Annotated in this window: 775 protein-coding genes, 6 tRNA genes, 66 pseudogenes and 4 riboswitches (2 of these 851 only partly in view); of the genes and pseudogenes, 509 read left to right on the top strand and 338 right to left on the bottom strand. The window is 67.9% G+C overall.

All coding sequences use genetic code 11. The annotated features are described in order from the left end of the window. Both G6N20_RS15850 and G6N20_RS15845 read right to left on the bottom strand, forming a co-directional pair. Positions 1–804, bottom strand: partial view of an alpha/beta fold hydrolase domain-containing protein gene (locus G6N20_RS15850; RefSeq protein WP_083045827.1) — the 5' portion only. The gene continues 330 nt to the left of window position 1, outside the view; only the first 804 of its 1,134 coding nucleotides appear in the window; it begins with the start codon at positions 802–804; its stop codon lies off the left edge, out of view. Between the two features lie 81 nt (positions 805–885). Further along, positions 886–1,061 (bottom strand): annotated as a pseudogene (locus G6N20_RS15845) (TetR family transcriptional regulator); the annotation flags it as partial. 83 nt (positions 1,062–1,144) lie between these two features. On the opposite strand from G6N20_RS15845, the gene G6N20_RS15840 reads away from it, so the two are divergent. Then, a complete protein-coding gene (locus G6N20_RS15840; protein WP_083045725.1) occupies positions 1,145–1,729 on the top strand; it encodes a VOC family protein in 585 nt (194 codons plus the stop codon). On the opposite strand, the gene G6N20_RS15835 is transcribed toward G6N20_RS15840, so the two are convergent. Next, on the bottom strand, positions 1,721–2,434 hold the full coding sequence (locus G6N20_RS15835; RefSeq protein ID WP_083045724.1) for a TetR/AcrR family transcriptional regulator: 714 nt from the start codon (positions 2,432–2,434) through the stop codon (positions 1,721–1,723). The genes G6N20_RS15840 and G6N20_RS15835 overlap by 9 nt on opposite strands. An 88-nt stretch (positions 2,435–2,522) precedes the next feature. Here G6N20_RS15835 and G6N20_RS15830 point away from each other — a divergent pair, with 88 nt between their 5' ends. Continuing rightward, positions 2,523–3,431: an oxygenase MpaB family protein gene (locus G6N20_RS15830; RefSeq protein ID WP_083045723.1), complete on the top strand. Its 909-nt coding sequence runs from the start codon at positions 2,523–2,525 to the stop codon at positions 3,429–3,431. A gap of 12 nt (positions 3,432–3,443) precedes the next feature. Here the strand turns inward: G6N20_RS15830 and G6N20_RS15825 are convergent, their stop codons facing one another. Next, the gene (locus G6N20_RS15825) at positions 3,444–3,872 is read right to left on the bottom strand and encodes a type II toxin-antitoxin system VapC family toxin (RefSeq protein ID WP_083045722.1); all 429 of its coding nucleotides are present in this window, start codon (positions 3,870–3,872) and stop codon (positions 3,444–3,446) included. 24 nt (positions 3,873–3,896) lie between these two features. Continuing rightward, positions 3,897–4,154: a ribbon-helix-helix protein, CopG family gene (locus G6N20_RS15820; RefSeq protein ID WP_083045721.1), complete on the bottom strand. Its 258-nt coding sequence runs from the start codon at positions 4,152–4,154 to the stop codon at positions 3,897–3,899. 196 nt (positions 4,155–4,350) lie between these two features. Between G6N20_RS15820 and G6N20_RS15815 the strand changes: the two genes are divergently transcribed. From G6N20_RS15815 to eccE, 14 genes are all read left to right on the top strand, one after another. Beyond that, positions 4,351–4,497: a hypothetical protein gene (locus G6N20_RS15815; protein WP_158084735.1), complete on the top strand. Its 147-nt coding sequence runs from the start codon at positions 4,351–4,353 to the stop codon at positions 4,495–4,497. 14 nt (positions 4,498–4,511) lie between these two features. Next, on the top strand, positions 4,512–6,092 hold the full coding sequence (locus tag G6N20_RS15810; RefSeq protein ID WP_083045826.1) for a PPE family protein: 1,581 nt from the start codon (positions 4,512–4,514) through the stop codon (positions 6,090–6,092). A gap of 82 nt (positions 6,093–6,174) precedes the next feature. Then, entirely contained in the window at positions 6,175–7,080 is a 906-nt protein-coding gene (locus tag G6N20_RS15805) for a class I SAM-dependent methyltransferase (protein WP_083045719.1), read from the top strand. Positions 7,081–7,362: 282 nt separating this feature from the next. After that, positions 7,363–9,225 carry a type VII secretion AAA-ATPase EccA gene (gene eccA / locus G6N20_RS15800; protein ID WP_083045718.1) on the top strand — a complete coding sequence of 621 codons (1,863 nt, stop codon included), beginning with the start codon at positions 7,363–7,365 and terminating at the stop codon, positions 9,223–9,225. Continuing rightward, positions 9,222–10,856 (top strand): type VII secretion protein EccB, encoded by a 1,635-nt coding sequence (gene eccB, locus G6N20_RS15795; RefSeq protein ID WP_083045717.1) that lies wholly within the window; start codon positions 9,222–9,224, stop codon positions 10,854–10,856. Before eccA ends, eccB (G6N20_RS15795) begins: the two co-directional genes overlap by 4 nt. Then, entirely contained in the window at positions 10,853–14,833 is a 3,981-nt protein-coding gene (gene eccCa / locus G6N20_RS15790) for a type VII secretion protein EccCa (RefSeq protein WP_083045716.1), read from the top strand. The genes eccB (G6N20_RS15795) and eccCa (G6N20_RS15790) overlap by 4 nt, the downstream gene beginning before the upstream one ends. Positions 14,834–14,835: 2 nt before the next feature. Beyond that, a complete protein-coding gene (locus G6N20_RS15785; RefSeq protein ID WP_083045715.1) occupies positions 14,836–15,144 on the top strand; it encodes a PE family protein in 309 nt (102 codons plus the stop codon). Between the two features lie 5 nt (positions 15,145–15,149). After that, positions 15,150–16,679 carry a PPE family protein gene (locus G6N20_RS15780; RefSeq protein WP_083045714.1) on the top strand — a complete coding sequence of 510 codons (1,530 nt, stop codon included), beginning with the start codon at positions 15,150–15,152 and terminating at the stop codon, positions 16,677–16,679. Between the two features lie 39 nt (positions 16,680–16,718). Next, the gene (esxG, locus tag G6N20_RS15775; RefSeq protein WP_083045713.1) at positions 16,719–17,012 is read left to right on the top strand and encodes a type VII secretion system protein EsxG; all 294 of its coding nucleotides are present in this window, start codon (positions 16,719–16,721) and stop codon (positions 17,010–17,012) included. Positions 17,013–17,052: 40 nt separating this feature from the next. Further along, entirely contained in the window at positions 17,053–17,343 is a 291-nt protein-coding gene (locus G6N20_RS15770) for a WXG100 family type VII secretion target (RefSeq protein ID WP_083045712.1), read from the top strand. Positions 17,344–17,353: 10 nt separating this feature from the next. After that, positions 17,354–18,253 carry an ESX secretion-associated protein EspG gene (locus tag G6N20_RS15765; protein ID WP_083045711.1) on the top strand — a complete coding sequence of 300 codons (900 nt, stop codon included), beginning with the start codon at positions 17,354–17,356 and terminating at the stop codon, positions 18,251–18,253. A 63-nt stretch (positions 18,254–18,316) separates the two neighbouring features. Further along, a complete protein-coding gene (gene eccD, locus G6N20_RS15760) occupies positions 18,317–19,726 on the top strand; it encodes a type VII secretion integral membrane protein EccD (protein WP_142271797.1) in 1,410 nt (469 codons plus the stop codon). Continuing rightward, positions 19,723–21,114 (top strand): type VII secretion-associated serine protease mycosin, encoded by a 1,392-nt coding sequence (gene mycP / locus G6N20_RS15755; RefSeq protein WP_083045709.1) that lies wholly within the window; start codon positions 19,723–19,725, stop codon positions 21,112–21,114. The genes eccD (G6N20_RS15760) and mycP (G6N20_RS15755) overlap by 4 nt, the downstream gene beginning before the upstream one ends. Continuing rightward, complete coding sequence (eccE, locus tag G6N20_RS15750; protein WP_083045708.1) at positions 21,111–22,064, top strand: type VII secretion protein EccE; 954 nt, start codon at positions 21,111–21,113, stop codon at positions 22,062–22,064. Before mycP (G6N20_RS15755) ends, eccE begins: the two co-directional genes overlap by 4 nt. Here the strand turns inward: eccE and G6N20_RS15745 are convergent. Continuing rightward, positions 22,051–23,271, bottom strand: a complete 1,221-nt coding sequence (locus tag G6N20_RS15745; protein ID WP_083045825.1) for an alpha/beta hydrolase family protein — start codon at positions 23,269–23,271, stop codon at positions 22,051–22,053. The two genes, eccE and G6N20_RS15745, sit on opposite strands and share 14 nt — an antisense overlap. Positions 23,272–23,464: 193 nt before the next feature. Here G6N20_RS15745 and G6N20_RS15740 point away from each other — a divergent pair, with 193 nt between their 5' ends. Next, positions 23,465–24,244 carry a trans-aconitate 2-methyltransferase gene (locus tag G6N20_RS15740; RefSeq protein ID WP_083045707.1) on the top strand — a complete coding sequence of 260 codons (780 nt, stop codon included), beginning with the start codon at positions 23,465–23,467 and terminating at the stop codon, positions 24,242–24,244. Here G6N20_RS15740 and G6N20_RS15735 read toward each other — a convergent pair. The 3 genes from G6N20_RS15735 to G6N20_RS15725 all read right to left on the bottom strand — a co-directional run bounded on the left by G6N20_RS15735 (position 24,233) and on the right by G6N20_RS15725 (position 27,073). Then, the gene (locus G6N20_RS15735; RefSeq protein WP_142271807.1) at positions 24,233–25,648 is read right to left on the bottom strand and encodes a sulfatase family protein; all 1,416 of its coding nucleotides are present in this window, start codon (positions 25,646–25,648) and stop codon (positions 24,233–24,235) included. The genes G6N20_RS15740 and G6N20_RS15735 overlap by 12 nt on opposite strands. A 224-nt stretch (positions 25,649–25,872) precedes the next feature. Further along, a complete protein-coding gene (locus tag G6N20_RS15730; protein WP_083045705.1) occupies positions 25,873–26,184 on the bottom strand; it encodes a type II toxin-antitoxin system PemK/MazF family toxin in 312 nt (103 codons plus the stop codon). A gap of 406 nt (positions 26,185–26,590) precedes the next feature. Further along, a complete protein-coding gene (locus tag G6N20_RS15725) occupies positions 26,591–27,073 on the bottom strand; it encodes a hypothetical protein (RefSeq protein ID WP_083045704.1) in 483 nt (160 codons plus the stop codon). Between the two features lie 58 nt (positions 27,074–27,131). Here G6N20_RS15725 and G6N20_RS15720 point away from each other — a divergent pair, with 58 nt between their 5' ends. Beyond that, the gene (locus G6N20_RS15720) at positions 27,132–27,821 is read left to right on the top strand and encodes a phosphatase PAP2 family protein (RefSeq protein ID WP_083045703.1); all 690 of its coding nucleotides are present in this window, start codon (positions 27,132–27,134) and stop codon (positions 27,819–27,821) included. Between the two features lie 36 nt (positions 27,822–27,857). Next, entirely contained in the window at positions 27,858–28,514 is a 657-nt protein-coding gene (locus G6N20_RS15715; protein ID WP_083045702.1) for a L,D-transpeptidase family protein, read from the top strand. 96 nt (positions 28,515–28,610) lie between these two features. Here the strand turns inward: G6N20_RS15715 and G6N20_RS15710 are convergent, their stop codons facing one another. Beyond that, positions 28,611–29,096: a nuclear transport factor 2 family protein gene (locus G6N20_RS15710; protein WP_083045701.1), complete on the bottom strand. Its 486-nt coding sequence runs from the start codon at positions 29,094–29,096 to the stop codon at positions 28,611–28,613. Between the two features lie 193 nt (positions 29,097–29,289). Here G6N20_RS15710 and G6N20_RS15705 point away from each other — a divergent pair, with 193 nt between their 5' ends. From G6N20_RS15705 to G6N20_RS15695, 3 genes are all read left to right on the top strand, one after another. Continuing rightward, positions 29,290–31,101 carry an Hsp70 family protein gene (locus tag G6N20_RS15705; protein ID WP_083045700.1) on the top strand — a complete coding sequence of 604 codons (1,812 nt, stop codon included), beginning with the start codon at positions 29,290–29,292 and terminating at the stop codon, positions 31,099–31,101. Between the two features lie 201 nt (positions 31,102–31,302). Next, a complete protein-coding gene (locus G6N20_RS15700) occupies positions 31,303–32,793 on the top strand; it encodes a DUF7159 family protein (protein ID WP_083045699.1) in 1,491 nt (496 codons plus the stop codon). Positions 32,794–32,862: 69 nt separating this feature from the next. Beyond that, complete coding sequence (locus G6N20_RS15695; protein ID WP_083045698.1) at positions 32,863–33,258, top strand: hypothetical protein; 396 nt, start codon at positions 32,863–32,865, stop codon at positions 33,256–33,258. A gap of 27 nt (positions 33,259–33,285) precedes the next feature. Here the strand turns inward: G6N20_RS15695 and G6N20_RS15690 are convergent, their stop codons facing one another. Further along, positions 33,286–33,999 carry a DUF3060 domain-containing protein gene (locus G6N20_RS15690; RefSeq protein ID WP_083045824.1) on the bottom strand — a complete coding sequence of 238 codons (714 nt, stop codon included), beginning with the start codon at positions 33,997–33,999 and terminating at the stop codon, positions 33,286–33,288. Between the two features lie 38 nt (positions 34,000–34,037). On the opposite strand from G6N20_RS15690, the gene G6N20_RS15685 reads away from it, so the two are divergent. The 4 genes from G6N20_RS15685 (at position 34,038) to G6N20_RS15670 (ending at position 38,824) form a co-directional block, all read left to right on the top strand. Continuing rightward, positions 34,038–35,063: an NADP-dependent oxidoreductase gene (locus tag G6N20_RS15685; protein ID WP_083045823.1), complete on the top strand. Its 1,026-nt coding sequence runs from the start codon at positions 34,038–34,040 to the stop codon at positions 35,061–35,063. Between the two features lie 113 nt (positions 35,064–35,176). Next, entirely contained in the window at positions 35,177–36,064 is an 888-nt protein-coding gene (locus tag G6N20_RS15680; protein WP_083045697.1) for a glycoside hydrolase family 16 protein, read from the top strand. 113 nt (positions 36,065–36,177) lie between these two features. Next, on the top strand, positions 36,178–36,792 hold the full coding sequence (locus G6N20_RS15675) for a muconolactone Delta-isomerase family protein (protein ID WP_083045696.1): 615 nt from the start codon (positions 36,178–36,180) through the stop codon (positions 36,790–36,792). Positions 36,793–36,886: 94 nt separating this feature from the next. Next, on the top strand, positions 36,887–38,824 hold the full coding sequence (locus G6N20_RS15670) for a serine/threonine-protein kinase (protein WP_083045695.1): 1,938 nt from the start codon (positions 36,887–36,889) through the stop codon (positions 38,822–38,824). A 349-nt stretch (positions 38,825–39,173) separates the two neighbouring features. Here the strand turns inward: G6N20_RS15670 and G6N20_RS15665 are convergent, their stop codons facing one another. The 4 genes and pseudogenes from G6N20_RS15665 to G6N20_RS15650 form a co-directional block, all read right to left on the bottom strand. Continuing rightward, entirely contained in the window at positions 39,174–39,947 is a 774-nt protein-coding gene (locus G6N20_RS15665; RefSeq protein ID WP_142271806.1) for a glycerophosphodiester phosphodiesterase, read from the bottom strand. A 23-nt stretch (positions 39,948–39,970) separates the two neighbouring features. Next, positions 39,971–40,336 (bottom strand): hypothetical protein, encoded by a 366-nt coding sequence (locus tag G6N20_RS21410; RefSeq protein WP_232065359.1) that lies wholly within the window; start codon positions 40,334–40,336, stop codon positions 39,971–39,973. Positions 40,337–40,465: 129 nt separating this feature from the next. After that, a tRNA-Gly gene (locus tag G6N20_RS15655) sits at positions 40,466–40,536 on the bottom strand. 56 nt (positions 40,537–40,592) lie between these two features. Then, a pseudogene (locus G6N20_RS15650) lies at positions 40,593–41,370 on the bottom strand (ZIP family metal transporter). Positions 41,371–41,441: 71 nt separating this feature from the next. On the opposite strand from G6N20_RS15650, the gene pcp reads away from it, so the two are divergent. The 6 genes from pcp to G6N20_RS15620 all read left to right on the top strand — a co-directional run bounded on the left by pcp (position 41,442) and on the right by G6N20_RS15620 (position 46,666). Continuing rightward, positions 41,442–42,110 (top strand): pyroglutamyl-peptidase I, encoded by a 669-nt coding sequence (gene pcp / locus G6N20_RS15645; protein ID WP_083045693.1) that lies wholly within the window; start codon positions 41,442–41,444, stop codon positions 42,108–42,110. A gap of 184 nt (positions 42,111–42,294) precedes the next feature. Then, positions 42,295–42,969 (top strand): hypothetical protein, encoded by a 675-nt coding sequence (locus G6N20_RS15640; RefSeq protein ID WP_083045691.1) that lies wholly within the window; start codon positions 42,295–42,297, stop codon positions 42,967–42,969. Between the two features lie 44 nt (positions 42,970–43,013). Beyond that, a complete protein-coding gene (gene dcd, locus G6N20_RS15635) occupies positions 43,014–43,586 on the top strand; it encodes a dCTP deaminase (protein WP_083045690.1) in 573 nt (190 codons plus the stop codon). 138 nt (positions 43,587–43,724) lie between these two features. Next, positions 43,725–44,027, top strand: coding sequence for a hypothetical protein (locus tag G6N20_RS15630; RefSeq protein WP_142271796.1), 303 nt, complete (start codon positions 43,725–43,727; stop codon positions 44,025–44,027). Between the two features lie 76 nt (positions 44,028–44,103). Then, positions 44,104–45,441 carry a UDP-glucose dehydrogenase family protein gene (locus G6N20_RS15625; protein ID WP_083045688.1) on the top strand — a complete coding sequence of 446 codons (1,338 nt, stop codon included), beginning with the start codon at positions 44,104–44,106 and terminating at the stop codon, positions 45,439–45,441. Positions 45,442–45,991: 550 nt separating this feature from the next. Further along, on the top strand, positions 45,992–46,666 hold the full coding sequence (locus G6N20_RS15620; RefSeq protein WP_083045687.1) for an Rv0324 family HTH-type transcriptional regulator: 675 nt from the start codon (positions 45,992–45,994) through the stop codon (positions 46,664–46,666). On the opposite strand, the gene mddA is transcribed toward G6N20_RS15620, so the two are convergent. Continuing rightward, positions 46,667–47,437 (bottom strand): methanethiol S-methyltransferase, encoded by a 771-nt coding sequence (gene mddA / locus G6N20_RS15615; RefSeq protein WP_083045821.1) that lies wholly within the window; start codon positions 47,435–47,437, stop codon positions 46,667–46,669. Between the two features lie 220 nt (positions 47,438–47,657). Here mddA and G6N20_RS15610 point away from each other — a divergent pair, with 220 nt between their 5' ends. Continuing rightward, positions 47,658–48,329, top strand: coding sequence for a class I SAM-dependent methyltransferase (locus G6N20_RS15610; RefSeq protein ID WP_232065358.1), 672 nt, complete (start codon positions 47,658–47,660; stop codon positions 48,327–48,329). Here G6N20_RS15610 and G6N20_RS15605 read toward each other — a convergent pair. Next, positions 48,326–49,645, bottom strand: coding sequence for a cytochrome P450 (locus G6N20_RS15605; RefSeq protein ID WP_083045820.1), 1,320 nt, complete (start codon positions 49,643–49,645; stop codon positions 48,326–48,328). The genes G6N20_RS15610 and G6N20_RS15605 overlap by 4 nt on opposite strands. Next, a complete protein-coding gene (locus G6N20_RS15600; RefSeq protein WP_083045685.1) occupies positions 49,642–50,064 on the bottom strand; it encodes a hypothetical protein in 423 nt (140 codons plus the stop codon). Before G6N20_RS15600 ends, G6N20_RS15605 begins: the two co-directional genes overlap by 4 nt. Before the next feature lie 65 nt (positions 50,065–50,129). Between G6N20_RS15600 and G6N20_RS15595 the strand changes: the two genes are divergently transcribed. Beyond that, the gene (locus G6N20_RS15595; RefSeq protein WP_083045684.1) at positions 50,130–50,726 is read left to right on the top strand and encodes a TetR/AcrR family transcriptional regulator; all 597 of its coding nucleotides are present in this window, start codon (positions 50,130–50,132) and stop codon (positions 50,724–50,726) included. A gap of 123 nt (positions 50,727–50,849) precedes the next feature. After that, complete coding sequence (locus tag G6N20_RS15590; RefSeq protein ID WP_163663092.1) at positions 50,850–51,215, top strand: hypothetical protein; 366 nt, start codon at positions 50,850–50,852, stop codon at positions 51,213–51,215. Between the two features lie 56 nt (positions 51,216–51,271). Here G6N20_RS15590 and G6N20_RS15585 read toward each other — a convergent pair whose 3' ends face one another. Together G6N20_RS15585 and G6N20_RS15580 are read right to left on the bottom strand one after the other, a co-directional pair. Then, complete coding sequence (locus G6N20_RS15585; RefSeq protein WP_083045683.1) at positions 51,272–51,898, bottom strand: class I SAM-dependent methyltransferase; 627 nt, start codon at positions 51,896–51,898, stop codon at positions 51,272–51,274. 24 nt (positions 51,899–51,922) lie between these two features. Further along, the gene (locus tag G6N20_RS15580) at positions 51,923–52,663 is read right to left on the bottom strand and encodes a TetR/AcrR family transcriptional regulator (protein WP_083045819.1); all 741 of its coding nucleotides are present in this window, start codon (positions 52,661–52,663) and stop codon (positions 51,923–51,925) included. 204 nt (positions 52,664–52,867) lie between these two features. Here G6N20_RS15580 and G6N20_RS15575 point away from each other — a divergent pair, with 204 nt between their 5' ends. Continuing rightward, a complete protein-coding gene (locus G6N20_RS15575; protein WP_083045682.1) occupies positions 52,868–54,034 on the top strand; it encodes an NAD(P)/FAD-dependent oxidoreductase in 1,167 nt (388 codons plus the stop codon). A 220-nt stretch (positions 54,035–54,254) separates the two neighbouring features. On the opposite strand, the gene G6N20_RS15570 is transcribed toward G6N20_RS15575, so the two are convergent. Both G6N20_RS15570 and G6N20_RS15565 read right to left on the bottom strand, forming a co-directional pair. Further along, on the bottom strand, positions 54,255–55,622 hold the full coding sequence (locus G6N20_RS15570; protein WP_163663089.1) for an HNH endonuclease signature motif containing protein: 1,368 nt from the start codon (positions 55,620–55,622) through the stop codon (positions 54,255–54,257). A 12-nt stretch (positions 55,623–55,634) separates the two neighbouring features. After that, entirely contained in the window at positions 55,635–55,967 is a 333-nt protein-coding gene (locus G6N20_RS15565) for a hypothetical protein (protein ID WP_142272197.1), read from the bottom strand. 261 nt (positions 55,968–56,228) lie between these two features. Between G6N20_RS15565 and G6N20_RS15560 the strand changes: the two are divergent. The 8 genes and pseudogenes from G6N20_RS15560 to rfbA all read left to right on the top strand — a co-directional run. Further along, positions 56,229–59,831: pseudogene (locus tag G6N20_RS15560) on the top strand (nitrate reductase subunit alpha); the annotation flags it as partial. 2 nt (positions 59,832–59,833) lie between these two features. After that, complete coding sequence (gene narH / locus G6N20_RS15555; protein WP_232065357.1) at positions 59,834–61,429, top strand: nitrate reductase subunit beta; 1,596 nt, start codon at positions 59,834–59,836, stop codon at positions 61,427–61,429. Further along, complete coding sequence (narJ, locus tag G6N20_RS15550; RefSeq protein ID WP_083051852.1) at positions 61,426–62,100, top strand: nitrate reductase molybdenum cofactor assembly chaperone; 675 nt, start codon at positions 61,426–61,428, stop codon at positions 62,098–62,100. The genes narH (G6N20_RS15555) and narJ (G6N20_RS15550) overlap by 4 nt, the downstream gene beginning before the upstream one ends. Next, positions 62,097–62,840, top strand: a complete 744-nt coding sequence (gene narI / locus G6N20_RS15545; protein WP_083051849.1) for a respiratory nitrate reductase subunit gamma — start codon at positions 62,097–62,099, stop codon at positions 62,838–62,840. The genes narJ (G6N20_RS15550) and narI (G6N20_RS15545) overlap by 4 nt, the downstream gene beginning before the upstream one ends. Before the next feature lie 102 nt (positions 62,841–62,942). Then, complete coding sequence (locus G6N20_RS15540; protein ID WP_083051847.1) at positions 62,943–64,385, top strand: nitrate/nitrite transporter; 1,443 nt, start codon at positions 62,943–62,945, stop codon at positions 64,383–64,385. Between the two features lie 51 nt (positions 64,386–64,436). Beyond that, positions 64,437–65,192, top strand: a complete 756-nt coding sequence (locus G6N20_RS15535; protein WP_083051844.1) for a maleylpyruvate isomerase family mycothiol-dependent enzyme — start codon at positions 64,437–64,439, stop codon at positions 65,190–65,192. A 26-nt stretch (positions 65,193–65,218) separates the two neighbouring features. Further along, a complete protein-coding gene (locus G6N20_RS15530; protein ID WP_083051841.1) occupies positions 65,219–65,593 on the top strand; it encodes a nuclear transport factor 2 family protein in 375 nt (124 codons plus the stop codon). Positions 65,594–65,610: 17 nt separating this feature from the next. Then, a complete protein-coding gene (gene rfbA, locus G6N20_RS15525; protein WP_083051839.1) occupies positions 65,611–66,474 on the top strand; it encodes a glucose-1-phosphate thymidylyltransferase RfbA in 864 nt (287 codons plus the stop codon). 164 nt (positions 66,475–66,638) lie between these two features. Here rfbA and G6N20_RS15520 read toward each other — a convergent pair whose 3' ends face one another. From G6N20_RS15520 to iniR, 3 genes are all read right to left on the bottom strand, one after another. Continuing rightward, the gene (locus G6N20_RS15520) at positions 66,639–67,931 is read right to left on the bottom strand and encodes a pyridoxal phosphate-dependent aminotransferase (protein ID WP_083051836.1); all 1,293 of its coding nucleotides are present in this window, start codon (positions 67,929–67,931) and stop codon (positions 66,639–66,641) included. Between the two features lie 30 nt (positions 67,932–67,961). Next, positions 67,962–70,661: a (Fe-S)-binding protein gene (locus tag G6N20_RS15515; RefSeq protein ID WP_083051833.1), complete on the bottom strand. Its 2,700-nt coding sequence runs from the start codon at positions 70,659–70,661 to the stop codon at positions 67,962–67,964. A 111-nt stretch (positions 70,662–70,772) separates the two neighbouring features. Beyond that, complete coding sequence (iniR, locus tag G6N20_RS15510; RefSeq protein WP_083051830.1) at positions 70,773–73,253, bottom strand: isoniazid response ATPase/transcriptional regulator IniR; 2,481 nt, start codon at positions 73,251–73,253, stop codon at positions 70,773–70,775. 189 nt (positions 73,254–73,442) lie between these two features. On the opposite strand from iniR, the gene G6N20_RS15505 reads away from it, so the two are divergent. The 3 genes from G6N20_RS15505 to G6N20_RS15495 all read left to right on the top strand — a co-directional run bounded on the left by G6N20_RS15505 (position 73,443) and on the right by G6N20_RS15495 (position 77,942). Next, on the top strand, positions 73,443–73,985 hold the full coding sequence (locus G6N20_RS15505; protein WP_083051827.1) for an Rv0340 family IniB-related protein: 543 nt from the start codon (positions 73,443–73,445) through the stop codon (positions 73,983–73,985). A gap of 210 nt (positions 73,986–74,195) precedes the next feature. Continuing rightward, on the top strand, positions 74,196–76,328 hold the full coding sequence (locus tag G6N20_RS15500; RefSeq protein ID WP_158084803.1) for an IniB N-terminal domain-containing protein: 2,133 nt from the start codon (positions 74,196–74,198) through the stop codon (positions 76,326–76,328). Positions 76,329–76,574: 246 nt separating this feature from the next. After that, the gene (locus tag G6N20_RS15495; protein ID WP_163663086.1) at positions 76,575–77,942 is read left to right on the top strand and encodes an HNH endonuclease signature motif containing protein; all 1,368 of its coding nucleotides are present in this window, start codon (positions 76,575–76,577) and stop codon (positions 77,940–77,942) included. A gap of 68 nt (positions 77,943–78,010) precedes the next feature. On the opposite strand, the pseudogene G6N20_RS21405 reads toward G6N20_RS15495, so the two are convergent. After that, positions 78,011–78,088 (bottom strand): annotated as a pseudogene (locus tag G6N20_RS21405) (PfkB family carbohydrate kinase); the annotation flags it as partial. Between the two features lie 110 nt (positions 78,089–78,198). Between G6N20_RS21405 and iniA the strand changes: the two are divergent. Together iniA and iniC are read left to right on the top strand one after the other, a co-directional pair. Beyond that, positions 78,199–80,040: an isoniazid-induced dynamin-like GTPase IniA gene (gene iniA / locus G6N20_RS15490; RefSeq protein ID WP_083050433.1), complete on the top strand. Its 1,842-nt coding sequence runs from the start codon at positions 78,199–78,201 to the stop codon at positions 80,038–80,040. Continuing rightward, the gene (gene iniC, locus G6N20_RS15485; RefSeq protein ID WP_083050436.1) at positions 80,037–81,524 is read left to right on the top strand and encodes an isoniazid-induced dynamin-like GTPase IniC; all 1,488 of its coding nucleotides are present in this window, start codon (positions 80,037–80,039) and stop codon (positions 81,522–81,524) included. Before iniA ends, iniC begins: the two co-directional genes overlap by 4 nt. A gap of 12 nt (positions 81,525–81,536) precedes the next feature. On the opposite strand, the gene G6N20_RS15480 is transcribed toward iniC, so the two are convergent. From G6N20_RS15480 to G6N20_RS20690, 5 genes are all read right to left on the bottom strand, one after another. Continuing rightward, positions 81,537–83,324: an Hsp70 family protein gene (locus G6N20_RS15480; RefSeq protein ID WP_083050438.1), complete on the bottom strand. Its 1,788-nt coding sequence runs from the start codon at positions 83,322–83,324 to the stop codon at positions 81,537–81,539. Positions 83,325–83,422: 98 nt separating this feature from the next. After that, complete coding sequence (locus G6N20_RS15475) at positions 83,423–83,602, bottom strand: hypothetical protein (protein ID WP_158084782.1); 180 nt, start codon at positions 83,600–83,602, stop codon at positions 83,423–83,425. A 103-nt stretch (positions 83,603–83,705) separates the two neighbouring features. Beyond that, positions 83,706–84,269: a hypothetical protein gene (locus tag G6N20_RS15470; protein WP_142272131.1), complete on the bottom strand. Its 564-nt coding sequence runs from the start codon at positions 84,267–84,269 to the stop codon at positions 83,706–83,708. A 294-nt stretch (positions 84,270–84,563) separates the two neighbouring features. Then, the gene (locus G6N20_RS15465) at positions 84,564–85,985 is read right to left on the bottom strand and encodes an amino acid permease (RefSeq protein ID WP_083050441.1); all 1,422 of its coding nucleotides are present in this window, start codon (positions 85,983–85,985) and stop codon (positions 84,564–84,566) included. Positions 85,986–86,285: 300 nt separating this feature from the next. Continuing rightward, positions 86,286–86,726: a PIN domain-containing protein gene (locus G6N20_RS20690; RefSeq protein ID WP_179961481.1), complete on the bottom strand. Its 441-nt coding sequence runs from the start codon at positions 86,724–86,726 to the stop codon at positions 86,286–86,288. 26 nt (positions 86,727–86,752) lie between these two features. Between G6N20_RS20690 and G6N20_RS20685 the strand changes: the two genes are divergently transcribed. From G6N20_RS20685 to G6N20_RS15425, 8 genes and pseudogenes are all read left to right on the top strand, one after another. Then, positions 86,753–86,917: a hypothetical protein gene (locus G6N20_RS20685; RefSeq protein ID WP_179961480.1), complete on the top strand. Its 165-nt coding sequence runs from the start codon at positions 86,753–86,755 to the stop codon at positions 86,915–86,917. 271 nt (positions 86,918–87,188) lie between these two features. Then, on the top strand, positions 87,189–87,992 hold the full coding sequence (locus G6N20_RS15455; protein WP_083050444.1) for a TIGR04255 family protein: 804 nt from the start codon (positions 87,189–87,191) through the stop codon (positions 87,990–87,992). A gap of 2 nt (positions 87,993–87,994) precedes the next feature. After that, complete coding sequence (locus G6N20_RS15450; protein ID WP_083050447.1) at positions 87,995–88,648, top strand: transcriptional regulator; 654 nt, start codon at positions 87,995–87,997, stop codon at positions 88,646–88,648. A 2-nt stretch (positions 88,649–88,650) separates the two neighbouring features. Beyond that, positions 88,651–89,309, top strand: a pseudogene (locus G6N20_RS15445) (hypothetical protein). Between the two features lie 207 nt (positions 89,310–89,516). After that, a complete protein-coding gene (dnaK, locus tag G6N20_RS15440; protein WP_083050450.1) occupies positions 89,517–91,382 on the top strand; it encodes a molecular chaperone DnaK in 1,866 nt (621 codons plus the stop codon). Then, the gene (gene grpE / locus G6N20_RS15435) at positions 91,379–92,077 is read left to right on the top strand and encodes a nucleotide exchange factor GrpE (RefSeq protein WP_083050453.1); all 699 of its coding nucleotides are present in this window, start codon (positions 91,379–91,381) and stop codon (positions 92,075–92,077) included. Before dnaK ends, grpE begins: the two co-directional genes overlap by 4 nt. Positions 92,078–92,132: 55 nt before the next feature. Beyond that, positions 92,133–93,302, top strand: a complete 1,170-nt coding sequence (gene dnaJ, locus G6N20_RS15430; RefSeq protein WP_083050456.1) for a molecular chaperone DnaJ — start codon at positions 92,133–92,135, stop codon at positions 93,300–93,302. Continuing rightward, on the top strand, positions 93,303–93,692 hold the full coding sequence (locus G6N20_RS15425) for a heat shock protein transcriptional repressor HspR (RefSeq protein WP_083050458.1): 390 nt from the start codon (positions 93,303–93,305) through the stop codon (positions 93,690–93,692). A 25-nt stretch (positions 93,693–93,717) separates the two neighbouring features. Here the strand turns inward: G6N20_RS15425 and G6N20_RS15420 are convergent, their stop codons facing one another. Continuing rightward, positions 93,718–104,262, bottom strand: coding sequence for a PPE domain-containing protein (locus tag G6N20_RS15420; RefSeq protein ID WP_083050460.1), 10,545 nt, complete (start codon positions 104,260–104,262; stop codon positions 93,718–93,720). Between the two features lie 327 nt (positions 104,263–104,589). After that, the gene (locus G6N20_RS15415) at positions 104,590–105,753 is read right to left on the bottom strand and encodes an FAD-binding oxidoreductase (protein ID WP_083050463.1); all 1,164 of its coding nucleotides are present in this window, start codon (positions 105,751–105,753) and stop codon (positions 104,590–104,592) included. 161 nt (positions 105,754–105,914) lie between these two features. Between G6N20_RS15415 and clpB the strand changes: the two genes are divergently transcribed. From clpB to G6N20_RS15390, 5 genes are all read left to right on the top strand, one after another. Then, on the top strand, positions 105,915–108,461 hold the full coding sequence (gene clpB, locus G6N20_RS15410; RefSeq protein WP_083050470.1) for an ATP-dependent chaperone ClpB: 2,547 nt from the start codon (positions 105,915–105,917) through the stop codon (positions 108,459–108,461). Between the two features lie 105 nt (positions 108,462–108,566). After that, positions 108,567–109,397: a trehalose monomycolate transport factor TtfA gene (gene ttfA / locus G6N20_RS15405; RefSeq protein ID WP_083050476.1), complete on the top strand. Its 831-nt coding sequence runs from the start codon at positions 108,567–108,569 to the stop codon at positions 109,395–109,397. Positions 109,398–109,490: 93 nt separating this feature from the next. After that, positions 109,491–110,030, top strand: a complete 540-nt coding sequence (pyrE, locus tag G6N20_RS15400; RefSeq protein ID WP_083050479.1) for an orotate phosphoribosyltransferase — start codon at positions 109,491–109,493, stop codon at positions 110,028–110,030. 19 nt (positions 110,031–110,049) lie between these two features. After that, entirely contained in the window at positions 110,050–110,946 is an 897-nt protein-coding gene (locus G6N20_RS15395) for a hypothetical protein (RefSeq protein ID WP_083050494.1), read from the top strand. Next, positions 110,943–111,587, top strand: a complete 645-nt coding sequence (locus G6N20_RS15390) for a TrmH family RNA methyltransferase (protein WP_083050491.1) — start codon at positions 110,943–110,945, stop codon at positions 111,585–111,587. Before G6N20_RS15395 ends, G6N20_RS15390 begins: the two co-directional genes overlap by 4 nt. Positions 111,588–111,605: 18 nt before the next feature. Here the strand turns inward: G6N20_RS15390 and secE2 are convergent, their stop codons facing one another. The 4 genes from secE2 to G6N20_RS15370 form a co-directional block, all read right to left on the bottom strand. Next, complete coding sequence (gene secE2, locus G6N20_RS15385) at positions 111,606–111,821, bottom strand: calcium dodecin (protein WP_083050482.1); 216 nt, start codon at positions 111,819–111,821, stop codon at positions 111,606–111,608. A 22-nt stretch (positions 111,822–111,843) separates the two neighbouring features. Further along, complete coding sequence (locus tag G6N20_RS15380) at positions 111,844–112,149, bottom strand: hypothetical protein (protein ID WP_142272132.1); 306 nt, start codon at positions 112,147–112,149, stop codon at positions 111,844–111,846. A 129-nt stretch (positions 112,150–112,278) separates the two neighbouring features. Next, positions 112,279–114,150, bottom strand: coding sequence for a PE family protein (locus tag G6N20_RS21810; RefSeq protein WP_163663083.1), 1,872 nt, complete (start codon positions 114,148–114,150; stop codon positions 112,279–112,281). A 363-nt stretch (positions 114,151–114,513) separates the two neighbouring features. Then, positions 114,514–115,479 (bottom strand): LysR family transcriptional regulator, encoded by a 966-nt coding sequence (locus G6N20_RS15370; RefSeq protein ID WP_083052649.1) that lies wholly within the window; start codon positions 115,477–115,479, stop codon positions 114,514–114,516. Between the two features lie 24 nt (positions 115,480–115,503). On the opposite strand from G6N20_RS15370, the gene G6N20_RS15365 reads away from it, so the two are divergent. The 10 genes from G6N20_RS15365 to G6N20_RS15320 all read left to right on the top strand — a co-directional run bounded on the left by G6N20_RS15365 (position 115,504) and on the right by G6N20_RS15320 (position 125,782). After that, entirely contained in the window at positions 115,504–116,655 is a 1,152-nt protein-coding gene (locus tag G6N20_RS15365) for an XdhC family protein (protein WP_170300379.1), read from the top strand. A gap of 31 nt (positions 116,656–116,686) precedes the next feature. Next, positions 116,687–117,589, top strand: coding sequence for an FAD binding domain-containing protein (locus G6N20_RS15360; RefSeq protein ID WP_083052079.1), 903 nt, complete (start codon positions 116,687–116,689; stop codon positions 117,587–117,589). A 95-nt stretch (positions 117,590–117,684) separates the two neighbouring features. Further along, positions 117,685–118,164, top strand: coding sequence for a (2Fe-2S)-binding protein (locus G6N20_RS15355; RefSeq protein WP_083052077.1), 480 nt, complete (start codon positions 117,685–117,687; stop codon positions 118,162–118,164). Then, positions 118,161–120,560: an aerobic carbon-monoxide dehydrogenase large subunit gene (locus G6N20_RS15350; RefSeq protein WP_083052076.1), complete on the top strand. Its 2,400-nt coding sequence runs from the start codon at positions 118,161–118,163 to the stop codon at positions 120,558–120,560. Before G6N20_RS15355 ends, G6N20_RS15350 begins: the two co-directional genes overlap by 4 nt. A 20-nt stretch (positions 120,561–120,580) precedes the next feature. Beyond that, positions 120,581–121,336: an XdhC family protein gene (locus G6N20_RS15345; protein ID WP_083052075.1), complete on the top strand. Its 756-nt coding sequence runs from the start codon at positions 120,581–120,583 to the stop codon at positions 121,334–121,336. After that, positions 121,333–121,926: a nucleotidyltransferase family protein gene (locus G6N20_RS15340; protein WP_083052081.1), complete on the top strand. Its 594-nt coding sequence runs from the start codon at positions 121,333–121,335 to the stop codon at positions 121,924–121,926. Before G6N20_RS15345 ends, G6N20_RS15340 begins: the two co-directional genes overlap by 4 nt. Beyond that, entirely contained in the window at positions 121,923–122,801 is an 879-nt protein-coding gene (locus G6N20_RS15335) for an AAA family ATPase (protein ID WP_083052074.1), read from the top strand. The genes G6N20_RS15340 and G6N20_RS15335 overlap by 4 nt, the downstream gene beginning before the upstream one ends. Positions 122,802–122,821: 20 nt before the next feature. Beyond that, positions 122,822–123,451, top strand: coding sequence for an SRPBCC family protein (locus G6N20_RS15330; RefSeq protein ID WP_083052073.1), 630 nt, complete (start codon positions 122,822–122,824; stop codon positions 123,449–123,451). A 2-nt stretch (positions 123,452–123,453) separates the two neighbouring features. After that, positions 123,454–124,659 carry a vWA domain-containing protein gene (locus G6N20_RS15325; RefSeq protein WP_083052072.1) on the top strand — a complete coding sequence of 402 codons (1,206 nt, stop codon included), beginning with the start codon at positions 123,454–123,456 and terminating at the stop codon, positions 124,657–124,659. 16 nt (positions 124,660–124,675) lie between these two features. Then, entirely contained in the window at positions 124,676–125,782 is a 1,107-nt protein-coding gene (locus G6N20_RS15320) for a glycoside hydrolase family 76 protein (protein WP_083052071.1), read from the top strand. Here G6N20_RS15320 and G6N20_RS15315 read toward each other — a convergent pair. Next, positions 125,771–126,442 (bottom strand): VTT domain-containing protein, encoded by a 672-nt coding sequence (locus tag G6N20_RS15315; protein ID WP_083052068.1) that lies wholly within the window; start codon positions 126,440–126,442, stop codon positions 125,771–125,773. The genes G6N20_RS15320 and G6N20_RS15315 overlap by 12 nt on opposite strands. A 79-nt stretch (positions 126,443–126,521) precedes the next feature. On the opposite strand from G6N20_RS15315, the gene fbaA reads away from it, so the two are divergent. Then, positions 126,522–127,556 (top strand): class II fructose-bisphosphate aldolase, encoded by a 1,035-nt coding sequence (gene fbaA, locus G6N20_RS15310; RefSeq protein WP_083052065.1) that lies wholly within the window; start codon positions 126,522–126,524, stop codon positions 127,554–127,556. Positions 127,557–127,625: 69 nt separating this feature from the next. Here fbaA and G6N20_RS15305 read toward each other — a convergent pair whose 3' ends face one another. Beyond that, complete coding sequence (locus tag G6N20_RS15305; RefSeq protein WP_083052062.1) at positions 127,626–128,462, bottom strand: Rv0361 family membrane protein; 837 nt, start codon at positions 128,460–128,462, stop codon at positions 127,626–127,628. 52 nt (positions 128,463–128,514) lie between these two features. Between G6N20_RS15305 and G6N20_RS15300 the strand changes: the two genes are divergently transcribed. Continuing rightward, positions 128,515–128,928, top strand: a complete 414-nt coding sequence (locus tag G6N20_RS15300) for a DUF3151 domain-containing protein (RefSeq protein WP_083052059.1) — start codon at positions 128,515–128,517, stop codon at positions 128,926–128,928. A gap of 100 nt (positions 128,929–129,028) precedes the next feature. Here G6N20_RS15300 and G6N20_RS15295 read toward each other — a convergent pair whose 3' ends face one another. The 8 genes from G6N20_RS15295 to G6N20_RS15260 form a co-directional block, all read right to left on the bottom strand. Then, complete coding sequence (locus tag G6N20_RS15295; protein WP_083052056.1) at positions 129,029–130,981, bottom strand: hypothetical protein; 1,953 nt, start codon at positions 130,979–130,981, stop codon at positions 129,029–129,031. A 3-nt stretch (positions 130,982–130,984) separates the two neighbouring features. Continuing rightward, positions 130,985–131,770, bottom strand: coding sequence for a hypothetical protein (locus tag G6N20_RS15290; RefSeq protein WP_083052053.1), 786 nt, complete (start codon positions 131,768–131,770; stop codon positions 130,985–130,987). Positions 131,771–131,941: 171 nt separating this feature from the next. Then, positions 131,942–132,229, bottom strand: coding sequence for a type VII secretion system ESX-1 WXG100 family target ESAT-6 (gene esxA / locus G6N20_RS15285; RefSeq protein WP_163663079.1), 288 nt, complete (start codon positions 132,227–132,229; stop codon positions 131,942–131,944). Positions 132,230–132,260: 31 nt separating this feature from the next. Beyond that, the gene (esxB, locus tag G6N20_RS15280; RefSeq protein ID WP_163663076.1) at positions 132,261–132,563 is read right to left on the bottom strand and encodes a type VII secretion system ESX-1 WXG100 family target CFP-10; all 303 of its coding nucleotides are present in this window, start codon (positions 132,561–132,563) and stop codon (positions 132,261–132,263) included. Positions 132,564–132,656: 93 nt separating this feature from the next. Next, positions 132,657–133,778 carry a PPE family protein gene (locus tag G6N20_RS15275; protein WP_083052534.1) on the bottom strand — a complete coding sequence of 374 codons (1,122 nt, stop codon included), beginning with the start codon at positions 133,776–133,778 and terminating at the stop codon, positions 132,657–132,659. A gap of 33 nt (positions 133,779–133,811) precedes the next feature. Next, positions 133,812–134,108 carry a PE family protein gene (locus tag G6N20_RS15270; RefSeq protein ID WP_083052537.1) on the bottom strand — a complete coding sequence of 99 codons (297 nt, stop codon included), beginning with the start codon at positions 134,106–134,108 and terminating at the stop codon, positions 133,812–133,814. Positions 134,109–134,323: 215 nt separating this feature from the next. Further along, the gene (gene eccB, locus G6N20_RS15265; protein ID WP_083052540.1) at positions 134,324–135,769 is read right to left on the bottom strand and encodes a type VII secretion protein EccB; all 1,446 of its coding nucleotides are present in this window, start codon (positions 135,767–135,769) and stop codon (positions 134,324–134,326) included. Between the two features lie 181 nt (positions 135,770–135,950). Beyond that, positions 135,951–136,598: a hypothetical protein gene (locus G6N20_RS15260; RefSeq protein WP_232065356.1), complete on the bottom strand. Its 648-nt coding sequence runs from the start codon at positions 136,596–136,598 to the stop codon at positions 135,951–135,953. Between the two features lie 874 nt (positions 136,599–137,472). Between G6N20_RS15260 and G6N20_RS22455 the strand changes: the two are divergent. The 5 genes and pseudogenes from G6N20_RS22455 to G6N20_RS15240 all read left to right on the top strand — a co-directional run. Beyond that, a pseudogene (locus tag G6N20_RS22455) lies at positions 137,473–137,597 on the top strand (IS982 family transposase); the annotation flags it as partial. Positions 137,598–138,278: 681 nt separating this feature from the next. Then, on the top strand, positions 138,279–139,250 hold the full coding sequence (locus G6N20_RS15255) for an EspA/EspE family type VII secretion system effector (RefSeq protein WP_142272246.1): 972 nt from the start codon (positions 138,279–138,281) through the stop codon (positions 139,248–139,250). A 2-nt stretch (positions 139,251–139,252) separates the two neighbouring features. Continuing rightward, positions 139,253–139,561, top strand: a complete 309-nt coding sequence (locus tag G6N20_RS15250; RefSeq protein WP_083052544.1) for an ESX-1 secretion-associated protein — start codon at positions 139,253–139,255, stop codon at positions 139,559–139,561. Between the two features lie 1,149 nt (positions 139,562–140,710). Continuing rightward, complete coding sequence (locus G6N20_RS15245) at positions 140,711–141,679, top strand: EspA/EspE family type VII secretion system effector (RefSeq protein ID WP_163663073.1); 969 nt, start codon at positions 140,711–140,713, stop codon at positions 141,677–141,679. Between the two features lie 82 nt (positions 141,680–141,761). After that, positions 141,762–143,063: an EspA/EspE family type VII secretion system effector gene (locus G6N20_RS15240; RefSeq protein ID WP_163663070.1), complete on the top strand. Its 1,302-nt coding sequence runs from the start codon at positions 141,762–141,764 to the stop codon at positions 143,061–143,063. A 780-nt stretch (positions 143,064–143,843) separates the two neighbouring features. On the opposite strand, the gene G6N20_RS22450 is transcribed toward G6N20_RS15240, so the two are convergent. After that, entirely contained in the window at positions 143,844–144,338 is a 495-nt protein-coding gene (locus G6N20_RS22450) for a hypothetical protein (protein WP_308206118.1), read from the bottom strand. A 31-nt stretch (positions 144,339–144,369) separates the two neighbouring features. Here G6N20_RS22450 and G6N20_RS22445 point away from each other — a divergent pair, with 31 nt between their 5' ends. The 3 genes from G6N20_RS22445 to istB (G6N20_RS15230) are packed head-to-tail and all read left to right on the top strand — an operon-like array spanning position 144,370 to position 146,085. Then, on the top strand, positions 144,370–144,915 hold the full coding sequence (locus tag G6N20_RS22445; protein WP_308206117.1) for a Mu transposase domain-containing protein: 546 nt from the start codon (positions 144,370–144,372) through the stop codon (positions 144,913–144,915). Next, on the top strand, positions 144,881–145,291 hold the full coding sequence (locus tag G6N20_RS22440) for a transposase (protein ID WP_308206116.1): 411 nt from the start codon (positions 144,881–144,883) through the stop codon (positions 145,289–145,291). The genes G6N20_RS22445 and G6N20_RS22440 overlap by 35 nt, the downstream gene beginning before the upstream one ends. Before the next feature lie 47 nt (positions 145,292–145,338). Next, the gene (gene istB / locus G6N20_RS15230) at positions 145,339–146,085 is read left to right on the top strand and encodes an IS21-like element helper ATPase IstB (RefSeq protein WP_083052636.1); all 747 of its coding nucleotides are present in this window, start codon (positions 145,339–145,341) and stop codon (positions 146,083–146,085) included. A 530-nt stretch (positions 146,086–146,615) separates the two neighbouring features. Here istB (G6N20_RS15230) and G6N20_RS15225 read toward each other — a convergent pair. The 4 genes and pseudogenes from G6N20_RS15225 to G6N20_RS15210 all read right to left on the bottom strand — a co-directional run bounded on the left by G6N20_RS15225 (position 146,616) and on the right by G6N20_RS15210 (position 150,003). Further along, positions 146,616–148,154, bottom strand: coding sequence for an EspA/EspE family type VII secretion system effector (locus G6N20_RS15225; protein ID WP_163663067.1), 1,539 nt, complete (start codon positions 148,152–148,154; stop codon positions 146,616–146,618). A 301-nt stretch (positions 148,155–148,455) separates the two neighbouring features. Beyond that, positions 148,456–149,061, bottom strand: coding sequence for a hypothetical protein (locus tag G6N20_RS15220; RefSeq protein WP_163663064.1), 606 nt, complete (start codon positions 149,059–149,061; stop codon positions 148,456–148,458). Positions 149,062–149,218: 157 nt separating this feature from the next. Then, positions 149,219–149,434, bottom strand: a pseudogene (locus G6N20_RS15215) (IS3-like element IS1141 family transposase); the annotation flags it as partial. Between the two features lie 362 nt (positions 149,435–149,796). After that, the gene (locus G6N20_RS15210) at positions 149,797–150,003 is read right to left on the bottom strand and encodes a hypothetical protein (RefSeq protein ID WP_163663061.1); all 207 of its coding nucleotides are present in this window, start codon (positions 150,001–150,003) and stop codon (positions 149,797–149,799) included. Positions 150,004–150,614: 611 nt separating this feature from the next. On the opposite strand from G6N20_RS15210, the gene G6N20_RS15205 reads away from it, so the two are divergent. From G6N20_RS15205 to espB, 4 genes are all read left to right on the top strand, one after another. Then, positions 150,615–152,150 (top strand): EspA/EspE family type VII secretion system effector, encoded by a 1,536-nt coding sequence (locus G6N20_RS15205; protein ID WP_163663058.1) that lies wholly within the window; start codon positions 150,615–150,617, stop codon positions 152,148–152,150. Positions 152,151–152,848: 698 nt separating this feature from the next. Next, positions 152,849–154,735: a PPE family protein gene (locus tag G6N20_RS15200; RefSeq protein ID WP_083052576.1), complete on the top strand. Its 1,887-nt coding sequence runs from the start codon at positions 152,849–152,851 to the stop codon at positions 154,733–154,735. A gap of 96 nt (positions 154,736–154,831) precedes the next feature. Continuing rightward, positions 154,832–156,103 (top strand): serine hydrolase domain-containing protein, encoded by a 1,272-nt coding sequence (locus G6N20_RS15195; protein ID WP_158084810.1) that lies wholly within the window; start codon positions 154,832–154,834, stop codon positions 156,101–156,103. Positions 156,104–156,833: 730 nt separating this feature from the next. After that, on the top strand, positions 156,834–158,369 hold the full coding sequence (gene espB, locus G6N20_RS15190) for an EspB family ESX-1 secretion system-associated protein (protein WP_163663055.1): 1,536 nt from the start codon (positions 156,834–156,836) through the stop codon (positions 158,367–158,369). Between the two features lie 24 nt (positions 158,370–158,393). Here the strand turns inward: espB and G6N20_RS15185 are convergent, their stop codons facing one another. After that, on the bottom strand, positions 158,394–159,164 hold the full coding sequence (locus tag G6N20_RS15185; RefSeq protein WP_083050928.1) for a site-2 protease family protein: 771 nt from the start codon (positions 159,162–159,164) through the stop codon (positions 158,394–158,396). 19 nt (positions 159,165–159,183) lie between these two features. Next, entirely contained in the window at positions 159,184–159,840 is a 657-nt protein-coding gene (locus G6N20_RS15180; RefSeq protein ID WP_083050930.1) for a peptidase M50, read from the bottom strand. Between the two features lie 90 nt (positions 159,841–159,930). Here G6N20_RS15180 and G6N20_RS15175 point away from each other — a divergent pair, with 90 nt between their 5' ends. Both G6N20_RS15175 and G6N20_RS15170 read left to right on the top strand, forming a co-directional pair. Continuing rightward, positions 159,931–161,229, top strand: coding sequence for an adenylosuccinate synthase (locus G6N20_RS15175; protein WP_083050933.1), 1,299 nt, complete (start codon positions 159,931–159,933; stop codon positions 161,227–161,229). Between the two features lie 14 nt (positions 161,230–161,243). After that, positions 161,244–161,873: a PaaI family thioesterase gene (locus tag G6N20_RS15170; RefSeq protein ID WP_276003586.1), complete on the top strand. Its 630-nt coding sequence runs from the start codon at positions 161,244–161,246 to the stop codon at positions 161,871–161,873. 13 nt (positions 161,874–161,886) lie between these two features. Here G6N20_RS15170 and G6N20_RS15165 read toward each other — a convergent pair whose 3' ends face one another. Then, entirely contained in the window at positions 161,887–163,227 is a 1,341-nt protein-coding gene (locus G6N20_RS15165) for a PPE family protein (protein ID WP_163663052.1), read from the bottom strand. 2 nt (positions 163,228–163,229) lie between these two features. Next, entirely contained in the window at positions 163,230–163,541 is a 312-nt protein-coding gene (locus G6N20_RS15160; RefSeq protein WP_083050941.1) for a PE family protein, read from the bottom strand. Between the two features lie 271 nt (positions 163,542–163,812). Here G6N20_RS15160 and purT point away from each other — a divergent pair, with 271 nt between their 5' ends. Genes purT through G6N20_RS15145 form a run of 3 tightly spaced genes read left to right on the top strand, consistent with a single transcriptional unit; the run spans position 163,813 to position 166,648 of the window. Beyond that, positions 163,813–165,006 carry a formate-dependent phosphoribosylglycinamide formyltransferase gene (gene purT / locus G6N20_RS15155; protein ID WP_083050944.1) on the top strand — a complete coding sequence of 398 codons (1,194 nt, stop codon included), beginning with the start codon at positions 163,813–163,815 and terminating at the stop codon, positions 165,004–165,006. Continuing rightward, positions 165,003–165,428 carry a rhodanese-like domain-containing protein gene (locus G6N20_RS15150; protein ID WP_083050946.1) on the top strand — a complete coding sequence of 142 codons (426 nt, stop codon included), beginning with the start codon at positions 165,003–165,005 and terminating at the stop codon, positions 165,426–165,428. The genes purT and G6N20_RS15150 overlap by 4 nt, the downstream gene beginning before the upstream one ends. Continuing rightward, complete coding sequence (locus G6N20_RS15145) at positions 165,425–166,648, top strand: O-succinylhomoserine sulfhydrylase (RefSeq protein ID WP_083050949.1); 1,224 nt, start codon at positions 165,425–165,427, stop codon at positions 166,646–166,648. Before G6N20_RS15150 ends, G6N20_RS15145 begins: the two co-directional genes overlap by 4 nt. On the opposite strand, the gene G6N20_RS15140 is transcribed toward G6N20_RS15145, so the two are convergent. Further along, positions 166,645–168,057: an NAD(P)/FAD-dependent oxidoreductase gene (locus tag G6N20_RS15140; protein ID WP_083050951.1), complete on the bottom strand. Its 1,413-nt coding sequence runs from the start codon at positions 168,055–168,057 to the stop codon at positions 166,645–166,647. The two genes, G6N20_RS15145 and G6N20_RS15140, sit on opposite strands and share 4 nt — an antisense overlap. 546 nt (positions 168,058–168,603) lie before the next feature. Between G6N20_RS15140 and G6N20_RS15130 the strand changes: the two are divergent. Together G6N20_RS15130 and G6N20_RS15125 are read left to right on the top strand one after the other, a co-directional pair. Next, positions 168,604–170,025 (top strand): annotated as a pseudogene (locus tag G6N20_RS15130) (HNH endonuclease signature motif containing protein). A 217-nt stretch (positions 170,026–170,242) separates the two neighbouring features. After that, a complete protein-coding gene (locus G6N20_RS15125) occupies positions 170,243–170,491 on the top strand; it encodes a hypothetical protein (RefSeq protein WP_083052192.1) in 249 nt (82 codons plus the stop codon). A gap of 37 nt (positions 170,492–170,528) precedes the next feature. On the opposite strand, the gene G6N20_RS15120 is transcribed toward G6N20_RS15125, so the two are convergent. The 3 genes from G6N20_RS15120 to G6N20_RS15110 are packed head-to-tail and all read right to left on the bottom strand — an operon-like array spanning position 170,529 to position 173,603. Further along, on the bottom strand, positions 170,529–171,170 hold the full coding sequence (locus tag G6N20_RS15120; protein ID WP_083052189.1) for a hypothetical protein: 642 nt from the start codon (positions 171,168–171,170) through the stop codon (positions 170,529–170,531). 6 nt (positions 171,171–171,176) lie between these two features. After that, positions 171,177–172,406 (bottom strand): serine hydrolase domain-containing protein, encoded by a 1,230-nt coding sequence (locus tag G6N20_RS15115; protein ID WP_083052186.1) that lies wholly within the window; start codon positions 172,404–172,406, stop codon positions 171,177–171,179. Between the two features lie 9 nt (positions 172,407–172,415). Then, complete coding sequence (locus tag G6N20_RS15110; RefSeq protein WP_083052183.1) at positions 172,416–173,603, bottom strand: acyl-CoA dehydrogenase; 1,188 nt, start codon at positions 173,601–173,603, stop codon at positions 172,416–172,418. Between the two features lie 35 nt (positions 173,604–173,638). Between G6N20_RS15110 and G6N20_RS15105 the strand changes: the two genes are divergently transcribed. Further along, positions 173,639–174,010 (top strand): DUF3054 domain-containing protein, encoded by a 372-nt coding sequence (locus tag G6N20_RS15105; RefSeq protein ID WP_083052180.1) that lies wholly within the window; start codon positions 173,639–173,641, stop codon positions 174,008–174,010. 194 nt (positions 174,011–174,204) lie between these two features. Here G6N20_RS15105 and G6N20_RS15100 read toward each other — a convergent pair whose 3' ends face one another. Beyond that, complete coding sequence (locus tag G6N20_RS15100; protein ID WP_083052177.1) at positions 174,205–177,081, bottom strand: MMPL/RND family transporter; 2,877 nt, start codon at positions 177,079–177,081, stop codon at positions 174,205–174,207. After that, the gene (locus tag G6N20_RS15095; protein WP_083052174.1) at positions 177,078–177,506 is read right to left on the bottom strand and encodes an MmpS family protein; all 429 of its coding nucleotides are present in this window, start codon (positions 177,504–177,506) and stop codon (positions 177,078–177,080) included. The genes G6N20_RS15100 and G6N20_RS15095 overlap by 4 nt, the downstream gene beginning before the upstream one ends. A gap of 808 nt (positions 177,507–178,314) precedes the next feature. On the opposite strand from G6N20_RS15095, the gene G6N20_RS15090 reads away from it, so the two are divergent. Both G6N20_RS15090 and G6N20_RS22280 read left to right on the top strand, forming a co-directional pair. Beyond that, positions 178,315–180,078, top strand: a complete 1,764-nt coding sequence (locus G6N20_RS15090; RefSeq protein ID WP_083052171.1) for an AMP-binding protein — start codon at positions 178,315–178,317, stop codon at positions 180,076–180,078. Next, positions 180,078–187,466, top strand: a pseudogene (locus G6N20_RS22280) (type I polyketide synthase). The gene G6N20_RS15090 and the pseudogene G6N20_RS22280 overlap by 1 nt, the downstream one beginning before the upstream one ends. A gap of 1 nt (position 187,467) precedes the next feature. Here the strand turns inward: G6N20_RS22280 and G6N20_RS15080 are convergent. Beyond that, positions 187,468–188,208, bottom strand: coding sequence for an MBL fold metallo-hydrolase (locus tag G6N20_RS15080; RefSeq protein ID WP_083051578.1), 741 nt, complete (start codon positions 188,206–188,208; stop codon positions 187,468–187,470). Between the two features lie 138 nt (positions 188,209–188,346). Between G6N20_RS15080 and fgd the strand changes: the two genes are divergently transcribed. From fgd to G6N20_RS15065, 3 genes are read left to right on the top strand one after another with little or no spacing between them, the layout of a single operon-like run. Beyond that, the gene (gene fgd / locus G6N20_RS15075) at positions 188,347–189,357 is read left to right on the top strand and encodes a glucose-6-phosphate dehydrogenase (coenzyme-F420) (protein ID WP_083051581.1); all 1,011 of its coding nucleotides are present in this window, start codon (positions 188,347–188,349) and stop codon (positions 189,355–189,357) included. A 1-nt stretch (position 189,358) separates the two neighbouring features. After that, complete coding sequence (gene pta / locus G6N20_RS15070) at positions 189,359–191,434, top strand: phosphate acetyltransferase (protein WP_232065354.1); 2,076 nt, start codon at positions 189,359–189,361, stop codon at positions 191,432–191,434. Beyond that, the gene (locus tag G6N20_RS15065; RefSeq protein ID WP_083051586.1) at positions 191,427–192,599 is read left to right on the top strand and encodes an acetate kinase; all 1,173 of its coding nucleotides are present in this window, start codon (positions 191,427–191,429) and stop codon (positions 192,597–192,599) included. The genes pta and G6N20_RS15065 overlap by 8 nt, the downstream gene beginning before the upstream one ends. A gap of 54 nt (positions 192,600–192,653) precedes the next feature. Here the strand turns inward: G6N20_RS15065 and G6N20_RS15060 are convergent, their stop codons facing one another. The 3 genes from G6N20_RS15060 to glnX are packed head-to-tail and all read right to left on the bottom strand — an operon-like array spanning position 192,654 to position 197,232. Then, positions 192,654–194,942, bottom strand: a complete 2,289-nt coding sequence (locus G6N20_RS15060) for a serine/threonine-protein kinase PknG (protein ID WP_083051589.1) — start codon at positions 194,940–194,942, stop codon at positions 192,654–192,656. Next, the gene (locus G6N20_RS15055) at positions 194,942–195,916 is read right to left on the bottom strand and encodes a glutamate ABC transporter substrate-binding protein (protein ID WP_083051592.1); all 975 of its coding nucleotides are present in this window, start codon (positions 195,914–195,916) and stop codon (positions 194,942–194,944) included. The genes G6N20_RS15060 and G6N20_RS15055 overlap by 1 nt, the downstream gene beginning before the upstream one ends. Further along, positions 195,913–197,232: a protein kinase G-activating protein GlnX gene (gene glnX / locus G6N20_RS15050; RefSeq protein ID WP_083051630.1), complete on the bottom strand. Its 1,320-nt coding sequence runs from the start codon at positions 197,230–197,232 to the stop codon at positions 195,913–195,915. The genes G6N20_RS15055 and glnX overlap by 4 nt, the downstream gene beginning before the upstream one ends. Before the next feature lie 125 nt (positions 197,233–197,357). Between glnX and G6N20_RS15045 the strand changes: the two genes are divergently transcribed. Beyond that, positions 197,358–197,990, top strand: coding sequence for an NUDIX hydrolase (locus G6N20_RS15045; RefSeq protein WP_083051595.1), 633 nt, complete (start codon positions 197,358–197,360; stop codon positions 197,988–197,990). On the opposite strand, the gene thiE is transcribed toward G6N20_RS15045, so the two are convergent. Continuing rightward, on the bottom strand, positions 197,962–198,633 hold the full coding sequence (gene thiE, locus G6N20_RS15040) for a thiamine phosphate synthase (RefSeq protein ID WP_083051597.1): 672 nt from the start codon (positions 198,631–198,633) through the stop codon (positions 197,962–197,964). The two genes, G6N20_RS15045 and thiE, sit on opposite strands and share 29 nt — an antisense overlap. A 29-nt stretch (positions 198,634–198,662) precedes the next feature. Beyond that, positions 198,663–198,772, top strand: a riboswitch (TPP riboswitch). Between thiE and thiO the strand changes: the two genes are divergently transcribed. The 3 genes from thiO (at position 198,763) to thiG (ending at position 200,754) form a co-directional block, all read left to right on the top strand. Beyond that, on the top strand, positions 198,763–199,770 hold the full coding sequence (gene thiO, locus G6N20_RS15035) for a glycine oxidase ThiO (RefSeq protein WP_083051600.1): 1,008 nt from the start codon (positions 198,763–198,765) through the stop codon (positions 199,768–199,770). It overlaps the preceding riboswitch by 10 nt. Next, positions 199,767–199,964 carry a sulfur carrier protein ThiS gene (gene thiS / locus G6N20_RS15030; RefSeq protein ID WP_083051603.1) on the top strand — a complete coding sequence of 66 codons (198 nt, stop codon included), beginning with the start codon at positions 199,767–199,769 and terminating at the stop codon, positions 199,962–199,964. Before thiO ends, thiS begins: the two co-directional genes overlap by 4 nt. Then, entirely contained in the window at positions 199,957–200,754 is a 798-nt protein-coding gene (thiG, locus tag G6N20_RS15025; protein WP_083051605.1) for a thiazole synthase, read from the top strand. Before thiS ends, thiG begins: the two co-directional genes overlap by 8 nt. A gap of 93 nt (positions 200,755–200,847) precedes the next feature. Here the strand turns inward: thiG and G6N20_RS15020 are convergent, their stop codons facing one another. Next, entirely contained in the window at positions 200,848–201,369 is a 522-nt protein-coding gene (locus tag G6N20_RS15020) for a serine/threonine protein kinase (protein WP_083051608.1), read from the bottom strand. Positions 201,370–201,671: 302 nt separating this feature from the next. Here G6N20_RS15020 and G6N20_RS15015 point away from each other — a divergent pair. The 5 genes and pseudogenes from G6N20_RS15015 (at position 201,672) to G6N20_RS14995 (ending at position 207,112) form a co-directional block, all read left to right on the top strand. After that, positions 201,672–202,001 (top strand): annotated as a pseudogene (locus G6N20_RS15015) (CD225/dispanin family protein). Positions 202,002–202,032: 31 nt separating this feature from the next. Then, positions 202,033–202,459: pseudogene (locus G6N20_RS15010) on the top strand (DUF2752 domain-containing protein). An 83-nt stretch (positions 202,460–202,542) separates the two neighbouring features. Continuing rightward, on the top strand, positions 202,543–204,045 hold the full coding sequence (locus tag G6N20_RS15005; protein ID WP_083051633.1) for a M28 family metallopeptidase: 1,503 nt from the start codon (positions 202,543–202,545) through the stop codon (positions 204,043–204,045). An 8-nt stretch (positions 204,046–204,053) separates the two neighbouring features. Beyond that, a complete protein-coding gene (locus G6N20_RS15000) occupies positions 204,054–205,523 on the top strand; it encodes a M28 family peptidase (RefSeq protein WP_179961479.1) in 1,470 nt (489 codons plus the stop codon). Positions 205,524–205,615: 92 nt separating this feature from the next. Continuing rightward, positions 205,616–207,112, top strand: coding sequence for a neutral zinc metallopeptidase (locus G6N20_RS14995; RefSeq protein WP_083051615.1), 1,497 nt, complete (start codon positions 205,616–205,618; stop codon positions 207,110–207,112). Between the two features lie 401 nt (positions 207,113–207,513). Here the strand turns inward: G6N20_RS14995 and G6N20_RS14990 are convergent, their stop codons facing one another. Continuing rightward, entirely contained in the window at positions 207,514–207,777 is a 264-nt protein-coding gene (locus G6N20_RS14990; RefSeq protein WP_158084799.1) for a colicin immunity domain-containing protein, read from the bottom strand. Between the two features lie 221 nt (positions 207,778–207,998). Here G6N20_RS14990 and G6N20_RS14980 point away from each other — a divergent pair, with 221 nt between their 5' ends. Both G6N20_RS14980 and G6N20_RS14975 read left to right on the top strand, forming a co-directional pair. Further along, positions 207,999–208,226, top strand: a complete 228-nt coding sequence (locus G6N20_RS14980) for a FitA-like ribbon-helix-helix domain-containing protein (RefSeq protein WP_083051621.1) — start codon at positions 207,999–208,001, stop codon at positions 208,224–208,226. A gap of 12 nt (positions 208,227–208,238) precedes the next feature. Next, positions 208,239–208,643, top strand: a complete 405-nt coding sequence (locus G6N20_RS14975; protein WP_083051624.1) for a type II toxin-antitoxin system VapC family toxin — start codon at positions 208,239–208,241, stop codon at positions 208,641–208,643. A gap of 72 nt (positions 208,644–208,715) precedes the next feature. On the opposite strand, the gene G6N20_RS14970 is transcribed toward G6N20_RS14975, so the two are convergent. Continuing rightward, complete coding sequence (locus G6N20_RS14970; protein ID WP_083051636.1) at positions 208,716–209,030, bottom strand: hypothetical protein; 315 nt, start codon at positions 209,028–209,030, stop codon at positions 208,716–208,718. A gap of 134 nt (positions 209,031–209,164) precedes the next feature. Between G6N20_RS14970 and G6N20_RS14965 the strand changes: the two genes are divergently transcribed. Then, positions 209,165–210,457, top strand: coding sequence for a TetR/AcrR family transcriptional regulator (locus tag G6N20_RS14965; protein WP_163663046.1), 1,293 nt, complete (start codon positions 209,165–209,167; stop codon positions 210,455–210,457). Here the strand turns inward: G6N20_RS14965 and G6N20_RS14960 are convergent. The 4 genes and pseudogenes from G6N20_RS14960 to G6N20_RS14945 form a co-directional block, all read right to left on the bottom strand. Further along, positions 210,360–210,989, bottom strand: a complete 630-nt coding sequence (locus G6N20_RS14960) for an alpha/beta hydrolase family protein (protein ID WP_163663043.1) — start codon at positions 210,987–210,989, stop codon at positions 210,360–210,362. The two genes, G6N20_RS14965 and G6N20_RS14960, sit on opposite strands and share 98 nt — an antisense overlap. Further along, entirely contained in the window at positions 210,989–211,813 is an 825-nt protein-coding gene (thiD, locus tag G6N20_RS14955; protein ID WP_083049983.1) for a bifunctional hydroxymethylpyrimidine kinase/phosphomethylpyrimidine kinase, read from the bottom strand. Before thiD (G6N20_RS14955) ends, G6N20_RS14960 begins: the two co-directional genes overlap by 1 nt. Then, positions 211,810–213,432: a phosphomethylpyrimidine synthase ThiC gene (gene thiC / locus G6N20_RS14950; protein WP_163663040.1), complete on the bottom strand. Its 1,623-nt coding sequence runs from the start codon at positions 213,430–213,432 to the stop codon at positions 211,810–211,812. Before thiC (G6N20_RS14950) ends, thiD (G6N20_RS14955) begins: the two co-directional genes overlap by 4 nt. Beyond that, a riboswitch (TPP riboswitch) is annotated at positions 213,423–213,532 on the bottom strand. It overlaps the preceding gene by 10 nt. A 187-nt stretch (positions 213,533–213,719) precedes the next feature. After that, positions 213,720–215,059, bottom strand: a pseudogene (locus tag G6N20_RS14945) (PE family protein); the annotation flags it as partial. A gap of 200 nt (positions 215,060–215,259) precedes the next feature. On the opposite strand from G6N20_RS14945, the gene G6N20_RS14940 reads away from it, so the two are divergent. Both G6N20_RS14940 and tnpB read left to right on the top strand, forming a co-directional pair. After that, positions 215,260–215,868: an IS607 family transposase gene (locus G6N20_RS14940; RefSeq protein WP_163663266.1), complete on the top strand. Its 609-nt coding sequence runs from the start codon at positions 215,260–215,262 to the stop codon at positions 215,866–215,868. Beyond that, positions 215,865–217,510: pseudogene (gene tnpB, locus G6N20_RS14935) on the top strand (IS607 family element RNA-guided endonuclease TnpB). The gene G6N20_RS14940 and the pseudogene tnpB overlap by 4 nt, the downstream one beginning before the upstream one ends. 246 nt (positions 217,511–217,756) lie before the next feature. On the opposite strand, the gene G6N20_RS14930 reads toward tnpB, so the two are convergent. Beyond that, complete coding sequence (locus tag G6N20_RS14930; RefSeq protein ID WP_142271886.1) at positions 217,757–218,032, bottom strand: hypothetical protein; 276 nt, start codon at positions 218,030–218,032, stop codon at positions 217,757–217,759. 63 nt (positions 218,033–218,095) lie between these two features. On the opposite strand from G6N20_RS14930, the gene G6N20_RS22275 reads away from it, so the two are divergent. Next, complete coding sequence (locus G6N20_RS22275) at positions 218,096–218,401, top strand: Rv1535 domain-containing protein (protein WP_267891360.1); 306 nt, start codon at positions 218,096–218,098, stop codon at positions 218,399–218,401. On the opposite strand, the pseudogene G6N20_RS22270 reads toward G6N20_RS22275, so the two are convergent. The 4 genes and pseudogenes from G6N20_RS22270 to G6N20_RS14910 all read right to left on the bottom strand — a co-directional run. Continuing rightward, positions 218,367–220,586 (bottom strand): annotated as a pseudogene (locus G6N20_RS22270) (cation-translocating P-type ATPase); the annotation flags it as partial. The gene G6N20_RS22275 and the pseudogene G6N20_RS22270 overlap by 35 nt on opposite strands. A 2,014-nt stretch (positions 220,587–222,600) precedes the next feature. Next, complete coding sequence (locus tag G6N20_RS14920) at positions 222,601–223,053, bottom strand: hypothetical protein (protein WP_083046586.1); 453 nt, start codon at positions 223,051–223,053, stop codon at positions 222,601–222,603. A 166-nt stretch (positions 223,054–223,219) separates the two neighbouring features. After that, complete coding sequence (locus tag G6N20_RS14915) at positions 223,220–224,032, bottom strand: exodeoxyribonuclease III (protein ID WP_083046683.1); 813 nt, start codon at positions 224,030–224,032, stop codon at positions 223,220–223,222. 314 nt (positions 224,033–224,346) lie between these two features. Further along, positions 224,347–224,940, bottom strand: a complete 594-nt coding sequence (locus G6N20_RS14910) for a peptide deformylase (RefSeq protein ID WP_083046587.1) — start codon at positions 224,938–224,940, stop codon at positions 224,347–224,349. Between the two features lie 544 nt (positions 224,941–225,484). Between G6N20_RS14910 and G6N20_RS14905 the strand changes: the two genes are divergently transcribed. From G6N20_RS14905 to G6N20_RS14885, 5 genes and pseudogenes are all read left to right on the top strand, one after another. Further along, positions 225,485–225,793, top strand: coding sequence for a DUF3263 domain-containing protein (locus tag G6N20_RS14905; protein ID WP_083046588.1), 309 nt, complete (start codon positions 225,485–225,487; stop codon positions 225,791–225,793). 72 nt (positions 225,794–225,865) lie between these two features. Further along, the gene (locus tag G6N20_RS14900) at positions 225,866–226,336 is read left to right on the top strand and encodes a LytR C-terminal domain-containing protein (RefSeq protein ID WP_083046589.1); all 471 of its coding nucleotides are present in this window, start codon (positions 225,866–225,868) and stop codon (positions 226,334–226,336) included. A gap of 56 nt (positions 226,337–226,392) precedes the next feature. Then, positions 226,393–227,109 carry a superoxide dismutase[Cu-Zn] gene (gene sodC, locus G6N20_RS14895; protein ID WP_083046590.1) on the top strand — a complete coding sequence of 239 codons (717 nt, stop codon included), beginning with the start codon at positions 226,393–226,395 and terminating at the stop codon, positions 227,107–227,109. After that, complete coding sequence (locus G6N20_RS14890; protein WP_083046591.1) at positions 227,090–228,241, top strand: glutamate--cysteine ligase; 1,152 nt, start codon at positions 227,090–227,092, stop codon at positions 228,239–228,241. Before sodC ends, G6N20_RS14890 begins: the two co-directional genes overlap by 20 nt. Positions 228,242–228,314: 73 nt before the next feature. Further along, positions 228,315–228,599: pseudogene (locus G6N20_RS14885) on the top strand (LON peptidase substrate-binding domain-containing protein); the annotation flags it as partial. Positions 228,600–228,617: 18 nt separating this feature from the next. On the opposite strand, the gene G6N20_RS14880 reads toward G6N20_RS14885, so the two are convergent. From G6N20_RS14880 to G6N20_RS14850, 8 genes and pseudogenes are all read right to left on the bottom strand, one after another. Further along, the gene (locus G6N20_RS14880; RefSeq protein WP_083046684.1) at positions 228,618–230,798 is read right to left on the bottom strand and encodes an AAA family ATPase; all 2,181 of its coding nucleotides are present in this window, start codon (positions 230,796–230,798) and stop codon (positions 228,618–228,620) included. Then, entirely contained in the window at positions 230,795–231,655 is an 861-nt protein-coding gene (gene pssA / locus G6N20_RS14875; protein WP_083046593.1) for a CDP-diacylglycerol--serine O-phosphatidyltransferase, read from the bottom strand. Before pssA ends, G6N20_RS14880 begins: the two co-directional genes overlap by 4 nt. Beyond that, positions 231,652–232,374 (bottom strand): phosphatidylserine decarboxylase, encoded by a 723-nt coding sequence (locus tag G6N20_RS14870; RefSeq protein ID WP_083046594.1) that lies wholly within the window; start codon positions 232,372–232,374, stop codon positions 231,652–231,654. Before G6N20_RS14870 ends, pssA begins: the two co-directional genes overlap by 4 nt. 84 nt (positions 232,375–232,458) lie before the next feature. Then, positions 232,459–233,655, bottom strand: a complete 1,197-nt coding sequence (gene moeA / locus G6N20_RS14865) for a molybdopterin molybdotransferase MoeA (RefSeq protein ID WP_083046685.1) — start codon at positions 233,653–233,655, stop codon at positions 232,459–232,461. A 29-nt stretch (positions 233,656–233,684) separates the two neighbouring features. After that, a pseudogene (locus tag G6N20_RS22265) lies at positions 233,685–233,771 on the bottom strand (hypothetical protein); the annotation flags it as partial. A gap of 59 nt (positions 233,772–233,830) precedes the next feature. Beyond that, complete coding sequence (locus G6N20_RS14860) at positions 233,831–234,229, bottom strand: type II toxin-antitoxin system VapC family toxin (protein ID WP_083046686.1); 399 nt, start codon at positions 234,227–234,229, stop codon at positions 233,831–233,833. 92 nt (positions 234,230–234,321) lie between these two features. Continuing rightward, positions 234,322–234,492, bottom strand: a pseudogene (locus tag G6N20_RS14855) (type II toxin-antitoxin system Phd/YefM family antitoxin); the annotation flags it as partial. A 192-nt stretch (positions 234,493–234,684) separates the two neighbouring features. Next, complete coding sequence (locus G6N20_RS14850; RefSeq protein ID WP_083046596.1) at positions 234,685–235,245, bottom strand: hypothetical protein; 561 nt, start codon at positions 235,243–235,245, stop codon at positions 234,685–234,687. 111 nt (positions 235,246–235,356) lie between these two features. Here G6N20_RS14850 and G6N20_RS14845 point away from each other — a divergent pair. Further along, positions 235,357–235,560: pseudogene (locus tag G6N20_RS14845) on the top strand (HAD hydrolase-like protein); the annotation flags it as partial. Between the two features lie 296 nt (positions 235,561–235,856). Continuing rightward, the gene (gene groL, locus G6N20_RS14840) at positions 235,857–237,479 is read left to right on the top strand and encodes a chaperonin GroEL (RefSeq protein WP_083046597.1); all 1,623 of its coding nucleotides are present in this window, start codon (positions 235,857–235,859) and stop codon (positions 237,477–237,479) included. Between the two features lie 73 nt (positions 237,480–237,552). Here the strand turns inward: groL (G6N20_RS14840) and G6N20_RS14835 are convergent, their stop codons facing one another. Further along, positions 237,553–238,008 carry a hypothetical protein gene (locus tag G6N20_RS14835; RefSeq protein WP_083046598.1) on the bottom strand — a complete coding sequence of 152 codons (456 nt, stop codon included), beginning with the start codon at positions 238,006–238,008 and terminating at the stop codon, positions 237,553–237,555. Positions 238,009–238,030: 22 nt separating this feature from the next. Next, complete coding sequence (locus tag G6N20_RS14830; protein WP_083046599.1) at positions 238,031–239,530, bottom strand: PPE family protein; 1,500 nt, start codon at positions 239,528–239,530, stop codon at positions 238,031–238,033. Positions 239,531–239,674: 144 nt separating this feature from the next. Between G6N20_RS14830 and G6N20_RS14825 the strand changes: the two genes are divergently transcribed. Together G6N20_RS14825 and G6N20_RS14820 are read left to right on the top strand one after the other, a co-directional pair. Beyond that, entirely contained in the window at positions 239,675–240,190 is a 516-nt protein-coding gene (locus G6N20_RS14825; protein ID WP_083046600.1) for a mycothiol transferase, read from the top strand. A gap of 9 nt (positions 240,191–240,199) precedes the next feature. Then, positions 240,200–241,075 (top strand): hypothetical protein, encoded by an 876-nt coding sequence (locus tag G6N20_RS14820; RefSeq protein ID WP_083046601.1) that lies wholly within the window; start codon positions 240,200–240,202, stop codon positions 241,073–241,075. Positions 241,076–241,159: 84 nt separating this feature from the next. Here the strand turns inward: G6N20_RS14820 and G6N20_RS14815 are convergent, their stop codons facing one another. Genes G6N20_RS14815 through G6N20_RS14780 form a run of 8 tightly spaced genes read right to left on the bottom strand, consistent with a single transcriptional unit; the run spans position 241,160 to position 249,895 of the window. Continuing rightward, positions 241,160–241,855 (bottom strand): anti-sigma factor, encoded by a 696-nt coding sequence (locus tag G6N20_RS14815; RefSeq protein WP_083046602.1) that lies wholly within the window; start codon positions 241,853–241,855, stop codon positions 241,160–241,162. Between the two features lie 27 nt (positions 241,856–241,882). Continuing rightward, the gene (locus G6N20_RS14810; protein WP_083046603.1) at positions 241,883–242,446 is read right to left on the bottom strand and encodes a sigma-70 family RNA polymerase sigma factor; all 564 of its coding nucleotides are present in this window, start codon (positions 242,444–242,446) and stop codon (positions 241,883–241,885) included. Positions 242,447–242,494: 48 nt separating this feature from the next. Beyond that, positions 242,495–243,265, bottom strand: coding sequence for a DUF1295 domain-containing protein (locus G6N20_RS14805; protein ID WP_142271903.1), 771 nt, complete (start codon positions 243,263–243,265; stop codon positions 242,495–242,497). An 8-nt stretch (positions 243,266–243,273) separates the two neighbouring features. After that, positions 243,274–244,536: a class I SAM-dependent methyltransferase gene (locus tag G6N20_RS14800; protein ID WP_083046605.1), complete on the bottom strand. Its 1,263-nt coding sequence runs from the start codon at positions 244,534–244,536 to the stop codon at positions 243,274–243,276. Further along, positions 244,533–245,237: a DUF1365 domain-containing protein gene (locus tag G6N20_RS14795; RefSeq protein WP_179961478.1), complete on the bottom strand. Its 705-nt coding sequence runs from the start codon at positions 245,235–245,237 to the stop codon at positions 244,533–244,535. The genes G6N20_RS14800 and G6N20_RS14795 overlap by 4 nt, the downstream gene beginning before the upstream one ends. Beyond that, positions 245,231–246,538, bottom strand: a complete 1,308-nt coding sequence (locus G6N20_RS14790; protein WP_083046607.1) for an NAD(P)/FAD-dependent oxidoreductase — start codon at positions 246,536–246,538, stop codon at positions 245,231–245,233. The genes G6N20_RS14795 and G6N20_RS14790 overlap by 7 nt, the downstream gene beginning before the upstream one ends. 46 nt (positions 246,539–246,584) lie before the next feature. After that, positions 246,585–249,416, bottom strand: a complete 2,832-nt coding sequence (locus G6N20_RS14785) for an MMPL/RND family transporter (protein WP_083046687.1) — start codon at positions 249,414–249,416, stop codon at positions 246,585–246,587. A 56-nt stretch (positions 249,417–249,472) separates the two neighbouring features. Next, on the bottom strand, positions 249,473–249,895 hold the full coding sequence (locus tag G6N20_RS14780) for an MmpS family protein (RefSeq protein WP_083046608.1): 423 nt from the start codon (positions 249,893–249,895) through the stop codon (positions 249,473–249,475). 235 nt (positions 249,896–250,130) lie between these two features. On the opposite strand from G6N20_RS14780, the gene G6N20_RS14775 reads away from it, so the two are divergent. Continuing rightward, complete coding sequence (locus G6N20_RS14775; protein ID WP_083046609.1) at positions 250,131–250,820, top strand: TetR family transcriptional regulator; 690 nt, start codon at positions 250,131–250,133, stop codon at positions 250,818–250,820. 76 nt (positions 250,821–250,896) lie between these two features. On the opposite strand, the gene G6N20_RS14770 is transcribed toward G6N20_RS14775, so the two are convergent. The 5 genes from G6N20_RS14770 to G6N20_RS14750 form a co-directional block, all read right to left on the bottom strand. Then, positions 250,897–251,220: a hypothetical protein gene (locus tag G6N20_RS14770; RefSeq protein WP_083046610.1), complete on the bottom strand. Its 324-nt coding sequence runs from the start codon at positions 251,218–251,220 to the stop codon at positions 250,897–250,899. Positions 251,221–251,508: 288 nt separating this feature from the next. Continuing rightward, positions 251,509–251,967 carry a DUF5078 domain-containing protein gene (locus G6N20_RS14765; RefSeq protein ID WP_083046688.1) on the bottom strand — a complete coding sequence of 153 codons (459 nt, stop codon included), beginning with the start codon at positions 251,965–251,967 and terminating at the stop codon, positions 251,509–251,511. 44 nt (positions 251,968–252,011) lie between these two features. Continuing rightward, positions 252,012–252,929 carry a crotonase/enoyl-CoA hydratase family protein gene (locus tag G6N20_RS14760; protein WP_083046611.1) on the bottom strand — a complete coding sequence of 306 codons (918 nt, stop codon included), beginning with the start codon at positions 252,927–252,929 and terminating at the stop codon, positions 252,012–252,014. Positions 252,930–252,950: 21 nt separating this feature from the next. Next, a complete protein-coding gene (locus G6N20_RS14755; RefSeq protein WP_142271889.1) occupies positions 252,951–253,949 on the bottom strand; it encodes a YncE family protein in 999 nt (332 codons plus the stop codon). A gap of 55 nt (positions 253,950–254,004) precedes the next feature. Continuing rightward, positions 254,005–256,047, bottom strand: a complete 2,043-nt coding sequence (locus tag G6N20_RS14750) for a prolyl oligopeptidase family serine peptidase (protein WP_083046689.1) — start codon at positions 256,045–256,047, stop codon at positions 254,005–254,007. A gap of 62 nt (positions 256,048–256,109) precedes the next feature. Between G6N20_RS14750 and exaC the strand changes: the two genes are divergently transcribed. Genes exaC through G6N20_RS14720 form a run of 6 tightly spaced genes read left to right on the top strand, consistent with a single transcriptional unit; the run spans position 256,110 to position 260,658 of the window. Then, the gene (exaC, locus tag G6N20_RS14745; RefSeq protein WP_083046613.1) at positions 256,110–257,633 is read left to right on the top strand and encodes an acetaldehyde dehydrogenase ExaC; all 1,524 of its coding nucleotides are present in this window, start codon (positions 256,110–256,112) and stop codon (positions 257,631–257,633) included. Then, positions 257,633–258,133 (top strand): DUF779 domain-containing protein, encoded by a 501-nt coding sequence (locus G6N20_RS14740; RefSeq protein WP_083046614.1) that lies wholly within the window; start codon positions 257,633–257,635, stop codon positions 258,131–258,133. The genes exaC and G6N20_RS14740 overlap by 1 nt, the downstream gene beginning before the upstream one ends. An 11-nt stretch (positions 258,134–258,144) precedes the next feature. Next, positions 258,145–258,423 (top strand): putative holin, encoded by a 279-nt coding sequence (locus G6N20_RS14735; protein WP_179961477.1) that lies wholly within the window; start codon positions 258,145–258,147, stop codon positions 258,421–258,423. Next, positions 258,416–258,925 (top strand): hypothetical protein, encoded by a 510-nt coding sequence (locus G6N20_RS14730; RefSeq protein ID WP_083046615.1) that lies wholly within the window; start codon positions 258,416–258,418, stop codon positions 258,923–258,925. Before G6N20_RS14735 ends, G6N20_RS14730 begins: the two co-directional genes overlap by 8 nt. A 34-nt stretch (positions 258,926–258,959) precedes the next feature. Beyond that, complete coding sequence (gene lpdA, locus G6N20_RS14725) at positions 258,960–260,354, top strand: dihydrolipoyl dehydrogenase (RefSeq protein ID WP_083046616.1); 1,395 nt, start codon at positions 258,960–258,962, stop codon at positions 260,352–260,354. 10 nt (positions 260,355–260,364) lie between these two features. Continuing rightward, positions 260,365–260,658, top strand: a complete 294-nt coding sequence (locus G6N20_RS14720) for a hypothetical protein (protein WP_083046617.1) — start codon at positions 260,365–260,367, stop codon at positions 260,656–260,658. Here G6N20_RS14720 and G6N20_RS14715 read toward each other — a convergent pair. Continuing rightward, the gene (locus G6N20_RS14715) at positions 260,649–261,236 is read right to left on the bottom strand and encodes a carboxymuconolactone decarboxylase family protein (RefSeq protein ID WP_083046618.1); all 588 of its coding nucleotides are present in this window, start codon (positions 261,234–261,236) and stop codon (positions 260,649–260,651) included. The two genes, G6N20_RS14720 and G6N20_RS14715, sit on opposite strands and share 10 nt — an antisense overlap. After that, complete coding sequence (ramB, locus tag G6N20_RS14710) at positions 261,233–262,648, bottom strand: acetate metabolism transcriptional regulator RamB (RefSeq protein ID WP_083046619.1); 1,416 nt, start codon at positions 262,646–262,648, stop codon at positions 261,233–261,235. The genes G6N20_RS14715 and ramB overlap by 4 nt, the downstream gene beginning before the upstream one ends. A gap of 148 nt (positions 262,649–262,796) precedes the next feature. Between ramB and G6N20_RS14705 the strand changes: the two genes are divergently transcribed. The 3 genes from G6N20_RS14705 to G6N20_RS14695 all read left to right on the top strand — a co-directional run bounded on the left by G6N20_RS14705 (position 262,797) and on the right by G6N20_RS14695 (position 266,076). After that, positions 262,797–263,591, top strand: coding sequence for an acyl-[acyl-carrier-protein] thioesterase (locus tag G6N20_RS14705; RefSeq protein WP_083046691.1), 795 nt, complete (start codon positions 262,797–262,799; stop codon positions 263,589–263,591). 253 nt (positions 263,592–263,844) lie between these two features. Further along, positions 263,845–265,131 (top strand): isocitrate lyase, encoded by a 1,287-nt coding sequence (aceA, locus tag G6N20_RS14700; protein WP_083046620.1) that lies wholly within the window; start codon positions 263,845–263,847, stop codon positions 265,129–265,131. Positions 265,132–265,212: 81 nt separating this feature from the next. After that, positions 265,213–266,076 (top strand): 3-hydroxybutyryl-CoA dehydrogenase, encoded by an 864-nt coding sequence (locus tag G6N20_RS14695; RefSeq protein ID WP_083046621.1) that lies wholly within the window; start codon positions 265,213–265,215, stop codon positions 266,074–266,076. Positions 266,077–266,109: 33 nt separating this feature from the next. Here G6N20_RS14695 and pcaA read toward each other — a convergent pair whose 3' ends face one another. The 3 genes from pcaA to G6N20_RS14680 all read right to left on the bottom strand — a co-directional run bounded on the left by pcaA (position 266,110) and on the right by G6N20_RS14680 (position 268,847). Continuing rightward, positions 266,110–266,973 (bottom strand): cyclopropane mycolic acid synthase PcaA, encoded by an 864-nt coding sequence (pcaA, locus tag G6N20_RS14690; RefSeq protein ID WP_083046622.1) that lies wholly within the window; start codon positions 266,971–266,973, stop codon positions 266,110–266,112. 155 nt (positions 266,974–267,128) lie between these two features. Continuing rightward, complete coding sequence (locus tag G6N20_RS14685) at positions 267,129–268,133, bottom strand: prenyltransferase (RefSeq protein ID WP_083046623.1); 1,005 nt, start codon at positions 268,131–268,133, stop codon at positions 267,129–267,131. 9 nt (positions 268,134–268,142) lie between these two features. Then, positions 268,143–268,847: a TetR/AcrR family transcriptional regulator gene (locus tag G6N20_RS14680; RefSeq protein WP_083046624.1), complete on the bottom strand. Its 705-nt coding sequence runs from the start codon at positions 268,845–268,847 to the stop codon at positions 268,143–268,145. A 134-nt stretch (positions 268,848–268,981) separates the two neighbouring features. Here G6N20_RS14680 and G6N20_RS14675 point away from each other — a divergent pair, with 134 nt between their 5' ends. The 6 genes from G6N20_RS14675 (at position 268,982) to deoC (ending at position 273,203) form a co-directional block, all read left to right on the top strand. Then, positions 268,982–270,352 carry a DUF445 domain-containing protein gene (locus tag G6N20_RS14675; protein ID WP_083046692.1) on the top strand — a complete coding sequence of 457 codons (1,371 nt, stop codon included), beginning with the start codon at positions 268,982–268,984 and terminating at the stop codon, positions 270,350–270,352. An 86-nt stretch (positions 270,353–270,438) separates the two neighbouring features. Then, positions 270,439–270,855, top strand: a complete 417-nt coding sequence (locus tag G6N20_RS14670; RefSeq protein WP_083046625.1) for a helix-turn-helix domain-containing protein — start codon at positions 270,439–270,441, stop codon at positions 270,853–270,855. Between the two features lie 251 nt (positions 270,856–271,106). Continuing rightward, a complete protein-coding gene (hbhA, locus tag G6N20_RS14665) occupies positions 271,107–271,697 on the top strand; it encodes a heparin-binding hemagglutinin HbhA (protein WP_083046626.1) in 591 nt (196 codons plus the stop codon). A 106-nt stretch (positions 271,698–271,803) separates the two neighbouring features. Continuing rightward, entirely contained in the window at positions 271,804–272,091 is a 288-nt protein-coding gene (locus G6N20_RS14660) for a DUF2516 family protein (RefSeq protein WP_083046627.1), read from the top strand. A 3-nt stretch (positions 272,092–272,094) separates the two neighbouring features. Next, complete coding sequence (locus G6N20_RS14655; protein ID WP_083046628.1) at positions 272,095–272,517, top strand: DUF2599 domain-containing protein; 423 nt, start codon at positions 272,095–272,097, stop codon at positions 272,515–272,517. Continuing rightward, complete coding sequence (gene deoC, locus G6N20_RS14650; RefSeq protein WP_083046629.1) at positions 272,517–273,203, top strand: deoxyribose-phosphate aldolase; 687 nt, start codon at positions 272,517–272,519, stop codon at positions 273,201–273,203. The genes G6N20_RS14655 and deoC overlap by 1 nt, the downstream gene beginning before the upstream one ends. A 6-nt stretch (positions 273,204–273,209) precedes the next feature. On the opposite strand, the gene G6N20_RS14645 is transcribed toward deoC, so the two are convergent. The 3 genes from G6N20_RS14645 to G6N20_RS14635 form a co-directional block, all read right to left on the bottom strand. Further along, entirely contained in the window at positions 273,210–274,256 is a 1,047-nt protein-coding gene (locus tag G6N20_RS14645) for an LmeA family phospholipid-binding protein (protein ID WP_083046630.1), read from the bottom strand. Then, entirely contained in the window at positions 274,253–275,107 is an 855-nt protein-coding gene (locus G6N20_RS14640) for a carbon-nitrogen hydrolase family protein (RefSeq protein ID WP_083046631.1), read from the bottom strand. Before G6N20_RS14640 ends, G6N20_RS14645 begins: the two co-directional genes overlap by 4 nt. 347 nt (positions 275,108–275,454) lie before the next feature. Further along, positions 275,455–275,973, bottom strand: a complete 519-nt coding sequence (locus G6N20_RS14635) for a DUF2505 domain-containing protein (protein ID WP_083046632.1) — start codon at positions 275,971–275,973, stop codon at positions 275,455–275,457. 2 nt (positions 275,974–275,975) lie between these two features. Between G6N20_RS14635 and G6N20_RS14630 the strand changes: the two genes are divergently transcribed. Together G6N20_RS14630 and G6N20_RS14625 are read left to right on the top strand one after the other, a co-directional pair. Next, positions 275,976–277,100, top strand: a complete 1,125-nt coding sequence (locus G6N20_RS14630; protein WP_083046633.1) for a UDP-N-acetylmuramate dehydrogenase — start codon at positions 275,976–275,978, stop codon at positions 277,098–277,100. 42 nt (positions 277,101–277,142) lie between these two features. Then, the gene (locus G6N20_RS14625; RefSeq protein WP_179961476.1) at positions 277,143–278,501 is read left to right on the top strand and encodes a L,D-transpeptidase; all 1,359 of its coding nucleotides are present in this window, start codon (positions 277,143–277,145) and stop codon (positions 278,499–278,501) included. Here the strand turns inward: G6N20_RS14625 and G6N20_RS14620 are convergent. After that, positions 278,498–279,250 (bottom strand): SDR family NAD(P)-dependent oxidoreductase, encoded by a 753-nt coding sequence (locus G6N20_RS14620; protein ID WP_142271894.1) that lies wholly within the window; start codon positions 279,248–279,250, stop codon positions 278,498–278,500. The two genes, G6N20_RS14625 and G6N20_RS14620, sit on opposite strands and share 4 nt — an antisense overlap. 182 nt (positions 279,251–279,432) lie before the next feature. Between G6N20_RS14620 and G6N20_RS14615 the strand changes: the two genes are divergently transcribed. The 6 genes from G6N20_RS14615 to regX all read left to right on the top strand — a co-directional run bounded on the left by G6N20_RS14615 (position 279,433) and on the right by regX (position 285,719). Next, positions 279,433–280,740 carry an ROK family protein gene (locus G6N20_RS14615; RefSeq protein WP_083046636.1) on the top strand — a complete coding sequence of 436 codons (1,308 nt, stop codon included), beginning with the start codon at positions 279,433–279,435 and terminating at the stop codon, positions 280,738–280,740. Positions 280,741–280,787: 47 nt separating this feature from the next. Next, entirely contained in the window at positions 280,788–282,152 is a 1,365-nt protein-coding gene (mshA, locus tag G6N20_RS14610) for a D-inositol-3-phosphate glycosyltransferase (protein WP_408632550.1), read from the top strand. Continuing rightward, positions 282,149–282,679 carry a type III secretion system chaperone family protein gene (locus tag G6N20_RS14605; protein WP_372516302.1) on the top strand — a complete coding sequence of 177 codons (531 nt, stop codon included), beginning with the start codon at positions 282,149–282,151 and terminating at the stop codon, positions 282,677–282,679. Before mshA ends, G6N20_RS14605 begins: the two co-directional genes overlap by 4 nt. Before the next feature lie 13 nt (positions 282,680–282,692). After that, on the top strand, positions 282,693–283,448 hold the full coding sequence (locus G6N20_RS14600) for a phosphoglyceromutase (protein ID WP_083046638.1): 756 nt from the start codon (positions 282,693–282,695) through the stop codon (positions 283,446–283,448). Positions 283,449–283,585: 137 nt separating this feature from the next. Beyond that, entirely contained in the window at positions 283,586–284,827 is a 1,242-nt protein-coding gene (locus tag G6N20_RS14595; protein WP_142271896.1) for a sensor histidine kinase, read from the top strand. A 208-nt stretch (positions 284,828–285,035) separates the two neighbouring features. Next, positions 285,036–285,719 carry a two-component sensory transduction protein RegX gene (gene regX, locus G6N20_RS14590; protein ID WP_083046640.1) on the top strand — a complete coding sequence of 228 codons (684 nt, stop codon included), beginning with the start codon at positions 285,036–285,038 and terminating at the stop codon, positions 285,717–285,719. Positions 285,720–285,776: 57 nt separating this feature from the next. Here the strand turns inward: regX and G6N20_RS14585 are convergent, their stop codons facing one another. From G6N20_RS14585 to G6N20_RS14575, 3 genes are read right to left on the bottom strand one after another with little or no spacing between them, the layout of a single operon-like run. Continuing rightward, entirely contained in the window at positions 285,777–287,666 is a 1,890-nt protein-coding gene (locus G6N20_RS14585; protein ID WP_083046641.1) for a GMC family oxidoreductase, read from the bottom strand. Next, the gene (locus G6N20_RS14580; RefSeq protein ID WP_083046642.1) at positions 287,663–288,004 is read right to left on the bottom strand and encodes a hypothetical protein; all 342 of its coding nucleotides are present in this window, start codon (positions 288,002–288,004) and stop codon (positions 287,663–287,665) included. The genes G6N20_RS14585 and G6N20_RS14580 overlap by 4 nt, the downstream gene beginning before the upstream one ends. Next, on the bottom strand, positions 288,001–288,966 hold the full coding sequence (locus G6N20_RS14575; protein ID WP_083046694.1) for a hypothetical protein: 966 nt from the start codon (positions 288,964–288,966) through the stop codon (positions 288,001–288,003). Before G6N20_RS14575 ends, G6N20_RS14580 begins: the two co-directional genes overlap by 4 nt. A gap of 41 nt (positions 288,967–289,007) precedes the next feature. Here G6N20_RS14575 and G6N20_RS14570 point away from each other — a divergent pair, with 41 nt between their 5' ends. Continuing rightward, positions 289,008–289,769 (top strand): FadR/GntR family transcriptional regulator, encoded by a 762-nt coding sequence (locus G6N20_RS14570; protein ID WP_083046643.1) that lies wholly within the window; start codon positions 289,008–289,010, stop codon positions 289,767–289,769. Here G6N20_RS14570 and G6N20_RS14565 read toward each other — a convergent pair. Beyond that, a complete protein-coding gene (locus G6N20_RS14565; RefSeq protein ID WP_083046644.1) occupies positions 289,732–290,538 on the bottom strand; it encodes a hypothetical protein in 807 nt (268 codons plus the stop codon). The two genes, G6N20_RS14570 and G6N20_RS14565, sit on opposite strands and share 38 nt — an antisense overlap. Before the next feature lie 163 nt (positions 290,539–290,701). Here G6N20_RS14565 and G6N20_RS14560 point away from each other — a divergent pair, with 163 nt between their 5' ends. The 8 genes from G6N20_RS14560 (at position 290,702) to G6N20_RS14525 (ending at position 297,490) form a co-directional block, all read left to right on the top strand. Then, positions 290,702–291,721 carry a Ppx/GppA family phosphatase gene (locus tag G6N20_RS14560; RefSeq protein WP_083046645.1) on the top strand — a complete coding sequence of 340 codons (1,020 nt, stop codon included), beginning with the start codon at positions 290,702–290,704 and terminating at the stop codon, positions 291,719–291,721. Beyond that, complete coding sequence (locus G6N20_RS14555) at positions 291,718–292,779, top strand: hypothetical protein (RefSeq protein WP_083046646.1); 1,062 nt, start codon at positions 291,718–291,720, stop codon at positions 292,777–292,779. Before G6N20_RS14560 ends, G6N20_RS14555 begins: the two co-directional genes overlap by 4 nt. A 17-nt stretch (positions 292,780–292,796) precedes the next feature. Further along, positions 292,797–293,639 carry a sugar phosphate isomerase/epimerase family protein gene (locus tag G6N20_RS14550; protein WP_083046647.1) on the top strand — a complete coding sequence of 281 codons (843 nt, stop codon included), beginning with the start codon at positions 292,797–292,799 and terminating at the stop codon, positions 293,637–293,639. Between the two features lie 100 nt (positions 293,640–293,739). Beyond that, positions 293,740–294,615 (top strand): pyrroline-5-carboxylate reductase, encoded by an 876-nt coding sequence (proC, locus tag G6N20_RS14545; RefSeq protein WP_179961475.1) that lies wholly within the window; start codon positions 293,740–293,742, stop codon positions 294,613–294,615. Positions 294,616–294,753: 138 nt separating this feature from the next. After that, positions 294,754–295,008 (top strand): helix-turn-helix domain-containing protein, encoded by a 255-nt coding sequence (locus G6N20_RS14540; protein WP_083046649.1) that lies wholly within the window; start codon positions 294,754–294,756, stop codon positions 295,006–295,008. Between the two features lie 108 nt (positions 295,009–295,116). Then, the gene (locus tag G6N20_RS14535; protein ID WP_003402602.1) at positions 295,117–295,218 is read left to right on the top strand and encodes a 30S ribosomal protein bS22; all 102 of its coding nucleotides are present in this window, start codon (positions 295,117–295,119) and stop codon (positions 295,216–295,218) included. An 81-nt stretch (positions 295,219–295,299) separates the two neighbouring features. Further along, positions 295,300–296,415 carry an SDR family oxidoreductase gene (locus G6N20_RS14530; RefSeq protein WP_083046650.1) on the top strand — a complete coding sequence of 372 codons (1,116 nt, stop codon included), beginning with the start codon at positions 295,300–295,302 and terminating at the stop codon, positions 296,413–296,415. A gap of 7 nt (positions 296,416–296,422) precedes the next feature. Continuing rightward, positions 296,423–297,490, top strand: a complete 1,068-nt coding sequence (locus tag G6N20_RS14525) for a lysophospholipid acyltransferase family protein (RefSeq protein WP_083046651.1) — start codon at positions 296,423–296,425, stop codon at positions 297,488–297,490. A gap of 36 nt (positions 297,491–297,526) precedes the next feature. Here the strand turns inward: G6N20_RS14525 and cmaA2 are convergent, their stop codons facing one another. From cmaA2 to G6N20_RS14510, 3 genes are all read right to left on the bottom strand, one after another. Further along, complete coding sequence (gene cmaA2, locus G6N20_RS14520) at positions 297,527–298,432, bottom strand: cyclopropane mycolic acid synthase CmaA2 (RefSeq protein ID WP_083046652.1); 906 nt, start codon at positions 298,430–298,432, stop codon at positions 297,527–297,529. Between the two features lie 23 nt (positions 298,433–298,455). Then, entirely contained in the window at positions 298,456–298,956 is a 501-nt protein-coding gene (locus G6N20_RS14515) for an FAS1-like dehydratase domain-containing protein (RefSeq protein ID WP_083046653.1), read from the bottom strand. A 165-nt stretch (positions 298,957–299,121) separates the two neighbouring features. Then, entirely contained in the window at positions 299,122–300,033 is a 912-nt protein-coding gene (locus tag G6N20_RS14510; protein ID WP_083046654.1) for an HAD family hydrolase, read from the bottom strand. 515 nt (positions 300,034–300,548) lie between these two features. On the opposite strand from G6N20_RS14510, the gene G6N20_RS14505 reads away from it, so the two are divergent. The 9 genes from G6N20_RS14505 to G6N20_RS14460 all read left to right on the top strand — a co-directional run bounded on the left by G6N20_RS14505 (position 300,549) and on the right by G6N20_RS14460 (position 310,290). Continuing rightward, a complete protein-coding gene (locus G6N20_RS14505) occupies positions 300,549–300,992 on the top strand; it encodes an MmpS family transport accessory protein (RefSeq protein ID WP_142271899.1) in 444 nt (147 codons plus the stop codon). Further along, on the top strand, positions 300,989–303,892 hold the full coding sequence (locus G6N20_RS14500; protein WP_083046656.1) for an MMPL/RND family transporter: 2,904 nt from the start codon (positions 300,989–300,991) through the stop codon (positions 303,890–303,892). Before G6N20_RS14505 ends, G6N20_RS14500 begins: the two co-directional genes overlap by 4 nt. A 17-nt stretch (positions 303,893–303,909) precedes the next feature. After that, positions 303,910–304,194 (top strand): glutaredoxin family protein, encoded by a 285-nt coding sequence (locus tag G6N20_RS14495; protein ID WP_083046657.1) that lies wholly within the window; start codon positions 303,910–303,912, stop codon positions 304,192–304,194. A gap of 74 nt (positions 304,195–304,268) precedes the next feature. Next, positions 304,269–305,696, top strand: a complete 1,428-nt coding sequence (locus G6N20_RS14490; protein WP_083046658.1) for a glutamyl-tRNA reductase — start codon at positions 304,269–304,271, stop codon at positions 305,694–305,696. A gap of 13 nt (positions 305,697–305,709) precedes the next feature. Next, positions 305,710–306,660, top strand: a complete 951-nt coding sequence (gene hemC / locus G6N20_RS14485) for a hydroxymethylbilane synthase (RefSeq protein ID WP_083046659.1) — start codon at positions 305,710–305,712, stop codon at positions 306,658–306,660. A gap of 34 nt (positions 306,661–306,694) precedes the next feature. Beyond that, positions 306,695–308,386 carry a bifunctional uroporphyrinogen-III C-methyltransferase/uroporphyrinogen-III synthase gene (locus tag G6N20_RS14480; RefSeq protein ID WP_142271908.1) on the top strand — a complete coding sequence of 564 codons (1,692 nt, stop codon included), beginning with the start codon at positions 306,695–306,697 and terminating at the stop codon, positions 308,384–308,386. A gap of 113 nt (positions 308,387–308,499) precedes the next feature. Next, positions 308,500–309,480, top strand: coding sequence for a porphobilinogen synthase (hemB, locus tag G6N20_RS14470; RefSeq protein ID WP_083046661.1), 981 nt, complete (start codon positions 308,500–308,502; stop codon positions 309,478–309,480). Positions 309,481–309,517: 37 nt separating this feature from the next. Then, positions 309,518–310,057, top strand: a complete 540-nt coding sequence (locus tag G6N20_RS14465; RefSeq protein WP_083046662.1) for a DUF3093 domain-containing protein — start codon at positions 309,518–309,520, stop codon at positions 310,055–310,057. Beyond that, entirely contained in the window at positions 310,054–310,290 is a 237-nt protein-coding gene (locus G6N20_RS14460; protein ID WP_083046695.1) for a hypothetical protein, read from the top strand. Before G6N20_RS14465 ends, G6N20_RS14460 begins: the two co-directional genes overlap by 4 nt. Here the strand turns inward: G6N20_RS14460 and G6N20_RS14455 are convergent. Next, on the bottom strand, positions 310,287–310,742 hold the full coding sequence (locus G6N20_RS14455; protein ID WP_083046663.1) for an STAS domain-containing protein: 456 nt from the start codon (positions 310,740–310,742) through the stop codon (positions 310,287–310,289). The genes G6N20_RS14460 and G6N20_RS14455 overlap by 4 nt on opposite strands. 317 nt (positions 310,743–311,059) lie before the next feature. Between G6N20_RS14455 and G6N20_RS14450 the strand changes: the two genes are divergently transcribed. Continuing rightward, on the top strand, positions 311,060–312,310 hold the full coding sequence (locus tag G6N20_RS14450; RefSeq protein WP_083046664.1) for an acyltransferase family protein: 1,251 nt from the start codon (positions 311,060–311,062) through the stop codon (positions 312,308–312,310). Positions 312,311–312,784: 474 nt separating this feature from the next. On the opposite strand, the gene G6N20_RS14445 is transcribed toward G6N20_RS14450, so the two are convergent. Beyond that, positions 312,785–313,654: an alpha/beta hydrolase gene (locus G6N20_RS14445; protein WP_083046696.1), complete on the bottom strand. Its 870-nt coding sequence runs from the start codon at positions 313,652–313,654 to the stop codon at positions 312,785–312,787. A gap of 181 nt (positions 313,655–313,835) precedes the next feature. Here G6N20_RS14445 and G6N20_RS20680 point away from each other — a divergent pair, with 181 nt between their 5' ends. Together G6N20_RS20680 and G6N20_RS14435 are read left to right on the top strand one after the other, a co-directional pair. Continuing rightward, positions 313,836–314,054 carry a hypothetical protein gene (locus G6N20_RS20680; RefSeq protein WP_083046666.1) on the top strand — a complete coding sequence of 73 codons (219 nt, stop codon included), beginning with the start codon at positions 313,836–313,838 and terminating at the stop codon, positions 314,052–314,054. A 1,528-nt stretch (positions 314,055–315,582) separates the two neighbouring features. Beyond that, entirely contained in the window at positions 315,583–316,956 is a 1,374-nt protein-coding gene (locus G6N20_RS14435; RefSeq protein WP_083046667.1) for an amino acid permease, read from the top strand. Here the strand turns inward: G6N20_RS14435 and G6N20_RS14430 are convergent. Beyond that, on the bottom strand, positions 316,953–317,345 hold the full coding sequence (locus G6N20_RS14430) for a nitroreductase family deazaflavin-dependent oxidoreductase (RefSeq protein WP_083046668.1): 393 nt from the start codon (positions 317,343–317,345) through the stop codon (positions 316,953–316,955). The genes G6N20_RS14435 and G6N20_RS14430 overlap by 4 nt on opposite strands. Before the next feature lie 119 nt (positions 317,346–317,464). On the opposite strand from G6N20_RS14430, the pseudogene G6N20_RS14425 reads away from it, so the two are divergent. From G6N20_RS14425 to G6N20_RS14390, 8 genes and pseudogenes are all read left to right on the top strand, one after another. Continuing rightward, positions 317,465–318,901, top strand: a pseudogene (locus G6N20_RS14425) (PPE family protein); the annotation flags it as partial. 98 nt (positions 318,902–318,999) lie between these two features. Then, complete coding sequence (gene hemL, locus G6N20_RS14420) at positions 319,000–320,385, top strand: glutamate-1-semialdehyde 2,1-aminomutase (protein ID WP_083046669.1); 1,386 nt, start codon at positions 319,000–319,002, stop codon at positions 320,383–320,385. Next, positions 320,385–320,993 carry a histidine phosphatase family protein gene (locus tag G6N20_RS14415; RefSeq protein ID WP_083046670.1) on the top strand — a complete coding sequence of 203 codons (609 nt, stop codon included), beginning with the start codon at positions 320,385–320,387 and terminating at the stop codon, positions 320,991–320,993. Before hemL ends, G6N20_RS14415 begins: the two co-directional genes overlap by 1 nt. A 108-nt stretch (positions 320,994–321,101) precedes the next feature. Then, positions 321,102–321,731, top strand: a complete 630-nt coding sequence (locus tag G6N20_RS14410; protein WP_083046698.1) for a TlpA disulfide reductase family protein — start codon at positions 321,102–321,104, stop codon at positions 321,729–321,731. After that, the gene (locus G6N20_RS14405; protein ID WP_083046671.1) at positions 321,728–322,486 is read left to right on the top strand and encodes a cytochrome c biogenesis CcdA family protein; all 759 of its coding nucleotides are present in this window, start codon (positions 321,728–321,730) and stop codon (positions 322,484–322,486) included. Before G6N20_RS14410 ends, G6N20_RS14405 begins: the two co-directional genes overlap by 4 nt. Before the next feature lie 101 nt (positions 322,487–322,587). Continuing rightward, positions 322,588–324,156 carry a cytochrome c biogenesis protein ResB gene (gene resB / locus G6N20_RS14400; protein WP_083046672.1) on the top strand — a complete coding sequence of 523 codons (1,569 nt, stop codon included), beginning with the start codon at positions 322,588–322,590 and terminating at the stop codon, positions 324,154–324,156. Then, positions 324,153–325,127 carry a c-type cytochrome biogenesis protein CcsB gene (gene ccsB / locus G6N20_RS14395; RefSeq protein ID WP_083046673.1) on the top strand — a complete coding sequence of 325 codons (975 nt, stop codon included), beginning with the start codon at positions 324,153–324,155 and terminating at the stop codon, positions 325,125–325,127. Before resB ends, ccsB begins: the two co-directional genes overlap by 4 nt. A gap of 46 nt (positions 325,128–325,173) precedes the next feature. Beyond that, positions 325,174–326,499 carry a MinD/ParA family ATP-binding protein gene (locus tag G6N20_RS14390; protein ID WP_372516301.1) on the top strand — a complete coding sequence of 442 codons (1,326 nt, stop codon included), beginning with the start codon at positions 325,174–325,176 and terminating at the stop codon, positions 326,497–326,499. Positions 326,500–326,508: 9 nt separating this feature from the next. Here the strand turns inward: G6N20_RS14390 and G6N20_RS14385 are convergent, their stop codons facing one another. Further along, on the bottom strand, positions 326,509–326,670 hold the full coding sequence (locus G6N20_RS14385; protein ID WP_142271902.1) for a hypothetical protein: 162 nt from the start codon (positions 326,668–326,670) through the stop codon (positions 326,509–326,511). Positions 326,671–326,716: 46 nt separating this feature from the next. On the opposite strand from G6N20_RS14385, the gene G6N20_RS14380 reads away from it, so the two are divergent. Further along, positions 326,717–327,043, top strand: coding sequence for a DUF4229 domain-containing protein (locus G6N20_RS14380; protein WP_083046674.1), 327 nt, complete (start codon positions 326,717–326,719; stop codon positions 327,041–327,043). A gap of 3 nt (positions 327,044–327,046) precedes the next feature. On the opposite strand, the gene fabH is transcribed toward G6N20_RS14380, so the two are convergent. Further along, a complete protein-coding gene (fabH, locus tag G6N20_RS14375; protein ID WP_083046675.1) occupies positions 327,047–328,063 on the bottom strand; it encodes a beta-ketoacyl-ACP synthase III in 1,017 nt (338 codons plus the stop codon). Positions 328,064–328,144: 81 nt separating this feature from the next. Next, the gene (locus tag G6N20_RS14370; RefSeq protein WP_083046676.1) at positions 328,145–329,023 is read right to left on the bottom strand and encodes a 1,4-dihydroxy-2-naphthoate polyprenyltransferase; all 879 of its coding nucleotides are present in this window, start codon (positions 329,021–329,023) and stop codon (positions 328,145–328,147) included. Between the two features lie 34 nt (positions 329,024–329,057). Between G6N20_RS14370 and G6N20_RS14365 the strand changes: the two genes are divergently transcribed. Next, positions 329,058–329,840 (top strand): S-methyl-5'-thioadenosine phosphorylase, encoded by a 783-nt coding sequence (locus G6N20_RS14365; protein WP_232065350.1) that lies wholly within the window; start codon positions 329,058–329,060, stop codon positions 329,838–329,840. Next, positions 329,837–330,874, top strand: a complete 1,038-nt coding sequence (locus G6N20_RS14360) for an NAD-dependent epimerase/dehydratase family protein (RefSeq protein ID WP_083046678.1) — start codon at positions 329,837–329,839, stop codon at positions 330,872–330,874. Before G6N20_RS14365 ends, G6N20_RS14360 begins: the two co-directional genes overlap by 4 nt. A 9-nt stretch (positions 330,875–330,883) precedes the next feature. Here G6N20_RS14360 and G6N20_RS14355 read toward each other — a convergent pair whose 3' ends face one another. Then, complete coding sequence (locus G6N20_RS14355; protein ID WP_232065536.1) at positions 330,884–332,344, bottom strand: DUF7937 domain-containing protein; 1,461 nt, start codon at positions 332,342–332,344, stop codon at positions 330,884–330,886. A 420-nt stretch (positions 332,345–332,764) separates the two neighbouring features. Between G6N20_RS14355 and G6N20_RS14350 the strand changes: the two genes are divergently transcribed. The 3 genes from G6N20_RS14350 to G6N20_RS14340 are packed head-to-tail and all read left to right on the top strand — an operon-like array spanning position 332,765 to position 335,790. Next, on the top strand, positions 332,765–334,444 hold the full coding sequence (locus G6N20_RS14350) for a hypothetical protein (protein WP_083046680.1): 1,680 nt from the start codon (positions 332,765–332,767) through the stop codon (positions 334,442–334,444). A gap of 21 nt (positions 334,445–334,465) precedes the next feature. Beyond that, positions 334,466–335,122, top strand: a complete 657-nt coding sequence (locus tag G6N20_RS14345; protein WP_083046681.1) for a glycosyltransferase family 2 protein — start codon at positions 334,466–334,468, stop codon at positions 335,120–335,122. After that, positions 335,119–335,790 (top strand): TIGR04282 family arsenosugar biosynthesis glycosyltransferase, encoded by a 672-nt coding sequence (locus tag G6N20_RS14340; protein WP_083046682.1) that lies wholly within the window; start codon positions 335,119–335,121, stop codon positions 335,788–335,790. Before G6N20_RS14345 ends, G6N20_RS14340 begins: the two co-directional genes overlap by 4 nt. Positions 335,791–335,795: 5 nt before the next feature. Here G6N20_RS14340 and G6N20_RS14335 read toward each other — a convergent pair. The 11 genes and pseudogenes from G6N20_RS14335 to fadD8 all read right to left on the bottom strand — a co-directional run bounded on the left by G6N20_RS14335 (position 335,796) and on the right by fadD8 (position 346,971). Beyond that, positions 335,796–337,158: pseudogene (locus tag G6N20_RS14335) on the bottom strand (HNH endonuclease signature motif containing protein). A 559-nt stretch (positions 337,159–337,717) separates the two neighbouring features. Next, positions 337,718–339,082 (bottom strand): hypothetical protein, encoded by a 1,365-nt coding sequence (locus G6N20_RS14330; protein ID WP_083047937.1) that lies wholly within the window; start codon positions 339,080–339,082, stop codon positions 337,718–337,720. An 11-nt stretch (positions 339,083–339,093) separates the two neighbouring features. After that, positions 339,094–340,152 carry an o-succinylbenzoate--CoA ligase gene (gene menE, locus G6N20_RS14325; protein ID WP_232065535.1) on the bottom strand — a complete coding sequence of 353 codons (1,059 nt, stop codon included), beginning with the start codon at positions 340,150–340,152 and terminating at the stop codon, positions 339,094–339,096. Between the two features lie 92 nt (positions 340,153–340,244). Then, on the bottom strand, positions 340,245–340,547 hold the full coding sequence (locus tag G6N20_RS14320; RefSeq protein WP_083047939.1) for a DUF3349 domain-containing protein: 303 nt from the start codon (positions 340,545–340,547) through the stop codon (positions 340,245–340,247). A 66-nt stretch (positions 340,548–340,613) separates the two neighbouring features. Beyond that, positions 340,614–340,901 carry a hypothetical protein gene (locus G6N20_RS14315; RefSeq protein ID WP_083047940.1) on the bottom strand — a complete coding sequence of 96 codons (288 nt, stop codon included), beginning with the start codon at positions 340,899–340,901 and terminating at the stop codon, positions 340,614–340,616. Further along, on the bottom strand, positions 340,898–342,142 hold the full coding sequence (locus G6N20_RS14310) for an inorganic phosphate transporter (RefSeq protein ID WP_083047941.1): 1,245 nt from the start codon (positions 342,140–342,142) through the stop codon (positions 340,898–340,900). The genes G6N20_RS14315 and G6N20_RS14310 overlap by 4 nt, the downstream gene beginning before the upstream one ends. Positions 342,143–342,240: 98 nt before the next feature. Next, positions 342,241–342,657, bottom strand: a complete 417-nt coding sequence (locus tag G6N20_RS14305; RefSeq protein ID WP_083047942.1) for a VOC family protein — start codon at positions 342,655–342,657, stop codon at positions 342,241–342,243. 10 nt (positions 342,658–342,667) lie between these two features. After that, a complete protein-coding gene (locus G6N20_RS14300; protein ID WP_083047943.1) occupies positions 342,668–343,288 on the bottom strand; it encodes a maleylpyruvate isomerase family mycothiol-dependent enzyme in 621 nt (206 codons plus the stop codon). Positions 343,289–343,303: 15 nt separating this feature from the next. After that, on the bottom strand, positions 343,304–344,194 hold the full coding sequence (locus G6N20_RS14295) for an SDR family oxidoreductase (RefSeq protein ID WP_083047946.1): 891 nt from the start codon (positions 344,192–344,194) through the stop codon (positions 343,304–343,306). Between the two features lie 114 nt (positions 344,195–344,308). Further along, positions 344,309–345,205: a 1,4-dihydroxy-2-naphthoyl-CoA synthase gene (locus G6N20_RS14290; protein WP_083047948.1), complete on the bottom strand. Its 897-nt coding sequence runs from the start codon at positions 345,203–345,205 to the stop codon at positions 344,309–344,311. Between the two features lie 88 nt (positions 345,206–345,293). Beyond that, positions 345,294–346,971, bottom strand: a pseudogene (gene fadD8 / locus G6N20_RS14285) (fatty-acid--CoA ligase FadD8). Positions 346,972–347,048: 77 nt separating this feature from the next. Here fadD8 and G6N20_RS14280 point away from each other — a divergent pair. The 7 genes and pseudogenes from G6N20_RS14280 (at position 347,049) to G6N20_RS14250 (ending at position 354,481) form a co-directional block, all read left to right on the top strand. Beyond that, entirely contained in the window at positions 347,049–348,653 is a 1,605-nt protein-coding gene (locus G6N20_RS14280; protein WP_083047952.1) for an amidohydrolase, read from the top strand. Then, positions 348,650–349,617 (top strand): annotated as a pseudogene (locus tag G6N20_RS14275) (o-succinylbenzoate synthase); the annotation flags it as partial. The gene G6N20_RS14280 and the pseudogene G6N20_RS14275, both read left to right, overlap by 4 nt. Next, the gene (locus G6N20_RS14270; RefSeq protein ID WP_083047956.1) at positions 349,617–350,411 is read left to right on the top strand and encodes an alpha/beta fold hydrolase; all 795 of its coding nucleotides are present in this window, start codon (positions 349,617–349,619) and stop codon (positions 350,409–350,411) included. The pseudogene G6N20_RS14275 and the gene G6N20_RS14270, both read left to right, overlap by 1 nt. Before the next feature lie 12 nt (positions 350,412–350,423). Further along, positions 350,424–352,067 carry a 2-succinyl-5-enolpyruvyl-6-hydroxy-3-cyclohexene-1-carboxylic-acid synthase gene (menD, locus tag G6N20_RS14265; protein ID WP_083047958.1) on the top strand — a complete coding sequence of 548 codons (1,644 nt, stop codon included), beginning with the start codon at positions 350,424–350,426 and terminating at the stop codon, positions 352,065–352,067. 8 nt (positions 352,068–352,075) lie between these two features. Then, a complete protein-coding gene (locus tag G6N20_RS14260) occupies positions 352,076–352,564 on the top strand; it encodes a DUF3592 domain-containing protein (RefSeq protein WP_083048024.1) in 489 nt (162 codons plus the stop codon). Positions 352,565–352,627: 63 nt separating this feature from the next. Then, positions 352,628–353,758 (top strand): glycosyltransferase family 4 protein, encoded by a 1,131-nt coding sequence (locus G6N20_RS14255; RefSeq protein ID WP_083047960.1) that lies wholly within the window; start codon positions 352,628–352,630, stop codon positions 353,756–353,758. Between the two features lie 18 nt (positions 353,759–353,776). Further along, positions 353,777–354,481: a demethylmenaquinone methyltransferase gene (locus tag G6N20_RS14250; protein ID WP_083047962.1), complete on the top strand. Its 705-nt coding sequence runs from the start codon at positions 353,777–353,779 to the stop codon at positions 354,479–354,481. On the opposite strand, the gene G6N20_RS14245 is transcribed toward G6N20_RS14250, so the two are convergent. Next, a complete protein-coding gene (locus G6N20_RS14245; protein WP_083047964.1) occupies positions 354,482–354,820 on the bottom strand; it encodes a DUF732 domain-containing protein in 339 nt (112 codons plus the stop codon). Between the two features lie 205 nt (positions 354,821–355,025). Between G6N20_RS14245 and G6N20_RS14240 the strand changes: the two genes are divergently transcribed. Beyond that, a complete protein-coding gene (locus G6N20_RS14240; RefSeq protein ID WP_083047966.1) occupies positions 355,026–355,892 on the top strand; it encodes an SGNH/GDSL hydrolase family protein in 867 nt (288 codons plus the stop codon). A 17-nt stretch (positions 355,893–355,909) separates the two neighbouring features. Here G6N20_RS14240 and menJ read toward each other — a convergent pair whose 3' ends face one another. Continuing rightward, positions 355,910–357,151: a menaquinone reductase gene (menJ, locus tag G6N20_RS14235; protein WP_179961474.1), complete on the bottom strand. Its 1,242-nt coding sequence runs from the start codon at positions 357,149–357,151 to the stop codon at positions 355,910–355,912. A 22-nt stretch (positions 357,152–357,173) separates the two neighbouring features. On the opposite strand from menJ, the gene grcC1 reads away from it, so the two are divergent. Beyond that, a complete protein-coding gene (gene grcC1, locus G6N20_RS14230) occupies positions 357,174–358,181 on the top strand; it encodes a nonaprenyl/(2E,6E)-farnesyl/geranylgeranyl diphosphat synthase (RefSeq protein ID WP_083047968.1) in 1,008 nt (335 codons plus the stop codon). Between the two features lie 97 nt (positions 358,182–358,278). Then, complete coding sequence (gene htpX, locus G6N20_RS14225; RefSeq protein WP_083047970.1) at positions 358,279–359,142, top strand: zinc metalloprotease HtpX; 864 nt, start codon at positions 358,279–358,281, stop codon at positions 359,140–359,142. 3 nt (positions 359,143–359,145) lie between these two features. Here htpX and G6N20_RS14220 read toward each other — a convergent pair whose 3' ends face one another. The 3 genes from G6N20_RS14220 to G6N20_RS14210 form a co-directional block, all read right to left on the bottom strand. Next, positions 359,146–360,171, bottom strand: a complete 1,026-nt coding sequence (locus tag G6N20_RS14220) for an NAD(P)H-dependent glycerol-3-phosphate dehydrogenase (protein WP_083047973.1) — start codon at positions 360,169–360,171, stop codon at positions 359,146–359,148. A 23-nt stretch (positions 360,172–360,194) separates the two neighbouring features. Further along, positions 360,195–361,676, bottom strand: coding sequence for a flavin-containing monooxygenase (locus G6N20_RS14215; RefSeq protein ID WP_232065349.1), 1,482 nt, complete (start codon positions 361,674–361,676; stop codon positions 360,195–360,197). A gap of 100 nt (positions 361,677–361,776) precedes the next feature. Beyond that, positions 361,777–362,268: a YajQ family cyclic di-GMP-binding protein gene (locus tag G6N20_RS14210; RefSeq protein WP_083047977.1), complete on the bottom strand. Its 492-nt coding sequence runs from the start codon at positions 362,266–362,268 to the stop codon at positions 361,777–361,779. A gap of 69 nt (positions 362,269–362,337) precedes the next feature. Here G6N20_RS14210 and G6N20_RS14205 point away from each other — a divergent pair. Then, positions 362,338–362,421 (top strand) — tRNA-Tyr (locus G6N20_RS14205). Positions 362,422–362,594: 173 nt separating this feature from the next. Here the strand turns inward: G6N20_RS14205 and G6N20_RS21805 are convergent. Beyond that, complete coding sequence (locus tag G6N20_RS21805) at positions 362,595–364,559, bottom strand: PE domain-containing protein (RefSeq protein WP_083047979.1); 1,965 nt, start codon at positions 364,557–364,559, stop codon at positions 362,595–362,597. A 457-nt stretch (positions 364,560–365,016) separates the two neighbouring features. Here G6N20_RS21805 and csoR point away from each other — a divergent pair, with 457 nt between their 5' ends. The 4 genes from csoR to G6N20_RS14180 are packed head-to-tail and all read left to right on the top strand — an operon-like array spanning position 365,017 to position 368,747. Beyond that, complete coding sequence (gene csoR, locus G6N20_RS14195) at positions 365,017–365,373, top strand: copper-sensing transcriptional repressor CsoR (RefSeq protein WP_083047981.1); 357 nt, start codon at positions 365,017–365,019, stop codon at positions 365,371–365,373. A gap of 57 nt (positions 365,374–365,430) precedes the next feature. Beyond that, on the top strand, positions 365,431–365,727 hold the full coding sequence (locus G6N20_RS14190; protein ID WP_083048030.1) for a DUF1490 family protein: 297 nt from the start codon (positions 365,431–365,433) through the stop codon (positions 365,725–365,727). Between the two features lie 55 nt (positions 365,728–365,782). Further along, positions 365,783–368,086 (top strand): copper-translocating P-type ATPase, encoded by a 2,304-nt coding sequence (locus G6N20_RS14185; protein WP_083048028.1) that lies wholly within the window; start codon positions 365,783–365,785, stop codon positions 368,084–368,086. A gap of 31 nt (positions 368,087–368,117) precedes the next feature. After that, on the top strand, positions 368,118–368,747 hold the full coding sequence (locus G6N20_RS14180; RefSeq protein ID WP_083047983.1) for a DUF5134 domain-containing protein: 630 nt from the start codon (positions 368,118–368,120) through the stop codon (positions 368,745–368,747). A 514-nt stretch (positions 368,748–369,261) separates the two neighbouring features. On the opposite strand, the gene G6N20_RS14175 is transcribed toward G6N20_RS14180, so the two are convergent. Further along, complete coding sequence (locus G6N20_RS14175; RefSeq protein ID WP_083047985.1) at positions 369,262–370,896, bottom strand: fatty acyl-AMP ligase; 1,635 nt, start codon at positions 370,894–370,896, stop codon at positions 369,262–369,264. Between the two features lie 222 nt (positions 370,897–371,118). Between G6N20_RS14175 and G6N20_RS14170 the strand changes: the two genes are divergently transcribed. From G6N20_RS14170 to G6N20_RS14155, 4 genes are all read left to right on the top strand, one after another. After that, positions 371,119–372,480 (top strand): cytochrome P450, encoded by a 1,362-nt coding sequence (locus G6N20_RS14170; RefSeq protein WP_083047987.1) that lies wholly within the window; start codon positions 371,119–371,121, stop codon positions 372,478–372,480. A gap of 275 nt (positions 372,481–372,755) precedes the next feature. Next, positions 372,756–373,022, top strand: coding sequence for a DUF1918 domain-containing protein (locus tag G6N20_RS14165; protein ID WP_142272008.1), 267 nt, complete (start codon positions 372,756–372,758; stop codon positions 373,020–373,022). 31 nt (positions 373,023–373,053) lie between these two features. Then, complete coding sequence (locus G6N20_RS14160; protein ID WP_142272009.1) at positions 373,054–375,132, top strand: adenosylcobalamin-dependent ribonucleoside-diphosphate reductase; 2,079 nt, start codon at positions 373,054–373,056, stop codon at positions 375,130–375,132. A 134-nt stretch (positions 375,133–375,266) separates the two neighbouring features. Continuing rightward, on the top strand, positions 375,267–376,070 hold the full coding sequence (locus tag G6N20_RS14155; protein ID WP_083048032.1) for a ribosome hibernation promotion factor: 804 nt from the start codon (positions 375,267–375,269) through the stop codon (positions 376,068–376,070). A 14-nt stretch (positions 376,071–376,084) separates the two neighbouring features. On the opposite strand, the gene phoU is transcribed toward G6N20_RS14155, so the two are convergent. From phoU to G6N20_RS14135, 4 genes are all read right to left on the bottom strand, one after another. Then, the gene (gene phoU, locus G6N20_RS14150) at positions 376,085–376,750 is read right to left on the bottom strand and encodes a phosphate signaling complex protein PhoU (protein ID WP_083047991.1); all 666 of its coding nucleotides are present in this window, start codon (positions 376,748–376,750) and stop codon (positions 376,085–376,087) included. Between the two features lie 108 nt (positions 376,751–376,858). Continuing rightward, positions 376,859–378,280 carry an RtcB family protein gene (locus G6N20_RS14145; protein WP_083047994.1) on the bottom strand — a complete coding sequence of 474 codons (1,422 nt, stop codon included), beginning with the start codon at positions 378,278–378,280 and terminating at the stop codon, positions 376,859–376,861. A 12-nt stretch (positions 378,281–378,292) separates the two neighbouring features. Next, positions 378,293–378,715: an archease gene (locus G6N20_RS14140; RefSeq protein WP_083047996.1), complete on the bottom strand. Its 423-nt coding sequence runs from the start codon at positions 378,713–378,715 to the stop codon at positions 378,293–378,295. A gap of 24 nt (positions 378,716–378,739) precedes the next feature. Beyond that, the gene (locus G6N20_RS14135) at positions 378,740–380,065 is read right to left on the bottom strand and encodes a phosphoribosyltransferase family protein (protein WP_083048034.1); all 1,326 of its coding nucleotides are present in this window, start codon (positions 380,063–380,065) and stop codon (positions 378,740–378,742) included. A gap of 284 nt (positions 380,066–380,349) precedes the next feature. Here G6N20_RS14135 and G6N20_RS14130 point away from each other — a divergent pair, with 284 nt between their 5' ends. After that, positions 380,350–380,613, top strand: coding sequence for a hypothetical protein (locus G6N20_RS14130; protein WP_083047998.1), 264 nt, complete (start codon positions 380,350–380,352; stop codon positions 380,611–380,613). 390 nt (positions 380,614–381,003) lie between these two features. Here G6N20_RS14130 and G6N20_RS14125 read toward each other — a convergent pair whose 3' ends face one another. The 4 genes from G6N20_RS14125 to G6N20_RS14110 all read right to left on the bottom strand — a co-directional run bounded on the left by G6N20_RS14125 (position 381,004) and on the right by G6N20_RS14110 (position 384,758). Further along, entirely contained in the window at positions 381,004–381,456 is a 453-nt protein-coding gene (locus tag G6N20_RS14125; RefSeq protein WP_083048000.1) for a DUF5709 domain-containing protein, read from the bottom strand. Between the two features lie 25 nt (positions 381,457–381,481). Further along, positions 381,482–381,916 carry a CBS domain-containing protein gene (locus tag G6N20_RS14120; protein WP_083048002.1) on the bottom strand — a complete coding sequence of 145 codons (435 nt, stop codon included), beginning with the start codon at positions 381,914–381,916 and terminating at the stop codon, positions 381,482–381,484. Between the two features lie 113 nt (positions 381,917–382,029). Beyond that, positions 382,030–383,406 (bottom strand): nicotinate phosphoribosyltransferase, encoded by a 1,377-nt coding sequence (locus tag G6N20_RS14115; RefSeq protein WP_083048004.1) that lies wholly within the window; start codon positions 383,404–383,406, stop codon positions 382,030–382,032. 272 nt (positions 383,407–383,678) lie between these two features. After that, positions 383,679–384,758, bottom strand: coding sequence for a CapA family protein (locus G6N20_RS14110; RefSeq protein WP_232065533.1), 1,080 nt, complete (start codon positions 384,756–384,758; stop codon positions 383,679–383,681). A gap of 170 nt (positions 384,759–384,928) precedes the next feature. Between G6N20_RS14110 and G6N20_RS14105 the strand changes: the two genes are divergently transcribed. Further along, entirely contained in the window at positions 384,929–385,675 is a 747-nt protein-coding gene (locus tag G6N20_RS14105; RefSeq protein ID WP_083048008.1) for a Mut7-C RNAse domain-containing protein, read from the top strand. A gap of 36 nt (positions 385,676–385,711) precedes the next feature. On the opposite strand, the gene G6N20_RS14100 is transcribed toward G6N20_RS14105, so the two are convergent. From G6N20_RS14100 to lpqN, 3 genes are all read right to left on the bottom strand, one after another. Further along, a complete protein-coding gene (locus G6N20_RS14100; protein WP_083048036.1) occupies positions 385,712–387,277 on the bottom strand; it encodes a phospholipase C in 1,566 nt (521 codons plus the stop codon). Positions 387,278–387,652: 375 nt separating this feature from the next. Then, complete coding sequence (locus G6N20_RS14095) at positions 387,653–388,138, bottom strand: hypothetical protein (RefSeq protein WP_083048010.1); 486 nt, start codon at positions 388,136–388,138, stop codon at positions 387,653–387,655. 144 nt (positions 388,139–388,282) lie between these two features. Then, complete coding sequence (gene lpqN, locus G6N20_RS14090; RefSeq protein WP_083048038.1) at positions 388,283–388,960, bottom strand: envelope biogenesis lipoprotein LpqN; 678 nt, start codon at positions 388,958–388,960, stop codon at positions 388,283–388,285. 163 nt (positions 388,961–389,123) lie between these two features. On the opposite strand from lpqN, the gene G6N20_RS14085 reads away from it, so the two are divergent. Beyond that, positions 389,124–391,763 (top strand): GH92 family glycosyl hydrolase, encoded by a 2,640-nt coding sequence (locus G6N20_RS14085; RefSeq protein ID WP_083048012.1) that lies wholly within the window; start codon positions 389,124–389,126, stop codon positions 391,761–391,763. A gap of 6 nt (positions 391,764–391,769) precedes the next feature. Here G6N20_RS14085 and G6N20_RS14080 read toward each other — a convergent pair whose 3' ends face one another. After that, on the bottom strand, positions 391,770–394,145 hold the full coding sequence (locus G6N20_RS14080) for a lysylphosphatidylglycerol synthase transmembrane domain-containing protein (RefSeq protein WP_083048014.1): 2,376 nt from the start codon (positions 394,143–394,145) through the stop codon (positions 391,770–391,772). Between the two features lie 331 nt (positions 394,146–394,476). Here G6N20_RS14080 and G6N20_RS14075 point away from each other — a divergent pair. From G6N20_RS14075 to narI (G6N20_RS14040), 8 genes and pseudogenes are all read left to right on the top strand, one after another. After that, positions 394,477–394,814, top strand: a pseudogene (locus G6N20_RS14075) (DUF222 domain-containing protein); the annotation flags it as partial. 93 nt (positions 394,815–394,907) lie between these two features. Beyond that, positions 394,908–395,156 carry a ribbon-helix-helix protein, CopG family gene (locus G6N20_RS14070; protein ID WP_083048040.1) on the top strand — a complete coding sequence of 83 codons (249 nt, stop codon included), beginning with the start codon at positions 394,908–394,910 and terminating at the stop codon, positions 395,154–395,156. Next, positions 395,150–395,494 carry a type II toxin-antitoxin system PemK/MazF family toxin gene (locus G6N20_RS14065; protein WP_083048016.1) on the top strand — a complete coding sequence of 115 codons (345 nt, stop codon included), beginning with the start codon at positions 395,150–395,152 and terminating at the stop codon, positions 395,492–395,494. Before G6N20_RS14070 ends, G6N20_RS14065 begins: the two co-directional genes overlap by 7 nt. Positions 395,495–395,639: 145 nt before the next feature. After that, positions 395,640–396,824, top strand: a complete 1,185-nt coding sequence (locus G6N20_RS14060) for an MFS transporter (protein ID WP_232065532.1) — start codon at positions 395,640–395,642, stop codon at positions 396,822–396,824. Further along, entirely contained in the window at positions 396,821–400,498 is a 3,678-nt protein-coding gene (locus tag G6N20_RS14055) for a nitrate reductase subunit alpha (RefSeq protein WP_083048020.1), read from the top strand. The genes G6N20_RS14060 and G6N20_RS14055 overlap by 4 nt, the downstream gene beginning before the upstream one ends. Beyond that, positions 400,495–402,144, top strand: coding sequence for a nitrate reductase subunit beta (gene narH / locus G6N20_RS14050; protein ID WP_083048022.1), 1,650 nt, complete (start codon positions 400,495–400,497; stop codon positions 402,142–402,144). The genes G6N20_RS14055 and narH (G6N20_RS14050) overlap by 4 nt, the downstream gene beginning before the upstream one ends. Further along, the gene (gene narJ, locus G6N20_RS14045; RefSeq protein ID WP_179961473.1) at positions 402,141–402,785 is read left to right on the top strand and encodes a nitrate reductase molybdenum cofactor assembly chaperone; all 645 of its coding nucleotides are present in this window, start codon (positions 402,141–402,143) and stop codon (positions 402,783–402,785) included. Before narH (G6N20_RS14050) ends, narJ (G6N20_RS14045) begins: the two co-directional genes overlap by 4 nt. A 7-nt stretch (positions 402,786–402,792) precedes the next feature. Further along, a pseudogene (gene narI / locus G6N20_RS14040) lies at positions 402,793–403,515 on the top strand (respiratory nitrate reductase subunit gamma); the annotation flags it as partial. Between the two features lie 378 nt (positions 403,516–403,893). On the opposite strand, the pseudogene G6N20_RS14035 reads toward narI (G6N20_RS14040), so the two are convergent. After that, positions 403,894–405,331: pseudogene (locus G6N20_RS14035) on the bottom strand (IS3 family transposase). Between the two features lie 463 nt (positions 405,332–405,794). On the opposite strand from G6N20_RS14035, the gene G6N20_RS21360 reads away from it, so the two are divergent. Together G6N20_RS21360 and ltrA are read left to right on the top strand one after the other, a co-directional pair. Continuing rightward, complete coding sequence (locus G6N20_RS21360) at positions 405,795–406,061, top strand: hypothetical protein (protein ID WP_232065348.1); 267 nt, start codon at positions 405,795–405,797, stop codon at positions 406,059–406,061. Next, positions 406,045–407,055 carry a group II intron reverse transcriptase/maturase gene (gene ltrA / locus G6N20_RS14025; RefSeq protein WP_232065347.1) on the top strand — a complete coding sequence of 337 codons (1,011 nt, stop codon included), beginning with the start codon at positions 406,045–406,047 and terminating at the stop codon, positions 407,053–407,055. Before G6N20_RS21360 ends, ltrA begins: the two co-directional genes overlap by 17 nt. A gap of 88 nt (positions 407,056–407,143) precedes the next feature. On the opposite strand, the pseudogene G6N20_RS14020 reads toward ltrA, so the two are convergent. Next, positions 407,144–408,460 (bottom strand): annotated as a pseudogene (locus G6N20_RS14020) (HNH endonuclease signature motif containing protein); the annotation flags it as partial. 276 nt (positions 408,461–408,736) lie between these two features. On the opposite strand from G6N20_RS14020, the pseudogene G6N20_RS21355 reads away from it, so the two are divergent. The 9 genes and pseudogenes from G6N20_RS21355 to G6N20_RS13980 form a co-directional block, all read left to right on the top strand. Continuing rightward, a pseudogene (locus G6N20_RS21355) lies at positions 408,737–408,802 on the top strand (galactose-1-phosphate uridylyltransferase); the annotation flags it as partial. Then, complete coding sequence (gene galT, locus G6N20_RS14015; protein WP_232065531.1) at positions 408,779–409,825, top strand: galactose-1-phosphate uridylyltransferase; 1,047 nt, start codon at positions 408,779–408,781, stop codon at positions 409,823–409,825. The pseudogene G6N20_RS21355 and the gene galT, both read left to right, overlap by 24 nt. After that, positions 409,822–410,937: a galactokinase gene (locus G6N20_RS14010; protein WP_083050908.1), complete on the top strand. Its 1,116-nt coding sequence runs from the start codon at positions 409,822–409,824 to the stop codon at positions 410,935–410,937. Before galT ends, G6N20_RS14010 begins: the two co-directional genes overlap by 4 nt. 580 nt (positions 410,938–411,517) lie before the next feature. Further along, a complete protein-coding gene (locus tag G6N20_RS14005) occupies positions 411,518–411,826 on the top strand; it encodes a helix-turn-helix transcriptional regulator (RefSeq protein ID WP_232065346.1) in 309 nt (102 codons plus the stop codon). Between the two features lies 1 nt (position 411,827). Beyond that, positions 411,828–412,352 (top strand): nucleotidyltransferase domain-containing protein, encoded by a 525-nt coding sequence (locus tag G6N20_RS14000; protein ID WP_083050903.1) that lies wholly within the window; start codon positions 411,828–411,830, stop codon positions 412,350–412,352. A 389-nt stretch (positions 412,353–412,741) separates the two neighbouring features. After that, on the top strand, positions 412,742–413,701 hold the full coding sequence (locus G6N20_RS13995) for a radical SAM protein (protein ID WP_083050901.1): 960 nt from the start codon (positions 412,742–412,744) through the stop codon (positions 413,699–413,701). 51 nt (positions 413,702–413,752) lie between these two features. Then, positions 413,753–413,908, top strand: coding sequence for a hypothetical protein (locus G6N20_RS13990; RefSeq protein WP_158084787.1), 156 nt, complete (start codon positions 413,753–413,755; stop codon positions 413,906–413,908). A gap of 70 nt (positions 413,909–413,978) precedes the next feature. After that, positions 413,979–414,284, top strand: a complete 306-nt coding sequence (locus G6N20_RS13985; protein WP_083050899.1) for a nucleotidyltransferase family protein — start codon at positions 413,979–413,981, stop codon at positions 414,282–414,284. Then, positions 414,274–414,609 carry a HepT-like ribonuclease domain-containing protein gene (locus G6N20_RS13980; RefSeq protein ID WP_083050897.1) on the top strand — a complete coding sequence of 112 codons (336 nt, stop codon included), beginning with the start codon at positions 414,274–414,276 and terminating at the stop codon, positions 414,607–414,609. Before G6N20_RS13985 ends, G6N20_RS13980 begins: the two co-directional genes overlap by 11 nt. 204 nt (positions 414,610–414,813) lie before the next feature. On the opposite strand, the gene G6N20_RS13975 is transcribed toward G6N20_RS13980, so the two are convergent. Together G6N20_RS13975 and G6N20_RS13970 are read right to left on the bottom strand one after the other, a co-directional pair. After that, positions 414,814–415,176: a type II toxin-antitoxin system PemK/MazF family toxin gene (locus tag G6N20_RS13975; RefSeq protein ID WP_083050894.1), complete on the bottom strand. Its 363-nt coding sequence runs from the start codon at positions 415,174–415,176 to the stop codon at positions 414,814–414,816. After that, positions 415,160–415,396 (bottom strand): antitoxin, encoded by a 237-nt coding sequence (locus tag G6N20_RS13970; protein WP_083050892.1) that lies wholly within the window; start codon positions 415,394–415,396, stop codon positions 415,160–415,162. Before G6N20_RS13970 ends, G6N20_RS13975 begins: the two co-directional genes overlap by 17 nt. Before the next feature lie 454 nt (positions 415,397–415,850). Here G6N20_RS13970 and G6N20_RS13965 point away from each other — a divergent pair, with 454 nt between their 5' ends. The 6 genes and pseudogenes from G6N20_RS13965 to G6N20_RS21345 all read left to right on the top strand — a co-directional run. Beyond that, the gene (locus G6N20_RS13965) at positions 415,851–417,008 is read left to right on the top strand and encodes a hypothetical protein (RefSeq protein ID WP_083050890.1); all 1,158 of its coding nucleotides are present in this window, start codon (positions 415,851–415,853) and stop codon (positions 417,006–417,008) included. Positions 417,009–417,018: 10 nt separating this feature from the next. Next, positions 417,019–417,966, top strand: a complete 948-nt coding sequence (locus G6N20_RS13960; RefSeq protein WP_083050887.1) for a DUF732 domain-containing protein — start codon at positions 417,019–417,021, stop codon at positions 417,964–417,966. A gap of 470 nt (positions 417,967–418,436) precedes the next feature. After that, positions 418,437–419,426, top strand: coding sequence for a hypothetical protein (locus G6N20_RS21350; RefSeq protein ID WP_169715467.1), 990 nt, complete (start codon positions 418,437–418,439; stop codon positions 419,424–419,426). 63 nt (positions 419,427–419,489) lie between these two features. After that, positions 419,490–419,717 (top strand): antitoxin, encoded by a 228-nt coding sequence (locus G6N20_RS13950; protein WP_083050922.1) that lies wholly within the window; start codon positions 419,490–419,492, stop codon positions 419,715–419,717. Next, complete coding sequence (locus G6N20_RS13945) at positions 419,714–420,115, top strand: TA system VapC family ribonuclease toxin (protein ID WP_083050885.1); 402 nt, start codon at positions 419,714–419,716, stop codon at positions 420,113–420,115. The genes G6N20_RS13950 and G6N20_RS13945 overlap by 4 nt, the downstream gene beginning before the upstream one ends. Positions 420,116–420,354: 239 nt before the next feature. Next, a pseudogene (locus G6N20_RS21345) lies at positions 420,355–420,846 on the top strand (hypothetical protein); the annotation flags it as partial. A gap of 906 nt (positions 420,847–421,752) precedes the next feature. Here G6N20_RS21345 and G6N20_RS13935 read toward each other — a convergent pair. The 7 genes from G6N20_RS13935 to G6N20_RS13905 form a co-directional block, all read right to left on the bottom strand. Next, positions 421,753–422,904 carry an FIST signal transduction protein gene (locus G6N20_RS13935; RefSeq protein ID WP_083050882.1) on the bottom strand — a complete coding sequence of 384 codons (1,152 nt, stop codon included), beginning with the start codon at positions 422,902–422,904 and terminating at the stop codon, positions 421,753–421,755. 33 nt (positions 422,905–422,937) lie between these two features. After that, positions 422,938–424,665 (bottom strand): exodeoxyribonuclease V subunit alpha, encoded by a 1,728-nt coding sequence (gene recD / locus G6N20_RS13930; protein ID WP_083050879.1) that lies wholly within the window; start codon positions 424,663–424,665, stop codon positions 422,938–422,940. Then, entirely contained in the window at positions 424,662–427,940 is a 3,279-nt protein-coding gene (recB, locus tag G6N20_RS13925) for an exodeoxyribonuclease V subunit beta (RefSeq protein WP_083050876.1), read from the bottom strand. The genes recD and recB overlap by 4 nt, the downstream gene beginning before the upstream one ends. Continuing rightward, on the bottom strand, positions 427,940–431,236 hold the full coding sequence (gene recC / locus G6N20_RS13920) for an exodeoxyribonuclease V subunit gamma (protein ID WP_083050873.1): 3,297 nt from the start codon (positions 431,234–431,236) through the stop codon (positions 427,940–427,942). Before recC ends, recB begins: the two co-directional genes overlap by 1 nt. 119 nt (positions 431,237–431,355) lie before the next feature. Then, positions 431,356–432,051 carry a crotonase/enoyl-CoA hydratase family protein gene (locus G6N20_RS13915; protein ID WP_083050870.1) on the bottom strand — a complete coding sequence of 232 codons (696 nt, stop codon included), beginning with the start codon at positions 432,049–432,051 and terminating at the stop codon, positions 431,356–431,358. Between the two features lie 132 nt (positions 432,052–432,183). Next, the gene (locus tag G6N20_RS13910) at positions 432,184–432,969 is read right to left on the bottom strand and encodes a hypothetical protein (RefSeq protein ID WP_083050868.1); all 786 of its coding nucleotides are present in this window, start codon (positions 432,967–432,969) and stop codon (positions 432,184–432,186) included. A gap of 79 nt (positions 432,970–433,048) precedes the next feature. Further along, complete coding sequence (locus G6N20_RS13905) at positions 433,049–433,765, bottom strand: MBL fold metallo-hydrolase (protein WP_083050916.1); 717 nt, start codon at positions 433,763–433,765, stop codon at positions 433,049–433,051. A 131-nt stretch (positions 433,766–433,896) separates the two neighbouring features. On the opposite strand from G6N20_RS13905, the gene G6N20_RS13900 reads away from it, so the two are divergent. The 12 genes from G6N20_RS13900 to rplA all read left to right on the top strand — a co-directional run bounded on the left by G6N20_RS13900 (position 433,897) and on the right by rplA (position 439,028). Further along, the gene (locus G6N20_RS13900) at positions 433,897–434,112 is read left to right on the top strand and encodes a type II toxin-antitoxin system VapB family antitoxin (RefSeq protein WP_083050865.1); all 216 of its coding nucleotides are present in this window, start codon (positions 433,897–433,899) and stop codon (positions 434,110–434,112) included. 98 nt (positions 434,113–434,210) lie between these two features. Beyond that, positions 434,211–434,283: transfer RNA gene (locus G6N20_RS13895), tRNA-Thr, on the top strand. A gap of 52 nt (positions 434,284–434,335) precedes the next feature. Next, positions 434,336–434,409, top strand: a tRNA-Met gene (locus tag G6N20_RS13890). A gap of 36 nt (positions 434,410–434,445) precedes the next feature. After that, positions 434,446–434,613: a 50S ribosomal protein L33 gene (rpmG, locus tag G6N20_RS13885; RefSeq protein ID WP_083050862.1), complete on the top strand. Its 168-nt coding sequence runs from the start codon at positions 434,446–434,448 to the stop codon at positions 434,611–434,613. A 76-nt stretch (positions 434,614–434,689) separates the two neighbouring features. Continuing rightward, positions 434,690–435,142, top strand: coding sequence for a (3R)-hydroxyacyl-ACP dehydratase subunit HadA (gene hadA, locus G6N20_RS13880; protein ID WP_276004367.1), 453 nt, complete (start codon positions 434,690–434,692; stop codon positions 435,140–435,142). Then, complete coding sequence (hadB, locus tag G6N20_RS13875; RefSeq protein WP_083050856.1) at positions 435,129–435,557, top strand: (3R)-hydroxyacyl-ACP dehydratase subunit HadB; 429 nt, start codon at positions 435,129–435,131, stop codon at positions 435,555–435,557. The genes hadA and hadB overlap by 14 nt, the downstream gene beginning before the upstream one ends. 15 nt (positions 435,558–435,572) lie before the next feature. Then, positions 435,573–436,073 (top strand): (3R)-hydroxyacyl-ACP dehydratase subunit HadC, encoded by a 501-nt coding sequence (hadC, locus tag G6N20_RS13870; protein ID WP_083050853.1) that lies wholly within the window; start codon positions 435,573–435,575, stop codon positions 436,071–436,073. 158 nt (positions 436,074–436,231) lie between these two features. Next, positions 436,232–436,304: transfer RNA gene (locus G6N20_RS13865), tRNA-Trp, on the top strand. Between the two features lie 217 nt (positions 436,305–436,521). Beyond that, positions 436,522–437,016: a preprotein translocase subunit SecE gene (secE, locus tag G6N20_RS13860; RefSeq protein WP_083050850.1), complete on the top strand. Its 495-nt coding sequence runs from the start codon at positions 436,522–436,524 to the stop codon at positions 437,014–437,016. A 31-nt stretch (positions 437,017–437,047) separates the two neighbouring features. Continuing rightward, on the top strand, positions 437,048–437,764 hold the full coding sequence (gene nusG, locus G6N20_RS13855) for a transcription termination/antitermination protein NusG (RefSeq protein WP_083050848.1): 717 nt from the start codon (positions 437,048–437,050) through the stop codon (positions 437,762–437,764). A gap of 57 nt (positions 437,765–437,821) precedes the next feature. Then, complete coding sequence (gene rplK, locus G6N20_RS13850; RefSeq protein ID WP_083050845.1) at positions 437,822–438,253, top strand: 50S ribosomal protein L11; 432 nt, start codon at positions 437,822–437,824, stop codon at positions 438,251–438,253. Positions 438,254–438,317: 64 nt separating this feature from the next. Beyond that, positions 438,318–439,028, top strand: coding sequence for a 50S ribosomal protein L1 (gene rplA / locus G6N20_RS13845; RefSeq protein ID WP_083050842.1), 711 nt, complete (start codon positions 438,318–438,320; stop codon positions 439,026–439,028). A gap of 69 nt (positions 439,029–439,097) precedes the next feature. On the opposite strand, the gene mmaA4 is transcribed toward rplA, so the two are convergent. Next, entirely contained in the window at positions 439,098–439,994 is an 897-nt protein-coding gene (gene mmaA4 / locus G6N20_RS13840; RefSeq protein WP_083050840.1) for a hydroxymycolate synthase MmaA4, read from the bottom strand. A gap of 71 nt (positions 439,995–440,065) precedes the next feature. After that, positions 440,066–440,509: pseudogene (locus G6N20_RS13835) on the bottom strand (class I SAM-dependent methyltransferase); the annotation flags it as partial. 76 nt (positions 440,510–440,585) lie between these two features. Here G6N20_RS13835 and G6N20_RS13825 point away from each other — a divergent pair. Next, positions 440,586–442,022, top strand: a pseudogene (locus G6N20_RS13825) (IS3 family transposase). On the opposite strand, the pseudogene G6N20_RS13820 reads toward G6N20_RS13825, so the two are convergent. The 5 genes and pseudogenes from G6N20_RS13820 to G6N20_RS13800 all read right to left on the bottom strand — a co-directional run. Next, positions 441,992–442,498: pseudogene (locus tag G6N20_RS13820) on the bottom strand (class I SAM-dependent methyltransferase); the annotation flags it as partial. The pseudogenes G6N20_RS13825 and G6N20_RS13820 overlap by 31 nt on opposite strands. A gap of 77 nt (positions 442,499–442,575) precedes the next feature. Next, positions 442,576–443,439, bottom strand: coding sequence for a cyclopropane mycolic acid synthase MmaA2 (gene mmaA2 / locus G6N20_RS13815; RefSeq protein WP_083052152.1), 864 nt, complete (start codon positions 443,437–443,439; stop codon positions 442,576–442,578). An 8-nt stretch (positions 443,440–443,447) separates the two neighbouring features. Next, positions 443,448–444,308: a mycolic acid methyltransferase MmaA1 gene (gene mmaA1, locus G6N20_RS13810; protein ID WP_083052153.1), complete on the bottom strand. Its 861-nt coding sequence runs from the start codon at positions 444,306–444,308 to the stop codon at positions 443,448–443,450. A gap of 53 nt (positions 444,309–444,361) precedes the next feature. Further along, on the bottom strand, positions 444,362–445,267 hold the full coding sequence (locus G6N20_RS13805; protein ID WP_083052154.1) for an alpha/beta fold hydrolase: 906 nt from the start codon (positions 445,265–445,267) through the stop codon (positions 444,362–444,364). Further along, positions 445,267–446,613: an ABC1 kinase family protein gene (locus tag G6N20_RS13800; protein WP_083052155.1), complete on the bottom strand. Its 1,347-nt coding sequence runs from the start codon at positions 446,611–446,613 to the stop codon at positions 445,267–445,269. The genes G6N20_RS13805 and G6N20_RS13800 overlap by 1 nt, the downstream gene beginning before the upstream one ends. Before the next feature lie 515 nt (positions 446,614–447,128). Here G6N20_RS13800 and G6N20_RS13795 point away from each other — a divergent pair. From G6N20_RS13795 to G6N20_RS13775, 4 genes are all read left to right on the top strand, one after another. Next, the gene (locus tag G6N20_RS13795) at positions 447,129–449,381 is read left to right on the top strand and encodes a protein kinase domain-containing protein (RefSeq protein ID WP_158084807.1); all 2,253 of its coding nucleotides are present in this window, start codon (positions 447,129–447,131) and stop codon (positions 449,379–449,381) included. A 154-nt stretch (positions 449,382–449,535) separates the two neighbouring features. After that, positions 449,536–449,823 carry a hypothetical protein gene (locus G6N20_RS13790; protein WP_083052159.1) on the top strand — a complete coding sequence of 96 codons (288 nt, stop codon included), beginning with the start codon at positions 449,536–449,538 and terminating at the stop codon, positions 449,821–449,823. A 382-nt stretch (positions 449,824–450,205) separates the two neighbouring features. Beyond that, positions 450,206–453,250, top strand: coding sequence for a protein kinase domain-containing protein (locus tag G6N20_RS13780; protein WP_083052162.1), 3,045 nt, complete (start codon positions 450,206–450,208; stop codon positions 453,248–453,250). 345 nt (positions 453,251–453,595) lie between these two features. Continuing rightward, entirely contained in the window at positions 453,596–458,311 is a 4,716-nt protein-coding gene (locus tag G6N20_RS13775; RefSeq protein WP_163663025.1) for a PE family protein, read from the top strand. Here the strand turns inward: G6N20_RS13775 and G6N20_RS13770 are convergent. Further along, the gene (locus tag G6N20_RS13770) at positions 458,308–458,844 is read right to left on the bottom strand and encodes a hypothetical protein (RefSeq protein WP_197745480.1); all 537 of its coding nucleotides are present in this window, start codon (positions 458,842–458,844) and stop codon (positions 458,308–458,310) included. The two genes, G6N20_RS13775 and G6N20_RS13770, sit on opposite strands and share 4 nt — an antisense overlap. A gap of 404 nt (positions 458,845–459,248) precedes the next feature. Between G6N20_RS13770 and G6N20_RS13765 the strand changes: the two genes are divergently transcribed. The 5 genes from G6N20_RS13765 (at position 459,249) to rplL (ending at position 466,255) form a co-directional block, all read left to right on the top strand. Then, positions 459,249–463,430, top strand: a complete 4,182-nt coding sequence (locus tag G6N20_RS13765) for a glycoside hydrolase family 38 N-terminal domain-containing protein (RefSeq protein WP_083045969.1) — start codon at positions 459,249–459,251, stop codon at positions 463,428–463,430. Continuing rightward, the gene (locus tag G6N20_RS13760) at positions 463,427–464,038 is read left to right on the top strand and encodes a DUF7158 domain-containing protein (protein WP_083045968.1); all 612 of its coding nucleotides are present in this window, start codon (positions 463,427–463,429) and stop codon (positions 464,036–464,038) included. Before G6N20_RS13765 ends, G6N20_RS13760 begins: the two co-directional genes overlap by 4 nt. Positions 464,039–464,043: 5 nt before the next feature. Beyond that, entirely contained in the window at positions 464,044–464,964 is a 921-nt protein-coding gene (locus G6N20_RS13755; protein WP_083045967.1) for an ROK family protein, read from the top strand. Between the two features lie 297 nt (positions 464,965–465,261). Further along, positions 465,262–465,831, top strand: coding sequence for a 50S ribosomal protein L10 (gene rplJ / locus G6N20_RS13750; RefSeq protein WP_083045966.1), 570 nt, complete (start codon positions 465,262–465,264; stop codon positions 465,829–465,831). 31 nt (positions 465,832–465,862) lie between these two features. Further along, positions 465,863–466,255, top strand: coding sequence for a 50S ribosomal protein L7/L12 (rplL, locus tag G6N20_RS13745; RefSeq protein ID WP_083045965.1), 393 nt, complete (start codon positions 465,863–465,865; stop codon positions 466,253–466,255). Here the strand turns inward: rplL and G6N20_RS13740 are convergent. Next, positions 466,248–466,964: a TetR/AcrR family transcriptional regulator gene (locus G6N20_RS13740; protein ID WP_142271823.1), complete on the bottom strand. Its 717-nt coding sequence runs from the start codon at positions 466,962–466,964 to the stop codon at positions 466,248–466,250. The genes rplL and G6N20_RS13740 overlap by 8 nt on opposite strands. Before the next feature lie 71 nt (positions 466,965–467,035). Here G6N20_RS13740 and G6N20_RS13735 point away from each other — a divergent pair, with 71 nt between their 5' ends. From G6N20_RS13735 to G6N20_RS13715, 5 genes are all read left to right on the top strand, one after another. After that, complete coding sequence (locus G6N20_RS13735; protein WP_083045963.1) at positions 467,036–468,541, top strand: carotenoid oxygenase family protein; 1,506 nt, start codon at positions 467,036–467,038, stop codon at positions 468,539–468,541. A 148-nt stretch (positions 468,542–468,689) separates the two neighbouring features. After that, a complete protein-coding gene (locus G6N20_RS13730) occupies positions 468,690–469,700 on the top strand; it encodes an ABC transporter ATP-binding protein (protein ID WP_083045962.1) in 1,011 nt (336 codons plus the stop codon). 487 nt (positions 469,701–470,187) lie between these two features. Beyond that, a complete protein-coding gene (rpoB, locus tag G6N20_RS13725) occupies positions 470,188–473,706 on the top strand; it encodes a DNA-directed RNA polymerase subunit beta (protein ID WP_142271821.1) in 3,519 nt (1,172 codons plus the stop codon). Positions 473,707–473,746: 40 nt separating this feature from the next. Further along, complete coding sequence (locus G6N20_RS13720) at positions 473,747–477,697, top strand: DNA-directed RNA polymerase subunit beta' (protein WP_083045961.1); 3,951 nt, start codon at positions 473,747–473,749, stop codon at positions 477,695–477,697. A gap of 125 nt (positions 477,698–477,822) precedes the next feature. Next, a complete protein-coding gene (locus tag G6N20_RS13715; protein WP_083045960.1) occupies positions 477,823–478,704 on the top strand; it encodes a type IV toxin-antitoxin system AbiEi family antitoxin domain-containing protein in 882 nt (293 codons plus the stop codon). Positions 478,705–478,796: 92 nt separating this feature from the next. Here G6N20_RS13715 and G6N20_RS13710 read toward each other — a convergent pair whose 3' ends face one another. Continuing rightward, positions 478,797–480,698, bottom strand: a complete 1,902-nt coding sequence (locus G6N20_RS13710) for a neutral ceramidase (protein ID WP_083045984.1) — start codon at positions 480,696–480,698, stop codon at positions 478,797–478,799. A gap of 175 nt (positions 480,699–480,873) precedes the next feature. Here G6N20_RS13710 and G6N20_RS13705 point away from each other — a divergent pair, with 175 nt between their 5' ends. The 6 genes from G6N20_RS13705 to G6N20_RS13680 all read left to right on the top strand — a co-directional run bounded on the left by G6N20_RS13705 (position 480,874) and on the right by G6N20_RS13680 (position 486,664). After that, positions 480,874–481,632 (top strand): deoxyribonuclease IV, encoded by a 759-nt coding sequence (locus G6N20_RS13705; RefSeq protein ID WP_083045959.1) that lies wholly within the window; start codon positions 480,874–480,876, stop codon positions 481,630–481,632. Positions 481,633–481,686: 54 nt separating this feature from the next. Then, positions 481,687–482,532 (top strand): alpha/beta hydrolase family esterase, encoded by an 846-nt coding sequence (locus tag G6N20_RS13700; protein ID WP_083045958.1) that lies wholly within the window; start codon positions 481,687–481,689, stop codon positions 482,530–482,532. 65 nt (positions 482,533–482,597) lie between these two features. Continuing rightward, positions 482,598–484,229 (top strand): acyl-CoA dehydrogenase family protein, encoded by a 1,632-nt coding sequence (locus G6N20_RS13695; protein ID WP_083045983.1) that lies wholly within the window; start codon positions 482,598–482,600, stop codon positions 484,227–484,229. Further along, positions 484,226–485,164, top strand: coding sequence for a crotonase/enoyl-CoA hydratase family protein (locus G6N20_RS13690; protein ID WP_083045957.1), 939 nt, complete (start codon positions 484,226–484,228; stop codon positions 485,162–485,164). Before G6N20_RS13695 ends, G6N20_RS13690 begins: the two co-directional genes overlap by 4 nt. A gap of 14 nt (positions 485,165–485,178) precedes the next feature. Next, positions 485,179–485,907, top strand: a complete 729-nt coding sequence (locus tag G6N20_RS13685) for a PaaX family transcriptional regulator C-terminal domain-containing protein (RefSeq protein ID WP_083045956.1) — start codon at positions 485,179–485,181, stop codon at positions 485,905–485,907. Further along, complete coding sequence (locus G6N20_RS13680; protein ID WP_083045955.1) at positions 485,900–486,664, top strand: crotonase/enoyl-CoA hydratase family protein; 765 nt, start codon at positions 485,900–485,902, stop codon at positions 486,662–486,664. The genes G6N20_RS13685 and G6N20_RS13680 overlap by 8 nt, the downstream gene beginning before the upstream one ends. A gap of 5 nt (positions 486,665–486,669) precedes the next feature. On the opposite strand, the gene G6N20_RS13675 is transcribed toward G6N20_RS13680, so the two are convergent. Beyond that, on the bottom strand, positions 486,670–487,149 hold the full coding sequence (locus G6N20_RS13675; RefSeq protein WP_083045982.1) for a DUF3060 domain-containing protein: 480 nt from the start codon (positions 487,147–487,149) through the stop codon (positions 486,670–486,672). Between the two features lie 16 nt (positions 487,150–487,165). Beyond that, a complete protein-coding gene (locus G6N20_RS13670) occupies positions 487,166–487,531 on the bottom strand; it encodes a DUF3060 domain-containing protein (protein WP_083045954.1) in 366 nt (121 codons plus the stop codon). A gap of 233 nt (positions 487,532–487,764) precedes the next feature. Between G6N20_RS13670 and G6N20_RS13665 the strand changes: the two genes are divergently transcribed. The 8 genes from G6N20_RS13665 (at position 487,765) to G6N20_RS13630 (ending at position 496,126) form a co-directional block, all read left to right on the top strand. Next, a complete protein-coding gene (locus G6N20_RS13665) occupies positions 487,765–488,412 on the top strand; it encodes a TetR/AcrR family transcriptional regulator (RefSeq protein ID WP_083045953.1) in 648 nt (215 codons plus the stop codon). Positions 488,413–488,663: 251 nt separating this feature from the next. Beyond that, positions 488,664–489,038: a 30S ribosomal protein S12 gene (rpsL, locus tag G6N20_RS13660; protein WP_003879423.1), complete on the top strand. Its 375-nt coding sequence runs from the start codon at positions 488,664–488,666 to the stop codon at positions 489,036–489,038. After that, entirely contained in the window at positions 489,038–489,508 is a 471-nt protein-coding gene (rpsG, locus tag G6N20_RS13655; protein ID WP_083045952.1) for a 30S ribosomal protein S7, read from the top strand. Before rpsL ends, rpsG begins: the two co-directional genes overlap by 1 nt. A 74-nt stretch (positions 489,509–489,582) precedes the next feature. Next, complete coding sequence (fusA, locus tag G6N20_RS13650; RefSeq protein ID WP_083045951.1) at positions 489,583–491,688, top strand: elongation factor G; 2,106 nt, start codon at positions 489,583–489,585, stop codon at positions 491,686–491,688. 190 nt (positions 491,689–491,878) lie between these two features. After that, positions 491,879–493,069, top strand: a complete 1,191-nt coding sequence (gene tuf, locus G6N20_RS13645; protein WP_083045950.1) for an elongation factor Tu — start codon at positions 491,879–491,881, stop codon at positions 493,067–493,069. A 130-nt stretch (positions 493,070–493,199) separates the two neighbouring features. Continuing rightward, complete coding sequence (locus G6N20_RS13640; RefSeq protein ID WP_083045949.1) at positions 493,200–494,006, top strand: SHOCT domain-containing protein; 807 nt, start codon at positions 493,200–493,202, stop codon at positions 494,004–494,006. Between the two features lie 62 nt (positions 494,007–494,068). Beyond that, on the top strand, positions 494,069–494,917 hold the full coding sequence (locus G6N20_RS13635; RefSeq protein ID WP_276004240.1) for a mycofactocin-coupled SDR family oxidoreductase: 849 nt from the start codon (positions 494,069–494,071) through the stop codon (positions 494,915–494,917). A gap of 18 nt (positions 494,918–494,935) precedes the next feature. Beyond that, positions 494,936–496,126: an NAD(P)/FAD-dependent oxidoreductase gene (locus G6N20_RS13630; protein ID WP_142271820.1), complete on the top strand. Its 1,191-nt coding sequence runs from the start codon at positions 494,936–494,938 to the stop codon at positions 496,124–496,126. Between the two features lie 2 nt (positions 496,127–496,128). On the opposite strand, the pseudogene G6N20_RS13625 reads toward G6N20_RS13630, so the two are convergent. After that, positions 496,129–496,333: pseudogene (locus G6N20_RS13625) on the bottom strand (PE family protein); the annotation flags it as partial. A 64-nt stretch (positions 496,334–496,397) separates the two neighbouring features. On the opposite strand from G6N20_RS13625, the gene G6N20_RS13620 reads away from it, so the two are divergent. Continuing rightward, positions 496,398–496,883: a helix-turn-helix domain-containing protein gene (locus tag G6N20_RS13620; protein WP_083045981.1), complete on the top strand. Its 486-nt coding sequence runs from the start codon at positions 496,398–496,400 to the stop codon at positions 496,881–496,883. A gap of 108 nt (positions 496,884–496,991) precedes the next feature. Continuing rightward, positions 496,992–497,453 (top strand): DUF6036 family nucleotidyltransferase, encoded by a 462-nt coding sequence (locus tag G6N20_RS13615; RefSeq protein WP_324615391.1) that lies wholly within the window; start codon positions 496,992–496,994, stop codon positions 497,451–497,453. Positions 497,454–497,779: 326 nt separating this feature from the next. On the opposite strand, the gene G6N20_RS13610 is transcribed toward G6N20_RS13615, so the two are convergent. Together G6N20_RS13610 and mftR are read right to left on the bottom strand one after the other, a co-directional pair. Beyond that, entirely contained in the window at positions 497,780–498,826 is a 1,047-nt protein-coding gene (locus tag G6N20_RS13610; protein ID WP_083045946.1) for a DUF2332 domain-containing protein, read from the bottom strand. After that, on the bottom strand, positions 498,823–499,419 hold the full coding sequence (gene mftR / locus G6N20_RS13605) for a mycofactocin system transcriptional regulator (RefSeq protein ID WP_083045945.1): 597 nt from the start codon (positions 499,417–499,419) through the stop codon (positions 498,823–498,825). The genes G6N20_RS13610 and mftR overlap by 4 nt, the downstream gene beginning before the upstream one ends. 102 nt (positions 499,420–499,521) lie before the next feature. On the opposite strand from mftR, the gene mftA reads away from it, so the two are divergent. From mftA to rpsQ, 19 genes and pseudogenes are all read left to right on the top strand, one after another. Further along, on the top strand, positions 499,522–499,611 hold the full coding sequence (gene mftA, locus G6N20_RS13600; RefSeq protein ID WP_083045944.1) for a mycofactocin precursor MftA: 90 nt from the start codon (positions 499,522–499,524) through the stop codon (positions 499,609–499,611). Further along, positions 499,596–499,889, top strand: a complete 294-nt coding sequence (gene mftB, locus G6N20_RS13595) for a mycofactocin biosynthesis chaperone MftB (RefSeq protein WP_083045943.1) — start codon at positions 499,596–499,598, stop codon at positions 499,887–499,889. The genes mftA and mftB overlap by 16 nt, the downstream gene beginning before the upstream one ends. After that, entirely contained in the window at positions 499,886–501,064 is a 1,179-nt protein-coding gene (gene mftC, locus G6N20_RS13590) for a mycofactocin radical SAM maturase (protein WP_083045942.1), read from the top strand. Before mftB ends, mftC begins: the two co-directional genes overlap by 4 nt. 2 nt (positions 501,065–501,066) lie before the next feature. Next, entirely contained in the window at positions 501,067–502,257 is a 1,191-nt protein-coding gene (gene mftD, locus G6N20_RS13585; RefSeq protein ID WP_083045941.1) for a pre-mycofactocin synthase MftD, read from the top strand. Between the two features lie 101 nt (positions 502,258–502,358). Beyond that, positions 502,359–503,090: a mycofactocin biosynthesis peptidyl-dipeptidase MftE gene (gene mftE / locus G6N20_RS13580; protein ID WP_083045940.1), complete on the top strand. Its 732-nt coding sequence runs from the start codon at positions 502,359–502,361 to the stop codon at positions 503,088–503,090. Further along, a pseudogene (locus G6N20_RS22260) lies at positions 503,087–503,166 on the top strand (hypothetical protein); the annotation flags it as partial. The gene mftE and the pseudogene G6N20_RS22260, both read left to right, overlap by 4 nt. A gap of 402 nt (positions 503,167–503,568) precedes the next feature. After that, complete coding sequence (gene mftF / locus G6N20_RS13575) at positions 503,569–504,981, top strand: mycofactocin biosynthesis glycosyltransferase MftF (protein WP_083045939.1); 1,413 nt, start codon at positions 503,569–503,571, stop codon at positions 504,979–504,981. Positions 504,982–504,984: 3 nt separating this feature from the next. After that, the gene (mftG, locus tag G6N20_RS13570; RefSeq protein WP_083045938.1) at positions 504,985–506,424 is read left to right on the top strand and encodes a mycofactocin dehydrogenase MftG; all 1,440 of its coding nucleotides are present in this window, start codon (positions 504,985–504,987) and stop codon (positions 506,422–506,424) included. A gap of 386 nt (positions 506,425–506,810) precedes the next feature. Continuing rightward, positions 506,811–507,116, top strand: coding sequence for a 30S ribosomal protein S10 (gene rpsJ / locus G6N20_RS13565; RefSeq protein WP_003873519.1), 306 nt, complete (start codon positions 506,811–506,813; stop codon positions 507,114–507,116). Positions 507,117–507,130: 14 nt separating this feature from the next. Then, positions 507,131–507,784, top strand: a complete 654-nt coding sequence (gene rplC / locus G6N20_RS13560; protein ID WP_083045937.1) for a 50S ribosomal protein L3 — start codon at positions 507,131–507,133, stop codon at positions 507,782–507,784. Continuing rightward, a complete protein-coding gene (rplD, locus tag G6N20_RS13555) occupies positions 507,784–508,446 on the top strand; it encodes a 50S ribosomal protein L4 (RefSeq protein ID WP_083045936.1) in 663 nt (220 codons plus the stop codon). Before rplC ends, rplD begins: the two co-directional genes overlap by 1 nt. Next, positions 508,446–508,748, top strand: a complete 303-nt coding sequence (gene rplW, locus G6N20_RS13550) for a 50S ribosomal protein L23 (protein WP_083045935.1) — start codon at positions 508,446–508,448, stop codon at positions 508,746–508,748. Before rplD ends, rplW begins: the two co-directional genes overlap by 1 nt. A gap of 107 nt (positions 508,749–508,855) precedes the next feature. Beyond that, positions 508,856–509,698, top strand: a complete 843-nt coding sequence (gene rplB / locus G6N20_RS13545) for a 50S ribosomal protein L2 (RefSeq protein ID WP_083045934.1) — start codon at positions 508,856–508,858, stop codon at positions 509,696–509,698. Positions 509,699–509,764: 66 nt separating this feature from the next. After that, positions 509,765–510,046: a 30S ribosomal protein S19 gene (gene rpsS / locus G6N20_RS13540; protein WP_083045933.1), complete on the top strand. Its 282-nt coding sequence runs from the start codon at positions 509,765–509,767 to the stop codon at positions 510,044–510,046. Positions 510,047–510,083: 37 nt separating this feature from the next. Continuing rightward, positions 510,084–510,659: a 50S ribosomal protein L22 gene (rplV, locus tag G6N20_RS13535; protein WP_083045932.1), complete on the top strand. Its 576-nt coding sequence runs from the start codon at positions 510,084–510,086 to the stop codon at positions 510,657–510,659. Continuing rightward, positions 510,659–511,501: a 30S ribosomal protein S3 gene (gene rpsC, locus G6N20_RS13530; RefSeq protein WP_083045931.1), complete on the top strand. Its 843-nt coding sequence runs from the start codon at positions 510,659–510,661 to the stop codon at positions 511,499–511,501. The genes rplV and rpsC overlap by 1 nt, the downstream gene beginning before the upstream one ends. Before the next feature lie 3 nt (positions 511,502–511,504). Next, positions 511,505–511,921, top strand: coding sequence for a 50S ribosomal protein L16 (gene rplP, locus G6N20_RS13525; protein ID WP_083045930.1), 417 nt, complete (start codon positions 511,505–511,507; stop codon positions 511,919–511,921). Beyond that, positions 511,921–512,163 (top strand): 50S ribosomal protein L29, encoded by a 243-nt coding sequence (gene rpmC / locus G6N20_RS13520; protein WP_083045929.1) that lies wholly within the window; start codon positions 511,921–511,923, stop codon positions 512,161–512,163. Before rplP ends, rpmC begins: the two co-directional genes overlap by 1 nt. Further along, positions 512,160–512,546 (top strand): 30S ribosomal protein S17, encoded by a 387-nt coding sequence (gene rpsQ / locus G6N20_RS13515; protein WP_142271819.1) that lies wholly within the window; start codon positions 512,160–512,162, stop codon positions 512,544–512,546. The genes rpmC and rpsQ overlap by 4 nt, the downstream gene beginning before the upstream one ends. Before the next feature lie 600 nt (positions 512,547–513,146). On the opposite strand, the gene G6N20_RS13510 is transcribed toward rpsQ, so the two are convergent. Continuing rightward, complete coding sequence (locus G6N20_RS13510) at positions 513,147–513,833, bottom strand: class I SAM-dependent methyltransferase (protein ID WP_083045927.1); 687 nt, start codon at positions 513,831–513,833, stop codon at positions 513,147–513,149. A gap of 117 nt (positions 513,834–513,950) precedes the next feature. On the opposite strand from G6N20_RS13510, the gene G6N20_RS13505 reads away from it, so the two are divergent. The 20 genes and pseudogenes from G6N20_RS13505 to sppA all read left to right on the top strand — a co-directional run bounded on the left by G6N20_RS13505 (position 513,951) and on the right by sppA (position 528,358). Further along, positions 513,951–515,195, top strand: a complete 1,245-nt coding sequence (locus G6N20_RS13505) for a cytochrome P450 (RefSeq protein ID WP_142271818.1) — start codon at positions 513,951–513,953, stop codon at positions 515,193–515,195. Positions 515,196–515,298: 103 nt separating this feature from the next. Next, positions 515,299–517,659, top strand: a complete 2,361-nt coding sequence (locus G6N20_RS13500) for an arylsulfatase (RefSeq protein WP_083045925.1) — start codon at positions 515,299–515,301, stop codon at positions 517,657–517,659. A 7-nt stretch (positions 517,660–517,666) separates the two neighbouring features. Then, positions 517,667–518,329 carry a hypothetical protein gene (locus G6N20_RS21335; RefSeq protein ID WP_232065344.1) on the top strand — a complete coding sequence of 221 codons (663 nt, stop codon included), beginning with the start codon at positions 517,667–517,669 and terminating at the stop codon, positions 518,327–518,329. Positions 518,330–518,333: 4 nt separating this feature from the next. Next, positions 518,334–519,227, top strand: coding sequence for a formylglycine-generating enzyme family protein (locus G6N20_RS13490; protein WP_083045979.1), 894 nt, complete (start codon positions 518,334–518,336; stop codon positions 519,225–519,227). Positions 519,228–519,526: 299 nt separating this feature from the next. Beyond that, positions 519,527–519,811 (top strand): annotated as a pseudogene (locus G6N20_RS13485) (DUF4436 family protein); the annotation flags it as partial. A 75-nt stretch (positions 519,812–519,886) separates the two neighbouring features. Beyond that, positions 519,887–520,822 carry a DUF4436 domain-containing protein gene (locus G6N20_RS13480; RefSeq protein WP_083045978.1) on the top strand — a complete coding sequence of 312 codons (936 nt, stop codon included), beginning with the start codon at positions 519,887–519,889 and terminating at the stop codon, positions 520,820–520,822. Between the two features lie 59 nt (positions 520,823–520,881). Continuing rightward, complete coding sequence (locus G6N20_RS21330) at positions 520,882–521,592, top strand: DUF3375 family protein (protein ID WP_232065343.1); 711 nt, start codon at positions 520,882–520,884, stop codon at positions 521,590–521,592. Continuing rightward, positions 521,483–521,716 (top strand): type II toxin-antitoxin system Phd/YefM family antitoxin, encoded by a 234-nt coding sequence (locus tag G6N20_RS13470; RefSeq protein WP_232065342.1) that lies wholly within the window; start codon positions 521,483–521,485, stop codon positions 521,714–521,716. The genes G6N20_RS21330 and G6N20_RS13470 overlap by 110 nt, the downstream gene beginning before the upstream one ends. After that, a complete protein-coding gene (locus G6N20_RS13465; protein ID WP_142271817.1) occupies positions 521,697–522,092 on the top strand; it encodes a PIN domain-containing protein in 396 nt (131 codons plus the stop codon). The genes G6N20_RS13470 and G6N20_RS13465 overlap by 20 nt, the downstream gene beginning before the upstream one ends. Before the next feature lie 176 nt (positions 522,093–522,268). Further along, positions 522,269–522,637 carry a 50S ribosomal protein L14 gene (gene rplN, locus G6N20_RS13460; RefSeq protein WP_003403649.1) on the top strand — a complete coding sequence of 123 codons (369 nt, stop codon included), beginning with the start codon at positions 522,269–522,271 and terminating at the stop codon, positions 522,635–522,637. Next, the gene (gene rplX / locus G6N20_RS13455; RefSeq protein ID WP_083045922.1) at positions 522,638–522,955 is read left to right on the top strand and encodes a 50S ribosomal protein L24; all 318 of its coding nucleotides are present in this window, start codon (positions 522,638–522,640) and stop codon (positions 522,953–522,955) included. 2 nt (positions 522,956–522,957) lie between these two features. After that, positions 522,958–523,530, top strand: a complete 573-nt coding sequence (gene rplE / locus G6N20_RS13450) for a 50S ribosomal protein L5 (RefSeq protein WP_083045921.1) — start codon at positions 522,958–522,960, stop codon at positions 523,528–523,530. A 4-nt stretch (positions 523,531–523,534) separates the two neighbouring features. Continuing rightward, positions 523,535–523,720, top strand: coding sequence for a type Z 30S ribosomal protein S14 (locus G6N20_RS13445; RefSeq protein ID WP_083045920.1), 186 nt, complete (start codon positions 523,535–523,537; stop codon positions 523,718–523,720). Positions 523,721–523,795: 75 nt separating this feature from the next. Next, on the top strand, positions 523,796–524,194 hold the full coding sequence (gene rpsH / locus G6N20_RS13440; RefSeq protein WP_083045919.1) for a 30S ribosomal protein S8: 399 nt from the start codon (positions 523,796–523,798) through the stop codon (positions 524,192–524,194). A gap of 23 nt (positions 524,195–524,217) precedes the next feature. Beyond that, a complete protein-coding gene (rplF, locus tag G6N20_RS13435) occupies positions 524,218–524,757 on the top strand; it encodes a 50S ribosomal protein L6 (protein WP_083045918.1) in 540 nt (179 codons plus the stop codon). Positions 524,758–524,759: 2 nt separating this feature from the next. Then, positions 524,760–525,128 carry a 50S ribosomal protein L18 gene (rplR, locus tag G6N20_RS13430; RefSeq protein ID WP_083045917.1) on the top strand — a complete coding sequence of 123 codons (369 nt, stop codon included), beginning with the start codon at positions 524,760–524,762 and terminating at the stop codon, positions 525,126–525,128. Between the two features lie 19 nt (positions 525,129–525,147). Continuing rightward, positions 525,148–525,825: a 30S ribosomal protein S5 gene (gene rpsE / locus G6N20_RS13425; RefSeq protein WP_083045916.1), complete on the top strand. Its 678-nt coding sequence runs from the start codon at positions 525,148–525,150 to the stop codon at positions 525,823–525,825. Further along, positions 525,822–526,037, top strand: a complete 216-nt coding sequence (rpmD, locus tag G6N20_RS13420) for a 50S ribosomal protein L30 (RefSeq protein ID WP_083045915.1) — start codon at positions 525,822–525,824, stop codon at positions 526,035–526,037. Before rpsE ends, rpmD begins: the two co-directional genes overlap by 4 nt. Continuing rightward, positions 526,034–526,474 carry a 50S ribosomal protein L15 gene (gene rplO / locus G6N20_RS13415; protein WP_163663022.1) on the top strand — a complete coding sequence of 147 codons (441 nt, stop codon included), beginning with the start codon at positions 526,034–526,036 and terminating at the stop codon, positions 526,472–526,474. The genes rpmD and rplO overlap by 4 nt, the downstream gene beginning before the upstream one ends. A gap of 102 nt (positions 526,475–526,576) precedes the next feature. After that, positions 526,577–528,358 (top strand): signal peptide peptidase SppA, encoded by a 1,782-nt coding sequence (gene sppA / locus G6N20_RS13410; protein WP_163663019.1) that lies wholly within the window; start codon positions 526,577–526,579, stop codon positions 528,356–528,358. Here the strand turns inward: sppA and G6N20_RS13405 are convergent. Together G6N20_RS13405 and G6N20_RS13400 are read right to left on the bottom strand one after the other, a co-directional pair. Beyond that, positions 528,347–529,285 (bottom strand): class I SAM-dependent methyltransferase, encoded by a 939-nt coding sequence (locus G6N20_RS13405; RefSeq protein WP_083045913.1) that lies wholly within the window; start codon positions 529,283–529,285, stop codon positions 528,347–528,349. The two genes, sppA and G6N20_RS13405, sit on opposite strands and share 12 nt — an antisense overlap. Then, positions 529,282–530,250: a class I SAM-dependent methyltransferase gene (locus tag G6N20_RS13400; protein WP_083045912.1), complete on the bottom strand. Its 969-nt coding sequence runs from the start codon at positions 530,248–530,250 to the stop codon at positions 529,282–529,284. The genes G6N20_RS13405 and G6N20_RS13400 overlap by 4 nt, the downstream gene beginning before the upstream one ends. Positions 530,251–530,432: 182 nt before the next feature. Between G6N20_RS13400 and G6N20_RS13395 the strand changes: the two genes are divergently transcribed. Continuing rightward, positions 530,433–530,729, top strand: a complete 297-nt coding sequence (locus G6N20_RS13395) for a hypothetical protein (protein ID WP_142271816.1) — start codon at positions 530,433–530,435, stop codon at positions 530,727–530,729. A gap of 121 nt (positions 530,730–530,850) precedes the next feature. Then, positions 530,851–531,012: a PIN domain-containing protein gene (locus G6N20_RS13390; protein ID WP_163663016.1), complete on the top strand. Its 162-nt coding sequence runs from the start codon at positions 530,851–530,853 to the stop codon at positions 531,010–531,012. Between the two features lie 44 nt (positions 531,013–531,056). Here the strand turns inward: G6N20_RS13390 and G6N20_RS13385 are convergent, their stop codons facing one another. Continuing rightward, the gene (locus tag G6N20_RS13385; RefSeq protein ID WP_083045977.1) at positions 531,057–531,740 is read right to left on the bottom strand and encodes an L-fuculose-phosphate aldolase; all 684 of its coding nucleotides are present in this window, start codon (positions 531,738–531,740) and stop codon (positions 531,057–531,059) included. Between the two features lie 5 nt (positions 531,741–531,745). Beyond that, positions 531,746–532,726, bottom strand: a complete 981-nt coding sequence (locus G6N20_RS13380; protein ID WP_083045910.1) for an NAD(P)-dependent oxidoreductase — start codon at positions 532,724–532,726, stop codon at positions 531,746–531,748. 30 nt (positions 532,727–532,756) lie between these two features. Here G6N20_RS13380 and G6N20_RS13375 point away from each other — a divergent pair, with 30 nt between their 5' ends. The 8 genes and pseudogenes from G6N20_RS13375 to G6N20_RS13340 all read left to right on the top strand — a co-directional run. Continuing rightward, complete coding sequence (locus G6N20_RS13375; protein ID WP_083045909.1) at positions 532,757–534,097, top strand: xylulokinase; 1,341 nt, start codon at positions 532,757–532,759, stop codon at positions 534,095–534,097. A gap of 27 nt (positions 534,098–534,124) precedes the next feature. Further along, the gene (locus tag G6N20_RS13370; RefSeq protein ID WP_083045908.1) at positions 534,125–534,790 is read left to right on the top strand and encodes a GNAT family N-acetyltransferase; all 666 of its coding nucleotides are present in this window, start codon (positions 534,125–534,127) and stop codon (positions 534,788–534,790) included. 506 nt (positions 534,791–535,296) lie between these two features. Continuing rightward, positions 535,297–536,622 carry a preprotein translocase subunit SecY gene (secY, locus tag G6N20_RS13365; RefSeq protein WP_083045907.1) on the top strand — a complete coding sequence of 442 codons (1,326 nt, stop codon included), beginning with the start codon at positions 535,297–535,299 and terminating at the stop codon, positions 536,620–536,622. Continuing rightward, positions 536,619–537,158, top strand: a pseudogene (locus G6N20_RS13360) (adenylate kinase); the annotation flags it as partial. The gene secY and the pseudogene G6N20_RS13360, both read left to right, overlap by 4 nt. A gap of 65 nt (positions 537,159–537,223) precedes the next feature. Then, positions 537,224–538,024: a type I methionyl aminopeptidase gene (gene map / locus G6N20_RS13355; RefSeq protein WP_083045905.1), complete on the top strand. Its 801-nt coding sequence runs from the start codon at positions 537,224–537,226 to the stop codon at positions 538,022–538,024. 347 nt (positions 538,025–538,371) lie between these two features. Further along, the gene (locus G6N20_RS13350; RefSeq protein ID WP_083045904.1) at positions 538,372–538,905 is read left to right on the top strand and encodes a sigma-70 family RNA polymerase sigma factor; all 534 of its coding nucleotides are present in this window, start codon (positions 538,372–538,374) and stop codon (positions 538,903–538,905) included. 81 nt (positions 538,906–538,986) lie between these two features. Further along, entirely contained in the window at positions 538,987–539,703 is a 717-nt protein-coding gene (locus tag G6N20_RS13345; RefSeq protein ID WP_083045976.1) for an anti-sigma factor family protein, read from the top strand. Positions 539,704–539,753: 50 nt separating this feature from the next. Next, positions 539,754–540,050 (top strand): annotated as a pseudogene (locus G6N20_RS13340) (thiamine pyrophosphate-binding protein); the annotation flags it as partial. On the opposite strand, the pseudogene G6N20_RS21325 reads toward G6N20_RS13340, so the two are convergent. Next, positions 540,041–541,031 (bottom strand): annotated as a pseudogene (locus tag G6N20_RS21325) (FtsX-like permease family protein); the annotation flags it as partial. The pseudogenes G6N20_RS13340 and G6N20_RS21325 sit on opposite strands and share 10 nt — an antisense overlap. Then, positions 541,025–541,355 (bottom strand): annotated as a pseudogene (locus G6N20_RS13330) (ABC transporter ATP-binding protein); the annotation flags it as partial. The pseudogenes G6N20_RS21325 and G6N20_RS13330, both read right to left, overlap by 7 nt. 31 nt (positions 541,356–541,386) lie before the next feature. Between G6N20_RS13330 and G6N20_RS13325 the strand changes: the two are divergent. The 4 genes and pseudogenes from G6N20_RS13325 (at position 541,387) to G6N20_RS13310 (ending at position 544,359) form a co-directional block, all read left to right on the top strand. Beyond that, the gene (locus G6N20_RS13325; RefSeq protein ID WP_232065341.1) at positions 541,387–541,932 is read left to right on the top strand and encodes a MarR family winged helix-turn-helix transcriptional regulator; all 546 of its coding nucleotides are present in this window, start codon (positions 541,387–541,389) and stop codon (positions 541,930–541,932) included. Between the two features lie 433 nt (positions 541,933–542,365). Further along, on the top strand, positions 542,366–542,914 hold the full coding sequence (locus tag G6N20_RS13320) for a TIGR03086 family metal-binding protein (protein ID WP_083045901.1): 549 nt from the start codon (positions 542,366–542,368) through the stop codon (positions 542,912–542,914). 162 nt (positions 542,915–543,076) lie between these two features. Continuing rightward, positions 543,077–543,718: pseudogene (locus G6N20_RS13315) on the top strand (DUF4226 domain-containing protein). A gap of 114 nt (positions 543,719–543,832) precedes the next feature. Beyond that, positions 543,833–544,359 (top strand): annotated as a pseudogene (locus G6N20_RS13310) (hypothetical protein). Between the two features lie 17 nt (positions 544,360–544,376). On the opposite strand, the gene mmsB reads toward G6N20_RS13310, so the two are convergent. From mmsB to G6N20_RS22435, 10 genes and pseudogenes are all read right to left on the bottom strand, one after another. Then, complete coding sequence (gene mmsB / locus G6N20_RS13305) at positions 544,377–545,252, bottom strand: 3-hydroxyisobutyrate dehydrogenase (protein ID WP_083045900.1); 876 nt, start codon at positions 545,250–545,252, stop codon at positions 544,377–544,379. A 10-nt stretch (positions 545,253–545,262) separates the two neighbouring features. Beyond that, a complete protein-coding gene (locus G6N20_RS13300) occupies positions 545,263–546,423 on the bottom strand; it encodes an acyl-CoA dehydrogenase family protein (RefSeq protein ID WP_083045899.1) in 1,161 nt (386 codons plus the stop codon). A 13-nt stretch (positions 546,424–546,436) separates the two neighbouring features. Then, complete coding sequence (locus tag G6N20_RS13295; RefSeq protein WP_083045898.1) at positions 546,437–547,957, bottom strand: CoA-acylating methylmalonate-semialdehyde dehydrogenase; 1,521 nt, start codon at positions 547,955–547,957, stop codon at positions 546,437–546,439. Between the two features lie 92 nt (positions 547,958–548,049). Then, the gene (locus G6N20_RS13290; protein ID WP_083045897.1) at positions 548,050–549,339 is read right to left on the bottom strand and encodes a hypothetical protein; all 1,290 of its coding nucleotides are present in this window, start codon (positions 549,337–549,339) and stop codon (positions 548,050–548,052) included. A 140-nt stretch (positions 549,340–549,479) separates the two neighbouring features. Next, positions 549,480–551,003 carry an HNH endonuclease signature motif containing protein gene (locus tag G6N20_RS13285; protein WP_083045896.1) on the bottom strand — a complete coding sequence of 508 codons (1,524 nt, stop codon included), beginning with the start codon at positions 551,001–551,003 and terminating at the stop codon, positions 549,480–549,482. Positions 551,004–551,073: 70 nt separating this feature from the next. Beyond that, a complete protein-coding gene (locus G6N20_RS13280; RefSeq protein ID WP_083045895.1) occupies positions 551,074–551,565 on the bottom strand; it encodes a lipoprotein LpqH in 492 nt (163 codons plus the stop codon). Between the two features lie 92 nt (positions 551,566–551,657). Further along, positions 551,658–552,266 carry a dTDP-4-dehydrorhamnose 3,5-epimerase gene (gene rfbC, locus G6N20_RS13275; RefSeq protein ID WP_083045894.1) on the bottom strand — a complete coding sequence of 203 codons (609 nt, stop codon included), beginning with the start codon at positions 552,264–552,266 and terminating at the stop codon, positions 551,658–551,660. A 1-nt stretch (position 552,267) separates the two neighbouring features. Further along, complete coding sequence (rfbB, locus tag G6N20_RS13270) at positions 552,268–553,263, bottom strand: dTDP-glucose 4,6-dehydratase (protein WP_083045893.1); 996 nt, start codon at positions 553,261–553,263, stop codon at positions 552,268–552,270. Positions 553,264–553,334: 71 nt separating this feature from the next. Continuing rightward, complete coding sequence (locus G6N20_RS13265) at positions 553,335–554,207, bottom strand: LLM class F420-dependent oxidoreductase (RefSeq protein ID WP_083045892.1); 873 nt, start codon at positions 554,205–554,207, stop codon at positions 553,335–553,337. Positions 554,208–554,299: 92 nt separating this feature from the next. Beyond that, positions 554,300–554,395: pseudogene (locus G6N20_RS22435) on the bottom strand (IS1 family transposase); the annotation flags it as partial. A gap of 309 nt (positions 554,396–554,704) precedes the next feature. Here G6N20_RS22435 and G6N20_RS13260 point away from each other — a divergent pair. From G6N20_RS13260 to truA, 9 genes and pseudogenes are all read left to right on the top strand, one after another. Then, positions 554,705–555,412: a Fic family protein gene (locus tag G6N20_RS13260; protein ID WP_232065340.1), complete on the top strand. Its 708-nt coding sequence runs from the start codon at positions 554,705–554,707 to the stop codon at positions 555,410–555,412. Between the two features lie 366 nt (positions 555,413–555,778). Next, positions 555,779–556,000 (top strand): translation initiation factor IF-1, encoded by a 222-nt coding sequence (gene infA / locus G6N20_RS13255; RefSeq protein WP_066851228.1) that lies wholly within the window; start codon positions 555,779–555,781, stop codon positions 555,998–556,000. Positions 556,001–556,031: 31 nt separating this feature from the next. Next, entirely contained in the window at positions 556,032–556,145 is a 114-nt protein-coding gene (rpmJ, locus tag G6N20_RS13250; RefSeq protein WP_003879483.1) for a 50S ribosomal protein L36, read from the top strand. A gap of 192 nt (positions 556,146–556,337) precedes the next feature. After that, complete coding sequence (rpsM, locus tag G6N20_RS13245) at positions 556,338–556,712, top strand: 30S ribosomal protein S13 (RefSeq protein WP_083045975.1); 375 nt, start codon at positions 556,338–556,340, stop codon at positions 556,710–556,712. 3 nt (positions 556,713–556,715) lie between these two features. Continuing rightward, on the top strand, positions 556,716–557,138 hold the full coding sequence (gene rpsK / locus G6N20_RS13240; RefSeq protein WP_083045890.1) for a 30S ribosomal protein S11: 423 nt from the start codon (positions 556,716–556,718) through the stop codon (positions 557,136–557,138). Between the two features lie 9 nt (positions 557,139–557,147). Beyond that, complete coding sequence (rpsD, locus tag G6N20_RS13235; RefSeq protein WP_083045889.1) at positions 557,148–557,753, top strand: 30S ribosomal protein S4; 606 nt, start codon at positions 557,148–557,150, stop codon at positions 557,751–557,753. A gap of 111 nt (positions 557,754–557,864) precedes the next feature. Next, positions 557,865–558,908: a DNA-directed RNA polymerase subunit alpha gene (locus G6N20_RS13230; protein ID WP_083045888.1), complete on the top strand. Its 1,044-nt coding sequence runs from the start codon at positions 557,865–557,867 to the stop codon at positions 558,906–558,908. 40 nt (positions 558,909–558,948) lie between these two features. Further along, positions 558,949–559,494, top strand: a pseudogene (rplQ, locus tag G6N20_RS13225) (50S ribosomal protein L17); the annotation flags it as partial. Between the two features lie 163 nt (positions 559,495–559,657). Continuing rightward, positions 559,658–560,500 carry a tRNA pseudouridine(38-40) synthase TruA gene (gene truA, locus G6N20_RS13220; RefSeq protein WP_083045886.1) on the top strand — a complete coding sequence of 281 codons (843 nt, stop codon included), beginning with the start codon at positions 559,658–559,660 and terminating at the stop codon, positions 560,498–560,500. A gap of 2 nt (positions 560,501–560,502) precedes the next feature. Here truA and G6N20_RS13215 read toward each other — a convergent pair whose 3' ends face one another. Together G6N20_RS13215 and G6N20_RS13210 are read right to left on the bottom strand one after the other, a co-directional pair. Further along, complete coding sequence (locus G6N20_RS13215; protein WP_083045885.1) at positions 560,503–561,159, bottom strand: cutinase family protein; 657 nt, start codon at positions 561,157–561,159, stop codon at positions 560,503–560,505. 31 nt (positions 561,160–561,190) lie between these two features. Next, positions 561,191–561,988 (bottom strand): cutinase family protein, encoded by a 798-nt coding sequence (locus G6N20_RS13210; protein WP_083045974.1) that lies wholly within the window; start codon positions 561,986–561,988, stop codon positions 561,191–561,193. Between the two features lie 126 nt (positions 561,989–562,114). Between G6N20_RS13210 and eccB (G6N20_RS13205) the strand changes: the two genes are divergently transcribed. Further along, positions 562,115–563,536 (top strand): type VII secretion protein EccB, encoded by a 1,422-nt coding sequence (gene eccB / locus G6N20_RS13205; protein ID WP_083045884.1) that lies wholly within the window; start codon positions 562,115–562,117, stop codon positions 563,534–563,536. Here the strand turns inward: eccB (G6N20_RS13205) and mycP (G6N20_RS13200) are convergent. Together mycP (G6N20_RS13200) and eccD (G6N20_RS13195) are read right to left on the bottom strand one after the other, a co-directional pair. Continuing rightward, positions 563,498–564,856, bottom strand: coding sequence for a type VII secretion-associated serine protease mycosin (gene mycP, locus G6N20_RS13200; RefSeq protein WP_142271825.1), 1,359 nt, complete (start codon positions 564,854–564,856; stop codon positions 563,498–563,500). The genes eccB (G6N20_RS13205) and mycP (G6N20_RS13200) overlap by 39 nt on opposite strands. A 2-nt stretch (positions 564,857–564,858) precedes the next feature. After that, the gene (gene eccD, locus G6N20_RS13195; protein WP_083045882.1) at positions 564,859–566,211 is read right to left on the bottom strand and encodes a type VII secretion integral membrane protein EccD; all 1,353 of its coding nucleotides are present in this window, start codon (positions 566,209–566,211) and stop codon (positions 564,859–564,861) included. Between the two features lie 92 nt (positions 566,212–566,303). Between eccD (G6N20_RS13195) and eccCa (G6N20_RS13190) the strand changes: the two genes are divergently transcribed. The 9 genes from eccCa (G6N20_RS13190) to G6N20_RS13150 all read left to right on the top strand — a co-directional run bounded on the left by eccCa (G6N20_RS13190) (position 566,304) and on the right by G6N20_RS13150 (position 576,162). Continuing rightward, positions 566,304–569,993 carry a type VII secretion protein EccCa gene (eccCa, locus tag G6N20_RS13190; RefSeq protein ID WP_083045973.1) on the top strand — a complete coding sequence of 1,230 codons (3,690 nt, stop codon included), beginning with the start codon at positions 566,304–566,306 and terminating at the stop codon, positions 569,991–569,993. Further along, on the top strand, positions 569,990–571,207 hold the full coding sequence (locus G6N20_RS13185) for a type VII secretion-associated protein (RefSeq protein WP_083045881.1): 1,218 nt from the start codon (positions 569,990–569,992) through the stop codon (positions 571,205–571,207). Before eccCa (G6N20_RS13190) ends, G6N20_RS13185 begins: the two co-directional genes overlap by 4 nt. A gap of 50 nt (positions 571,208–571,257) precedes the next feature. Continuing rightward, a complete protein-coding gene (locus tag G6N20_RS13180; RefSeq protein ID WP_083045880.1) occupies positions 571,258–571,584 on the top strand; it encodes a WXG100 family type VII secretion target in 327 nt (108 codons plus the stop codon). 14 nt (positions 571,585–571,598) lie between these two features. Then, positions 571,599–571,895, top strand: a complete 297-nt coding sequence (locus G6N20_RS13175; RefSeq protein WP_083045972.1) for a WXG100 family type VII secretion target — start codon at positions 571,599–571,601, stop codon at positions 571,893–571,895. 220 nt (positions 571,896–572,115) lie between these two features. Next, complete coding sequence (gene rplM / locus G6N20_RS13170) at positions 572,116–572,559, top strand: 50S ribosomal protein L13 (protein ID WP_083045879.1); 444 nt, start codon at positions 572,116–572,118, stop codon at positions 572,557–572,559. Next, positions 572,556–573,011, top strand: a complete 456-nt coding sequence (gene rpsI, locus G6N20_RS13165; protein WP_083045878.1) for a 30S ribosomal protein S9 — start codon at positions 572,556–572,558, stop codon at positions 573,009–573,011. Before rplM ends, rpsI begins: the two co-directional genes overlap by 4 nt. Before the next feature lie 126 nt (positions 573,012–573,137). Then, positions 573,138–574,475, top strand: coding sequence for a phosphoglucosamine mutase (glmM, locus tag G6N20_RS13160; protein WP_083045877.1), 1,338 nt, complete (start codon positions 573,138–573,140; stop codon positions 574,473–574,475). A 47-nt stretch (positions 574,476–574,522) separates the two neighbouring features. Next, complete coding sequence (locus tag G6N20_RS13155; protein WP_083045876.1) at positions 574,523–574,831, top strand: hypothetical protein; 309 nt, start codon at positions 574,523–574,525, stop codon at positions 574,829–574,831. Between the two features lie 2 nt (positions 574,832–574,833). Then, positions 574,834–576,162, top strand: coding sequence for a hypothetical protein (locus tag G6N20_RS13150; protein WP_083045875.1), 1,329 nt, complete (start codon positions 574,834–574,836; stop codon positions 576,160–576,162). Between the two features lie 34 nt (positions 576,163–576,196). On the opposite strand, the gene G6N20_RS13145 is transcribed toward G6N20_RS13150, so the two are convergent. The 3 genes from G6N20_RS13145 to G6N20_RS13135 form a co-directional block, all read right to left on the bottom strand. Beyond that, positions 576,197–577,237, bottom strand: a complete 1,041-nt coding sequence (locus tag G6N20_RS13145; protein WP_083045874.1) for an LLM class F420-dependent oxidoreductase — start codon at positions 577,235–577,237, stop codon at positions 576,197–576,199. A 7-nt stretch (positions 577,238–577,244) separates the two neighbouring features. After that, on the bottom strand, positions 577,245–578,096 hold the full coding sequence (locus G6N20_RS13140) for a dienelactone hydrolase family protein (RefSeq protein ID WP_083045873.1): 852 nt from the start codon (positions 578,094–578,096) through the stop codon (positions 577,245–577,247). Positions 578,097–578,221: 125 nt separating this feature from the next. Next, a complete protein-coding gene (locus tag G6N20_RS13135; protein ID WP_083045872.1) occupies positions 578,222–578,440 on the bottom strand; it encodes an Rv1535 family protein in 219 nt (72 codons plus the stop codon). Between the two features lie 742 nt (positions 578,441–579,182). On the opposite strand from G6N20_RS13135, the gene glmS reads away from it, so the two are divergent. The 12 genes from glmS (at position 579,183) to groL (G6N20_RS13075) (ending at position 592,114) form a co-directional block, all read left to right on the top strand. After that, a complete protein-coding gene (glmS, locus tag G6N20_RS13130) occupies positions 579,183–581,060 on the top strand; it encodes a glutamine--fructose-6-phosphate transaminase (isomerizing) (RefSeq protein ID WP_083045871.1) in 1,878 nt (625 codons plus the stop codon). Positions 581,061–581,202: 142 nt separating this feature from the next. Then, the gene (locus G6N20_RS13125; RefSeq protein ID WP_083045870.1) at positions 581,203–582,048 is read left to right on the top strand and encodes a DUF4436 domain-containing protein; all 846 of its coding nucleotides are present in this window, start codon (positions 581,203–581,205) and stop codon (positions 582,046–582,048) included. Between the two features lie 61 nt (positions 582,049–582,109). Beyond that, positions 582,110–582,823, top strand: coding sequence for a rhomboid-like protein (locus G6N20_RS13120; RefSeq protein WP_083045869.1), 714 nt, complete (start codon positions 582,110–582,112; stop codon positions 582,821–582,823). Positions 582,824–582,857: 34 nt separating this feature from the next. Continuing rightward, a complete protein-coding gene (locus G6N20_RS13115) occupies positions 582,858–584,279 on the top strand; it encodes an NAD(P)H-hydrate dehydratase (RefSeq protein ID WP_083045868.1) in 1,422 nt (473 codons plus the stop codon). Positions 584,280–584,301: 22 nt separating this feature from the next. Beyond that, on the top strand, positions 584,302–585,684 hold the full coding sequence (locus tag G6N20_RS13110) for a glutamate decarboxylase (protein WP_083045867.1): 1,383 nt from the start codon (positions 584,302–584,304) through the stop codon (positions 585,682–585,684). 272 nt (positions 585,685–585,956) lie between these two features. Next, complete coding sequence (gene alr / locus G6N20_RS13105; RefSeq protein WP_083045866.1) at positions 585,957–587,123, top strand: alanine racemase; 1,167 nt, start codon at positions 585,957–585,959, stop codon at positions 587,121–587,123. Positions 587,124–587,178: 55 nt separating this feature from the next. Further along, positions 587,179–587,622, top strand: coding sequence for a tRNA (adenosine(37)-N6)-threonylcarbamoyltransferase complex ATPase subunit type 1 TsaE (tsaE, locus tag G6N20_RS13100; protein ID WP_083045865.1), 444 nt, complete (start codon positions 587,179–587,181; stop codon positions 587,620–587,622). Next, positions 587,619–588,245, top strand: coding sequence for a tRNA (adenosine(37)-N6)-threonylcarbamoyltransferase complex dimerization subunit type 1 TsaB (gene tsaB / locus G6N20_RS13095; RefSeq protein ID WP_083045971.1), 627 nt, complete (start codon positions 587,619–587,621; stop codon positions 588,243–588,245). The genes tsaE and tsaB overlap by 4 nt, the downstream gene beginning before the upstream one ends. Next, positions 588,242–588,721, top strand: a complete 480-nt coding sequence (rimI, locus tag G6N20_RS13090) for a ribosomal protein S18-alanine N-acetyltransferase (RefSeq protein WP_083045864.1) — start codon at positions 588,242–588,244, stop codon at positions 588,719–588,721. The genes tsaB and rimI overlap by 4 nt, the downstream gene beginning before the upstream one ends. Continuing rightward, a complete protein-coding gene (tsaD, locus tag G6N20_RS13085; protein WP_083045863.1) occupies positions 588,718–589,755 on the top strand; it encodes a tRNA (adenosine(37)-N6)-threonylcarbamoyltransferase complex transferase subunit TsaD in 1,038 nt (345 codons plus the stop codon). Before rimI ends, tsaD begins: the two co-directional genes overlap by 4 nt. Positions 589,756–590,068: 313 nt before the next feature. Beyond that, complete coding sequence (groES, locus tag G6N20_RS13080; RefSeq protein WP_083045862.1) at positions 590,069–590,371, top strand: co-chaperone GroES; 303 nt, start codon at positions 590,069–590,071, stop codon at positions 590,369–590,371. 114 nt (positions 590,372–590,485) lie between these two features. Continuing rightward, the gene (gene groL / locus G6N20_RS13075; RefSeq protein ID WP_163663012.1) at positions 590,486–592,114 is read left to right on the top strand and encodes a chaperonin GroEL; all 1,629 of its coding nucleotides are present in this window, start codon (positions 590,486–590,488) and stop codon (positions 592,112–592,114) included. Between the two features lie 72 nt (positions 592,115–592,186). Here groL (G6N20_RS13075) and G6N20_RS13070 read toward each other — a convergent pair whose 3' ends face one another. After that, positions 592,187–592,495 (bottom strand): WhiB family transcriptional regulator, encoded by a 309-nt coding sequence (locus G6N20_RS13070; protein ID WP_083045860.1) that lies wholly within the window; start codon positions 592,493–592,495, stop codon positions 592,187–592,189. Positions 592,496–592,864: 369 nt separating this feature from the next. On the opposite strand from G6N20_RS13070, the gene G6N20_RS13065 reads away from it, so the two are divergent. The 3 genes from G6N20_RS13065 to G6N20_RS13055 all read left to right on the top strand — a co-directional run bounded on the left by G6N20_RS13065 (position 592,865) and on the right by G6N20_RS13055 (position 595,304). Further along, entirely contained in the window at positions 592,865–593,716 is an 852-nt protein-coding gene (locus G6N20_RS13065; RefSeq protein WP_083045859.1) for a hypothetical protein, read from the top strand. A gap of 90 nt (positions 593,717–593,806) precedes the next feature. Next, positions 593,807–594,382 (top strand): ECF RNA polymerase sigma factor SigD, encoded by a 576-nt coding sequence (sigD, locus tag G6N20_RS13060; RefSeq protein ID WP_083045858.1) that lies wholly within the window; start codon positions 593,807–593,809, stop codon positions 594,380–594,382. A 40-nt stretch (positions 594,383–594,422) separates the two neighbouring features. Continuing rightward, entirely contained in the window at positions 594,423–595,304 is an 882-nt protein-coding gene (locus G6N20_RS13055; RefSeq protein ID WP_142271813.1) for an anti-sigma-D factor RsdA, read from the top strand. A gap of 12 nt (positions 595,305–595,316) precedes the next feature. Here the strand turns inward: G6N20_RS13055 and G6N20_RS13050 are convergent, their stop codons facing one another. After that, a complete protein-coding gene (locus tag G6N20_RS13050; protein ID WP_083045856.1) occupies positions 595,317–595,730 on the bottom strand; it encodes a DUF5319 domain-containing protein in 414 nt (137 codons plus the stop codon). Between the two features lie 189 nt (positions 595,731–595,919). Between G6N20_RS13050 and guaB the strand changes: the two genes are divergently transcribed. From guaB to G6N20_RS13035, 3 genes are all read left to right on the top strand, one after another. Next, complete coding sequence (gene guaB, locus G6N20_RS13045) at positions 595,920–597,518, top strand: IMP dehydrogenase (protein WP_083045855.1); 1,599 nt, start codon at positions 595,920–595,922, stop codon at positions 597,516–597,518. A 10-nt stretch (positions 597,519–597,528) separates the two neighbouring features. Beyond that, positions 597,529–598,656, top strand: a complete 1,128-nt coding sequence (locus tag G6N20_RS13040; protein ID WP_083045854.1) for a GuaB3 family IMP dehydrogenase-related protein — start codon at positions 597,529–597,531, stop codon at positions 598,654–598,656. An 88-nt stretch (positions 598,657–598,744) separates the two neighbouring features. Continuing rightward, a complete protein-coding gene (locus tag G6N20_RS13035) occupies positions 598,745–600,481 on the top strand; it encodes a GMC oxidoreductase (RefSeq protein ID WP_083045853.1) in 1,737 nt (578 codons plus the stop codon). Here the strand turns inward: G6N20_RS13035 and G6N20_RS13030 are convergent. Together G6N20_RS13030 and G6N20_RS13025 are read right to left on the bottom strand one after the other, a co-directional pair. After that, entirely contained in the window at positions 600,465–600,800 is a 336-nt protein-coding gene (locus tag G6N20_RS13030; protein WP_083045852.1) for a hypothetical protein, read from the bottom strand. The two genes, G6N20_RS13035 and G6N20_RS13030, sit on opposite strands and share 17 nt — an antisense overlap. Positions 600,801–600,935: 135 nt before the next feature. Further along, positions 600,936–601,823, bottom strand: a complete 888-nt coding sequence (locus G6N20_RS13025) for a TauD/TfdA dioxygenase family protein (protein ID WP_083045851.1) — start codon at positions 601,821–601,823, stop codon at positions 600,936–600,938. Positions 601,824–601,882: 59 nt separating this feature from the next. Here G6N20_RS13025 and G6N20_RS13020 point away from each other — a divergent pair, with 59 nt between their 5' ends. The 5 genes and pseudogenes from G6N20_RS13020 (at position 601,883) to G6N20_RS13000 (ending at position 607,734) form a co-directional block, all read left to right on the top strand. Beyond that, on the top strand, positions 601,883–602,449 hold the full coding sequence (locus G6N20_RS13020) for a TetR/AcrR family transcriptional regulator (protein ID WP_083045850.1): 567 nt from the start codon (positions 601,883–601,885) through the stop codon (positions 602,447–602,449). Between the two features lie 180 nt (positions 602,450–602,629). Further along, positions 602,630–603,319, top strand: a complete 690-nt coding sequence (locus G6N20_RS13015; RefSeq protein ID WP_083045849.1) for a dTDP-4-amino-4,6-dideoxyglucose formyltransferase — start codon at positions 602,630–602,632, stop codon at positions 603,317–603,319. Between the two features lie 296 nt (positions 603,320–603,615). Continuing rightward, positions 603,616–605,175: pseudogene (locus G6N20_RS13010) on the top strand (FAD/NAD(P)-binding protein); the annotation flags it as partial. A 221-nt stretch (positions 605,176–605,396) separates the two neighbouring features. Next, positions 605,397–606,650: a DegT/DnrJ/EryC1/StrS family aminotransferase gene (locus G6N20_RS13005; protein ID WP_083045847.1), complete on the top strand. Its 1,254-nt coding sequence runs from the start codon at positions 605,397–605,399 to the stop codon at positions 606,648–606,650. Between the two features lie 25 nt (positions 606,651–606,675). After that, positions 606,676–607,734: a glycosyltransferase gene (locus G6N20_RS13000; protein ID WP_083045970.1), complete on the top strand. Its 1,059-nt coding sequence runs from the start codon at positions 606,676–606,678 to the stop codon at positions 607,732–607,734. Between the two features lie 15 nt (positions 607,735–607,749). Here G6N20_RS13000 and G6N20_RS12995 read toward each other — a convergent pair whose 3' ends face one another. The 3 genes from G6N20_RS12995 to G6N20_RS12985 form a co-directional block, all read right to left on the bottom strand. After that, positions 607,750–610,173: a glycoside hydrolase family 65 protein gene (locus G6N20_RS12995; protein ID WP_083045846.1), complete on the bottom strand. Its 2,424-nt coding sequence runs from the start codon at positions 610,171–610,173 to the stop codon at positions 607,750–607,752. Between the two features lie 13 nt (positions 610,174–610,186). Next, positions 610,187–610,921 (bottom strand): beta-phosphoglucomutase family hydrolase, encoded by a 735-nt coding sequence (locus G6N20_RS12990; RefSeq protein ID WP_083045845.1) that lies wholly within the window; start codon positions 610,919–610,921, stop codon positions 610,187–610,189. Between the two features lie 66 nt (positions 610,922–610,987). Further along, positions 610,988–611,401, bottom strand: coding sequence for a cold shock domain-containing protein (locus G6N20_RS12985; RefSeq protein WP_083045844.1), 414 nt, complete (start codon positions 611,399–611,401; stop codon positions 610,988–610,990). Between the two features lie 175 nt (positions 611,402–611,576). Between G6N20_RS12985 and guaA the strand changes: the two genes are divergently transcribed. Then, complete coding sequence (guaA, locus tag G6N20_RS12980) at positions 611,577–613,130, top strand: glutamine-hydrolyzing GMP synthase (RefSeq protein ID WP_083045843.1); 1,554 nt, start codon at positions 611,577–611,579, stop codon at positions 613,128–613,130. A gap of 223 nt (positions 613,131–613,353) precedes the next feature. Here the strand turns inward: guaA and G6N20_RS12975 are convergent, their stop codons facing one another. After that, positions 613,354–613,920 carry a hypothetical protein gene (locus G6N20_RS12975; protein WP_232065339.1) on the bottom strand — a complete coding sequence of 189 codons (567 nt, stop codon included), beginning with the start codon at positions 613,918–613,920 and terminating at the stop codon, positions 613,354–613,356. Positions 613,921–614,062: 142 nt separating this feature from the next. Between G6N20_RS12975 and G6N20_RS12970 the strand changes: the two genes are divergently transcribed. Then, complete coding sequence (locus tag G6N20_RS12970) at positions 614,063–614,665, top strand: hypothetical protein (protein WP_083045841.1); 603 nt, start codon at positions 614,063–614,065, stop codon at positions 614,663–614,665. A gap of 3 nt (positions 614,666–614,668) precedes the next feature. Then, a complete protein-coding gene (locus tag G6N20_RS12965; RefSeq protein WP_142271812.1) occupies positions 614,669–616,246 on the top strand; it encodes a DNA polymerase Y family protein in 1,578 nt (525 codons plus the stop codon). 54 nt (positions 616,247–616,300) lie between these two features. Here the strand turns inward: G6N20_RS12965 and G6N20_RS12960 are convergent. From G6N20_RS12960 to G6N20_RS12950, 3 genes and pseudogenes are all read right to left on the bottom strand, one after another. Beyond that, positions 616,301–617,301 (bottom strand): annotated as a pseudogene (locus G6N20_RS12960) (nucleoside hydrolase). 100 nt (positions 617,302–617,401) lie between these two features. After that, positions 617,402–619,327, bottom strand: coding sequence for an SDR family oxidoreductase (locus tag G6N20_RS12955; protein ID WP_083045839.1), 1,926 nt, complete (start codon positions 619,325–619,327; stop codon positions 617,402–617,404). 48 nt (positions 619,328–619,375) lie between these two features. Next, on the bottom strand, positions 619,376–620,089 hold the full coding sequence (locus G6N20_RS12950; protein ID WP_083045838.1) for a histidine phosphatase family protein: 714 nt from the start codon (positions 620,087–620,089) through the stop codon (positions 619,376–619,378). 73 nt (positions 620,090–620,162) lie between these two features. On the opposite strand from G6N20_RS12950, the gene G6N20_RS12945 reads away from it, so the two are divergent. Further along, positions 620,163–621,035 (top strand): MaoC/PaaZ C-terminal domain-containing protein, encoded by an 873-nt coding sequence (locus G6N20_RS12945; protein ID WP_083045837.1) that lies wholly within the window; start codon positions 620,163–620,165, stop codon positions 621,033–621,035. Between the two features lie 70 nt (positions 621,036–621,105). Here G6N20_RS12945 and G6N20_RS12940 read toward each other — a convergent pair. Next, positions 621,106–623,281, bottom strand: a pseudogene (locus G6N20_RS12940) (PE family protein). Between the two features lie 180 nt (positions 623,282–623,461). Between G6N20_RS12940 and G6N20_RS12935 the strand changes: the two are divergent. Next, a complete protein-coding gene (locus tag G6N20_RS12935; RefSeq protein WP_083052305.1) occupies positions 623,462–623,737 on the top strand; it encodes a type II toxin-antitoxin system Phd/YefM family antitoxin in 276 nt (91 codons plus the stop codon). Then, positions 623,737–624,129, top strand: a complete 393-nt coding sequence (locus tag G6N20_RS12930; protein ID WP_083052302.1) for a type II toxin-antitoxin system VapC family toxin — start codon at positions 623,737–623,739, stop codon at positions 624,127–624,129. Before G6N20_RS12935 ends, G6N20_RS12930 begins: the two co-directional genes overlap by 1 nt. A 69-nt stretch (positions 624,130–624,198) precedes the next feature. Here the strand turns inward: G6N20_RS12930 and otsB are convergent, their stop codons facing one another. Together otsB and G6N20_RS12920 are read right to left on the bottom strand one after the other, a co-directional pair. After that, positions 624,199–625,341, bottom strand: coding sequence for a trehalose-phosphatase (gene otsB, locus G6N20_RS12925; RefSeq protein ID WP_083052299.1), 1,143 nt, complete (start codon positions 625,339–625,341; stop codon positions 624,199–624,201). 42 nt (positions 625,342–625,383) lie between these two features. Beyond that, positions 625,384–626,730: a WS/DGAT/MGAT family O-acyltransferase gene (locus G6N20_RS12920; RefSeq protein WP_083052296.1), complete on the bottom strand. Its 1,347-nt coding sequence runs from the start codon at positions 626,728–626,730 to the stop codon at positions 625,384–625,386. 153 nt (positions 626,731–626,883) lie between these two features. Here G6N20_RS12920 and dnaE2 point away from each other — a divergent pair, with 153 nt between their 5' ends. Further along, a complete protein-coding gene (gene dnaE2, locus G6N20_RS12915) occupies positions 626,884–630,162 on the top strand; it encodes an error-prone DNA polymerase DnaE2 (protein WP_179961470.1) in 3,279 nt (1,092 codons plus the stop codon). 81 nt (positions 630,163–630,243) lie between these two features. Here dnaE2 and G6N20_RS12910 read toward each other — a convergent pair whose 3' ends face one another. Continuing rightward, entirely contained in the window at positions 630,244–630,654 is a 411-nt protein-coding gene (locus tag G6N20_RS12910; protein ID WP_083052293.1) for a TIGR03667 family PPOX class F420-dependent oxidoreductase, read from the bottom strand. A 22-nt stretch (positions 630,655–630,676) separates the two neighbouring features. Between G6N20_RS12910 and G6N20_RS12905 the strand changes: the two genes are divergently transcribed. Next, positions 630,677–631,321, top strand: a complete 645-nt coding sequence (locus G6N20_RS12905; protein WP_083052290.1) for a nitroreductase family protein — start codon at positions 630,677–630,679, stop codon at positions 631,319–631,321. Here the strand turns inward: G6N20_RS12905 and G6N20_RS12900 are convergent, their stop codons facing one another. Beyond that, entirely contained in the window at positions 631,322–631,786 is a 465-nt protein-coding gene (locus tag G6N20_RS12900; protein ID WP_083052287.1) for a tRNA (cytidine(34)-2'-O)-methyltransferase, read from the bottom strand. A 177-nt stretch (positions 631,787–631,963) separates the two neighbouring features. Here G6N20_RS12900 and G6N20_RS12895 point away from each other — a divergent pair, with 177 nt between their 5' ends. From G6N20_RS12895 to G6N20_RS12880, 4 genes are read left to right on the top strand one after another with little or no spacing between them, the layout of a single operon-like run. Then, on the top strand, positions 631,964–634,606 hold the full coding sequence (locus tag G6N20_RS12895) for a sensor histidine kinase (protein ID WP_232065338.1): 2,643 nt from the start codon (positions 631,964–631,966) through the stop codon (positions 634,604–634,606). Continuing rightward, on the top strand, positions 634,603–634,995 hold the full coding sequence (locus G6N20_RS12890) for a serine protease inhibitor (protein WP_083052284.1): 393 nt from the start codon (positions 634,603–634,605) through the stop codon (positions 634,993–634,995). The genes G6N20_RS12895 and G6N20_RS12890 overlap by 4 nt, the downstream gene beginning before the upstream one ends. Next, positions 634,973–635,344, top strand: a complete 372-nt coding sequence (locus G6N20_RS12885) for a DUF742 domain-containing protein (RefSeq protein ID WP_083052307.1) — start codon at positions 634,973–634,975, stop codon at positions 635,342–635,344. Before G6N20_RS12890 ends, G6N20_RS12885 begins: the two co-directional genes overlap by 23 nt. After that, entirely contained in the window at positions 635,325–635,912 is a 588-nt protein-coding gene (locus G6N20_RS12880; RefSeq protein WP_083052280.1) for a GTP-binding protein, read from the top strand. Before G6N20_RS12885 ends, G6N20_RS12880 begins: the two co-directional genes overlap by 20 nt. Before the next feature lie 89 nt (positions 635,913–636,001). On the opposite strand, the gene G6N20_RS12875 is transcribed toward G6N20_RS12880, so the two are convergent. Both G6N20_RS12875 and G6N20_RS12870 read right to left on the bottom strand, forming a co-directional pair. Further along, complete coding sequence (locus G6N20_RS12875; protein WP_083050036.1) at positions 636,002–636,340, bottom strand: FHA domain-containing protein; 339 nt, start codon at positions 636,338–636,340, stop codon at positions 636,002–636,004. Between the two features lie 22 nt (positions 636,341–636,362). After that, positions 636,363–638,903, bottom strand: coding sequence for an ATP-binding cassette domain-containing protein (locus G6N20_RS12870; protein ID WP_083050033.1), 2,541 nt, complete (start codon positions 638,901–638,903; stop codon positions 636,363–636,365). A gap of 374 nt (positions 638,904–639,277) precedes the next feature. Between G6N20_RS12870 and G6N20_RS21800 the strand changes: the two genes are divergently transcribed. The 5 genes and pseudogenes from G6N20_RS21800 (at position 639,278) to G6N20_RS12850 (ending at position 678,436) form a co-directional block, all read left to right on the top strand. Continuing rightward, positions 639,278–650,443 carry a PPE family protein gene (locus tag G6N20_RS21800; RefSeq protein ID WP_163663008.1) on the top strand — a complete coding sequence of 3,722 codons (11,166 nt, stop codon included), beginning with the start codon at positions 639,278–639,280 and terminating at the stop codon, positions 650,441–650,443. A gap of 674 nt (positions 650,444–651,117) precedes the next feature. Further along, positions 651,118–655,889 (top strand): annotated as a pseudogene (locus G6N20_RS12860) (PE family protein); the annotation flags it as partial. Between the two features lie 75 nt (positions 655,890–655,964). After that, positions 655,965–657,410, top strand: coding sequence for a hypothetical protein (locus G6N20_RS21795; protein ID WP_456320132.1), 1,446 nt, complete (start codon positions 655,965–655,967; stop codon positions 657,408–657,410). Positions 657,411–657,458: 48 nt separating this feature from the next. Next, entirely contained in the window at positions 657,459–667,109 is a 9,651-nt protein-coding gene (locus G6N20_RS12855) for a PPE family protein (RefSeq protein ID WP_163663005.1), read from the top strand. Positions 667,110–667,249: 140 nt separating this feature from the next. Beyond that, on the top strand, positions 667,250–678,436 hold the full coding sequence (locus tag G6N20_RS12850) for a PPE family protein (RefSeq protein WP_163663002.1): 11,187 nt from the start codon (positions 667,250–667,252) through the stop codon (positions 678,434–678,436). A gap of 33 nt (positions 678,437–678,469) precedes the next feature. On the opposite strand, the gene G6N20_RS12845 is transcribed toward G6N20_RS12850, so the two are convergent. From G6N20_RS12845 to G6N20_RS12830, 4 genes are all read right to left on the bottom strand, one after another. Next, on the bottom strand, positions 678,470–679,960 hold the full coding sequence (locus G6N20_RS12845; protein WP_083050030.1) for an NAD-dependent succinate-semialdehyde dehydrogenase: 1,491 nt from the start codon (positions 679,958–679,960) through the stop codon (positions 678,470–678,472). Beyond that, positions 679,957–681,243: an iron-containing alcohol dehydrogenase gene (locus G6N20_RS12840; protein WP_083050027.1), complete on the bottom strand. Its 1,287-nt coding sequence runs from the start codon at positions 681,241–681,243 to the stop codon at positions 679,957–679,959. The genes G6N20_RS12845 and G6N20_RS12840 overlap by 4 nt, the downstream gene beginning before the upstream one ends. Continuing rightward, positions 681,227–682,267, bottom strand: a complete 1,041-nt coding sequence (locus G6N20_RS12835) for an Ldh family oxidoreductase (RefSeq protein ID WP_083050024.1) — start codon at positions 682,265–682,267, stop codon at positions 681,227–681,229. The genes G6N20_RS12840 and G6N20_RS12835 overlap by 17 nt, the downstream gene beginning before the upstream one ends. Before the next feature lie 107 nt (positions 682,268–682,374). Then, entirely contained in the window at positions 682,375–683,478 is a 1,104-nt protein-coding gene (locus G6N20_RS12830; RefSeq protein ID WP_197745478.1) for a peptidyl-alpha-hydroxyglycine alpha-amidating lyase family protein, read from the bottom strand. 197 nt (positions 683,479–683,675) lie between these two features. Between G6N20_RS12830 and G6N20_RS12825 the strand changes: the two genes are divergently transcribed. Continuing rightward, positions 683,676–684,488 (top strand): LysR substrate-binding domain-containing protein, encoded by an 813-nt coding sequence (locus G6N20_RS12825; protein WP_083050048.1) that lies wholly within the window; start codon positions 683,676–683,678, stop codon positions 684,486–684,488. Here the strand turns inward: G6N20_RS12825 and G6N20_RS12820 are convergent. Together G6N20_RS12820 and G6N20_RS12815 are read right to left on the bottom strand one after the other, a co-directional pair. Continuing rightward, positions 684,444–685,886 (bottom strand): MFS transporter, encoded by a 1,443-nt coding sequence (locus tag G6N20_RS12820; RefSeq protein ID WP_083050019.1) that lies wholly within the window; start codon positions 685,884–685,886, stop codon positions 684,444–684,446. The genes G6N20_RS12825 and G6N20_RS12820 overlap by 45 nt on opposite strands. Positions 685,887–686,031: 145 nt before the next feature. Then, entirely contained in the window at positions 686,032–687,252 is a 1,221-nt protein-coding gene (locus G6N20_RS12815; protein ID WP_083050017.1) for an NADH:flavin oxidoreductase, read from the bottom strand. Between the two features lie 39 nt (positions 687,253–687,291). Between G6N20_RS12815 and G6N20_RS12810 the strand changes: the two genes are divergently transcribed. Then, positions 687,292–688,137 carry a bifunctional methylenetetrahydrofolate dehydrogenase/methenyltetrahydrofolate cyclohydrolase gene (locus tag G6N20_RS12810; RefSeq protein WP_083050013.1) on the top strand — a complete coding sequence of 282 codons (846 nt, stop codon included), beginning with the start codon at positions 687,292–687,294 and terminating at the stop codon, positions 688,135–688,137. Beyond that, positions 688,134–688,427 carry a DUF3017 domain-containing protein gene (locus tag G6N20_RS12805; RefSeq protein WP_083050010.1) on the top strand — a complete coding sequence of 98 codons (294 nt, stop codon included), beginning with the start codon at positions 688,134–688,136 and terminating at the stop codon, positions 688,425–688,427. Before G6N20_RS12810 ends, G6N20_RS12805 begins: the two co-directional genes overlap by 4 nt. A gap of 3 nt (positions 688,428–688,430) precedes the next feature. Here G6N20_RS12805 and G6N20_RS12800 read toward each other — a convergent pair whose 3' ends face one another. From G6N20_RS12800 to G6N20_RS12780, 5 genes are all read right to left on the bottom strand, one after another. After that, the gene (locus tag G6N20_RS12800) at positions 688,431–688,823 is read right to left on the bottom strand and encodes a DUF732 domain-containing protein (protein WP_083050008.1); all 393 of its coding nucleotides are present in this window, start codon (positions 688,821–688,823) and stop codon (positions 688,431–688,433) included. Positions 688,824–689,357: 534 nt separating this feature from the next. Further along, on the bottom strand, positions 689,358–690,092 hold the full coding sequence (locus G6N20_RS12795) for a class I SAM-dependent methyltransferase (protein WP_083050045.1): 735 nt from the start codon (positions 690,090–690,092) through the stop codon (positions 689,358–689,360). Then, positions 690,089–691,228: a homoserine O-acetyltransferase MetX gene (metX, locus tag G6N20_RS12790; RefSeq protein WP_083050006.1), complete on the bottom strand. Its 1,140-nt coding sequence runs from the start codon at positions 691,226–691,228 to the stop codon at positions 690,089–690,091. Before metX ends, G6N20_RS12795 begins: the two co-directional genes overlap by 4 nt. Positions 691,229–691,239: 11 nt before the next feature. Beyond that, complete coding sequence (locus tag G6N20_RS12785) at positions 691,240–692,598, bottom strand: bifunctional o-acetylhomoserine/o-acetylserine sulfhydrylase (protein ID WP_083050004.1); 1,359 nt, start codon at positions 692,596–692,598, stop codon at positions 691,240–691,242. 39 nt (positions 692,599–692,637) lie between these two features. Then, a riboswitch (SAM riboswitch) is annotated at positions 692,638–692,757 on the bottom strand. A gap of 89 nt (positions 692,758–692,846) precedes the next feature. Next, the gene (locus tag G6N20_RS12780) at positions 692,847–693,644 is read right to left on the bottom strand and encodes an alpha/beta fold hydrolase (protein WP_179961558.1); all 798 of its coding nucleotides are present in this window, start codon (positions 693,642–693,644) and stop codon (positions 692,847–692,849) included. A gap of 140 nt (positions 693,645–693,784) precedes the next feature. Here G6N20_RS12780 and trpS point away from each other — a divergent pair, with 140 nt between their 5' ends. Then, positions 693,785–694,804 carry a tryptophan--tRNA ligase gene (gene trpS, locus G6N20_RS12775; RefSeq protein ID WP_083049999.1) on the top strand — a complete coding sequence of 340 codons (1,020 nt, stop codon included), beginning with the start codon at positions 693,785–693,787 and terminating at the stop codon, positions 694,802–694,804. An 11-nt stretch (positions 694,805–694,815) separates the two neighbouring features. Then, entirely contained in the window at positions 694,816–695,724 is a 909-nt protein-coding gene (gene yhjD, locus G6N20_RS12770) for an inner membrane protein YhjD (RefSeq protein ID WP_083050042.1), read from the top strand. Here yhjD and nagA read toward each other — a convergent pair. The 4 genes from nagA to G6N20_RS12750 are packed head-to-tail and all read right to left on the bottom strand — an operon-like array spanning position 695,721 to position 699,808. Next, positions 695,721–696,872, bottom strand: coding sequence for an N-acetylglucosamine-6-phosphate deacetylase (nagA, locus tag G6N20_RS12765; protein WP_083049996.1), 1,152 nt, complete (start codon positions 696,870–696,872; stop codon positions 695,721–695,723). The two genes, yhjD and nagA, sit on opposite strands and share 4 nt — an antisense overlap. Continuing rightward, positions 696,869–698,275 (bottom strand): sugar porter family MFS transporter, encoded by a 1,407-nt coding sequence (locus tag G6N20_RS12760; RefSeq protein ID WP_232065527.1) that lies wholly within the window; start codon positions 698,273–698,275, stop codon positions 696,869–696,871. Before G6N20_RS12760 ends, nagA begins: the two co-directional genes overlap by 4 nt. After that, positions 698,245–698,571, bottom strand: a complete 327-nt coding sequence (locus tag G6N20_RS21300; protein WP_083049993.1) for a PH domain-containing protein — start codon at positions 698,569–698,571, stop codon at positions 698,245–698,247. Before G6N20_RS21300 ends, G6N20_RS12760 begins: the two co-directional genes overlap by 31 nt. Before the next feature lie 10 nt (positions 698,572–698,581). Then, positions 698,582–699,808 carry a D-alanyl-D-alanine carboxypeptidase family protein gene (locus G6N20_RS12750; RefSeq protein ID WP_083049989.1) on the bottom strand — a complete coding sequence of 409 codons (1,227 nt, stop codon included), beginning with the start codon at positions 699,806–699,808 and terminating at the stop codon, positions 698,582–698,584. 287 nt (positions 699,809–700,095) lie between these two features. On the opposite strand from G6N20_RS12750, the gene G6N20_RS12745 reads away from it, so the two are divergent. Next, on the top strand, positions 700,096–701,544 hold the full coding sequence (locus tag G6N20_RS12745) for an HNH endonuclease signature motif containing protein (RefSeq protein ID WP_083049987.1): 1,449 nt from the start codon (positions 700,096–700,098) through the stop codon (positions 701,542–701,544). Here the strand turns inward: G6N20_RS12745 and G6N20_RS12740 are convergent. From G6N20_RS12740 to G6N20_RS12705, 8 genes and pseudogenes are all read right to left on the bottom strand, one after another. Further along, positions 701,541–701,750 (bottom strand): hypothetical protein, encoded by a 210-nt coding sequence (locus tag G6N20_RS12740; RefSeq protein WP_083049986.1) that lies wholly within the window; start codon positions 701,748–701,750, stop codon positions 701,541–701,543. The genes G6N20_RS12745 and G6N20_RS12740 overlap by 4 nt on opposite strands. Next, entirely contained in the window at positions 701,747–702,376 is a 630-nt protein-coding gene (locus G6N20_RS12735; RefSeq protein WP_083049985.1) for an alpha/beta hydrolase family protein, read from the bottom strand. The genes G6N20_RS12740 and G6N20_RS12735 overlap by 4 nt, the downstream gene beginning before the upstream one ends. Next, a complete protein-coding gene (gene thiD, locus G6N20_RS12730) occupies positions 702,376–703,200 on the bottom strand; it encodes a bifunctional hydroxymethylpyrimidine kinase/phosphomethylpyrimidine kinase (RefSeq protein WP_163662999.1) in 825 nt (274 codons plus the stop codon). Before thiD (G6N20_RS12730) ends, G6N20_RS12735 begins: the two co-directional genes overlap by 1 nt. Continuing rightward, on the bottom strand, positions 703,197–704,819 hold the full coding sequence (gene thiC, locus G6N20_RS12725; protein ID WP_163662996.1) for a phosphomethylpyrimidine synthase ThiC: 1,623 nt from the start codon (positions 704,817–704,819) through the stop codon (positions 703,197–703,199). The genes thiD (G6N20_RS12730) and thiC (G6N20_RS12725) overlap by 4 nt, the downstream gene beginning before the upstream one ends. Further along, positions 704,810–704,919: riboswitch (TPP riboswitch) on the bottom strand. It overlaps the preceding gene by 10 nt. Before the next feature lie 116 nt (positions 704,920–705,035). Beyond that, positions 705,036–706,823 (bottom strand): PE family protein, encoded by a 1,788-nt coding sequence (locus G6N20_RS12720; RefSeq protein ID WP_163662993.1) that lies wholly within the window; start codon positions 706,821–706,823, stop codon positions 705,036–705,038. A gap of 389 nt (positions 706,824–707,212) precedes the next feature. Further along, positions 707,213–707,503 (bottom strand): annotated as a pseudogene (locus G6N20_RS12715) (aspartate aminotransferase family protein); the annotation flags it as partial. A gap of 74 nt (positions 707,504–707,577) precedes the next feature. Beyond that, complete coding sequence (locus G6N20_RS12710; protein ID WP_163662990.1) at positions 707,578–709,245, bottom strand: PE family protein; 1,668 nt, start codon at positions 709,243–709,245, stop codon at positions 707,578–707,580. A 280-nt stretch (positions 709,246–709,525) separates the two neighbouring features. Then, entirely contained in the window at positions 709,526–710,854 is a 1,329-nt protein-coding gene (locus tag G6N20_RS12705; protein WP_083048724.1) for an aspartate aminotransferase family protein, read from the bottom strand. Between the two features lie 42 nt (positions 710,855–710,896). Between G6N20_RS12705 and G6N20_RS12700 the strand changes: the two genes are divergently transcribed. After that, entirely contained in the window at positions 710,897–711,811 is a 915-nt protein-coding gene (locus G6N20_RS12700; protein ID WP_142272053.1) for a sigma-70 family RNA polymerase sigma factor, read from the top strand. Here the strand turns inward: G6N20_RS12700 and G6N20_RS12695 are convergent. The 5 genes and pseudogenes from G6N20_RS12695 to sdhC all read right to left on the bottom strand — a co-directional run. Further along, positions 711,777–712,430: pseudogene (locus tag G6N20_RS12695) on the bottom strand (carboxymuconolactone decarboxylase family protein); the annotation flags it as partial. The gene G6N20_RS12700 and the pseudogene G6N20_RS12695 sit on opposite strands and share 35 nt — an antisense overlap. 65 nt (positions 712,431–712,495) lie before the next feature. Next, on the bottom strand, positions 712,496–713,290 hold the full coding sequence (locus G6N20_RS12690) for a succinate dehydrogenase iron-sulfur subunit (RefSeq protein WP_163662987.1): 795 nt from the start codon (positions 713,288–713,290) through the stop codon (positions 712,496–712,498). After that, positions 713,290–715,062: a succinate dehydrogenase flavoprotein subunit gene (gene sdhA / locus G6N20_RS12685; RefSeq protein ID WP_083048712.1), complete on the bottom strand. Its 1,773-nt coding sequence runs from the start codon at positions 715,060–715,062 to the stop codon at positions 713,290–713,292. Before sdhA ends, G6N20_RS12690 begins: the two co-directional genes overlap by 1 nt. 3 nt (positions 715,063–715,065) lie before the next feature. Further along, positions 715,066–715,536, bottom strand: coding sequence for a succinate dehydrogenase hydrophobic membrane anchor subunit (locus G6N20_RS12680; RefSeq protein WP_083048709.1), 471 nt, complete (start codon positions 715,534–715,536; stop codon positions 715,066–715,068). Next, entirely contained in the window at positions 715,533–715,871 is a 339-nt protein-coding gene (gene sdhC / locus G6N20_RS12675; protein WP_232065337.1) for a succinate dehydrogenase, cytochrome b556 subunit, read from the bottom strand. The genes G6N20_RS12680 and sdhC overlap by 4 nt, the downstream gene beginning before the upstream one ends. 253 nt (positions 715,872–716,124) lie before the next feature. On the opposite strand from sdhC, the gene G6N20_RS12670 reads away from it, so the two are divergent. The 3 genes from G6N20_RS12670 to G6N20_RS12660 are packed head-to-tail and all read left to right on the top strand — an operon-like array spanning position 716,125 to position 718,909. After that, the gene (locus G6N20_RS12670; protein ID WP_083048703.1) at positions 716,125–716,526 is read left to right on the top strand and encodes a cytidine deaminase; all 402 of its coding nucleotides are present in this window, start codon (positions 716,125–716,127) and stop codon (positions 716,524–716,526) included. Further along, positions 716,523–717,824 (top strand): thymidine phosphorylase, encoded by a 1,302-nt coding sequence (locus G6N20_RS12665; protein WP_083048700.1) that lies wholly within the window; start codon positions 716,523–716,525, stop codon positions 717,822–717,824. Before G6N20_RS12670 ends, G6N20_RS12665 begins: the two co-directional genes overlap by 4 nt. Continuing rightward, complete coding sequence (locus tag G6N20_RS12660) at positions 717,821–718,909, top strand: adenosine deaminase (protein ID WP_083048697.1); 1,089 nt, start codon at positions 717,821–717,823, stop codon at positions 718,907–718,909. Before G6N20_RS12665 ends, G6N20_RS12660 begins: the two co-directional genes overlap by 4 nt. Positions 718,910–719,112: 203 nt before the next feature. Here the strand turns inward: G6N20_RS12660 and satS are convergent, their stop codons facing one another. Both satS and G6N20_RS12650 read right to left on the bottom strand, forming a co-directional pair. Further along, positions 719,113–720,387, bottom strand: coding sequence for a protein export chaperone SatS (satS, locus tag G6N20_RS12655; protein WP_083048739.1), 1,275 nt, complete (start codon positions 720,385–720,387; stop codon positions 719,113–719,115). Positions 720,388–720,441: 54 nt separating this feature from the next. Continuing rightward, entirely contained in the window at positions 720,442–721,341 is a 900-nt protein-coding gene (locus G6N20_RS12650) for an alkaline phosphatase family protein (RefSeq protein ID WP_142272050.1), read from the bottom strand. A 93-nt stretch (positions 721,342–721,434) separates the two neighbouring features. On the opposite strand from G6N20_RS12650, the gene upp reads away from it, so the two are divergent. After that, positions 721,435–722,058 carry a uracil phosphoribosyltransferase gene (upp, locus tag G6N20_RS12645; protein WP_083048693.1) on the top strand — a complete coding sequence of 208 codons (624 nt, stop codon included), beginning with the start codon at positions 721,435–721,437 and terminating at the stop codon, positions 722,056–722,058. A 1-nt stretch (position 722,059) separates the two neighbouring features. Here upp and G6N20_RS12640 read toward each other — a convergent pair whose 3' ends face one another. After that, entirely contained in the window at positions 722,060–723,652 is a 1,593-nt protein-coding gene (locus tag G6N20_RS12640; RefSeq protein WP_083048690.1) for a phospho-sugar mutase, read from the bottom strand. A 3-nt stretch (positions 723,653–723,655) separates the two neighbouring features. Then, positions 723,656–724,462: a purine-nucleoside phosphorylase gene (locus G6N20_RS12635; protein ID WP_083048688.1), complete on the bottom strand. Its 807-nt coding sequence runs from the start codon at positions 724,460–724,462 to the stop codon at positions 723,656–723,658. Between the two features lie 241 nt (positions 724,463–724,703). On the opposite strand from G6N20_RS12635, the pseudogene G6N20_RS21295 reads away from it, so the two are divergent. From G6N20_RS21295 to G6N20_RS12620, 3 genes and pseudogenes are all read left to right on the top strand, one after another. After that, positions 724,704–724,820 (top strand): annotated as a pseudogene (locus G6N20_RS21295) (hypothetical protein); the annotation flags it as partial. Continuing rightward, on the top strand, positions 724,817–725,986 hold the full coding sequence (locus tag G6N20_RS12625; protein ID WP_083048684.1) for a M20 family metallopeptidase: 1,170 nt from the start codon (positions 724,817–724,819) through the stop codon (positions 725,984–725,986). The pseudogene G6N20_RS21295 and the gene G6N20_RS12625, both read left to right, overlap by 4 nt. Positions 725,987–726,831: 845 nt before the next feature. Next, positions 726,832–727,158: a hypothetical protein gene (locus G6N20_RS12620; RefSeq protein WP_197745477.1), complete on the top strand. Its 327-nt coding sequence runs from the start codon at positions 726,832–726,834 to the stop codon at positions 727,156–727,158. A gap of 230 nt (positions 727,159–727,388) precedes the next feature. Here the strand turns inward: G6N20_RS12620 and G6N20_RS12615 are convergent, their stop codons facing one another. Next, positions 727,389–727,868 carry a gamma-glutamylcyclotransferase gene (locus G6N20_RS12615; RefSeq protein WP_083048679.1) on the bottom strand — a complete coding sequence of 160 codons (480 nt, stop codon included), beginning with the start codon at positions 727,866–727,868 and terminating at the stop codon, positions 727,389–727,391. A 302-nt stretch (positions 727,869–728,170) separates the two neighbouring features. Here G6N20_RS12615 and G6N20_RS12610 point away from each other — a divergent pair. The 4 genes and pseudogenes from G6N20_RS12610 to G6N20_RS12595 form a co-directional block, all read left to right on the top strand. Further along, positions 728,171–729,648 (top strand): annotated as a pseudogene (locus G6N20_RS12610) (NAD(P)H-quinone dehydrogenase); the annotation flags it as partial. An 18-nt stretch (positions 729,649–729,666) separates the two neighbouring features. Next, positions 729,667–731,424 (top strand): glycerol-3-phosphate dehydrogenase/oxidase, encoded by a 1,758-nt coding sequence (locus G6N20_RS12605; protein WP_083048736.1) that lies wholly within the window; start codon positions 729,667–729,669, stop codon positions 731,422–731,424. Next, positions 731,421–732,293: a pseudouridine synthase gene (locus G6N20_RS12600; RefSeq protein WP_083048674.1), complete on the top strand. Its 873-nt coding sequence runs from the start codon at positions 731,421–731,423 to the stop codon at positions 732,291–732,293. Before G6N20_RS12605 ends, G6N20_RS12600 begins: the two co-directional genes overlap by 4 nt. Next, positions 732,290–735,193 (top strand): arylsulfatase, encoded by a 2,904-nt coding sequence (locus tag G6N20_RS12595; protein WP_083048671.1) that lies wholly within the window; start codon positions 732,290–732,292, stop codon positions 735,191–735,193. Before G6N20_RS12600 ends, G6N20_RS12595 begins: the two co-directional genes overlap by 4 nt. Positions 735,194–735,205: 12 nt before the next feature. Here G6N20_RS12595 and G6N20_RS12590 read toward each other — a convergent pair whose 3' ends face one another. After that, positions 735,206–735,550 (bottom strand): DUF732 domain-containing protein, encoded by a 345-nt coding sequence (locus G6N20_RS12590; RefSeq protein ID WP_169715459.1) that lies wholly within the window; start codon positions 735,548–735,550, stop codon positions 735,206–735,208. A gap of 283 nt (positions 735,551–735,833) precedes the next feature. Here G6N20_RS12590 and pstS point away from each other — a divergent pair, with 283 nt between their 5' ends. The 3 genes from pstS to G6N20_RS12575 all read left to right on the top strand — a co-directional run bounded on the left by pstS (position 735,834) and on the right by G6N20_RS12575 (position 739,107). Beyond that, the gene (pstS, locus tag G6N20_RS12585; protein ID WP_083048669.1) at positions 735,834–736,946 is read left to right on the top strand and encodes a phosphate ABC transporter substrate-binding protein PstS; all 1,113 of its coding nucleotides are present in this window, start codon (positions 735,834–735,836) and stop codon (positions 736,944–736,946) included. Between the two features lie 85 nt (positions 736,947–737,031). Continuing rightward, positions 737,032–738,168: a PPE family protein gene (locus G6N20_RS12580; RefSeq protein WP_083048667.1), complete on the top strand. Its 1,137-nt coding sequence runs from the start codon at positions 737,032–737,034 to the stop codon at positions 738,166–738,168. Positions 738,169–738,189: 21 nt separating this feature from the next. Beyond that, entirely contained in the window at positions 738,190–739,107 is a 918-nt protein-coding gene (locus G6N20_RS12575) for an alpha/beta hydrolase family esterase (RefSeq protein WP_083048666.1), read from the top strand. A 12-nt stretch (positions 739,108–739,119) separates the two neighbouring features. Here the strand turns inward: G6N20_RS12575 and nei2 are convergent, their stop codons facing one another. From nei2 to amaB, 4 genes are read right to left on the bottom strand one after another with little or no spacing between them, the layout of a single operon-like run. Continuing rightward, positions 739,120–739,869, bottom strand: coding sequence for an endonuclease VIII Nei2 (nei2, locus tag G6N20_RS12570; protein ID WP_083048664.1), 750 nt, complete (start codon positions 739,867–739,869; stop codon positions 739,120–739,122). 3 nt (positions 739,870–739,872) lie between these two features. After that, the gene (locus G6N20_RS12565) at positions 739,873–744,411 is read right to left on the bottom strand and encodes an ATP-dependent helicase (protein WP_083048662.1); all 4,539 of its coding nucleotides are present in this window, start codon (positions 744,409–744,411) and stop codon (positions 739,873–739,875) included. Between the two features lie 36 nt (positions 744,412–744,447). Beyond that, entirely contained in the window at positions 744,448–745,122 is a 675-nt protein-coding gene (locus tag G6N20_RS12560; RefSeq protein WP_083048660.1) for a TetR/AcrR family transcriptional regulator, read from the bottom strand. A gap of 48 nt (positions 745,123–745,170) precedes the next feature. Further along, positions 745,171–746,685, bottom strand: a complete 1,515-nt coding sequence (gene amaB / locus G6N20_RS12555) for an L-piperidine-6-carboxylate dehydrogenase (protein ID WP_083048657.1) — start codon at positions 746,683–746,685, stop codon at positions 745,171–745,173. A gap of 79 nt (positions 746,686–746,764) precedes the next feature. Here amaB and G6N20_RS12550 point away from each other — a divergent pair, with 79 nt between their 5' ends. From G6N20_RS12550 to G6N20_RS12540, 3 genes are read left to right on the top strand one after another with little or no spacing between them, the layout of a single operon-like run. Further along, positions 746,765–747,220, top strand: a complete 456-nt coding sequence (locus G6N20_RS12550; protein WP_083048654.1) for an Lrp/AsnC family transcriptional regulator — start codon at positions 746,765–746,767, stop codon at positions 747,218–747,220. Between the two features lie 48 nt (positions 747,221–747,268). Further along, positions 747,269–748,615, top strand: coding sequence for an L-lysine 6-transaminase (lat, locus tag G6N20_RS12545; RefSeq protein WP_083048652.1), 1,347 nt, complete (start codon positions 747,269–747,271; stop codon positions 748,613–748,615). A 24-nt stretch (positions 748,616–748,639) separates the two neighbouring features. After that, entirely contained in the window at positions 748,640–749,023 is a 384-nt protein-coding gene (locus G6N20_RS12540; protein WP_083048649.1) for a hypothetical protein, read from the top strand. A gap of 36 nt (positions 749,024–749,059) precedes the next feature. Here the strand turns inward: G6N20_RS12540 and usfY are convergent, their stop codons facing one another. Both usfY and G6N20_RS12530 read right to left on the bottom strand, forming a co-directional pair. Beyond that, positions 749,060–749,368, bottom strand: a complete 309-nt coding sequence (gene usfY / locus G6N20_RS12535; RefSeq protein WP_179961469.1) for a protein UsfY — start codon at positions 749,366–749,368, stop codon at positions 749,060–749,062. Positions 749,369–749,551: 183 nt separating this feature from the next. Beyond that, positions 749,552–749,932, bottom strand: coding sequence for a phage holin family protein (locus G6N20_RS12530; RefSeq protein ID WP_083048646.1), 381 nt, complete (start codon positions 749,930–749,932; stop codon positions 749,552–749,554). A 309-nt stretch (positions 749,933–750,241) separates the two neighbouring features. Between G6N20_RS12530 and G6N20_RS12525 the strand changes: the two genes are divergently transcribed. The 3 genes from G6N20_RS12525 (at position 750,242) to G6N20_RS12515 (ending at position 752,010) form a co-directional block, all read left to right on the top strand. Further along, on the top strand, positions 750,242–750,592 hold the full coding sequence (locus G6N20_RS12525; protein ID WP_083048644.1) for a DNA-binding protein: 351 nt from the start codon (positions 750,242–750,244) through the stop codon (positions 750,590–750,592). 184 nt (positions 750,593–750,776) lie between these two features. Beyond that, a complete protein-coding gene (locus G6N20_RS12520) occupies positions 750,777–751,214 on the top strand; it encodes an anti-sigma factor (protein ID WP_083048642.1) in 438 nt (145 codons plus the stop codon). A 7-nt stretch (positions 751,215–751,221) separates the two neighbouring features. After that, a complete protein-coding gene (locus G6N20_RS12515) occupies positions 751,222–752,010 on the top strand; it encodes an RNA polymerase sigma factor SigF (RefSeq protein WP_083048640.1) in 789 nt (262 codons plus the stop codon). Positions 752,011–752,016: 6 nt separating this feature from the next. On the opposite strand, the gene G6N20_RS12510 is transcribed toward G6N20_RS12515, so the two are convergent. From G6N20_RS12510 to tnpA, 4 genes and pseudogenes are all read right to left on the bottom strand, one after another. Further along, positions 752,017–753,810, bottom strand: coding sequence for an acetyl/propionyl/methylcrotonyl-CoA carboxylase subunit alpha (locus G6N20_RS12510; RefSeq protein ID WP_083048636.1), 1,794 nt, complete (start codon positions 753,808–753,810; stop codon positions 752,017–752,019). Between the two features lie 110 nt (positions 753,811–753,920). Then, entirely contained in the window at positions 753,921–754,352 is a 432-nt protein-coding gene (locus G6N20_RS12505; protein WP_083048634.1) for a cysteine desulfuration protein SufE, read from the bottom strand. Continuing rightward, positions 754,349–755,242 carry a sulfurtransferase gene (locus G6N20_RS12500; RefSeq protein ID WP_083048631.1) on the bottom strand — a complete coding sequence of 298 codons (894 nt, stop codon included), beginning with the start codon at positions 755,240–755,242 and terminating at the stop codon, positions 754,349–754,351. The genes G6N20_RS12505 and G6N20_RS12500 overlap by 4 nt, the downstream gene beginning before the upstream one ends. After that, positions 755,234–755,595: pseudogene (gene tnpA, locus G6N20_RS22255) on the bottom strand (IS200/IS605 family transposase); the annotation flags it as partial. The pseudogene tnpA and the gene G6N20_RS12500, both read right to left, overlap by 9 nt. 333 nt (positions 755,596–755,928) lie before the next feature. On the opposite strand from tnpA, the gene G6N20_RS12490 reads away from it, so the two are divergent. Beyond that, the gene (locus G6N20_RS12490; protein WP_083048625.1) at positions 755,929–756,207 is read left to right on the top strand and encodes a hypothetical protein; all 279 of its coding nucleotides are present in this window, start codon (positions 755,929–755,931) and stop codon (positions 756,205–756,207) included. A gap of 461 nt (positions 756,208–756,668) precedes the next feature. On the opposite strand, the gene G6N20_RS21280 is transcribed toward G6N20_RS12490, so the two are convergent. Together G6N20_RS21280 and G6N20_RS22250 are read right to left on the bottom strand one after the other, a co-directional pair. Beyond that, the gene (locus G6N20_RS21280) at positions 756,669–756,815 is read right to left on the bottom strand and encodes a hypothetical protein (RefSeq protein ID WP_232065336.1); all 147 of its coding nucleotides are present in this window, start codon (positions 756,813–756,815) and stop codon (positions 756,669–756,671) included. Positions 756,816–756,872: 57 nt separating this feature from the next. After that, positions 756,873–756,941, bottom strand: a pseudogene (locus G6N20_RS22250) (helix-turn-helix domain-containing protein); the annotation flags it as partial. Positions 756,942–757,079: 138 nt separating this feature from the next. Between G6N20_RS22250 and G6N20_RS12480 the strand changes: the two are divergent. The 4 genes and pseudogenes from G6N20_RS12480 to G6N20_RS12465 all read left to right on the top strand — a co-directional run bounded on the left by G6N20_RS12480 (position 757,080) and on the right by G6N20_RS12465 (position 758,245). Further along, positions 757,080–757,365, top strand: a pseudogene (locus G6N20_RS12480) (type II toxin-antitoxin system Phd/YefM family antitoxin). Then, positions 757,362–757,619: a Txe/YoeB family addiction module toxin gene (locus tag G6N20_RS12475; RefSeq protein ID WP_083048621.1), complete on the top strand. Its 258-nt coding sequence runs from the start codon at positions 757,362–757,364 to the stop codon at positions 757,617–757,619. Before G6N20_RS12480 ends, G6N20_RS12475 begins: the two are co-directional and overlap by 4 nt. A 30-nt stretch (positions 757,620–757,649) precedes the next feature. Continuing rightward, positions 757,650–757,892 (top strand): type II toxin -antitoxin system TacA 1-like antitoxin, encoded by a 243-nt coding sequence (locus G6N20_RS12470; RefSeq protein WP_083048619.1) that lies wholly within the window; start codon positions 757,650–757,652, stop codon positions 757,890–757,892. Continuing rightward, positions 757,889–758,245: a type II toxin-antitoxin system PemK/MazF family toxin gene (locus tag G6N20_RS12465; RefSeq protein ID WP_083048613.1), complete on the top strand. Its 357-nt coding sequence runs from the start codon at positions 757,889–757,891 to the stop codon at positions 758,243–758,245. The genes G6N20_RS12470 and G6N20_RS12465 overlap by 4 nt, the downstream gene beginning before the upstream one ends. Before the next feature lie 797 nt (positions 758,246–759,042). Here G6N20_RS12465 and G6N20_RS12460 read toward each other — a convergent pair. Both G6N20_RS12460 and G6N20_RS12455 read right to left on the bottom strand, forming a co-directional pair. After that, complete coding sequence (locus G6N20_RS12460; protein ID WP_232065335.1) at positions 759,043–760,353, bottom strand: IS256 family transposase; 1,311 nt, start codon at positions 760,351–760,353, stop codon at positions 759,043–759,045. Positions 760,354–760,390: 37 nt separating this feature from the next. Then, positions 760,391–760,735 carry a hypothetical protein gene (locus tag G6N20_RS12455; protein WP_232065334.1) on the bottom strand — a complete coding sequence of 115 codons (345 nt, stop codon included), beginning with the start codon at positions 760,733–760,735 and terminating at the stop codon, positions 760,391–760,393. Between the two features lie 299 nt (positions 760,736–761,034). Here G6N20_RS12455 and G6N20_RS21275 point away from each other — a divergent pair. Beyond that, positions 761,035–761,198: pseudogene (locus tag G6N20_RS21275) on the top strand (IS1380 family transposase); the annotation flags it as partial. A 22-nt stretch (positions 761,199–761,220) separates the two neighbouring features. Here the strand turns inward: G6N20_RS21275 and G6N20_RS12445 are convergent. Continuing rightward, entirely contained in the window at positions 761,221–762,150 is a 930-nt protein-coding gene (locus G6N20_RS12445; RefSeq protein ID WP_083048609.1) for a DDE-type integrase/transposase/recombinase, read from the bottom strand. Between the two features lie 374 nt (positions 762,151–762,524). Between G6N20_RS12445 and G6N20_RS12440 the strand changes: the two genes are divergently transcribed. The 4 genes and pseudogenes from G6N20_RS12440 to G6N20_RS12425 all read left to right on the top strand — a co-directional run. Further along, positions 762,525–763,781, top strand: a complete 1,257-nt coding sequence (locus tag G6N20_RS12440) for an HNH endonuclease signature motif containing protein (RefSeq protein ID WP_163662981.1) — start codon at positions 762,525–762,527, stop codon at positions 763,779–763,781. 244 nt (positions 763,782–764,025) lie between these two features. Next, on the top strand, positions 764,026–765,264 hold the full coding sequence (gene istA, locus G6N20_RS12435; protein WP_083047452.1) for an IS21-like element ISMbo1 family transposase: 1,239 nt from the start codon (positions 764,026–764,028) through the stop codon (positions 765,262–765,264). Continuing rightward, a complete protein-coding gene (istB, locus tag G6N20_RS12430) occupies positions 765,264–766,064 on the top strand; it encodes an IS21-like element ISMbo1 family helper ATPase IstB (protein WP_083047449.1) in 801 nt (266 codons plus the stop codon). Before istA ends, istB (G6N20_RS12430) begins: the two co-directional genes overlap by 1 nt. Positions 766,065–766,220: 156 nt before the next feature. After that, a pseudogene (locus tag G6N20_RS12425) lies at positions 766,221–766,948 on the top strand (IS21 family transposase); the annotation flags it as partial. 92 nt (positions 766,949–767,040) lie between these two features. On the opposite strand, the pseudogene G6N20_RS21270 reads toward G6N20_RS12425, so the two are convergent. The 4 genes and pseudogenes from G6N20_RS21270 to G6N20_RS12405 all read right to left on the bottom strand — a co-directional run. Continuing rightward, positions 767,041–767,112 (bottom strand): annotated as a pseudogene (locus G6N20_RS21270) (hypothetical protein); the annotation flags it as partial. A gap of 333 nt (positions 767,113–767,445) precedes the next feature. Then, positions 767,446–768,087: a Maf family protein gene (locus G6N20_RS12415; protein WP_083047447.1), complete on the bottom strand. Its 642-nt coding sequence runs from the start codon at positions 768,085–768,087 to the stop codon at positions 767,446–767,448. Beyond that, positions 768,084–768,436: pseudogene (locus G6N20_RS12410) on the bottom strand (acyl-CoA carboxylase subunit epsilon); the annotation flags it as partial. The gene G6N20_RS12415 and the pseudogene G6N20_RS12410, both read right to left, overlap by 4 nt. A 26-nt stretch (positions 768,437–768,462) precedes the next feature. Beyond that, on the bottom strand, positions 768,463–770,103 hold the full coding sequence (locus G6N20_RS12405) for an acyl-CoA carboxylase subunit beta (protein WP_083047445.1): 1,641 nt from the start codon (positions 770,101–770,103) through the stop codon (positions 768,463–768,465). Between the two features lie 56 nt (positions 770,104–770,159). Here G6N20_RS12405 and G6N20_RS12400 point away from each other — a divergent pair, with 56 nt between their 5' ends. Genes G6N20_RS12400 through G6N20_RS12385 form a run of 4 tightly spaced genes read left to right on the top strand, consistent with a single transcriptional unit; the run spans position 770,160 to position 772,226 of the window. Beyond that, the gene (locus G6N20_RS12400; RefSeq protein ID WP_083047443.1) at positions 770,160–770,963 is read left to right on the top strand and encodes a biotin--[acetyl-CoA-carboxylase] ligase; all 804 of its coding nucleotides are present in this window, start codon (positions 770,160–770,162) and stop codon (positions 770,961–770,963) included. Then, complete coding sequence (locus G6N20_RS12395; RefSeq protein ID WP_324615395.1) at positions 770,884–771,246, top strand: type II toxin-antitoxin system CcdA family antitoxin; 363 nt, start codon at positions 770,884–770,886, stop codon at positions 771,244–771,246. The genes G6N20_RS12400 and G6N20_RS12395 overlap by 80 nt, the downstream gene beginning before the upstream one ends. Then, positions 771,243–771,653, top strand: a complete 411-nt coding sequence (locus G6N20_RS12390) for a type II toxin-antitoxin system VapC family toxin (RefSeq protein WP_083047439.1) — start codon at positions 771,243–771,245, stop codon at positions 771,651–771,653. The genes G6N20_RS12395 and G6N20_RS12390 overlap by 4 nt, the downstream gene beginning before the upstream one ends. 54 nt (positions 771,654–771,707) lie before the next feature. Next, on the top strand, positions 771,708–772,226 hold the full coding sequence (locus G6N20_RS12385; RefSeq protein ID WP_083047437.1) for a PH domain-containing protein: 519 nt from the start codon (positions 771,708–771,710) through the stop codon (positions 772,224–772,226). On the opposite strand, the gene G6N20_RS12380 is transcribed toward G6N20_RS12385, so the two are convergent. Continuing rightward, complete coding sequence (locus G6N20_RS12380; RefSeq protein ID WP_083047435.1) at positions 772,181–772,855, bottom strand: GtrA family protein; 675 nt, start codon at positions 772,853–772,855, stop codon at positions 772,181–772,183. The two genes, G6N20_RS12385 and G6N20_RS12380, sit on opposite strands and share 46 nt — an antisense overlap. Before the next feature lie 99 nt (positions 772,856–772,954). Here G6N20_RS12380 and G6N20_RS12375 point away from each other — a divergent pair, with 99 nt between their 5' ends. From G6N20_RS12375 to G6N20_RS12365, 3 genes are read left to right on the top strand one after another with little or no spacing between them, the layout of a single operon-like run. Then, a complete protein-coding gene (locus G6N20_RS12375; protein WP_083047433.1) occupies positions 772,955–774,220 on the top strand; it encodes a 5-(carboxyamino)imidazole ribonucleotide synthase in 1,266 nt (421 codons plus the stop codon). Further along, positions 774,217–774,732, top strand: a complete 516-nt coding sequence (gene purE / locus G6N20_RS12370; protein WP_083047431.1) for a 5-(carboxyamino)imidazole ribonucleotide mutase — start codon at positions 774,217–774,219, stop codon at positions 774,730–774,732. Before G6N20_RS12375 ends, purE begins: the two co-directional genes overlap by 4 nt. 13 nt (positions 774,733–774,745) lie before the next feature. Continuing rightward, complete coding sequence (locus G6N20_RS12365; protein ID WP_083047429.1) at positions 774,746–775,915, top strand: acyl-CoA dehydrogenase; 1,170 nt, start codon at positions 774,746–774,748, stop codon at positions 775,913–775,915. Here G6N20_RS12365 and G6N20_RS12360 read toward each other — a convergent pair. Further along, the gene (locus G6N20_RS12360) at positions 775,879–778,179 is read right to left on the bottom strand and encodes a SulP family inorganic anion transporter (protein ID WP_083047427.1); all 2,301 of its coding nucleotides are present in this window, start codon (positions 778,177–778,179) and stop codon (positions 775,879–775,881) included. The genes G6N20_RS12365 and G6N20_RS12360 overlap by 37 nt on opposite strands. A 279-nt stretch (positions 778,180–778,458) precedes the next feature. Further along, entirely contained in the window at positions 778,459–779,637 is a 1,179-nt protein-coding gene (locus tag G6N20_RS12355; RefSeq protein WP_083047425.1) for a CoA transferase, read from the bottom strand. Between the two features lie 104 nt (positions 779,638–779,741). Between G6N20_RS12355 and G6N20_RS12350 the strand changes: the two genes are divergently transcribed. After that, complete coding sequence (locus G6N20_RS12350; RefSeq protein WP_083047422.1) at positions 779,742–780,398, top strand: cation transporter; 657 nt, start codon at positions 779,742–779,744, stop codon at positions 780,396–780,398. Positions 780,399–780,410: 12 nt separating this feature from the next. Here G6N20_RS12350 and ctpC read toward each other — a convergent pair whose 3' ends face one another. The 3 genes from ctpC to G6N20_RS12335 form a co-directional block, all read right to left on the bottom strand. Next, positions 780,411–782,597, bottom strand: coding sequence for a manganese-exporting P-type ATPase CtpC (gene ctpC / locus G6N20_RS12345; protein WP_083047420.1), 2,187 nt, complete (start codon positions 782,595–782,597; stop codon positions 780,411–780,413). Positions 782,598–782,602: 5 nt separating this feature from the next. Further along, entirely contained in the window at positions 782,603–782,884 is a 282-nt protein-coding gene (locus G6N20_RS12340; protein WP_083047418.1) for a DUF1490 family protein, read from the bottom strand. 118 nt (positions 782,885–783,002) lie between these two features. Beyond that, positions 783,003–784,469: an LCP family protein gene (locus tag G6N20_RS12335; RefSeq protein ID WP_083047416.1), complete on the bottom strand. Its 1,467-nt coding sequence runs from the start codon at positions 784,467–784,469 to the stop codon at positions 783,003–783,005. 89 nt (positions 784,470–784,558) lie between these two features. Here G6N20_RS12335 and rfbD point away from each other — a divergent pair, with 89 nt between their 5' ends. The 5 genes from rfbD to G6N20_RS12310 are packed head-to-tail and all read left to right on the top strand — an operon-like array spanning position 784,559 to position 788,213. Further along, positions 784,559–785,476 carry a dTDP-4-dehydrorhamnose reductase gene (gene rfbD, locus G6N20_RS12330; RefSeq protein WP_083047414.1) on the top strand — a complete coding sequence of 306 codons (918 nt, stop codon included), beginning with the start codon at positions 784,559–784,561 and terminating at the stop codon, positions 785,474–785,476. A gap of 10 nt (positions 785,477–785,486) precedes the next feature. Then, the gene (locus G6N20_RS12325; RefSeq protein WP_142271982.1) at positions 785,487–786,398 is read left to right on the top strand and encodes a glycosyltransferase family 2 protein; all 912 of its coding nucleotides are present in this window, start codon (positions 785,487–785,489) and stop codon (positions 786,396–786,398) included. A gap of 1 nt (position 786,399) precedes the next feature. Next, positions 786,400–787,476 carry a mannose-1-phosphate guanylyltransferase gene (manB, locus tag G6N20_RS12320; RefSeq protein WP_083047410.1) on the top strand — a complete coding sequence of 359 codons (1,077 nt, stop codon included), beginning with the start codon at positions 786,400–786,402 and terminating at the stop codon, positions 787,474–787,476. Between the two features lie 45 nt (positions 787,477–787,521). Then, positions 787,522–787,815, top strand: a complete 294-nt coding sequence (locus tag G6N20_RS12315) for a type II toxin-antitoxin system Phd/YefM family antitoxin (RefSeq protein WP_083047408.1) — start codon at positions 787,522–787,524, stop codon at positions 787,813–787,815. Continuing rightward, the gene (locus tag G6N20_RS12310) at positions 787,812–788,213 is read left to right on the top strand and encodes a PIN domain-containing protein (protein ID WP_197745475.1); all 402 of its coding nucleotides are present in this window, start codon (positions 787,812–787,814) and stop codon (positions 788,211–788,213) included. Before G6N20_RS12315 ends, G6N20_RS12310 begins: the two co-directional genes overlap by 4 nt. 6 nt (positions 788,214–788,219) lie before the next feature. Here G6N20_RS12310 and G6N20_RS12305 read toward each other — a convergent pair whose 3' ends face one another. The 4 genes from G6N20_RS12305 to cofD are packed head-to-tail and all read right to left on the bottom strand — an operon-like array spanning position 788,220 to position 792,710. Beyond that, positions 788,220–788,783 carry an NUDIX hydrolase gene (locus G6N20_RS12305; protein WP_083047403.1) on the bottom strand — a complete coding sequence of 188 codons (564 nt, stop codon included), beginning with the start codon at positions 788,781–788,783 and terminating at the stop codon, positions 788,220–788,222. Between the two features lie 2 nt (positions 788,784–788,785). Then, positions 788,786–790,375: an Eco57I restriction-modification methylase domain-containing protein gene (locus tag G6N20_RS12300; RefSeq protein ID WP_083047401.1), complete on the bottom strand. Its 1,590-nt coding sequence runs from the start codon at positions 790,373–790,375 to the stop codon at positions 788,786–788,788. After that, the gene (locus G6N20_RS12295) at positions 790,372–791,718 is read right to left on the bottom strand and encodes a coenzyme F420-0:L-glutamate ligase (RefSeq protein WP_083047400.1); all 1,347 of its coding nucleotides are present in this window, start codon (positions 791,716–791,718) and stop codon (positions 790,372–790,374) included. Before G6N20_RS12295 ends, G6N20_RS12300 begins: the two co-directional genes overlap by 4 nt. Further along, the gene (gene cofD / locus G6N20_RS12290) at positions 791,715–792,710 is read right to left on the bottom strand and encodes a 2-phospho-L-lactate transferase (protein ID WP_083047398.1); all 996 of its coding nucleotides are present in this window, start codon (positions 792,708–792,710) and stop codon (positions 791,715–791,717) included. The genes G6N20_RS12295 and cofD overlap by 4 nt, the downstream gene beginning before the upstream one ends. Before the next feature lie 322 nt (positions 792,711–793,032). Here cofD and G6N20_RS12285 point away from each other — a divergent pair, with 322 nt between their 5' ends. Beyond that, positions 793,033–793,404: a WhiB family transcriptional regulator gene (locus G6N20_RS12285; RefSeq protein WP_083047396.1), complete on the top strand. Its 372-nt coding sequence runs from the start codon at positions 793,033–793,035 to the stop codon at positions 793,402–793,404. Positions 793,405–793,440: 36 nt separating this feature from the next. Here the strand turns inward: G6N20_RS12285 and G6N20_RS12280 are convergent, their stop codons facing one another. Next, the gene (locus G6N20_RS12280) at positions 793,441–793,860 is read right to left on the bottom strand and encodes a metallopeptidase family protein (protein WP_083047394.1); all 420 of its coding nucleotides are present in this window, start codon (positions 793,858–793,860) and stop codon (positions 793,441–793,443) included. A 173-nt stretch (positions 793,861–794,033) separates the two neighbouring features. Here G6N20_RS12280 and G6N20_RS12275 point away from each other — a divergent pair, with 173 nt between their 5' ends. The 4 genes from G6N20_RS12275 to manA all read left to right on the top strand — a co-directional run bounded on the left by G6N20_RS12275 (position 794,034) and on the right by manA (position 798,309). After that, positions 794,034–794,489 (top strand): DUF3499 domain-containing protein, encoded by a 456-nt coding sequence (locus tag G6N20_RS12275; RefSeq protein WP_197745474.1) that lies wholly within the window; start codon positions 794,034–794,036, stop codon positions 794,487–794,489. Between the two features lie 93 nt (positions 794,490–794,582). Next, positions 794,583–795,980 carry a phosphomannomutase/phosphoglucomutase gene (locus G6N20_RS12270; protein WP_083047391.1) on the top strand — a complete coding sequence of 466 codons (1,398 nt, stop codon included), beginning with the start codon at positions 794,583–794,585 and terminating at the stop codon, positions 795,978–795,980. After that, positions 795,977–797,074, top strand: a complete 1,098-nt coding sequence (locus G6N20_RS12265; RefSeq protein WP_083047389.1) for a serine/threonine-protein kinase — start codon at positions 795,977–795,979, stop codon at positions 797,072–797,074. Before G6N20_RS12270 ends, G6N20_RS12265 begins: the two co-directional genes overlap by 4 nt. An 8-nt stretch (positions 797,075–797,082) precedes the next feature. Continuing rightward, positions 797,083–798,309: a mannose-6-phosphate isomerase, class I gene (manA, locus tag G6N20_RS12260; protein WP_083047387.1), complete on the top strand. Its 1,227-nt coding sequence runs from the start codon at positions 797,083–797,085 to the stop codon at positions 798,307–798,309. On the opposite strand, the gene G6N20_RS12255 is transcribed toward manA, so the two are convergent. After that, the gene (locus G6N20_RS12255; RefSeq protein ID WP_083047385.1) at positions 798,287–799,699 is read right to left on the bottom strand and encodes an FAD-dependent oxidoreductase; all 1,413 of its coding nucleotides are present in this window, start codon (positions 799,697–799,699) and stop codon (positions 798,287–798,289) included. The genes manA and G6N20_RS12255 overlap by 23 nt on opposite strands. 100 nt (positions 799,700–799,799) lie before the next feature. Between G6N20_RS12255 and G6N20_RS12250 the strand changes: the two genes are divergently transcribed. The 16 genes from G6N20_RS12250 to G6N20_RS12175 all read left to right on the top strand — a co-directional run bounded on the left by G6N20_RS12250 (position 799,800) and on the right by G6N20_RS12175 (position 817,352). Next, positions 799,800–801,275 carry an amino acid permease gene (locus G6N20_RS12250; protein ID WP_083047383.1) on the top strand — a complete coding sequence of 492 codons (1,476 nt, stop codon included), beginning with the start codon at positions 799,800–799,802 and terminating at the stop codon, positions 801,273–801,275. Positions 801,276–801,383: 108 nt separating this feature from the next. Next, the gene (locus tag G6N20_RS12245; RefSeq protein WP_083047469.1) at positions 801,384–802,631 is read left to right on the top strand and encodes an alkane 1-monooxygenase; all 1,248 of its coding nucleotides are present in this window, start codon (positions 801,384–801,386) and stop codon (positions 802,629–802,631) included. After that, positions 802,631–802,801, top strand: a complete 171-nt coding sequence (locus tag G6N20_RS12240) for a rubredoxin (RefSeq protein WP_083047381.1) — start codon at positions 802,631–802,633, stop codon at positions 802,799–802,801. The genes G6N20_RS12245 and G6N20_RS12240 overlap by 1 nt, the downstream gene beginning before the upstream one ends. 10 nt (positions 802,802–802,811) lie before the next feature. Continuing rightward, positions 802,812–802,994, top strand: a complete 183-nt coding sequence (locus tag G6N20_RS12235; RefSeq protein WP_083047380.1) for a rubredoxin — start codon at positions 802,812–802,814, stop codon at positions 802,992–802,994. A 26-nt stretch (positions 802,995–803,020) separates the two neighbouring features. Further along, complete coding sequence (alkX, locus tag G6N20_RS12230) at positions 803,021–803,626, top strand: TetR family transcriptional regulator AlkX (RefSeq protein ID WP_083047379.1); 606 nt, start codon at positions 803,021–803,023, stop codon at positions 803,624–803,626. A gap of 112 nt (positions 803,627–803,738) precedes the next feature. Beyond that, positions 803,739–805,226 carry an adenosylhomocysteinase gene (ahcY, locus tag G6N20_RS12225; protein WP_083047378.1) on the top strand — a complete coding sequence of 496 codons (1,488 nt, stop codon included), beginning with the start codon at positions 803,739–803,741 and terminating at the stop codon, positions 805,224–805,226. 34 nt (positions 805,227–805,260) lie between these two features. Further along, on the top strand, positions 805,261–805,893 hold the full coding sequence (locus tag G6N20_RS12220; RefSeq protein ID WP_083047377.1) for a dTMP kinase: 633 nt from the start codon (positions 805,261–805,263) through the stop codon (positions 805,891–805,893). A 91-nt stretch (positions 805,894–805,984) separates the two neighbouring features. Next, on the top strand, positions 805,985–806,671 hold the full coding sequence (gene mtrA, locus G6N20_RS12215) for a two-component system response regulator MtrA (protein WP_055576516.1): 687 nt from the start codon (positions 805,985–805,987) through the stop codon (positions 806,669–806,671). Between the two features lie 13 nt (positions 806,672–806,684). After that, a complete protein-coding gene (mtrB, locus tag G6N20_RS12210) occupies positions 806,685–808,361 on the top strand; it encodes an MtrAB system histidine kinase MtrB (RefSeq protein WP_083047467.1) in 1,677 nt (558 codons plus the stop codon). Next, positions 808,361–810,127: an MtrAB system accessory lipoprotein LpqB gene (gene lpqB, locus G6N20_RS12205; protein ID WP_163662978.1), complete on the top strand. Its 1,767-nt coding sequence runs from the start codon at positions 808,361–808,363 to the stop codon at positions 810,125–810,127. The genes mtrB and lpqB overlap by 1 nt, the downstream gene beginning before the upstream one ends. 65 nt (positions 810,128–810,192) lie before the next feature. Then, a complete protein-coding gene (locus G6N20_RS12200) occupies positions 810,193–811,035 on the top strand; it encodes a hypothetical protein (RefSeq protein ID WP_083047373.1) in 843 nt (280 codons plus the stop codon). Positions 811,036–811,073: 38 nt separating this feature from the next. Next, positions 811,074–811,706, top strand: coding sequence for a ComF family protein (locus tag G6N20_RS12195; protein WP_083047464.1), 633 nt, complete (start codon positions 811,074–811,076; stop codon positions 811,704–811,706). Positions 811,707–812,005: 299 nt separating this feature from the next. After that, on the top strand, positions 812,006–812,737 hold the full coding sequence (gene hpf, locus G6N20_RS12190) for a ribosome hibernation-promoting factor, HPF/YfiA family (protein WP_083047371.1): 732 nt from the start codon (positions 812,006–812,008) through the stop codon (positions 812,735–812,737). A 76-nt stretch (positions 812,738–812,813) separates the two neighbouring features. After that, entirely contained in the window at positions 812,814–815,660 is a 2,847-nt protein-coding gene (gene secA / locus G6N20_RS12185) for a preprotein translocase subunit SecA (RefSeq protein WP_083047368.1), read from the top strand. A 59-nt stretch (positions 815,661–815,719) separates the two neighbouring features. Continuing rightward, complete coding sequence (locus tag G6N20_RS12180) at positions 815,720–816,202, top strand: cation:proton antiporter regulatory subunit (RefSeq protein ID WP_083047366.1); 483 nt, start codon at positions 815,720–815,722, stop codon at positions 816,200–816,202. 4 nt (positions 816,203–816,206) lie between these two features. Further along, positions 816,207–817,352 (top strand): cation:proton antiporter, encoded by a 1,146-nt coding sequence (locus G6N20_RS12175; RefSeq protein WP_083047364.1) that lies wholly within the window; start codon positions 816,207–816,209, stop codon positions 817,350–817,352. A gap of 15 nt (positions 817,353–817,367) precedes the next feature. On the opposite strand, the gene G6N20_RS12170 is transcribed toward G6N20_RS12175, so the two are convergent. Further along, positions 817,368–817,943, bottom strand: coding sequence for an Rv3235 family protein (locus G6N20_RS12170; protein WP_083047362.1), 576 nt, complete (start codon positions 817,941–817,943; stop codon positions 817,368–817,370). A 201-nt stretch (positions 817,944–818,144) separates the two neighbouring features. Between G6N20_RS12170 and G6N20_RS20450 the strand changes: the two genes are divergently transcribed. From G6N20_RS20450 to G6N20_RS12140, 5 genes are all read left to right on the top strand, one after another. Beyond that, positions 818,145–819,554 carry a WS/DGAT/MGAT family O-acyltransferase gene (locus G6N20_RS20450; protein ID WP_083047462.1) on the top strand — a complete coding sequence of 470 codons (1,410 nt, stop codon included), beginning with the start codon at positions 818,145–818,147 and terminating at the stop codon, positions 819,552–819,554. Between the two features lie 41 nt (positions 819,555–819,595). After that, positions 819,596–820,462, top strand: coding sequence for a polyphosphate kinase 2 (ppk2, locus tag G6N20_RS12155; protein WP_083047360.1), 867 nt, complete (start codon positions 819,596–819,598; stop codon positions 820,460–820,462). 10 nt (positions 820,463–820,472) lie between these two features. Further along, entirely contained in the window at positions 820,473–820,973 is a 501-nt protein-coding gene (locus G6N20_RS12150; protein WP_083047357.1) for a DUF6912 family protein, read from the top strand. 103 nt (positions 820,974–821,076) lie between these two features. Beyond that, positions 821,077–822,237 (top strand): ferredoxin reductase, encoded by a 1,161-nt coding sequence (locus tag G6N20_RS12145; protein WP_083047355.1) that lies wholly within the window; start codon positions 821,077–821,079, stop codon positions 822,235–822,237. A 73-nt stretch (positions 822,238–822,310) separates the two neighbouring features. Beyond that, the gene (locus G6N20_RS12140) at positions 822,311–823,588 is read left to right on the top strand and encodes a fatty acid desaturase family protein (protein WP_083047353.1); all 1,278 of its coding nucleotides are present in this window, start codon (positions 822,311–822,313) and stop codon (positions 823,586–823,588) included. A 78-nt stretch (positions 823,589–823,666) separates the two neighbouring features. Here G6N20_RS12140 and rsgA read toward each other — a convergent pair whose 3' ends face one another. After that, positions 823,667–824,659, bottom strand: a complete 993-nt coding sequence (gene rsgA / locus G6N20_RS12135) for a ribosome small subunit-dependent GTPase A (protein WP_083047460.1) — start codon at positions 824,657–824,659, stop codon at positions 823,667–823,669. Further along, positions 824,656–825,942, bottom strand: coding sequence for a 3-phosphoshikimate 1-carboxyvinyltransferase (aroA, locus tag G6N20_RS12130; RefSeq protein ID WP_142271979.1), 1,287 nt, complete (start codon positions 825,940–825,942; stop codon positions 824,656–824,658). The genes rsgA and aroA overlap by 4 nt, the downstream gene beginning before the upstream one ends. Positions 825,943–826,005: 63 nt before the next feature. Here aroA and G6N20_RS12125 point away from each other — a divergent pair, with 63 nt between their 5' ends. Continuing rightward, positions 826,006–826,779 (top strand): SOS response-associated peptidase, encoded by a 774-nt coding sequence (locus G6N20_RS12125; RefSeq protein ID WP_083047349.1) that lies wholly within the window; start codon positions 826,006–826,008, stop codon positions 826,777–826,779. Between the two features lie 54 nt (positions 826,780–826,833). Here G6N20_RS12125 and G6N20_RS12120 read toward each other — a convergent pair whose 3' ends face one another. Genes G6N20_RS12120 through G6N20_RS12110 form a run of 3 tightly spaced genes read right to left on the bottom strand, consistent with a single transcriptional unit; the run spans position 826,834 to position 829,014 of the window. Then, positions 826,834–827,724 carry a phytanoyl-CoA dioxygenase family protein gene (locus tag G6N20_RS12120; protein WP_083047347.1) on the bottom strand — a complete coding sequence of 297 codons (891 nt, stop codon included), beginning with the start codon at positions 827,722–827,724 and terminating at the stop codon, positions 826,834–826,836. Continuing rightward, entirely contained in the window at positions 827,724–828,152 is a 429-nt protein-coding gene (locus G6N20_RS12115; protein ID WP_083047345.1) for a hypothetical protein, read from the bottom strand. Before G6N20_RS12115 ends, G6N20_RS12120 begins: the two co-directional genes overlap by 1 nt. Before the next feature lie 13 nt (positions 828,153–828,165). Continuing rightward, positions 828,166–829,014: an SDR family oxidoreductase gene (locus tag G6N20_RS12110; RefSeq protein ID WP_083047343.1), complete on the bottom strand. Its 849-nt coding sequence runs from the start codon at positions 829,012–829,014 to the stop codon at positions 828,166–828,168. A gap of 242 nt (positions 829,015–829,256) precedes the next feature. On the opposite strand from G6N20_RS12110, the gene G6N20_RS12105 reads away from it, so the two are divergent. Both G6N20_RS12105 and rsrA read left to right on the top strand, forming a co-directional pair. Then, positions 829,257–829,907 carry a sigma-70 family RNA polymerase sigma factor gene (locus G6N20_RS12105; RefSeq protein ID WP_163663249.1) on the top strand — a complete coding sequence of 217 codons (651 nt, stop codon included), beginning with the start codon at positions 829,257–829,259 and terminating at the stop codon, positions 829,905–829,907. Then, on the top strand, positions 829,904–830,218 hold the full coding sequence (gene rsrA / locus G6N20_RS12100) for a mycothiol system anti-sigma-R factor (RefSeq protein ID WP_083047339.1): 315 nt from the start codon (positions 829,904–829,906) through the stop codon (positions 830,216–830,218). Before G6N20_RS12105 ends, rsrA begins: the two co-directional genes overlap by 4 nt. 10 nt (positions 830,219–830,228) lie before the next feature. On the opposite strand, the gene G6N20_RS22245 is transcribed toward rsrA, so the two are convergent. After that, positions 830,229–830,303 (bottom strand): 50S ribosomal protein bL37, encoded by a 75-nt coding sequence (locus G6N20_RS22245; protein ID WP_085976515.1) that lies wholly within the window; start codon positions 830,301–830,303, stop codon positions 830,229–830,231. A gap of 194 nt (positions 830,304–830,497) precedes the next feature. On the opposite strand from G6N20_RS22245, the gene G6N20_RS12095 reads away from it, so the two are divergent. Further along, positions 830,498–830,713 (top strand): biotin/lipoyl-binding carrier protein, encoded by a 216-nt coding sequence (locus G6N20_RS12095; protein ID WP_083047458.1) that lies wholly within the window; start codon positions 830,498–830,500, stop codon positions 830,711–830,713. Between the two features lie 54 nt (positions 830,714–830,767). Then, entirely contained in the window at positions 830,768–832,270 is a 1,503-nt protein-coding gene (locus G6N20_RS12090; RefSeq protein ID WP_083047337.1) for a sensor histidine kinase, read from the top strand. A 63-nt stretch (positions 832,271–832,333) separates the two neighbouring features. Here the strand turns inward: G6N20_RS12090 and whiB1 are convergent, their stop codons facing one another. Continuing rightward, complete coding sequence (whiB1, locus tag G6N20_RS12085) at positions 832,334–832,588, bottom strand: transcriptional regulator WhiB1 (RefSeq protein ID WP_083047334.1); 255 nt, start codon at positions 832,586–832,588, stop codon at positions 832,334–832,336. Between the two features lie 280 nt (positions 832,589–832,868). Continuing rightward, entirely contained in the window at positions 832,869–833,843 is a 975-nt protein-coding gene (locus G6N20_RS12080) for a diacylglycerol/lipid kinase family protein (protein ID WP_083047332.1), read from the bottom strand. 446 nt (positions 833,844–834,289) lie between these two features. Here G6N20_RS12080 and G6N20_RS12075 point away from each other — a divergent pair, with 446 nt between their 5' ends. Then, entirely contained in the window at positions 834,290–834,721 is a 432-nt protein-coding gene (locus tag G6N20_RS12075; protein WP_083047456.1) for a hypothetical protein, read from the top strand. Here G6N20_RS12075 and G6N20_RS12070 read toward each other — a convergent pair. From G6N20_RS12070 to G6N20_RS12060, 3 genes are read right to left on the bottom strand one after another with little or no spacing between them, the layout of a single operon-like run. Next, positions 834,673–835,155, bottom strand: a complete 483-nt coding sequence (locus G6N20_RS12070) for a GNAT family N-acetyltransferase (RefSeq protein WP_083047330.1) — start codon at positions 835,153–835,155, stop codon at positions 834,673–834,675. The two genes, G6N20_RS12075 and G6N20_RS12070, sit on opposite strands and share 49 nt — an antisense overlap. Then, the gene (locus G6N20_RS12065) at positions 835,152–836,252 is read right to left on the bottom strand and encodes an isochorismate synthase (RefSeq protein WP_083047328.1); all 1,101 of its coding nucleotides are present in this window, start codon (positions 836,250–836,252) and stop codon (positions 835,152–835,154) included. The genes G6N20_RS12070 and G6N20_RS12065 overlap by 4 nt, the downstream gene beginning before the upstream one ends. Before the next feature lie 52 nt (positions 836,253–836,304). Next, a complete protein-coding gene (locus G6N20_RS12060; RefSeq protein WP_083047326.1) occupies positions 836,305–836,895 on the bottom strand; it encodes an acid phosphatase in 591 nt (196 codons plus the stop codon). A gap of 76 nt (positions 836,896–836,971) precedes the next feature. On the opposite strand from G6N20_RS12060, the gene G6N20_RS12055 reads away from it, so the two are divergent. Beyond that, a complete protein-coding gene (locus G6N20_RS12055) occupies positions 836,972–837,772 on the top strand; it encodes a ParA family protein (protein WP_083047324.1) in 801 nt (266 codons plus the stop codon). An 82-nt stretch (positions 837,773–837,854) separates the two neighbouring features. Here G6N20_RS12055 and G6N20_RS12050 read toward each other — a convergent pair whose 3' ends face one another. Together G6N20_RS12050 and G6N20_RS12045 are read right to left on the bottom strand one after the other, a co-directional pair. Further along, complete coding sequence (locus tag G6N20_RS12050; protein ID WP_163662972.1) at positions 837,855–839,078, bottom strand: Rv3212 family protein; 1,224 nt, start codon at positions 839,076–839,078, stop codon at positions 837,855–837,857. Positions 839,079–839,089: 11 nt separating this feature from the next. Next, positions 839,090–840,640, bottom strand: coding sequence for a DEAD/DEAH box helicase (locus G6N20_RS12045; RefSeq protein ID WP_083047320.1), 1,551 nt, complete (start codon positions 840,638–840,640; stop codon positions 839,090–839,092). A 286-nt stretch (positions 840,641–840,926) separates the two neighbouring features. Between G6N20_RS12045 and G6N20_RS12040 the strand changes: the two genes are divergently transcribed. Further along, entirely contained in the window at positions 840,927–841,622 is a 696-nt protein-coding gene (locus G6N20_RS12040; RefSeq protein WP_083047318.1) for a ferritin-like fold-containing protein, read from the top strand. Between the two features lie 263 nt (positions 841,623–841,885). Here G6N20_RS12040 and G6N20_RS12035 read toward each other — a convergent pair whose 3' ends face one another. Further along, positions 841,886–842,461: an MmpS family transport accessory protein gene (locus tag G6N20_RS12035; protein ID WP_083047454.1), complete on the bottom strand. Its 576-nt coding sequence runs from the start codon at positions 842,459–842,461 to the stop codon at positions 841,886–841,888. A 351-nt stretch (positions 842,462–842,812) separates the two neighbouring features. Between G6N20_RS12035 and G6N20_RS12030 the strand changes: the two genes are divergently transcribed. Next, entirely contained in the window at positions 842,813–843,079 is a 267-nt protein-coding gene (locus G6N20_RS12030; protein WP_083047316.1) for a DUF3107 domain-containing protein, read from the top strand. On the opposite strand, the gene G6N20_RS12025 is transcribed toward G6N20_RS12030, so the two are convergent. Further along, complete coding sequence (locus G6N20_RS12025) at positions 843,051–843,752, bottom strand: TetR/AcrR family transcriptional regulator (RefSeq protein WP_163662969.1); 702 nt, start codon at positions 843,750–843,752, stop codon at positions 843,051–843,053. The two genes, G6N20_RS12030 and G6N20_RS12025, sit on opposite strands and share 29 nt — an antisense overlap. A 193-nt stretch (positions 843,753–843,945) precedes the next feature. Here G6N20_RS12025 and G6N20_RS12020 point away from each other — a divergent pair, with 193 nt between their 5' ends. The 3 genes from G6N20_RS12020 to G6N20_RS12010 all read left to right on the top strand — a co-directional run bounded on the left by G6N20_RS12020 (position 843,946) and on the right by G6N20_RS12010 (position 847,399). Continuing rightward, the gene (locus G6N20_RS12020; RefSeq protein ID WP_083049890.1) at positions 843,946–844,971 is read left to right on the top strand and encodes a DUF3152 domain-containing protein; all 1,026 of its coding nucleotides are present in this window, start codon (positions 843,946–843,948) and stop codon (positions 844,969–844,971) included. 274 nt (positions 844,972–845,245) lie between these two features. Then, entirely contained in the window at positions 845,246–846,424 is a 1,179-nt protein-coding gene (gene moeZ, locus G6N20_RS12015) for an adenylyltransferase/sulfurtransferase MoeZ (protein ID WP_083049888.1), read from the top strand. A gap of 120 nt (positions 846,425–846,544) precedes the next feature. Then, complete coding sequence (locus G6N20_RS12010; protein WP_083049886.1) at positions 846,545–847,399, top strand: TIGR02569 family protein; 855 nt, start codon at positions 846,545–846,547, stop codon at positions 847,397–847,399. Positions 847,400–847,416: 17 nt separating this feature from the next. Here G6N20_RS12010 and G6N20_RS12005 read toward each other — a convergent pair whose 3' ends face one another. The 3 genes from G6N20_RS12005 to G6N20_RS11995 form a co-directional block, all read right to left on the bottom strand. Continuing rightward, positions 847,417–847,722, bottom strand: a complete 306-nt coding sequence (locus G6N20_RS12005; protein WP_083049884.1) for an MGMT family protein — start codon at positions 847,720–847,722, stop codon at positions 847,417–847,419. Next, entirely contained in the window at positions 847,710–848,510 is an 801-nt protein-coding gene (locus G6N20_RS12000; protein ID WP_083049882.1) for an alpha/beta fold hydrolase, read from the bottom strand. The genes G6N20_RS12005 and G6N20_RS12000 overlap by 13 nt, the downstream gene beginning before the upstream one ends. 65 nt (positions 848,511–848,575) lie before the next feature. Next, positions 848,576–848,788 (bottom strand): hypothetical protein, encoded by a 213-nt coding sequence (locus tag G6N20_RS11995; RefSeq protein WP_083049900.1) that lies wholly within the window; start codon positions 848,786–848,788, stop codon positions 848,576–848,578. A 236-nt stretch (positions 848,789–849,024) separates the two neighbouring features. Between G6N20_RS11995 and G6N20_RS11990 the strand changes: the two genes are divergently transcribed. From G6N20_RS11990 to nudC, 6 genes are all read left to right on the top strand, one after another. Then, positions 849,025–849,447 carry an Hsp20/alpha crystallin family protein gene (locus G6N20_RS11990; protein ID WP_269474124.1) on the top strand — a complete coding sequence of 141 codons (423 nt, stop codon included), beginning with the start codon at positions 849,025–849,027 and terminating at the stop codon, positions 849,445–849,447. An 87-nt stretch (positions 849,448–849,534) separates the two neighbouring features. Next, the gene (locus G6N20_RS11985; protein WP_083049880.1) at positions 849,535–849,852 is read left to right on the top strand and encodes a J domain-containing protein; all 318 of its coding nucleotides are present in this window, start codon (positions 849,535–849,537) and stop codon (positions 849,850–849,852) included. Positions 849,853–849,937: 85 nt separating this feature from the next. Next, positions 849,938–853,099 (top strand): ATP-dependent helicase, encoded by a 3,162-nt coding sequence (locus tag G6N20_RS11980; protein WP_163662965.1) that lies wholly within the window; start codon positions 849,938–849,940, stop codon positions 853,097–853,099. After that, a complete protein-coding gene (locus G6N20_RS11975) occupies positions 853,096–856,422 on the top strand; it encodes an ATP-dependent helicase (RefSeq protein WP_083049897.1) in 3,327 nt (1,108 codons plus the stop codon). The genes G6N20_RS11980 and G6N20_RS11975 overlap by 4 nt, the downstream gene beginning before the upstream one ends. Positions 856,423–856,484: 62 nt before the next feature. Further along, a complete protein-coding gene (locus G6N20_RS11970) occupies positions 856,485–857,561 on the top strand; it encodes a potassium channel family protein (protein ID WP_083049866.1) in 1,077 nt (358 codons plus the stop codon). An 8-nt stretch (positions 857,562–857,569) separates the two neighbouring features. After that, entirely contained in the window at positions 857,570–858,493 is a 924-nt protein-coding gene (gene nudC, locus G6N20_RS11965) for an NAD(+) diphosphatase (RefSeq protein WP_083049864.1), read from the top strand. A gap of 11 nt (positions 858,494–858,504) precedes the next feature. Here nudC and G6N20_RS11960 read toward each other — a convergent pair whose 3' ends face one another. Next, entirely contained in the window at positions 858,505–859,137 is a 633-nt protein-coding gene (locus tag G6N20_RS11960) for a sensor domain-containing protein (RefSeq protein ID WP_142272094.1), read from the bottom strand. Positions 859,138–859,261: 124 nt separating this feature from the next. Continuing rightward, on the bottom strand, positions 859,262–859,516 hold the full coding sequence (gene mrx1, locus G6N20_RS11955) for a mycoredoxin Mrx1 (protein WP_083049861.1): 255 nt from the start codon (positions 859,514–859,516) through the stop codon (positions 859,262–859,264). 103 nt (positions 859,517–859,619) lie between these two features. Between mrx1 and G6N20_RS11950 the strand changes: the two genes are divergently transcribed. The 3 genes from G6N20_RS11950 to G6N20_RS11940 all read left to right on the top strand — a co-directional run bounded on the left by G6N20_RS11950 (position 859,620) and on the right by G6N20_RS11940 (position 862,449). Beyond that, positions 859,620–861,731 carry an ATP-dependent DNA helicase UvrD2 gene (locus G6N20_RS11950; protein WP_163662962.1) on the top strand — a complete coding sequence of 704 codons (2,112 nt, stop codon included), beginning with the start codon at positions 859,620–859,622 and terminating at the stop codon, positions 861,729–861,731. A gap of 141 nt (positions 861,732–861,872) precedes the next feature. Further along, positions 861,873–862,031, top strand: a complete 159-nt coding sequence (locus tag G6N20_RS11945; RefSeq protein WP_158084772.1) for a hypothetical protein — start codon at positions 861,873–861,875, stop codon at positions 862,029–862,031. 154 nt (positions 862,032–862,185) lie between these two features. After that, complete coding sequence (locus G6N20_RS11940) at positions 862,186–862,449, top strand: WhiB family transcriptional regulator (protein ID WP_083049859.1); 264 nt, start codon at positions 862,186–862,188, stop codon at positions 862,447–862,449. 6 nt (positions 862,450–862,455) lie between these two features. Here the strand turns inward: G6N20_RS11940 and G6N20_RS11935 are convergent, their stop codons facing one another. Next, positions 862,456–863,799: a macrolide-binding ATPase MABP-1 gene (locus G6N20_RS11935; RefSeq protein WP_083049856.1), complete on the bottom strand. Its 1,344-nt coding sequence runs from the start codon at positions 863,797–863,799 to the stop codon at positions 862,456–862,458. A gap of 176 nt (positions 863,800–863,975) precedes the next feature. Here G6N20_RS11935 and G6N20_RS11930 point away from each other — a divergent pair, with 176 nt between their 5' ends. Continuing rightward, complete coding sequence (locus tag G6N20_RS11930; RefSeq protein WP_142272093.1) at positions 863,976–864,149, top strand: hypothetical protein; 174 nt, start codon at positions 863,976–863,978, stop codon at positions 864,147–864,149. Positions 864,150–864,167: 18 nt separating this feature from the next. On the opposite strand, the gene G6N20_RS11925 is transcribed toward G6N20_RS11930, so the two are convergent. Continuing rightward, entirely contained in the window at positions 864,168–865,022 is an 855-nt protein-coding gene (locus G6N20_RS11925) for a cyclodehydratase (RefSeq protein ID WP_083049854.1), read from the bottom strand. 38 nt (positions 865,023–865,060) lie between these two features. Next, complete coding sequence (locus G6N20_RS11920) at positions 865,061–866,446, bottom strand: zinc-dependent metalloprotease (RefSeq protein ID WP_142272092.1); 1,386 nt, start codon at positions 866,444–866,446, stop codon at positions 865,061–865,063. Positions 866,447–866,526: 80 nt separating this feature from the next. Between G6N20_RS11920 and G6N20_RS11915 the strand changes: the two genes are divergently transcribed. From G6N20_RS11915 to G6N20_RS11905, 3 genes are all read left to right on the top strand, one after another. Beyond that, positions 866,527–867,549, top strand: a complete 1,023-nt coding sequence (locus tag G6N20_RS11915) for a YlbL family protein (protein WP_083049850.1) — start codon at positions 866,527–866,529, stop codon at positions 867,547–867,549. 79 nt (positions 867,550–867,628) lie between these two features. Continuing rightward, positions 867,629–870,616 carry a UPF0182 family protein gene (locus G6N20_RS11910; RefSeq protein WP_083049847.1) on the top strand — a complete coding sequence of 996 codons (2,988 nt, stop codon included), beginning with the start codon at positions 867,629–867,631 and terminating at the stop codon, positions 870,614–870,616. Positions 870,617–870,786: 170 nt separating this feature from the next. Further along, positions 870,787–870,863 (top strand) — tRNA-Met (locus tag G6N20_RS11905). 133 nt (positions 870,864–870,996) lie between these two features. Here the strand turns inward: G6N20_RS11905 and G6N20_RS11900 are convergent. Then, positions 870,997–871,389, bottom strand: a complete 393-nt coding sequence (locus G6N20_RS11900; protein ID WP_158084771.1) for a type II toxin-antitoxin system VapC family toxin — start codon at positions 871,387–871,389, stop codon at positions 870,997–870,999. 1 nt (position 871,390) lies between these two features. Next, positions 871,391–871,627 carry a hypothetical protein gene (locus G6N20_RS11895; protein WP_083049835.1) on the bottom strand — a complete coding sequence of 79 codons (237 nt, stop codon included), beginning with the start codon at positions 871,625–871,627 and terminating at the stop codon, positions 871,391–871,393. A 115-nt stretch (positions 871,628–871,742) separates the two neighbouring features. On the opposite strand from G6N20_RS11895, the pseudogene G6N20_RS11890 reads away from it, so the two are divergent. Continuing rightward, positions 871,743–872,054, top strand: a pseudogene (locus G6N20_RS11890) (SGNH hydrolase domain-containing protein); the annotation flags it as partial. Between the two features lie 90 nt (positions 872,055–872,144). Here the strand turns inward: G6N20_RS11890 and G6N20_RS11885 are convergent. Further along, positions 872,145–873,641, bottom strand: a complete 1,497-nt coding sequence (locus G6N20_RS11885) for a potassium/proton antiporter (RefSeq protein ID WP_083049824.1) — start codon at positions 873,639–873,641, stop codon at positions 872,145–872,147. 135 nt (positions 873,642–873,776) lie between these two features. Between G6N20_RS11885 and G6N20_RS11880 the strand changes: the two genes are divergently transcribed. Then, the gene (locus G6N20_RS11880; protein ID WP_083049894.1) at positions 873,777–874,469 is read left to right on the top strand and encodes a potassium channel family protein; all 693 of its coding nucleotides are present in this window, start codon (positions 873,777–873,779) and stop codon (positions 874,467–874,469) included. On the opposite strand, the gene G6N20_RS11875 is transcribed toward G6N20_RS11880, so the two are convergent. Then, positions 874,453–874,692: an FAD-dependent oxidoreductase gene (locus G6N20_RS11875; protein ID WP_372516320.1), complete on the bottom strand. Its 240-nt coding sequence runs from the start codon at positions 874,690–874,692 to the stop codon at positions 874,453–874,455. The genes G6N20_RS11880 and G6N20_RS11875 overlap by 17 nt on opposite strands. Before the next feature lie 120 nt (positions 874,693–874,812). Between G6N20_RS11875 and G6N20_RS11870 the strand changes: the two genes are divergently transcribed. Beyond that, on the top strand, positions 874,813–875,787 hold the full coding sequence (locus tag G6N20_RS11870) for an alpha/beta fold hydrolase (RefSeq protein WP_083049821.1): 975 nt from the start codon (positions 874,813–874,815) through the stop codon (positions 875,785–875,787). Here G6N20_RS11870 and G6N20_RS11865 read toward each other — a convergent pair. The 3 genes from G6N20_RS11865 to G6N20_RS11855 are packed head-to-tail and all read right to left on the bottom strand — an operon-like array spanning position 875,782 to position 879,422. After that, positions 875,782–877,110 (bottom strand): flavin monoamine oxidase family protein, encoded by a 1,329-nt coding sequence (locus G6N20_RS11865; protein ID WP_083049819.1) that lies wholly within the window; start codon positions 877,108–877,110, stop codon positions 875,782–875,784. The two genes, G6N20_RS11870 and G6N20_RS11865, sit on opposite strands and share 6 nt — an antisense overlap. Positions 877,111–877,170: 60 nt before the next feature. Beyond that, positions 877,171–878,286, bottom strand: coding sequence for a hypothetical protein (locus G6N20_RS11860; RefSeq protein WP_083049817.1), 1,116 nt, complete (start codon positions 878,284–878,286; stop codon positions 877,171–877,173). Beyond that, the gene (locus G6N20_RS11855; protein ID WP_083049815.1) at positions 878,286–879,422 is read right to left on the bottom strand and encodes a phosphotransferase family protein; all 1,137 of its coding nucleotides are present in this window, start codon (positions 879,420–879,422) and stop codon (positions 878,286–878,288) included. Before G6N20_RS11855 ends, G6N20_RS11860 begins: the two co-directional genes overlap by 1 nt. Positions 879,423–879,466: 44 nt before the next feature. Between G6N20_RS11855 and G6N20_RS11850 the strand changes: the two genes are divergently transcribed. The 9 genes and pseudogenes from G6N20_RS11850 to G6N20_RS11810 all read left to right on the top strand — a co-directional run bounded on the left by G6N20_RS11850 (position 879,467) and on the right by G6N20_RS11810 (position 887,428). Then, positions 879,467–880,102 (top strand): TetR/AcrR family transcriptional regulator, encoded by a 636-nt coding sequence (locus G6N20_RS11850; RefSeq protein WP_083049798.1) that lies wholly within the window; start codon positions 879,467–879,469, stop codon positions 880,100–880,102. 146 nt (positions 880,103–880,248) lie between these two features. Then, entirely contained in the window at positions 880,249–881,184 is a 936-nt protein-coding gene (locus G6N20_RS11845) for a DUF4129 domain-containing protein (protein ID WP_083049795.1), read from the top strand. Then, the gene (locus G6N20_RS11840; protein WP_083049792.1) at positions 881,181–881,663 is read left to right on the top strand and encodes a hypothetical protein; all 483 of its coding nucleotides are present in this window, start codon (positions 881,181–881,183) and stop codon (positions 881,661–881,663) included. The genes G6N20_RS11845 and G6N20_RS11840 overlap by 4 nt, the downstream gene beginning before the upstream one ends. Before the next feature lie 15 nt (positions 881,664–881,678). Then, complete coding sequence (locus tag G6N20_RS11835; protein WP_083049789.1) at positions 881,679–882,647, top strand: AAA family ATPase; 969 nt, start codon at positions 881,679–881,681, stop codon at positions 882,645–882,647. Between the two features lie 7 nt (positions 882,648–882,654). Further along, entirely contained in the window at positions 882,655–883,911 is a 1,257-nt protein-coding gene (locus G6N20_RS11830; protein ID WP_083049786.1) for a DUF58 domain-containing protein, read from the top strand. Between the two features lie 2 nt (positions 883,912–883,913). Beyond that, complete coding sequence (locus G6N20_RS11825; protein ID WP_083049783.1) at positions 883,914–884,360, top strand: hypothetical protein; 447 nt, start codon at positions 883,914–883,916, stop codon at positions 884,358–884,360. A 54-nt stretch (positions 884,361–884,414) separates the two neighbouring features. Further along, positions 884,415–884,687: pseudogene (locus G6N20_RS11820) on the top strand (aromatic ring-hydroxylating dioxygenase subunit alpha); the annotation flags it as partial. Between the two features lie 10 nt (positions 884,688–884,697). Then, positions 884,698–885,339, top strand: a complete 642-nt coding sequence (locus G6N20_RS11815; RefSeq protein WP_083049892.1) for a TetR/AcrR family transcriptional regulator — start codon at positions 884,698–884,700, stop codon at positions 885,337–885,339. A 215-nt stretch (positions 885,340–885,554) separates the two neighbouring features. Further along, positions 885,555–887,428 (top strand): annotated as a pseudogene (locus tag G6N20_RS11810) (PPE domain-containing protein). Between the two features lie 66 nt (positions 887,429–887,494). Here G6N20_RS11810 and G6N20_RS11805 read toward each other — a convergent pair. After that, positions 887,495–887,986, bottom strand: a pseudogene (locus G6N20_RS11805) (proton-conducting transporter transmembrane domain-containing protein); the annotation flags it as partial. Positions 887,987–888,145: 159 nt separating this feature from the next. Here G6N20_RS11805 and G6N20_RS11800 point away from each other — a divergent pair. The 7 genes and pseudogenes from G6N20_RS11800 to G6N20_RS11780 all read left to right on the top strand — a co-directional run bounded on the left by G6N20_RS11800 (position 888,146) and on the right by G6N20_RS11780 (position 896,173). Continuing rightward, the gene (locus G6N20_RS11800; protein ID WP_083052630.1) at positions 888,146–889,294 is read left to right on the top strand and encodes an aromatic ring-hydroxylating oxygenase subunit alpha; all 1,149 of its coding nucleotides are present in this window, start codon (positions 888,146–888,148) and stop codon (positions 889,292–889,294) included. Positions 889,295–889,650: 356 nt separating this feature from the next. Next, positions 889,651–890,892: pseudogene (locus tag G6N20_RS11795) on the top strand (PPE family protein); the annotation flags it as partial. Between the two features lie 87 nt (positions 890,893–890,979). Beyond that, on the top strand, positions 890,980–891,528 hold the full coding sequence (locus G6N20_RS22240) for a PPE family protein (RefSeq protein ID WP_408632567.1): 549 nt from the start codon (positions 890,980–890,982) through the stop codon (positions 891,526–891,528). Positions 891,529–891,721: 193 nt separating this feature from the next. Then, a pseudogene (locus G6N20_RS11790) lies at positions 891,722–891,985 on the top strand (TetR/AcrR family transcriptional regulator); the annotation flags it as partial. Between the two features lie 287 nt (positions 891,986–892,272). Next, positions 892,273–893,514 (top strand): annotated as a pseudogene (locus G6N20_RS11785) (PPE family protein); the annotation flags it as partial. An 87-nt stretch (positions 893,515–893,601) separates the two neighbouring features. After that, positions 893,602–894,153 (top strand): hypothetical protein, encoded by a 552-nt coding sequence (locus G6N20_RS22235; RefSeq protein WP_408632566.1) that lies wholly within the window; start codon positions 893,602–893,604, stop codon positions 894,151–894,153. Positions 894,154–894,382: 229 nt separating this feature from the next. Continuing rightward, positions 894,383–896,173, top strand: coding sequence for a PPE family protein (locus tag G6N20_RS11780; RefSeq protein WP_163662952.1), 1,791 nt, complete (start codon positions 894,383–894,385; stop codon positions 896,171–896,173). A gap of 340 nt (positions 896,174–896,513) precedes the next feature. On the opposite strand, the gene nuoN is transcribed toward G6N20_RS11780, so the two are convergent. From nuoN to G6N20_RS11710, 14 genes are all read right to left on the bottom strand, one after another. After that, complete coding sequence (nuoN, locus tag G6N20_RS11775) at positions 896,514–898,094, bottom strand: NADH-quinone oxidoreductase subunit NuoN (RefSeq protein WP_083048743.1); 1,581 nt, start codon at positions 898,092–898,094, stop codon at positions 896,514–896,516. Continuing rightward, positions 898,091–899,674, bottom strand: coding sequence for an NADH-quinone oxidoreductase subunit M (locus G6N20_RS11770; RefSeq protein WP_372516328.1), 1,584 nt, complete (start codon positions 899,672–899,674; stop codon positions 898,091–898,093). Before G6N20_RS11770 ends, nuoN begins: the two co-directional genes overlap by 4 nt. After that, complete coding sequence (gene nuoL, locus G6N20_RS11765; RefSeq protein ID WP_083048746.1) at positions 899,668–901,554, bottom strand: NADH-quinone oxidoreductase subunit L; 1,887 nt, start codon at positions 901,552–901,554, stop codon at positions 899,668–899,670. Before nuoL ends, G6N20_RS11770 begins: the two co-directional genes overlap by 7 nt. 10 nt (positions 901,555–901,564) lie before the next feature. Further along, positions 901,565–901,864, bottom strand: a complete 300-nt coding sequence (gene nuoK / locus G6N20_RS11760) for an NADH-quinone oxidoreductase subunit NuoK (RefSeq protein ID WP_007168303.1) — start codon at positions 901,862–901,864, stop codon at positions 901,565–901,567. Continuing rightward, positions 901,861–902,637, bottom strand: a complete 777-nt coding sequence (locus G6N20_RS11755; RefSeq protein WP_083048749.1) for an NADH-quinone oxidoreductase subunit J — start codon at positions 902,635–902,637, stop codon at positions 901,861–901,863. The genes nuoK and G6N20_RS11755 overlap by 4 nt, the downstream gene beginning before the upstream one ends. Continuing rightward, positions 902,634–903,260 (bottom strand): NADH-quinone oxidoreductase subunit NuoI, encoded by a 627-nt coding sequence (nuoI, locus tag G6N20_RS11750; protein ID WP_083048752.1) that lies wholly within the window; start codon positions 903,258–903,260, stop codon positions 902,634–902,636. Before nuoI ends, G6N20_RS11755 begins: the two co-directional genes overlap by 4 nt. Next, positions 903,253–904,476 (bottom strand): NADH-quinone oxidoreductase subunit NuoH, encoded by a 1,224-nt coding sequence (gene nuoH / locus G6N20_RS11745; RefSeq protein WP_083048755.1) that lies wholly within the window; start codon positions 904,474–904,476, stop codon positions 903,253–903,255. The genes nuoI and nuoH overlap by 8 nt, the downstream gene beginning before the upstream one ends. Further along, the gene (locus G6N20_RS11740) at positions 904,473–906,884 is read right to left on the bottom strand and encodes an NADH-quinone oxidoreductase subunit G (protein ID WP_083048757.1); all 2,412 of its coding nucleotides are present in this window, start codon (positions 906,882–906,884) and stop codon (positions 904,473–904,475) included. The genes nuoH and G6N20_RS11740 overlap by 4 nt, the downstream gene beginning before the upstream one ends. Positions 906,885–906,959: 75 nt before the next feature. Further along, positions 906,960–908,288 (bottom strand): NADH-quinone oxidoreductase subunit NuoF, encoded by a 1,329-nt coding sequence (gene nuoF, locus G6N20_RS11735; protein ID WP_083048760.1) that lies wholly within the window; start codon positions 908,286–908,288, stop codon positions 906,960–906,962. Further along, positions 908,285–909,046: an NADH-quinone oxidoreductase subunit NuoE gene (gene nuoE / locus G6N20_RS11730; RefSeq protein ID WP_083048763.1), complete on the bottom strand. Its 762-nt coding sequence runs from the start codon at positions 909,044–909,046 to the stop codon at positions 908,285–908,287. Before nuoE ends, nuoF begins: the two co-directional genes overlap by 4 nt. Next, a complete protein-coding gene (gene nuoD, locus G6N20_RS11725; RefSeq protein ID WP_083048766.1) occupies positions 909,043–910,365 on the bottom strand; it encodes an NADH dehydrogenase (quinone) subunit D in 1,323 nt (440 codons plus the stop codon). Before nuoD ends, nuoE begins: the two co-directional genes overlap by 4 nt. Next, on the bottom strand, positions 910,365–911,081 hold the full coding sequence (locus tag G6N20_RS11720) for an NADH-quinone oxidoreductase subunit C (RefSeq protein ID WP_083048769.1): 717 nt from the start codon (positions 911,079–911,081) through the stop codon (positions 910,365–910,367). Before G6N20_RS11720 ends, nuoD begins: the two co-directional genes overlap by 1 nt. After that, positions 911,078–911,632, bottom strand: a complete 555-nt coding sequence (locus tag G6N20_RS11715) for a NuoB/complex I 20 kDa subunit family protein (protein WP_083048772.1) — start codon at positions 911,630–911,632, stop codon at positions 911,078–911,080. The genes G6N20_RS11720 and G6N20_RS11715 overlap by 4 nt, the downstream gene beginning before the upstream one ends. A gap of 8 nt (positions 911,633–911,640) precedes the next feature. Then, positions 911,641–912,015: an NADH-quinone oxidoreductase subunit A gene (locus G6N20_RS11710; RefSeq protein ID WP_083048775.1), complete on the bottom strand. Its 375-nt coding sequence runs from the start codon at positions 912,013–912,015 to the stop codon at positions 911,641–911,643. A 357-nt stretch (positions 912,016–912,372) separates the two neighbouring features. On the opposite strand from G6N20_RS11710, the gene G6N20_RS11705 reads away from it, so the two are divergent. Then, entirely contained in the window at positions 912,373–913,596 is a 1,224-nt protein-coding gene (locus G6N20_RS11705; protein WP_083048777.1) for a PPE family protein, read from the top strand. Between the two features lie 23 nt (positions 913,597–913,619). Here G6N20_RS11705 and G6N20_RS11700 read toward each other — a convergent pair whose 3' ends face one another. From G6N20_RS11700 to G6N20_RS11685, 4 genes are all read right to left on the bottom strand, one after another. After that, positions 913,620–914,021, bottom strand: coding sequence for an Rv3143 family two-component system response regulator (locus tag G6N20_RS11700; protein WP_083048864.1), 402 nt, complete (start codon positions 914,019–914,021; stop codon positions 913,620–913,622). Between the two features lie 110 nt (positions 914,022–914,131). Continuing rightward, complete coding sequence (locus G6N20_RS11695) at positions 914,132–914,452, bottom strand: Dabb family protein (protein WP_083048780.1); 321 nt, start codon at positions 914,450–914,452, stop codon at positions 914,132–914,134. Next, a complete protein-coding gene (locus tag G6N20_RS11690) occupies positions 914,449–915,354 on the bottom strand; it encodes a polysaccharide deacetylase family protein (protein ID WP_083048783.1) in 906 nt (301 codons plus the stop codon). The genes G6N20_RS11695 and G6N20_RS11690 overlap by 4 nt, the downstream gene beginning before the upstream one ends. 114 nt (positions 915,355–915,468) lie before the next feature. Continuing rightward, positions 915,469–915,885, bottom strand: a complete 417-nt coding sequence (locus G6N20_RS11685) for a winged helix-turn-helix transcriptional regulator (RefSeq protein ID WP_083048867.1) — start codon at positions 915,883–915,885, stop codon at positions 915,469–915,471. 219 nt (positions 915,886–916,104) lie between these two features. Between G6N20_RS11685 and G6N20_RS22230 the strand changes: the two are divergent. From G6N20_RS22230 to G6N20_RS11670, 4 genes and pseudogenes are all read left to right on the top strand, one after another. Further along, positions 916,105–916,596 (top strand): annotated as a pseudogene (locus G6N20_RS22230) (PE family protein); the annotation flags it as partial. Between the two features lie 1,146 nt (positions 916,597–917,742). Beyond that, a pseudogene (locus G6N20_RS22225) lies at positions 917,743–918,006 on the top strand (PGRS repeat-containing protein); the annotation flags it as partial. Positions 918,007–919,170: 1,164 nt separating this feature from the next. After that, on the top strand, positions 919,171–920,472 hold the full coding sequence (locus tag G6N20_RS21790) for a PE family protein (RefSeq protein ID WP_163662946.1): 1,302 nt from the start codon (positions 919,171–919,173) through the stop codon (positions 920,470–920,472). Positions 920,473–920,836: 364 nt separating this feature from the next. Beyond that, positions 920,837–922,746: the 5' portion of a PPE family protein gene (locus G6N20_RS11670; protein WP_083048789.1), read on the top strand. Its footprint extends 1,324 nt past the window's final position; the window shows 1,910 of its 3,234 coding nt (coding positions 1–1,910); its start codon is at positions 920,837–920,839; the stop codon falls past the right edge of the window.

Genomic DNA, 922,746 nt, shown 5'->3' with positions numbered 1-922,746 from the left:
GCACTGGTTGGGCGGGCGCTTGGTGGGTTCGATGCCGGGATCGACCATGCGGGGGTCGGCCCAAGTACGCATCACGGTGAACGGACGATCCGAAAACCCCGCGGCGCGAACACGTTTGAGCTCCATTTCAGCCCAGTCGGTGATGGCGTGGTTACGTGCGACCTGCGCCGCGCGGTAGCGGCTCAGGAACTCCGGCGAGTAGGGCGGGCCATTGCGCCCGTTGAACAGGTCGAGATCGGGATCGGTTGCCACCGGATCGTTTTCGTCGATGACAGCGCCGTCCATCCACGCGGTCAGCACATCCGGGCGTCCGGGGTGGGCGGCGGTGGCAACGTATCCGTCGGCGGCGGGCAGCTCGGCCAGGCCGGCGGCGGGCCGCATGCCGTCAAGGGGTGTCACGTTCGGATCGACCGCCTGTGACTGGTAGGCGGCCATCAGCGAACCCCCTCCCGAATTACCCAGTAGTACCACTGTTTCCACGCGCTGAGTCTCGCGCAGCCAGCGCACCCCGACCCCGATGTCGACCAGCGCATGATCGAGCAGAAAGCTGCTTTCGAAACCGCGGAACCTGGTGTTCCAGCCCAGGAATCCGACGCCGCGGATGGCCATGTAGTCGGCGAGATAGTGCTCGGAGAAATCGATCTGGTAATGCGTGGCGATCACGGCCACCTTGGGCTTGCGTCCCACGCCTCGGTGGTAAAGACCCTGGCAAGGGTGCCCACCGGCACCGGCGCGCCCCGCGGTGGGCGACGGCAGCCCCACGAACTCTCGAATGACCCCCGCGGTGCCCGCGTGACCCGTCACTGTCAGCGATCCTCCTGGCGGTAGATGGTTCGGCAGTTGACGGTGGCCAGTGCTTGGATGCGGGCCGGCTCGTCGGGTCGGGATGATCGCCTCTTTGGAGTCGTGGTAGTTGTCAACGATGCTGCCAGGCGGCCCGCGTCTGCGGCGATATCGGCGATGGTCGTCGCCAGGATGCCTGCGCGCGCGATGACTGTCCGGGCAGCCGTGTCCGTCGCGGCCTGCGTCCGGCGCCCGCGTCGCGTCGGGAACTCCGGCACCTGAGGCACCTCCAGCAAAACTGACTCCGATGCTAGATTCGGATCCTAGCCAGGGCCGATGCCCGGGATAGGGAGTTTGCACGATGATCAAGCCGCACAACGCCAACACCGAGTTCGAGCTCAGCGGAATCAATCACGTCGCCCTGGTGTGTTCCGACATGGCACGCACCGTGGACTTTTACAGCAACGTGCTCGGCATGCCGCTGATCAAGTCGCTCGATCTGCCCGGCGGCCAGGGACAACACTTCTTTTTCGACGCCGGCAACGGGGACTGCGTCGCGTTTTTCTGGTTCGCCGATGCACCCGATCGGGTCCCGGGCATCTCGTCGCCGGACGCCATTCCCGGCATCGGGGATATCACCAGCGCGGTGAGCACCATGAACCATCTGGCGTTCCACGTGCCACCGGAAAAATTCGACGTCTACCGCAAGCGGCTGAAGGAAAAGGGTGTCCGGGTCGGGCCGGTGCTCAACCACGACGAGAGCCCGATGCAGGTATCGGCGACGGTGCATCCCGGGGTGTACGTGCGCTCGTTCTACTTCCAGGATCCCGACGGCATCACTCTGGAATTCGCCTGTTGGATAAAGGAATTCACCGAACGCGACACACCGGCCGTACCCAGGACGGCGGCCGACCGGCGGCGCGGCGCACTGTGCGACTCACCCTGATGCGCCGGTGGCCGCCCGCGACGCTGCGGCATCGGGTGGCGCCGCCGCCGTGACTCGGGGACGGACCAGGTTCGGGTCGGCGAGTTCGTTGAGCAGCGACGCCAGTAGATCGACGAGCTGATCGGGTTGGAGTCGGACGTCGCCGGCCAGCCAGGCGCTGATGGTCTGGCCGACGCCACCGACCACGAAGTGTGCTGCCGCAGTGATGGCCTCGTCTGCCGGTGCCCGTAGCACGTCGATGGCGTGCCGTCCGGACAACATCGCGAACAGTGCGGTGGACTCGGCGCGCTTGCGCACGACCACGGCGTCGGCCAGCTGCGTGCTGAACAGCAGCCGTCCGATCCGGGGATCGTCGGCGATGGTCCGCACGATGTTGGCCATCCCGGCGCGGGCCTGCTCGTGTGCCGGCACCGCCGCTACCGCGGCCTGGGTGGTGGTAGCCAGCTCGGCTACCACCCAATCGAAAACACCGGCGACGAATTCATCCTTGTCGGCGAAGCTTTCGTAAAAGTAGCGCGATGCCAGGCCGGCGTTGCGGCAAACCGCGCGAACGGTCAGCCCGGAGATGTCCTGTTGCTCCGACCCCAACAGATCCAGGCCGGCGGCCAGCAGCCGCCGGCGGCGTTCCGCGAGTCGCTCGGCGGCCTTAACCCCTCGATATGGCCGCGCGCTCGAACTCCCGGTCAACCCGGCTGGATCGGCCATGAGCACCCTCTTGACACCAGAGCAACGCACCGACAATATCAGGAAACAAACGTTTTCACAATTTGCGGGTGACGGTAGGGGGCCAACGATGGTGATGCACCAGACGGTCCAGCGGCCCATTCCTCACGTCGAGCGCCCGATCGCCGACCCGGCCCGTCCGCGGCCCGGCGGGCGCCGACGACGGATCGCGGCCGACCGCGGGTTGATGGGTGTGGCGCTGCTGGCGGGGCCGGCCAACGTGATCATGGAGTTGGCGCTGCCGGCCGTTGGCTACGGCGTATTGGAAAGCCGTGTCGAAAGCGGTCGAATCGACCGCCATCCCATCAAGCGGGCGCGCACCACGTTTACCTACCTGGCCGTGGCGGTCGCTGGAACCGACGCCCAGAAGGCGGCCTTCCGCCGCGCCGTCAACGGTGCGCATGCGCAGGTCCACTCCACGCCGGACAGCCCGGTCTCCTACAACGCGTTCGACCCGGATCTGCAGCTATGGGTGGCGGCCTGCCTGTACAAGGGCGCCGTCGACGTCCACCGCGTCTTCGTCGGCGAGATGGATGAGGAGGAAGCCGATCGCCGTTACCGCGAGGGCATGGCATTGGCCACCACGCTACAGGTGCCGCCGCAGATGTGGCCACCCGATCGGGCGGCCTTCGACCGGTACTGGCAGGAGTCGTTGGAAAGGGTGCACATCGACGACGCCGTCCGCGACTACCTGTATCCCATCGCGGTGTCGCGAATCAACGGTATGCCGTTGCCGGGCCCGGTGCGCAGGCTCTCGGAAAGCTTGGCGTTGCTGATCACCACCGGCTTTCTGCCGCAACGGTTTCGCGACGAGATGCGATTGCCCTGGGACGACGTCAAGCAACGACGCTTCGACCGGCTGATGGCCGTGGTGGGCGCGGTGAATCGCGCGTTGCCGCACTGTGTGCGGGAGTTCCCGTTCAACCTGATGCTCTGGGACCTGGACCGCCGGATCAGGACGGGCCGGCCCTTGGTGTGAGGGCACCCGCGATCAGACTGCCGGGTGAACGTGGCGCACCGAGGTGAACCGGGCGAAATCCCTGTCCAGGCTCACCACGGCGCAGTGATGCTCCACTGCTATGGCCGCGAGTACCGCGTCGGGTATGAGGTCGCCAGACGCATCGGCCTCGTCGCAGAGCTTTCGCAGCAGTGCGAGGTGTCGGGGACCGGGGTTGGTCGGAAGGTGATGGGGCTGGGCGGTGACGGCGTCGATGAATGCGAATGCATCCGCTCGCGGTGACGGAATCTCGAAGATGCGTCGATTTGTCGCCAGCCGGAGGAACGACGCCCATACCAGGTTGGGCACTGTGAAGGGGTCGTCGGCCGCAAGCAGTCGATCGAACCACGGGCGGACGGTTTGGTGATTCGGATGGTCGCCGCGGTGTGCAGCGAGCAGCACGTTGACGTCGAGAAGAAACATCGCTTGTTTGCGGCCTATTCGGGCTCACATCCGCGAGTTCAGTTCCAGGCCCTCGTCGAGCACTTCGGACAACGCCCGATTCGAGGTCAGGTCGAGGCCTCGCCGCGGACCGGTGCCGCCGTCGAAAACCGGGACGGTCGGGCGGGCGCCGCCCACATGGGCGGCGGCGAACTCGCGGCGAAGGGCGTCCTCGATCACCGCACCTAGCGACTGGCCACGCTCGCGGGCCCGGCGTTTGGCGGCAGCGAGTAGTTCATCGGAGATCGACACGGTGGTGCGCACGATGATCAGAGTACGGCATCTAAAGCATCAACTCAGGTCGGCATGCGGATCAACGGCGCCGATGCCGCGTGGATCCGTGCATCACCGAGTGCGGCACCGGTCAGGACGCGGCACGCCGGCATGGTTGTTAACGACAACCATTTTCAGTAAGCTGCGGGACAACATGTCCGAACTCTGCAATCGAGGTGTGTCTGCCATGGCGTTGCGCGTCATACCGGAAGGACCCACCGTCGCTAGCGCGCGTGTCGAGGCGTCGAACGTCCGCGGGGCGGGCGCCCGTCGTGGCGCCGCGATGCTCGCGGCGGCGCCGGCGGTCGATCCGATCAGCCGCGGCATGCCGTGACCGCCCCGGTCTGGATGGCGTCGCCACCGGAAGTGCATTCCGCGTTGCTCAGCGGCGGCCCAGGTCCCGGGTCACTCTTATCGGCCGCGATGGCGTGGTCCGCGCTGAGCACCGAGTACACGGCGGTGGCCGACGAACTCACCGCTTTGTTGGGTTCGGTGCAGGCGGGAGCATGGGAAGGGCCTAGCGCCGAGCGGTATGTGGCCGCCCACGTGCCGTATCTGATGTGGCTGATGCAGGCCAGTGCCGCCAGCGCGGGGGCCGCCGCGCAGCACGAGATCGCGGCCGCGGCCTACACGACCGCGTTGGCGGCCATGCCGACATTGGCCGAGCTCGCCGCCAACCACGCCCTGCACGCGGTGTTGGTGGCGACGAACTTCTTCGGGATCAACACGATTCCGATCGCGCTCAACGAGGCCGACTATGTGCGGATGTGGGTCCAGGCCGCGACGACGATGGCGACCTACGAAGCGGTGTCCGGCGCGGCGGTGGCGTCGACACCACAGACCACCCCCGCACCGCAGATCGTGGCAGCCGAAGCGGTCGACGACGACGACCACGACCACGACCACGACCACGGCGGTGAGCCGACCCTGTTGGATTATCTCGTTGCGTACCTGCTGCGCATCGTCAGCGGTGGCCGGCTTGTCTGGGATCCCGCTGAAGGCACCATGAACGGAATCCCGTTCGAGGACTATACGAACGCGGCCGAACCGATCTGGTGGGTTGTTCGTGCCATCGAATTCAGTAAGGACTTCGAAACGTTCGTCCAGCAACTGTTTACCAATCCGACGGAGGCTCTGGAGTTCTACTTTGAGCTTCTGTTTTTCGACTACCCCGAGCACATCGTGCAGATCGTTCAGGCGCTGAGCCAGTCCCCGCAGCTGCTGGCGGTCGCGCTCGGTTCCGTCATCTCCAACCTGGGCGTCGTTACCGGCTTCGCGGGCCTGTCCGGGCTGGCCGGCATTCAGCCCGCCGCTATCGCCGCGGCAGCCGTGCCGCCGGCAGCTAGTGTGCCCAACCCGTTGCCGGCCGCGGCGATGGTGCCGACCATCACCGCACCGGGCGCGGCACCTGCGTCGGCGTCGGCGCCCGCACCCGCGCCCGCGGCGAGCACGATCGCCAGCGCGGCTCCGGCGGCGCCGCCGGCCGTTGGCGTCGGCGGATTCGGCTACCCCTATGCCGTTGCTCCTCCCGGCATTGGGTTCGGCTCGGGGATGAGCAGCAGCGCCAGTGCCAGCGCCCAGCGGAAGGCGTCCGAGCCCGACAGCGCGGCGCTGGCGGCGGGGTCGGCGGCGCGCGAACGGGCGCGTCGGCGCCGGCGTCAGCGTGCGATTCAGCGCGGGTACGGCGACGAGTTCATGGATATGAATGTCGAGGTCGACCCGGACTGGGGCGCGCCACCGGACGCAGCACCCGTTGTGCGGGCCTCGCAACGCGGTGCCGCGACGCTGGGGTTCGCCGGCACGGTGGGAAAGGAAGCGCTGGCCGAAGCGGGCGGTTTGACCACCCTGGCCAGTGACGAGTTCGGTGGCGGCCCAACGGTGCCGATGGTGCCGGGGAGCTGGGATCCCGAGCCGGGCAATCGGGCTTGAGCTCGGCGACGATGCGGTCCGCGTGGCGGACCGAGGAGGAGCCGGGCAATCGGGCTTGAGCTCGGCGCGTAGGGTCGGTTGGGTGCGCACCGAAGGTGACAGCTGGGACATCACGACCAGCGTCGGGTCGACCGCGCTCTTCGTCGCGGCCGCCAGAGCCCTGGAGGCCCAGAAGCCCGACCCGCTGGCCGTCGACCCGTATGCGGAGCTGTTCTGCCGTGCGGTCGGCGGCTCCTGGGCCGACGTGCTCGACGGCACGGCCCCCGATCACCAGTTGAGGTCGGCGGACTTCGGCGTGCACTTCGTCAACTTCCAGGGCGCCCGCACCAGGTACTTCGACGGCTATTTCCGCCGCGCCGCCGATGCCGGCGCGCGCCAGGTGGTCATCTTGGCTGCCGGACTGGACTCCCGTGCCTACCGGCTGCCGTGGCCGGATGGGACGATCGTCTACGAGTTGGACCGCCCACAGGTCCTCGATTTCAAGCGCGAGGTGCTGGCCGGCCACGGCGCCCAACCGCGAGCCGAGCGCAGAGAGATTGCTGTAGACCTGCGCGACGATTGGCCAGAAGCCTTGCGCGACAGCGGTTTCGATCCTGGCAAGCGCTCGGCGTGGATCGCCGAGGGTCTGTTGTTCTACCTGCCGGCCGACGCGCAGGAGCAGCTGTTCACCGGCATCGACACCCTGGCCGGCCGCGGCAGCCACGTCGCGGTCGAGGATGGTGCCCCGTTGCCCCCGGATGAATTCGCGGCCAAGGTCGAAGAAGAACGCGCCGCCGTCGCCAAGGGCGATCAGCTCCCGTTTTTCCAATTGGTCTACAACGAGCGTTGCGCGCCCGCCGCCGAATGGTTCGTCCAGCGCGGCTGGACGGCCGTCGGCACACCGTTGAACGACTATCTGCGCGAGGTCGGCCGGCCGGTGCCGGGCCCGGGGTCCGAGGCCGCGCCCATGTTCTCCCGCAACACGCTGGTCAGCGCCGTCAGACCGTGAGCGGGGGCGCCGCGCTCAGGGTGCGGTTTGATAATGAAAATCATATTCAGTTAGGCTGTGGCCCTACCTGGTCTCGGCTGTGGAGGAGCTGCGAGTTATGGCGTCGAGCGTCGTGCCCAAACGCCCGGCTGGTGCCGGTAACAGCCTGGTCAGCGCCGTCGGGATGGGAGCGAAGCGGCGCATCGAACGGGCTCGGCCGTCTCGACAGTTAGCTTATGCAATGCTAACTTCGGGGCTAGTTTTGGGCGCAATCAGCAAATGAGTGCAGGAGACGGCGCGGGCGTGGAACGCGGGGATATCAGCATGCTTACGGCCCAGCCGGTCGGGTCCCGGGTGAACGGCAAGGTGGACGCCGACGTCATCAGCCGGTTCGCCACCTGCTGTCGGGCGCTGGGCATCGCGGTTTACCAGCGGCAACGTCCGGCGGACCTGACCGCCGCGCGGTCGGGATTCGCCGCTCTCACCCGCATCGCCCACGACCAGTGCGATGCGTGGACCGGCTTGGCCGCCGCCGGCGACCAATCCATCGGGGTGCTGGAAGCGATCTGGCGCACCGCGGCCACCGCGGGCATGCTGCAACGTCAGGTGGAGCTGGCGCCCGGGGCGTTGGGCTTCCTCTACGACACCGGCCTGTACTTGCGGTTTCGCGCCACCGGCCCGGACGATTTCCAGCTCGCGTATGCGGCGGCGCTGGCCGCAACAGGGGGGCCCGGCGAATTCGCCAACGCCAACCACATCGTTGCCGGCATCACCGAGCGCCGCCCGAGCTGGCGCGAAGCCCGCTGGGTCGCCGTCGTCCTCAACTACCGCGCCGAGCGCTGGTCGGATGTCGTCAAGCTGCTGACCCCGATCGTCAACGACCCGGATCTCGACGAGGCCTTCGCGCACGCGGCCAAGATCACCCTGGGTACCGCGCTGGCCCGGCTCGGCATGTTTGCTCCGGCCTTGTCGTACCTCGAGGAACCCGACGGCCCGGTGGCCGTGGCGGCGGTCGATGGGGCGCTGGCCAAGGCGCTGGTGCTGCGGGCGCACGTCGACGAGGAGTCGGCCAGTGAAGTGCTGCAGGAGTTGTACGCGGCCCACCCGGAGAACGAGCAAATCGAACAGGCCCTATCCGATCCCAGTTTCGGGATCGTGACCACGACGGCGGCTCGGATCGAGGCCCGCACCGATCCGTGGGATCCCGCAACCGAGCCCGGCGCGGACGACTTCGTCGACCCCGCGGCCCACGAACGCAAGGCCGCGCTGCTGCACGAGGCCGAACTCCAGCTCGCCGAATTCATCGGCCTCGACGAGGTCAAAAACCAGGTGTCGCGGCTGAAAAGTTCGGTGGCCATGGAACTGGTCCGCAAGCAGCGTGGGCTCACCGTGGCGCAGCGCACCCACCACTTGGTCTTCGCCGGACCACCGGGGACCGGCAAGACCACCATCGCCCGGGTGGTCGCCAAGATCTATTGCGGCCTGGGCTTGTTGAAGCGGGAGAACATCCGAGAGGTACATCGCGCCGATCTCATCGGCCAGCACATCGGCGAAACCGAGGCGAAGACCAACGCGATCATCGACAGCGCACTGGACGGGGTGCTGTTCCTCGACGAGGCCTACGCCCTGGTGGCCACCGGCGCCAAGAACGACTTCGGCTTGGTGGCCATCGACACCCTGTTGGCCCGCATGGAAAACGACCGCGACCGCCTGGTGGTCATCATCGCCGGCTATCGCGCCGACCTGGACAAATTCCTGGACACCAACGAGGGACTTCGGTCGCGCTTCACCCGCAACATCGACTTTCCCTCCTACACGTCGCATGAGCTGGTGGAGATCGCCCACAAGATGGCCGAGCAGCGCGACAGCGTGTTCGAACAGGCCGCGCTCGACGATTTGGAGGCGTTGTTCGCCAAGTTGGCCACGGAGTCCACACCCGACACCAACGGCATCTCGCGACGAAGCCTCGACATCGCGGGCAACGGCCGGTTCGTCCGCAACATCGTGGAACGCTCCGAGGAGGAACGTGAATTCCGGCTGGACCATTCCGAACACGCCGGAACCGGCGAGTTCAGCGACGAGGAGTTGATGACGATTACGGCCGACGACGTGCGTAAATCGGTGGAGCCGCTGCTGCGCGGGCTCGGACTGTCGGTGCCGGCATGAGCAGACGCGAGCCGGACCGTGAATGGGACCCCGAAAGGGAAGCGGCCCGGCGCTCCTTCTCGTCCCGAACCCCGGTCAACGAGAACCCCGACAAGGTGGTCTACCGGCGCGGCTTTGTCACCCGCCACCAGGTGACCGGTTGGCGGTTCGTGATGCGCCGGATCGCCTCCGGTATCGCCTTGCACGACACCCGGATGCTGGTGGACCCGTTGCGCACCCAGTCGCGTGCGGTGCTGATGGGCGTCCTCCTGTTGATCACCGGATTGATCGGCTGCTTCGTCTTCTCACTGATCCGGCCCAACACCCAGGCGGCCAGCAATCAGATCCTTGCCGATCGGTCCACCGCCGCGCTGTATGTGCGGGTCGGCGACGAGCTGCACCCCGTGCTCAACCTGACCTCGGCCCGGCTCATCGTCGGTCGGCCCCTCAACCCTACGACGGTCAAAAGCGCTGAGCTAGACCGATTTCCGCGTGGAAACCTGATCGGAATTCCGGGCGCGCCGGAGCGGATGGTGCAAAACAACTCCCGCAATGCCGACTGGACGGTGTGTGACACGATCGGTGGGCCAGCCGGGCGCGCCGTCCATAGCATGGGCGTCACGGTGATCGCCGGCCGGCCGGACAGCGAGGGCACCCGGGCGGGCCCGTTGCCCGCCGGGCAGGTGATTCTGGTTGACAGCGGCGCCGGCACCTGGCTGCTGTGGGACGGCAAACGCAGCCGAATCGACCTGGCGGACCACGCGATCACCAACGCGCTGGGCCTGGGCCTGAGTGACCCGGCCATACCCGCGCCGCGACCCGTCGCCTCCGGGCTCTTCAACGCCATTCCCGAAGCGCCGCCGCTGACCGCGCCGGTGATCCCCGATGCCGGCAGCCCGGCAAACTTCGCAGTGCCGGCACCGATCGGGGCGGTCGTCACCGCGTACTCCCTGGACACCACGCCATCCGACACCTATTACGCGGTGCTGCCGGACGGTCTGCAGCCGATCTCGCCGGTGCTGGCTGCGATCCTGCGCAACACCAATTCCTATGGCCTGCAACAGCCACCGCGGTTGGGCGCCGACGAGGTCGCCAGGCTGCCGGTATCGAGAATGCTGGACACCGCCCGCTATCCCAGCCAGCCGGTCAGCCTCGTCGACATGGCCGGCAACCCGGTCATCTGCGCCCACTGGAGCAAACCAGCGGGTGCGGCCACCAGCTCACTGACCCTGTTGGCCGGCTCGGAGCCGCCGGTGACCGTGCGCACCGTCGAGCTGGTCGGCGCGGGTCAAGGGGGCGGGGCCAGCCGAGTCGCGCTGGCGCCGGGCACCGGCTATTTCGTCCAGAGCGTCGGCGGCGGCGCCACGGCACCGGCCACCGGGTCGTTGTTCTGGGTTTCCGACACCGGGGTCCGTTACGGCATCGACACCGAAACGAGTGAGGTGGCGGGCGATATCGGAACCACAGGGCGCGGCAAAACGGTTGCTGCCCTTGGCCTAAACGAGCCCGCGGTGCCCATTCCCTGGTCGATGCTCACGCTGTTCGCGGCCGGTCCGACGCTATCGCGGGCCGACGCGCTGCTGGCCCATGACAGCCTGCCGCCCGACAGCAGGCCCGGTCGTGCGGTGTCCGTGCGGGGGGAACCCCGATGAGCAGGCTGATCTTCGAGGCCCGCCGCCGGCTGGCGCCACCGAGCACTCGCAAGGGCACGATTACCATCGAGGCGCCACCCGAGCTGCCCCGGGTGATCCCGCCGTCGCTGCTACGGCGCGCGCTGCCCTATCTGATCGGGATCCTCATCGTCGGCATGATCGTCGCGCTGGTCGCCACCGGGATGCGGGTGATCTCCCCACAGACGCTGTTCTTCCCGTTCGTGCTGTTGCTGGCGGCCACCGCGCTCTACCGCGGCAACGACAACAAGATGCGCACCGAGGAGGTCGACGCCGAACGGGCCGACTATCTGCGTTACCTGTCGGTGGTGCGGGACAACATCCGGGTTCAGGCCGCCGAGCAGCGCGCGGCCGCGCAATGGTCTCACCCGGAACCGGATGCGCTGGCGGCCGTCCCCGGCTCCCGTCGCCAGTGGGAGCGTGACCCGCACGACCCCGACTTCCTGGTGGTCCGCGCCGGCCGGCACTGCGCACCCCTGGCCACCGCCGTGCGGGTCAACGACACCGCCGACGAGATCGACCTGGAACCGGTGTCGCACAGTGCATTACGCAGCCTGCTCGACACCCAGCGCACGGTCCGGGACGTGCCGACCGGAATCGATCTCGCCAAGGTTTCGCTGATCACGGTTCTTGGGGAGGTCCCAGAGGTGCGCGCGGCGATCCGCGCCTGGATCGCCCAGGCGGTGACCTGGCACGACCCCACGGTACTGGGGGTGGCGATGGCGGGGCCAGACCTGGAAAGCTCCGACTGGTCCTGGCTGAAGTGGTTGCCGCACGTCGACATTCCCGGCCAGGTCGACGGGGTTGGCCCGGCCCGCTACCTGTCAACCGACGCCGACGAGCTGGTCGAGCTGCTCGGCCCGGCGCTGGCCGACCGCCCGGCGTTCATCGGTGAGTCGTCAGGTGCGTTGCGGCACTTGCTGATCGTTGTCGACGACCCGGACTACGACCTGAAAGCCTCGACGCTGGCGGTGGGTCGCGCGGGGGTCACCGTGGTGCATTGCTCGGCCACACCGCCGCACCGCGAACAGTATTCGGATCCCGAACGGCCGATCCTGCGTATCGTGGACGGTGCCATTCAACGCTGGCAAACCGGCGGCTGGCAGTCCTACATCGACGTCGCCGACCACTACGGCGCCGACGAGGCCTCCCACCTGGCCCGCCGGCTGTCGCGATGGGACTCCAACCCGACACACACCGGGCTGCGCTCGGCGGCCACCCGCGGCGCGAGCTTTACCACCCTGCTGGGAATCACCGACGCCTCCCGACTGGATGTGCCTGCGCTGTGGGCGCCGCGACGTCGCGAGGACGAGTTGCGCGTTCCGATCGGCGTCACCGCTACCGGCGAGCCGCTGATGTTCGACCTCAAGGACGAGGCCGAGGGTGGGATGGGCCCGCACGGCCTGATGATCGGCATGACCGGTTCCGGGAAGTCGCAGACCCTGATGTCGATTCTGTTGTCGCTGTTGACCACCCATTCCGCGGATCGGCTGATCGTCATCTACGCCGACTTCAAGGGCGAGGCCGGCGCCGACAGTTTCCGCGATTTCCCGCAGGTGGTCGCGGTCATCTCGAACATGGCGGAGAAGAAGTCGCTGGCCGACCGGTTCGCCGACACCCTGCGTGGCGAGGTGGCCCGGCGCGAGATACTGCTGCGTGAGGCCGGTCGCCAGGTGCAGGGCAGCGCGTTCAATTCGGTGCTCGAGTACGAGAACGCCATCGCCGCCGGGCACGATTTACCCCCTATCCCAACGCTGTTCGTGGTGGCCGACGAGTTCACCTTGATGCTGGCCGATCACCCGGAATACGCCGAGCTGTTCGACTACGTGGCCCGCAAGGGCCGCTCGTTCCGCATCCACATCCTGTTCGCGTCCCAGACACTCGATGTCGGCAAGATCAAAGACATCGACAAGAACACCTCCTATCGGATCGGGCTGAAAGTGGCCAGCCCCAGCGTTTCTCGTCAGATCATTGGCGTGGAGGACGCCTACCACATCGAATCGGGCAAAGAATATAAGGGCGTCGGCTTCTTGGTGCCCGCGCCGGGTGCCACCCCGATCAAGTTCCGCAGCACCTACGTCGACGGTATCTACGAGCCCCCACAGATGGCCAAGACCCTTGTGGTGCAATCTGTTCCGGAGCCAAAGCTGTTCACGGCCGGTGCGGTGGCGGCGGATCCGGGCACGGTGATCTCCGGCGCTGACGAGGAGGAACCGACCGGCCCGCCGCGCAAGCTCATCGCAACCATCGGCGAACAGTTGGCCCGTTATGGGCCGCGGGCACCGCAGTTGTGGCTGCCGCCGCTGGACGAACCGATCCCGTTGAGCGCACTGCTGGCCCGTGCCGGGGTCTCACCACGGCAGTGGCGCTGGCCGCTCGGTGAGATCGACAAGCCGTTCGAGATGCGCCGCGATCCGTTGGTGTTCGACGCCACGTCGTCGGCTGGGAACATGGTGATCCACGGCGGCCCCAAGTCCGGCAAATCCACTGCGCTGCAGACCTTCATCCTGTCGGCGGCCAGCCTGCACTCGCCGCGCGACGTCACGTTCTACTGCCTGGACTACGGCGGCGGGCAACTGCGGGCGCTCCAGGATCTGGCGCACGTCGGCAGCGTCGCCTCAGCGCTGGAACCCGAGCGCATCCGTCGCACCTTCGGCGAGCTGGAACAGCTGTTGCTGTCTCGGCAGCAGCGCGAGCTGTTCCGCGACCGCGGGGGCGACGGCGCCGTCGCCGACGACGGGTTCGGTGAGGTGTTCCTGGTCATCGACAACCTGTATGCCTTCGGCCGCGACAACACCGACCCATTCAACACCCGTAATCCATTGCTGGCCAAGGTGACTGAACTGGTCAACGTGGGCCTGGCATACGGCATTCACGTGATCATCAGCACGCCGAGCTGGCTGGAGGTGCCGCTGGCGATGCGCGACGGGCTGGGGCTGCGCCTGGAACTCAAACTGCACGACCCACGCGACAGCAACGTGCGAGTGGTGGGCGCGCTGCGCCGGCCCGCCGACGCCGTCCCGCATGACCAGCCGGGCCGCGGGTTGACCATGGCCGCGGAGCATTTCCTGTTCGCGAGCCCCGCGTTGGACGCGGAAACAAACACAGTACCCGCGCTGAACGCCCGCTACCCGGGCATGGCCGCGCCACCGGTGCGTTTGCTGCCGACCAACCTCGCGCCCGAAGCCCTCGGCGCGCCGTATCGGGGCCCGGATCGGGTGGTCATCGGCCAACGCGAAGAGGACCTGGCGGCGGTGGTGCTGGACTTCGTCGAGAACCCGCTGCTGATGGTGTTCGGTGACAGCAAGTCGGGAAAGACGACCCTGCTGCGCCACATCATCCGCACCATCCGCGAGCACTCGAGCGCCGATCGGGTGGCGTTCACCGTGCTGGATCGGCGGTTACATTTGGTCGACGAGCCGCTGTTCCCCGACAACGAATACACCGCCAACATCGACCGGATCATTCCGGCGATGCTCGGGCTGGCCAACCTTATCGAGTCGCGGCGGCCGCCGGCGGGCATGTCCGCCGCCGAGCTGTCCCGCTGGACCTATCACGGCCACACCCACTACCTGATCATCGACGACGTCGACCAGATACCGGATTCGGCGGCGATGACCGGACCCTACATCGGGCAGCGACCCTGGACCCCGCTGCTGGGCCTGCTCGCGCAGGCCGGCGACCTGGGGCTGCGGGTGATCGTCACCGCGCGCGCGTCCGGATCGGCGCATGCCCTGATGACCAACCCCTTGCTGCGCCGGTTCAATGATCTACAAGCGACCACGCTGATGTTGGCCGGCAATCCGGCCGACAGCGGCAAGATCCGGGGTCAACGATTTGCCCGGTTGCCGGCCGGACGGGCGATCCTGTTGGCCGACAACCCGACCTACGTGCAGTTGGTCAACCCGCTGGCCGACGCGGCCGCGATGTTCGGTGAAACCCAACAGAAGGGGAGTTAGTCATGACGTTGCGAGTGGTGCCCGAAGGATTGGCCGCGGCCAGCGCCGCGGTGGAGGCGCTCACGGCGCGGTTGGCGGCCGCGCATGCCGAAGCGGCCCCGTTGATTACCGCGGTGGTGCCGCCGGCAGCGGATCCGGTGTCGCTGCAGACCGCGGCGGGGTTCAGCGCCCAGGGTCAGGAGCATGCCGTCATCGCCGCCCAAGGTGTAGAAGAGCTGGGGCGCGCCGGTGTTGGTGTGGGCGAATCCGGCGTCAGTTATCTCGCCGGTGATGCGGCCGCCGCCGCGACGTATGGGATCGCCGCCGGCTGACAGCGATGGCGCCCATCTGGATTGCTTCGCCGCCGGAGGTGCATTCGGCGTTGCTGAGCAGTGGTCCCGGTCCCGGCCCGCTGCTGGCGGCCGCCGCGGCCTGGAACGCTCTCAGCGCCGAATATGCTGCCGCGGCGACAGAACTCGGTGGGCTTGTCGGGGCTGTTCAGGCGGGGGCATGGCAGGGGCCGAGCGCGCTGCGCTACGGGGCCGCGCATGCGCCGTATGTCGCATGGCTGACGCAGGCGAGCGTCGATGCCGCGGGGGTGGCGGCCCAGCACGAGGCGGCCGCGGCGGCTTATAACGCCGCGCTGGTGGCCATGCCGACGTTGGCGGAGCTGACGGCCAATCATGTCATGCATGGGGTGTTGGTGGCGACGAATTTCTTTGGGATCAACACGATTCCGATCGCGCTCAACGAGGCTGACTACGTGCGCATGTGGATCCAGGCCGCCACCACCATGGGCGTCTATCAGGCGGTCTCGGGCACGGCGCTGGCAACGGCGCCACGCACCACCCCGGCGCCGACGGTGGTCACACCGGGCGAAACCGTCGGCGCCGCAGCCAACGCCGCCCTGCCGGCCGCCGAGGGTGCCGTGGCGGCCGATCCCTGGCAGTGGCTGTGGCAACTGCTGGTGCAGCTGTGGAACGCCTATACGGGCTTCTATTCGTGGATGTTTCAGCTCATCTTCGAGTTCCTGCAGGATCCCATCGGAAACTCGATAAAGATCATCATCGCCTTTCTGACGAATCCGATACAGGCACTGATCACGTACGGCCCGCTGCTGTTCGCCCTGGGCTATCAGGTCTTCTTCAACATCGTCGGTTGGCCGACCTGGGGCATGGTGCTGAGCTCCCCGTTCCTGTTGCCGGTCGGGCTCAGCCTGGGCCTGGGCGCACTAGCGTTGCTGCCGACGCAGATTGCGCCGGTTCTGATTCCGGCGGCCACCGCGCCGGTCTTCGCGGCCGCGACGGTAGCCCAGTCCGGGTGGCCGGCCGCCGGCCTGACGTCGTCCACGGTGACCGGCACCGCCGGGGCTCCGGCAGCGGGTGCGGGTGCGGGTGCTGGCGCCGGCGCCGCGCCGGCCCCGGTCGCCTCGGCAACGGCGACCCTGCCGTATGTGGTTGGCGGCGGCGGTGATTGGGGGCCGAGCGTGGGCCCGACGGTGGGTGGTCGTGGCGGACTCAAGGCACCGGCGGCGACCATCCCGGCGGCCGGCGCGGCGGCGGCCAGCCGGGCGGCGACGCGCGCCAAGCGGCGCCGGCGGGCCGAACTGCGCGACTACGGCGACGAGTTCTTGGAGATGGATTCCAGTGTCGACCCGGACTACGGGGCGCAGGCCTCCGATCACGGGGCCGGAACGCTCGGGTTCGCCGGGACCATGCGTACCGTGACCGTGCTGCAAGCAGCGGGGTTGACCGCGTTGGCCGGCGACGAATTTGGCGGCGGCCCACGGATGCCCATGGTGCCGGGAACCTGGGACCGAGGCGCGGCGAAAGGGGGCGACAACGGTTTTCAGCGAGACAGCGAGTAACCGAAATCGAGAAGGCCGAAAGGGTCGAAAGGAGAAGCCATGAGCCTATTAGACGCGCATATTCCGCAATTGGTGGCCTCGCAGTCGGCGTTCGCCGCCAAGGCGGGGCTGATGCGCCACACGATTGCCCAGGCCGAGCAGGCGGCGATGTCGGCTCAGTCGTTTCACCAGGGCGAGTCCGCCGCGGCGTTTCAGGCCGCCCATGCCCGGTTCGTGGAGGTAGCGGCCAGGATCAACACCTTGTTGGACATCGCCCAGGCGAACCTGGGTGAAGCCGCCGGGACGTACGTGGCCGCCGATTCCGCGGCGGCGTCGAGCTATACCGCGTTTTGATCAAAGCGTTGCAACCGAGCTGCTACCGAAAGGACTTGTGATGTCGCAGATCATGTACAACTACCCGGCGATGGTGGCGCATGCCGGGGACATGGCGAGCTACGCCGGAACGATGCAGGGGCTGGGTGCCGACATCGCCGCCGAGCAGGCCGCGTTGTCCAACGCCTGGCAGGGCGATACCGGGATGACGTATCAGGCGTGGCAGGCGCAGTGGAACCAAGCCATGGACGACCTGGTGCGGGCCTATCAGTCGATGGCCGGTACCCACGAAGCCAACACCATGGCCATGATGGCCCGCGACCAGGCCGAAGCCGCGAAGTGGGGCGGCTGACCGCGATCACATGGATGCTGAACCCAATGCCGTCGAGCTGACGGTCGAGAACGCGTGGTTTATTGCCGAAACCGTTGGGGCGGGCAGCTTTCCGTGGGTGCTGGCGATCACCACGCCCTACCGCGACGCCGCGCAGCATGCCGCGTTCCTGGACCGTCAGAAGCAGGAACTGACCCGGATGGGTCTGGTGGAGCCGGACGGCCCCAAGGCCGGGACGGTGAATGCCGCGGTCGCCGCCTGGATCAAACTGGTGTGCTTCCCGGACCGGTGGCTCGACCTGCGCTACGTGGGCCCCGCCTCCGCCAACGGCGACTGCGACGTGTTGCGCGGCATCGTCGCGCAGCGCGCCGGGGTCGGTGGCACCGGCTCCCAAGTCGCCAACACCGTCGTTGCGCTGCGCAGCGCGCAGTTGGTCACTTTCACCGCGATGAACATCGACGACCCCCGGTCGCTGGTTCCCGTCCTGGACGTTGGGCTGGCGCACCGGTCGCCGGCCCGGTTCGAGGAGTTCAGCATGCCGATGCGCGTCGGCGCCCGCGCCGACGAACGCCTGCGGTCCGGCACGCCGCTCGGGGAAGTCCTTGACTACCTGGGCATTCCGGCATCGGCGCGGCCGGTGGTGGAGTCGGTGTTCTCCGGACCGCGCAGCTACGTCGAGATCGTCGCCGGCTGCAACCGCGACGGCCAGCACAGCACCACCGAGGTCGGTGTGAGCATTGTCGACACCACGGCGGGCCGTGTGCTGGTCAGTCCGTCCCGAGCCTTCGACGGCGAATGGGTCTCGACCTTCAGCCCCGGGACAGCCTTTGCGATCGCGGTGGCGATCGAACGGCTGACCGCGTGGTTGCCCGACGGCCAATGGTTCCCCGGCCACCGGCTGTCCCGAGACTTCTCGGCACAACTCAGCTAACCAGAACAAGAAAGAGAGCACGATGTCTGAGCAACGGCCCCAACGCGTTCGGCGGGACCAGTGATGTCCGGCACCGTCATGCCGATCGTCCGCGTCGCCATTCTGGCGGACAGCCGGTTGACGGAGCTGGCCCTGCCCGCCGAGCTGCCCCTGCGCGAAATCCTGCCCGCGGTGCAGCGATTGGTGGCTCCGTCGGAGCAAAACGGGGAAGCCGACACCGATGTGCCCGCCCACCTGAGCCTGGCCCCCATCGGGGGGGCACCGTTCAGTCTGGACGCCAGCCTGGACACCGTGGGAGTCGTCGACGGTGATCTGCTCGCGTTGCAGCCGGTGCCTGCCGGTCCGGCCGCGCCGGGCATCGTCGAAGACATCGCCGACGCCGCGATGATCTTCTCCAGCTCGCGGCGCAATCCTTGGGGCAGCACGCATATCCGGCGCGGCGCGCTGGCCGCGGTGATCGGTGTGGCCGTGGCGGCAACCGGTTGGTCGGTGAGCTACCGGGTCGGCACCGGTGCGCTGGCCGGGCTGCTTGCGGTCGGTGGGATCGCGGCGGCCCTGGCCGTGGCCGGCTTGCTTGTCACCACCCGCTTTCCGCGCACGGGCAGCGCGCTATCGATCACCGCGCTGGCGCCGATCGGCGCCGCGTTGGCGCTGGCGGTGCCCGGCAGCTTCGGAGCGGCGCAGCTGCTGCTGGCGGCCGCGGGCGTCAGTACGTGGTCGCTGATCACCCTGATGCTGCCCAGCGCCGAGCGGGAACGTGTGGTGGCGTCGTTCACCGCGGTGGCCGTGATCGGGGCCGGCGTCGTGCTGGCGGCCGGAGCTGAACTGCTGTGGCCGTTGCCGATGCTGAGCATCGGCTGCGGGCTGATCGTGGCGGCGCTGCTGGTCACCATCGCGGCGCCGGCGCTGTCGGCGCTGTGCGCACGGTTCCCCTTGCCGGTCATCCCGGCCCCGGGGGACCCCACCCCGTCGGCGCCGTCGTTGCGGGTGCTCGCCGACCTGCCGCGGCGGGTGCGTGTCAGCGACGCGCACCAAACCGGTTTCATCGCGGCCGCCGTGCTCCTTAGTGTCCTGGGCTCGGTGGCCATCGCGGTGCGACCCGAGGCCCTCGGTGGGGTGGGCTGGTACGTGGTGGCGGCCACCGCGGCCGCCGCCACGCTGCGCGCGAGGGTGTGGGATTCGGCGGCCTGCAAGGCGTGGCTGCTCGCGCAGCCGTATCTGGTCGCCGGGACGTTGCTGGTCTGCTACGCCGCGACCGGGCGCTACCTCGCCGCCTTCGGCGCGGTGCTGGTGCTCACCGTGCTCGCGCTGGCGTGGATCGTGGTTGCGCTGAATCCTGGTATCGCCGCTCCGGAAAGCTATTCGCTGCCGCTGCGCCGGCTGCTGGGCTTCGTCGCCGCGGGCCTGGACGCGTCGCTGATCCCCGTCATGGCCTATCTGGTCGGATTGTTCGGCTGGGTGCTCAATCGATGATGCGTGCGGCCGGATTGGGTTGCTGCACGGCGGCCCTGGCGTTGGTGATGAGCGGCTGTCCGCCGGCGCTGGCGATCGGCCCGCCGGTGGTCGACGCCGCCGCGCAACCGCCGAACGGTGCCCCGGGACCGGTGCAACCGATGGAGCAACGCGGCCCCTGCAGCATCGCCGGAGTCATTCCGGGGACCGACCCCGGCGTGCCGACACCCAGCCAGGCGATGCTGAATCTTCCCACCGCGTGGCAGTTTTCCCGAGGCGACGGTCAACTGGTGGCGGTCATCGACACCGGGGTCCGGCCGGGCCCGCGGCTGCCCAACGTCGCGCCCGGCGGTGACTTCGTGGACAGCACCGACGGCCTGACCGACTGCGATGGGCATGGCACGCTGGTCGCCGGGATCATCGCCGGCCAGCCCGGTGACGACGGCTTCTCCGGGGTCGCCCCGGCCGCGCGGGTGCTGTCCATCAGGGTGACGTCGGCCAAGTTCTCCCCGCGCAGCACCGGTGGCGATCCGACGCTGGCGCGCGCGTCGGTGGACCTCGCGGCGCTGGGCCGCGCGGTCGTCCACGCGGCCGATCTGGGCGCCCGGGTGATCAACATCTCCGCGATCATCTGCCTGCCCGCCGATCGGATGGTCGAGCAGGCCGAGCTCGGCGCGGCGATCCGGTATGCGGCGGTGGACAAGGATGCGGTGATCGTGGCCGCGGCCGGCAACCGCGGATCGGCGGGATCGGTGGCCGGCGGAACGTCCTGCGAGTCCAATCCGCTGACCGACCTGAGCAGGCCCGACGATCCGCGCAACTGGGCGGAGGTCAGGTCGGTCTCCATCCCGTCGTGGTGGCAGCCCTACGTGCTGTCGGTGGCTTCGCTGACACCCGATGGGCAACCGTCGACATTCACCATGGCCGGCCCGTGGGTGGGCATCGCGGCGCCCGGCGAGAACATCGCGTCGGTGAGCAACGCCGACGACGGCGCGCTGGCCAATGGCCTACCCGACGACCACCAACAGCTGGTCGCCCTCAACGGCACCAGCTACGCGGCCGGCTACGTCTCCGGGGTCGCGGCCTTGGTCCGCGGGAAGTTTCCGGGCCTGACCGCGCCGCAGGTGGTGCACCGCATCACCGCCACCGCGCACAACGGCGCCCGGGAACCGTCCAACGTCGTCGGCGCCGGAAGCCTGGACCCGGTGGCGGCCCTGACCTGGGAACTGCCCGCTTCCGAAAACCGGGTGGCACCGGCAAGGCCGGTGGCCGTGCCCCCGGCACCGGCGCCGAAGGACCCCACCCCACGAAACGTCGCCTTCGCCGGGGCCGCCGCCCTGGCCCTGCTGGTCGCGATCGCGGCGGCCGCCGTCGCGATGGCGCGCCGTAGAAAGGAGCCCGCACCGTGAGCCGAAACCGGGCAATCCCGTGGCCAGGGAGCGGTCGGATCACCCTGGCATCGTTGGCGGTGGTGCCCGCGATCATGGCCTACCCCTGGCGGTCGCCGCGTGACTACTGGCTGCTCGGCATCGCCGTCATCGTCGTGATCGCGCTCTTCGGCTGGTGGCGCGGACTGCACTTCACCACGATCCTGCGTCGCCGGTTGGCGATGATCCGCCGCGGCAGGGGTCCCCAGCCGGGATCCGTCACCCGCACCACGGCACTGCTGCGGATGGGGTCGTCGGCGCCGGACTCCCTGCCGCTGCCGCTCATCGCCGGGTATCTGAATCGCTATGGCATCCGCGCGGATTCGATCCGAATCACCCGCCGCGACAGCGCAACCGGGGAACGGCAGACGTGGATCGGCTTGACGGTGGACGCCACCGACAACCTGGCGGCGCTGCGGGCCCGTTCGGCACGGCTTCCGTTGCCCGAGACCGCCGAGGTCGCGGCGCGCCGACTTGCCGACCATCTGCGCGAAATCGGGTGGGACGCCAGCACGGTCGACCCCGCCGAACTGCCCCGGGTACTGGCGGACGACTCCCCGGAATCGCGCGAGACGTGGCGCGGGTTGCGCCACAGCGACTCGGATCATGTTGCGGCCTACCAAGTCCGGGTGGATGAGGCGTTACCGGAAACCCTGGATGCGATCCGGTCGTATCCGGCGCGCGAGACCTGGACGGCATTGGAGATCGCCGGCGCCGCGGGAACTCGGTACACCATCGCCGCCGGATGCGCGTTGCGGACCGATACCCAGCCCGGGAACGCCGCGCCACTGGCCGGTCTGACCCCGCAATACGGACGTCACCGGACGGCGCTGTTGGCGTTGGATCCGCTGAGCACCCGACGACTCGACGGGCACACCGAGGTACCCGCCGACCTGCTGACGCGGCTGCAAACAGCAGTTAGCCGAGCATGACGTCGTGCAGGAACGGGGTCATCCGCCGCAGATAATCCAACTGGCTCACGTGGATGACGTGATTGCCGGGAAACCAGTGCAGCGCGCAGCGATCCCAATGCCGCCACAACGTCACGGCATGGTCGGGTGGGGCCATTCGATCGCCGAGACCGGTGATGATCATCCGACGATGCCTGGGCAGCAGCGGCCGGTAGTTCAGCGGGCTGTGGTAGGCCAGTCCGGCGTCCAACTGCTCGCGGCTGATGTTGGCCAGGTGCAGTCCCACCCGCACCAGCGCGCTGGCCGGGAACCATTCGTCGAACAACTTCGCCGGCACGACGACGGGGCAGTTCGGGATGACGGCCTCGAGCCGGTCTTCGACCGCCGCCAGCAACGCCGACGTGTAGCCACCCAGCGATATGCCGGTCAACGCGATGCGTTCGACGCCGGTGTGGCGCAAATAGTCCACGATGGAGCGAAAGTCGTACACCGCCTGTGCCATCGACTCGGCGAAGCCGCTCAACCCGCTGGCGAAGAAGCCGAATCCGCTGAACGGCGAGAACTTTTCGGCTCGACGCCCGTGAAACGGCAAGGTGTACAACACCACGTCGTAGCCCGATCGGTAGTACCACGGCAGCGAGAAAAACAACCCGTTGACTAAATACGACGAGCCCATGAAGCCGTGGATGACGCACAGCGTCGGGCGCGGCCCGTCGTCGTGCCGCCAATGCTGCGCGCGCACGATGTTGTTGGCGGTCAGCGAGCTCCACTGCGTGCGCATGGTGGGATTCATCGCCCTGAACCCACTGGGGAAGGAGATGTTGTCGACGGTGCCGTGCGCGAGCCACTCCGCGAGCGCGTTGGCCCGTCGGGACACCACCCGGGGGAGTTCGGTCGGCGGCGGAAACGACTTCGCCGGATCGTGGTCGGCGGCCAGTTCGGCGTAGAACTTCAGGTTGTCGCGCTCGCTGCCGGAGCCGGCGCGGCGCAGGGCGTGCATGACGACGGCCGGCGCCACCGTCGTGGAGAGCAGCGACGCGGCCGCGGTGCGCAGCGCGAGATCTCCCATCGCCGAGGACTCGACGACGATGCGCTGGCGAAGCGACAGCGCGGAACGCGGGGGCAACCCCTCGGCGCCGGCGTCGGCACCGGGGACGTCGGGGATGGGCACCAGCGGATCGATCGGGTCGACCCGCCACGGCTCGAAGGCTTCCGGTTGCTCGGGCATCGCCCCGGGGACCCCCGACATCTCAGACATCACGCCGATGGTATCCCGCCGAGCTGGCCGACCGCCCGCGGATTCGTCAGCGTCGTCAATTTTTGCCGCCGTCCCGCGTTCCCCGCGGGCAAGCGCGGCCAATCGGTAATACGGTTTGTCTATGTCGCGCGACCAGCGACGGTAGCGAATCAGGAGGGCCAGCATGTGGGATCCCAATGTCTACCTGGCCTTTGCCGATCATCGCAGTCGACCCTTCCACGACCTGCTGTCGCGGGTGGGCGCCAAGAGCGCGCGCCGGGTGGTCGACCTGGGTTGCGGCCCCGGCCACCTGACCAAGTACCTGGCGCGGCGGTGGCCGGGAGCGGTGATCGAGGCCATGGACAGCTCGCCGGAGATGGTCGCCGCGGCCCGCGAACGCGGGATCGACGCCACCGTAGGTGACCTGCGAACCTGGCAGCCACGGCCGGACACCGACGTGGTGGTCAGCAACGCTGCCCTGCATTGGGTGCCGGAGCACTCCGATCTGCTGGTTCGCTGGGCCGGCGAGCTTCCGCCCGGAACGTGGATCGCGGTTCAGATCCCGGGCAACTTCGACACCCCGTCACACGCGGCGGTGCGTGCCCTGGCCCGCCGCGAACCCTACGCAAAGATCCTGCGCGACATACCCTTTCGAGTGGGAGCGGTGGTGCACTCGCCGGCGCACTACACCAACCTGCTGATGGACGCCGGCTGCAAGGTCGATGCCTGGGAGACCACCTACCTGCACCAGCTCACCGGTGAGCACCCGGTCCTGGAGTGGATCACCGGCAGCGCGCTGGTCCCGGTGCGCGAGCGACTCGACGACGCGGGCTGGGCGCGGTTTCGGGAGGAGCTCATCCCGTTGCTGGACGACGCCTACCCTCCCCGGCCCGACGGGACCACGATCTTCCCGTTCCGACGGCTGTTCATCGTCGCCGAGACCGCGCGCCGCTCACGGGGGTAGCCCACGCGTGATTTCCTCCTCGATACCGCGGTAGATCGCGATCGCCGACCTGCCGGTCGGTGTCATGCGATGGATCTGCAGGTAAGTCTCGGTGTAGCGCTGCGCGATGCGCGACCCGGCGAAATCCGACGGTATGACGTCGCCCGTGCGCTGGCGCCAATCATGGAGGCGCACAGCCAGATCGGCCGCGATCGCATCCACGCCCGCGGTGCCGGCGCCATCGCCGGCCAGCAGGTTGCTGGTCTCGGTAGGGTCGGCGCGCAGATCGTAGAGTTCCCGCTGCGGCCGGGGCGCCTGGACAAACGGCGCGACGGCCACACCGGACGGGCTTTCCTCGATGTCCCATGGCAGGTCCAGCAGCGGCCGGGGGGCGTAATTCTCGATGTAGCTGTATTCCTTTGTGCGGATCGCCCGGATGGGATCGAACGAGTCGTGATAGGTCTTGGCGGTGTACACGTAGTTGCGGACCGGTTCGGCGTGCGCGTCCGGTTCGAGCAGCGCTTCGGCATGCGACACGCCTTCGACGTCGGCGGGCACGTCCAGACCCAGCAGCCCCAGCAGGGTCGGTAGCAGGTCGACGCCGCTGAACAGGTCGTCGTAGACGCGGGGTGTCAGGCCCCGGCCGGTCGGCGGCCGGATGATCATCGCAATGCCGGTTCCGGCGTCGTACAGGGTGGATTTGGCGCGCGGGAACGCCGGGCCGTGATCGGTGAGGAACACCACCCAGGTGCTGGCATCCAGACCGGTGTCGGCGAGCGTGTCCAGTATCTGGCCGACGGCCGCGTCCGCGGTGGCGATGGACCCGTAGAAGTCGGCGATGTCCTGCCGTACCTCGGGGGTGTCGGGCAGATAGTCGGGCACCACGACGGTTTCGCGATCGGCCGGTCGATAGCGTTCGTGCGGGTAGGGCCGGTGGGTTTCGAAGAACCCCGCCGTCAGCAGGAACGGTTGCCCGGCCAGCACGGGGGCGCTGTCACGCAGCCATTCCTGGACCTTCGCCACCACGTATTCGCAGTAGGAGTTCGACACGTCGAACTCGTCGAACCCCAGCCTCCTGGGGTAGGATGTCTCATGCTGCATCCCGAAAAGAGCTGAATACCAACCAGATTCGGACAACAGCTGCGGTAGGGTGCGCACTCCGCTGCGGTATTCCCAGCCGTGGTGGGCCAGGCCGACCAGTCCGTTGCTCTGCGGGTAGCGACCGGTGAACAACGAGCCCCGCGACGGCGTGCACAGCGGCGCGGTGGCATGCGCCCTGGTGAACAGAACGCCCTCGGCGGCAAGTCGATCCAGCCGCGGGCTGCTGACGTCCGGGTGGCCGTACACGCCGAGGTACCGACCCAGGTCGTGCCAGTGCACGATCAGCACATTTTCTTTTTCGGGGTCACGGTGCCGCGCCCGCACGGCGCTGTCACCCGGTCCTGCCGTCACCGCTCCAGCTTGCCTTTCCGCCTGGCGACGAGGCCAGGCAATCGCGCCGCAGCCGCGACGATACCGGGCCGGCCCAAGCGGCCCGCGGGGTAGCTGCCAGCTGCCGAGCCCGGGCGCCGATCGCTCACGGCTGGCGATTAGCCGGGGCGGGTGTCGACGCGCACCCCAGGCCTGGGGAGCGGATCGGATGGCGGGCCTCAGTTGTCGAGGGCCAGGGCGGTGGCCAATGCACGGTTGACGCGGGTCATGGTTTCGCGGGTCAGTGCTCCGAGGTGCTCGCCGAGTTCGTCTTTGCCCAGTGTTTCGATGTTGTCGGCGTTGGCATATCCGGTGAGGGGATCGGCGTTGGATAGCGGCACCCAGGTGGGCAGGTGCCGGACGGTGGTGGTGAGCCTAATGGCCAACACATCGGCGGTGTGGCGGTTGCGGGCGTTGTTGGACACGATCAGCCAGGGTTGGGGTCCGAATCCGACGTCGCAGCGGTACACCTGTCCGCGGGCCGGTGTCATTCGGCGCCTCGTTGACGGGCGTTGCGCCGCGCGCGGGCGGCCTGGCGCTCGTCCTCGGATTCGTACGGGTAGGCGGACCAGTCACGCAAGTCTGATACCAGAAAGCGAACCCGTTAACGGTTCTATCCACTGGGATCATAATTCGACACCGGAGCGCCGAGTTGGAGCGAGTGCGGGCAAGCCGGCGCCATCGCCACTAACACTCACCGCGGGCCGCGCCAAGACCCCGCCAAGCCCGAGGTCACCGAACCAACAAAGGCCGCCGCCGAGGCCAGCTCGAGGGCCGGTCCAATTGACCTCGAGTGCCGAGCCGGTGGCCATCGTGTGCATGGGCTCGGTGCCCGTGGAGTGACCCGCCGGTGCCGGCCGCCGGTAGCGCGCCACCCGCCCCGGCCACGGATCACCATCACGGCGAATAGGTAACGCCGACCGCGCGCACGACGTACTCGGCAGGCACATCGAAGGCCAGCGATCGCCGCGGCAGCCGGGCGAGCACGTCGTCGGGGATGTCGGCCTTGAAGTGCAGCGAGAGCTCGCCGTGAAACCTCGGGTCGACCTTGGCAACGTCGAGATCAAGTCGCAGACCCGTCGGCGAAATCTCGGCCGTCGCGGCGCCGGTCTGCGGGGCGTCCCAGGGCACGTCGAGCACCCGGCCGGCCAGCTTCGGCAGCGACGACAGCGTCCCCAGTGCCCGTTGGGTGGTGAAGGCCAGCGAACCCACGTAGCTGGCGATGCTGTGTGCGGCCCGCAGGCCTGGGATCACCCCGGAGAAACGCCGGGTGACCGCGACGTACTCGGCGAGGTAGATGACCCCCTCCGCCTCGAGCTGAGCGCGCAGATCGGCGGGAAATTTGCCGATTCCGAACCATTTGCGAACGACCACCGCCATGAGGCCAGTATGGGTCCGTTTCGCCGTTGCCGCATCGATGCTGGTATCGGTTGATGGCATGATCCGCCCACGGACCGGCCCGACCGTGCTTCTCGCGGTGGCCGCGATCGTGCTCTACGCGCTGCTGTGGGTGGGAAACACTCAACACTGGGGCTGGCTGAACGACTTCGATTGGTCGTTGTTGAACGCGGCGCACGACGTTGGCATCAAACACCCGATGTGGGTGCGGTTTTGGGATGTGGTGTCCATTGTCCTGGGCCCGATCCCGCTGCGGTCGTTGGGATTGATGACCGCGGCGATTTCGCTGGTGTGGCGCCAGCTGCGAATGGCGGGGTTGTTGTTGGTTTGCCTCCCGCTCAACGGGTTCGTGACGATGGCGGCCAAGGATCTGGCTGATCGCCCGCGACCGGCGACCGCGCTGGTCGCCGCGACGTCGACGTCGTTTCCGTCCGGGCACGCGTTGCAGGGGATGGCCAGCGCGCTGGCGTTGTTGACCTTGCTGATGCCGTTGATGAAACGCCCCCCGATGCGGGTCGTTGCGGTCGCGGTGGCCGCGGTGGGCGTGCTGCTGGTCGGTATCGCCCGGGTGGCACTGAACGTGCATCACCCGTCGGACGTGATCGCCGGGTGGGCCCTGGGATATCTGTATTTCCTGGTGTGCCTGTGGGTGTTTCGGCCTGTCCCGATAACCCTGCGCTGCGCCCCGGCAACGTCACGGCGCAGTGACCCAACCGGGTCTCAACCTTAACTTGACCAAGGGGTTAATCCGGCTGACGATGAAGCGATGCGCCCACTGGTAGCTCCGCTGTGTGCTGGGATGTTGCTGGCCGGTGCGGCAACGGTGCTCGCCCCGGTGACCGCCGCGGCGGGTAACCCGTGGTTCGCGAACTCGGTTGGCAATGCCACCCAGGTGGTGTCGGTGGTCTCGACCGGCGGCTCGACCGCGACGATGGACGTCTACCAGCGCACGGCCGCGGGCTGGCGACCGCTGAAGACCGGGATTTCGACCCATGTCGGTTCGGCAGGCATGGCGCCGCAGGCCAAAAGCGGGTACCCAGCGACTCCCATGGGGGTCTACAGCCTCGACTCCGCCTTTGGCACCGCGCCCAATCCCGGAGGCGGGCTGCCCTACACCCAGGTCGGACCCAACCACTGGTGGAGCGGCGACGACCACAGTCCGACCTTCAACACCATGCAGGTATGTCAGAAGTCCCAGTGCCCGTTCAATACGGCCGAGAGTGAGAACCTGCAAATCCCGCAGTACAAGCACGCCGTGGTGATGGGCGTGAACAAGAACAAGGTTCCCGGCGGTGGTGCCGCGTTCTTCTTCCACACCACCGACGGCGGCCCCACCGCGGGCTGCGTGGCGATCGACGATGCCACGTTGGTGCAGATCATCCGTTGGCTGCGGCCCGGCGCGGTGATCGCGATCACCAAGTAGCCCGGCCAAGCCTGCCGAATGTGAACGGTACGACGGGTTTTCGGCGTGTCGCGTCGTGAGATTCACACTCGGCGCATCGGGCGGATAAGGCCTGCGTCAGGCCAGGGCGCGGCCGGGTTTCACCGTGAAGTTGAGGCCCGCCACCGACATCGTGGCCTCATAGGTGCGGTCGTAGCCGGTGGCGCTGATCCGCCAGCCGTCGGGTGTGCGCCGGTACTGGTCGCGGTAAAAGGCCGCACCGATCAGCATGAACTCGGCGTCGGCGACGATGACGCGGTCCTGCAGGTACCAGGTTCCGGTTGCGGTGTCGCCGGTCACGGTGATCTCCGGATGGCTCACCCGGTGCTCGGTGATGACGCCCGGGCCAAGCGCTGAGCGCAGGTAGTCCACCAGGTCGGTGCGGTTGGTGAAGTGCAGCTCGGCACCCAACGAGGACCCGTAGTCGCCGCGGATGTCCTCGGTGAGCGTGTCGGCGAAGTCGTCCCAGTGCTTGGTGTCCAGCGCGCGCAGGTAGCGGTATTTGACCCGCTTGATCGCTTCGATGTCGGCCAGGGCTGAGGGTGCGGCGTCGGCGAGGTTCATCACGCCATTGCAGCACGTTCGTCGCCAGCCCGGTGGCGGACCCGCGGAATGTGTCAAGATGCCGGCCGTACCACTTCGGTGACACAACCGCATCGACCGTATACCAATGGGGTTGTGACCCAACTACATACGGGTTTGCTGCGGCTATGGTTGACGCTGGCCACCGCCCGCTATCGCCGAAAGCCTGCGCTCTATGTACGACCCGCTGGGGTTGTCGATCGGAACCACCAACCTGGTCGCCGCGTGCGACGGGATTCCACCCGTCACCCGTCGTGCCGTGCTGACCCTGTATCCGCATTGCGCGCCGAAAATCGGTGTGCCGTCACAGAATCCGAACCTGACCGAGCCAGGCATGCTGATCAGCGGTTTCGTGCAGCGCATCGGAGACTCGGTCGCGCTGGTGTCCCCCGACGGGTCTGCGCACGATCCGGACCTGCTGATGGTCGAGGCGCTGGACGCGATGGTGGTCACCGCGGGCCTGGACGCGGGGTCGTCAGAGATTGCGATTGCCGTTCCCTCGTATTGGCGACCCGGGACCATACAGGCGTTGCGCAACGGGTTGCGCACGCATGTCGGCTTTGTCCGCAGCGGGTTGGCACCGAGGCTGGTCCCCGACACGGTTGCGGCGTTGACGGCGGTGAACTCCGAATGGGGCCTGCCGGTCGGCGGTGTGGTGGGGCTCCTTGATTTCGGCGGCGCCGCAACCTGCGCCACGCTGATGGACACCGGGCCAGATGTCGGCAAGTCGGACTTCGAGCCCGTCAGCGTCACGCTACGTTACCAGGAATTCTCCGGCAATCAGATCGACCAGGCGTTGCTGCTGCATGTCATCGACGAACTCGGGCACGACGACATCGATCCGGAAAGCACCACCGCGGCAGGCCAATTGGGCCGACTCAGGGAGCAATGCCGTGCGGCCAAGGAACGCTTGTCCACCGAGGCGGTCACGGAATTGGCTGTCGAGCTGCGCGGGTCGCGCTACCGCATTGAGCTGACTCGAGACACGCTGGAAGACCTGATACATGATCGGCTGACCGCCTTCATCTACGCCGTCGATGACCTGTTGGCGCGCCACAACACCAGCTGGTCCGAGCTCGCGGCGGTGGTCACCGTCGGCGGCGGCGCTAACATTCCGCTTGTCACTCAACGTCTTTCGTTTCACATCCGGCGACCCGTGCTGGCCGCCTCGCAGCCTGGCTGCGCGGCGGCCATGGGTGCGTTGCTGCTTGCCACCCGCGGACGCGAGGTCGATTTCCGCACCCGGACGTCCATCGGGCTGCTGGCGGCCGCCGGCACCGGCGTCATCGAATTGCCGGCCGGCGATGTGATGGTGATCGACTCGGACGCGCTCACCGATCGTGAGCTGGCCTGGTCGCAGACCGAGTTCCCCGGTGAGGCGCGGCTCGACGGCGATCCCTACAGCGAAGACGGCCCCTGTTGGTCGATGCGGCTGAACGTTATCGAGCCACCAAAAGCGCCGCCGTGGCGTCGGTTTCGGATATCGCAACTGCTCATCGGGCTGTCGGCCGTGGTGGCGATGACCGCCATCGGCGGCGTGGCCGTTACGTTGACGGCCGGCGAACAGCGCCCGGCTCCGCACCGAGCCCCGGTGGTGCCCAGCGTCGCACCGTTGCCGGCACCGTCCGGATCCGTCGGGCCCGGCTCCGTGGCGTCCAGCCCCCCGCCGCACGGTCCCGTCGCACCAGCTCCCACCGCGGCGCCGGTTCCCAGTGCGGCGTCCGCGCCAGCCGGCGTGGCGCCGCCGTCCTCGCCGGCGGCGCCGAGGTCGACGACCGCGAAGGCGCCCGCGGTCACGACGACGACCACCACGTCGGCGCCGACCACGACAACCACCGCCGCGCCGACAACCCCGACCACGACGACCACCGAACCGGCCACGACCGAGCCGACCACTACCACCACGTCGACGGTGCGGATGACCACCGAGTGGTTGCATGTCCCGTTGCTGCCGGTCCCGATCCCGGTACCGGTTCCGGCGAATTAGGCCCCGCAGCATCCCTTCCTGAGCCCCGACACCCCGTAATTGCTGGTCCGGCGGCTCATGTGAGCTTGATGTGAATTGAATCCGCGCGCTGTTGCACACGAGTAGCGTTGAAACCGCAAACTTCATTGCGGCCAGGCGGTTTGGCCCGAAGATTTGTCGGCGGCCCACGCGGTGCGCTCGTCTGCCCTGTGGAGGCGCGAAGTGGACATCGTACTTGGGGTATCGATGGAGCCCACGGCGGTTCGCATGGTGCTGATCGAGGGTGAGAATGCGGACGGCGCCACCGTCGAAGAAGAGATCTTCGAGATTGCGGGCTCACCCGACGGGCCCGGATCGGCGATCTTAGCCGCGGCCGCTCAGGTGATTTCCGCCGTTGTCGGAACCCGGGAAGGCGCGGCCGAGGGTGGCCACCGGTTGACCTCGATCGGGGTGACCTGGACGGAACCCACCGAGGTGTCCCCGCTGCGTGACCAGCTCGCCGCCCGCGACGTCGGGAGCGTCATGCTGGTGTCGCCGCTGCTCGCCGCGGCCGCCCTGGCCCAGACGGTGGGTTTCGCACTCGACTACCAGCACATCGCGATGCTGTTCGTCGAGGCCTCCAGCGCGACGCTGGCGGTTGTCGACGTTGCCGACGGCTCGATCGTCGATCTGCATCGGCAGCCCCTGGGCCTCGGTCACGGCCCGGATACCGCCGAACTCGCGGCGATGCTCGCCGGTTTGGACGGTCCCGGGTCGCGAGCCGACGGCGTCTTCCTGATCGGCTGCGGGGTCGACATCGTGCCGATCAAACCCGCGCTGGAGGCCGCGACGACGCTGCTGGTGACCGGTCCGGAGGAGCCCGACATGGCGCTGGCCAGGGGGGCGGCGCTGGCGTCGGCCAATGCGCCGTTGTTCGCCTCCTCCACGGCCGCCTTGGCCTATGCCCTGGATCCCGGAACCGGCGAGGTCAATCCGCGCGCGCTGAGCCCGACCTACCTCGACGTCTGCGCCCACGCCGATCTCGGCCTGGAAGCGCTGGCCTACAGCGCCCTCGATGAGGAAGCGGAGGACGGGGCGAGCCGGCGTCGGCCGTTGGCGCTGACCGGCGGGGCGATGGCCGGGATCTCGGCCATCGCGGCCGGCGTGCTGGTGGTCTCGCTGACCTCCGATGTCCGGCCGACGGCCGCCGTGCAGCCCGGCCACCGGGAAAGCATCGCCACACCGGCGAGTCAGGCACCGGTCCAACTGCCCGCCGAGCGGCCCGAGGCGCGGTTGCCGGCTCCCGGCTCGCGGCCGGCCGCGCCGGCGGCGGAGGTGGCGGCCCCGCCTCCGGTGACACCCCCGGCCGCGGTGACGCCGCCGCCCGCGGTGACGCCGCCGCCCGCGGTGGCGCAGCCGCCGCCGACCGTGCAGCCGCCGCCGCGAACAGTTGCGAATATGGCACCCGCGACCCAGCCCCGCCGGGCGCCGAGTCGCCAGCCCGCGCCCACCGCCGCGCAGCAGGCCCCGCCGGCGGCGCCGCGGACGACGCCGCCGGCCGCGGTGCCCGCACCGCCGCCCGAGCCGGTCCCGCCGCCGCAGCCCACCCCGATCATGACGATGTACCTGCACCTGCCGTTCGTCTCGATTCCGATTCCGATCTATCCGCCGGCGCCGCCCCCACCGCCGCCAGAGCCGCCGCCAGAGCCCGCGCCGGCGCCACCCGGACCGTAAAGCCCGTGGCGGATCGTGTCGCCCGCGCGCACACTGGGACGTGTCGGTACCCACCTGCGAGGAGGTCGCGTGCGCGACGACGGTCCGTTCGGATTCGACCCTGACGACTTCGATCGGGTGATCAGGGAGGGCAGCGAGGCCCTGCGCGAGGTTTTCGAGCGGATCGGCAAGTTCTTCACCGGCCCGGGCGACCGATCGGGCTGGTCGATGGTTTTCGAGGATTTGGCGCGGCGCCCGCGCCCGGCGCCGGAAACCGCCGGCGAGGCCGGTGAGGGGGTGTGGGCCATCTACACCGTGGACGACGATGGCGGCGCTCGCGTCGAGCAGGTGTATGCCACCGAACTCGACGCCCTGCGGGCGAACAAGGACAACACCGACCCCAAGCGCAAGGTCCGCTTCCTACCCTATGGCATCGCGGTCAGCGTGCTCGACGATCCCCAGGATCATCCCGACGAGCCGGCATAGCCGGCGCTGCCGTGGCGGCTCGGGCGGTCAGCCCCGCTCGACCTCGTTCGAATCGCCGGCCTTGGTGATCTTCGGCGAGCCCGAATGATAGGTGACCTCGTTGTCGAAACCGGATGCCGCGATCGTGTCGGCTTCGTCGACGGTGACCGAGTTCTGCATGCCGGACACGTCAAGGCTCGCGCAGTGGCCGGTGATGACGACCGTGTTGGAAATCCCGCTGACGCTGACGTCGCTGTCGTTGCAGGCTATCGTCTTGTGCTCGTTGACCCCGGCGACGCTGATGCTGCCGCCCGGTGGCGGTGTCGATGGCCCGGCCGTCGCCGTGCGGGTTGCGCTGCCCGGCGGGATCGGGCTGCGCGCGGTAACACCGGGCGCGGACGTGGTCGGAGTCGGTGACAGCACGACAAAATTGCTCCGGTGCACATGGCGCGCGACGTAGACGGCGACGCCCCCCACCGCCACCAGCATGCCGACGACGAAGAACGCGGCCACGATCCAGAACACCCGATTGCCCGTCGCCGATCGCGGTGTTGCCCCGGGGAACGCAGCGCCATAGCCCGCGCCGTAGGACGGCGCCGACGGCACCACCGGCGGTGGCACCGGCCCGGGCGGGGGTGGCGGGTAGGGCGGGTATCCGGAGCCGCCCGACTCCGTGCCGCCGAATTCGGACGCACGTGCGGAGTCGGCCAGCGGGCGCTCCAGGTCGCGGATCCGGGCTTCCGGGTCATCGTCGGGTTCCATGCACAGATGCTCCCACATTGACCGGTAGTTTCGGGATCGTGCCCGAGCTGTCGAATCGCCAGATCGTGTTGCGTCGCCGCCCGCGTGGGCTGGTGCGGCCGGGCGACACCGAGATGGTCACCTCGCGGGCACCCGAGCCGGCGCCCGGCGAGGCCCTGCTGCGCACCACCTACGTGGGCATCGACGCCGCCGCCCGGACCTGGCTGGACGACCAACCCGGCTACCTACCACCGGTGGGGTTGGGTGAGGTCGTTCGGGCCGCCGGGATCGGTCAGGTCGTGGAATCGCGTTGCGACGCCTACACGGTCGGCGACGTGGTCACCACGCTGACGGGTTTTCAGGAATACGTGATCATCCGCGACGACGTGTTCAGCACACCCATCCCCGGTGAAGACGACCAGCTGGCGATCATGTCGGTGTACGGCCCCACGGGTGCCACCGCCTACTTCGGGATGACCGACATCGGCCGGCCCCGGCCGGGGGAGACGGTGGTGGTCTCGGCGGCAGCCGGGGCCACCGGATCGGTGGCCGGCCAGATCGCCAAGATCGCCGGGGCGCGGGTGGTGGGCATCGCGGGCGGGCCGGAGAAGTGCCGAGTTGTGGTCGAGGACTTCGGGTTCGACGCCTGCATCGACTATCGCAACGACGACCTGCCGGCGGCCCTGAAGGAGCACTGCCCCCGGCGGGTCGACGTCTACTTCGACAACGTCGGCGGGCCGATCCTGGACGCGGTGCTGGGCCGGCTGGCCCACCGGGCACGGGTGGTGCTCTGCGGCGTCATCTCCAGTTATCTGACCGGCGAGCATCCGGGACCGGTGAACTATGTGAACCTGCTCGCCAAAACCGCGCTCATGCAGGGATTTAACGCGCTTGACCAGTGGGGCCGCTTCGACGAGGCGTTCGCCAACCTGCGTCGCTGGGAGGCCGAGGGCCGGCTGCGTCATCGCCAGACCATCTTCGAGGGCATCGAGTCGTGCGTGGACGCTCTCAACGGGCTGTTCACCGGGGCCAACATCGGCAAGATGTTGGTCAAGCTCAGCGAGCCCATCGCCCGGCCGGCATGAGGGCTCGTGGCAGCTCGACGGCATCGCCGCCCGGCTGCCCGCATTGACCTGGGCGATCTCCCGAGGCGGCATCTCCACGTTCAACGCCGTGCGCCGCGGGCTGCTATCGTCCCATGCTTATGCCCGAGATTGACCGTCGCCGAATGATCATGATGGCGGGATTCGGCGCGTTGGCGGCCGCGATCCCGGCCCCGAAAGCCCTGGCCGACCCGTCCCGGCCGGCCACTCCCGCGGGTCCGGCACCCGTGCCGGCCGCACCGGCCGCCGGGACAACCGGGGGGTTGCTGTGGCACGACGAGTTCGACGGCCCGGCCGGCTCCGCCCCCGATCCGTCGAAGTGGCAGGTGTCCAACCACCGCACGCCGATCCGCAACCCGGTGGGGTTTGATCGGCCCGAGTTTTTCGGTCAGTACCGCGACAGTCGGCAGAACGTGTTCCTGGACGGCCACTCCAACCTTGTGCTGCGCGCCACCCGGGACGGCAACAGCTACTTCGGCGGCCTGGTCCACGGCCTCTGGCGCGGCGGTATCGGCACCACCTGGGAAGCCCGAATCAAGTTCAACTGCCTGGCGCCCGGCATGTGGCCCGCGTGGTGGTTGTCTAACGACGATCCCGGCCGCAGCGGCGAAATCGACCTGATCGAGTGGTACGGCAACGGAACCTGGCCGTCCGGAACGACCGTGCACGCAAACCCGGACGGAACGGCATTCGAGACCTGCCCGATCGGCGTGGACGGCGGCTGGCACAACTGGCGTGTCCGCTGGGATCCGACCGGCATGTACTTCTGGCTCGACTATGCCGACGGCGCGCAACCATACTTCTCGGTTCCGGCGACCGGCATCGAGGATTTGAACGAGCCCATCCGCGAATGGCCGTTCAATGACCCCGACTACACGGTGTTCCCGGTGCTCAATCTCGCGGTCGGCGGCTCCGGTGGCGGCGACCCCGCCTCGGGTTCGTATCCGCAGGAGATGTTGGTCGACTGGGTGCGCGTCTTTTAGGCGAGAAGGCGGGTCGGTGTCGGGCAGCGGTCGTGCGATCGGGCGCGTGTCGTGGACCGCTGGGTGACGTCATCGTGCGCGCCGGGCGACCATAACGAACCTCCGAGACGAGCATGGAATTCTTGGTCGCCATGACCACGCACGTTCCCGACGGCACGACCGACGACGAGGTCGCAGGGGTCCGTGCCGGCGAGGCCGCCCGCTCCCGTGAGCTTGCGGCGCGGGGGCATCTGCTGCGGCTGTGGCGCCCGCCCCCGCACCGGGGCGAGTGGCGCACGCTGGGGCTATTTGCCGCCGACGACCGAAGCCAACTCGAGCGGGTGCTGTCCTCGATGCCGCCGCGGGTGTGGCGCACCGACGAGATCACCGCGCTCGGCCCCCACCCGAACGACCCAGCCGGCGCGGGCATCGCCATCCGGCCCGGCAAGGGGCCGGAGTTTGCGATCACGATGACCGTCACCGTGCCCGCGGACACCCCGGCGCACGTGGTCGAGGACGCCTATGCGCGCGAGGCCGCCCGGGTACGTGACTTGGCCGAGCGTGGACACCTGGTGCGGATGTGGGCGCTTCCGGATGGGCCGGACGGTCCGCGCACCCTCGGGCTGTGGCGCGCTCGCGATCCCGGCGAGCTGATGGCCATCCTGGACTCGCTCCCGATGTCGGGTTGGCTGACGATCGAAACCACGCCGCTGAGCCCGCATCCCAACGATCCGATCCGCGCGGTCTGATCGCGCGGGGAGCCGCAGGCCGTGATCGACGGGTCATGCAGGCTTTCGACCGCTTAGGGGGGACCAGCTGGCGGGGCGGACCTATTATTTGCCCATGCCATTGGCGGTGGGCGAGGTTTTTGCCGGATACACAATTCTGCGGGTGCTCGGTGCGGGCGCGATGGGCACGGTATATCTGGCCCAACATCCGCGGTTGCCGCGCCAAGATGCCTTGAAGGTGCTCTCGGCTGACCTGACCGCTGACCCGCAGTACCGGGCCAGGTTCGTGCGCGAGGCCGACATCGCCGCCAGCCTGTGGCATCCCAACATTGTCGGCATCCATGACCGGGGCGAGTTCGACGGCCAGTTCTGGATCTCGATGGATTATGTCGACGGCACCGATGCGGCGAGGTTATTGCACGAGCGCTACCCCGGCGGGATGCCGGTAGGCCTGGTCATGCAGATCGTCTCCGCCGTCGGGTCGGCCCTGGATCACGCGCACCAGCGCGGGCTGCTGCATCGGGACGTCAAACCGTCGAACATCCTGATCGCTGACCCGGGGTCGGAGGCACAACGGGTATTTTTGGCCGACTTCGGCATCGCCCGGCTGGTTGATGACACCGTGGGTCTGACCGCCACCAACGTTTCCATCGGCACGGTCGCCTATGCTGCGCCCGAACAGCTGATGGGTGAGCCGATCGATGGGCGCGCGGATCAGTATGCGTTGGCCTGCAGTGCTTTTCACCTGCTCGCCGGCGCGCAGCCCTACGACTATCCCAGCGCCACGGTCGTCATCACCAAGCATGTGATGGCCCCGCCGCCGGCGATCGGCCAACGCCGTCCCGAATTGGCAGTGCTAGACCCGGTGTTCGCCCGAGCGATGGCCAAAAACCCGGCCGAGCGGTTCGCCTACTGCCAGGATTTCGGTGCGCAGCTGGAACGCGTGCTTGGGTGGGGCGATGGCCCCACCCAACTCGCGCCGAGACCGGTTGCGGCGCCAGGCGCCCCAGATACCCAAATCGCCGGCATCGGGTATGCGCCGTTCCGGCCGCCACCACCACCGGCGGCGCCCGCACCCCCGGCGGCCGGCGGGCGGCCGCAGCGGCGCACCCGCGTCGTGGTCGGTGCCCTGGCGGCCGTCGCCTTATTGGTCGCGGGGGGCATCGTTGCGACCGCCAAGCTCTCCCGGCACGACCAGCCGGGCGCCACCGCAACACCGCCGGGCGTCGGGGGGCCCAGCGCGGGTCCCGAAGGCCCCTTCACCGGGACGTATCGGGGCGACTATGGTCGGGCGACGAGCATCGACGGCGCGCCTATCGACGGGGCCACGCCGTCGACGACGACGTGGGGCGTTCGCTCGGTGTGCCAACCCAGTGGGTGTGTGGCTACGGCGACGCGCTTCGGTGGGGAAACCACGATGCCGTCCACGATGGTGTTCGACGACGTCGGCGGGCGCTGGTTGGCCGTGGGTCTCAGCACGGACACGTGCGGCGACGCGCCGTCCGAATTCTGGGTTGTGTTGAACTTGCGACCGCGTCCGGACGGCACGCTGGCCGGCGAAACCAGCAAGACCAGTGCCCACGGCTGTGGGACACTCACGCCGGTGACCTTCACGCGCACCGGGGATGTCGATGCCGATCGCGTTGCCGACCCGGCAAGCCAGCCGCCGCGGGTGGTGTCGCCGGCCGAAGCGCTGCGCGGGAGGTACCACGACACGGTCACCTGGCCGGACGGGACGAAGCCCAATCACTACGACTGGGTCGTGCGCACCGATTGCCTGCGCACCGGCGATCGGTGCATGAGCTTTTTCCACGCACCGCCCGATGCTTCCAAGCCACTCGTCTTCAGCAGCAGGAGCTGGCTCATGTCCACCGTGTTGGACGGAATATGCTCGGCCGGCCGGGCGCCGGTGAACAATACCGCGGAGTTTCCGCTGCCCCAACCACCGCAGAACCCGATCGTGCTGCTCACCGGGCATGGCCATCACGAACAGACGGGGGCCTGCACCCACAGCACAAGCTTCGACGAAAAGTTCGAGCGCACCGGCGATTAGTAGCGCCGTTGGCCGCCCACACACCAACTCCGGGCGGGCAATCTGGCGGTGCTGGCGGGCAAACCCGGGCGTTGACGAGCCAACTTCTCGTGCAGCGGCAATCCCGGTGGACGATGCGCGCCATGAGCCACGCGCGCCGCGGTGGTGATATCGGCATGATGAGGTTGGTTGCTTCAAGTAGACGATGCGGTCGTCAACCGATTGCTGTGCGGCTTCGTTGAGCGCAGCGACCAGCGCTGCGGAGCCCGCGGGCTGGCGTGAAATCCGTTTAGCCGAGCCTGCGCGCCCCCGGGCGCCGGCACGAACTGAGCCGGACCACCGGCAACTTCGCCGGCCCCGCAGTAAGCGGTCAGCTAGCCTGCGGCCACTCACCGCGCGCGATGAGCACATCACGAAGCAGGTCCGCGCGATCGGTGATGATGCCGTCCACGCCCATGTCCAGCAGGGCATGCATCACCTCGGGATCGTCGACCGTCCAGGCGTGAACCTGACGCCCCGAGGCATGAACGGCCCGCACCAGGCCCGGCGTAATGACCGGTACCCGACCAACCCGCGGCGGTATCTGCAGGCAGTCGCTGTCGCGCAGAATCTGCCAGGCATACTCCCGGCTGTAGGGCGTGCTGGCCGCCAGGCACGCCAGCAACGCTCCCGTGCCCGCCGAACTGGCGACCCGCTTGGACATCAGACGCAATGCGCGTCGGCGGCGGCGATCGGAAAACGAGGTGACCAGCACGCGGTGGTGCACGTTCAACCGCTCGATGACCTCGACGGTCGGTTCGATGGCCGAGGCCGCCTTGATGTCGATGTTGACCCGGATGTGCGGCAGTGCGACGAGCAGCTCTTCCAGGGTCGGGATCGACTCGCCGGCGCCCAGATCCGCTTGGCGGACGTCCCGGTAGCGCAATTGGTCGATCGCGCCGGGGACCCCGGTCGCGCGCTTGAGCCTGCGGTCGTGCAGGATCACCGCGACGCCGTCGCGGGTGGCGCGCACGTCGGTCTCGATGTAGCGAAAGCCGAGCTTGACCGCCTCGTGGAACGCCCCCATGCTGTTCATGGGCAGCCGAAACGAGGTAAACCCCCTGTGCGCCATGGCAATCCGCCCAGACTCGCGGAGGAACTCCACGGCGCCCACGCCGCCGTCGTTCATCAGCTCAGTATCACCCCTTCGGTCAGGTCGCGCACCTGTCGATAGCGTTCGAGCACCGCGGACGCCGGGTCCGCGGCGTACTCGTGGGTCGCCGGCGGTGGCCACGCTGGTGGCCGGGCGATCCGCGTAACGCCCACGCCGCCTGCCGTGCCGCGCCCAGCGCGACGTGCTGCGCGGGGATCGGCACCAGCGCCGGCAGCCCGAACACCGTGATCGTCGCTGCCCGCCGGTGCCGACAGCGCCAGCCGGGACAGCTCGTCGTGGTCGGCCCGCAGCAGTGCGGCGGCCGTCGAGCACCCGCGCGCATCGCAGTTGGCCCACGCCGCTAACGCGGATTTCTTGGTGTAGTCGATTGCAGCCTGCACCTGGCGCAGGCCCAACCCGTAGTTTCGTCATCCGCTTCGGTCACGTCGGGTCGATGGGCGCGCATGTCTTGATCCGGCGGTCGACACCGCAGCCAATGTCAGCAACGATCACCGTTGGTCCTTCGTCGGAGCCGATGACGGGAATCGAACCCGCGTTCTCAGCTTGGGAAGCTGATGTTCTGCCATTGAACTACATCGGCGCGGTTGCCCCGAAAGGCTAGCACCCGGCGCAAGCCACGGTCATCGGGAATGGGGGTCATTCGATCACCCCCAGGCAGTACAGGATCAGGAATCCGGCGAAGAACATCACCGCCATCCATGGCCGCTCCGGCGTCTCGTGCGCCTCGACAAGCAGCTCCTCGACGACGAGCCACAGCAGCGCCGCCGCCGCGAACGCGAGCACGAGGGTGAGGACGGTATTTCCCGCGCCGCCAAGCGCGGCCGCGCCCAGCACTGCCCCCACGGCGGTGGCCAGGCTCACGAAGCCGGTGGTCACTGCCGCTCGGGCCCGGGGCACTCCGGCACCCGCCAGCCGCAACGCCACCGCCAACCCCAGGAACAGCACCTCGACCGTCAGCGCAATCGTGATGATGACCGCGGTGCGGTTGGACACCGTCGCGCCCGTGGCGACCAGCAGCCCGTCGATAAAGAGGTCGACCGCGACCACCGCAAGAAACCCGACCGGCAGTTCGCCGGTGCCGTGGCCTTCTTCGTGGCCTTCCCCGTGACCTCCCGCTTGGCGCAGTGCAACCAGCAGCGCGACGCCTGCGCCAAAGCCCACCACGATCAGCCAGAGCGGACCTCTGGCGCGCAGGTCTGGCAATACCTCGCCGGCCACGGCGGCCATGACGACGCCGGCGGCGAAATGCTGGACGCCGCTGACCAGCGCCGGTGACGGCGTGCGCACTAGGATGACCGCGGCGCCGATGATCCCGGCGAGAACGGGGAAGGCGCCCAACGAGGCGGCCGTTGCCACGGTGCTGATGCCAACCTCCCAGGGTTGATGGACGACGGCTCCTCGGGCGCTTGAACATTGTGGCGCGTCGTGACGAATGCCGCGACGATAACCCATGACGTAACGCCCAATCGACGAGGAGGGAGCGACGTGTCGCAAGTGCTGGTCACCGGGTTCGGACCGTATGGCCTGACGCCGATCAATCCGGCACAGCTCACCGCCGAGGCGCTGGATGGTCGCGTTATCGCCGGTGCAACGGTGGTCTCGCGGATCGTGCCCAACGCATTCGTCACGTCGATCGCGGCGGCTCAGCAGGCCATCGCGGAGGTTGGTCCGGAACTGGTGATCATGCTGGGCGAATACCCGGGGCGCAGCATGCTCACCGTCGAGCGGCTCGCGCAAAACATCAACGATTGCGGACGATACGGCCTCGCGGACGACGCCGGCACGGTATTGGCGGGTGAGCCGACCGACCCGGCCGGCCCGGTCGCCTACCACGCGACCGTGCCGGTCCGAGCGATGGTGCTGGCCATGCGCCGCGCCGGCGTGCCGGCTGACGTCTCTGACGCGGCGGGCACATTCGTGTGCAATCACCTCATGTATGGCGTGCTGCACCACCTCGCCCGGAAGAGCCTGCCGATTCGCGCGGGCTGGATTCATTTGCCGTGCCTGCCAAGCGTTGCCGCCTTGGATCGCAATCTCGGTGTTCCGAGCATGTCGGTGGAGACGGCGGTCGCCGGGGTGACGGCCGGCATCGAAGCTGCCCTCGGGCACGCCGCCGATATCAGCGAACCGGTTCCGTCGCGACTGCAGATCTAGGAGTGACACGCCGAACGTGCAACCATGGCGGCCTCGCCCGGCGTGTCGCCGCCACCAGTGCACGTTCGGCGCAGCCGGTGCACACTCGGCGCGGAGTCGGACCCTGGCAAACGTGCGGCCGTCTGCTTCGATCCATTTATAACGGCGGGTTTATTATTTCGTTATCTCGTCGTAAGGTGCTTGCGTGGGCCGGCACGAATTAGCCAGAGACCGACGAAAGTCGTCAGCAGTCCTGGCCGCTGTCGTCGCCCCGGCCGCCGTGTTGTTCGCCGCGGCGGGAGATGTCCAGCCATTCGCCGGTGATGACGCCACATCGGTCGCGGGTTCAGCCGCCGCCCGTGCGCCGTGCTGCGTGGAAATCGTGGCAGCGGCTCCAGCCGCGTTGTTGTTCGACATGCCCGGTGGCGCAGCACCCGAGGATGTCACCGGGGGCCAATTTGCTTCGGCATCGCGATGGCGGGTTGACACCCGATCCCAATTCCTGCCCGTTGGGGTCGCGCCGGAGCAGGGCCTCCAGGTCAGAACCATCCTGACCGCGCGCAGCATCAGCGCCGCTTTCCCCGAGATTCAGCAGATCGGCGGTGTGCGACCCGACGCGCTGCGATGGCATCCCGACGGCTTGGCGCTGGACGTGATGATTCCCAACCCCGACAGCGCCGACGGTATCGCGCTGGGCAACGAGGTCGTCGCGTTCATGTTGCGAAACGCCGCCCGATTCGGGATGCAAGACGTGATTTGGCGCGGCGTCTACTACACACCCAACGGCGCGTCGGCCAGCGGGGCCGGCCACTTCGACCACATCCATATCACCACCACCGGGGGCGGCTATCCCACCGGCGAGGAAATCTATGTCCGCTGAGCCAGCGCGGGCAACCGACCGCCCGCGGCAGATACGCTCGTCGCGTGCTGCTCTCCGACCGCGACCTTAGGGCCGAAATCTCCGCCGGGCGACTGGGCATCGAGCCGTTCGACGCCAGCCTGGTTCAGCCGTCCAGCGTCGACGTTCGTCTGGATTGTCTGTTCCGGGTGTTCAACAACACCCGCTACACCCACATCGACCCGGCGCAGCAGCAGGACGAGCTGACCAGCCTGGTGGAACCGGCCCCGGGAGAGCCGTTCGTACTGCATCCGGGCGAGTTTGTGCTCGGCTCGACGCTGGAGGTCTTCACACTGCCCGACGATCTCGCGGGACGGCTGGAGGGCAAGTCTTCTCTGGGCCGGTTGGGACTGCTGACGCATTCCACCGCGGGCTTCATCGACCCCGGCTTCAGCGGCCACATCACGCTGGAGCTGTCCAACGTCGCCAACCTGCCGATCACGCTGTGGCCCGGAATGAAGATCGGTCAGCTGTGCATCTTGAGGTTGACCAGCCCATCGGAGCGTCCCTACGGCAGCACCGGGGTCGGGTCCAAATACCAAGGTCAGCGTGGCCCCACGCCGTCGCGTTCGTATCAGAACTTCATACGGTCTCCATAGCCGCGGCCGGGCCGCTGGCGGCGTTTCGGCGGCTACCATCCGTTTCGGGCGTGTTCTCCTCCAGTTCGTGGCCAGTCAGCCCAGGGAGGGGTTGCGGACGTCGTACTCGGGGTTTCGACAGAGCCTTCGGTGGTGCGGATGGCGTTGGTTGCCGGTGACGGCGGCGCCATCATCGACGAAGACCGCTTCCGCATCGTCCGTGATACCACCAGCGTCTGCGCATCCGATCAGGTGATCGCCGCGATCCTGGGCACCGGCGAAGGCGCGGTCGAAGCCGGTCTGCGGCTGATGTCCATCGGGGTGGCCTGGACCGACGAGGCTCAGGCCACCGCGCCGCGCGACGCGCTGACCGCCCGCAAGCTCGATCGCGGTGGCGGTGGTGGTCGCGATCGCGGCGGCGGTCGTGGCGGGATCAATACCCCGTTGATCCCTGGAATCTGATTTTGCCGAGTAGCTGTCATCTGCCGTTCAGCGTCGCGATGCGGTTCGATCATCGCGGCCACCTACACACGGTGGTATGCGATGTAGCGTCATCGGCACCGGCTACCTCGGCGCCACCCACGCCGTCGGGATGGCTGAGCTGGGACACGAGGTCGTCGGGGTGGATATCGATCCGGGTAAGATCGCCAAACTCGCCGGGGGCGACATTCCGTTCTACGAGCCCGGTCTACGAAAGCTGTTGACGGACAATCTGGCTGCGGGACGACTGCGGTTCACGACCGACTACGACATGGCGGCCGACTTTGCCGACGTGCACTTCCTCGGTGTCGGCACACCGCAAAAGAAGGGTGAATACGGCGCCGACCTACGCCACGTCCACGCCGTCATCGATACGCTGGTGCCTCGGTTGACCAGGCCCTCGGTTCTCGTCGGCAAATCGACCGTGCCGGTGGGTACCGCGGCGGAACTAGGCAACCGGGCCGCTGCGCTGGCCGCCCCGGGTGTTGACGTCGAAATCGCGTGGAATCCGGAATTCCTTCGTGAAGGGTTCGCGGTGCACGACACCCTGAAACCGGATCGCATCGTGCTTGGGGTGCAGGATGATTCGGTGCGTGCCCAGGCGGCTTTGCGGGAGCTGTACGGCCCGCTGCTGGACTTGGGTGTGCCATTTCTGGTGACCGATCTGCAAACCGCTGAGCTGGTCAAGGTTTCCGCGAATGCCTTTCTAGCGACCAAGATCTCGTTCATCAATGCGATTTCGGAGGTGTGCGAGGCCGCCGGTGCCGACGTCGCCGTGTTGGCCGACGCCCTCGGATACGACCGGCGTATCGGACGCGAATGTCTCAATGCGGGTTTGGGTTTCGGCGGTGGTTGCCTGCCCAAGGACATTCGCGCGTTCATGGCGCGCGCCGGCGAGTTGGGTGCCGACCAGGCGCTGACGTTTCTGCGTGAAGTGGACAGCATCAACATGCGGCGGCGTACCCGGATGGTCGAACTGGCCACCGCCGCCTGCGGTGGTTCGCTGCTGGGCGCCAACATCGCGGTGCTCGGTGCGGCATTCAAACCCGAATCCGACGACGTGCGCGACTCGCCGGCGCTCAACGTCGCGGGCCAGCTGCAGCTCAACGGCGCCGCGGTCAACGTGTATGACCCCAAAGCCCTGGACAACGCAAACCGGCTGTTCCCCACGCTGAACTACGCCGTTTCGGTGGTTGAGGCCTGCGAGCGGGCGGACGCCGTGCTGGTGCTGACCGAATGGCCGGAGTTCGTCGATCTGGACCCCGCCGACCTGGCCGACACGGTGCGCGCCCGGGTCGTTGTCGACGGCCGCAACTGCCTTGATGTCGCCCGCTGGCGGCAGGCAGGGTGGCGGGTGTTTCGGCTGGGTGCGCGACGGCCCGTCGGGGCGACGTAGCCCGGGAAGGCGGTTGTTCCCGAGCTGGGGCCGGATTGCCCGGCTCCTCCGCGGTCCGTCGTGCGGACCGCATCGTCGCCACGCGGAGCCTCATGAGCCTCAGGAGTCACTCGAGTCGCCGGGGGCGCGGTGGGTGACTGGTGGGGCAGCAGCCGGGGCTCGCGAGCCTCGGTCGTAGGTAGGTCGGGTCGGTGCCGACAGGCTGCTCCAGGCGTCGCACCTTCGTCATCGGCCCCACATGTACCCGGAACTGACCGATGGACGAAGTGCCCGCCTACGAGCGACAGCCACGGTTGGTTGTCGCTGTTAGGCGGGCGCATCGCATATCCCTGCTGTGCCGGAATGCGTGAGGCGGGTGAGACAACAGGGGGACACTAGGGAACGTGCAGCGTGTGCGCCGCGTCGCCGGCAGCCGCGACACGCAGCGAGACCACTAGTTCGGGACCCTTCGTTCGAGGCTAGTTCGGGGCCCTGGTTCAGCGGCCACCAAGTATTATGTAGTTCCAACGAACAATGGATATCGTGTTCCAACGATCATCGGAGAATTGGCGTGGTTAGGCAATCCGGTCGCAAAGCGGCGCTGTTGGAGCAGATCGCTCGGGTAGGCAAGGCACTGGGCAATGGGCGGCGATTGCAGATCCTCGACTTGCTCGCTCAAGGTGAGCGCACGGTGGACGCGATCGCGACCGCGACCGGGATGAATCTGACCACAGCGTCGGCGAATCTGCAGGCGCTGAAGAGCGGCGGGCTGGTCGAGGCCCGCCGGGACGGGACCCGGCAGTACTACCGGCTTGCCGGAGAGGACGTGGCCAGGTTGTTCGCGCTGGTGCAATCCGTCGCCGACGCGCACCTGGCCGACGTGGCGGTGGCGGCCGCGGAGGTGCTGGGCTCGCCCGAGGATGCCATCACCCGTGAGGAGCTGCTGCGCCGACGAGACGCCGGCGAGGTCACGCTCGTCGACGTGCGACCGCACGAGGAATACCTGGCCGGTCACATCCCGGGCGCCATCAACATCCCGGTGGCCGACCTGGCCGATCGGCTCGCCGAACTGCCCGTCGATCGCGACATCGTCGCCTACTGCCGGGGCGCCTACTGCGTCATGGCCCCCGACGCGGTCCGGATCGCACGCTCGGCGGGCCGGGGGGTGAAACGCCTCGACGATGGCATGCTCGAATGGCGGTTGGCCGGACTGCCGGTCGATGAGGGCGCACCGGCCGGGGGCTGATCACGTCGGCTGCGGACCGCTGTCAACGGTGAAGCGCCGCCTACGCGGGCGAAGCCCGGGAATCAGCATGGGCACCCGGTCGCGGTACTGCCGGTATTCCTCGCCCAATGCCCGGCTCAGGTCGTGCTCTTCGATGGGCAGGGCCATCACGATGTAGCCGGTTGTCATGACCGCGAACAGCAGATGCCCGGCGCTCATCGTGGGGGTCGCCCAGAAGGCCACGAGGAAGCCCAGCATGAGCGGGTGCCGCACCAACCGATAGAGCAAGGTGGTGCGGAATTTGATGTTGGTGTAGGGCCGTTCGCGTGCCGCCAGGTAGACCTGCCGCAGCCCGAACAGGTCGAAATGGTTGATCATGAATGTCGAGCTGAGCACGACGATCCAGCCGAGCCAAAACAGCACCTGCAGCGCGAGTTTCGCCGGCGGCCAGCTGACATGCCAGATGGTTGCGGGCATCGTCCGCCATTGCCAGAACACCAGGAACAACAGCAGGCTCGCCAGCAGCACGTAGGTGCTGCGCTCGATTGTCGTCGGTACCAGGCGTGTCCATCGCTGCTTGAACGCCGGCCGTGCCATCACGCTGTGTTGCAGCGCGAATAGCGCGAGCAGCACGATATTGACCGCGACCGCCTCGGCCGTGGACGCCGCGATGCCGTTGTCGACGGTGTGCGGCACCACGAGATTCCCGACGAAACCGATCGCGTACAGGAATGCCGCGAGGAAGACCACGTAGCAGATCGCTCCGTAGCCGAGTATCAGAAACCGTCTCATGGTGTCCTCCTGGTTCTCGGATTTCTCGACTGCGTTTGCGCTCACCAGCCGTCCCGCAAGCCGCCAGTCGCGGCGGCCTGGGTCACCCGTAGCCCGACATCCATCCGGGTGACGGCCTGGTCAGGTCTACTATAGCCCCGATGGTCTACAATTCAATAGAATAATGGATAAGCCACCGGCTGGCGCGACCGCCGAATGGCCGGGGAGAGGGAAGCCAACAGTGTCCGACCGGGCGTCGGAGCTGGCCGTAGCACAGCGCGAGCACTGGCAGGACACCTACCGGGCGCACCCGGCGATGTACGGGACCGACCCGTCCGAGCCGGCCGTGTATGCGGCCGAGGTGTTCAAGGCCGATGGGGTTGGACGGGTGCTGGAGTTGGCGGCCGGTCAGGGCCGTGACACCCTGTATCTGGCTCATCGGGGCTTCGCGGTGGTGGCCACCGACTTCAGCGACGTTGCGGTCGCAGAACTGCGCCGAACGGCCCAGGTCCAGGGTGTGGCCGCGCGGGTGCGGACAATCGTCCACGACTTGCGTGCGCCCCTGCCCGTGCGGACCGGCTCGATGGACGGCGCCTTCGCCCACATGGCTTTATGTATGGCCTTGTCCACCAACGAGATCCACTCGCTCGTCGACGAGGTCCGCCGGGTGTTGAAGCCGGGCGGCAAGTTCATCTACACCGTTCGGCATACCGGCGATGCGCACTACGGAGCGGGACGGGCCCACGGCGACAACATCTTCGAGTGCGGAGGGTTCGCGGTGCACTTCTTCTCCCGCGAGCTGGTGGAGAGCCTAGCCGCGGGCTGGATACTCGAAGATGTGCACGACTTCGAAGAAGGTGAGCTGCCCCGGCGGCTATGGCGGGTCACCGCCACCAAGCCAGCGAGTCGCTAGACCGTTGCCCGGTCGCACTGTGGGGTAAGCCGTAGCTGCGCGCCATGTTTGGGGACGGTGGTGATGTTGCGGACCAGCGGGGTCTCGCGGCTGTTCGGTCCGGCGGCGGTGATGGTGAATCGGCGGAAAATCTCGCGCAGGATGACGACACCCTCGGTGAGTGCGAACCCGACGCCGAGGCACCGGCGCACGCCGCCACCAAAGGGGAGCCACGTGTTTGGTGCCACGCTGCCGTCGAGGAACCGGCTTGGACGAAACTCTGTGGGGTTGGGGTGCGCTTCCTCGTTGGCATGGGCTAGCAGGATCGACGTGTTGACCACCGTCCCGGCTGGCAGCCGCCAGCCGCCGATCTCGGTGGGGGTGGTGAGCTTTCGAGCCGTGGAAGCGATCACCGTGTGCCTGCGCATCCCTTCTTTCAGGACCGCCTCCAGGAATGCGTCGTCACCGTCGACGGCTGCCGAGACGACCTGGCCTTGGATATCGGGGGCCTGGGCGAGTTCCCACAGCGTCCAGGACAACGCCGCGGCGGTTGTCTCATGGCCGGCCAGCAGGAGGGTGATGAGCTGGTCGCGAAGTTCGGCATCGGTCAACGCGGTCGTGGACGTGTCCCTGGTTTGCAGGAGTCTGGACAACACGTCGGCACGGGCCGCAAGATCGGAAATGGCTCGGCGTGAGGCAATTTCGTGATAGAGAATGTCGTCGATCCGGTGTTGGTTGTCGAAGAAACGCTTCCATGGGTTCACGTGTTTGAGGACCGGATACGGAAGCCCGGCCAGGATCATGGGATGGATGTTGATGATGTCTTGCAGACGACTGGTCAACTCCGCCTTGACCTTTGGGTCGGTGACACCGAAAACGACGCGCAGGATGACGTCCAGGGTGAGCGCGTTCATGCAGTCAAGGGCAGTGACGTTGGCGCCGACCGGCCAGCGCGCGATGTGCTCCCGCGCAACGGATTCGATCATGTCGCGGTATCCGCGCAGCGCGGCCCGGGTGAATGCCGGCATCAGCAGTGACCGGATCCGGGAATGTTCGGCTTCGTCAGTCATCAGCACGGAGTGCTCACCCATCACAAACCCAAGGATCTGGTTGCCTTCGCCGGCGTGCAGCGTCCTCGGGTCGGCCGCGAAGATCTCTTTGATGTGTTCGGGGCGGGTATAGACCACAAGGTTGTCGGCATAGGGGGGCACCCGCAGCGAGAACACATCCCCGTACCGGCGGTGCATGGCCGGCAGGAACCATTCTCGGAACTTGAGGTACAGCACGCTTTGCACATAGCGGGGTAGCCGCGGCCCGGGTGGCAAGGTGGCCGTCACCGCGTCGCCTCGCCGAATTCCGGTGCCTGCACCCCCGGCCACGCCACATCGTGGTTGATGCACCCCCGGCGCAGCGCACGGATAAATTCCTGAGCGTCCCCGGAGACCCCTGCGAAATCCTCGGGGCCCATGACGACGTGGTGCCCACCATGTGTCTGCGCCACCACCGCTGGAGTCCGGTCAGCGGTCAGCCGCGCCACGTCGGGCGAACGCTCATTGCGGTGCACCAGGTCGAACGGCACTCCCAGAGCGCACGTCAGGTGCTGCCATTCGGGGTTGCCCCGCCATCCCCGGTGGGTGATATCACACAATGCGCACGACGTCGTCCCGCGCAGCTTGCCGAACAAATACGCCAGCTCGCCCCACAGGCCGCCGTCGCCGTTGAACACTCCGATGAAGCGGACAACCTCGTTTGCCACGGTCGCTCCTTCGTGATAAACAAATGTTTGATGTAAACGATTGTTTATCACGCTAGGATGCAGCTGTGCAACAACCACGCACAAACCGCGAGAAACTGCTGGACGGCGCTCTGGCGTGCCTGCGGGACCGCGGTTACGGCAACACCAGCTCGCGCGACATCGCGCGCGCCGCAGGGGTGAACGTCGCATCGATCAACTACCACTTCGGGAGCAAGGAGGCGCTGCTCGACGACGCGCTCGGCCGGTGCTTTTCCACCTGGAACCGCCGCGTCCAGGAGGCATTCGACCGGTCCGCAGCCGCCGGTGGGTACGGACGGATCCGGGCCGTTCTGGAGGCCACCATTGATTCGTTCGAAGAGATCCGTCCCGCCGTCTACGCGTGCGTCGAATCGTACGCGCCGGCGCTGCGCTCGGAGGTGCTGCGGGAACGCCTCGCCGCCGGATACGCCGATGTGCGGCAACATTCAGTCGAGCTGGCCCGGGCCGCTCTCGAAGGCACCGAGGTGGAACCACCCGAAAGCCTGCCGACCATTGTCTCGGTGCTGATGGCCGTCATCGATGGCCTCATGATCCAGTGGATCGCCGACCCATCCGCCACCCCGCGATCGGCCGAGGTCCTTCAAGCGCTGGCCGACATCGGCGCAGTCGTCGCGTCGCCCTGAAACGGTTCAGCAGGCGACGCCAGCCCCGCCGCGGTGTCGACGGTGGGGTCGCTGCGGCCTGTTTAACGCTGCGGGCAACGGGTAGTCCCTAGATGGGCATCAAAGCTAACGAGGGGGTATGCGATGAACCTGAAGCGGCTGGTCAGCCATGCAATGGTGGCCGGTGGCATCGGCTTCTTGAGCGCGGTCGGGCCCGGAGTAGGCGTGGCGGCCGCGGATTGGCCGGTTATCCCGCCGCCGCCGTTGCCGGATGTCAATGTGCCGCCGGTGAATGTGCCGCCGGTCAACGTGCCCGATGTGAACGTGCCGCCGGTGAATGTGCCGCCGGTCAACGTGCCCGATGTGAACGTGCCGCCGGTGAATGTGCCGCCGGTCAACGTGCCCGATGTGAACGTGCCGCCGGTGAATGTGCCGCCGGTCAACGTGCCCGATGTCAACGTGCCGCCGGTGAATGTGCCGCCGATCAACCTGCCAAATGTCAACTTCTGATAAACCGGCGAGGATCCTGAACGGTTTGAATCAAGCGCTGGCTGACATTGGCGCATTCATGTCGCGGTCGCCGTGAACCACACGGTGGACTCACACGCCGACCTGCGTGTGATGCAGACGTCGATGAAGCCCGCAGCGCGAAGCCACGCCGTGGTCTCGCCGGTGGTCGGTAGGCGATAGATCGCGGGGTCGAAACGCGCGGCGAGCGGTCTGTCATCGGATAGGGATGTCAGGACGAGTCGACCGCCTGGCCGCAATGCCCGGGCGATGTCGTGCAGGCTGGTCCGGGGATCCGGCCAGAAATAGAAGTTGTGCACGCTCAGGACCTTGTCAAGGCTGTGGTCGGCAATCGGCAGCCGAATTCCATCGCCACGACGGAGCGAGATCAGGCCGGCGGCAATGGATTTCGCGTTGTAGCGCGCGGCGACTGCCAGCATGGTCGCCGACACCTCGACACCGATGACCTCGGCGCCGGCTCCAGCCAGCAGCCCAAGGGTTCGGCCGGGGCCAAAGCCGATCTCGCAGATGCGCTCGCCCGGTGCCGGCGCCAGAAGTTCGAGGGCCACGCGGTTGACTCCGGCGGTCTCCGTTCGCCAGATCCGCCCCAACAGGCGACCGAATGCGCCCCTTGGCCTGGCGGCCTGACTCGACAGGTAACGGCGGGCGGCAGCGGTGACGGGCATAAACGACCTCCGAATCTACGGGTGCTAGTTCACATCTGCTGTCGCAGTGGCTCGAACGACAAACTCGGCGAGGGTCGCGGCGACCGCATCGTCGTTTTCGCCGGGCCGCGCGGTGGACGCGGGCTCGGGCCATGGGTCGAAGTGACGGTGCACGGCCCACAACGCGCAGAGCTCGACGATCGTCCGTGCGACCACCGGCGCTGGCCCTGGCAGGCGCAGCTGCCCGGCGCGTTGGCGGCGCAGTAGGTATGTCTGGACCGCATTGACCTGGACGTCTCGGCCGGTGCCGAACCACACCTGCGCCAGGTCGGGTAGCTCGGGGGCGCATCGGTCGACCAGTTTGAGCGCGATCCGGTGCCGGGCGAGGCGACGGTAAAGGTCCGTCACGATCCCGGCCAGCTCCGCCCGTGCGCTCGCAGGCGTGGTATCGGGCGGCAACGCCTCGTGCAGCGCCAGTGTGAGCCTCATATCGGCGACCTCGCCGGCCAGGCGATCCGACACCAACGCCGCGATCTCCCCGTCGTGAGGTGCGGCCACCGGGAGATCCGACGGTGGCGGCAGGGGTTCATGAGCGTCGCCGTAACGCACCGCCGCGGCGAAGAGCGCGGCCTTACCCTGGGCGTAGCCGTACAGCGTGCCCTTGGCCAGAGCGAGGGCGTCCGCCACGTCCTGCACCTGCGTGCGCTGGTAGCCGTGGGTGATGAACACCCGGGCCGACGCGGCGACGATCGCGGAAAATCGGTCCGCCGGAATCGTTCGGGGCACGGTCCCCATCATAATTGACCGACTCAGTCAGTCAATATCAAAGGCACGGTCTTGCGCGCGCCCCCCACTCGGGCTAATGTTCCAATTATCCATAGAATACTGTTAAGCGGACGGCCCATCATCACGTCGGCGACCGAACCGGTCGAGCAGACCGCATGGGCCGATCGACCGGAAAGCCATGTCGAGCGCAGAGGAGTCAGGTTCATGAGCAAGGCAGTTCTCATCCTGGGCGCTGGTGTCGGCGGCCTCACCACCGCTGACACCCTCCGCCAACTGCTGCCACCCGAGATCCGGATCGTCTTGGTGGACAAAGGCTTCGACGGGACACTGGGGTTGTCGCTGCTGTGGGTGCTGCGGGGCTGGCGTCAGCCCGACGAAGTCCGGGTGCGCGCCACGGCGGCCTCGCTGCCCGGTGTCGAGCTGGTCACTGCGACCGTGGGCCACATCGACATCCCGGCCCAGGCGGTGCACACCGATGCGGGCGTGATCGGCTACGACGCGTTGGTGATCGCCTTGGGCGCGACGCTGGACACCGCCGCGGTTCCCGGCCTTTCGGAGGCGCTCGATGCCGGCGTCGCCGGCCAGTTCTACACGCTCGATGGCGCGACGGGGCTGCGCGCGAAGGTCGACGAACTGGACCGCGGCCGGATCGCCGTGCTCATCGCCGGGGTGCCATTCAAGTGCCCCGCCGCGCCGTACGAGGCGGCGTTCCTGCTGGCTGCCCAACTCGGCGACCGCTTCGACAGCGAAACCGTGCGGATCGACACCTTCACGCCCGACCCACTGCCGATGCCGGTCGCCGGACCCGAGGTCGGCGAGGCCTTGGTTGCCCTGCTCAAGGATCGTGGGATCGGTTTTCATCCGCGCAAGACCATCGCCCGCGTCGATGCCGCCGAAACGACGCTGCACTTCGGCGACGGCACCGCCGAGCCGTTCGACCTTCTCGCGGTGGTTCCGCCGCACGCGCCGTCGGCCGCGGCCCGGTCGGCCGGCCTGGGCGAGGCCGGGTGGATCCCGGTGAACCCGCAGACCCTGTCCACCGGGGTCGACAACGTGTGGGCCATCGGTGACGCCACCGTGCTCACCCTGCCGAACGGCAAACCGCTGCCCAAGGCGGCGGTGTTCGCCGAAGCCCAGGCCGAAGTCGTCGCCCATCGCGTCGCTCGCCAGCTCGGCTATGACGCACCCGAGCGCTTTTTCACCGGGTGGGGCGCCTGTTACGTCGAGACCGGCGATCACCAGGCCGCCAAGGGCGAAGGCAACTTCCTGCACGCGCCCGCGCCGTCGGTGACGTTGTACCCGCCCTCACGGGCGTTCCACGACGAGAAGGTGGCACAGGAACGGGCCTGGCTTGACCGCTGGAACCGATGACCCGTCGCGAATGATCGATGACCATCCGCTCGTTGCACTACAACGAAACGACTTCGCGTTCGGGGCTCCCTGAGACATCGACAAAACCCATGGGCGCCAGACACTTTGGTGACAGCACAGGCATGAGGTCACCTGCGAAATCGGCCCGGGTGGTACAGGTGCCACGCACCGGCCCGGCGAACCGCTGGGTACGCCAACGGTTATCGCCGTTTGCCGGCTCTCACGGGTCGTCCTCGTCGTCGTCGTTGTGCAGGAGCTTCTCGGGGTGAAAGTAGGCGTTGGTTCTGGGTTGTCCGTGGTCGAGGTGGGCGGGGGGAAGCCACTCGGTGGTGCCGTCGCGGCGTTTGCGGGTGGCCCATCCGCCGGTGGTGGCCAGTTGGTGGTGGGGGCCGCAGGCTTGGGTCAGGTCGTTGATGTCGGTCTCTCGGCACTGGGAATAATCGGTCACATGGTGCACTTCGGTGAGGTAGCCGGGCACATCGCAATTGGGAAACGAGCAGCCGCGATCCTTGGCGTACAACACGATTCGCTGGGCAGGGGAGGCCAGCCGCTTGGTGTGATAGAGCGCCAGCTCGCGGCCGTGGTCGAAGATGCGCAGGTAGTGGTGGGCGTGGGCGGCCAGCCGGATCACCTCACTCATCGGCAGCAGGCTGCCCCCACCGGTGAGCGCGTGTCCGGCGCGGGCTTCCAACTCGGCCAGGCTGGTGGACACGATGATCGAGGCCGGCAGCCCGTTGTGGCGGCCCAGCTCCCCCGAGCACAGCAGGGCACGTAGCGCCGCCTGCAGCGCGTCGTGGTTTCTGTGGGCGGCGCTGCGGGTGTCGGCGTCGATGGCGGCCTGTGACGGGGTGCCGCTGAGGCAGGGGGTGGGGTCGGCGGGGTTGGCCATGCCGGGGGCGCCCAGTTTGGCCAGCACGGCATCGAGGGTGGCGCGGGCTTCGGGGGTCAGGTAGCCGGTGATCGCCGACATGCCGTCGGCGCCCTGCTTGCCGATCACGATGCCGCGGCGGCGGGCCCGGTCGGTGTCGGTGAAATTGCCGTCGGGGTTGAGGCAGTCGGCGAGTTTGGCGGCCAGCTTGTGCAGCTGATCGGGCCGAAACCGGCCACCCAGGCCGGCCAGTTCGGCTTCGGCCTTGTCCCGGGTGGGCAGATCCACCCCGCTGGGCAGCTGGTGCAGGAAGGAGCGAATGATCTGCACGTGTTGCGTGCCGAGACGCCCGGCGCGTTGGGCTTCGGCGGTGGCCGTCAACAGCGGCGGCAACACCTCTCCGGTCAGCGCGCGCCGCGGCCCCAGATCGGCGGCCTCGCCGATGCGCCGGGCTGCTTCGCCGCGGGTGATGCGCAGCCGCTCGGCCAGCGCGAACGCCAGCTTGCCGCCCAGTTCGCTCGGGTCGGCCTGGTCGGCGAGCTTGTTGATGAACGGGTGCTCGACGGCGGGTAGGCGGCGGCGCAGCGTTTCGCAGCGTTCCAGCATGGTCAGGCATTCGGGGGTGGTCAACACGTCGATGGATAGGTCCAGCGCCCGGTGAAGGGCGGCGTCGAGGGCGTCGAACACCTCGACGATCTCCTCCCGGCTACTCGAATGCATGTTCGAATACTATCACGGTTGATCGCCGCGTGCCACCTCGTACCAGGGTAAATCCGATGTTCCGCAGGTAAATTCAGTGACTGCAGGAGTTAGGTGCCCCGTCTGGCAACGCGGGGTCAGGATCGTAACCAGGACAGCCAGCAACATGAAGCCGATTTCTGACACCGCACTGGCAATCAGAGGCGCCGAGACACGCGGGATCGCGTGCGTCGAAATGGAAGCTTCCCCGCTGACCGGCCCGCCGACGCCGGACATACCGCGACCCACCACGCGCATGTAAACGCCACGAAAAATACTGAATTCGGCATTGTGACGCCCGAGCCGCGGGTTGTTGTCGTGGTCCACCGGTCGGTGCCTCTTAGCAGCGCGTTTTCGTGGCCCGTGGCAACATCGCCGCGTGCTGCGCGCGCCGCAATGTGACCGTGGTGTTAAAGCAATCGCACAGTCGCCCACAAGAGCGGGTGCGTCATTTTGGACAGCCCAAAAACCTCCCTTACCCTCAGTAAATGACCGGGCGATGGCCGTTGTTCGAGAGGAGGCGCGTTGGTTGATCTGAACCAGAATCGCCAGAGCGCAGCCGACGCCCTGCTCGGACTCAGCAAATATTTCCATCGCGGCGAAATCTCCCCGGATCATCGCGCGCTGCACAAGATCGGCGGCCGCTCAGCCGACGACTTCTACCGCGAACGGTGGGCGCATGACAAGGTGGTGCGCTCCACGCACGGGGTCAACTGCACCGGGTCGTGTTCGTGGAAGATCTACGTCAAGGACGGCGTCATCACCTGGGAGTCCCAGCAGACCGACTACCCGTCGGTCGGCGCCGACAAGCCGGAGTACGAGCCCCGCGGCTGCCCTCGCGGAGCGTCGTTCTCCTGGTACACGTATTCGCCTGCGCGCGTGCGCTATCCGTACGTTCGCGGTGTCCTGCTGCGCTACTACCGCGAGGCCAAGGAGCGACTGCACGACCCGGTGCTCGCCTGGGCGGACGTCGTCGATGATCCGGTGAAGTCGGCACGCTACAAGGCCGCGCGCGGCAAGGGCGGGTTTGTTCGGGTCGAGTGGTGGGAGGCCGCCGAGATCGCGGCGGCGGCGCACGTGCACACCATCAAACGCTACGGCCCCGACCGGGTGGCCGGATTCTCACCGATACCGGCGATGTCGATGGTCAGTCATGCCGTTGGGGCACGGTTCATTTCGCTGCTCGGCGGGTCGATGCTGTCGTTTTACGACTGGTACGCCGACCTTCCGGTGGCCTCGCCGCAGGTGTTCGGCGACCAGACCGATGTGCCCGAGTCCGCCGACTGGTTCGACGCCGGGTACCTGATCATGTGGGGCTCCAACGTTCCGGTCACCCGGACACCCGATGCGCACTACATGACCGAGGCGCGCTATCGCGGCCAGAAGGTGGTCGTGGTCTCCCCCGACTACGCCGACAACACCAAGTTCGCCGACGAATGGCTGCCGGCGCGCCCGGGTACCGATGCCGCGCTGGCGATGTCGATGGGGCACGTGATCCTCAAGGAGTTCTTCGTCGAGACGACGACGCCCTACTTCTGCGACTACGTCAAGAAGTACACGGATCTGCCGTTCCTGGTGACCCTAGCCGAGCGCGACGGCGCCTGGCTGCCCGGGAAGTTCCTGACCGCGGCCGATCTCGGCGACACCGCCGAAGGCAGCTCGTCCAAGACGGTGCTGCTCGACGCGGCGGGAAACCCGGTGGTGCCGAACGGCTCACTCGGACACCGGTTCACCGCGTCCGGCGAGGGCAAGTGGAACCTCGACCTGCAAGGCGTGGACCCGCTGCTCACCCTCTACGGCGCGCACGGCGAGCTGACCGCGGTGCAACTGCCCCGGTTCGACGGCGAGCGTCCGGGTGTGCTGACCCGCGGCGTACCTACCAAAACCATAGCCGGACAACGGGTCACAACGGTGTTCGACCTGTTGCTCGCGCAGTACGGGGTGTACCGGGACGGCCTGCCGGGCGACTGGCCCACCAGCTACGACGATGCGGCGGCACCGTATACCCCGGCGTGGCAGGAGCCGATCACCGGCGTGCCGGCCGCGGCGGCCGCCCGGATCGCGCGCGAATTCGCCGACAACGCACGCCGATCGCGTGGCCGGTCGATGATTCTGATGGGCGCCGGAACCAACCACTGGTTTCACTCCGACCAGATCTATCGGTCCTTCCTCACCCTGGTGATGCTCACCGGCTGCCAGGGCGTCAACGGCGGCGGCTGGGCGCACTACGTTGGCCAGGAGAAATGCCGACCGGTAACGGGGTGGTCGACACTGGCTTTCGGGTTGGATTGGCAACGGCCGCCGCGGCAGATGCAGGGCACGGTGTTCTGGTATCTGTCGACCGACCAGTGGCGCTACGACCGGTTCACCTCGGAGGTGATGGCCTCACCGCTGGCCGAGGGCAAATTCGCCGGCCGCACCGCGGCGGACAACATCGCGTTGGCCAGCCGGCTGGGATGGATGCCGAGTTACCCGACGTTCAATCGCAACCCGCTCGACCTGGCCGACGAGGCCATCCGGCTGGGCAAGGACCCGTCGCAACACGTTGTGGACGGCCTGAAGTCGGGCCACCTGCAGTTCGCCTGCGAGGACCCGGACGCGCCGGAGAACTTTCCGCGCTGCCTGACGGTGTGGCGGTCCAACCTGCTGGGCTCGTCGGCCAAGGGCAACGAGTACTTCCTGAAACACCTGCTGGGCACCGATTCCAACGTCGCCGCGCGTGAGCGGGATGCGGTGCGCCCGCAAGAGGTGCGCTGGCGCGCCGAGGCGCCGGTGGGCAAGCTGGACCTGCTGTTGTCGCTGGACTTCCGCAACACCAGCACCACGCTGTTCTCCGACGTCGTGCTGCCGGCCGCCACCTGGTATGAGAAGCATGACCTGTCCAGCACCGACATGCACCCGTTCGTGCACGCCTTCTCACCGGCGATCTCCCCGCCGTGGGAGACCAAGACCGACTTCGAGGCCTTCCACCGGATCGCGCGCGGGTTTTCCTGGCTCGCCGAAAAACACCTCGGCACGCGCAAAGACATCGTCGCCGTCCCGCTGCAGCATGACAGCGCCGACGCCACCGCGCAGCCCGGCGGGCGGGTGCAGGATTGGAAAGCCGGTGAGTGCGAACCGATTCCGGGCAAGACGATGCCGCGGCTGGTGGTGGTCGAACGGGACTACGCGGCGATAGCCGAGAAGATGGCGGCGCTGGGGCCGATGGTCGAGACGGTCGGCCTCACCGTCAAGGGAGTCACCACGCATCCCGACGCGGAGGTGGAATACCTGCGCGGCGTCAACGGTGCGGTGGTCAGCGGGGTGGCGGTGGGACGGCCGTCACTGGCCAAGGACACCCACGCCGCCGAGGCGATCCTGGCGTTGTCCGGGACGACGAATGGGCGCCTGGCGGTCGAGGGGTTCGAGGCGCTGCAGCGCCGCACCGGCGTCCCGCTCGCCGACCTCGCGAAGGAGAGCGAAGGGCGGCGGATCAGCTTCGCCGACACCCAATCCCGGCCGGTGCCGGTGAACACCTCACCGGAATGGTCCGGGTCGGAGACCGGGGGCCGGCGGTACTCGCCGTTCACGATCAACACCGAACGCCTCAAGCCCTGGCACACGCTGACGGGTCGCCAGCACTTCTACCTCGATCACGACTGGATGGCCGAACTGGGGGAGCAGCTGCCGATCTTCCGTCCGCCGCTGGACATGACGGCGCTGTTCGACGAGCCGGCGGTCGGGGACACCAGCGGTGGGATCACGGTGCGGTATTTGACGCCGCACTCCAAGTGGTCCATCCATTCGGCATACCAGGACAACCTGTACATGCTCACGCTTTCCCGTGGCGGGCAGGCGATTTGGATGTCGGACGTCGACGCGGCGAAGATCGGCGTCAAGGACAACGACTGGATCGAGTGCACCAACCGCAACGGTGTGGTGAACGCACGCGCGATCGTCAGCCACCGAATGCCCGAGGGCCTGGTGTTCATGTACCACGCCCAGGACAAGGCGGTGGACGTACCCCGCACCGAGAAGACCGGCAAGCGCGGCGGCATCCACAACGCGCTGACCCGGATCATGATCAAGCCGTCACACCTGATCGGAGGCTACGCTCAGCAGTCGTTCGCGCTGAACTACCACGGTCCCACCGGAAACCAGCGCGACGAGGTCACCACGATCCGGCGGCGCTCACAAGAAGTGGAGTACTGACGATGAAGGTCATGGCTCAGCTGGCGATGGTGATGAACCTCGACAAGTGCATCGGCTGCCACACCTGCAGCGTCACCTGCAAACAAGCCTGGACCAACCGCGCCGGCGTGGAGTACGCCTGGTTCAACAACGTGGAAACCCGTCCCGGCCAAGGGTATCCGCGCCAATACCAAGACCAGGAAAAATGGAAGGGCGGCTGGACGCTCAACAAGCGCGGCAAGCTGACGCTGCGGTCCGGATCGCGGCTACGCCGGCTGGTCAACATCTTCGCCAACCCGCACCTGCCCACGGTGTCGGACTACTACGACCCGTGGACCTACGACTACGAGAGCCTGCTGTCGGCGCCGGCGATGGACACCACGCCGGTGGCCCGCCCCAAGTCCCTCATCACCGGCGAAGACACCAAGGTGACCTGGGGCGCCAACTGGGACGACGACCTCGGTGGCGGGCCCGAGCAGGTGGGCCGGGATCCGTTGCTGGCCAAGGTGTCTGACAAGGTCAAGCTGGAATTCGAGCAGGCCTTCATGTTCTACCTGCCGCGCATCTGCGAGCACTGCCTCAATCCCTCGTGTGCGGCGTCGTGCCCGTCCGGCGCGATCTACAAGCGCAGCGAGGACGGCATCGTGCTGGTCGATCAGGACCGCTGCCGCGGCTGGCGGCAGTGCGTCACCGGCTGCCCGTACAAGAAGATCTACTTCAACCATAAGACCGGCAAGGCCGAGAAGTGCACGTTCTGCTACCCGCGCGTCGAGGTGGGCATGCCGACCGTGTGCTCGGAGACCTGCGTCGGCCGGTTGCGCTACATCGGGGTGCTGCTTTACGACGCCGACGCCGTCGCGGCCGCAGCCTCCGTGCCCAACGAAAGGGACCTGTATCCGGCGCAGCTGGGCGTGTTCTTGAACCCCCACGATCCGCGGGTGGTCGCGGAGGCCGAGCGCGCCGGGATCTCGGGCGAATGGATCGAGGCCGCGCAGCACTCGCCGGTGTACCGGCTCATCGTCGACTACCAGCTGGCGTTGCCGCTGCACCCGGAATACCGCACGCTGCCGATGGTCTGGTACATCCCGCCGCTGTCCCCGGTCGTCGACATCCTCACCGAAACCGGTCACGACGGCGAGAACTCCAACAACCTGTTCGGCGCCATCGACGCCCTTCGCGTCCCGGTCGAGTATCTGGCCGAGCTGTTCACCGCCGGTGATGTCGGCCCGGTTCGCCTTGCGCTGCAACGGCTTGCGGCGATGCGCTCGTACATGCGCGCGGCCAACCTGGGCGAGGAGTTCGACGACACGATCCCGGCCTCGGTGCGGCTGAGCGGCGACGAGATCGAAGCGATGTATCGGCTGCTGGCGATCGCCAAATACCACGACCGTTACGTGATCCCCAGCGGCGCAGGCGCGGACGCGCACCGGCTGGACGCGCTGGCCACCGGATGCAGCCTGGACGGCGACGGCGGGCCGGGGATGACGGCCTTCGACGCCGTGGTCAGCAAGTTTCACCTCACCAACGGCGACGGCGCCGCCGCACGGGACAAGCCGGTCCGGGTCAACCTGCTCAACTGGGACGGCAAGAGCACCGACGGGCTGGTGCCGACCACATGAAGATGCTGACGCTGACCCGCGGGCGCGCCGGTGAGCGTGCCGGTCTGGCCGAGCGCGACCAACGACTGGTGTGGCGCATCGCGGCGCTGCTGCTGGACTACCCCGGCGCGCAGCTGCTCGCGCTGACCGATCAACTGGCCACCGCGGCAAGGGAACTGCCCGCATCCGTGGGCGGGCCGCTGCTGGAGTTCCTGGGTGAGTTCGGCGATGCGGACCCGCTGCGGCTGGCCGCGCGCTACGTTGAGACGTTCGACATGCGTCGCAGTGCGACCCTGCACCTGACGTACTACGCCTACGGCGACACCCGCAAGCGTGGCATGGCGCTGCTGCGGTTCAAACACGCCTATCGCCAGGCCGGACTGCAGCTCGACGATGGCGAGCTACCCGATTACCTGCCGCTGGTTCTCGAGTTCGCCGCCACCATCGACCCGGGGCGGGGGGAGCGGTTACTCGGCGAGCATGTCCCGGTGCTCGAGTTGTTGAGACGGTCGCTGGCCCAGGGCGGCTCGCCGTATGCCATTGTGGTGGCCGCCGTGCTGGCGACGCTGCCGCCGATCAGCAGCGCCGACCACCGTCGCATCGCCGAGCTGGCCGCCCAGGGCCCGCCGGGCGAGGACGTCGGACTGGAACCGTTCGCGATGGATCCGCTCACGGCCGGAGGTCGTCGGTGACCAGCCTGCTGTGGATGGCCGCGCCCTACGTCGCGTTCACATCGTTTGTGCTGGGCCATATCTGGCGTTACCGCACCGATCAGTTCGGCTGGACCACCCGGTCGTCACAGATCTACGAGAGCCGGCTGCTGCAGCTGGGCAGCCCGCTGTTTCACTTCGGCCTGCTCGGCGTGTTCGGCGGCCACGTCGTCGGTCTGCTCGTTCCGCAATCATGGACGGCGGCGGTCGGAATCTCCGAGCCCGCTTACCATCTGATGGCCGTGACCATGGGCTCGCTGGCCGGGTTCGCCGTCGTGGCCGGGCTGGGAATCCTGCTGTACCGGCGGATCACGGTGTCCGCGGTGCGCAGGGCGACGACCCGTAGCGACCAGCTGATGTACCTGCTGCTGGTGGCCGCGCTGGCGACCGGGATGCTCAACACCCTGACCAACGTGTTCGCCAGCTACAACTACCGCGACACCGTGTCGCCGTGGTTCCGCAGCCTGTTTTCGCTGCATCCGGCGGCGGAGCTGATGGCCCACACACCGTGGACATTTCAGCTGCATGCGCTGATTGTCCTTGCGCTACTTGCTATCTGGCCGTACACCCGGTTGGTGCACATGTTCAGCGCGCCGGTCGGATACCTGGTGCGCCCGTACCTGGTCTACCGCAGCCAAGACCCGAAGAAGACTTCGGGCAACCGCTACGCGAAGGCCTGGGTGGCGCCCGAAGCGCCGCCCGCGCGCAGCCGCTGGGTGTGACTTTCCGACCTCACCCCCCCAACTGCTGGCTGGTGAGCAGGTTGTAGCGCGCCGGTCATCGCGGGAAGCGTCGCGGCAATAACACTTTTCTACGGTGATGGCATGCCAATACAGGTGCGCAACCACACCATCGATGACTGGGATGTCGAAGACGTCGACGCCTGGAACAACGGCGGCGCGAAGATCGCGCGCCGCAACCTGATCTGGTCCATCTTCGTTGAGCACGTCGGGTTCTCCGTCTGGTCGATCTGGTCGGTGATGGTCCTGTTCATGCCGCAGAACGTCTATCACATCGACGCCGCCGGAAAGTTCTTCCTCGTCGCGATGCCCGCGCTGGTCGGGTCGGTGCTGCGGCTGCCCTACACGTTCGCGGTGGCGAGGTTCGGCGGTCGCAACTGGACCATCTTTTCCGCGCTGGTGCTGGTGATCCCCACGGTGTTGACGCTGTATTGCATGGCCCACCCCGGCACGTCGTACACGACATTCATGATCGTGGCGGCCATCGCGGGGTTGGGCGGGGGCAACTTCGCGTCGTCGATGACCAACATCAACGCGTTCTATCCGCAGCGCCTCAAGGGGTGGGCGCTGGGCCTGAACGCCGGCGGCGGCAACATCGGCGTCGCGACCGTCCAGATCATCGGGCTGCTGGTGATCGCCGCGGTGGGCAACCGTTCCCCGCACTGGGTGTGCGCGGTATACCTGGTGCTGCTGGTGATCGCCGCGGTCGCCGCCGCGCTGTTCATGGACAACCTGACCAACCAGCGCACCGATGCCCGATCGATGATCGACGTGATGAAATACCGCGACTCGTGGCTGATCGCGCTGTTGTACATCGGCACGTTCGGGTCGTTCATCGGCTATTCGTTCGCGTTCGGCCAGGTGCTGCAGATCAGCTTTCTCGCCAACCTCAGCCACGGCGCCAAGGTGACCCCGGCGATGACGGCGCAGGCGGCCCTGCACGCCGCCCAGATCGCGTTCGTCGGGCCACTGGTGGGCTCGATCGCGCGGCCGCCGGGCGGTTGGCTGTCCGACCGCATCGGCGGCAGCAAGGTGACGCTGTACGCGTTCGCCGCGATGATCGCCGCCGCCGGCTGGCTGGTGGTGTTCGGTGAGATGGCCGACGCCGGGCATCGCGGCCTATCGGGCGGCATTTTGGCCGCCTACGTGGTCGGGTTCGTCGCACTGTTCATCCTGTCGGGAATCGGCAACGGGTCGGTGTACAAGATGATCCCGTCAATCTTCGACGCCAAGGCGCAGAGCATGGACGGTTTGAGCCGGGCCGAGAAGGCCGACTGGTCGCGCCGGATGTCGGGTGCGCTGATCGGTATCGCCGGGGCCATCGGCGCGCTCGGCGGCGTCGGCATCAACGTCGCGCTGCGGGCGTCGTATCTGTCGGCCGCCAAGTCCGCGACGGCAGCGTTCTGGGTGTTCCTGGGCTTCTACGTGTTGTGCGCGGTGGTTACCTGGTTCGTGTACGTACGGACGCCCAGCAGGGTGCGTGTCCCGACGACGGCGACGGTTGCGCAGGCCTCCGTCTCTGGGTGATATCCGCACATTCAGGCATCGCCGCTGGCGGCCGCGGGTAACCTCGCCAAAGTGGACCACGCGTCGGCATACCTTGAGCAGACCAGAGCGTTTGGGGAGCTGATCCGCACCGCCGATCAATCCACGCCGGTACCGACCTGTCCGGGCTGGAGCCTTGGGCAACTGTTTCGCCACGTCGGCCGTGGGGACCGCTGGGCGGCCCAGATCGTGCGTGATCGGCTGGACCATTTCCTCGATCCCCGCGGCGTCGAAGGGGGCAAGCCGCCACCGGATCCCGACGACGCGATCTCCTGGTTGCGCGACGGGGCGCAGCGGCTGGTCGACGCCGTCGCGCGGACGGGTGCGGACACGCCGGTGTGGACGTTCCTCGGGCGGCGACCGGCTGGCTGGTGGATCCGGCGCCGGTTGCACGAGGCGGCGGTGCACCGCGCCGACGCCGCGATCACCGTCGGGAGCGAATTCACGCTGCAACCGGACGTGGCGGCCGACGGGATCAGCGAATTCCTGGAACGCATCGTGATCCAGGCCGGCCGCGACGGTGCGGCCCTACCGCTGGAAGGCGACGACACCCTGCACCTGCACGCCACCGATCCCGGGCTCGGCGAATCGGGCGAATGGACGATCGGTGTCGATGACGGCGGGATCACCTGGTCGCACCGGCACGGTAAGGGCACCGTGGCGCTGCGTGGCGGCGCCACCGAGCTGCTGCTGGCGATGGTGCGCCGAGTCCCGGTCGCCGACACCGGGATCGAGTTGCTTGGTGACGTGGCCGTCTGGAACACATGGCTGGACCGGACCCCGCTCTAGCCGCCGCACACGGTAATTTGCACACCATGACCACATCGGAGATCGCTACCGTGCTGGCCTGGCACGACGCCCTCCATACCGCCGACATCGAGACCCTGGTGGCGTTGTCCAGTGAGGACATCGACATCGGCGACGCGCGCGGAGCCGTGCAGGGGCATGAGGCGCTACGCAGGTGGGCAGCCGCGCTCACGACGACGGCCGAGCTCGGCCGGATGTTCGTGCACGACGGCGTCGTGGTCGCCGAACAGAAGATCACCGACCGCGACGATCCCGGCGCCGTCACGACAAGCGCGTCGGCGTTCCGGGTGGTCCGCGATCACGTCACCGCGGTGTTCCGTCATCAGGACTTGGCGTCGGCGTTGGCGGCCACCGAGCTGACCGAGGCCGACGCGGTCGATTGACGTTTGAGGAGCCAGTCATGCGCGGGATCATCTTGGCCGGCGGTTCGGGCACCCGGCTGTACCCGATCACCATGGGCATCAGCAAGCAGCTGCTGCCGGTCTACGACAAACCCATGATCTACTACCCGCTGACCACCCTGATGATGGCCGGCATCCGCGACATTCAGCTGATCACCACCCCCCACGACGCACCCGGCTTTCACCGCCTGCTTGGTGACGGGGCGCACTTGGGCGTCAACATCAGCTACGCCACCCAGGAGCGGCCCGACGGTCTGGCGCAGGCATTCGTCATCGGCGCCAACCACATTGGCAACGATACGGTGGCATTGGTGTTGGGCGACAACATCTTCTACGGCCCGGGGTTGGGCACCAGCCTGCGGCGTTTCCAATCCGTCAGCGGCGGAGCCATTTTCGCGTACTGGGTGGCCAACCCGTCGGCCTATGGAGTGGTTGAATTCGGCGCCGACGGCATGGCTTTGTCGCTCGAGGAGAAACCCGCTACCCCGAAGTCACACTATGCGGTGCCGGGCCTGTACTTCTACGACAACGACGTGATCGAGATCGCCAAGGGCTTAAAGAAATCGGCGCGCGGCGAGTACGAGATCACCGAGGTTAACCAGGTCTATCTCAACCAGGGCCGGTTGGCAGTCGAGGTGCTGGCCCGCGGGACGGCGTGGCTGGACACCGGGACCTTCGATTCGCTGCTAGACGCCGCCGATTTTGTGCGCACGCTGGAACGTCGCCAAGGACTGAAGGTCAGCATTCCCGAGGAGGTGGCGTGGCGGTTGGGTTGGATCGACGACGAGCAGTTGGCGCGGCGGGCCCGCAGCCTGGTCAAGTCCGGATACGGCAGCTACCTGCTGGAATTGTTGGAACGCTAACTTCCATGGGCTGCTGCCGGTAGCGCCCCGGCTACGGCAACCCCGCCAGCCCGTCCTGTTCGGGCACCAGCCCGCCGGCCCCGCCGGCGCCGGTGCTGGGGCCGGTTCCGCCGTTGCCGCCGTTGCCGCCTTTGCCGGTTTACTCGCGAAGCCGCCGGCCGGCGTTACTGCCGGTAGCTGGCCAAGAAGTTGCCCAGCCGGTCGATGGCGGCCGCCAGATCGCGCGCCCACGGCAGGGTGACCAGGCGCAGATGATCCGGTGCCGGCCAGTTGAACCCGGTGCCCTGGGTGACCAGGATCTTTTCCGACAGCAGCAGGTCGAGGACGAGCTGTTCGTCGTCGGCGATGTCATACACCTCGGGATCCAGCCGCGGGAACGCATACAGCGCACCGGCGGGTTTGACGCACGACACCCCTGGAATCTCGTTGAGCTTGGTCCAGGCGACGTCGCGCTGCTCGAGCAGCCGGCCGCCGGGTAGCACCAGGTCCTCGATGCTCTGGTGGCCGCCGAGGGCGACCTGAATCGCATGCTGTGCCGGGACATTCGGGCACAACCGCATATTGGCCAGCAGGTTGATGCCCTCGATGAAGCTGCTGGCGTGGTCCTTGGGCCCGGTGATCGCCAGCCAGCCGGCCCGGTATCCGGCGACCCGGTATGCCTTCGACAGGCCATTGAAGGTCAGGCACAACATGTCGGGGGCAACCGAGGCCAGGCTGATGTGCTGGGCGTCGTCGTAGAGGATCTTGTCGTAGATTTCGTCGGCGAGCAGCAACAGTTGATGTTTGCGCGCCACATCGACCATCTGGCTAAGGATTTCGCGGGTGTAGACCGCGCCGGTGGGGTTGTTCGGGTTGATGACGACCAGCGCCTTGGTGCGCGCGGTGATCTTGGATTCCAGGTCGGCGATGTCGGGTTGCCAGCCTTGGGTCTCGTCGCACAGGTAATGCACGGGTGTGCCGCCGGCCAGCGACGTCGACGCCGTCCACAGCGGGTAGTCCGGAGCGGGGATCAACACCTGATCGCCGTTGTCCAGCAACGCCTGCAACGTCATGGTGATCAGCTCGGAGACCCCGTTGCCCAGGTAGACGTCGTCGACATCGAATCGGGGAAAGCCGCGGACCAGCTCGTAGCGGGTGACCACCGCACGCCGGGCCGACATGATGCCCTGCGAGTCGGAATACCCCTGCGCGTACGGCAGCGCCTGGATCATGTCGCGCATGATCACGTCAGGGGCCTCGAAGCCGAACGGCGCCGGGTTACCGATGTTGAGCTTGAGGATGCGGTGCCCTTCGGCCTCAAGGCGCGCGGCGTGCTGATGCACCGGGCCGCGGATTTCGTACAGCACATCCTGCAGCTTGGATGACTGCACGAAGGCGCGTTGCCGCTGATGGCTTGCGGTGTGCCAGTGCAGCTGGTGAGGGGTAGTCACGTCCACTATGGTGCCATCGCTGTCCACCGAAATTTGCTGACAGCTGTCAAATCGTGATCAGCGTTTGCCGGGTGGACGGGCACCGCGTGCGATGCCCAGCCCTTTCACCGGTGCGGCCGGTGCGGCCGGCGGAGCCGTTTGGCCGTCGGGTTGCGCGGCCGGCTCCGGTTGCTTTGCTTCAGGTTCTGGCTCGGCGGCCGCGGGTGCCTCGGGCTCAGTGGTCGGGGCGGCCGCTTTCTTGGCTCCGGGCCGCTTGGCGCCGGCGGCGATGCCGAGACCCTTCACCGGCGCTGCAGGTGCGGCCGGCGCTGGCGGTGTCGGCGTCTCGGCGGTCGTGGCCGCCGCCTTCTTGGCGCCGGGTCGCTTGGCGCCACCGGCGATACCCAAGCCTTTGACGGGCGCGGGTGCGGCCGGTGTGACGGCTGCCGGCGTCTCGGCTTCCTCGGCCGGTGGTGTAGCGGGTGCTTGGGCGGGCGCGCTGGGTGCGGCGGCCTTGGGCGCCGCCTTCTCGGCCTTGGCGGCCCGCTCTTCGGCCTCTCTGGCGGCCGTGCCCTTGGCCGGCAGCGTGGCCTTGTCGTGGTCGAGGGACCCCAGCAGCACCTGGGCCACGTCGAGCACCTCGACGCCGCTGCGGCCGGCCTCTTCCTGCCGGTCGTTGACACCGTCGGTGACCATCACCCGGCAGAACGGGCAGCCGGTCGCGATCGCGGCGGCGTTGGTGGCCAGCGCCTCGTCGACGCGTTCGTGGTTGATGCGCTTGCCGATGTGCTCTTCCATCCACATGCGTGCGCCGCCGGCGCCGCAGCAGAAGCTGCGCTCGGCGTGGCGTGGCATCTCGGTGAGGTTGGCGCCCGCGGCGCCGATCAGCTCGCGCGGCGCCTCGTAGACCTTGTTGTGCCGGCCCAGGTAGCACGGGTCGTGGTAGGTGATGTCTTGGGAGACCGGGGTGACCGGCACCAGCTTCTGGTCGCGCACCAGCCGGTTGAGCAGCTGGGTGTGGTGCAACACGGTGTAGTGGGCGCCCAGTTGCCGGTATTCCTTGCCGAGGGTGTTGAAGCAGTGCGGGCAGGTGACGACGATCTTGCGGTCGACGGTCTGCACACCGTCGAACAGCCCGTCTAAGGTCTCGACGGCCTGTTGGGCCAGCTGCTGGAACAGGAACTCGTTGCCGGACCGGCGCGCGGAGTCGCCGTTGCAGGTTTCCCCGGCGCCCAGCACCAGGTACTTCACCCCGGCAACGGCGAGCAGTTCCGCGACGGCCTTGGTGGTTTTCTTGGCCTTGTCGTCGTAGGCGCCCGCGCAGCCGACCCAGAACAGGTATTCGTAACCGTCGAAGCTGTCGACGTCTTGGCCGTAGACCGGGACGTCGAAGTCGACCTCGTCGATCCAGTTGGTCCGGTCGGCGGCGTTCTGCCCCCACGGGTTGCCCTTGTTCTCCAGGTTCTTGAACAGCACCGACAGCTCGGAGGGAAACTCCGACTCCATCATCACCTGGTAGCGGCGCATATCGACGATGTGGTCGACGTGTTCAATATCGACGGGGCATTGCTCGACGCAGGCGCCGCAGGTCACACACGACCACAGCACGTCGGGGTCGATCACGCCGCCTTGCTCGGCGGTGCCGACCAACGGGCGGGCCACCTGTTCGGGCCCGTGCCCGGGCACCCGGCCGAAGCCCGACTCCGGCACGTGGTGGATCTCTTTGTGCCCGGATTCGGTGTCGCCCTCCGCACCGGTCTTTTCGCCCAGAATGTAGGGCGCCTTGGCCATCCAGTGATCGCGCAGGTCCATGATGACCAGCTTGGGCGACAACGGTTTGCCGGTGTTCCAGGCCGGGCATTGCGACTGACAGCGCCCGCACTCGGTGCAGGTGGCGAAGTCGAGATTGGCCTTCCAGGTGAAGTCTTCGATCTTGCCGCGTCCGAAAACCGCGTCTTCACTGGGGTTCTCGAAATCGATCGGCTTGCCGCCGGACTCCATCGGCAGCAGCGGGCCCAACCCGTCGGGCAGTCGCTTGAACGTGACGTTGATGGGTGCCAGGAAGATGTGCAGGTGCTTGGAGTGCAGCACGATCAGCAGGAAGGCCAGCATGACCCCGATGTGCAGCATCAGCGCCACGGTCTCGACGATCTCGTTGGTGTTGTGCCCCAACGGATGCAGCAGCGCGCCCATGGCGTGCGAGAAGAACGCGCCCTTGCCGTAAGGGAATTCGTCGCCGAGGGCATTCACCGACGCGCCACGGAAGATGGCATAGGTCCAGATGACGTTGAAGATCATGAACAGGATCAGCCACGCACCGCCGAGGTGGGAACCGTAGAACCGGGACCCGCGACCGTACTCCTTGGGCTCGCTGCGCAATCGGATGATCGCGAACGTGATGATGCCGGTCAGCACGGCCAGCGCGAAGAAGTCCTGCAAGGCGCCCAGCGCGTCCCAGCGGCCGATGATCGGAAGGTGGAAGTTCGGCTGGAACAGCACCCCGTAGGCCTCGATGTAGACCGTGAGCAGGATGAAAAAGCCCCACATGGTGAAGAAGTGCGCCAAGCCCGGTAGCGACCACTTGAGCAGCCGGCGTTGTCCGAACACCTCGGCGACCTGGGTCCAGATGCGGGTTCCGAGCTGGTCGGTGCGTCCACTGGCCGGCTGGCCGGACATGATCAGCCGGTACAGCCACCAGATTCGCCGTAGGGCGAACACTCCCACCACGGCGGTCATGCCCAGGCCCAGCACCAGCCTGATGAGCGTCTGCGTGGTCACCGAAGGTCACCCCGATTCGTCGTACTCAGTGGAAGCCCTGCTCAACCTGCTCATCCTGACACCTGCGCGGCTTTCCCCGCGAGAAAGGCTGTCCTAACCTGCCGGCGGCTCTCAGCTGCGGCTCTCACCCGGTGGGGCCAGCATCGCGCGCAGCATCGACAGCATCTCCGAGCGGGAGCCGGCGCCCAGGCGGCGACGGATCCGGGCCACGTGGTGCTCCACCGTTTTCGCTGAGATGAACAGCTGGCCACCGATGTCGCGATACGGCATGCCCAACAGCAGCAATTCGGCGACTTCACGTTCTCGATCGGACAACGGCGTGCCCGGCCGTGGTTGGCGGGCCGCGGACGGACCGGTGGTCGGCGGCTGCGCGTCGGCAGGCTCGCTGGGTGTACCGCTGGGGCTCACGCTCAGCTTGAGGTCGCGGGCCAGCTGCAGCATGGCCCCGGACACCCGCGCGTCGGGTGTTTGCAGCGCGGCCTGACCGGCGAGCCGGGTCGCATCCGAGGTCAGCCCGGCCCGCGACAGGGCGCGCGCCGCCGCGGTGACCTCGTCGGCGTCGACCCGATCGGCCAGCACCCGCAGCCATGTGCGCCCGGCACCGGCCAGCGCCCGTGCCAGGGTGCTGTGGCCGGCCGCCGCGCTGAGCGCCTGGCCGTGCGGCGCCACCGATTCCGGCGAGTTGGCGAGGATCCCGGCGTGCACCCCGGCCCAATGCAGTGGAATCGACCACAGGGTGGGGTTGCCCAGCGAATCCAGCAGGGTGAACGCCTGATCCACGGTGTGTTGCAGCTGGTCCAGCTGGCGTAGCCGGGCGGCGGCGACCCACAGTTCACCCACCGGCAGCAGGGTGAACAGGTCGACCGAATGCTCGGCGAGCACGTCCCTGGCTGCGCACCAATGCTTTTGCAGCGCACCGATGTCGCCGCTGCGGCGCGCGACCGCGGTCCGCAGTGCCGCGGCCCACAACGCGTCGCGGCGGTGAAGTTCGGCGCCGGCCGCGGTGACGTCCGCGGTGGCCGACGGCAGCTGTCCGTCCTGCATTTTGATCCACCCGGACAGCAACAGGTGCCGACCCCGGAACAGCGCGTCACCGCCGGCGTGCACCGCCCGCCCGATCACACCGCGGGCGCGGACCGGGTCACCGCCGTGGATCGCGGCCAGGGTAACCAGCGCGGCCGGGCTGTCCGGAAGGACTTCGCCGATGGATTGTCCGACCGCGAGGGCCTGGCCCAGTCTTGCCATCGCTGCCGGATAGGGCTGATCAATGCTCAGCAGCAGCCCTTCGGCCAGACCGCGCGCAGCCCGTGCAGCCATCGTCGGCGGACCGGCGTCGTTGAGGCGCAGCGCGGCCCGCGCCGACGCCTGGTCCCCGGTCGCGGCGAACACGATCGCCGCCGCCGCACCCACCACCGGGTCCGAGTGCGGGCCCAGCCAGCCAAACAGCTCGGCCGCCTGACCCGTGTTGCCGTCATGGGTCGCGACGCTGGCCGCGATCCGCACCGCGGCTGCGCGGTCAGCGGAGTCCGACGAAGTGAGCAGATCGTCGGCCAGGGTCGCGGCGGCCGCACAATCACCGGTGAGCGCGAGCGCGTCGGCCAGCCGCGACGTCAATCCCTCGGCACCCGCGCCGACCGCCGCACGGTACAGCCTGGCGGCGCGGACGGAATCGGCGCGGGCGTCCGCGGCGTAACGCGCGAGGATGCCGGCCAGCCGGTCGTCGCGCAGACCGTGTTCGGCCAATCGCAGCGCGAGCTCCGGTGACACCGTGGCGATGTCGAGTTGTGAACGCAGCAGCGAGGTTTCCACCTCGTTGTGGTGGGCGTTGCCGACGATGTGGGCGACGGCCTCATGCACCGACCGCAGAAACGCCGGTGGATGGGCGGGTCCGGTGAGTCCGCTGGCGTGCGCACGATCGACCAGCCGGCGGGCGTCTGTTGCTGAGATGCCAAGTGCGGCAGCCACATCGGTGGTCCCCAACTCGGGGGTCAGCGACATGACGAGCAGCGTGTCCAGGGCGGGTTCGTCGAGTCGTCGCAACCGTTCGATCAGAGCCGTCTTGGCCGCCTGCGCCGACGGGCGCGAACCGTCGGACACCGCGTGAACGAGGAACGGCAAACCGGCCGTGCAGTCCCGCAGGTGCTCGGCCACCGGCAGCGGGCCGAGCGATATTCGCGGTCGGTCCCGTTCGACAGCCGTCGCCAGAGCCCGTAGCGCGGGGTGCTGTTCGTGGGCTTCGGCGGCCACCACCACCGTCGCGCGGGCATCGGCTACCCGCTCGGTGAGCTGAAGCAATTCGGCGTCGGACAGCAGGTGGGCGTCGTCGACGACGAACGCCGCGTCCAGCGGATCGCCGTCTCGCGGCGGGCGTGCCAGCACGTTGAGGCCGGCGCGCCGCAGCGTCTCCCGCGCGGCCGCCAACACGGTGCTTTTGCCGGTGCCAAGCCCACCGCTGATCAAGACCTTGACCGGCAGCGTCGCGGCATTCATAAGGTCCCGGATGACGCCGCGGGCGGCCGGTGGCAGTTCGCTAGCGGATGCGGTCACCGGGTCGCCGTCCTCGGCGAGCCGGGCGACGTGCTCATATCGCATTCCTCTGGGCTGACTGGGGGTCGGCGGCGGTGTCATCACGATAGCCACCCCCGCTTCCTGAACAGATCATTCCCCTAACGTCCTACCCCCTAATGGGGCCGTAGGACGGGCGGGTTTCGCACCGAATACAGACGCGGCCTGCGCCGATAGCATCGGTACCACGGGAGAGGTGCGGCCAGGAGGTGTGTCATGGCAAACTCGCTGCTCGACTTTGTCATCTCGCTGGTGCGCGATCCCGAGGCCGCCGCACGCTATGCCGCGAACCCAGCCCAGGCGATCGCTAATGCTCACCTGACGAACGTGACCAGTGCCGACGTGAACAACCTGATCCCCGTGGTGTCGGATTCGCTGTCGATGGCCGCTCCGGCCGGTGCCGCTGCCGGGGCACCAGTCGCGGATCACGGCAACGTGTGGGCCACCGGGGCGGCGGCGGCCGCGCTGGACGCGTTTTCGTCGCACACCCCGACGCCCGCCGCCCAGCACCACGGTCCGGCAAGCGGCGTGATCAACCCGCCGGGCTCGCCCGGATCCGTCGAGGTGCCTACCAATCCGCAGCCGTTGGGGACCGGTCCGCACGAGCCGTCGGTGCTGCTCACGGGGGCTGAGATGGCCGATCCGGCATTCGCTCACGGCGACGAATTCCCGACGGAGGACCCGGCGATCTGGGATCACTCGGTCATCCAGCCGCATGCCGCGGAGCCCAATCACCACGGGTTCGACATCCACGGGTGAGTCTTGCCATCCGGACACCGGTGTGGCTTCGGCATGGGCACAGCAGCCCCCGAATCTCCCCTAATCCCCTAACGCAGTGGCCTGGCCGATCCCGGTGGGCACCCGCCTTGCTGGGGGAGCTGACCCCGATTTCGGGGAGGGGCGGAATCCATAGCGTTGATGGCACAGCGCCGGTCATTTCGGCGGACAGACGATTGAAGGGAAATGAACATGACCTCGCTTGTCGACTACATCCTGAGCCTCTTTCGCAGCGAGCACGCGGCCCGGTCGTTCGTCGCCGCTCCTGGGCAGGCCATGACCAATGCCGGGCTGATCAATGTGTCGCCCGCGGAGTTCTCGTGGGTGGCGGCCAATATGGTGCCCGGTTTGGCGCTGGATCCCGGCGACCCGATCGGTGGTGTGCGGCAGGCGGTGGCCGAGCGCCACGGCCTTGCCTCGGCCTCCGACCCGGGCGTGGGGTCTACGGTTGTCGCCCAGGACGCCGGAGTGGTCGCCGGTGATGCGGGTGTGGTGGTCGGTGGTGCGGGCCTCGTCGCTGCGGAGGCGGGTGCCGGAATGGCGACCGTCGCGGCGGCTGACATCGGCGGTGGCCTCACCGGCGGCTTTGGCGCTGGGGTGCTGGGCCAAGGTGGTCTGGGCTGGCAGACCGGGGTGGTCGGTTTCTTTCCGGGCCTGGGGTTTGCCGAGGCGACTGGCGGCTTCGCCAGTCAGGTGGGTCTGGGTGCTCAGGCGGGCCTGGGTTTTGGAGTTGGCGTGCAGGCCGGAGTCGGTGCTCAGGTTGGTGCCGGGTTCGGTTTAGGTGTTGGCGCGCAAACGGGCCTGGGTGCCCAGGCCGCGCTTGGTGTCAGTGGTGGGTTCGAGGCCGGACTCGCCGCTCATGTTGGTGGCCAAGCAGCCATCGGTGGGCAGGTCGGTGCCGGGTTCGCCGGCGGGGGTGGTCTGGGTCTGAGCGGGGCGATCGGTGGGAGTGCCGCTGGAGGCATTGCTGCCGGTGTTGCTGGCCAGGCCGGCGGCGCCATCGGTGGTAGCGCCGGTGGCGCGATCGGCGCTGGTGCGGGCGTCGCCGGTCGCTTCGGCGGCAATAGCCAAATCGGTGTCGGTGGTCAGCCTGGCGGTGTTGTTGTCGGCCAGGTCGGTGCTGGCGGCCAAGCCGCCGTTGGTGCTGGCGGGCAGGCCGGTATCGGCGTGGGTGGGCAGGCCGCAGTCGGTGGCCAGGCCGGTGTCGGCGCTGCTGGCGCTGTCGGTGGTCAGGCCGGCATCGGCATCGGTGGTCAGGCCGGTGGTGCCATTGGTGGGGCGGCGGGTCTAGGCGGCCAGGTCGGTGTTGCTGCCGGTGGTGCCGTTGCCGGTCAGGCCGGTCTTGCCGGCCAAGCCGGTCTTGCGGGCCAGGCCGGTCTTGCCGGTCAGGCCGGCATCGCAGGTCAGGCCGGTCTCGTGAGCCAGGCTGGTCTTGGTCTTGTTGGCCAGACCGCGTTGGGTGGTCAGGCGGGTATTGCCGCGGGCGGTGGACTGGCTGGTGCCGGGAGTGTCGGCGGGCTGACCAACATCGGCGGCAACGCCGCGCTAGGCGCCGGCGCAAGCAGTCAGGCCGGTTTGATCGCCAGCGAAGGCGCTGCGTTGAGCGGCGCAGCTATGCCTCACGTGTCGGGCCCGCTGGCGGGTGTCGGAGTCGGCGGTCAGGCCGGGGCGGCCGACGGCGCGGGTCTTGGTATTGGCGGCGCATCTGCCGGTCACCCGCCTACTCAACCCGCGGTCATCTCCGCCGGAGCGGGTATGGGAGCCCAGGCCGCTGCGGGAGGGGGCGCAGCGGCCGGGGCTGGCGGCGGTACCGAGCTTGGTGGCCAGGCCGGGATTGGCGGCGGCACCGGCCTTGCTGGCCAGGCCGCGGCTGCCGGCGGAACGGCGGCCGGCGGCGCCGGAGCGCTCGGCGACATCCTCGGCGACGAGGGTGCCACGCTCGGCGGTGGCGGCGGCGTCAGCGGTGGTGTCACTCCGGTGGAGCACGGCCCCACCTTGCCCGGGGGCCACGGCCCCGTCATCCAGGGGGGCACGGGGGTGGGCGGCCACGTGACGCCTCCGTCGGGCGGTGCCGTCGTCCAGAGCCCGGCCGGCCATGGCGGCATGAACCCGCCGGTGATCAACGCACCGGCGCCGCACACCCCGACGCCGACCCCGGCCGCGCCCGCGCCAGTGGTTCCACCGACGGAGCACGCACCGGTCGAGCCGCCGGTCCACCATGAGCCGCCGACGGTGTCTGGCCACGAGCCGCCGGTAACCCACGAGCCGCCGGTTCACATCGAGCCACCGGCCTCGCACGGGCCGTTCGGCCTGCCCGGGTTCTGATTCGCAGAAGCCGTCCGGTGGAGGGCTAGACCCGTGCACCCGCGTCTTAGGTATCCGCGGGTAACACGCACCGCTGTACCAATGCCGCTGTCGCATCATGTTGCTAGATGCCCTGGCACCGCTCCCTTACACCGCGTTACTGGGCCGAGCCTGCTGGCACCCGAGTCACTGAATTCACTGGCGTACCATCGGATTTACCCTGTGCACGAGGTGGCGCATGTCGGCCAACCGTGATATCATTCGAACATGCATTCGAGTAGCCGGGAGGAGATCGTCGCGGTGTTCGACGCCCTCGACGCCGCCCTGGACCGGGCGCTGGACCTCTCGATCGACGTGTTGACCACCCCCGAATGCCTGACCATGCTGGAACGCTGCGAAACCCTGCGCCGCCGCCTGCCGGCGATCGAGCACCCGTTCATCAACAAGCTCGCCGACCAGGCCGACCCGAGCGAACTGGGCGGCAAACTCCCCTTTGCGCTGGCCGAGCGGTTGCGCATCACCCGCGGCGAAGCAGCCAGGCGCATCGGCGAGGCCGCCGAGCTGGGGCCGCGGCGCGCGCTGACCGGAGAGGTGTTGCCGCCGCTGCTGACCGCCACCGCCGAAGCCCAACGCGCCGGCCAGCTCGGCACGCAACACGTGCAGATCATTCGCTCCTTCCTGCACCAGCTGCCCAGCCGGGTGGACCTGCCCACCCGGGACAAGGCCGAAGCCGAACTGGCCGGCCTGGGTGGGCAGTTCCGGCCCGACCAGCTGCACAAGCTGGCCGCCAAACTCGCCGACTGCCTCAACCCCGACGGCAATTTCACCGACACCGACCGGGCCCGCCGCCGCGGCATCATCCTCGGCAAGCAAGGCGCCGACGGCATGTCGGCCATCACCGGCTACCTGACCCCCGAAGCCCGCGCCACCGTCGATGCCGTGCTGGCCAAACTGGCCGCCCCCGGCATGGCCAACCCCGCCGACCCCACCCCCTGCGTGGCCGGCACCCCGTCACAGGCCGCCATCGACGCCGACACCCGCAGCACCGCCCAGCGCAACCACGACGGCCTGCAGGCGGCGCTACGTGCCCTGCTGTGCTCGGGGGAGCTGGGCCAACACAACGGGCTGCCCGCGGCGATCATCGTGTCCACCAGCCTGGCCGAGTTGCAATCGGCTGCCGGGCACGCGCTCACCGGCGGGGGCAGCCTGCTGCCGATGAGCGAGGTGATCCGGCTGGCCGCCCACGCCCACCACTACCTGCGCATCTTTGACCACGGCCGCGAGCTGGCGCTGTATCACACCAAGCGGCTGGCCTCCCCTGCCCAGCGAATAGTCTTGTACGCCAAGGATCGCGGCTGCTCGTTTCCCAATTGCGATGTGCCGGGCTACCTCACCGAGGTGCACCATGTCACCGATTATTCCGAGTGCCGAGAGACCGACATCGACAAGCTCACTCAAGCCTGCGGCCCCCACCACAAACTGGCCACCAGCGGGGGCTGGATCACCCGCAAACGTAAAGACGGCACCACCGAGTGGCTTCCCCCCGCCCACCTCGACCACGGACAGCCACGCACCAACAGCTACTTTCACCCCGAAAAACTCCTGCACAAGGACGATGACGATGACGACCCGTGAAACCAGCACCAGCCGGTCGGAACCGGGTTTAGGGCGACTGGCCGGCAACGGTCTAGCTGGCATGCCCGTTCCCACAGCGTGTCGAGCAGGCCGACCATGAACGCGTCGCCGGCGCCGACGGTGTCTACCACCCGAACGGGCCTACTAACGGTTCACCTAAACCGGCGGGGACCGGCGGGAACCTTCATGGTCCCCGCCGGTTCGTCGGAATACCGTGATCCGAAGGACAAAGCGATCGAGAAAGTGGGGCAGCACGGTGACCCAACCCGATGACCCGCGTCGGGTCGGCGTGATCGTCGAACTGATCGACCACACCGTCGCGATCGCCAAACTCCACGACCGCACCGACCTGGTGCAGCGGTTGCGGCGGGCTCGCGAGCGCATCACCGATCCGCAGATCCGCGTGGTGATCGCGGGGCAGCTCAAACAGGGCAAGAGCCAACTGCTCAACGCGCTGCTCAACCTGCCGGTGGCGCGGGTGGGCGACGACGAGGCCACCGTGGTGATCACCGTCGTGAGCTACAGCGACCAGCCGTCGGCGCGGATCGTCGTGGCCGTCGGACCCAACGGGGAAACCGCGGCCGTCGACATCCCGGTCGACGACATCAACACCGACCTGCGTCGGGCACCGCAGGCAAATGGCCGCAACGTGTTGCGGGTCGAGATCGGCGCGCCCAGCCCGCTGTTAAGGGGCGGGTTGGTGTTCATCGATACGCCCGGTGTGGGTGGCCACGGGCAGCCCCACCTGTCGGCGACGCTGGGACTGCTACCCGATGCCGACGCTCTCTTGATGGTCAGCGACGCCAGCCAGGAATTCACCGAACCGGAGATGTGGTTCATCCGGCAGGCATCCCAGATCTGTCCGGTCGGGATGGTCGTAGCCACCAAAACCGACCTGTACCCGCACTGGCGCGAGATCGTCAACACCAATGCCGCGCACCTCCAGCGCGCCCGGGTACCGATGCCGATCATCGGAGTCTCGTCGCTGCTACGCAGCCACGCGGTCACGCTCAACGACAAGGAACTCAACGACGAATCCAATTTCCCGGCCATCGTCACGTTTCTCAGCGAGCGGGTCCTTTCCCGTGAGACCGACCGGGTGCGTGACCAGGTGCTACACGAAATACATTCAGCTGCAGCACAATTGGCAACGTCCGTCGGTTCGGAACTGTCGGCCGTCAACGACCCGGACCTCCGTGACCGGCTGGCCGCCGACTTGGAGCGGCGCAAGCGGGAAGCCCAGGACGCGCTGCAGCAGACCGCGCTGTGGCAGCAGGTGCTGGGCGACGGGTTCACCGACCTGAGCGCCGACGTCGAACACGACCTACGGGCCCGCTTGCGCGCCGTGATCGACGACGCCGAACGCCAGATCGACTCCTGTGACCCGACTCAGCATTGGGCGGAGATCGGCAACGACGTGGAGAACGCCATCGCCACCGCCGTCGGGGACAACTTCGTGTGGGCATACCAGCGTGCCGAGGCGTTGGCCGAGGACGTGGCCCGCTCGTTCGCCGACGCGGGGTTGGACTCGGTCATGTCGCCCGAGCTGAGCGCGCGTGTGATGGGCTCCGACTTCGGCCGGCTCAAGGCGTTGGCGCCGATGGAATCCAAGCCGCTGCGCAAGGGCCAGAAAATGATCATCGGCATGCGAGGCTCTTATGGCGGCGTGGTGATGATCGGGATGTTGTCATCGGTGGTCGGGCTCGGGCTGTTCAACCCGCTGTCGGTGGGGGCCGGGCTGATCCTCGGCCGGATGGCATACAAGGAGGAAAAACACAACCGATTGTTGCGGGTGCGCAACGAGGCCAAGACCAATGTGCGCCGCTTCGTCGACGAGGTCTCATTCGTGGTCGGCAAAGAATCACGCGACCGGCTCAAGACGATCCAGCGGACGCTGCGCGACCACTACCGCGAGATCGCCGACGAGATCACCCGATCGCTGAACGAGTCGCTGCAAGCCACCATCACCGCGGCCAACCTGGAAGAAGCCCAGCGCGACAACAGGGTTCGCGAACTGCAGCGACAGCGCGACATCTTGAACCAGGTGGCCGACCACCTGGACAAGCTGACCCCGCCGGTGACCCTGGGACGAGCGTGAGCACCAGCGACCGGGTCCGCGCGATCCTGCGCGGAACCATCGAGGCATACCGGGGTGAACCGGCCTACCGTCAGCGCGCCGACGTCTTCTACGAACTGGAACGCATCGGTGCGCGGCTGGGCGAGCCGATCCGCATCGCACTGGCCGGCACCCTCAAGGCGGGAAAGTCCACCCTGCTTAACGCGTTGGTCGGAGACGACATCGCCCCGACCGATGCCACCGAGGCCACCCGGATCGTGACCTGGTATCGGCATGGCCCGACCCCGAGGGTCACCGCCAACCACCCCGGCGGGCGCCGCACCAATGTGCCGATCACCCATCGCGGCGGGCTGAGCTTCGACTTGCGCCGGGTGAACCCCGACGACGTGGTCGACCTGGACGTCGAGTGGCCCGCCGAGGAGTTGGCCAGCAGCACCATCATCGACACCCCGGGGACGTCCTCGTTGACCCGCGACACCTCCGAGCGCACGCTGCGGCTGCTGGTTCCCGCCGACGGGGTGCCGCGGGTGGATGCGGTGGTGTTCTTGTTGCGCACCCTCAACGCCGCCGACATCGCGCTGCTCAAACAGATCGGTGGGTTGGTGGGCGGGTCAGCCGGAGCGCTGGGCATCATCGGCGTGGCATCCCGGGCCGACGAGATCGGCGCGGGCCGCATCGACGCGATGCTGTCGGCCAAAGACGTGGCCAAGCGGTTCACCAGCGAGCTGAACCAGACGGGCATCTGCCAGGCGGTGGTGCCGGTGTCCGGCCTACTCGCCCTGACCGCGCGCACCCTGCGGCAGGGCGAGTTCATCGCGCTGAAGAAACTGGCCAGCGCCGACCGCACCGAACTCAACAAGGCCCTGCTCAGTGTGGACCGTTTCGTGCGACCGGACAGCCCGCTACCGGTGGACGCGGGCGTCCGCGCGCAATTGCTGGAACGGTTCGGCATGTTCGGCATCCGGATCTCGATCGCCGCGCTGGCGGCCGGCGTCACCGATTCGACGGGGCTGGCCAGCGAACTGCTGGAGCGCAGCGGGCTGGTGGCGCTGCGCAACGTGATCAACCAGCAGTTCACGCAGCGGTCCGCCATGCTCAAGGCGCACACCGCACTGGTGTCCCTGCGCCGGTTTGTCGAGGCACATCCCGTCATGGCAACGCCCTACGTCATCGCCGATATCGACCCATTGCTGGCCGACACCCATGCCTTCGAAGAACTTCGGCTGTTGCGCCAATTACATTCGCGGGCAACGACATTGAATGAGGATGAAATGGTGTCGCTGCGCCGGATCATCGGCGGCTCGGGAACGGAGCCCGCCGCCCGGCTGGGCCTGAGCCCCTACGACGCGAACCCCCGCGAAGCTCAGCGCGCCGCGTTCGCCGCCGCGCAACGCTGGCGCCGCCGCGCCGCGCACCCGCTCAACGACCCGTTCACCACCAGGGCATGTCGCGCGGCGGTGCGCAGCGCCGAGGCCATGGTGGCCGAATTCGCCGCCGGCCGCTAACGGGTCAACGCGTTAGGTCCCGGGCGCCGGCGCCGCGGTGGTGGTGGGCGTGACGGGTGCGGCCGTGGTCGTCGGCCTTTGCGTGGTGGTCGGTGGTGCGGCGGTGGTCGGTGGCGACGTCGTCGTCGGCGGAGCGGTCGTGGTGGTCGGCGGGGTGGTGGTGGTCGGCGGAGCGGTCGTGGTCGTGGCGGGCTGGGTGGTGGTCGGCGGCTGCGTGGTGGAACTGAGGGGCGGCGGAGGGATCACCGTCACGGTCGGACTGTTGTTGGGCCCGGTCACGGTGATGGTTTGGGGCGGCGGCGGCGCCGGTTGCGACGAGGTGGTAGTGACCGGCTTGCTCTTGGTGGGGCCCAGGGTAAGCCCCAAGATCACGGCTAACAGCACGGCCGCGGCCGCGGCGGCCAGGCTGAACACCAGGGAACCACGTCGATACCACGGTAGATGTTCGGGATCGGCGGCGTAGCGATCGTCGTCGGAGTAGTCAAACCCCGGTACATAATCGAGAGTCGTTGCATCCCCACCATATTCGCCTGCGGCGTCGGTGTAGGGGATCGGTTCGCCGCCGGTCCCGGTGTCCTCCGACCATGCCAGCGCGCGATAGGTAGCCGATTGGGCCTGCAAACCGGCGTCGTCGACGGCCGATTCGCCGGTGGCGGCGGCCCGGTTGGCCCAGGCCGTCGGCGACATCTCGGTCGCTGGGGCCACGCCGACCATGTCGGTGGGCGCGGCGACCGCGGGGCCGGCACCGGTCGGGGCGCCCGCGGACGAGCGCGCGCCGAGCGCGGCCGCGCCGACCGCGGCGCTGTACAGCGGTTGCGCGGTGGTGAAGACGGGCACCCGCAACCGGTCCGACAGCCGTGTGGTGATCAGCGGGATGCTGGCGCCGCCGCCCACGGTCGCGATCGCGCCGAGATTGGCCGGCGCAATCCCGTTGCGCCGCAATAGTTCTTCGAAAGAGTCGACAAACCGGTCCAATGGCCCCGAGATCAGTTGGTCGAATTCGGTGCGAGACAGTCCGAGCTGCGCACCGGGACTCGGTGCCCCAACCGCGTCCGGGATGGTGGCCATTGTTGCGGCGGAAAGTTGTTCTTTGGCGCGCCGGCATGCGCCCAGCAGCCGGGTCACCGAGCCCATTCCCGTCGCGGTGCCGGCGACGTCGGGCGTGTCCGCACCGGGGGCCACCCCGACAAGGTGATTCAGCACGAGCTGATCGATCTCGTCGCCGGAGAAATCGCGGTACCGGACGGTGTGGCCGATCCGTTGATAGTTCGTCCCGGCGTCGGCCAGCGTGACGCTGGTGCCGGCGGCGCCGAAGTCGCACACGGCGACAACGCCGTCGGTCGGGAACCCCGGAATGCTGTCCAGTGCCGCGAGCGCGGCCACGGCGTCGGAGATCAAGGTCGGCGGAACGTCGTCGGGCATCAGGGTTGGCTGGCTGAGCAACGCCTGACGCAGGGCGAGAAACTGGCCCTCCGACCAGTATGCGGGAGCCGCGATGGTGACCGGCGCCCCGTAGCCGACCGTACGTGCCATCGCCGCCAGCGCCACCGCGGTGAGCGCCTCGCCGAAGTACTTGGTGCCATCGGCGGCCACCAGCGGAGCCTGGTCTGCGACCCGCTCGACAAATCCGCGCAGCACCAGGCCGGGCTCAGTCAGGTTGGGGTTCTCCTCGGGCAGGCCGACTTCGGCTGCTCGGCGGTCGAACAGCGTCAACACCGATGCGCGGCGCACCGGGTGAGCACCCGCTGGGGCGGCGACCAGGTTGGCCACCCCGATGGACAACCCGAGCGACTCGCTCATGTGCACACCCCCGGATCCTGTGGCTGGCGGTCGGCGACCGTTCCCCACCCTAGCCGCTGGATCCGAGGGAGGCTTCGGTCGTCCCGGGTGTAGCAGGGCTACGTGGGAACGCCCCGGGCGCTGGGGAATTGGTAATGGTCGGGGTGGTGGTGGTCGTCGGCGAGGTAGTGGTGGGCGCCGGCGGGGTGGTCGCCGGCGTGAGGGTGGTAGCCGTCGTGACCGTCGTCGTCACCGACGTCGGAGTGGGGCGGCCTGGGGCGAGCAGGACGACGCCCCACCCGACCAGGGCGAGGGGCTTACGCCATCCGGGCGCTTGCCGGCGATGTCTTCCGGTGGGCCGTAGCGTGCCACGGCACCGACGGTGGTGACGACGCTTGCGGCTCAGAACGTGTCAACGCGGTCGATGCTGACGAACATGCCGTGACCGGTGCTCGCGTTCTGGAAGCGGGTGCCGTCGATGGTGGCGGTGATGATCCAGCCCTGCGCGTCGTAGGTTTGGTAATCGATGGTGACGGTGGGTATGGCGCCGAGGTTTCCCAGCACCCACTGCACGGAGCCGCCCGCAGTGATGTGAACCCCGTTGGCGTGCTCGCCATCGCGAATCGGGGAGTTGGTGAATTGGGCCTCGCAGCCGACGCTCTCCTTGTTGATCTGGCAGCGCGTCTTACCGGACTTGGTTTCGATGAAGACGTAACCGTTCTCGTCGGGCGGCAGCGGGATGGCGCCGGCCGGAGCGGTCGGGCTGGCCGGGGGTGTCGGTGCCGCTGGGGAGGTGGTGAGCGGCGGCGAGATGCTCGGCCGCGGGGTCGGGACGGAGGGCTCGGTGGGCCCCGACCCCGGCGCGGCGACGGGCCTGCCGTCGATGGTGGTGCTGCATCCGACAACCAGCGCAGCACCGGCCAGCAGGGCCGCCAGTCCCCACCGCGCTTTATGCCACCACCGCACGTGCTACCCCCAAGATCTGAGACAAGGTCACATTACGCACGAGCGGGCGCAGGTTACCGCAGTGACGCGCTCTTGAAACGGGGCCGACGGAAAAGTGTTACCGCTGCACGGCAACGCCGACAAGCGGGGCGAGCGCCGGCAAGGTTGTGACCGGGGTCATGACGTTGCCTGTTGGCTGCGCTGGTTCAGCCCGTCGATGACCCAGTTGGCCCATGTCTCAGGCTCACCCGGCCAGCCTAAGCGTCCACTCATGACATGTCGACGGTGGAACGTGAGCGCGGCCTGGTCGCGATTTCAGTCCCGTGGCTCCGCTTCGACGGCGGTCACGCGGGCACGCACCACATACCAGCCGCCGATCAGGCAGGGGATGCCGATCAGCATCGCGGCGAGCATCCAGCGACCGTAGACCTCGTCGAACAGCATGAGGATCAGCACACCCGCCAGGAAGGCCAGCGTGAGGTAACCGCTGTAGGGCGACAGCGGCATCCTGAACCTCGGCCGCTGTACCTTGCCAGCCTTGGCCATCCGAAGCAGCTGCAGCTGGCACGCCACGATCGTCGCCCAGGCCACGATGACGCCCGTCGCGGCGATGTGCAGCACGATCTCGAAGGCCTGGCTGGGTTTGATGGCGTTGAGCACGATGCCGAACAGACCGATCGCACCGGTCAACAGGATCCCGCCATACGGCACACCGTTTTTCGATAGCGGCGCGGTGAACTTGGGGCCGCTGCCGTTGATCGCCATCGACCGCAGGATCCGGCCGGTGGAATACAGTCCGGCGTTCAGGCTGGACAGCGCCGCGGTGAGCACCACCAGGTTCATCAGGCTGCCGGCCCCTTCGAAGCCGACCTTGGAAAAGAAGGTCACGAACGGGCTGACGTGTTCTCGGTAGGCGGTGTAGGGGAGCAGCAAGGCCAGCAGCGCCGTCGACCCGATATAGAAGACCGCGATCCGGAACACCACCGAGTTGATCGCGCGCGGCATGATCCTTTCCGGATCGGCGGTTTCCCCGGCCGCGATGCCGACCAGCTCGACCGCGGCGTAGGCGAACACCACCCCGGCGGTGACCAGCACCAGCGGCAGCAGGCCGGCCGGCAACAGCCCCCCATGGCTGGCCCACAGTGACACCCCGGTCTCTTGACCCTCGACCTTGAAGCGCCCGGCCAGAAAGACCGTGCCGACAATCAGGAAGATCGCCAGCGCCAACACTTTGATCAACGCGGCCCAGAACTCGAGCTCACCGAAGAGCTTGACCGAGATCAGGTTCATCGACACCACGATCACCAACGCGATCAACGCCAGCGTCCACTGCGGGATGAACTGGAACGTTTTCCAGTAATGGCAGTAGTGCGCGATCGCGGTGGTGTCCACGATCCCGGTCATCGCCCAGTTCAGGAAGTACATCCAGCCCGCGGCGAAAGCGACTTTCTCGCCGAAGAATTCGCGGGCATAGGACACGAACGATCCCGACGACGGGCGGTGCAGCACCAGTTCGCCGAGCGCGCGCAGGATTAGGAAGACGAAGATGCCGCAGATGCCATAGACCAAGAACAGACCGGGTCCGGCCGCCGCGAGCCGCCCCCCGGCGCCCAGGAAGAGCCCGGTCCCGATGGCGCCGCCGAGCGCGATCATTTGCAGCTGGCGGTTATGCAGGTCCTTGTGATAGCCCGCGTCCTCGCGGCTGAGCCGCTCGGCTGCGGTGTTCACCGGTGGCATCGAGCTCCTAACGCCGTGGCCTACATCAACGCCGCGACACCGGCAAACCCGGGAACGGACTGGGTGTCAGGCTAGCGCACGGCCGCGCCACAAGTTCGGGTCAAGCCACCCGGAAACACACAGGCCGCACGGGTGCGTGCCGCGCACGCCGTGCTGCCACAACTGGCCGTATGCGCGGGGACGCGGCGTCGGGGGTTCGGAAGACGACGACCGCCTTGCCCAACTGGCCGCATGCGCGGGGACGCGGCACACCGACAAGCAGCAAACAGAGCGGATGCACTGGTACTTAAGGACGCCTGGTCAAAGGCTGCCGCGCCTGGCCAGCCAGATGCTGGCGAAGCGAAGGTCCGTCCTGGTGGCGAGGACGTCGTAGTCGCTGTCGTAGTGCAGCACTCCGACGCGGTGCCGATCCGCCAGCGCGGCGATCATGAGATCGACTGGCGGAAGGCGATGGTGCCCAGCGCGGGCGAGTTGACGTTGCGCGTCGACCGCTCGCCGCTCGACCTCGGTGTCGATGTGCAGCATCGGCAGCGCCATCAGCTCGCGCAGCAGTTCATCGTGATCATCCGCGCTGCGTGCCGAGTACCCCGCCTCGAGCAGGAATGGCAGGCACACGCCGATGAGGCGCTGCTCGAGCGCGTCAGCGATCTCCTGCGATCGCCGCTCCCGCAATGCCGGTGAAGCCAGCCGGACGAAGGCCGAATTGTCCAGCAGCAGCTGAACGCTCAGCTGCGCGCCCATCCGGTCCGACGTGCGAGTTCTGCGGCATGGACGTCGACCGGAAGGCTGCGCGATCGTACTCGGTCGGCCAGCCGCCGCCGAAGCCTGGCATCGCTATCACGCTCGGCGCGGATCGACGCGAGCTTTGTGGCGGCGCCGAGGACGACGAGCTCGCCGAGCTCAACGCGATCCGTGCCCAGCTCGCGACGTAGTTCGTCCAAGGCCGCCTGCACGGGCGGTGTCTCGGTGATCGCATGTCGGCGACGTTTTGTGGGCACGAAAGGCAGTGTAACACCAGTGCGACACCGAAGCCCGATCGCCAGGACGCTGAGGGACTTCAGCTGAGGGGGTTCCTCAAGAGGCGGGGCAAGTCGCAACACGTTATGCGCACCCGGTCGCATCCCGCGCCTGCGCGCCTACAGCGCGGTGACGAGGCGGCCCAGGGGTATCACTTTTGGTTATCGTTCTGGTTATCATGATGTTGTGACGGCCCATCCGAAGTACCCGAATGATCCTCTTGCTCTGGTATTGATTGAACTGCGCCACCCGCCGACCGAGCCGCCGGCGCCATCTGCCATCTCCATCCTGAAGGAGGCGCTGGCGCGATGGACTCCCATCCTTGAACGGGAGGAGGTGCGGCAGGTCAACCTGGAAACGGGCGAACACACCGCACACTCACAGAAGAAGCTCGTCGCCCGAGATCGCCGCACCGCGATCACCTTTCGCCCCGACGCCATGACCCTCGAAGTCACCGACTACCCCGGCTGGGAGGAGTTTCGGTCCATCGTTCACGCGATGGTCGCAGCCCGCCAGGACGCGGCTCCAGTCGATGGCTGCATTCGGATCGGTCTGCGCTACATCAACGAGATTCGGGCACCGCTGGCGGAGCCATCCGGCTGGGCGTACTGGGTGACGGAAAGTCTCCTCGGGCCTGGGACACAGCTTGCCGATCTCAAACTCACCACCACCGCGCAACAGCACGTGATTCAGTGCGACGGCCCCGAGCCCGGCGACTCCTTGACACTGAGGTACGCCGCTGCGCGCGGCGCGGTCATCCAGTCGACCCCGTTTCTCCAGCGGTTGAAAGAACCTCCGGCAGAAGGAGATTTCTTTCTCATCGATATCGACAGCGCGTGGAGCGATCCGCACAAGGGCATCCCAGCGCTCGACGCCCCCCTGGTGGACGAGGTCGCCGAAAGGCTCCACACGCCCATCGGCCCACTGTTCGAATCGCTGATAACTTCCGAGCTCCGCACAAAGGTGCTGCAACAACCTGGACAGGACTGACCATGACCATTTCGTTCTCCTGCTCGAATCTCCGCGACGACGCCACCTCTGGCAACGGTGACTACCGCCTCGACAAGCTGCCCGAAACCACCCCATCGACCTCGGTGTTCGACCGCGCCGATGTCAACTACCGCCAATTCACGGAACTCCACGGGCAAGTCCGCGACACGCGGCGGAAGGCGCACATGGCCGAGCTGGAGTCCAAGACCGTCGAGCGGGCTCGGTGCGCACCCATGCATGCGCTTGAGCAGCTCGCGGACTACGGCTTTGCCTGGCGGGACATCGCACGCGTTGTGGGAGTGAGCGTGCCCGCAATCACCAAATGGCGCAAGGGGGCTGGAGTTACCGGCGGGAACCGGTTAAAGATCGCCCGTCTGCTCGCCCTTATCGACATGCTCTCGGACCGATTCATCGACGAGCCCGCCTCCTGGCTGGAAATGCCGATCCAAGACGGGGTGGGAATCACCCGAATGGACCTCCTGGAGCGAGGTCGATATGACCTCGTATTGGCGCTGGCCAGTACCCACACCGGGGACGGCACGGTCGAGTACGTACTGAACGAGATCGATCCGGACTGGCGAGAGACCGTTGTAGACAACGTTTTCGAATCCTACGCAGCCGAGGACGGCGTGATCTCAATCAGACCCAAGCAGTAACCGTGACAGAGCTGGAGACGCCCGACGACCCAGAGTCGATATACCTTGCCCGCCTTGAGGATGTCGGAGAACACAGACCGACGTTCACGGGCGACATCTACCGACTCGGCGATGGTCGCATGGTGATGATCCTCCAGCACCCATGCGCGCTGCGGCACGGCGTTGACCTCCATCCGCGACTGCTGGTCGCTCCCGTAAGACCCGACTCGCTACGTTCCAACTGGGCTAGAGCCCCGTTCGGCACGATGCCGCTTCCGAAGCTCATCGACGGTCAGGATCACTCGGCGGACTTCATCAATCTTGAACTCATCGATTCACCAACGCTTCCGACCTGTGAGCGGATCGCGGTGCTCAGCCAGTCAGGCGTCAACTTGCTCATGCAACGGTGGGTGTACCACAGCACCCGGCACGCCGTGCCCACGCACACCTACTCCGACAGCACCATCGGCCCGTTCGATGAGGCAGACTGATCGAGGAGCGGGTGACAGATCGCGTCGACGACGGGGCCGACCCGCAGTCAGCCGAACACGAGTGCGCCTCCTGGCTGGATGAAAGAATCAGCGACCGCACTCGGCGGGCGCTGCTCAGCGACCGTCAGCACGCCAGTTCAATACGTCGAGAAGCGCGTTCTCACAGAAAGTCGGTCAAGCTGGCGGACTGAGCAACTGCGTAGGCCCCACACCCGGTGCATCTTCCCAGCTCGCCCCCGGGAACAAGACGTCGGTGCCCGCCGTTAGCATGGGCAGCAAGTTGAGTCGGCCAGACTCAATCCTAGGTTGACAGGCCGGCGCCGTCAGGGGCAGGCTTGAGCGGGGTTGACTCAGCATAGTGCAGGTAACGAAGCTCTACATACTCAGGAGGAATCACCATGGCTCGTGCGGTCGGGATCGACCTCGGGACCACCAACTCCGTCGTCTGCGTTCTAGAGGGTGGCGATCCGGTCGTCGTCGCCAACTCCGAGGGCTCACGGACCACTCCGTCAATCGTCGCGTTCGCGCGCAATGGCGAGGTGCTGACCGGACAGCCCGCCAAGAACCAGGCGGTGACCAACGTCGACCGCACCGTGCGCTCGGTCAAGCGGCACATGGGCAGCGACTGGTCCATCGAGGTCGACGGCAAGAAATACACCGCCCCGGAGATCAGCGCGCGGATCCTGATGAAACTGAAGCGGGACGCCGAGGCCTACCTCGGTGAGGACATCACCGACGCGGTGATCACCACGCCCGCCTACTTCAACGATGCCCAGCGTCAGGCCACCAAGGACGCCGGCCAGATCGCGGGCATGAACGTGCTGCGCATCGTCAACGAGCCGACCGCGGCGGCGCTGGCCTACGGGCTGGACAAGGGCGAGAAGGAACAGACCATCCTGGTCTTCGACCTGGGCGGCGGCACCTTCGACGTCTCGCTGCTGGAGATCGGCGAGGGTGTGGTCGAGGTCCGTGCCACCAGCGGTGACAACCACCTCGGCGGCGATGACTGGGACGACCGCATCGTCAACTGGCTGGTGGACAAGTTCAAGGGCACCAGCGGAATCGACCTGACCAAGGACAAGATGGCCATGCAGCGGCTGCGCGAGGCCGCCGAGAAGGCCAAGATCGAGCTGAGCTCGAGCCAGAGCACGTCGATCAACCTGCCCTACATCACCGTCGACGCCGACAAGAACCCGTTGTTCCTCGACGAGCAGCTGACCCGGGCGGAGTTCCAGCGCATCACTCAGGATTTGCTGGACCGCACCCGCAAGCCGTTCCAGTCGGTGATCGCCGACACCGGCATCTCGGTGTCCGACATCGACCACGTGGTGCTGGTGGGTGGATCCACCCGGATGCCCGCGGTGACCGACCTGGTCAAGGAGCTCACCGGAGGCAAGGAGCCCAACAAGGGCGTCAACCCCGACGAGGTTGTCGCGGTGGGCGCGGCACTGCAGGCCGGTGTGCTCAAAGGTGAGGTGAAAGACGTTCTGCTGCTTGATGTTACGCCGCTGAGCTTGGGTATCGAGACCAAGGGTGGCGTGATGACCAGGCTCATCGAGCGCAACACCACCATCCCGACCAAACGGTCGGAGACCTTCACCACCGCCGACGACAACCAGCCGTCGGTGCAGATCCAGGTGTATCAGGGTGAGCGCGAAATCGCCGCGCACAACAAGCTGCTCGGCTCCTTCGAGCTGACCGGCATCCCGCCGGCGCCCCGCGGCATCCCGCAGATCGAGGTCACCTTCGACATCGACGCCAACGGCATCGTGCACGTCACGGCCAAGGACAAGGGCACCGGCAAGGAGAACACCATCCGGATCCAGGAGGGCTCGGGCCTGTCCAAGGAGGAGATCGACCGGATGATCAAGGATGCCGAGGCGCACGCCGAGGAGGACCGCAAGCGTCGCGAGGAGGCCGACGTCCGCAACCAGGCCGAGACCCTGGTCTACCAGACGGAGAAGTTCGTCAAGGAGCAACGTGAAGCCGAGGGTGGCTCCAAGGTGCCCGAGGACACGCTGAATAAGGTCGACGCCGCGGTGGCCAATGCCAAGACGGCACTGGGCGGCACCGACATCACCGCGATCAAGGCGGCGATGGAGAAGCTGGGCAAGGAGTCTCAGGCGCTTGGCCAGGCGATCTATGAGGCCACTCAGGCCGCGGCTGACGCCGCGGGCGCCGCCCATCCCGGTGGCGGCCCGGCGGGCTCGGCCGACGATGTGGTGGACGCGGAGGTGGTCGACGACGACCGGGAGGCCAAGTGACAGAAGGCAATCCACAGGAACAGGTAACGGTCACCGATAAGCGGCGGATCGATCCGGAGACCGGTGAAGTGCGGCACGTCCCTGCCGGCGCAGCGCCAACAGGGACGGCCGCCCCGGCGGGTCCCGCAAAATCGGCGCCCAGCGCCGACTCCGCGCTGGCGGACAAGGTCGCCGAGCTGACCGCCGACCTGCAACGGGTGCAGGCCGACTTCGCCAACTACCGCAAACGGGCGTTGCGCGACCAGCAGGCCGCGGCGGAACGGGCCAAGGCCAGTGTGGTCAGCGAATTGCTGCACGTGCTGGACGATCTCGACCGCGCGCGCAAGCACGGAGATCTGGACTCTGGGCCGCTCAAGCTGGTCGCCGACAAGCTGATGAAGGCTCTGACCGGCCTCGGGCTGAAGCCGTTCGGCGCCGAGGGCGAGGATTTCGACCCCCTGCTCCACGAGGCCGTGCACCACGAGGGCGAAGGCGGCCAGGACTCCAAGCCGGTGATCGGCACGGTCATGCGACGGGGATATCAGCTGGGCGAGCAGGTGCTGCGGAACGCATTGGTGGCCGTGGTCGACACCGTCGAGGACGACGGCACCGCCGATATCGAGGCCGCCGAGGTGATCGCCCCATCTGATACGCCCGATACGCCCGATACCCCCGGCGACACCGCGAACTCCGAGGAGCAGAACACAGAATCATAGGGACGGAGGCCACGGGACGGACGACACCACGGGACAGGTGAGGAGGTGACGCGGGATGGCCCAACGTGAATGGGTTGAGAAGGACTTCTATAAGGAGCTCGGCGTCCCCTCCGATGCCACCGACGAGCAGATCAAAAAGGCGTACCGCAAGTTGGCGTCGGAGTTTCATCCGGACAAGAACCCCGCCGGCGCCGAGCGGTTCAAGGCCGTGTCCGAGGCGTACAGCGTGTTGTCGGACGAGACCAAGAAGAAGGAGTACGACGAGACCCGTCGGCTGTTTGCCGGTGGCTTCGGGGGCGGCCGCCGGTTCGATCCGGGCGGCTTCCGCGGCTTCGGGGCGGCCGGGGACGGCGTCGAGTTCAACCTCAACGATCTGTTCGACGCCGCCAGCCGAAGCGGGGGCACCAACATCGGCGACCTGTTCGGCGGCTTGTTCGGGCGCGGCGCCAGTCCTCGTCCCAGCCGGCCGCGCCGCGGCAACGACCTGGAGACCGAGACCGAGCTGGATTTCGTGGAGGCCGCCAAGGGCGTGGCGATGCCGCTGCGGCTGACCAGTCCGGCGCCGTGCACCAACTGCCACGGCAGCGGCGCACGTCCGGGCACCAGCCCGAAGGTGTGTCCCGCCTGCAACGGTTCGGGCGTGATCAACCGCAATCAGGGCGCATTCGGCTTTTCCGAGCCCTGTACCGAGTGCCGGGGCAGCGGCTCGATCATCGAACACCCCTGTGAGCAGTGCAAGGGCACCGGCGTCACCACCCGCACCCGCACCATCAATGTGCGGATCCCGCCCGGTGTGGAGGACGGGCAGCGGATCCGGCTGGCCGGGCAGGGCGAAGCCGGGTTGCGGGGGGCTCCCTCGGGCGACCTGTATGTGACGGTGCATGTGCGGCCGGACAAGATCTTCGGCCGCGACGGCGACGACCTCACCGTGACCGTTCCGGTCAGCTTTACCGAATTGGCTTTGGGCTCAACGCTTTCGGTGCCCACACTGGACGGCACGGTGGGCGTGCGGGTGCCGAAAGGCACCGCCGACGGCCGCATATTGCGGGTGCGCGGACGAGGTGTGCCCAAACGCGGTGGCGGTAGCGGCGATTTGCTGGTCACCGTGAAGGTGGCGGTCCCGCCGAACCTGGAAGGCGCCGCCCGGGAGGCGTTGGAGGCCTACGCGGCGGCCGAGCGTGCCAGCGGGTTCAACCCCAGGGCCGGATGGGCGGGTAATCGCTAGATGGCTAAGAACCCCAAGAAGAAAGAGGAAGCCCGCACGTTTCTCATCTCGGTGGCCGCCGAGCTGGCCGGTATGCATGCGCAGACGCTGCGCACCTACGACCGGCTGGGCCTGGTCAGCCCCCGGCGCACGTCCGGTGGTGGGCGACGCTATTCACTGCACGACGTCGAGCTGCTGCGCCAGGTGCAGCGGCTCTCACAGGATGAGGGAGTCAACCTCGCCGGCATCAAGCGCATCATCGAGCTGACCAATCAGGTCGAGGCGCTGCAGGCGCGGCTGCAGGAGATGGCCGAGGAGTTGGCGGTGTTGCGCGCCAACCAGCGCCGCGAGGTCGCGGTGGTACCCAAGAGCACGGCCGTCGTCGTCTGGCAACCGCGCAAACCCCGCTGACCGCACGACGCGGCCGGCGCGGCCGCTACGGCGCGTTGTGCTGCAGGATGCCGGAGAGTTGGCTGCCGACGTTGCCGACGCCGGAGACGAACGCCGCCGTCATCAGGTTCAGGATGCTGGTGTTGTAGAAGCCCGACATGAAGTTGCCCAGGTTCGCCCAGCCCGATTCCAGGGTGCCGAAGTTTTGGAAGCCCGAGTTCCCCACGCCGCCGGCGTTGAACAGGCCGGAGGTCTCGGTGAACACGTTGCCGACGCCCGACACGGCGCCGTTGGCGGCGTTGAGGAAGCCCGATGCGCCGCCGGCGCCGGAGTTGAAGAAGCCCGACGACGGGGTAGTGCTGGTATTGAAGAATCCCGGGCTTTGCTGCCAGCCGAAGCCGAAGGTGAACGGGCCCACCGTGCCCGCGCCGGGGAAGTTGATGGGTTGCGAGATCACCATTTGCAGCGGGGTTTCCGGGTTGAGCACGCTCGGATCGATCTCGTAGGGGCCGATGTGTTCGGTCTTGACGTGGATTGGCGGGGTGGTGCCGTGCAGCACGCACCCGACGAACGGGATGTAGATGATGCAGATGGTGATTTGGATGTCGATGTCTATCGGGAATCTGGCCAGCGTGAACATGTCCTGGGTGACGGCGTTGATGGTGCCCGTGACCGGTATCTCGATGTCGCCCACAACGCTGTAATCCCACGGGATTTCGGGAATGGTGGTCTGATAGGCGAACCCGCCCAGGCCCTGGTAGTCGCCTCGCCACAGGAAGCCGTTGCTGTAGCTGCCGGAGATGAAGAAACCGGTGTCGACGTCGCCGGAGTTTCCGATGCCGGTGTTGGAGTTTCCGCTGTTGAAGTAGCCGGTGTTGTAGTCGCCGGTGTTGAAGCCGCCGGTGTTGTAGTCACCGGGGTTGAAGCTGCCCGTGTTGGTGTTGCCGGTGTTGTACAGGCCGGTGTTGACGTTGCCCGCGTTGCCGATGCCGGTGTTGACCATGCCGGTGTTGAACAAGCCGGAGTTGGTGCTGCCGGTATTGCCGATGCCAGTGTTGTATTCGCCGGAGTTTCCGATGCCCCAGTTCCCGGTGCCCGAGTTGCCGATACCGACGTTGTTGGTGCCGGAGTTGAACAGACCCACGTTGCCGGTACCGGAGTTCCAGCCGCCGAACCCGGTTTGTGCGTTGCCGGTGAGCCCGATACCGATGTTGCCGTCGCCGGTGTTGCCGAAACCGATGTTGTTGGTGCCGGTGTTGCCGAAACCGATGTTGAAGCTGCCGGTGTTGCCGAAACCGATGTTACCCAGGGCCGCCGTCATCGCCGGGCCGACGTTGCCGAAGCCCCAGTTTCCGCTGCCGACGTTGCCGCTGCCGAAGTTGGAGCTGCCGACGTTGCCGCTGCCGATGTTGAAGCTGCCGATGTTGCCGTTGCCCAGGTTGTAGCTGCCGACGTTTCCGCTGCCCAGGTTGTAGATGCCGAGATCGGCGCTGCCCAGGTTCCAGTACCCGGCGTTGGCCAAGCCCACGTTGAAGGTCGTCGCATCCGGGCCGTTCTGGAACCACCCGGCCAGGTTGGTGCCGATGTTGCTGAAGCCCGAGACGGTGGCCGGCACCGCGGTGCCCGTGTTGAGCCAACCCGAGATGGTGTTGCCGAGGTTGGCCAGCCCGGATTGCATCGACCCGTAGTTCTGGAAGCCCGAGTTTCCGACGATCCCGGTGGCGACGTTGTAGAAGCCGGAGTTGTTGCCGAAGTTCTGCAAACCCGATGCGCTGCCGGGACCCCAGTTGAGGAAGCCCGACGACGGGCCGGTGGTGGCGTTGAAGAAGCCCGGCTGCGGCGCCAGGTCGATGAGCGGCAGGTACGCGGGACCGGCGCCGGCGGTGCCGACGATGCTGATCACGGTTTGCGGGTTGAACGGACCGTAGGGCGGGGGATTGCCGATGTGGAAGGTCATCACCGCGGGTGCCGGCGGTGTGGCCCCAAAGTTGATCGTGATGGGCGTGTCCGAGGGGGCAATTTGGTTGCCGCCGTGCAGGTTGATGGGGCCCCAGGTGCTGATGACCGTGCCCTTGTACAGGACCAAGTCGAGTGAGCCTCGGGCGTCGAACACGGGAATGGTGACCGCGGGGATGGACACGGGGGTGATGCTGACGGTGATCGGGACATACACCGGGACGTCGACAGTCAGGAACGCCGGAACCCTCTCGACCGTGATGGTGTAGTTGGCCGCCAATAGGCCCTGTCGATCGGCGCGCCAGAAGAAGCCGTTGTTCATGTCGCCGGTGATGTAGCCGCCGGTGCCAAAGTCACCGGAGTTGGCCATCCCGGTGTTGTAGTCGCCGGTGTTGTGCGAGCCGGTGTTGAAGTCGCCCAGGTTGGCGATGCCGGTGTTGAAGTTGCCGATGTTGAAGAAGCCCGTGTTGAAGTCGCCCGGGTTGCCCAGGCCGGTGTTGAAGGTGCCGGCGTTGAACAGGCCCGAGTTCCAGGTACCGGTGTTGCCGATGCCGGTGTTGCCGGTGCCGGAGTTGCCGATGCCCCAGTTCCCGGTCCCCGAGTTGCCGATGCCGACGTTGCCGGTGCCCGAGTTGAACAGGCCGACGTTGAAGCTGCCCGAGTTGGTGCCGCCGAGGCCGATCTGGTTGTTGCCGGACAGGCCGATGCCGAAGCCGCCGCTGCCCATGTTGCCGATGCCGACGTTGCCGGTGCCCGAGTTGAACAGGCCGATGTTGCCGGTGCCGGAGTTGAACAACCCGGTGTTGCCGGTGCCCGAGTTGAAGAACCCGGTGTTGCCGGCGCCGGAGTTCAGCGAGCTGAACCCGGATTGGCCGTCGCCGGTGAGCCCGACGCCGACGTTGCCGTTGCCGGTGTTGAACAGGCCGATGTTGTTGTTGCCGGTGTTGGCGAACCCCTGGTTGAAGTTTCCGGCGTTGGCCAGGCCGATGTTGTTGTCGCCCAGGTTGAACAGGCCCATGTTGGCGACGCCGAAGTTCAACGGACCAAGCCCGACCTGGCCGTCGCCGGTGAGCCCGATGCCGATGTTGCCGTTGCCGGTGTTGCCGAAGCCGATGTTGCCGTCGCCGGTGTTGCCGAAGCCGACGTTGAAGTGGCCGGTGTTGCCGATGCCGATGTTGCCCAGCGCCGCCGTCAGCCCGGGCCCGGCGTTGCCGAACCCGATGTTGCCGCTGCCGATGTTGCCGGCCCCGACGTTGGAGCTGCCGACGTTGCCGACGCCGACGTTTCCGCTGCCCAGGTTGCCGCTGCCGAGGTTGACATCGCCGATGTTGGCGCTGCCCACGTTCCACCGGCCAAGGTCGGCCAGGCCGGCGTTGAGGATCACGGTTCCGTCCGGGCCGCGGAACAGGCCGGCCAGGTTGGTGCCGAGGTTGTACAGGCCCGAGCCGTTGGCCGGGGTCGACAGGTTGGCCGTGCTGGTGTTGTAGATGCCCGAGACGGTGTTGCCCAGGTTCGCCCAGCCCGACTGCAGCGAGCCGAAGTTCTGCATACCGGAGTTTCCGACGGCCGCCACGGTGCTGTTCCACAAGCCCGAATTGCTGCCGACGTTTGCGAAACCGGACGCGGTGCCGGTGCCGGTGTTGAAGAAGCCCGACGACGGGCCGGTGGTCGAGTTGCCAAAGCCGGGGGCCGGCGGGATGTCGAGCAGCACGACCCTGATGGGGCCGAGGCCGCTGCGGATGTGGATCGGTATCGAGGTGGTCGGCGAGCCGATGGTGACATCGATCACCGGCAGGGTGCCGGTGATCCTTGGAATGGTGATGGGCCCGATGCCGAAGTTGGTGATACCGAGGGCGTTGATGGTGATCCTCGGGAAGCTGAAGCCGTTGAGGGCGAGGACGCCCAGGTCGAGGTGAATGGGGATGTTGATGGGAATGTTGATGTCGAAGTTCAGGATGGGGAACTGCGGAATGCCGATTTCGGCGTGAGTGCCCCACAGTCCCTGGTAATCGCCTCGCCACAAGATGCCGTTGTTGAAGTTGCCCGCGTTGAAGGCGCCGGTGTTGACGTCGCCCGAGTTCCCCAGGCCGGTGTTGAAGTCACCGGTGTTGAAGTGGCCGGTGTTGAAGGCGCCCTGGTTGAAGCTGCCGGTGTTGGAGTTTCCGGTGTTGTAGGCGCCGGTGTTGTAGTCGCCCGGGTTGGCGAGGCCGGTGTTCGTGCTTCCGGTGTTGTAGGCGCCGGTGTTGTAGTCGCCCGGGTTGGCGAGGCCGGTGTTGGCGGTGCCGGTGTTCCACAGACCCCAGTTTCCAGTGCCCACGTTGCCGATGCCGGTGTTGCCGATGCCCGGGTTGCCGATGCCGGTGTTGCCGGTGCCCGAGTTTCCGATGCCGACGTTGCCGGTGCCCGAGTTGAACAAGCCGATGTTGTTGGTGCCCGAGTTGAACAGGCCGGTGTTGCCGCTGCCGGAGTTCCAGCCGCCGAAACCTTGCTGGCCGTTGCCGGTGAGCCCGATGCCGATGTTGTTGTTGCCGGTGTTGCCGAAGCCGATGTTGTTGCTGCCGACGTTGGCGAAGCCCTGGTTGTAGTCGCCCAGGTTCGCTAGGCCGATGTTGTAGCTGCCCAGGTTGCCCAGGCCGAGGTTGTAGCTGCCCAGGTTTGCCGGCCCGACGTTGTAGATGCCCTGGTTCCCGGAGAAGACGTTGAAGCTGCCGACGTTGCCGCCGCCGACGTTCGAGTTGCCGATATTGCCGAAGCCGACGTTGAAGTCGCCGAGGTTGCCGGAGCCGAGGTTTGCGGTGCCGATGTTGGCGAAGCCCAAGTTGAAGTTCGGGTTGTTGTTGACCAGACCGGCGATGTTGCCGCCGATGTTCCCAGCACCCGACACATTGGCCGGCGTCGCCAGGCCCAGCGTGCTGGTGTTGAGGAAGCCCGAGACGGTGTTGCCGAGGTTGGACACGCCGGAGACCAGGTCGCCGAGGTTCTTGTAGCCCGAAATTCCGGAGGCGCCCGAGGCGAGGTTGAAGAAGCCGGAACTGTTGCTGCCGACGTTGCCGAAGCCCGACACCGTGCCGGGACCGGAGTTGAGGAAGCCCGACGACGGCATGCCCGTCTGGTTCCCGAAGCCCGGGGCGGCCGGGATGTCCACGATCGGGATCTTGATGGGCAGCAGGCCGCCGCTGCCGACGATGTCGATGAGCGGCCCGGGGCCGGCGCCGATGTTGAGACCTATCGCGGGAAGGTTAATCGAGATGTTCGGGATGGTGAATCCGTTGACCTTGACGAGCTTGACACCGATGCCAACCAGAGTTGCTTCGACGGTGACACTTGGAACGTTGAAGCTCAGCACGGTGATGGTGCCCAGCGTGCCGCTGATCGGGATGTCCAGGAAGATCGGCACCCGCACGTTCACCGGGATGGCGGTGTCCGGAATGGACATGGTGTAGCTGGTGCCCCACTGGCCCTGGTTGTCGCCGCGCCACAGGAAGCCGTTGTTGTAGTTGCCGCCGTTGAAGGCGCCGGTGTTGACGTTGCCGGAGTTGGCGAAGCCGGTGTTGTAGTCGCCGGTGTTCAACCAGCCGGTGTTGTAGGCGGCCGGGTTGAAGCCGCCGGTGTTGAAGCCGCCCGCGTTGAAGCTGCCGGTGTTGTAGTGACCCGTGTTGCCGATGCCGGTGTTGACGTTGCCGGGGTTGAACAAACCGGTGTTGATGGCGCCGGTGTTGAACAGTCCGGTGTTGGTGTTGCCGGTGTTGCCGATGCCGAAGTTTCCGGTGCCGGAGTTCCCGATGCCGATGTTTCCGGTGCCCGAGTTGAACAAGCCGACGTTGTTGGTGCCCGAGTTGAGCAGGCCGCTGTTTCCGGTGCCGGAGTTCCAGTCGCCGAAGCCTTGCAGGTTGTCACCGGTCAGTCCGGTGCCGACGTTGTTGTCGCCGGTGTTCGCCAGGCCCTGGTTGAAGTCTCCAGCGTTGCCCAAGCCCTGGTTGTAGTTGCCGAAGTTGCCGAAGCCGATGTTGTAGGTGCCCAGGTTCCCCAGGCCGATGTTGTAGTCGCCCAGGTTCCCGGGGCCGACGTTGTAGTTGCCGGTGTTGCCGCTGCCGATGTTGAAGCTGCCGAGGTTTGCGAAGCCGACGTTGTTGTCTCCGACGTTGCCGAAGCCGACGTTGTTGTTTCCGACGTTGCCGAAGCCGACGTTGTTGTGGCCGACGTTGCCCAAGCCCACGTTGAACGTCGACATTCCCGGCGGCGGCACCTGGCTGAAGAAGGCGCCCGCGAGATTGCTGCCGACGTTGGAGATACCCGACACGTTGGCCGGCGTCCCGATGCCGGTGTTGTAAACGCCCGAAACGGTGTTGCCCAGGTTCGCCAGACCCGACTGCAGCGAGCCGTAGTTGTTGACGCCGGAGGCGCCGTTGGTCGCGACGTTCTGGAACCCCGAGATGTTTGCGCCGATGTTGCCAATGCCCGACACGGTTCCGGGGCCGCCGTTGAAGAAGCCCGAGGACGCGCCGGTGGTGGCGTTGAAGAAACCGGTGGCCGCCGGGATGTTGACCGGCGTCCAGTCGACCGGGCCGATGCTGGCCGTGGCGGGGATCGATATCTTTGTCGTACCGTCGGTGGCGCCGATGTTGAATGAAATCGCTGGACCGGTCGCTGTGATCGGCGGCAGGGTGACGGAGTTGATCACGCCCTCGGCCAGGGGGATCGGCCCGATCTCGATGGTGAAACCGAAGTGGACGTCGTGCAGGGTGATGCCGCTGTAGACGGTGTTGGTGAAGCTGGCGGTGATGGGGATATTGAGGGGAACCTCCACGGTCACGTGCGCGGGAATCTCGGGAACATGGAGCCGGTAGCCGGCGCCCCATAGGCCCTGCTGATCGCCGCGCCACATGAAGCCGTTGCCCATGTCGCCGGTGATGAAGGCCCCGGTGGCAATGTCGCCCTGGTTGGCAAGGCCGGTGCTGTAGTCGCCGGTGTTGTAGCCGCCGGTGTTGTAGTCACCGCGGTTGGCGACGCCGGTGTTGAAGTCGCCGGTGTTGTAGTTGCCGGTGTTGTAGTTGCCGGCGTTGGCGACGCCGGTGTTGACGTTGCCGGTGTTGAACAGGCCCGTGTTGAGGCTGCCGGTGTTGCCGATGCCGGTGTTGAGGTTGCCGGTGTTGCCGATGCCCCAGTTTCCGGTGCCCGAGTTGCCGATGCCGATGTTGTTGGTGCCGGAGTTGAACAGGCCGATGTTGCCGGTGCCCGAGTTCCAGCCGCCAAAGCCTTGCTGGTTGGTACCGGTCAGCCCGATGCCGATGTTGTTGTCGCCGGTGTTGCCGAAGCCGATGTTGTTGCTGCCGGTGTTGCCGAAGCCCTGGTTGTAGTCGCCCAAATTCCCCAGGCCGATGTTGTAGCTGCCCAGGTTTCCGAAACCGACGTTGTAGTTGCCCAGGTTTCCGGGGCCGAGATTGTAGACGCCCTGGTTTCCGGAGAAAATGTTGAAGCTGCCGACGTTGCCGCTGCCGACGTTGAAGTCGCCGATGTTTCCGCTGCCCACGTTCAACCGGCCAAGGTCGGCAAGCCCCAGGTTGAAGATCGTCCCGGAATTACTCTGGAAAACGCCGGCCAGGTCGGTGCCGATGTTGTAGAGGCCCGAGACATTGGCGGGGGTCGCGAGATTCGCCGTGCTGGTGTTGTAGAAGCCGGAAATGGTGTTGCCCAGGTTCGCCCAGCCCGATTGCAGCGAGCCGAAGTTCTGGAAGCCTGAGGTTCCAAACGCGCCCGGCACGCCGCTGTTCCAGATGCCCGAGCTGCCACTGCCGAAGTTCTGGAAGCCAGACGTGCCACCGGTGCCGGAGTTGAAGAAGCCCGATGAGGGGTTGGTGGTGGTGTTTCCGAACCCCGGGGCGGCCGGGATTCTGAGGAATACGATTTCGCGGCTTTCCAGGGCGCCGACAACGGTGATGGGCAGGGTGACCGTCGGTCCGCCGATGGTGAGCGTCACCGTCGGAGTAAAAAGTGTGGAACCACCGAGCACGACGGGGCCGAAGAAGAACAAGCCGCCCAGGTAGAAGGTCTGGGGGAAAACCACCCCAGCCATGGTGATCGGGATCGGCATGCTGTCGAAGATCCTGACCTCATGTACCGGCATGATCATCTGGTAGTTGATCGGGATGTAGGGGGTGGTGAACGACAGGTCGATGCCGATCTGGCCCTGGTTGTCAAGCGACTGGGAGAAGCCGTTGTTGAAATTGCCCGAGTTGAGCAGGCCGGTGTTGACGTTGCCGGTGTTGAAGAAGCCGGTGTTGATGTTGCCCGGGTTGTAGCTGCCCGAGTTGGTGTCGCCGATGTTGAAGTTGCCGGTGTTGGTGTCGCCCACGTTGAAGCCACCGGTGTTGTGGCTGCCCGGGTTGGCCCAGCCGGTGTTGACGGTGCCCACGTTGGCCCAGCCGGTGTTGTAGGCGCCCGCGTTGAGCAGGCCCGTGTTTCCGGTGCCCGGGTTCTCGAAGCCCCAGTTGCCGACGCCGGCGTTGAGCAGCCCCATGTTCCCGGTGCCGGAGTTGCCGATGCCGACATTGCCGGTGCCCGCGTTGAACAACCCGATGTTGTTGCTGCCCGAGTTGAACAGCCCGCTGTTGCCGATGCCCGAGTTCAGCGCACCGATGCCGACCTGGCCATCGCCGGTGAGCCCGATGCCGAAGCTGTTGCTGCCGGTGTTGGCGAACCCGATGTTGTTGTTGCCGGTGTTGGCAAAACCCTGGTTGTAGTTGCCCGCGTTCCCGAAGCCGATGTTGTAGTCGCCCAGGTTTCCGGGGCCGATGTTGTAGCTGCCCAGGTTGCCGGAACCGACGTTAAATATTCCGATATTGCCGCTGCCGAAATTGTTGCTGCCGACGTTGCCGCTGCCGAAATTATTGCTGCCGACGTTGCCGCTGCCGAGAATGTTGCCGCTGCCGATATTTCCGCTACCAAGAATGTTGTAGCTGCCGACGTTTCCGCTGCCGAGAATGTTGTAGCTGCCGATGTTCGCGTTGGCAAGAATGTTAACGGCGCCCCGGTTAGCGAGGCCCAGGTTAAAGGTCGCTGGGCCGCCGAAGAATCCCGACATGTTGCTTCCGGTGTTAAACAGACCGGAGATAAAGGCCGGCGTCGTGATGGCCACCAAGCTCGTGTTGAGGGCGCCCGAGATGGTGTTGCCCGAGTTGATCAGCCCCGATTGCAGCACGCCGGTGTTCCCCAGGCCCGAGTTGCCGACGGCCCCCAAGGACGAGTTGAAGAAGCCGGAATTGTTGGCGCCGGAGTTGACGAAGCCCGACGCGCTGCCGGCGCCGCTGTTGAAGAAGCCCGACGACGGGATGGTGGTGGAGTTCCCAAAGCCCGGGCTCCCGAAAATCAGGCCCTGGAAATCGCCCCGCCACAAGAAGCCGTTACTGAAGTTGCCGCCGATGAATGCGCCGGTGTTGACATTGCCGGTATTGGCAAGGCCGGTGTTGTAGTTGCCGCTGTTGAGGTAGCCGGTGTTGTACTTGCCCTGGTTGAAGCCGCCGGTGTTGCTGTCGCCCGGGTTGTAGCTGCCGGTGTTGTAGCTGCCCGAGTTACCGATGCCGGTGTTGGCGATGCCGGAGTTGAAAAAGCCGGTGTTGGCGTCACCCGAGTTGCCGATGCCGGTGTTGTAGCTGTTACCCGAGTTGCCGATGCCGAAGTTGCCGGTGCCCGAGTTGCCGATGCCGACGTTGTCGGTGCCCGAGTTGAACAGGCCGACGTTGCCGGCGCCCGAGTTCCAGCCGCCGAAGCCCTGCTGGTTGTTGCCGGTCAGTCCGATACCGATGTTGTTGTCGCCGGTGTTGCCGAAGCCGATGTTGTTGTTGCCGGTGTTGCCGAAGCCGATGTTGTTGCTGCCGGTGTTGCCGAAGCCGATGTTGCCCAGGGCCGCCGTCAACGCCGGGCCGACGTTGCCGAACCCGACGTTTGAGCTGCCGATGTTGCCGCTGCCGATGTTGCCGCTGCCGCGGTTTCCGGAGCCAACGTTGAAGTCGCCGACGTTGGCGTTGCCGACGTTGCCCTGACCGATGTTCGCCACGCCCAGGTTGCGGAAGGTGGTCGCGGCGGCGGCCGCGCTCGCCGGGATCGCAGCTGCCAGGCCCTGCAGCGGCTGGGTGAACGGAGTCAACCCGGAAACGGCGGCCGCGGCCCCGGCGCGGTACGCAAACATCGCGGCCACGTCCTGGGCCCACATCTGCTCGTAGAGACTCTCGGCCGCCGCGATCGCCGGGGCATTCTGTCCGAGCCAATTCGTAAACACCAGCTGCACAAACTGGGCGCGGTTGGCGGAGATGATCTCCGGAGGCACCGTCGCCGCCAGCGCCGCCTCGAACGCGGCCGCCGCCAACCGGGCCTGGGTGGCCGTCCGCTCAGCCTGGGCGGCCGCCGCGGTCAGCCACCCCAAATAGGGCGCCGCCGCGCCCGCCATCGCCGCTGCCGCCGCCCCCTGCCATGCCGAACCCGTCAGCCCCGCGGTCACCGACGAGAATGCGGTTGCGGCCGAACCCAACTCGCTGGCCAGCCCTTGCCAGGCGCCCGCCGCGTCCAGCATCGGTCCCAAACCGGCGCCCAGGTACAGCCGCGCCGAATTGATCTCCGGGGGAAGTACCGCAAAACTCATCGTCTGTCCCTAACTGGAACCCTGGCCACCACCCGCGGCGCCGCCGGTGCCATCCGCCTAGGGGCGTTCTGGCAAGGATGATTATTCAACAGATGCCCGATGCGCAATCGGGTTTGGCGTTCAAATTTCCACGAGCTCGCACTAAACGTCCAAGATCTGCCATAGCCGGGCCAGCCGGTACCTGTTGTTATCGGATGCGGAATTGAATCGGAAATGCCGATCGAAGAGGTACAGACGCGGGTACAAAATTAGCTGCATACGCAAGCAATTGAGGAAATTGCCGCTCGCCGACGGGCGGCGATTTGCGTCGAAATGCGGGCACGGTCACTACCGTGACAACGGGTCGTGCTGAATGCGTTCCGGCGGAGCGCCTTTGGCGATCAGCGCGGCCTTGGTCGCGCACACCATGGCCGGTCCGCCACAGATCAGGATCTGCCGGTCGCCCCAGCCGCCGAATTTGGTGACCGCCTCGGGCAGCCGGCCGGTCTGGGGCACGTGCAGGCCGCGCGGCGGTGTGACGTCGGGATAGTCGGCGGCCCAGGCCGGATCGCGGTCGTACTCCGACACCGGCGAGACCGACAGCCACGGATTGTGTGCCGCAATCTGCCACAGCGTGCGCAGGTCGTACAGCTCGCAGCGGTAGCGCGCGCCGAAAAACAGATGCACCCGGGGATTCACGGCGTAGCGGGCAAGATCCATGATCAGTGCGCGCAGCGGGGTCAGGCCCGTGCTACCGGCGATCATCAGCACATCGCCGCCGTCGCGGTCGACGTGCAAGCCGCCGTGCGGGCTGGACAATCGCCACCGGTCGCCCGGCCGCGTCTCGTTGACGACGGCGTTGCTGACCAGGCCGCCGGGCACCACTCGGACGTGAAATTCGATCCTGCCGTCCGGGTCGGCCGGAACGGCGGGGCTCAGGTATCGCCAGCGGTGCGGGCATTGCGGGACATGGACGTTGACGTACTGGCCGGCGTGATAGGGCAACGGGCGATCGAGCCGCAGCCGGACCACCGCGAGATCCCGGGACACCCGCACGTGCTCGGTGACGGTGCCGTCCCACCAGGCGGGCCCGTCATCGGAATCCGCGGCGCCGCTCATCACCCCGGTGATCAGGTTGAGCGACTGGTTGGCGGCCTCGTCGACGGCTGGCGTCCAAGCGGCTCCCAGATAGCCGCGCAACGTTGCGTACAGTGCCCGGCGCAATGTCTCGTACTGGGTTGGCAGCACACCGTATTTGCGGTGATCACGGCCGAGCTGGGCCAAGAAGGCCACCGGTGCCTCGGCCCGCTGGGCGACGAGCTCGCCGTACACCCAATGCAGCGCGTGCGCGAAAGCGGCTCGCTGGCCGGCCATTTCGGGCGGGAACAGGTCGCGCACCGAGACGTCGAGGGCAAACCAGTTGGCGTAGAACCGGCGGACCAGGCCGTTGGCGTCGTCGGGCGTGAAGGCGTCGTGCAGCACCCGCAACGCATCGCGGTCGTCCAGGCCCACGGCCCTCGATTCTAGGCTGGCCGTGCTAGGCCGCCGATCAGATCGCTCACGCGGTGGCCGGCCCCCGACGGCCGGCTAAAATTGAGCGGAACAGACTCAACCTTGACGGCGTTGAACAACCCGACGAGCATTTTTCCGAACGTACCCCGAATGGAGGCGTCGTGGACTCTTTCAACCCGACGACCAAGACGCAGGCGGCCTTGACGTCGGCTTTGCAGGCGGCGTCGGCCGCCGGCAACCCCGAGATCCGGCCCGCTCACCTGCTGATGGCGCTGCTGACCCAAAACGACGGGATCGCCGCACCGTTGCTGGAGGCCGTCGGTGTCGAGCCCGCCACCGTGCGCGCCGAAACCCAGCGCCTGCTCGACCGGTTGCCGCAGGCGACCGGGGCCAGCGCGCAGCCGCAGCTGTCCCGCGAGTCGCTGGCGGCGATCACCACCGCGCAGCACCTGGCCACCGAGCTGGACGACGAGTACGTCTCCACCGAGCACGTGATGGTCGGGCTGGCCACCGGTGACTCCGACGTCGCCAAGCTGTTGACCGGTCATGGCGCCTCGCCGCAGGCGTTGCGGGAGGCGTTCGTCAAGGTGCGCGGCAGCGCCCGGGTCACCAGCCCGGAGCCGGAGGCGACCTATCAGGCGCTGGAGAAGTACTCCACCGACCTGACCGCCCGCGCCCGCGAAGGCAAGCTCGACCCGGTCATCGGGCGCGACAACGAGATCCGCCGCGTGGTGCAGGTGCTGTCCCGTCGCACCAAGAACAATCCGGTGCTGATCGGCGAACCCGGCGTCGGCAAGACCGCGATCGTGGAAGGCCTGGCCCAGCGCATCGTGGCCGGCGACGTCCCGGAAAGCCTGCGCGACAAGACCATCATCGCGCTCGATCTGGGGTCGATGGTGGCCGGCTCCAAATACCGCGGCGAATTCGAGGAGCGCCTCAAGGCCGTCCTCGACGACATCAAGAACTCGGCCGGGCAGATCATCACGTTCATCGACGAGCTGCACACCATCGTCGGTGCCGGCGCCACCGGCGAGGGGGCGATGGACGCCGGCAACATGATCAAGCCGATGCTGGCCCGCGGCGAGCTGCGGCTGGTCGGGGCGACCACGCTGGACGAATACCGCAAGTACATCGAGAAGGACGCCGCGCTGGAGCGCCGTTTCCAACAGGTGTTCGTCGGCGAGCCGTCGGTGGAGGACACCATCGGCATCCTGCGCGGGCTCAAGGACCGCTACGAGGTGCACCACGGGGTGCGCATCACCGACTCGGCGCTGGTGGCCGCGGCCACGCTGTCCGACCGCTACATCACCGCCCGCTTCCTGCCCGACAAGGCCATCGACCTGGTCGACGAGGCGGCCAGCCGGCTGCGCATGGAGATCGACTCGCGGCCCGTGGAGATCGACGAGGTCGAGCGGCTGGTGCGCCGGCTGGAGATCGAGGAGATGGCGCTGTCCAAGGAGGAGGACGAGGCGTCCAAGGAGCGGCTGGCCAAGCTGCGCTCCGAGCTGGCCGACCAGAAAGAGAAGCTGGCCGAGCTCACCACCCGTTGGCAGAACGAGAAGAACGCGATCGAAATCGTCCGCGAGCTCAAAGGGCAGCTGGAAGCCCTGCGCGGGGAATCGGAGCGGGCCGAGCGCGACGGCGACCTGGCCAAGGCCGCCGAGCTGCGCTACGGGCGCATCCCCGAGGTGGAGAAGAAACTCGACGCGGCGCTGCCGCAGGCGCAGGCCCGTGAGCAGGTGATGCTCAAGGAGGAGGTCGGTCCCGACGACATCGCCGACGTGGTCTCGGCGTGGACCGGCATCCCGGCCGGTCGGCTGCTGGAAGGCGAGACCGCCAAGCTGCTGCGCATGGAAGACGAACTGGGCAAGCGGGTGGTCGGTCAGCGCAAGCCCGTGCAGGCCGTCTCGGATGCGGTGCGTCGCAGCCGGGCCGGGGTGTCTGACCCCAACCGGCCCACCGGGGCGTTCATGTTCCTCGGCCCCACCGGCGTCGGCAAGACCGAGCTGGCCAAGGCGCTGGCCGACTTCCTGTTTGACGACGAGCGGGCGATGGTCCGCATCGACATGAGCGAGTACGGCGAGAAGCACACCGTGGCCCGGTTGATCGGCGCCCCGCCCGGCTATGTGGGTTACGAGGCCGGCGGTCAGCTGACCGAGGCGGTGCGGCGGCGCCCCTACACGGTGGTGCTGTTCGACGAGATCGAGAAGGCGCACCCCGACGTGTTCGACGTGTTGCTGCAGGTCCTCGACGAGGGCCGGCTCACCGACGGGCACGGCCGCACGGTCGACTTCCGCAACACCATCTTGATCTTGACGTCCAATCTGGGATCGGGTGGCAGCGCCGAGCAGGTGATGGCCGCGGTGCGCGCCACGTTCAAGCCGGAGTTCATCAACCGGCTCGACGACGTGTTGATCTTCGAGGGCCTCAACCCCGAGGAGCTGGTGCAGATCGTCGACATCCAGCTGGCGCAGCTGGGCAAGCGGCTGGCGCAGCGGCGGCTGCAGCTGGAGGTGTCGCTGCCGGCCAAGCGCTGGTTGGCGCAACGCGGATTCGACCCGGTGTACGGCGCCCGGCCGCTGCGCCGGCTGGTGCAGCAGGCCATCGGGGACCGGTTGGCCAAGATGCTGCTGGCCGGCCAGGTGCACGACGGCGACACCGTGCCGGTCAACGTCAGCCCGGACGGCGACGCGCTGATCCTGGGCTGATTTGTCCGCCGAGCAGACGCAAAATCCCGCCCGCGGGGCCTCGCGCGGGCGATTTTGCGTCTGCTCGGCATCGAAGGGCCGCGACAGCAGATAGGCTATTCGGCGATGGTCCCGCTCTGGTTCACGCTATCCGCGCTGTGCTTCGTCGGTGCGGTGGTGTTGCTGTATGTCGACATCGATCGACGCCGCGGGCGCAGCAGACGCCGGAGGTCGTGGGCGCGGTCGCACGGATTCGACTACGAACGCGAATCCACCGAGATAGTCAAGCGCTGGACGCGTGGCGTGATGTCGACGGTGGGCGACGTCGCCGCCCACAACGTCGTGCTGGGCCAAATCCGCGGCGAGGCGGTGTACATCTTCGACCTCGACGAAGTCGCCACGGTGATCGCGTTGCACCGCAAGGTCGGCACCAATGTCGTGCTCGACCTGCGCCTCAAGGGTCTCAAAGAGCCTCGGGAGAGCGACATTTGGCTGCTGGGAGCGATCGGGCCGCGGATGCTGTACGCCACCAACCTGGACGCCGCCCGGCGGGCCTGCGACCGGCGCATGGTCACCTTCGCGCACACCGCACCCGACTGCGCCGAGATCATGTGGAACGAGCCGAACTGGACGTTGGTCAGCCTGCCCATCTCCAGCACGCGCGCCCAGTGGGACGAGGGGCTGCGCACCGTGCGCCAATTCAACGACCTGCTGCGGGTCTTGCCGCCGCCGCCGCAGGAGAACCCGCAGGAAACGGCGCCCCGCACCGCGGCACCGGGGCGTCCGTTGGCGCCGGCCGGTCGCACGGAGTTGCCGCCCCGGCGCCAGGTGGATCCGGCCGCGGCGGTGATCGCCGATTCGGCCCGGCGGGCGGAGCCGGTCCGCGGCGACGACGGCGTTCGGCGTCCGCCGTCAACCGGGCGCAACGGCCAGCAGGCCACGAACTACCGACCCTGACAGCACATGCCACCCAGCCCGACGACAACGTGACCGCGGTGACGCAGCTCACCCGGGCCGTGCTGCCCGGCGGGTCGAAGGGCGCCGGCGGACGTGGCCGGGTCTGACCGGGCCGAGCTGGCCGAGCTGGTGCGCCGGTTGTCGGTGGTGCCCGGCCGAGTCACGCTGTCGTCGGGCATGGAGGCGGACTATTACGTCGACCTGCGACGCGCTACCCTGCATCACCGGGCGTCCGCGTTGATCGGCCGGCTGATGCGGGAGCTCACCGCCGATTGGGATTATGCGGTGGTGGGCGGCCTGACCCTGGGCGCTGACCCGGTGGCGACGGCGATCATGCACGCGCCGGGTCGTCCGATCGACGCGTTCGTGGTCCGGAAGTCGGCGAAAACCCATGGTATGCAACGACTTATCGAGGGATCCGAGGTGTGCGGCCGGCGGGTTCTGGTGGTCGAGGACACCAGCACCACCGGCGGCTCGGCGCTGACCGCGGTGCGCGCCGTCCAAGACGCAGGCGGCGACGTGATCGGCGTGGCCACCGTCGTGGATCGCGGCACTGGGGCCGCTGAGGCCATCGAAGCGCAGGGACTGCCCTACCGAAGTGTGCTGGGCCTTGCCGATCTGGGGCTGGGCTGAGGCTGCCGGCGGAATCACGGTGCGCATTCTCATTGCGATGGTGGTAGCGGTTTCCTGCCTAGTGGGCTGCTCGGGTTCCAGTCATCCCGGTCGCATCTACGGCGCGGACACCGCCCGGTTCGGCGAATCGCTGGCCGTGCTGGGCTGGAACATGGCGGTGTCGAATCTGCGCTGGGAGGGCGACTATGTGCTCGTCGACGTCGACGCATCCCCGGCGGATCCGCGGGCGGCGCACGCCAAACCGCAGGACATTCGTTATGGCCTCTACGGTGCGCTGGCCCACCCGATGGAGTCCGCCGGCCTGGGCAGCTGCGCCGACGCGATGACCCACGGGCGCGGCATCGCCGCACCGCTGTCGGCGCCTGGCGACCGGCTCACCGGCACGGTCTGCCTGGGCCCGCTGAAGGACCGCAGCGCGGTGCGCGGTGTGTACACCTACTCGCCGCATGATCGGATCCCCGGTACCGCCGCGGCCTATGCGGCCGCGTTTCCGGTGGGGATGCTGCCGACCAACGCCAACGACACCGGCCTGGTGGTCAAGACCGCCAGCGTGTCGGCGTGGCGGGCCGACGGCACCCCGCTGAGCAAGGCGCACCTCGGGGACCCGGTGGCGTTCACCGGGAACGGCTACATGCTGCTGGGGCTGGAGGCCGACGGCCTCGCGGACCGGTATCGCGACGACTCCGCCGCCCGCGGCGGCCCGCTGATGCTGCTCGCCTCGCCGAGCCTGCCCGGCCCCGGGCTGAGCCCGGCCTGCGCGACCTACGGGTCGTCGGTGCTGATCCTGCCCGACGCGTCGCGGGACGCGGTGCGCGTCAACGCGTCGCTGTGCACGCAGGGCGAAATCAACGAGGCGCTGCTGTATGCCACGGTGGCGATCGTGGGCACGCACGCCGCGGTGTGGACGGCGCGATGAGCGGGCCGGGGCCCACCGAGTGGGGCGCACCGGGCCGCGGCGTGGGACCCTGGGCGGGCGAGCTCCCGGACGACCCGCGGTATGACCCGGTCTTGTTGCGTGACGGCGATGCTCGCAATGTTGTCGACGCCTACCGGTACTGGACCCGGGAGGCGATCATCGCCGACATCGACCGGCGGCGTCATGCGCTACACGTGGCGATCGAAAATTTCGGTCACGACGCCAATATCGGCTCGGTGGTGCGCACCGCCAACGCGTTCGCCGTGGACACCGTGCACATCGTCGGTCGCCGGCGGTGGAACCGGCGCGGCGCCATGGTGACCGACCGCTACCAGCGGTTGCGGCACCATGACAGCACCGCCGGGCTCTTTCGGTTCGCCGCGGGCGCGGGTTTGACCGTGGTCGCGGTGGACAACGTCCCCGGGGCGGCGCGGCTGGAGCGGACCAATCTGCCGCGGGACTGCCTGCTGGTGTTCGGTCAGGAAGGGCCGGGCATCAGCGACGACGCCCGCGCGGGTGCGGCGCTCACGGTGTCGATCGCCCAGTTCGGCTCGACCCGCAGCATCAACGCCGCCGTCGCCGCCGGGATCGCGATGCATGCCTGGATCCGCCAGCACGGGGACCTGTCGCGCGCTTGGTGAATCGAGTGTGTGGCGGCGTCAGCGCGGTTGCGCCGGCCTCATCTTGAACGACACCTCGAGCTTGATGCGGTAGGTGATCTTGCCGTCGGCGTCCACGGCCATGTCCTGCTCGATGACCCGAGCGACGCGGATGTCATCGACGCTGTCCCGCGCCCGCTGGACCGCCTCCGCCGCGGCATGCTCCCACGACGTGGGGCTGGTCCCGATGATGTCGATCACCTTGTACACGCTCATGGGGATACAGCGTATAGCCTCGTCAACCGGAAAAGGTCGGCCCGCCGATTCGGCCCTGATGTCGGCGGCTTTCGACGCGCGAGTGGCGCTGCGGCGCAATAATTTTCGCCATCAGCGAGTTGGATTTCGGATGCTGCTCGTGGTCTCGCTCGTTAAAGTTCGTCGGGGTCTGGGTGTTCTGACAGGCCGCTTCAGGCGTCGCAGGTTCCTCATCTGCCCCACGGGTACCTGGAATTGACCGATTTACGATGCGCCCGCCTAGCAGCGACAGCCACGGTTGTCGCTGCTGGGCGGGCACATCGCACATCCCTGCCGTGCCGGAACGCATGTGGCGAGTGCGACAACAGGGAACATGCACCGCGCGCACCGGGTCGCCATTAGCCGCGGCGCGCGGGGTCATTCTCGTTCCGGCCCATAGCGATACCGCTAGAGTCCCTTGCTGCGGCGAGCGTCGGGGTCAGCCGTGTGCGCCGGACTTGCCCTGGGCACCGAGGTCGCCGGGGTTGCCGTCGGCGCCGGTCTTGCCAGATCCGAAGAGCCCGCCTGCTCCAGCAGCACCACCCTTGCCGCCGCCGCCACCGGTCCCGCCGTCACCGCCAGTCCCGCCGGCGGCGCCGGCGCCGGTGCTGCCCGCCTGGCCGATCAATCCGCCCGCGCCGCCGGCGCCGCCATGTCCGCCATCACCGCCATCACCGCCGGTACCGCCGTCACCGCCGTCACCGCCGCGACCGCCGTCGCTGCCGAAACCGCCGAAGGATTTGGCGGTTTGACCGCCGTTGCCGCCGGTACCGCCGGCGCCGCCGACGGCACCGGCACCGCCGTCACCGCCGAGGCCGCCGAAACCGCCGGCGCCGCCGTCACCGATCAGCAGCCCGCCCCGACCACCGGCACCCCCGTTGCCGCCGTGGCCGCCGCCGCCACCAGTCGCGCCGATGCCACCGGTGCCGCCGGCGCCGCCGGCGCCGCCCTGGCCCCCACGGTTGTCCGACCCTAAGTAGCCGGGGCCGCCGTTGCCGCCGTCGCCGCCGCGCGCGCCGCCGCCGCCGGTGCCGCCGGCGCCGCCGCCACCACCGCCGCCGCCATCGCCGCCGGTGGAGAAGATACCGTTGGCGCCGCCGCCGCCATCACCCCGCCGCCGCGGCGGGGCCGCCGTCGCCGCCGCGTCCGCCGCCGCCGGCGCCGCCGCCGCCGGAGACCCCGATGCCGCCGGCGCCGCCGCCGGCGCCGCCGCCCTGCCGCCGTCGCTTTCGGCGCCACCCGCGCCACCGTCGATGCCGCCGCCGGCGGTGCCGCCGCCGGAGCTGGCGGGACGACCGTCGCCGCCGGCGCCGCCGGCGCCGGCGCCGCCACCGCCGCCGACGAAGCTGGCCACTGTGCCGTTGCCTCCCTTGCCGCCGGCGCCGCCAGGTGCGCCGTCCCCGCCGTCGCCGCCGGCGCCGCCGCCACCGCCGTTGAGCCCGCCGGCGCCGCCGTTCCCCCCGGCTTGCCCGGAGCCGCCGTCGCTGCCTGGGCCGCCGCCGAAGCCGATGCCGCCACTGAAACTGCCGTCGGAGCCGTTGGCCGCGCGGTCGCTGCCATTCCAGGTCGGTGTCGGGTTGACGCCGGCGGCACCCGCCGCGCCGGCCCCGCCGTGCCCGCCGGCCCCGCCGGTGCCGAACAGCCAGGCGTTGCCGCCGACACCACCGTTGCCGCCATCACCACCGAGCACGGTGGCGGTCCCGCCGGCGCCGCCATTTCCGCCGTTGCCGGACAATAACCCGCCTGCCCCGCCGTTGCCGCCCGCCCCGCCTGCCCACCCGTTACCGCCGGCCCCGCCGTTGCCGATCAACCCCGCAGAGCCTCCGTCGCCGCCGGCCAGGCTGCCGATGCCGCTGGTGAAGCTGTAGCCATTTCCGCCGTTGCCGTACAACAACCCGCCGGGCTGACCGTTAGGACTGGCCGCGGTCCCGTCGGCGCCGTTGCCGATCAGCGGCCGCCCCAACAACGTCTGGGTGGGCGCATTAATCACACCCAACAGGTTCTGCTCGATCGTCTGCAACGGCGACGAGTTGGCGGCCTCGGCGGTCGCGTACGCGGTTCCTGCCGCGGTCAACGCCTGCGCAAACTGGTCATGAAACGCCGCCAGCTGAGCGCCCAACAGCTGATACTGCTGGGCTCGGGTGCTGAACAACGCCGCAATCGCCGCCGACACCTCGTCAGCGGCCGCCGGCAACAACGCCGTCGTCGGACCCGCCGCCGCCGTGTTCGCCGCGGTGATCGCCGACCCAATCCCCGCCACGTTCGAGGCCGCCGCCCCGACGAGCCCCGGCGCCACAGTGACAAACGACATCGCAATCCTCCCAGCAACATCACCCGCGGCGCGCGACGCCCCGGAGAACCCTCTAGGATGTAGAATGCGCGCCCAGGCAAGGCCAGCTCAAGGGCAATCCGCCCACCGAAATGCCAAATCGATAAGGCACAGTGCACCGTGGGGCGGCACATCTCGCTGGTGTCAAGTGATCGCTGCAACACCTGACCGAGAGGTGTTGCTGCTGCATGGGTTGCTCGAGGGGGTTTCGGGGTCCGGGGCCCACCCCGAACAGACCACACTCACAGTGTGCACGTCGCGGAACCAGCCGAAACCAACCAGCACCCAAGCTGGTTGGCGCCGCTGACCCATTACGGGTCAACTCCTAGCTCAGGGCCGACGGCACTAACTCCACAGCGTGACGTGCACCTTCGGACGAAACCGCGTCACCCCGACCCCACTGCCCCGGATCATCGCCTGGATGCAGCGGGGCGTGGTGATGAAGCGGACCAGCTCGGACACCGCGGGTTGGCGGGCCGACGGCGCCAACGTCGCCGCGCACCACTGGCCGGCCCGATCCAGCCCGGGACCGGTTACATGCACCAGCCGTCCGGCGGCAAGGTCTTTGGCGACCGCGAAACCGATGGTCAGGGTCGCACCGCCGACGCGGAGCACCTCTTCCAGCGCGGCGGCGTCACTCTGGAAGATCCGCTGCTGGAACTCCGGAATTGCCAAGCCGCGCAACATCGTTGCGATCTCCCCGTCGACGCTGCCGGCCGACGGGCCCAGCATCCACCGCTGGTGCCGCAGCAGCGCCGGGGTCGGGCTGCCCACCGCCAGCGGGCTGTGCGGTGCGACCACGGTGATGATCTGGTACTTCAGGAACGGCCGCACGAAGATCGAGCCGTCGGCACCGAACCAACCTTCGCTGGCCGGGCCGATCGCGATGTCGACCGCGCGCGAGCGGATCAGGTCGCGGAATCGGCTGGTGGGATGCACGCTCAACTCGACCGAAAGGTCGTCGGCGCGCGAGGAGAACAGCTCGATCAGACCAGGTGCGGCGTGTTCGGCGAACGTGCTGGCCGCGGCGATGCGCAGCAGCCGGCGCCCGTGGGCGGCCTCGGTGACCTCGATCGCGGTTTGTTGTTGCAGGCCCAGGATTTCCACGGCGCGGCTGGCCAGCCGCAGCCCGCCGGGGGTGAACGCCAGACCGGCCGCGGTCCGGGTGAACAGCGGGTCGTCGAGTTCCTTGCGCAGGGCCGCGACGTGCATCGAGACGCCGGCGTCGGAAACACCCAGTTCCGCGGCGGCGGCCCGCACCGAGCCCAAGCGCACCACCGCCGAATAGGCCCGAAGTTGAGCCGGGGTCATGAGGATGAGCCTACTTTGGGAGGTGTGCGCGACGTGCTTGCCGAGTTGATGGCGATCTGGAGTGCCGGGGACACCGCGGGGGTGGCGACGGTGGTGCGCACGTTCCGGTCGGCGCCCCGGCAGCCGGGAGCCGCGCTGCTGGTGGCGCCGGACGGCTCGGTGAGCGGGTCGGTGTCGGGTGGTTGCGTCGAGGGCGCCGTGTACGAGCTGGCCGCCGAGGTGGCCCGGGGCGGGCCACCTCGGCGGGCGCGCTACGGGGTGGGCGACGCCGACGCGTTCGCGGTCGGGCTGACATGCGGCGGCAGCATCGACGTCTTCGTCGAATCCATCTCGCGGACCGCCTTTCCCGAGCTCGGCGAGGTGGCCGAGGACATCACCGCCCATCGGCCGGTGGCCGTCGCGACCGTCATCGCCCATCCGGACGCCCGGCGCGTCGGACGCAGGCTCGTGGTCCGGCCGGACACGGTGGCCGGGTCGCTGGGGTCGCTACGTGCCGACACCGCGGTCATCGACGACGCGCGGGGTCTGTTGGCCTCGGGGCGCACCGAGGTCCTCGAGTACGGGCCCGACGGGCAACGTCTCGGCGAGGGCATGGAGGTCTTCGTGTCCAGCTACGCCCCGCGCCCGCGGATGCTGGTGTTCGGCGCCATCGATTTCGCCGCCGCCCTGGCGCGGCAGGGCTCGTTCCTGGGCTACCGGGTCACCGTCTGCGACGCCCGCTCGGTTTTCGCCACGCCGGCACGTTTCCCGACGGCCGACGAGGTCGTCGTCGACTGGCCGCACCGCTATCTGGCCGCCCAGGCGCAGGCGGGCGCCGTCGACGAGCACACGGTGATCTGCGTGCTGACCCACGATCCGAAGTTCGACGTCCCGGTGCTCGAGGTGGCGCTGCGGCTGCCGCGGGTCGGCTATGTGGGGGCGATGGGATCGCGCCGAACGCACGACGACCGGATGGCGCGGCTCAAAGCGGCGGGGCTGACCGATGCCGAGCTGAGCCGGCTGTCCAGCCCGATCGGACTGGACCTGGGCGCCCGCACCCCGGAGGAGACCGCGGTCTCGATCGCGGCCGACATCATCGCGCGGCGTTGGGGTGGCGGCGGGCGCCCGCTGGCCGAGATGGTCGGCCGGATCCACCACGACGCGCACGAGTTAAACGATCACTTAACTCGACATTGACGGCCGTGTGGGGGCGGTTGACACTGGCCGCATGCAAGTACCTGGGCCCTTCGAATACGAACGTGCGACCAGCGTGGACCATGCCATTGGACTGCTGGATCGGCTGGGGGAGGGGGCGCGCATCGTCGCCGGCGGACACAGCCTGCTGCCGATGATGAAGCTGCGCATCGCCAACCCCGAGTACCTGGTCGACATCAACGACCTGGCGCCCGAGCTGGGCTATGTGATCACCGACCCCACCCTGGTTCGGATCGGCGCCATGACCCGACACCGCGAGTTGTTGGAGTCGGACCGCCTGGCCGCGGCGTGCCCGATCTTCCGCGACGCCGAACGGGTGATCGCCGACCCGGTGGTGCGCAACCGCGGCACCCTGGGCGGGTCGCTGTGCCAGGCGGATCCGGCCGAGGACCTGTCCACCGTGTGCACCGTGCTGGGCGCGGTGTGCCTGGTGCGCGGGCCGGCGGGCGAACGCGAGATCGCCATCGACGACTTCCTGGTTGGCCCGTACGAGACCGCGCTGGCGTCCAACGAGATCCTGATCGATGTCCGAATCCCGGTGCGGCACAACACATCCAGCGCCTACGCGAAGGTAGAGCGGCGGGTCGGCGACTGGGCGATCACCGCGGCCGGTGCGAGCCTGACACTGGACGGCAACACCGGAGAAGACACCATCGTCGCCGCCCGGGTGGGGCTGACCGCGGTGAATCCGGACCCGGCCGCGCTGGCGGAGATCTCGACAGCGCTGGTCGGCCAGCCGGCCACCGAGGCCGTCTTCGCCGAGGCGGGCCGCCTGGCCGCCCAAGCCTGCGAACCGGTGACCGACCTGCGCGGCACTGCCGAGTATAAGCGGCACCTGGCCGCCGAACTGACCATCCGAACGTTGCGCACCGCGGCCGAACGGGTGCGTAATCAGCCAGCGCCGGAAGGGAACTAAAGGCGATCGCAAGCGCGGCGAAGCCGGGCGCAGTCCCCGGCAAGCGGGCGGTGCCCCCAGGTCGCCGCCAGGTCGCCGCCAGAAAGGAGAAGCCCATGCAGGTGAACATGACCGTCAACGGCGAACCGGTCACCGCCGAGGTCGAACCCCGGATGCTGTTGGTGCATTTCCTTCGTGATCAGTTGCGGCTCACCGGAACCCACTGGGGTTGCGACACCAGCAACTGCGGAACCTGCGTGGTCGACGTCGACGGCGTCCCGGTGAAGTCCTGCACGATGCTGGCCGTGATGGCGTCCGGGCATAGCGTGCGGACCGTGGAGGGCTTGGCGGGGCCCGACGGCCAGCTCGACCCGGTGCAGGAAGGCTTCATGCGCTGCCACGGTCTGCAATGCGGTTTCTGCACACCGGGAATGATGATCACCGCGCGCATGCTGCTGGACCGCAATCCGGATCCCGACGAACAGACCATTCGGGAGGCGATCTCGGGGCAGATCTGCCGGTGCACCGGCTACACCACCATCGTGCGCTCCATCCAGTGGGCCGCACAGCACCAGACCGTTAAGGCCGAGCCATGACCACCATCGAATCTCGCCCCCCGTCACCAGAAGATCTCGCCGACAACGCCCAGAAGCCGTGCGGCTACGGCCGGATGCTGCGCAAGGAAGATCCCCGTTTCATCCGGGGCCGCGGCAGATACGTCGACGACGTCGCGCTGCCGGGCATGTTGCACCTGGCGATCTTGCGCTCGCCGTATGCCCATGCCCGCATCGTCAGCGTCGACGTGACCGCCGCGCAGGCGCATCCGAAGGTCAAGGCGGTGGTGACCGGCGCCGACCTGGCCGCCAAGGGCCTGGCCTGGATGCCGACGCTGGCCAACGACGTGCAGGCGGTGCTGGCCACCGACAAGGTCCGCTTCCAGGGCCAGGAGGTGGCGTTTGTCGTTGCCGAGGACCGGTATTCGGCGCGCGACGCGCTGGAGCTGATCGACGTCGAGTACCAGCCGCTGGATCCGGTGGTGAATGTCCGGATGGCGCTGCACCCGTCGGCGCCGGTGATCCGCACCGACCTGCAGGGCAAGACCGACAACCACTGCTTCGACTGGGAGACCGGCGACGCCGCGGCCACCGAGGCGGCGTTCGCCAAGGCCGATGTGGTGGTCACGCAGGAGATCGTCTATCCGCGGGTGCACCCGGCGCCGATGGAAACCTGTGGCGCGGTGGCCGATCTGGATCCGGTCACCGGAAAACTGACGCTGTGGACCACCAGCCAGGCGCCGCACGCGCATCGCACGCTGTACGCGCTGGTGGCCGGGTTGCCCGAACACAAGATTCGGGTGATCTCGCCCGATATCGGCGGCGGCTTCGGCAACAAGGTGCCGATCTATCCCGGCTATGTGTGCGCCATCGTCGGCTCGCTGCTGCTGGGCAAGCCGGTGAAATGGATGGAGGACCGCAGCGAAAACCTGACCTCCACCGGCTTCGCGCGGGACTACATCATGGTCGGTGAGATCGCGGCCACCAAAGGGGGCCGGATCCTGGCGATCCGGTCCACCGTACTGGCCGACCATGGCGCGTTCAACGCTCAGGCCGCGCCGGCCAAGTACCCGGCCGGGTTCTTCGGGGTGTTCACCGGCAGCTACGACATCGAGGCCGCCTACTGCCACATGACCGCGGTGTACACCAACAAGGCGCCCGGCGGGGTGGCCTACGCGTGCTCGTTCCGGATCACCGAGGCGGTGTACTTCGTCGAGCGGCTGGTGGACTGCCTGGCGTTCGAGCTGAAGATGGACCCTGCCGAGCTGCGGCTGCGAAACCTGTTGCGGCCCGAGCAATTCCCGTACCCGAGCAAGACCGGCTGGGTGTACGACTCGGGCGACTACGAAGCCACGATGCGCAAGGCCATGGACATGATCGGCTACCACGCGCTGCGGGCCGAGCAGCAGCAGCGGCGGGAGCGTGGCGAGCTGATGGGCATCGGGATGTCGTTTTTCACCGAGGCCGTCGGCGCCGGCCCGCGCAAGGACATGGACATCCTGGGTCTGGGCATGGCCGACGGTTGTGAGCTGCGCGTGCACCCGACCGGCAAAGCCGTTGTGCGGCTTTCGGTTCAGACGCAGGGCCAGGGTCACGAGACGACGTTCGCCCAGATCGTTGCCGAGGAGCTGGGGATTGCGCCGGACGACATCGAGGTGGTGCACGGCGACACCGACCAGACGCCGTTCGGGTTGGGCACCTACGGCAGCCGGTCCACGCCGGTCTCGGGAGCGGCCGCGGCCCTGGTGGCGCGCAAGGTGCGCGACAAGGCCAGGATCATCGCGTCGGGCATGCTCGAGGTCTCGGTCGCCGACTTGGAGTGGGAGAAGGGCTCATTCCACGTCAAGGGTGACCCGTCGGCCTCGGTGACCATCGCCGACATCGCGATGCGCGCGCACGGCGCCGGCGACCTGCCCGACGGCATCGAAGGCGGACTGGACGCCCAGATCTGTTACAACCCGCAGAATCTGACCTACCCCTATGGCGCGTATTTCTGTGTGGTCGACGTCGATCCGGGAACCGCGGTGGTGAAGGTGCGCCGATTTTTGGCCGTCGACGATTGCGGCACCCGGATCAACCCGATGATCATCGAGGGTCAGGTACACGGCGGCATCGTCGACGGCATTGGCATGGCGCTGATGGAGATGATCGCCTTCGACGAGGACGGCAACTGTCTGGGTGGTTCGTTGATGGACTACCTGATCCCGACCGCGCTCGAGGTTCCGCACCTAGAGACCGGCCACACCGTGACCCCGTCGCCGCACCATCCGATCGGCGCCAAGGGCATCGGCGAGTCGGCCACGGTGGGTTCCCCGCCGGCGGTGGTGAACGCGGTGGTGGATGCGTTGGCGCCGTTCGGGGTTCGGCACGTGGACATGCCGTTGACGCCGTCGCGGGTGTGGGAGGCCATGCAGGGTCGGGCCACACCGCCGATCTAGGGGCGATCTTGGGGGCGCCGATGTCCATCAGTGACCGGGCCGCGCAGCTGGTGGCCGCGCGGACACCGTTCGTGCGCGCGACCGTGGTGCGGGCCCAGCCGCCCACCTCGGCACGGCCGGGTGATGAGGCAATCCTGTTGGCGGACGGCACCATCGAGGGCTTTGTCGGCGGGCACTGTGCGCAGAACTCGGTTCGCAAGGCGGCGATGGGCGTGTTGCAGGCCGGCGAGAGTGTGCTGCTGCGCGTGCTGCCCGACGGTGACGTGCACTTTCCCGAAGCTCCCGGCGCGTGTGTGGTGGTCAACCCGTGCCTGGCCGGTGGATCCCTGGAGATCTTTCTGGCCCCGCAGCTGCCGGCCCCGCTGATCCGGATTTACGGCGAAACCCCGATCGCCGACGCGTTGATCGAGCTGTGCGGCCTGTTGGGCTACGATGCGCGACGCGACACCGATCTGGCCGACGCCGACGCCTTGCCAACTGCGGTTGTGATCGCCAGCCACGGCGGGCCCGAAGCCGACATCATCCGCGCGGCGCTGGATGGCGGGGTCGGGTATGTCGGTCTGGTGGCCAGCACGGTGCGCGGCGCGTCCATCCTGGATTCGCTCGACCTGTCCGACGCCGAGCGGGCCCGGGTGCACACCCCGGTCGGATTGGCCATCGGCGCCAAGACGCCGGCGGAGATCGCGGTGTCGATCGCCGCGGAACTGATCGCCACCCGCCGCGGCGGCGGACTGGGATGCCGGAAGGCGTTGGCGGGCGGGAACAGCGGCGCATGACGGCGCGCAAGGTCACCGGTGTGGTGCTTGCCGCCGGGCGCTCCACCCGGCTGGGCACGCCCAAACAGCTGCTGCCGTACCGGGATACCACGGTGCTCGGGGCCACCCTCGACGTCGCCCGGCAAGCCGGATTCGACCAGCTGATCCTCACCCTGGGCGGTGCCGCGCCGGCGGTGCGCGCCGCGGTGGCCCTGCACGGCACCGACGTGGTGGTCGTCGGGGATCTCGGCGGCGGGTGTTCGGCGTCGCTGCGCCTCGCGTTGGACCGGGTGCATCCGCGGGCCGCCGGCATCGTGCTGATGCTGGGCGACCAGCCCCAGGTGGCGCCGGCGACACTGCGACGGATCATCGCCGCCGGGCCGGCCACCGACATCATGGTGTGCCGCTACACCGACGGCATCGGGCATCCATTCTGGTTTGGCCGCACCGTGTTCGGCGAACTCACGCGGTTGCACGGCGACAAGGGGGCGTGGCAGCTGGTGCACTCCGGCCGGCATCCAGTGGGCGAGCTCGCGGTGGACGGTCCGGTGCCGCTGGACGTGGACAGCTGGGACGACTACCGGCGGCTGCTGGAATCGGTGCCGCCATGACGTTCACCGACCCCGACGACGTGATCCGCCGGTTCGACGCACAGGATTTCCTGCTGGACACCGGAACCGCGTCGGCGATCTATCTGGCGAGCACACTTGGCAGGCCGCTGCTGCTGGAGGGCGAGCCCGGCGTCGGCAAGACGACGGCGGCGAAAACCCTTGCCGCGGTGCTGGATACCACGTTGATTCGGCTGCAGTGCTACGAGGGGTTGACGGCCAGCGAGGCGCTCTACGACTGGAACTACCAACGCCAGCTGCTGTCCATCCGGCTCGCTGAGGCGCGCGGCGGCGCCGTCTCGAATATCTCCGTGGCCGATCTGTACACCGAGGCTTATCTGGTGGATCGGCCGATTCTGCGGTGCGTCCGGCATCGCGGGCAAACCCCACCGGTGCTGCTGATCGACGAGATCGACCGGGCGGACGACGAATTCGAGGCGCTGCTGCTGGAGTTTCTTGGTGAGGCCGCGGTCACCGTCCCCGAGCTGGGCACCTTCGTCGCCGAGCGTCCGCCGATAGCGGTGCTGACCTCCAACCGCAGCCGCGACCTGCATGACGCGCTGCGGCGACGCTGCCTCTACCACTGGATCGACTACCCGGAGCCGGCCCGGGCGGCCGCGATCGTCCGCCGGACGGTGCCCGGTGCCACCGGGCCGCTGATCGAGCAGGTCACCCAATTCGTCGGCAGCGCACGCGATCTCGACCTGGACAAGCCGCCCGGGGTGGCCGAGACGATCGACTGGGTCGCCGCCCTGGTGGCGCTCGGGGTGGCCGACCTGGTCGACGAGCCAGCACTGGCCAGCCTGGGGGCTCTGGCCAAGACACCCGACGATGCGACGCTGATTCGCGACGCGTTGGTCGAATACAGCCGCACCTGAAAGATGACAGGACGCCCCAGATGAAGATCGCCCACCAGTTCACCGTCAGCGCGCCGATCGAGCGGGCCTGGGACATGCTGTGCGATCTGCAGCAGGTGATCCCGTTGATGCCAGGAGCGCAGCTGATCGGCCACGAGGGCGACGACTATCTGGGCAAGGTCAAGGTCAAGGTCGGGCCGGTCACCAGCGAATTCGCCGGCAAGGTGCGTTTCGTCGAACAGGACCGCGACCGGTACCGCGCGGTCATCGACGGCCAGGGTAAGGAATCGCGGGGCACCGGCAACGCGGCCGCCACGGTCACCGCCCAGCTGCACGAGGAGGACGGGCGCACCCGCGTCACCGTCGACACCGACCTGAAGATCGTCGGCAAGCTGGCCCAGTTCGGCAGCGGAATGCTGCAGCAGGTTTCGGAGAAGTTGCTCAGCCAGTTTGTGGACTCGCTGGAGGCCGAACTCCAGGCGCAAAGCGCCGCAAGTGAACCGCGCCCGGAGGTCGCCGCCCGGCCGGCCGCACCCGGCGCCGTCCCCGAGCCCGCTGCCATCGACCTGCTGGAGCTCGCCGGTGCCAGCAAGCTCAAGAAGTACGCTGCCGTGGGGCTGGCCGTGCTGGCGGCCGTGGTGCTGGTCTGGTTGGCGCGCCGGCGACGTTGACCATGCCAACCCCGGCCCTGTTGCGGGGCGTCGACCTGGCGGCGTTCGCGGCCGCGATGGTGGCGCGCCTGCGCGGCGCCGGGGTGCTGGTGTCCGCCAGCGGCCAGGCCGGTTTCGTGCAGGCTCTGCGGCGGTTGCCGCCGCACACCCCGTCGGCGCTGTATTGGGCCACCCGGCTGACCCTGGTCAACCGCGTGGAGGAGCTGGCCGTCTTCGACGCGGTGTTCGCCTCGGTGTTCGGCAGCGTCGAGCTGGACGACCGACGCGGCCCCGGTGCGTCCCCGCCGCTCCCGGGCCCCAACACCCCCGCGGCCGGGATCGTGCACCGCGCCGGCGGCCGGTCGGGCAGCGCCGCAGCCCACACGCTGCCGTGGGCCACCCGAACCGTCGTCGCTCACGACGACGCCGACGCGCTGAGCCTGCAGCTGCCCGACGTGCTGCCGAGCCGCATCGCGGCACTGGCCGACGAACCGTTCGACCGATTCGATCCCGACGACCTGCGGCTGCTGGGCTCCTGGCTGGAGACCGCGGTGCGGCGCTGGCCCCGGCGGCGCAGCCTGCGGTTCGAGCCCAGCCCGCACGGCAAGCGCATCGACCTGCGGGCGACCATGAACGCGTCGCGGGCCACCGGCTGGGAAGCCTTGCTGCTGGCGCGGTCCCGGCCGCGCCGTCGACCGCGGCGGGTGGTGCTGGTCTGCGACGTGAGCCGGTCGATGCAGCCCTACGCCGCGATCTACCTGCATCTGATGCGGGCGGCGGCGCTGCGCCACGGCGGGATTCGCCCCGAGGTCTTCGCCTTTTCGACGTCGTTGACCCGGCTGACCGCGGTGCTGTCGCACCGCTCGGCCGAGCTGGCGCTGCAGCGGGCCAACGCGAAGGTGACCGACCGCTACGGCGGCACGTTCATCGGCCGCAGCGTGGCGGCGCTGCTGGCCCCGCCGCACGGCGCCGCGCTGCGCGGCGCGGTGGTGATCATCGCCTCCGACGGCTGGGACAGCGATCCCCCCGAGGTGCTCGACCGCGCACTGGCCAGGGTCCGTCGCCGTGCCCAAACGCTGGTCTGGCTCAACCCCCGCGCGGCGCACAGCGAATTCCAGCCGCTGGCCGGTTCCATGGCGGCGGCGCTGCCCTATTGCGATCTGTTCCTGCCGGCGCACTCGCTGACCGGCCTACGTCAGCTGCTGCTGGCGCTGGCCGGCGGTCGATAGGGCAGGATCGGCAGCTATGGATCAGGTGTGGGCGAATCGGGCCGCCAGCGCCGAAGCCGCCGTCACGCAACGGCACCTGAAGCGGCTGTGGGCGCTGCCGGGCACCCAGCTGGGGGTGGTGGCCTGGCCGCCGGCGCGCCGCGAGCGCTGGTTCGGCGACTGGCACTACTGGTGGCAGGCGCATCTGCTGGATTGCCTGCTGGACGCGCAGCTGCGCGACCCGCAGCCGCACCGGCTCACCAGGATCAAGCGGCAGGTCCGTTCGCACCGGCTACGCAACTTCTCCTGGACCAACAGCTATTACGACGACATGGCGTGGCTGGCGCTGGCGTTGGAACGGGCGGCCCGGGTGGCCGGCGTGCGGCGCCCGCGGGTGCTGGCCAAGCTCGCCGATCAGTTCGTCACGGCGTGGGCGCCCGAGGACGGCGGCGGCATACCGTGGCGCAAGCAGGACCGGTTCTTCAACGCCCCCGCCAATGGTCCGGCGGGGATCTTCCTGGCTCGCTACGACGGCTGGCTGCCGCGCGCCGCGGCGATGGCCGACTGGATCGAGCGCACGCTGATCGACCCCGAGACGCACCTGGTGTTCGACGGCATCAAGGCGGGCTCGCTGGTCCGCGCGCAGTACACCTACTGCCAGGGCGTGGTGCTCGGGCTGGAAACCGAACTTGCCGTGCGCACCGGGAACGCCGAACACGCGCGGCGCGTGCACCGGTTGGTGGCGGCCGTCAACGAGCACATGGCGCCCGCGGGTGTGCTGCGGGGCGCCGACGGCGGGGACGGCGGCCTGTTCGCCGGCATCACCGCCCGCTACCTTGCGCTGGTCGCCAGGGCGTTACCGGGAGACCGCGCCGAGGACACCGCGGCCCGCGACACCGCCCGCGCACTGGTGCTGGCCTCGGCGCGCTCGGCGTGGGACTACCGGCAAACCCTGGACGGGTTGCCGGTATTCGGCGCGTTTTGGGACCGCGCCGCCGGATTGCCCACCGCGGCGGGCAAGAGGGCGCAGTTCGTCGGGGGTGCGGTGAGCGGCTCCGAGGTCGCCGAGCGGGACCTGTCGGTGCAACTGTCCGGCTGGATGCTGATGGAGGCCGCCCACCGCGTCACGGCGTCACTCGGGTAGCACCACCGGCTCGGCCCGGGCCGACCGTCGCCGCGCCCGGTAGCCGCGCCACGCCGCGATCAGCGCCGGCAACAGCGACACGCACACGATGGCCAGGATGATCAGCTGCAGGTGCTTGTGGACAAACGCCACATTGCCCAGGAAGTAGCCGGCAACCGTGACACCGCCGCCCCACAGGATGCCGCCGACGATGTCGAAGCCCAGAAACACCGGATACCGCATGTAGGACACCCCGGCGATCACCGGGGTGAACGTTCGCACGATCGGCAGGAAGCGGGCCAGGATGATGGCCTTGGGCCCGTATTTTTCGAAGAAGGCATGCGACTCGGTCACATAGTGCTTCTTGAAGAACCGGGAGTCTTCCTTCTTGAACAGCGCGGGCCCGATCTGGCGCCCGATGAAATAGCCGGTCTGGTCACCGAGCACGGCGACCACCGCGACGGCCGGGGCCAGGATCCAGACGTCGAGCGTCCCCTGGGCGGCCAGCAACCCACCGGTGAACAACAGTGATTCGCCGGGCAGCAGGGGAAACAGCAGCCCGGTCTCGACGAAGACGATGACCAGGATCGCCGGGAGCACCGCCGAGGCGAACAACCCCTGGGGGCCGATCCAGTACATCGGGTCGAGGATGTCGGGCAGGGCCAGCACGGCGGCGCTCATGATGCTTCAACATACCGGCCCGCCCCGTGGCCCCGACACTTGCGATACTGAGGGGACCAGCCTTGCAGGAGGAGGTTTCATGCCCATCGCAACGCCCGAGGTCTACGCCGAAATGCTGGGACGTGCCAAGGAGAATTCGTACGCGTTCCCGGCCATCAACTGCACCTCCTCGGAGACCATCAACGCCGCCATCAAGGGGTTCGCCGACGCCGGCAGCGACGGGATCATCCAGTTCTCCACCGGCGGCGCCGAGTTCGGCTCCGGCCTCGGGGTCAAGGACATGGTGACCGGCGCGCTGGCCCTGGCCGAATTCACCCACGTCATCGCGGCGAAATACCCGATCAACGTCGCGCTGCACACCGACCACTGCCCCAAGGACAAGCTGGACGGCTACGTGCGGCCGCTGCTGGCGATTTCGGCCGAGCGGGTGAGCAAGGGCGCCAACCCGCTGTTTCAGTCGCACATGTGGGACGGCTCGGCGGTGCCGATCGACGAGAACCTGGTCATCGCGCAGCAGCTGCTCAAGGAGGCGGCGGCGGCCAAGATCATCCTGGAGATCGAGATCGGCGTGGTGGGCGGCGAAGAAGACGGCGTCGCCAACGAAATCAACGAAAAGCTCTACACCACCCGCGAGGACTTCGCGAAAACCATCGAGGCGCTGGGCGCCGGCGAGCACGGCAAATACCTGCTGGCGGCGACGTTCGGCAACGTGCACGGCGTCTACAAGCCCGGCAACGTCAAGCTGCGCCCCGACATCCTGGCCCAGGGGCAAAAGGTTGCCGCGGCCAAGCTCGGGTTGCCCGAGGACGCCAAGCCGTTCGACTTCGTCTTCCACGGCGGCTCGGGTTCGCTGAAATCCGAGATCGAGGAGGCGCTGCGGTATGGGGTGGTGAAGATGAACGTCGACACCGACACCCAGTACGCGTTCACCCGCCCGATCGCCGGGCACATGTTCACCAATTACGACGGGGTGCTCAAGGTCGACGGCGAGGTGGGCGTCAAGAAGGTCTACGACCCGCGCAGCTACCTCAAAAAGGCCGAAGCTTCGATGACCGAACGCGTCGTGCAGGCCTGCCACGACCTGCACTGCGCGGGAAGGTCGCTCGCCGGCTGAGCCGGCGAACAGACGCAAAGGCCCCCATTTCGTATCGAAATGGGGGCCTTTGCGTCTGTTCGCGCCGGGCTAGCCGCTGGGGGACTGGCAGATCTTCCACTGATCGTCGCGGAACTGCAGGTCGATGCTGCGGGTCGAGCGGACCTGCGGGTCGTAGGCCATGAACGTGGTGACATTGGCCTCGGCCTGCTGGCCGTTGACGACGACCTCGTCGATGCTGGCGATGACCGGATATTGTTTGGCCGCCGAAACCCGTCGATAGGTTTCCGCCCAGGAGCGCTCGTCGTACTCCACATAGCCGTCCCGGGTGGTGCCGCAGGTGATGCCGCGCAGCGCGGTCAGGTCGCCGGTCTGGATCGCGACATCAAAGCTCTGGATGGCGTGCCGCACCAGGTCCTCCTGCGAGACCTTCGAACGTTTGTCGCGGGTGAGCAGCAGCGTGCCGAAGATCGCGATCGCCGCCAGCGCCAACACGATCACCACCACCGCCAGCACCCAGCCCCAATTGCGGTGTCCGGACATCGCCGCCTTCGCTGCTCCAGGCCGTGGCGGAATCGATTGCGGCACAGCGGTTTTCAGTGGAATTGTGGGCGGCGGTGGCGGTGGCACGCTGGGCGCCGGGTGGGTGTGCAAGACCTCGGTGGCGGCCTCCGGGGCGGTGGCGATGACCTGGGTCTCTTTGGCGTCGAAGCCGGGCGCGGTGAAGCGCCGTTCGCGCGCAGGTTTCGCGGCCTCGGGCGGGCTCTCCGGATCGGGCGTGCTGATCACCACGGTCTCGGTCTCGGCGTCGTGGGGTATCGGCGAGGAACTTTCCGGCGGGTGGACGCCGGGGTCTGTGGTCCGCTCGCTTGCCGGTACGTTCCTGCGGTCAGCGCCGTCGCGGTCGGGCTCGGGTGCGTTGGGCATGAGTGGAGCTTAGCGACCCGGCCGCCGCGGCGCGGATTGCAGAATAGAAGCCATGACACCGATGGGTGATCTCCTGGGACCCGATCCGATCCTGCTGCCCGGCGACAGCGAAGCCGAAGCCGAGCTGCTGGCCAACGAAAACCCGAGCATCGTCGCCGCCGCGCATCCGTCGGCCTCGGTGGTCTGGGCGGTGCTCGCCGAGCAGGCGCTGACCGACGACCAGGCCGTCACGGCCTACGCGTACGCCCGCACCGGCTACCACCGGGGCCTGGACCAACTGCGCCGCAACGGGTGGAAGGGCTTCGGCCCGGTGCCGTATGCCCACCAGCCCAACCGGGGCTTCCTGCGCTGTGTTGCGGCGCTGGCCCGGGCCGCCGACGCGATCGGCGAGACCGACGAATACACCCGCTGCCTGGATCTGCTCGACGATTGCGACCCGGCGGCCCGCCCGGCGCTGGGGTTGTGAGCTGTGAGTGGCGGGTGTTTCCCGCGCGGGGGTTCTGAGCTGATGGCCAGCAGCAAGCGGCCCCAAATCCGCCCCGGGTGGTGCGCGACGACAGTTGGTCTTATTCGCTTACCGAGCCTGCCAGCAGCCCAACAATGTAGTGCCAGTACAACCAGTCTGCGACGGCGGGAAGCTGGACTCGCGGGGCTGCCGCGGCGTGCGCGTGATGCAACGCCAGTTCTCGGGCGTGGGTGGCGTAGCTGCGGAACGCCCGCAGGTGCGCGGCCTCGCGGCCGCTGGCGTTGCTGAGCAGCGGTGCTATCAGCTCGAACCACAAGACATCTCGCTTGTCTTCCGGTGGATTGCCAGCAGCCGGCGCTGGCGGCAACAGGTCTGTCAACCGCATGTCACTGGTTGCAGCAAGCTGGGCCGCGGCCATCGGATCCACCACCTCCAGCCGAGACCGGCCGGTCATCATGCCGTTTTCCGGGATATCGTCGGATTCCAGCACAATCTTGGCCGCGCCCGGATCGGACTTGGCTAACTGTTCCGCGGTGCCGATCACGGCCCGCAGCTTGAGGTCGTGGTGGGCCGCCCAGCCTTGTACGGCGATCAGCGGGTAGGTCGCCCAGCGAGCCCTCTCGTCGACCGGGATCGCCTGGTCGGCGCTGGCCAGCTTAACCCCGATGGGCAAACGCACCTGTTCCGGGATGTAGGCCAGCCCGTAACTGTTGGCTACCACGATGTCCCCGTCGGTGGTCACCGCGGTGATCCAGTAGAACTCTAGATCGGCATCGGTGGCATTGTCGGGTGCGTTCAACGCCGCGGCAATGCGCCGCGCCAGCCGCAGTGGATCGTTGGCACTGCCCTGACGTGAGGTGGCGGCTGCTATCGCGTCCCGAGTTGCCCGCGCCGCCGAAACCGGGACCATCGGCACTGACGCACCCGCATCCGTCGATCCGCTGTGGTCGTGTTGTTCGGTCGGATCGGGCGACCTCTTGGCCGCGGGAGGCGGGGTTCGCGCCGACGCCGGCCGGGTGGCCCCCGGCGCCGGCCCCGTCGAGGTGCCTAGCGGGGCCCGCTCAGCGGTAGTACCCGCCCCACTACCCGCACCCTGCGCGACGTTCCAAGGCTGCAGTCCCAGATCACCGCCGCTGCCTTGGCTGGTGTGCTTGTACCACTGCGACTGATCATCCGGCGCCGCCAGCTCGGGGGGTTGGCCAGTCGCTCGAGCCGGCGCCACGCGAACTGCGTTCGGCGGCATCGGGGATCGCGACGGTAGCGACGGTTGCGGTGTCACCGCAGCCCCTCCCGGGCCGTGGTCGGGCATGCCGGCATCCGGGAGCGGCTCTGCCGTCGACGGTGCCGGGCGACCCGGAGCTCTCGACCCGTTCCATGGTGCGGACTGAGCCAGCGGGTTAGGCGTGCCCACAGGGGTTGCCGGCGGTACCGGCTTCTGCCCGGGAGAAATCGGCGGGGGGCTGGTCGACAGCACCCCCTCGTCATCGAGTGCCGATGTGGTCAGCGGAGGTGTCCTTCGGTTGAGCAGATGTTGCACCGCATTCTTCGCCGGCTTCCAGGTCTTGGATGTCGAGATCCGCTCGGCGGTAGCAGCGACCACGTCGAGATTCATCCCGTGCACCCGGCTGACCAACTTGTTGATCGCTTCCTTGCGCTCGACTGGGTCCAGGCCGGGATCATTCTGTAGCGCTTCGATCTTGCGTTGAGCGGCCTCAACATTATCCGTGATATCCGATTTGGCTTGCACGCTCAATCCGCCGATCGTGTTGTGCCAGGAAATTACGGCGGCAAGATCGTCTTGCAGCGTCATCAACTGGTCGATGTGCGCACTGAGCTTGTCGTTGGCGGCGTCGGCGGCCCCACCCGACCACAGCCCCCCGCTGAACACCTGCCCCCGCTGCTGCTGACAGGTTGCCAGCACCTCGCTGACCCGCTGCAAAACCTGGCTGAACTCCTGCGCCCGGTCGTAGAAGATGTCCTCATTGACCCCCGGCCACCCACCCGGATCGAGCATCCGCTCGACGTACTCACCCGTCGGCCTCGCTATGCCCATCGCTTAGTCGCTTCCACACATCTGAGACGGCGCACCGACCACCGGCGTCGGGTAGCCGGTGGCGCCTACCAGATAGGCGGGGATCGGGCCCGCCGGCGCATTGGTGTCGCCCTGCGCGGGTTCGTCTCCCGAGTTCCGTGGCCCCGGTTGGTCGTCGTCGTGACCTGCCTCGGCGTCGGGGTCCGGCGCCGGTTGGTCGCCGTTGCCGCTCGTGTCGTCGGGCCTGGTGGCGTCCACCGTTTGTCCTTGCTCCACAGGCGGTTGGCCTGCGCTGGTGATGTCCTGGGTGAGCTGCGCCGGCCCGGCACCGGTTTCGCCCGGGCTCTGCGCGGCCCCTTGCGCGCACTGAACGATGCTGGCCTCAATCGGGGAGATCTGCTCGATCGCCGTCGGCAAACCGAGCTGTGTTGCGGTCTCTCCCAACTGTGGCAGGTTAGCTGTCTGACCAAGCTGTGACGCGATTTCCATTGGCGTGGTTGTTAATTGGCCGAGCTGGGTGGCTAACTGTTCGAGCTGGTTGAACCTGTCACCCAGCGTTTGGTCGAGTTCGGCGTACATGGCACCCGCTGTGGCGATGCTGGAACCCGTCTGGATGAGGGCCGCCTTGACGGCCGACATCCTTTCGATGGCTGGTGCCTCGATGTCTGGCATGGTCGCATTGATCGCCGCCGCGGCCGCGTCCGTTCCAGCCGCGGTAACGGGCGGCGGAACCGACGGAAAGGTGAGACCTCCCAGGATGATTCCCGCGTTGCTCAGCCCCGCGGGATCCACGGCTAGTTCCTTGGCCATCGCTCAATCTCCTTGGTTATTTCGCCCGCCGGCAAACTTTTGCCGGACGCCCACATCCGTGGCTGAGTGGACCGTGATCGCCAGCCCGCGGTCAGAACGGAAGTCGTCAAGCGACGAAGTGCAGGAATGGCGAGATCGCCGTTGAACTCGCCAAGCTCCTACCGCGCCGTGCTATGCGAACATTGCCGTCACGTTGCCCTCGGTCGATTGCATCGCCTGACCGGCCTCACTGATGGTGCGCGCCAGGTTCTGCAGGGCGTTGTTGAGCTCGGTAGCGGTGGCGTCCCACTTCTGCTGAACGCCCTGGTAGGCCTCCGAACCGCTACCGCCCCAGGCCGCCGCCAGCTTGGTCAGCGACTGCTTGCCCTCGTCGAGCAGGGAATGAATGGACGTGACGTTTCCCTGAATTGCGCTTGCCGCGGCCTCAATGCCCGCGAAATTCCACTGCTGTTCTGTCATGTCTGTGCTCCGTTTCTTTGTGGTTGGGGAATTAGAAGCCCATTTGCGAGGACAGTGCCTGCTGCTGTTCCTCGTCGGCCTTGGAGTATTGGACGCCGGCCTGACGAATATTCGCCGAAATTTCGTCGAGTTCCTGCTTCTGCTTGTTGGCCGCCTCTTGGAAGCGCACCACCGCGGCCTGGGCGGCCGTGCCCGCGGCACCGCGCCACTGGCTCTGCAACGAAGCCGCCGTCGACTCCACCTGGTCGATCTGGGTCTTCAGGTCGCCGGAGATCCGCTCGAAGTTACCTGCTTCCTGCGCGAGGGTAGCGGCATCGGTCTTCATCTCTGCCATGCTGGACTACTTTCTCTTTTTACTTTTCCTCGCCAAAATGTTGGCAAGTCTTCCGGCCCGGGTGGCCGGGAAGCCTGTCGCTATCGCGGGCGTTCACCAGTCGTCCTGGTCGTCGAACAGCTCGTGATCGTTTTTCTCGTGAGCCCCAGTGGGCGGCGGAGAAGCCGCCGGTGTCTGCTTGGACGAGGCCCCGGAGTGTGCGCCGCGGCCCATCGCACCTATTGGCACAGCGCCACCCGCTGCCGGCGACGGGGTAGCGGTCGCCGATGCCGCCGGTACAGCAGGCGCGGGACGATCGATCAACCCCGCCATCAGCGGCGTGCGGGCCAACGTTCCGGCCGCACCGGGTAGCGCGTCTGCCCGGAGCAGGCCCGCACCCATGCTGGGACCGGATCCACCCGCCAACGGGTGGCTCGACAACGGGCTGGCTCCGATCAGGCCTAGCTGGGCGGTCTCATCGTCGGCTAGCCCGCTGCCCGCGCTGGACATGCCGGCCGTCGGATTGAACAGCGATGTCAGCTGTTGTAGCGGCGCGGTCAGCTGCTGCAGCGGCGCCGTCATCCCACCCACCTGGCTGAGGGCCTGCGTAACCCCCTGCGGCAACTGGCCAAAGGGGATCGCCCCCGCGTTGGCTGCCATCGCCCCGAACTTCCCGGCAAGCCCGGCGGCCAGGGTCTGGCCCGCGTCGGGAGCAAGGATCGCCGGCATCGGCTCAACCCTGTCGAAACGGGTATTAACCGCGGTCTCCGCCTGGTAGATGTCCATCGCCTGGGCGGCCTGATTCCACATGCGGACGAAATAGTCCATCTCGTTGAAAGCGATCGGCACTGTGTTGATACCGAAGAAATTCGTGGCCGTAAGAACGACATGTGTGACATGGTTGGCGGCGATCTCCGGCAACGAAGGCATCGTGGACACCGCCTCGGTGTACGCCGCTGCCTGTGCGGTTGCCCGCTGGGCGCGCAGCTTTGCCTGCGCTGCCACGGTTCGGAGCCACGCCAGCATCGGCGAGGCCGCGGCGATCGCACGTTCGCTGCTGTCACCGGTCCACGCCTGGCTGAGGGCGCACAGGCGTGCGGACAACTCGCCGGCCTGGTTGTCCAGGGCCGCCGCCAGCGCCTCCCACCCCGCGGAGGCAACCAGCATTGGCTCCGGACCCGCTCCGGCCATCAATCGCGCGGCGTTGAGCTCCGGTGGCATTGCGTGCCACAGCATGATCGGTCCCCTTGCTTGCTCGATGCGAAGTGTCTACCCAAATGTGTTGGCGGCGTCGGTGTCGACTTGCCCATAGATGCTGGCTATGGCCTGAAGCGCTTCGCCCGCCCGCTTGAGTTCTTCTTGCGCCAGTGCGTGGATCGCCAACAGCTGGGCGCCCTCTGAGGCGAATACCGTCGCCGCCTGCGCTGAGACCTCGTCTGCTCCCGCGGGCGCCAGCCCGGTTACCGAGGTCAGCGCCGTCGCGCCCGTTGCCAGGCCGCTGATAGCGATATCGCTTACTTGTGTGCCAATGTCGGCAACCGTGGGCTGGTAAGACATTTGCTGCATCTAGGTATCTCTCCGGAAATTCGCGTGTTGAACGGTCAACTCCGCCGTGGCGGGACTACTGTCCGAGTGGCGTTGGGAGCGCTTCTGCGGAGGTTCGACGGGGGATGCGGGGATTCCCGCAGCGCCGTTTGGTGACACCGAAATTCCAGGCCCGGGGTTTGGCGGCGTCAATCGGTGACCGCGGGTGATGATCGCAGTGAGCCGTTTCGTCATCGTCACCGTGTTCCGGGGGGCTCGGCGGGAAATCTGCGGGGGCTAGGGTCAGCGGGCAGCGTGTCGTGCTCAAGCAAGGCGGCGTCCTTGGACAGCACCGGTCCTTCGACCAGGAATCGAACGACCTCCCAAGGCGCGGTCTTGGGCGAATTCAATCCCAGCGCGTTCGCGGTTTCCTCGTTCGGAATCCCGTAGCGCACCCCTTGCGGGTCGATGTAGTATGCGGCTTCACCGTGTCGGGGATCCGGGGACTGCAGTGTGACGTACTTGCCGGAGTTTGTGAAAACTGTTGCCGTCCCTTGGATTTGCTTGATACCTGCGGCCATGGCTGACGGCGGTATCGGCAAATGCCGGCCGGTGAGCACCGTTATCTTCGGCGATTGATCGGCGGGTGTGTGTTCCCACGTCCAGCACAGCGTGGGCTCCTCGGTCGCGGATGTGAGCTTGAGCGGTTCGTCGGGCAAGGGGGAGGCGTACACCTGTTCCGGGAACTTGACCACCAGACTGGATTCCACCATCGGGGGCTCAAGCAGGCCGTGTGACTCGACGTCGCGCAGCGCGTCAGCGGTGGTGGGACTCACCCGCGCGATGCCGTCGGGCAGCACCACAAAGTTCTGCGGCCCGCGTTCGGTGTAGATCTGAAAAACCGACCCGATCACAAGATCGTCGGGCAGCCCAAGAGAGTTGGGCGCACCCTGGGCGGGCATCGGCGGCAGCTGCCAGGCCCCGCCGTCGGGTAGCGCGTTGAACAGAGCTTCAGATATCGGTATCGGTTTGGCGGTCTCGGCTATCCCCACTGCGGAGGTGAGGGCCCGGTCGCCGAGATCCAAAGCGTGCCGGCCTTCCGGGGTGACTACCCATACTTTGCCCTGGTGGGATACCAGAACCGCCTCATCGGACCGGATCGGATCTATCGCGGCATCGGGGACCAGCGGCATGGACACCACCACCGTCTCCAGCGCGGGAGCATCGCTGGCGGCGGCGGTGACGGTATCGCACAGTGCCCAGACCGACGAGGTCTCTGATGACACCGGCGTGGCGTACGGGGCACCGGGGATGCCGATGGTCTGGCCTTTGGGCATGCCATTCAGGTCTGCGGAGGCGACGGCCATGGGGTTGGCCGGATTGCCCAGTACCAGCCGTGCCGAGGTCAGGTTGTAGACCGGATGTAGCTGCCCGGAGAGGATCACATAAAGCTGGTTGGTCGAGCGGTCAGCGACAAGGGTGGCGTCGCCAAGATTGCCCTTCGGGTTGAGGTAGGCCAACAACCCGGCGCCAATCACGAGCATCAGCGCAACGACGATCCCCAGCGTGGTTGACCGGCTATAGAACTGTAGCGGGTCGTCGAACATCCGGGTGTCCCGGAGCACGATGGCATGTTCGAGCCGGCGAAGCAGAAAGCGCCAGCCGCTGACCTGGATCCTGGTGGTAAGTCGGAAACTCGCCATGGTTCACGCGCTGATGTTGAGGTGTCTAGGCACGGCGGCCAGCTCTGCTGCCGCGCCCGCACCGTTGTGGCCCAATGTCCCGCGAGTGACCAAGAATTCTGCTCCGCCGTCTGCCCCGGCGCGCGTGTATCGGTCGGTGCCGCCAACCTGCTGTGCCGGCCTGCGGCGCGCGCTTAGGTGATCAACCGTCGTCATGGGTGTATCGCTTTGCAAATACTTCCGCTTGCGCCGCGGCGGCCTGTTCGGGCGTCGGCAGATCGAGATGCTGTTCGATAAAGTCGCGCAATTGAGAGCTGTATTCTGAATGCGTTTCGGGGACGTTTTCAAGCATGAAAGTGTATTGGGCAGACTGCGCCTTTAGTCGGGCAAGTTCCGCAAGGACAAGTATCTCGTCTTCAAGCTCCGACTCAGTCATGTCGGTCACTTTCTCGGACAGCTCGACCTCGCGGATGGCGCCGCCCATGAGCGCTGACACCGACACCGTCCCGGCGGGGTTGGTCACCGTGAACAGCCGGGGCTCCAACTCCTTGGTTTCCTGCTGGGTCGGCGGACATAGTGCGTCGAGGTCGATTTCGCTGTCCGTGGGGTCCTCGACGGGCGCGTACGCCTCAGGCGCATCGAACTCCGAATCCTGGCTGCTCTGGTGGTCGGCGACCAGGAAATCCAGGTCGGCTGAATCGTCGTCGCTGTGGTGGTCGGCGACTAGAAAATCCAGATCGGCCATATCCGCACCGCCGCCGGTGCCGAAGAAATGTGGGTCGGAGGAGAAGTCGCCGTCGTCGTCTCCGAACCCATGTGCACCGTGCGGGGTAGTCATCGTCGCGAACACCGCGACGCTTTCGAGCTGACAGCGGCGTGGTTTGACTTCGACGGTGCGGTATTAGCAAGAACGTGTCCCTGCGTTCGCGCATGTTGAATTGATAGCTGGGTCATGTGTGCACTCCAGGGCCTCAAGGTGGGCGGTCGCCGGCGGAATGGGGCCTCGGCGACCTATGTGTTCGAGTTGACCAAGACTCTGGCGGGCGGGATTTCGGCAAGCATTGGGGAGAAGTGAAATTCGCTGGTAGCAGCCGCGGGCCGGCCTGGTGATCGGCGACAGCATCGTTGCTATCGCGTGACCATCGCCACCGACGGCGCGCGACCGCACCACCCGTCCTGGGCCTGAATCTATTGATGGATTCTGGCCAAGCCAGGTGCGCTCACGTCCAGGTCATGACAGTGCGGCCCAGGTCATGACAGTGCAAGGTGGCCACAGTAGTTGCCCTAGCCCGAACGTTGGTGTTTGTCGCCATCCGACAATCGCGGTCTAACTGAGTATTCGGGACTCCGCGTCGGGCGTGCGCTGGCTGCGTCGAGTGTGCACTGGTGGCGGCGACACGCCGGGCGATGCCGCCATGGTTACACGTTCGGTGGGTGAGGATCGCCGATCACGTGGCCCAACCCGACTGGCGCCGTTCGGGACGGCCGAAGCTGTTCGACGCCGAGCTGGTATGCCTGGCCATGCCCCAGGTGCTGCTCGGCGCCCGCAGCGAACATCATTGGCTGCGAACGTGTTCGGCCGACCTGGCAGCCATTCCGCCACCTGCCGAAACAGCCCGGCTACCACCCGCGGGTCACGGCGGCGGCACCGCTCTGGTCTGCCAGGCCATGTGGTATCTGGCCAGCCAGTGCCCATCGTGGGCCGAAGATCTCAGGTTCGCTCGGTCGACGCCACCCCGGTGCCGTGCGGCTGCATGCCGGGAGACGGTGAAGCGTTCCGATCTGGCCGGGTGGGCGAACTACGGCTGCTGCGCCGCGAACTCCCGCCGGTTTTGGGGGTTGAAGCGGTATCTGATCAGCACGGCGGAGGGGATGCCGGTCGGTCGCTTGGCGTCTGACCGACCCGAAGCTCGGCGAAATATAGATCGCCGCAGAGCTGTTCGGGCATGCCCGTCACCTCGGGGCGCTGGGCGCGAAGGTGGTCGTGCAAGGACCAGCTCGATCTCGAACGCCACAGCGGGCGCACACCCAAAGGCGGCTACATCCGTGTCGCCCAACCCCTGCTTGCCCTCGCCGGTGTGATCTGACACAACTACACGATCAACAGCCCAGTCAAACTAGTCACCGTTCGCCTACGACCACCGACCAGGTTGGCAATGACTCACCCAGGTTTGCGCCACGGTGACTCGAGGGTGGTGCGACCAGCACACTTCATGATTGCCAAATACCTGCACAAGACACGCACATCACCGTTGCTGGTGGGCGACTGAAACGGTACTGGGGTCGTCGTACGGTGTTCTGCGGTCATCGCAAGGTGTCCTAGTGACGTGCGGGCCCGTCGGAAGGCGGTGCGGCCCGGACTCCGCAAAGCAGCACCGGAACCGTGAGCCTGCGGTCCTCAACGATCCGCGGGAACACCACCGGCTCGAAAGGATGCCAGGGAATGACTCCCGCAGGCCCAGGTCTTGCTGGCCTAGTACCGCGACCTGTCGCCGCCACACAAACGACCTACGGGATGATCATTGGGCAAGTGTTGGTCGTTGTCGCGACCATGCTGGCGTTGGACGGGGTTGATCAAGAGAGGGGGGAGAGGTTCGGCAGCGGCTGGAAGAAGTTCAGCGACATTGCTCAACAGTTGCCGGACTTGCCGCACGCTGTGTGGCAAGGTTCTGCATCAGATGCCTTCGGCGCCAAGAGCAATAGTCTGCGGGAGCTGGTCGAGCAAATGGCTGACACCGACAGGCGCATGGAACATCTCTTGGACAAGCACGCGGACACGGTCTTCGACGCGCGAAGTGTGTTGGGATTCTTCATCGGTCTGCTCATCATATGCGGGGTAGTTGCCGTTCAGCTTGAGAGGCAGGGCGAGTTTACTGCGTCCCTCGCGTTACAGCTAACGGTGTCTGGCGTCGCGCTTGCTGTGTGTATACCCGTCCAAGCGGTATTGATCGACCATTCGGTGCATACCGCATCGTTGATGGGTGAGGAGATCAGCCACTACCACCGGGTGTCGGCGAACGCGGGTTCGATCGGTGGGCCGACGGGTCCGACCGCACAGTCGGCCGCGGTGGGCCCGGCAAACGCTGACGCCGTCGTGGCCGGGCCGGCCGTCTCAGGCGGTGTGGCGGATCGTTGGGGGGTGTCGCCGCTGTCACCGCAGCCTTTCGGCACCACACCACCCCCCGCGGCCGGGGTGGGCGGTGCGGGCCTGCCGGTGAGCCCGGCCGCATCGGTAAGGACTGCAGCGCGGCCGGGCGCTACCCCGCAGACCTCCACCCGGGTCGTCGGTGAGCAGACCGCGCGGCCCGCCCGCGCCGCAGACCACGACAATGACGTCGACGACAACGACTGGGCCGCCGCCGATGGGGCCGGTGCCGGGCGGGCGCCTAACGACCCAATCCGCACGACCGGAGACGCTGAGCGCACCGCGGACATGAATCACACCGGCTATCACCCATCTGCAGAAACGAGCCTGAAAGGCACCGAAAGGAAAGGGAACTAGGTATGAGTCATTTGGTCGTCAATCCAGCACACGTGTCGAAGCTGGCACACAAACAAGACGATGTGGCCGACCAAATCGGATCGGCGACGCGGGTGACCAACGGTATCGGCCACGATGTCTGGGTTGCCCACGGCGTGGCCAGTGCCTACTCCAATCGTGCTGTGGACAAGGCCGAATCCGCGCGCCGCGCCGCGGGTGAGGCCCTGCAAGCCGCCGCCAAAGGTCTGGCCGCAAACCTGCGCACCGCCGCCGCGGCGTATCACCGCACCGACCAACACCACGCCGGCAAGCTTGACGACCAGCTGCGCTGATCGGTTAAGTCCCTTGCTTTCCGGTCGATCATCGACCGGGGTGGCTAGCTCGTGCCGACCCCTGCGGAGTGGTCAAGGCGTACAGACGGGGCGTTTTCGGGTGCGCTACAAGGACCGCGACCGCGTCGGTGCGGTGGCCTACCTGTGGCCGCCTACGACGTGTACCGCGCGCAGGTTGTTCGGCCGCTGTGAGGCCCCGCGATCCCCACAAGCGTGGGCACGCTGGTGGGTCGAAGGCTTGCTTGAGCCGTGTGCGGGAAAACTCGCTCGCTCGGTCTGGGGGGCCCGGCAGGGGTTACTCCGACTGCTCCATGGAGAACTTCCGGCACGACAGGCCGGACGGATGTATTGCTGGCGAACGGGTGGTCTTACGACGGTGACTGACGCTAAAGTCTGCTTCGATCCAGCTGCTATCAGCGCGGCGCAAAACACAGGCGACGGGCATCGCCGCTACGAGTGTATTTCACGATCGCCCCATCCTTGCTAAACGCCGCTCGACTTCTGTAAACACCTACACCTGCGGCTGCGACAAGAGGGATTTTGCGTCGCCAAACCGCTCGCTGTCGCCGAGCCGCAGCGCGCACAATATTATGCTGTAAAAGTCCGAAACAACGATGAAAGCTGAGGATATGCACGATGTCAAATCCGCGGGACCCAACTCTGGAAAATCCGGATCTTACGCCTATTCCACAACAGTACGATGAAATAAACGCGTGGATCAACCTCCCGCCCAGCGACGCGCCGTCCGATCCTGGATTGGATTGGAAGATGATTCATCGAATATTTCCAACTCGCAGAGGTCGTGGCAAATCGCCGGATGGTTCTGAAGACCGACAAATAGGTTCCGATGAGCCAGTTACTGAAGAATCCAGCTCGTCTTTCGCTACGGAATCGAGTGAGGAGTGGGCTGAAGGGCAAGCTCAACCTGATGAAGGGCAAGTTCAAACTGATGGAGAGTCCAACGACGGTAAAGCGGAAGTGGAACCCGATGAGCCTGGGGACGGTTCGCTGGAAAAATCCGCCACGGATTCTGTTGAGAACTATGCTGCCAACACCGAGCAGGACAAAATAGAGCCGGCTAAAGGTGACCAGCCGGATAAGTGGTCTGATGCCTTCATTATTTATACGGCGATAATGATGATTACCGCGATGACGTTGTTGGATGGGTTCGGCGACGAGAACGGCGCAAGGTTCGGCAGCGGTTCGGCGAAACTGGGCCGCATCGCTGACCAGTTGCCGGCGGCCTCGGCCCACCACGGGTGGCAAGGCCTGGCCGCCGAAGCCTACGACGCCCAAAACACCGGTCTGCGGGAATTGATCACACAGATGGCCGAGGCCGACAAGCGCATCCAGCACCTGGTCCAAGACCACGCCGACCAGATCACCCACACGCGCATTGCCCTGGGCACCAGCATCGGGTTTTTGACCGTCTGCGCCCTGGTGGCCGAAGCCCTGCAGCGTCTGGGGCTGCTGAGCCTGTCGCTTAAATACCAAATCCTGGTCTGCACCCCCGTGCTGATCACCTGCGCCACCATGCAGGCAGTGTTGGTCGAGCATTCCCAACAGACCGCATCATCGATCCGTGAGGCCACCCACCGCTACCAGCGGGTGAGCGCGGCCGCCGGCGCCGCATCGTCGCCCGGGAACCGGCAGCACACCACCGTGAAACCAACCGACGCCGGCGCGGGCCGGCCAAGGAATGCGACCCCGCGGGTGGACCCCGAGGACCGCGCGATCACCAGCGGCGCCAAGGCCGCGGGTCGGGTGGCGCCGCGGCCCCGGCGCAGGGATGGTGCGGGGGTACATACCGCGGTCGGGGTGGGTGGTGTGGGCCTGCCGCTGCGCCCGGTGGCGGCGGGCATCGCTGCCCAGCCGGCCCGACCGGAGCGACCGGCGTGGGCGCGCCCGGCTGCCCCACCGACGCCCGCGGCGGCGGGTGAGCCCGCGCCCGCGGCCGCCCGCACCCGCGGTGATGACCACGACGTCGAGCACCGCGACCGGGCCGGCGCCGGCGGCCACCGGGGTGGGCGGGCACCCGTCAACCCCGGCCCGTCAACCGGCCAGGCCGAACCGGCCGGCGAGGCCGAACACACCCGGCAAACCGGACAACACCCCTAAGTCACGCAATTGACCGACACCATATATCACAGCACCGGGCGGTTACGTGGCCCAGTTTCCAACTGCCGAAAGGACACCCACGATGCCAACCACGCCCCCTCCTCAGATGCCTTGGGAGGATCCTACGACGATAAATAATCAAGTTCCGGGTGCACCTGATGATCCACCGGACTTTGACATAGACTTTTCCTCCGATACTCCACCGCCTTCAGACGAAGATTCTAGCGGTCCGGATAGCGATAGCCTCGCCGAACATACGACATATGACAATGTCACGGACCCCGAAGTAGATTTGCCAGTCAGTAACGAGGAAATGATTGGATTAGCTGCACAACAGGAGAATCCAAATTTCCAACCAGGTTCCCCCGTTACTTCTGATACTCACGTTTACTTTCTTCCCGACGATCCTCCTGCTGATAGCGAGGGTACTGAACATGATCTAACTGATAGCAGATTTCCTGACCTTGACGATCCTGCTGACGGCGAGACGCTTCCTGGTGAAAATCCACGCAACGACGGTAAGGATGAACTGCCAGAAGATGAAATCGACGATTTCAAGTCCGATTCCGATGAACCGCTGGAACGGAAACCTAAAGAAGTTGAAAGTCAGAGCAAAAACGAGAACGGAGGTGGCGAAGCTCAACCTGATGAAGGGCAAGTTCAAACTGATGGAGAGTCCAACGACGGTAAAGCGGAAGTGGAACCCGATGAGCCTGGGGACGGTTCGCTGGAAAAATCCGCCACGGATTCTGTTGAGAACTATGCTGCCAACACCGAGCAGGACAAAATAGAGCCGGCTAAAGGTGACCAGCCGGATAAGTGGTCTGATGCCTTCATTATTTATACGGCGATAATGATGATTACCGCGATGACGTTGTTGGATGGGTTCGGCGACGAGAACGGCGCAAGGTTCGGCAGCGGTTCGGCGAAACTGGGCCGCATCGCTGACCAGTTGCCGGCGGCCTCGGCCCACCACGGGTGGCAAGGCCTGGCCGCCGAAGCCTACGACGCCCAAAACACCGGTCTGCGGGAATTGATCACACAGATGGCCGAGGCCGACAAGCGCATCCAGCACCTGGTCCAAGACCACGCCGACCAGATCACCCACACGCGCATTGCCCTGGGCACCAGCATCGGGTTTTTGACCGTCTGCGCCCTGGTGGCCGAAGCCCTGCAGCGTCTGGGGCTGCTGAGCCTGTCGCTTAAATACCAAATCCTGGTCTGCACCCCCGTGCTGATCACCTGCGCCACCATGCAGGCAGTGTTGGTCGAGCATTCCCAACAGACCGCATCATCGATCCGTGAGGCCACCCACCGCTACCAGCGGGTGAGCGCGTCGCCGGCGCCGCATCGTCGCCCGGGAACCGGCAGCACACCACCGTGAAACCAACCGACGCCGGCGCGGGCCGGCCAAGGAATGCGACCCCGCGGGTGGACCCCGAGGACCGCGCGATCACCAGCGGCGCCAGGCCGGGCCGCTCGGCCCTGGCCACGGCCGAGCAGAAGGTCCGCCGCCGCGGCGGCAGGCTGCGACACCACACCCCATCACCGGGATCAGCGATGCGGACCCGCCGCCACGCCCGCTGGCACCGGGCATCCCAACGCAACCACCCCAACCGGGCCCACAGCCTCAGACGCGACCCGCCACAAACTCACCCACCCCCGTTTCCCCGGACCAACAGCCACCCACAACCACCCGCCGCCGGGGCCACGACACCCACACCGACCACCCCAACCAGCCCACCCCCGGCGGCCACCGGTCCGGCCGGGCACCCATCGACACCATCCAGACAACCGGCGAGGCGCAGCGCACCCGCAGACCAGGTGGTGACTGAAAGAAGGGTCGGACACCGACCACTGTCGACTGCCACGGTCATGGGGCCGGTTTGACCCGAGTTTTGCCACCATGATGGGACCACCCTTTTGCCAGTAATGGGACCACCCGGCGTGTCGTGCCGGGTGGTCGCCACGTTGGTGTCTTCGGATCGATCCATGTCGGTAGATGTGGAGGTCCGGAATGGCGTTTCGGGAGGTTGATGTGATCGAGGTTCGTGAGATCCTGCGAGGCTGGCTGCTGGGGAAGGGGCAGTGCAGGGTGGCCCGGCACGCGGGGGTGGATCGCAAGACGGTGGCCCGATACGTGGATGCGGCGGTCGAGGCCGGTTTAGACCGCGACGGTGGCCAGGAGCAGCTGACCGATGAGCTGATCGGGCAGGTGGTGGAGGCGGTGCGCCCGGACCGCCCGAACGGTCATGGTGTGGCGTGGGAATCCCTTGAAAACCAACGTGATCAGATCACCAAGTGGGTCGGCGACGGGTTGACCGTGGTGAAGATCGGTGATCTGCTCGCCAGGCAGGGGGTTATGGTGCCGCATCGCACGTTGCACCGGTTCTGTGTGGAGCGCACCGACTACCAGGGCCGCGGCCGGCGCGCGACGGTGCCGGTGGCAGATGGCGAGCCTGGGGTGGAGTGCCAAATCGACTTCGCTCGGATGGGGTTGATCTTCGACCCGCAGGCCGGGCGGCGCCGGGTGGCGCACGCGCTGATCTTCACCGCGGTGTACTCGCGGCACATGTTCGTGTGGTTGACGTTTTCCCAAACTGGAGGCGAACATCGCCGGGTGCGAGGCGGCGTGGCGGTTCTTCGGCGGGGTCTTCAAGGTGCTGATCCCCGACAATATGACACCTGTTGTGCCCAAGTCAGATTCACTCAATCCACAGTTCAGTGTGGGCTGGCTGGAGTATGGGCAGGCGCGCGGATTTGTCACCGACCCCGCGCGGGTGGCTCACCCTCAGGACAAACCCCGGGTGGAGCGGGTGTTGCAGTATGTGCGCGGCAACTTCTTCGCCGGGGAGCAGTTCATCGATTTGGCCGACGCGCAGGGCCGCGCCGAGCTTTGGTGTGCGGACAAGGCCGGGTTGCGCATCCACGGCACCACCCGCGCGCAGCCGGCGGTGGTGTTCGCCGAACACGAGGCGGCGGCGCTGCTGCCCGCGCCCGACCGGGTCTATCGGATGCCGATCTACACCGAGGTCAAAGTTCATCGCGATTACCACGTCCAGGTGGATCGAGCTCTGTACAGCATCCCGGAACACCTTCTCGGGCAACGTATTCAGGCCTGTGCGGACGACGAGCTGGTCAAGCTGTTTCAAGACCCACCCGCGCCAGCAGCCGGGTGGCCGCTCGACGGATCCGGCCGACTTGCCCGCGGAGAAGACCGCCTACGCCATGCGTGACCTTGCCCGGCTGATCAGCACGGCTGCGCTGCACGGGGCCAACGTCGGCGTCTACGCCGAGCGGCTGCTCGACCACGAGCTGCCCTGGACGAAGATGCGGCAGGTCTATCGGCTGCTCGGGCTGGTGAAGCGCTACGGCGCCGGGCCGGTGGACACCGCGTGCGGGCGGGCGCTGGACCTCGATGTTGTCTCGGTGGCGAAGATCGCCGCGATGCTGGAAAAGGCCACCGAGAACGGCCCCGCCCCCGCACCACGCGCGGCCAGCGGTGGCCCGGCGCCGGCGCGGTTCGCACGCGACCCTGCAGAGTATCGGGTCAGGCCGCACTGGTTGACCGTGATCGACGGCGGCGACGCCGCAACAGGGGCGGACAAGTGACGAAAACCATTATCTGTGAACCGATCTCACCCGATCTGAAAAGGGTGATGCGCCAGCTCAAGTTGGGTCGGATGCTGGACACGCTGCCCGAGCGGCTCACCCTGGCCCGCCAGCAGCATCTGTCGCACGTGGCGTTCCTCGAGCTGGTCCTCGCCGACGAGGTCACCCGCCGCGACACCAGCTCGGCCACTCGCCGGGCACGTGCCGCCGGACTCGACCCGGCCATGCGCCTTGACACCTGGGACGAGTCCGCCGCCATCCGCTACGACCGGGCGCTGTGGGCAGAGCTGACCAGCCTGCGGTTCCTCGACGGGCCCCACGGCGCCTGCGTGCTGGGTGCCGTCGGGGTCGGCAAAACACATCTGGCCACCGCGCTGGGCCATATCGCCATCCGCCGCCGGGTCCCCACCCTGATGCTGCGCGCGGACGCGATGTTCAAGCGGCTCAAGGCATCCCGGCTCGATAACAGCACCGAAGCCGAGATGCGCCGGCTCGCCCAAGTGCGGCTGCTGATCATCGATGACTTCGCCCTGCAGCCGATGGACGCCACCGAGACCGCCGACTTTTACGAGCTTGTCGTGGCCCGCCATCACAAGGCGTCGACCGTTACGACGTCGAACCGAACGCCCGATGAGTGGCTGACCATGATGAGCGACCCGCTGCTGGCCCAATCGGCAGTCGACAGGCTCACCTCAACCGCGCACGAGCTCGTCATCGAAGGCGAGTCCTACCGGCGACGGCAGAAACCCTTACGTTTGACAACCCAGCACGAAGGAGAACACCATGCTCCCTGAGCCGATCAGGTGGTCCCATGCCACTGGCAAAAGGCTGGTCCCATCATCGTGGCAAATGACAACTAACCCGGCATCTCCGCCACATCCTGCGGTCACGGCCGCTCATCTATCTGCGGTCTCAGTCGCCGCGATCGCCGATGCGTTGTGCCCCAACACATTCGACAGCACCAGCGACACCAGTTGAGCCCGAATCGCCGACACCATCGCTGATGCGTTGTGGCCGCGTGGGCTGCCTCATATACCGCGGATGCCGCCTTCGGTCTGTCGCGACCGCACGTCCGGCCCGCGCTGTTGATGCGTTGAACCGATTCACAAACGGCGCGGCCGCGTCCGCCGCCGCACCCTGCCACCACCCATCCGCCACGTCAGCGGTCACCGGCGAAAATGGAAGCCCCCCGCCGCACCCGGCTCGGCAGCCGTTTGCTCCTCCGCCGCCGCCAACACCGAGACCCGATCCCGCCTGGGAAAACATTTGCCGAGTCAATCTCGGGCGGCCACACCATGGAAGTGGTCGGTGTCCGACCCTTCTTTCAGTCACCACCTGGTCTGCGGGTGCGCTGCGCCTCGCCGGTTGTCTGGATGGTGTCGATGGGTGCCCGGCCGGACCGGTGGCCGCCGGGGGTGGGCTGGTTGGGGTGGTCGGTGTGGGTGTCGTGGCCCCGGCGGCGGGTGGTTGTGGGTGGCTGTTGGTCCGGGGAAACGGGGGTGGGTGAGTTTGTGGCGGGTCGCGTCTGAGGCTGTGGGCCCGGTTGGGGTGGTTGCGTTGGGATGCCCGGTGCCAGCGGGCGTGGCGGCGGGTCCGCATCGCTGATCCCGGTGATGGGGTGTGGTGTCGCAGCCTGCCGCCGCGGCGGCGGACCTTCTGCTCGGCCGTGGCCAGGGCCGAGCGGCCCGGCCTTGGCGCCGCTGGTGATCGCGCGGTCCTCGGGGTCCACCCGCGGGGTCGCATTCCTTGGCCGGCCCGCGCCGGCGTCGGTTGGTTTCACGGTGGTGTGCTGCCGGTTCCCGGGCGACGATGCGGCGCCGGCGGCCGCGCTCACCCGCTGGTAGCGGTGGGTGGCCTCACGGATCGATGATGCGGTCTGTTGGGAATGCTCGACCAACACTGCCTGCATGGTGGCGCAGGTGATCAGCACGGGGGTGCAGACCAGGATTTGGTATTTAAGCGACAGGCTCAGCAGCCCCAGACGCTGCAGGGCTTCGGCCACCAGGGCGCAGACGGTCAAAAACCCGATGCTGGTGCCCAGGGCAATGCGCGTGTGGGTGATCTGGTCGGCGTGGTCTTGGACCAGGTGCTGGATGCGCTTGTCGGCCTCGGCCATCTGTGTGATCAATTCCCGCAGACCGGTGTTTTGGGCGTCGTAGGCTTCGGCGGCCAGGCCTTGCCACCCGTGGTGGGCCGAGGCCGCCGGCAACTGGTCAGCGATGCGGCCCAGTTTCGCCGAACCGCTGCCGAACCTTGCGCCGTTCTCGTCGCCGAACCCATCCAACAACGTCATCGCGGTAATCATCATTATCGCCGTATAAATAATGAAGGCATCAGACCACTTATCCGGCTGGTCACCTTTAGCCGGCTCTATTTTGTCCTGCTCGGTGTTGGCAGCATAGTTCTCAACAGAATCCGTGGCGGATTTTTCCAGCGAACCGTCCCCAGGCTCATCGGGTTCCACTTCCGCTTTACCGTCGTTGGACTCTCCATCAGTTTGAACTTGCCCTTCATCAGGTTGAGCTTCGCCACCTCCGTTCTCGTTTTTGCTCTGACTTTCAACTTCTTTAGGTTTCCGTTCCAGCGGTTCTTCATCGGAATCGGACTTGAAATCATCTTCTTTATCCTCATCTTCTTTATCTTGCGAAAAAGAACTGCCTTCGGTCGTGTCGTCGGATCCAGTCCCAGTTTCATCCCTACGCCCAAAAAATTGGTTTGGGTCAAATTTCTTTTGCTGGTATTCTTCGGCCAGGGATCCCGTATCACCCCATTCTGTGAACCCCGTTCTGTGGTGAATATAATATTCGCCTCCGTATTCTGTAGCAAATGATTGAGGCCCATCTTCACCAGTTGTGGATACCATAGAATATGATGAATCAGGAGTTGTATCATCTTGTTGTTGTCCAGGATCCGGTTGTCCAGGACCCGTATCAGCACTACTACCTGAGGGCGTTGACATTGCGGTCCTTTCTGGTTGCTGTGATATTGGTCCTTACTGACGTTACTGGTGCCTCCCGGTCTGGTGACACAAACGTCTGACTCTGACCGTCTTCCCGGGGCAAGGCGCGTGTGAGTGACCTGTTATGCGTGCGCTTTCACCAGATGCTGCATACGCTGATCGATAGGGGCCGTCCGAGTAGCCAGGCCTGTGGGCAGCATAGTTCTCAAGAGAATTCTGGCCCCGCCACTTGCTCTTGCAGGCGTCGTACGCCTGCGATGCTATACCCTGCGCCTTCAACAGAATCCGTGGCGGATTTTTCCGGCGAATCGACCCCAGGCTCATCGGGTTCCACTTCCGCTTTACCGTTGAACTCTCGATCAGTTTGAACTTGCTCTTCATCAGGTTGAGCTTCGCCACCTCCGTTCTCGTTTTTGCTCTGACTTTCAACTTCTTTAGGTTTCCGTTCCAGCGGTTCATCGGAATCGGACTTGAAATCGTCGATTTCATCTTCTGGCAGTTCATCCTTACCGTCGTTGCGTGGATTTTCACCAGGAAGCGTCTCGCCGTCAGCAGGATCGTCAAGGTCAAGAAATCTGCTATCAGTTAGATCATGTTCAGTACCCTCGCTATCAGCAGGATCGTCGGGAAGAAAGTAAACGTGAGTATCAGAAGTAACGGGGGAACCTGGTTGGAAATTTGGATTCTCCTGTTGTGCAGCTAATCCAATCATGTCGGAGTCCAGCCCAGATCCTGACGACGTGATTTCTGACGGCGTGTCGGTTACAGTGTCCGTAGAATTCCTGGGATCAATGATCTTACCTGCCACCATTTGGGTCTCCTAGTCGTTGGTTCGGTTGATTTCGGGATATCGGTTGAGCCATGCTTCTGCGTGCTAAATAGATCGGTGGGGCCTGGTGTGTTCAGTGGTTTGGCGAGTCGGGGCAAAATAGCGCGTCGAGCGGCAGATTGTGTGGTGCGATGGTGAAGGTGATGCCAAGGTCAGCGAGCAGGAATGGCACCGGTTTGGAGGTCACCGAGCTGCCGCGGTCGGCATGGACTGTCAACTGGTCGGGGCCGATACCGTGCTTGGCGAGAGTTTGGCGGATCGGCACCACCTCGGCCAGCGCGGCTGATTCGTGGCTGGCGACCATCCACCCCACGACGAACCGCGGAGAGATGTCCAAGATCACGTCAAGGCAGTATTAGGTCAATTCGCCGGGCCATGCATGGCGAAAAGGCCGCGACTTTAGCCCGATCCGCGAACTGCTCATGGGTCTCTGCCGTGCCGCACCGGGTGGGCCGGCTGAGCTTCCCCAACCGCGGTCTCGAGGCTGAACACCGCCGCTTGCCGCCGCTTGCTCGATCGCGACGTCGAGCGGATGCGAAACGCATCCTGACCGATTCCCTTCGGCAACAGGAGCAAGCCTTGGCCAGTGGTGACCGCAGCACTGACGCGACGAAAAGAGGAGTGCGCTGCACCGTTGCACAGTGCTGCCGGGGCTATGAATCGATGCCTGCGGCTAAACCAAGCCCTCCTTTCCTTGGACCATCTTCCCGGTCTTTGTTAGGGGTGTTGTCCGGTTTGCCGGGTGTGTTCGGCCTCGCCGGCCGGTTCGGCCTGGCCGGTTGACGGGCCGGGGTTGACGGGTGCCCGCCCACCCCGGTGGCCGCCGGCGCCGGCCCGGTCGCGGTGCTCGACGTCGTGGTCATCACCGCGGGTGCGGGCGGCCGCGGGCGCGGGCTCACCCGCCGCGATGCTGGGAGCCGTCAAGCCAAGCGAGTCGAGTCACCGCCTGACGATAGAGTCTGTGCTTTCGGCAGGCATTCGGCATTGATGAAGTGCACTGGTCGAAACGCTCGTGTGGAGCACGACCACGATACCGAGGCGTTAGTGACCGGGCCCCACCGCCACGACAGTTGCGCACCGAAGCGTGCGTGCCGGCGCCGGCGACAACACCCCACAGCGGAGTCTCCAACGAGCAAGCGGAGCCGTCAGCTTGCTGGGCTTCCGGGTGCCACGCACGTGCCGCTCTTGGGGCGGTTGCGGACTACGGGACGGCGTCGTCAAACGGCCTTCTCGAATGCCCCCGACGCGCGGAGCCCGGTCTTGTGGTCGCGGATTTCACTATTGCCGAATACCTGCCGAAAGACCGCCCGCCACGGTCGGCGTGGTGTGCCCATATCACCCAGCTGTCGGGCTCGGCGGAACGGTCGATGGCGATCATACGGTGAGCTACCGCTATTGCGATGCGCTATTAAGCCTCGGGGCTGCAACCGTCGGCGGCGAGACTCGGGTGCTCGCATTCACAACTCGGAAGGCCCGAGTTGGCCAACTGGCCGCCAGAACATCACATCAGCTAGAGAGCTAGAAAGGACACCGCAATGGAATACCACTCCGGCAGTTCCGCTTCATCCGACGACGAGGGTGAGGGCGAAAATCCCGATTCTTCCGTGAGCTCTGGTACTTCATCGTTTACAAACTCAGAAGATTATACACCTGTTACAGCCTCCACTCCTACATCTACAACATCACCAACTTCGGAGGCATTCTCCGCAACGACCATTTCGACAGATGGGCTGCCAGACCTTAATGTCACACTTTCGCCCAACTCCCGAATTATAGTGCATACCGGCGACGATTGGTACCGTGTATATGACGGGAATGGCAACATCATAGAAGAGGGTGATACCGGATCCCTGAAGCTCGACTATGCTCGGCAGCAGCAGTACCGGTTAGACGGACCCGACTCCGACGACACGACCGAAGGCAGTTCTTTTTCGCAAGATAAAGAAGATGAGGATAAAGAAGATGATTTCAAGTCCGATTCCGATGAAGAACCGCTGGAACGGAAACCTAAAGAAGTTGAAAGTCAGAGCAAAAACGAGAACGGAGGTGGCGAAGCTCAACCTGATGAAGGGCAAGTTCAAACTGATGGAGAGTCCAACGACGGTAAAGCGGAAGTGGAACCCGATGAGCCTGGGGACGGTTCGCTGGAAAAATCCGCCACGGATTCTGTTGAGAACTATGCTGCCAACACCGAGCAGGACAAAATAGAGCCGGCTAAAGGTGACCAGCCGGATAAGTGGTCTGATGCCTTCATTATTTATACGGCGATAATGATGATTACCGCGATGACGTTGTTGGATGGGTTCGGCGACGAGAACGGCGCAAGGTTCGGCAGCGGTTCGGCGAAACTGGGCCGCATCGCTGACCAGTTGCCGGCGGCCTCGGCCCACCACGGGTGGCAAGGCCTGGCCGCCGAAGCCTACGACGCCCAAAACACCGGTCTGCGGGAATTGATCACACAGATGGCCGAGGCCGACAAGCGCATCCAGCACCTGGTCCAAGACCACGCCGACCAGATCACCCACACGCGCATTGCCCTGGGCACCAGCATCGGGTTTTTGACCGTCTGCGCCCTGGTGGCCGAAGCCCTGCAGCGTCTGGGGCTGCTGAGCCTGTCGCTTAAATACCAAATCCTGGTCTGCACCCCCGTGCTGATCACCTGCGCCACCATGCAGGCAGTGTTGGTCGAGCATTCCCAACAGACCGCATCATCGATCCGTGAGGCCACCCACCGCTACCAGCGGGTGAGCGCGGCCGCCGGCGCCGCATCGTCGCCCGGGAACCGGCAGCACACCACCGTGAAACCAACCGACGCCGGCGCGGGCCGGCCAAGGAATGCGACCCGCGGGTGGACCCCGAGGACCGCGCGATCACCAGCGGCGCCAAGGCCGCGGGTCGGGTGGCGCCGCGGCCCCGGCGCAGGGATGGTGCGGGGGTACATACCGCGGTCGGGGTGGGTGGGTGGGCCCGCTGCGCCCGGTGGCGGCGGGCATCGCTGCCCAGCCGGCCCGACCGGAGCGACCGGCGTGGGCGCGCCCGGCTGCCCCACCGACGCCCGCGGCGGCGGGTGAGCCCGCGCCCGCGGCCGCCCGCACCCGCGGTGATGACCACGACGTCGAGCACCGCGACCGGGCCGGCGCCGGCGGCCACCGGGGTGGGCGGGCACCCGTCAACCCCGGCCCGTCAACCGGCCAGGCCGAACCGGCCGGCGAGGCCGAACACACCCGGCAAACCGGACAACACCCCGGCCAACACCGATCGGCGGCACCCGACCACCGAGCACCGCGGCACTCATCCGTCCAAGGCACTTCAGAGGCTGTTGCACCCCTGCCCGGGCCGTGAAGAGGCCCTTGCCTTCCAAGCCAACCGACCCATGACTAGCGACCAAGGGTCGCTAGGTCCGACACCGAGCCACTGTTGCGTTAGTGTTAGTGGGCCAGCTGGCTCACTGCCCTATTTGCTGGCCATGTAGGGACCCTATGACCGTGATGGAATGCAGCCCTGCTCGCCTGGCGGGTGGGAACACACGCCGGACACGTACCCAGGTTGGCGGGCGACGTTGACGCGGCCAGCGCATTTCACGATCGCCGCATACTTGCCGAACCGATCTTGGCCTATACATGCTTGAGGTTCAACACACCAGCGGCACACGCCAGCGGCTTAAGAACCGTACACAACAGCCGGTGGTGATAGCGCCGCCACGGTACCGGCGCACGGCGAGGCCGGCTAATTGTAATTGGGTAATTGTAATTGAGAAGAGTTGGGCATGATGAATTTCACGATCTTGCCGCCAGAGATCAACTCGGCTCGGATGTTCGCCGGCGCGGGGTCGGGTCCGATGCTGGCCGCGGCGGCGGCGTGGGACGCTTTGGCTGGGGAGCTGGATTCGGCGGCGGTCTCGTTCTCGTCGGTCACTGCCGGCTTGGCCGAAGGGTCGTGGCAGGGTGCGGCGGCGATGGCGATGGCGCGCGCGGCAGCTCCATATGTGAGTTGGCTGAACACATCGGCGGCGCTGGCAGCGGGTGCGGCTGCGCAGGCGAAGGCCACGGCTGCGGTGTTCGAGGCGGCCCGGGCGGCCACGGCGCACCCGGGTGCGGTGGCAGCGAATCGGACCCAGCTGGTGTCGCTGGTGGTGTCGAATCTGTTGGGGCAGAACGCTCCGGCGATCGCGGCGGCGGAGGCAGAGTATGAGCAGCTGTGGGCTCAGGATGTCGCCGCGATGTCGGGTTATCACGCGAAGGCATCGGCGGTGGTCGCGCAGCTGTCGCCCTGGGAGGGTGCGTTGAAAGCACTAGTCGGTGCGGCCGGGTGGTCAGGTCCGCACGCCGTGGCGGCCAACTCGGTGTTGGCCGCGGCTAACCCGCTTGGGCGGAGTGTTGCGGCTTTGTTGACGCTAGGCAACATCGGGATCGGGAATGTGGGTCTTGGGAACATCGGCAGCTTCAATCTGGGCGGCGGGAATACTGGCGATTTCAATTTCGGCGGCGGCAACATCGGCAGCTTCAATCTGGGCGGCGGGAACACCGGCAGCATAAACCTGGGCGGTGGCAACGTTGGTTTGGCAAACCTGGGCAGTGGAAACAACGGTAATACCAACTTCGGTTTCGGTAACTTTGGTAATATCAATCTGGGCGGCGGCAACGGCGGGTCCGGAAACTTCGGGTTCGGGAACAGACTCGGCGACGCAAATTTGGGCAGCGGGAATGTCGGCAGTTCCAACGTCGGTAGCGGAAACAACGGTTCCTTCAACTGGGGTGGCGGAAACGATGGCAACGGCAACGTCGGGTTTGGAAATTCCGGCAACAGTAACATTGGATTTGGCAACCACGGAAACAACAACATTGGTTTCGGGCTCACCGGAAATAATATGGTAGGAATTGGCGGATTGAACTCGGGCGTCGGGAATCTCGGCTTCGGAAACTCAGGTAGCAACAACATCGGATTCTTCAACTCGGGCGACAATAACGTCGGCTTCTTTAACTCGGGCGACAATAACTTCGGCTTTTCGAACTCGGGCTCCGTCAATACCGGCGGCTGGAATGGGGGCGCTATCAACACCGGCTTTGGGAACGGCGGCGAACGTAATGTAGGATTCGGCAACTCGGGCATCGAAAATATGGGTAGCGGTAATTCGGGCATCGGTAACGTGGGATTCGCGAACTCGGGTTGGCGCAACACCGGCAGCTTCAATTCGGGTGGCGCACTTTCGGCGGATGGTGCAAATACGGGAAGCTTCAACTCGGGTAATTTCAACACGGGTTTCTTTAACTCGGGTAACACCAATACGGGCCTTTTCAATGCGGGCAGCGTGAACACCGGCATCGGAAGCTCAATAACCCAAATCGGTTCGATCTCGGGCTTCGGAAACACTGGTACAAACGTTTCAGGATTTTTCAACTCCGGCACCGGTACCTCAGGGTTTCACAACACGACCATGGGCGTCGGTTTCGGCTCCGGCATCATGAATTCCGGCGACCACGTTGCGGGTATCAGCAACTCCGGCAGCTTCAATAGAGGTTTGGTCAACACCGGCATCGGCGGTACGGGCTTCTTTAATACCGGTAGCGGTAACGCCGGTGTGGCCAACGCCGGCACCAACAGCTCGGGGGGCTTCAACAGGGGGAATGACCAGTCGGGTTTCTTCGGTCAACCGTAAAGTGCCGACACCATTTCTGGGGTACAGCTGGGTCGCGATGAGGCGCCGCACGAGGGCTTTCCCGGTGCGCGCACGTGGGCCGATGAGGAGATGCGGGTGCGCACATTGGTAAAGGCCATGGCAGCCGTGACTGCTGCGCTACTTGGAGCGGTGACTGGTGCGGGTGTTGGGGCGCCGCCGGCGGCGGGTGCGCCCAAAACCGGACAACCGCCCGCCGATTTTGCATCATGGATCGAGGGCGAGATGCATAGTGCGCAGATTCCAGGTGCTTCGGTCGCGGTCGTGAAGAACTATCGTGTCGAGTGGGCGGCGGGATTCGGTCTGGCCGATGTTCACACGGGGCGGAAAGTGAACACCGACACGCCGTTTCAGATTGCTTCGGTGAGCAAGCCAATCGCGGCCATCGCGATCATCGAGTCGTTTTTTGACCACGGTGTGTCGCTGACTGCACCGTTTGCGCCGATCCGTTTCCCCGATGGCAGTATGTGGACGGTGCCGAATACGTATTCACGGCCGGTCACCGCGCAGGGGTTGCTGTCGCACACGGCGGGGATCGCCGCTTTTCATTACTCGGGTTTGGAGCCCGGTCAGGTCCTGCCGACGCTTGCCCAGGAACTCAATGGTCAGCCGCCGGCAACCACACCGCCGATCACGGTGGCCACCGAGCCGGGGACGCGGTGGGAGTATGCGCCCGGCGGCTACACGATGTTGCAGGCGGCGGTAGAGCAGCAGAACGACTGGCGCCCGTTTGAGCGGATCGTGGACGAGTATGTGCTGGACAAGATCCCAGGGCTGCGCAACAGTAGCTTCGCGGCCCCACCGAGTGCGGCGCTCGCCGACAGGCTTGCGGTGCCTTACTTGCCCGACGGGTCGGCGCTACCCGGCGGTGCGCGGGTGTTCACTGCTAAGGCATCGGGGAGCATGGTCAGTACACCGATCGACATGGCACGCATCATGATCGCGTTCCAGGAAGCGCTGGCCGGCTGGCCCTCACCGATACCCGGCTCCGTGGCTCGCGCAATGATGACGCGCCAGCCCGCCAGGATGCCCGACGGGCACTGTTTGTCCACCGCTGAACCGAACACTGCCGCGTGTATTGCCCCCTGGGGGCTAGGTTTTGACGTCAATATGGATGCGACGTTCATGGACCACATCCCCGACGATCGGCCGACCGGGGACTGGTTTGGGCACTCCGGATTCAATTCGGGATACCTGAGTTTTTTCTTGGCCAGCAAGACCGGTGGCAACGGACTTGTGGTGATGATCAACGCAGCACCGGCGGACATGGCGACCTCGGATATTCCCGAGCTGCCGTTCGTCACCGAAGTGATCAAACGTATAGCGAACGACCAGAATTGGCGGAACTGATTCCAGCCGAACGGTTGGGTGCCGCGGGAGTCTACTCGAACGTGAGAGTCTGGCGCGCCATGTAATGGGATAGCCGATGCGGAGTCGAGGCAACGAAAGTCGTTTCTCGGCGAGGTCTTCAGGAACATCACGCGCACCGTCGCCACTGCGTTCACACCGGACAGCGCCGACAAGCGAGCCGCCATGACCGTTGCCGCAGTTGCCACATCCCCGATGGTCCGACCTGGTGGGTCCCTGCATCTCGGCAAGCGACAGGTAGCGGCCCCACCGCACCCGCCCGACCACCCGCACCGGGCCGCTGACGCGTCGAAGGGCGCTGGGCTGCCCGGGCACGCTGGCCCAGCGGGCCGCCCATACCGCCGTGGCCAGTGGATTTCATGGTTGCCGCACGTTCGCTCCAAGCTCGCACTGCACCGTGTCGGCCGGGTCATACGCAATGCCGCGATACATGGCTTGAGAGCATTCCAGATAACGGGCTCTGTATTTCAGGAGCGCGAATGACGGCGACAAGTTGTGGATCGCTAACCCCGGCTGGCTTGGGTTTCGACGCGTGTTCCGGGAGCGCGAGTCGAACGGGCTCGTCAGGCTGTGAGATGGGCGGGGCAGGTGGGTTTCCCGGTGCCGGTCGGGCCGCTGAGTCCCGCCCGTGCTCGCACGGCCGGTGACGGCTGTGGACCGGCGTGCCGTCTTTTGGTGACGGGTGCTGCAGCGCTAAGGAGGATTATTCGACATGACGAAATCGCACACCCTGGTTGTAAGCACACAGGAACTTGTGGCCAGAGCCGCCGAGCTGGAGGCCCCAGCACCGGGGCGACCACACGGAGGCCCCAAGGCGACGTGCCACGTGGCGGCGGCCTACAAAGCGAACCTAGCGTTGACGCTGAACATCAAGGCGGTGCAGACGTATCTCGACGCGGGCGAAGGGGAGCGGCGGCGCCTGGCGCAGGCGCTGCGGAACGCGGCCAAAGCCTACGGGCACGTGGACGACAATGCCGCGCAGGCAGTGAATGGCCAGGGTCCGGTGTCGGCGGTGACGACCAACGCAGCCGATGGGAACGCGGGTTTCGTAGCGTTGCCCTACGCCGACGTCACCAAGGCCGAGCACGCGTTGGCCAACGCCGGCGCATCGGAATACCTGCCGTGGGAGGAGGCGGTAACGAGGGTCCACCATGATGACCAGGGCGCGTCGTTGGGCAGGACAGCGGATGCGTGGAGGGCCTACCGGCTAGTGCTGGAAGAAATCTCCCAGCGGTTGCGGCCCTTTGAACACTGGACAGGCGATGCGGCCACGGCTGCTCAGGCGGCCTTTGATGAACATCGGCAATGGCTAGACGAGATGGCTCAATTGTGCGACCAGCTGGCCAGCCAGGCCCAAGCTCTCAAGTCGGCACAACAAACCCTCGTCGACCACCATCCCGACGAAAAAGACGTCAAGCATTACAGATCCGAGAAGCGCGCCATCTTTCCCCCCGTGGCCGGCCAAAGTGATTGGCCTCACATGCCCAAACCACGAGCTTTTGAAAGCAGGCATCACTACGTGAAGCGCTTGTACCGGCACTTTCAACACAAGTCGGAGCACGCGCTGGCCAATTACGCCCAGATGACGGCTCTCTCGACCATCCAGCCATCGTTGCCCCCCAGTGCTCAGGGCAGCATCTCGGGAAGTTCGCCCTCGGGCCCGTTGGCGGAGCCCACCCCTGCTGTACTACCCCCCGACGTTCCTGACGGTCCGGATCTCGGGCCTCCTTCTGGATTGTCCGGCGCGGACGGGTTGCCCGAGACGCCCACGCTGCCTGCCGGACAGCCGGCGTCACCGAGCGGCGCGGGGCCGGTTCGTCCGCCAACCGGTGCGCGGTCGGCGAGTGGCGCGACACTCCCGACGCTAAAGCCGGCGTCGCTTGGGGGTGGCGGGGCTGGCGGGGGTGGGGGCGTGCCGCGGGTGCCGCTGGAGGCTGCGCCCTTACTGTCCGGGGGGGACGGTGAGCCTGGGGCACGGCAAATTGCGGGTCGTGACCTCGCGGGCCTTGGCCGGGTGAACCCAGCCGCGAGCGGGGCGATGGGCGGTGGTGGCATGGGCGTCGCGCCGATCGGCCACGGCGGTCAGGATCAGGCCGCTCGCAAGGGCAAGCGCGGGTTGGGGGGTGAGGAACCGCTGTATACCGAGGACCGGCCGCACAGCGAGTCCGTCATCGGGCAGCGGCGGCGTAGGGAGGTCGCGGAGAGCAAAGACACAAAGGAGCGAGCAGACGCGCCCGCGGCTGGCTGATGCCACCCGGCACGCCGCACCGGGTCACAACCACACGCCCCAGAAGCGGGTCAGCGTGTTGCCCGCGGCGGCCAGCCAGTGGTCCACACCGGACAGCTCGAAGAGCCAGTACACCATGCCGAACAACCACCGGTTCAGCGCCGGCGTCAGGAACAGGAACAGCAGGAACACCAGGCCGAACTGCTTGGCCGGCGCCAGCGCGCGCTGCGTCTGGGGACTCAGGTGGGGTTCCAGCGCGTCGTAACCGTCCAGGCCCGGAATGGGCAACAGGTTCAACACCACCGCGGTGAGCTGCAGGAAACCCAGAAACGCCACCCCGGCCCACAACACCGCGTGCGCCGGCTGGTACAACAGCCGGGTTGCCGCCAGCAGCAGCACGGCCAGCAGCAGGTTCATCGCCGCTCCGGCCACGCTGACCAGCGTTCGGCGGGTGGTGCTCATGAACCCGGTCTGCACATACACCGCGCCCCCGGGAAGGCCGATTCCGCCCAGCGCGATGAACAGCATCGGCAGGCCCAGCGACAGCATGGGATGGCTGTAGCGCCGCGGGTCCAGCGAGAGATAGCCGCGCAGGGCGACATCGTGGTCGCCGAATCGCCAGGCGGTGAACGCGTGACCGAACTCGTGCAGGCACAGCGACACCAGCCAGCCGGCGATCACCATGACGAACACCCCGGCGTAGGCCAGCGGCTGCACCGTCTCCCCGGCCAGCCAGGCCAGCGCGCCCCCGACGGCCGTCACACCGACCAGGCCCAGAAAGATCGGGCTGGGTCGCACCGACTCGCGCCTGCCCATGTTCCTCACCGGTCGAAAGCTACCGGACCAGCAGCCAGCCCTCGACGTTGCGGTAAAACGTCGATCGCCGCACCGGGCGGGGTGCCGGGACGCCGTCACGCACCACCACGGCGCCGGTGGTGCCCAGCTGGGCGGCGCGCCCGGCGATCCACCCGCGCCACCGGCGCTCGCGTACCGAGGCCCGCAGACCGGGCAGAGCCAACGTCGGCTCGACGCACACCCCGGCCACATCGCCATCGAACAGCACGGTGTCGTCAACGACGGCCTCGCCATGGATCAGGGCCTGCTCGTTGGCCGGTAGCCAACGAGCGCGGCCCACGATCACCGATCCGGTCTCGTCGCGGATCAGCGGCACCCGCCGAGCGGCCCCATGCCGCGCGTGCCGCGCCGCCCGGCGCCCGGTCGGCAACCCGTAGATCCGGGTCGCGGCGGTGCGCCGGCGCGGGGCGTAGCCCACCTCGACGTCGAGCCGGTCGGTGCGCAACAGCCGGCTCAGCACGGTGGCCAGGTCGGCATCGCCGCCGACCACCACGACCCGCCGGTATGGGTCCAGCGCGGCATCGATCGTGGCCGGATCGTCGGCTCGGTGGGTGGGCAGGCCGGTCAACGCGGCGGGCAGGGGCCGATCGCCGAACAGCAAGACCGCGGTGCTGGGTGCGTTCTCGGCCGTATACATGACAGCTCCTCGCAACCTGCTGAGTAGGGTAGGTCACCGGCTGGACCACAATAAGCGGGCACAACCCGCGAGAGCAGGTGGGAGCGCGTGATGCCGGCAATCGTCCTCATCGGCGCCCAGTGGGGCGACGAGGGCAAGGGTAAGGCCACCGATCTGCTCGGTGGGCGGGTGCAGTGGGTGGTGCGCTATCAGGGCGGCAACAACGCCGGCCACACCGTGGTCCTGCCGACCGGTGAGAACTTCGCGTTGCACCTCATCCCGTCGGGGGTGCTGACGCCCGGCGTCACCAACGTGATCGGCAACGGCGTGGTGATCGACCCCGGCGTGCTGCTCGGCGAACTGCGGGGCCTGAAAGACCGGGGGGTCGACACCTCCAGGCTGTTGATCTCCGCGGACGCACACCTGCTGATGCCCTACCACGTCGCCATCGACAAGGTCACCGAGCGCTACATGGGCACCAAGAAGATCGGCACCACCGGCCGCGGCATCGGGCCCTGCTACCAGGACAAGGTCGCGCGCATGGGGATCCGGGTAGCCGATGTCCTGGACCCGGATCAGCTGGCCCACAAGGTCGAGGCCGCGCTGGAGTTCAAGAACCAGGTGCTGGTCAAGATCTACAACCGCAAGGCGCTGGATCCGGGGCAGGTGGTCGACGCGCTGCTGGAGCAGGCGCAAGGTTTCCGGCACCGCATCGCCGACACCCGGCTGCTGCTCAACAACGCGTTGGACGCCGGCGAAACGGTGTTGCTGGAAGGCTCGCAGGGCACCCTGCTCGACGTCGACCACGGCACCTACCCGTATGTGACATCGTCGAATCCGACCGCCGGCGGGGCGGCCGTGGGTTCGGGCATCGGTCCCACCCGGATCCACACGGTGCTGGGGATCCTCAAGGCCTACACCACCCGGGTGGGCTCCGGCCCGTTTCCCACCGAGCTGTTCGACGAGCATGGCGAGTACTTGTCCAAGACCGGCGGCGAGTTCGGGGTGACCACCGGCCGGCGCCGGCGCTGCGGCTGGTTCGACGCCGTCATCGCGCGCTACGCCACCCGGGTCAACGGCATCACCGACTTTTTCCTGACCAAGCTCGACGTGCTTTCCAGCCTGGAAACGGTGCCGGTGTGCGTCGGCTACCGGATCGACGGCAGGCTCACCCGGGAGATGCCGATGACCCAAAGCGACCTGTGCCGCGCCCAACCGGTGTACGACGAGCTGCCGGGCTGGTGGGAAGACATCTCCGGGGCCCGGGATTTCGACGACCTGCCCGCCAAGGCGCGTGACTATGTGTTGCGGCTGGAAGAGCTTGCCGGAGCACCGGTTTCGTGCATCGGGGTCGGCCCCGGACGGGATCAGACCATCGTGCGCCGCGACGTCCTGCGGGACCGCGCGTGACCCACTATTCCTCGCTGGGCCCCCAAGACATCGATCCCGAATACCAACACCACGGCGGTTTCCCGGAATACGGCCCGGCCAGTCCGGGTGAGGGTTTCGGCCGGTTCGTGGCGACGATGCGCCGGCTACAGGATCTGGCGGTGTCGGCAGATCCCGGCGACGCGGTGTGGGACGAGGCGGCCGAGCGCGCCGCGGCCCTGGTCGAGCTGCTGGGCCCGTTCCAAGCCGAGGAAGGCAAGGCGCCGGCCGGGCGGACCCCGGGCCTGCCCGGCATGGGCAGCCTGTTGCTGCCGCCGTGGACGCTGACCCGCTACGACCCCGACGGTGTCGAGATGACGGGATCCTTTAGTCGGTTTCATGTCGGCGGCAACTCCGCGGTGCACGGCGGTGTGCTGCCGCTGCTGTTCGACCACATCTTCGGCATGATCTCGCACGCCGCCGGACGCCCGATCAGCCGGACCGCCTTCCTGCACGTCGATTACCGCAAGATCACCCCGATCGACGCGGCGCTGGTGATCCGGGGCCGGGTCACCGGCATCGAGGGCCGCAAGGCGTTCGTGGCGGCGGAGTTGGTCGACGGCGACGAGACGCTGCTGGCCGAGGGCAACGGCCTGATGGTGCGGCTACTGCCCGGCCAGCCGTGAGGGCCGGGCGGCTCTAATGGTTGGCGTTCGGGTTCGGCGGTACGACGATGATGGTCGCCCCGGGGATGGCCGCCAGGGTCGCCGCGAGATTCGCCACGACGCCGGGCGGCAAGCCCGGCGGTAGGCCCGCGATGCCCGCCCCGGCGGCGGCCGCGGGGATCGTGGGCGAGGTCGCCGCGGGCCGGGTGGCCGCCGCGCCGCCCCCGCTGCCGCCGCCGGCCGTCGGGGCGGCCGCCGCGGGGGTCGGAGACGACGAGGCGCCCCGGGCGGCAAGACCGGCCAGGCTGGTCCCGGCCAACCCCGCGGCCGCCATCCCGGTGTAGGCACCCTCGGAACCGTCGGTCATGAACATCGGAGTCGTTCCCGGGAACATCGCGGCGACCTGGCGCACCGCCGGCGGCAGCAGCCAGCTCTGCGGCACCGACAGCCCGCCGATGTTGGTGGCATGGCCGCTCAGCGCGGCGATCGGGGGCTGGGGCGGGGTGAACACCCGGCCCGGCAGCGGCGTGGGGCCCCGTCCCCGGCTGGGGCCGGGGACGTACGGACTTGATCCGCCACCGGCTTCCTCTTCCGCTTCCGCCGATTCCGGGCCGAATGGGTACTTCTCCCACTCGTCGACCTCGTCGTGGCGGTAGATCTCGATCAGTTGCGCCGTCTGCACGCCCAGGCTGGAGGCCGCGACGGCCACGGCCGCGGCCACCAGAAGGTCAAGCTCCCCCAGTGGGGTCGGCAGGTCCACCAGGTCGGGTAGGTTCACGGCCGCCGCGGACGGTGCGGCCGCCGCGGCCAGCGCCGTGGCGTCGGCCGCCGGCTCGGCCCCGGTGGTGGTCGGCGGCGGCGGGGTGAAGGGTGTCAGCTGCGACGCGGCTTCCGAGCTGCCTGCGTAGCCCTCCATGGCGACGATGTCCTGCGCCCACATTTCGCCATAGTCGGCTTCGCTGGCCGCGATCGCCGGCGTGTTCTGTCCGAACACGTTGGTCCGCACCAGGGAAACCATGGTGTTGCGGTTGGCCGCGATCGCCGCCGGGGGCACCGTCGTCGCGTACGCCACCTCGTAGGCGTTCGCCGCGGCCAGGGCCTGGGCGGCGGCCTGCTCGGCCTGAGCGGCGGTGGTCCTCATCCACGCCACGTAGGGGGCGGCCGCCGCCGCCATCGACATCGACGAGGGGCCCAGCCATTCCTGGCCGGTGAGCCCGGAGATCACCGCAGCGTACGAGGCGGCCGTCGAATTCAGTTCGTTGGCCAGCCGCTCCCAGGCCGCGGCCGCTTGCATCAGCGGAGCCGAGCCGGGCCCGGAATAGATTCTGGCCGAATTGATTTCCGGTGGTAGCGCGGCAAAGTCGGTGGCAACCACGGCTATTGCCCTCCCAGGCCGGCCGCGGCGGTGTTGGCGGCCTCGGTCGCCGCGTACGAGCACCCGCAGGACGACAGCACGGCGACGAACTGGTCGTGAATCGCCGTGGCCCGCGCGCTGACCAATTGATACAGCCGGGCGTGGATGGCGAACCGCACCGCCGTCACCGCGGACACCTCGTCGGCGGCAGCGGGAACCACGGCGGTTGTCAGCGAGGCCGCCGCGGCGTTCAGCGCATCCATTGCCGAGCCGATGCTTGCCAAGTCGCGGGCGGCGGTGTTCAGCATCTCTGGCTGTGTCGTCACGTAGGACATGGACTTTTCCCCAACGCCACCGTCCGGTCCGCGAAGCGCCCTCCGCCGCCGAGTAGGGTTTTCGGTGCGCGGATCCAGCCACTCACTCCCGCCCCACCTCCTCATGGCCACGTTGAACAGGCAGCTATCAGCAGAGTCGCACAAAAATTCAGAGAATGAGTGCAGACGCGTCTTTCTCGTCGCCGGGCGGCCGGCGGTGCGGGGCCGCCGCGTTGGCGCCGGCCGATCCTGCCGCTGCGCGGCCCTATCCTTGAGCGGCGGGACAACAACCATGCGAAGGGGTGGGCCGGTGACGGACAACGCGCCACGGGTGCTCCTGCTGGGTGCCGGCGAACCGGGTTGGGAGCTGGCGGTCGCGCTGCAACACCTGGGCGCGGAGGTGATCGTCGCAGACGGGCACCGCGAGGCGCCCGCGCACCGGGTCGCTGACCAGTCATTGGTGGTCAACCTGACCGATGCCGATGAGCTGGCCGCCGTGTTCGCCCGACTGCACCCGGATTTCGTGGTGACGCTCACCGAAGCGGTCGCCGTGGATGCCCTGGACACGGTGAGCGCGGTGCCCAGCGCCCGCAGCCTACGGTTGACCATCGATCGGGAGGGCCTGCGCCGGCTGGCGGCCGACCAGCTCGGCCTGCCCACCGCGCCGTTCTGGTTCGTCGAATCGCTCGCCGACCTTGCGGCGGTCGCCGCCCACGCGGGCTTCCCGTTGCTGGTCAAACCGGTCGCCCGGGCGCCTGGGCGGGGGCAGTCGGTGGTCGCCGGGCCCGACGGCCTCGAACGCGCCTGGCGCCATGCCGCCGGGCAGGAACCCGCCGGCACGCGCCAGCGGGTGTGGGCCGAGACGGTGGTCGAGGTCGAGTTTCTGGTCACGCTGATCGTGGTGTGCAGCCAGTGCCCGATCGGACCGGTCATCGAGTTCTGCGCGCCCATCGCTCATCGCGACGCCGACGGCGGTGACCTGGAATCCTGGCAACCGCTGCGGTTGACCACGGCCGCGCTGGACGCGGCCAAGTCGATCGCCGCACGCATCGTCAAGGCGCTCGGCGGCCGCGGCGTGTTCAGCGTCGAATTGATGGTCAACGGCGACGAGGTGTACTTCGCCGACGTCTCGGCGCTGCCCACCGAACGCGCCTGGGTGACCCTGCGCACCCAGCGGCTTTCGGTGTTCGAGCTGCAGGCCCGGGCGATCCTGGGGTTGGCGGTGGACACCCTGATGGTGTCGCCGGGCGCGGCCCGGATGCTGAGTCCGGGCCGTGATTCGGCACCGACCGCCGAGGCGCTGACCGCGGCGCTGGGCGTGCCGGAAAGCGATGTCCGGATGTTCGACCGGGGCGGCCCCGGCGCGCCCGCGGGCACAACCGGCAGGCTGGGCGTGGCGCTGGCCACCGCGGCGGATGTGGCGACCGCGCGCGACCGTGCCCACGACGTCGCGGCGCGGCTGAATATGCGAGACTCACGCGGGTGAGCTACGCGGGAGACATCACGCCGCTGGAGGCCTGGAAAATGCTCAGCGACAACCCCCAGGCGGTGCTGGTCGATGTGCGCACCAAGGCCGAATGGCGGTTCGTCGGGGTGCCGGACCTGTCCAGCCTGGGCCGTGACGTGATCTACATCGAGTGGGACACCTTCGAGGGCGGGCGCAACGAGCGCTTCGTGGCCGAACTTCGGGAGCGGATCCCACCCGTTGACGCCGGCCAGGGCGACCGGCCGGTGGTGTTCATGTGTCGTTCCGGCAACCGCTCCATCGGCGCCGCCGAGGCCGCCACGGCGGCCGGCATCACGCCGGCCTACAACGTGCTGGACGGTTTTGAAGGGCACCTTGACGCCCAGGGGCATCGCGGCACAGGCGGCTGGCGGGCGATCGGATTGCCCTGGACCCAGGGATGAGCACCCCCGGCGAGTCGGTCCGCACGCCCAAGGCGCTGCCCGACGGGGTCGGCCCGGCCACCCTCGGGGTGCGCGGCGGGCTGTTGCGGTCGGGGTTCGACGAGACGGCCGAGGCGATGTACCTGACCTCCGGCTACGTCTACCCGTCGGCGGCCGTTGCCGAGCGGTCGTTTGCCGGGGAGCTGGACCACTTTGTGTATTCGCGCTACGGCAATCCGACGGTGACCATGTTTGAGGAACGGCTGCGCCTGATCGAGGGCGCCCCGGCGGCCTTCGGCACCGCCAGCGGGATGGCGGCGGTGTTCGTCTCGCTGGGCGCGCTGCTGGCCGCCGGTGACCGGTTGGTCGCTGCCCGCAGCCTGTTCGGTTCGTGCTTCGTGGTGTGCAACGAGATCCTGCCGCGCTGGGGTGTGCAGACCGTCTTCGTCGACGGCGACGACCTGTCGCAATGGGAGCGGGCGCTGTCGGTGCCCACGCAGGCGGTGTTCTTCGAGACGCCGTCGAACCCGATGCAGTCGCTGGTGGACATCGCGGCGGTCACCGAGCTGGCGCACGCCGCGGGCGCAAAGGTAGTGCTGGACAACGTTTTTGCCACGCCATTGTTGCAGCGGGGTTTTCCGTTGGGGGTTGACGTGGTGGTGTACTCCGGTACCAAACACATCGATGGGCAGGGCCGGGTGCTCGGTGGCGCGATCCTCGGCGACAGGGAGTACATCGACGGTCCGGTGCAGAAGCTGATGCGGCACACCGGCCCGGCGATGAGCGCCTTCAATGCCTGGGTGCTGCTGAAAGGCCTTGAAACGCTGGCGATTAGGGTCGAACACTGCAATTCCTCGGCGCAGCGGATCGCGGAGTTCCTACAAGGGCATCCGGCGGTGCGGTGGGTGCGTTACCCGTTTCTGCCGTCACACCCGCAATACGACCTGGCCAAGCGCCAGATGACCGGGGGCGGAACCGTCGTCACCTTCGCGCTCGACTGCGCCGACGACGTCGCCAAGCGGCGGGCCTTCCAGGTGCTCGACAAGATGCGGCTGATCGACATCTCCAACAACCTCGGCGACGCCAAATCGCTGGTGACGCACCCGGCCACCACCACCCACCGGGCGATGGGCCCGGAGGGGCGCGCCGCGATCGGCCTGGGTGACGGCGTGATCCGCATCTCCGTCGGGCTGGAAGGCACCGACGACCTGATCGCCGATATCGACCAGGCGTTGAGCTAGCCGGCTGCCTGTTTCTCGGCCTCTTCTGCGCGTTCGGCCGCCGCCAGCGCTCCTTGCGCTTGGGCCTCCATCCACTGCGTCACCACTCTGGCGTAGATCATCTGGCTGGTGATGGCCATCTGTCCGCGAGTACGGCCCATGAACGAGATCCCCCAGGCGAAGATCGCCGCGATCCGGTTGCGGTGGCCGACCAGGTAGTACAGATGCAGCACTAACCACGCGAGCCAGGCGAAGTACCCGGCGAACTCCAGCTTGCCGACCTGCGCGACGGCGCTGTGCCGTGAGATCGTGGCCATGCTGCCCTTGTCGAAGTACTTGAAGGGCTTGCGGCTGGCCGGATCGTCATGGCCTTTCACCGCGTGCTTGATCACCGTGGTGGCGTAGCGGGCGCCCTGGATCGCGCCCTGCGCCACCCCGGGCACGCCGGGCACCGACATCAGATCACCGACGACGAAGACGTACGGGTGTCCCTTGACGGTGAGGTCGGGCTCGACGATCACCCGTCCGGCCCGGTCGGTTTCGGTGCCGTCGGACTGCTCGGCGATCATCTTGCCCAGCGGGTTGGCCTGCACGCCGGCCGCCCACACCTTGCACGCGCATTCGATGCGGCGCTGTGTGCCGTCCTTTTCCCTGATGGTGATGCCCTTGTAGTCGACCGCGGTCACCATCGCGTTGAGCTGCACCTCGACGTCCATCTTCGCCAGCCGCTTTTGCGCCTTGAGGCCCAACTTGGGGCCCATCGGCGGCAGCACCTGGGGTGCGGCGTCCAGCAGGATCACCCGGCATTCGCTGGGGGTGATGGTGCGAAACGCCCCGGCCAGGGTGCGCTCGGCGAGTTCGACGATCTGTCCGGCGACCTCGACGCCGGTCGGTCCGGCCCCGACCACCACGAAGGTCAGCCGGCGTTCCCGCTCGGCATGGTCGGTGGTGACCTCGGCGGCTTCGAATGCGCCCAGGATGCGGCCGCGCAGCTCCAGGGCGTCGTCGATGGTCTTCATGCCGGGTGCGAAGGTGGCGAATTCGTCTTTGCCGAAGTAGGACTGCTGTGCGCCGGCGGCCACGATGAGGCTGTCGTACGGCGTCACCGTCTCCATGTCCATCAACTTCGACGTGACGGTCTTGGCCTTCAGGTCGATCGCGTTGACCTCACCGAGCAACACCCGCACGTTTTTTTGCCGACGCAGGATCAGCCTGGTGGTCGGGGCGATGTCGCCCTCGGACAAGATCCCGGTGGCCACCTGATACAGCAATGGCTGGAATAGGTGGGTCGTAGTCTTCGAGATCAGCGTGATGTCGACATCGGCCCGCTTGAGCGCCTTGGCCGCGTTCAGGCCGCCGAACCCGCTCCCGATGATGACCACGCGATGGCGCCCGCCGACAGCCGCGGGTTCGCCGGATGAGAGCGTCATGGTCCTCCTTCAGTCTGGTCGCTGTGGCGCAGCTACACAGTACGACTCCCCTCATCGCAACGGCGCAACTTTTTGTGGGCCTTGTGGGCCTTGTGGGCCGTCGGCAGGGTCGGGCATTGTCATCAATGGCGGCCAGGTGCACCTCTCCGACGGCTCGACATCGCCGGCCGCCGACACGGCCTGCCGATCGATGGTCAACCGCACCTGCGGCTTCGGCGACATGCCACGGCCAGGCCCTTCGCACGTCGGGTGTGCAACTCCATCAGCGACTCGAACGCATCGCGGAAGTCCCGAACGAAGTCGGCCAATTGCCGCAGCTAATCCGGGGTTCATTTCGGCATCCGTGGCGACGACGCTCTAGCCGACCACCGACGACCCGGTCGGCAGACACGCGGTTAGCATGTTCGCTCCGAGCGAACATGCATTCGACTGGCGGCCTGGCTTATGCCGGTCGGGTTTAGGTAGACTCGAACGCATGTTCGACCAAAGGCTGCATGAGCACTTCGAGCCGTCGGATACCCGACGTCGCGGGGGTTGATCGAGCGGATGCGCGCCGCCGGGTGTGCCGAGGCGCAGGCGGCGGCGGCGCGGCTGGCGGCGATCGGGGAGTTGTTTGAGCTGCGTCGGGTCGAGCGCGGGGAGTGCGCAGACTGGGCGGTGGATACCTGGGCGGCGGTGGCCGCCGAGGTGGCTTGAGCTTTTTCAAGGCGTTTCGGACCGGTTTGGCGCTGGCCGGCAGCTACCTGCACTATGCGCGGGCGATGCGGGAGCGGCTGCCGAAAGTTGCCGAGGTGTTTGCCGCCGGGGAGATCGATTATCGGATGCTTCAGACGCTGGTGTATCGCACCGATTTGATCACCGACGCGGCGGTGTTGGCGCGGGTGGATGCCGAGCTGGCGCTGCGGGTGCGGGGTTGGCCGTCGATGACCCGGGGCAGGCTGGCCGCCGCAATCGATCGGATCGTGGCGGTGGCCGACCCCGATGCGGTGCGCCGGGTGCGTGAGCGGGCCCGCGATCGGGAGGTGTCGATCTGGAATTCTGGGGACGGCATGGGCGAGGTGTATGCCCAGCTGTATGCCACCGACGCCCAAGCCCTGGATGCGCGGCTGAACGCCTTGGTGGCCACGGTGTGTGCCGGTGATCCGCGCAGCACAGATCAGCGCCGCGCCGACGCGCTGGGCGCGCTGGCGGCCGGGGCGGATCGGCTGGCCTGCCGCTGCGACAATCCCGACTGTGCCGCCGAGGGGCGCCCGGTGTCGGCGGTGGTGATTCATGTGGTGGCCGAGCAGGCCAGCGTCAAGGGCCACGGCCAGGCGCCGGCAGCGTTGCTGGGCGGCGACGCGCTGATCCCGGCCGAGTTGGTGGCCGAGTTGGCCAAGACCGCCGGGCTGCAGCCGATCCCGGTCCCCGGCCGGGACCGAGCCGGGTTATCGGCCCTCGGCGAAGCTGGCGGCGTTTGTGCGGGCCCGGGATCTGACCTGTCGGGCGCCCGGTTGCGACCGCCCGGCCACCCAGTGCGACCTGGATCACACCATCGCGTTCGCCGACGGTGGGCCCACCCACGCGTCCAACCTCAAATGCCTGTGCCGTCTTCATCATTTGCTGGCCACCTTCTGTGGCTGGCGCGCCCAGCAACTGCCCGACGGCACGGTGATTTGGACGCTGCCGGGTAACCAGACCTACGTCACCACCCCGGGCAGCGCGCTGCTGTTCCCGGCGCTGTGCACCCCCACCGGTGACCCGCCCGCACCCGAGCCGGCCCGCGCCGACCGCCGCGGGCAGCGCACCGCGATGATGCCGCGCCGGGCCAGCACCCGCACCCAAAACCGCGCCCACCACATCACCACCGAACGCCACCGCAACCACCAAGCCCGCCAGCGCGCCCACGTGGTCACCCAAACCGCCACAACCGCCCCCGAGACCCACGACCAGCCGCCCGATCCCGACGACGACCCGCCGCCCTTCTAGGGGCTGGAGCGACCACGCACCTGCCCGACGACACGGGTATTAGGCAAAGGCACAGGGTCCTGATGTTGTTGTATTTCAATGCAATTCAGTTAGGCCCGAGCCCATGGCTCGTCCGGATGGCCGGTTAGCGTGATGTGTATGCCCCTCCTGCTCCATCCCGTTTCCTTGTATCGTCAAGTTCGTCGTTTGGCGCTGTTGCGACAGGAAGGCGTCGATCATGCACGCACTGAGGTTCGTCGGCTTGGCGATATTGGCGGCGATCGCTCCAATCGCGGTCCTCATCGGAAGTAGCCCAGCGCATGCCGATACCGATATTGGTCAACCGTGCTCGCCGGAAGGCGCGAAACTCTGGGGGAACCCCGGCCCGATATATTGCGAGCGCACGGCGGACGGGCAACTGCAATGGGTGTCCATTCCTGCTTGGGCATTGTGTGTGGCGTTCTGCGATCGGCCTGGCGGGCCATAGGGGGCCCACCAGCGGACCCCCACGGTCCGCCGGCCTGCTAGCCCGGCCATGAGCTCGCGGTGGTTCGGTAGTTCGCGTTGGGCGCACTGCAGAAGTCCGAGGCTGTGCCGGCCAGCAAGACGAAATAGCCCTCTTCGCCGCGGCGGGTGTCGGCGAACGGCGGGTAGGTCCAACCGCTGTTGCACATCGAAGTCGGCGTGCCCGCCGTGGCCTTCCGCCAACCGGACTTGACGCAGGCCTTGAGGGCGTCGACGTCGGAAACGGTGCTCTTGGCGACGACCAGCATCGCGCCTCCCCATTGCCCGTCGGTTCGCCGGTAGGCGCGCGCTCCGAAGCCGGCCCCCGAGCCGGCTGTGTTCTGTTGGCAGCCCAACACCCGCTGCAGCGGCAAGAACACCGACGCCACATCGCGGTCCGCGACAGCGGCTGCGGCCGTGATGAATTGAGCCGCGTCCGAGCCGTCAACCTCCTGGACGGTGGGATTGCCGAAGCTAAACAGCTGCTGTGAGATCCGCTGTCGCAGCGCGGCGTCACCGCCGCCGATGACCGGTCCGCTGCCGCTGGATGTCATCGGGGGCAGCGCGCCGGTGGGTTCCGCACCCGCGGTGGGCGCGGCGGCCAGCACGGCCAGGGACAAACCGCACGCGGCGACACCGACAACGCGGGCAATGACTCCCATGGCTACCTACCTCCCCGGCGGCATGGGTGGGGCGTCGTTCGGCGCTACCTCGGCACCGATCTTGCGAAATAGTATGTCGGCCTGGTTGCGGTAGTTGCCCTGGTCATCGAAGGCCTCGGGGGCGTAGGTGACCGCGACCGCCACCGCGACCCGTTGCGACGGCAGATAGGCTTCCACCGCGGCGTAACCGGCGAACATGGGATTTTGCAGCAGCCAATGGCCGGATATGACGATCCCGAGACCATAGGTGTAGCCGTCGTTCTGCTCGAAGCAGGTGGGGCAGCCCGGCTGGGCGCGGGTCTTGCCGCGCAGCTCGGTGGACACCATCTTCTTGTACGAATCCGCCGAGAGCAGCCTGCCCGACCCGATCCCCACCGCGGTGGCCTCCATGTCGTAGATGGTGGTGGTTTGGATGGCGCCGCGGGTGATGGTCCACGACGGATTCCAGAAGGTCGATTCCTCGTAAAACGGCGTGCCGGCAGGAATTTTCAAGGCCGCTCGGCGCTCGGAGGTGAATGCATGCAAGGCGGGCTCGGGGATGGCGGGGGTATCGGAGTTGGCGGTGGCCGTGAGGCCCAGGGGGGAAAGGACCTTGCGCTGCAGCAGGGTTGGCATGTCTTGGCCGGCGGCCTTCTCCAACGCCAGCCCCAGCAAGAGGTAATTGGTGTGCGCGTAGTTCCAGTTGGTGCCCGGGTCGTAAAGCAGTGGCCGTGAAGAGATTTGATCGAGTAACTCTTGTGTTGTCCACTGCCGGAACGGATTAGCGTAAAGCTCGGCATCAAACGCCTCGTTGCCGAGGACGTAGTCGGGGTAGCCGGATGTCATCTGCGCTAGTTGACCCAGCGTGACCCGGTCGGCGTGCGGAAAGTCGGGAAGCCACCTGGACAGCTTGTCGTCCAGGCGCAGCTTTTTTTCGTCGACCAGTTTGAGCAACAGCGTCGCGACATAGGAGATTGCGACCGCGCCGTTGCGAAAGTGCATGGCGGTGGTGGCCGGCACGCCGGTCATCGAGTCGCCGACGGCCCGCGTCACGACCTCCTTGCCGGCCACGGTGACCCGGACCAGCACCGCCTTCAGATGCGCTTGCGTCATGAAGTCACGCACAATCCGGATGACCGCGTCGGCCTTGGCCCCGTTGTTGGTCGGCGACGAAGCCGGCCCGGTGCGGGGTGGGACGCAGCCGGCCAGCAGCCCGAGAGCCAGGACCGAACACCCGAGGCGCCGCAAGACGGGCATGCGACGGTCCTACCGGAAGGCGGCCAAGCCCGTGAAGGCCTGACCGAGCACCAGCTGATGCATCTCGGGCGTGCCCTCGTAGGTGAGCACCGACTCCAGGTTGACCATGTGCCGGATGACCGGGTACTCCAGCGATATCCCGTTGCCGCCCAGGATCGTTCGAGCGGTCCGGCAGATTTTGAGCGCTTCCCGGGTGTTGTTGAGCTTGCCGAAGCTGACCTGATCGGGGCGCAGGCCCACCCTGTCCTTGAGGCGCCCCAGATGCAACGACAGCAGCTGACCCTTGTGCAGTTCCACGGCCATGTCGACGAGCTTGGCCTGGGTCAGCTGGAAGCCGGCGATCGGACGTCCGAACTGGGTGCGCTGTGTCGCGTAGTCGAGCGCGCACTGCCAGGCCGACCTGGCCGCGCCCATCGCTCCCCAGACGATCCCGTAGCGCGCCTCCGACAGGCATGCCAGCGGCGCCCTGAGGCCGGTCGCGTCGGGCAGCATGGCGTCGGCGGGCAGCCGGACATTGTCGAGCACCAGCTCGCTGGTGATCGACGCCCGCAGCGACAGCTTGTGGTGGATGGTGTTGGCGGTGAAACCCGGGGTGTCGGTGGGCACGATGAATCCGCGGATTCCGTCGTCGGTGGCGGCCCACACGATCGCCACGTCGGCGACCGAGCCGTTGGTGATCCACATCTTGCCCCCGGTGATCACCCAGTCCGGACCATCGCGTCGCGCCCGGGTTTTCATCGCGGCCGGGTCGGAGCCGACGTCGGGCTCGGTGAGCCCGAAGCAGCCGAGCAGGTCACCGGTGGCCATGCCGGGCAGCCACTGGCGCTGTTGCTCGTCGGAGCCAAAGCTCGCGATGGCGAACATCGCCAGCGAACCCTGCACCGACACCAGCGACCGGATGCCGGAGTCGGCGGCCTCCAGCTCCCGGCAGGCCAGGCCATAGTGCACCGCCGACGCGCCGCCACAGCCGTGGCCGTGCAGCTGCATTCCTAGCAGTCCGAGTTCGCCGAACTGTTTGGCCAAATCGCGCGCGACCGGTAGGTCGCCGTCCTCGAACCACGCCGCGACGTGCGGGGTGACGTGTTCGGCGCAGAACCGCCTGACGGTGTCGCGGACGGCGATCTCGTCGCTGGATAGCGACGCGTCCAGTCCCAGCGGGTCGTCGCGGTCAAGGGTGGGTGGTGTCGGGGTGCTCATCACTCAATACTGCCTTGGCCCGGTAGCCTCGCGGCATGCGACCACGGCGCGCGCTGGCGGGGCTGGCCGCCGACGTCGTCGCCGTGCTGGTGTTCTGCGCGGTGGGACGTCGCAGCCACGCCGAAGGACTGAGCGTCACCGGCCTGGCGGCTACGGCATGGCCATTTCTCACCGGGACCGGTGTGGGTTGGGTGCTGGCTCGCGGCTGGCGGCGGCCGACCGCCCTTGCCCCCACCGGGGTGATCGTGTGGCTGTGCACCATCGTGGTCGGCATGGTGTTACGCAAGGTCGGTTCGGCGGGTGTGGCCGCGAGTTTCGTCGTGGTCGCGTCCGCGGTCACCGCGGTGCTGCTGCTGGGTTGGAGAGCCGCCGTTGCGCTGATGGCACCGCACCGCGCGGACGGCTGAGAAGGCCAAATGTGGTCGGGGTGTTCGCCGACCCCGGGATTTCCGACGTCCGCCTCCGTGCCCTCGAAGTCTCAGTACCGAGCCAGATTTCACGGTCGAGACCCCAACCTACAGGTCAGCTCGGTGCCACCGCGATCGTGATGTTGGCGCAGGTATGGGCCGCGACCTGTCGAGCTACGACCCGGGCCGTGCCGCTACTGCAGCAGCGCTGCGCGTTCCGCACTGAGCGCAGTGGTGCGACGAGGCCCGAGCACCTGGGGTTGTCGGGCTAGCCGATCCACCCGGCGTGGCCACCAGAACCAGCGGCCGAGCATGGTCGCAAGTGCGGGCATCATAAAAGACCGCACGATGAGTGTGTCGAACAATAGTCCGATCATGATCGTGGTGCCGATCTGGCCGACCACGCGTAGGTCGCTGGTCACCATGGAGCCCATGGTGAAAGCAAAGACCAGGCCGGCGGTGGTGACGACTTTGCCCGTGTAGGCCATGGATCGGATCATGCCGGTTTTGAGGCCGGCTGCGATTTCCTCTTGGAAGCGGGCGACGAGGAGCAAGTTGTAGTCGGATCCGACGGCCAGCATGACGATGATGGCCATCGGCAGCACCAGCCAGTGCAGCGGCATATGCAGGATGTGCTGCCAGATGAGGACCGATAGGCCAAAGGCTGACCCCAGCGAGAGAGCGACGGTACCGACGATGACCGCGGAGGCGACCGGGCTTCTGGTGATGCCCAGCATGATGATGAAGATCAGGCACAAGGCGGCGACGACGGCGATCATCACGTCATACACCGTGCCCTCGTGTATGTCTTTGTACATGGATGCGGTGCCGGCCAGATAGATGTTCGCGGCTTGCAGGGGTGTGCCCTTCACGGCCTCATCGGCGCTTTCGATGATGGGGTCGATGTGGGAGATGCCTTCGGCGCTGGCGGGATCGCCCTTGTGGGTGATGATGAAACGGGCCGAGGTGCCGTCGGGGGACAGGAAAAGTTTCAGACCCCGCTGGAAGTCGGGGTTTTGGAAGGCCTCAGGTGGAAGGTAGAACGAGTCGTCATTGTTGGCCGCGTCGAATGTCCGACCCATCACGGTGGCGTTGCGCGACATGTCCTCCGTTTGTGTGACCAATCCAGAGAATGCGCTGGTCAATGTTTGGGCAAGCCCTTTGACGGTTTGCATGGTGGCGATCGTGGGGTCCAGTTGGGCGAGTAGTTGCCGCTGTACGGTGTCCATGCGTTCGGTGTCGTCGGTGAGGTTGGCAAGGTCCTCGGTGAGCTTGTCGACGTTATCCATGCTGTCCAACAAGGAGCGCATCGACCAGCAGATGGGAATGTCGAAGCAGTGGCGCTCCCAGTACGTGAAACCTCGAAGGGGGCGCCAGAAGTCGTCGAAATCGGCGATTCGATCGCGTAGTTCGTTGGCGTTGTCTCGCATCTGCCTGGTATGAGCGTTCATATCATGGGTGGCATCGGTTAGCTGTCGCGTCAGCTCCTGGGTTCGCTGGGTGATGTCGATCATGCGTTGCAGTTGATCGGTAAGGGTGGATAGATCAGCCACACGGTCCTTGAGGTTCTGCAGGTTTTCGATGGTCATCGCGCTGTGCATGCTGATCTGAAACGGGATCGACGAGTGGTCGATCGGAGCGCCCAACGGTCTGGTAATGCTTTGCACCCGCGCGATCCCGGGAGTGTGGAAGACGCCTTTGGCGATCCTGTCCAGGATGAGCATGTCTGTCGGGTTACGCAGGTCGTGATCGGCCTCGACCATCAGGACCTCCGGTTCCATGCGGGCCTGCGGAAAGTGACGGTCTGAGGCGAGGTAACCGATGTTGGATGGCGCCGCGCTGGGGATGTAGTAGCGCTCGTTGTAGTTGGTCTGGTATTTCGGCAGGGCGAGCAGTCCGATCAGCGTTGCCAGCATGGTGGCGGCCAGGACTGGGCCTGGCCATCGCACGACAACGGTGCCGATCCGACGCCAACGCCGTGCCAATGTCTCTCGTTTGGGGTCGAACACCCCGACTCGGCTGGCGGTGGCGAAGATGGCAGGCGCCAGGGTGAGCGAGGCCAAGATCACCACAAACAATCCGATCGAGCATGGCGATGCCAGGGTCTGGAAGTAGGGAAGCCGGGTGAAGCTCAGGCAGTACATCGCTCCGGCCACGGTCAGGCCGGAACCCAGAACCACGTGGGCCGTCCCGCCAAACATGGTGTAGTACGCGGCTTCTCGGTCCTGGCCGGTGATACGCGCCTCCTGATAACGACCGGCCAGAAAGATGATGTAGTCGGTCGAGGCCGCTATCGTCAGCGCTACCAGGACGTTGACGGTGAATGTTGATAGGCCCATGACATCGTTGGTGGCAAGCGTGGAGATGATGCCACGGACGGTGAGCAGCTCGATCCCGATGGTCAGTAGCATGACGAGAACGGTCGACAGTGAGCGATAGGTGAGCAGCAGCATGATCGCGATCACCGCAATGCTGATGCCGGTAATCGTGTGAAGGCTGCGGTCGCCGTACACAACTCGATCGGCGCCGAGTGGACCGGGACCTGTCACGTAAGCCTTGATCCCCGGCGGCGGCGGCACGCTTTCCACGATGCGTTGCACGGCGGCAACAGACTCGTTGGCGCGGGCGCCGCCCTGATCACCGGAGAGGTTCAGCTGGACATACGCTGCCTTGCCGTCGGCGCTCTGCGAACCGGCCGCGGTCAGTGGATCACCCCAGAAGTTTTCGATGTGTTGGACGTGGGTGGTGTCCTGTGACAGCTTGGCGACCAGCGTGTCATAAAATCGGTGAGCGTCATCACCTAGCTTCTCTTGGCCCTCCAGCAGCACCATTGCAGTGGTGTCAGAATCGAACTGCTGAAAGTCCTTGCCGATGCGCTTCATGGCGATCAGCGACGGAGCGTCGTGGGGGCCTAATGCCACCGAGTGCTTCCTGGCGACCGACTGTAGTTGCGGCGCAACGGTGTTGACGACAATGGTCAGCGCCACCCAAAACAGAATGATGGGTACTGCCAACCTGCGGATCGTTCGCGCGGCGGCAAACAGGTGTCCGGCTGGATGTTCGGTCCTCACGCGGATTTCACCAGGCAACTGGTGTGAGCGCGGTAAGCATTCACAACGCGCTCATCGCGGACCACGCCATTGACGGTGATGCGACAACCTAGGGTCTCGCTGTTGCCGCGCGCCACCACGTTGGCGACCACCGCGGTCATGGTGGTCACGATGGGGAACGACCACGGTATCGCTACATCAACGACCTCTTGCGGCTGGGCATCGGCATCCAGGTAATTGATGCTGGCGATCGTCCCCGGCGGGCCGAAGACCTCGTAAAGGACATGTTTTGGGTTAAACGCGATGATCGGGTCGAGGTTGCCGGTGTCGGGCATATGTTGATGTGAGCCAAACACCGAGTGCAGTCGCGTCACCGTGACGGCCCCGACCCCGGCAACGAGCACCATCATGATTGGGATCCAGATGCGTCTGATGACGTCGATCATTGAACTCCATAGTTAGGCCAAATCGACAGCAATGCGTTGGGTAGTTTGCCATAGTTGTTCAGCTGAGCGCGCACACGCCTCTCGCGTGTGGCCGTATTGACTTCTCATGGTTGATACCGGGGTGGTGGGACAACTGGCACCGCGGAAAGGACGTCCTGATGTCGGGTAGGCGCGGCAAGTACACCCCCGAGCTTCGGGAGGGCCGCCCGCCTGGCGATCGAGACCGGCCGGTTGGCGCACGTGACCGCCCAGATGGGTGTCGGCGAATGAGCCGGTCGACTTTGACGACCGACTCACACAAACGGCACAAGCCGCTTGACCTGTGTCCACCAAACGCGGCATCAAGCCTACGGCCTGGCTTATCAATTGATGCGACCCTGGACCGCCGACTGTCCAAACCGTCAACACCGTATCACGATTTGGTAACGTCTGAGGGCCGCTTTCACATGGGCCCACTATGCTAACGCGTGGCTTCCTAGGCGATCCGCTCGTCTCAGACTCCCCAATGACCAAGGGATGCGATGTCGCATTTGCTTACACAGCGCGAATTGATGGCGATGGCGGCGGCGGATTTGCTCGGAATTGGTGTATGGGCAATCCATCTGGGGCAGCGCTTCCGGTGGCTAGCGGCAAGGTTTAGGGCGGGTGGGTAGCAGAACCATCCGCTGAGCACAGCGGGGCGGCTGCGGCGAACAGGCGGTTCGTGCAGCCGCTGAATGGCGACCCGGGTTTTCTTTTAAGCGCAGCAACGAGCAAGGCCTCTCGAAAATGAGGGGAAAGACCAACGATGAAAAGGATGTGACGTCTCATGTCTTTCATTTCCACATTCCTCGACCGATCGCACACGACCCCTTGCGATGACGCCTTTATATTTGTCGATTATGATACAGAAGGCGGAGACCAAGTCGACCAGATCACTTGGCGAGAACTAAATGCGAAAATTGTCGCCGTATCGGCATATTTGGAGAATCACGACGTGCATGCCCAACCCCAAAGAGTCGCCGCGATATCCGCTCCACAGGGTCTGGACTATGTCGTAGGTTTTTTAGGGGCACTATGTGCCGGGTGGATTCCAGTTCCGCTGCCAGAACCGCGGGGCAGCCTACAAGACAAGCGGACGGTGCTGGCGCTGACCGATTGCGCTGCGGACGTGGTGCTTACCACGTCGTCAGCGGAAGAACCGATCAGGGATCTAATGGGTGCTCATGGGCTCAACGTAACTATGCCGATAATACCGCTGGATACATTAGCGGAGTCATGTGCACCACCAAGCGCCGGAAGCGGCTGGGCCGATTACAAACCGGCCGAACAAGGTTGCTATCTGCAATACACTTCCGGTTCAACAGGACGTCCGCGCGGCGCGGTCATATCTCTCGATAATGCAGTCGCAAACCTGGAGCAGATACGGCGGAGCTTTTTCCGGGACGAGGACGGAAGTACCAACTTCCCGGGTTCGACCGTTTCATGGTTGCCCTTATATCATGACATGGGGTTGGTAACAGGAATCTTGATCCCCATCTTCTGTGGATGTCCGTCCATTTTGATGAGCCCCGCGGCGTTCATTCGTAAACCGGTAAGGTGGATACAACTCCTTGCACAGCGGCCAGCACCCCTCACTGCAGCGCCAAATTTTGCCTTCGATCTAGCCGCCAATAAGGTCGCCGAAAGCGATATGAAGGGATTGGACCTTGCCCATGTATCCACCATAGTCAATGGATCAGAGCGGGTGCGATCCAATACCATTGAGAAGTTCTTGGATCGCTTTTGCCCTTATAATTTGAATCCGGCAGCGGTAAAGCCAGCCTATGGGATGGCAGAAGCGGTCGCGTATGTGGCAACCACGAGGCCGAGGTCGGCTCCGGTATTCACGGAATTCGACACGCAAAGCTTGGCTCGAGGACGGGCCGAGCTTAAGAATGACGACACAGAATGTACCACGCGTTTGATGCGCTACCACTGCTCGGGCAATGAACCATTGATTCGAATTGTGGATCCCGATTCGAATACCGAGCTCGCACCGGGTCGTATCGGCGAGATTTGGGTGAATGGAAAAAATACCTCAGGGGGATACTACAAGGCAGATGGCGTTTCGAATAGAGATAGATTCCATGCCGCCATACGGGAGGCCTCTGCGGGGATGCCTAAATCGCCCTGGATGCGGACGGGCGACCTGGGATTTCTCCTTGGCGAAGACTTCTATATCGTTGGCCGCATTAAGGATTTAATAATCCAAGATGGCGTAAACCATTACCCTGAAGATATAGAAAACACGGTGAATCAATTTACCGGCGGCCGAGTCGCCGCGTTCTCAATACCCGATGACAGCGGGGAACGGTTGGTGGTTGTGGCTGAGATAAAGACCGAGAACGCCGCCGATGAATCGAGCGAGTTGTCCAGGATGTCAAAACAAGTTAGAGCGGCAATATCAAGATTACATGGTCTGCGCTTATCGGACTTTCTCTTAGTACCGTCCGGAGCACTTCCCAGGACCACCAGCGGCAAGATAAGTCGAGCCGCATGTTCAAGGCTATACCGGGCGGATGAATTTGGCCGCATAGAGGTCAAGCAGTGATGGGCAAACGGCTTTCTGCCGCTAGGCTCGAAAGTTGGTTTACGGAATACCTCGCTAGTCGTATCGGATGCTGTCCGAACGAGATCGATCTCGATGTCCCGCTGCGGGACCTTGGCCTGGCATCAGCCGATGTGCTGGCGATTCCAGGGGACCTCGCCGAGTCGTTTGGACATCGCGTGTCGGATTTGGCCGTTTGGGATAACCCGAGCGCGGCGGATTTGATTCAGAGCGTTGTCGGCGGGGGTGCGGTTGACTCCGGTTCCGGCAGATATGGCGAGGGGGATGTGCATAAGGGGGATTTGGCAGACGAACCGATTGCAGTGGTAGGGGTGGCGTGCAGGCTTCCTGGAGAGGTTCACGGACCCGACGAACTATGGAGGTTCCTCGCCGAGAAGCGGACGAGCATAACGGCCTACCCAGATGGACGGTGGCCGACCGGGAAGGACCATGGCGGCTTTGTAAATTGCATACAGGACTTCGATAACGAGTTCTTTGGCATCCCGGCAGATGAGGCTGCGCGAATGGATCCACAGCAGCGTTTGCTCCTGGAGGTTTCATGGGAAGCTTTCGAACGCGCTGCAATTGTTCCCAGCAAATTGAGACTTTCACGGACCGGAGTATTCGTGGGGGTCTCATCGAACGATTATCTGAGGTTCTTGTGGACTGACGGAAGACGGCGCAGCACTATTTGGGACAATACGGGAGGTTCGTCAAGTATCATTGCGAACAGACTCTCGTATTTCCTGGACCTTCGTGGCCCGTCTCTTGTTGTTGACACCGCGTGTTCCTCATCCCTGGTGGCCGTGCATTTGGCTTGTCGAAGTCTGGCCAATCGGGAATGCGATCTCGCTCTTGCGTCGGGAACAAACATCCTCATCTCGCCGGAGCCATGGGACGGGTTCAGGGAGGCAGGGGTGTTGTCGCCGACAGCTCGGTGTCGAGCATTCGATAAGTCCGCTGACGGGATGGTTCGCGGTGAAGGGTGCGGCGTTGTTGTGCTGGAGCGGCTTGGTGATGCACGCAGAGCCGGCCGGTCGGTGTTGGCGATCCTCGCGGGCTCGGCGATTAATCAGGACGGGAAGTCCAACGGTATTATGGCGCCCAATCCCGGGGCACAGATCGCTGTCCTTGACAGTGCCTGCAAAAGTGCTCGCGTCGACCCATCGGAAATTGGGTATGTCGAGGCCCACGGCACCGGAACCGTGCTGGGAGATCGGATCGAGGCGCATGCCTTGGGGAAGGTGTATGGCCGCAGAAGATCAGCGGCCGCACCGCTGATGCTGGGAAGCATCAAGCCGAATATCGGACATCTGGAGGGCGCCGCTGGAATAGCCGGATTAATTAAAGCGGTGTTGATGGTCCAGCGTGGCTTCATGGTTCCGAGCGGGGGGTTTGCTGAACCACATCCAGATATTCCGTTCGACGAGTTGGGCCTGGAAGTGGCCAGCGAATTTCGTGAGTGGCCGGCGGTGTCGGGTCGGCCTCGGCGGGCTGGGGTGTCGTCGTTTGGTGTGAGCGGGACTAATGCGCATGTGATTGTTGAGCAGGTGGATCTGGTTGGGGGGGATGCGGTTTCGGGTGAAGAGGATGGTGGTGGTGTGGGTTTGGTGGGTGGGGGTGCTGATGGTGGTGTGGTGCCGTGGGTGATTTCGGGTAAGACGGCGTCGGCGTTGGCTGCTCAGGCGGGTCGGCTGGAGCGGTATGTGCGGGCTCGGCCGGAGCTGGATGCCGTTGATGTGGGGTATTCGTTGGTGACGACTCGGTCGGTGTTTGACCATCGGGCGGTGGTGGTGGGTGATGGCCGTGACGAGTTGCTGGCTGGGTTGGTTGGGGTGGCTGATGGGCGACCGGATGCCGCGGTGATCTGCGGCGGTGCCGTGCCGACCGGCAAGACGGTCGTGGTGTTTCCTGGTCAGGGTGCGCAGTGGTTGGGCATGGGTGGGCAACTGTATGCTCGGTACCCGGTCTTCGCCCAAGCCTTCGATGCCGTTGTGGATGAGTTGGATCGGCATCTGCGTTGTCGGTTACGGGAAGTTATGTGGGGTGACGACGAACATCTTTTGAACACAACTGAATTCGCTCAGCCATCGCTGTTTGCGGTGGAGGTTGCGTTGTTTCGGTTGCTGGAATTCTGGGGTGTGCGACCCGATTTCGTGATGGGCCATTCGGTGGGCGAGTTGACCGCTGCGCACGTCGCTGGATCGCTTTGTTTGCAGGACGCGGCGATGCTGGTGGCCGCGCGGGGACGTTTGATGCAGGCGTTGCCGGCCGGCGGCGCCATGGTTGCGGTGCAGGCCAGCGAAGACGAGGTACGGCCGATGCTGGGCCACGATGTCAGCATCGCGGCGGTCAACGGTCCGGCTTCGGTGGTGATTTCTGGTGCCCGGGACACGGTAAACGGGATCGCGGGTCGACTGCGTGAGCGGGGCCGCCGAATCCACGCGCTTGCGGTCTCTCATGCCTTCCACTCGCCGCTGATGGAGCCGATGATCGCCGAATTCCGCGCTGTTGCAGCCGAAGTGACCGCCGGCCGACCCAGCATCGGGGTCATTTCCAACGTCACCGGGCAGTTGGTGGCCGATGACTTCGCCTCAACCGATTACTGGGCTGGGCATATCCGGGCGGCGGTGCGGTTCGCCGACAGTGTTCGTTATGCCAACTGCGCCGGCGCCAATCGTTTCATCGAAGTCGGACCCAGTGGTGGCCTGACGTCGTTGATCGAGGAGACACTGGCCGACGCCCAGATCGCATTGGTGCCAACGCTGCGCAAAGACCGTCCCGAACCGGCCAGCGTCACCGCAGCGGCGGCCCATGCCTTCGTCTGGGGTGCGGGCCTGGATTGGGTTGCGGTATTTGCCGGACTCAACGCCAAGCGGGTGGAATTGCCGACCTATGCCTTTCAGCATCAAAAGTTCTGGCTAGCGCCCGCTCGACCGGTTAGCGACCTCGCCGCCGAGCAGACCCTGCCGAGAATGAATCACCCTTGGCGGTAGAAGATCGGCTCAACCACCCACATGCGCACCGGTACCGCCGCCTTGGTCCATTCCGCATTTGCCGACCGGCTAGCCGGCTTGTCCGCCGACCAGCGGCTTGCCGTAACGATCCAAATGGTATGTGAGCACACCGCGGCGGTGCTGGGTCGAGGTGATGCCGCTGATGTGGATTCCGTTGAGGCGTTTACCGATGCGGGACTAAATTCACTAAGCGCAGTCGAATTACGCAACCGGCTCAAAGCCGTCACCGGTGCCACGCTACCGACCACGGCCGTGTTCGACCACCCCACCCCCACCGAGCTGGCCCGGCACCTCCTTTCACACCTAGACGGCACCGCCCGCCCCGCCCCCGCGGTAGCGGAGCGCGGGCGGGTAAGTACCGGTGAGCCAATTGCGGTGGTGGGGATGGGGTGTCGCTACCCCGGTGGTGTGGTGTCGGCGGCGGATCTGTGGGAGCTGGTGGCTTCTGGTCGTGACGCGATCGGTGAATTTCCGACGGATCGGGGATGGGACATTGAGACGTTGTTCGACCCTGATCCCGATGCCGTGGGCAAGTGCTATACCCGGCATGGTGGGTTTATCCGGGATGCGGCCATGTTCGATGCCGAGTTTTTTGGGATCTCCCGGGCTGAGGCGTTGGCGATGGACCCCCAGCAGCGGCTATTGCTGGAGACTTCATGGCAAGCGTTGGAAACGGCGGGCATTGATCCGCTATCTCTGCGTGGCAGCGCGACCGGGGTGTTTATCGGCATTTACGGCGACGGTTATGGCGTAGGTACAGCCCAGGCCCAGTGGTATGCCGACACCGGCCACATCACGAGCGTGGCATCCGGGCGCATCGCCTACAAGCTAGGTTTGGCCGGTCCAGCGCTGTCTGTCGATACAGCGTGTTCGTCATCCCTGGTGGCGCTGCATTTAGCGGCGCAATCGCTACGGGCAGGAGAGTGCGATTTGGCTTTGGCGGGTGGGTCAACTGTGTTGGCTACGCCATCGGTGTTTATCGGATTCAGTCGCCAGCGTGGCCTGTCGAGGGACGGACGCTGTAAGGCATTCGCTGACGCTGCGGACGGGACCGGCTTCTCGGAAGGTGTCGGAGTGCTGGTGTTGCAGCGACTCGGTGATGCCTGCCGCTTAGGTCGGCCGGTATTGGCGGTGCTGGCGGGGTCGGCAGTGAACCAGGACGGAGCCTCGAACGGGCTGACTGCCCCGAGCGGGCCGGCTCAACAACGAGTGATCACCGCGGCGTTGGCGGATGCCGGGATCACGGGCGCAGATGTCGATGTGGTGGAGGCTCATGGCACCGGCACAAGGCTGGGGGATCCGATCGAGGCCGAAGCCTTATTGGCCACCTACGGTCGAGCTCACACCCCGGATGCACCATTGTGGTTGGGCTCGATCAAATCGAATATTGGGCATTCTCAGGCTGCCGCAGGGGTGGCGGGAGTGATCAAGATGATTGAGGCAATGCGACACCAGGTGCTGCCGGCAACGTTGCATGTTGATCGGCCGTCCTCGCATGTGGATTGGTCGTCGGGGACGGTGCGGTTGCTTACCGAAGCCAGAGCGTGGCCGGCGGTGTCGGGTCGGCCTCGGCGGGCTGGGGTGTCGTCGTTTGGTGTGAGCGGGACTAATGCGCATGTGATTGTTGAGCAGGTGGATCTGGTTGGGGGGGATGCGGTTTCGGGTGAAGAGGATGGTGGTGGTGTGGGTTTGGTGGGTGGGGGTGCTGATGGTGGTGTGGTGCCGTGGGTGATTTCGGGTAAGACGGCGTCGGCGTTGGCTGCTCAGGCGGGTCGGCTGGAGCGGTATGTGCGGGCTCGGCCGGAGCTGGATGCCGTTGATGTGGGGTATTCGTTGGTGACGACTCGGTCGGTGTTTGACCATCGGGCGGTGGTGGTGGGTGATGGCCGTGACGAGTTGCTGGCTGGGTTGGTTGGGGTGGCTGATGGGCGACCGGATGCCGCGGTGATCTGCGGCGGTGCCGTGCCGACCGGCAAGACGGTCGTGGTGTTTCCTGGTCAGGGTGCGCAGTGGTTGGGCATGGGTGGGCAACTGTATGCTCGGTACCCGGTCTTCGCCCAAGCCTTCGATGCCGTTGTGGATGAGTTGGATCGGCATCTGCGTTGTCGGTTACGGGAAGTTATGTGGGGTGACGACGAACATCTTTTGAACACAACTGAATTCGCTCAGCCATCGCTGTTTGCGGTGGAGGTTGCGTTGTTTCGGTTGCTGGAATTCTGGGGTGTGCGACCCGATTTCGTGATGGGCCATTCGGTGGGCGAGTTGACCGCTGCGCACGTCGCTGGATCGCTTTGTTTGCAGGACGCGGCGATGCTGGTGGCCGCGCGGGGACGTTTGATGCAGGCGTTGCCGGCCGGCGGCGCCATGGTTGCGGTGCAGGCCAGCGAAGACGAGGTACGGCCGATGCTGGGCCACGATGTCAGCATCGCGGCGGTCAACGGTCCGGCTTCGGTGGTGATTTCTGGTGCCCGGGACACGGTAAACGGGATCGCGGGTCGACTGCGTGAGCGGGGCCGCCGAATCCACGCGCTTGCGGTCTCTCATGCCTTCCACTCGCCGCTGATGGAGCCGATGATCGCCGAATTCCGCGCTGTTGCAGCCGAAGTGACCGCCGGCCGACCCAGCATCGGGGTCATTTCCAACGTCACCGGGCAGTTGGTGGCCGATGACTTCGCCTCAACCGATTACTGGGCTGGGCATATCCGGGCGGCGGTGCGGTTCGCCGACAGTGTTCGTTATGCCAACTGCGCCGGCGCCAATCGTTTCATCGAAGTCGGACCCAGTGGTGGCCTGACGTCGTTGATCGAGGAGACACTGGCCGACGCCCAGATCGCATTGGTGCCAACGCTGCGCAAAGACCGTCCCGAACCGGCCAGCGTCACCGCAGCGGCGGCCCATGCCTTCGTCTGGGGTGCGGGCCTGGATTGGGTTGCGGTATTTGCCGGACTCAACGCCAAGCGGGTGGAATTGCCGACCTATGCCTTTCAGCATCAAAAGTTCTGGCTAGCGCCCGCTCGACCGGTTAGCGACCTCGCCGCCGAGCAGACCCCTGCCGAGAATGAATCACCCTTGGCGGTAGAAGATCCCGGCTCAACCACCCACATGCGCACCGGTACCGCCGCCTTGGTCCATTCCGCATTTGCCGACCGGCTAGCCGGCTTGTCCGCCGACCAGCGGCTTGCCGTAACGATCCAAATGGTATGTGAGCACACCGCGGCGGTGCTGGGTCGAGGTGATGCCGCTGATGTGGATTCCGTTGAGGCGTTTACCGATGCGGGACTAAATTCACTAAGCGCAGTCGAATTACGCAACCGGCTCAAAGCCGTCACCGGTGCCACGCTACCGACCACGGCCGTGTTCGACCACCCCACCCCCACCGAGCTGGCCCGGCACCTCCTTTCACACCTAGACGGCACCGCCCGCCCCGCCCCCGCGGTAGCGGAGCAACCGGAGGGCGGGATCGATGCGCTCGCGGACCTATTTCTCCAGACTTGCGACTCGGGGTTCGACGAGGACGGCTGGAGGATTGTTGCGCTAGCGTCGAAAATGCGAGAGCGCATGACAATACCAGTTCGGAACAACGACCTGAAAGACGTCAGTTGCCTGGCGGATGGTTCATCGAACGTGATTGTGGTTTGCATCCCCACTCTGACCGTTCTATCCGATATACATGAATATAGAGACCTGGCGAATGCGTTGGCGGGTTCGCATTCGATCTATTCACTTCCGCTTCCCGGGTTCGATCCGGACGACGCGCTGCCGCGCGATGCCGATGTTGTTCTTGAAAGCCTGTCTCGGTCAATCCTTGATGGGCTAGGCAACAGCGAACACCTTGTGCTCGCTGGTTATTCTTCGGGTGGAGTGTTGGCCTACGCCCTGAGCTGCCACCTTGCTGAAAAATACCAGAGGAGGCCTCTTGGCGTTGCACTGATCGACACCTATCTGCCAAGTCAGCTCGCAGGCACGACCGTGGATCGCGGGTTCGGCATCAACGAAACTGGACGCTACCTTTCCCGGAAGGTGATCCAAGTCGCCAGGACATTAAACCAGGTAAATACAACCCGACTCACCGCCGCGGCCGCTTATGCCTCCATCTTTCGCGCATGGAAACCAAGTGCAGCAGCGGTTCCGGTTCTTAACATCGTGGCGAAAGACGGAATAGGTGATTTCCAAAGCGTTGGCGCGGAACGGGTCAATTCATGGCCAACGGTTGCCGACACGGTCTCACATACTCTTGTTGAGGTTGCGGGAGATCATTTCGAAATGATCACCACGTCGAGAGAGTCGACGGCTGCGGTAATTCGCGGTTGGATTTCCGGCTTAAACAGGCGTGTTCGTCAAACTGGAGCCGCTGCGGGCGATCCGGCTCAATGATTCAGCGCTCGGTTCGTGCGATTGCTTCTTCGGTGGCCTGGCGAATTGGTCCACACCACAGGTCGCCGTGGCCAGGGGCCAGGACCTCGGTTTCCAGCAGGGATAGCGCACCAAGACTGCGGATGCACTGTTGTTGGTGGTGGTTGAACACCCTCGGCAGCAGTTGCGGCCCTCGGTTCCGCAACATCGGATGGCCGGTGATCAGCGCGTCGCCGCTGGCCAGCACACCATCGACCAGATACGAGCTATGCCCACTAGTGTGTCCCGGGGTGAAAATGGCCAGCGGGCGACCGGGTAGCCCAGCGGCTACCTCGGTGGTCAGCGGCTGGGCGGTGGGGATGCCGCTGCGGGTCAGGCCGCCGCGGCGAAGCAGCTGAATGCCCCACGCCGCCGTGCGGGGCCGCCAACTGCGCAGCGCCACATCGAGGATCGACGCCTGCTCCAGGTATTCGCGTTTGGCGTGGCCCACCTCGTCCGCATGGCAATACACCGGCGTGCCGTGCTCGCGGGCGAACCAGATCGCCGAGCCCAGGTGGTCGATGTGCGCGTGGGTCAGCAGGATGGCCCGCACGTCGCCGGGTTCATGGCCCAGCGCGCGCAGCGAGGCCAGCACCTCCTGGCGGTCGCCGGGGTAGCCGGCGTCGATCAGCATGACGCCGGTGTGGTCGGTGACCAGCACCCAGTTGACCGCGTGCCCGCGGGCCAGATGCACCCTGTCGGTGACCCGAACCAGCTCAGCCATGCCCGCGAGTGTAGGAGCGATCGCGAGCGCGGCGAAGCCGGGCGCGGCGGGTCGCGACCGTGAGCGCCGGAGCGATCGCGAGCGCGGCGAAGCCGGGCGCGCGGGTCCGTGACCCTCGGATAGGAGTAGAAAAGACGGGTGGCTGAACTGAAGCTGGGTTACAAGGCATCTGCAGAACAATTCGCACCGCGCGAGCTCGTCGAACTGGCCGTCGCCGCCGAAGCCCACGGCATGGACAGCGCCACCGTCAGTGACCATTTCCAGCCGTGGCGGCACCGGGGCGGGCATGCCCCGTTTTCGCTGTCCTGGATGACCGCCGTCGGCGAACGGACCAAGCGGCTGCTGCTGGGCACCTCGGTGCTGACCCCGACTTTCCGGTACAACCCTGCCGTGATTGCCCAGGCCTTCGCCACCATGGGTTGCCTATATCCCAACCGCGTCTTCCTCGGAGTGGGCACCGGAGAGGCGCTCAACGAGATCGCCACCGGCTACCAGGGTGCCTGGCCGGAGTTCAAGGAACGGTTCGCCCGGCTGCGCGAATCGGTGCGGCTGATGCGGGAGCTGTGGCGCGGCGATCGGGTGGACTTCGACGGAGAGTACTACCGGCTCAAGGGTGCCTCGATCTACGACGTGCCCGAGGGCGGCGTGCCGGTCTACATCGCCGCGGGCGGGCCGGCGGTGGCCAAATACGCCGGACGCGCCGGCGACGGCTTCATCTGCACGTCCGGCAAGGGCGCGGAGCTGTACACCGAGAAGTTGCTGCCCGCGGTCCGCGACGGCGCCGCGGCCGCCGGCCGATCCGTCAACGACATCGACAAGATGATCGAGATCAAGATCTCCTACGACCCCGACCCCGAGCTGGCCCTGAACAACACCCGGTTCTGGGCGCCGCTGTCGCTGACCGCTGAGCAGAAGCACAGTATCGACGATCCGATCGAAATGGAGCGGGCCGCCGACGCGCTGCCGATCGAGCAGATCGCCAAGCGCTGGATTGTGGCCTGCGACCCCGACGAAGCCGTGGAAGCGGTGGGCCAGTATGTGACGTGGGGCCTCAACCACCTGGTGTTCCACGCACCCGGACATGACCAGCGCCGCTTCCTGGAGCTCTTCGAAAAGGATCTCGCGCCGCGGCTGCGGCGGCTGGGCTGACGTGCCCCCGTCCAGCATCTACATCACCGCGCCGGAGGCGGAGACCGGCAAGTCGACGATCGCGCTGGGGATCCTGCACCGGTTGACCGCGACGGTGGCCAAAGTCGGTGTGTTCCGGCCGATCACGCGGACATCTGGTGGCAACGACCGGGACTACATCCTGGAGCTGCTGCTGGAGCACGCCACCGCGGGGCTGCCCTACCGGCGCTGCGTTGGGGTGACCTATCAGCAGCTGCACGACGACGGCGACGCCGCGATCGCCAGCATCGTCGAGGCCTATCACGCGATGGCGCAGGGGTGTGACGCCGTGGTGATCGTCGGCAGCGACTACACCGACGTAACCAGCCCAGCGGAGCTTTCGGTCAACGCCCGGATCGCGGTCAACCTCGGCGCGCCGGTGCTGCTGACGGTGCGTGCCAAGGACCGCACCCCCGATCAGGTCGCCAGCGTCGTTGCGATTTGTTTGGCGGAGCTGTCCGCCCAGCGGGCGCACGTCGCGGCAGTAGTAGCCAATCGCTGCGCGCCCGCGCAGATGGCCGCCACGACCGAGGCGCTGCGGACATTCACCCCTCGCGGCTACGTGCTGCCCGAGGAACCGCTGCTGTGCGCGCCGACGGTGGCCGAGCTCACCGCGGCCGTGCACGGCACCGTGGTCAGCGGGGACGTCGCGCTGGCGGGGCGCGAGGTGATGGACGTGCTGGTCGCCGGGATGACCGCCGACCACGTGCTGGAGCGGCTGCGCGACGGCATGGCGGTGATCGCCCCGGGCGACCGTTCCGACGTGGTGCTCGCCGTCACCAGCGCCCATGCGGCGCAAGGGTTTCCGTCGCTGTCATGCCTGGTCCTCAATGGCGGGTTCGAGCTGCATCCGTCGATCGCCGCCCTGGTGTCGGGTCTGCGGTTGCGGCTGCCCATCATCACCACCGCGTTGGGGACCTTCGACACCGCCAGCGCGGCCGCCGCGGCCCGCGGCCGGGTGACGGCCGCCTCGCATCGCAAGATCGACACCGCGCTGGACCTGATGGAGCGCCACGTCGACATCGCCGACCTGTTGGCGCAGCTGGCGATCCCGATCCCCACCGTCACCACCCCGCAGATGTTCACCCATCGGCTGCAGCAGCGGGCGCGCTCGGATCGCCAACACATCGTCTTACCCGAAGGCGATGATGACCGCATCCTGGCATCCGCCGGGCGCCTGCTGCAGCGCGGCATCGCGGACCTGACGATCCTGGGCGACGAAGGCCAAGTCCGTTCGCGCGCGGCCGAACTCGGTGTCGACCTGGACGGCGCCACGGTCACCGACCCACGCACCAGCGAACTGCTGAACCGCTTCGCGGACCAGTATGCCCAGTTACGCAAGGCAAGGGGCGTCACCGTCGAACAGGCCCGCGAAATCATGCACGACGCCACGTATTTCGGCACCATGCTGGTCTACAATTCCCATGTCGACGGCATGGTGTCCGGTGCTGCTCACAGCACGGCACACACGGTGCGTCCGGCGCTGGAGATCATCAGGACCGTTGCGGGCGTTTCCACGGTGTCCAGCGTTTTCCTGATGTGCCTGCCGGATCGGGTGCTGGTATACGGCGACTGCGCGATCATCCCCAACCCGAAACCGGAACAGCTCGCCGATATCGCCATCTGTTCGGCGCGCACCGCCGCACAGTTCGGCATCGAACCCCGAGTGGCCATGCTGTCCTACTCCACCGGCGTTTCCGGGACCGGAGCCGACGTGGACAAGGTCAGGGCGGCAACCGAATTGGTGCGTTCGCGGGATCCGCAGCTGCCGGTGGAGGGCCCCATCCAATACGACGCCGCGGTCGAGCCCTCGGTGGCGGTCGCCAAGCTGGGTGATTCGCCGGTAGCCGGCCGGGCCACGGTGCTGATCTTCCCCGACCTCAACACCGGCAACAACACCTACAAGGCGGTGCAACGCTCCGCCGGGGCGATTGCGATCGGCCCGGTGTTACAAGGCTTGCGCAAGCCGGTGAATGACCTGTCCCGGGGTGCGCTGGTGGAAGACATCGTCAACACCGTTGCCATCACCGCCATTCAGGCGCAGGGCAGCCATGAATAACGCCGTGCTGGTGATCAACTCCGGCTCGTCGTCGCTGAAGTTCCAGCTCGTCGACGCCGACTCCGGCGTCGCGCGGGCCGCCGGAAATGTCGAGCGGATCGGGGAGCCGTGGTCGGCGGTGGCCGACCACGAGCAGGCGCTGCGGCGCGCCTTCGACATGCTGGCCACCGACGGGATCGACCTGCAGGCCTGCGGGCTGGTCGCGGTCGGGCATCGGGTGGTCCACGGCGGCATGGAATTTCATCAGCCGACACCGCTGGACGACACGGTGATCGGCAAGCTCGAGCGGCTGTCCGCGCTGGCCCCGCTGCACAATCCGCCCGCGGTGCTGGGCATCAGGGTGGCGCGCAGACTGCTACCCGACGTCGCGCACATCGCGGTGTTCGACACCGCCTTCTTCCACGACCTGCCGCCGGCGGCGGCCACCTACGCCATCGACCGGGAGCTGGCCCAGACCTGGCGGATCCGCCGGTACGGCTTTCACGGCTGCTCGCACCGCTACGTCAGCGAGCGGGCCGCCGCGTTCCTGGGCCGGCCGCGCGATGGCCTGAATCAGATTGTGCTGCATCTGGGTAACGGCGCGTCGGCGTCGGCGATCGCCGCCGGCCGGCCGGTCGACACGTCGATGGGCCTGACCCCGCTGGAGGGTTTGGTGATGGGGACCCGCAGCGGCGACCTGGACCCGGGCGTCATCGGCTACCTGTGGCGCACCGCCAAGATGGGCGTGGACGATATCGAGGCGATGCTCAATCAACGGTCCGGGGTGTTGGGCCTGGCCGGCGAGCGTGACTTCCGGCGGCTTCGCGCGATGATCGAATCAGGCGACCCAGCAGCGCAATTGGCCTACGACGTGTTCATTCACCGGTTGCGCAGGTACCTCGGCGGCTACCTGGCCGTGTTGGGCCACACCGACGTGGTGAGCTTCACCGCGGGGATCGGCGAACACGACCCGGCGGTGCGCCGGGACGCGTTGACCGGGATGGCCGAACTGGGAATCCGGTTCGACGAGGACCGGAACCTCGCCGCGTCCGACGGCGAGTCCGACGGCGTGCGCCGGATTTCCACGGACGACTCACCGATCACCGTGCTGGTGGTGCCGACCAACGAGGAACTGGTCATCGCCCGCGACTGCGTGAGTGTGCTGGGTGGGTATCGTCGAGCGTGAACCACACGACGGCCCGCCGGCGTGTCGCGTCGTGCGATTCACACCCGGCGCCAGCTAGAACGTGCTGGTGGGCCGCACCTTGTTGGCCATGTCCACCAACGTGTAGCGGTGCCGCTGGGTGGGCGCCACCCGGGCCAAACTACGCAGCGACGCCTCCACACCGAGCCGCAGCCCGTGATCGGTGAACGGGAAACCGAGGATGTGGTTGGTGCTGGCCTTGTTATCTTTCAGCCAGTCCATCGCGCCGCCGAGCACCAGCGCGCGGATCTGTAGCACACGCGGTTCGGTGGGCGGCAGCGCCTCCACTCGGCGGGCGGCGTCACGGATCTGCTCCTCGGTGATTTCGCTGGTCGACCGGCCGGACAGCAAGGTCACCGCACTGGTCAGTCGTGCGGTGGTGAAATGCCTGGAGGTCGGCGGCACTTCGTCGAGCGTCCGCACCGCCCCGACCCGATCGCCTTGGGCGGACTGGCTTCTGGCCAGCCCGAAGGCCGCCGAGATCACGCCATCGTTGGTGCGCCACACCGTCTGGTAGAACTTGTGCTCGTCGGTGGCGCCGGCCAGCTCGGCGGTGGCGGCCAGCGCCAGCTTGGGCGCCAGCTCGCCGGGGAAGGTGTCCAACACCTCGGTGAAATCCTTGGTGGCCGAGTCGAAGTCACCGGTCAGCAGCTCGGCCACGGCGCGGTACCAGACCAAACGCCAGCGCCATCCCACCCGCTCGGCGAGATCGTCGAGCTTGCGGGTGGCCTTGGCGACATCACCCAGATCCAGCAGCGCGCGCACCTCCATCAGCGGCAGCTCGATGGACTCCGACAGGTCGACACCGTCGGCGTCGAGCGCGCCGTGGCGGGCCGCGCGCAGCGAGTCCAGCGTCTGCACCGGCTGCGAGAGCACGGTGGCCTGCAGCACCGGGGCGGCCACGTCGGTCGGATCGACCAGCGGCACCGACAACGCGGTCACGATCTCCTTGGCGGTCAGCTTCTCCGAGTGCACCTTGCCGTCCAAGTACACGTCGGTGTGTGCCACCAGCAGATCCACCCCGAACGTCGAGCGGCTGGGGCTGAAAATCGTGGACAGCCCGGGCCGCGGCACCCCGGTATCCTGGGCGACCACTTCCCGCAACACCCCCAGCAGCTGTCCGGACATCTCTTCGGCGCTGGTGAACCGTCGACGGGGATCGGGGTCGGTCGCCCGGCGTAGCAACCGGCCGTAGGAGTCGTAGGTGGTCAGCACCGGGTCGTCGTCGGGCAGCCCGTCCACGTAGCGACCGTCGCGGGTAGGCAGGTTCAGGGTGAGGGCCGCCAGCGTGCGGCCCACGGTGTAGATGTCGGTGGCCACCGTCGGGCCGGTTCGCACGATCTCCGGCGCCTGGAAGCCGGGGGTGCCGTAGAGGTAGCCGAACGAGTTGATCCGCGACACCGCACCCAGGTCGATCAGCTTGAGCTGCTCCTCGGTGAGCATGATGTTCTCCGGCTTCAGGTCGTTGTAGACCAGGCCCATCGAGTGCAGGTAGCCCAGCGCGGGCAGGATTTCCAGCAGGTAGGCGATCGCCTCCGCGACCGGCAGTTTTTCGGCTTTCCCGTTTTTGCGGCCCCGTTTGAGCGATTTCCCGCCGACGTACTCCATCACGATGTAGCCGACCGGATCCCCGTGCCGGTCGGTGTGCTCGACAAAGTTGAAGATCTGCACGATCGCCGGGTGCACCACCTCGGCCAGAAATTGCCGTTCGGCCATCGCGATCGCCTGCGCCTCGGCGTCACCGGAGTGCACCAGGCCCTTGAGCACCACCGGGCGGTCGTTGACGTTGTGGTCCAGGGCGAGGTAGACCCAGCCCAGCCCGCCGTGCGCGATGCAGCCCTTGACCTCGTACTGGCCGGCGATGACGTCACCGGGACTCAGCTGCGGCAGGAACGAGTAGGGACTGCCGCAGTAGGGGCACCAGCCCTCCGAGGTCGCCGCCGCTTCCGACCCGGACCGGCCGACCGGTCGTCCACAGTTCCAGCAGAACCGCTTGGACTCCGGAACCACCGGGTCGGTCATCAGGGCTTGCAGCGGATCGATGTCCGGCACCCGCGGGATCTCCACCAAACCGCCAGCCAGCCGTCGGACCGGCTGCAGCACTCGGGTAGCGGTCGTCAGCGCCTCTGGCGGCTCGCCACCCTTGGTGCCTATGGAGACAAACGGGAACTCGTCGTCCTCGAAATCGGGGCGGAAGACCGCCTGGGTGGCCTCGGCCCGGTTGGTCGCCGCCGTCGTCGTCTGCGCCTCCGCCGGCTGGGTGCCGGGGCCGTCCTCGGGGCCCGAGCATTCGGCCTGCGACGCTTTCGGCGTGGGCTTGCCCATCAGTCCACGTACCTCGGCTGGGGCGGGAGGGGCGCCGGGCCCAGAACCGTCAACCACTTGCGGTACAACGCGTTCCAGGTGCCGTCGCCGCGGATGCGTTCCAGTGTGCCGTTGACGAACCTCACCAGCCCGGTGTTGTCCAGGTTGATCCCGATGCCGTACGGCTGGGTGGCCATGTTCGGCCCCACGATGTGTACGTAGGGGTCCTCCTCCACCAGCCCGGCCAGGATGGAGTCGTCGGTGCTGATGGCGTCGATCTGACGCTGCTGCAGCGCGACCAGGCAGTCGGCCCAGTTCACCACCGACACGACTATCGGCGGCGGCGCGATCTCGCGGACCCGACGCAGCGACGTGGTGCCCCGCGCCACGCAGACTCGCTTGCCGGACAGGTCGGACACGTTGGCGATCGCCGAGTCACGCGGAGCGAGGATGCGCTGGTTGGCGTCCAGATACACGGTGGAGAAGTTCACCAGCTTGCGGCGCTCGCAGGTGATGGTCATGGTCTTGACCACGATGTCAACCTGTGACAGCTGCAGCGCGGTGATGCGTTCGGCGGCCGACAAGATCCGGTACTCGACGTGCGACGGGTCGCCGAAGATGTCGCGCGCCACCTCGCCGGCGATGTCGACGTCGAAGCCGGTGATCTCCCCAGTGATCGGGTCGCGGAAGCTGAACAGGTTGCTGCCGATGTCGAGCCCGACGATGAGCCGGCCGCGGTCGCGGATGTATGCCACCGCGGCATCGGCTTCGGCCCTGTCGGCGAACGGGCGCAGGCTGGCCGTCGGGTTGCAGTCCTGGCTGGTCGGGTCCGGCGGCAGCGGGGGCTGCACCGGCATTTCCTCCATACCGACCGGGGTGGGCCTCGGCAGCGTCGGCGTCACTTCCGTTTTCAGCGGCTCGGGGTGCCCGCACCCGGCGAGCGCGATCGCCGTCACCAGGACGGCGGACCAGCGTCGCACTCGGCGCCGCATCATCGATACTCTTTCAGCCGCGGCCACAGGCCGAGGGCGACCGCGATGGCCGCACCCAGGCTGAGCACCACGCCGCCCACCTGGGCGCCGGCCAGTCCGCGGTGCGCGTTGAGGATGTCGTTGCGCAGCCGGTTACGGCTCTGCTCCATCACCTTGGTCAGCGCCGCGTCGAGCTGGTCGAACGCTGGGGTGGCGTCGTCGGCGCCCTTACCCAGCGCAACCTGGGTGGCGGCGCGATAGTTGCCCACCGACATGTACGAGTTGATCCGGTCGTTGGCGTGCTGCCAGCGGACCAGCAGCTGGCCGGCGCCCTGCAGGTCGGGTTTGTCAACGGCGTCGTGGCGGGACATGTACGCGTCGAGTTGTTGGTGCATGGTTGCGATGCGTTGATGGAAGGACTGCTTGCGGACCTCCTCGTCGCCGCGGCGGATCAGCGACAGCGTCTCGTCGGCCCGTGCCTGCTGAGCGGTGATCGCCAGGTTGGTGATGGTCTTGAGCGACTCGGCCGCGGTGTCTTTGGCGCTGCGACTTGCGGTCGTCGAAATGGTCAACGCGATCCCGACCCACACCACCATCACGGTGATGGCCAGCGCGCCCACGACCAGACCGGGGTTGATGCGTCGTCGGGTCCGTTGGGCGAGCCAGCGGTGCGCGAACGCGCCGAAGACGACGGTGGTGGCGACGACGAGGATCACCGGAGCCGGGATCTGGGTGGAGGCCGTGGTCTCGGTGTCCACCCGGGCGGAGGTGGCCTGGTAGAGCCGCTGCGCGTCGGGCAGGATCGTCGACTGCATCAGCCCGGAGGCCTCCGACAGGTATGACGACCCCACCGGGTTACCCGCCCGGTTGTTGGTCCGCGCGATCTCCACCAACCCGGTGTAGACCGCCAATTCGGCGTTGATCCGGCCCAGCAACGGCACCAACGATTCGTCGGTCAGCCCGCTGGACGCCCGGGTGACGGCCACCGCGGCAGCGGTGATGGCCTGCTCGTAGCGCAGCCGCACGGCGCTCGGTTCGGTCGGGGCGATGAATGCGGTAGCCGCCGCGGCGTCGGCCACCGACAGCGCGGTGTAGAGCTGTCCGGCCGCGAACGACAGCGGCTCGGTGTCCCTGAGCACGGTGGTCAACACCTGTTGACGGTGGGTGATGGTGGTCGAGGTGGCGAACGCGCTGGCAACGCCCAGGGAGGCCAGCACGATGCCGATGGTCAGGATGCGGCCGGGCGTCGTCGAGATGAACCACCAGCGGGGATGGGCCGGTTCGCCGGGTAAACCCGATCCCAGCGGCTCGGTCGACGGATGCGCCAGCTCAACCGTCACGTTTGCGCCGTCCTCATCTTTCGGCCAACTTGCCAACCTCTATAAGCGAATTCTAAGAGCATGTCCCGATCGATGGGGGGAGGCTTGGCAGATAACCTTGGGCTGGGCCTGCATATCCTGAATTCGTGCGGGGCGACGGCGACGGATGGGTGGTCTCCGAGGGCGGCGTGCACTATTGGGGCAAATACGGTGCCGCCGGACTGCTGCTTCGGGCCCCGCGGCAGGACGGCACGCCCGCGGTGTTACTGCAGCACCGGGCGGCCTGGAGCCATCAGGGCGGCACCTGGGGTTTGCCCGGGGGCGCCCGCGACAGCCACGAGACCCCAGAGCAGACGGCGGTGCGCGAAGCGTGCGAGGAGGCCGGTCTGGCCGCCGAGCGTTTTACGGTGCGCGCCTCGGTGGTCACCGCCGAGGTTTCCGGGCGCGGCGGTCGGCAGTGGACCTATACCACGGTGGTCGCCGACGCCGGTGAGTTGCTGGACACCGTGCCCAACCGGGAAAGCACCGAGCTGCGCTGGGTCGCCGAGGTCGAGGTCGCCGAGTTGCCGCTGCATCCGGGGTTCGCCGCCAGCTGGCGACGGCTGCGCACGGCGCCGGCGACGGTGCCGCTGAGCCACGCCGACGAACGGCGTCGGGGCCTGCCGCGGACCGTGGAGATCGAGGCGGGAGTGTTCGTCTGGTGCATGCCGGGCGACGCGGATCAGCGGCCGTCGCGGTTGAGCCACCGGATCAGCACGCTGCTGCAAGCGCCGTCCTGAGCCGCTGGGCGGCCGCCCGCGGGTCGCCGGCCGCCGTGATCGCGCGCACCACCACGATTCGGCGGGCGCCGGCCTGCAGCACCTGCGGCAGCCGCTGCGCGTCGATACCGCCGATGGCAAACCACGGTTTGTCGCCGGCGAGGCCGGCGGCCGTGGCGACCAAGTCCAGCCCCGGCGCCGGGCGGCCCGGCTTGGTCGGGGTGGGCCAACAGGGTCCGACGCAGAAGTAGTCGCAGTCACCCGTCACGGCCGCCGCCACCTGGGCGCGGTCGTGGGTGGACTGGCCGATCAGCACGCCCGGCCCGACGATCTCGCGTGCCACCCGCCACGGCAGGTCACGCTGACCCAGGTGCAGCACGTCGGCGCCGGCCGCGCGGGCGATGTCGGCGCGGTCGTTGACCGCGAACAGCGCGCCGTGCCGGCGCGTCGCGTCGGCGAGGATCTCGCAGGCGGCCAGCTCGTCGCGGGCCTCCAGCGGGCCGAAGCGCTGCTCACCGGGCGAGCCCTTGTCCCGCAGTTGGATGATGTCGACCCCGCCGGCCAGGGCGGCGTCGGCGAACTCGGCCAGATCACCGCGTTCCCGGCGGGCGTCGGTGCACAGATACAGCCTGGCCGCTGCCAGCCGGGAAACAGAACCGTGCACACCGCGACGTTAGCGCGCTAGCGTGGACGCTGAAGACACACGGGAGTCCCGGGAACGGGGGCTGAGAGTGGGCGCGCCTGCCCTTACCGTTGAACCTGATCCGGATCATGCCGGCGAAGGGAGCAAGGGATGCCCAACACGCTGGCCGTCATCGGCGGCGGCGTCATCGGGTTGTCGGTGGCCCGCCGGGCGGCGCAAGCCGGCTGGTCGGTGCGGGTGCACCGCAGCGGCGAGCGGGGCGCGTCCTGGGTTGCCGCCGGCATGCTGACCCCGCACAGCGAGGGCTGGCCCGGTGAGGAACGGCTGTTGCGGCTGGGCGTGGAATCCCTGCGGCTGTGGCGCGAGGGCGGCTTTACCGACGGGCTGGGTCCGCGGGTGATCACCGCGCGCGAGTCGCTGGTGGTGGCCGTCGACCGGGCCGATGTCGCGGACCTGCGTACCGTCGCGGACTGGTTGTCCGCGCAGGGCCACCCGGTGATCTGGGAGTCGGCCGCTCGAGACGTCGAACCCCTGCTGGCACAAGGTATCCGGCACGGCTTCCGGGCGCCGACCGAACTGGCGGTGGACAACCGCGCCGTGTTGGACGCGCTCAGCCGGGAGTGCGAACGGCTTGGGGTCCGATGGGCGGCGCCGGTGACCGACCTGTCCGACGCGCACGGCGACGCGGTGGTGATCGCCAACGGCGTTGACGCCCCCGCCCTGTGGCCCGGCCTGCCGGTGCGCCCGGTGAAGGGCGAGGTGCTGCGGCTGCGCTGGCGCAAAGGGTGTCTGCCGTTGCCGCAGCGGGTAATTCGTGCCCGGGTGCACGGGCGACAGGTTTATCTGGTGCCCCGACCCGACGGTGTGGTAGTGGGTGCCACCCAGTACGAACACGGCCGCGACATCGCCCCGGTCGTCTCCGGGGTGCGCGACCTGCTCGACGACGCGTGCGCGGTGCTGCCTGCGTTGGGCGAGTACGAGCTGGCTGAGTGCGCCGCCGGGCTGCGCCCGATGACGCCCGACAACCTGCCCATCGTGCGGCGTCTGGACGCTCGGACCCTGGTGGCCGCCGGGCACGGCCGATCGGGTTTCCTGTTGGCGCCGTGGACCGCCGAACAGATTGTGTCCGAACTTGTTCCGGTCGGAGCGCACCGATGATCGTGGTGGTCAACGAGCAACGGGTCCAGGTCGACGAACAGACCACCGTGGCCGGGCTGCTGGCGTCGCTGGGTTTCCCGGACCGGGGCATTGCGGTGGCACTGGACGACTCGGTGCTGCCACGATCTGGCTGGGCGACAAGGCTTTCCGAAGGTGCCCGACTCGAGGTGGTGACGGCGGTGCAGGGTGGTTGAGTCGAAGCTGACCATCGCCGACCGCAGCTTCAGCTCGCGGCTGATCATGGGCACCGGCGGAGCGAGCAACCTGAGGGTGCTGGAGGAGGCGTTGATCGCTTCGGGTACCGAGCTGACCACGGTGGCGATTCGCCGGGTCGACGCCGACGGCGGAACCGGACTACTGGATCTGCTCAACCGGCTGGGCATCACACCGCTGCCCAATACCGCCGGTTGCCGCAGCGCGGCCGAGGCAGTGCTGACCGCGCAACTGGCTCGGGAGGCGCTGAACACCGACTGGGTCAAGCTGGAGGTGATCGCCGACGAACGCACGCTGCTACCCGATGCGGTCGAATTGGTCAGGGCGGCAGAGCAATTGGTGGACGATGGGTTCGTCGTGCTGCCGTACACCAACGACGACCCGGCGCTGGCCCGCCGGCTGGAGGACGCCGGGTGCGCCGCGGTGATGCCGCTGGGCTCACCGATCGGCACGGGCCTGGGGATCAGCAACCCGCACAACATCGAGATGATCGTCGCTCGTGCCGGCGTGCCGGTGGTGTTGGACGCGGGCATCGGCACCGCCAGCGACGCTGCGCTGGCGATGGAGTTGGGCTGTGATGCCGTGCTGTTGGCCAGCGCGGTGACGAGGGCCGCCGACCCGCCGGTGATGGCGGCTGCGATGGCCGCCGCCGTCACCGCGGGGTATCTGGCGCGCCGGGCCGGGCGTATCCCCAAACGCTTTTGGGCGCAAGCCTCCAGCCCGGCGACGATGCGGGCCGGGAAGCGGCCCGCTGAGGAGCTGGGCAATTGAGCCCCAGCCCGGCGACGATGCGGGCCGGGAAGCGGCCCGCTGAGGAGCTGGGCAATTGAGCCCCAGCCCGGCGACGATGCGGGCCGGGAAGCGTCAGCCGTTGGTCCGCCACCACCGGTAGAGGGCGTCGACGTCGTTGTTGGCTGCGCGGATGTAGCTCAGGACGTTCTTGGCGTCGGTGGTCCAGATGATCTCGGCGGCACCCTGATAGGTCCCGCAGGCCACCTGCCCGGCGGTGGCGCCGGAACTGCCCTGACGCCATGTGGTCGGCGATTGGCCGCTGTCCCCACAAGCGGTCAGGGTCTCGTCTTTGATGCTGGCTTTGAAGGAGCCTTTCAAATCGTCGGCGTTGGCGAAAAGGATGTACTTGCCTTGCACGGGTCCGGCCGAGTCGGGGCTGTGCCCGCAAGAAAGCACGGCTAATTCACCGTTGGTGATCGTCTGGGGGGTGCAGTTGTTGAGCCCGTAGCCCTTCGATAGCGACGCGGCCAGCGTGTCGATATCTGCCGATGTGCCGGTGGGGTCCGCGGTCGCGGTGGCGGTGCCCAGCCAGGCGAAGCTACCCATGATCGCTGCAACCGTGGCGGTTCGCAGTGTGTTGGTGCGGTGAGACATCGATGACTCCTTACGGCCGTGCGGTTGCGCCGACTCCACGGAGTCTATTTGTGGAGCTCACCGAAGAACAGGGCCTGCTGCTCGACCCGCGGGGCGCGGCCATGGTCTTACTGGGTAACACGTGATGGTGAAACATTGACAATGCCAGGCTGTTTCATCCACAGCTGAGCGAGTGCGTGCCGCCCGGCGGGACGGGTCGATGCGCGCAACCGGGATTTTCCGATTCGAGTGGTGCCGACGCGCACGCCGCTCGGGTGGGGTAGGCACCGCTGCACGTCAGCTCACGTTCATCGGGAGAGTCGATGACACAACCACCACCGCCCGGTTATCCGCCGCAGCAGTCGCTCGCCGGGCAAGCACCGAACAACCACCTGGTGTGATCCATTCTGGTGACGTTGTTCTGCTGTCTTCCGCTGGGGATCGTCGCGATCGTCAAGTCCAGCCAGGTCAACGGGTTGTGGGCACGGGGCCGTGACGCCGAGGCGCGGGCGTCCGCCGATAGTGCCACGAAGTTCGTGACCTGGTCGGCGGTCATTGGCGTTGTCGTCTACGTCATCTACGGCATCTTGATGGCGGTGGGCGCGGTGAACGTCGACAGGTCGACCACGGCGATGGTCGCGACGATGGTTTAAGGGGTTCTCGAGGGTTCGAGGGGTTGCGCCGATGGTGACCCGCCCAGGGTCGGTGCCGCGCAGTCTGAATGCGCCGCTGGTGGTGGCCGCGGCCGCGACGCTGATGTGCGCCGCCATCTGGGTGGCGGATCCGACAACCCCGAACGGCCCGCTGCCGACCTGCCCCACCAAGGCTCTGTTGGGAATCGACTGCCCAGGATGTGGCAGCCTGCGAATGCTGCACAGCCTGATGCACGGCGATCTGCTGGCGGCCGCCAAGGTTTAACGCGCTGGGCCTGGCGGCGGTGGCGCTGTTGGTGTGGGCCTACCTGGCGTGGACTTATGGGCGCCTGGTGGGCCGGTGCATCGGGAGTTGGCAGCACCGCCGCGGGGCGCCCGCGGTGGCACTGTCACTGACGGTGACCTGGTTTGTGGTGCGCAACATTCCGATCGCGCCGTTCACCGCGTTGTTCGTCTGATCGCCGCGGCGGCCGAGGTCATCGGCGGACGGCCCCGGTGGTCAGTGGGCGCGGCAGCGCAGCCGCGGTTTAGTCTGGGCGCGATGCTGCGCAAGTCGAGGTCCATGCCGGCCGTGCTGGCCGTGGTCACGGTCGTTGCCGTGCTGCTGGTGGGCTGTGTCCGGTGGTCGAGTCGGTCGCGGCCCGTTGCCAGCGACCCCGCCGCGGCCGAGTTCGCGGCCACGCTGCGCGGCAAGGTGACCACCGACGCGATGATGGCTCACCTGTCGAAGTTGCAGGAGATCGCCGACGCAAACAGCGGCACCCGGGCGGTGGGCACCCCAGGCTATGAGGCCAGCGTCGACTATGTGGTCAACACGCTGCGCAACAGCGGTTTTGACGTCCAAACCCCAGAATTTTCCGCCCGGGTGTTTCAGGCCGAGAAGGGGTCGGTGGCGGTCGGTGGCCTGACCGCCGAAGCGCACGCGCTGGAGTACAGCCTGGGCACCCCGCCCGACGGGGTGACCGGACCTCTAGTGCTGGCGCCGGCCGACGACAGCCCGGGCTGCTCCGCGTCGGACTACGACAACCTGCCGGTGAAAGGCGCGGTCGTGCTGGTGGATCGCGGCAACTGCCAGTTCGCGCAGAAGGAGGACGCGGCGGCGCAGGTGGGTGCGGTGGCGCTGATCATCGTCGACAATGTCGACGAGCAGTCGATGGGGGGCACCCTGGGAGCCAACACCGACGTCAAGATCCCGGTGGTGAGCGTCACCAAATCGGTGGGACTGCAACTGCGCCCACAGCGCGGACCGGCAACCGTCAAGCTCACCGCGAGCACCAAGAGTTTCAAGGCCCGCAACGTCATCGCGCAAACCAAGACGGGGTCGCCCACCAACGTGGTGATGGCCGGCGCACACCTGGACAGCGTGCCCGAGGGGCCGGGCATCAACGACAACGGCTCCGGGGTGGCCGCGGTTCTGGAAACCGCGGTGCGGCTGGGGAACTCGCCACGCGTGCGCAACGCGGTACGGTTCGGCTTCTGGGGTGCGGAGGAACTCGGGCTGATCGGATCTCGCAACTACGTCGAGTCGCTGAACATCGAAGCGCTCAAAAGCATTGCGCTGTACCTGAACTTCGACATGCTGGCATCGCCCAACCCGGGCTACTTCACCTACGACGGAGACCAGTCGCTGCCACTGGACGCTCGTGGCCAGCCGGTGGTTCCGGAAGGCTCGGCCGGTATCGAGCGCACGTTCGTGGCCTACTTGAAGTCGGTCGGCAAGACCGCCCAGGACACCTCGTTCGACGGCCGCTCCGACTATGACGGGTTCGCCCTGGCGGGCATCCCGTCGGGTGGGTTGTTCTCCGGCGCGGAGGTCAAGAAGTCGCCGGAGCAGGCCAAGCTGTGGGGCGGCACCGCCGACGAGCCGTTCGATCCCAATTACCACCAAAAAACCGACACCCTGGACCATATTGACCGGGTCGCGCTGGATATCAACGGCGGCGGTGTGGCCTACGCCGTGGGCCTGTACGCGCAAGATCTCACCGGCCGCAACGGCGTTCCGGGCATCGACGATCGCACACGCCACGTGCTCGTGAAGCCATGAGGCGGTCGGTGACGCGGGGGCTGGGCGCGACCCTGGTGCTGGGCTGTCTGTTGGCCGGATGTTCGGCGCCCCGGCCGCAACCGCCCGCCGCCGCGCCGGACCTGGGTCGTTCGCTGGCCGCGAAGGTGACCGCGGATGCGATGTTGAGCCACCTGCGCGCGCTGCAGGAGATCGCCAACGCCAACAACGGAAACCGCGCGGCGGGCACGGCGGGCTACGACGCCAGCGTCGAGTATCTGGTGAAAGCGTTGCGCGGCAGTGGTTTCGAGGTGTCCACACCGCAGTTCGAGCGGTTGTCCACCGCGTCGCCGGGTAAGCCGGCGGTGACAATCGCCGGCCGCAGCTACCCCGTCGATCAGGCGTCGCTGCTGGTTCGGACGCCACCCGGTGGTCTGACCGGCCCGGTGGCTGCACCCGCACGACCGGCCGGGTGCTCCCCGGGTGATTACCCCTCGGTGCTGCCGTCGGGCGCGATCGCGGTGGTCGACGATACCCGCTGTTCGGTGGTCGACAAACAAGACAGCGCGCTGGCCAGGGGCGCGGCGGCGCTGATCGTGGTCAGCGAGCCCGGTACTCAAGGCGCCCCTGCCGGGTTGTTTACTCCCGGCTACTACCACCGGCTGACGGTGCCGGTCGCGGTGGTCGGCGCCAACGGCGGCGCTGCGCTGGCACGCGCCACCGGCCCGGTGCGCCTGGTGCTGGACGCCGAGAATGTCACGATCACGTCGCGAAACGTGGTGGCCCAGACCAAGACTGGCGCGCCCAACGAGGTGGTGGTGGTCGGCGCGCATCTGGACAGTCCGGGTAACAGTCCGGGCATCAACGACGGCGGCTCGGGGGTGGCGGCGGTGCTGGAAACCGCGTTGCAGCTGGGCCCGTTGCCACCGGTGACCAACGCGGTTCGATTCGTGTTCTTCGGCGCCGAGGAGGACGGCCTGCACGGCGCGCTGGACTACGTCTTCGGCCTGAACACCGATCAGCTCAACGACATCGCGCTGTATCTGAATTTCGACATGCTGGGATCGCCGAACGCGGGGTTCTTCACCGATGATGGCGACCAGTCCGGTCCGGCCGGCCCCGGTGTGGCGCCCGCGGATGTGCCGGAGGGTTCGGCCGGCATCGAGCGCACGCTGGCCGGCTATCTGAACCTGGCCGGCAAGCGCCCCGCCGACATGCCGCTGCACACCCGGGCCGACTACCATCCCTTTCTGGTCGCGGGCGTGCCGGTCGGAGGCCTGACCACCGGCGCGTCGCAGACGAAAACCACTGTGCAGGCGCGACTTTGGGGCGGCCAGGCCGGTGTCGCGTTCGACCCCAACTACCAGAGCGTGCGCGACACGGTGGCCAACATCAACCGGGAAGCGTTGGCGATCATGGGCGCGGGGGTCGCCTTCGCGGTGGGCAGCTATGCCGAGTCGATCACCGGCCCTAACGGCGTCACACCCCATGACAAGCGCCATCGCACGCGGATGTCGTAGCGGGCGGGCCGCCATGCACAGGCGGCACGGGTTGCCGGCCGATCTAGAATTGGGGTTTCTTGGTGGCAGGTCGGTGGGATGGGGTTGGTCAAATGAATAACCGCGGGCGGAATCGACGTCACGTGCGGCGGGGGCGCTCGCGCACGGTCCTTGCGTCGGTGCGGGCGGCGACGGCCTGCCTGGGCGTGGCCGTGGTGGTGGCTGGCTGTACCACCATCGTCGAGGGCCGCGGGCTGTCGGTTCTCAACGACCCGTTCCGGGTTGGCGGTCTGCCGGCCACCAACGGTCCCAGCGGGGCCAGGCCCAACGGGCCGGCCCCGACGGGCAAGGTGATCAACACCAACAACGGGCCGATCGACAAGCTGTCGTTGTTGTCGGTCAACGACATCGAGGAGTACTGGAAGGCGGTCTACGGCGAAGCGCTGAAGGGCACCTTCAGGCCGGTCGACAAGCTGGTGTCCTACGACTCCACCGACCCCAACAGCCCGATCGTCTGCTACAACGACACCTACCAGCTGGTCAACGCCTTCTTCACCGCCCGCTGCAACATGATCGCCTGGGATCGTGGGGTGTTCATGGCCGTCGCGCAGAAATTTTTCGGCGACATGGCCGTCAACGGTGTGTTGGCCCACGAATACGGCCACGCGCTGCAGATTATGGCGAGGCTGGTCACCAAGAAGGACCCCACCATCGTTCGCGAGCAGCAAGCCGACTGCTTCGCGGGGGTCTATCTGTGGTGGGTGGCCGAAGGCAAGTCGCCGCGGTTCACGCTGAGCACCGCGGACGGGCTCGACCATGTGCTCGCCGGGATCATCACCACCCGAGACCCCGTGATGGAGGCCGACGCGGAGAACGACGACGAGCACGGCTCGGCGTTGGACCGGATCAGCGCCTTTCAGATGGGCTTCATCAGCGGCACCCCGGCCTGTGCGGCGATCAACAAGGCCGAGATTGAACAGCGCCGCGGTGACCTGCCGACCACGTTGCGCGTCGATCCCAGCGGAAACCCGGAGACCGGTGAGGTCGCGATCGACGAAGACACCTTGACGACGCTGATGGAGTTGATGGGCAAGATCTTCTCGCCCAAGAATCCGCCGACGTTGACCTATCAGCAGACCGGTTGCCGCGACGCCAAGGCCAGCCCGCCGGCGTCCTACTGCCCGGCCACCAACACCATCGCGGTCGACCTGGCCGCCCTGGCGGCGCTGGGCAAGGTCGCCGGGCCCGAGGAAGACAGCCTGCCCCAAGGCGACGACACCGCCCTGTCGGTCGTGATGTCGAGGTACGCGCTGGCGGTCCAACATGAACGCGGCCTGGCGATGCAAAGCCCGTGGACGGCGCTACGGACGGCATGCCTGACCGGTGTCGGCCACCGCAAGATGGCCGAGCCCATCGAACTGCCGTCCGGTCAGGAACTCGTCCTGACCGCGGGTGATCTCGACGAGGCGGTGTCCGGGCTGCTCACCAACCACATGGTGGCCAGTGACGCCGACGGCATCAGCGTGCCCGCCGGCTTCACCCGGATAGCCGCGTTCCGCGCCGGGGTGACCGGCGACATGGACGGGTGCTACTCGCGCTATCCGGGATAGCGGTCGACCGGCACCTTAGCCGATGCGGGTGCCTCGACCGGCCCGGAGACCGGTGGTTTGGGCAGCGCAGGTTCTCCGGCTGGAAGCCTCGCGGGCCGTGGCTTGGCGGGCACGCGAAGAGGTCCGACGGCAAGTTGGCCAGGTATCACTGGGCCCTCGGATGGCCGATCTTTCTATCGGGGACACGGGCGCACCGGCGGCGAATTCCATGCCGGTCTTGGGATCGAGCCAGCGCACCGCGATTCGCGCCGACTCACCGCGTTCAGCGCCGACTGCGGCCTCAACCTACTCGAAGGCCCCTAAAACACCAGGCCAGGCCACGGGCGCGCACGTCGGCCACGGATCGCGTTCGTTGCCGTTGTTGGTGAACGGCACGGCCAGATTGACCCCAATCAGCCAATCTATGTCTCGTAGAGCTTTCGGTAGGCTTCACGCGCACAAGCACGCAATTCTTCATCATCCAGGCCGTGCACGTCTCTACGTAATTCGGGGTCCGCAACGTAGTCATCGACGTCAAAGAACAGCCCCTCAAGAACATTAAACTCGGGACCAGGAAATTGATCTTTACCGTGTTTAAATAATGCAAGGTAAGAAGATTCGAAATGTTGAGCAGATATCTCGCGGTTGATGAAGCTCGAGATCAACTCTCTGTACTTTGCGGTCATACGTCTGACCGCTGCACTAGAGGATGACATCAGTCACCACCCCCTAACGCCCCTTTGTTTACTACATTTTCAATTTGTGCAGGACTTAACTCGAACGCTGAAACAAATTTTCCGTCGGTAGTCTGAATGACGCACAACCTGGAGTTTGGGTTGTAGTTGAGGATAGCAGGTACATGCAGATACCACATGTGCATGTCATGCACATGTGGTAGGTTGTGGCTATGGCAGTTGCGATTCAGATCAAAGATGTCCCCGAAGAAGTTCGCGACGCGCTCGCCGCCCGCGCCGAGGCGCGCGGCCAGTCCACCCAAACGTATCTGCGATCGCTGTTGGAACGGGAGTACCAGGCTCAACGCAACCGGCAGCTCTTGGAGGCGTTGGCTAGTCATCGCAGCCTTACCATGACAGCCGAGGAAGTGGCGGCCGCCATCCGCGCCGACCGCGACTGATGAGTTCCGCCCGTGATCGTGGTGGACGCAGCCGTGCTGGTCTTGGCGCTCACGAGCGGCACTCCCCAAGGCGACGCCGCACGCACGACACTAATCGGCGACGACAGCTGGCTTGCGCCCGCCCACATGCCGGGCGAGGTGCTGCGCACCCTGCACAAAGCCGTACTGCGCGGCCAATTGGCGCCCGAAGATGCCGAGGCCGCCGTCGAGACCGCCACCGCACTCACCATTGAATACGTGCTCCCCGATGCACTGCTCCTGCGTGCCGCCTGGGCCTGGCGGCACAACATCTCGATCTACGACGGCTTGTATGTCGCCGTCGCTGCCGAACGCTCCGCCTCCGTGATCACCACCGACACCCGCTTGGCCGATGCCACTGATCAGCTCGGTATCCCCGTCACAATCACCTTGCTCTAGGCGCGCAGCGGGCAAACCCGCACCACAACCGCCGGCGGCAGGCCCCGCACCGCCCGAGGAGCCACCCCCGTTTTAGGCAACCCGGTCCTGTTTCTGACCGTTGTGCACCCAGACCACCAGGAAACCGGTGACCAGTAGCCATCCCATGGCAACGGCCGGGATCGCCCAGGCCCGTCGCACCAACAGCGCCGTGTCACACCGCGTCACCAAGGCACCGCTGTTGGCCTGATGGGCCTGGGTGAGGTCGGAGCGCAAACCGTTGCCGCAGGTGACCTTGATGCCATACATGTCGTATTGATCCAGGTAAACCGGGAAATACAGGGCCGCCAACCCCAGCAGCGCCAGCAGCAGGCCCGCGATCCCGATGTACATCTGCCGGTGACTCACAGCTTCTCCCCTGCTGATGTGAATGGTGAATTCGGGCAGATGCTGCGTTCCTGCCACCAAATTTCAACCCCGAGTGCCGATGATGTTAAGCCAGATTCTGCCGCTTCGATAGTCGGCCGGGCTAGGGTGAGGCGGTGTCGACGATCAGCGCCGCACCCGGCGCATCCGCAGCCGCTGGCTTTCGCCGGCGGCCCAAGGACCGAAAGGCGCAGATCGCCCGCGTGTCCGCCGAGGCCTTCAGCGCGCAGGGCTATCACGCCGTCAGCATGGAAACCATCGCGGCCAGGGTGGGGGTCTCGGCCGCCGCGCTGTACCGGCACTATGCGGGCAAGTACGACCTGTTCCGCGGCGCCGTGCTGGGGCTGAGTCAGCAACTTGTCGACGGCACCGAGCTGGACGAATCCGCCGACCCGGCCACCCTGCTGGACCGGTTGGTCGGCGCCCTCGTCGACGTCACCCTGGACAACCGCGCTTGCGGCGGCTTGTATCGCTGGCAGGCCCGGTATCTGCGCGCCGAGGATCAGGCCACGCTATCCGGTCAGCTGAAACTGGTGAACCGGCGAATTCAAAAGCCGCTCATGGTGATTCGGCCGTCGTTGGCGCCCAGGCAGCGGTGGCTGCTGTCGGCGGGGGTGCTCAGCGTGATCGGCAGCGTGGTCGATCACACGGAGCGCTTACCGGCCGACGAGATCCGCGCTCTGCTGAGCGCGGCCGCCTGGGCGATCCTTGCCGCCGAGCTGCCGATGCCCGGGGACGTTGTTGCCCGTCCCGGGTCGTGGCGGATCTTCGCCGAGGATGCCGGCGTCTACGAGGCGTTGCTGCACGCGGCGATGGCCTTGTTCAACGACCGCGGCTATTCGGCGACCAGCATGGCGCAGATCGCCTCGGCTGCCGGAATACCGGTGTCCGGGATCTATCGCTACTTTTCCGGCAAGTGTGAAATCCTGGCGACCGGCCTGCGGCGCGCCGCCGACCGGATTTCCGGCCAGCTGTCACCGGTGCTGGGTGCGTTGACCGAACCCGGTCAGGCGTTGACGTTGCTGATCGATGCCTACGTGGCAACGTCTTTCGCCAACCCCGAACTGTTAGCCGTCTACTACACCGAACGGGTCAACCTGACACCCGCCGACCGGATGGTGCTGCACAACGTGCAGCTGTCGACGGTCGATTCGTGGGTGCGGCTGCTGACTGCCGCGCGGCCGTCGCTGACGCCGGCGCAGGCGCGGTTTTTGGTGCCTGCCGCGATGGCGTTGGTGGTCGATCTGGGGCGGATGGTGAGCCCGCAGGATTCGGCGTACGCCCAGGCGTGTGTGCGAAAGCTGATGCAGGTCACGCTGTTTGGCTGCGAATCAGCTGCAACGCCGCCGCGACCGCCAGGCCGGCGACGTCAAGGGTCTTCGAGCCCAAGTCGTGTCGGGCGCCGGTGATCTCGACGATCTGGGTGGGCGCGGGAATCAGCGCCGCGGCGGCGTGTAGCTCGGCGATTGTGCCGAAGGGATCGGAGGTGGCGTGGGTGAACACCGTGGGCACGGTGATGTCGGGTAGGTGCTCGGTGCGGGGCCGCTGCGGCTTGCCGGGTGGGTGCAGCGGGTAGGAGAACAACGTCAATGCGTCGACGGGTGCGTGTTTGACGGCCACCACCATGGAGGTTTGGCGGCCGCCGTAGGAGTGGCCGCCGGCGATCAGCGGGCCGTCGGCAAGGCCGCGGCACAGTCGGATCGCCTCGACGATGCCGGCACGGTCGGTATCCCCCGAGCCGGACGGTGGTCCGGTGGGCCGGCGCCGTCGGTAGGGCAGGTTGTATCGCACGGCCAGCCAGCCGTGCCGCGCCCACTCGTGGCAAACCTGGTGCAACAGGGGGGATTCCCGGCTGCCGCCGGCGCCGTGGGTGAGCACCACCACCCCTTGGGGAGCCCCGGCTGGCCGGTGGGCGATGCCCGCGATCTCATCGAGGTTCATCACAGCCGGAACAGGGGGGAGACGGGGCCGTGGCCGTGGCCCAACGGATAGCCGGCGCGCAGGCACTGGGTCACCCACCGTTTCCCGAAGCCGACCGCGTCGGGCACGCTGAACCCGTGCGCGAGCGCGCAGGCCACCGCCGAGGCCAGCGTGTCCCCGCCGCCGTGGTCGTTGCCGGTGGGCAGCCGCGGCGCGGCGAACTCGTAGCAGTCGGCACCGTCATAGAGCAGGTCGCGGCTGGTGTCCGAGGAGCGCAGGTGTCCACCCTTGACCAGCACCCACCGCGGGCCCAGCGCGTGCAGGGCGGTGGCCGCCGCGCGCTGCGAGTCGGCGTCGACCACGTCGATGCCGACCAGTTGGGCCACCTCGTCGAGGTTGGGTGTGACCAGGGTGGCCAACGGAAACAGGTGGGTGCACAGGGTTTCTAGGGCGGCGGCCGGCAGCAGCGCATCTCCGTGCATGGACACGCACACCGGGTCGACGACCAGCGGCACGCTCAGGTCGAGTCGGCGCCAGGTGGCGGCCACGGTGGCGACGATGCTGGCCGAGGCGAGCATCCCGGTCTTGGCGGCCTGGATGCCGATGTCGGTGACCACCGCCTCGATCTGGCCGGCCACCACATCGTCAGGAACTTCGTGAATACCCTTGACGCCCACCGTGTTCTGCACGGTCACCGCGGTGACCGCCACGCAGGCATGCACCCCCAGCAGCGCCATGGTGCGCAGGTCGGCCTGGATGCCGGCGCCACCCCCGGAGTCCGATCCGGCGATGGTCAGCACCCGCAACGGGGTGGTACCCGGCGGCGGTAGCGGCAGCAACGTCACGGGGTGATCGGCAGATACACCCGGCTGCCGTGCTCGGCGAACTCGCGGGACTTTTCGGCCATGGCCGCTTCGATCGCTTCCTGGCTGTCGAGTCCATGCGCGGCGGCGTAGTCGCGGACATCCTGGGTGATGCGCATGGAGCAGAACTTGGGCCCGCACATCGAGCAGAAGTGCGCGGTCTTGGCCGGCTCGGCGGGCAGGGTTTCGTCGTGGAATTCCCGCGCGGTGTCGGGGTCCAGCGCCAGCGCGAACTGGTCGTTCCAGCGGAACTCGAACCGCGCCGTGGACAGCGCGTCGTCGCGCTGCTGCGCGCGGGGATGACCCTTGGCCAAATCCGCGGAGTGCGCGGCGATCTTGTAGGCGATCACCCCGTCCTTGACGTCCTTGCGGTCGGGCAGCCCGAGGTGCTCCTTGGGGGTGACATAGCACAGCATCGCGGTGCCGGCCGCGGCGATGATGGCCGCCCCGATCGCCGAGGTGATGTGGTCATAGGCCGGGGCGATGTCGGTGGCCAGCGGACCCAGCGTGTAAAACGGGGCCTCTTGGCACAGCTGCTCTTCCAGGCGCACGTTTTCGACGATCTTGTGCATCGGGATGTGCCCGGGGCCCTCGATCATCACCTGGGCGCCGCGGGCTTTGGCGATCCTGGTGAGCTCGCCCAGGGTGCGCAGCTCGGCGAACTGCGCGGCGTCGTTGGCATCGGCGATCGACCCCGGCCGCAGCCCATCACCGAGGGAGAAGGTGACGTCGTAGCGGGCGAAGATGTCGGCCAGCTCCTCAAAGTGGGTGTACAGAAACGACTCCCGATGATGGGCCAAACACCAGGCGGCCATGATCGACCCCCCGCGGGACACGATGCCGGTGACCCGTTTGGCGGTCAGCGGCACATACCGCAGCAGCACCCCGGCGTGCACCGTCATGTAGTCCACACCCTGCTCGCACTGCTCGATCACGGTGTCGCGGTAGATCTCCCAGGACAGCTTGGCCGGATCCCCCTTGACCTTCTCCAGCGCCTGATAAATCGGCACCGTGCCCACCGGCACCGGCGAATTACGCAGGATCCATTCCCGGGTTTCGTGGATATCCTTGCCGGTGGACAGGTCCATCACGGTGTCGGCCCCCCAGCGGGTGGCCCACACCATCTTGTCGACCTCCTCGGCGATCGAGGACGTCACCGCCGAATTGCCGATGTTGGCGTTGACCTTGACCGCAAACGCCTTGCCGATGATCATCGGCTCGCTCTCGGGATGGTGGTGGTTGGCCGGGATCACCGCGCGCCCGCGGGCCACCTCGTCGCGCACCAGCTCGGCGGGCAGGCCCTCGCGGGCGGCGACGAACGCCATCTCGGCGGTGATCTCCCCGGCGCGGGCCCGCTGCAGCTGGGTGCCCCGATCGCGGACCACCCCGGGCCGGGGTGGCAGCCCGGCGGTCAGGTCGATCACCGCGTCCGCCTCGGTGTAGGGCCCGGAGGTGTCATACAGGTCGAAGTGATCCCCGGTGGACAGCTGCACCCGCCGAAACGGCACCCGCAGGCCGGGGAATCCGTCGAGGTCGCGGTAGATCTTGGCGCTGCCGGCGATCGGGCCGGTGGTCACCGACGGTTGAACGGTCACGGTCATGGTCATCTCCCTACGCCGGCATTACCCGGTCAGGTTCAGACGGTCGACGGCCCCAGCCGTCCTCTCAGCACGCTCGGCGCGCGCTCCCGCGTGGATTGGTTGGACGGTATTCGATTGCCCGGCTCCTGCTCGAATCGCGCCGCGATTCGCATCGTCGCCGGGCACCACCCACGCTAGCGCAACGCGCGGGCGCGGCGCGTACGGCCGGGCAAGCGGTGTCAGCCCGGCGTTCCGGGTGCGCCGGGGGCACCGGACAGCAGCCCGCGGCCGCCGCCGCTGCCGCCGCCCCCACCAGTGCCCACGGGGGTGCCGGCCCCGCCCTTGCCGCCGTCGCCGCCGTTGCCCCCGTTGCCGATCAACCCGACGGCGTTGCCGCCATGACCGCCGCTGCCGCCCTTACCGCCGGGATCTATATCACCCTCGCCGCCGTCCCCGCCGGTCCCGCCGACCCCACCGTTACCGAACAGCGCCCCACCGGCCCCGCCGTTGCCGCCGTTCCCGCCGTCACCGCCGTCACCGCCGGCGGCGCCGCCTTGGCTGCCGGTGCCGCCGGCGCCGCCGGCCCCGCCGCTGCCGATCAGCCTGGCTGCTCCGCCGTCACCGCCGGCGCCACCGAATCCACCAGTAGCAAATTGATTGGTGCTAGCGCCGTTTCCGCCGGCCCCACCCGCGCCGCCGCCGCCGATGAGCCCACCGATGCCGCCGCGTCCGCCGCCGCCGCCGTTCCCACCAGCCGCCGCAAAGCCGCCGAAACCGCCGTTCCCGCCGTTCCCGCCAGCGCCGCCGTCTCCGTACAACAGCCCGGCGTCACCGCCGGCACCGCCGGTTCCGCCGTCCCTTGAGCACGGCCGGTCCCGCCGGCCCCGCCGGCACCGATCAGCCAGGCCTTGCCGCCGCGACCGCCGGCCCCACCGCCCCCACCGCCGTCGCCCTCCCCGCCGTTCCCGCCGGCTCCGCCGTTGCCGTACAGCAGCCCGCCGCTGCCTCCGGCCCCGCCGGCCCCGCCCGCGGCTAGGAAGCCGGTCCCGCCGGCACCCCCCGGCCCGCCATGACCGAACAGCCACCCCCCGGCCCCGCCCGCACCCCCAGGCGCCCCGGCCCCGCCGGCACCACCGGCCCCGCCGTTGCCGATCAGCCCGGCCGCGCCACCGTTGCCGCCGGCCACCCCGGCGGTGGTGCTGGTGCCGCCGTTGCCGCCGTTGCCGTATAGCAACCCCCCGGGCCCGCCGTCTTGTCCCGGCCCGCCGTTGGCGCCGTCACCGATCAGCGGACGTCCTAGCAGCGCCTGGGTGGGCGCGTTGATCAGCGCCAGAAGGTCCTGCTCCAGGCTTTGGGCCGCCGAGGCGTTGACCGCCTCGGCGGCCGCATACGAGCGCGCCGCCGCGGTCAACGCTCGTCCGAACTGCGCATGAAAAGCCGACATCTGGGCGCTGAGCGCCTGATAGGCCTGTCCGTGCGCGCCGAACAGCGCCGCGATCGCCGCCGACACCTCATCGGCGCCCGCGGCCAGCACCCCGGTGGTCTCGGCCGCCGCCGCCGCGTTGGCCGCATCGAGCGCCGACCCAATGCTTGCCAGATCCGCAGCCGTCGCTACCACCAACTCCGGCACGACGCTCACAAATGACATCGCATACCTCCACCAGAACCCCCAGCACTCGCCGGTAAGTCTAGTAATCGCGTCACCGGCACAATCCCAAAACGGCACCAAAAGGGGGTGCCTGGTTTACCGTGGCACGGGCGTTCGACGCGGAACGTTGCCCCGGGGGTTGGCGAACTGTTGGGTGTCGAGTGTATTTGAGTGTGCGTTAGTGTGTTCTAATGGGTGCTGTGAATTTGGCGGATTGGGCGGCGTCGGTGGGGGTGAATCGGCATACCGCCTATCGGTGGTTTCGGGAGGGGGCGTTGCCGGTGCCCGCCGAGCGGGTGGGTCGGTTGATTCTGGTGCGCACGACGCCGGCGGGCGATGCCGCGGCGGGTGGTGTGGTGATCTATGCCCGGGTGTCCAGCCATGATCAGCGCGCCGATTTGGATCGCCAGGTGGCCCGGTTGAGGGCGTGGGCCACCGAGCAGGATCTGACGGTGGGGCTGGGGGTACCACCCGCTTGCGGGGGAGTCGTTACCGAGGTCGGGTCGGGTCTGAATGGCAAACGCCCGAAGTTGCGCCGGATGTTGTCGGACCCGGATGCGAAGGTGATCGTTGTGGAGCATCGTGACCGGTTGGCCCGTTTCGGGGTGGAGCACCTCGAAGCGGTGCTTGCGGCTCAGGGCCGCCGAATCGTGGTGGCCGATCCTGGCGAGACCACCGATGATCTGGTGCGCGACATGATCGAGGTGCTCACGTCGATGTGTGCGCGGCTTTATGGGCGCCGCGGAGCCCGTAATCGCGCGATGCGCGCGCTTGCCGCGGCCAAACGGAACCCGGGTGAGGTCGCATGATCGTCGGGATGCGCACCCAGGCGCAGGCCGCAAAGGTGGCCGCGGCCACTGGCGGCGCGCATCTGGCGGGTAAGCCGAAACCCGATGGCGCGCCGAGGTTGTCGCGGTATGTCGATGTGGGTGCCGATTTTGAGGCGCACCGCAGCGCAGTGGAGTCGGTGTCGGTGCTGTTCGAGCTGTTCGATGGTGACGCCGAGGGCTACGCCGCGACGGGTTCACCCGGCGCGCCGTTGTCCACCGGGTGGATGGTGACGGCGGCGAAGTTCGAGGTCGAGTGGCCCGCCGAGCCGGATCGAGCGGGGTTGGTGCGCTCGCATTTCGGCGCGCGACGTAAAGCGTTTAACTGGGGCCTGGCCAAAGTGAAAGCCGACCTGGGCGCTAAAGCTGTTGACCCGGGCCATCAGTCGCTGTGCTGGGATCTGGGTGCACTGCGGTGGGCGTGGAACCGCGCCAAGGATGGGGTCGCGCCGTGGTGGGCCGCCAATTCCAAGGAGGCCTACTTGTCGGGGCTGGCTGATCTGGCGCGGGCGCTGAACAATTGGTCGGCCAGCCGCAACGGCACACGGCGAGGTCGCCGTGTGGGGTTTCTGCGCTTCAAATCCGCGCGCCGCGACCCCGGCCGGGTGCGCTTCACCACCGGAACCATGCGCGTTGAGGACGATCGGCGCACCATCACCGTGCCGGTAATCGGCGGGCTGCGATCCAGGAGAACACCCGCCGTGTGCAGCGCCACCTGGCCAGCGGGCGTGCCCGCATTCTGAACATGACGCTCTCGGCGCGCTGGGGCCGGTTGTTCGTCTCTATCGGCTACGCGCTGCGCCCCGGCCACCGAGCGCACGGTGGCCCGGCCCACGGTGCGCGCCGGTGTCGATCTGGGGGTGCGCACGTTGGCCACGGTGGCCACCGTCGACACCCGCACCGGGGAGCAGACCATTACCGATATCCGAATCCGGCCCCACTGAAAGCCACGCTTGCTGCGCGGCGGCGGGCCGGGCGCCAGCTTTCCGCCGCATCCGCGGATCGCGTGGCCATCGGGCAGCGAAAGCCAAGCTGACCCGGCTGGATCGCCGGTGTGTGAATCTGCGGCGAAGCCGCCCATCAGCTCACCACCGAGCTGGCGGGCCGCTATGGCCACCTCGTGGTCGAAGACCTCGACGTGGCCGCGATGAAACGCAGTATGGGCCGGCGCGCCTATCGGCGTGCCGTCTGCGATGCGGCGATGGGTGCGATCCGGCCGATGTTGGCCTACAAGACCGCCCGTTGCGGCGCGGTGCTCACGGTGGCGGATCGCTGGTTTGCGTCCAGCCAGATCCATCACGGCTGCACCGCGCCGGACGGCGCCCCGTGCCGGCTGATCGGCAAATGGCGCATCGACAAGTTGCTGGTGTGTCCGCACACCGGCGATGTCGTCGACCGCGATCGCAACGCCGCGCTGAATCTCCGTGACTGGCCGGATTACGCCAGTTGTGGTCCAGTCGGGACCACGGCCCCATCGGTACCCGGGCCAACCGAATCGGTTGGTACAGGCCATGGCGCGGACACCGGAACATCCGGTGCCGGCGGAGCATCCGTAAGACCCCGCCCATGCGGGGCCGGACGCCGCGAGGCCAAAACCCCAACCCCGCAAGGGAACGCCGCATGAGCGTGTCACTAAAACACACTCAACGGCAACGGTATGCCGCGCTGAAGCTGGCCGTGATCAACGCCGCGGGGTAATCATCGTCGATTCGCGGCGGTGGTCTTCGTCGCAAGCGCCGACGTGAACGCGGCACCGACTGCCGTCAGCAACGGCGGGCCGCCTGGACGGTCGGGCGGTGGGGGCCCGCCACAGCCAAGTGCCGCAATCCGATCGAGTGACCGAGCCGCACCGCAGGCTCGACATGCGACCTTAAGCCTCTTCCATCGCCTCGCCGAGCTCCTCCAAAAACCGGTTGTGTTGGTTGGTCGCCAGGATGTGCCCGGCGGCGATCACCAGGGCGACCGGCCAGTCGATGAGTTCGAAGGCGGCCAGGACGGCCAGACCGCCGTAGTAGGCCAGCTGCTCCGGTCGCGGCACCCCCACCTGACCTACCACCGGTAGGTTCACGGCGAAGGTCTCGCCCTCCCGGATTTTCTGCACGGCTTCGCGCTGGGACGTTGCCCGTCGCGCCTTCTTTTCCGCCATCATTTGCCTTTCAGTAACGAAGGGTTTGCCGCTGGGCAGCCTGGTGCGGTCACCGTCGCACGTATGACGAGGACCGACGCCCAGGCCGATCCCCTAGTTTCGTCGATTGCTTGGTTGCTGACCGTGCCATTGCGGGAGCTTTACGCGTTGCTGTGGCGCGTCGGGGTGGTCGAGGTCCACGGGACGGAACCCGCGGCGCACCGCCGCCCGGCGGGGAAACCTCCGTCTTCGGCGGCTCGGCGCCGGACGTGTCCCGATCCCTCAGCACACGCGTCGCAATGGCCACCGCGATGGTCGCGGCAGTCGCGGACCCTAGACCCTGGGCCCAGCCCAGCGGTCCGAGCGGGGTGCAGCCGAGCAGCTGGCTGACCACCGGAATGCTGATCAAGACCCCCACCAAGCCCAGGGAACCCAGCGCGGTCAGCACCACCATCGGCGCCTGGGACTCCAGCAGGGTCTGGCCCAATTCGGCGGCCACCAGCGCGACCAGAGCCACGGTGGACGCGTGTTGCGGCCAGCCGGTGACCCCGGCCATCGCCCACGCCGCCGTCGCCGCCGCCGCCGTGGTGACGCCGCGGATGGCCACCGCATGCCACAGCGCGGGCTGATCCGCGCCGCGCAGGGTGGGGTCTACGGTGCCGCGCGGCTTGCTGACCGCAAGGGCCGCGGCCGGCAGCGCGTCGGTCAGCGTGTTCACCAGCAGCAGCTGGCGGGTGTTCAGCGGCGAGGTGCCGGTGATCGCGCTGCCGATGATCGCAAAGATCACCTCACCGGCATTGCCGCCCAGCAGCACCGACACCGCGGCCTGCACCCGCCGCCAGAGCTGGCGTCCCTCTTCGATGGCCTCCAACAGCGCATCGATGCGGCCGTCGACCAGCACGACGTCGGCCACCAAGTGCGCCGGGTCGCTGCCGCGGGCCACCACGCCGACACCGACCGTGGCGGCTCGGATAGCGGCGGCGTCATTGGCTCCGTCGCCGACCATCACGGTCCGCACACCGGCATTCTCCAGCGTCTGAACGACCTGGACCTTATTTTCCGGTGTCATCCGGGCAAAGATCACCCGCTCGGTCACGACGCGCTCTTGGTCCTTGCGCGACAACGAGTCCCATTCGGCGCCGCTGATCACCTGATCGGCGGTCACCGGCAGGCCCAGCTCCTCGGCGATGGCCTTGGCGGTGACCGGATGATCACCGGTGATCAGCTTGATGCCCACCCGTTGCTGCCGCAGATTCGCCAGCAGGCCCGCCGATTCCGGGCGCGGGGTGTCCGACAGCCCCAGGAACCCGGCCAGGGTCAGCCCGGCGGTGCAGAAGTCGGCGATGTCATCGGGGTTGTCCCGGATCGCCTCGGCCTGCAGCGGGCTCAGCCGGCGCCGGGCCACGGCGATCACCCGTAACCCGCCGGCGGCCAGCGCGGCAACGGCACCGTCCATCGCCGTGACGTCCCCGCACGCGGCCAGCACCACCTCCGGTGCGCCCTTGACGGTCAGCTCGGTACCGGTCACCGACGCCGAAAACGACCTGCCGGAGCGGAACGGCAGGTGCGCACTGGGGCTGGAATCGTTGCCGGTGGCGACGGCGCCCGCGGCCGCGGCGGCCTCGACAATGGCGACATCGGTGGCGTGCACCTGGGGGCCGCCATTGGTCACCGGTGCGGCGTGCGCGGCGCAGCGCAGCACCTCGACGTCGGAATAGCCCGCCGCCGGGTGCACCCGCGCCACCCGCAGCCGGTTCTCCGAGAGCGTTCCGGTCTTGTCGAAGCACACCACCTCGATACGGCCGAGCGCCTCCACCGAACGCGGAATGCGAACCAGCGCACCGAATTTCGTCAAACGCCGGGCCGACGCCGCCTGGGCCAGCGTGGCCACCAGCGGCATGCCTTCGGGAACCGCGGCCACCGCGATGGCGATGGCGCTGGACACCGCGTGGCGCATCCCGATGCGGCGGACCAGCCCGAGCGCGCCGACGAGCGCGCCGCCGGTCACGCTGACGGGCAGCGCCTGCCCGGTGAGCTGGCCGAGCTGATGTTGTAGGCCGATGTCCGAGGACAGCTCGGCGGAGATCAGATCGGCGGCACGCCGCTGCTGGGTGTCGGCGCCGACCGCGGTCACCAGGGCGACCACCGTGCCGGCCACCACGGTGGTCCCGGCGAACACCATGCAGCGACGCTCGGCCAGCGGCGCGCCCGGGGTGGCCTCGACCTGTTTCTCCACCGACAGCGACTCGCCGGTGAGGGTCGACTCGTCGACCTCGACGTCGACCTCCTCGATGACTCGGGCGTCGGCGGGCACCACCTCATGGGTGCGCACCTCGATGACATCACCGGGCCGCAGGTGCGCGGCGTCGACACGGGCGTAGGCCCGCTCACCGCCGGGACCGCTGACCACCTTGCGGGCCGGCGGAATCTGCTGCGCCAGTAGGTAGTGCAACCGTTTCTCGGCGCGCAGCCGCTGGGCGGCGGCCAGGATCGAGTTGCTGGTCAGCACCGTCCCGACCAGCACCGCATCGACGGGGGAGCCGAGCACCGCACTGGCGGCCGAGCCCAGCGCCATCACCGGGGTCAGCGGGTCGGACAATTCGGCTCGGACGGCCTTGGCGAGCTGCCAAACCGCGTGCACCGGGCCGCCGGCCGGCACCCGTGGGCCCGGTGCCGCCTCCTCGGGCTGCGCGGGCGTCTCGGAGTCGGGCGGCGGCAATGCCTTGCGGACTTGCTCGACGGACATGGCATGCCATTCGTGGCTGGCGGCCGGGCGCGGCGTCTCGGCCCCGATCACCCCGCGTGCCAGCAGGTATCCCGAGAGCAGCCCGGCCGCCGCGCCGGCGGTAACCGGGCCCGGCCCGCGGCCGCGGACACCGGGAATCATCAACAGCGAGCCCATAGCCGTTGCGCCAGCCGATATTCCGACGCCCCGCTGGGTCGCGGTCTTGGCGGCCGGCAGCGCGTGCAGTATCCGCCAGGCCGCCTTGAGATCGGGCAACAACAGGTCGGCTTGCCAGGGTGGGGGGCCGTGCCGCGGGATCACACCCAGCGCCAGGTCGGCGGACCACATCGCTTGCGCGCCAGACGATGACAGTACGGCCACGGTGCGGCCCGCCCGCTGCAGGCCGGCCACCGCGCGGGCCAGGGCCCTGTCCAGCGCCCCGTGCGTCGCGGTCTTCAGCGGCCGGATGTCGTCGAACGCGGGTCGCAGCTCGTCCAGCGAGTCGTCGGCGACCGTGACCAGTTCCGCCCCGCTGCGGTGTGCCTCGGCCACCACCGCCGAGGCCAGCGGGTCGTGCGTGGGAAGAAACAGCGCCTCGACCCGGGACTCCGGCCGACCGCGCCAGCTGCCGGGCACCGGGCGCCAGCCCGGGCGCACGCCGGTGCTCTCCAGCGCGAGCTGGGCGCGCTGCCAGGCGTCGGACAGCTCGGCGTCGGCGGCCCCGCGGATGCCTGCCACCCGCAACCGGTCGGTGCACAACACCCGCGGGTCGATGACGATCGCGTCGACGCGGTGCAGCCGGCGCAGGCTCTCCGGCCGCAGCGGCAGCACCGCGTGCCGCTCGGCCAATCCTCGGCCCAGCGTGGCGGCGAAGGCCTCGGGTGTGGTCCGGCTGGCCTTGGGGGCGGTCACCAGCGCCGCGGTGGCGGCCATGTTCAGGTTGCGGGTGCCGGCACCGATCAGCCCGGCGCTGAGCGCCTGGATGAGGGCGAGACGAGCGGCGTTGCGCTCGACGGACCCGGCGGCCGGCGGCGGCCGCTGCGCATGTGTGGCCGGTTGGTCGGCATGCCGCGCCAACTCCGGTTCATGGTGCTGCCAGGCTCGCGCCTGGGCGCGGCATTCGGCCGCCTTCAGCGACTGCATCGTCAGACCCACCGACAACGACGCCGGCGACAGCGCGAGGGTGTTAGCGGCCGCCACCGCCAGCGTCAACACCGTGTCCGTGGCGGATATGCCGATCCGGTCCTCAAGTAGCCGACGCAGCCTGGGCTGATAGTCCACCAGCGAAATGCCGGCCACCACAGTGATCGGCAATCGGGGCAAGCGCAGCGCTCGACCGGCCAGCGCTATGCCCAGCCCGGCCGCGTTGGCGGCCACGGTGAGCGCTCGTGTCGCCAGCACCACACCATCGCCGGGCAGGCTGGCCGCGTCGGTCTGTTGGTCTGGGCGGCGGCGCTTTTCGGCCTTTTCGGCGTTCTCGACGGTGCGGCACAGATCACGCAGCGAGGTGTCCGGCCGGTCAGATTCGACGACGACGCGCGACAACGGATGGTTCAGGCTGGCCGACGTGACGCCGGGGTGGGAGCGGACCTCCTCGAGCACGGTGCGCCCGAGTTCTGGGTGGCCGTCAAGGCCGCGCACCTCGATCCAGGCGCGGGTCTCGCCACGCCAACAGTGCCGGCCGAGTGTCTCGCGGGACAGCTCACCGGATACCGCCTTGGCCAGGGCCCCGGCGACGGCCGCGGCGGTGGTGATCGATGCGTTGGTGAGCGCGGTGGTGGCCTGCAGGCCCGCAACGATCGCACGCGACGGCAACGACCGTCGTATGGATGTGGCGATATTCAACGGCCGACAGCGGTCCCGGTCAGTTGGTGCTGCGCAACGCGGTGGTGCCGGCCCGTCGGCCAGCGGTCTTCTTGGCCGCGGACTTGGTCGGGGCTTTCTGCGGCGCGGCCTTCGCCGGCGCCGGCTCTTCCTTGGTGGGTAACGGCGTGAGCTTCGCCGTCGGCGCCGGCTCGGACTCCTCGGGTTTGCGGGTCAGCCGGTGCAACACCAACGCTCCGCCGCCGACGGCCAGCAGGATCGGCCACTCGACCAACCCGGTGACGCCCAGCGCGCCCAACGCCAGCACGGCAGCCGCCGTCGACTTGCTGCCCGAGCCGATGCCACGCTGAATGCCCTCCGCGGCTCCCTTCACACCCCCGACAACACCGTTCACCGCCGCGCCACCAACAGCGCCGGCGGTCGCTGTGGTCGCCGCCGCAGCACGATTCACTGTTCGACCCACGGTGCGGACCGCTCCGCCGACGACACTCATGATGACTCCCTGGCCCAGACTACTTGTTAATCAAAACGGTTTAACTATTGTTCTACACCCGTTAACCGCGCACTGCATGGCGTCATGGGGATTCTGGCTAGCTTCAAAAATGCCCGCGCCGCCACGTTGCACACGCGAACCTAACGAGTGCTGCCGCAGCCCTACCCTACGCGCATATCGGCTGCAGATCGACCAGCACCGGCGCGTGATCACTGGGTGCCTTGCCTTTGCGCTCCTCGCGGACGATCTGCGCGTCGATCACCCGGGCGGCCAAGGCCGGCGACGCGAGGATGAAATCGATGCGCATGCCCTGCTTCTTCGGAAACCGCAGCTGGGTGTAGTCCCAGTAGGTGTACACCCCGGGCCCGGGAGTGAAAGGCCTTACCACGTCGGTGAATTGGGCGTCGACGAGGGCGTTGAACGCGTTGCGCTCCGGTTCGGAGACGTGCGTGCAACCCCGGTAGAACTCCGTGCTCCACACGTCTTCATCGGTCGGGGCAATGTTCCAGTCCCCGGCTAGCGCGATCGCGGCGGTGGGATCGTCACGCAGCCAGCCTTCGGCCGTATCACGCAGCGCGGCAAGCCAATCCAGTTTGTAGGCGTAGTGGGGGTCGTCGAGGGCGCGGCCGTTGGGCACATACAGGCTCCACACCCGCACACCGCCGCAGGTGGCACCCAGGGCGCGCGCTTCGGTCGTGGCGGCCACCTCCGGCCTGCTGCTCCAGCGGGGCTGACCGTCAAACCCGGCTTGTACGTCGTCCAGGCCGATGCGAGATGCGATCGCCACCCCGTTCCACTGATCGAAGCCCACGTGGGCGACCTCATAGCCGAGTTCAAACAGCGGCAGGGCGGGAAACTGGCTGTCCGCGCACTTGGTCTCCTGCATCGCCAGCACGTCGACCTCGGCGCGCGCGAGCCAGTCCAGGACGCGGTCCAGGCGGGTGCGAATGGAATTCACGTTCCAGGTGGCCAGCCGCAGCTGGGGGTACCGCCCGCTTGCGGCGGACGGCGATCGCAAGGGCGGCGAAGCCGGGCGCGGCGGCTCGCCGCCATCGACCGTGCCGTCGGGCATGGCTAGAGGTTATCGCGGGGTACGCCAGGCGCCGTCGGCCCTGCGATGGTGCCGTCGGGAACCCAGCGACTCGGCCAGCGCGGTCCCGTCCGCGTGGTGCGTATAAGCCCCGGGTGGCCCCACGCCCCGGGCCAACAACGCGCCGCCTGGCCGGCGCTGCTGGTCGTGGTCGGCGGCCCGCGGCGCCGTCACCCGGGTTCCGAGGCCCGGCCAGGAGACATTCAGTGTCCGAACGGATCGGGTCCCTCACCCGGCAGCCAGGACAGTCCGGGTACGCCCCACCCGCGCGCCTTGACGGCCCGTTTCGCCGCGCGCGCGTGCCGACCGATGAGCCGATCCAGGTAGAGGAATCCATCCAGGTGTCCGGTTTCGTGTTGCAGCATGCGCGCGAACAGGCCGGTGCCCTCGATGGCGATCGGGCTGCCGTCGGCGTCGAGCCCGGTGACCCGGGCCCACTTGGCGCGGCCGGTGGGGAAGGACTCGCCGGGAACCGACAAGCATCCCTCGTCGTCGTTGGTCGGGTCCGGCATCGTCTCGGGGATTTCGGAGGTTTCCAAGATCGGGTTGATGACCACACCGCGGCGGCGGGTGGTCTGTCCGCGGTCCTCGGCGCAGTCGTAGACGAAGAGGCGCAGTCCGTACCCAATCTGATTGGCGGCCAGGCCGACCCCGTTGGCGGCGTCCATGGTGTCGTACATGGTGGTGATGAGGTCGCCCAGATCCGCCGGGAGCGACCCGTCGGCGGCCACCGGCACCGGCGTCGTCGGAGTGTGCAGCACCGGGTCTCCCACGATGCGGATGGGTACGACTGCCATGGTCGGCTAGCTTATGCCTGCCGACGATGCGCGCCGCGTCGCGGCGTGGGGTGGGGGCACCACCCGCTTGCGGGGGAGAGGCGGGCGTTCGGGCCATGGCTGTGTTTGTCACTTCCGCCACAGTCGCCTCTGCCGGGGAGGATGTTCGTTGTGCCCGCCTTGGAGCGACACCGTGTGGGTGTCGCCGGGGGAAATCGTGGCCGGTGGCGACTTGTCGCTACGAGGTGGGCGCATCGAGTGCCTACCGGCCCAGAGACGCATGTGGCAGCTGTGACCAGCGTGACACAGTTGGCCCGTGGTGTGCCCGCCAGGCATGGCAATCGGCCGAGCCGGTGCCGTCGGCCGCTTGGCCAGCGAGCACGCCGTCGCCGCAGTGGCAACGCCGTCGCGCCGGGCGATCCGGGCAAGTCGGCCGACTCGCGGGTCTGGATTACCGCTCGAGGGTTTCAAGCGTGGTTCAATATTCGCGCAAAACATGCCATCACGTAAGCCAAGTCACTCGAGACAAGTTGGGAATTCGCCGGAAGGGTCCAGGGGAAGCGATATGGACAGCGCCATGGCGCGGACAAATCGAGCGGGGGACGACTCTGAAATCACCGATGGGCTGACGCGTCGCGAACACGACATCCTGGCATTCGAACGTCAATGGTGGAAGTTCGCCGGTGTCAAGGAAGAAGCCATCAAAGAGTTGTTCTCGATGTCAGCGACGCGGTATTACCAGGTGCTTAACGCGCTGGTGGACCGGCCCGAGGCGCTGGCCGCCGACCCGATGCTGGTCAAGCGGTTGCGCCGGTTGCGGGCCAGCCGCCAAAAGGCACGGGCCGCGCGCCGCCTCGGCTTCGAGGTGACCTGACCCCCGTCGGCCGCCCCACCCGATCCCACTGTCTTTGTCGGTGCTGGCCTTCTTCTGGCTACAGTGGGCTCGATGAGTGAGCGTGTCCCCGACTCTTCGGGCCTTCCGCTGCGCGCCATGGTGATGGTGCTGTTGTTCCTCGGTGTCATTTTTTTGCTGCTCGGCTGGCAGGCGATGGGCTCGTCGGGGCAGTCCGACGAGGACTCCGCGACGGTGTCCACGCTAACCACCACCACGGCGCCGACCTCGACCAGCGTCAAACCCGCCGCCACCCAGGCGGAGGTGCGGGTCTACAACATCTCCGGGAAAGAGGGTGTCGCCGGGCGCGCCGCCGACCAACTCAAGGCCGCCGGTTTCCGGGTCACCGAAGTGGGGAACCTCTCGCTGGCGGACGTGTCGGCCACCACGGTCTACTATTCCGACGCCGAAGGTGAGCAGGCCACCGCCGATGCGATCGGCCAGAAACTCGGCGCCCCGGTCGAACGCCGCATCTCGGCACTGTTGGACCAGCCGCCCGGGGTTATCGTCGTGGTGACCGGCTGAGCCGGTTGCGGCACCGGTCGGTTCGACGCACGGCGCCGCCAGGTTAGGCTCTCGCTATGCCTATGCCCGCCGATACCCGCACCGTCGCAGCCGTCGCCACCTCGGCACTGTCGCTGGCTGCGTGCGCCGCACTGATCACCGCGTGCTCGTCGCCCCAACACGCGTCGACGATACCGGGTACCACGCCGTCGGTCTGGACCGGATCGCCTGCGCCGTCGGGAACCTCGGGGGAACACGAGGAGGCGTCGCCCACCGCGCAAAGCCTGCTGACCACCCTTAAGGCACCCGACGGTACCCAGGTCGCGACCGCCAAGTTCGAATTCGCCAACGGGTTCGCCACCATCACGATCGCGACCACCGGCACCGGAAAACTCACGCCCGGCTTCCACGGGGTGCACCTGCACGAGGTGGGCAAGTGCGAACCCAACTCCGTTGCCCCGACCGGCGGCGCGCCCGGCGACTTCCTGTCCGCCGGCGGCCACTTCCACGTGCCCGGGCACCGGGCCACTCCCGCCAGCGGCGACCTGACCTCACTGCAGGTGCGCACAGACGGCTCGGCGACGCTGGTGACCACGACGGACGCATTCACCATGGCCGACCTGCTGGCCGGTACCAAGACGGCGATCATCATTCATGCCGGCGCCGACAACTTCGCCAACATCCCGCCGGATCGCTACACCCAGGTCAACGGCACACCGGGTCCGGACGAGATCACGATGACCACCGGTGACGCCGGCAAGCGGGTGGCCTGCGGTGTCATCGGTTCCGGCTAGCACGCCGGCTAACCGGGCGGCCGCGCGCATCGACTTCGCCCGCTCGCCCCGGCCGACCGTCGGCGTCGAGTGGGAGTTCGCGCTCGTCGATGCCCAGACCCGCGACCTGAGCAACGAAGCCACCGCGGTGATCGCCGAGATCGGCGAAAACCCACGCGTGCACAAGGAGTTGCTGCGCAACACCGTCGAGATCGTCAGCGGTATCTGCGACTGCACCGCCGCAGCGATGGCGGATTTGCGCGACACCCTCGAGTCCGCGCGCCAGATCGTCCGGGCCCGCGGGATGGAGCTGTTCTGCGCCGGGACGCACCCGTTCGCGAAGTGGTCGGCCCAAAAGCTGACCGACGCACCGCGTTACGCCGAGCTGATCAAACGCACCCAGTGGTGGGGCCGGCAGATGCTGATCTGGGGCGTGCATGTGCACGTCGGGATCTCGTCGGCCAACAAGGTGATGCCGATCATCTCGTCGATGCTCAACTATTACCCCCATCTGCTGGCGCTGTCGGCGTCGTCGCCGTGGTGGGCCGGTGAGGACACCGGATATGCCAGCAATCGGGCGATGATGTTTCAGCAGTTGCCCACCGCCGGGTTGCCGTTCCAGTTCCAGACGTGGGCGGAGTTCGAAGGTTTCGTCTACGACCAGAAGAAAACCGGCATCATTGACCACATGGACGAAATCCGTTGGGACATAAGGCCATCACCGCATCTGGGCACCGTCGAGGTGCGGGTCTGCGACGGCGTCTCCAACCTGCGGGAGCTGGGCGCGCTGGTCGCGTTGACGCATTGCCTGGTGGTCGACCTGGACCGGCGGCTGGACGCCGGGGAGACGCTGCCGACGATGCCGCCCTGGCATGTGCAAGAGAACAAATGGCGCGCCGCCCGATACGGTTTGGACGCGGTCGTCATCCTCGACGCCGACAGCAACGAGCGACTGGTCACCGAGGATCTCGACGACGTGCTGACTCGGCTGGAGCCGGTCGCCAAGTCGCTGGATTGCTCCGAGGAGCTGGCCGCGGTGTCCGACATCCCCCGAATCGGCGCCTCGTACCAGCGGCAGCGCCGGGTCGCCGAGGAGCATGACGGCGACCTGCGCGCGGTCGTCGACGCGCTGGTTGCCGAGCTGGACAGCTAGGCATGCCGGCCGAACCCGCCGCGCTGGCCATGTTCCCGCTTGAGTCGACGCTGCTGCCCAACGAAGATCTGTCGCTGCCCAGTTCCGGGACATCGAAGACCGCATGATGGCGTTGTTCGGGAGAGTCGCGGCCGCCCGGCACGCTCGGTTGCCCGGCCGCGACGCTGTGCTGGGCAACAGCGGGTCGGCGGCCGGCACCGCCGGGCAGCGCCTGTACGGGCTGGCGTCGCGGATTCCCATGGGACCCGCCGATCGCTACGCCGTGCTGTCGGCGCCGTCGGCGGCCACTCGGCTGGCGGCCCTGAGCGAGGCGCTGGACTCGGTGACCGCGCTGGTGGAGTTCCAGCTGCCGACCTGACCGGGTGCGCGGGGACGGTCACAAGACCTTGGCGGCGAACGCGCGCAGCGACTGCACCTGCAGCGGATCCAGCGACGGGCGCACGGTTTCGCGCGCCGAAGCCAGGTCGGCCGCGGTGACATCGGCGGCGTCGATCGACCGGCGCATCGCGGCGAGGGCGGCCTCCCGCAGCAGCGCCACACAGTCGGCACCGCTGTAACCGTCCAGGCCGGCCGCCACCTCGTCCAAATCCACATCGGCGGCCAGCGGGATGGACCTGCCCGCGGTGCGCAGGATTTCCCGGCGGGCCGCAGCGTCGGGCGGTTCGACGAACACCAGCCGTTCCAGCCGGCCCGGGCGCAGCAGCGCCGGGTCGATCAGATCGGGCCGGTTGGTTGCGCCCAGGACGACCACGTCCCGCAGCGGGTCGATGCCGTCCAGCTCGGTCAGCAGCGCGGCCACCACCCGATCGGAAACCCCCGAGTCGAAGCTCTGCCCGCGCCGCGGCGCCAGCGCGTCCACCTCGTCGAGAAACACCAGCGACGGCGCCGAATCGCGGGCCCTGCCAAAGAGTTCACGCACCGCCTTTTCCGAGCTGCCCACCCACTTGTCCATCAGCTCGGAGCCCTTGACCGCGTGCACGCTGAGCTGCCCGGTGCTGGCCAGCGCGCGGACCACATACGTCTTGCCGCAGCCCGGCGGGCCGTACAGCAGCACCCCGCGTGGCGGGTCCACCCCCAACCGGGCGAAGGTGTCCGGGTGCTGTAGCGGCCACAGCAACGTCTCGGTCAAGGCCTGTTTGGCCGCGGCCATGTCACCGACATCGTCGAGCGAGACGCTGCCCACGTTGACTTCCTCGCTGCCCGTCCGGGACAGTGGCCGGATCACCGAGAGCGCACCGAGCAGGTCGTCCTGGCTGAGCCGTGGCGGTTGGCCGTCCGCGCTGGCCCGCGACGCGGCCCGCAGCGCCGCCTCGCGCATCAGCGCCGCCAGGTCGGCAACAACGAAACCCGGTGTGCGGGAGGCAATCTCGTCGAAGTTGAGCTCGCCGGTGGGCACCGGCTTCAGCAGCGCCTCCAGCAGCGCCTTGCGGGTGGCGGCATCGGGCAGCGGCAGACCGAGCTCCCGGTCGCACAGGTCGGGCGCGCGCAGCCGGGAATCGAGCTGGTCGGGTCGCGCGGAGGTGGCGATCAGCGCGACGCCGTCGGTGGCCACCGCCCGACGCAGCTCGGTGAGGATGAGCGCGGCCACCGGCTCCGCGGACTCCGGCAGCAAGGCGTCGACGTCGGTGATCAGCAGCACCCCGCCGCCCTCCCGACCTGACCCGCGGACCGTCGTCACCGCCGACGTCACGGTCTTGAGCCGGTCGTCGGCGGCCAGCGCGCCCACCGCCGGCCCGTCCAGCTCGACCAGCCTGCGGCCGGCGCACACCGCGCGCACCAAAGTCACCTTGCCCACGCCGGCCGGACCCGACACCAGCACACCCAGGTTGGTGCCCGCACCCAAGGCCTTCAGCAGATGCGGCTCGTCGAGGGCAAGCTTGAGCCATTCGGTGAGCTTGGCGGCCTGCGGCTGGGCGCCCTTGAGCTCCTCGACCTGAATCTCCGGGCTGGCCACGCCGACCGGCCCGGACGGGGCCTGGCAGGAGATGCCGGCGCCCCAGCTGACCAGCGAGTTCGGCTGGACACTGACCGGTCCCGGTGGGTCGACGCCGGTGACGGTGAGAAGCTCGGAGGTCCAGCTGATCCCGACGGCGGAGGCCAACGCGCGGCTGGCGGCCGATGTCGAGGTGCCGGGGCCCAGGTCGCGGGGCAGCAGCGACACCGCGTCACCGACCGTCATGACCTTGCCGAGCAGCGCCTGCCGCAGGGTAGCCGGCGACAGCGACTGGGTGGCCAGCACCGAACCGCTGAGCGTCACCGAGCGTGCGCCGTAGACGGTGACCGCGCTGACGATCACCGCGCTACCCTCCCGCAGCCCGGCGTTGGACAGCGTCACGTCGTCCAGCAACGCGGTGCCGACCGGGATGTCCTGGGCCGCCATGCCCGCGACCGCCGCCGTGGTGCGAGACCCGGTGAGCGACACCGCGTCCCACTCGCGGATGCCGAGGGCGGCGATGGCGCTGGGGTGCAACCGGACGACGCCGCGGCGCGAGTCGACGGCCGAGGTGTTCAGCCGGGCGGTGAGGGTGAGTTGGCGGGCCGGGTCGGGGTGGGTCACGGCCGCCCGCCCGGCTTGCGCAGCCCCAGCCGCGCCATCGACCGGCGGTGTGGGTGTGCCCGGCGGATCGCGCGCCGCGCGGCGCGCCGCTGCTTGGGTTTGTCGGCCCACACCTCGGGGTGTCGCGCCAGCCAGCGCTTGCTGCGCACCGCGAACGGGATATGGCAGACGTAGGCGATGATGATCACCCAGATCAAGATGTAGGGCGCCAGCACCGCGGCCGCCGCGAAAATCGCCAGCACCGCCAGCAGCGCAGCGGCCAGGTTCGGCGGCACCGACACGGTGTGGATCTTCTTCATCGGGATCGCGCTGACCATGAGGATCGACGTCCCCGTCACCCAGATGCACAGGAACCACACCGAGGTCCACCAGCCCTCGCCGAACTGCAATTTGAGGGCCAGCAGCCCGATCATCGAGACGGCGCCCGCCGGCGCGGGCATGCCGACGAAGAATTCCCGGGCGTAGGCGGGCTGGGTGCCGTCGTCCTGCAGCGCGTTGTACCGCGCCAACCGCAGCACCACGCACACCGCGTACAGCAGCACCACCATCCAACCGACCGGCCATGTCGACAACATCGTCACGTAGAGCACCAGCGCGGGTGTCACCCCGAAGTTCACCGCGTCGGCCAGCGAGTCGATCTCGGCGCCCATCCGCGACTGGGCGTCCAGGATGCGGGCCACCCGGCCGTCCAGTCCGTCGAGGATGGCGGCCACCACGATCAGCGCCATCGCGGTCACCGGCTTTTGCTCGAGGGCAAACTTGATCGAGGTCAATCCCGCGCAGATGGACACCACCGTCATCGCGCTGGGCAGGATCTGCAGGTTCACCGCCCGCCGGCCGCGGGGCTTGTTGATCATGGCAGCTCAGCCAGCACGGTCTCGCCGGCGAGTGCCCGTTGGCCGACCAGCACCAGCGGTTCCGCTCCCGGCGGCAGGTAGGTGTCCAACCGCGAGCCGAACCGGATCAGGCCGTAGCTGTCGCCGATCGATAGCTTGTCCCCGACGTGGGCGTCGCACACGATGCGGCGCGCCACCAGCCCGGCGATCTGCACGGCGACCACCTCGGCGCCGCCGGTCGTCCGGATGCGCACGCTGGTGCGCTCGTTGTCGGTGCTCGCCGAGGCCAGATCCGCCGACCCGAAGCGGCCCGGCCGGTGTTGCACGGCGATCACCTCCCCGCTGACCGGGGCGCGTTGCACGTGGGCATCCCAGATCGACAGGAAGATGCTCACGCGGGGCAGCGCAGCAGCACCCATGCTCAGCTCGGCGGGCGGGGCCGCGGTGTCGACGACGCAGATCACGCCGTCGGCGGGCGCGACGATGACGCCCGGCCTGGCGGGCGGTACCCGCCGGGGGTGGCGGAAGAAGCCCGCGCAGGCACCCGCCGCCAGCAGGCCCGCCGTGCGCAGCGACCGGCAGCGGTATCCGACGGCGGCGACAGCCAGGCCCGCGGTGATGAACGGGCGCCCGGCCGGGTGAATCGGGGGAATCGTGGACCGCACCAGCGTTAGTAGGTGCTGCGGGCTGAGGGTCTGGTCCGGAGAGGACGGCCCGGAGGGGCGGGGGCGTCGTGCCACGCGGCCATCTTACGGAGCGCCGCGGCGGCGGGTGGGCGCACGCCAATCCGGCCGTATCGGCTTGGTGAACGCCCAGCCCTTGGGTCACGTCAGATCCCAGACTTCCACCCGCGCTCCGGCGGGCACCGCCACGACGTCCTCGGGAATGTCCAGCAGGCAGTTGGCCCACGCCAGCCAGCGCAGATGGTGCGACGCCGGCGGTCCATAGCCGGTGACCGAGCCGGTAGCCGGGTCGAACACGCCGCGCTGGAACTGCCGCTTCCCCGGCGGTGACGTCAAACCTTCGGCCAGTACCGCGCTGCGGTGCGTGCGGTGCGGCCGCGGCAGCCCCATCGCGGTGCGCAGTGCTGGCCGGATGAACACCTCGAATGACACCAGCGCGCTGACCGGGTTGCCCGGAAGGGCGACAATCGGGGTGCGGTCGATGGTTCCCGCCCCTTGGGGTTTACCGGGCTGCATGGCGACGTTGACGAATTCGACCGAGCCGTCGCGCAGGGCTTCCTTGACAACTTCGTAGGCGCCGGCGCTGACGCCACCGGTGGTGATGATGAGGTCGGCCGCACCGGAATGGGCGTTCAGCACGCGGCGGAACTCGTCGACGTCGTCGCCGGTCATCGGCGCCTCGACGACATCGGCGCCGGCTTCGCGCACCGCGGCGGCCAGCATCACGGCGTTGGACTCGTAGATCTGGCCCCACTTCAGCGGCCTTCCGGGCTGGACGAGCTCGGCTCCGGTGGACATGACGAGCACCCGCTGCCGCGGGAACACCGGCAGCTCGGTCAGCCCCAACGCCGCGGCCAGCCCAAGCGTTGCGGGAGTGACGGGCTGCCCGCGCCGCAGCACGGTCATGCCCGCGCCGACGTCCTCGCCGGCGCGACGGATATGCTGACCGGGTTTGGCGGAAACTCGGATGGTCACGGTATGCAACCCCGCGTCGGTGGCCTCGACCGGCACCACCGCCGTCGCGCCGGCGGGCACGGCGGCGCCGGTCATGATCCGATGCGCGGTGCCCGGTTGCAGCGTCAGGTCGTCGGTGCGGCCGGCCGGGATGTCCTCGGCGACCGGTAACGACACCGGGCGCTCGCCCGATGCCTGCGCCACGTCGTCGGCGAGCACGGCGTAGCCGTCCATCGCGGAGTTGTCGAACGTCGGTAATGGCACCGCCGCGACGACGTCGTCGGCCAGCGCCAGCCCCGCCGCGTCGGTGAGCGGGAGCTTGACCGCGGGGCGGGGCTGAATCAGCTGTGCGACGACGCGCTGATGTTCGTGGACGGAACGCACCCGGCCATTATGCGGGTGCAGCCTCGCGATCACACCGGACAGACGACGCCGGTCAACTCCTCGGACACCCGCCAGAGCCGCAATTGCAGCTGCTCGTCGTGTGACTGCTTGCTGGAATGTCGGTCGACCTCGCGGTGCGCAGCCAGGCGATCAGCCCTCCGGTGGAGCGGAATCGTTATCCCACCGGATCGGTGATCCGGAACCCGATCGCCGCAGCCACTGACTTCATCGTCGTGTCGTGCGTGACGACGGCGAGGTCCTCGAGGCCGGAGCGCAACGCCGACGCGAGGTGAATGGCGTCGAGTGTGCGGATATGAGGGATGATTGCTTCCGCCTCCTGCAATACGGCGTGGTCGAGCGGGATCGTGTCGACGTAGTCCAGAACCTGGTCGCGGACGGTGACGGGCAAGCTCTCCCGCCGAAGGACCCGAGTGATCTCGGTTCTGAGGATGCGCGAGGAAACGACGCGATCATCGTCTCGCCCGGTCGTGCTGTCGAACCATTGGGCCGCTGACGACGAATGGCCCAGAACGATGCGTACCGCGACGGAGCTGTCGAGATAGTAGTACGTCACCACGGGCCCTTTTCTTCGTTGAGCAGCTCATCGATTGTCGATGCCGTGGTGAGGTCATGCCGGGCGATTGTGCGAGTCTGTGCGGGCCCACTGGCTTTCCGGGGAATGAGCGTGGCCGACGAGACGGCAGGAACGATCGTTCCGATCCGATGGTTGTGGCGGGTCAGCACGTATGGCTCGCCCCCTTCGAGGTCGGCGATCATGGCAGCGGGGTTCTGGCGCAGCTCACCGACGGAGATCGACTTCATGGGGCCAGAGTACAAGAAAATTGTCTACTGTTGTCTACCCTATTCGTTGTGGGCACGCGCGGCCGGCCCGCGAGCAGGCGCACACCGAATCCTCGGCTCGACCCCGCCCGTCCGATTACCTGATACCGCAACGCCGGTAATCGTGGCCCGGAGAATCTGCCACGCATCTGGTAGCGCGAACTCGATGCCGCAGACCGAAGGTGATCGTTAGGTGGCCCGCGTCAACGACCACGCCGTGAAGAACTCGGTGCCGCCGCCCATATCCGAATTGAACGATCCTTCGGCACGGTCGCCCGATCGGCGGATCGTGCCCTGTCCACCAGCGATGTCAAACGCCCGCTGCGGGAGTTCGGGGTGCGCCCAGGTGATTGCGAAGCTGTCCGAGCTGACGTTGCCCTTCAGGACCAGCTCGCCGGCGACAACCGTGCCCGGGCAGCTGGTTTCGACCAGGGTCAGCGTAGCCTTGCCGGCCAGCGCGTCGTCCTTTCCCGAAAAGGTGACGTCGCCGTCCCACACCGCGTAGCAGATCGGGCCATAGTGCCCCTCGATATGCACGGTTCCGCCCCAGTGCGACGCAGCATCGCCGTCGGGTGTGCCGGTGGTGGTCGCGCGCACTATGCATCTCGGGTCGAGGGTCGTGGTGGGCGTAGCACCAGGCGGCAAAGTCATTGTGGTCGGGCAATCCGGTTCCGCGGTGTCCGGGGCACCGCACGCGGCGATGCTGGTCAGCAGCAGCGTCGCCGCGAGCCAATGCCAGTGTCGACTCATAGCGCCTCCCGGGCCACGGATGTCGGTTCTCGTATCGGGCACCAGCCCAAACGATAGCGGAGACCCCGATCACCGCGTTGCCGCGTCGCCCTGGGTGGCCGACAGACGGTCCCCGATCAGGTGGTCATGGTCGGCGACGACCTGCACAACGACGTGCTGGCTGCTCAGGCGGTCGGGATGACGGGCGTGCTGGTGCGCACCGGCAAGTTCCGCCAGGACACGCTCGACCGCTGGACCGCCGACCCGGCCGCTGCGAAGCCGGATCATGTCGTCGACTCGGTGGCGGATCTGCCGGAGTTCCTTGAGCTGGGCTGATCCCACGGGATGCATCGTCGCCGGGCGGGGCCTGATGGCCCGGCTCCTCCTCACCCCGCTACGCGGGCTGCATCGTCGCCGGGCGCCTTGCACTCGGCATAGGCGAGTGCTAAGAATGACGTTGGCACTCGCCACCGGCGAGTGCTAGGTCGGGACGGTGAGACTGGGCCGTGTCGTCGCGGACGATGGCTGCTTGGTCGTCCGTCGCGGGCACTGCGCCCGGCCAGCGTAAGTAACGGGGTTGTCGGCACCCGGTGACCCCAGTTTCATTCCCAATCCGGAGGAATCACTTCGCAATGGCCAAGACAATTGCGTACGACGAAGAGGCCCGCCGCGGCCTGGAGCGGGGTCTGAACGCCCTCGCCGACGCGGTCAAGGTGACGTTGGGCCCTAAGGGCCGCAACGTCGTGCTGGAGAAGAAGTGGGGTGCCCCCACGATCACCAACGATGGCGTGTCCATCGCCAAGGAGATCGAGCTGGAGGACCCGTACGAGAAGATCGGCGCCGAGCTGGTCAAGGAGGTCGCCAAGAAGACCGACGACGTCGCCGGCGACGGCACCACCACCGCCACGGTGTTGGCCCAGGCGCTGGTCCGGGAGGGCCTGCGCAACGTCGCGGCCGGTGCCAACCCGCTCGGTCTCAAGCGCGGCATCGAGAAGGCGGTGGAGAAGGTCACCGAGACCCTGCTCAAGGGCGCCAAGGAGGTCGAGACCAAGGAGCAGATCGCGGCCACCGCGGCCATCTCCGCCGGCGACCAGTCGATCGGTGACCTGATCGCCGAGGCGATGGACAAGGTCGGCAACGAGGGCGTCATCACCGTCGAGGAGTCCAACACCTTCGGCCTGCAACTCGAGCTCACCGAGGGCATGCGGTTCGACAAGGGCTACATCTCGGGGTACTTCGTCACCGACCCCGAGCGGCAGGAGGCGGTCCTGGAGGACCCCTACATCCTGCTGGTCAGCTCCAAAGTGTCCACCGTCAAGGACCTGTTGCCGCTGCTGGAGAAGGTCATCCAGGCCGGCAAGCCGCTGCTGATCATCGCCGAGGACGTCGAGGGCGAGGCGCTATCCACGCTGGTGGTCAACAAGATCCGCGGCACCTTCAAGTCGGTGGCCGTCAAGGCCCCCGGCTTCGGCGACCGCCGCAAGGCGATGCTGCAGGACATGGCCATCCTCACCGGTGGTCAAGTCATCAGCGAAGAGGTCGGGCTGACGCTGGAAAACACCGACCTGAGCCTGCTCGGCAAGGCCCGCAAGGTCGTGGTCACCAAGGACGAGACCACCATCGTCGAGGGAGCGGGTGACACCGACGCCATCGCCGGGCGGGTGGCCCAGATCCGTCAGGAGATCGAGAACAGCGACTCCGACTATGACCGCGAGAAGCTGCAGGAGCGACTGGCCAAGCTGGCCGGCGGCGTTGCGGTGATCAAGGCCGGCGCCGCCACCGAGGTGGAGCTCAAAGAGCGCAAACACCGCATCGAGGACGCGGTGCGCAACGCCAAAGCAGCCGTCGAGGAGGGCATCGTCGCCGGCGGCGGTGTCACGCTGCTGCAGGCGGCTCCGGCGCTCGACGAGCTCAAGCTCGAGGGCGACGAGGCCACCGGGGCCAACATCGTCAAGGTCGCGCTGGAGGCCCCGCTGAAGCAGATCGCGTTCAACTCCGGCCTGGAGCCCGGTGTGGTGGCCGAGAAGGTGCGTAACCTGCCGGCGGGCCACGGGCTCAACGCCCAGACCGGTGTTTACGAGGATCTGTTGGCCGCCGGCGTTGCCGACCCGGTCAAGGTGACCCGCTCGGCGCTGCAGAACGCGGCGTCCATCGCGGGGCTGTTCCTGACTACCGAGGCGGTGGTGGCCGACAAGCCGGAGAAGGAGAAGGCCTCCGTTCCCGGTGGTGGCGACATGGGCGGCATGGACTTCTAGTCCGAAGTTCCCCGTCCATCACCCGCGAAAGAGCCCGGTCCCGTTGTGGGCCGGGCTCTTTGGCGTGCGACGGTTAGGCCGGCCCCGCTGGCTCGCTGAACACCACGCAGTCGTGCAGACAGCCCCTGGCCGCCGCGGGCGAGTCGGGGTCCGCCTCCCGGTGCAGCAGCGCACGGGTGGGCACCACGGCGCACCGCGCGGTCTCGTCGTCGGCGTCGGGCTCGGCCTGGGCTCGGCCGTCGACGATCAGTGAGTAGCCGCCCGGCTCGGGCGGTGGCCACAGCAGGGTGACCTCGATGCGGTCGGCGAGGTTCTGGCGAGTGCGGCCCCCGATGAGCCCAACATCGAGCATGGCCCGGGGCCCGTCCGGACCGGCGGGCAGATCACGCAGCACCGGTCGCACCGTCACCGTGTGCACCCGGTAGGCGTCATCGACGGTGATCAGGTAGGCGAACGGGTAGTCGGTCACGGCTGCGGCCAGTCGCTTGAGGTCGACCCGCTTCCCGGTCTTGGCGCCCTTGCCGGTCATGAGCTTCCAGCATAGGGCGCGGCTAGTCCGAACGGATCGGCAGCCTGATCACCGTAGCGGACTCGTCGGGCTCGCGGTCACTGGACGGGTAGAAGTTCGACTTCGGGATGCCCGAGCCGGGGGTCGGCGGGTTAGCCGGATTGGCCGGGTTACCAATGGGCCCGTCACGGGTGGCGTTACGGACACTCGACTCGTTGCTGCCCGAATTGAAGAAGCCGGTGTAGCCGGCACCGCGCAGCGCCGCGTTGGCGCCCGGGCCACCGCCCGCGCCGGCCGCGTTGCCGCCGGCCACGTCGCCGCCGCCAGTCACCGCGGCGGCCGGGGCGGCGACGGGCGGGGTGGCCGATCCCGCGCCCAGGGCGTTGACCAGCCCGGGGTTGAAGCCGCCCGTTCCCGCCAGGGCCGAGCCGAGGATGCCCGAGGTCGCCACGCTCAACCCGCCGGTGGCGTAGCGGGCGGAATCGACCAAGCCGGCGTCCATGCTCACCGCGCCGGCCATGCCGTGAATCCCCGAGTTCCAGAAGCCGGCGTAGCCGGTGCCGGCATTGCCGAAGCCGGTGTTAACGCTCCCCGAGTTCCCGAACCCGGCGTTGAGGCTGCCCGAATTGCCGATGCCGATGTTTCCGCTGCCGGAGTTGAAGAAGCCGATGTTACCGGTGCCCGAGTTCCCGAAGCCGATGTTTCCGCTGCCGGAGTTGAAGCCGCCGAAGCCGATCTGATTGTTACCGGTAATCCCAACCCCGATGTCGCCGCTGCCGCTAATGCCCAACCCGAGGTTGGTGTTGCCGAGGTTGCCGAAGCCGAAGTTGCTGCTGCCGGTGTTGCCGCCACCGATGTTGCCACTGCCGGTGTTTCCGGTACCGATGTTGCTATTGCCGGTGTTTCCGACACCGAAGTTGTTGTTGCCGATGTTGTTGATGCCGATGTTGCCGCTGCCGACGTTGCCGAAGCCCAGGTTGAAGGTGCCGTTCTTGCCGATGTCGATGCCGAGGTTTCGCAGCACCTGCTGCCAGGGCGCCAGTTGGGCAGCGGCCGCCGACGCACCCGCGTGGTAGGCCGCCATCGCCGACACGTCCAACGCCCACATCTGCTCGTACGCGGCCTCGATGTCCATGATCGCCGGCGTGTTGAACCCCAAAAAGTTCGTGGCCGCCAGCACCTGGAGCAGTCCGCGGTTGGCCGCCACCACCGCCGGCTGCACCGTGGCCGCCAGGGCTGCCTCGAACGCCGACGCCGTGGCCGCGGCCTGGATGGCCGCCTGTTCCGCCTGAGCCGCCGCCGCCGTGAGCCACGCCATGTACTGGGTGGCGACGGCCATCATCGCCGCCGCCGACGGACCCAGCCAGGAACCACTGGTCAGTTCGGACGTCACCGAGCTGAACGACGCCACCGACGACGCCAACTCCTCGGCCAAGCCGTTCCAGGCTGCGGCCGCGGCAAGTAGCGGTCCCGCCCCGGGACCGGCGAACATCAGTGCCGAGTTGATTTCTGGCGGCAACCACGCGAAATGCGGGTTTGTCACCAACCCAAACTACCTGCCAGCGCCCGTCGGCGTGGCCATATCCGAGATCGAAATCCCGCCTTTTCCGGAGGCCGTCCGGCGCCTCCAGCGGCCCAGGCCGGAGCGGGGGAACTACGATCGGTGGGCACGCGTAGGGTCGCCGGTATGGCAGGCAACGCCGCGGCCGCCCGGGAACTGCTGCACGACGCGTTCACCCGATTGATCGAGCACGTCGACGAACTCACCGACGGCCTGACCGAGGAGCTGTCCAACTACCGGCCGACCCCGACTGCCAACACCATCGCGTGGTTGCTGTGGCACAGCGCCCGGGTCCAGGACGTCCAGGTGGCCCACATCGCCGGGGTCGAGCAGGCCTGGACCCGAGACGGCTGGGTGGACCGGTTCGGGCTGGACCTGCCCCGCGATGACACCGGCTACGGACACGGTGCCGACCAGGTGGCGAAGGTGCGAGCACCCGCCGACCTGTTGTCCGGCTACTACCATGCCGTCCACGATCTCACCTGTGAGTATGTCGCCGGGGTAACCGCCGAGGAGCTATCCCGCATCGTGGACACCAGCTGGGATCCGCCGGTGACCGCCAGCGTGCGGTTGGTCAGCATCATCGACGACTGCGCCCAACACCTCGGCCAGGCCGCCTACCTGCGGGGGATCGCGCAGTAGGTTTGAGGCGTGCGAGCGGTTGTCACGGTGGTGCTCTGGTGGTTCACCACGGTCGCGCTGGCGGTGGCGATCCCGGCGGCGTGGGCGCAGACCAACATCGTCGACGAGGACGGGTATGCCACGCTGGCCCGGAAAGCGGCGGGCGATCCGGCTTTGCAGTCGGCGATGGCGTCCGAGCTCGCCACCCGGGCGATGGCGCTGATCACCGATCGCCACGGGCCGCGCTACCCGATCGACAGTTCGGCGGTGCACGCCGCCGCCGCCGCGTTCACCGCCGGCCCCTCGTTTCCACCACTGTTCGCCCAGGTCAACCGGGCCGCGCACGCCTGGTTGTTCAGCGCTTCGCCCCCGGGCGGCACGGGTGCTCAGTGGTTGGTCGACCTGGCGCCGCTGCTCAACGACGATTCGCTGCGGCAGATGTTGAGCGGCTACCAGGTGCAGGCGCCCGCGACGCTGACGGTTCCGCTGACGGTCTCGGCACCGCAACCGCTGCGGCCGGGACAGCTGAGGCAGGTCGGTGTCTGGGGCCCCTGGGTGAGCATCGGCGCGGCGGCCGTCGCCGGTGTGTGCGGGCTGTTGACGCTGGTGGCCACGCGCCGCCGCGGCCGCGCGCTGACCAGCCTGGGTGTCTCGGCGCTGCTCGTCGGTGCCGGCGGGTGGGCCGTTATCGAGGTCGGCGGTCGGTATGTGGACGACGCACTCAACCACACCGCCGGTGACATCCGCCGGATGGCCGACGTGCTGGTTGGCCACGCCGAGGACGGTATGCACCTCTGGCTCAGCCTGACCCTGGTGGCCGGCGCGGCCCTGGTGATGCTGGGTGTGCTGGTCGCAGCGCTGGGAAGCCTGGTGAGCGTGCGGGGCAGGGGCGGCAGGACATCGTGAGCCCGGCCGCCATCAGATCTCACGAGCCTCAGCAGTCTCGTTAGTCACTGGGGGAGGTGATGGTCCCCCCAACCCTGATGGCGCTTAACCCAACGGCAGCTCGGCCAGGATCGGGCTGGTCGGCCGCGGCGATCCGGTGCCGGGTTCCACGGTGAACGCCAGCGCGGTCGAGTTTCCGAGGTTGGGCAGCGTCGCTTTCGTCGAGGGCGTCACCGCGGCGGTGCCCATGGTTCCCGCCGACGTGGGGCCACTGGACCCGATCAACCACATCTGATAGACGGTGCCCGGCGACGGCGGCGGCACATTGTTCATCACCAGCACACCCGCGTTGCGGTCGCGGGAGAACATCACCGTGGCCGTGCCGGTGCCCAGGGGCCGCGAGACCGTCCGCACATCCGGGGCCGCCAGGATCTGCTCGGCGACCGTCGGCGGCGTCGTTGGCCGGGTCAGCACCCCCAGACCGAACGCCCCCAGCCCCACAACGATCGCCGCCGCGGAAGCCAAAACCGCTGCACGCCACCGCGACTGGCGACCACCGCGCGGCTTGACGGCATCCAGGACGGCGTCTCGCAGGTGTGCCGGCGGTTCGGCGATGGTCGCCGCCGAGACCACCGCCATGGTCTGGCGCACCGCACGAACTTCGTCGTCGAAAGCCGCGGCGACCGGTGCCGGCGCCGCGGCGACCAGCCGGTCGATCTCGGCCCGCTCCGCCTCGGACACGGCGTCCAGGGCATATGGCGTGGCCAGCTGCAGCAGCTCGAAGTGGGTGGGCTCAGTCATGAGCGCTCCGCATCGTCGCCGGCGCGGTCATGGCACGCCCAGGCAGTTGCGCAGGCCGCGCAGCGCGTCTCGCATGCGCGATTTGATCGTCGACACGTTGGTGGCCAACCGCTGCGACACCTCGACATACGTCAGCCCGCCGTAGTAGGCCAGCTCGATGCATTCCCGCTGCGCATCGGTCAAACCGTCGAGGCATTCGGTCACCCGGCGCCGCTCGTCGCCGGCGATCGCCGACTCGGCGACCACGTCGCTGGCCGGGTCGGCGGTGGCCGCGGCGTAGCGCGATTCCCGCTGGCTGCCGGCTTGCTCGCGGCGCACCCGGTCGACGGCGCGCCGGTGTGCCATGGTCAGCAGCCAGGCCAGCGCGGAACCCTTGGCGGCGTCGAACTCCGCCGCGTTGCGCCACACCTCCAGATAGATCTCCTGGGTGGTTTCTTCGCTGTAGCCGGTATCCCGCAACACCCTGCTCACCAGCCCGTACACCCTGGACTTGGTGTGATCGTAGAACTCGGCGAACGCGGCATCGTCGCGCCGCGCGACCCGGCGCAGCACGGCGTCCAGGTCGCTGCTCACCCGCGGCGGTCCGGTCATCGACCGGTAGCCTATCGCCCGCGCGGGCCGCGGCCGACACGCCGGTGGTCATTGACGTGCCGATCTGGGTGGCCGGGGCACGAAATAGGCTGTCCGCTTTTGGTATTCGGCGAAGCCTGGACGGCCCTTCATGTACTTCTCGGTGAGTCGGGCCCCGCTCACGTCCACCAGGAAGTGGGTCATCACCAGCGGCGAGACCACGGTGGCCAACGGCACCCAGCCGGTGACCGTGATCAGCCACAGCCCCCACCAGATGCACGCGTCGCCGAAGTAATTGGGATGGCGGGTCCAGGCCCACAGGCCGCGGTCCATGATGGTTCCTCGATTGGCCGGGTCGGCCTTGAATGCCCGCAACTGCCAGTCCCCGACCGCCTCGAAGATGAGACCGACCAGCCACAGCGCCACACCCACCCCGGCGATCGGCCACAACCGCTTGGGTGTCGGTCCGGTGACCGCCGACAACTGCAGCGGAAACGAGATGAACAGCGTCAAGAAGCCCTGCAGCACGAAGACCTTGAGCACCACCTGCCAGACCGTGGCACCGCGCAGCAGGTCGGTGTAGCGGGGATCCTCACCCTTGCCGGCCGTCTTGCGGGCGATGTGCCAGCTCAGCCGCAGACCCCAGATCGACACCAGCGCCAGCAGCAGCCAGCGGCGGACCGGGTCGCCGTTGCCGAGCGCCGCGCACACTGAAGCCACCCCCACGAAGCCCACACCCCATGCCACGTCGACCACGTTGTAGCGGCCCAGCCTGTGGCCGATCACAAACGCGACCGAATGCACCACGGCCAGCGTCAAGGCCGAAGCGCCCGATACCACCGCGATGTTCACCGGTCGTCCTTACGCTCGAATGTCCACTGGTAGACGTCCAGATAGCCCGACCGGAATCCGGCCTCCGAATACGCCAGATACAGTTCCCACATCCGTCCGAACACCTCGTCGAAGCCCAACAGCGCCAACGCATCTCGGCGTTGCAGAAACCGCTCCCGCCACAGTCGCAAGGTTTCGGCGTAGTGCGGCCGCAGCGAGGCCGTGTCCACCGTGCGCAAACCGGTGCGGCGCTCGGTGATGCCGGCGATGGCCTCGGTTGACGGTAGCAGTCCGCCGGGGAAGATGTACTTCTGTATCCAGGTGTGGGTGTTGCGGGTGGCCAGCATGCGGTCGTGCGGCATGGTGATCGCCTGGATCGCCACCCGGCCACCCGGGCGCACCAGCCGTTCGAGCGTGCTGAAATACCTTGGCCATGAACGGTATCCGACGGCCTCGATCATCTCCACCGAGACCACGCTGTCATAGCAACCCCGCACGTCACGGTAGTCGCAGAGCTCGATCCGCACCAGGTCGGACAGGCCGGCCGCGGCGACCCGCCGCTGCGCCAGCCGCTGCTGCTCCACCGACAGGGTCAGCGAGCGGACGTGCGCCCCGCGGGCGGCCGCGCGGATGCACAGCTCGCCCCAGCCGGTGCCGATCTCGAGCACCCGGCTGCCGGGCCGGACCCGGGCCAGGTCGAGCAGCCGGTCGATCTTGCGGCGCTGCGCCGCGGCCAGCTCCGACCAGGATGCCGGCAGGGCACTGAACAGCGCGCACGAGTACGTCATGGTCTCGTCGAGGAACTCGGCGAACAGGTCGTTGGACAGGTCGTAATGCTCGGCGACGTTGCGGCGGGCCTGGTCTCGGGTCGGGTGTCGCCAAATCGGTTGAAAGCTCGGCGCGATCGGTCGCAGCCAGTGCAGCCAGCGCGGCACCAGGTCGGTCACCGACTCGGCGAGCACCGTCAACACCCCGGTGAGCTCGGTCGACGACCATTCCCCGGCCATGTAGGACTCGCCGAATCCGATCAGGCCGTGACGTCCGACCCGCCGGGTGAACGCGTCCGGCCGGTGGACCACCAGCGCGGGCGACATCGGGTCGGCGGCGCCCAGCACCGTGTCCTCGGGGTAGACCAGCCTCAGCGGCAGGCGGGCGGCCGCGCGACGCAGCAGCCGGTCGGCGATGGTCGCCGATACCGCGGCCAGCCGGCCGGACGGCACCTGAGCCAGCGCCGGCCAGCGCCGGTAATCGATTGCCGCCGACGGCGTTTGGACGCTCATCGGGGCACCACCGGAACTCGACGTAACCACAATGTGATCCCCTGTATCCGAATGCGGATGGCCACCACCAACGGCGCCAACGGTGAAATGAGTTGCATGAGCACCACTTGTCTGGCCGTGGCCGGTCGCCGCTGGCCGCGCAGCGTGGCCACGAATGCCTCCCGCTGCCCGCGGTGCAGCGCCACCGTGACGTCAACCTCACCGTCGGGCCGCGGCGCCCGCACCAGGTAGTAGCCGTCGACCCGATTGAACGGTGAGACGTAGAACTCCTTGGCGGTCACCACCGGCAGATCCGCCGGCGGTAGCAGGTAGGCGTGGCGCCCGCCGTAGGTGTTGTGCACCTCGGCCACCACATGACGCACCCGGCCGTCGCGGTCGTGGCACCAGAAGATGCTCAACGGGTTGAACACATACCCGAACACCCTGGCCTGCAGCAGCGCGGTGATGCGGCCGTCGGGAACCCCGACCCCGCGGGAGGTGAAGAAGGCGTCCAGCCGAGCGCGCAGCGAGTCGCGGCCCGAAGAAGGATCCGCGAAGTGGTCGTCGGCGTCAAATCGTGCGAACGGCCGCAGCCACCAGGGCAGCCGGGGCAGGTCGTCGACGTCGACATACCAGCTATAGCCGCGGTATTCGAATGAATGCCGCACCGGGACCCGTCGCGAATGCGTGATCGTGGTGCGGTAGATCGCCGGGGTCAGCACGCGACCACCGCCTTGGCCGGGGTGACGGCCGGCCAGTCGGCGCCCAGGCGGCGGGCCGCGCGCAGTCCCGAAGCGGCACCGTCCTCGTGGAATCCCCAGCCGTGGTAGGCGCCGGCGAAGACCACCCGATCGTCGTCCAGCGTCGGCAAGATGCGTTGGGCGGCAACCGACTCCGGTGTGTAGAGCGGATGGCTATAGGTCATCTCGGCGATCACCGAGCCGGGATGAACCCGGTCCTGGCCGCCGAGGGTGACCAGAAACCGGCGGGGGCCGTCGAGGCGCATCAGCCGGCTGATGTCGTAGCTGACCACCACGGCGTCGGTGCCCGGTGTCACCAGGTAGTTCCACGACGCCCGGGCGCGGCCGTGGCGGGGTAGCACCGACTGGTCGGTGTGCAGCAGGGCGCGGTTGGTCGAGTACGGGATCGCCCCCAGAACGGCCCGCTCCGCGGTGGTCGGCTCGTCGAGCAGCAACAGGGCCTGGTCGGGATGCACGGCGACGACGGCCGCGTCGAAAACCCGGGGCCCGGCGTTGCCGGCCCGCACCAGCACCCCGTCGGGCCGCCGCCGCAGCGAGTGCACCGGAGTTCGGGTGCACACCTCGTCCAGCCGCGACGCAATCGCGCGCACGTAGCTGGCCGAACCCCCGGTCACCGTGCGCCAGGTCGGTGAGCCGAACACCGACAGCATTCCGTGGTGGTCGAGGAAGACGAACAGGTAGCGGGCCGGATAGCGCAACGCATCCTCGCCGGCGCACGACCACACCGCGGCCACCAGGGGCGTGATGAAGTAGTCGACGAAATACGCCGAGAATCGGTGCCGGTGCAGGAAGGTCCGCAGGGTTTGCCGATCGTCGTCGGCACCTGCCCGCAGCAGTCGGGTGGCCGCCCGGTGGAACCGCTTGATCTCGGCGAGCATCAGCAGATGGCGCGGCCCCAGCGAGCGGCGGCAAGTAAACAGACCCCCGACGCCCCGGGCGCCGGCGTACTCCAGGCCGATGTCGTCGGCGCGCACCGACATCGACATGTCCGATTCCTGGGTGGCCACGCCCAGCTCGGCGAACAGCCGGCACAGGGTGGGATAGGTCCGGTCGTTGTGTACCAGGAACGCCGAGTCGACGCCGACGACCCGGCCGTCACCGCTGTCCAGAAAGTGGGTGTGGGCGTGGCCGCCGAGCCGGTCATCGGCCTCGTAGAGGGTGACTCGGTCCCGGCCGGACAGCACGTAGGCGGCGGTGAGGCCGGCCACGCCGCTGCCGATGACGGCTACCGAGCGCCCCGCGGGGTGAGGTGTCTGCTGCACACCCGGTATTCGCAGCCTGGCGCCCCGCGGATGGCGCGGTCTGCGGTCAGCGTTCCCCGCTCATCGCAAAGGAGCGGTCCGGCGGGCCGGTTTGGACCGGCGCCACCGGGATCCGGGCGGGCCGGGTGCGCACTCGCATCGGCCACCAGAACCACCGGCCGAGCAGCGCTGCGATGGACGGCATCATGAAGGATCGCACGATCAGCGTGTCAAACAGCAAACCCATGCCGATGGTGGTGCCCACCTGCCCGATCACCCGCAGATCGCTGACCGCCATGGACGCCATGGTGACGGCGAACACCAGTCCGGCGTTGGTGACCACCTTGCCGGTGCCGCCCATCGAACGGATGATGCCGGTGTTCAGTCCCGCGCTGATTTCCTGTTTGAACCGGGAGACCAACAGCAGGTTGTAGTCCGACCCCACCGCCAACAGGACGATGACCGACATCGCCAGCACCAGCCAGTGCAACCTGATCTCGAGAATGTGTTGCCATAACAGCACCGACAACCCAAACGAAGCACCCAACGAAAGCGCCACCGTACCCACGATGACCGCGGCGGCAACAAAGGCCCGGGTAATGAGCAGCATGATGATGAAAATCAAGCAGAGCGAAGAAATTCCCGCGATCAGAAGGTCCCATTGGGCGCCCTCGGAGATGTCGTGGAAGACGGCGGCCGTGCCGGCCAGGTAGATCTTGGCGTTCTCCAGCGGAGTTCCCTTCAGCGACTCCTCGGCCGCCGTGCGTATCGCGTTGATGCTCTTGATGCCCTCGGGCGATGCCGGATCCCCCCGGTGCAAGATAATGAACCGGGCCGCGTGCCCGTCCGGGGACAGGAAGGATTTCATGGCGCGCTGGAAGTCCTTGTTTTTGAACACGTCGGGCGGCAGGTAGAACGAGTCGTCGTTTTTGGCGGCGTCGAAAGCCTTCCCCATGGCGGTGGCGTTCTCGCTCATCTCGTCCATCTGGTTGTAGATGCCCATCATGGTGCTGTGCATGGTCAACATCTGGATCCGCATGTCTTCCATGACCTCGATCTGCGGCGGGATCTGCGCCACCATCAGCGGCATGAGCCGATCCATCTCACGCAAGTCGCCCAACAGCGTGCCGATTTGCTCGCTGAGTTTGTCGATCCCGTCCAGCGCATCGAATATCGACCGCAGCGACCAACAGATCGGAATGTCGTAACAGTGCCGTTCCCAATAGAAATAACTTCGGATTGGTCTCCAGAAATCTTCAAAATCCGCGACGTGGTCGCGCAATTCGTCGGTAATTTCCTTCATCTGCTCGGTGTCACCGACCATGCGGTGAGTGGTATCGGCCATCGCTTGCATGAGGCTGTGCATGCGAGTCAGAATCGCGATGGTCTTGGCCACGTCATCGGCCTGCTTGAGCATGTCGTCCATGCGGGCGCGCTGGTACTTCATGGTCTGCAGCTGACCGGCATTTTGCATGCTGATCTGAAACGGTATCGACGTGTGGTCCATCGTCGTCCCGTCGGGCCGGGTTATGGCCTGCACCCGAGAGATGCCCGGAACCCGGAAGACGCCCTTGACTAACCGGTCTAAGACCAGGAAATCCGCGGGATTACGCAGGTCGTGATCCGACTCGATCATGAGGATCTCCGGCTTCATCCGGGCCTGCGAGAAATGCCGATCGGCGGCGGCATAGCCCTCGTTGGCGGGTATGAAACCCGGTAGGTACGCCCGGTCGTTGTAGCTGGTCTTGTATCCGGGCAGGGCGAGCAGGCCGACCAGGGCGACGGCGCAGGCCGCGGTGAGAACGGGCAGCGGCCAGCGCACCACCACGGTTCCGACGCGCCGCCAACCGCGAACCTTGAGCAGCCGCTTGGGGTCGAAGCAGCCGAAGCGACTGCCGAGGTGCAGCACGGCCGGTCCCAGCGTCAGCGCCACCGCCACCGCGACCAGCATCCCGACCGCGCAGGGGATGCCCAGGGTCGCGAAATAGGGCATGCGGGCGAAGCTGAGGCAAAAGGTTGCCCCGGCGATGGTCAGGCCGGAGCCCAGGATGACGTGGGCGGTCCCGCGATACATGGTGTAGTAGGCCGACTCTTTGTCCTCACCGGCCTGGCGCGCCTCTTGGTAGCGCCCGATGATGAAGATGCCGTAGTCCGTGCCGGCCGCGATCGCCAGCGAGGTGAGCAGGCTGACCGCGAAGGTGGACAATCCGATGGCTCCGGTGTGCCCCAGCAGCGCCACGACCCCACGGGCGGCCGTCAATTCCATCCCGACCGTGATCAGCAGCAGAACCACGGTGACAATCGACCGGTAGACCAGCAGCAGCATCACGAAGATCACGGCGATGGTCGTCACCGTGATCCTGGCCATCGATCTGTCGCCGCTGTGGTGCATGTCGGCGGCGAGCGCCGCCGGCCCGGTGACATAGGTCTTCACCCCGGGCGGCGCCGGCGTCTGCGCGACGATCTTGCGGACCGCGTGGACGGATTCGTTGGCCAGCGGCTCACCCTGGTTTCCGCCCAGATTCAGCTGGACGTATGCGGCCTTGCCGTCGTTGCTTTGCGCCCCGGCCGCGGTGAGCGGGTCTCCCCAGAAGTCCTGGACGCTTTGCACGTGTTTGGGGTCGGCCCGCAGCTTGCGGATCAGGTCGTCGTAGTACTTGTGGGCGGCGTCGCCGAGGGGCTGGTCACCCTCGATCAGGATCATCGCCACACTGTCGGAGTTGCCCTCCTTGAACGCCTGGCCGATCTGCTTCATCGAGGCAAATGACGGCGCTTCCTTGGGGCTCAGCGACACCGAACGCTCTTGTCCGACGGCTTCCAGCGATGGGACGAACAGGGTGAGGGCGACGCAGACCGCGATCCAGCCAAGGATGATGGGCACCGCGCAGGCGTGGATCATCCTGGCGATGAATGGCTTTTCGGTTTCGGCGCCGGGCTCGTTCGCGTATGGCGTCTTCACGCGGACTTCACCAGGCAGTAGGTGTAGGCATTGACCTCGTTGGAAATTCGCTCGGCCTTGACCACGTCGTCGACCAGGATCCGGCAGCCGATGCTGTCACTGTTGCCCTGCGCCACGATGTTTCCCATTACCGCTGCCAGGTTGGTGGTGATGTGCAATGACCACGGCAGCACCGCGCCATCGACCCGTTGCGGCTCGGAGTTGACGTCGAAATAGCTGATGTCTGCGACCGTTCCGGGTGGTCCGAAGACCTCGTAGGTCAGACGTTTGGGGTTGAACGGCTTGTGACTCTCCAGGTTGCTGTCGGTGTATGACGGGCGGGTCTCGGAGGCGAAAAAGCCGCGGATGCGATGCACGGTGAATCCCCCGACGATGACGACCGCCATGATGACCAGTGGAATCCACGTCCGCGACAGCACCCTGAAAATCTCACATCCCCTTCACCGGTCGGCCTTGCTACCGGCGGACGATACCCGCCCGTGGAGAGTTCGTTCGAACCCGTTCAACATTAAACCAAGCCTTACCTAAGTTCATGACGGGCGCGTCACGCCCCGCCGGAAACAGTCGCTCCGTTCGATCGCGTGCTGGAGTGTAACGCATGTCACGTGCGTAACGGGAGGCCGCCGCCCGCTCGCCGGTCGCAAATCACACGATGTGCGTTATCCTCTGGCGGTGGCGCAACCCAGCTTCCGGCGCGCCCGCACCGAGGAAAACAAGCGCCAACGTGCCACGGCGCTCATGGAAGCTGCACGCTCGCTGGCCATGGAAACCGGTGTGGCCTCGGTGACATTGACCGCCGTCGCCGCTCGGGCGGGCGTTCACTATTCGGCCGTGCGCCGCTACTTCAGCTCCCACAAAGAGGTCCTGCTCCATCTGGCAGCCGAGGGCTGGGTGCGGTGGTCGAACACCGTGCGGGCGAGCCTGGCCGAGCCCGGTCCGATGTCACCCGCGCGGGTGGCCGCGGCGTTGGCCGACGGCCTGGCCGCCGATCCGCTGTTCTGCGACCTGCTTGCCAACCTTCACCTGCACCTCGAGCACGAGGTGGAGGTCAACAGGGTCGTCGAGGTGAAGCGGACCAGCACCGCGGCCGTGATCGCGCTCGCGGATGCGATCGAGAACGCGGTGCCCGAACTCGGCCGGCCCGGGACCTTCGACATCCTGCTGGCCGCGTACTCGTTGGCGGCGACGCTGTGGCAGATCGCCAATCCCCCCGAGCGGCTGATCGATGTGTACGCCGAGGAGCCCGAGTTGCTCCCGCCCGAATGGAACCTGGATTTCACCGTCGCCCTCACCCGGTTGCTCACCGCGACCTGTACCGGCCTACTTAGCGCAACAAAGCAATGAACGGCCGCGCCGGCCACCTTGTCCGACGCGTCTCGGAAGCCACCATGGCCTCGTTCATCTTCAGCGTCGCGCTACCTCACAGCTCGACGACGTCGCGCATGATGTCGCTCAGCTCGGACACCGGCGCCCCGCACGTCAGGCAGCAGGCGTCGGTGTGCCGGCGCAGCCGGCCGAGCTGGCAAAGGACCTCGGCCTCGACGCGCCACAGGCAAGCGATGCACAAGATCTCGACGATGTTGCCGAACGGGTCGACCTGTGGCTGGTTGCATCGATCCACGGCGTGCCGATGAACGATGTGGGTGGCCTGGTTGCTGCAGCCGGCCGCGGATTGGCAGGTGATTGCCTGCCAATCGAGGGCCGCGAGCGTGTCTGGGATCTCGTTGCCAGTTGTTTGGCCCATACGGCGACCTCCAACTTTCGGACCACTGCTGCACCGACAAATACACCCGCCGCCAGGTGCGCGGTTGCCCGGGGGTCCATCATGATGACCTTTGGCCCGCCGCGTCAAGATTTCCGGGTGTATGGCCGACGGTCGCTGGGCAACCGATGACCGTGGCGTGCATTGGCTGGTGGCTGTAAGCATCCCGCGGCGGTCCAGCGGCAGTGATCCGCCGAACGGCCAACGATCGGGATGAATCGCCGTGTCCCCCCGTCGGCGGACACCGCCTGGCGGCGGAGAAGTCGTGGCCTATGCCCAGTCCCACACCGACATATCGGTTGGCGGGTATCCGTTGCACACCTCGGTGGACTTGGCGACCACACCCTTGTTGTTAAAGAAGATCTTCATGTGGTTGGGCCACGCGAACCACAGCGGATCGCCATTGTAGAAGTGCTCGGAATAGTCGCGGCGTTCCGCCGGGCTCAACGAGAAAAACCAGTGTGCCTTGTCTTGGACGGCCTGCTGAACATTCGGGTGGTTGTTGTAGTCGATCATGTACCGCTGGTAGTAGACCGGGCTGGTGTCCCTGGTGGCCGCCAGGATCTGTTCGGCGGTGCAGGTGGTGGCGATGATCCTGCGGGGTATCGGAAAGTCTTCCGTGGAATCCGCGGTGGCGGCCTTCGGGAGGCTCGCGGCGACGGCGCCGAGCATACCGAGAAGCGCGACCAACACGGTGCCCGCCCGCACAGGGGTGGTCAGCCGCAACATGATGGTTACCGTAACATTTTCCGGGCCCGGGGGCGCGGCCTTGGTCATGGGCCGTCGCTATCCGGGACGATCAGGTGCGTGGGGTCGGGTCGCAGCTCGGGCGGGGCCTGGCTGTAGTCGCCGAACGGGCCGTCGCGGCGCTCGACCGCCGCCCGCACACCTTCGGTTTCGGCGGTGCGGATGAAGTCGAGCGCTTCGGGGGTGTTGCGCATCAGCCCGTCGAGAATGCCGCCCAGTATCTGGGTGGACGCCAGGCCCATGTTCTCGTAGGCCTGGTTGACGATCAGCTTCTGAGCCCGCAACTGCGACAACGGGATTCGGGCCAGCTCGGCGGCGATCTGGGCGACGCGGGCCGCCAGCCGCTGGAACGGCACCGCCTCGTTGATCAGCTCGATCTCGGCGGCCTGCACCCCGGTCAGCGGCCGGCCGGTCAGCGAGTGCCATTTCACCTTGGCCAGGCTAAGCCGGTACAGCCACATCCCGGTCAGATAGGCCCCCCACATCCGGCTGTACGGGGTGCCGATCACCGCGTCCTCGCTGGCGATCACGAGGTCGGCGCACAGCGCGTAGTCGCTGGCTCCGCCCACGCACCAGCCGTGGACCTGCGCGATCACCGGTTTGGACGCCCGCCAGATCGCCATGAACTTCTGTGTCGGCCCGGTCTCGCGGGCGGTGACCATGGCGAAATCCTTGCCCGGATCCCATCGCCCGTCGGTCATCATGGCCTCGCCCCAGTGCCGGAAGCCGCCGGCGAAGTCATACCCGGCCGAGAACGCGCGGCCGGCTCCGCGCAACACGATGACCTTGATGTCCTGGTCGCGTTCGGCGAGCCCGATCGCGGCCTCGATCTCGTCGGGCATGGGCGGGACGATGGTGTTGAGCTGGTCGGGGCGGTTGAGCGTGATGGTGGCGACCGGACCGGCCGTCGTGTACAGCAGCGTCTCGAACTCGGGTGTCGGCATGTTCAGCGACGATATCGGCGATCAGCCCCCGGTGGCACCGGGGTCGATGACCTGCACCACGCCGCCGGTCACTCCGGCGATGAACAACCGGCCGGTCACCGGGTCCACACCCAGCGAGTAGGGGTTCTGCACGGTGGGGATGCGGGCGACTTCGGCAAGGTTCGGGTCGGTAACGGTGTAGCCGATGACCTCGTTGGTGCCCGAGGAGGAGACCCAGAGCCGGTCGCGGGTCGGGTCATAGGCCAGGCCGTACGGCCCGCCCGGCTGTGCCGCCCTGCCAACCTCGCGCGGCGTCGGCCGCGGGTCGAACACCCGGACGCTGTTGCCACGGGTGTCGGTGACGATCAGGTGCCCGTGCCGGTCGGCGATCACGTGGGTGGGGCCCGCGCCCGCGGCTGTCGAGCCGACCGCGGACAAGGTCTCGGCGTCGTAGACCGTCACGGTGTTCTTCCGCGCGTCGAGCACGCCCACGGTGTTGCCGGACGCCGCCACCCCGGCGGGTTGCCCGAAGCCGGTGAGGACCTTCACCATCTGGTTGCCACGCAGCACGCTCACCGTGCCGTCGTGTTCGTTGCTGACGAACACGGTGCCGTTGGCCGCCGCCGCGGCGTCATGCGGGAAGGCGCCGGTCGCGATCGGCGGCGACGCCGTTGCCTGCGGCAACTCCACCCGCACCAAGGCGTTGGCGGTTTCAACCGGCACCAGGACCGGACCCCGGGGTGCGGCCAGCGCGAGATGGCGGGCGCCCCCGGGCAGTGGGATCTGGGCGGTCACCGTCAGCGAATCGATGTTGATCAGCACCAGTTGGTCGGGGTAGCGGGTAGCGACCGCGACGGTGCGGGTCGCGGGGTCGACGGCGACGCCTTCCGGATAGCTGCCCACCTCCAGCAGGCGACCGGGCGGGGTGGTCATCGGGGGTGCCGCCAAGATCGGTTCGGCCGCCGGTGGCAGCGTCGTTGCCGCGGTGTCGGCGCCATGCTGGCCGCACGCGGCCAACACCGCGGCCGCGGCTGTGGCCATGAGTTTCAGGTGACCGCGCTGGCTCACCGGTGTGCACCACCCCCTGATCGTGTGGCTAGCTGCGCGGCTGCGCCGACAGCATGCGGTGCAGGAACGAGTAACTCAGTGCCGACTTGAACGCGAGTTGTTCGTTGTCGGCTGCGCCGGCGTGACCGCCCTCGATGTTTTCGTAGTACCAGACGCGATGGCCGGCGGCCTGCAGGGCCGCCACCATCTTGCGGGCATGGCCGGGATGCACCCGATCGTCGCGGGTCGAGGTGGTCATGAGCACCGGCGGGTACTTCAGGTCAGCCGAAATGTTCTGGTAGGGAGAGTATTCGGCGATGAATTCCCAGTCTTCGGGGTTGTCCGGATCGCCGTATTCGGCCACCCAGGAGGCGCCGGCCAGCAGCAGGTGGTACCGCTTCATGTCCAGCAGCGGCACATCGCAGACCAGCGCGGCGAATTTCTCCGGGTGCTTGGTCAACATGATGCCCACCAGCAGCCCGCCGTTGCTGCCGCCGCGCGCGCCGAGCCGCTCAACGGTGCTGATGCCGCGGTCCACCACATCGGTGGCTATCGCCGCGAAGTCCTCGGCCACTTTGTGCCGGCCCGCGCGCATCGCCTGGGTGTGCCAGCCGGGCCCGTACTCGCCGCCGCCGCGGATGTTGGCCAGCACGTAGGTGCCCCCGCGGGCCAGCCAGAGCCGGCCCAGCACGCCGTCGTAGGCCGGTGTCCGGGAGGTCTCGAACCCGCCGTAGCCGCTCAGCAGGGTGGGGCCGGGCCCGTCGCTAGAGGCGGGTCGCACGACAAAGTACGGGACCCTGGTGCCATCGGCAGATGCCGTGAAATACTGTGCCACCGTGGTGTTTTCGGCGTCGAAAAACGCCGGTGCAGACTTGATGGGCGCCAGCTGGCCGTCAGCGGTGCCGCGCAACAGCCGCGACGGCGTGACGAAACCACTGCAGTCCAAGAAGAACTCGTCGCCGTGGTGATCGGCGGCGACGATCACGGTGTTGGTCGCGGCCGGGATGCCCGCGATCGGCTCGCGCCGCCAGCTGCCCGGGTCGTCCGGTGTGACGATCTCCACGCGGCTGGCCACGTCGGCCAGCGTGACCAGCAACAGGCGGTCGCGGGTCCACGCGTAGTGGTGCAGCGCGGTATGTGCGTCGGGCTGGAACACCACCCGCAATTCTGCTGTGCAGGCGAGGAATTCGTGGTAGTCAGCGGCCAGCAGCGAGCCCGCGGGGTAGGTGGTGGTGCCGCGGGTCCAGTCGGTGCGCAGTTCGATCAACAGCCAGTCCCGGTGGATCGACACGGTAGCGTCGGTGGGCGCGTCGATTCGGATCAGTTCCGAACCGCGCAGCTCGTAGACCTCGTCGTTCCAGAAGTCGAGGGCCCGCGCCAGCACGGTGCGCTCGAATCCGGGTGTGCGATCCACCGACGCGGTGACGCGCACGTCGGCCCGCGTGCCCTCGAAGACCGTCTCGGCCTCGGCCAGTGGTGTGCCCCGGCGCCATCGTTTGATCACTCGCGGGTAGCCGGATTCGGTGAGCGAGTCAGCGCCGAAGTCGGTACCCACCAGCACGGTGTCCGGGTCCTCCCAGGTGATCTGCGACTTGGCCTGCCCGAGCTCGAACCCGTCGACCACGAATTTGCGTGTCACCATGTCGAATTCACGCACGATGGTGGCATCCGAGCCGCCCGGGGAGAGACCGATCAGGGCACGGGTGTAGTCGGGTTCGATGACGCCGGCGCCGGCCCACACCCACTTTTGGTTGTCGGCTCGGCCCAGTTCATCGACATCGATCAGCACATCCCAGTCCGGGGAGTCGGTGCGATAGCTGTCCAGCGTGGTACGCCGCCACAGCCCGCGCGGGTTGGCGGCGTCGCGCCAGAAGTTGTACAGGTAATCGCCGCGGCGGGTCACGTACGGGATGCGGGCGTCGGTGTCGAGCACCTCGAGCGCCTCGGCACGCATGCGCTCGAACTCCTCGTCGCAGAACGCCGCCTTGGTCGCCTCGTTGCGTGCGCGCACCCAGTCCAGCGCCTGCTCACCGGTGACGTCTTCCAGCCACAGGTACGGGTCGGGGCCGTCCGGGGGAGCCTCAGCGGTCATGGAAGCCATTGTCTCCCCGGCGGTACTGTGAGTTGTAAACGGTCGAACGAGGAGCCGAGCCGATGACTGTCTTTCCGCGTCCAGGTTCTGCCGGGGCAGTGATGTCGTATGAATCCCGGTACGAAAACTTCATCGGGGGTCAATGGGTTGCGCCGGTGCGGGGCCGCTACTTCGAGAACCCGACGCCGGTGACCGGCCAGCCGTTCTGCGAGGTGCCGCGCTCCGACGAGGCCGACATCGACAAGGCGCTCGACGCCGCCCACGCCGCCGCCCCGGCGTGGGGCAAGACCCCGCCGGCCGAGCGCGCGGCGATCCTCAACAAGATCGCCGACCGCATCGACCAGCACACCACCGCGTTGGCCGTGGCCGAGGTCTGGGACAACGGCAAACCGGTCCGGGAGGCGCTGGCCGCCGACATCCCGCTGGCGGCCGATCACTTCCGGTATTTCGCCGCGGCGATCCGCGCGCAGGAGGGCTCGCTGAGCCAGATCGACGAGGACACCGTGGCCTACCATTTCCACGAGCCGCTCGGCGTGGTGGGGCAGATCATTCCGTGGAACTTCCCGATCCTGATGGCCGCCTGGAAGCTGGCGCCGGCGCTGGCGGCCGGCAACACGGCGGTGCTCAAACCCGCCGAGCAGACGCCTGCCTCGGTGCTCTACCTGATGTCGCTGATCGGTGATCTGCTGCCACCCGGGGTGGTCAACGTGGTCAACGGGTTCGGCGCCGAAGCCGGCAAGCCGTTGGCCTCCAGCGACCGGATCGCCAAGGTCGCGTTCACCGGGGAAACCACCACCGGGCGGCTGATCATGCAATACGCCTCGCACAACCTGATCCCGGTCACCCTGGAACTGGGCGGCAAGAGCCCCAACATCTTCTTCGCCGACGTGCTGGCCGCGCACGACGACTTCCAAGACAAGGCGCTGGAGGGCTTCACCATGTTCGCCCTCAACCAGGGGGAGGTGTGCACCTGCCCGTCGCGCAGCCTGATCCAGGCCGACATCTACGACGAGTTCCTGGAGCTGGCGGCGATCCGGACCAAGGCGGTCCGGCAGGGTGACCCGCTGGACACCGAAACCATGCTGGGTTCCCAGGCCTCCAACGACCAGCTGGAAAAGGTGTTGTCCTACATCGAAATCGGCAAGCAAGAGGGTGCGGTGATCATCACCGGCGGCGAGCGTGCCGAACTGGGCGGCGACCTGTCCGGCGGCTACTACATGCAGCCGACGATCTTCACCGGCACCAACACGATGCGGATCTTCCAGGAGGAGATCTTCGGGCCGGTGGTGGCGGTGACGTCGTTCACCGATTACGACGACGCGATCGGCATCGCCAACGACACCCTCTACGGCTTGGGCGCGGGTGTGTGGAGCCGCGACGGCAACACCGCCTATCGGGCCGGGCGGGACATCCAGGCCGGCCGGGTGTGGGTCAACTGCTATCACCTCTACCCCGCGCACGCGGCGTTCGGCGGCTACAAGCAGTCCGGCATTGGCCGGGAGGGCCACCAGATGATGCTGGAGCACTACCAACACACCAAGAACCTGATGGTGTCCTACTCGGATAAGGCGCTGGGGCTGTTCTGATGCACGCTCCCGCGGGGGTGCTCATCACCGCCGAGGCCGCCGCGCTGCTGGCTAGGCTGCAAGACCGGCACGGTCCGGTGATGTTCCACCAATCCGGCGGCTGCTGCGACGGGTCGTCGCCGATGTGCTACCCGCGTGCGGACTTCCTGGTCGGTGACCGCGACGTCTTGCTGGGTGTGCTCGATATCGGCGAAGACGGCGTGCCGGTGTGGATTTCGGGTCCGCAGTACCAGGCCTGGAAGCATACCCAGCTGATCATCGATGTGGTGCCGGGCCGCGGCGGCGGGTTCAGCCTGGAAGCACCCGAAGGCGTGCGATTCCTCAGTCGCGGCCGGGTGTTCAGCGACGCCGAGACGGCGCTGCTGCAGGCAGCGCCGGTGATCACCGGGGCCGCCTACGAGCGCGGCGAACGGCCGTCAACCAGGGGTGTTGTCGTCGAGCTGGACGACAACGGTGCCGCGCCGGGCACGTGCGCGACCGGTCGGCTCGCACCGCAGTAAGGTCGTACACCGTGATTCCCCTTCCGCGTGCTTGGCTGCTGACCGGCGCCATGCTGGTGGGCAGCGCGGTCGGGCAGCTGGCGGGGGTGGCGTCCAGCGCGCTGATCCACGTCCGGATCCGGCCGGACATCGTCATCGCGTTGGTGGTCGGGATTCCCAGCGTGATCGGGCTGTCGGTGATCCTGTTTTCCGGGCGTCGATGGGTGACGGCGCTGGGTGCCTGCATCCTGGCGGTGGCCCCCGGTTGGTTCGGTGTGCTGGTCGCGCTTCGGGTGGTGGCCGGTGGTTGACCGGGAGGCCGGGCCGGGGACCGAGCCGTTCGTGCCGGATTTCGACGACACCGGTTCGCAACCGGTGGCATCGGTGGCGCCGCCCGAGGGGTCCTCGCCGGCGGTCGCCGAAGCGCACCAGCCGTCGGCGGCACCGGCCACCGAGACGGTTGCCGGTCCGGTCAGCGTGCCCGGCCGCTACCTGTACGCGCCGCGGTGGAAGTTGGTGCTGGTGGTCCTCGGCGTGTGGCTGGCGGCCGCCGAGGTGGGGCTGAGCCTGTTTTATTGGTGGTATCACACGCTTGACAAGACGGCGGCCGTATTCGTCGTGCTGGTCTATATCGTCGTGTGCACGCTGGGCGGCTTGATGCTGTCGATGGTGCCGGGCCGGCCGCTGATCACGGCATTGTCGCTGGGGGTGATGTCGGGGCCGTTCGCATCCGTGGCCGCCGCGGCTCCGCTCTACGGGTACTACTACTGCGCCCGAGTGGGCCATTGCCTGGTCGGCGTCATTCCCTATTGAATCGACAGCCGAGTCGGCCACTAGGGTAGTGCCCGTGACTCACTATGACGTCGTCGTCCTCGGAGCCGGTCCTGGTGGATACGTCGCGGCCATCCGGGCCGCGCAACTCGGCCTGAATACCGCAATCGTGGAACCGAAATACTGGGGCGGAGTCTGCCTCAACGTCGGTTGCATCCCGTCAAAGGCGTTGCTGCGCAACGCCGAACTGGTGCACATCTTCACCAAGGAGGCGAAGACCTTTGGCGCCAGCGGCGAGCTGACCTTCGACTACGGGGTCGCCTACGACCGCAGCCGCAAGGTGGCCGAAGGTCGGGTGGCCGGCGTGCACTTCCTGATGAAGAAGAACCAGATCACCGAGATCCACGGCTACGGTCGGTTCACCGACGCCAACACGCTAGCGGTCGACCTCAACGACGGCGGCACCCAAACGGTCACCTTCGACAACGCCATCATCGCCACCGGTAGCAGCACCCGACTGGTTCCGGGCACGTCGTTGTCGGCCAACGTGGTGACCTACGAGGAACAGATCCTGTCCCGGGAGCTGCCGACGTCGATCATCATCGCCGGCGCCGGGGCCATCGGCATGGAGTTCGGCTACGTGCTGAAAAACTACGGCGTCGAGGTGACCATCGTGGAATTCCTGCCGCGCGCGCTGCCCAACGAGGACGCCGACGTGTCCAAGGAGATCGAGCGGCAGTTCAAGAAGCTGGGCGTCAAGATCCTCACCGCGACCAAGGTCGAGTCCATCGCCGACAACGGGTCACAGGTCACCGTGACCGTCAGCAAGGACGGCACGGCGCAAGAGCTCACGGCGCAGAAGGTGTTGCAGGCCATCGGGTTTGCCCCCAACGTCGAGGGCTACGGCTTGGACAAAGCCGGTGTCGCGCTCACCGACCGCAAGGCCATCGGCGTCGACGACCATATGCGCACCAACGTCGGGCACATCTACGCCATCGGCGACGTCACCGGGTTGGCGATGCTGGCGCACGTCGCCGAGGCCATGGGCGTGGTGGCCGCCGAAACCATCGCCGGCGCAGAGACTTTGGCGCTGGGCGACTACCGGATGCTGCCGCGTGCGACGTTCTGCCAGCCGCAGGTGGCCAGCTTCGGGCTCACCGAGCAGCAGGCCCGCGACGAGGGTTTCGACGTGGTGGTGGCCAGGTTCCCGTTCACCGCCAACGCCAAGGCGCACGGCCTGGGCGACCCCAGTGGTTTCGTGAAGCTGGTGGCCGACGCCAAGCACGGCGAGCTGCTGGGCGGACACCTGATCGGCCACGACGTGTCCGAGTTGCTGCCGGAGCTGACGCTGGCGCAGAAGTGGGACCTGACGGCCGGCGAACTGGCCCGCAACGTGCACACCCACCCGACGATGTCGGAGGCGCTGCAGGAGTGCTTCCACGGCCTGGTCGGTCACATGATCAACCTGTGAACGGCTACCCATGGCGAGGCGCGTGAGCTCCCAGACCGCCCAGATCGTCGTGGGTGCCGTGGGTGGGGTGGTCGCCGGCTACGTCTTGTGGCTGCTGGCCATCTCCATTGGCGAGGACCTCACGACGGTGAGCCGCTGGAGCCTGGCGGTGTTGCTGCTCTCCGGTGTGCTGGGGCTGTGCGCGGTGGTGGGGGGCCTGGTGATGCGCTGGCGCCGCAGGTTCGCGTGGTCGGCGTTCGTGTTCGGGTTGCCGGTGCTTCCCGTGCTGCTGACACTGGCGGTGCTGGCCGATCTCTACTGTTGACGGCTACTTGGGTTGTCCAGCGGAATGTCGAGCGCGCTGATCGTGGCGGCCAGCGCGTCGTATTGGGTTGCGAGCAGGCAGAATTCGATCAACCGGGGCCGATCGAGGTGAGCGGCCAGCCGGTGCCAGGTGGCGGCGCTGATCGACCGGTCGCCGATCAGCTCATCGGTCGCCTGCAGCAACGACTGCTGCCGCGCGCTGAGCACCTTGCGGGGCCCGTCGCCGTCGGGAACGCCGGGCCAGGCGAAGATGCTGGCCTGCGTCTGGGCGTCCAGGCCCGCGGCACGTGCCATCCGGCGGTGGTGCTGCAGCTCGTATTCGCACGACCGCAGGTGCGCGACCCGCAGGATCACCAACTCGGTGTCGGCCCGGGGCAGCCGGCCCCGCAGCAGCCGGGCGCCGTAGAGCGCCCACGCCCAGAACAGGTACCGGCGATAGCCCAGCGTGGTGAACAGATGCATCTCGGGCGCCCGCAGCGCGCGCGCGCCCAGCCTGGCCAGCACCCAGTTGACCGGACCCAGCTGGCGAAATCGGCCCGACGGGATGCGCGCGAGCTGGCCGTCCCGGGTGCCGGTCACGCCGGTTTCACCAGGTACGGCGACACGGTGCTGCGGTGCTCGTCGAGATCCAGCGCGCGCCCCAGGGCGGGGAATGCCCGCTGCGGACAGTTGTCGCGTTCGCAAACCCGGCAGCCGGCGCCGATCGGTGTGGCGATATCCCCCGACAAGTCGAGTCCCTCCGAGTAGACGAGCCGGTGTGCGTGCCGAAGTTCGCAGCCCAGCCCGATCGCAAAGGTCTTACCGGGCTGACCATACCGGGCGGCCCGGCGCTCCACGGTGCGGGCCACCCACAGGTAGTTACGCCCGTCGGGCATTTGGGCAATCTGCACCAGAATCTTGCCCGGGTTGGCGAACGTCTCGTAGACATTCCACAACGGGCAGGTGCCGCCGCTGGAGGAAAAGTGAAAACCGGTGGCCGATTGTCGTTTTGACATGTTCCCGGCCCGGTCGACCCGAACGAAGGAGAACGGCACGCCGCGCATCGAGGGCCGCTGCAGCGTGGAGAGCCGGTGCGCGATGGTCTCATAGCTCACCGAGTAGAACGCCGACAGCCGCTCGACGTCGTAGCGGAAGTTCTCGGCGACGTCGTGGAACTGCCGGTAGGGCAGCACCGCGGCCGCGGCGAAGTAGTTGGCCAGCCCGAGCCGGGCCAGGGTGCGCGACTCGTCGCTGGTGAACTTGCCCTCGTCGACCATGCCGTCGATCAGGTCGCCGAATTCGAGGTAGGCCAACTCGGCGGCCATCTTGAACATCTGCTGGCCCGCGGAGAGGTGGCTGCTGATCTCCAGGGTGTTGGTCGTGGGGTCGTAGCGGTGCAGCACGGTGTCGCCGAGGTCGATGCGCCTGTTGATGCGCACCCCGTGCACCTCGGTGAGCCGCCGAGTCAATTCACGGGCCAGGTCGCCGTGATGCATCCGCATCCGGATGGTCAGATCCTCGGCGGCGGTGTCCAATTCGTGCAGGTAGTTCTGGCGTTGGTAGAAGTAGTCCCGCACCTCCTCGTGCGGCATGGTGATCGACCCGCTGCCACTGCCGTCGGAGAACCGTTCCTCGGTGGCGGCGGCCAATTGCGCCGTGGTGATCCGGTAGCGCCGATGCAGGTTGACCACCGCACGGGCCAGCTCGGGATGGGCGCTGACCATGTCGGCGACCTCGGTCGGGTCGATGGTGATGTCGAGATCACGGTCCAAGGTGACCTCGCGCAGCTCGGCGACCAGTCGGGTGTCGTCCTGGGAGGCGAAGAAGGTCGCGTCCACCCCGAACACCTCGGTGATGCGCAGCAGCACGGCCACCGTCAGCGGGCGGACATCGTGCTCGATCTGGTTCAGATAGCTCGGCGAGATCTCCAGCATCTGGGCCAGCGCGGCCTGGCTGAGGCCACGCTCGCTGCGCAGCTGGCGCACCCGTGAGCCGACGTAGGTCTTGGACATCAACCGAGCGTACCCGGCGTTTGTGAAGACGCCATTCGCAGAGTTGGCATGGCGTCGCGATTGGTGTTTCCGCCCTGGCATTGGCATGATTCGCACCGGGGGCCAGGGTCACCTGGGTACGCACGAGGAGCAGACGGGGAGCCAAGCCGTGAGCCTGGACAAAGAATTGATGCCCGTGCCCGACGGTCACCCCGACGTGTTCGACCGCGAATGGCCGCTTCGGGTCGGCGACATCGACCGCACCGGCCGGCTGCGGCTGGACGCGGCGTGCCGGCACATCCAGGACATCGGCCAGGACCAGCTGCGCGAGATGGGCTTCGAGGAGACGCATCCGCTGTGGATCGTCCGGCGCACCATGGTGGATCTCGTCCGACCTATCGAGTTCGGCGACATGCTGCGGCTGCGGCGATGGTGTTCGGGCACCTCGAACCGGTGGTGTGAGATGCGCGTTCGCGTCGACGGTCGCAAGGGCGGCCTGATCGAATCCGAGGCATTCTGGATCAACATCAACCGAGAGACCCAGATGCCGGCGCGCATCGCCGACGACTTCCTGGCGGGCCTGCACCGAACCACATCCGTCGATCGGCTGCGCTGGAAGGGTTATCTGAAGCCCGGCGGCCGCGATGACGCGACGGAAATTCACGAGTTCCCGGTCCGGGTCACCGACATCGACCTATTCGACCACATGAACAACTCGGTGTACTGGAGCGTGATCGAGGACTACCTGGCGTCCCATGCCGAGCTGCTGGCGGGCCCGTTGCGGGTGACCATCGAACACGAAGCGCCGGTGGCCCTCGGCGACAAGCTGGAAATCATCTCCCACGTTCACCCGGCCGGGTCGACCGATCAATTCGGTCCCGGCCTGGTCGACCGCGCTGTTACCACGCTCACATACGCGGTTGGCGACGAGACCAAAGCCGTCGCCTCACTGTTCAACCGGTAGCCCGAGCCGCAGCACGCCAACGTACGCGTTGACCTGCGAATTTGTGGTTACCGGCGGGTAGCTTCTGAAACGGTTCAGTTAATCGTCACCTTCGCAAAATTCGCAAAATGGCCGCGCCCCGTTGCTGAAATTGGCAAGTGAAACGGGTGGACCGGGCGTGCCGGCCTATGCCATGGTCGACTTAGCACACTCGTGACGCGGCGCCGTGATGGCGTCCGGATTTCAGTACCGAGCGACCGTGAGGAGCAGCCCGATGTCTGCCGTTGGCACCCCGAAAACCGCCGAACAGATCCAGCGCGACTGGGACACCAACCCGCGTTGGAGGGACGTCACCCGTACCTACACCGCCCAGGACGTCGTCGCCCTGCAGGGCAGCGTGGTCGAGGAGTTCACCCTGGCCCGCCGCGGCGCCGAGGTGTTGTGGGAGCAACTGCACGACCTGGAATGGGTCAACGCGCTCGGCGCCCTGACCGGCAACATGGCCGTGCAGCAGGTGCGCGCCGGTCTGAAGGCCATCTACCTGTCGGGCTGGCAGGTCGCCGGTGACGCCAACCTGTCCGGCCACACCTACCCCGACCAGAGCCTGTACCCGGCCAACTCGGTGCCGCAGGTGGTGCGCCGGATCAACAACGCGCTGCAGCGCGCCGACCAGATCGCCAAGATCGAGGGCGACACCTCGGTGCAGAATTGGCTGGCGCCGATCGTCGCCGACGCCGAGGCCGGCTTCGGTGGCGCGCTCAACGTCTTCGAGCTGCAGAAGGCCTTGATCGCCGCCGGCGCGGCCGGCACCCACTGGGAGGACCAGCTGGCCTCCGAGAAGAAGTGCGGCCATCTGGGCGGCAAGGTGCTGATCCCGACCCAGCAGCACATCCGCACGCTGACGGCTGCTCGGCTCGCGGCCGACGTGGCTGATGTTCCCACGGTGGTGATCGCCCGCACCGACGCCGAGGCGGCCACCCTGATCACTTCCGACGTCGACGAACGCGACCAGCCGTTCATCACCGGCGAGCGCACCCGGGAAGGCTTTTACCGGACCAAAAACGGCATCGAGCCCTGCATCGCCCGGGCCAAGGCGTATGCGCCGTTCGCCGACCTGATCTGGATGGAGACCGGCACCCCGGACCTCGAGGTCGCGCGGCAATTCTCCGAAGCGGTCAAGGCCGAGTACCCCGACCAGATGCTGGCCTACAACTGCTCGCCATCGTTCAACTGGCGCAAACACCTCGACGATGCCACCATTGCCAAGTTCCAAAAGGAGCTTGCCGCAATGGGTTTCAAGTTCCAGTTCATCACGCTGGCCGGCTTCCACGCGCTGAACTACTCGATGTTCGATCTGGCCTACGGCTACGCCCGCAACCAGATGACCGCGTATGTCGAGTTGCAGGAACGTGAGTTCGCCGCCGAGGAGCGCGGCTACACCGCGACCAAGCACCAGCGCGAGGTCGGCGCCGGGTACTTCGACCGCATCGCCACCACGGTCGACCCAAACTCGTCGACCACCGCGCTGACCGGCTCCACCGAAGAGGGGCAGTTCCACTAGTCTGCCGAGCAGACGCAAAAGCACCCTTTTGCGGCGCAAAAGTGGCGCTTTTGCGTCTGCTCGCGCATTTGAGGAGGAGCAGTGAGCGATGCAGCGATCCAGCGGGTCGGGGTTGTCGGGGCGGGGCAGATGGGGTCCGGCATCGCCGAGGTCTGCGCACGCGCCGGCGTCGACGTGACGGTGTTCGAGACCACCGCGGCGCTGATCACCGCGGGACGCAACCGGATCGTGAGGTCGCTGGACCGCGGTGTCAGCGCCGGCAAGGTGACCGAGCGCGAGCGTGACCGCGCGCTTGGACTGTTGACCTTCACCACCGATCTCAACGACCTAGCCGATCGGCAACTGGTGATCGAAGCCGTCGTCGAGGACCAGGCCGTCAAGGCCGAGATCTTTGCCGAACTCGACCGGGTGGTCACCGATCAGGATGCGGTGCTGGCGTCGAACACCTCAAGCATCCCGATCATGAGAATCGCCGCGGCCACCCAAAACCCGCGACGGGTGCTGGGCCTGCACTTCTTCAACCCGGTTCCGGTGCTGCCGCTGGTCGAGTTGGTCAGCACACTGGTCACCGACCAAACCACCGCCGCCCGCACCGAAGAGTTTGCCAGCGGGGTGCTGGGCAAGCAGGTTGTGCGCTGTTCCGACCGGTCCGGCTTCGTGGTGAACGCGCTGCTGGTGCCGTATCTGCTGTCGGCGATCCGGATGGTCGAGGCCGGGTTTGCCACCGTCGAAGACGTCGACAAGGCCGTCGTCGCGGGGCTATCGCACCCGATGGGCCCGCTGCGGCTTGCCGACCTGGTCGGCCTGGACACCCTCAAGCTGATCGCGGACAAGATGTTCGAGGAGTTCAAAGAACCGCATTTCGGTCCCCCGCCGCTGCTGCTGCGCATGGTTGAGGCGGGTCGGTTGGGCAAGAAGTCGGGTCAGGGTTTCTACCCGTACTAGCTACTAGCCGTTCTACACCGTGGGGTTGGCTGGCTATTTTTCCAGGGTGAACTGGTCGACGTCGGTGTAGCCCTCGCGGAACAGCCTTGCACAGCCGGTCAGGTACTTCATGTACCTGTCGTAGACCTTTTCCGATTGGATCGCGATGGCCTCGTCCCTGCGGGCTTGCAGCGCGGCGGCCCACATGTCCAGGGTGCGCGCGTAGTGCTGCTGCAACGATTGGATCCGGGTCAGCTTGAAACCGGCGGCCGCGGCGTGCTCTTCGACCGACGGGACGGTCGGCAGCCAACCGCCGGGGAATATCTCGGCCAGGATGAACTGGGTGAAATGAACGATCTCGTGGGTCAGCGACAGGCCCCTGGCCCGGGCATCTTTGAAGGTGGGCCGGACGATGGTGTGCAGCAGCATGATGCCGTCGGCGGGCAGTACTTCGCTGGCCATCTTGAAGAACCGCGGGTAGCGCTGGCGGCCGAAGTGCTCGAAGGCGCCGATCGAGACGATGCGGTCGACGGGCTCGTGGAACGTCTCCCACCCCTCCAGCAGGACGCGCCTGCTTCGCGGGGTGTCCATCGCGTCGAACATCTTCTGCACGTGCGCGGCCTGGTTCTCGGACAGCGTCAGGCCCACCACGTTGACGTCGTATTTCTCGATGGCGCGTCGCATGGTCGCGCCCCAGCCGCAACCAATGTCCAGCAACGTCATGCCCGGCTCGAGGTTCAGCTTGCCCAGCGCCAGGTCGATCTTGGCGATCTGGGCCTCCTGCAGGGTCATGTCGTCACGCTCGAAGTAGGCGCAGCTGTAGGTCTGGGTGGGGTCGAGGAACAACCGGAAGAAGTCGTCGGATAGGTCGTAGTGGGCTTGCACGTTTCCGAAGTGCGGTGTGAGCTGCACGGACATACGATGTGAGCCTTTCTTGTTTCCCGCGGCCGTTCAGGCATGGTCAACGACCCTGCCCGGCTGACCCGCGCTGCATCCCCTGCATGTTAGCCGCTCCCACCGGCGCGGGTCGCCTTCCCGGCGCCGAGCGCGGGGCGTGGGGCTCGCGGCCGGGCTCACCGGGTGCGCACCACGGCGCCGATCGCCAGGCCCACGACCAGCAGCGCACCGGCCTGACGCACGTGCACCCACGCCAGTGCCGCATACCACAGCGGCCACACCGGAAAGCCCGGTGGCGGCTGGTCGGGACGTTGCCGGCGAAAGTATGGCCACACCTTCACCAGCCGGGGCAGCGCCAGGGCGACCAGCAACGCGGGCCACGGCATGGCGCCCACCGCCACGACCGCAACGACCAGCACGTAGAACCCGGCCATCATGGCCAACGTCACCACTCGGGCGCGCGCCTCGCCGAGCAGCACCGGCAGGGTCCGGATGCCGAGCGGCTGATCATAGGGGATCTTGTCGATGTGCTTGCCCATCAACACCGTCGTGCACAACAAGCCGTAGGGCAGCGACGCCAGCAGCACCTCCCAACCCACCGTGCCCACCGCGCAGTAGTAGGTTCCGCACACCATCAGCGGACCCCATACGACGAAAACGTCGGGTTCGCCCAGGCCCCGCTTCTTCAACCGCAGCGGTGGCGCCGTGTAGGCGACGCTCAGCGCAAACCCGCCGAGCCCAAAGGCCACCACGGGCCAGCCACGAGCCCAGGTCAGCGTGACCAGGATCGCCAGGTCCAGGAGGTTGACCAGCAGGATCGCCAGGATCAGGGTGCGCCGGCTGAGCAGGCCGGACAGCACCGGATGCGGCGCGTAGCGGGCACGTGGGTAGCTGGGACTGTCGAGCTCGGCGTCGTACAGGTCGTTCATCAGGTTGTTGGCGACGTGCGCGCAGGTGATGCCGACCACGGCCAAGACCAGCCAGCGCCAATCGAGGCCGGGCGCACCGACCGCCAGCAGCGCGGCGATCAGGCCGGCGACCAGGGTCATCGGCAGCACCGCCGCGCGGGTAACCACGAGCCAGCGGGTGACCGTGTCGACCGGCCCGACCGGCGGCGGGTTGGTGGTGCGCAACGCGTAGGCCCACGATTTCAGCCGGGCACCCACGCCCACCTCAGGCATGCCTAAAGCCTAGATCTGCCCCCACGGTGGCACGATCGGCGAAGGATGCGGCTGCGCCCGGAACTTTTCCAGCGATCCGCCGGCCTCGACGATCCCGCACAGCGCGCTCCAGCTCAGCATGGTCAGGTAGTCGATCAGCTCGTCGCTGGTCATCCGCGGGTCCGACATCCACGAGTGGGTGGCCAGTTGGACGCCGCCCACAATCATGTAGGCCCACGGCTCTACTCCGCCGGTGTCCATTCCGGCCTCCTGCATGCGCCGGCGCAGCATGACCGCGAGCATGCGGGCGATGATCCGCTCGGAGTCGGCGATGACTTTGCTCTTGCTGGCCGAGCTGTTGGCCATGACGAACCGGTACGGCTCGGGTTCGGCCGCCACGGTCTCGACGTAGACCCGGATGATCTCGCGGGTCAGGTCGAAGCCGTCCAGGTTGGCCGACAGCGCCGCGGCCATGTTCGGAATCAACGTGGTCTGCGCGAAGCGCATCATCACCGCTGTGGTGAGGTCGTTCTTGTCGACGAAGTACCGGTAGAGCACCGTCTTGGAAACCCCGATCTCCGCCGCGATCTCGTCCATGCTCAAAAAGCGCCCGTGGCGGCGAATGGCCACGATCGTGCCGTCCACCAACTCGTTGCGGCGCTCCACCTTGTGCTGATGCCAGCGCCGCTTGCGGCCATCGGTTTTCACGGTCACAGCCGGGATGTGCTCTGCCACTTTCGCCGATTCCCATTCACTAGACGCATTCGATACTACGGCTTGTGGGGGCCGTTCTGGCGCATCGGCGGCGTGCAGACGGCTCCCGAACAGTGTCGTCACCCTAGCTGGTGGCGGCGATAGCGGATGATGGTGTGGTGGCACACAGAGCCGATGCGCCGGGCTGGCCGCAGGGACGGTATGTGAACACGCGGCCGACCGTGGTGCGCCGGCCCCGCACATCCTTCGCCGAATCGTTTGCCGGGGCGGACCCGGTGGCGGACGCCCAGCGGCGCACGGCGCTGCGCCGGATGAAGGCGGTGGCGCTGGGCTTTCTGCTCGGCGCCACCGCGGTGTTCCTTGTCTGCCGGTGGGCGCAGGCGTCGGGTGTGGCGCCGGTTTGGGTGGGCTACGTCGGTGCCGCCGCGGAGGCCGGCATGGTGGGTGCCCTGGCGGACTGGTTCGCGGTGACCGCGCTGTTCAAACATCCGCTGGGCATCCCGATTCCACACACCGCGATCATCAAGCGCAAGAAAGACCAGCTCGGCGAGGGTCTGGGCACGTTTGTACGGGAAAACTTCTTGTCCGCGGAGGTCGTGGAGACCAAGCTGCGGGACGCCCAGATCCCCAGCCGGCTGGGCAAGTGGCTGTCGGAGCCGGCCCATGCCCAGCGGGTGGCCGCCGAGACCGCGACGGTGCTGCGGGTGATGGTGGATCTGCTCCGCGACGAGGACGTGCAGCATGTGATCGACCGAACGATCATCCGCCGGATCGCCGAGCCGCAGTGGGGTCCGCCGGCGGGGCGGGTGTTGCAGACGCTGTTAGCCGAGAACCGGCAGGAGGCCCTGATCCAGTTGCTGGCTGACCGAGCGTTTCAGTGGTCACTAAATGCCGGCGTGGTCATTCAGCGGGTGGTCGAGCGGGACTCCCCGAGCTGGTCACCCCGGTTCATCGACCATCTTGTGGGCGACCGCATCCACCGCGAATTGATGGAGTTCACCGACAAGGTGCGCCGCAATCCCGACCACGAACTGCGGCGCTCGGCGACCCGCTTCTTGTTCGACTTCGCCGACGACCTGCAGCACGATCCGGCCACCATTGCGCGCGCCGATGCGGTCAAGGAGCAGCTGATGGCGCGTGAGGAGATCGCCAACGCCGCCGCGACGGCGTGGCAGACGCTCAAACGGCTGGTGCTGGAGGGCGTAGACGACCCGTCCAGCGCGCTGCGCGTGCGCATTGCCGACGCGGTGATGCGGCTCGGGGAAGCGCTGCGCGACGACGTCGACCTGCGCGACGACGTGGAGAGCTGGATGGTGCGGGCCGCCCAGCAGCTGGTTTCGCAATATGGGGTGGAGATCACAGCGATCATCACCGAGACCATCGAGCGCTGGGACGCCGCGGAAGCCAGCCGGCGCATCGAACTGCACGTCGGCCGTGACCTGCAGTTTATCCGGATCAACGGCACCGTGGTGGGCGCCTCGGCGGGGCTGGTGATCTACGCCGTCGCTCAGCTGCTGTTCGTGTAGGCGTGCTAACAAGTGCTTGCAAAAGCAAGCACCTGGCCGTACCCTGGTGGACGTAACCGAACGTCCCGAACCGAGGAGTGCGTCACATGCCGGCGGAGGAGAAGCTGGGCGCCAAGGTGTCCACGGTGTCTTCTAAGGCTTCCGACATCGGCAGCTTCATCAGGGCGCAACGCGAGAATGCACACGTGTCGATGCGACAACTTGCCGAACGGTCCGGCGTCAGCAACCCGTACCTGAGCCAGGTCGAGCGTGGACTGCGCAAGCCGTCCGCCGACGTCTTGGCCCAGATCGCCAAGGCGCTGCGGGTCTCCGCCGAGGTTCTCTACGTGCGGGCCGGGATCCTCGAGCCCAGCGAGACCAGTCAGGTGCGTGACGCCATCATCACCGACACGGCGATCACCGAGCGCCAGAAGCAGATCCTGCTCGACATCTACGCCTCGTTTAGCCAGCAGAACGAAGCCGCCCGTGAGGCGTGTCCGAGCGAGCCGACACCCGGCGACTGACTCGCTCGACGAGGGCCGGTGCCAGCGGCGGAATCGGCTAAACGCGGGTACGCGCGCGGGTGGTTGCGCCGCGGCCGCCCCAGCGCACCCCAATCGCCCACCGACCCGACGAACCAGGAGGTTTCCCGCAAGTCGCGGCCACGTCAATCCGCGGGTCTTGACTACTCCCCCAGGGGAGCCGACGCTTGCCCCCATCGTCTACACCGAATAAGCAATAACGCCGATAACGAAAACACATGAAAGGAAACACAATGCCTGAAAACACGAACATTGACGACCTGAAGGCTCCGCTGCTTGCCGCGCTGGGTGCGGCTGACTTGGCTCTGGCCACCGTCAACGACCTGATCACCAACCTGCGTGAGCGCGCCGAAGAGACCCGTTCGGACACCCGCACCCGGGTCGAGGAGAGCCGCGCGCGGTTGTCCGAGCTGCGGGAGGACCTGCCCGAGCAGCTCACCGAGCTGCGCGAGCGTTTCACCGCCGAAGAACTGCGTAAGGCCGCCGAGGGCTACCTCGAGGCGGCCACCACGCGGTACAACGAGCTGGTCGCGCGCGGTGAGGCCGCACTGGAGCGGTTGCGCAGCCAGTCGGTCTTCGAGGACGCGTCGGCGCGTGCCGAGGGCTACGTTGACCAGGCCGTCGAGCTGACCCAGGAAGCCCTGGGCACGGTCGCCTCGCAGGCTCGCGAGGTGGGTGAGCGTGCCGCCAAGCTGGTCGGCATCGAGCTGCCGAAGAAGGCTCCGGCCAAGAAGGCCCCGGCGAAGAAGGCCCCGGCGAAGAAGGCCGCGGCCAAGAAGGCTCCGGCCAAGAAGGCTCCGGCCAAGAAGGTCACCCAGAAGTAGTTGGGCTCCGAGTCACCTCGAACACCACGGCACGAAACTCGACTCCGAGTCGCCCCCGGGCGACTCGGAGTCGACGTGTGGGCCCGAACCCGCATAGTCTTGGGGTGTGAACCACCTCGTGGGTACCGTCATGTTGGCCTTGCTGGTCGCCGTGTTCGTGATGGCGGTGTATGCGTTTGTGCATGCTGCGCTGCAGCGTCCCGACGCGTACACCGCCGCCGACAAGCTGACCAAGCCGGTATGGTTGCTGATCCTCGGCGTGGCGGTGGCGATGACCTCCATCCTGTATCCCGTGTTCGGCGTGCTCGGATTGGTGATCGCCGCGTGCGCGGCGGGGGTGTACCTGGTCGACGTACGGCCCAAGCTGCTCGAAATCCAGGGCAAGTCCCGCTAACGAATGAAAGCCCTGGTGGTCGCGCCGGCGGCGGTGTTCGTCGGCCTGCTGTGGGCGGCTCCGGCGATCGCTGATACCGGCGGCTGCGTGTCGCCCCCGGCTCCGCCGTTTATCGACCACACCGAGTGGGGGTTGTGGGGGCAGCTGATCACCCTGCGGGTCTATCCGACACCATCGGGGCGGGCGGCGGCCCGCCAGCCCGGCACGGTGGGCGAGGGCGACGAGGCCTGGGCCGAGGTGCTCGCACTGTCGCCGGGCGCCGACACCGCCGGCATGCGTGCACAGTTCATGTGTCACTGGCAGTTCGCCGAAATCGGACAGCCGGGCAAGCCCAGCTGGAACCTCGAACCGTGGCGCCCGGTCGTCGACGACGACGAGATGATCGCCGCCGAGTGCAATCCCGGCGGCCCGGAAAACCCGCCCTAGTGGCCGATCAGCCGACCCGCGGGCGGCTGGCGGCGGTGGTCGACCACACCCTGCTCAAACCCGAGGCCACTACCGCAGATGTGGTCGGCCTGGTCGCCGAGGCCGCCGAACTCGGGGTCTACGCGGTGTGTGTCTCGCCGTCGATGGTGCCGGTCGCGGTCGCGGCCAGCGCCGGTGGGGTGCGGGTCGCATCGGTGGCGGGTTTTCCGTCGGGCAAGCACATGTCCGTTGTCAAGGCGCACGAGGCGGCCGCGGCCATCGACGCCGGCGCACATGAGATCGACATGGTCATCGACATCGGGGCGGCGCTGGCCGGCGACTTCGACGCCGTGCGGTCCGACATCGAGGCAGTGCGTGCCGCCGCGTCCGGGGCGGTGCTCAAGGTGATCGTGGAGTCGGCGGTGCTGCTAGGCCGGGGCGACCCGCACGTGCTGACCCGGGCCTGTCGCGCCGCCGAGGACGCCGGAGCCGATTTCGTCAAGACCTCCACCGGGTTTCATCCCGCCGGCGGGGCGAGCGTGCGTGCCGTCGAGTTGATGACAACGACCGTCGGCGGGCGGCTGGGGGTCAAGGCCAGCGGTGGTATCCGCACCGCCGCGGACGCGGTCGCGATGCTCAACGCCGGCGCTACCAGGCTGGGCCTGTCCAGCACCCGAGCGGTGCTCGACGGGCTCAGCCGGACCTGACCGCGCTCACAGGTTGGCGAAGCAGGGGTGCAGGCTGTCTGCCGGGATGGTGGCGTCGCGGGTGGAGAAGTGGCTGATCACACCGGTCGAGGTCACCTGCACGCTGTCCGCGTGGATGCCCAGCGGGTAGTTCTTGGTCAGGTTGGCGGTGAAGTCGTTGAGCATCGACTGCACGCTCTCTCTCGGCAGCGAGAAGCCCAGCGTGTTGAAGCTGAGGATCTGCAGCTCGATCCCGTTACCGGCCACCACCGGCTTGGCGACAATGTCGTCCAGCATGCCCTTCAATTCGATGGTGCCGTCCTTGGGGTGCGTGACCACGCTGCTGGTGACGAACGGACCCAGTATCGGAAGGGCGTTCTGCACGGACTCCTTGATGCCCTCAGCGGTCCAGGTGATGGTGGCGTCCAGCGCCCCGATCGTGCCCTTGGAGCCCGGTGCGTTCGTCAGCCGGACATTGGAGATGGTGATCTGGATCTTCATGCCCTTGGCGTCGCGGACCTGGTGACCCGCGGTCTCCACCGAAATGTTGGTGAAATGCCGGGTAATGACCTGCCACAGCACCAGTGGCGCCACCCCGAACGACGCGGTGGCCTGATCCCTGACCTCGCAGGCCACCGCCGCAGCGACCTTGTCGTTGGCTTGGTTGCGAACGTACAGCTCGGCACCGATCAGCCCGGCCAGGACCAGCGAAAACACGATGATGAGGATCAAGAAGACAGATAACGGGTCGCGGAAACGACGTCGCTTGCCTTTCGCTGGCGCCGCGCCTTCGTCCGCCGTGGCCAGTGGAGTGGTTCGGGTACCGGCCCGGCCGGCTGCGCCGTAGCCGGGTCGCTGGGCCTGGGCATGGGCCGCCGACAACGGCTCGGTCTGCCGCGACGACCGACCGGCGACGGTTTGCGGGTCGTGCGTGTGGCCGGCTCCGGCCGCGCCGGGACGCAGTCGCCCGCCGGATGACTCGGCCGGGCCTGAGGTTCGGGCGAGCGGACCCTGAGCGCCCGGACGCGCCCACGTTGACGGGCCGTCGTTCAGCGGTCCCTGCGGATGTGTCATCCCCGCGATTCTGCCCTATCAACCTGAGCAAAGCTCGACTGGTTGCGCAGCACGGCGATGCTCTCGCGGGCGGAGGCGACCCGGGCGACGTCGATGTCGGCAAGCAGCAGTTGCGGCCGGGCTCCGGCCGACGCCAGCACCTCACCCAGCGGCGATGCCACCAGGCTGCCGCCCACCCCGGTCGGCGCGCCCGAGCCAGTCTCCCGGTCGGTCCCCAAGCTGGCACTCGTGCTGGCGGGGTCGGCTTGACCGGCTGCGGCGATGTAGCTCATCGAGTCCAGCGCGCGGGCGCGAGCCAGCAACGTCCACTGGGCCAGTTTGCCGGGCCCCGAACCCCACGCTGCGCAGACCGCGATGAGCTGGGCTCCACGCCGGGCCAACTCCGTGTAAAGCGCGGGAAATCGGATGTCGTAGCAAATCGTCAAACCGACCTGGACGTCATCGACGGTGATCACCACCGGTTCGTGCCCGGGTGCCACCGTGCGCGACTCGGTGAAGCCAAACGCGTCGTAGAGGTGGATCTTGTGGTAGTGCGCAGTCGGCTTGTCGGGCGCGCCTGGCTCGGCCGCGATGAGTGTGTTGCACACCCGGCCGTCGCCGGCCGGGGTGAACATGCCGGCGATCACGGTGATCCCGGCATCGGTGGCAATCTGTCGGACCCCGTGTGCCCATGGCCCGTCGACGGGCTCAGCGATCGGCCTCAACGGCACACCAAAGCGGCACATCGTGGCCTCGGGAAACACCACAAGCCTTGCGCCCGCGTCACGGGCCTGGTTGGTGTACTCGTCCACCAGCCGCAGATTCGCGGCCGGGTCGGTGCCGCTGAGGATTTGCGCCAGCGCGATCCGCATGCCAGCCAGCTTAGGCCCGGCGACGATGCGCGCCGCTTGCGGCGCGGTGAGGAGCTGGGCGATCCAGCTTAGGCCCGGCGACGATGCGCGCCGCTTGCGGCGCGGTGAGGAGCTGGGCGATCCAGCTTAGGCCCGGCGACGATGCGCGCCGCTTGCGGCGCGGTGAGGAGCTGGGCGATCCAGCTGGGCCCGGCGACGATGCGCGCCGCTTGCGGCGCGGTGAGGAGCTGGGCGATCCAGCTTGGGCCCGGCGACGATGCGCGCCGCTTGCGGCGCGGTGAGGAGCTGGGCGATCCAGCTTGGGCCCGGCGACGATGCGCGCCGCAAGCGGCGCGAGCTCCGGCCGGTCAGGCGTTGTTCATGATCCAGTCGGTGGTGAAGCGCTGTTCAATCGCCACCAGCTGGCCCAATTGGGTGCCGATGATCCGCTCCAGCTTGCCGCCGATGATGGGGACCCGCACCTGGACGGTGAGTCGCAGCGACATCCGGGAGCCGCTGCCGGTGGGTGCCAGCACGGCCGTGCCCCACAGGTTCGCCGGTGCGTCCACGATCGAGCCGGCAATGGTGGCGGTGGCGATCCCGCCGTTGACCGGGCCCCAGGCTTCCTCCCGCCGCACACACAGGTCGCCCCGATGCAGCTGCGTGACCAGGCCCGGCAGGTTGTGGCTGCGCACCAGCTGCAGGGTGACCACTTCGATGGTGCCGGTGTCGCCGGACTCGCCACCTATCCGCATCGACTCCAGCGTCGCGACGTCGACCGGGGTTTCGGCCAGCCTGGCCCGCCAGTACTCCTCCTCGTGGAAGGCCCGGTGAACGGCTTCGACGCTGCCCCCGTAGTCGGCCGACATGTCGAATGAACGCGGCATAGCTGGTCAGGCTACCGTTACGGGCCGTGGTCGGTTCCTTCTTTGCCGGAGCGCGCGTCGCTGAATCGGTTTCGTTGGCGCCGTTGACCACATTGCGGGTAGGGCCGGTGGCACGGCGCGTAATAACTTGCCGCACCACCGATCAGGTGGTCGCCGTGCTCCAGCGGCTGGACAGCGAAGCCCGCGACGGGCACTGCGGCCCACCGCTTGTGATCGCTGGCGGCTCCAACCTGGTGATCGGCGACGCCCTTGCCGACCTGACCGTGGTGCGGTTGGCTAACGACCGCGTCACCATCGACGGCAACCTGGTGCGCGCGGAGGCCGGCGCGGTGTGGGATCAGGTGGTGGTCAGCAGCATCGAGCATGGTCTGGGTGGGCTGGAATGCCTGTCCGGCATCCCCGGCTCGGTCGGGGCCACCCCGGTGCAGAACGTCGGGGCCTACGGCTCGGAGGTGTCCGACACCATCACTCGGGTCCGGCTCTTGGATCGGCGCAGCGGGTTGGTGCGCTGGGTCCCCGGCGACGAGCTGGGTTTTGGTTATCGCACCAGCGTGCTCAGGCACGCCAACGGGCTTGACCTGCCCGCTGTGGTCCTGGAAGTGGAGTTTGCGTTGGATCCGTCGGGCCGCAGCGCCCCGTTGCGCTACGCGGAGCTGACGGCCGCGCTCGGCGCGGTCAGCGGTGAGCGCGCCGACCCGCACACCGTCCGCGAGGCGGTGCTAACCCTGCGGGCCCGCAAGGGCATGGTGCTCGACGCGGCCGACCACGACACCTGGAGCGTGGGGTCGTTCTTCACCAACCCGGTGGTCACACCGCAGCAATATGAACGGCTGGTCGCGCGGATCGACGGGCCAGTGCCGCATTTTCCGGCACCTGGCGCAGTCAAGCTGGCCGCCGGCTGGCTGGTGGAGCGGGCCGGCTTCGGCAAGGGGTATCCGGAGACCGCGGTGGGTGGTCGTGAAGCCCCGTGCCGGCTGTCCACCAAGCACGCGCTCGCGCTGACCAACCGTGGGGGTGCCACCGCCGAGGATGTGCTGGTACTGGCGCGCACGGTTCGTGACGGGGTTCGCGATGTGTTTGGTATCACACTGAGACCCGAACCGGTCCTGGTCGGCTGCGTGTTGTAGCGGGTATTTTGCAGCGGAACTACCCCACCGCGCGGCTTTACGGTGGGGGAGAGCGTGTTTCGCCCGGTATCTTTGGCTTTCGTGAGCACATCTAGCACCCCCCAAAGCCAGGGGCCGGTCAACCGGCGCCTGGCTTTGACGGCCCTTGGGATCGGCGTGCTCGCACCGAACGTGCTGGCCGCCTGCGCTGGCAAAGTCATCAAACAATCCGAGAAGAAGCCGCCACCGGCGCCCCGTCTGACGTATCAACCGGCCCCGAACACTCCGGCGGCCCAAGATGTGCTGCCCATCGCGCCGATCAGCGTCCAAGTCGGCGACGGCTGGTTCCAGCGGGTTGCGCTGACCAACTCGGCCGGCAAGGTCGTCGCCGGCGCGTATAGCCGAGATCGCACCGTCTACACGATCACCGAGCCGCTGGGCTACGACACCACCTACACCTGGAGCGGTTCGGCCGTCGGTCACGACGGCACGGCCGTTCCGGTGACGGGCAAGTTCACCACCGTGACGCCGGCCAGCAAGATCGACGGCGGATTCCAGCTGGCCGACGGGCAGACCGTCGGGATCGCGGCGCCGATCATCATCCAGTTCGATGCGCCGATCGTCGACAAGGCCACCGTCGAGCGAGCCCTCACCGTCACCACCAACCCGCCCGTCGAGGGCAGCTGGGCCTGGCTGCCCGATGAGGCGAAGGGGGCTCGGGTGCACTGGCGACCGCGGGAGTACTACCCGGCGGGTACCACCGTCAACGTGGACGCCAAGCTGTACGGCCTGCCGTTCGGCGACGGCGCCTACGGCGCTCAGGACATGTCGTTGAGCTTTCAGATCGGTCGTCGGCAGGTGGTCAAGGCCGAAGTTTCCTCGCACCGGATCCAGGTGGTCACCGATGCGGGCGTCATCATGGATTTCCCGTGCAGCTACGGCGAAGCCGACAAGCCCCGCAACGTGACCCGCAACGGCATTCACGTGGTCACCGAGAAGTACGCCGACTTCTACATGTCCAACCCGGCCGCCGGCTACAGCAATGTCCACGAACGCTGGGCGGTGCGGATCTCCAACAACGGCGAGTTCATCCACGCCAACCCGGCGAGCGCGGGCGCGCAGGGCAACACCAACGTCACCAACGGCTGTATCAACCTGTCGACGAGCGACGCGCAGGAGTATTTCAATTCGGCGATCTACGGAGACCCGGTCGAGGTGACCGGCAGCTCGATCCAGCTGTCCTACGCCGACGGCGACATCTGGGACTGGGCCGTGGACTGGGACACCTGGGTGTCGATGTCGGCCCTGCCGCCGCCGGCCGCGCGTCCTCCGGGAAGCCGCATCCCGGTCACCGCGCCGGCTGCGCCGTCAACCGCGCCCGCCTCTGGCCCACCCAGCACCGGCGCGGGCCCGGGTGGTTAGCCCGGACGGGTAGCTCGTCGAGTGGCGCTGGCCTGGTCACGCGGCCGGATGATGACCTGGTCGAGGTTGACGTGCGACGGTCGCGACGCCACGAACCCGACCACCTCGGCGACGTCGGCGGCCACCAACGGTGTCATCCCGGCATAGACCGCGTTCGCGCGTTGCTGGTCGCCGTCGAAGCGGACGAGGGAGAACTCGGTCTCGACCGCGCCCGGGGCGATCTCGGTGAGCCGCACCGGCTTTCCCAGCAGTTCGCCGCGCAGCGTGCGGTGCAGGGCCGCTTGCGCGTGCTTTGCCGCGGTGTAGCCGGCGCCGCCGTCATACACCTCCAGCGCGGCGATCGAGGTGATGGTGACGATGAGCCCGTCGCCGGATTCGATCAGCTTGGGCAGCAGCGTGCGGGTCATCCGCAGCGTGCCCAACACGTTGGTCTCCCACATCCAGCGCCAATGCTGCTCGTCGGCGTCGGCGACGAATTCCAGACCTTTGGCGCCGCCGGCGTTGTTGACCAGCACGTCGACCCGGCTCAATCGGCGGGCCAGCGCATCGACGGCGGCGCCGTCGGTGACGTCGGTCACAATCGCGGTACCGCCGATCTCGTCGGCCAAAGCGGTGATACGGTCCGCCCGGCGTGCCGCCGCAACCACGTGAAACCCTTGGGCGGCAAGTGTTTTCGCGGTTGCCTCACCGATTCCCGAACTGGCACCGGTGACTACCGCGACCCGTTGTTGCGTTCCGGCTGTGGTCACCGGAACAACTCTAACGAGCGTGCTAGATTTTCCGGTGTGCACCACAGCGCCTTGTTCAACCCGACCGCCGCGTGCCATGTCGCGGCGGGCGCGTGTTGTTGCCGCGCACTGTGCCGCGCTTGACCTAACGGTCACCGGGTGCGGCCGAGGACCGGCCATCGAACAAGGACTTAAGGACGCCCGTGCACTCACCCACCCTTGCCCCCCAGTCACCTAGCCGCCGCAGACACCCGCCACGGTCCCATCGCCACGTCGTGCCCCCGGCGCTGCACCTGTCGGACACCGCGGCGGCGGCCGTCTTTCGCGCGGTGCGGTTGCGCGGTCCGGTCGGCCGGGACGTCATCGCCAAGGTCACCTCGCTGAGTATTGCGACGGTGAACCGCCAGGTCATCGCCCTGCTGGCGGCGGGTCTGCTGCGGGAGCGGGCCGATCTCGCGGTGTCCGGCGCCATCGGGCGGCCACGGGTTCCCGTGGAGGTCAGCCACGAACCGTTTGTGACGCTGGGCATCCACATCGGCGCACGGACCACCAGCATCGTGGCCACTGACTTGTTCGGCCGCACACTCGACACGGTCGAGACCCCGACGCCGCTCAACGCCGCGGCGCCCGCGCTGGCGGCGCTGGCCGACAGCGCCGGCCGGTACCTGAGGCGCTGGCATCGGCGCCGGCCGTTGTGGGTCGGGGTCGCGATCGGTGGCGCCGTCGACGGCGCCACCGGTCACGTCGACCACCCGCGGCTGGGCTGGCGACAAGCGCCGGTGGGCCCGGTGCTGGCCGACGCGCTGGGTTTGCCGGTGTCGGTGGCGTCCCACGTCGACGCCATGGCCGGAGCCGAACTGCTGCTGGGCATGCGGCGGTTTGCGCCCAGCTCCCCGACCAGCCTGTACGTCTACGCCCGCGAAACCGTGGGTTATGCGTTGGTGATTGGCGGGCGGGTGCACTGCCCAGCCAGCGGGCCGGGCACCATTGCGTCGCTGCCGGCCCACTCCGCGCTGCTCGGCGGCGGCGGGCAGCTGGAATCCACCGTCAGCGACGAGGCGGTGTTGGCGGCCGCCCGACGGCTCCGGCTGCTGCCCGATGTTGCCCCGGTGACCCGCACGAGCGGGCCGGCTACGGCGATCACCGACCTGATCAGGGTGGCGCGGGCCGGCAACCAACAGGCCACAGATCTGCTGGCGGAGCGGGCCAGGGTGCTGGGCGAGGCGGTGGCGTTGCTGCGTGACCTGCTCAACCCCGACGAGCTGGTGGTCGGCGGCCAGGCGTTCACCGAGTACCCGGAAGGCATGGCGCGGGTGGAGGCGGCGTTCGCCGCGCGCTCGGTGCTGCCGCCGCGCGACATCCGGGTCACCGCCTTCGGCAACCGGGTGCAGGAGGCCGGCGCCGGCCTGGTGGCGTTGAGCGGACTCTATGCCGATCCGTTGGGTGCGATGCGCCGCGCCGGGGCGCTGCAACCCCAGTTGCCGGTCGCCGAACCGGAGGCGTTTGCTTAACCGCGCTCGGCCGTGCGCCACTGCCCGCGCCTGGGCGGGGCACCGGCGTGTGCTGTAAAGATGACAGTGTGCGGCGGGATGACTCGGCGGTGAACGACCTGCGCCGGGTTGCCCTATTGGCGGTGCACACCTCACCGCTGGCCCAGCCGGGCACCGGGGACGCCGGCGGCATGAACGTCTACGTGCTGCAGAGCGCCCTGCACCTGGCCCGGCGGGGCATCGAGGTGGAGATCTTCACCCGGGCCACCGCGTCCGCGGATCCACCGGTGGTGCGGGTGGCGTCGGGCGTGCTGGTGCGCAACGTGGTGGCCGGGCCGTTCGAGGGTCTGAACAAGCACGATCTGCCCACCCAGCTGTGCGCGTTCGCGGCCGGGGTGTTGCGCGTCGAAGCCGCCCATGACCCGGGCTACTACGACATCGTGCACTCCCACTACTGGCTCTCCGGCCAGGTCGGCTGGCTGGCCCGCGACCGGTGGGCGGTGCCCTTGGTGCACACCGCACACACGCTGGCCGCGGTGAAGAACGCGGCGCTGGCCGACGGTGACGTCCCCGAGCCGGCGCTGCGCACCGTGGGCGAACAGCAGGTGGTCGACGAGGCGGATCGGCTCATCGTCAACACCGAAGACGAAGCGCGGCAATTGGTTTCGATTCACTGCGCGGATCCCGCACGGATCGACGTGGTACATCCCGGCGTCGACCTGGACGTGTTCCGTCCGGGGGACCGGGGCGCGGCCCGGGCGGCGTTGGGGCTCCCGGTCGACGATCAGGTGGTGGCCTTCGTCGGACGGATCCAGCCGCTGAAGGCGCCCGACCTGGTGCTGCGTGCGGCGGCGAAATTGCCCGGGGTGCGCATCGTCGTGGCCGGCGGGCCGTCGGGCAGCGGCCTGGCCTCTCCGGACGGACTGGCTCGGCTGGCCGGCGACCTGGGCATCACCGAGCGGGTGACGTTCCTGCCGCCCCAGTCTCGCGCGGATCTGGCCGTCTTGTTTCACGCCGCCGACCTGGTTGCGGTGCCAAGCTATTCGGAGTCGTTCGGCCTGGTTGCCGTGGAGGCGCAGGCGTGCGGCACGCCGGTGGTGGCGGCCGCCGTTGGCGGGCTGCCGGTGGCGGTGCGCGACGGGGTCACCGGCACGCTGGTGGCCGGGCACCGGGTCGACCAGTGGGCAGCCGCCATCGGCTCTCTGCTGCGGATCAGCGCCGGTCCGCGGGGTTGGGCGATGAGCCGAGCGGCGGCCAAGCACGCCGCCACGTTCTCCTGGGAGAACACCACCGACGCGCTGCTGGCCAGCTACCGGCGTGCGATCGGTGATTTCCTGGCCGAGCGTCGGCTGCGCGACCGCGACGTGGTATCGAACCTGGCGTCGGTGCGCACGGCTCGTCGCTGGACGCCCGGTCGCGGGGTGGGCGCGTGACGTCGCCCACCGGGCAGACCGCGCTGCGGGTGATCGAGGAGGCGCTGCGGGTCAGCCGGCTGAAGTACGCACGGCACCCCGGGGCGCACGGCGGGCCGCCGGGGCTGGTCGTGGAGTTGCCCGGGGAACGCAAGCTCAAGACCGCCACCCTGTTGAGCATCGGCGAGCATTCGGTGCGCGTCGAGGCGTTCGTGTGTCGCAGGCCCGACGAGAACCACGAAGGTGTTTACCGGTTCCTGCTCAACCGCAACCGCCGTCTCTATGGGGTCGCCTACACGCTGGACAACGTCGGCGACATTTACCTAGTCGGTCGGATATCGCTGGCATCGGTCGACGCCGACGAGATCGACCGCGTGCTCGGACAGGTGCTCGAAGCGGTGGACGCGGACTTTAATACATTGCTGGAGTTGGGTTTTCGTTCATCGATTCAGAAAGAATGGGAGTGGCGAGTGTCCCGCGGCGAGTCGCTGAACAACCTGGCGGCGTTCGCGCATTTGATCAGCGACCGAGACGACGGATCGGCGTGAGAGACTTGCCGGCATGGCAAACACTGGCACCCTGGTGCTGCTGCGCCACGGCGAGAGCGACTGGAATGCACTCAACCTGTTCACCGGTTGGGTCGATGTCGGCCTGACCGAGAAGGGCCAGGCGGAGGCGGTTCGCAGCGGCGAGCTGATCGCCGAACACGACCTGCTGCCCGACGTGCTCTACACGTCGCTGCTGCGGCGGGCGATCACCACCGCGCATCTGGCGCTGGATCGCGCCGACCGGCTGTGGATTCCGGTGCGGCGCAGCTGGCGGCTCAACGAACGCCACTACGGCGCGCTGCAAGGTCTCAACAAGGCCGAGACCATGGCCCGCTACGGCGAAGAGCAGTTCATGGCCTGGCGGCGCAGTTACGACACCCCGCCACCGCCGATCGAGCCGGGGAGCAAGTTCAGTCAGGACACCGATCCGCGCTACGCCGACATTGGCGGCGGCCCGCTGACCGAATGCCTGGCGGACGTGGTGGCACGGTTCTTGCCGTACTTCACCGATGTCATCGTCGGCGACCTGCGGGCCGGTAAGACGGTGCTGATCGTCGCGCATGGCAACTCCCTGCGTGCTCTGGTCAAGCATTTGGATCAGATGTCCGACAACGACATCGTCGGGTTGAACATCCCGACGGGTGTTCCACTGCGCTATGACCTGGATGCCAAGCTGGCGCCGGTGGTGCCGGGCGGCACCTACCTTGACCCGGAGGCGGCGGCCGCCGGTGCCGCCGCGGTGGCCAGTCAGGGCGCGGCGAAACCCTGAGTTCACCCAAACCCCTGGGCCGTTTGCTGAACACCGCGTGAACAGCAGCCGAACACCTGTTGCGCGGGATGTGACTTGTCCGGTTTTGGCCTCACTCCGCTAGGGCGAGCTTCACAACGATTTGTAGGATTTGCTATGTGACTGTGTTCTCGGCGCTGTTGCTGGCCGGGGTGTTGTCCGCGGTGGCGCTGGCCATGGGCGTGGCGGTGGGAACGCGGCTGTCGGGCCGGGTCGATCAGCGCCGCCAACGAGCGGCCAGCGAGTGGGCGGGGATCACCGTCGCGCAGATGCTGCAACGGATCGTCGAGCTGATGCCGCTGGGTGTTGCGGTGGTCGATACCCATCGCGATGTCGTCTATCTCAACGATCGGGCCAAGGAGCTGGGCCTGGTGCGCGGCCGGCAGCTCGACGACGAAGCCTGGCAGGCCGCACAGCAGGCCCTGGACGGGCGCGATGTCGAGTTCGACCTGTTGCCGCCCAAACGTTCGACCGGCCGACCCGGGCTGTCGGTGCATGGGCAGGCCCGGCTATTGAGCGAGGAAGACCGCCGGTTCGCCGTGGTGTTCGTGCACGACCAGTCGGACTATGCCCGCGTGGAAGCGACCAGGCGGGACTTCGTCGCCAACGTCAGCCACGAGCTCAAGACCCCGGTCGGCGCCATGGCGCTGCTTGCCGAGGCCCTGCTGGCTTCGGCGGACGACTCCGACACCGTTCGACGGTTCGCCGAGAAGGTGCTCGTCGAGGCCAACCGGCTGGGGGACATGGTTGCCGAACTGATCGAGCTGTCCCGGCTGCAGGGCGCCGAGCGCCTCCCCAACGTGACCGAAGTCGATGTCGATACCGTTGTCGCCGAGGCCATTTCGCGTCACAAGGTGGCCGCCGACAACGCCGATATCGAGGTGCGCACCGACGCCCCCAGCGGACTGCGGGTGCTGGGTGACCAAACCCTGCTGGTGACCGCGTTGGCCAACCTGGTCTCCAATGCGATCGCCTACTCACCCTCGGGTTCGCTAGTGTCGATCAGCCGCCGTCGGCGGGGCGACAACATTGAGATCGCCGTCACCGACCGGGGTATCGGGATCGCGCTGGAAGACCAGCAGCGGGTATTCGAGCGGTTTTTCCGCGGCGATAAGGCGCGCTCGCGGGCGACCGGCGGCAGCGGGCTGGGGCTGGCCATCGTCAAACACGTCGCGGCCAACCACAACGGCAGCATCGGTGTGTGGAGCAAGCCGGGCACGGGATCGACATTCACCTTGGCTATCCCGGCGTATGTCCCGGCCGGCTCGGGGCCGCAGGATCCCGACGAGCAACCCGAGCAACCGCGGGGCCTTGACCAGCGGCCCAATAGGTCCCAACGAGAGGAAGAGCTCAGTCTATGACCCGCGCCAACGACGATGCAGAGCGAAGCGATGAGAAGGAGTGGCGCCGATGACCCGCGCCAACGACGATGCAGAGCGAAGCGATGAGAAGGAGTGGCGCCGATGACCCGCGCCAACGACGATGCAGAGCGAAGCGATGAGAAGGAGTGGCGCCGATGACCCGCGCCAACGACGATGCAGAGCGAAGCGATGAGAAGGAGTGGCGCCGATGACCAACGTGTTGATCGTGGAGGACGAGGAGTCATTGGCCGATCCGCTGGCGTTTCTGCTGCGGAAAGAGGGGTTTGAGGCCACGGTGGTCACCGACGGTCCCTCGGCGCTTGCCGAGTTCGACCGGGCCGGCGCGGACATCGTGCTGCTCGATTTGATGCTGCCGGGGATGTCGGGAACCGACGTGTGCAAGCAGCTGCGTGCGCGGTCCAGCGTGCCGGTGATCATGGTGACCGCCCGGGACAGCGAGATCGACAAGGTGGTCGGCCTGGAGCTGGGCGCCGACGACTATGTGACCAAGCCCTATTCGTCGCGCGAGTTGATCGCCCGGATCCGGGCGGTGCTGCGCCGCGGCGGCGACGATGACTCCGATGTCAGCGACGGGGTGTTGGAATCCGGGCCGGTGCGAATGGATGTGGAACGACACATCGTCTCGGTGAACGGCGACACCATCACGCTGCCGCTCAAGGAATTCGACCTGCTGGAATACCTGATGCGCAACACCGGGCGAGTGTTGACCCGCGGGCAGCTGATCGATCGGGTCTGGGGCGCGGACTATGTCGGGGACACCAAGACGCTCGACGTCCACGTCAAGCGGCTGCGGTCCAAGATCGAGGCAGACCCGGCCAACCCGGTGCATCTGGTGACCGTGCGCGGGCTGGGTTACAAGCTGGAGGGCTGACGCGGCGCCGAGGCGCGCCGCGGTGGAGAAGCCGGCCAGCCGGGCTAACTGCGAACGCTAACGCCCGCGTTGACGTGCGCCGACGACCCCGTCGGCCACGGCCAGTGCCATCGCCATGATCGACAGCTGCGGGTTCACCTCCGGGCAGCTGGGCAGGATCGACGCGTCGGCGACCCAGACGCCGTCGACGCCGCGCAGCCTGCCGGTCTGATCGATCGGACAGCGCCGCTCGTCGGCGCCGGCGGCGGCGGTGCCCGTGGGATGGAAGGCGGCCAGGTGCAGGCTCCTTGGGTCGCTCCGGCGCAGCGCGTCCTGCAGGTCGGACAGTGACCTCACCGTCGTCACCCCGGGCAGACCGGTGAGCACCTCGACCGCTCCGGCGGCGAACAGCAGCCGGCCCATGGCCTGCAGCGCCACCCGCACCTTGCCGAGGTCCTCGGTGGTGATGTCGTAGCGCACCAGCGTCTGGCCGCGCACCGACCGCACCGAGCCGACGCCGTGGTCGGCGACCATCGCGCCCAGTGTCGCGACCCGAGGGGCCCGGTCGAGCCAGCCCAGCAGCTCGGACCCGTACCCGGGGAAGACCATCGACCCCATGCCCGGCGGCGTGGAGGTCGCCTCGATCAGCACGCCGTCGGACTCGTGCAGCTCGTGCACCGCGGCGCTTTGCAGCACGCCGCGCCATGCGAAGACGTCGTCATCGAACCGCCCGGCGAGCATGGTGGCCGGATGCAGCGCCAGGTTCCGGCCCAACCGGGGGTGCCCGCCAAGACCGCTGCGCCGCAACAGCCCCGGCGTCTCGGTCGCGCCGGCGGCGACCACGACGGTGTCGGCGAGCACGTCGAGTGCGGTGCCGTCGGGTCGGCGGGCCCGCACCCCCAGCGCGCGTCCATGCTCGTGCAGCACCCGTTGCACCCACGCTTGGGAGATGATCCGCGCGCCCGCCTCGCAGGCCTGGGGCAGGGCATTGAGGTGCACGCCGAACTTGGCGTTTTGCGGACAGCCGATCGCGCATTGGCAGCAGCCCTCGCAACCGGGCGCGTTGCGCGGAATGGGCGCCGCGCGCCAGCCCAGCGACGTGGCCGCGTCCAGCAGCAGGGTGCCGTTGCGACCCATGACCTCCAGCGGCACGGGGGCGACCCGCAGGGTGCGTTCCACCTCGTCGAGGTGGCCGGCCAGCCGGTCAGGGTCGGCGAGGGACAGACCGAACTCGTCGCGCCACCGTCGCTGCACGGCAACCGGAGGCCGGAAGCAGGTGCCGGAGTTGACGACGGTGGTGCCACCGACCGCCCGGCCCATCGGCAGCACCACCGCCGGACGGCCCAGCGCGACGGTGGCCCCGGCGCCGCGGTACAGGCCGGCGTAGCGATCGATCGGGTGGGCGGTGCGGAATTCCTCGACCGTCCAGCGCCGTCCCTCCTCGAGCACGACGACGCCCATGCCGGCCCGCGCCAGGGTGCGGGCCGCCATCGCGCCGCCCGCGCCCGAGCCGATGATCACCGCATCGGTACGCATCACCGAGCGGCTCTCGGTCGACGGTGTGACGGTCAATGCCGCATCGGGCCGGGCCGGGCCGTGCTCCTGGGCGCGGGACAGCAATTCCTGGGCATAGGTGTCGGCGCCAGTGGCCAGCAGCATGATCGCCTTCAGGCCTTCCACAGCGGCGCCGGCATCCGGGCTCAGCGCGGCGACCCGACGCAGCACCCGCTGACGTTGGCCAGGGTCCAGCCGCGGCAGCGACCGGCCGGTGGTGAGGTAGCTCGCCGCCGCCAGTGCCAGCAGCTCGGCATGCACCGCCAGCCGTGACGTGGCCGGCATCCGCGCCAGGTAGCGGTCGACGCGCTCGATGAACTGAGCCGGTGACGGGCCCCCGTGCTCCTCGGGCAGCAACGCGGTGCCGAACGACGCCAGCGAAAAGGCTCGTGCGCGTTCCGCCAGCCGACTCATGGGCGGGACGGGAGCAGCTGGCCAAGCCGCCGCCCGAGCTTGATGAAGAACGGGTAGGTGGCGAAGATGGCCGCGGCCGCCGCGTGCAGCGGCCACCCCGCCTTATCGGTGTCGACGTCGAAAACGCCGCTGTTCCACATGAAGTCGCGGCCGTTCTGCGAGCCGAACGGCCGCCACAGCAGCCCCAGTCCGGGCACGTTGTGGTACAGCCCGAACGATCCGGCGAAGAAGACGCCCAGGGTGGCGGCCTCGGCGACGTCGCGCCGGTCCTGGGGCACCCTGCGCTCGATGAGCACGCCGGCGATAACCAGCAGTGGCGGGTCGAGGGCGAAACTCATCGGGGCGTCCTTTCGTTGACCGCGGGTGCCTGGTCGCCGCGCAGCCCGACTTCGGCGTGCCCGCTGCCGAGCACCGACCAGCGCCGGTCGCCGAGTTCCACGTGGATGTCGGCTTGCTCGGTGTTGGTGCACACCGCCTGGCCGCCGTCGGGGTCGGTGTACTGCAGGCTCACGCACCGCTGCGGCGGCTGGTCGACGCGGATGAGCAGCTGGCGGCCGCCGATGCGGCCCTCCAGCTGCCAGTGCGGGAGGCCCAACGTCGTGCGTAACCGCAGTGACGGCAAAGGGCTTGCGGGCCAGTCTTTTCCGTCGAGACGCAAGCGAACGAACGCCATCGGCGCCAGCCTGCGCAGGCCCGGCTTGTGCGACACCGCGGTGACCGCCTCCACCACGGCGCCGTCACCGAGGTCGGCGTGGATCCACCCCCAGCGATTGGCGTTGCCGTGCCCATAGATGTGGGCGACGCCGCCGCGCCAGCCGTCGATGGCGTGGCTGGCGCCGTCGACGGTCAGCGCGCCCGTGAAGTCGGCGGTGGGGGCCAGCACCACCTGGGCGCCCGGCAGCAGTTCGCGCTCCCACGCCACCCGGGGAAACGTCCAGAGCGGCGGCCCGGCATCCCGCCAGGACAGCCGCCAGCCGAGGGATCGCGCGCGCCCGGTCAGTTCCGCGGGCGCGGCGCGCACCCCCGCGGCGTCGAACCAGGCGTCGCCGGTCGCGGGTCGGACTGGCTCGGGTCCGAACCGTTCGGTGCGCGGCGGGCCATCGGTCGACGGCGCCGGAAACCAGGTCACCCAGCCGTGCGCGTAGGGCGTGCCGCTGGCCGCCACCGGCGCGACCGTCTCGCAATGCACCCACAGACCGGCGTGTGTCAGCGGATCCGACAGGGTGGCATACCAGACTTCCAGGCGCCCGGCCGTGCCCCGCCAGCGTGGGGCTGCCGCCGATCGCAATTCGTCGTGCACCGCTTCACCTCCCGGGTGCATCCACTATATTGGTTGAGCCAATGAACCAGTCAAGTCCGCTACAGCCGCCGGAGCGCCAGCGGGTCGACGAACAGATCGCCGCGTCGATCGCCGACGCCATCCTTGACGGCGTGTTCCCGCCGGGCTCGACCCTGCCGCCCGAGCGGGATCTCGCGGAGCGGCTGGGCGTCAACCGCACGTCGCTGCGGCAGGGCCTGGCCCGGCTGCAGCAGATGGGCCTGATCGAGGTTCGGCACGGCAGCGGCAGCGTGGTGCGCGACCCCGAGGGTCTTACCCATCCCGCGGTGGTCGAGGCGCTGGTGCGCAGGCTGGGCCCGGACTTTCTGGCCGAGGTGCTCGAGATCCGGGCCGCGCTGGGCGCGTTGATCGGCCGGCTCGCGGCCGACCGCTGCACTCCCGAGGATGCCGAGGCGCTGCGCGGGGCGCTGGCGGCGGTGTGCCAGGCCGATACCGCCGCGGCCCGGCAGGCGGCCGACCTCGCCTTCTTTCACGTGCTCATCCACGTCACCCGCAATCGCGCGTTGGGGTTGCTGTATCGGTGGGTCGAGCACGCCTTCGGTGGCCGGGAGCACGAACTCACCGGGGCCTACGACAACCCCGAACCGGTGGTGGCTGCCTTGTGCGCGATCACCGCGGCGGTGACGGCCGGCGACGCGCCAGCGGCCGCTGCGGCAGTCGAGGCGTATTTGAACGACAGCGCGCTGCGGATGGTCGAGTCGTACAGCAGCCGGGTGCTCGACACTGCTACTTGGCCGCCCGCGTCGCGGGGTGCACCGCAATGAGTCCCAATCGGCTGCGGCGTTTGCAGATCGCCGCCAGTTCCGCATAGGCCTTTTCGCCGAGCAGCTCGGTGAGTTCCTCGGCGAGGCTCTCCCACACCTGTTTCTTGCCGACGTGGGCGGCCGGATCGCCGGTGCAGTACCAGTGCAGGTCGGCACCACCGGAGCCCCAGCTGCGGCGGTCGTACTCGGTGAGGGTGGTCTTGAGAATTTCCGTGCCGTCGGGCCGGCTCACCCACTCCTGGCTGCGCCGGATCGGCAGCTGCCAGCAAACATCGGGCTTCATCCTCAACGGTGGTAGGCCCAGCTTGATGGCTTTGCTGTGCAGCGCGCAGCCGGCGCCGCCGGCAAACCCGGGTCGGTTCAAAAAGATGCACGCGTCCTTGTACTTGCGGGTGCGGAGTTGCGGCTGGCCGTCATGCTCGTCGAGTTCCAGGTATCCCTTGCGGCCCAAGCCCTTGTTGCGATACTGCCAGTCGTCGTCGGTCAGCTTTTTCACCGCGTCGTCCAGCCGGGCGCGGTCGTCGTCGTCGGACAGGAAAGCACCGTGCGAGCAGCAGCCATCGTGCGGGCGGCCCGCCACCGTGCCCTGGCAGGCCGGCGTCCCGAAGACACACGTCCAGCGCGACAGCAGCCAGGTGAGGTCGGCCGCGATCAGGTGCTCGGGATTGTCGGGGTCATAGAATTCCACCCACTCACGGGCGAAGTCCAATTCGACCTCTTGTCCGGGCCGCGTGCGCGAGTTTGCCACGGGGGCAACGTTAGTCCACATTTGCCGTTGCGGGGCCGGTCGTTTCGCCAGCAAGCGGTGTCGGATTGCCGGGCTCCTCAGCAGGTCGCTGGGCGCCCGGCATCGTCGCCCGGCGGTGTCGGATTGCCGGGCTCCTCAGCAGGTCGCTGGGCGCCCGGCATCGTCGCCCGGCTAGGTTATTTTCGTGCGATTGGGCGTGCTGGACGTGGGCAGCAACACGGTCCATCTGCTGGTGGTCGATGCCCACCGTGGCGGCCATCCGACACCGATGAGCTCGACCAAGGCCACGCTGCGGCTGGCCGAGGCCACCGACAGCTCGGGCAAGATCACCAAGCGCGGCGCCGACAAGCTGATTTCCACCATCGACGAATTCGCCAAGATCGCGGTCAGCTCGGGCTGTGCCGAGTTGATGGCCTTCGCCACGTCCGCGGTTCGCGACGCCGAGAATTCCGAAGACGTGCTGGCCCGGGTGCGTAAAGAAACCGGTGTCGAGTTGCAGGCGCTGCGCGGGGAGGACGAGTCGCGGCTGACCTTCCTGGCCGTGCGACGGTGGTATGGCTGGAGCGCCGGGCGGATCATCAACCTCGACATCGGCGGCGGCTCGCTGGAAATATCCAGCGGGGTGGACGAGGAGCCCGAGGTCGCGTTGTCCCTGCCGCTGGGCGCCGGACGGTTGACCCGCGAATGGCTACCCGACGATCCGCCCGGACGGCGCCGGGTGGCGATGCTACGGGATTGGCTGGACGCCGAGCTGGCCGAGCCCTGTGTGGCCGTGCTGGAAGCCGGCAACCCCGACCTCGCGGTCGCGACCTCGAAGACGTTTCGCTCGCTGGCACGGCTCACTGGAGCCGCGCCGTCGGCGGCGGGACCACGGGTGAAGCGGACCTTAACGGCCAACGGTCTGCGGCAACTCATCGCATTTATCTCTAGGATGACGGCGGTTGACCGTGCCGAACTGGAAGGAGTCAGCGCCGAGCGCGCGCCGCAGATCGTGGCGGGCGCTCTGGTGGCGGAGGCAAGCATGCGCGCGCTGTCGCTTGAGGCGGTGGATATCTGCCCGTGGGCGCTACGGGAGGGTCTCATCTTGCGCAAACTCGACAGCGAAGCCGACGGAACCGCTCTCGTGGAGACGTCGGTGCGCGATGCTAGAGGCCAGGTAGTTGATCGGAACGCGGCTAACCGATCGAGAGGCAACAAACCATGACCGGACCACACTCCGAGACGGCCGACAATGGGGACGCCGGCACCCGGCAAATCTCGGTGGCCGAATTGCTCGCCAGGCACGGAGCCATCGACGCCCCGGCGGCGACCCGACGTCGGCGCCGCCGACGCGGCGACAGCGATGCGGTCACGGTCGCAGAGCTCACCGGCGAGATCCCGATCATTCGCGACCCATCGCGCCAGGATCGCCGGCAAGACCAGCGCAAGGACACCGCACATCCCGCGCCGCCCGCCTCCTCACAGCACGGCAACGGGCGGGTCCAGGTCACCGAGCGGGCCCCCCAACCGCCGGCTGAACCGGCCACAGCACCACCGGGCGCGCAAGCCGCCGCGGCCGTCGCCGACGTTCCCAGATACTGGTCCGAACCCGAGCCCCGCTGGCCTAAATCCGACCCCAGAACTCACCGGGTGTCGGGGCCCGAGCGCAGCGAATACCCGCGGCCCCGGCGGCACACCGATGAGGGCAATGCCGCCGCGTGGCCGTCCGGTGCCGAGCACATGAGTCCCGATCCGGTGGGGCACTACGGTGACGGCTCGGTCGATGTTTTGGACTCCGAGGTGCGCGAGGCGGAATCGGCGATCGAGGCTTCCACGTCGGCGGGCGGCTATCTGCAGGCTTCCGAAGAGCCCTCGGCGGGGACGCTGTTCGGCGGGCAGTCCCTCGCCGACGAGGTGGCCCGGCGCCGGGGTGCGGAGCAGGCGCCGGCGGTATCTCACGCGGATCACCGCGGCGTCGCAGGTGAGCGGGTTCGGGTGCCGGGTCGCTGGCGGGGGAAGCTGGTCGCGCTGGGGCGCGGCCTGCTGATCGTGCTGCAGTCGATCCTGGCCGTGGTGTTCGGTGCCGGTCTGTTCATCGCCTTCGACCAACTATGGCGGTGGAACAGCATCGTGGCGTTGGTGCTTGCGGTGTTGGTGATTCTTGGTCTGGTGGTCGGCGTGCGGGTGGTCCGCAAGACCGAGGACATCGCCAGTACGTTGATCGCGGTTGCGGCGGGGGCGCTGATCACCCTGGGACCGCTGGCCCTTTTGCAGTCGGGCTAGGCGCCACCACACAGACTGTGCGCCCAGCCATCAAAGTCGGTTTATCGACGGCCTCGGTGTACCCGTTACGGGCCGAGGCCGCGTTCGAATACGCGGCCAGGCTGGGCTACGACGGGGTCGAGCTGATGGTCTGGGGTGAGTCGGCCAGCCAGGACATCGACGCCGTCAGAAGGCTGTCGCGGCGTTACCGCGTGCCGGTGCTGTCGGTGCATGCCCCCTGCCTGCTGATCTCACAGCGTGTCTGGGGCTCCAATCCGATCGTCAAGTTGGACCGCAGCGTGCGGTTCGCTGAGCAGCTGGGCGCGCAGACCGTCGTGGTGCATCCCCCGTTTCGCTGGCAACGGCGCTATGCCGAGGGATTCAGCGACCAGGTTTGCGCCCTGGAAGCTTCCAGCGATGTGTTGGTGGCTGTGGAAAACATGTTTCCGTTCCGGGCGGATCGGTTCTTCGGGGCCGACCAGTCGCGGGAACGGATGCGCAAGCGTGGCGGTGGCCCAGGGCCGGCGATCTCGGCGTTTGCGCCGTCCTACGACCCGCTGGACGGCAACCACGCGCATTACACGCTGGACCTCTCGCACACCGCCACCGCGGGCACCGACGCGCTGGACATGGCGCGGCGAATGGGCTCGCGGTTGGTGCACCTGCACCTGTGCGACGGCAGCGGATTGCCCGCCGATGAGCACCTGGTGCCCGGCCGGGGCACGCAGCCCACCGCCGAGGTGTGTCACCTGCTGGCCGGTGGCGGCTTTACCGGGCACGTGGTGTTGGAGGTGTCGACCTCGGGCGCACGCTCGGCCAGCGAACGCGAATCCATGCTGGTCGAGTCGCTGCAGTTCGCCCGCACCCACCTGCTGCGGTGACGGACGCGTCGAGCCCGGCCGGGAGGGTCCAGCGGGCCGTTGTCGCTGGCGCCTTGCCCGGTAACACCGACCGGCCGCGCCGTCTGCGATGCTTTCCGGCATGGCAAGAATCGCGATCATCGGCGGCGGCAGCATCGGTGAGGCGTTGCTGTCGGGCCTGCTGCGGGCGGGGCGCCAGGTCAAGGACCTGGTGGTGGCCGAACGGATGCCGGAACGGGCCAAGTACATCGCGCAAACCTACTCGGTGCTGGTGACGTCGGTGCGCGACGCGGTGGAGAATGCGACGTTCGTGGTCGTCGCGGTCAAGCCCGCCGACATCGAGGCGGTGATGGGCGATCTGGCCAGTGCGGCCGCCGGAGCCGAGGAAGACGGTGCTGAGCAGGTGTTCGTCACCGTCGCGGCGGGTGTCACGATCGCGTACTTCGAATCCAAGCTGCCGGCTGGGACACCGGTGATCCGTGCGATGCCCAACGCGGCGGCGCTGGTGGGCGCCGGGGTTACCGCGCTGGCCAAGGGGCGTTTCGTTACCCCGCAGCAGCTTGCGGAGGTGTCCGCGCTGTTCGACGCGGTCGGCGTGGTGTTGACCGTCCCCGAGTCGCACATGGACGCGGTGACCGCCCTGTCCGGCTCGGGCCCGGCATACTTCTTCCTGCTGGTCGAGGCGCTGGTGGATGCTGGTGTCGCGGCGGGCTTGAGCCGTCGGGTGGCCACCGACCTGTCCGCGCAGACCATGGCCGGGGCGGCGGCGATGCTGCTGGAGCGGATGGATCAAGACCGGGCGGCGGCCGACGGCCGGCCGCGGGGGTTGCGGGTGGACAGCTCGGCGTCGCAACTACGGGCGTCGGTCACCTCACCCGGCGGAACCACCGCCGCTGCGCTGCGCGAACTCGAACGTGGGGGTTTTCGGGTGGCCGTCGACGCCGCCGTTCAGGCCGCCAAAACCCGTTCTGAGCAGCTCAGAATTACATCCGAATGATTCGGGGATTTTGAACTGATTGTCCCACACCAGTACCAATAACCCCACTAGTCCCGCTATTCTCCTGTGTGTAAGCACGTGTGGTGCCAGCGGAGGGGAAGCCGCTGGCATGCGCGTGCCTGACACGATTGGGTTGCGATGACGTCTACGAACGGGCCATCGGCACGGGATTCCGCTGTTAAGCCACGCGACAGCGGTGTGATCGAAGGCCAGCAGGCCGGCACACAATTTCTCACCGTGGCCGAGGTGGCGGCCCTGATGCGGGTCTCCAAGATGACGGTGTACCGGCTGGTGCACAACGGCGAGCTGCCCGCGGTTCGGGTCGGGCGGTCTTTCCGGGTGCATGCCAAGGCCGTCCACGACATGTTGCAGACCTCATACTTTGCCGGCTAAACCCGCCGCGGGTCGGCGCGGGCGCCCGGTTTGGTGTTCGCCAACCACGGCCGGGTAAGGTGACCGGGTCATTTGTCGAAGCCGGTCACGGGTCAGATAGCGGAGCTCATGGGTTCAGTAATCAAGAAGCGGCGCAAGCGCATGTCCAAGAAGAAGCACCGCAAGCTGCTGCGTCGCACCCGGGTGCAGCGCAGGAAACTCGGCAAGTAGGCCGCAAGGACACCCGCCCGCGCGCGCGTACCGTCACCGGCCCGTAACGCGCCCGATTCTCCTGGCCGCTAGGCTATCGGGGTGGATTTGTCGGTGGATGGTGCCGGACATGGCGGCGACAAGTTGCATTACCCCAAAGTCGTGTTGGTCACCGGTGCGTGCCGATTTCTGGGCGGCTACCTGACCGCTCGCCTGGCGCAGAACCCGCTGATCAATCGCGTCATCGCGGTGGACGCGATCGCGCCCAGCAAGGACATGCTTCGCCGCATGGGCCGTGCCGAGTTCGTGCGCGCTGATATTCGTAATCCATTTATCGCCAAGGTGATTCGAAACGGTGAAGTGGATACGGTGGTGCACGCCGCGGCGGCGTCGTTTGCGCCGCGGTCCGGCGGCGGCGCGGCCTTGAAGGAACTCAACGTGATGGGCGCGATGCAACTCTTCGCGGCCTGCCAGAAGGCACCCTCGGTGCGCCGCGTCGTGCTGAAGTCCACCTCCGAGGTGTACGGCTCGAGTCCGCACGATCCGGTGGTGTTCACCGAGGACAGCAGCAGCTATCGCCCCTTCCGCGAGGGTTTCGCTAAGGACAGCCTCGATATCGAGGGTTATGTGCGCGGACTTGGCCGGCGGCGGCCCGATATCGCGGTGACCATTCTGCGGCTGGCCAACATGATCGGCCCCGCGATGGACACCACGCTATCGCGGTATCTGGCTGGGCCTTTGGTGCCGACGATGTTTGGCCGCGACGCGCGGCTGCAGCTGCTGCACGAGCAGGATGCGTTGGGGGCGCTGGAACGCGCCGCCCTGGCCGGCAAGGCCGGCACGTTCAACATCGGTGCCAGCGGCATCATCATGCTCTCGCAAGCGATCCGGCGCGCCGGCCGGATCCCGGTTCCGGTACCCGGGTTCGGTGTCTGGGCGCTTGATTCGCTGAGGCGGGCTAATCGTTACCCCGAGATCAGTCGCGAGCAGTTCAATTACCTCAGTTACGGCCGGGTGATGGACACCACCCGGATGCGCACCGAACTCGGCTATCACCCGAAGTGGACGACGGCCGAGGCGTTCGATGACTACGTTCGGGGCCGAGGCTTGACTCCCATTATCGACCCGCATCGGGTACGCTCCTGGGAGGGTCGGGCCGTAGCGCTAGCACAGCGCTGGGGCAGCCGAAATCCAATCCTATGGGGTGGGGTCAGGTAGATATATCGTGGCGGGTGAAACCAGAGCGAATGTCATTCCACTGCACACCAATCGGGGTCGGGTAGCGGCACGCAGACGTGCCGGACAACGGGCTGACGCATCCCGGCAGCATCCCTCGTTGCTCTCCGATCCGACTGGCCGGGCGTCGGCGGAAGAGATCGCCGCGGTCGTCCGGGAAATCGATGACCACCGGCGCGCGGCCGCCGAGACGTCGTCAGCCGAAGCGCCGCTGAACGATCTCGCGCAGCGGGTGGCCGCGGTCGCCGGATTTCTGCGGCAACGGCTGACCGGCGATTACAGCGTCGACGAGTTCGGGTTCGATCCACACTTCAACAACGCGATCGTTCGGCCTTTGCTGAGGTTCTTCTTCAGGTCGTGGTTCCGGGTCGAGGTCAGCGGTATCGAAAACCTTCCCAGCGATGGTGCCGCGCTGGTGGTGGCCAACCACGCCGGGGTGTTGCCGTTCGACGGGTTGATGCTGTCGGTGGCGGTGCACGACGAGCATCCGGCGCAACGGGATCTGCGGCTGTTGGCCGCCGACATGGTGTTCGACCTGCCCGTGCTCGGCGAAACCGCCCGCAAGGCAGGCCACACAATGGCCTGCACCGCGGACGCGCACCGGCTGCTCGCGGCGGGCGAGCTCACCGCCGTGTTCCCGGAGGGTTACAAGGGCCTGGGCAAGCGCTTCGGGGACCGTTATCGGTTGCAAAGGTTCGGTCGCGGCGGCTTCGTGTCGGCGGCGCTGCGCACCAAGGCGCCGATTGTGCCGTGCTCCATCATCGGCTCCGAGGAGATTTATCCAATGCTGGCCGATGTCAAGCTGCTGGCGCGGCTGTTCGGCCTGCCCTACTTCCCGGTCACGCCGCTGTTCCCGTTGGCCGGTCCCGCCGGCCTGGTGCCGCTGCCGTCGAAATGGCGGATGGCGTTCGGTGAGCCGATCCACACCGCCGACTACGCGACCGGAGACGCCGAAGACCCGATGGTCACCTTCGAGTTGACCGATCAGGTGCGCGAAACGATCCAGCAGACGCTGTATCGGCTGTTGGCGGGACGGCGCAACATCTTCTTCGGCTGAGCTGTTCGCGCGGCCCGCTCAGGGCTGTTTACGGGGCTATTTGACCAGGGTGAACTGGCAGACGTCGGTGTAGTGGTCGCGGAACAGGTTCGAGCAGCCGGTCAGGTAGTGCATGTAGGTGTCGTAGACTTTCTGGCCCTGCAGCTCGATTGCTTTGTCCTTGTTGGCTTCCAGCGCCGCGGCCCAGGCGTTCAACGTCGGGACATAGTGCGAACCGATCCGGTGGTAGCGCTCGATCGTGAAACCGGCCCGCGACGAGTATTGCTCGACCTGCGGGATCCGCGGCAACCGGCCGCCGGGGAAGATCTCGGTCAAGATGAACTTGATGAACCGCAAGAGGCTCATCGGCGAGGTCAGGCCAAGCTCCTTGGCCTCCTCGGGGGTCGGGATGATGATCGTGTGCAGCAGCATCCTGCCGTCGTCCGGCAGCACGTTGTAGCACATCTTGAAGAAGGCGTCGTAGCGTTCGAATCCGGCGTCGCCGGCACCGTCGGCGAAGTGCTCAAACGCGCCGAGCGAGACGATGCGGTCCACCGGCTCGTCGAACTGCTCCCAACCCTGCAGGCGCACCTCCTTGCGACGAGGGCTGTCCATCTCGGCGAACTTCTGTTTGTCGTGGGCCAGCTGATTCTCGCTCAGCGTCAACCCGATCACGTTGACGTCGTACTCCTGCACCGCGTGCCGCATGGTCGAGCCCCAGCCGCAACCGATGTCGAGCAACGTCATGCCGGGCTCGAGGTTGAGCTTGTCGAGTGCGAGTTTGCGCTTTGCGTACTGGGCCTCTTCCAGCGTCATGTCGGGACGCTCGAAGTACGCGCAGCTGTAGGTCATCGACGGGTCGAGCCAGAGCTTGAAAAATTCATTGGACCGGTCGTAATGCGACTGGACCGCCGCGATCGGCGGCTTCAGCTGGGTCCCGCCCTTGTCACCCTGTGATGTCATTGAACGGACGCTACCGAATCGGATCAGATCGATGCAATCGCGGCCACCGTCTCCCCAGCGTCCGCATCCTGGTGGGCCGCCTCACCCAACATGGTGACCACGCTGGTCACCACCGGCTTGCCTTCGACGTCTGTGACTTCGCTGCGGATTTCGGCGATCACCGTGCCGTGGGACTCGATGACGGAGTCGAGATAGGTGTCAAAAAACAACTTGTCGTTGGCAAGAATCGGACGGTAGAACCGAAACTTCTGGTCACGATGGAACACCCGGGCGATGTTGATCGGGATGTTGAACTTGGTGAAGATCTCCAACTGGATGCGCCGCCCGGCGATCGCCAAGAACGTCAGCGGGGCCGGCAGCGCGGGATAACCGGCTTCGGCGGCAGCAGCTTCGTCGCGATGGATGGGATGGTCATCTTTGACCGCCGCCGCGAACTCACGAATCTTCTCGCGCCCGACATGAAAGTAGTCCGGTTGTCGGTAGTGCTTACCGATGATTTCTTGGGCTTCTTCGGGAACTGTCATGCCGCTGCCGCTTTCCGCTCGAAAGGCTGTTCAGCGGCGCAGCTTATCAGCGTGATTGCCGACGCGACACGGGGTTCGATGCGGTCGGTGCGCCGACGCTCGCGCGTTAGCCGCGCTCGTGGCGACGCGACACGGGTTCGATGCGGTCGGTGCGCCGCTCGCGCGTTATCCGCGCTCGTGGCGACGCGACACGGCTGCCGCCAACGCGCCCCCGGCGGCGCCCAGCGCCAGCGCCGACGGCACCCCGATGCGAGCTGCTTTGCGCGCGGTCCGGAAGTCGCGGATCTCCCATCCCCGTTCGCGGGCCAGGCTGCGTAGCCGGGCGTCGGGGTTGATGGCCACCGCGGTTCCCACCAGCGACAGCATGGGCACATCGTTATAGCTGTCGGAGTACGCGGTGCAGCGTTTGAGGTTGAGCCCCTCCCGAATGGCCAGCGAGCGCACCGCATGAGCCTTGCCGGCGCCGTGCAGGATCTCGCCGACCAGCCTGCCGGTGAACACCCCGTCGACCGACTCGGCGACGGTGCCCAGGGCGCCGGTCAGGCCGAGCCGGCGGGCAATCGTGGCCGCCAGCTCGTAGGGCGTGGCGGTGATCAGCCACACCTGCTGGCCGGCGTCGAGGTGCATCTGGGTGAGCTCACGGGTTCCGGGCCAGATCTTGTCGGCGATGATCTCGTCGTAGATCTCCTCGCCGAGGGCAACCAGCTCCTCGACCGATCGGCCCTCGATGAACGCCAGCGCTTTGCGTCGGCCGGCGGCAACGTCGTCGCTGTTTTCCCTGCCCAGCAGCTGGAACTTGGCCTGGGCGTAGATGAAGCCCAGCACGTCGCGGTAGGTGAAGTAGTGGCGAGTGGCCAGCCCGCGGCCGAAGTGCACCGCCGACGAGCCCTGCACCAGCGTGTTGTCCACGTCGAAGAATGCGGCGGCGGTCAGGTCGACCGGTGGCGGTGGACGACCGTCGGAGGGAACGGGGGCCCCCAGGTCGTCCAGCGCGCGGGTGGCGCTGACATTGTCGGCCAGCGACTCCAGGTCCACCCGACCGATGTGGTCCGCGCCGCCCTGGGCAGAGGATGCCATCACAACCTCCTAAGTCCTGCTAGGTCGCGGTGCCGCCCGGTGGCCGGTTCTGTTGTCCTCATCAACCCTATCCGGCAAATGTGTCGGCGAGGTTTGCCCGGGGTGATCTCGGCTCGCGGTCGCGGTCTGCGCCGTACGACCGCCGCGGCGCCGGTCGGCGCCGCGCGTCAGCCGCGCCGAAATCATCGCGAGTTCCAGTCGCGATCGAAATCTTCGCGACCGCAACAATGTCGGACAAGGATGCTTGCTACGACGCCATCGATCGGGTCGAGGGCCGGCCCGGAAAAACGGTGCGGCACGCGTAGCAGGTAACAAATTTTCCGGGTTACTTCAGCCCATCAGCAACAGCGTCTACGCTAACTAGCGCAACGGGATTAACGGTGGAGATTTCAGGAGGTATAGGTCCGCACGGTCAGCGCTCGCAAGCCGAACCTTTCCATTTGACCGAGCCCTGGCCGGAGCGCTCGATCGAGCAGCGAGCAGGCAGTTTTGTGACCCGGTGACAGCACACGAGGGTGAGGATGATTCCGGTTACCAGCGTCGTGAAACGAATGTGGCTGCTATTGGCCGTTGTGGGCGTGGCCGTTGTCGCGGGGATGGGTATCTATCGGCTGCACCGCATTTTCGGTGTTCACGAGCGCCCCGCCGTCATGCCCACGGCCGACGTCGATGTCCCGCAGTTCAACCCCAAGCACGTGACTTATGAGGTTTTTGGCCCCGCCGCGACCGCAAAGATCGCCTACCTGGACCCCGATGCCAGGGTGCAACGACTCGACAACACGCCCCTGCCGTGGTCGCAAACCGTCACGACGACGCTGCCCGCGGTCAGCGTCAACCTTTTGGCGCAAAGTAGCAGCGACGTAATCGGCTGTCGGATCATCGTGAACGGCACGGTTAAAGACGAAAGGTCTGAGACCGGACCGCGCGCCTTAACCTTCTGCCAGGTGACATCCGCATGAGCGAAAAACACGCCACGGCCTCACAGCATCCTTTTCTGCCGCGGACGATCCAACGATTTGCGGTGCTTATCGTCCTGTTTTGGCTGGGGCTCACCGCCATCGTCAACATCGCCGTGCCACAGTTAGAAGTGGTCGCCAAAGCGCATTCGGTATCGATGAGCCCAAGCGACGCCGCGTCGATTCAGGCCGTGCGGCGCGTTGGTCAGGTGTTCGATGAGTTTGATTCCGATAACGCGGTGACGATTGTGCTGGAAGGCGACCAGCCGCTCGGTGACGACGCGCACCGATTCTATAGCGAGCTGCTGCATAAGCTGTCGGCCGATACCCGTCACGTCGCCCATATCCAGGACTTTTGGGGCGATCCGTTGACGGCGGCGGGATCGCAAAGCGCGGATGACAAGGCCGCCTATGTCGTGGTGTACCTCGTCGGCAACAATGAGACCGAGGCATACGGCTCGGTCCACGCGGTGCGGCATATCGTGGACACCACACCGCCACCGCGCGGGGTGAAGGCCTATGTCACCGGTCCGTCGGCGCTCAACGCCGACCAAGCCGAGGCCGGCGACAAAAGTATCGCAAAGGTCACCGCAATCACGACGTTGGTGATCGCGATGATGTTGCTCTTCATCTACCGCTCCCTAGTTACCGCGGTTCTCGTCCTCGTCATGGTCGGAATTGAGCTGGGCGCAATCCGCGGAACCATCGCATTTTTGGCTGACCACAATATTTTCAGTCTGTCCACGTTCGCGACCAACCTGTTGGTGCTGATGGCCATCGCGGCCAGCACCGACTACGCGATATTCATGCTCGGCCGTTACCACGAGGCACGCTATGCCGGCGAGGATCGGGAAACCGCCTTCTATACGATGTTTCACGGGACCGCCCACGTGATCTTGGGCTCCGGCTTAACCATTGCCGGTGCCATGTATTGCCTCAGCTTCGCCAGGCTTCCGTATTTTCAAACACTCGGCGCGCCCACCGCGATTTCCATGCTGGTCGCGGTCCTCGCCGCGCTCACCCTCGGCCCGGCCGTGCTGACCGTTGGCAGTTTCTTCAAGCTCTTCGACCCCAAGCGAAGGATCAACACCCGGCGGTGGCGCCGGGTGGGAACCGCGATCGTGCGTTGGCCCGGGCCGGTTCTCGCGGCGACCTGCCTGGTCGCCTCCATTGGGCTGCTGGCCTTGCCCAGTTACAAGACGACATACGATCTGCGCCAATTCATGCCGGCCAGCATGCCGTCCAATGTCGGCGATGCGGCGGCCGGCCGACACTTTTCGCGGGCCCGGTTGAACCCCGAGGTGCTGTTGATCGAGACCGATCACGATATGCGCAATCCCGTGGACATGCTGGTGTTGGACAAGGTGGCCAAGAATATCTATCACAGCCCCGGCATCGAACAGGTGAAAGCGATAACGCGGCCCTTGGGATCGGCCATCAAGCATACGTCGATACCGTTCATCATCAGCATGCAGGGCGTGTCGAACATCGAAAACATGCAATTCATGAAGGACCGCATAGACGACATACTGGTGCAGGTGGACGCGATGAACGTATCCATCGCAACGATGCATACCATGTACGACCTGATGGGCAAAGTTATTGACAATACTGTCGACATGGATCACCTCACGCATGACATGTCGAATATTACGAACACTTTAAGAGATCGGCTCGCGGATTTTGAGGATTTCTTCCGGCCGCTCCGCAGCTATTTCTACTGGGAGAGGCATTGCTTCGATATTCCTCTGTGCTGGTCTATACGATCAATATTCGATATGTTTGACAGCGTGGACCAGCTGAGCGAAAAGCTCGAGTATCTGGTCAAAGATATGGACATCCTCATAATGCTCTTGCCGCAGATGCGCGCGCAGATTCCGCCGATGATATCGACGATAACCATCATGCGAGACATGGCGCTGATCTGGCACGGCACGCTGCAGTCGTTCTATAAGCAATCGGAGATCAGCGGCAAGGACCCCGGCGCCATGGGCCGGGTCTTCGACGCCGCCCAGATTGACGATTCGTTCTATCTGCCGCAGTCGGCCTTTGAGAATCCGGATTTCAAGCGGGGCCTGAAGATGTTCTTGTCCCCGGACGGCAAGGCGGCCCGCTTCATCATCGCCCTGGAGGGAGACCCCGCGACACCCCAGGGCATCTCGCGGGTCGAGCCGATCAAGCGGGAGGCGCGGGAGGCCATCAAGGGGACTCCGTTGCAGGGTGCCGCGATCTATCTGGGTGGCACCGCCGCAACGTTTAAGGACATTCACGAGGGCGCCACATACGATCTGCTGATCGCCGGAGTGGCCGCGATCAGTCTCATCTTGATCATCATGATGGTCATCACCCGAAGCGTGGTGGCCGCTGCGGTCATCGTGGGCACCGTGCTGCTTTCTATGGGTTCCTCGTTCGGCCTGTCCGTGCTGGTCTGGCAGGACATTCTCGGCATCGAGTTGTACTGGATGGTGTTGGCGATGTCGGTGATCTTGCTGTTGGCCGTGGGATCGGACTACAACCTGTTGCTGATATCCCGGCTCAAAGAGGAAATCGGCGCCGGTTTGAACACCGGAATTATCCGGGCGATGGCCGGCACGGGCGGAGTGGTTACGGCTGCCGGCATGGTGTTCGCCGTTACCATGTCCCTGTTCGTGTTCAGCGATCTGCGCATCATCGGTCAGATCGGCACCACCATCGGCTTGGGCTTGCTGTTCGACACGCTGATCGTGCGCTCGTTTATGACGCCGTCCATCGCCGCGTTGCTCGGACGCTGGTTCTGGTGGCCGCAACGGGTGCGCCCGCGCCCGGCGAGCCAGATGCTGCGGCCGTTCGGGCCCCGCCGGCTGGTCCGTGCGCTGTTGTTGACGCCGCCCGACAGTAAGTCGCCGGCGCTGGATCGCCGGTAAACCGCGATGCCACACTGATGGGCATGGGTCAGCCTGCACGCCGGCGGGTGGAGCTGTTGACTCGCGACGGGTGCACCATCTGCGCGCGAGTGCACGGCCGGCTGTCCGAACTGGCCGGCGAGCTGGGCTTCGATCTGGCCACCACCGACGTCGACGCCGCGGCCTCGGCCGGCAACCCTCGCTTGCGGGCCGAGTTCGGAGATCGGCTGCCGGTGATCTTGCTGGACGGTCGCGAGCACAGTTATTGGCAGGTCGATGAGGCCCGGCTGCGTGCTGACCTGGCACGTACCGATATTTGGTAGCCCAGCTGACGAGCGTCTACCGTAGACAGCAGTTCACTTTCTGAAAGCAAGGGAGCGGGCCAGGTGATGCTGCCGTGAGCATCCTGCTCTTCGGGGTTTCGCACCGCAGTGCGCCGGTATCCGTCCTGGAACAACTCAGCATCGACGAATCCGATCAGATCAAGATCATCGACCGGGTGCTGCAATCGCCGCTGATCACCGAGGCGATGGTGCTGTCGACCTGCAATCGGGTCGAGGTCTACGCCGTGGTGGACGCGTTCCACGGCGGGCTGGCGGTGATCGGGCAGGTGCTGTCCGAACATTCCGGGATGGCGATGGGCGAACTGACCAAATACGCGTACGTGCGCTACAGCGAGGCCGCCGTCGAGCACCTGTTCGCCGTCGCCAGCGGGCTGGATTCGGCGGTGATCGGCGAACAGCAGGTGCTTGGCCAGGTGCGCCGCGCCTATGCCACCGCTGAGGCCAACCGCACCGTCGGCCGGGTGCTGCACGAGTTGGCCCAGCGGGCGCTGTCGGTCGGAAAGCGGGTGCACTCCGAAACCGGCATCGACGCCGCGGGTGCCTCGGTGGTGTCGGTCGCCCTGGGACTGGCCGAACGCACGTTGGGTGGGCTGGCGGGCAAGACCGCCGTGGTGGTCGGCGCCGGAGCCATGGGTGCGTTGTCGGCGTCCCACCTGACCCGTGCCGGCATCGGGCACGTCCACGTCCTCAACCGATCGTTGCCCCGGGCGCAGCGGCTGGCCCGCAAGGTCCGCGAATGGGGTCGCGAATCCGGCTCCGAATCCGGTGTCGGAGCCGAGGCGCTGACGCTGGATCGCCTGACCACCGCGCTGGCCGCCGCCGACCTGGTGGTCAGCTGCACGGGAGCGGTGCGGCCGGTGGTGTCGCTGGCCGATGTGTACCACGCGCTGGCCGCCGCGCGCCGTGACGAGGCCACCCATCCGCTGGTGATCTGCGACCTGGGCATGCCGCGGGACGTCGATCCGGCGGTGGCCCGGCTGCCCGGTGTCTGGGTCGTCGATGTGGATCGGGTGCAACACGAACCATCGGCCCACGCCGCGGCGTCCGACGTCGAAGCCGCCCGTCACATCGTCGCGGCCGAGGTGGCCGCATACCTGGTGGGGCAGCGGATGGCCGAGGTCACCCCCACGGTAACGGCGCTGCGCCAGCGCGCCGCCGAAGTGGTCGAGGCGGAGCTGCTGCGCCTGGACAACCGGTTGCCCGGGCTGGCAAGCGCCGAGCGCGACGAGGTGGCCCGGACCGTGCGCCGGGTGGTGGACAAGCTGCTGCACGCCCCCACCGTGCGGATCAAGCAGCTCGCCAGTGCCCCCGGAGGGGACAGTTACGCCGAGGCGCTGCGAGAGCTTTTCGAACTGGACCAGACCGCGGTGGACGCCGTCGCAACCGCGGGTGAATTGCCTGTGGTAGCAAGCGGATTCGAGGGTGCACGGCGCCACGGCGTCGGCGATGTGCACGGTAACCGAAAGAAACCCGCCGGGTAGCTGATTGGTCCACGTGATCCGGATAGGCACCCGGGGCAGCCTGCTGGCCACCACCCAGGCGGCAACCGTCAGAGACGCTCTCATCGCTCATGGCCATCCCGCGCGGTTGGTGACCGTCAGCACCGCCGGCGACCGGTCGTCGGCGCCCATCGCCAGCCTGGGCGTGGGTGCGTTCACGACCGCGTTGCGGGAGGCCATCGAGGACGGCCGCGTCGATGCGGCCGTGCACTCGCACAAGGATCTGCCTACCGCCGCCGACCCGCGGTTCACGGTGGCGGCCATACCCCCCCGCAACGACCCCCGCGACGCGGTGGTGGCCCGCGACGGCTTGGTGCTGGCCCAACTGCCGGCCGGCGCGCTGGTGGGGACATCCTCGCCGCGGCGGGCCGCACAGCTTAGGGCATTGGGTCTCGGTTTGGAAATCCGCCCCCTACGAGGCAACCTAGATACCAGGTTGAACAGGGTAAGCAGTGGTGAACTTGACGCCGTCGTGGTGGCCCGGGCGGGCCTGGCCCGGCTGGGCCGCCTCGACGCCGTCACCGAGACGCTCGAGCCGACACAGATGTTGCCGGCACCGGCTCAAGGCGCGCTCGCGATCGAGTGCCGCGCCGAGGACAGTCGGCTGGTGGCAGTGCTAGCCGAGTTGGACGACGCGGACACCCGCGCGGCGGTCACCGCGGAGCGCGCCCTGCTCGCCGAACTGGAGGCCGGTTGCTCCGCACCGGTGGGCGCGCTCGCCGAGGTGGTCGAGTCCATCGATGAGGAAGGGCGGGTCTTCGAAGAGCTGTCGCTGCGGGGCTGCGTGGCGGCGGTCGACGGATCCGAGGTGATCCGTGCGTCCGGTATCGGCGCTCCCGGTCGGGCACGCGAGCTGGGGCTCTCGGTTGCCGCGGAGCTGTTCGAACGGGGCGCTCGGGAGCTGATGTGGGGAGCGCGGCAGACCCCGCGCGAGGAAGTTGAGTGAGGACGTGGGAGCGACAATGACTCGCCAACCGACCATGCGAGTGCGCAAGCCGAGGCCGGGCCGCATCACGTTCGTGGGTTCCGGTCCGGGCGACCCGGGACTGCTGACCACGCGGGCGGCGACCGTGTTGGCGAACGCGGCCCTGGTGTTCATCGACCCGTGCGTGCCCGAGCCGGTGTTGGCGCTGATCGGCAAGGATTTGCCGCCGGTGTCCGGCCCGGCGCCGGCCGCTCCGGGCTCCGGGAACGCCGATGGGGCCATCGAAGGCGACGACCGCGGCCAGCACCCCCCGGCCGTGGTGTCCGGCGGCCCCGATATCCGGCCGGCACTGGGGGATCCCGTCGAGGTCGCCAAGATGCTGACCACCGAAGCCCGCGCGGGGGCCGACGTGGTGCGGCTGGTGTCCGGTGATCCGCTGACCGTGGACGCCGTTATCGCCGAGGTCAACGCCGTCGCACGCACCCACCTGCACATCGAGATCGTGCCCGGCCTGGCCCCCAGCAACGCGGTCCCGACGTATGCGGGGCTGCCGCTGGGCTCGTCGCACACGGTCGCCGACGTGCGTATCGACCCCGAAAACACCGATTGGGAGGCGCTGGCCGCCGCACCCGGGCCGCTGATCCTGCAGGCCAGCGCGGCGCAACTGGCCGATGCCGCCCGCACCCTGATCGACCACCAGCTCGCCGAGACCACCCCGTGCGTGGTGACCGCGCACGGCACCACCTGCCAGCAACGCTCGCTCGAGACCACGTTGCAGGGCTTGACCGACCCGGCGGTGCTGGGCGGCGCCGACGCCAGGCTGTCCCCCGCGAACGGGGGAGAGCCGTTCACCGGACCGCTGGTGGTGACCATCGGCAAGACGGTGACCAACCGGGCCAAGCTGAACTGGTGGGAGAGCCGGGCGCTCTACGGCTGGACCGTGTTGGTGCCGCGCACCAAGGATCAAGCCGGCGAGATGAGTGAGCGGTTGACGGCATACGGAGCGCTGCCGGTGGAGGTGCCGACCATCGCCGTGGAACCGCCGCGCAGCCCCGCGCAGATGGAACGCGCGGTCAAGGGCCTGGTTGATGGCCGATTCCAGTGGGTGGTGTTCACCTCCACCAACGCGGTGCGCGCGGTGTGGGAGAAGTTCGGTGAGTTCGGTCTGGATGCTCGCGCGTTCTCCGGTGTGAAGATCGCCTGTGTCGGCGAGTCGACGGCCGACCGGGTCCGCGCCTTCGGAATCAGCCCCGAGCTGGTGCCGTCCGGGGAGCAGTCGTCGATCGGCCTGCTGGACGAATTCCCGCCTTACGACAGCGTTTTCGACCCCGTGAACCGGGTTTTGCTGCCGCGCGCCGACATCGCCACCGAGACGTTGGCCGAGGGCCTGCGCGAGCGTGGTTGGGAGATCGAGGACGTTACCGCCTATCGGACGGTGCGGGCCGCCCCGCCGCCGGCGGCCACTCGGGAAATGATCAAAACGGGTGGCTTCGACGCGGTGTGCTTCACCTCCAGCTCGACGGTGCGAAACCTGGTCGGCATTGCCGGCAAGCCGCACGCGCGGACCATCATCGCCTGCATCGGCCCCAAGACCGCCGAGACCGCCGCCGAGTTTGGGCTTCGGGTGGACGTCCAGCCGGAGACGGCCGCGGTGGGCCCGCTGGTGGACGCGCTGGCCGAGCACGCCGCCCGGCTGCGTGCCGAGGGCGCGCTGCCCCCGCCCCGCAAGAAGAGCCGCAGGCGCTAGTGGCGATCGCAAGCGCGGCGGAGCCGGGCGCGGCGGGTCGCCACGAGTTGGGCCCGGTGGCGATCGCAAGCGCGGCGGAGCCGGGCGCGGCGGGTCGCCACTCCTCTGGTGTAGTGAGCTTTCCCCGGCAGCGTCCTCGCCGGCTCCGCGCAACCCCCGCTTTGCGCCGCTTGGTGGCGCAAACAACGGTGGAGCCCAGGCATCTGGTGCTGCCGATGTTCGTCGCCGACGGTATCGGCGAGCCGCGGCCGATCGCCTCCATGCCGGGGGTGGTCCAGCACACCCGGGATTCGTTGCGCGCCGCGGCCGCCGACGCCGTCGCCGCCGGCGTGGGCGGGCTGATGCTGTTCGGCGTGCCCCGCGACGAGGACAAGGACCCTGCCGGTTCGGCCGGAACCGACCGCGACGGCATCCTCAACGTGGCGCTTCGGGACCTGGCCAAGGACCTCGGCGAGGCCACGGTGTTGATGGCCGACACCTGCCTGGACGAGTTCACCGACCACGGGCACTGCGGTGTCCTCGACGACCGGGGCCGGGTCGACAATGACGCCACCGTGGCCCGCTACGTGGAATTAGCTGTGGCGCAAGCGGATTCGGGCGCTCATGTGGTGGCGCCGAGCGGGATGATGGACGGCCAGGTGGGTGCGATCCGCGACGGCCTGGACGCCGCCGGGCACACCGACGTGGTGATCCTGGGGTATGCCGCCAAGTTCGCCTCGGCGTTCTACGGCCCGTTCCGCGAGGCGGTGAGCTCCAGCCTGTCCGGCGATCGGCGAACCTATCAGCAGGATCCGGGCAACTCGCGGGAGGCGCTGCGCGAGGTCGAACTGGACCTCGACGAGGGCGCCGACATGGTGATGGTCAAGCCCGCGTTGGGTTACCTGGATGTGGTGGCGGCTGCGGCGCGGGTCTCGCCGGTGCCGGTCGCCGCCTATCAAGTCTCGGGGGAGTACGCGATGATCCGCGCGGCCGCCGCCAACAACTGGATCGACGAGCGGGCCGCCGTGCTGGAGACGTTGACCAGCATCCGGCGCGCCGGGGCCGATATCGTGCTCACCTACTGGGCCGTCGATGCGGCGGGCTGGCTTTCATGACGGGCCTGGCGAGTAACAATCACTGGGTGAGGCAGCAATGACCGCAGCGAGGGACGCCAAACCCAAGCCGTTGTTCTACGAACCCGGCGCCAGCTGGTATTGGTTGCTGGCCGGCCCGTTCTCGGCGGCGTCGCTGATCTTCATCCAAAAGTCCAGCGGCGCAACGATTTCGCTGACGACACCGGTGATTTTCCTGGTGTTGGTGACGGCGTTCGTGGCGGTTCAGGTGAAGGCTGCGCGGATCCACACCTCGGTGGAGTTGACCGAGGAATCCCTGCGCCAGGGCACCGAGACCATCCTGGTGTCCGAGATCGTCAAAGTGTTTCCGGAACCGGAGAATTCGGTGGCGTCCGGCAAGCCGCTGGCCAAGTGGCAGTCGGCGCGGGCGCTTGGCGAACTGGTCGGGGTGCCACGCGGTCGGGTGGGCATCGGCCTCAGGCTCAGCGGGGGCCGCACCGCGCAGGCCTGGGCGCGTCGTCACCGTCACCTTCGGGCGGCGCTGACCCCGCTGGTGGAGGAGCGGGTGGGGCCGTACGTCCCCGATGCGCACGACGACGACCCCGAGTGGCCGCTGTGATCGCCCGGCACCGGGCCCTGCTGGAGCTCGGCCTGGCCGGTGCCGCGTCGGTGGGTACCGTCGTGAGCTGGGTGCACACCCGCGCAACGGTCGCCGTCGCGCCGGTCGCCGATGGCCAGCCGGTCACCACGTCGGTGGTGTATCACCCGCAGCAGCTGGTGCTGACCCTGGTGTTGGCGACGGTGGCCGGCGTGCTTGTGGTGGTCGGGTTGGCCAGGCTGCGGCGTTTCTAGGCCATTTTCCGCAGCAGCGGCAACACCAGCTGACGGCGCCTGCCGATGGCTTCGGCCAGGTTGCGAAGCGCTTCGTGCACCGAGCGCGCTATCGGGAACGCGGCCTCGTCGTGGTCGGGCTCGCAGCCATCGCCCAACAGCTCGAGGATCGCCGGGTTTGGCACCAAGGTCCATTCCAGCCCGGCGGCCCGGCAGTCCGCGTCGAGGGCGCACAACAGCGAGAGACCGGCCACGTCAAAGCGGCTGAGGTCGGTCAGGTCGAGCACCACAGGGCTGTTCCCGAGGATGAACCGCCGAACGTGCTCGCTGACCTGATCGACGTTGACGGCGTCGATCTCGCCTCGGATGGTCACCACGGTGGCCAGGTGACGACAGTGGGCCCGAATCTGAGCGCCACCGCAGTCGACGGTGCCGTTGACGCGCGACGGCGAGGTGGTGATCGCGATGGTCATGCGCGGCCTCATTCTCGATGGCGGTGTGGCGTTACGCGGTCCGGCTCAGCGTCGACCCAGCCCTCTACAACGCTGCCCGCAGAACCTAAGGAGACCGACAGCCGCGTCTAACTCTTTGCTAAGAAGCGAGTTCGCGGGGCCCGCGCGGACCCAGCCGGGCCGCCGGGGCGGATCAGCGCGCCGAGCCGTCAGGACATCGCGGCAGCGCGCTGTTACGCTGCGACGGCTGCCGGTTGCCGGTCGGTGATCGGTGACGCGGCGGGATCACCCGGTCAGCCGACGAGCAGGCGAGCGAACCACCAGACGGAAAGAACGTCGTGCGCAGCGCAGAGATCAAGGCCCTGACCGGGCTTCGCATCGTCGCCGCAGCGTGGGTCGTGTTGTTTCACTTCCGGCCGATGCTGGGCGACGCGGCGCCCGGTGTCCGCGACGCGCTCGCGCCGGTGCTCGCCCGCGGCGCGCAGGGCGTCGACCTGTTCTTCATCCTCAGCGGGTTCGTGCTGACCTGGAACTACCTGGACCGCATGGGGCGGTCGTGGTCGGCGCGCGCCACCTTGCGCTTCCTGTGGTTGCGGCTGGCCAGGGTGTGGCCGGTGTACCTGGTCACCATGCACCTGGCCGCCCTGTGGGTGATCGTCACCCTGCACGTCGGTCACGTACCGTCGCCAGCGGCCGGCCAGCTGACCGCGGCCAGCTATGTACGCCAGATCCTGCTGGTGCAGTTGTGGTTTCAACCGTACTTCGATGGGTCCAGCTGGGACGGGCCGGCCTGGTCGATCAGCGCGGAATGGCTGGCCTACCTGCTGTTCAGTCCGTTAGTGCTGGTCATCTTCCGGATGCAGCGTGCCGCCCGGGCGTGGACCCTGATGGGGCTGGCCTTCGCGGCGTCGTTGCCGCCGGTGGCGCTGTTGGTGGCCAGCGGTTCGTTTTACAGCCCATGGAGCTGGCTGCCGCGAATCGTGACGCAGTTCACCGCGGGCGCGCTGGCGTGCGCCGCCGTGCGCAGGTTGCGGCCGACCGACCGCGCTCGCCGTGTCGCCGGGTACGTTTGCGCGCTGCTTGTCGTGGTCATCGTGAGCACCCTCTACCTGGTCGCCGCTCATCCGCTGCCCGGCGTCCACGACGGCGGCGGGGTGGTCGACGCGCTGTTCGTTCCGCTGGTGATGACGCTGGCGATCGGCGCGGGCGGCCTGCCGAGGCCGCTGTCGACGCGGCCGATGGTGTACGGTGGCCAGATTTCGTTCTGCCTGTACATGGTGCACGAGCTGGTGCATACCGCCTGGGGGTGGACCGTCGAACAATTCCAGCTCACACCGCAGGACCAGCCCTGGAAATGGAACATCGTCGGCCTGCTTGCGATTGCCGTGGGTGGCGCGATCCTGCTGTATCACCTCGTCGAAGAGCCCGCCCGTCGTTGGATGCGCAGGATGGTGGATGGCATGATCGACGATGCGCCGGAAGGGGTTTCGGCCGGCGCGGGGTTAGTGTTGCCGGAGTCGGCGAATCATGCTGTGCCCCAGCAGCTATCGGATGCGGATGCGGTTTCCGCCGGGCAGCACTGCCGTTAAAGTGGCGGTGGCGCGGCGTATTTGGCGCTGTCGATGGCCGGCATTCAGTCTTCTGCGTGCCGTTCGTAGTCCCAGCGTTCCAGACGAGCCTGCAACTGGAGCAGGCCAAGGCCGGCGACCGGTGCGGCCACTGCGACGCAGGCCAGCAGCAGCGGGGTCATCTCAAAACCTCCAAAACTCTTTTATTCGTACCACGTTCGTCGTCGTCATGAGGTTCATTTGGGCCAAATTCATCCGTCCGACTGGGCGCGATCGGCCAGGGCGCCGAGCACCGGAGCCAGCAGCCCGAGATGACGACACTTCCACACCGATGTGGCCACCGCCGGCGCCGGGAATGCCCGCGTGGTAGCGGACGGCCGCCGGCACCGAGACGGCGCGCAAGCCCTCGATGTCCGGGCGGAACGCGCCGCGCGGGATCGGCCGCCTGGGGGAGTGGCTGGTGGTGTCGTGCTGCCGGACGGTCATGCGCGTCGGCTAGGACGCCATCCAGGCGAGCTCGTCGGGTAGCTGCGCGCGCCAGTAGTCCACGTCGTGCCCGCCGGGCGAGAAGCCGCCCGCCGGCGGCCTTTTCAGTTGATTGACGAATTGGCGAGTGGCGAAATAAAAGCGGTCGCCGGTGCCGCAGTCGACGCGCAGCGGGATTTGTGACAGCGCCGGTAGGGCCGACACGCTGTTGCGCACCCAATCGTCGTAGCTGTCGAAGGCCCCGGGTGTGCTGCCGGTAAACGAGGTGAACAGCGCCGGGCTGATCGCGCAGATTCCGGCGGTGCGCGCCGGGCCGAGCCGGGCCCCCAGCAGCAGCGCCCCGTATCCGCCCATCGACCATCCCAAAAACCCCACCCGGGAGGTGTCCATCCCCAGCGACGACAGCATCGGCAACAACTCGTCGAGCACCATGGCGCCGGAGTCCACACCCGAAACCCGGCGGTGCCAGTAGGTGTTGCCGCCGTCCACCCCCACGACCGCCACCGGCGGCTTGCCCTCCTTGACCAGCTGGGCCAGGGCGTCCTCGACGCCGACGTCGAGCATCATGGTGGCGTCGCCGTCCTTACCGTGCAGCGCGATCACCGGACGCAGCATCCGGGTCTGGCCCGGCGGCAGCGCGATCACCCAGTTGGTCTTGATGCCACCGCGTGCCGCCGAGACGAACCAGCCGGTGAGCCTGGTCGGCAGGGCGCTGCCCGCCGCCGGGGGCTCGAAGGGGGCGGGGGCTTGCGGCGGCGCGGCCTGGGGCTGCAGCGGATCCAGCAGGCCGCTCAACGCCCAGGCGCCGGCGGCGCCTGCGCTGGCGCCGGCGGCCACGCGCAGCACCGCACGTCGGGTCAGGTCAACCACGAGCGTCATCATGCCGCGCGGATCGGTTCCGCTCGTCCAGCCACGCCGCGCCTGTGGCCAATCGTGACAGCAAGCGCCGCGGTCGGCGACATGGGCGGCCACCAGAACGACTGGGATCGCCGGTCGCGTCGGCGTCGAGGGCCGACGTTTACGTTGTTGACCAGCCAGCTCCAGCGCCCCGGGGTGGGCATTGAGCACATGGTATCGGTGGGGTGGGGTCGGCGGGGCCGCCGGCGGCAACGGCGGCAACGGCGGCGCCGGCGGGGTGCTGATCGGCAACGGCGGGGACGGCGGGAACGGCGGCGCCGGAGGACCCGGCATGCCCGCCGGCGCCGGTGGGGGCGGCGGCAGCGGCGGCGGCCGCGGGCGGCTGCTGGGCACCCCCGGAGCGCCCGGAACGCCCGGCTGACGCCAGACAGGCCCGTGCACCCCGCCCGTGCGCTGCGCTCGCGCGGGCGTGGCTTGGCAGCGATGCGAATCGCGGCGTGATCCACACAGAAGCCGGGCAATCGAAAATACCGTCCAGATCCACACGGGAGCGCGCGCCGAGCGCACTGAGAGGCGGCTGGGGCGGTTGACGGCGGTCGACCGTATGAACCTGACCGGGTAGTGCAGGTGGCCTTGGCACCCGAGGGCCGGTGCGGAGTCGGCCCCGCACCGCGAGTCGCGTTGTTGCGTTGAGTTGTTGGCTACAGGTGGCCTAGTCGGTGGGTTCGATGGTGACGCAGAATCCGAGTGTTTCGATCTGGTGGGCGAGGCGGCCGGCGTGCGCCGCCGGGCGTTGGAACCGGTCGGCACCGAGATCGCGGTACGGAACGTGGCCGTCGAGAACGTGGCAGGCGGCGACAAGGATCGAGTGCTCAACCGCCTAGCGGGGCCTTGTTATGTCCCGCGTCGTCCTCGCAGGCGCTGGAACTGGGCGCCCAGGCAGGTGCCCCCTTGGAACGCCCCGCGCCTTCGGCGCATCGGGCCAAGGTGGCCGCCGACCGCTGAGAACCCGAGCGAGACCGGCCGGATTTATGGTTGCCGGCAGTTTCGTGGTGTTCCGGGCAAGCGGCCCGCCCGGCTGGCCAGGTGCGCCGAACTGCCGAACCGCGGCATGTCTTACGCCGATTTCAGCGACGGTGCACTCCGCACCGCGCCGCTCAACCCCGGTGATGCTGTCCAGCAGCTTGACCTTATTCAAACCCAACCGCACCGTCACGCGGGGGTCAGTTTCCACGTGCCGTCCACAGCAGCCCCCTGAACGCTTTGGGCGACAGCCACGGTTGTCGCTCAAAGGCGGGCACATCGCATATTCCTGCCGCGCCGAAACGCGTGAGGCGAATGAGACAACAGTGAACGCGCGCCTTGGGCACAGGTCGCCAGCAAGCCGCGGCGCACGGGATCGTGCTGGTTCCGACGCCCGACGAACGTACCTGTCGGCGCGACCACTTAGTGGCGAACGGGGCGATCAGCCGGTCAATCTCGCCCGAATGCTCCTCGATGGCTCGTCGAGAAAGTCCAGCCTGGCAGGATCTTTTCCGAGATAGGCCGATGGTGGGACACGAAGCGGTCTCCCAGCGCCCGACGCAACAGCGGGATCCTGTTGCGCAGCCTGTCGCGGGCAAGCCCGGCAAGAAGCTGCGGGTACGCGTGCCCGAAATCAGCGTGGCGAGCAGGGCATTCGGCCACCGGTATAGATGGTTCGCCGTCTGGTTGGGCTGGTTCGAGGGTAGGCGCTGGAGCGGATGCTGTCGTTCGCGTACCAGCTAGGCGGGCTGGAACCGCTGTTAGAAGACCACGGGGTGCACCTGCCGGTGCGGGCCGCGGTGGCCACCCGCCTGGACTGATCGCCGAGCCGGCAGCGGGCGGCTACCGGTGGTGCCCCGGCAACGGATGTGTTGTGGTAAATAACCATCACATCGTGGCCGGGGCACGCCGGGAGGACCCACGACATGGCCAGCCATGGCACCGCGCAGCTGCGCCCAGGACTGTCGCAGCGGCAGCTGAACATGATCGCCCTCGGCGGTGTCATCGGCGCCGGACTGTTCGTGGGCTCCGGTGTGGTGATCCGCGAGACCGGGCCCGCGGCGTTTCTGACCTACGCGGTGTGCGGTGGGCTGATCATCCTGGTGATGCGGATGCTGGGCGAGATGGCCAACGCGAGGCCGTCGACCGGATCGTTCGCCGATTACGCGGCGCACGCCCTGGGTGGCTGGGCCGGGTTTTCGGTCGGCTGGCTGTATTGGTACTTCTGGGTGATCGTGGTCGGCTTCGAGGCGGTGGCCGGCGCCAAGGTGCTCAACTACTGGCTCGCGGCGCCGTTGTGGTTGCTGGCGCTGTGCCTGATGGTGCTGATGACGGCGACCAACCTGTTCTCGGTGACATCCTTCGGCGAGTTCGAGTTCTGGTTCGCCGGAATCAAAGTCGCCGCCATCGTGATCTTCCTGGGCGTCGGCGCGGCCTTTGTCCTCGGATTGCTGCCGGGCCATGGCATGGATTTCGCCAACCTGCACGCGCACGGCGGGTTCCTCCCGAGGGGGGTCGGGGCCGTCTTCGCCGCCATCGTGGTGGCGATCTTCTCCATGGTCGGCGCCGAGGTCGTCACCATCGCCGCCGCCGAAAGCCGGGACCCGCAACGGGCCATTCGGCGCGCGACCAGGTCGGTGGTTGCGCGCATCGTGATCTTCTTTGTCGGCTCGGTCTTTCTGCTGGTGGTAATCCTGCCGTGGGACTCGGTGGAACTCGGTGCTTCGCCCTACGTTGCCGCGCTCCAGCAGATGGGTCTAGCCGGTGCGGATCAGATCATGAACGTGGTGGTGCTCACCGCCGTGCTGTCGTGTCTGAACTCGGGCCTGTATACCGCGTCGCGGATGCTGTTCGTGCTCGCCGGCAGGCGCGAGGCGCCCGCCCGGCTGGTCAGGGTCAGCCGGCGCGGGATCCCCTCGACGGCCATCCTGTGCTCGTCGGCGGTGGGCTTCGGGTGCGTTCTCATGGCGTGGCTCGCGCCCGGCACGGTGTTTCTCTTCCTGCTCAATTCCTCGGGCGCCGTCATCTTGTTCGTCTACTTGCTGATCGCACTGTCGCAGATCGTGTTGCGCCGCCGGATACCCGCCGAGCGGCTGCGGGTGAAGATGTGGTGCTTTCCCGTGCTGTCCATCGTGACCGTCGCCGGAATCACCGCCGTGCTGGTGCAGATGGCGTTCGACCGGGCCGCGCGGACCCAGCTCTGGCTCAGCCTGTTGTCCTGGGCGGTGGTGCTCGTGCTGTACTTCACGGTCGGTGGCGGGCGGCGACAGCACAGCCGACCCGGATCGCGCGGTCGTTAGGACGTTCGGGTGAACAAGACCGCCTGCTCGAACGGAAGGCGGGCGAACACCCGCCGCCCCCAGGTGACCTGCGACGCCGCTTCGGCCCTGCTGACCACCCGCGGGTCGGCGATGCCGAATGTCTTGCCGTGGCGGCGCATTCGGCCGCCGCCTGCCGCTTTGAGGTTCTTCAGCCAGTCCCGGTCGGGGCCGTAGGTCAACAGGACCGCGACGCCGGGATTGCCGTCGATGGTGGCGGTGAACGCATTCACCGGCGTCCGATACCGCTTTCCGGAGCGCCGCCCGACGTGCTCGATGATGGCGAACGACGGGGCCCACCCGGCCCATAGCCGCTGAACGGGGTTGGTGACGTGGCGGTTGAACCGGGCCAGGCGCTGGGGCAGTCGCATGCTTGCCATCCAACTCGTCGATCGGGGCGAAACTCAAGGCCGCGGCCGTGGGATAGGATTTCCTGGTTGCCCATGCGCCCACCCCACCGGCTGGACGGGCCGCGAAGGGAATTGCGGTGATTGATTTTTCGGTGCTTCCGCCGGAGGTCAACTCGGCGCGGATGTTTTTGGGCGCCGGTACCGGGCCGTTGATGGCGGCCGCGGCGGCCTGGGACGGCTTGGCCGCCGAGTTGGGATCGGCGGCGGCTGCGTTCGCCGCGGTGACCTCCGGGTTGGCCGGTGCGTCCTGGCGGGGTCCGGCCGCGGCGGCGATGACCGGCGCGGCCGCACCTTATCTCGGGTGGTTGACCGTTGCTGGCGGGCACGCGGAGCAGGCGGCCGGGCAGGCCAGGGCGGCGGCGGCGGCGTTTGAGGCCGCACGCGCGGCGATGGTGCATCCGGCGACGGTGGGGGCCAACCGCACCCGACTGGTGTCGCTGGTGCTGTCCAACCTGTTGGGGCAGAACGCGACGGCGATCGCCGCGGCCGAGGCCGCCTACGAGCAAATGTGGGCCCAGGACGTGGCCGCGATGCTGGGCTATCATGCCGGGGTTTCGGCCGTTGCCTCGGCGTTGGCGCCGCTCGCCCAGTCACTGCGGAATTTGCCGGGCCCGCCGGCCCGCCCAGCCGCCGCGGCCGCCGTTGATGCGGGCAACCTCGGGTTCGCCAATACCGGCAGCAACAACCTCGGGTTCGCCAACACCGGTGATGGCAACGTCGGTTTGGCCAACACCGGAAACGGGAACATCGGTATCGGGCTGACCGGCGACAACAGGGTCGGCATCGACCTGCTGAACCTGGGCGGTGGCAATATCGGCTTGTTCAACTCGGGCACCGGAAACGTCGGCTTGTTCAACTCGGGCACCGGCAATGTCGGCATCGCCAACTCGGGCACCGGCAACGTCGGCATCGCCAACTCGGCCGTCGGCAACTGGGGCATCGCCAACACTGGCAGCTACAACACCGGCATCGCCAACGCGGGCAGCTCCAACACGGGCCACTTCAACTCCGGGATCGCCAACACCGGCATCGGCAACTCGGGCAACTACAACACCGGGATGGGCAACTCGGGCAACACCAACACGGGCAGCTTCAACCCGGGCAGCTACAACACCGGCTACCTCAACCGCGGCGACTACAACACCGGCGTCGCCAACTCCGGTGATGTCAACACCGGCGCGTTGATCAGCGGCAGCTTCAGCAACGGCCTCTTCTGGAGGGGCAACTATCAGGGCCTGATCGGCATCGACATCGGGTTCAGCGTCCCCGGCATCGGCCGCATCACGATCATCCACATTCCGCCGAGCCCGGGCTTCTTCAACTCGACCACCAGCCCATCCTCGGGCTTCTTCAACGTCGGTGCCGGCAGCGCGTCGGGGTTCGGCAACGCCGGCGCCAACAATTCGGGCTTCCACAACGTGTCCTTGGGCAGCGTTGGAAACTCCGGCGCCCGAAACTTCGGCGTGCTGATCTCGGGTTGGGCCAACCGGGGCGACACCATCTCCGGCTTCTTCAACTCCGGGCCGCTGCCGTAGCCGGCTTCGGCGTCGGGAAACCCCGGTGGAAACTACACCCCGTAGTCGACCGCGTCGCGACGGCTGGGACACTGGTCGGCATGGGCGGCACTGACCAGGCGATGCAGGTAGCAGCCTCGGCGAGGTTGTTCGCGCGCGCCTGCACGGTGATCCCCGGTGGGGTCAACTCCCCGGTGCGGGCGTTCACCGCGGTGGGCGGCACGCCCCGGTTCATCACCGAAGCGCACGGCTGCTGGCTGACCGACGCCGACGGCAACCGCTACGTCGACCTGGTCTGCTCGTGGGGTCCGATGATCCTCGGCCACGCCCACCCCGCCGTCGTCGACGCCGTCGCCCGGGCCGCCGCGCACGGCCTGTCGTTTGGGGCGCCGACGCCGGCCGAAACCGAGCTGGCCGCCGAGATCATCGACCGGGTGGCACCCGTCGAACGGATTCGGCTGGTGAACTCCGGCACCGAGGCCACGATGAGCGCCGTGCGGCTGGCCCGCGGGTTCACCGGCCGGGTCAAGATCGTCAAGTTTTCCGGTTGCTACCACGGGCATGTGGATGCGTTGCTCGCCGACGCGGGTTCCGGGGTGGCCACCCTGGGCTTATGTGACGACCCGCTGCGCCCGGCTTCGCCGCGCTTGCGATCGTCACGGGGCCTGCCGTCCTCGCCCGGTGTCACCGGTGCCGCCGCGGCCGACACAATCGTCTTGCCTTACAACGACATTGACGCCGTGCGGCGGACCTTCGCCAAGTTCGGCGACCAGATCGCCGCGGTGATCACCGAGGCCAGCCCCGGCAACATGGGGGTCGTCCCGCCCGGGCCGGGCTACAACGCCGAGCTGCGTGCGATCACCGCGGAGCACCGCTGCTTGCTGATCCTCGACGAGGTGATGACCGGCTTCCGGGTCAGCCGAAGTGGTTGGTACGGAATCGATCCCGTCGCCGCTGACCTGTACACCTTCGGCAAGGTGATGAGCGGCGGGCTGCCGGCCGCCGCGTTCGGCGGGCGGACCGAGGTGATGGAGCGGCTGGCGCCGTTGGGGCCGGTGTATCAGGCCGGCACGCTGTCGGGCAATCCGGTGGCGATGGCCGCCGGGCTGGCGACGCTGCGGGCCGCCGACGACGCGGTCTATGCCGCGTTGGACTCCAACGCCGACCGCCTGGCTCGGCTGCTGGACGAGGCGCTGACGGATGCCGGTGTGCCCCATCAGATTCCGCGGGCGGGCAATATGCTCGGTGTGTTCTTCGCCGAGACCCCGGTGACCGACTTCGCGTCCGCCCGCGGCAGCCAAACGTGGCGGTATCCGCCGTTCTTTCATGCGCTGCTGAGCGCCGGTGTCTACCCGCCGTGCAGTGCGTTCGAGACGTGGTTCGTGTCGGCCGCTCTCGACGATGCCGCGTTCGGCCGGATCGCCGAGGCCGTGCCGGCCGCCGCCGCGGCCGCGGCCCGCGCCACCGCCCCGGAGGATGGGACCTGATGGCCGAGCAGACCCGCGTTCACCTGGTGCGCCACGGTGAGGTTTGCAATCCCACCGGCGTGCTCTACGGCCGGCTGCCCGGATTCGGCCTGTCCGAGGCCGGGGTGGCGCAGGCGGCCGCGGTCGCCGATTATCTGGCCGACCGCGACGTGGTCGCGGTGATCGCCTCCCCGCTGCAGCGGGCTCGCCAGACCGCCGCGCCCATCGCGGCCCGGCACGACCTGGCGGTGGACATCGATCCGGACCTGATCGAGGCGGCCAACTTCTTCGAGGGCCGCCGGCTCGGCCCCGGTGACGGCGCCTGGCGTGACCCGCGGGTGTGGTGGCAGCTGCGCAACCCGTTCACCCCGTCCTGGGGCGAGCCGTACATCGAAATCGCGCAGCGGATGACCACCGCGTTGGACAAGGCGCGGGTCCGGGGCGCGGGTCACGAGGTGGTGTGCGTCAGCCACCAATTGCCGGTATGGACGCTGCGGCGGCACCTGACCGGTAGGCGGCTCTGGCACGATCCGCGGCGCCGGGAGTGCGCGCTGGCCTCGGTGACGTCGTTTGTCTACCACGGCGACCGGCTGGTCGACGTCGAATACGCGCAACCGGCGAGCGGGTGACCATGCGGCGGCGACGATGCAGAGCGAAGCGATGCGGAGGAGCGGCGCCATGATCATGCGGCGGCGACGATGCAGAGCGAAGCGATGCGGAGGAGCGGCGCCATGATCATGCGGCGGCCGGCGATTGTGGGGACGGCGTTGGCGCTGTTCGCCGGGGCGCTCACCGGCTGCACAGGGCGCGACGCCGTCGCCCAGGGCGGCACCTTCGAATTCGTTTCGCCCGGCGGCAAGACCGACATCTTCTACGACCCGCCCGCCAGCCGCGGGCGCCCGGGGCGGCTGTCCGGGCCCGACCTGGTGGATCCGGCGCGCACGCTGTCGTTGGATGACCCCACCGGCCCGTTCGCCGGCCGCGTGGTCGTCGTCAACGTGTGGGGCCAGTGGTGCGGGCCCTGTCGGGCCGAGGTCGGTCAGTTGCAGCGGGTGTCTGACGCGACGCGGGCCTTAGGGGTTGCCTTCCTCGGGATCGACGTCCGGGACACCAACCGCCAGGCTGCCCAGGACTTCGTCAACGACCGGCACGTCACGTTCCCGTCGATCTACGACCCGGCGATGCGCACCCTGATCGCCTTCGGGGGCCAGTACCCGACCACCGTCATTCCGTCCACGCTGGTGCTGGACCGCCAGCACCGGGTGGCCGCGGTGTTCCTGCGGGAACTGCTGGCCGAGGATCTGCAACCGGTGGTCCAGCGGGTGGCCGCCGAGCCCGGGGCGGGGCAGCCGCCCGGACGGCAATGACCGGGCTCACCCAGCTCGCTGCGGCGGGGCCGCTGCTGCTGGCGCTAGGGGTGTGCGTGCTGGCGGGGCTGGTGTCGTTCGCCTCACCGTGTGTGGTGCCGCTGGTGCCGGGCTACCTGTCGTATCTGGCCGCCGCTGTCGGGGTCGACGAGCCGGCGCGGCCGGCCGCGCGGTGGCGGGTGGCCGGATCCGCGGCGCTGTTCGTGGCGGGGTTCACCACGGTGTTCGTGCTGGGCAGCGTCGTTGTGCTGGGCATGACCAGCACGCTCATCGGCAACCAGCTGGTGTTGCAGCGGGTCGGCGGTGTGTTGACCATCGTCATGGGGTTGGTGTTCGTGGGGCTGGTCCCGGCCCTGCAGCGCCAGGCCCGGTTCACCCCGCGGCACTGGACGACGGTTGCCGGGGCGCCGTTGCTGGGCGCGGTGTTCGCGCTTGGCTGGACTCCGTGCCTGGGGCCGACGCTGACCGGGGTGATCACCGTCGCCTCGGCCACCGACGGTGCCAGCGTGGCGCGCGGCATCGTGCTGGTGATCGCCTACTGCCTGGGGCTAGGGATCCCGTTCGTGCTGCTGGCGCTCGGCTCGGCGTGGGCGGTGGCCGGCCTTCGCTGGCTGCGCGGGCACACCAGAGCCATCCAGATTTTCGGCGGTGCGCTGCTCATCGCCGTCGGCGCGGCGCTGGTCACCGGGGTGTGGAACGACGTGGTCGGGTGGCTGCGCGACGCCTTCGTGTCCGACGTGAGGTTGCCGATTTGAGTGGGCGAGCAGACGCAAAAGCACCCCAAAATGGGCCATTTTGGGGGCTTTTGCGTCTGCTCGCGGGGAAGGCGCGCAACGCGTGGCGCTCGCTGACCTCGATGGGCACCGCGCTGGTGCTGCTGTTCCTGCTCGCGCTGGGCGCGATACCGGGCGCGCTGCTGCCGCAGCGCACCCTCAACGCCGGCAAGGTCGACGACTACCTGGCCGCGCATCCGGTGCTCGGCCCGTGGCTGGACGAGCTGCAGGCCTTCGACGTGTTCTCCAGCTTCTGGTTCACCGCCATCTACGTGTTGCTGTTCGTTTCCCTGGTCGGCTGCCTGGTCCCGCGGATGATCGAGCATGCCCGCAGCCTCCGGGCCACGCCGGTGTCCGCCCCGCGCAACCTGGCCCGGCTGCCCAAGCACGCCAGCTCCACCGCCGTCGGCAACCCCGAGGAGCTGGCGGCCACCATCGCCGGCCGGCTGCGCGGCTGGCGCACCATAACCCGGCACAATGACCAGGCCGTGGAGCTATCCGCCGAAAAGGGCTACCTCCGCGAATTCGGCAACATCGTGTTCCACTTCTCGCTGCTGGGGCTGTTGGTCGCGGTGGCCGTCGGCAAGCTGTTCGGCTACGAGGGCACCGTGGTCGTCATCGCCGACGGCGGTCCCGGCTTCTGCTCGGCGTCGCCGGCGGCGTTCGACTCGTTTCGCGCCGGAAACACCGTCGACGGCACGTCGTTGCACCCGATCTGCCTGCGGGTCAACGACTTCGCGGCGCACTACCTGCCGTCCGGGCAGGCCACCTCGTTCGCCGCGGACATCGACTATCAGGCCGGCAACGACCTGACGACCAACACCTGGCGGTCCTACCGGCTGGCGGTCAACCACCCGCTGCGGGTCGGCGGCGACCGGGTGTACCTGCAGGGCCACGGCTACGCGCCCACCTTCACGGTGACGTTCCCCAACGGGCAGGCCCGGGTGTCGACCGTGCAGTGGCGGCCCGACAACCCACGGACCCTGCTGTCGTCGGGTGTGGCCCGCATCGACCCGCCGGCCGGCAGCTCCCCCAACGCCGACGAGCGTCGCAAGCACCAGATCGCCATTCAGGGCCTGCTGGCCCCCACCGAGCAGCTCGATGGCACGCTGTTGTCGTCGCGCTTTCCGGCGCTCGACGATCCCGCGGTGGCCATCGACATCTACCGCGGCGACACCGGCCTGGACAGTGGCCGCCCCCAGCCGTTGTTCACCCTGGATCCCCGGCTGATCGAGCAGGGCCGGCTGACCAAGGAGAAGCGGGTCAACCTGCGGGCCGGTGAGCAGGTCCGGATCGACCAGGGCCCGGCGGCCGGTACCGTTGTCCGCTTCGACGGCGCCACGCCGTTCGTCAACCTGCAGGTTTCCCACGACCCCGGCCAGAGGTGGGTGCTGGTTTTCGCGATCACGATGATGGCCGGTCTGCTGGTGTCGCTGCTGGTGCGCCGCCGCCGGGTATGGGTACGGATCACCCCGGCGGTCGCCGGTACGGTGAACGTCGAGCTGGGCGGCCTGGCACGCACCGACAACTCCGGGTGGGGTGACGAGTTCGAGCGGCTGACCGCGCGGCTGCTGGCCGGGTTCGACGTGCGGTCCCCCGACATGGCCGACATGGCCGACGCGGCCGCGGGCACCGGAAGGGACGTCACATGAACACCGCGCACATCAACATCGCCCTGGCCAGCTGCTCGGACTGGGCGTTCACCTCGGCGGTGGTCACCCTGGTGGTCGCGTTGCTGCTGCTGGCCGTCGAGCTGGCATACACCCGAGGCCGCCAGCTTGCGCCGGTGGCCGTACCGGCCGGATCGGTTGCCGCCGACAGCGCCACCCCCGGGATCGTGGCCGACGCCCCGCGGCGACCGTTGGACGAACGCGTCGGGCGCGCCGGCCTGGCGGTGCTCTACCTGGGAATCGGACTGCTGGCCGCCTGCATCGCGCTGCGCGGCCTGGCCACCATGCGGGCGCCGTGGGGCAACATGTACGAGTTCATCAACCTGACCTGTTTTGCCGGGCTGGTCGCGGGCGCGATCGTGTTGCGCCGACCGACCTACCGGCCGCTGTGGGTTTTCCTGCTGGTCCCGGTGCTGATCCTGCTCACGGTGTCCGGACGCTGGCTCTACGCCGCCGCCGCCCCGGTGATGCCGGCGCTGCAGTCCTACTGGCTGCCCATTCACGTGTCGGTGGTCAGCCTGGGCTCGGGGGTGTTCCTGGTCGCCGGCATCGCCAGCGTGCTGTTCCTGCTGCGGACCTCACGACTGGGCGCGCCCGATGCGCAGGGCGCCGCGGCACGCCTGGTGCGGCGGTTGCCCGACGCCCAGACCCTGGACCGGATCGCCTACCGAACCACGATCTTCGCCTTCCCGGTGTTCGGTTTCGGGGTGATGTTCGGGGCTATCTGGGCCGAGCAAGCGTGGGGCCGCTACTGGGGCTGGGATCCCAAGGAGACCGTGTCGTTCGTCGCCTGGGTGGTGTACGCGGCGTACCTGCACGCCAGGTCGACCGCGGGCTGGCGGGACCGGAAGGCGGCCTGGATCAACGTCGCCGGGTTCGTGGCCATGGTGGGCAATCTGTTCTTCGTTAACCTGGTGACTGTCGGCCTGCACTCGTATGCGGGTGTGGGCTGACCGGTCGTCAGCGACCGACCCGAGCCTTGCAACAGGGGGAGTGCACGTGACCGAGCATCCGACGATGGGCGCCCCCCGCGGGTATGACGACAACGCCACCACCGATCATCCGACCATCCAGTTGCCGGCGCAGCCCTACGCGGGCGCGCCACCGCCGGAAACCGGCGCTGAGACGGCGGGGCGGGGCTTTGCGGGATACCGCACCGAGCCGGTCGCCGCCGCACCCAAGCCCGGTGGCCCGCCGCCGCCGGGACCGCCCGCCGACCCGCCGCCCTGGGACTCCGCCCCGGCCACCGGATCGCTGACCGGCCCGCCGCGGGTGGATCCGACGGCGTACGGCGCCTACCACCCCGGCCCGGTCCAGACCCCGCCCGCCCCGGCCGAGCGGCCCCCGTACCGTCCGGAACCCGTGCCCCACACGCCGTATCCGGAGCTGTCCACCACCATGCTGCTGCGGCCGGTCAAACCGCCGCCGTCGGAGGGCTGGCGTCGGGTGCTCTACGTGCTGTCGGGTCGGCTGATCAACGTGGGGGAAGGCCCCCGCGCGACCCGGTACAACAACCTGGTCGCCCAGGTCAACCGGCCGCTGCGGGGCTGCTACCGGGTCGCGATGGTGTCGTTGAAGGGGGGCGTCGGCAAGACCACGATCACCGCGACCTTGGGGGCCACCTTCGCCGACCTGCGCGGCGATCGGGTGGTGGCCGTGGACGCCAACCCCGACCGCGGCACGTTGAGCCAGAAGGTCCCGCTGGAGACGCCGGCCACCGTGCGGCACCTGCTGCGCGACGCCGACGGTATCGAGCGCTACGGCGATGTCCGCGGCTACACCTCGCAGGGGCCGAGCGGACTGGAGGTGCTGGCGTCGGACGCCGACCCAGCCGCGTCGGACGCGTTTAGCGCCGACGACTACACCCGCACCCTGGAAATCCTGGAGCGGTTCTACGGGCTGGTGCTCACCGACTGCGGAACCGGGCTGCTGCATTCGGCGATGTCGGCGGTGTTGGCCAGGTCCGACGTGCTGGTCGTGGTCAGCTCGGGATCCATCGATGGCGCCCGCAGCGCCTCGGCGACGCTGGACTGGCTGGAGGCGCACGGCCACGACGACCTGGTGCGCAACTCGGTCGCGGTGATCAACGCGGTGCGGCCACGCGCGGGCAAGGTCGACGTGGGTAAGGTCATCGAGCACTTCGCCCGGCGTTGCCGCGCGGTGCGGGTGGTGCCGTTCGACCCGCATCTCGAGGAAGGCGCCGAAATCGTTTTGGACCGGTTGCAGCGGGGCACCCGCGAGGCGCTCACCGAGTTGGCCGCCGTCATCGCCGATGGGTTCCCCGGCGACCAGCGACGCGTGAATCCGGGCGTTACCGAGCGCTGATTGGTGCGGCTAACGCGGGTTGTTGTCCCCGTGTCCCAACCGCCACAAGAACTCCGGATCGTCGTCAGGTCCAATGACGCGGGTCTTGGGCCGGTTCAGTTGCGACCGGGCCACGCGCCAGCCGATGTAGATCAGCGTCGCCAAGACCACGACTAGGAGCAGGTAGAGCACTCGACACCTCCTTTGACCGAATATACCCGCGCCGTAGGCTCGGGCTGTGCCAGCAGCGCCCAACGACAAGACCGCTCGGGGTGTCGTCGACATCGTGGTCTACGCCTTCGCCCGGCTGCTGTTGGTGGTCGTGGTCAGCGCCGCGATCTACGGGGTGGCGCGGCTGGCCGGGGTGACCGAATTCCCGCTGGTCGTTGCGCTGCTGTTCGCGTTGATCATTGCGATGCCACTGGGTATTTGGCTGTTGCGGCCGCTGCGGCTGCGCGCCACCGCCGCGCTCGCGGTGGCCGGTGAGCGTCGGCGCGCCGAACGTGAGCGGTTGCGGGCCCGGCTGCGCGGCGAGTCGGTGCCCGACCATCCGGACGAAGATTAGCGCTCAGGCGTCGCCATGCAGCGGCATCCTGACGACCTGCGCGGCGTAGCTGAGGCCCGCCCCGTAGCCGATCAGCAGGGCCAAATCGCGTGGCTTGGCCGCGCCCGTCTGCATGACTTCCGCGATCGCCAACGGAATGGAAGCTGCCGACGTGTTTCCGGCGTGTTCGATGTCGTTGGCGACGACGGTGTCCGGCCGCAATTGCAGGTTTTTGACCAGCAGTTCGTTGATGCGGCTATTGGCTTGATGGGGCACGAACACGGCTATTTGATCGGGTTTGACCCCGGCGGCGTCCAGCGCCCGTCGACCGACGTCGCCCATCTTGAATGCCGCCCAACGGAAGACCGCGGGACCTTCGAGCCGCACGTAGGGGCGTGGGCCGCTGGGATTTTGCGCAAAGGTGATCCAGTCAATGTCTTGCCTGATGGCACCGGCCTGTTCGCCGTCGCTACCCGCGACGGTCGGTCCGATGCCTTGAAACGGTGTCTCGCCCACCACCACCGCGGCAGCGCCGTCGGCAAAGATGAAGCAGTTGCCGCGGTCGTGCATGTCGATCGTGGGAGAAAGCTTTTCCGTGCCGACCACCAGCATCGTGGCGGCGCCTCCGCCCCGGATCATGTCGGCCGCCGCGCCTAGCGCGTATCCGAACCCGGCGCACCCCGCTGAGAGATCGAACCCGAGCACACCCTTGGCGCCCAGCGCCGCCGCGACACTCGGGGCCGCCGGGGGGGTTTGCAGGAAATGGGTGTTGGTGGTGACGATCACGCCATCGATGTCGGCCGCGGTCAGGGAGGCGTTGGACAATGCCCGTCGACATGCCTCGGCCGCCATCGAGACGGCGGATTCGTGGTCGGCGGCGAACCGGCGGGTCTTGATCCCGGTTCGGCTGTAGATCCATTCGTCGGATGAGTCGATGTTCTGACATATCTCGTCGTTGGTGACCACCCGCTCGGGGCGGTAGGCCCCGACGCTGAGCAGTCCGACGTTCTTGGCACCACTGGTCGTGGCGATCTCCGTCATACCTGTCCTATCTGTTCCCCTCGAGTGTGCGCCTACGGCGGCGACGCGCCGACAGAGCCCGCCCCGAGTGCCCAGTCGAAGCTAACTCAGCTGGCCAAACGCCAACGCCGCCGCCACCGCGGTCGCCCACACCAGCATGGCCAGCCCGGTGTCACGCAGCACCGGGATCAACTGCGGCCCGCCGCGGCCGGAGCGCACCGGCCGCGCGGCGCGAAGCGCCAGCGGCGCGGCCACCCAGCCCACGGCACACCAGGGGGTGGCCGCCATCAGCACCAAGGTCAAGACCCCGGCGGTGCCCAGCAGCCCCTGGTACAGCAGCCGGGTCCGGGCATCGCCCAGCCGCACCGCCAGCGTGATCTTGCCGGCCCGCGCATCGCTGGGGATGTCGCGCAGGTTGTTGGCCACCAGCACCGCCGACGACAGCGCGCCGGTTGCCACCGCCAGGATCAGCCCCACCCAGTCGACCCGCAACGCCTGGGTGTACTGCGTGCCAAGGACGGCGACCAGGCCGAAGAACACGAACACCGCGAGCTCGCCGAAACCCACATAGCCGTAGGGTTTGGAGCCGCCGGTGTACAGCCAGGCCCCGGCGATGCACACCGCGCCGACCGCGACCAGCCAGGGCGCCGTCAGCACCGCCAGGGCCAACCCGGCCACCGCGCCCACCGTCAGGGCAACCAGGGCCGCCGTCAGCACCGACCGCGGGGCCGCCAGGCGCGCGCCCACCAATCGAGTCGGCCCGGCCCGGTCGTCATCGGTGCCGCGGATGCCGTCGGAGTAATCGTTGGCGTAGTTCACCCCGACGATCAGCGCGACCGCGACGACCAGTGCCAACAGCGCCTTCCACCACACGGCGGCGTGCAGCCAGGCCGCGGCGCCGGTGCCGGCCAGCACGGGCGCCACGGCGTTGGGCAGCGTGCGCGGCCGCGCCCCGGAGATCCACTGCGCGAAACTGGCCACCAGGGCATCCTGCCCTATGCACCACAATGGGCGGATGCTGGCAGTGATCGGCGGCAGCGGCTTCTACACGTTCTTCGACTCCGCCGGGGCGGTGCGCACCATCGACCCGGACACCCCGTACGGTCGGCCCAGCGCGCCGATCACGATCGGCACGATCGGGGAGCACGAGGTCGCGTTCTTGCCGCGGCACGGTGCGGGTCACCGCTACTCGGCGCATACGGTGCCCTACCGGGCCAACATGTGGGCGCTGCGGGCACTCGGGGTACGACGGGTGTTCGCGCCGTGCGCGGTGGGCAGCCTGCGCCCCGGGCTGCGGCCGGGTGTGATCGTCGTGCCCGACCAGCTTGTCGACCGCACCACGGGTCGAGCCGACACCTATTTCGACTCCGGCGGTGTGCACGCCAGCTTCGCCGACCCCTATTGCCCGACGCTGCGGACGGTGCTCGCCGGTCTGCCCGGTGTGGTCGACGGCGGCACCATGGTGGTGATCCAGGGCCCGCGGTTTTCCACCCGCGCGGAAAGCCAGTGGTTCGCCACCGCCGGGTTCAGCCTGGTCAACATGACCGGCTACCCGGAGGCGGTGCTGGCTCGGGAACTTGAACTATGCTATGCGGCAATAGCTTTGGTGACCGATGTGGACGCCGGTGTCGCGGTCGGCGACGGCGTGAAGGCCGCCGAGGTGTTCGCCGGGTTCGGGGAGAACGTGCAGCTGCTCAAGACGTTGGTGCGCGCCGCGATCGGCCGGGTGGGCGGCGAACGCACCTGCACCCACTGTCGGCACCACGCCGGTGTCGCGTTGCCGTTCGAGCTGCCGTGAGGGTGCTGCTGACCGGTGCGGCCGGCTTCATCGGATCCCGGGTGGCGGCCGCGCTGCGTGCCGCCGGGCATGAGGTGGTGGGCGTCGACGCCCTCTTGCCCGCCGCGCACGGGCCCAACCCGGTGCTACCGCCGGGATGCCAGCGCGTCGACATCCGCGACGCCGACGCGCTGGCACCGCTGCTGGCCGGTGTGGACCTGGTGTGTCACCAGGCGGCGATGGTGGGCGCCGGCGTCGACGCGGCCGACGCGCCGGCTTATGGCGGCCACAACGATCTCGCCACCGCGGTGCTGCTGGCGCAGATGTTCGCCGCCGGGGTTCGCCGGCTGGTGCTGGCGTCGTCGATGGTGGTCTACGGGCAGGGCAGCTACGCCTGTCCCGATCACGGTCCGGTGGATCCGCTGCCGCGGCGGCGCGCCGACCTCGACGCCGGTGTCTTCGAGCACCGCTGCCCGGCCTGCGGCCAGCCGGTCGGCTGGCGGCTGGTCGACGAGGACGCCGCGCTGCGGCCGCGAAGCCTGTACGCGGCCAGCAAGACGGCGCAGGAGCATTACGCGCTGGCCTGGTCGGAATCGACCGGCGGGTCGGTGGTGGCGTTGCGCTACCACAACGTCTACGGCCCCGGCATGCCCCGGGACACCCCGTACTCCGGGGTGGCCGCGATCTTCCGTTCGTCACTCGAAAAAGGGGAGCCACCAAGGGTTTTCGAAGATGGCGGGCAGATGCGTGACTTCGTCCACGTGGACGACGTGGCCGCGGCCAACCTGGCGGCGGCACGCCTGGTCGAGGTGGACCGCGGGGGCTTCACCGCGGTCAACGTGTGTTCCGGGCGGCCCATCTCGATCCTGCAGGTGGCCACCGCGCTCTGCGAAGCCCGCGACTGCGCATCCCCGATCATCACCGGCCACTATCGCAGCGGCGATGTGCGCCACATCGTGGCCGATCCCGCCCGGGCCGCCCGGCTGCTGGGTTTTCGTGCGGCCGTCCAACCACACCAAGGGTTGCGCGAATTCGCGTTCGCGCCGCTGCGGTGACGGCGCGCCTTAGGACGGGTTGCCGGGCGGTCGGAAGATCTTCGGGGGCGGCGCTGGGGTGGCTGACCGGAAGATCCGGGGCGACCCGGCCGGCCGGGACAGCACAGCGGTGGGCGCATCGTGGGGCGGCCGCCGGGGTCGGGCCGGTCGGCGCGGGCGCCCGGTGACGATGACGGCGACGGCGATGCCCAGGGCCAGCCCACAGAGCACCACATCGAAGGTGCTGGTGATCTGCTGGGCCAGGTTGTTTCCGTACACCGGACTCGGCGAGACGGCCGGGGATTGCTGGAACCGGGGCGCCAGCACGATACCGAGGATGACGCGAGAGACGGTGAGGGTGAACAAAAGGCCGCACAGCGACCAGATCGGGCGCGCACCCAGCGCCCGGTTGCCGAGGTTGACGCGCAGCCACACCGCAAGCACCGCGGTGGCCAGGTCGAAGGCGGCCAACGTCATGCTGTCGTAGCGGGAGAACGGGTAATTCAGGATCACCGCGACGATCAGATCGGTGATCCGCATCAGCACCGAGCCCAGGCACCAGACGACGATGAGCAGCAAGCCGTTCCGCATCGCCGGGGCCCACACGTCCTGGTCGGCGCGGGTCTTCGCGGGGCCGAACAGCGTCAGCGGCGCGAACAGCGCCGCGGCCGCCGCCCACGCCAGATAACCCTCGTACCCGACCCCCGCCGTCGACGTGTTCTGCGCGATGCCGTGGAACGCGTCGATCTCCCGGCCGATGGGAAGACCCCACACGATGATCCCGGCGACCAGCGTCGAGGCTCCCAGCGCCAGCGTGGTAAGCCGGGCATCCTGGGTGCCCTTGAGGATCCACCGCGACGCGACCAGGACCGCGACGAAGGCCACCACGCCGTACACCACCGCCGTCACGGCGACCGTGACGTTTTGCGTGCCAAAGGCCAGCGCACCGCCGGGGCCCCGCAACGCGAACCGCAGCCGCCAGCACAGGTTGAACCCGGAGCTGAGCGCCGCACCGAACAGCGACGCGTAGCCGACGAACCGGGCGGTGCGCAGCCACCTGCGGTGGTGGCGGTCATCGCCGTCGGTCGCGCGGATGATCACCGGTTGCGCGCTCAACACCGCCCCGGCGACCCCCAGCCATCCCCCCGGACCAATACCCCCGGGCACGTGGACGGTGCCACCGAACCGGATCGTCTCAAACCCGTCGTACCCGATGAACGCCACCACGAACAGCAGATAGGGGACGTTGAACCCGAGGCGCAGCCGGCCGGCGGCGACCGGGTTGAAACCCGCGCCGGACAACATCCAGGGACCCGCATACGGCACCGCCAGGGATAGCAGCGACAGCAGCGTCACCAGCCCCAGCAGCGCGAACAGGGGCGGTTTGCTGTCCGGGATGCCGAACCCAAAGTACAGGTTCCACGGAACGAACAGCGCCGTGACCACCAGGGCGGCCGCGGTCAGGTCGCGAACGAGGTTTTGCTTTCGCATCGGTTCCGGCGTCGCCGGAGCCGGGCGCGTGGCCAGGCCCGTGATGGGGCCGGTGGGGGCATCGACCGGGCCGGTGGGCGTGTCGTCGCTGCTCAGGCTCACGATGCCCGCCGGGGATCCGGGTCGGCTAGCGCCGAGGCAAGGGTGCGGCTGGGGAACCACCTGCCCGGGCCGCTGCGTTGCTCGATTGCGAACATGTTCTCCGTTCGAACGACGCGGCAGTGGCGGTGAGTGCGGCGTTTAGCGGACGGGTTGGGCGGTGCACCACCGCCGCGGTTCGGGAATCCGATTACGCTGCGCTCCTAGGGGAAGCCGTGTTGCCGTGATGACGAATACTGCCGACGGTATCGCAGTGTAATGATGCCGGGAGACCGCTGGTTGCGGGGTGGCCAGCCGAAGGAGAGCCGAAATGGACCGGAAATGGACCTAGTGCTGGGGGTAGCGGTCACGGGTCGGGTCGCGCGTCTGGCGCTGGTGGGGTCTGCCGCCCAGGGCAATGACGTGATCGATGAGTCCTCGGTCGACGTGGCGGAGAACCCGGTCGCGGTGCTGGCCGAGACCGTGGTCGGAACGGACCGGTTGCTGGCCGACGACCACCACCGGCTGCTCGCCACCCGGCTGTGCTGGCCGGATCGGGACAAGGCCAACCAGCTGCGGCAGGCGTTGACCGATTCCGGCGTCAGCGACGTGGCGGTGGTGTCGGAGTCGGAGGCGGCCACCGCGCTGCTGGGACGCTCGGGCTCCGCCGTGCTGGTGGTGGGCGACCAGACGGCGAGCCTGTCGGTGGCCGGTGGCGGGGACGCGCCGCCGACCTTGCTGGCCGCCGCGCCGGTCGGGGCCGACGCCACCTCGACGTTCGACACGTTGCTGGCCCGTGTCGACGACCAGACCCGCGTCGCGGGAGACGTATGGGTGCTGGGCACCTCCGCCGAGCACACCTCGGTTCTTGCCGACCAGCTGCGCGCCGGATCGACCCTGAGCGTGCAGGTTCCCGACGATCCCACCTTCGCGCTGGCCCGCGGCGCAGCCCTGGCGGCGAGTGCGGCCACCGCGACGATGGCCCAACCGGCCGTCGATGCCACGATCGCCGCGCCGCTGCCCGGGGATGCCACCGCGTACGTTAGCCCCGCCGAGGCGGGGCAACCAAGCCCGGCCGACGAGCAGCTGGCGTACTCGCAAACCGGTGACGACGAACTGCTGCCGGTCGGTTACGACGGCTTCGACGACTACACCGACGAGGTCGACGCCGACGGGGCTGGTCCCGCGCGGCTGAGCACCCGGTCGCTGCTGATCGGCAACGCGGTGGTGGCGTTCGCGGTCATCGGCTTCGCTTCGTTGGCCGTCGCGGTCGCGGTCACCATCCGGCCGACCGCGGCGTCACGGCCCGTCGAGGGGCACCAGAACGCCCAGCCGGGGAAGTTCATGCCGCTGTTGCCGACGCAGCAGCAGGCGCCGGTGCCACCGCCTCCGCCCGACGAGCCCACCGCCGGGTTCCAGGGCGGCACCATTCCGGTGCAGGGAACGTCGCCAGGGGTGGGCGGGACGCCGGCGGCGCCGGCCCCTGAGGCGCCGGCCGTGCCGGGTGTCGTGCCTGCCCCGGTGCCCATCCCGGTCCCGGTCATCATTCCGCCGTTCCCCGGTTGGCAGCCGGGAATGCCGACCATCCCGACCGTCCCGCCGACGACTCCGCCGACCACCCCACCGACCACCCCGGTGACCACGCCGCCGACGACACCGCCGACCACTCCGGTGACCACGCCGCCGACGACACCGCCGACCACTGCGGTGACCACGCCGCCGACAACGCCGGCGACAACGCCGGCGACGACCCCGGTGACCACGCCGCACACCACGACCGTCGCTCCGACGACGGTGGCCCCTGCTCCGACCACCGTCGCTCCAACGACCGTGGCTCCTGCTCCGACGACCGTGGCTCCGCAGCCTACGCAGCAGACCGTGGCCCCAACGCAGCAGCAGACCGTGGCCCCGACGCAGCAGCAGACCGTGGCCCCGACGCAGCAGCAGACCGTGGCTCCCATGCCGACTCAACAGGCCCCCAAGCCGACGTCCGGGGGTGGTGGCCGCTTCCCGGGGTTCTGAGGTCCCCTATCGTCGGTGGGCATGCCCGACGACGCGGTGACGGTGGTGCTGCCCTGCCTCAACGAGCAGGAGTCGCTGCCGGCGGTGCTGGCCGCCATTCCGGCCGGCTACCGGGCCCTGGTGGTGGACAACAACAGCACCGATGGCACCGCCGCGGTAGCCGCCCGATGCGGCGCCGAGGTGGTTGCCGAACCGCGGCCCGGATATGGCTCGGCGGTGCACGCCGGTGTGGTCGCCGCGAGGACGCCGATTGTGGCGGTGATCGACGCCGACGGTTCGCTGGATCCCGGTGACCTGCCCAGGCTGGTCGCCGAGCTGGAACGGGGTGCCGACCTGGTGACCGGCCGGCGGCGCCCGGTGGCGGGGCTGCGCTGGCCGTGGGTCGCCCGGGTGGGCACGGTGGCGATGAGCTGGCGGCTGCGCACGCGGCATCACCTACCGGTACACGACATCGCACCGATGCGGGTCGCCCGCCGGGACGCGCTGCTGAGCCTGGGCGTCGTCGACCGACGGTCGGGATATCCGCTGGAACTGCTGGTCCGCGCCGCGGCCGCGGGCTGGCGCGTGGTCGAACTCGACGTCAGCTACGGTCCCCGCACGGGCGGCAGATCCAAGGTCAGCGGGTCGCTGCGGGGCAGCATCACCGCGATCGTGGACTTCTGGAAGGTGATCTCATGACCTGCCTACCGGTCACCGTGCTGGTGGTCGCCAGGGCACCGGAGCCCGGCCGGGCCAAGACACGGCTGGCCGCGACGGTCGGCGACCGGGTCGCCGCCGACATCGCCGCGGCCGCGCTGCTGGACACCCTGGACGCGGTGGCCGCCGCACCGGTGGCCGCGCGGGTGGTGGCGCTCAGCGGCGACCTGGACACCGCCGCGGCCGCCGCCGAGATCCGGCGGCGCCTGACGTCGTTCACGGTGATCCCGCAGCGTGGCGACGACTTCGCCGACCGGCTGGTCAACGCCCACGCCGACTCGGGCGGTGAATTCACGGGCTATCCGGTGCTGCAGATCGGGATGGACACCCCGCAGGTCACCGCCGAGCTGCTGGCCGATTGTGCAGGCCGTCTGCTCGCGGCGCCGGCGGTGCTCGGGTTGGCCGACGACGGCGGGTGGTGGGTGCTCGGGGTGCGCACGCCGGCGGCCGCCGAGTGCCTGCGCACCGTGCCGATGTCGCGGCCGGACACCGGGGTGCTCACCCTCAAGGCGTTGCGTGACAACGGCATTGACGTGGCGCCGGTGCGGCGATTAGCCGACTTCGACGTGGCCGACGACGTCGCAACGGTCCGCGCCGCTTGTGGTCCGGGGAGTCGCTTCGCTCGGGTCACCCGGGCGGCCGGGCTGTAACTAGCTTAAGGGTCGTCGTCCTCGTCGTCCCCGTCGCGGAGCAGTTTTTCGGGGTGGTGGAACGGTTGATGCGGGGTTGGCCGCGGACCAGGTGGCGCGGTGGTTTCCATTCGGTGTCGCCGTGGGTGTTGGTGCGGGTGCTCCAGCCGCCGGGTTGCAGCATGCGGTGGTGGGCGCCGCAGGCAAATGTCAACGCGTTGGCGTCGGTGGTGCGGCACTGGGCATACGGGGTGACATGATGGACCTCACAGTAATAGCCGCCCACCGTACAGCCCGGGGCGCTGCACCCACGATCCTTGGCGTATAAGACTATTCGCTGTGCCGGGGAGGCCAGGCGTTTGCTGTGATAGAGCGCCAGCGCCTTGCCGTGATCGAAGATCGCCAGATGGTGCCGGGCGTGGCGGGCCAGCCGGATCACATCGCTCATCGGCAGCAGGCTGCCCCCGCCGGTGAGTCCGGTGCCGGCGGCGGCCTCCGCCTCGGCCAGCGTGGTGGTCACGATGATGCTGGCCGGCAGGCCGTTGTGTTGGCCCAGCTTGCCGCAGGCCAGCAGCGCGCGCAGCCCGGCGTTGAGGCCATCGTGCTGGCGTTGGGCCGTGCTGCGGGTATCAGACTCGATGCCCTGCTGGCTGGGTGTGCCGTCCACGCACGGGGTTTCGTCGGCGGGGTTTGCCCATGCCGGGGGCGGCCAGCTTGGCCCACACCGCCTCCACGGTGGCCCGGGCCTTGCGGGGTGAGCCAGCCACGCAGCCCCGACATGCCATCGGCCTGTTGTTTGCCCAGGGTGATGCCGCGCCGGCGGGCCCGGTCCTTGTCGCGGTAATTCCCGTCGGGGTTGCGGCAGTCGGCGAGTTTGTCGGCCAGCCCGGCCAGTTGTTCGGGGCGAAACCGGGTGCCTTTTTTGGCCGGCGTGGCCTCGGCGCAGTCGCGGGTGGGCGCATCGACCCAGCCGGGCAGCCGGTGAGAGAACCGGCGGATCACCCCGATCTGGCCGCCGCCCAGCTGCCCGGCGCGGTGGGCGGCGGCGCTGGCCGCCAACACCGGCGCCAGCGGCTGGCCGGTCAGTGCGCGCCGCGGCCCCAACTCGGCGGCCTCACCGATGCGGCGGGTGGCCTCGGCGCGGCTGATCAGCGTCCACTCGGCGATCGCATGCGCCAGTTTGCCGCCCAACTCTTCGGCGCTGGCCTGACGTGCTAGTTGGTTGATCAGCGGATGCTCGGCCGCGGGCAGCCGCCGGCGTACCCGCTCCACCCGTTCTAGCAACACCAGCCGCTCCTGGGTGCTCAACGCCTCACAATCCAACCCCAGCACGGCATCCACGCCGGCATCGAGGGCGTCGAACGCCGCGGTGATCACCTCCCGATCCATACGCCCAAACTATCGGAGGGCACTGACAAGACACCCCGCCGACAAACCAGAGAAATCAGAGTGACACAAGAGATTTCACGCCGACCGGTGTGGACTTGTGGAGGCACGACAGCAGTCGACCGATCTTTTGTGCTTGTGCGGCGACACCTGGTGTGCACGCCGCGACCCCCGCCGGCCGGTACCGGCTTTCCGTGAGGTTCCCCGGCCGGGCCCGGAATGGCGGGGTGGGACAGGGCCTGTCAGCGGAGGTCGGGCGGCGCGGAGTGGACGGTCGGATAGTGGCTGCCGGCGACGTTGTCCCACAGGGCTTTCCATCCGATCCTCCGCGGCCAGTGGGCCGGCAGTGCAGCATCGGCGACGGGCCGGAGCGGCAAAGCGGGACGGCACCGTGACCAACTCACCGGCGCCAGGTGACGCCACCTGCCACGCCCCGGCACCGATCATGGGTACGCGCCGGGCAGCAACCAAAGTGGCGCAAACAGCAATAATTGCTTAGCAGCATAGTTGCATTATGCATTCGCAGCCGCGAAGGGGCCTGGCACCGGCGAGCGGGCAAAGGCTACCAGTTCGTGAAGATGGTGCTGTTCAGCAGCAAGGCCCCCGTGGCGTTGACGGCCAGCCACAACCGATGTGTCCGGGGCGACAGCAGCGCGGGCGCGGCGGTCAGCCAGCTGGTGAACGGCAGCCAGATCCGTTCGGTCTCGGCCTTGCTCAGCATGCTCAGGTCGGCGCAGACGATGGCGGCCACGACGGCCAGCAGCAGCAGCTGGAAACCGGATCGGCGAAACCCGCCGGCCCTGTCGAGGACCGGGTCCAGTACCCTGCTGAGACCGGCAACACCGCCCAGTCCGACCGCGCAGGCCACACACGCGAGGTTGGCCCACGACCAGTACTGGAACGGCCGGTCCTTGGCGACCCCCTGCCAATAGCGCTGCTGCACCAGGGTGTAGCCGTCGAACCAGAAAAAGCCCGCGATCGCGAACGAAACCGCCACCGCCACCGCTGCCAGGACGGCCGGCGCCACGGCCCGCAGCGCCGCCCGCCAGTCCGCCGCCGACACCAACACCGCCAATGCCGGCAGGGCCATGAGCGCCAAGCCGTAATTGAGGAAGACCCCCCAGCCCAGCAGCAGGCCCGCCGCACCGGCCACCAACGCCGGGAACCGGGGCGCAGCGTGCACCGCCACCGCCAGCAGCGCGATGCCCCATGCCGCGACGCCGGCAAAGTATCCGTCGGCCGAGACCGCGATCCAGATCGCGGTCGGTGCCACCGCGACGAACGGCGCGGCCCGCCGCGCGAGCCGCTCATCGGCCAGCGCACGCACGGCGGTCACCACTGCCGCGGCCGCGCTGGAGCCCACCAGCAGACACCACAGCCCCGCCCAAGCCCCGCCATGCAACCCGATCCGATCCAGCCACACGAACGTCAGCAGCGCACCCGGCGGATGCCCGGAGACGTGCGTGACCCAGGAGTTGGGCTGAAAGTCGACTATCCGGCCGGCGAATGTGCGCACGGTGCCCGGGATGTCGGTGATGCCGGGCACCACCGGCAGATACTCGTCCCGGGTGGTCAATCGGCCGGCGAAGCCGCGTTGCCAGCCGTCGATCATCGCCAGCGAAAACGCCCATGCGCAACAGGTCGCCCAGCTGCACAGTGTCAGCGCTCGCCACGAAAGCCGTTGCGCCACCACGGGTCCCCATGCCACGACGGCCACCGCCAGCACGATGGCCGGCAACGTGCCCCAACCCGCGTGGACGTCCCAGTAGCCAAAGATCGGCGCGGCGCCGGCATGCGATCCGAACCGCTCCAGACCAATATCCCGGCGCGGGTCGACGCCGAGGTGCACTCGCGGCAGCACGAACGCCGCGGCGACCAGGGCAAGACCGACGGTGACCGCCAACGTCTCGCGGCGAGCAATCCTCACGACCGCAAAGCCTATTGATCGCCTCCGGCAGCGAACCGGCGCACCAACGCCGTGCGGTCCACCTTGCCGATGCCCCGCCGCGGCAGCGCGTCCACGATGTGCAGTTCGCGGGGTGCGGCCGTGACCTCTAGGGTGCGGGCGACGTGTGCCCGCAGCGCGTCCAGCGTCGGCGGTGGGCATCCCGGGCTGGGTACCACCGCGGCGACCACCCGCTGGCCCAGCCGGTCGTCGGCGAGCCCGAAAACCGCACACTCAGCCACCGCGGGGTGGGCGCACAGCGCGGCCTCGACGGGCTGCGGCAGCACGGTCAACCCGCCCGTGCTGATTGCCTCGTCGACACGGCCCAACACCGTCAGCACGCCCGAATCGTCCACGGCGCCAAGGTCATCGGTGTGAAACCAACCCGGTTCGGCAAAGGGGTCCGGGTCGACCGGGCTGCGGTAGCCCTTGGCCAGCGTCTGGCCGCCGACCGCGATGCGCCCATCGGCCAGCACCCGCAGCCGGACCCCGTCGAGCGCAACACCGTCGTACACGCAGCCGCCCGCGGTCTCACTCATTCCGTAGGTGCGGACCACCGTGATGCCGGCGGCGGCCGCGGCGTCCAGGATTGGCCGGGGAGCCGGCCCGCCGCCGATCAGCACGGCATCCAACTCGGCCAGCGCGTCGGTCGCCGCCGGGTCGGTGAGCGCCTTGGCCAGCTGGGCGGCGACCAGCGACGTGTATCGCCGACCAGAGCCCAATCTCTGGACCGCGCTCGGTACTTCGGTGACATCGAAGCCGGCGGAGACGTCCAATTCGACGGGCACGGAGCCGGCGACCACGCTGCGCACCAGCACCTGCAGGCCGGCGATGTGATGCGGCGGCAGCGCCAACAGCCAGCTGCCGGGCCCGCCCAGCCGGCGGTGGCTGGCCGACGCGCTGGCGGTCAGGGCGGCCGCGGTCAGCAGCGCGCCCTTGGGTGCGCCGGTGGTGCCCGACGTCGGCACCACCAGGGCCACGTCGTCGTCGATCCGGTCGCCGACGCGTAAGACACCCGGCGCGGCGGCTTGGCGGGCACCCACGACGACCATCGCGGGGTCACGGCCGTCCAGAACGCCTTCCAGGGCGGGCAACAGCAACGGGGCTGCCGAACCCGATGGGACGTGCAATGCGCGCAGGATGGCTATACGCAGTCCTCACTGTCGCGAGCATCGTCGAGGGGCCAGCCGTTGGCGGCCAACCGTTCTCGCACTCGCTCGATGTCTTCCGGTGACGGCAGGTCGTCGGTGAATTGGGTGATCGCCACCCCGATGTCGATCTGGTCGAACTCACCGCGCCGCATCAGTTCGTTGGCCACGACCTGGACCTCCTCGTTGGTCAGTCGGCGGGCCAGCAGGGCCAACACGGCGAAGGAGTCGGTCGGCGGAACGCCGTCGGGATATCCCGCGCGCAACCAGCAGACGATCGAGTTAAGGAATCGGTTCACGCTGTAACATCTTCCCGTCGGTGTCGCCGACAAACCCTATGTCATGACAGATCCGCGACCAAGGTGTTACGCGCGCTTGGCGCCGAGGATGAGCCAGCCAGTGTGCTCGGCGATGAAGTCGCGGGCGATATACAGCACCCCGATGACCACCACCGCGAAAACCAGCGCGTAGATCGCCCAGCTGATGGCCAGCAGCACCGGACGCCGCCGCGGCGGGGCGCCGCCATCGACGCCACCCGCGCCGACGGCCGCCAGCCGCACCCCGAACGCGAACAGCGCGGGCAGCGCGGCACCGGCCAGCAGGCTGAAGATCAGGATCTTCAGCGTGGCCGTGTAGTTGAACCAGGCACTCATGAGGCGTTACGGGTGGTGATCGCGCCGTCGGCGTCGAACGGCGGCATGGTTTCGCGGACCTGCGTCGGACCGGGTCTGGGTTTCGGGGCGGCTGTTGGGACGGACTCCAGTCCGGCCGTCAAGTTGCCTTTCCAGTCGGCGTTGACGTTGGTGTGGTCGACCCGCGCCTTGCGCGACTGCAGCCAGATGGCGCCCGATGTCAGCCACAGTAGGGTGAAACCGATGATCGCGCCCGGGTATCCGCCGATGAGGTGCACCAGCCAGTAGGTGATGGCTCCGACCAGCCCAGCCAGCGGAAGCGTGACCAGCCATGCGACCACCATCCGGCCGGCCACCCCCCAGCGCACCTCCGCGCCGGGCTTGCCCACGCCGCTGCCCAGCACCGACCCCGTCGCGACCTGGGTCGTGGACAGCGCGTAGCCGAAGTGCGCGGACAACAGAATGACCGCGGCCGACGATGACTCGGCGGCCATCCCCTGCGGCGGTTTGATCTCGACCAGGCCCTTGCCCAGGGTGCGGATGATGCGCCAGCCACCCAGGTAGGTCCCCGCCGCCATGGCCACCGCGCAACTGACGATGACCCACAGCGGCGGCAGGGCGGCGGTCTTGCTGACCGCGCCGTAGGACATCAGCGCCAAGAAGATCACCCCCATCGTCTTCTGCGCGTCGTTGGTGCCGTGCGCCAGCGAGACCAGCGACGCCGAGCCGATCTGGCCGCGCCGGAAGCCGGCTTCGGTGCGCTTTTCGGTGACGCCGCGGGTCATCCGGTAGACCAGCCAGGTGCCGGTCGCTCCGACGAGGGTGGCCAGCAGTGTGGCCACCACGGCCGGCACGATCACCTTGGACACCACACCGGTCCAGATCACCCCGTGTCCGCCGACGGCCGCGATCGTGGCGCCGACGATGCCCCCAATCAGCGCGTGCGAGGAACTCGACGGGATGCCCAGCAGCCAGGTCAACAGGTTCCAGACGATGCCGCCGACCAGGCCGGCGAACACCAGCTCCAGGGTCACCAGGTTGGCGTCGATCAGACCCTTGGCGATGGTGGCCGCCACCGCCGTGGACAGGAAGGCACCGATCAGGTTCAGCACCGCGGAAAGGACCACTGCCGCCTTCGGCGCCAGGGCGCCGCTGGCGATCGACGTCGCCATGGCGTTGCCGGTGTCGTGGAACCCGTTGGTGAAGTCGAATGCCAGTGCCGTGACGACGACGATGATCAAGAGGAACAACTCGATGTTCACAGGCCCTGATTCTGGTGGTCGGGGTATTCCGTTGTCGATCAAACGAGTACGCGAAATGCAGGTGTATTGCGACTCGTCGCCAGATGTTACCTAGCGGTTCACCCGACGTTCGGCGGAGTGCGCAGACGGGTGTCTACCCGCAGCGGATGGTCCTCGGGGACCTGGACGAAGATCAGCGTGATCCCGTCCGGGTCGGTGACGTGCATCTCGCGCAGGCCCCACGGCTCTTGACGCGCCTCGCGGGTGATCGGCACCCCCCGGCCGGCCAACTCGGCCTGGGTCGCCTCGATATCGCGCACCTGCAGCCACAGCGCGCCGGGAAAGGGGCCCCGGGAGTGGTCCGGGTCGCCCTGGAGAGGATACCCGGCCAGTTCAAGCAGCGACTGGCCGGCGAAAAACACTGTGCCCGCCCCGTATTCACGGGCGATCGCCAGGCCGATCTGGTCGCGGTAAAAGCTCAACGAGCGCTGATAATCTGCCGGCCGAAGCAGCATGCGGCTGGCCAGGATCTCCATGCCCTTGTGTCTAGCATCGGCTACGCAGGGTCTGCACCCCGGGTCCGGTGAGATCGTCGCCCGCGACATCGCGGCCGGTCATGGCGAGCAGCAGCGATAGCAGCGGGCCCTCGACGCGTTGGCCGCGGCCGTGTTGCCACTGCTCGTCGGTGGCGTGCAGGGCGAGCCCGGCGATCCGCTTCTTGGCGCCGCTGAGCAGGTTGGAACGCTTGTAGAAGTCGATCACCCGACGAACCGCGCCGGGGGCGTAGGTGTGCGCGATGCCCAGCGGACGGCGCACGTCGGCGCCGTGGATCACGATCTCGCCTAGCCAGGAGACCTTGGGTCCGGGCGGCGCCGAGGTGGCATGCTGCCGGCTGCGGAATGCGTTGAGGGTGCCGGCCGGATCAGGGCCGCGATGCCGGGCTATCTGGCCATTGGCGAACCTGTCGAAGTTGAACCCGGCCTTGGCCATGCCGACGAAGAACTTGGGCGGCGTCAGCGCGGCGGTCGACGACAGGTGCGCGACCACGTCGCGGACCGTCCACCCCGCGCACAGCGACGGCGTGTCCCATTGCGCCGGCGTCAGCCCGGCGAGGTCGTCGGCCAGCGCGCCGCGCTCGGCGGCGATGGTGGGCCAGATGTCGGACATAGCAAACTCCTGGGATTAGTGGGTGTCGTCGGGCCGGCTGCCGCGCCGCCCCACGATGGCGTCCAGCCAGCGCGGGCCGACGGTGTTGAGCGCCTTGGCCGCCAGCGCCATCCGCGGTGCGATGCGTACCGGTCGGGTGCGCGCCGCGGTGACCATCCACCGCGCGGCCTCCTGCGCCGTCAGCGCCGGCATCCCGTCGTAGGCCCTCGTGGGTGCGATCATCGGCGTGGCGACCAGTGGGTAGTACAGCGTGGTGGAGTGCACGCCCCTGCGGCCCCACTCGGTTTCGACGGTCCGGCTCACCGCGGACAGTGCGGCCTTGGACGCGTTGTACACGGCGAACAGCGGTGAGGCCTCGGTCAGCACGCCCCAGGTGCAGACGTTGATGATGTGGCCGTCGCCGCGCTCGAGCATCCCGGGTGCGAGCCCGCGGATCAGCCGCAGCGGCGCATAGTAGTTGAGCACGATGGTCCGCTCGACGTCGTGCCAGCGGTCCAGCGACTCGCCCAGCGGCCGCCGGATGGACCGGCCGGCGTTGTTGATCAGGATGTCGACCCCGCCGATGCGGTTGTCGACGTCGGCGACCAGTGCGTCGACGGCGTCCATGTCCGAAAGGTCGCAGGGGGCCGATATCGCCGCGCCGCCCGAGGTCGTGATCCGATCGGCCAGTCGGTCGAGCAAATCGCGGCGGCGGGCGACGGCCACCACCACGGCGCCACTGCGGGCGAACTGCTCGGCCGCGGCCTCCCCGATGCCCGAGGATGCGCCGGTGAGCAGGATGCGTTTGCCGTGTAGGTCGACCGGTTTGATGGCGGGCCGGTTGATCAGCAGCTGCGGCGAGACCGGGGGCCGCATGCCGGCCAGGGTGATCTGTTCGGTCAACCGGCGCAGCGGGCTCTTGCTCACATGGGGAGTCTAGGGGGCGGGCAAATCTCGTTTACCGAGCCTGTAGCTGGCGTGGCCGCCACTCGCAATTCCGCGCGCCAACTACAGCCTCGGTGAAGCGGCCGCTCAGCTCGCTCAGAAGTAGCGCGGGAACGGGCTCCAGTCCGGGGGCCGCTTCTGCAGGAACGCATCCCGGCCCTCGATGGCCTCATCGGTCATGTAGGCCAGCCGGGTGGCCTCGCCGGCGAACAGCTGCTGACCCACCAGCCCGTCGTCGAGCAGGTTGAAGGCGAACTTCAGCATCCGTTGCGCCTGAGGCGATTTCGCATTGATCGCGGCCGCCCATTCCAGGCCCACCGCCTCCAGCTGGGCGTGGTCGACGACCTCGTTGACCGCGCCCATGCGGTGCATCTGCTCGGCGGTGTAGGTGCGACCCAGGAAGAAGATCTCCCGGGCGAACTTCTGGCCCACCTGCCGGGCCAGGTAGGCGCTGCCGTAACCGCCGTCGAAGCTGCCGACGTCGGCGTCGGTCTGTTTGAACCGGGCGTGCTCACGGCTGGCCAGGGTGAGGTCGCACACCACGTGCAGGCTGTGCCCGCCGCCGGCCGCCCAGCCGTTGACCAGGCAGATGACCACCTTGGGCATGAACCGGATCAGCCGCTGCACCTCGAGGATGTGCAGCCGGCCGGCGCGGGCGACGTCAACGGTGTCCGCGGTCTCTCCGGAGGCGTACTGGTAGCCGGTGCGTCCGCGAATCCGCTGATCGCCGCCGGAGCAAAACGCCCAGCCGCCGTCTTTGGGCGACGGCCCGTTGCCGGTCAGCAACACCACACCCACGTCCGGGGACATCCTGGCGTGGTCGAGCACCCGGTAGAGCTCGTCGACGGTGTGCGGGCGAAACGCGTTGCGCACCTCGGGACGGTCGAACGCCACCCGCACGGTGGCATCGTCGACGTGGCGGTGGTAGGTAATGTCGGTCAGATCGTCGAACCCGTCGACGGGTCGCCACACCCGCGGGTCAAAGGGCGCCATGCCTGCCACAGTAGTGGCCGAGCAGACGTAAAAGCGCCCTCAAACCCGGGTTTGAGGGCGCTTTTACGTCTGCTCGCCGGCCAAGCCCTCAGCCCACGGCGCGGCCGGCGCCTTCCCAGAATCGCGCGCGCACCGCCTTCTTGTCCGGCTTGCCCAGCCCGGTCAACGGCAGCGAGTCGACGACCACCACCCGCTTGGGCGACTGCACCGAGCCCTTGCGCTCCTTGACCGCATCCTGGATCTCGGCGGTCATGGCCTCGATCGCGGCGTCGTCGCGGGCCGCGTCGGCACGCAGCACCACCACCGCGGTGACGGCCTCGCCCCACTTCTCGTCCGGCGCCCCAACCACACACACCTGGGCGACGGCCGGATGCTCGGCGACGACGTCTTCGACCTCGCGGGGAAACACGTTGAACCCGCCGGTGACGATCATGTCCTTGACCCGGTCGACGATGTGATAGAACCCGTCCTCGTCTTCACGGGCCATGTCGCCGGTGTGCAGCCAGCCGTCCCTGAACGTCTCCGCGGTGGCCTCCGGTAGATTCCAGTAGCCGCCGGCCAAAAGTGGTCCGCTGACGCAGATTTCGCCGACTTCGCCCGGCGGCACCGGCTTGCCTTCCACGTCCAACAGCGCGACGCGCGCGAACAGCGTCGGGCGCCCGCAGGAGGTCAGCCGCTTCTCGTCGTGATCGCCCTTGGCCAGATAGGTGATCACCATCGGCGCCTCGGATTGGCCGTAGTACTGGGCAAAGATCGGGCCGAACCGACGAATCGCCTCGGCCAGCCGCACCGGGTTGATCGCCGAGGCGCCGTAATAGACGGTTTCCAGCGACGACAGGTCCCGGGTGCGCGAATCCGGGTGGTCCAACAGCGCATACAGCATCGACGGGACCAGCATGGTGGCCGTAATGCGTTGCTGCTCAATAATTCTGAGCACCTCGCCCGGGTCAAACTTGGCCAGCACGATCATCTCGCCGCCCTTGATCACCGTCGGCGTGAAAAACGCCGCGCCCGCATGCGACAGTGGTGTGCACATCAAGAACCGCGGGTTGGCCGGCCATTCCCATTCCGCCAGCTGGATCGCGGTCATGGTGGAGATCGACTGCGCGGTGCCCATCACGCCCTTGGGCTTGCCGGTGGTGCCGCCGGTGTAGGTCAGGCCGATGACCTGATCCGGCGGCAGGTCCGCGGCCACCAGCGGCTGCGGATCGTACTTGGCCGCCTCGGCGGACAGGTCGACCGCCACGTCCTTGAGCTGCTCCGGTACCGGACCGATGGTGAGGATCTGTTTCAGCGAGTCCACCCGCGCCAACAGCCCCAGCGCGCGCTCGACGAACATCGGGTTGGGGTCGATGATCAGCGAGCTGATGCCGGCGTCGGCCAGCACGTAGGCGTGATCGTCCAGCGAACCCAGCGGGTGCAGCGCGGTGCGCCGGTAGCCGCGCGCCTGGCCGGCGCCGATGATCATCAGCACCTCGGGACGGTTGAGCGACAGCAGACCGACCGCGACACCGGTGCCGGCCCCCAGCGCCTCGAACGCCTGGATGTACTGGCTGATCCGGTCGGCCAGCTGACCGCCGGTTAGGGTGGTGTCGCCCAGGAACAGCACCGGCCTGTTCTGGTGGCGTTTGAGCGCACCCACCAGCAGGTGGCCGTTGTGGACCGGGTTGCGCAACAGCTCGTCACTCATGGCGCCGCTCCTCCTCATCGCTTTGTCCCCCGCAAGCGGGTGGTACCCCCACCGCATTGTCGCCAGCGCGACTCATCTGGCAAGACTAGAACGCGTTGCAATTTTGCTGCGCCGCGCCCTTGACCGCGGCGGGGATCACTAGGCTTGGCGGCCATGGCCGCCGCAGACGTCGCCATCACCGGAACCGTGCTCACCGTCGACGACGCGCGGCCCACCGCCGAAGCCGTCGCGGTCGCCGACGGCCGGATCCTCGCCGTCGGCGCCCGCTCCGACATCGCCGGGCTGATCGGCGCCGACACCCGAACGATCGATGTCGGCGACGGCTGTGTCATGCCGGGATTCGTTGAGGCCCACGGCCATCCGCTGATGGAGGCCATCGCGTTGTCGGACCGCATCGTCGACATCCGCCCGGTCACCATCCGCGACGCGGACCAGATCGTCGACGCGGTCCGCCGCGAGGCCGCCAGACGCGGGCCGGCCGGCGCCTACCTCAACGGCTGGGACGCGCTGCTGCAGCCCGGGCTCCCGACGCCGACACTGGCCTGGCTGGACGCCATCGCGCCGGACGGGCCGCTGGTGATCATCCACAACTCCGGGCACCAGGCCTACTTCAATTCGCACGCCGCCCGGCGGTGCGGGCTGAGCCGCGACACCCCCGATCCCAAGGGCGCCCGCTACGGCCGCGACGCCAACGGCGACCTCGACGGCAGCGCCGAGGAAATCGGCGCGGTGTTCCCGCTCTTGGGCGGCGCCGTCCAGCTCGCGGACTACCCGGCCATGCTGCGCGCCGAGTGCGCAAGGCTCAACCGCGCCGGGCTGACCACCTGTTCGGAGATGGCGTTTGACCCCACGTTCAAGCCGCTGGTCGAGCGGCTGCGGGGCGAGCTGACGGTGCGGTTGCGCACCTACGAGATCTGTAACGCGGCGCTGACCACCGACGCCATCCCGGGCGAGGGCGACGACACGCTGCGCCAGGTCGGCATCAAGGTCTGGGTGGACGGCTCGCCGTGGATCGGCACCATCGCGCTGTCGTTTCCCTACCTGGACAGCGACGCCACCCGCGCCGCCGGCATCCCGTCCGGCTCCCGCGGGCACGCCAACTACACCCGCGAACAGCTGACCGAAATCGTGGCCGCCTACTTCCCGAAGGGCTGGCCGATCGCCTGTCACGTGCACGGCGACGCCGGTGTCGACACCGTCCTCGACGTGTACGAAGCGGCGCTGCAACAGAATCCGCGCGACGATCACCGGTTGCGGCTGGAACACGTCGGCGCCATCCGGCCCGATCAACTGCGCCGGGCCGCCGCCCTCGGGGTCACCTGCAGCTTCTTCGTCGACCAGCTCCACTACTGGGGTGACGTCCTCGTCGACGGTCTGTTCGGCCCGGAGCGCGGATCCCGTTGGATGCCGGCCAGGTCCGCATTGGCCGCCGGAATGCGCATCTCGCTGCACAACGACCCGCCGGTCACACCCGAAGAGCCGCTGCGCAACATCAGCGTGGCCGCCACCCGGGTGGCGCCCAGCGGGCGGGTGCTGGCCCCCGAGGAGCGGCTCACGGTCGAGCAGGCGATTCGCGCGCAGACCATCGACGCCGCCTGGCAGCTGTTCGCCGACGACATCGTCGGTTCGCTGCGGGTCGGCAAGTACGCCGACCTGGTGGTGCTGTCGGCGGACCCGCGGACGGTGCCGCCCGAGCGGATCGCCGATCTGGAGGTGCGTGCGACGTTTCTGGCGGGCCGGCAGGTCTACCCGCGGTGATCCCTAGGTGTGCGGACTTGCTGGACCGCCTGCATGTGGTGGCCCTGCCGCTGCGGGTGCGTTTCCGCGGCATCACCACCCGCGAGGTCGCGTTGATCGAGGGCCCGGTCGGATGGGGTGAGTTTGGGGCGTTCGCGGAATACGAGCCGGACGAAGCCGCGGTCTGGCTTGCCTCCGCGATCGAGGCCGCCTACCGCGAGCCGCCGCCACGGCGACGCGACCGTATCCCCATCAATGCCACCGTTCCGGCCGTCGCCGCCGCCCGGGTGCCCGAGGTGCTGGCCCGGTTTCCCGGCGCTCGCACCGCCAAGGTGAAGGTCGCCGAGCCGGGGCAGGGTCTGGCCGACGACGTCGAGCGGGTCAACGCGGTGCGGGAGCTGGTTCCCACCGTACGGGTGGACGCCAACGGCGGCTGGAGCGTCGAGGCCGCGGTGCGGGCGGCCGCCGCGCTCACCGCCGACGGCCCGCTGGAGTACCTCGAACAGCCCTGCGCCACCGTCGCCGAACTCGCCGAACTGCGCCGCCGGATCGACGTGCCGATCGCCGCCGACGAAAGCATCCGCAAGGCCGACGACCCGCTGGCCGTGGTTCGCGCTCGGGCGGCCGACGTCGCGGTGCTCAAGGTTGCTCCGCTGGGCGGGGTTTCGGCGATGCTGGACATCGCCGCGCGGATCGACATCCCGGTGGTGGTGTCCAGCGCGCTGGACTCGGCGGTCGGAATAGCCCAAGGATTGACCGCCGCCGCGGCGCTGCCGGAACTGCGGCACGCCTGCGGGCTGGGCACCGGCGGGCTGTTCATCGAGGACGTCGCCGAACCCGTCGCGCCCGTCCATGGCCACCTTGCGGTCGCGCCGGTAACCCCCGACCCGGCGCGGCTGCGCACGCTGGCGGCACCGGCGGACCGGCGGCGGTGGTGGATCGACCGGATCCGGGCCTGCTACCCGCTGCTGTACCGTCGTTCGGGTGTTTAACCTGGCTTACGACGACAACGGCACCGGTGAGCCGGTTATCTTCATCGCCGGTCGCGGCGGTGCCGGACGCACCTGGCACCCCCATCAGGTCCCGGCGTTCCTGGCGGCCGGATACCGCTGCATCACCTTCGACAACCGCGGGATCGGGGCCACCGAAAACGCCGAAGGATTCACCACGCAGACCATGGTCGCCGACACCGCGGCGCTGATCGAATCGCTGAACATCGCCCCGGCGCGCATCGTCGCGGTGTCGATGGGCGCATTCATCGCCCAGGAGCTGATGGTGGTGCGGCCCGAGCTGGTCGGCGCGGCCGTGCTGATGGCCACCCGCGGGCGGCTGGACCGGGCCCGGCAGTTCTTCCAGCGCGCCGAGGCCGAGCTGTATGACTCCGGCACCCAGCTGCCACCCAGCTACGACGCGAAAGCGCGCTTGCTGGAAAACTTTTCCCGCAAGACGCTCAACGACGACACCGCCGTCGCCGACTGGATTGCGATGTTTTCCATGTGGCCGATCAAGCAGACCCCGGGGTTTCGCTGCCAACTGGACGTCGCGCCGCAAGAAAACCGGTTGCCCGCATACCGCAACATCGCCGCGCCGGTGCTGGTGATCGGCTTCGCCGAGGACGTGGTGACGCCGCCGTACCTGGGACGGGAGGTCGCCGACGCCCTACCCAACGGTCGCTACCTGCAGATACCCGACGCCGGCCATCTCGGGTTTTTCGAGCGGCCGGAGGCCGTGAACGCGGCGGCGCTGAAGTTCTTCGCCAGCGCGTCACCGGGGCTGTGACACCCTGTACTGGTGAACCCCTCGACGACACAGGCCCGCGTCGTCGTTGACGAGTTGATCCGCGGCGGGGTCCGCGACGTGGTGCTGTGCCCGGGCTCCCGCAACGCGCCGCTGGCTTTCGCGTTGCAGGATGCCGACCGTTGCGGCCGCATCCGGCTGCACGTCCGCATCGACGAACGCACCGCCGGCTACCTGGCCATCGGGCTGGCGGTCGCGGCCGACGCGCCGGTGTGCATCGCCATGACGTCGGGCACCGCCGTGGCCAACCTCGGCCCGGCGGTGGTGGAGGCCAACTACGCGCGGGTGCCGCTGATCGTGCTCTCGGCGAACCGGCCGTACGAACTGCTGGGCACCGGGGCCAACCAGACCATGGAGCAGCTAGGTTACTTCGGCTCCCAGGTCCGCGCCACCATCAGCCTGGGGCTGGCCGAGGACGCGCCCGAACGGCTGGCCAGCCTCAACGCGACCTGGCGATCGGCCACCTGCCGAGTGTTGGTGGCCGCCAAAGGTGCTCGCACCGCCAACGCGGGCCCGGTGCACTTCGACATCCCGCTGCGCGAACCGCTGGTGCCGGACGCCGACGACACAGGCGCCGCCCCGCAGGGCCGGCCCGCCGGCTTGCCGTGGACCTACACGCCGCCGGTCACCTTCGACCAGCCGCTGGAGATCGACCTGACGGCCGACACCGTGGTCATCGCCGGGCACGGCGCGGGCGTGCATCCCAACCTTGCGGGGTTGCCGACCGTCGCCGAGCCGACCGCGCCGGCCCCACCGTCGGGCCACAACCCGCTGCACCCGTTGGCGCTGCCACTGCTGCGCCCCCAGCAGGTGATCATGCTGGGCCGCCCCACCCTGCACCGCCCGGTGTCGGCGTTGCTGGCCGACGCAGACGTGCCGGTGTACGCGCTGACCACCGGGCCGCGCTGGCCGGACGTCTCGGGCAACTCGCAGGCCACCGGCACCCGGGCGGTCACCACCGGCGCGCCCAACCCGGCGTGGCTGCGGCGCTGCGCCGAGATGAACCGGCACGCGAACGAGGCGGTGCGCGGTCAACTTAGGGCGCACCCGCTGACCACCGGCCTGCATGTCGCCGCGGCGGTGGCGGACGCCCTGCGGCCCGGTGATCAGCTGGTGCTCGGGGCGTCCAACCCGGTGCGGGACGCGGCGCTGGTCGGCCTGGACACCCGCGGCATCCGGGTGCGGTCCAATCGCGGGGTCGCCGGCATCGACGGCACCGTGTCCACCGCCATTGGGGCGGCTTTGGCCTACGAGGCGGCGCACCAGGGCCGCACCATCGCGCTGATCGGTGACCTGACGTTCGTCCACGACAGCTCCGGGCTGCTGATCGGTCCCACCGAACCGACACCGCGGCAGCTGACGATCGTGGTGTCCAACGACAACGGCGGCGGCATTTTCGAACTGCTCGAGCAGGGCGACCCGCGGTTCTCCGACGTGTCGTCGCGCATCTTCGGCACCCCGCACGACGTCGACGTGGGCGCGTTGTGCCGGGCGTACCACGTGGAGAGCCGGCAGATCGAGGTCGACCAGCTGCCAGCCGCCCTCGACGAGCCCGGGGCGGGCATCCGCGTGCTGGAAGTCAAGGCGGACCGGTCCTCGCTGCGGCAGCTGCATGCCGCCATCAAGGCGGCCCTGTGAAAGCCGCCATCGATTCGCCGAAAGCGTTGCTGCGTCTCCTGATTCACGGCACCGGCGAAGCACTGCCGGACACCCGGGCCAGGATCGTGGTGCGCTGGGTGCGCGTCGCGGTGCTGATCGCGACGGCCCTGGTCACGCTGCAGTCGGTGCTGTTGGTGGCCGGTGCCTGGCGCAACGACCTGGCGATCGAACACAACATGGGGGTGGCGCAGGCCGAGGTGCTCAGCGCCGGGCCGCGGCGCTCGACCATCGAGTTCGTCACCCCCGAACGGGTGACCTACCGGCCCGAACTTGGGGTGCTCTACCCGTCCGAGCTGGCCACCGGTATGCGGATCTACGTCGAATACAACAAGAAAGACCCCAACCTGGTCCGGGTGCAACACCGCAACGCCGCGCTGGCCATCATCCCCGCCGGATCCATCGCGGTGGTCGCCTGGCTGGCCGCGACGGTCGCGCTTCTCGGCCTGGCGCTGCTGGACAGGCGGCTGAAGCGGTAAATTTTCGCACCCCGTATTCCCGTCGGCAACCTTGTCGACAGCCGGCGCTGACACCGTGGTGGCGTGCGCGTTGCCATCGTCGCCGAGTCGTTCCTGCCGAACGTCAACGGTGTCAGCAACTCGGTGATCCGGGTGCTCGAGCACCTGGGCCGCACCGGCCACGAGGCCCTCGTCATCGCCCCGGACAACCCGCCCGGGCAACCCCGTGCCGACCGGCTGCACGACGGCATCCGGGTGCACCGGGTGCCGGCGCGGATGTTCCCCAAGGTGACCACGCTGCCGCTGGGGGTGCCCACCCCCCGAATCCTTCGCGTGCTGCGCGGATTCGACCCCGACGTGGTGCACCTGGCGTCCCCGGCGTTGCTGGGCTACGGCGGATTGCGGGCCGCCGGCCGGCTCGGCGTGCCCACCGTCGCGGTGTACCAAACCGACGTACCCGGTTTCGCGGCCAGCTACGGCATCCCGATGACCTCGCGGGCGGCATGGGCGTGGTTCCGCCACCTGCACAGCCGCGCCGACCGCACCCTGGCGCCCTCCACGGCGACGATGGAAACCCTAGTCGCCCAGGGCATTCCGCGGGTTCACCGATGGCCGCGTGGGGTCGACCTGGCCCGGTTCGCGCCGTCGGCGCGGGACGAGGCGCTGCGGCGACAATGGTCGCCGGACGGAAGGCCGATCGTTGGCTTCGTGGGCCGACTGGCGCCCGAGAAACACGTCGAGCGGCTTGCGGCGCTGGCCGCCGGTGGCGCGGTGCGGGTGGTCATCGTCGGTGACGGGATCGACCGCCGCACGCTGCGATCGGCGATGCCGCAAGCCATCTTCACCGGCGCACTGTATGGCGACGCGCTCGCCACGGCCTATGCCAGCATGGACGTTTTCGTGCACACCGGTGAGCACGAGACGTTCTGTCAGGTCGTGCAGGAAGCGCTGGCGTCGGGGCTGCCGGTGATCGCCCCCGACGCCGGCGGCCCGCGCGATCTGATCACCCCGCGACGCACCGGGCTGCTGCTGCCCGTCGCCCAATTCGAGACCCGGCTGCCCGCCGCCGTCGCTCACCTAATCCGGCACCGACCGCACTATGCTCGGGCCGCCCGGCGCAGCGTGCTCGGGCGTGGCTGGCCGGTGGTCTGCGACGAGCTGCTCGGCCACTACGAGGCGGTGCTGGGACGGCGCCGGGCTCGAGGGGCCGCCTAGAGGGGTAGCGTTTGCGTCGTGAGTCGCGCGGCACTGGACAAGGATCCCCGGGATGTGGCCGCGATGTTCGACGGCGTCGCCCGCCGCTACGACCTGACCAACACCGTGCTGTCGCTGGGCCAGGACCGGCATTGGCGACGGGCCACCCGGTCGGCGCTGCGGATCGGGCCCGGGCAGAAGGTGCTGGACCTGGCCGCGGGCACCGCGGTGTCCACGGTGGAGCTGACCAAATCCGGGGCGTGGTGTGTGGCCGCCGATTTTTCGGTGGGGATGCTCGCGGCGGGTGCCGCCCGAAAGGTGCCGAAGGTCGCCGGTGACGCCACCCGGCTGCCGTTTGCCGACGGGGTGTTCGACGCGGTCACCATCAGCTTCGGGCTGCGCAACGTGGCCGACCCGCAGGCCGCGCTGCGCGAGATGGCCCGCGTCACCCGTGCCGGTGGCCGGTTGGTGGTGTGCGAATTCTCCACGCCCACCAACGCGTTGCTCGCCACCGTCTACAAGGAATATCTGATGCGGGCGCTGCCCCGGCTGGCCAGCGCGGTGTCCAGCAACCCCGAGGCCTACCTGTACCTCGCGGAGTCGATCAGGGCGTGGCCGGACCAGGCCGCGCTGGCGTGTGAGATTTCCCGGGCCGGGTGGGCGGCGGTGCGATGGCGCAACCTGACCGGCGGCATCGTGGCCTTGCACGCCGGGTACAAGCCGCTCAACCGGGCAGCCGAGTGATCAGCGGGTGCCGGCCCGCTGCAGGACGCCGACCTGCTCGGGGCAGTAGTGGTCGATCGCGGCGCCCAGGAACTGGAACGCCTGCCCCGACGTGGTGCCCCGCGGCAGATTGCGCTGGATGAACGTGGCCGACTTGTACGCGTCGCCGTCCACGCCCCTGGCCAATCGCACGCAGCTGATCTTGGCAAGCCACGCGTCGTAATCCTGCGGGCCGTAGATGCCGAAACCGTGGATGGTGTTCATGAAAATGGCGTCGTAATCGTCGGCCCCCGCGGGTGCCGCCAGCCCGATCGCTGCCGCCGCCAGGGCGGTGACAGACGCCAGACCCATTCCCTTCATTAGCGGGACTATACACCCGATTGATGAGCGGATCGGCTAGGCGATGGGGGCCGGCCGCCGACCGCCTTCGGCCCGCTGGGCTCCGCCCGTCGGCTGCGCGCCTCCGTGCGCGCGCTCAATTATCGCTGCTTACAAGCGGTTTCGTTGAAGATACCGGCGTTTGGTTCCTAACCTCACCCGCGTTAGGTGACACCAGGAGGAGTGGATGGCCAGGCAACCCGGTCGGTTGATCGCCAGCCGCATCGCCGCCGCGGGCTTGGCCGCGTCATGCGCCGCACCGTCGGCGGCGCGCGCCGAACCGCACCATCACCTGAACTACGTCGCCATCGGCGACTCGGTCGCCGCCGCGCCCGGCGTGCCGGATCCCGCGCAGCCACTGGGATGCGGCAAGTCAAGCAACAACTATCCGTCGATGCTGGCGCGGCGTATCTCGCCGACCAGCTTCACCGATGTCACCTGCAGCGGTGCCACCACCGAGGACATCACAAGTCGATCGCAGCACACGCCGGCCGGTGTGGTGCCTCCCCAGATCGACGCGGTCAGCGCGCGAACCGACCTGATCACCATCACCATCGGTGGCAACGATGCCGGGCTGGCCTCCGAAGCCGCGCCGTGCCGGGCCGCGTCCCCCGATGCTCGGCCGTGCGCCGACCGGTTCCTGTCCGGTGACGTTGACCGGGTCTCCGCGATCATCACCGCGAAGGTGGCCGTGTGGGCCGCCATGATCGACGCGCTGCGCGCCAGGGCACCGAGGGCGCGGATCATCCTGGTCGGCTATGGAACGTTCTTCCCGCGCGGCGGGTGCTTTCCCGAGCAGCCGGTCCTGCCCAGCGACGCCGACTACTTCCAGTCCAAGGCCGACGAGCTAGACGATCGGCAACGCCAGCTCGCGGCCGAGAAGGGAATCGACTACTTCGACACCAGGCCGTTGTCAACCGGCCATGACATGTGCGCCGCCCCCAGCGACCGCTACGTCGAAGGATTCGCGGCGAGGCCTCCGGCTGAGCCGTTGCACCCCAACGCTCTTGGCACCGCCGCGGTCGGTAACGCGCTGGCCGACTACATCGGGTAGCGACCCGCGCCGCGCCCTCACCGAAACGGCGGCCGACGATCGATCAGCCGCGACCCCCAGCCGCCGCCGCGCCATGCCCGCGCCACCCAGTCGGCGTCCTCGTCGGTGACCAGGTTGGCCATCACCCGCACCGCGATGTTCATCAGCGTTTCCGAGCGCATCGCCACAGGCCCGGCGGCGGGCAGAAAACGGGGAAAGGTCAGCAGCAACGCCAGCCTGCGCGCCACCGAGAATGCCCGACCGTAGTGGTCGGCCAGCAGCGACGGCCACAGCCGCGACAGATCGTGCGCATCCAGCACCTCGGCGGCCAGCCGCCCCGTCTCCAACCCGTAGTCGATGCCCTCGCCGTTGAGCGGGTTGACACAGGCCGCGGCGTCGCCGATCAGCATCCAGTTCGGCCCGGCCACCCCGGAAACCGCGCCGCCCATCGGCAGCAACGCCGAGGACACCGCCCGCGGCGCGCCGGCAAAGCCCCACTCGTCGCGGCGCAGGTCGGCGTAGTAGGCGATCAGCGGTCGCAGCGCCAGATCCGCCGGCCGTTTCGTCGTCGACAACGCGCCCACGCCGATGTTCACCTCGCCGTTGCCCAGCGGGAAAATCCAGCCGTATCCGGGCAGCACGGCGCCGTCGGGGGAGCGCAGTTCCAGATGCGACGTCAGCCATGGCTCGTCGCCGCGCGGCGACCGGAGGTACCCGCGGGCCGCGACCCCGTACACCGTCTGCTGATGCCAGCGCCGGCCCAGCTTGCGGCCCAGCGAGGAGCGGGCGCCGTCGGCAACGATCAGCCGGCCGCAGCCCACCTCGGTGTGGTCGGCCAACGTCACCGATGTCACCCGCTTCGATGAGTCATGGTGAACACCAACGGCTTTGGTTCCCAGCAGCATGCGCGCCCCGGAGTCCTCGGCGACCTTGCGGATCCGGTCGTCCAGTTCGACGCGGGCCACCGCGCTGCTGTGCGACGGGAACGACGGGCCGGGCCAGGACACCTCCACCTCGCCGCCGAATCCGCTCATCCGCAAGCCCCGGTGTCGGATGCGCCCGGCCAGCCAGTCGCCCAGCCCCAGCCGGTGCAGTTCGGCCACCGCGCGCGGCGTCAACCCGTCGCCGCAGGCCTTGTCGCGGGGGAAGCTGGCGGAGTCGACGACGAGGACATCCCGGCCCGCGCGGGCGGCCCAGGCGGCCGCCGCCGACCCGGCCGGTCCGGCGCCTACGACCACGATGTCGGCTCTTGGGTCGGCTCTGCGGCCTGTGGTCTGCACGCCCACCAGTATGTTGGTTCGAATGGGAACTCCGGCGACGGTGGTGGCAGGCGTCGACTTCGGCGACGCCGTGTTCGCGCAGACCGTGCGTGACGGGGTCGCCCGGATCGAGCGGCTGATGGATGCCGAGCTGCGCGGCGCCGACGAGGTGATGACCGACTCGCTGCTGCACCTGTTCCTGGCCGGCGGTAAGCGGTTTCGCCCGCTGTTCACGGTGCTGGCCGCGCAGATCGGGCCCAACCCGGATGCGCAGGAAGTCGTCATCGCCGGCGCCGTCATCGAGCTGATCCACCTGGCGACGCTGTACCACGACGATGTGATGGACGAGGCGCAGGTCCGCCGCGGCGCACCCAGCGCCAACGCCCGCTGGGGCAACAACGTGGCCATCCTGGCCGGCGACTACCTGTTGGCGACGGCGTCGCGGCTGGTGTCGCGGCTGGGGCCGCACGCGGTGCGGATCATCGCCGACACCTTCGCGCAGCTGGTGACCGGGCAGATGCGCGAGACCCGCGGAACCCCGGCGGGGGCGGATTCCATCGAGCAGTACCTGAAGGTGGTCCACGAGAAGACGGGCTCGCTGATCGGGGCGGCGGGCCGGTTCGGCGGGATGTTCTCCGGCGCCGACGAGGATCAGGTGGAACGGCTGAGTCGTCTCGGCGACATCGTGGGCACCGCGTTTCAGATCGCCGACGACATCATCGACATCGACAGCGACTCCGAGGAGTCGGGGAAGGTGCCCGGCACCGATGTGCGCGAAGGGGTGCACACCTTGCCGATGCTCTACGCGCTGCGCGACACCGGGTCCGAGGGCGCACGGCTGCGCACGTTGCTGGCCGGACCGGTCCACGACGACACGGAGGTGGCCGAGGCGCTGACCCTGTTGCGGGCATCGCCGGGCATGGCCAAGGCCAAAGACGTGCTGGCGCAGTACGCCGCCCAGGCGCGTCACGAGCTGGACCTGCTGCCCGATGAGCCCGGCCGGCGCGCGCTGGCCGCGCTGGTCGAATACACCGTCAGCCGGCACGGCTAGCACCCGGCGTCGTGGAACCCGGCGGGTCGTGGTGGGCGTTGAATGGGCAGTAACCAGCACAACCGGGTGTTCCCACGTTTCCGAGGAGGGCACACTGATGACCTGGCATCCGCATGCCAACAGGCTGAAGACCTTCGTGCTGTTGGTCGGCATGTCCACGATGATCGTGGCCGTGGGCGCGATGTTCGGCAGGACGGCGCTGATCCTGGCCGCGCTGTTTGCCATCGGGATCAACCTCTACACCTACTACAACAGCGACAAGTTGGCGCTGCGGGCGATGCACGCGCAGCCGGTATCCGAGCTGCAGGCGCCCGCGATGTACCGGATCGTGCGCGAGTTGGCCACCAGCGCACATCAGCCGATGCCGCGGCTGTACATCAGCGACACCAATGCGCCCAATGCGTTCGCCACCGGCCGTAACCCCCGCAACGCCGCGGTGTGCTGCACCACCGGCATCCTGCGCATCCTCAACGAGCGCGAGCTGCGCGCCGTGCTGGGCCACGAGCTGTCGCACGTCTACAACCGCGACATCCTGATCTCCTGTGTGGCCGGTGCGCTGGCGTCGGTGATCACCGCGCTGGCCAACATGGCCATGTGGTTCGGCGCCTTCGGGGGCGACCGAGACCAAGGCGCCAATCCCTTTGCACTGCTGCTGGTTTCGTTGCTGGGACCGATAGCCGCCACGGTGGTGCGGTTGGCGGTGTCACGATCGCGGGAGTACCAGGCCGACGAGTCGGGTGCGGTGCTGACCGGCGACCCGTTGGCGTTGGCGTCGGCGCTGCGCAAGATCTCCGGCGGCGTGCAGCTGGCCCCGCTGCCCCCGGAGCCGCAGCTGGCCAGCCAGGCGCACCTGATGATCGCCAACCCGTTTCGTGCCGGGGAGCGGATTGGTGCGCTGTTTTCCACACACCCGCCGATCGAGGACCGCATCCGCCGGCTGGAGGCCATGGCGCGGGGGTGACCCCTAGAACCCTGAGCCGTGGACCTCGTGTCCCGGAACCTCGGCGGCCAGGCCGCGATAGGCCTGTTCCACGGTCGAGCCGTGGTTGATGACGGCGTCCACCTCCCGCGCGATGGGCATGTTCAGCCCGAACTCGTCAGCGAATTTCATGATCACCCCGGCCGCCTTGACGCCCTCGGCGACCTGGTTCATCGAGGCAATGATCTCGTCGATCTTCTTGCCGGCGCCCAGCTGTTCACCCACGTGACGGTTGCGGCTGCGCTGGCTGGTGCAGGTGACGATCAGGTCGCCCAGCCCGGCCAGCCCGGGGAAGGTGTCGGGGTGCCCGCCCATCGCCACGCCCAGCTTGGTCATCTCGCGCAACGCGCGGGCGATCACCAGCGCGCGGGTGTTCTCGCCGATGCCCAGCGAGTAGCCCATCCCGACGGCGATGGCGAAGACGTTCTTCAGCGCGCCCGCCATTTCCACGCCGACCACGTCATCGGTGGTGTACACGCGGAACCGTCGGGTGCGAAACAGCGCCGCCAGCCGGGTCGCCAGATGCTGGTCGGGCATCGCCAGCACCGCCGCCGCCGCGTAGCCCTCGGCCACCTCGCGGGCGATGTTCGGCCCGGCGAGGATACCGGCCGGGTGCCCCGGCAGGATCTCCTCGATGATCTGCGACATCCGCATGTTGGTGCCCTGCTCGAGCCCCTTGACCAGCGACACCACCGGCACCCAGGGCCGCAGTTCTTTGCTCAGTTCGGTGAGCACGCCCCGAAAACCGTGCGAGGGTACACCCATGACGACAACGTCGGCGCAATTGGCGGCTTCGGCGAAGTCGGTGGTGGCGCGCAAGGTCTCGCTGAGCACGACGTCGTTGCCCAGGTAGCGGCTGTTGCGGTGGTTGTCGTTGATGTCGGCCGCGGTGACCGGCGAGCGCACCCACTGCAGCGTCGGCGCGCGCCGCGAGCAGATGGACGCCACCGTGGTGCCCCAGGAACCGCCTCCGAGGACAACGACTTTGGGTTCGCGCTTGTCGGCTGCCATGGGGATCAGCGTAGCCTTGCGGATTAGCCGGCCATGGCCGCTCGGTCGGCGGCGCGGCCGAACACCATGGCCTCCTCGATGCGGTCGAACCGGTAGTCGAGGGCGTCGGCGAAGTAGTTCTGCCGCACATTCCACGGCCGCTTGGTGCCCGACTTGGGCAGCGCGTGCGGGGCGCGCCGCACATAGCCGGCCTGAATGTCCCAGGACGGCTTTTCCGCCATCGGTTTGTCCCCGAGATGCGGGCTCGCGTGGGTGTAGCCGTGGGAGGCCATGTGCGCCAGCAGTTTTGCCGTGGCCCGCGCCGTCATGTCGGCGCGCAACGTCCAGGACGCGTTGGTGTAGCCCACACACCAGAACAGGTTGGGCACGTCTTCGAGCATGTGCGCCTTGTAGACGAAGCGGTCGCGGGGATCGATCGCTACCCCATCGAGACTGATCGCGACCCCGCCCAGGGCCTGCAGTCGCAGGCCGGTGGCGGTGACGATGATGTCCGCGTCCAGGTGCCCGCCGGATTGCAGCGCGATGCCGGTGGCGTCGACGTGGTCGATGTGGTCGGTGACGACGTCGGCGCGGCCTTCGGTGATGGCGCGGTACAGGTCGGCATCGGGGATCAGGCACAACCGCTGATCCCACGGGTTGTACCGCGGCTTGAAGTGGGTGTCGACGTCGTACCCGTCGGGCAGGTTGTTGATCGCGCTGCGGCGCAGCAGCCACTTCATCACGCCGGGCAGCTTGCGCGCCAAAAACCAGACGACCGCTTCCGTCAACGCGGTGTAGGTCCGCATGATCGCATGGGAAGCCCTGCGCGGCAACACCTTACGAACGACGGCGGCCATCCTGCTGTATCTGGACGCCGAGATGAGGTAGGTCGGCGAGCGCTGCAGCATGGTGACCTTGGCCGCCTTGTCGGTCAGTGACGGGATCAGCGTGACGGCGGTGGCCCCGCTGCCGATCACCACGATCCTCTTGCCGGCGTAGTCCAGGTGCTCCGGCCACTGTTGCGGGTGGATGACGGTGCCGGCGAACCGCTCGATGCCGGGAAAATCGGGGGTGTAGCCCTGGTCGTAGTCGTAGTAGCCGCTGCCGAAGAACACGAACCTGCTGCGGAGATGCCGCTGGGCCCCGTCTTGTTCGACGGTGACGGTCCAGGTGTCGGTGGATGAATCCCAGTCCGCGCGACGCACATAGCTGTTGAACTGGATGTGGCGGTCGATGCCGTGCTTGCGGGCGGTGCTGGTCAAATACTCCCGGATGTGGGCGCCGTCGGCGACGCCTTCCTGTCGGGTCCACGGCTCGAACGGAAACGACAGTGTGAACATGCTGCTGTCGGACCGCACTCCGGGGTAGCGGAACAGATCCCACGTGCCGCCGATCCGTGCGCGCCGCTCCAGGATGGTGTAGGTCAGGTCCGGGTTGCGCTCGATGATCCGGTAGGCCGCGCCGAGGCCGGAGATGCCTGCGCCAACGATGACGACGTCCAGGTAGCCGGTATCTTGGGGAGTCACGTCACTCAGACTAGGCACCACCAGCCTGGCTGGGGCCGCAAGCGTAGCCTTACGGCGAAAATCGGCGCTCGATGTCGCGGTGGCGTTACGCTCGCGGCGGCTATCGGTAGTTGACGAACTGCAGCGCCACATCGAGGTCGGCCTTCTTCAGCATCGCGATGACGGCCTGCAGGTCGTCCTTCTTCTTGCTGGTGACGCGGACCTCGTCGCCCTGGATCTGGGTCTTGACGGTCTTGGGCCCCTCGTCGCGGATGAGCTTGGTGATCTTCTTGGCGTTGTCGCTGCTGATGCCCTGCTTGAGGGTGCCGGTGACTTTGAACGTCTTGCCGGAGGCCTGCGGCTCGCCGGCGTCGAAGGCCTTCAGCGAGATGTCGCGGCGGATCAGCTTTTCCTTGAAGACCTCGACGGCGGCCTTGACGCGCTCCTCGGTGGACGAGGTGAGCTCGACGGCCTCGTCGCCCTTCCACGCGATCTTGGTATCGGTGCCCCGGAAGTCGAAGCGGGTGGCCAGTTCCTTGGCGGCTTGGTTGAGTGCGTTGTCGACCTCTTGCCGGTCGACCTTGCTGACGATGTCGAACGATGACTCGGCCATGCGGTGCGTCCCTCCTTCACGAGATAGCCGTGTGTGCTCTGTCTACCCGGTCGTTGTACCCTGCTAGGCGGCAGGTTGCCCGAGCGGCCAATGGGAGCGGACTGTAAATCCGTCGCGAAAGCTACGCAGGTTCGAATCCTGCACCTGCCACCAACGTCACACGCCGTCTGCCGCGGCCCACCCGCGCGCAGACCACCCACGCACGGGGCGTCATGCGAGTTGGGGCGCCACCCCGGCCGCGCCTGCGCACTGACTCGGGGTTGGGCCGCATCCCTAACCGCAGCCGTCGACCCTATCCCACCAACTGCCAGTACGTGGGTGGCGTTCTAGGGCAGGAATGGGTTGAGTACCGGCGGGATGATTTGGTTGCCGGTCACGCCGGTGAGCCGGACCCAGATCTGTGCGGGAATGTTAACCGACTGGTAGGCGCCGGCGCCGATCCATGAGACCGGTACCTGTAAGAAGCTGGGCACCGCATCGACGATGTTGCTTACCTGTTCGTACACCAGGTAGGGAATCGTGGCCGCCACCGTGCGCGACACCAGCCTCACGTTGGTCGCGATATCGGGATAACCCTGTGCGGCGAAATCGGCGCTGAGCACACTGAACAGGTTGGCGCCGGGATCAACGTAGGTGCTGTCGAAGACGGCGGACGTCAGGGGCGCCCCCTGCATATACGGCAGCGGCGGAATGCCGAATTGATCCATGATCGTTGGCGTCACACTGACGATTTGCCAGGAGTTGTTGATAAACCCGTCTCTCAAATCATTGCCGGCCTGATCGAAGATGAGGAATGTCGCTGTCTCACGGGGTGATTGGAAGCCGTGACCGCGGCCGAACTGGTCGGGTCCTATCTCACCATGGTCGGTGACCACGAGCGTGGAAAACTGCTCGCCGTGTGCCGCCTCCCAGTCGTATACCGCTCCCAACAGGCCACCACCGCCCATGGTTTGGGAACCGAGATTAACGTCCATGTTCCGGATGGCCTCCGCGTACTGCGGTGAATCGCCGCCGTACATGTGCGCGTTTTCATCGACGCCGATGAAATACGAGAAGATGAAATTCCCTTTGGACGGATCGGCGTTCAGAATGGCGGTTTGGGTCTTCTGGCCGACCAGGTTCTGCGTCGCTAACCAGTTGGTGTCGCCCGCGATCTGCGGGACGAATTCGATGTTGTCGGCGGGGTTCGAGCCGGCGCCGGCGATGTCGGTGATGATTTCCCAGTTAGCGATGACCGTGGTGTTCACCTCGGTGTCATAGGTGTTCTCGAGTTGGTTGAACACCGTCGACCATGTGTCGTACGTCCAGGGGGTGAAGACGTTGTTGGTCACGCCGGCCGTCTCGCTCCACACACCGGTCATCATGGTCGTCCACGAGGGGTTGGAGACGGTGGTGTGCCCGACGATCGTCGACGCCGAGGTGACGCTCTGCTGCATCAGCGCGTGGAAGTTCGGGGTGCCAGCGGGGTCGGCCAGGATTTTGCTGAGGTTGGTGCCGTCCGTGCCGATCAACAGGAAATTCGCATCCGGTGCCATCATGAGCAGAGCAAGCGCCTGTTGTTGAGACACCGACAGTACCGTTGGCTGCGCCCCGACGCTGCCGGTGGCTCCCGGGACGCCGAAGACGGACACCGCTCTTCCGCCCAACCCGCCGGTGCCAGCGGCGATGGCTCCTATGCCGAGCCCGCCGACGCCGCCGGCCCCGCCGTTGCCCAGCAGCCAGCCGCCCGTGCCGCCGGTGCCGCCGGCCCCGCCGCCGATACCGCCGGCGCCGCCGACCCCGCCGTTACCGATCAACCCGGCATTGCCGCCGCGCCCGCCACTTTGACCCGGGCCACCCGAGCCGCCCGCGCCGCCATTGCCCCACAGAATCCCGCCGTCGCCACCCGGTTGCCCGGTGCCGGGCGCGCCGTCAACGCCGTCGCCGATCAACGGACGCCCCAACAGGAAGTTCGTGGGCGCATTGATCACACGCAGAGTGTCGTCGACGAGGGTCTGCAGCGGGTTGGCATTGGCCGCCTCCGCGGCCGCATACGCCTGACCGGCGGCAGTCAATGCCCGCACAAATTGCTCATGAAACGCCGCCACCTGCGCACTGAGCGCCTGGTATTCCTTGGCGTGGCCGGAAAGCAGCGTTGCAATCGCCGCAGATACTTCGTCACCAGCAGCCGCCATCAGCGTGCTGGTCGGAGCCAAAGCCGCCAGGTTCGCCGCCCTGACCGAGGAGCCGATAACCGCCACATCTGCCGCTGCTGTCATCAACAGGTCCGGTGCCGCGATGAGATACGACATCGTGGTCCTCCTAGCCACCAAACTTCTTGGCTATCGGAAGGTGTGTCGAACCCAACGATTGTACGCTAACGGCACTTCTGACTTGGCGAAAGTTCTGAATACCAAAGGATTTTTGTGCCGGGACCGGTTCCCGTCCCGGCTGGCTTGGCTAGATCCCTATGTGTCCGGGTGGCCATTTTCCGTGACGATGACGATCGCAGGACGATCGCGGGCCACGCTGTACCTCCGACGTCACGATCGAATGCTGCGACTGGCTGGTCACCGAGGTACTGGCTCAAACGGTTTGACGACCAGAGGGCGAAAGGCCAACGGTTCGCGCTGTCAGGTGGGGACGTGGCCGCGTTCCAGCGTGGGGATCAACGTGACACGCCATTCACACGCCCATGACCTGCGAGCTTGCGGCCATGCGCGGCGGAGTAGCCCACCCCAGGTGGGGTGGGGTATGCTCGATCGTGCTATGGGCGACGAGATAACCGCGAAGAAAAGTTCGGCGCTGAACCGGCTGAAGACGGTCAGGGGCCATCTCGATGGCATCATCCGGATGGTGGAGTCCGACGCGTACTGCGTGGACGTGATGAAGCAGATTTCGGCGGTCCAGTCCTCGCTGGAACGGGTGAACCGGGTGATGTTGCACAACCACCTAGAGACGTGCTTTTCCGCGGCGGTGTTGGATGGCCGCGGGCAAGCGGCCATCGAAGAGTTGATTGATGCCGTGAAGTTCACGCCGGCGCTCACCGGTCCGCATGCCCAGCTCGGCGGTGGCGCGGTCGGCGAGCCGGCGGTCGGGGAGCTGACGGACACCAGCGCGGTATGACCATCACCAGATTCCCGGCGATTGACCGGCCATGTGAAGGGAGCGTTTGAGATGTCGATGGTGTTGCATAGGTTCGTGGCGAGGGCGGTGCCGACGGTGGTGACCGGCCTGGTAGGGGCCGTGGCGTATGAGGGGCTACGCAAGACGGTGACGAAGCTACCGCTGCGTAAGGCGACCGTCGCCGTGACCGCCTGGGGCCTGCGCGCCACCCGCGAGGCCGAGCGCAAGGCTCAGGAGAGCGCCGAGCAGGCTCGGCTGACGGTCGCCGACGTGATGGCCGAGGCCAGGGAGCGCGTCGGGGAGGACGTGCCACCGCTGACGGTGGCGGACCCGGGTCACGCCGGTGACCACTGACACTCTCCCGGACGTCGACGCCGCGTTGGACGTAGTGTCCAACGCGGGGGGACGGATGCGCGTGCACGCCAAGGGGTTTCGTGATGATGCGGTTCGAGCGGTGGCGATCGAGGACGCCGTCGCCAAGGTAGCCGGAGTGCACGCGGTGTATGCCTATCCGCGTACGGCGTCGGTGGTGATCTGGTATTCGCCCGGGAGCTGCGACACCGCTGCCGTGCTGTCGGCGATCGCCGATGCCGAGCACGTGCCCGCCGAGTCGGTGCCCGCGCGTGCCCCGCACTCCGCTGATGTGCGCACCGGTGTGGTGCGGAGAGTCGTCGGCGGGATCCGTCGCTGGCTGGGCCGCGCGCCCGATGTCGACAGCGATGCGGTGGAACATGGCGGGTGTCACCAGGAGCAGGCCGCCGCTTGCCATTCGTCGCCGGGCGGGAACAATGCTCGCGAGCGGCGGAAGTGGTTGCGGCGGGTATGGCTGGCCATGCCGTTGGGGCTGCTGACGCTGGCTTCGACGATGTTTTTCGGGGCGTATCCGTGGGCGGGATGGTTGGCCCTTGCCGCGACGGTACCGGTGCAGTTCGTCGCCGGGCGGCCGATCCTGCAGGCGGCGGCCCAGCAGGCGCGGGCGTTGAGCGCGAACATGGACACCCTGATCGCGCTGGGCACGTTGACCGCGTTCATCTACTCCACCTACGAGTTGTTCGCCGGCGGACCGTTGTTCTTCGACACCTCGGCGCTGATCATCGCGTTCGTGGTGCTGGGCCGCTACTTCGAGGCCCGGGCCACCGGCAAGGCGTCGGAGGCGATCGGCAAGCTCCTGGAGATGGGCGCCAAAGAGGCCTGTCTGCTGGTCGACGGCCAGGAGCTGCTGGTGCCGGTGGATCAGGTGCGCGTCGGAGACCTGGTGCGGGTGCGGCCGGGGGAGAAGATCCCGGTCGACGGTGAGGTCACCGACGGGCGCGCCGCCGTCGATGAGTCCATGCTCACCGGAGAGTCGGTTCCGGTGGAGAAAACGGTGGGTGATCGTGTTGCCGGGGCGACCGTCAACATCGACGGGCTGCTGAGCGTGCGGGCCACCGCCGTCGGCGCCGACACCGCGCTGGCCCAGATTGTGCGGCTGGTCGAGCAGGCCCAGGGTGGCAAGGCCCCGGTGCAGCGGCTGGCCGACCGGGTCTCGGCGGTGTTCGTGCCGGCCGTCGTCGGCGTTGCCGCCGTGACCTTCGCCGGGTGGACGCTGCTCGCCGCCAACCCGGTGGCGGGCATGACCGCCGCGGTCGCCGTGCTGATCATCGCGTGCCCGTGTGCCCTAGGCCTGGCCACCCCCACCGCGATCACCGTCGGCACCGGCCGGGGCGCGGAGATGGGGATCCTGGTCAAGGGTGGCGAGGTGCTGGAAGCGTCGAAGAAGATCGACACCGTGGTGTTCGACAAGACCGGCACCCTCACGCGCGGCCAGATGCGGCTCACCGATGTGATCGCCGGCAAGCGGCGCCAGCCCGATCTGGTGTTGCGCATCGCCGCCGCGGTCGAGTCGGGCTCCGAACACCCCATCGGCGCGGCGATCGTCGCCGAAGCGCGCGAGCGGGGATTGGAGATTCCGGAGGCCACGGCGTTCGCCAACCTCGCGGGACACGGGGTGCGGGCCGAGATCGACGGTCGGACCGTGCTGGTGGGGCGGCGCAAGCTCGTCGACGAGCAGAAATTGCTGCTACCCGACCACCTCGCCGCCGCGGCCGCGGAGCTGGAAGCACAGGGCCGCACCGCGGTGTTCGTCGGCCGCGACGACCAGGTGGTGGGTGTGCTCGCGGTGGCTGACACCGTCAAGGACGACGCCGTCGACGTGGTCCGTCGGCTGCACGCCATGGGGCTGCAGGTCGCCATGATCACCGGCGACAACGCCCGCACGGCGGCCGCGATCGCCCAGCGGGTCGGCATCGACCGAGTGTTGGCCGAGGTGTTGCCGCAGGACAAGGTGACCGAGATCCGCCGACTGCAGGACGAGGGCCGGGTGGTCGCGATGGTCGGCGACGGCGTCAACGACGCGCCCGCGCTGGTGCAGGCCGATCTGGGCATCGCGATCGGCACCGGTACCGACGTGGCGATCGAGGCCTCCGATATCACGCTGATCTCCGGCCAGCTCGACCGTGTCGTGCTGGCGATCCAGCTCTCCAGGCGAACCCTGCGCACGATCTACCAGAATCTTGGCTGGGCCTTCGGGTACAACACGGCCGCGATCCCCCTGGCCGCGCTGGGCATGCTTAACCCGGTCATCGCGGGCGCGGCCATGGGGTTCTCCTCGGTCAGCGTGGTGACCAATTCGCTGCGGCTGCGCAGCTTTGGCCGCGACGGACAAGCCGCATGACCGCCCAGCGGTCTGAGTGCCTTGGCAGCGCATGATCCACGATCTGATGCTTCGTTGGGTGGTCACCGGACTGTTCGCGTTGCCGGCTGCCGAGTGTGGTCTCGCGATCGCCGCCAGACTCCGGCCGTGGACGTGGGTCGTCAACCATGGGCTGCACTTCGTGATGGCAGTTGGGATGGCGGTGATGGCTTGGCCGTGGGGCGCACGGTTGCCGGCGACGGGACCGGCGGTGTTTTTCCTGCTGGCGGCCGCGTGGTTCGTGACGATGGCGGTGGTCGCGGCGCAAGCGACCGGCGTGCGCGGCCTGTACGGGTATCACGGCCTGATGATGCTGGCGACGGCCTGGATGTATGTCGTCATGGACGGCCATCTGCTCCCCGGCTCGTCGAGCGCCCAGCACGCTACCGGGCACGGTGGGTCGATGCCGGGCATGGACATGGCCGCGATGGACATGCTGGCAAGCGACGGGTCGCCGCTCTGGTTCAGCGCGGTGAACTGGTTCGGCGTGGTCGGTTTGGCCGTCGCGGCGGTTGTCTGGACATTCCGATACTTCACCCAGCGGCACGAGGCGGCCGGGTCCAGGTCGCTGGGTAACCTAGGTCAGGCGATGATGGCTGCCGGTATGTCTATCCTGTTTGTTGCCACGCTATTTCGGGTCTGAGCTATCGCATCGCCGGAGGTAGTCGTGGCTCTGCCCCCGATGCCGGCCAGCATCGGTATTGCTAGTGCGCTGGAACGAAGCAACGTCTTGCCAGCACCCCGCAGGCTGTTGTCGCCCGGTGATGGGAGATTACGGATTGTCCACCTTCCTGCGGTACGTGCGCACTCAGCTGATGATGTTCGTTTGCGGCATCGTCGGTCCGATCTTCTTGATCATGTTCTTTGCCTCCCAATCGGATCCGAGCCTAAAGTGGGCCTACTGGATCGGGCTGTTCGTTACCTACGCCGACGTGATGATCGCGCTGGTGCTGACGGCGACAATGAGCGAAGCCAACGCGTGCCCGACGACGTCCGCGCTGGGTTGGCGGTGGCAAAGCGCCCGCGGGGCAACCGCGGCAGTGAACGGGGACTCGACCCTTCCGCGTTGTCTGAGTAATGCGGCGAGGGCCTTGTGTACCGGACAACCGGCCGGCCCGGAAGCAAGATGGATGCGCTATCTGCTCGACTCGCGTCGATCAGGTGAGCAGGGCCAGGGCGTGGGCGCGCCGCAGCTTTCCCGACGGCGTCTTCGGGATCATGCCCGGCTCGAGCACAACCACGTTGCGGGGCCGCACATCGACCTCGGCGACGACCTCGTGGGCAACCTGGCGCTCGATGCGGCGCGCCTGGGTGGGATGCTCCCAGAGATTGGATTCGACGGCGACGGCGAACGTTTCGCGCGGATGCCCGGCATCCAGGCGCACCGCCACCGCGCCGCCGGGCCGCACCCCCGGAACCCGGGAAGCGGCGCGCTCGATGTCGGTCGGATAGACGTTGCGACCCGCCATGATGATCACGTCCTTTACTCGGCCGCACATCACCAGGTTGCCGGTTTCGGTGAAATATCCCAGGTCGCCCGTGTCGTACCAACCCTGCTGGTCCTGGGCGCTGACGAAGCCGGCAGCCGTCGTGTAGCCCAGTGTCACCGGTTCACCGCGGACGTGGACCACGCCGACGCCGCGAGCCGGCAGCACGTTGCCATGTTGGTCGACGATCCGGGCCTGTAGCCCCTTGAGCGGTCGGCCGACGGAGGCCAGCCGCCGCGTCCTGCCGTTGGACGCTGGCAGCGCGCGGTGCAGGACGGCGAGCAGGTCGGCATCTACCTGGTCGACCACCAACCCGCGGCCGCACTCGGTGAACGAGACCGCCACCGTCGTCTCGGCCATGCCGTAGGCGGGCACGATCGCCTCGGGACGCAGGCCGAAGGGCGCGCCGGCCTCGCACAGGTCGTCGACGTCGTCGGGCTCGACCTGCTCAGCGCCCGACAGCGCCCATCGCAGCGTGGACAGGTCGAACTGACCGGGCTGAGCCTGCTTGCGCAGTCGTTTGGCGAACATCGTGTAGGCGAAGTTGGGCGCCGCCGTCATGGTGGCGTGGTACCTGTCGATGAGTTTCGCCCACAGCAGGGTGTCGCGGAGGAAGTCCGTCGGGGTGACCTTGACCAGTTCGACACCGAAGTACATCGGGACCGTCAAGTAGCCGGTCATGCCCATGTCGTGGAAGCACGGCAGCCAGCTGACGATCACGTCGGATTCCCGGTCGACTTCGGCGCCGACGAACATCGCCTCGGCATTGGCGACGACGTTGCGGTGGCTGATCCTGACGGCCTTGGGAAATCCCGTGGAGCCGGACGTCAATTGGAGCAGCGCGACATCATCATCATCGGTGTCAACCGGGTCGATCGGGCGCCCCTCGAGGAGCTGTTCGACCGTCAGGACCCGCATGCCCAGACCGGACAGCAGCGGTGCGGCTGCCATGAACGGGTCGGAGACCACGACCACCTGGGCGCCGATCATCCTGATGACGGTCACGGTCTCTTCGGCCCAGCGCCGTAGGTCGGTGCGCTGCGTGGGCTGATGCAGCATCGTGAGGCTGGCGCCGCGCATCCATATCCCCTGCGCGGTCGGGGCGATCTCCACGGGCGCTCCGGCCAGCACCGCAACCGCGTCGCCGTGCCCTACCCCGCTGGTTGCCAGGCCACCGGCAACCCGGCGGCTGCGCTCGTGCACCTGTCGCCAGGTATGCCGGACCGGTGCGTCTGGCTCGCCGGTGTTCATGCCCCGACGACTGTTGTGGGCGTTGGCATACATCGTCTCGGTGAATCGGCTCACGAATGTCCCTCTGGCTCCGGCGCGACGGCGCGGCGTTGGTGGTCGGATCGGCGCGTCGGCGTCGACGAGCTGGGTTACCAGCCTGGAACGGGGCGGCCCTCTCCTGTACGCCCGAGATGGTGTCAGACACGCTGACCCTACAGCCTGCAGCGCCTTCGGGCGCGGTACCGCGCCGCGAACCGATGGGCAGGCGTGGCAGCCCGCGCACGTAGAATTGCCCCGATGGGCGAATCCGGTTCGCTGCCGCCGGGGCCTCCGCTGCCCGGGTGGGTGCAGGCCGCGTTGATGTTGAGCCATGGGTCGCGGTTCGTGGCCGCCTGTCAACGTCGCTATGGCAGCGTTTTCACCCTCAGAGTCGGGCGGTTTGGCACCCTGGTGTATCTGGCCGATCCCGCCGATATCAAGACGGTGTTTGCTGGCGACCCGAGCATCTTCCATGCCGGGGAAGCGAACTCGATGTTGCGCGGCATGCTCGGCGACACCTCACTGCTGGTGATCGACGACGACGTGCATCGGGACCGGCGCCGGCTGATGCTGCCACCATTCCACCGCGACGCGGTCGCCCGCCAGGCCGCGTTGATGGCTAAGATCGCGGCGGAAAACATCGCCGGATGGCCGGTGGGCAAACGGTTCGCGGTGGCGCCCAAGATGTCTGAGATCACCCTCGAGGTGATCCTGCGGACGGTCATCGGCGCCACCGACCCGGCGCGGCTGGCCGCGCTGCGCAAGGTCATGCCTCGGCTGCTCAACGTGGGGGCGTGGGAGACGCTCGGACTCGCCGAGCCGGACCGGCTTCGCCGCCGCCCGTGGCGAGCGCTGCGCCGGCGAATCGACGAGGCCGACCAGCTGCTGTACGCCGAGATCGCCGACCGGCGCGCCGACCGGGATCTGGCCGCGCGCACCGACACGCTGGCCATGCTGGTGCGCGCCGCCGATCACGGCTCCCCGAAGCCGGTGGGCGCGATGACTGACCGAGAACTCCGTGACCAGCTGATGACGCTGCTGGTGGCCGGCCACGACACCACCGCGACCGCGTTGGCGTGGGCGTTGGAGCGGTTGACCCGACACCCGGTGATCCTGGACAAGGCGGTGCGGGCGGCCGAGGCCAGCGCGGCGGGCGACGCGACGGCCGACGAGTACCTCGACGCGCTGGCGAAGGAGACGCTGCGACTTCGTCCGGTGGTGTTCGATGTGGGCCGGATCCTCACCGTGCCGGTGCGGCTGGCCGGTTACCGGCTGCCGGCCGGGACCATGGTCGTCCCGGCGATGGGGCTGGTGCACGCAAGCCCGGCGATCTACCCCGAACCCGCCCGGTTCGACCCGGATCGGATGCTGGGCGCCACCCTGAGCCCGGCGACCTGGTTTCCGTTCGGCGGCGGCAATCGGCGCTGTCTGGGCGCCGCCTTCGCCCAGGTCGAGATGCGGGTCGTGCTGCGTGAGATCTTGCGCCGGGCCGCATTGAGCACCACCACCGCCGCCGGCGAACGGCAACGGCTGAAGCACGTCATCCTGGTGCCTCACCGCGGCGCCCTCATCACCGTCCTGGCGATCAGGGACGTCGGAGTCGCATTGACGGCGGCGTAGATCGCGGCGGCCAGGTCGCCGCCGGAGAGCCTGGTGAAGGAGTTGCCAGTCACGCGGTGAAAGGTGTTGACGCGCAAGCGCGCTCTGACATCTGCCAACCATGCGGACTACCATGGGGCATGGGCATCAGCTCGCACGCAGACCGCGCGTAGCGGGTGCGGGCGCCCCGGGCCACGGACCGAGGGGCCTCGGCACCAGAAGGAGTTGGCCTACTGCCCTTCCGCCGATGCGCCCCATGTGTGCACGATGGACCTTGCCGAAGGAAGGGGATGCTCATGAAGGCAAGCGTCGGAGACTGGCTGGTAATCAAGGGCACCACGATCGATCGACCGGAGCACCGAGGCTTGATCACCGAGGTGCATTCATCCGATGGTTCACCACCGTATGTGGTGCGCTGGGTCGACACCGACCATGAGGCGACGGTGGTTCCCGGCCCAGACGCGATCGTCGTCACCGCCGAAGAGCAGAAGTCAGCAGACGAGCGGGCGCAACATCGGTTCGGGGCGGTGCAATCGGCGATCACCCATCCCACGGGCGGGTAGGTCGGTTCCAGCTCACGCAGTGCAGCCGGCGGTGGCTGCGGGATGGCCGGCGAAAGTCCGGCGTCGAGACGGAACTTTGGTGCCGTTCGACATCGCGCGAATTCAAGCTGCGGTAGCGCGGGCGGCTCGCGAGGTGACCTGTGATGATCCCGATGTGCCGGTCACCGTGGCGAGGGTCGTCGCTGACGCGCTGGGGCCCGGCATCGCGGCTGTCGAGGACATCCAGGATCTCGTCGAGGCCCGACTGGGGGAAACCGGTCTGGACGACGTCGCCCGCGCCTACATCATCTACCGGCAGCGGCGCGCCGAGCTGCGCACGGCCAAGGCACTGCTGGGCGTGCGGGACGAGTTGAAGCTGAGCCTGGCGGCGGTGACGGTGCTGCGGGAACGCTATCTGCTGCGCGACCAGCGGGGCCGGACGATCGAGTCGACCGGCGAGATGATGGACCGGGCAGCGCGCTGTGTCGCGGCGGCCGAAGACGAGTACCAGCGCGGCTCGTCGACGCAGTGGGCCGAGCGGTTCGCGGTGTTACTGCGTAACCTCGAATTCCTGCCGAATTCGCCCACGCTGATGAATGCCGGCACCGACCTCGGCCTGCTGGCCGGCTGTTTTGTGTTGCCCGTTGAGGATTCGCTGCGCTCCATCTTCACCACCCTGGGGCGGGCCGCTGAGATCCAGCGGGCCGGAGGCGGCACCGGGTATGCGTTCAGTCACCTGCGACCCGCCGGGGACCGGGTGGCCACCACGGGCGGCACGGCCAGCGGACCGGTGTCGTTTCTGCGGCTCTATGACGCCGCCGCGGGCGTGGTCTCGATGGGCGGCCGCAGGCGCGGTGCTTGCATGGCGGTGCTTGATGTGTCGCACCCCGATGTCTACGCCTTCATCACCACCAAGGCCGAATCGCCCAGCGAGCTTACGCATTTCAACTTGTCGGTGGGCGTGACCCACGCGTTTCTGCGCGCCGTCGAACGCAACGGCACCCACCGGCTGGTCAATCCGCGAACCGGCAAGACCGTTGCGCGGGTGCCCGCCGCCGAGCTGTTCGACGCCATCTGCGAGGCCGCGCACGCGTGCGGCGATCCCGGGCTGGTGTTTCTCGACACGATCAACCGGGCCAACCCGGTGCCCGGGCGAGGCCGGATCGAGGCGACCAACCCGTGCGGGGAGGTCCCGCTGCTGCCCTACGAGTCGTGCAACCTGGGTTCGATCAACCTGGCTCGGATGATCACCGACGGTCACATCGACTGGGACCGGCTCGATGAGGTCACCGGGGTGGCGCTGCGATTCCTCGATGACGTCATCGACGTCAGCCGCTACCCCTTTCCGGAACTGGGCGAGGCCACCCGAGCCACCCGCAAGATCGGGCTGGGTGTCATGGGCTTGGCGGAACTGCTTGCCACCCTGGGCATTCCATACGACAGCGAGCAAGCCGTTCGGTTGGCCGGCCAGATCATGCGTCGCATTCAGCAGCAGGCGCACACGGTGTCACGACGGCTGGCCGCCGACCGGGGCGCCTTCCCGGCGTTCGCCGAGAGCCGCCTTGCGCGGTCGGGCCCGCGGCGGAACGCGCAGGTCACCTCTGTCGCCCCGACCGGAACCATCTCGCTGATCGCCGGCACCACCGCCGGGATCGAGCCGATGTTCGCCATCGCCTTCACCCGCGCCATCGTCGGCAGGCACCTGCTCGAGGTCAACCCGTGCTTTGACCGGCTGGCCCGCGATCGGGGCTTCTATTCCGATGAGCTGATCGCCGAGATCGCGCGGCGCGGGGGAGTGCGTGGCTATCCGCAGCTGCCCGCCGAGGTGCGCGCGGCGTTCCCGACCGCGGCGGAGATTGCCCCGCAGTGGCACCTGCGCATGCAGGCCGCGGTGCAACGCCACGTCGATGCCGCGGTGTCCAAGACGGTCAACTTGCCGGCCACCGCAACCGTCGACGACGTTCGCGCCATCTATTTGGCCGCCTGGAAGGCGAACGTCAAGGGCATCACGGTCTATCGTTACGGCAGCCGCGAGGGACAGGTGTTGTCCTACGCCGCGCCGGAACCCGTGCTGGCGCAGGCCGGCACCGAGTTCAGCGGCGGCTGCGCGGGACGGTCCTGCGAATTCTGACGCCGACTTCCACCGCGAGCAGACGTCAAAGCCCCAGAAAACGCCCGTTTTCAGGGGCTTTGACGTCTGCTCGCGCAGGGACGGTGACCTTTGGCCCTGGACCGGGTGCGGATTTGCGGCGTAGCAAGGACACCATGCGTCATCGAACAGAATTGCCGCCGGCCATCGACGTCGACGTGACAACACGCGGCGAGCTTCCCGGTGCGGCCGACTACGCGCGCACCAAGATCGGCCAACTCGGACGGATCACCCACCGACCGGTGCTGCATGCCCGCGTCCGGTTGACCGAGCATCGCGATCCAGCGGTGGAGCGACCCGTGGTCGCGCAGGCCAATCTCAACGTCGACGGTCGGCTGGTCCGTGCCCAAGTTCAGGGTGTGACCGCTCATGAGGCGATTGACCGGCTCGAGGCGCGGTTGCGGCACCGGTTGGAACGGGCGGCCGAACACTGGGAGTCTCGACGGGGTGAGCAACCGACGGTCGGCCCGCACCAATGGCGGCACGAATCCCAGCCCACGCACCGGCCCAGCTACTTTCCCCGTCCGGTCGAGGAACGCCGGGTCATCCGGCGCAAATCGTTCGCCATGGCGCCCTGCACGGTCGACGAGGCCGCCCTCGAAATGGATCTGCTCGACTACGACTTTCACCTGTTCACCGAGAACGGCACCGGTACCGCCGGTGTCCTCTACCGTGGTGGTCCGACCGGCCATCGCCTCGCGCTGGTAGCACCCGTCCCGGCGGATCAGCTGAGCCCGTTCGAGCTGCCCCTCACCATCAGCCCGCAACCGGCGCCATGCCTGACCGACGAGGAGGCCGTCGAGCGGCTCGGCTTACTCGGCCTGCCGTTCCTGTTCTTTATCGACGCCGCCCAGGGTCGCGCCAGCGTGTTGTATCACCGCTACGACGGGCATTACGGATTGATCACCCCGGCGGGCTAGACCGCTACGCCGGCTCAGTGCGTCCCCACCGCTTGCTCGGGAAGACGGGTGCCGGTGACTTGGAAGACCACCCGCCTGCCGATCTCGACCGCGTGGTCGGCGAAGCGCTCATAGAAGCGGGCGAGCAGAGCGAGATCGACAGCGGCCGGGACGCCATGCGTCCAGTCGCGATCCATGAGGGCGGTGTACAGCTGCCGGTGCAGCCCATCCATCTCGTCGTCCTGGTCGCGAATGCGCGCCGCCTTGTCCGGATCGCGGGTCGCCAACACTTCCTGCGCGCTCTGTGCCAATTCGTGAGCCACCCGGCCCATTTCGGCGAAGTGATGTTCAACCTCGGTGGGCAACACGTGGTTTGGGTGTCGCTGCAGGACGATCTCGGCCACGTGCGCCGCCAACGCGCCCATCCGGTCCACGTCGGCGACGATCTGCATCCAGCTGACGATGCTGCGCAGCTCACCGGCCACCGGCTGCTGCAGCGCCAGCAACGCGATGGCGCACTCTTCGGCGTGCGTGCACAGCGCCTCGATGTGGCGGTAGTCGGTGATCGTCTGCTCCGCGGCGGCGGGGTCGGCGTGCAACAGCGCACCGGTCGCGTGCTCTATCGCGGCCCCGGTCAGACTGCACAGCCTGCTCAACTGATCGGCCAGCTGGGCGAGCTTTTCGTGGTAAACGGTTCGCATGTGCGTCGGCCCTCCTCGTCGTAGGCACCATCGGGATCCCTGCCGGTTAGCGCGGTGGGGCGGGCAAAGCCGGGTCGGGTTGCCCGTACGACCATGCAGCACCCGTTGTCACCCTTTCACGACTCCCAACGGGACAAGGCGCGCGATCTTACGCGCCAGCCCGGCCCGGTGGCTGGTCTCGATGACGGCGTCGATGTCCTTGTACGCTTCGGGCGTCTCCTCGGCCAGCCCGCGCCGTGAGCTGCCGCGGACCAGGATGCCGGCCTGTTCCAGCGCCCTGCGCAGCGCGTCGGCATTGGTGTGCCGGGCGGCCTGATGGCGGCTCTGCACCCGGCCGGCACCGTGCGCCGTCGAGAAGAACGCCGGGTTTTCCGGCACTCCCGCCAGCACGTAGGAGGCCGTGCCCATCGTGCCGGGTATCAGCACCGGTTGGCCGACGGCGGCCAGGTCGGCGGGCAACTCGGGGTGATACGGCGGCAGCGAACGAGTCGCCCCCTTGCGGTGCACGCAGACGGTACGCAGCTGGCCGTCGACGGGATGCTTCTCCAGCTTGGCCAGGTTGTGCGACACGTCGTACAGCACGTCCAGGGTCGTCGAGGTTTCCCGGTCGAACACGCGACGGGTTGCCTCGGTCAGCAGCTGGCGGTTGGCGCGTCCGTAATTGGCCGCGGCGGCCATCGCCGCCAGGTATGCCTGCCCCTCGGGGGAGTGCACGGGAACGCAGGCCAGCTGACGGTCGGGCACCTCAATGCCGAAGCGGCCCATGGCGTTTCCCATCTGGTGCACATGGTCGGTGCAGATTTGATGACCCAGGCCCCGCGATCCGGTGTGGATCATGACGCAGACCGCGCCCTCGGCCAGCCCCATCCGCGCGGCCGCGGCCGCGTCGTAGGCGCGATCGACGGCCTGCACCTCGAGAAAATGGTTGCCCGAACCCAGGCTGCCGACCTGCCCGAGGCCGCGTTCGACCGCCCGGTCGCTGACCGTCGCCGCATCGGCGCCGTCAAGCGCGCCGCCGTCCTCGCACCGCTGCAAGTCCCGCGCGACCCCGTGTCCTTGCTCCACCGCGAAGCGGGCGCCGCCGGTGAGGATCTGCTGCAACGCAGCGCGATTGGGCAACCGCCACACACCCTTGGTGCCCACTCCGCGCGGTATCGCGCGGTCGAGGTGGTCCATCACCGCGCGCAGCCGTGGCCGCAGGCGGTCACGATCCAGTTCGGGGCTGACCAGCAGCCGCACCCCGCACGAGATGTCAAACCCGACGCCGCCGGGGGAGACGACACCGCCGTTGTCGACATCGGTGGCCGCGACGCCGCCGATGGGAAAGCCGTACCCCCAGTGCACGTCGGGCATCGCGTAGGCCGCTCGGACGATCCCCGGCAGCGTCGCCACGTTCGCCACCTGGGTCAACGTCTTGTCTCCGGGTTCGCCGGGGAGCAGTGCGCGGGAGGCGTACACGATCCCGGGCACCCGCATGGCGCCCTCTCGTTCGATGCGGAACCGGTATTCAGTCTCCTCGATCAGCTTCATGTGGCTGCTCCATCAGACGTCGAGAGTGACCGAGCATCGCCAGCCACGCTTATCATGCGCCAGGTGAAGCTCATTGAGCGACACCGCCTTTGGCACCGCCCCTAGCTGAGGCAGCGCGCCCGCATCCACCATCGCCAGCGTCAGGTCGACACCGCCGTCGGCCTCGCTCAGGTTGACGTCGACCGGGGCCTCTCCGGTGGTGTCCAGCAGGTAGATGACCTCCTCCAGGGCGGCCGCCAGCAGATCGTCGTCGCTGTGGGCCTCCATCCGGCGCCGGCGAGTCCGTTGCGCCGTGGCCGCGGAGATGTCCAGGAAGCTTTCTACCGCGCCGAGCACCGCTTGCCTGATGCATCCGTCGCGGGTGGGTGCCCACGCCTCGATCCGCAGATCCGCGGTGTGCGGGACGCTTCGGTGTCCGGATGCTCTGTCGGCCATGGTCTTTAGCGTCTCTCGCGTGACCTAGCGGCTGGTGATCGCGCGGCTCAAATGCTGGACGAACCAGTCGCACGCCAAGGCGGCGACCTGTTCAAGCGTGCCCGGTTCCTCGAACAGGTGGGTGGCCCCGGCCACCACGGTGAGCTCGCACTGCCCGGGCATCGCCGCCTGCGCTTGGCGATTCAGCTCAAGGACCGCCCGGTCGCGCCCGCCCACAATCAGCAGGGTGGGCGCCGTGACGTTGGTCAGCGAGCGACCCGCGAGATCGGGCCGGCCGCCGCGGGACACCACCGCCCGCACCACCACTCGTGGATCGGTGGCCGCAAGCAGCGCCGCGCCCGCCCCCGTGCTCGCGCCGAAGTAGCCGACCGGCAGCGACGCGGTGTCGGGCCGGGTGGCCAGCCAACCGGTCACGTCGACCAGTCGGCAGGCCAGCAGCTCGATGTCGAAGACGTTGACCCGGTCGCGTTCTTCTTCGGCCGTGAGCAAGTCGAACAGCAGGGTGGCAAGGCGGGCTCCGGTCAACACTTCTGCGACGTAGCGATTGCGGGGACTGTGCCGGCCGCTTCCACTGCCGTGGGCGAAAACCACGATGCCTCTCGGGTGCTCGGGGATGGTCAGCTGCCCGGCCAGGAACACCCCGGCGGCGAGCAGCCGCACTTCTTCGTTGTGCACGGGCGGGTCGTCGTCATCGATGGCCGCGGCGCCGGTTAGGCCCCCGGCGCGATCCAGCAGCGTGACCACCTCGTCATCCGAGGTCTGGCTGAAGTTGCGGTAACCCTGCCCAACGGCGTAGAAGAATGCCGGGCTTTGCAGGCACACCACCTCGTCGACGTATCCGGCGAACCTCGCCACGATGTCGTGTGGGCCAATGGGAACGGCCAGGATGATCCTGCTCGCCCCATGCGCGCGGGCGACCTGACATGCCGCCTTGGCGGTTGCGCCGGTCGCGATGCCATCATCGACGATCACCGCGGTCCGTCCGGTCAAGGAGATCCGAGCACGCCCGCGGCGGAACCGTTCCGCCCGGCGTTGCAATTCGTTTCGCTGCTCGCGTTCCACGGCGTCCATGTCTGCGTCGTCGAGGTGCACCGCTCGCACGACGTCGTCGTTGAGCACCCGCACGCCGTCTTCGCCGATGGCTCCGAACGCCAATTCGGGTTGGAACGGCACCCCGAGCTTGCGCACCACGAGGACGTCGAGTGGTGCCTGCAGCGCCGTGGCGACCTCGAAGGCCACCGGCACCCCGCCGCGCGGCAGGCCGAGGACAACGACGTCCTGGCCGTACAGATCCATCAGACGCCGTGCCAACTGCCGTCCGGCATCGCCGCGATCGGCGAAAAGCCTCATCTGCCGAGTGTGCGCCGATCCGGCGCCCATGGGAACGGTATTAGGTACCTTGCTGACCGACCATGGCGCGCAGTTGAGGACGTTCGGCCCTCGCCGCGCAGCCAGCCGGGGTGACAAGGTGACGGTGCCGATGATGATAGAAAGGGCTGCATCCATGGCTGAGCATGTCACGAGGCGGCAAAAGTCACCGGCCAAGGCCGCGGTGAAGAAGGGCGTACGGAACGCGGTAGCCAAGAAGGTCGTGCAGAAAGCGGCCGGAGACGGCCGAGGAGCACGGCGCGCGGATTCTGGTCCTCACGGGTGATCCTCACCGGAGTGTCGTAATCGTGCCCGGTTGTCACCTTGACTCCCTGCGCCCGGAAGACAACGCGTACTTCTTCCGGGACGGTAACGCGTTGGTGGGAATGGTCGTCGAGGGCGGCACGGTCGAGTATCGCCCGGCCGACCGCACCTATGTTGTGCGGCTCACCGACGGAAGGCACACCGCTGAGCCGTCTTTCGATTTTTCGTCGACGCATCGACCGCTCCGGTTCGAGGGCCGCAGCTGAGACTCCCGGCGAGGTCGTCTTGGGGTCGGCTGGCAAGTTCCGCCTGCGCTACGGCCGCGGATGTAGCAGCACCCGGATTTCGGTAGGAAGCCGATCCTGGGCCTTGGCCATCTGGCCAGCCGGAAGGAAGTGGAGTAGCGCGGCGGTGATCGTCGCGGCCGCCTTGCCACGAAAGTCATCGCCTTCACTGCCCGGGGCCGCTAGGAGCGCGGAACGTGTTCCCCGGGTCGAGGACATTCGCCTGGCACGTGGATATATGCAACGCCGTCTTCGGCTACCGCGGCTTGGCCGCGCCGATGCGCGGTGATGTAGAGCCATCCTGGCCCAATGGGCTGTTTGCAGCGTGCACATTGCGGGTCGGCGGCCATCTGTTTTTCACCTCCGTGGCGGTTACTCCTCGTCTACGATGATGTGAACCGCGGCCTCTTCGGCGGACGCTGCGCCCCCGCTGATGCCGACGTCCTCAGCGACCAGTTCTGCCACAGTGTCTTCACCAAACCCCTTGTCCGGCGCGACGAGCCGGCCCGCTCGGGCCCGTCCAACCTCGCCGCGCCGGGGAAATTCGGCTTCCCGCTCGGCTTCATCGCAGCGTTGCTGCTCATCTTCGTCGAGCACTGCACCGATTCGCGACGTCGGATCTGGTTCTTCCTCGACCAGCAGCTGGTCCATGCTTTCGGGAGGGCCGAAGGCGCCACGTCCATAGGGTCGCTCCGGCGGCGAATAGCCCTCATCGAGTACGTCGTCGACGCCGCGCTCAACGAGAGTGTCCTCCGGCTGAAGCTGGTTGTCGTCCTCGGTGCTGTATTCGCCTGCTGCCGGGCCGGTTCCGTAGGGAAAACTCATGGCTTGCCTTCCACGTGTCGAGGGGTCAGCGGCTGGAAACGGCTTGAGGTGCGCAGATCGGTTTCACGAAGTGGGCGATGGCGGGCTCCGGCAGCTGGCGGGCGATGTCGGCTTCGCTGACGATGCCCACCAGCCGGCGATCATCGATGACGGGCAGTCGGCGCTCCCGATGTTCTTCCATCACGTTGAGCAGCTCTTCGATGCTGGCTTCGGCATCGACGTGATAGGTATTCCCCCGGGCCAGTTCACCGGCGGTCATCGTGCCCGGGTCATGCTCGGCGGCAACGCATTTGATGACGACATCGCGGTCGGGGAGCATCCCGTGCCGGCGGCCGTCGTCCCCGCAGATCGACAAGGCGTCCACACCTGGATCGCGCATGCGTTGGGCTGCTGCGGCGAGCGTCTCGTGTTCCCCGACGCAGCCGACTCCCGCATGCGTGATGTCCCTGGATGTGCGCACGGTGTCCTTCTTGAGGGTGGTAAAGACGGGGTTTGGTGCCCCGGCAGTCCGAAATCTAGAGGGTGACGATCACTCCGCTGTAGGGTCATTCGGCCTTAATGCCGGCGACACCCCTAGTCGACGCCGGGGCGCCGGTCACGTCCAGGCGTTGCCGGACCCGTGTGCCGCATCCGGTCGAGTTCGCTGAGGATCGCGTCACTGATGGCCACCGGGTACGGGCGGTCGGTGTCCGCAAGCGAGCGAAGGCCCGGCGGGAGCGCGTTGACCTGCTGGCGGGCCCGTTCGCGTGCGGCCTCGAGGCCGGGCACGTGCTGGGAGACGCGCCGGCCGTTGATCATGGCCGGCACCAGCAGCGGCTCTCCGGGCAGCCTTTCGCCGTGCTTGCCCAGTGTGTCGCCGCCGAAGACGCCATGTTCGCCGGTGCGGAACACCTGTTTGCGTCCCGGGTAGATCACCTTGCCGCTGGAGAGCTTGGTGCGCCCGACGCCGTCGTATTCCACCAGCTTGTAGGCCATGTCGAGGGCGGGCGCGTCCTCGGCGACGACGAGCTTGGTGCCCACGCCGAAGCCGTCGATCGGGCTGTCGGCAGCCACGAGCGCGGCGATGCGGTTTTCGTCGAGGCCGGACGAGGCAAAGATTTCCACCCGGTGAAGGCCCGCGGCGTCGAGCCGGTCGCGCGCTGCCTTGGACAGCGTGGCGAGGTCCCCGGAATCGATCCGCACCGCGCGCACGTCGAAGCGGTCGCCTGACCGCTTGGCCATTTCGATGACGTGATCGACGCCGCTGAGCGTGTCGTAGGTGTCGACGAGCAGCGTGGTGCCCGGGTAGAGCCGGGTGAACGCCGCGAACGCAGCGCTCTCGCTGTCGAAGGCCTGAACGAAGCTGTGGGCCATCGTGCCGAACGCGGGGATCCCGTACCGGCGGGCCGCGAGCAGGTTCGACGTGCCCGCAGCACCGGCGAGGTAGCTGGTGCGCGCCACCTTCAGGGCCGCGTCGGTGCCGTGGGCGCGGCGCGCGCCAAAGTCCACCACCGGCCGTCCGTGCGCGGCGCCCACCACCCGCGCGGCCTTACTCGCGAGCACGCTCTGCAGATGAATCTGGTTCAGCACATAGGTCTCGACGAGCTGTGCTTCGATGATCGGGGCGATCACCTGGATGGCCGGTTCGTTCGGAAAGACGAGGGTTCCTTCTGGCACAGCCCAGACGTCTCCGGTGAAGCGCACCCTGGCGAGCCACCGCAGGAAGTCGTCGGAAAACTGGCCCAGGCTACGCAAGTAGTCCAGATCCTGCCGGTCGAATCGAAACGCCTCGAGGAACTCGACCACATCCGCCAGGCCGGCGGCCATGATGTAGGACCGGCCCGGCGGCAGCTTGCGGAAGAACGTCTCGAAAACCGCCGTGCCCGACATTCCTTCGGCCCAGTAGGCCTGCGCCATCGCCACCTCATACAGGTCGGTGAACAGCGCCCCGATGTCCTGACGGATCGCCATGGCTGCCGGTCACTCCTTGCTCATCGCCTCGCAACGTCCACACCTGTCGGCAAGAACGACTCAAACTCTTGCATATCAAACGCGCGGGCTTGGCCGGCACGCAAAACATGGCTCGTCATCGATGGCGGGTCGCAGTCCCTCGCGGCGGCTGCCCGGTAGCTGGCGGTCGCGGGTAACACCGCGCCGGTTCATCTGTGCGACTGGCCAATTCGACACGTGCCCGGGCACCAGCGAGATGCCGGGACGATCCCCGGCACCGGCTCGAGCCGGCGTCATCGCGCGGATGAAACGACCCCCAGGAGATCGTTGGGCAACGCCGCGACACGAATCCCGAACCGGCGGCTGATGTGCTCCAGGGTCCCGCGCAACCACTCCGCGTCGGCCTTACTGGCCCGCTCAAGTCGCATCCGGCGTACCCGCAGCGGAATCATCTGCAATGAGATCAGTTGTCCGCCAGCGGGATCGGTGGAGATCACATACAGCAGTCGGAGGTCGCTGCGGAACGACTCGTGCCCGCCGATGCCTTCATAGTCGTCGATGACGTCACCGCACCCGTACAGGATCGGTTTGCCGCGGTAAATCTCGATCGGCCTGGGATGGTGCGAGGAGTGTCCGTGCACGATGTCGATGCCGGCGTCGATCAGCCGGTGGGCGAACGCGATGTCACCCGGGGGGATCGCATAGCCCCAATTGGATCCCCAATGCACCGAGACGATGGCAACATCGCCGCGGCGCTTGCCCGCCAGCAGCCGTGCCGCCACGTCGTCGGCGGCGTCGCGCCGCCACGGATCCCTGATCAACCAGACCCCGGGCCGGTCACGATGCGCGGCCCACGATTCGGGTACCCCGCTGGACGTCATCGCCGCCGAGCCGATCATCACCCGGTGTTCGCGGTGAACCGTTACCACCGCCGGGCGGCAAGCGGTGAGCACATCGGCTCCGGCCCCAACGCCCTGGATCCCCGCCCCGGTGAGAGCCGAGACGGTGTCGGTCAGCCCCCGGTAGCCGAAATCGAGAATGTGGTTGTTGGCCAGCGCGCACACGTCTGGCCGCAACGCCGTCAGTGCGGGCAGGTTGTCCGGGTGCATTCGATAACACACCGGCTTGCGGTCGGCGAATTCACCGTCGGCGGTGATGGTGGTCTCTAGGTTGATCAAACGCACGTCGGTGCCGGCGTCATCGAGGACCGCCGGCACGTCGCCCCACGGCCACCGCCAATCCACCGGGCGCGGAATCGGCCCGTTGGCCTGCTCGGCCAGCCGGACATACCCCAGCGCATCACGCATATACCGCTCGCGTAATTCCGGTTCGCCGGGATGGCGCAGGATCTGGTCCACGCCGCGGCCGAGCATGACGTCACCGCCCAGCAGCACCGTCACCGCACGGGAATCGCCGATCACGCCGGACCACCACCACCCACCGTCAATCGCTGTGATACACGCTTTCCGGCGCGCACGGCAAGTCGCTCCCGGGCGACCCCGGCCCACGTTGCCGCCGGCGATCCTTGGGGAGACCATGAGGCATGGTCGGCTATGTGGAGGTCCGGGCCTACGCCGAGCTCAACGACTTCGTGGCGCCCGAGTCACGCGGTCTGACCGTGCGCCGGCCGTTCCGCAGCCATCAGACGGTCAAGGATGTGCTCGAGGCGATGGGCATTCCGCACACCGAGGTCGACCTCATCCTGGTGAACGGTCACCCCGCTGACTTCGGCCACCGGCCGACCGCCGGCGACCGCATCACCGCCTACCCGATGTTCGAAGCCCTCGACATCGGGTCCACGACCAGGCTTCGGCCGGTGCCGCTGCGCAATTCCCGCTTCGTCGTCGATGTCAACCTCGGGCGGCTCGCACGGCTGCTTCGGGTGCTCGGCTTCGACGTGTGGTGGTCCAGCGACGCCGACGATCCCACGCTGGCCGACGTCAGCCTGGCCCAGCAGCGAATCCTGCTGACCCGCGACCGCGGCCTGTTGAAGCGCCGGGCCATCACCCATGGGTTCTTCGTGCACTCCCAGCACCCCGAGGAGCAGACGCTGGAGGTGATCCGGCGACTGGACCTGCGGCAGCGGCTGGCGCCGTTCACCCGGTGCGTGCGGTGCAACGGCGCGTTGGCCGCGGTCTGCAAGGACGCGGTGATCGACCAGCTGGAGCCGTTGACCCGCCGCTACTACCAGGAATTCAGCCGGTGCGCCGACTGCGGGCGGATCTACTGGGCTGGGTCGCATCACGCCAGGTTGGTCCGGCTTGTCCAACGACTTCGTGACCGGCTGTGAGGGTGGTGCCCGCCAAGCGGTCGGGCGGCTTGCTTTTCAGCAGAGACCGCTGGGGATCCCGCGAGCGGGTGTGGTCTCCTGCGTGGGCATGATCTGCGGGAAGGGCACCCGATACGGCGGAGTGACCTTCGCAAAGGTTGCTGCGGTGTCGGGAACGCATTGCACCTGTTGCGGCACGGCCTGCAATGCGGGGTGGTCCAAGTTCGGTGCCGACGGGTTGGGTGGGGCGGCGAAGTTGAAGGTTGACGTCATATCGCCGGTCACGCTTCTTCGCCAGGCGCTCAGGTTGGGAACCGGCACACCGAACCGCTTCTCGAGCAACCGCAGCTGCGAGGTGTGGTCGAAGGTGTCATGCACCATCAGCGGGCCACGGCTGTAGGGGGAGATGACGAAACAGGGGACGCGATAGCCCAAACCGATCGGCCCACGGATGCCGCCAGACCCCGTCACCGCGTCGATGTCGGGCACCGTGACGTACTCGCCGGGCGTTCCCGGCGGTGCGGTGGGTGGGATGACGTGGTCAAAGAAGCCGCCGTTTTCGTCAAAGCTGACGATCAGCGCGGTCTTTTCCCACACCGCGGGATTGGACAGCAAAATGCGGAGGATATTGACGATCGCGGTGCCGCCGACGGCCGGTGCCACCGGTACTCCGGGATGCTCGGACACCTGAAACCCGGGCAGCACCCACGACACCTGGGGAAGCCTGTTGGCGGCGACGTCGGCGACGAAGTCCAAGGGATAGGTCGGGGCGATGCCGTTGCGGGCCAGGTTCGAGCGCGGATCCAGGGCCTGTTTGAAGTCGACGAGCATGCCGTTGTAGCCGACGACGGTGTTGTTGAGCGCCCCCAGCAGCTTGTTTTGGTACACCTTCCAACTGATCCCGGCGTCGCTGAGGTTGTCCGGCATGGTGCGCCAACTGAAGCGGCCTTGCGGCTGGATGGTGGGGTCTATCAGCAGCGGGCCACCGTCAACGCCGTCAGGATCGATCCAGGCGCTGACCCAGTAGAGCCGGTTGGGCGAAGTTCCGCCCAGCAGCGAACAGTGATAGCCATCGCAGATGGTGAAGGTATCGGCCAGCAGATAATGGATCGGTTGGTCTTGGCGGGTGTAATAACCCATCGTCACCGGGACGTTGCCCTGCAGCGTTTGTTGTGCGGCCTGCGCGGGCAGCCAATTGTCGTTGGCGCCATTGTTCCATGCCTGGTGAATCGTGATCCATTGGTGGGCAGGGTCGTTGACGCACGCGCCGTTGAGGACAGGGCCCCTGGTGGTGTCGAAACGGTACGGGATGGTGATGCCGGCGGGGTCGACCGACTGGGTCTGAGGGTTCCAACCCTTTTGCTGGAACAATGGCGAAGGCGTGTCGAATCCATTGGTGCCCGACAGCGTGCCGAAGAAGTGATCGAATGACCGGTTCTCCTGCAGCATCAACACGAAGTGCTCGATGTCGGTCAAGTGGCCGGGGCAGGGGCCGGCCCCGTAAGCCTTTTCGATCACCGGGCCGGCCAGGGACATCAATGCGCCGGCGCTGCTTGCGCAGGCGACCCTCGCCATGAACTCTCGCCGCGACATGCCGTCGACTGGGTGTTTGCGCACCACCATATCCTTTCCCGCTGCGGATTCGCGGCTCACGGTATATTTGCGGCGGTGATCAGCGACAAAACGCACCCGGTGTGTCGTGCCACGATTTTGGTGTTGCGAAGGATGGCGCGCCGCCGCGCCTTTCGGTGTCCCGCGTGATCGCAATCGGTGGCCTGGATTGACCCTATTCATAAGGACGTTTCGGGTAATTCGGTGTTTGCGGGTGTCGTGAACGCGAACGGTGTTCTGCCACGACCGCCTGCCGCGCGCGCCGGCCCGAGTCGGCTTGCCGCGAGCCCGGGAATGTTCGGCGAGGGACACGGCGCTGAGTCATCCGACGCCCGGTGGTGCGGTCAACGATTTTGGGGCGCAACCGCGTTGGTGATACGGCCGCCGCTACCCGGACGGCGTCAACTTGACAGCCGCCAGCTTTAGCCGGTCGACCGCTTCGCCGAACTCCTCCCGTGTCGGTATGCGTTTGTCGCGAAACTTCAGCCCCATCATTCGCTGCGCGCGTTTGGCACCGTATGACTGGGCGCAGCGCAGGTAAAGATCGGACAAGACATCTCGGTCCTGGATCAGTTCACCGCTCATGGCGATTTTCTTGCCGTCGTAGACGACCCACGCGGGCGCGCCGCCGCGAAAGTTGTGCTTCCAGCCGGCGCTGGCCAGCGCATACAGGTCGTTGTCGATCACGTGGGCACTCACGGGAAGTGAGAACCGCCGTCCCGTCTTTCGTCCGGTGAAGCTCAACACCATCAGCTGCCTACCCAGCGGGCCCGCGAGCGGGGTGCCCAGCATGAAACGCAATGTCGGATTGATGGCGCGCAGTAGGACCGACGGTGGGTGCCCGATCTCGACCGCATACGACTGTTTTGTCATGCCAACACAGTAAGGCCAACCATGGTTGGTGGAAATGGCGTTACTTCCGCACCGGGGCACCTCGCCGCGCGCATAGGCATTCATCGACCTCTGGAAGGTGCGCCGCCGAAGCCGAAAGCGATCCGGTTGCGATAGCCGGCAGCGTCAGGGGGTGATGGTGGTCTGCTCGTCGATGACGGCGGTGGCGTCCAGCAAAAGGCCGGTGTCGGCGTCGAGGGCGTCGGCGTCGAGCTGCAGCACGAATAGGCCGTTCGGGCCGGTGATCACCACCGTCTTCTGCGCGACGGTCCGCAGCTTGCCGTTTTTGGTGTATGAGCCGCCGAGCTGCCAGGCCTGGAAGCCGCCCAGGGTGGACGCCTTCCCGTCATTGCTGCCTTCGTATCCGGGCAGGTTCTTCAACTCCCCGGGGGCGTATTGCAGGATCTTCGCCGGGTCGACGTCACCGCTGAGCTTGGAGACGAGCGCAACGATGGTGGGGGGATCGTTGGGGTCCGAGGGTTGGGCGTACACGATGCCGCCGTAGGGCGCGCCGGAGCTTTCGGGAAGCAGGTTCCACCCCGCGGGCACCGGCAGGTTGATGGTCGGGGAGCCGGGATCGCCGTGATGCACGGGGGTCGCCGTAATCTGACTGTCCCTGATGTAGTCGGCGATGGTGTAGTTGGCGCCCGTCGCGGGTGCCGAGGTGGTCGCAGATGTCGTCGCCGATGCCGTCGTGGTTGTCGTTGTCGTTGTCGTCTTGTTCTCGGTCTTGGTGTCCGAGCCGCAGCCAACCAGGGCCAGGCTCAGCGCCGCGGTCGCCACAGCCGCCGTGAAGTGCTTCATCTGTTGCATCTCCCAAGGATCGGGCCGGCACCTGCACCGGCTAGCGAACTGAGACTAGCCGAATCCGTGCCAACCGCCGATCCCTCGGCCGCGCCGCTCCGTTCTCATCGGTCATCATCGCGAAATGCCCACGGGAACGCACCGCTTGCAGTAAGAGACAGCTATGCGATCACCAAGGTCGCTGCGGACCATCGCCGCACTCGTCGCGGCGGTGGGCCTCTTCGTGCCGTTGATCGCCGGTTCGCCCACGGCTTACGACGGTGAACCCGCGTTGGTGGCCAATCCCGTCGACCATGTCGACACCCTGATCGCCACCGGAACCGGGGGCGACATTGTCGGAGAAATCAACAACTTCCCGGGCGCCTCCGTGCCGTTCGGCATGGTGCAGTACTCGCCGGACACCGTCGGCAACTATGCCGGTTACGACCACACGAACCCGCACGCCACCGGCTTCAGCATGACCCACGCATCGGCGGGTTGCGCTGCGTTCGGGGACATTTCGATGCTGCCGACCACCTCCCCGGTAGGCTCCCGGCCGTGGCTTGCGTGGGAGCGAATCGCCCACGACGACACCGAGATTGGCGTTCCGGGCTATTACGCGGTGCGGTTCCCCGAAACCGGAGTGAACGCCGAGCTCACCGCCACCACGCGCACCGGCGTGGGCCGGTTCAGCTATCCGCGCAACGGGACGACCGCCCTGGTTTTTGTGCGTTCCGGCGCGTCGCTCGCGGGCAACTACGCGGCCAGCCTGCAGATCGGCCAGGACAACACGACGATCACCGGATCCGCGACCAGCGGTGGGTTCTGTGGCAAGGCAAACCTCTACACGGTGTACTTTGCCATGAAGTTCAGCCAACCGTTCACGACCTACGGCACCTGGGACGGCTACTCGGTATACGCCGGTGCCCGCCTGGCGAATTCGATCTACAGCGGCGGATACGTGGCGTTTCCGGCCGGCTCGGCGCTCGAGGTACGAACCGCGATCTCCTACGTGAGTGTCGACGGTGCGCTGGCGAACCTGGCCGCCGAGGGTACCGAGAGCTTCGACTCGGTTCGCGCGGCCGCGGCCATGCAGTGGAACGCCGCGCTCTCGCGCATCGCGGTCGCCGGCAGGGGCCCCGGCCAGGTGTCGACCTTTTATACCTGTCTGTACCGGTCACTGCTGCACCCCAACACCTTCAACGACGCCGATGGCCGCTACGTCGGATTCGACGGCCTCATCCACACCGTGGCTCCCGGGCATACGCAGTACGCCAACTTCTCCGATTGGGACACCTACCGCAGCCTTGCCCCGTTGCAGGCCTTGCTTTTCCCCGAGCGAGCCAGCGACATGGCTCAATCCCTGGTGAACGACGCCGAGCAAAGCGGCGCGCTGCCGCGTTGGGCGCTCGCCAACGCCGCGACCGGCCAGATGAGTGGGGACAGCGTGGTCCCGCTCATCGTGAACCTCTACGCGTTCGGCGCCAAGGAGTTCGACGCCAACACGGCGCTGCGCTACATGGTCAACGCGGCAACCCGCGGCGGCGCCGGGCTCAACGGCTACGTGGAGCGGCCGGGAATCGCCACCTACCTGGCGTTGGGCTATGCACCGCAACAGGCGGAGTTTCACGCCGACGGCCGGATCGCCGGCGCGTCGATCACGCTGGAGTGGTCGGTCGACGACTTCGCGATCTCGCGCTTGGCCGATGCGCTCGGCGACACCGAGACCGCCGCCGAATTTCAGCGCCGCGCCCAGTACTGGCAGAACCTGTTCAACCCCACTACTGGCTATATCTCGCCGCGCAGCCCGACCGGATTCTTCCGATACGGTCCTGGGTTCGTCGAGACGCCGATGGCTTTCGGTCAGGACGGATTCGACGAGGGCAATGCCGAGCAATATGTCTGGTGGGTGCCGCACAACGTCGCCGGCTTGGTGACCGCTCTCGGTGGCCGCAAGGCCTCCGCCGACCGGCTCGACCGATTCACCAAGAAACTCAACACCGGCCCCAGTGCGCCTCACCTGTGGATCGGCAACGAGCCGGGTTTCGCGGTGCCGTGGCTGTACAACTATATCGGCCAACCGTGGAAGACGCAGCTGACGGTGGACCGGGTGCGGGCGCTGTTTGGTCCCACGCCCGACGGCGCGCCCGGCAACGACGACCTCGGCGCGATGTCCAGCTGGTACGTGTGGGCCGCCCTCGGCATGTACCCGAGCACTCCGGGAACCGCGATCCTCACGGTGAACACGCCGCTGTTCGATCGCGTCGTGATCGCCCTGCCGGCAGGCAAATTCATCCGGATCATGGCGCCGGGCGCGTCCGGGCCGAACCGGATGAAGCACATCAGCGGCCTGCGCATCAACGGACACCCGACCGACAAGACCTTTTTGCCCGAGTCGATCATCCGCACCGGCGGGGACGTCATGTTCGCGCTCTCGGCCATCCCCGACCAGACCTGGGGCACCGACCGCTCTAGCGCGCCACCGTCATTCGGTGCGGGCAGTTCGGCGGTGACCACCAATGTCGCCCAGCCCATCGTGATAATCCCGCCGGGAACCACGAGAACGGTGAAACTCGATGCGCAACGGATGATCGACGGTGTCGACGACTACACCATTACCGGGACGGCCTCCAACGACGGGATTGCCGTGCCGTCGGTGTCCGGACGGTTTGACGCCACCGGGTCGGCCACGGTGGACGTCGCCATCTCGGTGGCCCGGTCGGTGCCCGACGAGTACTACCTGGTTCAGCTCACCACCGCGGTCGGGGCGAGCAGCAGCAGATCGATGGTGCTCGTCGTGGTGACTGCCGCGCAGTACGAATAGCCGCCCTCAGATCATCTCGCTGTTGGTCAGCCAGCGCATCACCGGCCAGCCGGCGAATACCGGTATCCAGCAGGTGAGCACCCGATACAGCAACACCGAGGGCACCCCTACGGCCGCGGGCACACCGAAGGCGGCAAGCCCACCGATCAGCGCGGCCTCCACTGCGCCCACGCCGCCGGGGGTAGGGGCGGCCGAGGCCAAGGTGCCGCCGACCATGGTCACCACCGTGACCGTGACGAACGTCGTGTGGCCACCGAAGGCTTCGATGCTGGCCCACAACGCCAGCGCCGCACCGAGAGTGGTGCCGGCGCTGCCAAGCACGATCAGCGCCAATCGTTTTGGTTCACCGGCCAGCTCGACCAGATCACGGGTTACCTCCTTGAGCCTGGGCCGCACTGCCGTTGCCAGCAGGCGCCGCAGCTTGGGCACGAACAAAAAGGTGCCGACGACGCCCAGCGCCAGACCCGCGATCAGGTACAGCACGGTGGCATTCGGCACGAAATGGGAGAGGTCGGTCGACACCCCCGCGACGGCGCTGAAGACGATCAGCAACACGATGTGAACGATCACCTGCACCGATTGCTGCAGCGCCACCGCCGCGGTGGCCCGCAGCGCGCTCAGACCGCCCTTCTGCAGGAACCGGGTGCTCAGCGCGAGACCGCCGACGCCAGCCGGGGTGGTCGTCGCCGCAAACGTGTTGGCCACCTGCATGATTGACAGCTTCCAGAAACTGACCAGTCCGTCGGCGCTGGCCCACAGTGCCCCCGCCGCGCCGAGATACGTCAGCGCGGACACGGTCAGACCCAGCAGCGCCCACCACCAGTTCGCGGTTCGCAGTTCGGAGAAGAACGTGGGAACGGTGCTGATGAATGGATACGCGACATAGACCAGCGCCCCGATCAGCACCAGCTGAATGAGCTGGCTGCGACTGAACCGGGTGATCGTCTCGGGTTTGATCTGATCCGCGCCGGTCTGTCGCATCACCTCCGCGCGGGCGCTGGCGATGACGGTCTTCGCGTTGGGCACCGAGTCGCGGATTCGTTTGGGCACAGCGGATTTGGTGAGCCGGCGGGAGGCGGTCAGGATGGTGTCCTTGCCGAACGCGTTGATGGCCGCGGCCACCGCGGACGCCGCGTCATACAACGCCGACGTCGTCACCAGCAACTGGGCGACGTCGGATTGCAGCTGGGCATCGGTGGCGCCGTATTCGGCGGCGCCGAAACCACCGAAAAGCACCGTGCCGTCATCGACCGTGATCTCATGGCCGCGCAGGTCGCCGTGGGAGATTTGGTGGTCGTAGAGGATTCGCAGCGATCTCCAAACCCAGGCAACCGGCGTCTGGGGGGCGCATTCGTCGAGTGGAGTGCCCCGGACGGGTTGGTGCGCATACATCGTCCACCCCCGGTCCAGCGCGGCGACCGAGATCGTGGACGTGTTGGCGACGCCCACATCGCCGATGGCAATGGCCATCAGGGCGCGATGCTCGACGGCGCGGCGCATGGAAGGCTGCAGCGGTGCGGTTTCGGGGCCGCGCAGCCGCACCTTCCACCAGAGCTGACGCAGTGCGCCCCCGCTGCTTTGGTGCGGGCCGTACAATTCGACGGCCGCCCTGGCGCCGGCATCGGTGGATGACGCCGACAGCACGAGCGGCCCGGGGCCGCCCGGCCGGACCACCGTGAGCCGGGACACCACGAATCCGCGTTTGGCCATCGCCCGCACCGCACCGTCCAGCGGCACCTCGAGGGCGGGGGTGCCGACGACCAGGACGACGAAGGCGCCGACGAACCACCCCACCGCCAGCCCCACCAGCGAGCGCGCCGGGACGATGGCACTGACGACCAGGTGGATCGGCACGAACGCCAGCAGCAGCGCCCACCACCAGCGTCGCCAGCGCGCCGGCAGCCAGGGGCCGGACACGGTGAGCACCGCCGCCAGCATCGCGATCCACCGCGGGTCGTCGAGGAACTGCGCGGGCAGCGTGGTGAGCTTGTCCGGGAGGTCGAAATGCCATCGGGGTGCCGCGATGCGGTTGCTGCTGATCGACAACGGGAGGACGGCCATAATCGCGGCGGCCGCATAGGCGCCCAGCAGCTTCCATTGCCGGGAGACGATCAAGCCGATCAGGATCATGAACGGCAACGCCAGCATCGCCAGGCCGTAGGCCAGGTACACCAGATCGGATTGTGCGGGCGATAGCACCCCGACGATCTCGGAGATGGATTTCTCCAGCGCGATCCAGCGCGTGCGGGTGATCAGCGAGCTGGTGATCACCAACACCAGAAAGACCGCCGCCGAGACCAGCCGGATGATGTCGTTGGTGCGCCGATTCAGTGGTTGCAGCAGGCTGCCGGACACGGGGATCTCGCGTCCGTCAACTCGCATTGTGCTGATGCCTTTCGAGATCCGTCGGAACCTGGCCCGGCGCCGAGTTGTCGGCGGCTTGCCGACAAGTTAACCCTGCTGGCGATCGGCCGGTGAGTGGCAGAGTGATGGCATGAGTCGCATACGGCTGAGCACCACCGTGGATGCTCAGCTGCTCCGCGGCCCGCGATATCCGATATCCGGTCAGGCGTCACCGACGCTGCCCTCGGTGATGAGGCCCCGTGGGCGTTGCTCGCGCGTCGCCGGTCCGTCGAGCCGGACGCCAGCGATGAGGGGGTGCCGGCTCGGGGGAGGTGTGGTGATGCGAGCTGGCCGAGATCGGACGGCGCCCGACCCCCAGGGGCTGCGGCTCGTCGATGTCGCCGTCGCCGAACACGCGGCTGCGTGGGTGCCGTCGTCGGCGTCGAAGTTGGAGTAGGCCATTGACGGCTGGATTGATCGCTACGACCCCGCTGCGCTGCGGCGCACCCGCGCCTGGGCCCGCAGCCGTGACGTGCACATCGGCGATCCCGATGCGGGCACCGCCGCGCTGTGGGGTCGGCTGTATGCCACCGACGCCGCGATGCTGGATCGGCGGCTCACACAACTGGCCCGCGGCCGTGCGACGACGACCCGCGCACCCTGGCCCAGCGCCGCGCCGATGCCTCCGCGCTTGCCGCCGCGCCCGACCCGCACCTATCGGGTGAGTGACCCCGAGCGCGGCCCATCACCCCGGATTGCGGCGTGGCGGCGGACGAGGTTATACCCGGTTATACTACTCGTGTGAAGACCGCTATCTCCCTGCCGGACGAGACGTTCGATCGTGTATCCCGGCGTGCGAGTGACCTCGGCATGAGTCGGTCTGAGTTCTTCACCCGGGCTGCACAGCGCTACTTGGACGAGCTGGATGCCCAAGCGCTGACCGGACAGATCGACAGTGCTCTCGAGAGCCTGCGTGGCACCGACGAATCGGAGTCAGCCGCCGTGGCCGCTGGCTACCGCGTGTTAGCGGCCGTGGACGATGAGTGGTGATTGGCCGCGCTGAGATCTACTGGGCCGACCTTGGGTCGCCGTCCGGCAGCCGGCCCGCCAAGCGCCGCCCGGTGCTCGTGATCCAGTCCGATCCGTACAACGCCAGTCGCCTTGCGACCGTGCTCGCGGCGGTGATCACGTCCAATACTGCCCTGGCAGCAATGCCCGGGAACGTGTTCTTGCCCGCAGCCACAACGAGACTGCCACGTGATTCGGTCGTCAACATCACAGCGCTTGTCACGCTCAACAAGACCGACCTCACCGATCAGGTCGGGGAGCTGCCGCCGAGCTTGATGCATGAAGTTGACCGGGGACTCCGACGCGTGCTGGGCCTTTGACGACCGGGACCCGGCTGGCCGCTCGCCGGCGGATGGCCTACGGCTCTCCTGCCAATGACTTTGGTCGGTTTCGAAGCGGCTGGCAAGGTGATTGGCTAATGGGGTGGACACGGCGACGACGCCGGATATTGGCGCCCGACGAGACGTGAATTTGGCCCTGGCGACGTGGGTCTCGACGATCAACTTCTGGGCCTGGAATCTGATCGGCCCGCTATCAACCACCTATGCCGACCAGATGCGGCTTTCCAGCGCGCGGGCCTCGTTGCTGGTGGCGACGCCGATTCTGGTCGGGGCGCTGGGCCGGATCGTCATCGGCTCGCTGACCGACCGGTTCGGCGGGCGCACGATGTTCATCGCGATCTCGTTGTCGGCCATCGCGCCGGTGCTGGCCGTCGGTCTTGCCGGAACGTCGGGTTCCTACCCGTTGCTGTTGCTGTTCGGGTTCTTCCTCGGGATCGCAGGCACTGTCTTTGCCGTCGGGATCCCGTTCGCCAACGCGTGGTATCCGGCCGCTCGTCGTGGCTTCGCCACCGGGGTGTTCGGCATGGGGATGGTGGGCACCGCGCTGTCGGCGTTCTGCACACCACGGTTCGTGCGCTGGTTTGGCCTGTTCAGCACCCACTTCATCATCGCCGTCGCGCTGGCGCTCACGGCCGCGGCCTGTGTGCTGGTCATGCGTAACTCACCGGATTTCACCCCCAACACCGGCCCGGTGCTGCCGAAGCTGATCGCCGCCGCCAAGCTGCGGGTGACCTGGGAGATGTCGTTCCTGTACGCGATCGTCTTCGGCGGTTTCGTCGCGTTTGCCAACTACCTGCCCACCTACATCAAGACGATCTACCGGTTCTCCGCGGTCGACGCGGGCGCCCGAACCGCCGGCTTCGCGCTGGCCGCGGTGCTGGCCCGGCCAATCGGCGGCGCGCTGGCCGACCGCATCGCGCCCAAGTACGTCGTGCTCGCCTCCCTCGCCGGCACCGCGGTGCTGGCGTTCATCGCGGTGTCCCAGCCACCGCCGGACGTGTACTCTGGGCTGACCTTCATCACGCTGGCGATCTTCCTGGGCATCGGCACCGGCGGCGTGTTTGCCTGGGTGGCCCGCCGCTCGCCCACCCAATCCGTCGGCTCGGTCACCGGCATCGTCGCCGCCGCCGGCGGGTTGGGCGGCTACTTCCCGCCGTTGGTGATGGGTGCAACCTACGACTCCGTCGAGAACGACTACACGATCGGGCTGCTGCTGCTGGTGGCAACCGCGCTGGCCGCGATGGCGTACACGGCGGTGAAACTGCATGCCAGCGAACCCGTGGCCGCGGACAGAAAGGTTGCCGTGTGAGCGTCGCACCCGGGGGTCGGATCGAGGAACTGCTCGAGCGCAGCGGACGGTTCTTCACCCCCGGGGAGTTTTCTGACGATCTGCGCACCGTGACCCGCCGGGGCGGGCGGGAGGGCGACGTCTTCTACCGCGACCGCTGGAGCCACGACAAGGTGGTGCGCTCCACCCACGGCGTCAACTGCACCGGGTCCTGCTCGTGGAAGATCTACGTCAAGGACGGGATCATCACCTGGGAGAACCAGGAGACCGACTATCCGTCCGTCGGCCCCGACCGGCCGGAATACGAGCCGCGCGGTTGTCCGCGTGGCGCCGCGTTCTCCTGGTACACCTACTCCCCGACGCGGGTGCGTTACCCCTATGCCCGCGGCGTGCTCGCGCAGATGTACCGGGAAGCCAAGGCGCGCTTGGGCGATCCGGTGCTGGCGTGGGCCGACGTGGTGTCCGACCCCGACCGGCGTCGCCGATACCAGCGGGCCCGCGGCAACGGCGGGCTGGTGCGGGTCGGCTGGGCCGAGGCCACCGAGATGATCGCCGCGGCGCACGTGCACACCATCAAGACATACGGTCCCGACCGCGTCGCCGGCTTCTCGCCGATCCCGGCCATGTCGATGGTCAGCCACGCGGCCGGCTCCCGGTTCGTGGAGTTGATCGGCGGGGTGATGACCTCGTTCTACGACTGGTACGCCGACCTTCCGGTGGCCTCGCCGCAGGTGTTCGGGGACCAGACCGACGTGCCGGAATCCGGCGACTGGTGGGACGCCGCCTATCTGGTCATGTGGGGGTCGAACGTGCCGGTCACCCGCACCCCCGACGCGCACTGGATGGCCGAGGTGCGCTACCGCGGCACCAAGGTCGTCACCGTCAGCCCCGACTACGCCGACAACACCAAGTTCGCCGACGAGTGGATGCCGTGCGCGGCCGGCACCGACGCCGCGCTGGCCATGGCGATGGGACACGTCATCCTGTCGGAATGCTTTGTCAAGCAGCGGGTTCCGTTCTTCGTCGACTATGTGCGCCGGTACACCGACCTGCCGTTTCTGGTCAAGCTGGAAATCCGCGGTGACGACGTGGTGCCGGGGAAGGTGCTCACCGCCGCCGACCTGGGCCACGACGTCGCGAACGCGGCGTTCAAACCGGCCTTGCTGGACGGCGCCACCGACCGGCCCGCGGTCCCGCACGGCTCGCTGGGCTTCCGCTACGGCGACGACGGGGTGGGCAAGTGGAACCTTGACCTCGGTGACATCGTGCCGGCCCTGACCGTGGCCCACCGAAGCGGCGGCGAATCCGCGCGAATCGTCTTGCCCCGCTTCGACACCGCCGACGGCCGGGGTGCGACGATGGTGCGCGGCGTTCCGGTGCGCCGGGTGGGTGAGCACCGGGTGTGCACGGTGTTCGACCTGATGCTGGCCCAGTACGGGGTGGCCCGGCCCGGGCTGCCGGGAGACTGGCCGGCCGGCTACGACGATGCCGCGCACCCGTACACCCCGGCCTGGCAGGAACCGATCACCGGGGTGTCGGCGCAGCAGGCCATCCGGGTGGCGCGTGAATTCGCCGGTAGCGCCGAGGAATCCGGTGGCCGGTCGATGATCATCATGGGCGCCGGCATCTGCCAGTGGTTCCACGGCGACGCCACCTACCGGGCCGTGCTCGCCCTGCTGCTGCTGACCGGGTCGATGGGCCGCAACGGCGGCGGCTGGGCGCACTACGTCGGGCAGGAGAAGTGCCGCCCGATCACGGGCTGGGCGACGATGGCGATGGCCACCGACTGGTCGCGGCCGCCGCGGCAGATGCCCGGCACCTCGTACTGGTACGTGCACACCGACCAGTGGCGCTACGACGGCTATCGGGCCGACGCGCTGGCCAGCCCGGTGGGCCGGGGCCGGTTCGCCGGCAAGCACACGATGGACGTGCTGGCCTCCGCGGTCGCGATGGGCTGGACGCCGTTCTACCCGCAGTTCAACCGCTCCAGCCTGGATGTCGCCGACGAGGCGCGTGCGGCCGGCCGGGAGATCGCCGACTACGTGGTCGAACAACTTGCGGCGGGCACCCTGGAACCCGCGCTCGCCGATCCCGATGACCCGGCGAACTGGCCGCGGGTGCTCGACGTGTGGCGGGCCAACCTGCTCGGCTCGTCGAGCAAGGGCAACGAGTACTTCCTGCGCCACCTGCTGGGCACCACGTCGAACCTGCAGGCAACGCCGACGCCAGAGGCGTTGCGGCCCAACGACATCGTCTGGCGCGACGACATCGGAGATGGCAAGCTCGACCTGCTGATGTCGATCGACTTTCGGATGACGTCCACCACGTTGCTGTCCGACGTCGTGCTGCCGGCCGCCACCTGGTACGAGAAGGCCGACCTGTCCAGCACCGACATGCACCCGTATGTGCACGCGTTCACCCCCGCCATCGACCCGCCGTGGGAAACCCGCTCCGACTACGAGGCGTTCGGTGCGATCGCGCGCAGTTTCTCGACGCTGGCCGCCCAACACCTCGGTACCCGCACCGATGTGGTGCTCGGCGCCCTGCAGCACGACACGCCGGCCGCGATGAGCTACCCGTCCGGAGCCGAATATGACTGGCGCGCAAGGGGAGTGCTGCCCGTTCCGGGTACGACGATGGGTCCGCTCGCGGTGGTGGAGCGCGACTACGCCGCCATCGCCGACAAATGGGCCACCCTGGGGCCGCTGGTCGAGCGGCTGGGGCTGACCACCAAGGGCATCACCACCCGGCCGGACCGGGAGGTCGACGAGCTCGCCGCCAAGTTCGGGGTGCTGGAGTCTGGGCCCGCGGCCGGCCGGCCCGCGATCACCACCGCCGAGCGGATGGCCGACGTGATCCTGGCGTTGTCGGGGACGAGCAACGGCCGGCTCGCGGTGCAGGGTTTCCACGAACTGGAACGCCGGACCGGGCGCAGGCTGGCGCAGCTGGCCGAAGGCAGCGAGGAACGCCGCATCACCTATGCCGACACGCAGGCTCGGCCGGTGTCGGTGATCACCAGCCCGGAGTGGTCCGGCAGCGAGACCGGCGGGCGCCGTTATGCGCCGTTCACGGTGAACATCGAGGAGCTCAAGCCGTTTCACACGCTGACCGGACGCATGCACTTCTACCTCGATCACGACTGGCTCGAGGAGCTTGGTGAGCAGCTTCCGATCTACCGCCCGCCGCTGGACATGTCGCGGCTGTTCGGCGAGCCGACGCTCGGTGCTGACGGCGTCGCGCTGACCGTGCGGTATCTGACGCCGCACTCGAAGTGGTCGATCCACTCGGAGTATCAGGACAACCTGCTCATGCTGTCACTGTCCCGGGGCGGGCCCACCATGTGGATGAGCATCGGCGACGCGGCGAAAATCGGTGTGCGCGATAACGATTGGGTGGAGGCGGTCAACCGCAACGGGGTGCTGGTGTGCCGGGCGATCGTCAGCCACCGGATGCCCGACGGCGTGGTGTTCGTCTACCACGCGCTGGAGCGCACCATCGACATGCCGTTGACCGAGACCACCGGGCGTCGCGGCGGTATCCACAACTCGCTGACTCGGCTGTTGATCAAGCCCAGCCACCTGGCCGGCGGGTATGCGCAGCATGCGTTCGCGTTCAACTACTTAGGCCCCACCGGCAACCAGCGCGACGAGGTGACCGTGGTGCGCCGGCGCTCCCAAGAGGTGACGTACTCATGAAGGTGATGGCGCAGCTGGCGATGGTGATGAACCTCGACAAGTGCATCGGCTGCCACACCTGTTCGGTGACCTGCAAGCAGGCGTGGACCAATCGGCCAGGCACCGAGTACGTCTGGTTCAACAACGTCGAAACCCGCCCGGGCCAAGGCTATCCGCGCACCTATGAAGACCAGGAGCGCTGGCGCGGCGGTTGGGTGCGGGATCGGCGCGGCCGGTTGCGGCTGCGTGATGGCGGCCGGCTGGCCAAGCTGCTGAGGATCTTCGCCAACCCGAAGATGCCGAGCATCGACGACTACTACGAGCCGTGGACCTATGACTACGAGAATCTGATCACCGCGCCGCTGGGTAAGCAGATGCCGGTGGCCCCGCCGCGCAGCCTGATCAGCGGCAAGCCGATGAAGGTGTCGTGGTCGGCGAATTGGGACGACGACCTGGGCGGCTCACCGGAAATCGTGCCCGGTGACCCGGTGCTGCGACAGGTCAGCGAACGGGTGCGGCTGGAGCTCGAGCAGGCGTTCATGTTCTATCTGCCACGCATCTGCGAGCACTGCCTGAACCCGTCGTGCGTGGCGTCGTGCCCGTCGGGCGCGATGTACAAACGCACCGAGGACGGCATCGTGCTGGTCGATCAGGACCGCTGCCGCGGCTGGCGGATGTGCGTGTCGGGATGCCCGTACAAGAAGGTGTATTTCAACCACAAGACCGGCAAGGCGGAAAAGTGCACGCTGTGTTATCCGCGCATCGAGGTGGGCCTGCCGACGGTGTGCTCGGAGACGTGCGTCGGGCGGCTGCGCTACCTCGGCCTGGTGCTCTACGACGTCGACCGGGTGCTTCAGGCCGCGTCGGTGCCGCGCGCCGCCGATCTGTATGAGGCGCACCGGCGAATCCTGTTGGACCCCAGCGATCCCGAGGTGATCGCCGGGGCGCGGGCCGCGGGCATTTCGGACGAGTGGATCGAGGCCGCCCAGCGCTCGCCGGTCTATGCGCTGATCAACACCTACCAGGTGGCGCTGCCGCTGCATCCGGAATTCCGCACCGTGCCGATGGTCTGGTACATCCCGCCGCTGTCGCCGGTTGTCGACGCGGTGAGTCGTGATGGGCACGACGGCGAGGACCTCGGGAATCTGTTCGGCGCGTTGGAGGCGCTGCGCATCCCGATGGAGTACCTCGCGGGGCTGTTCGCCGCCGGCGACACCACCGTGGTGGAATCGGTGCTGCGCAGGCTCGCCGCGATGCGCTCCTACATGCGCGACATCAACCTCGGCCGGGAGACCCAGCCGCACATCCCGGAATCGGTCGGCATGACCGAAGACCAGATCTATGCGATGTACCGGCTGCTGGCGTTGGCGAAATACGAAGAGCGGTACGTGATTCCGACCGTCTACGACCTGGACGGAGGCGTGGTCGAAGAGGCCGGCTGCGCGCTGTCGTTCGACGGCGGTCCCGGAATGTACGGGTCCGGCCCGTTCGGTGAGGCCAGCGGCGCACCGGTGCCGGTGGCGGTCGAAACATTTCATGCGCTGCGGCACCGGCAGACCGGTGAGGGGATGGCCGCCAACGCCAACCGTCCGTCCCGGGTCAACCTGCTCAACTGGGACGGCCGCGGGGTGCCACACGGCATGTTTCCGGACGGGGGGCGGGGGTGAGGTCGCGGTCCCGCTCTTCGACGGTTCTGCAGGACCGCCTGGCCTGGCAGTGCGCGTCGCTGCTGCTCAGCTACCCCGACACGGCGCGGCTGGACACCGCCGAGCGGCTGCTGGCACACGCCGAAGGCATTGCGGCAGAACTGCTGTCGCGCACGGCCTTTGAGTTGCGGAGGCTCGACCCGCTGCGTGCGGCGCAGGACTACGTGCAGACCTTCGACATGTGCCGGCGCACCACGATGTATCTGACCTATTGGACGGCCGGTGACACCCGCAACCGCGGCGCCGCGATGCTGGCGTTCGCTGCGGCCTACCGGGCCGGCGGTGTCGCCCCGCCGAGGTCCGAGGCGCCGGACTATCTGCCGGTGGTGCTGGAGTTCGCCGCGACCGTCGACCCCGACCGTGGGCGGCGGCTGTTGGTCGAGCATCGGGTTGCGGTCGACGTGTTGCGGGATGCGCTCACCGAGGCGGCCTCCCCGTACGCGCACGCCGTCGGCGCGGTGTCGGCCACGCTGCCGCCGGCCACGCACGCCGACCTGCAGCGTGCCCGCCGGCTAGCGGCGGCCGGTGCGCCGGCCGAAGCGGTTGGCTTGCAACCGTTGACGTTGAGTGTTCCACCGCGACGCAACCCCGGAGGTGACTGAGGTGCTCGGCGAGACGTTGTGGGACGTGGTGCCGTACGTGACGCTGGCGATCGTCGTCGTCGGCACCTGGTGGCGGTATCGGTATGACAAGTTCGGGTGGACCACCCGCTCGTCCCAGCTCTACGAGGCGCGGTTGCTGCGGATCGCGAGCCCGATGTTTCATTACGGCATCCTGGTGGTGATCGCCGGACACCTCATCGGCCTGCTGATCCCCGAATCCTGGACGGACGCAGCGCGTCTGAGTCAGCACGCCTATCACGTCCAGGCCGTCGTGCTGGGATCGATTGCCGGCATCAGCACGCTGGTGGGGCTGGCGCTGCTGATCTACCGGCGGCGCACCCGCGGCCCGGTGTTTTTGGCCACCACGGCCAACGACAAGGTGATGTACGTGTTCTTGGTGGGGGCGATAGCGGCGGGGCTGTATGCGACCGCGCTGGGTTCGGGGGTCGTCGGCGAGCCGTATGACTACCGGGAGACCGTTTCGGTGTGGTTCCGGTCCATCTGGGTGCTACAGCCGCGCGGTGACCTGATGGCCGCGGCGCCGCTGTATTACCAGCTGCATGTGCTGATTGCGCTGGCGCTGTTCACGATCTGGCCGTTCACCCGGCTGGTTCATGCGTTCAGCGCCCCGGTCGCGTATCTGTTCCGGCCCTACATTGTCTATCGCAGCCGCGACGTCGTGGCGGGGAGGGAGCTGGTTGGAACGCATCCACCACGTCGCGGCTGGTGATCCGGTCGGCGGCCGCATTCGCCGCTGGCGCCCCGCACCGGCCCGGCGAACCGCTGGGTACGCCAACGGTTATCGCCGTTTGCCGGTTCTCACGGGTCGTCCTCGTCGTCGTTGTTGTGGAGGAGTTTTTCGGGGTGGGTGTGTCCTGATCGTGGGAAGGGAGTGTCGATGTAGGTAGTGCTTCCTTTAGCGGTGCTGTGCAGGAGATGAAGGATTGTCGGCCCTTCGGAGTCGCCCTGCGGGGGGAGGCTTCAAACCGCCACATGCTGCGGAAGCGGTGACGCGACCGTGGTGAGCGATGTGGAAAAGGCGCGTGTGACGTGTCAGGTGGGGACCGGGAAGGCGAGCGGAACATGTCAAGGCCGGTGAGACAGTTTCTTACGCGGATTTGATGAGTGCTTCGGGGGTTGGTTGGTTGATCCAGGCAACGGTAGGCAGTTTCGGTGGGGTGGGCCGCTGGTGCCGGAATCTGGCGGGGTTGGCGGCGTAGGCGGCGTCCAGCGTGGCGGCGCGTTGGGCCTGGATCTCGGTGGCGGTGCCGTAGTGCACTGACGCGGCCGTGTGCAGGCCGATCCCGGAATGGCGATGCACGTGGTTGTAGTAGTCGAAGAACACGGTACAGAAGGCGCGGGCGTCTTCGATGGAGCCGAACCGGCCGGGGAAGGCGGGGCAGTATTTGAGGGTCTTGAAGTTGGCCTCCGAGTAGGGTTGTCGTTGGACACGTGCGGGCGGGAGTGGCTGCGGTCCACGCCCAGGTCGACCAGCAGTTGGGCGACCGGCTTGGAGGTCATCGAGGTGCCCCGGTCGGCGTGCAGGGTCAGCTGGTCGGGTTCGATGTCGTGGGTGGCCAGTGTGGCGTCGATGAACTCCTTGGCGAGTTCGCCGGTCTCGGTGGCGGTGACGGTCCAGCCGACGACATAGCGAGAGTAGATGTCGATGATCACGTACAGCTGGTAGTAGATACCACGTTGCGGCCCTTGTAGTTTGGTGATGTCCCACGACCACACTTGGTTCGGTGCGGTGGCGATCAGCTCGGGTTTCTTCTTCGCCGGGTGGGTGCGTTGGCGGCGCCGCTCGCGGTTCTCCCCGGCGATCGCCAGCAGCCGGTACATCGTGCGGATCGAGCACAAGTAGATGCCGTCGTCGAGCAGCCGCGCCCACACCTGCGCCGGCGCCAGGTCGCAGTACTCGGGCGAGCGCAGCACCGACAGCACGTGTTGGCGTTCGGCCTCGGATAACTTGTTCGCCGGTTCCGGTCGCGGCGGCGCAGCTGGACGGGGCTTGGGATTGCGGCGGCGGTACACGGTGGCCCGCGACGCGCCGAGCAGCGCACACGCCCGCTTCGTGCTGGTCGCCGCCGCCAGATTGGGCAGGTGCTCGTCGATCACGGCTTGGACTTCGGATCGGAGTCCGCGCTCTCGGAGAGCATCTCCAAGAGCGCGTGCGCTTTTCCCGTGATCTCCAAGGCCAACTTGGTGCGTTCCAGCTCGGCTTCGAGCAGCTCGTTGCGCCGCCGCAGCTTCTCCAACTCGATCTGTTCGGCCGTGCGTTTCGGTTTCTTCCCTCTGGGCGCCAGGCCTTTCCGGGCGCCGGCGTCGCGGGCCTTGCGCCATTCGGCGATGTGCGAGCTGTACAGGCCCTCTCGCCGCAGCAACGCGCCGCGCCGCTCCGAGCCAGCCGGTAACGCGTCGTACTCGTCGAGAATGCGGGCCTTGTACTCGGCGGTGAACGTGCGCCGCCGTGCCCGGGCGCCCGGATCCCGCGTGCCCTCCACCACGCCAGTATCGGCGCGACTGTCCAAAGATGCGATCGTCATAGTCACGTGGAATAGTGATCCTGTCTCGCCCTGCAGCGATGATCGGCTACTGCCGCTGTCTCACCTAACCCTGGCACACAGGGGAGCGCAAGCGATTCGCTGCTGACGTGTCGAAAGAAAATCAGGTGACATCGAAACCGGGGTGTTCATCCGATCCCGGGATGAGCCTGGCGGGTGCCCGCTGATTGGCCAGGTGGTGTCCGGCATGTAGGCGACGCGAGCCCGGTCTGCGGCTTCTGTATGGAACAGGAGAAGGCCGGAACGATACTTCCCGTTCGAGGTTGGAGTGGGAGATAGGGAGTAGCCCCCGCCTGTGCGGGTGTGAGTACCGTCGCGGGTCCGGTCGGCGGACTGGCTCGTAGTAGTGGTGAAGCTCCTGTAATGGGGGTGGAGCGAAGGGGCCGGGTCATCTGTGACGTGTTCGTTCGATCAACCGAGACTTTCGGGTGTCGGGAGGAGTTGCGTGAGCAAGTTGAAGTCGCCAGGCAAGCCGTTCGAGATTTCGAAGTGGGCGGTGATGGAGGCCTGGGAGAAGGTCAAGGCGAATAAGGGCGCACCGGGCGTGGACGAAGTAACGATCGAGGCGTTCGAGGCCGACCTGCAGAACAATCTGTACAAGGTCTGGAATCGGATGTCCTCGGGGAGTTACTTTCCGCCTCCGGTGCGTGCGGTGGATACCCAAGCCGCATGGCGGAGGGACCAGGATGCTGGGCGTGCCCACCATCGCTGACCGGGTGGCGCAAACGGTGGTGGCCGAGGAGTTGAAACCGAAGGTCGAGTCGATCTTCCATGACGACTCCTATGGCTACCGGCCGGGCCGTTCGGCAGTGGATGCGGTGGGCGCGTGCCGGCAGCGCTGCTGGAAAACCGACTGGGTGATCGATTTGGACATCGAGAAATTTTTCGACAGCGTGTCGTGGGATCTAATGCTCAAGGCGGTGCAGGCCAACACCGACTTGCCGTGGGTGATGCTGTATGTGCGCCGGTGGCTGCAGGCCCCGGTGGTGTTGCCCGACGGCACCTTGCAGCAGCGTGACCGAGGTACCCCACAAGGGTCGCCGGTCTCGCCCGTGCTGGCAAACCTGTTCTTGCACTACGCGTTCGATATGTGGATGGTCCGGGAGTTTCCGACCGTCCGGTTCGAGCGCTATGTCGATGACGCGGTCGTGCACTGCGTCAGCGAGCGCCAAGCCCGCCGGGTGCTGGCCGCGCTGCAGGACAGAATGGTTGAGGTCGGGTTGCGGCTGCATCCCGACAAGACTCGGATCGTGTACTGCAGGGACGGCAAGCGGCGCGGTGACTATGAGCACACGTCGTTCACGTTTCTTGGTTTCACGTTCCGCCCGCGCGGGGTGCGCAACAAAAACGGGAGCATGTTCGTCTCGTTTATGCCCGCGATCAGCAGGGACGCCTTGAAAAAGATTGGACGCGAGGTGCGGTCTTGGCGACTGCACCACCGCACCGGTCACACCTTCGCCGGTCTGGCCAGCACGATCAACCCGATTGTGCGCGGCTGGATGAACTACTACGGCGCCTTCTATCGGTCGGCGCTGTATCCCCTCCTGACACGCATCAACGCCTACCTGATGCGCTGGGTCCGCAAGAAATATCGCCGGTTCCGGAGCCGCGGGGAGTTCCAGCACGCGTGGTCGCGGGTCACCAAGCAATACCCGCGGTTCTTCGCGCACTGGGCATGGACAACTGGCGTCCCCACCGTCTGGTGATCAAGGTGATAAGAGCCGTATGAATCGAGAGGTTCACGTACGGTTCTGTGGGAGCCGGGGGGTGCGACTCCCCCCGGCTACCCGACAAGTAGCTGTTGGTGCGGGGTTGTCCATGGTCAAGATGGGCCGGCGGAATCCACTCGGTGGTGCCGTCTTTGCGTTTGCGGGTTCTCCAGCCCCCGCTGGTGGCCAGCTGGTGATGGGGGCCGCAGGCCTGGGTGAGGTCGTTGATGTCGGTCTTCCGGCACTGGGAATAATCGGTCACATGGTGCACCTCGGTGAGATAGCCCGGCACATCGCAATTGGGAAAGGAGCAGCCGCGGTCCTTGGCGTACAACACGGTTCGCTGGGCCGGGGAGGCCAGCCGCTTGGTGTGATACAGCGCCAGCTCGCGGCCGTGGTCGAAGATGCGCAGGTAGTGGCTGGCGTGGGCGGCCAGCCGGATCACCTCGCTCATCGGCAGCAGGCTGCCCCCACCGGTGAGCGCGTGTCCGGCGCGGGCTTCCAACTCGGCCAGGCTGGTGGACACGATGATCGCCGCGGGCAGCCCGTTGTGTTGGCCCAGCTCCCCCGAGCACAGCAGGGCACGTAGCGCCGCCTGCAGCGCGTCGTGGTTTCTGTGGGCGGTGCTGCGGGTGTCGGCGTCGATGGCGGCCTGTGACGGGGTGCCGCTGAGGCAGGGGGTGGGGTCGGCGGGGTTGGCCATGCCGGGGGCGCCCAGTTTGGCCAGCACGGCATCGAGGGTGGCGCGGGCTTCGGGGGTGAGGTAGCCGGTGATCGCCGACATGCCGTCGGCGCCTTGCTTGCCGAGGATGATGCCGCGGCGGCGGGCCCGGTCGGTGTCGCTGAAATTGCCGTCGGGGTTGAGGCAGTCGGCGAGTTTGGCGGCCAGCTTGTGCAGCTGGTCGGGCCGAAACCGGCCACCCAACTGAGCCAGTTCGGCTTCGGCCTTGTCCCGGGTGGGCAGGTCCACCCCGCTGGGCAGCTGGTGCAGAAAGGCGCGGATGATCCGCACATGGTCGGGTCCGAGCTGGCCGGCGCGTTGGGCGGCGGCGGTGGCCGTCAGCAGCGGCGGCAGCACCTCTCCGGTCAGCGCGCGCCGCGGCCCCAGATCGGCGGCCTCGCCGATGCGCCGGGCTGCTTCGCCGCGGGTGATGCGCAGCCGCTCGGCCAGCGCGAACGCCAGCTTGCCGCCCAGTTCGCTGGCGTCGGCCTGGTCGGCGAGCTTGTTGATGAAGGGGTGCTCGACGGCGGGTAGGCGGCGGCGCAGGGTTTCGCAGCGTTCCAGCATGGTCAGGCATTCGGGGGTGGTCAACACGTCGATCGACAACTCCAGCGCCCGGTCCAGGGCGGCGTCGAGGGCGTCGAACACCTCGACGATCTCCTCCCGGCTACTCGAATGCATGTTCGAATGGTATCACGGTTGGCCGACATAGGCCATTTCGCTCAAGGGTAAAACCAATGTTATGCAAGTGAATTCAGTGACCAATGATGCCAAAAGGCCCGGCCTCAGCGGTCGGCCTCGGATAGGCCTCGAGAACATCCAGCAACATCCGGACGCGATCGAAGTGACTTAAAGGGCAAGGTCGGTCCAACGCCCCGAAGCGCGCCGTACCCGACGACCATCCGGGGACGTGCGCCAGGTCTCGTGTCGCGGGATGGTCCATTAGTGTTCGACACTGTGACGGCGCCGACGCGGTGGACTCTGGCCGATGGCCGTGACCTGCTTTTCTTCGCGTTGCCCGGGCACGTTCCGGTGCCGGTGCCGGATCGTCGCCCGCTGCCCGAACGCGACTCGGTCCCGTCGCAGCTGCGGTACGACCGGGCCACGGGCCAGTGGGTGATCGTCGCCGCTCAGCGCCAGGACCGCACCTACAAGCCGCCGGCCGAGCTGTGCCCGCTGTGTCCGGGACCGACCGGACTGACCAGCGAGGTGCCCGCCCCCGATTACGACGTCGTCGTCTTCGAGAACCGCTTCCCCAGCCTGGCCGGGGCCGGCGTGGCCCCAGCCGCCGCGCCCGACGGTGACGGGTTCGTGTCCGTGCCGGGGCACGGCCGCTGCGAGGTGATCTGCTTTTCGGCCGACCACACCGGATCGTTCGCGGGCCTGGACCCGGCGCACGCCCGGCTGGTCGTCGAGGCGTGGCGGCACCGCACCGCCGAACTGATGGCGCTGCCCGGGGTTGAGCAGGTGTTCTGCTTCGAGAACCGCGGCGAGGAGATCGGGGTGACACTGACCCACCCGCACGGCCAGATCTATGCCTACCCCTATCTGACCCCGCGCACCGCAGCCATGCTGAGCCAGGCGCGCCACCACCGAAAACATTACGGCGCCAACCTGTTTGCCGATCTACTGGAACGCGAGGTCGCTGACGGCAGCCGCATCGTCGCGCGTAGCGAGCTGTTCACCGCATTCGTACCGTTCGCCGCGCGCTGGCCGGTTGAGGTGCACATCTACCCAAACCGGTTGGTGCGCAACCTTACCGAGCTGGATGACGCGGAGCTTGACGGGTTCACCCGGATATATCGTGACATGCTGCGACGGTTTGATCGGATGTATTCGTCGCCGCTGCCTTACATGTCGGCGTTGCATCAGTTCAGCGACACCGATGTCCAGCGGGACGGCTATTTTCACGTCGAGCTGATGTCGGTCCGGCGCAGCGCCACTAAGCTGAAATACCTGGCGGCCGCCGAATCGGCGATGGACGCGTTCATCAGCGACGTCACCCCGGAGACCGTGGCCGCACGAATGCGCGAGCTGGGGTCATGACCGTCCGCTACGCCGCACCCGGGCGGGTCAATCTGATCGGCGAGCACACCGACTATAACCTGGGTTTCGCGTTGCCGATCGCGTTGCCGCAGCGCACCATCGTCGCGTTCTCGCCCGAGGACACCGACGCGATCACCGTGCGCAGCGACCGCGCCGAGGGCTCGGTGCGGATCCGGCTCGAGACCGCGCCGGGGGAGGTGATCGGGTGGGCAGGTTATGTGGCCGGGGTGATCTGGGCGCTGCGGCACGCCGGCCACCCGGTGCCCGGCGGGAGGATGGCGATCACCAGCGACGTCGAGATCGGGTCGGGGTTGGCGTCCTCGGCGGCGTTGGTGTGCGCGGCCCTGGGTGCGATCGGCGCCGCCACCGGCACCCCCATCGACCGGATCGAGCTAGCCCGGCTCGCGCAGCGAGCCGAAAACGATTACGTCGGTGCCCCAACGGGTTTGCTCGACCACCTGGCCGCGCTGTTCGGAAAGCCGAAGACCGCGCTGTTGATCGACTTTCGCGACATCACCGTGCGCCCGGTGCCATTCGACCCGGACGCTTGCGGCGTCACGCTGCTGCTGATCGACTCTCGGGCCCGACACCGTCATGCCGGCGGGGAGTATGCGGTGCGACGGGCGTCGTGTGAACGGGCGGCCGCCGATCTGGGCGTGTCGTCGTTGCGCGACATCCAGGATCGCGGGCCGGCGGCGCTGGGTGCGGTCACCGATCCGGTCGACGCCCGACGTGCCCGTCACGTTGTGACCGAGAATCAGCGAGTGCTGGATTTCATTGCCGCACTGCCTGATTCGGATCTCACCGCCGCCGGTCGGATTCTGACCGCGTCCCACGAATCCATGCGCGACGACTTCGGCATCACCACCGAGCACATCGACCTGATCGCTGACACCGCCGTGTGCGCCGGTGCGCTGGGCGCCCGGATGACCGGCGGTGGTTTCGGGGGCGCCGTTATCGCGCTGGTGCCGGCCGATCGGGCGCCGGTCGTGGCGCAGGCGGTGCGACGGGCGGCGGTCGATGCCGGCTACGACGAACCAACGATCAGCCGGACCTATGCCGCGCACGGCGCGACCGGGTGCCCTCGAGCCGACGCGGACCCTGATCCCTGATCGAGCCCTGATCCCTGATCGAGCCCTGATCCCTGATCGAGCAAGGTCCTGGGCGGCCAAAGCAGCCCGATACAGCGTGTGCCGGTCCCGGCGACAGTGGTCTGTCGCGCGCAGTCGGGATGACTGCTGAGCGGGCTCTCGAGTTCGTCTCGTAACCACCGCAAGTGCATGGCGTCGTGTAGATTCGGCTCGCCGCTGGCCTTGATCTCGAACGGCGTACTCGACGATGACGTCCCCCTCGTGGCGGCCTTGCTCGGACCGCAGGTGATACAGCTGGGTGTTGGCTCGCCAATGGCCGCGTCGGCACGCAGGTGTGCCATCACGCAGGTATACGGCAACCGTTCCAGTGGCTCGCCGTCCCGTCGTGCACCGGCGGCGGCCATCGGGATTGGCCCGAACGGCGGCCGCATCCGCTTCGCGGTCCAGCCGCACAGTGGTGCCAGCGTGCCGGGCCGCAGTGGTTGTCTTGCCGCACGCCCGCGGACCAACAACCAGAACAGCGGGAAAACAGTCACCGTGTTCGGTTGCCGGCACGGCGCATCGATGACCTGCGCTATAACAAATCTGTTATTCTCATGAGGTGAGTTCCTACGGTGGCGACCTGATCCGCGAGGCGCGGCGGCGGGCCGGGCTGACCCAAGCCGAGCTCGCGGCCCAGGCTGAGACATCTCAGCCCGGGATCGCACGCTGGGAATCAGGCCGCACCGCGGTCAGCCTTGACGACGTATTCCGCCTGGTCCGGCTTTGTGGCTTCGACCTGGAGATCATGCTGGTGCCGCGAGACGAAAGCGACATGGCTCAGGCCGCTCGGCTCGCCGGCCTCACGGGACAGCAACGCATGGACCGGCACGCGCGGCTGGTGCGGCAGCTGAGCGCGGCGAGAGGCTGAGATGGAACTCGACCTGGCCCGGCTGTTTGAGGTGCTCGACCGGCACCAGGTGGCGTACGTCCTGATCGGTGGACTGGCGGCCGTCTACCACGGCTCACCGTTTCCGACGGAGGACGTGGACATCACACCGCAGGCCGATCGGGCGAACCTGGCCCGGCTCGTTTCGGCACTCGTCGAGCTCGATGCACGGGTTCGAACGGAGTCTGCGCGGCAGGGTCTGCCATTTTCTTGCGACGCGGATTCATTGGCGGCCGTGCAGATGTGGAATCTCACGACAACCGCAGGTGATCTTGATGTGTCTTTCACGCCGGCGGGTACGGGCGGTTACCGGGATCTGCGCAAGGATGCGATCGTGGCCCAGCTCTACGGAGTGTCGGTGCCGGTCGCCTCGTTGGCCGACGTGGTCCGGTCCAAGCAGGCAGCGAACCGGCCCAAGGACCAGCGTATGCTTCCCACGCTGCGCGAGCTTCTCGCCCGCGGCCCGGGCCGATCCGGTACAGGTTCACGACGTGGTCGTGCCCCATGAGGATGCCGACTCATCGTTTTGACAGTGTTCCCGGGCGGGGAAGCAGCGGTCGCATTCGGCAATACCGACGTCGCCCGCGACCCGGCCACGCGATATCTGCGAACGCTGCTCGGCCACAAATGCTTCCGTGGGCGCAGAAGTCCTCCGCCACGGCGCGTCGTCACTCCAGGACCCAGTCGTCGCAGCGCCGCGCATACTTCGTCATCTTCTGCAACTGCCGCTGCCTCGGGGGCGCGGGGTGCCCTGTGGGTGAGCAGGATGGCAACACGTACACCGCAGGCGCGTTGACCGGAGTGCTGTCCCGAGTGGACTGAAAACATGAACTCGACGGCGCTGAGAGGCCCCTCGGTGGTGGTGTCCGCAGCCTACACTGACCTTGAGGTTGATCCATGGACAGCGTCCCCGCGTACGTGGGCCTTGGCGTCGACGAGATCTCTCGGCGGGCCGTGCGGGCCCGGGTGCTGCTCGGCCCCGACCGGTGCCGGGTGTGCCCGCGGCTGTGCCGGGTCGACCGGTTGCATGACGTCAAGGGCCTGTGTCAGATCGGACGCACGGCGGTTGTCGCCTCGCACTTCGCGCATTTCGGCGAGGAGAACTGCCTGCGGGGCTGGAACGGATCGGGCACCATCTTCTTCTCTGGCTGCAACCTGCGCTGCGTGTTCTGCCAGAACCACGACATCTCCTGGCAGGTGTGCGGCGAGCGGGTCACCCCGCGGCGGCTCGCGCAGATGATGGTGGAGTTGCAAGGCCAGGGTTGCCACAACATCAATTTCGTCACGCCCGAGCATGTGGTCCCGCAGATCCTCGAGGCGCTGCCGCACGCGATCGAGGCCGGGCTGCGGCTGCCGATCGTGTACAACACGAGTGCTTACGACAGCCTCGACAGCCTGACGCTGATGGACGGGATCGTCGACATCTACCTGCCCGACGCCAAGGTGTGGAGCCGCGAACGGGCCCGCCGGTTCCTGCGCATGCCGGATTATCCGGAGGTGATGCGCGCCACCATCCCCGAGATGGGCCGCCAGGTGGGCCAGCTCACCCTGGACCATGACGGGCTGGCGGTTCGCGGATTGCTGGTGCGTCACCTGGTCATGCCGGGGATGTTCGACGAAACCGCGGAGATTCTGCGGTGGATCGCCGACGTCCTCGGGCCGGACACATACGTCGACCTGATGGCCCAGTACTACCCGGCCGGGCTGGTCGGGCGTACTGGTACACGGGATTCGTACCCGGAGATCAACCGGCATCTGCGCCGAGACGAGTACGTGCGTGCGGCCGAGCTCGCCGACGACCTCGGCCTGCGACGGTTGGACCGGCGCAGCCTGGCATCGGGCCTGAGGCTGGCTTAAGGCTGGCGAGGTGAGCGATCCGGCGGGTCACACCGCCGACACCCTGCGGGCATGACCGAGTGGCGGCACGCGGTGCTGATCGTCTTGTTGCTGGCCGCCATTCTGCCCAACTTCACGTATCTGGTGACCGACCCGGTGCACCTGGGCGAGGGCGTCGAATCATGGCCGGCCATGGGGTGGATTGCTGGACGGCCGCTGTCGTCGTGACGACCGCCGATGGGACAGTGTCGTGAGTGTTGCGCACCCCGCCGGGGTGGTACTACGGCATCATTACGGTGTGAGACTCAGGCCCGGGCTGACGATCGAGGATTCCTTCTTCGACGAATTCGCCAAGCGTTGGGGGATCAGACGGCTTGCGTTGTATGGGTCGGTGCTCCGCGAAGACTTCGGTCCGTCTAGCGACATCGACATGTTGGTCGAGTTTTTTCCCGATCGAACTCCCGGTTTGCTGCGGCTCGCCCAAATGGAACTCGAGCTTGAAGCCGTCCTTGGCCGACAGGTCGAATTGCGCACATACGAAGACCTCAGCCCCTACTTCCGCGACAAGGTGGCCGCGACCGCACGACCGATCTATGCGGCCTGAAGACCAGATTCGGCTGCGGCACCTCACCGAGGCCGCGTCCAAAGCGGTCGGCTATTGCAATGGGCGACAGCGAACCGACCTCGACAATGACGAGCTTCTGCGGCTCGCGGTGACCAAACTCGTCGAGATTGTCGGCGAAGCCGCCAAACACATCAGCCCCGAGCTCCAGGCGGCCACACCCGATGTCCCGTGGGCCTTCGCCGCCCGCATGCGTGACCGCCTCGTCCACCACTACTTCGACATCAACCTCGATATCCTGTGGCACACCGTTACTGAAGACCTTCCCGGCCTACTCGAGACCCTGCCGCCGGTCGAATCGGAATAGCGCGTCCAGCCGGTCTCACTGCTGGCTGATCGACTCCTTCGGCCCGGCTACGAGACCGCTGCCGTGAAGGATTTGGTGTCGGCGGTTCACCGTCGGGGAAAAGTCATAAGTTCTTGCGTTACGCGGGCTTGCACGCCCTGGGCCGTGGTGGACATCGCCATCTTGGCGCATGAGGGCGTCTGCGGGTTGGTCGGGCCGTCCGGCTCAGCCAGCCTCGCGGATACCCAGAATCAGCGCGAGGGCGTGTTCGATGTGGCGCATTGTGTCGGGCGCCAGGGTTCCCAATCGTTCCAGCAGTCGGGTGCGCGCGACGGCGCGGACGCCACGGCACACGGCGACGCTGGCGGATTCCACTCCCTCGGTGGGTGAGATATGTGGCCGTAGTGGCGTGCCCGACCGTGAGCTCGACACGGGCACGACGACTACCAGCTCTTCATCGATCCCGGTGAGTAGGTCATCTACGGAGACGATGACGGCGGGCCGATGCTTGCCGGGTTCACCGACGCGTGCGGCGCCGAGGGCCACCAGCCACAGCTCGCCGCGTCGCGGCTCAGGCGATGCCGTCATCTGCTGTTTGGTCCCAGTCGCGTTCCTCGTCGTGCACGGCGTCGACGGTCGCTTCGGTACGGGTGGCGTCGCGTTCGGCGCGGAAGATGGCCTCGTGCTCGGCGCGGGAGGCCAGTTCGGTGAGCAGCGCGGCAATGGATACCCCACGTTCACGCGCCTGGGTGGCGAGGCGGTCTCGAGTCTGGACCGGAACCCTGATCGTCGCTGTGCGCGTAGACATATCTGTAGCCTAGTCGCAGCGCCATATGTTGGCGCTACACAGCCCGCGGACCTCCCAGCCTCCAGCTCTGCCTGTACCGCGACGCGCGCTCTCGGCGATTCTCACGGCGACGTCATTGGCTGCGCCGCAACTCGTTTTGTTTCGAACCCCTTCGGGCGGCCATCGCCTTGCCGGGTGACGACAATCGCCGACTGAGCCTGCGCGCGAGTCCATTCGTCGCTGCGGTATCCCGGGGCATGAAGAACGCGGCCTTCGAACTCGGCTTCGCCCCATCGGACCACGATGCACCGCATTGCGCTGGGAACGTGACAAATTCATAGCGACAGTAGATGGCGCCGAATCCTGACGCTGCTGCAATTCCCGCTTCGCCCGCGACGTGTTCGTGATTCCGCCAACTCGATCGCTCTTGGGGTTGTCCGACATCGGGCGTAGTCTCTGCCTGAAGGTGCGGCCGATGGCAAGCGATCGGGGCGCTGACCCCAGTCCGGCACGTGTGACTCCGGGCGTGGATGACCATGCGCGGCAGGCTCGGCCGACGGTCCTGTGCCCCCAGGGCCACCTGAACGCATGGGACTACAAGTTCTGTGAGCGCTGCGGCTCACCGATCGGCGTGGTGCCCTGGCCATCGGAGGAATCAGGCGCACCCCAGACGACGCCCGGGCGATCCCGCGTGCCCCTCGTCGTCCTCGCGGCGACGCTGCTGGTGGTCGCCGTCGTCGTGACAGCCGTCGCCTACGCGGTGACGCGACCATCGCGTAACGATCGCGAGGAGCCCGGTTCTGCGCGGGGCGCCGCCACGGCGGGGGTGCCGTGGGGGCAGGCCGAAGCAGCGAGTTGCCCGGACGATCCGGTGCTTGAGGCGGAGTCGGTCGATCTGACGTCCGACGGACTTGCGGTGAGTGCAGCGTTCATGTCGGCATGCGCCGGCGGCGATGTCGAATCGAACTCGGCGCTCGAAGTCACCGTCGCCGACGGGCGGCGCGACGTGGCAGCCGGCAGGTTCGACTTCTCGGCAGATCCGCTGAGGATCGAGCCCGGCATACCGGCCCGTCGAACCCTGGTCTTTCCGCCCGGAATGTATTGGCGAACACCCGACATGTTGTCCGGGGCGCCGGCACTGCAGGTCACGCGGAAGGGCAGGTCCGAGCGCTGGGCTGCACCAGTGGGATCGGAGCGCACGACCATCATCGCTGCCGAGTTCGCGGCACCGGCTTACGGCAGCGTCAACGCAGTTGCCGAGGAGGTGCTCAGCGAGCTGCGTGACTCGGACTTTCCCTACGTGCGACGCGATATCTCCAATCGCTGGGTGCCTCAGGTGAGTTCGAAGCGCGTCGGCCTGGTCGCGGCGGGGAAAACATGGACGAGCGCCGATATTCTTCGCGATCACCTGGCCCTGCGGCAGCGGTTCGGGGGCGCCCGGCTGGTGTGGTCGGGGCACTGGACCACCTTCAGCGGCCCCGATTTCTGGGTGACGGTGGTTGGGCCGGCGCAGCCCACCGCCGGTGACGCCAATCGCTGGTGCGACTCGAACGGGTTCGGCGGCGATGACTGTTTCGCGAAGTTCATCAGCACCTTCGTTGGTGAGCAGGGCACGACGGTGTACCGGAAGTGACGACGCTGTCATGAGTTTCTGCGTGTATTGCGGTACCGCGCTCACCGACCCGACCCGGTGTGGGGCGTGCGGCGCATACAAGATTGGCTCGACCTGGCATCGGGCCACGACGCCGACGGTTGGCGCTGTGATGACGGAAACGGGTTGGCGACCAGATCCCACCGGTCGTCATGAAGGACGCTACTTCGTCGCCGGGCAGCCGACCGACCTCATTCGCGACGGCAACGCCGAAGCCGTCGACGCACTTGGTCAGCATCAGCTGGATCAGTCAGGTGCCGTTGGTGTTTCGCAGTCAGCGGTGTCACGACCGCCACGCTCTGGGCGCCGTCGGTTGTGGTGGGCGCTTGCGGGCGTGGTTGTGCTCTTGGGACTCGTGGGAGCTAGTGTCGTCGTGACGCTGTTCGTGAATCGGGACCGGGAATCCGTCGACGACAAGTACCTCGCCGCCTTGAGGCGGTCCGGACTCACCGGTGAGTTCAACTCCGACGCGAACGCCATTGCCCGCGGCAAGCAGGTGTGCCGCCAGTTGCAGGACGGTGGCGAACAGCAGGGGATGCCGGTCGATCAGGTGGCCGTGCAATACTATTGCCCCGAGTTCAGTGAGGGCTTCCATGTCCTTGAAACCATTACTGTCACTGGAAGTTTCACCCTCCGGGATGAATCGCCAAACGTCTACGTACCGGCAATCACCGTGTCGGGCTCCTCGTGCTCCGGGTCAGGCGGGTACTCCGACATCAACCCGGGAACGCAGGTGACGGTGAAAAACAGCAAGGGCGACATCCTGGCCACGGCTTTCCTGCAGGCGGGTCAGGGCGGCCGATTCTGGTGCACCTTCCCTTTCTCGTTTGAAATCACCGAGGGCGAAGACCGCTACGTCGTGTCGGTCGGTCGCCGAGGCGAAATGAGCTACTCGTTCGCCGATCTGAAGGCCAATGGGGTGTCGCTCGTCTTGGGTTGAGTCACATCGGGATGATTCGGTGCTACCGGCTGAGCGGTGGCCGAGGACTCGGGAACCGGCCCAGCAACGCCTGCGCTGTCGTATAGCCCCGCGCAAGCGCGCCGCCACTGGGACGGCTGCCGGGAAGGATGTTGTCGAGCGCTTTGCCCGGGCTGATCGCCGAAGACGGCGCGATCGCTGGCCTTGTCGTTGTTTTGCCGCGTCGGCTGTGGACCTGCCTCATTTGGCGTTCCCGCCACAGGCGATGGATCTAGTTTAGGGGGCTCGCGCACCAGCATGGTGCCGCCGGGCGTGTTCGCGAACGGGCCGTACCAGGTGCTGGGTGTCTTCTCTGCGGTCTCGACGGATCCTTGGGCCGCAGCTGAAACGGGTGCCGACTGATTCGGGCGGATCGTGTCTGACCCTGGGCGCAGACTGTGCCCAGTCGACGCGAGATCCGAGACCGCGTCAATGGGCGAGCAGGGGACAACATGGGAAACCGGGCGAACTTCGTCATCGTCGAGGATCAGGATTGGCAGCTCTATTACTCGCATTGGGCGGGTTGCCGGATGCTGGACGCGCTGATCGCCGGCCCGGAGTACGCGCTGCGGTACGCGCAGTCGCTTCGCCGGTGCGCCAAGGATGAGTGGGTCAACCCGCTGTGGGCCGACGGTGGCGCCGTGGTGGATCTGGATCGGCGCCGGGTGTTGTTCTTCGGCGACGAGCTGATGGTGGAGATGCGGGAGCGCCGGGCCGTGATGAGTGTGCTCGCCGCGGTCTGGCCTGACTATTCCATCGGCTGGGCGTACGACGGAACCGCCGAACTGGCCGGCTATGTCGGGGCAGAGTTGCGGCCCTGCGAATGGGACAAGCGGCCGGAGCTGCGGCTGTCCCGTCACCGAAACTCGTTGTGCCATCTGGTGTCTGTCGTTGACGCCGAGGAGCGGCTTCGGTTCTGGCCGCTGTGGTGGCACCTCTGCAAGGCCTGGCATGGACCCGCGCTGTTGGACCGGCTGCCCGGCCGTGGCGTCGCACGGGTGACGCTTGGCACGATCCCCGAGGGCGGTGTCCACGTTGACGTTCCCCGAAAGACGGTGGGTGCCTGGCAAACCGCCGACACCATGGGCATTTTCCAGGCGCTTCCCGAGCTCTGGAGCGGGTGGGAGACGCAATGCTGGGAAGATCGCTTCGAGGAGCAAGTGACTCGATGCCGGGGAGCGCTGCGGGTCCCCGAGTTGGACTTGACCGCCGGTATCGACAGCGCGCAGGCGTGGATCCGCAACCGGGTGTTTCAGAGCTTCGCGGACAGCCCGGCCGGCCAGATCATCAAGATCGCCGGCCTGCTGGCACCGGTCGCGCCCGGTTTCGTCGTCAGCGACGATGCCCTGGGCGGCTGCGCGATTCGTCCCAGCAAGGCCGAGTGGGCGCGCTTCGTCGACGCGTGCGATCAGTTGCGGGCCGCCCGTGCGGAATCGGCCTGAGCGGGTGGGCCGGCAACGAGGGGGCATCGCCGCATCATGATGCCGTGATGCTAGCATGTGGGCGTGCGCACCACCATCGATCTGCCCGACGACCTTCACAAACAGGCGCTGGCGATCGCGCGGGATACCCATCGCACGTTCAGCCAAACGGTTGCGGATCTGATTCGACGCGGCCTGGCAGCCGGCAGCACCGCCGCGATCTCTCGAGACCCCAGAACGGGATTGCCTTTGGTGAGCGTGGGGACCGTCGTGACCTCCGAGGACGTGCGCTCATTGGAGGATGAGCAGTGACGATGCTGCTCGATGCCAACGCGCTCATCGCGTTGGTGGTCGCCGAGCATGTGCACCACGACGCCGCCGCGGAGTGGCTGTCAGCATCCGAGGCGGCGTTTGCGACTTGCCCGATCACGCAGGGAAGCCTTGTCCGATTCCTGGTGCGGTCGGGGCAATCCGCGGCGGCTGCGCGGGAGGTCGTCAGTGCCGTCGAGAGTGCCAACCGTCACGAGTTTTGGCCGGACACTGTCTCTTTCGCCGATGTCGAGGTCGGTGGTGTGGTCGGTCACCGACAGGTAACGGATGCCTACCTTGCCCAGCTCGCCCGCAGCCGCGACGGACAGTTGGCGACTCTCGACAGTGGGCTGGCGCACCTGCACAGTGACGTCGCGGTGCTCATCCCGACGACCGCTTGATGCCGGCACAAACGACCGCGTTGCTCTACGACGAGGGAGGCCTCACGGCGTGACCCGATGATTGCCCCTGGTAGGCGCTGGCGCTCGACGTGCGCTAGCCGCGTCTCCGGGATGGTGGCACCTGTTTGGGCGTAAAGGCATCCACTCCGCGGTGGCGACGATTCCGTCGTCGCCGTCGAGCATGAACCCGGGCCGTCCAGCTCAGCGTCCGGTTTGCACCGGCGCGCACTCCGCGGGGCATGATGGCACCCATGCCGGGGAAGCGAATGGACCGCGAACAGTTCTTCCGCGTGGTGTCCGGGCTCAACGAGGATCGGCTGCGCAAAGCGCTGTGGAACCTGTACTGGCGCGGCACGGCCCCCGTGCGCGAGCGCATCGAGGCCGAGCTCGCCAGCGACGGGCGCGGTCGCCCGCAGCGTCCCGCGAAGAAGCCGGCCGATCCGGAGATGGTGCAGTTCGAGGTCGACGACTTCGTGTCGCTGGCGCGATCGGGCGCCTACATGGGCGGGGACCGGCGGGTGACGCCGCGCGAGCGAACGCGCTGGCGGTTCACCTTCAAGCGGCTCGCCGCGGAGGCGCAGGACGCGCTGCGGGCCGAGGATGCCGAGCCGGCCGCGGCCGCGCTGGAGCAACTGATCGACCTCGCGTGCGAATCGCACGATTACGACTATTTCCGCTCCGACGATCCCGTGGCGGCGGCGGGCTTCGTCGTCTCCGATGCGGTGGCGGCGTTGTGGGCGTGGACCTGGGAACGCCATGGGTTCCAGGCGTTCGCCGAGACCGCTGCGCCCCAGTTGATTCGGTGGGAGTCCCGGCACGGCTGGACCCGTTACGGTGATGGGCCGGTGGCGGCGAAGGAGACCTCGCTCGCCGCCGCGCTGGCGCGCATGCTGCGCGTCGCGGACACCTGGGAAGGCTTCGCCGAGCGGTACCTACTGGCACTGGACGGGCTCTGCCACCGCGGCGGATCGACCCGTCAACTGCGCCGTTCCGAGGCCCGGACCGAGCAGGAGCGAGCCAGCGAACTGGCGGAATGGCACGGTCTCCTGCTGGAGAAGCTCGCGGACACCGAGGGCGGCCTGCTCGACCGGATCGTCGGCCACGCCGCCCTGGGCGGACCCGAGCACATGTTCGTGTCCGCGCGGCTCGCGCACCGACGCGGTAACACCGACACCGCCCGCGACCTGATGGCGCGATGTCTGCGAAAGCTGCCCGGTCACAAAGGTTTCCGTGAGTTCGCCGCCGAGATCGGGGCGACGACCCCGCCGTGAGCACGGCTGATCGGGTCGCGGCCGGGTGCCGTAGGCGCCGGCGTTCACGGGAGCTTACGCCGACCGCGGCCCGCCCTCGTTGGTCCAGGTGCGCGCGAATGGGCCATGCGCGACCAGCACCGCGAACGTCGGCTCGGTGATCTCAGTGGCAAACCCATGCCACGGTGGCCGGCGTCAAAGTCGCCGACAACGCAATGCGCGGTGTCCCCTGGCCGCCCGATCTGACCCGCCCCTGGGCTTGTCGCTGAAAAGTCGCTCGAAGCCGGGCACTTCGTCTGGTGGTCACCGGCCGTGACTGGTGGGGCAGACGTGACGCACGCGCCCACACGCCACCGCGCCCGCAACGCCGGCGCCCAACGCGGCGGCTCATTCGGTGAACAGCGCCATCGACGCGGTGAATCCGTGCAACGCGTTGCGGCCCGCGATCGGGCCGATCTCCCCGGCGGCGAAGAAACCGGCGAGCGGAATCCCGCCAAGCAAGTCCTCGATCGTCGACGCGTCGTGGTCGGCGACCCCGAACATCCGCCGGCCACGCCCGTTGCAGGTGAACAACAGCGCGCCAACCGGACGCCCGGGCAGCCCCGCCCCCGCCCGCTCCACGGCCAGACGCAGATCCTTGTCGGCCCCCACCGCGTCCCGGACCTGGAACTGCACGGTGGTGCCCACCTCGACGACCTCGCCAATCTCGATCGCCCCGGTCGACGGATCGGCGCCGAGCAGCCCGCGGATCATGAAGTCACCCTGGCCCGGAGCCGCCAGGTGCTCGTCGACGACGATCCCGATCTGCAGCCCGCGGCTGACCAGGACCTGCTCGCCGGGCGGCAGCCCCTCAACGATCTCCCGCAGGCGCTGCAGCGGCGGGCGGCCGCCCAACGAGGTGATCACCGCGCCGTCCGCGCCGGTGACGATGTACGGCTGTCCGATCGGCCGGCAGCCCTGCGACACGATCGGAACCCCGTGCGTGCCGGGCAGGCGCACGCCCACCAGGCCGGAGGTGAGCACCTGGCGGTCGCGGAACAGCCGGGTGTATCCCGGTCCCAGTCCGCCGCTCACCACGCCGCCCACGACGGTCGTGCCCGGCAGGTCGGTGTTGAGGTGCTCGATGAGCAGGTTGGACGGGAAGGTGTACGGGTCCGGCAGCAGCAGGTGCAGATCGTGTGAGGTCCGGTCGAACCGGTAGCCGGTGATCAGGGCGCCCGAGCCGGTGCGGACGAAATCCAGCTGAAACGTCTCGGCGGCCAGGCCGGACGCCAGCCACACCGCCACCGCGGGCTCGTCCTCGATTTCATGACGACCGGCGACGATCGCCTGGGCGACACAACCGATCAACGCGGGCGGCTCGACCACCTCCTGCACCGCGCCCAGCACGTCCACGGCCTTGTCGGTGTGTGATCGCGATCCCAGCAGCACGGCCAGCGCCGGGGCCTCACCCGCGAGCTCGTCGCGCGCGCACACCGCGGCCTCCACCGCGGCCCGCCGCGCGTCCGGCGCGGTGGAAACCCCGACTCCGATCCGCATACTTCTATGATGCGCCGCCGCACCGCCCACGGCCTATCCCTTTGCGTTGCTCGACTGCAACCGCATCCGCAGCCCGCTGGCCCGCACCGCCCGCCGCGTGAGCGCGGCCCGCACCGACGCCTCCGACCCCACCACCCGGACCTTGCGCTTGGCTCGAGTCACCGCCGTGTACAGCAATTCCCGAGTCAGCAACCGCGAATCCTCTTGCGGCATCAGCACGGTCACCTCATCGGCCTGGCTGCCCTGACTCTTGTGGATGGTCATGGCGTGCATGGTGTCCACGTCGCCGACGCGGCTGGTGGCAAAGTCCAGTGGCCCGGAAGCACCGGCGATGACGGCCCGCAGACCGTCCGGGCCGGCCACCACTACGCCGGTGTCGCCGTTGTACACCCGCAGCCCGTAGTCGTTCGCCGTCACCAGCAGCGGCCGGCCGGCATACCACGGTGACCACCGCGGCTGCCCGGTCTCCTCGGATAGCCAGGTTTGCACCCGATGGTTCCAGTGCCGCACGCCGGCGGGCCCCTGCCGATGCGCGCACAACAGCCGGTGTTCGTCCAGCACCGCCAACGCGACCTCGGACGCCCCCAGCAGCGCGGCCTCACGCAGCCGCAACGCGTGCGGCACCAGGACCGCGCGTAACCGCGGCACCGGGTTCTCGTCCTCGACGAACTCGATGTGCTCGTCACCCGAGCGCAGCAGGGCCAGCACCGCGCCGGCATCGCCGATCCGGATCGCCTGGGCCAGCGCCCCGATCGTTTCGCCGAACCGGTGCGACGTTCGCAGCGCCGCCACCCGCGCGTCGTCGCGCGCCGACAGCCCGTCCACTAAATCCGCCAGCACCGCACCGGCTTCCACCGACGCCAACTGGTCGGCGTCACCCACCAGGATGAGCCGCGCACCGGGGCGCACCGCCTCTAGCAGGCGCGCCATCAGGGTCAGCGACACCATCGAGGTCTCGTCGACCACGATCACGTCGTGCGGCAACCGGTTCCTGCGATCGTGCCGAAACCGCGCGGAGGTGCCCGGTTTGGGGCCGAGCAGTCGATGCAGCGTGACCGCGTGCGGCTCGCCCAGCCGCGCCCGGTCGGCGTCGTCCAGCCGGGCCACCTCATGCCGGACCGCCTCGCCCAGCCGGGCCGCTGCCTTTCCGGTGGGCGCGGCCAGCGCGATCCGTGGCCGCGATCGGCCGGCCAGCTCCGCCTGCTCGGCGATCAATGCCAGCAGCCGCGCGACCGTGGTCGTCTTCCCGGTGCCCGGACCCCCGGTCAACACCGTGACACCTTGCACGAGCGCTATTTCCGCCGCCTGCCGCTGCTCGTCAAACCCCGGCGGGAAGAGTCGCTGCAAGGCGGGCACTGCGACCGCCGGCCGGCACGCCAGCAAGGCGACCAGGTCCGCGCACACCTGCTTCTCCTCGCGCCAGTACCGGTCGAGATAGAGCCGGTCGCCCTCCAACCGCAGCGGTTTATCCAGCAGCGGGCTCGCCCTTACCGCCGCTAGCCACCCCGCGGGATCCGGCCACGGCAGCCCGTCGTGGCCCACGGTCGCGGCGATCGACGACAAGTCCACACACACCGACCCGGCTCGCAGCGCGCGGACCGCCATCGCCGCCGCCAACGCCACCCGCTCGTCGGTCTCCTCACCCAGCACGCAGAGGCGTTGCGCGACATGCACATCCGCGACGTCCAGCACACCGGCTTGGTTGCACGCTCGCAGCAGGCCGGACCCTCCCACGGCGACCTCGACCCCACCGGATGTCACGCCGCCCGCCTTCCCTGGTCCAGCAGATCCGAGACCGCCACCACCAGAGCGGGCGGCGGGTTCCAGCCGAAGACCCCGGACGGATGCCCGCCGGCCACCGGCGTCCCCGCACCGCACATGCCCCGCACGAACAGGTACAGCACCCCGCCCAGCTGCCGCGTCGGTTCGTAGTCCCGCTGCCGCCACCGCAGAAACCGATGCAGCACAACGGCATACAACAGCGCCTGCAGTGGGTAATCGGAATGCAGCATGGCCTCGACCAACCGTGCGTAGCCGTAGTCGGCAGCGGTGTCGCCGAGATGGTTGGTCTTGTAATCGGCCACCAGATAACGCCGATCGGGGAGCCGCAGCAGCACGTCGATCGACCCGGCCAGATACCCCCGCAGCGGTTGATCACCCAACCCGGCCGACCGCAGCCGATCGGCGTAGGGCGCCAGCGGATCGTTGGCGGGTAGCTGCGACGCCAGCAGCTCGCCCACGTCCGCCACCGACAGCTCGGTGCCGCACAGATCGCCGCCCGCCAGCGGAATCTCGAAGTCCAGCTCCCGCAGGCGATCCCGCACCCCGATCTGCCGCAAGGTCAGTCCGGCGGCCAGCGGGCCCAACGGCGTGTCGTGCAACGGCACCAGCGCCGCAGCCAGCCCGGCGGCGTCCACGTCGACGCCCCACCACGGCGCGTGCCGTCGAACCTGTTCGTGCAGTTCGGCGGCCAGGTCGGGGGCAGCGGGGTCGGCGGTCTCGAGCACCGCATGTACCAGCGAACCGAAAGACGCGCCCGACGGCATCGCGGCCAACGGGGACACCAGGTCGGCACCGCACCCGGGTGGGGCGACGACCGCGGTCTCCACCTCGTCGTCGCGGGCGCCGGCCTCCGGCTCGCTGGTCACACCGGCCGTGGAGCCGGCCATCTCCGAGCCACGTACCAGCGCCGAATACGACGTCCGCCGCCACCTGGTGTCGATCCTGCGATGAAAGTGCCTCACCTGCAATCCGGTTACCGGAGAAGGTGTTTCGAGGACGGCGGGTCCGGCGATCACCGACTCCTCGACCGATGGCCCGCCGGCGGCCTGCCACCGCTGAAACACCGCCCAGGCCTGCTCATCGGAGACGCGCGGCGTGCACGCGTCCGGCACCTGCGACTCGCCCGGTGCACGACCGCGCAGCAGTCGCGACAACCCGCCATTGACCTCGTCGAAGGTGGGCGCCCACCAGGCCACCACCTGCGACCGCGCCCGGGTAAGGGCGACGTAGGTGAGCCGGATGTTGTCCCGGGCCGCTTCGACGCGGTTGCGCTGCTCGACGGCCTTGCGGCCGGGGCCCGTCTTGCCGCCGATGTACAGGCAGCGGGTGTCATCGTCCTCGTGATACAGCAGGATGTCATCGGTGCGGACGTTGCGGTTGAACGCGAACGGCAGGTACACGATGGGAAACTGCAGGCCCTTGGCCACGAAGACGGTCATGATCTGCACCGCGGCGGCGTCGCTGTCCAGCCGGCGGTTGTGCTCGGTGGGGCCGGCCCGGGCCGCGGCCTGGCGTCGCAGCCAATCACGCAGCCCCGGCAGGCCGAGACGCTCCCGATGCGCGGTCTGGTGCAGCAGCTGCGCGATGTGCGCCAGGTCGGTCATGTCCCGCTCGCCGCCGCGCTGACCCAGCACCCGTCGGCCCATGCCGGCCACCTGCGCCGCCTCGAAGACCGCGGCCACACCGCGCTGGCGTGCGTGGTCGGCCCACTCGCGCAGCGTGCCGGCCACCCGGTCGGTCAGCTCATCACCCTCGGCGGCAAGGGTTTCCGCGGTCTCCCCGAAGAACATGGTGCAGGCGGCGGCCCGCACCAGCCCGGTGCGTTGGGGCGCATCGAACGCCTCCAGCAGACACAGCCAATCCGCGGCGGCCCGGGAAGCGAACACGTCGGTGTCGCCGGTATAGACCGCCGGGATACCCGCTGAGGCCAACGCGTTCCGGCAGGCCCGCGCGTCCTTGTGATGCTCGACGATCACCGCGATGTCGCCGGCGGCCAACGGCCGGCCGTCAAAGGTGGCCCCGCTGGCCAATAACTCCGCGATGTCGGCGGCCAGGTCCTCGGGGATGTGTTGGCGCAGTAAGCCGATCGGCACATTGGCGGTGCCGCCGTAGCCGAGGGTGTGCCGTTTGACCACCCGCAGCCGAAACGGCGCCGGGTGCGGAGCGCCGGCCAGCCGGTGGCCGTCCCGGTGGGCGTCGACAGCGTGCACGACGATGCCGGCGTGACCCAGGGTCGCGCCGCGCAGCACCGTCTGCAGGCTCTCGACGAGCACCCGGTCGCTGCGCCAGTTGACACCCAAGGTGTAGCGGGCATCGGCGGTGCCGGCCGCCTTGAGGTAGGTGTGGATGTCGCCGCCGCGGAAGCCGTAGATGGCCTGCTTCGGGTCGCCGATCAGGATCAGCGTCGAATGCCGGCGGAACGCGCGCTCGAGCACCCGCCATTGCACGGGGTCGGTGTCCTGGAACTCGTCGACCAGCACGATCCGCCAGCGACCCCGCAGCCGATCGCGCGCCGCAGAATCTTCTGCCTCCAGGGCTTTGGCCAGTCGGGTCAGCAAGTCGTTGAATCCCAGAACGCGCAGCCGACCCTTGCGGCGTTCCAGTTCGTCGAGCACCTCGGCGGCAAAGCGCAGCCGGACCGCCGCAGGGCTGTCGGGCTCGGGATCATGCGGGCGCAGCTGGGCACACGGGTCGTCCTGCACGGCAAGGGCGAGGTTCAGCGCCTGGGAGTAGGTCAGTTCCGGATCGGTTGTTTGCTGACCGAAGTTCGCCAGGTAGCGGTCGTCGACGATCTCGGTCACCAGGTCGACCAGGCTTTCCTTGAGTTCCACGTCTGCGGCGTTATCACCGGCCACGCCAAGGGATTTCAACACCGATCCGCAGAACTCGTGGGTGGTCGCGATGGTTGCCGCATCGAAGTTGGCCAGCGCGTCACGCAGCCGCGACCGCCGCAGGGCGCGCTCGTCGTCGCTGCCGCGCAGCAGCTGCTCGACCAGGTCACTGCCGGGGCGCAGCCGGCCCTCTAGCGCGCGCAAAGCCTCGAGGATCTGCTCGCGCACTCGCTCGCGCAGCTCCCGGCTGGCCGCGCGGTTGAACGTGATCAGCAACATCTCTTCCAGCGTCGTCGCGGTCTCGGCCAGGTAGCGGGTGGCCAAGCCGGCCAAGGCGAACGTCTTGCCGGTGCCGGCGCTGGCCTCCAGCACCGTGGTGGAGCCTTGGCTCGGCAGCGGGCCCAGCAGGTCGAAGCGGCGCATCAGTCGGCCGGCCTCTCGGCGGCCAACAGCGGCAGCCACAGCCGGGCGGCCAGCGCACCCAACCGGGTGTCTTCCCCGGCGACCTCCTCGCCCGGACGGGGCGAAGCCAGCAACACCTCCAACGGCGCGTGCGGGCCCCAGACCCGCACATGCGCGGGAGCCTCGTCCTCACCGGGTCGAAACCTGTTGGTTTGCCACGTGTCCCGGGCCGGCTGGTACGGGTCCGCGCCGTCGCGGCGGGCCTGCGCCCAGGCGCACGATGTTTTCAACGGCAGCGGCAGCGGCTCCCGCCGGCCCGCGTCGTACAGCGACACCAGCTCCCGAAGCACCGCCGGCGGGTCCGGCGGCGGCACGAAAAGCCGGCTGGCGATGTGGTTCCTGGTCTTGCCGCGGCCGATGCACAGCGCCGACCAATCGTGGCCGGGCTGGTCTGCGGCCAGCGCGACCAAACCGATCCAGACCGGCAGCACGTGTTTGGGCGCGAGCTTCGAATAGGTCACCGACACCATGCGCCCATCGAATACGGGTGCTACCGTGCCGCTCAGCCGCCGCCCGCCGCCGAGGTCGACGTCGACGTCGTGTGCCTGGCCGTCGACGGTGCGGTGCGCCAGCGCGGCGGCCGCCAGATTGCGGGCACGGTCCCGGATGTCCTTCGCCTGGCGCACGCCCAGCCGGCCGGGGGGCAGCCGGCCGCGCCGCCACTCGGCGTGGGCCGCGTCCTCGGGGTGCAGGCCGCGCAGGATGTCGTGCAGCATCCGGTCGCCGACCGTCCACTCCGCCAACGGGTCGAGCTGCACCGGCATGGCGTCCTCGACGGTCTCGACATCCCACGGCAGCGTGTAGTCCAGCGCCCGGAAAAACCCTTTGACGGGATCCTTGAAGAAGTCGAGCAGGTCGGCCAGGGTGACGTCGGTGGCCGGTGGCGCGGGCAGCCGATTCGTAATGAAAGCCGTTGGCGCGCAGCGTGTCCCGTGGGCCGCCTGGGCGGCGGCCAGCGCGGTGGGGTCGAAGGTGAACGGCGCGCCGGGCAGCAGTGCCCCGGGCGTGACGTTCTTGGGGTCGAACGGCTGCAGCGGGTGCCGGATGAGGATGTGCTCCCGCACCGGCACGGCCGTCGTCTGGTCCAGCGCGTCGAGCAACTCGGCCAGCGGCACCGCGGGCGGACGGGGGTGGCCGGTGCGTTCATCGGCGCCCGTGTAGGTGATCACCAGGGCATCGGTCGCCGCGACGATCGCGTCGAGCAGCAGTTGCCGGTCCTCCGAACGGATGTCGCGCTCCCCGGTCATCGGTTCGCGGGCCAGCACGTCGTCGCCGTCGGGGTTGTCCAGCCGGGGGAACACCCCGTCGTCCAGACCGACCAGGCACACCACCCGGTGGGGCACCGAGCGCATCGGGACCATGGTGCACACGGTCAGTGTGCCGGTGCGGAAGTTGGCCCGAGTGGGCCGGCCGGCCAACTGCGTGGCCAGCAGCGCGCGCACGTCCGGCAACCGTAGCGGCGTCGACGCGCGAGCGCCGGCACGCGCCAGCACGTCGGCGAACTCCCGCTGCAGCTGCGCGCGATGCCAGGCCTCCGCGGAGGAGGTCAACAACTCGATCCCGGCGTGCAACGCGTCCAGCCACTCGGTCAACGGCCTTACCCCGCTGAGCCTTTCGGCCACGTGCTGCAGCCGGTCGACGTATTCGGCCAGCCGTCCGGCCAGCTCGACCCGGTCGCTGCCGACGTCGTCGAGCGGCAGCGCGGTGCTAAGCCACCCGCGTGAGTCGTCGGACATGGCCACCCCGGTGAGGATGCGGTCCAGCCCGAACCGCCACGTGTTGTGCACGATGTTGTCCAGGCCGTAGGGCCGCCGGTGCTCCGGGCCGAAGCCCCAGCGGATGTTCGACTCGCGCACCCAGGCGGCGATGGTGTCCAGGTCGTCGTCGGAGAAGCCGAATTTGGCGCGCACCGGCGGCGCCTGCGCCAGGTTGAGCAGCTGGCTGGCGGTGGCGCGGGTTTCGGCGATGGCGAGCAGCTCGGCGGCCACCGACAGCAGCGGATTGGTCTGGGTGAGCGCGCGGTCGGCCAGCCGCACCCGCAGCCGGTGTGCGGGATGGCTGTCACCGGCCACCTCGCCCAGGCCGAAGCCGGCGACGATCAACGGTGCGTAGGTCTCGATGTCGGGACACATCACCACGATGTCGCGCGGCTGCAGCGTGGGGTCATCCTGCAGCAAGCCCAACAGCACCTCGCGCAGCACATCGATCTGCCGGGCCGGGCCGTGGCAGGCATGAACCTGCACCGATCGGTCGGTGTCGGCCAGCCCGCGGCCGCCCGGCCGCACCGCGTTGGCGGCGAGGTCAGCCTGCAGCCAGCCCAGCAGGGTGTCGGGTTTGGGTGTGGCGCCGAGGAATTCGTCGGTCGCCCGGGTGGCGGGCAGCGCGCGCTGCAGCTCGCGCAGGTCACGACCCAGCGTGTGCAGCAGCGGATGCTGGGCGGCCCGAGCGCTGGTGTCCTTCCGTCGCGGCACCGCGGCGTCGAGGCCGCTGAGGTCGTTCAGCGCCCGCCACAACCGGTCGCTGGGGTGCGGCAGCCACAGGTGCAGCTCGTGGTGGCTGGCCAACGCGTCCAGCAGCTGCACCTCGGTGCGTGCCAGGCGGGTGTGCCCGAACAGCGACAGCCGCGACGGCAGGTCGGCCGGGCCGGCACGCAACTGGGCGACGGTGCGCTGGTGGCGGACATGTGGCGGATCGGCCCCGACCTCGGCCACCAGGGCTCGCCACAGTGGCGGCTGCCAGGCCAGATCGGTGGGCAGGTCGGCGGCGTTACCGTCCAGCCAGTCGGCCAGCAACCCGGGACGCTGCCGCGCGTAGGACGCGAACAGCCCGGCCAGTCGGCGGGCCACCGAATAGCGCCGGCCGCGGCGCAGCTCCGCCTCGGTATCGGTTCTCTCCAGGTGGCCCAGGTGTGTGGCCAGCGTGTGGCACCACGGCTCGTCAAGGCTGGCGTCGATCACCCGCAGCAGCGGCCACGCCATGGCCTCCGGCGACCACGGGTCGTCATCGACCGCGCCGGTGATCTCGGCGATCAGCGATCGTGGATTGCGGAACACGACCCCGCAACACACGCCATCGCCGCGGCCGCGACGGCAGCCCAGAACATGCGAAAGACGCTGGCTTAGCCACCGTTCCACGCCGCGGGCGGCAACCAGCACCAGCTCCTGGGCGAACGGGTCGGGCAGCGGATCGGCCAGCAATGCACCCAGCCCATCGGCAAGCCGATCGGTGCGCTCGGCCCGGTGAAGATGAAGCGCCATCGCGGGCCACCCTAGTCGGCGCGGCGCCACCGTCGGGTGCTGGTGGTTGCACCTGGAACTGGGTGAAGTACCTCGAAAGGTTCCGGGAGTTCCAGTAGGTCGCCAGGCGCCCGTGGCGGCTACAGGCCGAACTCGGCTTCGATCCCGTCGATGCCCGCGCGAATGGCCTTGAGCGCGTCGGCGCGGGCGCGCAACTTGGTGGCGGCGTGGGCCTGCCGGTTGAGCCCGGCGAATTCGCGCGCCGCCTCCTCGGCACGGCTGACCACCACCTCGGGCAGCGCGATCTCGTCGATGAAGCCCGCGGCCAGCGCGGTCTCTCCGAAAAACGTCTTGGCCAGCCCGGTGGCCTGCTGGTAGGCCGACCGGGTCAGCCGCAGCTTCATGATCTCGAGGGCCGCATACGGGATGGTCATCCCTATTGCCACCTCGTTCGCCTGGATGTTGTAGGCGTGGGCGGCGATTCGGTGGTCACCGGAGGACAGCAGAAATGCCCCCATCGCGATGGCGTGGCCGGTGCAGGCCATCACCACCGGCTTGGGGTAGGACAGCAGCCGATACGCCAGCTCGAAACCGCCCCTGAGCATGTCGATGGCGGGCTGCACCTCACCGGAGGTCAGGATCTTCAGGTCGAAGCCGCCGCTGAACACCCGCTGGTTTCCGGTGATCACGATCGCGCCGACGTTGTCCCGGTCGGCCTCGTCGATCGCTTCGTTGAGAGCCTGCTGCATGGTCGGGCCGAGTGCGTTCACTTTGCCGTCGTCCATCCGGATGACCGCGATGGAGTCGTCACGGGTGTAGGTGACCGGGCCGCTCATCGGCTTCTCCCTTCGATACGCCCGTCGATTGAATCAGATCGACCACGGCCCCGCGCTCCCGGAGCGAGCCCGCGATCCCGGACCGCGGTCAGACTGGCTGGCTGCGGCCGCCCACCCAGGTCGTTTTCGGCTTCACCCCAGCGCGACGTCGGTGGGCTGGCCGAGCTGCCGGGTGCGCCACCTGTCCTGGGTTTCGGCCACGGCGCGGTTGATCCGATCGATCTCGCTGCGCAGCACCTCGGGCCGTGTTTCCTTGCTGGCGTAGTGGAAATAGGTCAGCAGGCTGCGCAGCAGCTCCAGCCTTTGCTTTTCCCGTTTCGCCAGATCATGTGTCGTCATCAGCTCGATGCGCTGCACGGGTGGCAGGGCATCCCAGTCCAGCACCACCTTGGTTTCCAGCGGACGCCGGCCGCGCTCCCAGAACCGCCACCCGCGCGGCGGCTCGGGACGGTCGTAATAGGTCACCGTGCCCTCGAACCGGGACTCGATGCCCTGCCCGATCTCGGCGCGGTCCAGCGCCGAATCCCACACCGTCCGCCATTCCTGACCGGGTGCCAGCGCCGGCAGCTCCCGAGGGAGCTGCAGCTCGACGACGTCGGCGTAGCCGTCGGAGGCATTCTCGTATTCGGCGACCGTCGGGGGCTTGGGGAACGAGAACCGGACGTTGTAGGCCGCGGTGCGACCGAAATTCCTGACCACCAGTTCGATCAGGTGCCAGTCCGCGGCATTGGGCTCCATCAGGATGGACACATGAGGCCGGGTCTGTTCGAAGGTCAGCTGACGGTTGCGCTGCAGCTGGCGGGTCGTCACGATCAGCGCGACGACGCCAAGGGCCAGCGCCGTCCACGCCGCCCACGCCAACCAGGTGCTGGACTCGATATCGGTAACCCCCTGCCAGCTGCCCCGAACCCACCCCATGGACTGCACCTTCCGCTTATACCACAGTGATCTCGTGCGATCTGCGGCCCGGCCACAGGGACGGTGCGCGCCCGGCCGGTCAGCGGCCCATCAGCATCCGCCACTGGTCGAGATTGGCCGGGCGATACACGTAATTCGAGCGCTTCACCCGCGAGAGCGCAGCACTCGGATCCGCCGAATACCAGTGCCCGGGGAAAACCGTCGGGTCACCCGGCAGCGCGGCCAGCTGTTGCAGGCTGCGGTACATCTCATCGGAATCACCACCCGGAAAGTCGGTGCGGCCGCAGCCTTCCAGGAACAACGTGTCACCTGCCACCAGCCGGTCGCCGACCAGGAAACACTGACTGCCGGGCGTGTGTCCGGGGGTGTGCAACAGCTCGATTTCGACGTCGCCGACGCTCACCTTGTCGTGGTGCTCGTGGATGGTCAGGTCGCGGATGGGTATCCCGGTAACTCGTGAAACCCACAGCGCCTCATGGGTATTCACATGCACCGGTGCAGCTGCTCGGTCCAGCAGGTCGGCCAGCCCCGTCAGCTCGAAACCCATCATCGAGCCGCCGACGTGGTCCGGGTGATGGTGCGTCACCAGCACCCCGGACAGGTGCATGCCGTCCGCTTCCAGCGTGTCGATCAGATCCCCGGCTGCGTAGGCCGGGTCAACCACGACGCAATCCCCGGTTCGGCGGTCACCGATCAGGTAGGCGAAGTTACGCATTTGTGTCGCCAACATGTCGCCGACGGCGAAATCACGACCGGAGAGCAGTTGGCGGAAATACAGCCGGTCCGAGTCTGACACGCTACCAGGGTATGGCTGGCCGCAGACGGCTCCAACCGAGCCTGTCGCGTTTCGGGCGGTGCGCCGACCGCCGGACACGGTCTCGTCCATTCCGCCGCGTCGACCTTCGGCGCACTGGGTATCGTTGGTCCATGCTGAAGAGGGTCGACATCTTGGTTGATGACCACCTGCTCCAACAGGTCATACACAAGTACCACCTGGCTGATGCCCGAGAGGCCATTCATATGGCGCTGAAGGCCCTTCTCGAAGACGAGGTCGAGGCGGAGCACGAGCCCCAGGATGAGGAGTACGACGAGTTCAGCGATCTCAGCGCCTGGCGCCGGCAGCGGAGCAGCGACACCGGGTAATCAGCCGCATCGGATCCGCGCACGTGGTTTGGTGACGTTGCGCGCCAGGCTGTACCCTCTTTTAGGCCCGCGGCACGGCCGGTAGCTACGGGTGATCGGCCCCCTTAGCTCAGTCGGCAGAGCGTTTCCATGGTAAGGAAAAGGTCAACGGTTCGATTCCGTTAGGGGGCTCGGCGGACGCCGAGCAGGCGGGCGGCCCCGAACTCGAGGCCTGTGGCCCGGAGGCGATGTAGCTCAGTCGGTTAGAGCGAACGACTCATAATCGTTAGGTCGCCGGTTCGAGTCCGGCCATCGCTACAACACAACAAGTGAACCTTGTGAGAGAGAACAGACATGGCTTCCAGTACCGACGTGCGGCCGAAGATCACTTTGGCATGCGAGGTGTGCAAGCACCGCAACTACATCACCAAAAAGAACCGCCGCAACGACCCGGACCGGCTGGTGCTCAAGAAGTTCTGCCGGAATTGCGGCAAGCACCAGGCGCACCGTGAAACGCGGTAACCGCCGTCCCCAGCAGGTTTTCTCAACTGACTAGGTAGGTTCTGAAGCCGTGCCGTTGACCACAAGCATCGTGGGGATGCATTACCGCTACCCCGACCACTATGAGGTGGAGCGGGAAAAGATCCGCGAATACGCCGCGGCCGTGCAAAACGACGACCGTGCCTTTTTCGAAGAATCCGCGGCCGCCGAGCTGGGCTACCACGGGCTGCTGGCCCCGTTGACGTTCATCTGTGTGTTCGGCTACCAGGCGCAGGCGGCCTTTTTCAAGCATGCCAACATCGCGGTCACCGACCAGCAGATCGTTCAGGTCGACCAGGTGCTGAAATTCGCCAGGCCGATCGTCGCCGGCGACAAGCTGTACTGCGACGTGTACGTGGATTCGGTGCGCGAGACGCACGGCACCCAGATCATCGTGACCAAGAACATTGTCACCAACGAAGCGGGTGACATCGTGCAGGAGACCTATACGACCCTGGCGGGCCGTGCCGGGGAGAATGGGGAAGAGGGATTCAGAGATGGCGCTGCGTGAGTTCAGCTCGGTCAAGGTTGGGGACCAGCTACCGGAGAAGACCTATCCGCTGACCCGCCAGGATCTGGTGAACTACGCCGGGGTTTCCGGTGACTTGAACCCGATCCACTGGGATGACGAGATCGCCAAGGTCGTTGGGCTGGACACCGCGATCGCCCATGGCATGTTGACCATGGGAATCGGTGGCGGCTACGTCACCTCGTGGGTCGGCGATCCCGGCGCGGTCACCGAGTACAACGTGCGGTTCACCGCGGTGGTGCCGGTGCCCAACGACGGCAAGGGCGCCGAAATCGTGTTCAACGGCCGGGTGAAGTCGGTCGATCCGGACAGCAAGTCGGTGACCATCGCGCTCACCGCCACCACCGGTGGCAAGAAGATCTTTGGCCGGGCCATCGCGTCGGCGAGGCTGGCGTAGGCGGGGGCCCGGTTCATGGCGTTGAAGACCGACATCCGCGGGATGATCTGGAGGTATCCGGACTATTTCATCGTGGGCCGCGAACAGTGCCGCGAGTTTGCCCGGGCCATCAAATGTGACCACCCGGCGTTCTTCAGTGAGGAGGCGGCCGCAGCGCTCGGTTATGACGCGATTGTTGCTCCGCTGACCTTCGTGACGATCTTCGCCAAATACGTCCAGTTGGACTTCTTCCGCCACGTCGACGTGGGCATGGAGACCATGCAGATTGTGCAGGTCGACCAGAGATTTGTGTTCTACAAGCCGGTGCTTGCCGGGGACAAGTTGTGGGCCCGGATGGACATTCACTCGGTGGACGAGCGTTTCGGGGCCGACATCGTGGTCACCAAGAACATCTGCACCAACGACGACGGTGAGCTGGTGATGGAGGCCTATACCACCCTGATGGGCCAACAGGGTGACAACTCCACCCAGCTCAAATGGGACAAGGAATCCGGGCAAGTCATCAGGACCGCGTAATTAGTATCGGATTTCCTGCGCTTGAGTGGAATCGAGTACACTCAACACTCGGGGTTTTCCAACGTCAGCGCGCTTTCCGTGAGTCGAACGAGCGGGGGCGCGCGTGTCATGTAAGCCCCGGCGCCGCGGGTTGGCTTGCGGTGGCCCGCCAACCGCGAAGGGGCGTAGCTCAACTGGCAGAGCAGCGGTCTCCAAAACCGCAGGTTGCAGGTTCAAGTCCTGTCGCCCCTGCTGCAAGCGGACGATGCGGGCCGGCACGGCCTGAGGTGGGTGTACCTCCCGCTCTGCGGGGGAGCGCCGGAACCATCGGTATCGTCGGGCGACGATGCAGGCCGGCACGGCCTGTGGAGGATCCGGACCCATCGGTATCGTGCCATGGTGGACACTGGGAGTGTGCCCATGAGGAGCGAGACGGCTCGCGGATAGCTAGCGAACAAAGGAGCACGCGGTGAGCGACGAGGGCGACGAAGACGTCGACGCCGCAAGCGACGGCGCCGACATGCAGGACAACCGGGGACGCGGTCGAACGGCCGTGGTGACAAAGACCGTGATGCGGCCGCAACGTCCCACCGGCAAGCGGTCCCGTCAACGAGCGGCGGAGACCGAAGACATGGACGACCAGGAGTCGTCGACAGCGGTTGAGGTCGCCAAGAAAGACGTCGCCACGACGGACGTGTCGAAGTCGTCGAAGGGCAAGGCGGCGCTGAAAGCCAAGCCTAAGAAGCCGAAGAAGGCGGGGGCCGCACGCCCAGCCAACCCAATCGGGTTCGTCTACAACTACCTGAAACAGGTCGTGGCCGAAATGCGGAAGGTGATCTGGCCGAACCGCAAACAGATGCTCACCTACACATCGGTGGTGTTGGCATTCCTGGCCTTCATGGTGGCGTTGGTTGCCGGCGCCGATTTGGGCCTGACCAAGCTCGTGATGTGGGTATTCGGTTGAGGCTTCGAGAGTGATAGAGAGGACTAGAACCGTGACTGCCTTCGACGGTGACACGTCCGCGGGGGAAGCGGTGGACGTGCACAAGGCCAACACCCCCCAGCAGGTGGCGGCCCCGGTGGAAGAGGTCGACCCGGCCGCCGCGCTCAAGGCCGAGCTGCGCAGCAAGCCCGGCGACTGGTACGTGATCCACTCCTACGCGGGGTACGAGAACAAGGTGAAAGCCAACCTCGAGACCCGGGTGCAGAACCTCGACGTCGGTGACTACATCTTCCAGGTGGAGGTGCCCACCGAAGAAGTCACCGAGATCAAGAACGGCCAGCGCAAGCAGGTCAACCGCAAGGTGCTGCCCGGCTACATCCTGGTGCGTATGGAATTGACCGACGACTCCTGGGCCGCGGTGCGTAACACGCCGGGGGTGACCGGGTTCGTCGGCGCGACCTCCCGCCCATCGCCACTTGCGCTCGACGACGTGGTGAAGTTTCTGCTGCCGCGCGGGGCGTCGAAGAAGACCGCCAAAGGCGCGGCCAGCACCGCGGCCGTCACCGAGGCGGGCGGGCTGGAGCGTCCGGTTGTCGAGGTCGACTACGAGGTCGGCGAATCGGTCACCGTCATGGACGGACCCTTTGCCACGCTGCCGGCCACGATCAGCGAGGTCAACGCCGAACAGCAGAAGCTCAAGGTACTGGTGTCCATCTTCGGCCGCGAAACACCGGTGGAACTGACCTTTAGCCAGGTTTCCAAGATCTAGCCGGCCTGCCCGCGGGCAGCCGGAAACGCACGAACCAGGAAGGAACATCGACACCCCATGGCCGCGAAGAAGAAGAAGGTCGCCGGGCTGATCAAACTGCAGATCGTGGCGGGGCAGGCCAACCCTGCGCCCCCGGTTGGCCCCGCGCTCGGCCAGCATGGCGTCAACATCATGGAGTTCTGCAAGGCGTACAACGCCGCCACGGAGAATCAGCGCGGCAACGTCATCCCGGTGGAGATCACCGTCTACGAGGACCGCAGCTTCACGTTCACGCTCAAGACGCCGCCCGCTGCCAAGCTGCTGCTCAAGGCGGCGGGTGTGGCCAAGGGCTCCGCGGAGCCGCACAAGAACAAGATCGCCAAGGTCAGCTGGGATCAGGTCCGGGAGATCGCGGAGACGAAAAAGGCTGACCTCAACGCCAACGACATCGACGCTGCCGCCAAGATCATCGCCGGCACCGCCCGCTCGATGGGCATCACCGTCGAGTAGTCGTACCCGTGGGAGGGCCAGCTCCGGCCCGTCTGTCACCACAACCCATAGATTGGATAGTCGAATGAGCAAGAACAGCAAGGCATATCGCGCGGCCGCCGGGAAGGTGGACCGCACCAACCTGTACACCCCGCTGCAGGCGGCCCGGCTGGCAAAGGAAACGTCGTCGACCAAGCAGGACGCGACCGTCGAGGTGGCGATCCGGCTTGGCGTCGACCCGCGCAAGGCCGACCAGATGGTCCGCGGCACGGTCAACCTGCCCCACGGCACCGGTAAGACCGCCCGGGTCGTGGTGTTCGCGGTCGGTGAAAAGGCGGACGCGGCCGTCGCCGCGGGAGCCGACGTGGTTGGCAGTGACGATCTGATCGAAAAGATCCAGGGCGGCTGGCTGGAGTTCGACGCCGCGATCGCCACCCCCGACCAGATGGCCAAGGTGGGCCGGATCGCGCGGGTGCTGGGTCCGCGAGGTCTGATGCCCAACCCCAAGACCGGCACGGTCACCCCGGACGTGGCCAAGGCCGTCGCCGACATCAAGGGCGGCAAGATCAACTTCCGGGTGGACAAGCAGGCCAACCTACACCTGATCATCGGCAAGGCGTCGTTCGACGCGAAGTCGCTGGCGGAGAACTACGGTGCCGCCCTGGACGAGGTGCTGCGGCTCAAGCCGTCGGCGTCGAAGGGCCGCTACCTGAAGAAGATCACCGTGTCGACGACGACGGGCCCGGGCATCCCGGTCGACCCGTCCATCACCCGCAACTTCACCGCCGAGGCCTGATCCGCCGAGCAGACGCAAAAGCCCCCGCACGCCCGGCGTGTCGGGGGCTTATGCGTCTGCTCGCCGGGCTTAGGCCGCGGCACCCGGTTTCAGGTAGGTCACCAGGCTGCAGTCGAGCATCTCGTCGGTGAAGTAGTGTTCGCAGCCGCGCAAATACTTGATGTAGCGGTTGTAGACCTCTTCGGAGGTGACTTCGATGGCCTTGTCCTTGTTGGACTCCAGCGTGTCACCCCAGATCCGCAGCGTCTTGATGTAGTGCGGACGCAGCGAAAGGGGTTCGGGGACAACGAAACCGGCCTTCTGGCCGTGTTCGACCATCATCTCGGTGGACGGCAGCCGACCGCCCGGGAAGATCTCGGTGACGATGAACTTGATGAAGCGCGCGGTCTCGAACGTCAGCTTTTTTCCGCGCGCGGCCATCTCGTAGGGGTGGTAGCTGACGCTGCTTTGAACGGTCATCCGGCCGTCCTCGGGCATCACATTAAAACACCGCTTGAAAAAGTCGTCGTAGTTCTCGTGCCCGAAGTGCTCGAAGGCTTCGATGGACACGATCCGGTCGACGGGCTCGGCGAAATCTTCCCAACCCTGCAACAACACCCGACGTGAGCGGTCGGTGTCGATCGAGCCCAGCACCTGCTCGCAGCGGGCGTGCTGGTTCCTGGACAGGGTCAGGCCTATGACGTTGACGTCGAACCGCTCGACCGCGCGCCTCATCGTGGTTCCCCAACCGCAGCCGATGTCCAGCAGCGTCATACCGGGCTTGAGGTCCAGCTTGTCCAGGTTGAGGTCGATCTTGGCGTACTGGGCCTCTTCGAGGGTGAGTTCGGGAGGCTCGAAGTAGGCGCAACTGTAGGTCCGGGTCGGATCCTGGAACAGGGCGAAGAAATCGTCGGACACGTCGTAGTGCGCCTGGATGTCTTCGGAACGCGTCCGCGTCTTCGTCGGGGTGGTCGGCTTGTCGGCCATCGTCGTCCTGGTCTCCTGGATTGGTGTGTGCCGCTCATACGCACGCGCGCACGTTTTGGCTTATCGGCAGCCTACTTCGCCAGCGTGAACTGGTTGCAGTCGATATAGCCCATCCGGAATGCCTTGGCGCAGCCGGTCAGGTACCTCATGTAGCGCTGGTAGACCTCCTCGGACTGAATCGTGACGGCCTCATCCTTGTGCGCTGCCAAGGCCTCGGCCCAGAGGTCAAGGGTCCGGGCGAAATGCGGTTGCAGCGATTGGACCCCGGTCAGCGTGAAACCCTCCTTGGTGGAGTGTTCGTCGACGGTCTCGATCATCGGTAGCCGCCCGCCCGGGAAGATCTCGGTCACGATGAACCTGATGAACTTGGCCATCTCCATGGTCAACGGGATGCCGCGCTCAATGACCTGCTTGACATGCAAGGCCGTGACCGCGTGCAACAGCATCACGCCGTCCGTGGGCAAGGCGTGGTAGGCGAACCTGAAGAAATCGTCGTAGCGTTCGAAACCCCTGTGTGCCAGGGTTAGGTGAGACAGCGGCAGTAGCCGATCATCGCTGCAGGGCGAGACAGGATCACTATTCCACGTGACTATGACGATCGCATCTTTGGACAGTCGCGCCGATACTGGCGTGGTGGAGGGCACGCGGGATCCGGGCGCCCGGGCACGGCGGCGCACGTTCACCGCCGAGTACAAGGCCCGCATTCTCGACGAGTACGACGCGTTACCGGCTGGCTCGGAGCGGCGCGGCGCGTTGCTGCGGCGAGAGGGCCTGTACAGCTCGCACATCGCCGAATGGCGCAAGGCCCGCGACGCCGGCGCCCGGAAAGGCCTGGCGCCCAGAGGGAAGAAACCGAAACGCACGGCCGAACAGATCGAGTTGGAGAAGCTGCGGCGGCGCAACGAGCTGCTCGAAGCCGAGCTGGAACGCACCAAGTTGGCCTTGGAGATCACGGGAAAAGCGCACGCGCTCTTGGAGATGCTCTCCGAGAGCGCGGACTCCGATCCGAAGTCCAAGCCGTGATCGACGAGCACCTGCCCAATCTGGCGGCGGCGACCAGCACGAAGCGGGCGTGTGCGCTGCTCGGCGCGTCGCGGGCCACCGTGTACCGCCGCCGCAATCCCAAGCCCCGTCCAGCTGCGCCGCCGCGACCGGAACCGGCGAACAAGTTATCCGAGGCCGAACGCCAACACGTGCTGTCGGTGCTGCGCTCGCCCGAGTACTGCGACCTGGCGCCGGCGCAGGTGTGGGCGCGGCTGCTCGACGACGGCATCTACTTGTGCTCGATCCGCACGATGTACCGGCTGCTGGCGATCGCCGGGGAGAACCGCGAGCGGCGCCGCCAACGCACCCACCCGGCGAAGAAGAAACCCGAGCTGATCGCCACCGCACCGAACCAAGTGTGGTCGTGGGACATCACCAAACTACAAGGGCCGCAACGTGGTATCTACTACCAGCTGTACGTGATCATCGACATCTACTCGCTATGTCGTCGGCTGGACCGTCACCGCCACCGAGACCGGCGAACTCGCCAAGGAGTTCATCGACGCCACACTGGCCACCCACGACATCGAACCCGACCAGCTGACCCTGCACGCCGACCGGGGCACCTCGATGACCTCCAAGCCGGTCGCCCAACTGCTGGTCGACCTGGGCGTGGACCGCAGCCACTCCCGCCCGCACGTGTCCAACGACAACCCCTACTCGGAGGCCAACTTCAAGACCCTCAAATACTGCCCCGCCTTCCCCGGCCGGTTCGGCTCCATCGAAGACGCCCGCGCCTTCTGTACCGTGTTCTTCGACTACTACAACCACGTGCATCGCCATTCCGGGATCGGCCTGCACACGGCCGCGTCAGTGCACTACGGCACCGCCACCGAGATCCAGGCCCAACGCGCCGCCACGCTGGACGCCGCCTACGCCGCCAACCCCGCCAGATTCCGGCACCAGCGGCCCACCCCACCGAAACTGCCTACCGTTGCCTGGATCAACCAACCAACCCCCGAAGCACTCATCAAATCCGCGTAAGAAACTGTCTCACCGGCCTTGACATGTTCCGAACCGAAGTGCTCCAAGGCTTCGATGACGACGATGCGGTCCACCGGCTCGCTGAACTCCGCCCAATCGCGCAGCAGCACCCGGTGGCAGCGGCTGGTATCGACGTCGTCGAGCACCCGCTGGCAGTAGGCGTGCTGGTTCTTGGACAGCGTCAGCCCGATGACGTTGACGTCGTAACGCTCGATCGCGCGCCTCATCGTTGAGCCCCAACCGCAACCGATGTCGAGCAGGGTCATCCCCGGCCGCAGCCCCAGTTTGTCCAGCGTCAGGTCGAGCTTGGCCAGCTGCGCCTGGTGCAAGGTCATGTCGTCGCGTTCGAAATACGCGCAGCTGTAGGTGCGAGTCGGATCCTGGAACAGCGCGAAGAACTCGTCGGACAGGTCGTAATGAGCCTGGACGTCGTCGACGTTAGACCGCACGTGCGTGGCGCCCCGCTGATATGTCAGACATGTGTTCTCCCGATGCCCGGGCACCTCCGCGAGGTAGCCATCCCCGGCACCCTACACGCCGGGCCGGCGATCGGTTACTTGGCCAGGGTGAATTGGTTGACGTCGATGTAGCCGACCCGGAACATCTTGGCGCAGCCGGTCAGGTACTTCAGGTAGCGCTGGTAGACCTCTTCGGATTGAATCCTGATGGCCTCCTCCTGGTGCGCCTGCAGCGCCGCGGCCCACAAGTCGAGCGTCTTGGCGTAGTGCGGCTGCAGCGACTGGCGGCGGGTCAGCGTGAAACCCGCCTTCGCGGACTGCTCCTGCACCATCTCGATCGACGGCAGCCGGCCACCCGGGAAGATCTCGGTGACGATGAACTTGATGAACCGGGCCATCTCGAAGGTCATCGGCAGCCCGCGCTCGGCGACCTGCGGTCCCGTCAAGCCGGTGATGGTGTGCAGCAACAGCACGCCGTCGGCCGGCAGGATCTTGTGGGCCAGCGCGAAGAAGTCGGCGTAGCGGTCGTGGCCGAAATGCTCGAACGCGCCGATCGACACGATCCGGTCGACCGGCTCGTCGAATTGTTCCCAGCCGTTGAGCAGCACCCTTGTGGTGCGTGGACTGTCCAGCTGGTCGAACAGCGTCTGGACGTGGGCGGCCTGGTTCTTCGACAACGTCAGGCCGATGACGTTGACGTCGTATTTTTCGATCGCGCGGCGCATGGTGGCGCCCCAGCCGCAGCCGACGTCGAGCAGCGTCATGCCCGGTTGCAGGCCCAGCTTGCCCAGCGCCAGGTCGATCTTGGCGATCTGGGCCTCTTCCAACGTCATGTCCTCGCGTTCGAAGTAGGCGCAACTGTAGGTCTGGCTCGGATCCAGGAACAGCCGGAAGAAGTCGTCGGACAAGTCGTAGTGCGCCTGCACGTCCGCGAAATGCGGCGTCAGCTCGTTGGCCATCTGCTGCCTCACTTCGTCAAGGTGAACTGGGCAACGTTGATGAGCCCGCGGCGGAACCGCTCGGCACATCCGGTCAGGTAGTGCATGAAGTTGTCGTAGACCTTTTCGGACTGCAGGGCGATGGCCCGCTCCCGTGCGGCCGCCAAATTGGCCGCCCACATGTCCAGGGTGCGTGCGTAATGCTGCTGCAGCACCTGGGTCCGCTCCAGGGAAAACCCGGCGGCGAGGGCGTTGTCGACGATGTCGGGTTCGGACGGCAGTTCGCCACCGGGGAAAATCGACTCCCGCAGGAACTTGAGGAAGCGAAGATCGCTCATTGTCAGCGGAATCCCCTGCTCGTGCAACCACCTGCGGTCATAGGTGAACAAGCTATGCAACAACATGCGGCCATCGTCGGGAAGGATCTCGTAGGAGCGTTCGAAGAACGCGGCATACCGCTCCTTCTTGAACGCATCGAAGGCCTCGAAGCTGACGATCCGGTCGACCTTCTCGTTAAACTCTTCCCAGCCCTGCAGCCGCGCTTCGGCTCGCCGCGTGGTCGGGATCGCGGCCAGACGCTCCTTGCTGCGTTGGTAGTGATTGCGGCTCAAGGTGATGCCGATGACGTTGACGTCGTATTTCTCTACGGCGCGAACCACCGCCCCGCCCCACCCGCACCCCACGTCGAGCAACGTCATCCCCGGTTGCAGGTTCAATTTGTCCAACGCCAGATCCATCTTGGCCAGTTGTGCCTCTTCGAGCGTCATGTCGTCACGCTCGAAGTAGGCGCAGGTGTAGACCCAGGTTGGGTCCAGGAACAAACCGAAGAACTCGTCCGAAATGTCGTATGCCGCTTGTGATTCTTCGTAGTACGGTGTCAGCTCGGCCATTGCGACAACCTCCCGCCGGTAGATGTGGGTTCCGTGCCCGCCCGGTCGCGTGCTCAGCCGGCCTCGGCAAAGTTTTTCGTCAGCTCGCCGATCACCCGATCCCACAGTTGCATGGGCAGATCATGGCCCATGCCGTCGATCAACACCAGCCGGGCGCCGTCGATCGCCCGCGCGACCGCGCGGCCGCCAAAGGGCCGCATCAGCTTGTCGGCGCGTCCGTGGATGACCACGGTCGGTGCGACGATGCGTCGGTCGTAGTGCAGCAGGCTGCCGCTGCCCAGGATCGCGCTGAACTGGCGGGCCATCCCCCACGGGTGGAAGTTGCGGTCGTAGCATTCGGCGGCGTCGGCGCGCACCTGCTCCTCGGGAATTGGGTAGCGGGGGCTGCCGATGATTCTGCTGACCCGGACCGCGTTGTCCAGGATGACGTCGCGCGGTGAATCCGGCGGCGGGCCCTTGATGAGTGCCAGCAATGCGCGCGGGGCGGGCGGCGGCAGGAACCGGTGGTTGTTGCTGGAGAAGATGACCGCCAGGGTTTTCGTCCGCTCGGCGAATCGGGCCGCGAAGATCTGGGCGATCATGCCGCCCATCGACGCCCCAACGACATGGGCCCGCGCGACATCCAGGTGATCGAGCAGGGCCGCGGCGTCGCCGGCCATGTCTTCCAGCGTGTACGGCGCCTGGCTGGGCAGGCCCAGCCAGGACCGGACCAACCGGGTGACCACCGGCTGTCGGAAGTCGTGCTGCTCGGTCTTGGTGGACAGACCGACGTCGCGGTTGTCGAAACGGATGACGCGCAGGCCCTGGCCGACAAGCCGCGCGCAGAAGTCGGTCCGCCACAGCAACATCTGGGCGCCCAGACCCATGATGAGCAGCACGGGCGGGTGGTCCGGGTCGCCCATGTCCTCGTAGTACAGCTTCACCTCACCGGAGGCGGCGATGCCGCTGCGAACCTCCACTAGACCTCCACGTCCGATTGGTGCTCGCGGCTGACCTCGACCATGAAGTTGGCGAAGTATCCGGTCAGCTGCGGGTCGGACATCATCTGCCACTTGGGCGCCAGCAGCTTCATGTACCGCTCGACGTACAGGAACTGCTTGCCGATCAGCACTAGCTCGCGGGGCAGCTTGACATCATAGGCGTCGGCCAGCGCCGACAGCTGCCGGCCGATGTCGACGTAGGACATTTCGCCCAGCGACTGCATGGTGAGCGGGGTGGCGAACCGCTCCAGATCCTTGGCCGCCTGTGCCTCCGGCTTCATGGTGCCGACGGCGCCCATCAACACGACGATCTTGCCCGCCGCGGCGTGGTCCTTCTTCACCAGCAACGCGTACACCAGCTCGCGCAGCAGCCAGCGGGTGCGCGGGTCGATGCGGCCCATGATCCCGAAGTCGAAGAACACGATGCGGCCGGCCTTGTCGACGTAGAGATTGCCCGCGTGCAGGTCGCCGTGGAACAGCCCATGCCGCAGACCACCCTCGAACACGGAAAACAGCAGCGCCTTGACCAGCTCGACACCGTCGAAACCGGCCTTGCGGATGGCGGCGGCGTCGTCGATGCGGATGCCGTGCACTCGTTCCATCGTCAACACCCGCTCGGTGGTGAAGTCCCAGTGCACCTGCGGGACCCGGATGTTGCGGCCCAGCGGGGACGTGTGCAGATGCGATACCCACGTCTCCATCGACCGCGCCTCCAGGCGGAAGTCCAGCTCCTCGGCCAGGTTGTCGGCGAAGTCAGCCACCACATCTTGCGCCGAGAGCCGCCGGCCCAGCTTGGCCAGCTCGACGGCCTGGGCGAAGCGCTGCAGGATCTGCAGGTCGGCGGCGACCCGGCGGCGGATTCCGGGGCGCTGGATCTTGACCACCACTTCTTCGCCGCTGTGCAGCGTCGCATAGTGCACCTGGGCGATGGACGCCGATGCGAACGGCTCTTCGTCGAAGCTGGCGAACAACTTGGCCGGCTCGTCGCCGAGCTCCTCGACGAAGAGCCGGTGCACCTCGTCGGTGTCGGCGGGGGGCACCCGGTCGAGCAGGCCACGGAATTCCCGCGACAGCGACTCGCCGAACGCCCCGGGGCTGGACGCGATGATCTGGCCGAACTTCACATACGTCGGTCCCAGGTCGGCGAAGGTCTGCGGGATTTCTTTGAGCACCTTCTGCTGCCACGAACCCTTGCCCGGCAGCTTGGTGACGACGCGTGCGAAGGTCCGCGTGATCTGCCAACCAGTGGCGGCCACCCGGGCCGCTTCCACCGGCAAGGGCACCCGGTCAAGCTTGACCACCTCGCGGTGTTTGGTGGAACTCATTCGAGCAGTGTGCCAAATTCGGCGAGTCAAGTCCCAATTGCTGTGAGCCCGCTCACGCGGGGCGGGTGACCGCTGACATCGGCCGCCACACCGGTTTGGGACGATCATGACCCATTCCATCGACCACGACGAGGCATGCGCGCCTGGGATGCCCACGGCGACAGCGGCCTCCGTTGCGGCGCCGCACCATCCGATCGGCCGAACCGTGCAGCACCGCCGTCGGCCCCGTGATCGCTCCCGTGGTACCCGAGCAGGCTGCCGGTGCCCAGCACGGTGTCGAATTGGCCCAGCACGCCTGGCGGGTAGCTGCTGCGGGCTGCGAGCTGTTGGACACGCTCCGCCCGCTCGGCCACGGCGGCAGGACGTTGGGCCTATTGAACACCATGTCCTGCAGCTACTTGTGGGGAGTACGCTGCGATTCGCGGCCCTCGAAGCTATCGTTTTTTACCCGAACGTTAGGACAGCGAAGTTAGGCGCCGATGGTGGATTGTGATCCGTCTGCGACGCGGTCTGAGGTGCGTAGCGGCGTTGCCGCCGAGCTGTATGCGGCGGGGTTCGATGATGCTGTGGAAATCGGTCGTGGTGGCTTCGGTGTCGTGTTTAGCTGCACCCAGGTGGAATTGGATCGGATGGTTGCGGTCAAGGTGCTCACCACCGAAGCCGATGACAACCGGCTGCGGTTCATGCGCGAACAGAAAGCGATGGGCCGACTGACCGGTCATCCGAACATCGTGGCGGTGCTGCAGGTCGGCGAAACCGACAGCGGCCATCTGTTTCTTGTGATGCCGTATTACCGACGTGGGTCTCTGCAGCAGCAGATCAGTCGGCTGGGGGTGTTGGCGCTGGAGGATGTGCTGAGCGTCGGGGTGAAGTTGGCCGGTGCGCTGGAGTCGGCGCACCAGCTAGGCATTGTGCATCGTGATGTCAAGCCGGCCAACATTTTAATCACCGACTACGGTGAGCCGGCGTTGAGTGATTTCGGAATAGCGCGAGTCACCTCGGCTTATACGACCGCCACCGGCGTGTACAGCGGAACGCCAGCCTACAGCGCACCAGAGGTGCTCGGCGGGGCCGCCCCCACCGCGGCTTCGGATGTCTACGGGCTGGGCGCCACCTTGTTCACCACGTTGACCGGGCATGCGGCATTTGAACGCCGTGCTGATGAGCAGGTGATGGCGCATTTCTTACGGATCATCTCTGAACCGGTGCCGGACCTTCGCGAACATGGCATCGCCGGGGAAGTCGCCGCCGTCATCGATCAGGCGATGGCGCACGACCCCAGCGCGCGGCCGTCGGCGCGGGAGTTGGGCGAGCGGCTGCAGCTGCTGCAGTCACAGCAGGGTCTGGTCGTGGACGAGATGGCGCTGCAGGCCGGTGATGGTGTCAAAGTGCCGGCACGGCGATCTGTGACCGGGGCAGCCTTGCCCCGATCGGTGGGCAACCTACCCACGGTGGTGAGCCAAGTCGTGGGGCGGGGCGCCGAACTGGCAGAACTACGTACACTGGTTGCCGCCTCGCGGCTGGTGACGCTGACCGGCCCGGGCGGGGTGGGCAAGACCGCACTGGCGATAAGCGCAGGGGCAGAGTTGGGGCGGTCCTTCCCCGACGGGGTGTGGCTGGCGCAGTTGGGCGAGCTCCGGGACGGTTCGCTGCTGGTCGAGGTGGTAGCGATGGCGCTGGGGGTGCACGATCGGGGCGGGCGGCCGCTGACCGCGGTCCTCGCCGATGCCATGAGTGAGCGTCATGCGCTGCTGGTACTCGACAACTGCGAACACGTCGTCAATGAGGTGGCCGAATTGGTCCACGCGCTGCTGCGGGACTGTCCGCGGTTGCACATCGTGGCGACCAGCCGCGAAGTGCTCAATGTCGCCGGTGAGGCGGTGCTGGTGGTGCCTCCGCTGGAGTGCCCGGACGCCGCCGAGGACCCCACCCTACCCACGCTGGCCGGGTATGCCGGAGTCGAGTTGTTCGTGCAGCGGGCCCGCGCGACCGTCGCCGGTTTTGCCCTGACCGAGCACAACGCCACGGCTGTGGCGCGGATCTGTTCCCGGCTGGACGGATTGCCGTTGGCCATCGAACTCGCCGCCGCACGGCTTCGCGCGATGTCGGCCGACCAGATCGCCGAGGCATTGTCGGATCGCTATACATTGCTCAGTCGCGGCCACCGCGGTGCCCCGGTTCGACAGCAAACTCTGGCTGGGTGCGTGGGTTGGAGCTATGAGCTGTGTTCTCGGGCGGAGCAGGAGCTGTGGGGGAGATTGTCGGTATTCGCCGCCAGCTTCGATCTACCCGCCGCCCACCATATCTGCGGTCCGGACGTGACCGCCGGGGAATACCTCGATCAGCTCAGCGCGCTGGTGGATAAGTCCATTCTCATGCGCACCGAACATCAGGAGACTGCGCGGTTTCGGCTGCTGGATACGCTGCGTGATTACGGCGCCGCGCGCATCGGACCCCCCGAAAAGGCCCAGCTGCAGCGCCGTCATGCCCACTGGTATCGACAGCTGGTGAGCGATGCCAGGGCCCAGTGGAACGGTCCACATCAAATCCAGTGGTTGCACCGGCTCATCCAGGAGCTACCCAACATACGGGAGGCACTGCAGTACAGCGTGGTTGACGATTGGGCCGCTGCCCTGGAAATGACCACCGCACTGTACCCGTTCTGGGATGCGCGCGGAATGCTCAGCGAGGGGCAGCGCTGGACAGATCTGGCGCTGAGCGCCGCCAGGGGGTCACCCCAGCGCGCTGCGCATCCAGGCCCTCGCTAACGCGGACTTCCGCGTAGCGGGTTCGGGGCAACTTTTCGACACCGGCGTAGGTGGCTGAACTGGGGTTCAGGTAATTTGCGCGAGCTCGCGCCCAAGTCTCGTTGGGTCGGTCTAGCTGCCATCACGCAGATTCTCAAATCGTTATCGTGTCGGGATGTTCACGTGGGTAACATCCAAGTCCACCGATTGCTCACGAGAATTGTTGCAATCCAGCGAGTTCCGCCATCCGTGCGCTCACCGACTACTTTCCGACCACTCCTACCGCACCGGCCGCTACCAGCGCCGCTTTCTGGCCGCACTCGACACCAGGATGATCGACGTCGGGCTGGTCACCGACGAACAGCGGCCTTCGATCTGGACTTTGCGGGTCGATGCCGTCGCTAAGGCCCCGAAAGCCCCTGGACAGGACGGGTTTCGCCGCATCGCCTTCGGCAAACCCTGACGACGCAGCCGATCAACCGAGGCATGTCGCTTGAGGCGACCGCTGACATGTTCCGTGCCGCCGTGGCCGAGACTGCCACGCCAAAACCCAAGGCACAACGCGACTTCACCGAGCGAGACTCGATCGCCATCCGCACCTGGGCGGATGAGGCGCCCGAGGTTCCGGGGGCGATCGAGGCCGACACCGTGGCGCACTGCGGCCCGAGTCTGATCGGCGAGTTCGCCCGCACCCTGACGATGACCGACGTGGTGACCGGCTTGACCGAGAACCACACAGGGGGTGATGCTTGCCGGGTCAAGCCAAACGGCGACAGTGGAGCTACCCTTATTGACGCAGTTGCGTTGCTGACGCACGCAGCGGCAACTGCGCCGAGGGTTTTGGGATGGTTGGCAACGCGGCCGCAACGCAGCGTGCGGTGGGTATCACCGCACGGTTGCGTGCGCGCGGGTTCGACGATGCCGAAGAGCTCGGCCGGGGCCGGTTCGGCGCAGTCTATCGCTGTACACAGGTTGCGCTCGATCGGCAGGTCACCGTCAAGGTCCTCACCACCAGGCTGGACGAAGGACGGGCGCGATTCATACGCGAGCAAAAGGCCATGGCCCGGCTCACCGGCCATCCGAATATCCTTCCCCTGTTAGAGATCGGTGAGACCGACGACGGGTTCCCGTATTTGGTGATGCCGTATTGTAGGAACGGATCTATACAGAGCCGGATCAGTCGACTCGGATCACTGCCCCTTGACGAGGTGCTACGGCTAGGGGTGAAGATAGCCGATGCACTGCAGACCGCTCACCGGTTAGGAATTCTGCACCGCGACGTCAAGCCCGCAAACATTTTGCTCACCGACTACGGGGAGCCGGCACTGGGTGATTTCGGGATCGCCCGCGTTGCGGTCGGGGTTGACACGGAGACGGGGGCGCATCTAGGGCCGCCGGCATTTAGCGCCCCGGAGTTGCTCGACGGTGACTTGCCCAGCGCTGCGTCGGATGTGTATGGGCTGGGCGCTAGCCTGTTCGCCGGATTGACCGGGCATGCGCCGTTTGAGCGGCACGAAGGTGGGCGGGTGATGTCGCAGCTCGTGCGTGTGGCCGATGAACCGCTTTCGAGCCTGTGCGCACTCGGACTGCCTGCTGATGTGGCTGCAGCGATTGATCACGCGATGGCCCAGAACCCCTCCGATCGCCCCACCGCGCTGGAATTCGGTGAGGCGCTTCAGCAGACGCAGGCCGGTCACGGCCTCGCCGTTGACAAGATGCCCGTGCACGACGGTGCAGAGCCGCTGCGCGGGTTGCCGCAGCGATGGTCCGGCGCTAGCCACGCTGGGGGCAAGGTCCCAGCGCTGCTGGCCGGCATCGTGGGCCGTGGTGCGGAGCTGGCCCAGCTGCGCGGCCTGCTGTCCGCGTCGCGCCTGGTCACCGTCACCGGCGTCGGAGGAGTCGGGAAAACCACCCTGGCCACCGCTGCCGCCCACCAGCTGGACACCCAGTTCGCCGATGGAGTCTGGTGGGTGGAGCTGGGCGATCTGCGCGATGGAGCGCTGGTGACCGACGTGATGGCTGCCCGGCTGGGACTGCGGGCTCATGCGGGCAGGGCAATGACCGATGTGATGGTCGACTTCCTACGTGACCGCCACACGCTGGTCGTGCTGGACAACTGTGAACACGTCATCGACGACGTGGCCAAACTGGTCGAAGCCCTCCTTCACCATTGCTCACAGCTGCATGTTGTGGCCACGAGCCGCGAAATGCTCAACATCGACGGCGAGGCGATGCTGGCGCTCGTCCCGCTGAAATGCCCCGCCCTCGACGACGACCGCCTGACCGTGCACACGTTGGCCGGCTACGACGCCGTGGCCTTGTTTATCGCACGCGCCCTGGGTGCCCTACCCAGCTTCACCCTTACCACCGACAACGCTATGGCCGTGGCAGGAATTTGTGCGAGGCTAGAGGGCCTGCCGTTAGCCCTGGAGTTAGCCGCTGCGCGGCTGCGTGTGCTGTCGGCTATGCAGATCGCCGACGGGCTGGCCGACAGGTTTGCTCTGCTGCAGCGCGGTCAGCGCGGTGCCCCCACCCGTCAGCAAACCCTGACCGGCTGCATGCACTGGAGCTACGAACTGTGCACCCCGGCCGAAAAACGCTTCTGGTCACAGCTATCTGTCTTCGCCGGAACATTCGACCTTGCCGCCGTTCAACACATATCGACTGATGGGCTCAACGCCGAAGACTTAAGCGCGGAACCGTGCATAGATATTGTGTCGGCGTTGGTGGAGAAGTCGATTCTCATCCGCATCGAACGTGATGACGGCTCGGTGCGGTTCCGGCTGCTCGACACCCTGCGCGACTACGGCCAAACCAAGCTCACCGCCCACGACTTTCACCAGCTGCACCGGCGCCACGCCCAGCACTATCAACACCTGGTTGCTCAGGCCAACACCGAATGGTTTGGTCCCCGGCAGATCGAGTGGCTGCATCGCCTGAAAGATGAGATTCCCAACCTTCGAGCCGTGCTGCAGTTCAGTATGACCGATGATCCGGCTGCGGCTTTGGAATTAGCGACCAACCTGCGCCGGCTGTGGACTACGTGCGGAATGCTCAGCGAGGCGCGACGCTGGCTGGATCTCGCGCTGACTGCCGTTCCAACCGACCCTACGGCGCGACGCATCAAGGCACTGGTCAGTGCCGCGGCGGTGGCAAATATGCAAGTTGACCTGACTGCCGCGCGGAATCTGATAGCCGAAGCGCGTACGCTCCTCGAGGTCGTCGATGATCCGCTTTTGCATGCCGAGGTCGACTGCGTCGAGGGCTGGTGCGCGACGCTCAGCGGCGATGTTCCGCGCGCACACAACTGCCTTCAGCGTGCTCTGAGCGCGAGCGATGACTATGAGTTGCAGGCAGTCTCGATGTTGTCGATGGGCTGGGTTCTGGGCCTTTCAGGTGAGCATGAGCAGGCGGCGAATTGGTTTGAAAAGGCGCTCGCGCTCGCCGAATCCAACGGCGAGGTCGTCTATCGATCACGCGCGTTAGCGTGTCTGTGCAGTAACGAGGGGCGCCTAAGCCAGACGCAATGGGAGCAGTGGGCGAAGCCACTGCTCCGAGAGGGCCTGCACATTGCTCGACTCATCAATGATCCATGGACGGGTGCGCAGTGCCTGGAACGACTGGCGTCGATCGCGCTGTCGAACCACGACCCTCGTGGAGCCGTCGTGCTAATGGCAGCCGCTAGCGCGGTGCGGCGTGCTACCGGGACTCCGGTGACTGCCTTTGCCCACCTTCAGGCCCTGCATGACGAGTGCGAACGTCGCGCCCGCGAGGCATTGGACTCGGCGGACTTCGCGGCGGCCTGGACAGAAGGCAACTCCCTTCGCTTTCATGAGGCAGTCGATGTCGCCTTGGACGAAGCGGGAACCGGGTTATCGACCCGCAGGTGACATTCATTGAAACGCGCTAGAGCGCACACAAGAACGCTCGGTCATCGCGACGTGGTGGCGATCCCAGATCAACCATGGTGTCCCCAGATCTAGCTTAGCTTAGCTTAGCTTAGCGTCGAAGCGCATCGCCACCGCTCACCTGCCGGCGATCCGGGCGGCCATGCCATCCCATAATCGCGATTTGGTCGTTATGTCGGACATCCTGGCAAAAATTTCGTTTGTGGATTCAGATTCTGGCCTCGACCTTCTGATTTCAGAAGTATTTCAACTTCTCCGAACGCCACCACATATTGCTGGCGGCAGCAAGAAAAACAAGGTGATTGCCGGGGCGGCAGGAGGTAATCCATGTCGTTTGTGATTGCATCAACAGAGTTGATAGCAGCTGCGGCAGAGGATTTGGCCGATATCGGTTCGACGATCGGCACCGCCAACGCCGCGGTCGCGGCGGCCACGACAGAGGTGCTGGCCGCCGGAGCTGATGAGGTGTCGACACGGATTGCAGCCCTGTTTGGCGGCTACGGCCTGGAATATCAGACGGTCAGCGCGCAGCTGGCGGCCTACCACCAGCAGTTTGTACAGACCTTGAGAGCCGGGACGGACGCGTACCTGGCTGCTGATACGGCCAACGCCGCGGCCGTGGATCCGAATCTGCTGAGGATCATCAATGCACCAACCCAGGCGCTGCTGGGGCGCCCGCTGATCGGTGATGGAGCCAACGCGACCACTCCCGGTGGCAACGGCGGAGCCGGCGGACTCCTGTTCGGCAACGGCGGCAACGGTGCACCCGGCGACCCGGGACAGGCTGGCGGGGCCGGCGGGGCCGCTGGGCTATGGGGCAACGGTGGGGCCGGTGGAGCCGGTGGGAGCGGTGGTGCAACCGGCGGGGCAGGCGGTGCCGGCGGGTGGCTGTTCGGTGTGGGTGGGCCCGGTGGCAGCGGCGGGCCCGGCGGCGGGACCGGCGGGGCCGGTGGGCCCGGCGGATTGCTGTGGGGTGGCGGCGGCATCGGTGGCAGCGGCGGCTACGGCGGCGGCACCGGAGGGCCCGGCGGCCGCGCCCCGCTGCTGTTCGGTGCTGGCGGGGTCGGCGGGGCGGGCGGTGCGGGCACTGATGCAGGTCCCGGTGGTACCGGTGGGCCCGGTGGGCAGGGCGGCGTCGGGGGGGATGGTGGATGGTTAACGCCGGGTGGCGCCGGCGGGGTGGGGGGCATCGGGGGGATGGGCGGCCGTGGCAGTGATGGCGGCGCGGTGGGTGGCACCGGCGGGCAGGGCGGTCTCGGCGGCGCCGGTGGCGCCGGCGGTAGGGGCGCGCTGTTGTTCGGTGCCGGCGGGCAAGGCGGTCTCGGCGGCGCCGGTGGGGTGGGCGGCTACGGCGGCAACGGCGGCGAAGGCGCGCTCGCGGGCCTAGGTGGTGTCGGGGGCACGGGCGGTACCGGTGGTGTCGGCGGTATCGCTGGTCCCGGTGGGGCCGGTGGGGCCGGTCAATTCTTGAGCGCCAGTGGCGCACCCGGCGCTGCCGGTGTCGGTGGCACCGGCGGACAGGGCGGTACCGGCGGCGCTGGTGCCGCCGGTACCGATGCCCCGGCAGGCAGTGGGCTTACCGGCGGAAGTGGGTTCGCCGGCGGCGCTGGCGGCAATGGAGGGGCCGGCGGCAACGCGATCGCGGGCGGCATCAATGGCTCCGGCGGGGCTGGCGGTGTCGGCGGCCGGGGTGGTACCGGTGGAGCCGGTGGCTCCGGCGCGGACAACCCCACCGGTGTCGGCGGCACCGGGGGGGCGGGCGGCACCGGCGGGGCCGCGGGCGCAGGCGGCGTTGGCGGCGCAGCGGGCACCGGCGGGTACGGCGGCAGCGTGGGCGCTACCGGCAAGGCGGGTATCGGTGGCACCGGCGGACAGGGCGGTGCCGGCGGCGCTGGCGGGAACGGCACCGACGCTCCCGCCGGCAGCGGGCTTGTCGGTGGTACCGGGTTCGCCGGTGGCGCCGGCGGGGCCGGCGGAGCTGGAGGTGACGGCGGCCCCGACGGCACGGGCGGGGTTGGCGGCGCCGGCGGTGTAGGTGGGGCGGGCGGTCAGGGCGGGGCGGGTGCTGACAGTGTCGATCCGTTGGTGGCCGGCGCGGCTGGTGGTCAAGGCGGAGCCGGTGGCGCCGGCGGGGCCGCCGGTTTGGGCGGGGCTGGCTCCACCATCGGCGCGGCCGGCACCGCCGGTGACGGCGGAACCGGCGGCGGGGGTGGTACGGGCGGCAAGGGGGCCGACAATATCACCATCGCCGCGCCCGGTGCCCAGGGGGGTACCGGCGGAACCGGCGGGGCCGGCGGTCAGGGTGGTGAGGGCGGGGCGGCGGGGGCGGCGAATGGCGGCACCGCTGGCCAGCAAGGCGCCGGCGGCCGTGGCGGGGCCGGTGGAGCGGGTGGGGCGGGCGGTGTGGGCGGGGCCGGTGCTGACAGCGTCGATCCGTTGGTAGCTGGCGGGGCTGGTGGTCGAGGTGGAACCGGCGGTGCCGGCGGGGCCGCCGGTCTGGGCGGGGCCGGCTCCACCATCGGCGCGGCCGGTGTCGGCGGCGCTGGTGGAAGAGGTGGTGACGGCGGCCAGGGCGGTGCTGGCGCGACCGGGACGGCAGGTAGCGGTGCTGCCGGAGGTCATGGCGGTGACGGTGGTGGCGGTGGAACTGGTGGCGCCGGCGGGGCCGCTGGTCCCGGTGGAACCGCTGGTGCTGGAGGCGCGGGCGGTAACGGCGCCAAGGGCGGTGACGGGGCTAACGGCGCCACCAACAGCGCCGCCGGGGGCGCCGGCGGCAACGGCGGCAACGGTGGCAAAGGTGGCGCCGCCGGTGCCGGCGGCTCCGGCGCCACCCCCGGCGCCAACGGTGTGGCCGGTGACGGCGGCAAAGGCGGCGACGGCGCACCCGGCACTACCGGCACGACCGGCCTCGGACACGGCGGCCACGGCGGAACCGGTGGGAACGGCGGCAACGGCGGGACCGGTGGGGCCGGCGGCGACGGCATCGGCGGTGTCGGCGGCGGCGACGGCGGCGACGGCGGCAATGGCGGCGACGGCGGCACTGGGGGTGCGGGTGGAAACGCTGCCGGTATGACCGGCACCAATGGCAACAACGGCGGCGACGGCGGCAACGGCGGCAACGGGGGCAACGCCGGTGCTGGGGGTGCTGCCGGTAGCGGTGGCGGCGCTGCGGGCGCCAACGGAACCGGCGGCGACGGCGGCGATGGCGGTGCCGCCGGCGCCGCCACGGCCGGCGGCAACGGCGGCGCCGGTACCGGCACAGACGGCGGCACCGGCGGCAACGGTGGTAAGGGCGGGGCCGGTGGCGCTGGCGGCGACGGCATCGGTGGAGTCGGCGGCGGCGCCGGTGGCAATGGTGCCGATGGCGCCGACGGCGGCGTGGGCGGCAACGGCGGCAGCGGTGTCGTCGCCGCTAACACCGGCGGCACCGGCGGAAACGGCGGGAAAGGCGGGACCGGTGGCGACGGTGGTGCCGCGGGCGCCGGTGGCGCCGGCGGCGGTGCCAACGGCACCGCCGGCAACGGCGGCCAAGGCGGCGCCGGAGGCAACGGCGGCGCCGGCGCAACCTCATCAACGGCGAACGGCGGCAACGGCGGCAACGGCGGCAAGGGGGGCGAGGGCGGCGGCGGTGGCACTGGCGGCGACGGCGTCGGTGGGGTCGGCGGCGGCGACGGCGGCCAGGGCGGCAACGGCGGGCACGGTGGCGCCGGCGCCAACGGCAACAACCGCAACCTCTCCGGCGGCACCGGCGCCGGTGGCCAAGGAGGGGCCGCCGGCAACGGCGGCACCGGCGGTCACGGGGGCGCAGGCGGAGGGAACGGCGGCAAAGGCGGCGACGCTGGCGATGGTGGCGCCGGCGGTAAAGGCGGCAGCGGTACCACCATCACCACCCCCGGCGGCAAAGGTGGCGCTGGTGGCAGCAGCGGCACTGGTGGTGACGGTGGCAACGGCGGCGACGGCGGCGGCAACGGCGGCCAAGGCGGCAACGCCGGCACTGGCGGTAGAGGCGGCGACGGCGGCACCGGCGGCGGTAGCGGCGGTAGTGGCGGCAGGGGCGGTGATACCGGTAACGGCGGAAACGGTGGCCAAGGTGGCAACGGCGGCGGCAACGGCGGCCAAGGCGGCAACGCCGGCACCGGCGGTAGAGGCGGTAACGGCGGCACCGGAAACAACAACTACGGCGGCGGTAGTGGCGGCTTCGGCGGCAGCAGCGGTACTGGCGGTGACGGTGGCGACGGCGGCGACGGCGGCGGCGCCGGCGGCCAAGGCGGCAACGGCGGCACCGGCGGCCGAGGCGGCAACGGCGGCAGCGTCAGTAGCGGAGACGGCGACAGCGGCACTGGTGGCCGAGGCGGGTCCGGCGGCAACGGCGGTAGAGGCGGCGCGGGCGGCGCCGGCGGCGGCGACGGAGGCCATGGCGGCAACGCCGGCAACGGCGGCAACGGCGGCACCGGCGGCAACGATAATTCCACCACCGGTAACGGCCTTATCGGCGCTGGCGGCAACGGCGGCGCCGGCGGCACCGGGGGAGCCGGCGGATCCGGTACCGACGGCGGCAACGGCGGCAACGGTGGCAACGGTGGCGACGGTGGCACCGGCGGCACCGGCGGTAGCATCAGCGACACAAGCCCAAGCGGCCTTCCCGCCGGCAACGGTGGCAACGGCGGTACCGCTGGCAACGGTGGCGACGGCGGCACCGGCAAGATCGGCGGCAACGGCGGCAAAGGCGGCAACGGCGGGAAGGGCGGAACCGGCGGCAACGCCTCGGGTCCCGGCCGTGGCGGGAACGGCGGCACCGGCGGCGATGGCGGCCGAGGAGGCAACGGCGGCATCGGAGACATCACCGGCGGATTCGGTGGCGGTGGTGGTAACGGCGGCAACGGCGGCGACGGCGGCACCGGGGGTAGGGGCGACGAAGGCTCCAACGGCACAACTGGCAGCAGCGGTGAGGCCGGCGGTGAGCCCGCAGGTGCCCTTGGCGGCCTCGGTGGGTTCGGCGGAAAGGGCGGCAAAGGCGGCGAGGGCGGCTCTGAATTTCCTTAGCTCGATTTTTGACCCGTATCGGGTTTGCTCGGGCGGGTGGTGGCGTGCTTGCCGACGTCGTGTCGGGCGGCGCACTGCTTGTTTTTGGTGCCGGGTGGCCGTCCGGGGCCGGGCCGGGAGGGTTTCGGTGCGCCGGCCGGGAGGGGTGTTGTCGGGCGGAGGTTCCGACATCCTTGACGGACCCGCGCCGGGGTGAGCCGGCGGGGCTGGGCGGCGGGTTTCTCCCAGGGTCGGCGCAGGTCTTCGGCGAGGTCCTGGACATGGCTGATCATCGCCGCCCACACCCAGCTCCGGCTCGCCAGGTCCAGCGGTCGCCCTGCTCGGGTGTGCGGACCCGGGGGCGGGTCCAGCCGGGTGATGTCGACAACGCGTTCTTCGCGTTTCAGCTGGTCGGTGTGCGGACCCGGGGGCGGGTCCAGCCGGGTGATGTGGTGGCCGGCGTCGAACACGATCAGGATGTCGGGGTCGCCGGGCCGGTGCTGGCCGGTCTCTTGGAGCCGTTTGACGACCTCGCGGACGTGCGCGGCGGTCACCTCGGTCCGGTCGTCACACGGGCCTTACTGGGAGGCCGCGAGGGATCTCAGACAGAGGAGATCCCTCGCGCTTTCGATTCCTTCGCCCCGCTGCGTGGGACGAACTCAACCCATCTGGTCCGTCGACCGTATGGGGACGCTCGCTGCCAAGTAAGTGAAGCGTTTTCCCGCCCACGTTGTCGACGAGCTGGCTATCTGTATCGGAAGCTGCTGCAGCACAAAGTTATTCGCGCGCAGCGTGCTATCCGGTGGCGGCGACTATTGACGAGTCAGGGATGAGATGACGTCCCGGTCCGGTCAAGTTTGGTCTCGAGATTGTGGACTTTATGGTCCGGGGAGCACGTCAAAGGTGCGCTTTTCCGTAACGCCTTTATCGGGCCATCCGGTCGCCGTAGGGTGCGGGCATGGTGGTGGTTGCCGCGGAGTCGACCGAACTGTTCGTCGGCGCGCCCAACGCGCCGCTGCAGCTGGCCCGCGTCACCGTCAGCGAGCGCGCCGAACCGACGCCGATCCGCATCGACGGCGATGGCTTGAGCGGGGAGGCGATCGTCGACCCCGGCCGGCGGATGGTCGAGGTTCCGGTCGCGGTGAACCGCCCGGTCGTCGGACAGCAGCGGGCCGCGCGGGTGCACACGGCCGATGGGCCGGCCCTGGCCTTCGAGTTCACCGTCGCCGAGCCGGGGTGGACGATGTTCATGGTTAGCCACTTCCACTACGACCCGGTGTGGTGGAACACCCAGGGCGCCTACACCAGCCGGTGGCGCGAAGACCCGCCGGGGCGTGCCCGGCAGGCCAACGGGTTCGAGCTGGTGCGCGCGCATCTGGAGATGGCCCGCCGCGAGCCCGAGTACAAGTTCGTGCTGGCCGAGGTCGACTACCTCAAGCCGTACTGGGACACCCACCCGGAGGACCGTGCCGACCTGCGCCGCCTGCTCGCCCAAGGCCGCGTCGAGGTGATGGGCGGGACCTACAACGAACCCAACACCAACCTCACCAGCCCGGAGACCACGATCCGAAACCTGGTGCACGGCATGGGGTTTCAGCGTGACGTGCTGGGCGCTGACCCGGCCACCGCGTGGCAGCTGGACGTGTTCGGTCACGACCCGCAATTCCCCGGGATGGCCGCCGATGCCGGGCTGACGTCGAGTTCCTGGGCCCGCGGCCCGCATCACCAGTGGGGCCCGGCCCTGGGTGGCCCCGAAGCCGGCGGTGTCGATCGCATGCAGTTTTCCAGCGAGTTCGAGTGGATTTCGCCGTCGGGCCGCGGCCTGCTCACCCACTACATGCCGGCGCATTATTCGGCGGGCTGGTGGATGGACTCGTCGACCTCGCTGGCCGAGGCCGAGGCGGCCACCTATGCGCTTTTCGAGCAGCTCAAGACGGTCGCGTTGACCCGCAACGTGCTGCTGCCGGTCGGCACCGATTACGCCCCGCCGAACAAGTGGGTCACCGCGATCCACCGCGACTGGGCCGCGCGCTACACCTGGCCGCGATTCGTGTGCGGGCTGCCGCGGGAGTTCTTCGCGGCGGTGCGCGCCGAGCTGGCGCAGCGGGGCGCGATGCCGTCGCCGCAAACCCGTGACATGAACCCGATCTACACCGGCAAGGACGTGTCGTACATCGACACCAAACAAGCCAACCGGGCCGCCGAGAACGCCGTCTTGGAGGCGGAGCGGTTCGCCGTGTTCGCCGCGCTAATGACCGGAGCGCAGTATCCGCAGGCCGCGTTGGCCAAGGCGTGGGTGCAGCTGGCCTACGGCGCACACCACGACGCGATCACCGGCTCGGAGTCCGACCAGGTCTACCTCGACCTGCTGACCGGCTGGCGCGACGCGTGGGAGCTGGGCCGCGCCGCCCGCGACAACTCGCTGCGGCTGCTGTCCGGGGCGGTGGCGGGCCCGGATGACCGCGTCGTGGTGTGGAACCCGCTGACCGGCCGGCGCACCGATATCGTCACCGCCCGGCTCGACCCGCCGCTGGACGCGGGGGTGCGGGTCGTCGACCCCGATGGCGACGAGCTGCCCGCGCATGTCGAGCACGGCGGGCGGACGGTCACCTGGCTGGCGCGGGATGTCCCGTCGCTGGGCTGGCGGGCTTACCGGCTGATCCCGGCCGACGGGCCCGCGGGCTGGGAACCCGCGGCCGGTGTCGAGATCGCCAACGAGCAGTACCGCCTGGCCGTCGACCCCGAGCGCGGCGGGGCGGTGCGGTCGCTGGTGTGTGCCGGCCGCGAGCTGATCGCGCGCGGCCGGGTGGGCAACGAGCTCGCCGCCTATGAGGAATACCCCGCGCACCCGACCCAGGGCGAGGGCCCGTGGCACCTGCTGCCCAAGGGGCCGGTGGTCTGCTCGTCGGAATGGCCGGCGGAGGTCCAGGCCTACCACGGTCCGCTGGGTCAACGCCTGGTGGTGTGGGGCCGGATGGGCGCGTTGCTGCGCTACACCCAGACGCTCACCCTGTGGCGCGGGGTCGCCCGACTGGACTGCCGCACCACCATCGACGGGTTCACCGGCCACGACCGTTTGCTGCGGCTGCGCTGGCCGTGTCCGGTGCCGGGCGCCATGCCGGTCAGTGAGGTGGGCGACGCCGTCGTCGGGCGCGGTTTTGCGTTGCTGCATGACGGGGCGGAGTCGGTGGACACCGCGCGACACCCGTGGACCCTGGACAACCCGGCCTACCGGTGGTTCGGGTTGTCCTCGGCGGCCCGGGTGCGGGTCGGCGGCACGGCCCTGCGGGCGGTATCGGTGGCCGAGGTGGTCTGTCCTTCCGAGGCGACGTCTGGACCGATGGCCCGCGACCTGATGATCGCGCTGGTCCGCGCCGGCGTCACGGCCACCTGCAGCGGCGCCGACAAGCCGCGCTACGGCCACCTCGACGTGGACTCCAATGTGCCGGACACCCGGATCGCGCTGGGCGGGCCCGCCCGCAACGTGTTCACCAAGGCCGTGCTGGCCGACGCCGACCCGGTGTACGTCGCCGAACTCGAACGCCAACTGGCCGACACCGGCCGGGCCAGGGTGTGGGTGCCGGCCGCGGCGCCGTTGGTTGCGGTCTGGGTGCCCGGGGCAGACGTGCGGGCGCCGTGTGCGCTGCCGGTGCTGATAATCGACGGCCGCGACGACACGAGCCTCGCCGCCGCGATCGCCGCGGTGGTCGACGATCTGGGCGACGCCGAGATTGCCGTCACCCAGCAGGCCCCCGCGCCCGCGGAACCGTTCGAGGCCCGCACGGTCGCGCTGCTCAACCGCGGGGTGCCCAGCTTCGCTGTGGACTGCGCGGGCACCCTGCATGCCGCGTTGATGCGGTCCTGCACCGGATGGCCGTCCGGTGTCTGGATCGACGAACCGCGCCGCACCGCGCCCGATGGCTCCAGCTTCCAGCTTCAGCATTGGACGCACGTTTTCGACTACGCGCTGATCTGCGGCGACGGCGACTGGCGGGACGCCGAGGTCTGCGCGCGCGGCGCGCAATTCTCCCAGCCGCTGCTGGCGGTGACCCCGTGCACGGGGCTGGGCAGGCTGCCGCGGCAGGGATCGCTGCTGCATGTCGAGCCCGCCGGCGCGGTGCACCTGGGTGCCCTCAAGGCCGCCGGCAACCCGCTGACCGCCGGTCGCGCCGAACCGGTCGACCCCGCCGCGGTGGCCCTGCGTCTAGTGGAGACCACCGGGGCCGGCAGCCGCGTGGTCGTCGGCTCCGAGCTGGGCACCATTCGCGCGCTGCGGCTGGCCGACCTGCGGGAAACCCCGTTGCAGCGGGCCTGGTCGACCGAGCTGCATGGTTACCAGCTCGCCACCGTGCTGGCCCGGCTCGATCTGCCGGCGGTGCCATCCGGCCCGCGCGAGCTGGCCCCGCACACCGAACGAGCCCAGCCGCTCTATGCCCGATATTGGCTGCACAATCGCGGCCCCGCGCCACTGGGCGGGCTGCCCGCCGTCGCGTACCTGCGGCCCCAGGCGGTGACCGCCGAGCCGGCCGCTGAGGTGGTGCTGCGCCTGACCGCGGCCAGCGACTGCACCGATTCGGTGCTGACCGGCACGGTCGAGCTGGTGTGCCCGGACGGCTGGTCGGCCGCGCCTGCCAAGCTGCCGTTCACGCTGTGCGCCGGCGGGTATCTGGACGCCGATGTGGTGCTGGCGATCCCGGCCCAGGCGCGACCGGGGCACTATCCCGTCCGGGCCCAGCTCGGACTCTCCGGGGAGGTGCCGGCCGCCTGGCAGCAGGTGGTCGAGGACGTGTGCGTGGTGACCCTGGGGACCGCCGAGCCACCGGAACTGGTGTACCTGGTCGAGGGCCCGGCCGACGTCGAGGTGGCCGCGGGCGATTCGGCGCGGCTCTCGGTCACGGTCGGCAGCCACGCCTGCGCAAACCTGACGGTGGAGGCCCACCTGATCAGCCCGTGGGGCACCTGGGAGTGGGTGGGCCCGGCCGTGCAGGGTGCCGACCTGCCCCCCGGCGGCACCGTCGAACTGGTCTTCGACGTGACTCCGCCCCCCTGGTGGCAACCCGGCCGGTGGTGGGCCCTGATCCGGGTCGGCGCTGCGGGCTGGCTGGTCTACTCGCCGGCGGTGTCGGTGACCGTGACATGAGCCTGGTCGCGACCGTGGCCGGCGCACCGGTTGCCGTCGACGAGGTCGACGCCCGGGAAGCGCGGCTGCGCAGCGGTCCGTGTGCCGCCCGGTGGCCGGCGAGCGGCACCAGCGAGGGCCGACAATTGCGGCGCTGGCTCACCCAGCTGATCGTGACCGAGCGGGTGGTCGCCGTTGAGGCGGCGGCGCGTGGCCTCGGTGCGGCCGACGCCCCGACCGAGGCCGAGGTGTTGCCCGACGTGACCGCCCGGCTGGAGCTCGGCAGCATCGCCGCCGCCGCGCTGGCCGACCCGCTGGCCCGGGCGTTGTTCGCCGACGTCACCGCCGCGGTCCAAATTTCCGACGCCGAGGTGGCCGACTATCATGCCCGCAACCCGCTGCGGTTCGCCCAGCGCCGGCCCGGCCGCGACGGCTGGTGCACCCCGACGGTCAGCGCGCCACCCCTCGAGCGGGTGCGGCCGGTCATCAACGAGCATCTGCTGGGTGCCGCGCGGCGTCGCGCCTTCCGGATCTGGTTGGACGCCCGCCGGGCCGCGCTGGTGCGCCTGGCACCTGGCTACGAGCATCCGGGTGACCCCCGCCAACCCGACAACACCCACCGGCACTGATCCTCATGCGCACCCTCTGCCTCGACATCGGCGGCACCAAGATCGCCGCTGGCCTCGCCGATACCGCCGGAGTGCTGCTGCACACCGCCACCCGCCCGACCCCGGCGCGCCGCGACCCCGAAGGGGTGTGGGCGGCGGTGGCCGCGATGATCGCCGACGCGTTGCGCGTGGCCGGCGGCACGGTCGGTGCGGTGGGCATCGCCTCCGCCGGCCCCGTCGACCTGCGAGCCGGGACCGTCAGCCCGATCAACATCCCGGGTTGGCGCGGATTTCCGCTGCGGGACCGAGTCACCGACCTGGTGCCCGGTGTGCCGGTGCGGCTGGGCGGTGACGGTGTCTGCATGGCGCTCGGCGAGCACTGGCGTGGGGCCGGCCGGGGCGCGCGTTTCCTGCTGGGAATGGTCGTCTCCACCGGAGTCGGCGGCGGATTGGTGCTCGACGGCGCCCCGTATGACGGCCGCACCGGCAACGCCGGTCATGTCGGTCACGTGGTGGTCGACCAGGATGGTGAGCCCTGTGCGTGCGGCGGGCGCGGTTGCGTCGAGACGGTGGCGGCCGGCCCGGCGATGGTGCGCTGGGCGCGGGCCAATGGTTGGGCGGCGGCGCCGGACGCCGGCGCCCGGGAGCTGGCCGACGCGGCGGAGGCCGGGGACGCGGTGGCGCTGGCGGCCTTTCGCCGGGGCGCCCGGGGCGTGGCGGCGATGATCGCCTCGGTGGGTGCGGTGTGCGACCTCGACCTGGTCGTCGTCGGGGGAGGCGTCGCCAAGTCCGGACGCCTGCTCTTCGACCCGCTGCGGGCGGCGTTGTCCGACTACGCCCGGCTGGACTTCCTGGCCGGCCTGCGCGTGGTGGGGGCCCAGCTCGGCGGTGAGGCCGGGCTGGTCGGCGCGGCCAGGCTCGCCACTATGACGTTCGGCCGACGGTGAATCCGCCGACGCGACACGCCGGCGGGGCGTCGCGGTGTTCACACTCGGCGCTTTGGCTGATCGGACGGGACCACGCTATTGTGGTTGCCGATCCACCGAAGACCGTCGGTCACCGAGAAATCGGTCGAAGGTCCGGGACTATCCCGGCGACCCACGCAGGAGGACGAGGCATTACGCGTCGGCGTGCGCGCCGACACATTTCCACGCCCCGGCCGCTTCCTGCACCGGGGCGTTCGTCGTTTCCGGGTGGGTCGCAGACGGCAAGTCGCACCAGGACTTTCACCTCAGGAGGTATGCATGGCCAAGGCTGACAAGGCCACCGCGGTGGCAGACATCGCGGCGCGCTTCAAGGCCTCGACCGCTGCCGTTATCACCGAATACCGGGGTTTGACGGTGGCCAACCTGGCGCAGCTGCGCCGGTCGCTGGGGGAGTCGGCCAGCTACGCGGTGGCCAAGAACACGCTTATCAAGCGGGCGGCCTCGGAGGCCGGCATCGAGGGACTCGACGAGCTGTTCGCCGGCCCGACCGCGATCGCGTTCGTCACCGGTGAACCGGTGGACGCCGCCAAGACCATCAAGACCTTCGCCAGGGAGCACAAGGCGCTGGTCATCAAGGGCGGCTACATGGATGGCCACCCGCTGAGCGTCGCCGACGTCGAACGCATCGCCGACCTGGAATCCCGTGAGGTGCTGCTGGCCAAGCTGGCCGGCGCGATGAAGGGCAACCTCGCCAAGGCCGCCGGGTTGTTCACTGCGCCCGCATCGCAGATGGCCCGACTGGCGGCCGCACTGCAGGAAAAGATGGCCGCCGAGGCACCCGGCACGCCCGCGGACACTGCGGCCGCAGAACCAGCTTCAGACCAATAATCCACCACCCCCGAAACTAGGAAGGACCACCATGGCAAAGCTCTCGACCGACGAATTGCTGGACGCGTTCAAGGAAATGACGCTGTTGGAGCTTTCGGACTTCGTCAAGAAGTTCGAGGAGACCTTCGAGGTCACCGCCGCGGCTCCGGTCGCCGTCGCCGCCGTGGGAGCCGCCCCGGCCGGCGCCGCCGCCGAGGCCGTCGAGGAGCAGACCGAGTTCGACGTGATCCTCGAGGCCGCCGGCGAGAAGAAGATCGGCGTCATCAAGGTGGTCCGGGAGATCGTCTCGGGCCTGGGCCTCAAGGAGGCCAAGGACCTGGTGGACAGCGCGCCCAAGCCGCTGCTGGAGAAGGTCGCCAAGGAAGCCGCCGACGAGGCCAAGGCCAAGCTCGAGGCGGCCGGCGCCACCGTCACCGTCAAGTAGTCGCTGCGCGAGAACCCCGGGGCTTTCGCGTCCCGCCTGCGACCACCGCCGACCGCTGCGAACGCTTCACCTGCTCGGCTGAATCTCCCAGGGCGACCAGCAAATTCGCTGTCATCGAGGCCAGCACCGGTTCCACCGCGGTGTCGTCGTCGTCGCCGTAGAACCCGGCGAGTTCGAGCATGACGAAGCCGTGGACCAACGCCCAGAACTGGGCCGCCACGGCCACCACGGTGGCGTCGTCATCCGCAGAGCCCGCGGCCGCTAACCGGCCGGCCAGCATCGACCGGCGCACCGCGCGCACCACGTGCGCGAAGCTGGGGTGCTGCTGCTCGATCTGGGCGATCGTTAGTGTCAAGACGTTGTGCGCCGGCGCGTTGATGCCGTGTGCGCTGGTGCTGCCGAACATCAGCCGATACATGTGTGGCCGCTCGATGGCGTAACGCCGGTAGGCGATGCCGACGGCCAGCAGGTCGCCGACGGGATCCGCGGTGCTGGGGAGCGTCAGCGCGGCATCGAACTGGCGCAACCCCTCTTCGGCGACCGCGGCGATGAGCCCGCGCATCCCGCCGAAATGGGTGTAGACCGCCATCGTGGAGGTGCCCGCGGCGCCGGCCACCTTGCGGGTCTGCAGCGCGTCGGGCCCGTGCTCGTTGAGCAGTCCCACGGCGGCCTGCAGCAACTCGTCTCGAACACCCGTCGGTGAAGTCATCCTTGCCATGTTCTCATCTGGGGCGTACGGTGCCTATAACACAGAAATAACAATGTTATAGGAGCTTGGACATGACCGCCGCGCACACCGCCGCCCCCTTGAACCCCTATCTGGACGGCTTCCTGGCGCCGGTGGGCGCCGAGGTGACCGCGACCGACCTGCCGGTCACCGGCCACATCCCCGACCACCTCGACGGGCGTTACCTGCGCAACGGGGCCAACCCGGTGGCACAGGTCGACCCCGCGATCTACCACTGGTTCAGCGGCGACGGCATGATCCACGGGGTCGCGCTGCGCGGCGGACAAGCCCGCTGGTACCGCAACCGATGGGTGCGCAGCCCGTCGGTATGTGCCGCCCTCGGCGAGCCGGCGCCCACCCGGATCAACCCGCGGGCCGGCATGCTGGCCCTGGGCGCCAACACCAGCGTGTTGGCCCACGCCGGCAAGACCCTGGCCCTCGTCGAAGCAGGCGTCGCCACCTACGAACTCACCGACGAGCTGGACACCGTTGGGACATGCGATTTCGACGGCACCCTGGCCGGGGGCTACACCGCCCATCCACACCGGGACCCGCGCACCGGCGAACTGCACGCGGTGTCCTACTCCTTCGCTCGCGGGAACACGGTGCAGTACTCGGTGATCGACACCCGGGGCCGCGCCCGTCGCACGGTCGACATCGAGGTGGGCGGCTCGCCGATGATGCACAACTTCTCGCTGACCGACAAGTATGTGGTGATCTACGACCTGCCGGTGACCTTCGACCCGGCGCAGGTGTTGCCGGCGACGATGCCGCGCTGGCTGCGGCTGCCCGCCCAGCTGGTGATGCAGTCGTTGATCGGACGCGTCCGGGTCCCGGGACCGATCGCGGCGCTGGTCAATCGCAACGAGCGACCCTCTGACCGCCTGCCATACGCCTGGAATCCGCGCTACCAGGCGCGGATCGGTGTGATGCCACGCGACGGCGGCAACGGTGACGTGCGCTGGTTCGACATCGAGCCCTGCTATGTCTACCACCCGCTCAACGCCTACTCGGAGGTCCGCGACGGCTCCGAGGTGCTGGTGCTCGACGTGGTGCGTTACTCGCGAATGTTCGACCGGGACCGGCGCGGCCCGGGCGGTGACAGCCTGCCGCGGCTGGATCGGTGGACGATCAACCTGGCGACCGGTGCGGTTTCCACCGAACGTCGTGACGACCGGCCGCAGGAATTTCCCCGGATCAACGAGACCCGGTTGGGCGGTCGGCATCGGTTCGGCTACACCGTCGGCATCGAGGGCGGTTTTTTTGCCCAAGACTCGTCGCAAATGGTGACCTGGCTGTACAAGCAGGATTATGTGACCGGGTCGACGACGGTCGCCGCGCTCGATCCCAACCTGCTGATCGGTGAGATGGCGTTCGTGCCGAACCCCTCGGCCAACGCCGAGGACGACGGCGTCCTCATGGGATACGGCCATCACCGCGGCCGCGACGAGGGCCAACTGCTGCTGTTGGACGCCCAGACCCTCGAGTCGATGGCCACCGTGCATCTGCCGCAACGGGTGCCGATGGGCTTCCACGGCACCTGGGCGCCGACCGCCTGACGGGTCCGCCACCCCAGAAGAACCGCCGCGCGCTCTGTAGAGTATTTGTTATCCGGGCAACCCTGATGACATGCCCCGACAGTGCGCTACAGTGACTCTTGCCACACAAAAAGGGCAGGTGGCGGCATCAGCGTCGGAAGGATTTCCCATGGGCGTCGCTATCGAGGTCAACGGACTCACGAAGTCCTTCGGATCCTCGAGGATCTGGGAAGACGTCACGCTCACGATCCCCGCTGGTGAGGTCAGCGTCTTGCTGGGCCCGTCGGGTACCGGCAAATCGGTGTTCCTGAAGTCGCTGATCGGTCTGTTACGGCCGGAGCGCGGCTCGATCATCATCGACGGCACCGACATCATCGAATGCTCGGCCAAGGAGCTGTACGAGATCCGGACATTGTTCGGCGTGCTATTCCAGGACGGTGCGCTGTTCGGGTCGATGAACCTCTTCGACAACACCGCGTTCCCGCTGCGGGAGCACACCAAGAAAAAGGAAAGCGAGATCCGTGACATCGTCATGGAGAAGCTGGCCCTGGTCGGCCTGGGTGGGGACGAGAAGAAGTTCCCCGGTGAGATCTCCGGCGGTATGCGCAAGCGTGCCGGCCTGGCCCGTGCGCTGGTTCTGGACCCGCAGATCATTCTCTGCGACGAGCCCGACTCGGGTCTAGACCCGGTCCGTACCGCCTACCTGAGCCAGTTGATCATGGACATCAACGCCCAGATCGACGCCACCATCTTGATCGTGACGCACAACATCAACATCGCCCGCACCGTGCCGGACAACATGGGCATGCTGTTCCGCAAGCACCTGGTGATGTTCGGCCCGCGGGAGGTGCTGCTGACCAGCGACGAGCCGGTGGTGCGGCAGTTCCTCAACGGCCGGCGCATCGGGCCGATCGGCATGTCCGAGGAGAAGGACGAGGCCACCATGGCCGAAGAGCAGGCGCTGCTGGATGCCGGCCATCACGCGGGTGGTGTCGAGGAAATCGAGGGCGTGCCGCCGCAAATCACCGCCACGCCGGGGATGCCGGAGCGCAAGGCGGTGGCTCGACGCCAGGCTCGGGTGCGCGAGATGTTGCACACGTTGCCCAAGAAAGCCCAGGTGGCGATCCTCGACGATCTCGAGGGCACGCACAAGTACCACTCGAGCGAGTTCGCCGGCTAGCCGCCTCGACGGCGCGCTGTGGCGATTTGCGTTCAACGAATTCCTGTGAAACAGCTGGTTACTCCGAACTGCCCGTAGACAGCCGTGTTGGGACGACCCGTGCGCGTTTGTGGGCTAACTTGCCGTAACTTGCCGCCCACCCCCCTTGACGACGGGCGCTAAACGGGCCAATCTGTTGGGCAGCATGTGTCCACGGGAACGTCGATATGCCAGCCAGCGCCGATGCCCCTGGACAGATTGTTGTGGGCATTTGAGGAATGCGCCGTCCTGCGCTATCGTTGGACGTTGCGCTGGCTACTTCCTGCCCACCTCACCTGCCACTTGACACCGTGGTCTTAGCCTGAGCCGAGTATGCGGCTCAGCTATGCGGTTGCGTGCGTGAGACCCGGACAGATCGTTCGCCGGCCAAACCGACAATTACCTGCGGCGAACAGGTCCGGTGGCCGCCGGCGCTCGTTTGCCGCACGAGGTGCTGGAAGGACGCATCTTGGCTGATTTCCGCCAAAGCAACACAGACGCTAGCCCCAGTCAGAGTCGCCCGCAAAGTTCTTCAAATGGCTCCGTTCCCGGAGCGCCCAACCGGGTTTCCTTCGCCAAACTCCGCGAACCCCTGGAAGTTCCGGGATTGCTTGACGTGCAAACCGATTCGTTCGAGTGGCTGATCGGTTCACCGCGTTGGCGTGAAGCCGCCCTCGCTCGGGGCGACGTCAACCCGATCGGGGGCCTCGAAGAGGTGCTCTACGAACTCTCACCGATCGAGGACTTCTCCGGGTCGATGTCCCTGTCGTTCTCCGACCCTCGCTTCGACGACGTCAAGGCACCCGTGGATGAGTGCAAAGACAAGGACATGACCTACGCGGCGCCGCTGTTCGTCACCGCGGAGTTCATCAACAACAACACCGGCGAGATCAAGAGCCAGACGGTGTTCATGGGTGACTTTCCAATGATGACCGAGAAGGGCACGTTCATCATCAACGGGACCGAGCGTGTGGTCGTCAGCCAGCTGGTGCGTTCGCCCGGGGTGTACTTCGACGAAACGATCGACAAGTCCACCGAGAAGACGCTGCACAGTGTCAAGGTGATTCCCAGCCGCGGCGCCTGGCTGGAGTTCGACGTCGACAAGCGCGACACCGTGGGTGTGCGCATCGACCGCAAGCGGCGCCAGCCCGTCACCGTGCTGCTCAAGGCACTGGGCTGGACCAGCGAGCAGATCACCGAGCGGTTCGGGTTCTCCGACATCATGATGTCGACGTTGGAGAAGGACAACACCGTCGGCACCGACGATGCGCTGTTAGACATCTACCGCAAGCTACGTCCGGGCGAGCCGCCGACCAAGGAGTCCGCGCAGACCCTGCTGGAGAACCTGTTCTTCAAGGAGAAGCGCTACGACCTGGCCAGGGTGGGCCGCTACAAGGTGAACAAGAAGCTCGGCCTGCACCCCGGTGAGCCCATCGGTACCACCACGCTGACCGAAGAGGACGTCGTCGCCACCATCGAGTACCTGGTCCGCCTGCATGCGGGTCAGCCGACGATGTGTGTCCCCGGCGGCGTCGAGGTGCCGGTGGAAACCGACGACATCGACCACTTCGGCAACCGTCGGCTGCGCACGGTGGGCGAGCTGATCCAGAACCAGATCCGGGTCGGCATGTCGCGGATGGAGCGGGTCGTCCGGGAGCGGATGACCACCCAGGACGTCGAGGCGATCACCCCGCAGACGCTCATCAACATCCGCCCGGTGGTTGCCGCGATCAAGGAATTCTTCGGCACCAGCCAGCTATCCCAGTTCATGGATCAAAACAACCCGCTCTCCGGCCTCACCCACAAGCGTCGACTGTCGGCGCTGGGGCCCGGGGGTCTGTCCCGGGAGCGCGCCGGGTTGGAGGTCCGTGACGTGCACCCGTCGCATTACGGCCGGATGTGCCCGATCGAGACCCCGGAAGGGCCCAACATCGGCCTGATCGGCTCGCTGTCGGTGTATGCGCGGGTCAATCCGTTCGGGTTTATCGAGACGCCGTACCGCAAGGTCCGCGACGGCATCGTGACCGACGAGATCGAGTACCTGACCGCCGACGAGGAGGACCGCCACGTCGTGGCCCAGGCCAACTCGCCGATCGACGCCGACGGCCGCTTCGTCGAACCGCGCGTTCTGGTCCGCCGCAAGGCGGGCGAGGTGGAGTACGTGCCGTCGTCCGAGGTGGACTACATGGACGTGTCGCCTCGCCAAATGGTGTCGGTGGCCACCGCGATGATCCCGTTCCTCGAGCACGACGACGCCAACCGTGCCCTGATGGGTGCCAACATGCAGCGCCAGGCGGTCCCGTTGGTGCGCAGCGAGGCCCCGCTGGTGGGCACCGGCATGGAGTTGCGCGCCGCCATCGACGCCGGCGACGTCGTCGTCGCTGAGAGGTCCGGGGTGATCGAGGAGGTGTCGGCCGACTACATCACCGTGATGGCCGACGACGGCACCCGGCACACCTACCGACTGCGCAAGTTCGCCCGCTCCAACCACGGCACCAGCGCCAACCAAACCCCGATCGTGGACGCGGGCGACCGGGTCGAGGCCGGCCAGGTCATTGCCGACGGTCCGTGCACCCAAAACGGCGAGATGGCGCTCGGCAAGAACCTGCTGGTGGCGATCATGCCGTGGGAGGGCCACAACTACGAGGACGCGATCATCCTGTCCAACCGACTCGTCGAAGAGGACATCCTCACCTCGATCCACATCGAGGAGCACGAGATCGACGCCCGCGACACCAAGCTGGGCGCCGAGGAGATCACCCGGGACATCCCGAACGTCTCCGACGAGGTGCTTGCCGACCTGGACGAGCGCGGCATCGTGCGCATCGGCGCCGAGGTGCGCGACGGGGACATCCTGGTCGGCAAGGTCACCCCCAAGGGGGAGACCGAGTTGACCCCGGAGGAGCGGCTGCTGCGCGCCATTTTCGGAGAGAAGGCCCGCGAAGTCCGTGACACCTCGCTGAAGGTGCCGCACGGCGAATCCGGCAAGGTGATCGGCATCCGGGTGTTCTCCCGCGAGGACGACGACGAACTGGCCGCCGGCGTCAACGAGCTGGTGCGGGTCTACGTGGCCCAGAAACGCAAGATCTCCGACGGTGACAAGCTGGCCGGCAGGCACGGCAACAAGGGCGTCATCGGCAAGATCCTGCCGGTGGAGGACATGCCGTTCCTTGCCGACGGGACCCCGGTGGACATCATCCTCAACACCCATGGCGTGCCGCGACGGATGAACATCGGCCAGATCCTGGAAACCCACCTGGGTTGGTGCGCGCACAGCGGCTGGAAGATCGATACGTCGGGCGGAGTGCCGGACTGGGCCGCCAAGCTGCCCGAGGAGCTGCTGGCGGCCGAGCCGAACGCGATCGTGTCGACACCGGTGTTCGACGGTGCCCGAGAGGAGGAGCTGCAGGGGCTGCTGTCGGCCACGCTGCCCAACCGCGACGGTGACGTGCTGGTGGATGGCGACGGCAAGGCCGTACTGTTCGACGGGCGCAGCGGCGAGCCGTTCCCGTATCCGGTCACGGTTGGCTACATGTACATCATGAAGCTGCACCACCTGGTGGACGACAAGATCCACGCCCGCTCCACCGGTCCGTACTCGATGATCACCCAGCAGCCGCTGGGTGGTAAGGCGCAGTTCGGCGGCCAGCGGTTCGGCGAGATGGAGTGCTGGGCCATGCAGGCCTACGGTGCGGCCTACACGCTGCAGGAGCTGCTGACCATCAAGTCCGACGACACCGTCGGCCGGGTCAAGGTGTACGAGGCGATCGTCAAGGGGGAGAACATCCCGGAACCGGGGATTCCCGAGTCGTTCAAGGTTCTGCTCAAGGAGCTGCAATCGCTGTGCCTCAACGTGGAAGTGCTGTCCAGTGACGGTGCGGCGATCGAGCTGCGCGAGGGGGAGGACGAGGATCTTGAGCGGGCCGCGGCCAACCTGGGAATCAACTTGTCCCGCAACGAATCCGCGTCCGTCGAGGACCTGGCGTAAATCAGCTAACCACTAAACCCGTTAGGGGAAAGGGAGTTACGTGCTCGACGTCAACTTCTTCGATGAACTCCGCATCGGTCTGGCCACCGCGGAGGACATCCGGCAATGGTCGTACGGCGAGGTCAAGAAGCCCGAGACGATCAACTACCGCACGCTGAAGCCGGAGAAGGACGGCCTGTTTTGCGAGAAGATCTTCGGGCCGACTCGCGACTGGGAATGCTACTGCGGCAAGTACAAGCGGGTGCGCTTCAAGGGCATCATCTGCGAGCGGTGCGGCGTCGAGGTGACGCGCGCCAAAGTGCGCCGTGAGCGGATGGGTCACATCGAGCTGGCCGCGCCGGTCACCCACATCTGGTATTTCAAGGGCGTGCCGAGCCGGCTGGGGTATCTGCTGGACCTGGCTCCGAAGGACCTGGAGAAGATCATCTACTTCGCGGCCTACGTGATCACCTCGGTCGACGAGGAGATGCGGCACAACGAGCTATCCACACTCGAAGCCGAAATGGCGGTGGAGCGCAAGGCCGTCGAGGATCAGCGCGACGCCGAGTTGGAGGCCCGCGCACAGAAACTGGAGGCCGACCTGGCGGAGCTGGAGGCCGAGGGCGCCAAGGCCGACGCGCGGCGCAAGGTTCGCGACGGCGGCGAGCGGGAGATGCGCCAGATCCGCGATCGCGCGCAGCGGGAGCTGGACCGGCTGGAGGACATCTGGAACACCTTCACCAAGCTGGCCCCCAAGCAGTTGATCGTCGACGAGAACCTCTACCGCGAGCTCGTCGACCGCTACGGTGAGTACTTCACCGGCGCCATGGGCGCGGAGTCGATCCAGAAGTTGATCGAAAACTTCGACATCGACGCCGAGGCCGAGGCGCTGCGGGAGGTCATCCGAAACGGCAAGGGGCAGAAGAAGCTTCGCGCGCTCAAGCGGCTGAAGGTGGTCGCGGCGTTCCAGCAGTCGGGCAACTCGCCGATGGGCATGGTGCTTGACGCCGTCCCGGTGATTCCGCCGGAGCTGCGTCCAATGGTGCAGCTGGACGGCGGCCGGTTCGCCACGTCCGACCTCAATGACCTGTACCGCCGGGTGATCAACCGCAATAACCGGCTCAAGAGGCTAATCGATTTAGGCGCTCCCGAGATCATCGTCAACAATGAGAAGCGGATGCTGCAGGAATCCGTGGACGCGCTGTTCGACAATGGCCGCCGCGGCCGGCCCGTCACCGGGCCGGGCAACCGTCCGCTGAAGTCGCTGTCCGACCTGCTCAAGGGCAAGCAGGGCCGGTTCCGGCAGAACCTGCTCGGTAAGCGTGTCGACTACTCGGGCCGGTCGGTCATCGTGGTCGGCCCGCAGCTCAAGCTGCACCAGTGCGGTCTGCCCAAGCTGATGGCGCTGGAGCTGTTCAAGCCGTTCGTGATGAAGCGGCTGGTCGACCTCAACCACGCACAGAACATCAAGAGCGCCAAGCGCATGGTGGAGCGGCAGCGCCCGCAGGTGTGGGACGTGCTCGAAGAGGTCATCGCCGAGCACCCGGTGCTATTAAACAGGGCACCGACGCTCCATCGATTGGGCATCCAGGCCTTCGAGCCAATGCTGGTGGAAGGCAAGGCGATCCAGCTACACCCGCTGGTGTGTGAGGCGTTCAACGCCGACTTCGACGGCGACCAGATGGCCGTGCACCTGCCGCTCTCCGCCGAAGCGCAGGCCGAGGCCCGCATCCTGATGTTGTCGTCCAACAACATCCTGTCGCCGGCATCCGGGCGCCCCCTGGCGATGCCGCGGCTGGACATGGTCACCGGGCTGTACTACCTGACCACCGAGGTCCCCGGGGACACCGGTGAATACCGGTCGGCCGCGCCGGATCGTCCGGAGTCGGGTGTGTACTCCTCGCCCGCGGAAGCGATTATGGCGGCCGACCGGGGTGTGCTCTCGGTGCGGGCCAAGATCAAGGTGCGGCTGACCCAGCTGCGTCCGCCGGCCGAGATCGAGGAGGAGCTGTTCGGTCGCAACGGTTGGCGGCCCGGCGATCCGTGGATGGCCGAGACCACGTTGGGCCGGGTGATGTTCAACGAGCTGCTGCCGCTGGGGTATCCGTTTGTCAACAAGCAGATGCACAAGAAGGTGCAGGCCACCATCATCAACGACCTGGCCGAGCGCTACCCGATGATCGTGGTCGCCCAGACCGTCGACAAGCTCAAGGACGCCGGCTTCTACTGGGCCACCCGCAGCGGTGTCACCGTCTCGATGGCCGACGTGCTGGTGCCGCCGCGCAAGAAGGAGATCCTCGACCAGTACGAGGAGCGCGCCGATAAGGTCGAAAAGCAGTTCCAGCGTGGCGCCTTGAACCACGACGAGCGCAACGAGGCGCTGGTGGAGATCTGGAAGGAAGCCACCGACGAGGTCGGTCAGGCGCTGCGGGAGCACTACCCCGACGACAACCCGATCATCACGATCGTCGACTCGGGCGCCACCGGCAACTTCACCCAGACCCGGACGCTGGCCGGCATGAAGGGCCTGGTGACCAACCCCAAGGGCGAGTTCATCCCGCGTCCGGTCAAGTCGTCGTTCCGTGAGGGCCTGACCGTGCTGGAGTACTTCATCAACACCCACGGCGCTCGAAAGGGCTTGGCGGACACCGCGTTGCGTACCGCCGACTCCGGTTACCTGACGCGCCGTCTGGTGGACGTGAGCCAGGACGTGATCGTGCGCGAGCATGACTGCCAAACCGAGCGCGGCATCGTCGTCGAGCTGGCCGAGCGTGCGCCGGACGGCACGTTGATCCGCGACCCGTACATCGAGACCTCGGCGTACGCGCGGACTTTGGGCACCGACGCGGTCGACGAGGCCGGCAACGTCATCGTCGAACGCGGCCAGGACCTGGGCGACCCGGAGATTGACGCGCTGCTGGCCGCGGGCATCACGCAGGTGAAGGTGCGTTCGGTGTTGACCTGTACCACCAGCACCGGCGTGTGCGCGACCTGCTACGGGCGGTCCATGGCCACCGGCAAGCTGGTCGACATCGGCGAGGCCGTCGGCATCGTGGCCGCCCAATCCATCGGTGAGCCCGGCACGCAGCTGACCATGCGCACCTTTCACCAGGGCGGTGTCGGGGAGGACATCACCGGTGGTCTGCCCCGGGTTCAGGAGTTGTTCGAGGCCAGGGTGCCGCGCGGTAAGGCGCCGATCGCCGACGTCAGCGGCCGGGTCCGGCTCGAGGACGGGGAACGCTTCTACAAGATCACCATCGTTCCCGACGACGGCAGCGAGGAAGTGGTCTACGACAAGCTCTCCAAGCGGCAACGGCTGCGGGTGTTCAAGCATGAGGACGGCTCCGAGCGGGTGCTGTCCGACGGCGACCACGTCGAGGTGGGCCAGCAGCTGATGGAAGGCTCGGCCGACCCGCACGAGGTGCTGCGCGTGCAGGGCCCCCGCGAGGTGCAGATCCACCTGGTCCGCGAGGTCCAGGAGGTCTACCGCGCCCAAGGCGTGTCGATCCACGACAAGCACATCGAGGTGATCGTGCGCCAGATGCTGCGCCGGGTCACCATCATCGACTCGGGTGCGACCGAGTTTTTGCCCGGCTCGCTGATCGATCGCGCCGAGTTCGAGGCCGAGAACCGTCGGGTGGTGGCCGAGGGCGGCGAGCCCGCTGCCGGCCGTCCGGTGCTGATGGGGATCACCAAGGCGTCCCTGGCCACCGACTCGTGGCTGAGCGCGGCGTCGTTCCAGGAGACCACGCGGGTGCTGACCGACGCGGCGATCAACTGCCGCAGCGACAAGCTGCACGGTCTCAAGGAGAACGTGATCATCGGCAAGCTGATCCCGGCCGGGACCGGCATCAGCCGCTACCGCAACATCGTGGTGCAGCCGACCGAAGAGGCCCGCGCCGCGGCATACACGATTCCGTCGTATGAGGATCAGTACTACAGCCCGGACTTCGGTGCCGCCACCGGCGCTGCCGTCCCGCTGGACGACTACGGCTACAGCGACTACCGCTAGGCTAGGTAGCGCGAGCAGACGCACAGGCCCCCGAAAACCATGGTTTTCGGGGCCTGTGCGTCTGCTCGGCGGGCTATCCACAGCACTGACTTCCGGTCCACGCCGGCTCCAGACAGCATCAGCGCATGCTCGTCGACGAAGTCATCGCGGTAAACGGTGGCTTGGCTACCACACAACAACTGCTCGGCGTGACCACGCGCAGGCGTTTGGCCGGGCTCGTCAAGGCGGGCAGGCTCGTTCGCGTATGCCATGGGGTGTACGCGTTACACCAGCCAGATGTGCTGGGCAAGCTCGCTGCGTTGGATCTGTTGGCGCGTGAGCCGATCGTGGCCTGCATGGGCACCGCCGCGTCGCTGTACGGCTTTGATACCGAGAACACGTCTCGGGTCCACATTCTCGACCCGGGGGTACGGATGCGGCCGTCAGCGGGTCTCATGGTGCATCAACGAATTGGCGCACCGCTGCGACGGGTGGAAGGACGATTGGCCACGGCGCCGGCCTGGACGGCGATCGAAGTAGCACGGATGTTGCGGCGCCCACGCGCCTTGGCGACCCTTGATGCTGCCCTGCACATCGGTGCGTGCACCAGAGGCGAATTGGCTGCGGCGATCCGAGAACAAAAGGGCCGCCGCGGCATCGTGAAGGTCCGGGAGCTAATCGGCTACGCCGACGGTCGTGCCGAGTCGCCGATGGAGAGCGAGGCGCGACTCGTGTTTATCGACGCCAAATTACCCATGCCGGAGCTGCAGTACACCATCGTGGATCGCTACGGCAAGCTGTGGCGCGTCGATTTCGCGTGGCCGCAGGCTTTCGTCGTCGCCGAATACGACAGCGTCGAATGGCATCTCGGGCGCGCTGCCCTGGTGCACGACAGGCTGAAAACCGCCCGACTGCAGGAATGCGGCTGGACAGTTATTCCGATGACAGTCGACGATATCCGGCGCGATTCGATCGGACTCGTCGAGCGCATCAACACCCTGCTGCTGAAACCCCGCTTGGCCGGTTGAGTTTCTCACGCCGAGCAGACGCAAAAGCCCCCATTTTCGTGTCGAAATGGGGGCTTTTGCGTCTGCCCGCCGGAGAAGGTGAGTGCCGTGGGTCAGCCGACGGTGAACTCGCGGGTGGTTGCGGTGAACGCCTGCAGCGTGCCATTGCCATCGCGTGCGGTGCCGTGGTGCACGATGCGGTAGCACCCGGGCGTGGTATCGCCGGGAATATCCCAGCTGATGCTGACCCGCGAGCCGGCCCGCCCCCGGCGCTGCCAGCGAAAGCTGGTGGCCCAGTCGCCGTCGTCGGCAACCCGCACCCAGCCGGCACCTTCCCGGCGGACCACTTCGAGGAAGGTGCCGCCCCGGCGCAGATCGTTGTTGGGCAGCGCGCTGACGAATTCGACGGCTACCGTTTGGCCGGGTCGGTATGTCGCCGCCGGCTCGGTGATCACCGTTCCGAACGGGCCGCTATCGGGTGGGGCAGCGCGCAACCAGCTCAGCGTCTGTCTGGGTTGCGGCCGCGGGCCCGGTGGCACGGGCCGCCCGTCGCGCATTGCCTCGGCAAGCCCGGCGACCGTCTGCATGAGAGCGGGCAGCTGCCATCGGCCAAACAAGGTGCTGCCGCCCTCGTAGCGCTGTTCAAGATATTCCTCGGGCGTGGTCACGTAATGGATGTAGGCGTTGGTGTAGCCCACGCAGAGCACGTCGGCCAGCTCGGCGCCGACGATCGACGCCACCGTGCGCCGCAGCCGAAGTCCCGCGACGATGGTCGGTTCGCCAGGGATGCCGATCAGATACAGGCGCCCGATCCGCACCAGGTGAACGGGAACGATCTCCTGGACAAAGGGATGCATCCGGTTCAGCAGATGCGCCGGCACCACAATGGCTTTGGGAGCGTGCACCGCGGCTACCGACCCGACAAACCGATAGATGGCGTTGGATACGTTGTCCCAGAAAGGGTTTCGGCCTTGCCGGAAGCCACGGAAGCCCTCGCCCTCATCGGTCCCGGCCATGGTGGCGGCGGCAATCATCGGATGCCCGGTGCGGTGCTGATGACCATCGGGCGTGTATTCGCCACGCACCACAACGGAACTGAGATCGACATACGTGAACCGCGCGTCGATGCCGTCGCCGATCGGTGTCGCACGATCGAGCTGCTTGAAGGCATCCTCGAACTGGCACAGCCCGATGCGGCGGGTGTTTTCCAGCTCGCGCTCGGGCACCGACGCGCCGGTGATGGGTCCGTCGACGTGGGGGCTCATGTCGCCGGGGTTGGTCTGCGCGAAGGCGGCGATGAAGTCGGGCTGACCGGTGAGGTAATCGGCTCCGCCGACGGTGCGTTCCCAATGGTAGGCCGCGAAGCCCTTGTTGTCTCCGGAGATAAGGCGGTTGCGATTGGTCATGCTCGTGCCGTGGGTGGCGAAGAAGTGGATCGCGGCCACGGTGGCCTCGCCCCGATCGATGCGCACCAGGGTGGTATGCGGGTCGATGCGGTCCGGGAAGAATGCCCGATCGGCCGCCGGGTTGCGGTCGAACGCCGACGGTGACCGGTTAACGCTGGCGCTGTGCAGCTCGCCGTGTGACAGCATCACCTGGGCGGGCGCAACGTCGCCATGGGCATGGCGCACCGATTCGACGATTCCGTCGACGATCGCCTGGAATGTAACCGGCCGGAACCCGCTCGTGGACAGGTTGTACAGCAGGTGACCGCAGTACCCCCCGGGTCCGGCGTGCGTGTGCGTCGTCGTGATCAGCGTGTTCTGCTCCGCGTAGGTGTCGCCATAGCAATCCGCCAACCGGCGCAGCACTTCATCGGTCACGTTTTGCATCGGCAGCGGCAGGTCGGCCACAACGAGCAGCAACCGCGCCTTCCCGTCGTCGAAAACGAATGCCCGGGACCGCAGGCGAAAGTGAATGCCGGCGGTGCGCTGGTCGGCCCTGCCGTAGCCGAGCATGCCGCAGTCGGCCGACTCACCGGTGATGTCGGCGATGCCGCGCCCCACACAAAGCATGGCCCCATCCTCCACTAGCAGCGGCAACTCCACCGGCGTCAACAACTGGCTCGCCGCGGGAAGCCTATCCCGAAGGCCAAGCACCGGATGCGTCGATGTCGCCGAACACCCCGCTCGCGGGTGCCCCAACGCAACGAGCGCACATCATCACGGCGGGCCCCACTACACTGTCCTGGTGCTCATCGGTTCGCATGTCAGCCCACAGGATCCACTCGCCGCAGCGGCGGCCGAAGGTGCTGACGCGGTGCAGATTTTCCTGGGCAATCCGCAGAGCTGGCGGGCGCCCAAACCGCGCGAGGATGCGGCCGCGCTCAAGGCAGCGGCGTTGCCGATCTACGTGCATGCGCCATACCTGATCAACCTCGCGTCGGCGAACAATCGGGTGCGGATTCCGTCGCGCAAGATGCTGCAGCAGACCTGTGACGCGGCGGCCGATATCGGTGCCGCGGCGGTGATCGTGCACGGTGGCCACGTCGCCGACGACGACGATGTTGCCGAGGGGTTTCAGCGCTGGCGTAAGGCGCTGGACCAGCTGCACACCGAGGTTCCGGTGTACCTGGAAAACACCGCGGGCGGTGACCACGCGATGGCCCGCCGTTTCGACACCATCGCACGGCTGTGGGATGTGATCGGCGACACCGGTATCGGCTTTTGCCTGGATACCTGTCACGCCTGGGCGGCGGGTGAGGCGCTGGTGGACGCCGTGGACCGCATCAAAGCCATCACCGATCGCATCGACTTGGTCCACTGCAACGACTCCCGGGACGAAGCGGGCTCGGGTCGCGACCGCCACGCCAACCTGGGCGCCGGCCAGATCGATCCGGAGCTGCTGGTGGCGGTGGTCACCGCGGCGGGCGCGCCGGTCATCTGTGAAACCGCCGACCAGGGCCGCAAGGATGACATCGCGTTTTTGCGGGACAAGGTCAACGACTGATTTCACGGCCGTTCAAGGCTCGTGAAAGCCGGCGTGTGTGCCTACGGTTGATTCATGCGTTACCGGCTCGTCGCGCTGCTGGGCGTCGTGCTGGTGCTCGCGGGCTGTGCACACAGGGGAGCTGCGCCGCCGGAGGGCTTCGGGAATGGCACCAGCTTGCACACCATCCAGGTCGGTGGAGTCGAGCGCGCCTACCGGCTGTTCAAGCCCGCGCAATTGCCCCCGTTGGCTCCGCTGGTGGTCATGCTGCACGGCGGGTTCGGCAGCGCCAGGCAGGCCGAAAGGTCGTATGACTGGGATGAATTGGCGGATTCGGCGAAGTTCCTCGTGGCCTATCCGGACGGTCTCTATCGGGCCTGGAACGTCAACGGAGGGGGCTGCTGCGGCCGGCCCGCACGCGACGGTGTCGACGATGTCGCGTTCATTCAAGCGGCGGTGGCCGACATCGCCCGCAACGTTCGCATCGACCCGGCCAGGGTTTACGCCACCGGCATGAGCAACGGCGCCATCATGTCCTACACGCTGGTGTGCCACACCAACCTTTTCGCGGCGATCGGTCCCGTTGCGGGGACACAGCTTGACCCGTGCCCGTCCCCGCACCCGGTGTCGGTTATGCACCTTCATGGCACCGGGGATCCCCTGGTCCGCTACACCGGCGGGCCCGGGGTGGGCATTGCCCGCATCAATGGTCCCCCCGTCGAGCAGCTCAATGCGTTCTGGCGCACTGTCGACCGGTGCGACGCCCCCAACGTCACGGTCTCCGGCGGTGTTACGACGTCGATCGCGAGCTGCGCGGACCGCCGCAGCGTCGTGCTCGTCGCCTTCGACGATGTCGGCCATCAGTGGCCGTCGGCGGCCACCGAGATGTTGTGGGAATTCTTCGCCGCGCACCCCGCCTGAGACGGCCCCACGACGCGGATATTACATCTCTTGTGCGGTTGTTGAAAAAATGTAACATGGGTGTCATGCCTGATACCCATGCCGTCACCAACCAGGTTCCACCCCTGCAGAACTACAACCCCGCGTCGTCGCCGGTGCTCATCGAAGCCCTGATTCGCGAGGGCGGGCAGTGGGGCCTCGACGAGTTCACCGCGCTCGGCGCCATCGCCGGCTCACGGCAGGCCCACCGTTGGAGCGAGCTTGCCGACCGCAACCGGCCAATCCTGCACACCCACGACCGCTACGGCCACCGCATTGACGAAGTGGAGTATGACCCGGCCTACCACGAGTTGATGCGTACCGCGATCGAGCACGGTCTGCACGCGGCGCCCTGGGCGGATCCTCGGCCGGGTGCGCACGTGGTGCGTGCCGCCAAGACGTGCACGTGGTGGGCCGTCGAACCGGGCCACATGTGCCCCGTCTCGGCGACCTACGCCGTGGTGCCGGCGCTGCGGCATAACCCCGAACTGGCCAGCACGTATGAGCCGCTGCTGACCAGCCGGCACTACGACCCCGAGCTGACGGTGCCCACCACCAAGGCCGGCATCACCGCGGGCATGTCGATGACCGAGAAACAGGGCGGTTCCGATGTGCGGGCCAACACCACCACGGCGACCCGCAACGCCGACGGCAGCTACACGCTGACCGGTCACAAATGGTTCACCTCGGCGCCGATGTGTGACATCTTCCTGGTGCTCGCGCAGGCGCCCGGCGGCCTGTCCTGCTTCATGCTGCCCCGGGTGCTGCCCGACGGGAGCCGCAACCGGATGTTCCTGCAGCGGCTGAAGGACAAGCTCGGCAACCACGCCAACGCCTCCAGCGAGGTCGAATACGACGGCGCCATCGCGTGGCTGGTGGGCGAGGAGGGGCGCGGGGTGCCCACCATCATCGAAATGGTCAACATGACCCGGCTGGATTGCACGCTGGGCAGCGCCACCGGGATGCAGGCGGGACTGGCCTGGGCCATCCACCACGCCCAGCACCGAAAAGCGTTCGGCGCCTATCTGATTGACCAGCCATTGATGCGCAATGTGCTCGCCGACCTGGCGGTGGAGGCCGAGGCCGCCACCATGGTGGCGATGCGGATGGCCGGCGCCACCGACGCCGCGGTGCGCGGCGACGGGCGTGAGGCGCTGCTGCGCCGGATCGGGCTGGCGGCCAGCAAGTACTGGGTATGCAAGCGCGCTGCCCCGCACGCGGCCGAGGCGCTGGAATGCCTGGGCGGCAACGGCTATGTCGAGGACTCCAACATGCCGCGGCTCTACCGTGAGGCGCCGCTGAACGGCATCTGGGAAGGCTCGGGCAACGTCAGCGCGCTGGACACGTTGCGCGCCATGGCAACCCGCCCCGACTGCGTCGACGTGCTGTTCGACGAGCTGGGCAAGAGCACGGGCTCCGACGCCCGCCTGGACGGGCACGTCGGTCGGTTGCGACCGCAACTTGAGGATCTGGAAACCATCCAGTACCGCGCCCGCATGATCGCCGAGGACATCTGCCTGGCGCTGCAGGGGTCGCTGCTGGTGCGCCATGGGCATCCCGCCGTCGCCGAGGCGTTCCTGGCGACCCGGCTCGACGGGCGGTGGGGCCGCGCGTTCGGCACCATGCCGACCGGATTGGACCTGGCGCCCATCCTGGAACGGGCCCTGGTGAAGGGATGACGCACGCGATCAGGCCGGTCGACTTCGACAACCTGAAAACGATGACCTACGAGGTCACCGGCCGGGTTGCGCGGATCACCTTCAACCGCCCGGAGAAGGGCAACGCGATCGTTGCCGATACTCCCCTGGAGCTGTCGGCGCTGGTGGAACGTGCCGATCTGGACCCCAATGTCCACGTCATCCTGGTGTCGGGGCGCGGCGAGGGTTTCTGCGCGGGCTTCGACCTGTCGGCCTACGCCGACGGGACCGCCTCGGCCGGCGGTACCGGCGCCTACCGGGGCACGGTGCTGGACGGTGACACCCAGGCCGCCAACCACCTGCCGAATCAGCCGTGGGACCCGATGATCGACTACCAGATGATGAGCCGGTTCGTGCGCGGGTTTTCCAGCCTGATGCATGCCGACAAGCCGACGGTGGTCAAGATCCACGGCTACTGCGTGGCCGGCGGCACCGACATCGCATTGCACGCCGATCAGGTGATCGCCGCCGCCGACGCGAAAATCGGCTACCCACCGACGCGGGTGTGGGGTGTCCCGGCGGCGGGTCTGTGGGCGCACCGACTCGGCGACCAGCGCGCCAAACGCCTGCTGTTCACCGGTGATTGCATCACCGGCGCGCAGGCCGCCGAATGGGGCCTGGCCGTCGAGGCGCCGGATCCCAACGACCTCGACGAGCGCACCGAGCGACTGGTGGCCCGGATCGCCGCGCTGCCGGTCAACCAGCTGATCATGATCAAGCTCGCGCTCAATTCCGCTCTGCTGCAACAAGGTGTGGTGACCAGCAGGATGGTCGGCACGGTGTTCGACGGGATCGCCCGGCACACACCCGAGGGGCACGCGTTTGTTGCCGACGCTGTGGAGCACGGCTTCCGGGAGGCGGTTCGCCACCGTGATGAGCCGTTCGGCGACTACGGCCGTCGGGCGTCTCAGGTGTAAGCCAGGGGTCAACCGTGCCGACCATGACAGCCCGCTCGGTGGTGCTCAGCGTGCTGCTCGGCGCCCATCCCGCGTGGGCCTCCGCGAGCGAATTGATCAGTTTGACAAATGATTTCGGTATCAAAGAGACGACGCTGCGGGTCGCGCTGACCCGCATGGTCGGTGCCGGAGACCTGATCCGGTCCGCGGACGGCTACCGGCTTTCGGATCGGTTGCTGGCCCGTCAGCGTCGGCAGGACGAGGCCATGCGGCCACGGACCCGGGCCTGGCACGGCGATTGGCACTTGCTGATCGTGACCAGCGTCGGCACCGACGCCCGCACCCGCGCGGCGCTGCGAACCACCATGCACCACAAGCGTTTCGGTGAGCTGCGCGAAGGGGTGTGGCTGCGCCCCGACAACCTTGACCTTCGGCTGGATCCCGACGTCGCGGCCCGGGTGCGGGTGCTGAAAGCGCGCGACGAGGCACCCGCCGCGCTGGCCGGGAAATTGTGGGATCTGCCCGCATGGGCTAGCACCGGCCACCGGCTGCTCGACGAGATGGCGCAGACGCCCGACATTCCCGGCCGGTTCGTGGTGGCCGCGGCGATGGTGCGTCACCTGCTCAACGACCCGATGCTGCCCGCCGAACTGCTGCCGGCCGACTGGCCTGGCGCGCGGCTGCGCGCCGCCTACCACGACTTCGCCACCGAACTGGCGCAACGGCGCGACAGCACCCAACTTCAGGAGGCGACACATGAGTGATCTGGTGCGGGTGGAACGCAGCGGCCCGGTGACCACCGTGATCATCAACCGGCCGGCGGCGCGCAACGCGGTGAACGGCCCGACGGCCGCCGCGTTGTACACCGCGTTCGATCAGTTCGATCGCGACGACACCGCGTCGGTGGCCGTGTTGTGGGGCGAGGGCGGAACCTTCTGCGCCGGAGCCGATTTGAAGGCATTTGGCACACCGGCGGCCAACGCAGTGCACCGCACGGGTCCCGGCCCGATGGGGCCGTCGCGAATGGTGTTGTCCAAACCGGTGATCGCCGCGGTCAGCGGCTACGCCGTGGCCGGGGGGCTGGAGCTGGCGCTGTGGTGCGACTTGCGGGTGGCCGAAGAAGATGCCGTGTTCGGCGTGTTCTGCCGCCGCTGGGGGGTACCACTGATTGACGGCGGCACCGTGCGGCTGCCACGGCTGATCGGTCACAGTAGGGCCATGGACATGATCCTCACCGGCCGCGGCGTGCGCGCCGATGAAGCGTTGGCGATCGGGTTGGCCAACCGGGTGGTGCCCAAGGGCCAGGCCCGCCAAGCCGCCGAGCGGTTGGCCGCTGAGTTGGCCGCGTTGCCGCAGCAGTGCCTGCGATCGGATCGGTTGTCGGCCCTGCACCAATGGGGCCTGTCCGAGTCCGCGGCGCTCGATGTGGAGTTCGCCAGCATTTCGCGCGTCGCTGGCGAAGCCATGCAGGGGGCCGCGCGATTCGCCGCGGGCGCCGGTCGGCACGGCGCCCCTGATTAGCCGCGTCAGCCTTTCGTGATGCTGTTGCCCGAGCCGATGTTGTCGATCTTCGGGTCGCCGCCCTGGTAGCTGATGGTGTTGTTGAGCCCCAACACGGTCAGGCGCTCGTCGATCTTGTCGAAGGTGATCTTGTTGTTCGCGCCGCCGATGATCACGGTTGCGCAGCTGCCGGTCACCGTCAGGGTGTTGTCCGAGCCGGCCACGTTGAGTGATTTGCCGTCTTGGCAGTCAAGGGTTGCGGTGGTGCCCAGTGAACCGTAGTTGAGCGTGTCACCGATTTCGATGGAAGCGGTCGTGGTTCCGCCGGCCGTCGGCGCCGCGGTTCCGCTGGTCGTCGTGGTCTTCGCCGTGGCGCTTGTCGTGTTCGCCGCCGGCGGGTTGGCGGTCGAACTGCAGCCGGCCAGTCCAACTGCGGCCGCGACAACGGTCAGCGCCAGGGCCTGAGCGGCCGGCCGTGAGGAGTCGGCAAAGACATGGGCGCGCACGGTTCCTCGAATCACCTCAGGGGCCCACTCGCTGCAACCGGTTCACCATGCCCAGTTCGCGGCCACGGTCCCAGATGAACGGGTCGCCATTGTGAAAGAACACCGTCTCGTCCCAGCCATAGACGGTGATGTCGTTGACGATGGTGTCGGCCACCACGGTATTGGACGAGCCCATCACCGTCACCGCCCAGCAGGTGCCCTTTGCGGTGACGATGTTTTCGGTGCCGTTGACGATCAGCGTGGAATCGTTGCAGTCCAGCGTCTGCACGATGCCCTGTCCGACGACGTGGGTGTCGCCGTTCTTGGCGTGCGCGGCCGGCGGTGAGGGGGTGGCAGCGAAGGTGACCAAACACAGCGACGCGGCGACGGTGGTCCATTTCATGGCTGCCCCCTGCGTTGGGTGGGTGTGCTGCGCGTGGAGCTTCGACTGAGCCTAGTGGCAAGTGCCCGCGCGACGACAGCCTTGACCGACCACAACGTGTTATCCGATGGCGCCGCCGCCTGTGTGCCGCCGTCCGGGCTAAGCCGGCTGGGCCGCAGCATAGTCAACTAGAGTCATTAGTCGAACCCAACGGCCACCGATAACCCACCGTCACAGGGAAGGGCACACGCGTCATGGCAGCTCAGCCGGAGCCATCCTCGGCCGGGGGCCGCGTTCGCGGGGCGAAATCCGCGGCGCGCCCGGCCAAGCTGAGCCGCGAGAGCATCGTCGATGGCGCGCTGACCTTCCTGGACCGTGAGGGTTGGGACTCGCTGACGATCAATGCGCTGGCGACGCAACTGGGGACCAAGGGCCCGTCGCTGTACAACCACGTGGACAGCCTCGAGGATCTGCGCCGTGCGGTGCGCATTCGGGTGATCGACGACATCATCACGATGCTGAACAGGGTCGGCGAGGGCCGCGCCCGCGATGACGCGGTGTTGGTCATGGCCGGCGCCTACCGCAGCTATGCCCACCACCATCCCGGTCGGTACTCGGCGTTCACCCGGATGCCTCTGGGCGGTGATGACCCCGAATACACCGCCGCGACCCGAGCTGCAGCCGCACCGGTCATCTCGGTGTTGTCGTCCTACGGCCTCGACGGCGAGCAGGCCTTTTACGCCGCGCTGGAATTCTGGTCGGCACTGCACGGGTTCGTGTTGCTCGAAATGACCGGTGTCATGGACGACATCGACACCGATGCCGTGTTCACCGACATGGTGCTGCGGTTGGCCGCGGGCATGGAACGGCGCACCGCGCGCGACGGCGATCAGCCGGCTTGATGGCGGACTGCGACCGTCCGCTGGGCTAGCCAACGGGTCCGAGGGCCATCGGGCACCGCTTTGACCCGCCAGTCCAGCGGCGGGTATTGTGGTAGCTCGTGCCTGGCGGCCGACAGCGCCTGACAGAGGGCGTGGAAGCCGGGCCAATTCGCATGTCCACGTTGCCACGGATGAGACGGAGCATGTCCGCGGCGGCGCAGGCGGCAAACCCGAATACACAACGCGCACAGCCCGAGATAGAAAGCCGGTAGATGCCAACCATTCAGCAGCTGGTCCGTAAGGGTCGTCGGGACAAGATCGGCAAGGTCAAGACCGCGGCTCTCAAGGGCAGCCCGCAACGCCGTGGCGTATGCACCCGGGTGTACACCACCACCCCGAAGAAGCCGAACTCGGCGCTTCGCAAGGTTGCGCGCGTGAAGCTGACCAGTCAGGTTGAGGTCACGGCGTACATCCCCGGCGAGGGCCACAACCTGCAGGAGCACTCGATGGTGCTGGTGCGTGGCGGCCGGGTCAAGGACCTGCCCGGCGTGCGGTACAAGATCATCCGCGGTTCGCTTGACACCCAGGGCGTGAAGAACCGCAAGCAGGCTCGCAGCCGTTACGGCGCCAAGAAGGAGAAGAGCTGATGCCGCGCAAGGGTCCCGCGCCCAAGCGACCGTTGGTCAACGATCCGGTCTACGGGTCGCAGCTGGTCACCCAATTGGTCAACAAAGTTTTGCTGAAGGGGAAGAAATCGCTGGCCGAACGCATTGTTTATGGGGCGCTCGAGCACGCTCGCGAGAAGACCGGCACCGATCCCGTCATCACCCTCAAGCGCGCTCTCGACAACGTCAAGCCGGCCCTGGAGGTGCGTAGCCGCCGGGTGGGCGGTGCGACCTACCAGGTGCCCGTCGAGGTGCGCCCCGACCGGTCGACCACGTTGGCGTTGCGCTGGCTCGTCGGCTACTCGCGGCAACGTCGGGAGAAGACGATGATCGAGCGACTGGCAAACGAGATCCTGGATGCCAGCAATGGCCTGGGGGCCTCCGTTAAGCGGCGTGAGGACACCCACAAGATGGCCGAGGCGAACCGCGCCTTTGCGCACTATCGCTGGTGACGGTCCGCTGGCGCTCCCGCCGGGCGTAACCGACAGCGAATTAACTGAGCAACCGAAAGAGTGGGAAGACTTCTGTGGCACAGAAGGACGTGCTGACCGACCTGAGCAGGGTCCGCAACTTCGGCATCATGGCGCACATCGATGCCGGCAAGACCACGACGACCGAACGGATCTTGTACTACACCGGCATCAACTACAAGATCGGCGAGGTCCACGACGGCGCCGCCACCATGGACTGGATGGAGCAGGAGCAGGAGCGCGGCATCACCATCACCTCCGCGGCCACCACGACGTTCTGGAAAGACAACCAACTCAACATCATTGACACGCCTGGCCATGTTGATTTCACCGTCGAGGTGGAGCGCAACCTGCGCGTGCTGGATGGCGCGGTTGCGGTGTTTGACGGCAAGGAAGGCGTCGAGCCCCAGTCCGAGCAGGTATGGCGGCAAGCCGACAAATACGACGTCCCGCGCATCTGCTTTGTCAACAAGATGGACAAGATCGGCGCCGACTTCTACTTCTCGGTGCGCACCATGGAGGAGCGGCTCGGGGCCAAGGCCGTGCCGATCCAGCTGCCCGTTGGCGCCGAGGCCGATTTCGAAGGCGTCATCGACCTCGTCGAGATGAACGCCAAGGTGTGGCGCGGTGAAACGAAGCTGGGCGAGACCTACGACACCGTAGAAATACCCGGTGATCTGGCCGAGCAGGCCGAGGAGTATCGCACCAAGTTGCTGGAGATCGTCGCCGAGTCCGACGAGCACCTGCTGGAGAAGTATCTGGGCGGCGAGGAACTCACCGTCGACGAGATCAAGGGCGCGATCCGCAAACTGACCATCGCCTCCGAGATCTACCCGGTGTTGTGCGGCAGCGCGTTCAAGAACAAGGGTGTGCAGCCGATGCTCGACGCCGTGGTGGACTATCTGCCGTCGCCACTGGATGTTCCGCCGGCGATCGGGCACGCCCCCGGCAAGGAGGACGAGGAGGTGGTGCGCAACGCCACCACCGATGAGCCCTTCGCGGCGCTGGCGTTCAAGATCGCCACCCATCCGTTCTTCGGCAAGCTGACCTACATCCGGGTGTACTCGGGCAAGATCGACTCCGGTGCCCAGGTCATCAACGCCACCAAGGGCAAAAAGGAGCGCCTGGGCAAGCTGTTTCAGATGCACTCCAACAAGGAAAACCCGGTGGACACCGCGTCGGCTGGGCATATCTACGCGGTGATCGGTCTCAAAGACACCACCACCGGTGACACGTTGAGCGACCCCAACCAGCAGATCGTGTTGGAGTCGATGACCTTCCCCGACCCGGTGATCGAGGTGGCCATCGAGCCCAGGACCAAGAGCGACCAGGAGAAGCTCTCGCTATCGATCCAGAAGCTCGCCGAGGAGGACCCGACCTTCAAGGTGCATCTGGATTCCGAGACCGGCCAGACCGTCATCGGCGGCATGGGCGAGCTGCACCTGGACATCCTGGTGGACCGGATGCGCCGGGAATTCAAGGTCGAGGCCAACGTCGGTAAGCCGCAGGTGGCGTACAAGGAGACCATCCGCCGCAAGGTGGAAAACGTCGAATACACCCACAAGAAGCAGACCGGCGGCTCGGGCCAGTTCGCGAAGGTGATCATCAACGTCGAGCCGTTCACCGGCGAAGACGGTGCCACCTACGAGTTTGAAAGCAAGATCACCGGCGGGCGCATCCCGCGCGAGTTCATTCCGTCGGTGGACGCCGGCGCCCAAGACGCCATGCAGTACGGTGTGCTGGCCGGCTACCCGTTGGTGAATCTGAAGGTTACGCTGATCGACGGCGCTTTCCACGAGGTCGACTCGTCGGAGATGGCGTTCAAGGTTGCCGGTTCACAGGCGCTGAAAAAGGCTGCGGCACAGGCGCAGCCGGTGATCTTGGAACCCATCATGGCTGTCGAGGTCACAACGCCGGAGAACTACATGGGCGATGTGATCGGTGACCTGAACTCTCGCCGTGGTCAGATCCAGGCCATGGAGGAGCGGGGCGGTTCGCGCGTCGTCAAGGCACACGTGCCGCTGTCGGAGATGTTCGGCTACGTCGGCGACCTGCGTTCCAAGACTCAGGGCCGGGCGAACTACTCGATGGTGTTCGATTCGTATGCCGAAGTGCCGGCGAACGTGTCGAAGGAGATCATCGCGAAGGCGACGGGCCAGTGAGCGCCCCGAGGTGACGACGAGTTCGCGAAGCTCGCCAGTGCGGAGCCGAGCAATCCGGCACCGCGAGGTGACGACGAGTGAGCGAGTAAGCTGACCCGGTTACCACGTGCGGCACAACTGAAGACCTCAACCCTGCCCGTCCAGCACCAACAATTCCAGTAAGCACCAACAAGTCCAGGAGGACATAGAAGTGGCCAAGGCGAAGTTCCAGCGGACCAAGCCCCACGTCAACATCGGGACCATCGGTCACGTTGACCACGGCAAGACCACACTGACCGCGGCCATCACCAAGGTCCTGCACGACAAGTTTCCGGATTTGAACGAGACCAAGGCGTTCGATCAGATCGACAACGCGCCCGAGGAGCGTCAGCGCGGCATCACGATCAACATCGCGCACGTGGAATACCAGACCGAGAAGCGTCACTACGCGCATGTCGACGCTCCTGGTCACGCCGACTACATCAAGAACATGATCACCGGCGCCGCCCAGATGGACGGCGCGATCCTGGTGGTCGCGGCCACCGACGGCCCGATGCCGCAGACCCGCGAGCATGTGCTGCTGGCCCGTCAGGTGGGCGTGCCCTACATCCTCGTTGCGTTGAACAAGGCTGACGCCGTTGACGACGAGGAGCTGCTGGAACTCGTCGAGATGGAGGTCCGTGAGCTGTTGGCGGCCCAGGAATTCGACGAGGACGCTCCCGTCGTTCGGGTCTCGGCGCTCAAGGCCCTCGAGGGCGATCCCAAGTGGGTTGCCTCGGTCGAGGAGCTGCTGCAAGCGGTTGACGAGTCGATTCCCGACCCCGTTCGCGACACCGACAAGCCGTTCCTGATGCCCGTCGAGGACGTCTTCACCATCACCGGGCGCGGCACCGTGGTCACCGGGCGCGTGGAGCGCGGCGTGATCAACGTCAACGAGGAAGTCGAGATCGTCGGCATCCGCCCGTCGACCACCAAGACCACGGTTACCGGCGTCGAGATGTTCCGCAAGCTGCTCGACCAGGGCCAAGCCGGCGACAACGTCGGGTTGCTGCTGCGTGGCGTCAAGCGTGAGGATGTCGAGCGCGGCCAGGTCGTGACCAAACCCGGGACCACCACGCCGCACACCGAGTTCGAGGGTCAGGTCTACATCCTGTCCAAGGACGAGGGTGGCCGGCACACCCCGTTCTTCACCAACTATCGTCCGCAGTTCTACTTCCGCACCACCGACGTGACCGGTGTGGTGACGCTGCCGGAAGGCACCGAGATGGTGATGCCCGGCGACAACACCAACATCTCGGTGAAGCTGATCCAGCCCGTCGCCATGGACGAGGGTCTGCGATTTGCGATCCGCGAGGGTGGCCGCACCGTCGGCGCCGGCCGGGTCACCAAGATCATCAAGTAGCCCACGGCGCGAGCAGACGCAAAAGCCCCCAAAACCGTTGGTTTTCGGGGGCTTTTGCGTCTGCTCGCGCGAGTGCCCGGCGTGGGCGCTACCCTGACAGGAACTTTCCGGCAAGGCAAGGAGCAGGCACGTGTTGGCGCGCTACCTGAAGATGCAGTTGTTGGTGCTGTTGTGCGGCGGCCTGGTCGGGCCGATCTTTTTGATCGTCTACTTCGCCCTCGGGCTGGGCAGCTTGTTGTCGTGGATGTTCTATGTGGGTCTGATCATCACGGCCGCGGACGTGCTTGTCGCGCTGGCGTTGACCAACTGGGGCGCGAAGACGGCCGCCAAGACCGCCGAGCTGGAGCGCAGCGGGGTGTTGGCGCTCGCGCAGATCACCGGCCTCAGCGAGACGGGGACCCGGATCAACGAGCAGCCGGTGGTGAGGGTGCACCTGCACATCGCCGGACCCGGGATCGTGCCGTTCGACGGTGAAGACCGGGTGATCGCCAGCGTGACCCGGTTGGGCAACCTCACGGCGCGAAAACTGGTGGTGCTGGTGAATCCCGCCACGAAGCAGTACCTCATCGACTGGGAGCGCAGCGCTTTGGTCAACGGGCTGGTGCCCGCGCAGTTCACCGTGGCCGAAGACAACAAGACCTACGACTTGAGCGGGCAGGCCGAACCGCTGATGGAGATCCTGCAGATCCTCAAGGCGAACGGCATTCCGCTCAACCGGATGGTTGACATCCGATCGAATCCGGCCTTGCGCCAGCAGATCCAGGCGGTGGTACGCCGGGCCGCCGCGCAGCAGACGCCTTCAGTGGCCGCCCCGGCCCCGGCCGCCCAGGCCTCGATCGCCGAGCGGCTGCAGGAGCTGGAGTCGCTGCGAGCCAGTGGTGTGGTGAACGATGAGGAGTACACCGCCCGGCGAGCCCAGATCATCGCCGAAATCTGAGCCGACCCGAGGCCGAGTGAGAACTGAGTTAGAACACGTTACAGTTTGGTTGCTAGCCTGGCATGCGGCGGAAAGGGCGGTGCGTGGCCGAGCACACCGGGTCACTACAGGGGCGGGTGGCATTTGTTACCGGCGCCGCCCGCGCCCAGGGACGGTCGCATGCGGTGCGGTTAGCCCGCGAAGGCGCCGACGTCATCGTTTCGGACATCTGCGCGCCGGTGTCGCCCAGTGTCAGGTATCCGCCGGCCACCCCAGAGGATCTGCGCGAGACCGTCCGCGCGGTGGAGGTCGAGGGCCGCAAGGTGCTGGCACGCGAGGTGGACATCCGCGACGACGCGGCGCTGCGACAGCTGGTGGCCGACGGTGTCGAGCAGTTCGGCCGTCTGGACATCGTGGTGGCCAACGCCGGGGTGCTGGGCTGGGGCCGGCTCTGGGAGCTCACCGACGAGCAGTGGGACACGGTCATCGGGGTGAACCTGACCGGCACCTGGCGCACCCTGCGCGCGACGGTGCCCGCGATGATCGAGGCCGGCAACGGGGGCTCCATCGTGGTGGTCAGCTCGTCGGCGGGTCTGAAGGCCACCCCGGGCAATGGCCATTACGCGGCCAGCAAGCATGGACTGACGGCGCTGACCAACACGTTGGCGCTCGAGCTGGGCGAATACGGCATCCGGGTCAACTCGATTCACCCCTATTCGGTCGACTCCCCGATGATCGAGCCGGAGGCGATGATGCAGACGTTCGCCAAACATCCCAGTTTCGTGCACAGCTTTCCGCCAATGCCGTTGCAGCCCAAGGGATTTATGATGCCAGATGAGGTGTCTGATGTCGTCGTGTGGCTGGCCGGGGATGGCTCGGGTACGTTGTCGGGCACGCAGATCCCGGTCGACAAGGGCGCCTTGAAGTATTGACCCGCGATCGGGTATGAACTGCACGTGACCAGCGCAGGGGTAACCAAGGGCATCGTGATCGTCGGCGGTGGGTTGGGCGCGGCTCGGACCGCCGAGCAGCTGCGTCGGGCGGGCTATGCGGGTCGTCTCACCATCGTCAGCGACGAGGTGCATCTGCCCTACGATCGGCCGCCGCTGTCCAAGGAAGTGCTGCGCAGCGAGGTCGACGACGTCGCCCTCAAACCCCGCGAGTGGTACGACGAGAACGACATCACCCTGCGCCTGGGTTCGGCGGCCACCGGCCTGGACACCGCCGCCCAGACTGTGACGCTGGCCGATGGATCCGTGCTCGGCTACGACGAGCTCGTCATCGCTACCGGTTTGGTGCCCAAGCGCATTCCGACGTTCCCAGATCTCGACGGCATTCGGGTGCTGCGGTCGTTCGACGAGAGCATGGCGTTGCGCGCCCACGCGTCGGCCGCCACTCACGCCGTGGTCATCGGTGCCGGCTTCATCGGTTGCGAGGTGGCGGCCAGCCTGCGCGGCCTGGGTGTGGACGTGGTGCTGGTCGAGCCGCAGCCGACGCCCCTGGCCGCGGTGCTCGGCGAGCAGATCGGCGCGCTGGTGACGCGGCTGCATTGCGCGGAGGGCGTCGACGTGCGCACCGGTGTCGGGGTCGCCGAGGTGCGCGGCAACGGACACGTCGACACGGTGGTGTTGACGGACGGCTCGGAACTGCGGGCCGATCTGGTGGTCGTGGGTATCGGGTCACACCCGGCGACCGACTGGCTGCAGGGTAGCAGCGTGCAGGTCGACAACGGTGTGATCTGCGACGAAGCCGGACGCACCAGCGCTCCCAACGTGTGGGCGGTCGGTGACGTCGCCTCCTGGCGCGATCGGATGGGGCACCAAGCGCGTGTGGAACATTGGAGCAACGTCGCCGATCAGGCCCGCGTGGTGGTGCCCGCGATGCTAGGGGCCGACGTGCCGTCGAACGTGGTCGTGCCGTACTTCTGGAGTGACCAGTATGACGTCAAGATCCAGTGCCTGGGTGAGCCGCACGCCACCGATATCGTCCATCTCATCGAGGACGACGGCCGCAAGTTCCTAGCCTATTACGAGCGCGACGGTGTGCTGGTCGGCGTGGTCGGCGGCGGGTTGCCCGGCAAGGTCATGAAGACACGCGCCAAGATCGCCGCCGGCACGCCCATTTCGGAAATGCTGGACTAACCCCGCCGCCTGCGCGGTGAGGGCCTGATAGGCCTGACCGTGCGCCCCGAACAGCGCCGCGATGGCCGCCGACACCTCATCGGCGCCCGCGGCCAGCAGCCCCGTCGTGGGTGCCGCCGCGGCCGCGGCGGCCATGCTGATCGCCGAACCGATACTCGCCAAATCCGAAGCCGCCGCGGCTAGGGCTTCTGGTGCCGCGAGGGCCACTCACCTATAGCATATAGTGCTATAGTTAGTTATGAGCGATCGGAGTGACGTACTGCGGACGGTGATGCACGAAACAGGCACCACCCAGTCCGAGCTGTCTCGGCTCAGCGGTGTACACCAGCCGAGCATCAGCCAGTTCCTCTCCGACAAGGTTGAACTCAGCGATGAGCAGCTCGACCGGCTGCTGTCCTGCATGGGCTACCGACTCGAAATCACCCGCCAACCAGTCACTCCCGACCTGACACGTTCAGAACGCCGCTCGTGGAAGCTGCACCGCGAGCTGGCCAGACACCTGACGCGTTCGACCCTCACACAATGGCGACCAACGATCGAGCGCAACCTGCGACGATTGCGGTCCGGCGTGACCGGTCAGCCTCACTTGAGAAACCTCGACCGCTGGGAATCGCTAGTGAAACACGGCGACGTAGGAGGCCTTCATCGCGTCCTCACTGGCCTCGGCCGGGATTGCATCGAGATGCGCGAAGTCTCACCGATGGGTGGACTGCTCCCCGAGGAGGAGCGCCTCCGCGTTTTGCGCACGGTGCGCTGATGCGGCGCGACCAGCTCGAGCACGCTATCCGGGCGGCCTGCCAAATCGCTGGCCTGACCGAAGTGATCATCGTCGGCTCCCAAGCGATCCTCGGCACGTACACCGAAGATGAGCTGCCCTTCTACGCCACCAGGTCGGTGGAAATCGACGTTCTACCGATCGCCGACGACACCGGCGAAATCGCCCGTATCGCAGACGAAATCGAAGGAGCCGCAGGCGAGTTCTCCCAGTTCGCGCAACTTCACGGCTTCAGTATCGACGGCGTGGACCTGCAGACCTCTCCCCGACGGATGGCGCGATCGACTGGTCAAAGTCCAAAACGAGAACACAGCCGCCCCATCGGGAGAACCTCGGTTCATCGGATGGTGCCTCGACAAGGAAGATCTGTGTGTCGCGAAACTGTGCGCCCTCCGAGAGAAGGACCAGAATTTCGTCGACGCATTGATCACCGCTGACCTTGTTGACCCGCAGCTGATCGCTACCCGCCTCGCGACCGTTCCCGAACGGTATCGGAGAGCTTCTAAACGAGCAACCAGCTGGCTCGCTCACCGCACGAACAGCGTTGAGTAGCGGTGCGGCAGACGTGCAAGCACGTATACCAACTTGGGGCAGGTTATTCCCCGGAATTATGGCTCTTCTGACCATTCCGTGGGTCGGTTCTTGGCCTGGGTAGGCGCACGTCGTTGTCGCTTAAGGTTTCTGGCTTGTCAAGGGTCAGGAACCAAAGGAGCCATCAACGACGTGCGCAATGTCAGGTTATGGCGTGGGCTGTTGGTGTCGATAAGCGGACGGTGATTGAGGACATCGAGGTCGACGAGGAGGGAGTCCGGTTTGGCGCTCCCAACCGTTATCGCCGCGGTTGCGGGCCAAACTCCGACGGCGGAAGTGCAAAAAATCTAGTGCCAGTTCACTGGCGGACCGTGCGGATGGCATTCGCCCAAGATCCTCGTCTCGCCGCCCGGCCAGCTGGTAGCGCGCACCAGGAACTTGAGCCCAGCACTGGGCCGATCCCGCGCGGGCTCCAGGCTGAGGTGCGCGAACGGCCAGTGGGCATCGGCCTGGGCGGCCAGCGTGTCGATGGCCGCGCCCACCGTGGCCTGTTCGTCGGCGGACAGGTATTGCCAGGTGATCGAATGCCACAGCACGGTCAGCGCGCCCCCGGCTAGCTTCAGGCCCGCGACCGCGCTGGCCGCCGTCTGCCGCTCCAGCCGCGCCGGGACGGTCCGGGCCACGGCGATGGCACCGCGCAGCCGGCTCATCCGGGCGGCCTGGTCGGGCCAGACGTAGCTCAACACCGTCATTTCCCCGTCGGCGCCGGTGACGTCGACGGGCGCAATGTCATACCCGTGCCGCTCGATGACGCGCACCGCATCATTCGGCGGCAGCTTGCCGCGCCACGCGTCGTCGATCGCCACCGGCGAGTCGGCCGGTCCCCACTGCCCGCCGGCGTGACGGTAGTGGTACCGATCGGCCCGCAGGTTCAGCCCGGCGCTCGCACCGATCTCGAAAAGCCGTATCGGCAAATCGAATCCGTGGTTGATGCGCAGCAAGGCGCCGATCAGCGCGGCGGATCGGCCCACCTCGTTGGTCTGTGGTGGTTGCTCGAGCGCCGCACGCAGCCAGTCGGCATGGCCGGACGCGGTGCGCACGATGTCGGGCCAGGCGGTCGCGGACTGCCAGCTACCGCCGGTGCTGGGATACCAGCGGCGCAAAGCGGGTGCCCGGCCGTCGAGCACCAACCGGTGCAGCCCGCCGAGCAGTCTCAGTGGCACCGCTTGACGTGCTGGGGCTTGGTCGTGGCCGGACAGAATCGTCGCGAAGACGCCGCCGGATTCGACGTCGCCGGCCACCAGCTCACACAGCTCGCCGTACATCGGCGAGCCGGCGGAGGTGCAGAACCTGCCCTGTGAGCGCAGGTCCTGCAGCAGGTGCCCGGTGGTCATCGGCCCAGCCGGTCCAGTCCGGCGCCGACCACGTCGAACGCTTTCCCGAGCGCCTCGGGCAGCGCACCGGATCCGTCGGCCAGCCAGTGTTCGTAGGCCGACAGCGCGACCCCGAGCATCGTCCAGGCGACCGTCTGGGGCAGCAGGTCGGTCGTCTTGAGTCCCAGCCGGCGGGCTACGAACTGCGCGATCACCCCCCGCCAGCCGGCGTACATGGTCATCGAGTAGGCCTGCAGTTCGGGGGTTTGCAGGATGACCCGCATGCGCCGGCGGTGCCGGACGGTCTCGGATTCGTCGAAGGTGTTGAAGGCCAACAGCGCCGCGCGCAGCGCCGCGCCCAACCGAACCCCCGGGTCGACATGGTCGAGCAGGTTGCGCAGGCGGCCGAGGTGGGTGTCGAAGTCACCCCAGGGTATGGCGTTCTTGGAGGGGTAGTAGCGGAACAGGGTCCGGCGGGAGATGCCGGCGGCCCGGGCGACGTCGTCGACGCTGACGACGGCGAAACCCCGGGCGGCGAACAGGTCGAGGGCAACATCGGTGATGTGCTGCGGTGTCGTCGAGCGGCGCCGGCCCACCCGGGACTCGTGCAGCATAAGACCCCACCCTTCCATTTCGGCACTCGATGCCATATTCTGGCGACGATTGTGACCGGAGCAACTCGTTGTTGTCGAGTCCTGACCGAGAGGCGAATTCCCATGGACCACGAGACCGATCCTGGCACCGAGCTCGTCGCCGAGACGCTGGTTGAAGAGGTGTCCATCGACGGCATGTGCGGGGTCTACTGATCGGCGTGTTCGACCCGCTGCGCGGCTGGCGGTTGCACCCCCAGGTGGCGATCCGGCCGGAGCCGTTTGGTGCGCTGCTCTATCACTTCGGCACGCGTCGGCTGTCGTTTCTGAAAAACCGCAGGATGCTGACGGTGGTGCGGACGCTGGCCGACCATCCCGATGCCCGGTCCGCCTGCCGGGCCGCTGGGGTCGCCGACCCCGACCAGGGCCCGTACCTGCATGCGCTGGGTGTACTGGCCCGCTCCGACATGCTGGTGCCGCAGGAGGTCCGATGACATCGACGCTGATCGAGCAGTTCGAGCACGGACTGGACGCGCCCATCTGCCTGACCTGGGAGCTGACCTACGCCTGCAACCTGGCGTGTGTGCACTGCCTGTCGTCCTCGGGCAGGCGCGACCCCCGCGAGCTGTCCACTCGTCAGTGCAAGGACATCATCGACGAGTTGGAACGCATGCAGGTGTTCTACGTCAACATCGGCGGTGGCGAGCCCACGGTGCGCCCGGACTTCTGGGAGCTGGTGGATTACGCCACCGCGCACCGCGTCGGGGTGAAGTTCTCCACCAACGGCGTCCGGATCACCCCCGAGGTGGCCGCGAGGTTGGCGGCCAGCGACTACGTGGATGTGCAGGTCTCACTCGACGGCGCCACCGCCGAGGTCAACGACGCCGTTCGCGGCCCGGGGTCGTTCGCGATGGCGGTTGATGCGCTGCAGAACCTGGCAGCGGCGGGATTTGGCAAGCCTGGTGGAGGCGCCAAGGTCTCCGTCGTGGTCACCCGGCACAACGTCGACCAGCTCGACGATTTCGCAACCCTGGCAAGCCGTTTCGGGGCAACCCTGCGGATCACCCGGCTGCGGCCGTCCGGGCGGGGTGCGGACGTCTGGGACGATCTGCACCCCACCGCCGCCCAGCAGGTGCAGCTGTATGACTGGCTGGTCGCCAAGGGTGAGCGAGTGCTGACCGGCGATTCGTTCTTCCATCTCTCGCCGCTGGGCTCCGCCGGCGCGCTGGCCGGCCTCAACATGTGCGGGGCCGGCCGGGTGGTGTGCCTCATCGACCCGGTCGGCGACGTATACGCCTGTCCGTTCGCCATCCATGAGCGTTTCCTGGCGGGAAATGTGTTGTCCGACGGCGGGTTTGACAACATCTGGAAGAACGCGCCGTTGTTTCAGGAACTGCGCGCGCCGCAGTCGGCCGGGGCCTGCGCTGGCTGCGGGCATTACGACGGCTGCCGGGGCGGTTGCATGGCGGCGAAATTCTTCACCGGCCTGCCGACCGCCGGGCCGGATCCCGAATGCGTGCAAGGCCACGGCGCACCGGCGCTGGCGCGGAAGCGGGACACCCCGCGGGCCCGTGTCGATCACTCCCGGGGCACCGGCATCCGGGCACCGGTGCCCCTGACCCTGTCCAGGCGACCCCCCGCGCGCCGCTGCGACGAAAGTCCGGTGTAGCCATGGCCGAAGCCTGGTTCGAAACGGTGGCCATCGCCCAGCGACGCGCGAAACGTCGGCTGCCAAAATCGGTTTACTCGTCCCTGATCGCGGCGAGTGAGCAGGGAATCACGGTCGCCGACAATGTCGCAGCGTTCAGCGAACTCGGCTTCGCCCCGCATGTCGTCGGTGCGACCGAAAAGCGTGATTTGTCGACCACCGTGATGGGACAAGATATTTCGCTGCCGGTAATCATTTCGCCGACCGGTGTCCAGGCGGTCGACCCCGATGGTGAGGTAGCCGTCGCCCGGGCCGCGGCCGCCCGCGGCACGGCGATGGGGTTGTCTTCGTTTGCCAGCAAGCCGATCGAGGAAGTCATCGCCGCCAACCCCAAGACCTTCTTCCAGATCTACTGGCTCGGCGGGCGTGACGCCATCGCCGAGCGCGTGGAGCGAGCCCGGCAGGCCGGCGCGGTCGGGTTGATCGTCACCACCGACTGGACGTTCGCGCACGGACGCGACTGGGGCAGCCCCAAGATCCCCGAAGAGATGAGCCTGAAGACCATGGTGCGGATGTCTCCGGAGGCGATCGCCCGCCCGAGATGGCTGTGGAAGTTCGCCAGGACGCGGCGGCCGCCCAGCTTGCGGGTGCCCAACCTGGGCCGCCGCGGCGAGCGCGGCCCACGGTTCTTTGCCGCCTACCGCGAGTGGCTGGGCACCGCACCGCCGACCTGGGAAGACATCGCCTGGCTGCGCCGGTTGTGGGGCGGACCGTTCATGCTCAAGGGTGTCATGCGGGTCGACGACGCCAAAAGAGCGGTGGATGCTGGTGTTTCGGCGATCTCGGTGTCCAACCACGGCGGCAACAATCTGGACGGCACACCCGCATCGATCCGGGCCCTGCCCGCCGTGGCGGCGGCGGTCGGCGACCAGATCGAGGTGTTGTTGGACGGCGGCATCCGGCGGGGCGGCGACGTCGTCAAGGCGGTGGCGCTGGGCGCGCGTGCGGTGATGATCGGCCGCGCCTACCTGTGGGGCCTGGCCGCGGCCGGACAATCCGGCGTCGAGAATGTCCTTGACATCCTGCGCGGTGGCATGGACTCGGCGCTGATGGGTCTGGGACGTTCATCCGTGCGCGACCTGTGTCCCGACGACATCCTGGTCCCCGCGGGCTTCACCCGGGAATTGGGTGTGCCCGCCCTCGGCAACGCTTGATACGCGCGTGGCGGTCGTGGCAGAAGAGCAGAGTTCCCGGCCCCTCCATTGTCAGAATGGAAAAAATTTCAATAGGTAGGGCAACAATTGGTGCACGCCAGGTGAATTCGTCCTACCATCGGCAAGTGCTGCCCGTACTCGGCGAACTGGCGACTGCGACCTCGGGGCAACTGTCGACAGCCACCTCGCCGTCAATCGTGATCCCGCTGGGGTCCACCGAACAACACGGTCCCCATCTGCCGCTGGATACCGACACCCGGATCGCGACAGCGGTCGCCAGCGCGGTCGCCGCACGCGTCGACTGGTTGCTGGCACCGGCCATCGCCTATGGCGCCAGTGGTGAGCACCAGGGTTTCGCCGGAACGATCTCCATCGGCACCGAAGCGCTGACCCTGCTTTTGGTGGAGTATGGCCGATCGGCCGCCAGCTGGGCCCGGCGGCTGGTTTTCGTCAACGGCCACGGCGGCAACGTCGCCGCCTTGCATCGTGCGGTGAGTTTGCTGCGAGCCGAAGGTCGCGACGCTGGATGGTGCCCGTGCAGCTCCGAGGGTGGTGACGCTCATGCCGGACACACCGAAACATCGCTGTTGCTGCATATTTCGCCGGCCCAGGTGCGCACCGGCCGGTGGCGCGCCGGTAACCAAGCGCCGCTGACCGAGTTGTTGCCGGCGATTCGCCGCGGGGGTGTCGCGGCGGTCAGCGAGCTGGGGGTGCTCGGCGACCCGACCGCCGCAACCGTGGCCGAGGGGAAGCGCATCTTTGCGGAGATGGTCGACGATTGTGTGTGTCGGGTCGTGCGATGGGCGCCAAACCCCGACGGGATGCTGACATGACCGCGCCGGCGACGATGCAGAGCGAAAGCGATGAGGAGGAGCGGCGCTCGTGACCGCGCCGGCGACGATGCAGAGCGAAAGCGATGAGGAGGAGCGGCGCTCGTGACCGCGCCGGCGACGATGCAGAGCGAAAGCGATGAGGAGGAGCGGCGCTCGTGACCCGCCGGCGACGATGCAGAGCGAAAGCGATGAGGAGGAGCGGCGCTCGTGACCGCGCCGGCGACGATGCAGAGCGAAAGCGATGAGGAGGAGCGGCGCTCGTGACCGCGCCGGCGACGATGCAGAGCGAAAGCGATGAGGAGGAGCGGCGCTCGTGACCGCGCCGGCGACGATGCAGAGCGAAAGCGATGAGGAGGAGCGGCGCTCGTGACCGCGCCGGCGACGATGCAGAGCGAAAGCGATGAGGAGGAGCGGCGCTCGTGACCGCGCCGGCGACGATGCAGAGCGAAAGCGATGAGGAGGAGCGGCGCTCGTGACCATGACACAAGCCCGGCTGCCTAACGGGTTCGCCGTGCAGGTGGACCGCCGCGTGCGCGTGCTCGGCGACGGCTCGGCCTTGCTCGGGGGCTCACCGACCCGGTTGCTGCGGTTGGCGCCCGCTGCCCAGGAGATGCTCTGCGACGGCCGCCTCAAGGTGCGCGACGAGGTCAGCGCCCAGCTGGCCCGCACCCTGCTGGACGCCACAGTGGCGCATCCACGGCCGGCCAGTGGTCCGTCCCATCGCGATGTCACCGTCGTTATCCCGGTCCGGGACAACGTATCTGGCGTCCGCCGGTTGGTGGCTTCGCTACGCGGACTACGCGTGATCGTGGTGGACGACGGTTCGGTGCGCCCAATCGAACTGGCGGATTTCACCGGCGCGCACTGTGACATCGAGGTGCTGCACCACCCGCGCAGCAAGGGGCCGGCGGCGGCCCGCAACAGCGGGCTGGCGGCCTGCACCACCGACTTTGTGGCCTTCCTGGATTCCGACGTGGCACCGCGGCGCGGGTGGCTAGAGGCCCTGCTCGGCCACTTCTGTGATCCCACCGTCGCGCTGGTGGCACCCCGGATCATCGGCTTGTCGCAGAACGAGAACGTGGTGGCACGCTACGAGGCGGTGCGCTCGTCACTGGACCTCGGCCAGCGTGAAGCACCGGTGTTGCCGCATAGCACGGTGTCCTACGTTCCCAGCGCCGCGATCATCTGCCGCTGCGCTGCGCTGCGGGAGGTCGGCGGATTCGACGAGACCCTGCACTCCGGCGAGGACGTGGACCTGTGCTGGCGGCTCATCGAAGCCGGCGCCCGGCTGCGCTACGAGCCGGTTGCGCTGGTCGCGCACGATCATCGGACCGAACTGCGCGATTGGGTCGCGCGCAAAGCGTATTACGGGGGCTCGGCGGCCCCACTGGCTGTGCGCCACCCCGACAAGATCGCGCCGTTGGTAATCTCCGGCGGGGCGTTGATGGCGTGGGTCCTGGTGTCCTTTGGAACCGGCATTGGCCGGCTGGCGTCGGTCGTGTTCGCCTTGTTGACGGGTCGCCGGATCGCCAAGGCCATGCGCGGTGCTGAGACGTCGCTGTGGGACGTGTGCGTGGTCGTCACCCGCGGCCTGTGGTCGGCGGCGCTGCAGTTGGCATCGGCCCTGTGCCGGCACTACTGGCCGGTGGCATTGGTCGCGGCCATGGTGTCCCGCCATTGTCGACGGGTGGTGGTGATTGCCGCGATCGTCGACGGCGTGGTGGACTGGCTGGGCCGCCGGGACGCCACCGACGGGGGCGCCGAACCCATCGGATTGCTGACCTTTCTGCTGCTCAAACGCGTCGATGACTTGGCCTACGGGATCGGCCTGTGGTACGGGGTGCTGCGCGAACGCAACGTCGGCGCGCTCAAACCGCAGATTCGGACGTAACGATTGACGCCGGCCGCCCGGCACAGCGATGTGCTGATCGTCGGCGCGGGAAGCGCTGGATCAGTTGTTGCCGAGCGTCTTTCGGCGGATCCTGATCGTGTGGTGACCGTGCTCGAGGCCGGCCCGGGACTGGCCGATCCGGGGCTGCTGGCCCAGACCGCCGACGGGTTGCGGCTGCCGATCGGGGCCGGCAGCCCGTTGGTGCGGCGTTATCGGACCCAGCTGACCGATCGGCCGGTCCGCCGGCTGTCGATCGTGCGCGGAGCGACGGTCGGCGGTTCGGGCGCCATCAACGGCGGGTACTTCTGTCGCGGCCTGCCGCGCGATTTCGATGGCTACTCCATCCCCGGCTGGGCCTGGTCCGATGTTGTCGAACACTTTCGGGCAATCGAAACCGACCTGGATTTCGCGGGTCCCGCCCACGGCACCGCTGGGCCCATTCCGGTTCGGCGGACACACGAAATGACCGGCCCCACAGAACGTTTCATTGCAGCCGCCCAGCGTGCCGGGTTTGCCTGGATTGCCGACCTCAATGACGTTGGACACCCGCCGGCCGTGGGAGTGGGTGCGGTCCCGCTCAACATCGTCGACGGTGTTCGGACCGGCCCGGGGTCCGCCTTCCTGATGCCCGCGCTGAACCGGGCCAACCTGACTGTGCTGGACCGGACGCAAGCGCTGCGCGTGCGCCTCTCCGGCACCGCCGCGGTGGGTGTCGACGCCATCGGCCCCGAGGGGGAAATGCTGTTGACCGCTGACCGAATAGTGTTGTGTGCCGGGGCGATTCAGTCAGCGCAGCTGTTGATGCTTTCCGGCATCGGTGATCAGGCGATGCTGCGGGCGGCGGGGGTGGCAGTGGTGGCGCCGCTACCGGTGGGGATGTGCTGCAGCGACCATCCCGAATGGGTGCTGCCCACCACCTGGAACGTGGCTGCCGGCCGGCCGGTGCTGGAAGTGGTGCTCAATACCTTCGATGATATTGAGATCCGACCTTATACAGGCGGTTTCGTGGCGATGACCGGAGGCATCAGCCCGGGGCACCCCGACTGGCCACACGTCGGGATTGCGCTCATGCGGCCACGTGCGCGCGGGCGCCTCACATTGGTATCGGCCGATCCGCGAATGGCGCCCCGCATCGAGCATCGGTACGACAGTGAGCCCGACGATATCGCCGCGCTGCGCCGGGGCACCGAATTGGCCCGCGAGTTGGTTGGTTCGGCAACCGGACTCGGGGAACCGGCCTGGTCGACGTCGCAGCACCTGTGTGGTTCCGCCCCGATGGGCACCGACGATGACCGCAACGCCGTCGTCGATGGGCGATGCCGGGTGCGCGGCATCGAGAACCTGTGGGTGATCGACGGGTCCGTGTTGCCCACGATCACCAGCCGCGGTCCGCACGCCACGATCGTGATGCTGGCCCACCGCGCTGCCGAGTTCGTCCGATGACGACGGCACCCCTCACCGGGCCGCGGTCGGGTCACCGCGGCGACATCGGGGAGCTGTTCTGAACCCTACCGAGATTTGGTCGAGGCGGTGATCTAGGGCATACTGTTCAGGTTGTCTTGCGCCGGGTTTTCGCCTGGCCGGGCATACGACCAGCGCCCATACGGGCGCGTCCGGTCCCATCCTTGGCGAGCGACCCAACTGGCCGCGGGCAAGGCTGTATGCGGGTGACACGCCCGAGCGCGGGGCCGGTGGACCACGACAGGTAAACAGCGGCGGGGTATCCGGCGCGACGCCAGATCGGTCCAGATGGGCCGGGCCGATCGGCGCGCTGGGGGCAACGGGCGCAGAAATGGGCCCCAGGAACATGGGAGTGAGGTAGGACAAGCGTGGCGGGACAGAAGATCCGCATCAGGCTGAAGGCCTACGACCATGAGGCTATTGATGCTTCGGCGCGCAAGATCGTCGAGACCGTCGTCCGTACCGGTGCCAGCGTCGTGGGTCCGGTGCCGCTGCCGACCGAGAAGAACGTGTATTGCGTCATCCGCTCTCCGCACAAGTACAAGGATTCGCGGGAGCATTTCGAGATGCGCACCCACAAGCGGTTGATCGACATTCTCGACCCGACGCCAAAGACCGTTGACGCCCTGATGCGCATCGATCTGCCGGCCAGTGTCGACGTCAACATCCAGTAGGAGATTCTTCAGCGATGGCGCGCAAGGGCATTCTCGGTACCAAGCTGGGCATGACGCAGGTGTTCGACGAGAACAACAAGGTCGTCCCGGTCACCGTGGTCAAGGCGGGTCCGAACGTGGTGACCCGCATCCGCACGCCGGAGCGGGACGGTTACAGCGCTGTGCAATTGGCCTACGGCGAGATCAGTCCGCGCAAGGTCAACAAGCCGCAGACCGGCCAGTACACCGCCGCGGGGGTCAACCCGAGGCGTCACTTGGCCGAGCTGCGGTTGGATGACCCGGAGGCGGCGGCCGAGTATCAGGTTGGCCAGGAGCTGACGGCGGAGATCTTCACCGACGGCAGCTATGTTGACGTCACCGGTACGTCCAAGGGCAAGGGTTTTGCCGGCACCATGAAACGGCACGGCTTTCGTGGGCAAGGCGCCAGCCACGGCGCCCAGGCGGTGCATCGCCGTCCGGGCTCCATCGGCGGCTGTGCCACGCCGGCGCGGGTGTTCAAGGGCACCCGGATGGCCGGTCGGATGGGCAATGCCCGGGTGACCGTGCAAAACCTGTTGGTGCACAAGGTCGATGCCGAGAACGGCGTGTTGCTGATCAAGGGCGCGGTGCCCGGCCGCACCGGTGGACTCGTCATGGTCCGCAGCGCGATCAAGCGAGGTGAGAACTGATGGCAGCCAAGACTCTCAAGATCGACGTCAAGACGCCGGCGGGCAAGGTCGCCGGAACCATCGAGCTGCCGGCCGAGCTGTTCGACGTGCCGGCGAACATCGCGCTGATGCATCAGGTGGTCACCGCGCAGCGGGCGGCGGCACGGCAGGGTACCCACTCGACGAAGACGCGCGGCGAGGTCAGTGGGGGTGGCCGCAAGCCCTACCGGCAGAAGGGGACGGGCCGCGCCCGGCAGGGCTCGACGCGGGCCCCGCAGTTCACCGGCGGTGGTGTCGTGCACGGACCCAGGCCGCGCGACTACAGCCAGCGCACCCCTAAGAAGATGATCGCCGCGGCATTGCGTGGGGCGCTGTCCGACCGGGCCCGCAACGGGCGCATCCACGCGGTCACCGAGCTGGTGGAGGGTCAGACCCCTTCCACCAAGAGCGCCAAGGCATTCCTGGCCACGCTCACCGATCGCAAACAGGTGCTGGTGGTCATCGGGCGCAGCGACGAGGCCGGTGCGAAGAGCGTGCGCAATTTGCCCGGTGTGCACGTCCTGGCGCCCGACCAGCTCAACACCTATGACGTGCTGCGGGCCGACGATGTGATCTTCAGCGTCGAGGCGCTGGACGCCTACATCGCGGCCAACACCAATACTCCCGAGGAGGTTTCAGCCTGATGGCGACCATCGCTGATCCCCGCGACATCATCCTGGCCCCGGTCATCTCGGAAAAGTCTTACGGGTTGCTCGACAACAACGTGTACACCTTCGTGGTGCGCCCCGATTCCAACAAGACACAGATCAAGATCGCGGTCGAGAAGATCTTTGCCGTCAAGGTCGAATCGGTGAACACCGCCAACCGACAAGGCAAGCGTAAGCGCACCCGGACCGGATACGGCAGGCGCAAGAACGTCAAGCACGCCATCGTCACCCTGGCGCCCGGCAGCAAACCGATCGACCTATTCGGAACACCGACCTAGCCCGGCGATGATGCAGAGCGAAGCGATGAGGTGGGCGGGGGACGAAGCGATGAGAAGGAGCTGGGCAATTGAGCCCAGCCCGGCGTGACAGAAAGACCCGATTCGACATGGCAATTCGCAAGTACAAGCCGACGACCCCCGGTCGTCGCGGCGCCAGCGTGTCCGATTTTGCTGAAATCACCCGGTCAACCCCGGAGAAGTCGTTGGTGCGGCCGTTACACGGTCGTGGTGGCCGCAACGCGCACGGGCGGATCACCACCCGCCACCAGGGCGGCGGTCACAAGCGCGCTTACCGGCTCATCGACTTCCGCCGCAACGACAAGGACGGTGTCAACGCCAAGGTCGCGCACATCGAATACGACCCGAACCGCACGGCACGTATCGCTTTGCTCCACTACCTCGACGGCGAGAAACGCTACATCATCGCGCCCAACGGACTTTCGCAGGGTGATGTGGTGGAGTCCGGCCCCAACGCCGACATCAAGCCGGGCAACAACCTGCCGCTGCGCAACATCCCGGCCGGGACCTTGGTGCACGCGGTGGAGCTTCGGCCCGGGGGAGGCGCCAAGCTTGCCCGCTCGGCCGGGTCCAGCATCCAGCTGCTCGGCAAGGAGGGCAGCTACGCGTCGTTACGTATGCCCAGTGGTGAGATCCGCCGGGTCGACGTTCGCTGCCGCGCCACGGTCGGCGAGGTCGGCAATGCCGAGCAGGCAAACATCAACTGGGGCAAGGCCGGTCGTATGCGGTGGAAAGGCAAGCGTCCGTCGGTTCGCGGTGTGGTGATGAACCCGGTGGACCACCCGCACGGCGGCGGCGAGGGTAAGAGCTCCGGTGGCCGTCACCCGGTCAGCCCATGGGGTAGGCCCGAGGGTCGCACCCGCAACCGGAACAAGGCCAGCAACAAACTCATCGTCCGACGCCGCCGCACCGGCAAGAAGCACGGGCGTTAGCCCGCCGACGATGCAGAGCGCAGCGATGAGGAGGAGCCGGGCAATGAGACGTAGGAGTAGCCAACCATGCCACGCAGCCTGAAGAAGGGTCCGTTCGTGGACGCCCATCTGCTCAAGAAGGTCGACGCACAGAACGAGAAGAACACCAAGCAGGTCATCAAGACCTGGTCGCGGCGGTCGACCATCATTCCGGACTTCATCGGCCACACCTTCGCCGTGCACGATGGACGCAAACACGTGCCGGTGTTTGTCACCGAGGCGATGGTGGGCCACAAGCTGGGTGAGTTCGCGCCGACGCGCACCTTCAAGGGGCACATCAAAGACGACCGGAAATCCAAGCGGCGATGAGCGCGCGCACAACGAGATTGAAAATCAAGGACCACAGATGAGCAGCACTACCGAATATCCGTCGGCGGTGGCCAAGGCACGGTTTGTGCGGGTATCGCCGAGAAAGGCCCGCCGGGTCATCGACCTGGTGCGGGGTAGGTCGGTGGCCGACGCGCTCGACATCCTGCGCTGGGCGCCACAGGCCGCCAGCGAGCCGGTGGCCAAGGTGATCGCCAGCGCCGCGGCCAACGCGCAGAACAACAACGGGCTGGACCCGGCGACCCTGGTGGTCGCCACCGTCTACGCCGACGAGGGCCCGACCGCCAAGCGGATCCGCCCGCGTGCCCAGGGGCGCGCGTTCCGGATCCGCCGGCGCACCAGCCACATCACCGTCGTGGTGGAAAGCAGGCCGACGAAGGACGTGAGGTCGTCGCGGGCCCGCCGCGCCGAGGCCAGCAAGGCCGCCGCGAAGGCACCCGCCAAGGCACCTGCCAAGAAGGCGGCCACGAAGGCGCCGGCCAAGAAGGCACCCGCCGGTTCAGGTGCCGCGAAGGCACCCGCCAAGAAGGCATCGGCAACGAAAGCATCTACCAAGACGTCTGAGGCCGCTGACGCGAAGGGAGGCTCAGACTAGTGGGCCAGAAGATCAATCCGCACGGTTTCCGGCTGGGCATCACCACCGACTGGAAGTCGCGCTGGTATGCCGACAAGCAATACGCCGAGTATGTCAAGGAGGACGTCGCGATCCGCCGGCTGCTCTCCAGCGGCCTGGAACGTGCGGGCATTGCCGATGTGGAGATCGAGCGAACCCGAGACCGGGTCCGGGTGGACATCCACACCGCCCGTCCGGGCATCGTGATCGGCCGGCGTGGCACCGAGGCGGACCGGATCCGCGCAGACCTGGAGAAGCTCACCGGCAAGCAGGTCCAGCTCAACATCCTCGAGGTCAAAAACCCCGAGTCGCAAGCGCAATTGGTGGCCCAAGGGGTTGCCGAACAGTTGAGCAACCGGGTGGCGTTCCGGCGTGCCATGCGCAAGGCCATCCAGTCGGCGATGCGTCAGCCCAACGTCAAGGGCATCCGGGTGCAGTGCTCGGGCCGCCTCGGCGGAGCGGAAATGAGCCGTTCGGAGTTCTACCGCGAGGGCCGCGTCCCGCTGCACACGTTGCGCGCCGACATCGACTACGGCTTGTACGAGGCCAAGACCACTTTCGGCCGGATCGGTGTGAAGGTGTGGATCTACAAGGGCGACATCGTCGGCGGCAAACGCGAATTGGTCGCCGCGACGGCCGCGGGCGCCGAGCGTCCGCGCCGGGAGCGTCCGTCGGGCACCCGTCCGCGTCGCAGCGGCGCCTCGGGCACCACGGCAACCGGTACCGACGCCGGTAGGGCCGTCGGCGGCGACGAAGGCGCTGAGACCGCCGGCACGGCGGCCGATGGCGCGGCCGCGCCGACCCTTGAAGCGCAGGAGAGCTGAATCATGTTGATTCCCCGCAAGGTCAAGCACCGCAAGCAACATCATCCGCGACAACGCGGCATCGCCAGCGGCGGCACGACGGTGAACTTCGGCGAGTATGGTATCCAGGCCCTCGAGCACGCCTACGTCACCAACCGGCAGATCGAGTCCGCTCGTATCGCCATCAACCGGCACATCAAGCGCGGCGGCAAGGTGTGGATCAACATCTTCCCCGACCGCCCGTTGACCAAAAAGCCCGCGGAGACCCGGATGGGTTCGGGTAAGGGCTCACCGGAGTGGTGGGTGGTCAACGTCAAGCCGGGCCGGGTGCTGTTCGAGCTGAGCTACCCCAACGAACAGACCGCCCGGGCGGCGCTCACCCGCGCAATCCACAAGTTGCCGCTCAAGGCGCGCATCATCACCCGAGAGGAGCAGTTCTGATGGCGGTGGGAGTTTCCCCTGGCGAACTGCGTGAGCTCACCGACGAAGAGCTGACCGAGCGGTTGCGCGAATCCAAGGAAGAGCTATTCAATCTGCGCTTCCAGATGGCGACCGGGCAGCTCAACAACAACCGCCGGCTCCGCACGGTGCGTCAGGAAATCGCGCGCATCTACACCGTGCTGCGCGAACGAGAGTTGGGCCTGGCATCCGGACCCGGTGACGCCGACGAGAAGGAATCGTGATGGCAGAGGCTAAGACCCCCGCGAAGGCCGCCCCTAAAGCCGCCAAGAAGACGGCCCCCAAGGTGGCCGACCCCACGCCGGCAGCCGCGTCGAAAGAGAAGGGCCCCAAGCACACTCCGCGCACCCTAAAGCCGCGCGGTCGCCGCAAGACGCGCATCGGCTATGTGGTCAGCGACAAGATGCAGAAGACCATCGTGGTCGAGTTGGAAGACCGCATGCGGCACCCGCTGTACGGCAAGATCATCCGGACCACCAAGAAGGTCAAGGCACACGACGAGAACAGCATCGCCGGTATCGGCGACCGGGTGTCGCTGATGGAGACCAGACCGCTGTCGGCCACCAAGCGCTGGCGGCTGGTTGAGATCCTGGAGAAGGCCAAGTAGCGGCCAGGTCTTCATGACGTGCCCGCCCGGCGGGGATGCCCGACTGTTCGTGGGCTGCTTCCGCGGAGCTGACGGGCGGGTTGGCAAACCACGTGGAGGACAAACGCTTGTCCATCGGTTGTAGGACGTGAAATTCGTCCACCGAGGTCCGCCGATCGATGGATATCGATTGTCGATCGCGCTGCTAACTTCGGTCTAGTCGCTCGCGTAGGCCCACTTTGTGCGGCAATGGTCGGCCGGTGGGTCGAGATGGAGGAAATGTTATGCCCCTCGAAGTTCTGCTCTGCGAAAACGAGGTCGTGTACTTGGTGCCTCTCTGCAAGAGCTGACGGCATCATCGGCTGAGCGGTACCGCCCCCAGCCCAAGTAGCCCCGCGCGATGCGTCCGCTGCAGCTGGATACCACGTGCGGATTCCGGTTGTTGGCTTGGATTTCCCGTTGTTCGTGCGGCGCTCTGCCATTCGTGGAAATGGTGGGCCCGCGCGGATCCGGTGGGCGAAGGAGGTGATTTCATGTCCCACGAAATTCTGTTCTGCGAAAACGAGGTCGTGTACTCGTTGCCCATCTTCCGGGCGGACGACACCGAGAACTGACGTCGAATCAAGGGCGCGGCGTGGCGTGCAACCACGGGGTCGCATCTGGGTCGGCGGTTGTCAGGACGAGCCCGGCCCGCGCGAGTTCGGCGCGCAGTGCCTCGGGGCTGACTTGCTCCATGGTCACCGGTTGGCGCCACAGCCGGCCGTCGGCGGCCAAGGTGAATTCACCCTGGCAGACGCCATCGCGGTTGGACTGGATGGTCAAGGTCGTCGTTACCGCCCCGATCGTTGTGGTTTGTGCCCAGCCCGCCGGCCGCGCGGCCAGTAACGAGGGCGGTGCCCACTGGATGATTGCCTGCCCGCTCGGTGCGACGTGAAAGGCCACCGTCGCCAACACCGATCTGCGCAGTGAAGTTCCCAGATAATTGACCATGTTGCCGATCAGCAGGACGGCATCGAACTTCTCGGCCAGCCGGAGATCTTCGATGCGGGCCTGAACTTTTCGTGCGTAACGGACATTGGCCAGCATGTCGGGCGAATCGTCGACAGCGACGACCCGGTGACCGAGCTGGGCCAGTGGGTCGGCGACCCGTCCCGTGCCGGCGCCGAGGTCGAGCACCGAACTGTTAGGCCGCAGCAGCGACCGGATGTGCTCGAGTTCGCCCAGCGAGGGCAATCGGCGGTAGATCTCGACCACGGTGCCGTCGGCTGCTACGGCGCTGGCATCGCCCGCTGTTGTGTCGTCAGACATGGAAATCGTCCTTCGGACCGGCCGGTATGCTGTCGACCCTACGTGACGGTGGCCGGCGCAGCCCCCGGACGTGCGCCGATCTTCCGGTCAGCCCGGCGGGCGTGATCCCATGGTGTGGTGCGCCCCAGCAGTTCTGTCGATGGCTGGCCGTCCGGTATCGATCTCACCGATCCGGACACCTTTGCGAACGGCTTCCCTCACGACGTATTCGAGATCCATCGACAGCGAGCCCCGGTGTTTTGGCACGAGCCCACCGTGCACACACCCGACGGTGAAGGCTTCTGGTCGGTAGCTACCTATGCGCAAACCGTTGCAGTGCTGCGTGATCCAGTGACCTATTCGTCGGTCACCGGCGGCCAGCGGCCGTTCGGCGGCACGCTGCTGCAGGATATGCCGATCGCCGGCCAGGTGCTCAGCATGATGGACGATCCGCGTCATGCGGAGATCCGGCGGCTGGTCAGCTCCGGGCTGGGACCGCGGATGATTCGCCGGGTCGAGGATGACCTGCGCCGGCGGGCCCGCCGTCTGGTCGACCGGATCGAGCCCGGGGTGGCGTGTGACTTCGCGGTGGATATTGCCCCCGAACTGCCGATGCAGACGATCTGCACGCTGCTCGGCATCCCGGAGACCGACCGGCATTGGCTGTTGGCGGAGTTCGAGTCCGGGTTCGACTTCCGCGGCCCCCACACGGCGTACGTGTCATGGGTGTTCGGGGAGAGCCCCGAATCGAGAAGGGATGCCTACGGACGGGAGCTGATTGCGCGCAAACGCGCTGAACCGGTCGATGACATGCTGTCGATCGTCGCCAACGCCACCATCGACGGCGCGCCGGTGCTGTCGGACGCCGAGGTGTACCTGTTCTTCCATCAACTGTTCAGCGCGGGCACCGACACCACCCGTAACGCCATCGCCGGCGGGCTGCTCGCCCTTGCCGAAAATCCGGACCAACTGCGGCAACTGCGTGGTGACTTGGGATTGTTGCCATCGGCGATCGAGGAGATGGTGCGGTGGACAACGCCGTCACCGTCGAAGCGGCGCACTGCTACCCGGGCCACCATGTTGGGCGGCCAATCGATCGAGCCCGGGCAGAAGGTGGTGGTGTGGGAGGGCTCGGCCAACCGCGATGCCGGTGTGTTCGATCGCGCACACCAGTTCGACATCACCCGCACGCCCAATCCGCACCTGGGCTTCGGCCAAGGTGTGCACTACTGCCTGGGCGCTAACCTGGCCCGGCTGGAGCTGCGGGTGTTTTTCGAGGAGCTGCTGCCGCGCTTTCAGCACATCCAGGTCGCCGCGCCCGTCGCATGGACTCGTAGCAATCGGCGCAACGGACCGCAGCAGCTGATCGTCGAGTTCCGCTGACCGCCTGTCTCAGCGTTTTCTTCGGTCGGCTGACTACCCTGGTGTGCGATGTAGTCTGCGCGATGTTCGCCACGTGGGTCCACGACGGGAATGGGGCTGGCCAATGACGACTGGGTCGACGGAGTTTCGAGGCAAGGTCGAGCTGGATATTCGCGATTCGGAGCCGGACTGGGGACCGTACGCGGCACCCACCGCACCGCAGAACGCACCGAACATCCTCTACCTGGTCTGGGACGACACCGGCATCGCAACCTGGGACTGCTTTGGGGGCCTGGTCGAGATGCCCGCGATGGCCCGCATCGCCGAGCGTGGCGTGCGGTTGACGCAGTTTCACACCACCGCCCTGTGCTCGCCGACCCGGGCGTCGCTGCTGACCGGCCGCAACGCCACCACGGTGGGCATGGCCACCATCGAAGAGTTCACCGACGGCTTCCCCAACTGCAACGGTCGTATCCCGGCGGACACCGCCTTGCTCTCCGAGGTGCTCGCCGAACGCGGCTACAACACCTACTGCGTGGGCAAGTGGCACCTGACGCCGCTGGAAGAGTCCAACATGGCGTCCACCAAGCGGCACTGGCCGACCTCACGGGGTTTCGAACGGTTCTACGGGTTCCTGGGCGGGGAGACCGACCAGTGGTACCCCGACCTGGTGTATGACAACCACCCGATCAACCCGCCCGGCACACCCGAGGACGGCTATCACCTGTCGAAGGACATTGCCGACAGGACAATCGAATTCATTCGCGATGCCAAGGTAATTGCGCCGGACAAGCCGTGGTTCAGCTACGTGTGCCCCGGGGCCGGGCACGCGCCGCATCACGTCTTCAAGGAATGGGCCGACAAGTACGCTGGCCGGTTCGACATGGGCTACGAGCGCTATCGCGAGATCGTGCTGGAACGGCAAAAGTCGCTGGGGATCGTGCCACCGGACACCGAACTGTCACCCATCAACCCGTATTCGGATGTCAAGGGCCCCAACGGCGAACCGTGGCCGCTGCAGGACACGGTGCGGCCCTGGGATTCGCTGGGCGACGAAGAGAAGAAGCTGTTTAGCCGGATGGCCGAGGTGTTCGCCGGCTTCCTCAGCTACACCGATGCGCAGATCGGCCGGATCCTGGATTACCTGCAGGAGTCTGGCCAGCTGGACAACACCATCATCGTGGTGATCTCCGACAACGGCGCCAGCGGCGAGGGCGGTCCGAACGGGTCGGTCAATGAGGGCAAGTTCTTCAACGGCTACATCGACACCGTCGAAGAGAGCATGAAGCTCTTCGATCACCTCGGTGGGCCGCAAACCTACAACCACTACCCGATCGGGTGGGCGATGGCCTTCAACACCCCCTACAAGTTGTTCAAGCGCTACGCGTCACACGAAGGCGGCATCGCCGACACGGCAATCATCTCCTGGCCCAACGGTATTGCCGCGCACGGCGAGGTCCGCGACAACTACATCAACGTCTGCGATATCACCCCGACCGTCTACGACCTGCTGAACATGACACCGCCAGACACCGTCAAGGGCATCGGCCAGAAGCCGCTGGACGGTGTGAGTTTCAAAGCGGCCCTTGCTGATCCGGCTGCGGACACCGGCAAGCACACCCAGTTCTACGCCATGTTGGGCACCCGGGGGATTTGGCATCGGGGCTGGTTCGCCAACACTGTGCACGCGGCCACACCTGCGGGCTGGTCACATTTCGATGCCGACCGCTGGGAGCTCTACCACATCGAGGCCGACCGCAGTCAGTGCCACGACCTGGCCGCCGAGCGCCCGGACAAGCTCGAGGAGCTCAAGGCGCTGTGGTTTTCCGAGGCCGCCAAATACAACGGGCTGCCGCTGTCGGATCTCAACCTCGTCGAAACGATGATGCGGTCGCGGCCCTACCTGGTCGGCGAACGCTCCTGCTACGTCTACTACCCCGATTGCGCCGACGTCGGCATCGGTGCCGCCGCCGAGATTCGCGGCCGCTCGTTCGCCGTGCTGGCCGACGTGACCGTGGATACCCTTGGCGCCGAGGGGGTGCTGTTCAAGCAGGGCGGCGCGCACGGCGGGCACGTGCTGTTCATCCAGGACGGGCGCCTGCACTACGTCTACAACTTCCTCGGCGAGCGCCAGCAGCTGATCTCCTCCAACGGTGCCATCCCGCTGGGCAGACACCTGTTCGGCGTGCGCTATTCGCGGACCGGAACCGTGGCGAACAGCCACACGCCGGTCGGTGACCTCACCCTGTTCATCGACCACAACGTGGTCGGAACGTGTGCCGACGTGACGACGCATCCCGGGACGTTCGGTTTAGCGGGTGCTGGCATCACGGTCGGGCGCAACGGCGGCTCGGCGGTTTCCAGCCGCTACAAGGCACCGTTCACTTTCACCGGCGGGAGTATCGCCCAGGTCACCGTCGACTTGTCAGGCCGCCCATATGAAGATGTGCAATCCGAACTCGCGCTTGCTTTTTCGCGGGACTAACCGATCGGTGAGGCTGCGCCGCGCGGTGCTGGGCATGGCGGGGCTGGTTGTGCTGTCGGCAGCCATGGCCGGGTGCCGGCAGACGGCGGGGGAGTCCCTGCCCAGCAAGGTGCCTACCGACCTGGCGGAGCCGGTGCCTGGCATCGCGCACACCCCGCCGGACCAAATTCCACCCAACGCGGTCGGCTGTGCCGCGTCGCCGACCGGCGACGGCCAGCAAGTCCTAGCCACCGTGTCCGACCCGGCCGCGCCCAGGATCACCATCAGCGTCCCCGACGGGTGGACCTCGACACCCGGTACCGGTGATACTGCATTGACGTTGACCGGCCCGCTTGGCATGTCCGCGACGGTGACTATCGTGCCGACGGACCTGCCGCCCGACGCCGCGTTCGCCCGCTACACCGCCGGTGTGGGCGGGTCGATGGCGCGCCGCAAATTCTCCGTCACCGGGGCGCAGTTCTGCGGCTACAGCAGCGAGCAGCTGAGCGGCACCCTGCAGGGCCCCTCCGGGGGGATCGACTTCGCCGCCCGCATCGCCCACGTCCGGACCAACACCAGGCAGTACCTGATAGCAATCCATCTGCAGGGGCCCACCGGCCTGGAGGGCCCAACCGGGTTCAGCGCGGCGAGTTCCACGTTGACACAGGACTTCGGGGTCGTCATACCCTGAAGTGGTGCTGACCGAGCTGGTTGATCTGCCCGGCGGATCGTTTCGCATGGGGTCGGCGAGCTTCTACCCCGAGGAAGCGCCGATCCACACCGTGACGGTGCGCGCCTTCGCGGTGGAGCGCCATCTGGTGACCAACGCGCAGTTCGCCGAATTCGTCGCCGCGACAGGGTATGTGACGGTCGCAGAGCAACCCCTTGACCCAGCGCTTTATCCCGGGGCCAATCACGATGACCTGTGTGCGGGTGCCATGGTGTTCCGTCCAACGGCCGGTCCGGTCGACCTGCGGGACTGGCGGCAGTGGTGGGACTGGGCTCCGGGAGCGAGTTGGCGTCATCCGTTCGGCCCGGACAGCGACATCACCGATAGACCCGACCATCCGGTCGTGCAGGTGGCCTATCCCGACGCCGCGGCCTACGCACGGTGGGCGGGACGCCGGTTGCCCACCGAGGCCGAATGGGAATATGCCGCCCGCGGCGGAACGACGAGCACCTACTCGTGGGGTGACGAGGAGAAACCCGGCGGCCAACTGATGGCCAACACCTGGCAGGGTAGGTTCCCGTACCGCAACGACGGGGCGTTGGGCTGGGTCGGAACCTCCCCGGTGGGAACGTTTCCCGCCAACGGGTTCGGGCTGTTGGACATGACGGGCAATGTCTGGGAGTGGACCACCACGGTGTTTTCCGCGCACCACTGCATCGATCAACCTCCGACCCCCTGCTGCGCACCGGCCGGGCCCGCCGATCCGACGATCATGCAGACCCTCAAAGGCGGTTCGCACCTGTGCTCGCCGGAGTACTGCCATCGCTATCGGCCGGCGGCACGCTCGCCGCAATCGCAGGACACCGCGACCACCCACATCGGATTCCGCTGTGTTGCGGACCGGGATTCTGAGCAGTAAATGAAATTAAATCAACAACAGCAATTCGCGGATCACTGGCTCGCGCGTTGCCGCCGGATTCGCCACGAGTTTCATTGGCATCTGGGCCGCGTACGCCTTTCGAGCCGGATATCACCGCCATGAGCCATCAGGCACGGCCGGCGCCGCCACCGACGCCGCCGCAATCGCGGGACGGCGCAGCGTGATTGGTTGCGCCGTCGTCCTGGGCATCATCGTCGTCCACACCCTACCGCTGTTCGGCGTTGATTGGCTGGCCACGTCGGCGCGTCGGCTCCCAGAACCCAACTTGGGTACCACCGAAGGGCACGCTGATCTTCGGTCTGGGCGTCGTCCTGGTCCTCGTCGGCCTGCCCGCTCTGGCACTCTGGGTGTCCATTCCGATGGCGTTGGGCCGCAAGAAATTCCCGCCACCGTTTGTCACCTGGTTCGCCGCGATGCTGTTCGCGATGGTTCCCTTGCGCAATATCCTGCGCGGCAACACAGCGCCGGGTTCTTGGATTGATCAGGCCATCACGCTGTGGGTGCTGATCGCGTTGACCGCCGCGATGAGCCTGTTCATCGTTGCCTACCGCTGGCAATCCGACCGAATTAGCTACGTCGCCGGCCTAGCGGCCGGTTGCTACGATCTGACTCCGTGTCGTATCACGGGGGCCCGGCCGATGCCCGATAACCAACCGGCACCGGGCGCGGCGGAGGAGGGTTCCGCAGCGGGAGCCTCGCCCGAGCACAAGCACATGTCGCGACGCAAACACCTCGTGCTCGACACCACCATCATCGTGGGCGTGGCCGTCGTCTACGTGCTGTCGCTGCTCGGCTATCACTGGCTGGCCAGCTCACCGGGTCCACTGCCCAAGCCGGATGTGGGCACCACCGACGACACCGTGGTGCTGATCCGCTTCGAGGAGCTACACACCGTCGCCAATCGCCTCGACGTGAAAGTGCTTGTGATGCCGGACGATTCAATGCTCGACAAGCGCCTCGACGTGTTGACCGTGGATACGTCGGTGCGCCTCTACCCGGAGAACGAACTAGGAGATCTGCAGTACCCGGTCGGGAAATCGCCGGCGCAACTGGGCACCACCATCGAAGCGCACGGCGACCCCGGTAACTGGCCGTTCGACACCTACACCACCGACGTCATCCAGGCCGATGTGCTCGTCGGGGCCGGCGACAACCGGCAATACAAGCCCGCCCGCGTCGAAGTGACCGGATCCTTGGAAGGCTGGGACATCAGCGTCACCCGGGTCGGGGACGCCAGCCAAACCTCGGACCGGCCCGACAACGTCGTCATCACCCTCAAAAGGGCCAAGGGCCCGTTGGTTTTCGACCTGGGCATCTGCCTCGTCCTGATCACGTTGCCCACGCTGGCACTGTTCGTGGCGATTCAAATGGTCACCGGCAGGAGAAAATTCCAGCCGCCGTTCGGCACCTGGTACGCCGCGATGCTGTTTGCCGTCGTGCCGTTGCGCACCATCCTGCCCGGTTCCCCGCCGGCGGGTGCATGGGTCGACCGGGCCGTCGTGATCTGGGTGCTGATCGCGCTGGCCACGGCCATGGTGGTGTACATCGTCGCGTGGTACCGAGAGTCTGACTAATAACACCGGGGAACACGCGGCCGCGTGCGCAGGGGCGGTGTCGGTGCCCGGGGATACGGTTGGCCCATGCGACACGAGCAGATCGCTTCGCTGCGGGCCGGCACCCCGCCTGGCGGCTGCTGCGTGCCGAGAACGCGCCCCTGATCCCGTCGTTTCTGGGCAGGGTGTTCGTCGACGAGAACGTCGGCGACATCGCGGAGTCGCAACTGGTCGGCCAGCGTGACGACGAGTTATTCGCGCTCGGCGAGCGACTGGGCGAGGCGAGCTATCCCAAGTCCGCGCGGGCCTGTCTCGACGACTGGTCGGCGCCCGGCGTCGGCTGGTTGCGCAAGTACTATCCACCAGGATCCGACGAGCCGCGCTACGACGCCACCCCGGCGGTCGAGAAGGCCGTGGCCTGGGTGCGCGGGTTGCGCGAACGTTCGTTTGTCGGCACCGAATCCCGGCTTTCAACACGATCTTCGAGCTGCTGCGCCAACTGGTGTTCGGCCTGTAGACCGATAGCCGTGCGCGGCTCGATGAACTCGAACGCCGTCGACGCGAGATCGCTGCGGTTGCCGGGGGTCTATTCCGCGTCCTGTGACCGAATGGTCGACGCCCGCACCGCGGGCCCGAAGCCAATCCGCTATGTGGACGCTGGTGTTCGTGGACAGTGTGGGCATGCGCGAGCTGAGGCAGAATCCTGCCCCGGTATTGCGCGCCGTCGAGGCGGGTGCGGAGGTGACGGTGTCGGTGAATGGCCGTCCGGTGGCACGGATCGTGCCTGTTGACGCGCCGGTGTGGGTTGACGGTGATCATGCTGCGCACATCTACACCGCCGAAGTGGATGCGCAGTGGGCGGAGGATCTGGCGAAAGCTCGCGAGGACGAGACCATTGCCGATCCCTGGAATTAGGCGCGCGTTGCTCGACACCAGCGTGCTGGTCGCCGACGATGTGGATTTGTCCGGCCTGGTCTGCCAGGTCAGTGCGGTCAGTTATGCGGAGCTGCACTTTGGTGTGCAGGCCGCCAGCAGCGAGGCGATGCGCCTGGCGCGACAGCACCGGCTGACCCTGATTCAGGCCACCTACGGACATGGCCTGGCATTTACCGACGACACCGCTCACCACTGCGGCCTACTGTGCGGCCGGCTGCGGCAACTCGGTCGCAGCCCGTGCGGGCAAGCACTTGACCTCATGATCGCGGCGACCGCGCTAAGTCTCGGTGTCGCGTTGGTGACCAGAAACGTTGGGGACGTCGCTCAACTTGGCGTCACCGTGCTGCAGCGCTGACGCCGCGCACAACGCGAAATTTGGCTCTGCGCTGGTCGTCCCCTAAACTCTAGGGGTTGCCTTGGGCAGACCTCGGCCGGTGCGCGCAAGCGAAATTGGCCCCGCGTGCCCTTCGGCAACAAGACCGCGCACGTCAGGTTGTGGTGGGTCGTGCCCAAACCAGGTCAGGAGATCTAGTGATTCAGCAGGAATCGCGGCTGAAGGTCGCCGACAACACCGGCGCCAAGGAGATCTTGTGCATCCGGGTGCTCGGCGGTTCGTCGCGACGCTACGCGGGCATCGGCGACGTGATCGTCGCCACCGTTAAGGACGCGATACCCGGCGGCAACGTCAAGCGGGGAGACGTCGTCAAGGCCGTCGTGGTGCGCACGGTCAAGGAACGCCGCCGTCCCGACGGCAGCTACATCAAGTTCGACGAGAACGCCGCGGTGATCATCAAGCCGGACAACGACCCGCGCGGCACCCGCATCTTCGGGCCGGTCGGCCGCGAGCTGCGGGAGAAGCGGTTCATGAAGATCATTTCGCTGGCCCCGGAGGTGTTGTAAGTGAAGGTCCGCAAGGGCGACACCGTGCTGGTGATTTCGGGCAAAGACAAGGGCGCCAAGGGCAAGGTGCTGCAGGCCTACCCGGCTCGTAACCGGGTGCTGGTCGAGGGCGTCAACCGAATCAAGAAGCACACCCCCATCTCGACCAACCAGCGTGGCGCGCGGTCGGGCGGGATCGTTACCCAGGAGGCGCCGATCCACGTGTCCAACGTGATGGTGGTCGACTCCGACGGCAAGCCCACCCGCATCGGCTACCGGGTCGACGAGGAGACCGGCAAGCGGGTCCGCATCTCCAAGCGCAGCGGCAAGGACATCTAGACGTGGGAACCACAGAAAGCACCGTGAAGATTCAGCCGCGTCTGAAGGACCGCTACCGCAACGAGATCCGGGCCGCGCTGCAACAGCAGTTCGGTTACCGCAACGTCATGCAGATCCCGACCGTGACCAAGGTCGTCGTCAACATGGGCGTCGGCGAGGCCGCCCGGGACGCCAAGCTGATCAACGGCGCGGTCAACGACCTGGCGCTGATCACCGGGCAGCGACCGGAGATCCGCCGGGCGCGCAAGTCGATCGCGCAGTTCAAACTGCGTGCGGGCATGCCGGTGGGCGTCCGGGTGACGTTGCGCGGCGACCGGATGTGGGAGTTCCTCGACCGGCTCACCTCGATCGCGCTGCCACGGATCCGTGACTTCCGCGGCTTGTCGCCCAAGCAATTCGACGGGGCCGGCAACTACACCTTCGGGCTGGCCGAGCAGTCGGTGTTCCACGAGGTCGACGTGGACAAGATCGACCGGGTGCGCGGCATGGACATCAATGTCGTCACCTCGGCGACCAACGACGACGAAGGGCGGGCGCTGTTGCGAGCCCTCGGGTTTCCCTTCAAGGAGAACTGAGTAGATGGCAAAGAAGGCACTGGTCAACAAGGCCGCGCGGAAACCGAAATACCCGGTGCGCGGCTACACCCGCTGCAGCAAGTGCGGTCGCCCGCGCGCAGTGTTCCGCAAGTTTGGGCTGTGCAGGATCTGCCTGCGCGAGATGGCGCACGCCGGTGAGTTGCCCGGCGTGCAGAAGAGCAGCTGGTAACCGGACGCAGGACGAGAACACCATGACCGTGCTGACGACGATGCAGAGCGCAGCGATGAAGAGGAGTAGCGCTCAATGACCATGACCGACCCGATCGCAGACTTCCTGACACGTCTGCGCAACGCCAATTCGGCGTACCACGACGAGGTGCGCTTGCCGCACTCCAAGCTCAAGGCCAACATCGCCCAGATTCTGAAGAACGAGGGGTACATCAGCGATTTCCGCACCGAGGACGCTCGGGTGGGCAAATCGCTGGTCATTCAGCTCAAGTACGGGCCCAGCCGGGAGCGCAGCATCGCGGGTCTGCGGCGGATTTCCAAGCCCGGTTTGCGGGTGTACGCCAAATCCTCCAACCTGCCGCGAGTGCTCGGCGGCCTGGGCGTGGCGATCATCTCGACGTCCTCGGGCCTGCTCACCGATCGTCAGGCGGCCAGACAGGGCGTGGGCGGCGAAGTCCTCGCATATGTCTGGTGAGAGCGTGGTGAGAGGAGGCAACCATGTCACGCATTGGTAAGCAGCCGATTCCGGTGCCCGCCGGGGTCGACGTCACGATCGACGGGCAGAACATCTCGGTCACCGGGCCCAAGGGCACCCTGGCGCTGACGGTGGCCGAGCCGATCACGGTGGCACGCAACGACGACGGCGCGATCGTGGTCTCCCGCCCCGACGACGAGCGGCGCAGCCGGTCACTGCACGGGTTGTCGCGCACCCTGGTGGCCAACCTGGTCACCGGCGTGACGCAGGGTTACACCACCAAGATGGAGATTTACGGCGTCGGTTACCGGGTGCAGCTCAAGGGCTCCAACCTGGAGTTCGCGCTGGGCTACAGCCACCCCGTGGTGGTCGAGGCCCCCGAGGGCATCACATTCGCGGTCCAGGCGCCCACCAAGTTCACGGTCTCGGGGATCGACAAGCAGAAGGTCGGCCAGATCTCGGCGAACATCCGCCGTCTGCGCCGCCCCGACCCGTACAAGGGCAAGGGCGTGCGCTACGAGGGCGAGCAGATCCGCCGCAAGGTCGGAAAGACGGGTAAGTGATCATGGCGCAAACGGCTTCCGAGGCCCGGCGGGTCGCCCGGCTGCGTCGGCACGCGCGGCTGCGCAAGAAGATTGCCGGCACCCCAGAACGCCCCCGGCTGGTGGTGCACCGGTCGGCGCGGCACATTCACGTCCAACTGGTGAACGACCTCAACGGCACCACGCTGGCCGCCGCGTCGTCGATCGAAGCCGATGTGCGCGGCCTGGGCGGGGACAAGAAAGCCCGCAGCGTGCGGGTCGGCCAGTTGATCGCCGAACGGGCCAAGGCTGCCGGCATCCAGACGGTGGTGTTCGACCGCGGCGGCTACACCTACGGCGGACGGATCGCGGCGCTGGCCGATGCCGCCCGCGAGAACGGATTGAGTTTCTGATGAACGGGAGGACCGCATAATGGCGGAGCAGCCTGCTGGGTCAGCCGGGCAGGACACTCGCGGCGACGGCGCGCGCGAGAGCCGGGGCCGCCGCGACAGCGGCCGCGGCGGACGTGACCGCGACGGCGAGAAGAGCAACTACCTAGAACGGGTCGTCGCGATCAACCGAGTCTCCAAGGTGGTCAAGGGTGGTCGGCGGTTCAGCTTCACCGCCTTGGTCATCGTGGGCGATGGCAACGGCCTGGTCGGTGTCGGCTACGGCAAGGCCAAGGAGGTCCCGGCCGCGATCGCCAAAGGCGTCGAAGAGGCCCGCAAGAACTTCTTTCGCGTGCCCCTGATCGGCGGCACCATCACACACCCGGTGCAGGGCGAGGCGGCCGCCGGCGTGGTGCTGTTGCGCCCGGCCAGCCCGGGTACCGGTGTGATCGCGGGCGGTGCGGCGCGCGCGGTGCTGGAATGCGCAGGGGTGCACGACATCCTGGCCAAGTCGCTGGGCAGTGACAACGCCATCAACGTGGTGCACGCCACCGTGGCGGCCCTGAAGATGCTGCAGCGTCCCGAGGAGGTGGCCGCCCGGCGCGGTCTGCCGATCGAGGACGTGGCCCCGGCCGGAATGTTGAAGGCGCGGCGCGAAAGTGACGCGCTGGCTGGTGTGGTCGCGGCAGGAGAGGCGCAGATCTCGGGGGCGCAACCATGAGCGACGCAAAGTCCACACAGCTGAAGATCACCCAGGTGCGCAGCACCGTCGGGGCACGCTGGAAGCAGCGGGAGAGCCTGCGCACCCTGGGCCTGCGGCGGATTCGGCACTCGGTGATTCGCGAGGACACCCCGGCGACCCGCGGGCTGATCGCGGTGGTGCGTCACCTTGTCGAGGTGGAGCCCGCAGAGACCGGAGGTAAGGCACGGTGACGATCAAGCTGCACGACCTGCGGCCCGCGCCGGGTTCGCGAACCCCGCGCACCCGAGTCGGTCGCGGTGACGGTTCCAAGGGCAAGACGGCGGGCCGGGGCACCAAGGGCACCAAGGCCCGCAAGCGGATGCCGGTTGCCTTCGAGGGTGGGCAGATGCCCATCCACATGCGGCTGCCCAAGCTGAAGGGCTTCCGCAACCGGTTCCGCACCGAGTATGAGATCGTCAACGTCGGCGACATCAACCGGCTGTTCCCCCAGGGCGGCGCCATCGGCGTGGACGACCTGGTGGCCAAGGGGGCCGTTCGCAAGAACGCGTTGGTCAAGGTGCTGGGCGATGGCAAGCTGACCGTCAAGGTCGAGGTGTCGGCGCACAAGTTCAGCGGCAGCGCGCGCGAGAAGATCATCGCGGCCGGCGGCTCGGCCACCGAGCTGTAGGTTAGTGCCGCGAGCAGACGCAAAAGCCCCCGAAAATGCCCATTTTCGGGGCTTTTGCGTCTGCTCGCGGCCAATCGTGGCCGGTCGGTACGCTGGGTGAATATGGTCGCCTTTCTGCCTTCCTTGCCCGGTGTTGACGACGTGCGGGCCCTGGTAACCCGGGTTGATACCGTCCGTCACCACGGCGTGCCCAACGGCTGCGTGCTCGAGCTCAACCTGCGGTCCATGCCGCCGGAGACGACGGGCTTCGACCCGTTGGAAATCCTCACCGGCGGCGGCCGGCGGATGGCGCTACGTGACGCCGTCGCCGCTATCCACCGCGCCGCCGAGGACCCCCGGGTCGCCGGGCTGATTGCCCGCGTGCAGCTTTCGCCCGCACCGGTCGGTGCGGTTCAGGAGCTGCGGGAGGCCATCGTGGCGTTCACCGCCGCCAAGCCGTCGCTGGCCTGGGCCGAAACCTATCCGGGCACGCTGTCCTACTACCTGGCCTCAGCGTTTGGTGAGGTTTGGATGCAGCCGTCGGGCAGTGTCGGGCTGGTGGGCTTCGCGAGCAACGCCACCTTCCTGCGCGACGCGTTGGACAAGGCGGGCATCCAAGCCCAGTTTGTCGCCCGGGGCGAATACAAGTCGGCGGCAAACCTTTTCACCGAGGACGGCTACACCGACGCCCATCGGGAAGCCGTCACCCGGCTGCTGGAAAGCGTGCAAGAACAGGTGTGGCGGGCCGTCGCCGAATCCCGCGACATCGATCCCGGCGCGCTCGACGAGCTGGCCGACCGGGCTCCGCTGTTGCGCGACGATGCGGTGGCCTGCGGCCTGGTCGACCGGATCGGTTTCCGTGACGAAGCCTACGCCCGTATCGCGGAATTGACCGGTGCCGACGACGCCGCATCGGAGGCCGACGAAAAGCCGCCGCGGATGTACCTGGCGCGCTACGCCAGCTCCGCCCGGTCACGGCTGGCCTCGCCGGTGCCGCCGATACCCGGGCGTCGGGCCAAGCCGACGATCGCAGTGGTCACCCTGGAGGGCCCGATTCTCAACGGACGTGGTGGGCCGCAATTTCTGCCGTTCGCTCCCGCCAGCGTGGGCGCTGACACCATCGCCGCGGCGCTGCGCGAGGTGGCTGCCGACGATTCGGTGGCGGCGATTGTGCTGCGGGTGGACAGTCCGGGGGGCTCGGTCACGGCTTCCGAAACCGTTTGGCGCGAGGTGAAGAGAGCCCGCGATCGCGGCAAGCCGGTGGTGGCGTCGATGGGCGCGGTGGCTGCCTCCGGTGGCTACTACGTTTCGGCGGCCGCCGACGCGATCGTGGCAAATCCGGGCACCATCACCGGCTCGATCGGTGTGATCACCGGAAAGCTGGTGGTGCGTGACCTGAAGGGTCGGCTGGGAGTTGGGTCAGATACGGTGCGCACCAACGCCAATGCGGATGCCTGGTCGATTGACTCCCCCTTCACGCCGCAACAGCAGGCTCATCGGGAGGCGGAGGCGGACCTGTTTTACTCCGACTTCGTGCAGCGCGTCGCCGAGGGGCGAAACCTGAGCATCGACACGGTGAACGGTGTTGCGCGAGGGCGGGTCTGGACCGGCGCCGACGCCCTGGAGCGGGGTTTGGTGGACGAACTCGGCGGGTTTCGAGCCGCGGTGCGCCGGGCGAAAATCCTGGCCGGGCTGGACGAGGACACCGAAGTCCGCATCCTCAGTTATCCGGGCTCGTCGCTGCGGGACCTGGTGCGACCACGAGCGTCGTCGCAACCGCGCGCTGGCTCACTGCCGGATGCGGTGGGCGCGCTGCTGGCCCGCTCGGTGGTCGGGATCATCGAAAGCGTGGAGCAGACACTCGGCGGCGCTAGCGTGTTATGGCTGGGGGAGTCACGCTTCTAACGCGTTCAAGGTGCCACTGATGAAAAGGATCTCGCCGAGCGGATCGTCGTCTTCGGGTGCGGGCACGGTCAAGCCGTTGCGCCCGAACAGTTCGGTGCGCGTCACACCCTCCACGTCCCAGCCGCTGACGCGCAGGTAGTCGAGCACGTGGTTGCGTTCGCCGGCATACACCAGTGAGGCCATGTCGATGTCCACGCCGTGGTCCCGAAACGACCGGGAGATATCCCGTGCCCGGTCGGCGTCGAAATCCACAATGCCAGGCACGAATTCGGTGGCGATTGTGCTTCCGGGAACGCTGAGCGCGGTGATGTTGTCGAACAATCGGTCCTGGGCGTCCGGCGGCAAGTAGATCAACAGACCCTCGGCCAACCACGCCGTCGGCACCGTCGCGTCCAGGCCGGCGGCTTTCAGTGCCGCGGGCCAGTCGGCCCGCAGGTCGATGGGGATCGTGCGGCGGGTGGCCGTGGGCTTGGCACCGATGGCGGCCAAAGTCTTTGTCTTGAACTCGATCACCTGTGGTTGGTCGATCTCATAGACCACCGTCTGAGCCGGCCACGGCAGCCGGTATGCGCGGGCGTCCAACCCGGAAGCGAGGATCACCACTTGCCGCACCCCGCCGTTGGTGGCGTTGGCGAAGTAGTCATCGAAGTACTTGGTGCGCACCCCCATCCCGTCGATCAGCGCCTGCGCACGCCGCGGCGAGAAGTTGGCGATCGCTTCCAGATCGAGCTCACCGTCCAGCATTCTGACGAAGAAATCCACCCCGACCGCGCGCACCAGCGGTTCGGCGAACGGATCGTCGATCAAGCCGTTGGGGTCCTTGGTCACCATGGCTCGCCCGGCGGCGACCAACGTCGCGGTGGCGCCGACACTGGACGCCAGATCCCAGCTGTCGTCGTCGGATCGCCCGGAGTCGATCCCGGTCATGTGGCTGACTCCGGCGTGGTGTCGCGGTGCAACGTACCGCTCACGTAGCACAGGTCGGGCATGGGCGGGTCTTCGTCTTCGATGGGCGGCAGCCCATTGGCCGCCAGCAAGTCCTGGAGGTTGATCTCGGTGACCAGCCAACCATGGTCGGACAGGTAGGCCGCGGCCTCGTTGCGGTCCCCGAAATACACCAGCCCGGTCATGTCGACGTCGAAACCGTGTGCGCGCCAACGATCGGAGAGGCGCCTCATCCGCTCCTTCATCCGTTCCTGGTGGCCGGGCTCGACGTCGCGGAAGCTTTCGGTGGCGAACCGGCTGCCCGGCGCGCTGAGCCCGGTCACGGTGTCCAGCAGCCGGTCCTGGGCCGCCGGCGGTAGGTAGCCCAGCAGCCCCTCGGCGCTCCACGCGGTGGGGCGGGCCGGGTCGAATCCCGCCGCACGCAGCGCGGTCGGCCAGTCGTCACGCAGGTCGATGGCCACCGCGCGCCGGTCGGCGGTGGGGGCGGCGTTCAGCGCGGCCAGTGTGCGGGTCTTGAACTCGATGATCTGGGGCTGGTCGATCTCATAGACCACGGTGGCCGCGGGCCAGGGCAGCCGGTAGGCGCGCGAGTCCAGTCCTGAGGCCAGGATCACCACCTGCCTGATGCCGGCCTGGGTTGCGCTTGTGAAGAAGTCGTCGAAGAACTTGGTGCGGACGGCCATGTTGTCGGCCACGCGGGTCATCGAGGCGCTCGGGCGCTGCGGGTCGTCCAGCTCTTCGGGCGTCAGTTGCCCGCTGGCCAGCCGGGTCAGCAGGTCCACGCCCACCGCCCGCACCAGCGGCTCGGCGAACGGATCGTTGATCAGCGGGCGATCGGCGCGGGTTGCCACCGCGCGGGCCGCCGCCACCATGGTGGCGGTTATCCCGACGCTGGATGCCAAATCCCAGGTGTCCCCGTCGTACCTGGCGGAACCGGTGAAAGTCATCTGTTGCCCCCATTCGCAGGCCTACGGCTAATATTTAGATAGTATAAGCAGTCTGCCGGTTCGGGTCAGGTTTTCGGGCGGGTGGCGCAATAGTAGGTGAGACGTCCGAAGAGGTGATGGACGGGCCGCCCCTGGATCGCTGGTGAGGGCCGCGAGGCATTCGGCAGGTGGTACATGCATGCATGCGAACGACCGTGGAGATTACCCACGCGCAGCATCGCGCGTTGAGCGAGAACGCTCAGCGTCGCGGCATCCGGGGCCTCTCCGTGCTCGTCCAGGCAGCGGATCTGCTGCTGGGGCTCGAAGGCATGCTCACCGAGTCAGATGCGCGAGAGGTACGTACCCGCATCGACGAGGTGAAGTCCACATGGCGGGCCTCGTGGTCGTCGATACCGATTTGGTGGTCGATTTTCTTCGCGGCAGCGGCGCTGGAGTTGCGTTGGTCCGCGAGTCGATTACCAGCCATCGGCTGCGCGTGACCGCGATTCCCGCGTAAGAGCTGCGCGGTGGTACGGAATTTGGCGCGCCGCGATGATGTGCTCCGGCTCGTTGGTTCGCGCCTTCCCCCTGCACTCGGCCAGGGCGTTTGGGGCCGGCGAATTGGCTGCGACGCTGCGACGAGGCGGTCAGGACATCGGCCAGGCCGACTGCTTGCGGGAGGATATCTGCCTGAACGTCGACCTGCCGTTCGCGACTCGCCATCGCAAGCACTTCGCGCGGGTAACGGGTCTGCGCCGGCACGACGTCGCCGATGATGCGTGAGCGTGAATCTCCCGACGGCCTCGCGGCGTGTCACGTCGTGGGATTCACTCTCGGCCGGCGTGGCCGGTGTGCGGGCTCGGGTTGGCCCGTAGATAGGCGTACACCCCGGCGAAATTGCGGTTCACGTCTTCGGGTATGGGCACTGCCCCACCGAGAGCCCTTGCTCCCCAGACGATTTGGGCCGTGCGTTCGACCAAGGCGGTGATGTGCAAGACCGTGTCCGGGCGGGGGCCGACGGCCACCAGGCCGTGGTTGGCGATCAGGGCGGCGGCCCGGCCGTGCAGCGCCTGGACGGCGTTGCGGCCCACCTCGGGCGTGCCGGACGCGGCGTACTCGGTACAGCGAACGTCGCCGCCGCAGTACACCGCGAACTCGTCGACGCAGGCCGGAATCGGCTGACGCGCGATCGCGAACATGGTCGCCCACACCGGATGGCTGTGGATGACGCTGCCGATGTCGTCGAACGCGTGGTAGCAGGCCAGGTGCAGTTTCATTTCGGTCGACGGCGACCGACCCTCCTTGGCGTGCAGCACGGCGCCTTCCGGGCTGACCAGCACCAGATCGTCGAGCTCCATGTCGGCGTAGTCGACCGATGACGGCGTGATGACGAGGTTGCCGTCGGCGCGCCGGGCTGAAATGTTGCCGGCCGTTCCCTCGACCAGGCCCCGACGCAGCATGTCCTTGGCCGCCGCCAGCACCGAGGATTCCGGGTTGTCAACGGATTTCACGGAATTCACCGGGCCAGCACCTCCGGATTGACGATATGGGCGGGTGTGTCGCCACTCAGCAGCGCCTGCAGGTCGTCGGCGACCTGCTGGGCCTGCCGGGCCTCGGTGTTCCAGGTGGCTCCGCCGATGTGCGGGGTGAGCACAACGTTGGGCATGCTCACCAGCGGGTGGTCGGTGGGCAGCCAGTCGCCGGCGAAGTGGTCCAGCCCGGCGGCGGCCACCTTCCCGCCGCGCAGGGCGTCGACCAGGGCATCGGTGTCGTGCAGCTGGGCCCGGGCGGTGTTGAGGAAGACCACGCCGTCGCGCATGGCCGCGAACTGCTCGGCGCCGATCATCCCGACGGTGTCCTCGGTGACCGGTGCGTGCAGGGACACGATGTCGGACTCGGCCAGCAGCTCGTCCAGGCTGTGCCGCGCTTCGTCGTGGAAGGGGTCGCAGGCGATGACCCGCAGGCCCAGGCCGGTCAGCCGCCAGCGCACCGCCCGGCCCACCGCACCCAGCCCCACCAGCCCCGCGGTGCGCCCGGCGATTTCCCAGCCGCGGAACCGCTGATAGGGAATCGTGCCGTCGCGAAACATGTTGCCGCTGCGAACATCTGCATCCGCGGCCGGCAGGTGGCGGGTGGCGGCCAGCAACAGGGCCACCGTCAGCTCGGCGACCGCGTCGGCGTTGCGGGCGGGCGTGTGCAGCACCGGGATGCCGGCGGCGGTGGCGGCGGGGATGTCGACGTTGTTGGGGTTCCCCCGGGTGGACGCGACCGCGCGCAACCCTAGCTCGAATACCGGTCCGCTGACCGAATCAGCTTCCACCACAACAAGATCGGCGGCTTCAGTGGTAATCCGCTCGGCCAGCTGCTGGGCGGTGTAGATGCGCAACGGCGTCTGGTCGATCCACGGGTCGTACACCACGTCGGCCAGCCGCTGGAGTTTGGCGAACCCCGGTCCCCGCAGCGGGGCGGTGACCAGGGCCCGCGGTCGTGACGTCACGAATGCCAATGCTGGCGTACCGTGACGCCCGTGTCACGCACAGACGTCACCATCGGCATCGACGTCGGCACCACGGCGGTCAAAGCGGTGGCCGCCGACGAGGACGGCCAGGTGATGGCCAGGGTGCGGATTCCTCATCGGCTGCGGGTGCCGGCCGCCGACCGGCTCGAGCACGACGCCGACGAGGCGTGGCGGCGGGGTCCGTTGGCGGCATGGGACCAGCTGGCCCGGCCGCAGGCACGCGCGGTGGCCGTATCGGCGATGGTGCCGTCGATGACCGCCGTGAACTCCGCTGGCCGGCCGCTCACACCGGGGTTGCTGTACGGCGACGGCAGGGGCCGGGTGCCCGTGTCCGGCGAGCAGCCGTCGCTACCGTCGGCGGGCGAGGCCGCCGCGTTTGTGCGCTGGACCGCCCGTCAAGCGCCGGAAGCGGCCGGCTTCTGGCCGGCGCCGGCGGTGGCCAACCACGCGCTGGCGGGTGAGCCGGTGATCGACGTCGCCACGGCGATCACCAGCTTTCCGCTGTTCGACGGGACGGGCTGGAGCGCGGCGGCCTGCGCCGACTGCGGCGTGACCGTTGACCGCATGCCCAGGGTGGACGCGGTGGGAGTGGCCGCCGGGCGGGTGCCCGGCACCGGGGTGGTGCTGGCGGTCGGAGCGATCGATGCGCTGTGTGAACAATTCGTGGCCGGCGCCGACAACGATGGCGACGTGCTGGTGCTGTGTGGCGCCACGCTGATTGTGTGGACGACCATCGCCGGGGCTCGGCAGGTGCCCGGGCTGTGGACCGTTCCGCATCCGATCGCCGGAATGAGCACGATCGGCGGCGCCAGCAACGCGGGAGGATTGTTCCTCAATTGGGTGGATCGTGTTGTGGGACAGGCCGATCCGGATGTGGTCGATCCGCGGCGGGTCCCGGTCTGGTCGCCCTACATCCGCGGGGAGCGCACACCGTTGCACGACCCGGATCGTCGCGCGGTGCTGGACGGTTTGAATCTCACCCACGACGCGGCATCGGTGCGCCGGGCCGCCTACGAGGCGTCGGGCTTTGTCGTGCGCCAACTCGTGGAGCGCAGCGGTGCGCCGGTGTCGCGCATCGTCGCCGCCGGCGGCGGCACCCGGGTGCAGCCCTGGATGCAGGCCATCGCCGACGCGACCGGCCGGCCGGTGGAGGTATCCGCGGTGGCCGAGGGCGCGGCGCTGGGCGCGGCTTTCCTGGGGCGGATGGCGGTGGGTTGGGAATCGTCGATCACCGACGCGGCCCGATGGGCTCGCATCGAGCGCATCGTCGAACCGCAGCCGGCGTGGAGGGGTGCCGTCGAGGACAGGTACGCACGGTTTCTGGAATTGAGCGCACCACCGGCGCGATAACTGCTTTCTTCGTTCTACCCTTATGCAATGACAGATCACGACCAGACCGCCGCCCGTCGCGAGATCGCAGATGCGCTGCTCGCCGCGCTGGAACGCCGGCACGAGGTCGCCGACGCCATCGTGGAGGCGAAGAACAAGCCCGCCGCGGTCGAGGCGATCGTGACCCTGCTCGGCACGTCCCACCAGGCCGCGGAAGCGGTGATGAGCATGTCGTTCGATCAGCTCACCCAGGACGCACGCAAGAAGATCATTGCCGAGCTCGACGACTTGAACAAGCAGTTGACCTTCACGCTCGGCGAGCGTCCGGCAAGCTCCGGCGAAAGCCTGGAGCTGCGGCCCTTCTCGGCCGTCGACGACCGCGACATCTTCGCCGCGCGCACCGAGGAGATGCAGGCCGCCGGCGACGGTTCCGGCGCACCGGCCGGCAGTGTCGACGACGAGATCCGCGCGGCGCTCAAGCGTGTGCATGACGAAGAGGCCGCGTGGTTCGTCGCCGTCGCCTCCGGCGAGAAGGTCGGCATGGTGTTCGGCGAGTTGGTGCACGGCGAGGTCGACGTTCGGGTCTGGATTCACCCCGCCCACCGCAAGAAGGGTTACGGCACCGCCGCGCTGCGCAAATCGCGGTCGGAGATGGCCTACGTCTTCCCCGCCGTGCCGATGGTTGCGCGCGCGCCGGCCGTCAACCCTGGCTAGCGGTCTCGCTCGTAACGGCGTGCGCGACTCCTGGCGACCCGGCGCGCAAGGCACACGTTCCCTCTAGTCTCACCGCCTCACGTATTCCCGCACGGTAGGCATATGCGATGTGCCCGCCTACGCGCGACAACCGGGGGCTGTCGTTGGTAGCCGGGCACTGTGTATATCGGTCAGTTCCGGGCACACGTGGGGCAGATGAGGAAAATGCGACGCCTGGCTCGCTAGCCGCATTGCGGTACGGTCCGAGCACGCGGAGGAAGGGGTCGACGCCGACCGCGGATCAGCGGACCGGCAAGCGGATTGGCCGTCACACCCCACGCTGGCAGCTCAGTGTCGCAGTAACAAACGACGGGCAGTGGGCGCCGCACTCGCCGGCACCAAGGCGGCCCTGAAGGGACGCGCCCACACCAGCTGTTAGTCTCGTTTGACGCGCGACGCCGTACTTCCTGGCCTGCGGGTGTTGGGCGCGTGACGCAGGATGACCCTCGGCTGCGCAGGAGGAAGAATTGCTTTCGGCTTTCATCTCATCGCTGCGAACAGTCGACCTGAGACGGAAGATCCTCTTCACGCTGGGCATCGTCATCCTCTACCGCGTCGGGGCCGCGCTGCCGTCGCCCGGCGTCAACTTCCCCAACGTGCAGCAGTGCATCAAGGAAGCCAGCGGTGGCGAAGCCGGACAGATCTACTCACTGATCAACCTGTTCTCCGGCGGTGCCCTGCTCAAGCTCACGGTGTTCGCGGTGGGGGTGATGCCCTACATCACCGCCAGCATCATCGTGCAGCTGCTCACCGTGGTCATCCCGCGGTTCGAGGAGCTGCGCAAAGAGGGCCAGGCCGGCCAGGCCAAAATGACCCAATACACCCGCTACCTGGCGATCGCGCTGGCCATCCTGCAGGCCACCAGCATCGTGGCGCTGGCCGCCAACGGCGGGCTGCTGCAGGGCTGCTCGCTGGACATCATCGCCGACCAAAGCATCTTCACCCTGGTCGTGATCGTGCTGGTGATGACGGGCGGCGCCGCCCTGGTCATGTGGATGGGTGAGCTGATCACCGAACGCGGCATCGGCAACGGCATGTCGCTGCTGATCTTCGTCGGCATCGCCGCCCGCATTCCCGCCGAAGGGAACGCAATCCTGCAAAGCCGGGGCGGGGTGCTGTTCGCCGCGGTCTGCGTGGCCGCGCTGATCATCATCGTCGGCGTGGTGTTCGTCGAGCAGGGCCAGCGCCGCATCCCGGTGCAGTACGCCAAGCGCATGGTGGGCCGGCGGATGTACGGGGGGACCTCGACATATCTGCCGCTCAAGGTCAACCAGGCCGGCGTTATCCCGGTCATCTTCGCCTCCTCGCTGATCTACATTCCGCATCTGATCACCCAGTTGATCCGCAGCGGAAGCGGCGGGCTGGGCCACAGCTGGTGGGACAAATTCGTGGGCACCTACCTGTCCGATCCGAGCAACCTCGGTTATATCGCGATCTACTTCGGGCTGATCATCTTCTTCACCTACTTCTACGTGTCGATCACGTTCAATCCCGACGAACGCGCCGACGAGATGAAGAAGTTCGGTGGCTTCATTCCGGGTATCCGGCCGGGCCGCCCGACCGCCGACTACCTGCGCTATGTGCTGAGCCGCATCACCCTGCCGGGCTCGATCTACCTCGGTGTCATTTCGGTGCTGCCCAACCTGTTCCTGCAGATCGGGAACGCCGGAGCGGTGCAAAATCTACCCTTCGGGGGTACCGCGGTTCTGATCATGATCGGTGTCGGCTTGGATACGGTCAAACAGATCGAGAGTCAGCTCATGCAGCGCAACTACGAAGGGTTCCTCAAGTGAGAGTGGTTTTGCTGGGGCCGCCGGGGGCGGGCAAGGGAACGCAGGCCGAGAAGCTGGCCACAAAACTCGGGATCCCGCAGATCTCCACCGGCGAACTGTTCCGGCGAAACATCAACGACGGCACCAAACTCGGTGTGGAAGCCAAACGCTACCTGGACGCCGGTGACTTGGTGCCCTCCGATCTGACCAACGCACTCGTCGACGATCGGCTGAGCGAGCCGGATGCGGCCAACGGCTTCATCCTCGACGGGTATCCACGCTCGGTGGAGCAGGCCAGGGCGCTGCACGACATGCTGCAGCGGCGGGGAACCGACATCGACGCGGTCTTGGAGTTCCGGGTGTCGCAGGAGGAGCTGTTGCAGCGGCTCAGAGGCCGCGGCCGCGCCGACGACACCGACGACGTCATTCTCAACCGGATGAAGGTCTACCGCGACGAGACGGCGCCGCTGCTGGAGTACTACAGCGGCGAATTGAAGACGGTCGACGCCGTCGGCACCATGGATGAAGTGTTCGCCCGCGCGTTGCTAGCTCTAGGGGTGATCGCAAGCGTGGCGGAGCCGGGCGCAGCGGGTCGCCCCTCATCAAACCCAGGCAAGTAACCATGCGCGCCTTGGCACGGCTGCGGGGCCGCAGAGTCGTGCCGCAGCGCACTGCGGGCGAGCTTGACGCGATGGCCGCGGCGGGTGCTGTGGTGGCGGCCGCGCTGCGCGCCGTCCGCGTGGCCGCGGTCGCCGGGGTGTCCAGCCTGAGTCTCGACGAGATCGCCGAGACGGTGATCCGCGAAGCCGGCGCTGTCCCGTCGTTCCTGGGCTATCACGGCTATCCGGCGTCGATCTGCGCCTCGGTCAATGACCGGGTGGTTCACGGCATCCCGTCGGCGGCCGAGATCCTCGCGCCTGGGGACCTGGTCTCCATCGACTGTGGAGCGGTGTTGGACGGCTGGCATGGTGATGCGGCGATCACCTTCGGCGTCGGAACGCTGAGCCCGGCCGACGAGGCGCTGTCGGAGGCTACCAGGGAAGCGCTGGCAGCCGGGGTCGCGGCGATGGTGGTCGGCAATCGGTTGACCGACGTCGCGCACGCCATCGAATCGGGTGCCCGTGCCGCCGAGGGCCGGTACCGCCGGTCGTTCGGGATCGTCGACGGGTACGGGGGCCACGGGATCGGTCGGCGGATGCACATGGATCCGTTCCTGCCCAATGAGGGCACCCCGGGACGCGGGCCGTTGCTGGCCGTGGGTTCGGTGCTGGCCATTGAGCCGATGCTGACCCTCGGTACCACCAAGACGGTGGTGCTCGATGACCAGTGGACGGTCACCACCGCCGATGGATCACGCGCGGCGCACTGGGAACATACCGTGGCCGTCACCGAGGACGGGCCCCGCATCCTGACCCTTGCTTAGTGGTCTCGCTCGTAGGTTCGTTGGTCCAAGCGACAGCCACGGTTGCCGCTCGTAGGCGGGCACATCGCATATGCCTGCCGCACCGGAACGCGTGAGGCGGGTGAGACAACAGGGAACGTCCACCTTGCCCACCGGCTCGCCAAAAGCCGCGACACGCGGGCCCACCCTGGTTCCGACCCCGACGAACTTACGAGCCTGACCACTTAGTCTGAATTGCCCGGCTGGCCCTCGCCGCCACCCGGCTGGGGTGCCCCCAACCTCAGACCGCGACGCGGTCTGCATTGTCGCCGGGCTAGCGTTGAACTGAACGCCTAATTGACTCGTGTCAGTTGGCGGGAGGTGATCGAGTGGCCCGTGTGGCGGGCACCGCGGCCACCGAGGCCGCTCTGATGAAGGCGCTCTACGACGAGCATGCCGCGATCTTGTGGCGCTATGCGCTCCGATTGACAGGCGACGCGAGCCGGGCCGAGGACGTCGTCCAAGAGACGCTGCTGCGGGCCTGGCAGCATCCGGAGGTGGTCGGCGATGCGGAGCGCTCGGCGCGGGCGTGGCTGTTCACCGTCGCGCGCAACATGATCGTCGACGAGCGACGCAGCGCACGGTTTCGCAAGGTCGTCGCCTCGACCGACGAATCGGGCGGGCCCGAGCAGTCCACGCCGGACGAGGTGAACGCGGCCCTGGACCGGTTGCTGATCGCCGACGCGATGGCCCAGTTGTCCGTGGAGCATCGGGCCGTGATCGAGCGGTCCTACTACCGCGGATGGACCACCGCGCAGATCGCGTCAGACCTGGGAATAGCCGAAGGAACGGTGAAGTCGCGCCTGCACTACGCGGTACGGGCTTTGCGGCTCACTCTGCAGGAACGTGGAGTTACCCGATGACAGCGCAGCAGCCAGATTCCAGGCCCCGTCCGCATGGCCGTCGGATCCGAATACTTAAGGATGTCAAAGGAGATGGATGACATGAGGACGCCGCTACGAGGACTTGACCCGCCCAGCGGTGACAGCGATCGCTACGCCACCTGGGATGCCGCCTACGTGTTGGGGTCGTTGTCTGCGGCCGACCGTCGCGAATTCGAGGCGCACCTGGCCGGCTGTGCGGCGTGCCGGGAGTCGGTTGCCGAGCTCTGTGGTGTACCCGCCCTGCTGTCGCAGCTAGACCGTGACGACCTGGCCGCCATCGATGAGTCCGGCCCGGCGCCCCTGGCGCCGCAGATGTTGCTGCCGTCGTTGTTGGCAACCGTGCGCAGGCGGCGTCGACGCATCCGCGTGACGACCTGGGTGGCCTCGGCCGCCGCCGCCGCGGTGCTGGTGATCTGTGTGCTGATCGGTGTCGGCGGCCAGTCCGCCTCGCCGCAGCGGCCGACCGTGTCGGCGCTGCCGATGGCGCAGGTGGGGACGACCTTGTTGGCCTCCACGGTGTCGGTAAGTCCCGAGCACTGGGGGACGTTCATCAACCTCCGCTGCGTGTGCCTGGCGCCGCCGGACGCTCCGCATGACACGCTGGCGATGGTGGTGGTGGGTCGCGACGGCAGCCAGACTCGGCTGGCGACGTGGGTGGCCGAACCCGGCCAGACCGCGACCCCCGCCGGCAGCATTTCGACGCCGGTTGATCAGATCGCGGCCGTCCAAGTGGTTTACGCCGACACCGGTCAGGTGCTGCTGCAGCGTTCGCTGTAGGTTCTCGCTCCGGGCGGTGAACTGTAGGCACGCGCACGTCGTGGTAAGGCATGCTTGGGATGCGCCGGGTGGTCGACCATGTCGTCGAGCATCTCGCGGCAATCGGCGTCGAGCACATCTTCGGTGTGGACGGCGCCAACATGGAGGACCGTTTCGACGCCGCGCACTTTCAGTCGTCGATCACCGCGGTGCTGGCCAAGCACGAGTTCTCCGCCGCCACGATGGCCGACGGGTACGGCCGCAGCGGGGTCGGACCGGAGTCTGGGCTGGGAGTGGTGGCCGCGACCTCGGGCGGCGGCGCGCTGAATCCGGTTGCGGGCCTGGGGGAGTCGCCGGCCAGCACCGTCGTCGCCAGCGCCGCCGGTTTCGCGTAGCCCGGCAGCCAATGCCGGATGCGCGCTTCCAGGCCTTGGGTCACCGCCGGCGGGCCATCGGCCAATCGCGATGCGGTCCAGCAATATTCCGATGCCCGACCCGATGGCGCCGCCGATCAGCGCGAGCAGCGCGGCCTCCGTGAGCATGTCGGCGACGACGGTGGTGCGCCGGCCGCCGAGCGCGCGCAGCACCGAGATGACCGAGCGGCGCTGGGTGATCGTCATGGACATCGCGGTGTAGATCAGGAACGCGTCGGCGACGAGGGCCCGGCCGCATACCGCCGTGGTGACCGCGGTACGCACCGCGGCACGATCGGCGCCCGGTTCTCAGGTGATCAGTATCGAGTCGAGCCGGCCCGGTCGCCTGGAAACGTTCTGCGCCAAAGCAAGTGGGGCAAGGACGAAGTGGCCACCGTTGAGCTCGGCGAGTTGCCGGTCAGCGAGCACGTCGAGGACCGCGACCGATCCCGAGCCCAGCCGGAACCTCTCGCCCTTGGGCAGCAGCGACGCCCGGCCCGACCCGCACCCCGTGTGGCGTCGCGAACAGTGCATCCAACTGTCGGGTGACGACGGTGTCCAAGACGCCACCCAACCTGGCGCTGTTATCGTCCGCGTCGAACAGCAGAACCGGCCCCGACGCCGTGGCCGCGGGCGTCGGATCATCGGTGCCGCGGTCGCGACGCCGGGAACCGCCGCCGCGTCAGCCGTTACGGTGTCGGCAAATCCGGCGTCGATGATGCCCGACACCTCGAGCGCCGCGAGGCCGGCGATCCCGTCGGCCAACCGGTTGACCGATTCGGTGATCGACCCGAAGATGCCCAAGACCGCGACCAGATACATGGCGGACATTGCCATGACGGTGTTCGAGGCGACGGTGCGGCGGCGGTGCGCGGCAAGCTCGCGCAGGCTGAACAGTCGTAGCCGACTCGCCGCCGTCAACGCCCGCGTCACCATGAGACCAGCAATGCGTTGGAACAAACCCGACCGTCCTGCAGGGTGATCCGGCGATCGGTGGCCGCGGCGGCATCCGAATTGTGGGTCACCATCACCAGCAGACGCTGGCCGTCCGTGTGCGCGAGTTCGGCAAGGAGCGTCAGAATCGCAGCGCCCGTTCGGGAATCGAGGTTTCCGGTGGGTTCGTAGGCCAGGATGAGCGCGGGTCCATCATCAACGCCCGCGCCAGCGCGACCCGCTGCATTTAAGCCCTTAGCGCAGTCGAACCGCCTGCGGTTTGGCCTTGCCCAGCCGGACACCGTCGAGCAGCCTGGGCACCTGTACGCGGATCGGTTCGACGTCGGCGCCGACCGGGATGCCCCAGGTGACCGGATTGCGTGCGCGTGCGGTAAGAAAGGGCGTGGCTGCCTCGACACAACGTGACCCCATCGCCGCGGCACGGGCCAACTGGGAGCGCGCCGGGTGGGGCGATGTGTCACTGGGGATGGTGGCCGTGACGTCGGTGATGCGTGCGCATCAGATCCTGCTGGCCCGCGTCGAGGCGGCGCTGCGGCCCTACGACCTGAGCTTCTCCCGCTTCGAATTGCTGCGGCTGTTGGCGTTCAGCCGTACTGGCGCGTTGCCGATCACCAAGGCGTCGGACCGGTTGCAGGTGCACGTCACCAGCGTCACCCACGCGATCCGACGGCTGGAAGCCGACGGATTGGTCCGGCGGGTTCCGCACCCGACCGACGGGCGGACCACGCTGGTGGAGATCACCGAGCTGGGCCGTTCCACAGTCGAGGACGCCACCGTCACGCTCAACGAGCGGGTGTTCGCCGACATCGGGATGGGCGCCGAGGAATCGGCGGCGCTGGTGTCGGCCATCGAAACGTTGCGGCGCAATGCGGGCGACTTCTGAGCGCGAGCAGACGCAAAAACCCCCAATTCGGGCCCGAATTGGGGCCTTTTGCGTCTGCTCGCGCCCCGCTTGGCGGGTCCGGTGGCGCTGCCGTGCTGCGCGGTAACGGCGGCAACGGCGGCAAGGGCGGGCTGGGCACCCGCCGGGCACCGGTGCCACACCCGGCTGCTGCTCGGCCTGGACGGGTTGACGTGGCCGGCGGTCGGCCACCGCTGAGCACCGTTCGAGACGTCCGCTCGGCCTTGAGTACGGGCGGGGTCGGCGGTATCCGGCGGCGGGCAGCTGACCGGACCGGCCGAAACCCACTGCATGGTCAACGATTTCGAGACGGGCTGTTAGCAGGCCGTGCCCGCGCTGCGCTGTCCAAAAACGTCATGGGCACGCATGATGATGGGATATGGCGGACCCCAATTCAACCGCGAAAGGCAGGACAGTGGACCCACTAATGGCTCACCAGCGCGCTCAGGACGCGTTTGCCGCGCTCCTCGCCAACGTCCGCACTGACCAGCTCGGCGGCCCCACGCCGTGCTCGGAGTGGACGATCAACGATCTGATCGAGCACGTCATCGGCGGCAACGAGCAGGTCGGGCGATGGGCGACCAGCCCCATCGAGCCGCCGGCGCGGCCCGATGGCCTGGTTGCCGCCCACCAAGTCGCGGCCGCGGCCGCCCACGAGATCTTCGCGGCGCCGGGCGGGATGTCCGCCACGTTCAAGCTGCCGTTCGGGGAGGTTCCCGGGCAGGTGTTCATCGGGTTGCGCACCACCGATGTGCTGACCCACGCGTGGGATCTTGCCGCCGCCACCGGCCAATCCACCGATGTTGATCCCGAGTTGGCCGTCGAGCAGCTCGCCGCCGCGCGTGCCTTGGTGGGGCCGCAGTTCCGCGGGTCGGGAAAGCCGTTCGCGGACGAGAAGCCGTGCCCGCCGGAGCGCCCGCCCGCCGATCAGCTAGCGGCATTCCTGGGCCGCACGGTGCAGTGAACCCGCGAATTCGGCTGCCGCGCAACATTTCGAATTGGCGTAGATCTCGGCGGGGTGGCTGCCCAGCGGCGCGCCGCACCCGTGAAGGCCATTGCTTTCATCGCCAGGCCCAGTCGCGATCGGCGTGGTGGCGCAGCCCGGCGTGAAGTGCTGTTGGCCGTGATGTCGGATTACAGTCTCGGCGTGCCCGACGAGACAGGCCATGGCGCTGGTGCGGCGCGCGCACGTGAATCGGCGCTGACACAGCACGTTGGGGTGTCCGCGCAGGCCGATCGGGCCGTCCTCCCCACGCCGCGCCGGGCCTATGAGAGCTTGGCAGTCGGTCGCCGCCGGCTTGACGCCAACCCCAGGAACCGCCTCCGGATCCGGTGCCATTCCGCCCTACCAGCCGAAGGCGTGGGCGGCGTGCCGGGCGCGTGGCCAGGACCCGGACAAGGTCGTCAGAATGTTCCATCACGCGCCCGTGAGCGCGGGATTCCGCTCGCTACACGCCGGAGACTCCGTGTTGTACTGCGGCATGACAAGTACGGGGTGCTGCACATCCGGGCCAAGCATGGACGCCAGTGGCAGGATGTTGCGGATGCACGATGGCCGAGTGCGGGCAATTGGCGCTATCTCGCCGATTACACGATCGGCGCCACGCTGGCCTACTCGGAGCGAGTGGAGTACAACCAAGACAATGACACGTTCGCCGTGTAGCGGAGAGTGTCGCCGTTGTCGACGGCAGATACGTTTTCACAACCAGTGTGATTATTTCGGGCACACGACGGGAAGATCATTACGGCCTTCCCGCAGACGACGTGATGCGCCGGTTGGGAACTAAGGGAAGGTGATGGCGTGACCGGGCCACCGTGAAGCTATGCAGGGCGCCGGGACCTTATCGCAGAGAAGCTGGAGCCGTACTTTCAGATCAGCGCCATGCTGCCGAAGAACACCAGACCCACCTCGGAAACCGCCGAAGAGTTCTGGGACAACTCGCTGTGGTGCAGCTGGGGCGACCGAGATACGGGATACACCCGCACCGTCACGGTTTCGATCTGCCAGGTGGCGGACGGCGAACGTGAGGCCGAAGGGGTTCGGGACATGATGCGGTTGGAGTGTCCGGCTGGGCTGGATCTACGGACACCCAACCCGGAGGCATCCGAGATCACCGGTCAGCGGCCCGGAGAATACGTGTTCGTGCTCAACTATCTAGGGCATGTGCGGGCAATAGTGGGCACCTGTTACATCGAGATCATGCCAAGGGGCACGGGGATCGAGCTGAGCAAATTGGCCGATGTGGCATTGGATATCGGGCGCAGCGTCGGATGCCGGCCTACGAGAACGACTTCACGCTGCCGGACATTCCAACGCAGTGGCGCAACCAGCCGCTGGGCTGGTCCACGCAGGGCCTTGCCCCCGACCTGCCGGGGCTGTCGGACCCGAAAGACGCCGCCGAGGGCTGAGGGGTGTGTCGGCGAATTCAGTTGCCGCGCAACGTTTGGATCACCGCGCTGAAGTCCAGGTCGGCATGGTCGGCGGCGAATTTGGCGTAGATCTCGGCGGCGTGGCTGCCCAGCGGGGCCGCCGCGCCGGTGGAGGCCACCGCGTCCATGGCCAGGCCCAGGTCCTTGTTCATCAGCGCGGTTGAAAACCCCGGCCGAAAGCCGTCGTTGGCCGGTGAGCTGGGCACCGGGCCCGGTACCGGGCAGTTGGTGTGTACCGCCCAGCAATTGCCGGTCGCGCCGGTGATGACGTCGAACAACGACTGCGCGGACAGCCCGAGCTTCTCGGCCAGCACGAACGCCTCGGCGATGGCGATCTGCTGCACCGCCAGCACCATGTTGTTGCATACCTTGGCGGCCTGTCCGGCACCGGCCGCACCGCAGTGAATGATCTTGCCCGCCATGGGCTCTAGCACCGGGCGTGCCCGCCGCAGCGCTGACTCGTCGCCGCCGACCATGAATGCCAGCGTCCCGGCGGCGGCGCCCTTCACCCCGCCGGAGACCGGCGCATCCAGTTGGAGCATGCCGCGCGATTCGGCCAGCGCGTGCACCTCACGGGCATCGTTGACCGAGATCGTGGAGCTGTCGATGAACAGCGTTGCCGGACGTGCGGCGGCCAGCACCTCGGCGTAGCAGCGTTTGACGACGTCGCCGGTGGGCAGCATGGTGATGACCACTTCGGCCTCGGCCACCGCTTCGGGGGCGCTGCGAACCACCGTGACACCGTGCGCCGCCGCGCCGGACGCCGCCGCGGGTGCCGGGTCGAATCCGCGCACGACATGGCCCGCGCCCACCAGATTCGCCGACATCGGCGCACCCATGTTGCCTAAACCAAGGAAGGCGATGGTCGTCATCTGAGCCTCTCTAAACGGCGGCACGGAACCGCGCGGCCTCGGCGCGACCGATTACCACCCGCATGATCTCGTTGGTCCCTTCCAGGATTCGATGCACCCGCAGATCGCGGACGATCTTCTCCAGACCATACTCGCGCAGATAGCCATAGCCGCCGTGTAGCTGCAGGGCCTGGTCGGCGACATCGAAGCAAGTATCGGTGACATAGCGTTTGGCCATCGCGCACAGCTCGACCTTGTCGGCGGCGTCGTCGTCGAGCGCACTTGCAGCCCGCCACAACAACATTCGTGACGTCTGCAGCCCGGTGGCCATGTCGGCCAGGGTGAAGCGGACGGTCGGTTCGTCGAGCAGCGGCGTGCCAAACGCCTGCCGGTCGCGAACATAGGCGCCCGCCTTCTCGAAGGCGGCCTGGGCGCCTCCCAGTGAGCACGCCGCGATGTTGAGTCGGCCGCCGTTGAGGCCATTCATCGCAATGCCGAAGCCTGCGCCTTCACCATCGGCGCCGCCTAGCATGGCCGAGGCGGGTATCCGCACTCCCTGCAGAATCACCTGCGCGGTCGGCTGCGCATGCCAGCCCATCTTCTCCTCGTGCGCCCCGAAACTCAGCCCCGGCGAGCCCTTTTCGACGATGAACGCCGAAATACCACGCGGGCCTTGGTCTCCGGTGCGGGCCATCACCAGGTAGACATCGGAGGCTCCGGCACCGGAGATGAACTGTTTGACGCCGTCGAGCACATAGTCGCCGCCGTGCCTGACGGCGCGGGTGCTCAGTGCGCTGGCATCGGACCCGGCGCCGGGCTCGGTCAGGCAGTAGCTGGCGATGACGTCCATCGTGGCCAGGCGCGGAATCCAGTCCGTGCGTTGCTCGTCGGTGCCGAAGCTGTCGATCATCCACGCGCACATGTTGTGGATGGACAGGAACGCGGCGGTGACCGGATCCGCGGTCGCCAACTGCTCGAATATACGCACCCCGTCGAGCCGGCGCAGCCCGCTGCCGCCCACGTCGTCGCGGCAGTAGATCGCCGCCATCCCGAGTTTCGCGGCCTCGCGTAACACGTCCACCGGAAAGTGCTTGGCGGCATCCCATTCCAGGGCGTGCGGGGCCAGGCGCTTGCCGGCGAAGGCGGCCGCCGTCTCGGTGATCACGCGTTCGTCGTCGTTGAGGGTGAACATGCTGACGTCGGCGCTAATTCATGGTGGGGATGACGAAGTCGGCACCGTCCTTGATTCCGGACGGCCACCGCGACGTGACGGTCTTGACCTTGGTGTAGAACTGGATCGCCGCCGGGCCGTGCTGATTGAGGTCGCCGAAGCCGGAGCGTTTCCAGCCACCGAAAGTGTGGTAGGCCACCGGCACCGGGATCGGCACGTTCACGCCGACCATGCCCACCTGGACCCGCGCGACGAAGTCGCGGGCGGCGTCGCCGTCGCGGGTGAAGATCGCCACCCCGTTGCCGTATTCGTGTTCCGAGGGCAGCCGCAACGCCTCCTCGTAGTCGTGGGCGCGGACCATGCACAACACCGGCCCGAAGATCTCGTCGGTATAGATCGACATGTGGGCGGCGACATGGTCGAACAGCGTCGGCCCGATGAAGAAGCCGCCCTCCAGGTTCGCGTCGCCGAACATGAGCTCGTCGCTGGCGCGGTCGCGGCCGTCGACGACCAGCTCGGCGCCGGCCGCGACTCCTTGGCCGATGTAGTCGCGCACGCGTGCCAGTGCGGCCGCGGTGACCAGCGGACCGTAGTCGGCCTTGGGGTCCAGGCTGTGCCCGACCCGCAGATTGTTGATCCGCTCAATCAGCCTGGCGCGCAGCCGCTTCGCGGTCTGCTCGCCGACCGGGACCGCGACGCTGATCGCCATGCACCGTTCGCCGGCACTGCCGTACCCGGCGCCGACCAGGGCGTCGACGGCCTGGTCGAGGTCCGCGTCGGGCATCACGATCATGTGGTTCTTGGCGCCGCCGAAGCATTGCGACCGCTTGCCGGTGGCAGCGGCCGTCGCGGAGATGTACTGGGCGATCTCCGAGCTGCCGACGAAGCCGACGGCCTTGATGTCGGGGTGGTGCAGGATGGCGTCGACGGCCTCCTTGTCGCCGTGCACCACCTGGAACACGCCCGGGGGCAGGCCGGCCTCGATGAACAGCTCGGCCAGCCGCACCGGAACCGACGGGTCGCGCTCACTGGGCTTGAGCACGAAGGCGTTTCCGCACGCCAGGGCCGGGCCGGCCTTCCACAGTGGGATCATCGCCGGAAAGTTGAACGGGGTGATGCCGGCGACCACGCCCAGCGGCTGCCGCAGCGAGTAGACGTCGATGCCGGGGCCGGCGCCCTCGGTGTATTCGCCCTTGAGCAGGTGGGGAACGCCGATGCAGAACTCGATCACCTCGATGCCGCGCTGGATGTCGCCGCGGGCGTCGGCCAGCGTCTTGCCGTGCTCGCGGGACAACAGCTCGGCCAGCTCGTCGGTGTGGTCGTTGACCAGCTCGACAAAGCGCATCAGCACCCGGGCTCGGCGCTGCGGATTCCAAGCGGCCCAGCCCTTTTGCGCCTCGACGGCAGAGGCCACGGCCGCGTCGACGTCGGCCTTGCCGGCCATCGGCACGGTGGCCTGGACCTGGCCGGTGTTGGGGTCGAAGACGTCGGCGGTGCGGGTGGACCGGCCGGCGATGCGCTGCCCATCAACCAAGTGTGGAACCTGTGTGGTCATGGCTTGTCCCAAGGATGTCGGGATGATACTTGCATATCCTAGTAACCGTGCGCGTGCGGTGGCAAGCCGCCGGACTTTCAATGGCCGGGCGCTCAGGTCAGCAGCGTGTCGCGATACATCGCGGCGAAGCGGCCCAGCGCCTGCTCGCCGATGCTGCGCCCGTCGCTGCGGAACATGGCGCGCAGCGTCCTGCCGGTGCCCACCAGCCCGAGACAGACGGGCATGGCGCGCAGGGCGGACGTCGGGCTAAACCACACCTCGGTGGTGTCGCCGGCCTCGCCGCCGAAGGCGGGGATGGCGACCCGGCCCAGGTTCGACAGGCAGGTGCTGTCGACGAACCGGTCTTCGACCAATGGGAGGAGCAGCTGGAACTGACGCTTGAGCCGCGCCGGCAGCGCGCTTCCCCGCTCGAGCAGGTCGACCACCCACCCGGCCGCTCCGGCCCGTTTCAACGGCCGAGTAATCCCGGCGACTAGGGCGGTCGCCCGCTCGAGGTCGGTCACGTCGTCGACCTGCAGGACGATCGCAAGATAGCTGGAGAAATTGGAAATCACCTCACTCGACCACGCGGCGGGCCGGAAGTTCACCGGCATGTTGACCGACACCGAGTCACCGACGGGGTGATCGTGCACGCGGTTCCACCGCAGGACTGTCAACGCCAGCGCGGCCATGGCCAGGTCATTGACGGTCGCGTCGGCAGGCCGGCGGGCCAGCGCGGTGGTGGTGTCGTCGTCCTCGATGGTGAGTGGGGCGAAAACGTAGCGCGGCCCGTCGGCGCAGCCCCCATCGGGGGCCACCCGGGTGACCCGCTTGCGGTCGACGGCTGTGGTCGCCAGGGTGTGGGCGCGGATCAGCAGGTCGGACAGTCCCCGGGAGCCGGCGATGTCTTTGAGGTCGCGGGCTTCCTCGATCGGAGGACCGCCCACCTCGTCGGGCTCACCCGCGTACGCCCGGGCCAGGGAGAGCAGAAGACGCAGCGAGCCCATGCCGTCGAAGGCGGCGTGGTGCAAGTTGAGTAGCAGACGGTCGCCCCGGGTCTCGCGAACCACCGTGACGGCGAAGGCCGGGCTGCGGGACAGATCAGGAGCCCGGGAGTACAGGCGACTGCGCACCTCGTTGACGGGTTCATCGGTGATCTCCACGGCCAGGTGGTCGGCGCGATCAGCGACCTCCCAGTACAGCGACCGCGCGGTGAGGCTCGCGCTGCCAAGGCGCGCCCGGGCCAGGGGGTGCTTCGCGACCGCGGTGCGTAGCGCGGCGGCAAGCCGGTCGGGGTCGAGGCGACCGGACACCCGTGCCTCTATTTGCACTGACGGAACGAGCTCATCGTCGGCGGCGATGAACACCTCGTCCAGCGTGGTGAGGCGCAGTGTGTGGGCCATGGCTTCATCTTCATCCAGCCCGAAACATGCCCGCAAGGTGTCTCTGGTCTACGCCTCGACCATGCAGGGATTACCCCCACACGCCGATTCGCGTGAGATCGTCTGGGCCTGAGGCGATGTCGACGTCGCAGCAGTCCGCATCAAAACGGCGGCGGGTCGTCGTCGGCCTCGGGTGGGGCCGGCCCGGAGGAGCTGGTGCACGCGCTCGGCTGGGCCGTGCGAGCGTGGTGATTGTGTCGGCGTTCGGTGGCGATGCGCTGGGCCCGGTCTTGCGCGCGGGTGCGCCGCCGTTTGGGCATCATCGCGGTGCGCTCGCCGCAGTAGTCCAACGGTGGGTCGGCTTCGGGTGCCGGGAGACCGCCGGTGGCGCGGCACAGGCTGGGAAAAAGCAGGGCGCTGCTGGGGGTGGTGACGTAGGTGTGCCCGGCCGGTGAGGTCAGGATCAGGGTGCCGTCGGGCAGTTGCTTGTCCCGCCAGCCCCAAAACGTTTTCACCAAATGATGGGTACGGCAATAACATTTGAGGTTGGCCGCATGGGTGGGCCCGCCGTCGGCGTAGGGGATCGTATGGTCGAGGTCGCAATCGACCGCGGGCCGGTCACAGCCGGGCCAGCGGCAGGTCAGATCCCGGCAGCGCACGAAATCGGCCAGCGCCTGCGACGGCGCGTATCCCGGCTCGGGTGGGGCGTCGGCCGGGTGGACCAGCGGCACCAGCTTTGCCGACTTGGCCAGTTCGGCAACGAGTTCGGGTGCGATGAGCCCGTCGGCTGCCACCAGCGAGCCCGGCGTCGACCCGGTGCCGTCGAGGCTGGCTTGGTCGGCGATCACATGAATAACGACCGGTGGTGGCGCCGGCCGGCCCCCGGCCGCGCAGTCGGGCCGCCCGCAGCGACAGCCCAGCCGATCGGCCCCCGCGGCCAACGCGCCCAGCGCATCGGCGCGGCGCTGCTGGCGGCTGCGCGGATCGTGCGCACACACGGTGGCCGCCAGCGCGGTCAACCGCTTGTCCAGGGCGTGCGCGTCCGGGGTCAACAGGCTGCCGTGGATCTCGCAGACACCGTCGACGCAATCCGTGATCCAGATCTCCCGATCGGCCTGGTGCTCCTGGCGCCGCCGCACCGCATCGGCGTCGGCGCGGGCCACGATCTTGTCGACCTGCCCGGCCAGCCGACCCCGGCTCAGCGACGGCCAGCGCGGCACCTTGGCGGCCAGCTCGGCGTCCACCGCCGCCAGCACCTCGCGGTCGGTGATCAGGTCGGTGCGATACACGATCGTCTGAAACATCCGATAGTCGATATCGCCGGCCTTGAACACTTCAGCCACCCGCGGCAGCCGCTCCCGCATCGCCCGCGCGTAGCGCAGCCGGCTACCCGCCAACCCCTGACTGATCCGCAACGCAGCGGCCAGCTCGGCGGCCACCGCCTCCATCGTGTCGATCGCCCAGTCCTCGTTCTCCGAGCAGCGCGCCAACCGGTAGCCGAACAAGTCGCCAATCGCGGCCAGCTGCGCGGCCGCGGCCCGGTTCTCCGCCCGCGACGCCGAGCAGATCCGATCCACCATCGCCGCGGACTCCGCGGTGGCCGACGGGTAACGCCGCTCAACGAGCTCATCGAAGCGGGCGATCACCTCCGGTTGCGGCACCACCGCGGCCATCCTATCGAACATACGTGCTAGTATGCCACGGCGTGCCGACAAGAAAAACGAGCGATAGGCGCAGGCAGCCCGCCATACAGCACTAGGGACAGGTGGCGTCGACTTCGAAGGTCTTGCTGACCTGCTGCCCCGCGCTGTCCACACCGGTGGCGGTGCCGGTGATCCGGTAGCTGTTGCCGTTCTTGGTGGCGGTGGCGCTGTTGCCGGGCGCGCCCTCGGTGAAGCTCAACACAACCCCGTCAACGGTGCCCAGCCCGGCGCTGCGGACCGCCGAGGCGTCGGGTTCCAGGCCGACGATGACGCCGGTGAGCAGGTCGCCGATGGCAATGGAGAACTTGCCGTCGTTCGTCGAGCACACCACGGGGCCACCGACATTCTGCGCCCGGCCGCCGATGATGACCCTGGTCTCTCCCGGTGCTGCCGGTGTGGCGCTGGACGGGGTCGCGGCACCGGTGGCCACGCTGGACTTCGGCGCGCCCGGCGAGGGGCTCGCCGCCTCGTCGTCGCTGGAACACCCGGCCAGTACCGCCACGCAGGTCGCCGCTCCGGCGGCGGTCAACAACTCGCGCTTCACCACGCTCTCCTTCTCATCGGCCTGCGCCCGCGATATCGGCGGATCTGGTAGAAGCAGTATGTATGTCCGGCCAGCTGGCGTACAGCCGCCCGTTAGGCACCGCGCAGATCTCGGATGAACGTCTGCGTCTCCTGCCAGCTGGGCAACAGGCCTGAGGAGCGCACTTCGTCGAAGCTGGGGGCCGCGGCGTCGCGGTCGGATAAGCTGGGTGCCGCCCCGCCGACCAGCGGCCAGTCGATTGCCAGCGTTGGATCGGTAGCACAGATGGTGTGCTCGCGCTGCGGGTTGTATTCCGCCGAACACAGATACATCACCGTCGAATTGTCTTGCAGCGCAAGAAAACCATGCGCGAGGCCCTCTGAGATGTAGACGGACCTGCGGTCCCGGTCGTCGAGCAGCACCGAGGCCCAACGGCCGAATGTCGGCGAGCCCAAACGGATGTCGACCACCACATCGAAGATGGCGCCGGACACGCAGGTCACGTATTTGGCCTGGCTCGGTGGCAGCTGGGCAAAGTGCAGGCCGCGCAGCACACCGGCCGACGATACCGAGCAATTGGCTTGCCGGACGTCCAAGCGGTGACCGGCAAATGCGCGAAACCCGTGATCGGTAAGCCATTCGAAGAACAGTCCGCGGGGATCGCGGTGGATGGTCGGGGTGATCTCCCAGGCGCCCGGGACGTCGAGTTCGCGTGCTTTCATCTCATTGACCGCGTTCCTGGTAGCGGGCCTCCGCGGCGTCCTTCAACGGGCGCCACCACGACTCGTTTTTGCGGTACCAGTCGATGGTGTCACGCAGTCCTTCTTCGAAGTCGGTGTGCTTTGGGGCCCAGCATAATTCGCTGTACAGGGTGGAGGGATCGATCGCGTATCGCAGGTCGTGACCGACGCGGTCGGGAACATGGTCGAAGTCGTCCGGATCGCGTCCCATCAGGCGCAGCAGCGTGCGCAGCACCGTCAGATTGTCGCGCTCGCCTTCGGAGCTGATCAGGTAGGTCCGGCCGATCTGGCCCTTCTCCAGGATTCGCCGGACCGCGCTGTTGTGGTCCTCGACGTGGATCCAGTCGCGCACGTTGGCGCCGCTGCCATACAGCTTGGGGCGCCGCCCGGTGAGCACGTTGGTGATCTGGCGCGGGATGAACTTCTCCACGTGCTGATACGGCCCGTAGTTGTTGGAGCAGTTGGAGATCGTCGCGGGTACGCCGTAGGACCGCACCCAGGCCCGGACCAGCATGTCCGCGCCGGCCTTGGTCGCCGAGTACGGACTCGACGGGTTGTAAGGCGTGGTCTCGGTGAACCGCTGCGGGTCGTCGAGCGCGAGGTCGCCATAGACCTCGTCGGTCGAGATGTGGTGCAGGCGCACGCCGTGGCGCCGCACCGCCTCCAAGATGGTGAAGGTACCGACGACGTTGGTGCGCAGGAACGGCTCCGGGTCATCCAGCGCGTTGTCGACATGGGATTCGGCGGCGAAATGCACCACCGCGTCGGATTCGGCCACCAGCTGCGAAACCAGCTCGGCGTCGGTGATGTCGCCCTCCACCAGCCGGATGGCGTCCGCGACATCGGCCAACGACTCCCGCCGCCCGGCGTAGGTCAAGGCGTCGAGCACCGTCACCGTGTCGTCGGGATAATCGCGTACGGTGCTGTGCACGAAATTCGCGCCGATGAAGCCGGCCCCGCCGGTTACCAGCAACCGCATGCGTCAAACCCTAACCGAGCAGCGCCCGCGGCCAGTTGTCTGGTCCAGCGCGGGTCAGACCATCCCGATCGTCAGCGCCGCATGGCCGTTTCCAGCCCGAGCGCCCCGGCCAATTCGGCCAGGGCGGGGACCAGCTGGTCAGCTCCGGTGAGGACCTGGACGGGGACGTGGTCGGCTCCGGCGTGCAGGTGCTCGGTGAGCCGGGCCGCGATGGTGTCGGTGCTGCCGTATGCGACCACGGCGTCGACCAGGCGGTCGCTGCCCGGCGCGGTGATGTCGTCGTCGGTGAAGCCCAGCCGTTTCCAGTTGTTGCGGTAGTTGGCCAGGTTGAAATAGATGCCAAGGGCTTTGCGGCCCACCGCACGGGCCCGCTCCGCGTCGGTGGTCAGCACCACCTTGTGTTCGGGTGCCAGAAACGCCGACGGTCCCAGCAGTTCCCGGGCCCGGGCGGTGTGCTCCGGAGTGGTGAGGTAGGGGTGGGCGCCCGCGCTGCGTTGCGCCGACAGCTTCAGGACCCGCGGGCCCAGCGCGGCGACCACGCGACGGTTGGCCGGCACGCCGTACTCGTCGAGCCGGTCCAGATAGCTCACCAGCGCGTCGTAGGGCCTGCGGTATTCGGTGACCACCTCGGCATGGCCGACGCCGATACCCAGCAGGAAGCGGCCCGGGTAGGCCTTGTCGATCCGGTGAAACGAGTCGGCAACCGGCTTGGCGGGCGCCGACCAGATGTTGACGATGCCGGTGGCCACCTGCAAGGTGGTCGTGGCCTCGAGGATGGGTTCCACCCAGGCCAGCGCGGCCGGCGGTGAACCTCCCACCCAGACGGCCCCGTAACCCAAGGATTCGATTTCTTTGGCCTGCGCAGGCGTCACGCCGCGTCCGAACGATCCGAACCGGCCCAGGTTTGGCTTGCCAGCGCCAGAGTTGGCAGCAGTGTCGGTCATGGTGACTCTAACCCGTGGGCCGCGTGCCCTATTCCTATGTGCCGCTTTCGGGCTAGGGCCGACAGTGGCCGGTAGTGGGTCGGTTTGACTCAGTCGATGTCTCCGGCGATCGCAGTCGCAACGGCCCGCACATGCAGCCGCAGGTCATCTGTGCTGAGTTGAACACGGTTGGCGAGCCGAGAAGCCAGGGAATGACAATTATTAACGCTCATCGTGAGTATTATTATTTATCCCGGTGAGTGTTGATAAGGAGATGATCCTCATGTTGTTTGAGGCGCCAGCTCTGGACGCACGCGAGTGCGAAGTGCTCGGGCAGGTCGACGAGCTGCGGCAAAAGCTGCGGTCACGGCTCTATGAACCGAGGCGATGGACGGGTTCGTTGCGTCGTATGCAGTTTGCCCGCGCGGTACAGGGTTCGAACAGCATCGAGGGGTTCGAAGCCAGACACCCACGAGATTGTTTACGAAGGCGCCGATGTTGACGAATTAGATCAGCTCATGCACGAGCTCGTGTGCGTTTTAGAAAACGAAGAATCTCTCCCGATCGTTGTCAAAGCGGCGATGGCCCATCTAAATCTTGTTCTTATCCACCCCTTCAGGGGCGGCAACGGAAGGATGGCCCGCTGCCTGCAGACGCTAGTACTCGCGCGAGAGGGGATTGTGTCTCCGGTCTTCTCAAGCATCGAGGAGTACCTGGGGCGCTACACCCTCGACTACTACGATGTACTGGCCAAGGTGGGCGGCGGCTCGTGGCAGCCCACCAATGATGCGCGTCCATGGATTCGCTTCGTTCTTACCGCGCACCTTCGCCAAGCGAAGACGGTTCTCCGACGTACCGATGAGATCGAGAAGCTATACATTGAATTGGATCGGCTCATAAGACGAAATCGACTGCCCGATCGGACGATGGAAGCTTTATTCGATGCGGCAATGGGATTGCGCGTGCGCAGATCAGTTTATCGTGCGATACTTGAAGGCCAGAGCGACGATACGGTTAGTGAACAAACGGCGACCCGCGATCTCCAAATGCTATCAAACGCCGGCCTACTAATTCCGCATGGAGAGAAGCGTGGGCGCTTCTATACAGCCGGTGACGAAATTCGTGCAATTAGACAAGTGATAGTGGAGCGGCGTAATCCGAAGGACTACACTGACCCCTTTAGTGCTGCTGCCGCCGAGCCCACCGGGCAAGCGCAGCTCTTCTAGCAATCTTGGATCGCTGGTCCGCCGTCAGCTTCTCGGAACGGGCGGGGCCACCCTTCAGCCCTCCCCGAAGTGTCATCCTCGGTACCCTCTGGACGCGGCGAGCGAGTTCAGATCCCGTGGGTGTTTGCATGACCGGTCGGCGGGCAACCATCGCCCCACAGACCCGGGCCGCGTTTTGCGTCCAGCGTCGGGGTGCGGGTAATGTGGAACGACGGTGCGGCGTGCCGTGCCGGCTCCTGGTGTGCCCAGTCCGAAATTTCTCGGAACACTTCGCGGAAATTTCCACCACCGGCTCACGTTGTGTAGTCCGACATGCGCTGTGCCAGCCCGGGTGCGCAAGCAAGAAGTGAGGATCGCCAGGAAGTAATGGCCAAGAAGGACGGTGCCATCGAGGTCGAGGGCCGGGTGGTCGAGCCCCTGCCCAATGCCATGTTTCGCATTGAGCTGGAGAACGGCCACAGGGTGCTCGCCCACATCAGCGGCAAGATGCGCCAGCACTACATCCGCATCCTGCCCGAGGATCGGGTGGTGGTGGAGTTGTCGCCCTACGACCTGTCCCGGGGCCGCATCGTGTACCGGTACAAGTAGCGAGAACACAGAGAACAGGACCGAGACTGCCGTGAAGGTGAACCCGAGCGTCAAGCCGATCTGCGACAAGTGCAGGGTGATCCGTCGGCACGGGCGGGTCATGGTGATTTGCTCCGATCCGCGCCACAAGCAGCGGCAGGGGTAATCGAGGCGGCCGCACCCCGCCGCCACCCGGACAACTCAATGCAGACCTCCCAGCACCACTGAGCGGCTGGCATCGATGGCGATGGGCCAGCTCATCCACGCCCGGACGGAGGCCGGGCCCCGCGCCCGGATATCGTTCGGGCAGGGAACGGGCTGGGACCAGACCTCCGCCGAGGAAGAGGAAGCGCCACCCATGGCACGACTAGTGGGCGTCGATTTGCCGCGCGACAAGCGCATGGAGATCGCCCTGACCTACATCTACGGCATCGGCCGTACCCGCTCCAACGAAATCCTGGCCGCCACCGGCATCGACCGGGATCTGCGCACCAAAGACCTGTCCGACGACCAGCTCACCCGGCTCCGCGATTACATCGAAGCCAACCTGAAGGTGGAGGGCGACCTGCGCCGCGAGGTGCAGGCCGACATCCGCCGCAAGATCGAGATCGGCTGTTATCAGGGTTTGCGGCACCGCCGCGGGCTTCCGGTGCGCGGCCAGCGGACCAAGACCAACGCGCGCACCCGCAAGGGCCCCAAGCGCACCATCGCAGGCAAGAAGAAGGCCAGGTAACCGATGCCACCGAAGAAGGCAAGCGCCGCCGCGCCCAAGACCAAAAAGGGCCAGAAGACCCGTCGGCGGGAAAAGAAGAACGTCCCGCACGGCGCCGCCCACATCAAGAGCACGTTCAACAACACCATCGTGACGATCACCGACCCGCAGGGCAACGTCATCGCCTGGGCGTCGTCGGGACACGTCGGCTTCAAGGGATCGCGCAAGTCGACCCCGTTCGCGGCTCAGCTGGCCGCCGAGAACGCCGCGCGCAAGGCGCAGGAGCACGGGGTGCGCAAGGTCGATGTGTTCGTCAAGGGCCCGGGTTCGGGCCGCGAGACCGCGATCCGGTCGCTGCAGGCCGCCGGCCTGGAGGTGGGCGCGATCGCCGATGTCACCCCCCAGCCGCACAACGGTGTCCGCCCGCCCAAGCGTCGGCGCGTCTAGGAGAAAACCATGGCTCGTTACACCGGACCCGTCACCCGCAAATCACGCCGGCTGCGCACCGATCTGGTCGGTGGTGACCAGGCCTTCGAAAAGCGTCCGTATCCGCCCGGCCAGCACGGCCGCGCGCGGATCAAGGAAAGCGAATACCTGCTGCAGCTGCAGGAGAAGCAGAAGGCTCGCTTCACCTACGGGGTGATGGAAAAACAGTTCCGCCGCTACTACGAAGAGGCCGTGCGGCAACCCGGCAAGACGGGTGAAGAGCTGCTGAAGATCCTGGAGAGCCGGCTGGACAACGTCGTCTACCGAGCCGGTTTGGCCCGCACCCGCCGGATGGCGCGCCAGCTGGTCACCCACGGGCACTTCACCGTCAACGGTGTCAAGGTCGACGTGCCCAGTTACCGGGTCTCCCAGTACGACATCATCGACGTGCGGGACAAGTCCCTGAACACGGTGCCGTTCCAGATCGCCCGGGAGACGGCCGGCGACCGGCCCATCCCGAGCTGGCTGCAGGTGGTGGGGGAACGTCAACGCATCCTGATCCACCAGCTGCCCGAACGCGCACAGATCGACGTGCCACTGGCCGAGCAGCTGATCGTCGAGTACTACTCGAAGTAGACCCACCCTCGTGGGCGCCGCCCCCGAGTACCCCCACCCTCGTGGGCGCCGCCCCCGAGTACCCCCGACGGCATCAAATAGCGGGTGCCGAGAAGGAGAAGAAGAAACACCATGCTGATTTCACAGCGCCCCACATTGTCCGAGGACATCCTCACCGACAACAGGTCCCAGTTCGTCATCGAGCCGCTGGAGCCGGGATTCGGTTACACGCTGGGCAATTCGCTGCGTCGCACACTGCTGTCGTCGATTCCCGGCGCGGCGGTCACCAGCATCCGCATCGACGGCGTGCTGCACGAGTTCACCACCGTGCCCGGGGTGAAAGAGGATGTCACCGACATCATCTTGAACCTCAAAGGCCTGGTGGTGTCCTCGGAGGAGGACGAGCCGGTCACGATGTATCTGCGCAAGCAGGGTCCGGGCGAGGTCACCGCGGGTGACATTGTGCCGCCTGCCGGTGTCACCGTGCACAACCCGTCCATGCACATCGCCACGCTGAACGACAAGGGCAAGCTGGAAATCGAGCTCGTCGTCGAGCGCGGGCGCGGCTATGTTCCGGCCGTGCAGAACAGGGCTTCGGGCGCCGAAATCGGCCGTATCCCAGTCGATTCCATCTACTCGCCGGTGCTCAAGGTGACCTATAAGGTGGAAGCCACCCGTGTCGAGCAGCGCACCGACTTCGACAAGCTGATTCTGGACGTGGAGACCAAGAGTTCGATCACGCCGCGCGACGCGTTGGCATCGGCGGGTAAGACGCTGGTCGAATTGTTCGGGCTGGCACGCGAACTCAACGTCGAGGCCGAGGGCATCGAGATCGGGCCGTCGCCGGCTGAGGCCGACCACATCGCGTCGTTTGCGCTGCCGATCGACGACCTGGACCTGACCGTGCGGTCCTACAACTGCCTCAAGCGCGAGGGTGTGCACACCGTCGGCGAGCTGGTCTCACGTACCGAATCTGACCTGCTCGACATCCGCAACTTCGGCCAGAAGTCCATCGATGAGGTGAAGGTCAAGCTGCACCAGCTGGGACTGTCGCTCAAGGACAGCCCGCCCAGCTTCGACCCCTCGGAAGTCGCGGGTTACGACGTCGCCACCGGCGGCTGGGCCACCGACACGGGCTACGAAGAGCAGGACTACGCCGAGACCGAGCAGCTGTAGCGGGCTGCCTTCGAACGGGATTTAGACAGGAGTCTCACCAATGCCCAAGCCCACCAAGGGCCCTCGCCTCGGCGGGTCGCCGTCGCATCAGAAGGCGATTTTGGCCAACTTGGCCACGTCGCTGTTCGAGCACGGCCGGATAAAAACCACCGAACCCAAGGCTCGGGCGCTGCGACCATACGCGGAGAAGCTGATCACGCACGCCAAGAAAGGCACGTTGCACAATCGGCGCGAGGTGCTCAAGAAGATCCGCGACAAGGATGTGGTGCACACGTTGTTCGCCGAGATCGGGCCGTTTTTCGCCGACCGCGACGGCGGCTACACCCGCATCATCAAGGTCGAAGCGCGCAAGGGCGACAACGCTCCGATGGCGGTGATCGAGCTGGTACGGGAGAAGACGGTGACCTCGGAGGCGAATCGGGCCCGCCGGGTGGCTGCCGCGCAGGCCAGGGCCCAGCAGCCACCAGCCAAGCGGGCCAAGTCGGCAAGGGAGGCCGCGCCGGCCGGGGAAGCACCGGCCACGCAGGCTGCGGCCGAGCGGGCCGAGCCGGCCACCGAAGCCGAGGCCGAGCCGGTCGGCGAAGCCGAGGCCGAGCCGGTCGGCGAAGCCGAGGCCGAGCCGGCCACCGAAGCCGAGGCCGAGGCGGCCACCGGAGCCGAGGCCGAGCCGGTCGGCGAAGCCGAGGCCGAGCCGGCCACCGAAGCCGAGGCCAACAAGCCCGCCGAGGCCCCCGACGAGGCTCCGGAGAATTAACGGGGTCGTCCGTCTGCGGCTCGATATCGCCTACGACGGAACCGATTTCGCCGGCTGGGCTGCGCAATCCGGGCAGCGCACGGTGGCCGGCGTGCTCGATGAGGCGTTGACGACCGTTTTTCGCACACCGGTGCGGCTGCGCGCGGCCGGGCGCACCGATGCGGGCGTGCACGCCACCGGGCAGGTCGCCCATGTCGATGTGCCCGGTGACGCCGTGCCGAACGCCTACCCACGTAGGCCCTGCGCCGGTGAGCCGGAATTCCTGCCGCTGCTGCGGCGGCTGGGCCGGTTTCTGCCCGCCGATGTCCGCGTCTGCGATATCACCCGCGCGCCAGCGGGTTTCGACGCGCGGTTTTCGGCGCTGCGCCGGCATTACGCCTACCGGCTGAGCACCGCGCCCTACGGCGTGGAGCCGCAGCGGGCTCGTTATGTCACCGCCTGGCCGCGTGCCCTCGATGTTGCCGCCATGACGGCGGCGTCACGGGATCTGTTGGGGCTGCACGATTTCGCCGCGTTCTGCCGACATCGCGACGGCGCCACCACGATCCGCGAGCTGCAGCGGCTGGACTGGTCGCGCGACGGTGAGCTGATCACCGCCCACGTCACCGCCGACGCGTTCTGCTGGTCGATGGTGCGGTCGTTGGTCGGGGCGCTGCTGGCCGTCGGCGAACGTAAGCGCCCGGTGGGCTGGTGTCGCGAGCTGCTCGCTGCCGCAGCCCGATCCAGCGACTTCGCGGCCGCCCCGGCGCGCGGGTTGACGTTGGTCGGCGTGGACTATCCACCCGACGACCAGCTCGCGGCGCGGAACGTGATTACCCGGGATCTGCGCTCGCGTTAGAGTTAGATCTTGCTGGCGACGAAGCTGGCGGCCTGGTTGGTCATTGCCGGCACGTAGCCGGTATGCGCTTTCCATTGGTTGCCGTCCGAGCAGACCGGGTCGCCCTCGGTGCACAGGTTGAGGATCTTGCCTGCGAAATGCGGGCTCAGGGCGGTCATCAGCCCGCCCGCGCGGTCGGACGGATTCCCGAAGAGGGTGACCGCGGCGACGTGCTCGGCCGCTTCCTGCGGCAACGGTTGGGTGAAGCCGAGCCCGGGCACCGGTGCGGCGGTGACGATATCGATCACGGCGGCACCCTGGGAGTATCCACCGAGCACCAGCCTGGTGTCGGGGCACGCAGTGGCCATCTGCTGCACGTGGTCGCTGGCGTCATTGGCGCCGTCGGTGGCGGCCAGGAAGTCCTTGTTGGCCGGATAGTTCACCCCGTATGTCGTGATGCTCTTGCCGGTTTGTTGGCGCAATGCGCTCACCATCGCCTGGCCCACCCGGCCGATGCCGGGCGGCTCACCGGTTCCCCGGGCGAAGATCACCTCCACGTCGGGGCAGGACGCCGATGCTGGAGGTGCCGGTGCGGGGCCGAGCACAAACGCGGCCGCCGCGATTGCGGCGACCATCAGGCTGGCGAACCGTCGGCGCGGTTTTACCCTGGTAGGCCTCATGCCGCGATTTTACGGGCCTACTGACGGTGCGTCAGTGCGGCTGCACCACGGGCCCTGGGGCGCCGACGACCGACCCGGGCGCCCGCGGGGCGGGCCCGGGCGGCTGCGGGGCGGGCCCGGGCGCCTGCGGGACCGGCCCGGGCAACTGCACCACCGGCGGCCGTGACGCCGCGAACAGCTTCGCCGCGACAAAGCTCGCCGCCTGGGTGGTGTACACCGGGACGTAGCCTTCGGTGTGTCCGCTCCACTCGTTGCCGGGGCCCGCGTGACAGATCGGGTCGCTGGGGTTGCACAGGTCGATGGCCTTGGAACCCAGCAGGGCGCTCTGCGTCGTCAGCGATCCACCGGTGCGGTTGGCCACATTGCCGAAAACCGCGACCGCCGCGATGTTGTCCGCGTATTCGGCCGGCAGCGGACTGCCGAAGCTGATGCCGCCCAAGGGCACCCCGGCCACGATGTCGATGACGCCCGCACCCTGGGAGTAGCCGCCCAACACGATCTTGGTGGCCGGGCAGGTCGACGCGATGGACTTGACGTGGGAGATCACATCGTTGGCGCCGTCACCGCCGTGCAGCTGCAGCCGGCTGGCGGCGTAGTTCACCGCATACACCCCGACGGTCATGCCGCTGGTCTGCTGGCGCAGTGCGTCGACGAAGGCGTGGCCGACCCGGCCGATGCCGGGCGGCTCGCTGGTGCCGCGGGCAAAGGTGACTTCGGCGTCCGGGCAGTCCGTGGCGGAAGCGACCGGGATGGCCGTTGTCGCGCTGGCCGCGACCACCAGGACGGCCGCGCCGACCAGGGCGCGCGCCGCCAGGCGTGCGGGGTGCATGGTCACGTCGGGACTTTACCCGCAGCCAGGTGCGACCAAACCTCCGCGCCTGTGGATGGATCGTGACGTACCGGTGGCCGGGAGCCTAGCGTGGGCGCTGGCGATCGAGGGGAATTGGGGGCATCGGTGCCGGGCTCGGCGACCACCTGGCTGCACGTCAGCGGCCACCGTGTGCTGCTGCGGCGCATCGAATGCGCGTTGCTGCGCGGGGATATCCGCATGCTGGACGAACCGCGGCGGGCGCGGGCGGCGGCGCTGGCGGTCGGTTGCGTGGTGGCGGTCATCGCCCTGGCGGGATGCGCGGTCGTCGCGTTGCTGCGGCCGGCGGCCGAGCTGGCTGAGGCGCGGATCGTGATGGGTCGGCAGACCGGAGCGCTCTATGTGCGAGTCGGCGATACCTGGCATCCGGTGCTGAACCTGGCCTCGGCGCGGTTGATCGCCGCGACCGACGCCAACCCCACGCCCGTGCCCGAATCCGCGTTAACCCGCACCAAACGGGGTCCGCTGCTGGGCATTCCGGGCGCGCCGCAGTTGCTGACCCGACCCCTGGCCGGCGGCGAGTCGAGCTGGACCATGTGCGACACCGACGCGACCACAACGGTCCTCGTCGGACCCGTGAACTCGACGCTCGTGCGTCGTCTGGCCGCCGACCAGGCCATCCTGGTCGCGACCGGATCCGACGCGCCGGCCTATTTGCTGTACCGCGGACGCCGGGCCGCGGTCGATGTTGCCGAGGCCGCGGTGCTGCGCGCGCTCAGGCTGGACGGGCGGGTCCGTCACGTGGTGTCGCCGTCTTTGCTCACCGCGGTTCCGGAGGCGCCGCCAATCACGGTGCCCCGGATTCGCGGCGTGGGCGGGCCGGCCGCCGCGCTGCCCGGTTTTCGGGTTGGCAGCGTGCTGCGCGTCACCCGCGCCCAGGGTGACGAGTACTACGTGGTGCTCGCCGACGGGGTCCAGCGAATCGGCCAGGTCGCCGCGGATCTGCTGCGGTTCAGCGACTCGCAGGGCAGCGCCACCGCGATCGCGGTGGCGCCCGATGTGATCCGCGCGGCTCCCCTGGTGAACACCCTGCCGGTGGCCTCCTTTCCCGACTTTCCCGACCGGGCATCGCCACCGTCGGATGGTGGCGATGGCACGCTGTGCGTGAGCTGGGCGCCCGGGCCGGCGGGCGGCGCCGACGTCGAGTTCCTGGTGGGTAGCCGGCCGCCGGTGCCGGCCGGGCACACCGCGGTGACGTTGTCGCAAGCCGACGGCCACGGCCCCGCGCTGGACGCCGTCTATCTCCCGCCGGGCCGCAGCGCCTACGTCGCCGCGCGCGGCCTTTCCGGCGACCCCACGGTCGTCACCCGGGTGGGCACCCGCTATCTGGTCACCGACACCGGGGTGCGGTTCGCCGTTCACGACGACGACGCGGCGCACGACCTCGGCCTGCCGGCCGGGCCGCCGCCGGCGCCGTGGCCGGTGCTGGCGACCCTGCCTGCCGGACCGGAACTGAGCCGGCAGCAGGCGTCAGTCGCCCGTGACACCGTCGTGACCGGACCGCCGTAGCCGGCGCAGCCGGCCGCTGGCCACCGCGGCGGCCAGCACCGTCAGGCAGATCGCCGAGCCGGCCAGGGCGGTGTTCCGGGCGCGATCCGGCGGGGTTGGCGGTGGCGACGCCGGTGTGGCTATGGGTTTGGGGCCGAGCCCGGGCCCGGTGGCCGGTGGCATTGGGCCGGTGCTGACCGCGGCCAGCGGATCCACCGTGCCGTTGCCGACTAGCGGATCCCATCCGGCGGGCGGATGATGGGCAGTCGCCTCGATGCGCTGCATGACCTGACGCGCGGTCAACGCCGGGAACCGGGCCCGGATCAGCGCGGCCAGCCCGCTGACCACCGGCGCGGCATAACTGGTGCCCGACAACGGTACCGAACCACCCTGTCCGTCAACGATATTCACGATCCCCTCGCCCACCGGGCTGAGCGAGGTCACCCCCTCTCCGGTGGCGGCGACATCCACCCAAGGGCCGGCAAGAGTGAAAGCCGACGGGGTCCCCTGGGCGTTCACCGAGCCGACGGCCAGCACGTAGTCGTCATACCAGGCCGGGCTCACGGCGACGGTAACGGTGTCCTGGGTGACGTCGGACCGCTGAGCCGGACACTGCCCGGCGCCCCCGGTATTACCGGCGGCGGCAACCACGACGGCGTTCTTGACGTCGACCGCGTACGCCAGCGCGGCGCCCAGCGCGCGGTCGTCGAGTGCGGCCGCGGCCGCAACGCAGGCCACCGACGAAATGTTGATCACCGAAGCACCGAGATCGGCGGCCGTTCGAACGGCCTTGGCCAGGGTGTCCACGTCACCGACCCCGGTGGAGGTTGGGTCGCCCACCGGGGCGAACTTGGTGCTGGATTGGCGGATGCTGATCACGGTGACGTCGGGCGCTACACCGCTGAACTTGTCCGTATCGGGATCGGGTGCGGCAGCGATGATTCCGGCCACCAGAGTGCCGTGCGCATCGCAATCCTGGGTGCCGTCGCCGGTGGACACGTAGTCGCCGCCGGCGATGAGCTCGGGCAGCCGCGGGTGTCTCGAAACGCCGGTGTCGATGATCGCGACCCGCTGGCCGGCGCCCCGGGTGAGTTGCCAAATCTGTGGCCGGTCAAAGTCTGCGAGCTGAGCCGGCGCCGCCGCCCGGTCCGCGTCCGCCGCCACCACGGTGCAGACCTCGCGCTGCACGGTGGGCTGCGGTGGCACCGGCAATGCCGGTGCGGGCAGCCACCTTTCGTCAATCGGCGGCGGCGCGACGGCGCGTGCCGACGGTGCCCCGCACTGGGGAAGCACGGTGAGCGCCGCCGCCACCGACAGCCGCAGCACCCGGGACCCGGTCACCGTCATGTCAGATCCAGGCCACGAATGGCACCGAAGAAGCCGCACACCCAGCAGGTCAGCGGCACCAGGCCGAGCAACGCCAGACACTCCAGGATCTCGACGCTTCGGCGTGCGACCGGCGAGAGGACCATCGCGGGAGCAACGAAACCCAGACACATCGCCACAGCGGCCAGCATCGCCGTCAGCGTGACCAGCAAAGGCCCCTGCGCTGGGGCTCGAAGCGCTGCGACGGCGAATGTGGTTGCCATCACGCCGATCCCACTGACCGCGAAGATCACCGTTCGTCCGCCGTCGCACCCCCGGGCACGCAGCAGCAGTGACGCGCCGGCGGCGGAGGCCACCGCGAAACCGCTCAGGTGTGGGCTGGCGAGCACGGTGACGATGGCCCCCAGGGCGGCGGTGGCCGAGAACGCGGCCAGCAGGCTGGTCAACCAGTCGCTGGCGCGGATCGCCTTGGTAGCCAGCAGATCCGCGGGATCTGGGTCCGGTTCCGCCGACAGCCGAGGCGACAAGCCGGCCAACGCGATCGATGCCCGCGCCGCGACCTCCAGCAGTCCGAAGCAGGCCAGCATGCCCAGCGACCCGATGATCGGAGGCGGGGCCGCGGTGATCACACCAACCAGCGCGGCCGCCGCGACAACCGCGGCCGAGCATGCCATCGCGGTCAATGTGACCACACCACAGCCCGTTACCCGCATTGCCAGCACCGCGGCCACGGCCGCTGCCATCGCGGCGAGCAACACGTTGGGAACGCCGAGAGCACCGGGAACCGCCAGCAGGCCGCCAACCGCCGCGAATGCGGTGGCGACAACGCTCAGCGTGAGCCCGGCGATCGGGTCCCGATACGCCCGGCCCGCGATCCCGGCAAACGCCAGTGCGGCCATCCCGGCGGCCGCGGCGGCACCGGCCGTGGCACCGGCGGCGTTGGCGCTCACCTCGTTTCGGATCAACACCGCGCAGCCGATTCCGGTAAGGCCGACGGCGGCCAACGCGGCGGTGATCCGGGTCGCGCGCCCAGCCCCGGCCCGGGCCACGCCGGCGAGGGTCGCCGAAATCGCCTCGGCCACATCATCGCAGCGAGCAACCGGTGGCTCGGTGATCGATTCGGTCAACAACAGGACGGCGCCGTCGTGGATGCCGTTCTGCGCCAGCGTCATCGCACCCGGCAAAGCGGGCGCGCCCGGCCGGGACAGCCGGTAACGGGTCGCCCGTTCGCCGTAGCGGATGCCCAACATGTCGACGATCAGCGGGATCAGCGTGGCCACCGGCACCGCGGCGGGAAGCGCCAGGTCAACGACGGTGTCCCCGGCATGCACGGCGACCCGGCGCAGCTCGGATGCATCGGATGCAGACATTGCCGGCAGGCTAGCCAGATCCCGATCACCCCATGTCCGGCTATCCACAGCTGACTTGCGCCCGGATCCTGCGCTGGCTACCTTGGCCCACCATGACCGTCAGGCCGGCGGTGGCCACCGAGGACGTCGAGATTGCCGCGCCGCCCGAGGTGCCGGGATCACCACCGTCGGGCATGCTGGTCCGTCTGCTGCCGATGGTCATGTCGGTCGCGACGCTGGGCGTCATGGCGGCGGCGCTGCTCTCCGGCGCCCCCGGCGCACGCAGCCCGATGTTTCTGGCCTTCCCGGTGATGATGCTGGCCTCGTTGGTGGTGACGGCGGTGACCGGACCCGGCCGTCAGCGGGGCAAGGGGATCGACGCCGACCGCGTCGAATACCTTGCCTACCTCAGCGGCCTGCGCACCCGTGTCACTGAAACCGCGGCGGCCCAACGGTTGTCGCTGGAACTGACGCACCCCCAGCCCGACACGCTGTGGACGTTGATCGGCGGTCGGCGGATGTGGGAGCGGGGACCGGCCGATCCGGACTTCTGCCGCGTGCGTGTCGGTGTCGGACGTCAGCCGCTTGCCACCCGTTTGGTGGCCCCGGAGATGCCACCCGCACGGCGGTCCGATCCGGTCACGGTCACCGCGCTGCAACGGTTCCTGCGCGCGCACTCGACGATCGCCGCCGCACCGATCACCATCGCGTTGCGTGCCGGCGCGACCGTGCGGATCGACGGTGACGTGGGCCGGGCCCGCGGGCTGTTGCGCGCGATGATCTGCCAGCTGGCGGTGCTGCACGCTCCCCACCAAGTGCTGATCGCGGGCGTGGTCAGTGACCGTCATCGCGACCACTGGGATTGGCTGAAGTGGTTGCCGCACAACCAACATCCGCGCAGCCGCGACGCGCTGGGGCCCGTTCGGATGGTGTACCCGACGCCGGCGCGGGCGCACGCCGCACTTGCGGACGCGGCGGTGCCGCGGGCGGTGGTGATCGTCGACGCCGACGAGAGCGTCGGTGACGGGATCGCGGGTGCGGTCACCCTCGCGGTGGGTACCGGCGGCGCCGGCGCTCCGCTGGTGATCAGGCACGCCGGTGACGCCGAGCCGCTGCGGTGCCCGGACCAGCTGGATCCGGTTGACGCGGTGGTGTGTGCCCGGCTGTTGGCGCGGTGTCCGGTCGGCGATCCGGTCGCGCGCCGTGATGGGGACTCCGGCTGGCTGACGCTGATCGGCATCGGCGAGCCCACCAGCTTCGACCCGACCATACTGTGGCGCAATCAAAACCACAGCGATCGACTTCGCGTTCCGATCGGCGCCACGGTTGACGGCGAACCCGTGGAACTGGACATCAAGGAGCCCGCCGAGCGGGGCATGGGCCCACACGGGCTGTGCATCGGGGCCACCGGGTCGGGCAAGTCGGAGCTGCTGCGCACGGTGGCGCTGGGCATGATGGCGAGAAACTCTCCAGAGGTCCTGAACCTGCTGTTGATCGATTTCAAAGGTGGTGCTGCGTTCCTGGAGTTGGCGCGCGCCCCGCACGTGGCCGCGGTCATCACCAACCTCGCTGACGAGGCGCCGTTGGTGGCCCGGATGCGGGACGCGCTGGCCGGTGAGCTGAACCGTCGCCAACAGCTGCTGCGGGCTGCGCAATTGGGCAGTGTGGCGGACTACCAGCGGGCGCGCCGTGCCGGTGCGGAGTTGCCGGCCCTGCCAACGTTGTTCATCGTCGTCGACGAGTTCTCCGAACTGCTCAGCCAGCACCCCGATTTCGCGGACACGTTCGTGGCGATCGGCCGGCTGGGCCGGTCGTTGGGTATGCACCTGTTGCTGGCCAGTCAGCGGCTCGACGAGGGCCGGTTGAGCGGACTGGATGCCCACCTGTCCTATCGGATGTGCCTGAAGACGTTGTCGGCCAGCGAATCACGCACCGTGCTGGGGACGTTGGACGCCTACCAATTGCCGAACACGCCCGGTGCCGCCTATTTGCGGTCCCCGGCCGGGGAGGTGATCCGCTTCCAGACCGGCTACGTTTCCGGGCCGCATCGGCGGATCGGCACCTCGCCACCGGGTGCCGCGACCGCGAGCCCGGTGCGGGTGTTCACCGCACGGGCCACCGGATCCGTCACCGCCGGGGCCGGTGACCAGCCGGGGCCCACCGTCTTGCAGGCGGTGTTGGACCGGCTGGCCGGTCAGGGGCCGCCCGCGCACCAAGTCTGGTTGCCGCCATTGGAGGCATCACCCGCACTGGACGCCCTGTTGGGTGACCTCGGGGCCGAACCGTCCGGGCTGGTGGTGCCGATCGGGATCGTGGACCGACCGTTCGAGCAGTCCCGCACACCCTTGACGGTCGACTTGTCCGGCGCCGCGGGCAATGTCGCGGTGGTGGGCGCCCCTCGAACGGGCAAGTCGACCGCGTTGCGCACCCTGATCACGGCGCTGGCCGCCACCCACGATCCGGGGCAGGTGCAGTTCTACTGCCTGGACTTTGGCGGCGGCGGGCTGGCCGGGCTCGGCGCCTTGCCGCAGGTGGGTGCCGTCGCCGGCAGGACGGAGCGCCAGCTGGTGGGGCGCCTGGTCGCCGAGCTGGAATCGGCCGTGCGGGCTCGCGAGGCCACGTTGCGCGACCGCGGCATCGACTCGATCGCCCGGTACCGTCGGCTGCCGGCGGTGGGGGACGTTGACCCTTTCCCCGATGTGTTCCTGGTCGTTGACGGCTGGGCAAGCCTGCGACATGACTTCGAGACGCTGGAAGAGTCCGTCACCGCCCTTGCCGTCCAAGGGCTTTCGTTCGGCATCCACGTGGTGCTGTCGGCCTCACGGTGGGCCGAGATACGACCGGCGCTCAAGGATCAGATCGGCACCCGCATCGAGTTGCGGCTGGGCGATCCCGCCGATTCCGAACTCGACCGCAGGCAGGCGCAGCATGTACCCCGGAACAGACCCGGCCGCGGCCTCACCCACGACGGACTGCACATGGCGATCGCCCTGCCGGTGAACGGGATCCAGCCGCGGCGCGGCCGCGGCGAGGTGGCGCCGCCGATACCGCTACTGCCCGCCCGGGTGGACCGCGAGACCGTGGTCCGCCAAGCGGGTGACGAACTGGGCGCGTGCATCCTGCTGGGCCTCGAGGAGCGCCGGCTGCGCCCGGTCGCAGTCGATTTCGAGGGTCACTCGCATCTGCTGGTGCTGGGCGACAACGGGTGCGGAAAGACCGCCACGTTGCGGACCCTGTGCCGCGAGATCGTGCGGACCGGGACCGCCGCGCGGGCTCAGCTGTTCATCGTCGACTACCGGCGCACCCTGCTCGGTGTCGTCGAGTCGGAACATCTTGGCGGCCATGCCATGTCGCCGCCGGCACTGGCTGCGCTGCTGCCCGCCCTGCTGGACCGGCTGCGGGCGCGGCTGCCCCCGGCGGACGTGAGCCAGGAGCAGCTGCGAGCCAGATCCTGGTGGTCCGGCCCGGACCTCTACGTCGTGGTCGACGACTACGATCTGGTGGCCGCCGCGGCGGGCAACCCGCTGCTGAGCCTGCTCGAATACCTGCCGTATGCCCGCGACCTTGGCCTGCACGCCATCGTCGCGCGCCGCAGCGGGGGTGCCGCGCGGGCGCTGTTCGAGCCGCTGCTGGCGGGCCTGCGCGACCTCGGTTGCCTGGGACTGATGATGAGCGGGCGCCCCGACGAGGGCACCCTGCTGGGCGCCCGACCGCCGGCGCCATTGCCGCCGGGCCGAGGAGTCCTGGTCACGCGTGCCGGTGACGAGCGGCTGATTCAGGTTGCCTGGAGCCCGCCGCCATGAGCCCACCACACCGCGCGGTGATCGAGGCGGGTCCGGGCACCGTTCGCCGATTATGTTGTGGTTCAACCCCAGTGGCCGACACACGGTGGGCCGCGGCGCTGAGCGCCATCGACGACCCGGTGGCGCTGGTGAACGAGCGGCCGGTCGCGGTCGAGTCCCTGTGGTCCGATGTGCTGCGGTCCATGGCCGGTGATCACGGCGACGGCGTTCTCCTGGTGCATCCCTCGTGGTGGTCGACGTCGCGGGTCGATGTGATCACCCGCGCCGCCCGGGATGTGACCAAAGACGTTGTGGTGCGGCCGCGGTCGTGGCTGCTGACCCGGGCGCGACGCGGCGCGCCGGCGGGCGTGCTGGTGGAGATCGCCGAGCGGTTCGTGGTGGTTCGTGCGACCGAGGTCGTCGCGGTGCGCCGCAGGCATCCTGACCCGGTTGCCGAGGAGGTGGCGCGGGCGGTGGCCGGGATGGCGAGAGAGCCCACGGCGGTGGTGCTGATCGACGTGCCCAGCGGTGTCGCCGGGGCGCGCCGGCTCGCGACGGCGATCGCCGGTGCGGTTCGCGACGGTTCCGGCCACACCGTGGTGGAAATCGATGACGCTCGGCTGATGCGGCTGGCGAGCGCGGCCGCGTCGCCGCGGCGTGAGCCGGGTCAGCCGGCCGCCGCGCCTCCCGGATCCCGCGCCCGCCCGCGGCTGGTGGGCGCCGGCGTCGCGGCCGCGGGGCTGGCGGTGGCGCTGCTGGCGCTGACCGCCAAGGGCCGTCCGCCCGCTCCGTCCGCCCAGCCGGCGCCGACGACATTTCTGGTCGAGGGACGGGTGGCGCTGACCGTTCCCGCGGACTGGCCCACCCAGCGGGTGCTCGGCGGGCCGGGTTCGGCGCGGGTCCAGGTCACCTCCCCGACGGACCCCGAGGTGGCGTTGCACATCACCCAATCCCCGGTGGTCGGCGAGACGCTGGCCGACACCGCGGCGAGCCTGCAACGGGCGATCGACGCGGAACCGGCCGGGGTGTTCGTCGACTTCAACCCGTCCGGTGTCAACGCCGGGCGTCCCGCGGTCACCTATCGCGAAGTGCGCCCCGGACACCACGTGTGGTGGACGGTGTTGCTCGACGGCGCCGTCCGGATCAGCGTCGGATGCCAGAGCAGGCCCGGCGCGCTAGCGGCCGTTCGCGATGCCTGTGAGCGGGCCGTGCGGTCCGCCCACACACTGGGTTGAGCGCGCAGATTGGGTGGAACCGAATCAGGGCGGCGGGGGTCGTAGATGATATGAGCACCCCGGCTGGCGCCAACACGCTGAACACCGACTTTGACCTGATGCGCTCGGTCGCGGCCATCACGGACCGCCGCAACGAGGAGATCCGGGCGATGCTGCAGGCCTTCATCGGCCGGATGAGCGGCGTTCCGCCGTCGGTGTGGGGCGGGCTCGCGGCGGCGCGGTTCAAGGATGTGGTGGATCGCTGGAACGCCGAATCGACCCGGCTGTATCACGTGCTGCACACCATCGCCGAGACCATCCGGCACAACGAGGCCACGCTGGCTGAGGCCGGCCAGAACCATGCCCACCACATCGCCGCCGCCGGCGGGAACCTGTGATCGGAGGGTGCGCGGTGGACCCGGTGCTGTCATATGACTTCAACGCGATCGAATGCTCCATTCGCCAGGAGATCCACACCACCTGCGCCCGGTTCAATGCCGCGCTCGAGGAACTGAGGTCGCACATCGCGCCGCTGCAGCAGCTGTGGACCCGAGAAGCCGCGGCCGCGTACCAGGTCGAGCAGCTCAAGTGGCACCAGGCGGCCACCGCCCTCAACGACATCCTGTTCGACCTGGGAAACGCGGTCCGTGACGGCGCCGACGAGGTGGCCAGCGCCGACCGCCGGGCCGCGGGCGGCTGGACGCGCTAGCGGCGCCCTAGACCCTGTGTGGGCCCCGACGGAGGAGAGCCGTCGGGGCCACACAGTGATTTTGACCTGCGGGGATGCCCGTCGGTAAGCTGCTCGGTTGGCGTGCGGTACGCCGGGGCCTCGGGTCAACGTCGGTCGCCGAGAACCACCCCACCGCTCACGCCTGACCGGTACCCGGGTCACACCGGGATCCACCCGAGAGAAAGAAAAGGTAAGCGCCGTGCCCACATATGCGCCCAGGGCGGGTGACACCACGCGATCGTGGTATGTCATCGACGCCACGGACGTGGTGCTTGGCCGCCTTGCCGTCGCGGCGGCCAACCTGCTGCGTGGCAAGCACAAGCCGACGTTCGCGCCCAACGTCGATGGCGGTGACTTCGTCATCGTCATCAACGCCGACAAGGTCGCCATCAGCGGCGACAAACTGCAGCACAAGATGGCTTACCGGCACTCGGGGTACCCCGGCGGCCTGCGCCAGCGCACCATCGGCGAGCTGATGAAAAAACAGCCCGACCGGGTGGTGGAGAAGGCGATCGTCGGCATGCTGCCCAAGAACAAGCTCAGCCGCCAGATCCAGCGCAAGCTGCGCGTCTACGCCGGCCCGGAGCATCCCCACACCGCTCAGCGGCCGGTTCCGTACCAGATCAAGCAGGTGGCGCAATGACCGAGACCAGCGTGGCAGCCCCCGTGGGGAGTCCGGCGGCGGGGCGCGGCGAAGCGTTCGTGTTCGACCGCCCCATCCAGACCGTCGGCCGCCGCAAGGAGGCCGTGGTGCGGGTGCGGCTGGTGCCCGGCACCGGCAAGTTCGACCTCAACGGCCGCACCCTGGAGGACTACTTTCCCAACAAGGTGCATCAGCAGCTGATCAAGGCCCCGCTGGTCACCGTCGAGCGCACGGAAAGCTTCGACATCTTCGCGCGCCTGGAAGGTGGCGGCCCGTCGGGTCAGGCCGGTGCGCTGCGGCTGGGCATCGCCCGGGCATTGATCCTGGCGTCACCCGAGGACCGGCCCGCGCTGAAGAAGGCCGGTTTCCTCACCCGCGATCCGCGCGCCACCGAGCGCAAGAAGTACGGATTGAAGAAGGCGCGCAAGGCACCGCAGTACAGCAAGCGCTGACGTCACCGTTGGGCCGCGGGCGCGCATATTTGTACGTCGTTGCCGGCGTGTCGGCGGACATACCCGCGCGTTCGCGGCCAAAAGTGGGTATGTGCACGGCCCGTCAACTGTGAAAGGTTTGTCCGCATGGGTCGACTGTTCGGCACCGACGGTGTTCGCGGGGTCGCCAATCGTGAGTTGACCGCCGAGTTGGCCCTGGCGCTGGGCGCCGCCGCGGCCCGGCGGCTGGTGACGCCGGGCGCACCCGGCCGGCGGGTGGCGGTGATCGGCCGCGATCCCCGGGCCAGCGGCGAAATGCTGGAGGCCGCCGTGATCGCGGGCCTGACCAGCGAAGGTGTCGACGCGCTGCGTGTCGGGGTGCTGCCGACCCCCGCGGTGGCCTACCTGACCGGTGCCTACGACGCCGATTTCGGGGTGATGATCTCGGCCTCGCACAACCCGATGCCCGACAACGGCATCAAGATCTTCGGTCCCGGCGGCCACAAACTCGACGACGACACCGAGGACCAGATCGAGGACCTGGTCGCGGCCGGGCCCGGATTGCGGCCCGTGGGTGCCGGGATTGGCCGGGTCGTCGGCGCCGAGGATGCGACCGACCGTTATCTGCGTCAGGTGAGCAAGGCCAGCACCCTGCCGCTGGACGGCCTGACCGTGGTCGTCGACTGCGCCCACGGCGCCGCCTCCGCGGTGGCACCGCGGGCCTACCGCGCGGCCGGCGCGCGCGTCATCGCGATCAACGCCGAACCCAACGGGCGCAACATCAACGACGGCTGCGGATCGACCCACCTCGATCCGCTGCGGGCCGCGGTCGTCGCCCACCGCGCCGATCTGGGCCTGGCGCATGACGGGGACGCCGACCGGTGCCTGGCGGTCGACGCCAACGGTGACCTCGTCGACGGCGACGCCATCATGGTGGTGCTCGCGCTGGCCATGCGGGAGGCCGGCGAACTGGCCGCCAACACGTTGGTGACCACCGTGATGAGCAACCTGGGCCTGCACCTGGCGATGCGGGCGGCCGGGGTCACCGTGCGCACCACCGGCGTCGGGGACCGCTACGTCCTGGAGGAATTGCGGGCCGGCGACTACAGCCTGGGCGGTGAGCAGTCCGGCCACATCGTGATGCCGGCGCTGGGCTCCACCGGCGACGGCATCGTCACCGGGCTGCGGCTGATGACGCGGATGGTGCAAACCGGCTCGTCACTGGCCGCGCTGGCGTCGGCGATGCGGACCGTGCCGCAGGTGCTGATCAACGTCGAGGTGGCCGACAAGGCCACCGCGGCCGCGGCGCCGTCGGTCCAGACGGCGGTTGCGCAGGCCGCCGCCGAGCTGGGCGACACCGGCCGAATCCTGTTGCGTCCCTCGGGAACCGAGCCCGTGATCCGGGTGATGGTGGAGGCGGCCGACGAGGACGTCGCGCGCCGGCTGGCCGCCGCTGTTGCCGACGCGGTGAGCGCCGCGCGCTGACGACAGGTTGCGGGAACCGTGAGGCGTTCTCGGGCGTCGAAATTGATGTGAGACCCGTGAGCGCACACAGCAGTATCGACGTGGCGGCGGTGCACGCGGTCGCCGACCGGCTCCACGCCGCCGCCGCCCTCGTCGACGACGCGGTAGGAAACCACTTGGCGCGGCTGGCATTTGACGGATCCCGCGCCGGCCGGGCGCACGCCGCCCGCGGCGACGCGGTGCGCGCCGGGTTGGGCCGGCTGGCGGGTGAGTTGTCGCAGTGGTCGCGGGCGGCCGGCGAGATCGCGGTCGCGTTGCGGGCCGGAGCTAGCCGCTATGCCGATGCCGAGCGGTATGCCGCGGCACGAATCGCCTGATCGTGGCCGACCGGTTAGACGTCGCCGAACGCCTCGCCGAAGGCCGGCCCGCGGTGGAGCACACGCAAAGCTACGTATCGGCGTGTCAGCGGGTCGGTTACGAACATCCGGAGCTGACGGCGCAGGCCGCGCAGATCCGGGACTGGTACGACACCGAAGAAGGCCTGGACCTCTACGCGCTCGATGCGGATTGTGCGGCGCTGCGCGCCGCGGGCACCGCGGTCGCCGAAGCGCTGCGGATGCAGCGTGCCCAGGTCGCCGAGCTGGCGACGGCGTGGACCGGGCCGGGAGCCGACGGCGCGGTCGGATTTCTGCGGCGCCACTGCGATGCCGCCGACGCGGTGGTCAACGAACTGCGCGCGGCCGCCCAGCGGTGCGAGTCGCTGCGCGACAGCCTGTGGCGCCTGGTCGACTGCAAGGTCGCGGCGGCCGTCGCGATCGACGATCGCACGCTGGCGGCGCGGCCGGGGTGGCTGGCCGCCGCGACGGCCGTGACGACCGGGGTGGGTGACCGGCCGACGGCCGAGGACGTGGTTCGCCAACAGATAGAGCCCTACGTGGACAACGACGTTCGCGACGACTGGTTGACCGCGATGCAGTCGACGCGGGACAGGGTGGCGGAGTCCTACGACATGGTCATCGACCGGTTGGCCACCGCGCCGCGGGCCTACTTCGAGGTTCCCGGCGACCTCGGGCCCGGCCGTCACGCCGTCCAGCCGGCGACGCCGGCGCCGGCGCCGGTGCCACCCGATGCCGCGGCGCCGGCCCTCACGCCGGCCCTGACCCCGGCGACCGCGCTGACCCCGATGGCCCCCTCGCCCGCGGATCTGGCCGCCGCGCTGGGCAGTGGCCCGGCGATTCCCACAGGCAGCGGTGGTTCGGGCGACTTCGGGGGGCTTGGCGCGCTTGCCGGTCGGATCGTGGAGGCGATGGGAGGCCTGCTGGGCTCGGCCGCCGACCGGTTCGGCGACGCTTCCTTCGGCCAAGACGTCGCGGACGGCCATGCCGACGATGCGGATGACGCGAAGCTGGAAAAGCCCAACGAAGCGGAAAAGGCCGCAGAGGAAACAGCGGAAAGGGACCGCGACGAACCACAATCCGGCGAGCAGATCCGTGACGTGGCCGAGAAGGCCGCGACGCCACCGGTCTCCCCGCCGAGCGCGCCGCCGGTCAGCGCACCGCCACCGGCCACCGTGCCGCCGCCATCGGCCGGCGAACCGCCACCCGCGGCCGAGCCACGGCCAGCTGCTGGGCCATCGTCGCCCCCGGCGCCGGTGGGATCCACGCCCTGCGAGATCGCCGCCGACGAGCTTCCGAAGGCCGGGCAGTGATGGTCGCGCCGTTCCGACGAGCCGATGTCGGGTGTCACACCCGCAGCTCCAGCAGCTCCTCGACATAGCGCACGGCTTCGCCGGGGTCGGGCGTCAGCGGCCGGGCCAGCAGCGTGGTCACGCCGGCGGCGGCGAAGGCGGCCAACCGTTCGGCGACGAACGCGCGCGAGCCGACCAGCGAGATCCCGCGCACCAGCTCGTCGGGCACGGCGGCGATGGCCTCCTGCTTGCGACCGGACAGGTAAAGCTCCTGGATCCGGTCGGCGACGTCGCCGAACCCGTAGCGGGTGGCCAGGCTGTGGTAGAAGTTGCGGCCCTTGGCGCCCATTCCGCCGATGTAGAGGGCCAAATCGGGTTTGGTCCAGGCCAGCCGGTCGTCGACGTGATCGCCGATGGCCAGCGCCGAGCCGACCATGATGTCCAGCGGCCCCAGCGCGGGATCCCGACGGGCGGTGCCGGCCGTCAGCGCCGCACCCCAGACCCGCCCCGACCGTTCCGGCCAGAAGAAGACCGGTTGCCAGCCCTCGGCGATCTCGGCGGTGAGCTCGACGTTCTTGGGCCCCAGCGCGGCGATCGATATCGGAATGCGTTCGCGCACAGGGTGATTGATGATTTGCAGCGCCTTGCCCAGGCCCGTCCCGCGATTGGCGGGCAGTGGGATCTGATAGTGCCTGCCGGCGTAGTGCAGGCGCTCCCGGCGCCACACCTGGCGGCAGATTTCCACGATCTCGCGGGTGCGGCCCACCGGGGCGTCGAACTCGACGCCGTGAAACCCCTCGATCACTTGTGGACCCGATGTGCCGATCCCGAGCCTGAATCGGCCGTCGGAGACAAAGTCCAGACCGGCGGCCGTCATCGCCAACAACGACGGTGTGCGGGTATAGATGGGGAACACCCCCGAGGCCAGCTCCACGGTGGTGGTCTTGGCGGCCAGATAACCCAGTTGGCTTACGGCGTCGTAGGAATAGGCCTCCGGCACGACGGCGATGTCGATGCCGGCCTTCTCAAGTTCGATGACGCGTTCGACGCCGTCATGAAAGCCGCCCGCGTAATCCAGCGCGATGCCAATCCGCATCGACGACTCACCTCAGCAGCGCGACGATCTTGTCGTCCGGGCTGACCGGCGGGGCCTCGGGGTCGGTGACGTCGGTGTTGGGCAGCCGCACGTCAGGATCGGCGAACTCGCGATAGGTCTTGTCGCCGCCCAGGGTGTAGCGGAAATATCCGGTCAGCAGCGCCCGAACGCGACGCTGTGTCCTGCGGTGCGGGCCGGCCAGCCCGACCACCGTGGAAAGTCGCCGACCCTCGATCAGCCCGCCGGCCTGGGCTTTGCTGACGATGCGCAACGTGGCCGCAGGCCACGCCCTGGACAGCTCGAGGGCGTTGGAGTTCAGCGTCTTGGGATCGTCTGGGGCGCCCAGGATCAGACCTGGCACCTTCAGGGTCGCGGCCGGCTGTTGCGCGGTCGGCGCGGTCACCGTCGGGAAGATCGCCGCCACTGCGGTTATCGGTGGGCCGGCGCGGCCTGCCATGCCGGCCGCGGCGAACACGGCCGCCGAGCCGCCGAAACCGTGGCCCGCCAGCCCGAGCTTGGCGGGATGCACGCTGATCTTGCCAGGCCCCAGGCGCACACCGGCCACGATGTCCAGCGCGACGCCCAGATCGACGGCGAAGTTCAGCACCGATGGCGCAAGTCCCCGCTGGGTGTCGGGGGCTGCGGCCACGATGCCCCAGGAGGCCAGATGCTCCAGCAGACCCGAGTAGCGGGCGGTGCCGGTGAGCCAGTCGTGGCCGAAGGCGACGCCGGGAAGATTCAGCCCCGCTTCGGGGGTGTACACCACCCCGGGTATGCCGGCGAAGGCCAGGTCACCTCGCAGGACGCGGTGAGGGCCGCGACGGTGCAGGGCGGCGACGAGCTTACGGATGCGGGCCACCCGTCGACGTTAGCGGTGATCCGGGGAGGGGTCCAGTGCGCGGCGTGGGCGCCGTAGCGCGATCGCCGCCGGCGTGGCCGCCCGCCATCATCCCGGCGGGCAGCCACGCCGCTGGCAGTTGGGGCTCAGGCCGTGACCTCTAGCACCCCCACCCGCCAGAGCACGGCGTACATATGTCGGAGCGGGATGGCCAGCAAACGAGCGGCCGCGTCCACCGCGGGGTCACTCGGGGGGGCGATCGGGTCGCGACGGCGCCGCTTCGATGCCTGTTTGGGCGGGGGCGCTAACGTCAGGCTTGGCGCGGGCGGGACCGTCACCACATCGTCGTACAGCACGGCAGTCATGATTCTCTCCTATGAAGATTGCGCGCGGGCGGGCTCAATAGTCGTCCGTTATCCCGGCGGTTGTAATTGGCATTTGTTGACATCCATTGATCCGGGCATAGGCAGCACCGAGTTTGGCGACTGGTAGCGTCGCGTTGACTCGTTAGTTACGTTTGCTATGTGTTTTCCGGATATTTCTTCCGACAGAAATCCTTAGCGCGGCACCCGATGCGGTTATCGGGTGGCGACGGGGGCATGGATCCCATGTTGGACCGCTGATGGCGAAAGCGCAGCTGCGCGGTTTGGCAACGATCACTGTCACGGCGAAAGCTTTGAACCGCAGTACTATTCGCCTGTGGCAGTGGGTTCGATACCGAGCGCAGGCGTGATCAGACGAGCGTTTACACCGTGGTCCTCTCCGCTGGCCCCGGTGCCGTCTCCCCGCTAGCGGGTCTGCGTATTGCGGCGTTCGTCGGTGTGCCGATACCGCAGTTCATCTCACTCCCTCGGTGGTTGCCAGCTCCAGCCGACATTTCTGATTCTAAGCGCACACCTTGGCGAGTCATATTAACTAATAGATAATGTCAGAAATACATCTGGTGAATTAGTTTCTGCTGCTTAGGAGGTTGGTATGAATTGAAAAGCATTGCTGTCGCCTCACCCACCGGCTGTGCTTTGCTGAGGGGGGGTGTGTGCCCGTGGGCTCGGCACGGCATGGCCACAGGGCGTCCGGTTACGGGCGGCTGCACTACCCTGATCTGCTATGTGCGGAATCGTCGGCTACGTCGGGCAGCGCCCCGCCTATGACGTCGTCATGAACGCACTGCGCCGGATGGAGTACCGCGGCTACGACTCCGCGGGCATCGCGTTGGTCGACGGTGACGGCAACCTGACCGTGCGTCGCCGCGCCGGCCGGCTGGCCAACCTGGAGGCGGCGGTGGCCGACATGCCGGCGGCCTCGCTGGCCGGTAGCACGGGCCTGGGTCACACCCGCTGGGCCACCCATGGTCGCCCGACCGACCGCAACGCACACCCGCATCGCGATGCGGCGAGCAAGATCGCCGTCGTCCACAACGGCATCATCGAGAACTTCGCCAGCCTGCGCCACGAGCTGGAGACGGCCGGGGTGGAGTTCGCCAGTGACACCGACACCGAGGTCGCGGTGCACCTGGTAGCGCGGGCGTATCGACAGGGAGCGACCGCGGGTGACTTCGCGGCCTCCGTGCTGTCCGTGCTGCGCCGGCTGGAGGGGCACTTCACGCTGGTGTTCGCCAGCGCCGACGAGCCCGGCACCATTGTGGCCGCGCGCCGGTCGACACCCCTGGTGCTCGGGATCGGCGACGGCGAGATGTTCGTCGGCTCCGATGTGGCCGCGTTCATCGAGCACACCCGTGACGCGGTCGAACTCGGCCAGGACCAGGCGGTGGTGATCACCGCCGACGGCTACCGGATCAGCGACTTCGACGGCAACCCTGATCTCGGGGCCGCCGCTCAACACCGCGCCTTCCACATCGACTGGGACCTGGCCGCCGCCGAAAAGGGTGGCTATGAATACTTCATGCTCAAGGAGATCGCCGAGCAGCCCGCCGCGGTGGCCGACACGCTGCTGGGACACTTCGTGGGCAACCGGATCGTGCTGGACGAACAGCGGCTCTCGGATCAGGAACTGCGCGAGGTCGACAAGGTGTTCGTGGTCGCCTGCGGCACCGCGTACCACTCCGGGTTGCTCGCCAAGTACGCGATCGAGCATTGGACGCGGCTCCCCGTTGAAGTGGAGCTGGCCAGCGAGTTCCGCTACCGTGACCCGGTGCTGGACCGCAGCACGCTGGTGGTGGCCATCTCGCAGTCAGGTGAAACCGCCGACACTCTGGAAGCGGTCCGGCACGCCAAGGAGCAGAAGGCCAAGGTGCTGGCGATCTGCAACACCAACGGCTCCCAGATCCCGCGCGAGTGTGACGCGGTGCTCTACACCCGCGCCGGCCCGGAGATCGGCGTGGCCTCCACGAAAACCTTCCTGGCGCAGATTGCCGCCAACTACCTGCTCGGGCTGGCCCTGGCCCAGGCCCGCGGCACCAAATACCCCGACGAGGTTGAGCGCGAGTACCGCGAGCTGGCAGCGATGCCGGACCTGGTGGCCAGGGTGATTGCGGCGACGGGCCCGGTGGCCGACCTGGGCTGCCGATTCGCCCAGTCGTCGACCGTGCTGTTCCTGGGGCGTCACGTCGGCTACCCGGTGGCGCTGGAGGGCGCGCTCAAGCTCAAGGAACTGGCCTACATGCACGCCGAGGGCTTCGCGGCCGGCGAGCTCAAGCACGGCCCGATCGCGCTGATCGAAGACGACCTGCCGGTCATCGTCGTGATGCCCTCGCCCAAGGGCTCGGCCACGCTGCACGCCAAGCTGCTGTCCAACATCCGCGAGATTCAGACCCGCGGCGCGGTGACCATCGTGATCGCCGAGGAGGGCGACGAAACGGTCCGCCCCTATGCCGATCACTTGATCGAAATCCCCGCGGTGTCAACGCTTTTGCAGCCGCTGCTGTCGACCATCCCGCTTCAGGTGTTCGCCGCGGCGGTGGCCCAGGCCCGCGGATATGACGTCGACAAGCCGCGGAATCTGGCCAAGTCCGTCACCGTGGAATAAGGGGCCAGAGGCAGACGCCCGGCCGTCAACGCGATTCGGCGGACTTTCTTGCCGCTTTACAATCCAGGGGGAATCGCGATATGGCAACGCGTGGGGAGGCATTCGTGTCGGTGGAGGATTTCAGCATGACGTGCCGGCGCTCATGAAACTCGGCATCGTAGGTGTGGTTCTCTTCGTTACGGCCTATGTCGCCTCGACTTGGCTGTATGGCAGTGCCGGTATGGGCCCTCGTCGCCTTACTGAAGGTAAGCCTTTGGTCGATGGGACTACGGTGACCATGAGTCTCGAGGATGTTCAGTCGAGCAATACCGTGCTGCTTGCCAACCTCGCCGTGTCGCCCGGGCCTGACCTGCTGGATCCGGCAACCCGCGGGCTCAAGGACGAGCTCACCGTGATGGTCACGTCCGCGGTAACGCCTACCAAGCGGACTTGGTCGAAGGGCATGCTGCCCGGCGTTTTTCCGGTCCCGCTGACTCTTGCCGGCAACATCACCGATTGGCCTTTCGATCACTACCATTCGGGGCCAATCACGGTCGAGCTGTTCTCCGGTGCTACAAAAGTACTGGAGCGCGCGACGGTGACATTTGTCGACAGCCTCGCCGGCTGGAAGATCGACATTCCTGTCGCAGACAACGCCGATGCGCATGCGCCGTACCGACTCAAGTTGCAGCGTTCGCCGTCGACCGCGGCGTTCGCCGTCGTCATCGTTGGTGTTCTCGCGGCACTCGCCGGCCTCGGCCTCTTCGTCGCGGTTCAGACGGCGCGTGATCGACGGAAATTCCAGCCACCGATGACCACGTGGTATGCGGCGATGCTTTTTGCCGTGGTACCGCTGCGGAATGCGCTTCCCAATGCGCCTCCGTTCGGAGCCTGGATTGACGTCTGCGTCGTCCAATGGGTGATCGCGGTGTTGGTGTTCTCGATGGGGATCTACATCTCCTGCTGGTGGCGGCACGTCGAGAGGCCAGCGAAACCGACCGGCCAGTGATCGGGTGGGTGAACCGTTCCGATGCTGTACGGCGCGACGCCCGCATGCGAAAGTTAACGCCGTGGCGAGCGCATCGGTGCGGGCACGGTTGCGAACCTGGGCCCTTACGGTGTGGCATTTCGTCAGCAGCGCTCCGCTGACGTACGCCTGGCTGGCGGTGTTGATGATCACCACGATCATCCAGAACCAACTCACCGGCCGGCAGCTGCACGGCGCGCTGCTGCTCCGGTCCACCAACATCAGCCACCTGGGGCGGGATCCGCTGGAGGTGCTGTTCTCCAGCCTGCTGTGGATCGACGGCCGAAACCTGGAACCCTACCTGCTGCTGTTCACCCTGTTCCTGGCGCCGGCCGAGCATTGGCTTGGCCACGTGCGTTGGCTCGCCGTGGGTTTGACCTCCCACATCGGCGCCACCTATCTCAGCGAAGGGTTGCTGTACCTGGCGATCCAGCTGCGCGACGCGTCCGAGAGGATGGTGCACTCCCGCGACATCGGCGTCAGCTACTTTCTGGTCGGCGTGATGGCGGTGCTGACCTATCACATCGCCAAGCCGTGGCGCTGGGGCTACCTCGGGGTGTTGCTGGTCATCTTTGGATTTCCACTGCTCACGATGGACACGACCGAGCTGGACTTCACCGCCATCGGTCACTTCGCGTCCATCCTGATCGGCCTGCTGTTCTATCCGATGGCCCGCGATCGCAAAGGCCGGCCGTGGAATCCGGCGAAGATCAGGGAGGCGTTTCGGCGACGCTGCAGTCGCGAGGCTTCGGCGTGACAGGGCCCGACGCGAGCATGCAATCCTGGTTCCGATGCGGCATTACTACTGTGTAGACGCGATCCGCGACGCCGAAGCCCCGCTGCTGGCCAGCCTGCCCGATGGTGCGCTGATGCGGCGCGCCGCGTTCGGGCTGGCCACCGCGATCATTCGCGAGTTGACCGCACGCACCGGTGGGGTGGCCGGCCGCCGGGTGTGCGCGGTCGTCGGATCCGGCGACAACGGCGGTGACGCGCTGTGGGCCGCGACGTTTCTGCGCCGCCGCGGCGCGGCCGGCGACGCGGTGCTGCTCAACCCGGAGCGTACCCACCGCAAGGCGCTGACGGCCTTCACCAAGGCCGGCGGTCGCGTGGTCCCAGCCGTGGCAGCGACCACCGACCTGGTCATCGACGGGGTGGTGGGCCTCTCCGGCACGGGGCCGCTGCGACCGGCGGCCGCGCAGGTGTTCGCCGCCGTCGCCGATGTGGGCATCCCGGTGGTGGCCGTCGACATCCCCAGCGGCATCGACGTGGCGACCGGGGCGATCACCGGCCCCGCGGTGCGCGCCGCGCTCACCGTCACCTTCGGCGGGCTCAAACCGGTGCACGCGCTGGCCGATTGCGGCCGCGTCGTTCTGGTCGATATCGGTCTTGACCTGCCGGAAACCGACGTGTTGGGATTCGAGGCCGCCGACGTGGCGGCCCGCTGGCCGGTGCCCGGCGCCCGCGACGACAAGTACACCCAGGGCGTGACCGGCATCCTGGCCGGCTCCTCGACGTATCCGGGCGCGGCCGTGCTGTGCGCCGGCGGCGCCGTCGCCGCCACCTCCGGCATGGTCCGCTATGTCGGCACCGCCAATCACCAGGTGCTCGCGCACTGGCCGGAGGTCATCGCCGCACCCACCCCGGCGGCGGCGGGACGGGTGCAGGCCTGGGTCGTGGGGCCGGGAGTGGGCACCGACGAGGCCGGCGCCGCCGCGTTGTGGTTCGCGCTGGAATCCGACCTGCCGGTGTTGGTCGACGCCGACGGGCTGACCATGCTGGCGGCCCACCCCGATCTGGTGGTCAACCGCACCGCCCCGACGGTGCTGACCCCGCACGCCGGCGAGTTCGCCCGGCTGGCGGGGGCACCCCCGGGCGATGACCGCGTCGGCGCCGCCCGCAAGCTTGCCGACGCGATGGGCGCCACCGTGCTGCTCAAGGGCAACGTCACCGTCATCGCCGACCCCGGCGGCCCGGTCTACCTCAACCCGGCCGGGCAGTCCTGGGCGGCGACGGCCGGCTCGGGTGACGTGCTGTCCGGCATGATCGGCGCGCTGCTGGCGTCCGGGCTGCCGGCCGCCGAAGCGGCCGCGGCCGCGGCGTTCGTGCACGCCCGCGCGGCGGCGCTGTCGGCCGCCGATCCGGGCCCGGGCGACGCGCCCACGTCGGCGTCACGCATCGTCGCGCACATCCGGGCCGCCCTGGCCGCCCTGTAGTCCTTCGACGAAAGGATCCGCCGTGTCTCGCAGCCACCCGTCGGTGCCCGCGCACTCGATCGCGCCCGCCTACACCGGGCGCATGTTCACCGCGCCGGTGCCGGCGTTGCGGATGCCCGAGGAATCCATGGAACCGGAGGCCGCATACCGGTTCATCCACGACGAGCTGATGCTCGACGGCAGTTCGCGGCTGAATCTGGCCACCTTCGTGACGACCTGGATGGATCCCGAGGCCGAGAAGCTGATGGCCGAGACGTTCGACAAGAACATGATCGACAAGGACGAGTACCCGGCGACCGCGGCCATCGAGGCACGCTGCGTCTCCATGGTCGCCGACCTGTTCCACGCCGAGGGTCTGCGCGACGACGACCCCGCCAGCGCGACCGGGGTCTCCACCATCGGCTCCAGCGAGGCCGTGATGCTGGGTGGGTTGGCCCTGAAATGGCGCTGGCGCCAACGGGTGGGGTCCTGGAAGGGCCGCACACCCAACCTGGTGATGGGCTCGAACGTCCAGGTGGTGTGGGAGAAGTTCTGCCGCTACTTCGACGTCGAACCCCGCTACCTGCCGATGGAACGGGGCCGCTACGTCATCACTGCTGACCAGGTGCTGGACGCCGTCGACGAGGACACCATCGGCGTGGTGGCGATCCTGGGCACCACCTACACCGGTGAACTCGAACCCGTCGCCGAGATCTGCGCGGCCCTCGACGCGCTGGCCGCCTCGGGGGGCCTGGACGTCCCGGTGCACGTCGACGCCGCCAGCGGGGGCTTCGTGGTGCCGTTTTTGCATCCGGAGCTGGTGTGGGACTTTCGGTTGCCGCGGGTGGTGTCGATCAACGTCAGCGGCCACAAATACGGGCTGACCTACCCCGGCGTCGGGTTTGTGGTGTGGCGCAGCCCCGAGCACCTTCCCGAGGAGCTGGTGTTCCGGGTCAACTACCTGGGCGGCGACATGCCCACGGTCACGCTGAATTTCTCCCGTCCCGGCAACCAGGTGGTGGGTCAGTACTACAACTTCCTGCGGCTGGGCCGCGACGGCTACACCAAGGTCATGCAGACGTTGTCGCAGACCGCGCGTTGGCTGGCGGACCAGTTGCGTGACGGCGAGCGCTGCGAGCTGATCTCGGACGGGTCGGCGATCCCGGTGGTCAGCTTCCGGCTGGCCGGCGACCGCGGCTACACCGAGTTCGACGTCTCCCACGAGCTGCGGACCTTCGGCTGGCAGGTGCCCGCCTACACGATGCCCGATAACGCCACCGACGTCGCCGTGCTGCGCGTCGTGGTGCGGGAGGGCCTGTCGGGCGACCTGGCGCGGGCCCTGCACGACGACGCCGTCAGCGCGCTCACGGCCCTGGACAAGATCAAGCCCGGCGGTCATTTCGTCGCCCAGCACTTCGCGCACTGAGCAGCGTCTTGTCACATGCGCCACAGTGGTCTTGTGCAGGATGCGCGTCGTGCCCACCTGGTAGCGACAATTCCTGGGGATGTCGGGGCCGTTGTTCGTTTGTCGCGATGAGGCGGGCACATTGGGCGCCTGCCGCCGCAGAGGCTGACGTGACGACTGCGGCCCATGCGACGCATGTGACCAGCGGTGCGTCGGGCGGTCAGCCCGCCCGAACACTTCTGGGACAATGGCGGCTGCACACCGACCGATAGCTGACTGGGAGCACGACTTCGTTGGCCGTTACGCCGTTATCCCTGACGCCGGGCGCCCTGGCGGAGGCCGTCGTCGACCTGGGCGCGATCGCGCACAATGTGCGGGTGCTGCGCGAGCACGCCGGTCACGCGCAGGTGATGGCGGTGGTCAAGGCCGACGGTTACGGCCACGGCGCCACCCAGGTGGCCCGGGCGGCGCTGGCCGCCGGCGCGGCCGAACTGGGTGTGGCCACCGTCGAGGAGGCGCTGGCGTTGCGCGCGGCCGGCATCACCGCGCCGGTGCTGGCCTGGCTGCATCCGCCCGGCATCGACTTCGGGCCGGCGCTGCTGGGCGACGTGCAGATCGCCGTGTCGTCGGTGCGCCAGCTCGACGAGCTGCTGGATGCGGTGCGGCGGACCGGGCGGACCGCGACGGTGACCGTCAAGGTGGACACCGGGCTGAACCGCAACGGGGTGGGCCCGGCGCAGTACCCGGCGATGCTGACCGCGTTGCGCCGTGCCGTCGCCGAGGACACGGTGCGGCTGCGCGGCCTGATGTCGCACATGGTTTACGCCGACCAGCCCGACGATTCCCTCAACGACGTTCAGGCCAGGCGATTTCGCGACATGCTGGCGCAGGCTCGCGAGCGGGGGGTACGGTTCGAGGTGGCGCACCTGTCGAATTCGTCGGCGACCATGGCCCGTCCCGACCTGACCTTCGACCTGGTGCGGCCCGGCATCGCGGTGTATGGGCTCAGCCCCGTCCCTCGACTGGGCGACATGGGCCTGGTGCCGGCGATGACCGTGAAATGTGCTGTTGCCCTGGTGAAATCGATTCGCGCGGGGGAGGGTGTGTCGTATGGGCACACCTGGGTGGCGCCGCGGGACACCACCCTGGCGCTGATGCCGATCGGCTATGCCGACGGCGTGTTCCGCGCGCTGGGCGGACGCCTGCAGGTGCTGATCAACGGCCGGCGGCGGCCCGGTGTCGGGCGTATTTGCATGGACCAATTCGTCGTTGACCTGGGGCCTGGACAGGTGGACGTGGTCGAAGGCGACGAGGCGATCCTGTTCGGGCCCGGCACCCGCGGCGAGCCCACCGCACAGGACTGGGCCGATCTGGTCGGCACCATCCATTACGAGGTGGTCACCAGCCCGCGCGGGCGCATCACCCGAACCTATCGCGAGGCCCATACCGTTGAACGCTAACGAAACTCGTCGGCGCCAGAGGGCGTGGCGCGCGGGCACTACGGGCACTACGGGCATGGCGACACTGGAGCGTGTCGAGGACACCGTTGCGCTGGGATCCCGGCTGGGTAAGCACCTGCGCGCGGGCGACGTGGTGGTGCTCTCCGGTCCACTCGGCGCCGGAAAGACCGTGCTGGCCAAGGGTATTGCCGCGGCGATGGATGTCGACGGCCCGGTCACGTCGCCGACATTCGTGCTGGCCCGGGTGCACCGGCCGCGCCGGCCCGGCAGGCCGGCGATGATCCACGTCGACATGTACCGACTGCTGGACCACCACCGAGTTGATCTGCTGGGCGAACTGGACTCACTGGACCTGGACACCGATCTCGACGATGCCGTCGTCGTGGTGGAGTGGGGCGAGGGGCTGGCCGAACGGCTTGCCGAGCGGCACCTGGGCATCCGTATCGAGCGGGTCAGCCACTGCGACACCAGGATCGCGACCTGGGAGTGGGGTCGGTGACGCTGATCCTGGCGATCGACACCTCCACCCCCGCGGTGACGGCCGGCGTGGTGCGACTCCACGGCTCGGGGTGCACCACGCTGGCCGAGCGGATCACCGTCGACGCCCGGGCACACGCGGAACGGCTGACCCCCAACGTGCTTCAGGCGCTCGCCGATGCCGCGCTGGCGATGGCCGACCTCGACGCGGTCGTGGTGGGCTGCGGTCCCGGCCCGTTCACCGGTCTGCGGGTCGGGATGGCGACCGCGGCCGCATATGGGCACGCGCTGGACATCCCGGTCCACGGTGTGTGCAGCCTGGACGCCATCGGCGGGCAAACCGCCGGCGACACCCTGGTGGTGACCGACGCCCGCCGGCGTGAGGTCTACTGGGCGCGCTACCGCGACGGGGTGCGCATCGCCGGGCCGGCGGTCAGCGCCCCCGCCGACGTCGACCCCGGACCGGCGCGGGCGGTCGCGGGTTCGCCGGAGCATGCGGCGCTGTTCGACCTGCCGCGGTGCGACCCGGTCCATCCGACCCCGGCCGGCCTGGTAGCCGTCGCGAACTGGACCGAAGCCCCGGCGCCGCTGGTGGCGTTGTACCTGCGCCGCCCGGATGCCGAGCCACTGGCGGCCCGCGCATGACCCGCGTCGATGACGAGCCCGTCACCATCGGCGCGCTGACATGCGCCGACGCCGATCGGTGCGCCGAGCTGGAGGCGAAGCTGTTCGGCGGTGACGATCCGTGGCCGGCGGTCGCGTTTCAACGTGAACTGGCCAGCGGGCGCAACCACTATGTGGCCGCGCGCAGCGCCGGCACGCTGGTCGGCTACGCCGGCATTTCGCGGTTGGGCCGCACTCCGCCGTTCGAGTACGAGGTGCACACCATCGGCGTGGATCCGGCCTACCAGGGACGCGGCATCGGCCGGCGGCTGCTGGACGCGCTGCTGCAGTTCGCCAGCGGCGGTGTCGTCTACCTGGAGGTCCGCACCGACAACGAGGCCGCGCTCGGGCTGTATCGCAGCGCGGGATTCGAGCGGATCGGTCTGCGCCGGCGGTACTACCGGGCCAGCGGGGCCGACGCCTACACGATGCGCAGGGATCCAGGGGGCGCGCGGTGAGGCCGACGATCATCCTGGCGATCGAAACCTCTTGTGATGAAACCGGTGTCGGCATCGCGCGGCTGGACTCCGACGGCGCCGTGGCCTTGCTGGCCGACGAGCTGGCCTCCAGCGTCGACGAGCACGTGCGGTTCGGCGGCGTGGTTCCCGAGATCGCCTCCCGGGCGCACCTGGAAGCGCTGGGTCCGGCGATGCGACGCGCCCTGGCGGCCGCCGGTGTGCGGCGACCCGATATCGTCGCGGTCACCATCGGGCCCGGGCTGGCCGGTGCGCTGCTGGTGGGAGTGGCCGCGGCCAAGGCGTATTCGGCGGCCTGGGGTGTGCCGTTCTACGCCGTCAACCACCTGGGCGGGCATCTGGCCGCCGACGTGTACGAACACGGGCCGCTGCCCGAGTGCGTGGCGCTGCTGGTCTCCGGCGGGCACACCCACCTGTTGCACGTCCGTTCGCTCGGCGAGCCGATCGTCGAGCTGGGCAGCACCGTCGACGACGCCGCCGGCGAGGCCTACGACAAGGTGGCCCGGCTGCTGGGCCTGGGCTATCCGGGCGGCAAGGTGCTCGACGACCTGGCTCGCACCGGTGACCGGGACGCCGTGGTGTTTCCGCGGGGCATGGCCGGCCCGGGCGATGATCCTTACGCGTTCAGCTTCTCCGGCCTCAAGACCGCCGTCGCGCGGTATCTGGAAAGTCATGCGGGTCAGGATTTCCGGACCGCCGATGTTGCCGCCGGGTTCCAGGAGGCCGTCGCCGACGTCTTGACCATGAAGGCGGTCCGGGCGGCCACCCGGCTCGGCGTGTCGACCCTGCTGATCGCGGGGGGTGTGGCCGCGAATTCGCGGCTGCGGGAACTGGCCGCGCAACGTTGCGCCGCCGCGGGCCTGACGTTGCGGATTCCCCGGCCGCGGCTGTGCACCGACAACGGAGCGATGATCGCCGCGTTCGCGGCACAGCTGGTGGCCGCGGGCGCGCCGCCGTCACCGCTGGATGTGTCCAGCGACCCGGGATTGCCGGTGGTGAAAGGGCAGCTCAGGTGACCCGGACACGCCGAGCGGTGCCGCGACCGTCGCCCGGCCGACACGCTCACACGCGGGAAGCACCGGGGTGCCCTTGAGTGCTAGCACTCACATGTATAGAGTGCTAGATGGCAGTCGGACAAGCCCCGTGCCGGCACCCGCGACGACGGCGCGAGGGTAGAAACGAATGCCGAATCATCTGGTAATTCGGACGGTTCGGGGGCCCGCTCCCGGACCGGCCGTCAACCCCGGTCCGGGCGATGGTTCCGGACCCGCCAACACTGTCCGGGGCCAAAAGCCTCGGACCCGATCTAACTAGTGGAGGGCTCCAATCGTGGCGAAGGTGAACATCAAGCCACTCGAGGACAAGATTCTCGTGCAGGCCAACGAGGCCGAGACCACGACCGCGTCCGGTCTGGTCATTCCCGACACCGCCAAGGAGAAGCCCCAGGAGGGCACCGTCGTCGCAGTCGGCCCCGGCCGCTGGGACGAGGATGGGGAGAAGCGGATCCCGCTGGATGTGTCGGAGGGTGACACCGTCATCTACAGCAAGTACGGCGGCACCGAGATCAAGTACAACGGTGAGGAATACCTGATCCTGTCGGCACGTGACGTGCTGGCCATCGTGTCCAAGTAACCCGTGACCGCCCCGGCGATCCCCGTGTTCCACCGCGGGTGATTTCCGGGGCGGCATACGTTAGGGAGTTTGATTGGCCTTGCGCGAGTGGACTAGCCGGGCGGAAGGAGCCTGATGAGCAAGCTGATTGAGTACGACGAGATTGCGCGTCGCGCCATGGAGGTGGGCATGGACAAGCTCGCCGACACGGTGCGGGTGACGCTGGGGCCGCGTGGCCGGCACGTGGTGCTGGCCAAGTCGTTCGGTGGGCCCACGGTGACCAACGACGGCGTCACCGTCGCCCGTGACATCGACCTGGAAGACCCGTTCGAGAACCTGGGGGCCCAGCTGGTGAAGGCGGTGGCCACCAAGACCAACGACGTCGCCGGTGACGGCACCACCACCGCGACGGTGCTGGCGCAGGCGCTGGTCAAGGCCGGTCTGCGGCTGGTCGCGGCCGGCGCCAACCCGATCGCGTTGGGTTCGGGAATCGGCAAGGCCGCCGATGCGGTATCCGAGACGCTGCTGGCGTCGGCCACGCCGGTGTCCGGCAAGGAAGCCATCGCGCAGGTGGCGACCGTGTCCTCGCGTGACCAGCGCATCGGCGAGCTGGTCGGCGAGGCGATGAGCAAGGTGGGCCACGACGGCGTGGTCAGCGTCGAGGAATCCTCGACGCTGAGCACCGAGCTGGAGTTCACCGAAGGCGTCGGCTTCGACAAGGGTTTTCTGTCGGCGTATTTCGTGACCGACTTCGACTCGCAGGAGGCCGTGCTGGAGGACCCGCTGATCCTGCTGCACCAAGAGAAGATCAGCTCGTTGCCCGACCTGCTGCCGTTGCTCGAGAAGGTCGCCGGGGCGGGCAAGCCGCTGTTGATCATCGCCGAAGATGTCGAGGGTGAGGCACTGGCGACGCTGGTCGTCAACTCGATCCGCAAGACGTTGAAAGCGGTCGCCGTCAAGTCGCCCTACTTCGGTGACCGGCGCAAGGCATTCCTGCAGGACCTGGCGGTGGTGACGGGCGGCGAGGTGGTCAATCCCGACGCCGGCCTGGTGCTGCGCGAGGTGGGCCTGGAGGTGATGGGCTCGGCCCGGCGCGTGGTGGTCACCAAGGATGACACCATCATCGTCGACGGCGGCGGCTCCGCCGATGCCGTGGCCAACCGCATCAAACACCTGCGTCTCGAGATCGAGAACAGCGACTCCGACTGGGATCGCGAGAAGCTGCAGGAGCGGCTGGCCAAGCTGGCCGGTGGGGTGGCCGTCATCAAGGTGGGCGCGGCCACCGAGACCGAGCTCAAGGAGCGCAAGGAAAGCGTCGAGGATGCGGTCGCGGCCGCCAATGCGGTCGCGGCCGCCAAGGCCGCCCTGGAGGAAGGCATCGTCCCCGGCGGTGGCTCCGCGCTCATCCACGCCCGCAAGGCGTTGGACGAGCTGCGCGCGTCGGTGTCGGGCGATGAGGCGCGCGGTGTCGACGTCTTCGCCGAGGCCCTGAGCGCACCGCTGTACTGGATCGCCGCCAACGCGGGCCTGGACGGATCGGTCGTCGTCAACAAGGTCGCCGAACTCCCCGCCGGGCACGGGCTGAACGCGGACACCCTGAGCTACGGCGACCTGGCCGCCGACGGCGTCGTCGACCCGGTCAAGGTGACCAGGTCGGCGGTGCTCAACGCGGCATCGGTGGCCCGGATGGTGCTCACCACCGAGACCGCGGTGGTCGACAAGCCGGCCAAGGCGGACGACGACCATCACGGCCACGCCCACTGAGCTCGGCGCGACAAGACGCAAAAGCCCCCGAAAATGCCCATTTTCGGGGGCTTTTGCGTCTGCTCGCGCGCCTTACGCGGAGCGGCGGATACCGCGACCGCGTCCGATGCCGCCCTTGAGGAGCAGGTCGCGTTCGGATTCCGACAGGCCACCCCAGACGCCGTAGGGCTCGCCGACCTCCAACGCATGGGAACGGCACTCTTCGATCACCGGGCAGCGTCGGCACATCTCCTTGGCCCGCTGTTCGCGTTGCATGCGGGCGCGGCCACGCTCCCCGTCGGGATGGAAGAACATCGACGAGTCGACGCCGCGGCACAGGCCCCGCAGCTGCCAGTTCCAGATGTCGGCGTTGGGTCCAGGTAGCTGCTCCGGCTGTGGCATTGCTTGGTCCCTCTCTGCGCTGCACGCCCGAGTGCAGGTCAGGCGCGCGCACGCGCGAGTTGTGCGACTGAATTTTCAATGGCGTCACCGATGACTACCCGTCAAGGCTAGACGCTAGGGGTGCGCCCGAATTTCCGTCAATAGGCGTCCGTTGGGGCGAAATGCGAGATCGTTGTGCGAGAATTAACTCGACGTTCATCTTGCCGCATTTGCCGAAGGCTTAGGTGCGCTAAAGGCAACCGGCTAATGGGGAAACTCCCTGGTCAGAACGGCTGTGAGGAAGCCCAAAATAGCGTACAGATGACTGTGAGTAATATTCCGGTAACACAGAAACCACGAACTTTTTACTACCGAGGCGCAGCTATCACCGTGATCGAAACTGGCCACCCTGGGGCAGTTGAGTCGACGATTGAGCAAACGCTGGCCGCGGCCGCCTTCGGAAGCTGCCCGGGCGCCTGGCCGCTGCCGACGGCGACCACGCCGCACCAGCTGTGGCTGCGCGCCGTCGCGGCCGGCGGACAGGGTCGCTACAGCTGCGCATACAGCGACCTGGCGTCGCTACGACGCCGCGTTCCGACGGGCCCGCTGGCCTCGCTGGCGCACAGCACGCAAGCCTCGTTCCTGCGCCAGCTCGGCTGGCACACGCGGGCGCGCGGCTGGGATGGTCGCGCCCTGGCCCTGGCCGGGACCGATCCCGAGGCCCGTGCCGATGCGCTGGTGGGACTGGCCGCCGACGCGCTCGGCGTCGGTCGCCTCGCCGCGTCGGCGGAGTTGCTGGCGCGCGCGGACTCGGCGCTGCAGGGGGCCCACCTGCCGGCGCTGGTGGCCGACCGGCTGGCGGTGCGCCGGCGGTGGGTGGCCGCGGAGCTGGCGCTGGCCGCCGGTGACGGGGCAACCGCTGTCCGACACGCGGAGACCGCGGTGCAGCTGGCGCGGGCCATGGCGTCGGCGTCGGCCCGGCACCGGGTCAAGAGTGCTGTGGTGCTGGCCGCCGCCCTGTGCAGCGCGGGCGCCATCGGGCGGGCACGCGCCGTCGCTGAAGCCGCCCTGGAAGACACCGGCCGGTTCCGGCTCATCCCGCTGCGCTGGGCGCTGACTTGCTTGCTGATCGATATCGGGAGCGTCACGCTTCGAGCACAAGAATTGCGCGAACTCGCCGAAATTCGGGATATTTGCGCAGGCCAGGTGCGGCACACCGGTGGCAGCTGGCGTACCGCTTGAAGCATCGTCCCGCCGTTATTGTCTGGCTGTGCATTAGCTGTCTGCGCACCAGGATGTGTCCGGTTCGTAACGTTGGAGATATCGCCGTCGATGACACTTGAACGAGAACGTCTCGACGCTGTGGTTGCGGAGGCCGCTGCAGGGGACCGGAACGCGCTTCGGGAGGTGCTGGAGACCATCCGTCCGATCGTCGTGCGATATTGCCGAGCGCGTGTCGGCACGGTCGAGCGCAGTGGCCTGTCAGCCGACGACGTGGCACAGGAGGTTTGCTTGGCCACCATAACGGCGCTGCCGCGGTACCGGGACCGGGGACGTCCGTTCCTGGCGTTCCTGTACGGCATCGCGGCACACAAGGTCGCCGACGCCCACCGGGCGGCCGGCCGCGACCTCGCCTATCCCGCCGATTCGGTGCCGGAGCGCCGGTCGGCCGACGCCGGTCCCGAACAGATGGCCATCGAGGCCGATTCGGTCACCCGGATGAACGAATTGCTGGAGATCTTGCCGGCCAAGCAACGCGAGATCCTTATCTTGCGCGTCGTGGTCGGCCTGTCGGCCGAGGAGACCGCGGCCGCCGTCGGCAGCACCACCGGAGCGGTCCGGGTGGCCCAGCACCGCGCCCTTCAGCGGTTGAAGGACGAAATCGTCGTGGCAGGTGACTATGCGTAATCCAGGGAGACCGAGGCCCGGCTTTGGGCGTGATTGTGGTGTGGACGACGTGGCCCGCACCGATCTGCTCCTGGACGCGCTCGCCGAGCGCGCGGAGGTCAATCTCGACGATCCGCGCGACGACGCGCTGGCCGCCCTGCTCGGCGACTGGCGCGACGACCTGCGATGGCCGCCAGCAAGTGCGCTGGTGTCACCGGACGAGGCCGTCGAGGCGCTGCTCGCCGGGGTGGCGCTGCGGCGGCGCGCTCGTCGCGGCCTGGCGGCGATCGGGTCGGTGGCCGCGGCGCTGCTGCTGCTGAGCGGGTTCGGTGCCGTGGTCGCCGATGCCCGACCCGGCGACCCGCTGTACGGCTTGCACAAGATGATGTTCACCGAGCCGCGGGTCGGCGACGATCAGATTGTGTTGTCCGCCAAGGCCGAACTGGCCAAGGTCGAGCAAATGATCGCCCAGGGCCAGTGGGATCAGGCCCAGACTCAGCTGGCCGAGGTCAGTAGCACCTTGCGGGCGGTGAACGACGATAGCCGCAAGCAAAACCTGCTGGACGAGGTGAATCAGCTGAACACCAAGGTGGAAAAGCGCGACCCGCACGCCACCGTGCCGGCCAGCTCGCCGGCGCGTTCTGAGCCGTCCCGGGTGGCGCCCGCCGATTCCGCGGGCAACTCCTCGACCCCGCTGGCCCCCGAAACCGGGCCGGCGGCCGCGCCGTCGGCGACACCCGAGCCGCCCACCACGCCGGAGGACGCCGGCATCACCGCGACCCCGCCGGTGACCAGCCCATCCGCGTCCCCGTCGCCAACGTCGAAACCCACGCCGACCCCATCGTCGGTGACGTCGCACGCGACAACCGCCGGCACGCCCACGTCGTCGGCCGCGGGGGCGACGACGTCGGAAACAGCTCCAGGCCCGTTGCCCGGCGCTTAGCTTAGTGATCGCTCAGCGATGGCGGCGGAACCCGTCCGCGTCCGACGTCGCTTCATTGAGCGAGGCATCGGCGTATCCGCGGCAGTAGTCCCAGGTGACGTAGGCGTCCGGTTCGGGATCATAGGCCGGCTCGTGCGGGCGGACGGTGCCGTCGATCAGCAGCTGCAGCAGGTTGGCACGCAGCATGTCCCAGTCGTGGTAGTGGTCCTGCTGGCACTCGTCGCAGCACACGACGAGTCCGCGGATTCCCTTGTGCGCCAGCAAAGCCTCGTACACGGCGAGATCGGCCAAGTCGGCCTCTACCGCCAGTCGCTCCTGCTGATCAAGGGGCTGACCAGGTTCCACGGCCTCGAGGGCCGCCGACGGGTCATACGGGTCGTCGGCAAACGGGTCGGGGGGCAAACCAGGCGGCAGGTGGTCGCGCACCCCTCTACAGTACGCAGGCGGGCGGCGTTAAGGCCAGAAATTGCACGCCGCTTCGCGCCGCGCATCGTCACCCGGGCGGGCTCGATTGCCCGGTTCCTCCGCACGTCGCTTCGCGCCGCGCATCGTCACCCGGGCGGAAGCCGATAGGATGGATTTCTCGCCGATGCATGCATATGGAGGGCCTCACCGATGTCCCGTGGCATGTCCCACCTGGAAGAAAGCTCCGACCTGGTCGGCAGCCCGTACGTGCGCGCCGCCGCTATTTCGGGCTTCGCGGCTGACCCGGTGCCCACCGGTGGCGACGACCCACACAAGGTGGCGATGCTGGGCCTGACATTCGACGACGTCCTGCTGTTGCCCGCGGCTTCCGACGTGGTGCCCGCCGCCGCGGACACCTCCAGCCAGCTCACCAAGAAGATCCGGCTCAAGGTGCCGTTGGTCAGCTCGGCGATGGACACCGTCACCGAATCGCGGATGGCCATCGCAATGGCCCGCGCCGGCGGCATGGGGGTGCTGCACCGCAACCTGCCCGTCGCAGAACAGGCCGGCCAGGTCGAGATGGTGAAGCGCTCCGAAGCCGGCATGGTCACCGATCCGGTCACCTGCCGGCCGGACAACACCTTGGCCCAGGTCGACGCGTTGTGCGCGCGGTTCCGGATCTCCGGGCTGCCGGTGGTCGACGACGACGGCGCGCTGGTCGGCATCATCACCAACCGCGACATGCGGTTCGAGGTCGACCAGTCCAAGCAGGTCGCCGAGGTGATGACCAAGGCCCCGCTGATCACCGCCCAGGAGGGGGTCAGCGCGTCGGCGGCGCTGGGCCTGTTGCGGCGCAACAAGATCGAGAAGCTGCCGGTCGTCGACGGACGCGGCCGGCTGACCGGGCTGATCACCGTCAAAGACTTCGTCAAGACCGAGCAACACCCGTTGGCCACCAAGGACAGCGACGGCCGGCTGTTGGTGGGTGCCGCCGTCGGCGTCGGCGGCGACGCCTGGGTGCGCGCCATGATGCTGGTCGACGCCGGGGTCGACGTGCTGGTCGTGGACACCGCGCACGCGCACAACCGGCTGGTGCTCGACATGGTCAACAAGCTCAAACTCGAGGTCGGTGACCGCGTCGAGGTGGTCGGCGGCAACGTCGCCACCAGGGCCGCGGCCGCGGCCCTGGTGGACGCGGGCGCCGACGCGGTCAAGGTCGGTGTGGGGCCGGGGTCGATCTGCACGACGAGGGTGGTGGCCGGGGTCGGCGCACCGCAGATCACCGCGATCTTGGAAGCTGTAGCGGCCTGTCGTCCTTCTGGCGTGCCGGTGATTGCCGACGGCGGACTGCAGTACTCCGGCGATATCGCCAAGGCGCTGGCCGCGGGTGCGTCGACGGCCATGCTGGGCTCGCTGCTGGCCGGCACCGCCGAGGCGCCCGGCGAGCTGATCTTTGTCAACGGCAAGCAGTACAAGAGCTACCGCGGCATGGGGTCGCTGGGCGCCATGCAGGGCCGGGCCGGCGGCAAGTCCTACTCCAAGGACCGCTACTTCGCCGACGATGTCCTCTCCGAAGACAAGTTGGTCCCCGAGGGGATCGAGGGCCGGGTGCCGTTCCGCGGTCCGCTGTCCTCGGTGATCCACCAGCTGACCGGCGGGCTGCGCGCGGCGATGGGCTACACCGGCTCGCCCACCATCGAGGTGCTGCAGCAGGCACAGTTCGTCCGGATCACCCCGGCCGGCCTGAAAGAGAGCCACCCGCACGACGTCGCGATGACCGTCGAAGCGCCCAACTACTACCTGCGCTGAACCCCCCGACATGGTCGAGATCGGCATGGGCCGCACCGCCCGTCGCACCTATGAGCTCAGCGAGATCAGCATCGTGCCGTCGCGGCGCACCCGCTCGTCGAAGGACGTGTCCACCGCCTGGCAGCTGGACGCGTACCGGTTCGAGATTCCGGTGGTGGCACACCCGACCGATGCCCTGGTGTCCCCGGAGTTCGCCGTCGAACTCGGCCGGTTGGGCGGGCTGGCCGTGCTCAACGGCGAGGGGTTGATCGGCCGGCACGCCGACGTGCAGGCCAAGATCGCCCAACTGGTCGAGGCCGCCGACAAGGAGCCCGAACCCTCGGCGGCGATCCGGCTGCTGCAGGAGCTGCACGCGGCGCCGCTGAACCCCGACCTGCTCGGTGACGCGGTGGCCCGTGTTCGCGAGGCCGGCGTGACCACCGCGGTGCGGGTCAGCCCGCAAAACGCCCAGGCGCTGACGCCGGTGCTGCTGGCGGCCGGCATCGACTTGCTGGTCATCCAGGGCACGATCGTCTCCGCCGAGCGGGTGGCCAGCGATGGTGAACCGCTCAATTTGAAGACCTTTATCGCCGAACTCGACATCCCGGTGGTGGCCGGCGGCGTGCTGGACCATCGCACGGCGCTGCACCTGATGCGCACCGGCGCCGCCGGGGTCATCGTCGGCTACGGCTCCACCCAGGGCGTGACCACCACCGACGAGGTGCTGGGCATCAGCGTGCCGATGGCCACCGCGATCGCCGACGCCGCCGCCGCGCGGCGCGAATACCTTGACGAGACCGGCGGTCGCTACGTGCACGTGCTGGCCGACGGCGATATCCACACCTCCGGCGAGCTGGCCAAGGCCATCGCCTGCGGCGCCGACGCGGTGGTGTTGGGCACGCCGTTGGCCGAGGCCGCCGAGGCGCTCGGCCAAGGGTGGTTCTGGCCGGCCGCCGCGGCGCACCCGTCGCTGCCGCGGGGAGCGTTGCTGCAGATCGCAGTCGGCGAGCGGCCGCCGCTGGAACGGGTGCTCAACGGGCCGTCCGACGACCCGTTCGGCACCCTGAACCTGGTGGGCGGTCTGCGCCGATCGATGGCCAAGGCCGGCTATTGCGATCTCAAGGAGTTCCAGAAGGTCGGCCTGACCGTCGGAAGCTAGTTTCCCGCGCGAAAAGACGCAAAATCCCCCGCAGGCGCGGCGTGGCGGGGGATTTTGCGTCTGCTGGGCCGGGAACGATACTGGGCCGATGAAGCCGGATTACGACGTCCTGATTGTTGGTTCGGGTTTCGGGGGCAGCGTCAGCGCGCTACGGCTGACGGAGAAGGGTTACCGGGTCGCCGTGTTGGAGGCCGGTCGCCGGTTCTCCGACGAGGAGTTCGCCAAAACATCGTGGGATCTGCGCAGGTTCCTGTGGGCGCCCAGGCTGGGTTGCTACGGCATTCAGCGCATCCACCCGCTGCGCAACGTGATGATCCTGGCCGGCGCCGGGGTCGGCGGCGGCTCGCTGAACTACGCCAACACGCTCTACATCCCGCCGGAGCCGTTCTTCAACGATCAGCAGTGGAAGCACATCACCGACTGGCGCAGCGAGCTGATGCCGCATTACCGGCAGGCGCAGCGGATGCTCGGCGTGGTGCAAAACCCGACCTTCACCGACGCGGACCGGATCGTCAAGGAGGTCGCCGACGAGATGGGGTTCGGCGACACCTGGGTGCCCACCCCGGTCGGGGTGTTTTTCGGTCCCGACGGCACCAAGGCGCCGGGCAAGACCGTGCCGGACCCCTACTTCGGGGGCGTCGGGCCGGCACGCACCGGCTGCCTGGAATGCGGCTGCTGCATGACGGGCTGTCGCCACGGCGCCAAGAACACCCTGGTGAAGAATTACCTGGGCCTAGCGGAATCCGCTGGCGCGCAAGTGATTCCGATGACAACGGTGAAGGGTTTCGAACAGCGGCCGGACGGGTTGTGGGAGGTCCGCACCGTGCGCACCGGCAGTTGGCTGCGCCGGGACCGGCGCACCTTCACCGCCACCTACCTGATCCTGGCCGCCGGCACCTGGGGAACCCAGCGTCTGCTGTTCAGGATGCGAGACAAGGGCAAGTTGCCGCGGTTGTCGAACCGGCTGGGCGTGCTGACCCGCACCAACTCCGAGTCGATCGTCGGTGCGGCGACCTTGAAGGTCAACCCGGACCTGGACCTGACCCACGGGGTGGCGATCACGTCGTCGATTCACCCGACGCCGGACACCCACATCGAGCCCGTCCGGTACGGCAAGGGCTCCAACGCGATGGGGCTGCTGCAGACCCTGATGACCGACGGCTCCGGGCCCGAGGGGACCGACGTGCCGCGGTGGAAGCAGTTGTGGCACCAGGCCGGTGAGAATCCGCGCCTGATGATTCGGCTGCTCAATCCCCGGCAGTGGAGCGAGCGTACGGTGATCGCGTTGGTGATGCAGCACCTGGACAACTCGATCACCACGTTCACCAAGCGTGGGAAGCTGGGCATCCGCTGGTATTCGAGCAAGCAGGGACACGGCGAGCCGAACCCGACGTGGATCCCAATCGGCAATGCGGTTACCCGCCGCATCGCCGCCAAGATCGACGGCGTGGCCGGCGGTACCTGGGGTGAGTTGTTCAACATCCCGCTGACCGCGCACTTTCTCGGCGGCGCGGTGATCGGCGACGGCCCCGAACATGGGGTGATCGACCCCTATCACCGCGTTTATGGCTATCCGACGCTGTCGGTGGTGGACGGCGCCGCGATCTCGGCGAACCTGGGCGTCAACCCGTCGCTGTCCATCGCCGCGCAAGCCGAGCGGGCCGCCTCGCTGTGGCCGAACAAGGGCCACAAGGATGCCCGGCCGCCGCAGGGTGAGGGGTATCGACGATTGGACCCGATCGCGCCGGAGCACCCGGTGGTGCCCGCCGACGCGCCGGGCGCGCTTCGCTGGCTGCCGATCGACCCGGTCAGCAGCGCGGGTTAGCAGTGTGACCGCGGTCAAGAACTACGTCGCGACCACCGCGTCGGCTGCGTCTCCCGCGGTTGCGTGGGGACCCGAGGGCGGACGCCATCACCCTCGTGAGCGGGTCGGTCATCGCCTCACCAAGCTCGGCCGCCGCGTCGAACGCCTGCCAGGCGTTGAGCTCGGGCCACCACTGGTATGCGGTATCGCCGGCGACGAACACGTCAGGCAGACAAACGCGCTGCAATATCGCGGTGGCCACCGCGTCGTAGCCGTCGAGGTGAACGACCACGTCTGGCCAAACGTCGTCGCCGTGGTAATCCGCCAGCGCCTGCGGCACCCAGTCCAGGGCGTCGTGGGGCCAGCCGGCGGCGCTGCCGGCGCCGGATGTTTTGCGGGTGGTCAGATCGACGCCTCAGCGATGTGCTCGACAATGAAGCCTTCTTTCCGGGGATACGACAGAGCTGTTCATCGGTCAGCCGGCCAGGGCCAGCGGCGCCCCGCTGATCACCCGGCTGTGCTGTCCGTGCACGTCGACCGGCACGTCGCCGATCAAGGTGACCCGGTGCATCAGCCGATACTGGTTGTCGTAGTCGTCGATGGCGCGGTGCTGGGTTGCCCGATTGTCCCAAACGGCTACGTCGCCCGGTTCCCAATTCCACCGAACGGTGTTCTCGGGCACGGTGATTCGCCGTTGCAGCAGGTCGAGCAGCGCGCGTGATTCGTGGCTGTCCAGGCCGACGAAGCCGCGCACGAAGCCTCCCGCCAGCAGGGTGCGTTCACCGGTTTCCGGGTGCACTCGTACCACAGGATGTTCGGTCTGAAAATCCGGCTTCTCGAATGCCTGCTGGAAGACGCGCTGCGCCTCGGTCAGCGATTCGGTGGCGACGTAGTCGTAACGGTTGGTGTGCAGGGCCCATAGGTTCTCGGCGAGACGTTGGAGCGGTTGCGGGAGCTGCTGGTAGGCGGTCGCGGTGTTGGCCCATAGCGTCGACCCGCCGTAGCTGGGTAGCGTGATCGCGCGCAGCACCGAGGCCGCAGGGTAGTTGGCGGCGAACGTGACGTCGGTATGCCAGCGGTTGGCCTTGCTGAACTCGGAGTTGATCGGCGTGATGATCGGGGCGTTGCTGGCGATGGCGGAAGCCGCCGGGTGGGCGATCGGGGAGCCGAGCAACCCGGCGAAGGCGAGCTGCCCGGCGTCGTCGAGGTGGTGCTGGTCGCGGAAGAAGATCACCTTGTGGGTGAGCAGCGCCTGGCGGATCTCGTCGACCGCGGCGGGGTCAAGGTCACCTCCGAGGCGGACCCCGCTGATCTCGGCGCCGATTCGGCTACCCAGCTTCCGGACGGCTATCGGGTCGGTCATTGCTATGGTCCTTTGGAGAAGTATGGTGTAGTCAAGTGACTACACCATACGGTAGTCATATGACTACACTCTCGGCAACTGGCCGCGCGAAGATGCCCACCGGCCGCGACCAGGTGGCGGCGGCGGTGTTGGAGGCGGCCACCGAGCTGTTCGCCGAGCGCGGTCCGGCGGCCACGTCGATCCGCGACATCGCCGCGCGATCGAAGGTCAACCACGGGCTGGTGTTTCGTCACTTCGGCACCAAACGGCAGCTGGTTGGCGCGGTGCTCGACCATCTGGGCGCCCAGGTGGCCGGACTGTTGCACTCCGACGCGCCCGCGGATGTCGTCGATCGGGCGCTCGACCGCCACATGCGGGTGTTGGCCCGGGCACTGCTGGACGGATACCCGGCCGGCCAGCTGCAGAAACGCTTTCCCACCGTCGCGGAGATGCTCGACTCGGTGCGGCCTCGCCATGACAGCGACCTGGCCGCCCGGCTGGCGGTCGCACACGCCCTTGCGCTGCAATTCGGGTGGCGGCTGTTTGCCCCCATGTTGCGCTCGGCGACCGGCATCGACGAGCTGAGCGGTGATCAGCTACGGCAGGCCGTGGTCGCCGAGGTCGCCCGGATCCTGCAACCGCACTGACCACCGTCCGCGGCCCACCGTCCGCGGCCCTCGGCGGTGAGTCGCTGTCCGGCGCGCACAAGCCGGCGGCCGCCCCGGCCCGGCGGGGTCCTGACGTAGGGTGGGGCGCGTGGGCCGGGTTGCGAGCGGACGAGCGCCCCATGCTCGCCGTGGCACCGGGCAGGCCGGCGGGGCCGCAACGTGACAATCTTGATCCTGACCGACAACGTCCACGCCCACGCCCTGGCGGTGGAACTGCAAGCCCGCCACGGCGGGATCGACGTCTACCAGACCCCACACGGACGGCTGCCCGATGTCCCGCGGATCGATATCAACGAGCGGGTCGCAGAGATCGTCGAGCGCTATGACCTCGTCATGTCCCTGCACTGTAAGCAGCGGTTTCCCGCAGGCCTGCTCGATCGCATCAGATGTGTGAATGTTCATCCGGGTTTCAACCCCTACAACCGCGGCTGGTATCCCCAGGTCTTCTCGATCATCAACGGGCTCCAAGCAGGGGTGACGATCCATGAGATGGATGACCAATTGGATCACGGCCCGATCATCGCCCAGAAGGAATGCGCGATCGAGTCGTGGGATTCCTCGGGAAGCGTCTATGCCCGGCTGATGGAGATCGAGCGCGAGTTGGTGCTCGAACATTTCGCCGCCCTCCGCGACGGCAGCTACCAGGCCAAGCCGCCGGCCGTCGAGGGCAACCTCAACCTGAAAAAGGATTTCGAACGACTCCGCCACCTGGACCTGAACGAACACGGCACGTTCGGGGATTTCCTGAATCGCCTGCGCGCGTTGACCCACGACGGTTATCGCAATGCCTGGTTCGTCGACGCGTCGGGCCGCAAGGTGTTTGTCCGCGTCGTGCTCGAACCGGAGTGAGGCAACGCGTCCCAGCCTGGCCCTAGCCTGGCCCTGCACGTCATACACGCGGTACCGCCATCGGCTTATGTTAGCCTTCGCTAAGTTACGGGCTCCTCCGGCTGTCGAGTCACCTGGAACCGGCCGATCCACATGCCCGATCAGCGTGACCCCGGCGGGCGATTCGACGCGATGGAGAGGTAGGAGCGCATGCGGCGTGACCGGCTGCCACCTGGCGGCGCCCTGCTTGTGCTGCCACCCCGGGTCGGCGACGGGTGGGCGTGGCGGTACGCGCTGGTCGACGAAGCGGATTCGCCATGAGCGCTACCCCCATCTTCGACATGGCCTTCATCGGCAGCGGGGCCGCATGCTCCATGACGTTGCTGGAACTGGCCCAGGCCCTGCTGAGCGCCCCGGCGGCGCCGCCCAGGCTGCGCATCGCGGTGGTGGAGCGGGACGAGCAGCTCTGGTGCGGAATTCCGTATGGCCGTCGCTCCAGCATCTGCTCGCTGGCCATCCAGAAGCTCGACGATTTCGTCGACGAGCCCGAAAAGTCCGCGTACATCGCCTGGCTGGAGCGGAACAAGCCGCGCTGGCTGGAGTTGTTCGGGCAGCAGGGTGGCGAAGCCGCCGCGCGCTGGATCCGCGACAACGGCGACGCGTTGGGAGCCAACCGGTGGGGAGAGCTCTACCTGCCGCGGTTTCTCTTCGGTGCTTTTCTTTCCGAGCAGGTGGACGCCGCCGTCGCGACGCTCAGGGAGCGCGATCTGGCCGACATCGTGACCATCCACGCCGAGGCCGTGGGCGCCCGGTCCGCAGACGGGCGCCAGCTGATCGAGCTCAGCCCGTCCGGGGACGGTCCGACGGCGATCGAAGCGCGCACAGTGATCGTCGCCGTCGGCAGCCCCCCGCCCAAGGCCATGCCGACCGGGGATGGCGAGCCCGGGTTCACCTACATCAACGATTTCTACTACCCGTGCGAGCAGACCAACCTGCGCCGGTTGCGCCAGTCGCTCGACCGGGTCGAGCCGCGTGAGCGGCGCAACGTGCTGGTGGTGGGTTCCAATGCCAGCTCGCTCGAAGCGCTCTACCTGATGCGCCACGACGCGCGCATCCGCGAGCGGGTCCATTCCATCACCGTCATCTCGCGCTCCGGTTCGCTTCCCCACAAGATCTGCGATCGGCCGCCGGAGTTCGACTACCCGCGTCTGCGCGCGCTGCTCGCGGCGGAGACGGTGGCCGCGGCGGACCTCATGTCGGCGATCCGCGCCGATGTGGCGACGGCCGAAGAACGCTCGCTGAACCTGGCGGATTGCTATCACGCCATCGGCTCGCTGGTGGGGCAGGCGCTGCAGACGATGGATCCGTCACAGCAGGAGGAGTTCCACTGCGTGCACGGGATGAACTTGACGAGGTTGGTGCGGCGCGCGGGACGCGACTACCGCCAGGCAGCCGAGGAGCTGGCCGCGGACGCCACGCTGAAGCTGCTCGCCGGCGAGGTCGTGCGGGTGCGCGCGTGCGGCCCCGGCCAGCCGTTGGCCACCGTCAGCTACCGCGCCGCCGGAGCCGTGCACACCCACCCCATCCCGTTTGCCGCGGTGGTGAATTGCGCCGGCTTCGAAGAGCTGGACGAGTGTTCCTCGCCGTTCCTCGTCAGCCTGATGCGCAACGGGCTAGCCCGCCCCAACCGCACCAACCGTGGGCTGCTGGTGAACGACGATTTCCAGGCCAGCCCAGGCTATTTCGTCATCGGGCCGCTGATCGGCGGCAACTTCACCGCGACGATCCGGTTTTGGCACGTGGAGAACGCGCCCCGGATCCGCTCGCTGGCGAAATCGCTGGCCGCCGGCCTGCTCGCCGCGCTGCCGCCCGCTTCGCAGACGCGGCGGGTGAGGGTTGCGCGGCGGGGCGGATCGCGATTCAAGGGTCACCCAATGGGGACCGGGTTGGCGCAATTCAGAAGGTAAGGCTAACCTCAGGGGCGTCGTATCCAACGTCAGGCCATTGTCCGGCAGCGATTTCGGGACGCCGACCGAGCCGGTGGTGCACCGAAGCGCTCCGGACAATGGCCCGTCCTAGACCGCCCTGGCCTGTGCATATGGAAACCAGAACGTTCGATGGATCGGTGGTGGAGGCGCTCTTCGCGACGAAGCCCACCACGGCCGTTGCGGGAGCAGCCGCCCCGTGGTCAAGACCCCGCTCGGGTGGCTCGTCGCCACCCGAGATTCCGTTCATCCGTCCGAGCTTTCCCGGGCCGGACGAGCTCGCCGCGGATTTCGCCGAGATCGCCCACGCCAACTGGTATACGAACTTCGGTCCCAAGGAGCGGCAATTCGCCCGCGCCCTGGGCGACTACCTCGGGTCTGATTTGCATGTTGCCACCGTCGCGAGCGGCACCATGGCTCTCATCGCGGCACTGCACGCCACCGTGGGTCCCGGCACGCGGGACCGTTATCTGCTGATGCCATCGTTCACCTTCGTCGGCGTGGCCCAGGCCGCTCTCTGGACGGGGTACCGTCCGTGGTTCATCGACATCGACGCCGACACCTGGCAGCCGTGCGTGCACTCCGCCCGCGCCGTCCTCGAACGTTTCCGTCACCGGATCGCCGGCATCCTGCTGGCCAACGTGTTCGGTGTCGGCAACCCGCAGATCGACGCCTGGGAGGATCTTGCCGCCGAATGGGAGCTACCGATCGTGCTGGACTCGGCGGCCGGCTTCGGCTCGACCTACGCCGACGGGGTGCGCGTCGGCGCACGCGGTGCCTGTGAGATCTTCTCCCTGCATGCGACCAAGCCGTTCGCGGTCGGCGAGGGCGGCGTTCTGGTTTCTCGCGACCCACGGCTGGTCCAGCGGGTATACGCGTTCCAGAATTTCGGCTTCACCGGGTCGCGCAAGTCCACGCAGCTCGGGATGAACGGGAAGTTGCAGGAGATCAGCGCGGCCATCGGTCTGCGCCAGCTGGTCGGGCTTGATCGCCGGCTGGCAAGTCGCCGCAGGGTGCTCGAGTGTTACCGCGCCGGGCTCGCCGGGGCGAGCCTGCGTTTCCAGCGCAACGCCGAGGTCTCGTCGCTGTGCTTCGCGAGCGCGTGCTGCGCGTCCGTCGATCACAAGACCGCGGTCCTGGCCAGCCTGCGTCGCCATGCGGTTCAGGCCCGCGACTACTACAACCCGGCACAGCACCTGCACCCATACTTCGTCCGGAACGCCGAGTTGGTACGGGCGACCGAGCTGAGTGTCACGGCGAACGTGTGCTCGCGCATCGTGTCGCTGCCGGTGCACGACGACATGACCGCCGACGATGTCGACCGCGTGGTTGCCGCAGTCCAGGAAGGGGGATTCGGCGGTGCCTGAGACGTCGGCCGGCGGCGCACCCAAGGTGAGTGTGGTCTCGATCACCTACAACCACGAGGCCTACATCCGCGAGGCCCTCGACGGCTTCGTCGCCCAACAGACCGATTTCCCGGTGGAGATCATCGTCGCCGACGATGCCTCCACCGACGCCACGCCGGCGATCATCGGCGAGTACGCCGAACGCCATCCGCACCTGTTCCGGCCGATCCTTAGGTCCACGAACATCGGGGTGCACGCGAACTTTACCGACGCCCTATCGGCCGCGCGCGGCGAGTATCTCGCGCTGTGCGAGGGAGACGATTTCTGGACCGATCCGCTGAAGCTGACCAAACAGGTCCGGTACCTGGACCGGCATCCGCAGACGGCGGTGTGCTTCCATCCGGTGCGGGTGATCTGGGAGGACGACCGGGCAAAAGACTCGGAGTTCCCGCCCATCGCCTGGCGCGGCGACTTGAGCGTGGAGGCGCTGCTCGCACGGAACTTCATCCAGACCAACTCGGTGGTTTACCGTCGCCTCCCGCGCTACGACGACATCCCGGCGGGCATCATGCCGATCGATTGGTACCTGCATGTGCGGCACGCGATCGGCGGCGAGATCGCCATGTTGCCCGAGACCATGGCGGTCTACCGCCGGCACGCTCAAGGCTTGTGGTACTGCGCGGACACCGACCGCCGGACGTTTTGGGCGGTGCAAGGCCACGGGGTGGCCGCGACCCTTGAGGCGATGCTCGACCTGTTTCCGGGCCACCGCGCGCGCGAGCAGATCGTCGGCGAGGTGTCCGACTGGGTGCTCGGCGAGATCGCAAAGGTGCCGGGCCCAGCGGGGCGCGCCGCCCTGCTGAACTCCATCGCGGACCATCCGCGGATGACGATGATGTCCCTACAGCACCGCTGGACGCGGACGCCCTGGCGGCGGTTCAAGCGCCGGCTCTCCGCCGACATATCGAGCGTGAAAGCGCACGTGAAAGCGCATGTGTATGCCTACTCCGCCCGGGTGACGAGCCGGACGGGAAGGCCGCGGCGACGCGTCGCGGCAGACGATGACCGCACGCTCAACCGTGCGGTCGATCATCAGCCGGCGTAGGCCTGCGGCCGCCGCTCAGTCGCGGGAATCCCACACCGTCGGGTGCGGCTCCTCCTCGGGCCTGCGCGGCCCGGGGACGGACCGCGCCATGGCGCGCCGGTGTACGGGTTCGCGGCCAGGCGGCTGCGGCGGCGGCGGCAGAAGCGGCTTTCGGGTCCGCACCGGGATGGTCGACGGCGAATCCGTGTGCAGCCTGAGATCCTCGCCGGCGTGCCGGATGGTCAGCTCGGTGCCGGGTCCGTCGCGCAGGGTGTAGGTCACGTCGACGTGGTTGACGTCGACGGTCAGCCGAAACCCGCGCCAGCGCAGCCGAAACTGCAGCCGCGTGATGCCGTCGGGCAGTCGGGGGTCGATGTCCATGATGCCGTCGTCGTCGCGCAGCCCGCCAAAACCGGCGACCAGCGCCGTCCACGCCCCGGCCAGGGAGGCCATGTGCAACCCGTCGCGGGTGTTCTGGTGCAGATCACGCAGGTCGATCAGCGCGGCCTCGTAGGCGTAGTCGTGGGCCAGCTCCAGGTGGCCGACCTCGGCGCACATCACCGCCTGGGTGCAGGCCGACAGCGACGAGTCGCGCACCATGCGCCGCTCGTAGTAGTCGACGTTGCGTGCCTTCTGTTCCGGTGTGAACGCGTGGCTTTGCCACTGCATCGCCAGCACCAGGTCGGCCTGCTTGATCACCTGGGCGGGGTAGAGCCGAACATAGGCCTCGTGCAGCAGCAACGGGTAGGTGGTGTTGGCTTCGAAGTCCCATTCGGCAAACGTGGTGAAGCCTTCACACTGCTGGTGGACGCCCAGCTCCTCGTCGTAGGGGATGTTGGCGGCGTCGGCCGCGTCACGCCAGGCGGCCATCTCCTCGGTGTCGACCCCCAACGCGGCCGCCGCCTCGGGGTGGCGGACGCAGGCATCGGCGGCGGCACGCAGGTTGTGGGCCGCCATCAGATTGGTGAACACGTTGTCGCGCACGATTGCTGTGTACTCGTCGGGGCCGGTGACCCCGTCGAGGTGCCAGACGCCGTGCCGGTCGTGGTGGCCGAGCGAGAGCCACAGCCGGGCGGTCTCCACCAGCACCTCCAGGCCGCACTCTCTCTCCAGCGACTCGTCGCCGGTGACGATGCGGTAGCGCTCGAAGGCCATCGCGATGTCGGCGTTGATGTGCCAGGCCGCGGTTCCGGCCGGCCAGTAGGCCGAGCACTCCTGCCCGCGGATGGTTCGCCACGGAAAGCTGGCACCGCTGAGGCCGAGTTCGGCCGCCCGTTCCTTGGCGAGCTCCAACGTCGACGCCCGCCACCGCAGCGCGTCGGCGACCGCATGCGGCGCGGTGTAGGTCAGCACCGGCAGCACGAAACCCTCGGTGTCCCAGAAGGCGTGGCCGTCGTACCCGGTTCCGGTGAGCCCCTTGCTGGGGATCGCGCGGCGCTCGGCCCGGGCGCTGGCCTGCAGCAGGTGAAACAGCCCGAACCGCACCGCCTGCTGGGATTCCGGGTCGCCCTCGACCTCGACGTCGGCGCTGTCCCAGAAGTCGTCGAGGTAGGCCCGTTGCGAGTCCAGCAGCCCCTGCCACCCGCTGTAGCGGGCGCCGTGCAGCGCGGCGGCGGCCTGGTCACGCAGCGCCGGGCGGGAGCGCAGGCTCGACCAGCCATATGCCAGGTATTTGACGATGCGCAGCTTCTGTCCGGGGCGCAGCCCGCAGATCACCGTGGTCCGGGCTAGGTCGGGCCGCGCGTCGGTGGTGATCTCCACGCGCCCGGGCACCTCAACCTCGTGCTCCATCCCGGCGGCCATCATCAGGGCACTGCTGCGGGTCCGGTGCATCAGCAGCGCCCCGCGTTCGGTGCTTTCATGCTCGACGGCCTCCAGCGGCTTTTCCAGGATGGCCGCCACCCGCGGGTCGGCCGAGGTCTGCGGCTGGTCCTCGTTGGTGACCAGTTCGGACTGCACGGTCACGCGGACGAAGTTGCCGACGGCCTCCACGACGTACTCGATGGCCGCGACGCTGCGCTGGGCCAGCGAAACCAGCCGGGTGGACATGACGCTGACTTGCTTGCCCGCGGGTGAGCGCCAGTGCGCGCGGCGGGTCAGCGTTCCGGCTTGCAGGTCGAGAACCCGCTCGTGGGAAAGCAATTCACCGTAGCGGACGTCGAAGGGCTCGTCGTCGACCAGCAGGCGCAGGATCTTTCCGTTGGTGACGTCGACCACGGTCTGGCCGGCCTCCGGATACCCGTAGCCGGCCTCGGCGTAGGGCAGCGGCCGCTTTTCGTAGAACGAGTTCAAGTAGGTGCCCGGCAGACCGTAGGGCTCGCCCTCGTCGAGGTTGCCGCGCAACCCGATGTGTCCGTTGGACAGCGCAAACAGCGACTCCGACTGGGCCAGCAGGTTCAGGTTGAGCCGGGTTTCGCGCACCTGCCACGGCTCGACCGGGAAGGTTTCCTCAGTGATCATCGGGGATCATGCCCTACAGCAGCTCGGCGAGATCGGTGACCACCACGTCGGCGCCGCTGCGGCGCAAGGCCTCGGCCTGGCCCACCCGATCGACGCCCACCACGAAGCCGAAATTGCCCGCCTGGGCGGCCTGCACGCCCGACAGGGCGTCCTCGAACACCGCAGCCGCGTCCGGGGCGACGTTGAGCAGTTGCGCCCCGCGCAGGAAGGAGTCGGGGGCCGGTTTGCCGGCGATGTGCTCGTCGCGCAGCGTCACCCCGTCCACCCGCTGCTGGACGAACCGGTCCAGGCCGGTGGTTTCCAGCACGTCGCGGGTGTTGGCGCTGGATGACACCACCGCGATGCCGAGACCCGCGGCCGACACCGCCTCCAGGTAGCGCCGGGATCCGTCGAACACGTCGACGCCGTCTTCGTGCAGCACCTTCTGGAACATCTCGTTTTTGCGGTTGCCCAGGCCGTATATTGTCTCGGCGTCGGCGGGGTCGTCGGGATGGCCGTCGGGAAGTTCGATGCCCCGGCTGCCGAGAAACGACCGCACGCCGTCCTCGCGTTTCTTGCCGTCCACGTACTGCCGGTAGTCCGCCGCCGGGTCGAAGGGGACAAACGGTTCGCCGGTGCGCTGGGCGCGCTGGGACAGGTAGGCGTCGAACATGGCCTTCCAGGCCTTGGTATGCAGGCTCGCGGTGTCGGTGAGCACACCGTCGAGGTCGAACAGACAAGCGCGCACCTGCTCCGGCAGACCCAGCACGGGGACCTCACTTTCGGTTGGTTGGTACCAGCGCGCGCCCGTACCCGCTGGTTGGTCCGCGAGGAGCTATGAATCAATCAAGCCCTGCTTGCGGGCCAGCTGTTCAAAGCTGCTCCGCACGGCGAGGATCTGCTGGGCATTGAGCGGCGGAGTGATCTGCAACAGCTTTTCGGTCACCAGATGGAGAAATTCCTCGGGCGACAGCACGTCGAAATATTCGTCAGCCGCTTCGGTTTCGTCGACATCGGTGACCACGGGGCGGGTCGGCGCGGTGTCGGCCGCCAGGCGGACATTGGTCGCAAACTTGCCGCGATCGCCTTCTTCGACCTCAAAGGAGACCCGGGTGCCCCGGGTGGCCAGCCGCTTCTCCATTTCCAGGTCGTTGACGTGCAGAAAGACATCTTCCCCGCCGATATCTGGCGTGATGAAGCCGTATCCGCGCACCTCGTCGAAACGAACGATCTTCCCTGCGACCCGCACCCTGAACCCCTTATCAGCCCGACACCGACAATCGGTGATCGTACCGGTATGCCTCGGGCGTGGTGGAGCCGGGAGGGGTCTGGCCGGCATGGTGAAACCGACTATTTCGCACCGGGTTCCACCTCCGGTAGGCGGCGGGTCGGGCGGAACGCTGGTCGCACTAGACTCGGTACCCGTGGAATCAGCGTCGCCGCGGCCGGTATTGGTGGTCGACTTCGGTGCCCAGTACGCGCAATTGATCGCTCGTCGTGTCCGAGAGGCTCGCGTTTATTCAGAGGTGATCGGCCACACCGCGTCGCTGGCCGAGATCCAGGCCCGCCGCCCGCTGGCGCTCATCCTTTCCGGTGGACCGGCCAGCGTCTACGCCGAGGACGCCCCGCGACTGGACCCGGCCCTGCTCGACCTGGGCCTGCCGGTGTTCGGCATCTGCTACGGGTTTCAGGCGATGGCGCAGGCGCTCGGTGGGACCGTCGCCCGCACCGGTACCAGCGAGTACGGTCGGACTGAGCTGAAAGTCCTTGGCGGCGAGCTGCATTCGGGTTTGCCCGAGATACAGCCGGTGTGGATGAGCCATGGTGACGCGGTCACGGTGGCACCGGACGGGTTCGATGTGGTGGCCTGCAGCGCGGGCGCCCCGGTGGCCGCGTTCGAGTCCGCCGAGCGCCGCCTGGCCGGGGTGCAGTACCACCCGGAGGTGATGCACAGCCCGCATGGGCAACAGGTGCTCAGCCGGTTTCTGCACGACTTCGCGGGGCTGGGTGCCCAGTGGACGGCCGCCAACATCGTCGGCACCCTGATCGAGCAGGTGCGTGCGCAGATCGGCGACGGGCATGCGATCTGTGGGCTGTCCGGGGGGGTGGATTCCGCGGTGGCCGCGGCTCTGGTGCAGCGCGCCATCGGCGACCGGTTGACCTGTGTCTTCGTCGACCACGGGCTGTTGCGCGCCGGCGAGCGCGCGCAGGTGCAACGCGATTTCGTGGCGGCCACCGGCGCACATCTGGTCACCGTCGACGCGGCGGAGACCTTCCTGGAAGCGCTGTCGGGCGTGCGCGCCCCGGAGGGTAAACGCAAGATCATCGGTCGCCAGTTCATCCGCGCGTTCGAGGGCGCGGTGCGGGATGTGTTGGATGGCAAGTCGATTGATTTTCTGGTGCAGGGCACGCTGTATCCGGACGTGGTGGAATCCGGCGCGGGCAGCGGCACCGCGAACATCAAGAGCCACCACAATGTCGGCGGCCTGCCCGACGACCTGAAGTTCACCCTGGTCGAGCCGTTGCGGCTGCTGTTCAAAGACGAGGTGCGCGCGGTCGGACGGGAGTTGGGTCTGCCGGAGGAAATCGTTGCCCGCCAACCGTTTCCGGGACCGGGGTTGGGCGTCCGGATCGTCGGCGAGGTCACCGCGAAGCGGCTGGAAACCCTGCGCCGCGCCGATTCCATTGCGCGCGAGGAGCTGACCGCGGCGGGCCTGGACCACCAGATCTGGCAGTGCCCGGTGGTGCTGCTGGCCGACGTCCGCTCGGTCGGCGTGCAGGGCGACGGGCGCACCTACGGCCACCCGATCGTGCTGCGTCCGGTGTCCAGCGAGGACGCCATGACCGCCGACTGGACCCGGGTGCCCTACGAGGTGCTGGAGCGCATCTCGACCCGGATCACCAACGAGGTCGCCGAGGTCAACCGCGTGGTGCTGGACATCACCAGCAAACCGCCCGCCACCATCGAGTGGGAGTAGCCCGGGGTGGAGGAGCCGGCCCGGCGTCGTGTCACACGCGCCACATTGGTATCTGTCGGAGGTGGATGGTCGTTGTGCCCGCCTTCGAGCGACAAGCGGGGCCGCCCCAGTGGTTGTCGCTTCAAGGTGGGCACCTTGGGTGCCGGCCCGGGCAGGGGCTCCGGTGACCAATGTGACCAATGCGCCTGAGGTGGCCCGCGGTGTGTGGCGAACGGTCGAACGGCTAGTCCACCAGCTCGCGTCTGCCGTAGGCAATGGTGGCGGCACTCCAGTGGCCGCCGGATTCGTCGACGAGCCGGTGGGCGATGTCGAGATCGCCGTCGCCGGCGACCAGGATCAAGGTGCGGTCGGTGATGGTGACGGATCCGCCCAGTAATCGGTGGTGCGCGGCCGAATCGGCGACGAAAGCATCGCGGAACCGGGCAATGTCGATGTCGGGCACGGTGATGATGACGGCGTCGGACGCATGCTGCGGCAGGTAGTCGAAGGTGAGCACCGCTTCTTGGTGGAACTGCCGGCGCAGCGTCTCGGCCGCGGTGTGCAAGGTGGGCTGGTCGGCGACGCACAAATGAAATTCGCGGGCGCGCTCAAAGATGGCCTGCCGCAGCGCATCTGACCAGAACACCCCGTCGACCAGGGTCGATCCCGTCACCGTCGCGCCGTTAAGCGCGAGCAGCTCAACGGCTTGCGGCTCGACCGGCTGCGACTCGTCGTCGGTCACGAACAACTCTGCGGGCCGACAGGACGGCCCGTCACCGCTGGCCGGTGGGGCGGTGGCGGTGCTGCCCAACAGGCCGCAGCACACCAAGAGCCACGCCCAAAGCCACGCCCAGAGCCACGACCGCACAAGGCAGCGTCTCACGCGGCTTGACGCGCGCCGGAGGGCGGGTGTTTACTCGAACATATATTCGAAAACTGGTAGGAGGCTGGTCATGACTGCGGCTGTCGCCTCTGAGCGGCTCGAATCGCTACGACGACGGATGGCCGCGCTGGCTGCCGCCCGTTCGGATGACCTGCAACCGGAGTGGCTGCCGGCGGCGCCGGTGCCGTTGCCCCGGGGAACGGTGGCGGTGCTGTCGGGGGCCCGGTCGCTGCTGCTGCGCATGGTGGCGTCGGTGACGTCGGGCGGGGGTAACGCGGTCATCGTCGGCCAACCGGACATCGGGTTGCTGGCCGCCGTGGAAATGGGGGCGGATCTGAGTCGGCTGGCGGTGATACCCGATCCCGGGAGCGATCCGGTGGAGCTGGCCGGGGTGCTCCTCGACGGCATGGATCTGGTGGTGCTCGGCCTGGGTGGACGCCGGGTGACGCGGGCGCGGGCGCGGGCGGTGGTGGCCCGCGCCCGGCAAAAAGGGTGCACCCTGCTGGTCACCGGCGGCGAGTGGCAGGGGGCGTCGGCGCGGCTTGCGGCCCGGGTCTGCGGCTATGAGGTCACTCCGGCTCTCAGGGGCGTGCCCGTCCCAGGGTTCGGCCGGATCGGTGGGGTGCGGCTGCAGATCAGCGGGGCGTGCGTCGGCCGGGCGCGAACCGGGTGAGTCCTGATGGCTCCTTCCCGGGTGCTGGCGATCTGGTGCATGGACTGGCCCGCGGTCGCGGCGGCCGCGGCCGCGGGCCTGCCCGCGACGGCCGCGGTCGCGGTCACGTCGGCAAACCGGGTGATCGCCTGCTCGGCGACCGCGCGTGCGGCCGGAGTGCGCCGAGGGTTGCGGCGCCGGGAGGCGGCGGCGCGTTGTCCGCACCTGCACACCGCGACCGCCGACGCCGACCGTGACGCCCGGTTCTTCGAAGCGGTGATCGCGGCGGTGGAGGATCTGGTGCCCCGTGTCGAGGTGCTGCGGCCCGGGCTGGCGGTGTTGCCGGTGCGCGGGGCGGTCCGCTTTTTCGGGTCCGAGCGGCTGGCCGCCGAGCGGCTGATCGACGCGGTGGCCGCGGCCGGCGCCGAGTGTCAGGTCGGGATCGCCGACCGGGTGTCCACCGCGGTTTTCGCGGCGCGTGCGGGCCGTGTCCTGCAGCCGGGAGACGACGCGCGGTTTCTGTCGTTGCTGTCCATCCGGCAGCTTGCCACCGAGCCGAGCCTGTCCGGTCGGGGGCGAGATGAGCTGACGGATCTGTTGTGGCGGTTGGGGATTCGCACCATCGGACAGTTCGCCGCGCTGTCTCGCAGCGACGTGGCTTCCCGGTTCGGCGCCGACGCGGTGGCCGCGCACCGGTTCGCCCGCGGCGAACCGGAACGCCCGCCCGCCGGACGTGAGCGGCCGCCGGAATACGACGTTGTGCTGCACTGCGATCCGCCGATCGACCGGGTCGACGCCGCGGCATTCGCCGGGCGTTCGCTGGCCGCCACGCTGCATCGGGCGCTGATGGCCGCCGGGGTGGGCTGCACCCGGCTGGCCATTCACGCCGTCACCGCCAACGGCGAAGAGCGCAGCCGGGTGTGGCGGTGCGCCGAGCCGCTGACCGAGGACGCCACCGCCGACCGGGTGCGCTGGCAACTGGACGGGTGGTTGAACATGCGAACCACCGACCGGCCCACCGCGGCGGTGACGCAGCTGCGGCTGCAGGCGGTCGAGGTGGTTTCCGCATCAGAAGGCCTGCAGTTGCCGTTATGGGGTGGTCTGGGTGAACCGGACAGGCTTCGGGCCCGTCGGGCGCTGGTGCGAGTCCAGGGCTTGCTCGGTCCGGAGGCGGTGCGGGTGCCGGTGCTGTCCGGCGGTCGGGGGCCGGCCGAGCGCATCACGTTGACCCCGCTGGGCGACGAGCCGGTGCCGCAGGCCGACCCGGGCCAGCCGTGGCCCGGCCAACTGCCCGATCCGTCGCCGGCGGTGCTGCTCGACGACCCGGTGGAACTGCTTGACGCCCAAGGAAACCCGATACGGGTGACCAGCCGGGGGATGTTCTCCGCGGACCCGGCGCGACTGACCGCCCGGGGCCGCGACGACCGGTTGCGCTGGTGGGCCGGACCCTGGCCGGTCGACGAGCGGTGGTGGGACCTGGAGGCGGGCGGTCAGGGGAGCCGTGCCGCCCGCGCCCAGGTGTTGCTGGACGGCGATCCCGGCACCGCGCTGCTGCTGTGCTACCGCCAGCGGCGGTGGTATCTGGAGGGGATCTACGAATAACTTCCGCCGAGCGTGACGTCAGGGCGAGAATTTCGGGAAAATCGCGCCACCAGTTCACGTTCGGCGTGAGAATCGTCCGACCCGTTCGATGAACCGGTCGAAGAACACCGCCGGGTCGACACCAATGCCTAGCTGCGCGTTGGGTTGTCGGGCTCCTGACCAATCGGCCACCGTTGCACCCGTCAGCGCGACATCCACCGTCACGGCCCGGGTCGTCACCAGCCGCGGGTCCAGCGCCACCGCGGCGGCCAGCGGGTCGTGCAGATACGCCAGATATCCGTGTCCGCGCTCTTCGTGGGACTCGAAGTAGAACCGCAGCGCGTCCTCGATCACCCGCATCAGCGGAGACGGGCCCGACACGGACGCCAGCCTGGCCAGCAGGTCCGGTGTCATCGCGACACGCCGGGTCAGATCCAACCCCGTCGATCTTGTCACCCGCATTCGCCTTGTCGGGGGTCCGGTGTCATCGCGACACGCCGGGTCAGATCCAAGCCGCACACGATCGGAAGTTGGTGTCGCCCCGCCCAGCCGGCAAGTACTTCGCCGGCCGCCTCGGGGTCCACCCGGATATTCCACTCGGCACCCCGATCCTGGCCGGCGAACACCCCGCCCATGATCACCAGCCGGCGCAGCAGCCTCGGCAGCTCGGGTTCGGCGCGCAGCGCCAGCGCCAGGTTGGTCAGCGGGCCGGTGACCAGGCCGACCAGCTCCCCGGCGTGGCGGTGCGCCGCCTGCACCCAGGCCGCCGTGGCGTCGTGGCCGGTCAACCGGCGACCGGTGGGCGGCAGCTCGGCGTAACCTAAACCCTTGGGGCCGTGAAACTTTGGGTGATCGGGCCACCGACCGCTCAGCGGCTCGTCGGCACCTTTGGACACGGGTATATCTGCGGCGCAACACAATTCGAGCACACCGAGGTTGTTGGCGCACACCTGATCCACTTCGATGTTCCCGCCGGTGCAGGCGATGCCGACCAGATCGGCGTCACTGGCCAGCAGATAGATCAGCGCCAGGGCGTCGTCGATGCCGGTGTCAACGTCGACGAAAACCGGGGGCACCGCGATCACGATACGCCTGCCGCACACCATCGCCGGCCCGCACCCGAAGGAGAGATCCACGAACCTGGCCTGCCCAAGGACCAGGACCTGCCAGACGTGGTTACCAATGCACGCCGGGCACCAGCCGTCCCCAGCGTCTGACCGGTCGGGGGATCCCCATGCGGGCCGGGCGGTTGGGTCGACGGGCGGTGCGGTCGCCGTCCGGTGGTGAAATTCCCTGTGCTGCAGGCGAATCAGGATAGCCTAGATACAGCTGATGCAGGACACGGCGGGCCAGCCGCGGCGCGACGTAGTTGCCGACCTCGGCCAGCGTGCCCAGCGGGGTGTCGATGCGCGCCGGCTTTTCGACCAGCCCTCGCACAACCATGGCCGCCGCGTGTTCGGCGCTGATCGCGCGCACCGGGTTGAGCCGTCGGGACGGGGCGATCATCGGGGTGGCCACCAGCGGCATGTGGATGTTGGTGAACGTGATGTGGTCGGACAGCGTCTCGGAGGCTACCACGTCGGCGAATGCGTCCAAGGCCGCCTTGGTGGGCAGATACGAGCTGTATCGGGGGTTGCGGGCCTGCACGCCGGCGCTGGAGACGTTGACGACGTGGCCGAACCGGCGCTCGCGCCAGTGCGGCAGCAGCGCCAGCACCATCCGCACCGCGCCGAAGTAGTTGACCGCCATCACCCGTTCGTAGTCGTGCAACCGGTCGGTGGCGTTGACCACCGACCGCCGGATCGACCGGCCCGCGTTGTTCACCAGATAGTCGACATGGTCGAACCGGCCCAGGATGTCCTTGACGGTGTGCTCCACCGACGCGGAATCGGTGACGTCGCAGGTGAACGCGTACGCCTGGCCGCCGCCGGCGCGGATCTCGGCGACCAGCCCATCCAGCGCGTCGCCGTTGCGGGCCAGCGCGAACACCGTCGCGCCCCGTTTGGCCACGGCGATCGCGGCCGCCCGGCCGATGCCGCTGGAGGCGCCGGTGATGATGACGTGCCGGCCCACCAGCGGATGGTTGCGACGGGCGCGGTCGGGGTCGAGATGCTCGGCCCAGTACCGCCACAGCTGGGGTGCGTACGTGGCGAACTCGGGCACGTGAATGCCGGTGCCGCGCAACGCCTCCCGGGTTGCGTCCGACGTGAACGTGGTGGCGGAGTCGACGACGTCGAAAATCTCGGCGGGAATTCCCAGTTGGGTGGCCGCCATGTCGCGCAGCACCTTGGCGCGGCCACGGGCGTTGAGCACCGGTGCGGCCACAGAGCCGGGCAGCGGCCCGAGCAGCGGGGGCAGTCCGGCCGCGCCGGCGATCCCGCGGTAGATGCCGCGCAGTCCGATGGCTGTCGGCGCGGTCAGGTGAAACGTCTGCCCATCCCGGCCCGCGGCGTGCATGAGCGCCACCAGGGCGTCGGCGACGTAGTCGACCGGGACGATGTTGATGCGCCCGGTGTCGGGCAGCAGCATCGGGGTGAACGACGGCAACGCCGCCAGCTTGGCCAACACCCCGAAGACGTGGTACGGCCCGTCGACCCGGTCCATCTCGCCGGTACGCGAATCACCCACCACCACCGCCGGGCGGTAGATGCGGTACCGCAGCCCGGGCGCCGAACGCACCAGCGACTCGGCGTCAAACGCCGTGCGGTGATACGGGGTCGGCAGGCGCTGGCCGACGTCGAAGTCGGCCTCGGTGTACTCGCCGGTGAAGTCTCCGGCCACCGCGATCGACGACACGTGGTGCAGCGTGGCGCCCAGCCGCTGGGCCAGCTCGACGGCGGCGCGGGTGCCGACCGCCGCGCAGTGCACCAGATGGTCGATGTCGCCCAGCTCGGCGATGGTCTCCTCGGCCAATCGGAGCCGCGTGAGGTCACCGACCAGCGGTCGTGCCCGCTCGCCCCACCGGCCGGCGAGGCGCTCGAAGCGGGCCAGCGACGAGCGGCGGACCAGCACCCACAGTTGCGCGTCGGGCCGGCCGTCCAGCAGGCGGGATACCACGTGGCGCCCGATAAACCCGGTACCGCCGGTAACGACATACCGCATGGGGTCATGGTGGCGGCATCCGGCCGCCGGCGTCAACCGTGGGGTCGGTCAGCTGAAGTCGCGGACTCCGTCCCACTCCACCAGCGTCCAGCCGGTGTCCGGGTTGCCGGTGATGACCACCCGCCCGGCATTCGGCAGAGGGTGGCTGTTGAACAGGCTGATCTTGGGGTTCTTGACGTTCATCAGCGTCCACACCATGATCGCCGCGCCCTGGGAGATCGCCACCGGTTTGTTGTGGCCGCTGTCGTAGATCTTGCGAACCGCGCCGGCGAACTGGGAGTTGAAATCGCTGCCGCTGAGCGAGCCCGGGATGCTGGTGTCGACATCGCCGTTGACCCACTGCGCCGGCGCCACCAGATACGTCGAGTTGGCCATCGATTCGGGTTTGCCATTGTACCAGCCGGCCCCGATGGGCTGCAGGCCGGGAAGGATCTCGACTTGCCGACTGAGTTCGCTGGCCAGCGGCGCGGCGGTCTGCTGGGCGTCGGCCATGGGGGAGGCGTAGATGCTGTCGAACTGGTTGCGCGCGACCTGGTTGGCCAACTGCTGAGCCTGCGATTTGCCCTCGGCGGACAGGCCGGGCCCCGGGGCGCCGGTGTCGATGATCCCGTCGGCGTTGGCCTGGGATTGCGCGTTGCGGATGAAGGTCACGGTGATGCTGCGTGCCTGCGGGCCGCCGCCGCCGCAGGCGCCGACGACCACCGCCGCGGCGAGCACGGCTACGACTTTGCAGGCCTTCCGGATCGGGGTGCGCTTCGCCATGGCGATAGCCTGCCCTGCCGACACCGTCGGGGGGAAGGGTTTGCGATGATTTTCCAACCGGGAGGAGACTGGCATGGCGATTGATCCCAACGCCGTCGGCGCGACGACCGAGCCGGTGTTGTTCGAGTGGACCGACCGGGACACGCTGCTCTACGCGATCGGGGTGGGCGCCGGGACCGAAGACCTGTCCCTGACCACCGAGAACAGCCACGGCATCACCCAGCAGGTGTTGCCGACGTTCGCGGTGATCTGCTGCCCGGCGTTCGGCGCGGCCGGCAAGGTCGGCAAGTTCAACTGGGCCAGGCTGCTGCACGGCTCGCAGGCCGTGCGGCTGCATGCACCGCTGCCGGCGGCGGGAAAGCTGTCGGTGGTCTGCGAGGTCGCCGACATCCAGGACAAGGGCGAGGGCAAGAACGCGATCGTCGTGCTGCGCGCCCGCGGTTGCGACCCGGACTCGGGCGCGCTGATCGCCGAGACGCTGACCACGCTGGTCATCCGGGGTGCGGGCGGCTTCGGGGGCGTGAAGGGGGAGCGGCCGGCCGCGCCGGAATTTCCCGACCGCGAGCCGGACGCCCGCATCGACCTGCCCACCCGCGAGGACCAGGCGCTGATCTACCGGCTGTCCGGCGACCGCAACCCGCTGCACAGCGACCCCTGGTTCGCCACCCAGCTGGCCGGGTTTCCCAAGCCGATCCTGCACGGGCTGTGCACCTACGGCTTCACGGGCCGCGCGCTGGTCGCCGAGCTCGGCGGCGGCGTGGCGGCCAACATCACCTCGATCGCCGCGCGGTTCACCAAGCCGGTGTTTCCCGGTGAGACGCTGTCGACGGTGATCTGGCGCACCGAGCCGGGCAAGGCGGTGTTTCGCACCGAGGTCGCCGGTTTCGACGGCGCCGAGGCGCGGGTGGTGCTCGACGACGGCGCGGTGGAGTACGTGGCGGGTTAGCCCCGCCGAGCAGACGCGAAAGCCCCCGAAAATGGGCATTTTCGGGGGCTTTCGCGTCTGCTCGCGGGCCTTAGGTGCCGTCGGCGCCGGTGGTTCCGGGGGCGCCGAACAGCGTGCCGCCGGTGCCGCCGGCGGCGCCGGCGCCGCCGGTGCCGGGGGTGGCGCCGGTTCCGCCGTTGCCGCCGCCACCGCCGTTGCCGCCGTTGCCGATGAGCTGGGCGTTGCCGCCGACCGCGCCGACGCCGCCATTGCCGCCGTTGCCGGCGGTAGTGCCGGTCCCGCCGTTGCCGCCGTTGCCGCCGGACCCGCCACCACCGCCGTTGCCGAGCTGCCCGGCAAGCCCGCCGGCGCCACCGCTGCCGCCGTTGCCGGCGTTGCCGCCCACGACGCTGTTCCCGGCGGCCTTCCCGCCGTTGCCGCCGGTCCCACCGGCTCCGCCGACCCCACCATTGCCAGCAAGCAGTCCGGCCGTGCCGCCGGCGCCGCCGTTGCCGCCATTGCCGCCGGTGCCGCCCGTTTGGCCCGCTTCGTTGGTGGTCGAGGTGTTGTTCCCGCCGTGGCCGCCGGCCCCGCCGGCCCCGGCATCGCCGATCAGCCACCCGCCGTTGCCTCCGGCGCCGCCGTTGCCGCCGTCGCCAGCGACCGCATCGGCCCTTCTGCCGGCGGTGTTCCCGCCGGCGCCGCCGTCCCCGCCGTGGCCGCCGGCTCCGATCAGCCGGGCGCTCCCGCCGGCCCCGCCGTGGCCGGCGGCCCCGCCGTCGCTGCCATTGCCGCCGCCGGTGTTGGCCCCGCCGGCCCCGCCGTTGCCGCCGTCCCCGCCGTTGCCGTACAGCTGACCACCGGCGCCGCCGGCGCCGCCGTTCCCGGCGTCGCCGCCCCTGCCCAAGCCACCGGTTTGGTTTCCGCCGGCGCCGCCGGCCCCGCCGGCGCCGCCGGCGCCGATCAGCCCAGCATTCGCGCCGGCCCCGCCACCGCCGCCGGCGCCCGCGTTTCCGGAGGCGCCGGCCCCGCCGGCCCCGCCGGCCCCGCCGTTGCCGTACAGCCACGCTCCAGAGCCGCCGGCTCCGCCGGCACCGCCGGTGCCGCCGGTGGCACCGCCGGCGTTGTTGAGCCCACCGGCGCCGCCGGCACCGCCGGTCCCGCCGCTGCCGTGGAGCCACCCGGCCGCCCCGCCGGCCCCGCCGGTCCCTCCGGTGCCCCCGGTGAGGGTGGCGCCACCGCTGGAATTCACCCCGCCGGCCCCGCCGGTCCCGCCGGCGCCACCATCGCCGACCAGGTACCCGCCGCCGCCGCCGGCGCCGCCGGCACCGCCGTTGCTGGCGGCCGGGCCGGTCTCGGTGTTTTGCCCGCCGATGCCGCCGGTCCCGCCGGTCCCGCCGGCGCCGAACAGCCCGGCGTGCCCGCCGGCCCCGCCGGCGCCGCCGACCGAAGAGGTCAAGCTGTTAAAGCCGCTGCCGCCGTTGCCGCCGGTGCCGCCGGCCCCGCCGTCGCCGAACAACCAGCCGCCGTCACCGCCGGCGCCGCCGGCGCCGCCGGCCCCGCCGGGGGTGACGGCGTTGCCGATGGCGGCGGCGGCGCCGCCTCGCCGCCCGGCCCCACAGCCAGGCCCGGCCGCCGGCCCCGCCGGCCCCGCCGTGACCACCGGTTCCGGTGCCCGCGCCCCCGATGCCGCCGGCCCCGCCGTTGCCGTACAGCCACCCGCCGTTGCCGCCGAGGCCGCCGGCGGCGCCGGCCCCGCCGCCGCCGCCGGCCCCGCCGTTGCCGATCAACCCCGCGCTGCCGCCGTTGCCGCCGGCCACCCCGGCGGTCGTCTGGGTAAAGCCGTTGCCGCCGTTGCCGAACAGCAGGCCGCCGTTTTGGCCGTCCGGGCTTTCGGCCGTGCCGTTGGCGCCGTCGCCGATCAGCGGGCGGCCGAACAGTGTCTGGGTGGGCGCGTTGATCGCGTTGAGCACCATCTGCTCGACGGTGTGGCTCTCGGCGGCCGCATACAGGTTGCCGCCGGAGGTCAGGGCCTGCACGAACTGGTCGTGAAAGATCGTCGCCTGGGCGCTGAGCGCCTGATAGGCCTGGGCGTGCTGGCCAAACAGCGCCGAGATGGCCAGCGACACCTCGTCGGCGCCGGCCGCGGCAACCTGGATCGTCGGGGCCGCCGCCGCCGCGGTCGCGGCGCTGATCGCCGACCGGATGCCGGCCAAATCGGTTGCCGCCGCTGCCAGCATCTCGGGGTTCGCGATCACAAACGACATGGCTGTCCTCCCATCAATGGGGCGAAGCGTATCGCCGATCACGGCATCACGTCTGGTGTTTCGCCGCGGGGGCCCCGGTGGACCCCAAGCGGCGGCCACTAATTAACACGGACGTTACTTAAAGCCTGCACAAGTCGGACGCCGGGCCAGGAGGCGGCCTCTTGTGCTACAGTTAGCACAATGACTTCGGTGGGTGTGCGTGAGCTGCGGCAGCGGGCCAGCGAGCTGCTGCGCCGTGTCGAGGCCGGCGAGACGATCGAGATCACCGACCGCGGCCGGCCCGTCGCCCTGCTCTCGCCGCTGCCGCAGGGCGGTCCATATGAGCAGCTGCTGGCAAGCGGCGAGATCGAGCGTGCCACGCTCGACGCCGCTGATCTGCCCGAACCGCTCGACCTCGACGCGGGCGTCGAGCTGCCGTCGGTGACGCTTGCGCGCCTGCGTGAGCACGAGCGTTGATGGCGGCCATCTATCTTGACTCGTCCGCCATCGTCAAGCTCGCGGTTCGTGAGCCGGAGTCGGACGCGCTGCGCCGCTACCTTCGCACCCGCCACCCGCGGGTGTCGAGTGCCTTTGCGCGCGCGGAGGTCATGCGGGCCCTGCTTGACAAGGGTGAATCAGCGCGGAGAGCCGGCCGCCGGGCGCTGGCTCATCTCGATCTGCTGCGCGTCGACAAGCGCGTCCTCGATCTCGCTGGTGGGCTGCTGCCATTCGAGCTGCGCACGCTCGATGCCATCCACTTGGCGACGGCGCAGCGGCTCGGCGTCGATCTGGGCCGGTTGTGCACCTACGACGACCGGATGCGCGACGCCGCCAAGACGCTCGGCATGACCGTGATCGCCCCGTCGTAACCCGGCGAGCAGACGCAAAAGCCCCCAAATCCGACCGGATTTGGGGGCTTTTGCGTCTGCTCGCGGGCCTTAGGTGCCGCTGAGCCGGCGCGCCAACCGGGCGGTGAACTCGACGACCCGTGCCGGACCGTCCAGCGCGAACAGCGCGGCGGTGGCGCGGTCACCGTCCTCGGTGTGGCGCACCACGATGGGAACACCATCGGGGCAGACCACGTCGAACGCGTCCTCGTCGGTGATGTCGTCTCCGACATAGATCGCAACCAGCGGACCCGACCCCGCCCGGTGCAGGTGATCGATCACCCAGCGCAGCGTCTTCCCCTTGTCCCAGTCGACATCCGGGCGCAGCTCAATGACCTCGCGCCCGGTCGTCACCCGCAGCCCATGACGCTGGCCCGCGGTGCGCACCGCGGCGGTCACCTCGCCGACCCGGTCACGCGCCGCGTTGCGGTAGTGCACGGCGACGCCAAACCGCTTGTGCTCCACCGCAACACCGGGGATGGGTCCAAGTTGGTCGCGGAGCTCGGCCGCCGCTCCCGCCAGCACCGGTATGGCCGCCGCCGCGGCGTCGTTGTGGTGGTGCGTTCCGTCGGGTGCGGTCAACTCGAAACCATGGCTGCCGGCGTACCAGATCCCGGGGAGCCCCACGCGCGCGGACACGTCGGCGAGGTCGCGGCCGCTGAGGATGGCGACCGGGCACCGCGCGGCCAACTGGTGGAGTGCCTCGACGGCCCCGGGCGCGGGCCTGGCCGCGTCGGGATCGTCCACGATGTCCGACAGCGTGCCGTCGAAGTCGAAGAACACCGCGGGCCGGCGGGCGGTGAGCCAGTCCGCCACGTCCAGGGCAGCCGACGCGTCGGGAAGCGCAGACATCCGCCGGTCCCCGGTGCGTACGCCGACGTCGCTCAGGTCCGCCACCACCGCGTCGGCGCCGCAACGTCGCAGGGCGTCCCGGTGTCCCGTCCGGTCGACCCCGATGACCAGCGCGAACCCGCCGCCGCGGGCGGCGGTGACGGCGGCCGCATGAGCCGTGACGACGGCGCAGCGGCCCGGCCGGGCGGCCGCCGCGATCGGGACGTGCCGCGAAAAGACGTCGGTGCCGACGCCGGCCTCGTGCAGGCGCCGAGTCAGCGCCTCGGTGGCGTCCAACGCGGCGTCGAACAGCACCGCGTCATGGCGGCGCGGGTCGATGGTGACCGGCCCCAACTTGCGCACGGCCCCACCTTCTCACGGGGGTCAACGCCGACGCAGATGGCGTCAGTGACGTGCTCGGGCGGTCGGCACAGAGGGCCGCCCCCGCCGCGCGGCGCTGGGGAGTGCGCGGGATGAACGCTTGCGGCGATCCTTGGTGAACAGCAGCACGGAGTCGTGGCTGAGCGCTACCAGACGTGCCACACCCAGTTCGATACCGTTGACCAGCTGCTGCATTTCGGACGCGGCGTCATAGTCAGCGGTGATGCCGAACACCAGCTCATCGCCGTAGCTGAGGACCGCGACCCCGGTGCTCAGCTGCAGCGCGGTGGGCGGGATGGGCAGCACCTGGTCCACCTTCTGGCCCATCAGCCGTAACTGGTGGCGTGGCCCGGGCGCACTGGTCGCCAGGGTGATGATGCCTTGTTGCGGTAACCGAGCTAGCGCGTGAATCATCTTGGCGCACAACATGAAAGGCGTATAGTCCGAGAGGCTGCCGGTGCGGCTACCGTTGTGCTGGGTCTGGTTCAACCGGTTGTGCACGGTGCGCAGTCGCTGCACCGGGTCGTCGGTGTCGACGGGGAGATAGGGCAGCATGGCCGAGCTGCCATCGGATTTCTCTAGGGTACGCAGTGAGTCGGCGCGGGGTTGTTGGCCGCGGTGCAGCAGGACCGTTCGGAAGCCCTCGGTGATGGCCGCGAGCGCGACGTCGTTGGCGGTCACCCCAAACTTGTGGCACACGGCGTCGACGGCGGCGCGGGGAACGCGCACCGTTTGGTACCGCCGCCTGGTGGTGACCGGGCGGGCCGGTGACGTCACCGCGGGCCAGCTGGCGGCGCGTGCCGCAGCCGTGCAGACGGCGCCAGCGATGCTGACGGACGTTCGCCACAGGGTATCGGCCCAGCCGCGCGCATCGCTATGCGGCGGAATCTGTTTGATATCAACATTGTTAGCGAAGGCACTACTGTTGGCATCGTCGCAGAGCCTAGCCAGCAGGTGGGCCGCCGACATGGCGCCGGCCATGCAATGGTGGATCTTTATCAAGATCGCCCAGCGGTTGCCGTCGAGGCCTTCGATGATCCAGCACTCCCACAGCGGGCGGTCCGGGTCGAGGGGACGCTCGAGGGCCAGCGCGATGGCCCGGAACAGCTCGGCTTCGTCGCCAGGCCGGGGAAGCGCCACCCGTCGCACGTGCTGGGTGAGGTCGAATCCGGGATAGTCGATCCACTCGGCCGCCAACACCTGGGTACATCGAGGTATCGACTTAAGCCGTTCTGCGAGAACCGTTTTGAGCTGGTCGTAGCTGGGGGCGGCACCGTTGACGACGGCAACTGCGCCGATCGCCAGGCTCGGGTGCCGCTCCGGATCGCGGGACGTGAGAAAACCCGCATCCAGCGCCGTCAGTTGTGCCATGACAAGTCCCCACCGTCGTTTTGCGACCCCAGGTATAAGTGTCCGCCGGACCGCACCGGAAGCAGAAGGCCCAAACGGTTAAGAACATGTTTCGCAGGTGAAGATGCGCTGAATAACTGGTCTATCGAACAAGTGTTCGATAGACTGTGGAATGTGGGTTGGAGCAACGGGCCGCCGAGCTGGGCGGAAATGGAGCGGGTGCTTAACGGCAAGCCGCGCCACGCCGGTGCGTCGGCCGCCGCCGAGCCCGCCGATGACGGTCCGCGCTCCCGCCGGCGCGGGACGTACCAGCCGCCGGACCGGGACCGGGTCGGATCGTCGGTCGCGTATGCCGAGCTGCATGCGCATACGGCGTACAGCTTCCTCGACGGGGCCAGCACGCCGGAGGAGTTGGTCGAGGAGGCCGCCCGGCTGGATCTGCGTGCCCTGGCGCTGACCGACCACAACGGCCTGTACGGGGCGGTACGGTTCGCCGAAGCGGCCGCGGAACTCGACGTGCGCACGGTCTTCGGCGCCGAGCTGTCACTGGGCGCCACGGCTCGCACCGAGCGGCCGGACCCGCCCGGCCCGCATCTGCTGGTGCTGGCCCGCGGCCCGGAAGGCTACCGGCGGCTGTCGCGGCAACTGGCCGCGGCGCATCTGGCCGGCGGCGAAAAGGGCAAGCCGCGCTACGACTTCGACGCGCTGACCGAGGCCGCCGGCGGGCACTGGCACATCCTGACTGGCTGCCGCAAAGGCCATGTGCGCCAAGCGCTTTCCCAGGGTGGCCCGGCCGCCGCGCAGCGGGCACTGGCCGATCTGGTGGACCGGTTCACCCCCAGCCGGGTCAGCATCGAGCTGACCCATCATGGTCACCCGCTCGACGACGAACGCAACGCCGCGCTGGCCGGGCTGGCGCCGCGCTTCGGTGTCGGCGTCGTCGCCACCACCGGGGCGCACTTCGCGGATCCGTCACGTGGGCGGCTGGCGATGGCGATGGCGGCCATCCGGGCCCGGCGGTCGCTGGACTCCGCGGCCGGGTGGCTGGCCCCGCTGGGTGGGGCGCACCTGCGCTCCGGGGAGGAGATGGCCCGGCTGTTCGCGTGGTGCCCCGAAGCGGTGACCGCGGCCGCCGAGCTCGGCGAGCGGTGCGCCTTTGGCCTACGGCTCATCGCGCCGCGGCTGCCGCCGTTCGAGGTTCCCGACGGGCACACCGAGGACAGCTGGCTGCGGTCGTTGGTCATGGCCGGTGCCCGCGACCGCTACGGGCCGGTGGAGCGGGCGCGAAAGGCCTACTCCCAGATCGAGCATGAGCTGAAAGTCATTGCACAGCTGGGATTTCCGGGGTATTTCCTGGTGGTGCACGACATCACCCGGTTTTGCCGCCGCAACGACATCCTGTGTCAGGGCCGGGGATCGGCGGCCAACTCCGCGGTCTGCTATGCCCTCGGCGTCACCGCCGTCGACCCGGTGGCCAACGAGCTGTTGTTCGAACGTTTCCTCTCGCCGGCCCGCGACGGGCCACCCGACATCGACATCGACATCGAGTCGGATCAGCGCGAAAAGGTCATCCAGTACGTCTACCACAAATACGGCCGCGACTACGCCGCCCAGGTCGCCAACGTCATCACCTACCGGGGGCGCAGCGCGGTGCGTGACATGGCCCGCGCCCTGGGCTTCTCGCCGGGTCAGCAGGACGCGTGGAGCAAGCAGATCGGCCACTGGACCGGGCAGGCCGACGACGTAGACGGCATCCCCGAGCAGGTGATCGACCTGGCCACCCAGATCCGCAACCTGCCGCGGCATCTGGGCATTCACTCCGGCGGCATGGTCATCTGCGACCGCCCGATCGCCGACGTGTGCCCGGTGGAATGGGCGCGCATGGCCAACCGCAGCGTCCTGCAATGGGACAAAGACGACTGCGCGGCAATCGGCTTGGTGAAATTCGACCTACTCGGGCTGGGCATGCTCTCGGCGCTGCACTATGCGAAAGACCTGGTGGCCGAGCACAAGGGCATCGAGGTGGACCTGGCCCGCCTCGACCTCTCCGAGCCGGCGGTCTACGAGATGCTGGCCCGCGCCGATTCCGTCGGCGTGTTCCAGGTGGAGTCACGTGCGCAGATGGCCACCCTGCCGCGCCTTAAGCCGCGGGTGTTCTACGACCTGGTGGTGGAGGTGGCGCTGATCCGCCCCGGGCCCATCCAGGGCGGATCGGTGCACCCCTACATCCGGCGGCGCAACGGCGTCGACCCGGTCGTCTACGAGCACCCGTCGATGGCGCCGGCATTGCGAAAGACGTTGGGAGTGCCGCTGTTTCAGGAGCAGCTGATGCAGTTGGCGGTCGACTGCGCCGGCTTTTCCGCCGCCGAGGCCGACCAGCTGCGCCGCGCCATGGGGTCCAAACGCTCGACCGAACGGATGCGCCGGCTGCGCGGCCGGTTCTACGACGGCATGCGCGCGCTGCACGGCGCTCCCGACGAGGTGATCGACCGGATCTACGAAAAGCTGGAGGCGTTCGCCAATTTCGGCTTCCCCGAGAGCCACGCGCTGTCCTTCGCGTCGCTGGTGTTCTACTCGGCGTGGTTCAAGCTGCATCACCCGGCGGCGTTCTGTGCGGCGCTGCTGCGCGCCCAGCCGATGGGTTTCTATTCGCCGCAGTCGCTGGTGGCCGACGCCCGCCGGCACGGCGTGGTGGTGCACGGCCCGTGTGTCAATGCCAGCCTGGCGCACGCCACGTGTGAGAACGCCGGAACGGAGGTGCGTTTGGGCTTGGGCGCCGTCCGCTACCTCGGCGCCGAGCTGGCCGAGAAGCTGGTCGCGGAGCGAACAGCCAACGGCCCGTTCACCTCCCTGCTGGACCTGACGTCGCGGGTGCAGCTTTCCGTGCCGCAGGCCGAAGCGTTGGCGACGGCCGGGGCGCTGGGCTGCTTCGGCATGTCGCGACGGGAGGCGCTGTGGGCGGCCGGGGCCGCGGCCACGGGCCGGCCGGACCGGTTACCCGGGGTGGGCTCGTCGCCGCACATCCCGGCGCTGCCGGGGATGAGCGGGCTGGAGCTGGCCGCCGCCGACGTGTGGGCCACCGGCGTCTCCCCGGACAGCTATCCGACGCAGTTCCTGCGGGCCGACCTGGACGCGATGGGGGTGCTGCCCACCGAGAAGCTGGGATCGGTGCCCGACGGCGATCGGGTGCTGATCGCCGGGGCGGTGACCCATCGGCAGCGACCCGCCACGGCCCAGGGGGTGACGTTCATCAACCTCGAAGACGAGACCGGGATGGTCAACGTGCTCTGCACGCCGGGAGTGTGGGCGCGACACCGCAAGCTCGCGCACACGGCGCCGGCGCTGCTGATCCGCGGCCAGGTCCAAAACGCCAGCGGCGCAATCACCGTCGTCGCCGAACGGATGGGCCGCCTCACCCTGGCGGTCGGCGCCAAGTCGCGCGACTTCCGGTGAACCTCTGCGCCGACAGTGAAACGGGCGACGCGACACGCCGCAAACGCGTCGTGGATTTCACTCTGGCCGCGAGCGAGGACGCTAGCCCGTGGGCGTCGTCCACACCCGGGTCGGGGTGATCTTCAGCCGGGTGCTGTAGGCGGCGATCGCCTCGGTCAGCCCGAACTTCGCGGCGTCGTCGCGGTACTTGGCCCAGTACGGCGCGTCGTCGCGGCAGTCGACATCGGTGGCGTCCACCACGGCGGTCCCGCCCACGACGATGATCCCGCCGCCGTTGCCGTCGGAGTCCAGGTTCAGGCTGACCTGCGGATGGGCGGTGATGTGGGCGATCTTGGCGGCGTTCGGCATGGAGTACACCGTCAGGTCGGTCCCGTCGAAGTAGAACCACACCAGCCGCGGAACCGGCTGCCCCGATCGGGCGACCGTGGTCAACCACCCGTAAAGGTCGGACGTGAGCCTGGCAGAAACCTCTTGTGTCAGTTCGACGCTCATGGCCCAACGGTAGCCTGCCCAGATGACCCTCAACCTGTCCGTCGACGAGGTCCTGACCACCACCCGCTCGGTGCGCAAACGCCTCGATTTCGACAAGCCGGTGCCCCGCGAGGTGCTGATGGAATGCCTCGAGCTGGCGCTGCAGGCGCCCACCGGTTCCAATTCCCAGGGCTGGCAATGGGTGTTCGTCGAGGACGCCGACAAGAAAAAGGCGATCGCCGACGTCTACCTGGCCAACGCCCGGGGCTACCTCAGCGGGCCGGCGCCCGAGTACCCCGACGGCGACACCCGCGGCGAGCGGATGGGGCGGGTCCGCGATTCGGCGACCTATCTCGCCGAACACATGCACCGGGCCCCGGTGCTGCTGATCCCCTGCCTGAAAGGCCGGGAAGACGAGTCGCCGTTGGGTGGGGTGTCGTTTTGGGCCTCACTGTTCCCGGCGGTGTGGAGCTTCTGCCTGGCGCTGCGCTCCCGCGGGTTGGGCTCCTGCTGGACGACGCTGCACCTGCTCGACGACGGTGAGCGCACGGTGGCGCAGGTGCTCGGCATCCCCTACGACACCTACAGCCAGGGCGGGCTGTTCCCGATCGCCTACACCAAGGGCACCGACTTCCGGCCCGCCAACCGGCTGCCGGCCCAGACCCTGACCCATTGGAACGGCTGGTAGCTACCCTGCCCCTGGGTAGCCGTGCTGGCGCCAGGCCTCGTAGACGGCGACGGCCGCGGCGTTGGACAGGTTCAGCGAGCGCCGGCCCGCCAGCATGGGAATGCGCACCCGCGCGGTGACGTGCGGATCGGCCAGGGTCGCCTCGTCCAGCCCGGTGGGTTCGGGCCCGAACATCAACACGTCACCGGCCCGGTAGCCGACGTCGGTGAACAACGTCGCCGCCTGCGCGGTGAAGGCGAACACCCGCGCCGGCGACAGCGCCTGCCACGCCTGCGCCAGCGACGGGTGCACGGTCACACACGCCAGGTCGTGGTAGTCCAGCCCGGCCCGTCGCAGCTTGGGCTCGGACAGGTCAAAGCCCAGCGGCTCGACCAGATGCAGTTCGCAGCCGGTTGCCGCGCAGGTGCGGATGGCGTTGCCGGTGTTGGGCGCGATCCGCGGGGAAACGAACAGCAGCCGAAACACCCGCCGATCATGACAAATGTGGAGACCTCGGCGCCGGGCTGTCATACTCGTCGGGTTGCCAGGTGCTTTACGTGTGCACCGATCGATCTGGCCGAATGACGCAGGAAGATTCATGAGCCTCTCGTTTCTGCGAGCGCTGCATTTCAGGGGTGCGGCCGATGCCACGGCCGCGACCACGTGACCATGTTCGCCCGCCCGACCACCCCCGTCGCGGCGGCCGCAGCCAAGACGCCCCCGTCCGCCGAACCGACGCCCAAACGCCCTCCCGCGTGGTCGCTGCGCAACTGGCCGGTTGTGTGGAAAGTGGTGGCGATCGGGCTCGTTCCGCTGGTGGTGGCCACGGCCTTGGGCGCATGGCGGGTCCGGGACGCGATGACCGACGCCAGCGAGCTGCGGCTGGTCGCGGCCCGTGCCAACCTGCTGCCGGCGATCACGAAATACATGTCGGCCCTGGACGTCGCGGTGCTGGCGAGTTCCACCGGCCACGACGTGGAGGGCGCGAAGAAGAACTTCGCCGCCCGCAAGTACGAGCTGCAGACGCGGTTGGCCGACACCGACGTGATCCCCGACGTGCGCTCGGCGGTGAACACGCTGCTCAACGGCGGGCAGGCGCTGCTGGACAAGGTGCTCGACGACAGCATCGGGTTGCGTGACCGGATCACCAGCTACGCGCCGCTGTTGTTGACGGCCGAGGACGCGATCACCGCGTCGGTGCGCGTCGACGGTGCGCGGATTCGGGCTCAGCTGCAGGGTTTGAGCCGCGCGGTGGGGGCCCGCGGGCAGATGACGATGCAGGAGATTTTGGTGACCCGCGGCGCCGATCTTTCCGAGCCGCAGTTGCGCACCTCGATGATCACGCTGGCCGGCACCGAGCCGTCGACGCTGTTCGGGATGACCGAGGCGCTCGGCGCCGGCTCGCCGGATGCCCGCAACCTGCAGGAGCAGATGGTCCTGCGGATGGCGATCATGTCCGACCCGGCCATCGCGCTGGTCGACAACCCCGAGCTGCTGCGGTCGATCCAGATCACCAAGGGGATCGCCGAGCAGGTCATCACCGACACCACCAATTCGGTGCCCAAGGCGCTGCACGGCCAAGCCAGCGCTGCGCGCGACGCCACCCTCCGGGACGCCGCGGTGGTGGCGGGCGTCATCGCGATCGCCCTGGTCATCGTGCTGGTGGTGGCGCGCGCGCTGGTCGGGCCGCTGCGGGTGCTGCGCGACGGCGCGCTCAAGGTCGCCCACACCGACCTCGAGGGCGAGATCGCGGCGGTGCGGGCCGGCGGCGAGCCGAGCCCCCAGCCGCTGGCGGTGTACACCACCGAGGAAATCGGCCAGGTCGCACACGCCGTCGACGAACTGCACACCCACGCCCTGCTGCTGGCCGGCGACGAGGCGCGGTTGCGATCGCTGGTCAACGACATGTTCGAGACCCTGTCGCGGCGCAGCCGGTCGCTGGTCGACCAGCAGCTGGCGCTCATCGACCGGCTGGAGCGCCACGAGCAGGACCCCGACCGGCTGGACAGCCTGTTCCGGCTGGATCACCTGGCCGCCCGGCTGCGCCGCAACAGCGCCAACCTGCTGGTGCTGGCCGGCGCGCGGGTCTCGGGTGACCATCGCGAGCCGGTGGCGTTGTCGACGGTGATCAACGCCGCGGTGTCCGAGGTCGAGGACTATCGCCGCGTCGACATCGCCGGGCTGCCCGACTGCACGGTGACCGGCGCGGCGGCCGGTGGTGTCATCCATCTGCTTGCCGAGTTGATCGACAACGCGCTGCGCTACTCGCCCCCCACCACCCGGGTGCGGGTGTCGGCGGTCCGTGGCAGCGAGGGCGGTGTCCTGCTGCGGGTCGCCGACTCCGGATTGGGCATGACCGAAGCCGATCGGCGGATCGCCAACATGCGGCTGCAACACGGTGGCGGTGAGGTGACCCCCGACAACGCCCGGCACATGGGCCTGTTCGTGGTCGGCCGGCTGGCCAGCCGGCACGGTATCCGGGTGGGGCTGCGCGGCCCGGCGACCGGCGAAGCGGGCACCGGCACCACCGCCGAGGTCTACCTGCCGGCGGCCGTGCTCGTCGGCGCCGCCGCGGCCCAGCCGCCGAATCCGCGCGGCGGGGTGTTCCTGGTCTCCCCGCCGAGGGCCACAGCCGACCAGCGTGCGCCGGCCGCGCCCGCTGCGGCGTCGAAGCCCAACGGTGCCGGCGGCCCGGCACCGTCGGTGACGCTGTTGCCCCGCCGCAATCCCGGGGCCAGCGGCATCACCGACATTCCGGCGGCCGAGCGGCCGCGACCGCCCCGGCGCGCGCTGCCGACGCCCTGGTGGGAGAGCGGCGTTTCGCACCCCCCCGCACCGGCCCCGGCGCGGGCCCCGCACCAGGCCCCCGCGGAAGCGTCGCAGCCGGCTAGGCCCGCCCCTCGGCCGTCGGCGGCACCGGGCCCGGCCGAGGACGACGTGATCTATCAGCGGATGCTCTCCGAGATGGCGGCTGACCCACACGAGCTGGTTAGCAGCCCCGATCTGGATTGGCGGACGGTGTGGGACCGCGGCTGGTCGGCGGCCGCCGAGGCACAGGACAAGCCCGTCGAGTCCCACACCGAACACGGCCTGCCGGTGCGCACCCCCGGCGCCCGGTTGGTGCCCGGGGCCCCGTCGCCCGATCAGCAGCCCGACCCGCGGGATCAGCGGGCAGCCGCGGACGCCGCACCGCAACCCGCCCGGCACCCAGATGCGGTTCGCGCCGCTCTCAGCAGCCATTTCGACGGCGTGCGCACCGCACGGTCGCATGCCCGTGACACCGATCTGCAAACCGATCAGCAATGACGACCAATTCTTCACCCACCCACCTGGACTGGCTGGTGTCGAAATTCGCCCGCGAGGTCCCCGGGGTGGCGCACGCGTTGCTGGTGTCGGTCGACGGGCTGCCCGTCGCGGCCAGTGAGCACCTGCCGCGCGAGCGAGCCGACCAGTTGGCCGCGGTGGCTTCCGGGTTGGCCAGCCTGGCCAGCGGTGCCGCCCAGCTGTTCGAGGGTGGGCCGGTGCTGCAGTCGGTGGTCGAGATGCAACACGGCTTCCTGCTGTTGATGCGCGTGGGCGACGGCTCGCATCTGGCGACGCTGGCCGCGACCGGGTGTGATATCGGCCAGATCGGTTACGAGATGGCCATTCTCGTTGAACGGGTGGGCGGCGTTGTCCAGTCTTCCCGGCGCTAGACGCGAGCTGGCCAGCCTGGTCCGGCCGTACACGCTGACGGCCGGGCGGACGGCCTCCGACGTCGACCTTCCGCTGGAAGCGCCGTTGCAGACGCTGCCGGCGGGGCTGTCACACCGCTGGCCGCGCCACGACGTGCGGGGCAGCATCATCCGGCTGTGCGTGAACAGCCCGTCGGTCGCGGAAGTCGCGGCCCGGCTGGATGTGCCGGTGGGTGTCGCGCGCGTCTTGGCCGGCGATCTGGTCACCTCCGGTTACCTTCGGGTGCGGGCGACCCTGACCGACCGTTCGACCCGTGATGAGCGCCACGAACTCATAGGAAGGACCCTTCGTGGCCTACAAGCACTCTGAGGCACACGCTGAGGCGCGCGGCCCCGCGTCGACGAAGATCGTCATCGCGGGCGGGTTCGGTGCCGGCAAGACCACGTTCGTCGGCGCGGTTTCGGAGATCATGCCGCTGCGCACCGAAGCGATGGTCACCGACGCCTCGGCCGGTGTCGACATGCTCGAGGCCACCCCGGACAAGCGGACCACCACGGTGGCGATGGACTTCGGCCGGATCACCCTGGCCGAGGACCTGGTGCTCTACCTGTTCGGCACCCCGGGCCAGCGCCGGTTCTGGTTCATGTGGGACGACCTGGTGCGCGGGGCCATCGGAGCGATCGTGCTGGTCGATTGCCGGCGCCTGCAGGACAGCTTCGCCGCGGTGGATTTTTTCGAGCACCGCAACCTGCCGTTCTTGGTCGCGGTCAACGAGTTCGACGGTGCGCCAAGGTATCCCGTTGACGAGGTGCGCAAGGCGCTGACGCTGCCCCGGCACATCCCGGTGATCACCGTCGACGCCCGCGATCGCCGGTCGGCGACCGATGCGCTGATCGCGGTCACCGAATACGCGCTGGCCAGCCTGACGCCCCACTGAGGCGGGTCACCGGGTCACCGGGGCGCGAGCAGACGCGAAAGCCCCCCAAAACCGCGGTTTTGGGGGGCTTTCGCGTCTGCTCGGCCCACTCAGTGCGGCAGCAGGCCGATGATGCCCCGGTGGTGTTCGACCTCGAAGGTGATCCGCGGCCCGTCGGGCCTGCCCAGGGCGATGGCCAGGCCGTCGTGAATGTCGACCGACGCCACCTTGCGGCCGTCGACGAAGATCCCGCTCGGTGAATCGTTGTCGACGGCGATCCAGCCGCCCCGGTCGAAGCGCAGCAGCAGGTGCGCGGCGGCGATCAGCGGGTGCCCGACCCGGAAGTCGGCGTGAAGGTCGCTTCCGACGACGACGTCGGGGCCGGCCGCGAAGCTGCGCCCCACATGGCCGGACCGCACGGTCAGCACCGGACGCTGCGATCGGGTCATCACGTCACTATCGTCGCGCGCATCAGCGACGCCTCAGCCGGATCTTCCACCACACGATGAAGCCGTAGACGATGCTCAACACCCCCAGCATCGCCATGTCGAACAGCCATGCGCTCGGCTTGTGCACCCAATGCTGGTCCTTCGGCTTGACCGGACCCGGGACCAGCTTCTCAATGTTGACCGTCGATGACGATGCCGCATAGCCCCACCGCGCGGGCGTCGCCCACGACAGCTGGTCGAGCAAGAACCGGTCGGTCACCCAGATCATGCCGCCGGAGAACACCAGCTGCGACATGATCGACACCACCAGCATCGGCATGATCTGGTCTTGCGACTGGGCCAGCGCCGACAGGGCCATGCCGAGAATTGCCGAGGCCACACACGTCGCGGCGACCGTCACGAACAGCTCGAGGCCGACCCCGACGTCGCCGCCGCCCAGCATCACCGCGTCGGTGGGCGGTGAGCCCCAGCCGACGATCGTGATGATCGTCGCGATCGCGGCCTGGACGATCGCGAACCCGCTGAACACCGCGATCTTGGCGCCCAGATAGGCGCCCGTCGCCAGGCCGACCGCCTGTTCGCGCCGGAAGATGGGACGCTCGCCGACCAGGTCACGAATCGTCAGGGCGGTGCCCATGAAGACGGCGCCGACGTTGAGCATCACCAGGATCTGCCCGGGCTGGTCCGGATTGCTGCTGATGGCTTCGGCGATGCCCAACCCGGTTTCGCCGCGAACGGTCAGGCTGAGCACACCGATCAAAAACGGCAAGACCGCCAGGAAGACCGTGTACCCGCGGTCGGAGACCACCAGCCGAACCTGACGGCGCGCGATGGTGGAGAACTGGCGGATGACACTGGTGTGCACCGGTTCGCCCAGGTCGGCGGGGATGGCTTCGGGCGCGAAGGCAGGGGGGCGGTGTGCGGCCAGGAAGCGGCGATTGGCTGCGTCCGGGTCGGCGCCCACCCGGGCGAAGATGTCGGCCCAGTTGGTGGTGCCCATGGCCGCGCCGATTTGGCTGGGCGGGCCCAGGAACGCCGTCTTGCCGCCGGGCGCGATCAGCAACAGCTGATCGCAGACGTCGAGGTAGGCCACCGAGTGCGTGACGACCAGCACCACCCGGCCGGCGTCGGCCAGCTGGCGCAGCATCATCATCACCTGCCGGTCCAGCGCCGGATCCAGCCCGGTGGTCGGCTCATCGAGGATCAGCAGTGACGGTCCGGTGAGCAGTTCGAGTGCCACCGAGGCGCGTTTGCGCTGCCCGCCGGAGAGCTTGTCCACCCGGGTGTCGCCGTGTTGGGTCAGCTCGAGTTCCTCGAGGACCTGGGCGACCACCTGGGCGCGGTCGGCTGTGCTGGTGTCGGGCGGCAGCCGCAGTTCGGCGGCGTAGCCGAGCGCCTGGTTGATCGTCAGCTGGCGGTGCACCACGTCGTCCTGCGGGACCATGCCGATCCTGCTGCGCAGCGACGCGTACTCGGCGTGGATGTTGTGGCCCTCGAAGGTCACCGTGCCGGAGCTGGGGCTGGTGTATCCGGCGATCAACCGCGACAACGTGGTCTTGCCGGCGCCGGACCCGCCGATGATGGCGGTCAGCGTGCCGGGGCGGGCGGTCAGCGAGATGTTGTCGAGCAGTTGCTTGCCGTCGACGGCGAAGCAGACCGCGTTGACCTCCAGGCCGCCCGTGCGGGTCGCGGCCTCGGTGCGGCGGACCAGGGTGCCCCGGGTGAACACCAGGTCGACGTTGCCGATGGTGACCACGTCGCCGTCGGTCAAGATCGCCGACCCGACCCTGACCCCGTTGACGAAGGTCCCGTTGACGCTGTGGGCGTCGCGGATCTCGGTGCCCAGCGGTGTGCTGGTGAGGAAGGCGTGCTGGCGCGACGCCAGGACGTCTTGGATGACAATGTCGTTGTCGGTGGCGCGGCCGATCGTGACGGCGCCGGCGGGCCTCGGGTGTGGGCCGGTGAGGGTTCGCAGGGCCTGAAACACCTTCGTCGCCAGGTTGGCCACCGGCGGCTGGGCGGCTATCGGCGGCCGCTGCGCGTCGGGACCCGGACGCGGTGACGGCGGCGGTGCCGGTGGCCAGGGCGCGGAGCTGCTCGGATACCGGGGCATCTCCGGTGGCCCCGGTTGCCCCGACCTGGCCGCCGGATGCGGCGGCGCGCCGGGATGGGGGGGCGCCGGGGGTGGCCCCGACGGCGGGGGCACGACGATGGGCATCGACTCGGTTTGGGGCGGGCACCCGGCCCTCCCCAGGTGCCGGCCGACCTCAAAGGTCAGCAGCGGCCCGTCGGGGTTTCCGATGTTGACGCTCTGGCCGTCGTGGATCTCGACCACCGGGACCCGGCGTCCGTTGGCGAAGGTGCCGTTCAGCGAATTGTTGTCGATCGCCAGCCACCGGCCCTGGTCGAAGCGCAGCAGCAGGTGGGCCCGCGAGATCAGCGGATGGGTGATGCGCATGTCGGCGCGCAGGTCGCGTCCGACCACCACGTCATGGCCCGCGGCGAACGTGCGTTCCGACCCGTCGTACCGAACGGTCAGCGCGGGCGGTGCGGGTGCGGGCATTTGCACAACTGTAGCTCGCCCAGATCGCGCGCCAACCGCACCAACGCCGGTCTCGGCGGACGTGCACACCCCCGGGTCGGCGGTCCGGTTTGGATTGCGGGTTCCGCGCCACCCGACGGATGGCTGTGCACTGTGCATCGCCATTTCTCAATTGTTTGGTGAATTTGCCCTTGGGAGGCCAGCACGCGAAGTGAATCATGGGCGCCGCGGTCAATCGCATTGCACCCGTTCCGGGTGACGCATCGCTAATCGCATAACGGGTGACGTGCGTAGCGTGACCGCATACCGGACGCCAATGATCGGGCCGAATTGGCTGCACGCGCCAGCTGGTGGTGAGACGATAACATGCGCAACACCTGACGAGAGGAAGGATGGTGAGCTTCCAGGTATTGCCCCCCGAGATCAATTCCGTGTTGATGTATGGCGGCGCGGGCTCGGGGCCGTGGTTGGCGGCGGCGGCGGCCTGGGACGGGTTGGCGGCCGAGGTGGGGGCGGCGGCGGCGTCGTTTGAGCAGGTGACGTCGGGGTTGGTGGTGGGGGGGTGGCAGGGCGTGGCGGCGGCGGCGATGGCGGCCGCGGCGGCGCCGTATGCGGGGTGGTTGGGTTCGGTGGCGGCCGCGGCTGAGGAGGTGGCCGGGCAGGCGCGGGTGGTGGTGGGGGTCTTTGAGGCGGCGTTGGCGGCGACGGTGGATCCGGCGCTGGTGGCGGCCAACCGGGCGCAATTGGTACAGCTGGCGTTGTCGAATCTGTTGGGGCAGAACACGGCGGCGATCGCGGCCGCCGAGGCCGAGTACGAGCTGATGTGGGCCGCCGATGTGGCGGCGATGGCCGGCTACCACGGCGGCGCGTCGGCGGCGGCGGCGGCGTTGCCGGCTTTTGGGCCGCCGGCGCAGGCGTTGGGGGGAGGTGTCGGCGCGTTCCTTACCACCCTGTTCGCCGGCCCTGCGAAGGTGCTGAGCCTGAATGCGGGTTCGGGCAATGTCGGCAATTACAACGCCGGCTTGGGCAATGTCGGGGTGTTCAACCTGGGCGCGGGCAACGTGGGTGGGCAGAATCTGGGTTTCGGGAATGCCGGTGGCACCAATGTCGGGTTCGGCAATGTGGGTAACGGGAATGTCGGGTTCGGCAACTCCGGTCTGGGGGCGGGCCTGGCCGGCTTGGGCAATATCGGGTTGGGCAATGCGGGCAGCAGCAACTATGGTTTCGCAAACCTGGGTGTGGGCAACATCGGTTTCGCCAACACCGGCACCAACAACGTCGGCGTCGGGCTCACCGGCAACCACCTGACGGGTATCGGGGGCCTGAATTCGGGCACCGGGAATATCGGGTTGTTCAACTCCGGCACCGGGAATGTGGGGTTCTTCAATTCGGGGACCGGGAACTTCGGGGTGTTCAACTCGGGTAATTACAACACGGGTGTCGGTAATGCGGGGACGGCCAGCACGGGGTTGTTCAATGCCGGCAATTTCAACACCGGCGTGGCGAACGTGGGCAGTTACAACACCGGCAGTTTCAACGCCGGCGACACCAACACCGGTGGCTTCAACCCCGGCGGTGTGAACACCGGCTGGCTGAACACCGGCGACACCAACACCGGCATCGCCAACTCGGGCAACGTCAACACCGGCGCGTTCATCTCGGGCAACTTCAGCAACGGCGTGCTGTGGGTGGGTGACTACCAGGGCCTGTTCGGCTTCGCCGGAGGGCCCGCGATCCCCGCAATCCCGATCGGCCTGGTGCTCAACGGCGACATCGGCCCGATCACCATCCAGCCGATCCCGATCCTGCCCACCATCCCGCTCAGCATTCACCAAACCGTCAACTTGGGCCCGCTGGTGGTTCCCGACATCGTGATCCCCGCCTTCGGCGGCGGTATCGGCATACCCATCAACATCGGCCCGCTGACCATCACACCCATCACCCTGTTTGCCCAACAGACATTTGTCACCCAATTGCCCTTTCCCACCTTCAGTTTAGGGAAAATCACAATTCCACAAATCCAAACCTTTGATTCTAACGGTCAGCTTGTCAGCTTTATCGGCCCTATCGTTATCGACACCACCATTCCCGGACCCACCAATCCACAGATTGATTTAACGATCAGATGGGATACCCCTCCGATCACGCTGTTCCCGAATGGCATCAGTGTTCCCGATAATCCTTTGGGGTTGCTGGCGAGTGTGTCGATCGAAACCCCGGGCTTTACCATCCCAAGGTTCAGTGTTCCGGCGCAGCCGTTGCCGTTGACGATCGATATCGAGGGCCAGATCGACGGGTTCAGCACCCCGCCGATCACGATCGATCGCATCCCCCTGACCGTGGGGGGCGGGGTCACGATCGGCCCCATCACGATCCAGGGCCTTCATATCCCGGCGGCGCCGGGAGTGGGGAACACCACCACGGCCCCGTCGTCGGGATTCTTCAACTCCGGTGCGGGTGGGGTGTCGGGTTTCGGCAACGTCGGCGCGGGCAGCTCGGGCTGGTGGAACCAGGCGCCGAGCGCGCTGTTGGGGGCCGGTTCGGGTGTTGGCAACGTGGGCACCCTGGGCTCGGGTGTGCTCAACCTGGGCTCAGGGATCTCGGGGTTCTACAACACCAGCGTGTTGCCTTTCGGGACACCGGCGGCGGTGTCGGGCATCGGCAACCTGGGCCAGCAGCTGTCGGGGGTGTCGGCGGCGGGAACCACGCTGCGCTCGATGCTCGCCGGCAACCTCGGGTTGGCCAATGTGGGCAACTTCAACACCGGGTTCGGAAATGTCGGGGACGTCAACCTGGGTGCGGCCAACATCGGTGGGCACAACCTGGGCCTGGGCAATGTCGGGGACGGCAACCTGGGGTTGGGCAACATCGGCCACGGCAACCTGGGGTTTGCCAACGTGGGCCTGACCGCCGGCGCGGCGGCGGTGGGCAATGTTGGTTTTGGCAATGCCGGCATCAACAACTATGGCTTGGCGAACATGGGTGTGGGCAATATTGGGTTTGCCAACACCGGCACGGGCAACATCGGGATCGGGCTGGTCGGGGACCATCGGACCGGGATCGGGGGCTTGAACTCCGGCATCGGCAATATCGGGTTGTTCAACTCCGGCACCGGCAACGTCGGGTTCTTCAATTCCGGGACCGGCAACTTCGGCATCGGGAACTCCGGCAGCTTCAACACCGGGATCGGTAATAGCGGAACGGCCAGCACCGGGCTCTTCAATGCCGGCAGCTTCAGCACCGGCATCGCCAACACCGGTGACTACAACACGGGCAGCTTCAACGCCGGCGACACCAACACCGGTGGCTTCAACCCGGGCGGCATCAACACCGGCTGGTTCAACACCGGGCATGCCAACACCGGGTTGGCCAACGCGGGCACCTTCGGCACCGGCGCCTTCATGACGGGCGACTACAGCAACGGCCTGTTGTGGCGGGGCGGCTACGAGGGCCTGGTCGGCGTCCGCGTCGGGCCCACGATCTCCCAATTCCCGGTCACCGTGCACGCGATCGGCGGGGTGGGCCCGCTGCATGTGGCGCCCGTCCCGGTACCCGCCGTGCACGTCGAGATCACCGACGCCACCGTCGGCCTGGGTCCGTTCACCGTCCCACCGATCAGCATTCCCTCACTTCCCATCGCCAGCATCACCGGAAGCGTGGACCTGGCCGCAAACACCATCTCGCCGATTCGCGCTCTTGACCCGCTCGCCGGTTCGATAGGGCTTTTTCTCGAGCCGTTCCGCCTCAGTGACCCATTTATCACCATTGATGCGTTCCAAGTTGTTGCCGGTGTCTTGTTCCTAGAGAACATCATTGTGCCCGGCCTCACGGTTAGCGGTCAGATATTGGTCACCCCGACACCAATTCCCCTAACCCTCAACTTGGACACCACCCCGTGGACGCTTTTCCCGAATGGTTTCACCATTCCCGCGCAAACCCCCGTGACGGTGGGTATGGAGGTCGCCAACGACGGGTTCACCTTCTTCCCGGGTGGGCTGACCTTTCCGCGGGCCTCCGCCGGGGTCACCGGACTGTCCGTGGGGCTGGACGCGTTCACGCTGTTGCCCGACGGGTTCACCCTCGACACCGTGCCGGCGACCTTCGACGGCACCATCCTTATCGGCGATATCCCGATCCCGATCATCGATGTGCCGGCGGTGCCGGGGTTCGGCAACACCACCACGGCCCCATCGTCGGGGTTCTTCAACACCGGTGGCGGCGGTGGATCGGGGTTCGCCAACGTCGGCGCGGGCACGTCGGGCTGGTGGAACCAGGCGCACGACGTGTTAGCAGGGGCGGGCTCGGGAGTTGCCAATGCCGGCACGCTGAGCTCGGGTGTGCTGAATGTCGGCTCGGGGATCTCCGGGTGGTACAACACCAGCACCCTGGGAGCGGGCACCCCGGCGGTGGTCTCGGGCATCGGCAACCTCGGCCAGCAGCTGTCGGGGTTCTTGGCAAATGGGACCGTGATCAACCGGAGCCCCATTGTCAATATCGGGTGGGCCGATGTGGGCGCGTTCAACACCGGGTTGGGCAATGTGGGGGACCTCAACTGGGGTGCGGCCAACATCGGCGCGCAGAACCTGGGCCTGGGCAATATCGGCAGCGGAAACGTCGGGTTCGGCAACATCGGTGCCGGCAACGTCGGGTTCGCCAACTCGGGTCCGGCGGTGGGCCTGGCCGGCCTGGGCAACGTGGGGTTGAGCAATGCCGGCAGCAACAACTGGGGGCTGGCCAACCTGGGTGTGGGCAACATCGGGTTGGCCAACACCGGCACGGGCAACATCGGGATCGGGCTGGTCGGCGACTACCAGACCGGCATCGGCGGCCTCAACTCGGGTAGTGGCAATATCGGATTGTTCAATTCCGGCACCGGCAATGTCGGGTTCTTCAACACCGGCACCGGCAACTTCGGACTGTTCAACTCCGGTAGTTTCAACACCGGCATCGGTAATAGCGGAACCGGCAGTACTGGGCTCTTCAATGCCGGCAATTTCAACACCGGCATCGCCAACCCCGGGTCGTACAACACGGGCAGCTTCAATGTCGGTGACACCAACACCGGTGGTTTCAACCCGGGCGACATCAACACCGGCTGGTTCAACACCGGCCACGCCAACACCGGCATCATGAATACGGGCACCCGCAACACCGGCGCCCTCATGTCGGGGACCGACAGCAACGGCATGCTGTGGCGCGGCGACCACGAGGGCCTGTTCGGCCTGTCCTATGGCATCACGATCCCGCAATTCCCGATCCGCATCACCACGACCGGCGGTATCGGCCCCATCGTCATCCCGGACACCACGATCCTTCCGCCGCTGCACCTGCAGATCACCGGCGACGCGGACTACAGCTTCACCGTGCCCGACATCCCCATCCCCGCCATCCACATCGGCATCAATGGCGTCGTCACCGTCGGCTTCACCGCCCCGGAAGCCACCCTGCTGTCCGCCCTGAAGAATAACGGTAACTTCATCAGCTTCGGCCCCATCACGCTCTCGAATATCGATATTCCGCCCATGGATTTCACGTTAGGCCTGCCCGTTCTTGGTCCTATCACGGGCCAACTCGGACCAATTCATCTTGAGCCAATCGTGGTGGCCGGGATCGGTGTGCCCCTGGAGATCGAGCCCATCCCCCTGGATGCGATTTCGTTGAGTGAGTCGATTCCTATCCGCATACCTGTTGATATTCCGGCCTCGGTCATCGATGGGATTTCAATGTCGGAGGTGGTGCCGATCGATGCGTCCGTGGACATCCCGGCGGTCACGATCACAGGCACCACCATTTCCGCGATCCCGCTGGGCTTCGACATTCGCACCAGTGCCGGACCCATCGACATCCCGATCATCGACATCCCGGCGGCGCCGGGCTTCGGGAACTCGACCCAGATGCCGTCGTCGGGGTTCTTCAACACCGGTGCCGGCGGCGGATCGGGCATCGGCAACTTGGGTGCGGGCGTGTCGGGCCTGCTCAACCAGGCCGGCGCGGGGTCACTGGTGGGGACACTCTCGGGGCTGGGCAATGCCGGCACCCTGGCCTCGGGTGTGCTGAACTCCGGCACCGCCATCTCCGGGCTGTTCAACGTGAGCACGCTGGACGCCACCACCCCGGCGGTGATCTCGGGGTTCAGCAACCTCGGCGACCATGTGTCGGGGGTGTCCATCGATGGCCTGATCGCGATCCTCACCTTCCCACCTGCCGAGTCCGTGTTCGATCAGATCATCGACGCGGCCATCGCCGAGCTGCAGCACCTCGACATCGGCAACGCTTTGGCCTTGGGCAATGTCGGCGGGGTGAACCTCGGTTTGGCTAACGTCGGTGAGTTCAACCTGGGTGCGGGCAACGTCGGCAACATCAACGTCGGCGCCGGCAACCTCGGCGGCAGCAACCTGGGCCTCGGCAACGTCGGGGGCGGCAACCTCGGGTTCGGCAACATCGGCGCCGGCAATTTCGGATTCGGCAACGCGGGCCTGACCGCGGGCGTGGCGGGCCTGGGCAATGTGGGGTTGGGCAACGCCGGCAGCGGCAACTGGGGATTGGCCAACGTGGGTGTGGGCAATATCGGGCTGGCCAACACCGGCACCGGCAACATCGGGATCGGGCTGACCGGGGACTACCGGACCGGGATCGGCGGCCTGAACTCGGGCACCGGGAACCTCGGGTTGTTCAACACGGGCACCGGCAACATCGGGTTCTTCAACACCGGGACCGGGAACTTTGGGCTGTTCAACTCGGGCAGTTACAGCACCGGTGTGGGGAATGCGGGCACGGCCAGCACCGGGTTGTTCAACGCGGGGAACTTCAACACCGGTCTGGCCAATGTCGGCTCCTACAACACCGGCAGCCTCAACGTGGGCAGCTTCAACACCGGCGGCGTCAACCCGGGCACCGTCAACACCGGCTGGTTCAACACCGGCCACACCAACACCGGCCTGTTCAACACCGGCAACGTCAACACCGGCGCGTTCAACTCCGGCAGCTTCAACAACGGGGCGCTGTGGACCGGTGACTACCACGGGCTGGTCGGCTTCTCCTTCAGCATCGACATTGCCGGCAGCACCCTGCTGGACCTCAACGAAACCCTCAACCTGGGCCCCATCCACATCGAGCAGATCGACATCCCGGGCACGTCGCTGTTCGATGTCCACGAAATCGTCAACATCGGACCCTTCACCATCCCGCAGGTCGACGTTCCCGCGATACCGCTAGAGATCCACGAAGCGATCAACATGGATCCCATCGTCTTGGTGCCCGCCACCCCAATTCCCGCCCAGACGATCACTATTCCGCTCGACATCCCCGCCTCACCGGGGTCAACCATGACGCTTCCGCTCATCCGCATGCGCTTCGAAGGCGAGGACTGGATCCTCGGGTCGACCGCGGCGATTCCCAATTTCGGAGACCCCTTCCCGGCGCCCACCCAGGGCATCACCATTCACACCGGCCCTAGCCCCGGAACGACCGGCGAGCTCAAGATATCTATTCCGGGTTTCGAGATTCCGCAAATCGCTACCACGAGATTCCTGTTGGACGTGAACATCAGCGGTGGTCTGCCGGCCTTCACCTTGTTCGCGGGTGGCCTGACGATCCCCACGAACGCCATCCCGTTAACGATCGATGCGTCCGGCGCGCTGGATCCGATCACGATTTTCCCGGGTGGGTACACGATCGACCCGCTGCCGCTGCACCTGGCGCTGAATCTCACCGTGCCCGACAGCAGCATCCCGATCATCGATGTCCCGCCGACGCCAGGGTTCGGCAACACCACGGCGACCCCGTCGTCGGGGTTCTTCAACTCCGGCGCCGGTGGGGTGTCGGGGTTCGGAAACGTCGGGTCGAACCTGTCGGGCTGGTGGAACCAGGCGGCGAGCGCGCTGGCGGGGTCGGGATCGGGGGTGTTGAATGTCGGCACGCTGGGCTCGGGTGTGCTCAACGTCGGCTCGGGTGTCTCGGGGATCTACAACACCAGCGTGTTGCCGCTCGGGACGCCGGCGGTGCTGTCGGGCCTCGGCAACGTCGGCCATCAGCTGTCGGGCGTGTCTGCGGCCGGGACCGCGTTGAACCAGATCCCCATCCTCAACATCGGGTTGGCGGATGTGGGCAACTTCAACGTCGGGTTCGGCAACGTCGGGGACGTTAACCTGGGCGCGGCCAACCTCGGTGCGCAAAACCTGGGGCTGGGCAACGTCGGCACCGGCAACCTCGGCTTCGCCAACGTCGGCCACGGCAATATCGGTTTCGGCAATTCGGGTCTGACCGCCGGCGCGGCCGGCCTGGGCAACACGGGGTTCGGCAATGCCGGCAGCGCCAACTATGGTTTCGCCAACCAGGGCGTGCGCAACATCGGGTTGGCCAACACCGGCACCGGCAACATCGGGATCGGGCTGGTGGGAGACAACCTCACCGGCATCGGGGGCCTGAACTCCGGTGCCGGCAATATCGGCTTGTTCAACTCCGGCACCGGCAACATCGGGTTCTTCAACTCCGGGACCGGCAACTTCGGCATCGGTAACTCGGGCAGCTACAACACCGGCATCGGCAATAGCGGAACGGGCAGCACTGGGCTCTTCAATGCCGGCAGCTTCAACACCGGCGTGGCCAACGCCGGCAGCTACAACACCGGCAGCTTCAATGCCGGCGACACCAACACCGGGGGGTTCAACCCGGGCACCATCAACACCGGCTGGTTCAACACCGGCCACACCAATACCGGCATCGCCAACTCGGGCAACGTCGGCACCGGCGCGTTCATGTCGGGCAACTTCAGCAACGGCCTGTTGTGGCGGGGTGATCACGAGGGCCTGTTCAGCCTGTTCTACAGCCTCGACGTGCCCCGGATCACCATCGTGGACGCCCACCTCGACGGCGGCTTCGGACCCGTGGTCCTCCCGCCCATCCCGGTGCCGGCCGTCAATGCGCACCTGACCGGAAACGTCGCGATGGGCGCATTCACCATTCCGCAGATCGACATCCCCGCACTCACCCCAAACATCACCGGAAGCGCCGCCTTCCGCATCGTTGTGGGGTCCGTGCGCATTCCGCCGGTGAGTGTCATTGTGGAGCAAATAATCAACGCCTCGGTTGGGGCGGAGATGAGGATAGATCCCTTCGAAATATGGACTCAAGGCACTAATGGCCTTGGTATAACCTTCTATTCATTCGGATCGGCCGACGGTTCGCCCTACGCCACCGGCCCACTCGTTTTCGGCGCCGGCACGAGCGACGGAAGCCATCTCACCATTTCCGCGTCCAGCGGGGCGTTTACCACTCCGCAGCTCGAAACTGGCCCGATCACGTTGGGCTTCCAGGTGCCCGGCAGCGTCAACGCGATCACCCTCTTCCCCGGTGGTGTGACGTTCCCGGCGACCTCGCTGCTGAACCTGGACGTGACCGCCGGCGCCGGCGGCGTGGACATCCCGGCCATCACCTGGCCCGAGATCGCGGCGACCGCCGACGGCTCGGTGTATGTCCTCGCCAGCAGCATCCCGCTGATCAACATCCCGCCCACCCCGGGCATTGGGAACAGCACCACCACCCCGTCGTCGGGCTTCTTCAACACCGGCGCGGGCGGGGGATCGGGCTTCGGCAACTTCGGCGCGGGCACCTCGGGCTGGTGGAACCAGGCGCACACCGCGGTGGCCGGGGCGGGTTCGGGTCTTGCCAACGTTGGCACGCTGCATTCCGGTGTGCTCAACCTGGGCTCGGGTGTCTCGGGGATCTACAACACCAGCACGCTGGGGGTGGGGACCCCGGCGCTGGTCTCAGGCCTGGGCAACGTCGGCCACCAGCTGTCGGGGCTGCTGGCCGGCGGGTCCGCGGTGAACCCGGTGACCGTTCTGAATATCGGGTTGGCCAACGTCGGCAGCCACAACGCCGGTTTCGGCAATGTCGGGGAGGTCAACCTGGGCGCGGCCAACCTCGGCGCGCACAACCTGGGCTTCGGAAATATCGGCGCCGGCAACCTGGGGTTCGGCAACATCGGCCACGGCAACGTCGGATTCGGCAACTCGGGTCTGACCGCGGGCGCGGGGGGCCTGGGCAATGTGGGGTTGGGCAATGCCGGCGGCAACAACTGGGGTTTGGCCAACGTGGGCGTGGGCAACATCGGGTTGGCCAACACCGGCACCGGCAACATTGGGATCGGGCTGACCGGCGACTACCAGACCGGCATCGGCGGCCTAAATTCCGGTGCGGGCAACATCGGCCTGTTCAACTCCGGCACCGGCAACGTCGGGTTCTTCAACACCGGGACCGGCAACTTCGGGTTGTTCAACTCCGGCAGCTTCAACACCGGCGTCGGCAATAGCGGAACGGGCAGCACTGGGCTCTTCAATGCCGGCAACTTCAACACCGGTGTGGCCAACGCCGGCAGCTACAACACGGGCAGCTTCAATGTCGGTGACACCAACACCGGGGGCTTCAACCCGGGCAGCATCAACACCGGCTGGCTCAACACCGGCAACGCCAACACCGGGGTGGCCAACGCGGGCAATGTCAACACCGGCGCCGTCGTCACCGGCAACTTCAGCAACGGCATCCTGTGGCGCGGCGACTACCAGGGCCTGGCCGGCTTCGCCGTGGGCTACACCCTCCCGCTGTTCCCCGCGGTGGGCGCCGACGTCAGCGGCGGGATCGGCCCGATTACCGTGCTGCCGCCCATCCACATCCCGCCCATCCCGGTCGGCTTCGCCGCGGTCGGTGGCATCGGCCCGATCGCCATCCCGGACATCTCTGTTCCATCCATTCACTTGGGCCTCGACCCCGCCGTCAATGTCGGCTCCATCACCGTCAACCCCATTACCGTCAGGACCCCGCCCGTGCTCGTCAGTTACTCCCAAGGAGCCGTCACCAGCACGTCCGGACCAACCTCAGAGATTTGGGTCAAGCCCAGCTTCTTCCCCGGAATCCGGATCGCGCCCTCTAGCGGCGGGGGTGCAACGTCCACGCAAGGGGCATACTTTGTGGGGCCCATCTCCATCCCCTCCGGCACGGTGACCTTCCCGGGATTCACCATCCCCCTCGACCCGATCGACATCGGCCTGCCGGTGTCGCTGACCATCCCGGGGTTCACCATCCCGGGCGGCACCCTGATCCCCACCCTCCCGCTGGGCCTCGCGTTGTCCAATGGCATCCCCCCCATCGACATCCCGCCCATCGTTCTCGACCGGATCCTGCTGGACCTGCACGCCGACACCACCATCGGCCCGATCAACGTCCCGATCGCCGGGTTCGGCGGGGCGCCGGGTTTCGGGAACTCGACCACGCTGCCGTCGTCGGGCTTCTTCAACACCGGAGCTGGCGGCGGTTCGGGCTTCAGCAACACCGGCGCGGGCATGTCGGGATTGCTCAACGCGATGTCGGATCCGCTGCTCGGGTCGGCGTCGGGCTTCGCCAACTTCGGCACCCAGCTCTCCGGCATCCTCAACCGCGGCGCCGGCATCTCGGGCGTGTACAACACCGGCGCGCTGGGTGTTGTCACCGCGGCCGTCGTCTCGGGTTTCGGCAACGTCGGCCAGCAACTGTCGGGCTTGCTCTTCACCGGCGTCGGGCCCTAACCGGATCACCGTGCTTTGCTGCCCCGGGTGGTAGCGGCGCGGCTCCTCGCCCGCGGCAGCAGCGGCGCGGGCGAATTTGCCGGGGACGGGCGCGCAGCCGGTGCCGGCCGTCAGCCGCGTTGAGTTTGGCGGTTGATCCGCGAATTCGCCGTCGGGCGTATGTGCGGTCAACCGAACGAGCATGTGCACTTTGTAGCAGCTATTTGTTCTCGATTGGACACTTTGCACTTCGCTCACAGTGATATGGCGAGGATCATCGGTAAGGCAGCGCATTGCGTGCATCGGTTCGGCGAAGTGCACGGCTGAATCGCTGGTCAGGGGGGCTGTTCCGGGTCGGCAGTCAAGTGTTTAGCCGGCGATCACGGGGTTGGGAAAATGCCTGCGCCCGCGCCTTATTAGTGAGACGATGACATGCGCAACGCTTGGCGAGAGGAAGGGCGGCAAATTTTTCAGGTATTGCCCCCGAGATCAATTCCGTCCCGATGTATGACGGTGCGGGCTCGGGGCGGTGCCGGCGGCGCCGGCGTGGAACGGGTTGGCTGCCGAGCTGGGGGCGGCCCCATACGGGTCGGTGACCTCGGAGTTGGTAGTTGGGTGGCGTGCAGGCGTGATGTCTGCACCTCGGATTTTGTGGCGGGTGACCGAGTGGTGTTCGCGGCAGCGGTGTTGGAGGAATAGTCATGTCGCTGGTGGTGGCGCCGGACATGGTGGCGGCGGCGGCATCGGACCTGACCGGGATCGGGTCCACCATCGCCGCCGCGAACGCGGCAGCGGCGGGTCCGACGACGCGAGTGCTGGCGGCCGCCGGTGATGAGGTATCGGCTGCGATTGCGGCGTTGTTCGCGACGCACGCGCAGGAATATCAGGCGTTGAGCGCTCAGGTGGCGTCGTTCCACGACGAGTTTGTGCGCACATTGAATGCCGGCGCGGGGATGTATGCCGCCGCCGAGGCGGCGAATGCGTCGCCGTTCCAGTTGGTCGAGCAGGGTGTGCTGGACCTGATCAATGCACCCACACAGCTATTGTTGGGTCGCCCGTTGATCGGTGATGGCGTTAATGGGGCGCCGGGGACCGGGCAGGCCGGTGGGGCCGGGGGGCTGCTGTGGGGCAATGGCGGCGCCGGCGGTTCGGGGGCGCCCGGTCAAATCGGCGGGCCGGGCGGTGCGGCCGGGCTGTTCGGCAACGGCGGCGCCGGCGGCGCCGGCGGCGCCGGCGCCAGTGGCGGCCCGGGCGGCGCCGGTGGGTGGTTGATCGGCAACGGCGGCGCCGGCGGGTCCGGTGGCATCGGTGCCAGCGGCGGCGCCGGCGGCCATGCGTGGCTGTTCGGGGCCGGCGGGGTTGGTGGGGTCGGCGGCGCCGGCGCTCATGGTGGTGTCGGCGGCAACGGCGGGTGGGTGTACGGCAACGGCGGCGCCGGCGGGGTCGGCGGCACCGGCGGAACGGGTGGCCACGGCGGCGACGCGGGGGTGCTGTTCGGCAACGGCGGGCCCGGTGGGGCCGGTGGGGCGGGTTCGCCGGGTGCGGCCGGCCTGAACGGCGCTAACGGTGGCAACGGCGGCGACGGCGGCAACGGCGGTGTCGGCGGGCGCGGCGGGTTACTGGTCGGCAACGGTGGGGCCGGCGGGGCCGGCGGTGTCGGTGGCGATGGCGGCGTCGGCGGCGCCGGCGATCCGACTTTCATCTTCAACAACGGTGCCGGCGGCAACGGCGGTCACGGCGGCAACCCCGGCGCGGGCGGGGCCGGTGGGGCCGCCGGCATCCTGGCGGGCGCGCACGGTGCTACCGGCGCCACCCCCACCAGCGGCGGTAACGGCGGTGACGGCGGCGCGGGCGCCAGCAGCGACTCGTTCCTGAGTGGCGGTGGGGCCGGGGGCAATGGCGGTAATGGCGGATCCGTCGGCAACGGCGGTAATGGCGGTGCCGGCGGTGCCGGTCATACGGGCCCCGGCGGGGCTACGGGTACGTTCCTACAACCGACGGGCGGTAACGGCGGTACCGGCACCGCCGGGGGCCCGGGCGGTAATGGCGGTACTGGCGGCGCACTGCACGGCAATGGCGGCGCCGGCGGCAAGGGCGGTGTCGGCGGTGCCGGCGGCGCCGGCGGCAACGGGTTCGACGCCGCCACCTTCGGTTCGCCCGGTTCCGATGGCGGTATGGGCGGTAACGGGGGCAAGGGCGGTGATGGCGGCGCCGGTGGCGCCGGCGGCACCGCGGTCGCCGGTACCGCCGGCAAGGCCGGTGACGGCGGCAAGGGCGGTGGCGGCGGCGCCGCCGGCAATGGCGGCGACGGCGCCGCTGGTGATGTGACTTTGGCCATCAACCAGGGTGCCGGCGGCGACGGCGGCAACGGGGGTGAAGTGGGCGCCGGCGGCAAGGGTGGGCCCGGCGGTCTCGGCGCCAACCCGGCTCTGAACGGTTCGGCCGGGGCGGACGGCGCCGCTCCCACCAGCGGCGGCAACGGCGGCAACGGCGGCGACGGCGCCACCCCCACCACCGCGGGAGCCACCGGCGGTAATGGCGGCAACGGCGGCAACGGCGGGTCGCTCGGCAACGGCGGTGCGGGTGGTGACGGCGGTGCTGGTGCGGCTGGCGCCGGCTTCGGCGCCAACGGCGGCAACGGCGGCCACGGCGGCCACGGCGGCAACGGCGGGTCGCTGGCCGGCACGGGCGGCGCCGGCGGCAAGGGCGGCAACGGCGCCGCCGGCACCGACGGGCAAGACTTCTCCGCATTTGCCAAGGGCCAGCACGGCGGCAACGGCGGCAACGGCGGCAACGGCGGCAACGGCGGCAACGGCGGCAACGCCTTCGCCACGTTCGCTAAGGCCGGCGACGGCGGCGCCGCCGGCGACGGCGGTGCCGCCGGTAATGGCGGCGGCGGCGCCGCCGGTGACGCGACGTTGGCCATCAACCAGGGTGCCGGCGGCAACGGCGGCAACGGCGGTGACGTGGGCGTCGGCGGCAAGGGTGGGGCCGGCGGCAAGGGCGCCATTCCGGCGATGAAGGGTGCGACCGGCGCCGACGGCACCGCGCCCACCAGCGGCGGTGACGGTGGCGACGGCGGTAACGGCGCCAGCCCCACCGTCGCCGGCGGCAAGGGCGGGGCCGGCGGCAACGGCGGCCATGGCGGGTCGGTCGGCAACGGCGGCAACGGCGGCAACGGCGGCAACGGCGCAGCCGGCACCAACGGTACGCCGGGCCCCTTCAGCGGTGATTCCGGCACGTCGGGCACCGACGGCGGGGATGGCGGTAAAGGCGGGGCCGGTGGCAACGGCGGAGCCGTGGCCGGCAACGGCGGCAACGGCGGCAACGGTGGCAACGGCGGCAAGGGCGGCAACGGCGGCGACGGCGAAAGGGGCGCCGACGGCGCCGGCCCCAATGCCAACGGCGAGAACGGCGGTAACGGCGGCAACGGCGGTAACGGCGGCAAGGGCGGCGCCGGCGGTGACGGCGGCACGGGCGGCAAGGCGCAGGCGAAGGGGTACGCCGACGGCACCACAGGCACCGGCGGCAACGGCGGCAACGGCGGCAACGGCGGCAAAGCCGGTGACGGCGGCAACGGCGAAAACGGCGTCAACAGCGGCACCATCTTGCCGGGCGGCGGCAAAGCGGACTTCCCTGGCACCGGCGGTAACGGCGGTAACGGCGGCAACGCCGGCGTCGGCGGGACCGGCGGCAAGGCCGGCACCGGCTCCCTGACGGGTTTGGACGGCGCCGACGGCATCACCCACAACGGCGGCAACGGCGGTAACGGCGGCAACGGCGGATCCGCCATACCAGCCGCCGGTGGGGTCGCCAAAGACGGCGCGGCCGGCGGCAACGGCGGCAACGGCGGCTTCGGCCGCAACGGCGGCAACGCCGGCAACGGCGGCAACGGCGGCGGAGCGCTGAACCAGGCCGGCTTCGAGGGCACGGGCGGCAAGGGGGGTAATGGCGGCGCCGGTGGTACCGGCCTGATCAACGGCGGCCTCGGCGGCTTCGGCGGCGCCGGCGGCAGCGGCTCCATCGCCGCATTCGCGCACGCCGGCGGCCTCGGCGGCAATGGCGGCGCCGGCGGCGACGCCGGCACCGGGTTCGGTGGCCCGGGCGGCGCCGGCGGCCCGGGCGGCAAAGGAGATAGTGTCAGCGGCCCCGGCGGCAACGGCGGTAACGGCGGCAACGGCGGGAGCAGCGCCAGCGGCGTTGGTGGCTTCGGCGGCCAGGGCGGCATCGGCGGCGAAGGGAACTCCGGCGGCCACGGCGGCGCGGGCGGCCGCGGCGGTGACGGCGCCTTCGGCGGCGGCCAGGGCGGTAACGGCGGCTTCGGCGGCCAGGGCAACTTCACCGGCGCCGGCGGCAACGGCGGCAACGCCGGCGCCGGCGGCAACGCCACCAAGGGGTTTGGTGGCGCCGGCGGCGACGGCGGCTACGGCGGTGCCCCCGGCATCAACGGCAACGGCGGCAACGGCGGTGCCGGTGGTGCCGGCGGCAACGGCGGCACCGACGAAATAGGCGGTGTCGGCGGCGCCGGCGGTGCCGGTGGCGCCGGCGGCAACGGCGGCACCAGCAACTCCACGACCACCGGCAACGGCGGCGCCGGCGGTGACGGCGGCGATGGCGGCGATGGCACCAATGGCGCCGGCGGGGCCGGCGGTAGGGGCGGCGACGCGGGCTTCGCCGGCACGGCCAACATCCACGCCATCGGTGGCGACGGCGCCAACGGCGGCCACGGCGGCGACGGCGGCAACGGCACGACGGGCGGCGCCGGCGGCGCCGGCGGCAACGGCAGCAGCGGCGCCGCCAGCGGCTCGGACGTCGTCAACGTCACCGCCGGCCACGGCGGCAACGGCGGCAACGGCGGCAACGGCGGCCACGGCTCCGCGGGCGCCGGCGGCCAGGGTGGCGCCGGTGGCAACGCCGGCTTCGGCGGCCACGGCGGCGGTTCGGGCGGCGGCGACGGCGGCAACGGCGGCAACGGCGGCAACTCCGGCAACAGCACCGGCGTCGCGGGCCTGCCCGGTGGTGCGGCCGGCGCCGCCGGCAACGGCGGCGGCACCTCCAGCACCGGCGGCCGGGGCGGCAGCGGCGGCAACGGCGGCAGCGGCGGCAACGGCGGCAACGGCACCACCGGCGGCGCCGGCGCCAACGGCGCCGACGGCGGCGCCGCCGGCGGCAACGGCTCCACCGCCCTCGGTATCACCGCCGGCCACGGCGGCAGCGGCGGCAACGGCGGCAACGGCGGCCACGGCTCCGCGGGCTCCGGCGGCAAGGGCGGCAACGGCGGCCAGGGCGCCAACGGCGGCGCCGGCAACGGCGGCAACGGCGGCGACGCCGGCGCCGGCGGCAACGGCGGCAACGGCGGCAACGGCAACAGCTTTCTCAGCGCGGGCGGCGCCGGCGGGGCCGGCGGCCACGGCGGCAGCAACGGCAGCACCAACGCCGGCCACAACGGCAGCGCCGGCGGCGCCGGCGGCAACGGCGGCGACAACACTTCGGCGGCGCCAGCGGCAGCGGCGGCAACGGGAACCGCGCCAGCGGCAACGCTCTGACCAGCCAGGGTGGTGGCAGCAGGCCAGCAGGGCCGGCGGCAATGGCAACAACACCGGCGGCAGCGGCAGCAGCGGGCGGCAACAACGGCGGCGGCGGCGGCAGCGGTGTCGGCGGCGACGCCGGCAACGGCGGCGCTGGCGGCAACGGCGGCAAGGGTGGCGATGGCGGCGGCGGCTTTGGCACCGTCGGCGGCGATGGCGGCAAGGGCGGTGCCGGCGGCACCGGCGGCGCCACCAACGGCAACGCGCACGGCGGCAACGGCGCTAACGGCGGCAATGGCGGTGCCGGCGGCAATGGCTTCTTTGGCGGTAACGGCGGTGCCGGCGGCGCTGGCGCCTTCGGCGGCGGCGGGGGCACCGGCAGCGGCATCGGCGGCGGTAACGGCGGTAACGGCGGCAACGGCGGCGCCGGCGGCCAGGGAGTCGTGCAAGGTGGCGCCGGTGGCGCCGGGGGCGACGGCTCCCACGGCGGGCCCGCCACCAACGCGGGTAGCGGCAGCCGCGGCGGCGCCGGCGGCTCCGGCGGCCACGGCGGCGCCGGCGGCAACGCCACCGGCGTGGGCGGCAAGGGCGGCGCCGGCGGTAATGGCGGCAACGGCAGCTTCGGCAACACCAGCGGACCCGGCGCCTCCTTCGTCACCGGCGCCCCCGGCGGCTCTGGCGGCAACGGCGGCGCCGGCGGCAGCAACCCCAACGGCTCCGGCGGCGACGGCGGCAATGGCGGCCACGGCGGCGCCGGGGGCAACGGCGGGACCTCGGGACTCGTTGGCAACGTCGGCGGCTCCGGCGGGGCCGGCGGCGCCGGCGGCGCCGGCGGCAACGGCGGCAATAACGTCGGCGACATGGGCGGCAAGGGCGGCGCCGGCGGCAACGGCGGCTCCGGCGTCGGCGGCGGCATCAATGCCAAAGGCGGCGACGGCGCCGGGGGCGGTGCGGGCGGTGCCGGCGGCAGCGGCTATGTGGGCGGTGCCGGCGGTCGGGGCGGTGACGGCGGCTCCGGCGGCTCCAACGGCGCCACCACCGTCGGCACCGTGTCCGGCGGCGGCGGCAGCGGCGGCAACGGCGGCCAGGGCGGTGCCGGCATCGTCCTCGGCGGCGATGGCGGGTTCGGCGGCTTCGGCGGCACCGGCGGCTTCGGGGGCGGCTCCACCGGCGGCAACGGCGGCAACGGCGGCACCGGCGGTGGCGGCGGCAACGCCGCCGCCGGCGGCACCGGTGGTGATGGCGGCAACGGCGGCGACAGCGGCGGCGGCGGCGGAACCGGCAGCGCGACCGGTCTCGGCGGCGATAGCGGCGTCAGCGGCGCCGGCGGAAACGGCGGCGCCAGCGGAGCCATCGCCGGCGGCGCCGGCGGAGGCACATCGGGCCCCAACAACAACGATGACGCAACGCCCGGCGGCCCCGCCCCCGGCGGCGTCGGCGGCCTCGGCGCAACACCCTGATCACCAGACGACGGCGATGTTGAGAACGCACAGAGAAGGGATGGCGGCATGAACTTTGCGGTGCTGCCGCCAGAAATCAACTCGCTGCTGATCTCCACCGGGGCGGGGTCGGGGCCCCTGCTCGCGGCGGCGGCGGCCTGGGATGAGCTGGCCGCCGAGCTGGGCTCGGCGGCGGCGTCGTTCGGGTCGGTGACCTCGGGGCTGGCCGGGGGGGTGTGGCAGGGACCGTCGGCGGCCGCGATGGCGGCCGCGGCCGCCCCGTATGCGGGCTGGTTGGGTGCGACGGCGGCCGCCGCCGAGGCGGCGGCCGGGCAGGCCCGGGCGGTAGTAAGTGTTTACGAGGCGGCGTTGGCCGCGACGGTGGACCCGTTTGTCGTTGCGGCTAATCGATCGAAGCTGGTGTCGCTGGCGTTGTCGAATCTGTTCGGCCAGAACACGCCGGCGATCGCGGCCGCGGAGTTCGACTACGAGCTGATGTGGGCCCAGGACGTGGCCGCGATGCTGGGGTATCACGCCGGCGCATCGGCGGCCGCGGCGGCGTTAGCACCCTTTGCCCCGCCGTTGGGGAGTCCGGCGGCCGCCGCCGACCCGAAGGCGCTCACCATCAATCTGGGTTTGGCCAACGTCGGTAGCTTCAACCTGGGGGCCGGCAACATCGGCAGCTTCAACTTGGGGCCGGGCAATATCGGCAGCTTCAACCTGGGTGGCGGCAACGTCGGCAGCAACAACGTCGGGTTGGGCAACGTGGGGTTGGGCAACCTCGGGTTGGCGAACTCGGGTGTGGCGCCGGGCCTGATGGGCCTGGCCAACATCGGGTTCGGCAACGCCGGCAGCGCCAACCTCGGCTGGGCGAATATGGGCGTGGGCAACATCGGGTTCGGCAACACCGGCACCGGGAACATCGGCATCGGGCTGACCGGTGACAACCTGACCGGGATCGGTGGTTTCAACAGCGGCAGCGGCAATGTCGGGTTGTTCAATTCGGGTACCGGCAATGTCGGGTTCTTCAACTCCGGCACCGGGAACGTGGGCTTGTTCAATTCGGGGAGCCACAACACCGGTATTGGCAATTCGGGGACTTCCGGGTGGGGCTTGTGGAACGCGGGGGGTTTCAACACGGGCTTGGCCAACACCGGCAATTACAACACGGGCAGCTTCAACACGGGCAGCTTCAACACGGGCGGTTTCAACCCGGGCAGCATCAACACCGGCTGGCTCAACACCGGTGACATCAACACCGGGGTGGCGAACTCGGGCAACGTCGACACCGGCTTTTTCCTCTCGGGCAACTACAGCAACGGCGTCTTGTTGCGCGGCGACTACCAGGGACTGCTCGGACTCTCCACCGGGTTGAACATACTGCCCAAAATTCCGCTCAGAATGGACATAAACGGTGGTGTCGGCGCCATCACCATCGAGCCCATCCACATTATCCCCGAAATCCCGATCAACATCAACGAAACACTTTACCTTGGCCCCTTGGTCGTCCCGCCCATCAACGTCCCGGCAATCTCGCTGGGCGCGACCATACCAAATCTCTCGATCGGCCCGCTCAAAATCAATCCCATCACGCTTTTTCCGGCTCAACAAGTCCCCGACTTCACCGTAACGTTCACCTGGCCGGTCTCGTCGATAACAATTCCCCAAATCCAACAGGTCGCGCTCAGCCCTACCCCCAATCCCATCACCTTGATCGGGCCAATACATATCAATACCGGCTTTTCCATCCCAATCACCATCTCTTATACCACCCCCGCGCTCACCCTTTTCCCGAATGGCGTCAGCATTCCCGACACACCGCTGTCGCTGTCTCTTGGCGTGACGGCCGGCACCGACGCCTTCACCATTCCGGGATTTTCGATTCCCGAGCAACCACTTCCGCTGACGATCAACGTGGTCGGCCATATCGACGCCCTGAGCACCCCGGCAATCACCATTGACAACATTCCGTTGAACCTGCACGCCACCGGCAGCGTCGGCCCCGTCGGCATCGCGGGCATCAACGTTCCGGCGTCGCCGGGGTTCGGGAATTCGACCACCGCCCCGTCGTCGGGTTTCTTCAACACCGGCGGCGGTGGGGTGTCGGGATTCGGGAACGTCGGCGCGCACACGTCGGGTTGGTTCAACCAGTCCCCCCAGACCATGCAGCCGTTGCCGGGAACGGTGTCGGGCTACTTCAACGCCGGCACGTTGGTGTCGGGTATTGGCAATGTCGGCACTCAGGTGTCGGGGATGTTGTCGGGCGGCCCGCTGGGTGGCGGCAACATCGGCAGCAACAACGTCGGCTTGGGCAATATCGGGTTTGGCAACATCGGGTTCGGGAACTCGGGTTTGGCGCCCGGCCTGATGGGTATCGGCAATATCGGGCTCGGCAACGCCGGCAGCGACAACCTCGGCCTGGCGAATATGGGCGTGGGCAACCTCGGGTTCGGCAACACCGGCAACGGGAACATCGGTATCGGGCTGACCGGTGACAACCTGACCGGGATCGGTGGTTTCAATTCGGGCAGCGGCAATGTGGGGCTGTTCAATTCGGGTACCGGCAATGTCGGGTTCTTCAACTCCGGCACCGGGAACTCTGGCTTGTTCAATTCGGGGAGTCACAACACCGGTATCGGCAACTCGGGGATGGGCAACACCGGTGTCTTCTTAACCGGCGACCACACCAACGGCCCGGCCCCCTTCGTCCCCGGCCCGCTTTTCACCATTTCCGAACTCCCCATCGAACTGCAGGTGGTCGGCGGGATAGGCCCCATCCACGTCCAGCCCATTCCCATCCCCGCATTCGACGTGCAAATCACCGGCGGATTCGTCGGGCTCCGCGAATTCACCCTCCCGCAGATCACCATTCCCGCGATCCCGGTGCACGTGACTGGAACCGTCGGCCTCGACGGGTTCCACGTGTCTCCCACCGTTCTTCTTTCCGGGATGTTCGCCAACGCAACGATCTCCATCGCCCCGCTCACCTTGCCAAGCCCGTTCATCACGATCGATCATTACGGCCCGCCGTTAGGCCCGCCCGGCAATAAATTCCCCACCGGATCGTTCTACCTCAGCGTCACCGATCTCAAGATCAATGGACCCACCATCAGCACCGACACCGTGGGGCCTCTTTTCCCGATCGTCGTGTTTGCCGAGGTGTCCACATCGCCCTTGACCCTGTTCCCGAACGGCATCAGCGTTCCTGACCAAACCCCGGTGACAATCAACCTGTCCGGTGGCCTCGACAGCATCACGGTGTTCCCGGGTGGCCTGGCGTTCCCGGAAAACCCGGTGGTCAGCCTCACCGACTTCGCCGCCGGCACCGGTGGATTCACCGTCTTCCCGCAGGGCTTCACGGTTGACACCATCCCGGTGAACCTGCACACCACCCTTTCTATCGGGCCCTTCCCGTTCCGGTGGGACTACATCCCCCCAGCCCCGGCGAACGGCCCCATTCCGGCGGTCCCCGGTGGCTTTGGCCTCACCAGTGGGCTGGTCCCGCTGCACTTCACCCTCAACGGCGGCATCGGCCCCATCAGCATCCCGACCACCACCGTGTTGGATGCGCTAAATCCCCTCCTGACCGTCACGGGAAACCTCGAACTCGGCCCCTTCACCGTCCCGGACATCCCCATCCCCGCAATCGACTTCGGCCTCGACGGAAACGTCAACCTGGGTTTCAACGCCCCGGCCACGACTATTCTTTCCGGCCTGGACACCACGGGATTCCTCGACGTCAGCCTAATCCGAATCGCGAATATACAAACCCAGCCCTTCAAGCTGTACATGTCGATCGGTCAGACCCTGTTCCTATTTGACTTCAAAAGCGGCGTCAAGCTGGATCCCATCGTAATTGGGATACCCAGGATCGAATTCAACATGGACCCGCTGCAACTCACCTTCCCGGGCACCTACAGCGACTCCATACCGCTCAATCTGTCTTTCGGCTCGCCGGCCTCCACCGTAAAGTCAATGGTTCTCCACGAAATCCTGCCCATCGACGTGTCCGTCGGACTCGAGGACGCCGTCTCCATCCCGGCCACCGTGCTGCCCGCGATCCCTTTGAACGTGGACGTCATCACCCCGGTGGGCCCCATCAACATCCCGATCATCACCATTCCGGGCTCTGGGGGCTCGACCACCACCACCCCAGCGCCGGATCCCTTCAGCGGTGTGGCTGTCCCGGGCCTGGGTTTGGGTGTCTTGAGCCTGTTCGACGGGAGCATCACCGCCCCCCTGATATCGGGCTTCAGCTCGGCCGTTGGGATCGTTGGCCCCAATCTGGGGTTGAGCAACGTCGGTGGCGGCAATATCGGGTTCGGCAATGTTGGCGACTTCAACATCGGCAGCGGCAACATCGGCAACTTCAACATCGGGTTGGGCACCGCCGGCAGTGTTGTCGGCGGTGTTGTCGGTGGCGTTGTCGGTGGTGTTGTCGGCGCTATCGGGGGTGTTCCCGGGAGTGTTGTCGGGAGTGTTATCGGTGGTGTTGCCGGGAGTGTTGTCGGTGGTGTTGTCGGGGTGCCGTTCTCGGGGGGCAACATCGGCGACTTCAACCTGGGCAGCGGCAACATCGGCGACGTCAACCTGGGCAGCGGCAACATCGGCAGCAACAACGTCGGGCTGGGCAACATCGGGTCGGGCAACGTCGGGTTCGCCAACTCGGGTGAGGCGCCCGGCCTACTGGGTATCGGCAACATCGGGTTCGGCAATGCCGGCAGCGCCAACCTCGGCTGGGCGAACATGGGTGTGGGCAACATCGGGTTCGGCAACACCGGCACCGGGAACATCGGCATCGGGCTCACCGGTGACAACCTGACCGGAATCGGCGGTTTCAATACCGGCAGCGGCAATGTCGGGTTGTTCAACTCGGGTACCGGCAATGTCGGGTTCTTCAACTCCGGCACCGGGAACTGGGGCCTGTTCAATTCGGGCAGCTACAACACCGGTATCGGTAATAGCGGAACGGGCAGTACTGGGCTTTTCAACGCCGGCAATTTCAACACCGGCCTGGCCAACACCGGTCACTACAACACCGGCAGCTTCAACGCGGGTGACGCCAATACCGGCGGTTACAACCCGGGCAACATCAACACCGGCTGGTTCAACACCGGTCACACCAACACCGGGGTGGCCAACCCCGGCAACGTCAACACCGGCGCATTCATCTCGGGCAATTACAGCAACGGCTTCTTGTGGACGGGCGACTACCAGGGCCTGCTGGACTTCACCTACCCCGCCGGCGACCTGATTCCCTTTACCTACCTCGTGTACCTCCGCGAAACCGTGAACCTGGGCCCCATCGTTATCGATCCGATCCCCGTTCACATACCCCCGCTGCTGGACATTGACCAAACCTTCGAGTTCGGCCCATACACCGTGAATCCCATCCCCGTCCAGGGAATCCCCCTGGACTACCACGAAACCTTCGACCTGGGCCCGCTGGTCATCTTCCCGCCCATGAACATCCCCGCCACGCATATCAACCAGGCCGCCACCGCCCCCGGCGGCCCCGCGCCACCGCCCTTCGTCATTCCGGCAACTGGAAATGTGGATCTCTCCATCGCCAACTTCGCGAACGGCACCCCCGACCTCACTTTCTCGGGCACCCTCGACCCGGTCACCATTCAACTGGGCTCCGCTGGCCCATCCTTCTCGGTGCTCGACCTCAGCATCCCGCCCATCGCCATTCCGGGACTGACCATTCCATCCCTGCCCCTGCGTATCGACGTGGACGGCGGCATCCCGGGTTTCACCCTGTTCCCGGATGGCCTGACTTTCCCGAAAATCCCGGTGCATGTCGACGCGTTCTTTGGCATCCCGGACTTCACCATCTTCCCGAACGGCTACACGATCGATCCCATTCCCCTCGAGCTCAACGTCGACCTCACCCTGGGCCCCATCAGCCTCAGTCCCCTCCACAATCCGGCGGTGCCGGGGTTCGGGAACACGACCACGGCCCCGTCGTCGGGTTTCTTCAACACCGGCGCCGGTGGGGTGTCGGGGTTCGGGAACGTCGGCGCGAACGTGTCGGGTGGCTGGAACCAGGCGACGCAGTCGTTGCCGGGGCTGGCGTCGGGTTTCTTCAATGCCGGCGCGCTGGGATCGGGTGTGCTCAACTTCGGGTCGGGTGTGTCGGGCCTGGTGAACACCAGCACGCTGGATGTGGGGACCTCGGCGTTGGTGTCGGGTTTGGGCAATGTGGGTCATCAGTTGGCAGGGTTGTCGTCGGCCGGCACGGCGCTGAACCGCGGCCTTATCGTCAACATCGGGTTGGCCGATGTGGGGACGGGCAATGTCGGGTTCGGCAACATCGGGGACTTCAACCTGGGCAGCGGCAACATCGGCGACGTCAACCTGGGCAGCGGCAACATCGGCGGCAACAACGTCGGGTTCGGCAACGTCGGTGCCGGCAATGTTGGGTTCGCCAACTCGGGTGCGGCGCCCGGCCTACTGGGTATCGGCAACATCGGGTTGGGCAATGCCGGCAGCGGCAACCTCGGCTTTGCGAATATGGGTGTGGGCAATATCGGGTTCGGCAACACCGGCACCGGCAACATCGGTATCGGGCTCAGCGGTGACAACCTGACCGGGATCGGCGGTTTCAACACCGGCAGCGGCAATGTCGGGTTGTTCAACTCGGGTACCGGCAATGTCGGGTTCTTCAACTCCGGCACCGGCAACTTCGGGGTGTTCAATTCGGGCAGCTACAACACCGGTATCGGCAATAGCGGAACGGGTAGTACTGGGCTTTTCAATGCCGGCAATTTCAATACGGGTCTGGCCAACGCCGGGGATTACAACACCGGCAGCTTCAACACCGGTGAGGCCAATACCGGCGGTTTCAACCCGGGCAGCATCAACACCGGCTGGCTCAACACCGGTCACACCAACACCGGGGTGGCCAACCCCGGCACCGTGGGCACCGGCGCATTCCTGTCGGGCAACGACAGCAACGGCCTATTGTGGCGGGGCAACTACCAGGGCCTGGTCGGCATCTCCTACATCCCTGCCGTGCTTCCGCAAACCCGTTTCCTGGACCTCACCTTCACCGGCGGACTGGGCTCCGTCGTCATCCCCGCCATCGACCTCCCCGCAATCCGCGCGGAATTCAGCGCCGACGTCGCCATCGCCAGCTTCACCCTTCCGACCATCCCCATTCCCCGAATCGACCTGGACGCCACCACGGTCAGCGTCGGTCTCGGCCCGATAACCGTCCCGTCCCTTGCCATTCCCAAGGTGCCCGTCACACTGAATTACCTAACCGGCTCACAACCCGGCGGGCCGCTGAGAATCGGTCCGATAACGGGAGAATTTCAAGTCGGCGGTTTGGTGCCCCTGACAATCGGTCCGGTAGTCATCGGTGGCAGCTCGTCGCAAGGGACCATATCGGCTTTCCTGGCCAACCTGCCCTACAGCACCCCGGTAGTCACCATCGACGAAATCCCGCTGCTGGCCAGCGTTACCGCCCACACCGAGCCCATCGATATCTTCCCGGGCGGCCTCACGATCCCCGCGATGAACCCGTTGAGCATCAACCTGTCCGGCGGCACCGGCGCCTTCACCATCCCGGCAATCACCATCCCCGGAATCCCCTTCGCCCTCGAGGCCCACAGCACCCTGGGCCCGATCCGCATCGTGCTCATCGACATTCCGGCGGTGCCGGGGTTCGGGAACACGACCACGGCCCCGTCGTCGGGTTTCTTCAACACCGGCGCCGGCGGGGTGTCGGGGTTCGGGAACGTCGGCGCGAACCTGTCGGGCTGGTTCAACCAGGTCCCGTCGGGGTTGCTGGGGACGGCGTCGGGCTTCTTCAATGCCGGCGCGCTGGGATCGGGTGTGCTCAACTTCGGGTCGGGTGTGTCGGGCCTGGTGAACACCAGCACGCTGGATGTGGGGACCTCGGCGTTGGTGTCGGGTTTGGGCAATGTGGGTCATCAGTTGGCGGGGTTGTCGTCGGCCGGCACGGCGCTGAACCGCGGCCTTATCGTCAACATCGGGTTGGCCGATCTGGGGACGGGCAATGTCGGGTTCGGCAACATCGGGGACTTCAACCTGGGCAGCGGCAACATCGGCGACGTCAACCTGGGCAGCGGCAACATCGGCGGCAACAACGTCGGGTTCGGCAACGTCGGTGCCGGCAATGTTGGGTTCGCCAACTCGGGTGCGGCGCCCGGCCTACTGGGTATCGGCAACATCGGGTTGGGCAATGCCGGCAGCGGCAACCTCGGCTTTGCGAATATGGGTGTGGGCAACATCGGGTTCGGCAACACCGGCACCGGCAACATCGGTATCGGGCTCAGCGGTGACAACCTGACCGGGATCGGTGGTTTCAACACCGGCAGCGGCAATATCGGGTTGTTCAACTCGGGTACCGGCAATGTCGGGTTCTTCAACTCCGGCACCGGGAACTGGGGCTTGTTCAATTCGGGCAGCTACAACACCGGTATCGGCAATTCGGGCATGGCCAGCACGGGGTGGTTCAACGCCGGTGGTTTCAACACGGGTCTGGCCAACGCGGGTGGTTACAACACCGGCAGCTTCAACACCGGTGACGCCAACACCGGCGGTTTCAACCCGGGCAGCATCAACACCGGCTGGCTCAACACCGGTCACACCAACACCGGGGTGGCCAACACCGGCACCGTGGGCACCGGCGCATTCCTGTCGGGCAACGACAGCAACGGCCTATTGTGGCGGGGCAACTACCAGGGCCTGGTCGGCTTCGCCTACACCGCCACCATCATTCCCGAATTCACCGTCGCGAACATCCACGCGTCCGGCGGCGCCGGACCCATCACCATTCCGTCGATCCACATTCCCGCCATTCCGCTGGACCTCACGGCAACCGGCCAAATCGGCGGCTTCACCATCCCGTCGGTGTCCATTTCCCCGATCACGGTTGGCATCAACCCGGTCTTCGACCTCGGCCCCATCACCGTCCAGGACATCACGATTCCCGCCCTGGGGCTTGACCCCGCAAGCAGCATCACGATCGGCCCGAGTTTCAGCTCAGGCTCCATCATCGATCCATTCCCGCTCGAGCTTCTGACGGTCTTCAAGTTTACGATCGGTCCTATCCAGACGACGCCCAGCCAGACGTTGGCGTTCACCGTGCCGTTGAGTTCGCTTGGCTTGACCACCCTGATACCGGAATTCACCATCCCGGGATTCCACATTCCCGTCGATCCCATCCACATCGAGCTGCCCCTGTCCGTCACCATCGGGCCGTTCGTCAGCCCGGAAATCACGGTTCCCCAAATCCCGCTGGGCCTCGCGTTGTCCGGCGCCACCCCTGCCTTCAACTTCCCCCCGGAGATCACCATCGACCGAATCCCGGTGGTTCTCGACGTCAACGCCGTCCTCGGCCCCATCAACGCCGGTTTCGTCATCCCGGCGGTCCCGGGGTTCGGGAATGCGACCACGCTCCCGTCGTCGGGCTTCTTCAACACCGGCGGTGGTGGGCTTTCGGGCATCACAAACTCCGGCACCGGCCTGTCGGGCGTGCTCAACGCGATCCCGAATCCGCTGTTCGGGTCGGCCTCGGGCTTGGCCAACTTCGGCACCCAGCTCTCCGGCATCCTCAATCGCGGCGCCGGCATCTCGGGTGTGTACAACACGGGCACGCTCGGCCTCATCACGGCGGCGTTCAACTCGGGGCTTTTCAACGTGGGCCAGAAATTGTCCGGCCTGCTCTACACCGGTACCGGGCCGTAACCGGGTACATCGACGGCGAGCTAGTCGGGCCTCCGGGGCGGCTACGCGGTGTCGGTAGGAGCTTGCTTGCGAGCACGTCAATTCGCCTGCACGCGCCGATTGGTAGTGAGACGATGACATACGTCAAGAGAGGTGGGGTGGTGAATTTTCAGGTCTTGCCCCCTGAGATCAATTCCGTGTTGATGTATGGCGGCGCGGGCTCGGGGCCGTGGTTGGCGGCGGCGGCGGCCTGGGACGGGCTGGCCGCCGAGCTGGGGGCGGCGGCGGCGTCGTTTGAGTCGGTGACGTCGGGGTTGGTGGTGGGGGCGGCGGCGATGGCGGCCGCGGCGGCGCCGTATGCGGGGTGGTTGGGTTCGGTGGCGGCCGCGGCGGCGGAGGTGGCCGGGCAGGCGCGGGTGGTGGTGGGGGTCTTTGAGGCGGCGTTGGCGGCGACGGTGGATCCGGCGCTGGTGGCGGCCAACCGGGCGCGGCTGCTGTCGTTGGCGGTGTCGAATGTGTTGGGGCAGAACACGCCGGCGATCGCGGCCGCCGAGGCCGAGTACGAGCTGATGTGGGCCGCCGATGTGGCGGCGATGGCCGGCTACCACGGCGGCGCGTCGGCGGCGGCGGCGGCGTTGCCGGGGTTCGGGCCGCCGCTGCAGAACCTGCTGGGTGGTGCCAATGCGTTCGTGAATGCGGTGTTGGCCGATCCGTCGAAGGTGCTGAGCCTGAATGCGGGTTTGGCGAACGTCGGCAATTACAACGCCGGCTTGGGCAATGTCGGGGTGTTCAACCTGGGCGCGGGCAATGTCGGTGGGCAGAATCTGGGTTTCGGGAATGCCGGTGGCAACAATGTCGGGTTCGGCAATGTGGGCAACGGGAATGTCGGGTTCGGCAACTCCGGTCTGGGGGCGGGCCTGGCCGGCTTGGGCAATATCGGGTTCGGCAATGCCGGCGCCAGCAATTACGGCTTGGCCAACATGGGTGTGGGGAATATCGGGTTGGCCAACACCGGCAACAACAACCTTGGTATCGGGCTCACCGGGGACAACCAAACCGGTTTCGGAGGCCTCAACTCGGGGACCGCCAACATTGGGTTGTTCAATTCGGGCACCGGGAATGTGGGGTTCTTCAATTCGGGGACCGGGAATTTCGGGGTGTTCAACTCGGGCAGCTACAACACCGGTGTCGGTAATGCGGGGACGGCGAGTACCGGGTTGTTCAATGTCGGTGGCTTCAACACGGGTGTGGGCAATGTGGGGAGCTACAACACCGGTAGTTTCAACGCGGGCAGCACCAACACCGGTGGTTTCAATCCGGGCAGTGTGAACACGGGTTGGCTGAACACCGGCAACACCAACACCGGCATCGCGAACTCGGGCAACGTCAACACCGGGGCGTTCATCTCGGGCAACTTCAGCAACGGGGCATTGTGGCGGGGTGACTACGAAGGCCTGTGGGGCTTATCCGCCGGTGGATCCACGATTCCGGCGATCCCCATTGGTCTCGAGCTCAACGGCGGCGTCGGCCCCATCACCCTGCTGCCGATCCAGATTCTGCCCACCATCCCGCTGAACATTCACCAAACCTTCACCTTCGGCCCGTTGGTCGTTCCGGACATCGTGATCCCCGCCCTTGGTGGCGGTACCGCCATACCCATCAGCGTCGGCCCCCTCACCATCTCGCCCGTCACCCTGTTCCCGGCCCAGAACTTCAACACGACTTTCCCCGTCGGCCCCTTCTTTGGCTTGGGGGTCGTCAACATTTCTGGGATCGAAATTAGGGATCTTGCCGGCAACGTCACCCTCCAATTAGGTAACCTTACTATCGACACCAGAATTAACCAACAATTCCCGGTAACCGTCAATTGGAATACCCCGGCAATCACGCTTTTCCCGAATGGCATCAGCATTCCCAACAATCCGCTGGCGCTGCTGGCCAGCGCGTCGATCGGTACGCCGGGCTTCACGATCCCGGGCTTTACCATTCCCGCTGCGCCGCTGCCGTTGACGATCGACATATCCGGCCAGATTGACGGCTTCAGCACCCCGCCGATCACGATTGACCGCATCCCGCTGAACCTGGGCGCCAGCGTCACGGTCGGCCCCATCGTGATCAACGGCGTTAATATCCCGGCGACCCCGGGCTTCGGGAACACCACCACCGCTCCATCGTCGGGTTTCTTTAACACCGGAGCGGGTGGGGTCTCGGGTTTCGGGAACATGGGCTCGGGCGTGTCGGGCTGGTGGAACCAGACGCAGAGCGCGGTGCTGGGAGCGGGTTCGGGCTATGCGAACGTCGGATCGCTGCACTCGGGTGTGCTGAACTTCGGCTCGGGTGTGTCGGGGTTGTACAACACCACCGCGCTGATGACCCCGGCGGCGGTGTCGGGCATCGGCAACGCCGGCCAGCAGCTGTCGGGGTTGTTCTCGGCGGGGACGGCACTGAACCGGAGCTTTGTCATCAACCTCGGGTTGGCCGATGTGGGCAACCACAACATCGGATTCGGCAACATCGGGAACGTCAACCTGGGCGCGGCCAACATCGGTGATGTGAACCTGGGGTTGGGCAATATCGGCGGCGGCAACGTCGGGTTCGGCAATATCGGCAACAGCAACCTCGGCTTTGGGAACTCGGGTTTGGCGGCGGGCCTGGCGGGTGTGGGCAACATCGGGTTGGGCAACGCCGGCGGCAATAACGTCGGCTTCGGCAACATGGGTGTGGGCAACATCGGGTTCGGCAACACCGGCACCAACAACCTCGGTATCGGGCTGACCGGGGACAACCAGACCGGCTTTGGCGGCCTGAACTCCGGTGCCGGCAACATCGGCCTGTTCAACTCCGGCACCGGCAACGTCGGGTTCTTCAACTCCGGGACCGGGAACTTCGGGTTGTTCAACTCGGGCAGCTACAACACCGGGATCGGCAACTCCGGGGTGGCCAGCACCGGGTTGTTCAATGCCGGCAATTTCAACACCGGTGTGGCCAACGCCGGTCATGACAACACGGGCAGCTTCAACGCGGGCAACACCAACACCGGTGCCTTCAACCCGGGCAGCATCAACACCGGCTGGTTCAACATCGGCAACGCCAACACCGGCATCGCCAATTCGGGCACCGTCAACACCGGCGCGTTCATGACGGGCAACGACAGCAACGGCATCCTGTGGCGGGGCAACTTCGAGGGCCTGGTCGGCGCCTACCTCGGATTCACTATTGAGCAATTCCCCCTCACCTATCATGCGGTCGGCGGAATCGGCCCCCTACACGTCGCACCCGTCCCCATTCCTGGGGTCCACTTCAACATCACCAATGCAAGCGTCGGCCTGGGCCCCTTCACCATTCCAGAAATCCACATTCCCAAGATCCCCATCGACGTGCTGGGATCCGTGGGCCTGGGTCAAACCACCATCTCGGCTATTACCGCTCTTAACCCACTCAACGGTGGCATAGGGCTCAGCATCGGATCCTTCAAATTCAACAACCCGTTTATCGGTATCGCCAATTTCGGCAATCCCAACCCTCCCGTCATAGGCTTCTTTATATCGAACCTGTCAATCACCGGACCCCAGATCAGCGGCTTAAATATCGGGGACCCAATTCCCTTAAGCCTTGGCCTAGGCACCACCACCTGGACCCTCTTCCCGAACGGCTGGACCATTCCCGCCCAAACTCCGGTGAACCTGGGCCTATCCGGCGGCAACGACCCCTTCACCTTCTTCCCCGGTGGCCTCACATTTCCAAAAGCCTCCGCGGGTGTCACCAACCTGTCCGGCGGCACCGACCCGTTCACCCTGCTGCCCGACGGTTTCCAGATCGACACGGTCCCGGTGCTCTGGGACGGCACCGTCCTGTTCGGTCCCATCCAGATCCCGATCATCAACGTCCCGCCGACCCCGGGCTTTGGCAACACGACCACCACCCCGTCGTCGGGCTTCTTCAACTCCGGCGACGGTGGGGGATCGGGTTTCTACAACTTCGGTTCGGCGATGTCGGGTTGGTGGAACCAGGCGCACAGCGCGGCGTCCGGGGCGGGCTCGGGCTTCGCCAACTTCGGCTCGCTGGACTCGGGTGTGCTGAACTGGGGCTCGGGGGTGTCGGGGCTGTACAACACCAGCGGGTTGCCGCCGGGGACGCCGGCGGTGGTCTCGGGCATCGGCAACGCCGGCCAGCAGCTGTCGGGGTTGTTCTCGGCGGGGACGGCACTGAACCGGAGCTTTGTCATCAACCTCGGGTTGGCCGATGTGGGCAACCACAACATCGGATTCGGCAACATCGGGAACGTCAACCTGGGCGCGGCCAACATCGGTGATGTGAACCTGGGGTTGGGCAACATCGGCGGCGGCAACGTCGGGTTCGGCAATATCGGCAACAGCAACCTCGGCTTTGGGAACTCGGGTTTGGCGGCGGGCCTGGCGGGTGTGGGCAACATCGGGTTGGGCAACGCCGGCGGCAATAACGTCGGCTTCGGCAACATGGGCCTGGGCAACATCGGGTTCGGCAACACCGGCACCAACAACCTCGGTATCGGGCTGACCGGGGACAACCAGACCGGCTTTGGCGGCCTGAACTCCGGTGCCGGCAACATCGGCCTGTTCAACTCCGGCACCGGCAACGTCGGGTTCTTCAACTCCGGGACCGGGAACTTCGGGTTGTTCAACTCGGGCAGCTACAACACCGGGATCGGCAACTCCGGGGTGGCCAGCACCGGGTTGTTCAATGCCGGCAATTTCAACACCGGTGTGGCCAACGCCGGTCATGACAACACGGGCGGTTTCAACGCGGGCAACACCAACACCGGTGCCTTCAACCCGGGCAGCATCAACACCGGCTGGTTCAACACCGGCAACGCCAACACCGGCATCGCCAATTCGGGCACCGTCAACACCGGCGCCTTCATCGCCGGCAACGACAGCAACGGCATCTTGTGGCGAGGCAACTTCGAGGGCCTGTTCGGCCTGAACGTCGGCATCACGATTCCCGAATTCCCGATCCACTGGACTTCAACCGGCGGCATCGGCCCCATTATCATCCCGGACACCACGATCCTTCCCCCCATCCACCTGGGCATCACGGGACAAGCGAACTACGGCTTCGCCGTGCCGGACATCCCCATTCCGGCAATCCACATCGACTTCGACGGTGCCGCCGACGCCGGCTTCACTGCCCCGGCCACCACCCTGCTTTCCGCGCTGGGCATTACCGGACAATTCAGGTTCGGCCCGATCACCGTCTCCAACGTCCAGCTCAATCCGTTCAACGTCAACCTCAAGCTTCAGTTCCTCCACGACGCGTTCCCAAATGAATTTCCCGATCCCACAATCTCGGTTCAGATACAGGTCGCCATACCCCTTACTTCGGCAACGCTGGGCGGATTGGCCCTGCCGCTGCAGCAGACCATCGACGCCATCGAATTGCCGGGAATCGCGTTCAGCCAATCCATACCCATCGACATTCCGCCGATCGACATCCCGGCCTCCACTATCAACGGAATTTCGATGTCGGAGGTCGTGCCGATCGATGTGTCCGTCGACATTCCGGCGGTCACCATCACCGGCGCCAGGATCGACCCGATTCCGCTGAACTTCGACGTTCTCACCAGCGCCGGACCCATCAACATCTCGATCATCGACATTCCGGCGCTGCCGGGCTTTGGCAACTCGACCGAGCTGCCGTCGTCGGGCTTCTTCAACACCGGCGGCGGTGGCGGCTCGGGCATCGCCAACTTCGGCGCGGGGGTGTCCGGCTTGCTGAACCAGGCCTCGAGTCCGATGGTGGGGACGCTGTCCGGCCTGGGCAATGCCGGCAGCCTGGCATCCGGTGTGCTGAACTCCGGCGTCGACATCTCGGGCATGTTCAACGTGAGCACGCTGGGCTCCGCGCCGGCGGTGATCTCGGGTTTCGGCAACCTGGGCAACCACGTGTCGGGGGTGTCCATCGATGGCCTGCTGGCGATGCTGACCAGCGGCGGGTCGGGCGGCTCCGGGCAGCCGAGCATCATCGACGCGGCGATCGCCGAGCTGCGGCACCTGAATCCGCTGAACATCGTCAACCTGGGCAACGTCGGCAGCTACAACCTCGGCTTCGCCAACGTCGGCGACGTCAACCTGGGCGCGGGCAACGTCGGCAACCTCAACCTCGGCGGTGGCAACCTCGGCGGGCAGAACCTGGGGTTGGGCAACCTCGGGGACGGCAACGTCGGGTTCGGCAACCTCGGCCACGGCAATGTCGGGTTCGGCAACTCGGGCCTGGGGGCGCTGCCGGGGATCGGCAACATCGGGTTGGGCAACGCCGGCAGCAACAACGTCGGCTTCGGCAACATGGGCCTGGGCAATGTCGGGTTCGGCAACACCGGCACCAACAACCTCGGGATCGGGCTGACCGGCGACAACCAGACCGGGTTCGGCGGCCTGAACTCCGGTGCCGGCAACCTGGGGTTGTTCAACTCCGGCACCGGCAACATCGGGTTCTTCAACACCGGGACCGGAAACTGGGGGTTGTTCAACTCGGGCAGCTACAACACCGGCATCGGTAACAGCGGAACGGGCAGTACCGGGCTTTTCAATGCCGGGAGTTTCAACACGGGTCTGGCCAATGCCGGAAGCTACAACACCGGCAGCGTCAACGCGGGCAACACCAACACCGGCGGCTTCAACCCGGGCAATGTCAACACCGGCTGGTTCAACGCCGGCCACACCAACACCGGCCTGTTCAACACGGGCAATGTCAACACCGGCGCGTTCAACTCCGGCAGCTTCAACAACGGCGCGCTGTGGACCGGTGATCACCACGGGCTGTTCGGCTTCTCCTACAGCATCGAAATCACCGGCAGCACCCTGGTGGACATCAACGAAACCGTCAACCTCGGTCCCATCCACATCGATCAGATCGATATCCCCGGCATGTCGCTGTTCGACATCCACGAACTCGTCAACATCGGCCCCTTCACCATCCCGCAAATCGACGTTCCCGCAATACCGCTGGACATCCACGAATCGACGGTCATCCCGCCCATCGTCTTCCTGCCGGGCATGACGATCGGCGGCCAGACCTACACGATTCCGCTCAACACGCCCCCGGCCCCCGCCCCGCCGCCGTTCAGACTTCCGTTGCTCTTCGTGAATGCGCTCGGCGACAACTGGATAATTGGGGCGTCCAACTCAACCGGAATGAGTGGTGGCTTTGTCACCGCACCCACTCAGGGCATCTTGATCCATACCGGTCCCAGCAGCGGAAGCACCGGCAGCCTCGCAATCACTTTCGCGGCCGTCACCATCCCAACGATCATGACTTCGCCTATCCCGCTCAAGATCGATGTGTCGGGCGGTCTTCCGGCCTTCACCCTGTTCCCCGGCGGCCTCAACATCCCGCAAAATGCGATTCCGTTGACCATCGATGCGTCCGGTGTGCTGGATCCGATCACGATATTCCCGGGTGGTTTCACGATCGATCCGCTGCCACTGAGCCTGGCCCTCAACATCAGCGTGCCGGACAGCAGCGTTCCGATCATCATCGTTCCGCCGACGTCCGGCTTCGGGAACGCGACCGCCACCCCGTCGTCGGGTTTCTTCAACTCCGGCGCGGGCGGGGTGTCGGGTTTCGGCAACTTCGGTGCCGGCAGCTCCGGCTGGTGGAACCAGGCGCACACCGCGGTGCTGGGGGCAGGCTCGGGCGTCCTCAACGCCGGCACGCTGCACTCGGGTGTGCTGAACTTCGGCTCGGGCATATCGGGGCTGTACAACACCAGCATCCTGGGCTTGGGCACCCCGGCGTTGGTGTCGGGCCTGGGCAACGTCGGCCAGCAGCTGTCGGGGGTGTTGGCGAGCGGGACGGTGCTGAATCAGAGCCTCATCCTCAATGTCGGGTTGGCCGATGTCGGCAACTACAACCTCGGGTTGGGCAACGTCGGGAACCTCAACCTGGGCGCGGCCAACATCGGCGACCTCAACCTGGGGTTGGGCAATGTCGGGAACGGCAACGTCGGGTTCGGCAATATCGGCCACGGGAACGTCGGGTTCGCCAACTCGGGCCTGGGGGCGCTGCCGGGGATCGGCAATATCGGGTTGGGCAACGCGGGCAGCAACAACGTCGGCCTGGCCAACATGGGTGTGGGCAACATCGGGTTCGGCAACACCGGCACCAACAACCTCGGGATCGGGCTGACCGGGGACAACCAGACCGGGTTCGGTGGCCTGAACTCCGGTGCGGGCAACCTGGGGTTGTTCAACTCCGGCACCGGCAACGTCGGGTTCTTCAACTCCGGGACCGGCAACTGGGGGTTGTTCAACTCCGGTAGCTTCAACACCGGCGTCGGCAATAGCGGAACGGGCAGCACTGGGCTTTTCAATGCCGGTGGTTTCAACACGGGTCTGGCGAATGCCGGCAGTTACAACACGGGCAGCTTCAACGCCGGTGACACCAATACCGGCGACTTCAACCCGGGCAGCATCAATACCGGCTGGTTCAACACCGGTAACTCCAATACCGGCATCGCGAACGCGGGCAACGTCGACACCGGCGCGCTCATGTCGGGCAACTTCAGCAACGGCATCCTGTGGCGGGGCAACTACGAAGGCCTAGTCAGCTACACCTACGGCCTCGACGTTCCCCGGATCACCATTCTGGACGCGCATTTCACCGGGGCCTTCGGCCCGGTAATCGTCCCGCCCATTCCGGTCCCGGCGATCAACGCGCACCTGACCGGCAACGTCGCGATGGGCGCCTTCACCATCCCGCAAATCGACATTCCCGCGCTCCAGCCGAACGTCACCGGAAGCGTCGGCTTCGGCCCCATCGCGGTTCCCTCCGTCGCCATTCCCGCCCTGAACGCCGCACGGGCGGTCCTTGATATGGCCGCGTCGGTCGGGGCGAGCAGCGAGACAGAACCCTTCATAGTGTGGACTTCATCCGGTCTGATCGGCCCAACGTGGTACGCGGTCGGCAGAAGCTACAGCTTCGGCGACCTCTTCCCCAGCGGAAATATCACCTCGGGAATCCCGACGCTCAGCACGACCGGCCCGGTGCACGCCGTCTTCAATGCGGCCACCCAGGCGTTCAACACCCCGGCGCTCACTCTTCACCAGATCCCGGTGGGTTTCCAGGTGCCGGGCAGCATCGACGCGATCACCCTCTTCCCCGGTGGGTTGACGTTCCCGGCGAACTCGCTGCTGAACCTCGATGTGTTCGTCGGCACCCCGGGCGCCACCATTCCGGCGATCACGTTCCCGGAGATCCCGGCGAACGCCGACGGCGAACTCTACGTCATCGCCAGCAACATCCCGCTGATCAACATCCCGCCCACCCCGGGTTTTGGAAACACCACCACCACCCCGTCGTCGGGCTTCTTCAACACCGGCGCGGGCGGGGGATCGGGCTTCGGCAACTTCGGCGCGAACATGTCGGGCTGGTGGAACCAGGCGCACACCGCGTTGGCGGGTGCGGGTTCGGGTATTGCCAACGCCGGCACGCTGAGCTCCGGCGTGCTCAACCTCGGCTCGGGGCTGTCGGGGATCTACAACACCAGCACGCTGCCGCTTGGGACGCCGGCGTTGGTGTCGGGTGTGGGCAACGTCGGCCAGCAACTGTCGGGGTTGCTGTCGGGCGGGTCCGCGGTCAACCCCGTGACCGTTCTCAACATCGGGTTGGCCAACGTCGGCAACCACAACGCCGGCTTCGGCAACGTCGGGGAGTTCAACCTGGGCGCGGCCAACATTGGCGATCTCAACCTGGGCTTGGGCAACATCGGCGGCGGCAACCTCGGGTTCGGCAATATCGGCAATGCCAACTTCGGGTTCGGGAATTCGGGTCTGGCGGCGGGCCTGGCGGGCCTGGGCAACATCGGGTTCGCCAACGCCGGCAGCAACAATTTCGGTTTGGCCAACATGGGTATCGGCAATGTCGGTTTGGCCAACACCGGCACCAACAACCTCGGGATCGGGCTCACCGGCGACAACCAGACCGGGATCGGCGGGTTGAACTCCGGCACCGGCAATGTCGGGTTGTTCAACTCCGGCACCGGCAACGTCGGGTTCTTCAACACCGGGACCGGCAACTTCGGGTTGTTCAACTCGGGCAGCTACAACACCGGTATCGGCAACTCCGGGGTGGCCAGCACCGGGTTGGTCAACGCCGGCGGCTTCAACACCGGCATCGCGAATGCCGGCCATCACAACACCGGCAGCTTCAACGCGGGCAACACCAACACCGGTGACGGCAACCCGGGCAGCATCAACACCGGCTGGTTCAACACCGGCAACGCCAACACCGGCGTGGCGAACGCGGGCAATGTGAACACCGGCGCCCTCATCGCCGGCAACTTCAGCAACGGCATCTTGTGGCGGGGCAATTACGAGGGCCTGGCCGGCTTCTCCGTCGGGTACGCCATTCCGCTGTTCCCCGCGGTGGGCGCCGACGTCACCGGCGGCATCGGCCCCGCCACCATCGTTCCGCCCATCCACATCCCGTCCATCCCGTTGGGCTTCGCCGCGATCGGCGCCATCGGGCCGATCACCATCCCCGACATCCCCATCCCCTCAATCCACCTGGGCATCGCCCCCACCTTCGACGTCGGCCCGATCACCGTCGACCCCATCACGCTCACCATCCCTGGCTTTTCGGTGGATGCTGCCATCTCGGAGATCAGGATGACGGCCGGAAGCAGCTCGGGGTTCAAGGTCAGACCCAGCTTTTCACCGGCCGCGGTCGGACCCGACGGCACGCCCGGGGGAGAGGTTTCCCTGCTTCAACCATTCACCGTGGGACCCATCGCCCTCAACCCCACGACGGTGACCCTTCCCGGATTCACCATCCCCACCGGACCCATCCACATCGGCCTGCCGCTGTCGCTGACCATCCCGGGCTTCACCATCCCGGGCGGCACCCTGATCCCCACGCTCCCGCTGGGTCTGGCGTTGTCCGGCGGCACCCCGGCCTTCGACATCCCCACGGTCGTCATCGACCGCATCGCGCTGGAGCTGCACGGCAGCACCACCATCGGCCCGATCCACATCCCGATCTTCGGCTTCGGCGGGACCCCGGGCTTCGGGAACTCGACCACCACACCGTCGTCGGGCTTCTTCAACACCGGCGGTGGCGGCGGTTCGGGCTTCTGGAACTCCGGTGCGGGCCTGTCGGGCTGGCTCAACGCGATGTCGGATCCGATGCTCGGGTCGGCCTCCGGTTTCGCCAACTTCGGCACCGAGCTCTCCGGCATCCTCAACCGCGGCGCCGGCATGTCGGGGGTGTTCAACACCGGCACGCTCGGCCTGGTCACCGCCGCGTTCAACTCGGGCTTTTTCAACGTCGGCCAGAGACTGTCCGGCCTGCTCTACATCGGCAGCGGGCCGTAACGGGCGCAGTCGCCACGCAGTCGCCCGGATGGATCACAAGTCGACGGCGATGTACTTCTGCTCCAGGTACTCTTCGATTCCCGCCGAGCCGCCCTCCCTGCCGAGCCCGCTTTGTTTGACGCCACCGAATGGCGCGGCCGGATCGCTCAGCACACCCTTGTTGACGGCGACCATGCCGACCTGCAGGCGGTGCGCGACCCGCATCGCGCTGGCTGTGTCGCCGTAGACATAGCCGACCAGGCCCATCTCGGTGCGGTTGGCCCAGGCGACGGCCTCGTCCTCGTCGTCGACGACGATGATCGGAGCCACCGGCCCGAAGATCTCGGTCTGGGTGATGGCGGCGTCCGGGCGCACGCCGGTGAGCACGGTCGGCGGGTAGAACGCGCCCGGTCCCGACGGTTTCTGCCCACCAACAACGGCAACGGCCCCTTCGTCGACCGCGCGGGCCACGATGGCCGCGACCTTGTCGCGCTCGGCGTCGGAGATCAGCGCGCCGAGCGCGTTACCGGCAACGAGGCCGGGACCCATGGTGGTGTCGCGCATGGCCTCGACCAAGCCCTGGGTGAACGCGTCGGCGAGCGAACGATGGACGTAGAACCGGTTGGCCGCGGTGCAGGCGCAGCCACCGTTGCGCATCTTGGCCACCATCGCGCCCGCGACGGCCGCGCCGACGTCGGCCGACTCGAGCACCAGAAACGGGGCGTTTCCGCCGAGTTCCAGCGACGCGCTCACGATGTTATCGGCGGCTTCGTGCAGCAGGAGTCTGCCGACCTCGGTGGACCCGGTGAACGACAGCTTGCGCACCGCCGGGTGGTGCAACATCGCCCTGACGGCGGCCCCCGCGGGCCGTGGGGTGACGTAGTTGACCACTCCCGCCGGGACACCGGCGCGGGCAAGAATGTCGACGATCGCTCCCGCGGTGAGCGGGGTCTGTATCGCCGGCTTGAGAATTGCGGTGCAGCCTGCCGCCAGAGCGGGGCCGAGCTTGCGGGTGGCCATCGCCGCGGGAAAGTTCCACGGCGTCACCAGGACTGCCACCCCGATGGGTTCACGGCTGACCAGAATCCGTTTGTCGCCTTGAGGTGACAGCCGGTAGTCACCACCGATGCGGACGGCCTCCTCGGCGAACCATCGGAAAAAGTCCGCGGCATAGTCGATTTCGGCTTCCGCGTCCGCATATGATTTGCCGTTTTCGGCGGTGATCAGCGCCGCCAGGCTTTCCCGTTCGGCAACCATGATCTCCCAAGCGGAGCGCAGTATCTCCGAGCGGTGCCGTGGCGGCGTCACCGCCCAGGACTCGGCCGCATCGGCGGCGGCGGCAACGGCGGCCGCACAGTCGGTCACGGTGGCGTTGGCCACCGCGGCGATCAGCGACCCGTCGGCGGGATTGCGGACCTCGATTCTTTCGTCGAGCTCCGCCGGGCGCCATCGCCCGCCGATATACAGCTCGGTGAACAGCGTGTCCGGGATGGCTCTGGATTCCAGCACAGCCGTATGGCGCGCGGCGTCCTCGAACGTGGTCATGCGGGGTCTCCTCTTGCTATTCCGTCATGAGCGGAGAAGATGTCGCTGTTGCCGGCCCACGCGCGTTCGACGATGGGAGCGATCAGTTCCCGGGGATCCGCACCGGGAGCGTTGTTGACCAGCCGGCCGACCGTCGACGCCAGCTCGATGATGTGGGGCAGCTCCCGGCGGCTGAGTCCGATCTTGGCCAGGGTGTGCGGGATGCCGATGCGGCGCCGCAGCTCGACCACGAACCGGATGGTCGCGGCCGCGGCGTCGTCGGTGCCCGCGCCGGTCTCGGTCACCCCCATTGCCTCACCGACGCGGGCGAACTGTGCGGCGGCGGCGGGCAGGCACGCCTCCATGACGTACGGCAGCAGCAACCCCACGCCCAGGCCATGCGGGGTGCGGGTGGCCTCGCCCACCGGGTATTGAATGGCGTGGGAAAGGTGCGTTCCCGCGGTCGCGAACGCCAGCCCGGCCAGCATCGACCCGTAGGCCATGTCGGTGCGGGCGCGAATATCCGAACCGTCCGTGACCGCCCTGACGATGCTGGGCCCGAGTGCGGCCGCCGCCTCCAAACCCAGGGGCGCGCTGAGCCGGTTTGCTCCAACGAAGACCGGAAGCGTATGCGACAGGTCGAGCGCGGGTGTGCGCGCCGAATAGGACTCGATGGCGTGCGTCAACGCGTCGATTCCGGCGAATGCAGTCACCCTGGCGGGGCAGGTGAGGGCCAATTCCGGGTCGACGATGGCGGCGACGGGGACGAGCTCTGGGCTGGAGATGCCGACCTTCAGGCTTCTCGACGGGTCGGCGACCACGGCGACCGGGGTCACCTCGGAACCTGTGCCCGCGGTGGTGGGTACCGCCACTACCGGCAGAACCCTTGAACGGACCAGGTTTTCGCCGTAGAAGTCCGACAGCGGCGCGTCGCTGGCCAACGCGAGTGACACCAGTTTGGCAAGGTCGAGGGCGCTGCCGCCGCCGAACCCCACGATGACGTCCGGATCGACGGCGCGCGCGGTAGCGGCCGCGGAGGCGACGCTGGTGAGGGGCAGTTCGGGTTGGGTGGCTGTGTACACCGTCACCTGCACGCCGCGGGTGGAAATCCCCGAGATGGCTTCGGCGAAAGCGGGATTCGTGGCGATGATCGGATCGGAGCACACAAACGCCCGGCTTCCCACTCCGGAAAGCACGCGGCCCAGCGCGTGCCGGGCGCCGGGCCCAAAAACGACTTCGCGGGGGGCGCGCAGCAGTCCGAACCCGGGTGTCGTGGCCGTGGGGCAGTTAGCGGGAGCGGTCATTGCGATGGTTTCTTCCTTGCTCATGGATTCTCAGCGCGGTGGTCCACACGTTGGGGTGTAGCGGGATCCCGTTCCTGAGGCGGTGCTGCCGGCACGCCCTGGCCCGATCTCCTGGCACCGTCACCGGGTCGGCGCCGACTGCGGAGGCGCGTACCTGGTTGAGGTAGGTGCCGATGGCGGGCAGCAGGTGCGATGATCCAAGGACGTGCGGGGAGATGCAGATGAGGAGGTCGCCCTTGTTGCAGTGCGACGTCTCGTCGAGGGTGCCGCGGATGTCGCGTCCCAACGCGGTTCCGGTGACCGCCGCTACCACGGCCCCGACGGTGATGCCGAGCGCGTAACCCTTCGCACCGCCGAACGGTGAGATCGCTCCGGCGCGTGCGGCCAGGCCCGCGTCCGTGGTGGGTTCGCCCGAGGGCCCGACGGCCCATCCGAGTGGGATCGGTTCGCCGCGTTGGGCATACGACAGGATCTTGCCCATCGACACCGAGCCGGTTGACATGTCGAGCACGACGGGCTCGCTGCCCGGTCCGGTAGGCGCCGCGATGGCGATCGGGTTCGTTCCGACCATCGCGGCGGCCCCGCCCCAGGCGTGCACCAGCGCTTCGCTTGTGGTGAGGGCGATTCCGACCATGCCAGCCGCCGCCATCTTCTCCACGTAGGGCGCCAGTATGCCCAGGTGGTTGGCGTTGCCGATGGCTGCCAGCGCAACCCCGGTGGTCTCCGCCCTGTCGATGATCGCTTGCACCGCGGAGAACGCCACCACCGGCCCGAAACCCCGGTCGCCGTCGACTCGTAGCACTGCCCCGGTCTGCCATTCCTGCCGGGGCGCAGCCCGAGGCGTGAGTACGCCATTGCGGATCCGGCCCACGAGAACCCCCAGCCGCTGGATGCCGTGGGAGTGCTGGCCGCGAAGATCTCCTTCGACGAGGTTTCGGGCCTGAACATGGGCATCGCCTTCGAGCGCCCCGTATGCCGTGAGAACCTCGGCGATGATCTTGTGCAGGTAACCCGCCGAGACCACGACGTTGCCATTTGCTGGCGTAACTGTGGAACCCGTTGGCGCGCAGCCTGTTTTGCCGGTGTGTGGGGGGTGTTCGGGACGGCTTGCGTGGTCGCCTCCGGTGATGATCACGGCGGCGACTCCCGCACGTACTTCATCATCCGATGTTGACCGACCTCGGCGCCGAAGATGTTGCCGGCCGCGTCCACGGCGAGCCCCTCGGCTCCGCTGGTGTTGGTCGCGTAGTCGATCGGGTCTGGGATCAACGCCCATACCGAGCCGTCGGCAACGCTGCCGATGCGGATGCCACGTTTCCAGCCGTTGTGGTCAGTGGCCAGCGACTCCGACTCGGAGTCGGTGACATAGATGATCCCGTTGTTGATATAGATGCCACTGGGCCGGCTGAACTGCGTCCACACGTTGAGGAATTGCCCGTCCTGATCGAAGATCTGAATGCGGTTGTTATTGCGGTCGCCGACGAACAGCCTTCCGGCCGAATCCATCGCGATCGTGTGCGGCGTGTCGAATTCGCCGGGGCCGGATCCCTTGTGGCCCCACTGCTTGATGAACTTGCCGGTCTTGTCGAACTTCACGATGCGCGCATTGGTGTTTCCGCCGTGTCCGTCGGCAACGAAGATGTCGCCGTTCGGTGCGGTCACCACGGCGGAGGGTGAGTTGAATTCGTCCTCGCCGCCGCCCGGCGTGCCCGCCTTGCCCAGGGCCAGCAGCAGCTGGCCGGCTGGACTGAATTTCAAGACCTGCTGTCCTTTGCCGCCGTAGCCGAGCCCGTCGGCGACCCACACGTTGCCGTCCCGGTCGACGTGGATGGCGTGCGGAAACACGATCATCCCAGCGCCGAAGCTTCCCAGCAGCTTTCCGTTGGTGTCGAACTTCAGGATCGGATCCAGCGTCGAACCGGCGCAGGCGAAGGGTGCGCCGAGCGCGATCTGATCGGGCGTACGGGTTTCTCCGCAGCGCTCGGCGACCCACACCGTCGCGCCGTCGGGCCCGATCGCCACCGCGCTTGTCGTCCCCCATGTCCGGCCATCCGGCAGCTCACCCCAATTCGCGATCGTGCGATATGGATTGGGCAGGAAATTGGTGGGGGTATCCGCCGGGGCAGGAGCGGCCGTCGCAACCGAGGTCAGGCAAAGCCAGACGGCAATCCCCAGCGCGAGTCCGCGCGCCATGGGCGTCGCTCCGGTTCGCAGTGGCACGCGTTGCTGGCTCACGGCTCCATGCTGACGAAGAGCACCCGGAGCCGTCCAACGATTGTCGTCGATCAGACTTGATCGTAACCACCGATCGGTTATCCGCGGTCGCGCCGCAGGTGAGCGATTGGGCGGTCACGTGATTGATTGCTTTTCCGAATGGGTTGTGCTGCCATGTTGGCGTGACGCACGTGCTGGACATCATTCCGTTACGCAGCATGGTGGCGGTGGCCGATTACGGCGGTGTGCACCGTGCCGCGGCGGCCCTGCACCTGACCCAGTCCACCGTCAGCCAGCACCTGCGCAGGGTCGAGCAGGCCATCGGCGGACCGGTGGTAGCGAAGTCGGGGCGCGGGCTGGTGTTCACCGAACTCGGCCACCGCACGCTGCGGCACGCGCGCGCCATCCTGGCCGCCCACGACGACGCCTTGGCGGAGCTTGGCACCACCGATGAGCAGACGCTGGCCATCGGCGCCACCGAGCACGGCGCCGACGTGCTGATCCCAGGGCTAACCGCCGCCCTCAACGAACGGCTGCCCGACCGGCGGGTGCGTTTCCGGCTGGACCGCAATGTGTCGCTTGCGGATTCGATCGAGCGTGGGCTGCTCGACCTGGTGATCATGCTCGACGGATCCGGGCTGGATCGCGCCAACCCATCGGGAGTCGTTGAGCTGTCGTGGCTGGCATCCCAAACCTTCCTGGCACCCGTCGGCCAACCGCTGCCGCTGGTGGTCTTCGCCGAGCCGTGCGTCTTCCGCGAGCCGACGTTCGCGGCGCTCGACAAAGCGGGTGTGTCCTATCAGGTCGTCGCCGAATGTGCCAATCTGGCAGGGCTATACGCCGCGGTCGGCTCAGGCCTAGGGGTCGCGCTGGTGTTGACGCTCGGCCAGCTGCCGGCCGGTGTGCAACCAGCCGAAGGACTGCCCGCGGCTCACCGCATCTCGGTGTTCGTTCGCAGCCGTGCCGACATCGACCCGGCGGTGCGATCAACGGTCGACGAGGCGCTGCGCGACATGCTCGGGGCGCGTTAGCGCTGAACAGGCACCGGAAAGCGGGCGGAGCGATTGACGTGGGGCCGACTGGCTTTGGGCATCGGCGAAGTCGATCGCGGTCAGATCCACGCCCTTGGTCTCGCGGGCGGACAGCGCGGCCAGTGTGCTCACGACGGCGGTGGCCGCCAGATACCAGGCGATGGGCACCCAGGATTGGTATTTTTCCAGCAAGCGGACGGCGATGATCGGTGCGACCGATCCACTGACGATCGAGGTGACCTGGTAACTCAGCGACACTGCGGAATAGCGTATCCGGGTGGGAAACATCTCCGCCATGACCGCCGGCAGGGGCGCAAACATCAGGCCATGGAATAGCAGGCCAATGATGAAGGCCGACATGATGATCGCGTTGCGTCCGCTGTTCATCATCGGAAACGCGACGAAACCCCAGGTGCCGGCGGTGACTACGCCGACGAGATAGATTGGGCACCTGCCGAATCGGTCTGCCAGATGCCCGGCCACCGGGATGACCGCGAGGTGCACGACGTGCGCGGTGAGCAGCCACCACAGGATCGCCACCGTGCTGGCGTGCACCTGGACTGTGAGATACGTGATGGCGAAGGTGACCACCAGGAAGTACATTGTGTTCTCCGCGAAACGCAAACCCATACCGGTGAAAACGCCGCGTGGATATCGCTTTAACGCTTCGACCAGACCGACCGAGGCGGCTGCGGCGTGCTGGGCTTGATGTTGAGCTTCGACGAAGATCGGTGCGTCGTTGACCTTGGTGCGTATGTAATAGCCGATCAGAACGAAAATCGCCGACAACCAGAAGGCCACGCGCCAGCCCCAGCTCAGGAACGCCCGATCCGGCAGCGTCGACGTGAGTATCAGCAGGGCCACCGTGGCCAGGAGGTTCCCGCCGGGCACGCCGGCCTGCGGCCAGCTCGTCCAGAAGCTACGGCTAGCGGTAGGGCTGTGCTCGGCGACGAGCAGGACCGCGCCGCCCCACTCGCCGCCGATGGCGAAGCCCTGAATGAACCGCAACGCCACCAGCAGTGCCGGGGCAGCGTACCCGATTTGAGCGAAGGTCGGCAGACATCCCATGAGAATGGTGGCAACGCCCACCAGCAGGAGGCTGAGCTGCAGCAGTATCTTGCGTCCGTACCGGTCCCCGAGTTGGCCGAACACGATGCCGCCGAGCGGGCGAGCGAAAAAGCCGACAGCGTAGGTCAGGAAGGCGGCGGCGACGTCGTCGAGGTCGTTGCCGTCGGGCGCGAAGAACACCTTGCTGAACACCAGCGTAGCCGCGGTGCCGTACAGGGAGAATTCGTACCACTCGACGACGGTGCCGGCCATGGACGCGACAACCACACGACGAAGATACCTTTGGCTCTGATTAAATCGGGTGGGCCACATTGCATTCCGCGCGCTCATCGGTCGTCTCTGGTCACATCGTCGATATCCGGCGGCAGCCGCACGCGTTGCCCGATTCATGGCTTCATGCTGACGACCGGCGACAGGAGCCGTCCAACGATTGTTGCCGATCAAAACCGATCGCATGAAACGATCTGCGTCATCGTCATCGGGCTCGGCCCGGCGCTCCGGTGACCACGCAGTGCGTGCGGCGGTAGATGGTGGGCATGCACCGATTGCAGTGTGTGCAAGCCGATTTCACGGTATGCCGGTCGCCGTCGGCCGCGATCCGGTTGATCAGGTCGGGCTCGGCCAACAGCGCCCGGGCCATGGCGACGAACTCGAACCCCTCGGCCATCGCCAGATCCATGGTCTCGCGGTTGGTGATGCCGCCCAGCAATATCAACGGGATCGACAACTCGGCGCGAAACAGCCGAGCCTCGCGCAACAGATAGGCATCGCGGTAGGGGTACTCGCGCAAGAACTTGTGGCCCATCATCCGCACCCCCCAGCGCATCGGCGGTTTCAGGGCGCCGGCGAACTCCTTGACCGGCGCGTCGCCGCGGAACAGGTACATCGGGTTGACCAGCGAACTGCCCGCGGTCAGCTCGATCGCGTCCAGCCCGCCATCGTCCTGCAACCACCTGGCGGTGGTCAGCGCTTCCTCGACGGTGATGCCGCCGCGGATGCCGTCGGCCATGTTGAGTTTGGCGGTGACCGCGATCCGCTGGCCAACGGCGCGGCGGACGGCCAGCACGACCCCGCGGGCCACCTTCGCTCGGTTCTGCAGCGATCCGCCGAACTCGTCGTCGCGCCGGTTGAGCAGCGGAGACAAAAACGCGCTCGCCAAATAGTTGTGGCCCAAATGGATTTCGACGGCGTCGAAGCCGGCGTCGACGGCCAGCCGGGCGGCGTTGGCGTGCGCGGCCAGCACGTCGTCGATATCGTCGCGGGTCGCCTTCTTGGCGAACCGCATCGCGATCGGATTGAAGAACCGCACCGGCGCGACAGCGGTGGCCTGGTTGGAGCGGGCGTCGGCGACCGGGCCGGCGTGGCCGATCTGGGCGCTCACCGCCGCGCCCTCGGCGTGAATCGCTTCGGTGAGCCGACGCAGCCCCGGCACCACTTCCGGGCGCATCCAGATTTGCCCGCCGCCGGTGCGGCCGCCGGGGGAGACCGCGCAATAGGCGACGGTCGTCATGCCGACCCCGCCGGCGGCGGGCTGTCGGTGGTAGTCGATCAGGTCGTCGGTGACCAGCGCGTCGGGTGTGCGCGCCTCGAATGTCGCGGCCTTGATGACGCGGTTGCGCAGCGTCAGCGGGCCGAGTCTGGCCGGGCTGAAGACGTCCGGGGCGGGCGCCGCCCGAGGCGCTGTCTCGGCTGCCATGCCAGGAGCCTACGCGGCGGGCATGCCAGACTGTCTGGCGTGGGCGCGATCACCCTGGACGGCAAGGCCACCCGCGACGAGATCCTCGTCGACCTGACCCAACGGGTGGCCGCATTGACCGCGTCGGGCCGCGCGCCCGGGCTGGGCACCATCCTGGTCGGCGACGACCCCGGGTCACAGGCCTACGTCCGCGGCAAGCACGCCGACTGCGCCAAGGTGGGCATCACGTCGATCCGCCGCGACCTGCCCGCCGACACCAGCCAAGCCACACTGAACGAGACCATCGACGAACTCAACGCCAACCCCGGCTGCACCGGTTACATCGTCCAGTTGCCGCTGCCCAAGCATCTGGATGAGAACGCGGCGCTGGAGCGGGTCGACCCGGACAAGGACGCCGACGGGCTGCACCCCACCAACCTGGGCCGGCTGGTGCTCAACACCCCGGCACCGCTGCCGTGTACCCCGCGCGGCATCGTGCACCTGCTGCGGCGCTATGACGTCGAGATCGCCGGCGCGCATGTGGTGGTCATCGGCCGCGGCGTGACGGTGGGCCGGCCGTTGGGGCTGTTGCTCACCCGCCGCTCGGAGAACGCCACCGTGACGTTGTGCCACACCGCAACCCGCGACCTGCCCGCGCTGACCAAGCAGGCGGACATCATCGTGGCCGCCGTCGGGGTGCCGCGGCTGCTGACGGCCGACATGGTGCGCCCCGGTGCCGCGGTCGTCGACGTCGGCGTCAGCCGCACCGAGAGCGGGCTGGTCGGCGACGTGCATCCCGAGGTGTGGGAGGTCGCCGGTCACGTGTCGCCGAATCCCGGTGGCGTGGGCCCACTGACCCGGGCATTCCTGTTGACCAACGTCGTCGAGCGGGCCGAGCGGCGATGACGGTGTGGGCCCGTTTCGGGCGCGCCGGGCGCGCCCAATGGCCGATCCTGCTCGTCGGGCTGCTTTTCGCGGCGGCGTTCGTGCTGGCGGGGGCCAATTACTGGCGCCGCGGTGCGCTGCTGATCGGCATCGGCGTGGGGGCGGCGTCGGTGCTGCGGTTGGTGTTGTCCGACGACCGGGCCGGCCTGCTGGTGGTGCGCAGCAAGGGGACCGACTTCTTGACCATGGCAACGGTGAGCGCCGCGATGGTCTACATCGCGTGGACCATCGACCCGTTGGGTACCCGCTGAAAGCTAGAACGCCGGGATGCCCGGTAGTTGTGGCAGCGCCGGCACGTTGCCGCGCGCGAGGTCGGCCATCACCTGCGGGCAGTACATCGAGATCGCGATGCTGGTGAAGGTTTCCGCCATCTGCTGGTCCATGCCGCTGGTGCCGGCGACGACGCTTGCCGCAGCCGTGTTGAACGACCCGCCCGGCTGGGCCAGTATCGGGCAGACGGCCTGGCCCAACGCCACCGCGTTGGCCGCGTCACCGTAGTTGACGCCCGCATTGTTGAGTGCGGCGATGAACGCGTCGTCAATGGGGCCCGCCTCGGCTGGCGCCGCGAACGCCGCCGCCGCGGTGAGCAGGCCGGCGGACACCGCCAGCAGACGAACGGTTAACGGCTGATGGCGCCATGCCTTCATGTGAGCTCCCTATCCGTTCGGAGTGCTCTGGCGGGCACTCAGCCGATGTGAGCAACCCTCGCGCATGGCGGTCACATTTGCAACACGACGGCGTAAAGGTTTGCACACTGTATCGATGTGTTGTGATCGATCGGTAACCACGATCGCATCACACTGCGTTGCAACACATTGGACGACAACCTCTTTCGCACTCTTTCGCAGAACACGGCCGCCCATGATCTCTCGCCAGACGTTTCAGCGGGGCGTTGCTGCAGCGATCACTTGAGGCTAAGCACCACCATGAACACCATGCCTCACGCTCACAACGGCCACACCGCTACTGGCCCTCGGTGTCGCGATAGCACCCGCCGCTGCGGAGCCAGACCCAGCGAGCCATGGCCGGTGCCCGGCCTCCCGGTTGAAGGCCCGATCCTGGCCGATTTTTCGCCCCTCGGCCCGGACTGGATACCGAACGACATTGAGGTGATATACAGCGACGGCCCGCTGGCCGCAAGGAGCTGATCGCGACGAAGACGACGATGCCGGGTAACTCCGCTACGTGGATAGGGTCGCCCGAACGCACACCGTGACGTATGGCAGCGCCAGACCGATCGAATTCGCCAGCGCCGGATGGGTGGCCAGCAACTCACGCACCTGTCCGAGGGTCTTGGTGCGGACCTCAGCCGGTGAGGTGATGCAGTAGGTCCGCGAGGCCACCAGGTCGATAAGCGCTTGCGGTGTCAGGTAATTCGTCCACTCGACCTGATGGCGTTGTACCTCGGTGAACGGCTCGGGCAGGCTCACCTGGTTGCGGACCTTGTCGTCGTCGCGGCCAATGATCGCACCCAACTCCCGCACCCAGCCGAGCCGTTCGTCGCGGGTGTTCCACACCAGGCCCAGCCGCCCACCCGGTCGCAGCACGCGAGCCACCTCGAAGATCGCCCGGGCGGGATCGAACCAGTGCCACGCCTGGGCGACTAGCACGGCATCAACACTGTTGTCCCCCAACGGAATTTCTTCCGCGGTACCCAGCAGCGCAATGGTTTCCGGCAGCGAAGCCCGCAGCACCTCCAGCATCTCCGGAATCGGGTCGACGGCCACCACGTTCAGCCCGCGTTCGACCAGCCGGGTGGTCAGCTTGCCGGTGCCCGCCCCCAGGTCCAGCACGTCGTGCGCGCCGGCTGGCAGCAACCAGTCGATCGCCTCCGGCGGATACGACGGGCGGCCCCGCTCGTAGGCGGCGGCGGCCGCGCCGAACGACAGCGAACGGTCTTGCCTGGAGCGGGTCACCGGCCGCACGCCCCTTCGATCTCGGCCAATTCCAGTGTGTCGCGGATCAATTCGCCAACGGCCTCGGATTCCACCAGGAAGCCGTCATGCCCGTAGATGGACTCGACGACCCGCAGCCCGGCGCAGCCCGGCAACAGCTCGGCCAGCTCCTGCTGCAAGCGCAGCGGGTAGAGCCGGTCGGAGGTGATGCCACCGACCACCACCGGCACCGGGCAGCCGCGCAGCGCGGCCGCGACGCCGCCGCGGCCACGGCCAACGTCGTGGCTGTTGAGCGCCTCGGTGAGAATCACGTAGCTGCCGGCATCGAACCGGGACAACAGCTTTTCGCCCTGATGTTCCAGGTAGCTCTGCACCGCGTAGCGGCCGCCGGCCGCCGGGTCCTCGTTGCCCTGGACGTGGTTGGCAAACCGGGTGTCCAGCTCGATCTCGCCGCGGTAGGTCAGGTGCGCGAACCGGCGGGCGATCTTCAGCCCGGTGTCGGGTGCGCGCCCGCTCGCGTAGTAGTCGCCGCACTGCCAGTCGGGATCGGCCTTGATCGCGGCGATCTGGCTGGTTTGCGTGCCCACCTGGTCGGCGGTGGCGCGCGCACCCACCGCCAGCAGCAACCCGGCCCGAACCCGATCCGGGTAGCCCACGACCCATTCCAGGGCCCGGGCGCCACCCATGGAGCCGCCGACGACGGCGGCGACCTCGGTGATGCCCATCGCGGCCAGCGCCGCGATATCGGCCGCCACCTGGTCACGCACCGATATCAGGGGAAATCTTGAGCCCCAAGGCTTTCCGTCGCGGGCAAGCGAGCTGGGTCCGGTGGAGCCACGACAACCACCCAGCACGTTGGTGGCCACCGCGCACCAGCGGGTGGTGTCGATCGGCGCCCCCGGCCCGGCAACCCCGTCCCACCAGCCGGGGGTGGGGTGCCCGGGGCCGGCGGGCCCGGTGATGTGCGAGTCGCCGGTGAGCGCGTGCAGCACCACCACCACGTTGTCCCGCGCGGGCGACAACGTGCCCCAACGCTGAACGGCGATGCAGACATCGTCGATCACCGCTCCGCTTTCCAGCCGCAGCGAGCCGATGTCGATAAGGCCAACCTCGCCTTCGGCGGGCAGCCGCTGGGTAGGTACCTCGGAGATCGTCACGTCGGTGCTCCTCAGCGGGCCGCCACGGACGTCGAGTCGCCGCTGCGTTCGCCGACCTTGCGGGCCGCGGCAAAGCCGAGTTCCAGGTCGGCCAGGATATCGTCGATACCTTCGATGCCCACAGCTAAACGCACCAGCCCGGGGCTCACGCCGGTGGCCAGCTGCTCGGTGGGGCTCAGTTGGGCGTGGGTGGTCGACGCCGGGTGGATCACCAGCGAGCGCACGTCGCCGATGTTGGCGACGTGGCTGTGCAGTTTGAGCGCGTTGACGAATGCCGTGCCGGCCTCGACGCCACCGGCCAGCTCGAACGACAGCACCGCTCCCACGCCCTTGGGCGCGAGCCGCTTGGCCCGCTGGTACCAAGGCGAACTGGGCAGGCCCGCATAGTTGACCGACAACACCTCGTCACGGGAGTCCAGAAACTCGGCGACCCGCTGGGCGTTGGCCACGTGCCGCTCGATCCGCAGGCTCAGCGTTTCCAGCCCCAGGGCCACCAGGAACGCGTTGAACGGCGAGGCCGCCGAGCCGAGATCGCGCAGCAGCTGCACGCGAGCCTTCAGCGCAAACGCCGGCGGCCCCAGCTCGGCGAACACCACGCCGTGGTAGCTGGGATCGGGTGTGGTGAAGCCGGGGAATCGGCCCCGCGTCCAGTCGAAGGCACCGCCGTCGACGATCACCCCGGCGATCGCGGCGCCGTGCCCGCCCAGGTATTTGGTGGCCGAGTGCACCACGATGTCGGCGCCCTGCGCCAACGGCTGGATCAGGTACGGCGTGGCGATGGTGTTGTCGACGATCAGCGGCACTCCGTTGCGGTGGGCGACCTGGGAGACCGCCGGGGTGTCCAGCACGTCGATCTGTGGGTTGGAGATGGTCTCGGCGAAAAACGCCTTGGTGTTCGGCCGGACCGCCGCCTGCCAGGACTGCGGATCGTCGGGATCGTCGACGAAGCCGACGTCGACGCCGAGCTTGGCCAGCGAATAGTGGAACAGGTTGTAGGTGCCGCCGTACAGCCGCGGGCTGGACACGATGTGATCGCCCGCACCCGCCAGGTTCAGGATGGCGAAGGTCTCCGCGGCCTGCCCGGAGGACAGGAACAGCGCGGCCACCCCGCCCTCGAGCGCGGCGACGCGCTGCTCGATCACGTCGGTGGTGGGGTTGCCGATCCGGGTGTAGATGTTGCCCGGCACCTGCAGCCCGAACAGGGCGGCGGCGTGCGCGGTGTCGTCGAAGGTGTACGACGTGGTCTGGTAGATCGGCAGCGCCCGGGCGTTGGTGGCCGCGTCCGGGCGCTGGCCGGCGTGAATCTGTTTGGTCTCGAATGACCAATGCGCGGTCGGGTCCGCGTCGGTATTACTGCCTTCGGCGCTCATGAGGCTGCTTCCCTGTCTGCTCAGGGGCCCGTCACGGCGGACCCGCGCTTGCCGCGTAGCCAGGTCTGGCTACTCAACCTGGTCATCACCCGGGGCACCCCACCGCGGTTGGAGGGTTGCCGGCCAGCAAGCCGGGGCTTGACGCTGGCGCTCATGACCGTGGTGAAGCCTATCGCAGCTGGTTGAGCAGACGCAAAAGCCCCCGAAAATGTGCAGTTTCGGGGGCTTTTGCGTCTGCTCGCGCTCCGCTAGCTGGCCGGCGGCTGCACGGCCCGGGCCGACCGGACGCAGTCGTCGAGAAAGTCGACGATCACCTCGGTGATGCGTCCCGGCGCCTCGAACATCGGAACGTGCCCGACGTCGTCGAGCACGGTGACCCGGTGGTCGTCGGGCAGGTGGGTGGTGAAATGCCGGCTGAACCGGGGTGCGGGCACGATCCGGTCCTTCCCGCAGATCACCAGGTGCGCCGGGACGGCGTTCTCCGCAAGCTCCTGCAGGCCGGGCAGCAGCAGCGCCTTGATGAGCAGTTGGAAGTAGGCGGGGCAATGCGCGACGTCGTCGACGATGCCGACCAGTTCGGCGTCGCTGACCCCGTCGGGGGATGCGCTGATCGCGTAGGTGGCCAACCGGCGGCTGAACGGCAGCCGCAACACCCGCGGCCCGAACAACCGGGCGAGCACCAACAGCGGAACACCCAGCACGAACTTGGCGATCACCTCGAACTTGGCTGGGCTCCACCGCGTCCACCCGCCCGCCGGGGCGATCCCGGTGACGCTGCGCGCCCGCCCGCGCCGTTCCAGCTCGAAGGCCACCCAGCCGCCCAGCGAGTTCCCGACGATGTGCGCGCTCGCCCAGCCCAGCTCGTCCATTTGCCGCTCGACGTGGTCGGCCAGCACCGCGGAGGACAAAAACCAGGTTCCCGCGCGCGGCCCGCCGTTGTGCCCGGCCAGCGTCGGGGCGAAAACCTGGTAGCGGCCGGTGCCGGCCAGCCGGGCCGCCACCACCGTCCATACCGTCTGGGACATCAGGAACGGGTGGAGGAGCAGGACGGGTTCCCCGGCGCCCAGGCGGATCGGCTCGCGACCGAGCGGACGACGACGCATGCTGCCGACAGTAAATGCGGTACCGCCGGTACCGCAAGCGTGCGCGCACCCGGTTCGTGGCCGCGTGACAAGATCGGAGCATCATGAGCACCGCTACCGGACCGCGCCGGATCTTCTCGGGCGTGCAGCCGACGTCCGACTCGCTGCACCTGGGCAACGCTTTGGGCGCCATCACCCAGTGGGTGCCGCTGCAGGATGACTACGAGGCGTTTTTCTGCGTGGTCGACCTGCACGCCATTACCCTCCCGCAGGAGCCCAACGCGCTGCGGCGACGCACCCTGATCACCGCGGCGCAGTACCTGGCGCTGGGTGTCGACCCGGATCGCAGCACCGTCTTCGTGCAAAGCCACGTGCCCGCCCACAGCCAGTTGGCGTGGGTGCTGGGCTGCTTCACCGGCTTCGGGCAGGCGTCGCGGATGACCCAGTTCAAGGACAAGTCGGCGCGTCAGGGCGCCGAATCCACCACCGTCGGGCTGTTCACCTACCCGGTGCTGCAGGCCGCCGACGTGCTGGCCTACGACACCGATCTGGTGCCCGTGGGCGAGGACCAGCGCCAACACCTGGAGCTGGCGCGCGACGTCGCGCAGCGGTTCAACAGCCGTTTCCCGGACACTTTCGTGGTTCCCGACGTGCTCATCCCCACGATGACCGCCAAGATCTACGACCTGCAGGACCCGACGTCGAAGATGAGCAAGTCGGCCAGCACCGACGCCGGGTTGATCAGCCTGCTCGATGATCCGGCGTTGTCCGCCAAGAAGATTCGCGCCGCCGTGACCGACAGTGAACGCGAGATCCGCTACGACACCCACGCCAAGCCGGGGGTGTCGAACCTGCTTCGCATCCAGTCGGCGATCACCGGTGTCGACATCGACACCCTGGTGCAGCGCTATGTCGGGCACGGCTACGGCGACCTGAAGAAGGACACCGCCGAGGCCGTCGTCGAATTCGTTGGCCCGATCAAGGCGCGGGTGGACGAACTCACCTCGGATCCCGCCGAATTGGAGGCCGTGCTGGCCGCCGGTGCCAGGAGGGCCGAGGACGTGGCCAGCAAAACCGTTCAGCGGGTTTACGATCGGTTGGGTTTCCTTCCGTCACGGGGGTAGCACGCTTGACGATCAGCGAACCGGCCAAGCCGGGGATCCTTGATCGGCTGCGGGCGCGGTTCGGCTGGCTCGACCATCTGCTGCGCGCCCACACCCGCTTCCAGGACCGCAATGGCGGGTTCTTCGCCGCCGGCCTCACCTACTACACGATCTTCGCGCTGTTTCCCTTGCTGATGGTCGGCTTCGCGGTGGCCGGATTCGCGCTGTCGCGAAACCCACAGGTGCTCAACATGATTCACGACCGGATCCGGGCCTCGGTGTCGGGCGCTTTGGGACAGCAGCTGGTGGACCTGATGAACTCGGCGATCAACGCGCGCGCATCCGTCGGGGTTATCGGCCTGGTCACCGCGGCCTGGGCGGGTCTGGGCTGGATGTCGCACCTGCGCGTCGCGCTGAGCGCGATGTGGGGCCAGGCGGTCGATCCGGCCGGCTACCTGCGGACCAAGGCGTCGGATCTGGCGGCCTTGGTGGGCACGTTCGCGGTGCTCACGCTCACCATCGCGCTGACCGCGCTCGGTCATGCCAGACCGATGGCCGCGGTGCTGAGATGGCTTGAAATACCACGACTCTCGGTGTTCGACGAGATCTTTCGAGGTGTCTCGCTGCTGATCTCGCTGCTGGTGTCGTGGCTGCTGTTCACCTGGATGATCGCCCGGCTGCCGCGGGCGCCGGTGCATCTGGTCACCTCGATGCGGGCCGGGTTGATGGCAGCCGTCGGATTCGAGTTGTTCAAGCAGGTGGCGTCGATCTACCTGCAACTGGTGCTGCGCAGCCCGGCGGGCGCCGCGTTCGGGCCGGTGCTGGGATTGATGGTGTTCGGCAACGTCACCGGCTATCTGGTCTTGTTCGCCACCGCCTGGGCGGCCACCGCATCGCAGCAAGATCCGCGGTTGGCCCGCGGACGCCGACTGCGGGGCTAGCCGCCCGCCCGCACCCGCCAGTCACCGTTGGCCATCACCGCGCTCACCCGCAGATCCTGGTCGAGCACAACAAGATTGGCGTCGTAGCCGGACCGAAGCGCACCGACCCCGTCGAGCCCAAGCGCGCGCGCCGGCGTCGCCGAGGTCATCTGGACGGCCGCGAGCAGCGCGTCATCGGTCCGCGAGCCCCCAGCGCCGGCCACGGCGCGAAACAGCCGGTCCATGGTGGCGGTGCCACCGGCGATGGTCGACGTGCCGGCCACCCGCGCCACCCCGCCCCGGACCTCGATCTCCACCGGTCCGAGGCGGTAGCCGCCGTCGCCGTGGCCGGCCGCGGCGATCGCGTCGGTGACCAGCGCCACCCGGTGCGGCCCAGCGGCGCCAATCACCGCCCGCACCACGTCGGGGTGGACGTGCACACCGTCGGCGATGATTTCCACGGTCACCCGCGGGTCGGCCAGCAACGCCAGCACGGGTCCGGGTTCGCGATGGTGCAGCGGCGCCATCGCGTTGCACAGGTGGGTGCCCACCGAGGCGCCCAGCGCGAGCGCCCGGGTGGTCTGCTGGTAGGTGGCGTCGGTATGTCCCACGGCGACAACCACTCCCGCGTCCCGCAGCCGCCGGATCGCTTTGGTGCTGCCGGGCAGCTCGGGGGCGAGCGTGACCATCCGGATGGTGCCGTCGGCGGCGGCGAGCAGCGCGTCGATCTCCGCGGGGTCCGGGGCCCGGGTCCATTCGGGATCGTGTGCCCCGCACCGCGCCCGGCTCAGCCACGGTCCCTCCAGATGGATGCCCGCGACGGTGCCCAACCGGGTGGCCTCGGTCAGGGCGCGCACCGCGCAAAGCAGCGGCTCGGGCGCGGCGGTGACCAGGCTGGCCAGCATGGTGGTGGTGCCGTGCCGCTGGTGAAACCGCGCCGCCGCGGCGACGCGGGCCGCGTCGGCGTCGCAGAAGGACGCGCCGGCGCCACCATGCACGTGCATGTCGACAAAGCCGGGCACCACGATCGAATCGGGGAAGTCGGCGTCGGCCACCGCCGGCGGTGCGCCGGCCCCGCAGGCCAGAATCCGTCGGCCGGCCGTCCGCACCCAGCCGGGCCGGCAAAGCCGTCCGTCAATGGCGACCGCACCGGCGGACAGCAGGGTCACGGTGTCTCCACGACCGCGGACCGCTCATCCGGCCAGCGTCCGCCGTTCTCCCAGAACAGGCGGATCTCCTCGAGCTTGCGGCCCTTGGTCTCCGGCGCATACCGGTACACCACGGCGAAAGCAACCACGGCCAGCACCCCGAACACCGCGAAAACGCCTGCGCCGCCCAGCAAATGCAACATGCTCAGCGAGAAGGCGGCGACCAACGCGTTGGCCGTCAGGGTCGAGGTGAGCATCACGCTCGAACCCATCGACCGCAGCCGCGACGGGAAGCTCTCGCCGGCGTACACCCAGACCAAAGCGCCGAACCCGAAGCTGAACCCGATGATGAACAGCAGCACACCGCCGAATCCGGAGACCAGCGCGGCGCGGCTGTCGGACTCGATGGCGAATACCGCGACCAGTACCGCATCGGCGGCGATCATCATCGCGATGCCCGACAGCAGGATCGGGCGCCGGCCCAGCCGGTCGACCAGCAGCAGCGAGACACACACCGCCGCCAAGCCGGCGACCTGCACCAGTGCCGGCAGCGCCAGCAGCGCGAAATAGCCCTCGAAGCCCATGGCCGCAAAGATCCGTGGGATGTAATAGATGATCGCGTTGATCCCGGTGATCTGGACGAGGAAGCCCAGCGCGACGACGAACAGGGTGGCCCGCAGATACGGCCGGCGCAGCATCTCCCCGACACCGCCGCTGCCTTCGCCCAGCGCGCCGGCGATGTCGGCCAGCTCGGTGTCCACGGTGGCCTCCGGCTGGACCCGCAGCAGCGCGCGGCGCGCGTCGTCGGCCCGGCCCTTGAACAGGTACCAGCGGGCGGTATCGGGCATGCGCAGCACCAACGGCAGCAGCAGTGTGGCGGGCACGGCGGCCAGTCCCAGCATCGCGCGCCAGCCCTGCGACCCGGCCAGCAGATAGCCGACCAGGTAGCCGACGATGATGCCGCTGATCGTCGCCACCTGGTAGGCGGTCAGCAACGACCCGCGCACCGCGGCCGGCGCCGACTCGGCCACATACACCGGGACCACCACCACCGACACCCCGATCGTCACCCCCATCAACAGCCGCGCCACCACCAACATCGGCACCGCCACGGCCGCCGCCGCCAGCACCGCGAACGCCACGTAGCAGGCCAGGATGAGCACCATCGACCTTTTCCGCCCGATCGCGTTGGCCAGGACCCCGCCGGTGAGCGCCCCGGCGATCTGGCCGATCACCGCCGTCGTGGTCAGCAGTTCCTGCTGCCGGGTGGTGAGTCCGAATTCCTCGCTGAGGAACAGCAGCGCGCCCGCGATGGTGGACAGGTCATAGCCGTAGAGGACGCCGACGCTGGCCGCGGTGAGCCCGACCAGAAGTCCCCGCGGCGACGATCCGGTCAGTTGACCTGTGTCCGCGATCGCAGCAATTCGAGGACGCGGTCGGGATCCTCGGGGGTGATGCACGGCCGCACCCGGGCGCCGACGTCGAGAATCAGCAGCGTGTTCTTGCTGCCTCGGCGCACGTCGAGCGGGAACCAGTAGCGCGGGTCGGACGCCCCCCAGAACCGGCCCTTGCCGGAAAGCCAGCTCATCGGCTCGGTCTTGACGCCACGGATGTCGGTGTAGGCGATCCGCTTGTGCCCGCCCAGCGGAAAGTAGTAGCGCCGGATGGTGATTCCGTGCTCATCCAGTGTTAGGCCGGCGTCTTCATACAGCGCAGTCATTTCGCCGAGTCTAGTGTTGCGGCCGGCCGTTCATCGAGCGTGCCACCATGATCAATCCGAACACGATGATGGTGCCGATCACGGCCACCCCCACCCGCACCGGCAGCGCGTCGGCGGACGACATCAGCCCGGCCGCCCGGGCGTCGTCGGCCTGCCGGGGAGCGTCCCGCCCGGCGGACATCAGCGAGGGGTCGGGTTCGACCAGAGCGCCGACCTGGGTGCCCTGGGGCGTGCTGAACCCGTAGTCCAGCAGATGCGCGGCCTGTTCCCATGGGGCGATGGGCTGGCGGGTGCCGTGCAGCAGCACGGCCATCAGCCGCCGGCCGTTGCGGTTGGCCGCCCCCACGAAGGTCTGGCCGGCATCGTCGGTGTAGCCGGTCTTGCCGCCGAGCGCGCCCGGGTACCGGTAGAGCAGCTGGTTGTCGTTCTCCAGCTGGTAACCGGGATGGTCGCCGTGGCCGGGAAAGTCGAAGGTGCGGGTCGCGACGATGTCGGCGAAGGTGGGGTTCTGCCAGGCGTATCGGTAGAACAGGGCGATGTCGTAGGCCGAGGTGCTCATGCCGGGCCCGTCCAGCCCCGACGGTGTCGCCACCCGGGTATCCCGCCCGCCCAGCTTGGCGGCCAGCAGGTTGATCTTCTCCAGCGCGGCCTGCATGCCGCCCAGCTGGACGGCCAGCGCGTGGGCGGCATCGTTGCCGGAATGCATCATCAGGCCGTGCAGCAGCTGGTTGACGGTGTAGCTGCCGTCGGCGTCCACGCCGACCTTGGTGCCCTCGACGGCCGCGTCGTCCCCGGTTCCGGCGACCGACTTGTTGAGATTGAGCGTGTTGATGGCGGCCATCGCGACCAGCACCTTGATGACGCTGGCCGGGCGGTGCCGGCCGTGCGGATCGCGGGCGGCGATGACGGCGCCGCTGTCCAGGTCGGCCACCAGCCAGGCCTCGGCGGAGACGTCGCCCGGCACCGGTGGGGTGTTGGGTGCCGTGATGATGCCGCAACCGCCCAGCGCGGTGCCGCCGACCGGGGTGGCGGGGACCGCCAGCGGCAGCGGGGGTTCCCCGGCGGTGGGCACCTCCGAGGAGTCCACCGCGGGCGGCGTGGACACCTTGTACGGGCAGTTTCCGGGGGCGGCATTGGCCTCCGCGTTGGGCTCGGCGTCGGCGGGCGGCACAGCGACCATGAGAGCCGCTGCGGCCAGGCATGATGCGGCGCGGAGGGCGGACCGTAAGAGGGGCATCGTGTGTGCAGACTAGGTGATCGGCCGGGCGATTGCAGGTCGGCGCGCTGTTACTGGTGTGACGGAAGTTATGAATTTGTCGAGGTGGGCCCCGGTGGGCTCCCGGCTGGCCTGGCTGCCGACTTCCGAGCACGCTGCGCAGGGTGGACTCGATGGTGTCGATGCTGTCGACGTATCTCTCGCCGCGGACATCGCCGAGCTGCCGGCCGGTGACGGCGGGGTTGGTAGTGCGGGCTGCCGATCGTCAGGGCTGGCGGGTGTCGGAGTGCTGCGCTATACTCGAACACATGTTCGATAGTTCGGACGGCTCCGCTGCCGCGCTGGTGGAGCGGATGTGCGCGGCGTGGCGGGCGGAGAACCGGGCGGCCGGGCAGCGGCTGATCGCGATCGGGCAGCTGGATGTGCTGCGGCTGCGCCAGCGCGGGGAACGCGAGACCTGGGTGACCGACACCTGGGACGCGGTGACCGCGGAGGTGGCCGCGGCGTTGCGGATCAGTCACGGGTTGGCGGCCAGCCATCTGCACTATGCGCGCGCGCTGCGGATGCGGCTGCCCCGGGTGGGCGCGGCGCTGCTGGCCGGCGACATCAGCTTTTCGATGTTTCAGACGATCGTGTATCGCACCGAGTTGATCACCGACGAGGACATCCTGGCCGGCGTCGACGCCGAACTGGCGGTCAAGGTGCGCCGGTGGCCGTCGCTGACCCGCGCCCGGCTGGCCGCCTACGTCGACCGGGTGGTGGAGCGGGCCGATCGCGATGCGGTGCGCCGGCGCCGGGAGCGGCGCGCGGATCGGGAATTGTCGATCTGGGACACCGGCGACGGTTTAGCGGAGGTGTTCGGCAGGCTGGTCAGCACCGACGCGCAGGTGGTGGATGCCCGGTTGGCGGCGTTGGCGGCCACGGTGTGTGCCGAGGACCCGCGCACCGCCAACCAGCGCCGCGCCGACGCGCTGGGGGCATTGGCCGCCGGGGCCGACCGGTTGGGTTGCCGATGCGGGCGCCCGGACTGCCCCGCCACGGCGGCGGCGCCGTGGCCGGTGGTGATCCACGTGGTCGCGGAGCGGGCCAGCCTCGACGGCACCGCCGCGAACCCGGGTGCGCTGCTGGGCGGCAATGCGCTCATCCCCGCCGAGCTGATCGCCGAGCTGGCCGCCACGGCGCGGCTGCAGCCGCTGACGCATCCGGGCGAGGCACCGGCCGAGCCTGGCTACACCCCCTCGAAAGCGTTGGCCGACTTCGTCCGCTGCCGGGATCTGAGCTGCCGGTTCCCCGGGTGCGATCGCCCGGCGCTGCACTGCGACCTCGATCACACCATTCCTTACGGCGACGGCGGGGCCACCCACGCCTGCAACCTGAAATGCCTGTGCCGTCTTCATCATTTGCTCAAGACGTTCTGGGGCTGGGGTGACCAGCAGCTGCCCGACGGCACGGTGATCTGGACCTCGCCGTCCGGACACACCTATGTGACCACCCCGGGCAGCGCGCTGCTGTTTCCCAGCTTGTGCGTGCCCACCGGACACCTGCCCGCGCCGAGCCCGGCACCGACCGACCGGTGCACCGACCGGGCCACCGCGATGCCCACGCGTCGCCGTAGTCGCGCCGACAACCGCGCCGCCTACATCGCCGCCCAACGCCGACTCAACCGCCAAGCCCTTGCGGCGCGCGCAGCGGGCAAACCCGCACCACAACCGCCGCCACCCGGGCCCGCACCCCCCGAGGAGCCACCACCGTTTTAGGCAACCCGGTCCTGGCTGTGACCGTTGTGCACCCAGACCACCAAAAAACCGGTGACTAGCAGCCATCCCACGGCAACGGCCGGGATCGCCCAGGCGCGGTTTTTGGTGCACGCCGCGATGGCGTTGGTGGTCGATCTGGGGCGGATGGTGAGCCCGCAGGATTCGGCGTACGCCCAGGCGTGTGTGCGAAAGCTGATGCGGGTCACGCTGTTTGGCTGCGAATCAGCTGCAACGCCGCCGCGACCGCCAGGCCGGCGACGTCGAGGGTCTTCGAGTCCAAGTCGTGTCGGGCGCCGGTGATTTCGACGATCTGGGTGGGCGCGGGAATCAGCGCCGCGGCGGCGCGTAGCTCGGCGATTGTGCCGAAGGGATCGGAGGTGGCGTGGGTGAACACCGTGGGCACCGTGATGTCGGGTAGGTGCTCGGTGCGGGGCCGCTGCGGCTTACCGGGCGGATGGACCGGATAGCAGAACAGGGTCAGCACGTTCACCGCGGCCTGGCCGGCGCCCACCACCATGGAGGTTTGGCGGCCGCCGTAGGAGTGGCCGCCGGCGATCAGCGGGCCGTCGGCAAGGCCGCGGCACAGTCGGATCGCCTCGACGATGCCGGCACGGTCGGTATCCCCCGAGCCGGACGGTGGTCCGGTGGGCCGGCGCCGGCGGTAGGGCAGGTTGTATCGCACGGCCAGCCAGCCGTGCCGCGCCCACTCGTGGCAAACCTGGTGCAACAGGGGGGATTCCCGGCTGCCACCGGCGCCGTGGGTGAGCACCACCACCCCTTGGGGAGCCCCGGCTGGCCGGTGGGCGATGCCCGCGATCTCATCGAGGTTCATCACAGCCGGAACAACGGGGAGACGGGGCCGTGGCCGTGGCCCAACGGATAGCCGGCGCGCAGGCATTGGGTCACCCACCGTTTCCCGAAGCCGACCGCGTCGGGCACGCTGAACCCGTGCGCCAGCGCGCAGGCCACCGCCGAGGCCAGCGTGTCCCCGCCGCCGTGGTCGTTGCCGGTGGGCAGCCGCGGCGCGTCGAACTCGTAGCAGTCGGCACCGTCATAGAGCAGGTCGCGGCTGGTGTCCGAGGAGCGCAGGTGTCCACCCTTGACCAGCACCCACCGCGGGCCCAGCGCGTGCAGGGCGGTGGCCGCCGCGCGCTGCGAGTCGGCGTTCACCACGTCGATGCCGACCAGTTGGGCCACCTCGTCGAGGTTGGGTGTGACCAGGGTGGCCAACGGAAACAGGTGGGTGCGCAGGGTTTCCAGGGCGGCGGCCGGCAGCAGCGCATCTCCGTGCATGGATGCGCACACCGGGTCGACGACCAGCGGCACGCTCAGGTCGAGTCGGCGCCAGGTGGCGGCCACGGTGGCGACGATGCTGGCCGAGGCGAGCATCCCGGTCTTGGCGGCCTGGATGCCGATGTCGGTGACCACCGCCTCGATCTGGCCGGCCACCACATCGTCGGGCATCGCCTGAATACCCTTGACGCCCACCGTGTTCTGCACGGTCACCGCGGTGACCGCCACGCAGGCATGCACCCCCAGCAGCGCCATGGTGCGCAGGTCGGCCTGGATGCCGGCGCCACCCCCGGAGTCCGATCCGGCGATGGTCAGCACCCGCAACGGGGTGGTACCCGGCGGCGGTAGCGGCAGCAACGTCACGGGGTGATCGGCAGATACACCCGGCTGCCGTGCTCGGCGAACTCGCGGGACTTTTCGGCCATGGCCGCTTCGATCGCTTCCTGGCTGTCGAGTCCATGCGCGGCGGCGTAGTCGCGGACATCCTGGGTGATGCGCATGGAGCAGAACTTGGGCCCGCACATCGAGCAGAAGTGCGCGGTCTTGGCCGGCTCGGCGGGCAGGGTTTCGTCGTGGAATTCCCGCGCGGTGTCGGGGTCCAACGCCAGCGCGAACTGGTCGTTCCAGCGGAACTCGAACCGCGCCGTGGACAGCGCGTCGTCGCGCTGCTGCGCGCGGGGATGACCCTTGGCCAAATCCGCGGAGTGCGCGGCGATCTTGTAGGCGATCACCCCGTCCTTGACGTCCTTGCGGTCGGGCAGCCCGAGGTGCTCCTTGGGGGTGACATAGCACAGCATCGCGGTGCCGGCCGCGGCGATGATGGCCGCCCCGATCGCCGAGGTGATGTGGTCATAGGCCGGGGCGATGTCGGTGGCCAGCGGGCCCAGCGTGTAAAACGGGGCCTCTTGGCACAGCTGCTCTTCCAGGCGCACGTTTTCGACGATCTTGTGCATCGGGATGTGCCCGGGGCCCTCGATCATCACCTGGGCGCCGCGGGCTTTGGCGATCCTGGTCAGCTCGCCCAGGGTGCGCAGCTCGGCGAACTGCGCGGCGTCGTTGGCATCGGCGATCGACCCCGGCCGCAGCCCATCACCGAGGGAGAAGGTGACGTCGTAGCGGGCGAAGATGTCGGCCAGCTCCTCAAAGTGGGTGTACAGAAACGACTCCCGATGATGGGCCAAACACCACGCGGCCATGATCGACCCCCCGCGGGACACGATGCCGGTGACCCGTTTGGCGGTCAGCGGCACATACCGCAGCAGCACCCCGGCGTGCACCGTCATGTAGTCCACGCCCTGCTCGCACTGCTCGATCACGGTGTCGCGGTAAATCTCCCAGGACAGCTTGGCCGGATCCCCCTTGACCTTCTCCAGCGCCTGATAGATCGGCACCGTGCCCACCGGCACCGGCGAGTTGCGCAGGATCCATTCCCGGGTCTGGTGGATGTCGCGGCCGGTGGACAGGTCCATCACGGTGTCGGCCCCCCAGCGGGTGGCCCACACCATCTTGTCGACCTCCTCGGCGATCGAGGACGTCACCGCCGAGTTGCCGATGTTGGCGTTGACCTTGACCGCAAACGCCTTGCCGATGATCATCGGCTCGCTCTCGGGATGGTGGTGGTTGGCCGGGATCACCGCGCGCCCGCGGGCCACCTCGTCGCGCACCAGCTCGGCGGGCAGGCCCTCGCGGGCGGCGATGAACGCCATCTCGGCGGTGATCTCCCCGGCGCGGGCCCGCTGCAGCTGGGTGCCCCGATCGCGGACCACCCCGGGCCGGGGTGGCAGCCCGGCGGTCAGGTCGATCACCGCGCCCGCCTCGGTGTAGGGCCCGGAGGTGTCATACAGGTCGAAGTGATCCCCGGTGGACAGCCGCACCCGCCGAAACGGCACCCGCAGGCCGGGGAATCCGTCGAGCTCGCGGTAGATCTTGGCGCTGCCGGCGATCGGGCCGGTGGTCACCGACGGTTGAACGGTCACGGTCATGGTCATCTCCCTACGCCGGCATTACCCGGTCAGGTTCAGACGGTCGACGGCCCCAGCCGTCCTCTCAGCACGCTCGGCGCGCGCTCCCGCGTGAATTGGTTGGACGGTATTCGATTGCCCGGCTCCTGCTCGAATCGCGCCGCGATTCGCATCGTCGCCGGGCACCACCCACGCTAGCGCAGCGCGGGCGCGGCGCGCACGGCCGGGCAAGCGGTGTCAGCCCGGCGTTCCGGGCGCGCCGGGGGCACCGGACAGCAGCCCGCGGCCGCCGCCGCTGCCGCCGCCCCCACCGGTGCCCACGGGGGTGCCGGCCCCGCCCTTGCCGCCGTCGCCGCCGTTGCCCCCGTTGCCGATCAACCCGACGGCGTTGCCGCCATGACCGCCGGCACCGCCCTTACCGCCGCCGGCGGTTCCGGTGCCGGGTCCGCCGGCGTTGGCGGCGCCGCCGGCTCCACCGTTTCCGAACAGCGCCCCACCCTGACCGCCGTTGCCGCCGTTGCCGCCGTTGCCACCGGCTCCGCCGGACCCGCCCTTGGCACCGGTCCCGCCAGCCCCGCCAGCCCCGCCGCTGCCGATCAGCCTGGCGGCGCCGCCGTCACCGCCGGCGCCACCGGATCCACCAGACCCAGCCGGAGCGACGGGGGTTCCGCCGTTTCCGCCGTTTCCGCCGGCCCCGCCGTTGCCGATGAGCCCACCAATGCCGCCGCGTCCGCCGCCGCCGCCGTTCCCACCGGGCCCACCAAGAGCAAGACCGCCAATACCACCGGCGCCGCCAGCGCCGCCGTCGCCGTACAACAGCCCGGCGTCACCGCCGGCACCACCGATCCCGCCCAGTCCGCCTTTGAAACCGACTGCAGCCGCGCCGCCGGCCCCGCCGGCCCCACCGGTGCCGAACAGCCAGGCTTTGCCACCGCCACCGCCGGCCCCGCCATCCCCACCGGGGAAGGCGCCGGCGTTGCCGCCGGCCCCGCCGTGCCCGCCGGCTCCGCCGTTGCCGTACAGCAGCCCACCGGTCGCACCGGTCCCGCCGGTCCCGCCGGCCCCACCGGAATCCCCGGGCACACCCGTTCCGCCGGCCCCGCCGGCTCCGCCGGCCCCGATCAGTCTGGCCTCACCTCCGGCCCCACCGGCGCCACCGGCACCACCAGCCACGCCGGTCCCGCCGCCGCTGTCCCCGCCGGTCCCGCCGGCCCCGCCGTCCCCGCCGTTGCCGAACAACCAACCGCCGGCCCCGCCGGCCCCACCGTGACCGCCGGCCCCGCCGGACTGGCCGAGCGCGCCGGTGCCGCCTTTCCGCCGGCCGCCGGCGCCGCCGGTGCCCCAGAGCCCCGCGCCGCCGCCGGCCCCGCCCAGCCCGCCGACCCCACCCGCGCCAGCAGGACCGCCGAAGGCGACGCCGGCCCCGCCGGTCCCGCCGGGCCCGCCGTTGCCAAACAGCCACCCCCCGGCCCCGCCAGCACCCCCGGGCGCCCCCGCCCCGCCGGCCCCGCCGGCCCCGCCATGGCCGATCAGCCCGGCCGCACCCCCGTTACCACCGGCCTGCCCGGCCGCACCGGCCGCGCCGTTGCCGCCGTTGCCGTACAAGAGGCCGCCCGCCCCACCGTTGCCGCCGGGGGTGGTCGCATCGGCGCCGTCACCGATCAGCGGACGCCCCAACAGCGCCAGGGTGGGCGCGTTGATCAGCGCCAGCAGGTCCTGCTCCAGGCTTTGGGCCGCCGAGGCGTTGACCGCCTCGGCGGCCGAATACGAGTCCGCCGCCGCGGTCAACGCTCGTCCGAACTGCGCATGAAAAGCCGACATCTGGGCGCTGAGCGCCTGATAGGCCTGTCCGTGCGCGCCGAACAGCGCCGCGATCGCCGCCGACACCTCATCGGCGCCCGCGGCCAGCACCCCGGTGGTCTCGGCCGCCGCGGCCGCGTTGGCCGCACTGAGCGCCGACCCGATCCGCGCCACATCCGAGGCCGTCGCCGCCACCCACTGCGGCGCGACAGTCACAAATGACATCACACACCTCCGACCAACCAACCCGGCGGTGGACTCCGGCGATCGCCGGCCTGCACGCTCAACGACGACGCACGCCAACCCATACCCGAAACCCGCTGTACCAGTGACATTTTGGTGATATCGCGACCGCGTCGACGACACAATCGCCAAACCGGCAGCAAAATCATGCAAAGTGCACCTATATCCCCCGACGAAACGTGCTATCTGCCCACGTCGGGGGTGCGGCCAGACCGCCCTACCCCCACCTGCCCCACCACCGGCAGGTTCACGGCGAAGGTTTCGCTGCGGTCCGAGCGGGGTGCAGCCGAGCAGTTGGCTGACCACCGGGGCGCTGATCAAGACCCCCACCAGACCAAGGGAATCCAGCGCAGCCGTGCCTGCGGTTGCCCCTACATGCTGACCTCGCCGAGCACGCCGCGCAGGATGGACTCGATGGTGTCGAACTCGTCTTGACCGCTGATCAGCGGTGGAGCCAGCTGGATGACGGAATCGCCGCGGTCGTCGGTGCGGCAGTACAGCCCGGCGTCCAACAGCGCCGCGGACAGCCGGCCCAGCCGTGCCTGGCGCTCGGAGCCGGTGAAGCTGTGCGTAGTCGCCCGGTCCTTGACCGGCTCGATGCCGAAGGAGTGGCCCTCGCCGCGGACATCGCCGACGATGGGCAGGTCGTGCAACTTCTCCAGGTGGCCAGCAGCGCGGCGGAGTTGCACTGGACGCTAGCGCAGGACGTGGGTGGTGTGCACGGCGCGGGCTGTTATCAGCCGGGCGTTCCGGGCGTGCCCGGGATGCCGAACAGCTGCCCCCCGCTGCCGCCGCTGCCGCCTGGCCCGCCGGCACCAGTGGGGGTCCCAGACGCGCCGGCGCCGCCATCCCCGCCATCTCCGCCGTCGCCGACCAGCCCAATGGCGTTACCGCCATGACCGCCGGCACCGCCCTTGCCGCCGGCTCCTAGTGTGCCTACTCCGCCGCCGCCGCCCTTGCCGCCGGTCCCGCCATGACCGAACAGCACCCCGCCGTGACCGCCATTGCCGCCGTCCCCGCCGTCGCCGCCGACGCCACTGTCCTCGCCCTTGCCGCCGACCCCGCCGGGCCCGCCGGCCCCGCCGCTGCCAATCAGCCCGATGGCATTGCCGCCACGGCCGCCGGCCCCGCCGTCGCCGCTAGCGGCGCCCAAAATGACAGATAAACCACCATTGCCGCCGGCGCCGCCAGCGCCGCCGTCACCGTACACCAGCCCGGCCTCACCGCCGTCCCCGCCGATTCCGCCGTTTCCGCCAACACCACCGTCCCCACCTACGCCGCCGGCGCCGCCGGCGCCGCCGTGGCCGATCAGCCAGGCTTTGCCGCCGCGACCGCCGGCGCCACCGTCCCCAGCGGACGCGGCGGGCCCGCCCGTTCCGCCGGTTCCGCCGTCCCCGCCGTTGCCATACAGCAGCCCGCCGCTGCCACCATGACCGCCGGCCCCGGCGTCTCCGCCGGCACCTCCTCCGGCCCCGCCGGCCCCGCCGGCCCCGCCGGTCCCGATCAGCCTGGCGTCACCCCCGGCCCCGCCGGACCCGCCGGCCCCGCCGGCCCCGCCGCCCCCGCCGATCCCGCCGCCGGCGCCGGCCCCGCCAGGCCCGCCGTTGCCGAACAACCAGCCGCCTGCCCCGCCGGCCCCGCCATGGCCGCCGAGACCACCCGTACCGCCGATACCGCCCTCCCCGCCGACACCGCCGGCACCGCCGGCGCCGCCGGTGCCCCACAGCCCGGCGCCGCCGCCGGCCCCGCCCAACCCACCGGGACCACCCGCGACACCAATGCCGCCGCTGGCCACGCCAGCGCCGCCGGGCCCGCCGGGTCCGCCGTTGCCGAACAACCAGCCCCCGGCCCCGCCGGCGCCACCGGGCGCCCCCGCCCCGCCGGCCCCGCCGGCCCCGCCATGGCCGATCAGCCCGGCCGCACCCCCGTTACCACCGGCCTGCCCCGGGTCACCGAGTGCGCCGTTGCCGCCGTTGCCGTACAAGAGGCCGCCCTCCCCACCGTTGCCGCCGGGGGTGGTCGCATCGGCGCCATCACCGATCAGCGGACGCCCCAACAGCGTCTGGGTGGGCGCATTGATCAGCGCCAGCAGGTCCTGCTCCAGGCTTTGGGCCGCCGAGGCGTTGACCGCCTCGGCGGCGGCATACGAGTCCGCCGCCGCGGTCAACGCAGACACAAACTGCGCATGAAAAGCCGACACCTGGCCGCTCACCGCCTGATAGGCCCGCCCGTGCGCGCCGAACAGCGCCGCGATCGCCGCCGACACCTCATCGGCGCCGGCGGCCAGCAGCCCGGTGGTCGGAGCCGCCGCGGCCGCATTGGCCGCGCTGACCGCCGACCCGATCCGGGTCACATCCGAGGCCGTCGCCGCCACCCACTGCGGTGCCACCATCACAAACGACATCGCACACCTCCGACCAACTCAACCCGGCGTTGGACTCGGCGATCGCGGCCTGCACACCCGACGGCGACGCACGCCGACGCATACCCGGAACCCGTTGTGCCAGTCACATTATGGTGACAGCGCGACCGGGGCAAGGCCTACGTGGTGGTGTAAGACCCTTCCGTGGCAGTTAACCGGTTGGGGTCGGCGTGGTGACGGTCTGCCGGTTGTGGGGGCTGGGTCTGTGCTGGTCAGCGTCGCGGTGTGGTGTTCGGCGGGTTAGGGATGCCTGCGGTTGCCCCTACATGCTGACCTCGCCGAGCACGCCGCGCAGGATGGACTCGATGGTGTCGAACTCGTCTTGACCGCTGATCAGCGGCGGAGCCAGCTGGATGACGGAATCGCCGCGGTCGTCGGTGCGGCAGTACAGCCCGGCGTCCAACAGCGCCGCGGACAGCCGGCCCAGCAGCGCCGCGCGTTCCGCGTCGGTGAAGGTTTGCTTGGTCGCCCGGTCCTTGACCAGTTCGATGCCGAAGAAGTAACCCTCGCCGCGGACATCGCCGACGATGGGCAGGTCGTACAACTTCTCCAGGGTGGCCCGCAGCGCGGGGGAATTCCGCTTGACGTGGTCGTTGAGGCCCTCGCGCTCGAAGATGTCGAGGTTGGCCAGTGCCACGGCCGCCGACACCGGATGACCGCCGAAGGTGTAGCCGTGCGGGAACATGGTTTTGCCGTCGTTGAACGGCTCGAACAACCGGTCGCTGGCGATCATCGCGCCCAGCGGACAGTAGCCCGACGTCAGGCCCTTGGCGCAGGTGATCATGTCGGGCAGGTAGCCGACGTCCCCGATGTCATTGCAGGCGAACATCGACCCGATCCGGCCGAACGCGCAGATCACCTCGTCGGACACCAGCAGCACGTCGTAGAAGTCGCAGATCTCGCGCACCCGCGCGAAATAGCCCGGCGGCGGCGGGATGGGACCGCCCGCGTTCTGCACCGGCTCCACAAACACCGCGGCGACGGTGTCGGGCCCCTCGAACTCGATCGCCTCGGCGATCCGGTCGGCGGCCCACCGCCCAAATTCGGTGACGTCGGTGTGAAACGGGGCGCGATAGAAGTTCGTGTTGGGCACCCGGAAGCCGCCCGGCGCCACCGGCTCAAACGGGGCCTTATACCCCGGCAGACCGGTGATCGCCAACGCGCCCAGGGTGGTGCCGTGGTAGGCGATCGAGCGCGAAATGACCTTGTGTTTACCGGGTTTGCCGGTGAGCTTGAAGTACTGCTTGGCCACCTTCCAGGCGGTTTCGACGGCCTCGGTGCCGCCGCTGGTGAAAAACACCCGGTTCAGGTCCCCGGGCGCGTAGCTGGCCAGGCGCTCGGCGAGCTCGATCGCCGGCGGGGTGGCATACCCCCATAGCGGGAAGTACGCCAGCGTGCCAGCCTGCCGAGCGGCGGCCTCGGCGAGCTCGGCACGGCCGTGACCGACCTGCACCACGAACAGCCCCGACAAGGCGTCCAGGTAGCTCTTGCCGCGGTCGTCGAAAATGGTGACGCCCTGGCCGCGGGTGATGATCGGCGGTGTGATGCCCCCGCCGTGCCGAGCGAAATGCAGCCACAAGTTTCTTGTCATCCTGCCCGCCCAGCGTAGCGCTACCCTCGGGTAATGACCTCGATGCGGGTTTCCGAATTCGAGGAGCTGCGACCGCATCTCATGTCGGTCGCCTACCGGCTGACCGGGACCGTGGCCGACGCCGAGGACATCGTGCAAGAGGCCTGGCTGCGCTGGGACTCACAGGGCACCGTGATCGACGACCCGCGGGCCTGGCTGACCACCGTGGTGAGCCGGATCGGTCTGGACCGGTTGCGGTCGGCGGCCCACCGCCGGGAGACCTACACCGGCAACTGGCTTCCCGAACCGGTGGTCACCGGCTTCGACGATGGCGATCCATTGTCCGCGGTGGTCGCCGCCGAGGACGCCCGGTTCGCGGCGATGGTGGTGCTGGAGCGGCTGCGCCCCGATCAGCGGGTCGCGTTCGTGCTGCACGACGGGTTCGGTGTGCCATTCGCCGAGGTGGCCGAGGTGCTGGGGACCAGCCGGCCCGCGGCGCGGCAGCTGGCCTCGCGGGCCCGCAGGGCCGTGGCCGGGACGGCCGCCGCGCCGCCCCTTGTTTTGAAGCGGCCCGATCCCAGCCACAACGAGGTGGTCGGGCGGCTGATGGCCGCCATGGCCACCGGCGACCTGGACACCGTGGTGTCGCTGTTGCATCCCGACGTGACCTTCACCGGCGATTCGGACGGCAAGGCCGCCACCGCGGCCCGCGTCATCCGCGGCGCCGACAAGGTGGTCCGGTTCATGCTCGGGCTGGCCCGCCGCTACGGCCCGTCGTTCTACACGGCGAATCGGTTGGCGCTGGTCAATGGGGAACTGGGCGCCTACACGCCCGGCTTCCCCGCGGTAGACGGGCATCGGGCGATGGCGCCGCGGATCACCGCCATCACCGTGCGCGACGGAAGGGTCTGCGCGCTCTGGGATATCGCCAACCCCGACAAGTTCACCGGTTCTCCGCTGCGTCGGCGTCAGGGGTAGCCCACGGGATACGGCAGGCGTCCCCGGAATTGAAGCCCTGCTCGGTGATGCCCAGCGCGGAATACATCCGGGCGCGCATGTTCTCCACGCCGATCTGATAGGTCAGCTCGATCACCCCGGCATCCCCGAAGCGGGCCAGCAGATCGGCGACCTGCTCGTCGGTGACCGAATGCGGGTCGGTGGTCATTGCGTGGGCATAGGCGATGGCGGCGCGCTCGTCGTCGCTGAAGCGGGGCGACGTCGCGTAGTCGTCGATCTCAGTGAGCCGTTCGACGTCGAGGCCGTCCAGGCGCTGCAGCATGGAGCCGAAGTCCACGCACCACGAGCAGCCGATGGTGCGCGCGGTCCACAACACCGCCAGCTCGCGTGCGCTGACCGGCAGTGTGCGCGACGCGCGTTGCAGCAGGGTCTCGTGCACCGCGTTGGCGAGCAGCAGACGGGGGTGATGAGCGGCCACGGTGAACGGCTCGGGGACCTCCCCGAAGCGCCGCCTGGCGACTCGGTACATGGCGCGCACCAGCAGGCCGGCGCGCTGGGGGGGCAGGGGTTGGATGCGGGTTTTGGATGTCATACCCGTGAGACGAGACGGGCCGCCGTGATGTGACGCGCACCGGCTCTGCGCGAGCAGACGCAAAATCGCCTCAAAACCACTGGTTTTGGGTGATTTTGCGTCTGCTCGCCCGCTCAGCGGGAGAACATGATCGCGCGCTTGACCTCTTGGATCGCCTTGGTCACCTCGATGCCCCGCGGGCAGGATTCGGTGCAGTTGAACGTGGTGCGGCAGCGCCACACGCCGTCGACCTCGTTGAGGATGTCCAGGCGCTCGCCGGCGGCCTCGTCGCGGCTGTCGAAGATGAAGCGGTGCGCGTTGACGATCGCCGCCGGGCCGAAGTAGCTGCCCTCGTTCCAGAACACCGGACAGCTGGTGGTGCAGCACGCGCACAGGATGCACTTGGTGGTGTCGTCGTAGCGCGCGCGGTCGGTCGGGCTCTGGATCCGCTCCCGGGTGGGCGGGTTGCCGCTGGTGATCAGGTACGGCTTGATCGCCCGGTAGGCGTCGAAGAACGGCTCCATGTCGACCACCAGGTCCTTGAGCACCGGTAGCCCGCGGATCGGCTCGACGGTGACGGTCGGGAATTTGCCCGGCTTGTTCGGCCGCTTGGGCAGCAGGTCACGCATCAGCACCTTGCAGGCCAGCCGGTTGACACCGTTGATCCGCATGGCGTCCGACCCGCACACCCCGTGGGCGCAGGAGCGCCGGAAGGTCAGCGTCCCGTCCAGGTAGCCCTTGATGTAGATGAGCAGGTTGAGCAACCGGTCGGTGGGCAGGCACGGCACCCGGAAGCTCTGCCAGCCGCCGGTGGCCGCGAACGCCTCGGGGTCGTCGGGGTTGTACCGGGCGATCTTCACGGTCACCATCACCGCACCGTCGGGAACCGGCGGCAGGGGTGGCTCCAGCGTCTCAACCTCGGCAGTCATCAGTACTTCCGTTCCTTGGGTTCGTAACGGGTCTGCACGACGGGTTTGAAGTCCAGCCTGATGTCGCTGAGCAGCTCGGTGCCCTCCTTGTAGGCCCCAATTTCCTTGTAGGCCATGGTGTGGCGCATGTAGTTGACGTCGTCCCGGTTGGGGTAGTCCTGCCGGGCGTGCCCGCCGCGGGACTCCTTGCGGTTGAGCGCGCCCGCCACGGTAACCTCGGCCAGCTCCAGCAAAAAGCCCAGCTCGATGGCTTCCAGCAGGTCGCTGTTGAAGCGTTTCCCCTTGTCGTGCACCGTGATTCGGGAGTACCGCTCCTTGAGTGCGTGAATGTCCTTCAGCGCCTGCTTCAGCGTCTCCTCGGTGCGGAACACCGCGGCGTTGTTGTCCATCGACTGCTGCAAAGCCCCACGGATGTCGGCGACGCGCTCGTTGCCGTGCTCGGACAGGATGTCGCGCACCCAACCCACCACCATCGCCGCCGGATCCGGCGGCATGTCGGTGAAGTCGTGGGTGCGCGCGTAATTGGCCGCGGCGATGCCGGCCCGGCGGCCGAAGACGTTGATGTCCAACAGCGAGTTGGTGCCCAGCCGATTGGCGCCGTGCACCGACACGCAGGCGCATTCCCCGGCCGCGTACAGGCCGGGGACGGTGTGGGTGTTGTCCCGCAGCACCTGTCCGGTCACCGTGGTCGGGATGCCGCCCATCACGTAGTGACACGTCGGGTAGACCGGGACCAGCTCGTGCACCGGGTCCACGCCCAGGTAGGTGCGGGCGAACTCGGTGATGTCGGGCAGCTTGGCCTCCAGCACCTGCTCACCGAGGTGGCGGACATCGATGTAAACGTAATCCTTGTTGGGGCCGGCGCCGCGGCCCTCCAGCACTTCCAGCACCATCGAGCGGGCGACGATGTCGCGGGGCGCCAGGTCGACGATCGTCGGGGCATAGCGTTCCATGAAGCGTTCGCCGTCGGCGTTGAGCAGCCGCCCGCCCTCGCCGCGCACCGCCTCGGAGATCAAGATGCCCAGGCCCGCCAGGCCGGTCGGGTGGAACTGGTGAAACTCCATGTCCTCCAACGGAAGTCCCTTACGGAAGACGATGCCGATGCCGTCGCCGGTCAGCGTGTGGGCGTTGGAGGTGGTCTTGTACATGCGGCCGGAGCCGCCGGTGGCGATCACGATGGCCTTGGCGTGGAAGACGTGAATTTCGCCCGTCGCGAACTCGTAGGCGATGACTCCGGTGGCCACCGGGCCGGTGGGGGTCTGGGTCAGCGCCAGGTCGAGCGCGTAGAACTCGTTGAAGAACTCGACGTCGTGCTTGACGCAGTTCTGGTACAGCGTTTGCAGGATCATGTGGCCGGTGCGGTCGGCGGCGTAGCAGGCCCGGCGCACCGGGGCCTTGCCGTGGTCGCGGGTGTGCCCGCCGAAGCGGCGCTGGTCGATGCGGCCCTCGGGGGTGCGGTTGAACGGCATCCCCATCTTCTCCAGGTCGAGCACCGCGTCGATGGCTTCCTTGCACATGATCTCCACGGCGTCCTGGTCGGCGAGGTAGTCGCCGCCCTTGACGGTGTCGAACGTGTGCCATTCCCAGTTGTCTTCTTCGACGTTGGCCAGCGCGGCGCACATGCCGCCCTGGGCGGCGCCGGTGTGGCTGCGGGTGGGGTACAGCTTGGTCAGCACCGCGGTGCGCACCCGCGGACCCGCCTCCACCGCGGCCCGCATCCCGGCACCGCCCGCGCCGACGATCACCACGTCGTATCGGTGCTGCTGGATCACCGGTCAGCCTCCGATGTTCGGGTCGAACGTGACCAGGATGTAGGTGCCCAGCATCAGCGTGAACGTCATCGACACCGCCAGCAGCGCGTTCAGCCAGAACCGGGTGCTGTTCTTGCGGCTGTAGTCGTCGATGATGGTGCGGATGCCGTTGCCGCCGTGCAGCTGCGCCAGCCACAACAACAGCAGGTCCCAGGTCTGCCAGAATGGGGACGCCCAGCGCTGCGCCACGAAGTTGAAGTCGAGGCGGTACACGCCGTCGTCCCACATCAGCATGATGAAGATGTGCCCGACCGCCAGGAACACCAGCACGATCCCGGAGAACCGCATGAACAGCCACGCGAATTTCTCGAAGTTGGGGATGCCGGCGCGCCGCCGGGGCGACCGCGGATTGTCCAGGCTGGCCGGCCGATCGTAGCTGCGCTGCCGCACCGGTGCCAGCTGGCCGGGGCCGAGCTGCAGATCGGGCGCGCTCATCGCAGGTGCTCCCAGATGTGCACGCCCACCACCACCCCGGCGGGAACCATCAGCAGCAGGAAGACGCTGCCCACGATCCACAACATCAGCCGCTGGTGGCGGGGGCCGTCGGCCCAGAAGTCGATCAGGATCACCCGGACCCCGTTCAGCGCGTGGAACAGCACCGCGGCCACCAGGCCGTATTCCATCAGGCCGACAACGGGGGTCTTGTAGGTCGCCAGCACCGCGTTGTAGGTCTGCGGACTCACCCGCAGCACCGCGGCGTCGAGCACATGGACGAACAAGAAGAAGAAAATGGTCGCGCCGCTGATGCGATGGCAAACCCAAGACCACATGCCGGGATCTCCCCGATACAGCGTCCGAGGTGGTCGCCGCTTGCGCGATGGTGCCGGGTCCGCGGTCGTCGCCTGCGTACTCACCCCAGTCCTCACCGCCTTCAAAAACCGTCGTCACACAGCTCTAGCCGGGCAATCGAGCTTAACGTGACCGGGTTGCCGACGGTACCGATCGGTCCGATCCGCAGCTCGTGTCGCTGGGGAGTTAGGGTGGGCCTGCTGAGGTGGGCCCATCGGCGAGCGGGGTTGCGTAATGCCAGACGTTGATTGGAATATGCTGCGGCACAAGGCAATCCAGGCATCGGCCGCAGCGTACGCGCCCTACTCGCGGTTGGCAGTGGGGGCGGCCGCACTGGTCGACGACGGCCGTGTGGTCACCGGATGCAACGTGGAGAATGTCAGCTACGGCCTTGGGTTGTGCGCCGAATGCGGCGTGGTGTGCGCGCTGTATGCGACCGGCGGCGGCCGACTGCTCGCGTTGGCGTGTGTCGACGGGGCCGGGTCCCCGCTGATGCCGTGCGGGCGCTGTCGCCAAGTGCTGCTCGAGCACGGCGGCGCCGAGCTGCTGATCGACCATCCGAACGGGCCCCGTCGCCTCGGCGAGCTGCTGCCCGACGCCTTCGGTGCCGACGACCTGACCCGGGAACGTCGGTGACCGACGTCGGATTCGACGCCCCGACGGTCATCCGGACCAAGCGCGACGGGGGCCGGCTGTCCGATGCCGCGATCGACTGGGTGATCGAGGCCTACACCGACGGCCGGGTCGCCGCCGAACAGATGTCGGCGCTGCTGATGGCGATCGTCTGGCGCGGCATGGACCGCGGCGAGATCGCCAGGTGGACCGCGGCCATGGTGGCCTCCGGCGCGCGGCTGGATTTCACCGATCTGCGCGCGGCCGGCAGGCCACTCGCGACCGTGGATAAGCACTCCACCGGCGGCGTCGGGGACAAGATCACGCTGCCGTTGGTGCCGGTGGTGGTCGCCTGTGGCGGCGCGGTGCCGCAAGCGTCCGGGCGTGGGCTGGGGCACACCGGCGGCACCCTGGACAAGCTGGAATCCATCGCCGGGTTCACCGCGAACCTGTCCAACCGCCGAGTGCGGGAACAGCTGCGCGACGTGGGCGCCGCCATCTTCGCCGCCGGCGAGCTGGCACCCGCCGATGCCAAGCTCTACGCGCTGCGCGACGTCACCGGCACCGTCGAATCCGTGCCGTTGATCGCGAGCTCGGTGATGAGCAAGAAGCTGGCCGAGGGGGCGGGCGCGCTGGTGCTCGACGTCAAGGTCGGCTCCGGGGCCTTCATGACATCGGAAGCGCAGGCGCGCGAACTGGCGCACACCATGGTCGAGCTGGGCACCGCACACGGGGTGCCCACCCACGCGCTGCTGACGGACATGAACCGCCCGTTGGGCTCGACCGTCGGCAACGCGCTCGAGGTTGCCGAGGCCCTCGAGGTGTTGGCCGGCGGCGGGCCGCCCGATGTGGTGGCGCTGACGTTGCGGTTGGCGGCCGAGATGCTCGCGCTGGCCGGGATCGACGGCCGCGACCCCGCGCACACGCTGCAGGACGGCACCGCGATGGACCGGTTCCGCCGGTTGATAGCCGCCCAGGGCGGGGATCTGTCGGCGCCATTGCCGATCGGCGCACATTCGGAGATCGTGCGCGCACACCGAGGCGGCACAATGGGCGACATCGACGCGATGGCAGTGGGGTTGGCGGCATGGCGGCTCGGTGCGGGCAGATCCCGCCCGGGTGAGCGGGTGCAGCACGGCGCCGGGGTGAGAATCCACCGCCGCCCCGGGCAGCCGGTGGCCGTCGGGGACCCGGTGTTCACCCTCTACACGGACGCCCCGGACCGGCTCGGCGCGGCGCTGGCCGAGCTGGACGGCGGTTGGAGCGTCGGCGACACGCCACCGGAGCCGAGGCCCCTCATCCTCGATCGGATCACCGGATGACCACCCCGTTGAACCTGCACACGATCAGGCAGGCGCCCAAGGCCCTGCTGCACGACCACCTGGACGGCGGACTGCGCCCGGCCAGCGTGCTGGACATCGCCGGCCAGATCGGCTACGACGGGTTGCCGGCCACCGACGTCGACGCGCTGGCGACGTGGTTTCACACCCGGTCGCACAGCCGCTCGCTGGAACGCTACCTGGAACCGTTCTCGCACACCGTCGCGGTGATGCAGACGCCGGAGGCGCTGTACCGGGTCGCCTACGAGTGCGTGGAAGATCTGGCCGCCGATTCGGTGGTGTATGCCGAGGTGCGGTTCGCGCCGGAGTTGCACATCAATCGGGGGTTGTCGTTCGACGGTGTGGTCGATGCCGTGCTGGCGGGTTTCGCGGCCGGCGAGAAGGCCTGTGCCGCCGAGGGCCGCCCCATCACGGTGCGCTGTCTGGTCACCGCGATGCGGCACGCCGCGATGTCGCGCGAGATCGCCGAGCTGGCGATCCGGTTCCGCGACAAGGGGGTGGTCGGCTTCGACATCGCCGGCGCGGAAGCCGGCCACCCACCGACTAGGCACCTGGACGCCTTCGAGTACATGCGGGACAACAACGCGCGCTTCACCATTCATGCCGGTGAGGGGTTTGGGCTGCCGTCCATTCACGAGGCGATCGCCTTCTGCGGGGCCGACCGGCTGGGCCACGGGGTGCGTATCGTCGACGACATCCGCGTCGACCCGGATGGCGCGGTGAAGCTGGGCAGGCTGGCGTCGATCTTGCGGGACAAGCGAATCCCGTTGGAGCTGTGCCCCAGCTCCAACGTGCAGACCGGCGCGGTGGCCAGCATCGCCGACCACCCGTTCGACCTGTTGGCCCGCACCCGTTTCCGGGTGACCGTCAACACCGACAACCGGCTGATGAGCGATACCTCGATGAGCCTGGAAATGCACCGCCTGGTCGAGGCATTCGGCTACGGCTGGAGTGACCTCGAACGTTTCACCATCAATGCGATGAAGTCGGCGTTCATTCCGTTCGACGAGCGGCTGGCGATCATCGACGAGGTGATCAAGCCCCGGTTCGCGGTGCTGATCGGGTAGGGGCTGACTCCCATGACGTCGGGCGCCGGTGAGGTGCCGCGCCAAACAGGCCACCGCGACGCGCAGGCCCCATGTCGTCGCCGGCTGGCGGCGCTACTCGCGCCTGAGCCGCGACGCGCAGGCCCCATGTCGTCGCCGGCTGGCGGCGCTACTCGCGCCTGAGCCGCGACGCGCAGGCCCCATGTCGTCGCCGGCTGGCGGCGCTACTCGCGCCTGAGCCGCGACTCCACGAAGGACTCCAACTTTTCCCATTCCCGCACCGCCGCGGCATACGGCGCCGCGGGTTTGCCCACCGAGCCCGGTTCCAGCACGTGGGCGACCAGTTTGCCCAGCGGCTTGCCGGAATCGAGTGCCTTGTCGACCGTGCTCTCCTGCGAGTAGTCACCGATATCGCGCAACAGCTCGACGGCCAGGTCGAGCTGCTCGCGATCCACCGCGTCGGGACCCTCGGCCAGATCGTCGGCCAGCCCGCTGAGCACGTAGACGTTGTCGTCGGTGATCTCCACCTTCAACGAGCCGTCGGTGGCTGCGGCGCGGATGTCGTCGTAGGTGCTCAAATCCGACAGGTCGTGGTCGTGCTCGTCGGCCAGGTAGCGCGCCAGCGCCCGCTCGGAGCTGAACACGCTGATCCGACCATTGCGGCCCAAAAAGATCGGCCGGTCGTCCAGGTAGCAGCGCAGCGTATAAAACGTGCCGGCACCCGTCATGATCTGGATCGGGTCGATACCCACCTGCGACCAGAAGTCCTTGTCGCCGCCCAGCACCACGGTGTCGCCGGCCGCGCGGGACTCGTCGTCCTCCTCGGCGTCATCGGCAGCCGCCTCGTCCACGGACTCCTCGCCGGTCGCGTCGCCGCCCTCGGGCTGCAGTTCTGCCGCGGGTTCCTCGGCCAATTCGTCGGCGGCCCTGGCCGCCAGGTCGGCGTCGACGTCGGGGGTGGTGACGACCTCGTCGATGGCCGCAAGCACGTCGTCCCAGCCGCGCGCGATGATCTCGGCGATCGAGTTCCAGCGCTTCCGGCCGGCCTTGCCGGTGAAGTAGTCGATTCCGCCGGACACCGTGCCCAGGGTCGGGTTCCCGTTGAAAAACTTCGATATCGCCGCCCGCTCGCACACCTCCCCGATGGACGACACGATCGCCAGCGTGGCGGCCAGCGCGGCCACCGACTTCTCGGTCGGCTTGTCCGCCAGCAACTCCTCGACGACCACCAGATCGAAACGCCGGTCCTCGGCCGGATCGAAGGCGTGCGCGTGCGCCTCGGTCAGATCCGGCCACGCCGGGTGGTCCACCAGGTCGTTGTCGGTGCCGGAGCGCACGAATGCGACCAGGTCAGCCACGCTCTGGAAGGCATACAGCTCGTCGCCCTTACCCAGGAACGCTTCCCACTCGTCGCCGGCATCGCGCCACCGGGGTGCCCACAGCGTGTAGCGGTCGCCCTCGGACAGGCTCAGGCGGATGGGCACGAGGTCAGCAGCCATGCGGCACAGAATAGCGACGGCCGCCGGGTCCACCGGCAGTCGGCCCGACAGCGGTTACGGGGCCCAGATGTCCACGATGGGTGAAGCATTCGCCGCATGACCCGTCTTGGGTAGCCCATACATCTGCTCCAGCGTGGCGAGCACGTTGTAATGGTTGATGGCCTCCTGGTAGGTGCCGGGCCGCACGTGGGCGCCGTAGAACACCGTCGGGATCTGGTTGCGGCTGCTGTGGTCGTCCTCGTCCCAGGTCACGATCAGCAGGCTGTTGTTGGCCCTGGACCAGTCGGCGTAGGCGGACAGGTGGCGGTTCAGCCAGGCGTCGCCCCGGGCGATCGAGCCGTCGTGCATGTTGTTGTCGTTGTTGGGGATGACGAACGACACGGTCGGCAGGCTCGGGTAGTTCGCCGGCGGCGGGAACGCAGAAAACGGCACCGAGAGCGTCGGCGGGACGTTGCTGAAGTTGACCCAGGGCACATGCTTGCGCCCATATTTACCCGCGGCGCAGACGGTGGATCCGACCGCCGGCAGATCTTCGGCGTAGCCGACGAACGTGTGCCCAGCGGCGAGCAGCTCCGAGGCCAGGTTGGGCATGGTGCCGCCGTCGACCGGGCACACGTTTTTCGTCAATCCGAAGGTGTCGCCGGCGAACAGCGCCAGATAGTTCGGTTCGCTGGGGTGCGTTTCGGCGAACGACTGGGCCATCATGGCGCCGCCCGCGGCCAACGCGTTGATGAAGGGCGCCTCCCCGTTGCCGATGATGGCCGACTGAGAGCGGTTCTCCTCCACCACGATCACCACGTGAGCGAACGTCGGCAGGGCGGCCGCCGCCCGGCCGATGCGAGCCGGGGTGCCTACCGGGTCGGCCGATAATGCCAGCGCCACCGCACCCAACACCGCCAGCGCCCGGTGCGCCCCGGCCAGGCCTCGTCTGAGGGCTTGCATGCCGGGAAGTATATGGGCGGGCCTGGCCCGTCCAGGTCATGGACGCACGGGCATCGGCGGGCTGTACGAGAAACGAGGTCGCATCGTTATATAGGGTCACACCCCGTGGAAGTGCGCGTCATTGACCACCCGCTGGCCGCGGCCCGGCTCACCACGCTGCGCGACGAACGCACCGACAACGCGGCCTTCCGGGCCGCGCTGCGCGAGCTGACGCTGATCCTGGTCTACGAGGCCACCCGCGATGCGCCCAGTGCGCCGGTCCCGATCCGCACGCCGCTGGCCGAGACCGTCGGATCGCGGCTGGCCAAACCGCCTCTGCTGGTTCCCGTGCTGCGGGCCGGGCTGGGCATGGTCGACGAGGCGCACGCCGCGCTGCCGGAAGCGCGCGTCGGCTTTGTCGGTGTCGCCCGCGACGAGCAAACCCACCGTCCGGTGCCCTATCTAGAATCGCTGCCCGACGATCTGACCGACCTGCCGGTCATGGTCCTGGACCCCATGCTGGCCACCGGGGGGTCGATGACGCACACCGTCGGCCTGTTGCTGGGCCGGGGGGCCACGGACATCACCGTGCTGTGTGTGGTGGCGGCGCCGGAGGGGATCGCGGCCCTGGAGCAGGCGGCGCCGAACGTACGGTTGGTCACCGCGGCCATCGACGACGGGCTCAACGAGATCGCCTATATCGTGCCGGGTCTCGGCGATGCCGGCGACCGCCAGTTCGGCCCGCGCTGAATCACCAGTCCCACACCGAGTGGACCAGCTCGGCGCGGAGCGCATCGGCCCGCTCCCGCGCGGCGGCCAGGTCTTCGGTCACCGGGCAACCAACCTCCACGTAACACTTCAGCTTCGGTTCGGTACCCGAGGGCCGCACCACCACCCGGGCCCAGGCGTCGTCGCCGCCGCCGGTGAAGATCAGCGCGTCGGTGATGTCGGTGATGGTCGCGGCGAACCCGGCCAGCCGGTCCGGGGGAGCCGCCCGCAGCCGCGCCATCAGCGCCGCGGCCTCGTCGGCGTCGGCGATGCGACGCGACACCGCGGCACCCTGATGCACCCCGTGGCGGCGGGCGAGCTCGTCCAGCAGGTCGGACACCGAACGACGCTGCCTCTGCACGGCGGCCGCCAGGTCGCACACCAGGACCGCGGCGCTGATGCCGTCCTTGTCTCGCACGGCATCGGGGTCGACGCAGTGCCCGATCGCCTCCTCGTAGGCGTAGACCAGCTTGCCGTTGGGCAGGTTCGCGTCGGCGCGCGCCAGCCATTTGAAGCCGGTGCGGGTCTCGACGTGGACCGCGCCGTGACGTGCGGCGATCGCCGCCAGCATCCGCGAGGACACCACCGTGCTAGCCACTATCCTGGTGTCGGCCGGGTCGGCCTGGGGTTGCGACAAGATGTAATCGCCTAGCAGCCAACCGGTTTCGTCGCCGGACAGCATCCGCCAGCCGGAGCCCGTGGGTATCCCGACAGCGCACCGGTCCGCGTCGGGGTCCAGCGCGATCGCGACGTCGGCACCGACGTCAGCGGCCAGGGCAAGCAATGCGTCGGTAGCGCCGGGCTCCTCGGGGTTCGGGAACGCCACGGTGGGAAAGTCGGGGTCCGGCGCGAACTGCGCCGCAACGGTGTGCACGTCGGCAAAGCCGGCGCGCCGAAGCGTCTCGACGGCTATCGCGCCGCCCACCCCGTGCATCGGGGTCAGGGCCACCCGCACCGAACCGGTGCACCGGCGGACCCCGGCGGCGCGGCGGATGTAGCGGTCCACCAGCTCGGCGCCGGCGGGGTGGACCGTCGTGCGGGCGATCTGGTCGGCCGGCGGAGCGGTGGCCATCGCGGCTTCGATCCGCCGGTCGGTGGGGGAGACGATCTGCAGGCCGCCCTCGAGATACACCTTGTAGCCGTTGTCGCTGGCCGGATTGTGTGAGGCGGTGATCTGTACCCCGGCCGCGGCACCGGTCTGCCGCACCGCGAACGCAACCACCGGCGTGGGCACCGGGTCGGGCAGCAACAGTACGGAAAACCCGTCGGCGGCAAGCACTTCGGCCGCGGCCGTGGCGAAGGCCGCCGAGCCGTGCCGGGCGTCGCGTCCCACGATCACGGTCGCCGGGCTCGGGTGGGCCCGCCGCGTGAGCACCCGCGCCAGCGCCCAGGCGGCGCGCAACACCACCGCCAGGTTCATCGCGTCCGGTCCACCGCGCATCGGCCCGCGCAACCCCGCGGTGCCGAACCTGAGCGGGTGGGCGAATCGGGCCGCGAGCTCCTCGGGGTCACACGCCGCGAGCTCGGCGGCGGCCCGCGGGTCGGGGTCGTGCGCGATCCAGTCGTGCGGTGTCACGGCTCAGCACCGGGCGATCACGTCGGCCAGCAGCGAGCCGATCCGGGCCGCCGACGCCGCCCCGGCGGCAAGCACCTCGGCGTGGCTTAGCGGCTCCCCGGTGATCCCGGCGGCCAGGTTGGTCACCAGCGAAACGCCCAGCACCTCGGCGCCGGCCGCGCGGGCGGCGATGGTCTCATGGACGGTCGACATACCCACCAGGTCGGCGCCCAGCGTCCGCAGCATCCGGATCTCGGCGGGCGTCTCGTAGTGCGGCCCCGGCACGCCCGCGTACACGCCCTCGGTGAGCTCGGGGTCGGCCTGGCGAGCGAGCCCGCGCAGTCGCGGTGCGTAGGCGTCGGTCAGGTCGACGAACTGGGCGCCAAGCAGCGGCGACCGCGCGGTCAGGTTCAGGTGATCGCTGATCAGCACCGGCTGCCCGACCCGCATGTCCGGACGCAGCCCGCCCGCCGCGTTGGTGAGCACGACGATCCGCGCCCCGGCCGCGCACGCCGCCCGAACCGGGTGCACGACGTGCTGCAGCTCATGCCCCTCGTAGGGGTGGATGCGTCCGGCCAACACCAGCACCCGGTGCTCACCGATGCGTACCGACAACAGCTCGCCGGCGTGCCCGGCCGCGCGTGGCCGGGTGAACCCGGGCAGCTCGGCCTGGGGCAGCACGGCGGTGGGGGCGCCCAGCGCGGCAACGGCCGCCGACCAGCCGGATCCGAGCACGACCGCGACATCGTGCGCGCCTTCTCCGGTGCGTTCGGCGATGACCCGCGCCGCCCGGCGCGCGAGTTCGCCGGGATCGGGCGACGGGGCGGTCACACCGGGGAAGCCTAGCGAGGCGAGCAGCCGCCCCGGCAGCTGCGCGCGGATCAGCGCCGCTGCACGTCGATGAGATACTGCGAAGATGCCCGCCCGCAGCGCCCTGGACGCCGTCGAGGGCGTCGTCCGGCGCCGCGGCGATGAGCTGGCCGAGGTGGCCGGCAAGGCGCTGATGCTGCAGGCCGGCAGCGTGACCGACGGTCGGCACGTGGCCAACGTCATCCCGGGCCACGCCGCGCTGCCCCACGCGGTCGTCGACGACGCCATCACGCCAGCGCGCACCATTGTCCGGCTCGCCCAGACCCCCGACGAGCGTGACCGGGTGCCGGCCGCGCAACCGCGCAGGGCGGCGGCATGAGCCTGGTCGACAGCGCCGAGTCCTGGCTGGCCGCCCACCACGACGACCTGGTCGGCTGGCGCCGGCACTTCCACCGCTATCCGGAGTTGGGCCGTCAGGAATACGCCACCACGCAGTTCGTCGCCGAGCGGCTGGCCGACGCCGGGCTCAACCCCAAGGTGCTCCCCGGTGGGACGGGTCTGACCTGCGACGTCGGCCCCGAACATCGGCCGAGGATCGCGCTGCGCGCCGACATGGACGCGCTGCCGATGGCCGAGCGGACCGGGGCGCCCTACGCCTCGACGATGCCCAACGTCGCGCACGCGTGTGGCCATGACGCGCACACCGCGATCCTGCTGGGTACCGCGCTGGCGTTGTCGTCGGTGCCCGAACTTCCGGTCGGGGTGCGGCTGATCTTCCAGGCCGCCGAGGAGCTGATGCCCGGCGGGGCCATCGACGCGATCGCGGCCGGAGTGTTGACCGGGGTGACGCGGATTTTCGCGTTGCACTGCGATCCTCGACTCGAAGTGGGAAAGGTCGCTGTCCGGCAGGGCCCCATCACCTCGGCGGCCGACCAAATAGAGATCACGCTGTATTCACCCGGTGGGCACACCTCGCGTCCCCACCTGACCGCCGACCTGGTCTACGCGCTCGGCACGCTGATCACCGGCCTGCCCGGGGTGTTGTCGCGCCGCATCGACCCACGCAATAGCACCGTGCTGGTGTGGGGCGCGGTCAATGCGGGCGTGGCCCCCAACGCCATTCCACAGACCGGCGCGCTGGCCGGCACCGTCCGCACCGCCAGCCGGCATACCTGGGTCGATCTGGAGGAGATGATCCGCGAGGCCGTCGCGGGCCTGCTGTCGCCGCTGGCCATCGAACACACGCTGCACTACCGGCGCGGCGTGCCGCCGGTGGTCAACGAGGAGGTCTCGACACGCATCCTCACCCACGCGATCGAAGCCCTCGGCCCGGATGTGCTGGCCGATACCCGGCAGTCCGGCGGCGGCGAGGACTTCTCCTGGTATCTGGAGGAAATTCCCGGCGCCATGGCGCGTCTGGGGGTGTGGTCGGGCCAGGGACTGCAGCTGGACCTGCATCAGCCGACGTTCGACCTCGACGAGCGGGCGCTGGGCATCGGGGTGCGGGTGATGGTCAACATCGTCGAGCAGGCCGCCGCTTTTTGATCGCGCTGCGGACGCTCGCCAGGTGAATTGTGGGAAACACGCCGCGCGCCGACGATCGCCGGCATGCATCCCGAACTCAGCAGGTTGCTCGACGCCCAAGGCAAAGTCGTTACCTCTGCCCAGGCGTTGACATTCCTCACCGCGGCTCACTGACGCCGAACTGGTGTGGTTGGCCGTGGCGCAGGTCCTGCTCGGCGCTTGCTCGCAACACCATTGGATCCGAATGTGTTACGGCCGGCTCAGGCACCTGGTCTCGTATCTGCCCACGCAGCCCGGCTACCACACGCGGATCAAAGCGGCGGCACCGTTGATCAACAAGACCCTGCTGTATCTGGCAACCCGGTGTCTGTCATGGTTCGACGAGCTGCGCCTGGTCGACGGCACCCCGATACCGTGCGGCACCTGGCCCCGCCCCGTGCAAGACCGTGAAACGTTCGGAGCTGGTCGGCTGGGCGAAACTGACTCCGCTAAGTGGTCTTGCCCGTAAGGTCCTCGGGGGTCTCGGCGTTCTGACAGGCCGCTCCAGGCGTCACACCTTCCTCATCTGCCCCACGTGTACCCGGTACCGCCGGCATACAACGTGCCCGCCTTCAAGCGACAGCCACGGTTGTCGCTCGACGGCGGGCACATCGCATACGCCTGCCGTACCGAAACGGTGAGGCGGGTCAGACAACAGGAAACGTCCACCTTGCCCACCGGCTCGCCAAAAGCCGCGACACACGGGGCCACCCTGGTTCCGACCTCCAACGAACTTACGAGCGGGACCACTTAGCTTGGGAATCACTCATCTAGCTGAACGACGGTGCATCGCAGAAGATTGGCATGGCTTCTACGGCCGCGGGGAAGTGACCACCGGGCCGCGGCCGCACGGGATTGATGTGGCGACCGGCACGACGGTGGCGGTCTGCATGGGCACCGCGTCGGCTGCGTATGGTCTCGATGCCGAAGGCACCGCCGACCTGCACGTCCTCAATCCCGGCGGTCGGCGCTTGCGCTCCACCGACGGCCTGCTCGTTTACCGGCGCGAGGGCGCGCCGGTGAGCCTGGTCGCGGGACGGCCGGCCACGACGCCCGCGTGGACGGGCGTTGAGGTGGCCCGTGGCCTGCGTCGGCCCCGCGCTTTGGCGACGCTGGACGGCCGCCCTGCGCAGCCGCACGTGCAGTCGCGCTGAGCTGCAGCAGGCGGTCAACCAGCAGTTTGGCCGTCGCGGCGTGGTGACTTGCAGAATTGGGATGGGTGGTCGCGCCGATCATCGCCGAGGAGTCAGGTACCGGCGTGGCGAACTCATCCGCCGGCTGGCGACGCATCTTCGACGAGCCGCATGACAGCGGTCGCGAGCGTCCGCAAAATGCCAGCGGCACCGGCGTGTCGCTGTACAAACACGCGCGCGGCCGGAAGCGGCTAGACGACCGTCCCGGGGCCGATGTTGCGGGCCGGACGGGTGCGCAGGTCATGTACGTAATCCGGTGGTGCGCCCGCGATTTCGGCCGCATCGGCCATCACGCCGAGATAGCGCGCCGACGGCAGGCCACCCTCCCAGGCATCCAGGACGTAGAGCCACGCCAGCACCGGATCGGTTGTGGTGTCCGACGATATGCGTTCCACGCGGCACCGGATCTTCTTGTGGATGCCGAACTCGGAGCCCTCCCAGCGATCAAGGTTCGCCTCGTCGGCGGGTGTCATGTCGTAGAGCACGACGAACACCCTGGACTCCGGGTCCTCGACGATGGTGGCCAATGCCCCTTCCCAGCCGATGTCTTCGCCGCCGAACGTCAAGCGCCACCCGGGCAACCAGCCGGTCCCGGCCATCGGTGAGTGGGGTGCGCGCTTCAGCATCTGCTCGGGATCCATGTTCGATCCGTAGGCGGCGTAGAGCGGCACGGGGAAAGCTTAGACGGCACCCGCCGGTGCGGTTTCCACCCGATAGCCCCCTCGTCGCTGCACAACTGGGGGTGCCCCCACCTCAGACCGCTCCGCGGTCTGCATCGTCGCCGGGCTGTGCCCGATTGCCCGGCTTCTCCTCAGACCGCTCCGCGGTCTGCATCGTCGCCGGGCTGTGCCCGATTGCCCGGCTTCTCCTCAGACCGCTCCGCGGTCTGCATCGTCGCCGGGCTGTGCCCGATTGCCCGGCTTCTCCTCAGACCGCTCCGCGGTCTGCATCGTCGCCGGGCTAGGTTAAGCCTGTGGTGACCCGCATCGTGATCCTCGGTGGCGGCCCAGCCGGCTACGAGGCCGCCCTCGTCGCAGCCACCGCACGGCCCGAATCGGTCCAGGTCACGGTGATCGACTCCGACGGCATCGGCGGCGCCGCCGTGCTCGATGACTGCGTGCCGTCAAAGACGTTCATCGCGTCCACGGGTTTGCGCACCGAGCTGCGTCGAGCCCAGCGTTTGGGCTTCGACATCGACATCGACGACGCCAAGATCTCGTTGCCGCAAATCCACGCCCGGGTCAAGACGCTGGCCGCACAGCAGTCGGCCGACATCAGAGGGCAGCTGCTCAGCATGGGGGTCGACGTGATCGCCGGCCGGGCCGAATTGATCGACCCCAGCCCCGGGCTGGCGCGCCACCGCGTCAAGTCCACCGCCCCGGACGGCTCCACCAACGAACACGAAGCCGACGTGGTGCTGATCGCCACCGGCGCCAGCCCGCGGGTACTGCCCGCGGCCGAGCCCGACGGTGAGCGCATCCTGACGTGGCGGCAGCTCTACGACCTCGAGGCGCTGCCCCACCACCTCATCGTGGTGGGCTCGGGGGTCACCGGTGCCGAATTCGTGCATGCCTACACCGAATTGGGTGTGCAGGTGACGGTGGTGGCCAGCCGGGACCGGGTGCTGCCGTACGAGGACGCCGACGCCGCGCTGGTCCTGGAAGAGTCGTTCGCCGAGCGCGGCGTGCGGCTGTTCAAGAATGCCCGCGCCGAATCGGTCACCCGCACCGACACCGGGGTCTTGGTCACCATGGTCGACGGCCGCACCGTCGAGGGCAGCCACGCCCTGATGACCATCGGGTCGGTGCCCAACACCAGCGATCTGGGCCTGGAACGGGTCGGCATCGAGCTGGGGCCCGGCAACTACCTGACCGTGGACCGCGTGTCGCGGACGTCGGTGCCCGGCATCTACGCCGCCGGCGACTGCACCGGCCTGTTGCCGTTGGCGTCGGTCGCCGCGATGCAGGGCCGCATCGCGATGTATCACGCCCTGGGCGAGGGTGTCAGCCCGATCCGGTTGCGCACGGTCGCGGCCACGGTGTTCACCCGGCCGGAGATCGCCGCCGTCGGGGTGCCGCAATCGGCCATCGACGACGGGTCGGTCACCGCCCGGACCATCATGCTGCCGTTGCGGACCAACGCCCGGGCGAAAATGTCGGGACTGCGGCAAGGTTTCGTTAAAATCTTCTGCCGGCGGTCCACCGGTGTGGTGATCGGCGGAGTGGTGGTGGCGCCGATCGCGTCGGAGTTGATCCTGCCGATCGCCGTAGCCGTGCAAAACCGCATCACCGTCAACGAGTTGGCCCAGACACTCGCCGTTTACCCGTCGTTGTCGGGGTCGATCACCGAGGCCGCCCGCCGGCTGATGGCGCACGACGATCTGGACTGAAGGCCAACCCAGGAACCCCAGAAGAACTAACCTTGGCTCAGCAACGCCTACCGACAAGTAGCCGACAGGAGTCTATGGTTGTGAGCAACCCGATCCACGCACTGGAGCGCGTGCACACTTGGCCAGACGCCTCGCTGGGACCTCAGCAGCGCGCATCGGCCTGGGAACGCCTGGGTGCCGAGCAATTCGACGTGGTGGTTATCGGCGGCGGCGTGGTGGGCTCGGGGTGCGCGCTGGATGCCGCCACCCGCGGGCTCAAGGTGGCGCTGGTCGAGGCGCGCGACTTGGCCTCCGGCACGTCGAGCCGGTCGTCGAAGATGTTCCACGGCGGCCTGCGCTACCTCGAGCAGTTGGAATTCGGGCTGGTGCGCGAGGCGCTCTACGAACGCGAGCTGTCGCTGACCACGCTGGCGCCGCATCTGGTCAAGCCGTTGCCGTTCCTGTTCCCGCTGACCAAGCGCTGGTGGGAACGGCCCTACGTGGCGGCGGGCATCTTCCTCTACGACACCCTGGGCGGCGCGAAATCGGTTCCGGCCCAGAAACATTTGACCCGAGCGGGCGCGCTGCGGCTGAGCCCAGGGCTGAAGCGCAGCTCCCTGATCGGGGGCATCCGCTACTACGACACCGTCGTCGACGACGCCCGGCACACCATGACGGTGGCGCGCACCGCCGCGCATTACGGCGCGGTGGTGCGCTGCTCCACCCAGGTGGTCGCGCTGCTGCGGGAGGGTGACCGGGTGATCGGGGTACGGGTGCGCGACTCCGAGGACGGCGCGATCACCGAGGTCCGTGGCCACGTCGTAATCAACGCGACCGGGGTGTGGACCGACGAGATTCAGGCATTGTCCAAGCAGCGCGGGCGATTCCAGGTGCGCGCGTCCAAGGGCGTGCACGTGGTGGTGCCGCGAGACCGGATCGTCAGCGACGTCGCGATCATCCTGCGCACCGAGAAGTCGGTGATGTTCGTCATTCCGTGGGGCAGTCACTGGATCATCGGCACCACCGATACCGACTGGGATCTGGACCTGGCGCACCCCGCGGCCACCAAGGCCGACATCGACTACATCCTCGAGACGGTCAACACCGTGCTGGCCACCCCGCTGACGCACGCCGACATCGACGGTGTCTACGCGGGACTGCGCCCGTTGCTGGCCGGGGAAAGCGACGACACCTCCAAGCTGTCGCGGGAACACGCCGTGGCGGTGCCGGCGGCCGGCCTGGTCGCCATCGCCGGGGGCAAGTACACCACCTACCGGGTGATGGCCGCCGACGCCGTCGATGCCGCAGCGGAATTCATCCCGGCCAGGGTCGCGCCGTCGATCACCCAAAAGGTGCCGCTGTTGGGCGCCGACGGCTACTTCGCGTTGATCAACCAAACCGAACACGTGGGCGCGCTGCGAGGCCTGCACCCCTACCGGGTGCGTCACCTGCTGGACCGCTACGGATCGCTGATGGGCGACGTCTTGGAGTTGGCCACCGACCGCCCGGACCTGCTGAACCCGATCAAGGAGGCGCCGGGCTACCTGAAGGTGGAAGCCGTGTACGCCGTCGCCGCCGAGGGTGCGCTGCATCTCGAGGACATCCTGGCTCGCCGGATGCGGATCTCGATCGAATATCCGCACCGCGGTGTCGATTGCGCCCAGGAGGTCGCCGAGCTCGTCGCCCCCGTGCTGGGATGGAGTGCGGCGACCATCGACCGCGAAGTCGCCAACTACAAGGCACGGGTGGAGGCCGAGGTGCTCTCGCAGGCCCAGCCCGACGACGTGTCGGCAGACATGCTGCGCGCCAGCGCACCCGAGGCACGCGCCGAGATCCTCGAGCCGGTGCCGCTCAATTGAGGCCCGCGCCGCTACCGGTTCGCGACGGGGTGGGGCCCGCCCGGGTGCGGTTGCGTGGCGGAGCGGTGCTGGCCGAGCTGACCGCGCGGTTCGGCGCCGCGGCACACGCGAAAGTCCTTGCCGGAGAGGTCGTCGACGCCGATGGCACCGCGGTCGACGATGCCACCGTGCTGGCCAGCGGCTCGCATGTCTATCTCTATCGGGAACTGCCCGACGAGGTGCCGGTGCCCTTCGACATGCCGGTGCTCTACCGGGACGCCGACATCGTGGTCGTCGACAAGCCGCACTTTCTGGCCACCATGCCCAGGGGCCGCCATGTGGCGCAGACCGCGCTGGTGCGGCTGCGCCGCGAACTCGACCTGCCCGAGCTGAGCCCCGCTCATCGGCTGGACCGGTTGACCGCCGGGGTGCTGCTGTTCACCACCCGGCGCGAGCGCCGCGGCGCCTACCAGACGATGTTCGCGCAGGGGAAGGTGCGCAAGACCTACCTGGCGAGGGCGGCGGTCGACCCGGGATTGGTGTTGCCGCGTCTGGTGCGTAGCCGCATCGTCAAGCGCCGCGGCCAGTTGCAGGCCGTCTGTGAGCCCGGGGCGCCCAACGCGGAGACCCTGGTCGAGCGGCTAGCGCCGGACGGTCTGTATCGACTGACACCGCGCACCGGGCGCACCCACCAACTGCGGGTGCAGATGGCCTCACTCGGGCTGCCGATCGTGGGTGATCCCTTGTACCCCAAGGTGATACCGGTGCCCGACGACGACTTCAGCACGCCGTTGCAGTTGCTGGCGCAGCGCATCGAGTTCGACGATCCGATCACCGGTTCACGCCGTGCGTTCGTCAGTCGCCGCCAATTACAAGGAGTTTCGTCATGAGTGAAGACAATGCGCTGGTGATCGTCGCCGGTTATCAGGACCTCGATGCGGCTCGGCGCGACTTTGACGACCTCACCCGCCGCGCCAGCGCCAAGGCCTTGCCGTTGCAGGGTGCGGTGCTGGTCGGCAAGGACGCCGAGGGCAACGCCGTGCTGCTGGACACCGGAAACCGACTCGGCCGCCGCGGCGCCGCATGGGGTGCCGGGGCGGGGCTGGCGGTCGGCGTGTTCTCGCCGGCGCTGTTGGCCTCGGCCGCCTTCGGTGCGGCGGCCGGCGCGTTGGCGGGCACCTTCGCCAACTATCGCATCAAGAGCGGATTGGCCGACAAGATCGGGCAAGCGTTGGCCGCGGGCAGCGGTGTGATCATCGCGGTGACACCGGCGCACGGGCGACTGGCCGTGGGGCAGACACTGGCCGGATCACCGATGAAATCGGTTGCCGAGCTGAGTCATTCGACATTGCGAAGCTTCGCAGCGGCGCTGCAAGAAGCGATGGGCAAGTTCAACCCGGACCGCACCAGACTCCCGTTGCCGCAACGCAGCTTCGGCGGCACGGTCGGACGCACGGTGGCGGAGTCGGTCGGTGACTGGACCATCGTTCCCGGGGCCAGCGCGCCCGAGGGTGCGCCCAACGTGTTGATCGTGCTGATCGACGACGCCGGGTTCGGTGGCCCGGACACCTTCGGCGGCGGCATCCACACGCCGACGCTGTCCCGGGTGGCGCGCAACGGGTTGGCGTACAACCGCTTCCATGTCACCGCGATATGCTCGCCGACCCGGGCGGCGCTGCTGACCGGGCGCAACCACCACCGGGTGGGCTTCGGATCGGTCTGCGAATTCCCGGGACCATTCCCGGGCTACTGCACGGTCAAGCCGCGCAGTTGCGCCTCACTGCCACGCATTCTTCGCGACAACGGTTACGTGACAGGCGCTTTCGGCAAGTGGCATCTGACCCCGGATAACGTGCAGGGAGCCGCGGGACCGTTCGACAACTGGCCGTTGGGTTGGGGATTCGACCACTTCTGGGGATTCCCGACCGGTGCCGCGGGCCAGTACGACCCGATCATCAGCCAGGACAACTCGGTCCTGGGCATTCCACGGGGCAAAGGCGGCAAGCCCTACTACTTTCCCGACGACCTCACCGACAAGGCCGTCGAGTGGCTGCACACCGTGCGGGCCCACGACGCCACCAAGCCGTGGATGATGTACTACTCGACGGGCGCCACCCACGCGCCGCACCACGTGTTCCAAGAATGGGCCGACAAGTATCGGGGGAAGTTCGACGAGGGCTGGGATATCTACCGGCACAAGACATTTGAACGGCAAAAGCGGCTCGGGATCATCCCCCACGACGCCCAGCTGACGCAGCGGCCCGACCTGTTCCCCGCGTGGGACAGCCTCTCGGACACCCAAAAGAAGCTCTATGCCCGGCAGATGGAGGTGTTCGCCGGATTCTCCGAAAACGCCGACTGGAATGTCGGCCGGCTGCTAGACGCCATCGAGGATCTCGGCGAGTCCGACAACACGCTGGTGTTCTACATCTGGGGCGACAACGGCGCCAGCATGGAAGGCACCAACACCGGTTCGTTCAACGAGATGACCTTCCTCAACGGGCTGGACCTTGACGCCGACCATCAGCTGCGGCTCATCGAGCAATACGGCGGCATCTCCGCGCTCGGCGACGAGTTCACCGCGCCGCATTTCGCCAGCGGGTGGGCACACGCCAACAACACCCCGTTCCAGTGGGGCAAACAGATGGCCAGTCACCTGGGCGGCACCCGGGACCCCATGGTGGTCGCCTGGCCGGCGCGGATCCGCCCCGACGGCGCGGTTCGCTCCCAGTTCACCCACTGCATCGACATCGCGCCAACCGTGTTGGAGGCCATCGGCTTACCGGAGCCCACCAGTGTGGACGGCTTCGAGCAGGAACCGATGGACGGAACCAGCTTCGTGCACACCTTCGACGACCCGGCGGCCGAAGAGCGCCACACGGTGCAGTACTTCGAAAATTTCGGCAGCCGCGCCATATACCGGGACGGATGGTGGGCCTGCGCTCGGCTGGACAGGGCGCCGTGGGACCTGTCGCCGCGGACCATGCAGCGGTTTGCGCCCGGCAAGTACGACCCCGACAAGGACGTCTGGGAGCTCTACTACCTCCCCGACGATTTCTCCCAGGCCAGGAACCTGGCGGCCGAGCATCCGGACAAGGTCGCTGAGCTGACCGAGCTGTGGTGGCGGGAAGCCGAACGAAACCGGGTGCTGCCGCTGTTGGGCGGGGTCGCGGTGATGTTCGGCAACCTGCCGCCACTGCCCACCACCACCCGGTTCAGCTTCCGCGGCGACGTGCAGAACGTCCAGCGGGGCATGGTGCCCCGCATCTTCGGCCGGTCCTACGCGATCGAGGCGCGGCTACAGGTCCCCGACGCGGGCGCCCACGGCGTGATCGTCGCCAACGCCGACTTCATGGGCGGGTTCGCGTTATGGGTGGACGAGAACCGCCTGCTGCACCACACGTATTCCTTCCTGGGCGTTGAGACCTATCGCCAGGTGTCCACCGAGCCGATTCCCACCGGCGACGTCACCGTGCGGATGCTGTTCGAAACCGACGCGCCCGTCGTCGGTTCCGGGGGTCGGGTGACGCTGTGGGCCCATGACCGGTTGATCGGCGAGGGTGCGCTGCCGCAGACGGTGAGCCTGTCCTTCACGTCCTACGCGGGGATGGACATCGGGCGCGACAACGGCTTGGTTGTCGACCGCGCCTACGAGGACAAGGCGCCGTACGCGTTCACCGGCACCATCAACGAGGTCGTCTTCGACCTCAAGCCCGTTTCGCACGATGCCGAAAAGGCGCTGCACGAGCACGCATCGGTGCAAGCCGTCGGAGAGGGCGCGGCGGGTTGAGAGCAGCTGGTTCTATGAGTGATGCCTCGGGCAGTACGCCGCTATGCTCACGCCGACGAAGTATCCGGCGCGAAAGCCGTCCAGGTTACTGCTGTTCATCACGTCATTGGCGACATCGGCCTTCTGCCGACCGAAATCAAGCTCGTCGCAGACCACATGACCGGCGACGATCGCCGAGAGCGGCGACGCGAAGTTGATGCCCTTGGACTTCACCGCATTCAGAAACGCGTCATCGACCCCGTCGGCGTGCGCGATCGGGGTCGCCACCGCCGCGAAGCCAAGCAGCGTGATCACCAAGACAGGGCCGGCCAATAGTGATCGCACGCGTCGGGACGAGCGCACCTGGCGGGTCGCCATGGCTGGAACCTCCCGCTGAGAAGCGCCGGCGGGCAAGCCAAGCCGCCGGCGGGGCGATCATTGCGCGTCACGACCGGACGAGCGGTGTGCTCGGATGGCGGCATCAACTCCGAACAGCGTTCTAGTTGGTCATCCGGGCGCGCCGGTGTAGCGCGGCTGTCCAGACGGTGTACTGATCGGAAACTGTCGCTGAATTCGCCAATCCGGTTGGGGCCGGCAGATGGCCGGCCATATTGCTGACGGGCCGATCTTGCTACCATGTTATGCCGGCGGAGGAATTGAATTGAAAGTCAATCGATTTGGCGCCGCGCTGAGTATTCTGGCCACTGGCGCGGCGTTGTTGTCCGCATGCGGCGGTGGCAACAACACCACTGCGGGAAGCCCGACAACCGCCGCGGCGCCGGCGAAGGTGACCTGCGGCGGCAAGCCGACCCTGAAGGCCAGTGGCTCCACCGCGCAGGAGAACGCAATGACGCTATTCGTCAAGGCTTTCGAACAAGCCTGCCCCGGGCAGTCGCTGAGTTACACGGCCAATGGGTCCGGTGCTGGAATTAGCGAATTCATGGGCAACCTAACCGATTTCGGTGGATCGGACTCACCGTTGAGCAAGGACGAGTACGCCCAGGCGGAGCGGCGCTGCGGCTCGCCGGTGTGGAACCTGCCGGTGGTGTTCGGCCCCATCGCCATCGCCTACAACGTCACCGGGCTCACGTCGTTGAACCTCGACGGTCCGACCGCGGCCAAAATCTTCAACGGTGCCATCACCACCTGGAACGATCCGGTGATCGCGGCGCTGAACCCGGGCGTCGCCTGGCCTGCTGAGCCGATTCGTGTCGTATTCCGTAGCGACGAGTCCGGGACCACCGACAACTTCCAGAGATATCTCGATACCGCCTCGGGCGGGGCGTGGGGCAAGGGTGCCGGAAAGAAGTTCAACGGCGGTGTCGGCGAGGGCGTCGAGGGCAACGACGGGGCCGCCGCGGCCGTGAAGAGCAAAGAAGGCTCGATCGGCTACGTCCAGTGGTCGTTCGCGCAGGCGGAACACCTCAACACCGTCAAGGTCGTCACGTCGGCCGGTCCGGACCCGGTGGCGCTGAGCACACAGTCGGTGGGCAAGACGATTTCGGCTGCCTGGTATATCAGGGAGGGCAACGACCTCGCCCTGGACACGATCTCGTTTTACCGGCCGAACCAGCCCGGCTCCTACCCGATCGTGCTGGCGACCTACGAGATTGTGTGCTCGAAGTATCCCGATACGCGGGTCGGGGCGGCCGTGAAGGCGTTCCTGCAAAGCACGATCGGCGCCGGCCAGGATGGCCTGGCCGACAACGGATATGTGCCCATTCCCGACGAGTTGAAGTCGCGACTGTCGAGCGCGGTCAACGCCATCTCGTAAGCGACGCACAATGTTTCAGGGCTTTTCCCGCGGCAGTCAACGCAATGTTCCCGAAATTTTCCTTTCGTAGTCAATTAAAAACGTTGTGGAGTTCATAACGCTGCCGCCAGAGGTCACCTCGGCGTTGATCCACTCGGGACCCGGTGCGGAATCACTGATCGAGGCCGCTACCGCGTGGCAGCGGCTCGGCACCGATTTGGAGGAATCCGTTCGCGCCTACGTGCCGGCGTTGGCCGCTGCGGCTGAGGCCTGGCACGGCCCGTCCTCATCGGTGATGATCGACGCCGTCGCGCCCTACATCAGCTGGATGCGCACCACCGCGCAGCAGTGCCGGCAGCTGAGCTCCTCGGCGCAGTACGCCGTGGCGGCCTTCGACTCCACGCTCTCGGCGGTGGTTCATCCCGCGGCGGTCAGCGCCAATCGGGCCCAGTTGACGCGGCTGCTGGCCACCAACGGATTCGGCAGAAACCTCGCGGCGATCGCCGAGACCGAAGCGCAGTACGAGAGCATGTGGGTGAACAATTCGGCCGCGATGTACCGCTATCGGGTGGCCTCGGCCCAAGCTCTCGCGGTGCCCCAGTTCGCCTGGCCGCCAGCGATTGTCGAAGGGCTGGCCGGTCAAGCCGGTGCGTCCGCTGCCGCTGCCGCGGCTGCCTCTCCGGCGGCCGTGTCTCCGTTTGGTCCGCTCTTGGATGCCCTGACCCCCACCGACATCGTCAACAATGGCTGGTTTCAGCTGGCCAACACCTACGCGAACCAATTCGTCTCGTCCGGGTTTCCGATCAACATGCTCAGCTACATGGCGCAGGCCACGTCGGCCCAGGCGCTGCAGTCGGTGGCCCCCGACATCGCCGCGGGCCTCTCGGAGGGGGAATCGGCGCTGGGAGCGTCGGCGGCCGAATTGTCCAGCGCGGTCAGATCCCTGGGCGCGGCACCGGCACCCGCGGCGGCAGTGGGCGTAGGGGTCAAGATGGGCAACCTCACCGCGCCGCCCGCCGTGGTGGGGCTGGTGCCCACCACGGCCACGCCGGTGCAGTTGGCATCGGCGGTGTCCCCGCTTCCCGCGGGGGAGTCCGGGTTGTCGATGCTTCCGCCGCTGATGCCGCCGCCGATTTCGGCGGGCAGTGGTTGGCGCAAGCGCAAGCAGCAAAAGTACGACGATCTGGCAATGGGTTTGGAGCTCAAGGGGACGGTGATGCCCCGACCGCCGTCGGCGGGCTGAGCGAGTCGGTAGTTTGACGGCATGCCATGGGCGCGATTGCTGTCGGTGGCCGCGCTGGCGGTCTGCCTGGCCGGGTGCGGCCAGCGGCCGGTGTCGGCGGCCGGTTCGCACAATCAGCCGGGAACATTGCACTACGGCGGCCTGAAACGGACCTACACGGTGCACGTGCCGCCCGGCCCGCCCGTCGGCCTGGTGCTCAACCTGCACGGCGGCGGCGGCACCGGCATCGGTCAGCAGAGCCTGACAAACTTCGACTCGGCCGCCGACGCTCACAACCTGCTGGTGGCCTATCCCGACGGCTACGACAAGAGCTGGGCCGACGGGCGCGGAGCCTCACCGGCGGACCGCCGTCGCCTCGACGATGTCGGATTCCTGGTCGCGTTGGTGGGCAAGCTGCGCAGCGACTTCGGGGTCCCCGCCGGGCACGTCTTCGCCACCGGCATGTCCAACGGGGGTTTCATGTCCAACCGGCTCGCGTGTGACCGCGCCGATATCTTCGCCGCGATCGCTCCGGTGGCTGGCACGCTGGGCGTGGGGGTGGCCTGCGATCCATCCCGGCCGGTGTCGGTGCTGGACGCGCACGGTACCGCCGATCCGCTGGTGCCGTTCAACGGCGGGGTGGTGCGCGGACGCGGCGGGACCAGCCGGGCCATCTCGGTCGGCGGCCTGGTCGATCGGTGGCGTGCGGCCGATGGGTGCCACGGCGACCCGTCGGCGCAGGAGCTGCCCGACGTCAAGGACGGAACCGTGGTACACCGCTTCGCTTCCCGGGGGTGCGCGGCGGGCACCGAGGTGGTCTGGTACCAGATCGACAACGGCGGGCACACCTGGCCGGGCGGCAAGCAATACCTATCCAAGGCGATCATCGGGCCAACCACGCGCGCGTTCGACGGCTCCCAGGTGATCGCGCAGTTCTTCCTGGCGCACGGTCGGGACTGAAGCACGCCCGGGTCAGCGCTGGCACATTGGACACCAATAGATCACCCGTTCGCCGGTACCGTCGTGGGCGATGAGGGTTCCGCAGCGACGGCAGCGCTGCCCGGCTCGTCCGTACACCCATAGCCGCCGGCCCGCTCGGGTGTCGCCGGTGGTGCAGCGGTTCCAGCGGAAGCGGTTGGCCCACAGCATGTCCCGGGCGCGACCGACCAGGCGCAGCGGGTCGGCGATGGCGCCGACCGGTGTGGTCGGCAGCCGGCCGCAGACGAAACAGAGTTCGTTGCAGTAGACGTTGCCGATTCCGGCCATGACGCGCTGGTCGAGCAGCGCCTCGGCGATGGGCCGGCCCGGGTCGGCGATCAGGTTGGCCGCCGCGATCCGCGGGTCCCAATCCGGGCCCAGCAGATCGGGTCCCAGGTGCGCGACGACGGCGCCGTCGTCCCCCCGGCGAAGGACTTCCAACACGCCCAGGTCGACACCGACCGCGCGAATGTCACCGGCTTCCAGGATGATTCGCGTGCGGTGATCCACCGGACGGTTGCCCACCCGCCAGCTGCCGGCCAGCTTCAGATGCGAGTGAATGCTGGCCGCGCCGATTCGGATGAACAAATGCTTACCACGGCTGAGCACCTCATCGACCACCAGCCCGGACAGGTCGACGGCGGCGAACCGGGGCACCCGGATGTCGCAGCGCGTCAGGGTGCGGCCGGCCAGGTGCTGGCGCAGCGTGACCGCGGTGTGCCAGACGGTGTCGCCTTCGGGCATGGGTTACCGCAACCGCAAACCACGTGGGGTGCGGGCGAATCCGGCTTCGGCAAGGGCGCCGGCCACCGCGCCGCAGCCGCCGGGCGTCAGCACCGCCACCCCGTCGACCCGCTCGACCAGGATCGACGCGACGCGCCGGGCCGCGACCAGGTCGGCCAGCCCCGCGGCGGCGGCGCGGTGGGCCCCGGGGTCGTCGGTGAAGGTGAGCAGTGTCCGGCCGCCGCGTTCCAGAAACCAGGCCAGCTCGCCGTCCACCAGCACGACCAGGGCACCGGCCTTGCGGCCCGGCCTGGCCCCCAGGGTGGCGGCGTCGCCGCTGCCCGCGGGCCACGGCAGTGCCGCGCCGTAGGGATTGGCCGGGTCGGCGGCCGCCAGCACCACCGCCCGGTATTGCGGCCGCTCGGGGTCTACACCCTCGAGGTAGCTGCGCAGCCGGTCGACGGTGGCGGCGACGGCGAACTGCGCGGCCCCCAACGACTCGACGAAGTAGCCGCGCTGGCACGTGCCGGACTCCTCGAACGCGCTCAAAACCTTGTACAGCGTGGCGAATCCGCCCGGCACACCCTCGGCGGCCACCGCCCCCTTGGTCAGCACCCCGTGGCGGTTGAGCAGCAGCTCGGCTTGAAAATGGGCCCGCAGCGTGGAATCTGGCTCCGGGGCGGGCAGCGCCGACCAGCGACCGGCCACCGTCGGGTCGGCGCTGCGGGCCGCGGCGTGCGCGACGCGATAACGGCTCAGCCGCGGCGGGCGGTGGCTGCGGTGCGCCGGCGAGGATCGCCTGCGACTGCCCGAGCCGCCGAGCATGGCGCGCACCGGGGCGAAGGTGTCGCCGGTGACCCAGCCAGCCCAGATCAGCTCCCACAGCGCGGCTTTCAATTCCGCCTCGGTGAGCCCGGCCGCGGCGAGCTGGCGGAAGAAATACCCGCCACCGCCGGCCAGGCAGTCCAGGATGGCGCGGTGGGCGTCGGTGAACTCGAGCTCGGTGGGTGCGGCCAACGTCAGCGGCGCGGATGCGGCCGGGTGCAGCGCGATCCAGCCGTCGCTGCCGGAGATCGCCCCGGCACCCGACCAGGTCACCTCGCCGGTCGCGAGCAGCTCGTCGAGCATCGCCGGGGAGTAGTCGCGGATCCGCGGGGCCAGCACCAACGGTTCCAGCGCCGAGGCCGGCAGCCGCACCCCGGCGAGCTGATCGATCACGGCCGCCAGCCCGTCCAGCCCCGAGTGGCCCGCCAAACCGTGCCAGGCCGGCAGGAATCGGCCGTAGGCGGCGGTGCTGACCGGCTCGACCTGGGCCCGCAGCGCGGCCAGCGAGCGCCGCCGCACAATGCGCAACACCTCGGCGTCGCACCACTGCTCGGCGCCGGGTCCGCCCGGCGTTTCGGCTGCCACGAAGTCGCCGCGCACCAGCCGGCCGTCGGCGGCCAGCCGGCCCAGCACGTCGGCGGTCACCCGCAGGCCCAGACCGAACCGGGCGGCGGCCTCGGCGGTGGTGAACGGGGTGCGGGTGCGCGCGTAGCGGCCCAACAGCTCACCCAGCGGGTCGGCCACCGCCTCGGTGAAGCTGGCCGGCACGCCGACGGGAACCGCCGCGCCGACGCCGTCGCGCAGCCGGCCGATGTCTTCGACGGCCACCCACCAGCCGCGGCCGGCGAACGATACCGGCAGCGCGCGCCGGGCGGCGTGTAAGCCCTCCAGCCAGCCGCCAATGGCGGCGGGATGGCCGGACCGGGCGGCGACCTCGTCGGTGGTCAGCGGCCCCAGCAGCCGCAGCAGGTCGGCGACCCCTTCGGCGTCGCGGGCGACCCGGTCGGCCGACAGGTGCTGCAACTGGCGGCCGGTGGCGGCGATGACCTCGGGATCGAGCAGCTCGCGCAGTTCGACCCGGCCGAGCAGCTCCGCCAGCAGCGTGCTGTCCAGCGACAGCGCCGCGGCCCGGCGCTCGGCCAGCGGAGCATCGCCCTCGTACATGAACGCGCCGACGTAGCCGAACAGCAGCGACGCCGCAAACGGGGACGGCGCGACCGTCTCGGCCTCGGTCAGGCGCACCCGGCGCTGGGCGATCGCGGCCATCAGCCCGGCCAGCGTCGGGACGTCGTAGACATCCTGCAGGCACTCGCGGACGGTCTCCAGCACGATCGGGAAGTCGGGGTAGTTGCGGGCCACCTCCAGCAACCGGGCGGCGCGCTGGCGCTGGTGCCACAGCGGCGAGCGCCGGCCGGGGTGGCGGCGGGGCAGCAGCAGCGTGCGGGCCGCCGATTCCCGGAACCGCGCGGCGAACAGCGCCGAGGAGCCCACCTCGGCGGTGACGATCGGGTCGATCTCCTCGGCGTCGAAGACGAACAGCTCGGCGCCCGGCGGCGGGTCCCCGGTGTCGGGGATGCGCACCACGACGCCGTCGTCGGCGGCGGTCGGTTTCTCGTCGACGCCGTAGCGTTCGCGCAGCCGCCGGCCCACCGCGAGCGCCAACGGTCCGTGCACCCGCAGCCCGTAGGGCGAATGCAGGATCACCCGCCAATCGCCCAGCTCGTCGCGGAACCGCTCGACCAGCAGCGTGGTGTCGGTGGGCACCACCCCGGCGGCGGTGCGCTGGTCGTCCAGCAGCGCCCACAGATTGTCGGTCGCGTAGTCGTCGAAACCCAGTGCGGCACAACGCTTGTCGAAGTCCCCACGGCGCAGGCCGGCCAGCTCGCCGGTCAACGCGCCCAGCGCGGCGCCGAGCTCGGCGGGGCGGCCGACGTCGTCGCCGCGCCAGAACGGCAACCGGGCCGGCTGGCCGGGGGCGGGAACCACCAGCACCCGGTCGTGGGTGATCTCGGTGATACGCCAACTGGTGGCCCCCAGCGAGATGACATCGCCGGGCCGGGATTCGTAGACCATCTCTTCGTCGAGTTCGCCCACCCGCGAAGGCTTTTCGGTGTCGCTGGCCAGGTAGACGGTGAACAACCCGCGGTCGGGGATGGCGCCGCCGGAGGTGACGGCCAGCCGCTGGGCGCCCGGCCGTGCGGTCAGCGTGCCGGTGTCGCGGTGATAGACCAACCGCGGCCGCAGCTCGGCGAACTCGGTGGACGGGTACTTTCCCGAGAGCAGGTCCAGGGTGGCCTCGAACACGCTGCGCGGCAGGGTCGCGAACGGGGCGCTGCGGCGCACGGTGTCAAACCACCGGTCGGCGTCCAGCGGCTCCAGCGCCGCGGCGGCCACCGTGTGTTGCGCCAGGATGTCGAGCGGGTTGGCCGGCACCCGCATGGTCTCGATGTCGCCGGTGAGCATGCGCGCCACGCTCACCGCGCAGCCCAGCAGGTCGGTGCGGTGCTTGGGGAACAGCACCCCGCGCGAGATCTCGCCGACCTGATGACCGGCCCGCCCGATGCGTTGCAGGCCACTGGCCACCGAGGGCGGCGCCTCCACCTGGATCACCAGGTCGACCGCGCCCATGTCGATGCCCAGCTCCAGGCTGGACGTCGCCACCACCGCCCGCAGCCGGCCGCGTTTGAGGTCCTCCTCGACGGCGGCGCGCTGCTCCTTGCTGACCGACCCGTGGTGGGCGCGTGCCAGCAGTGGGGGCGCGCCGAACGTCTGGCCGCTGGCCATGATGTGCGCCGGCGCGCCGCCGGCGACCCGCGGGTTGGCGGCGGGGGTGAGCGCGACCCCCGACCGCTCGGCGTGAATTTCGTTGAGCCGGGCGGTAAGTCGCTCGGCCAGGCGGCGTGAATTGGCGAACACGATGGTCGACTTGTGCGCCTCGATGAGGTCGACGAGCCGCGCCTCCACATCGGGCCAGATGCTGGTGTTGGTCAGGTTGGCCATGTCGGGCACCGGCACCTGGACCGACAGCTCGACGGTCTTGGCCGCGGGCGGCGCCACGATGGTTGTCCGGGTTGTCGGGCCCGCGCCGGACAGGAACCGCGCGAGCTCCGCGGGTGGCCGCACGGTCGCCGACAGCCCGATGCGCTGGGCCCGCGGCCCGCCAGCGAGGTCGTCGAGCCGCTCCAGCGACAGCGCCAGATGTGCGCCGCGTTTGGTGGCGGCGATCGCGTGGATCTCGTCGACGATGACGGTCGCCACGCCGGCCAGGGTTTCCCGGGCGGCCGACGTCAGCATCAAAAACAGCGACTCGGGGGTGGTGATGAGCACGTCGGGCGGATGGGCGATGAGCTGGCGGCGAACCGCGGGCGGGGTGTCACCCGATCGCACGCCCACGCCGATGTTCGGCGCGGGCACACCGCGGCGTTCGGCCAGCCGGGTCAGCCCCGCCAGCGGGGTGCGCAGGTTGCGCTCGACGTCGACCGCCAGCGCCTTGAGCGGCGACACGTAGAGCACCCGGGTGCCCGGCGGGCGGTCGCGCCGGGCGGCCAGGTCATCGAGGGCCCACAGGAACGCGGCCAGCGTCTTACCCGATCCGGTCGGCGCGATCACCAGGGTGTTGTCGCCGTCGGCGATGGCGGCCCAGGCGCCGGCCTGGGCGGCGGTGGGCGCGGCAAAGGTGGCCGAGAACCAGTCCCGGGTGAGGGCGCTGAACCGGCCCAGGGGGTCCGCGGTGCTCACCTGGCCATGGTGCCAACCGGCGCTGACAAGCGGGGCCTACTGTTGCGGCACATGCCGGGCGGTCGCCATCGCCTCGGCAAGCTGGATGGGAATCTCCGGCACCCGGGCGATGGTGTCCAGCAGCGTGTGCGCGCAGGCGTCGGCAAGACGTTCGGCGTCGGTGGTGGGGTCCATGATGCGCTGCCGACAGATTTCGAAGGTGAACGCCAGCCAGCCGTGGATGATCACCCGCAGGTGGCGCTCGACCTCGGGCTCTAAGGCGTTGCCGTCGGGAATGCCGCTCACCACTTCGCCGATGCGGCTCATGATGTGTTCCATCTGGCGGTTCTTGGCTTCGTCGTCGATGCCGAGCAACACCGGGTCGGACCGGCCCAGGCCCACGTAGGCGGCCCACGCGGCCTCCGGATTCTGTTGGTGATACGCCATGTAGGCCAACACGCCGGTGCGGATCTCTTCAAACATCGTCAGGCCGACCGGCCGGGTGTTGGTGGCCGCGTACAGCCGGTCGGCCTCGTCCTTGACGACCGCGGCGAAAAACGCTCGCTTGTCCGGGAAGTAGTGGTACATCAGCGCACGGGATACCCCGGCCCGCTCCGCGATCTCGTCGATACGAACCTCGTCGTAGGGTCGCTTGCCGAAAACTTCCGCCCCCAGGGCTAGCAGTTCGGCGCGTCGATCCTCGGGGGATAACCGCCTCCTGGCTGCCGCCATGTGACCGATATTACTCACGCGGGCCAGGTGCCCCGCCAGCACGAGTCTTTACCCGAACTGCACACCCTGGGCCAGCGGCAGTTCGTTCGAGTAGTTGACGGTATTGGTGGCCCGGCGCATGTACGCCTTCCAGGCGTCCGAACCGGACTCGCGGCCGCCGCCGGTTTGCTTTTCGCCGCCGAACGCGCCGCCGATCTCGGCGCCGGAGGTGCCGACATTGACGTTGGCGATACCGCAATCGGATCCGTCCAGGAAGCGTTCCGCCTCGCGCAGGTCGGTGGTGAAGATCGCCGACGAAAGACCTTGCGGCACACTATTATTGAGCGCGATGGCGGTGTCCAGATCGTCGTAGGTGAGCACGTAGAGGATGGGTGCGAACGTTTCGGTCGCCACGATGGCGGTCTGTGATGGCATCCGCACGACGGCGGGCGCGACGTAGTACGCGCTGGGGGGACCGTGCTGCCGGCGTTCACCGCCGATGACCTCGCCGCCGTCGGCGCGGGCCTGTTCCAGCGCGCCCACCATGTCGCGGTAGGCGGTCTCGTGGATCAGCGGGCCGACCAGCGTGCCCGGCGCAAACGGATCGCCGATCGGCAGCCGCCGATAGGCGGCAACGACCCGGGCCACCACCTCATCGGCCACCGAGCGGTGCACGATTAGCCGGCGCAGGGTGGTGCAGCGCTGCCCGGCGGTGCCGGCGGCGGCGAACACGACGGCACGCACGGCCAGCTCCAGGTCGGCCGACGGGGTCACGATGGCCGCGTTGTTGCCGCCCAGCTCCAGCAGCACCCGCCCGAAGCGCCGCGCGACCCGGGGACCGACCCGCGCACCCATCCGCACCGAGCCGGTCGCCGACAACAACGCGATCCGCGGGTCGTCGGCCAGCAGCTCGCCCAGGTCGCGCCCGCCCAGCAGCAGGCCGCCCACCGCGGACGGTGCGCCGACGTCGGCGACGGCACGGGCCAGCAGCGCCTGGCAGGCCAGGCCGGTCAGCGGGGTCAGCTCCGAGGGCTTCCATACCACCGGGTCCCCGCACACCAGCGCGATCGCGGTGTTCCACGCCCACACCGCAACCGGGAAGTTGAAGGCGGTGATCACCCCCACCACACCCAGCGGATGCCAGGTCTCCAGCAGCCGATGCCCGCGACGCTCCGAGGCGATGGTTCGTCCGTAGAGCTGACGCGACAGGCCGACGGCGAACTGGCAGATGTCGATCATTTCCCGCACCTCGCCGCGTGCCTCGGAACCGATCTTGCCGACCTCGACCGTGACCAGCGCGGCGAGATCGTCCTGGTGGGCGGTGAGCAGCTCGCCGAGCCGGGCCACCAGCGCGCCGCGCACCGGGGCGGGCGTGCTGCGCCAGGCCGAAAAGGCTTGGGCGGCATCGGCGATGGTGTGGTCGGCCTGATCAGCCGTGGTCTGCGCGACGGTGCACAGCACGTCGCCGGTGATCGGGGTGCTGGCGGGCAGGCCGGGCCCGCCCGGTTCGCCGAGGCCTACGCCGGCGCCGATGGCGCCGAAGGCGTCGAGTACCCGGGTACGTAACACATCGGTGCGGGTCATGCGGATGCTCCTGGTAGCGGGTGTTGGGCTGGTAGCTGTGGCGGCTCATGGTGCGCCGTCGCTGCGATAGTCTCCGCGCATGGGCGAGACGCTCGACGACATCGACCGAATCCTGGTGCGCGCGCTGGTGGCCGACGGGCGCGCGACCCTGGCGGAACTGGCCGCCAGCGCCGGTCTGTCGGTCTCGGCCGTCCAGTCACGCGTGCGCAGGCTGGAGTCGCGCGGTGTGGTGGCGGGATATTCGGCGCGGATCAACCCGGAGGCGGTCGGGCGCTCGCTGTCGGCGTTCGTGGCCATCACCCCTCTGGATCCGTCTCAACCCGATGATGCTCCCGCCCGCCTGGAACACATCGAGGAGATCGAGTCGTGCCAATCGGTGGCCGGTGAGGAGAGTTACGTCTTGGTGGTGCGGGTGGAGTCCGCACGCGCGCTGGAGGATTTGTTGCAACGGATTCGGACAACGGCGAACGTGCGTACGCGAAGCACCATCATTCTGAACACTTTTTACAGGGACAGGCAGTATATACCGCAATAAATTCTGGACAGTCAACAAGATTCCGTAAAATCCGGCTATCATGACGTCATGATCGCCGCTGCGGAATCCGCTGCGCTCGCCGATCGGCAGCTGACACCCGATCGGGTCCCGGAGGTGCTGGCCCGCAGCGTTCTGATGGACGGTTTCGATCTGGTGCTGGATCTGGCGCGCTCGGCCGGCTCGTATCTGGTCGATGCCCGCACCGGCCGGCGCTACCTGGACATGTTCACCTTCGTCGGCTCCGCGGCGCTGGGCATGAACCACCCGGGGCTTGCCGACGACGAAGAATTCCGGGTGGAGCTGCTCCAGGCCGCGCTGAACAAGCCGAGCAATTCCGACGTGCGCTCGGTGGCGATGGCCCGCTTCGTCGACACCTTCGTCCGCGTCCTGGGCGACCCGGCGCTGCCGCATCTGTTCTTCGTCGACGGTGGCGCGCTGGCCGTGGAGAACGCGCTCAAGGTCGCGTTCGACTGGAAGAGCCGGCACAACGAGGCGCACGGCATCGATCCCGGGCTCGGCACGCGGGTGCTGCACCTGCGCGGCGCATTTCACGGCCGCAGCGGCTACACCATGTCGCTGACCAACACCAAGCCGGTCAACGTGGCCCGCTTCCCGACATTCGACTGGCCGCGCATCGACGCGCCCTACCTGCGGGCTGGCGCCGACATGGATGCGCTGGAAGCCGAATCGCTGCGCCAGGCCCGCGCGGCGTTTCGGGCGCACCCCAACGACATCGCGTGCTTCATCGCCGAACCCATCCAAGGGGAAGGCGGCGACCGACACTTCCGGCCCGAGTTCTTCGCCGCGATGCGCCAGCTGTGCGACCAGCACAACGCGCTACTCATCTTCGACGAGGTGCAGACCGGCTGCGGGCTGACCGGAACCCCTTGGGCCTACCAGCAATTGGGTGTCCAACCCGACGTCGTGGCGTTCGGCAAGAAAACGCAGGTCTGCGGAATCATGGCGGGCCGCCGCGTCGACGAGGTCGCCGACAACGTGTTCGCGGTGCCGGCGCGGCTGAATTCGACGTGGGGCGGCAATCTCGCCGACATGGTGCGCGCCCGTCGCATCCTGGAGGTGATCGAAGCCGAGGGGCTGTTCCAGCGTGCCGCCGACCGGGGCCGCTACCTGCGCGCCCGGCTTGACGAGCTCGCCAACGACTTTCCGGCGGTGGTTCTCGACCCTCGCGGCCGCGGCCTGATGTGTGCGTTCAGCCTGCCCACGGCCGCCGACCGCGACGAGTTGATCCGCCAGCTGTGGCAACGGGCGGTGATCGTGCTGCCGACCGGTGGTGACGGCGTGCGGTTCCGCCCGGCACTGACCGTGTCGCGCGCCGACATCGACGCGGCGATGGCCGCGGTCCGGGACGCCTTGCTGGCGATGGAGCGGGCATGACGCGGGCGGGATGGAGGTGCTGCGATGCAGAAGGCACACGAACGGTCACGTGGTGATCGACTGGGACAAGACGACAGCGAGGTCCGAGCGGCCATCCGGTTCGCGGTGTCGGCGGCGGCCGCCGGGGTGGGCTTTGTGATCCTGGCCGCGTTGTGGGTCAGCACCTGCAGCGGCGTGAGCGTCGACACGGCGGCCTGCGGTCCGCCGCAACGGACGATGCTGGCCTTGGGCGGACCGCTGATCCTGTTGGCCGCCGGCATCTGGGCGTTCCTGCGCACCTACCGGGTGTGGCGCGAGGAGGGCACCTGGTGGGGCTGGCACGGCGCCGGCTGGTTCTTGTTGACGTTGATGGTGGTGACGCTCGCCCTGGGCGTTGCGCCCATCGCCGGACCGGTGCTGGCAGGTTGACCGGTACTTCTGGTACTTCGTGGGCGCAAGCTGAAATTACGCGTGCTGGCGCGGCCGGCTGTCCGGGTGGGTGGCGTGCCACTGCTCGTCGATGCGGGCCACGCGGCGACGCTCCACGACGAACCAGAGCGCGCCGGCGACCGTCGCGAGCACTGCGATGAGCCCCGTCGTGGCGAGCCACTCGTAATGTCGGTAGGCGGCGGCTGCCGCGGTACCGACCATCCCGAACAACGCGACGGCGAGCAGGATGAACCCAGGCCAGAAGAAGTTGTCCTTCATCGTGATACCGGCGTGCGGTTGGGTGGTGCGGCAATGATCCGTCGGATCGTGATGCGTATCTCCCATCAGCTCTCCTCCTTCCCGGACGAGATAACAGCGAGATAGTTAGATCCTAATCACCGCGTCGACCCATCCCAAGTACGCGCGTCACCGTTGCCGCCCGGGCGAATGCGCGCGTACGGCGCTTGTCTGGCGGTGGCTCGTTGGCTGGATAAGCCCAGACGATGGGGTTGACGTGCCGTCGTCTGGTCAGGTCGCGCCGGCCTCACCGCGAAACAAGGCCTCGGGAACCGAAATCGCCCCAACCGTTGTCACCAGCCACACGACAAGCGTTGCGGCAAGCCAGGACGTGACGCCGTCAATAGTGAGCCCGTGGGTCAATACTGAGGCGAGACTCAGTCCGACCAGGGTCAGCGCCAGGCCGGTACCCCCGAGCAGCAGCGACGCGTAGGCACGGGGCAACTTCAAGATCAACAGAGACAGCATCATCTGCGTTACCGAGAACAACACGGTGGCGACGACCAACCCCGAGACCGACACCGAAACACCGGGGACAACCCATGCCGCCACCAGCAGTCCGATCGCCCACGCTCCCAGAAACACGACTCCCCGCAGCAGACTTTGCCTCATGTCAACAAGGGTAGGTTTCCGGGCTGGGGCTGTGAAGAACACCGTTGACCCATCCGGCCCACAAGACACCCGGCCGGGGTCATGGCGTGCTCTGACGGCGCAACCTTCGTCGAGTATCTACTAGATAGTCGTTGACATCGGTCGTGTATCTACTATGTACTCGATTTGCGCGGCGGATCAGGATTACCAGAAACGCCCGGAAGCACCGCGTGGCCAAGCACCGCATCGTCGCGGCTATGCGGATGGCTCGCTGTACTACGAGGGCCGTGACACCTCGGGCCTTACGCCAATGCCGAAGGAGTGGAAGCGATGACGAAGTCACGCAACCCCGCCGACTACGTGATCGGACCTGACGTCGAGGTGTCCGACGTCGATCTCCACCAAGAGGAGATCTACGTCGATGGCGAGCGGCTGACGGATGAGCGCGTGGAGCAGATGGCGTCGGAGTCGGTGCGGCTGGCGCGCGAGCGAGACGCCAACCTGATCCCTGGCGGCAAGTCTCTATCCGGCGGCTCCGAGCACTCGCCCGCTGTGCAGGTAGTCGTTTCGAAGGCTACGCACGCCAAACTCAAGGAGCTGGCGCGCAGCCGCAAGATGAGCGTATCCAAGCTGCTGCGTCCCGTGCTCGACGAGTTTGTACAGCGAGAGAATATGGAATGATGGGTGTGCGAGCCGAGACGCCAGTTCGCGAGGGCTTTCAGGCCTGTCCACCTTGCCCGGCGGTGCGTCCGGGGCGTGCCGGTGATGTCAGCCGCACCCAGAATGGTCGGAAAACCCGGCGCCGGTCGTGACTGACCGGCTCGAAGGCAGGGGTAGTGTCGGTCAAAAATTGCCTGGAGGCCACATGACCGATGCGGAGCCGCGCGCTCACGGGCGCCCACGGGGTCACCGCGCCGTCGAGTTCCATGTCGCTGCGCGGTTGGAGAACCTCGCGATGCTGCGCACCCTGGTCGGTGCCATCGGCACCTTCGAGGACCTGGATTTCGACGCCGTGGCGGATCTGCGGCTGGCGGTGGACGAGGTGTGCACCCGGTTGATCCGCTCGGCCATCCCGGGCGCCACGCTCACCCTGGTGGTCGATCCTGGCGATGACGAACTCGTGGTGGAGGCCTTCGCGGTGTGTAACACCCACGATGTGCTGGCGCCGGGCAGCTTCAGCTGGCATGTGTTGACATCCCTGGCCGACGATGTGCGGACCTTTCACGACGGTCGCCAGAGCGATGGCGGCGGCGGTGTCTTCGGGATCACCTTGACGGCCAAGCGGGCGACGCCCAGTAGGTGAGAGCCAGGTGACAGCGCATGCTGCCGGCGGCTGCGAATCGCGACCTAACGAATACGCCGATGTGCCGGCCATGTTCCGTGAGCTGGCCGGTTTCGCCGCCGGCTCAGCCGAATTCGTGCGCCACCGCGACAAGATCGTTAAGCGGTGCCTGCCGTTGGCCGATCACATCGCCAGGCGGTTCGAGGGCCGTGGCGAACCGCGTGACGACCTGATTCAGGTCGCCCGGGTTGGATTGGTCAACGCCGTGCTCCGCTTCGACGTCGAGACCGGCTCGGATTTCGTCTCGTTCGCGGTGCCCACGATCATGGGAGAGGTCCGGCGGCACTTCCGCGACAACAGCTGGTCGGTCAAGGTCCCGCGGCGCCTGAAGGAACTACACCTACGGCTGGGCGCCGCCAGCGCCGAGTTGTCGCAACGGCTGGGTCGTGCGCCCACCGCGACCGAGCTCGCCGCCGAACTCGGTATGGACCGCGCCGAGGTGGTAGAAGGCCTGGTGGCGGGGACCTCTTACAACACCTTGTCCATCGACAGTGGTAGCGGCAACGAAGACGGCGAGGTTCGTGTCATCGCGGACACGCTGGGCGAGGTCGACGCTGGCCTGGAGCGGATCGAGAATCGCGAGGCGCTTCGTCCGGCGCTCGAGGCGCTGCCCGAACGAGAACGAATGGTGTTGGTGCTCAGGTTTTTCGAGTCGATGACACAAACACAGATCGCCGAGCGGGTCGGCATCTCACAGATGCACGTGTCGCGGCTGCTGGCGAAATCGCTGGCACAGCTGCGCGACCAGTTGTTATGACCAGGCCTACTTGATCTCGGCGAGCACCGTGCCCTGGGTGATGGCCGCCCCGGCCTCCACCGCCAACCCAGTGATGACGCCATCCTTGTGCGCGGTGACCGGATTCTCCATCTTCATCGCTTCCAGCACCACCACCAAGTCGCCGACGGTGACCTCCTGTCCTTCCTCGACCGCAACCTTGACCACGGTGCCCTGCATGGGCGCGGTCACCGCGTCGCCGGAGGCCGCCGCGCCCGTGTGGGCCCCTCGTCTGCGCGGCCTGGGCTTGCGGCGGATGACACCGGCGGGATCGCCCGAGCCGTTGGACAGCGCCAGATCGGCCGGCAGCGAAACCTCGACCCGGCGGCCGTCGATCTCGACCACCACCTTCTGCCGCGGCCGGGCGTCGTCTTCGTCGAGGCGTTCGCCGCCGGTGAACGGTTCGACCGTGTTGTTCCACTCGGTTTCGATCCAGCGGGTGTGCACCGAGAAGCCGTTGTCGTCGCCGATGAACGCCGGGTCGGACACCACGGCACGGTGGAAGGGGATGACGGTGGCCAGGCCTTCCACCTCGAATTCGTCCAGCGCGCGCCGGGCCCTGGCCAGGGCCTGCTGGCGGTCGGCGCCGTACACGATCAGCTTGGCCAGCATCGAGTCGAACTGGCCGCCGATCACCGAGCCGGTCTCGACACCGGCGTCCACCCGCACACCAGGGCCGGACGGCGGGTGGAACTTGGTCACCGGGCCGGGGGCGGGCAGGAAGTTGCGCCCGGCGTCCTCACCGTTGATCCGGAACTCGATGGCGTGCCCGCGGGGGGTGGGGTCCTCGGTGATGTCCAGCTTCTCCCCGTTGGCGATCTTGAACTGCTGCAAGACCAGGTCGATGCCCGCGGTTTCCTCGGTGACCGGGTGTTCGACCTGCAGACGGGTGTTGACCTCCAGGAACGAGATCAGCCCGTCCTGGCCGACCAGGTATTCGACGGTTCCGGCGCCGTGGTAGTGGGCCTCTCGACAGATCCGTTTGGCCGAGTCGTGGATCTCCTTGCGCTGAAAGTCGCTCAGGAACGGCGCGGGCGCCTCCTCGACCAGCTTCTGGTAACGACGCTGCAGTGAGCAGTCGCGGGTGCCGGCGACGACGACGTTGCCGTGCTGGTCGGCGATCACCTGCGCCTCGACGTGGCGGGGTTTGTCGAGGTAGCGCTCCACGAAACACTCACCGCGGCCGAATGCGGCCGTCGCCTCGCGGACCGCCGACTCGTACAGCTCGGGAATCTCGTCGATGGTGCGGGCCACCTTCATCCCCTTGCCGCCGCCGCCGTGGGCGGCCTTGATCGCGATCGGCAGGCCGTACTCCTTGGCGAAGGCCACCACCTCGTCGGCGTCCTTGACCGGATCCGGGGTGCCGGGCACCAGCGGAGCCTGCGCGCGGGCGGCGATGTGTCGGGCGGTGACCTTGTCGCCGAGGTCGCGGATCGACTGCGGGCTGGGTCCGATCCAGATCAGGCCGGCGTCGATGACGGCCTGGGCGAAGTCGGCGTTTTCCGCCAAGAACCCGTAGCCGGGGTGGATGGCGTTGGCGCCGGACTTGGCCGCGGCGTCGAGGATCTTTTCGAAGTCCAGGTAGGACTCGGCCGAGGTTTGACCGCCCAGCGCGAACGCTTCGTCGGCCAGCCGCACGTGGGGCGACTCGGCGTCGGGTTCGGCGTACACCGCCACGCTGGACAGGCCGGCGTCGCGGGCCGCGCGGATCACCCGGACCGCGATCTCACCGCGATTGGCGACGAGCACCTTGGAGATCCTCGAGCTGGCGTGACTAGCCACGGTGCCTCCTGGTTGTCTGGAAGACTCTGTGCGTTTCTAAGAGAATTTCTTACTAGCTTGTCGGGGGAAGTTTATGCGCCGCGCCGCGGGCCGGACGAGCCGGTCTCCCATCACGCGCTCTCGCGTAACCGCCGCTTGATCCGGGCCAGCAGCGCCGACATCCCGCGCAACCGCAGCGGGCTGATCAGGGCGGCCAGACCCAGCTCGGTGTAGAAGTCGTCGGGCACCGCCAGGATGTCGGCGGCCGGTTGTTCATCGAGGCCGGCGGCCAGGATCGAGGCGAACCCGCGGGTGGTTGGCGCCTCGGCCGGCGCGCTGAAGTACAGCCGCACCCGGTTGGGGTCGTGCGCGTCGACATGCAGGAACACCGGTGACTGGCACTCGGGCACCGGCTCCATCGCGGCCTGGGCCAGGTCGGCCGGCAGCGCGGGAAGTTCGTCGGCGAATTCCAGCAGCAACTTCAGCTTGTCCTGGCCCTGCACTTCGGCGAAGTCGGACACCACCTCGGCCAGCGGCGCGGGCAGACTCGTGGGCATGGTCATAGGGCGGGTACAGCTCCGGGTTCTTCACCCGCGACGATTGGCACCCGAACGGTGTTGCCCCACTCGGTCCACGAGCCGTCGTAGTTACGGACGTCGGCCTTGCCCAGCAAGTGCGTGAGCACAAACCAGGTGTGGCTGGACCGTTCGCCGATGCGGCAGTAGACGATGGTCTTGTCGTCGGGTTGCAGGAACCCGTAGAGCTCCTCCAGCTCCTCGCGGCGTCGGAAGCGACCGTTTTCGTCGGCGGCCTTTCCCCACGGGATGTGCACGGCCGTCGGGATGTGACCGGCCCGCAGCGCCCCTTCCTCGGGGTAGTCGGGCATGTGGGTGCGCTTGCCGGTGTACTCCTCGGGGCTGCGCACGTCGATCAGCGGCTGGGTGCCGAGGATGGCCAGCACATCGTCTCGGAACGCGCGGATCGGGGCGTCGTTGCGCGCCACGACGGGATAGCCGGTCGTGGTCTTGGTCGGCACCTCCAGCGTGGTTTCCCGGCCTTCGGCGAGCCAGAGGTCACGGCCGCCGTTGAGCAGCCGGACGTCGGGGTGGCCGAACAAGGTGAACACCCACAGCGCGTAGGCCGCCCACCAGTTGCTCTTGTCGCCGTAGATCACCACGGTGTCGTCGCGCGCGATGCCCTTGCGGTCCATCAGTTCGGCGAACTGCTCGCCGTTGATGTAGTCGCGCACCCGCGGGTCGTTGAGGTCGGTGTGCCAGTCGACCTTGACCGCGCCGGGAATGTGGCCGACGTCGTAGAGCAACACGTCCTCGTCGGATTCGACGATCACCAGGCCGGGTGCGCCCATGTTGGCCGACAGCCAGTCGGCGGTCACCAGCCGTTCGGGGTGAGCGTAGGCCGACAGGGTGGGGCTGGGATCTGGGGGTAGCGGCACATCATCGAGCCTACCGCCGGCGCGGGAGGCGGCGAAGTCGGACGGCGACCAGAGATGGCCGCGGATACGGCGGGCACGCAGGCGCCGGTGTGCTCGCGCCGCGCGGCGTAGGCCGTGCGGCCTTTGAGCGCTTCACCAGCGTCGAGATCGCCCGCGTGGGCGGGTAGGCCACGAGCATGGGGACGTGGTCGGCTTCGCGGTTGAACTCAACCAACTCGATATCGAGTTCGGCGCACACCGCAGCGATGGTGTGCTCGCACAAGGTCAGCATCGGGCCGGTGAACAGGCCGGCGATACTTGGTCACGAAAACAAGGTGTGCTGCAGCAAAGACACGCTGTGTGGGGCGCGTGATAGGTCTGGGGTAAGTTCCTTAAGGTACCGTCAATATATTCTTGACGTGAGTAGGTGTCAAGGTAGCATTGACGCATGGAGATAACGGAGTCGGCGCACAAGCACCTACTCCGAGCACGACATCACTGACTCGGATGTCGAGCATGTGGTCCGCAACCCGATCCGTCTCATCGAACAGGAAGGCGATTACGCGAGTCGTCTGCTGGTGATCGGCGCGGACATCACAGGCCGTCTTCTAGAGGTTGTCGCAGTCCCTGCCGATGAACCCGCAGCGAGTGATCCACGCCAACCTCCTTCAACGGAAGAACTACGACTATCTCCGAGGTGATGACCGATGGCTACCACAAACCTGACCGGTGAAGCAGCGGAGACCGCCGCCGCCGAGCAGTGGCTGGCCGACCTCGAGCCCGCCGATCCATCCGTTCGGGTTCGCGATGGGCGCTACCTCCGGCACATCCGGGAAGCGGCCGACGCACTCCAACAGGCCGAGGCCCAGCTCCACCAAGCCGTCGCCGAAGCTCGCGCCAACGGTGACAGTTGGGGCGCGATTGGCATGGTGCTCGGCACCACACGCCAGGCGGCCCAGCAGCGATTCAAGAACATCAAAGCCTGACGGATCCAGATTTTGGGTACTGGATGGCTTTTGTGCTGGTGGTGGCGGGCCAGTGGATTGGAGTGCTTGGTGACTCCTGTTGTCCCCGGCCCGTCCCGCCTTTGCGGCGCCGGGATTGGCGGCTGTTGGCGGCGTTGATGCGGCTCTGCTTGTCGACCGTGTGATGGGTGCGAACGATTCGGCGTCCTTCCTCGGCGGTATGCCCCGCAGCGATTCTGCGGTGCTGTCGAACGGCAATCCCGCGGCGAGGCCGTCCACCCGGATTCCGGCGCCGAGTTCACGGAGTGCCCCCGACAACCGTTGTAGGTTATCCAATGCGGTCGACGGCGCAATGTCGATGTCATAGGTCGGGCGCCGGGCACCGTACAACCGTGCGGCGTATCCACCGGCCAGAACATAGTCCACGTGATGGCGATCCAACGTGTCGACGATGCGCCGTGGATCGAATGCATGGTGCCCGGTCACAGCCCTGCGACGCTGTCGCGCAACTCGTCGGTGAAGAGGTCCTGGGCCGCTTGCCGCGACGCGCGCTGGTCTGCGGATAGCCGAGCATGCTCGGCGTCTAGGACATCGTCGTGGTTGTCGTAGCCCTCTAGCGTGATTCGCATTTCCAGATCGATAGCGGCCAAGATTCGCGCTAGGACGGGAAGAGAGGGCTGCCTGGTACCCGATTCGATGCGCGCGATGGTGGATTGAGCTACATGAGCAGCTTCGGCGAGTTCACGCTGCGACATGCCCACTCTGGCGCGGGCGAGCTTCAGTAGGTTTGCGGCCAGTCGCTCTACATCGCCAGCCGTTGTAGGTCCCATCACCGCCACAACGTGGTGATAGCCGATCGGCCCGCCCGCTACGTCAGCTCCCGGGGGTCCGACATGGCCATCAGTGCAAGTGAAGCCCGGCAGCGACTATTCCCGCTCCTCGAACAAGTCAACACAGACCACGAACCCGTGCGCATCACATCCAAAGCCGGAGATGCGGTGCTGATGTCGGCCGACGACTACGACTCATGGCAAGAAACGGTCTACCTATTGCGTTCGCCCGAGAATGCCCGCCGACTCATGGAGGCCGTCGCCCGAGACAAGGCCAGCCACCCCGGCACCGGCCGGGTACACCAACTCGATCGACGAACTCCGGGAGATGGCTGGCGGAGAGGAGTGAGCAGCATCGACTTCGATCCCGACGCCTGGGAGGACTTTCTGTTTTGGTTGGCCTCCGATCGCAAGACCGCCCGGCGGATCGTCAGACTCATCGGAGAAATCCAGCGCGACCCCTGTACCGGGATTGGAAAACCAGAACCGCTCAAGGGGGAACTGTCTGGGTACTGGTCCCGGCGGATCGACGACGAACATCGGCTCGTGTATCGAGCCGACGACAACGAAGTCAAGATCCTGAAAGCCCGATACCACTACTGACAAGCACGCTGGTGAGGTGTGATGCCGTGTATGGCGGAGACAGTGACGATTCGACTGAACGCCGACGACCGGGCGGTGCTCGAAGCGGCAGCCCGTAGACAAGGCAAGGGGCTGAGTGCATTCCTTCGAGAGATGGCCGAAGCCGCGGCGCGGCAGGTGCGGCGGGAAACGATTCGGTCAGACGGCGATCGAGTGATGGCTCACCTGGCCAAGCACCCCGAAGCCCGAAGCGAACTCGATGAGCTCGGGACGCCGCTGGCCGACCTGCCGTGAGTCGGCACGCGGCGGACAGCATCGTGGTCATTGATTGGCGCGGCGGGGCATCGCCGCACGAGCCCGCCAAGCTGCGTCCTGCGGTCGTGGTCGAGGACGACGAGTTGTTTCCGGACGAATATCCCACCGTGCTGGTCGTTCCGTTGACCCGCGATGAGGGACTGGCGCACCGGTCGTTCGCCGAGCGCATCGAGCCGACGGTCGAAAACGGCGCCGATGCGACGTGTTGGGCGTTGGCCCATCACATCACCAGCGTGTCGCTGCGGCGCGTCAACCCCACCGACTCGCGGATTACGGCGGCGCAGTTGGCGAGCATCCACAACCGCATCATGGTCGCGATAGGCGCCGCCTGACACCGCATTGGCCAACCGCCCGCGAGTGCCAGCGGGCGAACGCATTTTCGGGTGTCCGGTTGTGGCCCAGGCGGATTGGCTCGGGTTCGTTTTGGTGGGTGTGGCGGAGTTTGGAACGGCCGCTGACCCGTGCGCATGGGTTGTTTCCTGCCGGCGGTGTCGATGGTGACATCGTTGCCAGTGGTGGCGCTGGCTGCGGTGGCTGCGGCGGCGAGTTCGGTGACGGCCTCCCACTGGTGAAAGCGCGGGAACCGCGACGACGACGACTTGGTGGTCTTGCCGCTGATTGGGCCGGTGCTCGACTCGTGTTTGATGTACATGAACCGACCCAAGGATGTTCAGCCAGGCGTCGCGCTGCAGAACCCGCTCCCACAGGTAGGCGAATTTCGACCTCGTGGGGTTGAGCGGGTTTCCTGCACCACCGTCTTCGGTACCGCGGTTGAATGGCGAGAAGTGTGTTGTGTCGCCGGCGAGTTTGGTGGTCATCCAGACCTCGTCGTCGGACAACGCGAAATGCACCAGCGCGCGGGGCACCGGGAACAAACAGCGGCTGGAGCGCCCCGGTGCCGGGATCCTTCGGCAATCGGGAAGTCTTGTACTGGGTGATAGCGTGCACCTTGCCGCATGACCCGCGCCCGCACGGCTGCGTAGTCGGCGTTGCGTTTCTCGTTGAGCATCGATTCGGGCTTGAAAACGCACATCTGGAACTTCGCCGCCAGGTGTGAGAATCCCTTGCGGAGCAGGTGAGGGTCGCCGCCGCCGTTGAGCAATTGTCAATGCCTGTGGATCATGAATTTTCAGGCGGCCTCCTTCCCGGTCTCGTCGACGGTCTGCTCGTCGGGGCGCTCGACGAGTTTGCCGTTCTCGAACTTGGCGCCGGCGCGGACGAGGGCGACCAGGTGCGGTGCGTTGACCGCGCGCCAGCGTGACTGAGCGGCCTCGATCAGCTTGTAGGCCATGGCAATCCCCGCCGCCCGCGAACCTGGACCTTTGGTGATCTTGCTGCGGTTGCGCACGGTCGAGAAAGTAGATTCGATCGGATTTGAAGTGGGCAAATGCACCCAATGCTCGGCCGGGAAGTCATAGAAGGCCAGCAGCTGGTCGAGGTCGCCGGTGATCTTGGCGACCGCCTTGGCGTACTTCGCGCCGTAGGCCGCCTCGAACCTTTTGACCGCGTCCAGCGCGTGGCGTTTGTCCTCGGCGTTCCAGATCTCCGCGAGCGCCTTCTTCGCGCCGGGGTGCGCTGATTTCGGCAGTGCAGCAAGAACATTCGAGATTTTATGGAACCAGCAGCGCTGCTCGCGGGTCTGTGGGAACACCTCGCGCAGCGCGCCCCAAAATCCCAGCGCGCCGTCGCCGATCGCCAGCACCGGCGCCCGCATGCCGCGCCGCTTGGCATCGCGCATCAGATCCGCCCACGACTCGCTGGACTCCCGGTAGCCGTCGGTGAGCGCGATCAGCTCCTTGCGCCCGTCGGCGCGCACCCCGATCAGCACCAACAGGCACAGCTTGGCCTCCTCCAGGCGCACGTTGACGTGGATGCCATCAGCCCACACATACACGTAATCGACACCCGAGAGGTCGCGGGCCGAAAACTCCTTCTGCTCGGCCCGCCAGGTCTCGGTCAGCTTGGTGATCGTCGCCGCCGACAACCCTTTGGTCGAGCCAAGGAACTGCCCCAGCGCCGGCCCGAAGTCCTGCGACGAGAGCCCGTGCAGGTACAAAAGCGGCAGCACCTCCTCAACCCGTGGGGTCTTGCGCGCCCACGGCGGCAGAATCGCCGACGAGAACCGCACCCGCTCACCGGTTTCCGGGTCAACTCGCTTGTCGTTCACCCGCGGCGCATGCACCTCGATCGCACCCGCGGCCGTCATCACCTCGCGCGGCTCGTGATAGCCGTTGCGCACCACCAACCGGTGCCCGTCCACGTCGCGCTCCTCGGCGAACTGGGCGCAGTAGGCGGCCACCTCGGCCCGCAACGCCGCGGCCAGCATCCGCTGGGCGCCCTCCCGCACGATCTCATCGATCAGCGACGACGCCGGGCCCGCCAACGCAACCGACACAGCCGAACCATCACCGATACCGGCCTCAGAGACTACATTGAGCATGGGTCGTACCTTCCCGGCCGACGCGCCAACGCCGGCCTTAGCTTGGAACCTTCATTGACCACTCGGGAAGGTACGCCCCTTCCCCAGCAGATCCACAGATTTCAAGCATTGCTCCCGCCGTTGCCCAGCGGTATATCGAGGACTTTGACGATCCGGTCCAGGTAATTGGGCCTGCTGCTTGGCGATATCGCCGGGAGCCCGGCTTGACGACCTGTTCCAGCTGCTCGGGCTGAGTGTCGGTTAGCCAGCCGTAGACGTCGTCGGGGAACAGGGCACGTTCGCGGTCGTAGCCGGCGTCGTTGGGTGAGTAGAGCCAGCCGTTGGCCGGCCAGGTGCTCGGCGAACTCCTTTTTTCGAACTCGATCTCGTTGTGCAAAGCCATGTTTCAGGACCCTTCCGGCACGTCGTTCTGGCCTGTGATAGCGCGGACGTTCGGGGCCGCGTGGGTCCTCAGCGAGTTCGAGAAGGCGCTCCGATTCCCGGCTCAACTCCCGGACTCCTGGCGGGTTGTCTGCTCATCTCGCGTTAAATGATTCCGCCGCGGGTCGCGATGGCATATAGGCAAATTTCCCGAAATTAAGGGCACACACCGGTGTAAAGTGCCCACCGACACCGGCGAGCGGATCTCCGACACCTTAGTGGTCTGCGAAATTCCCTCCACGGCTGTCACGTCCACCGGCCGATGCCCGCTACCCGGACGCACCGTTCCCGGTGGGCAGCTATCACCCGTTTTCACCGAGTCCACCCAATCCGCGCCCGCCGCCGACATCACCCACCGTCGCCATGTCGTCATCGAAACCACCTCCGCCGATTTGATCGACGGGCCGCTGGCACACATGCCCTCAGTCACCCGGAGCCGCTGATTAGCTATCCACCACGTGCACGACGGGTGATGGAAATCCCGGATTCCCTGTGCTGGACGCGACTACCTTCTGCCGTCCATTCGACTTCAAGCAGCGTGGGATCGGTGATGGTCTCCAGGTGCGGCCGCTCGGCCTTGATATGGCCAAAGAACGACTCCACCCACGTCTGATCCTGGGGCACACCGGGGCGGCCATGGTGTGCGACGATGGCCATCAACGCCATGTACGCCCGGGTGGTGTGGGCCGTCATCGGCGGCCCGTTGTCCGACACGGCGAGCAGGATCGGCCGTCGCGGGTCGTCGGGGTCGAGGTCGAGGCGCTCGTCGGTGAGCAGCTGCAGTAGGCCCTCGATCTCCAGCGCGTGGCCGAGGAGCACCTGTACTGGGGTGGCGGTCTGCTCGACCGACACCAGGGTGTCGATCCACTTGCGCGACACTAGGTCCACGATCGCGAAGCAGACACGGCCGGCGCGGGTGAAATGCGTTGCGTCCCAGATCCAGATCCGATTTGGTTCCCACACCAGCCAGCCCGGCCACGGCCGCTTCTCGGATCGGCTGCGCGGTTGCACCTGGGGCAGGGTGAGGTCGTGCTCGATCAGCACGGGCCGGAACGTGGCCGGCGAGACCCATACCAGGTTCTCGTAACAGCCGCGATGAGCCAAGCTTGCGGTGGCTGCGTTCGCTCGGCCCCCAGCGTTCAGCGACATCGAGGATGGCGGCCACCCCTCGGGCAGCAGTGCGTGCACCGGGTGACCGCCCGGCGCCTGGTCGACCAGGGTGCCGGTGTCGCGGCGGTGTGCCCGCCAGCGATGCACCCTGGAGTCGGATACCTGCCACAGCGCGCACGCCCAGGTGTGCGCGAACCCGGCCGCGACCGCATCATCAACCGTCTTGAGGACCAGGTCGTTCACCTCGGCGGGGACCCACGCCGGCACTGGTCCACTCCTCTCGGTTCACCCGAGAAGACCGCCAGTCTTGGGTAATTTCCTACCCCGATCTCTGCGGCGAAGTCAGACGCAAGCCAGCAAAGTGAGGACCGTCTCGGGGCCGAGCGCGGTGCGGATCGTGTGGTTGGCGTTGTTGGATCGCGCTGGATCGAGCACCGTGGTTGGGCGCCCATAGTTGAGCCCCGGTTGGCTGCATTGAAGGCTGCGGCTGCCGAGTGGCCGCTCATCAGGCGGTGCTGGATTTGGTGTGCCCGCACCGTCGAAGGAGCCGGGGCCGAGCATCTCTTCGCGGGTGATGACGGCATTGCCCCGGCGCGGATCGGCTGCCCAGACTTGTCAGACCGGGCTGCGATGATGAGGTCATGTCCTTGACCGCATCGCCCGGTGCTACGGCAGTGAGCCCTGCCCAGCGCCTGGAGGTGCTGTTCGAGGAGTTGGCGGAGTTGGCCGGTCAGCGCAACGCGATTGATGGGCGCATCGTGGAGATCGTGGCCGAGCTGGATCGCGACGAGCTGTGGGGTGCGACGGGGGCGCGGTCGGTGGCGGCGTTGGTGGCTTGGAAGATGGGCTCGTCGTCGGGGAACGCTCACACGATCGCCACCGTGGCGCGTCGGCTGCAGGAGCTTCCGCGCTGCGCCCAGGGCATGCGGGAGGGCCGGTTGTCGCTGGATCAGGTCGGGGTCATCGCGGCGCGAGCGGGCGAGGGATCCGATGCGCACTATGCGGAGCTGGCCGGGGTCGCCACGGTCAGCCAGCTGCGCACCGCGCTCAAGCTGGAACCGCGACCCGAACCCGCACCCGATTCTCGGCCGCAACCGCAGCCCTCGATCACCAAGAGCACCGATGAGGAGTTCAGTTGCTGGCGGATCAAACTTCCCCACCTGGACGCGGCGAAGTTCGACGCGGCACTGCGGTCTCATCTTGATGCGCTGATCGCCGAGTGGCGCCGCGATCACGACAATCGCGACCGCCCGTCAGATCAACGGCCCCCGTTGCCGGGCAATGTCGAGGCGTTTATGCGCCTGGTCAAGGCGGGGTGGGACGCCGAGGTGGCCCGCCGGCCGCACGGCCAGCACACCACCGTGGTGATGCATCTGGACGTGCAGGAGCGCGCCGCTGCGCTGCACCTGGGTCCGCTGCTATCGGAGTCTGAACGCCGGTACCTGATGTGTGATGCCACCTATGAGGTCTGGTTCGAGCGTGACGGTGAGGTCATCGGTTCCGGTCGAGCGACCCGCCAGATCAACCGCCGGCTTCGCCGTGCGCTTGAGCACCGCCATCCCACGTGCGCGGTTCCAGGCTGCGGCGCTACCCGGGGTCTGCACGCCCATCACATCCGGCACTGGGAAGACGGTGGGGCCACCGAGCTGGCCAACCTGGTGCTGGTCTGCCCCTATCACCACCGGCTGCACCATCGAGGCATCATCACCATCACCGGACCCGCACCCAGCCTCACCATCACCGACAGCGTGGGCCGGCCACTGAGCGCAGGATCGCTAGCCCGCCCACCGAAGAAACCCCCGCCCGCCGTAGCGCCCTGCCCCGGACCCACCGGCGAGCGCGCCGACTGGTGGTGGTATGAACCATTCCAGCCGCAACCACCCCCGACAAACAACTAGGCAGGTCACCGGCCCCCCGGTCAGTACCAGCACCCTCGAGCGACGCTCAAACGGTTTGGAACATCAAGAATTTCGTTCGTACTACCTGCTGGCTAACCGCGCTCACTGAAATTCCCCACTGACGCTCATCGAAATTCCGTGTGGCTTGTCGACGGCACGTGAAAACTGACCCCGGCGCGGCACCCGAATTTTGACCCCCTGGTCGGGTGGACTGGCTCTACCCGAGCCAGGAGGGCCGAAGGGAATGTTGACTGTGGAAGATTGGGCTGAGATTCGGCGATTGCATCGCGCGGAGGGTTTGCCGATCAAGATGATCGCCCGGGTGCTGGGGATTTCCAAGAACACGGTGAAGTCAGCGTTGGAATCAAACCAGCAGCCCAAATATGAACGGGCACCGCAGGGTTGGATCGTTGATGCGGTTGAGCCGCGGATCCGGGAGTTGTTGCAGGCCTATCCGACGATGCCGGCGACGGTGATCGCCGAGCGGATCGGCTGGGAGCGCTCGATTCGGGTGCTCTCGGCGCGGGTGGCCGAGCTGCGCCCGGTGTATCTGCCGCCGGACCCGGCGTCGCGCACCACGTATGTGGCAGGCGAAATTGCCCAGTGCGACTTCTGGTTTCCGCCGATCGAGTTGCCGGTAGGGTTCGGGCAGACCCGCACGGCCAAACAGTTGCCGGTGCTGACCATGGTGTGCGCCTATTCGCGCTGGCTGTTGGTGATGCTGCTGCCCAGCAGGTGTGCCGAGGACCTGTTCGCCGGCTGGTGGCGGCTGATCGAGGCGTTGGGGGCGGTGCCGCGGGTGTTGGTGTGGGATGGCGAGGGCGCGATCGGGCGCTGGCGCGGCGGGCGGTCGGAGTTGACCACTGAGTGTCAGGCGTTCCGCGGCACGCTGGCGGCCAAGGTGCTCATCTGCCGGCCGGCCGACCCGGAGGCCAAGGGCCTCATTGAGAGGGCCCACGACTACCTGGAGCGCTCGTTTTTGCCCGGGCGGGTGTTTGCGCCGGCCGATTTCAACGCCCAACTGGGCGCCTGGCTGGCGCTGGTGAACACCCGCACCCGCCGCGCGCTGGGTTGTGCGCCCACCGATCGCATCGGCGCGGATCGGGCCGCGATGCTGAGCTTGCCGCCGGTGGCGCCGGCCACCGGGTGGTGCACCTCGCTGCGGCTGCCCCGGGATCACTATGTGCGCTGCGATTCCAACGACTACTCGGTGCACCCGGGTGTGATCGGGCATCGGGTGCTGGTGCGCGCCGACCTGGAGCGGGTGCATGTGTTCTGCGACGGTGAGCTGGTCGCCGATCACGAGCGGATCTGGGCGGTCCATCAGACGGTCTCCGATCCCGCACATGTGGAGGCGGCGAAGGTGTTGCGCCGCCGGCACTTCAGTGCAGCATCACCGGTAGTTGAGCCGCAGGTGCAGGTCCGCTCACTGAGCGACTACGATGACGCGCTGGGAGTCGACATCGATGGCGGGGTGGCCTGATGCCCACCACCAAAGCCACCCAGCGCCGTGATGTTTCCACCGAGATCGCTTACCTGACACGAGCATTGAAAGCTCCCACCCTGCGTGAGTCAGTGTCCCGGCTGGCCGATCGCGCCCGCGCCGAGAACTGGAGCCACGAAGAATACCTGGCCGCCTGCCTGCAACGCGAAGTGTCAGCCCGGGAGTCCCATGGTGGTGAGGGCCGCATCCGCGCCGCCCGCTTCCCAGCTCGGAAGTCGTTGGAAGAGTTCGACTTTGAGCATGCTCGTGGCCTCAAACGCGACACCATCGCACATCTGGGCACCCTGGATTTCATCACCGCCCGCGATAACGTCGTGTTTTTGGGCCCGCCTGGCACCGGGAAGACTCATCTTGCGGTCGGCCTGGCGATACGCGCGTGTCAGGCCGGTCATCGGGTGCTGTTCGCCACCGCCGCCGAATGGGTAGCACGGCTCGCCGAGGCTCATCACGCCGGGCGCATCTACGCCGAACTCACCCGGCTTTGCCGCTATCCGCTCCTGGTGGTTGACGAAGTCGGCTACATTCCGTTTGAGCCCGAGGCCGCCAACCTCTTCTTCCAGCTGGTGTCCTCCCGGTATGAGCAGGCCAGCTTGATCGTCACGTCCAATAAGGCCTTCGGCCGGTGGGGCGAGGTTTTCGGCGGCGATGACGTCGTTGCTGCCGCCATGATCGACCGCCTCGTCCACCATGCTGAAGTCGTCGCCCTCAAAGGCGACAGCTACCGGCTCAAAGACCGCGACCTCGGCCGCGTCCCACCAGCCGGAACCACCGAAGAATAACCACCAACCGCCAGGTCTAGGGGGTCAATTTTCAGATGCCGCCAGGGGGTCAGTTTTCGAGTGCCGTTGACATGGCTCCGCCGAGAAGGGCGGGCCTCCGTCGATGCTGCTGGTGTCTAACGCCAACAGCTCCTGTCGAAGGAGGCCCGCTTTCTCATGCTCACATGGGAGGACGATGTGGAAGTACATGCTCTACGCCGGCGAGGTTGGACGATCTCGGCGATCGCCCGGCACACCCGCTTCGACCGCAAGACGGTGCGTAAATATCTCAACGGTGAACAGAAACCTGGGATGCGGGTTCGGTTGGGTCCGGATCGGTTCGATCCGTTCGTTGACTATGTCGCCGCCAGGCTGACCGAGGACCCGCACTTGTGGGCCCGCACCCTGCTGGACGAGCTTGAGGAGCTGGGGTTTGGGCTGTCATATCAGAGCCTGACCCGCAACATCCGCACCCGTAATCTGCGCCCGGTCTGCCAGGCGTGCCGCACCGCCACACAACGGCCCAACGTCGTCATCGCGCACTCCCCTGGGGATGAAACCCAGTGGGATTGGCTGGAATTGCCCAACCCGCATGAGTCCTGGGGGTGGGGCAAGACCGCGCACCCGCTGGTCGGGTCGCTGGCGTATTCCGGTAAGTGGCGAGCCGCGTGGTCGTCCGTCGCAGGATCAACCACACCTGGTGGCTGCGCTGGACAAAGTGACCCGCGAACTCGGCGGGGTGACTCAAGTCTGGCGGTTCGACCGGATGGCCACCGTCTGCGACCCCGGCAGCGGCCGAGTCACGGCGTCGTTTGCCGGGGTGGCCAAGCGCTACGGGGTGGCCGTGGCGATCTGCCCGGCACGTCGTGGAGAAGGTCAACCACACCGCCGCCCAACGCTGGTGGGTGTGCCGTGCCCCCGGACGCGCCCAGGGCAGCTCCTCGGTGCGCACCCCGCAGTCCGGGCACTCCACCCGCCGGATCTCAAACACCAGCCACAACCGGTATCGGCCCAGGTCAAGATGCCGCCAGCGGCGCCGGCGGCGATTATAGAAAACCGAGAAAAGCACACCGACCGGGCAGCGCAGCAGCCGGGCCTTGGGGCGCAGGGTGACTTCGACGTCGCCTTCGGCGATGACCACATCGGTCACCCAAGCCCCGGGGATCTGCAGCAGACGGTTAAATGCAGTACTGACGCGCACGCGGATCGAACTCCGGGTTGAGGTTGGTGTGGTAACCCCGAAACCCTAGGAGCACATCCCATGCGCGTCCCTCATTTCACCCGCAAAACACCGCTGGCGTTGCGCCACCACCAAAACCAGCCCTGACCAGAGGAAAGGCGCCCACGAAAACCCGTGGAGCGCCACTTACCAGCGAGACCCGTTAGCTTAGCTTAGTCCGACTCAGTCGCTGGCGTTCCACGCCCACAGTGCGGCCACCGACAGCCCACACCGCTGCACCAGTGACCGCAACAGTGGCAGGCTCAGGCCGATCACATTGGACGGATCGCCGTCGATTCGGTCGATGAACCAGCCGCTCAGGCCGTCGAGGGTGAATCCGCCCGCTGCCCGCAACGGTTCCCCGCTGGCCAGGTATGCCTCGAGGTCGCCGGGCGATGGAGTCCCGAAATATACTGTGGTCATTGATGTTTCATCGACACAGTGTGCGATCCTGTTGTCCAGCAGCCGGATAACGCAATGGCCGGTGTAGAGTTGGCCGGAGCGTCCCGCCATCGCCTGCCACTGTTGCCGCGCTCCTGCGACGGACTCCGGCTTGCCGTATAGCTGGCCGTCGAGGTAGAGCATTGAATCACAGCCAACGACAACGCAATCGGCTGCGACTGCGTGGTGCACAGCTGTCGCGACGCGCTCGGCCTTGGCCCGGGCCAGCGCACACACCACCTCGGCGGGCGCGGCATCCCGCCCCAGCCCCGCGATGACCACGTCCTCGTTGACGCCCGAGGCAAGCACCAGCGGGTCAATGCCGGCCTCGCGAAGGACCTTGAGCCGACCGGGGGAGGCAGACCCCAGCACCAGCCGGGTCATCGGCGCATGTGCGTCTTTTCTTGCAGGGTGATGCGCTGCCAACTAAAGACCGGGTACCGCAGCTTGTCGACCGGCAGCCCCCACCGGCTGGGCTCGGGCGCAGCGGACGGGGCCGAACCGCCGATACTGCCCAGCACCGCGACCAACGCGGCCAGCTCCTGGTCGGTGGGTTGGCCCTTGAGCACCTCGATGTGGGGCTCGTGCGGGTGCTGCGGCTCGGCGCTCACGGGTTCGTTCCGCTCACTCGACTCACAGGGGCCGGATTGTTCGTCTCGTTCCCGTCACTCACTTCGATGGGATTGTTCGTCTCGTTCCCGTCACTCACTTCGTTCGTTCCGCTCACTCGACTTCACGGGTTCGTTCCGCTCACTCGACTCACAGGGGAATGTTCCCATGCTTTTTGGGTGGCAGCTGCGCGATCTTGCGTTCCAGCAGGCGCAGCGCGGTACCGATGTAGCCGCGGGTGTGCGACGGCGGGATCACCGCGTCGACGTAACCGCGTTCGGCGGCCACGTAGGGGTTGACCAACGTGTCCTCGTACTCCTGCTGCAGCCGCAGCCGCAGCGCGTCCACGTCCTCGCCGTTGCGGGCGGCCTCGGCCAGCTGCTGGCGGTACACGAAGCCGACCGCGCCGGAAGCGCCCATCACGGCGATCTGCGCGGTCGGCCACGCCAAGTTGACGTCGCAGCCCATGTCCTTGGAGCCCATCACGCAGTACGCGCCGCCGTAGGCCTTGCGGGTGATGACGGTGACCTTGGGAACCGTGGCCTCGCCGTAGGCGTAGAGCAGCTTGGCGCCGCGCCGGATGATGCCGTTGTATTCCTGGTCGGTGCCCGGCAGGAAGCCCGGAACGTCCACCAGCATCACGATCGGAATGTTGAAGCAGTCGCAGGTGCGCACGAAGCGGGCGGCCTTCTCCGAGGCGTTGATGTCCAAGCACCCGGCGAACTGCGTGGGCTGGTTGGCGACAATGCCCACCGGCCGACCGTCGACGCGGCCGAACCCGACGACGATGTTCTGGGCATAACCGGCCTGTATCTCCAGGAACTCGTCGTCGTCGAGGATCCGGGTGACCACCTCGTGCATGTCGTAGGGCTGGTTGGGCGAATCCGGGATGAGCGTGTCCAGCTCGAGGTCTTCGGCGGTGAGGTTCTCCTCGATGGGGCCTTCGGGAACGGCTGCGGGGTAGCGCGGGGCGTCGGTGGCGTTGTTGGGGGGCAGGTAGCTCAGCAGCTCGCGAACCCAGTCGAAGGCGTCCTGCTCGCCGGATGCCACGTAGTGCGCTGTGCCCGACTTGGCCATGTGGGTGTGGGCACCGCCGAGCTCCTCCATGGTGACGTCCTCGCCGGTGACGGTCTTGATGACATCGGGTCCGGTGATGAACATCTGGCTGGTCTGGTCGACCATCACCACGAAATCGGTCAACGCGGGGGAGTACACGTGCCCGCCGGCGGCGGCGCCCATGATCAGTGAGATCTGCGGGATGACGCCGGAGGCCAGGATGTTGTTGCGGAAGATCCGGCTGTAGAGCCCCAGCGAGACGACGCCCTCCTGGATGCGCGCGCCCGCGCCGTCGTTGATGCCGATCAGCGGGCGCCCGGTCTTGACCGCCAGTTCCTGGACCTTGACGATCTTCTCGCCGTACACCTCGCCCAGGCTGCCGCCGAACACCGTGGCGTCCTGGCTGAAGATGCACACGTCGCGGCCGTCGATGGTGCCGTAGCCGGTGACCACGCCGTCGCCGACCGGGCGGTTGGACTCCAGGCCGAAGTTGGTGCTGCGGTGTCGGGCCAGCGCATCCAGCTCGACGAACGAATCCTCGTCCAGCAGCGCGTAGATGCGCTCCCGAGCGGTCAGCTTGCCCTTGGCGTGCACCTTCTCGATCGCGGCCTCACCGACCGGGTGCAGCGATTCCGCGCGCCGCTTGTGCAGCTCCGCCAGCTTGCCCGCGGTGGTGTGGATGTCGATGGCGTGCTGGGCCGCGGGCTCGGCGGTGTGGTCGGTAACGCTTGTCATGGGATTCGATGGTATCGGCAGCTCGATTCGTGGGCTCGGCGGCTTAGGCTGGGACGGTGTTGGACCGCGAACGGCTCAGACTGCCACTGGATGAGTCCTCGCTGCGTGACGGGCTCATCGGGACCCGCTCGCAGTGGCGACGGCTCGATGTGGTTGACCAGACCGGGTCCACCAACGCCGACCTGCTGGCGCGGGCGGCCGCCGGGGAGGACATCGACGGCGTGGTGCTGCTCGCCGAGCATCAGACCGCCGGGCGGGGCCGTCATGGCCGCGGATGGTCGGCGGCCCCCCGGGCGCAGATCATCATGTCGTGTGGGGTGCGCGCCGCCGATGTGCCCACCCGCGCGTGGGGCTGGCTGCCGCTGGCCACCGGGGTGGCGGTGGTCGACACGGTGGCTCCCCTGATCGCGGCCACCGGGGTCGAAGCGGGGCTGAAGTGGCCCAACGACGTGCTTGCCGGTGACGGCAAACTGGCCGGCATCCTGGCCGAAGTCGCGCGGCCGTTCGTGGTGGTTGGCCTGGGACTCAACGTCACGCTGGCCGCCGGCGAGATTGACGAGCCCGGAGCGACCTCTCTGCTCGATCTCGGGGTGGCGGCCCCTGATCGGAACCAGCTTGTCCGCTCGTTGCTGCGAGACCTCGGCGTACGCATCGTCCAGTGGCGAAGCGGTGATTCCCAGTTGCCGGCCAACTACCGCGCGCACAGTCTGACCATCGGGTCACGCGTGCGCGTTCAGCTCCCCGGCGGCCACGAGTTGGTCGGGACTGCCCGTGCTGTCGATGACCAGGGCCGCCTCTGTGTTGACGACGACGGTCAGACCGTCGCGATATCGGCTGGTGACGTGGTGCATGTGCGCTAACCGGCGGGCGCGCCTGGCGCGGCCGCACCCCCGGCATGAATGTGTGTATAGTGTGCGTATCGCGAGACTCAATGTGTACGTTCCAGACGAACTTGCGGACCGGGTGCGCTCCGCCGACGTCAACGTGTCTGCAGTGGTGCAAGCAGCGCTTGCGGAGGAGCTCGACCGCAGAGCGACCAACGCCTGGCTCGACGCGCTTCCGCCGCTGCGTGGTAGAAGATCGCATGAAGCGGCGATACAAGCGCTCGATGAGGTTCGCGACGAGTTCGGCGAGCCATCGTGAGAGCCGGGCAAGCCTCGGTCGACGAGGTTGTGGTTGACGCGTCCGTCCTGGTGGAACTGCTAGGTGACTTCACCCATGGACAGGCAGTACAGCAACGCCTCCGCGACACCCGCCTGCACGCGCCGGCGCATCTGGACGCTGAGGTCTTATCGGCCATGGGACGGCTGCACCGCGCGGGAACGATCGACGCCACCGACGTTGAGGCCGGGCTTAACCGTCTTGCTCAACTGCCCGTGCAACGGCATGGCCTCAACGGCCTCCTCCTTGGCGCATGGGCACGACGTGCCGACGTCCGGCTTCTCGATGCGCTCTATGTCGAGCTGGCCAGTCAGCTGCGCGTTCCTCTGCTCACCGTCGACCGCAAGCTCGCGCGTGTTTGCGGCATGGCTGAAGACATCACTGCCTGAGCCACACGCCGTTGGCTTCACCGGCCGTCATGGCTTCAGGCTAAGGTCGCCAGCATGAGCTATCCGGACAATGCCCTGGCAGCCGGCGAGCGGGTGGTGCTGCATCGCCACCCCCACTGGAAACGTCTGATCTTGCCCGTCCTGGCGCTGATCCTGGTGACCGGGCTGGCCGCGTTGGGCTCCGGGTTCGTCAACTCCACGCCGTGGCAGCAGCTGGCGAAGAACATCATCCATGGCGTGATTTGGGGGATCTGGCTGGTGATCGTCGGTTGGCTTACGCTGCGCCCCTTCCTGAGCTGGCTGACAACGCATTTCGTGGTCACCAATCGGCGGGTGATGTTCCGGCACGGCGTGCTCACGCGCAGCGGCATCGACATCCCGCTGGCCCGGATCAACAGCGTGGAGTTCCGGGACCGGCTGCTGGAACGGATGTTTCGCACCGGGACGCTGATCATCGAGTCGGCATCGCAAGATCCGTTGGAATTCTCCGACATTCCGCGCCTGCGGGAAGTCCACGCGCTGCTATATCACGAAGTTTTCGACACCCTGGGCTCGGAAGAATCACCAAGCTGACGCGCCGCCGTCAACTCCGCGCGCGCGGCGCGACTGCGCCAGGCCCGCAGCAAAGTGACGTTGCCGCCTTCGAGGGTGTCCTCGAACACCTCGGCGATACCGCCGGCGGTGAGGGCCGATTCCAGCGCCTTGTCGGGGTTGCGGGCGAACTCGTCGGGAAACACCCAGCGCCGGAAAGCCCAGAAGCGGAACGCCATCTGCAGCAGGTTCCCGATGAGGTAGGCCGAGATGAAGTCTGCGATGTTCTCCACGGTCAACGACACCGTGGGGACCCGCAGCTGCAGAACGTAGCTGGAGACCCACAGCGGCGCCATGCTCAGCAACACCCCGACCCCGCTGAACGCGAAGAACAGCAACGCCTCGTGATGGCGTTCGCGTCCGCCGCGGTCCCGGAAACTCCATTCCCGGTTCAGCACGTAGGACGCGATGACGGCAACAATGCCGGCGATCACCTTGGCGGTCACCGGCTTTGGCTCAAGAATGGTGAGCTTGAGTGTGTAGAAAATTGCCGTGTCGATGATGAATGTGGTGCCGCCGACGATGGCGAACTTGATGAGTTCATGATGACGCTGCGCAAAGGGCTGAACCACCCCGGGAAGGCGCGTGATCGTGGCATCGGCAAAGGACACAACACGTCAGTGTACGGATCGAGGCAAAATCGGCGCAAAATGGCATCTGACGATTCGCTGCCATAGCCGGTAAACACGCCGCTCACACGCCATGACACCATGATCGCCGTGCCGAGTTCACGCAGCCCGTCCCCCGCAAGCGGGAGGTGCCCCCAGGTAGCGATGGTCGGCGGCGGTCAACTTGCTCGGATGACCCATCAGGCCGCGATCGCGCTCGGGCAGACGCTGCGCGTGTTGGCCGCCGCCGCCGACGATCCGGCTGCGCAGGTCACCCCCGACGTGGTGGTCGGTTCGCACACCGACCTTGACGACCTGCGCCGCGTTGCCGCCGGAGCCGACGTGCTGACCTTCGACCACGAGCACGTGCCGACCGAGCTGGTGGAGAAGCTGGTCGCCGAAGGGGTCAATGTGGCGCCGCCGCCGCGGGCCCTGAGGCACGCCCAGGACAAGCTCGTCATGCGTCGGCGGTTGGCGGCGCTGGATGTCCCGGTGCCCCGGCACACGGCTGTCAAAGGCCTTGACAACCTTGACGAAATCGACGCCTTCGCTAAGCGTGTCGGCGCCCCGATGGTGGTCAAGTCGGTGCGTGGGGGTTACGACGGCCGCGGCGTTGCGATGGCACACGATGTGGCGCACGCCCGTGCTATCGCACGCGAGTACCTGGCTGACGGGTTGCCGGTGCTGATCGAGGAACGGGTGGAACTGCGCCGGGAACTGTCGGCGCTGGTGGCGCGCTCGCCGTTCGGCCAGGGTGCGGCCTGGCCGGTGGTGCAGACGGTGCAACGCGACGGCATCTGCGTGCAGGTGATCGCGCCCGCGCCGGGGCTGCCCGACGAGCTGGCCGCGGCCGCGCAGCAGCTGGCGCTGCGATTGGCAGCGCAACTCGGCGTCGTCGGTGTGCTCGCCGTGGAACTCTTCGAGACCGCTCTCCCCCGCAAGCGGGAGGGGCCCCCAGGCACGTTGCTGGTCAACGAGCTGGCGATGCGGCCGCACAATTCCGGGCACTGGACCATGGACGGGTCGCGCACCAGCCAATTCGAGCAGCATCTGCGCGCGGTGCTGGACTACCCGCTCGGCGACACCGGCGCCGTCGCACCGGTGACGGTGATGGCCAACGTGCTGGGTGCGGCGCGGCCGCCGTCGATGGGCGTCGACGAGCGGTTGCACCATCTTTTCGCGCGCATGCCGGACGCGCGGGTTCACCTGTACGGCAAGGCCGAGCGGCCCGGCCGCAAGCTGGGCCACATCAACTTCCTCGGCGCCGACCCCGCCGACCTGCCGCACCTGCGTGACCGTGCCGAGCGGGCGGCGCACTGGCTGTCGCATGCGCAGTGGACGGACGGGGGAGAGGAGCGGGGGAGATGACCCAACCACCCCGGGTCGGCGTCATCATGGGCAGCGACAGCGACTGGTCGGTGATGGCCGACGCGGCGGCGGCGCTGGCCGAGTTCGACATCCCGTTCGAGGTGCGGGTGGTGTCGGCGCACCGCACCCCCGCGGTGATGTTCGACTACGCCCGTGGTGCGGCCGACCGCGGCATCGAGGTGATCATCGCCGGTGCGGGCGGGGCCGCGCACCTGCCCGGGATGGTCGCCGCCGCCACACCGCTGCCGGTGATCGGCGTGCCGGTGCCGTTGGGCCGGCTGGACGGGCTGGATTCGCTGTTGTCGATCGTGCAGATGCCGGCCGGCGTTCCGGTGGCCACGGTGTCGATCGGCGGTGCCCGTAACGCTGGCCTGCTGGCGGTGCGCATGCTGGGATCGTCCGACGCGGCGCTGCGGGCGCAGATCGTCGCTTTCCAGGGCCGGCTGGCCGGCGCCGTCGCGGCCAAGGATGCCGAGCTGCAGCGACATGCCGGTAAGTTAACCCGCGACTAGCAAGGAGGTCGTGATGGCTGGGTGGGCCGGGAATCCCTCGTTCGACCTGTTCCAACTGCCCGAGGAGCACCAAGAGCTGCGGGCCGCGATTCGGGCATTGGCCGAGAAGGAGATCGCCCCGCATGCCGCCGACGTCGACGAGCACGCCCGGTTCCCCGAAGAGGCACTAGTGGCGCTCAATTCCTCCGGATTCAACGCCGTGCACATTCCGGAGGAGTACGGCGGCCAGGGGGCGGACTCGGTGGCGGCCTGCATCGTGATCGAGGAGGTGGCGCGCGTCGACGCATCCGCTTCGTTGATCCCGGCGGTGAACAAGCTGGGCACCATGGGCCTGATCCTGCGGGGTTCGGAGGAGCTGAAGAAGCAGGTGTTGCCGGCGCTGGCCACCCAGGGGGCGATGGCGTCCTACGCATTGAGTGAACGCGAAGCCGGCAGTGACGCGGCGTCGATGCGCACCCGCGCCCAGGCCGACGGGGACCACTGGATCCTCAACGGCGCCAAATGCTGGATCACCAACGGCGGCAAGTCGACCTGGTACACGGTGATGGCGGTGACCGATCCGGACAAGGGCGCCAACGGCATCTCGGCGTTCATGGTGCACAAGGACGACGACGGGTTCACCGTCGGCCCGAAAGAACGCAAGCTCGGGATCAAGGGCTCACCGACCACCGAGCTGTATTTCGAGAACTGCCGCATCCCGGGCGATCGGATCATCGGGGAACCCGGCACCGGCTTCAAGACCGCGCTGGCCACGTTGGACCACACCCGTCCCACGATCGGCGCCCAGGCCGTGGGCATCGCCCAGGGCGCGCTGGACGCCGCCCTCGCCTACACCAGGGACCGCAAGCAATTCGGCGAGTCGATCAGCACCTTCCAGGCCATCCAGTTCATGCTGGCCGACATGGCGATGAAGGTGGAGGCGGCGCGGCTGATGGTCTACACCGCCGCCGCCCGCGCCGAACGCGGTGAACCGGATCTGGGTTTCATCTCGGCGGCGTCGAAATGCTTCGCCTCCGACATCGCGATGGAGGTCACCACCGACGCCGTGCAACTGTTCGGCGGCGCCGGCTACACCACCGATTTCCCCGTCGAGCGGTTTATGCGCGACGCCAAGATCACCCAAATCTACGAGGGCACCAATCAGATTCAGCGCGTCGTGATGTCGCGGGCGCTGCTGCGCTGATCCGTGCTCGACGGGGTGCCGGTCGGCTCGTCGGGGCACACGATGCCCTCCTGGGCCACCTCATACACCCGGGCGGTCGAGATGTCGAAGAATATCCCGACGACCTGCAGATCGCCGGACGCGACCGCGGGCGCCAGGATCGGGTGGCGGGTCAGCCTGTCCACCTGGATGGCGACGTTGACGATGCTCAGCTGGTCGACTTCGGGGTAGCCGCTGGCCTCGGCGCTTCGGCGGGCCGGGTGGTGTTGCCGGTGTGCGGCCAGGCTGTCGCGGGCGTTCTGCAGCCAATACCCCATGGGCGTCGTCGCCTGCTCCGCGGTGTCCTGCAGCAGCGACGCCATCGCGCCGCACGACGAATGTCCGCACACGACAACCGAACTGACGCCCAGCCGGTTGACGGCGAAGTCGAGTGCGGCGTCCACCGATCGGTCGGCCGGATCCAGCGGTACCAGGTTGCCGAAGTTGCGGACGGTGTACAGGTCGCCCGGGCCGCTGGCGGTGATGACGTTGGGCAAGATCCGTGAGTCGGCGCAGGTGAGGAACAGCTCGTCCGGGTTCTGCGAATCGGTCAGCCCGGCGATATGCGGGTGCAACGCGGCGGCACCGTTGCGGTGGTAGGCGTCGATGCGGTCCAGGATCGACCCGTTGCCCTCGCCGCGATGATTGCCGCGCGCCGACCGCCACGGAACCAGCCCGATCGGATCGGAAGCGAAGTGACGCTTGGGTGGACCCGCGTGCGCGTGGTGCAGCTTGGCGGGCGACGTTTCCACGATCGCCACCACCCCGCCCCTGGCCTCGTGGGCTCGTTGCCAGTCGGTGATGGCCTCGGACACGGAATCATCGATGTAGTCCGCGTTCAGGTTCAGCGTCACCTCGGACCCCTCGGGCAGGGTCGACAGCACATGGGTCAGCCGGGGCAGCAGCAGGAAGCTCAACGTGCCGTCGATGTCGACCCGCCACTGCTTGGACTGCTCGCCGCCCACCGGTCTGACCTCGACCGGGGCGCGGATCACCCGCACCAGCAGGAAGACGATCGCGACCGCAAGCCCGATGGCCACTCCCTCCAGCAGGTTGAGGAATACCACGCACCCGATGGTGATCGCGTAGACCACGAAATTGCCGGTGCGCCAAGCCAGTTTGATGTGCGCCAGCTTGACCAGCTGGGCGCCGATCACGATGAGCAGCCCGGCCAGTGCGGCCTTGGGAATAAGTTCCACCAGGTTGGTGAACAGCGACGCAAACAGCAGAATCCACACCCCGTGCAGGATCGCCGACATCCGGGTGCGCGCGCCCGCGGCCACATTGGCCGAGCTGCGCACGATGACACCGGTGATCGGCAGCCCGCCGAGCAGTCCGGACACCACGTTGGCGCTGCCCTGCCCGATCATTTCCCGGTTGAAGTTGGTGCGCGGGCCGCGGTGCAGCTTGTCGACGCCGACCGCGCACAGCAGCGACTCGACGCTAGCGATCAGGGCGATGGTGAACACGCCGAGCACGATGGCGCTGAGCTGGTGAGCCCACGGCTGCCCTCCCGGGGCCGATTCGGGCAACTTGGGCAGGCCGATCGCCTGAAAGAAGTTGCCGGAGAGGTCGATTCGTTGGGTATCCAGCCCCACCGCGGTCGCCAGCGCGGTCGCTGCCACGATGGCCACCAGCGGGCCGGGAATGATTCGCACCGTGGCGGGCAGCCGTGACCACAGCACCAAGATGGCGATGACCGTTCCGCCGACGATCACCTCATGCAGCTCGTGGTGGAGGATGCCGTTGGGCAGCGCCGCGATGTTCTGCCACGCCGAGCTGTACGACGAACCACCCATCAGGACGTGAACCTGCTGCAGCGCGATGGTGATACCGATGCCCGCCAGCATGGCGTGCACCACGACCGGAGCGATGGCCAGCGCGGCGCGCGCCATCCGGCTCAGGCCGAACGCGATCTGCAGGGCACCCGCGGCGACGGTCATGACGCACAACATCGGCCAGCCGAGCTTGTCGATCAGCTCGGCGACCACCACGGTCAGGCCCGCGGCCGGGCCGCTGACCTGCACCGCCGACCCGCCGAGCGCCCCGGCGACGATGCCACCCACCACCGCGGCGATCAAACCGGCGGCCAGCGGGGCGCCGGAAGCGATCGCGATTCCTAGCGACAGCGGCAGCGCAACCAGGAAGACGACCAGCGATGCGGGCAGGTCGTGGCGCAGATTGGCCAAGATCGACCGAGATCGAGCTTCGGGTGCGTCGGCGGAGTTCTGGACAGCTGTGCTCAATTTCCTACTCCTCGAAGTCGGTCAAATGGGGTTCGCGGGGATCGGGCGACCGCCAGCCGACGACCCTTCATGACCGGCATGAACGTGGCGTGTCCATCCGGCGTCCACCGGGTGTCTCGGATGCGAGATAGCTGACATCTGCGCACGGCAAACATCGTCGGCCCGCGGAAAGCGGTCAGACGCAATCCTTCACGCCGGCCCGGTTGAGTCGGCGAAACCTAGAGCCAACTCATTGCCAACTCAAAGAATGGCGGTGCCCCGTCCGACGGCTGACCAACGCTAAAGCTCGGCCAGAAACACGCCGTTATGCTGGCCGATTGCCGGCGGCGGATCGGTGACCGCGGCGTGGAACGTCGAGTAGCGCGCCGGTGTGCGAATCACCGTGACCGCGTCGGGGCCGCCGCCGACGGTGAGGGCGAGTTCGTTCTCGGCGAACAGCGGGGTGTCGACGACCTGTTTCCAGGTGTGGGCAAGGCAGGCCATTAGGCCGTTGGTTTGCAGCAGGTCAACCCATTCGGCGGCGGCCTTGCCGGCCAGTGCCGATTCCAGTTCGGCGGTCAACTCGGGGTAGTTGATCGAGCGCAGACGCTGATCGGCGAACCGGGCGTCGTCCAGCAGATCGGGCCGGCCGAGGAGCTGGCACAGCTTCGCCCAATGCTTGGGCACGTACGCGCTGATGACGACGTAGCCGTCGGCGGCGCGGAACGCGTCGGACGGCTGGGTCGCGAAGCCAACTCCCTTGCGCCGCTTGGTCTTGGCCGCCGGATCGGGTTGCGGCCGGTCGGTGGTCCGGTTGAGGTGCATGGTCAGCTGGTTGGCCTGCAGCCCCACCGCGACGTCGTACATGGCAACCCGGACGACGTCGGCCACTCCATGGCGTTCGCGGTGCAGCAACGCGGCCAGCACCGCCTGGGCCAGCACGTGACCGCTGGCGTTGTCGACCAGTTGGAACGGGATGATCTGCGGCTTGCCGTCCGGGGTCGCCATCCCGGTGGTCATTCCGGCCTCGGCGGCCACCATGAGGTCGATCCCCGGCCGGCTGCCGTGCGGGCCGTTTGCGCCGTAGGCCGTCAGCCGCGCATAGATCAGCTTGGGGTTGCGCGACCGCAGGTCCTCGGGTCCCAGGCCCAGTCGTTCCATGGTTCCGGGGCGAAACGCCTCCAAGACGACGTCGGCGGTATCGGCCAGGCGCAGAATCTGCTGCTTGGCACGCTCGGTGGTCAGGTCCACCGACACCGACTTCTTGCCCCGGTTATTGGGCAGAAAATAGCTGGCCAGCGGCGGGCGTCCGGGAAGCACCGCGGTGATCTGCCGGGCCGCGTCACCGTCGGGCGCCTCGACCTTGATCACCTCGGCACCCAGGTCGGCCAGCACCTGTCCGGCCAGCGGTCCGGCCACGTTCTGGGTGAAATCGAGTACCCGGAACCCGTCGAGGGGTTTGGCGGGGGTGTTCGGCATCGGCGTGCCCTTCCCTGGTGCCTGGTCTGCTTGGGCGTCGACCGACGCCAGATTAACCACAGCGCTGCCGGCGCCGGGCCCGTCTTGCCTTTACCATCGTCGGGATGGAGACGGTAACCGCCCACCGCGACGCGTCCGCGCACGCAACGGTCGGCGACGCCGACTGGCGGCGCAACGCCGTCTGGGCGCGGCGCCTGGCGTGGGTCAGCCTCGCAGTGTTGCTCACCGAGGGCGGCGTCGGGGTGTGGCAAGGGGTGGCCGTGGGATCCATCGCCCTGACCGGCTGGGCGTTGGGTGGCGGGTCCGAGGGCCTGGCCAGCGCCGTGGTGCTCTGGCGGTTCACCGGCGACCGGATGGCGTCGCGGACCGCCGAGCGGCGCGCCCAACGCGGCGTCGCGGTGTCGTTTTGGCTGATCGCGCCCTACATCGCGGTGGAGTCCGTGCGGCAGCTGAGCGGTGGGCGACCCGCCGAGGCCTCGGTGATCGGCATCGCGCTGACGGCGATTGCGCTGCTGCTGATGCCGATTCTGGGCCGGGCCAACCACACAGTCGGGGCGCGGCTGGGCTCGGGGGCCACCGAGGGCGAGGGCACCCAGAACTACCTGTGCGCCGCCCAGGCCGCCGGTGTGCTGATCGGTCTGGCGGTCACCGCCACCTGGCCGGGCGGCTGGTGGATCGACCCGGCGATAGGCCTGGCGATCGCGGGTGTGGCGGTCTGGCAAGGTGTCCGGGCCTGGCGTGGCCAGGACTGCGGCTGCTGATCGTCGAGCGCGCTAGTCCAGCCGATAGCGGATCAACCGGGAGCTGTTGGCCGCCACCGCCACCGAGGAGGCGTTGTGCAGGATCGCGGCCAGCACCGGTGACAGCGCGCCGCCCGCGCCGACGAGCAGGCCGGCGGCGTTGACGGCGATCGACATGCCGTAGTTCTCCCGGATGACCTCGACCGCCCGCGAGCCCAGGTCGCGCACGTCGAGCAGGCGGCGCAGGTCGTCGTTGGCCAGCGCCACGTCGGCGGTCTCGACGGCGACGTCGGTTCCGGCCAGGCCCATGGCGATCCCGATGTCGGCGGCCGCCAGCGCCGGGGCGTCGTTGATCCCGTCGCCGACCATCCCGACGACGTAGCCGTCGCCTTGCAACTCGCGCACCACGTCGAGTTTGTCCTCGGGCATCACCTCGGCGTGCCATTCGTCGATCGCCAGCTCCTCGGCGACCACCTTGGCGATGTCGGGATGGTCGCCGGTCAGCATGACGATCCGGCGAACCCCGTTGGCGCGCAACTGCGCCAGCACCTCGGCGGCCTCCGGGCGCACCTCGTCGCGCAGGCTGATCAGGCCCACCAGCGTGCCGTCCACGGCCAGCAGCAGCGGGGTCTCCGCCTGGCGTCGCAGCTTGTCGACCCACTCCGAGGCCGTGCTGGGCACCTGCACGTTTTCGGCGCGCAGCAGCGACGGGCTGCCCAGCAGCAGCGTCCGGCCGTCGGCCCACATCCGCATGCCCAGGCCGACCAGCACCTCGCACTCCTCGTGCGGCGGGATGCTGATGCGGCGTTCCTCGGTGGACCGGATCACCGCTTCGGCCAGCGGGTGACGCGAGTGGATCTCCGAGCTGGCCGCATACGCCAGCACCTGTTCGGGCTCCCAATCGGGGTGCATGGCAACGATATTGGTGACCACCGGACGCCCGACGGTCAGCGTCCCGGTCTTGTCGAAGACGATCGCGTCGACCCGGCCGGCCTGCTCGAGGTGGGATCCGCCCTTGATCAGGATGCCCCGGCGGGCGCCGTTGCCGATCGCGGCGCTGATCGCCGTCGGGGTGGACAGGCCCACCGCGCACGGGCAGGCGATCAGCAGCATCGTCATTGCCCGGCGGACATCCCCGGTGATCAGCAACGTGATGGCGGAAACGACGAACGAGGTGGGCACGAAGCGGCGGGAGAAGTTCTCCCCGACCGTTTGGATCGGCGCCCGATCATGTTGGGCCTGTTCGACTCTGGTGATGATGCGCCCGATCGCGGTCTGGCTGCCCACGGCGTGGGCGCGCACCACGAGGCGTCCGCGCACCACGACCGAACCGGCGTGCACGCGCGCCCCGACCATGACGCTGACCGGCAGGTTCTCGCCGGTGATCGCGGATTGGTTGACAATCGCCTCACCGTCGACCACCTCGCCGTCGACCGGGATCGCGACGTGGTCGTGCACCACCACCTCGTCGCCGATCTGCACGGTGTCGATCGGCACCTGGACTTCGGTGCCCACGTCGGGACCCTCGGTCAGCCGGATCCACGCGGTGTCCTGGTTGCCGCGCAGCAGCTCCGAGATCGCCCGCCGGGTCCGCCGCAGGGTCAGATCCTGCAGGTACTCGCCGATGTTGAGCAGCCACAGCACGGTGAGCGCGACCACGTTTTCCCGCAGGATGAGGCTGGCCACGGTCGCCGCCGAGACCAGCGCATCGGTGCCGGCCTTGCCGGAGCGCAGCGAGCGCAGCGCGCCGCGCAGGAACGGGTAGCCGGTGAAGATGGTGACGCCGGTGGCGACCGTCCGGCCGGTCGGCCCCAGCAGCGGTGGCCGGGCGAACACGTAGCGGCGCATGCCCAGCACCGCCAGCGCCGCACCGCCGATGACCATGCGCAGCACATCGGAGTTGCGGATCTCCGCGGAGTGCGGCGCGCGCGCCGGGATCAGCTCGGCCGCAATGTGTTTGGCGTCGCCGATCGCCGCGAGCACGGAGGCGCGGTCGCAGCGCCGGGGGGAATACCAGACCACGACAGACCCGGTGCGCGGGTAGGCGTGCACCACCCGCACGCCGTGCTGCTTGGCGACGGCCTCTTCGACCGCGACCGCGCGCTGGGAGTCGCTTCGGACCCAGCCGACCCGGACGCGCATCCGTCCGGCCGCATCCGACACCACCGCCAGCTCGGGGTCTTGGGTGGTCGCGGTCTGGGGAACAAGCGCAAGGGTCATGTCGATCAGTGTTCGTGGTCGCCGACGGTGCTCACGGCCGGGGTGGGCGCCTCTTCACCGATGCGTTCCCGGGCCTCCGCCATCACGTCGGCAATCGTGAGCCTGGCCGACTCCGCGGCCTCCTCTGCCTTGCGGGTGCCGCGCAGTCCCAGCTCGGCGGCCGCTACCGCCGTCTGGCGCAGCGGCGCCTTGCATGCGGCCTTGCGCAGCACCTCGTAGGCGGTCACCCCGACCAAACCGGTGACTACCGTCGTTGCCGCCTTTGCCAAGAACACATGTACCGCCATGGCTGAACCTTTCCGTATGGCCTGTGGGTTGTCACGACGCTAACATCAAAATATCGCGATATCAACATGAATTTTGCGGAGCAGACGCGGAAGCGAGCGCTCGCCGGTGACCGGGTGGTCAGTTGATGCATTCCGGAGTGTCGGAGCCCGCGGTCAGGATCGGCGACGGCGGGGGAGCGGTGCCGTCGGAGGCCCCCGGGGTCGAGGCGTGGGCGGCTGCTGCCGACCGGCCCCCGTCCAGCCCCGATCCGGGACCGGTGTAGTCGTCCGCCAGCACCACCCGGACCGAGCCCGCCGGTATCGACGCATCGGCGACGACGGGCAACCCGCCCAGTTCCTTGGCGACCTCCTGCGCGCCCAGGTCATCGGCTTTGGCCGCCCGCACCTGGCTGCCCTTGACATGGCCGCCCTCGTTGTTGCCGACGGAGCCGGCGGTAAACCCCTTGGCGGTCAACACTTCCGACACCGCTGCCGCCAGGCCGTTGATGTCGGTGTCGTTGACCACGTTGGCGGTGGTCTTGGCGGGTGTGTAGGCCAGCTGCTCGGTCTTGCCCTGATCCTGTTCGTGCAACAGCCCCGCGACCCACTCGGCGACCTGGCGCGGATCCACCCGCACCACGCTTTGCATGCCGTCGTCGCTCCAGCCGGCGCCGTCCAGCACGGGAATGGTGGCGAAGGCGACGTTCCCGGCGGCCAGCTTCTGCAGCTGCTGGACGAAATCCATGATGTCCCACCCCGAGGACAGCACCACCGAGCGTTGCACGGCCTGCTGCAGCCGCCGCAGGGTGGCGGGGCTGGACAGCGTCTTGCCGGAGATGACCCGATGGGCCAACGAGGCCATCACCGCCTGCTGGCGCACCACCCGGTCCAGGTCGCCCCGCGGCAGCTCGTGGCGCTGGCGGACGAAGCTCAACGCCTGCGGGCCGTCGAGAATCTGGCGGCCGGCCGGAAAATCTGCTCCCGAAAGTGGTTCGTAAACCGGTTCTTTCAGGCAGACATCGACGCCGCCCAGGGCATCGGTGATCAGCGCGAAACCGAGCAACCCGATCTCGGCGTAGTGGTCGACGGTGACTCCGGTGAGGTCGGCGACCGTCTTGATCAGGGCCTCGCGGCCGGCTTCGGTGCCGGCCGCCGCGGCCTCGGCCGGGGAGGCACCGGCTTGGACCAGGCTGGCCCGCTTGGTCTCCCTGGTTTGGCCGTAGACGCCGTTGATCTTGGTCTTGCCCAAACCGGGCGCCGCGACGTAGGAGTCCCGCGGAATCGAGATCGCGGTCGCCGATTTCCCGTTGTTGGGTATGCGGACCAGGATGATGGTGTCGGTGTTGGTGGACTCCTCGTCGCCGGCCCGCAATGTCGCCAGTTCCTCGGCGGACAGCGGGTTGCCGTGCGCGTCGGTGCGGCTGTCCAGGCCGACCAGCAAGATGTCGATGGCGCCGTCGTCGCCGCCGTGACCCAGCGACGGTGCGGACATGTGGAAGATGCCGTCTTCGAACGACCGGACGTGACTCCAGGCCACTCCAGTGCCGAGGACGATCGCACAGGCCAGTGCCGTCCAGGCCGCACGAATCACACGTTGCACAGGCATCACTGTAGGTTACTTATGTCACAGCCGACTTGCGGGTAGCCGGTCCCGGCGTGCCCGAGGAGTGCCCGGGGCGTGCCACACTCGAAACCATGTCGGGCAGGATCCTCATCACCGGAGCCGGTGGGCAGCTGGGCAGCCACCTGACCGCGCGGGCCGCTCGGGAAGGCCGCGACACGCAGGCGTTCACCTCGTCGCAATGGGACGTCACCGATCCAGGCGCGGCCGAGCGGATCATCCAAAGCGGCGACGTGGTGGTCAATTGCGCGGCCTACACCGACGTCGACGGCGCCGAAACCGACGAGGCGCGCTGCTATGCGGTCAACGCCACCGGTCCGGAGCATCTGGCGCGCGCCTGCGCGCGCGCCGGCGCCCGGTTGATCCACGTGTCCACCGACTTTGTGTTCGGTGGCGACTTCGGTGACGCGCAGCCGCGCCCGTATGAACCCAGCGACCCAACTCAGCCCCGGGGTGTCTACGCGTGCAGCAAACTCACCGGCGAACGGGCCGTGCTGCAGACGCTGCCGGAGGCCGTGGTGGTGCGCACCGCCTGGGTGTACACCGGCGGGGCGGGCAAGGATTTCGTCGCCGTCATGCGACGGCTGGCCGCCGGCGACGGTCCGGTGGATGTGGTCGACGACCAGACCGGCTCGCCGACCTACGTCGTCGACCTGGCCGCCGCGGTGTTGCAGGTGGTCGACTGCCTAGACGAGAGTCACGTGCGCGGGCGCATCCTGCACGCCGCCAACCAGGGCGCGGTGTCGCGGTTCGGGCAGGCCCGCGCGGTGTTCGAGGAATGCGGCGCCGACCCGCAGCGGGTGCGCCCGGTCAGCAGCGCACAATTTCCGCGGCCCGCGCCACGGCCGTGCTACTCCGCGCTGTCTGGCCGGGAGTGGGCCGCGGCCGGGTTCGCGCCGCTAAGGCCCTGGCGCAGTGCGCTTGTCGCGGCGCTGGCGGCGGCTCGCCGCGGAGCCGCGGTCGATCCCGCGTTACCCTCAACCCGTGACTGACGTCTTGCCGGTGGTAGCGGTGACCTACTCGCCGGGCCCGCACCTGGAGCGGTTCCTGGCGTCGTTGTCGCTGGCCACCGAGCGCCCGGTCAGCGTCCTGTTGGCCGACAACGGCTCCACCGACGGCACCCCGCAGGCTGCCGTCGAGCGTTACCCCAACGTGCGGCTGCTGCCGACCGGGGCCAATCTCGGGTACGGAACCGCGGTGAATCGCACGGTCGCCAGGCTCGATGAGGGCAAGATTGCCGACCAACCGTGGGTCGATGACTGGGTGATCGTGGCAAACCCGGACGTGCAATGGGGCCCGGGCAGCATCGACGCCCTGCTGGAGGCCGCCGCCCGCTGGCCGCGTGCGGGCGCGCTGGGCCCGCTGATCCGGGACCCGGACGGGTCGGTGTACCCGTCGGCGCGGCACCTGCCCAGCCTGGTCCGGGGCGGCATGCATGCCCTGCTCGGGCCGGTGTGGCCGGGCAATCCGTGGACGCTGGCCTACCGGCAGGAGCGGCTCGAGCCCAGCGAACGGCCGGTGGGCTGGCTGTCGGGGTCGTGCCTGCTGGTGCGCCGGTCGGCGTTTCGGGAGGTCGGCGGATTCGACGAGCGCTACTTCATGTACATGGAAGATGTCGACCTCGGCGACCGGCTGGGCAAGGCCGGCTGGCAGTCCGTCTATGTGCCGACGGCCGAGGTTTTGCACCACAAGGGCCACTCCACCGGGCGTGACCCGGCGAGTCACCTGGCGGCGCATCACAAGAGCACCTACTTGTTCCTGGCCGATCGGCACACCGGTTGGTGGCGCGCTCCGCTGCGCTGGGTGCTGCGGGGATCGCTGGCCCTGCGCTCCCACCTGATGGTGCGCAGCTCGCTGCGCCGGGCTCGCAGGTCGGCAAGCCAGCACGTCAAGCTGGCGGAAGGGCGGCACTGAGGTGGCAACCCACCACGTCGATGCGGTGGTCCTGGTCGGCGGCAAGGGCACCAGGCTGCGGCCGCTGACGTTGTCGGCCCCCAAGCCCATGCTGCCCACCGCGGGGCTGCCGTTTCTCACCCATCTGCTGTCGCGGATCGCCGCGGCCGGCATCGAGCACGTGATCCTGGGCACGTCGTATCACGCCGCGGTGTTCGAGGCCGAGTTCGGTGACGGGTCCAAGCTGGGGCTGCAGATCGACTATGTGACCGAAGAGCGGCCGTTGGGGACCGGCGGCGCCATCGCCAACGTTGCCGGCAGACTGCGCCACGACACCGTGATGGTGTTCAACGGTGACGTGCTCTCCGGGGCTGATCTGGACCAGCTGCTGGACTTCCACCGCAGCAACCAGGCCGACGTCACGCTGCACCTGGTGCGGGTGGGCGATCCGCGGGCCTTCGGGTGCGTGCCGACCGTGGACGGCCGGGTGACCGGGTTCCTGGAGAAGACCCAGGATCCGCCGACCGATCAGATCAACGCCGGCTGCTACGTCTTCACGCGCGGGATCATCGATCGGATTCCGCGCGGCCGCGAGGTCTCGGTGGAACGCGAGGTGTTCCCCGCGCTGCTCTCCGACCCCGAGCTCACGGTGTGCGGCTACGTGGACGCCAGCTACTGGCGCGACATGGGCACGCCCGAAGACTTCGTTCGCGGCTCGGCGGATCTGGTGCGCGGGATCGCGCCGTCACCCGCCCTGCGAGGCCACCGCGGCGAGCGGCTGGTGCATGACGGCGCGGCGGTGTCGCCGGGCGCGGTGCTGGTCGGCGGCACGGTCGTCGGCCGGGGCGCGGAAATCGGGCCCGGTGTCCGGCTGGATGGCGCGGTCATCTTCGATGGCGTCAAGGTCGAGGCCGGCAGCGTGATCGAGCGCTCGATCATCGGCTTCGGCGTCCGGATCGGTCCGCGGGCGCTGATCCGCGACGGCGTGATCGGCGACGGCGCCGACATCGGCGCACGCTGCGAGCTGCTGCGCGGCGCCCGGGTGTGGCCGGGCGTGTCCATTCCCGACGGCGGGATCCGCTACTCGTCGGACGTATAGCGCCCGGGTCGCCCAGGTGTAGCACCCTTGTGCTACGTTGGTGCTATGGCGACACCGGTCAGTCAACGGGAACTGAGAAACGACAGCGGCGCGATCATGCGGCGCGTGCAACAGGGTGAGCGCTTTACGGTTACCAGAAACGGCGTTCCGGTAGCAGATCTCATTCCGCACCACCAATCCGAACCCGATCGACCGTCGCGGTTCGTTCCGGTGGCGCACATCGCCGCAGGGATAAACGAACTTCCGTGTTGGGATGCCGAACGTTTCGTCCACGAGCTCGACGAGCTCGACAGTGCCGTTGACGATAGCGACGCCGGAAGATGGCGCGCCGACCCTTGACCCGGTACCAGCGGGCGCTACTGGACACATCCGTCGTTATCGACTACCCGGCCAGGGCCGTAGCCGCGCATGCGTCGACCGCCGCGGTCAGCACCATAACGCTGGCCGAGCTGTCCTACGGCTTGCACAGCGCCGATCCGCTGCTCAATGCCGCCCGCGAGCAGCGCTATCACTGGATCGTGAATACCTTTGACCCGATTCCGTTTGATGCACGTGCAGCGCGGATTTACGGAGCGTTGTGTGCCATGGTCCGCACCGTTGGCCGAGACCCCAAGCCACGACGCTTCGACCTCCTGATTGCGGCGGTCGCCGTCGCTGTGGACATCCCGCTGATGACGCGCAATGAAGCTGATTTCCTCGGTATTCACCCCGGTTTGACCATCATCGGCGTCCGGTGAGGCCGGTCAACATGGGCCGTCGCGCGACCAGCCGCGGGCCCGAGCCACCAGGTACGCCAACGCGAAATCGGTTCCGGGGGGCAAGGCGTCGGCCGGCCACCAGCGCAGGTCGTCGGACTCGTCGCTGACCGCGATCCGGGCCCCGGTGGGTGCGTGCGCCACGAACTGCAGGTCGAGGTGGCGGGTCGGCACGCCCAGTGAGCAGGTGACCGGGTGGACATGAACGGCGGCGAGTTCGGCGGTGATCCGCAGACCGGCGACGCCGGATTCTTCGGTGGCCTCGCGCAGCGCCGCGGCGACGATGTCCTCGTCGTCATCCTCGCAATGCCCACCCAGTTGCACCCAGCGGCGCAGGCGCGGGTGCAGGGTGAGCAGCACCCGGCCGCCGCTGTCGTCGAGCACCAGCGTGGACGCGGTGATGTGGCCGGGTTCGCACTCGCGGCGGCAGGCGTCGGTGCGGGCGTGCACGAAAGACAGCACGGCGTGCCGCACCGAGTCCTGGGTCGGATCGGGTGGCTGCCACCCGGTGAGCATCGCGATCACCGACTCTCGCAGATTCCTCGGCGACATGCTCACCGGGATCCCCGCCTCGTCCGGCGATCCCGCAGCGCGACCCAGGCCGCGCGGCAGTCCGCCACCACCCGCGGTGACAAGCCGAGCCCGTCGATCAGCACGCGTTGATCCACCAGGTCGAGGGCCTTGTCGGGGTCGCCGGCCTTCACCAGCAGATCGACGTCGGCGATCAGATCGGTGCTCGCATAGGACGGTGCGGGAACGGGCAGCCGCTCGGCCTCGGCGGGTTCCAGCTCCAAGATGCCCCCGCCGTAACTGCGGCCCATGATTTCGGTGAAGGCGAACGTCACGCTGTTGTGGAACACCGCGGCCAGCGCCCCGGGGTGGGTCGGGGACTCGCCGCCGGGTTTGACCCGGACGCGGTGCACGGTGTCGGTGCTGGTTGCCGCCGCGGCATTGACGGTCAGCCGCGGTGCCCGATGAATCTGGCGCAACATGAACAGGTCGGGAATCCACAACGACGGCGTGCGCCACCACGGCTTGCGGATCGAGCATTTGTAACCCCGGTGCACGCCGGCGGCTTCGCCGGCGGCGATGTGTGCCAGCAGCGCGGGGTCGGCCGGCTCGCCGGCGGCGTCCAGCAGCCATGTCCGGTGCCCGGCGGCGACATCGCTTGCCCGGCAATCCATGTCATAGACCAGGCCGGACAGTTGCGCGCTGCGCGAGACCAGCGGGACACAGTGCGCGATGAGCCCCAGGCCCCGTGCTTGGGAATCGGTGAAGGTGAAGAAGCTGTTGCGGCCCGTCACGATGCCCACGTCCACCTCGGCCAGCCGGCCCAGCTGGGTCAGGGCATCGGACCGCTCGAGGCTGCGCAGCAGGCCGATCTGCGTGGGGCTCAGAAAGTATTTGGTCCACTTCTCCTTATCGTGCCTCAGTGCGGGAGCCGATTCGACGTCAAGATCCGCGCCCTCGAGTGCGTTGGCATCGGCGAGCTGGACTGTGCGGATGCGCGCCGGACCCGCGCCGGCGACGCCGCAGAACAAAACGACCTCCTGCAGGACGCCGTCGAACGCCAGCCGCTGAAACGTCACCAGCGTGATCTCCCGAAAGCGGCGCAGCAGAAAGTCACGCACCTGAGCGGCATAGCCGACTTGCAGCAACTCGGCGGGCAGCACCAGCCCCACGCGTCCGCCGTCGCGCACCAGCAGGGTGCTCGCCACCACGAACGGGACCCAGGCATTGGTCAACTTGGTGGGCCGTAAACCTTCGCGCCGCATCAGGTCCAGCGCGGGTGCTCGTTGGTCGGGCGCCCAGTTGCCAAACCGGATGTAGGGCGGGTTGCCCGCGACCCCGTCCCAGCCGCCGGCGGCGGACGTGGCCAGCCAGGCGAACAGGTTCTCGGTGTCCACGGGGGCGAATTCGCGCGCCTTGGCGGCCTCGCGCGCCGCCAGTTCCACACCGCGCGCCTGGTTGGTGACGGCGGCCAGCGCACGCAGGATGGCGCCGTCGCCGCAGGCCGGCTCCACGATGCGCGGGCCCGCCGCCCGAACCCAGCGGGCCAGAAATCGGGCAACCGGAGCCGGCGTGTAATAGCCGCCGCGAACCTTGTCCGCCGACGCGGCGGCCTTGCCCGCGAACGTTGTCATTTGCGGATCAACAGCTCCGCGGCGGGCACCGGGTCACGCACCCCGGTCGGCTCGGCTGGGTAGCCAATCGCGATGGCGCCCAACGGCTCCCAGTCGACGGGTAGTCGCAGCTCGTGGCGCACCAGGTCGGCGGCAAAGATGGTCGAGCCGACCCAGCAACTGCCCAGCCCGCGCACCGCCAGCGCGACCAGCAGGGCCTGCACGGCCGCTCCGACCGCGACGGTGAACATGGTGTGCTCGGCGTCGGTGCGCGCGGCGTCGGGGTAGGGGTGTGCGCCGTCGGGCACCAGCATGGGGATGACGACTTCGGGTGCGTCGTAGAGGATTTGACCACGGGCCAGCCGGCGCTCGACGGCGTCGGCGGGCTTGCCGTCACCGGCGAGGTCGGCGCGCCACTTGTCTTTCATCCGATCCAGCAGCCGGATGCGGGTGGCGCGGGTCCGCAGCCACACGAACCGCACCGGCCGGGTGTGGTGCGGCGCCGGCGCGGTGAGCGCCTCGGCCGCGGCGGCCTCGACGAGATCGCTCGGCACCGGCTGGTCGCTGAACCGGCGCACCGACCTGCGCAACAGTTGCGCCTGGCGGCGACCGAGCTCGATGGCTTCGGCGGTGCCGAGCCAGAACAGGTCTTCGCTGCCCGGCCGCAGCAGGTGCCGGGCGGTCGAGCCGTCGTCGGTCACCGGCACTCCGCGGACCACGGCCACCGGCAGCGCGGTCAGCTTGCCTTTGACCAGATCGGCCGCCGCGGCGATCTCGTCGGCGACCGCGATCTCGGTGACGACCAGGTGGTTGCCGTATCCGTCGACGGCACCCGAATAGTTGTGCAGCACCGAAAGACCGGCGGCGCCGACGGCGACGTCGGTCTGGCCGGTGCGCCAGGCGCGGCCCATGGTGTCGGTGATGACCACGGCGACGGTGACGCCGAGCCGCTGGCGCAGCCCGGCGCGCAGGGCCGCCGCACTGGCATCGGGATCGACGGGCAGCAGCGCCAGTTCGGCGCGCCCGACGTTGGAGCCGTCCACCCCGGCGGCGGCCTGGACCAGTCCGAGCCGGTTCTCGGTGATCAACGTCTGGCCCTTGCGCGCCAGCACGCGCACCGACTCGTCGGCGACCAGCTTGCGGCGCAATCGGTCTCTGCGCTCGGTGTCTTCGGGTGCGGGCACCAGCCGGCCCTCGCATTTGGACACCACCTTGCTGGTGACCACCACGACGTCGCCGTCGCGCAGCCAGGGCGCGGCCGAAGCGACCGCGGCGGCCAGATCGTCGCCCGGGCGGAATTCGGGAAGCCCGGTGACCGGCAGGATCTCGATCGTGGCGGCGGAGCCGTGGTCGGGGCCGGTCACACCGCCACGCCCGCAACATCCAGCCCGGCGCGAACCATCTCGGCCGTGGCCGTGGGGTCGCGCATCAGCAGTGGTATCGATCGCACCGTCACTCCGTCAATTTCGGCTTTCACATCAGCCTTGTCGCCGTCGTGCACCAACCAGCAGTCCAGTATGCCGGTGGCGGCGCGCGCCCCGTAGTGCCGGCCCACCGCCTCCGCGGTGGCGGCCACCCCGATCGCCGAGAGACAGGTATCAGCCATGCCGCGCAACGGCTTTCCGCCGATGATCGGTGAATAGCCGACGACCGGCGCGCCGGCCGACCGCAACGCCGCGCGGATCCCGGGGATGGCCAGGATGGCGCCGATGCTGACCACCGGGTTGGACGGCGCCAGCATGATGACGTCGGCGTCGCCGATGGCTCTCACGGCGTCGGTTGTGGCGCTGGCCTTTTCGGCTCCAACGTAGGCGAAGCCGTGCGTCGGCAGCTGGGCGCGATGGCGCACCCACCACTCCTGGAAATGGATCGCCTTGCGGGTCTCGTCGACGGTGACCACCACGTGGGTTTCGCACCGGTCGTCGCTGGCCGGCAGCAACCGCGCGCCCGGTTGCCAGCGGTCACACAGCGCGGCGGTGACCTGCGACAGCGGATAGCCGGCCCGCAGCATCTGGGTGCGCACCAGATGGGTGGCCAGATCGCGGTCGCCGAGTTCGAACCAATCGGGCTGCACGCCGTAGCGCGCGAGTTCCCCCATGGCGTGCCAGGTTTCGTCGCGGTGGCCCCAGCCGCGCTGCGGGTCGACGCCGCCGCCCAGGGTGTACATGCAGGTGTCCAGATCCGGGCAGACGCGCAGCCCGTGGATCCAGGCGTCGTCGCCGATGTTGACGACGGCGGTGAGCTGGTGATCCGGCCCGGGGTGGCGGGTGGCAAACTGGCCCAGTCCCAGCAGCCGCTGGACCCCGAGCAGGAAGCGGGCCCCGCCGACTCCACCGACCAGCACGGCGACCTTCACATCGCAGGACAGTACCGTCCGGGCGGTGACGGATCGCGGGCCGTGGCGTTTGCAAACGATGGCTGTGACGAGTTGCGCTCGGACACGCCGGGGCCGAACCGCAACAGAAACGCGGAATTTCTATCACGAGATGGTATGGAAATGGGTCGCAATGCTTGACCGCGGTCCCCAACCCGTGTCTAATCACATCAGTGTCATTTCCCGGTTGGCCGGCCGGTTTCGGTGTCGCAGACCGAGATTCGATCACTTGTTCGAATTGGGTTGACTGTACATCAAAACAGTGGGAAACCATTCACTACCAATCGAGTGAGGAGGCGCAGGCATGTCCTATGAGCACCTTCGGGGTGTAGTGGGGGGCATACCGCACACCGTCGCCGGCGCGGCGCGAGTGTCGCCCATCTCGGCCGGCCGGCCCCATCTGAGCTTGGTCCCCGAGGCGCCCAACGCATTCGAACCCGAACCGGAGCCGGTGCCCAGTGACCAATGGCAGGACCGCGCCCTGTGCGCGCAAACGGATCCGGAAGCGTTCTTCCCGGAGAAGGGCGGGTCCACTCGGGAGGCCAAGAAGATTTGCATGGGTTGCGAGGTGCGCCACGAGTGCTTGGAGTACGCCCTGGCTCATGACGAGCGGTTCGGCATCTGGGGAGGGCTGTCCGAGCGGGAACGTCGCCGCCTCAAACGTGGCGTCATCTAACGGGACTGACCGGGTCACCCGGTCATAGGACAGGGATTAGTCGTCGATCGTCGGGTCGATCACCTCGGGGTCGACGTCCAGGTAGGTGGCCACCTGGGCCACCAGGATCTCGTGCAGCAGCTCGCCAAGCTCGATAGTGTCTTTCGCCCGTCGCTCGATTGGCTTGCGAAACAAGACAATTCGCGCCCGCGTGGCATTGCCGCGGACGTCGACCCCGGCCGGGATCAAGCGCGCCAGCGCGATCGGCCCGTCGGCGATAACCTCGGGTGGCCACTGCACGCTGTCGGGATCCTTGGCGGCGATGCGGGGGATCTCGTCGACCGCGACATCCAGCTCCGACAACCGGTCCTTCCACCGCTCCTCGATGGGTTCGTAGGCCTCCAGCACCGCCATGTCGAACCGTTCGGCCCGGCTGCGCCACCCCGGCACCGTCGGCGGTAGCAGCGGACCGCGCATGTCACGGCCGCGACGGGTGGCGCGCCGCGACGCCGATCTGCCCCTTGACCGATCGCGCCGCGCCCAGCCGCGGTAATCGCCCACGCGCCGATGGTAACGGTTGCACATCCCGGCCAGAACCGATGCGCGTGTCCAGCGCTTCGACGGCGTTTGCGCACGATAGCCTTTCGGTCGTGAACGTACCCCGTCGCTGCTGCCGGCCCGGGTGTCCGCACTATGCAGTGGCAACGTTGACGTTCGTCTACTCGGACTCGACGGCGGTGGTCGGCCCGCTTGCCACCGCGCCGGAGCCGCATTCCTGGGATCTCTGCGTCGGCCATGCCGGCCGCATCACCGCACCGCGCGGGTGGGATCTCGTGCGCCACGCCGGGCCGCTGCCCACCCATCCCGATGAGGACGACCTGGTGGCGTTGGCCGACGCGGTGCGCGAGGGCGGCCCGATCGGGGGATCCCACGCGGGGGCGTTGGTGGGCGTGTCGGGTGCTGCGCATACCGGGTTCGGCGACCCTTTCGGTCACCACACCGGCACCCACGCCACGGCACCCAACGGTGGCGCGTTCGGCCCGGCTGAGCATCGCTCCGGCCGCCGGCGCGGACATCTGCGGGTATTGCCCGATCCGGCCGACTGAGCACCGAGGCCCACCGCTGCGGTCCCCGGCCTCGACGGGCGATTAGGCTGGCGGCCAAGAGGCGAACACATCCAGGTCGTCAGGAGCGCTCGCATGCCTTGGCCCGCCGCGGCTGTCCACCGTGTGATCAAGGCGTATGACGTGCGTGGGCTGGTCGGCGAAGAGATCGACGAGGCGCTGGCCGCCGACCTGGGTGCCGCATTCGCCAGGCGGATGCGGGCCGAGTCCGCCCGCCGGGTGGTGATCGGCCACGACATGCGGGACAGCTCGCCGTCGCTGGCGGCCGCTTTCGCGGCCGGGGTAGCCGGTCAGGGTCTGGACGTGGTGCGCATCGGTTTGGCGTCCACCGATCAGCTCTACTTCGCCTCGGGGCTGCTGGATTGCCCGGGCGCGATGTTCACCGCCAGCCACAATCCGGCGGCGTACAACGGCATCAAGCTGTGCCGGGCCGGTGCCCGGCCGGTCGGTGTGGACACCGGGCTCGGCGCCATCGGCGACGACCTCATCGGCGGCGTCCCCGGCTATGCGGGGCCGGCCGGAACCCTCACCGACCACGACGTGCTGGCCGAGTACGGGGCCTTCCTGCGATCGCTGGTGAACACCTCGGGGCTGCGTCCCCTGCGGGTGGCCGTGGACGCCGGCAACGGCATGGCCGGTCACACCGCGCCGGCCGTGCTTGGCGCGATCGACTCGATCACCTTGTTGCCCTTGTACTTTGAGCTTGACGGGTCATTCCCCAATCACGAGGCCAACCCGCTGGACCCGGCCAACCTGGTGGACCTGCAAGAGTATGTCGGCGCCGTCGGCGCCGACATTGGGCTGGCCTTCGACGGCGACGCCGACCGGTGCTTCGTGGTCGACGAACGTGGCCAGCCGGTTTCGCCGTCGGCGGTGACCGGTTTGGTGGCCGCGCGCGAGCTCGGCCGCGAGATCGGCGCCACCGTGATCCACAACGTGATCACCTCGCGCGCGGTGCCCGAACTGATCGTCGAGCATGGCGGCACGCCGGTGCGTTCGCGGGTGGGGCACTCTTACATCAAGGCGCTGATGGCCGAGACCGGCGCGATTTTCGGCGGTGAACATTCGGCGCACTACTACTTCCGCGACTTCTGGGGCGCCGATTCTGGAATGCTGGCCGCGCTGTACGTGCTGGCCGCGCTCGGCGAGCAGAGCAGGCCGTTGTCGGAGCTGACCGCCGACTACCAGCGTTACGAATCCTCCGGCGAGATCAACTTCACCGTGGCCGACGCGCCGGCCTGTGTGGACGCCGTGTTGAAGTCGTTCGGCGGCCGGATTCAGTCCATCGATCACCTGGACGGGGTGACGGTGGACCTGGGCGAGCACACCTGGTTCAACCTGCGAAGCTCCAACACCGAGCCGCTGCTGCGGCTCAACGTGGAGGGACGCAGCGTCGAGGACGTCGAAGCGGTGGTCAGCCAGGTCAGCGCGGAAATCGCCGCCCACACCGCCGCCGACGAGGCCGGTCCGTGAACGCCACCCGGCTGGTCGATCTGGAAGACACCGATGGCCTGCTGGCCGCCGACCGGGACGGCCTGCTCCGGGCCGCGTCCACGGCGGGCGCGCAGGTGCGTGCCGTCGCCGCCGCGGCCGACGAGGGCGACCTGGACTCGCTGCGTGGCGATCACCGTCCACGCACCGTGATTTGGGTGGCAGGCCGGGGTACGGCCGAGACCGCCGGGGCCATGCTGGCCGCGACGTTGGGGGCGGTGGCCACCGAGCCGATCGCGGTCGCCACCGAGGCGCCGCCCTGGGTGGGGCCGCTCGACGTGCTGATCGTCGCCGGCGCCGACCCCGGTGATCCGGCGCTGGTCACCGCCGCCGCGACCGGGGTGCGCAGGGGCGCGCGGGTCGTCGTGGTGGCCCCGTATGAGGGCCCGCTGCGCGACTCCACGGCCGGCCGGGTCACGGTGTTGGCACCGCGGTTACCGGTTCCCGACGAATTCGGGTTGTCCCGTTATCTGGCAGCGGGCCTGGCCACCCTGCACGCCGTGGACCCCAGGCTGCGCATCGACCTGGCGTCGTTTGCCGACGAGCTGGATGCCGAGGCGCTGCGCAACAGCGCGGGCCGGCAGGTGTTCACCAATCCGGCCAAGACCCTGGCCGCGCGGGTGTGGGATCGCCCGGTGGCACTGGCCGGTGACGGCGCGGCGACGCTGGCGCTGGCCCGACATGGCAGCTCGGTGCTGCTGCGGATCGCGCGCCAGGTGGTGGCCACCGCCGGGCTGGCGGATGCGGTGGTGGCGGTGCGCGCCGGCCTGCCCGACCGTGCAGGTGTTGGCGCGGCCGCCCTGTTCCACGACGAACAGATCGACGGGCCGCTGCCGCAGCGGCTGCGGGTGCTGGCGCTGACGCTGGCCGCCGAGCGTACGGTGGTGGCCGCTCGGGTCGCCGGGCTCGACGATGTCTACCTGGTCACGGCCGACGATGTCGCGGTGCCGGAACCGCCGGGCCTGCGGGCCGGGTCGGCGGCGCCGGGGGGCGCCGACGGTGCGGAGCTGCAACTGGCAATATTGGCGGTTCGGCTGGAGATGGCCGCGGTGTACTTGCGATTGGTGCGGGGATAGCGAAGACGGTGGAACTGTTACGCGGAGCGTTACGGACGTACGCCTGGGGATCGCGCACCGCTCTTGCCGAATTCACCGGACGGCCGGTGCCGGCCGCGCACCCCGAGGCCGAACTCTGGTTCGGCGCACACCCGGGTGATCCGGCCTGGCTGGAAACACCCGATGGCCAAACCTCGTTGTTGCAGGCATTGACCGACGATCCGGACGGACAGCTCGGCGCCGGCTCCCGCGCCCGGTTCGGTGACGTGCTCCCGTTCCTGGTCAAAGTGCTGGCCGCCGACGAGCCACTGTCGCTGCAGGCCCATCCGAGCGCCGAGCAGGCGGTCGAGGGCTTCCAGCGGGAAGAACGGCTGGGCATTCCGGTGTCCTCGCCGGTGCGCAACTACCGGGATACCCGTCACAAGCCCGAGTTGTTGGTGGCGCTGCAACCCTTCGAGGCGTTGGCCGGATTTCGGCACGCTGCGCGCACCCGCGAGCTGCTGTCCGCGCTGGCGGTCTCCGACCTGGACCCATTCATCGACTTGTTGGGTGATCAGTCCGACGCCGACGGTCTGCGTGCGCTGTTCACCACCTGGATCACCGCACCCCAGCCGGATATCGACGTGTTGGTGCCCGCCGTGTTGGACGGGGCCATCCACTACGTCAGCTCCGGCGCCAGGGAATTCGCCGCCGAAGCCAAGACGGTGCTGGAACTGGGCGAACGCTACCCCGGCGACGCCGGGGTGCTGGCGGCGTTGTTGCTCAACCGGATCAGCCTGGCACCCGGCGAGGCGATCTTTCTGCCGGCCGGCAACCTGCACAGCTACCTGCGGGGATTCGCGTTGGAGGTGATGGCCAACTCGGACAACGTGTTACGCGGCGGGCTCACCCCCAAACACGTCGATGTGCCCGAGTTGTTGCGGGTGCTGGACTTCAGCCCGACCGCCGAGGCCCAGCTGCGCCCGCCGATTCGCCGCGAGGGCTTGGAGTTGGTGTATGACACCCCGACCGAGGAGTTCGCCGTCGCGCTGCTGGTGCTCGACGGCGATCAGCTCGGCCACCAGGTCGACGCGTCGACGCGCCATGAGGGCCCGCAGATCCTGCTGTGCGCCGACGGCGCCACCACGGTGCACGGCAAGTCCGGCTCGCTCATCCTGGAACGCGGCGCGGCCGCGTGGGTGGCGGCCGACGACGGCCCCATCCGGCTGACCGCGAGCCAACCGGCCAAGCTGTTCAGGGTGACCGTGGGCCTGTGACGGCACGGTGTGGCCGCCGGAGCGCGCGCCGCTCCCGCTGCTCGTGGAGCCACAACCGCATGTTGTGCGCGATGGCCCGGCCGATCAGCGGCGCCGACGGCACCATGGCCAGGCTGTCGAGCAGCGAGAACCGCCGCAAAAACCATTCGGCCAGCACGGGATCGGTTTCGGCGGCCCCAAGGAATTGGTCGAACAGCGCACCGACCGGTCGCCACCACCGGGGGATGCGCTGGGCGGTGGCGTGGTGGAACGTGATGTCGCCGATCGCGTTCATCAGCCACACCGGATACGTGGTCTTGGCGGTGGCCCGGTTGAGTTTGGCGGCCAGCTCGCCGTCCGCGGACTGCAGCGCCCGCCGGAGATGGTCGGCCTGCAGCGACGTCATCGTCATGCCCTGCCCGAAGGTCGGGTTGAAGCTGGCCACCGCGTCCCCGAACGGCACGATCCCGGCGGGGAAGCGGTTCAGCTTGTCGTACCGGCGCCACCTGCTTGCCGGGAAGGCATGGAAAGCCGGCTGGCCGATGGGTGCGGCACGCGCGAGCGCGGCGCCGAAGTGTGACGGCAGCAGGTTATCCGCCAGCGCCAGCATCTCGCGGAACGTCGTCGGCGGCTTGGCCCGGGCCACGCCGAAGGTGGTCAGCACCCAGGTGCCGTCCTCGTAGCACAGCATGCCCAGCCCCAGCGACTGATCGTGGGAGGCGCCGGCGACCACGACCCGCTCCCGGATCAGCCCGTCGGGGAGCCGGAACTGCTGGCTGGCATAGCTGATGCCGAGGTCCACGGTTTCCTCGGGCGGGCGCTGGAATCCCCACCGCGTCAACCACACCGGCAGCCGGGTGCCCCGGCCCGCCGCGTCGACCACCAGATCGGCGGCCACGAATTCCGGGCGCGCCGGCGCACCGGCGTCCGGGCCGGCGGGATCCAGCAACACTCCGGTCACCCGCTGCCGGGCGGGCTCGAACCGTGGCTGCGCGACGCCGCGGTGCACGATCGCGATGGTGTCGATGTCGCCGATCCGTCGTCGCAGTTGCCATTCCAGGTGGGGGCGGCTGGGCACATAGGCGGTGAACTCCCTGCGCAGGGTTTGCCCGGTGCCCAGGACATGGCCGGCGGCCCCGAAGTGGATGCAATCCGGCCGGTTCTCCAGCATCGGCACGCCCGCGGCGACCATGTCCTTCAGCAGCCCGGGGAACAGCCCCTCGAGCTCGTTGGCGCCGCGGGCCATCAGCAGGTGCAGGTGCTGGTCCTGGGGAACGGTGGCGCGGTGGGCCGGGGTGCTCGGCAGCTCGTCGCGCTCGAAGACGGTCACCCGGGCAAAGAACTCCGACAGCACCCGCGCGGCGCACAAACCGCCGATGCTGGCGCCGATGACGACCGCGTGGCCCCTCACGCTGGCGCCGTCTTTCGTGAGCTCCCCGGCATCCCTGCAGCGTACCCAGTACTGTGCGGTGCAGCGCGGGGCTGGCGGCGAAGGACAGGGGGCGGGTGCGATGGCCAATCGGTGGCGCCTGAAGTCGGTGGAACAATCGATCGCCGACACCGACGAGCCCACAACCCGGCTGCGCAAGGACCTCACCTGGTGGGACCTGGTGGTCTTCGGTGTCTCGGTGGTGATCGGGGCCGGCATCTTCACGGTCACCGCTTCCACGGCCGGTGATATCACCGGCCCGGCCATCTGGATATCGTTTTTGATCGCGGCGGCCACCTGCGCGCTGGCGGCGCTGTGCTACGCCGAATTCGCCTCCACCGTGCCGGTGGCCGGCAGCGCCTACACCTTCTCGTATGCCACCTTCGGCGAGTTCCTGGCCTGGGTGATCGGCTGGAATCTGGTGCTCGAATTGGCCATCGGCGCGGCCGTGGTCGCCAAGGGCTGGTCGGGCTACCTGGGCACGGTGTTCGGATTTGCCGGTGGCACAGCCCATCTCGGATCGTTCAGCCTCGACTGGGGCGCGCTGTTGATCGTCACGCTGGTGGCCACCCTGTGCGCACTGGGCACCAAGCTGTCGTCGAGGTTTTCGGCGGTGGTCACCGGCGTCAAGGTGTCGGTGGTCGTGCTGGTGGTGGTCGTCGGCGCCTTCTACGTCAAGGCCGCCAACTACACGCCGTTCATTCCCCCGGCCGAGGCCCAACACGGCGGCGATGGGCTCGACCAATCGGTGTTGTCGATGCTGACCGGGGCCCAGGGCAGCCACTATGGCTGGTTCGGTGTGCTGGCGGGGGCGTCGATCGTGTTCTTCGCGTTCATCGGGTTCGACATCGTGGCCACCATGGCCGAGGAGACCAGGCGTCCCCAGCGGGACGTCCCCCGCGGGATCCTGGCGTCGCTGGGGATCGTCACCGTGCTCTACGTCGCGGTGTCGCTCGTGCTGTCCGGCATGGTTCCCTACACCGAGCTCAAGACCCACCCGGGCGGCCATTCGACCAACCTGGCAACGGCGTTCCAGGCCAACGGGGTGTATTGGGCCAGCGGCATCATTTCCGTTGGGGCGCTGGCCGGGCTGACCACCGTGGTGATGGTGCTGATGCTCGGGCAGTGCCGGGTGCTGTTCGCGATGGCGCGCGACGGGCTGTTGCCGCGCGGGTTGGCCAAGACCGGTTCGCGCGGCACCCCGGTGCGGATCACCGTGCTGGTCGCGGTCGGGATCGCCACCACGGCGTCGGTGTTCCCGATCACCAAGCTCGAGGAGATGGTCAACGTCGGCACGTTGTTCGCGTTCGTCCTGGTGTCCGCCGGGGTGATCGTGCTGCGCCGGCTCCGGCCTGATCTGGCGCGCGGGTTCCGGGCGCCTTGGGTGCCGTTGCTGCCCATCGCGTCGGTGGGGGCGTGCCTGTGGCTGATGCTGAACCTGACCGCCTTGACCTGGATCCGTTTCGGTGTCTGGCTGCTGGTGGGGACCGCGATCTATGTCGGCTACGGCCGCCGGCACTCGGTGCAGGGACGCCGGGAGTTCGTCGACAAAAAGTAGGTGTTTGGACACCTGGTGTACAAAATACCGTCAGATGTCTAGACATAAGACGAATCAGTGGATATTGTCCAACCTCAACGTGGTGTGACTCACAAGGAGGTTTGGCAGATGGCCACACACGTCGGCCCCGGCGTCCCCAAGAAAGCACCAGCGCCGGTAACGGAGTGGCGGGACAAGAAGCGCTACCTGTGGCTCATGGGGCTGATCGCCCCCACGGCGTTGTTCGTGATGCTGCCCATCGTCTGGGGGCTGAACCAGCTCGGGTGGCATGCCGCCGCGCAGGTGCCGTTGTGGATCGGGCCGATCCTGCTCTACATCCTGTTGCCGCTGCTGGACCTGCGGTTCGGGCCCGACGGCCAGAACCCGCCCGACGAGGTGATGGAGCGGCTGGAGAACGACAAGTACTACCGCTACTGCGTCTACATCTATATCCCGTTTCAGTACCTCAGCGTGGTGCTGGGCGCCTACCTGTTCACCGCCGCCAACCTCAGTTGGCTGGGCTTTGACGGCGGTTTGAGCTGGGTGGGCAAGATCGGGCTGGCGCTGTCGGCCGGCGTGCTCGGCGGGGTCGGCATCAACACCGCGCACGAACTGGGGCACAAGAAGGACGCGTTGGAGCGCTGGTTGTCCAAGATCACCCTGGCGCAGACCTGCTACGGGCACTTCTACATCGAGCACAACCGCGGCCACCACGTGCGCGTCGCCACCCCGGAAGACCCGGCGTCGGCCCGATTCGGGGAGACCTTCTGGGAGTTCCTGCCGCGCAGCGTTGTCGGCGGCCTGCGCTCGGCGGTCAGGCTGGAGGCGCAGCGGATCCGCCGGCTCGGCGCCAGCCCGTGGCATCCCAAGACCTATCTGGGCAACGACGTGCTGGTCGCCTGGGCGATGTCGGTGGTGTTGTGGGGCGTGCTGATCGCGGTGTTCGGCGTGGGCCTGGTTCCCTTCGTGATCATCCAGGCGGTGTTCGGCTTCTGCCTCTTGGAGGCCGTCAACTACCTCGAGCACTACGGGCTGCTGCGGCAGAAGGGTGCCAACGGACGCTACGAGCGCTGCGCCCCGGTGCACAGCTGGAACTCCGACCACATCGTCACCAACCTGTTCCTCTACCACCTGCAGCGGCACAGCGATCACCACGCCAACCCCACCCGCCGCTACCAGACGCTGCGCAGCATGGCCGGCGCGCCCAACCTGCCCAGCGGGTACGCGTCGATGGTTTCGCTGACCTACTTCCCGCCGCTGTGGCGCAAGGTGATGGACCATCGGGTGCTCGAGCACTACCGCGGCGATATCACCAGGGTTAACCTGCACCCACGGCTGCGCGAGAAGATGCTGGCTCGTTACGGAGCCGAACAATGATGGCCGCCTACCGGTGCCCGGTCTGCGACTACGTCTACGACGAGGCCAAAGGCGATGCCAGGGAAGGCTTCCCCGCCGGCACGGCGTGGGGTCAGATTCCCGACGACTGGTGCTGTCCGGACTGCGCTGTCCGCGAGAAGGTCGATTTCGAGAAGATCGGAAAGGGTTAGGGCACAACAGATGAATGACTACAAACTGTTCCAGTGCGTCCAATGCGGCTTCGAGTACGACGAGGCGCTGGGCTGGCCGGAGGAGGGCATCGCGCCCGGCACCCGCTGGGACGACATTCCCGACGATTGGAGCTGCCCGGACTGCGGCGCGGCCAAGTCGGACTTCGTGATGGTGGAGGTGGCCCGCTCGTGACCGCCCCAAACGCTATTGTCGCGCCTGTGAAGCGGATTCCCTACGCCGAGGCATCGCGGGCCCTGCTGCGTGATTCGGTGCTCGACGCGATGCGGGACCTGCTGCTGACCCGGGACTGGTCGGCGATCACGCTGTCCGACGTGGCCCGGGCCGCGGGGATCAGCCGGCAGACCATCTACAACGAATTCGGCTCCCGACAGGGGCTTGCGCAAGGCTACGCGCTGCGCCTGGCCGATCGGCTGGTCGACCAGGTCCACGCGGCGCTGGACGCCAACGTCGGCAACATCTACGAATCGTTCCTGCAGGGCTTCCGGTCGTTCTTCGCCGAGTCGGCGGCCGATCCGCTGGTCATCTCGCTGCTGACCGGGGTCGCCAAACCCGATCTGCTGCAGCTGATCACCACCGACAGCGCACCCATCATCAACCGCGCGTCGGCCCGGCTGGCGACGGCGTTCACCCAGACCTGGGTGGCCACCAGCGACGACGACGCCAATGTGTTGTCGCGCGCGATCGTGCGGCTGTGCGTGAGCTACGTGTCGATGCCGCCGGAGGCCGATCACGACGTGGCGGCGGACCTGGCGCGGTTGATGACGCCGTTCGCCGAGCGTCACGGGGTCAACATCGTGCCCTGACCTGCGGGGCTTGGGGACGGCGGCTACAGTGGCCCAAGAGCAACGGCGACGTAGCCGCACCCCACTCTTTCCCAGTCCCCCGTAGGGCCCCGCAGTAAGGATGACACGCGCCATGACCGGAAACTTGGTGACCGAACGTTCGCTTGCCGCCGAGGTTCGCAACGGCATCGATTTCAAGATCGCCGACCTGTCGCTGGCGGATTTCGGCCGCAAAGAACTCCGGATCGCCGAGCACGAGATGCCCGGCCTGATGTCGCTACGCCGCGAGTACGCCGAGGTGCAACCCCTGAAGGGGGCCCGGATATCGGGCTCGCTGCACATGACCGTGCAGACCGCGGTGCTGATCGAGACCCTCACCGCGTTGGGCGCCCAAGTCCGGTGGGCCTCATGCAACATCTTCTCCACCCAGGACCATGCGGCGGCCGCCGTGGTGGTCGGCCCGTACGGCACGCCCGAGGAACCCAAGGGTGTTCCCGTATTCGCCTGGAAAGGCGAGACGCTCGAAGAGTACTGGTGGTGCGCCGAGCAGATGCTGACCTGGCCGGACCCCGACAAGCCGGCAAATATGATCCTCGACGACGGCGGCGACGCCACCATGCTGGTGTTGCGCGGCATGCAGTACGAGAAGGCCGGGGTGGTGCCCCCCGCCGAGGACGACGACCCGGCCGAGTGGAAGGTGTTCCTGAACCTGCTGCGCAACCGCTACGAGACCGACAAGGACAAATGGACCAAGATCGCCGAGTCGGTCAAAGGCGTCACCGAGGAAACCACCACCGGGGTGCTGCGGCTCTACCAATTCGCCGCTGCCGGAGACCTGGCGTTCCCGGCCATCAACGTCAATGACTCGGTGACCAAATCCAAGTTCGACAACAAGTACGGCACTCGTCATTCCCTCATCGACGGCATCAACCGCGGCACCGACGCCCTGATCGGCGGCAAGAACGTGCTGATCTGTGGTTACGGCGACGTCGGTAAGGGTTGCGCGGAGGCGGCCAAGGGCCAGGGGGCACGCGTCACCGTTACCGAGATCGACCCCATCAACGCCCTGCAGGCGCTGATGGAGGGTTTCCCGGTCAAGACCGTCGAGGAGGCCATCGCCGACGCCGACATCGTGGTGACCGCGACCGGCAACAAGGACATCATCCTGCTCGAGCACATGAAGGCGATGAAGGACCACGCCATCCTGGGCAACATCGGCCACTTCGACAACGAGATCGACATGGCCGCGCTGGAGCGTTCCGGGGCCACGCGGCTCAACATCAAGCCCCAGGTCGACCTGTGGACCTTCCCCGACACCGGCCGCTCGATCATCGTGCTCTCCGAAGGCCGGCTGCTGAACCTGGGCAACGCCACCGGGCATCCGTCGTTCGTGATGAGCAACAGCTTCGCCAACCAGGTGATCGCCCAGATCGAGCTGTGGACCAAGCACGACGAGTACGACAACGAGGTGTACCGGTTGCCCAAGCACCTCGACGAGAAGGTGGCCCGCATCCACGTCGAGGCCCTCGGTGGCCACCTGACCAAGCTCACCAAGGAGCAGGCCGAATATCTCGGCGTCGACGTCGAGGGCCCCTACAAGCCGGACCACTACCGCTACTGACGGTTGGCGCTTGCCCGCTACCAAGGCTCGCGCCGTGCTGATCGCGATCGAGGGCGTCGACGGCGCCGGCAAGCGCACGTTGTGCGACGGCCTGCGCACCGCCTTCGAAACGGTCGGGAAGTCGGTGGCAACGCTCGCCTTCCCGCGCTACGGGCGATCGATCACCGCCGACATCGCCGCCGAAGCGTTACACGGCGAGCACGGGGATCTCGCCTCGTCGGTGTACGCGATGGCGACGCTGTTCGCGCTCGACCGCGCCGGGGCCGTCGACGAGATCGCGGGCCTGCAACGTGACCATGACGTGGTTCTCCTGGACCGCTACGTGGCCTCCAACGCGGCCTACAGCGCGGCCCGCCTGCACCAGGACGCCGGCGGGGAGGCGGTGGCCTGGGTGGCACGGATGGAGTATCAGCGGTTGAGGTTGCCCGCGCCCGACTGGCAGGTGCTGCTCGCGGTCTCCGCCGAGCTGGCCGGACGACGCGCCCGCGGCCGGGCCGAAAGCGACCCGGGCCGAGCGCGCGACAGCTACGAACGTGACGACGGACTGCAGCGGCGTACCGGCGCGGTGTACGCCCAGCTGGCCGCCGCGGGGTGGGGTGGGCGATGGCTGGTCGTTCACCCGGACGTCGATCCGGGCGGTCTGGCCGCCACTTTGACGGCTGTCTAGGCCACTCCGGGGTCCGATTTTGGGGGTCTTTGCCCTTATCAAGCGCGAAACGCCCGTGTGGTGCGCCAGTTTGTCCCGATCTGGTGACACCATGGACAGCATGAGGCAAAGGATTTTGGTCGTCGACGACGACGCTTCGCTGGCTGAGATGCTGACCATCGTGTTGCGTGGGGAGGGCTTCGACACCGCGGTCATCGGCGACGGCACCCAAGCCCTGACCGCGGTGCGCGAGCTGCGACCCGATCTGGTGCTGTTGGACTTGATGCTGCCCGGCATGAACGGCATCGACGTGTGCCGGGTGTTGCGCGCCGACTCCGGTGTTCCGATCGTCATGCTGACCGCCAAGACCGACACCGTCGACGTGGTCCTGGGGCTGGAGTCGGGCGCGGACGACTACATCATGAAACCGTTCAAGCCCAAGGAACTGGTCGCGCGGGTGCGGGCGCGGCTGCGGCGCAACGACGACGAGCCCGCCGAGATGCTGTCCATCGCGGACGTCGACATCGACGTGCCGGCGCACAAGGTCACCCGAAACGGCGAACAGATCTCGCTGACGCCGCTGGAGTTCGACCTGTTGGTGGCGTTGGCGCGCAAACCGCGTCAGGTGTTTACTCGTGATGTGCTGCTCGAACAGGTGTGGGGGTACCGGCACCCGGCGGATACCCGTCTGGTGAATGTGCATGTTCAGCGTCTGCGGGCCAAGGTGGAGAAAGACCCGGAGAATCCGACCGTGGTGTTGACCGTTCGAGGAGTGGGATACAAGGCCGGACCCCCGTGACCGGCAGGTGCGGGTGACCTGGGGCTCGCGGCGGCGCATCAGGGGTCGTCGGGGGCGTGCCGGTCTCATGACGCGAGGCTTGACCGCGTTGAGCCGGGCCGTGGCGGTCGCCTGGCGGCGTTCGCTGCAACTGCGGGTGGTGGCGCTGACCCTTGGGCTTTCGTTGGCGGTGATCCTGGCGCTGGGTTTCGTGCTGACCAGCCAGGTCACCAATCGTGTGCTCGACGTCAAGGTCAAGGCCGCGATCGAACAGATCGAGCGGGCCCGCAACACCGTCAGCGGGATCGTCAACGGTGAGGAGACCCGATCGCTGGACAGCAGCCTGCAGCTGGCCCGCAACACCCTGACGTCGAAAACCGACCCGGCCTCGGGTGCCGGCCTGGCCGGCGCGTTCGATGCGGTGCTGTTGGTTCCGGGGGATGGGCCACGGGCGGCCTCCAGCGCCGGCCCGGTCGACCAAGTGCCCAACGCGTTGCGTGGCTTCGTCAAGGCCGGGCAGGCGGCCTACCAGTACGCCACGGTGTATACCGAAGGCTTCTCCGGGCCGGCGCTGGTCGTTGGCACGCCGACGTCGTCTCGGGTGGCCAACCTGGAGCTGTACCTGATCTTTCCGCTGGCCAACGAGCAGGCCACGATCGCGCTGGTGCGCGGCACGATGGCCACCGGTGGCCTGGTGCTGCTGGTCTTGCTCGCCGGGATCGCGCTGTTGGTGTCGCGCCAGGTGGTGGTGCCGGTGCGGTCGGCGTCGCGGATCGCGGAACGGTTCGCCGAGGGGCATCTGTCCGAGCGGATGCCGGTGCGCGGCGAGGACGACATGGCTCGGCTGGCGGTGTCGTTCAACGACATGGCCGAGAGCCTGTCTCGGCAGATCACCCAGCTCGAAGAGTTCGGCAACCTGCAGCGGCGCTTCACCTCCGACGTCAGCCACGAACTGCGGACCCCGCTGACCACGGTGCGGATGGCCGCCGACTTGATCTATGACCACAGCGCCGACCTGGACCCCACGCTGCGGCGGTCCACCGAATTGATGGTCAGCGAGCTGGACCGGTTCGAGACGTTGCTCAACGACCTGCTGGAAATCTCCCGGCACGACGCCGGCGTGGCCGAGTTGTCGGTCGAGGCCGTCGATTTGCGTGCGACGGTGAAAAACGCGCTGGGCAACGTGGGCCACCTGGCCGAAGAGGCCGGCATCGAGTTGCTCGTCGAGCTGCCCGCCGACGAGGTGATCGCCGAGGTCGATGCGCGCCGGGTGGAACGTATCCTGCGCAATCTGATTGCCAACGCCATCGACCACGCCGAGCACAAGCCGGTGCGGATCCGGATGGCCCACGACGAGGACACGGTGGCCGTCACCGTGCGCGACTACGGCGTCGGGCTGCGGCCCGGCGAGGAGAAGTTGGTGTTCAGCCGGTTCTGGCGCTCGGATCCGTCGCGGGTGCGGCGCTCCGGCGGCACCGGGCTGGGATTGGCCATCAGCATCGAGGATGCCCGACTGCACCAGGGTCGGCTGGAGGCCTGGGGCGAGCCCGGCCAGGGCGCCTGCTTCCGGTTGACGCTTCCCCTGGTGCGCGGCCACAAGGTCACCACCAGCCCGCTGCCCATGAAGCCGATCCCGGAGCCGGCACCGCAGGCCGTGCCGGAACCGGATGAGCGTCAGCGCCCACGCGAGCACGCCGAGCGGAGCGGATGATGGGCAAGCTGCTGGCGGCGTTGTGTCTGCTGTGGGTGCCGACGCTGCTCGCCGGCTGTGCCAGCGTGCCCAGCTCGTCGGCTCCGCAAGCGATCGGCACCGTGGAGCGACCGGCCCCGTCGAACCTGCCCAAGCCAACCCCGGGCATGGATCCCGACGTGCTGCTGCGCGAATTCCTCAAGGCCACCGCCGACCCGGCCAACCGCCATCTGGCGGCCCGCCAGTTCCTCACCCAGTCGGCGTCCAACGCCTGGGACGACGCCGGTGGCGCGTTGCTGATCGACCACGTGGTGTTCGTCGAAACCCGTGCCGCCGACCGGGTTTCGGCGACGATGCGGGCCGACATCCTGGGTTCGCTGTCCGACATGGGGGTCTTCGAGACCGCCGAGGGTCAGCTGCCGGATCCGGGCCCCATCGAGCTGGTCAAGACGTCGGGGGGCTGGCGCATCGACCGGCTGCCCAACGGGGTCTTTCTGGACTGGCAGCAATTCCAGGCCACCTATAAGCGCAACACGCTCTACTTCGCCGACCCGACCGGCAAGACCGTGGTGCCCGACCCGCGCTACGTTGCCGTGTCCGACCACGATCAGCTGGCCACCGAGCTGGTCTCCAAGCTGCTGGCCGGTCCACGCCCCGAGATGGCGCACGCGGTGCGCAACCTGCTGGCCCCGCCGCTGCGGCTGCGTGGCCCGGTGACCCGCGCCGATGGCGGCAAGAGCGGCATCGGGAAGGGCTACGGCGGCGCCCGCGTCGACCTGGAGAAACTGACCACCACCGATCCGCACAGCAGGCAATTGCTTGCCGCGCAGATCATTTGGACGCTGGCCAGGGCGGACATCAGGGGCCCCTATGTGATCAACGCCGACGGCGCACCGCTCGACGACAGATTCGCGCAGGGATGGAACGCCTCGGACGTCGCGGCCACCGACCCCGGCGTGGCCGACGGGGCCGGCGCGGGTTTGCACGCCCTGGTGGGCGGGTCACTGGTGGCGCTGGACGGGCAGCGGGTCACCACCGTGCCCGGCGCCTTCGGGCGGATGGGCGACCAGACCGGTGCCGCGCTGTCGCGCGGTGGCCGGCAGGTGGCGTCGGTGGTGACGCTGAGACGCGGCGCACCCGACATGGCGGCCTCGCTGTGGATCGGTGACCTCGGTGGTGAGGCGGTCCAGTCCGCCGACGGACACAACCTGTCGCGGCCCAGCTGGGCGCTGGACGACGCGGTCTGGGTGGTGGTCGACTCCAACAACGTGCTGCGCGCGATCCAGGAACCGGCATCCGGGCAACCGGCGCGGATCCCGGTGGATTCCACCGCGGTGTCCAGCCGCTTCCCGGGGGCCATCACCGATCTGCAGCTGTCGCGTGACGGGACGCGGGCCGCGATGGTGATCGATGGCCAGGTGATCCTGGCCAGTGTCGAGCAGACCCAGGCCGGCCAGTTCGCCCTGACCTACCCGCGCCGGCTGGGCTTCGGGCTGGGCTCTTCGGTGGTGTCGCTGTACTGGCGGACCGGCGACGACATCGTGGTGACCCGCAACGATGTCACGCATCCGGTGTCCTACGTCAACCTCGACGGGGTGAACTCCGATGCGCCCGCGCGCGGGTTGCAGATTCCGCTGTATGCCATCGCGGCCAACCCGTCGACGGTGTATGTCGCTGGCCCGCAAGGGGTGCTGATGTACTCGGCGTCCGCCGTTGAAAATCAACAGGGCTGGTCGGAGGTGGCGGGGCTGATGGTGCCCGGGGCGGCGCCGGTGTTGCCCGGCTGATCGCCGGATCCTCCTATTGCCAGCCGAGGTGAGCGGCTACCCTCGCAGTGAGGAGGCGGATTCCGATGTCGCCCAAGGTTCCCCGGCTACGTTGGGACGATCCCTTCGGCGCGCTGGACATGCTGGGGTCGTTGTGGTCATCGACCGGGTTGCCGTGGGTCAGCGCGGGTGCCGCTCAGGCGGTCACGGCGCCCTACCGGACGTTGTTCGCGACGCTGCAGCAGCTGCTCATCGGCAAGCACATCACGGTCCGCATCGGCAACCACGACGTGCGGCTGACCGTGACCGAACTGGACTCGGCGTTGGAACCGCAGGCCCTGGCCGTCGGTCAGCTCGGCGAGGTCCGGGTCGCCGCGCGCGACATCAGCTGGGAGCACCACCACCTCGACGGCGCCACCGCCGTGCTGGAAAACGTGCACATTCGCCCGGGCGTGCCACCGCAGGTGGTGGCCGCGCCGGTGGCGCTGACATCGGCGCTGCCGGCGGAGATCTTCGACGACGTGCTGCGGCAAGCGACCCCCCGGCTGCGCGGGGAGCTGGGCGAAGACGGCACGGCCCGACTGCGGTGGGCGCGCCAGCCACGTTGGGGAGGTCTTGAGGTAGACGTCGACGCGGTCGGGACGACGTCGGGGACCAGCCTGTGGCTGCGGCCGCGCGCCGTGGTGACCGGGCGACGACGCTGGACGTTGCCGGCCCGGACGCCCGGCTATCGGGTGCCGCTGCCCGAGTTGCCGAACGGGCTGCTGATCACCGACGTCAGCCTCGGCACGGATTCCTTGCAGCTCTCCGCCCTGCTGCCGGAGTGGCGGATTGAGATACCCCTGAGGCAGCTGGAAAACCTGCTCACCCGGTTGAGCCAGGGGGCGTTCAGCTTCAGCTGGCCGTCGGTGCTGGGAGGCGGTGATTGAGCGCGCCCGCTGTCAGCGGTGACCGCGACACTGGTGCCGTGCTCGACCTCGTCTTGCCGCTGGAATGCGGTGGTTGCGGCCTACCATCGACCCGCTGGTGTGACGCCTGCGCGCGCGAGCTGTCGGTGGCCGCCGGTGAACCGCACCTGGTAAGCCCCCGCGTCGATCCTCGGGTGCCAGTGTTCGCGCTCGGCCGCTACGCCGGCGCCCGCCGCCGGGCGATCCTGGCGATGAAGGAACACGGCCGGGCCGACCTGGTGGCGCCGCTGGCGCGGGCACTGGCCATCGGTGTTCACCGGCTGCTGTCGTGGGGCATGGTCGAGACCCCGCTGACCATCGTGCCCGCGCCCACCCGGCGTTCGGCGGCGCGGCGCCGTGGCGGTGATCCCGTCGCCCGGATCGCCACGGCCGCGGTCCGCGAGCACCCGGACGTCACCGTCGTGCGGGCCTTGCGGATGAAGGCTTGGGTCAAAGACTCGGTGGGCCTTGACAGTTCGGCCCGCGAACACAACATCGCGGGCCGGGTGCTGCTGCGCGGTGAGCGACCGCGCGGCGACGTGGTGATCGTCGACGACATCGTCACCACCGGCGCGACCGCGCGCGAGTCGGTCCGGGTCCTGCGGGGCGCCGGGGCGCGGGTGGCCGCCGTGCTGGCGATCGCTGCGGCCTGATGGAATCGGGGTGAACCAAAGAAGTTGCCCTGAGAACGTGCAGAACTGGCAATCGGTCGGCCAAACTGGTGGCACGCGGAGGCGCACACCGGCTAACGTCGAGATCAACCTTATGCGACTCACGGTCGCCATTCTCGGGTGTGGGTAGCACCGGCGGGAGGAGGTGAGCATTCGACAGCTTGCTCCGGCGGGCAGCCTGCGCGGTGACCCTGTCAACACCGCTCGAACCCCGTCGGTGCACATCTGAAGGCCAGACACGCAGGGTGCGTGTGACAGGAGAGAGAAACGAGTTGTCAGGTATGTCAAGGCTTACAGTGGATTCCGATCTGGGGGTACCACCCGCTCGCGGGGGAGTTCTGGACCGGGCACCGGCCGGATCCGGCGAACAGGGCGAGCCGACGCTGAACGCCGAGATCGTGTTCAAAGGCCGCAACGTCGAGATCCCCGACCACTTCCGCATCTACGTTTCCCAGAAACTCGCCCGCCTGGAGCGATTCGACCGGACGATCTACCTGTTCGACGTCGAACTCGACCACGAACGCAACCGTCGCCAACGCAAGTCCTGTCAGCGCGTGGAGATCACCGCTCGCGGGCGCGGGCCGGTTGTCCGCGGCGAGGCCTGTGCCGACAGTTTCTACGCTGCCCTTGAGTCCGCGGTCGTCAAGTTGGAGAGTCGGCTGCGTCGCGGCAAGGACCGCCGCAAGGTCCACTACGGCGACAAGACCCCGGTTTCGCTGGCCGAGGCCACCGCGGTGCCACCGCCGGAGCAGGCCTTCGCGGCCGAAAACGCCCAACACGCCGAGCCCCACGATCACGACGGCGCCGATCTGGACCGCACCAACGCTTACGAGCCGGGGCGGATCGTGCGCGTCAAGGAACACCCGGCCAAGCCGATGTCGGTCGACGACGCGCTGTATGAGATGGAGCTCGTCGGGCACGATTTCTTCTTGTTCTACGACAAGGAGACCGAACGGCCGTCGGTGGTCTACCGCCGGCACGCCTACGACTATGGCCTGATCCGGCTGGCGTGATCGGCGGCCCACACCGGGTCGTCACCTACGATGGGAGTCGCCTTACCTACGACTCCTACCCACAAGGGACATTGCCGTGCTGTCGAAGTTGCTGCGCCTCGGTGAAGGTCGCATGGTCAAGCGGCTCAAAAAGGTGGCCGACTATGTTGGCACGTTGTCCGACGACGTCGCCAAGCTCACCGATGCCGAGCTGCGGGCCAAGACCGACGAGTTCAAGAAGCGCTTGGGCGACGGCGAGACCCTCGACGATCTGTTGCCCGAAGCGTTCGCGGTGGCCCGCGAGGCCGCCTGGCGGGTGCTTGACCAGCGACCGTTCGACGTGCAGGTGATGGGCGCGGCCGCGCTGCACCTGGGCAACGTCGCCGAGATGAAGACCGGCGAGGGCAAGACCCTGACCTGTGTGTTGCCCGCCTACCTCAACGCGCTGGCCGGCAAGGGCGTGCACATCGTCACCGTCAACGACTACCTGGCCAAACGCGACAGCGAGTGGATGGGCCGGGTGCACCGCTTCCTCGGGCTGCAGGTGGGGGTGATCCTGGCCACCATGACGCCCGACCAACGCCGCGAGGCCTACCACGCCGACATCACCTACGGCACCAACAACGAGTTCGGCTTCGACTACCTGCGCGACAACATGGCGCACTCGCTGGAGGAGTTGGTGCAGCGCGGGCATAACTACGCCATCGTCGACGAGGTCGATTCCATCCTGATCGACGAGGCCCGCACCCCGCTGATCATCTCCGGCCCGGCCGACGGTGCTTCCAACTGGTACACCGAGTTCGCCCGGCTGGCGCCGCTGATGGAAAAGGACACCCACTACGAGGTCGACCTGCGCAAGCGCACCGTCGGCGTGCACGAAAAAGGGGTCGAGTTCGTCGAGGATCAGCTCGGCATCGACAACCTCTACGAGGCCGCTAACTCCCCGCTGGTCAGCTACCTCAACAACGCGCTGAAGGCCAAGGAGCTGTTCCACCGCGACAAGGACTACATCGTCCGCGACGGCGAGGTGCTCATCGTCGACGAGTTCACCGGTCGCGTGCTGATCGGGCGCCGCTACAACGAAGGCATGCACCAGGCGATCGAGGCCAAGGAGCACGTCGAGATCAAGGCCGAGAACCAGACGCTGGCCACCATCACGCTGCAGAACTACTTTCGGCTCTACGACAAGCTCGCCGGCATGACCGGCACCGCCCAGACCGAGGCGGCCGAGCTGCACGAGATCTACAAGCTGGGCGTGGTCAGCATTCCGACCAACAAGCCGATGATCCGCGAAGACCACTCCGACCTGATCTACAAGACCGAGGAAGCCAAATACCTCGCGGTCGTCGATGACATCACCGAGCGGTTCGACAAGGGCCAGCCGGTGCTGATCGGCACCACCAGCGTGGAGAAATCCGAGTACCTGTCGCGTCAGCTCACCAAGCGGCGCATTCCCCACAACGTGCTCAACGCCAAGTACCACGAGCAGGAGGCGGGCATCGTCGCGGTAGCCGGCCGGCGGGGCGCCATCACCGTCGCCACCAACATGGCCGGCCGCGGCACCGACATCGTGCTGGGCGGCAACGTCGACTTTCTCACCGATCAGCGGTTGCGGGAACGCGGGCTGGATCCGGTGGAGACCCCCGAGCAGTATGAGGCGGCGTGGCACCAGGAACTGCCCATCGTCAAGGAGGAGGCCAGCAAGGAGGCCAAAGAGGTGATCGAGGCCGGCGGCCTGTATGTGCTGGGCACCGAGCGACACGAGTCGCGGCGCATCGACAACCAGCTGCGTGGTCGTTCCGGCCGCCAAGGTGACCCGGGGGAGTCGCGCTTTTACCTGTCGCTGGGCGACGAGCTCATGCGCCGGTTCAATGGTGCGGCCCTGGAAGCCTTGTTGACGAGGCTGAACCTGCCCGATGACGTGCCGATCGAGGCCAAGATGGTGACCCGGGCCATCAAGAGCGCCCAGACCCAGGTCGAGCAGCAGAACTTCGAGATCAGAAAGAACGTCCTCAAGTATGACGAGGTGATGAACCAGCAGCGCAAGGTGATCTACGCCGAGCGTCGCCGCATCCTCGAGGGCGAGAACCTCAGGGACCAGGCGTTGGACATGGTCCGCGACGTCATCACCGCCTACGTCGACGGCGCGACCGCCGAAGGCTACGCCGAGGACTGGGATCTGGACGCGTTGTGGACCGCGCTGGGGACGCTGTATCCGGTCGGGATCAAACACGAGACCCTGACCCGCCGGGACAGCGAGTTCGAGCGTGACGATCTCACCCGCGACGAGCTGCTGGACGCACTCCTCAAGGACGCCGAACGTGCTTATGCCGCAAGGGAAGCCGAACTGGAGGAAATCGCCGGCGAGGGTGCGATGCGCCAGCTGGAGCGCAACGTGTTGCTCAACGTCATCGACCGCAAGTGGCGCGAGCACCTCTATGAGATGGATTACCTGAAGGAGGGCATCGGGCTGCGCGCGATGGCCCAGCGCGACCCGCTGGTCGAGTACCAGCGCGAGGGCTACGACATGTTCATGGCCATGCTGGACGGCCTGAAAGAGGAGTCGGTCGGGTTCTTGTTCAATGTCACCGTCGAGGCGGTCCCGGCCCCGCAGGTCGCCCCGGTTGCCGAACCCGAGGACCTTGCGGAGTTGGCGACCGCGGCCGCCGGTGTCGCGCAGCGCCGCCACAGCGCCGGCGCGCCCGCGGCAGGGCGTGCCGAGGCTCCGAGTGCGTTGCGCGCCAAAGGCATTGAGAACGAGTCTCCCGCGCTCACCTATTCCGGGCCGTCGGAGGACGGCTCGGCGCAGGTGCAGCGCGGCGGCGGGGGGGCACAGCGGACACCGGCGGGGGTACCGGCCGGCGCCAGCCGGCGCGAGCGGCGGGAAGCCGCGCGGCGGCAAGGGCGTGGTCCCAAGCCGCCGAAATCGGTGAAGAAGCGCTAGCCCCGGCGATTGCCGACACCGCTTCTCTCGGGGCGGCATTTCGTCAAGGATTGACTGCTATGGATGTCAAGGAGGTGCTGCTGCCCGGCGTCGGTCTGCGCTACGAGTTCACCAGCCAGCGGGGCGAACGGATCGGCATCATCGCCCGGCGCGGCGGCGATTTCGACGTCGTGCTCTACACCGCCGAGGATCCCGACCAGGCCCGCCCGGTGTTCCGGCTCACCGACGAAGAGGCCGACGCGGTGGCCCAGATTCTTGGGGCACCGCGGATCGCCGAGCGGTTCACCGAGCTCACCCGGGAAGTGCCCGGACTCGAGGCGGGTCAAGTCCACATCCGGCCGGGTAGTCCCTTTGTGGACCGGCCGCTAGGTGACACCCGCGCGCGCACCCGTACCGGGGCGTCGATCGTCGCGATCGTGCGCGACGAGCGGGTGCTTGCCTCGCCGGGCCCGGCGGAAACGCTGCGGGCGCGCGACGTGTTGATCGTCATCGGCACCGAGGAAGGCATCGCCGGAGTCGAGCACATCGTCGACAAGGGTTGAGCCGGTGCAAGTTTCGGGGGCGCTGCTATTTGAAGTAGGTGCCCTCCTGGTCGCCTTGGCGTCGGTGGGCGCGGTCGCTCGCCGGTTCGCGTTGTCCCCCATCCCGGTGTATCTGTTGACGGGTCTTTCGCTGGGTAAGGGCGGCGTCGTGTCGGTGCCCGCTGCCGACGACTTCATCACCACGGGTGCGCCCATCGGTGTGGTGTTGCTGCTGCTGACGTTGGGTCTGGAATTCTCCACCACGGAATTCGCCAGCAGCTTGCGACGCCACCTGCCCTCGGCCGGTGTCGACATCGTCCTCAACGCCACCCCCGGTGCGGTGGCGGGCTGGTTGCTGGGGCTGGACGGGGTCGCCATCCTGGCGTTGGCCGGCGTCACCTACATCTCCTCGTCGGGTGTCATCGCGCGGCTGCTGGAGGACCTGGGACGCCTGGGCAACCGTGAGACGCCGGCGGTGCTGTCGGTGCTGGTGCTGGAAGACTTCGCGATGGCCGGTTATCTGCCGCTGTTTACGGTGCTGGCATCGCGGGGCAGCTGGGTGGTTGCCGTGGGCGGCGCGTTGGCCGCCGTCGGTGTTCTGGTCGCGGCGTTTGTCGCGTCCTATCACTGGGGCCATCACGTGGGCCGCCTGGTGGCGCACCCGGATTCCGAGCAACTGCTGCTCAGAGTCCTGGGCATCACCCTGATGGTGGCGGCCTTGGCCGAAACCGTGCACGCGTCGGCCGCGGTGGGGGCGTTCTTGGTGGGCCTGACCCTGACCGGTGAGACGGCAGACCGGGCGCGCAAGGTGCTGGGTCCCCTTCGGGATCTGTTTGCGGCGATCTTTTTCTTGGCGATCGGACTGTCGGTCGATCCGCAGGAGCTGCTGCCAATGCTTCCGGTTGCCATTGCGTTGGCCGTGGTCACGGCGGCAACCAAGGTGCTCACCGGGATGTTCGCCGCCAACCGCGATGGGGTGGCCCGGCGCGGGCAGCTGCGCGCCGGCGCGGCGCTGATCGCCCGGGGAGAGTTTTCGCTGATCATCGTCGGATTGGTCGGCACGTCGGTGCCCACGGTGGCCGCGTTGGCCACCTCATACGTCTTCACCATGGCGATCGTGGGTCCGGTGCTGTCCCGGTTCACCGGGGGCGCAGTGCCGGCCGGCGCCTGATTCCGTCAACCCCCGTCAACCGACGTGCAGGGCAACCACCAGCCACCGGGCCGCGCCGGTAGCGTCCCCCCGTTCCACCCGGCAGGCGATCGCGTGCATGCGGTGCCCCCGGCTATAGCTGCCGGAGACCTCGGCCGCGCCCCGCCGGGCGTCGCCCTCCACCGGTTGGAGCCGCATCCGGCGAAGCACCGCCGCGCCCCCCGGTTCGCCGGTCTGGGCGGCGACCGTGCGGCTGACCGAGACCACGGAGTCCACCAGGCCGGGTGCCAGCAGCCGCCGCAACTGGGTGGCTGGACGGCGGCGGTCGATGACTTCCAGGATTCGGCGCAGCGCGGCGTCGGCGAATATCGCCGCCTCGCGCATCGACGCCGATAGGGCCGGTGTCATGGCCTGCGCGGTCATGGTCGCCGGATGCCGGCCAACGTGGTCGCGGTGTGCTCGCCGGGCGGCACGCGGGGTATGCGGCCGCGGCGGCGCGTGCGATGGTAGCCGGCAGCGCGGAACATTCCGCGTCGGGGGTTCGTAGTCGACCACGGGTGTGACGGCGAAGGTGTCGCGGTGGGGCGGGCCCACGGTGGGATCGATGGTCAACGGGCACTCTCCAAGCCAAACGATGGAACCAACTCGGGTGACGGGATGGCAGCCTGCTGGAGAGTCGGCAGACCGATCGCCGGTCATCATCGCACAAACCGAGCCAGTGTGTACCCGCGGCGTGAGGCGGCCGGGCCGGTGGTTAACGTGGGCGACGACGTTGGGCGGAGCGATGAAGGTGACAAGGAGGACAGGGCACTCATGGTGACCCGGTTGTCCACTGCGGACGCGTCCTTCTTTCGGCTGGAGAGCTCTGCCACCCCGATGTACGTCGGGTCGTTGCTGATTCTGCGCCGGCCACGGGCCGGCCTGAGCTACGAGACGCTGCTGGCCACCGTCGAGCAGCGGCTACCGCAGATACCGCGCTACCGGAAGCGGGTTCGGGAAGTGAAGGTGGCCCTGGCCCGGCCGGTGTGGATTGACGACCGCGATTTCGACATCACCTACCACGTGCGGCGGTCGGCGCTGCCGTCACCGGGCAGTGACGAGCAACTGCACGAGTTGATCGCGCGGCTGGCCGCCCGACCGCTGGACAAGTCGCGGCCCCTGTGGGAGATGTACCTCGTCGAGGGTCTGGAGAAAAACCGCGTCGCCCTCTACACCAAGTCGCACCAGGCCCTGATCAACGGTGTGACGGCGCTGGCACTGGGCCACGTGATCGCCGATCGGACGCGGCGTCCACCGGCGTTTCCCGAAGACATCTGGGTACCCGAGCGCGACCCCGGCACCACGCGGTTGGTGCTGGGCGCGATCGGCGACTGGATCGTGGGGCCGGGCGCGCAGCTGCAGGCGGCCGGATCGGTGCTCGCCGGGTTGGCCACAAATCATGGCCAACTGGTCGACGCCGGCCGCCGAATGCTCGACGTCGTGCGCACCGTGGCGCGCGGCACCGCGCCCAGCAGCCCGCTCAACGCCACCGTGTCGCGCAATCGCCGGTTCACGGTTGCCCGTGGACGTTTGGAGGACTATCGCGCCGTGCGTGCACGCTATGACTGCGACATCCATGACGTGGTGCTGGCGGTGATAGCGGGCGCGCTGAGCAACTGGCTGATGTCACGCGGGGAGACGCTGGCGCCCACGGCGACGGTGCGCGCGATGGCGCCGCTGTCGGTCTACGTCGACGACCAACTCGATGCAACCGGCCCCGGCCAGGCGATGAGCCAGGTGACGCCCTTTCTGGTCGACCTGCCGGTGGGGGAGCGTAACGCCGTGGTACGGCTGTCACAGATCGCGCACGCCACCGAGTCGAATCCGACGGCGGCCAGTCTGGTGGACGCCCGGACCATCGTCACGCTGTCGGGTTTTGCGCCGGCCACCCTGCACGCCATGGGCGTTCGGGTGGCCACCAGTTATTCGGCCCGGTTGTTCAACCTGCTGGTCACCAACGCCCCCGGGGCGCAGTCACCGCTCTATGTCGCCGGCACCACGCTGCTGGAGGCTTACGCCGTGCCGCCACTGCTGCACAATCAGGCGCTGGCGATCAGCGTGACGTCCTACAACGGCATGCTGTATTTCGGAATCAACGCCGACCGTGACGCGATGAGCGACGTTGACCTGCTGCCCGGTTTGCTGCACCAATCGCTGGACGAGCTTCTGGAAGCCTCGCGGTAGTCCGGGGTCAAAACCGCTGGGGGGCGATAGCATCCGTTGATGTGGGCACCGCGACGAACGACGGGGCGCCGGCGAAGGCGAAGAAGAAGAAATCAACTGCGCCGGCAAAACCTAAGATTTCCGACCAACTCTACGAGGCCGAATTATTAAGACTGCAAACGGAATTCGTGAAGTTGCAGGAGTGGGTGCGCCATTCCGGGGCACGCCTGGTGGTCATCTTCGAAGGCCGCGATGCTGCCGGCAAGGGCGGCGCCATCAAACGGATCACCGAATACCTCAGCCCGCGGATCGCACATATCGCCGCATTGCCGATGCCGACCGATCGGGAACGCGGCCAGTGGTATTACCAGCGTTACATCGCGCATCTGCCGGCCAAAGGCGAGATCGTGCTCTTCGATCGGTCGTGGTACAACCGCGCCGGCATCGAGAAGGTCATGGGATTTTGTACGCCGCAGGAGTATGTGCTGTTTCTGCGGCAGACGCCGATCTTTGAACAGATGCTGATCGACGACGGGATTCTGCTGCGCAAGTACTGGTTTTCGGTATCCGAAGCGGAGCAACTGCGCAGGTTCAAGGCGCGCCTGAACGATCCGCTGCGGCAATGGAAACTCAGTCCGATGGACCTGGAATCGGTGTATCGCTGGGGGGATTATTCGCGCGCCAAGGACGAGATGATGGTGCACACCGATACCCCGGTCAGCCCCTGGTACATCGTGGAATCCGATATCAAAAAGCATGCCCGGCTGAACATGATGGCCCACCTGCTATCCACGATCGACTACACCGATGTGGAAAAGCCCAAGGTCAAACTGCCGCAGCGGCCGGTGCACAACACCGGCTATCGACGTCCTCCGCGGGAGCTGGCGACCTATGTCGACGACCATGTTGCCAGGCTGATGGGGGGCTAGCGCTCGCCCCATGACGCAGGTTTACATCCCGGCCACCCTGGCCATGTTGCAGAGCCTTGTCGCCGAGGGTTCGTTGTGGCCGGTCAACGGCACCGCCTTTGCGGTGACACCGACCTTGCGTGAGTCCTACGCCGAGGGTGACCATGACGAACTCGCCGAGGTGGCGCTGCGCGAGGCGGCGCTGGCGTCGCTGCGACTGCTGGCCGTCGACGTGGGTGACGCGCTGCCGCCCCGGCGTGCGGTGTTGGCCGCCGAGGTCGACGACGTCACGTATCGGCCCGACCTCGACGACGCCGTCGTCAGGCTGGCTGCCCCCGTCACGCTGGACCAGGTCGTCGCCGCATATGTCGACAACGTGGGCGCGGAGCCGGCCGTGACAGCGGCGATCGCGGCCATCGATGCCGCTGACCTTGGTGACGAAGACGCCGAGCTGATCGTCGGTGACGCCCAGGACCACGACCTGGCCTGGTATGCCAATCAGGAGCTGCCGTTCCTGCTAGACCTGCTGTGAAGTCCACCGCTAGCTACGGAACCGTAGGTTACGCTACCGTAGCCTTGGTGGCGGGCGCGCACTCGCCCGAAGCTAGCGGCCGCACCGTGAGCAGGAGCTTTCGATGAGCAAAAAACAGGCGGCGCTGACCGCCAAGGTCGTAGAGACACAGCGCCCAACCGTCGTCGGGGCGGACAGGCACCCCGGCTGGCACGCGCTGCGCAAGATCGCCACCCGCATCACCACGCCGCTGCTGCCCGACGACTATCTGCACCTGGCCAATCCGCTGTGGTCCGCGCGGGAGCTGCGCGGCCGCATTCTGGAGGTTCGCCGCGAAACGGAAGATTCCGCGACCTTGGTCATCAAACCGGGCTGGGGCTTCAGTTTCGACTACCAGCCCGGCCAGTACATCGGGATTGGATTGCTGGTCGACGGGCGTTGGCGCTGGCGGTCGTACTCGCTGACATCGAGCCCGGCGACCGCGAGATTCGGGTTGAGGTCCCGGTCGTCACGAACCGTGACCATCACCGTCAAGGCCATGCCGGAGGGCTTTCTGTCCACGCACTTGGTGGCCGGGGTGGCGCCGGGAACCATCGTGCGGTTGGCCGCCCCGCGGGGTAACTTCGTCCTGCCCGACCCGGCGCCGTCGTCGATCCTGTTCCTCACCGCCGGATCGGGGATCACCCCGGTGATGTCGATGCTGCGGACGTTGGCCCGCCGCAACCAGATCACCGACATCGCGCACCTCCATTCGGCGCCCACCCGATCGCAGATGCTGTTCGGCGGCGAGCTGGCGGAGCTGGCCGACGATTACCCGGGGTATCGGTTGACGGTGCGGGAGACCCGCGTCGAAGGCCGGCTAGACCTGTCCCGGCTCGGTCGGCTGGTGCCGGACTGGCGTGCGCGCCAGACCTGGGCCTGTGGGCCGGAGGGCCTGCTCAACCAGGCCGAGCGGGTCTGGTCATCGGCGGGCATCAGCGATCGGCTGCACCTGGAACGGTTCGCGGTGTCCAGGGCGGCGCCGGCCGGTGCGGGCGGGACGGTGACGTTCGCCCGCAGCGGCAAGAGCGTGGTGGCCGACGCGGCGACATCGGTGATGGACGCGGGCGAGGGCGCCGGCGTGCAGATGCCTTTTGGCTGCCGGATGGGTATCTGTCAGTCGTGCGTGGTCGAGCTGGTGGATGGCCACGTCCGCGACCTGCGGACGGGAAAGGAACACGACCCCGGCACTCGGATCCAGACCTGCGTATCGGCCGCATCCGGCGATTGCGTGGTCGACATCTAAAGCTACTGACTGGTAACCTACGGAATCGTAGCTTACCGGGTGGTAGGTCAACGACTGACGCAGGGAGAAGACGATGGCGATCACCGACGTCGACGTATTCGCGCATCTGACCGACGCCGACATCGACAGCCTGGCGGCCGAGCTGGACGCCATCCGCCGGGACGTGGAAGACGCTCGCGGCGAGCGCGACGCTCGCTACATTCGCCGCACCATCGCCGCGCAGCGTGCGCTGGAGGTCGGTGGCCGGCTGCTGCTGGCCGCCAGCTCGCGGCGCAGCGCCTGGTGGGCGGGAGCGGTGACCCTGGGCGTGGCCAAGATCATCGAGAACATGGAGATCGGCCACAACGTGATGCACGGCCAGTGGGACTGGATGAACGACCCCGAGATTCACTCGGCGACCTGGGAGTGGGACATGAGCGGGTCGTCCAGGCACTGGCGATACACCCACAACTTCGTGCACCACAAGTACACCAACATCCTCGGCATGGATGACGACGTCGGCTACGGCATGTTGCGCGTCACCCGAGACCAGCCCTGGAAGCGCTTCAACCTGCTCAACGTGGTGTGGAACACCATTCTTGCGATCGGCTTCGAGTGGGGAGTCGCGTTGCAGCACTTGGAGATCGGCAAGATCCTCAAGGGGCGGGCCGACCGCGAGACCACCAGGATCCGGGTGCGTGAGTTCTCCGCCAAGGCCGGTCGTCAGGTGTTCAAGGACTATGTGGCGTTTCCGGCGTTGACCTCGCTGTCGCCCGCGGCGACATACCGGTCCACCGTGACGGCCAACGCGACGGCCAACGTGATCCGCAACGTGTGGTCCAACGCCGTCATTTTCTGTGGGCATTTCCCGGATGGCGCCGAGAAGTTCAGCAAGACCGACATGGTGGGGGAGACCAAGGGCCAGTGGTATCTGCGGCAGCTGCTGGGTAGCGCCAACTTCAACGCCGGGCCGGCGCTGCGGTTCATGAGCGGCAACCTGTGCCACCAGATCGAGCACCATTTGTATCCGGATCTGCCGAGCAACCGGCTTGCCGAGATCTCGGTGCGGGTGCGTGCGGTCTGCGACAAGTACGACTTGCCGTACACCACGGGCTCGTTTCTGGTGCAGTACGCCAAGACGTGGCGCACCCTGGCCAAGTTGTCGTTGCCGGACACGTACCTGCGCGACAGCCCCGACGACGCGCCGGAGACCCGCAGCGAGCGGATGTTCGCCGATCTGGACCCGGGTTTCGCACGCACCGACCCGACGACCGGGCGTCGGCGCGGGCTCAAGACCGCGATCGCCATCGTCCGCGGCTGGCGACGCGACCGTGGCACGCGAGCGGGGCGCACCGACGGCCGCCCGGCCTAATCCCTGTCGTGCGAGCGCGCGCACAATGTCGGCGCGGCCGGCGTGTCGGCGTACGGACACGCGCGCTCGGCGGTCCGGTCACGTCTGCCCGAGCACCTTCAGGAGTCGACGGGCGGCGGTGACGCGGCGCCCGGCCGGCCCGGTCAGGGTGTCCAGCGCGCATTCCGGGTCGGCCGGCGGGCCCATGTGACCGCAGCCGCGCGGGCAGTCCCGGGCCGCGTCGGCAAGGTCGGAGAATGCCAGCAGCACGTCGCCGGGCTGGATGTGGGCCAAGCCGAACGACCGGATTCCCGGGGTGTCGATCACCCAGCCGAAGCTCGGCAGCCCATCGCCGAGGGGCAGCGCCACCGACTGGGACGAGGTGTGTCGCCCGCGGCCGATCTCGGTCACCTCGCCGACCGCCCGATCGGCGTCGGGGACAAGACGATTCACCAGCGTTGACTTTCCGACCCCGGAGTGTCCGAGCAGCACGGTGATCTTGCCGTCGAGCAAGTCGGCCACCGCGAGCAGCGGATCGTCGCGTCCCGCGGTGATCACCTCGAGATCCAGGTCGACGAACTGCTCGGCGAACGGTCCGGGCGGGGCGAGGTCGGTCTTGGTCAGGCAGAGTATCGGCGTGAGCCCACCCGCGTAGGCGGCGATCAGTGCCCGGTCGACCAGGCCGGTGCGGGGCGGCGGGTCGGCAAGTGCCACCACGATCAGCAGTTGGTCCGCGTTGGCGACCACCACCCGCTCGGTGGGGTCGGTGTCATCGGCGGTGCGCCGCAACACCGTTCGCCGCGGACCCCGCCGCACGATGCGGGCCAGGGTGTCCGGACGCCCGGACAGATCGCCCACCAGGTCGACGTTGTCGCCGACGACGATCGAGGTGCGGCCCAGTTCACGCGCGCGCATGGCCGTCACCCGGCGATCGGGTCGCCCACCGAGCGCACACCCCCAGCGGCCGCGGTCGACGCTGACCACCATGGCCGCCTCCGCGTCGGCGTGCTCGGGCCGGGTCTTGGTCCGGGGTCGCGACCCTGTGCCCGAGCGAATCTTGACGTCGGACTCGTCGTAGTCGCCGGGCCTCAACCGCCGGATCCCATGACCATCGCGGTCCACAGCTGCGGGAACTCCGGCAGCGTCTTGGTGGTGGCGGCGATGTCGTCGACCTCGACGCCGGCCACCCGCAACCCGACGATCGCCCCGGCCATCGCCATGCGGTGGTCGGCATGGGCTCGCCAGACACCCCGCCGCAGCGGCGTCGCGGTGATCACCAGACCGTCGGGAGTTTGCTGGCAATCACCCCCCAGGCGGTTGATCTCGGTGCTCAGCGCGGCGAGCCGGTCGGTCTCGTGGCCGCGCAGGTGCGCGATACCGCTCAACCGTGACACCGATCCCGGGGTTGCCAACGCCGCCAGCGCCGCGACCGACGGGGTGAGCTCACCGATGGCGCGCAGGTCGACGTCAACCCCGCCGTAGCTGGCCGATCCGCGCACCTCAAGAGACGAATCAGTATGGTTCACAACGGCATTCAGCTTCCGTAAGATGCTCAGAAGGTGGTCGGCGGGTTGCACACTGGCCGCCGGCCACCCGGCGATTCGCACGCTCCCGCCGCTGGCCACAGCGGCGGCCAGGAATGCGACCGCGTTGGTCAGGTCCGGCTCCACGTCCCAATGCCGCGCCTTGATCACACCGGGTGGCACCCGCCAGCGGTTCGGCACCGAGTCGTCGACATCGACGCCGGCCTGGCGCAGCATCGTCACCGTCATCGCGATGTGCGGGGCGGACGGCAGGGCCGCACCGCCGTGCCGCACGGTCAGGCCGTCGGTGAACGATGCCCCGGACAGCAGCAAGCCCGACACGAATTGTGACGACGCGGAGGCGTCGATGGTCACGGTGCCGCCGGCGACGGTTCCGGTGCCCCGCACCCGAAACGGCAGAGCCGTACCGTCCACCCGGACGCCGAGGCAGCGCAGCGCATCCAGCAGCACTGCGATCGGCCGGGCCCGGGCTTGCTTGTCGCCGTCGAATTCCACCGCCGACTCGGCCAGCGCCGCCAGCGGGGGAACAAAGCGCAAGACCGTGCCCGCCAGACCGCAGTCCACGCGCGCGTCCGGGCCTGGGTGGATGCGGCCGCCCACGGATAATTCGGAGCCGGGCCCGTCCACCCGCAGGCCCAGGGTGGTGAGGGCCCCGATCATCAGGTCGGTGTCGCGGCTGCGCAGCGCCCCGGTGATGGTCGATGCGCCCTGGCCCTGGGCGGCCGCCAGCGCCGCCAGCACCAGCGCCCGGTTGGTCTGCGACTTGGAGCCGGGCACGGTCACGGCGGCGCGCACCGGCGTCCGCGCGTACGGGGCCGGCCACGGCTCGATGCTGGTCACCGCTACATCCTGCCGTGTCGGCGGGTGCCGTGGGTACCGGGCACCATGGGAGTCATGTGCGGACGGTTCGCCATCACCACCGACCCGGCCCTGCTGGCCGAGAAAATCAAGGCGATCGACGAGGCCAGCAGCGCGGGCTCCGCGGCCGCGGCGCCCAACTACAACGTGGCGCCCACCGACACGATTGCGGCGGTGGTGTCCCGTCATAGCGAGCCCCACGACGAGCCGACCCGCCGGGTACGGCTCATGCGCTGGGGATTGGTGCCGTCGTGGACCAGGGCCCGCCCCGACGGGGCACCGGACACCAAAGGCCCATTGCTGATCAACGCGCGCGCCGACAAGGTCGCCACCTCGCCGGCGTTTCGGACGTTGGCGCAGGGTAAGCGCTGCCTGGTGCCGATGGACGGCTGGTACGAGTGGCGGGCCAATCCTCAATCCGCCGAGGGCGTGGCAGGCAAGAAGGCCGCCAAGACGCCGTTCTTCATCCACCGTAACGACGGCGGCCTGGTGTGCATGGCCGGGCTCTGGTCGGTGTGGCGGCCCAACGGTTCGGCGGCACCCTTGTTGAGCTGCACCATCATTACCACCGACGCGGTGGGCGAGTTGGCGAAGATCCACGATCGCATGCCGCTGATGCTGGCCGAAGAGGACTGGGATGCCTGGCTGAATCCGGATGCCCCACTGGATCCCGAGCTGCTGGCCCGGCCGCCGGACCTGCGGGACATCGAGCTGCGTCAGGTGTCGACGCTGGTCAACAGTGTGCGCAACAACGGGCCCGAGCTGCTGGCGCCGGCCAAGCCGCAGCCCGAACAGACCACCCTGCTCTAAGGGTCGTCGTGGGGCAGGCCTAGATGCCGTCGGCAGGCTCCCCGGTGGCTTTGGCTACCGGTCACGCCCGCATTGCTCGAGCGGACGCTCCAAACGGTCGGCCACCGCGTCGAGGAACGGGTGCTTGTCGCCGTCGAGATAGTCCGCCGGCGGCCGCCAGTCGATTCGGCCCATCTTCCCGGCGAACAGCCCGTAGCCGATCAGCTCCTGCAGTCGGGGCTCGAAGCGGCGCACCAACTCTCGCGGAATGCTGAGCTGCTGGTTGACCTGCTGGCGTACGAATCCCGCGCAGAAGTTGATGGTCAATGCCGGCCGTGGCGCCTCGGTACGGTTCGCCGCAGCGGTATGCCACAGGCTGCCGTTCCAGACCAGCGCGTCGCCCGCTTTGATCTCGATCGGCTTGCCTTCGGGGTATGGCGGCGACGGCCGCTCGGCCCACCGATGCGAACCGGGCACCACCCGTGTGGCGCCGTTGTCGGCGGTGAAATCGCACAACGCGATCAGCGCATTGCACAGGATCGGTTGGTGCGGCCGCGGTAGCGGATACATCTCGTCGTCGCAGTGCAGCCGCTGGGCGACCGCCCCCGGCAACTGGTTGCTGGTCATGCACCACGACAGCAGGCAGTCGCGACCCAGGACGCCCTCGATCACCGGAAGCAGCTTCGGGTGTACCGGCAGCACCTCGTAGCGGCTGCCGTGCAGCAGCAGGTTGTCGATGCGTACCCAGTCGTGGTCGGCCTGGTTGACCGGAGCGTACCCGGACCAGGCCAAGCCCTTGACGACCGTCGTGGAGTTGGCGACAACAGTCGGCAACTCCCGTTCCAGCCGACGCGTGTCCGCCAGGAACGCGGCGACTGACTCAGCGTCGAGAACATCCTCGACGACGGTGTAGCCGAACTCGTTGATCTCGCCGACGTGACGCTCGATCGATGAGTCCTGGGTCATCAGGATGGCAGCAGGTCCTTTTCCGACTCGCCCTGGTCGCGGTCGTCTTCGGTGGTGGTGACGTCGTCCGGGTCAGCCATGATGCCCTCCGCTGATACGAGTGCCGATGCGACGGCAGTAACCCTAAGCGCTTCGGCATTGCGGCGCACCAGATCAGCGGAAAATCGTGCAGACTGCTCACCCTGCAGAACGCCACCCGGCCGGCGGTCACCGCCGGCGAGAAGGCGCATCAGGCCTCGCTGCGCTCTCATTAGCCGCCACCCGTGGACCCCAGGAGTGCCGGGGCTACCCAGCAACCCGCCATTGCCTGCCGCGCCGCCCACCCCGCCGGCGGTGCCGTTGCCGAAGGCGCCGCCGTCACCGCCGGTTCCGCCGATGCCGATCAGGATGCCGACGTGAACACCGGCTGGACAAAGCGCCCCGGGCAACCTTGGGGCAGGTCTAGGGCTGGACGTATCCCGGCGGGTTGACGTCCTCCACCCACAGGTCGACACCAAGCTGGGCACCCGGCACGCAGTCATAGACCGACAGGTCGGTCACGCCGGACTCGACCAGCACGTCCTCGCACAGCACCGAGTTACCGGTGTACTCGCGGGAAGGCTTGTTGAAAATGACATAGGCAGCGTCGGCGTACACCTCGGGTTTGCGGGATCGCGCCATCGCCTCGTCGCCGCCCAGCAGGTTCTGCACCGCTGCGGTGGCCACCATCGTGCGCGGCCACAACGTGTTCGATGCGATGCCCTCGCCGCGCATTTCCTCGGCGATCCCCAGCGCGCACAGCGTCATGCCGTACTTGGCCATCATGTAAGCCGTCGGCTTCAGCCACTTCTTGTCGAGCAGCACCGGCGGCGACAGCGTCAGGATGTGTGGGTTCTCCCGTCCCTTCATGTGGGGGATGCACGCCTGCGAGACGGCATAGGTGCCGCGCACCTGAATGCCATTCATGAGGTCGAACCGCTTCATCGGCACCTCGGTGATAGATCCCAGGTTGATCGCCGACGCGTTGTTGACGCAGATGTCGATGCCGCCGAACCGCGCGGCGGTCTTGGCCACCGCAGCCTCGACGGAAACCGGGTCGCGGACGTCCCCGACGATGGGCAGTGCCTGTCCGCCGGCTTCCTCGATCTCCTGAGCCGCGGTGTACACCGTGCCCGGGAGCTTCGGGTGCGGTTCGGCCGTCTTGGCGATCAGGGCGATGTTGGCGCCATCACGCGCGGCGCGCTTGGCAATCGCCAGGCCGATACCGCGACTGGCGCCCGAAATGAACATGGTCTTGCCGTTAAGGGACATGGCGTCACCCTAACGCCCTGTTCGGTGCGACCGGGTTGCGGGACCATGTCGTCCCGCATCAAGACCGAGACCGCCCTGGAAATAGCGCACCGGCTCACGCCGTTGATTGGTGCGGTTTCTACTGTCGGTCGCAGCCTCTAGATTGGGAACAGGGGAGTCTGGTGTCAACGGCGACGAGCCTCATGGGTGAGCAGCGGTTGGCGGGCCGTGACGTCGCAACCGAAGGGACCGTGTTAATCAAGATGGCCGACATCGATGGCGTGACCGGGCCGGAGGTTGGCGAGGCCGAGCCGCCCGAGGAGACCGACGAGGAACTGACGGCGCGTTTCGAACGTGACGCGATTCCCCTGCTGGATCAGCTATACGGCGGCGCGCTGCGGATGACGCGGAACCCGGCCGACGCCGAGGACCTGCTGCAGGAGACGATGGTCAAGGCCTACGCGGGATTCCGCTCGTTCCGGGCGGGCACCAATCTCAAGGCGTGGCTCTACCGCATCCTGACCAACACCTACATCAACAGCTATCGCAAGAAGCAGCGGCAGCCGGCCGAGTATCCGACCGAAGAGATCACCGATTGGCAATTGGCATCCAACGCTGAGCACTCCTCGATGGGGCTGCGTTCGGCTGAGGTCGAGGCGCTGGAAGCGTTGCCGGACACCGAGATCAAAGAGGCGCTGCAGGCGTTGCCCGAAGAGTTCCGCATGGCGGTCTACTACGCCGACGTCGAAGGATTCCCCTATAAAGAGATCGCCGAGATCATGGATACGCCGATCGGGACCGTGATGTCGCGGCTGCATCGCGGCCGACGTCAGCTGCGTCGTCTGCTCGCCGACGTGGCCAAGGACCGCGGCATCACCCGTGCTGACCAGATGCACGAGGAGGTGTCGTCATGAGCGAGTGGTTCGGGCCAACCGACCCGTGCGCGGGTGGCGATGATTCTCCCGGCTATATCGATTGCGCTGAAGTGATCGCTGAGGTATGGACCCTGCTTGATGGCGAATGCACGCCGGAGACCCGCCAGAAACTACGCCGGCACCTTAAGGCCTGCCCGGAATGCCTCAAGCATTACGGGCTCGAGGAGCGCATCAAGGCGCTGATCGCGACCAAGTGCCAAGGCGAAAAGGCCCCGGAGGGCTTGCGGGAGCGCCTGCGGTTGGAGATTCGCCGCACCACCATCATTCGTGGTGGGCAGCAGCGGTTCTAGGTCTCACCGGCTACGAATTGGGCCGTTTACCGTGGTTGGCTTTGCTGTGCTTGCGGTCGCGCTTTTTGCGGCCACGCTTGGCCATGGGAAACCTCCGGAGGTCGTTGAGTGCGGGGCCCATAGCGTGCGGCCCGGTCGCTGCACAGTGTCCCATGCGGCCGCCGGCGCGGACTCGCCAGCCCGCGCGCCGCGGCCGGCGGCGGTCTTATGCTTCGATATACATGGGTCTGGTGGATCAGCAGTCAGCATGCGCCGATGGCCGAAATGAGTGGGGTGAAGATGGCCGAGGATGTTCGCGCTGAAATCGTGGCCAGCGTGCTCGAAGTCGTTGTCCGCGAAGGCGACCAAGTCGGCAAGGGTGACACCGTGGTGCTGCTGGAATCCATGAAGATGGAGATCCCCGTGCTCGCCGAAGTCGCCGGCACCGTCAGCAAGGTCAGCGTGTCGGTCGGCGATGTCATTCAAGCTGGCGACCTTATCGCCGTGATCAGCTAGCCAGCGACCAAGGTTTGTACCCACCATCCCCGCTGAGCGACCCGGGAGCCGCGCATGTCCACGCTCGGTGATCTGCTTGCCGAGCACACCGTGCTGCCGGGCAACGCGGTCGACCATCTGCACGCGGTGGTCGGGGAGTGGCAGCTGCTGGCCGACCTGTCATTCGCCGACTACCTGATGTGGGTGCGCCGCGATGACGGCGTGCTGGTGTGTGTGGCACAGTGCCGGCCGAACACCGCACCGACGGTCTTGCAGACCGACGCGGTGGGCGGCGTGGTCGCCGCCGAAAATCTGCCGCTGGTCGCCGATACCTTCGCTTCCGGGATCGCCACGTGGGAATGCGGTGTGGGCGAACAACATTCGTGGCAATTGCCGGGTCCCAACGTCGAGGCTTCCCCGGTGCGGTATGGCGATCAGGTGGTGGCAGTGCTGACGCAGCATCAAACCGAACTGGCGGCCCGGCGCAGGACCGGGCATTTGGAAACCGCATATCGGGAGTGCGCAACAGATCTGCTGCACATGGTTGCGGAGGGCACTTTTCCCGACGTGGGGGACGTGGCCATGTCGCGTTCCACCCCGCGAGCCGGTGACGGCTTCATCCGGCTCGATGTCAACGGCGTTGTTGCCTACGCCAGCCCCAATGCGCTGTCGGCGTATCACCGCATGGGCCTGACGAGCGAGCTGGAGGGCCACAATCTGATCAAAGTCACCCGGCCGCTGATCTCGGACCCGTTCGAAGCGCAAGAGGTGGCCGAGCATGTGCTCGACCTGCTGGCCGGCGGCGCGAGCATGCGGATGGAGGTTGACGCCGGCGGGGCGACGGTGCTGTTGCGCACGCTGCCGCTGGTGGTGCACGGTCGTAACGCCGGCGCCGCGATCTTGATCCGCGATGTCACCGAGGTGAAGCGTCGGGACCGCGCGCTGATATCCAAAGACGCCACCATCCGAGAAATCCACCATCGGGTGAAGAACAATCTGCAGACGGTGGCGGCACTGTTGCGGCTGCAGGCCCGACGAACCGCCAACGCCGAAGGCCGGGAGGCCTTGATCGAGTCGGTGCGCCGAGTGTCGTCGATCGCGCTGGTTCACGACGCGTTGTCGATGTCGGTGGATGAGCAGGTGAACCTCGACGAGGTCATCGACCGGATCCTGCCGATCATGAACGACGTGGCGTCGGTGGACCGACCGATCCGGATCAACCGGGTCGGTGACCTCGGTGTGCTGGACTCCGACCGGGCGACGGCGCTGATCATGGTGATCACCGAACTGGTACAGAACGCGATCGAGCATGCGTTCGACTCGGCGGCGCAGGAGGGTTCGGTGACGATTCGAGCGGAGCGTTCGGCGCGCTGGCTCGATGTCGTGGTGCACGACGACGGGCGGGGTCTGCCGCATGGATTCAGCCTGGAAAAGTCGGACAGCCTGGGCCTGCAGATCGTGCGAACCTTGGTCTCTGCCGAGCTGGACGGATCGTTGAGCATGCGGGAAGCCGTCGGGCGCGGCACCGACGTGGTGCTTCGGGTGCCGATCGGTCGGCGGGGCCGGCTGCTGCTGTAGCGCGATGCGCAGCAGTGCGGCCCCGACGGTTGTCGGGGCCGCACTGCTGCCAAAGCCGGGTCGTCAGACCCCGCTGCGGGCCTTTGTCCGAGCGTTGCGGCGTTTGAGCGCACGCCGTTCGTCCTCGCTCATGCCGCCCCAGACGCCCGAGTCTTGACCGGTATTCAGGGCCCAGGCGAGGCACTCCGTGGTCACCGGACACCGGTTGCAGACCAGTTTCGCGTCAGCGATCTGAGCCAGAGCCGGGCCGCTGTTCCCCACCGGGAAGAACAGCTCCGGATCCTCGTCACGGCAGACCGCCTTGTGGCGCCAATCCATTAGTTGCTACTCCTCACTATGTGCGCAGCACTGCACACGGGCGTTTTTCTTGGCGGTTAACGCGTTCACACGAAAGGTTTCCGTACCCCTCCATGTCTCTGCATGCCCGATGCACACAACCTTTCGATCGTTTCACAGGCTCAACGGATGTCAATAGTGTTACGTAAGCGCGTGGGCTATCTCACTTTGACGTTCTCTTACCGAAGCCCTCATTCAGTTGTACTACACTGCCGGGCCAATTGCCGCCCACGGTTGTGTCGCGGTCGTGTCTCATCTTCGATTACCGCAGGTCAACTGCAGTTTTGGGTGGGGGAGCAACCACCTTCAGCGCGTTCGGAACCGCCCGGAACGTCATCGTTTCGCGCAGGCCGAGGTAATCGCCGTCGAACTGACACGCGGCGGGGTCCGCCGTGCTGGTGACCCTCAGCCACGGCACGTCGTCATCGGTGACGAGATGCTTGAACGCGAACTTGGGCCGCTTGGCGAACATCTGCCGGACAATCCGCAGGGTGGGGATGGTCTTCATGGTGGTGGGGGCGAACACGCCCAGCCCGGACTCGAAGGTGCAGCCGGGATTGGTCCACACCGGTCGGTGGTTTGCGTAGGTCCATGGACTGGCGTTTGACACGAACACGAAACTCACCCCCATGATGGGCTCGCGGCCGGGCAGTTCCAGCTTGAGGACGGGCTCGCGGCGCGTGTAGCGCAGCACGGCGGGCACGGACGCTCGAATGTAACGCCAGGCTGTGACTTTGCCACCCCGGTCGCGTTCGGCCTCGACCGCGGCCACCACCTCGGCGTCGACCCCCATCCCGGTGTTGAACACGGCCCAGCACTCGCCGCAGTCGATCAAACCGATGCGGCGCCATTGCCGGTGCCGCTCGTAGTCGTCGAGCAGCTCGATGAGCTGGTTGGTGGCGGCAATCGGCTCGCGGGCGATGCCCAGCACCCTGGCCAGTACATTCGCCGAGCCGCCCGGCACGACCGCTACCGCCGGCACGGGTCCGGCCGGGTTCGTGCCGGGGCGGCCCAGCATGCCGTTGACCACTCCGCTAACCGTGCCGTCCCCGCCATGCACGACAACCAGGTCTACCCCGTCCGCAACCGCCGCCCGGCCAAGTTCGGCCCCGTGACCTCGGTGTTTGGTGTGTTCGACGGTGAGTTGGAGGCGGCTTTGGAGCGCGTGCGCGACCAGGTCGCGAGCGGCCGGTGTGATGGAGGTGGCGGTGGGGTTGACGATCAACACGGCGCGCATGGGCATGACGCATGAGCTTAGGCGCGGCGACGATGCGGGCCGGTGTGGCCCGCTGAGGAGCCGGGCGATTGGGCTGAGGCGCGGCGACGATGCGGGCCGGTGTGGCCCGCTGAGGAGCCGGGCGATTGGGCTGAGGCGCGGCGACGATGCGGGCCGGTGTGGCCCGCTGAGGAGCCGGAGGCGTTTTCACATCCACCACATTGGTCACTGCTGGGAACGATGCTCGCGTTGTGCCCGTCTCAGCGCGACAACCCGGGTGAGTCACGATGAGGCGCAGCCACCTAGCGGCTCCCGCTGTGGTTGTCGCTACAAGGTGGGCAAATTCGTTGTCGCCCAGCGCAGATACTGATGTGACGGCTGCGACCAATGCGATGCAGCTGGCCAGTGCTGAACCCGAGCGATCACGTGCAGCGGGTCACCAATGCCGCCATGGCTACGCTGACGGTGTGACCGTTCGCGTTCCGATCACCGTGCGTGGCGCAGGGCTGGTCGTCGCCGCGCAGGGCACCGCCGCGCTGGTGGTGGCCGCGGTGCTGGTGGTGCGCGGGATCGCCGGAGCCGACCAGCATGTCGTCAACGGCCTGGGGACGGCCGCCTGGTTTGTGCTGGTCGGTGGAGGGGTGCTGGCCGCCGGCTGCGCGCTGGTGGGCGGCAGGCGCTGGGGCCGCGGGGTGGCGGTGTTTGCCCAGCTGTTGCAGCTGCCCGTGTCGTGGTATCTGGCCGTGGGCTCGCACCGACCTGTATTCGGGATCCCGCTGGGACTGGTGGCGCTGACCGCATTGGCATTGCTGTTCAGTCCTTCGGCCGTGCGTTGGGCGGCCAGCTTCGATCAGCGTGGTCCGGCCAGCGCGGCCAATCGCGGGCCGGAAAGCCGATAAGTGGTCCACTCGCGCTGTGGTTGTCCGCCGATCCCTTTGTAGAGCGCGATCGCATCGCAGTTCCAGTCGAGCACCGCCCATGACAGCCGTGTGTAGCCGTTGTCTCGGCATTCACCTGCCAGCGTTGCCAGCAGCCCACGGGCCAGCCCGCGGCGGCGAAATCTCGGTCGCACATAAAGATCCTCTAGGTAGATGCCCGCGACGCCGTCCCAGGTGGAGAAGTTGAGAAACCACAGCGCCATCGCGGCGACCGCGCCGTCAATCTCGGCCACGTGTCCTCGTAACGTTGGAGAATTACCGAAAAGCGCTGTGGATATTTGTGTTTCGGTGACCGTGCAGTGATCCGCGGCGCGCTCGAATTGGGCGAGCTCGTGGATCATGGCCGTAATGTCAGCGATGTCCTTCGGTGTGGCACGGCGGATGTTCTCGGTCACTTCGCGACTCCCAACGCGGTCAGTATGGTGGCGAATTTCGTTGTGGTTTCGTCAACTTCGTCATCCGGATCCGACTCCGCGACGATGCCGCCGCCGGCGTGCGCCAGCGCGCTGCGACGGTCGGCCGACAGCTGCGCGCAGCGGATGGCTACCACCCATTGGCCATCGCCGCGCACGTCGCACCAGCCCACGGCACCGGCGTAGAAGCCGCGATCGCCCTCCAGTTCGGCGATGAGTTTGGCGGCATCGCTGGTCGGGACACCGCCGACCGCGGGAGTGGGATGCAGCGCCAGCGCCAGATCGATTGCGGTGGTTGATGTGTCGCGCAACTGGCCACTGATTGGCGTGCACAGGTGCCAAACCGCCGCGGTGCGGCTCAACCGGGGTTCGGGTGCGACGGTCAACCCGTCGCACAGTGGCTCGAGTGCCGCGCGCATGGTGTCGATGACCAGCTGGTGTTCGTGTCGGTTCTTGGCCGAACCGGCCAGCGCGAAACCGTTGGCGGCGTCGAGTTCGGGATCGGCGGCCCGTGCAGCCGATCCGGCGAATGGCAGGCACACGATGCGCTCGCCGGAGCGCGCGACGAGCAGTTCGGGGCTTGCGCCCACCAAGGCTGCCCCCGTGTACTCCGCGCCGGCCGGCGATAGGTCGACGAGATAGCCGTATGCGGTTGGGTCGGCATCGACCAGCCGACGCAGTACCACGCGCGCGTCTAGCGGAGCGTCGGCCGCCAGCCGCAGCGCTCGGGCCAGCACCACCTTGCGCAGCGGGTTGCCCGGCGAGGCGAGCCGATCTCGCGCACGGCCGATCCGGGCGCGGTAATCGGACGGAGTTGGCATGGCCGCAGCGATGCGAACCACCGGCAGCGGTCCCGTCGGCCAGTTGGGCAACCCTTCGGCGCGCCGCACCGCACGCGGCACCTGCAGCGCAGCGGGCCTATTCACGTCGAAAGGCAACGCGCCCACCAAGATTGGCGCCGCTCCGGAGCGCAGTGCCGCTTGCGCCGCCCGCGCGTCCTGATAGCACGCCCGCACGCCGTCGGCGACCAGGGTCCCCCTGGGCCCACTCAGCGTGAACGGTGTTTGGTGGGGTCTCAACCGCCCGCCCCCTCACCGCGCTGCCGCGCAGCGCGCATCCTCACGTGCGGCATCACCGACCGGTCAACCCGAGCTTGCTGACCTGCCGCATTCCGTGCTCGAACCCGCAGATCCCGATCGATCCGGTCGCCATGCCGAAGCGGGTGCCCTGCGCGAGCGGCAACTCGACCCAGCGGGTGATCACCGCCCGAGAGAAGTGGCCATGACTGATGAACAACACGTCGCGCGTTGGCAGGTGCGCCAACGCCAAGGTAACGGCCAGGTCCGCGCGATCACGGACCTGGGCGACGCTTTCACCGCCGGGGCATCCGTGGGTCCACACCAGCCAATCGGGTTCGGATTCGCGGATCTGCGCGGTGGTCAGGCCCTCGTAGCGGCCGTAATCCCATTCCGCGAGCAGTGGCGATACCTGATCGACGGTGAATCCGGCCAGCTCGGCGGTTGCCAGGGCGCGGCGGCGCGGGCTGCTGATCACCACCGGGTCAACGAGGTTGAGATCACGCAGAGCCCGCCCGGCGAGCTCGGCCTCGACCCGGCCGGTGTGGGTCAGCTCTAGCTCGGTACGGCCGGTGTGTTGGCCGGATTTCGACCAGGCGGTCTCGCCGTGGCGGAGCAGCAGCAGTCGGTGCTTGTGCACACCCATGCCGACCGATTCTGCCGGACGACATGCCGGACCCGTCGGCCGAACCACGCGGCGGTGCACGTGCCAGGATGGGCATGTGACAGAGACCCGGGTATTGGCGGTGGCCAACCAAAAGGGTGGGGTGGCCAAGACGACGACGGTCGCCTCGCTCGGCGCGGCGATGGTGGACAAGGGACGGCGGGTACTGCTCGTCGATCTGGATCCGCAAGGTTGTCTGACCTTCTCCCTCGGCCACGATCCCGACAAGCTGCCGGTGTCGGTGCACGAGGTGCTGCTCGGTGAGGTCGAGCCCGACGTCCCGCTGGTTTCGACGATAGAAGGGATGACACTGCTGCCGGCCAACATTGACCTGGCAGGTGCCGAGGCGATGCTGTTGATGCGGGCCGGGCGCGAGTATGCGCTCAAGCGAGCCCTGGCCAAACTCTCCGACCAGTTCGACGTGGTCCTCATCGATTGCCCGCCGTCGCTGGGTGTGCTCACCCTCAACGGTCTGACGGCCGCCGACGAGGTCATCGTTCCGCTGCAGTGCGAGACCCTGGCGCACCGGGGCGTCGGTCAGTTCCTGCGCACGGTCGCCGACGTCCAGCAGATCACCAACCCCAATCTGCGGCTACTGGGCGCATTGCCGACGCTGTATGACTCCCGTACCACGCACACCCGCGACGTGCTGCTCGACGTCGCCGATCGCTACGACCTACAGGTGCTGGCTCCGCCCATCCCGCGCACCGTGCGGTTCGCCGAGGCCAGTGCCTCGGGCGCGTCGGTGATGGCCGCGCGTAAGAACAAGGGCGCGGTGGCCTACCGGGAGCTAGCGCAGGCGCTGCTCAAGCACTGGAAGTCCGGCAAACCGTTGCCCACGTTCAGCGTGGAGCCGTAGCGGGTGGGCGGGGCGAGGAGACGCAAAAGCGCCCAAAACTGCGGGTTTTGGGCGCTTTTGCGTCTCCTCGCGCAGGCGCCAGTCAGCCCAGGACCGCCACGGTGTCGCCGCGCTGCTCGATGACTCGCGAGCCCGAGACGATCGGGATGACAGCGGAGGTGCTCGGCGGTCGGGTCACCGGGATGTAGCGACTGTTCACCCCGCTGACCGGGTCGTACACCCCGATTCCGTCGGTGACCGGCACCAGCAGCTGACCTGCCATCATCACACCGGGGCCCAGCGGCGCGGTCGTGTCGCCGGCGGCGATGGTGTAGCGGTGGGCCAGGGTGCCGGCATCGAAGACCAGTAAGGCGTCGCCGGTCCACCAGGTCACCAGGTTGCCGGTCTGCGACACCGCGGCCGCGGGTGACGGCGGCCTGGCCAGCAGGGTGCTCGCCACGGTAACGCCGGTCTCGTCGATCACCTCCACTCGGGACGGCCCGCCGGAACCACCAGGCAGGTACACCGCGGTGGTGTTTTGCGAGACCACCAGCACGCGCGCACCCGAACCCGGCCGGATACCGGGTTGGGGCACGATGCGTTGTTCCGGTTCGTCGTCTTCCTTGCCCGGGCGCAGCAGCACGAGCCGCAGGTCTGCCTGGTTCGCACAGGCCTCCAGCACCGCGACCGCCGACGAGCTGGCCGCGGCCGACTCCAGCGTGCAACCGGAGTGTAGGCCGCGGTTGGCGGGTTTCACCCGGGCGTCGATCTCGCCGTAGGACAGCATCCGCACCATGTCCGAGCGCCACAGTTCCAGGCGTGTGTTGCCGGCCGACAACACCGTCGAGCCGTCGGTGGAAAGACGCACGCGCCGATCGGCGTAACTGCTGCGGGCCGGTCCGCGCCGACCGGTGGAGCCGTCGATGGTGCTGACCTGACCGCAACCGCGGCCATCCCGGTAGACCGCAACGGCGTAGTGGTACACCCAGCTAACCCCACACAGCGCGGTGTCGCGGGCGTAGCTCCACAGTGACTCACCTGTGGCGGGGTCGCGCCCGTCCACCCGGTGCCCGTCGCCGGTGACCACGGTCCCGCCCACCGCCACGGGCACTCGGGTGGCGGGACTGCTCGCGGTCCAGAGGTGCTTCAGCGAGGCCGGTACCTCCCGGGCCGGGGTCGGGCTGGGCACCGCAACGGCGGCCGGCCGGCTGATGGTGGCGCGGGCGTCGCTGGTCCACCAGATCAGCGCGGCGATCGCCGCGACCACGACCGCGATCGCCGCGGCGGCCAGGATATCGACCTTGGTGCGGCGTTCGGGTCGGACCATGCGGCAGCGACTCAGTTGGCCGGCGCGGCGAGGCCGTCGTGGACGCCGGTCCGGGGCCCACGACGACGACGGCGCCGCCGGGTCGTTCCGGTGCCGCCGGACGGGGAGACCGGCGCAGACGCGGCGCCGGCGCCGGACTTCGGGGCGGACCCGGTCTGCGCGCCGGCTTCGCCGCCGACGCCCGGGCTGGTGGCGGGGTGTGCGGTGATGGGCTTGCCGCCGCGGGTGCGCCGGCGCCGAGAGCCGTTGGGTGCCCGCCCCGGCTGCTCACGCTGTTGGCCGTCGCGGCCCCCCCGCCGCCTGATCTGCGATGTGCGCGGCGAGCCGACGGTGCCGCCGGCACCGGCCGGGATGGCCAGCTCGGCGTACAAGTGCGGTGAGCTGGAGTAGGTCTCGGCCGGTTCGGGGGCGCCCAGGCCCAACGCCTGGTCGATCATCGCCCAGCGGGGCAGCTCGTCCCAGTCCACCAGGGTGACCGCGACGCCGGCTCGGCCGGCGCGGCCGGTGCGCCCGATGCGGTGGACGTACATCTTTTCGTCCTCGGGGCACTGGTAGTTGATGACGTGGGTGACGTCGTCGATGTCGATGCCGCGAGCGGCCACGTCGGTGGCGACCAACACGTCGATCTCGCCGGTGCGAAACGCCTTCAACGCCTTCTCGCGCGCCACCTGCCCGAGATCCCCGTGCACGGCGCCCACCGCGAAGCCGCGCTCATGCAACTCGTCGGCAACCTTTTGGGCGGTGCGCTTGGTGCGGGTGAAGATCATCGTCGCGCCCCGATCCCGGGCTTGCAGCACCCGGCTGACCAGTTCCACCTTGTCCAGCGCGTGAGCGCGGTAGACGAACTGCGCGGTGGCGTCGTGCACCGCCGAGGAATGCGGTGCCTCGGCGCGGATGTGGGTGGGTCGGATCATAAATGTCCGGGCCAGGGTGATGATCGGGTCGGGCATGGTCGCCGAGAACAGCATCGACTGGCGATCGGTGGGGATCTGACGCAGGATGCGTTCGATATCGGGAAGGAAGCCAAGGTCGAGCATCTCGTCGGCCTCGTCGAGCACCAGCACCGACAACCCGCCGAGCTGCAGGTGGCCCTGCTGGCACAGGTCAAGCAGCCGACCGGGGGTGCCCACCACGACGTCGGCGCCCTTCTGCAGCGCCTCGATTTGCGGCTCGTAGGCCCGTCCGCCGTAAATCGACACCACTGACAGGCGGCGGCCGTCGTCGGCGTTCAGGTACTTGGCCGCGGTGGCAAGGTCGTCGGTCACCTGCAGGCACAGCTCACGGGTGGGTACCACCACCAGGGCCCGTGGGGCGCCGGTAAGCGGCCGCACTCCGGTGCCCGAGCAGATGCGCTGCAGCAATGGCACGCCGAAGGCAAAGGTTTTTCCCATGCCGGTGCGGGCCTGGCCGATCACGTCGTCGCCAGCCAGCGCAAGCGGCAAGGTGAGTTCCTGAATAGCAAAGGGCCGCGTGATGCCCTTTTCCGCTAACGCGCGGACTATTTCGTCGCGGACCCCAAGTTTGGCAAAGGTTGGCCCGGGAGTGCTCTGGAGTGCGGTCATCGGTGGTGGAAGAACCTTTCGGTGACGGTATCGGTCTGGTGTCGGTGCATCTCTGTCGCGGTTCGCGCGCACGAGTTCCGACTCCGATCACGTCGCCGAGTCGCCGGCCGCTGCCCAGTGTGGGGCTCAATCCGGGATGAAACCCCGGGTTTGGGCGGGCCAGCCACGTGCACGCACATTTCACCGGTAGCGGCAGCACAGAAATCACGCCACTACCTAGGAGCATGATAGCCGTTGCCCGGCAGGTTCCCGTTTTCCTCGACGGCCGCCGAATTAGAGTGTTGCCATGTCTTCGCCCCCATCCGCCGACCGGGTGGCCGATTCGCCCAGGCCACCGCTGCCGGCGGATCATCCCGGCGTCAATGAGCTGTTCGCGCTGTTGGCCTATGGCGAGGTGGCAGCCTTCTACCGGTTGACCGACGAGGCGCGGATGGCGCCGGACCTTCGGGGGCGGATCTCAATGGCGAGCATCGCAGCCGCCGAAATGGGGCATTACGAGCTGCTGCGTGACGCGCTGGAACGTCGCGGTGTCGACGTGGTGGCGGCGATGTCCAAGTATGTGTCACCGCTGGAGAATTACCACCGGCTCACCACCCCGAGCACGTGGCTGGAAGCCCTGGTGAAGACCTACGTCGGCGACGCGCTGGCCGCCGATTTGTATCTGGAGATCGCCGGCGGGCTGCCCGACGAGGTGGCCAACGTGGTGCGGGCGGCGTTGTCGGAGACCGGGCACTCCCAGTTCGTCGTTGCCGAGGTGCGCGCCGCGGTAACGGCCAGCGGCAGGCAGCGCAGCCGGCTGGCGCTGTGGGCTCGGCGTCTGCTCGGCGAAGCGATCACCCAGGCGCAGTTCGTGCTGGCCGACCACGACGAGTTGGTCGACCTGCTGGTGTCGGGAACCGGCGGCCTGAGCCAGCTCGGTGCGTTCTTCGACCGGCTACAGCACACCCACGACCAGCGGATGCGCGAACTCGGTCTCAGCTAGATGAATCATTCCCAACCTGGTCGGTGGTCCTAGGCGATCAGTGACCGTTTGACTGGGCTGTTGATCTTCCGGTTGTGCCTGATCACAGCGGCACGGCACCGGGGTGCCGTCGACCAGGCCGAGATCGTCGGCCCACGACGGACACTGCGTGGCCAGATACCCGCCGAACGTGCAACCATGGCGGCATCGCCCGGCGCGTCTCCGCCACCAGTGCACGTTCGACGCAGCCGGTGCACACTCGGCGGAATTACTCAGCTAGCACCCTAACGGGTGCAGGTCGTGATGACGGAGTTCTTGGTCGACGCCACCACCAGTTGGCCCGCAGCGTTGACGATCGAGCAGTTGAGACGACCGTAGATGCTGGTCGCGATGACCGACTCGGTCTGCACGCCCGGGTTCAAGACCACCATTTTCGTCCAGGGCAGGGACACGTTGAAGACGGTTACCGGGAACCCCCGCTCGTCGGTGTAGACCACGTTGACCAGGTCGAAGAGCTGCTTGGTTCCGGTCACGCGGTAGACGACGGTGCGCGGATTCAGCACGGCGCCCGGGGGCGCGGCGCCCGGCGGCGCGGCGGTGGATGTTCGTGTCGGCCCGGTGCCAGGCGCCGGGGTCGAGCCCGCGCTGGGCGGTGGCAGCGTGGTGACCGTCTCCGGCGGAAGTTGCGGCCGCGAGATGCCCGGTGCCCCGCTGGGTTCGGGTACAGCGCTGGACGGTGGTGTCGTTCGCGGCGTGCTGGACATCACCGTCCGCGGTGCCGGCGCTCCGATGGTGGCCTTGGTCGTCGCGCTGTCCCCGCTGTTGATGATCACCGCGGTCGCGACGGCACCGACGGCCACCACGGCGCCGACCACCGCCGCGACCCCGCGCCATCGACGATCGGCGGGCCAGGCCAGCTCGTCTGCCGAATGGCCCCAGCCGCCGGGGAAGCCGTCGTCGTCCGGGTAGTCCTCGACGTCCCGAACGTTGCCGTAGAGAGTGTTACCTGTGTTACTGATGATGCTCATGGTACGAATGTGGGACGGGTGGCACGGCCGACGCGTTGGCGTGTCGGGCCAACCTAGACCTAATCGTGATGAACGCGCGCAGCCCATTCGCCGACTGGGAATTGCCGGTCTGGGGCGTACCCGGCGCGTGCACTAGCCTGCAGCTGACACGCCTGCGACGAATCGCCAACGGAAGGGGCCACCGTGGAGGTCAAGATCGGTATCACGGACAGTCCGCGCGAGCTGGTGTTCGCCAGTGTGCAGACACCCGGTGAGGTGGAAGAACTCGTCAGCAACGCGCTGCGGGAGGGGTCGGGCATGTTGAGCCTGACCGACGAGCGGGGCCGTCGTTTCCTGGTCAGCGTCGCCAAGATCGCCTATGTCGAGATCGGCGCCGCCGACGCTCGCCGGGTTGGCTTCGGGATCGGCGCCGATGTGGCCGCTATTGGGAGGACGGCTCCGAGCGAGTAAGCGGCACGTGCGATAGCCCGCCCCAGGCGAACTGTACGGTGCCTTCCACCGCGTCCGACTTGGAAATCGGACGGCCGGAATCGAGCCAGTACCTAGCGGCGTCCACGCTCATGCCGACCAGGCCCACCGCAATCATCCGGGCGCGGTGTGGGTCCAGTCCGGAATCGGCGCTAATCAGCTCGGACACCGCGTCGATGCAGGATTCGGTGGCCACCCGCACCTGAGCCGCCACCTCGGGCTCGGTGACGTAATCGTTCTCGAAGATCAGCCGGTAACCCTGGCTGTCGTGCTCGATGAAGTCGAAGAATGCCTGCACCGCCGCGTGTAACCGCTGTCGGTTGTCGGTGGTGGTGCGCAGTGCTTGCTGCACGCCGAAAACCAGGTTGTCCACGTGCCGGCGCAGCACCGCCAGGTACAATTCCAGCTTGCTTGAAAAGTGTTGATACAGAACAGGTTTACTGACTCCAGCCCGGTCGGCGATCTCGTCCATGCCGGCCGCGTGGTAGCCGCGGTCGACGAAGACATCGCTGGCAACGACAAGCAATTGGCCACGGCGCTCATCGCGCGGCAACCGGTTGCCGCGCCGGCTCGAGGCCGCCGCGTGGTCGATCGGCCGATCGCGGTCGCCCGCTCGGAAGGCCCGTCGGTGCGCCGCCTTGGCGAGATCGCTCATCGGTCCTCGTCTGATCGCACTGGTTCGCGGTCACTTGCCATCCCGGTGGCCGCATGGTTTGTCGCACCGACATTACTACCTGCGGCCTCATACCGACCCGAACCGGCGCCGTCGGCGCCCAACCGGTGGCGGTCGGAGGGTATTCGGGCGCGCCAGGGGTCCCAGCCAAGGCCGGTTGTGCCATCCTGGGGAAATGACTTCCCCGCGGCCGGTGCGCAGCGCTGGCCGAGTGCCTGTGCTGCGCGACGAGTGGCGTGAACCGCTGCGCGCCCAGCGCGACCCGCTCGGACAGGCCGCAGGACGGGCCCGGGCGGACCGCGACCGGCCGCGGCGATGGCGCAAACAATCTTGGCTGGGTCGGTTCGTGTCGACCTACGGTTGGCGCGCATATGCGCTGCCCGCGCTGATCGCGATCACCGTGTTGGTGGTGCACCAGACGGTGACCGGGACGGGTGCGCCGAAGCGGGCGTCGGCCCAGACCATCCATGACCCGCCGGCCATCGGCGTGGTGGGCACGGCGATCATCGATACCCCCCCTCGCGGCCTGGTAGCGTTCGACGCCGATCTGCCGACCGGAACCTTGCCGGAGGGCGGCCCATTCACCGAGGCGGGCGACAAGACCTGGCGCGTGGTTCCGGGCACGATGCCACAGGTCGGTCAAGGCAGCGCCAAGGTGTTCAAGTACACCGTCGAGATCGAGAACGGCCTGGACACGACGATGTATGGCGGTGACAACGCGTTCGCGCAGATGGTCGACCAGACACTGGCCAATCCCAAGGGCTGGACACACAACCCGCAATTCGCATTTGTCCGGATCGACAACGGAAAACCCGACTTCCGCATTTCGCTGGTGTCGCCGATGACGGTGCGCGAGGGGTGTGGCTACGAATTCCGGTTGGAGACGTCCTGCTACAACCCGTCGTTCGGGGCGGATCGGCAGTCACGGGTCTTCATCAACGAGGCCCGTTGGGTGCGCGGGGCGGTTCCGTTCGAAGGTGATGTCGGTTCTTACCGGCAGTACGTCGTCAACCACGAGGTCGGCCATGCCATCGGATACGTGCGTCACGAGCCCTGCGACAAGCAGGGCGGGCTGGCCCCGGTGATGATGCAGCAGACGTTTTCCACGTCCAACGACGACGGGGCCAAGTTCGACCCCGAATGGGTCAGGGCCGACGGCAAGATCTGTCGATTCAACCCCTGGCCCTACCCGATCGCCTAGCCCCGGCGACGATGCGCGCGCGCGCGCGGCAGGGAATTGGGTCTAGCCCCGGCGACGATGCGCGCCGCGCAGCGGCGTGAGGAGGAGCGGGGCAATTGGGTCTAGCCCCGGCGACGATGCGCGCCGCGCAGCGGCGTGAGGAGGAGCGGGGCCTGTTGACGGTTGCTCCGGGAAGTGTCGGGGGTTGTTTGCCGTTGTAAGGCAGAGCTGCTGTGATGGATATGCACGACGCGCATCAGAAGTTGAATCGCGAAGGTTACCGAGGAGATATTCGGTGTCGAGTTCGTTGCCGCCGCTGGTCGAGCCCGCGTCTGAGTTGAGCCGCGAAGAGGTCGCCCGCTACAGCCGCCATCTCATCATTCCCGAGCTGGGTGTCGACGGGCAGAAGCGGCTTAAGAATGCGCGGGTGCTGGTCATCGGCGCCGGCGGGCTCGGAGCGCCGGCCTTGCTGTACCTGGCCGCCGCCGGCGTCGGCACCATCGGCATCGTCGATTTCGACGTGGTCGACGAGTCCAACCTGCAGCGTCAGATCATCCATGGCGTGGCCGACGTGGGGCGTTCCAAAACCCAGTCGGCGCGCGACTCGATCGTCGCGATCAACCCTTTAATCGAGGTGCGATTGCACGAGGTCCGGCTGCAGCCCGGCAATGCCATCAACCTGTTCAAGCAGTACGACCTGATCCTGGACGGCGCCGACAACTTCGCCACCCGGTATCTGGTCAACGATGCCGCGGTGCTGGCCGGAAAGCCCTATGTGTGGGGCTCGATCTACCGCTTCGAGGGCCAGGTGTCGGTGTTCTGGGAGGACGCCCCCAACGGTTTGGGTCTTAACTATCGTGACCTGTACCCGGAGCCACCGCCACCGGGGATGGTGCCATCCTGCGCCGAAGGCGGAGTGTTGGGCATCGTTTGCGCGTCGATCGCGTCGGTGATGGGCACCGAGGCGATCAAGCTGATCACCGGGATCGGCGAGCCCCTGCTTGGCCGGTTGCTGGTGTATGACGCCCTGGAGATGAGCTACCGAACGATCAGGATCCGCAAGGACCCGTTGACGCCCAAGATCACCGAGCTGATCGACTACGAGGACTTCTGCGGTGCGGCGTCCGACGATGTCGCGCAAGCGGTCAGCGACTCGACGATTACCCCGCGAGAGCTGGGCGAGCTGATGGACTCCGGCACGAAGCTGGCCCTGATCGACGTTCGCGAGCCGGTGGAATGGGACATCGTGCATATCGATGGCGCCCAGCTGATCCCGCAATCGTCGATCAACTCGGGCGAGGGTCTGGCCAGGCTGCCCCACGACCGACCCGCGGTGCTGTACTGCAAGACGGGTGTGCGCTCGGCCGAGGCGTTGGCGATCGTGAAGAAGGCCGGTTTCGCCGATGCGTTGCACCTGCAGGGCGGGATTGTGGCCTGGGCCAAGCAGATGCAGCCCGACATGGTGATGTACTAGCGACCAAGGGTCGCTGGGTCGAGACCGGCCGGATACCCGGTGGGCTCTACGGGTTCTGGTGGGCAGCGACCCGCCGCGCCCCGCTTCGCGGCGCTGGTGGTCACCACTAGGCTGACCCGTGTGAGTGTCGAGCCACCGCCCGAGCATGTGTTGGCGGCGTTCGGTTTGACCGGTGCGCGGCCCGTGCCGTTGGGGGCCGGCTGGGAAGGCGGCTGGCGATGTGGCGAAGTCGTGGTGTCGATGGTGGCCGATCATGCCCGTGCCGCCTGGTCGGCCCGGGTGCGGGAATCGTTGTTTGTCGACGGTGTACGCCTGGCTCGGCCGGTGCGCTCCACCGATGGCCGGTACGTGGTTTCCGGCTGGCGGGTAGACACTTTCGTCGCCGGCACGCCAGAGCCCAGGCACGACGAAGTGGTGTCGGCCGCGGTGCGACTGCACGAGGCGACCGGCAAGTTGGAGCGCCCTCGATTCCTTACCCAGGGTCCCACCGCGCCCTGGGCGGACGTCGATATATTCATCGCCGCCGATCGTGCCGCCTGGGAGGAGCGGCCGCTGCAGTCGATTCCGCCCGGGGTGTGGTCGGCGCCTGCGACCCCGGACGCCGAGCATTCCATCGATCTGATCCATCAGCTCGGCTCGCTGCGTAGGCCGACCAGGAGCCCGAACCAGCTGGTGCACGGGGATCTTTACGGGACAGTGCTTTTCGTGGGCGCGGCCGCGCCCGGGATCACCGACATCACCCCGTACTGGCGGCCCGCGTCCTGGGCGGCCGGTGTGGTGGTCGTCGACGCGTTGTCCTGGGGCGGGGCCGACGATGGACTCATCGAGCGGTGGAGCGCGTTGCCGGAGTGGCCGCAGATGTTGTTGCGCGCCTTGATGTTCCGCTTGGCTGTGCACGCGTTACACCCGGGGTCCACCGCGGAGGCCTTCCCGGGTCTGGCCCGCACCGCGGCGCTGGTGCGGCTGGTGCTGTAAGCCGCACCCAATGTGGTTCAGCCGGACGGAAACTCGTGGCGGACCTGGTGCAGGGGGATCCGGCCGTCGACGGCCAGCACGCCTTCCGCGCGCAGCAGCTCCGACTGCCGGGTGGTCAGCTGCCGGGCCGGTCGCCCGGAGGCGGTGATCACCCGGTGCCAGGGCAGATCTGAGGAGTCTGTGCTCATGATCCAGCCGACGATGCGTGGATTGGAAAGGCCTGCGACAGCAGCGATGTCGCCATAGGTCGAGACCTCGCCCGGTGGTATGGAAGCAACCAGTGAGCGCACCCGCTCGACTTGCTCGTCGGTCACCGGTGCCATGGTGAGTCCGCCTTGAGGTGATCGCGGATCAGCGCGGCGATCTCGACGGGCTTGGCGTGGGCCACCATGTGATCGCACTCGAAGTCCAGCAAGGAAAAGTAGGCGCCCAATCGATGTTGAAGCCCCGCGACGAGGTCGTCGCTGACGTAGGGCGGCGAGGTCCACAGTGCTCGCACGAGGGTCGTTGGCGTACCCGGTGGCGGCAGCACGATGTCGCGGGCCAACTCGCTCCAATAGGACATCATCGCCGGCATGCTGATGCGCCAGCCGTAGCGCCCGTTCGCCAGCCTGATCAGGTGCTCGTCGAGGTCGGCGTCGAGCACCGCGGGATCCACATCCGCCCACGAGCCCGCCGCCTTCTCCTGGCGGGCTTGCGCGCGGTCCGGATAGTCGGGGGAGGAGAACATCGCCTCGGCGGTCTCGCCCATCCGCCGGCCGTCCAGCCCGACCGCCGGATCCAGCAGCAGCAACGCGGCCACCCGGTCGGGGCGAGCCGCGGCCAGGTGCAAGGCCAACGCACCGCCGAAGGAGTGTCCGACCACCACCACCGGTTGGTCGGCTTCGTCCTCGAGCAGTTCGGTCAGCGCCGCGACGTTGGCGTCGATGGTCCACGGGGCAGCCCACGACGATCGACCGTGGCCGAGCAGATCGGGCGCGGCGATGGTGAACTCGGGCAGGTAGCGAGCCAAGTGTTGCCAGCGCCGGCCATGGCCGGTCAGTCCGTGGATGGCCAGCACTCGCAGCGGGCCGGGTGGGCCAAAGCGGTGCACATGAAGGTCGGCGGTCACGCGTCGATGGTGTCAGCTCGGGTCTGGGCCGGTCGTCGGGGGGGCGGCCGGTCGGCGGCGCGATGTCAGCGGTCGATGTCTCGGTCGTCGTCGGAGAGCGGGACGACGGTCGCCTGATCGATGACGTCGGCTTCGTTGGCATCCCGGTCGCGGAGATGATCGCCCAGGTAGGCGGTGTCCAACCCGGCTTCGTCGTCGAAATCGACGGTGCGGCGCTGTTCGGCAACATCCGCTTCGGGCAACTCGTCGTGTGGACCGTAGTTGTCAATGCTCGCCATGATCGATACCCCCGCGTAGCCAGCCAAACTCGAGTATCCAGCGGCCAGGTTAGCGTGTTGCGCGACGAGGTTCAGCGATGCGCCGGGCGCCGCCGCCGGTTGGCGTGCCGTCAGCAACGCGCGCGAGCCGCGTCGGTCCGCACCGCAACCCGGTCAAGGACCTTGCGAAAGCATGCCAACTATTATAAAATCTATTTCTGTCAACATAGATAATCGGTCTAATCAGGAGGCGAAACATGATGTTGATGCGTTCAGATCCGTTTCGCGAGCTCGACCGTTTGACGCAGCAAGTACTCGGCACCCCGGCACGCCCGGCGGTCATGCCGATGGATGCGTGGCGAGAGAACGACCAGTTCATCGTGGAATTTGACCTGCCCGGCGTGCAGGCTGATTCGCTCGATCTCGACGTTGAGCGCAATGTGCTGACTGTGCGCGCCGAACGGCCAGAGCTTGACCAGGGGCGCGAAATGGTATCGGCCGAGCGCCCGCGCGGGGTCTTCAGTCGGCAGCTGTTCCTCGGCGAGAATCTGGATACCGACAAGATCGCAGCGAGCTACCAAGACGGCGTGTTGCGCCTCACCATCCCGATCGCCGAGAAAGCCAAGCCACGCCGGATCGAGATCAGCCGCGACGGGGAGCGCACGCAGATCACCGCGTAGCGCCGGCCGCGCACCACCGCTGGCCCCACGTCGACGAGGAGGTGATGCCGTCGAGTACATCGCCAAGGAAAGGGGCGGTGTGATGCGATGATCGATCCGTACGCGGCGCTGGGCGTGTCGCCATCGGCGACCCAGGCCGAAATCGCCCACGCTTACCGTCGCCAGCTGCGTAATTACCATCCGGATTTGCGGTCCGGTGAACGCGACTCGGGTGCCGATCAACGGCTGCGCCACATCATCGCGGCCTATCAACTGTTGCGTGATGCACAGCGCCGCAGAGCCTATGACCGCGCCGCCGTGCGGCACCGGAAAAACAACCCGCCAACGCGAATTACCGTGACACGCAAACACCCGGCGGACGTCGGCGCCCCCCTGTGGGCGGGGCCGGTCCGGTGGCACCGGTGAGGTCATCGCTGCGGATCGACCCATGCCCGGCGCGTCGGCGGGCCGCGTGGCGCCGGTTGTCAGACCATCGTGATTGCATGCGGCCATGTCAAGCTGGAGTGCCGAGACGCGGGCCGTGCTGGGGCCGGGGGCCCGCGGCCTGGTGCGCATCGTCGGCGGTCCCGGGACCGGCAAGAGCAGCCTGCTGGTCGAGGCTGCGGTCGCGCACATCACCGCCGGTGCTGATCCGGGATCGGTTCTGCTGCTCACCGGTTCTGGCCGTATCGGTGTCGCCGCGCGCAGCGCGTTGACGACGGCGTTGCTGCGATCTCACACCGCTGGCCGCCGTCCGGCCGCGGTTGGCGAGCCATTGGTACGCAGCGTGCACAGCTACGCCTACACGGTCGTGCGCAGGGCCGCCGAACGCGCCGGTGACGCGCCCCCGCGGCTGCTCACCAGCGCCGAACAAGACGCCATCATCCGGGAACTGCTGGCCGGTGACCTTGACGACGGACCGGTCGCGGCCACCGCCTGGCCGGCGCATCTGCGTCCGGCGCTGGGTACCGCCGGGTTCGCCAACGAGCTGCGAAACCTGTTGGCGCGCTGCTCCGAACGCGGCGTGGACCCGCTGCAGCTGCAGCGGCTGGGCCGTCGATGCGGGCGCCCGGAATGGGTCGCCGCCGGCCAATTCGCCCGCCAGTACGAGCAGGTGATGTTGCTCCGCGCGGCGGTGGGGACGGCCGCACCGCAAGCGACCGCGCCGGCGCTGGGTGCCGCCGAACTGGTGGGCGCGGCGGTGCAGGCCTTCGCCGCCGATCCGGAGTTGCTGGCCGCCGAACGGGCCCGGATCCGGGTGCTGCTGATCGACGACGCCCAGCAACTCGACCCGCAGGCGGCTCGGCTGGTCCGGGTGCTGGCCGGGGGTGCCGAGCTGGCCCTGGTCGCCGGCGATCCCAACCAGGCGGTGTTTGGCTTCCGGGGCGGCGAGCCCGCCGCGCTGCTGGCCGACCACCCCGGAAGCGGCCCGACGCTGCGGTTGACGGTGTCCCACCGGTGTGCACCGGCGGTGGCCCGCGCCGTGAACGGCATCGCGCGCCGGTTGCCCGGCGGCAGCGTGGGGAAGCGGATCGAGGCCACCGGGACCGAGGAGGGGTCCGTTGCGGTGCGCCTGGCCGCCTCGGCGCATGCCGAGGCCGCGCTCATCGCCGACGCGCTGCGGCGCGCCCATCTCATCGACGGGGTGCCCTGGTCGCAGATGGCGGTGCTGGTCAGGTCGGTGCCGCGGGCTGCCGCGCGGCTGCCGCGCGCCTTGGCCGCCGCCGGGGTGCCGGTGGCGATACCCCCAGCAGGTGGGTCGTTGGCGGAGGAGCCCGCGGCATGCGCGTTGTTGACGGTGTTGGCGGCGACCGCCGACGGGTTGCGCGGCGAGCAGGCGCTGGCGCTGGTGACCGGGCCCATCGGACGGGTGGACCCGGTCACGCTGCGGCGGCTGCACCGGACCCTGCGGCGCGCCCGGCCCGACCGTGCCCCGGGGAGTCTCGGCGATCTGCTGGTGGCGGCCCTGTCCGGGGACGCACCGCTGTCGGGGACGGACGATCGCCCGCTGCGGCGGGTGCGTGCCGTGCTGGCCGCGGCCGCTCGCTGCCATCGCCAGGGACCGGGGGCACCGCCGGCTTGCGGGGGAGATCCGCGCTACACCCTGTGGGCGGCGTGGCAGCGGTCGGGTCTGCAACGTCGCTGTCTGCAGGCCATTGAGCGCGGCGGCTCGGCCGGCGCGGCGGCCGAGCGGGATCTTGCGGCGGTCACCGCGTTGTTCGACATCACCGACCAGTACGTGGCGCGCACCCCCGGTGCGTCGCTGCGCGGACTCGTCGAGCACGTCGCGGCGTTGCGGCTGCCGGCCGTCCGCGCCGAGCCGGTGGCGCCGACGGAGCAGGTTCAGGTGCTCAGCGCACACGCCGCGCTGGGACACGAATGGGATTTCGTGGTCATCGCCGGGTTGCAGGACGGATTGTGGCCCAACACGATTCCGCGCGGCGGCGTGCTGGGCACGCAGCGGTTGCTCGACGAGCTCGACGGCATCACCAAGGATGCCTCGGCGCGTGCGCCGCTGCTGGCCGAGGAGCGCCGGCTGCTGGTGGCAGCCCTGGGCCGGGCCCGTCGGCGGCTGCTGGTCACGGCCATCGACAGCGACACCGACGGGGCCGGGGGACAGGTGCTCTTGCCGTCGCCGTTCTTCGTCGAGCTCGCCGGGGTGGCCGGGGTGGACGGTGTTGGGGCGCAGCCGGTCTCGGCGCCTCGGGTGTTGTCAGCCGCGGCGGTGGTGGGACAGTTGCGCGGGGTGGTGTGCGCGCCCGAGGGCGCCGTCGACGACGCGGCTCGTCGTTGCGCGGCAATCCAATTGGCCCGGTTGGCCAAGGCCGGTGTGCCGGGGGCCGATCCGGCCGGTTGGCACGGTCTGCTGCCGGTCAGCACCGACGAACCGCTGCGCGGGCGCGGCGATCCGGTCACATTGACACCCTCGACCCTGCGGACACTGACCGACTGCCCGCTGCGCTGGCTGGCCGAACGGCACGGCGGGAGCAACGCGCGCGAGCTGTCGTCCGCCGTGGGGTCGCTGCTGCATGCGCTGATCGCCGGACCGGCCACGACCGAGTACGAGCTGCTGGCCGAGCTGGACCGGGTGTGGCGGCACCTGCCCTTTGACGCGCGGTGGTACTCGGCCAACGAGCTTGCCCGGTATCGCGCCATGATCCAGGCGTTTGTCGAGTGGCGCGCGCGGACCCGCGGCCAGCTGACCGAGGTCGGTGTGGAGGTCGACGTCGACGGAATCCTCGGGACGGCCCGCGAAGACGGCGGCCAAGTCAGGCTGCGCGGCCGAATCGACCGGCTGGAACGGGACGGAGCCGGCCGGCTGGTGATCGTCGATATCAAGACCGGCAAGACACCGGTCAGCAAGGACGATGCCCAACAACACGTGCAGCTGGCCCTGTACCAGCTGGCGGTGGCCGAGGGTTTGGCGCCGGCCGGGGCCGCCGGGATGGAGCCGGGCGGTGCCCGGCTGGTCTACCTCGGCAAGGCCGGGTCCGGCGGGGTCACCGAACGCGAGCAGGATCCCCTCACACCGGCCGCCCGCGACCAATGGCGCGATCTGGTGCGACACGCGGCCGCCGCGACGGCCGGGCCGCGGTTCGTCGCCCGCCGCAACGAGGGCTGTGCGCACTGCCCGGTGCGGCCGTTCTGCCCGGCCCATGGGTCAACGCGATGACCGCCCGGTACAGTCCCGCCGAATTGGCGTGTGCGCTAGGACTTTTCCCGCCCACCGAGGAGCAGGCCGCGGTCATTGGCGCGCCTCCGGGCCCGCTGGTGGTCATCGCGGGAGCCGGAGCCGGCAAAACGGAGACGATGGCCGCGCGGGTGGTGTGGCTGATCGCCAACGGCTACGCCGAACCCGGCCAGGTGCTGGGTTTGACGTTCACCCGCAAGGCCGCCGGCCAGCTGCTGCGGCGCGTTGGGTCCCGGCTGGCCCGACTGGCCGGCATCGGCTCCCCCGCAGGCGGGCGGTACCCCCACGGCCTTGCCGGCCGCGACGCCGCGGGCTCCCCGGTGGTCAGCACCTATCATGCCTTCGCCGGCTCGTTGCTGCGTGAGTACGGCCCGCTGCTCGCCGTGGAACCGGACACCCGGTTGCTCGGCGAGACCGAGCTGTGGCAGCTGGCGTTCGATGTGGTCACCGGATACGGCGGCGAGCTGCGCACCGACAAGACCCCGGCGGCGGTCACCTCGATGGTGCTGCGGTTGTGGGGTCAGCTCGCCGAGCACCTGGTGGACACCGGCCAACTCCGCGACACCCACCTCGAGTTGGAAAGGCTGGTGCACACCCTGCCGGCGGGCCGCTACCAGCGTGACCGGGGCCCCAGCCAGTGGCTGCTGCGGATGCTGGCCACCCAGACCGAGCGCGCCCAGCTGGTGCCGTTGCTGGACGCGTTGCGGGAACGCATGCGCGCCGGGAAGGTGATGGACTTCGGCTTGCAGATGGCGTCGGCCGCACGGTTGGCGGCAACCTTCCCGCATGTCGGTCAGGACCTGCGGAGCCGCTACCGGGTGGTGCTGCTCGACGAATACCAGGACACCGGACACGCCCAACGGGTGGCGTTGTCGGCGCTGTTCGGCGGCGGCGTCGACGACCGGCTGGCGCTGACGGCCGTCGGCGACCCGATCCAGTCGATCTACGGCTGGCGGGGCGCCTCGGCGACCAACCTGCCGCGGTTCACCACCGACTTTCCGCGCTCCGACGGGACCCCCGCGCAGGTGCTCGAGCTGCGGACCAGCTGGCGCAACCCGCCGCGAGCGCTGCGCGTGGCCAACGCCATCTCGGCGGAGGCGCGCCGGCGCTCGGTCGTGGTGCGCGCGCTGCGGCCGCGCCCGGACGCCCCGCCCGGGACCGTCCGGTGCGCGCTGCTGGCCGATGTGCACGCCGAACGGGGGTGGATCGCCGATCACCTGCAGGAGCGCTACCGCCGCGCCCGGGCCGACGGCGTCAGCCCACCCACCGCCGCGGTGCTGGTGCGCCGCAACTCCGACGCCGCACCCTTCGCCGAAGCCCTTCGCGCTCGCGGCATCCCGGTCGAAGTCATCGGATTGGCCGGGCTGCTGTCCATCCCCGAGGTGGCCGACCTGGTGGCCATGCTGCGGCTGGTCGCCGACCCGACGGCCGGCGCGGCCACGATGCGGGTGCTGACCGGTCCGCGGTGGCGGCTCGGCGGCAAGGACCTGGCCGCGCTGTGGCGGCGCGCCCTGGAGTTGGTGGCGGGAGCACCGCCCACCGCGTCGCCCACCCCCGAGTCGGTCGCCACGGCGGCCGGCGCAGACGCCGACAGCCCGTGTCTGGCGGAAGCCATCTGCGACCCGGGCCCGGCCGACCGGTACTCGGTGGTGGGATACCAACGGATCGGCGCGCTGGCCGGCGAACTGAGCGTCTTGCGTGGCCACCTCGGTCGCGCACTGCCAGACCTGGTCGCCGAGGTGCGCCGCGTGCTGGGCCTCGACTGCGAGGTCCGCGCCGCGGTGGCGGCGTCGGGGGCGGGGGCCGGCGCCGAGCATCTCGACGCGTTTGCCGACGTCGTCGCCGGTTACGCCGAGCGGGCGAGCACCACGTCCGGCGAGGCCTCGGTCGCCGGTCTGCTGGCCTACTTGGACGCGGCCGCGGTGGTGGAAAACGGGTTGCCGCCGGCCCAGCCGGTGGTGGCGCGCGACCGCGTCCAGGTGCTGACCGTGCACGCGGCCAAGGGGTTGGAGTGGCAGGTGGTGGCGGTGGCACACCTGTCGGGGGGGACGTTCCCTTCGAGCGTGTCGAAGAGCTGCTGGCTCACCGACCCCGCCGAACTGCCGCCGCTGCTGCGCGGCGACCGCGCCGCGGTGGGCACCTTCGGTGTCCCGGTACTGGACACCTCGGCCGTCGGCGATCGAAAGCAGTTGTCGGACAAGATCGCCGAACATCGTCGCCAGCTCGATCAGCGCCGCGTCGACGAGGAGCGCCGACTGTTGTATGTCGCGGTCACCCGCGCCGAGGACACCCTGCTGCTGTCTGGTCATCACTGGGATGCCAACAGGATCAAGCCGCGCGGGCCGTCGGATTTCCTGTGCGAGCTCAAGGATGTCATCGACCGTTCCGCTCGGGCCGGCGATCCCTGCGGGGTGGTGGAACACTGGGCGCCGCCGCCGGCGGAAGGTGAGCGAAACCCGTTGCGCGACACGGTTATTGAGGAGCTTTGGCCCGCTGACCCGTTGGCCGCGTGCCGCGGCGCCGTCGAACGGGGGGCGGCGCTGGTGGCCGAGGCGATGTCGACGGAGTTGCCCGAGAACGACCAGTGGGCCGCCGATGTCCTCGGTCCCCCGCCAGCGGGTGGTGCTCCCGCGGCCGCCGACGTCGACGCGCTGTTGGCCGAGCGCGCGCGCGCGAGGCAAGCACCCGCGCGTCGGTTGCCAAGCCAGTTATCGGTCAGCGGTCTGGTGGAGCTGGCCCGCGACCCCGCCGGCGCGGCGCATCGGCTGATGTATCGCCTACCCACGCGTCCGGACCCGCATGCGTTGCTGGGCAACGCATTTCACTGCTGGGTTCAGCGGTTCTACGGTGCCGAGTTGTTGTTCGATGTGGGCGACCTTCCGGGTGCGGCGGACTCCGACCTGGGTGACACCGAGGAGTTGGCCAGGTTGCAGGAGGCGTTCACCCGGTCCCCATGGGCGGCCCGCACCCCGATCGCCATCGAGGTGCCCTTCGAAATGCCGATCGGCGACACCGTGGTGCGCGGCCGCATCGACGCGGTATTCGCCGACGCCGACGGCGGCGCCACCGTGGTGGACTGGAAGACCGGTGCGCGGCCGCATCGGTCGGAGGAGATGCGACAGGCCGCTGTTCAGCTTGCCGTCTATCGGTTGGCCTGGGCCGCGTTGCGCGGATGCCCGGAAGCCGCGGTGCGTACCGCCTTCTACTACGTCCGCAGCGGGATCACCGTCGTCCCCGACACGCTGGCCGGCCCGAGCGAGCTGGCCGCACTGCTGGCCGACTCCGGCCGACCGGTCGAGGTCTGAGCGTGGTTACATTTGACTCGTGCGGATGTGGTGCGCAGGGGTCGGGCCGACATCGGATTTCCGTGGCGAAGGGTAGCTGGCGGCGGCTGCGGCGTCTCGACGAACGGTTGACCGTCCAGCCCAGTTACGCGCTGGTCGGCGTGCTGCGTATTCCGCAGGGGCGGGCCGGGCCGGTTCGGCTCATTGCGCGTCGCGTGGTGATCGCGGTGGTGGCCTTGCTCCTGGCCGCCTTGACCGTCTACTTCGATCGCGGCGGCTATCGTGACGCGCAGGGCGATCGGCTGACCTTTCTGGATTGCCTGTACTACGCGGCGGTCACCCTGTCGACGACCGGTTACGGCGACGTCACACCCATCTCCGAGGCCGCGCGTGCGGTCAACATCTTGGTCATCACGCCACTGCGGATCGCGTTTTTGATCTTGTTGGTGGGAACCACCCTCGAGGTCGTCACCGAGACGTCTCGCCAGGCACTGAAGATCCAGCGTTGGAGGAGCAAAGTGCGTAACCACACCGTGGTCATCGGCTACGGCACCAAGGGAAAAACGGCGGTCGCCGCGATGCTCGGCGACGAGGTGGTTCCCGGCGAGATCGTCGTGGTCGACACCGATCGCGCGGCCCTGGACCGCGCCGCGGCCGCCGGCCTGGTCACCGTGCACGGCGACGCCACCAAATCCGATGTGCTGCGGTTGGCCGGGGCGCAACACGCGGCCGCCATCATCGTCGCCACCAGCCGTGACGACACCGCGGTGTTGGTGACCTTGACGGCGCGCGAAATTTCGCCCAAGGCCAAGATCGTGGCGTCCATCCGCGAGGTGGAGAACCAGCACCTGCTGCGGCAATCGGGAGCGGACTCGGTGGTCGTCTCGTCGGAGACCGCCGGGCGGCTGCTCGGCCTGGCCACCACCACCCCCAGCGTCGTGGAGATGATCGAGGATCTGCTGACCCCGGATGCCGGGCTGGCCATCGCCGAGCGTGAAGTGGAGCCCAGCGAGGTCGGTGGATCGCCGCGGCACCTGCGCGACATCGTGGTCGGTGTGGTGCGAGACGGCCAACTGTTGCGCATCGGCGCGCCTGAGGTGGACGCCGTGGAGGCCAACGACCGGCTGCTCTACATCCGCCAGGTGGGACCCGTGCGGTAGGGCTTGGCGTGGATTTCCAGCTGCGCACCGTTCCGTCGTTGTCGCACGTGGGCGCCGATCGGGCCGAACGGTTGCGGACCGACGTCGCGGCCGCCGCCGCGGGATGGGCGGACGCGGCGCTGCTGCGGGTGGATGCCCGCAATCAGGTGCTGGTCGCCGATGGCCGACTGGTGCTCGGCGCGGCCGCCGCGCTGGCCGACACGCCGCCGCCGGAGGCGGTGTTTCTGGGCCGGATGGCGGGTGGCCGGCACGTCTGGGCGATCCGGGCGTCGCTGGAACCACCCGACGATCTCAATGCGCAGGCCGAAGTGGCGGATCTCCGTCGACTCGGCCGGATCATCGATGACACCGGCAGCCAACTGTTGTCATCGGCGATGGCGTTGCTGAATTGGCATGACAGCTGCCGATTCAGCGCGGTCGACGGCACGTTGACCAAACCTGCCAGGGGCGGCTGGTCACGGGTCAACCCGATCACCGGCCACGAGGAGTTCCCGCGCATCGACCCGGCGGTCATCTGCCTGGTGCACGACGGCGGTGATCGCGCGGTGCTGGCCCGCCAGGCGGCGTGGCCGCAGCGGATGTTCTCGTTGCTGGCCGGGTTCGTCGAGGCCGGCGAGTCCTTCGAGGCCTGCGTCGTGCGCGAGATCCGCGAGGAAATCGGCCTGACCGTCCGCGATGTGCGTTACCTGGGCAGCCAACCGTGGCCGTTCCCGCGCTCGCTCATGGTCGGGTTTCATGCGCTGGGCGACCCGGCGGACGACTTCTCGTTGAACGACGGCGAGATCGCCGAGGCGGCCTGGTTCACCCGCGACGAGGTGCGGGCGGCGCTGGATGCCGGCGACTGGACCAGCGCGTCAGCGGCGAATCTGCTGCTGCCGGGCTCGATCTCGATCGCCCGGGTGATCATCGAATCCTGGGCGGCGCGCGGCTGAGGCCAAAACGGTCAGCTGATTCGATCGGTGATGGTCTGCAGCACGGTGCCCGCGATCCGCTCGGCCGGCTCAATGCCCACCACGCCAACGGACATCAACACCGCATTTTTCACGCGATACAGGTGGCTCCAACCCTGGTCGGTGATCCTGAGGGTGGCGGCGTCCGTCTTGTCGAGGGTGAAGTCGTAGTTGGGATCGTGCAACGCCATGCACGCTGTTAGCGACGACTCCAGTTGATCGAGTGCGTTGCGCGCCGCCCGCGCGTCCGGGTAGACCGCAACGGCCTGGCTGACCGAGTCCACCATGACCATCCCGCCCGGATCGATATCGTCGGTTACCCCGCTGTAGCCCGCGCTGCGAAACTCCGACCAGCCTTCGGCGAAGGTGAGGTCGCTGGTTCCGGCGGCCCGACAGGGCCCCGGAGCGTTCAAGTCGCCCTGCGGCGGGTGCCGCAAGTCCGCGTGTGCGTGCGGGGTGAGCTCGGCATAGTCGGCGATGCGACGCACGTCTTCGACGCTGACGATCAACGCGTCGGCGCCCGACACGGGCGCGGTGTACCTGACCGCGGTGCTGTGCTGCGAGCACGCCGAGATCACGGCCGCCGTGCACCACACGATGACGGCCACCCGGCTCGCGCCGGCCATGGCGGCGTCCCTCACTGCCCGCCGCCCGACCCGGCCGGCTCGAGGCTCGACAGCGTTGCGGCGAGTGGGCGCACCCACCCGCCGTGTCGACGCCATGGTCAATATCCTACGGGCGCCTTAAACCCTAGCCGCCAACCTCGGCCAGCTTCGCTTGCACCTGCGCTGCGCTCGGGTTGGTCAGCGTCGACCCGTCGACGAATCGCACTGTCGGAACCGTCCGGTTGCCGCCGTTGACCGAGCCGACGAATTCGGCTGCCGCGGCGTCACGTTCGATGTCAACCTCGTCGTAGCAGATGCCCTTGGCCCGCAGCGCCGTCTTGAGCCGTAGGCAATAGCCACACCAGGACGTGGTGTAGAGGGTCAGCGCGGCGTTGGTCATGACTGGTAAACCTAACCCTGCGACGAAGCATTCCGTACCGGCCCGGGAGAAACGGCGTGGCGACACGCCCGGTTTGTCGGCCGCCGCTGTCAAGATGGACGCCATGCCGATGGTCGCGGACCCATTGACCGCAGAGCTGGACGACGAGCAGCGCGCCGCCGTGCTGGCCCCGCGCGGACCGGTCTGTGTGCTCGCGGGCGCCGGAACCGGCAAGACCCGCACCATCACGCACCGGATCGCCCAGCTCGTCGGGAATGGTCGTGTCGCCGCCGGGCAGGTGCTGGCCGTGACATTCACCCAGCGCGCGGCGGGCGAGATGCGCGCCCGGCTACGAGCCCTCGACGCCGCCACGCGTACCGGCTCCCGCGTCGGCGCCGTGCAGGCGCTGACCTTTCACGCCGCGGCGCACCGGCAGCTGCGGTATTTCTGGCCGCGGGTCATCGGGGATACCCGCTGGGCGCTGCTGGACACCAAGTTCGCCATGGTCGCCCGGGCCGCTAGCCGTTGCCGACTGAACGCCAGCACCGATGACGTGCGGGACCTGGCCGGTGAGATCGAGTGGGCCAAAGCGTCGCTGATCGGCCCCGAGCAGTACCCCACCGCCGTGGCCGGCGCCGCCCGCGACACGCCGCTGGACGCCGAGCAGATCGCGGCCGTATACGCCACCTACGAGGCCCTGAAAGTTCGCGACGACAACCTGACCCTGCTCGATTTCGATGACCTGCTGCTGCATACCGCGGCCGCCATCGAAAACGACGCCGCGGTGGCCGAGGAATTCCGGGACCGTTACCGCTGTTTCGTCGTCGACGAATACCAGGACGTCACCCCGCTACAGCAGCGGGTGCTGTCGGCCTGGTTGGGTGATCGCGACGACCTGACCGTCGTCGGCGACGCGAACCAGACCATCTACTCGTTCACCGGGGCCACGCCCCGCTTCCTGCTCGACTTCTCGCGGCGGTTCCCGGACGCCACGGTGGTGCGCCTCGAGCGCGATTACCGGTCCACTCCGCAGGTGGTATCGCTGGCCAACCGGGTGATCGCCACCGCCCGCGGTCGCGTCGCGGGCAGCAAGCTGCAACTGTCCGGTCAGCGCGCGCCGGGTCCGGCGCCGTCGTTTCATCAACATCCCGACGAGGCCGCCGAGGCCGCCGCGGTGGCGGCGTCGATCGCACGGCTGACCGAATCCGGCACGCCACCATCGGAGATCGCCATCCTCTACCGGGTCAACGCGCAGTCCGAGGTCTACGAAGAAGCCCTGACCGAGGCCGGCATCGCCTATCAGGTCCGCGGCGGGGAGGGCTTTTTCAACCGCCAGGAGATCAAGCAGGCGCTGCTGGCCTTGCAGCGCGCCGCGGAACGGGCCGTCGAGCGCGGTGTTGACGGCGCGCTGCCGGACGTGGTGCGCGGCATCCTGCAACCCCTGGGGCTCACCGCCGAGCCGCCCGCCGGCACCCGCGCCCGCGAGCGCTGGGAGGCCCTGAGCGCGCTGGCCGAGCTGGTCGACGACGAGCTGGCGCAGCGTCCGCAGCTGCAGCTTCCGGGGTTGCTGGCCGAGCTGCGGACGCGGGCGGACGCGCGGCACCCCCCGGTGGTGCAGGGTGTCACGCTGGCGTCACTGCACGCCGCCAAGGGACTCGAGTGGGACGCGGTGTTTCTGGTCGGCTTGGTCGACGGCACGCTGCCCATCTCGCATGCGCTGGCACATGGTCCCGACAGCGAGCCGGTGGAGGAAGAGCGTCGCCTGCTCTATGTCGGAATCACCAGAGCCCGAGTTCATTTGACGCTCAGCTGGGCGCTGGCGCGGGCACCGGGCGGGCGGCAGAGCCGCAAACCATCGCGTTTCCTCAACGGCATCGCCCCGTTGAAGCCTGCCGAGCCGTCGCCGAGCAAGCCCCGTCGCAACCGCGGCACCGCGCGCTGCCGGGTCTGCAACAACGACCTGACCACGCCGGCGGCCGTCATGTTGCGGCGTTGCGAAACCTGCGCCGGCGACGTGGACGAGGAGTTGCTGCTGCGACTGAAGGCCTGGCGGCTCGACGTCGCCAAGGAGCAACAGGTGCCCCCGTACATCGTGTTCACCGACAACACCCTGGTCGCGATCGCCGAGACGCTGCCCGCCGACGACGCGGCCCTGATCGCGATTCCGGGAATCGGCGCCCGCAAGCTCGAACAATACGGACCCGACCTGCTCGAGCTGGTTCGCGCCCGCCGCTGACCGGCCGCAGGGGGCAAACCCGCAGGTCGAAAATCGGTTGTCACCGCTCGCGGTGGCCGATTACCCTCGAAGCACCGCATTTCCCACCGCCTGCGCTGAACGCTGGCGGTGGGCGGGCAACACGAAAGGAGGGTGGCCACGATGATCGGCAACGACGCGTCCGGTGTTGTCGGCGTGGTCGGCGCGCCCGCCACTTTCGGGACCGCGGGAACCCGCCACGCCGCCGCCGCGCCGGCGGCGGCGGTCAAGCACCGTGTCGCCGCCGCGACGACCGCGTCCGTGGATCGGGGCCCAACCTAGGTACCACCTAGCCAGCCCGGTTTTCTCAGATGGCCACGGACTCGACGCCGCAACGATCCGTGGCCACAGTTTTTGGGATGTCCGCCTCCCAAGCCTCCCGGTCCGGATCACCGAACAAGGACAGCCACCAGACCAGGAAGCAGGTGAAGAGGCCATGTCGGCACTGACGGCGCCTAGACGGCAGCAGCTGGCCCTGCCATGTCATGTCGGTGACCCCGACCTGTGGTTCGCCGATACCCCGGCCGATCTGGAGCGCGCCAAGACGCTGTGCACGCACTGCCCCATCCGGCGCCAGTGCCTGGCCGCGGCGCTGGAACGGGCCGAACCATGGGGGGTATGGGGCGGCGAGATTTTCGAGCGCGGCTCGATCGTGAGTCGCAAGCGGCCGCGCGGACGGCCACGCAAGGTCGCCGCATAGATCGGATCAGACGGCGGCCGTATCCGGCTCGGCGAACCCGGGGATCAGCTCCTCTGACAGCGCCTTGATCGGCACATGCGCATCCAACTGACACAGGATCGCGGCCACCGACGCGATGACCCGCATCGGCAGGGCGAGCTTGGGCGGTAGGTCCATTTGCCGGGCCGTCCTGATCTGTGCGACCGAGCGGTCAATCTGGCTCACGGTCATCCTCTGCAACCACTTGCGGGTGTAGTGGAAGACCTCGACCTGGATGGGTTCGACGTATTGACGTAACATCTCGTCGATCTCGCGCACCGACACCTGCTGGCCGCGCTGGATGAACCCGGCCTTCTCCATGGTCGGCAACAGCAGGTCGTAGTTCTTGTCGCGGGCCAATCGAATGGTCATCCCCAGCTCGATGGGGTATCCGCCGGGCAGGGGCGCCACGGCGCCGAAGTCGATGACGCCCATCCGGTCGTCGGGAAGCAGCATGAAATTTCCCGGGTGGGCGTCGCCGTGCAGCATCTCCAGCCGGCGAGGCGCGTCGAAGGTGAGCTCGACCAGCAGCGTGCCGACCAGGTCGCGCTGTTCGCGGGTGCCGTCGCGGATGATGTGTGACATCGGCACGCCCTCGATCCACTCCTGGATCACCACCTTGGGTGCGCTGGCCACCACGTGGGGCACCACGAAGTGTGGGTGACCGGCGTACGCCTTGGCGAACGCGCGCTGGTTGTCGGCCTCCAGCCGGTAGTCCAGCTCCATCTCGGTGCGCTGCACCAGCTCGTCGACCACGCCCTGCACGTCCGCGCCCGGCGAGAGCTGTTTGAGCACGCCGACCATGCGCTGCATGGTCTTCAGGTCGGCCCGCAACGCCTCGTCGGCACCCGGGTACTGGATCTTGACGGCCACCTCGCGGCCATCGGACCACTCCGCTTTGTGCACCTGGCCGATGCTGGCGGAGGCCACGGGAGTGTCGTCGAACGACCGGAACCGCTGCCGCCACTTGGTGCCCAGCTGCGCGTCGAGCACCCGATGGACCTTGTGGGCGGGCAGCGGGGGAGCATCCTTCTGGAGCTTGGTCAGTGCTTCCCGGTAGGGCTCGCCGAACTGCTCGGGGATGGCGGCCTCCATCACCGACAGGGCCTGGCCGACCTTCATGGCCCCGCCCTTGAGCTCGCCGAGGACGGTGAAGAGCTGGTTGGCGGCCTTTTCCATCAGCTCGGCGGTGACTTCGTCCTTCGACTTACCGGTCAGCCGTTTTCCCAGGCCGAGAGCGGCCCGACCGGCCATGCCGACTGGCAGGCTGGCGAGCTTCGCGTTGCGCGCCGCGCGGCCGCGTTTGATCTCTGACACATACCCATCATCCATGACGGCAAGCCCCTTGGGGTGTCGACATGGCAACAACCGTTTTCACGCTGCGCAGTGTTTATTGACGGCCACGAAAGTGGATCAGGCGCGTCGCAGAATCGATATGTAGTCTCTGGCAGGTCCCACTGGTGTGACTCATCCGATCCCCACGTCTGGAGGGTGGACCGCAAGAAGCCATGTCAGCAAAACAAACGCAGCACGACGCCGCCGACGCCCTGTTTCGGGCGATCATCGAAACGCTGGACAAGCACCGCACTGAGCGCACCTTGAGCGAGGCGGTGCTGGACACCCTGGCCAGGGCCTACGCGTCGATCTCGACGAACGTGCCGGAGCAGGGACGGCTGGGCTAGGCGCGGCTCCGGCCGGCCTCAGCACGAGCACAGCGGATGCCGGGTCCAGTGACGCGCCACGATGGAGCCGGCGTTGAGATCGAATTCCAGCGTGGCATTCAGCGCGGACGGCGGATCGGGCGGGGTTTCCGGCCCGCGCACGGCGGCGATCACCCGGTTCACCTGGCTGAGCGCCAGCGCCGCGGTCGCGAGCAGGGTGGCCCGGTCGGCCACCCCCACCGTGTCGCGTAACTGGGCGGCGATCGCCGGCCAGGCGGCGTCGCGGTCGCTGCGGTGCAGGTCCGCGCAGGCCAGGCAGCTGGTCACCCCGGGAACGACCAGCGGTCCGACCAGGCCGGTACCGTCGCGCACCCGCACCGCCAGGTGCGGGATCCGCGCGGCGTGCAGGTCGCGCACCATGCGCGGATCGGCCACCAGGTAGTCGGTCAACACCACCAGATCCGCGGCGGCCGGGGTCACCGCCGCGTGCGGTTGGCTGCTGTGCCGAATGCGGGCGCCCGAGCAGCGCAGCGTCTGCACCAGCAAATCCGACAGCGGCCCCCGACCATGTATCCGGATCGACGCCGCCCGGCCCCGCGAATTGGGCCGTGCACGGGTTGCCACCCCCGCGCCGACCAACTGTCCGACGAGGTTGGCCAACGCGTCACCGTCCACCAACCCCCGATCGGCGGCTTGGCGCCGCAGCTCGGCGATGGTTGACGGTGATCGCATGGACCGCAGCAGCGTCGCCAAACCCGCCGCGGTGAGATCGCTCGGCGGGCGGACCAGGACGGCCCGGCGGGGATCCCAGCCGACCTGCACGGCACCGTCCGGTCGCAGCAGTACCGGCATCGCCGGATCGAGCGAATACACCGAAGACACGGTCGTGGGCATGACCCGAGACTGTGGCACGCCGGTGGTGACGGCGCAGCTCAGTTATCCCCAGATCCCGGGTCTTCGGTGTTGCGGACGTCGCTTTCGAGTTCGGCGATCGCCTCGTCGATACCGCTGGTGTCGCCGCCGATGACGCGGTCGATGAAAGCGGCGGGCTCATCGAGGTCGTCCGAGCTGGGCAGCAGATCCGGGTGCTGCCAGACCGCGTCGCGGGCGTCGACGCCGGCAGCCCGCGTCAGGCGCTGCCACAGCGCGGCGGCCTCGCGCAGCTTGCGGGGCCGTAACTCGAGGCCGACCAACGTGGCGAAGGTCTGTTCGGCGGGTCCCCCGCTGGCCCGCCGCCGGCGCAGCGTCTCGCTGAGGGCGGCCGTGCCCGGAATCCGGTCGCCGAGCGCTTCGGTCACCACCGTCTGCACCCAGCCCTCGATCAGGGCGAGCAGGGTTTCGAGACGTTCCAGCGCCTGGGTCTGCGCCGGAGTCGCCTTCGGCTCGAACACGCCCTGGCTCAGCAGCTGCTCCATGGCCGCCGGATCGGCCAGCGTTGCCGGATTGAAATCCCGGGCGAGCTCCTCGATGCTGGTCATGTCGATCTTCATGCCCGCGGCGTAGGCCTCGACGGCGCCCAGCAGTTGGCTGGCCAGCCAGGGAACATGGCCGAACAGGCGGTGATGTGCGGCCTCGCGGGCCGCCAGGAACGTCAGGATCTCGCTGCGCGGCTGTTCCAGTCCGGCCGCGAAGTCTTCGACGGCCTCCGGCAGGAGCGCGGCCACCCCTTTGGGACCCAGCGGAAGGCCGATGTCGGTCGAGGTCAGCACCTCGCGGGACAACCTGGCCAGCGCCTGACCCAACTGCGAACCGAACGCGATGCCCCCCATCTGCGACATGATCGTCAGCAGCGGCCCGGCCATGCTCTTCGCCTCTTCGGGAAGCGACGACGCCCACACCGTCGAAACCTGCCCGGCCATGGGGTCGCACAGCCGCTGCCAGACCGCCAAGGTGTTGTCGACCCAGTCGGTGGGGGTCCAGCCGACCGCCTTGGTGGTGCCGGCGGGCAGTGCGGTTGCCCCGTCCAGCCAGGTCTCGGCCAGGTGCACCGCGTCGGCGATGGCCGAATGGGTCGTCTCGGGGATGGGCGCAACCGATCCGATCGAACCGGAAGCAACGTGCCGGGCCAAGTCGTAGTTGACCGGACCCGAGCTTTTGCCCGCCGCCATCGCGGTACCGACGCCGCCGAACATCTCACCCAGGCGGGTGAAGATTTGCCCCAGATCGGCCATGTCGAATTCCCCGCTGATGCCGAACACGCCGAAGGGGCCAGATCCCGAGCCGGGTTCGGGATCGCTCTTCCCGCGCTTGTCGCGTTCGGGGTCCTCTCCGGTGGAGAAGCCGAAAGGCAGGTCTCCCATGACGTCAACGGTACTCACCGGCGGAACAGAAAGCGCGATACACCGTCACGCTGGTAGCTAAACCGAGACCCGGTCGCGGTCCGTCTAGTGTATGCGGCGTGAACAGGCGGATCTTGACCTTGATGGTCGCGCTGGTGCCCATCGTGGTGTTCGGCGTGTTGCTGGCGGTGGTGACGGTGCCGTTCGTGTCACTGGGCCCGGGTCCCACGTTCGACACCCTCGGCGAGGTCGACGGCAAGCAGGTCGTGCAGATCGAGGGAACCCAAACGCACCCCACCACGGGTCACCTCAACATGACCACGGTGTCCCAGCGCGACGATCTAACCCTTGGGCAGGCCCTGACCCTGTGGCTCTCCGGTCAGGAACAGTTGGTGCCCCGCGACCTCGTCTATCCGCCGGGCAAGTCGCGAGAGGAAATCGACAAGGCCAACAATGCCGATTTCAAGAACTCCGAAGACAGTGCCGAATACGCCGCCTTGGGCTACCTGAAATATCCCGCAGCGGTCACCGTCGCCAGCGTCAACGATCCGGGGCCATCGGTGGGCAAGCTGAAGGCCGGTGACGCCATCGACGCGGTCGATGGCGTGGCGGTGGCCACAGTCGAGCAGTTCACCGCGCTGCTGAAGAACACCAAGCCGGACCAGGCGGTGACCGTCGACTTCCGCCGCAAGAACGAGCCGCCCGGCATCGCGCAGATCACCCTGGGCCGCAACAAGGATCGCGACTACGGCTTTCTGGGGGTGGCGGTGCTCGACGCGCCCTGGGCGCCGTTTGAGGTGAACTTCCACCTCGCCAACGTGGGCGGGCCCTCGGCCGGGCTGATGTTCAGTTTGGCGGTGGTCGACAAGCTCACCACCGGTGACCTGGTGGGGTCGACGTTTGTCGCGGGCACCGGCACCATCTCCATCGACGGCCAGGTGGGCGCCATCGGCGGCATCACCCACAAGATGGCGGCCGCCCGCGCGGCCGGCGCCACGGTGTTTCTGGTGCCCGCAAAGAACTGCTATGAGGCCAGCTCCGACAGCCCGCCCGGGCTGAAGTTGATCAAGGTGGAAACCCTCGGCCAAGCCGTGGACGCGCTGCACGCGATGACGTCGGGGGCGCCGACGCCCAGTTGCTAGCCGCCGTCACGCTCGCCAGGGTGCCGCGATGCGTAGAGTTGTCAACGTCGCCAGCCAAACCGAGCAGGGAGCGTAGCCAGTGGGAATGCGGCCCGCCGCGAGGATGCCGAAACTGACTCGGCGTAGCCGGATTCTGATCATGATCGCACTGGGTGTGATCGTGGTGCTGCTCGCTGGACCGCGACTGATCGACGCCTACGTCGACTGGCTATGGTTCGGTGAGCTTGGCTATCGCTCGGTGTTCACCACCGTGCTGGTCACCCGCATCGTGGTGTTCCTGGTGGCGGGCCTGTTGGTCGGCGGCATCGTGTTCGCCGGGCTGGCGTTGGCCTACCGCACCCGGCCGGTCTTCGTCCCGAACAACGACGCCGATCCGGTGGCGCGGTATCGGGCCGTCGTGCTCGGCCGGCTGCGCTTGGTGGGCCTCGGCATCCCGGCGGCGGTTGGCTTGCTGGCCGGCATCGTCGCGCAGAGCTACTGGGTTCGCATCCAGCTGTTCTTGCACGGCGGCGACTTTGGGATCACGGATCCGCAGTTCGGCAAGGACCTCGGCTTCTACGCCTTCGAGCTGCCGTTTTATCGGTTGGTGCTCAGCTACCTGTTCGTTGCGGTGTTTGTCGCGTTCGTGGCGAACCTGGTGGCGCACTATATCTTCGGAGGCATCCGGCTGTCCGGACGCACCGGTGCGCTGAGCCGCTCGGCGCGCATCCAGCTGATCAGCCTTGTTGGCGTGCTGGTGGTGCTCAAAGCCGTTGCCTATTGGCTGGATCGATATGAACTGCTGTCGCATACCCGAGGTGGCAAGCCGTTCACCGGCGCCGGGTACACCGATATCAACGCGGTGTTGCCCGCAAAGCTGATCCTGATGGCGATCGCGCTAATTTGTGCCGCGGCGGTGTTCTCTGCGATTACTTTGCGAGACTTGCGGATTCCGGCCATCGGCTTGGTTTTGTTGTTGCTGTCGTCGTTGATCGTCGGTGCCGGCTGGCCGTTGATCGTCGAGCAGATCAGTGTCAAACCCAATGCCGCGCAAAAGGAAAGCGAATACATCAGCCGCAGCATCACCGCGACCCGGCAAGCGTACGGCCTGACGTCTGAGGTGGTGACCTATCGCAACTACACCGGTGACGCCCAGGCGACCGCGCAGCAGGTGGCCGCCGACCGCGCCACCACGTCCAACATCCGGCTGCTCGACCCGACGATCGTCAGCCCGGCCTTCACCCAATTCCAACAGGGCAAGAACTTCTACTACTTCCCCGACCAGTTGTCCATCGACCGCTACCTCGACCGCAACGGCAACCTGCGCGACTACGTGGTCGCGGCCCGCGAACTCAACCCGGACCGGCTGATCGACAACCAGCGGGACTGGATCAACCGGCACACCGTGTACACCCACGGCAACGGATTCATCGCGTCGCCGGCCAACACCGTGCGGGGCATCGCCAATGACCCCAACCAGAACGGCGGGTATCCCCAGTTTCTGGTCAACGTCGTCGGCGCCAACGGCAGCATCGTGTCCGACGGGCCCGCGCAGCTCGACCAGCCCCGGATCTACTACGGCCCGGTCATCTCCAATACTCCGGCCGACTACGCGATAGTCGGAAAGACCGGTGCCGACCGGGAATACGACTACGAGACCAGCACCGAAACCAAGAACTACACCTACACCGGCAGCGGCGGGGTCCCGATCGGCGGCTGGCTATCCCGCAGCGTGTTCGCCGCGAAGTTCGCCGAGCGAAATTTCCTGTTTTCCAACGTGATTGGTTCCAACAGCAAGATCTTGTTCAACCGCGATCCGGCGCAGCGGGTGGAGGCGGTGGCGCCGTGGCTGACGACCGACAGCGCGGTGTACCCCGCGATCGTCAACAAGCGGCTGGTGTGGATCATCGACGGCTACACCACGCTGGACAACTACCCGTACTCCGAGCTGACGTCGCTGTCGTCGGCCACCGCCGACTCCACCGAGGTGGCGTTCAATCGGCTGGCCCCCGACAAGAAGGTCTCCTACATCCGCAACTCGGTGAAGGCCACGGTTGACGCCTACGACGGCACCGTCACGTTGTACCAGCAGGATGAGAAAGATCCGGTGCTGCGAGCCTGGATGCGTGTCTTTCCCGGCACGGTGCGGCCCAAGAGCGACATCACGCCCGAGCTGGCCGAGCACCTGCGTTATCCCGAAGACCTGTTCAAGGTGCAGCGCATGTTGCTGGCGAAGTACCACGTCAACGACCCGGTGACGTTCTTCTCCACTTCGGACTTCTGGGATGTGCCGCTGGATCCCAACCCGACCGCCAGCAGCTACCAGCCGCCGTATTACATTGTCGCCAAAAACATTGCCAAGAACGATAATTCGGCCTCATACCAGCTGATCAGCGCGATGAATCGGTTCAAGCGCGACTACCTGGCCGCCTATATCACCGCCAGCTCCGATCCCGCGACCTACGGCCAGATCACCGTGCTGACCATTCCGGGCCAGGTCAACGGGCCCAAACTGGCCAACAACGCGATCACCACCGACCCTGCGGTGTCCCAGGACCTCGGTGTGATCGGGCGGGATAACCAGAACCGCATCCGGTGGGGCAACCTGCTCACGTTGCCCGTGGGCCAGGGTGGGCTGCTCTACGTCGAACCCGTCTATGCGTCTCCGGGAGCCAGCGACGCCGCCTCGTCGTACCCGCGCCTGATCCGGGTGGCGATGATGTACAACGACAAGGTCGGCTACGGACCCACCGTGCGCGACGCGCTCACCGGGTTGTTTGGGCCCGGCGCGGGTGAAACCGCGACCGGCATCCAACCGACCGACGCCGGTGTGCCGCCGAACCCGCCCGCCAACCTGCCGCCCACGCCGGCCGCCGGACCGGGGACACCGCCGCCGCCGACGGCGGCCGTGCCACCGCCAGCCGATGGGCCGGTCACCTTGTCCGCGGCCAGGGCCGCCGCGCTGCAGGAGATTCAGGCCGCCATCGGCGCGGCGCGTGACGCGCAGAAAAAGGGCGATTTCGCCGCGTACGGGTCGGCGCTGCAACGGCTGGACGAGGCCATCACCCGGTTCAACAACGCCAAGTAGCCTCGCCGGCCAGGCCCGCCCGTCGCGTTACCGAGCGTCCGTGTCTGCACAACGCCACGCCGTTAATCGTGGCAGTTTGGGGACGCTCGTCGACTCAGCGGCCCCGCTGAGCCCGCTGAGCCCGCGATTTGGCGCGGTTCCCCAGCGTTCGGTAACCTGGCATTTACCAACGCGGGGTGGAGCAGCTCGGTAGCTCGCTGGGCTCATAACCCAGAGGTCGCAGGTTCGAATCCTGTCCCCGCTACCAGCGAAAACGGCCCTCGGAGGAGACTCCGAGGGCCGTTTTCATGCCATTTGGGAGCACTTTTGGGAGGGTGGGCGTCGACCAGATGTGCGCCGTCCGCGGCGGTGACGGGCCGCGATCGCTGGCAAGCATGCCCTTAGCGTCCGACCGGCCAGTGTTCGACCGTGATGTCGTCCATGGGGAAGTCGGTGGGATTGCCTGTTGCCAAGCGAGCGTTGATGCCGGCGGTGGCCGCGGCGATCAGGCAGTCGGCCTGGTGAAGGGTGATCCCGCGTCCGGCGAACTGGCGGCGCCAGCGTCCAGCGCGAATTCCTTCGGATGGGCCCAACGGTGCACACCGTAGACCGTGCACCAGCCGTTGCGCTATGGCATCTTCACCGGGAAGCAGTCCACGCCAAATCTCCTCGATCGAGATCGCACACGTCCACGGCTCGTCACCTTGTCGGCGCAGAGCGCGTAGCCGCTCGCTCGCGGGACGGCCGCGCAGAGCGTCGATGAGAACGGTCGAGTCGAGCAGGATCCTTGCCACGTCAGCCGACGCGACGCCGGTCGGAGCGTTGCCGACGGACCCATTCGCCGGGATCGTCATCCCATTCGTGGCCCTCGTCGGGGATGGCCCCGAGCGCCGCCTCGATGTCGTCCCATCGCCGCTCGTCATCGAGGCCGCGGCGAATCAACTCTGTGATGAATGCGCTGCGCCGCCGGCTTCCGGCCCGCCGGTCGAGTTCGGCAACGAGTTCGTCATCGACGGTAATGTGCAGTCGCATGTGCTGACTATAGCCCACTGGCTGCGCCCGCCATCGGGTTGCGACACGCCCGCCGGCCGGCGGCGTTCTTTTCGCTGCCCACCCGGGCCTGGCAGTTGGCTGTCGGCGGCTTGGTGGTCCTCTCCCGCATCTGCACACATCGGTGCCGGACTGCCTGTCTCGGCACCTCGATGACGCGACGGCTTGCTCGCCGCCTCGGTTGACCGCGTTCAAGCAGCCCGGCATCGCGGCCGAGTCCGCCGCCGTCAACGCCGGCGGCGGACAATACGCCGACCTCACCGAACTGTTCTGCACCACGAACCGTTGCCCGGTCATCGTCGGCAACACCCTGGTCTATGTCGACGCGGGCCACCTGACGCTCGAATACGCCCGGCTTTTGGCACCGGCGATCGTGGCGTTGGCCGACCGGGCGCTCGCCCACGATTGACGCCCTGCGGCTTGTTGGTGGCACCCCGCTGCGCAGGTCAACGCCATAGCCAGCAGCATCGCCGCTTCGTCGTGCGGAGGAGAGGCGCCGTCACTCGGGTTCGCCGTACTCGTCGAACCAGTATGCGAGTTTGCCCCGCCGACTCACGGCACGAAGTCTGGATTCGGTCGCAGCACGCGTGCTGCTGGTGGTGACGATCAGCAGCTCGTCACCGCTTTCGATGCGGGTATCGAATGTTGGGACGAAGGTGTGGCCGTCTCGGATGATCAGCGTGATCACTGCCGGGTCGGGTAGCCGCAGTTCCAGGATGGTGACGTTATGCAAGCGCGACGCGGGCTGCACGGTCATGGTCAAGAGCTCCGCGTCCAGCACATCCAGGGGCGCGGCTTCGACCTGGATCTCGCGGGTGGCCTCCCGTGAAGTCAGGCCCAGCCAGTGCGCAATCGGGCGCAGGCTCGGTCCCTGCACCAAGGTGAATACCACCACCAAGAGGAACACGATGTTGAGCAGGCGATGACTGCCGGGAACCCCGGCGACGATCGGAAAAGTCGCCAGAACGATGGGGACCGCGCCCCGCAAGCCCGCCCACGACAAGAAGATCTGCTCACGCCACGGCACCCGAAACCCGCTGAGCGACACCACCACCGACAGCGGGCGGGCGACCAGCAGCAGCACGAGGCCCACGACGATCGCCGCCACGGCGTCGCCGGTCAGTTCGCTCGGGTCCACCAGCAGACCCAGCAACACGAACAGACCGATCTGCGCCAACCAGCCGACCCCTTCGGCGAACGACCGAGTCGCCGACCGGTGAGGTAATCCGGAGTTGGCCAGGACCACCGCCGCCAGGTAGGCGGCGATGAATCCGCTGGCATGGCTCTCGCCCGCGGCGGCGAACGCGACCAGCCCCAGCCCGAAGGTCGCGACCGGGTACAGGCCCGAGGCGGGCAGCGCGATGCGGCGCAGCGCGAAGGCGCCAAGGTACCCCAGCGTCACACCGATCGCAGACCCGGCCAGCAGTTCGAATACCAGATCGGCGATCGCGGCCCTCGGCTCGAACACGAAGGGCACCGAGCTGAACATGAGCACCAGAATCACGGCGGGCGCATCGTTGAAGCCCGATTCGGCCTCCAGCAGTCCGGCGACACGGCGGGGCAGCGGGAGGAACCGCAGCACCGAAAACACCGCCGCGGCGTCGGTGGATGACACGATGGCACCCAGCAGCAACGCGAGTTGCCAGTCGCTGCGGAGCAGCAGGTGCGCGCCGGCCGCGGTGACCACCATGCTGCCGAGCACGCCGAGGGTGGCCAGCGTGGCCGCGGGCGCCAGCACCTTGCGGATGTCACCGAACAGGGTGGTCAAACCGCCTTCGACAAGGATCATCGCCAGCGCCGTCGTGCCCACGTTCCTGGCCAATTGCACATCGTCGAACCGCAGCCCGAGTCCGTCCTCGCCGACGGCCACACCGACCAGCAGGAACAGCAGCATGCTGGGAAACCCCACGCGAGTCGCCAACCGGGTCCCCACGATGCTGGCCAGCAGCACCAGGCCACCGATCAGCAACGCCAGGTACAGCTGCTGCAGGCTCATTGCGTTCCCGTCTCACGATCACGGTGGCGGCGTGCCGCCAGTAAATCAGTACCCGACCGCCCGGTGACCGTGCTGCTGCGGGCGGTGCCGGTGCGTGTCCGGATGAGCCAAGATGACGGGGTGGCGAAACGCAAGATGCGCATCGCGGTAGCGGGTGCGGGCAACGTCGGCCGCTCCGTCGCGCGGGAGTTGCTCGGCAACGGCCACAAGATCTTGTTGATCGAACGGCAACGGAGCAACTTCGAACCACACACCGTGCCCGACGCGGATTGGCTGAATGCCGACGCTTGCGAGCTGGCGTCGTTGCAGGAGGCGGGAATTCAGACCTGCGACGTCGTGATCGCCGCGACCGGAGATGACAAGGCCAACCTCGTGGTGGGCCTGCTGGCCAAGACGGAGTTCGGGGTGCCCCGAGTGGTGGCGAGGATCAACGACCTGCGCAACGAGTGGCTGTTCACCCAGGCGTGGGGTATCGACGTGGCGGTTTCGGCGCCGGGCGCCATGGTCGCCGGCATCGAGGGCGCCATCGACGTGGGCCACCTGGTGCGCTTGATGGGGCTGCGCGCGGGCCGGGCGGCCCTCACCAAACTGACGCTGCCCGAAGACAATCCGCTGGTCGGACAGCGCGTGGGCGAGTTGGCCCTGCCGGCGAACAGCGCGGTGGTCACCGTGCTTCGAGGCGACAACGTCATCGTTCCTGCACCCGATGACGTGCTGCAGGCCGGCGACGAGATCTTGTTCGTTGCGGATAACCTCGTCGAACGCGCGATCCGGGCCGCCGTCCACGGCGCCGGCCCCCCGGGGTCGCCGGTCAGCCGGGAGGCGTGATCCCCAGCGGCGCGTTGCGGGCCAGCTCCGTCAACGGGTCGCCGGTGGTGTCGTGGCCCAGGAGGCGCCCATCTCCCGCGGTGCGCCGGTCGCGGTTGGTGTGCACCTGGCCGCCGATTCGGTCGCGGGCTTCGATCAACCGCAGCGGCCAGCCCGCGTCGGCAAGGCGCGGGCGGCGGCCAACCCGGCCTTGCCGGCGCCCACGTCTGGCACGAACGTGCATCTTTTGGTGGTTTTGTCCGGTATTTCTTCGGCGAATATCCATCGGTTCCCCGTTACGCTCAGGTAAACTCGCGCACAACCAGGGTGCGGCAGCGAGGCCGCGGTCAAGGGGGGAGCGGCCATGAGTGCTCGGAAGTCCACCCGAGGCAAGACGCGTTGCCAACTGCCCGATGCATTGCCGCCCAGCCGCACCCTCACGGTCCGGGCGGCCGACGGCACCCCGTTGCACACCCAGGTGTTCGGTCCGCCCGACGGCTATCCGATCGTGTTGACGCACGGCATTGTGTGCGCCATCCGGGCCTGGGCCTATCAGATCGCCGACCTGGCAGCCGACTATCGGGTGATCGCCTTCGATCATCGCGGGCACGGACGAAGCGGTGTGCCGCGGCGCGGCGGCTATAGCCTCCAGCACCTGGCCGCCGACCTCGATGCCGTGCTAGACGCGACGTTGGCGCCGCACGAGCGTGCGGTCATCGCCGGACACTCGATGGGCGGCATCACCATCGCCGCCTGGTCGCACCGCTTTCGCCACAAGGTCACCCGGCGGGCCGACGCCGTCGCGCTGATCAACACGACCACCGGGGACCTGGTTCGCAAGGTGAAACTGCTGCCGGTGCCGCGGGAGTTGTCGGCGGCTCGGGTGCTGGCCGGCCGGAGCCTGATCAACGCCTTTGGCGGGGTTCCGCTTCCGGGTGCGGTCCGGATTGCGAGCCATTACCTGGTCGCGATGCTCGCGGTCGGGGCCGACGCCGACCCGAGTGCCGCGAGGCTGATCCACGAGCTGTTTGTGCAGACATCCCCGGTGGGGCGCGGGGGCTGCGCGAAGATGCTCGTCGACGAATTGGGGTCGCGCTACCTCGACCTGGATGGTCTGACGGTGCCGACCCTGGTCATCGGCAGCCAGCGTGACCGGCTGACGCCGATGAGCCAGTCCCGCAGGATCGCGCGCACCGCACCCAATGTCGTCGACCTCGTCGAGCTGCCGGGCGGGCACTGCGCCATGCTGGAGCAGCATCACGAGGTGAACCGTCACCTGCGCGCACTGGCCGAATCGGTGGCCGTCCGGCACGCCCGGGCGCACCGGATCAGCTCATAGCAGCGCGCTGACCTCGGCGGCCGCCCGCTGACCGGACCGGACGGCGCCGTCGAGATACCCGGTCCATTCGTCCGCGGTCTCGGTGCCGGCCCAGTGAATCGGACCGACCGGCTTGCGGAGCACCGGCCCATATCGTGTCCACGACCCCGGCGGGACCGCGGCCGTCGGACCGCCAGGAGCGAATTCCTCCGTGCCCCAACGGTAATCAGTGTAGTCAAGGGGGTTGAGCGCCTCGTCGCCGAACAGCGCCGCGAAGCAGCGCAACGCGTCGCGGCGGCGCTGGTCGATGGGCAGCGAATCGAATGCGCGGGCGTCGACAAACCCCATCAGGATGCCCGGCCCGTCGGGTCGCGGGCTGACGTCGAAGGTGATGAACACCGGGCCCTGGTCGGACAGTGCCTGCCCGGAGAGCCCGTTGGCCCGCCAGAACGGCGTCGAATAGGCCGCAAACGCCTTGCTCAGCCTGCCCTGCGGCCAGTGCTTGGCAAGTTCCTGGTACTCGGGGGGCAGCGGAGGGTCGAACTCGATGGCGCCACGATGGGCCGGCGGGATCGCGACGATGACGAACCCGGCCTCGGTCTGGCCCCGATCGGAGGTGATGGTGACACCGGCACCGTGCCGGTGGATGCGACGAACCGCAGCGTTCAGCACGACGTGGTCGCCGAGCTCGGCCGCCGCCCGTTGGGCGATCTGCTGCGTGCCGCCGGAGAACCGATCCTGTTGAGCGCCGTTTTCGACGTCGAGCAGCCGGTCTAGGCCGCCGGCCGCGTGCACATACCGGGCGGCGTGCAGCATCGACACGTCCTCGGGTTCGCAGCCCCAGGTCACCCGGGTCATGATGGCCATCAGGTCATGCGAGGAGGTGGTGGCGCGCACCGATCGCAACCAGTCGCCCAGTGACAGGCCGTCGAGGTCACGCGCTCGGCGGGCAGCCCAGGGGGTCGCGATCGGAACGGCGTGGGCGACTCGTTCGAATTGCCAGCGCAACCGCGCGATGTCGAGCAGCCCGGTCAGCGACAGCTTGGGGGTGGTGCCGCTGTAGCGGCGCGCCCAGCCCCGCCAACGGATCACGTTCATACCGTCGCGGTGGGTGGGGATGGTCGAAACGTGTAGTTCGGCGGCCAATGACAGCACCGCGTCTTGGGTGGGTCCGACGAAGGTGCCGCCCATATCCGCCGGCAGGCCGGCGACGCTGGCGGTGAAGGAGCGGCCGCCCACGCGGTCGCGGCCTTCGAACACCAGCACGTCGTGCCCCTGCCTGGTCAGCTCGCGGGCCGCGACCAGCCCGGCGAAACCGGCGCCGACCACGACGACGTCGACCATCCGCGGTGGGTGTGGCACGCCCTCTAGTGAACCGCAATTCGGGGGCTGCCGGGGGCAAAGTTAGGGCGCCACGGCCAGCCAGTCGGTGAACCCCGAGGGGTCATGGCGACCGAGCGCGCCGTGCTCGAAGAGACCCCAGCCCTGCACCGCGGCCGAATCGCCGTCGCGGCACAGCGCGCGGCCCACGTGGTCGATGACGCCGAAGCCGGACCGGGCGATGATCGCCGGGTCGGTCATGTCGTAGGTCAGGCGCTCGACGAACTTCTCACCCTTCCACATTCCGTGCAACCAGTCCGGATCGCCGCCGTAGCCGCCGCCGACGTGAACCGGCACCGGCAGCTTGGACTCCACGTCGAGGTGGACCGGGGCGCCGTCGGGGGTGGTCGCGTCGATGGTGGCCCCGGTCGGGATTCGGGTGCCCGAGCGGTAGCGGATCGTGACCCGCGGCCAACCCAGTTGCTCGACCCGGCCGTCGCGCCAGATCCGGGTGCAGTCGTTGAGCGAGCGGAATCCGTTGGGCTGTTCCTGGATGATCAGCACCAGGGCGAAGTCGTCGAACGCCATCGGCAGGTACAGCCACCACATGCCCTCGAACGGTGGGTCGGCGGGCCGTCCTGGCGGCTCCGGCTCGCCGATCGGCCGGATGCCCCAGGACCGGTCGCGGCTGCCGATCCAGGTCGTGGGGTCGACGGTGATCTGCTCGCCGTCGATGACGATCAGCCCGCTCCAGCTGCCGAGCTGGGCGAAACGCTGCGCCAGCAGCGTCACCCGGTTCCCGGACCGCAGGATGTGCGGCTGTTCCTGAACGACATCGAAAAGCCCCTCCCAGGTGAGATCGGCTGCGATGCCCTCGGTTTCGTCGAGAACCAGCCGCAGTTTGCGCAGCGGCTCGATGACCTCGACCCGGTAGCCGTTGACGTGCTGCTGTAGCCGGTTCTGGTCGATCGCGTCGGAAAGGTGCACCGCGGTCTGGGTATCGCCGCGCCTGATCAGGACGAACGCGTCCTTGACCCCGAGGTTGGGGTAGTAGCCGATGCCGCTGATCACGAAGATGGCGCCGGTGCGGTCGTGGGCGTTGAAGTAGGAACGGTCATAGAAGTTGCGGTCAGAGGAGCCCGGCCAGGCGATCGGCTGGGGAACCTGATGTACTGGGTACTCGTCGAGCGGTCCGAGCATTAGTGTTCCTCTCCGATAAGGCGTTTCATCAAGGCCGCATGGTAGAACAGCGACTCGACATCGTCGGGTTTCTCGATCTCGCCGAAGTGAATCCGCCGCGCGCTGGTGCGCATGAACACGCACGCCCACATGACGCCCGAATACACGTAAAACCAGTGCAGGTCACCCAGTTCCACGCCAGTGAGCTCCTGGTAGCTGGCGCGCACGTCGTCCTCGCGCATCACATCGGGCAGGCCCGGCAGCGTCGCCAGAGCGGCAAGCTCCTGAAAGACCATGTGCGCGTAGATCATCCAGGCGACGTCCAGCTCGCGTGGACCCAACGCCACCATTTCCCAGTCCAACACCGCCACCGGCGCAAAGTCACGGTACAAGACGTTGCCCATCCGGGCGTCGCCCCAGAGCAGCACCGGCTCACGTGCGGCCGCCTGCTGCGGCCAGTTGTCTTGCAACCACTGGAAAGTCCGCTCCACTAGCGGTGATCGGCCGATGTCGGGCACCGCGAAGTCGTACCAGGCCCGAACCCAGCCGAAATGCCGGCGCAGCGCGGTATCGCCGGTGAGTCCCTCGGCCAGGAAGCCGAATATCTTCTGCGCGTTCGGGATTGAATGTAGCTTGGCCAGCACGGCCACGGTGGCGTCCTGTAGTTGGCGCTGGCATTGCGCGGGTGCGTCGGCGAACCAGTTGTTGCCGAAGGTGTAGGGCATGACGTCGGGTGGCACCACACCCTCGACGTAGTCCATCAGGAAGAACGGCGTTCCCAGCACGTCGCCGGTGGTCTCGATCCAGCGCACCCGGGGGACCGGGATGTCGGTCAGTTCGCCGACCCGCCGGATGACCTCGAATTGGTGGTCAAGTCGATAGGTCGCAAACACAGGAACGTCATCGGCAGCGGGCGCCAACCGGGCGACCAGCTTTTGCTCGACCGGTTGGCCGTCCTGGTGCCAGCGGGCGGTCACCATGATGGTTTCGGCTGACATGCCCGTCGAGTCCACGCCGCAGCCCAGGGTGATCTGGGGAGTCGCGCCGCCGGGCAGCACGCCCGACAGCCATCGCGACAGCACCGCCGGCAGGGTGGTGACGTCACGGCTCGAGCGCTGCAAGCGAGCAGTATCCTGGACCGCCGGTTCATCGGCCACGGGCGCTTCCTTTGCGCGGAAATTACGATACGGTAGGTAGCGTTATGAAAGCAGACCCGTCCTGCGTTGACAAGGCCCCGGGAGCCGGCCGGCCCCGGGATCCGCGCATCGACTCGGCCATCCTGTCGGCGACCGCGGAACTGTTGGTGCACCTCGGCTATGCGAACCTCAGCCTGGGGGCCGTGGCCGAACGCGCCGGAACCACCAAGTCCGCGTTGTACCGGCGTTGGTCGAGCAAGGCCGAGCTGGTGCACGAAGCGGCCTTCCCGGCGGCTCCCACCGCGCTGCAGGCGCCGGCCGGCGATATCGCCGCCGACGTCGCACTGATGATCGCGGCCACCCGCGATGTGTTCACCACCCCGGTGGTACGGGCCGCCTTGCCTGGTCTGGTGGCCGACATGACCGCCGACGCCGAGCTCAACGCCCGGGTGCTGGCGCGTTTGGCCGACCTGTTCACCGCGGTGCGGGTGCGCCTGCGCGAGGCCGTCGACCGGGGCGAGGCCCACCCGGACGTCAACCCGGACCGGTTGATCGAGGTGATCGGCGGAGCCACGATGCTGCGGATGCTGTTGTACCCCGACCAGATGCTGGACGACACCTGGGTGGAACAGACCACCGCCATCGTCCTACACGGGGTTGTGCGGCGACCCGCCACCCGGCAGGGTCCGATCACCGACTAGACCGCGGTGGGCCGGCGCCGCTAGCCTTCGGCTATGGGGCGCACCATTGCCTCGATGCGGCGTTGCCGCGACCGCAAGCCGTGGCGGATGACCAGGCGAGACGCCCCGATCCGGAACCTGGTCAACGTTGCGATGGTCGTCCCCTGATGTCCGGCAAACCGACGGGGCGCGTCGTCGTCCTCATCGCGCTCTTGATCGTTTCGGGCGCGGCGCTGCGCGGCTATCTTCCGGCTCACGACGGTGCACGGCTGGCCGAGGCGGGCGGCAGCCGGGCGGCGCTGATCTTCCTGGTCGCGGCCCTGGCCGGGACGCTGGCGCTGATGGCGTTCGCGATCGTTTCGCGGTTGCGGGATCCACGAGCGGTGGCGCCCAGTGCGGGGACGTTGTCCGACCTGCTGGGCCGCGGCACGGCGCGACCGAGTTGGCGGGTGCTGCTGATCGGACTCGGGATGGTGCTGGGCTGGCTGCTGATCGCGATGCTGCTGTCCGGGCTTTTCACGCCGTACGAGTTCAGTCCCGATGCGCCGACGCCGGATTCGAGCCCGCCGCCGACGGTGGGTGAACCCACCCCGCCGCCGGGGCAAGTCCCGAAAAACGACAACGGGGCCGTGCTGGCAATCCTGCTTGCGAGCACGATTCCGCTGCTGCTGATGGTGATTGCGGGGGCGGTGATCGCGGCGCGCCGGCGACGCGGCGTCGCGGCCGGCGTGCTCACCGACGACGACACCGCCGCGCGCCGGACACGGTCGGAAACCCTGGCGCGGGCGGCCGAAGTCGGGCTGGCGGAGATGGCCGACCCCAGCCGCGGACCACGCGCGGCGATCATCGCGTGTTACGCGGCGATGGAATGTGAATTGGCCAAGGTCCCCGACGTGGTCCCGCAAGAGTTCGACACCCCCACCGAGGTTCTCGCCCGAGCCGTCGAACACCGTGTGTTGCACGCCGATAACGCCGTTCAGTTGGTCAATCTGTTTGCCGAGGCGCGGTTTAGCCCGCACGTGATGAACGAGGGACATCGTGAGGTCGCGGTGCGCTTGCTTCACCTGGTTCTCGACGACCTGCGCACGCGGAGCCATGCGTGAAAAGGCTGATAGTCCTGGGCATTTGCCTCATAGTGGGGATACAGATACTGGCGCTGGCACTGCAAGATCGCCGGTTTGTGGTGGCCGCGTCCGGGATAGCCCTGGCCCTGGTGCTGCTCAACATCCGCCGGGTGCTGGGCCACGCCGGCGAGCCGGCGGCCGAGGCGGACTCCGATGATATCGGGGAGGGGTTGCGCCGATGGCTGGCCAATACCGAGACGACGATCCGGCGGTCGGAATCCACCCGGGCGGACTGGGACCGGCATCTGCGCCCGATGCTTGCCCGGAGGTTCGAAATCGCCACCGGCCATAGGCAGGCCAAGGATCCGGAGGCCTTTGCCGCGAGCGGCGAAATGTTGTTCGGCGCCGAACTGTGGGAATGGGTGAACCCCAACAATGTCACCGATGCCGGTGACCGCCGGCGCGGTCCCGGTCGCGCCGTGCTCGAGCAAATTCTGGAAAAGTTGGAACAGGTATGACATGACAGGTCCGATATGACGATGCCGGCGGCGACCACCACCGCGCACTGTGAGGCGGTGCTGGACGAAATCGAACGCGTGGTGGTGGGCAAACGCTCCGCGCTTACGCTGATCCTCACCGCGGTCCTGGCCCGCGGGCACGTGCTGATCGAAGACCTTCCCGGCCTCGGCAAGACCCTGATCGCACGGTCCTTCGCCGCCGCGTTGGGGCTCGGATTCACCCGGGTGCAGTTCACGCCCGATCTGCTGCCGGCCGACTTGCTTGGCTCGACCATCTACGACATGCAGTCGGGCCGGTTCGAGTTCCGTCCCGGACCCATCTTCACCAACCTGCTGCTCGCCGACGAGATCAACCGCACCCCGCCCAAAACCCAGGCGGCGTTGTTGGAGGCGATGGCCGAGGGGCAGGTGAGCATCGACGGCCAAACCCACAAGCTGCCGATGCCGTTCATCGTGCTGGCCACCGACAACCCGATCGAGTACGAGGGCACCTACCCGCTGCCGGAGGCGCAGCTGGACCGGTTCGCGATCCGGCTGGAACTGCGGTACCTGACGGAGAACGACGAGACCGCGATGCTGCGCCGCCGGCTTGACCGCGGCTCCGCCGAGCCGACGGTGAATCAGGTTGTGGACGCGCACGATCTGTTGGCCATGCGGGAATCGGTCGAGCAGGTCACGGTGCACGAGGACGTTCTGCACTATGTGGTGTCGCTGGCCAACGCCACCCGGCACCATCCACAAGTCGCGGTGGGTGCCAGTCCGCGTGCCGAACTCGACTTGGTGCAACTCGCGCGCGCCCGTGCCCTGCTACTCGGCCGGGACTATGTGATCCCCGAAGATGTCAAGGCGCTTGCCATCGCCGCCGTCGCGCACCGCATCACCCTGCGCCCAGAGATGTGGGTGCGAAAGATTCAAGGCGCCGACATCGTCGGAGAATTGTTGCGGCGGTTGCCGGTTCCCCGGGTGAACGGCGGAACCCGATGAGCTCGCCGTGATACAAACGCGTGACGTCGAGTTGCGCTGGCGGGCATCGCCGCTGACGCTGGCGATGGCCAGCTGCGCCGGAGTCGCGTTGGCCGCCGCTGTCATCGGTGGTCACTGGCGGCTGATCGCGTTCGCCGCGCCGCTGCTCGGTGTGTTGAGCTCGATCAGTTGGCAGCGGCCCGTCCCGATCATCCGGGTGCACGGGGAGCCCGATTCGCAGCGCTGCTTCGAGAACGAGCAAGCGCGCGTGAAGGTGTGGGCGACAACGGATTCCGGTGCCAACACGATCGAACTCACGGTCTCAGCGCCGAATGGGATGCAGGTCGAAGTTCTGCAGTCAGATGCTCGACAGGTGAAAACGGTTGCGGCGGTGGCGCAACGCTGGGGGCGGTATCCCATCCGGGCCGAAGTCGAGGTGATCGCGCGCGGCGGGTTGTTGCGGGGGATCGGCACCGCTGACGCCGCCGACGTCATCGTGTTTCCACTGACCCCACCGCAGTCGACGCCGACCCCGCAGACCGAGTTGCTCGACCGGTTGGGCGCCCATCTCACCCGCCACATCGGCCCGGGCGTGGAATACGCCGACATCCGTCCCTATGTCCCGGGTGACCAGTTGCGCGCGGTGAACTGGGCGGTGAGTGCGCGCCGCGGCCGACTGCACGTGACGCAGCGGCTGACCGATCGTGCCGCCGACGTGGTGGTGCTGATCGACACGTATCGGCAGCCGCCGGGCCCGGCCACCGAGGCAACCGAACGGGTGGCGCGGGGCGCCGCTCAGGTGGTGCAGACCGCGTTGCGAAACGGTGATCGCGCCGGGATCGTCGCGCTGGGAGGCAACCGCCCGCGGTGGCTGGGCGCCGACATCGGCCAGCGCCAGTTCTACCGAGTGCTCGATACCGTGCTCGCGGTCGGCGACCGCTTCGAAAACACGACCGGAACGTTGGCGCCGCGGGCCGCGGTTCCGCCCGGTGCGATCGTCGTCGCGTTTTCCACGCTGCTGGACACCGAATTCGCGCTGGCGCTCATCGACTTGCGCAAACGCGGTCATGTCGTGGTCGCCGTCGACGTGCTCGATCGCGCTCCGTTCACGGACGAGCAGGAACCGCTGGTGGTGCGCATGTGGGCGCTGCAGCGCTCGGCGATGTATCGCGACATGGCCACCGTCGGTGTTGACGTGTTGTCCTGGCCGCAGGATCGCCCGTTGGACCAGGCGATGGCCGCGCTGCCCGACCGCCGCCATCGGGTGCGCAGGCGGCGGCTGTAGCGATGTCCGTCAGGCAACGTGGGAGCCGAGCCGCCTTGGCGACGATGTTCGGCCTGCTCATGGTGGGGTCGGCGGCCACCGGATCCCATGGACCGGCCGTGGTCGCGGGCGCTGCCGCGGCGATTGCCGTCGGGGTGGGGACGGTGTTTCGCCCGGCGGCGACGCTGGCGGTGCTGCTGTCGGTGGCGGTGATCCTGCTCTCCGATCCGGCACCTTTCCTCGTGGCGCTGTCCGGACTCGCCGCCGCGGCTTACTTGGTGTGCCGGCATTCGGCAGCGGGGTCCGCCGGTGTCGTCAGGAGCTGGCCGACCATTGTGGGCGCCGCGGGGTTTACCTTCGCCGGGTTGGTCGCGACGTCGTTTCCCCTGCGGCTGCCGTGGTTGCCGCTGGTGGCGCCGCTGGCGGTGCTGGCGATCTACGCGGTGGCCACCCGCCCGTACCTGGGCTGATCACCGGTCGCCGGTGCGCCCGCCCTTGACAGCTGGAGCTGAGAACCGAGCCGAGTGCCGCAGAGCATCGACCGGGTGCAGGTGCTCGGCGGCGTGCTCACCGCCCCCGAGCCGGCCGCCGACCCGGCGGCCAGGGACCAGACGGCGCGGTTGCTCACCGCGATGATCAACGACGAAGACCGGCTCGGGCTGGAGGCCGTGCAGCTGGGGACGGGCTCGGGTTTTGCGCAGCGCGGTCATCTCAGCGCGAAAGAACAACCCGGGATGCTGGCCTTCTACCGCGACCTGGCGGCGGCGCTGGTTGGCCACCGGTCCGGTGGTGGTTAGCCTTGCCGGCATGTCGATGCAGGCCGGGCGGTGGAGCCCCACGGCGCTTCGCATCCTGGGGGCGGCCGCCGAGCTGATCGCCCTGCGGGGTTATGCTGCCACCTCGACGCGGGACATCGCCGCGGCGGTGGGGGTGGAGCAGCCGGCCATCTACAAGCATTTTTCGGCCAAACGTGACATCCTCGCGGCGCTGGTCCGGCTTGCCGTGGAGTGGCCGCTGCAGCTGTTCGGTCAGCTCGACGCGCTGCCGGTTCCCGCGGTCGTCAAGCTGCACCGCTGGCTGCGGGAATCCTTGGAGCATCTGCAGGCGTCGCCCTATGTGCTGGTGTCCATCCTGATCACCCCGGACCTGCACCATGACGCGTTCCGCGCCGAACGGGAGCTGGTCGCCGAGTTGGAGCGCGCGCTCGTCGGCTTGATCCAGACCGGGCAGGACGAGGGCGATCTCCGCGCGATGAATCCGCTTTCGGCCGCCAGGTTGGTGCAGGCGCTGTTCGACGCGCTGGCACTGCCCGAATTTGCGGTGAGCCCGGCCGAGATCGTCGAGTTCGCGATGACCGCGCTGTTGTCGAATCCCGAGAGGTTGGCCGAGATCCGTTCTGCCGCTGAGGCTTTGCACATCGCAACGAAACGGCCCAACACCGGAAGCTGAGCCCTATCCTGCCGGGGCTCGGTACGGGGCGGGATCGAGGTGCCGGGTCCCGATTGCGAAATGCAACAAGATTTGACGAAAATACCGATCTTTGCGTGGCGATTTGCCTAGTGTTTGTGCACACGGGCGCAGCGATGTGCGCGACCGGCTGTAGGGCGGGAGCTGCGGCCCGGGGAGGGACGTTTGGTGACTACCTACGGAAAGGGGATGGCCTGATGAACTTTTCGGTGTTGCCGCCGGAGGTTAATTCGTTGCGGATGTTTACCGGTGCGGGGTCGGCGCCGATGTTGACGGCGGCGGCGGCCTGGGGTGGGTTGGCTGATGAGTTGGGGTTGGCGGCGTCGTCGTTTGCGTCGGTGACCTCGGGGTTGGCCGGTCAGGCGTGGCAGGGGCCGGCGGCGGCGGCGATGGCGGCGGCGGCGGCGCCGTATGCGGGTGGTTGAGCGGCGGCGGCGCGGGCGGCGGGGCGGCGGCGCAGGCCAAGGCGGTGGCGGCCGCGTTTGAGGCCGCGCGGGCGGCGACGGTTCCGCCGGTGGTGGTGGCGGCCAATCGGAATGCGTTGGTGCGGTTGGTGTTGACGAATCTGTTTGGGCAGAACGCGCCGGCGATTGCGGCCGCTGAGGCGCTGTATGAGCAGATGTGGGCCGCCGATGTGGCCGCGATGGTGGGCTATCACGGTGGGGCGTCGGCGGCGGCGGCGGCGTTGCCGTCCTGGCAGCAGTTGCTGCAGGGGTTGCCGGGGTTGGGTCAGGTGGTGGCCGCGGGGCCGGTGGCCGCGGTGGCCCAGTTCACCCCGCCGGCCCTCAACACCGGGCTGGGCAACATCGGCAGCTGGAACCTGGGTGGGGGCAACACCGGGGTGTTGAACCTGGGCAGCGGTAACTTCGGCAATCTGAATCTGGGTGGGGGCAATATCGGCAACCTGAACCTCGGCGGTGGGAACTTCGGTTTTGCCAACCTGGGCAATGGGAACATCGGTAACACCAACTTCGGCAGCGGCAACAACGGCAATCTGAACTTCGGCGGTGGGAACTTCGTAGGCAACGGGAACTTTGGTTTCGGAAACGCCGTTGGCAGCGGAAATCTGGGCAGCGGCAACCGCGGCAGCACGAACATCGGTATCGGTAACTTCGGTTCGTTCAACCTGGGCAGCGGGAACAACGGGTTTTCCAATGTCGGGTTTGGGAATCTGGGTAACAATAATTTCGGTCTGGGCAACAACGGTAACAACAATATCGGTATTGGGCTCACCGGGGATAATCTGGTGGGGATTGGCGCGTTGAACTCGGGTGTCGGGAATATGGGTTTCGGGAACTCGGGGAACAATAATATTGGGTTCTTCAATTCCGGTAACGGGAATGTGGGTTTCTTCAACTCCGGAGAAGGCAACACCGGCTTCGGCAACGCGGGGAACGTCAACACCGGCTTCTGGAACGGCGGCTCGTCCAACACCGGCTTCGGCAACGGCGGCAACCAGAACTTCGGGTTCAGCAACGGCGGCTTCGAGAACGTGGGTATCGGCAACGCCGGTAGTAGCAACATGGGTTCCGGGAACGCGGGCATCAGCAACACCGGTGATTTCAACGCCGGTGGCGTGTTGGGTTTGGGCGGTAACACCGGCTCATTCAACGCGGGCAACACGAACACCGGCTTCGGGAACTCTGGTGATCTCAACACCGGCCTGTTCAATGCGGGGGATGTGAACACCGGCATTGGCAGCGCGGTCGACCAGCCCGGTACGGTGTCGGGCTTCGGCAACACCGGCACCAACGTCTCGGGCTTCTATAACACCAATGGGGGTGTTTTTGGCGGTGTCTCTGGTTTCCAGAATGTCGACACGATTGGCGCCGTGACCTCGGGCTTCCAGAACATGGGTGTCGGGCTCGTCGGCTTCAACAACACGGGCAGCTTCAACACGGGCTTCGGCAACACCGGCTTGTTCAGTACCGGCATGAATAACTCGGGCACGTTTAATTCCGGTATCGGGCACTCGGGTAACTTCAACTCCGGATTCTCGAACTCCGGCGACAACGACTCGGGTGGCTTCAACCAGGGCGATTTCCAGGCGGGCTTCTTCGGCCAGCCCTAAACGATCCCGCGTGCTGGGGTGTTGGCCACCGGTGGCAGATAGTGAGCCCGGGGACCCGCCGTGCTCTCAGTGCATGAGCTGCGCGGCGCGCTCGGCCAGATCGAGCACCGGCTGTGGAACGATGCCCAGCACAACGGTGACGGCGGCGCACACCGCGATGGCGGCCTTGCTGAGCACACCGGGTGCCATCACCTGCGGGGTGTCGGCGGAGCCCTCGGTGAAGAACATCACCACGATCACCCGGACGTAGAAATAGGCGGCCACCCCGCTCGCGATCACACCGATGACGACCAGCGGCACCGCGCCGCCCGACGCGGCGGCGTTGAACACCGCGAATTTGCTGACGAAGCCACTCGTGAGCGGGATGTCGGCGAAGGCCAGCAGAAACATCGACAGCATGACGCCCACGATGGGTGAGCGCTGACCCAGCCCGGCCCAGTGGGACAGGTCGGCGTCCTCGACCCCGTCGGGCTTGCGGATCAGACCCACGATGGCGAAGGCGCCCACCGCGCTGAAACCGTAACGCCGACCAGAACGCGCCGCCGGGTTGGTCGCGACGTTGTTTCCCCGGCGGCTGCCGTGGTTGCCGCTGGTGGCGCCGCTGGGGGTGCTGGCGATCTACGGGGTGGCCACCCGCCCATACCTGGGCTGATCACCGGCCACCGGTGCGCCCACGCCCGCCCTTGACAGGTGGTTATCGAATGATAACCTGGCATCATGTTATCAACTGATAACCGAGCCGAGCTCGGAGACATTCTGACCGACATGCGGGGTTACCTCGCCGACACGCCACCGGCGCTGAGCCTGCCGCCGGCCGCCTACAGCTCATCGGAGTTGTGGGAAGTGGAGCGGGAACGGATTTTCAACCGGTCCTGGATGCTGGTCGCCCACGTGGACCAACTCGCCGAAACCGGTGACTACGTCGCGGTTTCCATCGCGGGGGAGCTGGTCATGGTGGTGCGGGGCGGCGACGGCGAACTGCGTGCCCTCTCGCCGATCTGTCGGCACCGGCTGATGCCGCTGGTGGACACCGGTGCGGGGCGCACCGACGCGTTGACCTGCCAGTACCACCTGTGGCGATATGGGCTGGACGGCCGGTTGCGCGGGGCGCCCCACATGGCCGGCAACAAAGACTTCAACCCCAGGGATTGCCGGCTTCCTCAGCTTGCAGTGGAAACCTGGAAGGGATTGGTGTGGGTCAACCTCGATCGCGACGCCGAGCCGATCGGGGCCCATCTCGATCTGGCCGACGAGGATTTCGCCGGCTATCGGCTCGAAGAGATGGTGCAGGTCGAGTCGTGGTCGCAGGAATGGCGGGCCAATTGGAAGCTGGCGTCGGAAAACGGCCACGAGAACTACCACGTGCTCGGCCTCCATCGACAGACCCTGGAGCCGTTGGTGCCCGGCGGCGGCGACCTGGACGTTCGGCAGTACTCACCGTGGGCGCTGCGCATCAGGGTTCCCTTCGCCTTTCCCGCGGAAGCGAAGTCGTTGCCGCTCAACGAGGTTCAGCGGGCCAACCTGTCGGTGTTGTGGACGTTTCCCAACAGCGCGCTGGCGGCCGCCGGCGAGCGGGTGGTGTGGTTTGGCTTTATTCCGCAGAGCATCGACCGGGTGCAGGTGCTCGGCGGCGTGCTCACCACCCCCGAGCTGGCCGCCGACCCGGCGGCCAGGGACCAGACGGCGCGGTTGCTCACCGCGATGATCAACGACGAAGACCGGCTCGGGCTGGAGGCCGTGCAGCTGGGGACGGGCTCGCGTTTTGCCCAGCGCGGTCATCTCAGCCCGAAAGAACAACCCGGGATGCTGGCCTTCTACCGCAACCTGGCGGCGGCGCTGGTTGGCCACCGGTCCGGTGGTGGTTAGCCGACCGGCGCGACAGCCGGCGACCTGTCACACGCGCATGCCACAATCGACATCACCACCTGGCCCGAACCCGGTCCACACGATTTCCATGAGGTGGCCGCATGAAAAATCGAGGCTAGGCCATAAAAAATTCAATACCGTTTACTTAAGGGGCCACGACGACCTGCCGCTTGATCGTTGAGCGCGTTGCGGTGGCACATCAGCAGAATAACAAGGATGTAATCTTAAGTAAACGGTATCGAGGCCGATCTGTCCGGAGTGCCAACAGATTTGACGGAAACCGCCGGGATTTGCGTCACGATATGCCACAGTTTTTCCTGCGGTTGGGCTTGTGATGTAAGAAAGGGGATGGCCTGATGAACTTTTCGGTGTTGCCGCCGGAGGTTAATTCGTTGCGGATGTTTACCGGTGCGGGGTCGGCGCCGATGTTGACGGCGGCGGCGGCCTGGGGTGGGTTGGCTGATGAGTTGGGGTTGGCGGCGTCGTCGTTTGCGTCGGTGACCTCGGGGTTGGCCGGTCAGGCGTGGCAGGGGCCGGCGGCGGCGGCGATGGCGGCGGCGGCGGCGCCGTATGCGGGGTGGTTGAGCGCGGCGGCGGCGCGGGCGGCGGGGGCGGCGGCGCAGGCCAAGGCGGTGGCGGCCGCGTTTGAGGCCGCGCGGGCGGCGACGGTTCCGCCGGTGGTGGTGGCGGCCAATCGGAATGCGTTGGTGCGGTTGGTGTTGACGAATCTGTTTGGGCAGAACGCGCCGGCGATTGCGGCCGCTGAGGCGCTGTATGAGCAGATGTGGGCCGCCGATGTGGCCGCGATGGTGGGCTATCACGGTGGGGCGTCGGCGGCGGCGGCGGCGTTGCCGTCCTGGCAGCAGTTGCTGCAGGGGTTGCCGGGGTTGGGTCAGGTGGTGGCCGCGGGGCCGGTGGCCGCGGTGGCCCAGTTCACCCCGCCGGCCCTCAACACCGGGCTGGGCAACATCGGCAGCTGGAACCTGGGTGGGGGCAACACCGGGGTGTTGAACCTGGGCAGCGGTAACTTCGGCAATCTGAATCTGGGTGGGGGCAATATCGGCAACCTGAACCTCGGCGGTGGGAACTTCGGTTTTGCCAACCTGGGCAATGGGAACATCGGTAACACCAACTTCGGCAGCGGCAACAACGGCAATCTGAACTTCGGCGGTGGGAACTTCGTAGGCAACGGGAACTTTGGTTTCGGAAACGCCGTTGGCAGCGGAAATCTGGGCAGCGGCAACCGCGGCAGCACGAACATCGGTATCGGTAACTTCGGTTCGTTCAACCTGGGCAGCGGGAACAACGGGTTTTCCAATGTCGGGTTTGGGAATCTGGGTAACAATAATTTCGGTCTGGGCAACAACGGTAACAACAATATCGGTATTGGGCTCACCGGGGATAATCTGGTGGGGATTGGCGCGTTGAACTCGGGTGTCGGGAATATGGGTTTCGGGAACTCGGGGAACAATAATATTGGGTTCTTCAATTCCGGTAACGGGAATGTGGGTTTCTTCAACTCCGGAGAAGGCAACACCGGCTTCGGCAACGCGGGGAACGTCAACACCGGCTTCTGGAACGGCGGCTCGTCCAACACCGGCTTCGGCAACGGCGGCAACCAGAACTTCGGGTTCAGCAACGGCGGCTTCGAGAACGTGGGTATCGGCAACGCCGGTAGTAGCAACATGGGTTCCGGGAACGCGGGCATCAGCAACACCGGTGATTTCAACGCCGGTGGCGTGTTGGGTTTGGGCGGTAACACCGGCTCATTCAACGCGGGCAACACGAACACCGGCTTCGGGAACTCTGGTGATCTCAACACCGGCCTGTTCAATGCGGGGGATGTGAACACCGGCATTGGCAGCGCGGTCGACCAGCCCGGTACGGTGTCGGGCTTCGGCAACACCGGCACCAACGTCTCGGGCTTCTATAACACCAATGGGGGTGTTTTTGGCGGTGTCTCTGGTTTCCAGAATGTCGACACGATTGGCGCCGTGACCTCGGGCTTCCAGAACATGGGTGTCGGGCTCGTCGGCTTCAACAACACGGGCAGCTTCAACACGGGCTTCGGCAACACCGGCTCGTTCAGTACCGGCATGAATAACTCGGGCACGTTTAATTCCGGCATCGGGCACTCGGGTAACTTCAACTCCGGATTCTCGAACTCCGGCGACAACGACTCGGGTGGCTTCAACCAGGGCGATTTCCAGGCGGGCTTCTTCGGCCAGCCCTAAACGATCCCGCGTGCTGGGGTGTTGGCCACCGGTGGCAGATGGTGAGCCCAGGGTGGAGTGCCGTGAGCGCAGCAGTCGCATGAGGGCTCACGAACCCGACCCTACCCGGTGCAGGTTTACGCTCGCGTGTTCAGTGCCCGATGGGCTGGGCACCCCCGTCGATTGTGGTCAGTTCTACCCTGTGCTGGCCCCGGCCGAGTTGGAGCGCGCGCTCGTCGGCTTGATCCAGACCGGGCAGGACGAGGGCGATCTCCGCGCGATGAATCCGCTTTCGGCCGCCAGGTTGGTGCAGGCGCTGTTCGACGCGCTGGCACTGCCCGAATTTGCGGTGAGCCCGGCCGAGATCGTCGAGTTCGCGATGACCGCGCTGTTGTCGAATCCCGAGAGGTTGGCCGAGATCCGTTCTGCCGCTGAGGCTTTCCACATCGCGACGAAACGGCCCAACACCGGAAGCTGAGCCCTATCCTGCCGGGGTGCCGACGCCGCCGGGCTTGTGACACAGGTCCCAGGCCGGCCTCGACCACACGGGCCACGGCGACTGATGGCTGGGTCCGGGACGGGCTCAACGCGGCGCGCGTCGATTGGGCAAAATGCACAAAGATTCGACCAAAAATACGGATGTTCGCGCGACGATTTGCCTAATGTTTGTGCGCACGGGTGGAATGATGTGCGACCGGCTGTAGGGCGGGAGCTGCGGCCCGGGGAGGGACGTTTGGTGACTACCTACGGAAAGGGGATGGCCTGATGAACTTTTCGGTGTTGCCGCCGGAGGTTAATTCGTTGCGGATGTTTACCGGTGCGGGGTCGGCGCCGATGTTGACGGCGGCGGCGGCCTGGGGTGGGTTGGCTGATGAGTTGGGGTTGGCGGCGTCGTCGTTTGCGTCGGTGACCTCGGGGTTGGCCGGTCAGGCGTGGCAGGGGCCGGCGGCGGCGGCGATGGCGGCGGCGGCGGCGCCGTATGCGGGGTGGTTGAGCGCGGCGGCGGCGCGGGCGGCGGGGGCGGCGGCGCAGGCCAAGGCGGTGGCGGCCGCGTTTGAGGCCGCGCGGGCGGCGACGGTTCCGCCGGTGGTGGTGGCGGCCAATCGGAATGCGTTGGTGCAGTTGGTGTTGACGAATCTGTTTGGGCAGAACGCGCCGGCGATTGCGGCCGCTGAGGCGCTGTATGAGCAGATGTGGGCCGCCGATGTGGCCGCGATGGTGGGCTATCACGGTGGGGCGTCGGCGGCGGCGGCGGCGTTGCCGTCCTGGCAGCAGTTGCTGCAGGGGTTGCCGGGGTTGGGTCAGGTGGTGGCCGCGGGGCCGGTGGCCGCGGTGGCCCAGTTCACCCCGCCGGCCCTCAACACCGGGCTGGGCAACATCGGCAGCTGGAACCTGGGTGGGGGCAACACCGGGGTGTTGAACCTGGGCAGCGGTAACTTCGGCAATCTGAATCTGGGTGGGGGCAATATCGGCAACCTGAACCTCGGCGGTGGGAACTTCGGTTTTGCCAACCTGGGCTCCGGAAACATCGGTAACACCAACCTCGGCTGGGGGAATTTCGGTAATCTCAACCTCGGCGGCGGGAACTTCGTAGGCAACGGGAACTTTGGTTTTGGAAACTTCGACGGTGATGGGAACCGGGGCAGCGGCAACGTCGGCGGCACCAACTTCGGCAATGGTAACTTCGGTTCGTTCAACCTGGGCAGCGGGAACAACGGGTTTTCCAATGTCGGGTTTGGGAATCTGGGTAACAATAATTTCGGTCTGGGCAACAACGGTAACAACAATATCGGTATTGGGCTCACCGGGGATAATCTGGTGGGGATTGGCGCGTTGAACTCGGGTGTCGGGAATATGGGTTTCGGGAACTCGGGGAACAATAATATTGGGTTCTTCAATTCCGGTAACGGGAATGTGGGTTTCTTCAACTCCGGCGATGGCAACACCGGCTTCGGCAACGCGGGGAACGTCAACACCGGCTTCTGGAACGGCGGCTCGATCAACACCGGCTTCGGCAACGGCGGCAACCAGAACTTCGGGTTCAGCAACGGCGGCTTCGAGAACGTGGGTATCGGCAACGCCGGTAGTAACAACATGGGTTCCGGGAACGCGGGCAACAGCAACACCGGTGATTTCAACGCCGGTGGCGCGGCCGTCGGGTTCGGCGGAAACACCGGCTCGTTCAACTCCGGCAGCCTGAACACCGGCTTCGGGAACTCTGGTGATCTCAACACCGGCCTGTTCAATGCGGGGGATGTGAACACCGGCATTGGCAGCGCGGTCGACCAGCCCGGTACGGTGTCGGGCTTCGGCAACACCGGCACCAACGTCTCGGGCTTCTATAACACCAATGGGGGTGTTTTTGGCGGTGTCTCTGGTTTCCAGAACGTCGACACGATTGGCGACGTGACCTCGGGCTTCCGGAATATGGGCATCGGGCTCGTGGGCTTCAATAACACGGGCTTCATCAATACGGGCTTCGGCAACACCGGCTCGTTCATGACGGGCATTAATAACTCGGGCACGTTTGGGTCCGGCGTCGGGCATACGGGCGATTTCAACTCCGGATTCTCGAACTCCGGCGACAATAGCTCGGGTGGCTTCAACCAGGGCGATAACCAGGCGGGCTTCTTCGGCCGGCCCTAGTTTCGCCCTCGCTTGGGGGGTGCTCCGTCGCATCGGTGAGCGGTCGCCGCCGGGTTGTCGTTGTTGCAGATGGTGCAGCGGGTTTTGCGGAACCGCGGATCTTCGGCGGGGAGTCAATTAACGTTTGCGGGGCAGGTCGCGTGATGAGGCCGATTTCCTGAGTCAAGGTACGCGAGCGGGTCTTGGTGCGGGTGGGCCTGTGGTGGTCTCAGTGAAAGGATTTGCGCTCGTGAATTACTCGGTGTTGCCGCCGGAGGTTAATTCGTTGCGGATGTTTACCGGTGCGGGGTCGGCGCCGATGTTGACGGCGGCGGCGGCCTGGGGTGGGTTGGCTGATGAGTTGGGGTTGGCGGCGTCGTCGTTTGCGTCGGTGACCTCGGGGTTGGCCGGTCAGGCGTGGCAGGGGCCGGCGGCGGCGGCGATGGCGGCGGCGGCGGCGCCGTATGCGGGGTGGTTGAGCGCGGCGGCGGCGCGGGCAGCGGGGGCGGCGGCGCAGGCCAAGGCGGTGGCGGCTGCGTTTGAGGCCGCGCGGGCGGCGACGGTTCCGCCGGTGGTGGTGGCGGCCAATCGGAATGCGTTGGTGCGGTTGGTGTTGACGAATCTGTTTGGGCAGAACGCGCCGGCGATTGCGGCCGCTGAGGCGCTGTATGAGCAGATGTGGGCCGCCGATGTGGCCGCGATGGTGGGCTATCACGGTGGGGCGTCGGCGGCGGCGGCGGCGTTGCCGTCCTGGCAGCAGTTGCTGCAGGGGTTGCCGGGGTTGGGTCAGGTCGCTTCGGTCCTAGGCAATACCGGCGTGGGGAACCTGGGCATCGGGAACACCGGCAATAACAACCTGGGCAGTGGAAATACCGGCGACACCAACTTGGGCAGTGGAAACAATGGCAACGCAAACTTGGGCAACGGAAACATCGGCAATGCCAACCTGGGCAGTGGAAACGTCGGTAACACTAATTTCGGTAACGGTAACAGCGGCAGTACAAACCTGGGCAGCGGAAACTCGGGCAGGATCAACCTGGGCAGTGGGAACTTGGGCAACGGAAACATCGGCAATGGCAATGCCGGGAACGGAAACCTAGGCAGCGGTAATATCGGTAGCTTTAACTTCGGCAGCGGGAACCTCGGCTCCTTCAACTTGGGCAGCGGAAACCATGGCTCAGACAACGTGGGTTTCGGCAACCGCGGCCAGGGGAACGTTGGCTTCGGGAACCTGGGCAATAACAACGTGGGCTTCGGGCTCACCGGCGACAACCAGGTCGGCATCGGCGCGCTGAACACAGGCATCGGGAATATCGGGTTCGGGAACTCAGGCAACAATAACTTTGGCTTCTTCAATTCCGGCAACAACAATGTGGGCTTTTTTAACTCGGGCGACGGCAACTTTGGCTTCTCGAACGGGGGCGGCGTCAACACCGGCTTCTGGAACGCGGGCAACCACAACACGGGCTCGGGAAACGCCGGGACTCACAACATGGGCTCCGGAAACATGGGTTCCTACAACGTGGGGTTCGGGAATACGGGCTTGTACAACGTCGGCTTCGGGAATGCGGGCACGGAGAACTTCGGTGTCGGGAACGCCGGCTCCGTAAACATGGGCTTCGGGAACTCAGGTGTGGTCAACACGGGCTGGGGCAACTCGGGATTGATCAACACGGGCGCCTTCAGCTCCGGGAACTTCAACACGGGTTTTGGCAGCTCGGTCGACCAATCTGTAGCAAGCTCGGGCTTCGGCAACAACGGCACCAATACCTCGGGCTTCTTTAACTCGGGAAATTCGTCCGCAGGCTTCGGAAATACGGGCGACGTTCAAGTGGGTATCAATAACACCAGTGTCGCCGGTTTCAACGTCGGTATTAATAACGTGGGTTCGGGCACCGTCGGTTTCGGAAACACGGGCATCCAGAACATCGGCTTTGGAAATTCGGGCAACCTGAACACAGGCATCGCAAACTCGGGCACAAATAGCTCGGGCGGCTTTAACAAGGGCGACGAACAGTCGGGGTTCTTCGGCCAGCCGTAGCTTAGCCGCAGCTTAGTGGTCTCGCTCGTAAGTTCGTTGGGGGTCTCGGCGTTCTGACAGGCCGCTCCAGGCGTCGCACCTTCCTCATCTGCCCCACGTGTACCCGGTACCGCCGGCATACAAAGTGCCCGCCTCCAAGCGACAGCCACGGTTGCCGCTCGTAGGCGGGCACATCGCATATGCCTGCCGCACCGGAACGCGTGAGGCGGGCGAGGCAACAGGGAACGTCCACCTTGCCCACCGGCTCGCCAAAAGCCGCGACACGCGGGGCCACCCTGGTTCCGACCCCGACGAACTTACGAGCCTGACCACTTAGCCTTAGCGAAGCGGAGCAATCGAGTCAGTGCACCAGTTGCGCGGCGCGCTCGGCCAGATCGAGCACCGGCTGTGGAACGATGCCCAGCACAACGGTGACGGCGGCGCACACCGCGATGGCGGCCTTGCTGAGCACACCGGGTGCCATCACCTGCGGGGTGTCGGCGGAGCCCTCGGTGAAGAACATCAACACGATCACCCGGACGTAGAAATAGGCGGCCACCCCGCTCGCGATCACACCGATGACGACCAGCGGCACCGCGCCGCCCGACGCGGCGGCGTTGAACACCGCGAATTTGCTGATGAATCCACTCGTGAGCGGGATGCCGGCGAAGGCCAGGAGAAACATCGACAGCATGACGCCCACGATGGGTGAGCGCTGACCTAGCCCGGCCCAGTGGGACAGGTCGGCGTCCTCGACCCCGTCGGGGTTGCGGATCAGACCCACGATGGCGAAGGCGCCCACCGTGGAAAAGCTGTAGGCGACCAGATAAAACAACGTCGCCGACAGGCCCGCGGGGTTGTCGGCGATCACACCGGTGAGGATGAAGCCAACGTGCGCCACCGACGAGTAGGCCAGCATCCGTTTGACGTCGGTCTGGTTCACCGCGGTGATGGTGCCCACCGCCATGGTCAGGATCGCGATCGCCCACAGCACCGGCCGCCACCGATCGTGCAGCGGCGGCAGCGCCACGTCGACCACGCGCAGCAGCGCACCGAACGCCGCCACCTTGGTGGCCGCGGCCATGAACCCGGTGATCGGCGTGGGTGCGCCCTGGTAGACGTCGGGAATCCAGGAGTGAAACGGGACCGCCCCGACCTTGAACAGCAGGCCCACCGACAGCAGCGCCACCCCGACCAACGCCAGCGAGGTGTCGCCGTGGGCCGACAGCGAATCCCGGATGCCGCTCAGGGTCAGGGTGCCGGTGGCGCCGTACAGCAACGCCACACCGTAGAGGAAAAACGCCGACGAGAACGCGCCCAGCAGAAAGTACTTCATCGCCGATTCCTGCGACAGCAGGCGGCGGTGCCGGGCCAGCCCGCACATCAAATACAGCGGCAGCGACAACACCTCCAGCGCGACGAACATCGTCAGCAGGTCGTTGGAGGCGGGGAACACCATCATGCCGCCGACGGCGAGCATGGCGAGCGGGAAGAGTTCGGTCTGGGATGCACCGGCCCGTTCGGCCTCGCGCTCGGCCTCGCTGCCGGGGACCGCCGAGGCCTGGGGGGTGAAGGCATCCAGCCCGTGCCCGGCGCCGACCGTGCTCAAGGCGCCAACCCGGCCGCGGGCGCTGCGCTCGGCCATGAAGACGACCGCCATCACGGCCACCAGCAACAGGGTGCCTTGCAGGAACAACGTCGGCCGGTCCACGGCTATCGATCCGAGCACCGCGCGGCGACCGGACGCCGGAATCGACGTGGCCACCACGACGACCGCGATGAAAGCGGCCACCGATCCGCCGAGGGCGAGGGTCACCTGGGCGCCGTATCGCCACCGGCGCGGCAGGAACGCCTCCAACACGACGCCGAGCACCGCGACCGCGAAGACGATGAGCATCGGGCACAGCAGGAAATACTCCACGCTGGGGGTGGGCAGGATCATGGGCGCGGTCCTTCGGCTGTCCGGGGTGCGCCCGCACCCAAGGGCACGCGGGGCGCGGGATCGTGCTGGCCGATGGTGGTCATCGTGTGCTCGACGGCCGGGTTGATCAGGTCGAGCACCGGTTTGGGGTAGAGGCCCAGCACGAGCAGCAGCGCGATCAGCGGTGCCACCACGACCATCTCGCGACCCACCAGGTCACCGATGCGTTCGTTGCCTTTGGCCACCGGCCCGGTCATCACGCGCTGGTAGAGCCACAGCATGTAGATCGCCGAGAGCACCAGCGCGCTCACACCGAAGGCCGCCGCCAGCCAGTAGCGGTTGAAAGTGCCTAGCAGAACCAGGAATTCGCTGATAAACGGCGCCAGGCCGGGCAGCGACAGGGTGGCCATGGCCGCCACCATGAAGGTACCGGCCAGCACCGGGGCCACCTTCTGCACGCCGCCGTAGTCGGCGATCGCCCGGCTGCCGCGCCGGGCGATCAGGAAGCCGGCGATCAGGAACACCGCCGCCGTCGACAGCCCATGGTTGAGCATGTAGAGCGTCGACCCGCTCTGCCCCGGCGTGGTCATGACGAAGATGCCCGCGATGATGAACCCGAAGTGCGAGATCGAGGTGTAGGCGATCAGGCGCATCATGTCGGTTTGACCGATGGCCACGATCGCGCCGTAGACCACTCCGATGATGGCCAACGTGACGACCAGCGGACGGAAATACGTTGAGGCGTCAGGAAATAGCTGCAGGCAGTAGCGCAGCATGCCGAAGGTGCCGACCTTGTCCATGACCGCCATCATCAACACCGCGGTCGCGGGCGTGGATTCGACCGCGGCGTCCGGCAACCAACGGTGAAACGGCCACAGCGGGGCCTTGACGGCGAACGCGAACATGAACCCACCGAACAGCGCCTTGAACACCGTCGGGTCGGTGCCGTAGCGGCCCGCCTGCACGCCGGCCACGATGTCGCGGAAGTCGAAGGTGCCGGCACCGTGCCGTGCGGTGACCACATACAACCCGATCACCGCCGCCAGCATGATCAGCCCGCCGAACAGGTTGTACAGCAAGAACTTCACCGCGGCGCGCGACCGCCCGGGACCCTGGCCGAAGCCGCCGATGAGGAAGTACATCGGGATGAGCATGGCCTCGAAGAACACGTAGAACAGCAACACATCCAACGCGATCACCGAGACCAGCACCATCGACTCGATGGCCAGCGTCAGCGCGACGTAGGCGTGTACCCCCCGGGTGCGTTCGCCACCTCCGTCGTTCCAGCCGGCCACCAGCAGCAGCGGAACCAGGACCGTGGTCAGCAGCACCAGCACCATCGCGATGCCGTCCACCCCCAGGGTGTAGCCGGCGCCGAAAGCCGGTATCCACGAGTGCTTTTCGACGAATTGGTAGCGCTCTCCGCCGGGTTGGAAGCCGGTCGCGATGACGATCGACACCGCCAACGTCAAGACGCTGACCGCCAGGCCCGTCCACTTGGCGAGCTGGCGCCACCGAGGGCGCAGCAGGATGATCAGCACCGACCCCGCCAGCGGCACCAGCCACAGCACGCTCAGCCACGGCACGTTGAAGTTCACCACAGGTTCACCGCCAACAGCGCCGCGACCACCAGGGCCGCGCCGACCAGCATCGACAACGCGTAGTTGCGGGCGAAGCCGGTTTGCAGTCGCCGCAGGCGGTTCGACGTCGAACTCACCAAAGCCGCCAGCGCGTTGACCGAGCCGTCCACCCCCGCGTTGTCGACCGCGACCACCGCGTTGGTCAGTTGCGCGCCAGGGCGCATGAACACCTCCTCGTTGAACGCATCGCCGTAGGCGTCGGCGCGTGCCGCCGTCGTCAGCGCCGAGACCTGAACCGGGGCCACCCTTGGGATGGGCGCAACGCCGTACATCCGGTAGGCCACCGCGATACCGACGGCGACCACGCTCAACGCCAGCGTGGTGGCAACCCAGGCCGGGAACGCATGAGCGGTTTCCTCGTGCGCCCCGACCACCGGCTCGAGCCAGCGCTGCAAGGTGTCGCCGACCGCGAACAGGCCTCCCGACAACACCGAACCAACGGCCAGCAGGATCATCGGCCACGTCATCAGTGCCGGCGCCTCGTGCGGATGCGAACCTGGGGCCCAACGCTTTTCGCCGGAGAAAGTCATCAGCATCACCCGGGTCATGTAGAACGCGGTGATCCCAGCGCCCAACAGCGCCGCCCCGCCCAGCAGGTAACCCCGGCTGCCGCCAGCTGCCAGCGCCGCCTCGATGATGGCGTCCTTGGAGAAAAAGCCCGCGAACGGCGGCACACCGATGATCGCCAGATACGCCAGCCCGAAGGTGACGAAGGTGATCGGCAGGGCCGCGCGCAGGCCGCCGTAGCGGCGCATGTCCTGCTCGCCGTCCATCGCGTGGATCACCGCGCCGGAGCCGAGGAACAACCCGGCCTTGAAGAAGCCGTGCGTGAGCAGATGCATGATCGCGAACGCGTAGCCGGCCGGGCCCAGGCCCGCGGCCAGCACCATGTAGCCGATCTGGCTCATCGTGGAGGCCGCCAGCGCTCGCTTGATGTCGTCCTTGGCGCAGCCGATGAACGCCCCGAGCAGCAACGTGGCGGCGCCGACGACGACCACGGCCAACTGCGCGTCCGGGGCCAGGTTGTACAGCGGATTGGATCGCACGATCAGATACACGCCGGCGGTCACCATGGTGGCGGCGTGGATCAGCGCGGACACCGGCGTGGGGCCTTCCATCGCGTCGCCCAACCACGCCTGCAGCGGAACCTGCGCGGACTTGGCGCACGCACCCAGCAGCAGCAGCAACCCGATCGCGGTCAACACACCCCGGCCGGCCGCGGGCGCGCCGGCGAACACCTCGGCGAAGGACAGGCTGCCGAAGGTGCTGAACATCACGAACATACCCAGCGCCAGGCCGGCGTCGCCGACCCGGTTCATCACGAACGCCTTCTTGGCCGCCGTGGCCGCCGACGGCTTGTGGTACCAGAAACCGATCAGCAGATACGACGCCAGGCCCACACCTTCCCAGCCGACGTAGAGCAACACGTAGTTGTCGGCCACCACCAGCAGCAGCATCGCGGCCAAAAACAGGTTGAGGTAGCCGAAAAACCTGCGGCGGTCCGGATCTTCGGCCATGTAGGCGACCGAGTAGATGTGGATCAGCGAGCCAACCCCGGTGATCAGCAACACGAAGCACATCGACAGCTGGTCGATCTGCAACCCGAAGTCGACGTGCAGCCCGCCGACGGGCATCCAGCTGAACACCGTCTGGCGGATCACCCGGTCCTGCGCGCCCCGGCCGAGCAGCTCGGCGAGCAGCGTCGTGCCCACGGCGAAAGGCGCGAGGGCCGCGGCGCAGCCCAGCCAGTGGCCGAATGCGTCGGTGCGTCTGCCGCCGAACAGCAGCACCGCGGCGCCCGCCAGCGGCAGCGCCACGAGCAGCCAGGTGTAGTGAGTCATCTTGGCGTTCTTAGCCTTTGAGTAGATTCGCGTCGTCCACCGACGCCGATTTGCGGGCACGGAAAATCGTCATGATGATGGCCAAGCCGACGACGACCTCGCAGGCGGCCACCACCATGGTGAAGAACGCGATCATCTGTCCGTCGAGATGACCGTGCATCCGCGCGAAGGTGACGAACGCCAGGTTGACGGCGTTGAGCATCAGCTCCACGCACATGAACATCACGATCGCGTTGCGCCGCAGCAGCACGCCGGAGGCCCCGATGGTGAACAGCAGCGCCGAAAGGTACAGGTAGTTGGCCGGATTCATGACGCACCGCCTTTGATGGCTTCGGGCGAGGGCGTCTGCAGGCCGTCCGCCCCGCGGGTCCGCAGTATCGGGGGGACCGACAACGCCGAGTAGGAGCCGTCGGGCAGCAGCGCGGCGACGTCGACCGCGTTGTGACGCGCGTACACACCCGGGTTGGGCAGCGGGGTGGGGTGTGCGCCCGGACGGAAGCGCTCCTGGGAAAGCTCCCGCTGTGTCTTGCGGCGCTCGAACCGCTCGCGGTGGGCCAGGATCATCGCCCCGACCGCCGCGGTGATCAGCAGCGCGCTGGTCAACTCGAACGCCCACAGATAGCGGGAGAAGATCAAGGCCGCCAACCCCTCCACATTGCCGCCGGCGTTGGCGGCGGTCAGTCCGGCGAAGCCGCCGATGGCCACATTGCCGATCGCCGCAACCAAAAGCATGCCGAACCCGACACCGGTGACCACCGCGGCGACCCGCTGACCGCGCAGGGTTTCCTTCAGGGATTCGGCCGAGTCCACGCCGATCAGCATCAGCACGAACAGGAACAGCATCATCACCGCGCCGGTGTAGACGACGACCTGCACGACACCGAGAAACAGCGCGTCCTGCACCAGGTAGAACACCGCCAGGATGATCATCGTCAGCGCCAGATACATCGCCGAGTAGACGGCGTTGACGGCCAGCACCACGCCGAGCGCGCCGAACAGCGCGACCGTGCCCAGCACCCAAAAGGTGACCGCTTCGCCCGTGGAGGTGCGCACGATGGTGTCTGAGGCCAATGCCGCGATCACCGCGCACCTCCCGCGGTGCGGCTTTCGCGGAGGCCCTCGGCGGTCACGTTGCCCAGGTAGTAGTCCTTATCGGTGGCACCGGCGGCTCGCGGATGCGGCGGCGGGGTCATCCCGGGCAGCAGCGGGGCCAGCAACCGGTCCTTCTCGTAGATCAGGTCCGCGCGGTTGTCGTCGGCCATCTCGTAGTCGTTGGTCATCGTCAGCGCGCGGGTGGGGCAGGCCTCGACGCACAGACCGCAACCGATGCAGCGTAGATAGTTGATCTGGTACACCCGGCCGTAACGTTCGCCCGGCGAAAACCGCTGCTCGTCGGTGTTGTCTGCGCCCTCGACATAGATCGCATCGGCCGGGCAGGCCCAGGCGCACAACTCGCAGCCGATGCATTTCTCCAGGCCGTCCGGGTACCGGTTGAGTTGGTGACGGCCGTGGTAGCGCGGCGCCACCGGGCCCGGCTTCTCCGGATACTCCTCGGTGACCGTTTTTTTGAACATCGATGCGAACGTGACGCCGAATCCGGCCACCGCGTCCAAGAACTTGGTCCGGCGACGATGCGGGCCGGAAACGGCCCGAGGTGGGGGGACCGCCCGCTTGCGGGGGAGAGCCGGACGATCAGGGTTAGCCACGCGCGTCCTCCTTGCTCGCCGGCAGCGGCGGCGTCGGGAATACCGGTTCAGGCGTTTCACGCTGCTCGGCACGCTGCGGACGGCGCCGCGGTGCGGGCGCGCTGATCGGCTTGCGCAGCGTGGCCACCAGCACGGCGCCGACGACGGTGCTGCTGATCACCAGCGCCACGGTCCAATGCGGGTAGCCCTGGTTGCGCAGTGAGCGAAGGACCGCCGCGATCATGATCCACACCAGCGAGACCGGGATCAGCAATTTCCAGCCCAGCGCCATGAACTGGTCGTAACGCAGCCGGGGCAGGGTGGCGCGCAGCCAGAAATAGAAGAACAGAAAACCCCACACCTTGGCAACGAACCACAGCAGCGGCCACCACCCGGTGTTGGCCCCGGCCCACATGTTCAGCGGCCAGGGAGCCCGCCAGCCGCCCAGGAACATGGTGGCGGCCAACGCCGAAACCGTCGTCATGTTCACGTATTCGGCGAGCATGAACATCGCGAACTTCAGCGACGAGTATTCGGTGTGAAAACCCGCGACCAGCTCGCCCTCGGCTTCGGGCAGGTCGAACGGCGCCCGGTTGGTCTCGCCCACCATCGAGACGAGGTAGGTGAGGAACGACGGCAGCAACAAGAAGACGTACCAGACCCGGTCTTGCGCCTCGATGATCTGCGACGTGGACATGCTGCCGGCGTAGAGGAACACCGTCGCGAAGGACAGCCCCATCGCCACCTCATAGGAGATGACTTGGGCGGTCGAACGCACCCCGCCCAGCAGCGGGTAGGTGGACCCGGACGCCCAACCGCCCAACACGATGCCGTACACCCCGATCGCCGACATCGCCAGGATGAACAGCACCGCGACCGGCAGATCGGTCAGCTGCAGCGGTGTGCGGTGGCCGAACACCGACACCTCCGGACCGAACGGGATGAACGCGAACGCGGTAAACGCCGGAATCACCGAGATGATCGGCGCCAAGAAGTACACGAACTTGTCGATGCCGCCGGGGGTGATGCTCTCCTTGAGCGCCAGCTTGATCCCGTCGGCCAGGCTTTGCAGGGCCCCTTTCGGCCCCACCCGGTTGGGACCGGGCCGCAGCTGCATCCGGCCCAGCAGCTTGCGCTCGGCGATGATGGCCACCAACACCGTCAGCATGAGGAACACGAATATCGCGAGGGTCTTGGCCCCCACCAGCCACCAGGGATCGTGTCCGAAGGGGGTCATGAGCCCACTCCGATGTGGACGACGCTGCCGATCGTCGCGCCGAGCTCTTGGTGCACCGCCGAACCCGGTGAGTTCAGCGGCAGCCACACCACCCGGTCGGGCATGTCGGTGACCGTCAGCGGCAGGGTGATCGAGCCGCGCGGCGTGCTGACCGTGACCGCGTCGCCGTCCTCGGCGCCGATCTCGGCCGCGGTATCGGCCGACAGCCGCACCACCGGTTTGCGTGCGGTGCCGGCCAGATGCGGTTCGCCATCCTGCAGGCGGCCGCCGTCCAGCAGCAGCCGCCAGCCGGCCAGTATCGCCTCACCCTTCCCGGGATGGCCGGGTCCGGGGGCCGTGACGTGGGGGGTGGACGCGTGTTTGCCGTGCCAGGCGCCCAGCGCGGCAAGCTCCTCGCGAGCCGCCTCGACGGTGGCCAATCCCAGGTAGACCCCCATTTCGGCGGCCAGCGCGTCGAGCACCCGGTGATCCGACTGGCCCGCTTGCTGGGTGCTGCCGTGCAGCGCGGGTTCGAAGCCGCGGTAGCGGCCCTCCCAGTTGACGAACGCGCCGGCCTTCTGGGTGGTCGGCGCGACCGGAAACACCACGTCGGCGCGCTCGGTAACGGCGCTGTGCCGCAGTTCCAGGCTGACCACGAAACCGGCGGCGTCCAGCGCGGCCAGCACCGCGTCGGGATCGGCGAAGTCGGCCGGTTCGACGCCGCCGACCAGCAACGCTGCCAGGGTTCCGTCGGCAGCGGCGGCCAGCATGCCGTCGGCGTCCCGGCCGGCGGTCGTGGGCAATTCGGCGACATGCCAGGCCGTGCACACCTGCGCGCGGGCGGTGTCGTCGGCCAGCGGACGGCCACCGGGCAGCAGTGCCGGCAGCGCGCCGGCTTCCAGCGCGCCGCGTTCGCCGGCCCGTCGCGGCACCCACGCCAACCGGGCGCCGGTGGTGTCGGCCAGCCGCGCCGCCGCGGACAATCCACCGGGTACGGTGGCCAAGCGTTCCCCGACCATGATCACCGCGCCCGGCGTCGCCAGCAGATCACCCACCTCACCGGTGGCCAGCCCGTCCAGCGTCGAGGGCTCGGCTCCAGGAACGGTTTTGATCAACCGCCCCGACATCTTCCGCAGGCCGCGAGTGGCAAACGGGGCGATCGCGTACACCGGCACCCCGTGTTTGCGGGCGGCCTTGCGCAACCGCAGGAACACGATCGGCGACTCGTCTTCCGGCTCGAACCCGACGAGCAACACCACCGGTGCCGATTCCAGATCCGAATAGCTGACGGTGACTGGCCGCCCCGCGATGCGGGCCGCCAGAAAGTCGGCCTCCTCGGCCGAATGCGGCCGGGCGCGAAAGTCGATATCGTTGGTGTCCAACGTGATTCGGGCGAACTTGGCATACGCGTAGGCGTCTTCCCAGGTCACCCGGCCGCCGACCAGAACCCCCGCGCGGCCGCGGGCGGACTGCAGTCCCTGCGCGGCCGCCACCATGGCGTGCGACCACGAGGCGGGCACCAGCGCGCCGTCGGCGTCGCGGATCAGCGGTGTGGTGATCACGTCCGGCTGGGTCGCGTAGGCGAAGGCCCACCGGCCCTTGTCGCAGTTCCACTCCTCGTTGACTTCCGGGTCGTCACCGGCAAGCCGGCGCAGCACCTTACCGCGGCGATGGTCGGTGCGCTGCGCACAGCCCGACGCGCAGTGCTCGCAGACGCTGGGGCTGGACACCAGGTCGAACGGACGCGCCCGGAACCGGTAGGCGGTCCCGGTCAGCGCACCCACCGGGCAGATCTGCACCGTGTTGCCGGAGAAATAGGAGTCAAACGGTTGGTCGACGGAGATGCCGACCTGCTGCAAGGCGCCCCGCTCCTGCATCTCGATGAACGGATCCCCGGCGATCTGGTCGGAGAACCGGGTGCACCGCGCGCACAGGATGCAGCGCTCGCGATCCAGCAGCACCTGCGAGGAGATGTTGATCGGCTTGGCGAAGGTGCGTTTGGCGTCGGTGAAGCGAGAATCCGTGCGGCCGTTGGACATCGCCTGGTTCTGCAACGGGCATTCGCCGCCCTTGTCGCACATCGGGCAATCCAGCGGATGGTTGATCAGCAGCAGTTCCATCACACCGTGCTGGGCTTTGTCGGCGATCTCCGAGGTGAGTTGGGTGCGCACCACCATGTTGTCGGTGGCCACGGTGGTGCACGACGCCAGCGGCTTGCGTTGCCCCTCGACCTCGACCAGGCATTGCCGGCAGGCGCCGACGGGCTCCAGCAGCGGGTGGTCGCAGAATCTCGGGATCTGGATGCCCATCAGCTCGGCGGCGCGAATCACCAGCGTGCCCTTGGGAACGCTGATTTCGGCGCCGTCGATGGTCAGGGTCACCAGCTGTGGCTGGGCCACGCGGGTTTCGGCGTCGGCTGGCTTAGTCATCGAGCGCCGCTCCTCTCCCCCGCAAGCGGGAGGTGCCCCACATCGCTCCTGTTCTCTGCATCGTCGCCGGCGCGGTCACGCATTCACTCCGTTCGGCGTCAGCATCGATTCCCGGGGGTCGAACGGGCAACCTCCTCCTTCGACGTGCGCGACGTACTCGTCGCGGAAGTGCTTGATCGACGACATCACCGGGCTGGCGGCGCCGTCGCCCAACGCGCAGAACGACTTTCCCAGGATGGAGTCGGAGATATCCAGCAGCTTGTCGAGGTCCTCGTGGGTACCTCGCCCGGTTTCCAGCCGTTGGTAGATCTTGTCCAGCCAGAAGGTGCCCTCCCGGCACGGCGTGCATTTCCCGCAGGATTCGTGCTTGTAGAACTCGGTCCAGCGGCGCACCGCGCGCACCACGCAGGTGGTCTCGTCGAAGATCTCCAGCGCCTTGGTCCCCAGCATCGAGCCGGCTTGGGCCACACCCTCGTAGTCCAGCGGCACATCGAGGTGCTCGTCGGTGAGCAGCGGGGTCGACGACCCGCCCGGGGTCCAGAACTTCAACCGGTGTCCGGCGCGCACACCGCCGGCGTAGTCGAGCAGCTCGCGCAACGTGATGCCCAGCGGGGCCTCGTACTGGCCGGGGCGGGTGATGTGCCCGGACAGCGAATACAGCGTGAAGCCGGGTGATTTCTCGCTGCCCATCGACCGGAACCAGTCGACGCCGTTGAGGATGATCGACGGCACGCTGGCGATGGTTTCGACGTTGTTGATCACCGTGGGGCAGCCGTAGAGACCAGCCACCGCGGGAAAGGGGGGCCGCAGCCGCGGCTGGCCGCGCCGGCCCTCCAGCGAGTCGAGCAGCGCGGTTTCCTCACCGCAGATGTAGGCGCCCGCCCCGGCATGCACCACCAGCTCCAGGTGAAAGCCGGATCCGCCGATGTTGCGGCCGAGGAAGCCGGCGGCGTAGGCCTCGGCCACCGCGTTCTGCAGCCGGCGCAGCACCGGCAGCACCTCACCGCGCACGTAGATGAACGCGTGGTGGGCGCGGATCGCGTAGGCGGCGATGACGACGCCCTCGATGAGCGCGTGCGGCGTCGCCAGCATCAGCGGAATGTCTTTGCACGTCCCGGGTTCCGACTCGTCGGCGTTGACCACCAGGTAGTGCGGCTTGGCGGCCGCGCCGGTGTCGCCTTGCGGGATGAACGACCACTTGGTGCCGGTGGCGAAGCCCGCGCCGCCGCGGCCGCGCAGGCCGGAGTCCTTGACGGTCGCGATCACCTCGTCGGGCCGCATCGCCAGGGCCTTCGTCAGCGCGGAATAGCCGCCGTGGCGTTGATAGGTCGCCAGGGTCCACGACTGAGGGTCGTCCCAGTAGCGGCTCAACACCGGGGTCAGCAGGGTGGCCTGGGTGGTCACTGGCCCGCCCCCGGCGGTGGCGGTGCTTGCATGTCGTTTTCGTGCGCAACCCGCAGCCCGGCCACGGTGGCCGCGCCCGGGCCACCCTGGCCCCCGTCGGGACGCTGGTCGGGCAGGCCAGCCAGGATGCGCGCGGTCTGGCGGAAGCCGCACAACGGGGCGCCGCGGGTGGGCGCCAGCGGCTTGCCGGCGCGCAGCGAGTCGGCGAGCGCGCGCGCCGACTCGCAAGTCTGGTTGTCGAAGAATTCCCAGTTGACCATCACCACGGGTGCGTAGTCGCAGGCGGCGTTGCATTCGATGTGTTGCAGGGTGATCGCCCCATCGGGGGTGGTTTCGTCGTGGCCGACACCGAGATGCTCGGTGAGGCTATCGAAGATGGCGTCGCCGCCCATCACCGCGCACAGCGTGTTGGTGCAGACGCCGACCAGGTATTCACCGGTGGGGCGACGGCGGTACATGGTGTAGAAGCTGGCCACCGCCGACACCTCGGCCCCGGTCAATCCCAGCTGATCGGCGCAGAACGCCAAACCCGCCGGCGTCAGGTAGGAGTCCTCGCCCTGCACCAGGTGCAGCAACGGCAACAGCGCCGAGCGCTTGTCGGGATAGCGGCCGATGATCTCCTTGGCGTCGACCTCCAGCCGCGCCCGCACCTCCGGCGGATAGCACCGCGGGGCCGCGTCGGTGGCGAACTGGTTGGGCTCGTCCGGTGGCGGGCCGAGCCGGATGAAGACGCGCTCGCCTTGCGGGCCGGTCGTCATCGGTCCACCCCTCCCATGACGGGATCGATGCTGGCGACCGCGGCGATCAGGTCGGCGACCATTCCGCCTTCACACATCGCGGCCACCGACTGCAGGTTGGTGAAGGACGGGTCGCGGAAGTGCACCCGATAGGGGCGGGTGCCGCCGTCGCTGACCATGTGCACGCCAAGCTCACCGCGGGGCGATTCCACCGCCACGTACACCTGGCCGGCGGGAACGCGGATGCCCTCGGTCACCAGCTTGAAGTGATGGATCAATGCCTCCATGGAGCTGCCCATGATCTTGGCGATGTGCTGCGGCGAGTTGCCCAGGCCGTCGGGGCCTATCGCCAGATCGGCCGGCCAGGCCAGCTTGCGGTCCTCGATCATCGTCGGGCCCGGCCGCAACTTGTCCAGACACTGCTCCACGATCTTCAATGACTCCCACATCTCTTTGACGCGAATGATGTAGCGCCCGTAGGCATCACAGCGGTCATCGGTGATCACGTCGAATTCGTAGTTTTCGTATCCGCAGTAGGGTTCGCTTTTGCGCAGGTCGTGGGGCAACCCGGTGGAGCGCAGGATCGGGCCGGTGATGCCCAGCGCCATGCATCCGGCAAGATCCAGGTACCCGATGTTTTCGGTGCGGGCCTTCCAGATCGCATTTTCGTTGAGCAGGTCCCCCATTTCGCGCAAGGGCTGCTTCAGCTTCTTGATGGCTTCCGCGATCTCGCTGGCCGCGTTGGGCGGTAAGTCCTGCGCCACCCCGCCGGGCCGGATGTAGGCGTGGTTCATCCGCAGACCGGTGATGGACTCGAACAGGCAGAGGATGATCTCGCGTGCCCGGAAGCCGATGAACATCGCCGTCATCGCACCCAATTCCATGCCGCCGGTCGCCAGGGCGACCAGATGCGAGGAGATCCGGTTGAGCTCCATCATCAGCACCCGGATGACGTTGACCCGCTCCGGTATCTGCTCGGTGATGCCGAGCAGCTTCTCCACGCCCAGGCAGTAGGCGGTCTCGTTGAAAAACGGTGACAGGTAATCCATTCGGGTGACGAAGGTGACGCCCTGGGTCCAGTACCGGTATTCGAGGTTCTTCTCGATTCCGGTGTGCAGGTAGCCGATTCCGCACCGGGCCTCGGTGATCGTTTCGCCCTCGATCTCCAGGATCAACCGCAACACCCCGTGGGTGGACGGGTGCTGGGGACCCATGTTGACCACGATGCGCTCACCGGGATCCGCTTTGCGGGCGGCGTCGACGATCTGGTCCCAGTCCTGTCCACCAACGACCAGGACGGTTTCCCCGGGGCCGCCGGCCGAGTCGGTAATCGCGGTCATCAGTTGTAGCCCCTGCGCTCGTCGGGCGGGGGTATCTGCGCGCCCTTGTATTCGACCGGGATGCCGCCCAGTGGGTAGTCCTTGCGCTGCGGATGGCCCTGCCAGTCGTCGGGCATCTCGATTCTGGTCAGCGACGGATGGCCGTCGAAGATGATCCCGAAGAAGTCGTAGGTTTCCCGCTCGTGCCAGTCATTGGTCGGGTAAACCGAAAACAGCGAAGGGATGTGCGGATCACTGTCGGGTGCGCACACTTCCAGCCGCAGCCGACGGCCATGTGTGATCGACTGCAGCGGGTAGACGGCGTGCAGTTCGCGACCGGTCTCGTGCGGGTAGTGCACCCCGCTGACGCCTAGGCACAGTTCGAAGCGCAACTCCGGTTCATCGCGCAGACATTGAGCCACCCGCGGTAGCAGGTCCCGACGGACGTGCAGGGTCAGTTCGTCGCGGTAGACCACGACCTTCTCAATCGCGTCGTCGAATTCGACGCCGTCGTGCCGCAGCGCCTCGGCCAACCGGTCGACGATGTCGTCGAAGTAGCCGCCGTACGGGCGGGGGCTGTCGCCCGGGAGCGCGACCTGGCGGACCAGCCGTCCGTACCCGGAGGTGTCGCCGGTGCCGGAAACGCCGAACATGCCGCGGCGCACGTCGACAACCTCTTCGCTGGAGTAGGCGGGGCGGCCTACCGGTTGCTGCGGGTCTGGAGTTGGGGAGCTCATCGCAGCAGCCCGCGCAGCTCGATCGTGGGCCGGGCCGCCAACGCCGCCTGCTCGGCTTCGGCGATGGCACGCTCCCGGTTGACCCCCAACGGCATTTCCTGAATCTTCTCGTGCAGCCGCAGGATTGCGTGCAACAGCATCTCGGGCCGGGGCGGGCAGCCGGGCAGGTAGATGTCGACGGGAACGACGTGGTCAACGCCCTGGACGATGGCGTAGTTGTTGAACATTCCGCCCGACGAGGCGCACACACCCATCGCCAGCACCCATTTCGGTTCGGCCATCTGGTCATAGATCTGGCGCAGCACCGGCGCCATTTTCTGGCTCACCCGGCCCGCGACGATCATCAGGTCGGCCTGTCGTGGCGTCGCCGAGAACCGCTCCATCCCGAACCGTGCGATGTCGAACCGTGGGCCCGCCGTCGCCATCATCTCGATTGCGCAGCAGGCCAACCCGAATGTGGCCGGCCACAGTGAGCTCTTGCGGACATACCCCGCCACTTTCTCCACCGTCGACAGCAGGATCCCGCCGGGCAGCTGTTCTTCCAGGCCCACGCCCTACCTCAATCCCACGTCAGGCCCCCGCGGCGCCAGACGTACGCGTAGGCCACGAACACCGTGAGCATGAAGATCGCCATTTCGACGAGCGCGAACGTGCCCAGTGAGTCGTAGCTGACCGCCCACGGGTAGAGGAACACGATTTCGATGTCGAAGACGATGAACAACATGGCGGTGAGGTAGTACTTGATCGGGAATCGCTGCCCGGTGGTGGCATGCGGACCGCTGGCTGGGCTGGCCGGCTCGATTCCACATTCGTAGGCCGCTTGCTTTGACCGGTTGAAGCGGGACGGGCCGACCAGGCTTGCGATCACGACCGACACCACTGCAAAGGCGGCGGCCAGCGCCGCCAGAACCAAGATGGGTATGTAGGCGTTCAACTCGCTCCCTGATCCGTCGTACGGGCCGCCGGCGCAGCGGCCAGGCGGTGGCGGGGCTGTCGTGACGGACCGGGCTGGTGGCCCGTCACAATGACCTTCAACATAGTCGCGCGGCCGCTGGGGCACGTGCCCGGGGGTCAGGCCGGGCGACACCCGGGGATTAGCGGCCGCGCGGTGCCGACCCACGGTTGGGCCCGGCGCAGGCCTGATCGCTGACCGTCGCGGCGGCATTCGATCGATGCCGGGGTTGACCAGCCGATCGGGAGCACTGGTTGTTACTCTTGGTAGCCGTACAGCAATCGCAGGGCTTGGCCGATGTCGGTGTGAGACTGCCAGACGATCTGGGACTGTAGGGCCGTGAGTTTCTTCGTGCTACCCCCGGAGATCAACTCTTTGCGAATGTTCGTCGGGGCGGGTGCCGCGCCGATGTTGCAAGCCGCGGCGGCTTGGGATGGGCTTGCCGACGAATTGGGGGCCGCGGCGCAATCCTTTGCCTCGGTGACGGCCGGGTTGGCGAGTCAGGCGTGGCAGGGCCCGGCGGCGGCGGCGATGGCGGCCGCGGCGGCGCCGTATGCGGGGTGGCTGGCCGCGGCGGCGGCTCAGTCAGCCGGGGCCGCGGGACAGGCGCGCGCCGTGGCCAGCATGTTCGAGGCGGCGCAGGCGGCGACGGTGCTTCCGTCGGCGGTTTCGGCTAACCGCAACGCGTTCGTGCAGCTGGTGCTGTCGAATTTGTTCGGCCAGAACGCGCCGGCGATAGCGGCCGCTGAGGCCATGTACGAAGAGATGTGGGCCGCGGACGTGGCCGCCATGTCCGGGTACTACTCCGGGGTGTCGGCGGTGGCCGCGCAGGTGGTGCCGTGGCGGACCTTGCTGCAAAGACTTCCGGGTCTGGCCGGTGGCGCCTTGGCCGGCGGCGGCACGAGCGGCTCCGCTGACACCAGCGCCGGCAGTGGCCAGGAGAACATCGGTGCGGCCGGCGGGGGTGCCGGCAGCGCAACCGCCGACGGAGGGGGCACAGCATACGTCGGAGGTGGGACCGCCGGCGCTGGGTTCGCGCCCGGTGATCCGGCCGTTGGCCTGGCACGTCCGGGGAACGTCGGCAGCGGTGATGTTGGCACCGCAAACATCGTCGGTTCCAGCACTACCAGTGCCAACACCGGCGTGGTGAGCCCGGGGATCGTCGGCGTCCCGGTCCCGCTCCTAGGTGTCGGCGGCGGTCAGATCGGGTCCGGCAGCACACACGCGGGCGCTACAACCACCACGGCGCCAATCCGGGCGCCGGAACCACCGGCTCCGCCACCTACGGAAGCCGCGGAAGCCGAGGCGCCGGTTCCACGAGTGGGGGTATTGCCCACGGCGGACCCGGAAGTTGCGGCCAAGGCGGCTCCGGCATCACCGCGGACGGCACAACGCACGGGTTCTGGAATTCCGGAGTCGGCGCTGCGGTCAGGTGCAACCGAGGATCAGCAGGCCGCGGAGACCGAGTCGGCGGGGGAAGAACAGGCGCCTTCCCTCAGGCCGGAAGCGGGGCAGTTGCGACGGGCCATGCAAGAACCGGGGATTCAAATGCGGGGCGGCTAACCGCTCGCCCACGTTCGCCGAAGCTAGCGAGCCGGTGCGCGCAGCAGCCCGAGCACCGTGCGGCCCAGCGCGATGGGGTCGACGGGATGCGGCACGGCGGCTTCGGCTCGCGACCAACTGGCCAGCCAGGCATCGTCCGGGCGGCCGGTGAGCACCACGATCGGCGGGCACGTCTTCAGTTCGTCTTTCAGCTGCTTGGCGATTCCCATGCCTCCAGTCGGTGTCGCCTCCCCGTCGAGGATGGCCACGTCGATGCCACCCCGGTCCATCTGCCGTATCACCATCGGCCCCGTCGCCACCTCCACGTAGGTCAACTCCGGCAGGTCTGGGTGCAGCCGTTTGCCCAGCGCCTGCATCACCTGTTGGCGGGTGTTGGCGTTGTCGCTGTAGACGAGGATCCGCAGCGGGGCAGTGGAGGCGGACACGGTGCAGATGGTACTGGCCCGCACCGGCAGCCTTTCCCACGCGGCGGGTGTTTCGGGGAAGCCGCCACCCCGCTGGGCAGACCGAGCCGGTATCGGAAGTGGCCGTGTGCCTACCCGGCGAACTGGCGGTCGACCGGTGTGACCGGGTCGAAGTCGACGCCGATCGTCTCGGCGGCGTAGGCGTCGACGAACTCCTGTGCGTCGCGGTGCGCCGGATGGTCGCGGTAGGCCGTCATGTCGTCAAGGGTGTCGAACTCACCCACCAGCGCCAGGTCCCAGGCCCGGGTCATGGTGGTCAGGTTGGTGCCGACCCGCCAGTTCGACAGTCCCGGTATCAGGTTGGCCAGCTCGCGAAGTCGTGCGACGCACTGCTGCCGCGTCGTCTCGGGAACTCCGTGACGGAAGTTGATCAACACCACGTGCTGGATCATCGGCCATCGCCGCTGCGGCCGGGCAATCCGCTGATTGGGGCCGGATCGCGGTCTACCCAAGCCGCGGTATCCGGATTGGCCAATGTCCAGGACGCGATTTCGTCCTTGCGCGCCCACCACACGTCGTCGTGTTCGCGCAGCCGGGTCAGCACCCGGTCGAGCACCCGCACCCGCGACGCGTGGCCCGAAAGGCGTTCGTGTAGACCGATGACCATCATCCGGCGCCGGTGTGCACCCTCCTCGTAGAGTTGGTCGAACTCGTCGACGAGTTGTTGTTCGTAGTCGGCGGGCGAGAATCCGGGAAAGTCGAAGCTGGCGATGTCGTTTAGGTGCACCGAATAGGGCACGGTGGCAAACGGCTGGCCGTTGATGCGTTGCAGGAATGGCTCGTCGGCGGACAGATCGTCGATATGGTAGGTGAATCCGAGTTCCTGAAGGATCTCCAACGTGTTGATGCTCGGCCGGATCCAATAGTTGTTGTAGCCGACGGGCCGAAAGCCGGTGACTTCCTCGATCGCCTGTACGCTGTCGGCGATCCACACTTTTTCGGCGTCGCGATCGAGGTGGTACTGGCGCTGCCAGCTGCGGCCGTGGGCACCGGCTTCGTGACCGCGCCGCACGATTTCGGCGGCCACCTGCGGATGGCGGCGCACCGCGTCGCCGATCATGAACGACGACATCTTAATGTCGTGCTTGTCCATCAGGTCGAGGATCCGGGGCACACCCTCGCGGGCGCCGTATTCGTAGAACGAGTTTTGGCCCAGGTCGGGATAGCCCTGCAGGATTGGTTCGGTGATGGGACCGCCGGCGCCGCTGATGGGTTGGCCGCCGGCCTCGAACTGCATCGATACCGTGACGGCCAGGCGTGCGGCGTTTGGCCAGAATGAGTTTGGCTGCGACATGGTTCCTTCTCTGTGGTGAATGGTCACACGATGCGCCTCAGGGTAGGAAGCCAAGGCGGGTATCTTCAACGAAACCGCTTGTGAGCAGCCAGGATTAGGCTTTGTCGCCAGGGGTTAGGGGGAAATGGTGTCGTCGACGAAAACGTCGGCTGCAAAGTCGCTTTCATCGGCACGCAGGTTTGCGTCCAGCACTTCGGGCACGTGGTTTTCGGCCCACTGCCGAACCGCGGCCAACGGGACCAGCAACGAGCGCCCGAGCGCGGTAAGCGCATACTCGACGGCGGGGGGTTGACCCTCATATTCGGTGCGCTGGATGAGCCCGTCGCGTGCCATGGCGCGCAACGTCTCGGTCAACGCCTTGGACGTGATGCCACGGATATGTGTCTTCAACTCGCCAAAGCGCTTGGGACGCTCGGCGAGCGCGACCACCACGAAAATCGTCCAACGAGCACCGATCCTGTTGAGGATCACCCGACTTGGACACGTCGGCGCCATGATGTCGTACGCCTTCGGTTTTGCCTGCCTACCCATAGCGTTGTCTTTCAGCTCGACTGCGCTGAGCATACGCCTGGGCCTCGACCGCCGCCGGCCTTTTCGCGGCTCTTCCGCCATGATCATCCAGGCGCCCTACCAGTGGCCGGGTCGTTCAATCATCGCTGCTGCCAGTCGGTTTCGTTGAAGATACCGGCGCCTGGTTCCTAATCTGGCGGCATCGGATGACGGCGGGTCGCAGGCCAGGAGGGACGCGCGATGTCGTTTGTGGTGGTGGCGCCGGAGGCGTTGGCTGCGGCGGCTGCGGACTTGGCCGGTATCGGGTCGGGGCTGCGGGTGGCCGCGGCGGCGGCCGCGGCTCCGACGACGGGGTTGTTGGCCCCGGGCGCTGACCAGGTGTCGGCGGCGGTTGCGGCGATGTTCGGCGCCTACGCCGACGGCTATCAGCAGCTCAGCGCGCAGGCGGCGACGTTTCACGATCGGCTGGTGCAGACCCTGCGGGCCGCCGCGAACTCGTATGCCGCCAGCGAGCTGGCCAACGTCGAGCGGGGTCTGCTCGATGCGGTCAACGCGCCCGCGCTGGCGTTGACCGGGCGCGGGTTGGTCGGCGACGGCGCCCACGGCGCCGCGCCCGGGCTGGCCGGCGGTGACGGCGGGTGGCTCTGGGGTAACGGCGGCAACGGCGCGGCCGGTGCGCCCGGGCAGGCCGGCGGCCGCGGCGGTAACGCCGGGTTGTTCGGCAACGGCGGGGCCGGCGGCGTCGGCGGGCTCGGCGCGGCCGGCGGGGCCGGCGGACATGGTGGGTGGTTGCTCGGCAACGGCGGGGCCGGCGGGGCGGGCGGGACCGGCGCGGCGGGCTTGGCGGGCTTTAACGGCGGTAACGGTGGCAACGGTGGGGCGGGTGGCGCCGCCGGGTGGTGGGGCACCGGTGGGGTCGGTGGGGCCGGAGGGGCCGGCGGGATCGGCGGCTGGGAGGATTTCGTCAACTTTCGCTCGGCCGGCTACGGCGGCCTGGGCGGCAATGGCGGCACCGGCGGGGCCGGGGGCTGGCTGCACGGCAACGGCGGGGCCGGCGGGCAAGGCGGGGTCGGCGGGGACGGCAACGCCAGCACGTACAGCTCCTGGGGCGGCGCCGGTGGCGGCGGCACCGGCGGCAATGGTGGCGCCGCCGGCCTGTTCGGCAACGGCGGGCCCGGCGGGGCCGGCGGGGCGGGCGGCTATGGCGGATTCGTCGGCATCGCCGGCATGGGCGGCAGCGGTGGCGGCGGCGGGACCGGCGGCTGGCTGTTCGGCAACGGCGGGGTCGGCGGTGATGGCGGGGCGGGCGGGAACAGCGGGCCCAACCTCGGTTCCTGGGGCGGCAGCGGTGGCACCGGCGGCGCCGGTGGTTCCGCCGGGTTGTTCGGTGACGGCGCGGCCGGTGGTGCTGGTGGGGCCGGTGGGCAAAGCGGAGCCTTCGGCAGCATCAGCGGCGGGGCCGGCGGGCCCGGCGGGCATGGCGGGTGGCTGATCGGCAACGGCGGGGCCGGCGGGCCAGGTGGGGCCGGCGGAGCCCCGGCACCGGGCACCAGCGGCCGACCGTGGGGCAACGTGGAATACGGCGGCACCGGCGGCACCGGCGGTGCCGGTGGTACCGCCGGGTGGCTGTATGGCAACGGCGGGGCCGGCGGCGCGGGTGGCGCCGGTGGCGACAGCGCGTTCTTCGCGGGAACCGGCGGCAACGGCGGTACCGGAGGCAACGGCGGAGCGGCCCAGCTGATCGGTGCCGGCGGCGTCGGTGGCGTGGGCGGGGCCGGCGGGGCCGGCGGGCCCTACGCGTACCGGGGGGCCGACGGGCTGGGCGGCGTCGCCGGTGCCGGCGGGCGGCTCTCCGGCGGGGCGCCCCCGGAGTTCTTCGGACGCCCGCTGATCGGCAACGGTGCCGACGGAACGTCGCCGGGGCAGGCCGGCGGGCCGGGCGGGTGGCTGTACGGCAACGGCGGCAACGGCGCGCCCGGCGCGGGCGGGCAGCCCGGCGGTGCCGGCGGCGCCGCCGGGCTGATCGGCAACGGCGGCAACGGCGGAGCCGGCGGAGCCGGTGCGGCCGGCGGCGCCGGCGGAGCCGGCGGGTGGCTGTTCGGCAACGGCGGGGCCGGCGGGAACGGCGGGAACGGTGTGGCGGGTTTGCCGGGCTTTAACGGCGGTAACGGCGGTAACGGTGGTGCCGGCGGTGCCGCCGGGTGGTGGGGCAGCGGCGGCGTCGGTGGCGCCGGCGGGACCGGCGGGGCCCCCGGCAGCAGCATCAAAGTCAACGGCGTCTACTACGTCTACGGCCTGATCGCCGGGGCCGGCGGCAACGGCGGCGATGGTGGGGCCGGCGGGTGGCTGGTCGGCAACGCTGGCGCCGGCGGGCACGGCGGTGCCGGCGGGGAGGCGCCCCCCGGCCCGGCGTACGGCTACTTCGGCGGCAGCGGCGGCACGGGTGGCAGCGGGGGTGTCGCCGGGCTGTTCGGTGACGGCGGGGCCGGCGGGGCCGGCGGGGCCGGCGGAGCCGGGGTCGACAGCGGCGGCGATGGCGGCGATGGCGGCGGCGGCGGCAAGGGCGGGTGGCTGACCGGCAACGCCGGTGCCGGCGGTCACGGCGGGATCGGCGGACACGGAGGCAGCCACCGTGGCGGCCACGGTGGCGCCGGGGGCGTCGGTGGTGCTGCCGGCCTGTTCGGTGACGGCGCGGCCGGGGGCGCCGGCGGGAACGGCGGGACAGCCGACGACTTCTACTCCGGCAGCGGCGGCAATGGCGGCGCCGGCGGCGGCGGCGGGGGGTGGGTGTTCGGCAACGGCGGCACCGGCGGGCAGGGTGGTGTCGGCGGCGGCGGAGCCTCCTACGGTGCCGGCGCCGGCGGCAGTGGTGGCTCCGGCGGCGGCGGCGGGTGGCTGTACGGTGGCGGCGGCGCCGGGGGGAGCGGTGGCGCCGGCGGCACCAACACCGCCTACCCCGATTTTTCCGCCGGGAACGGTGGGAACGGTGGTAACGGTGGGGCCGCTCAGGTGATCGGCGCCGGCGGCGACGGCGGGACGGGCGGGTCCGGTGGGGCCAACACCGCCGGCGGCAACGCCGGGTTGACCGGGTTAGGTGGCGCCGACGGCTCCGACGGGCCGCTGAACGACGGTCCCGCGACGGCAGGATAGCCGGCGGGCCGACAGGCGCAAGCGGCACGGGCGCGTTCGCCCATCTCCGGTTCGCTCAATCATCGCTGCTGCCAGCCGGTTTCGTTGAAGATACCGGCGCCTGGTTCCTAGCGTGGCGGTATCGACGACGGGATCAACAGCCAGGGGGCACGCGCGATGTCGTTTGTGGTGGTGGCGCCGGAGGCGTTGGCGGCGGCGGCTGCGGATTTGGCCGGTATCGGGGCGGGGCTTCGGGCGGCCACTGCGGCGGCCGCGGCTCCGACGACGGGGGTGTTGGCCCCGGGCGCTGACCAGGTGTCGGCGGCGGTTGCGGCGATGTTCGGCGCCTACGCCGACGGCTATCAGCAGCTCAGCGCGCAGGCGGCGACGTTTCACGATCGGCTGGTGCACACCCTGCGGGCCGCCGCGAACTCGTATGCCGCCAGCGAGCTGGCCAACGTCGAGCGGGGTCTGCTCGATGCGGTCAACGCACCCGCGAATGCGCTCACCGGGCGCGGGTTGATCGGCGACGGCGCCCACGGCGCCGCGCCCGGGCAGGCCGGCGGTGACGGCGGGTGGCTCTGGGGTAACGGCGGCAACGGCGCGGCCGGTGCGCCCGGTCAGGCCGGCGGCCGCGGCGGTAACGCCGGGTTGTTCGGCAACGGCGGAGCCGGCGGTACCGGCGGGGCCTCCAGTAGCTATTCCGGCACGGCCGCCGGAACCGGCGGGGCCGGGGGCAATGCCTGGTTGTTCGGCACCGGCGGGGCCGGTGGCGCCGGCGGTGCCGGCGCGAACAGCTTCGCCGGCCTTCCCGGCATGGCTGGCGGTACCGGTGGGAATGGGGGCAACGGCGGGTGGTTGTTCGGCCCCGGCGGGCCCGGGGGACACGGCGGCATCGGCGGGAACACCGCACCCGGCGGAGGCCCACTGCAAACCGCCGCGGCCGGCGGCGCCGGCGGGAACGGCGGCAACGGCGGACTGTTCAGTGCCGGCGGGGCCGGCGGGTCCGGCGGCGACGGCGGTGGCGCCCCGTTTGCCAACGCATTCAATGACGGCGGTACCGGCGGGGCCGGAGGCAACGGCGGCCTTGGCGGCCTGTTCGGCAGCGGCGGGGTCGGCGGGGCCGGGGGCAACGGCGGCATCGGCGCGCAGTACGGCATCGGCGGCAACGGCGGCGGTGGTGGTGACGGGGGCGGCGTCCAGTTCGTCGGCACCGGCGGGACCGGCGGATCCGGCGGCGCCGGAGGTGTCGGAGACTCCGGCGGTGACGGCGGCGTGGGCGGTGACGGCGGCAACGGCGGGCTGCTGTACGGCAACACCGGTCGCATCGGGCTGCCATGGGATCTGCTGTGGCGCATCGGCGGTCACGGCGGTAACGGCGGCGCCGGCGGAGCCGCCACTGGCGGTGCACCAGGCAACGCCGGTGCTGGCGGCAACGGCGGGCTACCCTGGGGCGTCCCCGGTTTGCCAGGTCGCTGAATCATCGGCTGGCGTCGCAGCGGCTTCGAACCGTGTCGCCGCCAGTCACGGTGCGCCTGGCTAATCTGCGCCGCTCACAAGCGGTTTCGTTGAAGATACCGGCGCTTGATTCCTAGTCTGATCCGCGTTCGGTCGATGCGTGAGGAGATGTCATGACCCCGGCAGCTGTCCGTCGCGATCCTAAACGTCGTTGGCGCCCAAGAACATCAGCCTGCCGACCCATTGGTGCGTGCGGCAGCGCTGCCTGCGTGAGCGTTGCTCGCAACGGTTCACCGCCGTGCGGTCACGCATCGCGGCGCGCGGACCCTGGGGCTTTCCGGGCCGAGGAAGACCACGTCGAAATGTCAAGCGGGGAGCGGTAGCGATGGTGTCCGAATTCGTGCTCTTGCCGCCCGAGATCAACTCGATGAAGTTGTATGCCGGTGAGGGATCGCGGTCGCTGGTGGCGGCCGCCGCCGCGTGGGACGCCCTGGCGGTCGACTTGTACTCGGCGGCGGGCATGTTCGGACGGGCGACTTCGGGGTTGGCGGGCGGGTCATGGCAGGGTGTGGCGTCGGCGGCCATGCTGCGGGTGGCCGCCAGCTACGCCGGATGGTTGAGCGCGGTGGCGGCGCAAGCCGAACATGCGGCCGGGCTGGTCCGGACGGCGGCGGACGCGTTTGAGGGGGCGCGGGCCGCCACCGTACATCCGGCGATGGTCGCCGCCAACCGCGCTCGGCTGGTGTCGCTGGTCGGCTCGAACCTGTTCGGTCAAAACGCCCCGGCGATCTCGGCCGCTGAGGCCGCGTACGAACAGATGTGGGCACAGGATGTCGCCGCAATGTTTGGTTATCACGCCGGGGTGTCGTCGGCGGTTTCGGCGCTGACCCCGCTGACCCAGCTGCCGCCACCGAGCCTGCCCAGCCCGGTGGGCGGCCCGAACCCAACCGTGCCGACCCCGGCGCCCGCGGGCACCGGAGCGAGCATCCTTAACCTGGGCTTGGCAAACTCCGGCGTCGGCAACCTCGGCTTCGGCAACGTCGGCAATTTCAACGTGGGCTTCGGGAATCTCGGCGGCTACAACGTCGGCGTCGGGAACATTGGCGCCGGAAACATCGGCTTCGCAAACGCGGGCCCGGACCTCAGCGCGGTCTACAACAACATCGGGTTCGGCAACGCCGGCAGCTTCAACATCGGCCTGGGCAACACGGGCAGCGGAAACATCGGCTTCGGCAACACCGGTGACGGCAACATCGGTATCGGACTGACCGGCAGCAACCAGACCGGGTTCGGCGGCTGGAACTCCGGCAGCGGCAACGTCGGGTTGTTCAACTCGGGCACCGGAAACGTCGGCTTGTTCAACTCGGGCACCGGCAACTGGGGCATCGGCAACTCGGGCAACAACAACACCGGCCTGTTCAACTCCGGCCTGGGCAACACGGGTTTCGGCAACGCCGGAAGCTATAACACCGGCAACGTCAACACCGGACAGACCAACACCGGTTCCTTCAACACGGGCAGCTTCAACACCGGCTCGTACAACACCGGCAACCTCAACACCGGCTTCGTCAACTCCGGTGACATGAACACCGGCATCGCCAACAGCGGTGACCTCAACACCGGCGCGTTCATCGCCGGCAATCGCAATAACGGCTTCTTCTGGAGAAGCGACGACCAGGGCCTCATCGGCTTCTCCTACGCACTCACCATGCCCGAAATCCCCCTGGATATCGGCATTGGAATCCCCGTGAATGTACCTTTCTACGGCCAAATGGGCACGATCACGGTCCCACCGTTCACAGTTCCTCCGATTCCGCTGAACATCGAGAACACTGGAGGTGCCCTTAAGGGCACGATCGGCCCCATTCTGTTCGGACCTGTCACGATTCACGGTCCTGCGTTGTACATCACCGTGGGCGGTCCAACCACGGAGTTGTCTATCGGTATCAACGGCAGCGTCGGACCGGTCAACATCCCGATCATCGACATCCGGCCCATGACGGGCTTTGGGAACTCAACCGCCACCCCGTCATCGGGATTCTTCAACAGCGGTGCCGGTGGCGGGTCGGGTTTTGGAAACGCCGGCGCCAATATTTCGGGATTCTTCAACCTCGGGCAGTTTGAGTCGGGGCTGGCGAACTTCGGCAACACCATCTCGGGTTTCCAAAACACGGCCATGGGCCTGGGACCGGCGTATGTGTCGGGGGCCGGTAACGTCGGTAGTGACCTCGCGGGCCTTTTCTCCGCAGGCCCAGACAAGACAAGCTTCTTTAGCTGGGGCATGGCGAACTCGGG

Source organism: Mycobacterium shinjukuense (assembly GCF_010730055.1).
In the GTDB taxonomy this organism is placed as follows: domain Bacteria; phylum Actinomycetota; class Actinomycetes; order Mycobacteriales; family Mycobacteriaceae; genus Mycobacterium; species Mycobacterium shinjukuense.
The sequence above is the reverse complement of the archived record's forward strand: the minus strand, read 5'-3'. Positions and strand labels throughout refer to the sequence as shown.

Excerpts from the sequence above, each read along its gene's own strand:
- G6N20_RS14415 (WP_083046670.1), top strand. The coding sequence starts at position 320,385 with ATGGCCGAGCAGACCCGCGTTCACCTGGTGCGCCACGGTGAGGTTTGC.
- G6N20_RS15540 (WP_083051847.1), top strand. The coding sequence starts at position 62,943 with ATGCCAATACAGGTGCGCAACCACACCATCGATGACTGGGATGTCGAA.
- G6N20_RS13035 (WP_083045853.1), top strand. The coding sequence starts at position 598,745 with ATGAAGCCGGATTACGACGTCCTGATTGTTGGTTCGGGTTTCGGGGGC.
- G6N20_RS14750 (WP_083046689.1), bottom strand. The coding sequence starts at position 256,047 with ATGACCGCTGAGGCTCCCCCGGACGGCCCCGACCCGTACCTGTGGCTG.
- G6N20_RS14010 (WP_083050908.1), top strand. The coding sequence starts at position 409,822 with ATGACCGTCCGCTACGCCGCACCCGGGCGGGTCAATCTGATCGGCGAG.
- G6N20_RS12415 (WP_083047447.1), bottom strand. The coding sequence starts at position 768,087 with ATGACCCGGCTGGTGCTGGGGTCTGCCTCCCCCGGTCGGCTCAAGGTC.
- eccCa (WP_083045973.1), top strand. The coding sequence starts at position 566,304 with ATGACCGTCAGGCCGGCGGTGGCCACCGAGGACGTCGAGATTGCCGCG.
- eccB (WP_083045717.1), top strand. The coding sequence starts at position 9,222 with ATGAGCAGACGCGAGCCGGACCGTGAATGGGACCCCGAAAGGGAAGCG.
- G6N20_RS12745 (WP_083049987.1), top strand. The coding sequence starts at position 700,096 with ATGTTCGATAGTTCGGACGGCTCCGCTGCCGCGCTGGTGGAGCGGATG.
- thiO (WP_083051600.1), top strand. The coding sequence starts at position 198,763 with ATGCCCAACACGCTGGCCGTCATCGGCGGCGGCGTCATCGGGTTGTCG.
- G6N20_RS15505 (WP_083051827.1), top strand. The coding sequence starts at position 73,443 with ATGGCAAACTCGCTGCTCGACTTTGTCATCTCGCTGGTGCGCGATCCC.
- G6N20_RS15325 (WP_083052072.1), top strand. The coding sequence starts at position 123,454 with ATGCCAACCCCGGCCCTGTTGCGGGGCGTCGACCTGGCGGCGTTCGCG.
- G6N20_RS15840 (WP_083045725.1), top strand. The coding sequence starts at position 1,145 with ATGATCAAGCCGCACAACGCCAACACCGAGTTCGAGCTCAGCGGAATC.
- narH (WP_083048022.1), top strand. The coding sequence starts at position 400,495 with ATGAAGGTGATGGCGCAGCTGGCGATGGTGATGAACCTCGACAAGTGC.
- fabH (WP_083046675.1), bottom strand. The coding sequence starts at position 328,063 with ATGACGGAGATCGCCACGACCAGTGGTGCCAAGAACGTCGGACTGCTC.
- G6N20_RS12470 (WP_083048619.1), top strand. The coding sequence starts at position 757,650 with ATGGCGGAGACAGTGACGATTCGACTGAACGCCGACGACCGGGCGGTG.
- mftF (WP_083045939.1), top strand. The coding sequence starts at position 503,569 with ATGACACAAGCCCGGCTGCCTAACGGGTTCGCCGTGCAGGTGGACCGC.
- G6N20_RS13295 (WP_083045898.1), bottom strand. The coding sequence starts at position 547,957 with ATGACCACACAGGTTCCACACTTGGTTGATGGGCAGCGCATCGCCGGC.
- G6N20_RS15425 (WP_083050458.1), top strand. The coding sequence starts at position 93,303 with ATGGCTAAGAACCCCAAGAAGAAAGAGGAAGCCCGCACGTTTCTCATC.
- G6N20_RS12385 (WP_083047437.1), top strand. The coding sequence starts at position 771,708 with ATGAGCTATCCGGACAATGCCCTGGCAGCCGGCGAGCGGGTGGTGCTG.
- G6N20_RS15320 (WP_083052071.1), top strand. The coding sequence starts at position 124,676 with ATGGATCAGGTGTGGGCGAATCGGGCCGCCAGCGCCGAAGCCGCCGTC.
- G6N20_RS13300 (WP_083045899.1), bottom strand. The coding sequence starts at position 546,423 with ATGTTCACCCTCAACGACGACGAACGCGTGATCACCGAGACGGCGGCC.
- amaB (WP_083048657.1), bottom strand. The coding sequence starts at position 746,685 with ATGACCCGCACCGATGTGTTACGTACCCGGGTACTCGACGCCTTCGGC.
- G6N20_RS13695 (WP_083045983.1), top strand. The coding sequence starts at position 482,598 with ATGCCTGATACCCATGCCGTCACCAACCAGGTTCCACCCCTGCAGAAC.
- groL (WP_163663012.1), top strand. The coding sequence starts at position 590,486 with ATGAGCAAGCTGATTGAGTACGACGAGATTGCGCGTCGCGCCATGGAG.
- G6N20_RS15105 (WP_083052180.1), top strand. The coding sequence starts at position 173,639 with ATGCGACCACGGCGCGCGCTGGCGGGGCTGGCCGCCGACGTCGTCGCC.
- G6N20_RS13975 (WP_083050894.1), bottom strand. The coding sequence starts at position 415,176 with ATGACGGCATCGCCTGAGCCGCGACGCGGCGAGCTGTGGCTGGTGGCC.
- G6N20_RS12280 (WP_083047394.1), bottom strand. The coding sequence starts at position 793,860 with ATGCGCGGTCCGCTGCTACCGCCGACGGTGCCGGGGTGGCGCAGCCGG.
- G6N20_RS12710 (WP_163662990.1), bottom strand. The coding sequence starts at position 709,245 with ATGTCGTTTGTGATGGTGGCACCGCAGTGGGTGGCGGCGACGGCCTCG.
- lat (WP_083048652.1), top strand. The coding sequence starts at position 747,269 with ATGATCGCCGCTGCGGAATCCGCTGCGCTCGCCGATCGGCAGCTGACA.
- G6N20_RS15770 (WP_083045712.1), top strand. The coding sequence starts at position 17,053 with ATGTCGCAGATCATGTACAACTACCCGGCGATGGTGGCGCATGCCGGG.
- G6N20_RS14220 (WP_083047973.1), bottom strand. The coding sequence starts at position 360,171 with ATGGCAGCCGACAAGCGCGAACCCAAAGTCGTTGTCCTCGGAGGCGGT.
- sigD (WP_083045858.1), top strand. The coding sequence starts at position 593,807 with ATGACACTTGAACGAGAACGTCTCGACGCTGTGGTTGCGGAGGCCGCT.
- G6N20_RS12180 (WP_083047366.1), top strand. The coding sequence starts at position 815,720 with ATGGATGTCAAGGAGGTGCTGCTGCCCGGCGTCGGTCTGCGCTACGAG.
- rpsH (WP_083045919.1), top strand. The coding sequence starts at position 523,796 with ATGACCATGACCGACCCGATCGCAGACTTCCTGACACGTCTGCGCAAC.
- G6N20_RS12395 (WP_324615395.1), top strand. The coding sequence starts at position 770,884 with ATGACCAGGGCCGCCTCTGTGTTGACGACGACGGTCAGACCGTCGCGA.
- G6N20_RS12040 (WP_083047318.1), top strand. The coding sequence starts at position 840,927 with ATGTCTTCGCCCCCATCCGCCGACCGGGTGGCCGATTCGCCCAGGCCA.
- G6N20_RS14770 (WP_083046610.1), bottom strand. The coding sequence starts at position 251,220 with ATGGGCCAAACAACTGGCAACGAGATCCCAGACACGCTCGCGGCCCTC.
- G6N20_RS12905 (WP_083052290.1), top strand. The coding sequence starts at position 630,677 with ATGACCCTCAACCTGTCCGTCGACGAGGTCCTGACCACCACCCGCTCG.
- G6N20_RS12575 (WP_083048666.1), top strand. The coding sequence starts at position 738,190 with ATGCCATGGGCGCGATTGCTGTCGGTGGCCGCGCTGGCGGTCTGCCTG.
- G6N20_RS12090 (WP_083047337.1), top strand. The coding sequence starts at position 830,768 with ATGTCCACGCTCGGTGATCTGCTTGCCGAGCACACCGTGCTGCCGGGC.
- G6N20_RS13345 (WP_083045976.1), top strand. The coding sequence starts at position 538,987 with ATGAGGACGCCGCTACGAGGACTTGACCCGCCCAGCGGTGACAGCGAT.
- G6N20_RS13990 (WP_158084787.1), top strand. The coding sequence starts at position 413,753 with ATGACCGAGTGGCGGCACGCGGTGCTGATCGTCTTGTTGCTGGCCGCC.
- G6N20_RS12920 (WP_083052296.1), bottom strand. The coding sequence starts at position 626,730 with ATGGCACAACTGACGGCGCTGGATGCGGGTTTTCTCACGTCCCGCGAT.
- G6N20_RS12250 (WP_083047383.1), top strand. The coding sequence starts at position 799,800 with ATGGCCAATCGGTGGCGCCTGAAGTCGGTGGAACAATCGATCGCCGAC.
- G6N20_RS15725 (WP_083045704.1), bottom strand. The coding sequence starts at position 27,073 with ATGGCGGTGGTCGTTCGCAAATGGTTCGGAATCGGCAAATTTCCCGCC.
- lpqN (WP_083048038.1), bottom strand. The coding sequence starts at position 388,960 with ATGAAGCACTTCACGGCGGCTGTGGCGACCGCGGCGCTGAGCCTGGCC.
- ctpC (WP_083047420.1), bottom strand. The coding sequence starts at position 782,597 with ATGACCCTTGCGCTTGTTCCCCAGACCGCGACCACCCAAGACCCCGAG.
- rplA (WP_083050842.1), top strand. The coding sequence starts at position 438,318 with ATGAGCAAGAACAGCAAGGCATATCGCGCGGCCGCCGGGAAGGTGGAC.
- mftD (WP_083045941.1), top strand. The coding sequence starts at position 501,067 with ATGGCCGAAGCCTGGTTCGAAACGGTGGCCATCGCCCAGCGACGCGCG.
- G6N20_RS13185 (WP_083045881.1), top strand. The coding sequence starts at position 569,990 with ATGAGCCCACCACACCGCGCGGTGATCGAGGCGGGTCCGGGCACCGTT.
- G6N20_RS12020 (WP_083049890.1), top strand. The coding sequence starts at position 843,946 with ATGACTTCCCCGCGGCCGGTGCGCAGCGCTGGCCGAGTGCCTGTGCTG.
- G6N20_RS12315 (WP_083047408.1), top strand. The coding sequence starts at position 787,522 with ATGGCGACACCGGTCAGTCAACGGGAACTGAGAAACGACAGCGGCGCG.
- G6N20_RS11740 (WP_083048757.1), bottom strand. The coding sequence starts at position 906,884 with ATGACTAAGCCAGCCGACGCCGAAACCCGCGTGGCCCAGCCACAGCTG.
- rplL (WP_083045965.1), top strand. The coding sequence starts at position 465,863 with ATGGCAAAGCTCTCGACCGACGAATTGCTGGACGCGTTCAAGGAAATG.
- G6N20_RS15710 (WP_083045701.1), bottom strand. The coding sequence starts at position 29,096 with ATGAACCTCGCCGACGCCGCACCCTCAGCCCTGGCCGACATCGAAGCG.
- G6N20_RS15270 (WP_083052537.1), bottom strand. The coding sequence starts at position 134,108 with ATGCAGCAAATGTCTTACCAGCCCACGGTTGCCGACATTGGCACACAA.
- mmaA2 (WP_083052152.1), bottom strand. The coding sequence starts at position 443,439 with ATGGCCAACGAGCTGACGCCGCATTTCGCGGACGTGCAGGCGCACTAC.
- rplJ (WP_083045966.1), top strand. The coding sequence starts at position 465,262 with ATGGCCAAGGCTGACAAGGCCACCGCGGTGGCAGACATCGCGGCGCGC.
- G6N20_RS14515 (WP_083046653.1), bottom strand. The coding sequence starts at position 298,956 with ATGACAGTTCCCGAAGAAGCCCAAGAAATCATCGGTAAGCACTACCGA.
- G6N20_RS13910 (WP_083050868.1), bottom strand. The coding sequence starts at position 432,969 with ATGGGGTGGGTTCGGGGCAGCTGGCAGGGGGTTACCGATATCGAGTCC.
- G6N20_RS14480 (WP_142271908.1), top strand. The coding sequence starts at position 306,695 with ATGCGAGTGCGCAAGCCGAGGCCGGGCCGCATCACGTTCGTGGGTTCC.
- grcC1 (WP_083047968.1), top strand. The coding sequence starts at position 357,174 with ATGGGAACTCCGGCGACGGTGGTGGCAGGCGTCGACTTCGGCGACGCC.
- G6N20_RS15720 (WP_083045703.1), top strand. The coding sequence starts at position 27,132 with ATGATCCGCCCACGGACCGGCCCGACCGTGCTTCTCGCGGTGGCCGCG.
- G6N20_RS14410 (WP_083046698.1), top strand. The coding sequence starts at position 321,102 with ATGCGGCGGCCGGCGATTGTGGGGACGGCGTTGGCGCTGTTCGCCGGG.
- G6N20_RS15250 (WP_083052544.1), top strand. The coding sequence starts at position 139,253 with ATGAGTCATTTGGTCGTCAATCCAGCACACGTGTCGAAGCTGGCACAC.
- G6N20_RS12490 (WP_083048625.1), top strand. The coding sequence starts at position 755,929 with ATGGCTACCACAAACCTGACCGGTGAAGCAGCGGAGACCGCCGCCGCC.
- G6N20_RS14155 (WP_083048032.1), top strand. The coding sequence starts at position 375,267 with ATGCGTCATCGAACAGAATTGCCGCCGGCCATCGACGTCGACGTGACA.
- G6N20_RS13615 (WP_324615391.1), top strand. The coding sequence starts at position 496,992 with ATGAGCTGCCCTTCTACGCCACCAGGTCGGTGGAAATCGACGTTCTAC.
- G6N20_RS14405 (WP_083046671.1), top strand. The coding sequence starts at position 321,728 with ATGACCGGGCTCACCCAGCTCGCTGCGGCGGGGCCGCTGCTGCTGGCG.
- G6N20_RS15420 (WP_083050460.1), bottom strand. The coding sequence starts at position 104,262 with ATGAGTTTTGCGGTACTTCCCCCGGAGATCAATTCGGCGCGGCTGTAC.
- rpmC (WP_083045929.1), top strand. The coding sequence starts at position 511,921 with ATGGCGGTGGGAGTTTCCCCTGGCGAACTGCGTGAGCTCACCGACGAA.
- G6N20_RS14430 (WP_083046668.1), bottom strand. The coding sequence starts at position 317,345 with ATGCGACTGCCCCAGCGCCTGGCCCGGTTCAACCGCCACGTCACCAAC.
- G6N20_RS12110 (WP_083047343.1), bottom strand. The coding sequence starts at position 829,014 with ATGTCCCTTAACGGCAAGACCATGTTCATTTCGGGCGCCAGTCGCGGT.
- G6N20_RS11835 (WP_083049789.1), top strand. The coding sequence starts at position 881,679 with ATGACGATGCCGGCGGCGACCACCACCGCGCACTGTGAGGCGGTGCTG.
- G6N20_RS11960 (WP_142272094.1), bottom strand. The coding sequence starts at position 859,137 with ATGGCCGGCGCGAGCCGGGTGGCCGTCATCGTGTGGTGCACGGCGGCC.
- G6N20_RS12350 (WP_083047422.1), top strand. The coding sequence starts at position 779,742 with ATGGAGACGGTAACCGCCCACCGCGACGCGTCCGCGCACGCAACGGTC.
- G6N20_RS15225 (WP_163663067.1), bottom strand. The coding sequence starts at position 148,154 with ATGGTATCCACAACTGGTGAAGATGGGCCTCAATCATTTGCTACAGAA.
- rpsG (WP_083045952.1), top strand. The coding sequence starts at position 489,038 with ATGCCGCGCAAGGGTCCCGCGCCCAAGCGACCGTTGGTCAACGATCCG.
- G6N20_RS14455 (WP_083046663.1), bottom strand. The coding sequence starts at position 310,742 with ATGACCATCGCGATCACCACCTCGCCGTCGCGCGTCAACGGCACCGTC.
- G6N20_RS12355 (WP_083047425.1), bottom strand. The coding sequence starts at position 779,637 with ATGCCGAACACCCCCGCCAAACCCCTCGACGGGTTCCGGGTACTCGAT.
- G6N20_RS12440 (WP_163662981.1), top strand. The coding sequence starts at position 762,525 with ATGTCCTTGACCGCATCGCCCGGTGCTACGGCAGTGAGCCCTGCCCAG.
- G6N20_RS14585 (WP_083046641.1), bottom strand. The coding sequence starts at position 287,666 with ATGAGTCGGCTGGCGGAACGCGCACGAGCCTTTTCGCTGGCGTCGTTC.
- rplD (WP_083045936.1), top strand. The coding sequence starts at position 507,784 with ATGGCAGCCAAGACTCTCAAGATCGACGTCAAGACGCCGGCGGGCAAG.
- ahcY (WP_083047378.1), top strand. The coding sequence starts at position 803,739 with ATGACCGGAAACTTGGTGACCGAACGTTCGCTTGCCGCCGAGGTTCGC.
- resB (WP_083046672.1), top strand. The coding sequence starts at position 322,588 with ATGGGCACCGCGCTGGTGCTGCTGTTCCTGCTCGCGCTGGGCGCGATA.
- G6N20_RS13760 (WP_083045968.1), top strand. The coding sequence starts at position 463,427 with ATGAGCCTGGTCGCGACCGTGGCCGGCGCACCGGTTGCCGTCGACGAG.
- G6N20_RS11695 (WP_083048780.1), bottom strand. The coding sequence starts at position 914,452 with ATGATCCAGCACGTGGTGTTGATCAACTTCCGTCACGGAGTTCCCGAG.
- dnaJ (WP_083050456.1), top strand. The coding sequence starts at position 92,133 with ATGGCCCAACGTGAATGGGTTGAGAAGGACTTCTATAAGGAGCTCGGC.
- mtrA (WP_055576516.1), top strand. The coding sequence starts at position 805,985 with ATGGACAGCATGAGGCAAAGGATTTTGGTCGTCGACGACGACGCTTCG.
- G6N20_RS15175 (WP_083050933.1), top strand. The coding sequence starts at position 159,931 with ATGCCGGCAATCGTCCTCATCGGCGCCCAGTGGGGCGACGAGGGCAAG.
- G6N20_RS14350 (WP_083046680.1), top strand. The coding sequence starts at position 332,765 with ATGGACCTAGTGCTGGGGGTAGCGGTCACGGGTCGGGTCGCGCGTCTG.
- G6N20_RS12785 (WP_083050004.1), bottom strand. The coding sequence starts at position 692,598 with ATGAGCGCCGAAGGCAGTAATACCGACGCGGACCCGACCGCGCATTGG.
- rfbB (WP_083045893.1), bottom strand. The coding sequence starts at position 553,263 with ATGCGGTTGCTGGTAACCGGCGGGGCCGGCTTCATCGGCGCGAATTTC.
- mycP (WP_083045709.1), top strand. The coding sequence starts at position 19,723 with ATGATGCGTGCGGCCGGATTGGGTTGCTGCACGGCGGCCCTGGCGTTG.
- rpsL (WP_003879423.1), top strand. The coding sequence starts at position 488,664 with ATGCCAACCATTCAGCAGCTGGTCCGTAAGGGTCGTCGGGACAAGATC.
- mftA (WP_083045944.1), top strand. The coding sequence starts at position 499,522 with ATGGACCACGAGACCGATCCTGGCACCGAGCTCGTCGCCGAGACGCTG.
- G6N20_RS14995 (WP_083051615.1), top strand. The coding sequence starts at position 205,616 with ATGAATAACCGCGGGCGGAATCGACGTCACGTGCGGCGGGGGCGCTCG.
- G6N20_RS13780 (WP_083052162.1), top strand. The coding sequence starts at position 450,206 with ATGGTTGGCAACGCGGCCGCAACGCAGCGTGCGGTGGGTATCACCGCA.
- ccsB (WP_083046673.1), top strand. The coding sequence starts at position 324,153 with ATGAACACCGCGCACATCAACATCGCCCTGGCCAGCTGCTCGGACTGG.
- G6N20_RS12270 (WP_083047391.1), top strand. The coding sequence starts at position 794,583 with ATGCCTTGGCCCGCCGCGGCTGTCCACCGTGTGATCAAGGCGTATGAC.
- G6N20_RS11895 (WP_083049835.1), bottom strand. The coding sequence starts at position 871,627 with ATGCGACTGCACATTACCGTCGATGACGAACTCGTTGCCGAACTCGAC.
- G6N20_RS14635 (WP_083046632.1), bottom strand. The coding sequence starts at position 275,973 with ATGCCGCGTTCATTCGACATGTCGGCCGACTACGGGGGCAGCGTCGAA.
- G6N20_RS15730 (WP_083045705.1), bottom strand. The coding sequence starts at position 26,184 with ATGACACCGGCCCGCGGACAGGTGTACCGCTGCGACGTCGGATTCGGA.
- G6N20_RS15780 (WP_083045714.1), top strand. The coding sequence starts at position 15,150 with ATGGCGCCCATCTGGATTGCTTCGCCGCCGGAGGTGCATTCGGCGTTG.
- G6N20_RS15830 (WP_083045723.1), top strand. The coding sequence starts at position 2,523 with ATGGTGATGCACCAGACGGTCCAGCGGCCCATTCCTCACGTCGAGCGC.
- G6N20_RS11880 (WP_083049894.1), top strand. The coding sequence starts at position 873,777 with ATGCGCATCGCGGTAGCGGGTGCGGGCAACGTCGGCCGCTCCGTCGCG.
- G6N20_RS15585 (WP_083045683.1), bottom strand. The coding sequence starts at position 51,898 with ATGCCCGTCACCGCTGCCGCCCGCCGTTACCTGTCGAGTCAGGCCGCC.
- G6N20_RS15090 (WP_083052171.1), top strand. The coding sequence starts at position 178,315 with ATGTCTTTCATTTCCACATTCCTCGACCGATCGCACACGACCCCTTGC.
- G6N20_RS13040 (WP_083045854.1), top strand. The coding sequence starts at position 597,529 with ATGGTCGAGATCGGCATGGGCCGCACCGCCCGTCGCACCTATGAGCTC.
- G6N20_RS14290 (WP_083047948.1), bottom strand. The coding sequence starts at position 345,205 with ATGGCGCCCTTTGACCCGCGGGTGTGGCGACCCGTCGACGGGTTCGAC.
- G6N20_RS13005 (WP_083045847.1), top strand. The coding sequence starts at position 605,397 with ATGGAAACCAGAACGTTCGATGGATCGGTGGTGGAGGCGCTCTTCGCG.
- eccD (WP_142271797.1), top strand. The coding sequence starts at position 18,317 with ATGTCCGGCACCGTCATGCCGATCGTCCGCGTCGCCATTCTGGCGGAC.
- ramB (WP_083046619.1), bottom strand. The coding sequence starts at position 262,648 with ATGTCCAAGACCTACGTCGGCTCACGGGTGCGCCAGCTGCGCAGCGAG.
- G6N20_RS12955 (WP_083045839.1), bottom strand. The coding sequence starts at position 619,327 with ATGCGGTATGTCGTTACCGGCGGTACCGGGTTTATCGGGCGCCACGTG.
- G6N20_RS12245 (WP_083047469.1), top strand. The coding sequence starts at position 801,384 with ATGGCCACACACGTCGGCCCCGGCGTCCCCAAGAAAGCACCAGCGCCG.
- G6N20_RS14105 (WP_083048008.1), top strand. The coding sequence starts at position 384,929 with ATGGTCGGCTATGTGGAGGTCCGGGCCTACGCCGAGCTCAACGACTTC.
- guaB (WP_083045855.1), top strand. The coding sequence starts at position 595,920 with ATGTCCCGTGGCATGTCCCACCTGGAAGAAAGCTCCGACCTGGTCGGC.
- G6N20_RS12590 (WP_169715459.1), bottom strand. The coding sequence starts at position 735,550 with ATGGCGACCCGCCAGGTGCGCTCGTCCCGACGCGTGCGATCACTATTG.
- G6N20_RS14785 (WP_083046687.1), bottom strand. The coding sequence starts at position 249,416 with ATGATCCACGCCTGCGCGGTGCCCATCATCCTTGGCTGGATCGCGGTC.
- G6N20_RS15300 (WP_083052059.1), top strand. The coding sequence starts at position 128,515 with ATGACACCGATGGGTGATCTCCTGGGACCCGATCCGATCCTGCTGCCC.
- G6N20_RS15295 (WP_083052056.1), bottom strand. The coding sequence starts at position 130,981 with ATGGGCATAGCGAGGCCGACGGGTGAGTACGTCGAGCGGATGCTCGAT.
- G6N20_RS15745 (WP_083045825.1), bottom strand. The coding sequence starts at position 23,271 with ATGCCCGAGCAACCGGAAGCCTTCGAGCCGTGGCGGGTCGACCCGATC.
- G6N20_RS22235 (WP_408632566.1), top strand. The coding sequence starts at position 893,602 with ATGGGTTCCGGGAACGCGGGCAACAGCAACACCGGTGATTTCAACGCC.
- G6N20_RS13935 (WP_083050882.1), bottom strand. The coding sequence starts at position 422,904 with ATGCGGATCGGAGTCGGGGTTTCCACCGCGCCGGACGCGCGGCGGGCC.
- G6N20_RS14640 (WP_083046631.1), bottom strand. The coding sequence starts at position 275,107 with ATGCGGATCGCGCTGGCGCAAATCCTCAGCGGCACCGACCCGGCCGCG.
- G6N20_RS12050 (WP_163662972.1), bottom strand. The coding sequence starts at position 839,078 with ATGGTCCGACCCGAACGCCGCACCAAGGTCGATATCCTGGCCGCCGCG.
- G6N20_RS15350 (WP_083052076.1), top strand. The coding sequence starts at position 118,161 with ATGACCACCATCGAATCTCGCCCCCCGTCACCAGAAGATCTCGCCGAC.
- G6N20_RS14755 (WP_142271889.1), bottom strand. The coding sequence starts at position 253,949 with ATGGCCACAGCCGCGGCCGCGGTGTTGGCCGCGTGCGGCCAGCATGGC.
- glmS (WP_083045871.1), top strand. The coding sequence starts at position 579,183 with ATGTGCGGAATCGTCGGCTACGTCGGGCAGCGCCCCGCCTATGACGTC.
- G6N20_RS15020 (WP_083051608.1), bottom strand. The coding sequence starts at position 201,369 with ATGTCTCACCGCACCAACACACTGCGAACCGCCACGGTTGCAGCGATC.
- ttfA (WP_083050476.1), top strand. The coding sequence starts at position 108,567 with ATGGTCCCGCTCTGGTTCACGCTATCCGCGCTGTGCTTCGTCGGTGCG.
- G6N20_RS13710 (WP_083045984.1), bottom strand. The coding sequence starts at position 480,698 with ATGCTTTGTGTGGGGCGCGGCATCGCCGACATCACCGGTGAGTCGGCC.
- G6N20_RS12150 (WP_083047357.1), top strand. The coding sequence starts at position 820,473 with ATGACGCAGGTTTACATCCCGGCCACCCTGGCCATGTTGCAGAGCCTT.
- G6N20_RS14905 (WP_083046588.1), top strand. The coding sequence starts at position 225,485 with ATGGACAGCGCCATGGCGCGGACAAATCGAGCGGGGGACGACTCTGAA.
- G6N20_RS13265 (WP_083045892.1), bottom strand. The coding sequence starts at position 554,207 with ATGACCGACACTGCTGCCAACTCTGGCGCTGGCAAGCCAAACCTGGGC.
- G6N20_RS14655 (WP_083046628.1), top strand. The coding sequence starts at position 272,095 with ATGAAAGCCCTGGTGGTCGCGCCGGCGGCGGTGTTCGTCGGCCTGCTG.
- G6N20_RS12800 (WP_083050008.1), bottom strand. The coding sequence starts at position 688,823 with ATGAAGGCATGGCGCCATCAGCCGTTAACCGTTCGTCTGCTGGCGGTG.
- G6N20_RS13740 (WP_142271823.1), bottom strand. The coding sequence starts at position 466,964 with ATGACTTCACCGACGGGTGTTCGAGACGAGTTGCTGCAGGCCGCCGTG.
- G6N20_RS14740 (WP_083046614.1), top strand. The coding sequence starts at position 257,633 with ATGCACGCTCCCGCGGGGGTGCTCATCACCGCCGAGGCCGCCGCGCTG.
- G6N20_RS13755 (WP_083045967.1), top strand. The coding sequence starts at position 464,044 with ATGCGCACCCTCTGCCTCGACATCGGCGGCACCAAGATCGCCGCTGGC.
- G6N20_RS12670 (WP_083048703.1), top strand. The coding sequence starts at position 716,125 with ATGCCAGACGTTGATTGGAATATGCTGCGGCACAAGGCAATCCAGGCA.
- istB (WP_083047449.1), top strand. The coding sequence starts at position 765,264 with ATGCCCACCACCAAAGCCACCCAGCGCCGTGATGTTTCCACCGAGATC.
- G6N20_RS13395 (WP_142271816.1), top strand. The coding sequence starts at position 530,433 with ATGCGAACGACCGTGGAGATTACCCACGCGCAGCATCGCGCGTTGAGC.
- G6N20_RS13960 (WP_083050887.1), top strand. The coding sequence starts at position 417,019 with ATGAGTTTCTGCGTGTATTGCGGTACCGCGCTCACCGACCCGACCCGG.
- G6N20_RS13135 (WP_083045872.1), bottom strand. The coding sequence starts at position 578,440 with ATGACTGCCGTGCTGTACGACGATGTGGTGACGGTCCCGCCCGCGCCA.
- G6N20_RS13070 (WP_083045860.1), bottom strand. The coding sequence starts at position 592,495 with ATGCCACAGCCGGAGCAGCTACCTGGACCCAACGCCGACATCTGGAAC.
- G6N20_RS12235 (WP_083047380.1), top strand. The coding sequence starts at position 802,812 with ATGAATGACTACAAACTGTTCCAGTGCGTCCAATGCGGCTTCGAGTAC.
- phoU (WP_083047991.1), bottom strand. The coding sequence starts at position 376,750 with ATGCGAACCGTTTACCACGAAAAGCTCGCCCAGCTGGCCGATCAGTTG.
- purE (WP_083047431.1), top strand. The coding sequence starts at position 774,217 with ATGACCCAACCACCCCGGGTCGGCGTCATCATGGGCAGCGACAGCGAC.
- G6N20_RS22240 (WP_408632567.1), top strand. The coding sequence starts at position 890,980 with ATGGGTTCCGGGAACGCGGGCATCAGCAACACCGGTGATTTCAACGCC.
- G6N20_RS14980 (WP_083051621.1), top strand. The coding sequence starts at position 207,999 with ATGGCAGTTGCGATTCAGATCAAAGATGTCCCCGAAGAAGTTCGCGAC.
- G6N20_RS12890 (WP_083052284.1), top strand. The coding sequence starts at position 634,603 with ATGACGACCAATTCTTCACCCACCCACCTGGACTGGCTGGTGTCGAAA.
- G6N20_RS12680 (WP_083048709.1), bottom strand. The coding sequence starts at position 715,536 with ATGAGCGCGCCCGATCTGCAGCTCGGCCCCGGCCAGCTGGCACCGGTG.
- G6N20_RS12335 (WP_083047416.1), bottom strand. The coding sequence starts at position 784,469 with ATGCCTGTGCAACGTGTGATTCGTGCGGCCTGGACGGCACTGGCCTGT.
- nuoL (WP_083048746.1), bottom strand. The coding sequence starts at position 901,554 with ATGACTCACTACACCTGGCTGCTCGTGGCGCTGCCGCTGGCGGGCGCC.
- G6N20_RS14580 (WP_083046642.1), bottom strand. The coding sequence starts at position 288,004 with ATGAGTTTCGCCCTCGACCCGCCACTGCTGGTTATCGCCGGCGTGCTC.
- G6N20_RS14445 (WP_083046696.1), bottom strand. The coding sequence starts at position 313,654 with ATGACGCTCGTGGTTGACCTGACCCGACGTGCGGTGCTGCGCGTGGCC.
- hadB (WP_083050856.1), top strand. The coding sequence starts at position 435,129 with ATGGCGCTGCGTGAGTTCAGCTCGGTCAAGGTTGGGGACCAGCTACCG.
- G6N20_RS12340 (WP_083047418.1), bottom strand. The coding sequence starts at position 782,884 with ATGGCGGTACATGTGTTCTTGGCAAAGGCGGCAACGACGGTAGTCACC.
- G6N20_RS15080 (WP_083051578.1), bottom strand. The coding sequence starts at position 188,208 with ATGGCTGAGCTGGTTCGGGTCACCGACAGGGTGCATCTGGCCCGCGGG.
- rplB (WP_083045934.1), top strand. The coding sequence starts at position 508,856 with ATGGCAATTCGCAAGTACAAGCCGACGACCCCCGGTCGTCGCGGCGCC.
- G6N20_RS15785 (WP_083045715.1), top strand. The coding sequence starts at position 14,836 with ATGACGTTGCGAGTGGTGCCCGAAGGATTGGCCGCGGCCAGCGCCGCG.
- G6N20_RS15125 (WP_083052192.1), top strand. The coding sequence starts at position 170,243 with ATGCACGCACTGAGGTTCGTCGGCTTGGCGATATTGGCGGCGATCGCT.
- G6N20_RS11940 (WP_083049859.1), top strand. The coding sequence starts at position 862,186 with ATGTCGGCACTGACGGCGCCTAGACGGCAGCAGCTGGCCCTGCCATGT.
- G6N20_RS15245 (WP_163663073.1), top strand. The coding sequence starts at position 140,711 with ATGACGTTGTTGGATGGGTTCGGCGACGAGAACGGCGCAAGGTTCGGC.
- G6N20_RS14900 (WP_083046589.1), top strand. The coding sequence starts at position 225,866 with ATGAGTGAGCGTGTCCCCGACTCTTCGGGCCTTCCGCTGCGCGCCATG.
- G6N20_RS14570 (WP_083046643.1), top strand. The coding sequence starts at position 289,008 with ATGAACCAGTCAAGTCCGCTACAGCCGCCGGAGCGCCAGCGGGTCGAC.
- mftC (WP_083045942.1), top strand. The coding sequence starts at position 499,886 with ATGACATCGACGCTGATCGAGCAGTTCGAGCACGGACTGGACGCGCCC.
- G6N20_RS15450 (WP_083050447.1), top strand. The coding sequence starts at position 87,995 with ATGACCATTTCGTTCTCCTGCTCGAATCTCCGCGACGACGCCACCTCT.
- G6N20_RS15095 (WP_083052174.1), bottom strand. The coding sequence starts at position 177,506 with ATGATCGACGTCATCAGACGCATCTGGATCCCAATCATGATGGTGCTC.
- G6N20_RS15345 (WP_083052075.1), top strand. The coding sequence starts at position 120,581 with ATGTCCATCAGTGACCGGGCCGCGCAGCTGGTGGCCGCGCGGACACCG.
- tsaE (WP_083045865.1), top strand. The coding sequence starts at position 587,179 with ATGGCGACACTGGAGCGTGTCGAGGACACCGTTGCGCTGGGATCCCGG.
- G6N20_RS20450 (WP_083047462.1), top strand. The coding sequence starts at position 818,145 with ATGGTGACCCGGTTGTCCACTGCGGACGCGTCCTTCTTTCGGCTGGAG.
- G6N20_RS12750 (WP_083049989.1), bottom strand. The coding sequence starts at position 699,808 with ATGCCCCTCTTACGGTCCGCCCTCCGCGCCGCATCATGCCTGGCCGCA.
- G6N20_RS15330 (WP_083052073.1), top strand. The coding sequence starts at position 122,822 with ATGAAGATCGCCCACCAGTTCACCGTCAGCGCGCCGATCGAGCGGGCC.
- G6N20_RS15765 (WP_083045711.1), top strand. The coding sequence starts at position 17,354 with ATGGATGCTGAACCCAATGCCGTCGAGCTGACGGTCGAGAACGCGTGG.
- G6N20_RS15480 (WP_083050438.1), bottom strand. The coding sequence starts at position 83,324 with ATGAGCGAGTCGCTCGGGTTGTCCATCGGGGTGGCCAACCTGGTCGCC.
- aceA (WP_083046620.1), top strand. The coding sequence starts at position 263,845 with ATGTCTGCCGTTGGCACCCCGAAAACCGCCGAACAGATCCAGCGCGAC.
- G6N20_RS13125 (WP_083045870.1), top strand. The coding sequence starts at position 581,203 with ATGAAACTCGGCATCGTAGGTGTGGTTCTCTTCGTTACGGCCTATGTC.
- G6N20_RS15120 (WP_083052189.1), bottom strand. The coding sequence starts at position 171,170 with ATGGGAGTCATTGCCCGCGTTGTCGGTGTCGCCGCGTGCGGTTTGTCC.
- G6N20_RS14100 (WP_083048036.1), bottom strand. The coding sequence starts at position 387,277 with ATGGTGGTGCGCAAACACCCAGTCGACGGCATGTCGCGGCGAGAGTTC.
- G6N20_RS14765 (WP_083046688.1), bottom strand. The coding sequence starts at position 251,967 with ATGTTGCGGCTGACCACCCCTGTGCGGGCGGGCACCGTGTTGGTCGCG.
- rplF (WP_083045918.1), top strand. The coding sequence starts at position 524,218 with ATGTCACGCATTGGTAAGCAGCCGATTCCGGTGCCCGCCGGGGTCGAC.
- eccD (WP_083045882.1), bottom strand. The coding sequence starts at position 566,211 with ATGTCTGCATCCGATGCATCCGAGCTGCGCCGGGTCGCCGTGCATGCC.
- G6N20_RS13290 (WP_083045897.1), bottom strand. The coding sequence starts at position 549,339 with ATGGCCCACACACTGCGCCTCACCACGCTGGACGAGGTGTTCATCGCC.
- G6N20_RS13230 (WP_083045888.1), top strand. The coding sequence starts at position 557,865 with ATGCTGATTTCACAGCGCCCCACATTGTCCGAGGACATCCTCACCGAC.
- rpsD (WP_083045889.1), top strand. The coding sequence starts at position 557,148 with ATGGCTCGTTACACCGGACCCGTCACCCGCAAATCACGCCGGCTGCGC.
- G6N20_RS15740 (WP_083045707.1), top strand. The coding sequence starts at position 23,465 with ATGTGGGATCCCAATGTCTACCTGGCCTTTGCCGATCATCGCAGTCGA.
- mmaA4 (WP_083050840.1), bottom strand. The coding sequence starts at position 439,994 with ATGGCCGACAAGCCGACCACCCCGACGAAGACGCGGACGCGTTCCGAA.
- G6N20_RS11945 (WP_158084772.1), top strand. The coding sequence starts at position 861,873 with ATGATCGGCAACGACGCGTCCGGTGTTGTCGGCGTGGTCGGCGCGCCC.
- G6N20_RS14145 (WP_083047994.1), bottom strand. The coding sequence starts at position 378,280 with ATGAAGCTGATCGAGGAGACTGAATACCGGTTCCGCATCGAACGAGAG.
- G6N20_RS15810 (WP_083045826.1), top strand. The coding sequence starts at position 4,512 with ATGGCGTCGCCACCGGAAGTGCATTCCGCGTTGCTCAGCGGCGGCCCA.
- G6N20_RS12595 (WP_083048671.1), top strand. The coding sequence starts at position 732,290 with ATGAGTGAAGACAATGCGCTGGTGATCGTCGCCGGTTATCAGGACCTC.
- esxA (WP_163663079.1), bottom strand. The coding sequence starts at position 132,229 with ATGACAGAACAGCAGTGGAATTTCGCGGGCATTGAGGCCGCGGCAAGC.
- G6N20_RS12530 (WP_083048646.1), bottom strand. The coding sequence starts at position 749,932 with ATGAGGCAAAGTCTGCTGCGGGGAGTCGTGTTTCTGGGAGCGTGGGCG.
- mmaA1 (WP_083052153.1), bottom strand. The coding sequence starts at position 444,308 with ATGGCCGAGCTGACACCGTACTACGAAGAATCACAAGCGGCATACGAC.
- G6N20_RS15670 (WP_083045695.1), top strand. The coding sequence starts at position 36,887 with ATGCCATTGGCGGTGGGCGAGGTTTTTGCCGGATACACAATTCTGCGG.
- thiC (WP_163663040.1), bottom strand. The coding sequence starts at position 213,432 with ATGACCGTGACCGTTCAACCGTCGGTGACCACCGGCCCGATCGCCGGC.
- G6N20_RS12910 (WP_083052293.1), bottom strand. The coding sequence starts at position 630,654 with ATGAGCGTCGAACTGACACAAGAGGTTTCTGCCAGGCTCACGTCCGAC.
- G6N20_RS15055 (WP_083051592.1), bottom strand. The coding sequence starts at position 195,916 with ATGATGCGGCGCCGAGTGCGACGCTGGTCCGCCGTCCTGGTGACGGCG.
- G6N20_RS13665 (WP_083045953.1), top strand. The coding sequence starts at position 487,765 with ATGGCAGCTCAGCCGGAGCCATCCTCGGCCGGGGGCCGCGTTCGCGGG.
- hpf (WP_083047371.1), top strand. The coding sequence starts at position 812,006 with ATGTCAAGGCTTACAGTGGATTCCGATCTGGGGGTACCACCCGCTCGC.
- G6N20_RS14535 (WP_003402602.1), top strand. The coding sequence starts at position 295,117 with ATGGGTTCAGTAATCAAGAAGCGGCGCAAGCGCATGTCCAAGAAGAAG.
- G6N20_RS15220 (WP_163663064.1), bottom strand. The coding sequence starts at position 149,061 with ATGGTGGCAGGTAAGATCATTGATCCCAGGAATTCTACGGACACTGTA.
- rplW (WP_083045935.1), top strand. The coding sequence starts at position 508,446 with ATGGCGACCATCGCTGATCCCCGCGACATCATCCTGGCCCCGGTCATC.
- G6N20_RS13325 (WP_232065341.1), top strand. The coding sequence starts at position 541,387 with ATGCCCCAGGTGACCGGATTGCGTGCGCGTGCGGTAAGAAAGGGCGTG.
- rpsS (WP_083045933.1), top strand. The coding sequence starts at position 509,765 with ATGCCACGCAGCCTGAAGAAGGGTCCGTTCGTGGACGCCCATCTGCTC.
- G6N20_RS13965 (WP_083050890.1), top strand. The coding sequence starts at position 415,851 with ATGGCAAGCGATCGGGGCGCTGACCCCAGTCCGGCACGTGTGACTCCG.
- G6N20_RS13510 (WP_083045927.1), bottom strand. The coding sequence starts at position 513,833 with ATGTCTGACGACACAACAGCGGGCGATGCCAGCGCCGTAGCAGCCGAC.
- rplK (WP_083050845.1), top strand. The coding sequence starts at position 437,822 with ATGGCCGCGAAGAAGAAGAAGGTCGCCGGGCTGATCAAACTGCAGATC.
- G6N20_RS14850 (WP_083046596.1), bottom strand. The coding sequence starts at position 235,245 with ATGAGTCGACACTGGCATTGGCTCGCGGCGACGCTGCTGCTGACCAGC.
- G6N20_RS14910 (WP_083046587.1), bottom strand. The coding sequence starts at position 224,940 with ATGGCAGTCGTACCCATCCGCATCGTGGGAGACCCGGTGCTGCACACT.
- G6N20_RS12875 (WP_083050036.1), bottom strand. The coding sequence starts at position 636,340 with ATGACCCGATCGCAGCGTCCGGTGCTGACCGTGCGGTCCGGCCATGTG.
- hbhA (WP_083046626.1), top strand. The coding sequence starts at position 271,107 with ATGCCTGAAAACACGAACATTGACGACCTGAAGGCTCCGCTGCTTGCC.
- G6N20_RS15305 (WP_083052062.1), bottom strand. The coding sequence starts at position 128,462 with ATGCCCAACGCACCCGAGCCCGACCGCGACGGCGCTGACCGCAGGAAC.
- G6N20_RS14835 (WP_083046598.1), bottom strand. The coding sequence starts at position 238,008 with ATGACCGGCAAGGGCGCCAAGACCGGGAAGCGGGTCGACCTCAAGCGA.
- G6N20_RS12405 (WP_083047445.1), bottom strand. The coding sequence starts at position 770,103 with ATGACAAGCGTTACCGACCACACCGCCGAGCCCGCGGCCCAGCACGCC.
- G6N20_RS13915 (WP_083050870.1), bottom strand. The coding sequence starts at position 432,051 with ATGAGCGGCCCGGTCACCTACACCCGTGACGACTCCATCGCGGTCATC.
- espB (WP_163663055.1), top strand. The coding sequence starts at position 156,834 with ATGACGAAATCGCACACCCTGGTTGTAAGCACACAGGAACTTGTGGCC.
- istA (WP_083047452.1), top strand. The coding sequence starts at position 764,026 with ATGTTGACTGTGGAAGATTGGGCTGAGATTCGGCGATTGCATCGCGCG.
- G6N20_RS12700 (WP_142272053.1), top strand. The coding sequence starts at position 710,897 with ATGCGGGTTTCCGAATTCGAGGAGCTGCGACCGCATCTCATGTCGGTC.
- G6N20_RS22275 (WP_267891360.1), top strand. The coding sequence starts at position 218,096 with ATGACGAGGACCGACGCCCAGGCCGATCCCCTAGTTTCGTCGATTGCT.
- G6N20_RS15500 (WP_158084803.1), top strand. The coding sequence starts at position 74,196 with ATGACCTCGCTTGTCGACTACATCCTGAGCCTCTTTCGCAGCGAGCAC.
- G6N20_RS12120 (WP_083047347.1), bottom strand. The coding sequence starts at position 827,724 with ATGACCCAGGACTCATCGATCGAGCGTCACGTCGGCGAGATCAACGAG.
- G6N20_RS14210 (WP_083047977.1), bottom strand. The coding sequence starts at position 362,268 with ATGGCCGAGTCATCGTTCGACATCGTCAGCAAGGTCGACCGGCAAGAG.
- G6N20_RS14465 (WP_083046662.1), top strand. The coding sequence starts at position 309,518 with ATGACCGCAGCGAGGGACGCCAAACCCAAGCCGTTGTTCTACGAACCC.
- nuoE (WP_083048763.1), bottom strand. The coding sequence starts at position 909,046 with ATGACGACCGGCCCGCAAGGCGAGCGCGTCTTCATCCGGCTCGGCCCG.
- G6N20_RS11800 (WP_083052630.1), top strand. The coding sequence starts at position 888,146 with ATGTTATCAACTGATAACCGAGCCGAGCTCGGAGACATTCTGACCGAC.
- recC (WP_083050873.1), bottom strand. The coding sequence starts at position 431,236 with ATGGCGCTTCATCTTCACCGGGCCGAGCGCACCGATCGGCTTGCCGAT.
- G6N20_RS14810 (WP_083046603.1), bottom strand. The coding sequence starts at position 242,446 with ATGACCGGACCGCCGCGGGTGAGCAGCGACCTGGACGCCGTGCTGCGC.
- G6N20_RS14115 (WP_083048004.1), bottom strand. The coding sequence starts at position 383,406 with ATGGCGATCCGTCAGGACATCGGGGCGCTGTTCACCGACCTGTATGAG.
- G6N20_RS14920 (WP_083046586.1), bottom strand. The coding sequence starts at position 223,053 with ATGAGTGTCGTCGGCGGAGCGGTCCGCACCGTGGGTCGAACAGTGAAT.
- G6N20_RS14240 (WP_083047966.1), top strand. The coding sequence starts at position 355,026 with ATGGCCAGGCAACCCGGTCGGTTGATCGCCAGCCGCATCGCCGCCGCG.
- G6N20_RS12825 (WP_083050048.1), top strand. The coding sequence starts at position 683,676 with ATGGTGGCGGTGGCCGATTACGGCGGTGTGCACCGTGCCGCGGCGGCC.
- G6N20_RS12815 (WP_083050017.1), bottom strand. The coding sequence starts at position 687,252 with ATGGCAGCCGAGACAGCGCCTCGGGCGGCGCCCGCCCCGGACGTCTTC.
- rpmG (WP_083050862.1), top strand. The coding sequence starts at position 434,446 with ATGGCTTCCAGTACCGACGTGCGGCCGAAGATCACTTTGGCATGCGAG.
- secE2 (WP_083050482.1), bottom strand. The coding sequence starts at position 111,821 with ATGAGCGTGTACAAGGTGATCGACATCATCGGGACCAGCCCCACGTCG.
- G6N20_RS12285 (WP_083047396.1), top strand. The coding sequence starts at position 793,033 with ATGTCCTATGAGCACCTTCGGGGTGTAGTGGGGGGCATACCGCACACC.
- G6N20_RS14110 (WP_232065533.1), bottom strand. The coding sequence starts at position 384,758 with ATGCTCGGCCGCGGCGTGGACCAGATCCTGCGCCATCCCGGCGAACCG.
- G6N20_RS13115 (WP_083045868.1), top strand. The coding sequence starts at position 582,858 with ATGCGGCATTACTACTGTGTAGACGCGATCCGCGACGCCGAAGCCCCG.
- G6N20_RS13020 (WP_083045850.1), top strand. The coding sequence starts at position 601,883 with ATGACTACACTCTCGGCAACTGGCCGCGCGAAGATGCCCACCGGCCGC.
- G6N20_RS15630 (WP_142271796.1), top strand. The coding sequence starts at position 43,725 with ATGGCGTTGGTTGCCGGTGACGGCGGCGCCATCATCGACGAAGACCGC.
- narJ (WP_083051852.1), top strand. The coding sequence starts at position 61,426 with ATGAAGATGCTGACGCTGACCCGCGGGCGCGCCGGTGAGCGTGCCGGT.
- G6N20_RS21805 (WP_083047979.1), bottom strand. The coding sequence starts at position 364,559 with ATGTCGTATCTCATCGCGGCACCGGACCTGTTGATGACAGCAGCGGCA.
- G6N20_RS13970 (WP_083050892.1), bottom strand. The coding sequence starts at position 415,396 with ATGTCTACGCGCACAGCGACGATCAGGGTTCCGGTCCAGACTCGAGAC.
- G6N20_RS15335 (WP_083052074.1), top strand. The coding sequence starts at position 121,923 with ATGACGTTCACCGACCCCGACGACGTGATCCGCCGGTTCGACGCACAG.
- G6N20_RS15835 (WP_083045724.1), bottom strand. The coding sequence starts at position 2,434 with ATGGCCGATCCAGCCGGGTTGACCGGGAGTTCGAGCGCGCGGCCATAT.
- G6N20_RS15355 (WP_083052077.1), top strand. The coding sequence starts at position 117,685 with ATGCAGGTGAACATGACCGTCAACGGCGAACCGGTCACCGCCGAGGTC.
- G6N20_RS13980 (WP_083050897.1), top strand. The coding sequence starts at position 414,274 with ATGCGGCCTGAAGACCAGATTCGGCTGCGGCACCTCACCGAGGCCGCG.
- G6N20_RS13370 (WP_083045908.1), top strand. The coding sequence starts at position 534,125 with ATGACAGATCACGACCAGACCGCCGCCCGTCGCGAGATCGCAGATGCG.
- G6N20_RS12540 (WP_083048649.1), top strand. The coding sequence starts at position 748,640 with ATGCAGAAGGCACACGAACGGTCACGTGGTGATCGACTGGGACAAGAC.
- glmM (WP_083045877.1), top strand. The coding sequence starts at position 573,138 with ATGGGTCGACTGTTCGGCACCGACGGTGTTCGCGGGGTCGCCAATCGT.
- rpsE (WP_083045916.1), top strand. The coding sequence starts at position 525,148 with ATGGCGGAGCAGCCTGCTGGGTCAGCCGGGCAGGACACTCGCGGCGAC.
- G6N20_RS13620 (WP_083045981.1), top strand. The coding sequence starts at position 496,398 with ATGCACGAAACAGGCACCACCCAGTCCGAGCTGTCTCGGCTCAGCGGT.
- G6N20_RS12140 (WP_083047353.1), top strand. The coding sequence starts at position 822,311 with ATGGCGATCACCGACGTCGACGTATTCGCGCATCTGACCGACGCCGAC.
- G6N20_RS13715 (WP_083045960.1), top strand. The coding sequence starts at position 477,823 with ATGCTCGTCGACGAAGTCATCGCGGTAAACGGTGGCTTGGCTACCACA.
- G6N20_RS15370 (WP_083052649.1), bottom strand. The coding sequence starts at position 115,479 with ATGACCCCGGCTCAACTTCGGGCCTATTCGGCGGTGGTGCGCTTGGGC.
- G6N20_RS15185 (WP_083050928.1), bottom strand. The coding sequence starts at position 159,164 with ATGGGCAGGCGCGAGTCGGTGCGACCCAGCCCGATCTTTCTGGGCCTG.
- G6N20_RS21810 (WP_163663083.1), bottom strand. The coding sequence starts at position 114,150 with ATGTCGTTTGTCACTGTGGCGCCGGGGCTCGTCGGGGCGGCGGCCTCG.
- G6N20_RS13690 (WP_083045957.1), top strand. The coding sequence starts at position 484,226 with ATGACGCACGCGATCAGGCCGGTCGACTTCGACAACCTGAAAACGATG.
- G6N20_RS12145 (WP_083047355.1), top strand. The coding sequence starts at position 821,077 with ATGAGCAAAAAACAGGCGGCGCTGACCGCCAAGGTCGTAGAGACACAG.
- G6N20_RS21790 (WP_163662946.1), top strand. The coding sequence starts at position 919,171 with ATGTCGTTTGTGGTGGTGGCGCCGGAGGCGTTGGCGGCGGCGGCTGCG.
- G6N20_RS14600 (WP_083046638.1), top strand. The coding sequence starts at position 282,693 with ATGGCAAACACTGGCACCCTGGTGCTGCTGCGCCACGGCGAGAGCGAC.
- G6N20_RS12840 (WP_083050027.1), bottom strand. The coding sequence starts at position 681,243 with ATGACCGCTCCCGCTAACTGCCCCACGGCCACGACACCCGGGTTCGGA.
- G6N20_RS15815 (WP_158084735.1), top strand. The coding sequence starts at position 4,351 with ATGGCGTTGCGCGTCATACCGGAAGGACCCACCGTCGCTAGCGCGCGT.
- G6N20_RS15360 (WP_083052079.1), top strand. The coding sequence starts at position 116,687 with ATGCAAGTACCTGGGCCCTTCGAATACGAACGTGCGACCAGCGTGGAC.
- G6N20_RS14685 (WP_083046623.1), bottom strand. The coding sequence starts at position 268,133 with ATGCCTGAGGTGGGCGTGGGTGCCCGGCTGAAATCGTGGGCCTACGCG.
- G6N20_RS15675 (WP_083045696.1), top strand. The coding sequence starts at position 36,178 with ATGGAATTCTTGGTCGCCATGACCACGCACGTTCCCGACGGCACGACC.
- rplC (WP_083045937.1), top strand. The coding sequence starts at position 507,131 with ATGGCGCGCAAGGGCATTCTCGGTACCAAGCTGGGCATGACGCAGGTG.
- G6N20_RS12805 (WP_083050010.1), top strand. The coding sequence starts at position 688,134 with ATGACGGTGTGGGCCCGTTTCGGGCGCGCCGGGCGCGCCCAATGGCCG.
- G6N20_RS11865 (WP_083049819.1), bottom strand. The coding sequence starts at position 877,110 with ATGGTCGACGTCGTCGTGGTCGGCGCCGGTTTCGCCGGGCTGGTCGCG.
- G6N20_RS12690 (WP_163662987.1), bottom strand. The coding sequence starts at position 713,290 with ATGACTGCCGAGGTTGAGACGCTGGAGCCACCCCTGCCGCCGGTTCCC.
- G6N20_RS13025 (WP_083045851.1), bottom strand. The coding sequence starts at position 601,823 with ATGACCGACCCGATAGCCGTCCGGAAGCTGGGTAGCCGAATCGGCGCC.
- rfbD (WP_083047414.1), top strand. The coding sequence starts at position 784,559 with ATGTCGGGCAGGATCCTCATCACCGGAGCCGGTGGGCAGCTGGGCAGC.
- G6N20_RS11850 (WP_083049798.1), top strand. The coding sequence starts at position 879,467 with ATGAAAGCAGACCCGTCCTGCGTTGACAAGGCCCCGGGAGCCGGCCGG.
- G6N20_RS11935 (WP_083049856.1), bottom strand. The coding sequence starts at position 863,799 with ATGGATGATGGGTATGTGTCAGAGATCAAACGCGGCCGCGCGGCGCGC.
- fbaA (WP_083052065.1), top strand. The coding sequence starts at position 126,522 with ATGCCCATCGCAACGCCCGAGGTCTACGCCGAAATGCTGGGACGTGCC.
- G6N20_RS12870 (WP_083050033.1), bottom strand. The coding sequence starts at position 638,903 with ATGCCCGCACCCGCACCGCCCGCGCTGACCGTTCGGTACGACGGGTCG.
- G6N20_RS11985 (WP_083049880.1), top strand. The coding sequence starts at position 849,535 with ATGATCGATCCGTACGCGGCGCTGGGCGTGTCGCCATCGGCGACCCAG.
- G6N20_RS13145 (WP_083045874.1), bottom strand. The coding sequence starts at position 577,237 with ATGCGGATTGGCATCGCGCTGGATTACGCGGGCGGCTTTCATGACGGC.
- htpX (WP_083047970.1), top strand. The coding sequence starts at position 358,279 with ATGACCTGGCATCCGCATGCCAACAGGCTGAAGACCTTCGTGCTGTTG.
- G6N20_RS11815 (WP_083049892.1), top strand. The coding sequence starts at position 884,698 with ATGTCGATGCAGGCCGGGCGGTGGAGCCCCACGGCGCTTCGCATCCTG.
- G6N20_RS11720 (WP_083048769.1), bottom strand. The coding sequence starts at position 911,081 with ATGAGCTCCCCAACTCCAGACCCGCAGCAACCGGTAGGCCGCCCCGCC.
- G6N20_RS11975 (WP_083049897.1), top strand. The coding sequence starts at position 853,096 with ATGACCGCCCGGTACAGTCCCGCCGAATTGGCGTGTGCGCTAGGACTT.
- G6N20_RS11885 (WP_083049824.1), bottom strand. The coding sequence starts at position 873,641 with ATGAGCCTGCAGCAGCTGTACCTGGCGTTGCTGATCGGTGGCCTGGTG.
- proC (WP_179961475.1), top strand. The coding sequence starts at position 293,740 with ATGGCAAGAATCGCGATCATCGGCGGCGGCAGCATCGGTGAGGCGTTG.
- G6N20_RS15390 (WP_083050491.1), top strand. The coding sequence starts at position 110,943 with ATGAGCGGGCCGGGGCCCACCGAGTGGGGCGCACCGGGCCGCGGCGTG.
- whiB1 (WP_083047334.1), bottom strand. The coding sequence starts at position 832,588 with ATGGATTGGCGCCACAAGGCGGTCTGCCGTGACGAGGATCCGGAGCTG.
- G6N20_RS14540 (WP_083046649.1), top strand. The coding sequence starts at position 294,754 with ATGACGTCTACGAACGGGCCATCGGCACGGGATTCCGCTGTTAAGCCA.
- G6N20_RS11875 (WP_372516320.1), bottom strand. The coding sequence starts at position 874,692 with ATGCACGTTCGTGCCAGACGTGGGCGCCGGCAAGGCCGGGTTGGCCGC.
- G6N20_RS20690 (WP_179961481.1), bottom strand. The coding sequence starts at position 86,726 with ATGGGCGCGCAGCTGAGCGTTCAGCTGCTGCTGGACAATTCGGCCTTC.
- G6N20_RS12455 (WP_232065334.1), bottom strand. The coding sequence starts at position 760,735 with ATGGCTTTGCACAACGAGATCGAGTTCGAAAAAAGGAGTTCGCCGAGC.
- hadA (WP_276004367.1), top strand. The coding sequence starts at position 434,690 with ATGCATTACCGCTACCCCGACCACTATGAGGTGGAGCGGGAAAAGATC.
- G6N20_RS13670 (WP_083045954.1), bottom strand. The coding sequence starts at position 487,531 with ATGAAATGGACCACCGTCGCCGCGTCGCTGTGTTTGGTCACCTTCGCT.
- G6N20_RS14495 (WP_083046657.1), top strand. The coding sequence starts at position 303,910 with ATGGGCATGGGTCAGCCTGCACGCCGGCGGGTGGAGCTGTTGACTCGC.
- G6N20_RS14245 (WP_083047964.1), bottom strand. The coding sequence starts at position 354,820 with ATGAAGGGAATGGGTCTGGCGTCTGTCACCGCCCTGGCGGCGGCAGCG.
- groL (WP_083046597.1), top strand. The coding sequence starts at position 235,857 with ATGGCCAAGACAATTGCGTACGACGAAGAGGCCCGCCGCGGCCTGGAG.
- G6N20_RS15715 (WP_083045702.1), top strand. The coding sequence starts at position 27,858 with ATGCGCCCACTGGTAGCTCCGCTGTGTGCTGGGATGTTGCTGGCCGGT.
- G6N20_RS15145 (WP_083050949.1), top strand. The coding sequence starts at position 165,425 with ATGAGCACCCCCGGCGAGTCGGTCCGCACGCCCAAGGCGCTGCCCGAC.
- G6N20_RS12660 (WP_083048697.1), top strand. The coding sequence starts at position 717,821 with ATGACCACCCCGTTGAACCTGCACACGATCAGGCAGGCGCCCAAGGCC.
- G6N20_RS14345 (WP_083046681.1), top strand. The coding sequence starts at position 334,466 with ATGCCCGACGACGCGGTGACGGTGGTGCTGCCCTGCCTCAACGAGCAG.
- rpsK (WP_083045890.1), top strand. The coding sequence starts at position 556,716 with ATGCCACCGAAGAAGGCAAGCGCCGCCGCGCCCAAGACCAAAAAGGGC.
- nei2 (WP_083048664.1), bottom strand. The coding sequence starts at position 739,869 with ATGCCCGAAGGCGACACCGTCTGGCACACCGCGGTCACGCTGCGCCAG.
- G6N20_RS14645 (WP_083046630.1), bottom strand. The coding sequence starts at position 274,256 with ATGACACATCCGCAGGGACCGCTGAACGACGGCCCGTCAACGTGGGCG.
- G6N20_RS14760 (WP_083046611.1), bottom strand. The coding sequence starts at position 252,929 with ATGCCGACACCCGAGTTCGAGACGCTGCTGTACACGACGGCCGGTCCG.
- satS (WP_083048739.1), bottom strand. The coding sequence starts at position 720,387 with ATGGCTGCTGACCTCGTGCCCATCCGCCTGAGCCTGTCCGAGGGCGAC.
- G6N20_RS12240 (WP_083047381.1), top strand. The coding sequence starts at position 802,631 with ATGGCCGCCTACCGGTGCCCGGTCTGCGACTACGTCTACGACGAGGCC.
- G6N20_RS12560 (WP_083048660.1), bottom strand. The coding sequence starts at position 745,122 with ATGGCGGCAGCCAGGAGGCGGTTATCCCCCGAGGATCGACGCGCCGAA.
- G6N20_RS13260 (WP_232065340.1), top strand. The coding sequence starts at position 554,705 with ATGCACGAGCTCGTGTGCGTTTTAGAAAACGAAGAATCTCTCCCGATC.
- sdhC (WP_232065337.1), bottom strand. The coding sequence starts at position 715,871 with ATGTGGTCTTGGGTTTGCCATCGCATCAGCGGCGCGACCATTTTCTTC.
- G6N20_RS12855 (WP_163663005.1), top strand. The coding sequence starts at position 657,459 with ATGAACTTTGCGGTGCTGCCGCCAGAAATCAACTCGCTGCTGATCTCC.
- G6N20_RS15180 (WP_083050930.1), bottom strand. The coding sequence starts at position 159,840 with ATGTATACGGCCGAGAACGCACCCAGCACCGCGGTCTTGCTGTTCGGC.
- G6N20_RS12375 (WP_083047433.1), top strand. The coding sequence starts at position 772,955 with ATGATCGCCGTGCCGAGTTCACGCAGCCCGTCCCCCGCAAGCGGGAGG.
- G6N20_RS11930 (WP_142272093.1), top strand. The coding sequence starts at position 863,976 with ATGTCAGCAAAACAAACGCAGCACGACGCCGCCGACGCCCTGTTTCGG.
- G6N20_RS11825 (WP_083049783.1), top strand. The coding sequence starts at position 883,914 with ATGTCCGTCAGGCAACGTGGGAGCCGAGCCGCCTTGGCGACGATGTTC.
- G6N20_RS14670 (WP_083046625.1), top strand. The coding sequence starts at position 270,439 with ATGCCGGCGGAGGAGAAGCTGGGCGCCAAGGTGTCCACGGTGTCTTCT.
- G6N20_RS11980 (WP_163662965.1), top strand. The coding sequence starts at position 849,938 with ATGTCAAGCTGGAGTGCCGAGACGCGGGCCGTGCTGGGGCCGGGGGCC.
- G6N20_RS14085 (WP_083048012.1), top strand. The coding sequence starts at position 389,124 with ATGCGATCACCAAGGTCGCTGCGGACCATCGCCGCACTCGTCGCGGCG.
- G6N20_RS14180 (WP_083047983.1), top strand. The coding sequence starts at position 368,118 with ATGATCCACGATCTGATGCTTCGTTGGGTGGTCACCGGACTGTTCGCG.
- G6N20_RS14280 (WP_083047952.1), top strand. The coding sequence starts at position 347,049 with ATGGCCGCCGCAGACGTCGCCATCACCGGAACCGTGCTCACCGTCGAC.
- nuoK (WP_007168303.1), bottom strand. The coding sequence starts at position 901,864 with ATGAATCCGGCCAACTACCTGTACCTTTCGGCGCTGCTGTTCACCATC.
- G6N20_RS14165 (WP_142272008.1), top strand. The coding sequence starts at position 372,756 with ATGAAGGCAAGCGTCGGAGACTGGCTGGTAATCAAGGGCACCACGATC.
- G6N20_RS12025 (WP_163662969.1), bottom strand. The coding sequence starts at position 843,752 with ATGAGCGATCTCGCCAAGGCGGCGCACCGACGGGCCTTCCGAGCGGGC.
- purT (WP_083050944.1), top strand. The coding sequence starts at position 163,813 with ATGCGAAGGGGTGGGCCGGTGACGGACAACGCGCCACGGGTGCTCCTG.
- G6N20_RS15495 (WP_163663086.1), top strand. The coding sequence starts at position 76,575 with ATGCATTCGAGTAGCCGGGAGGAGATCGTCGCGGTGTTCGACGCCCTC.
- G6N20_RS11990 (WP_269474124.1), top strand. The coding sequence starts at position 849,025 with ATGATGTTGATGCGTTCAGATCCGTTTCGCGAGCTCGACCGTTTGACG.
- csoR (WP_083047981.1), top strand. The coding sequence starts at position 365,017 with ATGGGCGACGAGATAACCGCGAAGAAAAGTTCGGCGCTGAACCGGCTG.
- G6N20_RS12105 (WP_163663249.1), top strand. The coding sequence starts at position 829,257 with ATGGCCGACATCGATGGCGTGACCGGGCCGGAGGTTGGCGAGGCCGAG.
- G6N20_RS15065 (WP_083051586.1), top strand. The coding sequence starts at position 191,427 with ATGAATAACGCCGTGCTGGTGATCAACTCCGGCTCGTCGTCGCTGAAG.
- regX (WP_083046640.1), top strand. The coding sequence starts at position 285,036 with ATGACCAACGTGTTGATCGTGGAGGACGAGGAGTCATTGGCCGATCCG.
- G6N20_RS11860 (WP_083049817.1), bottom strand. The coding sequence starts at position 878,286 with ATGCTCGGACCGCTCGACGAGTACCCAGTACATCAGGTTCCCCAGCCG.
- G6N20_RS15005 (WP_083051633.1), top strand. The coding sequence starts at position 202,543 with ATGCTGCGCAAGTCGAGGTCCATGCCGGCCGTGCTGGCCGTGGTCACG.
- G6N20_RS13480 (WP_083045978.1), top strand. The coding sequence starts at position 519,887 with ATGCCCGATAACCAACCGGCACCGGGCGCGGCGGAGGAGGGTTCCGCA.
- G6N20_RS12735 (WP_083049985.1), bottom strand. The coding sequence starts at position 702,376 with ATGAACCTCGATGAGATCGCGGGCATCGCCCACCGGCCAGCCGGGGCT.
- G6N20_RS15680 (WP_083045697.1), top strand. The coding sequence starts at position 35,177 with ATGCTTATGCCCGAGATTGACCGTCGCCGAATGATCATGATGGCGGGA.
- G6N20_RS14990 (WP_158084799.1), bottom strand. The coding sequence starts at position 207,777 with ATGACCGCAAAGTACAGAGAGTTGATCTCGAGCTTCATCAACCGCGAG.
- G6N20_RS14000 (WP_083050903.1), top strand. The coding sequence starts at position 411,828 with ATGGAACTCGACCTGGCCCGGCTGTTTGAGGTGCTCGACCGGCACCAG.
- G6N20_RS15205 (WP_163663058.1), top strand. The coding sequence starts at position 150,615 with ATGGAATACCACTCCGGCAGTTCCGCTTCATCCGACGACGAGGGTGAG.
- nuoD (WP_083048766.1), bottom strand. The coding sequence starts at position 910,365 with ATGACCGCGATTACCGACTCGGCCGGCGGCCCCGGGGAAACCGTCCTG.
- menE (WP_232065535.1), bottom strand. The coding sequence starts at position 340,152 with ATGGTCGTCGTGGGTGCCCGCCAAGCCGCCGCGCCGGGTGTCTTACGC.
- G6N20_RS13790 (WP_083052159.1), top strand. The coding sequence starts at position 449,536 with ATGTTCACGTGGGTAACATCCAAGTCCACCGATTGCTCACGAGAATTG.
- G6N20_RS21300 (WP_083049993.1), bottom strand. The coding sequence starts at position 698,571 with ATGACTGCGCTGTATGAAGACGCCGGCCTAACACTGGATGAGCACGGA.
- G6N20_RS15570 (WP_163663089.1), bottom strand. The coding sequence starts at position 55,622 with ATGCATTCGAGTAGCCGGGAGGAGATCGTCGAGGTGTTCGACGCCCTC.
- G6N20_RS14355 (WP_232065536.1), bottom strand. The coding sequence starts at position 332,344 with ATGCGAAAGCAAAACCTCGTTCGCGACCTGACCGCGGCCGCCCTGGTG.
- G6N20_RS13610 (WP_083045946.1), bottom strand. The coding sequence starts at position 498,826 with ATGACCACCGGGCACCTGCTGCAGGACCTGCGCTCACAGGGCAGGTTC.
- rplV (WP_083045932.1), top strand. The coding sequence starts at position 510,084 with ATGAGCAGCACTACCGAATATCCGTCGGCGGTGGCCAAGGCACGGTTT.
- pcaA (WP_083046622.1), bottom strand. The coding sequence starts at position 266,973 with ATGTCCGTGCAGCTCACACCGCACTTCGGAAACGTGCAAGCCCACTAC.
- G6N20_RS12625 (WP_083048684.1), top strand. The coding sequence starts at position 724,817 with ATGAGCCTGGTCGACAGCGCCGAGTCCTGGCTGGCCGCCCACCACGAC.
- hemL (WP_083046669.1), top strand. The coding sequence starts at position 319,000 with ATGGGCGGCACTGACCAGGCGATGCAGGTAGCAGCCTCGGCGAGGTTG.
- G6N20_RS13730 (WP_083045962.1), top strand. The coding sequence starts at position 468,690 with ATGGGCGTCGCTATCGAGGTCAACGGACTCACGAAGTCCTTCGGATCC.
- mmsB (WP_083045900.1), bottom strand. The coding sequence starts at position 545,252 with ATGACGACCATCGCCTTCCTTGGTTTAGGCAACATGGGTGCGCCGATG.
- G6N20_RS14140 (WP_083047996.1), bottom strand. The coding sequence starts at position 378,715 with ATGGCCGACAGAGCATCCGGACACCGAAGCGTCCCGCACACCGCGGAT.
- G6N20_RS12845 (WP_083050030.1), bottom strand. The coding sequence starts at position 679,960 with ATGACCACGTTCGAGGACGCCGCGCGCCATACGGCTGTGCTGGAATCC.
- G6N20_RS14555 (WP_083046646.1), top strand. The coding sequence starts at position 291,718 with ATGACCGGACCACACTCCGAGACGGCCGACAATGGGGACGCCGGCACC.
- G6N20_RS13800 (WP_083052155.1), bottom strand. The coding sequence starts at position 446,613 with ATGAGTTCCACCAAACACCGCGAGGTGGTCAAGCTTGACCGGGTGCCC.
- rpsI (WP_083045878.1), top strand. The coding sequence starts at position 572,556 with ATGACCGAGACCAGCGTGGCAGCCCCCGTGGGGAGTCCGGCGGCGGGG.
- G6N20_RS15115 (WP_083052186.1), bottom strand. The coding sequence starts at position 172,406 with ATGCCCGTCTTGCGGCGCCTCGGGTGTTCGGTCCTGGCTCTCGGGCTG.
- map (WP_083045905.1), top strand. The coding sequence starts at position 537,224 with ATGCGCGCCTTGGCACGGCTGCGGGGCCGCAGAGTCGTGCCGCAGCGC.
- G6N20_RS14800 (WP_083046605.1), bottom strand. The coding sequence starts at position 244,536 with ATGAGCGTCCAAACGCCGTCGGCGGCAATCGATTACCGGCGCTGGCCG.
- mftR (WP_083045945.1), bottom strand. The coding sequence starts at position 499,419 with ATGCTGCACGAGTCCCGGGTGGGCCGGCGCCGCTCGACGACACCGCAG.
- G6N20_RS12995 (WP_083045846.1), bottom strand. The coding sequence starts at position 610,173 with ATGATCACTGAGGAAACCTTCCCGGTCGAGCCGTGGCAGGTGCGCGAA.
- G6N20_RS14190 (WP_083048030.1), top strand. The coding sequence starts at position 365,431 with ATGGTGTTGCATAGGTTCGTGGCGAGGGCGGTGCCGACGGTGGTGACC.
- G6N20_RS20685 (WP_179961480.1), top strand. The coding sequence starts at position 86,753 with ATGGACGTCGACCGGAAGGCTGCGCGATCGTACTCGGTCGGCCAGCCG.
- mrx1 (WP_083049861.1), bottom strand. The coding sequence starts at position 859,516 with ATGACCAACGCCGCGCTGACCCTCTACACCACGTCCTGGTGTGGCTAT.
- rplP (WP_083045930.1), top strand. The coding sequence starts at position 511,505 with ATGTTGATTCCCCGCAAGGTCAAGCACCGCAAGCAACATCATCCGCGA.
- exaC (WP_083046613.1), top strand. The coding sequence starts at position 256,110 with ATGACTGTCTTTCCGCGTCCAGGTTCTGCCGGGGCAGTGATGTCGTAT.
- G6N20_RS21350 (WP_169715467.1), top strand. The coding sequence starts at position 418,437 with ATGGGAAACCGGGCGAACTTCGTCATCGTCGAGGATCAGGATTGGCAG.
- G6N20_RS21280 (WP_232065336.1), bottom strand. The coding sequence starts at position 756,815 with ATGCGAATCACGCTAGAGGGCTACGACAACCACGACGATGTCCTAGAC.
- istB (WP_083052636.1), top strand. The coding sequence starts at position 145,339 with ATGCGCCAGCTCAAGTTGGGTCGGATGCTGGACACGCTGCCCGAGCGG.
- rfbA (WP_083051839.1), top strand. The coding sequence starts at position 65,611 with ATGCGCGGGATCATCTTGGCCGGCGGTTCGGGCACCCGGCTGTACCCG.
- G6N20_RS13765 (WP_083045969.1), top strand. The coding sequence starts at position 459,249 with ATGGTGGTGGTTGCCGCGGAGTCGACCGAACTGTTCGTCGGCGCGCCC.
- G6N20_RS13210 (WP_083045974.1), bottom strand. The coding sequence starts at position 561,988 with ATGCACCCCGCACGCCTGGCGGCGCGCGCCCTGGTCGGCGCGGCCGTC.
- G6N20_RS14305 (WP_083047942.1), bottom strand. The coding sequence starts at position 342,657 with ATGGAGATCCTGGCCAGCCGCATGCTGCTTCGGCCGGCAGATTATCAG.
- G6N20_RS12005 (WP_083049884.1), bottom strand. The coding sequence starts at position 847,722 with ATGGCACCGGTGACCGACGAGCAAGTCGAGCGGGTGCGCTCACTGGTT.
- G6N20_RS15690 (WP_083045824.1), bottom strand. The coding sequence starts at position 33,999 with ATGGAACCCGACGATGACCCGGAAGCCCGGATCCGCGACCTGGAGCGC.
- G6N20_RS14185 (WP_083048028.1), top strand. The coding sequence starts at position 365,783 with ATGCGCGTGCACGCCAAGGGGTTTCGTGATGATGCGGTTCGAGCGGTG.
- thiS (WP_083051603.1), top strand. The coding sequence starts at position 199,767 with ATGATCGTGGTGGTCAACGAGCAACGGGTCCAGGTCGACGAACAGACC.
- G6N20_RS14340 (WP_083046682.1), top strand. The coding sequence starts at position 335,119 with ATGACCTGCCTACCGGTCACCGTGCTGGTGGTCGCCAGGGCACCGGAG.
- G6N20_RS15530 (WP_083051841.1), top strand. The coding sequence starts at position 65,219 with ATGACCACATCGGAGATCGCTACCGTGCTGGCCTGGCACGACGCCCTC.
- G6N20_RS11845 (WP_083049795.1), top strand. The coding sequence starts at position 880,249 with ATGTCCGGCAAACCGACGGGGCGCGTCGTCGTCCTCATCGCGCTCTTG.
- esxG (WP_083045713.1), top strand. The coding sequence starts at position 16,719 with ATGAGCCTATTAGACGCGCATATTCCGCAATTGGTGGCCTCGCAGTCG.
- sppA (WP_163663019.1), top strand. The coding sequence starts at position 526,577 with ATGGTCGCCTTTCTGCCTTCCTTGCCCGGTGTTGACGACGTGCGGGCC.
- nuoN (WP_083048743.1), bottom strand. The coding sequence starts at position 898,094 with ATGATCCTGCCCACCCCCAGCGTGGAGTATTTCCTGCTGTGCCCGATG.
- G6N20_RS13285 (WP_083045896.1), bottom strand. The coding sequence starts at position 551,003 with ATGTTCGATAGGATGGCCGCGGTGGTGCCGCAACCGGAGGTGATCGCC.
- G6N20_RS14815 (WP_083046602.1), bottom strand. The coding sequence starts at position 241,855 with ATGACTGAGCCCACCCACTTCGAGCTGCTGCAGCTGGCCACGCCATAT.
- dnaK (WP_083050450.1), top strand. The coding sequence starts at position 89,517 with ATGGCTCGTGCGGTCGGGATCGACCTCGGGACCACCAACTCCGTCGTC.
- G6N20_RS12950 (WP_083045838.1), bottom strand. The coding sequence starts at position 620,089 with ATGGCGAAGCGCACCCCGATCCGGAAGGCCTGCAAAGTCGTAGCCGTG.
- G6N20_RS13700 (WP_083045958.1), top strand. The coding sequence starts at position 481,687 with ATGCGTTACCGGCTCGTCGCGCTGCTGGGCGTCGTGCTGGTGCTCGCG.
- G6N20_RS12095 (WP_083047458.1), top strand. The coding sequence starts at position 830,498 with ATGGCCGAGGATGTTCGCGCTGAAATCGTGGCCAGCGTGCTCGAAGTC.
- G6N20_RS13635 (WP_276004240.1), top strand. The coding sequence starts at position 494,069 with ATGCGGCGGAAAGGGCGGTGCGTGGCCGAGCACACCGGGTCACTACAG.
- G6N20_RS12525 (WP_083048644.1), top strand. The coding sequence starts at position 750,242 with ATGACGAAGTCACGCAACCCCGCCGACTACGTGATCGGACCTGACGTC.
- G6N20_RS14510 (WP_083046654.1), bottom strand. The coding sequence starts at position 300,033 with ATGGCATCCTCTGCCCAGGGCGGCGCGGACCACATCGGTCGGGTGGAC.
- G6N20_RS13180 (WP_083045880.1), top strand. The coding sequence starts at position 571,258 with ATGAGCACCCCGGCTGGCGCCAACACGCTGAACACCGACTTTGACCTG.
- G6N20_RS13400 (WP_083045912.1), bottom strand. The coding sequence starts at position 530,250 with ATGACTTTCACCGGTTCCGCCAGGTACGACGGGGACACCTGGGATTTG.
- G6N20_RS12365 (WP_083047429.1), top strand. The coding sequence starts at position 774,746 with ATGGCTGGGTGGGCCGGGAATCCCTCGTTCGACCTGTTCCAACTGCCC.
- hadC (WP_083050853.1), top strand. The coding sequence starts at position 435,573 with ATGGCGTTGAAGACCGACATCCGCGGGATGATCTGGAGGTATCCGGAC.
- G6N20_RS15380 (WP_142272132.1), bottom strand. The coding sequence starts at position 112,149 with ATGCGTTCCGGCACGGCAGGGATGTGCGATGTGCCCGCCCAGCAGCGA.
- G6N20_RS12460 (WP_232065335.1), bottom strand. The coding sequence starts at position 760,353 with ATGCTCAATGTAGTCTCTGAGGCCGGTATCGGTGATGGTTCGGCTGTG.
- G6N20_RS12930 (WP_083052302.1), top strand. The coding sequence starts at position 623,737 with ATGGCGGCCATCTATCTTGACTCGTCCGCCATCGTCAAGCTCGCGGTT.
- rsrA (WP_083047339.1), top strand. The coding sequence starts at position 829,904 with ATGAGCGAGTGGTTCGGGCCAACCGACCCGTGCGCGGGTGGCGATGAT.
- G6N20_RS11995 (WP_083049900.1), bottom strand. The coding sequence starts at position 848,788 with ATGGCGAGCATTGACAACTACGGTCCACACGACGAGTTGCCCGAAGCG.
- G6N20_RS15575 (WP_083045682.1), top strand. The coding sequence starts at position 52,868 with ATGAGCAAGGCAGTTCTCATCCTGGGCGCTGGTGTCGGCGGCCTCACC.
- G6N20_RS13680 (WP_083045955.1), top strand. The coding sequence starts at position 485,900 with ATGAGTGATCTGGTGCGGGTGGAACGCAGCGGCCCGGTGACCACCGTG.
- G6N20_RS14720 (WP_083046617.1), top strand. The coding sequence starts at position 260,365 with ATGGCGAGGCGCGTGAGCTCCCAGACCGCCCAGATCGTCGTGGGTGCC.
- G6N20_RS14170 (WP_083047987.1), top strand. The coding sequence starts at position 371,119 with ATGGGCGAATCCGGTTCGCTGCCGCCGGGGCCTCCGCTGCCCGGGTGG.
- G6N20_RS12820 (WP_083050019.1), bottom strand. The coding sequence starts at position 685,886 with ATGAGCGCGCGGAATGCAATGTGGCCCACCCGATTTAATCAGAGCCAA.
- G6N20_RS14315 (WP_083047940.1), bottom strand. The coding sequence starts at position 340,901 with ATGAGTGCCTGGTTCAACTACACGGCCACGCTGAAGATCCTGATCTTC.
- G6N20_RS15140 (WP_083050951.1), bottom strand. The coding sequence starts at position 168,057 with ATGACGCTCTCATCCGGCGAACCCGCGGCTGTCGGCGGGCGCCATCGC.
- rimI (WP_083045864.1), top strand. The coding sequence starts at position 588,242 with ATGACCCGCGTCGATGACGAGCCCGTCACCATCGGCGCGCTGACATGC.
- G6N20_RS11925 (WP_083049854.1), bottom strand. The coding sequence starts at position 865,022 with ATGCCCACGACCGTGTCTTCGGTGTATTCGCTCGATCCGGCGATGCCG.
- G6N20_RS14300 (WP_083047943.1), bottom strand. The coding sequence starts at position 343,288 with ATGTCCGACATCTGGCCCACCATCGCCGCCGAGCGCGGCGCGCTGGCC.
- G6N20_RS15590 (WP_163663092.1), top strand. The coding sequence starts at position 50,850 with ATGAACCTGAAGCGGCTGGTCAGCCATGCAATGGTGGCCGGTGGCATC.
- G6N20_RS14565 (WP_083046644.1), bottom strand. The coding sequence starts at position 290,538 with ATGTGGACTAACGTTGCCCCCGTGGCAAACTCGCGCACGCGGCCCGGA.
- G6N20_RS13215 (WP_083045885.1), bottom strand. The coding sequence starts at position 561,159 with ATGAGGCCTACCAGGGTAAAACCGCGCCGACGGTTCGCCAGCCTGATG.
- G6N20_RS13775 (WP_163663025.1), top strand. The coding sequence starts at position 453,596 with ATGTCGTTTGTGATTGCATCAACAGAGTTGATAGCAGCTGCGGCAGAG.
- cmaA2 (WP_083046652.1), bottom strand. The coding sequence starts at position 298,432 with ATGACATCACAGGGTGACAAGGGCGGGACCCAGCTGAAGCCGCCGATC.
- G6N20_RS12945 (WP_083045837.1), top strand. The coding sequence starts at position 620,163 with ATGGCGATTGATCCCAACGCCGTCGGCGCGACGACCGAGCCGGTGTTG.
- G6N20_RS14930 (WP_142271886.1), bottom strand. The coding sequence starts at position 218,032 with ATGGCGGAAAAGAAGGCGCGACGGGCAACGTCCCAGCGCGAAGCCGTG.
- G6N20_RS15110 (WP_083052183.1), bottom strand. The coding sequence starts at position 173,603 with ATGAGCACCCCGACACCACCCACCCTTGACCGCGACGACCCGCTGGGA.
- G6N20_RS11870 (WP_083049821.1), top strand. The coding sequence starts at position 874,813 with ATGAGTGCTCGGAAGTCCACCCGAGGCAAGACGCGTTGCCAACTGCCC.
- G6N20_RS13500 (WP_083045925.1), top strand. The coding sequence starts at position 515,299 with ATGACGACTGGGTCGACGGAGTTTCGAGGCAAGGTCGAGCTGGATATT.
- G6N20_RS14080 (WP_083048014.1), bottom strand. The coding sequence starts at position 394,145 with ATGCGAGTTGACGGACGCGAGATCCCCGTGTCCGGCAGCCTGCTGCAA.
- G6N20_RS13900 (WP_083050865.1), top strand. The coding sequence starts at position 433,897 with ATGCTGAAGAGGGTCGACATCTTGGTTGATGACCACCTGCTCCAACAG.
- pssA (WP_083046593.1), bottom strand. The coding sequence starts at position 231,655 with ATGATCAACAAGCCCCGCGGCCGGCGGGCGGTGAACCTGCAGATCCTG.
- G6N20_RS14960 (WP_163663043.1), bottom strand. The coding sequence starts at position 210,989 with ATGAACCTCGATGAGATCGCGGGCATCGCCCACCGGCCAGCCGGGGCT.
- G6N20_RS14365 (WP_232065350.1), top strand. The coding sequence starts at position 329,058 with ATGCTGGCAGTGATCGGCGGCAGCGGCTTCTACACGTTCTTCGACTCC.
- G6N20_RS13735 (WP_083045963.1), top strand. The coding sequence starts at position 467,036 with ATGACCGCCGCGCACACCGCCGCCCCCTTGAACCCCTATCTGGACGGC.
- G6N20_RS15705 (WP_083045700.1), top strand. The coding sequence starts at position 29,290 with ATGTACGACCCGCTGGGGTTGTCGATCGGAACCACCAACCTGGTCGCC.
- G6N20_RS15290 (WP_083052053.1), bottom strand. The coding sequence starts at position 131,770 with ATGGCCAAGGAACTAGCCGTGGATCCCGCGGGGCTGAGCAACGCGGGA.
- lpqB (WP_163662978.1), top strand. The coding sequence starts at position 808,361 with ATGGGCAAGCTGCTGGCGGCGTTGTGTCTGCTGTGGGTGCCGACGCTG.
- G6N20_RS12720 (WP_163662993.1), bottom strand. The coding sequence starts at position 706,823 with ATGTCATTTGTGACTGTCGCGCCGCAGTGGGTGGCGGCGACGGCCTCG.
- G6N20_RS12550 (WP_083048654.1), top strand. The coding sequence starts at position 746,765 with ATGGGCGAGACGCTCGACGACATCGACCGAATCCTGGTGCGCGCGCTG.
- nuoH (WP_083048755.1), bottom strand. The coding sequence starts at position 904,476 with ATGACCCCCTTCGGACACGATCCCTGGTGGCTGGTGGGGGCCAAGACC.
- G6N20_RS15200 (WP_083052576.1), top strand. The coding sequence starts at position 152,849 with ATGAATTTCACGATCTTGCCGCCAGAGATCAACTCGGCTCGGATGTTC.
- G6N20_RS14435 (WP_083046667.1), top strand. The coding sequence starts at position 315,583 with ATGGCCAGCCATGGCACCGCGCAGCTGCGCCCAGGACTGTCGCAGCGG.
- G6N20_RS12935 (WP_083052305.1), top strand. The coding sequence starts at position 623,462 with ATGACTTCGGTGGGTGTGCGTGAGCTGCGGCAGCGGGCCAGCGAGCTG.
- G6N20_RS15465 (WP_083050441.1), bottom strand. The coding sequence starts at position 85,985 with ATGCCACCGGTGAACACCGCAGCCGAGCGGCTCAGCCGCGAGGACGCG.
- G6N20_RS12505 (WP_083048634.1), bottom strand. The coding sequence starts at position 754,352 with ATGACCATGCCCACGAGTCTGCCCGCGCCGCTGGCCGAGGTGGTGTCC.
- G6N20_RS13445 (WP_083045920.1), top strand. The coding sequence starts at position 523,535 with ATGGCAAAGAAGGCACTGGTCAACAAGGCCGCGCGGAAACCGAAATAC.
- rfbC (WP_083045894.1), bottom strand. The coding sequence starts at position 552,266 with ATGAAAGCACGCGAACTCGACGTCCCGGGCGCCTGGGAGATCACCCCG.
- G6N20_RS14125 (WP_083048000.1), bottom strand. The coding sequence starts at position 381,456 with ATGAGTTTTCCCTACGGAACCGGCCCGGCAGCAGGCGAATACAGCACC.
- G6N20_RS12970 (WP_083045841.1), top strand. The coding sequence starts at position 614,063 with ATGACTGCGGCTGTCGCCTCTGAGCGGCTCGAATCGCTACGACGACGG.
- G6N20_RS12305 (WP_083047403.1), bottom strand. The coding sequence starts at position 788,783 with ATGTCGCCGAGGAATCTGCGAGAGTCGGTGATCGCGATGCTCACCGGG.
- G6N20_RS15240 (WP_163663070.1), top strand. The coding sequence starts at position 141,762 with ATGCCAACCACGCCCCCTCCTCAGATGCCTTGGGAGGATCCTACGACG.
- G6N20_RS15315 (WP_083052068.1), bottom strand. The coding sequence starts at position 126,442 with ATGAGCGCCGCCGTGCTGGCCCTGCCCGACATCCTCGACCCGATGTAC.
- G6N20_RS15340 (WP_083052081.1), top strand. The coding sequence starts at position 121,333 with ATGACGGCGCGCAAGGTCACCGGTGTGGTGCTTGCCGCCGGGCGCTCC.
- G6N20_RS11685 (WP_083048867.1), bottom strand. The coding sequence starts at position 915,885 with ATGGGTAGGCAGGCAAAACCGAAGGCGTACGACATCATGGCGCCGACG.
- G6N20_RS12705 (WP_083048724.1), bottom strand. The coding sequence starts at position 710,854 with ATGACAAGAAACTTGTGGCTGCATTTCGCTCGGCACGGCGGGGGCATC.
- narH (WP_232065357.1), top strand. The coding sequence starts at position 59,834 with ATGAAGGTCATGGCTCAGCTGGCGATGGTGATGAACCTCGACAAGTGC.
- G6N20_RS15060 (WP_083051589.1), bottom strand. The coding sequence starts at position 194,942 with ATGGGCAAGCCCACGCCGAAAGCGTCGCAGGCCGAATGCTCGGGCCCC.
- G6N20_RS11950 (WP_163662962.1), top strand. The coding sequence starts at position 859,620 with ATGCCGATGGTCGCGGACCCATTGACCGCAGAGCTGGACGACGAGCAG.
- rplR (WP_083045917.1), top strand. The coding sequence starts at position 524,760 with ATGGCGCAAACGGCTTCCGAGGCCCGGCGGGTCGCCCGGCTGCGTCGG.
- G6N20_RS12060 (WP_083047326.1), bottom strand. The coding sequence starts at position 836,895 with ATGGGTGTGCACAAGCACCGACTGCTGCTGCTCCGCCACGGCGAGACC.
- recB (WP_083050876.1), bottom strand. The coding sequence starts at position 427,940 with ATGCGCCGCTTCGACCTGCTGGGCCCGCTGCCGAGCCAAGGCTCCACC.
- thiC (WP_163662996.1), bottom strand. The coding sequence starts at position 704,819 with ATGACCGTGACCGTTCAACCGTCGGTGACCACCGGCCCGATCGCCGGC.
- G6N20_RS14135 (WP_083048034.1), bottom strand. The coding sequence starts at position 380,065 with ATGAGGCTTTTCGCCGATCGCGGCGATGCCGGACGGCAGTTGGCACGG.
- G6N20_RS12045 (WP_083047320.1), bottom strand. The coding sequence starts at position 840,640 with ATGACCGCACTCCAGAGCACTCCCGGGCCAACCTTTGCCAAACTTGGG.
- G6N20_RS13470 (WP_232065342.1), top strand. The coding sequence starts at position 521,483 with ATGCGCGAGCTGAGGCAGAATCCTGCCCCGGTATTGCGCGCCGTCGAG.
- G6N20_RS13995 (WP_083050901.1), top strand. The coding sequence starts at position 412,742 with ATGGACAGCGTCCCCGCGTACGTGGGCCTTGGCGTCGACGAGATCTCT.
- rpmD (WP_083045915.1), top strand. The coding sequence starts at position 525,822 with ATGAGCGACGCAAAGTCCACACAGCTGAAGATCACCCAGGTGCGCAGC.
- eccCa (WP_083045716.1), top strand. The coding sequence starts at position 10,853 with ATGAGCAGGCTGATCTTCGAGGCCCGCCGCCGGCTGGCGCCACCGAGC.
- G6N20_RS14500 (WP_083046656.1), top strand. The coding sequence starts at position 300,989 with ATGAGCGAAAAACACGCCACGGCCTCACAGCATCCTTTTCTGCCGCGG.
- G6N20_RS14095 (WP_083048010.1), bottom strand. The coding sequence starts at position 388,138 with ATGACAAAACAGTCGTATGCGGTCGAGATCGGGCACCCACCGTCGGTC.
- trpS (WP_083049999.1), top strand. The coding sequence starts at position 693,785 with ATGAGCACCGCTACCGGACCGCGCCGGATCTTCTCGGGCGTGCAGCCG.
- rpsM (WP_083045975.1), top strand. The coding sequence starts at position 556,338 with ATGGCACGACTAGTGGGCGTCGATTTGCCGCGCGACAAGCGCATGGAG.
- G6N20_RS15825 (WP_083045722.1), bottom strand. The coding sequence starts at position 3,872 with ATGTTTCTTCTCGACGTCAACGTGCTGCTCGCTGCACACCGCGGCGAC.
- mddA (WP_083045821.1), bottom strand. The coding sequence starts at position 47,437 with ATGAGACGGTTTCTGATACTCGGCTACGGAGCGATCTGCTACGTGGTC.
- G6N20_RS12300 (WP_083047401.1), bottom strand. The coding sequence starts at position 790,375 with ATGACAACGTTCGCGGGCAAGGCCGCCGCGTCGGCGGACAAGGTTCGC.
- esxB (WP_163663076.1), bottom strand. The coding sequence starts at position 132,563 with ATGGCAGAGATGAAGACCGATGCCGCTACCCTCGCGCAGGAAGCAGGT.
- G6N20_RS12080 (WP_083047332.1), bottom strand. The coding sequence starts at position 833,843 with ATGCGCGCCGTGTTGATCGTCAACCCCACCGCCACCTCCATCACACCG.
- G6N20_RS15275 (WP_083052534.1), bottom strand. The coding sequence starts at position 133,778 with ATGCTGTGGCACGCAATGCCACCGGAGCTCAACGCCGCGCGATTGATG.
- G6N20_RS11690 (WP_083048783.1), bottom strand. The coding sequence starts at position 915,354 with ATGTCGCAGCCAAACTCATTCTGGCCAAACGCCGCACGCCTGGCCGTC.
- G6N20_RS12200 (WP_083047373.1), top strand. The coding sequence starts at position 810,193 with ATGTCGCCCAAGGTTCCCCGGCTACGTTGGGACGATCCCTTCGGCGCG.
- G6N20_RS12125 (WP_083047349.1), top strand. The coding sequence starts at position 826,006 with ATGTGCGGACGGTTCGCCATCACCACCGACCCGGCCCTGCTGGCCGAG.
- sodC (WP_083046590.1), top strand. The coding sequence starts at position 226,393 with ATGCCTATGCCCGCCGATACCCGCACCGTCGCAGCCGTCGCCACCTCG.
- eccB (WP_083052540.1), bottom strand. The coding sequence starts at position 135,769 with ATGGCGAGTTTCCGACTTACCACCAGGATCCAGGTCAGCGGCTGGCGC.
- infA (WP_066851228.1), top strand. The coding sequence starts at position 555,779 with ATGGCCAAGAAGGACGGTGCCATCGAGGTCGAGGGCCGGGTGGTCGAG.
- G6N20_RS13405 (WP_083045913.1), bottom strand. The coding sequence starts at position 529,285 with ATGACCGGGATCGACTCCGGGCGATCCGACGACGACAGCTGGGATCTG.
- G6N20_RS15160 (WP_083050941.1), bottom strand. The coding sequence starts at position 163,541 with ATGTCCTACGTGACGACACAGCCAGAGATGCTGAACACCGCCGCCCGC.
- G6N20_RS12520 (WP_083048642.1), top strand. The coding sequence starts at position 750,777 with ATGACCGATGCGGAGCCGCGCGCTCACGGGCGCCCACGGGGTCACCGC.
- iniR (WP_083051830.1), bottom strand. The coding sequence starts at position 73,253 with ATGCGATATGAGCACGTCGCCCGGCTCGCCGAGGACGGCGACCCGGTG.
- G6N20_RS14825 (WP_083046600.1), top strand. The coding sequence starts at position 239,675 with ATGGCAGGCAACGCCGCGGCCGCCCGGGAACTGCTGCACGACGCGTTC.
- G6N20_RS15625 (WP_083045688.1), top strand. The coding sequence starts at position 44,104 with ATGCGATGTAGCGTCATCGGCACCGGCTACCTCGGCGCCACCCACGCC.
- usfY (WP_179961469.1), bottom strand. The coding sequence starts at position 749,368 with ATGGGAGATACGCATCACGATCCGACGGATCATTGCCGCACCACCCAA.